The sequence below is a fragment of the Bradyrhizobium quebecense genome, assembly GCF_013373795.3.
Classification (GTDB): Bacteria; Pseudomonadota; Alphaproteobacteria; order Rhizobiales; family Xanthobacteraceae; genus Bradyrhizobium; species Bradyrhizobium quebecense.
Genome location: NZ_CP088022.1, coordinates 4,806,727 through 5,713,458, shown reverse-complemented (window position 1 = coordinate 5,713,458; position 906,732 = coordinate 4,806,727). Strand labels below are relative to the sequence as shown.

The 906,732-nt window shown below is 63.8% G+C and carries 841 protein-coding genes, 5 tRNA genes, 16 pseudogenes and 4 riboswitches (1 of these 866 only partly in view); of the genes and pseudogenes, 459 read left to right on the top strand and 403 right to left on the bottom strand.

Going from position 1 to position 906,732, the window contains the following annotated elements:
- Positions 1-453: 453 nt before the first annotated feature.
- The 7 genes from nifH to HU230_RS27510 all read left to right on the top strand — a co-directional run bounded on the left by nifH (position 454) and on the right by HU230_RS27510 (position 6,677).
- Positions 454-1,338 carry a nitrogenase iron protein gene (gene nifH, locus HU230_RS27535; protein WP_029084287.1) on the top strand — a complete coding sequence of 295 codons (885 nt, stop codon included), beginning with the start codon at positions 454-456 and terminating at the stop codon, positions 1,336-1,338.
- Between the two features lie 144 nt (positions 1,339-1,482).
- On the top strand, positions 1,483-2,199 hold the full coding sequence (locus tag HU230_RS27530) for a nitrogen fixation protein NifQ (protein WP_420840898.1): 717 nt from the start codon (positions 1,483-1,485) through the stop codon (positions 2,197-2,199).
- 377 nt (positions 2,200-2,576) lie between these two features.
- Positions 2,577-2,918 (top strand): nitrogenase stabilizing/protective protein NifW, encoded by a 342-nt coding sequence (gene nifW, locus HU230_RS27525; protein ID WP_173643909.1) that lies wholly within the window; start codon positions 2,577-2,579, stop codon positions 2,916-2,918.
- Between the two features lie 309 nt (positions 2,919-3,227).
- Entirely contained in the window at positions 3,228-3,353 is a 126-nt protein-coding gene (locus HU230_RS43685) for a hypothetical protein (protein ID WP_256375202.1), read from the top strand.
- A gap of 559 nt (positions 3,354-3,912) precedes the next feature.
- Positions 3,913-5,022, top strand: coding sequence for an electron transfer flavoprotein subunit alpha/FixB family protein (locus HU230_RS27520; protein ID WP_176529056.1), 1,110 nt, complete (start codon positions 3,913-3,915; stop codon positions 5,020-5,022).
- Positions 5,023-5,033: 11 nt separating this feature from the next.
- Complete coding sequence (locus HU230_RS27515) at positions 5,034-6,341, top strand: FAD-dependent oxidoreductase (RefSeq protein WP_166103756.1); 1,308 nt, start codon at positions 5,034-5,036, stop codon at positions 6,339-6,341.
- A gap of 39 nt (positions 6,342-6,380) precedes the next feature.
- Complete coding sequence (locus tag HU230_RS27510; RefSeq protein ID WP_166103753.1) at positions 6,381-6,677, top strand: ferredoxin family protein; 297 nt, start codon at positions 6,381-6,383, stop codon at positions 6,675-6,677.
- A 245-nt stretch (positions 6,678-6,922) separates the two neighbouring features.
- Here HU230_RS27510 and ahpD read toward each other — a convergent pair whose 3' ends face one another.
- The 7 genes and pseudogenes from ahpD to HU230_RS27480 form a co-directional block, all read right to left on the bottom strand.
- Positions 6,923-7,447: an alkylhydroperoxidase, AhpD family gene (gene ahpD, locus HU230_RS27505; protein ID WP_176529057.1), complete on the bottom strand. Its 525-nt coding sequence runs from the start codon at positions 7,445-7,447 to the stop codon at positions 6,923-6,925.
- A gap of 5 nt (positions 7,448-7,452) precedes the next feature.
- On the bottom strand, positions 7,453-8,007 hold the full coding sequence (locus tag HU230_RS27500; RefSeq protein ID WP_173643910.1) for a peroxiredoxin: 555 nt from the start codon (positions 8,005-8,007) through the stop codon (positions 7,453-7,455).
- A 579-nt stretch (positions 8,008-8,586) separates the two neighbouring features.
- A pseudogene (locus HU230_RS44145) lies at positions 8,587-8,763 on the bottom strand (DUF2478 domain-containing protein); the annotation flags it as partial.
- Positions 8,714-9,156: pseudogene (locus tag HU230_RS27495) on the bottom strand (DUF2478 domain-containing protein). The pseudogenes HU230_RS44145 and HU230_RS27495, both read right to left, overlap by 50 nt.
- On the bottom strand, positions 9,140-10,336 hold the full coding sequence (gene modC, locus HU230_RS27490) for a molybdenum ABC transporter ATP-binding protein (RefSeq protein ID WP_176529059.1): 1,197 nt from the start codon (positions 10,334-10,336) through the stop codon (positions 9,140-9,142). Before modC ends, HU230_RS27495 begins: the two are co-directional and overlap by 17 nt.
- A gap of 369 nt (positions 10,337-10,705) precedes the next feature.
- Complete coding sequence (locus tag HU230_RS27485; protein ID WP_176529060.1) at positions 10,706-10,858, bottom strand: hypothetical protein; 153 nt, start codon at positions 10,856-10,858, stop codon at positions 10,706-10,708.
- Between the two features lie 769 nt (positions 10,859-11,627).
- Positions 11,628-12,910: pseudogene (locus HU230_RS27480) on the bottom strand (IS256 family transposase).
- A gap of 412 nt (positions 12,911-13,322) precedes the next feature.
- Between HU230_RS27480 and HU230_RS44140 the strand changes: the two are divergent.
- The 3 genes from HU230_RS44140 to HU230_RS44130 all read left to right on the top strand — a co-directional run bounded on the left by HU230_RS44140 (position 13,323) and on the right by HU230_RS44130 (position 15,570).
- Positions 13,323-13,571: a hypothetical protein gene (locus tag HU230_RS44140; RefSeq protein WP_420840806.1), complete on the top strand. Its 249-nt coding sequence runs from the start codon at positions 13,323-13,325 to the stop codon at positions 13,569-13,571.
- A 78-nt stretch (positions 13,572-13,649) separates the two neighbouring features.
- Entirely contained in the window at positions 13,650-14,495 is an 846-nt protein-coding gene (locus HU230_RS44135) for a DPP IV N-terminal domain-containing protein (RefSeq protein ID WP_420840805.1), read from the top strand.
- Positions 14,496-14,709: 214 nt separating this feature from the next.
- Positions 14,710-15,570 (top strand): prolyl oligopeptidase family serine peptidase, encoded by an 861-nt coding sequence (locus HU230_RS44130; RefSeq protein ID WP_420831763.1) that lies wholly within the window; start codon positions 14,710-14,712, stop codon positions 15,568-15,570.
- A gap of 630 nt (positions 15,571-16,200) precedes the next feature.
- Here the strand turns inward: HU230_RS44130 and HU230_RS27470 are convergent.
- Both HU230_RS27470 and HU230_RS27465 read right to left on the bottom strand, forming a co-directional pair.
- A complete protein-coding gene (locus tag HU230_RS27470; protein ID WP_166103738.1) occupies positions 16,201-17,271 on the bottom strand; it encodes a cytochrome-c peroxidase in 1,071 nt (356 codons plus the stop codon).
- Positions 17,272-18,987: 1,716 nt separating this feature from the next.
- Entirely contained in the window at positions 18,988-19,269 is a 282-nt protein-coding gene (locus tag HU230_RS27465) for a hypothetical protein (RefSeq protein ID WP_176529061.1), read from the bottom strand.
- A gap of 932 nt (positions 19,270-20,201) precedes the next feature.
- On the opposite strand from HU230_RS27465, the gene HU230_RS27460 reads away from it, so the two are divergent.
- From HU230_RS27460 to HU230_RS27440, 6 genes and pseudogenes are all read left to right on the top strand, one after another.
- On the top strand, positions 20,202-21,821 hold the full coding sequence (locus HU230_RS27460) for a hypothetical protein (RefSeq protein ID WP_176529062.1): 1,620 nt from the start codon (positions 20,202-20,204) through the stop codon (positions 21,819-21,821).
- Between the two features lie 168 nt (positions 21,822-21,989).
- A complete protein-coding gene (locus tag HU230_RS27455) occupies positions 21,990-22,235 on the top strand; it encodes a hypothetical protein (protein WP_224924204.1) in 246 nt (81 codons plus the stop codon).
- Between the two features lie 423 nt (positions 22,236-22,658).
- Positions 22,659-23,057: an IS66-like element accessory protein TnpA gene (gene tnpA, locus HU230_RS27450; RefSeq protein ID WP_176529063.1), complete on the top strand. Its 399-nt coding sequence runs from the start codon at positions 22,659-22,661 to the stop codon at positions 23,055-23,057.
- Positions 23,054-23,305: an IS66 family insertion sequence element accessory protein TnpB gene (gene tnpB, locus HU230_RS27445; RefSeq protein WP_420840804.1), complete on the top strand. Its 252-nt coding sequence runs from the start codon at positions 23,054-23,056 to the stop codon at positions 23,303-23,305. Before tnpA (HU230_RS27450) ends, tnpB (HU230_RS27445) begins: the two co-directional genes overlap by 4 nt.
- Positions 23,232-23,402 (top strand): IS66 family insertion sequence element accessory protein TnpB, encoded by a 171-nt coding sequence (gene tnpB / locus HU230_RS44125; protein ID WP_420840803.1) that lies wholly within the window; start codon positions 23,232-23,234, stop codon positions 23,400-23,402. Before tnpB (HU230_RS27445) ends, tnpB (HU230_RS44125) begins: the two co-directional genes overlap by 74 nt.
- A gap of 45 nt (positions 23,403-23,447) precedes the next feature.
- A pseudogene (locus tag HU230_RS27440) lies at positions 23,448-24,296 on the top strand (IS66 family transposase); the annotation flags it as partial.
- A gap of 229 nt (positions 24,297-24,525) precedes the next feature.
- On the opposite strand, the gene HU230_RS27435 reads toward HU230_RS27440, so the two are convergent.
- Positions 24,526-25,530, bottom strand: a complete 1,005-nt coding sequence (locus HU230_RS27435; protein ID WP_176529064.1) for an IS110 family RNA-guided transposase — start codon at positions 25,528-25,530, stop codon at positions 24,526-24,528.
- A gap of 60 nt (positions 25,531-25,590) precedes the next feature.
- On the opposite strand from HU230_RS27435, the pseudogene tnpC (HU230_RS27430) reads away from it, so the two are divergent.
- Positions 25,591-26,400, top strand: a pseudogene (tnpC, locus tag HU230_RS27430) (IS66 family transposase); the annotation flags it as partial.
- Positions 26,401-26,478: 78 nt separating this feature from the next.
- On the opposite strand, the pseudogene HU230_RS27425 reads toward tnpC (HU230_RS27430), so the two are convergent.
- The 3 genes and pseudogenes from HU230_RS27425 to HU230_RS27415 all read right to left on the bottom strand — a co-directional run.
- Positions 26,479-26,994: pseudogene (locus tag HU230_RS27425) on the bottom strand (IS630 family transposase); the annotation flags it as partial.
- Between the two features lie 240 nt (positions 26,995-27,234).
- Positions 27,235-27,954 carry a hypothetical protein gene (locus HU230_RS27420; protein ID WP_166106206.1) on the bottom strand — a complete coding sequence of 240 codons (720 nt, stop codon included), beginning with the start codon at positions 27,952-27,954 and terminating at the stop codon, positions 27,235-27,237.
- 59 nt (positions 27,955-28,013) lie between these two features.
- Positions 28,014-28,763, bottom strand: a complete 750-nt coding sequence (locus HU230_RS27415; protein ID WP_029084301.1) for a P-loop NTPase family protein — start codon at positions 28,761-28,763, stop codon at positions 28,014-28,016.
- A 675-nt stretch (positions 28,764-29,438) separates the two neighbouring features.
- Here HU230_RS27415 and HU230_RS44120 point away from each other — a divergent pair.
- From HU230_RS44120 to tnpC (HU230_RS27390), 4 genes are all read left to right on the top strand, one after another.
- Positions 29,439-30,202 (top strand): IS5 family transposase gene (locus tag HU230_RS44120; protein ID WP_176529065.1). Its coding sequence is split into 2 segments (ribosomal slippage): positions 29,439-29,774 and positions 29,777-30,202, totalling 762 coding nucleotides; the frame shifts between segments, so codons are not numbered across the junction.
- A 230-nt stretch (positions 30,203-30,432) separates the two neighbouring features.
- The gene (tnpA, locus tag HU230_RS27400) at positions 30,433-30,858 is read left to right on the top strand and encodes an IS66-like element accessory protein TnpA (protein WP_224924222.1); all 426 of its coding nucleotides are present in this window, start codon (positions 30,433-30,435) and stop codon (positions 30,856-30,858) included.
- Complete coding sequence (tnpB, locus tag HU230_RS27395) at positions 30,855-31,211, top strand: IS66 family insertion sequence element accessory protein TnpB (RefSeq protein ID WP_176529066.1); 357 nt, start codon at positions 30,855-30,857, stop codon at positions 31,209-31,211. Before tnpA (HU230_RS27400) ends, tnpB (HU230_RS27395) begins: the two co-directional genes overlap by 4 nt.
- A 122-nt stretch (positions 31,212-31,333) precedes the next feature.
- On the top strand, positions 31,334-32,812 hold the full coding sequence (tnpC, locus tag HU230_RS27390) for an IS66 family transposase (protein WP_176534836.1): 1,479 nt from the start codon (positions 31,334-31,336) through the stop codon (positions 32,810-32,812).
- Between the two features lie 2,893 nt (positions 32,813-35,705).
- On the opposite strand, the gene HU230_RS27385 is transcribed toward tnpC (HU230_RS27390), so the two are convergent.
- From HU230_RS27385 to HU230_RS27355, 7 genes are all read right to left on the bottom strand, one after another.
- Complete coding sequence (locus HU230_RS27385) at positions 35,706-36,110, bottom strand: tetratricopeptide repeat protein (RefSeq protein WP_224924205.1); 405 nt, start codon at positions 36,108-36,110, stop codon at positions 35,706-35,708.
- Between the two features lie 208 nt (positions 36,111-36,318).
- Positions 36,319-38,436 (bottom strand): type III secretion system export apparatus subunit SctV, encoded by a 2,118-nt coding sequence (sctV, locus tag HU230_RS27380; RefSeq protein ID WP_166104774.1) that lies wholly within the window; start codon positions 38,434-38,436, stop codon positions 36,319-36,321.
- Between the two features lie 8 nt (positions 38,437-38,444).
- Entirely contained in the window at positions 38,445-38,870 is a 426-nt protein-coding gene (gene sctY, locus HU230_RS27375; RefSeq protein WP_166106204.1) for a type III secretion apparatus assembly chaperone SctY, read from the bottom strand.
- Positions 38,871-38,872: 2 nt separating this feature from the next.
- Positions 38,873-39,409 carry a hypothetical protein gene (locus HU230_RS27370; RefSeq protein ID WP_176529068.1) on the bottom strand — a complete coding sequence of 179 codons (537 nt, stop codon included), beginning with the start codon at positions 39,407-39,409 and terminating at the stop codon, positions 38,873-38,875.
- Positions 39,410-39,442: 33 nt separating this feature from the next.
- A complete protein-coding gene (locus HU230_RS27365; RefSeq protein WP_176529069.1) occupies positions 39,443-40,336 on the bottom strand; it encodes a SctD/MshK family protein in 894 nt (297 codons plus the stop codon).
- 118 nt (positions 40,337-40,454) lie between these two features.
- Positions 40,455-40,646: a hypothetical protein gene (locus HU230_RS27360; RefSeq protein ID WP_014498042.1), complete on the bottom strand. Its 192-nt coding sequence runs from the start codon at positions 40,644-40,646 to the stop codon at positions 40,455-40,457.
- Positions 40,647-40,688: 42 nt separating this feature from the next.
- Entirely contained in the window at positions 40,689-40,988 is a 300-nt protein-coding gene (locus HU230_RS27355) for a hypothetical protein (protein WP_176529070.1), read from the bottom strand.
- A gap of 937 nt (positions 40,989-41,925) precedes the next feature.
- Between HU230_RS27355 and HU230_RS27350 the strand changes: the two genes are divergently transcribed.
- The 4 genes from HU230_RS27350 (at position 41,926) to tnpC (HU230_RS27335) (ending at position 46,478) form a co-directional block, all read left to right on the top strand.
- Positions 41,926-43,440: a DUF1521 domain-containing protein gene (locus HU230_RS27350; protein WP_176529071.1), complete on the top strand. Its 1,515-nt coding sequence runs from the start codon at positions 41,926-41,928 to the stop codon at positions 43,438-43,440.
- Between the two features lie 609 nt (positions 43,441-44,049).
- On the top strand, positions 44,050-44,508 hold the full coding sequence (tnpA, locus tag HU230_RS27345; protein ID WP_166073826.1) for an IS66-like element accessory protein TnpA: 459 nt from the start codon (positions 44,050-44,052) through the stop codon (positions 44,506-44,508).
- Complete coding sequence (gene tnpB, locus HU230_RS27340; protein ID WP_166073804.1) at positions 44,501-44,854, top strand: IS66 family insertion sequence element accessory protein TnpB; 354 nt, start codon at positions 44,501-44,503, stop codon at positions 44,852-44,854. The genes tnpA (HU230_RS27345) and tnpB (HU230_RS27340) overlap by 8 nt, the downstream gene beginning before the upstream one ends.
- Positions 44,855-44,906: 52 nt before the next feature.
- A complete protein-coding gene (gene tnpC / locus HU230_RS27335; protein WP_166213725.1) occupies positions 44,907-46,478 on the top strand; it encodes an IS66 family transposase in 1,572 nt (523 codons plus the stop codon).
- Positions 46,479-46,757: 279 nt separating this feature from the next.
- Here tnpC (HU230_RS27335) and HU230_RS27330 read toward each other — a convergent pair whose 3' ends face one another.
- Positions 46,758-46,955 carry a hypothetical protein gene (locus HU230_RS27330; protein WP_166071913.1) on the bottom strand — a complete coding sequence of 66 codons (198 nt, stop codon included), beginning with the start codon at positions 46,953-46,955 and terminating at the stop codon, positions 46,758-46,760.
- A gap of 672 nt (positions 46,956-47,627) precedes the next feature.
- A riboswitch (cobalamin riboswitch) is annotated at positions 47,628-47,841 on the top strand.
- A 255-nt stretch (positions 47,842-48,096) separates the two neighbouring features.
- Between HU230_RS27330 and HU230_RS27325 the strand changes: the two genes are divergently transcribed.
- The gene (locus HU230_RS27325) at positions 48,097-49,890 is read left to right on the top strand and encodes a ribonucleoside-diphosphate reductase subunit alpha (protein ID WP_224924206.1); all 1,794 of its coding nucleotides are present in this window, start codon (positions 48,097-48,099) and stop codon (positions 49,888-49,890) included.
- Entirely contained in the window at positions 49,881-50,954 is a 1,074-nt protein-coding gene (locus tag HU230_RS27320) for a ribonucleotide-diphosphate reductase subunit beta (protein ID WP_176529072.1), read from the top strand. Before HU230_RS27325 ends, HU230_RS27320 begins: the two co-directional genes overlap by 10 nt.
- Before the next feature lie 1,022 nt (positions 50,955-51,976).
- On the opposite strand, the gene HU230_RS27315 is transcribed toward HU230_RS27320, so the two are convergent.
- Positions 51,977-52,675: a nodulation protein NolW gene (locus tag HU230_RS27315; protein ID WP_173643971.1), complete on the bottom strand. Its 699-nt coding sequence runs from the start codon at positions 52,673-52,675 to the stop codon at positions 51,977-51,979.
- 175 nt (positions 52,676-52,850) lie between these two features.
- Here HU230_RS27315 and HU230_RS27310 point away from each other — a divergent pair, with 175 nt between their 5' ends.
- The 13 genes from HU230_RS27310 to HU230_RS27250 all read left to right on the top strand — a co-directional run bounded on the left by HU230_RS27310 (position 52,851) and on the right by HU230_RS27250 (position 63,511).
- Positions 52,851-53,369 (top strand): nodulation protein NolB, encoded by a 519-nt coding sequence (locus HU230_RS27310; RefSeq protein ID WP_338077302.1) that lies wholly within the window; start codon positions 52,851-52,853, stop codon positions 53,367-53,369.
- Between the two features lie 9 nt (positions 53,370-53,378).
- Positions 53,379-54,239 carry a type III secretion system inner membrane ring lipoprotein SctJ gene (gene sctJ / locus HU230_RS27305; RefSeq protein ID WP_176529073.1) on the top strand — a complete coding sequence of 287 codons (861 nt, stop codon included), beginning with the start codon at positions 53,379-53,381 and terminating at the stop codon, positions 54,237-54,239.
- A gap of 23 nt (positions 54,240-54,262) precedes the next feature.
- Positions 54,263-54,883 carry a nodulation protein NolU gene (locus HU230_RS27300; protein ID WP_224924207.1) on the top strand — a complete coding sequence of 207 codons (621 nt, stop codon included), beginning with the start codon at positions 54,263-54,265 and terminating at the stop codon, positions 54,881-54,883.
- Entirely contained in the window at positions 54,880-55,503 is a 624-nt protein-coding gene (gene sctL / locus HU230_RS27295) for a type III secretion system stator protein SctL (RefSeq protein WP_166071918.1), read from the top strand. The genes HU230_RS27300 and sctL overlap by 4 nt, the downstream gene beginning before the upstream one ends.
- Positions 55,504-55,505: 2 nt before the next feature.
- Positions 55,506-56,855 carry a type III secretion system ATPase SctN gene (gene sctN, locus HU230_RS27290; protein ID WP_173643973.1) on the top strand — a complete coding sequence of 450 codons (1,350 nt, stop codon included), beginning with the start codon at positions 55,506-55,508 and terminating at the stop codon, positions 56,853-56,855.
- Entirely contained in the window at positions 56,831-57,367 is a 537-nt protein-coding gene (locus HU230_RS27285; protein WP_173643926.1) for a hypothetical protein, read from the top strand. The genes sctN and HU230_RS27285 overlap by 25 nt, the downstream gene beginning before the upstream one ends.
- Positions 57,367-58,476: a type III secretion system cytoplasmic ring protein SctQ gene (gene sctQ / locus HU230_RS27280; RefSeq protein ID WP_176529074.1), complete on the top strand. Its 1,110-nt coding sequence runs from the start codon at positions 57,367-57,369 to the stop codon at positions 58,474-58,476. The genes HU230_RS27285 and sctQ overlap by 1 nt, the downstream gene beginning before the upstream one ends.
- Positions 58,469-59,140, top strand: coding sequence for a type III secretion system export apparatus subunit SctR (gene sctR, locus HU230_RS27275; RefSeq protein ID WP_166071922.1), 672 nt, complete (start codon positions 58,469-58,471; stop codon positions 59,138-59,140). Before sctQ ends, sctR begins: the two co-directional genes overlap by 8 nt.
- Positions 59,137-59,412 carry an EscS/YscS/HrcS family type III secretion system export apparatus protein gene (locus tag HU230_RS27270; RefSeq protein ID WP_166071923.1) on the top strand — a complete coding sequence of 92 codons (276 nt, stop codon included), beginning with the start codon at positions 59,137-59,139 and terminating at the stop codon, positions 59,410-59,412. Before sctR ends, HU230_RS27270 begins: the two co-directional genes overlap by 4 nt.
- A gap of 10 nt (positions 59,413-59,422) precedes the next feature.
- Positions 59,423-60,244 (top strand): type III secretion system export apparatus subunit SctT, encoded by an 822-nt coding sequence (gene sctT / locus HU230_RS27265; RefSeq protein ID WP_173643928.1) that lies wholly within the window; start codon positions 59,423-59,425, stop codon positions 60,242-60,244.
- Positions 60,241-61,278 (top strand): EscU/YscU/HrcU family type III secretion system export apparatus switch protein, encoded by a 1,038-nt coding sequence (locus tag HU230_RS27260; protein WP_166071925.1) that lies wholly within the window; start codon positions 60,241-60,243, stop codon positions 61,276-61,278. Before sctT ends, HU230_RS27260 begins: the two co-directional genes overlap by 4 nt.
- Positions 61,279-61,403: 125 nt before the next feature.
- Positions 61,404-62,264, top strand: coding sequence for a tyrosine-type recombinase/integrase (locus HU230_RS27255; RefSeq protein ID WP_029085027.1), 861 nt, complete (start codon positions 61,404-61,406; stop codon positions 62,262-62,264).
- A 20-nt stretch (positions 62,265-62,284) separates the two neighbouring features.
- A complete protein-coding gene (locus HU230_RS27250; RefSeq protein ID WP_176528572.1) occupies positions 62,285-63,511 on the top strand; it encodes an IS91 family transposase in 1,227 nt (408 codons plus the stop codon).
- A gap of 438 nt (positions 63,512-63,949) precedes the next feature.
- On the opposite strand, the gene HU230_RS27245 is transcribed toward HU230_RS27250, so the two are convergent.
- The 3 genes and pseudogenes from HU230_RS27245 to HU230_RS27235 form a co-directional block, all read right to left on the bottom strand.
- Positions 63,950-64,901, bottom strand: a protein-coding gene (locus HU230_RS27245; protein WP_176528729.1) for an IS630 family transposase whose coding sequence is annotated in 2 segments (ribosomal slippage) — positions 63,950-64,562 and positions 64,561-64,901 — 954 coding nt in all. Because the reading frame shifts where the segments join, the coding sequence is not laid out codon by codon here.
- A 418-nt stretch (positions 64,902-65,319) separates the two neighbouring features.
- Complete coding sequence (locus HU230_RS27240) at positions 65,320-66,546, bottom strand: IS91 family transposase (protein WP_176528572.1); 1,227 nt, start codon at positions 66,544-66,546, stop codon at positions 65,320-65,322.
- A 20-nt stretch (positions 66,547-66,566) separates the two neighbouring features.
- A pseudogene (locus HU230_RS27235) lies at positions 66,567-67,428 on the bottom strand (tyrosine-type recombinase/integrase).
- 178 nt (positions 67,429-67,606) lie between these two features.
- On the opposite strand from HU230_RS27235, the gene HU230_RS27230 reads away from it, so the two are divergent.
- The 3 genes from HU230_RS27230 to HU230_RS27220 all read left to right on the top strand — a co-directional run bounded on the left by HU230_RS27230 (position 67,607) and on the right by HU230_RS27220 (position 69,852).
- Positions 67,607-68,320 (top strand): TetR/AcrR family transcriptional regulator, encoded by a 714-nt coding sequence (locus HU230_RS27230; RefSeq protein WP_176529075.1) that lies wholly within the window; start codon positions 67,607-67,609, stop codon positions 68,318-68,320.
- Positions 68,321-68,451: 131 nt separating this feature from the next.
- Positions 68,452-68,943: a DUF2852 domain-containing protein gene (locus HU230_RS27225; protein WP_176534837.1), complete on the top strand. Its 492-nt coding sequence runs from the start codon at positions 68,452-68,454 to the stop codon at positions 68,941-68,943.
- 144 nt (positions 68,944-69,087) lie between these two features.
- Positions 69,088-69,852, top strand: coding sequence for a serine acetyltransferase domain-containing protein (locus HU230_RS27220; protein WP_176529076.1), 765 nt, complete (start codon positions 69,088-69,090; stop codon positions 69,850-69,852).
- Positions 69,853-69,884: 32 nt separating this feature from the next.
- Here HU230_RS27220 and HU230_RS27215 read toward each other — a convergent pair whose 3' ends face one another.
- From HU230_RS27215 to HU230_RS27205, 3 genes are all read right to left on the bottom strand, one after another.
- Complete coding sequence (locus HU230_RS27215; protein WP_224943633.1) at positions 69,885-70,643, bottom strand: haloacid dehalogenase type II; 759 nt, start codon at positions 70,641-70,643, stop codon at positions 69,885-69,887.
- 339 nt (positions 70,644-70,982) lie between these two features.
- A complete protein-coding gene (locus HU230_RS27210; protein WP_176529077.1) occupies positions 70,983-72,056 on the bottom strand; it encodes a tartrate dehydrogenase in 1,074 nt (357 codons plus the stop codon).
- Positions 72,057-72,078: 22 nt separating this feature from the next.
- Complete coding sequence (locus HU230_RS27205; protein ID WP_176529078.1) at positions 72,079-73,392, bottom strand: MFS transporter; 1,314 nt, start codon at positions 73,390-73,392, stop codon at positions 72,079-72,081.
- A gap of 166 nt (positions 73,393-73,558) precedes the next feature.
- Between HU230_RS27205 and HU230_RS27200 the strand changes: the two genes are divergently transcribed.
- Together HU230_RS27200 and HU230_RS27195 are read left to right on the top strand one after the other, a co-directional pair.
- Positions 73,559-74,476, top strand: a complete 918-nt coding sequence (locus HU230_RS27200) for a LysR family transcriptional regulator (RefSeq protein WP_176529079.1) — start codon at positions 73,559-73,561, stop codon at positions 74,474-74,476.
- A 239-nt stretch (positions 74,477-74,715) separates the two neighbouring features.
- Complete coding sequence (locus tag HU230_RS27195) at positions 74,716-75,024, top strand: hypothetical protein (protein ID WP_176529080.1); 309 nt, start codon at positions 74,716-74,718, stop codon at positions 75,022-75,024.
- 226 nt (positions 75,025-75,250) lie between these two features.
- On the opposite strand, the gene HU230_RS27190 is transcribed toward HU230_RS27195, so the two are convergent.
- Entirely contained in the window at positions 75,251-75,553 is a 303-nt protein-coding gene (locus HU230_RS27190; RefSeq protein ID WP_176529081.1) for a hypothetical protein, read from the bottom strand.
- A gap of 247 nt (positions 75,554-75,800) precedes the next feature.
- Here HU230_RS27190 and HU230_RS27180 point away from each other — a divergent pair, with 247 nt between their 5' ends.
- The 8 genes from HU230_RS27180 (at position 75,801) to HU230_RS27145 (ending at position 82,465) form a co-directional block, all read left to right on the top strand.
- Positions 75,801-76,556 carry a metal ABC transporter ATP-binding protein gene (locus HU230_RS27180; RefSeq protein WP_176529082.1) on the top strand — a complete coding sequence of 252 codons (756 nt, stop codon included), beginning with the start codon at positions 75,801-75,803 and terminating at the stop codon, positions 76,554-76,556.
- 5 nt (positions 76,557-76,561) lie between these two features.
- Positions 76,562-77,431 (top strand): metal ABC transporter permease, encoded by an 870-nt coding sequence (locus HU230_RS27175; protein ID WP_176529083.1) that lies wholly within the window; start codon positions 76,562-76,564, stop codon positions 77,429-77,431.
- Positions 77,432-77,436: 5 nt separating this feature from the next.
- Positions 77,437-78,309: a metal ABC transporter substrate-binding protein gene (locus HU230_RS27170; protein WP_176529084.1), complete on the top strand. Its 873-nt coding sequence runs from the start codon at positions 77,437-77,439 to the stop codon at positions 78,307-78,309.
- Between the two features lie 51 nt (positions 78,310-78,360).
- Complete coding sequence (locus HU230_RS27165) at positions 78,361-79,410, top strand: CobW family GTP-binding protein (RefSeq protein ID WP_176529085.1); 1,050 nt, start codon at positions 78,361-78,363, stop codon at positions 79,408-79,410.
- Positions 79,410-80,429 carry a WD40 repeat domain-containing protein gene (locus HU230_RS27160; RefSeq protein ID WP_176529086.1) on the top strand — a complete coding sequence of 340 codons (1,020 nt, stop codon included), beginning with the start codon at positions 79,410-79,412 and terminating at the stop codon, positions 80,427-80,429. The genes HU230_RS27165 and HU230_RS27160 overlap by 1 nt, the downstream gene beginning before the upstream one ends.
- Positions 80,430-80,473: 44 nt before the next feature.
- Positions 80,474-81,190 (top strand): MgtC/SapB family protein, encoded by a 717-nt coding sequence (locus tag HU230_RS27155; protein ID WP_176529087.1) that lies wholly within the window; start codon positions 80,474-80,476, stop codon positions 81,188-81,190.
- 81 nt (positions 81,191-81,271) lie between these two features.
- Entirely contained in the window at positions 81,272-81,604 is a 333-nt protein-coding gene (locus HU230_RS27150) for a hypothetical protein (RefSeq protein ID WP_176529088.1), read from the top strand.
- A gap of 120 nt (positions 81,605-81,724) precedes the next feature.
- Positions 81,725-82,465 carry an acetoacetate decarboxylase gene (locus HU230_RS27145; RefSeq protein ID WP_176529089.1) on the top strand — a complete coding sequence of 247 codons (741 nt, stop codon included), beginning with the start codon at positions 81,725-81,727 and terminating at the stop codon, positions 82,463-82,465.
- A gap of 66 nt (positions 82,466-82,531) precedes the next feature.
- Here HU230_RS27145 and HU230_RS27140 read toward each other — a convergent pair whose 3' ends face one another.
- The 6 genes from HU230_RS27140 to HU230_RS27115 form a co-directional block, all read right to left on the bottom strand.
- Positions 82,532-83,974, bottom strand: coding sequence for a homospermidine synthase (locus HU230_RS27140; protein WP_176529090.1), 1,443 nt, complete (start codon positions 83,972-83,974; stop codon positions 82,532-82,534).
- A 40-nt stretch (positions 83,975-84,014) separates the two neighbouring features.
- Positions 84,015-84,404, bottom strand: coding sequence for a RidA family protein (locus tag HU230_RS27135; protein WP_176529091.1), 390 nt, complete (start codon positions 84,402-84,404; stop codon positions 84,015-84,017).
- A 92-nt stretch (positions 84,405-84,496) separates the two neighbouring features.
- A complete protein-coding gene (locus HU230_RS27130; RefSeq protein ID WP_176529092.1) occupies positions 84,497-84,664 on the bottom strand; it encodes a hypothetical protein in 168 nt (55 codons plus the stop codon).
- A 10-nt stretch (positions 84,665-84,674) separates the two neighbouring features.
- Entirely contained in the window at positions 84,675-85,280 is a 606-nt protein-coding gene (locus HU230_RS27125) for a GNAT family N-acetyltransferase (RefSeq protein ID WP_176529093.1), read from the bottom strand.
- A gap of 128 nt (positions 85,281-85,408) precedes the next feature.
- On the bottom strand, positions 85,409-86,551 hold the full coding sequence (locus HU230_RS27120) for a type III PLP-dependent enzyme (RefSeq protein ID WP_176529094.1): 1,143 nt from the start codon (positions 86,549-86,551) through the stop codon (positions 85,409-85,411).
- A 660-nt stretch (positions 86,552-87,211) separates the two neighbouring features.
- Positions 87,212-87,472, bottom strand: coding sequence for a hypothetical protein (locus tag HU230_RS27115; protein WP_376711762.1), 261 nt, complete (start codon positions 87,470-87,472; stop codon positions 87,212-87,214).
- A 130-nt stretch (positions 87,473-87,602) separates the two neighbouring features.
- Here HU230_RS27115 and HU230_RS27110 point away from each other — a divergent pair, with 130 nt between their 5' ends.
- The 3 genes from HU230_RS27110 to HU230_RS27100 are packed head-to-tail and all read left to right on the top strand — an operon-like array spanning position 87,603 to position 91,431.
- A complete protein-coding gene (locus HU230_RS27110) occupies positions 87,603-89,678 on the top strand; it encodes a M3 family metallopeptidase (protein WP_176529095.1) in 2,076 nt (691 codons plus the stop codon).
- Positions 89,679-89,689: 11 nt separating this feature from the next.
- The gene (locus tag HU230_RS27105) at positions 89,690-90,325 is read left to right on the top strand and encodes a DUF1007 family protein (RefSeq protein ID WP_176534839.1); all 636 of its coding nucleotides are present in this window, start codon (positions 89,690-89,692) and stop codon (positions 90,323-90,325) included.
- On the top strand, positions 90,322-91,431 hold the full coding sequence (locus HU230_RS27100; RefSeq protein ID WP_420840802.1) for a nickel/cobalt transporter: 1,110 nt from the start codon (positions 90,322-90,324) through the stop codon (positions 91,429-91,431). Before HU230_RS27105 ends, HU230_RS27100 begins: the two co-directional genes overlap by 4 nt.
- Before the next feature lie 158 nt (positions 91,432-91,589).
- Here the strand turns inward: HU230_RS27100 and HU230_RS27095 are convergent, their stop codons facing one another.
- On the bottom strand, positions 91,590-91,988 hold the full coding sequence (locus HU230_RS27095; protein WP_176529096.1) for an MAPEG family protein: 399 nt from the start codon (positions 91,986-91,988) through the stop codon (positions 91,590-91,592).
- Between the two features lie 115 nt (positions 91,989-92,103).
- Between HU230_RS27095 and hemH the strand changes: the two genes are divergently transcribed.
- The 3 genes from hemH to HU230_RS27080 all read left to right on the top strand — a co-directional run bounded on the left by hemH (position 92,104) and on the right by HU230_RS27080 (position 94,912).
- A complete protein-coding gene (gene hemH / locus HU230_RS27090; RefSeq protein ID WP_176534841.1) occupies positions 92,104-93,141 on the top strand; it encodes a ferrochelatase in 1,038 nt (345 codons plus the stop codon).
- Between the two features lie 238 nt (positions 93,142-93,379).
- On the top strand, positions 93,380-94,381 hold the full coding sequence (locus HU230_RS27085) for an SPFH domain-containing protein (protein WP_176529097.1): 1,002 nt from the start codon (positions 93,380-93,382) through the stop codon (positions 94,379-94,381).
- A gap of 84 nt (positions 94,382-94,465) precedes the next feature.
- The gene (locus HU230_RS27080) at positions 94,466-94,912 is read left to right on the top strand and encodes an NfeD family protein (protein WP_176529098.1); all 447 of its coding nucleotides are present in this window, start codon (positions 94,466-94,468) and stop codon (positions 94,910-94,912) included.
- Here the strand turns inward: HU230_RS27080 and HU230_RS27075 are convergent.
- Positions 94,909-95,244 (bottom strand): winged helix-turn-helix transcriptional regulator, encoded by a 336-nt coding sequence (locus tag HU230_RS27075; RefSeq protein WP_176529099.1) that lies wholly within the window; start codon positions 95,242-95,244, stop codon positions 94,909-94,911. The genes HU230_RS27080 and HU230_RS27075 overlap by 4 nt on opposite strands.
- Before the next feature lie 89 nt (positions 95,245-95,333).
- Between HU230_RS27075 and HU230_RS27070 the strand changes: the two genes are divergently transcribed.
- Positions 95,334-95,873, top strand: a complete 540-nt coding sequence (locus tag HU230_RS27070) for a carboxymuconolactone decarboxylase family protein (RefSeq protein WP_176529100.1) — start codon at positions 95,334-95,336, stop codon at positions 95,871-95,873.
- Positions 95,874-95,976: 103 nt separating this feature from the next.
- On the opposite strand, the gene HU230_RS27065 is transcribed toward HU230_RS27070, so the two are convergent.
- Positions 95,977-96,987, bottom strand: a complete 1,011-nt coding sequence (locus HU230_RS27065; protein WP_176529101.1) for a KpsF/GutQ family sugar-phosphate isomerase — start codon at positions 96,985-96,987, stop codon at positions 95,977-95,979.
- 147 nt (positions 96,988-97,134) lie between these two features.
- Between HU230_RS27065 and HU230_RS27060 the strand changes: the two genes are divergently transcribed.
- The gene (locus HU230_RS27060) at positions 97,135-98,925 is read left to right on the top strand and encodes an outer membrane beta-barrel protein (protein ID WP_176529102.1); all 1,791 of its coding nucleotides are present in this window, start codon (positions 97,135-97,137) and stop codon (positions 98,923-98,925) included.
- A gap of 1 nt (position 98,926) precedes the next feature.
- Here the strand turns inward: HU230_RS27060 and HU230_RS27055 are convergent, their stop codons facing one another.
- From HU230_RS27055 to gltB, 3 genes are all read right to left on the bottom strand, one after another.
- A complete protein-coding gene (locus HU230_RS27055; RefSeq protein ID WP_176529103.1) occupies positions 98,927-100,579 on the bottom strand; it encodes a cold-shock protein in 1,653 nt (550 codons plus the stop codon).
- Between the two features lie 385 nt (positions 100,580-100,964).
- On the bottom strand, positions 100,965-102,422 hold the full coding sequence (locus HU230_RS27050) for a glutamate synthase subunit beta (RefSeq protein ID WP_176529104.1): 1,458 nt from the start codon (positions 102,420-102,422) through the stop codon (positions 100,965-100,967).
- 138 nt (positions 102,423-102,560) lie between these two features.
- On the bottom strand, positions 102,561-107,324 hold the full coding sequence (gene gltB / locus HU230_RS27045; RefSeq protein WP_176529105.1) for a glutamate synthase large subunit: 4,764 nt from the start codon (positions 107,322-107,324) through the stop codon (positions 102,561-102,563).
- A 470-nt stretch (positions 107,325-107,794) separates the two neighbouring features.
- On the opposite strand from gltB, the gene HU230_RS27040 reads away from it, so the two are divergent.
- Positions 107,795-108,598: a hypothetical protein gene (locus tag HU230_RS27040; RefSeq protein WP_176529106.1), complete on the top strand. Its 804-nt coding sequence runs from the start codon at positions 107,795-107,797 to the stop codon at positions 108,596-108,598.
- A 110-nt stretch (positions 108,599-108,708) separates the two neighbouring features.
- Here the strand turns inward: HU230_RS27040 and HU230_RS27035 are convergent, their stop codons facing one another.
- On the bottom strand, positions 108,709-109,185 hold the full coding sequence (locus HU230_RS27035) for an Hsp20 family protein (RefSeq protein WP_176529107.1): 477 nt from the start codon (positions 109,183-109,185) through the stop codon (positions 108,709-108,711).
- Positions 109,186-109,407: 222 nt separating this feature from the next.
- Here HU230_RS27035 and HU230_RS27030 point away from each other — a divergent pair, with 222 nt between their 5' ends.
- Positions 109,408-110,355 (top strand): alpha/beta fold hydrolase, encoded by a 948-nt coding sequence (locus HU230_RS27030; RefSeq protein WP_176529108.1) that lies wholly within the window; start codon positions 109,408-109,410, stop codon positions 110,353-110,355.
- Positions 110,356-110,418: 63 nt separating this feature from the next.
- Here HU230_RS27030 and HU230_RS27025 read toward each other — a convergent pair whose 3' ends face one another.
- Together HU230_RS27025 and HU230_RS27020 are read right to left on the bottom strand one after the other, a co-directional pair.
- The gene (locus HU230_RS27025; protein ID WP_176529109.1) at positions 110,419-111,078 is read right to left on the bottom strand and encodes a hypothetical protein; all 660 of its coding nucleotides are present in this window, start codon (positions 111,076-111,078) and stop codon (positions 110,419-110,421) included.
- A 59-nt stretch (positions 111,079-111,137) separates the two neighbouring features.
- A complete protein-coding gene (locus tag HU230_RS27020; RefSeq protein ID WP_176529110.1) occupies positions 111,138-112,937 on the bottom strand; it encodes an adenylate/guanylate cyclase domain-containing protein in 1,800 nt (599 codons plus the stop codon).
- A 240-nt stretch (positions 112,938-113,177) separates the two neighbouring features.
- Here HU230_RS27020 and HU230_RS27015 point away from each other — a divergent pair, with 240 nt between their 5' ends.
- Positions 113,178-113,813, top strand: coding sequence for a LysE family translocator (locus HU230_RS27015; protein ID WP_176529111.1), 636 nt, complete (start codon positions 113,178-113,180; stop codon positions 113,811-113,813).
- A 4-nt stretch (positions 113,814-113,817) separates the two neighbouring features.
- Here the strand turns inward: HU230_RS27015 and HU230_RS27010 are convergent, their stop codons facing one another.
- Positions 113,818-114,570 carry a sulfite exporter TauE/SafE family protein gene (locus HU230_RS27010; protein WP_176529112.1) on the bottom strand — a complete coding sequence of 251 codons (753 nt, stop codon included), beginning with the start codon at positions 114,568-114,570 and terminating at the stop codon, positions 113,818-113,820.
- Positions 114,571-114,662: 92 nt separating this feature from the next.
- On the opposite strand from HU230_RS27010, the gene HU230_RS27005 reads away from it, so the two are divergent.
- Entirely contained in the window at positions 114,663-115,556 is an 894-nt protein-coding gene (locus tag HU230_RS27005; RefSeq protein ID WP_176529113.1) for a LysR family transcriptional regulator, read from the top strand.
- Positions 115,557-115,575: 19 nt separating this feature from the next.
- Entirely contained in the window at positions 115,576-116,223 is a 648-nt protein-coding gene (locus tag HU230_RS27000) for a glutathione S-transferase family protein (protein WP_176529114.1), read from the top strand.
- A gap of 2 nt (positions 116,224-116,225) precedes the next feature.
- On the opposite strand, the gene HU230_RS26995 is transcribed toward HU230_RS27000, so the two are convergent.
- The 3 genes from HU230_RS26995 to HU230_RS26985 form a co-directional block, all read right to left on the bottom strand.
- Positions 116,226-117,194 (bottom strand): Bug family tripartite tricarboxylate transporter substrate binding protein, encoded by a 969-nt coding sequence (locus HU230_RS26995; RefSeq protein WP_176529115.1) that lies wholly within the window; start codon positions 117,192-117,194, stop codon positions 116,226-116,228.
- An 87-nt stretch (positions 117,195-117,281) separates the two neighbouring features.
- Positions 117,282-118,061, bottom strand: coding sequence for a histidinol-phosphatase (gene hisN, locus HU230_RS26990; RefSeq protein ID WP_176529116.1), 780 nt, complete (start codon positions 118,059-118,061; stop codon positions 117,282-117,284).
- Positions 118,062-118,629: 568 nt separating this feature from the next.
- Entirely contained in the window at positions 118,630-119,517 is an 888-nt protein-coding gene (locus HU230_RS26985) for an N-formylglutamate amidohydrolase (RefSeq protein WP_176529117.1), read from the bottom strand.
- Between the two features lie 305 nt (positions 119,518-119,822).
- On the opposite strand from HU230_RS26985, the gene cpdR reads away from it, so the two are divergent.
- On the top strand, positions 119,823-120,182 hold the full coding sequence (gene cpdR / locus HU230_RS26980; protein ID WP_092123795.1) for a cell cycle two-component system response regulator CpdR: 360 nt from the start codon (positions 119,823-119,825) through the stop codon (positions 120,180-120,182).
- A 79-nt stretch (positions 120,183-120,261) separates the two neighbouring features.
- A tRNA-Val gene (locus HU230_RS26975) sits at positions 120,262-120,336 on the top strand.
- A 412-nt stretch (positions 120,337-120,748) separates the two neighbouring features.
- Here HU230_RS26975 and HU230_RS26970 read toward each other — a convergent pair.
- The 3 genes from HU230_RS26970 to HU230_RS43865 all read right to left on the bottom strand — a co-directional run bounded on the left by HU230_RS26970 (position 120,749) and on the right by HU230_RS43865 (position 123,883).
- The gene (locus HU230_RS26970; protein WP_176529118.1) at positions 120,749-121,585 is read right to left on the bottom strand and encodes a hypothetical protein; all 837 of its coding nucleotides are present in this window, start codon (positions 121,583-121,585) and stop codon (positions 120,749-120,751) included.
- Positions 121,582-123,156, bottom strand: a complete 1,575-nt coding sequence (locus HU230_RS26965) for a putative bifunctional diguanylate cyclase/phosphodiesterase (RefSeq protein WP_176529119.1) — start codon at positions 123,154-123,156, stop codon at positions 121,582-121,584. The genes HU230_RS26970 and HU230_RS26965 overlap by 4 nt, the downstream gene beginning before the upstream one ends.
- A gap of 298 nt (positions 123,157-123,454) precedes the next feature.
- Positions 123,455-123,883: a hypothetical protein gene (locus HU230_RS43865; RefSeq protein ID WP_176529120.1), complete on the bottom strand. Its 429-nt coding sequence runs from the start codon at positions 123,881-123,883 to the stop codon at positions 123,455-123,457.
- Positions 123,884-124,132: 249 nt separating this feature from the next.
- Here HU230_RS43865 and HU230_RS26955 point away from each other — a divergent pair, with 249 nt between their 5' ends.
- The 5 genes and pseudogenes from HU230_RS26955 to HU230_RS26930 all read left to right on the top strand — a co-directional run bounded on the left by HU230_RS26955 (position 124,133) and on the right by HU230_RS26930 (position 132,840).
- Positions 124,133-124,558, top strand: coding sequence for a hypothetical protein (locus HU230_RS26955; protein WP_176529121.1), 426 nt, complete (start codon positions 124,133-124,135; stop codon positions 124,556-124,558).
- A gap of 922 nt (positions 124,559-125,480) precedes the next feature.
- On the top strand, positions 125,481-126,368 hold the full coding sequence (locus tag HU230_RS26950; protein ID WP_224943619.1) for a helix-turn-helix domain-containing protein: 888 nt from the start codon (positions 125,481-125,483) through the stop codon (positions 126,366-126,368).
- Between the two features lie 335 nt (positions 126,369-126,703).
- Positions 126,704-131,396: pseudogene (locus tag HU230_RS44385) on the top strand (beta strand repeat-containing protein).
- On the top strand, positions 131,393-131,971 hold the full coding sequence (locus tag HU230_RS26935) for an invasion associated locus B family protein (protein WP_176529124.1): 579 nt from the start codon (positions 131,393-131,395) through the stop codon (positions 131,969-131,971). The pseudogene HU230_RS44385 and the gene HU230_RS26935 overlap by 4 nt, the downstream one beginning before the upstream one ends.
- Before the next feature lie 116 nt (positions 131,972-132,087).
- Positions 132,088-132,840 (top strand): hypothetical protein, encoded by a 753-nt coding sequence (locus HU230_RS26930; protein WP_176529125.1) that lies wholly within the window; start codon positions 132,088-132,090, stop codon positions 132,838-132,840.
- A 33-nt stretch (positions 132,841-132,873) separates the two neighbouring features.
- On the opposite strand, the pseudogene HU230_RS26925 reads toward HU230_RS26930, so the two are convergent.
- Both HU230_RS26925 and HU230_RS26920 read right to left on the bottom strand, forming a co-directional pair.
- Positions 132,874-133,603, bottom strand: a pseudogene (locus tag HU230_RS26925) (SDR family oxidoreductase).
- Between the two features lie 51 nt (positions 133,604-133,654).
- Entirely contained in the window at positions 133,655-134,221 is a 567-nt protein-coding gene (locus HU230_RS26920) for a TetR/AcrR family transcriptional regulator (RefSeq protein WP_176529126.1), read from the bottom strand.
- A 186-nt stretch (positions 134,222-134,407) separates the two neighbouring features.
- On the opposite strand from HU230_RS26920, the gene HU230_RS26915 reads away from it, so the two are divergent.
- From HU230_RS26915 to HU230_RS26900, 4 genes are all read left to right on the top strand, one after another.
- Positions 134,408-135,280: a helix-turn-helix domain-containing protein gene (locus HU230_RS26915; protein ID WP_176529127.1), complete on the top strand. Its 873-nt coding sequence runs from the start codon at positions 134,408-134,410 to the stop codon at positions 135,278-135,280.
- Positions 135,281-135,400: 120 nt separating this feature from the next.
- Positions 135,401-136,597 (top strand): CaiB/BaiF CoA transferase family protein, encoded by a 1,197-nt coding sequence (locus tag HU230_RS26910; RefSeq protein ID WP_176529128.1) that lies wholly within the window; start codon positions 135,401-135,403, stop codon positions 136,595-136,597.
- A gap of 64 nt (positions 136,598-136,661) precedes the next feature.
- Positions 136,662-137,405 (top strand): SDR family NAD(P)-dependent oxidoreductase, encoded by a 744-nt coding sequence (locus HU230_RS26905; protein WP_176529129.1) that lies wholly within the window; start codon positions 136,662-136,664, stop codon positions 137,403-137,405.
- Positions 137,406-137,409: 4 nt separating this feature from the next.
- Positions 137,410-138,060: a glutathione S-transferase family protein gene (locus tag HU230_RS26900; protein ID WP_176529130.1), complete on the top strand. Its 651-nt coding sequence runs from the start codon at positions 137,410-137,412 to the stop codon at positions 138,058-138,060.
- 136 nt (positions 138,061-138,196) lie between these two features.
- Here the strand turns inward: HU230_RS26900 and HU230_RS26895 are convergent, their stop codons facing one another.
- From HU230_RS26895 to HU230_RS26870, 6 genes are all read right to left on the bottom strand, one after another.
- The gene (locus tag HU230_RS26895) at positions 138,197-139,039 is read right to left on the bottom strand and encodes an ABC transporter ATP-binding protein (protein WP_176529131.1); all 843 of its coding nucleotides are present in this window, start codon (positions 139,037-139,039) and stop codon (positions 138,197-138,199) included.
- A 66-nt stretch (positions 139,040-139,105) separates the two neighbouring features.
- On the bottom strand, positions 139,106-140,302 hold the full coding sequence (locus tag HU230_RS26890; protein WP_420840897.1) for an ABC transporter substrate-binding protein: 1,197 nt from the start codon (positions 140,300-140,302) through the stop codon (positions 139,106-139,108).
- 224 nt (positions 140,303-140,526) lie between these two features.
- On the bottom strand, positions 140,527-141,654 hold the full coding sequence (locus HU230_RS26885; RefSeq protein ID WP_176529132.1) for a branched-chain amino acid ABC transporter permease: 1,128 nt from the start codon (positions 141,652-141,654) through the stop codon (positions 140,527-140,529).
- Positions 141,655-141,669: 15 nt separating this feature from the next.
- Positions 141,670-142,599 (bottom strand): branched-chain amino acid ABC transporter permease, encoded by a 930-nt coding sequence (locus HU230_RS26880; RefSeq protein ID WP_084518351.1) that lies wholly within the window; start codon positions 142,597-142,599, stop codon positions 141,670-141,672.
- A 9-nt stretch (positions 142,600-142,608) separates the two neighbouring features.
- A complete protein-coding gene (locus tag HU230_RS26875) occupies positions 142,609-143,394 on the bottom strand; it encodes an ABC transporter ATP-binding protein (RefSeq protein WP_176529133.1) in 786 nt (261 codons plus the stop codon).
- A complete protein-coding gene (locus HU230_RS26870) occupies positions 143,391-145,361 on the bottom strand; it encodes an AMP-binding protein (RefSeq protein WP_176534844.1) in 1,971 nt (656 codons plus the stop codon). Before HU230_RS26870 ends, HU230_RS26875 begins: the two co-directional genes overlap by 4 nt.
- A gap of 731 nt (positions 145,362-146,092) precedes the next feature.
- Positions 146,093-146,203: riboswitch (guanidine-I (ykkC/yxkD leader) on the top strand.
- A gap of 78 nt (positions 146,204-146,281) precedes the next feature.
- On the opposite strand from HU230_RS26870, the gene HU230_RS26865 reads away from it, so the two are divergent.
- Genes HU230_RS26865 through uca form a run of 6 tightly spaced genes read left to right on the top strand, consistent with a single transcriptional unit; the run spans position 146,282 to position 154,073 of the window.
- Positions 146,282-147,355: a putative urea ABC transporter substrate-binding protein gene (locus HU230_RS26865; RefSeq protein WP_176529134.1), complete on the top strand. Its 1,074-nt coding sequence runs from the start codon at positions 146,282-146,284 to the stop codon at positions 147,353-147,355.
- 46 nt (positions 147,356-147,401) lie between these two features.
- Positions 147,402-148,220, top strand: a complete 819-nt coding sequence (locus tag HU230_RS26860; RefSeq protein ID WP_176529135.1) for an ABC transporter permease — start codon at positions 147,402-147,404, stop codon at positions 148,218-148,220.
- Complete coding sequence (locus HU230_RS26855) at positions 148,217-149,050, top strand: ABC transporter ATP-binding protein (RefSeq protein WP_176529136.1); 834 nt, start codon at positions 148,217-148,219, stop codon at positions 149,048-149,050. Before HU230_RS26860 ends, HU230_RS26855 begins: the two co-directional genes overlap by 4 nt.
- Positions 149,047-149,892, top strand: a complete 846-nt coding sequence (locus tag HU230_RS26850; RefSeq protein WP_176529137.1) for an urea amidolyase associated protein UAAP1 — start codon at positions 149,047-149,049, stop codon at positions 149,890-149,892. The genes HU230_RS26855 and HU230_RS26850 overlap by 4 nt, the downstream gene beginning before the upstream one ends.
- Positions 149,889-150,527: an urea amidolyase associated protein UAAP2 gene (locus tag HU230_RS26845; protein WP_176529138.1), complete on the top strand. Its 639-nt coding sequence runs from the start codon at positions 149,889-149,891 to the stop codon at positions 150,525-150,527. The genes HU230_RS26850 and HU230_RS26845 overlap by 4 nt, the downstream gene beginning before the upstream one ends.
- Before the next feature lie 3 nt (positions 150,528-150,530).
- A complete protein-coding gene (uca, locus tag HU230_RS26840) occupies positions 150,531-154,073 on the top strand; it encodes an urea carboxylase (protein ID WP_176529139.1) in 3,543 nt (1,180 codons plus the stop codon).
- 43 nt (positions 154,074-154,116) lie between these two features.
- Here the strand turns inward: uca and HU230_RS26835 are convergent, their stop codons facing one another.
- Positions 154,117-154,707 carry a GNAT family N-acetyltransferase gene (locus HU230_RS26835; RefSeq protein WP_224943614.1) on the bottom strand — a complete coding sequence of 197 codons (591 nt, stop codon included), beginning with the start codon at positions 154,705-154,707 and terminating at the stop codon, positions 154,117-154,119.
- Positions 154,708-154,802: 95 nt separating this feature from the next.
- Between HU230_RS26835 and HU230_RS26830 the strand changes: the two genes are divergently transcribed.
- A complete protein-coding gene (locus HU230_RS26830; RefSeq protein ID WP_176529141.1) occupies positions 154,803-155,717 on the top strand; it encodes a LysR family transcriptional regulator in 915 nt (304 codons plus the stop codon).
- Between the two features lies 1 nt (position 155,718).
- On the opposite strand, the gene HU230_RS26825 is transcribed toward HU230_RS26830, so the two are convergent.
- The 6 genes from HU230_RS26825 to HU230_RS26800 form a co-directional block, all read right to left on the bottom strand.
- The gene (locus HU230_RS26825; protein WP_176529142.1) at positions 155,719-156,414 is read right to left on the bottom strand and encodes an ABC transporter ATP-binding protein; all 696 of its coding nucleotides are present in this window, start codon (positions 156,412-156,414) and stop codon (positions 155,719-155,721) included.
- Positions 156,414-157,163, bottom strand: coding sequence for an ABC transporter ATP-binding protein (locus HU230_RS26820; RefSeq protein WP_176529143.1), 750 nt, complete (start codon positions 157,161-157,163; stop codon positions 156,414-156,416). Before HU230_RS26820 ends, HU230_RS26825 begins: the two co-directional genes overlap by 1 nt.
- Positions 157,160-158,452: a branched-chain amino acid ABC transporter permease gene (locus HU230_RS26815; RefSeq protein WP_176529144.1), complete on the bottom strand. Its 1,293-nt coding sequence runs from the start codon at positions 158,450-158,452 to the stop codon at positions 157,160-157,162. The genes HU230_RS26820 and HU230_RS26815 overlap by 4 nt, the downstream gene beginning before the upstream one ends.
- Positions 158,449-159,396: a branched-chain amino acid ABC transporter permease gene (locus HU230_RS26810; RefSeq protein ID WP_173638683.1), complete on the bottom strand. Its 948-nt coding sequence runs from the start codon at positions 159,394-159,396 to the stop codon at positions 158,449-158,451. Before HU230_RS26810 ends, HU230_RS26815 begins: the two co-directional genes overlap by 4 nt.
- A gap of 135 nt (positions 159,397-159,531) precedes the next feature.
- Positions 159,532-160,770 (bottom strand): branched-chain amino acid ABC transporter substrate-binding protein, encoded by a 1,239-nt coding sequence (locus tag HU230_RS26805; RefSeq protein WP_176529145.1) that lies wholly within the window; start codon positions 160,768-160,770, stop codon positions 159,532-159,534.
- A 304-nt stretch (positions 160,771-161,074) separates the two neighbouring features.
- Positions 161,075-162,424, bottom strand: a complete 1,350-nt coding sequence (locus tag HU230_RS26800; RefSeq protein WP_224944216.1) for a TetR/AcrR family transcriptional regulator — start codon at positions 162,422-162,424, stop codon at positions 161,075-161,077.
- On the opposite strand from HU230_RS26800, the gene HU230_RS26795 reads away from it, so the two are divergent.
- Together HU230_RS26795 and HU230_RS26790 are read left to right on the top strand one after the other, a co-directional pair.
- The gene (locus HU230_RS26795) at positions 162,423-163,487 is read left to right on the top strand and encodes a ketopantoate reductase family protein (RefSeq protein ID WP_176529146.1); all 1,065 of its coding nucleotides are present in this window, start codon (positions 162,423-162,425) and stop codon (positions 163,485-163,487) included. The two genes, HU230_RS26800 and HU230_RS26795, sit on opposite strands and share 2 nt — an antisense overlap.
- A 140-nt stretch (positions 163,488-163,627) precedes the next feature.
- Positions 163,628-163,822, top strand: a complete 195-nt coding sequence (locus HU230_RS26790) for a hypothetical protein (RefSeq protein WP_176529147.1) — start codon at positions 163,628-163,630, stop codon at positions 163,820-163,822.
- Between the two features lie 272 nt (positions 163,823-164,094).
- Here the strand turns inward: HU230_RS26790 and rnk are convergent, their stop codons facing one another.
- The 3 genes from rnk to HU230_RS26775 form a co-directional block, all read right to left on the bottom strand.
- Positions 164,095-164,514 carry a nucleoside diphosphate kinase regulator gene (gene rnk / locus HU230_RS26785; protein ID WP_224943611.1) on the bottom strand — a complete coding sequence of 140 codons (420 nt, stop codon included), beginning with the start codon at positions 164,512-164,514 and terminating at the stop codon, positions 164,095-164,097.
- 318 nt (positions 164,515-164,832) lie between these two features.
- Positions 164,833-165,363 (bottom strand): chromate transporter, encoded by a 531-nt coding sequence (locus tag HU230_RS26780; protein ID WP_176529148.1) that lies wholly within the window; start codon positions 165,361-165,363, stop codon positions 164,833-164,835.
- Positions 165,360-165,926, bottom strand: a complete 567-nt coding sequence (locus tag HU230_RS26775; protein WP_176529149.1) for a chromate transporter — start codon at positions 165,924-165,926, stop codon at positions 165,360-165,362. Before HU230_RS26775 ends, HU230_RS26780 begins: the two co-directional genes overlap by 4 nt.
- Before the next feature lie 115 nt (positions 165,927-166,041).
- Between HU230_RS26775 and HU230_RS26770 the strand changes: the two genes are divergently transcribed.
- The gene (locus tag HU230_RS26770) at positions 166,042-166,956 is read left to right on the top strand and encodes a LysR family transcriptional regulator (protein WP_207840362.1); all 915 of its coding nucleotides are present in this window, start codon (positions 166,042-166,044) and stop codon (positions 166,954-166,956) included.
- Positions 166,957-167,150: 194 nt separating this feature from the next.
- The gene (locus HU230_RS26765) at positions 167,151-167,699 is read left to right on the top strand and encodes a carboxymuconolactone decarboxylase family protein (protein WP_176529151.1); all 549 of its coding nucleotides are present in this window, start codon (positions 167,151-167,153) and stop codon (positions 167,697-167,699) included.
- Between the two features lie 57 nt (positions 167,700-167,756).
- On the opposite strand, the gene HU230_RS26760 is transcribed toward HU230_RS26765, so the two are convergent.
- Positions 167,757-168,752 carry a GlxA family transcriptional regulator gene (locus HU230_RS26760; protein ID WP_176529152.1) on the bottom strand — a complete coding sequence of 332 codons (996 nt, stop codon included), beginning with the start codon at positions 168,750-168,752 and terminating at the stop codon, positions 167,757-167,759.
- A 64-nt stretch (positions 168,753-168,816) separates the two neighbouring features.
- Between HU230_RS26760 and HU230_RS26755 the strand changes: the two genes are divergently transcribed.
- Entirely contained in the window at positions 168,817-169,530 is a 714-nt protein-coding gene (locus tag HU230_RS26755) for a DJ-1/PfpI family protein (protein ID WP_176529153.1), read from the top strand.
- A 21-nt stretch (positions 169,531-169,551) separates the two neighbouring features.
- On the opposite strand, the gene HU230_RS26750 is transcribed toward HU230_RS26755, so the two are convergent.
- Positions 169,552-170,043: a hypothetical protein gene (locus HU230_RS26750; RefSeq protein ID WP_224943608.1), complete on the bottom strand. Its 492-nt coding sequence runs from the start codon at positions 170,041-170,043 to the stop codon at positions 169,552-169,554.
- A gap of 251 nt (positions 170,044-170,294) precedes the next feature.
- On the opposite strand from HU230_RS26750, the gene HU230_RS26745 reads away from it, so the two are divergent.
- The 5 genes from HU230_RS26745 (at position 170,295) to HU230_RS26725 (ending at position 176,056) form a co-directional block, all read left to right on the top strand.
- Positions 170,295-171,359 carry an amidohydrolase family protein gene (locus tag HU230_RS26745; RefSeq protein ID WP_176529154.1) on the top strand — a complete coding sequence of 355 codons (1,065 nt, stop codon included), beginning with the start codon at positions 170,295-170,297 and terminating at the stop codon, positions 171,357-171,359.
- 17 nt (positions 171,360-171,376) lie between these two features.
- Positions 171,377-172,489, top strand: a complete 1,113-nt coding sequence (locus tag HU230_RS26740) for an amidohydrolase family protein (protein WP_176529155.1) — start codon at positions 171,377-171,379, stop codon at positions 172,487-172,489.
- A 230-nt stretch (positions 172,490-172,719) separates the two neighbouring features.
- The gene (locus tag HU230_RS26735; protein ID WP_176529156.1) at positions 172,720-173,133 is read left to right on the top strand and encodes a Rieske (2Fe-2S) protein; all 414 of its coding nucleotides are present in this window, start codon (positions 172,720-172,722) and stop codon (positions 173,131-173,133) included.
- Positions 173,134-173,302: 169 nt separating this feature from the next.
- A complete protein-coding gene (locus HU230_RS26730) occupies positions 173,303-173,920 on the top strand; it encodes a glutathione S-transferase family protein (protein WP_176529157.1) in 618 nt (205 codons plus the stop codon).
- 60 nt (positions 173,921-173,980) lie between these two features.
- Positions 173,981-176,056, top strand: coding sequence for a 2Fe-2S iron-sulfur cluster-binding protein (locus HU230_RS26725; RefSeq protein WP_176529158.1), 2,076 nt, complete (start codon positions 173,981-173,983; stop codon positions 176,054-176,056).
- A 51-nt stretch (positions 176,057-176,107) separates the two neighbouring features.
- Here the strand turns inward: HU230_RS26725 and HU230_RS26720 are convergent, their stop codons facing one another.
- Both HU230_RS26720 and HU230_RS26715 read right to left on the bottom strand, forming a co-directional pair.
- On the bottom strand, positions 176,108-176,461 hold the full coding sequence (locus HU230_RS26720; protein ID WP_224943605.1) for a hypothetical protein: 354 nt from the start codon (positions 176,459-176,461) through the stop codon (positions 176,108-176,110).
- A 130-nt stretch (positions 176,462-176,591) separates the two neighbouring features.
- Positions 176,592-177,167 carry a TetR/AcrR family transcriptional regulator gene (locus tag HU230_RS26715; protein WP_176529159.1) on the bottom strand — a complete coding sequence of 192 codons (576 nt, stop codon included), beginning with the start codon at positions 177,165-177,167 and terminating at the stop codon, positions 176,592-176,594.
- 125 nt (positions 177,168-177,292) lie between these two features.
- On the opposite strand from HU230_RS26715, the gene HU230_RS26710 reads away from it, so the two are divergent.
- Positions 177,293-178,276: a zinc-dependent alcohol dehydrogenase family protein gene (locus HU230_RS26710; protein ID WP_176529160.1), complete on the top strand. Its 984-nt coding sequence runs from the start codon at positions 177,293-177,295 to the stop codon at positions 178,274-178,276.
- A 90-nt stretch (positions 178,277-178,366) separates the two neighbouring features.
- Here the strand turns inward: HU230_RS26710 and HU230_RS26705 are convergent, their stop codons facing one another.
- From HU230_RS26705 to HU230_RS26695, 3 genes are all read right to left on the bottom strand, one after another.
- Positions 178,367-179,137 carry a COG4705 family protein gene (locus tag HU230_RS26705; RefSeq protein WP_176529161.1) on the bottom strand — a complete coding sequence of 257 codons (771 nt, stop codon included), beginning with the start codon at positions 179,135-179,137 and terminating at the stop codon, positions 178,367-178,369.
- Between the two features lie 77 nt (positions 179,138-179,214).
- A complete protein-coding gene (locus HU230_RS26700; protein WP_176529162.1) occupies positions 179,215-179,613 on the bottom strand; it encodes a hypothetical protein in 399 nt (132 codons plus the stop codon).
- A 57-nt stretch (positions 179,614-179,670) separates the two neighbouring features.
- A complete protein-coding gene (locus HU230_RS26695; RefSeq protein WP_176534849.1) occupies positions 179,671-180,447 on the bottom strand; it encodes a COG4705 family protein in 777 nt (258 codons plus the stop codon).
- 66 nt (positions 180,448-180,513) lie between these two features.
- On the opposite strand from HU230_RS26695, the gene HU230_RS26690 reads away from it, so the two are divergent.
- The 3 genes from HU230_RS26690 to HU230_RS26680 all read left to right on the top strand — a co-directional run bounded on the left by HU230_RS26690 (position 180,514) and on the right by HU230_RS26680 (position 183,716).
- Positions 180,514-181,518: an IS30 family transposase gene (locus tag HU230_RS26690; RefSeq protein ID WP_176529163.1), complete on the top strand. Its 1,005-nt coding sequence runs from the start codon at positions 180,514-180,516 to the stop codon at positions 181,516-181,518.
- 234 nt (positions 181,519-181,752) lie between these two features.
- The gene (locus HU230_RS26685; protein WP_176529164.1) at positions 181,753-182,415 is read left to right on the top strand and encodes a response regulator transcription factor; all 663 of its coding nucleotides are present in this window, start codon (positions 181,753-181,755) and stop codon (positions 182,413-182,415) included.
- Entirely contained in the window at positions 182,412-183,716 is a 1,305-nt protein-coding gene (locus HU230_RS26680; protein WP_176529165.1) for an ATP-binding protein, read from the top strand. The genes HU230_RS26685 and HU230_RS26680 overlap by 4 nt, the downstream gene beginning before the upstream one ends.
- A 217-nt stretch (positions 183,717-183,933) precedes the next feature.
- On the opposite strand, the gene HU230_RS26675 is transcribed toward HU230_RS26680, so the two are convergent.
- Positions 183,934-184,314: a hypothetical protein gene (locus HU230_RS26675; protein ID WP_224943602.1), complete on the bottom strand. Its 381-nt coding sequence runs from the start codon at positions 184,312-184,314 to the stop codon at positions 183,934-183,936.
- 186 nt (positions 184,315-184,500) lie between these two features.
- Between HU230_RS26675 and HU230_RS26670 the strand changes: the two genes are divergently transcribed.
- A complete protein-coding gene (locus HU230_RS26670) occupies positions 184,501-184,872 on the top strand; it encodes a cupin domain-containing protein (RefSeq protein ID WP_176529166.1) in 372 nt (123 codons plus the stop codon).
- 24 nt (positions 184,873-184,896) lie between these two features.
- Here HU230_RS26670 and HU230_RS26665 read toward each other — a convergent pair whose 3' ends face one another.
- The 8 genes from HU230_RS26665 to HU230_RS26630 form a co-directional block, all read right to left on the bottom strand.
- A complete protein-coding gene (locus HU230_RS26665) occupies positions 184,897-185,133 on the bottom strand; it encodes a hypothetical protein (protein ID WP_176529167.1) in 237 nt (78 codons plus the stop codon).
- Between the two features lie 147 nt (positions 185,134-185,280).
- Positions 185,281-186,232 (bottom strand): IS630 family transposase gene (locus tag HU230_RS26660; protein ID WP_176528729.1). Its coding sequence is split into 2 segments (ribosomal slippage): positions 185,281-185,893 and positions 185,892-186,232, totalling 954 coding nucleotides; the frame shifts between segments, so codons are not numbered across the junction.
- Positions 186,233-186,650: 418 nt separating this feature from the next.
- A complete protein-coding gene (locus tag HU230_RS26655; protein ID WP_176528572.1) occupies positions 186,651-187,877 on the bottom strand; it encodes an IS91 family transposase in 1,227 nt (408 codons plus the stop codon).
- 20 nt (positions 187,878-187,897) lie between these two features.
- A complete protein-coding gene (locus tag HU230_RS26650) occupies positions 187,898-188,758 on the bottom strand; it encodes a tyrosine-type recombinase/integrase (protein WP_029085027.1) in 861 nt (286 codons plus the stop codon).
- 202 nt (positions 188,759-188,960) lie between these two features.
- Positions 188,961-189,128 (bottom strand): hypothetical protein, encoded by a 168-nt coding sequence (locus HU230_RS26645; protein WP_176529168.1) that lies wholly within the window; start codon positions 189,126-189,128, stop codon positions 188,961-188,963.
- Between the two features lie 43 nt (positions 189,129-189,171).
- Positions 189,172-190,290: an acyl-CoA desaturase gene (locus HU230_RS26640; RefSeq protein WP_176534851.1), complete on the bottom strand. Its 1,119-nt coding sequence runs from the start codon at positions 190,288-190,290 to the stop codon at positions 189,172-189,174.
- Between the two features lie 232 nt (positions 190,291-190,522).
- Positions 190,523-190,732 carry a cold-shock protein gene (locus HU230_RS26635; RefSeq protein ID WP_092123914.1) on the bottom strand — a complete coding sequence of 70 codons (210 nt, stop codon included), beginning with the start codon at positions 190,730-190,732 and terminating at the stop codon, positions 190,523-190,525.
- A gap of 240 nt (positions 190,733-190,972) precedes the next feature.
- On the bottom strand, positions 190,973-191,581 hold the full coding sequence (locus tag HU230_RS26630) for a TetR/AcrR family transcriptional regulator (protein WP_176529169.1): 609 nt from the start codon (positions 191,579-191,581) through the stop codon (positions 190,973-190,975).
- A 112-nt stretch (positions 191,582-191,693) separates the two neighbouring features.
- Between HU230_RS26630 and HU230_RS26625 the strand changes: the two genes are divergently transcribed.
- The 8 genes from HU230_RS26625 to HU230_RS26590 all read left to right on the top strand — a co-directional run bounded on the left by HU230_RS26625 (position 191,694) and on the right by HU230_RS26590 (position 198,790).
- Complete coding sequence (locus HU230_RS26625; RefSeq protein ID WP_176529170.1) at positions 191,694-192,386, top strand: PspA/IM30 family protein; 693 nt, start codon at positions 191,694-191,696, stop codon at positions 192,384-192,386.
- A gap of 56 nt (positions 192,387-192,442) precedes the next feature.
- Positions 192,443-192,718, top strand: coding sequence for a YiaA/YiaB family inner membrane protein (locus HU230_RS26620; RefSeq protein ID WP_016846457.1), 276 nt, complete (start codon positions 192,443-192,445; stop codon positions 192,716-192,718).
- Between the two features lie 328 nt (positions 192,719-193,046).
- Positions 193,047-194,102, top strand: coding sequence for a hypothetical protein (locus HU230_RS26615; RefSeq protein WP_210284174.1), 1,056 nt, complete (start codon positions 193,047-193,049; stop codon positions 194,100-194,102).
- The gene (locus tag HU230_RS26610; RefSeq protein WP_176529171.1) at positions 194,099-194,974 is read left to right on the top strand and encodes a HesA/MoeB/ThiF family protein; all 876 of its coding nucleotides are present in this window, start codon (positions 194,099-194,101) and stop codon (positions 194,972-194,974) included. Before HU230_RS26615 ends, HU230_RS26610 begins: the two co-directional genes overlap by 4 nt.
- A complete protein-coding gene (locus HU230_RS26605; protein WP_176529172.1) occupies positions 194,971-196,170 on the top strand; it encodes a hypothetical protein in 1,200 nt (399 codons plus the stop codon). Before HU230_RS26610 ends, HU230_RS26605 begins: the two co-directional genes overlap by 4 nt.
- A complete protein-coding gene (locus tag HU230_RS26600) occupies positions 196,167-197,288 on the top strand; it encodes a GNAT family N-acetyltransferase (protein WP_176529173.1) in 1,122 nt (373 codons plus the stop codon). The genes HU230_RS26605 and HU230_RS26600 overlap by 4 nt, the downstream gene beginning before the upstream one ends.
- Entirely contained in the window at positions 197,285-198,280 is a 996-nt protein-coding gene (locus HU230_RS26595; protein WP_176529174.1) for a nitroreductase family protein, read from the top strand. Before HU230_RS26600 ends, HU230_RS26595 begins: the two co-directional genes overlap by 4 nt.
- 303 nt (positions 198,281-198,583) lie before the next feature.
- Positions 198,584-198,790, top strand: a complete 207-nt coding sequence (locus tag HU230_RS26590; protein ID WP_024581255.1) for a hypothetical protein — start codon at positions 198,584-198,586, stop codon at positions 198,788-198,790.
- A gap of 34 nt (positions 198,791-198,824) precedes the next feature.
- Here HU230_RS26590 and HU230_RS26585 read toward each other — a convergent pair whose 3' ends face one another.
- Both HU230_RS26585 and HU230_RS26580 read right to left on the bottom strand, forming a co-directional pair.
- Positions 198,825-199,277, bottom strand: coding sequence for a DUF2478 domain-containing protein (locus HU230_RS26585; protein ID WP_176529175.1), 453 nt, complete (start codon positions 199,275-199,277; stop codon positions 198,825-198,827).
- Between the two features lie 250 nt (positions 199,278-199,527).
- The gene (locus HU230_RS26580; protein WP_176529176.1) at positions 199,528-200,379 is read right to left on the bottom strand and encodes an SDR family NAD(P)-dependent oxidoreductase; all 852 of its coding nucleotides are present in this window, start codon (positions 200,377-200,379) and stop codon (positions 199,528-199,530) included.
- A gap of 333 nt (positions 200,380-200,712) precedes the next feature.
- On the opposite strand from HU230_RS26580, the gene HU230_RS26575 reads away from it, so the two are divergent.
- Entirely contained in the window at positions 200,713-202,209 is a 1,497-nt protein-coding gene (locus HU230_RS26575) for an aldehyde dehydrogenase family protein (RefSeq protein WP_176529177.1), read from the top strand.
- Positions 202,210-202,489: 280 nt separating this feature from the next.
- Here the strand turns inward: HU230_RS26575 and HU230_RS26570 are convergent, their stop codons facing one another.
- Positions 202,490-202,873 (bottom strand): winged helix-turn-helix domain-containing protein, encoded by a 384-nt coding sequence (locus HU230_RS26570; protein WP_092123946.1) that lies wholly within the window; start codon positions 202,871-202,873, stop codon positions 202,490-202,492.
- Positions 202,874-203,035: 162 nt separating this feature from the next.
- Between HU230_RS26570 and HU230_RS26565 the strand changes: the two genes are divergently transcribed.
- Both HU230_RS26565 and HU230_RS26560 read left to right on the top strand, forming a co-directional pair.
- Positions 203,036-204,163, top strand: a complete 1,128-nt coding sequence (locus HU230_RS26565) for an alkene reductase (RefSeq protein ID WP_176529178.1) — start codon at positions 203,036-203,038, stop codon at positions 204,161-204,163.
- 116 nt (positions 204,164-204,279) lie between these two features.
- On the top strand, positions 204,280-204,795 hold the full coding sequence (locus HU230_RS26560; RefSeq protein WP_224943599.1) for a GFA family protein: 516 nt from the start codon (positions 204,280-204,282) through the stop codon (positions 204,793-204,795).
- A 46-nt stretch (positions 204,796-204,841) separates the two neighbouring features.
- Here the strand turns inward: HU230_RS26560 and HU230_RS26555 are convergent, their stop codons facing one another.
- On the bottom strand, positions 204,842-206,326 hold the full coding sequence (locus HU230_RS26555; protein WP_176529179.1) for a hypothetical protein: 1,485 nt from the start codon (positions 206,324-206,326) through the stop codon (positions 204,842-204,844).
- A gap of 329 nt (positions 206,327-206,655) precedes the next feature.
- Here HU230_RS26555 and HU230_RS26550 point away from each other — a divergent pair, with 329 nt between their 5' ends.
- Positions 206,656-208,320, top strand: coding sequence for a thiamine pyrophosphate-binding protein (locus HU230_RS26550; RefSeq protein ID WP_176529180.1), 1,665 nt, complete (start codon positions 206,656-206,658; stop codon positions 208,318-208,320).
- Between the two features lie 278 nt (positions 208,321-208,598).
- Here the strand turns inward: HU230_RS26550 and HU230_RS26545 are convergent, their stop codons facing one another.
- Positions 208,599-209,981, bottom strand: coding sequence for an LLM class flavin-dependent oxidoreductase (locus tag HU230_RS26545; protein WP_176529181.1), 1,383 nt, complete (start codon positions 209,979-209,981; stop codon positions 208,599-208,601).
- 239 nt (positions 209,982-210,220) lie between these two features.
- Here HU230_RS26545 and HU230_RS26540 point away from each other — a divergent pair, with 239 nt between their 5' ends.
- The 3 genes from HU230_RS26540 to HU230_RS26530 all read left to right on the top strand — a co-directional run bounded on the left by HU230_RS26540 (position 210,221) and on the right by HU230_RS26530 (position 214,064).
- Entirely contained in the window at positions 210,221-211,606 is a 1,386-nt protein-coding gene (locus tag HU230_RS26540; protein WP_176529182.1) for a M20 family metallopeptidase, read from the top strand.
- A gap of 138 nt (positions 211,607-211,744) precedes the next feature.
- Positions 211,745-213,031 (top strand): MFS transporter, encoded by a 1,287-nt coding sequence (locus tag HU230_RS26535; RefSeq protein WP_176529183.1) that lies wholly within the window; start codon positions 211,745-211,747, stop codon positions 213,029-213,031.
- Between the two features lie 187 nt (positions 213,032-213,218).
- Positions 213,219-214,064, top strand: coding sequence for an IclR family transcriptional regulator (locus tag HU230_RS26530; protein WP_171948014.1), 846 nt, complete (start codon positions 213,219-213,221; stop codon positions 214,062-214,064).
- Between the two features lie 259 nt (positions 214,065-214,323).
- On the opposite strand, the gene HU230_RS26525 is transcribed toward HU230_RS26530, so the two are convergent.
- On the bottom strand, positions 214,324-215,220 hold the full coding sequence (locus tag HU230_RS26525; RefSeq protein ID WP_207832871.1) for a glutathione S-transferase family protein: 897 nt from the start codon (positions 215,218-215,220) through the stop codon (positions 214,324-214,326).
- A 339-nt stretch (positions 215,221-215,559) separates the two neighbouring features.
- On the opposite strand from HU230_RS26525, the gene HU230_RS26520 reads away from it, so the two are divergent.
- From HU230_RS26520 to HU230_RS26490, 7 genes are all read left to right on the top strand, one after another.
- The gene (locus HU230_RS26520) at positions 215,560-215,973 is read left to right on the top strand and encodes a hypothetical protein (RefSeq protein WP_176529185.1); all 414 of its coding nucleotides are present in this window, start codon (positions 215,560-215,562) and stop codon (positions 215,971-215,973) included.
- A complete protein-coding gene (locus HU230_RS26515; protein WP_210284175.1) occupies positions 215,970-216,833 on the top strand; it encodes an alpha/beta fold hydrolase in 864 nt (287 codons plus the stop codon). The genes HU230_RS26520 and HU230_RS26515 overlap by 4 nt, the downstream gene beginning before the upstream one ends.
- Before the next feature lie 28 nt (positions 216,834-216,861).
- Positions 216,862-217,773, top strand: a complete 912-nt coding sequence (locus HU230_RS26510; protein WP_176529186.1) for an amino acid ABC transporter substrate-binding protein — start codon at positions 216,862-216,864, stop codon at positions 217,771-217,773.
- Between the two features lie 184 nt (positions 217,774-217,957).
- Complete coding sequence (locus HU230_RS26505) at positions 217,958-218,689, top strand: amino acid ABC transporter permease (RefSeq protein ID WP_176529187.1); 732 nt, start codon at positions 217,958-217,960, stop codon at positions 218,687-218,689.
- A gap of 2 nt (positions 218,690-218,691) precedes the next feature.
- Positions 218,692-219,384: an amino acid ABC transporter permease gene (locus HU230_RS26500; RefSeq protein ID WP_176529188.1), complete on the top strand. Its 693-nt coding sequence runs from the start codon at positions 218,692-218,694 to the stop codon at positions 219,382-219,384.
- A gap of 18 nt (positions 219,385-219,402) precedes the next feature.
- Complete coding sequence (locus HU230_RS26495; RefSeq protein ID WP_173638638.1) at positions 219,403-220,134, top strand: amino acid ABC transporter ATP-binding protein; 732 nt, start codon at positions 219,403-219,405, stop codon at positions 220,132-220,134.
- A 198-nt stretch (positions 220,135-220,332) separates the two neighbouring features.
- Positions 220,333-221,193 (top strand): D-amino-acid transaminase, encoded by an 861-nt coding sequence (locus HU230_RS26490; RefSeq protein ID WP_176529189.1) that lies wholly within the window; start codon positions 220,333-220,335, stop codon positions 221,191-221,193.
- A gap of 216 nt (positions 221,194-221,409) precedes the next feature.
- Here the strand turns inward: HU230_RS26490 and HU230_RS26485 are convergent, their stop codons facing one another.
- The 3 genes from HU230_RS26485 to HU230_RS26475 form a co-directional block, all read right to left on the bottom strand.
- On the bottom strand, positions 221,410-221,868 hold the full coding sequence (locus tag HU230_RS26485; RefSeq protein ID WP_176529190.1) for a carboxymuconolactone decarboxylase family protein: 459 nt from the start codon (positions 221,866-221,868) through the stop codon (positions 221,410-221,412).
- A gap of 36 nt (positions 221,869-221,904) precedes the next feature.
- Entirely contained in the window at positions 221,905-223,533 is a 1,629-nt protein-coding gene (locus tag HU230_RS26480) for an MDR family MFS transporter (RefSeq protein WP_176529191.1), read from the bottom strand.
- Between the two features lie 433 nt (positions 223,534-223,966).
- On the bottom strand, positions 223,967-225,115 hold the full coding sequence (locus HU230_RS26475) for an HlyD family secretion protein (protein ID WP_176529192.1): 1,149 nt from the start codon (positions 225,113-225,115) through the stop codon (positions 223,967-223,969).
- Positions 225,116-225,257: 142 nt separating this feature from the next.
- On the opposite strand from HU230_RS26475, the gene HU230_RS26470 reads away from it, so the two are divergent.
- The 5 genes and pseudogenes from HU230_RS26470 to mctP all read left to right on the top strand — a co-directional run bounded on the left by HU230_RS26470 (position 225,258) and on the right by mctP (position 229,202).
- On the top strand, positions 225,258-226,169 hold the full coding sequence (locus HU230_RS26470; RefSeq protein WP_176529193.1) for a LysR family transcriptional regulator: 912 nt from the start codon (positions 225,258-225,260) through the stop codon (positions 226,167-226,169).
- Between the two features lie 227 nt (positions 226,170-226,396).
- A pseudogene (locus HU230_RS26465) lies at positions 226,397-227,059 on the top strand (tripartite tricarboxylate transporter substrate-binding protein); the annotation flags it as partial.
- 65 nt (positions 227,060-227,124) lie between these two features.
- Positions 227,125-227,370: a tripartite tricarboxylate transporter substrate-binding protein gene (locus HU230_RS26460; protein WP_234633839.1), complete on the top strand. Its 246-nt coding sequence runs from the start codon at positions 227,125-227,127 to the stop codon at positions 227,368-227,370.
- Positions 227,371-227,515: 145 nt separating this feature from the next.
- The gene (locus HU230_RS26455; protein ID WP_050628491.1) at positions 227,516-227,701 is read left to right on the top strand and encodes a DUF3311 domain-containing protein; all 186 of its coding nucleotides are present in this window, start codon (positions 227,516-227,518) and stop codon (positions 227,699-227,701) included.
- A gap of 10 nt (positions 227,702-227,711) precedes the next feature.
- Positions 227,712-229,202 carry a monocarboxylate uptake permease MctP gene (gene mctP / locus HU230_RS26450; protein ID WP_176529194.1) on the top strand — a complete coding sequence of 497 codons (1,491 nt, stop codon included), beginning with the start codon at positions 227,712-227,714 and terminating at the stop codon, positions 229,200-229,202.
- On the opposite strand, the gene HU230_RS26445 is transcribed toward mctP, so the two are convergent.
- Positions 229,173-232,817: an indolepyruvate ferredoxin oxidoreductase family protein gene (locus HU230_RS26445; protein WP_224943596.1), complete on the bottom strand. Its 3,645-nt coding sequence runs from the start codon at positions 232,815-232,817 to the stop codon at positions 229,173-229,175. The two genes, mctP and HU230_RS26445, sit on opposite strands and share 30 nt — an antisense overlap.
- Before the next feature lie 156 nt (positions 232,818-232,973).
- On the opposite strand from HU230_RS26445, the gene HU230_RS26440 reads away from it, so the two are divergent.
- A complete protein-coding gene (locus HU230_RS26440; protein WP_176529195.1) occupies positions 232,974-233,429 on the top strand; it encodes an Lrp/AsnC family transcriptional regulator in 456 nt (151 codons plus the stop codon).
- Positions 233,430-233,630: 201 nt separating this feature from the next.
- Here the strand turns inward: HU230_RS26440 and HU230_RS26435 are convergent, their stop codons facing one another.
- Together HU230_RS26435 and HU230_RS26430 are read right to left on the bottom strand one after the other, a co-directional pair.
- Entirely contained in the window at positions 233,631-234,128 is a 498-nt protein-coding gene (locus HU230_RS26435) for a hypothetical protein (RefSeq protein WP_176529196.1), read from the bottom strand.
- Positions 234,129-234,213: 85 nt separating this feature from the next.
- Positions 234,214-234,579 (bottom strand): hypothetical protein, encoded by a 366-nt coding sequence (locus HU230_RS26430; RefSeq protein ID WP_224943593.1) that lies wholly within the window; start codon positions 234,577-234,579, stop codon positions 234,214-234,216.
- A 192-nt stretch (positions 234,580-234,771) separates the two neighbouring features.
- Here HU230_RS26430 and HU230_RS26425 point away from each other — a divergent pair, with 192 nt between their 5' ends.
- Entirely contained in the window at positions 234,772-235,692 is a 921-nt protein-coding gene (locus tag HU230_RS26425) for a LysR family transcriptional regulator (protein WP_176529197.1), read from the top strand.
- Between the two features lie 297 nt (positions 235,693-235,989).
- Here the strand turns inward: HU230_RS26425 and HU230_RS26420 are convergent, their stop codons facing one another.
- Positions 235,990-237,174, bottom strand: a complete 1,185-nt coding sequence (locus tag HU230_RS26420) for a serine hydrolase domain-containing protein (RefSeq protein WP_176529198.1) — start codon at positions 237,172-237,174, stop codon at positions 235,990-235,992.
- Positions 237,175-237,513: 339 nt separating this feature from the next.
- Here HU230_RS26420 and HU230_RS26415 point away from each other — a divergent pair, with 339 nt between their 5' ends.
- Entirely contained in the window at positions 237,514-238,542 is a 1,029-nt protein-coding gene (locus HU230_RS26415; RefSeq protein WP_176528479.1) for an IS110 family RNA-guided transposase, read from the top strand.
- Between the two features lie 323 nt (positions 238,543-238,865).
- Here the strand turns inward: HU230_RS26415 and HU230_RS26410 are convergent, their stop codons facing one another.
- The 3 genes from HU230_RS26410 to HU230_RS26400 are packed head-to-tail and all read right to left on the bottom strand — an operon-like array spanning position 238,866 to position 242,099.
- Positions 238,866-239,651, bottom strand: a complete 786-nt coding sequence (locus HU230_RS26410) for a fumarylacetoacetate hydrolase family protein (RefSeq protein WP_176529199.1) — start codon at positions 239,649-239,651, stop codon at positions 238,866-238,868.
- Between the two features lie 12 nt (positions 239,652-239,663).
- Positions 239,664-241,022, bottom strand: a complete 1,359-nt coding sequence (locus HU230_RS26405) for an LLM class flavin-dependent oxidoreductase (protein ID WP_176529200.1) — start codon at positions 241,020-241,022, stop codon at positions 239,664-239,666.
- Between the two features lie 24 nt (positions 241,023-241,046).
- Positions 241,047-242,099, bottom strand: coding sequence for an Ldh family oxidoreductase (locus HU230_RS26400; RefSeq protein WP_176529201.1), 1,053 nt, complete (start codon positions 242,097-242,099; stop codon positions 241,047-241,049).
- 391 nt (positions 242,100-242,490) lie between these two features.
- Here HU230_RS26400 and HU230_RS26395 point away from each other — a divergent pair, with 391 nt between their 5' ends.
- Positions 242,491-246,606 carry a bifunctional diguanylate cyclase/phosphodiesterase gene (locus HU230_RS26395; RefSeq protein WP_176529202.1) on the top strand — a complete coding sequence of 1,372 codons (4,116 nt, stop codon included), beginning with the start codon at positions 242,491-242,493 and terminating at the stop codon, positions 246,604-246,606.
- On the opposite strand, the gene HU230_RS26390 is transcribed toward HU230_RS26395, so the two are convergent.
- Entirely contained in the window at positions 246,580-246,954 is a 375-nt protein-coding gene (locus HU230_RS26390) for a hypothetical protein (protein WP_224943590.1), read from the bottom strand. The genes HU230_RS26395 and HU230_RS26390 overlap by 27 nt on opposite strands.
- A gap of 23 nt (positions 246,955-246,977) precedes the next feature.
- On the bottom strand, positions 246,978-247,448 hold the full coding sequence (locus HU230_RS26385) for a cupin domain-containing protein (protein WP_224943584.1): 471 nt from the start codon (positions 247,446-247,448) through the stop codon (positions 246,978-246,980).
- A 217-nt stretch (positions 247,449-247,665) separates the two neighbouring features.
- Here HU230_RS26385 and HU230_RS26380 point away from each other — a divergent pair, with 217 nt between their 5' ends.
- Positions 247,666-248,265 carry a 3-keto-disaccharide hydrolase gene (locus HU230_RS26380; protein ID WP_176529203.1) on the top strand — a complete coding sequence of 200 codons (600 nt, stop codon included), beginning with the start codon at positions 247,666-247,668 and terminating at the stop codon, positions 248,263-248,265.
- Positions 248,266-248,324: 59 nt separating this feature from the next.
- Here the strand turns inward: HU230_RS26380 and HU230_RS26375 are convergent, their stop codons facing one another.
- Positions 248,325-249,827: a hypothetical protein gene (locus HU230_RS26375; protein ID WP_224943582.1), complete on the bottom strand. Its 1,503-nt coding sequence runs from the start codon at positions 249,825-249,827 to the stop codon at positions 248,325-248,327.
- Positions 249,828-249,919: 92 nt separating this feature from the next.
- Entirely contained in the window at positions 249,920-251,467 is a 1,548-nt protein-coding gene (locus tag HU230_RS26370) for a glycoside hydrolase family 5 protein (RefSeq protein ID WP_224943580.1), read from the bottom strand.
- A 190-nt stretch (positions 251,468-251,657) separates the two neighbouring features.
- Between HU230_RS26370 and HU230_RS26365 the strand changes: the two genes are divergently transcribed.
- The 3 genes from HU230_RS26365 to HU230_RS26355 are packed head-to-tail and all read left to right on the top strand — an operon-like array spanning position 251,658 to position 253,833.
- The gene (locus HU230_RS26365; protein WP_176529204.1) at positions 251,658-252,605 is read left to right on the top strand and encodes a cupin-like domain-containing protein; all 948 of its coding nucleotides are present in this window, start codon (positions 251,658-251,660) and stop codon (positions 252,603-252,605) included.
- Positions 252,606-252,641: 36 nt separating this feature from the next.
- Positions 252,642-253,469: a GNAT family N-acetyltransferase gene (locus HU230_RS26360; protein ID WP_176529205.1), complete on the top strand. Its 828-nt coding sequence runs from the start codon at positions 252,642-252,644 to the stop codon at positions 253,467-253,469.
- Positions 253,447-253,833: a GNAT family N-acetyltransferase gene (locus HU230_RS26355; RefSeq protein ID WP_176529206.1), complete on the top strand. Its 387-nt coding sequence runs from the start codon at positions 253,447-253,449 to the stop codon at positions 253,831-253,833. The genes HU230_RS26360 and HU230_RS26355 overlap by 23 nt, the downstream gene beginning before the upstream one ends.
- A gap of 23 nt (positions 253,834-253,856) precedes the next feature.
- Here HU230_RS26355 and HU230_RS26350 read toward each other — a convergent pair whose 3' ends face one another.
- From HU230_RS26350 to HU230_RS26335, 4 genes are all read right to left on the bottom strand, one after another.
- Positions 253,857-254,804: a DUF5996 family protein gene (locus tag HU230_RS26350; RefSeq protein WP_176529207.1), complete on the bottom strand. Its 948-nt coding sequence runs from the start codon at positions 254,802-254,804 to the stop codon at positions 253,857-253,859.
- 159 nt (positions 254,805-254,963) lie between these two features.
- Positions 254,964-255,563, bottom strand: a complete 600-nt coding sequence (wrbA, locus tag HU230_RS26345) for an NAD(P)H:quinone oxidoreductase (RefSeq protein ID WP_176529208.1) — start codon at positions 255,561-255,563, stop codon at positions 254,964-254,966.
- A gap of 173 nt (positions 255,564-255,736) precedes the next feature.
- The gene (locus tag HU230_RS26340; RefSeq protein ID WP_176529209.1) at positions 255,737-256,435 is read right to left on the bottom strand and encodes a pirin family protein; all 699 of its coding nucleotides are present in this window, start codon (positions 256,433-256,435) and stop codon (positions 255,737-255,739) included.
- A 65-nt stretch (positions 256,436-256,500) separates the two neighbouring features.
- On the bottom strand, positions 256,501-257,253 hold the full coding sequence (locus HU230_RS26335) for an SDR family NAD(P)-dependent oxidoreductase (RefSeq protein ID WP_176529210.1): 753 nt from the start codon (positions 257,251-257,253) through the stop codon (positions 256,501-256,503).
- A 115-nt stretch (positions 257,254-257,368) separates the two neighbouring features.
- Between HU230_RS26335 and HU230_RS26330 the strand changes: the two genes are divergently transcribed.
- From HU230_RS26330 to HU230_RS26315, 4 genes are all read left to right on the top strand, one after another.
- On the top strand, positions 257,369-258,283 hold the full coding sequence (locus HU230_RS26330) for a LysR family transcriptional regulator (protein WP_176529211.1): 915 nt from the start codon (positions 257,369-257,371) through the stop codon (positions 258,281-258,283).
- Positions 258,284-258,469: 186 nt separating this feature from the next.
- Complete coding sequence (locus tag HU230_RS26325; RefSeq protein ID WP_176529212.1) at positions 258,470-258,919, top strand: hypothetical protein; 450 nt, start codon at positions 258,470-258,472, stop codon at positions 258,917-258,919.
- Positions 258,874-259,659: a hypothetical protein gene (locus HU230_RS26320; RefSeq protein ID WP_176529213.1), complete on the top strand. Its 786-nt coding sequence runs from the start codon at positions 258,874-258,876 to the stop codon at positions 259,657-259,659. Before HU230_RS26325 ends, HU230_RS26320 begins: the two co-directional genes overlap by 46 nt.
- A gap of 287 nt (positions 259,660-259,946) precedes the next feature.
- Positions 259,947-260,303 (top strand): hypothetical protein, encoded by a 357-nt coding sequence (locus HU230_RS26315; protein ID WP_176529214.1) that lies wholly within the window; start codon positions 259,947-259,949, stop codon positions 260,301-260,303.
- Between the two features lie 103 nt (positions 260,304-260,406).
- Here HU230_RS26315 and HU230_RS26310 read toward each other — a convergent pair whose 3' ends face one another.
- The 4 genes from HU230_RS26310 to HU230_RS26295 are packed head-to-tail and all read right to left on the bottom strand — an operon-like array spanning position 260,407 to position 263,416.
- Positions 260,407-260,892 (bottom strand): YbaK/EbsC family protein, encoded by a 486-nt coding sequence (locus HU230_RS26310; protein ID WP_176529215.1) that lies wholly within the window; start codon positions 260,890-260,892, stop codon positions 260,407-260,409.
- 20 nt (positions 260,893-260,912) lie between these two features.
- Positions 260,913-261,656, bottom strand: a complete 744-nt coding sequence (locus HU230_RS26305; RefSeq protein ID WP_176529216.1) for a haloacid dehalogenase type II — start codon at positions 261,654-261,656, stop codon at positions 260,913-260,915.
- The gene (locus HU230_RS26300; protein ID WP_176529217.1) at positions 261,653-262,495 is read right to left on the bottom strand and encodes a dienelactone hydrolase family protein; all 843 of its coding nucleotides are present in this window, start codon (positions 262,493-262,495) and stop codon (positions 261,653-261,655) included. The genes HU230_RS26305 and HU230_RS26300 overlap by 4 nt, the downstream gene beginning before the upstream one ends.
- A 36-nt stretch (positions 262,496-262,531) precedes the next feature.
- Complete coding sequence (locus HU230_RS26295; RefSeq protein WP_097671664.1) at positions 262,532-263,416, bottom strand: amidohydrolase family protein; 885 nt, start codon at positions 263,414-263,416, stop codon at positions 262,532-262,534.
- Between the two features lie 460 nt (positions 263,417-263,876).
- Between HU230_RS26295 and ykgO the strand changes: the two genes are divergently transcribed.
- Both ykgO and HU230_RS26285 read left to right on the top strand, forming a co-directional pair.
- Positions 263,877-264,002, top strand: a complete 126-nt coding sequence (ykgO, locus tag HU230_RS26290; protein WP_002718645.1) for a type B 50S ribosomal protein L36 — start codon at positions 263,877-263,879, stop codon at positions 264,000-264,002.
- Between the two features lie 105 nt (positions 264,003-264,107).
- Positions 264,108-264,779: a tetratricopeptide repeat protein gene (locus HU230_RS26285; RefSeq protein ID WP_176529218.1), complete on the top strand. Its 672-nt coding sequence runs from the start codon at positions 264,108-264,110 to the stop codon at positions 264,777-264,779.
- 76 nt (positions 264,780-264,855) lie between these two features.
- On the opposite strand, the gene HU230_RS26280 is transcribed toward HU230_RS26285, so the two are convergent.
- A complete protein-coding gene (locus tag HU230_RS26280; protein WP_167351865.1) occupies positions 264,856-265,032 on the bottom strand; it encodes a hypothetical protein in 177 nt (58 codons plus the stop codon).
- Positions 265,033-265,397: 365 nt separating this feature from the next.
- Here HU230_RS26280 and HU230_RS26275 point away from each other — a divergent pair, with 365 nt between their 5' ends.
- Entirely contained in the window at positions 265,398-266,381 is a 984-nt protein-coding gene (locus HU230_RS26275) for an alpha/beta fold hydrolase (RefSeq protein WP_176529219.1), read from the top strand.
- Positions 266,382-266,464: 83 nt separating this feature from the next.
- Positions 266,465-268,201, top strand: a complete 1,737-nt coding sequence (gene poxB, locus HU230_RS26270; protein WP_176529220.1) for a ubiquinone-dependent pyruvate dehydrogenase — start codon at positions 266,465-266,467, stop codon at positions 268,199-268,201.
- A 19-nt stretch (positions 268,202-268,220) separates the two neighbouring features.
- On the opposite strand, the gene HU230_RS26265 is transcribed toward poxB, so the two are convergent.
- The 3 genes from HU230_RS26265 to cycA form a co-directional block, all read right to left on the bottom strand.
- Positions 268,221-268,529 carry a HigA family addiction module antitoxin gene (locus tag HU230_RS26265; protein WP_176529221.1) on the bottom strand — a complete coding sequence of 103 codons (309 nt, stop codon included), beginning with the start codon at positions 268,527-268,529 and terminating at the stop codon, positions 268,221-268,223.
- A gap of 15 nt (positions 268,530-268,544) precedes the next feature.
- Positions 268,545-268,841, bottom strand: a complete 297-nt coding sequence (locus tag HU230_RS26260) for a type II toxin-antitoxin system RelE/ParE family toxin (protein ID WP_176529222.1) — start codon at positions 268,839-268,841, stop codon at positions 268,545-268,547.
- 94 nt (positions 268,842-268,935) lie between these two features.
- Entirely contained in the window at positions 268,936-269,328 is a 393-nt protein-coding gene (cycA, locus tag HU230_RS26255) for a cytochrome c-550 CycA (RefSeq protein WP_092124037.1), read from the bottom strand.
- Positions 269,329-269,576: 248 nt separating this feature from the next.
- On the opposite strand from cycA, the gene HU230_RS26250 reads away from it, so the two are divergent.
- Positions 269,577-271,070: an FAD-linked oxidase C-terminal domain-containing protein gene (locus tag HU230_RS26250; RefSeq protein ID WP_176529223.1), complete on the top strand. Its 1,494-nt coding sequence runs from the start codon at positions 269,577-269,579 to the stop codon at positions 271,068-271,070.
- A gap of 292 nt (positions 271,071-271,362) precedes the next feature.
- Entirely contained in the window at positions 271,363-272,508 is a 1,146-nt protein-coding gene (locus HU230_RS26245; RefSeq protein WP_224943575.1) for an acyltransferase family protein, read from the top strand.
- A gap of 46 nt (positions 272,509-272,554) precedes the next feature.
- Here HU230_RS26245 and HU230_RS26240 read toward each other — a convergent pair whose 3' ends face one another.
- On the bottom strand, positions 272,555-273,040 hold the full coding sequence (locus HU230_RS26240; protein WP_224943573.1) for a putative quinol monooxygenase: 486 nt from the start codon (positions 273,038-273,040) through the stop codon (positions 272,555-272,557).
- 314 nt (positions 273,041-273,354) lie between these two features.
- On the opposite strand from HU230_RS26240, the gene HU230_RS26235 reads away from it, so the two are divergent.
- The 4 genes from HU230_RS26235 to HU230_RS26220 all read left to right on the top strand — a co-directional run bounded on the left by HU230_RS26235 (position 273,355) and on the right by HU230_RS26220 (position 277,893).
- On the top strand, positions 273,355-274,593 hold the full coding sequence (locus tag HU230_RS26235; RefSeq protein WP_176529225.1) for an FAD-binding protein: 1,239 nt from the start codon (positions 273,355-273,357) through the stop codon (positions 274,591-274,593).
- Positions 274,590-275,906: a glycolate oxidase subunit GlcF gene (gene glcF / locus HU230_RS26230; RefSeq protein WP_176529226.1), complete on the top strand. Its 1,317-nt coding sequence runs from the start codon at positions 274,590-274,592 to the stop codon at positions 275,904-275,906. Before HU230_RS26235 ends, glcF begins: the two co-directional genes overlap by 4 nt.
- A 213-nt stretch (positions 275,907-276,119) precedes the next feature.
- Positions 276,120-276,521, top strand: a complete 402-nt coding sequence (locus HU230_RS26225) for a histone (protein ID WP_176529227.1) — start codon at positions 276,120-276,122, stop codon at positions 276,519-276,521.
- 382 nt (positions 276,522-276,903) lie between these two features.
- Positions 276,904-277,893, top strand: coding sequence for a TorF family putative porin (locus HU230_RS26220; RefSeq protein WP_092124043.1), 990 nt, complete (start codon positions 276,904-276,906; stop codon positions 277,891-277,893).
- A 242-nt stretch (positions 277,894-278,135) separates the two neighbouring features.
- On the opposite strand, the gene HU230_RS26215 is transcribed toward HU230_RS26220, so the two are convergent.
- Complete coding sequence (locus HU230_RS26215) at positions 278,136-279,878, bottom strand: ABC transporter ATP-binding protein/permease (RefSeq protein ID WP_176529228.1); 1,743 nt, start codon at positions 279,876-279,878, stop codon at positions 278,136-278,138.
- Between the two features lie 308 nt (positions 279,879-280,186).
- Between HU230_RS26215 and HU230_RS26210 the strand changes: the two genes are divergently transcribed.
- Together HU230_RS26210 and HU230_RS26205 are read left to right on the top strand one after the other, a co-directional pair.
- Positions 280,187-281,857 carry an L-lactate permease gene (locus HU230_RS26210; RefSeq protein WP_176529229.1) on the top strand — a complete coding sequence of 557 codons (1,671 nt, stop codon included), beginning with the start codon at positions 280,187-280,189 and terminating at the stop codon, positions 281,855-281,857.
- 179 nt (positions 281,858-282,036) lie between these two features.
- Positions 282,037-282,420 carry an META domain-containing protein gene (locus tag HU230_RS26205; protein ID WP_224944214.1) on the top strand — a complete coding sequence of 128 codons (384 nt, stop codon included), beginning with the start codon at positions 282,037-282,039 and terminating at the stop codon, positions 282,418-282,420.
- Between the two features lie 93 nt (positions 282,421-282,513).
- Here HU230_RS26205 and HU230_RS26200 read toward each other — a convergent pair whose 3' ends face one another.
- Positions 282,514-283,146, bottom strand: a complete 633-nt coding sequence (locus HU230_RS26200; protein ID WP_176529231.1) for a hypothetical protein — start codon at positions 283,144-283,146, stop codon at positions 282,514-282,516.
- Positions 283,147-283,365: 219 nt separating this feature from the next.
- On the opposite strand from HU230_RS26200, the gene HU230_RS26195 reads away from it, so the two are divergent.
- The 3 genes from HU230_RS26195 (at position 283,366) to HU230_RS26185 (ending at position 284,965) form a co-directional block, all read left to right on the top strand.
- Complete coding sequence (locus tag HU230_RS26195; protein ID WP_176529232.1) at positions 283,366-283,830, top strand: GNAT family N-acetyltransferase; 465 nt, start codon at positions 283,366-283,368, stop codon at positions 283,828-283,830.
- A 76-nt stretch (positions 283,831-283,906) separates the two neighbouring features.
- Complete coding sequence (locus tag HU230_RS26190; RefSeq protein ID WP_176529233.1) at positions 283,907-284,485, top strand: bifunctional transcriptional activator/DNA repair enzyme AdaA; 579 nt, start codon at positions 283,907-283,909, stop codon at positions 284,483-284,485.
- 12 nt (positions 284,486-284,497) lie between these two features.
- Entirely contained in the window at positions 284,498-284,965 is a 468-nt protein-coding gene (locus HU230_RS26185; RefSeq protein ID WP_176529234.1) for a PaaI family thioesterase, read from the top strand.
- 192 nt (positions 284,966-285,157) lie between these two features.
- Here the strand turns inward: HU230_RS26185 and HU230_RS26180 are convergent, their stop codons facing one another.
- A complete protein-coding gene (locus tag HU230_RS26180) occupies positions 285,158-285,622 on the bottom strand; it encodes an ester cyclase (RefSeq protein WP_176529235.1) in 465 nt (154 codons plus the stop codon).
- Between the two features lie 246 nt (positions 285,623-285,868).
- On the opposite strand from HU230_RS26180, the gene HU230_RS26175 reads away from it, so the two are divergent.
- Positions 285,869-286,066, top strand: a complete 198-nt coding sequence (locus HU230_RS26175) for a hypothetical protein (protein ID WP_176529236.1) — start codon at positions 285,869-285,871, stop codon at positions 286,064-286,066.
- A gap of 18 nt (positions 286,067-286,084) precedes the next feature.
- Here HU230_RS26175 and HU230_RS26170 read toward each other — a convergent pair whose 3' ends face one another.
- Both HU230_RS26170 and HU230_RS26165 read right to left on the bottom strand, forming a co-directional pair.
- Positions 286,085-287,284, bottom strand: coding sequence for a hypothetical protein (locus tag HU230_RS26170; RefSeq protein ID WP_176529237.1), 1,200 nt, complete (start codon positions 287,282-287,284; stop codon positions 286,085-286,087).
- Between the two features lie 106 nt (positions 287,285-287,390).
- Positions 287,391-287,867, bottom strand: a complete 477-nt coding sequence (locus HU230_RS26165; RefSeq protein ID WP_176529238.1) for a MarR family winged helix-turn-helix transcriptional regulator — start codon at positions 287,865-287,867, stop codon at positions 287,391-287,393.
- Positions 287,868-287,963: 96 nt separating this feature from the next.
- On the opposite strand from HU230_RS26165, the gene HU230_RS26160 reads away from it, so the two are divergent.
- Complete coding sequence (locus HU230_RS26160; RefSeq protein WP_176529239.1) at positions 287,964-288,332, top strand: antibiotic biosynthesis monooxygenase family protein; 369 nt, start codon at positions 287,964-287,966, stop codon at positions 288,330-288,332.
- 291 nt (positions 288,333-288,623) lie between these two features.
- Here the strand turns inward: HU230_RS26160 and HU230_RS26155 are convergent, their stop codons facing one another.
- From HU230_RS26155 to HU230_RS26145, 3 genes are all read right to left on the bottom strand, one after another.
- Complete coding sequence (locus HU230_RS26155; protein WP_224943572.1) at positions 288,624-288,803, bottom strand: hypothetical protein; 180 nt, start codon at positions 288,801-288,803, stop codon at positions 288,624-288,626.
- A gap of 93 nt (positions 288,804-288,896) precedes the next feature.
- Positions 288,897-290,543, bottom strand: coding sequence for a chaperonin GroEL (groL, locus tag HU230_RS26150; protein ID WP_176529240.1), 1,647 nt, complete (start codon positions 290,541-290,543; stop codon positions 288,897-288,899).
- Between the two features lie 205 nt (positions 290,544-290,748).
- Positions 290,749-291,045, bottom strand: a complete 297-nt coding sequence (locus HU230_RS26145) for a co-chaperone GroES (RefSeq protein ID WP_018269780.1) — start codon at positions 291,043-291,045, stop codon at positions 290,749-290,751.
- A gap of 319 nt (positions 291,046-291,364) precedes the next feature.
- Between HU230_RS26145 and HU230_RS26140 the strand changes: the two genes are divergently transcribed.
- Positions 291,365-291,883 carry a hypothetical protein gene (locus HU230_RS26140; protein WP_173638579.1) on the top strand — a complete coding sequence of 173 codons (519 nt, stop codon included), beginning with the start codon at positions 291,365-291,367 and terminating at the stop codon, positions 291,881-291,883.
- Positions 291,884-292,047: 164 nt separating this feature from the next.
- Here the strand turns inward: HU230_RS26140 and HU230_RS26135 are convergent, their stop codons facing one another.
- The 3 genes from HU230_RS26135 to HU230_RS26125 form a co-directional block, all read right to left on the bottom strand.
- Positions 292,048-292,311 (bottom strand): hypothetical protein, encoded by a 264-nt coding sequence (locus HU230_RS26135; protein WP_224943571.1) that lies wholly within the window; start codon positions 292,309-292,311, stop codon positions 292,048-292,050.
- Between the two features lie 198 nt (positions 292,312-292,509).
- Positions 292,510-292,989 (bottom strand): hypothetical protein, encoded by a 480-nt coding sequence (locus HU230_RS26130; protein WP_224943570.1) that lies wholly within the window; start codon positions 292,987-292,989, stop codon positions 292,510-292,512.
- Positions 292,990-293,555: 566 nt separating this feature from the next.
- Entirely contained in the window at positions 293,556-294,332 is a 777-nt protein-coding gene (locus tag HU230_RS26125) for a protein phosphatase CheZ (RefSeq protein ID WP_176529241.1), read from the bottom strand.
- Positions 294,333-294,640: 308 nt separating this feature from the next.
- On the opposite strand from HU230_RS26125, the gene HU230_RS26120 reads away from it, so the two are divergent.
- A complete protein-coding gene (locus HU230_RS26120; protein WP_176529242.1) occupies positions 294,641-295,450 on the top strand; it encodes a L,D-transpeptidase in 810 nt (269 codons plus the stop codon).
- A 112-nt stretch (positions 295,451-295,562) separates the two neighbouring features.
- Here HU230_RS26120 and HU230_RS26115 read toward each other — a convergent pair whose 3' ends face one another.
- The 5 genes from HU230_RS26115 to HU230_RS26095 all read right to left on the bottom strand — a co-directional run bounded on the left by HU230_RS26115 (position 295,563) and on the right by HU230_RS26095 (position 300,771).
- Positions 295,563-296,381 (bottom strand): DUF2076 domain-containing protein, encoded by an 819-nt coding sequence (locus tag HU230_RS26115; RefSeq protein WP_176529243.1) that lies wholly within the window; start codon positions 296,379-296,381, stop codon positions 295,563-295,565.
- 211 nt (positions 296,382-296,592) lie between these two features.
- On the bottom strand, positions 296,593-297,435 hold the full coding sequence (locus tag HU230_RS26110; protein WP_176529244.1) for a ChbG/HpnK family deacetylase: 843 nt from the start codon (positions 297,433-297,435) through the stop codon (positions 296,593-296,595).
- Positions 297,432-298,478 carry a glycosyltransferase family 2 protein gene (locus tag HU230_RS26105; protein WP_176529245.1) on the bottom strand — a complete coding sequence of 349 codons (1,047 nt, stop codon included), beginning with the start codon at positions 298,476-298,478 and terminating at the stop codon, positions 297,432-297,434. Before HU230_RS26105 ends, HU230_RS26110 begins: the two co-directional genes overlap by 4 nt.
- Before the next feature lie 140 nt (positions 298,479-298,618).
- Positions 298,619-299,596: an ATP phosphoribosyltransferase gene (gene hisG, locus HU230_RS26100; protein ID WP_176529246.1), complete on the bottom strand. Its 978-nt coding sequence runs from the start codon at positions 299,594-299,596 to the stop codon at positions 298,619-298,621.
- Complete coding sequence (locus HU230_RS26095) at positions 299,593-300,771, bottom strand: ATP phosphoribosyltransferase regulatory subunit (protein WP_176529247.1); 1,179 nt, start codon at positions 300,769-300,771, stop codon at positions 299,593-299,595. Before HU230_RS26095 ends, hisG begins: the two co-directional genes overlap by 4 nt.
- Before the next feature lie 252 nt (positions 300,772-301,023).
- Here HU230_RS26095 and HU230_RS26090 point away from each other — a divergent pair, with 252 nt between their 5' ends.
- Complete coding sequence (locus tag HU230_RS26090) at positions 301,024-301,257, top strand: type II toxin-antitoxin system ParD family antitoxin (RefSeq protein ID WP_338077300.1); 234 nt, start codon at positions 301,024-301,026, stop codon at positions 301,255-301,257.
- 332 nt (positions 301,258-301,589) lie between these two features.
- Here HU230_RS26090 and HU230_RS26085 read toward each other — a convergent pair whose 3' ends face one another.
- Entirely contained in the window at positions 301,590-302,342 is a 753-nt protein-coding gene (locus HU230_RS26085) for a 16S rRNA (uracil(1498)-N(3))-methyltransferase (protein WP_176529248.1), read from the bottom strand.
- Positions 302,343-302,899: 557 nt separating this feature from the next.
- On the opposite strand from HU230_RS26085, the gene HU230_RS26080 reads away from it, so the two are divergent.
- The gene (locus HU230_RS26080) at positions 302,900-303,634 is read left to right on the top strand and encodes a hypothetical protein (protein ID WP_176529249.1); all 735 of its coding nucleotides are present in this window, start codon (positions 302,900-302,902) and stop codon (positions 303,632-303,634) included.
- 25 nt (positions 303,635-303,659) lie between these two features.
- Positions 303,660-304,592 (top strand): 4-hydroxybenzoate octaprenyltransferase, encoded by a 933-nt coding sequence (gene ubiA / locus HU230_RS26075; RefSeq protein WP_176529250.1) that lies wholly within the window; start codon positions 303,660-303,662, stop codon positions 304,590-304,592.
- A 349-nt stretch (positions 304,593-304,941) separates the two neighbouring features.
- Here the strand turns inward: ubiA and HU230_RS26070 are convergent, their stop codons facing one another.
- On the bottom strand, positions 304,942-305,466 hold the full coding sequence (locus tag HU230_RS26070) for a DUF6101 family protein (protein WP_176529251.1): 525 nt from the start codon (positions 305,464-305,466) through the stop codon (positions 304,942-304,944).
- A gap of 276 nt (positions 305,467-305,742) precedes the next feature.
- Between HU230_RS26070 and HU230_RS26065 the strand changes: the two genes are divergently transcribed.
- The 6 genes from HU230_RS26065 to lpxK all read left to right on the top strand — a co-directional run bounded on the left by HU230_RS26065 (position 305,743) and on the right by lpxK (position 311,385).
- Positions 305,743-307,131 (top strand): TldD/PmbA family protein, encoded by a 1,389-nt coding sequence (locus HU230_RS26065; RefSeq protein ID WP_176529252.1) that lies wholly within the window; start codon positions 305,743-305,745, stop codon positions 307,129-307,131.
- Entirely contained in the window at positions 307,118-307,927 is an 810-nt protein-coding gene (locus HU230_RS26060) for an inositol monophosphatase family protein (protein WP_176529253.1), read from the top strand. The genes HU230_RS26065 and HU230_RS26060 overlap by 14 nt, the downstream gene beginning before the upstream one ends.
- Positions 307,928-308,114: 187 nt before the next feature.
- Positions 308,115-308,363, top strand: a complete 249-nt coding sequence (locus tag HU230_RS26055) for a DUF4170 domain-containing protein (protein WP_176529254.1) — start codon at positions 308,115-308,117, stop codon at positions 308,361-308,363.
- Positions 308,360-309,073: a lysophospholipid acyltransferase family protein gene (locus tag HU230_RS26050; protein ID WP_176529255.1), complete on the top strand. Its 714-nt coding sequence runs from the start codon at positions 308,360-308,362 to the stop codon at positions 309,071-309,073. The genes HU230_RS26055 and HU230_RS26050 overlap by 4 nt, the downstream gene beginning before the upstream one ends.
- On the top strand, positions 309,036-310,370 hold the full coding sequence (locus HU230_RS26045; protein WP_176529256.1) for a 3-deoxy-D-manno-octulosonic acid transferase: 1,335 nt from the start codon (positions 309,036-309,038) through the stop codon (positions 310,368-310,370). The genes HU230_RS26050 and HU230_RS26045 overlap by 38 nt, the downstream gene beginning before the upstream one ends.
- The gene (gene lpxK, locus HU230_RS26040) at positions 310,363-311,385 is read left to right on the top strand and encodes a tetraacyldisaccharide 4'-kinase (protein WP_176529257.1); all 1,023 of its coding nucleotides are present in this window, start codon (positions 310,363-310,365) and stop codon (positions 311,383-311,385) included. The genes HU230_RS26045 and lpxK overlap by 8 nt, the downstream gene beginning before the upstream one ends.
- 14 nt (positions 311,386-311,399) lie before the next feature.
- Here lpxK and HU230_RS26035 read toward each other — a convergent pair whose 3' ends face one another.
- Positions 311,400-311,627 carry a DUF2093 domain-containing protein gene (locus HU230_RS26035; protein WP_176529258.1) on the bottom strand — a complete coding sequence of 76 codons (228 nt, stop codon included), beginning with the start codon at positions 311,625-311,627 and terminating at the stop codon, positions 311,400-311,402.
- Between the two features lie 186 nt (positions 311,628-311,813).
- On the opposite strand from HU230_RS26035, the gene HU230_RS26030 reads away from it, so the two are divergent.
- Positions 311,814-312,650 (top strand): dienelactone hydrolase family protein, encoded by an 837-nt coding sequence (locus HU230_RS26030; RefSeq protein WP_176529259.1) that lies wholly within the window; start codon positions 311,814-311,816, stop codon positions 312,648-312,650.
- A 208-nt stretch (positions 312,651-312,858) separates the two neighbouring features.
- On the opposite strand, the gene xseA is transcribed toward HU230_RS26030, so the two are convergent.
- Entirely contained in the window at positions 312,859-314,478 is a 1,620-nt protein-coding gene (xseA, locus tag HU230_RS26025; protein ID WP_176529260.1) for an exodeoxyribonuclease VII large subunit, read from the bottom strand.
- Positions 314,479-314,643: 165 nt separating this feature from the next.
- On the opposite strand from xseA, the gene purD reads away from it, so the two are divergent.
- Complete coding sequence (purD, locus tag HU230_RS26020; RefSeq protein WP_176529261.1) at positions 314,644-315,921, top strand: phosphoribosylamine--glycine ligase; 1,278 nt, start codon at positions 314,644-314,646, stop codon at positions 315,919-315,921.
- A 123-nt stretch (positions 315,922-316,044) separates the two neighbouring features.
- Here purD and HU230_RS26015 read toward each other — a convergent pair whose 3' ends face one another.
- Complete coding sequence (locus tag HU230_RS26015; protein ID WP_176529262.1) at positions 316,045-317,277, bottom strand: acyl-CoA dehydrogenase family protein; 1,233 nt, start codon at positions 317,275-317,277, stop codon at positions 316,045-316,047.
- 121 nt (positions 317,278-317,398) lie between these two features.
- Here HU230_RS26015 and HU230_RS26010 point away from each other — a divergent pair, with 121 nt between their 5' ends.
- The gene (locus HU230_RS26010; RefSeq protein WP_176529263.1) at positions 317,399-318,301 is read left to right on the top strand and encodes an alpha/beta fold hydrolase; all 903 of its coding nucleotides are present in this window, start codon (positions 317,399-317,401) and stop codon (positions 318,299-318,301) included.
- A gap of 329 nt (positions 318,302-318,630) precedes the next feature.
- Here the strand turns inward: HU230_RS26010 and HU230_RS26005 are convergent, their stop codons facing one another.
- Positions 318,631-319,077, bottom strand: a complete 447-nt coding sequence (locus tag HU230_RS26005) for a nucleoside deaminase (RefSeq protein ID WP_224943568.1) — start codon at positions 319,075-319,077, stop codon at positions 318,631-318,633.
- A gap of 141 nt (positions 319,078-319,218) precedes the next feature.
- On the opposite strand from HU230_RS26005, the gene HU230_RS26000 reads away from it, so the two are divergent.
- The 3 genes from HU230_RS26000 (at position 319,219) to HU230_RS25990 (ending at position 322,799) form a co-directional block, all read left to right on the top strand.
- Positions 319,219-321,342: a pseudouridine synthase gene (locus HU230_RS26000; protein ID WP_176529264.1), complete on the top strand. Its 2,124-nt coding sequence runs from the start codon at positions 319,219-319,221 to the stop codon at positions 321,340-321,342.
- A gap of 197 nt (positions 321,343-321,539) precedes the next feature.
- Positions 321,540-322,097: a 16S rRNA (guanine(966)-N(2))-methyltransferase RsmD gene (rsmD, locus tag HU230_RS25995; RefSeq protein ID WP_176529265.1), complete on the top strand. Its 558-nt coding sequence runs from the start codon at positions 321,540-321,542 to the stop codon at positions 322,095-322,097.
- A gap of 93 nt (positions 322,098-322,190) precedes the next feature.
- A complete protein-coding gene (locus tag HU230_RS25990) occupies positions 322,191-322,799 on the top strand; it encodes a hypothetical protein (RefSeq protein ID WP_176529266.1) in 609 nt (202 codons plus the stop codon).
- A gap of 326 nt (positions 322,800-323,125) precedes the next feature.
- On the opposite strand, the gene HU230_RS25985 is transcribed toward HU230_RS25990, so the two are convergent.
- Complete coding sequence (locus HU230_RS25985) at positions 323,126-324,154, bottom strand: IS110 family RNA-guided transposase (protein WP_176528479.1); 1,029 nt, start codon at positions 324,152-324,154, stop codon at positions 323,126-323,128.
- Between the two features lie 230 nt (positions 324,155-324,384).
- Entirely contained in the window at positions 324,385-326,202 is a 1,818-nt protein-coding gene (mutL, locus tag HU230_RS25980) for a DNA mismatch repair endonuclease MutL (protein WP_176529267.1), read from the bottom strand.
- A 233-nt stretch (positions 326,203-326,435) separates the two neighbouring features.
- On the opposite strand from mutL, the gene HU230_RS25975 reads away from it, so the two are divergent.
- Positions 326,436-326,759, top strand: coding sequence for a ribbon-helix-helix domain-containing protein (locus HU230_RS25975; protein WP_176529268.1), 324 nt, complete (start codon positions 326,436-326,438; stop codon positions 326,757-326,759).
- A gap of 78 nt (positions 326,760-326,837) precedes the next feature.
- Here the strand turns inward: HU230_RS25975 and HU230_RS25970 are convergent, their stop codons facing one another.
- The 4 genes from HU230_RS25970 to HU230_RS25955 are packed head-to-tail and all read right to left on the bottom strand — an operon-like array spanning position 326,838 to position 329,729.
- Positions 326,838-328,406 (bottom strand): GMC family oxidoreductase, encoded by a 1,569-nt coding sequence (locus tag HU230_RS25970; RefSeq protein WP_176529269.1) that lies wholly within the window; start codon positions 328,404-328,406, stop codon positions 326,838-326,840.
- 24 nt (positions 328,407-328,430) lie between these two features.
- Complete coding sequence (locus HU230_RS25965; protein WP_176529270.1) at positions 328,431-328,979, bottom strand: gluconate 2-dehydrogenase subunit 3 family protein; 549 nt, start codon at positions 328,977-328,979, stop codon at positions 328,431-328,433.
- Positions 328,980-329,012: 33 nt separating this feature from the next.
- Complete coding sequence (locus HU230_RS25960) at positions 329,013-329,408, bottom strand: VOC family protein (RefSeq protein ID WP_176529271.1); 396 nt, start codon at positions 329,406-329,408, stop codon at positions 329,013-329,015.
- Positions 329,409-329,729 carry a c-type cytochrome gene (locus HU230_RS25955; protein ID WP_224944208.1) on the bottom strand — a complete coding sequence of 107 codons (321 nt, stop codon included), beginning with the start codon at positions 329,727-329,729 and terminating at the stop codon, positions 329,409-329,411.
- Between the two features lie 389 nt (positions 329,730-330,118).
- On the opposite strand from HU230_RS25955, the gene HU230_RS25950 reads away from it, so the two are divergent.
- Positions 330,119-330,424, top strand: coding sequence for a hypothetical protein (locus tag HU230_RS25950; RefSeq protein WP_176529272.1), 306 nt, complete (start codon positions 330,119-330,121; stop codon positions 330,422-330,424).
- Between the two features lie 159 nt (positions 330,425-330,583).
- Here HU230_RS25950 and arfB read toward each other — a convergent pair whose 3' ends face one another.
- The 8 genes from arfB to HU230_RS25910 all read right to left on the bottom strand — a co-directional run bounded on the left by arfB (position 330,584) and on the right by HU230_RS25910 (position 340,606).
- Positions 330,584-331,003, bottom strand: coding sequence for an alternative ribosome rescue aminoacyl-tRNA hydrolase ArfB (arfB, locus tag HU230_RS25945; protein ID WP_176529273.1), 420 nt, complete (start codon positions 331,001-331,003; stop codon positions 330,584-330,586).
- Between the two features lie 324 nt (positions 331,004-331,327).
- Complete coding sequence (locus tag HU230_RS25940; protein ID WP_210284397.1) at positions 331,328-332,638, bottom strand: M16 family metallopeptidase; 1,311 nt, start codon at positions 332,636-332,638, stop codon at positions 331,328-331,330.
- A gap of 50 nt (positions 332,639-332,688) precedes the next feature.
- Positions 332,689-334,080 (bottom strand): M16 family metallopeptidase, encoded by a 1,392-nt coding sequence (locus tag HU230_RS25935; protein ID WP_420840801.1) that lies wholly within the window; start codon positions 334,078-334,080, stop codon positions 332,689-332,691.
- A 149-nt stretch (positions 334,081-334,229) separates the two neighbouring features.
- Positions 334,230-334,961, bottom strand: coding sequence for a hypothetical protein (locus HU230_RS25930; protein WP_176529276.1), 732 nt, complete (start codon positions 334,959-334,961; stop codon positions 334,230-334,232).
- Between the two features lie 100 nt (positions 334,962-335,061).
- Positions 335,062-335,559, bottom strand: coding sequence for a signal peptidase II (lspA, locus tag HU230_RS25925; RefSeq protein WP_176529277.1), 498 nt, complete (start codon positions 335,557-335,559; stop codon positions 335,062-335,064).
- Between the two features lie 162 nt (positions 335,560-335,721).
- Positions 335,722-338,736 carry an isoleucine--tRNA ligase gene (gene ileS / locus HU230_RS25920; protein ID WP_176529278.1) on the bottom strand — a complete coding sequence of 1,005 codons (3,015 nt, stop codon included), beginning with the start codon at positions 338,734-338,736 and terminating at the stop codon, positions 335,722-335,724.
- Positions 338,737-339,077: 341 nt separating this feature from the next.
- Complete coding sequence (locus tag HU230_RS25915; RefSeq protein ID WP_210284398.1) at positions 339,078-339,605, bottom strand: sugar O-acetyltransferase; 528 nt, start codon at positions 339,603-339,605, stop codon at positions 339,078-339,080.
- 17 nt (positions 339,606-339,622) lie between these two features.
- Positions 339,623-340,606, bottom strand: a complete 984-nt coding sequence (locus HU230_RS25910; RefSeq protein ID WP_092124092.1) for a bifunctional riboflavin kinase/FAD synthetase — start codon at positions 340,604-340,606, stop codon at positions 339,623-339,625.
- A gap of 214 nt (positions 340,607-340,820) precedes the next feature.
- On the opposite strand from HU230_RS25910, the gene HU230_RS25905 reads away from it, so the two are divergent.
- Entirely contained in the window at positions 340,821-341,216 is a 396-nt protein-coding gene (locus HU230_RS25905) for a response regulator (RefSeq protein ID WP_016844467.1), read from the top strand.
- A 227-nt stretch (positions 341,217-341,443) separates the two neighbouring features.
- Here HU230_RS25905 and HU230_RS25900 read toward each other — a convergent pair whose 3' ends face one another.
- The 7 genes from HU230_RS25900 to uvrC form a co-directional block, all read right to left on the bottom strand.
- Positions 341,444-342,298, bottom strand: a complete 855-nt coding sequence (locus HU230_RS25900) for a TIGR01459 family HAD-type hydrolase (RefSeq protein WP_176529280.1) — start codon at positions 342,296-342,298, stop codon at positions 341,444-341,446.
- A 15-nt stretch (positions 342,299-342,313) separates the two neighbouring features.
- Complete coding sequence (locus HU230_RS25895; protein WP_176529281.1) at positions 342,314-343,726, bottom strand: EAL domain-containing protein; 1,413 nt, start codon at positions 343,724-343,726, stop codon at positions 342,314-342,316.
- Positions 343,727-343,902: 176 nt separating this feature from the next.
- The gene (prmB, locus tag HU230_RS25890) at positions 343,903-344,874 is read right to left on the bottom strand and encodes a 50S ribosomal protein L3 N(5)-glutamine methyltransferase (protein ID WP_176529282.1); all 972 of its coding nucleotides are present in this window, start codon (positions 344,872-344,874) and stop codon (positions 343,903-343,905) included.
- The gene (locus tag HU230_RS25885) at positions 344,874-345,341 is read right to left on the bottom strand and encodes a molybdenum cofactor biosynthesis protein MoaE (RefSeq protein WP_176529283.1); all 468 of its coding nucleotides are present in this window, start codon (positions 345,339-345,341) and stop codon (positions 344,874-344,876) included. The genes prmB and HU230_RS25885 overlap by 1 nt, the downstream gene beginning before the upstream one ends.
- 8 nt (positions 345,342-345,349) lie before the next feature.
- Complete coding sequence (gene moaD / locus HU230_RS25880; RefSeq protein ID WP_176529284.1) at positions 345,350-345,601, bottom strand: molybdopterin converting factor subunit 1; 252 nt, start codon at positions 345,599-345,601, stop codon at positions 345,350-345,352.
- On the bottom strand, positions 345,598-346,212 hold the full coding sequence (gene pgsA / locus HU230_RS25875) for a CDP-diacylglycerol--glycerol-3-phosphate 3-phosphatidyltransferase (RefSeq protein ID WP_176529285.1): 615 nt from the start codon (positions 346,210-346,212) through the stop codon (positions 345,598-345,600). The genes moaD and pgsA overlap by 4 nt, the downstream gene beginning before the upstream one ends.
- Positions 346,213-346,404: 192 nt before the next feature.
- Positions 346,405-348,519: an excinuclease ABC subunit UvrC gene (gene uvrC / locus HU230_RS25870; protein WP_176529286.1), complete on the bottom strand. Its 2,115-nt coding sequence runs from the start codon at positions 348,517-348,519 to the stop codon at positions 346,405-346,407.
- Positions 348,520-348,783: 264 nt separating this feature from the next.
- Here uvrC and HU230_RS25865 point away from each other — a divergent pair, with 264 nt between their 5' ends.
- Positions 348,784-349,407, top strand: a complete 624-nt coding sequence (locus HU230_RS25865; protein WP_176529287.1) for an outer membrane protein — start codon at positions 348,784-348,786, stop codon at positions 349,405-349,407.
- 274 nt (positions 349,408-349,681) lie between these two features.
- Here HU230_RS25865 and HU230_RS25860 read toward each other — a convergent pair whose 3' ends face one another.
- The 4 genes from HU230_RS25860 to HU230_RS25845 form a co-directional block, all read right to left on the bottom strand.
- Entirely contained in the window at positions 349,682-349,894 is a 213-nt protein-coding gene (locus tag HU230_RS25860) for a cold-shock protein (RefSeq protein ID WP_016844477.1), read from the bottom strand.
- Positions 349,895-350,154: 260 nt separating this feature from the next.
- On the bottom strand, positions 350,155-351,015 hold the full coding sequence (locus HU230_RS25855) for a 23S rRNA (adenine(2030)-N(6))-methyltransferase RlmJ (protein WP_176529288.1): 861 nt from the start codon (positions 351,013-351,015) through the stop codon (positions 350,155-350,157).
- Positions 351,016-351,175: 160 nt separating this feature from the next.
- On the bottom strand, positions 351,176-351,799 hold the full coding sequence (locus tag HU230_RS25850; protein WP_224924588.1) for a ribonuclease T2 family protein: 624 nt from the start codon (positions 351,797-351,799) through the stop codon (positions 351,176-351,178).
- A 177-nt stretch (positions 351,800-351,976) separates the two neighbouring features.
- Positions 351,977-352,453, bottom strand: a complete 477-nt coding sequence (locus tag HU230_RS25845; protein ID WP_176529290.1) for a hypothetical protein — start codon at positions 352,451-352,453, stop codon at positions 351,977-351,979.
- A 166-nt stretch (positions 352,454-352,619) separates the two neighbouring features.
- Here HU230_RS25845 and HU230_RS25840 point away from each other — a divergent pair, with 166 nt between their 5' ends.
- On the top strand, positions 352,620-352,919 hold the full coding sequence (locus HU230_RS25840; protein ID WP_176529291.1) for a hypothetical protein: 300 nt from the start codon (positions 352,620-352,622) through the stop codon (positions 352,917-352,919).
- 43 nt (positions 352,920-352,962) lie between these two features.
- Positions 352,963-353,493, top strand: a complete 531-nt coding sequence (locus HU230_RS25835; protein WP_176529292.1) for a DUF3617 domain-containing protein — start codon at positions 352,963-352,965, stop codon at positions 353,491-353,493.
- Positions 353,494-353,775: 282 nt separating this feature from the next.
- Here the strand turns inward: HU230_RS25835 and HU230_RS25830 are convergent, their stop codons facing one another.
- On the bottom strand, positions 353,776-353,988 hold the full coding sequence (locus HU230_RS25830; protein WP_224943564.1) for a hypothetical protein: 213 nt from the start codon (positions 353,986-353,988) through the stop codon (positions 353,776-353,778).
- Between the two features lie 507 nt (positions 353,989-354,495).
- Here HU230_RS25830 and HU230_RS25825 point away from each other — a divergent pair.
- Entirely contained in the window at positions 354,496-356,451 is a 1,956-nt protein-coding gene (locus tag HU230_RS25825; protein WP_224943561.1) for a TonB-dependent siderophore receptor, read from the top strand.
- Here the strand turns inward: HU230_RS25825 and HU230_RS25820 are convergent, their stop codons facing one another.
- From HU230_RS25820 to HU230_RS25810, 3 genes are read right to left on the bottom strand one after another with little or no spacing between them, the layout of a single operon-like run.
- Complete coding sequence (locus HU230_RS25820; protein ID WP_176529293.1) at positions 356,452-357,837, bottom strand: ATP-binding protein; 1,386 nt, start codon at positions 357,835-357,837, stop codon at positions 356,452-356,454.
- 9 nt (positions 357,838-357,846) lie between these two features.
- The gene (locus HU230_RS25815) at positions 357,847-358,569 is read right to left on the bottom strand and encodes a response regulator (protein ID WP_171948219.1); all 723 of its coding nucleotides are present in this window, start codon (positions 358,567-358,569) and stop codon (positions 357,847-357,849) included.
- A gap of 2 nt (positions 358,570-358,571) precedes the next feature.
- The gene (locus HU230_RS25810; protein WP_092124108.1) at positions 358,572-359,120 is read right to left on the bottom strand and encodes a MarR family winged helix-turn-helix transcriptional regulator; all 549 of its coding nucleotides are present in this window, start codon (positions 359,118-359,120) and stop codon (positions 358,572-358,574) included.
- Between the two features lie 329 nt (positions 359,121-359,449).
- Here HU230_RS25810 and HU230_RS25805 point away from each other — a divergent pair, with 329 nt between their 5' ends.
- The 4 genes from HU230_RS25805 (at position 359,450) to HU230_RS25790 (ending at position 363,165) form a co-directional block, all read left to right on the top strand.
- Positions 359,450-360,529: a branched-chain amino acid aminotransferase gene (locus tag HU230_RS25805; RefSeq protein ID WP_176529294.1), complete on the top strand. Its 1,080-nt coding sequence runs from the start codon at positions 359,450-359,452 to the stop codon at positions 360,527-360,529.
- Between the two features lie 221 nt (positions 360,530-360,750).
- Complete coding sequence (hisS, locus tag HU230_RS25800) at positions 360,751-362,265, top strand: histidine--tRNA ligase (protein ID WP_176529295.1); 1,515 nt, start codon at positions 360,751-360,753, stop codon at positions 362,263-362,265.
- Positions 362,266-362,378: 113 nt separating this feature from the next.
- The gene (locus HU230_RS25795) at positions 362,379-362,582 is read left to right on the top strand and encodes a tautomerase family protein (protein WP_044538952.1); all 204 of its coding nucleotides are present in this window, start codon (positions 362,379-362,381) and stop codon (positions 362,580-362,582) included.
- Between the two features lie 172 nt (positions 362,583-362,754).
- Entirely contained in the window at positions 362,755-363,165 is a 411-nt protein-coding gene (locus HU230_RS25790; RefSeq protein WP_176529296.1) for a thioesterase family protein, read from the top strand.
- 154 nt (positions 363,166-363,319) lie between these two features.
- On the opposite strand, the gene proC is transcribed toward HU230_RS25790, so the two are convergent.
- On the bottom strand, positions 363,320-364,150 hold the full coding sequence (proC, locus tag HU230_RS25785; protein WP_176529297.1) for a pyrroline-5-carboxylate reductase: 831 nt from the start codon (positions 364,148-364,150) through the stop codon (positions 363,320-363,322).
- A 177-nt stretch (positions 364,151-364,327) separates the two neighbouring features.
- The gene (locus HU230_RS25780; protein WP_016844492.1) at positions 364,328-364,828 is read right to left on the bottom strand and encodes a type III secretion system chaperone family protein; all 501 of its coding nucleotides are present in this window, start codon (positions 364,826-364,828) and stop codon (positions 364,328-364,330) included.
- A 443-nt stretch (positions 364,829-365,271) separates the two neighbouring features.
- A riboswitch (FMN riboswitch) is annotated at positions 365,272-365,426 on the top strand.
- Positions 365,427-365,504: 78 nt separating this feature from the next.
- Here HU230_RS25780 and HU230_RS25775 point away from each other — a divergent pair.
- The 3 genes from HU230_RS25775 to HU230_RS25765 all read left to right on the top strand — a co-directional run bounded on the left by HU230_RS25775 (position 365,505) and on the right by HU230_RS25765 (position 367,067).
- Positions 365,505-366,086 carry a 6,7-dimethyl-8-ribityllumazine synthase gene (locus tag HU230_RS25775; protein WP_173638518.1) on the top strand — a complete coding sequence of 194 codons (582 nt, stop codon included), beginning with the start codon at positions 365,505-365,507 and terminating at the stop codon, positions 366,084-366,086.
- Positions 366,087-366,259: 173 nt separating this feature from the next.
- Positions 366,260-366,799 carry an SDR family NAD(P)-dependent oxidoreductase gene (locus HU230_RS25770; protein ID WP_234633838.1) on the top strand — a complete coding sequence of 180 codons (540 nt, stop codon included), beginning with the start codon at positions 366,260-366,262 and terminating at the stop codon, positions 366,797-366,799.
- Positions 366,696-367,067: an SDR family NAD(P)-dependent oxidoreductase gene (locus HU230_RS25765; RefSeq protein ID WP_234633893.1), complete on the top strand. Its 372-nt coding sequence runs from the start codon at positions 366,696-366,698 to the stop codon at positions 367,065-367,067. The genes HU230_RS25770 and HU230_RS25765 overlap by 104 nt, the downstream gene beginning before the upstream one ends.
- Positions 367,068-367,125: 58 nt before the next feature.
- Here HU230_RS25765 and HU230_RS25760 read toward each other — a convergent pair whose 3' ends face one another.
- From HU230_RS25760 to HU230_RS25730, 7 genes are all read right to left on the bottom strand, one after another.
- Positions 367,126-368,079, bottom strand: a complete 954-nt coding sequence (locus HU230_RS25760; RefSeq protein WP_171948021.1) for a ribose-phosphate pyrophosphokinase — start codon at positions 368,077-368,079, stop codon at positions 367,126-367,128.
- 177 nt (positions 368,080-368,256) lie between these two features.
- Entirely contained in the window at positions 368,257-368,877 is a 621-nt protein-coding gene (locus HU230_RS25755; RefSeq protein ID WP_176529298.1) for a hypothetical protein, read from the bottom strand.
- 107 nt (positions 368,878-368,984) lie between these two features.
- Positions 368,985-369,917, bottom strand: coding sequence for a MerR family transcriptional regulator (locus tag HU230_RS25750; RefSeq protein WP_176529299.1), 933 nt, complete (start codon positions 369,915-369,917; stop codon positions 368,985-368,987).
- A 75-nt stretch (positions 369,918-369,992) separates the two neighbouring features.
- A complete protein-coding gene (gene pgeF / locus HU230_RS25745) occupies positions 369,993-370,760 on the bottom strand; it encodes a peptidoglycan editing factor PgeF (protein WP_176529300.1) in 768 nt (255 codons plus the stop codon).
- Entirely contained in the window at positions 370,757-371,815 is a 1,059-nt protein-coding gene (locus HU230_RS25740; RefSeq protein WP_176534862.1) for a class I SAM-dependent methyltransferase, read from the bottom strand. Before HU230_RS25740 ends, pgeF begins: the two co-directional genes overlap by 4 nt.
- 84 nt (positions 371,816-371,899) lie before the next feature.
- A complete protein-coding gene (lgt, locus tag HU230_RS25735; RefSeq protein ID WP_176529301.1) occupies positions 371,900-372,742 on the bottom strand; it encodes a prolipoprotein diacylglyceryl transferase in 843 nt (280 codons plus the stop codon).
- Positions 372,743-372,757: 15 nt separating this feature from the next.
- Positions 372,758-373,492 carry a dienelactone hydrolase family protein gene (locus HU230_RS25730; RefSeq protein ID WP_176529302.1) on the bottom strand — a complete coding sequence of 245 codons (735 nt, stop codon included), beginning with the start codon at positions 373,490-373,492 and terminating at the stop codon, positions 372,758-372,760.
- Between the two features lie 177 nt (positions 373,493-373,669).
- On the opposite strand from HU230_RS25730, the gene HU230_RS25725 reads away from it, so the two are divergent.
- From HU230_RS25725 to ychF, 4 genes are all read left to right on the top strand, one after another.
- Positions 373,670-373,933: an accessory factor UbiK family protein gene (locus HU230_RS25725; protein WP_176534863.1), complete on the top strand. Its 264-nt coding sequence runs from the start codon at positions 373,670-373,672 to the stop codon at positions 373,931-373,933.
- Positions 373,934-374,275: 342 nt separating this feature from the next.
- Complete coding sequence (locus tag HU230_RS25720) at positions 374,276-375,001, top strand: 50S ribosomal protein L25/general stress protein Ctc (RefSeq protein ID WP_176529303.1); 726 nt, start codon at positions 374,276-374,278, stop codon at positions 374,999-375,001.
- A 55-nt stretch (positions 375,002-375,056) separates the two neighbouring features.
- Positions 375,057-375,662, top strand: coding sequence for an aminoacyl-tRNA hydrolase (pth, locus tag HU230_RS25715; protein ID WP_176529304.1), 606 nt, complete (start codon positions 375,057-375,059; stop codon positions 375,660-375,662).
- A gap of 131 nt (positions 375,663-375,793) precedes the next feature.
- Positions 375,794-376,891: a redox-regulated ATPase YchF gene (ychF, locus tag HU230_RS25710; RefSeq protein ID WP_176529305.1), complete on the top strand. Its 1,098-nt coding sequence runs from the start codon at positions 375,794-375,796 to the stop codon at positions 376,889-376,891.
- Positions 376,892-377,051: 160 nt separating this feature from the next.
- On the opposite strand, the gene HU230_RS25705 is transcribed toward ychF, so the two are convergent.
- A complete protein-coding gene (locus tag HU230_RS25705) occupies positions 377,052-377,327 on the bottom strand; it encodes a metal-sensitive transcriptional regulator (RefSeq protein WP_092124125.1) in 276 nt (91 codons plus the stop codon).
- A gap of 65 nt (positions 377,328-377,392) precedes the next feature.
- On the opposite strand from HU230_RS25705, the gene HU230_RS25700 reads away from it, so the two are divergent.
- Positions 377,393-379,786, top strand: a complete 2,394-nt coding sequence (locus HU230_RS25700) for a heavy metal translocating P-type ATPase (protein WP_176529306.1) — start codon at positions 377,393-377,395, stop codon at positions 379,784-379,786.
- A 156-nt stretch (positions 379,787-379,942) separates the two neighbouring features.
- Here HU230_RS25700 and HU230_RS25695 read toward each other — a convergent pair whose 3' ends face one another.
- The 3 genes from HU230_RS25695 to trxB all read right to left on the bottom strand — a co-directional run bounded on the left by HU230_RS25695 (position 379,943) and on the right by trxB (position 383,276).
- Positions 379,943-380,857, bottom strand: coding sequence for a 4-hydroxy-tetrahydrodipicolinate synthase family protein (locus HU230_RS25695; protein ID WP_176529307.1), 915 nt, complete (start codon positions 380,855-380,857; stop codon positions 379,943-379,945).
- Between the two features lie 530 nt (positions 380,858-381,387).
- Positions 381,388-382,308, bottom strand: coding sequence for a LysR family transcriptional regulator (locus HU230_RS25690; protein ID WP_029081982.1), 921 nt, complete (start codon positions 382,306-382,308; stop codon positions 381,388-381,390).
- Between the two features lie 2 nt (positions 382,309-382,310).
- On the bottom strand, positions 382,311-383,276 hold the full coding sequence (trxB, locus tag HU230_RS25685; protein ID WP_176529308.1) for a thioredoxin-disulfide reductase: 966 nt from the start codon (positions 383,274-383,276) through the stop codon (positions 382,311-382,313).
- A gap of 283 nt (positions 383,277-383,559) precedes the next feature.
- On the opposite strand from trxB, the gene HU230_RS25680 reads away from it, so the two are divergent.
- Entirely contained in the window at positions 383,560-384,039 is a 480-nt protein-coding gene (locus HU230_RS25680) for an Lrp/AsnC family transcriptional regulator (RefSeq protein WP_176529309.1), read from the top strand.
- 112 nt (positions 384,040-384,151) lie between these two features.
- On the opposite strand, the gene HU230_RS25675 is transcribed toward HU230_RS25680, so the two are convergent.
- Together HU230_RS25675 and HU230_RS25670 are read right to left on the bottom strand one after the other, a co-directional pair.
- The gene (locus tag HU230_RS25675) at positions 384,152-385,357 is read right to left on the bottom strand and encodes a hypothetical protein (RefSeq protein ID WP_176529310.1); all 1,206 of its coding nucleotides are present in this window, start codon (positions 385,355-385,357) and stop codon (positions 384,152-384,154) included.
- A 404-nt stretch (positions 385,358-385,761) separates the two neighbouring features.
- Positions 385,762-385,953 (bottom strand): hypothetical protein, encoded by a 192-nt coding sequence (locus HU230_RS25670; RefSeq protein ID WP_176529311.1) that lies wholly within the window; start codon positions 385,951-385,953, stop codon positions 385,762-385,764.
- Here HU230_RS25670 and HU230_RS25665 point away from each other — a divergent pair.
- From HU230_RS25665 to HU230_RS25645, 5 genes are all read left to right on the top strand, one after another.
- Positions 385,952-386,497 (top strand): thioesterase domain-containing protein, encoded by a 546-nt coding sequence (locus HU230_RS25665; RefSeq protein WP_176529312.1) that lies wholly within the window; start codon positions 385,952-385,954, stop codon positions 386,495-386,497. The two genes, HU230_RS25670 and HU230_RS25665, sit on opposite strands and share 2 nt — an antisense overlap.
- A gap of 86 nt (positions 386,498-386,583) precedes the next feature.
- A complete protein-coding gene (locus HU230_RS25660) occupies positions 386,584-387,126 on the top strand; it encodes an SGNH/GDSL hydrolase family protein (RefSeq protein WP_224943558.1) in 543 nt (180 codons plus the stop codon).
- Between the two features lie 198 nt (positions 387,127-387,324).
- Positions 387,325-387,909 (top strand): protein-S-isoprenylcysteine O-methyltransferase, encoded by a 585-nt coding sequence (locus HU230_RS25655; protein ID WP_176529313.1) that lies wholly within the window; start codon positions 387,325-387,327, stop codon positions 387,907-387,909.
- A 180-nt stretch (positions 387,910-388,089) separates the two neighbouring features.
- Positions 388,090-388,305 (top strand): hypothetical protein, encoded by a 216-nt coding sequence (locus tag HU230_RS25650; RefSeq protein ID WP_176529314.1) that lies wholly within the window; start codon positions 388,090-388,092, stop codon positions 388,303-388,305.
- A 260-nt stretch (positions 388,306-388,565) separates the two neighbouring features.
- On the top strand, positions 388,566-389,096 hold the full coding sequence (locus HU230_RS25645) for a hypothetical protein (RefSeq protein WP_420840896.1): 531 nt from the start codon (positions 388,566-388,568) through the stop codon (positions 389,094-389,096).
- 174 nt (positions 389,097-389,270) lie between these two features.
- On the opposite strand, the pseudogene HU230_RS25640 reads toward HU230_RS25645, so the two are convergent.
- From HU230_RS25640 to HU230_RS25615, 6 genes and pseudogenes are all read right to left on the bottom strand, one after another.
- Positions 389,271-389,388: pseudogene (locus tag HU230_RS25640) on the bottom strand (IS481 family transposase); the annotation flags it as partial.
- A gap of 78 nt (positions 389,389-389,466) precedes the next feature.
- Entirely contained in the window at positions 389,467-389,862 is a 396-nt protein-coding gene (locus HU230_RS25635) for a DoxX family protein (protein WP_176529315.1), read from the bottom strand.
- A gap of 340 nt (positions 389,863-390,202) precedes the next feature.
- A complete protein-coding gene (greA, locus tag HU230_RS25630; protein ID WP_157113323.1) occupies positions 390,203-390,676 on the bottom strand; it encodes a transcription elongation factor GreA in 474 nt (157 codons plus the stop codon).
- Between the two features lie 197 nt (positions 390,677-390,873).
- A complete protein-coding gene (carB, locus tag HU230_RS25625) occupies positions 390,874-394,338 on the bottom strand; it encodes a carbamoyl-phosphate synthase large subunit (RefSeq protein WP_176529316.1) in 3,465 nt (1,154 codons plus the stop codon).
- Between the two features lie 349 nt (positions 394,339-394,687).
- Positions 394,688-394,763: transfer RNA gene (locus tag HU230_RS25620), tRNA-OTHER, on the bottom strand.
- A 77-nt stretch (positions 394,764-394,840) separates the two neighbouring features.
- Positions 394,841-395,530 (bottom strand): class I SAM-dependent methyltransferase, encoded by a 690-nt coding sequence (locus HU230_RS25615; RefSeq protein ID WP_176529317.1) that lies wholly within the window; start codon positions 395,528-395,530, stop codon positions 394,841-394,843.
- A 125-nt stretch (positions 395,531-395,655) separates the two neighbouring features.
- Here HU230_RS25615 and HU230_RS25610 point away from each other — a divergent pair, with 125 nt between their 5' ends.
- Complete coding sequence (locus tag HU230_RS25610) at positions 395,656-396,195, top strand: Dps family protein (protein WP_224924582.1); 540 nt, start codon at positions 395,656-395,658, stop codon at positions 396,193-396,195.
- Positions 396,196-396,367: 172 nt separating this feature from the next.
- On the opposite strand, the gene HU230_RS25605 is transcribed toward HU230_RS25610, so the two are convergent.
- From HU230_RS25605 to carA, 4 genes are all read right to left on the bottom strand, one after another.
- The gene (locus HU230_RS25605) at positions 396,368-396,889 is read right to left on the bottom strand and encodes a hypothetical protein (protein ID WP_176529319.1); all 522 of its coding nucleotides are present in this window, start codon (positions 396,887-396,889) and stop codon (positions 396,368-396,370) included.
- A gap of 62 nt (positions 396,890-396,951) precedes the next feature.
- Positions 396,952-398,052 carry a mandelate racemase/muconate lactonizing enzyme family protein gene (locus tag HU230_RS25600; RefSeq protein ID WP_176529320.1) on the bottom strand — a complete coding sequence of 367 codons (1,101 nt, stop codon included), beginning with the start codon at positions 398,050-398,052 and terminating at the stop codon, positions 396,952-396,954.
- A 128-nt stretch (positions 398,053-398,180) separates the two neighbouring features.
- On the bottom strand, positions 398,181-398,678 hold the full coding sequence (locus tag HU230_RS25595) for a PaaI family thioesterase (RefSeq protein ID WP_176529321.1): 498 nt from the start codon (positions 398,676-398,678) through the stop codon (positions 398,181-398,183).
- A 185-nt stretch (positions 398,679-398,863) separates the two neighbouring features.
- Positions 398,864-400,057, bottom strand: coding sequence for a glutamine-hydrolyzing carbamoyl-phosphate synthase small subunit (gene carA, locus HU230_RS25590; RefSeq protein ID WP_176529322.1), 1,194 nt, complete (start codon positions 400,055-400,057; stop codon positions 398,864-398,866).
- 162 nt (positions 400,058-400,219) lie between these two features.
- Between carA and HU230_RS25585 the strand changes: the two genes are divergently transcribed.
- The 6 genes from HU230_RS25585 to HU230_RS25560 all read left to right on the top strand — a co-directional run bounded on the left by HU230_RS25585 (position 400,220) and on the right by HU230_RS25560 (position 406,079).
- Positions 400,220-400,921: an alpha/beta fold hydrolase gene (locus HU230_RS25585; protein WP_176529323.1), complete on the top strand. Its 702-nt coding sequence runs from the start codon at positions 400,220-400,222 to the stop codon at positions 400,919-400,921.
- Between the two features lie 58 nt (positions 400,922-400,979).
- On the top strand, positions 400,980-401,435 hold the full coding sequence (locus HU230_RS25580; RefSeq protein ID WP_092124143.1) for a GatB/YqeY domain-containing protein: 456 nt from the start codon (positions 400,980-400,982) through the stop codon (positions 401,433-401,435).
- Between the two features lie 15 nt (positions 401,436-401,450).
- On the top strand, positions 401,451-401,918 hold the full coding sequence (locus HU230_RS25575) for a hypothetical protein (RefSeq protein ID WP_176529324.1): 468 nt from the start codon (positions 401,451-401,453) through the stop codon (positions 401,916-401,918).
- Positions 401,919-402,002: 84 nt separating this feature from the next.
- A complete protein-coding gene (locus HU230_RS25570; RefSeq protein ID WP_176529325.1) occupies positions 402,003-403,523 on the top strand; it encodes an FAD-dependent oxidoreductase in 1,521 nt (506 codons plus the stop codon).
- A 56-nt stretch (positions 403,524-403,579) separates the two neighbouring features.
- Positions 403,580-405,190 carry an acyl-CoA synthetase gene (locus HU230_RS25565; RefSeq protein WP_176529326.1) on the top strand — a complete coding sequence of 537 codons (1,611 nt, stop codon included), beginning with the start codon at positions 403,580-403,582 and terminating at the stop codon, positions 405,188-405,190.
- A gap of 85 nt (positions 405,191-405,275) precedes the next feature.
- On the top strand, positions 405,276-406,079 hold the full coding sequence (locus HU230_RS25560) for a DUF2189 domain-containing protein (RefSeq protein WP_176529327.1): 804 nt from the start codon (positions 405,276-405,278) through the stop codon (positions 406,077-406,079).
- A 3-nt stretch (positions 406,080-406,082) separates the two neighbouring features.
- Here the strand turns inward: HU230_RS25560 and HU230_RS25555 are convergent.
- The 4 genes and pseudogenes from HU230_RS25555 to HU230_RS25540 all read right to left on the bottom strand — a co-directional run bounded on the left by HU230_RS25555 (position 406,083) and on the right by HU230_RS25540 (position 407,862).
- Positions 406,083-406,598, bottom strand: a pseudogene (locus HU230_RS25555) (SRPBCC family protein).
- A gap of 32 nt (positions 406,599-406,630) precedes the next feature.
- Positions 406,631-407,098 carry an SRPBCC family protein gene (locus HU230_RS25550; RefSeq protein WP_176529328.1) on the bottom strand — a complete coding sequence of 156 codons (468 nt, stop codon included), beginning with the start codon at positions 407,096-407,098 and terminating at the stop codon, positions 406,631-406,633.
- Complete coding sequence (locus HU230_RS25545; RefSeq protein ID WP_176529329.1) at positions 407,091-407,555, bottom strand: SRPBCC family protein; 465 nt, start codon at positions 407,553-407,555, stop codon at positions 407,091-407,093. Before HU230_RS25545 ends, HU230_RS25550 begins: the two co-directional genes overlap by 8 nt.
- Entirely contained in the window at positions 407,548-407,862 is a 315-nt protein-coding gene (locus HU230_RS25540) for an ArsR/SmtB family transcription factor (RefSeq protein ID WP_176529330.1), read from the bottom strand. Before HU230_RS25540 ends, HU230_RS25545 begins: the two co-directional genes overlap by 8 nt.
- 120 nt (positions 407,863-407,982) lie before the next feature.
- Here HU230_RS25540 and HU230_RS25535 point away from each other — a divergent pair, with 120 nt between their 5' ends.
- From HU230_RS25535 to HU230_RS25525, 3 genes are all read left to right on the top strand, one after another.
- Entirely contained in the window at positions 407,983-409,428 is a 1,446-nt protein-coding gene (locus HU230_RS25535) for an LVIVD repeat-containing protein (RefSeq protein WP_176529331.1), read from the top strand.
- Positions 409,429-409,435: 7 nt separating this feature from the next.
- Positions 409,436-409,978, top strand: a complete 543-nt coding sequence (locus HU230_RS25530; RefSeq protein ID WP_176529332.1) for a hypothetical protein — start codon at positions 409,436-409,438, stop codon at positions 409,976-409,978.
- A gap of 202 nt (positions 409,979-410,180) precedes the next feature.
- Positions 410,181-410,798, top strand: a complete 618-nt coding sequence (locus HU230_RS25525) for a LysE family translocator (protein WP_176529333.1) — start codon at positions 410,181-410,183, stop codon at positions 410,796-410,798.
- A gap of 27 nt (positions 410,799-410,825) precedes the next feature.
- Here the strand turns inward: HU230_RS25525 and HU230_RS25520 are convergent, their stop codons facing one another.
- Genes HU230_RS25520 through HU230_RS25510 form a run of 4 tightly spaced genes read right to left on the bottom strand, consistent with a single transcriptional unit; the run spans position 410,826 to position 415,097 of the window.
- A complete protein-coding gene (locus HU230_RS25520; RefSeq protein ID WP_176529334.1) occupies positions 410,826-411,749 on the bottom strand; it encodes an FAD binding domain-containing protein in 924 nt (307 codons plus the stop codon).
- Positions 411,746-413,059: a xanthine dehydrogenase family protein molybdopterin-binding subunit gene (locus HU230_RS43680; RefSeq protein WP_275949093.1), complete on the bottom strand. Its 1,314-nt coding sequence runs from the start codon at positions 413,057-413,059 to the stop codon at positions 411,746-411,748. The genes HU230_RS25520 and HU230_RS43680 overlap by 4 nt, the downstream gene beginning before the upstream one ends.
- Positions 413,056-414,426 (bottom strand): molybdopterin-dependent oxidoreductase, encoded by a 1,371-nt coding sequence (locus HU230_RS43675; RefSeq protein ID WP_275949072.1) that lies wholly within the window; start codon positions 414,424-414,426, stop codon positions 413,056-413,058. The genes HU230_RS43680 and HU230_RS43675 overlap by 4 nt, the downstream gene beginning before the upstream one ends.
- Positions 414,423-415,097 carry a TetR/AcrR family transcriptional regulator gene (locus HU230_RS25510; protein ID WP_176529335.1) on the bottom strand — a complete coding sequence of 225 codons (675 nt, stop codon included), beginning with the start codon at positions 415,095-415,097 and terminating at the stop codon, positions 414,423-414,425. The genes HU230_RS43675 and HU230_RS25510 overlap by 4 nt, the downstream gene beginning before the upstream one ends.
- A 179-nt stretch (positions 415,098-415,276) precedes the next feature.
- Here HU230_RS25510 and HU230_RS25505 point away from each other — a divergent pair, with 179 nt between their 5' ends.
- The 4 genes from HU230_RS25505 (at position 415,277) to HU230_RS25490 (ending at position 417,256) form a co-directional block, all read left to right on the top strand.
- Positions 415,277-415,510 carry a DUF6894 family protein gene (locus HU230_RS25505; protein WP_176529336.1) on the top strand — a complete coding sequence of 78 codons (234 nt, stop codon included), beginning with the start codon at positions 415,277-415,279 and terminating at the stop codon, positions 415,508-415,510.
- A 9-nt stretch (positions 415,511-415,519) separates the two neighbouring features.
- Positions 415,520-415,696, top strand: coding sequence for a hypothetical protein (locus tag HU230_RS25500; RefSeq protein WP_176529337.1), 177 nt, complete (start codon positions 415,520-415,522; stop codon positions 415,694-415,696).
- A 281-nt stretch (positions 415,697-415,977) separates the two neighbouring features.
- Complete coding sequence (locus HU230_RS25495; protein ID WP_234633892.1) at positions 415,978-417,066, top strand: PepSY-associated TM helix domain-containing protein; 1,089 nt, start codon at positions 415,978-415,980, stop codon at positions 417,064-417,066.
- Between the two features lie 7 nt (positions 417,067-417,073).
- Positions 417,074-417,256 (top strand): hypothetical protein, encoded by a 183-nt coding sequence (locus tag HU230_RS25490; protein ID WP_176529339.1) that lies wholly within the window; start codon positions 417,074-417,076, stop codon positions 417,254-417,256.
- Between the two features lie 147 nt (positions 417,257-417,403).
- Here HU230_RS25490 and HU230_RS25485 read toward each other — a convergent pair whose 3' ends face one another.
- On the bottom strand, positions 417,404-418,201 hold the full coding sequence (locus HU230_RS25485; protein ID WP_176529340.1) for an N-formylglutamate amidohydrolase: 798 nt from the start codon (positions 418,199-418,201) through the stop codon (positions 417,404-417,406).
- 102 nt (positions 418,202-418,303) lie between these two features.
- Between HU230_RS25485 and HU230_RS25480 the strand changes: the two genes are divergently transcribed.
- From HU230_RS25480 to HU230_RS25470, 3 genes are all read left to right on the top strand, one after another.
- The gene (locus HU230_RS25480; RefSeq protein WP_176529341.1) at positions 418,304-419,206 is read left to right on the top strand and encodes a transglutaminase family protein; all 903 of its coding nucleotides are present in this window, start codon (positions 418,304-418,306) and stop codon (positions 419,204-419,206) included.
- Between the two features lie 2 nt (positions 419,207-419,208).
- Positions 419,209-420,018 carry a transglutaminase-like domain-containing protein gene (locus HU230_RS25475; protein WP_176529342.1) on the top strand — a complete coding sequence of 270 codons (810 nt, stop codon included), beginning with the start codon at positions 419,209-419,211 and terminating at the stop codon, positions 420,016-420,018.
- Between the two features lie 150 nt (positions 420,019-420,168).
- The gene (locus HU230_RS25470) at positions 420,169-420,567 is read left to right on the top strand and encodes a gamma-glutamylcyclotransferase family protein (RefSeq protein ID WP_176529343.1); all 399 of its coding nucleotides are present in this window, start codon (positions 420,169-420,171) and stop codon (positions 420,565-420,567) included.
- A 5-nt stretch (positions 420,568-420,572) separates the two neighbouring features.
- On the opposite strand, the gene HU230_RS25465 is transcribed toward HU230_RS25470, so the two are convergent.
- Positions 420,573-421,127, bottom strand: coding sequence for a chlorite dismutase family protein (locus tag HU230_RS25465; protein ID WP_176529344.1), 555 nt, complete (start codon positions 421,125-421,127; stop codon positions 420,573-420,575).
- A 210-nt stretch (positions 421,128-421,337) separates the two neighbouring features.
- On the opposite strand from HU230_RS25465, the gene dnaG reads away from it, so the two are divergent.
- Both dnaG and rpoD read left to right on the top strand, forming a co-directional pair.
- Positions 421,338-423,359 carry a DNA primase gene (gene dnaG / locus HU230_RS25460; protein ID WP_176529345.1) on the top strand — a complete coding sequence of 674 codons (2,022 nt, stop codon included), beginning with the start codon at positions 421,338-421,340 and terminating at the stop codon, positions 423,357-423,359.
- Between the two features lie 253 nt (positions 423,360-423,612).
- On the top strand, positions 423,613-425,745 hold the full coding sequence (rpoD, locus tag HU230_RS25455; RefSeq protein ID WP_092124161.1) for an RNA polymerase sigma factor RpoD: 2,133 nt from the start codon (positions 423,613-423,615) through the stop codon (positions 425,743-425,745).
- A 392-nt stretch (positions 425,746-426,137) separates the two neighbouring features.
- Here the strand turns inward: rpoD and HU230_RS25450 are convergent, their stop codons facing one another.
- Together HU230_RS25450 and HU230_RS25445 are read right to left on the bottom strand one after the other, a co-directional pair.
- The gene (locus HU230_RS25450) at positions 426,138-426,374 is read right to left on the bottom strand and encodes a hypothetical protein (RefSeq protein ID WP_092124162.1); all 237 of its coding nucleotides are present in this window, start codon (positions 426,372-426,374) and stop codon (positions 426,138-426,140) included.
- 115 nt (positions 426,375-426,489) lie between these two features.
- A complete protein-coding gene (locus HU230_RS25445; protein WP_176529346.1) occupies positions 426,490-429,324 on the bottom strand; it encodes a CHAT domain-containing protein in 2,835 nt (944 codons plus the stop codon).
- Positions 429,325-429,846: 522 nt separating this feature from the next.
- Here HU230_RS25445 and HU230_RS25440 point away from each other — a divergent pair.
- The 4 genes from HU230_RS25440 to HU230_RS25425 all read left to right on the top strand — a co-directional run bounded on the left by HU230_RS25440 (position 429,847) and on the right by HU230_RS25425 (position 433,128).
- On the top strand, positions 429,847-430,257 hold the full coding sequence (locus HU230_RS25440; protein WP_176529347.1) for an ester cyclase: 411 nt from the start codon (positions 429,847-429,849) through the stop codon (positions 430,255-430,257).
- A 58-nt stretch (positions 430,258-430,315) separates the two neighbouring features.
- Positions 430,316-431,275 carry a DUF817 domain-containing protein gene (locus HU230_RS25435; protein ID WP_224943552.1) on the top strand — a complete coding sequence of 320 codons (960 nt, stop codon included), beginning with the start codon at positions 430,316-430,318 and terminating at the stop codon, positions 431,273-431,275.
- A gap of 55 nt (positions 431,276-431,330) precedes the next feature.
- The gene (locus HU230_RS25430; RefSeq protein WP_176529348.1) at positions 431,331-432,137 is read left to right on the top strand and encodes a lytic murein transglycosylase; all 807 of its coding nucleotides are present in this window, start codon (positions 431,331-431,333) and stop codon (positions 432,135-432,137) included.
- A gap of 142 nt (positions 432,138-432,279) precedes the next feature.
- Positions 432,280-433,128 (top strand): FRG domain-containing protein, encoded by an 849-nt coding sequence (locus tag HU230_RS25425; RefSeq protein WP_176529349.1) that lies wholly within the window; start codon positions 432,280-432,282, stop codon positions 433,126-433,128.
- Between the two features lie 224 nt (positions 433,129-433,352).
- Here the strand turns inward: HU230_RS25425 and HU230_RS25420 are convergent.
- Positions 433,353-434,218, bottom strand: a pseudogene (locus tag HU230_RS25420) (SDR family NAD(P)-dependent oxidoreductase).
- A gap of 157 nt (positions 434,219-434,375) precedes the next feature.
- On the opposite strand from HU230_RS25420, the gene HU230_RS25415 reads away from it, so the two are divergent.
- The 7 genes from HU230_RS25415 to HU230_RS25385 all read left to right on the top strand — a co-directional run bounded on the left by HU230_RS25415 (position 434,376) and on the right by HU230_RS25385 (position 442,342).
- Positions 434,376-434,777: a response regulator gene (locus HU230_RS25415; RefSeq protein ID WP_176529351.1), complete on the top strand. Its 402-nt coding sequence runs from the start codon at positions 434,376-434,378 to the stop codon at positions 434,775-434,777.
- A 135-nt stretch (positions 434,778-434,912) separates the two neighbouring features.
- Positions 434,913-435,524 carry a LysE family translocator gene (locus HU230_RS25410; protein WP_176529352.1) on the top strand — a complete coding sequence of 204 codons (612 nt, stop codon included), beginning with the start codon at positions 434,913-434,915 and terminating at the stop codon, positions 435,522-435,524.
- Between the two features lie 628 nt (positions 435,525-436,152).
- Entirely contained in the window at positions 436,153-437,367 is a 1,215-nt protein-coding gene (locus HU230_RS25405) for a GGDEF domain-containing protein (protein WP_176529353.1), read from the top strand.
- Positions 437,368-437,403: 36 nt separating this feature from the next.
- Positions 437,404-438,021 (top strand): peptidoglycan recognition protein family protein, encoded by a 618-nt coding sequence (locus tag HU230_RS25400; protein ID WP_176534867.1) that lies wholly within the window; start codon positions 437,404-437,406, stop codon positions 438,019-438,021.
- Positions 438,022-439,455: 1,434 nt separating this feature from the next.
- Entirely contained in the window at positions 439,456-439,923 is a 468-nt protein-coding gene (locus HU230_RS25395; RefSeq protein ID WP_176529354.1) for a hypothetical protein, read from the top strand.
- Positions 439,924-440,082: 159 nt separating this feature from the next.
- A complete protein-coding gene (locus tag HU230_RS25390) occupies positions 440,083-441,201 on the top strand; it encodes an IS630 family transposase (RefSeq protein WP_166107040.1) in 1,119 nt (372 codons plus the stop codon).
- Between the two features lie 376 nt (positions 441,202-441,577).
- Positions 441,578-442,342 (top strand): L,D-transpeptidase, encoded by a 765-nt coding sequence (locus tag HU230_RS25385; protein WP_176529355.1) that lies wholly within the window; start codon positions 441,578-441,580, stop codon positions 442,340-442,342.
- Between the two features lie 16 nt (positions 442,343-442,358).
- Here the strand turns inward: HU230_RS25385 and HU230_RS25380 are convergent, their stop codons facing one another.
- The 3 genes from HU230_RS25380 to HU230_RS25370 all read right to left on the bottom strand — a co-directional run bounded on the left by HU230_RS25380 (position 442,359) and on the right by HU230_RS25370 (position 445,668).
- A complete protein-coding gene (locus tag HU230_RS25380) occupies positions 442,359-443,237 on the bottom strand; it encodes a phosphotransferase (RefSeq protein ID WP_224943551.1) in 879 nt (292 codons plus the stop codon).
- A 336-nt stretch (positions 443,238-443,573) separates the two neighbouring features.
- Positions 443,574-444,470, bottom strand: coding sequence for an RNA polymerase sigma factor RpoH (gene rpoH / locus HU230_RS25375; RefSeq protein ID WP_021077401.1), 897 nt, complete (start codon positions 444,468-444,470; stop codon positions 443,574-443,576).
- Between the two features lie 217 nt (positions 444,471-444,687).
- Positions 444,688-445,668: an RluA family pseudouridine synthase gene (locus HU230_RS25370; RefSeq protein WP_176534869.1), complete on the bottom strand. Its 981-nt coding sequence runs from the start codon at positions 445,666-445,668 to the stop codon at positions 444,688-444,690.
- 63 nt (positions 445,669-445,731) lie between these two features.
- Here HU230_RS25370 and HU230_RS25365 point away from each other — a divergent pair, with 63 nt between their 5' ends.
- The 3 genes from HU230_RS25365 (at position 445,732) to HU230_RS25355 (ending at position 448,719) form a co-directional block, all read left to right on the top strand.
- The gene (locus HU230_RS25365) at positions 445,732-446,067 is read left to right on the top strand and encodes a hypothetical protein (protein WP_050402671.1); all 336 of its coding nucleotides are present in this window, start codon (positions 445,732-445,734) and stop codon (positions 446,065-446,067) included.
- Between the two features lie 126 nt (positions 446,068-446,193).
- The gene (locus HU230_RS25360; protein WP_176529356.1) at positions 446,194-446,841 is read left to right on the top strand and encodes a QcrA and Rieske domain-containing protein; all 648 of its coding nucleotides are present in this window, start codon (positions 446,194-446,196) and stop codon (positions 446,839-446,841) included.
- A 147-nt stretch (positions 446,842-446,988) separates the two neighbouring features.
- Positions 446,989-448,719, top strand: coding sequence for a methanol/ethanol family PQQ-dependent dehydrogenase (locus HU230_RS25355; protein WP_176529357.1), 1,731 nt, complete (start codon positions 446,989-446,991; stop codon positions 448,717-448,719).
- A 158-nt stretch (positions 448,720-448,877) separates the two neighbouring features.
- Here the strand turns inward: HU230_RS25355 and HU230_RS25350 are convergent, their stop codons facing one another.
- The 3 genes from HU230_RS25350 to HU230_RS25340 all read right to left on the bottom strand — a co-directional run bounded on the left by HU230_RS25350 (position 448,878) and on the right by HU230_RS25340 (position 452,073).
- On the bottom strand, positions 448,878-449,150 hold the full coding sequence (locus HU230_RS25350; RefSeq protein WP_176529358.1) for a hypothetical protein: 273 nt from the start codon (positions 449,148-449,150) through the stop codon (positions 448,878-448,880).
- 141 nt (positions 449,151-449,291) lie between these two features.
- Complete coding sequence (locus HU230_RS25345) at positions 449,292-451,619, bottom strand: xanthine dehydrogenase family protein molybdopterin-binding subunit (protein ID WP_176529359.1); 2,328 nt, start codon at positions 451,617-451,619, stop codon at positions 449,292-449,294.
- A gap of 1 nt (position 451,620) precedes the next feature.
- On the bottom strand, positions 451,621-452,073 hold the full coding sequence (locus HU230_RS25340) for a (2Fe-2S)-binding protein (RefSeq protein WP_173638451.1): 453 nt from the start codon (positions 452,071-452,073) through the stop codon (positions 451,621-451,623).
- Positions 452,074-452,599: 526 nt separating this feature from the next.
- Between HU230_RS25340 and HU230_RS25335 the strand changes: the two genes are divergently transcribed.
- A tRNA-Glu gene (locus tag HU230_RS25335) sits at positions 452,600-452,674 on the top strand.
- A gap of 12 nt (positions 452,675-452,686) precedes the next feature.
- Here HU230_RS25335 and HU230_RS25330 read toward each other — a convergent pair.
- The 3 genes from HU230_RS25330 to HU230_RS25320 all read right to left on the bottom strand — a co-directional run bounded on the left by HU230_RS25330 (position 452,687) and on the right by HU230_RS25320 (position 453,743).
- A complete protein-coding gene (locus HU230_RS25330; protein WP_234600262.1) occupies positions 452,687-452,977 on the bottom strand; it encodes a tyrosine-type recombinase/integrase in 291 nt (96 codons plus the stop codon).
- A gap of 9 nt (positions 452,978-452,986) precedes the next feature.
- The gene (locus HU230_RS25325) at positions 452,987-453,259 is read right to left on the bottom strand and encodes a hypothetical protein (protein WP_224924581.1); all 273 of its coding nucleotides are present in this window, start codon (positions 453,257-453,259) and stop codon (positions 452,987-452,989) included.
- A 73-nt stretch (positions 453,260-453,332) separates the two neighbouring features.
- Positions 453,333-453,743, bottom strand: a complete 411-nt coding sequence (locus tag HU230_RS25320; protein ID WP_210284179.1) for a DUF1622 domain-containing protein — start codon at positions 453,741-453,743, stop codon at positions 453,333-453,335.
- Positions 453,744-453,936: 193 nt separating this feature from the next.
- Here HU230_RS25320 and HU230_RS25315 point away from each other — a divergent pair, with 193 nt between their 5' ends.
- Together HU230_RS25315 and HU230_RS25310 are read left to right on the top strand one after the other, a co-directional pair.
- On the top strand, positions 453,937-455,235 hold the full coding sequence (locus HU230_RS25315) for a DUF2254 domain-containing protein (RefSeq protein WP_176529360.1): 1,299 nt from the start codon (positions 453,937-453,939) through the stop codon (positions 455,233-455,235).
- Between the two features lie 56 nt (positions 455,236-455,291).
- Positions 455,292-455,900: a hypothetical protein gene (locus HU230_RS25310; protein WP_224943550.1), complete on the top strand. Its 609-nt coding sequence runs from the start codon at positions 455,292-455,294 to the stop codon at positions 455,898-455,900.
- A gap of 51 nt (positions 455,901-455,951) precedes the next feature.
- Here the strand turns inward: HU230_RS25310 and HU230_RS25305 are convergent, their stop codons facing one another.
- Positions 455,952-456,473: a GNAT family N-acetyltransferase gene (locus HU230_RS25305; RefSeq protein WP_176529361.1), complete on the bottom strand. Its 522-nt coding sequence runs from the start codon at positions 456,471-456,473 to the stop codon at positions 455,952-455,954.
- Between the two features lie 163 nt (positions 456,474-456,636).
- On the opposite strand from HU230_RS25305, the gene HU230_RS25300 reads away from it, so the two are divergent.
- From HU230_RS25300 to fabI, 5 genes are all read left to right on the top strand, one after another.
- On the top strand, positions 456,637-457,722 hold the full coding sequence (locus HU230_RS25300) for an AI-2E family transporter (RefSeq protein WP_224943549.1): 1,086 nt from the start codon (positions 456,637-456,639) through the stop codon (positions 457,720-457,722).
- Positions 457,723-457,789: 67 nt separating this feature from the next.
- Complete coding sequence (locus HU230_RS25295; RefSeq protein ID WP_176529362.1) at positions 457,790-460,006, top strand: DUF3141 domain-containing protein; 2,217 nt, start codon at positions 457,790-457,792, stop codon at positions 460,004-460,006.
- 23 nt (positions 460,007-460,029) lie between these two features.
- Positions 460,030-460,983, top strand: a complete 954-nt coding sequence (locus HU230_RS25290; RefSeq protein ID WP_176529363.1) for a phosphate acetyltransferase — start codon at positions 460,030-460,032, stop codon at positions 460,981-460,983.
- A gap of 5 nt (positions 460,984-460,988) precedes the next feature.
- On the top strand, positions 460,989-462,203 hold the full coding sequence (locus tag HU230_RS25285; RefSeq protein ID WP_176529364.1) for an acetate/propionate family kinase: 1,215 nt from the start codon (positions 460,989-460,991) through the stop codon (positions 462,201-462,203).
- Positions 462,200-462,988, top strand: a complete 789-nt coding sequence (gene fabI / locus HU230_RS25280) for an enoyl-ACP reductase FabI (RefSeq protein ID WP_176529365.1) — start codon at positions 462,200-462,202, stop codon at positions 462,986-462,988. The genes HU230_RS25285 and fabI overlap by 4 nt, the downstream gene beginning before the upstream one ends.
- 29 nt (positions 462,989-463,017) lie before the next feature.
- Here the strand turns inward: fabI and HU230_RS25275 are convergent, their stop codons facing one another.
- The 5 genes from HU230_RS25275 to HU230_RS25255 all read right to left on the bottom strand — a co-directional run bounded on the left by HU230_RS25275 (position 463,018) and on the right by HU230_RS25255 (position 466,417).
- Entirely contained in the window at positions 463,018-463,476 is a 459-nt protein-coding gene (locus tag HU230_RS25275) for a MaoC family dehydratase (RefSeq protein ID WP_176529366.1), read from the bottom strand.
- Positions 463,477-463,489: 13 nt separating this feature from the next.
- Entirely contained in the window at positions 463,490-464,140 is a 651-nt protein-coding gene (locus HU230_RS25270) for a 3-oxoacid CoA-transferase subunit B (RefSeq protein ID WP_176529367.1), read from the bottom strand.
- A 4-nt stretch (positions 464,141-464,144) separates the two neighbouring features.
- A complete protein-coding gene (locus HU230_RS25265; protein ID WP_176529368.1) occupies positions 464,145-464,798 on the bottom strand; it encodes a CoA transferase subunit A in 654 nt (217 codons plus the stop codon).
- A 99-nt stretch (positions 464,799-464,897) separates the two neighbouring features.
- A complete protein-coding gene (locus tag HU230_RS25260; protein ID WP_338077299.1) occupies positions 464,898-465,455 on the bottom strand; it encodes a hypothetical protein in 558 nt (185 codons plus the stop codon).
- 35 nt (positions 465,456-465,490) lie between these two features.
- Positions 465,491-466,417, bottom strand: coding sequence for an alpha/beta fold hydrolase (locus HU230_RS25255; protein ID WP_176529370.1), 927 nt, complete (start codon positions 466,415-466,417; stop codon positions 465,491-465,493).
- A 130-nt stretch (positions 466,418-466,547) separates the two neighbouring features.
- Between HU230_RS25255 and HU230_RS25250 the strand changes: the two genes are divergently transcribed.
- From HU230_RS25250 to HU230_RS25230, 5 genes are all read left to right on the top strand, one after another.
- Positions 466,548-469,055: an alpha/beta hydrolase gene (locus HU230_RS25250; protein ID WP_176529371.1), complete on the top strand. Its 2,508-nt coding sequence runs from the start codon at positions 466,548-466,550 to the stop codon at positions 469,053-469,055.
- 8 nt (positions 469,056-469,063) lie between these two features.
- A complete protein-coding gene (locus HU230_RS25245; RefSeq protein WP_176529372.1) occupies positions 469,064-469,927 on the top strand; it encodes an alpha/beta fold hydrolase in 864 nt (287 codons plus the stop codon).
- Between the two features lie 26 nt (positions 469,928-469,953).
- A complete protein-coding gene (locus HU230_RS25240) occupies positions 469,954-470,304 on the top strand; it encodes a phasin (RefSeq protein ID WP_173638436.1) in 351 nt (116 codons plus the stop codon).
- A gap of 88 nt (positions 470,305-470,392) precedes the next feature.
- On the top strand, positions 470,393-470,569 hold the full coding sequence (locus HU230_RS25235; RefSeq protein ID WP_176529373.1) for a hypothetical protein: 177 nt from the start codon (positions 470,393-470,395) through the stop codon (positions 470,567-470,569).
- A 16-nt stretch (positions 470,570-470,585) separates the two neighbouring features.
- Entirely contained in the window at positions 470,586-471,044 is a 459-nt protein-coding gene (locus HU230_RS25230; RefSeq protein ID WP_176529374.1) for a potassium channel family protein, read from the top strand.
- Positions 471,045-471,288: 244 nt separating this feature from the next.
- Here the strand turns inward: HU230_RS25230 and HU230_RS25225 are convergent, their stop codons facing one another.
- From HU230_RS25225 to HU230_RS25205, 5 genes are all read right to left on the bottom strand, one after another.
- Positions 471,289-472,038 carry an outer membrane protein gene (locus HU230_RS25225; RefSeq protein ID WP_176529375.1) on the bottom strand — a complete coding sequence of 250 codons (750 nt, stop codon included), beginning with the start codon at positions 472,036-472,038 and terminating at the stop codon, positions 471,289-471,291.
- Between the two features lie 504 nt (positions 472,039-472,542).
- Entirely contained in the window at positions 472,543-473,226 is a 684-nt protein-coding gene (locus HU230_RS25220) for a helix-turn-helix domain-containing protein (RefSeq protein WP_176529376.1), read from the bottom strand.
- A 1,597-nt stretch (positions 473,227-474,823) separates the two neighbouring features.
- Positions 474,824-475,321: an invasion associated locus B family protein gene (locus HU230_RS25215; RefSeq protein ID WP_224943545.1), complete on the bottom strand. Its 498-nt coding sequence runs from the start codon at positions 475,319-475,321 to the stop codon at positions 474,824-474,826.
- A gap of 162 nt (positions 475,322-475,483) precedes the next feature.
- Positions 475,484-476,380: an alpha/beta hydrolase family protein gene (locus HU230_RS25210; RefSeq protein ID WP_176529377.1), complete on the bottom strand. Its 897-nt coding sequence runs from the start codon at positions 476,378-476,380 to the stop codon at positions 475,484-475,486.
- Between the two features lie 11 nt (positions 476,381-476,391).
- Positions 476,392-478,080 carry an aspartate:alanine exchanger family transporter gene (locus HU230_RS25205; protein ID WP_176529378.1) on the bottom strand — a complete coding sequence of 563 codons (1,689 nt, stop codon included), beginning with the start codon at positions 478,078-478,080 and terminating at the stop codon, positions 476,392-476,394.
- 141 nt (positions 478,081-478,221) lie between these two features.
- Here HU230_RS25205 and HU230_RS25200 point away from each other — a divergent pair, with 141 nt between their 5' ends.
- From HU230_RS25200 to HU230_RS25180, 5 genes are all read left to right on the top strand, one after another.
- Positions 478,222-478,905: a YoaK family protein gene (locus tag HU230_RS25200; RefSeq protein ID WP_176529379.1), complete on the top strand. Its 684-nt coding sequence runs from the start codon at positions 478,222-478,224 to the stop codon at positions 478,903-478,905.
- Positions 478,902-480,593, top strand: coding sequence for a SulP family inorganic anion transporter (locus HU230_RS25195; RefSeq protein WP_176529380.1), 1,692 nt, complete (start codon positions 478,902-478,904; stop codon positions 480,591-480,593). Before HU230_RS25200 ends, HU230_RS25195 begins: the two co-directional genes overlap by 4 nt.
- Positions 480,594-480,791: 198 nt before the next feature.
- The gene (locus tag HU230_RS25190; protein WP_176529381.1) at positions 480,792-483,545 is read left to right on the top strand and encodes an aminotransferase class I/II-fold pyridoxal phosphate-dependent enzyme; all 2,754 of its coding nucleotides are present in this window, start codon (positions 480,792-480,794) and stop codon (positions 483,543-483,545) included.
- A 12-nt stretch (positions 483,546-483,557) separates the two neighbouring features.
- Positions 483,558-485,258, top strand: a complete 1,701-nt coding sequence (locus HU230_RS25185; protein WP_176529382.1) for an aspartate:alanine exchanger family transporter — start codon at positions 483,558-483,560, stop codon at positions 485,256-485,258.
- A gap of 32 nt (positions 485,259-485,290) precedes the next feature.
- Positions 485,291-485,725: a hypothetical protein gene (locus HU230_RS25180; RefSeq protein WP_176529383.1), complete on the top strand. Its 435-nt coding sequence runs from the start codon at positions 485,291-485,293 to the stop codon at positions 485,723-485,725.
- Between the two features lie 42 nt (positions 485,726-485,767).
- Here HU230_RS25180 and ppk2 read toward each other — a convergent pair whose 3' ends face one another.
- Entirely contained in the window at positions 485,768-486,568 is an 801-nt protein-coding gene (ppk2, locus tag HU230_RS25175) for a polyphosphate kinase 2 (protein WP_176529384.1), read from the bottom strand.
- Between the two features lie 42 nt (positions 486,569-486,610).
- Positions 486,611-487,066 carry a hypothetical protein gene (locus HU230_RS25170; RefSeq protein ID WP_176534874.1) on the bottom strand — a complete coding sequence of 152 codons (456 nt, stop codon included), beginning with the start codon at positions 487,064-487,066 and terminating at the stop codon, positions 486,611-486,613.
- A 179-nt stretch (positions 487,067-487,245) separates the two neighbouring features.
- On the opposite strand from HU230_RS25170, the gene HU230_RS25165 reads away from it, so the two are divergent.
- The 8 genes from HU230_RS25165 to HU230_RS25130 all read left to right on the top strand — a co-directional run bounded on the left by HU230_RS25165 (position 487,246) and on the right by HU230_RS25130 (position 494,505).
- Positions 487,246-487,683 (top strand): hypothetical protein, encoded by a 438-nt coding sequence (locus HU230_RS25165; protein ID WP_176534875.1) that lies wholly within the window; start codon positions 487,246-487,248, stop codon positions 487,681-487,683.
- Positions 487,676-488,908: an HlyD family secretion protein gene (locus tag HU230_RS25160; protein ID WP_176529385.1), complete on the top strand. Its 1,233-nt coding sequence runs from the start codon at positions 487,676-487,678 to the stop codon at positions 488,906-488,908. Before HU230_RS25165 ends, HU230_RS25160 begins: the two co-directional genes overlap by 8 nt.
- Positions 488,909-488,930: 22 nt before the next feature.
- On the top strand, positions 488,931-489,347 hold the full coding sequence (locus HU230_RS25155) for a hypothetical protein (protein WP_176529386.1): 417 nt from the start codon (positions 488,931-488,933) through the stop codon (positions 489,345-489,347).
- A 61-nt stretch (positions 489,348-489,408) separates the two neighbouring features.
- Entirely contained in the window at positions 489,409-489,807 is a 399-nt protein-coding gene (locus tag HU230_RS25150) for a hypothetical protein (RefSeq protein ID WP_210284180.1), read from the top strand.
- Between the two features lie 261 nt (positions 489,808-490,068).
- Positions 490,069-491,388: a TAXI family TRAP transporter solute-binding subunit gene (locus HU230_RS25145; RefSeq protein ID WP_176529387.1), complete on the top strand. Its 1,320-nt coding sequence runs from the start codon at positions 490,069-490,071 to the stop codon at positions 491,386-491,388.
- Between the two features lie 81 nt (positions 491,389-491,469).
- A complete protein-coding gene (locus HU230_RS25140; protein ID WP_176534877.1) occupies positions 491,470-493,140 on the top strand; it encodes a DUF3300 domain-containing protein in 1,671 nt (556 codons plus the stop codon).
- Entirely contained in the window at positions 493,137-494,054 is a 918-nt protein-coding gene (locus tag HU230_RS25135) for a DUF2950 domain-containing protein (protein ID WP_176529388.1), read from the top strand. Before HU230_RS25140 ends, HU230_RS25135 begins: the two co-directional genes overlap by 4 nt.
- Positions 494,038-494,505, top strand: a complete 468-nt coding sequence (locus tag HU230_RS25130; RefSeq protein WP_176529389.1) for a hypothetical protein — start codon at positions 494,038-494,040, stop codon at positions 494,503-494,505. The genes HU230_RS25135 and HU230_RS25130 overlap by 17 nt, the downstream gene beginning before the upstream one ends.
- On the opposite strand, the gene HU230_RS25125 is transcribed toward HU230_RS25130, so the two are convergent.
- The gene (locus tag HU230_RS25125) at positions 494,494-495,258 is read right to left on the bottom strand and encodes a hypothetical protein (protein ID WP_176529390.1); all 765 of its coding nucleotides are present in this window, start codon (positions 495,256-495,258) and stop codon (positions 494,494-494,496) included. The genes HU230_RS25130 and HU230_RS25125 overlap by 12 nt on opposite strands.
- Positions 495,259-495,533: 275 nt before the next feature.
- Between HU230_RS25125 and HU230_RS25120 the strand changes: the two genes are divergently transcribed.
- Complete coding sequence (locus HU230_RS25120; protein ID WP_176529391.1) at positions 495,534-498,317, top strand: UPF0182 family membrane protein; 2,784 nt, start codon at positions 495,534-495,536, stop codon at positions 498,315-498,317.
- A gap of 78 nt (positions 498,318-498,395) precedes the next feature.
- Here HU230_RS25120 and HU230_RS25115 read toward each other — a convergent pair whose 3' ends face one another.
- Both HU230_RS25115 and HU230_RS25110 read right to left on the bottom strand, forming a co-directional pair.
- Positions 498,396-498,680, bottom strand: a complete 285-nt coding sequence (locus HU230_RS25115; RefSeq protein WP_173638417.1) for a GlsB/YeaQ/YmgE family stress response membrane protein — start codon at positions 498,678-498,680, stop codon at positions 498,396-498,398.
- A gap of 102 nt (positions 498,681-498,782) precedes the next feature.
- The gene (locus tag HU230_RS25110; protein ID WP_176529392.1) at positions 498,783-500,078 is read right to left on the bottom strand and encodes an MFS transporter; all 1,296 of its coding nucleotides are present in this window, start codon (positions 500,076-500,078) and stop codon (positions 498,783-498,785) included.
- Between the two features lie 94 nt (positions 500,079-500,172).
- Between HU230_RS25110 and HU230_RS25105 the strand changes: the two genes are divergently transcribed.
- On the top strand, positions 500,173-500,769 hold the full coding sequence (locus tag HU230_RS25105; protein WP_176529393.1) for a TetR/AcrR family transcriptional regulator: 597 nt from the start codon (positions 500,173-500,175) through the stop codon (positions 500,767-500,769).
- Between the two features lie 174 nt (positions 500,770-500,943).
- Here the strand turns inward: HU230_RS25105 and fabF are convergent, their stop codons facing one another.
- A complete protein-coding gene (fabF, locus tag HU230_RS25100; RefSeq protein ID WP_176529394.1) occupies positions 500,944-502,206 on the bottom strand; it encodes a beta-ketoacyl-ACP synthase II in 1,263 nt (420 codons plus the stop codon).
- A 613-nt stretch (positions 502,207-502,819) separates the two neighbouring features.
- Here fabF and HU230_RS25095 point away from each other — a divergent pair.
- Entirely contained in the window at positions 502,820-506,824 is a 4,005-nt protein-coding gene (locus tag HU230_RS25095) for an NACHT domain-containing protein (protein ID WP_176529395.1), read from the top strand.
- 18 nt (positions 506,825-506,842) lie between these two features.
- On the opposite strand, the gene HU230_RS25090 is transcribed toward HU230_RS25095, so the two are convergent.
- Both HU230_RS25090 and HU230_RS25085 read right to left on the bottom strand, forming a co-directional pair.
- A complete protein-coding gene (locus HU230_RS25090) occupies positions 506,843-507,109 on the bottom strand; it encodes an HGGxSTG domain-containing protein (protein WP_176529396.1) in 267 nt (88 codons plus the stop codon).
- Positions 507,106-507,765 (bottom strand): hypothetical protein, encoded by a 660-nt coding sequence (locus HU230_RS25085; RefSeq protein ID WP_176529397.1) that lies wholly within the window; start codon positions 507,763-507,765, stop codon positions 507,106-507,108. Before HU230_RS25085 ends, HU230_RS25090 begins: the two co-directional genes overlap by 4 nt.
- Before the next feature lie 444 nt (positions 507,766-508,209).
- On the opposite strand from HU230_RS25085, the gene HU230_RS25080 reads away from it, so the two are divergent.
- From HU230_RS25080 to HU230_RS25070, 3 genes are all read left to right on the top strand, one after another.
- Positions 508,210-510,531 (top strand): molybdopterin guanine dinucleotide-containing S/N-oxide reductase, encoded by a 2,322-nt coding sequence (locus HU230_RS25080; protein ID WP_176529398.1) that lies wholly within the window; start codon positions 508,210-508,212, stop codon positions 510,529-510,531.
- 106 nt (positions 510,532-510,637) lie between these two features.
- A complete protein-coding gene (locus tag HU230_RS25075) occupies positions 510,638-511,681 on the top strand; it encodes an alpha/beta fold hydrolase (RefSeq protein WP_176529399.1) in 1,044 nt (347 codons plus the stop codon).
- A gap of 27 nt (positions 511,682-511,708) precedes the next feature.
- A complete protein-coding gene (locus HU230_RS25070; protein ID WP_176529400.1) occupies positions 511,709-512,584 on the top strand; it encodes a PhzF family phenazine biosynthesis protein in 876 nt (291 codons plus the stop codon).
- A gap of 5 nt (positions 512,585-512,589) precedes the next feature.
- On the opposite strand, the gene HU230_RS25065 is transcribed toward HU230_RS25070, so the two are convergent.
- A complete protein-coding gene (locus HU230_RS25065) occupies positions 512,590-513,102 on the bottom strand; it encodes a winged helix-turn-helix transcriptional regulator (protein ID WP_176529401.1) in 513 nt (170 codons plus the stop codon).
- Between the two features lie 208 nt (positions 513,103-513,310).
- Here HU230_RS25065 and HU230_RS25060 point away from each other — a divergent pair, with 208 nt between their 5' ends.
- The 12 genes from HU230_RS25060 (at position 513,311) to HU230_RS25005 (ending at position 525,795) form a co-directional block, all read left to right on the top strand.
- Positions 513,311-513,949, top strand: a complete 639-nt coding sequence (locus tag HU230_RS25060) for a 2-hydroxychromene-2-carboxylate isomerase (protein WP_176529402.1) — start codon at positions 513,311-513,313, stop codon at positions 513,947-513,949.
- A 53-nt stretch (positions 513,950-514,002) separates the two neighbouring features.
- Entirely contained in the window at positions 514,003-515,556 is a 1,554-nt protein-coding gene (locus tag HU230_RS25055) for a class I adenylate-forming enzyme family protein (protein ID WP_224943542.1), read from the top strand.
- Positions 515,557-515,615: 59 nt separating this feature from the next.
- Positions 515,616-516,353 carry an SDR family oxidoreductase gene (locus tag HU230_RS25050; protein WP_092116714.1) on the top strand — a complete coding sequence of 246 codons (738 nt, stop codon included), beginning with the start codon at positions 515,616-515,618 and terminating at the stop codon, positions 516,351-516,353.
- 12 nt (positions 516,354-516,365) lie between these two features.
- Entirely contained in the window at positions 516,366-517,547 is a 1,182-nt protein-coding gene (locus HU230_RS25045; protein WP_176529403.1) for an acyl-CoA dehydrogenase family protein, read from the top strand.
- Between the two features lie 65 nt (positions 517,548-517,612).
- Positions 517,613-518,743, top strand: coding sequence for an acyl-CoA dehydrogenase family protein (locus tag HU230_RS25040; protein ID WP_176529404.1), 1,131 nt, complete (start codon positions 517,613-517,615; stop codon positions 518,741-518,743).
- A 15-nt stretch (positions 518,744-518,758) separates the two neighbouring features.
- A complete protein-coding gene (locus tag HU230_RS25035; RefSeq protein WP_176529405.1) occupies positions 518,759-519,946 on the top strand; it encodes an acetyl-CoA C-acyltransferase in 1,188 nt (395 codons plus the stop codon).
- A 21-nt stretch (positions 519,947-519,967) separates the two neighbouring features.
- Complete coding sequence (locus HU230_RS25030; RefSeq protein WP_176529406.1) at positions 519,968-520,978, top strand: NAD(P)H-dependent flavin oxidoreductase; 1,011 nt, start codon at positions 519,968-519,970, stop codon at positions 520,976-520,978.
- A gap of 12 nt (positions 520,979-520,990) precedes the next feature.
- Positions 520,991-521,764, top strand: coding sequence for an enoyl-CoA hydratase-related protein (locus HU230_RS25025; protein WP_176529407.1), 774 nt, complete (start codon positions 520,991-520,993; stop codon positions 521,762-521,764).
- A 39-nt stretch (positions 521,765-521,803) separates the two neighbouring features.
- On the top strand, positions 521,804-522,964 hold the full coding sequence (locus HU230_RS25020; RefSeq protein WP_176529408.1) for an iron-containing alcohol dehydrogenase: 1,161 nt from the start codon (positions 521,804-521,806) through the stop codon (positions 522,962-522,964).
- A 26-nt stretch (positions 522,965-522,990) separates the two neighbouring features.
- Positions 522,991-523,797 (top strand): glutathione S-transferase family protein, encoded by an 807-nt coding sequence (locus HU230_RS25015; protein WP_176529409.1) that lies wholly within the window; start codon positions 522,991-522,993, stop codon positions 523,795-523,797.
- A gap of 39 nt (positions 523,798-523,836) precedes the next feature.
- A complete protein-coding gene (locus HU230_RS25010) occupies positions 523,837-524,538 on the top strand; it encodes an SDR family NAD(P)-dependent oxidoreductase (RefSeq protein ID WP_176529410.1) in 702 nt (233 codons plus the stop codon).
- Positions 524,539-524,592: 54 nt separating this feature from the next.
- Entirely contained in the window at positions 524,593-525,795 is a 1,203-nt protein-coding gene (locus HU230_RS25005; protein WP_176529411.1) for an ABC transporter substrate-binding protein, read from the top strand.
- Positions 525,796-525,824: 29 nt separating this feature from the next.
- Here HU230_RS25005 and HU230_RS25000 read toward each other — a convergent pair whose 3' ends face one another.
- A complete protein-coding gene (locus tag HU230_RS25000) occupies positions 525,825-527,381 on the bottom strand; it encodes a glucosamine inositolphosphorylceramide transferase family protein (protein ID WP_176529412.1) in 1,557 nt (518 codons plus the stop codon).
- 15 nt (positions 527,382-527,396) lie between these two features.
- On the bottom strand, positions 527,397-528,698 hold the full coding sequence (locus HU230_RS24995) for a glycosyltransferase family 4 protein (protein WP_234633837.1): 1,302 nt from the start codon (positions 528,696-528,698) through the stop codon (positions 527,397-527,399).
- 166 nt (positions 528,699-528,864) lie between these two features.
- On the opposite strand from HU230_RS24995, the gene HU230_RS24990 reads away from it, so the two are divergent.
- Positions 528,865-530,976 (top strand): GumC family protein, encoded by a 2,112-nt coding sequence (locus tag HU230_RS24990; RefSeq protein WP_176529413.1) that lies wholly within the window; start codon positions 528,865-528,867, stop codon positions 530,974-530,976.
- A gap of 66 nt (positions 530,977-531,042) precedes the next feature.
- On the opposite strand, the gene HU230_RS24985 is transcribed toward HU230_RS24990, so the two are convergent.
- A complete protein-coding gene (locus tag HU230_RS24985; protein WP_210284181.1) occupies positions 531,043-532,368 on the bottom strand; it encodes a lipopolysaccharide biosynthesis protein in 1,326 nt (441 codons plus the stop codon).
- A 505-nt stretch (positions 532,369-532,873) separates the two neighbouring features.
- Between HU230_RS24985 and HU230_RS24980 the strand changes: the two genes are divergently transcribed.
- The gene (locus HU230_RS24980) at positions 532,874-534,094 is read left to right on the top strand and encodes an FAD-dependent monooxygenase (RefSeq protein WP_176529415.1); all 1,221 of its coding nucleotides are present in this window, start codon (positions 532,874-532,876) and stop codon (positions 534,092-534,094) included.
- Positions 534,095-534,223: 129 nt separating this feature from the next.
- Here the strand turns inward: HU230_RS24980 and HU230_RS24975 are convergent, their stop codons facing one another.
- Complete coding sequence (locus HU230_RS24975; protein WP_176529416.1) at positions 534,224-535,354, bottom strand: GNAT family N-acetyltransferase; 1,131 nt, start codon at positions 535,352-535,354, stop codon at positions 534,224-534,226.
- A 497-nt stretch (positions 535,355-535,851) separates the two neighbouring features.
- On the opposite strand from HU230_RS24975, the gene HU230_RS24970 reads away from it, so the two are divergent.
- From HU230_RS24970 to HU230_RS24955, 4 genes are all read left to right on the top strand, one after another.
- Positions 535,852-536,664 (top strand): WecB/TagA/CpsF family glycosyltransferase, encoded by an 813-nt coding sequence (locus HU230_RS24970; RefSeq protein WP_176534880.1) that lies wholly within the window; start codon positions 535,852-535,854, stop codon positions 536,662-536,664.
- Between the two features lie 74 nt (positions 536,665-536,738).
- Complete coding sequence (locus HU230_RS24965) at positions 536,739-538,028, top strand: O-antigen ligase family protein (protein WP_176534881.1); 1,290 nt, start codon at positions 536,739-536,741, stop codon at positions 538,026-538,028.
- The gene (locus HU230_RS24960; protein ID WP_176529417.1) at positions 538,025-539,050 is read left to right on the top strand and encodes a glycoside hydrolase family 5 protein; all 1,026 of its coding nucleotides are present in this window, start codon (positions 538,025-538,027) and stop codon (positions 539,048-539,050) included. Before HU230_RS24965 ends, HU230_RS24960 begins: the two co-directional genes overlap by 4 nt.
- Before the next feature lie 180 nt (positions 539,051-539,230).
- The gene (locus HU230_RS24955; protein ID WP_234633891.1) at positions 539,231-540,451 is read left to right on the top strand and encodes an MFS transporter; all 1,221 of its coding nucleotides are present in this window, start codon (positions 539,231-539,233) and stop codon (positions 540,449-540,451) included.
- Between the two features lie 15 nt (positions 540,452-540,466).
- Here the strand turns inward: HU230_RS24955 and HU230_RS24950 are convergent, their stop codons facing one another.
- The 5 genes from HU230_RS24950 to clpB all read right to left on the bottom strand — a co-directional run bounded on the left by HU230_RS24950 (position 540,467) and on the right by clpB (position 545,716).
- Positions 540,467-540,658 (bottom strand): hypothetical protein, encoded by a 192-nt coding sequence (locus tag HU230_RS24950; RefSeq protein ID WP_176529419.1) that lies wholly within the window; start codon positions 540,656-540,658, stop codon positions 540,467-540,469.
- Positions 540,659-540,743: 85 nt separating this feature from the next.
- Complete coding sequence (locus HU230_RS24945; protein ID WP_176529420.1) at positions 540,744-541,559, bottom strand: family 1 encapsulin nanocompartment shell protein; 816 nt, start codon at positions 541,557-541,559, stop codon at positions 540,744-540,746.
- Positions 541,552-542,613 carry a Dyp-type peroxidase gene (locus tag HU230_RS24940; protein ID WP_176529421.1) on the bottom strand — a complete coding sequence of 354 codons (1,062 nt, stop codon included), beginning with the start codon at positions 542,611-542,613 and terminating at the stop codon, positions 541,552-541,554. Before HU230_RS24940 ends, HU230_RS24945 begins: the two co-directional genes overlap by 8 nt.
- A 117-nt stretch (positions 542,614-542,730) precedes the next feature.
- Positions 542,731-543,000, bottom strand: a complete 270-nt coding sequence (locus tag HU230_RS24935) for a DUF2171 domain-containing protein (protein ID WP_176529422.1) — start codon at positions 542,998-543,000, stop codon at positions 542,731-542,733.
- A 103-nt stretch (positions 543,001-543,103) separates the two neighbouring features.
- Positions 543,104-545,716 (bottom strand): ATP-dependent chaperone ClpB, encoded by a 2,613-nt coding sequence (gene clpB / locus HU230_RS24930; protein WP_176529423.1) that lies wholly within the window; start codon positions 545,714-545,716, stop codon positions 543,104-543,106.
- Positions 545,717-546,371: 655 nt separating this feature from the next.
- Here clpB and HU230_RS24925 point away from each other — a divergent pair.
- The 5 genes from HU230_RS24925 to HU230_RS24905 all read left to right on the top strand — a co-directional run bounded on the left by HU230_RS24925 (position 546,372) and on the right by HU230_RS24905 (position 549,713).
- Complete coding sequence (locus HU230_RS24925; RefSeq protein WP_176529424.1) at positions 546,372-547,781, top strand: YXWGXW repeat-containing protein; 1,410 nt, start codon at positions 546,372-546,374, stop codon at positions 547,779-547,781.
- A gap of 86 nt (positions 547,782-547,867) precedes the next feature.
- Positions 547,868-548,050 (top strand): hypothetical protein, encoded by a 183-nt coding sequence (locus HU230_RS24920; RefSeq protein WP_092116659.1) that lies wholly within the window; start codon positions 547,868-547,870, stop codon positions 548,048-548,050.
- A gap of 122 nt (positions 548,051-548,172) precedes the next feature.
- A complete protein-coding gene (locus HU230_RS24915) occupies positions 548,173-549,075 on the top strand; it encodes a DnaJ C-terminal domain-containing protein (RefSeq protein ID WP_176529425.1) in 903 nt (300 codons plus the stop codon).
- Positions 549,072-549,347 carry a chaperone modulator CbpM gene (locus HU230_RS24910; RefSeq protein ID WP_176529426.1) on the top strand — a complete coding sequence of 92 codons (276 nt, stop codon included), beginning with the start codon at positions 549,072-549,074 and terminating at the stop codon, positions 549,345-549,347. The genes HU230_RS24915 and HU230_RS24910 overlap by 4 nt, the downstream gene beginning before the upstream one ends.
- Before the next feature lie 141 nt (positions 549,348-549,488).
- Complete coding sequence (locus HU230_RS24905) at positions 549,489-549,713, top strand: hypothetical protein (RefSeq protein ID WP_021081495.1); 225 nt, start codon at positions 549,489-549,491, stop codon at positions 549,711-549,713.
- Between the two features lie 5 nt (positions 549,714-549,718).
- Here the strand turns inward: HU230_RS24905 and HU230_RS24900 are convergent, their stop codons facing one another.
- Both HU230_RS24900 and ybaL read right to left on the bottom strand, forming a co-directional pair.
- Complete coding sequence (locus HU230_RS24900; RefSeq protein ID WP_176529427.1) at positions 549,719-549,952, bottom strand: hypothetical protein; 234 nt, start codon at positions 549,950-549,952, stop codon at positions 549,719-549,721.
- Between the two features lie 38 nt (positions 549,953-549,990).
- Positions 549,991-551,724, bottom strand: coding sequence for a YbaL family putative K(+) efflux transporter (gene ybaL / locus HU230_RS24895; protein ID WP_176529428.1), 1,734 nt, complete (start codon positions 551,722-551,724; stop codon positions 549,991-549,993).
- Between the two features lie 115 nt (positions 551,725-551,839).
- Between ybaL and HU230_RS24890 the strand changes: the two genes are divergently transcribed.
- The 9 genes from HU230_RS24890 (at position 551,840) to HU230_RS24850 (ending at position 561,404) form a co-directional block, all read left to right on the top strand.
- A complete protein-coding gene (locus HU230_RS24890; RefSeq protein WP_176529429.1) occupies positions 551,840-552,505 on the top strand; it encodes an HAD family hydrolase in 666 nt (221 codons plus the stop codon).
- Positions 552,506-552,514: 9 nt separating this feature from the next.
- Entirely contained in the window at positions 552,515-553,468 is a 954-nt protein-coding gene (locus HU230_RS24885; protein ID WP_176529430.1) for a sugar-binding transcriptional regulator, read from the top strand.
- Positions 553,469-553,810: 342 nt separating this feature from the next.
- Positions 553,811-555,124, top strand: a complete 1,314-nt coding sequence (locus tag HU230_RS24880) for an ABC transporter substrate-binding protein (RefSeq protein ID WP_176529431.1) — start codon at positions 553,811-553,813, stop codon at positions 555,122-555,124.
- 135 nt (positions 555,125-555,259) lie between these two features.
- Positions 555,260-556,132, top strand: a complete 873-nt coding sequence (locus tag HU230_RS24875; RefSeq protein ID WP_176529432.1) for a carbohydrate ABC transporter permease — start codon at positions 555,260-555,262, stop codon at positions 556,130-556,132.
- Between the two features lie 4 nt (positions 556,133-556,136).
- Complete coding sequence (locus HU230_RS24870; protein WP_176529433.1) at positions 556,137-556,967, top strand: carbohydrate ABC transporter permease; 831 nt, start codon at positions 556,137-556,139, stop codon at positions 556,965-556,967.
- 16 nt (positions 556,968-556,983) lie between these two features.
- Positions 556,984-557,991, top strand: coding sequence for an ABC transporter ATP-binding protein (locus HU230_RS24865; protein WP_176529434.1), 1,008 nt, complete (start codon positions 556,984-556,986; stop codon positions 557,989-557,991).
- Between the two features lie 11 nt (positions 557,992-558,002).
- Positions 558,003-558,776 carry an SDR family NAD(P)-dependent oxidoreductase gene (locus HU230_RS24860; protein ID WP_176529435.1) on the top strand — a complete coding sequence of 258 codons (774 nt, stop codon included), beginning with the start codon at positions 558,003-558,005 and terminating at the stop codon, positions 558,774-558,776.
- Between the two features lie 27 nt (positions 558,777-558,803).
- Positions 558,804-560,456: an FGGY-family carbohydrate kinase gene (locus tag HU230_RS24855; RefSeq protein ID WP_176529436.1), complete on the top strand. Its 1,653-nt coding sequence runs from the start codon at positions 558,804-558,806 to the stop codon at positions 560,454-560,456.
- Between the two features lie 9 nt (positions 560,457-560,465).
- Entirely contained in the window at positions 560,466-561,404 is a 939-nt protein-coding gene (locus HU230_RS24850) for a carbohydrate kinase family protein (protein WP_176529437.1), read from the top strand.
- Positions 561,405-561,424: 20 nt separating this feature from the next.
- On the opposite strand, the gene HU230_RS24845 is transcribed toward HU230_RS24850, so the two are convergent.
- Positions 561,425-562,312, bottom strand: a complete 888-nt coding sequence (locus tag HU230_RS24845) for a LysR family transcriptional regulator (protein WP_176529438.1) — start codon at positions 562,310-562,312, stop codon at positions 561,425-561,427.
- Between the two features lie 124 nt (positions 562,313-562,436).
- Here HU230_RS24845 and HU230_RS24840 point away from each other — a divergent pair, with 124 nt between their 5' ends.
- The 8 genes and pseudogenes from HU230_RS24840 to HU230_RS24805 all read left to right on the top strand — a co-directional run bounded on the left by HU230_RS24840 (position 562,437) and on the right by HU230_RS24805 (position 572,166).
- A complete protein-coding gene (locus HU230_RS24840) occupies positions 562,437-563,867 on the top strand; it encodes an amidase (protein WP_176529439.1) in 1,431 nt (476 codons plus the stop codon).
- Between the two features lie 76 nt (positions 563,868-563,943).
- Positions 563,944-564,908 (top strand): annotated as a pseudogene (locus HU230_RS24835) (ABC transporter permease).
- Complete coding sequence (locus HU230_RS24830; RefSeq protein WP_420840800.1) at positions 564,905-565,798, top strand: ABC transporter permease; 894 nt, start codon at positions 564,905-564,907, stop codon at positions 565,796-565,798. The pseudogene HU230_RS24835 and the gene HU230_RS24830 overlap by 4 nt, the downstream one beginning before the upstream one ends.
- Positions 565,799-565,801: 3 nt before the next feature.
- The gene (locus tag HU230_RS24825) at positions 565,802-566,806 is read left to right on the top strand and encodes an ABC transporter ATP-binding protein (RefSeq protein WP_176529440.1); all 1,005 of its coding nucleotides are present in this window, start codon (positions 565,802-565,804) and stop codon (positions 566,804-566,806) included.
- Entirely contained in the window at positions 566,803-567,837 is a 1,035-nt protein-coding gene (locus tag HU230_RS24820) for an ABC transporter ATP-binding protein (RefSeq protein WP_176529441.1), read from the top strand. Before HU230_RS24825 ends, HU230_RS24820 begins: the two co-directional genes overlap by 4 nt.
- Positions 567,838-567,893: 56 nt before the next feature.
- The gene (locus tag HU230_RS24815; protein WP_176529442.1) at positions 567,894-569,384 is read left to right on the top strand and encodes an ABC transporter substrate-binding protein; all 1,491 of its coding nucleotides are present in this window, start codon (positions 567,894-567,896) and stop codon (positions 569,382-569,384) included.
- A 430-nt stretch (positions 569,385-569,814) separates the two neighbouring features.
- A complete protein-coding gene (locus HU230_RS24810) occupies positions 569,815-571,524 on the top strand; it encodes a pyrroloquinoline quinone-dependent dehydrogenase (RefSeq protein WP_176529443.1) in 1,710 nt (569 codons plus the stop codon).
- A gap of 75 nt (positions 571,525-571,599) precedes the next feature.
- Positions 571,600-572,166, top strand: a complete 567-nt coding sequence (locus HU230_RS24805) for a c-type cytochrome (protein WP_224943536.1) — start codon at positions 571,600-571,602, stop codon at positions 572,164-572,166.
- 104 nt (positions 572,167-572,270) lie between these two features.
- Here the strand turns inward: HU230_RS24805 and HU230_RS24800 are convergent, their stop codons facing one another.
- From HU230_RS24800 to bla, 4 genes are all read right to left on the bottom strand, one after another.
- Positions 572,271-573,548, bottom strand: a complete 1,278-nt coding sequence (locus HU230_RS24800) for a serine hydroxymethyltransferase (RefSeq protein WP_176529444.1) — start codon at positions 573,546-573,548, stop codon at positions 572,271-572,273.
- 34 nt (positions 573,549-573,582) lie between these two features.
- Positions 573,583-573,668, bottom strand: a riboswitch (ZMP/ZTP riboswitch).
- 83 nt (positions 573,669-573,751) lie between these two features.
- Positions 573,752-574,666 carry an ankyrin repeat domain-containing protein gene (locus tag HU230_RS24795; protein WP_176529445.1) on the bottom strand — a complete coding sequence of 305 codons (915 nt, stop codon included), beginning with the start codon at positions 574,664-574,666 and terminating at the stop codon, positions 573,752-573,754.
- A 166-nt stretch (positions 574,667-574,832) separates the two neighbouring features.
- Positions 574,833-576,119, bottom strand: a complete 1,287-nt coding sequence (locus HU230_RS24790) for an IS4 family transposase (protein ID WP_224943361.1) — start codon at positions 576,117-576,119, stop codon at positions 574,833-574,835.
- Positions 576,120-576,435: 316 nt separating this feature from the next.
- On the bottom strand, positions 576,436-577,353 hold the full coding sequence (gene bla, locus HU230_RS24785; protein WP_176529446.1) for a class A beta-lactamase: 918 nt from the start codon (positions 577,351-577,353) through the stop codon (positions 576,436-576,438).
- A gap of 99 nt (positions 577,354-577,452) precedes the next feature.
- Here bla and HU230_RS24780 point away from each other — a divergent pair, with 99 nt between their 5' ends.
- Entirely contained in the window at positions 577,453-578,427 is a 975-nt protein-coding gene (locus HU230_RS24780; RefSeq protein WP_176529447.1) for a LysR family transcriptional regulator, read from the top strand.
- A 199-nt stretch (positions 578,428-578,626) separates the two neighbouring features.
- Here the strand turns inward: HU230_RS24780 and HU230_RS24775 are convergent, their stop codons facing one another.
- From HU230_RS24775 to HU230_RS24750, 6 genes are all read right to left on the bottom strand, one after another.
- Entirely contained in the window at positions 578,627-579,595 is a 969-nt protein-coding gene (locus HU230_RS24775; RefSeq protein ID WP_176529448.1) for an ABC transporter ATP-binding protein, read from the bottom strand.
- Complete coding sequence (locus tag HU230_RS24770; protein WP_176534884.1) at positions 579,592-580,572, bottom strand: ABC transporter ATP-binding protein; 981 nt, start codon at positions 580,570-580,572, stop codon at positions 579,592-579,594. The genes HU230_RS24775 and HU230_RS24770 overlap by 4 nt, the downstream gene beginning before the upstream one ends.
- Positions 580,569-581,486 carry an ABC transporter permease gene (locus HU230_RS24765; protein WP_176529449.1) on the bottom strand — a complete coding sequence of 306 codons (918 nt, stop codon included), beginning with the start codon at positions 581,484-581,486 and terminating at the stop codon, positions 580,569-580,571. The genes HU230_RS24770 and HU230_RS24765 overlap by 4 nt, the downstream gene beginning before the upstream one ends.
- Positions 581,452-582,408 carry an ABC transporter permease gene (locus HU230_RS24760; protein ID WP_092116606.1) on the bottom strand — a complete coding sequence of 319 codons (957 nt, stop codon included), beginning with the start codon at positions 582,406-582,408 and terminating at the stop codon, positions 581,452-581,454. The genes HU230_RS24765 and HU230_RS24760 overlap by 35 nt, the downstream gene beginning before the upstream one ends.
- A 238-nt stretch (positions 582,409-582,646) precedes the next feature.
- Complete coding sequence (locus HU230_RS24755) at positions 582,647-584,437, bottom strand: peptide ABC transporter substrate-binding protein (protein ID WP_176529450.1); 1,791 nt, start codon at positions 584,435-584,437, stop codon at positions 582,647-582,649.
- Between the two features lie 411 nt (positions 584,438-584,848).
- The gene (locus tag HU230_RS24750) at positions 584,849-586,267 is read right to left on the bottom strand and encodes a M20 family metallopeptidase (RefSeq protein WP_176529451.1); all 1,419 of its coding nucleotides are present in this window, start codon (positions 586,265-586,267) and stop codon (positions 584,849-584,851) included.
- 176 nt (positions 586,268-586,443) lie between these two features.
- Here HU230_RS24750 and HU230_RS24745 point away from each other — a divergent pair, with 176 nt between their 5' ends.
- Complete coding sequence (locus HU230_RS24745; RefSeq protein ID WP_176529452.1) at positions 586,444-587,805, top strand: metallophosphoesterase family protein; 1,362 nt, start codon at positions 586,444-586,446, stop codon at positions 587,803-587,805.
- Positions 587,806-587,849: 44 nt separating this feature from the next.
- Here HU230_RS24745 and HU230_RS24740 read toward each other — a convergent pair whose 3' ends face one another.
- The 7 genes from HU230_RS24740 to HU230_RS24715 form a co-directional block, all read right to left on the bottom strand.
- A complete protein-coding gene (locus tag HU230_RS24740) occupies positions 587,850-588,062 on the bottom strand; it encodes a hypothetical protein (RefSeq protein ID WP_092116598.1) in 213 nt (70 codons plus the stop codon).
- 327 nt (positions 588,063-588,389) lie between these two features.
- Entirely contained in the window at positions 588,390-588,764 is a 375-nt protein-coding gene (locus tag HU230_RS24735) for a response regulator transcription factor (protein WP_176529453.1), read from the bottom strand.
- A complete protein-coding gene (locus tag HU230_RS24730) occupies positions 588,761-589,627 on the bottom strand; it encodes a S1C family serine protease (protein ID WP_176529454.1) in 867 nt (288 codons plus the stop codon). Before HU230_RS24730 ends, HU230_RS24735 begins: the two co-directional genes overlap by 4 nt.
- A 104-nt stretch (positions 589,628-589,731) precedes the next feature.
- On the bottom strand, positions 589,732-589,857 hold the full coding sequence (locus HU230_RS43670; protein ID WP_263010108.1) for a hypothetical protein: 126 nt from the start codon (positions 589,855-589,857) through the stop codon (positions 589,732-589,734).
- Positions 589,858-589,943: 86 nt separating this feature from the next.
- Positions 589,944-590,657 (bottom strand): response regulator, encoded by a 714-nt coding sequence (locus tag HU230_RS24725; protein ID WP_176529455.1) that lies wholly within the window; start codon positions 590,655-590,657, stop codon positions 589,944-589,946.
- Positions 590,650-592,278: a sensor histidine kinase gene (locus HU230_RS24720; protein WP_176529456.1), complete on the bottom strand. Its 1,629-nt coding sequence runs from the start codon at positions 592,276-592,278 to the stop codon at positions 590,650-590,652. The genes HU230_RS24725 and HU230_RS24720 overlap by 8 nt, the downstream gene beginning before the upstream one ends.
- 343 nt (positions 592,279-592,621) lie before the next feature.
- Complete coding sequence (locus HU230_RS24715) at positions 592,622-593,224, bottom strand: hypothetical protein (protein WP_176529457.1); 603 nt, start codon at positions 593,222-593,224, stop codon at positions 592,622-592,624.
- A 417-nt stretch (positions 593,225-593,641) separates the two neighbouring features.
- On the opposite strand from HU230_RS24715, the gene HU230_RS24710 reads away from it, so the two are divergent.
- From HU230_RS24710 to HU230_RS24690, 5 genes are all read left to right on the top strand, one after another.
- Positions 593,642-595,276: an outer membrane beta-barrel protein gene (locus HU230_RS24710; RefSeq protein ID WP_176529458.1), complete on the top strand. Its 1,635-nt coding sequence runs from the start codon at positions 593,642-593,644 to the stop codon at positions 595,274-595,276.
- Positions 595,277-595,340: 64 nt separating this feature from the next.
- A complete protein-coding gene (locus tag HU230_RS24705; RefSeq protein ID WP_176529459.1) occupies positions 595,341-596,084 on the top strand; it encodes an outer membrane protein in 744 nt (247 codons plus the stop codon).
- A 28-nt stretch (positions 596,085-596,112) separates the two neighbouring features.
- Positions 596,113-596,295 carry a hypothetical protein gene (locus tag HU230_RS24700; RefSeq protein WP_173638344.1) on the top strand — a complete coding sequence of 61 codons (183 nt, stop codon included), beginning with the start codon at positions 596,113-596,115 and terminating at the stop codon, positions 596,293-596,295.
- 4 nt (positions 596,296-596,299) lie between these two features.
- The gene (locus HU230_RS24695; RefSeq protein WP_176529460.1) at positions 596,300-596,971 is read left to right on the top strand and encodes an enoyl-CoA hydratase/isomerase family protein; all 672 of its coding nucleotides are present in this window, start codon (positions 596,300-596,302) and stop codon (positions 596,969-596,971) included.
- Positions 596,972-597,213: 242 nt separating this feature from the next.
- Positions 597,214-597,429 carry a hypothetical protein gene (locus HU230_RS24690; RefSeq protein ID WP_176529461.1) on the top strand — a complete coding sequence of 72 codons (216 nt, stop codon included), beginning with the start codon at positions 597,214-597,216 and terminating at the stop codon, positions 597,427-597,429.
- Between the two features lie 124 nt (positions 597,430-597,553).
- On the opposite strand, the gene HU230_RS24685 is transcribed toward HU230_RS24690, so the two are convergent.
- On the bottom strand, positions 597,554-598,582 hold the full coding sequence (locus HU230_RS24685) for an AraC family transcriptional regulator (RefSeq protein ID WP_224943534.1): 1,029 nt from the start codon (positions 598,580-598,582) through the stop codon (positions 597,554-597,556).
- Positions 598,583-598,845: 263 nt separating this feature from the next.
- Here HU230_RS24685 and HU230_RS24680 point away from each other — a divergent pair, with 263 nt between their 5' ends.
- Together HU230_RS24680 and HU230_RS24675 are read left to right on the top strand one after the other, a co-directional pair.
- Positions 598,846-599,295 (top strand): cupin domain-containing protein, encoded by a 450-nt coding sequence (locus HU230_RS24680; RefSeq protein ID WP_173638340.1) that lies wholly within the window; start codon positions 598,846-598,848, stop codon positions 599,293-599,295.
- Positions 599,296-599,413: 118 nt separating this feature from the next.
- Positions 599,414-600,907: a flavin-containing monooxygenase gene (locus HU230_RS24675; protein ID WP_176529462.1), complete on the top strand. Its 1,494-nt coding sequence runs from the start codon at positions 599,414-599,416 to the stop codon at positions 600,905-600,907.
- Between the two features lie 188 nt (positions 600,908-601,095).
- Here HU230_RS24675 and HU230_RS24670 read toward each other — a convergent pair whose 3' ends face one another.
- On the bottom strand, positions 601,096-601,821 hold the full coding sequence (locus tag HU230_RS24670; protein ID WP_176529463.1) for an alpha/beta hydrolase: 726 nt from the start codon (positions 601,819-601,821) through the stop codon (positions 601,096-601,098).
- 153 nt (positions 601,822-601,974) lie between these two features.
- Between HU230_RS24670 and HU230_RS24665 the strand changes: the two genes are divergently transcribed.
- Both HU230_RS24665 and HU230_RS24660 read left to right on the top strand, forming a co-directional pair.
- A complete protein-coding gene (locus HU230_RS24665) occupies positions 601,975-602,955 on the top strand; it encodes a helix-turn-helix domain-containing protein (protein WP_176529464.1) in 981 nt (326 codons plus the stop codon).
- 21 nt (positions 602,956-602,976) lie between these two features.
- Positions 602,977-604,044: a maleylacetate reductase gene (locus tag HU230_RS24660; protein ID WP_176529465.1), complete on the top strand. Its 1,068-nt coding sequence runs from the start codon at positions 602,977-602,979 to the stop codon at positions 604,042-604,044.
- Between the two features lies 1 nt (position 604,045).
- Here the strand turns inward: HU230_RS24660 and HU230_RS24655 are convergent, their stop codons facing one another.
- A complete protein-coding gene (locus tag HU230_RS24655; protein ID WP_176529466.1) occupies positions 604,046-605,500 on the bottom strand; it encodes a GH1 family beta-glucosidase in 1,455 nt (484 codons plus the stop codon).
- Between the two features lie 247 nt (positions 605,501-605,747).
- Here HU230_RS24655 and HU230_RS24650 point away from each other — a divergent pair, with 247 nt between their 5' ends.
- The 6 genes from HU230_RS24650 (at position 605,748) to HU230_RS24625 (ending at position 616,204) form a co-directional block, all read left to right on the top strand.
- On the top strand, positions 605,748-608,414 hold the full coding sequence (locus tag HU230_RS24650) for a M1 family metallopeptidase (protein WP_176529467.1): 2,667 nt from the start codon (positions 605,748-605,750) through the stop codon (positions 608,412-608,414).
- A 78-nt stretch (positions 608,415-608,492) separates the two neighbouring features.
- Positions 608,493-610,145 carry an acetolactate synthase large subunit gene (locus HU230_RS24645; RefSeq protein WP_173638333.1) on the top strand — a complete coding sequence of 551 codons (1,653 nt, stop codon included), beginning with the start codon at positions 608,493-608,495 and terminating at the stop codon, positions 610,143-610,145.
- A 138-nt stretch (positions 610,146-610,283) separates the two neighbouring features.
- Positions 610,284-611,924: a phosphoglucomutase (alpha-D-glucose-1,6-bisphosphate-dependent) gene (pgm, locus tag HU230_RS24640; RefSeq protein WP_176529468.1), complete on the top strand. Its 1,641-nt coding sequence runs from the start codon at positions 610,284-610,286 to the stop codon at positions 611,922-611,924.
- A 20-nt stretch (positions 611,925-611,944) separates the two neighbouring features.
- Positions 611,945-612,901, top strand: coding sequence for an NAD-dependent epimerase/dehydratase family protein (locus HU230_RS24635; protein ID WP_176529469.1), 957 nt, complete (start codon positions 611,945-611,947; stop codon positions 612,899-612,901).
- Entirely contained in the window at positions 612,894-613,769 is an 876-nt protein-coding gene (locus tag HU230_RS24630; RefSeq protein WP_176529470.1) for a dihydrodipicolinate synthase family protein, read from the top strand. Before HU230_RS24635 ends, HU230_RS24630 begins: the two co-directional genes overlap by 8 nt.
- 110 nt (positions 613,770-613,879) lie before the next feature.
- Positions 613,880-616,204, top strand: coding sequence for a xanthine dehydrogenase family protein molybdopterin-binding subunit (locus tag HU230_RS24625; protein ID WP_176529471.1), 2,325 nt, complete (start codon positions 613,880-613,882; stop codon positions 616,202-616,204).
- 249 nt (positions 616,205-616,453) lie between these two features.
- On the opposite strand, the gene HU230_RS24620 is transcribed toward HU230_RS24625, so the two are convergent.
- Genes HU230_RS24620 through HU230_RS24610 form a run of 3 tightly spaced genes read right to left on the bottom strand, consistent with a single transcriptional unit; the run spans position 616,454 to position 619,607 of the window.
- Positions 616,454-617,650, bottom strand: a complete 1,197-nt coding sequence (locus tag HU230_RS24620) for an acyl-CoA dehydrogenase family protein (protein ID WP_176529472.1) — start codon at positions 617,648-617,650, stop codon at positions 616,454-616,456.
- Positions 617,651-617,664: 14 nt separating this feature from the next.
- Positions 617,665-618,810 (bottom strand): acyl-CoA dehydrogenase family protein, encoded by a 1,146-nt coding sequence (locus HU230_RS24615; RefSeq protein ID WP_176529473.1) that lies wholly within the window; start codon positions 618,808-618,810, stop codon positions 617,665-617,667.
- A gap of 5 nt (positions 618,811-618,815) precedes the next feature.
- A complete protein-coding gene (locus HU230_RS24610; RefSeq protein WP_234633890.1) occupies positions 618,816-619,607 on the bottom strand; it encodes an enoyl-CoA hydratase in 792 nt (263 codons plus the stop codon).
- A gap of 224 nt (positions 619,608-619,831) precedes the next feature.
- On the opposite strand from HU230_RS24610, the gene HU230_RS24605 reads away from it, so the two are divergent.
- The 3 genes from HU230_RS24605 to HU230_RS24595 are packed head-to-tail and all read left to right on the top strand — an operon-like array spanning position 619,832 to position 621,855.
- Positions 619,832-620,446, top strand: coding sequence for a LemA family protein (locus HU230_RS24605; RefSeq protein WP_173638325.1), 615 nt, complete (start codon positions 619,832-619,834; stop codon positions 620,444-620,446).
- 22 nt (positions 620,447-620,468) lie between these two features.
- Positions 620,469-621,353 (top strand): TPM domain-containing protein, encoded by an 885-nt coding sequence (locus HU230_RS24600; RefSeq protein WP_176529475.1) that lies wholly within the window; start codon positions 620,469-620,471, stop codon positions 621,351-621,353.
- A 4-nt stretch (positions 621,354-621,357) separates the two neighbouring features.
- Positions 621,358-621,855 (top strand): TPM domain-containing protein, encoded by a 498-nt coding sequence (locus HU230_RS24595; protein ID WP_176529476.1) that lies wholly within the window; start codon positions 621,358-621,360, stop codon positions 621,853-621,855.
- 205 nt (positions 621,856-622,060) lie between these two features.
- Here the strand turns inward: HU230_RS24595 and HU230_RS24590 are convergent, their stop codons facing one another.
- The 4 genes from HU230_RS24590 to HU230_RS24575 all read right to left on the bottom strand — a co-directional run bounded on the left by HU230_RS24590 (position 622,061) and on the right by HU230_RS24575 (position 625,453).
- Complete coding sequence (locus HU230_RS24590) at positions 622,061-622,675, bottom strand: glutathione S-transferase family protein (protein ID WP_176529477.1); 615 nt, start codon at positions 622,673-622,675, stop codon at positions 622,061-622,063.
- Between the two features lie 159 nt (positions 622,676-622,834).
- Positions 622,835-624,148 (bottom strand): MFS transporter, encoded by a 1,314-nt coding sequence (locus HU230_RS24585; protein WP_224943532.1) that lies wholly within the window; start codon positions 624,146-624,148, stop codon positions 622,835-622,837.
- Positions 624,149-624,272: 124 nt separating this feature from the next.
- Positions 624,273-625,082, bottom strand: coding sequence for an MBL fold metallo-hydrolase (locus tag HU230_RS24580; protein WP_176529478.1), 810 nt, complete (start codon positions 625,080-625,082; stop codon positions 624,273-624,275).
- Positions 625,079-625,453, bottom strand: coding sequence for a Crp/Fnr family transcriptional regulator (locus HU230_RS24575; protein ID WP_176529479.1), 375 nt, complete (start codon positions 625,451-625,453; stop codon positions 625,079-625,081). The genes HU230_RS24580 and HU230_RS24575 overlap by 4 nt, the downstream gene beginning before the upstream one ends.
- 204 nt (positions 625,454-625,657) lie before the next feature.
- On the opposite strand from HU230_RS24575, the gene HU230_RS24570 reads away from it, so the two are divergent.
- The 3 genes from HU230_RS24570 to HU230_RS24560 all read left to right on the top strand — a co-directional run bounded on the left by HU230_RS24570 (position 625,658) and on the right by HU230_RS24560 (position 628,621).
- Entirely contained in the window at positions 625,658-626,725 is a 1,068-nt protein-coding gene (locus tag HU230_RS24570; RefSeq protein ID WP_176529480.1) for a hypothetical protein, read from the top strand.
- A 90-nt stretch (positions 626,726-626,815) separates the two neighbouring features.
- Positions 626,816-628,354, top strand: a complete 1,539-nt coding sequence (locus HU230_RS24565; RefSeq protein ID WP_176529481.1) for a hypothetical protein — start codon at positions 626,816-626,818, stop codon at positions 628,352-628,354.
- A gap of 102 nt (positions 628,355-628,456) precedes the next feature.
- Positions 628,457-628,621 carry a hypothetical protein gene (locus tag HU230_RS24560; RefSeq protein WP_176529482.1) on the top strand — a complete coding sequence of 55 codons (165 nt, stop codon included), beginning with the start codon at positions 628,457-628,459 and terminating at the stop codon, positions 628,619-628,621.
- Between the two features lie 134 nt (positions 628,622-628,755).
- Here HU230_RS24560 and HU230_RS24555 read toward each other — a convergent pair whose 3' ends face one another.
- Positions 628,756-629,961 (bottom strand): CaiB/BaiF CoA transferase family protein, encoded by a 1,206-nt coding sequence (locus HU230_RS24555; protein WP_176529483.1) that lies wholly within the window; start codon positions 629,959-629,961, stop codon positions 628,756-628,758.
- Between the two features lie 290 nt (positions 629,962-630,251).
- Entirely contained in the window at positions 630,252-633,263 is a 3,012-nt protein-coding gene (gene putA / locus HU230_RS24550) for a bifunctional proline dehydrogenase/L-glutamate gamma-semialdehyde dehydrogenase PutA (protein WP_176529484.1), read from the bottom strand.
- A gap of 127 nt (positions 633,264-633,390) precedes the next feature.
- Here putA and HU230_RS24545 point away from each other — a divergent pair, with 127 nt between their 5' ends.
- Together HU230_RS24545 and HU230_RS24540 are read left to right on the top strand one after the other, a co-directional pair.
- On the top strand, positions 633,391-633,855 hold the full coding sequence (locus tag HU230_RS24545) for an Lrp/AsnC ligand binding domain-containing protein (RefSeq protein WP_176529485.1): 465 nt from the start codon (positions 633,391-633,393) through the stop codon (positions 633,853-633,855).
- 188 nt (positions 633,856-634,043) lie between these two features.
- Entirely contained in the window at positions 634,044-634,610 is a 567-nt protein-coding gene (locus tag HU230_RS24540; protein ID WP_224944205.1) for a hypothetical protein, read from the top strand.
- 311 nt (positions 634,611-634,921) lie between these two features.
- On the opposite strand, the gene HU230_RS24535 is transcribed toward HU230_RS24540, so the two are convergent.
- The 5 genes from HU230_RS24535 to HU230_RS24515 form a co-directional block, all read right to left on the bottom strand.
- Positions 634,922-635,122: a cold-shock protein gene (locus HU230_RS24535; protein ID WP_021079749.1), complete on the bottom strand. Its 201-nt coding sequence runs from the start codon at positions 635,120-635,122 to the stop codon at positions 634,922-634,924.
- A gap of 284 nt (positions 635,123-635,406) precedes the next feature.
- Positions 635,407-635,718, bottom strand: a complete 312-nt coding sequence (gene sorB, locus HU230_RS24530) for a SorB family sulfite dehydrogenase c-type cytochrome subunit (protein ID WP_176529487.1) — start codon at positions 635,716-635,718, stop codon at positions 635,407-635,409.
- 11 nt (positions 635,719-635,729) lie between these two features.
- Positions 635,730-636,929 (bottom strand): SorA family sulfite dehydrogenase catalytic subunit, encoded by a 1,200-nt coding sequence (gene sorA, locus HU230_RS24525; protein ID WP_176529488.1) that lies wholly within the window; start codon positions 636,927-636,929, stop codon positions 635,730-635,732.
- 239 nt (positions 636,930-637,168) lie between these two features.
- Positions 637,169-637,396, bottom strand: coding sequence for a hypothetical protein (locus tag HU230_RS24520; RefSeq protein WP_176529489.1), 228 nt, complete (start codon positions 637,394-637,396; stop codon positions 637,169-637,171).
- A 162-nt stretch (positions 637,397-637,558) separates the two neighbouring features.
- The gene (locus HU230_RS24515) at positions 637,559-639,304 is read right to left on the bottom strand and encodes an adenylate/guanylate cyclase domain-containing protein (protein WP_420840799.1); all 1,746 of its coding nucleotides are present in this window, start codon (positions 639,302-639,304) and stop codon (positions 637,559-637,561) included.
- 217 nt (positions 639,305-639,521) lie between these two features.
- Between HU230_RS24515 and HU230_RS24510 the strand changes: the two genes are divergently transcribed.
- Entirely contained in the window at positions 639,522-641,039 is a 1,518-nt protein-coding gene (locus tag HU230_RS24510; RefSeq protein ID WP_176534887.1) for a glycosyltransferase family 39 protein, read from the top strand.
- Between the two features lie 114 nt (positions 641,040-641,153).
- On the opposite strand, the gene HU230_RS24505 is transcribed toward HU230_RS24510, so the two are convergent.
- Both HU230_RS24505 and HU230_RS24500 read right to left on the bottom strand, forming a co-directional pair.
- On the bottom strand, positions 641,154-642,185 hold the full coding sequence (locus HU230_RS24505) for a YcjF family protein (protein ID WP_176529491.1): 1,032 nt from the start codon (positions 642,183-642,185) through the stop codon (positions 641,154-641,156).
- On the bottom strand, positions 642,182-643,645 hold the full coding sequence (locus tag HU230_RS24500) for a YcjX family GTP-binding protein (protein ID WP_176529492.1): 1,464 nt from the start codon (positions 643,643-643,645) through the stop codon (positions 642,182-642,184). The genes HU230_RS24505 and HU230_RS24500 overlap by 4 nt, the downstream gene beginning before the upstream one ends.
- Before the next feature lie 181 nt (positions 643,646-643,826).
- On the opposite strand from HU230_RS24500, the gene trhA reads away from it, so the two are divergent.
- Positions 643,827-644,519, top strand: coding sequence for a PAQR family membrane homeostasis protein TrhA (gene trhA / locus HU230_RS24495; RefSeq protein WP_176529493.1), 693 nt, complete (start codon positions 643,827-643,829; stop codon positions 644,517-644,519).
- A 111-nt stretch (positions 644,520-644,630) separates the two neighbouring features.
- Positions 644,631-645,425, top strand: coding sequence for an SDR family oxidoreductase (locus HU230_RS24490; RefSeq protein ID WP_176529494.1), 795 nt, complete (start codon positions 644,631-644,633; stop codon positions 645,423-645,425).
- A gap of 121 nt (positions 645,426-645,546) precedes the next feature.
- On the opposite strand, the gene HU230_RS24485 is transcribed toward HU230_RS24490, so the two are convergent.
- On the bottom strand, positions 645,547-646,167 hold the full coding sequence (locus tag HU230_RS24485) for a TetR/AcrR family transcriptional regulator (RefSeq protein ID WP_176529495.1): 621 nt from the start codon (positions 646,165-646,167) through the stop codon (positions 645,547-645,549).
- A gap of 81 nt (positions 646,168-646,248) precedes the next feature.
- Here HU230_RS24485 and HU230_RS24480 point away from each other — a divergent pair, with 81 nt between their 5' ends.
- Positions 646,249-647,796, top strand: coding sequence for a 4-hydroxyphenylacetate 3-hydroxylase family protein (locus HU230_RS24480; protein ID WP_176529496.1), 1,548 nt, complete (start codon positions 646,249-646,251; stop codon positions 647,794-647,796).
- Positions 647,797-648,005: 209 nt separating this feature from the next.
- Here the strand turns inward: HU230_RS24480 and mdlC are convergent, their stop codons facing one another.
- From mdlC to HU230_RS24460, 4 genes are all read right to left on the bottom strand, one after another.
- Positions 648,006-649,634, bottom strand: a complete 1,629-nt coding sequence (gene mdlC / locus HU230_RS24475) for a benzoylformate decarboxylase (protein WP_176529497.1) — start codon at positions 649,632-649,634, stop codon at positions 648,006-648,008.
- 264 nt (positions 649,635-649,898) lie between these two features.
- Entirely contained in the window at positions 649,899-650,786 is an 888-nt protein-coding gene (blaBJP, locus tag HU230_RS24470; protein WP_176529498.1) for a BJP family subclass B3 metallo-beta-lactamase, read from the bottom strand.
- Between the two features lie 129 nt (positions 650,787-650,915).
- The gene (locus HU230_RS24465) at positions 650,916-651,299 is read right to left on the bottom strand and encodes a tautomerase family protein (protein WP_176529499.1); all 384 of its coding nucleotides are present in this window, start codon (positions 651,297-651,299) and stop codon (positions 650,916-650,918) included.
- A gap of 116 nt (positions 651,300-651,415) precedes the next feature.
- Positions 651,416-651,913 carry a winged helix-turn-helix transcriptional regulator gene (locus tag HU230_RS24460; RefSeq protein ID WP_176534888.1) on the bottom strand — a complete coding sequence of 166 codons (498 nt, stop codon included), beginning with the start codon at positions 651,911-651,913 and terminating at the stop codon, positions 651,416-651,418.
- Positions 651,914-652,035: 122 nt separating this feature from the next.
- Here HU230_RS24460 and HU230_RS24455 point away from each other — a divergent pair, with 122 nt between their 5' ends.
- Genes HU230_RS24455 through HU230_RS24440 form a run of 4 tightly spaced genes read left to right on the top strand, consistent with a single transcriptional unit; the run spans position 652,036 to position 655,039 of the window.
- A complete protein-coding gene (locus HU230_RS24455; RefSeq protein WP_176529500.1) occupies positions 652,036-652,641 on the top strand; it encodes a VOC family protein in 606 nt (201 codons plus the stop codon).
- Between the two features lie 57 nt (positions 652,642-652,698).
- Complete coding sequence (locus HU230_RS24450) at positions 652,699-653,349, top strand: cysteine hydrolase family protein (protein ID WP_176529501.1); 651 nt, start codon at positions 652,699-652,701, stop codon at positions 653,347-653,349.
- Positions 653,346-654,710: an epoxide hydrolase family protein gene (locus HU230_RS24445; protein ID WP_176529502.1), complete on the top strand. Its 1,365-nt coding sequence runs from the start codon at positions 653,346-653,348 to the stop codon at positions 654,708-654,710. Before HU230_RS24450 ends, HU230_RS24445 begins: the two co-directional genes overlap by 4 nt.
- 35 nt (positions 654,711-654,745) lie before the next feature.
- Positions 654,746-655,039 (top strand): putative quinol monooxygenase, encoded by a 294-nt coding sequence (locus HU230_RS24440; RefSeq protein ID WP_176529503.1) that lies wholly within the window; start codon positions 654,746-654,748, stop codon positions 655,037-655,039.
- Positions 655,040-655,074: 35 nt separating this feature from the next.
- On the opposite strand, the gene hisC is transcribed toward HU230_RS24440, so the two are convergent.
- The 4 genes from hisC to HU230_RS24420 form a co-directional block, all read right to left on the bottom strand.
- Positions 655,075-656,127, bottom strand: a complete 1,053-nt coding sequence (hisC, locus tag HU230_RS24435; protein ID WP_176529504.1) for a histidinol-phosphate transaminase — start codon at positions 656,125-656,127, stop codon at positions 655,075-655,077.
- Positions 656,128-656,230: 103 nt separating this feature from the next.
- Positions 656,231-657,085, bottom strand: a complete 855-nt coding sequence (locus HU230_RS24430; protein WP_176529505.1) for an HTD2 family dehydratase — start codon at positions 657,083-657,085, stop codon at positions 656,231-656,233.
- Between the two features lie 224 nt (positions 657,086-657,309).
- A complete protein-coding gene (locus tag HU230_RS24425; RefSeq protein ID WP_176529506.1) occupies positions 657,310-658,407 on the bottom strand; it encodes a CaiB/BaiF CoA transferase family protein in 1,098 nt (365 codons plus the stop codon).
- Between the two features lie 11 nt (positions 658,408-658,418).
- Positions 658,419-659,588, bottom strand: a complete 1,170-nt coding sequence (locus HU230_RS24420; RefSeq protein ID WP_176529507.1) for an acyl-CoA dehydrogenase family protein — start codon at positions 659,586-659,588, stop codon at positions 658,419-658,421.
- Positions 659,589-659,740: 152 nt separating this feature from the next.
- Between HU230_RS24420 and HU230_RS24415 the strand changes: the two genes are divergently transcribed.
- Positions 659,741-660,664, top strand: coding sequence for a LysR family transcriptional regulator (locus HU230_RS24415; protein ID WP_092116489.1), 924 nt, complete (start codon positions 659,741-659,743; stop codon positions 660,662-660,664).
- Between the two features lie 13 nt (positions 660,665-660,677).
- Here the strand turns inward: HU230_RS24415 and HU230_RS24410 are convergent, their stop codons facing one another.
- From HU230_RS24410 to HU230_RS24395, 4 genes are all read right to left on the bottom strand, one after another.
- Complete coding sequence (locus HU230_RS24410; RefSeq protein WP_176529508.1) at positions 660,678-661,271, bottom strand: thiamine pyrophosphate-dependent enzyme; 594 nt, start codon at positions 661,269-661,271, stop codon at positions 660,678-660,680.
- Entirely contained in the window at positions 661,271-661,828 is a 558-nt protein-coding gene (locus HU230_RS24405) for a thiamine pyrophosphate-binding protein (RefSeq protein WP_176529509.1), read from the bottom strand. Before HU230_RS24405 ends, HU230_RS24410 begins: the two co-directional genes overlap by 1 nt.
- 236 nt (positions 661,829-662,064) lie before the next feature.
- Complete coding sequence (locus HU230_RS24400) at positions 662,065-662,868, bottom strand: isocitrate lyase/PEP mutase family protein (RefSeq protein ID WP_176529510.1); 804 nt, start codon at positions 662,866-662,868, stop codon at positions 662,065-662,067.
- Positions 662,869-662,933: 65 nt separating this feature from the next.
- Positions 662,934-663,833 (bottom strand): alpha/beta fold hydrolase, encoded by a 900-nt coding sequence (locus HU230_RS24395; protein ID WP_176529511.1) that lies wholly within the window; start codon positions 663,831-663,833, stop codon positions 662,934-662,936.
- A 106-nt stretch (positions 663,834-663,939) separates the two neighbouring features.
- Between HU230_RS24395 and HU230_RS24390 the strand changes: the two genes are divergently transcribed.
- The 5 genes from HU230_RS24390 (at position 663,940) to HU230_RS24370 (ending at position 669,384) form a co-directional block, all read left to right on the top strand.
- The gene (locus HU230_RS24390; RefSeq protein ID WP_176529512.1) at positions 663,940-664,449 is read left to right on the top strand and encodes a MarR family winged helix-turn-helix transcriptional regulator; all 510 of its coding nucleotides are present in this window, start codon (positions 663,940-663,942) and stop codon (positions 664,447-664,449) included.
- A 387-nt stretch (positions 664,450-664,836) separates the two neighbouring features.
- Positions 664,837-665,139, top strand: a complete 303-nt coding sequence (locus HU230_RS24385; RefSeq protein WP_176529513.1) for a DUF485 domain-containing protein — start codon at positions 664,837-664,839, stop codon at positions 665,137-665,139.
- On the top strand, positions 665,136-666,827 hold the full coding sequence (locus tag HU230_RS24380) for a cation acetate symporter (protein ID WP_176529514.1): 1,692 nt from the start codon (positions 665,136-665,138) through the stop codon (positions 666,825-666,827). Before HU230_RS24385 ends, HU230_RS24380 begins: the two co-directional genes overlap by 4 nt.
- An 82-nt stretch (positions 666,828-666,909) precedes the next feature.
- The gene (locus tag HU230_RS24375) at positions 666,910-668,712 is read left to right on the top strand and encodes a putative nucleotidyltransferase substrate binding domain-containing protein (protein WP_176529515.1); all 1,803 of its coding nucleotides are present in this window, start codon (positions 666,910-666,912) and stop codon (positions 668,710-668,712) included.
- Between the two features lie 66 nt (positions 668,713-668,778).
- Positions 668,779-669,384 carry a 3'-5' exonuclease gene (locus HU230_RS24370; RefSeq protein ID WP_234633836.1) on the top strand — a complete coding sequence of 202 codons (606 nt, stop codon included), beginning with the start codon at positions 668,779-668,781 and terminating at the stop codon, positions 669,382-669,384.
- A 31-nt stretch (positions 669,385-669,415) separates the two neighbouring features.
- Here the strand turns inward: HU230_RS24370 and HU230_RS24365 are convergent, their stop codons facing one another.
- From HU230_RS24365 to HU230_RS24350, 4 genes are all read right to left on the bottom strand, one after another.
- Positions 669,416-671,251 (bottom strand): methyltransferase domain-containing protein, encoded by a 1,836-nt coding sequence (locus tag HU230_RS24365; protein ID WP_224943529.1) that lies wholly within the window; start codon positions 671,249-671,251, stop codon positions 669,416-669,418.
- A gap of 62 nt (positions 671,252-671,313) precedes the next feature.
- The gene (locus HU230_RS24360; protein WP_176529517.1) at positions 671,314-672,588 is read right to left on the bottom strand and encodes a cytochrome P450; all 1,275 of its coding nucleotides are present in this window, start codon (positions 672,586-672,588) and stop codon (positions 671,314-671,316) included.
- A gap of 174 nt (positions 672,589-672,762) precedes the next feature.
- On the bottom strand, positions 672,763-674,034 hold the full coding sequence (locus HU230_RS24355) for a cytochrome P450 (protein WP_176529518.1): 1,272 nt from the start codon (positions 674,032-674,034) through the stop codon (positions 672,763-672,765).
- A gap of 239 nt (positions 674,035-674,273) precedes the next feature.
- Positions 674,274-674,849, bottom strand: coding sequence for a hypothetical protein (locus HU230_RS24350; protein ID WP_224943526.1), 576 nt, complete (start codon positions 674,847-674,849; stop codon positions 674,274-674,276).
- A gap of 70 nt (positions 674,850-674,919) precedes the next feature.
- On the opposite strand from HU230_RS24350, the gene HU230_RS24345 reads away from it, so the two are divergent.
- Genes HU230_RS24345 through HU230_RS24335 form a run of 3 tightly spaced genes read left to right on the top strand, consistent with a single transcriptional unit; the run spans position 674,920 to position 677,474 of the window.
- The gene (locus tag HU230_RS24345; RefSeq protein WP_176534891.1) at positions 674,920-676,068 is read left to right on the top strand and encodes a DUF898 family protein; all 1,149 of its coding nucleotides are present in this window, start codon (positions 674,920-674,922) and stop codon (positions 676,066-676,068) included.
- A gap of 4 nt (positions 676,069-676,072) precedes the next feature.
- The gene (locus HU230_RS24340; protein WP_176529519.1) at positions 676,073-677,197 is read left to right on the top strand and encodes a M48 family metallopeptidase; all 1,125 of its coding nucleotides are present in this window, start codon (positions 676,073-676,075) and stop codon (positions 677,195-677,197) included.
- Between the two features lie 31 nt (positions 677,198-677,228).
- Complete coding sequence (locus tag HU230_RS24335; protein WP_176529520.1) at positions 677,229-677,474, top strand: hypothetical protein; 246 nt, start codon at positions 677,229-677,231, stop codon at positions 677,472-677,474.
- 110 nt (positions 677,475-677,584) lie between these two features.
- Here the strand turns inward: HU230_RS24335 and HU230_RS24330 are convergent, their stop codons facing one another.
- Positions 677,585-678,733, bottom strand: coding sequence for an ABC transporter substrate-binding protein (locus HU230_RS24330; protein WP_176529521.1), 1,149 nt, complete (start codon positions 678,731-678,733; stop codon positions 677,585-677,587).
- Between the two features lie 413 nt (positions 678,734-679,146).
- Here HU230_RS24330 and HU230_RS24325 point away from each other — a divergent pair, with 413 nt between their 5' ends.
- Positions 679,147-679,359 carry a hypothetical protein gene (locus tag HU230_RS24325; protein WP_176529522.1) on the top strand — a complete coding sequence of 71 codons (213 nt, stop codon included), beginning with the start codon at positions 679,147-679,149 and terminating at the stop codon, positions 679,357-679,359.
- A gap of 9 nt (positions 679,360-679,368) precedes the next feature.
- Here HU230_RS24325 and lspA (HU230_RS24320) read toward each other — a convergent pair whose 3' ends face one another.
- The 3 genes from lspA (HU230_RS24320) to HU230_RS24310 all read right to left on the bottom strand — a co-directional run bounded on the left by lspA (HU230_RS24320) (position 679,369) and on the right by HU230_RS24310 (position 682,093).
- Entirely contained in the window at positions 679,369-679,926 is a 558-nt protein-coding gene (lspA, locus tag HU230_RS24320; RefSeq protein ID WP_176529523.1) for a signal peptidase II, read from the bottom strand.
- Positions 679,927-679,988: 62 nt separating this feature from the next.
- Positions 679,989-680,984 (bottom strand): LysR family transcriptional regulator, encoded by a 996-nt coding sequence (locus tag HU230_RS24315; RefSeq protein WP_176529524.1) that lies wholly within the window; start codon positions 680,982-680,984, stop codon positions 679,989-679,991.
- A gap of 77 nt (positions 680,985-681,061) precedes the next feature.
- The gene (locus HU230_RS24310) at positions 681,062-682,093 is read right to left on the bottom strand and encodes a MerR family transcriptional regulator (RefSeq protein WP_176529525.1); all 1,032 of its coding nucleotides are present in this window, start codon (positions 682,091-682,093) and stop codon (positions 681,062-681,064) included.
- A gap of 433 nt (positions 682,094-682,526) precedes the next feature.
- On the opposite strand from HU230_RS24310, the gene HU230_RS24305 reads away from it, so the two are divergent.
- A complete protein-coding gene (locus HU230_RS24305; protein ID WP_176528479.1) occupies positions 682,527-683,555 on the top strand; it encodes an IS110 family RNA-guided transposase in 1,029 nt (342 codons plus the stop codon).
- A 337-nt stretch (positions 683,556-683,892) separates the two neighbouring features.
- On the opposite strand, the gene HU230_RS24300 is transcribed toward HU230_RS24305, so the two are convergent.
- On the bottom strand, positions 683,893-684,693 hold the full coding sequence (locus HU230_RS24300) for a DUF2927 domain-containing protein (protein ID WP_176529526.1): 801 nt from the start codon (positions 684,691-684,693) through the stop codon (positions 683,893-683,895).
- A 93-nt stretch (positions 684,694-684,786) separates the two neighbouring features.
- Positions 684,787-685,359 (bottom strand): L,D-transpeptidase, encoded by a 573-nt coding sequence (locus HU230_RS24295; protein WP_176529527.1) that lies wholly within the window; start codon positions 685,357-685,359, stop codon positions 684,787-684,789.
- A 222-nt stretch (positions 685,360-685,581) separates the two neighbouring features.
- Here HU230_RS24295 and HU230_RS24290 point away from each other — a divergent pair, with 222 nt between their 5' ends.
- From HU230_RS24290 to HU230_RS24280, 3 genes are read left to right on the top strand one after another with little or no spacing between them, the layout of a single operon-like run.
- A complete protein-coding gene (locus tag HU230_RS24290; protein ID WP_176529528.1) occupies positions 685,582-687,129 on the top strand; it encodes an acetolactate synthase large subunit in 1,548 nt (515 codons plus the stop codon).
- Positions 687,130-687,181: 52 nt separating this feature from the next.
- Positions 687,182-687,718 (top strand): hypothetical protein, encoded by a 537-nt coding sequence (locus HU230_RS24285; protein WP_176529529.1) that lies wholly within the window; start codon positions 687,182-687,184, stop codon positions 687,716-687,718.
- Complete coding sequence (locus HU230_RS24280; protein ID WP_176529530.1) at positions 687,702-688,067, top strand: hypothetical protein; 366 nt, start codon at positions 687,702-687,704, stop codon at positions 688,065-688,067. Before HU230_RS24285 ends, HU230_RS24280 begins: the two co-directional genes overlap by 17 nt.
- Positions 688,068-688,105: 38 nt before the next feature.
- Here HU230_RS24280 and HU230_RS24275 read toward each other — a convergent pair whose 3' ends face one another.
- Positions 688,106-688,357 (bottom strand): hypothetical protein, encoded by a 252-nt coding sequence (locus HU230_RS24275; protein ID WP_176529531.1) that lies wholly within the window; start codon positions 688,355-688,357, stop codon positions 688,106-688,108.
- 180 nt (positions 688,358-688,537) lie between these two features.
- On the opposite strand from HU230_RS24275, the gene HU230_RS24270 reads away from it, so the two are divergent.
- On the top strand, positions 688,538-688,678 hold the full coding sequence (locus HU230_RS24270; protein WP_171947715.1) for a hypothetical protein: 141 nt from the start codon (positions 688,538-688,540) through the stop codon (positions 688,676-688,678).
- Between the two features lie 68 nt (positions 688,679-688,746).
- Here HU230_RS24270 and HU230_RS24265 read toward each other — a convergent pair whose 3' ends face one another.
- On the bottom strand, positions 688,747-689,118 hold the full coding sequence (locus HU230_RS24265) for a DUF4118 domain-containing protein (RefSeq protein ID WP_176529532.1): 372 nt from the start codon (positions 689,116-689,118) through the stop codon (positions 688,747-688,749).
- 180 nt (positions 689,119-689,298) lie between these two features.
- On the opposite strand from HU230_RS24265, the gene HU230_RS24260 reads away from it, so the two are divergent.
- The gene (locus HU230_RS24260; protein WP_176529533.1) at positions 689,299-689,649 is read left to right on the top strand and encodes a hypothetical protein; all 351 of its coding nucleotides are present in this window, start codon (positions 689,299-689,301) and stop codon (positions 689,647-689,649) included.
- Between the two features lie 426 nt (positions 689,650-690,075).
- Entirely contained in the window at positions 690,076-691,407 is a 1,332-nt protein-coding gene (locus HU230_RS24255; RefSeq protein WP_176529534.1) for a tyrosine-type recombinase/integrase, read from the top strand.
- Between the two features lie 298 nt (positions 691,408-691,705).
- Here HU230_RS24255 and HU230_RS24250 read toward each other — a convergent pair whose 3' ends face one another.
- The 6 genes and pseudogenes from HU230_RS24250 to HU230_RS24225 all read right to left on the bottom strand — a co-directional run bounded on the left by HU230_RS24250 (position 691,706) and on the right by HU230_RS24225 (position 695,664).
- Complete coding sequence (locus HU230_RS24250; protein WP_176529535.1) at positions 691,706-692,068, bottom strand: response regulator transcription factor; 363 nt, start codon at positions 692,066-692,068, stop codon at positions 691,706-691,708.
- A 17-nt stretch (positions 692,069-692,085) separates the two neighbouring features.
- Positions 692,086-692,229, bottom strand: coding sequence for a response regulator transcription factor FixJ (locus HU230_RS24245; RefSeq protein WP_176529536.1), 144 nt, complete (start codon positions 692,227-692,229; stop codon positions 692,086-692,088).
- Positions 692,222-692,422 (bottom strand): annotated as a pseudogene (locus HU230_RS24240) (ATP-binding protein); the annotation flags it as partial. The pseudogene HU230_RS24240 and the gene HU230_RS24245, both read right to left, overlap by 8 nt.
- A 568-nt stretch (positions 692,423-692,990) precedes the next feature.
- On the bottom strand, positions 692,991-694,784 hold the full coding sequence (locus HU230_RS24235) for a PHA/PHB synthase family protein (protein ID WP_176529537.1): 1,794 nt from the start codon (positions 694,782-694,784) through the stop codon (positions 692,991-692,993).
- 1 nt (position 694,785) lies between these two features.
- Positions 694,786-695,391 carry a hypothetical protein gene (locus tag HU230_RS24230; protein WP_224943513.1) on the bottom strand — a complete coding sequence of 202 codons (606 nt, stop codon included), beginning with the start codon at positions 695,389-695,391 and terminating at the stop codon, positions 694,786-694,788.
- A gap of 12 nt (positions 695,392-695,403) precedes the next feature.
- Complete coding sequence (locus HU230_RS24225; RefSeq protein ID WP_176529538.1) at positions 695,404-695,664, bottom strand: hypothetical protein; 261 nt, start codon at positions 695,662-695,664, stop codon at positions 695,404-695,406.
- Positions 695,665-695,900: 236 nt separating this feature from the next.
- Here HU230_RS24225 and ftsH point away from each other — a divergent pair, with 236 nt between their 5' ends.
- From ftsH to HU230_RS44110, 5 genes are all read left to right on the top strand, one after another.
- Positions 695,901-697,697, top strand: coding sequence for an ATP-dependent zinc metalloprotease FtsH (ftsH, locus tag HU230_RS24220; RefSeq protein ID WP_420840895.1), 1,797 nt, complete (start codon positions 695,901-695,903; stop codon positions 697,695-697,697).
- A 682-nt stretch (positions 697,698-698,379) separates the two neighbouring features.
- On the top strand, positions 698,380-700,410 hold the full coding sequence (locus HU230_RS24215) for a protein-L-isoaspartate(D-aspartate) O-methyltransferase (protein WP_176529541.1): 2,031 nt from the start codon (positions 698,380-698,382) through the stop codon (positions 700,408-700,410).
- A gap of 59 nt (positions 700,411-700,469) precedes the next feature.
- The gene (locus HU230_RS24210) at positions 700,470-700,916 is read left to right on the top strand and encodes a baeRF12 domain-containing protein (protein WP_176529542.1); all 447 of its coding nucleotides are present in this window, start codon (positions 700,470-700,472) and stop codon (positions 700,914-700,916) included.
- Positions 700,917-701,018: 102 nt separating this feature from the next.
- A complete protein-coding gene (locus HU230_RS24205) occupies positions 701,019-701,411 on the top strand; it encodes a hypothetical protein (RefSeq protein WP_224943511.1) in 393 nt (130 codons plus the stop codon).
- 134 nt (positions 701,412-701,545) lie between these two features.
- Entirely contained in the window at positions 701,546-701,800 is a 255-nt protein-coding gene (locus HU230_RS44110; RefSeq protein WP_224943510.1) for a universal stress protein, read from the top strand.
- 786 nt (positions 701,801-702,586) lie between these two features.
- Here the strand turns inward: HU230_RS44110 and HU230_RS24195 are convergent.
- The 9 genes from HU230_RS24195 to HU230_RS24160 form a co-directional block, all read right to left on the bottom strand.
- Positions 702,587-702,820: a DUF6894 family protein gene (locus HU230_RS24195; protein ID WP_176529543.1), complete on the bottom strand. Its 234-nt coding sequence runs from the start codon at positions 702,818-702,820 to the stop codon at positions 702,587-702,589.
- A 169-nt stretch (positions 702,821-702,989) separates the two neighbouring features.
- Positions 702,990-703,941 (bottom strand): IS630 family transposase gene (locus HU230_RS24190; RefSeq protein WP_176528729.1). Its coding sequence is split into 2 segments (ribosomal slippage): positions 702,990-703,602 and positions 703,601-703,941, totalling 954 coding nucleotides; the frame shifts between segments, so codons are not numbered across the junction.
- 302 nt (positions 703,942-704,243) lie between these two features.
- Positions 704,244-704,672 (bottom strand): DUF3775 domain-containing protein, encoded by a 429-nt coding sequence (locus HU230_RS24185; protein ID WP_176529544.1) that lies wholly within the window; start codon positions 704,670-704,672, stop codon positions 704,244-704,246.
- Positions 704,673-704,996: 324 nt separating this feature from the next.
- Entirely contained in the window at positions 704,997-706,619 is a 1,623-nt protein-coding gene (gene groL, locus HU230_RS24180; RefSeq protein WP_176529545.1) for a chaperonin GroEL, read from the bottom strand.
- Positions 706,620-706,697: 78 nt separating this feature from the next.
- Complete coding sequence (locus tag HU230_RS24175) at positions 706,698-707,240, bottom strand: Hsp20/alpha crystallin family protein (protein WP_176529546.1); 543 nt, start codon at positions 707,238-707,240, stop codon at positions 706,698-706,700.
- Between the two features lie 69 nt (positions 707,241-707,309).
- The gene (locus HU230_RS44105; RefSeq protein ID WP_420840894.1) at positions 707,310-707,528 is read right to left on the bottom strand and encodes a cytochrome c3 family protein; all 219 of its coding nucleotides are present in this window, start codon (positions 707,526-707,528) and stop codon (positions 707,310-707,312) included.
- A gap of 591 nt (positions 707,529-708,119) precedes the next feature.
- Positions 708,120-708,548, bottom strand: coding sequence for a L,D-transpeptidase (locus HU230_RS24170; RefSeq protein ID WP_176529547.1), 429 nt, complete (start codon positions 708,546-708,548; stop codon positions 708,120-708,122).
- Positions 708,545-708,841 (bottom strand): hypothetical protein, encoded by a 297-nt coding sequence (locus HU230_RS44100; protein ID WP_176529548.1) that lies wholly within the window; start codon positions 708,839-708,841, stop codon positions 708,545-708,547. Before HU230_RS44100 ends, HU230_RS24170 begins: the two co-directional genes overlap by 4 nt.
- Before the next feature lie 121 nt (positions 708,842-708,962).
- Positions 708,963-709,070, bottom strand: coding sequence for a universal stress protein (locus HU230_RS24160; RefSeq protein ID WP_234633889.1), 108 nt, complete (start codon positions 709,068-709,070; stop codon positions 708,963-708,965).
- 226 nt (positions 709,071-709,296) lie between these two features.
- On the opposite strand from HU230_RS24160, the gene HU230_RS24155 reads away from it, so the two are divergent.
- On the top strand, positions 709,297-709,662 hold the full coding sequence (locus tag HU230_RS24155) for a hypothetical protein (protein ID WP_224943507.1): 366 nt from the start codon (positions 709,297-709,299) through the stop codon (positions 709,660-709,662).
- A gap of 457 nt (positions 709,663-710,119) precedes the next feature.
- Here HU230_RS24155 and HU230_RS24150 read toward each other — a convergent pair whose 3' ends face one another.
- The 3 genes from HU230_RS24150 to murJ form a co-directional block, all read right to left on the bottom strand.
- Positions 710,120-710,896: a c-type cytochrome gene (locus HU230_RS24150; RefSeq protein WP_234633835.1), complete on the bottom strand. Its 777-nt coding sequence runs from the start codon at positions 710,894-710,896 to the stop codon at positions 710,120-710,122.
- Between the two features lie 96 nt (positions 710,897-710,992).
- The gene (locus HU230_RS24145) at positions 710,993-711,193 is read right to left on the bottom strand and encodes a hypothetical protein (RefSeq protein ID WP_176529550.1); all 201 of its coding nucleotides are present in this window, start codon (positions 711,191-711,193) and stop codon (positions 710,993-710,995) included.
- 146 nt (positions 711,194-711,339) lie between these two features.
- On the bottom strand, positions 711,340-712,968 hold the full coding sequence (murJ, locus tag HU230_RS24140; RefSeq protein WP_224943504.1) for a murein biosynthesis integral membrane protein MurJ: 1,629 nt from the start codon (positions 712,966-712,968) through the stop codon (positions 711,340-711,342).
- A 182-nt stretch (positions 712,969-713,150) separates the two neighbouring features.
- Here murJ and HU230_RS24135 point away from each other — a divergent pair, with 182 nt between their 5' ends.
- Both HU230_RS24135 and HU230_RS24130 read left to right on the top strand, forming a co-directional pair.
- Positions 713,151-713,561 (top strand): F0F1 ATP synthase subunit epsilon, encoded by a 411-nt coding sequence (locus HU230_RS24135; protein ID WP_176529551.1) that lies wholly within the window; start codon positions 713,151-713,153, stop codon positions 713,559-713,561.
- Between the two features lie 30 nt (positions 713,562-713,591).
- Positions 713,592-713,918 carry a DUF1476 domain-containing protein gene (locus HU230_RS24130; RefSeq protein WP_176529552.1) on the top strand — a complete coding sequence of 109 codons (327 nt, stop codon included), beginning with the start codon at positions 713,592-713,594 and terminating at the stop codon, positions 713,916-713,918.
- Between the two features lie 170 nt (positions 713,919-714,088).
- On the opposite strand, the gene HU230_RS24125 is transcribed toward HU230_RS24130, so the two are convergent.
- The gene (locus HU230_RS24125; protein ID WP_176529553.1) at positions 714,089-714,286 is read right to left on the bottom strand and encodes a hypothetical protein; all 198 of its coding nucleotides are present in this window, start codon (positions 714,284-714,286) and stop codon (positions 714,089-714,091) included.
- A gap of 1,017 nt (positions 714,287-715,303) precedes the next feature.
- Positions 715,304-715,993, bottom strand: coding sequence for a Crp/Fnr family transcriptional regulator (locus HU230_RS24120; RefSeq protein ID WP_176529554.1), 690 nt, complete (start codon positions 715,991-715,993; stop codon positions 715,304-715,306).
- A 95-nt stretch (positions 715,994-716,088) separates the two neighbouring features.
- On the opposite strand from HU230_RS24120, the gene HU230_RS24115 reads away from it, so the two are divergent.
- The 4 genes from HU230_RS24115 (at position 716,089) to HU230_RS24100 (ending at position 719,734) form a co-directional block, all read left to right on the top strand.
- Positions 716,089-717,504: a DUF1254 domain-containing protein gene (locus HU230_RS24115; protein ID WP_176529555.1), complete on the top strand. Its 1,416-nt coding sequence runs from the start codon at positions 716,089-716,091 to the stop codon at positions 717,502-717,504.
- Positions 717,505-717,520: 16 nt separating this feature from the next.
- Positions 717,521-718,585, top strand: a complete 1,065-nt coding sequence (locus HU230_RS24110; RefSeq protein WP_176529556.1) for a DUF1254 domain-containing protein — start codon at positions 717,521-717,523, stop codon at positions 718,583-718,585.
- Between the two features lie 467 nt (positions 718,586-719,052).
- Positions 719,053-719,271, top strand: coding sequence for a hypothetical protein (locus HU230_RS24105; RefSeq protein WP_420840798.1), 219 nt, complete (start codon positions 719,053-719,055; stop codon positions 719,269-719,271).
- Between the two features lie 46 nt (positions 719,272-719,317).
- Positions 719,318-719,734: a universal stress protein gene (locus HU230_RS24100; protein ID WP_176529557.1), complete on the top strand. Its 417-nt coding sequence runs from the start codon at positions 719,318-719,320 to the stop codon at positions 719,732-719,734.
- A 19-nt stretch (positions 719,735-719,753) separates the two neighbouring features.
- On the opposite strand, the gene HU230_RS24095 is transcribed toward HU230_RS24100, so the two are convergent.
- The gene (locus HU230_RS24095; protein ID WP_224943501.1) at positions 719,754-719,912 is read right to left on the bottom strand and encodes a hypothetical protein; all 159 of its coding nucleotides are present in this window, start codon (positions 719,910-719,912) and stop codon (positions 719,754-719,756) included.
- On the opposite strand from HU230_RS24095, the gene HU230_RS24090 reads away from it, so the two are divergent.
- The gene (locus HU230_RS24090; protein ID WP_224943498.1) at positions 719,905-721,041 is read left to right on the top strand and encodes an MFS transporter; all 1,137 of its coding nucleotides are present in this window, start codon (positions 719,905-719,907) and stop codon (positions 721,039-721,041) included. The two genes, HU230_RS24095 and HU230_RS24090, sit on opposite strands and share 8 nt — an antisense overlap.
- 105 nt (positions 721,042-721,146) lie before the next feature.
- Here HU230_RS24090 and HU230_RS24085 read toward each other — a convergent pair whose 3' ends face one another.
- A complete protein-coding gene (locus HU230_RS24085) occupies positions 721,147-721,323 on the bottom strand; it encodes a hypothetical protein (protein ID WP_176529559.1) in 177 nt (58 codons plus the stop codon).
- Between the two features lie 419 nt (positions 721,324-721,742).
- Complete coding sequence (locus HU230_RS24080) at positions 721,743-722,108, bottom strand: universal stress protein (protein WP_176529560.1); 366 nt, start codon at positions 722,106-722,108, stop codon at positions 721,743-721,745.
- A 127-nt stretch (positions 722,109-722,235) separates the two neighbouring features.
- Here HU230_RS24080 and HU230_RS24075 point away from each other — a divergent pair, with 127 nt between their 5' ends.
- Positions 722,236-722,511, top strand: coding sequence for a hypothetical protein (locus HU230_RS24075; protein WP_176529561.1), 276 nt, complete (start codon positions 722,236-722,238; stop codon positions 722,509-722,511).
- 52 nt (positions 722,512-722,563) lie between these two features.
- Here HU230_RS24075 and ppsA read toward each other — a convergent pair whose 3' ends face one another.
- On the bottom strand, positions 722,564-724,984 hold the full coding sequence (gene ppsA / locus HU230_RS24070) for a phosphoenolpyruvate synthase (RefSeq protein ID WP_176529562.1): 2,421 nt from the start codon (positions 724,982-724,984) through the stop codon (positions 722,564-722,566).
- 238 nt (positions 724,985-725,222) lie between these two features.
- Between ppsA and HU230_RS24065 the strand changes: the two genes are divergently transcribed.
- Both HU230_RS24065 and HU230_RS24060 read left to right on the top strand, forming a co-directional pair.
- The gene (locus HU230_RS24065; protein WP_234633834.1) at positions 725,223-725,714 is read left to right on the top strand and encodes an ABC transporter family protein; all 492 of its coding nucleotides are present in this window, start codon (positions 725,223-725,225) and stop codon (positions 725,712-725,714) included.
- The gene (locus HU230_RS24060) at positions 725,645-726,232 is read left to right on the top strand and encodes an SbmA/BacA-like family transporter (protein WP_224943495.1); all 588 of its coding nucleotides are present in this window, start codon (positions 725,645-725,647) and stop codon (positions 726,230-726,232) included. The genes HU230_RS24065 and HU230_RS24060 overlap by 70 nt, the downstream gene beginning before the upstream one ends.
- On the opposite strand, the gene HU230_RS24055 is transcribed toward HU230_RS24060, so the two are convergent.
- The 3 genes from HU230_RS24055 to HU230_RS24045 are packed head-to-tail and all read right to left on the bottom strand — an operon-like array spanning position 726,219 to position 729,549.
- Complete coding sequence (locus HU230_RS24055; RefSeq protein ID WP_176529563.1) at positions 726,219-727,157, bottom strand: 1-phosphofructokinase family hexose kinase; 939 nt, start codon at positions 727,155-727,157, stop codon at positions 726,219-726,221. The genes HU230_RS24060 and HU230_RS24055 overlap by 14 nt on opposite strands.
- A gap of 17 nt (positions 727,158-727,174) precedes the next feature.
- Positions 727,175-728,152, bottom strand: coding sequence for a glucokinase (gene glk, locus HU230_RS24050; RefSeq protein ID WP_176529564.1), 978 nt, complete (start codon positions 728,150-728,152; stop codon positions 727,175-727,177).
- Positions 728,149-729,549 (bottom strand): GH1 family beta-glucosidase, encoded by a 1,401-nt coding sequence (locus tag HU230_RS24045; protein ID WP_224943493.1) that lies wholly within the window; start codon positions 729,547-729,549, stop codon positions 728,149-728,151. Before HU230_RS24045 ends, glk begins: the two co-directional genes overlap by 4 nt.
- Before the next feature lie 226 nt (positions 729,550-729,775).
- Here HU230_RS24045 and HU230_RS24040 point away from each other — a divergent pair, with 226 nt between their 5' ends.
- Positions 729,776-730,129, top strand: coding sequence for a hypothetical protein (locus tag HU230_RS24040; protein ID WP_176529565.1), 354 nt, complete (start codon positions 729,776-729,778; stop codon positions 730,127-730,129).
- 174 nt (positions 730,130-730,303) lie between these two features.
- Here the strand turns inward: HU230_RS24040 and HU230_RS24035 are convergent.
- The 6 genes and pseudogenes from HU230_RS24035 to HU230_RS24010 form a co-directional block, all read right to left on the bottom strand.
- Positions 730,304-730,911 (bottom strand): annotated as a pseudogene (locus tag HU230_RS24035) (CBS domain-containing protein); the annotation flags it as partial.
- A gap of 203 nt (positions 730,912-731,114) precedes the next feature.
- Complete coding sequence (locus HU230_RS24030; protein ID WP_176529566.1) at positions 731,115-732,347, bottom strand: ABC transporter permease; 1,233 nt, start codon at positions 732,345-732,347, stop codon at positions 731,115-731,117.
- A 90-nt stretch (positions 732,348-732,437) separates the two neighbouring features.
- Positions 732,438-733,559, bottom strand: coding sequence for an ABC transporter permease (locus HU230_RS24025; protein WP_176529567.1), 1,122 nt, complete (start codon positions 733,557-733,559; stop codon positions 732,438-732,440).
- A gap of 6 nt (positions 733,560-733,565) precedes the next feature.
- Positions 733,566-736,316 (bottom strand): ribosome-associated ATPase/putative transporter RbbA, encoded by a 2,751-nt coding sequence (gene rbbA / locus HU230_RS24020; RefSeq protein WP_176529568.1) that lies wholly within the window; start codon positions 736,314-736,316, stop codon positions 733,566-733,568.
- The gene (locus HU230_RS24015; RefSeq protein ID WP_338077297.1) at positions 736,313-737,272 is read right to left on the bottom strand and encodes an HlyD family secretion protein; all 960 of its coding nucleotides are present in this window, start codon (positions 737,270-737,272) and stop codon (positions 736,313-736,315) included. Before HU230_RS24015 ends, rbbA begins: the two co-directional genes overlap by 4 nt.
- 338 nt (positions 737,273-737,610) lie before the next feature.
- Positions 737,611-737,841, bottom strand: a complete 231-nt coding sequence (locus HU230_RS24010) for a hypothetical protein (protein ID WP_224943490.1) — start codon at positions 737,839-737,841, stop codon at positions 737,611-737,613.
- Positions 737,842-738,769: 928 nt separating this feature from the next.
- On the opposite strand from HU230_RS24010, the gene HU230_RS24005 reads away from it, so the two are divergent.
- Positions 738,770-739,363 (top strand): nitroreductase family protein, encoded by a 594-nt coding sequence (locus HU230_RS24005; RefSeq protein ID WP_176529571.1) that lies wholly within the window; start codon positions 738,770-738,772, stop codon positions 739,361-739,363.
- Positions 739,364-739,855: 492 nt separating this feature from the next.
- Complete coding sequence (locus tag HU230_RS24000; RefSeq protein ID WP_176529572.1) at positions 739,856-740,347, top strand: hypothetical protein; 492 nt, start codon at positions 739,856-739,858, stop codon at positions 740,345-740,347.
- Between the two features lie 326 nt (positions 740,348-740,673).
- Here the strand turns inward: HU230_RS24000 and HU230_RS23995 are convergent.
- The 3 genes from HU230_RS23995 to HU230_RS23985 all read right to left on the bottom strand — a co-directional run bounded on the left by HU230_RS23995 (position 740,674) and on the right by HU230_RS23985 (position 742,892).
- Positions 740,674-740,748, bottom strand: a tRNA-Val gene (locus tag HU230_RS23995).
- 113 nt (positions 740,749-740,861) lie between these two features.
- On the bottom strand, positions 740,862-742,157 hold the full coding sequence (locus HU230_RS23990) for a coiled-coil domain-containing protein (protein ID WP_176529573.1): 1,296 nt from the start codon (positions 742,155-742,157) through the stop codon (positions 740,862-740,864).
- Between the two features lie 129 nt (positions 742,158-742,286).
- Complete coding sequence (locus tag HU230_RS23985) at positions 742,287-742,892, bottom strand: DUF1134 domain-containing protein (protein ID WP_097677239.1); 606 nt, start codon at positions 742,890-742,892, stop codon at positions 742,287-742,289.
- Positions 742,893-743,045: 153 nt separating this feature from the next.
- On the opposite strand from HU230_RS23985, the gene HU230_RS23980 reads away from it, so the two are divergent.
- A complete protein-coding gene (locus HU230_RS23980; RefSeq protein ID WP_176529574.1) occupies positions 743,046-743,510 on the top strand; it encodes a YHS domain-containing (seleno)protein in 465 nt (154 codons plus the stop codon).
- On the opposite strand, the gene cysQ is transcribed toward HU230_RS23980, so the two are convergent.
- Positions 743,511-744,338, bottom strand: a complete 828-nt coding sequence (cysQ, locus tag HU230_RS23975) for a 3'(2'),5'-bisphosphate nucleotidase CysQ (protein WP_176529575.1) — start codon at positions 744,336-744,338, stop codon at positions 743,511-743,513.
- A 241-nt stretch (positions 744,339-744,579) separates the two neighbouring features.
- On the opposite strand from cysQ, the gene chpT reads away from it, so the two are divergent.
- The 6 genes from chpT to HU230_RS23945 all read left to right on the top strand — a co-directional run bounded on the left by chpT (position 744,580) and on the right by HU230_RS23945 (position 751,157).
- The gene (gene chpT, locus HU230_RS23970) at positions 744,580-745,227 is read left to right on the top strand and encodes a histidine phosphotransferase ChpT (RefSeq protein ID WP_176529576.1); all 648 of its coding nucleotides are present in this window, start codon (positions 744,580-744,582) and stop codon (positions 745,225-745,227) included.
- A 202-nt stretch (positions 745,228-745,429) separates the two neighbouring features.
- The gene (locus HU230_RS23965) at positions 745,430-748,144 is read left to right on the top strand and encodes a hybrid sensor histidine kinase/response regulator (RefSeq protein ID WP_176529577.1); all 2,715 of its coding nucleotides are present in this window, start codon (positions 745,430-745,432) and stop codon (positions 748,142-748,144) included.
- Positions 748,145-748,158: 14 nt separating this feature from the next.
- Positions 748,159-748,629, top strand: coding sequence for a chemotaxis protein CheW (locus HU230_RS23960; protein ID WP_176529578.1), 471 nt, complete (start codon positions 748,159-748,161; stop codon positions 748,627-748,629).
- A 63-nt stretch (positions 748,630-748,692) separates the two neighbouring features.
- Positions 748,693-749,058: a response regulator gene (locus HU230_RS23955; protein ID WP_018273268.1), complete on the top strand. Its 366-nt coding sequence runs from the start codon at positions 748,693-748,695 to the stop codon at positions 749,056-749,058.
- Between the two features lie 75 nt (positions 749,059-749,133).
- Positions 749,134-750,294 (top strand): protein-glutamate methylesterase/protein-glutamine glutaminase, encoded by a 1,161-nt coding sequence (locus HU230_RS23950; protein ID WP_176529579.1) that lies wholly within the window; start codon positions 749,134-749,136, stop codon positions 750,292-750,294.
- Entirely contained in the window at positions 750,291-751,157 is an 867-nt protein-coding gene (locus HU230_RS23945) for a CheR family methyltransferase (protein ID WP_176529580.1), read from the top strand. Before HU230_RS23950 ends, HU230_RS23945 begins: the two co-directional genes overlap by 4 nt.
- Positions 751,158-751,301: 144 nt before the next feature.
- Here HU230_RS23945 and HU230_RS23940 read toward each other — a convergent pair whose 3' ends face one another.
- The 3 genes from HU230_RS23940 to HU230_RS23930 form a co-directional block, all read right to left on the bottom strand.
- Positions 751,302-752,459, bottom strand: a complete 1,158-nt coding sequence (locus HU230_RS23940) for a glutathionylspermidine synthase family protein (RefSeq protein ID WP_176529581.1) — start codon at positions 752,457-752,459, stop codon at positions 751,302-751,304.
- Positions 752,460-752,825: 366 nt separating this feature from the next.
- Positions 752,826-753,242, bottom strand: coding sequence for a hypothetical protein (locus tag HU230_RS23935; RefSeq protein WP_176529582.1), 417 nt, complete (start codon positions 753,240-753,242; stop codon positions 752,826-752,828).
- 15 nt (positions 753,243-753,257) lie between these two features.
- Positions 753,258-753,662, bottom strand: coding sequence for a DUF350 domain-containing protein (locus tag HU230_RS23930; protein WP_176529583.1), 405 nt, complete (start codon positions 753,660-753,662; stop codon positions 753,258-753,260).
- A 217-nt stretch (positions 753,663-753,879) separates the two neighbouring features.
- Between HU230_RS23930 and HU230_RS23925 the strand changes: the two genes are divergently transcribed.
- The 3 genes from HU230_RS23925 to HU230_RS23915 are packed head-to-tail and all read left to right on the top strand — an operon-like array spanning position 753,880 to position 756,938.
- Positions 753,880-754,137, top strand: coding sequence for a hypothetical protein (locus HU230_RS23925; RefSeq protein ID WP_176529584.1), 258 nt, complete (start codon positions 753,880-753,882; stop codon positions 754,135-754,137).
- A 19-nt stretch (positions 754,138-754,156) separates the two neighbouring features.
- Positions 754,157-755,344: a hypothetical protein gene (locus HU230_RS23920; RefSeq protein WP_176529585.1), complete on the top strand. Its 1,188-nt coding sequence runs from the start codon at positions 754,157-754,159 to the stop codon at positions 755,342-755,344.
- A gap of 10 nt (positions 755,345-755,354) precedes the next feature.
- Complete coding sequence (locus HU230_RS23915; protein ID WP_176529586.1) at positions 755,355-756,938, top strand: S53 family peptidase; 1,584 nt, start codon at positions 755,355-755,357, stop codon at positions 756,936-756,938.
- Between the two features lie 77 nt (positions 756,939-757,015).
- Here HU230_RS23915 and ctrA read toward each other — a convergent pair whose 3' ends face one another.
- Positions 757,016-757,717 (bottom strand): response regulator transcription factor CtrA, encoded by a 702-nt coding sequence (gene ctrA, locus HU230_RS23910; protein ID WP_016848562.1) that lies wholly within the window; start codon positions 757,715-757,717, stop codon positions 757,016-757,018.
- A 367-nt stretch (positions 757,718-758,084) separates the two neighbouring features.
- Here ctrA and fliI point away from each other — a divergent pair, with 367 nt between their 5' ends.
- The 4 genes from fliI to HU230_RS23890 all read left to right on the top strand — a co-directional run bounded on the left by fliI (position 758,085) and on the right by HU230_RS23890 (position 761,666).
- Complete coding sequence (gene fliI, locus HU230_RS23905; RefSeq protein WP_176529587.1) at positions 758,085-759,410, top strand: flagellar protein export ATPase FliI; 1,326 nt, start codon at positions 758,085-758,087, stop codon at positions 759,408-759,410.
- A gap of 108 nt (positions 759,411-759,518) precedes the next feature.
- Positions 759,519-759,938 (top strand): flagellar export protein FliJ, encoded by a 420-nt coding sequence (gene fliJ, locus HU230_RS23900; protein WP_016848565.1) that lies wholly within the window; start codon positions 759,519-759,521, stop codon positions 759,936-759,938.
- 204 nt (positions 759,939-760,142) lie between these two features.
- The gene (locus HU230_RS23895; RefSeq protein ID WP_173638249.1) at positions 760,143-760,688 is read left to right on the top strand and encodes a sigma-70 family RNA polymerase sigma factor; all 546 of its coding nucleotides are present in this window, start codon (positions 760,143-760,145) and stop codon (positions 760,686-760,688) included.
- 3 nt (positions 760,689-760,691) lie between these two features.
- Entirely contained in the window at positions 760,692-761,666 is a 975-nt protein-coding gene (locus HU230_RS23890) for an anti-sigma factor (protein WP_176529588.1), read from the top strand.
- A 315-nt stretch (positions 761,667-761,981) separates the two neighbouring features.
- Here the strand turns inward: HU230_RS23890 and HU230_RS23885 are convergent, their stop codons facing one another.
- The 4 genes from HU230_RS23885 to HU230_RS23870 all read right to left on the bottom strand — a co-directional run bounded on the left by HU230_RS23885 (position 761,982) and on the right by HU230_RS23870 (position 765,608).
- The gene (locus HU230_RS23885) at positions 761,982-762,182 is read right to left on the bottom strand and encodes a hypothetical protein (protein WP_092116406.1); all 201 of its coding nucleotides are present in this window, start codon (positions 762,180-762,182) and stop codon (positions 761,982-761,984) included.
- 384 nt (positions 762,183-762,566) lie between these two features.
- A complete protein-coding gene (flhA, locus tag HU230_RS23880) occupies positions 762,567-764,699 on the bottom strand; it encodes a flagellar biosynthesis protein FlhA (protein WP_176534897.1) in 2,133 nt (710 codons plus the stop codon).
- A gap of 298 nt (positions 764,700-764,997) precedes the next feature.
- Positions 764,998-765,294: a hypothetical protein gene (locus HU230_RS23875; RefSeq protein ID WP_176529589.1), complete on the bottom strand. Its 297-nt coding sequence runs from the start codon at positions 765,292-765,294 to the stop codon at positions 764,998-765,000.
- Positions 765,295-765,398: 104 nt separating this feature from the next.
- The gene (locus HU230_RS23870; protein WP_173638244.1) at positions 765,399-765,608 is read right to left on the bottom strand and encodes a hypothetical protein; all 210 of its coding nucleotides are present in this window, start codon (positions 765,606-765,608) and stop codon (positions 765,399-765,401) included.
- Positions 765,609-765,899: 291 nt separating this feature from the next.
- Here HU230_RS23870 and HU230_RS23865 point away from each other — a divergent pair, with 291 nt between their 5' ends.
- Together HU230_RS23865 and HU230_RS23860 are read left to right on the top strand one after the other, a co-directional pair.
- The gene (locus HU230_RS23865) at positions 765,900-766,319 is read left to right on the top strand and encodes a hypothetical protein (RefSeq protein WP_224943487.1); all 420 of its coding nucleotides are present in this window, start codon (positions 765,900-765,902) and stop codon (positions 766,317-766,319) included.
- Positions 766,320-766,463: 144 nt separating this feature from the next.
- A complete protein-coding gene (locus tag HU230_RS23860; protein ID WP_224924552.1) occupies positions 766,464-767,663 on the top strand; it encodes an MFS transporter in 1,200 nt (399 codons plus the stop codon).
- 46 nt (positions 767,664-767,709) lie between these two features.
- Here the strand turns inward: HU230_RS23860 and HU230_RS23855 are convergent, their stop codons facing one another.
- Entirely contained in the window at positions 767,710-768,201 is a 492-nt protein-coding gene (locus tag HU230_RS23855; protein ID WP_176529592.1) for a MarR family winged helix-turn-helix transcriptional regulator, read from the bottom strand.
- A gap of 316 nt (positions 768,202-768,517) precedes the next feature.
- On the opposite strand from HU230_RS23855, the gene HU230_RS23850 reads away from it, so the two are divergent.
- Complete coding sequence (locus HU230_RS23850) at positions 768,518-770,077, top strand: porin (RefSeq protein WP_176529593.1); 1,560 nt, start codon at positions 768,518-768,520, stop codon at positions 770,075-770,077.
- Positions 770,078-770,814: 737 nt separating this feature from the next.
- The gene (locus HU230_RS23845; RefSeq protein WP_176529594.1) at positions 770,815-771,957 is read left to right on the top strand and encodes an alpha/beta hydrolase; all 1,143 of its coding nucleotides are present in this window, start codon (positions 770,815-770,817) and stop codon (positions 771,955-771,957) included.
- A 43-nt stretch (positions 771,958-772,000) separates the two neighbouring features.
- Here the strand turns inward: HU230_RS23845 and HU230_RS23840 are convergent, their stop codons facing one another.
- The 3 genes from HU230_RS23840 to HU230_RS23830 form a co-directional block, all read right to left on the bottom strand.
- A complete protein-coding gene (locus HU230_RS23840; protein ID WP_176529595.1) occupies positions 772,001-772,405 on the bottom strand; it encodes a DUF4864 domain-containing protein in 405 nt (134 codons plus the stop codon).
- Between the two features lie 274 nt (positions 772,406-772,679).
- Complete coding sequence (locus tag HU230_RS23835; RefSeq protein ID WP_176529596.1) at positions 772,680-774,218, bottom strand: lysozyme inhibitor LprI family protein; 1,539 nt, start codon at positions 774,216-774,218, stop codon at positions 772,680-772,682.
- Positions 774,219-774,285: 67 nt separating this feature from the next.
- Complete coding sequence (locus tag HU230_RS23830; RefSeq protein WP_018273259.1) at positions 774,286-774,834, bottom strand: cupin domain-containing protein; 549 nt, start codon at positions 774,832-774,834, stop codon at positions 774,286-774,288.
- A gap of 148 nt (positions 774,835-774,982) precedes the next feature.
- Between HU230_RS23830 and aptA the strand changes: the two genes are divergently transcribed.
- Together aptA and HU230_RS23820 are read left to right on the top strand one after the other, a co-directional pair.
- Positions 774,983-776,311 (top strand): omega-aminotransferase AptA, encoded by a 1,329-nt coding sequence (gene aptA, locus HU230_RS23825; protein WP_176529597.1) that lies wholly within the window; start codon positions 774,983-774,985, stop codon positions 776,309-776,311.
- A 106-nt stretch (positions 776,312-776,417) separates the two neighbouring features.
- A complete protein-coding gene (locus tag HU230_RS23820; RefSeq protein WP_176529598.1) occupies positions 776,418-777,683 on the top strand; it encodes a D-amino acid dehydrogenase in 1,266 nt (421 codons plus the stop codon).
- 11 nt (positions 777,684-777,694) lie between these two features.
- On the opposite strand, the gene HU230_RS23815 is transcribed toward HU230_RS23820, so the two are convergent.
- Positions 777,695-779,140: an MATE family efflux transporter gene (locus tag HU230_RS23815; RefSeq protein ID WP_176529599.1), complete on the bottom strand. Its 1,446-nt coding sequence runs from the start codon at positions 779,138-779,140 to the stop codon at positions 777,695-777,697.
- Between the two features lie 112 nt (positions 779,141-779,252).
- Between HU230_RS23815 and gcvA the strand changes: the two genes are divergently transcribed.
- On the top strand, positions 779,253-780,131 hold the full coding sequence (gene gcvA, locus HU230_RS23810; RefSeq protein WP_210284184.1) for a transcriptional regulator GcvA: 879 nt from the start codon (positions 779,253-779,255) through the stop codon (positions 780,129-780,131).
- A gap of 6 nt (positions 780,132-780,137) precedes the next feature.
- Here gcvA and HU230_RS23805 read toward each other — a convergent pair whose 3' ends face one another.
- Both HU230_RS23805 and HU230_RS23800 read right to left on the bottom strand, forming a co-directional pair.
- Entirely contained in the window at positions 780,138-783,272 is a 3,135-nt protein-coding gene (locus tag HU230_RS23805; protein ID WP_176529601.1) for a multidrug efflux RND transporter permease subunit, read from the bottom strand.
- A gap of 283 nt (positions 783,273-783,555) precedes the next feature.
- A complete protein-coding gene (locus tag HU230_RS23800; RefSeq protein ID WP_176529602.1) occupies positions 783,556-784,203 on the bottom strand; it encodes a TetR/AcrR family transcriptional regulator in 648 nt (215 codons plus the stop codon).
- Positions 784,204-784,356: 153 nt separating this feature from the next.
- Here HU230_RS23800 and HU230_RS23795 point away from each other — a divergent pair, with 153 nt between their 5' ends.
- The 4 genes from HU230_RS23795 to HU230_RS23780 all read left to right on the top strand — a co-directional run bounded on the left by HU230_RS23795 (position 784,357) and on the right by HU230_RS23780 (position 789,402).
- A complete protein-coding gene (locus HU230_RS23795) occupies positions 784,357-784,854 on the top strand; it encodes a (2Fe-2S)-binding protein (protein WP_176529603.1) in 498 nt (165 codons plus the stop codon).
- A complete protein-coding gene (locus tag HU230_RS23790; protein WP_176529604.1) occupies positions 784,851-785,897 on the top strand; it encodes an FAD binding domain-containing protein in 1,047 nt (348 codons plus the stop codon). Before HU230_RS23795 ends, HU230_RS23790 begins: the two co-directional genes overlap by 4 nt.
- 3 nt (positions 785,898-785,900) lie before the next feature.
- Complete coding sequence (locus HU230_RS23785; protein WP_176529605.1) at positions 785,901-788,168, top strand: xanthine dehydrogenase family protein molybdopterin-binding subunit; 2,268 nt, start codon at positions 785,901-785,903, stop codon at positions 788,166-788,168.
- Positions 788,169-788,373: 205 nt separating this feature from the next.
- Positions 788,374-789,402 (top strand): IS110 family RNA-guided transposase, encoded by a 1,029-nt coding sequence (locus tag HU230_RS23780; protein WP_176528479.1) that lies wholly within the window; start codon positions 788,374-788,376, stop codon positions 789,400-789,402.
- Positions 789,403-789,698: 296 nt separating this feature from the next.
- Here the strand turns inward: HU230_RS23780 and HU230_RS23775 are convergent, their stop codons facing one another.
- The gene (locus HU230_RS23775) at positions 789,699-790,346 is read right to left on the bottom strand and encodes a cupin domain-containing protein (protein ID WP_210284185.1); all 648 of its coding nucleotides are present in this window, start codon (positions 790,344-790,346) and stop codon (positions 789,699-789,701) included.
- A 19-nt stretch (positions 790,347-790,365) separates the two neighbouring features.
- Entirely contained in the window at positions 790,366-790,551 is a 186-nt protein-coding gene (locus tag HU230_RS23770) for a hypothetical protein (protein WP_176528431.1), read from the bottom strand.
- Here HU230_RS23770 and HU230_RS23765 point away from each other — a divergent pair.
- The 4 genes from HU230_RS23765 to HU230_RS23750 all read left to right on the top strand — a co-directional run bounded on the left by HU230_RS23765 (position 790,528) and on the right by HU230_RS23750 (position 794,165).
- Entirely contained in the window at positions 790,528-791,295 is a 768-nt protein-coding gene (locus HU230_RS23765) for an ABC transporter substrate-binding protein (protein ID WP_176529607.1), read from the top strand. The two genes, HU230_RS23770 and HU230_RS23765, sit on opposite strands and share 24 nt — an antisense overlap.
- Positions 791,296-791,477: 182 nt before the next feature.
- A complete protein-coding gene (locus HU230_RS23760; RefSeq protein WP_176529608.1) occupies positions 791,478-792,131 on the top strand; it encodes an amino acid ABC transporter permease in 654 nt (217 codons plus the stop codon).
- Positions 792,128-792,859 carry an amino acid ABC transporter ATP-binding protein gene (locus tag HU230_RS23755; RefSeq protein ID WP_176529609.1) on the top strand — a complete coding sequence of 244 codons (732 nt, stop codon included), beginning with the start codon at positions 792,128-792,130 and terminating at the stop codon, positions 792,857-792,859. Before HU230_RS23760 ends, HU230_RS23755 begins: the two co-directional genes overlap by 4 nt.
- A 13-nt stretch (positions 792,860-792,872) precedes the next feature.
- Positions 792,873-794,165, top strand: coding sequence for an NAD(P)/FAD-dependent oxidoreductase (locus HU230_RS23750; RefSeq protein ID WP_176529610.1), 1,293 nt, complete (start codon positions 792,873-792,875; stop codon positions 794,163-794,165).
- Between the two features lie 7 nt (positions 794,166-794,172).
- On the opposite strand, the gene HU230_RS23745 is transcribed toward HU230_RS23750, so the two are convergent.
- The 3 genes from HU230_RS23745 to HU230_RS23735 all read right to left on the bottom strand — a co-directional run bounded on the left by HU230_RS23745 (position 794,173) and on the right by HU230_RS23735 (position 797,724).
- Positions 794,173-795,162 carry an alpha/beta hydrolase family protein gene (locus tag HU230_RS23745; RefSeq protein ID WP_176529611.1) on the bottom strand — a complete coding sequence of 330 codons (990 nt, stop codon included), beginning with the start codon at positions 795,160-795,162 and terminating at the stop codon, positions 794,173-794,175.
- A 2-nt stretch (positions 795,163-795,164) separates the two neighbouring features.
- Entirely contained in the window at positions 795,165-795,566 is a 402-nt protein-coding gene (locus HU230_RS23740; protein ID WP_224943484.1) for a PaaI family thioesterase, read from the bottom strand.
- Between the two features lie 568 nt (positions 795,567-796,134).
- Positions 796,135-797,724 (bottom strand): gamma-glutamyltransferase, encoded by a 1,590-nt coding sequence (locus HU230_RS23735; protein WP_176529612.1) that lies wholly within the window; start codon positions 797,722-797,724, stop codon positions 796,135-796,137.
- Between the two features lie 101 nt (positions 797,725-797,825).
- Here HU230_RS23735 and HU230_RS23730 point away from each other — a divergent pair, with 101 nt between their 5' ends.
- Positions 797,826-798,599: an enoyl-CoA hydratase-related protein gene (locus tag HU230_RS23730; protein ID WP_176529613.1), complete on the top strand. Its 774-nt coding sequence runs from the start codon at positions 797,826-797,828 to the stop codon at positions 798,597-798,599.
- A gap of 18 nt (positions 798,600-798,617) precedes the next feature.
- Here HU230_RS23730 and HU230_RS23725 read toward each other — a convergent pair whose 3' ends face one another.
- Positions 798,618-799,631 (bottom strand): zinc-dependent alcohol dehydrogenase family protein, encoded by a 1,014-nt coding sequence (locus HU230_RS23725; RefSeq protein WP_176529614.1) that lies wholly within the window; start codon positions 799,629-799,631, stop codon positions 798,618-798,620.
- Positions 799,632-799,831: 200 nt separating this feature from the next.
- Here HU230_RS23725 and HU230_RS23720 point away from each other — a divergent pair, with 200 nt between their 5' ends.
- Entirely contained in the window at positions 799,832-800,701 is an 870-nt protein-coding gene (locus HU230_RS23720) for a DUF2066 domain-containing protein (protein WP_176529615.1), read from the top strand.
- Between the two features lie 48 nt (positions 800,702-800,749).
- Here the strand turns inward: HU230_RS23720 and HU230_RS23715 are convergent, their stop codons facing one another.
- The 9 genes from HU230_RS23715 to HU230_RS23675 all read right to left on the bottom strand — a co-directional run bounded on the left by HU230_RS23715 (position 800,750) and on the right by HU230_RS23675 (position 807,712).
- On the bottom strand, positions 800,750-801,703 hold the full coding sequence (locus HU230_RS23715) for an AraC family transcriptional regulator (RefSeq protein ID WP_176534899.1): 954 nt from the start codon (positions 801,701-801,703) through the stop codon (positions 800,750-800,752).
- Between the two features lie 221 nt (positions 801,704-801,924).
- Positions 801,925-802,206: a hypothetical protein gene (locus tag HU230_RS23710; RefSeq protein WP_050401090.1), complete on the bottom strand. Its 282-nt coding sequence runs from the start codon at positions 802,204-802,206 to the stop codon at positions 801,925-801,927.
- 147 nt (positions 802,207-802,353) lie between these two features.
- Positions 802,354-802,845 carry a MarR family winged helix-turn-helix transcriptional regulator gene (locus HU230_RS23705; protein WP_176529616.1) on the bottom strand — a complete coding sequence of 164 codons (492 nt, stop codon included), beginning with the start codon at positions 802,843-802,845 and terminating at the stop codon, positions 802,354-802,356.
- 98 nt (positions 802,846-802,943) lie between these two features.
- Positions 802,944-804,257: an MFS transporter gene (locus tag HU230_RS23700; RefSeq protein WP_176529617.1), complete on the bottom strand. Its 1,314-nt coding sequence runs from the start codon at positions 804,255-804,257 to the stop codon at positions 802,944-802,946.
- A gap of 36 nt (positions 804,258-804,293) precedes the next feature.
- The gene (locus HU230_RS23695; RefSeq protein ID WP_176529618.1) at positions 804,294-804,617 is read right to left on the bottom strand and encodes a non-heme iron oxygenase ferredoxin subunit; all 324 of its coding nucleotides are present in this window, start codon (positions 804,615-804,617) and stop codon (positions 804,294-804,296) included.
- Between the two features lie 8 nt (positions 804,618-804,625).
- Entirely contained in the window at positions 804,626-805,141 is a 516-nt protein-coding gene (locus HU230_RS23690; protein WP_176529619.1) for an aromatic-ring-hydroxylating dioxygenase subunit beta, read from the bottom strand.
- Positions 805,141-806,331, bottom strand: coding sequence for an aromatic ring-hydroxylating oxygenase subunit alpha (locus HU230_RS23685; protein ID WP_234633888.1), 1,191 nt, complete (start codon positions 806,329-806,331; stop codon positions 805,141-805,143). Before HU230_RS23685 ends, HU230_RS23690 begins: the two co-directional genes overlap by 1 nt.
- The gene (locus HU230_RS23680) at positions 806,274-806,513 is read right to left on the bottom strand and encodes a hypothetical protein (protein WP_224943482.1); all 240 of its coding nucleotides are present in this window, start codon (positions 806,511-806,513) and stop codon (positions 806,274-806,276) included. Before HU230_RS23680 ends, HU230_RS23685 begins: the two co-directional genes overlap by 58 nt.
- Positions 806,514-806,815: 302 nt before the next feature.
- A complete protein-coding gene (locus HU230_RS23675) occupies positions 806,816-807,712 on the bottom strand; it encodes a LysR family transcriptional regulator (RefSeq protein ID WP_176529620.1) in 897 nt (298 codons plus the stop codon).
- 110 nt (positions 807,713-807,822) lie between these two features.
- On the opposite strand from HU230_RS23675, the gene HU230_RS23670 reads away from it, so the two are divergent.
- The 7 genes from HU230_RS23670 to HU230_RS23640 all read left to right on the top strand — a co-directional run bounded on the left by HU230_RS23670 (position 807,823) and on the right by HU230_RS23640 (position 816,857).
- Complete coding sequence (locus HU230_RS23670; protein WP_176529621.1) at positions 807,823-809,442, top strand: FAD-dependent monooxygenase; 1,620 nt, start codon at positions 807,823-807,825, stop codon at positions 809,440-809,442.
- An 11-nt stretch (positions 809,443-809,453) separates the two neighbouring features.
- Positions 809,454-810,245, top strand: a complete 792-nt coding sequence (locus HU230_RS23665) for an alpha/beta fold hydrolase (protein WP_176529622.1) — start codon at positions 809,454-809,456, stop codon at positions 810,243-810,245.
- An 18-nt stretch (positions 810,246-810,263) separates the two neighbouring features.
- Entirely contained in the window at positions 810,264-811,676 is a 1,413-nt protein-coding gene (locus tag HU230_RS23660) for an MFS transporter (RefSeq protein WP_176529623.1), read from the top strand.
- A gap of 37 nt (positions 811,677-811,713) precedes the next feature.
- Positions 811,714-812,886: a M24 family metallopeptidase gene (locus HU230_RS23655; RefSeq protein ID WP_224943475.1), complete on the top strand. Its 1,173-nt coding sequence runs from the start codon at positions 811,714-811,716 to the stop codon at positions 812,884-812,886.
- Between the two features lie 380 nt (positions 812,887-813,266).
- On the top strand, positions 813,267-814,814 hold the full coding sequence (gene ilvA / locus HU230_RS23650; protein WP_176529625.1) for a threonine ammonia-lyase, biosynthetic: 1,548 nt from the start codon (positions 813,267-813,269) through the stop codon (positions 814,812-814,814).
- A gap of 120 nt (positions 814,815-814,934) precedes the next feature.
- Positions 814,935-815,663 (top strand): class II aldolase/adducin family protein, encoded by a 729-nt coding sequence (locus tag HU230_RS23645; protein WP_176529626.1) that lies wholly within the window; start codon positions 814,935-814,937, stop codon positions 815,661-815,663.
- Between the two features lie 222 nt (positions 815,664-815,885).
- Positions 815,886-816,857 (top strand): TRAP transporter substrate-binding protein, encoded by a 972-nt coding sequence (locus HU230_RS23640; protein ID WP_176534900.1) that lies wholly within the window; start codon positions 815,886-815,888, stop codon positions 816,855-816,857.
- 58 nt (positions 816,858-816,915) lie between these two features.
- On the opposite strand, the gene HU230_RS23635 is transcribed toward HU230_RS23640, so the two are convergent.
- Positions 816,916-817,770 (bottom strand): acetamidase/formamidase family protein, encoded by an 855-nt coding sequence (locus HU230_RS23635; RefSeq protein ID WP_210284187.1) that lies wholly within the window; start codon positions 817,768-817,770, stop codon positions 816,916-816,918.
- A 747-nt stretch (positions 817,771-818,517) separates the two neighbouring features.
- Here HU230_RS23635 and HU230_RS23630 point away from each other — a divergent pair.
- From HU230_RS23630 to HU230_RS23595, 8 genes are all read left to right on the top strand, one after another.
- The gene (locus HU230_RS23630; protein ID WP_176534902.1) at positions 818,518-819,438 is read left to right on the top strand and encodes a CoA transferase subunit A; all 921 of its coding nucleotides are present in this window, start codon (positions 818,518-818,520) and stop codon (positions 819,436-819,438) included.
- Entirely contained in the window at positions 819,431-820,201 is a 771-nt protein-coding gene (locus HU230_RS23625; protein ID WP_176529627.1) for a CoA-transferase subunit beta, read from the top strand. The genes HU230_RS23630 and HU230_RS23625 overlap by 8 nt, the downstream gene beginning before the upstream one ends.
- A 27-nt stretch (positions 820,202-820,228) precedes the next feature.
- Entirely contained in the window at positions 820,229-821,182 is a 954-nt protein-coding gene (locus HU230_RS23620) for an LLM class flavin-dependent oxidoreductase (RefSeq protein WP_176529628.1), read from the top strand.
- A gap of 36 nt (positions 821,183-821,218) precedes the next feature.
- A complete protein-coding gene (locus HU230_RS23615; RefSeq protein WP_176529629.1) occupies positions 821,219-822,496 on the top strand; it encodes an ArgE/DapE family deacylase in 1,278 nt (425 codons plus the stop codon).
- A 207-nt stretch (positions 822,497-822,703) separates the two neighbouring features.
- Positions 822,704-825,079, top strand: a complete 2,376-nt coding sequence (locus HU230_RS23610; RefSeq protein ID WP_224943472.1) for a xanthine dehydrogenase family protein molybdopterin-binding subunit — start codon at positions 822,704-822,706, stop codon at positions 825,077-825,079.
- Positions 825,076-825,915 carry an FAD binding domain-containing protein gene (locus tag HU230_RS23605; protein ID WP_176529631.1) on the top strand — a complete coding sequence of 280 codons (840 nt, stop codon included), beginning with the start codon at positions 825,076-825,078 and terminating at the stop codon, positions 825,913-825,915. The genes HU230_RS23610 and HU230_RS23605 overlap by 4 nt, the downstream gene beginning before the upstream one ends.
- Positions 825,912-827,132, top strand: coding sequence for a xanthine dehydrogenase family Fe-S subunit (locus tag HU230_RS23600; RefSeq protein WP_176529632.1), 1,221 nt, complete (start codon positions 825,912-825,914; stop codon positions 827,130-827,132). Before HU230_RS23605 ends, HU230_RS23600 begins: the two co-directional genes overlap by 4 nt.
- 119 nt (positions 827,133-827,251) lie before the next feature.
- Positions 827,252-827,944 (top strand): GntR family transcriptional regulator, encoded by a 693-nt coding sequence (locus HU230_RS23595; RefSeq protein WP_234600282.1) that lies wholly within the window; start codon positions 827,252-827,254, stop codon positions 827,942-827,944.
- A gap of 139 nt (positions 827,945-828,083) precedes the next feature.
- On the opposite strand, the gene HU230_RS23590 is transcribed toward HU230_RS23595, so the two are convergent.
- A complete protein-coding gene (locus HU230_RS23590) occupies positions 828,084-829,271 on the bottom strand; it encodes a diaminopropionate ammonia-lyase (RefSeq protein WP_176534903.1) in 1,188 nt (395 codons plus the stop codon).
- Positions 829,272-829,527: 256 nt separating this feature from the next.
- On the opposite strand from HU230_RS23590, the gene HU230_RS23585 reads away from it, so the two are divergent.
- The 15 genes from HU230_RS23585 to HU230_RS23515 all read left to right on the top strand — a co-directional run bounded on the left by HU230_RS23585 (position 829,528) and on the right by HU230_RS23515 (position 845,532).
- A complete protein-coding gene (locus HU230_RS23585) occupies positions 829,528-830,304 on the top strand; it encodes a LamB/YcsF family protein (protein ID WP_173638209.1) in 777 nt (258 codons plus the stop codon).
- Between the two features lie 21 nt (positions 830,305-830,325).
- Positions 830,326-830,985: an NADPH-dependent F420 reductase gene (gene npdG / locus HU230_RS23580; protein ID WP_176529634.1), complete on the top strand. Its 660-nt coding sequence runs from the start codon at positions 830,326-830,328 to the stop codon at positions 830,983-830,985.
- A 3-nt stretch (positions 830,986-830,988) separates the two neighbouring features.
- Positions 830,989-831,762: a coenzyme F420-0:L-glutamate ligase gene (cofE, locus tag HU230_RS23575; protein ID WP_176529635.1), complete on the top strand. Its 774-nt coding sequence runs from the start codon at positions 830,989-830,991 to the stop codon at positions 831,760-831,762.
- Entirely contained in the window at positions 831,759-832,697 is a 939-nt protein-coding gene (gene cofD / locus HU230_RS23570; RefSeq protein WP_176529636.1) for a 2-phospho-L-lactate transferase, read from the top strand. The genes cofE and cofD overlap by 4 nt, the downstream gene beginning before the upstream one ends.
- 8 nt (positions 832,698-832,705) lie before the next feature.
- The gene (cofC, locus tag HU230_RS23565; RefSeq protein WP_176529637.1) at positions 832,706-833,398 is read left to right on the top strand and encodes a 2-phospho-L-lactate guanylyltransferase; all 693 of its coding nucleotides are present in this window, start codon (positions 832,706-832,708) and stop codon (positions 833,396-833,398) included.
- Positions 833,398-835,803, top strand: coding sequence for a 5-amino-6-(D-ribitylamino)uracil--L-tyrosine 4-hydroxyphenyl transferase CofH (cofH, locus tag HU230_RS23560; protein WP_176529638.1), 2,406 nt, complete (start codon positions 833,398-833,400; stop codon positions 835,801-835,803). The genes cofC and cofH overlap by 1 nt, the downstream gene beginning before the upstream one ends.
- 333 nt (positions 835,804-836,136) lie before the next feature.
- Positions 836,137-837,336 (top strand): pyridoxal-phosphate dependent enzyme, encoded by a 1,200-nt coding sequence (locus tag HU230_RS23555; RefSeq protein ID WP_224924549.1) that lies wholly within the window; start codon positions 836,137-836,139, stop codon positions 837,334-837,336.
- A 277-nt stretch (positions 837,337-837,613) separates the two neighbouring features.
- Positions 837,614-838,777, top strand: a complete 1,164-nt coding sequence (locus tag HU230_RS23550) for an ABC transporter substrate-binding protein (protein ID WP_176529640.1) — start codon at positions 837,614-837,616, stop codon at positions 838,775-838,777.
- Between the two features lie 110 nt (positions 838,778-838,887).
- Positions 838,888-839,760, top strand: coding sequence for a branched-chain amino acid ABC transporter permease (locus HU230_RS23545; RefSeq protein WP_092116278.1), 873 nt, complete (start codon positions 838,888-838,890; stop codon positions 839,758-839,760).
- The gene (locus HU230_RS23540; RefSeq protein ID WP_176529641.1) at positions 839,757-840,791 is read left to right on the top strand and encodes a branched-chain amino acid ABC transporter permease; all 1,035 of its coding nucleotides are present in this window, start codon (positions 839,757-839,759) and stop codon (positions 840,789-840,791) included. Before HU230_RS23545 ends, HU230_RS23540 begins: the two co-directional genes overlap by 4 nt.
- Positions 840,788-841,594, top strand: coding sequence for an ABC transporter ATP-binding protein (locus tag HU230_RS23535; RefSeq protein ID WP_224924548.1), 807 nt, complete (start codon positions 840,788-840,790; stop codon positions 841,592-841,594). Before HU230_RS23540 ends, HU230_RS23535 begins: the two co-directional genes overlap by 4 nt.
- Positions 841,581-842,285, top strand: a complete 705-nt coding sequence (locus tag HU230_RS23530; protein WP_176529642.1) for an ABC transporter ATP-binding protein — start codon at positions 841,581-841,583, stop codon at positions 842,283-842,285. Before HU230_RS23535 ends, HU230_RS23530 begins: the two co-directional genes overlap by 14 nt.
- A gap of 352 nt (positions 842,286-842,637) precedes the next feature.
- Positions 842,638-843,762 (top strand): Re/Si-specific NAD(P)(+) transhydrogenase subunit alpha, encoded by a 1,125-nt coding sequence (locus HU230_RS23525; protein ID WP_176533681.1) that lies wholly within the window; start codon positions 842,638-842,640, stop codon positions 843,760-843,762.
- Between the two features lie 11 nt (positions 843,763-843,773).
- Positions 843,774-844,091, top strand: coding sequence for a proton-translocating transhydrogenase family protein (locus tag HU230_RS23520; protein ID WP_016841609.1), 318 nt, complete (start codon positions 843,774-843,776; stop codon positions 844,089-844,091).
- A gap of 43 nt (positions 844,092-844,134) precedes the next feature.
- Positions 844,135-845,532 carry an NAD(P)(+) transhydrogenase (Re/Si-specific) subunit beta gene (locus HU230_RS23515; RefSeq protein ID WP_176529643.1) on the top strand — a complete coding sequence of 466 codons (1,398 nt, stop codon included), beginning with the start codon at positions 844,135-844,137 and terminating at the stop codon, positions 845,530-845,532.
- Positions 845,533-846,105: 573 nt separating this feature from the next.
- Here HU230_RS23515 and HU230_RS23510 read toward each other — a convergent pair.
- Entirely contained in the window at positions 846,106-846,657 is a 552-nt protein-coding gene (locus HU230_RS23510) for a thiamine pyrophosphate-dependent enzyme (protein ID WP_176529645.1), read from the bottom strand.
- A gap of 71 nt (positions 846,658-846,728) precedes the next feature.
- On the bottom strand, positions 846,729-847,253 hold the full coding sequence (locus HU230_RS23505; RefSeq protein WP_176529646.1) for a thiamine pyrophosphate-binding protein: 525 nt from the start codon (positions 847,251-847,253) through the stop codon (positions 846,729-846,731).
- 199 nt (positions 847,254-847,452) lie between these two features.
- Between HU230_RS23505 and HU230_RS23500 the strand changes: the two genes are divergently transcribed.
- The 5 genes from HU230_RS23500 to HU230_RS23480 all read left to right on the top strand — a co-directional run bounded on the left by HU230_RS23500 (position 847,453) and on the right by HU230_RS23480 (position 851,995).
- Positions 847,453-848,466 carry an ABC transporter substrate-binding protein gene (locus HU230_RS23500; protein WP_176529647.1) on the top strand — a complete coding sequence of 338 codons (1,014 nt, stop codon included), beginning with the start codon at positions 847,453-847,455 and terminating at the stop codon, positions 848,464-848,466.
- Between the two features lie 25 nt (positions 848,467-848,491).
- Complete coding sequence (locus HU230_RS23495) at positions 848,492-849,346, top strand: ABC transporter permease (protein ID WP_176529648.1); 855 nt, start codon at positions 848,492-848,494, stop codon at positions 849,344-849,346.
- Positions 849,346-850,167: an ABC transporter permease gene (locus tag HU230_RS23490; RefSeq protein WP_176529649.1), complete on the top strand. Its 822-nt coding sequence runs from the start codon at positions 849,346-849,348 to the stop codon at positions 850,165-850,167. The genes HU230_RS23495 and HU230_RS23490 overlap by 1 nt, the downstream gene beginning before the upstream one ends.
- Before the next feature lie 12 nt (positions 850,168-850,179).
- Complete coding sequence (locus tag HU230_RS23485) at positions 850,180-851,280, top strand: ABC transporter ATP-binding protein (protein ID WP_210284189.1); 1,101 nt, start codon at positions 850,180-850,182, stop codon at positions 851,278-851,280.
- Between the two features lie 154 nt (positions 851,281-851,434).
- Positions 851,435-851,995 carry a hypothetical protein gene (locus HU230_RS23480; protein ID WP_176529650.1) on the top strand — a complete coding sequence of 187 codons (561 nt, stop codon included), beginning with the start codon at positions 851,435-851,437 and terminating at the stop codon, positions 851,993-851,995.
- Between the two features lie 156 nt (positions 851,996-852,151).
- Here the strand turns inward: HU230_RS23480 and HU230_RS23475 are convergent, their stop codons facing one another.
- Positions 852,152-853,324, bottom strand: a complete 1,173-nt coding sequence (locus HU230_RS23475) for an ABC transporter substrate-binding protein (RefSeq protein ID WP_338077469.1) — start codon at positions 853,322-853,324, stop codon at positions 852,152-852,154.
- 219 nt (positions 853,325-853,543) lie between these two features.
- Here HU230_RS23475 and HU230_RS23470 point away from each other — a divergent pair, with 219 nt between their 5' ends.
- Genes HU230_RS23470 through HU230_RS23460 form a run of 3 tightly spaced genes read left to right on the top strand, consistent with a single transcriptional unit; the run spans position 853,544 to position 855,798 of the window.
- Entirely contained in the window at positions 853,544-854,203 is a 660-nt protein-coding gene (locus HU230_RS23470) for a helix-turn-helix domain-containing protein (RefSeq protein ID WP_176529652.1), read from the top strand.
- Between the two features lie 3 nt (positions 854,204-854,206).
- The gene (locus tag HU230_RS23465) at positions 854,207-854,644 is read left to right on the top strand and encodes a cupin domain-containing protein (protein WP_176529653.1); all 438 of its coding nucleotides are present in this window, start codon (positions 854,207-854,209) and stop codon (positions 854,642-854,644) included.
- Positions 854,645-854,670: 26 nt separating this feature from the next.
- Entirely contained in the window at positions 854,671-855,798 is a 1,128-nt protein-coding gene (locus HU230_RS23460; RefSeq protein WP_176529654.1) for an iron-containing alcohol dehydrogenase, read from the top strand.
- Between the two features lie 110 nt (positions 855,799-855,908).
- On the opposite strand, the gene HU230_RS23455 is transcribed toward HU230_RS23460, so the two are convergent.
- Both HU230_RS23455 and HU230_RS23450 read right to left on the bottom strand, forming a co-directional pair.
- A tRNA-Ile gene (locus HU230_RS23455) sits at positions 855,909-855,984 on the bottom strand.
- A 195-nt stretch (positions 855,985-856,179) separates the two neighbouring features.
- Positions 856,180-857,148 (bottom strand): Bug family tripartite tricarboxylate transporter substrate binding protein, encoded by a 969-nt coding sequence (locus tag HU230_RS23450; protein ID WP_224943469.1) that lies wholly within the window; start codon positions 857,146-857,148, stop codon positions 856,180-856,182.
- A 119-nt stretch (positions 857,149-857,267) separates the two neighbouring features.
- Between HU230_RS23450 and HU230_RS23445 the strand changes: the two genes are divergently transcribed.
- The gene (locus tag HU230_RS23445) at positions 857,268-858,236 is read left to right on the top strand and encodes a TAXI family TRAP transporter solute-binding subunit (protein ID WP_176529656.1); all 969 of its coding nucleotides are present in this window, start codon (positions 857,268-857,270) and stop codon (positions 858,234-858,236) included.
- A gap of 84 nt (positions 858,237-858,320) precedes the next feature.
- Here the strand turns inward: HU230_RS23445 and HU230_RS23440 are convergent, their stop codons facing one another.
- Complete coding sequence (locus HU230_RS23440) at positions 858,321-859,532, bottom strand: ABC transporter substrate-binding protein (protein ID WP_176529657.1); 1,212 nt, start codon at positions 859,530-859,532, stop codon at positions 858,321-858,323.
- A gap of 183 nt (positions 859,533-859,715) precedes the next feature.
- Between HU230_RS23440 and HU230_RS23435 the strand changes: the two genes are divergently transcribed.
- Together HU230_RS23435 and HU230_RS23430 are read left to right on the top strand one after the other, a co-directional pair.
- The gene (locus HU230_RS23435; protein ID WP_176529658.1) at positions 859,716-860,837 is read left to right on the top strand and encodes a molybdopterin-binding protein; all 1,122 of its coding nucleotides are present in this window, start codon (positions 859,716-859,718) and stop codon (positions 860,835-860,837) included.
- 9 nt (positions 860,838-860,846) lie between these two features.
- Positions 860,847-862,796: a molybdopterin biosynthesis protein gene (locus HU230_RS23430; protein WP_176529659.1), complete on the top strand. Its 1,950-nt coding sequence runs from the start codon at positions 860,847-860,849 to the stop codon at positions 862,794-862,796.
- Positions 862,797-863,440: 644 nt separating this feature from the next.
- Here the strand turns inward: HU230_RS23430 and HU230_RS23425 are convergent.
- Positions 863,441-863,776, bottom strand: a complete 336-nt coding sequence (locus tag HU230_RS23425) for a hypothetical protein (protein WP_224943467.1) — start codon at positions 863,774-863,776, stop codon at positions 863,441-863,443.
- Between the two features lie 139 nt (positions 863,777-863,915).
- Entirely contained in the window at positions 863,916-866,477 is a 2,562-nt protein-coding gene (locus HU230_RS23420) for a fused MFS/spermidine synthase (protein ID WP_176529660.1), read from the bottom strand.
- Between the two features lie 232 nt (positions 866,478-866,709).
- Here HU230_RS23420 and mobB point away from each other — a divergent pair, with 232 nt between their 5' ends.
- The 4 genes from mobB (at position 866,710) to HU230_RS23400 (ending at position 869,911) form a co-directional block, all read left to right on the top strand.
- The gene (gene mobB / locus HU230_RS23415; protein ID WP_176529661.1) at positions 866,710-867,237 is read left to right on the top strand and encodes a molybdopterin-guanine dinucleotide biosynthesis protein B; all 528 of its coding nucleotides are present in this window, start codon (positions 866,710-866,712) and stop codon (positions 867,235-867,237) included.
- 56 nt (positions 867,238-867,293) lie between these two features.
- Complete coding sequence (locus HU230_RS23410) at positions 867,294-867,563, top strand: sulfurtransferase TusA family protein (RefSeq protein ID WP_176529662.1); 270 nt, start codon at positions 867,294-867,296, stop codon at positions 867,561-867,563.
- A gap of 327 nt (positions 867,564-867,890) precedes the next feature.
- Entirely contained in the window at positions 867,891-869,543 is a 1,653-nt protein-coding gene (locus tag HU230_RS23405; RefSeq protein ID WP_176529663.1) for an OFA family MFS transporter, read from the top strand.
- An 89-nt stretch (positions 869,544-869,632) separates the two neighbouring features.
- The gene (locus tag HU230_RS23400) at positions 869,633-869,911 is read left to right on the top strand and encodes a hypothetical protein (protein WP_176529664.1); all 279 of its coding nucleotides are present in this window, start codon (positions 869,633-869,635) and stop codon (positions 869,909-869,911) included.
- A 359-nt stretch (positions 869,912-870,270) separates the two neighbouring features.
- On the opposite strand, the gene lon is transcribed toward HU230_RS23400, so the two are convergent.
- The 3 genes from lon to corA all read right to left on the bottom strand — a co-directional run bounded on the left by lon (position 870,271) and on the right by corA (position 874,249).
- Complete coding sequence (gene lon, locus HU230_RS23395; RefSeq protein ID WP_176529665.1) at positions 870,271-872,646, bottom strand: endopeptidase La; 2,376 nt, start codon at positions 872,644-872,646, stop codon at positions 870,271-870,273.
- Between the two features lie 11 nt (positions 872,647-872,657).
- Entirely contained in the window at positions 872,658-873,065 is a 408-nt protein-coding gene (locus HU230_RS23390; RefSeq protein WP_176529666.1) for an Hsp20/alpha crystallin family protein, read from the bottom strand.
- 167 nt (positions 873,066-873,232) lie between these two features.
- On the bottom strand, positions 873,233-874,249 hold the full coding sequence (gene corA / locus HU230_RS23385; protein WP_176529667.1) for a magnesium/cobalt transporter CorA: 1,017 nt from the start codon (positions 874,247-874,249) through the stop codon (positions 873,233-873,235).
- Between the two features lie 264 nt (positions 874,250-874,513).
- Between corA and HU230_RS23380 the strand changes: the two genes are divergently transcribed.
- Together HU230_RS23380 and HU230_RS23375 are read left to right on the top strand one after the other, a co-directional pair.
- On the top strand, positions 874,514-874,789 hold the full coding sequence (locus tag HU230_RS23380) for a hypothetical protein (RefSeq protein ID WP_176529668.1): 276 nt from the start codon (positions 874,514-874,516) through the stop codon (positions 874,787-874,789).
- A gap of 1 nt (position 874,790) precedes the next feature.
- The gene (locus HU230_RS23375) at positions 874,791-874,955 is read left to right on the top strand and encodes a hypothetical protein (RefSeq protein ID WP_171947520.1); all 165 of its coding nucleotides are present in this window, start codon (positions 874,791-874,793) and stop codon (positions 874,953-874,955) included.
- 9 nt (positions 874,956-874,964) lie between these two features.
- Here HU230_RS23375 and HU230_RS23370 read toward each other — a convergent pair whose 3' ends face one another.
- The 6 genes from HU230_RS23370 to HU230_RS23345 form a co-directional block, all read right to left on the bottom strand.
- Positions 874,965-875,726 carry a slipin family protein gene (locus tag HU230_RS23370; protein WP_176529669.1) on the bottom strand — a complete coding sequence of 254 codons (762 nt, stop codon included), beginning with the start codon at positions 875,724-875,726 and terminating at the stop codon, positions 874,965-874,967.
- A complete protein-coding gene (locus HU230_RS23365) occupies positions 875,723-877,120 on the bottom strand; it encodes an NfeD family protein (protein WP_176529670.1) in 1,398 nt (465 codons plus the stop codon). Before HU230_RS23365 ends, HU230_RS23370 begins: the two co-directional genes overlap by 4 nt.
- Positions 877,121-877,242: 122 nt before the next feature.
- A complete protein-coding gene (dapA, locus tag HU230_RS23360; RefSeq protein ID WP_176529671.1) occupies positions 877,243-878,172 on the bottom strand; it encodes a 4-hydroxy-tetrahydrodipicolinate synthase in 930 nt (309 codons plus the stop codon).
- A 9-nt stretch (positions 878,173-878,181) separates the two neighbouring features.
- Complete coding sequence (locus HU230_RS23355; RefSeq protein WP_176529672.1) at positions 878,182-878,436, bottom strand: hypothetical protein; 255 nt, start codon at positions 878,434-878,436, stop codon at positions 878,182-878,184.
- Positions 878,437-878,550: 114 nt separating this feature from the next.
- Complete coding sequence (locus tag HU230_RS23350; RefSeq protein WP_092116205.1) at positions 878,551-878,826, bottom strand: hypothetical protein; 276 nt, start codon at positions 878,824-878,826, stop codon at positions 878,551-878,553.
- Between the two features lie 13 nt (positions 878,827-878,839).
- Positions 878,840-879,304: a hypothetical protein gene (locus tag HU230_RS23345; RefSeq protein ID WP_176529673.1), complete on the bottom strand. Its 465-nt coding sequence runs from the start codon at positions 879,302-879,304 to the stop codon at positions 878,840-878,842.
- A 292-nt stretch (positions 879,305-879,596) separates the two neighbouring features.
- Here HU230_RS23345 and HU230_RS23340 point away from each other — a divergent pair, with 292 nt between their 5' ends.
- The 8 genes from HU230_RS23340 to HU230_RS23305 all read left to right on the top strand — a co-directional run bounded on the left by HU230_RS23340 (position 879,597) and on the right by HU230_RS23305 (position 889,758).
- A complete protein-coding gene (locus tag HU230_RS23340) occupies positions 879,597-880,625 on the top strand; it encodes an IS110 family RNA-guided transposase (RefSeq protein WP_176528479.1) in 1,029 nt (342 codons plus the stop codon).
- 530 nt (positions 880,626-881,155) lie between these two features.
- The gene (locus tag HU230_RS23335; RefSeq protein ID WP_016846764.1) at positions 881,156-881,245 is read left to right on the top strand and encodes a K(+)-transporting ATPase subunit F; all 90 of its coding nucleotides are present in this window, start codon (positions 881,156-881,158) and stop codon (positions 881,243-881,245) included.
- 119 nt (positions 881,246-881,364) lie between these two features.
- Complete coding sequence (kdpA, locus tag HU230_RS23330; protein WP_176529674.1) at positions 881,365-883,068, top strand: potassium-transporting ATPase subunit KdpA; 1,704 nt, start codon at positions 881,365-881,367, stop codon at positions 883,066-883,068.
- Between the two features lie 24 nt (positions 883,069-883,092).
- Positions 883,093-885,204: a potassium-transporting ATPase subunit KdpB gene (gene kdpB / locus HU230_RS23325; RefSeq protein WP_176529675.1), complete on the top strand. Its 2,112-nt coding sequence runs from the start codon at positions 883,093-883,095 to the stop codon at positions 885,202-885,204.
- Positions 885,205-885,317: 113 nt separating this feature from the next.
- Positions 885,318-885,923 (top strand): K(+)-transporting ATPase subunit C, encoded by a 606-nt coding sequence (locus tag HU230_RS23320; RefSeq protein ID WP_176529676.1) that lies wholly within the window; start codon positions 885,318-885,320, stop codon positions 885,921-885,923.
- Positions 885,924-885,962: 39 nt separating this feature from the next.
- Positions 885,963-888,674 (top strand): sensor histidine kinase, encoded by a 2,712-nt coding sequence (locus HU230_RS23315; protein WP_176529677.1) that lies wholly within the window; start codon positions 885,963-885,965, stop codon positions 888,672-888,674.
- Entirely contained in the window at positions 888,671-889,360 is a 690-nt protein-coding gene (locus tag HU230_RS23310) for a response regulator (protein ID WP_176529678.1), read from the top strand. The genes HU230_RS23315 and HU230_RS23310 overlap by 4 nt, the downstream gene beginning before the upstream one ends.
- A 161-nt stretch (positions 889,361-889,521) precedes the next feature.
- A complete protein-coding gene (locus HU230_RS23305; RefSeq protein ID WP_176529679.1) occupies positions 889,522-889,758 on the top strand; it encodes a DUF6496 domain-containing protein in 237 nt (78 codons plus the stop codon).
- A gap of 114 nt (positions 889,759-889,872) precedes the next feature.
- Here the strand turns inward: HU230_RS23305 and ku are convergent, their stop codons facing one another.
- Complete coding sequence (gene ku, locus HU230_RS23300) at positions 889,873-890,757, bottom strand: non-homologous end joining protein Ku (protein ID WP_176529680.1); 885 nt, start codon at positions 890,755-890,757, stop codon at positions 889,873-889,875.
- A gap of 125 nt (positions 890,758-890,882) precedes the next feature.
- Between ku and ligD the strand changes: the two genes are divergently transcribed.
- Positions 890,883-893,507: a DNA ligase D gene (ligD, locus tag HU230_RS23295; RefSeq protein WP_176529681.1), complete on the top strand. Its 2,625-nt coding sequence runs from the start codon at positions 890,883-890,885 to the stop codon at positions 893,505-893,507.
- 174 nt (positions 893,508-893,681) lie between these two features.
- Here ligD and HU230_RS23290 read toward each other — a convergent pair whose 3' ends face one another.
- Positions 893,682-893,846, bottom strand: a complete 165-nt coding sequence (locus tag HU230_RS23290; protein WP_076865768.1) for a DUF3309 family protein — start codon at positions 893,844-893,846, stop codon at positions 893,682-893,684.
- A gap of 166 nt (positions 893,847-894,012) precedes the next feature.
- Between HU230_RS23290 and HU230_RS23285 the strand changes: the two genes are divergently transcribed.
- Positions 894,013-894,321: a polyhydroxyalkanoic acid system family protein gene (locus HU230_RS23285; RefSeq protein ID WP_176529682.1), complete on the top strand. Its 309-nt coding sequence runs from the start codon at positions 894,013-894,015 to the stop codon at positions 894,319-894,321.
- Between the two features lie 9 nt (positions 894,322-894,330).
- Here the strand turns inward: HU230_RS23285 and treY are convergent, their stop codons facing one another.
- The 6 genes in view from treY to HU230_RS23255 are tightly spaced (at most 10 nt apart) and all read right to left on the bottom strand, a layout consistent with a single transcriptional unit that may run on beyond the window.
- On the bottom strand, positions 894,331-897,114 hold the full coding sequence (gene treY / locus HU230_RS23280) for a malto-oligosyltrehalose synthase (protein ID WP_176529683.1): 2,784 nt from the start codon (positions 897,112-897,114) through the stop codon (positions 894,331-894,333).
- Between the two features lie 4 nt (positions 897,115-897,118).
- Positions 897,119-898,891: a malto-oligosyltrehalose trehalohydrolase gene (gene treZ / locus HU230_RS23275; protein ID WP_176529684.1), complete on the bottom strand. Its 1,773-nt coding sequence runs from the start codon at positions 898,889-898,891 to the stop codon at positions 897,119-897,121.
- Entirely contained in the window at positions 898,888-900,960 is a 2,073-nt protein-coding gene (gene glgX / locus HU230_RS23270) for a glycogen debranching protein GlgX (protein ID WP_176529685.1), read from the bottom strand. The genes treZ and glgX overlap by 4 nt, the downstream gene beginning before the upstream one ends.
- Positions 900,961-900,963: 3 nt before the next feature.
- Entirely contained in the window at positions 900,964-903,111 is a 2,148-nt protein-coding gene (glgB, locus tag HU230_RS23265) for a 1,4-alpha-glucan branching protein GlgB (protein WP_176529686.1), read from the bottom strand.
- Positions 903,108-906,413, bottom strand: a complete 3,306-nt coding sequence (gene treS, locus HU230_RS23260; protein ID WP_176529687.1) for a maltose alpha-D-glucosyltransferase — start codon at positions 906,411-906,413, stop codon at positions 903,108-903,110. Before treS ends, glgB begins: the two co-directional genes overlap by 4 nt.
- 10 nt (positions 906,414-906,423) lie before the next feature.
- On the bottom strand, positions 906,424-906,732 hold the final stretch of the coding sequence (locus HU230_RS23255; protein WP_176529688.1) for an alpha-1,4-glucan--maltose-1-phosphate maltosyltransferase. Its footprint extends 1,641 nt past the window's final position; only the last 309 of its 1,950 coding nucleotides appear in the window; its start codon lies off the right edge, out of view; the stop codon is at positions 906,424-906,426.

Genomic DNA, 906,732 nt, shown 5'->3' with positions numbered 1-906,732 from the left:
ACCGGCGAAACACTACCTGCAAGGTTTCGCCGCCGACCTGTATCCTCCTCCTCCGATCGCCGACAAGGGGCTTGCAAGAAGAGTAGCAAGATCCGTTCCACACATGATGCATCGGACAAGCGCGCCAGACCGGCTTTTCCGATTGATTGGTTCTGGCCACTTGTTGGTTTCCTGACAGCTGCGCAGATCCTGTCAGGTCCAAAACAGCCAGGATAACGCATCGGCTCGCTGGCGTTTTTCAAAACGTAATCAGAAGCTTAATGTGCGCGGACAGGCGTTGGCATGGTGGTTGCTAATGAGCGGTAGCAACACTGAGTGAGGGCTGAGTGCACGCCGACGCTTAAGACGAGCGATGCGCTCCTTCCCTTGAACCCGTGTGCCCCGTTTCTGAACGAGAACAAGCTGGCGCGTACGAAGCGCGGAACTTTGGCAAATCGGTTGATGGAGAGCAACATGTCTTCACTGAGACAAATCGCGTTCTACGGAAAGGGTGGTATCGGCAAGTCGACCACTTCACAGAACACGCTGGCGGCGCTGGCCGAGATGGGTCAGAAAATCTTGATCGTAGGGTGCGACCCGAAGGCGGATTCGACCCGCCTGATCCTGCATGCCAAGGCGCAGGACACGATTTTGAGCCTTGCAGCGAGCGCCGGCAGCGTGGAGGACCTCGAGCTCGAGGACGTGATGAAGGTCGGCTACAAGGACATCCGCTGCGTGGAGTCCGGCGGTCCTGAGCCAGGGGTCGGCTGCGCCGGCCGCGGCGTCATCACCTCGATCAACTTCCTGGAGGAAAACGGTGCCTATGAGAACATTGACTACGTCTCTTACGACGTGCTCGGTGACGTCGTTTGCGGAGGCTTTGCGATGCCAATCCGCGAGAACAAGGCCCAGGAGATCTACATCGTCATGTCCGGGGAAATGATGGCGATGTATGCCGCAAACAACATCTCCAAGGGCATCCTGAAATACGCCAATTCCGGCGGCGTGCGGCTGGGCGGCCTGATCTGCAACGAGCGGCAAACCGATAAGGAGCTGGAACTGGCGGAGGCTCTGGCCAAGAAGCTAGGCACTCAGCTGATCTACTTCGTGCCGCGTGACAATGTGGTGCAGCATGCCGAGTTACGCCGCATGACGGTGCTGGAGTATGCGCCCGAGTCGCAGCAGGCCGATCATTATCGCAATCTCGCGAAAAAGGTTCACAACAATGGCGGCAAGGGCATCATTCCGACCCCGATCTCCATGGACGAGCTCGAGGACATGCTGATGGAGCATGGTATTATGAAGCCTGTCGACGAATCCATCGTCGGCAAGACCGCCGCCGAGCTCGCGGCCTCGTAAAGGTCGCGAGTCGCGGCCTTGTGAAGGCGCGCGACGGATGCCGGTCTCCTCACCTACCCATCCGGGAGACCGGCATTCTGACGAGCGACCGTGACCAAGATCAGGATGGGGCAGAGCAAACCAGATCGTGGAATCCATCGATTCATGTCCGAAGCGCACTTTCTTCCTTTTGTGGCTGCTTATGCCGTTGATGCGAGCAGCCGGATGCACAGAGCAATTGCAACCTACCGTCTGCTCACCGGTGTGCCTCCTGAAGATGCCGACATTGCCACTGACAGTAATTTCGATCGCCATGTCCTGGCGTCTATTCTGGCGGTTGCCTCGATGGATGGTGGCCCTCTTCCCGAGAAGGCGGGCCTGTCCGGCCACGAGCTAGCGGCCTTGCTGGAGCGGTACTTTCCCTCGGTAGGGGTCAAGCTCGTGGAGCGGCTCCTGTCGGTCGAGTGCGATGAGAACGACGAGATCGCAATGGTGCGCGATCTTTTGCTCAAGCAGCGCTCGACGGAAGGATATATCGGTCGCTGGCTGGCCGCGATGATCGCGCGCCGCGCCATTGAGCCGGACCACCTGTGGGAAGGCTTGGGATTACGAAATCGTGCCGAACTCTCTCGGCTGCTCAGCCGCCACTTCGCGCCGCTCGCCGCGCGCAATATCAACAATATGCGCTGGAAGCGCTTTTTCTACCGTACGCTGTGCGAGGATGAAGGCCTCGTAATGTGCACGACGCCCGTCTGTACGCAATGTAACGACTTTAGCCTCTGCTTCGGCGAGGAAAGCGGCGAGAGCCGGTTGGCCGAGCGCCGGCGCGACTTTCTGTTACAGGCGGCTCGCCCGGTTGTCCGCGGCGACTGGCCCATCTGAGTTGCCACAGGAATCTTCGAACGCCTCGTCCGGATTTGGCGGGTTGGAGAGGGGGGGGGCTGGCTAGCGCCACTACAACGCGAGCCCATCATGTATCCAAGGCGATGCCGCGCCCAAGCGCTCCGCGACAGGTCGTGTATCCCGGCGCTCTGCAGTCGAGTTCGAATTGGGCATGGCAACAAGCAAGGTGAGGCGTCTTTTCATCGGTGCTGAGTCGTCACCGGCGAGCCCGTGGGCCGCGGTATTGTGGACGCAGCTTTCCAGGGCCAGGCTTTGGCCGTGGAGAGCAGCCGCGCGAGCTAAGGCCTGCAGCAGGATCGTAGGTGCTGCCACAACTCGTCGAACGTCGACGAACTAACCCAAGGGAGATTTTTGCAATGAGCAACTCATGCTCGCCAGCCGGGATCCTGGATCGGCTCAGCAAGGCCTCGTCGGCGGAAGAGTTCTTTTCGCTGCTAGGCGTCGATTACGAGCCGAAAATCGTCAATGTTGCGCGCCTTCATATCCTAAAGCGCATGGGACAATATTTTGTCAAGGAGCAGTTCGCCGGTGCCGCAGAGCCGGAGATCAGAGCTCGGTGCAAAGCGATGCTGGAGCAAGCCTATGCCGATTTCGTGGCATCGTCACCGATCGAGCAGCGAGTGTTCAAGGTCTTAAAGGAAGCCGTCGCAGACCCTAACAAGTCGGTGGCGTTTGTCCCGTTGAGCGCGCTGAAGTGATTTCGTGCTCCACTGCGGTGTGGTTTGTCCCACCTGGCCGGGTGACGGTGTCTTGTACAGCCTTCGTCTTCATTCAAATCAACCCCTCTGCAGCCTGACGCGAGCCGCGCTGTCGTATTCCCGACCCATGTCTGAGCTGCTGCTCGTGCCCGTGGTGTCAGGGGCCATTTTAAGTGTCTTCCAAGACGTTGCTTTCGCGCGAAATTCCATGGTTCTTTCGACTGGTACGACACTTGCTGTTGTCCTGCCGATCCCGTCTTCGATGCCGACAGATGGTGGCCGTCCGAGATGAGATTTGAAGGAGGACCTATGACATCGCTTCTACTGTCCGCCGAGCGCTGCGGCATGATCTTATGGCTCACGCCAATGCCGTTCGAAATAGCCTTTGACGCGACCGAAGCCGGCATGGACCGCGAGATGGTGGTCAATGGGTAAGTCACCCGTCCACGCTACGCCCGGAGCGGGTATGCACATGGTCGTCCGCATCGCGCAGGCCTCCGGTCATGCGCAGATCTCCATCCGCTCCATGGCCGATGGCAAGATGCGTCAAGAAACGGGGCCAACGTCGGCTCTTATGAGTTGTCGGCGCCGGAGGCAGGGCTGGGATTGCGTGTCAGGAGCGGTGGCCAGATCCCTCTGGCCGTCACAGTCAACGCGGAGCGCGGGGCCGAAAGCGAGACGCCGGTATTGCGCGATCACCGGACTGACTGACCCAAGGCTGGCAGCCGCCGGTCAGATTGACCGCGGCGGCCTGGCCGCCGCGGTGGCGCTCGTCGAAGGGAGCGCGCAAGGAACCAAAGTCGAGCATCTCTACGAAGTCTGGCCCGTCCGCTACGTCTACCGCGGCGGCGCGTCTCGCCGCGTGGTGGGGCGCGCCGAACGGACGAGACGGGCGAGCGGCCGGTCAGGCACTGACCAAAAGTGATCTTCCGTTGAGCGAAGTAGAAAGCAATCCCGTGGTGCGTGCGCGCGTTATCTTGAGAGGATCTAGAGCATGAGCAATGTCATAAAAACGAGCACGCTGGCGGTTGGCGGCCGAGCGGCAGCGAAAAAGGAACTGCCCGAGCACTTTAAAGCATATAGGCATGTCTGGGTCTTCGTCGAGCAGGAGCGCGGCCAAGTGCACCCGGTTTCCTGGGAGCTGATGGGTGCGGGGCGCAGGCTCGCCGACAGGCTGAAGGTGAATCTAGCTGCGGTCGTTATCGGCCCGGAGGGACAGCCCACGCGTAACGCCGCGCTTGAATCCTTTTGCTATGGCGCAGATCTGGCTTATCTCGTGAGTGACAATGTCCTGTCAGATTATCGCAACGAGTCCTATACCAAAGCGCTAACCGAACTCGTCAACACCTACAAGCCGGAGATTCTGCTATTGGGTGCGACGACACTCGGTCGCGATCTTGCAGGTTCCGTGGCGACGACCTTGTCGACAGGGCTCACTGCCGACTGTACCGCGCTCGACGTCGACACCGATGGTTCGCTTGCAGCGACGCGTCCGACCTTTGGCGGCTCGCTGCTCTGCACGATTTATACCTTGAATTATCGTCCGCAGATGGCAACCGTTCGCCCACGCGTCATGCCGATGCCAGAGCGTGTGGTACGCGATGCCGCTCGTATCATTATCCACCCACTTGGCCTCGTTGAAGACGATATCGTCACGAAAGTGCTCTCCTTCATCCCCGATCGCGATTCGGAAACGTCCAATTTGGCCTACGCCGATGTCGTGGTTGCCGGCGGCTTGGGGCTGGGGGCGCCTGACAATTTTCGGCTGGTGCGCGAGCTCGCAACTCTGCTTGGCGCCGAGTATGGCTGCTCGCGTCCTCTGGTGCAAAAAGGATGGGTTACGTCTGACCGGCAGATCGGCCAAACCGGCAAGACCATCCGGCCAAAGCTCTATATTGCTGCCGGAATTTCCGGCGCGATCCAGCACAGGGTCGGTGTGGAGGGGGCGGATCTGATCGTCGCCATCAATATCGACAAGAACGCGCCGATCTTCGACTTCGCCCATGTCGCGATCGTCAGTGACGCGCTGCATCTGCTACCGGCGCTGACAGCTGCGTTTCGGGCGCGGCTTTTGCCGAATTCCCGTGCTCGGATCGCAGTCTAGAGGAGACGATGATGATTGAGGAGAGGTTCGACGCGATCGTGGTCGGAGCGGGTATGGCAGGCAATGCGGCGGCCTTGACCATGGCCAAGTGCGGCCTGCAGGTGCTGCAGCTCGAGCGGGGCGAGTACCCCGGATCGAAGAATGTGCAGGGCGCGATCCTCTATGCGGATATGATGGAGAGGCTGATCCCCGACTTTCGCGAGGAAGCGCCGCTCGAACGTCATCTGGTCGAACAGCGGTTCTGGCTACTGGACGATCGCTCCCACGTCGGCATGCACTACCGCTCGGATGACTTCAACGAGGAGCGGCCGAACCGCTACACGATCATACGCGCGCCGTTTGACAAGTGGTTCTCGTCGAAGGTGCGGGAGGCCGGGGCGACCGTGTTGTGCGAGACGACAGTCACCGAGCTCGTGCGAGACGACCGTGAAAGGGTTGTGGGAGTTCGTACAGATCGCGGCGGCGGCGAAATACATGCCGACGTTGTCGTGCTGGCCGAGGGTGTCAATGGACTGCTCGGGACGCGCGCTGGCCTGCGCGCGCGGCCGACACCCGATAACGTCGCGCTCGCGGTGAAGGAAATGCACTTTTTGCCTCGCGAAACCATCGAGGCGCGTTTCAATCTTAAGGGCGATGAGGGCGTCGTGATCGAGGCGGCCGGAACCATTTCTCGCGGCATGACTGGAATGGGTTTCGTCTATGCCAACAAGGAATGCATTTCGGTCGGCATCGGCTGTCTCGTCGCCGATTTCCAGCGCACCGGCCAGACACCCTACGGCATGCTCGATCATTTCAAGCAGCATCCGTCCGTGGCACCGCTGATCGCAGGTTCTGAAATCAAGGAGTATGCGGCGCATCTCATTCCCGAAGGCGGCTACAAGGCAATCCCGCAGCTCTACGGTGATGGGTGGGTAGTGGTGGGGGACGCGGCGCAGCTCAACAACGCCATCCATCGTGAGGGTTCCAATCTTGCGATGACCTCAGGCCGCATCGCGGCGGAAGCAATCGCCGAGATGAAGTCGCGCCGCGAGCCCATGACGGCGAAAAATCTGTCGCTCTACCGGAAGATGCTAGCCGATTCCTTCGTGATCAAGGATCTCAAGAAGTACAAGGACTTGCCCATGCTGATGCACACCCATTCGCAAAACTTCTTTCTTACCTATCCGCAGCTCATCTCCAAGGCGATGCAGAACTTTGTGCGCGTCGATGGGACGCCGAAGCTTGAGAAGGAGAAGGCGACCCTGAAATCCTTTGTCAAGGCGCGGTCATGGAGGGGCCTGATCGGCGATGCGTCTCGCTTTGCCCGGGCCTGGCGCTGACCGCCAATAATGTGAGGTTCAGCAATGGAAGGTCAAAGCATGAATGTCGAGCCCTCGGTGCGCGTCGAAGACAAGCTGTATTACAACCGATATCTTGTCGACATCGGTCAGCCCCACGTCAAGGTACGCGCGCACACAACGCCGTCGGCGGAACTGCTTGCGCTCTTGAAAGTCTGCCCCGCACGATGCTACGAACTCAACGACAATGGACAGGTTGAGGTAACCGTCGACGGTTGCATCGAGTGCGGCACCTGCCGCGTGATCGCCGAGCCCACCGGCGACATCCAATGGAGCCATCCGCGCGGCGGATATGGGGTGTTGTTCAAGTTTGGCTGAAAGTGAACGAACAGAGCAGTATGATCGCCATGTAAAGGAGGATCTCGCCGTCACAGTTGCGCATTCCGCCTCTCTGCACGGGTTCAAGTTCGAACGAGGCGCGCACCTCGAGAGGACACCCCACAAGACAGACATTGCATCAGGATATCACGATCACTCGGGATGCGCGTAGGAATGGTTGTGGCGCCACTGAACTGCGCCACAACGGTGTCGAACCGGTGGAAAAGGAGGAATCAGCCGGTCGCCTAAGGGGGAGTAGACCCTGCGGCCTCGATAGCAACTGCCACTGACTGCACGATCGCGGCAAAGCGCACGGCGGTCTGGATGGCTTCGGAACTTACGCCAGCGGCCCGCAGCGTCTTCTCGTGGGCGTCAATACAGGCACCGCAGCCGTTTATAGCTGAGACCGCCAACGACCAGAGCTCGAAGTCGGACTTGTCCGCTCCGGGATTGCCGATCACGTTCATGCGCAGCCGTGGTTGCATGGTGTTGGAGACAAGGTGAACGAAGCGGTAGTAAACGTTGTTCATTGCCATCACAGAAGCGGCGGATTTCGCGGCGGCGATTGCCTCAGGCGTCATCACGGCGGCCGCAGCCGATTCCATCGCGGCAATAAGGGCCGCATTGCGGGTGGCAATCGCGGTCGCGAGCATCAGGCCATATTGTCGCTGCGGCGAGAGCGTCTCATCGGCCACCAAGGACGTCAGATTGAGCCTGACGTCCTTGGCGCAATCGGGAATCTTCTCGTGCAATTGCTCGATCGACGACATGGGCCTCATGCAACCTTCAGGGTTTTGCCGCCGACTTCGCGGTTGCAGGGACAGAGCTCGTCGGTTTGCAGCGCGTCCAGAACGCGGAGTGTGTCCTTGGGGCTGCGCCCGACATTGAGATTAGTCGCATAGACGTGTTGGATTGTGTTGTCGGGGTCAACGATAAAGGTGTAGCGATAGGCGACACCCTCGGGTGAACGCACGCCAAGGCCATCGACCAGGGCCCCCTTTGTGTCGGCAAACTGCCAGATCGGTAGGTTGTGAAGGTCGACATGTGAGCGTCGCCAGGCGAGCTTGCAGAACTCGTTGTCGGTTGAACCGCCCAGTACGATCGCATCGCGGTCGGCGAATTCCTTGGACAGCCGGCCAAACTCGGCGATTTCGGTTGGGCAGACGAACGTAAAGTCCTTGGGATAAAAGAAGATGATCTTCCACTTTTCTGGAAAGCTTGTTTCTGTCAGCGTCTCGAACGCACTCTGTCCTTCTTCTTCTTGCGCTTGAAAGCCGGGCTTCACGCCTGTGACTTCGAACGGCGGCAACTGGTTTCCAATTCCAAGCATGCTGTCCTCACGAGTTTGTTTTATGGTGATCGTGCCTCACCGGTGAAGCAAGCTATATGCCATCCGTTCTCAAGACCCGATTGCTGAGACGACGCCAACTAGTGACGTGGCTGCGTGAATTTGATCCATGTTTCGATTGAATCTCACACTCGCTTTCAATCATGCTTTGCGGATGCGCGATGTTCGCGTTGGAGTATCGGTTAGGGCCACACTATGTGGCGATTGGGTTGCCGCGGTTCCGAAGATCCGCAGCCAGTGCACGGTCCGGGTTCGAGGACTGCAGCAAAGACGGCAATCGGACCTGAATCGACGATCCGTCTTCGATCGACAGGCACTGCAAAACCGACTGAGGGGGTGATGCTAGCGTCGACCGGGTAAAGCACGCGCGCAGCTTGTCGAAGTGCGGCTTCTTGCCGATCAGGGTCCGCAATCAGCACGTTCACAGAGCATCACGGTGGCTCACAATGTAGGGCGGACGCCGGAGCTAAGCTTGCTTTCGTTGTCGGCGAAGTAGCCCGACGGGTGATTTCGGGGTCAACATATCCGAACTACACACATACGTCATCAAGCTGTCCGGTATCATAGCGCCCAAATGGCCGCAGCCGCGACTAACGCCCGGGCGGCGCGCTGGCGGGATGGAGATATCGCGCCACCATTCCTCGACACTAGTAGCAACCTACCAATGTCCCCAGTGAAAGTTTGCCAATCAGCAAGACATGTTCTTGGAACGGCCGTCAAGAGTGGCACACCGCGGGTGGTGGCCTCTGTGAATTTGGCGCGCTGGCCGTGGCCAACGGCTTCTTGTCTGGCAAAATGTGCTGATCACAAGGAGATCGACCTTGTCGCAAAGCGCCCGGGAAGCGACAGCTGCGGCTTCGGCAAGTCCAGTCGTATTGAGATTACCGGACGTAGCTCCGCTGCCGAGTGACTGATAAATCGAGATCTCTTGCCCCGTCGCAACGTCCACTGCAAGCATAGGTGCGTACCGTTTGTTGCCCAGAAGCGACGCTGGACGACGCCGTCGACGCGTACGGCTTGCCGCGCAAGATCCTGAACGAAATCGGCGAGCAACCTATCGACGTCGTCTTTCGGCCGGTAGAAAATCGCAGCCACAGCATTCGGATCGATTTCTTCAAGGTTGCCGATCATGGCCGTGGTCCGATTTCTGTTTGTTTCTCGCGTCGACACTTACGTGTCGAGCTTCTCCTGCCGGTGTGGAAGGCGTTATGAGCAACCGCTCGGGGAGCACGGCCGGCAAGGCTCGCGCGACCTCGGCGAATACGCCCGTTCCATTGCTAAGGCCTAGTTCATCAAAGGAGCGGCGTGTGATGCGGGCCAAAAGTGGCGCGCCCGAACGGCCAGTTTCGAGAGCCAGAACCAACGTGACCTCAGCTTCGTCGAACGGCAGAGAGGCCTTGATGCGTGCCGGAAAGATATTGAGCATGGAACTTGCGCGCGGGGCCTCGCGCGCGATGCTGACGTCGCTGGCTGCGATGCGCAGCCGGAGCTGCGCGCCTGGTCTCAAGGGCGGTCCAGGTATCAACAGACGCGCACCTTGGAGGCGGAGGATGATCAGCCCGTAGCGCCCGTCATAGCCGCCGACTACGGTGTCGATGCAGACCGCCGCTTCGCCGCGCACGGCAAGCGCTGGATTGCTCTGTATGGCATGCAGGGGACCGACCGCAGTCACAATGCCATTTTTCATCATGACGAGATGATCAGCAAAGCGCTCGATGTCAGCCATGTCATGGCTGATATAGATCATCGGCAACGTGAGCTGTTCACGTATGCGCTCGAGAAATGGCATAATCTCGCGCTTGGCGGGGCGGTCGAGCAAAATGAGCGGGTCATCCAGCAAAAGTAGCCGGGGTTGGGCCAACAGCGCGCTGCCAAGGGCAAGCCGCTGTCGCTCGGCGCCCGAAAGGTGTGATGGCGAACTGTCAAGCAGTGACGCCAAGTCGAGCAATTCGACAACACCATCAAAGTCGATCAGTGCTGGCTTGGATTGTTTCGCGTTATACAAAAGGGTACGCTTGACGGATAAATGGGAAAAAAGGACCGGTCGGTGGAATACATACGTGACGGGACGCAGATGGGGCGGCCGAAACGTGGTCTCGTCCTGCCAAATCTCGCCATCGATCGCGCAGAATCCGCTCGGTAGACGCTGAAAGCCGGCGATGCAGCGCGCGAGCGTGGTCTTGCCGCACCCAGGGGGACCGAAAACGGCCGTGACACCTTTAGCTGGTACGCTGAATTGTGCATCTAGGGGGACTGCTGCGAGAGAGCCGTTGAAGGCGACTTCGATATGGCCAGGTTTTGCGTATCTCACTTGCCTGCACCTCTGCTGTAGCGATCAATCACGGTCGCGGGCGGAATGGCCGCAAGGGAGATGATCACCATGCCGCCGACAATCCAGTCTGTTTGGTTCCAGCGCGGGGTCTCCGCCCCCGGGGAGGCCACTAGGTCGTCGCTGGATTGCAGATTGACGGTGTTACGACAGCCGGCATCTTATGCGTCTCCGCGCCATCGAACATCGCGGCAATCGAACGCTCCCGCGCGCGTTTGCCGATGACACAGGTAAGGTGGGGTTCCAGTGTCGCGCAATTCGTAGCCGGGTTGGCCGGACGGAGATTATCCAATCGTTGAAATGGCATGGCTTGCGTCGTTTCGCTGTGGAGGCGTGGGCTATCGCGCCAGTTCAATACGGCCTCGCGGCTGGCAATCCAATGGCGCCACAGTGTTGATAGCCGAAATTAAAATGTGCGCCGGCGCCGATATTGATGGCTTCCGCTTTTTGCGGAGCAAGCAGCATCAAACTCAGATCGACCAGGATCAATCGGATAAGCCTCATTGGGACTCCGAGGGTGGTTCGCCGCGAGGAGCTTTCGACGCGGCAGCCCCTTGCTCCTTACCCAGCAATCCGCGTGCCGTTCAAAAATAGGGTGCGCGAGCCTGCTCGGCTCATCGTGAACTCGCATAGGTCGGAGCACAGTGTGTGGAATGGCCGCATTGTATCGTTGGGTTTCAGACGTTCGCGTCGCCAACCGGCCATGCAGGGTAGACGAAGTCAAAAGCTGAAGATGCTGCGGGCTTGCGTCGAGAAGTGGGCTGGTGACCGCACGGTCGTGACGATCGCTCTTGATGCAAAAGCTTAGATTATCCAATTTGTCGCCCGATCCGGTTAACGATCTATGATGATGGATATCCCCGGTTGCCTCCACAGCTGATCGGGTAAGTTCTCATCGGGTTGATCTATCGCGATCCTACGGTCAGCGTAGTCCGCGCTTCCCGAAATCCTGAGGCGACTTGTTTGAGTGATTTGGCAACGGGCGCGACAAATACCTCCCATTCGCAATGACATTCCGGACATCTGTCGCTACAGCTGGCCGACACTGCATGCGTTTTGTGCTCCTCAGACTGGCGCCTTGTTTCAACAATGACCGATCTTGTCGGGTGACGATATCGTAGTCAAAAGAACGCGGAGGTACACTACTCGTTGGCATAGAGTCTGCACGCGATAAGCGGCGTGGAGGCAACACCGTAACGTCGGTGCTGCAGCAATCACAGGCGGATCGCGTGTTCGCGGAGCTATCGCCAAATTTTGGTGACGGCGCGGCCGGTCAGGCGGCGGCGGTTATGGGCTGACGGTCAGTCGGTTTGGCGATGACCTCGATCCCGTCGTTGAATGTCACACCGAGAACGAGTTTTGGCAACTGGTTGTGGCCATCGAGACGACGCCGGCTTTTCTGCGCGGCCTCAAGCAGTTTGAAGACCATCGCGGGCGCCGTTCTGTTGGACAGGCAGCCCTTCGATCGGATCGTGCGGTGGCGCACGGTAGCGAAGGTGCTTTCAATGGGATTGGTGGTCCGCAGGTGTTTCCAGTGTTCGGCCGGGAAGTCGTAGAACGCCAGTAGCGTGTCCCGATCCTTGCTCAGGCAGTCGGCCGCCTTCTCGTATTTGGGCGTATAGCTCTCGATGAAGGCGTCGAACGCCAGCTCGGCGGCGGCCTTGGTTTCGGCCATCCAGATCTCCTGCAACGCGCGTTTGGCTTTAGGCTGCTGGCTCTTCGGCAACTTGGCGATCACGTTGGCGGTCTTGTGTACCCAGCAGCGCTGCTCGCGCGTTTTCGGCCAGACCTCGCCGGCGGCCTTCCAGAACCCGAGCGCGCCGTCGGCGATGGTGAGCCGCGGCGGCACGCCGAGCCCGCGCCGCTTCAGGTCGAGCAGCAGATCGCGCCAGTCCTGCGCGCTCTCGCGGGCGCCATCGGTGAAGCCGACCAGTTCCTTGCGGCCTTCCGGCGTCGCGCCGATCAGCACCAGGATGCAATGCTTTTCGTCTTCGAGGCGTGCTTGGAGATGGATGCCATCGGCCCAGATGTAGACGTAGCGCTTCGCCGACAGATCGCGCCTCTGCCACGCGGTGTGCTCGTCAAGCCAACCGTCCTTCAGACGGCCGATGGCGGATGCCGACAACCCGGCAGCATCCTTGCCGAGCAGCGCCGCCAGAGCCTCGGAGAAGTCGCCGGTGGAGATACCCTTCAGGTAAAGGATCGGCAGCAGCGTCTCGATCGATTTCGAGCGGCGCATGTAGGGCGGCAGGATCGACGGAGAGAACCGGATGCGGTCGGGATCGGTAGCCTCCGCCTCGCGATCGCGTACACGCGGCTGGCGGACGCCGACCGGACCGATACCATCCATCACCTCGCGTTCCGGCAGGTGACCGTGGCGCACGAGCGCTGGTGGCCGTCCGCAGTCTTCAAATCGGCATGCTTGCCGAGAAAGTCCGCGACCTCGGCCTCGACCGCCTGGGCCAACAGAGCACGCGCCCCATTGCGCAAGATTTCGGTGAGTTGATCGTCGACGTTTCCTGGCTGAATCAACTTGATGATGTTATCTTTGGACACGGCATATCGCTCCTTCGGTGGAGAAGTGGAGGCGTCAAGCACCCCCACGATATGCCGCCTTCCCGATTCCCGCCGTCACCAACTTTCAGCGATAGCTCTGTTCGTGCGGCGATATGCGATGTGGTGGATTGTTTGAGGCGCTTGCAGCTCTGGCGAGCCGCCAATGTCCATCAGAACGCCGAACGGTTCTGTTCTTACCAAAGGCTAGTGCAGGCGTCACTAAAGAATCAAGGGCACGACAAAGGACAGCTGTGTCCACCGGAAATGGCATATCAATCGGGAAGTCACTCAGATTGACTTCAGCCTACAATTAGGAGCGGTGAATAAGAATGTACAAAGTTCTTGCCGTAACGGTGGCGCTGTTGGCCCAGCAAGAATGCAAGGCAGCGCAGAGCTCCTGCCAGAGGACATCGTGAATGCGCCGCTTGCACAATCCGATTACAAGCGGGCGCTCAGAACGGAGGACCGCTATGCCCGGCTTACTGTCAATGTGCCTGACGTGCCGTTCTGGCTCGGCGAGGGCGACGCGCTCGTCTACCACCGGACAACGCGAGGCAAGCAGCAGTTCACTCTCGTTGATGCCGGCATTGGGGTAAGGCAGCCGGCGTTTGATCAAGCGCCTCGCGACGGCACTGAACAGGGCGAGCCACAAGCACTATAGGCCAGAGAATCTTCCTTTCGACCATTTCGAGCTGGCCGACAAGGGTGCCAAGATTACCTTCAATATCGAGCATATGCGTTGGAGCTGCGATCTTGTCAGCGATGCCTGCACAGGTGCTGCAATGCAACCGGGCGACAGCCAGCGGAGCCCTATGACGACACGCCGCTGGCAGAGAACGATCCCGACAGGACAAGCGCCTCGCCTGACGGAAAATGGCTGGCCTACATTCGAAACTATAACCTCTACCTGCGCAGCCAGGATGGCTTGCAGGACATCCAGTTGACCTGGGACGGGTCCCAAGCCGACTATTATGCTCTCTTCACGCTAAGCTGGTCTCCGGCCTCAACGCACCTGGCTGCCTACCGAGTCCGTCCGGGTCTCCAGCGGGAGGTCCATTACCTCGAATCCTCGCCGGCGGACCAGCTCGAACCCAAGCATTCCACGATGACGTATCCTAAGCCGGGCGATGCCATCACACTACTCCAGCCCGTGCTGTTTGACGTCGCGAGCCGACGCGCGATTGCAATCGATAACGCCGCATTCCAAAATCCGTACAGTCTTTCGGCGGTCCAGTGGTGGAAAGACGGTCGGGGATTCACCTTCGAGTTTAATCAGCGTGGGCACCAGCTCTATCGTCTGATAGAGGTCGACGCCGCCACAGGTCAAGTGCGCTCGCTGATTGATGAGGTGAGCAAGACATTCGTCGACTTCCAGCCATTGGTGATGGACCAGGTGAATACTGGAAAAACGTTCCGCTACGACATCGATGATGGGAAGGAGATCATCTGGGCCTCGGAGCGCGATGGTAACGACCATCTCGATTTATTCAATGGCAGGACAGGCGAGCTCCAAAACCAGATCACCAGAGGTGATTGGGTGGTCCGCGCGGTGTATCATATTGATCCGATCAAGCATCAGATCTAGTTTGGCGCGAGCGGAATGCACCCCGGCGGCGATCCCTATTTCGTCCATGCCTATCGCATTGACTTTGATGGGAAGGGACTCACGGCCTCACACCTGAGCCGGCAAATCATCACATCGAATTCTCGCCTAACGGTCGCTACTATGTCGACCTTTGGTCTCGCATTGATGTTCCGCCCCGCATGGTGCTGTACCGCGCAGTGATAATACCGAATTGATGCAGGTTGAGAGCGCCGAGATTGCCGAGCTCATCGCCGCTGGCTGGCAGCCACCCGTCAGTTTCAACGCCAAGGGGCGCGACGGCGAGACGGACATATGGGGCGTCATTCATCTGCCCGTTGATTTCGATCGAAACAAAAGATACCGCGTGGTGGAGCATATCTATGCAGGTCCGACAGGTTCCTTTGTTCCCAAATCCTTCTCGGCATCGTTTGAGCCGCTCACGCAGCTCGGCTTTATCGTTGTTCAGATCGATGGCATGGGTACGAATCATCGCTCGCGCGCGTCCCATGATGTTGCTTGGAAAAATCTGAAAGACGCGGGCCTTCCCGACCGGATCCTATGGTACAAGGCGGCGAGCGCGAAGTATTCTTGGTACGATGTCGCCAGCGTCGGCATTTTTGGCGGGGCCGCTGGCGGGCAGAACGCGGCTAGCGCGTTGCTTTTCCATCCCGATTTCTACAAGGTCGCGGTCGCAAACAGTGGCTGCTGCGACAACCGGCTGGACAAGATCTGGTGGAACGAACAGTGGATGGGCTGGCCGGTCGGGATCGAATATTCGCAGTCCTCCGCCATCGATAATGCCCACAGGTTAGAGGGCAAGCTGCTGCTCATTGTCGGCGAAATGGACCGCAATGTTGATCCGTCCGCCACCTTCCAGCTTGCAGATCGGCTCATTAAGGCGGGAAAATACTTCGACATGCTTTATGTGCCCGGTGCAGATCATGGAGTTCCCGGCCGTTATGCGCAGCTCAAGCTCTTGCTTTTCTTCGTCCGCAACATTCTCGAGCAAGCACCGCCGAACTGGAACGCCAGCTCAATCGAGCGGCCGAAGAGCAAGTCAGGCCATGATGGCTGAAGACCTATCGCGAGTCCGTCTAACAGCGCTATACCCGGCAATACCTGCTTCAATCCGGATCGGCGCGCGGCACCTTTCTGACACCGACGATCGAGGACGGATTGACGAGGGCCGCATCAGTTGCGCTCCCCAATCAGGAGCACGAAGGCCGCTCGCGCGACGGCGAGCATCGCGAAGCTGCGCGACATCGTGCTTGGTCCTCGCGACAAATAACAGTCGAAAGGAACTGACGGGCGAGCTGTTCGCGACCCGGATCGTGTGCACCATAATCGGAGCAAAATCCGTCTTGTCGGCCTTGTATCAAACTGCAAGTTCGGTCACGATCAGCGATCGATGACGTTTCACCCATCGTCGGAACGATCGCCTGAAGCGCTTTGACGATCTGGTCACTCGCGCTTGCCAGGTCAGGCGAGGGGGGCTGATGGAAGGAGAGATATAAGAGCTCACGGCACGCTCGGGCAATGTTTGCTTCTATGTCAAAGCCGATGGCACCCGCAGGAACTCGGAGCCGGATTGCTTTTTGCTGTCCAGAGTGTGAGCGAGCTCCAGCTTGAGACCGTGCCTTTTCACTTCGCCGCAGCGAACCGCATTCCTGCGCGACAAACGTCTGGTTCTGCTGCGGTGATGGCTCTATTTGTGCACGGAGGGCTTAGGCGTTGTGTCGGTACGCGTGGGCAATATCGGATAATCGATCTTAGGCAGCTGCCCGGTGAGTGAATTCAGAAATGCCACGATGTCATCTTTTTCTGTATCGCTAAGCTTCGCGCCGAGTTGACTCTCACTCATTACTCCAACCGCTTCTTTGAGGCTCCAAACCTGGCCGGAATGAAAGTAGGGGGGCCGCAATGCGACGTTGCGCAACGGCGCAGAGCGGAAAACATACTCGTCGCTGGGCATCTTGGTGACGGCGAAACGGCCCTTGTCGTTTCTCGGCAGTAGGCTTGCGGCGGGCCGCTCCACCGCACCGAAAGCGAAGTAATCCTGCCCACCGACGTTGATACCATTGTGGCAAGACGAGCATCCCTTTTCGATAAACAGCTTTAATCCCGCTTTCTGCCGATCGCTAAGGGCATACGCATCACCCTCGAGGTACTGATCAAAAGGGGCGGCGGGCGTGATCAAGGTGGCCTCGAAAGCCTCGATGGCCTTGGCGAAATTTTCAAAGGTAACCGGCGTTGCATCGCTGGGGAACGCCTTACTGAACATAACGATATACTCGGCCATTGAATTCAATGTGTCGACCACGTGAACGGGCGTCGCATTCATTTCGACGCTAGCCTGGACGGGACCTTCGGCCTGCGCTTTGAGGTCTGCCGCTCGACCATCCCAGAACTGCGCCACATTGAAGACGGCGTTGTAGACTGTTGGTGCGCGACGTGAACCCAGCTGCCAGCGATGCCCAACCGATGTCGGGCCAGCATCCACTCCGCCGGTTCCAAGGTTATGACATGTATTGCAGCTAATGACCTCGCTCGCAGATAACCTCGGATCGAAGAACAGAGTCTTGCCGAGTGTGACCTTTTCGTGGGTGATGGGGTTGTCCTTGACCGCGGGAACGATTGAGGGGATCGGCCTGAAAATCCGCCTCGCGGCGCTCATCAAATCATTATCGGCGCCTGCCGCCGACGAAGCCAGGACCCCCGCGGCCAAGACATATAGCGTGCCCACCATGTAAAGCTCGCGTACCGCTGATTTCCTCATACTAAGCCTCACTCTCGTCGCCTTTGCCGGTATTTCGAACATCGGGGTGGGGCATGCGTGCCTGCTCGTCTCGCCCGGCTCGTGTTGCGGCTAGACTGCATACCAGGACTCATCCGCCGTCGTCGGAGTAGCAACCGCCGTGCCAGGGGAGCTTAAGGTCTAAGCCGCTGATCGGTCCAAGCAATTGCAGACTAGCAATAGCAGAAGGCCGCTCGAATCTGCTGAATCGGGCGCCCGTCACAGACCGACAACCACTAGCCCCGACCAAAGGAGTTCTGGTCTACGCTTCGAACCTGTGTGCTCAGGTCGTGCGCTGTCGGTCCGGCGTTCTTCGACCGTGCAGGTTTCAAGACATTGGTCAGACGCCGAACAAAACGAGCAGCTTTGACGCAATCGGGCGATCGATTCGATGGATCCGCTGTGCCCTTGCGACGCCTTCAATAATACGCTGCGCTATCAACGGTGGGCCGCGATCATCGGCCGACATCAAATGGCGTTTTCGTGCGCGCTGCCGCGTGGAGTGCGCATTACTCGCTCACGTCAAGCTATAAATATTCCAGCCAAGAACGTTGTGACAGTGGCTTCGACGATCAAAGTGCTTGAATCGACCGCAGCGTCAGGTTGTAGGTGTGGGCCTTGCTGAGGATCGGACGCCTTTGCAGAACGGAACATTAGTAAGGAACATAACATCGCGAATGTCTCAAGATCCAGAACGGGCTGCGGGATCTGCAAATGCAGCCAATCTCTATTGTTCTGTGGCCCGCAACAATTCTATTGCGCGTGGTGCAACAATGACTCGCAAGTGTTGCAAAGCCGGGTCCACAATAGCAGGACCGCTGCTACCGTTGCAGTGGCCTTTTCCATATGTTGCGTGTGGCGCAAAGAACGATAGTGAAGGATATGCAGCTTAGGGACTTCTTGTTGAATCGGGAGCCACTAACGAGTTGGGCTTACCGGGCGCTTCGCTATCTAGCCGGCCTTGCAGCGATTGCGATTGCGGCCACGTGGTGTACAGGGAACGCCCGCGCTCGGGATCTGAGGTCAGAGGAGGTCTTGACGTCTTGCAGACCAGATGTGATGCGCTTCTGTGATCACTTCACAGGACGTGGAGATATAGACGCGGCCATGTTTTGTCTGAAGGACAATTTCAAAAGCTTGCGTATCGAATGTCGCCGAGTGATGCCCACCGCGGCGAAGAGAAGCGGAAGATCGAAACCAGGCGTCAACAGCCAGCCGATCGTCCCGCATCGGGAATGATGCCGCCGGCGCGGCAATTTTGCAATATCAACCACAGTGACGTGCCAGAATTGATAGGGCGCCGGAGCTTTCGCCACGCTGGTTCTCGAAAGTCAATCGGGCTAAAAGCGTCGCCTAGCTGGTTGCATCTGATCTTCCAGCGGGTACGTGCGCGCTACGACGCCATAGGCGTCGCTAGGCAATCAAAGCGCAAGCATGTGCGAGGTTTTAATGTGATCTAAAGATGGTAATTGCGGTGCTGTTGCGCTCGTTATCAGCGCTGCAGTCAATTCGGCGGCGTGCGAGGCCGCAGTAAATAAGCCATCGGTTCGCACCAACTGGTCCGGGGGATCTATCGGCTTGCATGTTTGGGTTAGGGTCGCGCGGTTCAACCCATGGCGGTCTTCAGCTCAGAGCGCTCCGCGCTCGCCCTTCCCGTCAGCTTTGAAGGGGCTTCTCGAGCACGAGCAGCCGTTCATATCAGCTACCAATCGACATTCCGAAGCGGTCGGTTGATGCCATTGCGGCGCTCTCGATGGGCGCTTCAGTGGAGGCGATTTTGGTCGAACTAACTTCAGAGCATAAAGTCAAGGGAATTGCGACCTGCAAGAGCCGCTTAAAGTCAGAAAGTTGTTCAAGCAGACGCTTCTCAACGACCTCGCGCTCCGCACCGGGCAGCTCCGTTTCGAGCAACCTACGACAGCGCCAGATCTCGTTCCGTATCCACCTGAGCTCACTTAATCGATCGTCAATCGAAATCATCGCGGATGTTCACCTGGCATTGGAGTATTAAGTGCACCGTCTGCAGTGCGCAGCCGCTCCATGGCCCCAAATTCACGCCGATTGATTGCGTCTGAGAACTTGCGGCTTGCTGCCATTCCCCGGCAAAATGTGGTGAGCGATTCAACGTATGCAAGGTTCTTATCAATCGCATATCATCTTACGATGTGCGTGGGACTAGAATTTGCAGCAGATTGCTGCGTTTTCCGGCGTTGAATCGTGTAGGTTGCATTATTCCTGCGTTCCATCTGTGTCCATAGAAGATTTAACAGTGAGGGGCGGCGCTTACCCCATCATGGGATTCGCATAGCGGTGATGTTTTCTCGCAAAGGGAATAAGATGAGCACCCGCAACTCGATCGAGTAAGCGGCACGCGCCGAGCTCGAGACCTCTGCGAGCAGATCGTAAAATGGCATTTAAAATAGTGTTGAACGAGAGAAGATCGGCGGCTGACGCCGTCCGCGTCGCAATGCCGATTTAGCAGCTTGAATCTAGCGTTGCGTCAGGTTGTAACCTCGCAGAGGCGTAAAGACAAAGGCGCGCTTGGCAGGCGTCTACGATTTATTGGCGATAATGATCGGGCAGGATGGCTCACTATTTGCCGATGTTCTCGCTTGGGCGACGGGCAGGAAAATCGGCTGCATCCTCGGCGGGACGACGCCGTTCTGTCATTGTCGATCGGGGTGGAAAGAACGAAGTCGCGATATTGCGTGAGACGATAGAATGCTACGGACAGGAGTGACAACAGCTGCAACCGTGTGTCTCGTCGCAGCGACAGCGAGCTGAGTGAACAGCCGGGAGCTTGCAAGGAGATGCTCCAATTGCATAGGTGGCTAATTGCCAGCCAGAGGCGATGATCGGTCACATTGAGCGCGTGGCCGCACGGTGCGCCGTGGTGAAAGCTCGGAGGTCGTATGTCCGCTGAAGCTAACCTGACGACGGCGCTAAGCGAAATTGATCGTGCTCGTGACATCGTTGAATTCTCAACCGTAGTGGTCGCGCGCGACAAGCAGCTCCGCAAGGCAGACCAACTGGTGTTTCTGCAGAAAGCGGCCGTTGAGTTTCAATCTAGATTCCTGCCAAGCTTCGAGGACGGCATCCGTGCCGAAAGATCGTGGGGCTATGCCACGACGTGCAACGCGGTGAGTCGAAAAGCCGGAGGTCAGCCGGGGCGGGACGCTTGCGAAAAGATCGCTTCTCGCGTGTCGCAGATTGACCATGCTCTGATGGCGAAAATCGGAATCAGGGCCCTATCTATCTTTGCAGCGTCATTCGGCCGGCACTCCAGAAGCTCGGAATGTCACTATGGAGCGATCCGAATAGCTAGGCTTTGTCGCGAGGAAAGCAGGTCGCTTCAAGAGCTGAACAATCTGAGCCTGGCAGCGCTGATAAACGGTTTCAGCAAATGGCCAGAAGAGGCCGACTTTCGCCAGGCCGCCGTCGCAATCGCGGGTGAGGTTATTCGCCGTGCGAACCGCCACCACCAGCTCTCTGACTTTACACAGCAAGGGTTGGTGAGTCTGGTCAACGGTTTCAGCAAATGGCCGGAAGAAGTGACCTCGCGCCAAGCCGCGGCCGCGCTGGCACTTGAAATCGTGCGCCGTCCCGGTCGGCTCCGCGCTTTTGCGCAGCAGGGATTGGCCATCCTGGTGAACGGTTTCAGCAAGTGGCCAGATGAGCGGCCCTACGGTCAAGTTACAGTCGCGATCGCGGGTGAAGTCCTCGGACGTGCCGCCCGGTTTCGTGAGTTTAGCGAGCAGGATCTGGCGAATTTGGTGAATGGCTTCAGTAAATGGCCAGATGACGCGGTCTCTCGTCAGGCGACAGTCGCGATCGCAAGTGAACTCCTGCGCCGTGCCACCCAGCTTCCTCATTATACCCAACAAGGGCTGGCGAACCTGGTGAACGGCTTTTGCAAATGGCCGGAAGATGCGGTCTGTCGTAAGGCTACAGTCGCGATCGCTGGGGAGGTTCTTCGCCGTGCTGCGCAACTCCGCGATCTTACGCAGCAGGGGTTGGCAAACCTGGTGAACGGTTTTAGCAAGTGGCCGGAGGAGCTGGCCGTTCGCCGCGCCGCGGTCGCACTCGCTCGTGAGGTCTTGCGCCGTGCTACCCAGTTAGACGATTTTTCACAGCAGTGGCTGGCGAATCTAGTGAACGGCTTCAGCAATTGGCCGGAGGAGCTGCCGTGCGCTCAAGTGACCGTTATGCTCGCGGGCGAGGTGCTTCGCCGCACCGAGCGCGGGACCGGGCTCTCAGATTTCTCTGCCCAGGACCTCAGGGGGATAGTGATCGGTTTCAACAGATGGCCGCGAGAGAGCGCCGCTCGCCAAGCCACGATCGCAGTCATCAATGAGGTCCTTGGCCGCGGTATCCGGCTCTTTGACTTTACCAAGCCGGATTCGGAGAATCTGCTGGATGGCTTCAGTAAATGGCCGCAAGACGCTGCCCGCCACGAGGCGATAGCGGAGATCATCAGGCAGCTGAAACTTACGCAAACTGGAGCAGCGCAGCTCCGTACTGAGGAGAAGTAGTCCCAGCAGCCGAGGTAATCGAGCAAAGAAATCTCCCGGTTGCGCTGTTCAATGCGTATCATGCAGCGACTCCGCGACACAACGAATCGACGCGGCGAGCTCCTAATGATGTGATCGGGAGCGTCACATCACACAGAAGTGAGTAAACAATCAGAAGGGACGCAATTGTTGATCGAGGCTGAAAAGGATGTCGTCGACCACATGCTCTCATCATTGACGACCAGCTTGTTGCAGAACCGTATCGTACCCTCCATCGAACAGGTCATGCATCATTTCGGGATCGCCTGCGAGAGTGCGGGACTGATCGCGACGGAAGAGGCGGCAATCCGGATATTGAAGCGCGTCTCACGCGAGATCAGCAACGCGCAGTCGGTGCTTGAGTTCATCGGTCGCGGTGCAGATCGACTGCAGTGACTGGACCTTAAGAAGCACCTATCGTATCGCTGCAGATGCTCAATTGTTGACCTGAACACGCGTGCGATCATGACTCGGGTCATGGGCGTTTGCCGGCCTCTATCTGTGACGCCATGAGCGATGTTGGAAGATCGATCCTCGCGGCTGATGCCAAGCGAGACGGCAGTTCTTCATCCAAGAAGACATAGGATAGCTTTTGTTGATTACGTCGAGGGCGGGTGCCGCCTCGTGGTGGGGGTCAGCAACGTTACAGCGGATGAGCTTTGGGCTTTTCAAGAGCTGCGGCAGGTCGCTTCGGCATGCGGTTCCTGTCGCTAGAGCGTTTCACATTTTGACTGAAGCATAGTATCCCTCCACTGAAGGCCGCCTTGTTTGACGAACGAGATCGCTGCAGGTCCTAGGGGTAATCCTAGGAGAAGCGCTATGACGATTTCGAGGACTGAGGTAATCACATCGGTCGAGCGGCGGCGCCGGTGGTCGCAGGACGAGAAAGAGCGGCTTGTTGCAGCATCGCTTGAGCCCGGCGCCAGTGTTTCCGAGGTGGCTCGCGTGGCCGGGCTTCATGTGAGCCAGCTGTTCAGGTGGCGCAAGGAGCTTTGCAAGCACGGCGAAGCGAGCATGGCTCCGTTTGTTCCGGTCGAGATTGGGCCGCCTGCGTCACCGCGGGAGCTGGCCGAAGTGCCGTTGACGACGACGGCGCGGCGACGCAAGAGCGATGGCATCATCGAGATCGATCTTGGTAGCGGGCATCGCATTCGGGTCGATGGCGACGTTGATGGAGACGCGCTACGTCGCGTTCTCGATGCTTTGGCCCACCGATGATCCCGGTTCCGACGGGCGCGCGAGTGTGGCTGGCGACAGGCCACACGGATATGCGCCGAGGCTTTCCGTCGTTGGCACTCCAGGTGCAGGAGGTGCTGAGCAAGGACCCGCTCAGCGGTCATTTGTTCGTCTTCCGGGGTCGCCGCGGCGATCTTGTGAAGGTGATCTGGCACGATGGCCAGGGGGGCATGCCTGTTCACCAAGAGACTCGAGCGAGGAAGGTTTATATGGCCATCCGTTGCGGGTGAAGCTGTGACGATCTCGCCAGCGCAGATGAGCTATCTGTTGTCCGGAATCGATTGGCGCAACCCGCAAGAAGCACAGCGTCCGACACGGGTCGGGTAGCCGTTTTTGGTTTGCATCTGCGGCTTGATCTGATTCAATGGCTTCATGATATCGAAGCTGGACGATCTTCCATCGGACCTTGTCAGCGCTCTAGCGGCGCTGCAGGCCGAGCGTGAGGCGCGGCTGCGAGCCGAAGCGGTGGCTGCCAGTGCGTTGGCGGAGCTGTCGGACAACGAGGCGCTGATCGCGCATCTTGAGCTGCGAATTGAGAAGCTCAAACGCGAACTGCACGGGCAGCGCTCCGAGCGCTCGGCACGGCTGCTCGAGCAGTTGGAGTTGGAGCTCGAGGAACTCATCACCACGGCGAGCGAGGACGAGCTCGCCGCACAGGCGGCGGCAGCGAAGACGCAGAACGTCCGTCCCTTCACGCGTAAGCGGCCGGTGCGCAAGCCTTGGCCCGACGATATCGAACACGAGCGCGTCGTTGTTGAAGCTCCAACGACCTGCGCCTGCTGCGGTGGATCGCGGCTGGCGAAGGTCGGCGAGGATGTGACCAAGACCCTGGAGGAGATCCCGCGCCGCTTCAAGGTCATCGAGACGGTGCGCGAGAAGTTCACCTGCCGGGACTGCGAGAAGATCAGCCAGCCGCCGGCGCCGTTCCATGCCACACCGCGTGGCTTCATCGGTCCACAATTGTTGGCGACGAACCTGTTCGACAAGTTCGGCATGCATATCTCGCTCAACCGCCAGAGCGTGCGCTTTAAGGCCGAGAGGATCGATTTGCCGTTATCGACACTGGCTGACCAGATCGGCCACGGGACCTTTGCCGTCATGCCGCTCTTCCACTTGATCGAGCGTCATGTGCTGGCGGCCGAGCGCCTACATGGCGACGACACCACCATCCGTATCCTGGCCAAGGGCAAATGCACGACTGGGCGGATCTGGACCTATCTATGGACGGTCCCCGCCTTGCAAGGCCATTTGCTTTGTTTCGGCTAACGATCGTTTGCAGCTATCTATCCGGCTTTATGGCAATGCCACGAGCCTTGATGAGATCCGCGGATCGGCGCCCAATTACGTTGGCGAGCTCTGAAGCTCGATAGGTCCAACGGGCTTAGCCGACCCCGGTCCGACCGGTTGCCATCACTCTGCTTTTGCCCTCGCAAACGGAACCACGCCCGATTTATACTTGCGGGCGGTACTCTTCACCATTGGCCATGATGGCCCAAGCGATCCGTGCAGTTTTGTGAGCAAGCGCTACCGTCACGACATTGAAGGGACGCCTGTCGAGCAGCTCTCTTATCCAAGTATTGGGGACCTGATGGATACGGACGCGATGAACGGCCGCTCGGGCGCCATGTATCAGCAACTTACGAATGTAGCCGTCGCCGCGCTTGCTGATACCACCCAACCGCTCTTTTCCCCCGGTCGAATGCTGCTTTGGTACTAGTCCAAGCCAGGCAGCGAAATGCCTTGCCGACGCGAACTGTTGTGGATGGTCGACAGACGCCGCTAGGGCAGTGGCGGCAAATGGGCCGATGCCCGCCACCTTCATGAGACGCCGACAGACTTCATTGTCTTTGGCAGTTGCAAGGATCATCTTTTCGTAGCTTTCAATGTGTAGCTCAAGGTCTTCGATCTGATCGACAAGGATTGAAAGGGCGCTACGCGCGCTCTGTGGAATACGCTCGTCAACGTCCACGAGTGCCATGAGCTCTCTCGCGTTTGCTTTTCCCTTTCCGGTCACGATCCCTAACTCGCCCAAATGACCGCGCAGAGCATTTATCGCGCCTGTGCGTTGTCGAATAAGCAAATCGCGCGTGCGATGTAGCATTAAAATTCCCTGCTGCTCGACGGTTTTTACAGGGACAAAGCGCATGCCAGGTCGTTGGACGGCCTCCCAGCACGCCTCCGCATCAGCAGCATCATGCTTGTTTGTCTTCACGTAGGCTCGTACGTAGCGGGCCGGCATAAGACGTGCTTTGTGTCCAAGCTTCATCAGTTCACGAGCCCAATGATGTGCGCTGCCGCAAGCCTCAAGACCAACGAGACAACTTGGAAGCCGTGAAAAGAAATCGAGAACCTTCCCGCGGGCGAGCTTCTTGCGGACGATTTCTCCATCCGCCGTAATCCAATGGATTTGAAACCAGCTCTTCGAGATATCGAGCCCAATTGTCATCATAGCCATAGCTTGTCCTCCTTCTGGGTGCTCTTTCGAGCTTATCAGGGCGGGGACCGTCCATCTCATTATGTGCGGGATGACCGACCCTTCGCCGGGCCCGCGCCGCCGGCTGCGGTCTATTACGCCTCGAGCGACCGACGAGGCGAGCATCCCCAAAAGCATCTGGCGGTCTTCGCTGGCATCCTGCAAGCCGATTGCTACAACGGCTTCGAGCCGCTGTTCGATCCGCAGAAGAAGACACTGCCAATTACGCCGGCGTATTGCTTTGCCCATGCACGGCGAGGCTTCTTCGAGCTGGCTGACATTGAGAAAAATGCTTGGGAAGGCACGAAGGACAAACCGGTCTCCCCGATCGCACTGGAGGCGGTCAGGCGGCTGGACGCGTTGTTCGAGATCGAGCGCGCCATCAACGGCTGCAGCGCCGACGAGCGACGTGCCGTGCGCCAGGAACAGAGCAAGGCGCTTCTCGACGACATGCACGCCTGGCTACTGTGCGAGCGAGAAACCCTCTCGCGCTCGTCCGAGGTCCTGAAGCCGATCAACTACATGCGCAGGCGCTGGGAGGGCTTCGCCCGCTTCCTCGACGACGGCAGGATCTGCTTGACTAACAATTGCGCTGAACTCGCTTTGAGAGGCATCGCCTTGGGACGGCGCAACTGGACCTTCGCCGGCAGCCAGCGTGGTGCCGACCGTGCCGCCATCATGCTGACGATGATCACGACGTGTCGTCTCAATGACGTCGATCCAAAGGCCTGGCTTGCCGACGTCCTCGCCCGTATCGCCGATCTTCCTGCATCGCGGCTGCACGAACTGCTGCCCTGGGAATGGAAGCTTCCGCGCCAAGCCGGCAAATCCGACGATCAGCAAGCCGCCTGACCTTCACCCAACGCCATCACATATAGCTCGCCGTGCCCGCGCGCACGCGTCAATCAGGCGGCCTTCGTCGTAGGCGTACGAAGCATAACCTGCGTTTGCGAAGCAGTTCGCGCATTCGCGAGGCTGGATATCCTGAACGAGGTGACCGATGTGGCGCCAAGTGTCTTCGACGGTGCGCCTCTGAGCCTGCCGCATCCAGTGTTTGATCTTGGAGAAGGCCTGTTCGATCGGGTTGAGGTCGGGCGAGTATGGCGGCAGGTACCAGAGCCTGGCGCCAGCAGCCTGGATCATCTGCCTGACAGCTTTCGACTTGTGGCTTCCGAGCTTGTCGAGAATGACGATGTCGCCTTCGCGCAGGGTTGGCAGGAGAAGGTGCTTCACATAAGCGCAGAAGCATTCGCCGTTGACCGGGCCGTCGAAGACGCAGGGTGCCGTGAGTTGGTCATGGCGGAGCGCGCCGAGGAATGTGAGGGTACGCCAGTGACCGTGCGGGGCGAAGCCGCGCAGGCGTGCGCCCTTGGGGCCCTAGCCCCGCAAAGGGGCCATGTTGGTCTTGATCCAAGTCTCATCGATGAAGACGAGCCGGCCCGGATCAAGTCCGGCCTAGCTGTGAAGCACCACTTGATGGAAGAGCCGTCGATACGTCTGGCTCCTCGCAACGTCAGCTGGTCACTGATCTTTCCGAGAGCCGGCGTGTCCGGATCGGCCGTTCGGCGTAAGCGCTGCCGCGGACGATCACGATAAAACGGAGTGCTCTCGACTCGGCGATCCCGGCAATGAATCTGGTAGTTGCATACGTTCATCTCTAATCGAAATGGACGGCGAGACAGAACCTCACGTGGCCCTTGTGCTCCTTAGGCTCGCGATGTTCGTCGCCCGAGATCGATAGGGGCCCCGCAGGATCATACTGGATTCCAGATCGCGAAACATAGTGTAATTTCCGCGGATCCACTGATGTAGTTCGGTAGACCAGTCCTTCTCGTTGCGCAGATACCCGGTGAATGAGAAGCTAAGTCGGTCGATATATCTCTTGAGAAACGGCGGCAGCGCGGCAATCCGAAGTACCCGCTCGCCATCCATCGCTCCAGGTAACTCTCCGCGGAGCACAAATTCATTGTGCACAGTGACTAGCGCCGGCGTCGGAATCCTTTGCCGCAGCATTTCATAACTTCGCATGGAGATGCGGTCAGTGCCAGCGACGAACAAGATGATAGGGGCGACATAGCAGCGCGCCGTCTCTTTGATGAAGCCAATCTCCTCGCACATCTTGAAGAACTCGTCGAAGGCATGAAAGCCGAGGTCGATCACCTTGGCTACCCGATCGTGGATGATCAGTGGGTCCATCAGCTGCATCTTGCCGTAAGTATCAATCACATCTGCGGTCTCCGTGATGTTGGGAAGGTAATCGAGCAATGACGGCTCCTTCAGATTGACATCAAACGACAACGCGGTGCCATGTTTCAGCAGCAAGAACTCGCTTACGAGGCGAGCGATGAGGGTTTTGCCGACCTGCGGGCTAGGAGAGCAGATGATGTAGAGTGGGGTCGCTAACATAGCCAGCAGATCAATGTTGTTTGGTACGTGGCTCAACCCGGAGCGCGCCGAGAATCGGATTACTTCTCGCCAGCCTGGGTGGCTGACCTGGCGCCGGCCAGCTCCGTCAAGTTGATACGGTCAAATTCCCTCCAGACATTTGCCAGCCAGTGCCGGACATAACCGCGCAGCACGAAGGAGTTGTTCGCTGGCTCATCGTTCCGCCCCTTGTTTGCGACGAAGTCCACGAATGGGACGGAAGCGACTTCGACCTGCTCATAGGCCATCTCGTTGAGTTTCGGTATGGTCAACTCGGTCGCATGCTTGATGCGGTGAAAATAGGAGTTGTAGGTCGATTGGTCCCACTGAAAGAACTGAGTGTCGTTGATGAAGTTCTTGACCAGATAGTACTTTGCGCCGCTCATGAAGGTCGCGGTCTCAGCGATCTCGTCCAGAGAAGCGATGGATGATCCCAAGATATGGAATACGGCAAAGGTGATCTGGCCGGACCGCGCCGAATCCAAAAAGCCGATGTCGCGCAAGGAGGCCAGTGCTGAGGACAATAAGCCGGCGCGAGCATCGATGACGGTGACGGATAGCCCTGAATTTAGGGTATCGAAAATCTTCATCTGGTCCGCGGTGGTCGTCATATCGACGATCTCGGTGATCTCGGGATAGAAGCGCTTCAGCGTTCCCCGCGGCGACTCCGTGTCGAATGCGCGTGTTTGCACCTTATTGACGCTGAAGTAGTCCAGAAGCGTTCGTGATACGGTCGTCTTTCCGACTCCTCCCTTGTCCGCACCCACCACAATCACAACTGGCTTCACCATGAAAATCTCCTGAGACACTCGCTGTTGCCAAGCGCGAAGTACGCGCTCGGCGAGCCTCTGCTTTGGACGCGAACATGGCAGAAAGAAGGGGCAATGGCATCTTTGATGCGGGAGCCGCGCAACTGATGAATATTCTGCAACAGCGAGCGGCAGAGGCCACTTGATTGCAGTGAGAATGTAGGTCGAGAACAGCAACTAATCACTCGTGATCGTACTCCACGAGAGGTTTGCGAGTAGCTGAAGGGAAGTTCTCGAGGAAACAACTGTGCGCGGGTGGTGATCATCGCGATCACCATTAGCTACTTGATGCTGCCGATTCTCGATCAGCATGAAATGACGGGAATCGCACGTAGCGTCAGATTCAAGCGTTGATCGAACTGATCGAGGCGGTGCTATGAGGTGGGCTTGCGTCGAGGCTGCGGAGCAGGACCGAACGCTGCCCAGAAAACTTTGATGAAAGTCGTCCTCTGTCTGCAGCTCGGCAGATTGGCAGTCGTTGCAAGGTGTGCCGTTCCGCAATTCGCAGGACTTCCCTAAGACGCGCCTTGTGGTTTTTCCTCATCCACCAAGTTGACAGGAACATGTCGCGATGCAGAGTAGGGCTAGGTGGTGTGGACTCTAAGGATTCCCTTTTAGGCGCAAATCAGATTCAAGACTGCTTTTGGGGAGGCAGTCTTGGGTGTGATGGACCGTTTGGTATTGAGCGACGCGGCTTGGGAGCGGATGGCGCCGCTGATCATAGGTCGCCCCGACCAGAAGGGCTCCACTGGGCGCGACAATCGGATGTTCGTGGAAGGTGTACTTTGGATTGTTCGCACGGGCTCTCCCTGGCGTGATCTCCCGGAGGCGTTCGGGGATTGGAACAGCGTGTTCCGGCGCTTCAGTCGATGGAGCATCAAGGGCGTCTGGTGGCGGATCTTCGAGGCGATGTCCGATGATCCGGACTTCGAATATTTGATCGTCGATTCCACCATCGTCCGGGCGCATCAGCACGCCGCCGGGGCCAAAAAAGGGGGTCTGAAGATCAGGCGATCGGCCGCTCGCGCGGGGGGCTGAGCACCAAGATACATATGGCCGTTCGTGGCTTGGGATGTCCCGTACGGTTCGCGCTGACCGCAGGCCAGCAGGGCGATGCACCGCAAGCTGCCGCATTGATCGAGGGACTACCTGCCGAGGTCGTCATGGCCGATACGGCCTATGACGCCGATCATTTGCGCCAAGCCATCGCCGCCAAGGGCGCGCTCGCCGTCATCCCCAACAACCCGTCACGCACACTCAAATACCCGCTGGACAAGCACCTCTATGCCCAGCGTCACCTCGTCGAATGCTGCTTCTCAAAGCTCAAGCAGTTCCGCCGCGTCGCAACCCGCTTCGAAAAGACCGCCCGAAATTATCGCGCCGTCGTCACTCTCGCAGCCATCGTCCTTTGGATGCGGTAAGTGTCCACACGACCTAGGTCAGACGCATCCGCCAAACAGGCCGGCGCGGCCGCCTGCCGCAGCTTCAGCGATGACTGTTTCGGCGGATGTTATCCGGTCGGTGCCAGCCTTTCTTCGTAAGCGCTGTTCAGCGGCCACCTTCCGGATGACGGGGTGATCTGCGAGTCTGCGGTTCGGTTTGGACCGTTAGGCTTAGAATGGACACAGAGCATAGTGCTATCACGGAGCCGGTGCGGCGGCTTGAAGTCTTCACCGGAGCCGGCCGTCGGCGGAAGTGGAGCGATGGGGACAAGGCGCGGATCGTTGCGGAGATCGTGGCGAGCGGCGACTCGGTCTGTTCGGTAGCCCGACGGCATGGATTGTCACCGCAGCAGTTGTTTGGCTGGCGACGTCAGTTGCGAGAAGCAGCAGGCGGTCATTCCGCAATAGAAGAAGTACAGTTTGTGCCGGCGGTGGTGGATGCCGCGGTGCCGGCGCCCGCTGTTGACCGGGAGCGCAAAGCGGTGCGCTGCAAGGCCAAAGCGGATACCCGGGCTCGCCGTTGCGATGCCGGGATTATCGAGATCGAAGTCGACGGCATCATGATCCGGGCCGGTCGTGGTGCGGATACGACGATGGTTGCGTCGATTGTCCAGGCGCTGAAGGCGAGCCGGTGATCGGTCCGTCGGGTGCGGTCCGGGTGATGGTGGCGACCAAGCCGGTGGACTTCCGTAAGGGGATGGAAGGGCTCGCGACCCTGGTGCGCGAGAGCATGCGGGCAGATCCATTCTCGGGAGCTGTCTATGTGTTCCGGGCCAAGCGGGCGGATCGGATCAAGCTGGTGTTCTGGGACGGAACGGGTCTGTGCCTGTTCGCCAAGAGGCTCGAGGATGGGATCTTCCGCTGGCCGAAGATCGAGGACGGCGTGATGCGCCTGTCGGCGGCGCAATTGTCGGCGCTGCTGGAAGGGCTCGACTGGCGGCTTGTGCATGAGGCGCGGGAGACGTCGACGCCAACGCAGGCCGGATAGCTGTTGGCAGCGCTGCGGCGAAATGAATCAGGAGCGTCGGACGCGTCGCCAGATGGCGGCGAATATGCTCTGAATTGGGTGTGAGCGACGCCCTGCCTGACGATCCCGAGACGCTGAAAGCGATGCTGCTTGCCGAACGATGCGAGAGCGAACGGCTGCGTCAGATCATCAAGGAATTGCAGCGGCATCGGTTTGGCCGGCGGGCAGAGACGCTGCCTGAAGATCAGATGCTGCTGGGCTTGGAAGACGTCGAGCAGGTTGCCGCATACAACGAGACGGCACAGGACGTGAGCGCACCTGAAGGCCGTGAGGCGCGGGCTCGCACGCGCCGCGGCAACCGTGGCGCCTTGCCGATGCACCTGCCGCGGATCGAGGTCGTCGTCGACATCGAGGGCAAGACCTGTCCCTGTTGCCAGGGCGAGTTGCACCGGATCGGCGAGGATAGAAGCGAGCGGCTGGACCTGGTCCCGGCGCAGTTCCGGATCCTCGTGACCCGGCGTCCCAAATACGCCTGCCGGGCTTGCGAGGACGGGGTCATGCAGGCGCCGGCCCCGATTAGGCTGATCGAGGGCGGATTGCCGACCGAGGCCACCGTCGCCCACGTCCTGGTCTCCAAATATGCCGATCACCTGCCGCTCTACCGGCAGGCGCAGATTTACGCCCGCCAGGGCATTGAGCTCGATCGTTCGACGCTGGCGGACTGGGTAGGACAAGCTGCCTTCCACCTGCGTCCGCTGCATGACCGTCTGCTCGGCAAGCTCAGGCAACGGCCAAAGCTGTTCGCCGACGAGACGACGATGCCGGTGCTCGATCCCGGCCGCGGACGCACCAAGACCGGTCAGCTCTGGGCCTATGCAGCGGACGACCGGCCGTGGGGCGGTGCCGATCCGCCGGGCGTTGCCTATGTCTATGCCCCCGATCGCAAAGCCGATCGGCCGATCGCCCATCTCGCAGGCTTCGAAGGGATCCTGCAGGTCGATGGCTATGCCGGCTATGGCAAGCTCGCCGAGCGTGGCGATGTCCAACTTGCATTCTGCTGGTCGCACATGCGACGTAACTTCTACGAACTTGCCACACCCGGTCCCGCGCCCATTGCCAGCGAGGCGCTCAAGCATATCGCCGAGTTCTACGCCATCGAAAGGGACATCCGTGGTCGCGGCGCCGAGGAGCGCCGTCTCGTTCGGCAGCAGAAAATCCGGCCGCTGGCGGAAGCCTTCGAGCGATGGCTCCGCGCAAAGCTCGCGTTGATCAGCCAAAAGGGCAAGTTGGCCGACGCCATTCGCTATGCGCTCTCACGCTGGGAGGGCCTGACGCGCTTCATCAATGACGGCCGCATCGAGCTCGACAACAACGTCGTCGAGCGCTCGATCCGTCCGATCACGCTGAACCGGAAAAATGCGCTGTTCGCAGGCTCCGACGGCGGCGCCGAGCACTGGGCCACCATCGCCTCCCTGGTCGAAACCTGTAAGCTGAACGACGTCGATCCGCTCGCTTACCTGACCGACGCCCTCACCAGGATCGTCAACGGCCATCCAAACAGCGACATCGATCAGCTGCTTCCGTGGGCCTATTGTCGTCAAGACCTCAAAGCTGTGGCCTGAGAACGACGCTTACCTTTCTTCGCGGGCCTGGACAGGAGGGCATCGGCCGAGCCACCTCAGCCGGGCTGGTCCGCAAGCCGCTGCTTGGGGGCTCGGCCCATTCCCCTGTGGGCTTCTCGGCCCAGTTGCCGTTCGTTAGCAGAGCTGGCGTCGCCGGCACGATGTGCGCAGCTCGACCCAGATGAATATTTGTCAGTGAGAGCCTTCATGGAGCTCAGCATCAAGCTGACTTTGGATTGTATGGTGTGCAGAGCCGCTCAGGCGGTGCGCGCCATCGAGTGGAGGGCACCAGGAGCGGCGCCTCGCACCTCGGTCGCCACGGAGCTCCATACTCAATGGCGATCGCCTTTCGTTACATCGGGGCCAAGTTCCGTCGCGGCCAAGGAAGCCGACAAAGCGGGAGCCGCACACCGTTCGCAAGCAGCCGAGCAAAGCTGGACCGATTGCTCGACGGCTCTCGATGGGCGCACTACGTGGTCAAGTGACTGCAAAACAAAACGCGGAGTTTACCTTCTTGGCAGCGCGCTCAACCGTGAGAACGTCACGAACACGACATTGCAGGTGAAATGGACGTGAACTCGGCAGCAACTGAGCAAGCATGGCGACTTGCGGCGCACGGCGGATCGCAGGGCAATGAGAGCGACGGTTTAGCTTTTCAGGCTCGCTGTGAGATTGATTTGGATGCGCATCTGTGCAAAGAGCCTATGAGGCTGCGCCGTCCAATAAGCTGTCCGGCTCAGGCCGTCGTGCACGGCTGCTCGATTGCTGCGCGGTGCCATGGGTCGTGGCCGATGGCTCCATCCACCTCTCTCTACACCGCGATTGGCTTGGCAACGTTTCTCATCACAGCGAGACGGGAGCTGGCAAACATCTCTCTATCGTACACTCCGCCGAAATAATCCAGGACGAAGGTTCTAGAATAATTCAGATTGTCGGTAACGCGCCTGATGAGGTTGTCGAGAATTGCGGCGACTTCGCCAATGCGGTCGCTGTATGAGCGCGAATAACGTCAACGGCGTTCATTGAGTGAACCGCCTCGTCGGCAATCACTTTCTCTGAGCCAATAATGGAACGTGTCGTTTCCAAGTCCATCATAGAACGAATTTTCGGCAGCATAGGCGGGGCAAGTGCACATCTCATCAAATGCGATCATAACCATCAAGGAGAATTCGTCATTCAGGCGTGCACCGATCGGATCAAAATCATGCGATCGAGTGTCTCGATAGCGCGCGTAGCGCGTTTTCGGATCCGTTAGCGACAAGTTCAATGATGCGGATGAATCCATCGGTGTGACGTTCTTCGTCGGCGCCCAGCTTGAAAAAACGCCTCAGCGTCATCGGTAATGTCCAGATTTCGGACCTGTAATTCTTGCCTCTGATGCGTGGCGTCATATTCTGTGTACAGATCAGGCCACAATTTGTCCCAACGTGCGCGTACAACCGATGGTTCGGCGGTGAGCATTGTAGACCATGGAACAATTCGTCTGGATTCCAGTTTCGGCGAACCGGCATGATCATCCGAGTGCTCCTGTCGTGGGCGGTGCGAGCGTCCCGGCGTACGCATGGTCTATAGTCCGAAAACCCGCAAAGCCTACTTACTACACGCAGAATGCGGGCGTCGCCTCCTTGTTCTGGCGGGGTGCAACGTCAGGCTGCGGATCTTCGCAACTTGAGCAGTGTGGAGGTGCCTTCAGTGAAGCGTCAGGCCGCGGCGTCAAATGGCATGCCGTTCCTGGTGTGGCTTGAACTCCATGCCGCCACCGGGTCCATTCCCGCGCGGGATGCTTGGTGTCAGTGATCAAAGAGTACCTCGAATTGTATCAGAGTCGAGTCGGACCAGTGCGAGAATCCATCTTGCTGACCACCTGAGTTGTCTCATCGTGAGCGGCGCGATCTACATGAAGTCGTATCCATCATCGTACGGATCCTGCGCGGGAGTCGCTGAGTTCTGGGGCCGCCCAGCATCACTGCCGGCTCTGTCTTCAGTTGCGGCAAGATACAAGGGTGGTCTGCCCTCTCGCCGCCATTGTCCATCTTCGCTCTTCTTACACCTGTCCGCGCGCTTGGTAGGTTCAAGCACCATCATCGAATCGCTTACATCAACGAAGCCCAATGCTCAGGCGCGAGCTTTCGCTGCCGGGTTGATCGAGTGAGACAGGACGGGCGGTTCGTCGCCATCGAGCGAAGCTGATGTTCCAGCAGAATATCGCCTGCGTTATCGACAAGTGGATGGGTAACTCGGAAATCTATCCTTGACGTGATTTCATCTCGTCTAGGGAACTTCTCCCGCCACGCGTTGTCGCCTTTGAAGAGCTCGCTCATGAGGCCTCCGGGCTCGGTTCGAAGAAGTCCAACGCTTTTGTTGCCCAGCTGATAGCTGAAATATCGCGCCTGTTCCGATCCGGCTTTCCTGCCGAAGCGAAACGCGATATCCGCCGTGCGTTGGGCTTTTTGGGAGATTGGATCTGAGTACCGCTGCGGATGCGTAGCGATATGCCCGATATCGTCGCCATAAAACTCCTCTAACTAGCTCGTTCTCGAAGGTGGACTTTGAGATCTCAACCACCGGGGCTCGGAACCGAGAAAGTACGGCCGGCTTCCCGTCGAAGATGAGCCAGCGTGCTGACCAGACGAGCCTAGCCGCATTTCCGAAAACATGTCTGCGAAGCTTCGGCTATCCTCAGTGCGGTTTCCCAGTTCATCTGCCTCGGAAATGCTTGCGGGGTAGGCGATGGAAGAGTCACTAATGCGATTATACATGGCGAGTTGCATTCCTCTCGGCGACGTTGCTTGGCGGAGCTTGTCTCTTCAGTCTCCGCGCGACTCATAGGCAACATTTGCTGTCGGCAAGCTGACCGGCAGGCAGCATCGGCGCTTCGCTGCTGTTCGCCAACTCATCTCGAGCGGGCCAACGCCTGCCGGCCGTCCGTTAGCGGCCGTGGGTCTGTGTTCCCGCTCTCCGTCTTGCTTTCAAGTGCGAGCGAGAGTTTGAGGTTGTTACGCAACATCGCATTTGCGGGAGCTGTTTCAAGAGCTTGGCGGTATAGCGCTTGTGCCTCGCGATGGCGGCCCTCGTGGTCGAGCACAACACCCTTGGCATTCAGCGCGCGCAGGTCGCCAGGTACGACCAGTAAGAGCGCGTCGAGCACCTCAAGCGCATCATCTGGGGATCTGCGTCCCAGCAGGGCCCGAGCAAGAGGAATCGCCGCATCGACGTTGTCCGGTTGTTGCCTCAACGTGTCGCGTAAAGTCTGCTCGTCAGCATCCCGATCGATGGCGCGAACAATGCGCTCACGCATGGCAGGATCAATCTCCACGGCGCCTGCTGGATCTGATGTGGATGTCTGCTGCGGGGAGAGCGCCGACCGCTCCGAGCCGGCACAAGCTGATAGCAGCAATATGGCGAGAAGAGCTGGGCACGAGCCCGGACCAAAGGAGCACAAGCGCCGCCCGACGCTGATCGCATATGGAGTCATGGGCCATCTCGGGATAAGCGGCTGCGTTCTGTTAAGTCGGCGCGGTAAGGAGCCCGCCACGCTCCGAGGAAGCGGCCTTATCCTTGGCAGCCGGAAGCTTGACGGACCCAATCGGCTGGACGGTGAAATCCGAAGCGAGATCCTGATAGGACAGAACGGGCAAATCGATTCCGTTGCGGGTGAGAAAGCCTCGTACAAAACGGCGGATATCCATCGAACCGAGAATAATGGGTTGGCTCTGACTTCGAGCGATGGTCGAATGGATCTGACGGAATTGTGCAAGCAGCTTCTCGCTCTGCCAATCGTCCAAAACGAGGTATGGACCGACAGCGGTTTCGCGCACCGCGCCGCGGACAATATCCTCGGTCTCGCGCTCGATGATAAAGGCGGCCACAACCCGATGGGCATTGGCATAGCGAAAACAGATCTGCCGTTTCAAGGTGGCACGAACATATTCGGTGAGCAGGACCGCATTTTGCTCGCGTTCACTCCATTCTGCCAGGGCTTCCAGCAGTAGGCGGGTGTTGCGAATTGGAATGCCCTCATCGAGTAGGCGGCGCAGGACCTCGGCGATCCGAGGAACGGTGGTCGTACGCAGCACTTCCTTGACCAGATCAGCGTATTCCTGCTCCATTCGGCCAAGCAATTGGCGAGTTTCTTGAATGCCTACCAAGCGCTGTGCATAGCGTGTCAATGTGAAGTGGAGACGCAAGGCAAGAATTTCGCTCGGACGATGATATCCGATTCCCGCGGCTTTGAGGGCGGCCGCATGACCTTCTTCGATCCAGACCCGATTCGTCTCCGGCTCTTGTCGAAAGGGGATGCCGCTCAATTCGATGTTCGCCACATCGTCGTTGAGCGCGAGTTGCGTCGGATCGATTACATCCCGTTCCACCGGCACGCTGTCGACATCTACCCTGAACTGCGACTTGGACAGATGCTGATCGACCTGAGCCGGGATACGCGGGACCGTTATGCCAAGATCCGCCGATACCAGCGTCGAAACGCGCGCGATGCACTGCTCCAGCTCGTTCTTGTCGATTAAATACGTCAGGTCCGGCGCGAGGAACAGCGCGATCGGAAGTGCCTCCGCATGAACAGCTTGTTCCTGGGTCTGTGCTAGAGCCCGAGCGGAAGCGGCGGCATCTGCACTTGTCTTACCTGCCGTCTTGTCGCTTTTCGCCCCAACCCTGACATAGCTCGCTGCAGCGAAGAGCCCAGCTAGAATGACGAACGGCGGCAAAGGGAAGCCGGGAACGAGTCCCATCAAGAGCAAGACGCAAGCGGCTAAGCGAAGGGCTTGTGTGCTTGCCGTGAGTTGGTTGACAATATCGGCACCAAGTCTGAGCTTGGAAGGCCCGTTCACACGCGTGACGATGGTTGCGGCCGTGATCGACAGCAGCAGCGCCGGGATCTGCGAGATGAGCGCATCCCCTATTGTCAGCAGCGTATATTGGTGCAGCGCCTCATCGAGCGACATACCCTTGGACAGCAGGCCGATACTGATCCCACCCAGCATGTTGATGCAGATGACGATCAGGCCAGCGATCGCGTCGCCCTTGACAAACTTCATGGCACCATCCATGGCGCCATGAAGTTGGCTCTCTTGCTCCAGTGCCGCGCGCCGGCGACGCGCTTCGTGTTGATCGATATGGTTATTGCGCAGCTCCGCGTCTATCGCCATCTGTTTGCCCGGCAGCGCGTCGAGCGTGAAGCGCGCAGAAACCTCTGCGACGCGCTCGGCGCCTTTCGCAAGAACCATGAACTGCACCATGGTCACGATCAGGAATATGACGACTCCGACAGCGATATTCCCTGATATTACGAAGTCGCCAAAGGTGTGGATAATGCTGCCTGCGTCACCCTCCGCAAGAATAAGCCGCGTGGTTGCGATGGTCAGCGAGAGACGAAATACCGTCGAGATAAGGATGACGCCGGGCAACGAGGAAAAATCAAGCGCTGTGCTGAGATAGAGGGCAACCATCAGCAGCAATATGGCAAAGCCAAGATTGAAGCCGATCAGCATGTCAATCACGATGATCGGGATCGGCATGATCATCATGCCGATCGCCAGAAGCAGCATCAACGCGACCATAAAATCCGGATGAGCCGGCGCGCGCAGGATGAATTTACGCAAGGCGTTGGCCATGAAGGTCCCTATTTCTGTTTGATGAGAGCGGTGCTGCCGCGCAATGACACATAGCGTCGGAAGACATCGCGGGCCTCGGTCATGCGGCCTGCCTCCCGCAGCGCTTGACTGCGCAGGAGCGTCAAAGGCACGCGTGAAGACGGGTGAGCATCAACGGCGTCCAGCTGATCGAGCACCTCAAGTGCTTCGTCACCAAGGCCCTCCGAGATGAGGGTGTAGGCCAGAATTCGGAGCAGATCGACATCCTGGGAATGTTCGCGGGCTGCGATTCGTAGCAGGGCCAGACTTTGTGCGCTCTGCCCGCACGCGAGGTGGACATAGGAGAGGGCGCAGAGCAGGTCACGCTCCGGCCCGGAGATCAGCAGGATATCGCCGGACTTGGAAACGTCCGGGGCCGAGGTGCGGACATCCTGCACTCGATCCGATTCGATCATGGCTAGCCCTTGATCAAGCTGTTCTGATTTTGCCGGAGCAGAAGGAACCGCCGCAGTTCTTGCTGCAGGATCGCCAAGCATTCGCCGGCCGTCTTGTCGTCTGGCGTTGATTCCAGCGTTTGCGTTAAGCGCTCCAGAAGAGCACCATGCCTGTCTGCGCGCAGCACGTCCGGATGACGCAGGCGTGGAATGACAAAGGAGAGCAGGCCTTGTGACAGATTGTGGCCATAAAGTGAGGCAAGTACAGCGCGGGGGTCGATTTCATTTGCGCCAGCAGCCCTCTCGAAGAGAGTGACGCGCGAGATTGCATCGATCGGGCCGACCTCGAGCGCGGCTTCGCTCGCAGGATCAATTGTCAGATCCTGAGCGGATGCGTCTCGCCACGACGCCTGTTTCGTGGCGCCATCTGCATGAGCGCCCGCGACTTCGATGTGGTCGGCTTTCGGGGTGGTCGGGCCGTTGACCGATGCATGCTCCCCCGCGTCATACCCCTGCGACAAGGGGCCGGACCCTACAGGGTGCTGGGGCAGTCGGGCCATAGGCTTCTCCTTTCTTCCTGCAGGGCGAAAACATTAATAGGGAAGTGCAGCGAAGCGGCCGTTCCGACTGAGCAGCACTCGTCCATCCTCGATTCGATCGACGGTCCATCCATTGCTCAGCAGCGCTCCCACGAAATACTTCTGGCCGCCGATAAGAAGATAACGTTCGCTTCCGCGCCAAACCGCTTGGACCGAGATTGAGGGCGGCGCCTTTTCGTCCTTGACGGTGACCGCGTTCACAAGGGCAGGAGTTCCGTTGGTTTGATGATCAAACCATTGCTGGATTTCCTGCCATTTTGCGCCAAGGGCTGGGGTCACGGTTCCTTCCGCGGTCACGACGCCGTGCCCCGAACCGACCTTGATATTAAGAAGGCCCCCTCGTTCAACCTCCTGCCGCAGCAATTCGGCAGTTGCATCAGCGGCCTTCGCATCCAGACGATTGATGGCTGGTTTGGCGGCAATGTCGGCCACAGGCGATGCGTCTGTGCTCGGCGGCACTGCGTTATCGTCAGGGGCGAATATGGGCGAGACGGCGCCGATCGCCATGGAGCTGAGCAAGACGAGGCTGAGCACCACGATCCAGATAAAAGAGCGGTTGCTTGAGCCACCTTGCGGCAAATCTTGCGTCGACCAGCGAATGGACATGGCGCCGACATGAACGACGGCAGGAAGAGGAACACTAACGCGCTCGCCTGGGGGCATATTCTCGCGGCCGTCCAGTCTGATATTGGCTGCAAGGGCCTCGATCTCGATCGAATTGGTATGCGGGGTGATGCGAAGGTGGCGCGGTTCGAGCCCTTGTTCAAAGAAGATCAGATCGGCATCGAGGCCGCTGCCGATGAGGCTGGCCCCAATAGCGGTTTTGCCCCTAAGCCCGGCATAGAGTCCCGATAAGACCTCAAACTCGAGAGAAATCGATTCGCTCACGGATCATCTCCTGAATAACGAGACAAGCCGTACGGCAGTTCGCCGTACGGCTCTTGCAGAGTTCGTCATTCACTGCGCGGACACGGTAGCGACTCGGTGAGCCAACCGCCTTGCAGATTTACTGGACGCGTTCGTCGGCGACCTTCTTCTCGGAAGAGAGCTCGGTCGTAATTCTGCGCATCGCCACGGCCTGGGCCTGAACTTTTTGGCTAACACGCTCGAACTCAGCCATCTGGTTCTGGAAACCGGCATCCTGGGTCTGCTGAGTAGCAGGAGCGGCACCGTTACCGCCAACACTATTAACCGCCATGTCTATTCACCTTTCTTTGTCGTGTGTCGTAGTTGTGGCCTGCTACGTCGGGCGGGCCGATGATACGATGGCAGGAATAGAAAGAAAGACGTGCTCGCCCCCCAGACTGCTCAGGCTCAGCTCTGCGTTCTTGCCGAGACCATCGGTCTTGGGCTGTACGTTGCTCGTTTCAGCGTTCTTGTTGTCGGCAGCTTTGTCGGGGTGACTATCTTCGGACCCCAGCTTGTGGATCACCTTTCCAAAGGCTTGATCAAGGGCCCCGCCCACGGCGGAACCAATCGCAGCTCCGGCAGGTCCGCCCAACCGTCCGCCGGCGGCGCTTCCGATCATTTCTCCAATCATCGACTTCTCCTATGCTCGTCTTGTTACGCTCAATAGACGACTCCTCGCCTACAGTTCAGCGGCCTCATGCTAGGAGCGCTACCTTTCGAGAAGCTGACGAGTCTCGCGTTCCAGAACATTGGGGCGGCGCTTTGCAGAAGCTCATCACCTGCTGACAGCTTGCAAGCTTCATTTGCCTCCCTGGCCGCGCGTATGATCAGCCTGACGCCGAGCCGATATCGGCGCGGCGAACGTGCCTGCGCGTCAGGCGCAATTCGTTGGTCTGGTGAAGCTTGCAGCGAAGCTCTGACGGGTGTGCGTGGTCCGGCGATCAGGCCCGGTCGCTGGGCCTACGGCCGGGTTGTTGCGTTTGTCGGTGAGCGTTGCTGCGGAGACTGATGGTGTGATCGCCGGCACTTAGAGATTGCATCGATAGCGCGCAACGGGGGGGGGGGGGGGGGGCTTTCCTGGTCCGACGGGGCGACTGGCGGCTTCGCGGTGAGACCTCGTCGCTTATTGAGGCCTCGCAAGGAACAGGGCCTACTCAGTGTAGCTGACATCGGACAGTCGATCGTCGGGTGCGAGACTGCATGTTGCCGGTGATCGGCGAGCGTGGATATTCCCTAAAGGTGGTCTGTCGTGGAAGGCGGCTGCGAGCAATCATGCGATCCCCAGCCCGTGTCTGCTGACGAGGGCTGTGATGTTCAGTCGATGGTTTGTTGTCGTCAGCTTTTCGACAGGTACTGCTGGTACAGTCTTGGAACTTGGATGCGTGCGACATGCTCGTGCCAAACCGACGAGAGGAGGGGGTGGGGCTCATCAGGGTTGCCGGCGCCGGCAGCGAGAAGCATCCATTCGCTCCCCATCGGGCAGGGGTGCGTTCTAAAATGGTTCCTAGTTGATTGAGCGCAACGCTCGCAATTTTACCGCTTTCTTCGATGCAACAGGAGTGAACTAAATGGCGTATCTTCCCGTGGCCGGTCTCCCCGTGGTCGGCGCACTCGATTCGACGGTGAATGGAGTGGGGTCTGACGGGGTGGTTGCCAGCCCCGCTTTCGGCGCGCTGTTGGGGCAGTATGCCCCGACAGGTGCCTACCAGTACCTGCCGGCAGGTGCTGCCGTCGTTGTCGCTCCGGTGGTCGTCACTCCAGTTGTGGCTGCTCCCATGTACATGATGGCGCCGCCGCCTCCTCCTTCCATGCTGTTGAGCCAGCAAAGTTCGGGTTTGGAGCCTTCCGTCGATCCGGTATGGACGCATGAGGTCAAGGATGGTAAGGCCACGATCAACCTCGGCGACAAATATACGATCACGGCCGATGAGAAGGATGGCACCTGGACCGTTCGCAACAACCAGACCGGCCATGTCACGAAGATCCATGGCGATCCCCATGTTGACGCGGACGGGGATGGCAAGGATGACTTCGACTTCAAGAAAGATATGACCTTCCAGCTCGACGATGGGACCAAGATTACCGTCAATAATGTCGACTACGGTAATGGTGAGACCATCTCCTCAAAGTTGACCATTACGAACGGTCACAACGCGATGGTTGTGGAGGGGCTCGGCGACGACAAGGATGGCAAAAACAATCTGAGGGTGACCCAGTCCAATGCTGGCATGACTCTTGATGAGCTGACACCCGATGGTGCCCAGGCGATCCATGAGAGCGGCCAAGGCTGGGTCGATGGCGCCGGCGGCGTGGTGAATCAGGCGAGTATCGATGCCGGCGAACAGGGTCGCGCGCCGGGCAGCTACCAGTCTGCAAGCGCAACGCCTGCCACTGCAACACCCGTGTTCTTCGTTCCTCCTCCACCGCCACCTCTTGCGATGGTTCCGCTTGCCGTCGCTCAGGCGCCAGCGCCGTCCTCTCAGCCAGCGCCGTCATCTCAGCCAGCGCCAGTGTGGTCGCACGAGGTCAAGGACGGCAAGGCGACGATCAACCTTGGTGATAAGTATACGATCACAGCCGATGAGAAGGACGGCACCTGGACCGTTAGGAACAACCAGACCGGCCATGTCTCGAGGATCCACGGCGATCCTCACGTCGATGCTAATGGCGACGGCAAGGACGATTTCGACTTCAAGAAAGGTATGACCTTCCAGCTCGACGACGGCACGAAGATCACGGTGGACACGGTCGATTATGGCAAAGGAAAAACCATCTCCTCGAAGCTCACCATCACCAACGGCGACAATGCCATGGTTGTGGAGGGGCTCGGTGACGACAAGGATGGGAAGAACAATCTGAAGGTCACGCAGTCTAATGCTGGGCGGACGCTTGATCAGCTGACGTCCGATGGCGCTCAGACAATCCATGAGACAACTCAGGGGTGGGTTGACAACTCCGGACGAAAGGTGACGCAGGCGGTGATCAACCACAATGAGAACCCGGATGCGCCACCGGATTTCAAGACGATGATGCACGAGAGCATGTTCCAGCGCATTTTCCATCGCCATGCACAGCCGGCATGAGGCCCGATCCCCGGGGCGTGTCGGAAACTCGTGGAAGCGGGCGCTAGCGCCCGCCTTTCATTTTCGCCAAACGGCCGCGAGAAGGGCAGCTTGGCGATCTATCGATTCAGGATCGACGGTAACAGTCAGATTGTCTCGGCAATCGCAGCCTTCGCCCCGACAAACGGGCGGAGGGCCTCCAGGCCCGGCTACCCGGCCAGAATTGCTGTGGCGCGTTCCCGCCCGTTGTCGGCGATGGAGGCGCTGCACAGGAACGGTGCTCTCAGGTTTGTCTGCATCTCAAAGTCATGCCGACGCAAGCGTCGCAGTGAAAATCCCGTCAAGATCGCAAATTGGATTGAGGGCTGCCTCGACAGCGCGATCTACCCTCGGCTCAAAAGCACAAGCCCTGCCTCGCGTTGAGCTCTGCCTGTCTTTAGCCTCCGAAGCCGGGCGTGAACCCTTGCGCCCCCCCGAACATCCATCAGCTTCTCAGGAAGCCGGAGGCGCTATGGGCTTTGAGCATCGCCATTCCCGTCAAAGTAAGCGTAAGCGCGAATTTCTCCGCACCTTTTGCTTTTGAGAGTCCTGATGCATGAGGTGTCCACCAAAATAGGTGGACACCTTGTGATGAGCGACGATGATCAGAAACTGCGGGTCAGGCTTGTCGGCCGGAACGGTCGCCGGCGCTACGAGGCGGCATCGAAAGAGCGTCTTGTCGCGGCCTGCCTTGAGCCTGGGGTTTCGGTATCGAGGCTTGCACTCGAACATGGGGTCAACGCGAACCTCCTTCGGAAGTGGATCAAGAAGCACAGCGCGACCAGGTCGCTGCCGCCGTCCTCACGCCCGGCGTTCATCCCGGTTCAGCTTGAGGGGAAGTCCGAGCGGGACCTGTCGCGAAAAGACAGCGTGGCGACGGTTGATTTGCCGGCTTACGATGAAGTGCGTGGTTCGGAACCCAAAGGGACTCCAGCTTTTTGTTCTCCGGCCAAAGTGAGCGTGTCGCTGCCGAATGGCGTGAAGCTCGCGCTGGAATGCGGCGATGTGGATGCATTGACGGCGATCATCGGAGCGCTGGGCGATGTTTAGACTGGGCGATGACCTGCAGGTCTATCTGCACCGTGAGCCGATCGACTTCCGGGCTGGCATCAACAGCCTTGCGGTCCTGGTCCAGGAGACGATGGCGCTCGATCCATTCACTCCGGCGGTTTTTGCGTTCTGCAATCGCCGTTGCGACCGGATGAAGCTTCTGTTCTTCGATCGGTCCGGCTTTGTACTGGTCCTGAAGCGGCTGACCGAAGACAGGTTCCGATGGCCGCGCCGCCAGGAGGCGATCGTCACGCTGACGACGGAGCAATTGCACTGGATCCTTGACGGCATCGATATCGATGCGATGGTCCGCCATCCGGTGCGGCAATATCAGGTTGCCGGCTGAGCTCTCGAGTTGAGCGGTTGACGCGTCGGTACGGTTCAGATTCAAGAATTCGATGAATCGAACCGGCGATCCGAGTGTTGAAGTGCTGTTGGCACGCATTGCTGCGCTGCAGGCGGAGAACCATCAACTCGCCGACCGCGTCGCCAAGCTCGAGGAAGAACTGGCGCTGGCACGCCTGCATCGTTTTGCGCCGCGCAGCGAAAAGCATGTTGATCGTCTCTTCAATGAAGCCGAGCAGGCCTCCGATGAGGAGGACGCCGGCAGTGAAACGAACAATATCGCCGAACTTCCGGACACGGGCTTGCCACCCGTCGAAAACACAATGGGAAAGAAGCGCGGCCGCAAGCCGCTGCCGGGGAACCTGCCTCGTGAGCGCGTCGAGTATGACCTGTCCGACGATCAGAAGGCGTGTCCTTGCTGCCGTGGCCAGATGCATCGCATGGGCGAGGCTGTCACCGAGCAACTTCATATCGAGGTGAAGGCGAAGGTTTTACAGAATGTGCGCTTCAAATATGCGTGCCGCCATTGCGATCGCACCGGGATCCACGCCCCTGTCGTGACCGCGCCGATGCCGCCGCAACCATTGCCGGGCAGCGTTGCCACGCCCTCGACGCTGGCGTTCGCGCTGGTTCACAAATATGTCGATGGCACGCCGCTCTACCGCCTGGCGCAGGCCTTCGAACGTGCAGGTGTTCCTGTCAGCCGCGGCGCTTTGGGCCACTGGGTGATTGGCTCGAGCGAGAAGCATCTGCATCGCATCTACGACGCCCTGAAGCTGCGGCTCAGATCACAACCTCTCATCCATGGCGACGAGACAACGGTTCAGGTCCTCAAGGAGAAGGACAAACGGGCCACCAGCACATCGTACATGTGGGCTTATCGCAGCGGCAAGGGCAGCCACGAGCCGATCGTTCTTCTGGATTATCAGCCGGGCCGCGGCCAAATCCACCCGCAAGCCTTCCTCGGCGATTACCGTGGCATTGTAATGAGTGACGGCTATACCGCATGGCGCACGCTGGAAGGGGCCACCCACATTGGATGCATGGCCCACTCCCGGCGGCGCTTTGTCGATGCCCTCAAAGCCAGGAAGAAGGGCGGCGGTCCGCCCGAGCAAGCGCTGCGGTTCTTTGAACAGCTCTACCGGGTTGAAAGGCGGGCGTGGGACGGAATACCGGAGAAGGGTGAAACACAGGCCTACTGCATTCGCCGCTTCCGCCAGCAACATAGTGTCCCCATCCTCAATGCTCTCAAAGTATGGCTCGATGACATGGCCCCGAAGGTCTTGCCTGACAGCAAGCTCGGCGACGCCGTATCCTACACCCGAAACCAATGGGAATATCTGACGCGCTACACCGGGGACGGCAGCATGCCGATTGACAACAATCTTCTGGAGCGCGACATCAGGGTTTTTGCAACTGGCAGGAAGAGTTGGTTGTTCAGCGATACCGTGGACGGAGCCAAGGCCAGTGCCGTCGTCTATAGCCTGATGCTGACCTGCCGCGCCTCACGTGTCGAGCCGTTAGCGTGGTTGCGCCACGTCCTCACCGAATTGCCTCAGCGCGCCGGCGACGCCGATATTACAGACCTGCTGCCCTTCAACTTCCACAAAGCCGCCACTGCCTGAACGGCTCGGTATCGCCCGATACCAGGGCAATCCATCAAAACCGCCGGCGTGCGAAGAAAATCGCGCTTACAAGTAAGCTGCTAGGGACGTTAAAAGGAAATCGCAGCAGCCCGCCGCCAAAAAGATCCCGGTGCATTCGGATTCGCGGGACCCGCTCGCAGCTCGGATCTGAGATCATTGAATGCGCATCTAACTGGTGGCACGTGCCAAGTTTCACTTGGCACGTCTTCGATTCGATCACTACGCGGGCTGTATCTCTATGTGGCGCCGAGCATCGGCTCACCCATCATCAAGCTCGCTCATGGCCTCATCCATATCCGACTGGGAATCGCTTATGACTTGCGTGGCGACGGAAACGAGAGCCTTTTCGAATGCTCGGCGCAGTAGCGCTGCACGCGTGTCATCGCCGCCGCTCTCGGCGGTGTCGGAGGGGGCGCCAACCTGCGGCGCTGTTGCATTAATATCGGCTGCGTTCATGTCGTAACACCCGGATAGCGGCGTCGCCGCGAGATGACCTATCCGCTTCATGCTAGCAGGGACAGCTTGCGAAAAGCTGACTAAGATCGAGCCTCCTTGGCGGCTTCATCCATGACCACGCAAGTGAGGACAACCGTATGCCGGCACGGTCATTACTGCGATCGGAGCTCTGGTAAATCATGGCGCCAAAACACTTGGCCACGTCAGCAAGCGCGACGGCGACTGTTGCGCGTTGAAGGCTCAGTGGTACCATAAGCATTTGTGGAGCTATCGCGCTCGATCTGGCGCGCGCGGCAAGCCACCGAGATCGCACGATCATGGCAGGGACGCACCTCACGCCAGTTCCACAAGAAGAGCAACACCTTGCTGGCGCATCGCATTCTCGACCGCTTTGAATTGCAAGCCAAACGTTGCGCGTCATGAGATTATCCCTCGCCAGCATCGCCCGGAACCTTCGCCGAACGGATTCCTATCCAACGCGGACTCGCATAGGCACCCGTCATCGCGACGGAGCATCGAAATCAAAATGCTGCCACTCTTTTCACGGAATGGGCCGAAGCAGGGGGGCATTTGCTCGAACACAGCGTTGCGGGCCCAGACCCGGAGCGGACGTGGCGTCCTGCGTCTCGACTCCCCTGCCACAAGCCTTGACGAATCTCGACGCGCGGCGTCTGTATGTAGATCTGCCACGGTCTTCCATTCTGCATCTAGTAGGGTGGAAGCTAAGAGAGAACCCGGTGCGCCGGTAACGGCTATTCCGGGGCTGCCCCCGCAACTGTAAGCGGCGAGCGGTTGTCATAATGGTCACTGGCCGCGACAGCACCGGGAAGGCCGACAGCCGCAGCGACCCGCGAGCCAGGAGACCTGCCGCGACAGAATAGAACGTCCTCGGGCGGGGTGCCCCGTGCGTCGCTTGCAGCCTGGGACGTTTGACCCGTCTCCTCGCAAGTCGTGCGCGTGGCTTCCCCCCCCTAACATCGCGGGGTTGCCGATGTCGTCGTCTTACGATTTCAATCAGCATGGTCATCTAATTGAGTGGCCGAGTGTGCGGCCGTGGCCGGCGCGGCCAAAGTCTGCCGCGCCTCAGCGGTGTGTTGTGCCGCCGCCGTCATCGCCTCCGCTGCCGCGGCCTCTCGCGCCATTGCCAAAGCCGTCCGATCTCACGCTCGATCGATCGCGCGACGGCCTGCTGACCGCGTTCGGCAAGCTAACGCTGACCGATCGTTATCTGCTCGTCGGCGAAAGCGTCCAGGACATGTTCGCGCGGGTGTCCTGTGCCTTCGCGGACGATGTTGCGCACGCCCAACGTCTCTATGACGCGATGTCTCGGCTGTGGTTCATGCCAGCCACGCCGGTGCTGTCCAATGGCGGCACCACGCGCGGCCTGCCAATCTCGTGCTTCCTTAACTCGGTGTCCGACTCGCTCGAAGGCATCGTTGGCACCTGGGACGAAAACGTGTGGCTTGCCTCCAACGGGGGCGGTATCGGCACGTACTGGGGCAATGTTCGCTCGATCGGAGAGAAGGTGAAGGGCGGCGTCAGCTCAGGCGTCATCCCGTTCATCCACGTCATGGACGGCCTGACGCTGGCGATCAGCCAGGGCTCGTTGCGGCGCGGCTCGGCGGCGGTCTATCTCGATATCCAGCATCCCGAGATCGAGGAGTTTCTCGAGATCCGCAAGGCGTCCGGCGACTTCAACCGCAAGAGCCTCAACCTGCATCACGGCATCAACCTCACCGACGAGTTCATGCGTGCCGTGGGCGCCGGCACCGCGTTCGCTCTGCGCAGCCCGAAGACGAACGAGGTCGTCCGCGAGATCGACGCGCGACAGCTATGGCAACGCATTCTTGAGAACCGGTTGCAGACAGGCGAGCCTTATCTCTTGTTCATCGACACTGTGAATCGCGCGCTTCCCAAGCACCAGCGCGAGCTCGGTCTCAAGGTCTCGACCTCCAACCTGTGCAGCGAGATTACGCTCCCGACCGGCATCGACCATCGCGGCGAGGAGCGCACCGCGGTGTGCTGTCTGTCATCGCTCAACCTCGAGACTTGGGACCAATGGAATGAGGAACCCGGCTTCATCGAGGACGTCATGCGCTTCCTCGACAACGTGCTCACCCACTTCATCACGACGGCGCCGGAGGGTATGAAGCGGGCCCGCTACGCCGCCCTGCGCGAGCGCTCCGTCGGACTTGGCGTCATGGGCTTCCACTCGTTCCTCCAGGCGAATGGCATTCCAATGGAGAGTGGCTTGGCGAAATCATTCAATCTAAAGATGTTTCGGAAGATCCGGGGTGATGCCGACGCGGCATCCGTCGCCCTTGCTCGCGAGCGTGGCCCGTGCCCGGACGCCCTGGAACGTGGCGTGATGGAGCGCTTCAGCCAGAAGATCGCGATCGCGCCGACTGCTTCGATCAGCATCATCTGCGGCGGCACCAGCGCATGCATCGAGCCGATCCCGGCCAACATCTACACCCACAAGACGTTGTCTGGTGCCATCTCGGTACGTAATCCTCATCTGACCAGGGTACTGATCGCCAAGGGCGCCGACACCCCGGTGACCTGGCAGTCGATCATTGCGCAGGAGGGTTCGGTCGCCCATCTCGACATTCTGTCGGAACACGAGAAAGCGGTGTTTCGCACCGCCTTCGAGGTCGACCAGCGCTGGATCGTCGAGCTTGCAGGCGACCGGGCCGCATTCATCTGCCAGAGTCAGTCAATCAACCTCTATCTGCCGGCCGAGGTCGATAAGTGGGATCTCCACATGCTGCACTGGACGGCGTGGAAGCGTGGGGTGAAGAGCCTTTATTACTGCCGTTCAAAATCGATCTCGCGCGCGGCGTTCGCCGGCAAGATCGTCGACGATGACGAGGCCGCGCCGCGGCAGCCGCCTGCGCAGCGCACCGATTATGAGGAGTGCCTCGCATGTCAATGATCGATCTCTCGTCTGTCGATCCGCGCACGCTGATCGGCAAGGGACGCGTTGGTCTCCTTGACTCGATGGGCAGCTATGACGTTGATCGCTACGCTTGGGCCTACGAGTTCTGGAAGCGTCAGCAGCAGACGCATTGGATGGCCGAGGAGGTGCCGCTCGGCAACGACCTCAAGGACTGGGCGTCGGACCGCGTCACCGCCAGCGAGCGCGCGCTGCTCACCCAGATCTTTCGCTTCTTTACTCAGTCGGACATCGAGGTCGGTGACAATTATCTCAAGCGATACATCCCGATTTTCCAGCCGCTCACCGTCCAGATGATGATGGCGGCCTTCACGAACATGGAGACGGTCCACATCGACGCCTATGCGCTGCTGCTCAAGACGCTCGGCATGCCCAAGACCGAGTTCGAGGCATTTCGCAGCTATGCGCAAATGCGCGCCAAGGCGGACTACATGCACGAGTTCGGCGTTGACACCGTGGCCGATGTCGCGCGCACCCTGGCTATGTTCGGCGCCTTTACCGAAGGCATGGCGTTGTTCGCGAGCTTCGCTATGCTGCTCAATTTTCCGCGCCACAACAAGATGAACGGCATGGGACAGATCGTAAGCTGGTCGGTGCGCGACGAGAGTCTCCACTGCGAGGGCGTCATCAAGCTGTTTCACGAATGGCACCGCGAGACCGGCGCCGTGACGCGCTCGGTCCGTGACGACATCGTCGATGTCGCCAGAACGATGGTAAAGCTGGAGGAGAACTTCGTCGATCTCGCCTTTGGCCTGGGCAAGATCGAGGGCATGCGTCCTGAGCAGATCCACGCCTACGTCCGTTATGTCGCCGACTGGCGACTGACCCAACTCCGGATTGCCCCGGTTTTCGGCTTCTTCAAGGCCGAGGAGGATGGGTTCACGCAGCTCAAGCCGCATCCGCTGCCTTGGCTCGTCGAGATTCTCAATGGCGTCGAGCACGCCAATTTCTTCGAGCAGCGCGCCACGGAGTACTCCAAGGCGGCGAGCCGAGGCAGCTGGGACGGCGAGGCCGGGGTGTGGGCGGCTTTCGGCCGTATGTAGGCAGCCGGAACAGCATGCGTCCGTTCATACATCTTGGAGGTTCGCGGAAGTCCTCTGCTGCGGCTTCCGGCGGCACAGCGGACCTCAAGCGGCATCATCCACGCCGCTCGAAAATCATAATGGGGGAACACCCGCCCACGGGGCTGATGTACGAAAGTGAAGTCTGATCTTGTGCTGAGTTGCTTCGGTGCGGCAGACTTCGAAAAGGCGATCACAATCGTTGCAATTTGCAGACTGGCGAGACGTCCGTCCCGCATACGGAACTCGGAAAGTTCTGGCGGTACAACTTCGGAAGGCCCAGCCTGAGATGGTCCGGCGTGCGAAGGCCGGGCGTGAGAGGGGCCGGCGGAGGATGGCCGGCGAGGGATTTTTATCCATATCCTGCCATAGCAAATCTTGGTCGAAATCAGGATGCGCCTCGATCGTCTGCTGCGAGAGGTGATGCGGGGACGGTTCTGTGCTGGATCTGCACCGAGCGCAGCCGGCGCATGCGAATCATCCTCCCAACGCAAGCCTGGCGAATAGGGGTGCGCTATATCCAGGTACGGCGAATAAGGGTGCCGAGCATCCAAGTACGGCGAATAGTGACGGCCTGCGTCCAGATATGGCGAATAGGGCTCCCCCGGCAGCGCGGGCGAGGCGGTACGATTTGGCGCAGCACCACCCTGAGCGCCGTTGAGCTGCTGCTCAAAGCCGGTAGCGTCCGTGGGCGGTAGCGGTGAATTGGTGTCCGGGCTCGTGTTCGATGGTCCGAATTCGTTGAAATCCATCTGTCACTCCCGCATGATGGAGCAGCTCGAGCAATGCGAAGGCTCCTGTCCTGCGAGACCGAAGCAGCTGTTTCGGAGGTTCGCGTTGATCTTCAAGCTCTCCTGGATGCACACGTCTGGCGCGGTCGATGCGAGGCGCCGCCATCCAGACAGGCTCATCCTGGGTAAGGCGGCTTTCGAAAAGCTGACGATCAGATGGATTTAAGCGAATGCAGTTCGGATCCTCGGCTCGAGCTCTCTCGTATTGTTAAGTCACTTCTGGCCTGCAGCTTCGCGCGCGATGCCGTCCTGATGCTGCGCTTCTGAGGAATAGTGGCTTTCAGGTCGTCCGTCGCGAATGACCGTGCTCGAGGAGCCACGAAACAACATCAAAACCGACCCCAGTGGCGGCTTTTCGGCAGCGGTTGGATTCCGCCGCGCCTGCGCCTCCGCCACAAGGCCCTTGAGCGTTTGGTCCACGAGCGCGATGAAGCGCGGCGGGCCCGAAGCCAGGACGAGGCCATCTCCTGGAGCCGGCTTCACGATATAGCGCTCATCGGAGATGTTGAGCACATCGAGCGCGGTCCTGAACGCATCGAAGCTGATCGGGTTCAACACAATGAGACGGCTTTGCGCCTCTTGAGCCGCGGATATGTAAAGCACGAGACCGTCGTAATACCATTGAAGATTGTACAGATTGGTCAAGCGCTCGAGGAACTCTCGCGGTGGCTGGTCCGGCATTCGCCCACGAATCCGGCCCTTTACCTCGGCGCTGACATTGACCCTGATATTGTGATTGTTGCCGAACTCCTGCAGCGCGGCGGAAAGGTCCTGATCCAGAACCGTGTAGCTGTAAGGAGCCGACGGCAGTGAGAGGGATGCGCCGAGCGCGCTTACCGATCCCAGATAGACAAAAACTCCGACATGGAGAACTCTCCTCAAAATGTAGACCGTTGTGGATCGGATGAGCATTCCCGAAGGCCTTCCGCCTGAAAAAAAACCTAGAATTTCATTCCAACGTGAAGGCCAAACGTGATCTTTAGATGACGTAACCAGCGGCATCTTCGTCAGGTTTTCGTCAGCTCGCCAATCTACGCTCATGATCCGTTCGTCGTTCAACCATGCCTGATCTCATCACACGAGCACAATGACTCCTTATATTATGATGGTAGGCGCGACGCCGATCTCTCCCCATTCAGCTGACTGTGTTTCCAGTGCCTGCTCGCCGGCCGCCACTGGCGAGCAGGCCCACTTTGAGCAGTCCCTTGCGCAAGCGTCTTCCAATGAGGTCGTCGCCTCGTCAGTCTCAGCTAGAGCGGCAGTCGCTCCGCCGGTATCAGAGGTTCAGCGTGCGAGTGCGCTCGCAAGTCCGCCGGGCGATCGCGTCCTTCATGCACTTTCCACTATGTACCGGAGTCATGCCGTTTCTCCCGCAGTCAGCGGCGCGCCTGCTCCGAATGGCGTGCAGGGGGGGTCGGCTGCGCAGCTGCTTGTACAGGTGGATGATGTCGGCGCACATGCGGCGGTTAAGCCGATAGGTTCGGATTTCGATTCGATGATGGTTGGTCTGCGCGATGTCTACAGAGACGTCGTTCAGGTTTCACTTGTCTCCAAGAGCACCAGCGCCGTCAGTTCGTCGCTGAACAAGCTGCTATCGGCCGGCTGAGCGAGGATGATGACTGACGTGGTCCAGAGGCGTGGCGGTGGCGGCCATCGATCGTGGCGGCGGCTTCGCATTTGTCTTGCCCTGCCGCTCCTTCTTGCTTTGATTGGCTGTAAGACCGATCTCTATACCAAGATTCAGGAGCGTGAGGCTAATGAGATGCTCGCGCTTCTTCTTGGTAAGGGTGTCGATGCGGTCCGTGTTGTCGCTAAGGATGGAACCAGCGCAATCCAGGTCGAGGAAAAGCAGCTTGCGTATTCGATTGACTTGCTGAATGTCGAGGGGCTGCCTCGCCAATCCTTTAAGAATCTTGGCGAGGTGTTCAAGGGGTCGGGGCTGGTTGCCTCACCGATCGAGGAGCGCGCTCGTTACATCTATGCGCTAAGCGAAGAATTATCCCGCACGATCAGCAACATCGATGGCGTCCTTTCAGCGCGTGTTCATGTCGTTCTGCCGAAGAACGATCTGTTGCGGCAGGATGCGACCCCATCCTCGGCGTCGGTCTTCATTCGACATGGCTCTAACGCGAAGCTCTCGGTGCTCTTACCGCAGATCAAGATGCTGGTCGCCAACAGCATCGAGGGGCTCTCCTACGACAAGGTGGCGGTCGTCTTTGTGCCGGTTGAGCGGGCGCCGCTTGAGTCGTCACGGGCAGTCAGTTCCCCTCAATCAGCAAAATTTGCTTCAACGCCGTTGCTTGCGTTCGGGGTGGGCGGTGCCGGCGCCGCATTCGGCATCGCCTCTTACGTGTTGTTGGGCGCGCGTATTCGTCAATTCGGACAATCGTCGCGTAAGCTGACCATGTTTGGCGGGGGTTCGAGCGTGCCGGCCGTCAGAGCTGCTGACAAGAAGACCACTCCTGATGCGACGTAGTCAGGACGCTTATGTCGGCATCGATGTCATTCACCGAATCCAATCGTTCGTCCATGTTGGCTTCCGATCGGCTGCGCGAGCTTGTTGCCTCCATCCATCCGAGCCGCTTTGCTGCGCGCCTTGATCCGCTGCTGTCGCCTCCCACGTTGCTGCGGCTACAGCAGAGTTCCAGACTGCAGCCAAAACTGGCCGGGCTGCTGCTTGGCGGCGAAGTCGATGTGAGCGGAGCCAACTGGAACGAAGACCTGCTGCTCGGGCATGATCCGCGTCGAGCTGCCCTGCTCGCAGGTAGTATCTGGCATGCGCGCTCGGTCCTGAAGCTGGTTTCAAGGCACGATCTATCAATTTTGGTCGAACTGATCGGTGCCGAAGCGCATGCTTTTGGGATCCGGCATTTATCAAGCGCGGTCGCAACGACGCCCATTGCCGACCCGGAGCAACTATCGCGACAGATTGAACATGATGGGCACGTCTGTCTCGGCGCCTGGCTCGACGAGGCTCCAGCGCTTGAGCGTACCCGCGTGCTTCTACGCTTGCCCGTTGGGACCGCCGCGGACAATCCGGCCGCCGACTACCGTTGTGCCGCAGGCCCGCTGCTTTCCTTGGTCATGGCTCATTTGAGGACGGAGGTTGCCAGGGGATGACCGCCGATGTCCCAGCATTGCCGGTGGCGCCGCGGATTCGCCCGCTCGGGCCCCTGATACGGGCAGCCGAACTCAAGGTTTGGCACGATGCCGTGCAAGCGCTCGCCGCTGCCGAGCGACATCTGCAGCGCGTTCGTAGCTGGGGACGCAAAGCTTTTGAGCTGGAACGGATGCGCGGCCATGCCGAGGGCAAAAAGACGGGAGCGGAGGAAATGACACGGCTGATCGCGCAGGCTGTTTGTGAACTGGCGCAGCGAAAGGCCGCTCTGGATCAGGAATTGCCGCAGTTGGTCATTGAGATCGTGAGCAATTTGCTGGGTGCCTTTGAGCCGAGCGAGATGCTGGTGCGGGCCGTTCGTCACGCCATCGAGCAAAAGTATAAGAACACGGAAGTGTGCCTTCACGTATCGCCCCTGAAAGCCGATCTGCTGGCCAGTGAGTTCGCGGCCTACGATGGACTTGACGACCGACCTAAGGTCAGGATTGAGCCGGATCCTGCGCTGACGGCGGACCAGTGCGTTTTGTGGAGCGAGTTTGGCAATGTCGACCTTGGACTTGCCGCGCAGGTCCGCGCGCTTCGTCTTGGCCTTGGTTTGTCCTCGCAGGAGAGCGAGCCGTGACCATGCAACGACCAGCCCATGAGGCTGCGGCAGGGGAAGGGAATGTTCACGCCGCGCTCTCGTCCTTAAGATCTTCCGCAAAGCATATCGACACCCGCGCCGTTCGTGGTCGGGTCACGCGGGCAATAGGCACGCTGCTCCACGCCGTTCTGCCGGAGGCCCGTGTTGGGGAATTGTGCCTCCTGCAAGATCCTCGCAGCGGATGGTCACTAGAGGCCGAGGTGATCGGTCTATTGCCGGACGGGGTGTTACTCACCCCGATCGGCGACATGGTCGGATTGTCCAGCCGTGCAGAAGTGGTCACGACCGGGCGAATGCAGGAAGTGCCAGTCGGTCCCAATTTGCTCGGCCGCGTAATCGACAGCTTCGGCCGTCCACTCGATGGCGGGGGCCCGATAAAGACTGGCGAAGTTCGCCCGCTGCGCGGCAGGGCGCCCAACCCCATGAAGCGACGCGGCATCGAACAGCCTTTTCCGCTTGGCGTTCGCGTCCTGGACGGGCTTCTGACATGTGGAGAAGGCCAGCGGATCGGAATCTATGGTGACGCTGGTTGCGGCAAGTCGACGCTGATGTCGCAGATCGTCAAAGGCGCGGCCGCCGATGTCACCATCGTCGCGCTGATCGGCGAACGTGGCCGGGAGGTGCGTGAATTCATCGAGCGCCATCTTTGCGAGGCCATGCACCGTTCGGTCGTCGTCGTTGAAACCTCCGACAGTTCGGCCATGGAGCGGGCGCAATGCGCCCATATGGCAACCGCGCTGGCCGAATATTTTCGTGATCAAGGATTGCGCGTCGTTCTGATGATGGATTCATTGACGCGCTTTAGCCGCGCCATGCGTGAAATCGGCCTTGCCGCAGGAGAGCCTCCGACTCGACGCGGATTTCCGCCCTCGGTTTTCGCGCTGTTGCCAGGCCTATTGGAGCGTGCTGGCATGGGCGAGCACGGTTCAATCACGGCTTTCTATACCGTGCTCGTCGAAGGTGACGGCACGGGCGATCCCATCGCCGAAGAATCGCGCGGCATTCTTGACGGCCATATCATTCTCTCACGCGCGCTTGCCTCGCGAGAGCAGTTTCCGGCCATCGACGTGTTGTCGAGCCGAAGCCGCGTCATGGACGCAATCGTGTCTGTGCCGCATCGCAAGTCGGCATCCTTCTTCCGTGATCTGCTCTCGCGTTACGCCGAGGCGGAGTTTTTGATCAAGGTCGGCGAATACAAGCAAGGCTCCGATCCGTTGACGGACCGGGCGATCGCCTCGATTGATGAGTTGCGGGCATTTTTGCGCCAGGGTCAGGACCAGGCATGCAGTTTTGAGGAGACGGTGGCATGGATGTCACGTCTGACCGCCTGAATGGCGTTCATGCGTCTAAACTGCGGCTCGTCAAGGACATGAGGGAGCGAAGCGCCCTTCGTGAACTGTCCAACATGGAAACCAGGCGCCACATCGCGGTTGATGCCGTCGAACAGGCTTCCAAGCATCTTGCAAATGCCGAACGACGCCGCGCAAGGGTTGAAGCCGAGCTTTATCGGGAAATGTTGTCGGCCGATGCGATATCGGTCGCCGACCTCGAGCGGCGCCACCATCTCATCATTGGGCGGCTCACAGAGGAGATCGCAGCGACGCAACGGGCGTTTGATGAGGCACGTTCCGCTCAAGACCAGGCCGAGGCTGCCGTTCTTGAGGCGCGGACCCTCTGGGCCAAACGTTCAACGGCGAGCCAAAAATGGCAAGAGATCGAGCGCGACGTTCAGCGCATGACCGACGCGCATTGCGAAGCTGCGGCCGAAATTGAAGCCGATGATGAGGTCGTGCTTCGGTACCGGAGGGGATCAGATCGCCAAGTGGGAGGCGAGCCGACCTGATGGCCACTTCTCCAACGCCAGGACGCCCTGATGTGGAAGGGAGGGGTGCGTCGCGATCGTCGGGGGAACCCGCACCGTTCAGACCAGCGCTGATCCTCTCTCATGCTGTGGTCTCATGGCTCAATGAAATCGCAGCGTTCCGCGTCGCTCTGCAAAGCCATCTAGGAGATAAACCGCTGTCGCTGGATCATAACCGGCTGGTCTGGCAGGCCGAGCCGGCTGCGGCATCGATGCTTGACTGCGTCTTTGACGCCGGCGGCGAAACGGTCGTCTTGTCCTTGCCCGGTTCGCTTGTGGAAGCGTTGATTGCGAACGTGCAGAGTGGTTTGACCTTACCTTCCGAGCCAAGTCGTTCGCTGATCCTTGAACTCGCGCTTGAACAATTGCTCGCTCCACTGGAGAGATTGATCCAACGGCCGTTGCAGCTTATCCGCACCCATAAAGCAGTGATGTCGGGTCCATATATTGAATTCGACGTCTCCTATGGTCCGCTTACAGCGAAGGCTCGCCTGCTTCTATTCCCGTCTCTCGACGGTCCCGTTCCACCTGCGTTCAGCGCCCTCGGCGAACTGCTTGGCCGATTGCCGCGACAGCGGCCCAAGCTTCGTTCTGAGCTGCCTGTCATCGTTGCAGGCCAGATTGGCTCGCTCCGCGTCACGATTGGGCTTGTTCGTCAAGCACAGCAAGGTGACGCGCTGCTGCCGGACGCAATTCCCCTCGCTTGCGGCCAGATCATCCTTGCCGCTGACCAATTATGGGCTCCTGCCGAGATTGCCCGCGACAGGCTGGTCCTGCGGGGGCCATTCCGCTTGCAATCCCACCCCCTGAAGAGTGGACATATGACGACACAACCAGAAGCGCAGCAGCTTCCCTCTGAAGCCGACATCGACAGCCTTGAGATCACACTTGTATTTGAATGCGGCCGCTGGCCGCTGCCGCTGGGAACCTTGCGAACTATCAACGAAGGTCATGTGTTCGAACTTGGCCGGCCGCTTGATGGTCCGGTCGATATCCTTGCCAACGGCCAACGCATTGGACGCGGCGACCTCGTGCGGATTGGCGAGAAACTTGCCGTCAGGTTACGCGGCAGGTTGGCGGTCAATGACTGAGATTCAACCCAGCATCCTCGCGCTTCTGGCGGTGACAGTCGGCCTCGGCCTGCTCGCGTTCGCCGTCGTCACAACCACCGCCTTCATAAAGGTCTCCGTTGTTCTCTTCCTGGTTCGCAATGCGCTCGGGACCCAATCGATACCGCCGAACATTGTCCTGTACGGCGCGGCACTGATTCTGACCGTCTTCATCAGCGCTCCGGTCTTTGAGCAGACCTACAACCGATTGACTGATCCCCAACTTCGCTACCAAACCTTCGATGACTGGATGACCGCCGCCAAGGAAGGACAGGAGCCGCTGCGCGCCCATCTGAAGAAATTCACCAATGAAGAGCAGCGCCGGTTTTTCTTGTCCTCGACTGAACATGTCTGGTCGGAAGAGATGCGCGGCAGCGCTACGGCCGATGATTTTGTGATTCTGGTTCCGTCCTTCCTGATCTCCGAACTCAAGCGTGGTTTCGAGATCGGGTTTCTTCTCTATCTTCCCTTTATTACCATCGACCTGATCGTCACGACGATTCTGATGGCCATGGGCATGTCGATGGTGTCCCCGACGGTGATATCTGTTCCCTTCAAGCTCTTTCTGTTCGTCACCATCGATGGCTGGTCACGTCTCATGCACGGGCTGGTATTGAGCTACACAACGCCGGGAGGCGGACAATGAATGAAGCCGGTATCCTCACGCATCTGAGCGAATCGCTCGTCCTGTTCATGATCTGGGTTCTGCCACCGCTCCTCGCAGCCTTGGTCTCCGGATTGATCATCGGCCTCATCCAGGCGGCGACGCAGCTCCAGGATCAAACCTTGCCCCTGACGGTGAAGCTTCTGGTCGTCGTCGCCGTCCTCGCTGGGTTTTCTCCGGTGCTCAGTGCTCCCCTCATCGAGCAGGCCGAGCGCATCTTCAGCGACTTTCCCGCACTCACCGGCAGATACTAGCAGAGCCTGGATGGCTGGACTGTCCCCCACAGATGCGCAAGCTCTGGTCCAGGGCGCGATCGAACTTGTCGCCGCAACGGGTCTTGGTGCGGCCCGTGCCTTGGGAATCATGCTGGTCCTTCCCGTCTTTACGAGGCCACGTATCAGTGGCTTGGTTCGAGGAAGCCTGACGATTGCGATCGGACTGCCGTGTCTGGCGCAGATCAAGCTCGGCTTGGAGGCGCTGGATCCAAACACGCGACTGGTCAGCGTCACCATGCTCGGTCTGAAAGAGGTGTTCGTCGGCCTTCTGCTCGGAATCCTGCTCAGTATCCCATTATGGAGTATCCAGGCGGTCGGCGACATCATCGATACTCAACGGGGAATTTCGAGCCAGGTGGCGGCGGAGGATCCCGCAACGCATAGCCAAGCGTCGGGAACCGGGCTTTTTCTCGGCATCACGGCGGTCACGATTTTCGTTCTGGTGGGCGGCCTGCAGACCATGGTGAGAAGCCTTTATGGCAGCTACCGGATCTGGCCCGTGTATCAGTTTCTGCCCGCGGTGACGGCGCAAGGGGCAATGCAATGTCTGAGCCTACTCGATCACATTATGCTGACGACGCTTCTGGTCGCCGGGCCGGTGCTGGTCCTGCTGCTGCTGATCGATGTATCGGTCATGATGCTGGGGCGCTTTGCATCGCAGCTCAAGTTGAACGATCTCTCTCCGACGATCAAGAATGTCGCCTTCGGTCTCATCATGGTCAGCTACACCGTCTATCTTCTTGAATACGCGGGAACTGAGATCCTCACGTCGGACAACGTGCTGGAATATCTGAAGAAGCTCTTGAAATGAGCGGCTCGAGCGAGGAGAAAAAGCTACCTCCAACTCCCAAGAAGCTGCGCGATGCGCGCAAGAAGGGGCAGAGCGCGCGCAGCTCCGATTTGGTGAGCGGTGTCAGCGCATGCGCCGGTTTCGGCTGTCTGTGGTGGAGAGCCGGGCCGATCGAAGACAAGTGGCACGAAACGGTCCGGCTGATCGACAAAGTGCAGGAGCAGCCGTTCACGAGCGCGGTCCCGCAAGCGCTCAGTGGCTTGCTGGAGCTTTCGCTGGCAGCCGTCGCGCCATTGCTCGCCTGTGCCGTGGCAGCGGCCCTGTTGGCGAATATCCTGGCCAATGGCGGCTTTATGTTTGCCTCGGAGCCGCTCAAGCCGAAGCTGGAGAAATTGGATCCCGTCAAGGGCCTGAAGCGGATCGCATCGAAACGTTCGTTGATCGAACTTGGCAAGACGCTGGTCAAGGTGGTGGTCCTCGGGACGAGTTTGTTCCTCACCGTGATGGCAAGCTGGAAGACGCTGGTGTACCTGCCGGTCTGCGGCATGGGCTGTCTTGGCTTCGTCTTCACCGAGGTCAAACTGCTAACCGGAATTGCCGCTGCGGCTTTTCTGGTCGGCGGATTGGCCGACCTTCTGATCCAGCGCTGGTTGTTTCTGCAGGACATGCGCATGACGGAAACCGAGGCCAAGCGCGAGAACAAGGAACAGCAAGGCAATCCGCAGATAAAGCGTGAGCACCGCCGTCTGCGGCAGGAGGCGGCGAACGAGGCTCCGCTCGGCGTCCATCGCGCCACTTTGATATTGAGGGGAGCGGCAACCTTGATTGGGTTGCGCTATGTTCGCGGCGAAACCGGCGTGCCGATCCTGGTCTGCCGTGGCGAAGGCGACGCTGCGTCACAGCTGCTTCATGAGGCGCGCGCGCTCCGCCTCCGTATTGTAGATGACGACATCCTGGCGCACCAGCTCCTCGGCAAAGCAAGGCTGGGCAACCCGGTTCCTACAGAGTATTTCGAGCCGGTCGCAAAAGCGCTTTACGCTGCCGGACTGGTCTAGGGTTTGTACTCAATAGGGATTGAACTAAGCCGCTGCCGCGGCGTAGGGGGCAAGGTGGCATAGATCGCCTCCTGGCTGAGAGGATGTGGGTGTTGGAGCCCACCCCCTCAGACAGGAGTATCGAGATGGCCGATTTGAGCCCTCTTCGCCGCCGCATGATCGAAGACATGACCGTCCGCAATCTGTCGCCGGCGACGCAAAGATCCTACATCAGCGCGGTTTCGAAGTTCAGCCGCTATTTTGGCCGATCGCCTGACCGGTTAGAGCTGGAAGACGTCCGCGCCTTCCAGGTGCATTTGGTCTCGACCGGCATCTCATGGCCGGCGCTGAACCAGATCGTCTGTGCGCTACGGTTTTTCTACGGCGTCACGCTCGGCGAGGCGCTCATCCCAGAGCGCATTCCCTATGCGCGAGAACCGCGCAAGCTGCCGGTCGTTCTCAGCGCCGACGAAGTGGTTCAGTTTCTTGAAGCGGTATCGAGCCTGAAGAGCCGCGCCGCGCTCACCACCGCCTATGCGGCCGGGCTCAGGGCCTCGGAGGTTGCGGGACTGCGGATCGAAGACATCGACAGCGCCCGCGGCGTCATCCAGGTGCGCCACGGCAAGGGCGCGAAGGATCGCAACGTGATGCTGTCGCCCCAGCTGCTGGGCATCCTGCGCACCTACTGGCGGCTCGCCCGGCCGCGGCTTTATCTGTTCCCTGGTCGTGACGAAGATCATCCGATCGATCAGACCGTGCTGCATGCCGCCTGCCGGTCGGCGGTGAAGGCTGCGGGCCTGACCAAGCGCGTCACGCTGCACACGCTGCGCCACAGCTTCGCGACACATCTTCTCGAGAACGGAACCGATATCCGGATCATCCAGGTCTTGCTCGGGCACAATAATTTGTCGTCGACAGCGCGCTACACGCAGGTCGCCACCGATACGATCCGAGCGACGCAGAGCCCGCTCGATCGCCTGTCGCTGGAGGTGACGCCACCTGGATGACCCGCAGCGGGATGCGGGTCATGACCCGCTCCGACATCCGCTCCAACAGGCCCGCCATCGAGATTGCCGATATTCTGTGCCGGCATGGCGACGCCTATCGCCGTGTACATGCCGGTCATCTGGGGCGGGTCGAGCGGCGCGTGATGAGCGCGATCGTTGCGTGCCGGACCGAGGCGCTCGGCGGCCACATGCAGGCTTGCGACGACTGCGGCACGACACGCGTTGCCTATAATTCCTGCCGCAATCGGCACTGTCCGAAGTGTCAGGGGAGAGCCCGAGCCGCGTGGCTCGCCGCGCGTCAAGCCGACCTGCTTCCGGTTCCCTATTTCCACGTCGTCTTTACACTTCCCGCACCGATCGCCGCGATCGCTTTCCAGAACAAGGCCGTCGTCTATGCCATCCTGTTCAAGGCTGCCGCCGAGGCGATGACGACGCTCGCCGCCAATCCACGCCGGCTCGGCGGTGCGATCGGCGGCGTCGCCGTCCTCCACACCTGGGGACAGACGCTGATGCATCATCCCCACGTCCATTGCGTCGTTCCGGGTGGCGGCCTCTCGCCCGATGGCGCGCGCTGGACCGCTTGCCGACCGAACTTCTTCCTGGCCGTCAAACCGTTGTCCAGACTATTTCGCACACTTTTTCTCAAACGTCTGTCGGCAGCCTTCAACTCCGGTGCCTTGCGTTTCTTCGGCGATCTCGGAGCTCTGGCCGAGCCGGCTGCCTTTGCGGCCCACCTCGACGCCATGCGACGCATCAACTGGGTTGTTTACGCCAAGCGGCCCTTCGGCGGACCCGCACAGGTCCTGGCCTATCTCGGCCGCTACACCCATCGCGTCGCGATCGCCAACAGCCGGCTCGTCGCACTCGACGACGATCATGTCGCCTTCTCATGGAAGGACTATCGCCAAAACAGCGCGACAAAGATCATGAATCTCAAGCCCGATGAGTTCATTCGCCGTTTCCTGCTTCATACGCTGCCTGACGGCTTCCACCGCATCCGCCACTTCGGCTTCATGGCCAACCGCCATCGCGCTGCCAAGCTCGCCCTTTGCCGCGAACTTCTCGATCATGAGCGAACAGCCCCAAACGATGGCCAGCCGTCGCCTGTGGATTCGGAGGCTCAAACCCGGGCCGAGGTTCCTGCCTGTCCCGATTGTGGTGGCGTCATGCGCATCATTGAGCGCTTTCGACATAGCTTCAGACGCCCCAGCCCTCGAACATCACCGTTCCGATGCGACACATCGTGAGCCAAGTCATGTCGTGCACGACGATCATCATTCGTCATTTCGCTCCCAGCGTCTCGATCATCGCGGACGATGTCGAATCCGTGCTGTCACACTGCGCGACAACAACCGTCCGATGCAGCAAAAGGCCTATCGCGATCTCAGGCGAAGCGCGTCTGATCTCAACTCTTCCAGGATGCGCACTCCTGTGTCTCTGCCTCACGCGCCGAGCCAGCAGATCGGGCATGGCGATCTCGAACAATCCCCATAGCTGCAAAACCGCGAATAGCCTCCCGCGCCTTCGTTCAATCCGGCTTCAATGAGGTCGCGTCATAAGCGCCTGCCGCGCCCTCGCGTGAGCGCGACCTCACAGAACCCTCCAGATTCCCTTGTGAGGCAAATCGTGATTCACCCTGAGGGCTGGTGATGGAGGCCAGCCCCCATGGCTAGAGCAGATTCTGATCAGACACGGTCATAACCGGCTGCGGCGAAGAAGTTCAGGCACTCTTGGGCGGTGAAGGCGGTCAGGGCGGTGGCAATAGCGTTGTCCAAAGCCTCGATTGATCTGGCGGCGGCCTTTCGAAGTGCGGCTTTGAGCTTGGCGAAGGCCATTTCGATCGGATTGAGGTCGGGCGAATAAGGCGGCAAATAGAGGAGCTGGGCGCCCACGGCATCGATTGCGATGCCGACCTCGGCGCGCTTGTGTGCTGCGAGATTGTCCATCACCACGATGTCGCCGGGCCTGAGTGTCGGCACGAGGACTTGCGTCACGTAAGCCTCGAACGCCAGACCATCCATGGGACCGTCAAGGACCATCGGCGCAGTCATGCCGGTCGCTCTGAGCGCGCCGACGAAGGTCGTCGTCTTCCAATGACCATGCGGGAGCGCTGCGACACAGCGCTGGCCGTACGGCGAGCGGCCATAGCGCCGCGCCATCTTGGTCGAGGCTCCCGTCTCGTCGATAAACACCAACCGATGGATGCCGATCTCAGGCTGAGATGCCTTCCACGCCGCGCGTTCAGCGGCCACGTCCGGCCGATCCTGCTCGCTGGCGTGCGATGTTTTTTTTGAACGTGATGTTGCGGCGATCGAAGAATCGCCAGACCACGCTCGGCACGAAACGCTCGCCGTGGACTTTGAGGAGATGGTCAGCGATCTCGGCCAGCGTCATGTCAGGCGTAGCCTTGACCAGGGAGAGGATCTCCGCAGCATGACCCTCGATCCGAGCTGAACGTCTGTCTCCGCCCTGCGCTCCCGCCTCACAAGCGCCGGTGCTGCGCCATTCGTTGACCAGTTCGATCGCTGTCGATGGCGCTACGCCGAACCGGCCGGCGGCGCCCCGACAGCTCATGCCTTCCTCTTCCACAGCCCGAATAATGCGAAGGCGAAGGTCCGGCGAGAGCGGCTTAGCCATGGGGGCTGGCCTCCATCACCAGCCCTCAGGGTGAATCACGATTTGCCTCACAAGGGAATCTGGAGGGTTCTGTGAGGTCGCGCTCACGCGAGGGCGCGGCAGGCGCTTATGACGCGACCTCATTGAAGCCGGATTGAACGAAGGCGCGGGAGGCTATTCGCGGTTTTGCAGCTATGGGGATTGTTCGAGATCGCCATGCCCGATCTGCTGGCTCGGCGCGTGAGGCAGAGACACAGGAGTGCGCATCCTGGAAGAGTTGAGATCAGACGCGCTTCGCCTGAGATCGCGATAGGCCTTTTGCTGCATCGGACGGTTGTTGTCGCGCAGTGTGACAGCACGGATTCGACATCGTCCGCGATGATCGAGACGCTGGGAGCGAAATGACGAATGATGATCGTCGTGCACGACATGACTTGGCTCACGATGTGTCGCATCGGAACGGTGATGTTCGAGGGCTGGGGCGTCTGAAGCTATGTCGAAAGCGCTCAATGATGCGCATGACGCCACCACAATCGGGACAGGCAGGAACCTCGGCCCGGGTTTGAGCCTCCGAATCCACAGGCGACGGCTGGCCATCGTTTGGGGCTGTTCGCTCATGATCGAGAAGTTCGCGGCAAAGGGCGAGCTTGGCAGCGCGATGGCGGTTGGCCATGAAGCCGAAGTGGCGGATGCGGTGGAAGCCGTCAGGCAGCGTATGAAGCAGGAAACGGCGAATGAACTCATCGGGCTTGAGATTCATGATCTTTGTCGCGCTGTTTTGGCGATAGTCCTTCCATGAGAAGGCGACATGATCGTCGTCGAGTGCGACGAGCCGGCTGTTGGCGATCGCGACGCGATGGGTGTAGCGGCCGAGATAGGCCAGGACCTGTGCGGGTCCGCCGAAGGGCCGCTTGGCGTAAACAACCCAGTTGATGCGTCGCATGGCGTCGAGGTGGGCCGCAAAGGCAGCCGGCTCGGCCAGAGCTCCGAGATCGCCGAAGAAACGCAAGGCACCGGAGTTGAAGGCTGCCGACAGACGTTTGAGAAAAAGTGTGCGAAATAGTCTGGACAACGGTTTGACGGCCAGGAAGAAGTTCGGTCGGCAAGCGGTCCAGCGCGCGCCATCGGGCGAGAGGCCGCCACCCGGAACGACGCAATGGACGTGGGGATGATGCATCAGCGTCTGTCCCCAGGTGTGGAGGACGGCGACGCCGCCGATCGCACCGCCGAGCCGGCGTGGATTGGCGGCGAGCGTCGTCATCGCCTCGGCGGCAGCCTTGAACAGGATGGCATAGACGACGGCCTTGTTCTGGAAAGCGATCGCGGCGATCGGTGCGGGAAGTGTAAAGACGACGTGGAAATAGGGAACCGGAAGCAGGTCGGCTTGACGCGCGGCGAGCCACGCGGCTCGGGCTCTCCCCTGACACTTCGGACAGTGCCGATTGCGGCAGGAATTATAGGCAACGCGTGTCGTGCCGCAGTCGTCGCAAGCCTGCATGTGGCCGCCGAGCGCCTCGGTCCGGCACGCAACGATCGCGCTCATCACGCGCCGCTCGACCCGCCCCAGATGACCGGCATGTACACGGCGATAGGCGTCGCCATGCCGGCACAGAATATCGGCAATCTCGATGGCGGGCCTGTTGGAGCGGATGTCGGAGCGGGTCATGACCCGCATCCCGCTGCGGGTCATCCAGGTGGCGTCACCTCCAGCGACAGGCGATCGAGCGGGCTCTGCGTCGCTCGGATCGTATCGGTGGCGACCTGCGTGTAGCGCGCTGTCGACGACAAATTATTGTGCCCGAGCAAGACCTGGATGATCCGGATATCGGTTCCGTTCTCGAGAAGATGTGTCGCGAAGCTGTGGCGCAGCGTGTGCAGCGTGACGCTGCTTGGTCAGGCCCGCAGCCTTCACCGCCGACCGGCAGGCGGCATGCAGCACGGTCTGATCGATCGGATGATCTTCGTCACGACCAGGGAACAGATAAAGCCGCGGCCGGGCGAGCCGCCAGTAGGTGCGCAGGATGCCCAGCAGCTGGGGCGACAGCATCACGTTGCGATCCTTCGCGCCCTTGCCGTGGCGCACCTGGATGACGCCGCGGGCGCTGTCGATGTCTTCGATCCGCAGTCCCGCAACCTCCGAGGCCCTGAGCCCGGCCGCATAGGCGGTGGTGAGCGCGGCGCGGCTCTTCAGGCTCGATACCGCTTCAAGAAACTGAACCACTTCGTCGGCGCTGAGAACGACCGGCAGCTTGCGCGGTTCTCGCGCATAGGGAATGCGCTCTGGGATGAGCGCCTCGCCGAGCGTGACGCCGTAGAAAAACCGTAGCGCACAGACGATCTGGTTCAGCGCCGGCCATGAGATGCCGGTCGAGACCAAATGCACCTGGAAGGCGCGGACGTCTTCCAGCTCTAACCGGTCAGGCGATCGGCCAAAATAGCGGCTGAACTTCGAAACCGCGCTGATGTAGGATCTTTGCGTCGCCGGCGACAGATTGCGGACGGTCATGTCTTCGATCATGCGGCGGCGAAGAGGGCTCAAATCGGCCATCTCGATACTCCTGTCTGAGGGGGTGGGCTCCAACACCCACATCCTCTCAGCCAGGAGGCGATCTATGCCACCTTGCCCCCTACGCCGCGGCAGCGGCTTAGTTCAATCCCTTCCGATTCCGCCAGGTCAGAAAATGCTCTAGTGACCTTTACCGGCGGCTCATGTAAAAGCCGTTCACATGAGCTGGCGCAAGGACCAAGGCCGCGCCGAGCGCGGCTATCATCACGGCAATCTCAAAGAGGCGTTGCTGCAGGCAGCCCTCGACCTGATCTCGAAGAAGGGGCCGGCCGGCTTCACCTTCGCCGACGCCGCGCGAATGGCCGGCGTCAGCCCCGCCGCGCCCTACCGCCACTTCCGCGACCGTGACGAACTGATCGCCAGCATCGCACAGCGCGGCTTCGAGCAGTTCGAGGCGCTCTTGACGCAGGCCTGGGACGACGGCCGCCCCGACACCGTCTCGGCGTTCGAGCGGGTCGGCAAGGCCTATCTCGCCTTTGCGCGTGAGGAGCCCGCGTTCTACTCCGCGATGTTCGAATCCGGCCTGCCGGTCGATTCCAATCCGACCTTGATGGCGGCAAGCGAACGCGCATTTGCGATCATCCGCGCCGCCGCCGAGCGGCTCGCGGCGCTAGCGCCGCCCGGCACACCGCGCCCGCCGGCGATGATGATGGCGCTACATATCTGGTCGATGTCGCACGGCGTCGCCTCGCTGTTCGGCCGCGGCGATGCCGCGCGGCGCAAGCTGCCGATGTCGCCGGAGGATCTGCTCGAGGCCGAAGTGCTGATCTATCTGCGCGGCCTTGGCTTCCTCACCGATCGCAGGCCGGGAACCGCGGCAGCCGACGAAGAGCCGGCCGGCGACAGACCCGGCCCGTGGGGCAAACCGAAATAAGGTTCAACGGCCAAGCCAAAAATAATCCGCGGGGTGCGTCATCTGCTCTGCTTGACTTTCCCAAGGGCTCGGCTATCTATGTAAATGTTATTTACATTCACAACGGCGTGATTGCCGTGATGGAGAAGGAAATGGCCTACACCGCAGATGTCAATCGCTGGCGCGGCCCCGTCGAAGAGCCCTACCGTCCACACTTCTACGCGACGCCGTGGCATCCCCTGAAGATCGCCGGGATCATCCTCGGCTTCATGATCTGGTGGCCGATCGGCCTCGCCCTTCTCTTTTTCACACTCGGGAGCAGAAAAATGGCCTGTTGGAGTCACTACGATCAGGATCGCTGGGCGAACAAGATGGACCGCATGCAGGACAAGATGGAGCGGATGAAGAGCCGCATGGAGCGCCGCGGCTTCCCGTTCGGCGGCTTCGGCCCGCCCACCAGCGGCAACCGCGCCTTCGACGAGTACCGCCAGGATACCCTGCGCCGGCTCGAGGAAGAGCAGGTCGAGTTCAAGAACTTCCTCGATCGCCTGCGCCACGCCAAGGACAAGGAAGAGTTCGACGCCTTCATGGCGCAGCACAAGACCCGTCCGACCCCGCCGAACGATCAGCCGCCGCAGAGCTGATCCCGCGAGGCAAGCACTGAGCCTTCAGGCGATGTGCCCCCATAACACCTGATGGCCTGAGCCGCCCGTTTGCGACAAGCAAGCGGGCGGTTTGCATTGTGCGGCCGCCCTGCCCACTCTATCGTCGAGCGATGAGGTGAAGCGATGGCGGCTTTTGCGACGGCGAGTCCTGACGATCTCTGGCTTGCGATCCGGCGCGAGGCGGAAGCCGCTGTTGTCGCCGATCGCTTTCTCGAGGCGTCGGCTGCCTTCATCCTCGACCAGGGCGATCTCGGCGGCGCACTCGCCTTCCTGATCGGCCGGGCTATCTGCCGCGCCGAGGCCGATCGCGCGCAGTTCATGCGGACGGCCCGCGAGGCGTTCGCGGCCGAGCCCGCGCTGGTCGATGCCGCGACCACCGATCTTGTGGCCATCGTGCGCCGCGACCCGGCGATCACGGGCTTGCTGCCGCCGCTCCTCAACTTCAAGGGCTACGTCGCGCTGCAAGCCTGGCGCGTATCGAACTGGCTGTGGCGCCACGATCGCCCCGATCTTGCGCTGTTGATGCACAGTGCCGCGGCGGACCAGTTGCAGATTAGCATTCACCCGTCGGCTCGGATCGGAACGGCGGTTTTCCTCGATCACGGCACCGGCATCATCGTCGGCGCGTTGGCTTCCATCGGCGACGAGGTCACGATCCTGCAGAACGTCACCATCGCGCGGCATCAGGATGACCCGCGCCACGCGCCGACGATCGGCCGCGGCGTGCTGCTCAGCGCCGGCGCAACGCTGATCGGAAACCTCTCTGTCGGCGACTTCGCCAAGGTCGGCGCCGGCGCGCTGGTGACGTCGGATGTGCCGGCCGGCTGCACCGCCGTCGGTGTGCCGGCGCGGCTGACCAATTGCGCCGAGGCTGGTGCGCTTTCGTGAGGTGAGCGCATCGATCGGGGCCCTTCGCGTCGTCACGCCGGCGCGAGCATGTCGGCGAGTTGCGTAAAGCTGTCCGCGTGGAGGTCGATCCAGGATTCCGGCGCGACGTCGACCTTCGCCGCCGGCCCGAATTCCAGCGGACGGGCGACGAACGCGGTGCGCATGCCGAAGGCGCGGGCCGCCTTCAGGTCGTATTTGTGGCAGGCGACCATCAGGATCTTGTCGGCGGGATAGCCGAGGTAGTCGACGGCGAGCTGATACACCGCGGGTGACGGCTTGTAGCTGCGTGCAAGCTCCGCGGTCAGCACGGCATCGAACGGCAGCTTGGCATGCTTGACCACCGCCACCACGGCGGCCATGCCGGCATTCGACAAGGTCGAGGTCACGAACCGGCTGCGCAGGCGTGCGAGCCCCTCGACGCTGTCGGGCCAGGCGTCGAGCTTGCTCCACACCGTGTTCAGGTCGTCGCGCTCGTCGCGCGAGAAGGCCTCCGAGAGGCCGTGGCGATCGAGCAGCACATCGAGCGCCTCGCGATAGATGCGGTCGACCCGAATCCATGGGCGCTTGCCGGCGATCACGTCGTCGAGCGCGGCACGATAGAGATCGCGCCACTCGCTCGAGAGTTTGGCCCAGTCGAGCGTGAGCCCCTTCGCGGCATTGACGGCCTGCCCGGCACGCAGGATCGGCTGATAGAAATCGACGCACGTCCCCTGGACGTCGAACGCGATGGCACGGAGCTCATTGCGCCATGGCGCGGCGCCTGCCGGTTGTATCCCCGTCATCGCGGCCATGATCGATAGTCCTCCAGCAGTCATGAAGTGTCGTCTGGTCAGATCGGGTAGCACGGTTTGTTCCCCGGTTGCGGTATCGGAAGCAGCACGCCGATGCCTTGGTGAGGTGGGCACCCTGGTTGGGCTCCCTCTCCCCTTGCGGGAGAGGGTGGGGTGAGGGGTGGCCCCGGGAGTGATGCAAGAAGCGAGTAAAGTATAGTCAACTTGCTCGCCGGATCGTACGCAGTCCTCGTCACTAATTATCAGCGGAGCAAGGGGTACCCCTCTCCCCAACCCTCCCCCGCAAGGGGGGAGGGAGCCCGCCGTGCTCACCTCACGGTGTGCGATAAAAGAAGCACCTCACACATTCGATCCATGGATCGCGTCGATCACGGCGTCGGTCACTTCCTTGGTCGTCGCCTTGCCGCCGACGTCGGGCGTCAGCACGCCGGCCGCGCACACCTTCTCGACCGCGGCCATCAGCCGCGCGGCGGCGTCCTTTTCGCCGAGATGCTCCAGCATCTGCGCGCCGGTCCAGAAGGTCGCGACCGGGTTGGCGATGCCCTTGCCGGTGATGTCGAACGCCGAGCCGTGGATCGGCTCGAACATCGAGGGGAAGCGGCGCTGCGGGTCGATGTTGCCGGTCGGCGCGACGCCGAGGCTGCCGGCCAGGGCACCTGCGAGATCCGACAGGATGTCGGCATGCAGATTGGTTGCCACGATGGTGTCGAGGCTCTTCGGATGGAGCGTCATCCGCACCGTCATGGCGTCGACCAGCATCTTGTCCCAGGTCACATCGGGGAATTCCTTGGCCACCTCGGCCGCGATCTCGTCCCACATCACCATGCCGTGGCGCTGTGCGTTCGACTTGGTCACCACGGTGAGGAATTTGCGCGGCCGCGACTGCGCGAGCTGGAACGCGTAGCGCATGATCCGCGTCACGCCGACCCGGGTGAAGACCGCGACCTCGGTGCCGACTTCTTCCGGCAGGCCCCTGTGGGCGCGGCCGCCCATCCCGGCATATTCGCCTTCGGAATTCTCGCGCACGATCACCCAGTCGAGGTCGCCGACGCCGACATTGCGCAGCGGCGAGGCGACGCCGGGCAGGATTTTGGTCGGCCGCACATTGGCGTATTGGTCGAAGCCCTGGCAGATCGGCAGCCGCAGGCCCCACAGCGTGATGTGGTCGGGCACGTCGGGCGCGCCGACCGCGCCGAAATAGATCGCGTCGAAGTTCTTCAGGTCAGCGAGGCCGTCGGCCGGCATCATCACGCCGTGCTTCTTGTAGTAGTCCGAGCCCCAGTCGAAGGTCTTGACGTTGAAGCTGAGGTCGCCGCTCCGCTTCGCCAGCGCCTCGAGCACGCGGACACCCGCGGAGATCACTTCGGGGCCGATGCCGTCGGCGGGAATAGCGGCGATGGAATGAGTACGCATGGGTTGTCTCCGGATCAAGTGGTTAGCGGGTTCGCACGGGATTGGGTTGCGGTTCGGCTGGCACGGGTGCGCCTTGCGCGCGCGACAGCAGCAGCGTGAGCACGGCTGACAGCACCAGCAGGCCGGCAACGAAATAGAGGCCGCCCTCGAAACTGCCGGTGCGTTCCTTGATCCAGCCGATCATCGCCGGGCCGACGAAGCCGCCGAGATTGCCGATCGAGTTGATGGTGGCGATCCCTGCCGCGGCGGCCGAGCCCGACAGGAACATGGTCGGCATGCTCCACAGCGGCGGCTTCGAGGAGGAGATGCCGATATTGACCAAGGTCAGCGCCGCGATCACGGCGGCAAGGCCGGTCCATAGCCCGGCAAGCGCAAGTCCTGCCGCTGCGATCAGGCAGGCGATCACGACGTGCCAGGTGCGTTCGCCGGTGCGGTCGGAATGCCGCGCCCACAACACCATGGCGATCACGGCGACGGTCGCCGGCACCGCGTTGAGGAAGCCGACTTGCAGAGACGACAGCCCGAACGCCTTGATGATCTGCGGCGCCCACACGCCAAGTGTGTAGAGCCCGGCCGAGGTGCCGAAATAGACCAGCGACAGCGCCAGCACGCGCGGATCCGCCAGGCCGCGCCAGATGCTGTGGCTCGCGGTCGCGGCCTTGCGGTCGTTCTCCGCCTTCATGGTCTTGACCAGCCAGGCGCGCTCGTCATCCGCAAGCCATCGGGCCTGCTCCGGCCGGTCGGTCAGGAAGCCGAGCACGACGAAGCCGAGCAGCACGGCGGGCACGGCCTCCAGCACGAACAGCCATTGCCAGCCCTTGAAGCCGAACAGGCCGTCCATCTCCAAGAGCGCGCCCGACACCGGCGAGCCGAGCACGGTCGACAGCGGCGCGGCGGCCATGAACAGCGCGGTGACGGCGGCGCGCTGCCGCGCCGGGAACCAGTAGGACAGATACAGGATGATGCCGGGGAAGAAGCCGGCTTCCGCGGCGCCGAGCAAAAAGCGCAGCACGTAGAAGCTGGTCGCGCCCTGCACCAGCGCCATCGCCGCCGAGACCAGGCCCCAGGTGATCATCACCCGCGCGATCCAGATCCGCGCGCCGATCTTGTGCAGGATGATGTTGGAGGGCACCTCGAACAGGAAGTAGCCCCAGAAGAAGATACCGGCGCCGAAGCCATAGACCGTCGGCGACAGGCCGATGTCCTTGTTCATGGTCAGCGAAGCGAAGCCGATATTGACGCGGTCGATGAAGGCCACGAAGTACAGCAGTATGATGAACGGCACGATGCGCAGTGAGATCTTGCGCAACACGCGCGTGCCAAGCTCGCTTTCCATGGGCTTCCTCAGGGTTGGTCTTGTTTGTTGGGACGGCGCATTTCGCCGCGCCACCGGGAAGCCTAGAAGCTCGCGCCCTTCCGGTTCAATCCGCGCCGGTTTATACAAAAAAATGATATAATCGCCGCAGCCGGCAATGGCGGATCGAAACGGACAGGAACCCACTTTGGAACTGCACCAGCTTCGCTGCTTCGTGGCCGCAGCCGAGGAACTGCATTTCGGCCGCGCCGCGCAGCGCCTGCAGATGATGCCGTCGGCGCTCGGCCGCCACATCAAGCTGCTGGAGGAGGATCTCGGGGTTCGGCTGTTCGCGCGCACCACGCGCGCGGTGTCGTTGACCGAGGACGGCGCTGTGCTGCTGCGCGAGGGGCGGGCGCTGCTCGGCCGCGCCGAGGCGATCGAGAACGGCTTTCGCCGCCGGCTGCGCAAGCCGCAGGCTCGGCGCTTCCGGATCGGTGCGATCGACAGCGCCGCGGCCGGCCTGCTGCCACCGCTGCTGCGCGATCTCCGCGCCGCCCATCCGGACGTCGCCGTGCAACTGCTGGAGGAGAAGACCATCCGGCTGCTTCCAAAACTACTGTCGGGTGCGCTCGATCTCGCTTTCGTGCGCCCGCCGGAGCGGCCCGACCGGCGCATCGAGTTTTTTCCGCTGCTGCAGGAGACCGCCGTGGTGGCGCTGTCGCACAAGCACGCGCTGGCGCGGCGCAAGCAGATCGTGCTGCCCGATATTGCCGATCAGCCCTTGATCGTGCCGGAGCGCCGCTCGCGGCCGCACAGTCACGATCTCACGACAAAACTGTTCGACGAGGCCGGGCTGACGCCGCGCATCCAGGAGATCGCCGACGAGAAGCAGACCATCGTCAACATGGTCGCAGCAAGGCTCGGCGTCGCCATCGTGCCGCGCTGGACCGCACGAATGGCGATCCCCGGCGTGCGTTTCGTTCCCCTTAGGCTCAAGCGTGGGAGTGCTGCCGGCCGCCTGCCGCTCGCCGCCGCCTGGCTGAAAGGCTCCCGCGATCCGGTCCGTGACCAGGTGATCGCGGTGCTGGAGGCAAGATTAAAGAGCTACGCGCGCGAGGCTTGACGACGCTTGGTAGCCGTGTCCCGCTTCGCTGCAACAACGACCACTTCTACGCAGGCGCAGCAGATGATACGATGGGCCCAAACGCGACCTCGGCTCAAGCCGAGAGCGTGTCTGTCCTTTAGAGAATTTGCAAAGCAACTGTCATACTAGCCTGCTAGCGATTCCGTCGCGGCTGCCAGTGCGCTTCCCGCGCCGGAAGTCGCCCGACGCTTCGCCGGCATTCCTTGACCGGAGGGATCATGCTCCGCATCGTCACGTGTCTGACGCTTTTGATTTCCCTTCATGCGGCCGAGGCGCAAGACAGGGCGCCGGGCGGTTCATCGCAGCCCTATTTTGGGGGCTCCACAACGCCGCCGACCGATCTGCCGTCCGGGATCGGCAATTATTGCATCTACGAAAACCTCATCTTCTCGATTGGCTCGCCCATGTGCATTGGCAAGACGAGCTACGTATGTGCTCCCGCGATAAACGAAGCGGAGCTCAGTCAGCGGGCGTATTGGTCAGCAAGACCAGCTGATCCAAAACTGACCGCGCCGGTGTGCCAGTAGACTGGCTGCCGTCTCTCCCTTGAATCGAGAGCCATCCTCATCGTCGTCCCGGCGAAGGCCGGGACCCATTACCCCAACTGTCAATTGTTGCGCGACGCTGGGGCCGCGATCCCGTTCATCACCGAATGCGGTGGTTATGGGTCCTGGCTTTCGCCAGGACGACGAACGGAGAGGCTCCCGCCGAGACGACGAACTTGAGACAGACCGTGCCGCGATGACTCTTCGCCTAGCTCACATACACGAGGCTATAAACATACGACTTCGCCCCCTTGCGGCTCACCCAGTCGCCTTCCGGCGGGTGATCGCCCTGGGCGGCCGGCAGCACGTTCCAGGGACGGCCGGTGCAAGATTGGCTCGCCGGATCCCAAGCCACCCAGCCCCAGCCCGGCCGGCGCTCGATCCAAAGATCCTGATCCTGACGCTGGTAGCCGACGGTTCCCCCGGGGCGGGTGTTCCGGGCAAAGCTGCAGACGAGGGCGTCACTCTGCCGGCGCAGCTCGAATCTCTCCCGGTTTTGCGGATCGGCCATGAGTTCCTCGTTTGTAGACTCGCGTTATGTTATAATATAACAGTTTCCCCATGGCGCATACGCACACCCACGACCACCACCATCATGGCCAAGCCCATCCCCACGGGCACAGTCATGGCCCCTCGGCACATCCGGCCCAGGCCGCGCCCTGGTCGATCCTGCGCATGCCCGTGCCGGCCCGGCTGGCCGCGGCGCTCGCGGTCGCTGCCTGCCTGTGGGGCGTCGTCTGGCTGGCGATGAGGTGACCATGAGCGCGCTTGTCACCTTCCGCGACGTCACGCTCGGCTATGACCGCCACCCGGCGGTGCACCATCTCAACGGCGCGGTCGAGGCGGGCGCGCTGCTCGCCGTGATCGGCCCGAACGGCGCCGGCAAGTCGACGCTGCTGCGCGGCATCGCCGGCGTGCTGAAGCCGCTGTCGGGCGTGATCGATCTCGACGGGCTCGACCACCGTGACATCGCCTATCTGCCGCAATCCGCAGACATCGACCGTACGTTTCCGATCTCGGTGTTCGATTTCGTCGGCACCGGGCTGTGGCGCTCGACCGGTTTCTTCGGCGGCATCGGCAAGGCCGCGCGCGACAAGATCCGGGCGGCGCTGGCCGCGGTCGGCCTGAACGGCTTCGAGAACCGCCCGATCGGCACGCTGTCCGGCGGCCAGATGCAGCGCATGCTGTTCGCGCGCGTGCTGTTGCAGGATGCCCGCCTGATCGTGCTCGACGAGCCGTTCAACGCCATCGATGCCAAGACTACCGCTGACCTATTGGCGCTGGTGAAGCGCTGGAACGGCGAGGGGCGCACGGTGCTGGCGGCGCTGCACGACCTCGACATGGTGCGCAACAATTTCCCGGAAACGCTGCTGCTGGCGCGCGGCCCGGTGGAATGGGGCCCGACCGCGGAGACGCTGACGGCGGAAAATCTGACGGTCGCGATGCGGATGTGCGAAGCGTTCGACGACAGTGCCGCGGCCTGCGCCGCCGATCCGCGCTCACGGGCCGCCTGACGCCAATGCTGACTGACGCGCTGATCACGCCCTTCACCGAATTCGAGTTCATGCGCCGCGCGCTCGCGGCCGTGATCGCGCTGTCGCTCGGCGGCGCGCCGATCGGCGTGTTCCTGATGCTGCGGCGGATGAGCCTGGTCGGCGACGCCATGGCGCATGCGATCCTGCCGGGGGCTGCGATCGGCTTCCTGCTGTCCGGGCTCAATCTGTTCGCGATGACGACCGGCGGCCTGATCGCGGGCTTTGCGGTGGCGTTGCTCGCGGGCCTCGTTGCCCGCACCACCGAGCTGAAGGAGGATGCTTCGCTCGCGACCTTCTACCTGGTCTCGCTCGCGCTCGGCGTCACCATCGTCTCCATCAAGGGCACCAATATCGACCTGCTGCACGTGCTGTTCGGCAACATCCTGGCGATGGACGACCAGACCCTGCTGGTGATCGCCTTCAACGCCACCATCACGCTCTTGGTGCTCGCGGTGATCTATCGTCCGCTGGTGATCGAATGCGTCGATCCGGTGTTCCTGCGCACCGTGAGCCGGGCCGGCGCGCCGGCGCATCTCGCCTTCCTCGCGCTGGTCGTGGTCAATCTCGTCAACGGCTTCCACGCGCTCGGCACGCTGCTCGGCGTCGGGCTGATGATCCTGCCCGCCGGCATTGCGCGATTCTGGTCGCGCGACGTCACCACCATGATCTGCATCGCGGCCGCGAGCGCGATTGTGTCGGGCTATGCCGGGCTCGTGTTGTCGTACCAGACCCGGATTCCCTCCGGCCCCGCGATCATCCTGGTTGCGGCGGGGCTCTATATTGTGTCGCTGCTGTTCGGCAATGTCAGCGGCCTGGTGCGGCAGCTGTTTCCCGGCCGCCATCTCGAGGCGTGAGGACGATGCGGCGATTGGTTGGATTGATCGGTCTGGCACTGATGCTGGCGAGCGGCGCGGCGCGCGCCGAGGAGCGCATCCATGTCGTTGCGAGCTTCTCGATCCTCGCCGACATGGTGCGCAATGTCGGCGGCAACAGTGTCGACGTGATGGCGCTGGTCGGGCCCGACGGCGACGCGCATGTCTATGCGCCGACGCCGGCGGACGCCAAGAAGGTCGCCGACGCCAGGCTGCTGGTCATCAACGGCCTCGGCTTCGAGGGCTGGTTGCCGCGGCTGCTGCAGGCCTCCGGCAGCAAGGCGCCGGTCGCGGTGGCAACCAAGGGGATCATGCCGCGCAAGATGGGCGGCCATGACGATCCGCATGCCTGGCAATCGGTGGCCAATGCGAAGATCTACGTCGTCAATATTCGCGACGGGCTGATCGCCGCTGCTCCCGACCGTGCCGGCGTCTTCAAGGCCAATGCCGACGCCTATCTGGCGAGGCTGGAAGCGCTCGACCGCGAGGTGCACGAGGCGGTGGCGAAAATACCGGACGCGCGGCGCAAGGTGATCTCGACCCACGACGCCTTCGGCTATTTCGCCGACGCCTACGGAATTACGTTTTTCTCGCCGCTCAGCGTCTCGACCGATTCCGAGCCCAGCGCACGCGATATCGCCGCCATCATCGCCCAGATCAAGGTTGCGAAGATTCCGGCAGTTTTTCTCGAAAATATCAGCGATCCTCGCCTGATCGAGCGGGTCGCGGCCGAGACCGGCGCCAGCGTCGGCGGGACCCTGTATTCGGACAGTTTGACGGCCGAAAAGGGCCAGGCACCCACTTACATTGATATGGTCAGGCACAATATAAAGGCCCTGACCAGCGCGCTCGCCAACTAGGGGCAGGGGCCTCCCTGCCGGGATTGAGCGCGGCCCCAATTCGGAGTTGTTATGGCTGAAGCTTCGCAAAAAATTCCAGTGACCGTGCTGACGGGCTATCTCGGCGCCGGCAAGACCACGCTCTTGAACCGCATCCTGTCGGAAAACCACGGCAAGAAATACGCCGTCATCGTCAACGAATTCGGCGAGATCGGCATCGACAACGACCTCATCATCGGCGCCGATGAGGAAGTCTTCGAGATGAACAATGGCTGCGTCTGCTGCACGGTGCGCGGCGACCTCGTCCGTATCATGGACGGGTTGATGAAGCGCAAGGGCAAGTTCGACGCCATCATCGTCGAGACCACGGGCCTCGCCGATCCGGCACCGGTCGCGCAGACCTTCTTCGTCGACGAGGACGTGCAGAAGAACGCCCGGCTCGACGCCGTCGTGACTGTCGCCGACGCCAAATGGCTGAGTGATCGCCTCAAGGACGCGCCGGAAGCCAAGAACCAGATCGCGTTCGCCGACGTCATCGTGCTGAACAAGACCGACCTGGTCTCGAAGGCTGAGCTCGCCGAGGTCGAGGCCCGCATCCGCGGCATCAATCCCTATGCCAAGCTGCACCGCACCGAGCGTTGCCAGGTCGGACTATCGGATGTGCTGGAGCGCGGCGCGTTCGACCTCGACCGCATCCTGGAGATCGAGCCGGATTTCCTCGAGGCCGGCGACGGTCACAACCATGATCATCACCATCACGACCACGGTCATGACCATGATCACCACGATCACGGCCATGGCGGGCTGAAGCACTATCACGACGAGGACATGCAGTCGCTGTCGCTGCGCTCGGAGAAGCCGCTCGATCCGACCAAGTTCATGCCCTGGCTGCAGAACCTCGTCGCCACCGAGGGCCAGAAGATCCTGCGTTCGAAGGGCATCCTCGCCTTCACCGGCGATGACGACCGCTACGTGTTCCAGGGCGTCCACATGATGCTGGAGGGCGACCATCAGCAGAAGTGGAAGGACGGCGAGAAGCGCGAAAGCCGCGTCGTGTTCATCGGTCGCGAATTGCCGGAGCAGGCGATCCGCGACGGCTTCGAGCAGTGCATCACCACGTGATGAAAGAGTTCGATCCGGGCGAGGCCCCTTCTTCCATCGTTTCGATCACCGACCGCGTCAAGCAGCTTCCGCTCGGCGCGGCAGTCGGTTCGGTTCATTTCCTCGGCGACCGCGCGTTCTTCGTCGGTGCCGAGGAGAGTGTCGTGATCGCGACCGCCGACGGCGAGACCACGCGGACAGAGACGCATTTCGGCGCCATCCTGTGTGCGGCCTCCGACGGCAAGCGGCTCGTCACCGGCGGTGACGACGGCAAGCTGATCGCGATCGACGCCAAGGGCGAGACCTCGACGATTGCGACCGACGCCAAGCGGCGCTGGATCGACAACGTCGCGCTGCACAGCGACGGCACCGTGGCGTGGTCGGCGGGCAAGACCGCGTTCGTGCGCAATCCCAAGGGCGAAGAGAAAACCTTCGAGGTGCCGTCGACCGTCGGCGGGCTGGCGTTCGCGCCGAAGGGCCTGCGGCTTGCGATCGCGCATTACAACGGCGTGACCTTGTGGTTTCCCAACATGGCGGCCAATCCGGAATTCCTGGAATGGGCCGGCTCGCACCTCGCGGTCTCTTTCAGCCCGGACAACAAGTTTCTTGTCACGGCGATGCACGAGGCCGCGATGCATGGCTGGCGGCTCGCCGATAACAGGCACATGCGGATGAGCGGTTATCCCGGCCGCGTGCGTTCGATGTCGTGGAGCGCCGGCGGCAAGGGGCTCGCGACCTCGGGCGCCGATGCCGTGATCGTCTGGCCGTTCACCAGCAAGGACGGTCCGATGGGCAAGGAGCCGGCGATGCTGGCGCCGATGCCGGCGCGGGTCGCGGTGGTTGCCTGCCATCCGAAGAACGACATCATGGCGGTCGGCTACGCCGACGGTACTGTGCTGATGGTCCGGCTCGAGGACGGCGCCGAGATCCTGGTGCGCCGGAACGCCGGTACCGCGGTGTCGGCGCTGGGATGGAATGCCAAGGGCACGTTGCTCGCCTACGGCACGGAAGATGGTGACGCGGGCATCCTGGAAATGTAAGAGATCGCTGCATCGTTCTCGGGCGAGGAAGAATCGGCAGCGCCATGCGATTTCTCACGACATTCCAGCTCGCCGACTTCATCGACACGCTGGTCAGCCTGACGTCAGCTTTTGTGCTGGGCACGCTGATCGGGGCCGAGCGGCAGTACCGGCAGCGCACCGCGGGGTTGCGCACCAATGTGCTGGTCGCGGTCGGCGCGGCCGCCTTCGTCGATCTCGCGATGCATCTGGCGGGTGCCGATGGCGCGGTGCGGGTAATCGCCTATGTGGTGTCGGGGATCGGTTTCCTCGGCGCCGGCGTCATCATGAAGCAGGGCATGGACGTGCGCGGCCTCAACACCGCGGCGACGCTGTGGGCCTCGGCCGCGGTCGGCTCCTGCGCCGGCGCCGACCTGGTGGCGCAGGCGGCGGCGTTGACCGTGTTCGTGATCGCCGGCAACACGCTGCTGCGCCCGCTGGTCAACGCCATCAACCGCATCCCGCTGAACGAGAAGGCTTCGGAGGCGACCTACTACTTCAAGCTCGCGGTGACTCCGGAGGCATTGCCCGACATGCGCGACCGCCTGGTCGAGAAGCTCGAGGCCGCGAACTATCCGGTCGCCGATGTCAACGTGGTCGAGGCCGGCGACGACTTCCTGGAGATCGTGGCGACGCTGGTCTCGACCGCGGTCGACCCCAACGAGCTGAATGCCGTGGTGGTCGACCTGCAGCATCAGCCCGGCGTGCGGCACGTGACCTGGGAAATCAGCACCACGGATTGAGGCGAGGTTCCCGCAGGCTCTGCTCAGGAACCATGCGGTGGCCGGATCGTTGACCTCGCTGACAATGCGTGGGTGAGCGAGATGGCTGCGGATCGAACCAGGCTACGGAACGACGTGCTGATCGCCTCCTCGCTGGTGGTGGCAGGCGTTGCGATCGCCGTGCTATCGCTGCACGCGATCAACGCTGCCCCGCCGCAGGAAATGGCGCAGGCGACCCAGCCGCTGCAGACGACGCCGTCACCCGAGCCAGAGAAGACAGCTCCGCCGGCCGAGTCGAAGCCCGGCGGCGAGCGGCCGACGACGCCGGCGCCGGAGCCTGCGCGTCCCGACGCTGAAGCGCAGAAGGCCGGCGCCAGGCCGGTGCTGCCGCCGGCGCCCGCCGAGAAGACCGCGCCGCCGATTGAGAAGAAATAGGCGCGTTCGGCCGGCGCATTGTGACGCGCATTTGACTGATCCTGCCGATTATACGGTCTCGCCTCCGCCGCCTGCGCCCGCCATAATCTGTCGTCTTGCCAACGACAGATGGGGCCTTTCATGAAGATCGAGGACGTCCGGCGCACCGCCTATTCGATGCCGCTCACCAACCCGTCGTTTCCGCCGGGGCCGTATCGGTTCTTCGACCGCGAATATTTCATCATCACCTACAAGACCGACCCCGAAGCGCTGGCGGCCGTGGTGCCGGAGCCGCTCGAGGTCGCCGAGCCCGTGGTGAAGTACGAATTCATCCGCATGCCGGACTCGACCGGCTTCGGCGACTACACCGAAACCGGCCAGGTGATCCCGGTCCGCTTCAAAGGTGAGCTCGGGGCCTATACCCACGCGATGTATCTCGACGACGAGGCCCCGATTGCGGGCGGCCGCGAGCTCTGGGGATTTCCGAAGAAGCTGGCGCGGCCCAAGATCGCGGTCGAGAGCGACGTGCTGGTCGGCTCGCTGCATTACGGCTCGGTGCTCTGCGCCTCCGCCACCATGGGCTACAAGTACCACAAGGTCGATCACGATACGGTCTTGAACGCGATGAAGGCGCCGAACTTCATCCTGAAGATCATTCCGCATGTCGACGGCAGCCCGCGGATCTGCGAGCTGGTGCGCTTCCATCTCGACGACATCGTGCTGAAGGAGGCCTGGACAGGGCCCTCCGCGCTCGGCCTGTTTCCGCACGCGCTGTGCGACGTCGCCCGCCTGCCGGTGCGCGAGGTGGTCTCGGCGTTGCATTACAAGGCAGATCTGACGCTCGGCCTCGGCTCGGTCGCGTTCGACTACGTGGCGAAGTGAGCGGCGCCAGACAGCAAAACGCCCGGCGTGAGCCGGGCATTTTCGTTCTCAACATACGCTGTGCGGTCACCGCACCAGGATGTTCTTGAACTGCCAGGGATCGCTGGTGTCGATATCCTCCGGGAACAGTCCCGGACGATCCGTCAGCGGAGTCCAGTCGGTGTAGAAACCCTTCACCGGGCCGAGATACGGCAGCTGGATTTCCAGCAGACGATCGAAATCCATCTCGTCGGCTTCGACGATGCCCTCGTTCGGGTTCTCCAGCGCCCACACCATGCCGCCGAGCACCGCGGAGGTCACCTGCAGACCGGTCGCGTTCTGATAGGGCGCGAGCCTGCGGGTCTCCTCGATGGAGAGCTGCGAGCCGTACCAGTAGGCATTGTTGTCGTGACCGAACAGCAGCACGCCGAGTTCGTCGATGCCGTCGACGATTTCGTTCTCATCGAGGATGTGGTGCTTCTCCTGCATCTTCGCTGCGCGGCCGAACATTTCATGCAGCGACAGCACGGCATCGTCAGCCGGATGATAGGCATAGTGGCAGGTCGGCCGATAGATCGCCGTGCCCGATGCGTCACGCACCGTGAAGTAATCGGCGATCGAGATCGACTCGTTGTGGGTGACGAGGAAGCCATACTGCGCGCCCCGGGTCGGGCACCAGGTCCGCACGCGTGTGTTGGCGCCCGGCTGCATCAGATAGATCGCCGCGCCGCAGCCGGCTTCGTGGGTGCGCGCATTCTCGGGCATCCATTTTTCATGGGTGCCCCAACCGAGTTCGGACGGCTGCACGCCTTCCGACAGGAAACCTTCCACCGACCAGGTGTTGACGAAGACATCAGGCTCCTTCGGCGACTTGGAGCGCTGGGTGTCGCGTTCGGCGATATGGATGCCCTTGATACCAGCCTGCCGCATCAAGTCCGCCCATTCGGCCTTGGTCTTCGGCCTCGGGGCATTGAGCTTCAGATCGGCGGCGACATTGAGCAGCGCCTGCTTGACGAAAAACGAGACCATGCCGGGATTGGCGCCACAGCAGGAGACGGCCGTGGTCGACCCCGCGGGACGCGCCTTCTTGGCGGCCAGCGTCACTTCGCGCAGGGCGTAGTTGGAGCGCGCTTCCGGGCCCTTTGACGAATCGAAGTAGAAGCCGAGCCAGGGCTCGTTGACGGTGTCGATGTAGAGAGCGCCAAGCTCGTTGCAGAGCTCCATGATGTCGGTCGAGCCGGTATCGACCGAGAGATTGACGCAAAAGCCCTGGCCGCCACCTTCAGTGAGCAGCGGGGTCAGCAGGTCGCGGTAATTGTCCTTGGTCACGGCCTGCTGGATGAACTTTACATTCTGCTTCTCGCAATGCGCCCTGCGGCCCTCATCCTTGGGATCGATCACGGTGATGCGCGACTTGTCGTAATCGAGATGCCGCTCGATCATCGGCAACGTGCCTTTGCCGATCGAGCCGAAGCCGATCATGACAATGGGGCCGGTGATTTTCGCGTAGATCTGCGAGGAGGGGCTCATCATTTTCTCCAGGAGAGTGCCGAGCGGCGGGTAGAGTGGATCAGGGGTTGCGTCGCTTTGCGGTAACTTCGATCTCGACCTTCATCTCGGGCTTGTAGAGCCCCGCGACGATCAGCATCGTTGCGGCCGGGCGGATGTCGCCGAGAACCTCGCCGCAGACCGCGAAATGGGCATCCACGTCACTGATGTCAGTGAGGTAGTAGGTCGCGCGGACGATGTCGGCCATCGTGAAGCCGCCCTCGTTGAGGGCAGCCTCGATGGTCTTGAAGCAGTTCCGTGACTGGCGCGTGACATCATCAGGCATGGTCATGGTGGTGTAGTCGTAGCCGGTGGTTCCGGCGACGAAGGCGAAGTCGCCGTCGATCACGGCACGGCTGTAGCCCGCGGTCTTCTCGAACGGCGAGCCGGTGGAAATCAGGCGGCGGGGCATGCTGGACCTCGACGGAAAAAGCTTCTGCGCGGGGGTTTACGGGCATTTTTACCGCCCGCGCAACCCCTTGGATTCTTGCCTGAGAGCAGGCGCTAGCGGGACTGCTGCGTGGTGTCCGGCGGCGACGGCGGCGTGCCGGTCCAGCGCCGGATCAGGATGTCCCGGACGATCATAACCGAGATCAGGACCAGCATGACCGTGGTGACGAGGCCGCGCCATCGCGGGCGCGCGCCATCGATTGCGGGAAGGTTCTCTGCCATGGCGCCCGCCTTACGCCGCGTGCGGCACGGCGAGCGGTGCCTTCTGGTTGCGGGTTGCCTTGCTCTTGGGCAGCGGTGCGCCGGTCGGCGTGATCATCCCCCAGGCGCCATCGAGCGCGCCCGCGACCAGCTCGAGGCCGAGCAGCCGGTCGCGCTCGAATGCGCCGGGCAGCGACAATTCGCCGGTCCTGGCGGCGGTGAAGCCATAGCGGGCGTAATAGGGCGCATCGCCAAGCAGGATCACCGCGCCGTGGCCGCGGGCCTTCGCCACGGCCAGCGCGCGCTGCATCAGCGCGGCGCCGACGCCGAGGCCGCGGCAGTCGTCGTCGACCGCCAGCGGCCCCAGCATCAGCGCGTTGCGGCCCCCCGCGCTGACGTGCCACAGCCGCACGGTTCCAACCAGCCGGCCGTCATGGCGCACGGCCGCAAGGCTCAGGCCTTGGGCGGGCGCGCGTCCGTCGCGCAGGCGCTGGCAAGTGCGGGCATGGCGGTTCTCGCCAAAGCAGGCATCCAGCAGCGCTTCGCGCGCGACGATGTCCGAAGCCCGCTCCGCGCGGATCGCAAACGGGGCGGCTTTTCGGATGAGAGCAACGGGGGTGTTCCGTTTTGCAGTCATGGCACGTCAGTCCCCGCTTGCAACGGCATGTCGCACGCCGCGCAAGCGTCGTTCAGAAAAATCAAAATGATCGGGAAGGAGCCGGCGGGGCCGGCTCCCGGTTTATCAGGCCTCGAAAAGGAGGCGGCTTAGATGTGGTAGGTCTTCAGCGGCGGAATGCCGTTGAACGCCACCGACGAGTAGGTCGACGTATAGGCGCCGGTGCCTTCGATCAGCAGCTTGTCGCCGATCTCGAGCGTTACCGGGAGCGGATACGGCAGCTTCTCGTACAGCACGTCGGCGCTATCGCAGGTCGGGCCCGCGAGCACGCACGGCGTCATGTCCGCTCCGTCATGCGGCGTGCGGATGGCGTAGCGGATCGACTCGTCCATCGTCTCGGCGAGACCGCCGAACTTGCCGATGTCGAGATAGACCCAGCGCACCTCGTCCTCGTCGCTCTTCTTCGAGATCAGAACGACTTCGGTCTCGATGATGCCCGCATTGCCGACCATGCCGCGGCCCGGCTCGATGATCGTCTCCGGGATCTGGTTGCCGAAATGCTTGCGCAGCGCGCGGAAGATCGACCGGCCATACTGCAGGACCGGCGGAACGTCCTTGAGATATTTGGTCGGGAAGCCACCGCCCATGTTGACCATGGAGAGGTTGATTCCGCGCTCGGCGCAGTCACGGAACACGGTCGAGGCCATCGCGAGCGCGCGGTCCCACGCCTTCACCTTGCGCTGCTGCGAGCCGACATGGAACGAGATGCCGCACGGCTCGAGCCCCAGGCGCTTGGCGAGGTCGAGCACGTCGACCGCCATCTCCGGATCGCAGCCGAACTTGCGCGACAGCGGCCACTCGGCGCCGGCGCAGTCATAGAGGATGCGGCAGAACACCTTCGCGCCGGGAGCGGCGCGGGCGATCTTCTCGACCTCGGCGGCGCAGTCGACTGCGAACAGGCGAATGCCGAGCGCGAAGGCGCGCGCGATGTCGCGCTCCTTCTTGATCGTGTTGCCATAGGAGATGCGGTCCGGCGTCGCACCGGCGGCCAGCGCCATCTCGATTTCGGCAACGGTCGCGGTGTCGAAGCAGGAGCCGAGCGAGGCGAGCAGCGCCAGCACTTCGGGCGCCGGGTTGGCCTTCACCGCGTAGAACACGCGGCTGTCCGGCAGCACCTTCGCGAAGGTCTGGTAGTTGTCGCGCACGACTTCGAGGTCGACGACGAGGCACGGCTCGGTGTCGAGACCATCCTGGCGGCGGCTGCGCAGGAATTCCTGGATACGTTCAGTCATGGCACTCTCCAGCGGCCCCAGCGACGGGATCCGCATCAACATGACGTCGGGTCAGAGCGCTCCGGCCACATCGCGCGATGGAGGCGCAACGAAGCCAAAAGACTCAAACCAGACTGTGCTGCCGTGGATTGGTTGGGAGAGTTTCCCGCCCGCTCACCTGGCAATGAAGGACAAGCCTTTTCAGTAGCCCGCGCCGGCGTTGGACTGCCGGTAGAGACCAAAAAAGCCCGATCCGTCGTTGCTTTAAGTCGCGTCCCCCGTGGAGAGCGGGGTGCGCCGGTTCGCCTCCGGCTGCCAGTCACGGTTGCAAAGAGTGGTGAGACCTTCAACGGCATCCCTGGAGAGAGATGCTGGCCGCCTCGTGTCCTGACGGACGTAAGCGACCCTCGGTTCTTCCACCCCTTGGCGGCTGTCCGGCCTCTTGTCCGGATACCTACCGACTGACACACGACCACAGGCACGTGCGAAATTGGGCAAGGCAGGAAATAAGTCTTTTGAATTCGCTTCGCAAGAATTTTTTTGCGATAGCGACAAATTTCCCTAACGCGTGCTTGCGATGGCGCGCGCAGCAGGCGCTGAAGATGAACGGCTGTTAAGAATGACTAACGAAGCGTGTGCGTTTAAGCCCTGTGCCGCAGCGCTTTCTTGAATCGCTCAAGCTCACGCGCGACGCGTGAACGGCTCGACGCGCTGCGCGGCGCGGATGAAGGCGATCATGATCAGGACGCCGATGCCGAACAGCACGGCCTGCAGGATGTGCGCGCCGAAATCACCGAGCCCGAGCGCGATCGCGAGCGCCCAGCCGCCGGCGAAGGCCGCGCCGAACACTTCCGCGCCGATCAGGATCGCCGCCGAAATCACGGTGATGACGCTCGGCCAGAGGATCCGGCTCGTGCCTGCGGTGGAGGGCTGCATGGTCATGGAATAGATCCTGTTCAGGGGGCGCAATCTCTCCGAAAAGTGCCCATCTATCAAGCGCAAAAGGCCCAAAAATGCCGTATCGCGTGATATAGATTGGGCCGCATTTTCAAGGCGAAAAACGGGATATTCGATGTCAGAAACCAGCGCAGACGTTCACGCCAACCCCCTCCTGAAGGCATGGCAGACGCCGCTCGAGACGCCGCCCTTCGCCGAGATCAAGCCGGAGCATTTCCTCCCTGCCTTCGAGCAGGCCTTCGCCGACCATTCGGCTGAAGTGGCTGCGATTACCCATGATCCGGCGCTGCCCGACTTCGACAACACTATCACGGCGCTGGAGCGCTCCGGCAAGCTGCTGTCGAAGGTCTCGGCGGTGTTCTACGACCTGGTCTCGGCCCATTCGAGCCCTGCGATCCTGGAGATCGACAAGGAGGTGTCGCCCCGAATGGCGCGGCACTGGAATCCGATCATGATGAACGCTGTGCTGTTTGGCCGCATCGCCATGCTGCACGAGAAGCGCGCCTCGCTCGGCCTGGCCGGCGAGCAGATGCGGCTGCTGGAGCGCACCTACACCCGCTTCCACCGCTCCGGCGCCGGACTCGACGACGCCGCCAAGGCCCGCATGGCTGCGATCAACGAGCGCCTCGCCCAGCTCGGCACCTCGTTCAGCCACCATCTGCTCGGCGACGAGCAGGAGTGGTTCATGGAGCTCGGCGAGGGCGACCGCGCCGGCCTCTCCGACACATATGTGGCGGCCGCCAAGGCTGCGGCGGAAGAGCGCGGCAAGCCCGGCAAGGCGATCGTGACGCTGTCACGCTCCTCGGTCGAGCCGTTCCTGCAGAGTTCGTCGCGGCGCGACCTGCGCGAGAAGGTCTACAAGGCCTTCACCGCCCGCGGCGACAATGGCAACGCCAACGACAACAACGCGACCATCGTGGAGATCCTCTCGCTCCGCGAGGAGACCGCGAAGATCCTGGGCTTCCCGACCTACGCCGCCTACCGCCTGGAGGATTCCATGGCCAAGACGCCGGAGGCGGTGCGCGGCCTCCTGGAGCGGGTCTGGAAGCCGGCGCGGGCGCGGGCACTCGCCGACCGCGATGCGCTGCAGGCGCTGATCGCTGAAGAGGGCGGCAATTTCACCCTGGCGGCCTGGGACTGGCGCTATTACGCCGAGAAGCTGCGCCAGCGCCGCGCCAATTTCGACGATTCCGCGATCAAGCCCTATCTGGTGCTCGACCATATGATCGAGGCCGCCTTCGACTGCGCCACCCGCCTGTTCGGCGTCACCTTCGCCGAGCGCAAGGACGTGCCGGCCTGGCACCCGGACGTGCGGGTGTGGGAGGTCAAGGGCCGCGACGGCCGGCACAAGGCGCTGTTCTATGGCGACTACTTCGCGCGGCCCTCCAAGCGCTCGGGCGCCTGGATGACCTCGCTGCGCGACCAGCAGAAGCTCGACGGCGACGTCGCGCCGCTGGTTATCAATGTCTGCAACTTCGCCAAGGGCGCCGACGGCGCGCCCTCGCTGCTGTCGCCGGACGACGCGCGGACCCTGTTCCACGAGTTCGGCCACGGCCTGCACGGCATGCTTTCGGACGTGACCTATCCCTCGCTGTCGGGGACATCTGTTTTCACCGACTTCGTCGAGCTGCCCTCGCAACTCTACGAGCACTGGCAGGAGCGGCCCGAGGTGCTGCAGCGCTTCGCCCGGCACTACCAGACCGGGGAGGCGCTGCCGGACGACCTGCTCAAGCGCTTCCTCGCGGCACGCAAGTTCAACCAGGGCTTTGCCACCGTGGAGTTCGTCTCCTCGGCGCTGGTCGATCTCGAATTCCACACCCAGCCGGCGGCGGCGAGCCGCGACGTCCGCGCCTTCGAGCAGAAGGAGCTGGAGAAGATCGGCATGCCCGCCGAAATCTCGCTGCGGCACCGGCCGACCCAGTTCGGCCACATCTTCTCCGGCGACCACTATGCGTCCGGCTACTACAGCTACATGTGGTCGGAGGTGATGGACGCCGACGCCTTCGGCGCCTTCGAGGAGGCCGGCGATATCTTCGATCCCGCGACCGCCAAGCGGCTGCATGACGACATCTACTCGTCGGGCGGCTCGCGCGATCCGGAGGAGGCCTATGTCGCCTTCCGCGGCCGCGAGCCCGAGCCGGACGCGCTCCTGCGCCGTCGCGGCCTGCTCGAGACGCCTGAGGCGGCCTGAAGGTGCCGTCTCTGGACCGCCTGATCGCCGGGCTCGTGCTCGCGGTGTCCGTCGTGCTCGGCACGGCGGCCGCCGAGGCCCATCCGCATGTCTGGATCCTGGCCAAAAGCGAGCTGATCTACGCGCCTGACGGCACCATCACCGCCGTCCGCCACGCCTGGACCTTCGACGACATGTTCTCGACCTATGCGCTGCAGGGCATCGAGACCAAGGAGAAGGGCGCCTACAGCCGCGAGGAGCTGGCGCCGCTTGCGCAGACCAATGTCGAGTCGCTGAAGGAATACGCCTACTTCACCTTCGCCAAGGGCGACGGCAAGAAGCAGAAGTTCACCGAGCCGGTCGACTACTTCCTCGAATACAAGGATTCGGCGCTGACGTTGCACTTCACCCTGCCGGTGAAGACGCCGTTCAAGGCCAGGCAGCTCTCGCTCGAAGTGTTCGACCCGACCTACTTCATCGACTTCCAGTTCGCGGAGAAGGAGCCGGTCAAGCTGGTCGGCGCCGCTGTAGACTGCAAGATGCAGTTCGAGCGGCCGAACGACGGCACCGCCGCCGCGCAGAAGCTCGGCGAGCAGAACTTCATCGACGGAAGTGCCGGCAATTTCGCGTTGATGTTCGCCAACAAGATCACGGTGGATTGCCCATGATGCCGAGCGCCTCCCGCGCGATGCGTGGCCTCGCCGTGTCCGCCGCCGTGCTGGCGGCATTCGCGGTGCTCGACGGTGCGGTTCATGCGCTGCTGGCGCAAAATCCGTTCGGCGCACCGCGCGCTGCGGAGCCGCAGGGCGGGATCGTCGGATGGCTATTGGCAAAACAGTCGGAATTCTACCGCGAGATATCGGCGACCATCCGCGCCGCGAAATCCGACGGCTCGGCGGTCTGGACGCTGCTCGCGATCTCCTTTGCCTACGGAATCTTCCATGCCGCCGGCCCCGGCCACGGCAAGGCGGTGATCTCGTCCTACATGGTCGCCAATCGCGAGACCGCGCAGCGCGGCATCGTGCTGTCGTTCGCCTCGGCGCTGATGCAGTCGCTGGTCGCCGTTCTGATCGTCGGGATCTGCGCCTGGCTGCTCAACGTGACGGCGAAGACCATGTGCGGGGCGGAGAAGGCGATCGAGATCGCAAGCTACGCGCTGATCGCGGCGTTCGGCGCCCGGTTGGTCTGGGTCAAGGGTGGCGGCTTCTTCCGCGCACTCCAGCTGCCGCGCCCGGCGCTGGCGATGGCCGGCACGCATCAGCACGATCACGACCACCATGATCATGATCACCACGACCATGGCCATGAGCTCCATCATCGTCACGCGCATGACGATGATGATCACGGCCACGATCACGGGCATGACGCGCAGCACGTCCATGACGAGCATTGCGGCCATTCGCACGGGCCGACGCTGGCCGAGCTCGCCGGTCCCGGCGGCTGGCGGCGCGGTCTCGGCGCGATCCTGACCGTCGGGATCCGGCCGTGTTCGGGCGCGATCCTGGTGCTGGTGTTCGCGCTGGCGCAGGGCCTGTTCTGGGCCGGCATCGCCGCGACCTTCGTGATGGGGCTCGGCACCGCCATCACGGTGGCCGCGATCGCGCTGGTTGCGGTGTCGGCACGCGGCGTGGCGGAGCGGCTGAGCGGCGCGCGCGACGGCGGCGGCATGGTGATCATGCGCGGCCTGGAGTTTGCTGCCGCGGGTCTGGTGCTGCTGTTCGGGCTCGGGCTGCTGTTCGGCTATGTCGCGGCCGAACGGGCGACGTGCCTTTGACGCTCTTCGTCTGGCGAATCCCGATGGACCGTCATCCTGAGGAGCCTGCGAAGCAGGCGTCTCGAAGGATCGACGGCCACCAGCCGGGCCGTGCATCCTTCGAGACGCCCGCAAGCGCGGGCTCCTCAGGATGACGGGATAACTGGGCTGCGGCGTGCCTAGCTCGTCAGATACCCCCTGATCGCCGGCAGGAAGAAGATCGCGATGTTGATCGCAAAGCCGATGCTCCAGAGGATCGAGCGCAGCGTCGGGCGGTTGCCGATATAGGTGAAAACGTAGGCGATGCGCACGATCAGGAACAGCACCGCCAGTTCGTCGATCAGCCGCAGCGGGCCGACGCGGAATTCGGCGAGCAGCACGGCGAAGGCGAAGAACGGGAAGGCCTCGATGCCGTTCTGGTGGGCGCCGAGCGCGCGCGAGCGGATCGGGTCGTCGTAGAAATCCGGATCGCGCGGTTTCGAATTGTCGAAACCGCTTATGCTGGCCCATTTCACCGATACGATCGTCAGCAGCGAGAGCAGCAGCGTCCCGAAGACGCACCATTCGGCGATCGTCATGGTTCCTCCCCATTCACGGACCGGAACGTAGCCAACCGGCACTCGGCTTGACAAGGTTGGAACAACGCGCGAAGCCCAGAGCCCCCAAGTGAAGGACTTTAGGCGCAACGCCATCATGAGCACGGTGATCCCCTTCGAGAGCGCGAAGCCCGCTGCGGCGCCGAAGCCGGAACGCGTCGGCGTGCTCCTGGTCAATCTCGGTACGCCGGATACGGCGGATGCCGCCGGCGTTCGGGTCTATCTGAGGGAATTCCTGTCCGATCCGCGGGTGATCGAGGACCAGGGGCTGCTCTGGAAGTTGATCCTCAATTGCATCATCCTGCGCGTCCGTCCGGCTCGCAAGGCGCGCGATTATCTGAAGATCTGGAACACAGAGAAGAACGAATCGCCGCTGAAGACCATCACGCGCTCGCAGGCCGACAAGCTGGCGGAGGCGATCGCCGATCACGATCACGTCGTTGTCGACTGGGCGATGCGCTACGGCAACCCGTCGATCAAGCAACGCATCGAGGCACTGGCGGCGCAAGGCTGCAGCCGGCTGCTGCTGGTGCCGCTCTATCCGCAATATTCCGCGGCGACGTCGGCGACGGTCTGCGACGAGGCGTTTCGCGTGCTGGCCGCCATGCGCGCGCAGCCGATCCTGCGGGTGACGCCGCCTTACTACGACGACCCCGATTACATCGAGGCGCTCGCGGTCTCGATCAATGACCACCTCGCGACATTGCCGTTCGAGCCCGAGATCATCCTCGCATCGTTCCACGGCATGCCGAAGGCATATGTCGACAAGGGCGATCCCTATCAGGCGCAGTGTATTGCCACGACCAACGCGCTGCGCAAGCGGCTCGGGCTCGATGCCGGCAGGCTGATCCTCACCTTCCAGTCGCGCTTCGGCAATGCCGAGTGGCTGCAGCCCTATACCGACAAGACGGTCGAGAAGCTGGCCAAGGACGGCGTGCGGCGAATTGCCGTGGTCATGCCCGGCTTCTCCGCCGATTGCCTGGAGACGCTGGAGGAGATCGCGCAGGAGAATGCCGAGATCTTCCGGCACAATGGCGGCGAGCAATTCGCCGCCATCCCCTGCCTCAACGACAGCGAGGGCGGCATGGACGTGATCCGCCAGCTCGTGCTGCGCGAGCTTCAGGGTTGGATCTAGCGAGGCTGATCCAGGCGGGCTGGATCTGATTGTTAACGATCCGTGACACCGGACACCGCGGTTCGTTCAGCCTTGCTGCATCTCGTGTTCAGCTTGCGTGCATCTGGCAGTCCGACAGCCGCTTCCTATGTGCTAGAGAGAACAACAGCCGGCTGAACCGGCGGAGCGGTCCTGCCGACCAATGCACGACCGTGCCTGGCGACGGTCTCGCGGGTCTCGCGGTGCCTTGGAGGACTTTATGACTGGCTTCGACATTTTCGCGATCGCGCTTGTTCTTCTCGTCATCGTCACGCTGTTCGCCGGGATCAAGACCGTTCCGCAGGGCTATGACTGGACCATCGAGCGGTTCGGCAAATACACCCGCACGCTGTCGCCCGGCCTCAATCTGATCGTGCCGTATTTCGATCGCATCGGGCGCAAGATGAACATGATGGAGCAGGTGATCAACATCCCCGAGCAGGAGGTGATCACCAAGGACAACGCCACCGTGACGGTGGACGGCGTCGCGTTCTTTCAGGTGTTCGATGCCGCAAAGGCGAGCTACGAGGTCGCCAATCTCAACCAGGCGATCATCGTGTTGACCATGACCAATATCCGCTCGGTGATGGGCTCGATGGACCTCGATCAGGTGCTGTCGCATCGCGACGAGATCAACGAGCGGCTGCTGCGCGTGGTCGATGCCGCGGTCTCGCCTTGGGGCCTCAAGGTCAATCGAATCGAGATCAAGGACATCGTGCCGCCGGCCGACCTCGTCGAGGCGATGGGCCGGCAGATGAAGGCCGAGCGCGTCAAGCGCGCCGACATCCTGCAGGCCGAGGGCCAGCGGCAATCCGAGATCCTGCGCGCCGAGGGCGCCAAGCAAGGCCAGATCTTGCAGGCCGAAGGCCGCAAGGAGGCTGCGTTCCGCGACGCCGAGGCGCGCGAGCGCTCCGCCGAAGCCGAGGCGAGAGCCACCCAGATGGTCAGCGATGCCATCGCCAAGGGCGACGTCGCAGCGCTGAACTATTTCATCGCCGACAAGTACATCAAGGCGTTCGGGCAATTGGCCGATTCGCCGAACCAGAAAGTGCTGATGCTGCCGATCGAGGCGACCAGCATCCTCGGCTCGCTCGCCGGCATTGGCGAGATCGCCAAGGCCACCTTCGGCGAGAGTGCCGCATCCGCAGCGGCCGCCGCGCGGCGCGGCTCGGTGCCGCCGGCCGGTCCGACGCCGCCATCGCCGGTGCCGCCGCAGCGGTAAGGGCGTGACAATGACTGCTTCGGCGCGCTCCGTTCACCTCTCCCACAAGGGGAGAGGGGCTTTAGACCGTTGAGAGGTCACGTCATGGCCGAGATGTTTTCGACATTGGGTACCTGGAACTGGCTGATCTTCGGCTTCATCCTGATGGCGCTCGAACTCGCAGCGCCCGGGGTGTTCCTGTTCTGGCTCGGGCTCGCGGCGCTGCTGGTCGGCCTGCTCTCGTTCGTCTTTACGCCGTCCTGGCAGACGCAGCTCCTGATGTTCGCGGTGTTCGTCGCGCTGGCGGTGCCGGTGTGGCGGCATTTTGCCAGCGGCGCGACCGAGGCGAGCAAGACCAATCCGTTCCTCAACCGCCGCAACGAAGCCTTGGTCGGCCGCGAATTCACGCTGGAGAAGCCGATCGTCGACGGGGCAGGCACCATGCGGATCGACGACACGGTGTGGCGCGTGGCCGGCCCCGATGCGCCGGCCGGCAGCCGGGTGAAGGTGGTCCGCGCCGACGGCGCGAGCCTGACAGTGGCGGCGGTCTAGCTGCCGCCCTGCTTGCTCCAGCGCTCGGCGAATCGATTGAGCGGCGTGAAGGTTTGGAACAGCTCCCGGCCGAGCGCGGTGAGGCTGTAACCATCATCCGTCAGCTCGACGAACCCGGCCTTGCGCAGTTCGGTCAACCGCGTCTGCAGGATCGTCGGTGAGGCCTCGTCGCAGGCACTGCGCAGCGCGCGCGAGGTCAGTGCGCCCTCGCGCAGCTCCCAGACGATGCGCAAGGTCCAGCGCCGTCCGAGCAGATCGAGCAGCGCCATGATCGGGCGGCCGGTCCGCGAGCCGCGGACGCCGGGTTTGGCGGTCGGAACCTGCTTCGCCATGTTGCTAGTCCCTCTCGAATCTCGCTTGCGGCGATCGCTACAGATATTGTAGCGTGTCGCTACAGTAAATGTAGCAACGAGATCAGCCCATGTCACGCATCGCGCCGCTCGATCCGCCTTACGCCGCGGACGTTCAACAGCATTTCGACCGCATCATGCGCGGCAAGCCGCCGTTGGTGCTGTTCCGCATGATGGCGGGGCACCCGCGCGCCTGGGAGAAGTTTCGTGGCGGCAGCCTGCTCGATCGCGGGCCGCTGCCCCTGCGGGAGCGCGAGATCGTGATCGACCGCACCTGCGCGCTCAACGCTTGCGAATATGAATGGGGCGTGCATGTCACCGCGTTCGGCGCCGCCGCCGGGCTGTCGGAGCAGCAGGTCCATGCCACCGTGCGCGGCAACGCTGACGCCGACTGCTGGTCGCCGGCCGAACAGGCGTTGATTACCGCAGTCGACGCGCTGCATGCGCGCGCGACGCTGGATGACGCCGAATTCGCGGCGCTGTCGGCGCATTATGATGACGATCAGGTGCTGGAGATCATCCTGCTGTGCGGCTTCTACCGCACGGTCTCCTACCTCGCCAACGCGCTGGCCCTGCCGCTGGAGGCGACCGCAGCACGGTTTCCGAGCTAACCGCCGTCATTGCGAGGAGCGAAGCGACGAAGCAATCCATGCCTCCGCGAGCGGAGAGATGGATTGCTGCGCTTCGCTCGCAATGACGGGAAGAAGCGTGGCCCTACGCCACGCCCGCGCGCAGCAGATCGTGCAGATGGATGATGCCGACCGGCTTCTTCGCATCGGTCACGATCAGCGTCGTGATCTTCGAGGCGTTGAGCAGTTCCAGCGCTTCGCCGGCCAGCGTGTCGCGGCTGATCGTCTTCGGGGTCTTGGTCATGACCTCGTCGACCGACAGCGTCAAAAGCTCGGGGCGCGTCAGCTGCCGGCGCAGATCGCCGTCGGTGACGATGCCGGCGAGATGGCCGTGGCAGTCGACGATACCGACGCAGCCGAAGCCCTTCGAGGTCATCTCGACCAGCGCGTCCGACATCTTGGTACCAAGCGGCTTCAGCGGCAGCGCCTCGCCGCTGTGCATCAGGTCGCGGGCATATTTCAGGAGCGCGCCGAGCTTGCCGCCCGGATGCAGCACGCTGAAATCGGTCGAGGTGAAGCCGCGGCCTTCGAGCAGCGCGATCGCCAGCGCATCGCCGAGCGCCAGCATCATCAGCGAGGACGTGGTCGGCGCCAGATTATGCGGGCAGGCCTCGCGGGCCTTCGGCATGGTGAGCTGGACGTCGGCCGCCTTGCTCAGCGTCGAGTCCTTGTCGGCGGTCATCGCGATCAGCGGGATGCCGAAGCGCGCGGCATAGGCGATCAGATTGCGCATCTCCGGCTGCTCGCCGGACCATGACAGCGCCAGGATCGCGTCGTCGGCGGTGATCATGCCGAGATCGCCGTGGCTGGCTTCGGCGGTGTGCACGAAGAACGCCGGCGTGCCGGTGGAGGCGAAGGTCGCGGCGATCTTGCGGCCGATATGGCCCGACTTGCCGAGCCCGGTGACGATCAGCCGCCCCTTGGCCTTGCGGATCAGCTCGGCCGCCGCGGTGAATGCCGCGCCGAGGTCGGACTTGAGTGCCGCGGAGAGCGCTGCGACGCCGCTTGCTTCGGCATCGAGGGTGCGGAGCGCCGACTGAACGGCGCCGTCATCGGGGCCGGATGATTTGGTCATCAGCGGTTTCGGTTTGGCCATTTCGGATTCCAGGGGAGGGCTTTTGCACCCGGGCGTCTCCCTTAGCACGTTCGATTCCGCGATGCGACGCGCGGCGGCGGATCCTCAACGCCTCATTAACCATAATTGTTTTAACTCCATTAACGACGTTTTTCGCCGCCCGGCGGGATGCGTACGTCAAGTGCATGGATTCGTTGGGGTATTTCCATCGTGTGGCGGCGGCCAGCAAGCGGCCTAAATCGGCGCGGATGCTTCATTCGCGTGGTTTTGCCATGCCTTTTGCTGGCTCCTGCGCTGACCGCGACGACCGGGCTCGCCAACGCCCAGACCGTGACGCCGGATCTGTTCAGCCCGAACCGACAGAGCCAGGTGATCACCCAGGATTCGCCGCTGCGCCGGACCACGGCCGATGCCATGGATCCGCTCAACGGCTTGAGGCTGCCCGACGCCGATCCCGGCCGGCGTGCCTCGTCGTCGTCGACATCAACGTCGGAGCGCGTCGGACAGGTCCCGACCTACGGTCTCCCTGCCGCGAACGGCGCTGCGACGTCAGGCTATGACTCGCTCAACCGGAAGCGGCTGAAGCCGAAATATTATCCGGGCCAGGCCAAGCCGAAGCCGCCGCCGGGACCGGGCTCGCCGGTGCCCACGCCACAGCCGTTGACCGCGGCCGGGCAATTGCGCCTGTCGATCCCGCCGTCGGAGACCGCCAGCAAGCCGCCGTTGCCGCCGGCGATGGCCGGCACCATCGTCGGCCAGCCGCCGCGCAGGCGGCTCAAGATCGACGACGATCCGTTCGGCGCGGTCGGCGACTACGCCGGCTCGTTCATGGTCAAGACCGCGATCGAGGTGATGGCCGGCTACGACACCAATCCGGGCCGCTTGAACTCGCCGCGGGGCAAGGCGTTCTACATGGTCGCGCCGGAATTCCTCGCGGTGTCGGACTGGGAGCGCCACGCCGTCGTCGCCGATCTGCGCGGCTCGTTCACCGGCTACGGTTCCCAGCTCACGCCGATCGACGGCACGCCGCTGTCGGCGCCGCTCGATATCGACCGCCCGAGCTTCACCGGCCATATCGACGGCCGTCTCGACGTCTCCAGAGACACGCATCTCTTGGCGCAGGCCCGCATGCAGGTCTCGACCGACAATCCCGGCAGCCCGAACGTGCAGGCCGGCCTCGCCAAATATCCGCTCTACTCTACGGTCGGCGGCACCTTCGGCATCGACCAGCATTTCAACCGCATGCAGGTCTCGCTCGGCGCCACCGTCGACCGCACCGATTACCAGTGGTCGAAGCTGACCGACGGCACCTCGTCGTCGAACGACGACCGCAACTTCACGCAATATGGCGGCATCGGCCGCGTCAGCTACGAGCTCAATCCGGCCGTGAAGCCGTTCATCGAGGTGCAGGGCGACAGTCGTGTCCACGATCTCTATCTCGACCGCGCCGGTTACGCGCGCGATTCATCGGGCGGCTACGCCAAGGCCGGCACCTCGTTCGAGTTCACGCGGCTGTTGTTCGGCGAAGTCTCGATCGGCTACGCGATGCGCGATTACGCCGATACGCGGCTCAACCGGCTCGAGGGGCTGCTCACGACGGCCTCGTTGACCTGGACCGCGACGCCGCTGACCACGGCCAAATTCTATTCCGACACCCAGCTCGGCGAGACCACGCTGCCCGGCACCTCCGGCGTGCTGTCGCGCACCTACACCGTCGAGGTCGACCACGACTTCCGCCGCTGGCTGACCGCGATCGGCAAGTTCACCTACGGCACGCTCGAGTACCAGGGCGACAACCGCAACGACACGATCTACTCGGTGTCCGCCGACCTGATCTACAAGATGACCCGCAGCCTCTGGATCAAGGGCACGGTCCGCCGCGACTGGCTGGATTCGAATCTGGCGGGACAAAGCTCGGCATCGACGGTCGTGATGCTGGGCGTGCGGGTGCAGAACTAAGCTAGTTCGCTAAACGGACGGTCTTGGCTCTTGGCTTGCCATATTTCACCGTCGGCTCAAATGATACTTTCTTCCCCATGCGGAGGCCGCCACCCTTAAACTCCTTGAGCTTGAAGTAGTATTCAGCTTGATGTTCTCCTCCGCGGATAAACCCAAATCCGCCCGATCGATCGATAGATATTACTGTGCCCAATTGACGACGCGGAGCGTCCTTCTTGATCTTTAAGGGGCGACCAACATTCAGAGCTTTACTGAGCCCATAGAAAACTTCGTACTCTACTCCTACTCTAACTTTAGGAGCCATGTTGGCGAGAGTGCGCTCGCGAAAACACCATCTGATGAAGAGTTCAGAGTCTCCATTCTCGGATGCGTCCTTCTCCTTGTAGCAAATCACATTCTGCTCATATAGGAACTGAAGGAAAATAGTCGACGACTCGAAAAATTTGGGTAGTTCTTTCCCTCCGCTGGTGCATTCGGCGACAAACTCATTGAAGGCATCAACAAACTGAGCATACGAGAAGGTTCGTCTTCCTTGGAGGTGCGAGAAAAACTGCAGGAAGAGATCGTATTCGTCCTGTGAGTAGTAACAGAGAAGCTGATCCCGGATCTCGCCGAGCAAATACTCGGCATGTGCGTCACGAAACGATGGGTCGTTGAAGTCCTCTGCTGTCACGTAGGGCGCGGTTTCCCTGTTGCGCCGAACGATTTCCTGCATTGTATGAATCATCGCGTTTATATCGCGAGGTCGATAGTAGCTAAACCTTAAGAAGGCCAGGAACGAGTTAACGCCGTGAGTATCCGATACATTGGACGCTCTGACATTTTCGGCATGAAAGGGAAAATAGTAATCCCAAGCGTCCCCGAGTTTTGAAACGACTGCGTCTTGCTGCACCGAGAGCAATCGATCCGCTACTCGAAACAGCAGCGAGCTTCGATAGTCTTTATAGGTTGTCATCCAGTTCAGAAAGACAGAATTGTCTCTGAGCTTTGTATTGAGGTTGTGCAGGCCTGTTCTGAGAAAGATGTCGGGACGAACTAGAAGAACGATGCGCAACCTTCCTCGGGAGTCCTTAATATTGGAGAGGAAGTCGTTGTTGATGGCCCAGATGGCAGCAATTAGGCCTTGAACACAATCGAAATAATCCGAATACGCAATGTCGCTTGGTCGGACATCGATCCCGTCGATAAAGATTAGAATATTCTCATCCAGTTTTGCATCACTGAGGGCGACCTCGAACGCTTGCCTGATCTTCAATAGATTTGTCTGGAATATGCTCGAATTGTTGGTCGATTCGAGCTTATTGCTAGCGGACGCGCTAGCTTCATTTCCCAAGTATTTGGCGATTAGCTTCGAAGCAACCTCTGAAGACTCGACAAAGGTGAGTATCTTCACAATCTCTGGTGCGAAAGCGTTCTCGTAGAATTGGTCTAACGCATTCTTGAGCGCGCCAAGTTTGGTGAAACGTCTGAGAAATTCGGGAGTGCCCGAATTCGAGAGAACGGTCGTGGCTACGGCGATCAGAAGGAGTGTTCGCCACACTTCAGAGTACTGACTGAGGTTTAGATTCCCCTGGCGCTTTAGTTCGAGAAATTTCTGGTATTCCGTCTGTCGGACGTTGAATATGGATACATTATGCGCGTCGTTGTTCTTCAAGTAGGTTGCGTAGGCGGCCTGTTCCTTTTTCGCCAACCAAGTAAAAGATGTTGGGGTCCAGAAGCCGATCGAGGAAATGATCTCTCACAAAATACTTCGTGAGCAGTTCCTTGTTTTCGCGACGCTGATAATTTTCCGCGTTGCTAAACCCAACGTTTAGGTCCGTGAAAAGTTTGTGCATTTAAATGGCCCCTCCGACGCAATTCAACCCCCCGTAGAGTTTTGATTCTAGCTTGCAGCACAGTAGTGCGCAATCTATGGACCGAGGAAGTTTCGAGGCTTGTCTTGAGACCGGCCGATCCATGTGGATCGTTTGCGACAGGTGGGCGGTTAGTCGCGTTAAGTTTCGCTAGCGCGCAAGATCTAGCCGAAGCGGCCGAGGCGCCTACCCCGGCAGGTCGGTCTTGCCCATCAGGAAGCTGTCGATCGAGCGTGCGCACTGGCGGCCTTCGCGGATTGCCCAAACCACGAGCGACTGGCCGCGGCGCATGTCGCCGGCAGAGAAGATTTTTGCGCGCGAGGTCTGATAGTCCTGCAGGGAGGCGCGGACGTTGCCGCGCTGGTCGAGCTCGACGCCCAGCGTCTTGAGCAGGCCCTCGTGCACCGGATGGACGAAGCCCATCGCCAGCAGCACCAGCTCGGCGTCGAGCGTGAACTCGGTGCCGGGCAGCGGCTTGAACTTGTCGTCGACCTTGACGCAATGCAGCTTGGTGACCTTGCCGTCCTTGCCCTCGAACTTCGTGGTCAGCACGGCGTATTCGCGCACCGCGCCTTCGGCCTGGCTCGAGGAGGTCCGCATCTTCAGCGGCCAGTTCGGCCAGGTCACGCCCTTGTTCTCGTGCTCGGGCGGCGCCGGCATGATCTCGAGCTGGGTCACGGACTTCGCGCCTTGCCGGAACGAGGTGCCGATGCAGTCCGAACCCGTGTCGCCGCCGCCGATCACGACGACATGCTTGCCGCCGGCCAGGATGTCGGCGGCGCCGTTCAGCGGCTCGCCGGAAACGCGGCGGTTCTGCTGCGGCAGGAAGTCCATCGCGAAGTGGATGCCGGCGAGCTCGCGGCCGGGGATCGGCAGGTCGCGCGGGGCTTCCGCGCCGCCGGTCAGCGCCACGGCGTCATACTGCTTGGCCAGCTCCTGCGGGTCGATCGCGCCGGGCGTCGAGCCGCCCACGGCCTTGCCGTAGTGGAAGGTGACGCCTTCGGCTTCCATCTGCGCCACGCGGCGGTCGATGATGTTCTTCTCCATCTTGAAGTCGGGAATGCCATAGCGCAGCAGGCCGCCGGCCTTGGCGAACTTCTCGTAGACATGCACCTCGTGGCCGGCGCGCGCGAGCTGCTGCGCGGCGGCCAGGCCAGCGGGGCCCGAGCCGATCACGGCGACCTTCTTGCCGGTCTTGGCGGCCGCGATCTCCGGCTTCAGCCAGCCATTGTCCCAGGCGCGGTCGACGATCGCGCATTCGATGGTCTTGATGGTGACCGGGTTGTCGTCGATGTTGAGCGTGCAGGACGCCTCGCACGGCGCCGGGCAGATCCGGCCGGTGAACTCGGGGAAATTGTTGGTCGAGTGCAGGTTGCGCGAGGCCTCTTCCCAGTTGCCCTGATAGACGAGGTCGTTGAAATCGGGGATCTGGTTGTTGACCGGGCAGCCCGGCGTGCCCGGCGCGGTCGAGCCGGTGCCATGGCAATACGGGATGCCGCAGTTCATGCAGCGCGCGGCCTGGTCCCGCGTGTCCTTCTCGCTCAGCGGAATCACGAACTCGTTGAAGTTCTTGAGCCGCTCGGCGACCGGCTCGTACTTGCGGTCATGCCGCTCGATCTCGAGAAAACCTGTGATCTTACCCATTGAAACCCGATGCCCCTGCATCTCAGTTGTCCGTCATTCCGGGCTGCGCCGCGAGGCGTAGACCCGGAGGTCTCGAAGTGGTTTGGCGAGATTCCGGGCTCGCGCCAATGGCGCGCCCCGGAATGACGCCCGGTGATATTACGCGCCGATCGCGATTTTCGGCTCGGCGTCGGCGTTGGCCTTCATCTCCTTCAGCGCGCGGCGGTACTCCACCGGCATCACCTTGCGGAATTTCGGCAGCCAGCTCTTCCAGTCGGCGAGGATCTCGGCCGCCTTCTTCGAAGATGTCAGCTTGGCGTGACGCGTGATCAGGACATGCAGCCGCTCCACGTCGGACTCGAGCAGGTTCTGGAACACGTCGACCCGGCCGTGCGCCTCGAGATCGCCGGAGTGGTGGTAGGTGTCGGCGTTGATCATCTCCTCCGACAGCACCGGCTCCAGCTCGACCATCGAAAGATTGCAGAGCTTGTTGAAGTCGCCGCTCTCGTCGAGCACATAGGCGATGCCGCCTGACATGCCGGCCGCGAAGTTGCGTCCGGTCTTGCCGAGCACCACCACGATGCCGCCGGTCATGTATTCGCAGCAATGGTCGCCGGCGCCTTCGACGACCGCGACCGCGCCGGAGTTGCGCACCGCGAAGCGCTCGCCGGCGATGCCGCGGAAGTAGCACTCGCCCGCGATGGCGCCGTACATCACGGTGTTGCCGACGATGATCGATTCCTCCGGCACGATGCCGGAGTTCTTCGGCGGCTTGACGATGATGCAGCCGCCCGAGAGGCCCTTGCCGACATAGTCGTTGCCTTCACCCTCGAGCTCGAAGGTGACGCCCTTGGCGAGCCAGGCGCCGAACGCCTGTCCTGCCGTGCCCTTCAGGTCGACATGGATGGTGTCGAGCGGCAGGCCGGCATGACCGTAGATCTTGGCCACCGCACCCGACAGCATCGCGCCGGCGGAGCGGTCGGTGTTGTTGATCTCTTCCTCGATCTTGACCGGCGCACCGCGATCGAGCGCGGCCTGCGCCTGCTCGATCAGCCGGCGGTCGAGCACGGCTTCCAGATGGTGGTTCTGGCTTTCCGAGTGATAGATCGTCTGGCCCTTCTCCTCCTTCTGCCGCACGAACAGCTTGGAGAAATCGAGGCCCTTGGCCTTCCAGTGCGAGACCAGTGCGGTCTGGTCCAGCATCTGGACCTGGCCGACCATCTCGTCGAACGTCTTGTAGCCGAGCTGCGCCATGATCTCGCGCACTTCCTCGGCGACGAAGAAGAAGTAGTTGATGACGTGCTCGGGCTGGCCGGTGAAGCGCTTGCGCAGCACCGGGTCCTGGGTCGCGACGCCGACCGGGCAGGTGTTGAGGTGGCACTTGCGCATCATGATGCAGCCCGCCGCGATCAACGGCGCGGTGGCGAAGCCGAACTCGTCGGCCCCGAGCAGCGCGCCGATCACGACGTCACGGCCGGTGCGGAAACCGCCGTCGACCTGGACCGCGATCCGACTGCGCAGCCGCTGGCGCACCAGCGTCTGATGGGTTTCGGCAAGGCCGATCTCCCACGGCGAGCCGGCATGCTTGATCGAGGTCAAGGGCGAGGCACCGGTGCCGCCCTCGAAGCCCGCGATGGTGACATGGTCGGCGCGCGCCTTGGCGACGCCGGCCGCAACCGTACCGACGCCGACTTCGGACACCAGCTTCACCGAGACCTGACCGTCCGGATTGACGTTCTTGAGGTCGTAGATCAGCTGGGCGAGGTCTTCGATCGAGTAGATGTCGTGATGCGGCGGCGGCGAGATCAGGCCGACGCCCGGCGTCGAATGCCGCACGCGCGCGATCGTCGCGTCGACCTTGTGGCCGGGCAGCTGGCCGCCTTCGCCGGGCTTGGCACCCTGCGCCATCTTGATCTGCATCATGTCGGAGTTGACGAGATATTCCGTCGTCACGCCGAACCGGCCCGAGGCGACCTGCTTGATCGCCGAGCGCATCGAGTCGCCGTTGGGCAGCGGCTTGAAGCGGTCGGATTCCTCACCGCCTTCGCCGGTGTTCGACTTGCCGCCGATCCGGTTCATCGCGATCGCGAGCGTGGTGTGCGCCTCGCGCGAGATCGAGCCGAACGACATCGCGCCGGTCGAGAAGCGCTTGACGATGTCCTTGGCCGGCTCGACGTCCTCGAGCTTGACCGGCTTGCGCTTGTCGTCCTCGGCGCTCTTGATCCGGAACAGGCCGCGCAGCGTCAACAGACGCTCGGACTGCTCGTTGAGGATCTTGGCGAACGCCCGGTAACGCTCCAGCGAGTTGCCGCGCACGGCATGCTGCAGCGTCGAGACCGATTCCGCGGTCCAGGCATGGTCCTCGCCGCGGGTGCGGTAGGCATATTCGCCACCGACATCGAGCGCGCTCTTGTAGATCTGGCCGTCACCAAACGCGTCGGTGTGGCGCCGCACGGTCTCCTCGGCGATCTCGCCGAGGCCGACGCCCTCGATCCTAGTGTGGGTGCCGGCGAAATACTTGGCGACGAAGTCCGCCTTGAGGCCGACCGCATCGAAGATCTGCGCGCCGCAATAGGACTGGTAGGTCGAGATGCCCATCTTGGACATCACCTTGAGCAGGCCCTTGCCGATCGACTTGATGTAGCGCTTGACGATCTCGTAGTCGTCGAGCGCGCCGGGCAGCCGGTCCTTCATCGCGAGGATGGTTTCGAACGCGAGATAGGGGTTGATCGCCTCCGCGCCATAGCCGGCGAGGCAGGCGAAGTGATGCACTTCGCGCGGCTCACCCGATTCCACGACGAGGCCGACCGAGGTGCGCAGGCCGGTGCGGATCAGATGATGATGCACGGCGGCGCAGGCGAGCAGCGACGGGATCGGAATCCGGTCGGTGCCGGTCATGCGGTCCGACAGGATGATGATGTTGATGCCCTCGCGCACCGCGCCCTCGGCGCGCGCGCAGAGCTCGTCGAGCACCTGCTCCATGCCCGCCGCGCCGAAGCCGGCGTGGAAGGTGGTGTCGAGCGTGCGCGACTTGAAGTGGGTCTCGGGAACGTCGGAGATCGAGCGGATCTTCTCGAGGTCCGCGTCGGTCAGGATCGGCTGCCGCACTTCGAGGCGCTGGGTCGAAGCGACGCCCTGCAGGTCGAACAGGTTCGGCCGCGGCCCGATGATCGAGACGAGGCTCATCACGATCTCTTCGCGGATCGGGTCGATCGGCGGGTTCGTCACCTGCGCGAAGTTCTGCTTGAAGTAGGTGAACAGCTGCTTCGGCTTGTCCGACAGCGCCGAGATCGGCGTATCGTTGCCCATCGAGCCGGCTGCCTCCTCACCGGTGGCCGCCATCGGCGTCATCAGGATGGTGATGTCTTCCTGGCTGTAGCCGAACGCCTGCTGGCGATCGAGCAGCGGCAAATTGGAGCGCACGCCCTTGGCCGGCGCATCCGGCAGCTCCTCGAGCTGGATCTGGGTGCGGTGCAGCCAGTCATTATAGGGATGGCTCTTGGCGAGGTCGGCCTTGATCTCGTCGTCGGGAATCAGGCGGCCCTGCTCGAGGTCGACGAGCAGCATCTTGCCGGGCTGCAGCCGCCACTTGGTGACGATCTGGTCCTCCGGAATCTTCAGCACGCCCATTTCGGACGCCATCACGATGCGGTCGTCCTTGGTGACGAGGTAGCGCGCCGGGCGCAGGCCGTTGCGGTCGAGCGTCGCGCCGATCTTGCGGCCGTCGGTGAAGGCGATCGCGGCCGGCCCGTCCCACGGCTCCATCAGCGCGGCGTGATATTCGTAGAAGGCGCGGCGCTGCTCATCCATCAGAGGATTGCCGGCCCACGCTTCCGGAATCATCATCATTACGGCATGCGGCAGCGAGTAGCCGCCCTGCACCAGGAATTCGAGCGCATTGTCGAAGCAGGCGGTGTCGCTCTGGCCTTCATAGGAGATCGGCCACAGGCGGCTGATGTCCTTGCCGTAGAGCTCCGAATGCACGGAAGCCTGCCGCGCCGCCATCCAGTTGACGTTGCCGCGCAGCGTGTTGATTTCGCCGTTATGGGCGATCATCCGGTAGGGATGCGCCAGCGACCAGGTCGGGAAGGTGTTGGTCGAGAAGCGCTGATGCACCAGCGCCAGCGCGCTGTCGAAGTCCGCTTCATGCAGGTCGGGATAATACTTGCCGAGCTGGTCGGCGAGGAACATGCCCTTGTAGATCACGGTGCGGCACGACAGCGAGCACGGATAATAGCCCGCCATGCCGCGATCGCGCCGCTGATAGATCGCCTGCGAGATCGACTTGCGCAGGATATAGAGCCGGCGCTCGAAATCGTCCTCGGTCTTGACCGCATTGTTGCGGCCGATGAAGACCTGCATGTGATAGGGCTCGGTCGGCTTCACGGTGACGCCGAGCGAGGAATTGTCCGACGGTACGTCGCGCCAGCCGAGCAGCTTGAAGCCCTCGTTCTTGATCTCGTCGGCGATGATGCTCTTGATCACGTTCCGCCACGCGGCATCGCGCGGCATGAACAGCGCGCCGATGGCGTATTCGCCGGGCTTCGGCAGCTTGAAGCCGAGCTCGGAGGTCTTGCGCGCGAAGAAGGCGTGCGGGATCTGCACCAGGATGCCGGCGCCGTCACCGGCGCGCGGGTCGGCGCCGACGGCGCCACGATGCTCGAGGTTGCAGAGGATGCTCAGCGCGTCGGAGACGATCTGATGCGACTTCTGGCCCTTGATGTTGGCGATGAAGCCGACGCCGCAGGAATCCTTTTCCAGGCTCAGGTCGTACAGGCCTTCGGCCTGCGGGCGCCAGGTGTGAAGCTCGGGGGTGTGCGGTCCAAAGGACGCATCATGCGCGGCATCGGCGGCTTTCGAGTCCGCGGTCGCCGACAGCATGCCTGTCACGATGGTTTCGCGCTCGAATTCCGACCCGCTCATGTGTCCTCTCCCTTTCGTAAGGGGCCTCACCGTATTTGGCGCACCTTGGACGTTGCGGCACCCACCGGGCCACCGCTCGTCCGCCGCGAGCCGCATTTTCCTAAATTCAGGCGACGGGCGTTTCAACGTCCCCTAGAGGACGGCCCTGCCTGCAGCATTCTCGGAGCCCGGGGCGCCGAGGTTTCGTTGCAATCCCTATGCCGGAATGGCCTCGAAATTGAGACAGCTTTGCTGTCCTAACCTCGACCTTGCCAAATTTTTGTCTATCACACAAGCGCGAGGAAGTCCTCGCCCGCATGCTTGGATCGGACAGCTCGGCGGGCCCGCCGCGCCCCTGATTCGAAGCAAACACGCCGTGATCTGGCCCAAGGAGGGACCAAGGACCGCCGGAATTCAAACCGAAATTTTGCCCGGCACGCCGGCAAGAGAGCGGGAAGCTCCGAGAGGCGGGCCAGACAGGAGTTACGGCGATGAAGTTGTTCACAGGTTCGGTTGCAGCCGCCGCCCTCGCGCTCAGCGCAGCCTCGGCCCAGGCGCAGCTGGTGACATCCGTCCGGATTGGCAGCCCGGCTCTCGTCAGGGTATCCGACATGGACGGGCCCTATGCCGCCATGCCCGAGGTTCCGCCGCCGCCGCGCTTCGGCCGCGTCCCGAGCCTTTTGCCGCCGGTTGAGGTCTACACCGTGCTGCGCGAGAACGGCTATCTGCCGCTCGGCGCGCCCCAGCAGCGCGGCTTCGTCTACACGATTTCGGTGATCGACCAGGGCGGCGACGACGGCCGGCTGGTGATCGACGCCCGCGACGGGCACATCATCCGCTTCACCCCGGCCTACCGGCTCGGCGACAACTACGAGGAGGAGATGAGCGCGACCTACGGCCCGGTCGGCCCGATGCCGCGGGCGATCCAGGCGAGGGTGCCGCGGCCGCCGCTCCCGATCCCGCATGTCGCGAGCCGCGTGCCGGTGCCGAAGCGGAGCCCGCTCGCGTCCAGGTCAACGCCCGGTCCGGCGCCGGCTTCTGCCCCGGCGGCGGCCCAGGCTCCCGCGCCGGCGGCCCAGGCCGCCGTCGCCCCGACCGCTGCGCCGAGCCCGGCAACCGCACCCGCGCCGGCCGAGCAGGCCGCGGCGGCGCCCAAGCCGACCGAAACCCAGGCGGCCGCACCGCAGGCCGTCCAGCAAGCCGAGGCTCCGACCGTTGGTCAGGCCGCTCCACCGCCGCCGGCGCCTGCGATCCTGCCGACCCAGGAAATGCCGAAGGTGCAGGGACTGGAGTGACGGAGGTCGCTGCGCTTCATCCGGGCTACGGCACGACGACAGAAAAAACGCCCCGGTTTCCCGGGGCGTTTTCGCGTTCAGCCAATATCTGCCGACGCGAGATGTGCCGCTTAGGCCGCGACCTTGCTGGCCGAGCCGTCAACCACCTGCGGGGCCTTCTCGCCGCCGCCGATCGGAATGCTGCGGGGCTTCTTGGCCTCGGGAATCTCGCGGACGAGATCGACATGGAGCAGGCCGTTCTCGAGCGAAGCGTTCTTCACCTGCACGAAGTCGGCAAGCTGGAAGACGCGCTCGAAGGCGCGGGAGGCGATGCCGCGATAGAGCACTTCGGCGCTGTTGCCGGAGTTCTCGTTGGCGGTTTTCTCGCCCTTGATCGTCAGCGTGTTCTCCTTCGCGACGATCGAAAGCTCGGCCTGCGAGAAGCCGGAGACCGCAACGCTGATCCGATAAGCATTCTCGCCGGTGCGCTCGATGTTGTAGGGGGGATAGCCGGGGCTGCCGTCCGAGGTCACCTGATCGAGCAGGCTGAAGAGGCGGTCGAAGCCGACGGTGGAACGATAGAACGGAGTGAGGTCGTAGGTACGCATAGGGGTAGTCCTCCATTGAGCGACTGTTTCAGTTACCCGCCCGCCATCGGGCCGGGCTTAGATGTGTGCAGCCTGATGTTCCGGTTCCGAAACACTGGTAGCGGCCTGCACTCAGGTGATATGGGAGGGGTCACGTCGCGTTCAAGAGGCGGAAACCGCGTCGCTTTTTTTCGGCGCCGGCGTCCTTGATCTGCACCCTGTCCCTCCACGCCGGTCTCCTGCATGACGCTCGTCTCGATCCCCGCCAACCCGGTTCCGGACGACGTTGTCAGTGGCACCATCAAGACACCCGACGGGGCCGAGCTGCGCTTCGCGCGCTGGGCGCCGCCGCCCGGCCGCAAGGGCACGGTCTGCGTGTTCGGCGGACGCGGCGAGATGATCGAGAAATATTTCGAGACGGTGCGCGACCTGCGCGATCGCGGCTTTGCGGTGGCGATGATCGACTGGCGCGGACAGGGCCACTCGTCGCGGCGGCTGCGCGATCCACGCAAGGGTTACGTCCGCGACTTTGCCGACTACGAGATCGACGTCGAGACCTTCGTGCAGCAGGTGGTGCTGCCGGATTGCCCGCCGCCCTATTTCGCGCTGGCGCATTCGATGGGCGGCGCGGTCATGCTGCGGGTCGCGCATGCCGGCAAGCGCTGGTTCGACCGCATGGTGCTGTCGGCGCCGATGATCGACCTGCCGCGCGGGCGCGTGTCGTTCTTTCCAAGCGCGCTGCTCCGGATCATGCGGCTGGCCGGGCAGGGCGGCCGCTACGTCCCGGGCAGCAGCGACGAACTGGTCGGCCTCGCGCCCTTCATTGGTAATCCCGTGACCAGCGACCCGGTGCGCCACGCGCGCAACGCGGCGATCCTGGAAGAAGACCCGACGCTCGGCATCGCTGCGCCGACGATCGCCTGGGCCGACACCGCATTCACCGCGATGCGCACTTTTCGCGGCATGTCGTATCCGTCCGAAATCCGCCAGCCGATCCTGATGCTGGCGGCGAGCGATGACGAGGTGGTGTCGACGGCGGCGATCGAGGAGTTCGCCTACCATCTGCGCGCCGGTTCGCATCTCGTGATCGCCGGCTCCAAGCACGAGATCCTGCAGGAGCAGGATCGCTACCGCGGGCAATTCTGGGCGGCGTTCGACGCCTTCGTGCCGGGCACGCCGCTGTTCAAGTGAACGATAGCGTTTTCGAGCGAAGTGGATACCGGTTCGCGTGAAGAAAACGCGTCAAAAAGAAATCTAGCCCTGCAGCAGCGCAACGATCCGGTCGGGAAAGCGCTTTTCCACGAACAAGGTCCTGACCTCGGCGACGCTGAGATAGCGGTCCTTGCCTTCGCCCTTGCCCATGATGTCGAGCAGCACCGGCCACTCGCCGAGCATCAGCAGCGGATAGTAGCAGTGCAGGATCGCGTAGGACGCCGGATGCTCGTCCTTGGCGCGCTGGAAGTTCGCCGCCATGAAGGTCTTGATCTCGGAGGCCGACAGCCCGCGTTCGACGCTGCCGTCGGGGGCCTTGTGGTCCGTGCCGAAGGTGGCGAGCCGCGCGATCTCGTCCTCATGCACGACGGCATGCTGATCGAGGATGCGCGAGCCGGCGCCGTGCTTGTCGAGCGGGCCATTGCGCAACTCGTCGAGGATCGCGCCCTGCAACAGGCTGCGAACCTGGCTGAACGGACCGATGCCGTTGGCCATCTGCGCGACCATGAAGATCTTGGCGCCGGCGCTGAGCGCCGGAAGGCCGATCTTGCCGGTGGCGCGGTCGATGGTTTCGGTCAGCTTCGGCAGCGGCACGATATGGCCGCCGACATAGTCGCCGGCGACCAGCGCACGCAGGAACGGGCACGGATTGTCAGGGGAAACCTGCGGGGCGGGTGCCGCGCTTGCAGCCGTATCGGACATCAAACCACATCCTGAAAGCTTCAGCTTAAAAAGCATCCATTACCGGTGGATGAATTCGCTCAGGAATCAGCGGCGAATTTCGAGTTGGATGCAACCAGAGCGAGTTTGCCGAAGGGGAGGCCGGCTTTCAAGAGGCCTTCGCGATAGAGCGCGATGTCGGCCGGGTTCTTCCAGTGGAAATTGCGCAAATGACGTTCGACCGTGAGGTCGGGATGATTGGCGAGCAGCGCCTCGGCCGCCTGCGCGGCTTCGTCGGCGCGGCCGAGCTGGGCAAGTGCCGCGGCGCGCACCGCAAGACCCTGCAGGTGGTTCGGGTTGAGATAGAGCGTTTCGCGCGACCATGACAGCGATGCGTCGTATTGTCCGAGCAGGTAATGGCTGAACGCGTTCAAAGCTCCCCATTGGTAGCGCGGGTCGCTGTTGCCGCGCTGGACCGCCGTCGAGAACAGATCGACCGCCTTGCGATGATCGCCGATCACCATGTGGCAGATTCCAAGCACGCCGCGGGCGCCCATGTCGTAGGGGTTGAGTTCGATCGCCCGCTTGATGGCGTCCATCGCGGCTTCGTAGTGGCCCTGCATCGCATGCAGATAGGCCAGCAGTGAAAATGCGAACGAGGAGCGCGGGTCGAGCCGGACGCTGCTCTCGGCCAGGCTGACCGACGAGGCCCACAATTCGCGCGTGCTCGGAATCCAGCCGAACTGGATACTCTGGATCTGGATCAGCGCGAGATAGGCGCGCGCGATCGACAGCGCAGGGTCGAGCTCGATCGCCTCCTTGAACAGTGCGATCGCGGTTTCGCAATCGTCCTTGGTCTGGTGATAGTAGTGCGACAGACCCTTCAGGAAGCGGTCCCATGCGGTCAGTTCGGCGTTCGGCGAGCGCGCCGGTGCCGAGGCCTCGGCGCGGTAGATCTCCTGGGCCACCGCGGCGGAAAGGTTGGCGGTGATCTCGTCCTGCATCGCGAACAGGTCGCCCATGTCGCGGTCGTAGCGGCCGGTCCACAGCTGCTCGCCCTTCTCGGGCGCGATCAACTCGGCGGAGACGCGGATCTTGTTGCCGGCGCGGCGCACCGAGCCCTGGATCAGATAGGTCGCGTCGATTTCGCGCGCGATCAGGCGGGTCGAGACGTTCTTGCCCTTGTAGGCGAAGGTCGAGTTGCGGCTCAGCACGCGGTAGAAGGATTGCAGCGACAGCGCGTGGATCAGATCCTCGGTCAGGCCGTCGGAGAAATATTCGTCGGCGCCGCCGCTCAGATTGTCGAACGGCAGCACACCGACGATCGCGGTCCGGTATTGCCCTGGCAGATGCGGGCCGTCATCCGGCGTCTTCTCCTGGAGATCGGATCCGGCCGGCGCCCAGGTCCAGACATGGACCGGCTCGGTGATGTTCTTGAAGCGGTGCGGGCCGGCATCGACCAAGGTGACGGCAAGCCGCCGTCCTGACTCGGTGCGGGCCTTGTCCGACACCGCGATGCCGCCGGGCACGGCAACGGTCTCGAGGCGGACGGCGATGTTGACGTCGTCGCCGAACACCTCGTCCTCGTCGGCCATGACGTCGCCCATGTGGACGCCCATCCGGAAGTGCATGGCGCGGTCGGCGGGCAGATGTTCGTTGCGCTCGGCCATCAGGGTCTGCATCGCGACGGCTGCTTCGATCGCGCCGATGATGCTCGGAAATTCCAGCAGGAAGCCGTCGCCGGTGTTTTTGACGATTCGGCCGCCATGGTTGAGGATGATCGGGTAGATCGCGCTGCGATGCGCCTTGAACGAGGCATGCGTCCCCGCCTCGTCGACACCCATCATGCGGGAATAGCCGGCGATATCAGCGCAAAGAATGGCCGCGAGCCGTCTTTCCATGTCTCCTGTGCCCTGGAATTGGCCACTTAGCCGAGGTGACCGAATCCGATACTTACAAGACAGGCCGGGTCCGGCGGAAGCTCGGTTTACGGGCACCTATAATGCATAGTAGCAGGAATTGGCATGCGACCAACGGATCGTACAATCCGTTTCTCTACTGAATTCGTGTGTCGCTGCGATGGCGCAGGTTGGCTGACCGTCCTTTCGGGTTCGTTACTTACATAGGTTAATGTGGCCGAGATGCTGGGAATTCACGAGCTTTGGCTGTTTGTCCTGTCCGGGCTGCTGCTCAACGTCACGCCGGGGCCGGATACCGCTTATATCATAGGGCGCACGATTCAGCACGGATGGCGCGGCGGAGCCGCTGCGGCGATCGGTATCAGCTGCGGCTGCCTGGTTCACGTGCTGGGCGCGGCGATCGGGCTGTCGGCGCTGCTGATGGCGTCGTCGACCGCGTTCCTGGCCGTCAAGTTGATCGGCGCGGCCTATCTGGTGCTGACCGGGCTGCAGATGCTGCTGTCGCGCGCCAAGCCGATCGCGGAGATCGCCGGGCAGGGCGGCGAGACTTCGATCTCACGTGTGTTCTGGCAGGGGGCGCTGACCAACATCCTCAATCCCAAGGTGGCGCTGTTCTTCCTGGCATTCCTGCCGCAATTCGTGGCGGCGGACTCAGCCCACAAGACGCTCGCCTTCCTGGTGCTCGGGCTGATCTTCATCACCGGCGGCACGCTGTGGTGCCTCGGCCTCGCGGCCTTTGCGGCGCGGGCTGCCGGCCGCATCCGGCAATCGACCGGCGTGATCGCCTGGATCAACCGTTCGCTCGGCGCGCTCTTCATCTATCTCGGCGTCCGCGTCGCCATGCTGGAGGCGCGCTAGGTTCTCAGCCGTGGATCTTGAGCAGCGCGCTGCCGGCGAGATAGATGCCGAGCAGGATCATCGAGATCAGGAACCAGCGGCGGAAGACGTCCGGCTGCATCCGTGTACGGACCGCTTGGCCGACGAACATGCCGGTGAACGACGCCACCATCGCCACCGCACCCGGCAGCGCGGTGGCCGCGGTCAGCAGGCCCGAGGCTGTGAGATTGAAGGCGAGTGCGATGGTCGCGGTGGTGAAGAAGACGCCGAGCGCCTGCACCAGTTCGTCCCGCTCCATGCCGATCGCCTGCATGAACGGCATCGAGGGAATAACCTGGACGCCGGTTGCCGCCGAGATCAGCCCGGTGATGACGCCGACGATGCCGCCGATCCATCTCTCGTGGCGCCGCGCGACCTTGAAGTTGAATCTGCTCAGGCCGACGATCGCGTAGATCACCAGCAGCGCGCCGAGCACCACGGTGCCGTAGGCTGCGTAAGGACCGGTCAATAGCCCGGCATTGATCCAGATTCCGACCACGGTGCCGAGCATCAGCGGCCACAACCGCTTGAGGATGTCGCGCAGATAGGGGCCGACGAAGGTCTGCCAGATATTGGTGACGATCGCCGGCACGATCACGATCGCGATCGCCTGGCCCGGCGCCATCGTGGTTGCCAGCAGTCCCATCGCGACGGTCGGCAGACCAAGGCCGAGTGTCCCCTTGACGAAACCGGCGAGCAGAAAGGCGAAAGCGATGAAGATCAGGAGATGGTCGACCATGGCGGCACATTGACCGATCGAGCCGATCGGCACAATCTGGAGGTTACGGAGTTAGCCTTCGGGGTGTCCGAAGGTATGGGGCGGGAAACGTCATGCGGTTCGACCTGATCGACTTGCAATTGTTCATCGCGGTTTCGGATGCACGCAGCATCACCCAGGGCGCCGCGCGCGCAAACCTTGCGCTAGCCTCGGCAAGCGAGCGGATCAAGGGCCTCGAGGAGGCGCTCGGCGTCGCGCTGCTCAAGCGCGGCCGCCGCGGCGTCGAATTGACGGCGGCGGGCGAGAGCCTGCTCGGTCACGCGCGGATCGTGATGCATAATGTCGAGGCCTTGCAGAGCGATCTCGCCGCCTATGCCAGCGGCGTCCGCGCCAACGTGCTGCTGCTCGCCAACACCTCGGGTCTGTCCGAGCATCTGCCGCGGGCGCTGGCGGCGTTCCTGCACGAACATCCCGATATCAGCGTCGACGTCGAGGAGCGCGAGAGCACCGATATCGCAACTGCGATCGCTAGCGGCGCCGCCGATCTCGGCTTCGCCGCCGAACACGCGCTGCCCGACAGCGTCGAGCGCTTCCTGTTCAGCGAGGACCGCCTGATGCTGGTGGCGTCGCGCCGCAGTGATCTCGGCGGCCGCCGCCAGATCGACTTCCAGGAGGTGGTCGGCCGCGATTTCGTCGGCCTCACGGCGACGTCGGCGCTGCAGGTCCATATTTCGCGGCACGCGGCAAAACTTGGTGCGCGATTGCGCTTCCGCGCCCGCCTGCGCGGCTTCGACGCCATCTGCCAGATGGTCGCCGCCGATGTCGGCATCGCGGTGATCCCGGAAACCGCGGCGCGACGCTGCGCGGCGGCGATGCCGATCACGACGATCCGGATCCGCGACGCCTGGGCCAACCGCCGGTTGACGATCTGCGCGCGCAGCTTCAAGGCATTGCCGCGCGCGGCGAAGCAGTTGGTGGAATATCTGCGGGCCGAAGCGCAGCGCTGATGAAGCCGAGGAGACTGCAATGCTCAGGGTCTGGGGACGGCGCAGTTCGTTCAACGTGCAGAAGGTGATGTGGCTGACCGGCGAGCTCGATCTGGCGCATGAGCACATCGATGCCGGCGGCGCATTCGGCGGGCTCGATGCGCCCGCGTTCCTCGCGATGAACCCGCATGGCCGCGTGCCCGTCGTCAGGGATGACGACGCGACGGTCTGGGAATCCCACGCCATCCTGCGCTACCTCGCCGCGCGCCACGGCAACGGCCGCTTCTGGTCCGACGATCCCGTCGTCCGGGCGCGGGTCGATGGCTGGATGGACTGGTCGCAAACCGCGCTGCAACCGGATTTTCTCGGCGGCGTGTTCTGGGGATTTTTCCGCACACCCGAGAACCGGCGCGACTGGCCAGCGATTCACAAGGCGCTCGCCCGCTGCGAGCAGCATTTTGCCAAGCTCGAACGCCTGCTCGAAGCGACGCCGTTCCTGCTCGGCGAGACACTGTCGCTCGCTGACATCACCGCGGGAACCTCGCTCTATCGCTATTTCGAGCTCGAGATCGCGCGCCCGCCGCTGCCGGCGGTCGAGCGCTGGTATCAGAGGCTGCAGCAGCGCCCGCCGTTTCGTAAGCACGTCATGCTTCCGTTCGAGGAGCTCCGCGGCCGGCTCGACTATTAATCTTACTTCGCTGTCACCACGCCGGCGTCCTGGATCACCTTTGCCCATTTCTTGATGTCGGCGGCGATGAAGTCGCGGAAGTGCTCCGGCGTGTCGCCGACCAGTGTCAGGCCCTGCTCGGCGAGCTTGGCCTTCACGCTCGGATCAGCCATCGCCTCGGTGGCGATCTTGTTCAGCCTGGTGACGATCACCGGCGGCGTTCCGGCGGGGGCGACCATGCCGTACCAGTTCTCGATGATCAGGTCGGGCATGCCGGCCTCTGTCGTGGTCGGCACGTCGGGCGCGGTCGGGGCGCGCTCGCGGCCGCCGAGCGCGATTGGCCGCAGCGCGCCCGCCTTGATCTGCGGCAGGATCACCGGCAGGTCGAGGAAGGTCATCTGCACCTGCTGGCCCAACAGATCGTTTACCGCCGGCGCCGCGCCGCGATAGGGCACGTGCACGATGTCGATCTTTGCCGTCAGCTTGAACAATTCGCAGGCCAGATGCGGCAGGCTGCCGGGGCCGGAGGAGGCGAAGTTGAGCTTGCCCGGCTGTGCCTTGGCGAGCGCGACCAGCTCGCTCATGTTCCTTGCCGGCACGTCGGTGGCGACAACCAGCATCTCGGGCACGGTCGCGACCAGCGTGATTGGCGCGAGATCCGTCAGCGTGTCGTAGGCGACTTTCTCCATGCTCGGGCTGATCGCCAGCGCGCCGGCGCTCGCGATCGCAACCGTGTAGCCGTCGGGTGCGGCCTTCGCGACCGCATCGGTGCCGAGCACGCCGCCCTGGCCGGCGCGGTTGTCGACGATGATCGGTTGCTTCACCAGTTCCGAGATCTTCTGCCCGATCACCCGCGCGATGATGTCGTTGGGCCCGCCGGGCGGGAACGGCACGATCAGCCGAATCGGCTTGGTCGGGAACTGCTGGGGGCTGGCGGTGACGGGCGCGAGAAGCAGGAGAATGGCTGCCAGCAGCCTGCCGCATATCGTCATGTGCGCCGATCCCTGACTTTTCTCGTTGCCGTCAGGATGGGCGCAGATCAATCGCCCGGCAACTCAAGAAATCAGGCGGAGCAAGGATCAGGCGTTGAGCAGCTTCATCGCGGCTTCGTGCACGCGCGGGTCACCGGCTGCGATGATGCGGCCGCCGCCTTGCGCCGGCTTGCCGTCCCAGGTGGTGACGACGCCGCCGGCGCCGGTGACGATCGGGATCAGGCCGGCAATGTCGTAGGGTTTCAGCTCGGTCTCGACCACGAGGTCGAGATGGCCGGCCGCGAGCATGCAATAGGAGTAGCAGTCGCCGCCGTAGCGCGACAGGCGCGCCGCTTGCTCGACGCGGCCGAAGCGGGCGCGGTCATCCGGATTCATCAGCTTCGGGCTGGTGGTGAAGACGGTCGCTTCCTTCAACGAGGCGCAGCGCCGCACCGAGAGCCGCCGCTCGCCCGACGGGCCGGAGTAATGTGCCGAGCCGTTGTCGCCGGAGAAGCGCTCGCCGATATAGGGCTGGTGCATCATGCCGAATACCGGCGTACCTTTGTGCAGCAGCGCGATCAGCGTGCCCCAGATCGGAAAGCCGGCGATGAACGATTTCGTGCCGTCGATCGGATCGAGCACCCAGACATAGTCGGCGTCCTGGCGCTCATTGCCGAACTCCTCGCCGACGATGCCGTGCTGGGGGAAGTTCGCCTTGATCAGCCGCCGCATCACGGCTTCGGCGGCCCGGTCGGCCTCGGTGACCGGATCGAAATCGCTCGAGCTCTTGTTGTCGACCGAGAGCGAGGTGCGGAAGAAGGGCAGGATGGTTTCGCCGGATGCGGTCGCGAGGCGGCCGATGAAGGCGGTAAAGTCGATGACCGTCACGGCATGTCCCTGAAATGCGCAAACGACGCGATAGAACCGGATGTGCTCTTGCCTAGCTCAATCCCAAGCGGCGCGCACGATTAACGGAGTGTTATCCCAGCCTGATGACCCGGTTCCGGACTTTCGATTTGGCTTCGATTCGAAAGTCTCCCGGGCTTCGGGGCGGATCACGAAGTTGCGAGTTCTGGTATACAAGCTATGCGCTGGACGCTGTCCGATCGCGATTTCTCATGTAAGATATTGATGTTCAACATTTTAATTCGGCCCGCGGGTCGTGTTGCAGTTTCGCCAGACTTACCAACATTACAGAAGAAATGTTTCGAAAGTTCTTGCGTTTTGTGCAGCGCGGTCGCATATTGTTGCGGTGCGGTAGCGCCTCGCGCTATCGCTGCCCTCCTTGGGCGTTTCCTCCCTAGACTTGGGCCGCTTGTTCATTCAAGCGGCCCTTTTTTCTTTGGGCCGTCATTTCCGCGAGTGAACTGAGAATCCAATTCGGCGCTTATCGCGTCGCCAATTTGAATTCTTGGTTCATGACTTCATCCGGCACCACGGGTGGCCGACGAAGGATTTACTCCGCTGCCGCCTGGAACGGGCCGAGATCCCCGAACGGAATTTTCGCGAGCGCATCCGCGAGCGACGCAAAGTCGGCCGCCACCTGGACGAAGCGCGGTCCGCGCTCGCGTTGGCGCTCATCCATGTAGACCGCGCGGTTGAGCTCGATCTGCACGGTGTGCAGGCCGCTCGCCGGGTTGCCGTAATGCTCGGTGATGAAGCCGCCGGCATAGGGCTTGTTGCGACCGACCGAATAGCCGAGCGAGCTCATCATCTCCTCGACCAGGTCGGGCAGCAGCGGCGCGCAGCTCGTGCCGTAGCGGTCGCCGATCACGACGTCGGGCCGGCGCGGCTCATCGCGCGAGACCCCGACTGACGGCATCGAATGGCAATCGACCAAAATCACGGCACCGAACGCCTGGTGCGCCTTGTTGATCAGCCGGCGCAGTGCGCGGTGATAAGGCTTGTAGAGCACCTCGATCCGCCGCAGCGCCTCGTCGACGTCGAGCCGCTCGCGGTAGATCTCCTGGCCGTCGCCGACCACGCGCGGGATGGTGCCAAGGCCGCCGGCCACCCGCATCGAGCGCGTGTTGGCAAAGCTCGGCAGCCGCCCGGTGAACATGCGCGGGTCGAGCTCATAGGGCTCGCGGTTCACGTCGACATAGGAGCGCGGGAAGTTGACCCGGATGATCGGAAAGCCGCGATCGCTCAATCCGGCGATCAATTCGTCCATGAAGGAGTCTTCGGAGCGGCGCAGCGCCGCCACGTCGATTCGCGACGCCTCGAGGAACTCGGCCGGGTAGGCCGAGCCCGAATGCGGGGAATTGAAGATGATCGGCGCACGCCAGGCCTGCGGCTCAACGATCTCGAACGGGGGCGATAACTCGCCAGCAAATTCGGTCATTCCCTTGGCGCCGTCCCTTGCGTCCGCCTCGCCCCGCAAGAACTGATTCTGCCGGAAAGGCGGAGATTTATGGGCGGGCATTGTCGGTAATCGCGATCATTCTGCCAAGTGAAAAGAGTGTGGCGCGGGCTGGAACGCGTCTTGAAGGCGGCAAATGCCGTACAAGGTTGATTCGATGCGTGGTTCGGTCCACAACTGGCTGGCGCGCATTTGCCGCTGGCTTGACGCAAATTTCACCCGAAATTTACCGTCTGTCGGGCTTACTGTTCGGACTGCTCCTCAAGCCGGATTCGACGATCCCTGCCATGCCGAAAATTCTTCTCGCCGAAGACGACACCGATATGCGCCGCTTTCTGGTCAAGGCACTGGAAAATGCAGGTTTCAAGGTCTCGCCGCACGACAACGGCATGTCGGCCTATCAGCGGCTGCGTGAGGAGCCGTTCGAAATGCTGCTCACCGACATCGTGATGCCCGAGATGGACGGCATCGAGCTGGCGCGCCGTGCCTCGGAACTCGATCCCGACATCAAGATCATGTTCATCACCGGCTTTGCCGCGGTGGCCCTCAATTCCGATTCGGAGGCGCCGAAAAACGCCAAGGTGCTGTCCAAACCCGTGCACCTCCGGGAATTGGTTAGCGAAGTGAATAAGTTGCTGGCGGCCTGATTCGCCAAAAAACCTTCACTTTGTATCCTTGCCTGCCCCGCCGGTGTCCGTTATAGGGACCCGATCCAAACACGGCTTTGGGTGCGTAGCTCAGCGGGAGAGCACTACCTTGACATGGTAGGGGTCACAGGTTCGATCCCTGTCGCACCCACCATCCTTCGCTCGCGAAGCGAGAGAAGGATGCCGCGCCGAAGCCCAAAGGGCGAAGGCGGGCCTTTGGCCGCGAGCTACGGCTCGGCAAGCCGCGCCATGACGGCGGGCTTCCGATTCAACCCGTCAAACAGCTCGTTCGACGCCACGCCGGCCCCCACGTCGTCGTCCTGGCGAAAGCAGGACCACCGCATTCAGTGATGAACCGCATCGTGGCCCCGGCGTCGCGCAACAATTGAGATTTGGGGTAATGGGTCCTGGCTTTCGCCAGGACGACACCGAGTGTGTTGCGCGACCTGTGAGTCATAGATCCGCATTCTCGCGACATGATTTGCCCGAGCTTTGCATCTCGTCTCGCCCTCTCTCTTGAAGAGGGCCCAGGGAAAGCCGGCTGCCGATCGCACGCACAAGGCCGGTCAGTGCTGCAGGTTCCTGCCGCTCCAGGGTGAGGGCCGCGCCGGCGCAGCCGCGGCACCGACCAGCGGACGCCGATTCCAGTCCAGCACGGAGTCGCTGTGCAGCTGCTCGACGACCCAGAGGAAATAAACCGAGGCGGGAATGCCGATCAGGTCGAAGACGAGCATCGATCCGCTGCCGTGAGTCGTCGCGTCAATGAGATGGATCAGCGCGCAGGAGAAGAAGACGCCCGCCAATGCGGCCCCCGACAGCGACCACACACCGGTCGCCAGATAGCGGCGCACCTGATGGTCAGCCAGATACCAGCCGACCAGCCCGTAAGTCACGGTGACGAACACATTGGCGAAGAACGTGGCCGAGGCGACGTCGATCCAGGTGCTAGGCATCGTCGCGCGCGCGGCAAGATCGGCCGACGTGCAAAGGAACGGGATGTTCGCGCCGGGCTGGGCCATCGCCCAGGCCGCCAGCCAGCCCGCCGTGATCGCGAAGCCGCCGACCAGCAACATCGCGCGATGCGGCGAGAGGGCGATCAATCGCTCGCCCTGGCCACCCAATATCGTCTCGAACCGCAGGAACACAAATGTCAAACCTGCCGGCAGCCCGAGCAGGGTGACGGCGAGCATCGACCAGGACACGCTTTCGCCCTGCAGCACCTGGAAGCCGTGCACCAGATGATGCGGGCCGCAGCTCGCAGCCATCATCGAAAATCCGATGCCGAAGCGGGACCAGCCCCGGTATCGATGCAGGCTGACCGTTTCCCAGGCCGACAATATCCCAAGGCCCGCGTAGGCCAGTCCGATCGCCAGATTGCTGAGACCAATGACGAGATACATCATCGCGAGACCGTCGCCTTGGTGCCCATGGGAGCCCCGATGTGATCAAGGAATTCGTCGATGAAATAGTGATGGCCGCGCCGCACCGGTCCTTCCACCGGCTGCGCGGCGTGCAGCGCACGTCCCGAACTCGGATGCCAGAGTGCCCTGGTCAGCATCGGCGCAATCTGTTCGGCGGCAACCGGCCGCGAAAAGAAATAACCCTGGGCAACGTCGCAACCCATGCGGAGCAGCATTGCGGCCTGCTCACTTCGTTCGACGCCCTCGGCGATGGTGTGCTTGCCCATCGCGTAGGCCAGGCTCAGGATCGACGATACGATCGCCGTATCGCCGGGCTCGCTGCTGAGACCGTCGATGAAGCTGCGGTCGATCTTCAGGACTTCGGCCGGCATGTCGCGAAGGCGCGACAGCGACGAGTGCTCAGTGCCGAAATCGTCGATCGCGACGAACACGCCGAGCTGCCGGATCTGATCGAGCACCTGGACGACCTCCTCCGGGGCGCTCATCATGACGCTTTCGGTGATTTCGAGACACAGGGCGGTCGGATCGACATTGGTGCTGGCGAGAGTCTGGCGGAGCTCCTGGATGAAGGTCGGCTCCACGATCTCGCGCGGCGACACGTTCACGGTCATGGCGAGCGGGCAGCCCGGCATCAGCCTCGTCCACTCGGCGAGCTGGCGACAGGATTCCTGCAGCACCTGCCGTCCGATCTTGACGATGAGCCCGCATTCCTCGGCGACGGGGATGAAGTCGGCGGGCGAGATGATGCCACGCTCGGGATGCCGCCAGCGCACCAGCGCCTCGACGCCGACGACGCGTCCATCTTTCAGGCGGACTTGCGGCTGATACTCCACGAACAGCTGCGATTCCCGTAGCGCCGCCCGCAAATCGGATTCGATTTGAACACGCTTCTCGGCGCGGGCATGCAACTCGTCGTTGAACTCGGCCAATCGCGCGCGGCCACGGACCTTTGCCGCGTAGAGGGCGGTGTCCGCCTCGCGCAGCAATTGTTCGGCGCACTTCGTGCCGGGCTTGCAGTGCGCGAGCCCTACGCTTGCCGATACCACGACTTCCTTGCCGGAGAGCAGGATCGGCTCCGCCAGTGCTGCAAGGATCCGTTTGCCGAGTTCCGCTCCGGAGGAGTCCGAGGCGCGCGGATGAAGAACGACCATCTCGTCGCCGCCGAACCGGCTCGCAGTATCTTCCGGTCCGAGACAGCCAAGGATGCGCCGGGCCATTTCGGACAACACCTCGTCGCCGCTGCTATGGCCAAGTGAATCGTTGACGAGCTTGAAGTTGTCGAGATCGACGAACAGAACCGCGATCCGCGCGCCGTCATCGGCCTCGCGCGCCAGTTCAAGGTCCAGCCGCTCGAGCAGCAGGCTGCGCGTCGGAAGTCCGGTCAGCTGATCATGAGCGGCCGTGTGCATCAGGCGTGCAATGACGCCGCGCAGGCGCTCGACCTCCGGGTTAGTTCCAACCGATGGAACGGCCGGATCACGCTCAACGCCCGAATGCTGTTCCCTGATCGCGGCCCCGAGCCGTATTGAAATATTCGGCCGCAGTCCAACCATCTGCCGATCCCCAATCCACTATAATATCCGGCGACGGTAGGCAGTTTGGAGTTTGCAAAAGGTTGCGTGAAGGCTGCTCGCGACTTTTGCGCGATAACGATTTGCAAGATGGTTACAAATCTACGACAGGCGCGCGGCCCATTTGTTGCGACTTTCGTCTGGGCCAAATTGCCGCCGTGCCCACGCATGACTGTTCGGAACGGGCGCGGTTGCAGGGATAACCTGCCACCGGTATGGTTCCGACTATCGAGACGGGCAGCCAAGCCCGCGCGCAATGCGGCGGGCTTCTGCTCGATCGTTACCAATGGTGCCAGCGATGATGCCAGCGCGGATAGCCGCCGCCATAATAGGCGTAGGCCGGCCGCACCACGTGACGATAGCGGTAGCCGTAAGCGGCCGGCCTATACCCGCTATAATATGTCGTGGTGTATCCGCCCCAACGATACGGCGCGGCATCGTAGTCGTAATCGTAGCCGGCGTAACCGGGCCCATAGTAGGCGGCGGGTGCGTAGCCGTATCCGTAGCCCGGGTAGCCATAGCCGGCGTAGCCGTAGCCGGGGCCCCAGCCATAGGCTGACGACGCGATGCCGCCGACCACGGCGCCGGCGATCAATCCGCCTGCGAGCGCGGGACCGAATCCGCCGCGTGCTTCGGCGGGCGCCGGGGCCGCGATGGCGCTCGCCCCAAGCGCACCGGCCGTTGCAAGAACAAGGGCTGTGTTCCTCATAGAATCCTCCTCAATTGTCATTGCCCGGCCGGTAAACGGGGCAGGGTGGTATTGGTTGCAAGCGGTAGCGGCGAGAAACCCCGCTCTGCCGGGGGCCATGGAAGTCCGCTTGGACGGTGGACTCGTGCGGTCGGGCAAATCGGTGATCCGCATCTCGACGATCACCGCGCCCCGGGGCAATAAAGGGCGCGGAACACTGGTTGAACAGGGCTCCTGGCGCGATCACGGACGGTCGAAGGAGGCATCGCAGTGCTCGATCATATCCTGAAGTTCATGACGCTCGGGACCATCATCGTCGGCGTCACCGCGATCTACACGGCGCTACACACCAACAACCGGCGTCTGGGAGCCGATATCTTCCTCAGATATTCCGAGCGCATATCCGATTTGCGGCGTCGCCTGCCAACGGCGGCGTTCCATGACGAGGGCGCCGGCGGCGCCATTGAGATGACGCCGGACGAGCGCCGAATTGTGCATGAAGTCATCTTCTCGATCTTCGAGCTCAAGGTGCATGGCTTCGTTCCGCCGGGAATCTGGAAGATCAGGGAGCCCGACATCGAACGGGTGCTCTCGCTGCCGGTCTTCCAGCAGGAGTTGGCGGTCGTGCAAGGCAGGTTCGCGAAGCATCCGCGCTTTGCGGCATGGCTCGACCAGATCGGGCAAGCCAAGGCATAGCCGGGCGGCGCCCGATCGAGGAACGCAGGCTGCGCCGCTGGTGTTGCAGGTGCCGGCGATCAGGCTCGCCCTGCCGGCATGGCGGGCGTGTTCACCGACGAATATGATGAGCCATTGTTACTTTCGTCATCTCGACGTTCATATGAAAATGCCGCAGCGTACCACAACATGTGCGCCTCGTGCGGCGCGCGTGTTCCGTTCCCATCGATCGCATTCACGTCGCACGTGGTGGAATGCCGCATGATTAGGCAAGCGTATTCAGGCGTGGTCGACGCGAATCCCATGGGCGGGATTCGCGATGTGTCGTGTACCGTGCTTAAATTGCTGCGCTCTCGCGACGTTCATTTCGTCTCAGCGCGAAGATCGAGAAAATTTTCTGAAGTCCCTGCGATGATGCGTTGCCCGATCGCATCGCACGAACGCAATTTTGGATTTCTTCAAAGCGCGCGTTGCCGCCGCTCTGGTTCTCCCACACATTGTTCTTTAGATCAGTCAGGCCGAGTCGGTGACCGAACTTCCGGGCCGGAATCCGGCAACGACGCGACAATGATGAATGCCATGTGTGAGCACGACTGCCGCAGGACCCATCGGCCCTATCAGGAGCGGCCGGTGTAAGCGGGTGATGTCCGCATCCAAAAATGCTGCTTCCTTGTCCGCCAGAAATTCGCCTGCCCGCCAGAGGCCGGCGACGCAACCTTGGGAATGCGCCCCCGTTGAGACGACGTTCGTCGTTTGCGACAACGGGGCACGGAATGACATGCCAGAAGACGACAATGCGCCGGCGAGCGCCGCCAAGCTCCTCGAACAAGTTCCCCTGCCACGCGAGCCCCGTAACATCAGGGACATAGTCCCGGCGGTACCGCGGCTTTTCACGACACGGCCTTATCCGCCATCGGAGCAGTTCGAGGTCTGGAAAACGCGCATGGCCTCGCTGATCGACGTCGCGCTGCCGGACGACCACGACCCTGCACAGGGGTTCGAGGTGGAGTATCTGACCTGCAACATGGCCGATGTCGTCTTCACATCCGGACGCATTGCCGCTCAAACATTCGCGCGCGCCGCCGATCCGTCACAAGGCGCGCCGGTCGATATCTGGTGGCTGTTCCGGGTGCGCTCCGGCGAAGCCCACTTCGAAACCGCGGGCCGGCGGATTCAGGCCGGGCCCGGCGCGATGTTCCTGATCTCGCTCGACGACGATTTCCGTGGCAGCATCACGGACTATGATGGCCTGGTGCTGGCTCTGCCGCGCAGGTCATTCTTGGAGGTGGCCGATCAACTCAACGACGCCTGCAACATCCTGCTCTCAGGCAATCTGATCGAGCTGTTGACCGATTATCTCGACAGACTCGAAACGCGCGTCGTCCTTATGTCCCCTGAGGAACTGCGGCAGGCAGGGCGAGCGACCGCGCAGATGATCGCCGCATGCGTTCAGCTGTCCTCGGACCGGCTGCAGCAGGCGCGCGGTGCGATCGAATCGGTGCTGTTCGAGCGCGCTCGTCTTTATATAGAGACACATCTCGGCGACTTCGATCTGACGCCGGACCGCATTGCGCAGCAATTGCGGATCTCGCGCTCTGCCCTCTACCGTGCATTCGAGAGCGTCGGCGGCGTCGCCGGTTACATCCTGCGCAAGCGGTTGCGTGCGGCGCAGGCAGAACTCGTCGCGTCCAACGACAGGCAGGTGCAGGAGATAGCCTATCGTCATGGCTTCAAGCTGGCGTCGGATTTCACCCGCGCGTTTCGCCGCGAATTCGGCGTCAGTCCGCGCGAGATGCGTGAACGCGTGCGCCGCAGGTCAACTGCCGGTTGAAGATGTTCGGAATACCCCACGGTGCATCGAGCAAATCATTCAACTTGTGAGACGATCTGCGCGCTATTTGGACGGCCTGCTGAGTGACGTTGTCAAATATGTGTCTATCATTTTTGATATGACGACTCGGGGCACATTGATGGGGCAGTCGAGCGAGCGCTGGGTGGCAAGATGCGCTCGTTGAGTTCGACACATCGTTGGCCAGGACCGGAAGGCCGGCGCAGGTTGCGCGGTCCTCATATCTCCACATGTGGTCCCAAGGGACACGCATGTCGGCACAGTCCGCGGCATGGCACCCCCGACGTCTGGACCAGATGTCACAAAGGGGGCGCACCATGGTTGTCGCACGCAACTCAACCGAATCGCTGAAGCGTCAAGGCCGCACCGGCTTCGTCCGGAGCTGGGTCGCCTCGGGCGATGCGGGCAGCCGTTCGCTGCGGCGCCGGCTGATCGCGGTGCTGCGACAGGCGCATCGCAGGCTCGGCGTGAAGCGCGATCGGCTGGGGCTTGGTTCGCTCGGCGCTGGCGGAGCGGTCGGCGCGCTGCTCGTCGTCATGGGGATCATGATCCCGCAGGCGGCGTTCGCGCAGGTTGCGATCGGCAACGGTGTTTTGAGCAACCCCGCCAACTGCACCAATCCCACCGCTGCAACGGCAGGCAGCACGGCTATTGGTTGCGGCGCCCACGCTGCCGGGGCCACCGCAACCGCCATTGGCGCTAATACCAATGCGAATGGCCAGAACTCCCTGGCGATAGGCGATTCGAACAGCGCGACCGGCGATGGTTCGATCATCGTGGGCTATTCCAACTCTGTGAACGGCCTCAATGCGATCGGTATGGGTGTGTTTGCGAATGCGACCGGCACCAATGCTCTCGCCATAGGTGGGAACGCGCATTCCACCGGTGACGGATCCTCATCCTTCGGCGTCAACACCACTGCAAATGGAGTGGGTGCCTTGGCGCTGGGCTCGACGGCGAGCGCCTCTGGTGGTGCCTCGATCGCGATCGGATTATCCTCCGCTGCCTCATCGCTAAATGGTTCGGGTACGGCAATCGGGGTCAGCTCCAAAGCAAACGCCGGAGCCGGCGGCGGGTCTCCGATCGCCATCGGCACGAATGCCAATGCCAGCGGGACCGCGCCTGCCGGCTTCACGTTCGAGGCTGTTGCGCTTGGCACCGGTTCCACCGCAACGGGGGCTTGGTCAACCAGTGTCGGCCCAAGCGCTTCAGCGACGGGGACAGGAGCCAGCGCTTTCGGCACGTCGGCCACGGCGTCGGCAAACCAGGCGACCGCAGTCGGTAACGGGGCGACCGCTTCCGCGGTAGGGACCGCAGCCGTGGGATACCTCGCCAATGCCAGCGGCTCCAACGCCGCCGCCTTTGGCATCCAGTCGGCCGCGTCGGGCATCAGTTCGTTGGCCGCCGGCAACCTCGCCAAGGCGTCAGCGGATTTCGCTGTTGCCTTGGGCAATCAGGCACAGGCGCTGAGCACCGGCGGCTCGGTCGCGATCGGATCGGGCGCAATCGTCAACAATGCAGCGACGGGCGGCATCGCGCTCGGCAACAATGCGGCATCCGCCGGCATCAGTTCGATCGCGACCGGCGTTGGAGCCAGTGCCGCCGGCACAAGTTCGCTGGCGATCGGCACTTCCTCAAATGCGAGTGCCGCCGCCAGCACTGCGGTTGGCAACACAGCCGTTGCCAGCGGCATAAACGCCTCCTCGTTCGGGTCTGGAGCGAATGCGATAGGAAACAATTCTCTCGCGGCCGGCGTCAGTGCCAGCGCCGGCGGAATCGGCAGCACCGCGCTCGGCATCGGCGCTGTAACCACCGCCGGCGCGCAGGGTGCCGTGGCGCTCGGCTCCTCGGCGACCTCGTCCGGGATTAACTCCATCTATATCGGCTCGCGCAGTGTCGGGGCAGGCGCCAGTGCACAGAACGCCATCGCCGTCGGCACAGATGTGAGAGCATCCCAAGTCGACGCCACGGCGATCGGCCACGTCGCAATCGCTTCGGGAGTGAGCGCGACCGCCGTCGGCTCGAACGCATTGGCTACTGCCACGAACGACGTCGCCTTAGGCTTTAACGCCGTAACGAACGGCGCGCTGAACGGAGGGTCGGGGGGGCGCGACCGCGCTGGGAAATAGTTCCTTTGCGGGTGGCTCCAATGCCATCGCGGTGGGCACAAGCGCGCAAGCGGACGTCGCCGACGCGGTCGCCATCGGCACCAACGCGTACGCAACAGGCGGCAAGGCTGTCGCCATCGGCGCCGGCAACGTCGCTTACGGCGACGGCGCCGTGGCGATCGGCGATCCGAGCTACGCCAGCGGCACCGGCGCCTTCACCGGCGGTGCAAACAACATCGCCAACAGTGACGGCACCGCAAGCGCCACCGCCGCCAATCAGGCCGCCGGCGCCGTCGCGATCGGCAACAACAATAAGGCGATCGGTCAGGGGTCCGTGGCGCTGGGCAACGGCTCCACGGCGGGCGCAGCCGGTCTTGCGGGCAATGTCGCGCTGGGTGACGGCGCAACGGCGGCGGCAAAATCCGGCGATGTCGCGCTCGGGTCCGGCAGCGTCACCGCTGTGGCAGTCGGCACGCCAAACACGGTGATCAACGGCATCACTTACAGCTTCGCCGGCGCGACGCCGGGCTCGACCGTCAGCGTCGGCGCGGTCGGCGCCGAGCGCACCATCACCAATGTCGCGGCCGGGCGGCTCAACAACGGGTCGACGGATGCGGTCAACGGGTCGCAGCTGTTTGCGACCGACCAGGCGGTCGACGGCCTCGCCACCACCGTCAACAACATCAACACCGGCGGCGGCATCAAGTATTTCCATGCCAATTCGACATTGGCCGATTCGTCTCCGGTTGGGATAAATTCGGTCGCGATCGGGCCGGTGTCGACCGCGACCGGCAGCGGCTCGGTGTCGATCGGCAACGGCGCGAACGCCGCGAATGCCAACGACGTCGCGCTCGGCTCGGGCAGCCAGACCACCACGGCGGTCAACACGCCGAACACGGTGATCAACGGCACCACCTATAGCTTCGCCGGTACGACGGCGACCTCGACCGTCAGCGTCGGTGCGCTCGGCGCCGAGCGCACCATCACCAATGTCGCGGCGGGGCGGGTCAGCAACGGCTCGACGGATGCGATCAACGGTTCGCAGCTGTTTGCCGCCACTTCGGCGATCGACAGTCTCTCGACCGTCGTCAGCAACGGCCTGACACATTATTATAGCGTCAACGACGGCGGCACCCAGCTGGCGAACTACACCAACAACGGTGCGACCGGTGCGAATTCGATGGCCGCCGGCATCGCCGCGTCGGCAACGGCGGCGAATTCCACCGCGCTGGGCTTCAACACCCAGGCCACGGTCGCCGATGGCGTTGCGATCGGCTCGGGATCGATCTCCAACCGCGCGATCGCGCCGGCTTCCGGCACGATCGGCGGCACCATCATCCCCTACAACACCACCGATCTCGCGCTGCTCGGCGCGGTGTCGGTCGGCAATGCGACGAGCTATCGCCAGATCACCAATGTCGCCGACGGCACGCAGTCGAGCGACGCCGTCACCGTGCGGCAGCTGACCGGCGCACTGTCGTCGTTCGCGACCACGACGACGAAATACTTCCACGCCAATTCGACGCTCGCCGACTCGCTCGCGGTCGGCAACAACTCGGTCGCGGTGGGGCCGCAGACCGTGGTCAATGGCGACAACGGCATCGGCATGGGGTTTGGCGCAACCGTGCAGCAGACCGCGCCCGGCGGCATTGCGATCGGCCAGAATTCGGTGTCCAACTTCGCCGACTCGATCGCGTTCGGAACCAATGCGCAGGCCAGCGGCATCCAGTCGGTGTCGATCGGCGCCGGATCCCAGACCACCAACCCGACCAGCGTTGCGCTCGGCCCGAACGCCAAGGCGACGGCGCAGGCCGGCGACGTCGCGCTCGGCGCCAATTCGACCACCTCAACGGTGGTCAAGACCACCGGCACCACGATCGGCGGCACCACCTACGCCTTCGCCGGCACGGCGCCGACCTCGACCGTCAGCGTCGGCAGCGCCGGGGCGGAACGCACCGTCACCAACGTCGCCGCGGGCCAGATCAGCGCGACCTCGACGGACGCGATCAACGGCTCGCAGCTCTGGGCCACCAACACCTCGCTCGACGCTCTCTATACCACGGTCAACAACATCTCGACCGGCAGCGGCGGCATCAAGTATTTCCACGCCAACTCCACCGCGGCGGATTCGTCCGCCACCGGCGCGGAGAGCGTCGCGATCGGACCGCAATCGGTCGCAAGCGGCGCGAACGCAGTGTCGATGGGCAACGGCTCGGCCGCGTCGGGCGCCAACTCGGTCGCGATCGGCGCCGGCGCCAAGGCGACTTCGGCCAATTCGCTGGCGCTCGGCGCGAACTCGACCACCACGGCCAATCTGAGCGATGCGGCCTATACGCCCGTCGTCGGCAAGAGCGTCGCCGGGGTTGCGACCGGCGAAGTGTCGGTCGGCTCGTCCGGGGCCGAACGCCGCGTCACCAATGTTGCCGCCGGCTCGGCTGCGACCGATGCGGTCAATGTCAGCCAGCTCCAGGCGGTTTCCAGCGGCTCGATCCGCTACGACACCGATGCCTCAGGGAATACCACCAACAAGGTGACGCTGAACAGTGGCAGCACCGGGCCGGTCACCATCAGCAACGTGGCGGCGGGTGTCGCCGGCACCGATGCGGTCAACGTCAACCAGCTCAACAGCGCATTCCAGCAGCTCAATGGTCAGATCGGCGAGGTGCGGCAGGACGCATGGCGCGCCGCCGCGATCGGCATGGCCGCGGCATCGCTGCGCTATGACGACCGGCCCGGCAAGATCAGCGCATCGGCCGGCGGCGGCGTCTGGCGCAGCCAGGGCGCGCTCGCCTTCGGCATCGGTTATACCAGCGAGAACAGCCGGCTGCGCAGCAATTTGGCGGCGACCACCGCCGGCAGCGACTGGGGCGTCAGCGCCGGCGTGAGCCTGACGCTCAATTGACCCTGACGTCGACGAGGCGGCTGGCGTGTCTGGCTTTGGCGATCTGGCTGGCGGAGGCGGCAAGCGCGACCGCGCAGCCTGCGCCGCCACCCGCCTATGCCGTGAAGCCATCGGACGTCGTGGTGCCGGAAGGCGAGACGCTCGGCGAGTTCAGGCGGATGATCCAGCCGTTCAAGAACTGGACCTTGATCTGCGACGAGAGCCTGAAATCGAAGCGCCGCGTCTGCAACATCACGCAATCGATCGTCAACGCGCAGGGCGCGGTCGCCTTCAACTGGTCGCTGATTGCGACCGCCGACGGCAAGCCGCTGATGGCGATGCGGATTCCCGCGGCCGCCGGCGTCGGCGCGCAGATCGAGCTTGCAATGGGCGATAGTCCCGATCGGATCGTCGCGCAGACCGATCGCTGCGACGCCAGTTTCTGCTTTGCCACGATCGCGATCGGCAATGTGCTGAGGCGGCACATCCGCGCGGCGACGCCGTGCCTGGTGTCCTATCCGCTGCCGCAAGGCGGGCCGGTCGTGCTGGAGGCGCCGCTCGATGGACTGTCCGGCGTGCTGGCGAAATTGAAATGATCCAACAGCGTTTTCGAGCGAAGTGGATGCCGGTTCGCGTGAAGAATGCGTGTCAACACAAAAAATCCAGAGCGCCGTTCCGATTCAATCGGAACGGAAGAGGCTCCAGGAGAGGCATGCGGACCCGGCATTCGGAGATCCGCATCGAGCTGCAGGACGAGAAGATGAAAACGCCGATGCGACTGAAGACCCCCATCCTGATTTCCGCGGCGGTCGTCGTGGCGGCGCTCAGTGCGGCCGGCGTCGTCGGATATGCCCAGCAGCCTACCCAGGCGCAGCCGATGCCGCTGCAGCAAGGGGGGACGCCCGCGCCGGTCAAGAAGCCTGCAGCCGCTGCGAAGCCGCAGCCGCACAAACAGCGTCCGCAGGAGGCGCAGACGCCACCGGCGGCCGCCGCATCCGTTCCGCCCCAGCAGGCGGGGCAGCAGCCGACCGTGTTCGACGAGCATGCGCGGCAGGGCAATATCGCGACCTGCGCCAATCTGTTCGGAACGCTCGGCCGCGGTCTCGCGACCAACTCCAACTACACCGCGCAGTCGCAGTGGGATGCCAAGGCCGGAAATTCGCATTCGGTGCAGTCGCTGGTCGCGCTCGCGCCAAACCAGGCGCCCCAGGGCAGCGCTGCCCAGCGTGCCGCCGGCATCGTGTTCGCCGCGCCGGTCGGGTCGTCCTGCGAGGGCAATCTGGTGCGGGTGACGCCAAGCGCGGAAAGCTGCCCGACGGTTGCTGCGGAGCTCGCCAAGCTCAACGGGCAGAACGGCACGCTCGGTGATCTCGCGACGATCGCGCTGCCGAACGGCGCGCAGGTGGTGCTGATTCCGTTCGGCAACGCCTGCGTCGCGGTCACCGCGCTCCGGGTCGCCGGCTAACGCAGCCGCTCTCGCATACATGACGCCGCCCGATCAGAGAACGTAGCCGCCGTCGATGGTGATGCTGGTGCCCGTGATCAGGCTGGCGCCGGTGCCAGCCAGAAAGCAGACCGCCGACGCGACGTCGTCTGGACTGTTCAGGCGGCGCAACGGAATCCTCTCCTTCAGCCAATCGGCCATGCCGGCGGTCATGTCCGTGGCCGTCGGTCCCGGCTGCAGATTGTTAACCGTGATTTGCCGCGGGGCCAGGTCGAGTGCCGCAGTCTTCACGAGTGAAGCGACCGCCGCCTTCGTCATCGCATAGGCGCTGCCGCCGGCGGCGCCGGTCCTGATGGCCGTGTTGCTTCCGATCGTGATGATCCGCCCGCCGTCACGCATGGCGGCCGTGGAGGCCTGCATCGCCAGGAACACGCCGCGAATGTTCACATTGAGCAGCAGATCGAGATCGTCGGGATTGAATGACTCGATCGATCCGAGACGAAGCACGCCCGCATTGATGACCACGACATCAAGCAGTCCGAGCTGATCGGTGGCCTCTGCCACGGCGCGCCGGATCGCCGCTGTCGGCGTGGACCGCGACTGCCTTGCCTCCGGCCCCGGAAATCCCATCGCACACCTCGCGTGCCTTGTCGGGCCTGCTCACATAGGTGAGGGCGACCGAGAACCTCTCCTCCGCAAGGCGCTTGGCAATCGCGGCGCCGATCCCCCGCGAGCCACCGAATATGAGGGCGGCACGTGGTCTCTCCGATGTTGTGTCGATCATTTCCGTATCTCCTGTTTATTGGAATGTTCATTCCATAATAGGCTAAAAAAATCATGCGAGCGCGCGCAACGCCAACTGTCCGAGTGATCGCAATCGCCGGTGGCCGGCGCCACCGCGGGCGGCGACCCTGATCCCGGCAAAGGATGCGTAGAGGAATTCGGTCGCGCTCGACGGGTCGATTTCGGCCGCCACGTCGCCCTGCGCCTGAGCCTCACGGATTCGCGCCACGATGGCCTTGGTCAGCGCGCGTCCGGAGCTCTCACGAATAGCACCGAGTTCCGGCTTGCCGGTACCAAATTCGCAGATCGAATTGACGCCAAGACACGCCTCCGCCGCGTCATCCACCACGCGCTCGACCATGGCGCGAAGACCGTCGAGCGCGCGCTGCTCGCTTGCCAGGGCTGACAAATGTGCCTCGGTCTCCCGGGCGGCATAGCGCTGGACCGCGGCAACATACAACTGCCACTTGTCGCCGAACGTGTCGTAAAGGCTTTGCCGGCCGATGCCGAGCCTCCGTACCAGCATTTCCGCCGACGTGCCCTCATAGCCGTGCTCGCGGAACACGCCGATCGCGGCATCGAGCGCCTCTTCCGCAATGAATTCCTTCGGTCTTGCCATTGCTTGGAAATGACGGATTTGGAATGATCAGTCAAGAATGGCTGACATCACGGTCGCGTGCGCTGACCTCCAAGCCTGCCCACTAACATCTTGGCGATCAGCCATCAAAGGGCTGGATTTCCGGCTCCGGATCGTCAATTCTGATTTGGAACTTACCATCCGTGCCAAACGCGGAGGAGATGTCCCATGGAGGAAGCGCGTCCGGAGCGGTTTGTCCGCAAGGTCGGCGGTGAGCTTGTGTCGTCCGTCATCGCGCGGTCGGAGCCGATCAGAGTCGAGCTGCTCAGCCGGACCTCGCGGCCGCGGATGAACTGGCATTTCCGCCAGCCCGAACTGACGTTGTTCTGGTTCCGCAACGGCTGCTCGCGGTTGCAGGCCACGATCAACGGCCGTCCGGTCGAATATGAATTCTCCAGGGCGGCCAATCTCGCGCTGTTTCCCGCCGGTACCGAGATCGAGGGCGAGTGGTCGGTCGGGCCGGCGTTCGACTATGTCGTCGTCTTCCTCGACCCAAAATTCGTGCAGAGCCGTCTCAATGGCTTGATCGAAACGCCCGCGATTGCGTTCGGCCATGACCAGCTCTGTCGCGGTCTCTCCGAACTTTGCCTGGAAGCGACCACGCCGGACAATCTGTTCGATCTGTTCGCCGAAGGCTGGGCCAGCCAGGCGCTGGCCCATATGGCGCGGCTGTCGCGCGGCGCGGAACCGGCAAAAGCGCCGAGCCGCGGCGGTTTGCCGGCGCTCAAGCTGCGGAGGATCGAGGCGTTCGTCCGGGCCAATCTTGGCGAGACGATCTCGTTGTCGGCACTGTCAGATGTTGCCGGCCTGAGCAAGCGGCATTTCCTGCGCGCGTTCCAGGAGAGCATGGGCACCAGCCCGCATCGCTATGTGCTCGGCCTGCGCATTGAGGTGGCCAAGCGTCGCCTCAGCGACACCGATGAGAGCCTGACCAGCATCGCGCTGGCGTCGGGGTTCAGCCACGCCCAGCATTTCTCGTCGACGTTCAGGCAAGTCACGGGTGTCAGCCCGTCGGTGTTCCGGCAACAGGGACGGGCGTGAGTTTCGGCGCTTTTTTGCAAGTCGAGGCGCTTTCCCGCAAGCGCCGGCGCACGGTCCAGCGTATGCCGAAGTTGCGCTCAGGGTTTGGTCGCGACCGCGCATTGGAGAAGGAAGCAAAGCATGCCAGGGCCATTGGCGGGAGTTCGCGTACTTGATCTGACCGGTGTCGTTTCGGGCCCGTTCGCGACGATGTTTCTGGCCGATCAGGGCGCGGATGTCCTGAAGGTCGAACCGATCGGCGGCGACATCACCCGCCGCAGCCGGGCCAATGTCGACAAGACCGGCGAGTTCTCGGCGCTGTTCATCTCGTCGAACCGCGGCAAGCGTTCGCTCTCGATCGACATGAAAACCGCCGCCGGCCGGGACGTGCTGGGCAAGCTGGTCCTGCAGTCCGACGTGCTGGTGCAGAATTTCCGGCCCGGCACGATGGAACGTCTCGGGCTCGGTCCGGACGAGGTGCGCAAGAACAACCCGCGGTTGATCTATGTCTCGATCAGCGGTGTCGGCGAAGACGGGCCTTACGCCAAGAAGCGCGTCTATGATCCGATCGTGCAGGCCCTGTCGGGCTTCTGCGATATACAGGCGCAGCCGGTGACCAACCGTCCGCAGATGATCCGCACCATCGTGGCCGACAAGACGACGGCGGTCTATGCCGCGCAGGCGATCACGGCGGCGCTCTATGCGCGGGAAAAATCCGGCAGCGGCCAGCATATCCAGGTGGCGATGCTCGACGCGATGATCGCCTATCTCTGGCCGGAAGGCATGATGCAATACACGGTGGTCGGCCGCGAGCAGGCGACGGCCGATCCGAACGACCGGCCCGATCTCGTGTTCCAGACCTCGGACGGTTATCTTACCTGCGGGACGATATCCGATTCCGAATGGCAGGGCTTCTGCAAGGCCACCGGTGATCCGGAGCTCGCCAACGATGCGCGCTTCGCCACGCCGGCTTCGCGCTCGGTCAATGCAACGGCGCGCATCAACAGGATGCAGGACTATATCGGCAGGCACACCACCGCCGAATGGCTCGCCCGGCTCGATGCGGCCGATGTGCCCTGCGCGCCGATCCTGCGGCGCGGCGAGATCATCGCCAACGAGCAGGTGGTCGCGCGCGAGCTGATCGCCGAGCTCGAGCAGCCCGGGGTCGGCACGGTGCGGCAGCCCAAGCCTGCTGCGCGTTTCGACGTGGATAGCGCCGCGATCGGCGGCCCGGCGCCGCGCATCGGCCAGCACACCAGGCAGGTGCTGTCCGACCTCGGCTATGGCGATGCTGCCATCGCAGAGATGATCGAGCAAAAGGCCGTGCGCGCGGTCTGAGCGACCGCGCCGCGCAACGTCACAATTGCTGAACCGAACAACCGCCGTCGGTGGGAGATGTCCTATGGCCGAGACAAACAAGACTGCCTTGCTGGTTGGCGCGGGCGATGCGATCGGCGCCGCAGTGGCGCGGCGCTTCGCCGCCGGCGGCTACACCGTCTGCATCGCGCGGCGTGATGCGGCGAAATCGAGCGCCTTGGTGGAGGAGCTGACCGGCGCCGGAAGCCGGGTGCATGCGCTCAGTGTCGACGCGCGGCGCGAGACCGAGGTGCAGGAACTTTGCGAGCGGGTCGAGCGCGAGATCGGGCCGATCGAGGTCTGCCTGTTCAATGCCGGCTCGAACGTCAAGAAGGAGCTGCATGAGACCAGCGAAAAACTGTTCTTCAAGGCCTGGGAGCTCGCCTGCTTCGCCGGCTTCCTGGTCGGACGCGAGGCGACCCGGCACATGCTGCGGCATGGCCGCGGCACCATGCTGTTCACCGGCGCGACCGCGAGCGTGCGCGGCAGCAGCGGCTTTGCGGCATTCGCATCCGCCAAGTTCGGCCTGCGCGCGGTTGCCCAGGCGATGGCGCGCGAGCTCGGACCGAAGAACATCCATGTCGCGCATCTCCTGATCGATGCCGGTGTCGACAGCCCGGCCATTCACCAGCGGATGAAGGCCGCCACGGGGGTCGAAGCATCGGAGATCCCGCCTGACACGCTGACCCGGACATCCTCGATCGCGGAGGCTTACTGGTTCGTGCACCAGCAAAGCCGCGACGGATGGAGCCATGAACTCGATCTGCGTCCCTCCGTCGAGAAATGGTGACGTCATGCCGGAGACGCTGACGCTATGGGGGGTGGGAACATCGCGGACGATTCGGGCCCATTGGGCATTGCACGAATTGGGGCTGGACTATCACTGCAAGCCGATCCTGCCGCGCTCCGGCGAGACCAAGACACCTGAATACACGCTGCTCAATCCGCGGCAGAAGATTCCCCTGCTGCAGGATGGCGACTTCACGATCGGGGAGAGTGCCGCCATCGTCGCCTATCTGGCGCGCCACTACTCCAACCCGAATGTTTCGCTCGTTCCCGTCGAGGAGCGCGATTTCGCACGATGGCTGGAATGGTGCTTCTTCATCGTCGCGGAACTGGACTCGACCAGCCTCTACGTGATGCGCCGCCATGGCGTCCAAGGCCTCGCCCATATCTACGGCCATGCGCCGGATGTGGTCGTGAAAGCGGCCGAGTATTTCCGCCAGCAGCTCCGCCATGTCGAAGTCGCCCTGTCGGACGGCCGCCAATATCTGATGGGCGATCAATTCACCAGCGCGGATATCCTGCTCGCGACTTGCCTGGTATGGGCGATCGACTATGGCGTCGGGGTCTGCGACGTTGCGACGCCCTATCTCGACCGCGTCACGGCGCGGCCGGCCTATAAGGAAAGCGTCGCGGTAAACACCGTGAAGTCTGATCGGTGACACGCGTCAGAGCCTGGGGCGTGTACTCATAGGGCGGCTGGCTGACTGATGTCCGCTCGCCCCCCCCACAGCGGCGGAAGCACGCCTCGCACGAGGTCGCAGAAGGGTCATGAGCGGACCAGGATCCCCGGCCGCTCTAAGCGAGCCAACGCTTGCGCCGCTTGTAGTGCTTCACGTCGCGATATGATTTTCGCTTGTCGCCGGCGATGCCAAGATAGAACTCCTTGACGTCCTCGTTGGCGGCGAGGGCGCGCGCTTCGCCATCCATCACCACGCGGCCGTTCTCGAGGATGTAGCCGTGGCTCGCATATCTGAGCGCCATATTGGTGTTCTGCTCGGCGAGAAGAAACGAAACACCTTCCTTGACGTTGAGATCCTTCACGATCTCGAAGATCTCCTCGACGATCTGCGGCGCGAGCCCCATCGAAGGTTCGTCGAGCAGGATCATCTTCGGGCGCGACATCAGCGCGCGCCCGATCACGCACATCTGCTGTTCGCCGCCCGACGTATAGCCGGCAGTGGAGCCGCGCCGCTCCCTGAGACGGGGGAAATAGGCGTAGACCCGTTCAAGGTCCTGCGTGATCGCGAACTTGCCATCCGTCCGCGTAAAGGCGCCGGTCAGGAGATTCTCCTCGACCGTAAGATGAGGGAAGGCGCGCCGCCCCTCCATCACCTGAATGCAGCCGCGTCGCACCACGTCGTTTGGCGACAGGGACTTCACCTCGACGCCGTTGAACAGGATCGAACCTTTGGTGACCTCGCCGCGCTCGGCGTGCAGCAGATTGGAGATCGCCTTCAGCGTCGTCGTCTTGCCGGCGCCGTTTGCGCCGAGAAGCGCGACAATGCCGCCTCGCGGGACCTCCAGCGAGACGCCCTTCAACACGAGGATGACGTGATCGTAGACAACCTCGATATTGTTGACCGATAGAATCAGAGCTGCCGCTTCCGTCGCAGCGGTGACGACCTTGGCGATTGACACGCGCAGACCTCCAAACTGGGGATCCGGGAAGCAGGCAAACCTGCCTCCCGGATCACTTGCACGGGCTCAGGTTTCTTTCGCGCAGTCGCGCGGCTTGATCTTCTTCTCCGCGGCATACTTCGCGGACACATCGGCGACGAGCGGCTCGATGAGCGATTCGTCAGCCGTGTACCAGTCGGAGATCACTTTCCAACCCTTGCCATCCCATTGCTGGACGCGCCCGTAGCGCGCGCCCTCGTGGTCGGAGCAGGAAATGCTGACCGGCTTCAACATCCCCTCAAAGCCGAGTTCCTTGATACGTGCATCGGTGAGGATGAGGTTCTCAAGCCCCCAACGGACCTGCTCGCCCGTCAGCGGTTTCTTGCCGAACTTTTCCTGCGCCTTGCGGATCGCCTCCACGCCGAGCATGGCATTCGTCATGCCGCGGTTGTAGAGAACTTCACCGATCTTGCCAGGTTCCGTCGAACCCTTGCCCTTGGCGTAGACGTACTTCTCTATGTCCGTGTGCGCGGGATATTTTCCTGCACCATGCTGAAGCATCAGCGACTTGTAGCCGGCGGCCTGATCACCTGCCGGCGTCACATCCGGCTCTGCGCCCGACCACCAAACACCGATCATCTTGTCGCGCGGATAGGCGACGGCCGCCGCTTCCTTGATTGCCGTGCTGTTCATGACGCCCCAGCCCCAGACCAGGACATAGTCCGGCCGATTCTGGCGGATCGCCAGCCATTGCGATTTCTGCTCGACACCGGGGTGCGTGACCGGTATCGGCGTGAACTCAAAGCCGTATTTCTGCGCCAGCACCTGCAGCATCGGAATCGGCTCCTTGCCATACGGGCTGTCGTGATACAGCAGCGAAATCTTCCTGCCTTTCAGCTTGTCGAACCCGCCGAGCTCCTTGGCGACGTGCTGGATCGCGATATCCGCCGCGGACCAGTAGGTGCCGAGCAGCGGGAAGTTGTACGGGAACACCGCGCCGTTCTTGGAATCGGCACGGCCGTACCCCATCGTGATGATCGGGATCTTGTCGGTCGCGGTCTTTTCGGTGAGCGCGAAGGTGATGCCGGTCGACAGCGGATTGATGAAGGCCGCGCCGGTTGGACCCTTGCTCTTGAGACGCTCATAGCACTCGACGCCTTTGTCGGTCGCGTAGGCGGTTTCGCACTCCTCGACCAGAAGCTTGACGCCGTTGATGCCGCCGTCGCGCTCGTTGATCAGGTTGTAGTAGTCGGCAACGCCGTTTGCGTAGGGCGCGCCGTTCACGGCGTACGGTCCAGTCCGGTAGGACAGAATTGGAATGAACTGCTCGTTTTGCGCTGCGGCCGGTGGGCCAAACGCCGCGCCGGCCAAGGCGGTCGCTAGTATCAGTAAACTGCGTGCAATACTTGCCATATTGATATCCTCCTCCTTAGAATCCCTCTTTCCCGTCCGCGGTGCTTCCTTCCTTTTCGTTGTCAGCGGCCGCCATCCGCGTTGCGATCGCTCTTTCAATAGGGAAACGGCCAAAGTCTGAGCTTCTCCTTGCCGATCGATATCAGCCGGGCGAAGCCATGGGGTTCCTTGATCAGCAGATAACAGATCAAAGATCCGAAGGTGATGAACTGGAGGTGCGTGATTGTTTGTGTCGACAGTGGCAGGCCGAGTTCGGTCGGAATCACATTCAGCATGATCGGCACGATGAGGATGAAAGCCGCCCCGATGAACGAACCCATGATCGATCCAAGCCCGCCGATGATGACCATGAACAGAAGTTCCAGCGAGCGGTCGATCGAGAACGCAAGCGGCTCCCATGAACCGAGGTAGACGAACGCCCAGAGCGCACCCGCCACCCCGATGATGAATGAAGAGACTGCGAAGGCCGTGAGCTTGGCATAGAGCGGCCGGATACCGATCAGTTCAGCGGCGATATCCATGTCGCGGATCGCCATCCACTGCCTGCCGAGATTGCCGCGAACGAGATTCTTCGCCAGCACCGCCATCACGGTCACGAAGAGCAGGCACAGCAGGTAGCGCTCGACCGGCGTGCGAACGACCATGCCGAAGAAATCCAGTGCCGGTGCATTGACCGATCCCGACGGGGCGTAGTTGGTGAACCACGGAATTCGCAGGAACGCCCAATCGAAGAAGAACTGCGCGGCGAGCGTTGCGACCGCCAGGTAGAGACCCTTGATCCGCAAACTGGGAATGCCGAACAGGATTCCGGCACCCGCCGCCATGAACCCACCGAGCAGAATGGATGCCAGCACGGGCAACGGCGGCATCGAGATCGCGAAGCCAAGCCAGGCAAGCGGGATATGGACGCCTGTCGCCAGCTTGTAGGCGGAATAGGCGCCGATGGCCATGAACGCGCCGCTGCCGAGCGAAATCTGGCCGCAATAGCCGACAAGTATGTTCGTGCCGATGGCGGCGAGCGCAAGGATAAGGAACGGCAGCAAGATCGCCCACAACAGATAGTCGGTGCTGAACGGCCAGATACGGAAGGTGGCCAACAGCGGCACGCCAACGAAAGCGATCGCGAGCAGGACGGCGAGCGCAATACGGTCCTGGCGGATCGGAAAGATCGCCATGTCCTCTGCGTAGCTCGTCTTGAACTGGCCGGCCTCGCGATAAAGCACGACGAACTCCTTGTTTCAGATACGTTCGATGATCCGCTCGCCGAACAGCCCCTGCGGCCGCACGAGCAGCACCGCCAACGCCAGCACAAACGCAAACCAATATTCGATACCGCCACCGATGGATGGCCCCAGATACGCCTCGGCAAGCTTCTCGCCCGCCCCCACGATGAGCCCGCCGACGATGGCTCCCGGAATCGAGGTGAGGCCTCCAATGATCAGAACCGGCAGCGCCTTCAGCGCGAGAAAAGTGATGGAGAACTGCACGCCGAGCTTGGTCCCCCATACGGTCGCCGCGACCAGCGCAACGAGGCCGGCGGCAAGCCAGACGACGAACCAGATCCAGCTGATCGGGATACCGACTGAATGCGCGGCCAAATGGTCGTCGGCCACGGCCCTGAGTGCGCGGCCGGTCTTGGTACGCTGAAAGAAAATTGCGAGGCCGGCGACCAGGATGCCTGCGATCAATGCGCCCCAGACATCCAGCTTGTTGACCAGAATGCCACCCGGGAACAGGCCTTCAAACAAGAACCAGGCATCGGTCGGGAACAGACGCAACGGGTAGACATCCGATCCGAAGATCATCTCCGCGGCGCCCTCGATGACGAATGTCACGCCGATCGTCGACATGAACAGCGTCAGGCCGTCCTGGTTGACAAGAGGTCCGATCACGAACCGCTCGATGAGCCAGGCCGTTGCCGCCATGATCACGGCGGCAAAGCCGACAGCGAGGACGACCGCGACCCAAAGCGGAAAGCCGTTGGCGACCAGGAGGTCGAGGGAGCGAACCAGCGCCAATCCCGCGAGCAATACCATTGCTCCCTGGGCATAATTGAATACGCCAGATGCCTTGAAGATCAGCACGAAGCCGAGCGCGACCAGCGAATAGAGTACGCCGGACATCAATCCACCGATAAGGACCTCGAGAAACTGACCCAGTGCGATCATGGACGCACCTCAATGCGCGACGCCAAGATATGCGTCGATGACGGCTTGACTTTTCTTCACTTCATCAGGCGTGCCGTCGGCGATCTTTACGCCGTGATCAAGCACCGCTACGCGATCCGACAGATCCATCACCACGGCCATGTCGTGCTCGATCAGGGCGATTGTCGTGCCGTAATGGTTGTTCACATCAATGATGAACCGCGACATGTCTTCCTTCTCCTCGAGGTTCATGCCTGCCATCGGCTCGTCGAGGAGAAGAAGGTCGGGCTCCATCGCCAGAGCGCGACCGAGTTCGACACGCTTCTGCAAGCCGTATGGCAAACGCCCAACCGGTACCTTGCGGATTGTCTCGATCTCCAGAAAGTCGATGATCTCCTCGACCTTGCTCCGATGCTCGACCTCCTCTGCGAGGGCAGGGCCATAACGCAGCACCTGCCACAACAGCCCCCGCCGCACCTTCAGGCTGCGGCCTGCCATGATGTTGTCGAGCGCGCTCATGCCCTTGAACAGGGCGACATTCTGAAAGGTGCGTGCGATGCCGCCGCGCGCCGCCTCGAAAGGCTGCATTCTGGCCCGGGTGCGCCCCTTGAAGGTGATGGCGCCATGATTGGGGTGATAGAAACCGTTGACGACGTTCAGCATCGAGGTCTTGCCGGCGCCGTTGGGGCCGATGATGGCTCGAATTTCACCCCTTCTGACGTTGAACGAAACGTCGCGCAGCGCCTTGACGCCGCCGAAGGCCAGTGCCACGCCCTCGACCTGCAGCAGGATTTCGTTGGTGTCCGGCGCTCTCATGCTGCTCTTCCCAGCGATTCTGCCGGACCGATGACTTGCATGTCGCGAACCTTGACCCGTGCCGCGATCGTACCTTTGCGACCATCCTCCAACGTGACCTCGGTGGAAATGTCGGCTTCCTGCGAGCCGTTGTAGAGGGCCGTGACCAGCGGCGCATAGCGCTCGGCAATGAACCGGCGGCGCACCTTCTGCGTGCGGGTCAACTCACCGTCATCCGCGTCGAGCTCCTTGTGCAGGATGAGGAAGCGGCGAACCTGCGCGCCCGCCAGCACCGTTTCCTTGGCAAGCGAGCGGTTCACCTCGGCAACGTCTTTCGCCACCATGTCGTAGACCAGCGGATGCCCGGCCAGTTCCTGATATGACCCGTAGGCAACGTTGTTGCGTTCCGCCCAATTTGCGACGGCGACGGGGTCGATGTTGAGCATCGCGCAAACAAAATCTCGGGAGTCACCGAAAGTGACCGCTTCCTTGATATTGGGATAGAACTTCAGTCTGTTCTCGAGATATTTCGGGGCAAACATCGTGCCGTCCGCCAGCCGACCGACGTCCTTGGCGCGGTCGATGATCTTCAGATGCCCGGTCTTCTCGTCAAAAAAGCCCGCATCACCAGTCCTGACGTATCCGTCGGACGTCATGGCTTCCGCGGTCTTTGCCTGATCCTTGAAATATCCGAGGAACATGCCGGGTGATCGAAACTGCACTTCGCCCGATTCCGCAATGCGAATGTCAACATTGGGCGCCCGCGGACCAACCGTATCCGAGTAGATCTCGCCATCCGGCTGGCACGTTACATAAAGGAACGCTTCGGTCTGGCCGTAGAGCTGTTTCAGATTCAGTCCGATCGAGCGGTAGAACGCGAACAGTTCCGGACCGATCGCTTCGCCTCCAGTGTATGCAACGCGCACCAGAGACAGGCCAAGAACGTTCTTGAGAGGCTCGTAGACCAGCCAGCGCCCGAGCGCATAGAGCAATCGGCCTGACAGCGGCACCGGACGTCCCGTCAAGACTTGCTCGCCATACCGCCGCGCGACGTCTAGAAAGTAGCTGAACAATCGCCGCTTGAGCGGCGCTGCGTCCTCCATCCGGACCATCAGCCGCGTCAGCATGGCCTCGAAACCGCGCGGTGGGGCTAAGTAGAAGGTTGGTCCGATCTCACGCCGATCCTGCTCAATCGTGTCGCCGCTCTCGGGACACGCCATGCAGAATCCGGCCACGAGGCCTTGCACGTAGCTGACGTAATGATCGCCGGCCCAGGCCAGCGGCAGATAGGCGAGCACTACGTCACTGTCGGTCAGTCTGTCGAACCGCGTGGTGTCGGTCGCAGCATCGATGCAGCCTCGCGCCGACAGCATGACACCCTTCGGCGCGCCGGTCGTTCCCGAGGTGTAGAGGATGACTGCGATGTCCGAACCGTTGCCCGCCTGAACGTATTCATCGATCCGTTCGCCAAGCGCCATGTCGGCCGCAAGCGCTGCGCGGCCGTCTTCGATGACATCGCCGATTGCGATCAGTCGACCGTCATCATAGCCATCAAGGCCGCGCGGCTCGTCATAGACAATCTTGTCGAGTTGCAGCAGCCGGTCGGCCACAGACAAGACCTTGTCGACCTGCTCCTGGTCTTGCGCTGCGACGAGCTTCACCTCCGCGTGAGCGAGCACAAAAGCAAGTTCGTCGGCCACCGCATCCGAGTAAACCGGAACAGGAATCGCGCGCAGCGTCTGCGCTGCCATCATGGTCCAGTAAAGCTTCGGCCGATTGGAGCCGACGACCGCGATTATCTCACCCTGCCGCAAACCAAGCCGATGCAAGCCCGCGGCATAGGCGCGCACGATCTCGGCAACTTCGGCCCAAGTCCAGGTTTGCCAGATGCCACGATCCTTATGACGAAACGCCGGACGCGTGCCAAACCGCGAAGCATTTCGCAGCAGCAATTTGGGGAACGTGTCAAACGATCCGCCGCCGGCCATGTCGGTCTCGATCCCAAAAACCGGTGCGTTGGTTCGCCCCTGCTTATGGTGATGCCGCCCTTTTTTGGGTGGCAGCCATGCGAGTTCCGCATGCTCCAGCATGACAGCGGATCGAGAGCCCTACAAGTCCCAGATTGCTAGATCTTCCGCGGGGCCACGCTTCGGGGATGCGGACTGGCCGCCAATTCCCGAAGCTGATCTTACGGCCAAACCAATCAAAGAAGTTTCTGCCAGCAAGCGGACGCTGATCGGCTCAGAGGGGGTAATCCCAATGCCCGGCAAGCCTCACGTTTGGCGGCCTGAGCGCGAGAGCGGATTCTCCGTCGTTCGATCTGCGAGCCCCAGGTTCGAGCATGCTGCCGCCAAATTGAATTCTTGCCGTGCGGGCGTGCCGGCTCGACGAGCAAAATTCATGGGTTGGTAGATAGCAAAGGCCTGACGGTTCGCTTGTTTGGACTGCCTACGTCGCATCGCGGCGCCAGGCCGTAGCGGCCATGCAGGCCGCGCCAGAGGCCGTCGCACAGGGCACTCAAAAGCTTGCGCACCGAACATCCCCTCGACATTAGCTTTGGCCTGATCCTGCTGATGTCACCGGCGAAATGACAGAGCCATTTCTGGGCAGGCCTGCGTAGTTTTTGAGCAAGCGGCCATTGTTGCGACGCGACCCGCGCCAAAGAATCTCATGAGATTCAAAAGCCGGCGCTGTGGCACGCCTCGTGCATCAATGGCGCTGAGTTGGCCGCTAGGGTTCCGATCTTGCGAAGCAAGGTGCTGGTCCGAGAGCAGCCGCTTGCGGGGGAGACATCCCCGCAGGTGCACGGCGGGATAAAAGCCCGGGAGACCTCGTTAGCCAAGGGATTGGCGGAGCGATGGTCTTTTCGCCAGTCCCTTTTTGTGAAGTTTCGCAAGAGGGATCGGCAATGAACAAGTTCTCTTTCTTCCTCCGCTCTGTTGTCACCGGCTGCGCGATCGTGCTCGCGGCCGCATCCGTCGCTGACGCCGCACCGAAGAAAAGCTTCAAGGTCGCCTGGTCGATCTATGTCGGGTGGATGCCGTGGGGCTATGCGGCCGACACCGGCATCGTCAAGAAGTGGGCCGACAAATACGGCATCACGATCGAGGTCAAGCAGTTCAACGACTACGTTGAATCGATCAACCAGTACACCGCCGGCGGCTATGATGCCGTCACCATCACCAACATGGACGCGCTGTCGATTCCGGCGGCAGGCGGTGTCGACACCACCGCGGTCGTGATGGGTGATTTCTCCAACGGCAACGATGCCGTGATCCTCAAGAACAAGTCGGATCTGGCCGCGATCGAGGGACAGACGGTCAATCTGGTCGAATTCTCGGTGTCGCACTATCTGCTGGCACGTGCGCTCGAGACCAGCAAGCTGAGCGAGAAGGACGTCAAGGTCGTCAACACCTCCGATGCCGATATCGCCGCCGCCTACAAGACGCCCGACGTCAACGCGGTCGTGACCTGGAATCCGATCGTGACCGAAATCCTTGGCTCACCTGACGCCAAGAAGGTGTTCGACTCCTCGCAGATCCCCGGCGAGATCATGGACCTGATGGTGGTCAACACCGCGGTCGCCAAGGACAATCCGGATTTCGCCAAGGCGCTGGTCGGCATCTGGTACGAGACGCTGTCCAAGATGACGGCGAACGATCCCGCCGCGAAGGCCGCCAAGGAGGCGATGGCGAAGGCATCCGGCACCGACCTTGCCGGCTTCGACAGCCAGCTCTCGACCACAAAACTGTTCGACAAGGCAACCGACGCCGAAGCGTTTACGCGCAGCCGGACCATCGGCGTGACCATGGACCGCGTCCGCAAGTTCCTGTTCGAGAAGGACCTGCTCGGCAAGGGCGCGAAGTCGGTCGACGCGGTCGGGATCGAGCTCGCCGACAAGTCGGTGCTGGGCGACAAGTCGAACGTCAAGCTGCGCTTCGACCCGACCTACATGGACGAAGCCGCCAAGGGCAAGCTCTGACGCCAAGCCCCGACGCGCATCGCGTTGCCTCAAGCAGGAGCCGGACATGCGACTTGTGAACATACGGCCGGGACGGCAGACGCGATTCTATCTGCTCGCGCTGCCGTTCGTATTGGTCGCAATCGCCTACTTCGCCGGCTCCAGCGCGCGGCTCACGCAAAACCCGAACGACAAGCTGCTGCCGGCGCTGCCCAGCATGGTGCAGGCGGTCAAGCAGATGGCGTTCGAGGTCGATCCGCGCACCGGAGGCTATCTGATGGCCTCCGACACCGTCGCCAGCCTGGGGCGGCTGGGGTCGGCGCTGGCGATCTCGACGGTGGCGGCGCTCGTCCTTGGTATCGTGATCGGGCTGTTGCCGGGCGCCAATGCCTTGCTCGGGCCGTTCGTGTCGGTGACTTCGATGGTGCCGCCGCTGGCATTGTTGCCGATCCTGTTCATCGTGATGGGGTTGGGGGAGAATTCTAAGATTGCGCTGATCGTGATCGGGACGCTGCCCTGCATGATCCGCGACCTCGCCATGAAGGTGCAGGAGCTGCCGCGCGAGCAGATCGTCAAGGCGCAGACGCTCGGCGCCTCGACCTGGCAGATCGCGCTGCGCGTCGCGATGCCGCAAACCCTGCCGCGGCTGATCGACGTGCTGCGGCTGCAACTCGGCCCGGCTTGGCTGTTCCTGATCGCGGCCGAGGCTATCGCCTCGGATTCCGGGCTCGGCTATCGGATCTTCCTGGTGCGCCGCTATCTCGCGATGGACGTCATCATCCCCTACGTCGCCTGGATCACGCTGCTGGCGTTCCTGATCGATGTCGGCCTGCGCGTCACGCAGCGCAGGCTATTTCCCTGGTTTGCCTCGGTGAGGGCGGAATGAGCGCGATCCGGTTCGACGACGTCTGGAAGGAATACGGCGACCACATCGTGCTCGAGCGCATCACGATGGAGGTCGAGCCGCGCGCCTTCATTGCACTGGTCGGCCCGTCCGGTTGCGGCAAGACCACGCTGCTGCGGATGCTGCTCGGCGAGGAGCAGCCGAGCCGCGGCCAGATCATGGTCGACGGCAAGCCGTTGCGCGCCGAGCCGGATGCCGATCGCGGCGTGGTGTTCCAGCGCTACTCGGTGTTTCCGCATCTGACCGTCTTGCAGAACGTCATGCTCGGCTGCGAACTGCGCGACGCCAAATTCACGGCCCGGCTGTTCGGCGCCGCGCGGCGCGCCGCCACCGACGACGCCATGAAGCTACTCGCCGAGGTCGGGCTCGCCGGTCAGGAGAGCAAATATCCGTCGGCGCTGTCGGGCGGCATGCAGCAGCGGCTCGCGCTGGCGCAGGCGATCATGCGCGGGCCGAAAATCCTGCTGCTCGACGAGCCGTTCGGCGCGCTCGATCCGGGGATTCGCGCCGACATCCATCTGTTGATGAAGCGGCTCTGGAACGAGACCCATCTGACGGTCGTGATGGTGACGCACGACCTCAGCGAGGCGTTCGGGCTCGCGACCCGCGTAATCGCGCTGGAGCGGCAGCGCAACCGGCCGGAGGAGCGCGAGCGCTATGGCGCCACGGTGTCGCGCGACCTCGAGATCTTCCCACGCCGCAGCGCGGAGCCGCGGTCATCAGTTCAACCGGCTCCGATCGGGACGACCCGGTCAGGCACGGAGCATCAGCCGGGACGGCCCGGCGCTCTCGTCTTGAAGGAGCAACCATGATCCTCACAGAGGAACAGAAGGCCGAGATCGCGGTGCATACCCGACGCTACAATGAGTTGAAAGCAGCGGGGCAGGAGCATGCGCCGCGGGCGCTGCCGGCGCCGACCGCGCGCGACGCTGCGCCGATCGCCACCGACGCGATCATCCATCGCGAGGTGATTCCGGCCGGCTGGTACTGGACCACGCGGCTGAACCGCGGCGATACGCTGCGTATCGTCAACAGTTCGGGGACATCGACCGTCAGCCTGCTCGCCTGGAACAGCGCCGACACCACCGAGCGGCTCAACCACGCCGACACCATCAAGGTGCAGTGGGCGGCCCGGCTGCAGAAGGGGCGCGTGCTGCTCTCGGACATGGGGCGCGCGCTGCTCGGCATCACCGAGGACAGCAGCGCTGCGCATGATGCGGTGGTCGGCGGCTCGACTGCGGCGACCAACCTGGCCAAGTATGGCGAAGGGAATTTCCGCAATACGCGCGACAATTTCATCCTCGCCGCGGCCAAGCTCGGACTCGATCGCCGCGACGTGCATCCCTGCGTCAGCTTCTTTGCGCCGGTCGCGATCGACGCGGGCGGCAAGTTTGTCTGGTCCGACGCGCGCCGGCAAAAGGGTGATTTTGTCGATCTGCGCGCGGAGATGGACCTGCTGATTGCGTTGTCGAACTGTCCGCATTCGCTCGATCCGGCGGAAAGCTATCCGCAGGCGAGCGTGGAGATCGTGCGCTACCGCTCGGCCAAGCCCGACGCCGATGATCTGTGCCGTACCGCGACCGCCGAGGCGATCCGCGCCTTTCAGAACAATGCGCTGTATCTCGGCGAGACGAGCGAAGGAGCCGTGCGATGACCACGCAATCCGCTGAGACCCGTGGCCGCGTCGTTCTCGACGTGGAAACTCCCGCGCGCAAGCCGTGGTCGGCCATCATCCGCAAAGGGCAGACGCTGCGGATCACGGACACTCATGGCCAGCAGGCGGTCGATACGCTGTTCTATCGTGCCGACGACTATCAGGAGCGCTACAGCGGCCAGGATACGCTGCGCGTGCAGGGCTCGGCCTATGTCGGGCTCGGCACCAGGATCATGTCCAATGAAGGCCGCGTGATGCTGCGCGTCACCGCTGATAGTTGCGGCCTGCACGATACCTCCGCAGGCGCCTGCTCCTGCGAAAGCAACACCGTGCGGTTCGGGCACCAGACCCGCTACCAGCACGCCTGCCGCGAGAATTTCGTGATCGAAGCCGCGAAGTACGGCATGTCGAAGCGCGACATCGTGCCGAACCTGAACTTCTTCATGAACGTGCCGATCGATCCCGCCGGCAATTTCACCGTGGTCGACGGCGTCTCCAAGCCCGGTGACGCGATCGAGCTGGTCGCGGAGATGGACGTGCTGTGCCTGATCTCGAACTGTCCGCAGATCAACAATCCCTGCAACGGCTTCTTCCCGACGCCGGTGCAGGTCACGATCTTCGTGCCGGAGGCGTGAGGCATGTTCAGCAAGGTCCTGATTGCCAACCGCGGCGAGATCGCCGGGCGGATCGGCAGAACATTGCACCGCATGGGTATCGGGTCTGTCGCGGTCTATTCCGATGCCGACCGCTTCACGCGGCCGGTGCTCGAGGCCGACGAGGCGGTGCGCATTGGTCCGGCGCCGGCGGCCGAGAGCTATCTCAACGTCGATGCGATCATGGCGGCCTGTCTTGCGACGGGCGCGCAGGCGGTGCATCCCGGCTACGGCTTCCTGTCGGAGAACCGCCGCTTTGCCGAACGGCTCGCCGAGTACGGCATCAAATTCATCGGGCCGCGGCCGGAGCACCTTGACGCTTTCGGGCTCAAGCACCGTGCGCGCGAGATCGCCGAGAACAGCGGCGTGCCGCTGCTGCCGGGCTCCGGCCTGCTGGAGACCATCGACGAGGCGGTGCAACAGGCGGAAGCGATCGGCTTTCCGGTGATGCTGAAAAGCACAGCGGGCGGGGGCGGCATCGGCATGCAGCTCTGCCACGACATGGCGACGCTGCGCGAACGCTTTGAATCCGTGCAGCGCACGGCGCGGGCGAGCTTCGGCGACGCCCGGGTCTATCTCGAGCGGTTCGTCGCCCGGGCGCGCCACATCGAGGTGCAGATCTTCGGCAACGGCAGGGGCGATGTGGTCGCGCTCGGCGAACGCGATTGCTCGTTGCAGCGGCGCAACCAGAAGGTTTTTGAGGAGACGCCCGCGCCCGGACTCTCTGCCGAGATCAGGCGGCGGCTGCACGCGGCCGCGGTGTCGCTCGGCAAGGCGGTCGCTTATGAATCCGCCGGCACGGTGGAGTTCATCTATGACGTCGCGCGCGAGGATTTCTATTTCCTCGAGGTGAACACCCGCCTCCAGGTCGAGCATCCCGTCACCGAGCAGGTCACTGGCGTCGACCTCGTCGAATGGATGATCCGGCAGGCGGCCGGCGAGGACGTGCTCGGCAGGGCCGGCACGCTGACGTCGAAGGGCGCGTCGATCGAGGTGCGGCTCTATGCCGAAAACCCGGGCGCAAGTTTTCGCCCGAGCGCGGGCCGGCTGACGCAGGTCAGCTTTTCGCCGGATGCGCGGATCGACGGCTGGATCGAGACTGGCACCGAGGTGTCGCCGTTCTATGATCCGATGCTGGCCAAGATCATCGTGTCAGCCGAGACGCGCGAGGCCGCGATCGCAAAGCTGGCGCAGGCGCTGGATGACACGATCGTTGCAGGCATCGAGACCAATCTCGATTATCTCCGCGCGATCGCAGCGTCTGACGTGTTCCGCAGCGGGCAGGTGGCGACCAGCGTGCTCGGCGCCTTCGCCTATCGCCCGCGCACCATCGACGTCGTCGCACCGGGTGCGCAGAGCGGCGTGCAGGAATTGCCCGGCCGGCTGCATCTCTGGCATGTCGGCGTGCCGCCCAGCGGCCCGATGGACGAGCGGTCGTTCCGTGTCGCCAACTGTGTGGTCGGAAATCCGGAAACCACGACCGCGCTGGAGCTGACGGTCAACGGGCCGACCTTGCGCTTCAACACCGATGCGATCGTCGCGCTCTCGGGCGCACGGATGAAGGCATCGCTTGAGGGCGCCGAGGTCGCCCATGACGAGCCGGTCGCGGTACGCGCAGGCCAGACGCTCGTCATCGGCAGCATCAAGGGCCCGGGCCAACGCGCGTATCTCGCCGTGCGTGGCGGCATTGATGTGCCGGAGATCCTGGGATCGCGCGGCGTGTTCGCGCTCGGCGCGTTCGGCGGCCATGCGACGGGCTCGCTGAAGGCCGGCGACGTGCTGCATATCGGTGTCGAGCCGTCAGATCTTGCGGCGCCGCGGCGCGCAACGGAGGACGAGCCGCCACAGCTTGCATCGGCGTGGCAGATCGGTGTCGTCTACGGCCCGCATGGTGCGCCCGACTTCTTCCTCGACGAGGACATCGAAACGCTGTTCGCGGCGAGCTACGAAGTGCATTTTAACAGCGCCCGCACCGGTGTGCGGCTGATCGGTCCGAAGCCGCGCTGGGCCCGCGCCGATGGCGGCGAGGCCGGGCTGCATCCGTCGAACATTCATGACAACGCCTATGCGGTCGGCTCGATCGATTTTACCGGCGACATGCCGATCATTCTCGGCCCCGACGGACCGAGTCTCGGCGGCTTCGTCTGTCCGGCGGTCGTCGCGCGCGACGAGCTCTGGAAGATCGGCCAGCTCCGGCCTGGCGACACGGTTCGGTTCGTTCCGGTGAAACGCGACGATCCGGTTGCCGGCCCTACTGTGCTGCGCGCGCCCGAACTCGGCGCGGCGATCGTCGGGCGCAATGATGATGGCCCGATCCCGGTGGTGTATCGGCGCGCCGGCGATGACAATCTGTTGGTCGAATATGGTCCAATGGAGCTCGACATTGCGCTGCGGCTGCGCGTGCATGTGCTGGCGCAGGCGCTGGAGGAAGCGAAGCTTGGCGACCTGATCGACCTCACGCCCGGCATTCGCTCGTTGCAGATCCATTATGACGGCACGGCGCTGTCGCGAACGAAGCTGCTCGATGTGCTGCGGCGGACCGAGCGTGAACTGCCGCCGGTCGATGCGATGCGGGTGCCGAGCCGGACCGTGCATCTGCCGCTGTCGTGGCGCGATCCGGAAGCCGAGCTTGCGATGCGCAAGTATCAGGAGCTGGTCCGTGCGGATGCGCCGTGGTGTCCGTCGAATGTCGAGTTCATCCGGCGCATCAACGGGCTCGGCAGTGAGGACGACGTCCGCCGCATCGTGTTCGACGCGGATTATTTCGTGCTCGGCCTTGGCGACGTCTATCTCGGCGCGCCGGTGGCGACCCCGCTCGACCCGCGGCACCGGCTGGTGACCACGAAGTACAACCCGGCGCGGACCTGGACGCCGGAGAACGCGGTCGGCATCGGCGGCGCCTATATGTGCATCTACGGCATGGAAGGTCCGGGCGGCTACCAGCTGTTCGGCCGCACCATCCAGGTCTGGAACACTTGGCGCACCACGCGGGTGTTCGAGCCTGGCCATCCCTGGCTGCTGCGGTTCTTCGACAAGATACGCTTCTTCCCGGTCGACGCCGACGAACTGCTCGACGCCCGCGCTGCATTCCCGCACGGCCAATACGGCATCAGGATCGAAGAGGGCGAGTTCTCCTACGCCGACTATGCGAAGTCCTTGGCCGAAGCGCGGCTGTCGATCGCCGCGTTCAAGGCGACGCAGCAGGCCGCGTTCGATGCCGAGCGCCAGCGCTGGCGCGAGATGAAGCTCGACGAGACGCCGGCAGAATCGATCGATGCAAGTGCCGTCGCGACCGGCATTCCCGATGGCCAGATCGGCGCATTCTCGGAGGTGCCCGGCAATATCTGGAAGATCCTGGTCGAGGAGGGCGCCGTGGTCGCAGCCGGTGACGTGCTGGCCATCATCGAGTCCATGAAGATGGAGATATCAGTGCATTCGCCGAGCGCGGGCCGCATTGCGTCGGTGCAGGTCAAGCCCGGACAAACGCTGCGCGCGGGCGACGTGGTGGCGTTGATCCGGCCGGAGTAGATTCGGCCGCGTCCATCTGCTGCGGTCCTGCACTGTCATACCGCTATGGGGGACGATCGGACGGAAGCCGACAGCGCCATGCCTCGTTGGCAAGGAGCCGGCGCTGTCGGTCGGCGATGGCAGCCCATCCGGAGCGTACCACGCTGAGGACCGCAGCGTCGGCGGATGGACCTTCATCGCAGGCAAAATAGGCGCGAAGCCGTCCTTCGCAGTGGAAGCCGAGGCCGGTGTAGAGCTCTAGCGTACGCCGCAGGCGCCAATCCAGATGCACCTCGGCCCGCTCGACGGCGAGCACCTCGAAAGCATACCGCGTCATGAGATGCGCGACATGGCTGATGAGCAGGACCTCGTCCGATCGTCCGCTGCTCCAGATCGGCGCAAGCGTCGCCCGCTTCTCCTCCGGCTCGAGCGCCGCGAAAGCGGTAAGGCCGATGATGTCGCCTGATCCGACGTCCTCGATCGCGAGCGCGGCCGTGACGTTCGTGCAGCTCAGCGTGGCTGCCATGCGTGCGGCCGCCGCCTGGCCGGAGCCGCCGCGATCGAGCTGCCGAAGCGTGCCGGCGTCCCCAAGCGGCTTTACCCGCGAGATCTCAGAACCGTGGATCCTGGTCAGCAGGATGCGGTCGGTGGCCAAGGCGGCATGGCTGTCTACGAATTGCATGCCCTATTGACGCATCGAACCAACATGCCGTCAAATGACTGGAATGGCAGTTCATATGCGGATTAGTCATGTTCCTGAATCCGAGACACGTTGACCTGTTTCGCGAGGTCGTGCGTCACAACGGAATCACCAAGGCGGCCCTGAGCCTGCGGATCGGGCAGCCCTTCGTCAGTCGCGCCATCGCGCGGCTGGAGCGCGAGATCGGCTTCGCGCTGTTCGAACGCGGGCGCGGCGGCGTCACGTTGACGCCGGAAGGCGAGATATTCCTGCATGAGGTGGAGCGCAACCAGGTCGGGCTGGAGTATCTGGCGCGCGCGGCGCGCGGCATTCGCGCGCGAGGCAGCGGGACGCTGAGGATCGCCTGCCTTCCAGCATTCACCTATTCGTTGATGCCGCGGATCGTCAGCAAGTTCTCCAGGAAGAACCCTGGCATCATGCTGTCGGTCGCCGTGCATAGCCCTGAACGAGTCTGGAGTCTGGTTGCTGCGGGCCAGTGCGATGTCGGGCTGGCGCGACCCCAGTCGGGTTTTGCAGCGGTCGACGACGAACTGCTGATGACGACCGACGCCATCTGCGTGCTGCCGCGTCAGCACCGGCTGCGGTCCAAGCGATTGATCATGCCAAAGGACCTGCACGGCGAGGCGATGATTGCGGCAGCCCCGGGCGCGCCGCATCGATCGCGCCTCGAACGTGCCTTCGAAGACGCCGGGGCCGAGGTCAGAACGGTGGCGGAGATTCAGTACAGCATGCAGCGCTGCGCTCTGGTTGCGCAGGGGCTGGGCTTCTCGATCGTCGATCCCGTCGTGGCGCGGGATTTTGCCAGCGCCCGGATCGTGCTCAAGCCGTTCACGCCGCGGCTGGAGATCACCACCGTGCTGCTGTTTCCGTCGCAACGGCCGCGCAGCCGTCTCGCGCTGGAATTCTGCGACCTGCTTCGCGCCGAGACCGCGGAATACAGGAAGCCCGCCCGCGCGCCGGCCTGACTCACACCTCGAGCCATTCCTCGCGAATGGCGGCATTCGCCTTGAGCTGGTCGGGGGTGCCTTCGAACACCACGCGGCCGTGGCCCATGATGTAGACCCGGTTCGAGATCTTCATCGCGATCGAGAGCTTCTGCTCGACCAGCAGGATGGCAACGCCGGCCTTGGCGATCCGCGCGATCAGCTCGCCGACCTGCTGCACGATCAGCGGTGCGAGGCCTTCGGTCGGCTCGTCGATCATCATCAATTCGGGGTCGCCGAGCAGGGTGCGGCAGGTGGTCAGCATCTGCTTCTCGCCGCCCGAGAGCACGCCGGCCGGCGTGTCGGCGCGGCGGGCGAGGTTGGGAAACATGTCGAGCATCTCCTGCAGCCGCCACTTGCCGGGGCGGCGCGGGTCCTTGATGCCGAGGATCAGGTTCTGGCGAACCGTCAGGCTCGGGAAGATGTCGCGATGCTCCGGCACATAGCCGAGCCCAAGGCGGGCGATCTTGTGGCTCGGCAGGCCCGCGATGTCCTTGCCCTTGAAGCGGATGGTGCCTTGCGGCGGCACCTCGCCCATGATCGCCTTGACGGTGGTCGAGCGGCCGACGCCGTTGCGACCGAGCAGGCTGACGACCTCGCCGGCGGCGATGTCGAGATCGACGCCCTGCAGGATGTGGCTCTTGCCGTAATAGGCGTGGAGATTCCTGACCTCGAGCATCAGTCGACCTCCTCGCCGAGATAGGCTTCCTTGACCTTCGGGTTGCCGCGGATCTCCTCCGGGGTGCCGGAGGCGATGATGTGGCCGTAGACCAAGACCGAGATGCGGTCGGCAAGCCCGAACACCACGCTCATGTCGTGCTCGACGATGACGAGCGTGCGTCCTTCGGTGAGGCGGCGGATCAGCGCGACGGCGCGCTCGGTCTCGGCGTGGCTCATGCCCGCGGTCGGTTCGTCCAGCATGATGACGCTGGCGCCGCCCGCGATCGTAATACCGATCTCGAGCTCGCGCTGCTCGGCATAGGTGAGCAAGCCCGCCGGTACGTCGCGGCGATGGCTGAGATGGATGTCGTCGAGTATCTGCGCGGTGCGCTGCTTCACCTCGGGCAGGTTGTCGACGTTCTTCCAGAACGCATAGCGGTGGCCGGTCGCCCACAGCACGGCGCAGCGGACGTTCTCCCACACCGTCATGCGGGCGAACACGTTGGTGACCTGGAACGAGCGCGACAGGCCGCGCCGGTTGATCTCGAACGGCCGCAGCCCCGAGGTGACCTCTCCGTTCAGCCGGATCTCGCCCGAGGTCGGCTTGATGTGGCCGCTGATCAGGTTGAACGTCGTCGACTTGCCGGCGCCGTTCGGGCCGATGATGGCGTGGCGCTCGCCCTTGGCGACGCTCAAATTGAGGTCGCGGATGATGGCGACATTGCCGAAGCTCTTCTCGACGGCGTTGACTTCGATGGCAGCGGTCATGCGAGATACCCCCGATCACGGGCCACCGTCGCGGCGCGATCCCAGGCTTCGGCAATGCGCCGCCAGGTGATGCGCGCGACCAAGAAGCCGCCGACCACCAGAACCGCGGCGGCCGCCCAGGTCGTCGGTGCCGTGGCGACGAAGGGAATGCCGAGCAGGTTGATGGCGTCGCCGCCCGAGAAGCGCGCGACCGTCTCGATGGCGAGGATGATGCCGAGCGCCAGCGCCAGCGTCGGGATCGCCGCGACCAGATAGGACGGGATCACGGTGCCAAGGGTGCCGGCGCGGATCAGCGGACGGTGCTTCATCAAGATGCCGGCGATGCCGCCCGGCGCGAACATCACGATGGCGATGAAGATGATGCCGAAATAGAGCTGCCAGACCGAGGTGACGTTGGTCAGCCCGAGCTGCAGGTACGTCACCAGGATGGCGCCGAGGATCGGACCGAAGAAATAGGCGGTACCGCCGATGAAGGCTGCGAACAGCACGAGGCCCGACTGCGTCGCGCCGAGATAGGCGGAGTTGGCGATCTCGAAATTGATCGCGGCGAGGCCGCCGGCGATACCGGCGAAGAAGCCGGCGAACATGTAGGCGAGATAGCGCACCACATGCGGATCGTAGCCGATGAACTCGACCCGCTCCGGATTGTCGCGCACCGCGTTGCAGATGCGCCCGAGCGGCGTGCGGGTCAGCGCGTACATCGCGATCGCCGAAACCATCACCCAGAACGCGATCAAATAGTAGACCTGGATCTGCGGCCCGAAGGTCCAGCCGAACAGCGGCATCAGCGAGGTGCGGTCGGTGGTGATGCCGGATTCGCCGCCGAACACGCTGCGCAGGATCAGCGACGACGAGGCGACCAGCTCGCCGATGCCGAGCGAGATCATCGCAAACACCGTGCCGGCGCGCTTGGTCATCACCCAGCCGACCAGCAGTGCGAAAGCCATGCCGCCGATGCCGCCCATCAGTGGGATCACCGGCAACGGGATCGGCAAGTTGTGGCTCGCGACGGCGTTCATGGCGTGGACGGCGAGGAAGCCGCCGAGGCCGTACTGCACGGCATGTCCGAACGACAGCAGCCCGGTCTGGCCGAGCAGGATGTTGTAGGACAGTGCGAAGATGATCGCGATGCCGATCAGGCTGAACGAGGTCAGCGAGCCGCCGGAGGAGAACACCAGCGGCAGCACGACGAGCGCTGCGGCTGCGATCAGCCAGATGCCATAGAAGCTCAGGGCGCCGCCGGACTCTTCTTTGGCCACTGCGGGAGCGGGGGTCACAGCGTTGCTCATGACTCGCGCGTCCCCAGCAGGCCCATGGGGCGGAAGATCAGGACCAGCACGAGCAGCAGATAGGGCAGGATCGGCGCGATCTGCGCGATCGTGACGTTCCAGATGTCGGTCAGCGGCGAGGCGCCGAGGCTCGGATCAAGCGGCCCGAACACGCTGGCGAGCGAACCATTGAGCGCGACCGCAAAGGTCTGGATCAACCCGATCAGGAGCGAAGCGATGAAGGCGCCGGGCAGCGAGCCGAGGCCGCCGAATACGATGACGACGAACAGGATCGGCCCGAGCAGCGCGGCCATGTCGGACTGGGTCACCAGCGAGGGCCCGGCGATGACGCCCGCAAGACCCGCCAGCGCGCTGCCGACGCCGAACACCAGCATGAACACGCGGCCGACATTGTGGCCGAGATGGCCGACCATGCTCGGATGGGTCAGCGCGGCCTGCACGATGAGGCCGACCCGCGTCCGCTTCAGCGTGACCAGGAGCGCGATGAAGATCACGACTGAGACCACCAGCATGAAGATCTTGTAGGCGGGGTAGTTGGTGGAGAACACGGTGAAGGCTGGAAAGTCGAGTGCCGCCGGAACCCGATAGTCGACCGGGCTCTTGCCCCAGATCATCGAGACGATTTCCTCGATGGCGAAGGCGAGACCGAAGGTCAGCAGCAGTTCGGCGACATGGCCATGCTTGTGGGTGTTGCGCAGGCCGTAGCGCTCGACGCCCATGCCGACCACGCCGACCAGCAGCGGTGCAATTACCAGCGCCGGCCAAAAGCCGATCCAGCGGGTGAGCTGAAAGCCGAAGAACGCGCCCAGCATGTAGAAGCTCGCATGCGCGAAGTTGAGCACGCCCATCATGCTGAAGATGACGGTCAGTCCGCTGGACAGCAGAAACAACAGCATGCCGAACAGGACGCCGTTGAGCGTCGAGATGACGATGAGCTCAGCCACGGCGCACCCGCTTGAGACTGGAACGATTCACGTGATCAATAACCTGTCGGTGAAATGGACTACGGCACCACTACGCTGCCGGAAGGCGAACGCCTCCGCAACCCTGCGGTCGCGGAGGCGCCTTGCCGCGGCCGATCAGGGCCGCTTCATGTTGCAGGTGGTCGGAAGCATCGTCTGATCGGTGTCGATCCTGGAGACTGGGTGCCAACCCCAGCCGGTGTTCTCTTCGTCGAACGGCTCCTTGGCCTTGTCGGCCAACGTTCCGAACGAGGAGATGATGATCGGCTGGAAGAACTGGTGGTCGTCCTTGCGCATGAAGCCGTCGCCGCCGTCGAACACGTCGAACTTCATGCCCTCGAGTGCGGCCGCGACTTTCACCGGATCGATCGAATTGGCCTTCTCGGCGGCGGCCTTGAACATCCGCATCTCGTTGACGGCGCGCGGATACCACACGGAAATGCCGGTCTTGGCGCGGAAGTCCTTCTCGAAATCCATCGCCGCCTTGTTGCCGGAGTTGGGGATGCCCTCGCTGATCTGGAACACCTGGTGGTCGAGACCGGTCTGCTTGATCGCGGTCGGTCCGCCGGCGCCGCCGGCATAATAGGTGTACCAGTTGACCTTGAGGCCGGCATCGGCCGCGGCCTTCAGCAGCAGCGCGAAGTCCTGTCCCCAATTGCCGGTCACGACCGTGTCGGCGCCGGATGCCTTGATCTTGGCGATGTAGGGCGAGAAGTCGGTGACCTTGAGCATCGGGTGCAATTCGTCGCCGACGACCTGGATATCGGGCCGCTTTTCGCCCAGCATCTTGCGCGCCGAGGTGCGCACCGACTGGCCGAACGAATAGTCCATGTTGATCAGATAGACCTTCTTGATCGACGGCTGGCCCTTCATGTAGTTGGTCAGCGCTTCCATCTTGATGTCCGAGTTCGCATCCCAGCGGAAATGCCAGTAGCTGCACTTCTCGTTGGTCATGCTCGGATCGACCGCGGCGTAGTTGAAGTAGAGCACTTCCTTGCCGGGGTTGCGCGAGTTGTTCTTGGTGACGAAGTCTTCCAGCGCTGCACCGACCGACGAGCCGTTGCCCTGGGTGATGTAATGGATGCCGGCGTCGACCGCCTTCTGCGCCTGCACCAGGCTTTCCTGCGGATTGGTCTTGTTGTCGAGCGGGACGATCTCGACCTTGTGGCCGAGGATGCCGCCCTTGGCGTTCAATTCGTCGGCGAGATACTGAAACGTCTTCAGGCCGCCTTCGCCAACGCTGGCGCCGCCGCCGGAGAGCGGATCGATATAGCCGATCTTGATGGTTTCCTGCGCGGACGCCGCGCCTCCCAACACCGTCAACGCTGCCGCAGCGGCAACGATCAGCTTACGCATCCTGCGTTCCTCCCATGCTCATGTTTCTGATTGATCTTCAGCGATCGAGGCCGTCTCAATAACCCCAATTGCCGCGCCTCCGCAACTTTCGCTTTGAATATGGCGTCAAGTTTTAGCGAAAGGTAGTATGATGTTATAGGCTATTTGCCTTCGGAATTGGTCGCTGTTTTGAATTACAGGTAAACTTTTGGATGAGGCCTGCGCTCGCCCGCTTGGCTCATCATCTGGAACCGATGTCGTCCCCTCCATATAGGCGGGCCGATGCTCCAGCATCGCTAAAGCAACTGGGAGGCGAATTGGCGGCTCAGGCCGGATGCCGGCGCGGCTTGAGTCCCGAAAGAAACAACCGCGCGAAATGATCGGCGATCTCGGCCGGAGACCAGTCACGCGTGGTCTTGAACCAGATCGGATACCAGTGGCCCATTCCGGTCAGAATACGCTCCGCGAAGTAGGTATCGATGCGGCGGAAGCGGCCCTCGTCGATCCAGCGCTGATAGCTGTCCTGGTCCTGCCGGATCGTCGCCAGCACCTGACCGACATAGGCCTTCCGGTCAACGTCGTTGAGATAGTTGATGTTGTGGTAGGTCGCCTTCGGGCCGCAGGGCGTGTCGTGCAGCATCAACAGCAAGCGGATCCTCTGCACGATGTGATCGAATGCGCCGAGGCGCTGGTCTTGCAGGTGCTCGCGAATGCTGATCTCGCCGGCGAGCCCGCGTCGCAGGCAAGCCAGCAGCAGGCTCTCCTTTTCGCTGAAGTGATAGTAGATGCCGGCGCGGGTCATGCCCGCATCCACGGCGATGCTCTCGAGCGACGTGCCTGACGCGCCCCTGCGGTTGAAGCTGTCGGAGGCAATCGAAAGCATCCTGTCGAACTTTGCAGCCCGCTTGTTCAACGCCGCGCGAGATTCCAGGAATGGGGCAAGGCTGAGCGGTTCGGGCATCTCGGGGACCGCGATCTCGCGCCGGTAAACGCCGTGCGTGATGATGTCGTCGATGGCATCGATCGCCTGCTGGCGCGTGTAGTAGTCGCGTTCGGACAGCCAGAACGGAACCCAGTCCAGGATGGAGATGAGCGCCACCGCCGTGAGCAGCGGTTCGTCGCAGGCGATCGAGCCGTCCGCTACGCCCCGATCCAGAATTTCCGCAAGCCGCGCGGCATTCTGCCAGCGCTTGGCGTGGACTTCGCTGCTGTAGGGCGCAGCAAGCGCATCGATGTCAGTGAACAGAATCATGCGCTGGGCTTCAGACCGCAGCCTGCCGCGCACGAAGCGTCTGATAATCTCGAGCCCGTCGATGCCGGGCTCGGCCGCCGTTTCAATCTCGTGCCGATAGATCGCGAGGCCGCGCAGATAGCAGTGGAAGATCAGATCTTCCTTGTCGCGGAAATAGTGGTACAGCGCGCCCGGCACGGCCCGCACGGACGCCGCGACCTGCTCCATCGTCACGTTCGCGTAGGAGTGGCGGGCAAACAGCCGGGAAGCTGAGAGGAGGATTTCTTCAGCCCGATCCGTCGGGTCGGCGGCGACTTGCAAGCTCGAATGCCCTTCCTGATCGCGGAACGAAAATCCGTACGCGAGATAATCCCCTTGGCAGCAGCTTGTCGATCTGCGATAGACGTTGGTATACCATACACCAGCGGCTTTTGGAGAGAGCATGGCGCGCAACATTCTGATCCTTGGGGCTTCCTACGGCTCCCTGCTGGGGACCAAGCTTCTGATGGCGGGGCACAACGTGTCCCTGGTGTGCCGGAAGAACACCGCCGACCTGATCAACCGCGACGGCACCGAGGTGCGCATCAAGCTGCGTGACGAGAGGGAGCATCGCTCGATCTTCTCGCGCGACCTGCCGGGCAAGCTCGACGCCGTTACGCCCGCCGATGTCGACGTGTCGCGCTACGACATGGTCGGTCTGGCGATGCAGGAGCCGCAATACACCAACCACACGGTTCGCGTACTGATGATCAAGATCGCGGCGGCGAAACTGCCCTGCCTGTCGATCATGAACATGCCGCCGCTGCCGTATCTGAAGCGGATCCCCGCGCTCGCCGGCATGGACCTCGAGGAGGCCTACACCAACGCCCAGGTCTGGGAGCGCTTCGAGCCGGGCCACGTCACGCTTTGCTCGCCGGATCCGCAGGCGTTCCGTCCGCCGGAGGAGAAGGCCAACGTGCTGCATGTCGGCCTGCCGACCAATTTCAAGGCTTCGGTTTTCGCCGACGACAAGCACAACATGGTGTTGCGCGAGCTCGAAGCCGACATCGACGCGGTGACGCTCGACGGCCAGGACGTTCCGGTGAAGCTGAAAGTGTTTGACTCGCTGTTCGTGCCGCTGGCGAAGTGGTCGATGCTGCTGACCGGCAATTATCGCTGCATCACGCCGACTGAGCCGCAATCGATCCGCGACGCCGTGCACGGCGACCTCAAGCGCTCGCAGGCGATCTATGACCATGTCGACGCCATCGCGCGGAAGCTCGGCGCCGACCCTGCCGATCAGGTGCCGTTCGCGAAATACGCCAAGGCGGCCGAAAGCCTGCTCAAGCCGTCCTCGGCGGCCCGCGCGGTCGCCGCCGGCGCGCCCTTCATCGAGCGCGTCGATCTGCTGGTGAAGCTGATCTCGCATCAGCTCGGTACGCCGAGCGCCGAGATCGACCGCACCGTGGAGACCGTCGATCAGAAGCTGAACGAGAAGATCGTGCAGGGCGGCTCGGGCGCCGAGTGACAGAGCGCGCGTTGGCGGGGGCGGGAGCGCCCTCGCCATGCATCGGTGATCAGCAAAGTGCAGAACCGCGACTGCCGAACGCATGGCTCCGCCTCCCCAGCTGAGATAGGCTCGCGCAGTTGCGGTTGGGAGCCACGGACATGCCGATCAAAACGCTTCCTCTTCTTGCAATCTATGGCGATCTGGATCGCGCGCGGGACATCATGCGCGCCTGGCAGCCGCTCGACCAGCTTTCGCCCGATGATGCCGAGATCGTCGTGAAGGCGATCGCCGAGGGCATCGCGCGCGGGCGCAGGCACGGGCTGGAGATAGGGCAGTGTGGTCTGGCGGCGTAGGCAACGCGCTGAGCATTCTGATATCGCCAGCACGTGAGGTGAGCGCGCCGGTCAGGCTCCCTCTCCCCTTGCGGGAGAGGGTGGGGAGAGGGGTGCCCCGGGCGAGATGATTGAATGCGCATCGCTATCGCAACACCGATGGCGTGTCTCGCTCGAGATTCTGCCGAGAGAGTCCGCCGTGCGGCACCCCTCTCCCCAACCCTCCCCCGCAAGGGGGGAGGGAGCCCTTCCGCCGGTGGCTCCATCACGTTGAAGCTAGAGAGGTCGCGCCGCTAGCTCTGCTGCTTCACGGCCAGAATCGTTACCGCGCGGGTCTGGTGGCTCGGCGTCTTGAAATCGATCGTCTGGCCGACTGAAAGCCCGATCAGCGCGGCGCCGACCGGCGTCAGCACCGAGATGCGCCGCAGCGCGATGTCGGCTTCGTGCGGATACACCAGCACGACTTCCCTGACGTCGCCGGTCTCGTCGTCGCGGTAGCGCACGCGCGAGCCCATGCGGACCACGTCGGGCAGTTCGGAATCGTCGGCGACGACCCGGGCCCGGTCGGTCTCGCGGGCAAGGAACTGGGCCACGCGCGGAAACACCGCCATGCTGGAATCGGCCAGCGCGCCGAGGCGATGCGCCTCGCTCGCGGTGATGACGATCGGCGGCAATGCAGGAGCGGTAAAGTCGTTCTGAATGGTTCGGGTCATGTCGGATGATCTTTGCGGTTGATCGCGGGCGCGGCGACGCCGGCGCGCGGATGTCTCGCGCGATGCGACGGGCCGAATGATTTTGATGATGTTATGATTTTGACGATGTCGAGAATCCGGACGGCGCGCGATCGCCGGCCGGCTAATTGCCTGCGTGCAGACGTCCAGCGCGCAAACCGAGGCGCGCAATGCGGGTGTCGATGCTCAACATGTCGATCATGGCATCATCAACATAGCCGCTCGCGACGTCGCATCCATTGCGGCGAAAGCGCGCACGCGCCGGGTGGAACGACGCGCCATCGCAGCAACAGCTTGGCGTCAGGGCTGGCCGATGCCGGTGAGGCCGAGCACCGCGCCGGCGGCGAGCGCGAGCAGCGGATGGATGCGGCTGGTGGTGGTGGCGATCGCGACCATTGCCGCGATCAGGATGGTGCCCCAGTTCGAGGCGGAGGCATGGGTGATGACGATGGCGCTGGCGGTGACGAGGCCGGCGGTGACCGGAACCAGCCCGGCCTGCACCGTGCGGCGCCACGGCCGGTCCTTGAAGCGTTCCCAGAGCCGCAGCGCGAAGCCGGTGACGAGCGACGACGGCCCGAACTTGGCGAGCGACGTCACCAATACGCCCGAGAAGCCGGCGACATGCCAGCCGACCAGCGGGACCACCATCATGTTCGGTCCCGGTGCGGCCTGCGCCAGCGCGAACAGCGCGCCGAATTCCTGTGCCGTCATCCAGTGATGGATATCGACCACCTGGCGCTGCATCTCAGGCAGGATGGTGTTGCCGCCGCCGAAGGCGAGCAGCGAGAGCTCGGCGAAGATCAGTGCGAGCGTGACCAGGGTTCCGGTCATGACGCCTGCCTCGATCTGAGGAGAATGCTGAGCGGCGCGAGCGTCAATAGCGTCGGCAGCAGCGGCAATCTGAACACCGCGATCGCCAGCACGCAGAGCGCGCCGATGACGAGGCCGAGCACATCGCGGCGCAACGGCCAGGCGATCTTGATCGCGGTGGAGATCAGGAGCCCGGCTGCCGCGGCGGCGAGGCCGCCGAACAGATGACGCACCACCGGGTCGTCGGCGAAGCGGCCATAGATCACGCCGAGCCCGATCACGACCGCGGTCGGCACCGCGATCAGGCCGAGGATCGAAGCGAACGCACCGGGAATGCCGCGAAACTTCAGCCCGACCGCCACCGACATGTTGATGATGTTGCCGCCGGGCAGGAACTGGCAGAGCCCGAGCAGGTCGGTGAACTCAGCGCCGGTCAGCCAGCCGCGCTTCTCCACCATCATGTGGCGCGCCAGCGGCAGCACGCCGCCGAAACCGGTCAGTCCGAGAATGAAGAAGCCCATGAACAACTCGCCGACATCAGGTGCGTCATGCTTGGCGGTCTGTGCGGCGGGTATGGCGTCCATCGGCGGGGCGGCTCCGGTTCGTTCGTTGTTGAACCGACTCTAGTTGGCCGCGTGCCAAATATCCAATATATGGATAAGGGAATTTGCATATCTATTGCATATGGATCGCCTGATGATCGAGCTGCGCCATCTCCGCTATGCCGTCGCGGTCGCCGACGAGGGTCACATCACCCGCGCCGCCGCGCGGCTCGGCATCCAGCAGCCGCCGCTGAGCCAGCAGATCCGCGCGCTGGAAGCCGCGATCGGCGCGCCGCTGTTTCGCCGGCAGCCGCGCGGGGTCGAGCTGACCGCCGCCGGCCGTGCCTTCGTCGGCAAGGCGCGCGCGATCCTGCGCGACACCGAGCTCGCGGTGGAAGCCGCGCGCCGCGCGAGCCGCGGCCAGGAAGGGCAGCTTGCGATCGGCTTCACGTCGTCGGCCGCCTTCCATCCCTTCGTCACCGGCGTGATGCGCGAAATGCGCGAGCGCGCGCCGGCGATCACGCTGTCGCTGGAAGAGGCCTCGACCGGCGAGCTGATCGAAGCGGTCGAGGCCGACCGGCTCGATGCCGCATTCGTGCGCTCGCCGAGCGAGCGGCTGGAGAACCTCACGATCACGCATCTGCTCGACGAGGAGATGCTGGTCGCGTTGCCCGACCATCATCCGCGCGCCCGCAAGGACACGCGCCGGCGGATTTCGCTGGCCGCGCTCGCCGACGAGCCGCTGATCCTCTACCGCCGTCCGACCGGGCCCGGCCTCTACGACAGCATCATCGCCGCCTGCCGCGCGGCGGGCTTCAGCCCGAAAGTGGCGCAGGAGGCGACGCGGATGGTGTCGACGCTGAGCCTCGTCGCGGCCGGGCTCGGCATTTCGATCGTGCCGGAATCGATGGCGCGGCTGGAGACCGCAGGCGTGTCCTATCTCCGGCTCGACCGCGCCACCGGCCTGGTCGCGCCGCTCGCGCTGGCCCGCAAGAAGGGCCCCGCCGCCGGCACGCTCGGCCGCTTGCTCGGGATCGTGACGCGGCGGGTGAAGGACCGGGCCGCCATTTGAGGCAGTGTCGCGCGACGTAGCCGGGCGTCAGCGCAGGCCCCGCGGATGGCGTGGAATGTGGGGAGTTTGGCGAACGCGCGCGTCCGGGCGCGGCTAGATAGCTCCCATCGAACTCTGATGCCGGTGCGTCGATCGCAACAGCTCAGTCGTGTCCGGGGGCCTCGGGTTCAATCACCACAGCGAAAGGCAGTTCAATGGCACGTTTCCCTGTCCATACGCTTGACTCCGCCCCCGAAGCCTCGAAGGCGGGCCTGCGTGACGTCGAGGCGCGGTTTGGCATGATCCCTAACCTCGCCGCGACGATGGCGACGTCACCGGTGCTGATCCAGAGCTTCATCGGCATCTTCGACAAGGTTCACAGCGGCAGCTTCACCGAGCAGCAGATCCAGACCGTGCTGCTCACCGATGCGGTGACCAATGGCTGCACCTGGGCGGTCGCACTGCATTCCGCGCTCGGCCTGCAGGCCGGTCTCGATCCGGCTGACGTCGACGCGATGCGTGCCGGCCGCTCGCCCGCCGACAAGACCCTCGGCGCGCTCTCGACGCTGGCGAGATCGCTGATCGAAAAGCGCGGGCGGCTCGACGACGAGGAGATCGAACGATTCCTGGCGGCCGGGTTCTACAAGGACCTCGTGCTCGAGGTGATCACCATCGTGGCGGCATCGACCATCACCAACTACACCGGCAGCGTGACCAATCCGCCGCTGGAGCCGGGATTGCAGGCGCATGCCTGGAATGGCTGACGGGTTCTCGCCTGGGCGCTAATCACTTGCACGCTGGCCGCGTGGCCGGCGTGCGCTTCAGCGCGCGAATCTGGCGCGGTAATCCTGCGGTGTGGTCGACAGCACGCGCAGGAAGCTGCGGCGCATCGTCTCCTCGGATCCGAAGCCGCAGCGCTGCGAGATTCGCTTGACCGGCAAGCGCGTCTCCGAGAGCAGGTGCCGGGCGCCCTCGACCCGCAACCGCTCGATCGCGCGGGCCGGCGTCAACCCGGTTGCATCAGCGTAGTGCCGGCTGAAGCTGCGCTCGCTCATGCCGGCCTGTTTCGCCAATGTCGAAAGCGAGAGGTCGTTGGCCAGATGGCCGCTGATCCAGTCATGCAGCGCGCCGAACCTGTCGTCGGTCGTTTGCAGCGACAGGATTTCGCTGAACTGCGCCTGTCCGCCCGGCCGCTTGAAGAACACCACGAGATAGCGGGCGACGGCAAGCGCCGCCGCGCGGCCGAGGTCTTCCTCCAGCAGTGCGAGCGCGAGATCGATGCCGGACGTGACGCCGGCCGACGTCCAGAACGATCCGTCGCGAACGAAGATCGGATCGGACTCGACACGAACATCGGGAAAGCGCTCGGCGAGTTCCGAACAGAATTGCCAGTGGGTCGCGGCTCGACGGCCATCGAGAACGCCCGATGCGGCGAGCAGGAACGCACCGGTGCAGACCGACGCGGTGCGGCGTGCTTGCCCGGCGCGTCCGCGCACCCAGTCCACCAGGACGCGATCGGCCGCCGCTGCGTTGACGCCGTCGCCGCCCGGAATCACCAGCGTGTCGACCGCAGTGCTGACGGCGGGCAGCGGGTGCACCGCGAGCCCGACGCCGGCCGATGCTTCGATCGTGGGCCCATCCTTGGCGACGACGCGGACCTCATAAGGCTCGGCATTGCCTGCCCTGGCCGCCAGCGCGTTGGCGGATGCGAACACCTGCAATGGCCCGGTGACATCGAGCAATTGCACCGCCGGATAGGCCAGCACTTCGATCAGGCGGCGATCTTTTGGCGAGAAACGTGGGCTGGTTGGCGTCATCGCCGAAACGTGCCGCGCTAGATTCGCTTTGTCCATAGTTCAAGCGAAGTTTGAGGGAAGTTCGATGATTGCTCATGATGTCCACTTGCGGATCGGATCACTGCTGTTCGAAGGCGTCGATCAAATCGACTTGACCGGGCCGTTCGAGGTGCTGTCGCGGATTCCGCATTCGACCTACCGCATCTACGGCAAGACCGCCGAGCCTGTCCGCGACATCAAGGGATTGCGGCTGACACCAGATGCGACGCTGGCCGATGCACCGCCGCTCGATGTGCTGCATGTGCCGGGCGGCTTCGGTCAGCAAGCCTTGATGGAGGACGCCGAAGTGCTCGGCTGGATCAGCCGGCAGGCGGCGGGGGCATGCCGCATCTTCTCGGTTTGCACGGGTGCGCTGATCTGCGGCGCGGCCGGGCTTCTGAAGGGGCGCAGGGCGACGACACATTGGGCGTCGTTTCATCTGCTGCCGTTCTTCGGCGCTACGCCCGTGAACCAACGCGTGGTGGTGGACGGAAGCTTTGTCTTCGCCGCCGGAATCACGGCAGGCATCGATGGGGCATTGCGGCTCGCCGCCGAATTGCGCGGCGATGATGCCGCGCGCGCGATCCAGCTCTATATGGTGTATGCGCCGGAGCCGCCGTTCGACTGCGGCACGCCGGAGACCGCGCCACCCGAGATCCTGCAGCAGTCGCGCGAGGCCGTGCGCGCGATCACGGCGCAGCGGGAGGAGACCGCACGCCGCGTGGCCGCCAGGCTGGGTGTCGTGGTGCAGGGAGATTGAGAGCCGCGCTTCAGGTGCGCTCTAATTTCCCGGCTCGAAAGTGCAGTCGGCGCCGCCGCCGGCCTTGTCCTTGATCACCTTTGGATCGAGTGTGCAGGACAGTTTCGACAGCGCCTCGTAGATCGTGCCTGCGGCGCCGTCGGGCGGCACGCCGGCCAGCGCCACGGTTGCGTAGATCGCGTTGGCCTCGCTGCCCTTCACGGTGTGGGTCCTGCTGCCGAAGGTCAGCGCGCAGGAGCGCGAGGTGATGTCGACATTGCTGGCGCGGCAGACGACCTTGTCGGCGGTGACGGTGATCTTCCTGGCATAGCGAACATTGCTGTTGCCGCCAAAGAACGCGGCGACCGCCTTCTTCTCCTTGGCCGGCAGCGGCGAATAGGGTGCCACCACGCCTACGAGCGCCAGCGCGACCGAGCCGGACGTGGTCGCGGGCGCAGCCCATGCGGCTGACGAGGCCAGCGACAATGAACATGCGAGGATCGTCAATCGGCCAAGTCTCATTCCAAGTCTCATTCCCGTCTCCTGTATCTGCGCTTTCCGCGGCGCGGAATCGCTAGCACGCCTTGTGACCTGAATGGGTGATGCCGTTCACACGCGATCCCGCAACTTCACGTGAGGCCGGTGCGCGCATAGGGCAGGGCGGCCCCGCGCGGATCGGCTTGCGCGATCGCGCCATCGGCGTCACAGTCCGCTCCGCGGCAGCGATGCCGCCAACAACCAAGACAAGAAGTTCAGTCCGAGGAACGGAACATCTAGGGAGCATCATGGCGGCCATGCGCATCGACTGCGACATCCATCCCGCGGTGGGGGGAACGCGCACCACGCTGCTGCCTTATCTCAGCGATCACTGGAAGGAACAGGTGGTCAGCCGCGCCATCGACGGGCTGGACCTCAATTCCTATCCGCCGTCGATGCCGCTGTCCGGCCGCGCCGACTGGCGGCCGGCCGACGGCCGCAAGCCCGGCAGCGATCTCGCCATGGTGCAGCGCGGCGCGTTCGACCAGCTCGGCGCCAGTCACGCCATCTGCAACGTCGTCTACGGCGCGCAGGCGGTGTTCGATCCCTACATGGCGGCGGACTTCTGCAAGGCGATCAACGACTGGATCGCGGCGGAGTGGCTTGCCAGGGACACGCGGCTGCGCGCCTCGATCGTGGTGCCGATCCAGGCACCGGACCTCGCGGTCGAGGAGATCGAGCGCCGCGCCGGTGACAACCGCTTCGTCTCCGTGCTGGTGCCCTCGCAAGGCGAGATGCTGCTCGGGCGGCGGCACTACTGGCCGATCTATCAGGCCGCGGAGAAACACAGACTGCCGATCGCAATCCACGCCGGCAGCGCCTATCGCGGCGCGCCGAGCTCGATCGGCTGGCCGTCCTATCGCTACGAATATTATCTCGCCGAAGCGCAGGCGTTCCAGGCGCAGACATTGAGCCTGATCTATGAGGGCGTGTTCGGGAAGTATCCGCGCTTGACGGTCGTGCTGATGGAGTCGGGCGTCAGCTGGCTGCCGGCCTTCATGTGGCGCGCCAACAAGACCTGGCGCGGCGTCCGCGTCGAGGTGCCGTGGGTCGAGCGCGAGCCGGCCGCGATCATCCGCGACCATTTCCGCGTCACCATGCAGCCGTTCGACGCGCCGATGGATGCGACCGGCGTCGCCGACATCATCGACCAGATCGGCTCCGACAAGATGTTCCTGTTCGCGTCCGACTATCCGCACTGGCAGTTTGACGGCGACGATCCGGTCCCGCGATATCTGCCTGACAGCATCGTCAGGCGGATGTGCCAGGATAATCCGCTGGAAACGTTTCCGCGCCTGAAGCTCGATTCTTAGATTCAATGGAGGATCGCATGAGTGACGTCATCGACCGCCCGATGCTCGACCTGGAGACCGCCGCCGCGACGCGGCTCAAGATCATCGATTGCGACATCCATCCGAGCATTCATGCGCACAGCGACCTCAACGAGTTCCTGCCAAAGCGCTGGCAGCAGCATCTCAAGGAATATGGCAGTCATCTGCGCACGCCCTATATCGGCACCACGCCATATCCGCGCTCCTCGCCGCTGATCGCGCGGCGCGATGCCTGGCCGCCGACCGGCGGCGTGCCGGGCTCCGACCTCGATTTCATGCGCAAGCAGCATCTCGACCCGTTCGACGTCGAGTTCGGCATCCTGCAGGTGCTCGACCTCTTCATCTTCTCGCAGCAGAATCTGGAATTCGGCGCCGCCATCCAGCGCGCCATCAACGACTGGCAGCTCGCCTTCTGGGCGCACCGCGATCCGCGCCTGAAGGCCTCGATCCTGGTCGGGCAGGACGGCTCCGACCTCGGCCTCGCCGAGATCGACCGTTGCGCCAAAACCGGTGAGTATATCCAGATCAACGTGTCGCCGCGCGCCAACGAGCCGCTCGGCCGCCGGCGCTACTGGCCGATCTACGAGCGTGCGCAAGAGCTCGATCTGCCGCTCGGTATCCATGTTGGCGGCTATGGCGGGCATGCGCCGACCGGCGGCGGCTGGCCGTCCTACTACTGCGAGGAGCATCAGTCGAACGCGCATACGGTGGCCTCGAACCTCACGAGCCTTGTGCTGGAAGGCGTTCCCGAGCGCTTCCCGAAACTGAAGATCGTGTTCATCGAGGGTGGCTTCGGCTGGATCCCCGCCACGATGTGGCGGATGGACCAGCATTTCGAGCGCTTCCGCAGCGAGGTGCCGCATCTAAAGCGCAAGCCGAGCGAATATGTGAAGGAGCATTTCTGGTTCACGACCCAGCCGATCGACGAGCCGGATGAAGCGAAGCACCTGCGCCAGCTGATCGAATGGGTCGGGATCGACCGGCTGCTGTTCTCGTCGGACTATCCGCACTGGGACTATGACGACGCGCGCTACGCCTTCAAGACGCCGCTGACGGACGCCGAGCGGCGCAAGATCTTCAACAGCAACGCCCGCGCGGTCTACAAGTTTTAGGATCATGAGATTAGGACGAGTAGCAACCGCGACGGAACCGAGCCCCCTCTCCCGCTTGCGGGGGAGGGTTGGGGTGGGGGTGTCGCCGCTTGCGACACTCTTCGTGTGGAGAGAGCCCCCACCCGTATCGCATCTAGCGATGCGATACGACCTCCCCCGCGAGCGGGAGAGGTGCAGCGCGTCTGTTGCCGAACCGTTTCAAGCTGACCTCACCCTGCGCTAGGATTCAGATGGCCCGTCACATCGTCGCGCGCACCAGTGAGATTCCTGCCGGCGGCAACAAGGTGTTCGGCCTCGAGGGCCGCGACATCGTCGTGTTCCACGTCAATGGTGAGTTCTTCGCGCTGCTCAATCGCTGTCCGCATGAGGGCGCGCCGCTGGAGAAGGCGGCCTGCGTGGCGCGCCTGACGTCGCCGGAGCCCGGCATCTATCAGCGCGACCGTGTCGGCGAGATGCTGCGCTGTCCGTGGCACGGCTGGGAATTCGACATGCGCAACGGCCAGTCCTGGTTCGATCCCAAGCGGTTCAGGATCCGCTCCTATCCGGTCGCGGTCGAAAGCGGCGCCGAGTTGCAGAAGGGGCCGTATGTCGCCGAGACGTTTCCGGTCCATATCGAAGATGATTACGTGATCGTTGAGGTGTAAGGGCTGCGTCGTAAAACCCTTCACGCTGGGACAAGCCCAGCCATTGACGGTGTTATTGCAATATTCGCAATAATGAAGTTCCAACGGCAGTAATTATAATATCGAATGCAATAGGCCACCTTGAGGTCGCGGTCGGGATGACCCCGCCCACGACATCAGGAACGGCACCATGAAGCTTTATCACTTTGCTCTCTCCGGCCACGCGCACCGCGCCCGCCTGTTCATGTCCCTGCTGGGCATTCCGCACGAGCTGGTCGACGTCGACCTCAAGTCCGGGGCGCAGAAGACGCCGGAGTTTCTCGCGCTCAATCCGTTCGGCCAGGTGCCGGTGCTGGACGATGACGGCACCATCGTTTGTGACTCCAATGCGATCCTCGTCTATCTCGCAACCAAGCTCGGCCGCACCGACTGGCTGCCACAGGATGCGAAAGGCGCGGCCATGGTGCAGCGCTGGCTGTCGGTCGCGGCCGGCGATCTCGCATTCGGTCCCGCCGCGGCGCGGCTGATCACGGTGTTCGGCGCGAAGTTCAATCCGGACGACGTGATCGCTCGCGCCCACGTCCTGCTGAAGCGGCTCGAAGCCCATCTCGCCGAGCGCGACTGGCTGGTCGGCGCGCAGCCGACCATCGCCGATGTCGCGCTCTACAGCTATCTGTCGAGCGCGCCCGAAGGCAACGTCGATCTCTCCGCCTACCCGCGCGTCAACGCGTTCCTGCGCCGGATCGAGGCGCTGCCGGGCTTCGTGCCCTTTGCCAAGACGCCCGCCGGTCTGGCGGCGGCTGCGTGATAGGTCGACCGGGCGTGCCTGCGGGCGCGCCCGTCCAACCCCGAAAGGGAGGGCGACGCAATGAGCGACAGGCGAACCAAGAGCAAGCTCGCGACCTGGCACGCCGGCGAGATGGCGATCCAGCAGAAGGTCGGTGTCGCCGAGAAGATGGCGGCGGTCGGCCAGCGCGCGGTGCGCGATTTCATGCCCGACCAGCATCGCGATTTCTTCGCGCAGATTCCCTTCGTCGTGGTCGGCAGCGTCGACCGGAGCGGTGACGTGTGGGCCTCGTTGCTGGCCGGCCGGCCCGGCTTCATCGCCTCGCCGACGCCGCGCAGCCTCGAGATCGATGCGCGGCCTGACGCCAGCGATCCCGTCAGCGAGGGCATGCGCGAGGGCGATGCGATCGGAATATTGGGAATCGAATTGCACACGCGGCGTCGCAACCGTGCCAACGGGCTGCTCCGTGCATCGTCAGGCAAGGCGCTCAGCTTCGAGCTCGACCAGAGCTTCGGCAATTGTCCGCAATATATCCAGCTGCGCGATTTCGCCTTCGTGCGCGAGCCGAATGAACCGTTCAAGGGAGAAATTGAGGAAAGCACGACGCTGGATCAGGCCGCGCGCGACACGATCGCGGCGGCGGATACGTTCTTCGTGGCGTCCTATGCCGAGCGCGAGGATCGTCGCCAGGTCGACGTCTCGCATCGCGGCGGCAGAGCGGGTTTCGTCCGCGTCGCCGCCGACGGCGCGCTCACGATCCCCGATTTCGCCGGCAATCTTTTCTTCAACACGCTCGGCAACATCCTCGTCAACGGCAAGGCGGGGTTGGTGTTCGTCGATTTCGAAACCGGCGACATGCTGCAGCTGACCGGCGACGCCGAGGTGGTCCTGGACTCGCCCGAGATCGCGGCGTTCCAGGGCGCCGAACGGCTGTGGAGTTTTCGTGCCCGCCGCATGGTGCGCAGGCGCGGTGCGCTGCCGCTGCGCTGGGCGCTCCGGGCCGAAGGCTGGTCGCCGAATGCCTTGATGACCGGCGACTGGGCGCAGGCCGCCGACCGGCTCCGTGCGGCGGAGCGCGCCACGCAGTGGCGCCCGTTCAAGGTCACCAGGATTGTCGACGAGAGCCGTTCGATCCGCTCGTTTCATCTGCAGCCGGACGATGGCGCAGGGCTGCTGCCGCATCAGGCCGGACAGCATCTGCCGATCCGCCTCACATTGCCCGGCTCCGACAAGCCGGTCATTCGCACCTACACATTGTCGGTCGCGCCGTCGGACGCCATGTACCGCATCAGCGTGAAGCGCGACGGGCTGGTGTCGCAGCATCTCCACGACACGATCCATGTCGGCGACATCATCGAGGCGCGCGCGCCGGGCGGCGGCTTCACGATCGATGCGCGCGAGAAGCGGCCGGCGGTGCTGCTTGCCGGCGGCGTCGGCATCACGCCGATGCTCGCGATGCTGCGCCACTTGGTCTATGAGGGGCTGCGCACCCGCGGCATCCGGCCGACATTCCTGTTCCAGGCTGCGCATGCCAGGGCCGAGCGCGCGTTCGGTGACGAGTTGCAGCAGCTGGCTGAGACCGCCGGCGGCGCAGTCCGGATCATCCGCGTCCTCAGCGACGTCGATGGCGCCGAGCAGGGCACGGACTACGATGCCGCGGGACGGATCGACATGGCGCTGCTGTCGCGCGTCCTGCCGTTCAACGATTACGATTTCTATCTGTGCGGGCCGCCGCAGTTCACGCAATCACTCTATGACGCCCTGCGCCGCTACAACATTGCCGACGGCAGGATTCACGCCGAGGCGTTTGGTCCATCGCCGCTGGTGAGGAAGGCGGACGTGGTCACAACAGTGCCGCCGCGCCGGCCGGCTGCGACCACGCCGGTCCCGGTCGCCTTCACTGCATCGATGAAGGAAGCGCGCTGGACGCCGGAGTCGGGAACACTGCTCGAACTGGCAGAGGAGCGCGGCCTCAGCCCCGCGTTCAGTTGCCGTGAAGGCAATTGCGGAAGCTGTCGAACCCGATTGTCGGCAGGCGCCGTCACCTATCTGAAGGAGCCGACTGCCGAGGTGGCTGACGAGGAGGTGCTGATCTGCTGCGCCGTGCCGGCGAAGCCGGATGGCGACGACGAGGGCCGGGTCCAGCTGGATCTTTGATCAGCCGAGTTCGCCGACCACGCAATCCGCGCGGCGCGCCGTCGCGGCTGCTCAGCCCATGCTGCCCGGCATGAAGCAGCGCGGCCGTGGGTGGCCATCGAGGTAATACGGCCAGACCATGGTGCGGCCGGCGCGGTTCGGGCCGGCAACGACGGCCTCGTCGGGAACGTCGACCCATTCACCCTCGAGGCGGACGCGATAGTGGCCGTCCTTGGTGTCCCAATCGGCATCGTCGACGCGCTGCGCGTCGCTGCCGTCGCAGCAGGGTCCCTTGCCGCTATGCAGGCTCTCGTACCAGCCGTTCAACTCGGGATGCTGGTGATCATGGGCTCGCACTGGGCCGAGCGCCGGCAGCGCCAGCAAGCCGGTGGCAAAAAGCATCGCACGCCAAAACGGTTTGTTCATCTGATCCCAGATCCGGAAAGGCCCAGCAGCCAATCCGGACATGGTCATCGCACGCGCGACATCAATAAGATGATGTATATCATATATTCACATTCATGCGAGGGCGCAGTGTACCGCCGGGCCAGCAAACTCAGGCGAGCAGGCCCATCACCTGGTCGATCACGGCCTTCACCCGTTTTGGATCCGGCCTTTGGTGCGCGAGCGCCAGCAGCCCGGCATGCACGACCATGATGGTGTGCGCGGTGACGTCGGGGTCAAAGCCCTTTCTGAATTCGGCGCGGTCGGCGCGCAGCCGCGCGCGCAACAGCTCTTCGAGCCGCCGGTTGTAGCGTTCGATGCTCTTGCGGAGTTCGGCCTGATCGAGCGAGCCGTCGGTCGCGGAATTGATCGACAGGCAGCCGCGCTGTCCTTTCTCGCCCGAGCAGTAGGGGATGAAGCCGGTCAGCCACTGCCTGATCGCCTCACGGGCCGGCACAGGCTGTGCCAGCACGCGCTCGGCCCAGCCCAGAATGCCGTCATGATAGCGGTCCAGCACCTTGAGGAACAACGCGTTCTTGTCGCCGAACGCAGCATAGAGGCTGGGCTTCGCGACGCCGCTCGCCGCCGTGATCTCGTCGAGCGAGGTCGCCTGAAAACCCTTCTGCCAGAACACCTGACGGGCGATTTCCAGGACATCGTCCGGATCGAAGCTGCGCGGCCTTGCCATCTCGCTATTTTATGTACTCCCGCGTCGGATGTGAAGCCTTCACCTTGCCGTGAAGGCAGTTGGGGCCATTGACGTCATCCATATTCTGTACTTACTAGTACATAACGAAACCGGGAGATCGTGCGATGAAGGCTGTTCAGGTGGTTGCGTTCGGACGTGCCCAGGATGTGGTCAAGCTCAATGAGGTGCCCGACGTCGGCAGCCCCGGTCCCAACGAGGTCGTGGTCGTCGTCGAGGCTGCGCCGATCAACAACTCGGATTTCATGATCATCGCCGGGCGCTACGGCTATCTGCCGACGCCGCCGGCGACGCTCGGGATCGAAGGCGTCGGGCGGGTGGTTGCCGCGGGATCGCAGGTCAAGAACCTGAAGGTCGGCGATCGCACGTTGATCCCGTTCACGGTCCCGACCTGGACCGAACGCGTCAAGTTCACGGCGTCCTGGCAGCGGCCGTTGCCAGAGAAAGCGGATATCCAGCAACTCTCGATGATCGGGGTCAACCCGGCGACCGCCTATCTGCTGCTGACCGATTTCGTGAAGATTCCGCACGGCGGCTGGGTGATCCAGAACGGCGCCAATTCAGCGACGGCGCGGGCGGTGATCGCCGTCGCCAAGTCGCTCGGGCTGAAGACCGTCAACGTCGTCCGGCGCGAGGAGGTCGTGGACGAGGTCAAGTCGGTCGGCGGTGATGTCGTGCTGGTCGACGGGCCGGATCTCGCCAAGCGGGTGGCCAAGGAGACCGGCGGAGCGCCGATCCCGCTGGCGCTCGACGTCGTCGGCGGCACGTCCGCCTTGAACCTGATGAATTGCCTGGCGCCGAAGGCGGTGCTCGTCATCTACAGCGCGATGAGCGGACAGCCGTTCTCCGGCTCGGCCTTGAGCGTGATCTTCAATGAAGTGTCCGTGCGCGGCTTCTGGCTCGGCCATTGGGGCAAGACCGCAACCGACGAGACCCTGGCCAGGATGTACGACCATCTCGTGCCGATGGTCGCATCCGGTGCGATCAGCGCGCCGGTTGTCGGGACCTATGCCCTCGAAGGATTCCCGGAAGCCATCGCCAAGGCGGCAGCATTCAAGGGCAAGGTCATCTTCACGCCGAACAGGGCCTGATCGACAGTTCGAGCAGGTCTTGCTGAGGCGCGCCGGTCCTTTGTCCGAAGCTCGCGGAACGCGCCGGGGTCCGGAGAACCGTGCGAGCGTTCACGCATGCTCACCCGCCCGCTGCGGCAGGATGAAGACCAGTGCCGCGATCGCAGCGGCGAGAGCGATCGATGCCGTGTAGCGGCTGAGCGCAAGGCCGCCGTGATCGAGCGGCTTGTCGAGGAAATCGCCGACGGTCGCGCCGAGCGGCCTGGTCAGGACGAAGGCGATCCAGAACAGCACCGTGTGCGACACCCGCGTCCAGAGATAGGCGGCGGCGACGATGGCGATGCCGGCGGCGAACACGATGGCGCCGCCGCCATAGCCGAGGCCGGTGGAGTCGGCCATCCAGTCGCCAAGCGCCGTTCCCAGCGTCTGCGAGAACAGGATCGTGATCCAGTAGAAGGTTTCGGCCGCCTTGTTGTCGATCGATGCGATCGAGACCGTTCCCATGGTGCGATGCCATGCGGCGAGGGACACAACGAGCAGTCCGGCGAGCAGCGATGAGCCGCCGAGATATCCGATCCCCAGCGAGCGGTCGACGAAATCGGCAAAGGTCGTGCCGACGGTCGTCGTCGCGATGATCACCGTCCAGTAGAGCAGCGGATGAAAGCGCTTCGCCGCCATCTGCGCCGCGACGGCAACAGCGAAGATGACCGCGAAGATCGCAGTGCCGACGAGATAGCCGAGATTCATCGACATCGTGACGGCGTCGCCGCCGGTTTCGCCGAGCGTCGTGGCGAGAATCTTGATGACCCAGAAGCCGAGCGTGACGGCGGGGACTTTTCCCGCGCGGTCGTCCGCGGCGGTGTCGTGCAACAATAATTCCATGGGGTTCTTCGCTCCGGGAGGCAGGACCGCCAGCGGGCGATGCCACTGGCGGATGGTCGAAATGCTGGATGGAGAGATCAGGCCTTCATCGAGTCCATGATCGACAGCAACTCGGCGAGCGCCTTCCTGCATTTGGCGGCATCCGGATTGGTCTCACGCACCGCCTCGAGCGCGCGATCGATCGCCTTGTCGACCGTGTGCCAGTCCGCGGCCGCGCGCGGCTTCAATCCGGCTTCCGCTTCGTCCCATTTGGTCTCGAGATCCTTGATCCGCGTCTTGGCGCCGGCCAGGTCGCCCTTGTCGAGCAGTGCCGCGACATCGGTGGCGATGCTGCGAAATGGCGCCAGGTCGCCGAGCCTGGAGGCGGCTGTCTGCGTGTGCGGCAGCAGCCTGAGGCCTGCGTTGGCATCGGGGAGCGGCTGGATGACTGCGAGCGCGACAATCGCCGTCGCAAGGCCGAGTGTCGTCTTGTTCATGGGTGGTTCTCCTGTGTGAGGGGCTTCGATTGGTGTCCGTCGGGGCGCATGTCGAATTCACGCGCCGCGCGACGCCTCGGGCTTTCCGCCGGCGTCGCCTTCGAACGACAGCCAGACGACCAGCGCGACGATCACCGTCAGGAAGGCGAGGCTGGTGTAGATCGTGCCGAAGCCGAGCCCGCCGTATTCACGGGCCTGGGACAGCAGGTCGCCGAACGATGCCCCGAGTGGACGCGTCAGGATGTAGGCGAGCCAGAAGGTCAGCACCGCATTGGCGCCGAGTGCGTAGGCTGCCGCGATCGCCGCGATCAGTGCCGCGAACGCGACCACCCCGACGTTGAAGCCAAGGCCCAGCGCTTCGGTCGCAAGATCGCCCGCAGCCGTGCCGAGCGCGAATGTGAAGAGGATCGCGGCCCAGTAGAACAGTTCGCGCCGTTTCGTCACGATGCTGTGGATCGACAGCGTCCGCTCGACCGAAAACCAGATCGCGAAGGTCGCGGCCAGGGCGATCGCGAAGGCGGCCGTACTGACGTAGAGGCTGATCTCGAGCTTGTCGGTCAGTGCATCAGTGATCTGCGTCCCGACGATGCTGACGAGCACGACCGTCAGCCAGTAGACCCATGGCACGTAACGGTCCATCCGCAGCTGGATGGCCAGCACTGCGGCTAGCAGCGTCATCATCAGCAGCCCCGTTACACTTGTTCCGAGGCCGACATGGACAGCGAGATAATCGGCGCCGGTCTCGCCGACCGTGGTCGACATGATCTTGATCAGCCAGAAGATGAGAGTGACTTCGGGGACCTTGTTCAGCACGCTGCGGCCGATGGGTCTGATATCCAGCACGGTGTGAAGCTCTTGGGTTCACGACACAAGTGCAACACCTGCTAGGGTGTTGTGGCGATGGGACAATGTTATGGCCAGCTCAGCCTTGAAGAGCGCGTTGAGATTTACCACCTGCATGCAGATGGTAAATCTCAAAACGATATTGCGTCTGCGCTTGACCGCGCGACGTCGACGATAAGTCGGGAGCTGAAGCGCAACTCGCGGCCGACCAAGGTCTGGAAGGGCGGTTACGAACCGGTCCGGGCTCAACAATTGGCCGAACGTCGGCGACGGCAGGATGGCCGCTTCAAGCTGGCGCGCCAGCCGGCCCTGCGGGACTGCGTCGGCAAAAGCCTTGCGATGGGACATTCGCCGGAGCAGATCGCTGGTCGACTGGCGCGAGAACATGGTCGCGTCATGATCAGCCACGAGTCAATCTATCGTTTCATCTATCATCGTACGGCCCAGAAGGATTACTGGCACCGCCTGCTGCCGCGCCATAAACTCAGGCGAGGGCGCCGGCGACGCCCAGGCGGCAGCCCTGCCAGCTTCATTAAACAACGGCGCTCGATCGATGAACGACCCTCCGAGGTCGAAGGCCGCGGGACGCCGGGTCATTGGGAAGCCGACTTCATGCTGTTCGCGCGATATGGCCAAGGATTGCTGGTTCTCCACGAGCGCCAAACCCGCTTCAGCATCGTGCTGCACCCACGCGATCGGAAAGCTGTCCTCACCGCTCGGACCATCGCCCGTCAACTCGGCAAGCTTCCACAGGCGATCCGTAAAACCATCAGCTTCGACAACGGAACCGAGTTCGCCGAGCATCACAGGCTTCATAACGCCCTCGGCGTCCAAACCTTCTTCTGCGATCCCCATAGTCCCTGGCAAAAAGGCGGCGTGGAAAACTCCATCGGGCGCTTACGACGCTCTCTGCCACGCAAAACTGACCTCAGGTTCATCACGGCAGCCGCCCTCAGGCGGCTCGTTCAGCGCCTCAACGATACCCCACGCAAATGCTTCGACTTCAAGACCCCCGCCGAGGCATTCTCCAAACTCAAATCAATCGTTGCACTTCAAACGTGACTCCATCGCTCCGCTTTGACAGGGTCGGCGGTTCCGCCGAGTTCGACAGCGAGCGTGCACTGCGAGACTTAGCCCCGGCTTAGGTGGGCGGAGCGGCCGCCATTTGGGCGCCGAAAGCCCCTAAGCCGCGGCTAAGTCGAAACTGATATGATCGCGCAGGCGTCGCGGGTTGTTCGGTGCGACGCAGTTTCGCCGGGCCTACTCCCGGCGCGGATCGGAATGGATTGCCAGGCGATGCGGGTGCTCGTGGTGGAGGACGACAGGATGATCGGCGCCGCCGTCGTCGAGGCGCTGAGGGATGCCGCCTATGCGGTCGACTGGGTGCGCAATGGCGATCTCGCCATCGAAGCCAGCCGCAGCGAGACCTACGACATTGCGCTGCTCGATCTCGGCCTGCCATTGACTGACGGTCTCGACGTCCTCAAGACGATCCGGGAGCGCGCCTCGCGCCTTCCCGTGATCATTCTCACCGCACGCGATGCGCTGAACGATCGCATCCAGGGGCTCGATCTCGGCGCCGACGATTACCTGGTCAAGCCGTTCGAGATCGCCGAGTTGCTGGCGCGCATGCGCGCGGTGCTGCGGCGCGAGGGCAGCGGAACGCCGCCGGTGCTGACGAACGGCGAGCTTCATCTCGATCCGGCGACGCGGGAAGCCACATTCTGCGAAGAGAAGGCCGTGCTCAGCGCTCGCGAGTTCGCCCTGCTACAGGCGCTGCTGGCGCGGCCGGGAACGATCCTGTCCCGTGCCGAGCTCGAACGGCAGATCTATGGCTGGCGCGAGGAGGTCGAGAGCAACGCGGTCGAGTTTCTGATTCACGCCGTGCGCAGAAAACTCGGCGCCGCGGCGATCAGGAACGTGCGCGGCGTCGGATGGATGGTGGATCGTTCGAGATGATGAGATCGCTGCGCGGACGCCTGTTCGTCGGACTCACCGCGATCATCCTGTTGACGGGTGCCGTCGGCGGAATTCTGGCGTACAGATGGGCCTACAGCGAAGCGATCGAGATGCAGGACTCCGTCCTGATCCAGATCGGCAGCTTTGCGCTCAGCGCTCCGATCCGGCAAAGCCGCCCGGTCACCGGTGTCGACGCGGATGCCGAGGTCGCCGTCGTCGAGCTCGGTGAGGTGGCGCGCGGCTCTGCCGACGATCGCCGGCTTTGGGGACTGACGGATGGGCTGCACAATGATGTCTATCGCGGCCAGCCGGTCCGCGTGCTGCTTCGGACGCGGCCGGACGGCAGCCGCTTTGCGGTGACGCAGCAGACCGAGATACGCACCGAGATCGCGGGCGATATGGCCGTACGTACGCTGTTGCCGATCGCTGCGTTGGTGCCGTGCCTTTTGCTGATGACGGCATTCGTGATCGCCCGATCGTTCCGGCCGATGTTGCGCCTCGCCGGCGATCTCGATGCGAGCAGGGTGGATGACGTCGGTGCATTGCCGGCGACGGGCGCGCCGAGCGAGCTGCAGCCGTTCCTTGGCTCGATCAACGGGTTGCTGGGGCGGGTGCGCGTCATGATGGACCAGCAACGGCGTTTCATCGCCGACGCGGCCCACGAACTTCGAACGCCGGTCACCGCGCTCAGCCTGCAGGCGGAAAATCTCGCTTCCCTCGACATGCCGGCGGAGACGCGTGACCGGCTCGATGCGCTGAAGAGCGGCATGCGGCGCACCAAGCATCTGCTCGAGCAACTCCTGGCGCTGGCGCGTCAGGACGCTGCGCCGTCCATCGCGCGTGTAGCGGTGGAGCTGGACAAGATCGTAAAAGGCGTCGTCGCCGATCTGCTGCCTGAGGCGGCAGCGCGCAACATCGATCTCGGTTTCACGACGGTCGAGGTGGTCGCGGTGAACGCTGATGAGCTGTCGCTGATCTCGGCGGTCCGGAACCTGGTGGAGAACGCAATCAAGTTCACGCCCAACGGAGGGTCCGTCGATCTTGCCGTCAGTCGGGAGGACGGAATGGCCGTCATCCAGATCGAGGACACCGGGCCGGGGATTCCGCCGCAGGATCTGGCGCGGATCGGCGAGCCGTTCTTTCGCGGTGGCCAGCCGAGCGGAGAGGGCGCCGGGCTCGGGCTCTCGATCGTGAAGCGCATCGTCGATCGTGCCGCCGGTTCGGTCCTGTTCGAAAATGTGACCGGTGCCGGACGTTCAGGCCTGCGCGTGACCGTCAAGCTGCCGGCGACCGACGCGTGAGGCCTGGCGGCCGGCAAAATAGGCGCCAGCCGCGCGACATTATTGCCATGGCGTCTTGAGAGCCGGCCCCGCGCGCCGCCGGTCGAGACCGGTTCGGATGTCGCGGGCCGACGACAACAATGCCAGGCATTGGAGCAAGGACGTTTCTCATGGCAAACACGACGGCGGAGCTTGAAACGTGCCTGCCCGGCGCGCGGCAATCTAACTGGATCGGCGACTACTTGATCGTGGCGTGCACGGTGATGACCGAGGTGCCGGAGGCCTTCGGTCCCTGACCTGTTGCCTTGATGGCAAACGTATCGTTACCCTTGTATTTGGCCTTCGCCCTGTATTCGAAGGTCGATGCGTTGATCTTCTTCAATTTGCCATAGATCGGCTTTTGCGAGATCGACGAGTCCGTCACCGTGCCGCGGATTCCGATCGGGATCTGGCAACTTTCGCCCGAGGCGACGTCGATATCGCCGGTCGAATTCTCGCCCCAATCCGCCAACGTCACCGACATCGAGCAGTCCGGCACGGCCTGCGCCGATGACGCCGGCGTGACACTTGATGCCGCAAAGATGAACGCCAGGGCGGCGACGACGATACCCGTTTTCATGCAAGGCCCACTGCTGAAGATGTTCGGCGTCGGAATCCTGCAACGTGGAAGCAGGGATGGCAAGGGCCTAGCCTCAGCTGTGTGACATGGGTTGAAATGCTTGGCGCTTGTTGCGTCGTTGGAGCGCCGCCATAGTCGCGCCCGATCCGATCGGGACAAGGGCTCGCATGACAAGAAAGGGTTCCAATGACTGAAAGCAACAACGGTCAGGCCAACGCTCAGCAAACCGGCTTTGCCGGCGTCACGCGCAAGACCCTTGAGCGACTTGCTCTACCCGGCGATCAGCGCGAGCTTGTCGTTGCCGAGGTGACTTATCCGCCCGGCGGGGTTGCTCCGCTGCACCGGCATCCGGTCGGCGGCGTGATCTTCATCGTCGAGGGCGTTGCCGAGTCCGCCTATGGCGACGAGGCGCCACGGCAATATCGGGCAGGCGAGACCCTGCAGGATCGGGCCGATGTTCCGCACACGCTGTTTCGCAATTGCGACCCGCATCGGCCGCTGCGCTTTCTGACGATCTATGCGCTCGAACCCGGCCGCGCCTACACGATGGAGCCGTGAGGTCTGGGTGTTTCCGTGGGCTGTTCAGATCATCGCGAGCTTGATCCGGCCGCCTTCAATGGTTCCCGCCGCAAGGGCATCGCGAGCCATCTTTTCGAAGGTCGGCCAATTCGCGAGCAGATATTTGTGCGCCTGCATCTTCGTCGGGAATGTGGTTTGCAGGATGCAGTCCTGCCGCGCGTTTCCGTTCGCAATCTGAAAAGACACCGCTTGGGGTCCTTCATTGATCTCTTGTTCGGTAGGCTTGGGAAGCTTGCGCATGCTGCTCCTTCACGGAAATCTTCGCGCTCGTCGCGAATGGAATTCGGTCGTATCCCCGGGGCGGGCGATCCGGTCGGGTGGCGCGCGAGGGCTAGAGCATTTTCGGTTCTGATTGAATCAGAACCGAAGCTCTAGAGCAGATTCTGATCAGACACGGTCATAACCGGCTGCGGCGAAGAAGTTCAGGCACTCTTGGGCGGTGAAGGCGGTCAGGGCGGTGGCAATAGCGTTGTCCAAAGCCTCGATTGATCTGGCGGCGGCCTTTCGAAGTGCGGCTTTGAGCTTGGCGAAGGCCATTTCGATCGGATTGAGGTCGGGCGAATAAGGCGGCAAATAGAGGAGCTGGGCGCCCACGGCATCGATTGCGATGCCGACCTCGGCGCGCTTGTGTGCTGCGAGATTGTCCATCACCACGATGTCGCCGGGCCTGAGTGTCGGCACGAGGACTTGCGTCACGTAAGCCTCGAACGCCAGACCATCCATGGGACCGTCAAGGACCATCGGCGCAGTCATGCCGGTCGCTCTGAGCGCGCCGACGAAGGTCGTCGTCTTCCAATGACCATGCGGGAGCGCTGCGACACAGCGCTGGCCGTACGGCGAGCGGCCATAGCGCCGCGCCATCTTGGTCGAGGCTCCCGTCTCGTCGATAAACACCAACCGATGGATGCCGATCTCAGGCTGAGATGCCTTCCACGCCGCGCGTTCAGCGGCCACGTCCGGCCGATCCTGCTCGCTGGCGTGCGATGTTTTTTTTGAACGTGATGTTGCGGCGATCGAAGAATCGCCAGACCACGCTCGGCACGAAACGCTCGCCGTGGACTTTGAGGAGATGGTCAGCGATCTCGGCCAGCGTCATGTCAGGCGTAGCCTTGACCAGGGAGAGGATCTCCGCAGCATGACCCTCGATCCGAGCTGAACGTCTGTCTCCGCCCTGCGCTCCCGCCTCACAAGCGCCGGTGCTGCGCCATTCGTTGACCAGTTCGATCGCTGTCGATGGCGCTACGCCGAACCGGCCGGCGGCGCCCCGACAGCTCATGCCTTCCTCTTCCACAGCCCGAATAATGCGAAGGCGAAGGTCCGGCGAGAGCGGCTTAGCCATGGGGGCTGGCCTCCATCACCAGCCCTCAGGGTGAATCACGATTTGCCTCACAAGGGAATCTGGAGGGTTCTGTGAGGTCGCGCTCACGCGAGGGCGCGGCAGGCGCTTATGACGCGACCTCATTGAAGCCGGATTGAACGAAGGCGCGGGAGGCTATTCGCGGTTTTGCAGCTATGGGGATTGTTCGAGATCGCCATGCCCGATCTGCTGGCTCGGCGCGTGAGGCAGAGACACAGGAGTGCGCATCCTGGAAGAGTTGAGATCAGACGCGCTTCGCCTGAGATCGCGATAGGCCTTTTGCTGCATCGGACGGTTGTTGTCGCGCAGTGTGACAGCACGGATTCGACATCGTCCGCGATGATCGAGACGCTGGGAGCGAAATGACGAATGATGATCGTCGTGCACGACATGACTTGGCTCACGATGTGTCGCATCGGAACGGTGATGTTCGAGGGCTGGGGCGTCTGAAGCTATGTCGAAAGCGCTCAATGATGCGCATGACGCCACCACAATCGGGACAGGCAGGAACCTCGGCCCGGGTTTGAGCCTCCGAATCCACAGGCGACGGCTGGCCATCGTTTGGGGCTGTTCGCTCATGATCGAGAAGTTCGCGGCAAAGGGCGAGCTTGGCAGCGCGATGGCGGTTGGCCATGAAGCCGAAGTGGCGGATGCGGTGGAAGCCGTCAGGCAGCGTATGAAGCAGGAAACGGCGAATGAACTCATCGGGCTTGAGATTCATGATCTTTGTCGCGCTGTTTTGGCGATAGTCCTTCCATGAGAAGGCGACATGATCGTCGTCGAGTGCGACGAGCCGGCTGTTGGCGATCGCGACGCGATGGGTGTAGCGGCCGAGATAGGCCAGGACCTGTGCGGGTCCGCCGAAGGGCCGCTTGGCGTAAACAACCCAGTTGATGCGTCGCATGGCGTCGAGGTGGGCCGCAAAGGCAGCCGGCTCGGCCAGAGCTCCGAGATCGCCGAAGAAACGCAAGGCACCGGAGTTGAAGGCTGCCGACAGACGTTTGAGAAAAAGTGTGCGAAATAGTCTGGACAACGGTTTGACGGCCAGGAAGAAGTTCGGTCGGCAAGCGGTCCAGCGCGCGCCATCGGGCGAGAGGCCGCCACCCGGAACGACGCAATGGACGTGGGGATGATGCATCAGCGTCTGTCCCCAGGTGTGGAGGACGGCGACGCCGCCGATCGCACCGCCGAGCCGGCGTGGATTGGCGGCGAGCGTCGTCATCGCCTCGGCGGCAGCCTTGAACAGGATGGCATAGACGACGGCCTTGTTCTGGAAAGCGATCGCGGCGATCGGTGCGGGAAGTGTAAAGACGACGTGGAAATAGGGAACCGGAAGCAGGTCGGCTTGACGCGCGGCGAGCCACGCGGCTCGGGCTCTCCCCTGACACTTCGGACAGTGCCGATTGCGGCAGGAATTATAGGCAACGCGTGTCGTGCCGCAGTCGTCGCAAGCCTGCATGTGGCCGCCGAGCGCCTCGGTCCGGCACGCAACGATCGCGCTCATCACGCGCCGCTCGACCCGCCCCAGATGACCGGCATGTACACGGCGATAGGCGTCGCCATGCCGGCACAGAATATCGGCAATCTCGATGGCGGGCCTGTTGGAGCGGATGTCGGAGCGGGTCATGACCCGCATCCCGCTGCGGGTCATCCAGGTGGCGTCACCTCCAGCGACAGGCGATCGAGCGGGCTCTGCGTCGCTCGGATCGTATCGGTGGCGACCTGCGTGTAGCGCGCTGTCGACGACAAATTATTGTGCCCGAGCAAGACCTGGATGATCCGGATATCGGTTCCGTTCTCGAGAAGATGTGTCGCGAAGCTGTGGCGCAGCGTGTGCAGCGTGACGCGCTTGGTCAGGCCCGCAGCCTTCACCGCCGACCGGCAGGCGGCATGCAGCACGGTCTGATCGATCGGATGATCTTCGTCACGACCAGGGAACAGATAAAGCCGCGGCCGGGCGAGCCGCCAGTAGGTGCGCAGGATGCCCAGCAGCTGGGGCGACAGCATCACGTTGCGATCCTTCGCGCCCTTGCCGTGGCGCACCTGGATGACGCCGCGGGCGCTGTCGATGTCTTCGATCCGCAGTCCCGCAACCTCCGAGGCCCTGAGCCCGGCCGCATAGGCGGTGGTGAGCGCGGCGCGGCTCTTCAGGCTCGATACCGCTTCAAGAAACTGAACCACTTCGTCGGCGCTGAGAACGACCGGCAGCTTGCGCGGTTCTCGCGCATAGGGAATGCGCTCTGGGATGAGCGCCTCGCCGAGCGTGACGCCGTAGAAAAACCGTAGCGCACAGACGATCTGGTTCAGCGCCGGCCATGAGATGCCGGTCGAGACCAAATGCACCTGGAAGGCGCGGACGTCTTCCAGCTCTAACCGGTCAGGCGATCGGCCAAAATAGCGGCTGAACTTCGAAACCGCGCTGATGTAGGATCTTTGCGTCGCCGGCGACAGATTGCGGACGGTCATGTCTTCGATCATGCGGCGGCGAAGAGGGCTCAAATCGGCCATCTCGATACTCCTGTCTGAGGGGGTGGGCTCCAACACCCACATCCTCTCAGCCAGGAGGCGATCTATGCCACCTTGCCCCCTACGCCGCGGCAGCGGCTTAGTTCAATCCCTTCCGATTCCGCCAGGTCAGAAAATGCTCTAGATTCTTGTTTTGACGCGTTTTCTTCACGCGAACCGGTGTCCCACTTCGCTCGAAAACGCTCTAATCGATGTCGGCGGCTCCAGCCGCGGCCTTCTTGACTTTTGCCGGGCGCTGCTTCGACGCCTGGTCCGGGCTTGGCGTGTTACGCACGGCCTCGGTCAGCATCTCGCGCAATTCGGCCTTGGTCTTGGGTGGTTCGCGCTTGCTCGGTTTTTGCCAGTTGGTCATTAACTCTATATGGGGATGCCCGAGGCAAAATGCTACCGCTCTCTCAAGCTTTCGGGTTTACCCCGGCCACCGGCGGCGGAACGGCCAGAAGGAAGCAGACCGATTCCACCAGCAGCTCATGTGCACGGTCGACGATGTCGTCCAGCGATGGCGTCTTCGCAAACATGGCCTGGGCCTCAGCCAACAACTGCTCGCGCGTCGGCATGCTGGGCAGATGCAAATCGGCACGATGCTGCAACAGAAAAAGCGCGTCCCGCACCGACAATCCGGTTTCATGGACTGAGGATTTGATCGCCTGTGCGATGTATTCGGGATTGAAACGGCCGGCGAGCTGCTCGGCCGTCCGCTTGATCACGCGCGATCCGAGGCGTTGCTCGTTCTGGAGAACCTGGGTGGGCGGCGCCTTCAGATCCCAGACGATACCGAGCCAGGACAAGGTCACCAGGACATAATAGGTCGCATCAATCTCCCACCAGCGGAAGCCTTGCCGCGCGCTGCTTTGATAGGCGTGGTGATTGTTGTGCCAACCCTCACCCATCGTAACCAGCGCCAGCAGCCAATTGTTGCGGGAGTCATCGCCCGTCACATACCGCTTGCGTCCGTGAACATGTGCGAGGGAGTTGATGCAAAACGTTGCGTGATACAGCAGCACGGTGCTCCAGAAGAAACCGACCAGGAGTCCCGGCCATCCGGCAACGAGGAAGCACAGACACGCGACCACGACCGCCGGCAAAACCTCGAATTTGTGCAGCCACATCAACTCCGGATATGAGGCAAAATCCGAAACTTTCGTCAGATCAGTTGCATCGTGCTGTCGATAGAAGATCCAGCCGAGATGACTGTACACGAGGCCCTTGTGCAGCGGCGAATGCACATCCTGCTCGGTGTCGGAATGAAGATGGTGATGTCGATGTTTCGCGGCCCACCAAAGGATGCTTTTCTGGGCGCTGCTTTGGGCAAGGAATGCAAGGATGAATTGAAACGCCCGGCTTGTCGAATAAGCTCGATGCGAGAAGTAGCGATGATATCCGGCCGTGATCGCAAACATGCGCAGCCAATACAGCGCGACGCAAATTGCAATCGCTGGCCATGAGACGCCCGACCAGATCGCTGCGAGACACCCGACGTGGACCAGCACGAACGGCAGGACCTGCGGGTACATGATGTCGTCGTGCTGCGGCGCCGGATCGATACTGGTGGACACGCTCGCGACCTCAGCTGCTTCGATGCGCAGGCCGGTTCGCCGGCAGACGGTTCAAGTCCTGGTCCTGGCGGGCATTGCGCGCGGTGTTGATAAAGAGAACCCCGCGGCCGGGTGACCAGTCGCGGGGTCGCGTAACCAGAGGCTCTGCCAGTTCATCCGTGGTCAAAGCAGCATGGCTAATTGTCGCAGCTTACACCGCGCGGAGATTGTCCGCAGCAGATTTGCCGGTCCGGCGGTCCGCAACGATTTCAAAAGAAACCTTCTGACCCTCGTTGAGGGAGCTCATGCCGGCGCGTTCGACGGCGCTGATATGAACGAAAACGTCCTGGCCGCCGTCGTCCGGCTGAATGAAGCCGAAACCCTTCTGGCCGTTAAACCACTTCACAGTTCCCAAGCTCATGGAACATCGTCCTTTAGTATAGATGCGTGTTTGGAGCCGCACCCGAGGGCGCAGCAGGCTAATTCGAAGTTCAGGGGGTGAGGGTCGTCAGTCAGGCACGCTATCAGCGGCGAGGCCAAGTCGTTCGGCCGAAACTCGATCCGAGGTAAGTAACTACAGTTCGATCGTTCCGCAAGGGGCCTTCCTCCTTTCTCTGCCTGACCGCACGGCGGGGATACCGTGCGATTACGGGCACCTGCGCTAAGCCTTCGTCGCCGTCAGGCCGTCGACCATCGCGCGCGTCAAGGTCGAGATCTCGCTGCGCAGCGCGCCGATCGGTACCGCGATCAGCTTGTGCTCCAGCCCGAGCGCGACCATGCCATGCACGGCGGAGAACAGGCTGCGCGCGGTGACGCCGAGCTGCGCCGGCGAGCGCTGCGGAAGCAGCGTGGCGAGCGGCTTGTAGATGTGGCGGAACAGTTCCATCTGCTCGGTGATCGCCCATTCCGGCACCGGCTTGCCGGGCTGCATGCGGTGCTCGAACAACGCGCGCCACAGTTCGAGATTGTCGGCCGCGAAGTCGCAATAGGCGACCGCGATCCGCACCAGCATCTCGCGCGGCGCGGCCGCGCCGCGGATCTCGGCCAGCGACAGCGAAGCATCGAGCCGGGCCAGCGTACGCGAGCCGACGCGCAGGATCAGCTCGTCGACATCCTCGACCAGATTGTAGACGCCGCCATTGGCGATGCCGATTTCCTGGGCCAACTCGCGGGTTTTCAGGCCGCCGAGGCCCTTTGCCGCAATTGCCCGTTCCGCCGCCTCGATAAGCGCTTCGCGCAGTTTTGCACGTCGTTCCAATGCTTTGGACATGTTTCACCCGTCGTTAATCACATTCGTGAGCGTTGCTCAAATAAATCTTGAGCGACGCTCATTATGTGGTACAAGAGATTCATGAGCGATGCTCATAACAGGGAGTGGCCAAATGTTCAAAACTGTTTTGACGATTTTCCGCGGCAGCGTGGCGGCAGCCGAGGAGGAACTGCAAGATCGGACCGCGCTGGTCGTCCTCGACCAGCAGATGCGCGATGCCGCCGCCGCGGTCGACCGCTCGAAACGGACCCTGGCGCTCGCCATTGCCGGCGACCAGCAGGAGGGCCGGCGGCTTGAGGCGACCAATGCCCGGATCGCCGATCTCGAGGTGCGCGCGTCGGCGGCGCTCGAGGGCGGCCGGGACGACCTCGCCCGCGAAGCCGCGCAGGCGATCGCCAACCTCGAAGCCGAACGCGACGCCGCGATGACCGCGCGCACGCTGTTCGCCACCGAGATCACCCGGCTGAAGCGCCACGTCGCCAATGCCGAGGCGCGCATTGCCGAGCTCGACCGTGGTCGGCGCCTCGCCCGTGCCTCGGAAGCCGTGCGTTCGCTGCGCCGGAGCGGCATCGAGGCGGCGCGGCCCTATGAGTCGACGCTGCCGGAAGCGGAAGCGACGCTGAAGCGGCTGCGCGAGCGGCAGATGGAGACCCAGGCGGCGGATGACGCGCTGTTCGAGATCGACACCGCCTCGGGTCCGCTTGTCGTCGCCGAAAGGCTCGCCGAGCAGGGCTTTGGCCCGCGAATGAAATCGACTGCCGACGACGTGCTGGCGCGGCTGAAAGCCAGGCGCGCCGCCGCCTGAAATCTCGAGCCTGAAACCAAGCCAACTTCAAATCAGCTATTATCAAGGAGACGACCATGAACCAGACCATCCAACCCCACAGCGGCAGCTGGGTCACCTTCACCTACGCGTCCTTCGCAGCCTCCGCTTTCCTCGTCGCCGTCGGCGTGTTCTTTCTACCGATCGACCTCTGGATGAAGGGCTATCTCACGATGGGCATCGTGATGCTGGTCCAGACCTGCGTCACGCTGACCAAAACGGTGCGCGACAATTACGAGAGCAGCAAGTTCGTGAACCGCATCGAGGACGCCAAGGCCGAGCGCCTGCTGATGGAAGTCTCCAAGGCGGCGTAAGAGGCCCTAGCCAGGACGAAGCGGCGGGTGGTTTTCACCCGCCGCTCTGTTGGGAGGCGGGATCCTCCCGCGTCATTGCGAGGAGCTCGCGACAAAATTGCAAAGCAATTTTGCGCTGAAGCGACGAAGCAATCCATCGTGCCGCGTGCGCGGAAGGATGGATTGCTTCGCTTCGCTCGCAATGAGGGGTGGATAGGTCGCAGGCCTCTTACGACCAACTTGTTCCGTTTCCGGAAGGCCTTGTTTACCCTGCGGCAAACCGCGCCAGGTTGCGCTCATGGCTCTTTAACAGGCCAAAGTGCAGAGATCGCGCCCGAGGGACAGAGAAATGGCGTCCACGGACAATCGCACCCCCGCTTCGCGCGGCAGCAGGAGCCTTGCCAAAGCGCGCGCGGCCTTTGACGGCCTGCGCAGCCATGGCGGCTTCTGGCTGAAGGCGCTGTCGCAGCCGACCATCGATCTCACCTTGCGCACCCAGGCCGGCCAGCGCACCCGTATCGTCGAATCGCCCGGCCTGTCGCTGCCGAAGGACGAGCTCGACGCGCTGGTCGAGCAGCTCCGCGTCGTTGCCGCCAAGACGCTGCCCGAGGAGAGTCTGAGCTACGGCATCTTCTCCGGCGAGCCCGAGCGGCTGTCGCGCGCCATCATCACGCTGATCTCAGAGGAAGACACCGGGCGGCCGATCGCGTTCAACGCCCTGTCGGTGATGGACGTGCCGCTCGACGGCGAGCCCACTGAAGTCACCCATCTCGGCCTCGTCATGGTCGATCCCGATGTGCGCGGGCAGGGGCTGTCCTGGGTGCTCTATGGCCTGACCGCGCTGGTGCTGTTTGCCCGCGACGGCCTGCGGCCGAAATGGATCTCCAATGTCACCCAGGTGCCGGCGGTGGTCGGCATGGTCAGCGACACCTTCTCGGACGTATTCCCGTCACCGTTGCCCGGCGCCCGGCAGAGCTTTGCGCATCTGCAACTCGCCCGCGGCATCATGGCAAGGCATCGCGCGGTGTTCGGCGTCGGCGAGGAGGCCGGCTTCGACGAGGCGCGCTCGGTGATCACCAATGCCTATACCGGCGGCTCGGATGCGCTGAAGAAGACCTTCGAGATCGCGCCGAAGCATCGCGACGCCGTCTACAACGAATTTTGCGAGCACGAGCTCGATTACGGCCGCGGCGACGATGTGCTGCAGATCGGCCGCGTCGATCTTGCCGGCGCGCGCCGCTACCTGATGAGCGAGGTGCCCCCGGGCTCGCTGCCGGCGCTGCTCGCGGCGTCCGCAATGCTGGCATTGCAGCGGCTGGTGCTGCCGGTGGTCTACTGGATGGACGACACCCGCGCCTTCGGCACGCTGCGGCCACGCAGGCAGGAGAGCGGGGCCGCGCGATGAACTTCGATTACTACTCCTTCACCGGCCGCAACATCGGCTTCATCGACGAGCAAGAGCAGCAGCTCTTGCGCCAGGCGCGGGTGTTCGTGTGCGGCGTCGGCGGCATGGGCGGCGCGGCCTTCATGGCGCTGGCGCGCGCCGGCGTCGGCAAGTTCGTGATCGCCGACATCGACCGCTTCGAGGTCTCCAACCTCAATCGTCAGGTGTTCGCCTTCGCCGACGAGGTCGGCCGCGAGAAGGCGGCGGTGGCGGCCGAAGCCGCCAGACGCATCAACCCGACCATCGAGGTCGAGGTGCTCGGCGAGAACTGGACCAGTGCGCTCGCCGGGATCGCCGAACGCTGCCCGGTCATCGTCAACGGCATGGACGATATCGCCGCCGGCGTGCATCTGTACCGGACCGCCAAGCGCGCCGATGCAACCGTGATCGACGCCTACATGTCGCCGCTGCCGTCGGTAATCGTGGTGCGCCCGCACGATCCCAGACCCGAGGAGCGCCTCGGCTTTCCCACGCTGGCCAAGGACTGGACCGACATCACCGAGGACGACCGCCGCGCCGCGATGCGTGCCGAGATCGAGCACGTCATGCTGCATTCCTCGTCGCGCAACTATGTCGACCTCGCGATCGCCGGCGAAGTCGCGGCCGGCCGCCGCAGCCGGATGTCGTTCGCGCCGATGGTGATCTCGACCGGCATGCTGATGGCCTATGAGGCGGTCGCGCTGATTCTGGGCCGCACCTCCGGCACCGATTGCCGCGGCTGGTTTCTCAACCCGCATCGGCCCGCGATCGAGAAGCCGCGCAATGCGCTGGTCGCGGCCCTGATGCGTCCGCTGGTGCGGCGGGCGATCGATCAATTGACGGGCGTCGCATGACCTCGGGGGTGATCGCCGATTCCATCGTCAATCTCTGCGGCGCCATCGGCGTCGCGGTGGCGATGATGACGTTCTACCGGCGCGATCCCAAGAGCCCGCTGACCCGCCGCCTGCTGCTCGCGCTCGGCGTGATCGCAACCCTGTTCCTCGATCGTGGCCTGGCGTGGTGGAGCGGAAGCTGGCTGCTCGATCGTCTCTCGGTGATCCCGGCCTCGCTGATCCCGCTCGGCGCTCTGATCGTCACCGAAGGTATCCTGCGCCGCCACGCGCCGCGCGCGGTCAAGATCGCGGCGCTTGCGGGCGGCATCCTGCTCGGCCTCGGCGGCACGTTCGGGCTGCAGCGCCTGGTGATGCCCTATGCGATCGCGCTGGCGCTGTTCCAGCTGGTGGGCTTCGCCGCCTGTGCGCTGCTGCTGGCGACGCGCGATCGCGCCTCGCTGATGGCTTCGGAAAACCGCAGCATCGGCCGCATGGCGGTCGGCGCGCTGGTGGTGATCCCGTTCATCCTCACCGATTTCCGTACGCTGTTTCCCGACATTCCGGTCCGGCTCGGCGCGCTGGGGGCGCTGCTCACGGTCACCGTGATGCTGATCGCGGGCGGCGGCGCCGAGACGCGGCGGCATGGGCTCGCGATGATGGCGCTGCGGCTGATTTCTTCGGGGCTGCTCGGGCTTGCCGCCGCCTTCATGGCGCCCGATGTCGATGCCGCGCAGATGATCCGGTTCGTCGCGGTCGCCATCGCCGGCGTGCTGACCATCGGGCTGATGACGGACGCGCTGCGCGCGCTGTTCGAATCGCAGGAGCCCGGCGTGCTCAATTCGGTCGCGGCGTCGCCGGCGCAAACGCGGGAGCAGCTGATCGCCGAACTCGCGCGGCATCCGATCTTCGAGAGCGCGCGGCGCTTCCGCGAAGACGAATTGGTTCCCTACGATCCGCCGTTGCTCCGCGACTTCCTGTCGACGAGGCGTGTGCTGCGCCGCTCCGAGGCGCCGTGGGGACTGGCGCTGACCGACCCCGCGGCCGAGCGCATGGTCTCGCTGATGACCGCGAACAGCGCCTCCCATGTCATCGTGCTCGCGCATGATCCGCTCGACCTGATCGTGCTCGCCGTGCCGGTGACCGCTGCCGATCCAGCCACCGAAACCGCGCTGGCGCTGGTGCGGCGGCTGCTGGCGCTGACCCCGGAGGCCAAATGACGCTCGATATCCGGGAGGGCGACCGCAGGGCCGCGTTCGACGCCGCCCTCAATGCCTATGGGCCCGACAGCCTCTACGTGCCGCCGCTGTGGAGCGATTTCGACCGGATGTTCGATGCCGCGAAGAACCCGTTCGTCACCGAAGGCCATGGCCGCTATGCGCTGTTCTCGGCGCATCGCGACGGCCGCCCGGTCGGCCGCATCGCCGCCTCGATCCACGATGCCTCCAACCGCAAGCACGGCACGCGCCACGGCGCGTTCGGCTTCTTCGACTGTGTCGACGAGCCCGATGTCGCCGATGCGCTGCTCGGCACCGCCGAGCAGTGGCTGGCCGCGCGCGGCATGAGCCGCATCGCCGGCAATTTCAATCTCACGGCGATGCAGCAGATCGGCGTGATGACCGACGGGTTCGACCATGCGCCGTTCACCGACATGATGTGGTCGCCGCCGCATATCGCACGCCACCTCGAACGCGCCGGCTATGCGGCGACTTTCCCGATGACGACGTTTGAGATCGCGCTCGACGGCGGCAAGCCAGAGCAATTGCTCGGCGACAAGCAGCGCGCGGTGCTCACCGATCCGGAGTTCGTCTGGCAGCCCATCAAGCGCTCCGCTTTCAAGGTGCGGCTGGAGGATGCGCGGCTGATCCTGAACGACGGCTTCGCCGACAACCCGATGTTCGTGCCGCCGACCGCGGCCGAATATCTGTTTCAGGCCGGCGACATGATGTGGATCATCGACAAGCGGATTTCGACCGTGGTCTATCACCGCGGCCGCCCAGCAGGCGCGATCATCGCGATCCCCGATCTCAACCCGCTGATCAAGGCGATCGGCGGCCGGGTCGGGTTATCAGCGCCGTTCAGATTCGTGCAGCACCGCATGATGAACACCCGCGCGGTGCTGATCTATCAGTCGGTTTGCCGCGACCTGCACAATCGCGGCCTCAACGGCGCCATGCTCTACCGCACCGCGCTGGCGTTGCAGGAGGCCGGCTATCGTACGCTCGGCGGCACCTGGATCGCCGACATCAACGCGCCGTCGCTGCGCCAGGTCGAAAAGGCCGGCGCCACGCCGCTGCAGCGGCTGCATCTGTTCACCAAGCGGCTGGCCGCGCCATGAGCGAGCTGACGCCGGATTTGCTGCGCGAGCTGGTCGCGGAGGCGCGGCTGGCGCCGAGCGTCCACAACATCCAGCCGACCCGCTGGCGCCTGCTTGGCGACGGGCGGCTGGCGCTGGTCGATGCGACCTGGGTCCGCGCGCCGGTCGCGGATCCCGCCGGACACGACGTGCTTGTGTCGCACGGCGCAGCGCTGGAGGGCATGAGCCTTGCTCTCAACCGCCGCGGCCTCGCCATCACGGCGATGACCACGATCGAGCAACCGCTGTCGCCGCAATTTGCCGCACTCTGCAGTTTTGCGGTCAGGCAAGGTGTCTTGCCCGATCCGTTGGCCGGTCATGTGGCGCACCGGATGACGTGGCGCGGCAAGTTCGCGCCGTCGCCGGATCAGGCCGCGCCGCTGGTGCAGCTTGCCGTCGCGCGCGACGATTTGATCTGCATTGGGGATCGCCGGACGATTGCCGATATCGCCGGCTGGGCCGACCAGGCCGAGTTCTCCTTTGTCCGCGGCGACGACTATCGGGCCGAACTGCTCGAATGGATGCGGCTGTCGCCCAGCCATCCGCACTATCTGCTGGATGGTCTCAATCGCGATGCGCTTGCCATGAATGCGGTCGAGGCCACCGCCGCGCGCTACGTGCTCGGCGGTCTGTTCAAGCCGCTCGATCGTCTCGGCCTCGCCGCATCGCTGCTGTCAGACAGCGCCAAGACCGCCTCGGCCGCGGCGATCGTCCTGTTCTGTCGTCCGGTCGGTGAGGATCCACTCACGACGGGGCGGCATTTCTACCGCAGCTGGCTGGAGGTCGATCGCACCGGGCTCGCGGCGTGCCCGATCTCGGCGCTGGCCGATCACCCTGACTTCAACGACCGGCTGCGCAAGCTCGGCAAGATCGGCACCGATCTGCGCCTCGTCAACGTGTTCCGCATCGGCTGGCCCTCCAAACCGCTGAAACCGCGGCATTTCCGGCTGCCGGTCGACCGGCTCATCGTCTAGAGCGGGATCGAGTTAGGTTGAATCGTGTTTGGCCCCGGATTCGGGTCACCTCTCCCCACCGGGGAGAGGTCGATTTGCGCAGCAAATCGGGTGAGGGGCCGCAGTTCCAATGAGAGACCGCAACCCCTCACCCGACGCTTCGCGCCGACCTCTCCCAAAGGAGAGGTGGACCTCCGATGCCGCTCCAACTCGACTTGATCTCATCACGCTTTAGGCGCTGACGGATAAGGTGCGATATCCGCTGTCAAAGCTTCATGCGGTCGTGCTATGACGCCGCCCGCTAACCAAAGACCGGTGGAGATGATGTCGAAGCAATCGCTGCGCGAGGAGGCCGAGCGCCTGATCCGCGAGACCATGGAAAAGCGGAACCTGGTCATCAAGCAGGGCACGACCCGGATCGAGGCCGTTTGCGGCAAATGCGGCGCGCCGAACCGGGTGCAGGCGGAAAAGGGCCAGTCCCGCGTCAAGTTTACCTGCAAGAATTGCGACCATAAGCAGGAAACGCTGTAGGCAAGCCCCTAACGCATCCGGTTCTATTGTCCCGTCATCCTGAGGAGCCGCGAAGCGGCGTCTCGAAGGATCGACGGCCACCGGCCGGGCCGTGCATCCTTCGAGACGCGCGCAAGAGCGCGCTCCTCAGGATGACGGTGATAGCCCGCAGGTGGGATGGCAGAGCGTACCCACCCCACAAAGCCCCTCTACTTGAACGCCTCACAGACCGTGGTGCGATCCGGGCCGCGGTCCGCAGCGAGACGCCGCGCCACCAGGCGTCCAGCGCGTGACGGTCGCAGGCGAGCTTCACGCTCATGCCGCCGGCGAACCTGATCCAGTCGGCAAAGCTTTGGCATGATACCGCGATCACGACGGGAATATCGGCGTCGAGCGCGCGCTCGATCACAAAGCCAAGGCCCTTGCCGTCGCGTTCCCGATTGCCGAAGCGGTTGACGATGACGAGATCGGCGGCACCAGCACCGCCGACAGGCTGGTGTCCGCGCATTGGCCGGTCTGCACCATGCCGACGACTCGCGAGCCGTGCGCCTTCAGGTCGCCGGCGAAGTCGCGCAGGATGGCGTCGGGATCGCTAGCTATATCCAGTCATATATCACGATCGCGGCGGCGCGTGCGGGCGAATTAGCCGCGCTCGATGATACTTCCACGTCATTGCGAGCGAAGCGAAGCATTCCACTTCTCCGCATCCTTGGATGCATGGATTGCTTCGTCGCTTCGCTCCTCGCAATGACGAGGGGCTACTTCCCCTTCACGAACGCCGCGAACGCGTCGCCGAAATCCCGATGCCAGCGCGACAGCGGCGGGCGGTTCTCGACGATGTCGCCGGCGGCCCAGAGGATGCGGCGTTCGTCGAGCGCGCGCGGTACATCGTTGTCGGGGCACAGGATATAGAAATCGCCGGCGGCGAGGTGCTCGATCATGAAGTCGACGGTCTGCTCCGCAGTCCAGGCGCCAGCGGGCTTTTCGGTGCGGCCGCGCGCGGTCAGCCCGGTAAAGACAAAACCCGGGATCAGGAGATGCGCCGTGATCTCGCAGCCGTCGGTGTTGCGCAACTCGTGCTGCAGAGCCTCGGTGAACGCCTTCACGCCGGCCTTGGAGACATTGTAGGCGGGATCGCCCGGCGGCGTGGTGATGCCCTGCTTGGAGCCGGTGTTGATGATCAGCCCCGGCCGGCCGCGCTTGATCATGTTGGGCGCAAACGCCTGCGTTCCGTTGATGACGCCCCACAGATTGACGCCCAGGATGCGCTGCCAATTGTCCGCGGGTCCGAACATCGCGCTGCCGGGCTGGATGCCGGCATTGTTCATCAGGATGTCGGCGCCGCCGAACCTTTTCGCGACGGCGGCCTCGAGGCCTGCGACCTCATCGGCGCGGCTGACATCGACCGCAGCCGTCATGATGTCGGCGGCGCCGCCAGGTGCGGCAGATGAAAGTTTTGCCGCCGCCGCCTTCAGCCTGTCATCGCCGAGATCGGCGATGCAGACCTTCATGCCGGCTTCGGCAAACCGCGTCGCCGCGGCAAGCCCGATGCCGGATGCGCCTCCGGTGATCACGGCAACATGATTGGCTGATATCACGGGGTGGGGCATCGTCGGTCTCCGGGCACATCTGTGGCTGAGGTTCAAACCATGAAGAAGGATGAGTAATGGTGGAATCGGCGCGGCGCGGTTTCGGTTCACCTCTCCCGCGAGAGAGGTGAACTTTCGACGCCGTTCCGGCTCAACCTGATCTCATCATGCTTTAGCATATCGCACCCGCCATGAGCATATCGCACCCACCATGCACGCGGGCGCATGGGAGGTTTTCATGCCCGCCACCCTCGACAACGCTTGCCTCGCTTTACGGTTTCGCGTCCGCGCTGTAGAATTGTCGATATAACGCTTCCAAAACACCTCAGCCGACATTTTACAGGGAGTGCAAACATGGCTGTCTCGCAGGCTGTTCCGATCACGCGCCATCCTTATGCCGATGGCTCCTACAAGAAGATGCTGATCGACGGCAAATGGGTCGACGCCGCCTCCGGCAAGACATTCGAAACCCACAACCCCGCCACCGGCGAATTGCTCGCCTCCGTCGCTGAGGGCGATGCCGAGGACATCAACCGTGCGGTTGCGGCCGCGCGCCGCGCATTCGAAGGGTCCTGGAGCAAGGTGAAGCCGTTCGAGCGGCAGAACATGCTGCTCAAGCTCGCCGAGCTCGTCGAAGCCAATTTCGAGGAGCTGTCCCAGCTCGACACGCTCGACATGGGCGCGCCGATCAGCCGCACCCGCGGCAACAAGCTGCGCGCGCTCGGCATGCTGCGCTACTATGCCGGTCAGGCCACCGCGATCCACGGCGAGACCATCGAGAACTCGCTGCCCGGCGAGATATTCTCCTACACGCTGAAGGAGCCGATCGGCGTGGTCGGCGCCATCATCCCCTGGAACGGCCCGCTGACCGCCTCGATCTGGAAGATCGGCCCGGCGATTGCGACCGGCTGCACCGTGGTGCTGAAGCCGGCCGAGGAATCGCCGCTGACCTCGCTGCGCATCGGCGAACTCTGCATGGAAGCCGGCATTCCGCCCGGCGTCGTCAACGTCGTGCCAGGCTACGGCGAGACCGCGGGCGCCGCGCTGGCGTCGCACCCGGATGTCGACAAGGTCGCCTTCACCGGCTCGCACGTCACGGGACAATCGATCATCCGTGCGTCGGCCGGCAACCTCAAGCGCGTTTCGCTCGAGCTCGGCGGCAAGTCGCCGGACATCGTGTTCGCCGACGCCGATCTCGACGCCGCGGTGCCGGGCGCTGCGATGGCGGTGTTCGCCAATTCAGGCCAGATCTGCAGCGCCGGCACGCGGCTGTTCGTCGAGCAGAAGGTCTATGACGAGTTCGTCGGCCGCGTCGCCGAGTTCGGCAAGAAGTTGCAGGTCGGCAACGGGCTCGATCCCAACACCCAGATCGGCCCCTTGGTGTCGCAGCAGCAGATGGACCGCGTCTCCGGCTATCTCGATATCGGCCAGAAGGAAGGCGCCAAGGCGCTGGCCGGCGGCGGCCGTCTCACCGAGGGCGCGCTGTCGAAGGGCTATTTCGTGCAGCCGACCGTGTTTGCCAATGTGCAGGACAACATGCGCATCGCGCAGGAGGAGATCTTCGGCCCGGTGATCTCGGCGATCTCGTTCAAGGATCCGGACGAACTGATCAAGCGCGCCAACGCCACCACCTTCGGCCTCGGCTCGGGTGTCTGGACCACCAATGTCAGCAAGGCGCACCAGGTCGCGAAGGCGCTGCGTGCCGGCTCGGTCTGGGTCAATTGCTACCAGGCGATGGATCCGGCGGTGCCGTTCGGCGGCTACAAGATGAGCGGCTACGGCCGCGAGTCCGGCAAGCAGCACGTCGAGGAATATCTCAACGTCAAGGCGGTCTGGATCAAGACGGGTTAGGGCTTGCTTCTTCTCACCTCTCCCCGCCTGCGGGGAGAGGTCGGATTGCATCGACAGATGCAATCCGGGTGAGGGGGACAGGTCTCAATGTTCGGCTCGCTCGTAGAGGGAAGCCTTCAGTCAACGCCCGCACCGTTTCTGAATATTAGAAATATACCCCTGATTTGCCCGACGCGTCAAGTTGCCTTGTCGAACGCCCGGCCGCCGCCGGCTACTTTGCATGGGGTTGTTTTCGATATTTTCGCGACGCGTCGCTTGCTGCGGCCGCCGGTTCCCGCGTTTACCGCCCCGCGGCCTTCTTCGGCTTGCCGATGTCGCTGCGCAGGGCCTCGAGATCCTTGCGCACGGCGGTGGCCGCATCGCGCTCGATCTTGCGGTAGCGCGCCACCAAGGAGAGGCCGAACGGGGTCAGCACCGCGCCGCCGCCATTCTTGCCGCCGGTCTGCCGTTCCACCGCCGCCTGCCGGCAGATGCGGTTGATCTCGTCGACCAGGTCCCAGGCGCGCTTGTAGCTCATGTCCATGGCGCGGCCGGCGGCTGAGATCGAGCCGCATTCCTTGATCCGCTCGAGCAGCAGGATCTTGCCCGGTCCGATGCGGTCTTCGGCATCGAGATCGATGCGGACGCTCAATGAGGGGAGCGATGTGGCGCTCGTTTTCGACATGGCAAGCCTGCTTGTCTGTTCGCTAGATTGCCACTACCTGCTTTTGCGAACAAGATGAACCCGTGACATAACGGGCACGGTTCGGAAAAGTGGTAACCGGCTTTCTGGGGCGGATCATCGCCACACCGTAACGGAAACCACACAAGAATGTTTGGGGTAGGCATGAATCCTCCGTCGCTGTTTTCGCCGCTCAAGGTCGGTCCCTATGAGCTGAAGCACCGTGTCGTGATGGCGCCGCTGACGCGGATGCGGGCGGCGCGGCCGAGCCTCGCGCCGCGGCCGATGAACGCGGAATATTATGCGCAGCGCGCGACGCAAGGCGGCCTGCTGATCGCGGAAGCCTCGCCCGTCGTTGCCACCGGCTTCGGCAATCCCGGCGTTCCCGGCATCTACAGCGAGGCCCAGATCGCGGGTTGGCGCGAGGTGGTCGATGCCGTGCACGCCAAGGGCGGCTTGATCTTCCTGCAACTCTGGCACGTCGGCCGCGTCTCGCATTCCTCGTTCCAGCCGGATGGCGCGCTGCCGGTCGCGCCGTCGGCGGTCGCGATCCCCGCCGAGTTCAAGTGCATGACGGCTGATGGCAAGGTGGTCGAGTACGAGACGCCGCGCGCGCTCGAGACCGCCGAGGTCGCGCTGATGGTGGAGGCTTACAGGCAGGGCGCGGAGAATGCGCTCGCCGCCGGCTTCGACGGCGTCGAGATTCACGGCGCCAATGGCTATCTGATCGAGCAGTTCCTGCAATCGAAGAGCAATGTGCGGACCGATCAGTATGGCGGCTCGATCGAGAACCGCGTCCGCTTCCTGCTGGAAGTGACGCAGGCGGTGACCGAGGTGTGGGGCGCCAACCGTGTCGGCGTGCGGCTTTCGCCCTACGGCATCGCTAATGGCAGCGGCGAGGCCGATCCGATGCCGCTCTACAGCCACGCCATCAAGGCACTGGACAAATTCGGGCTCGCCTATCTGCATTTCATCGAGCCGCGCGCCTCAGGCACCGGTCGCGCCGAGGTCGACTGGCAGAACGTGCCGTCCGCGATGGTGCTGTATCGCCCGATGTGGAGCGGTGTCCTGATCACCGCCGGCAACTTCGTCGGCGACAGCGCGCAGCGCGCAGTCGCGGAAGGTCATGCCGATGCGATCGCGTTCGGCCGCTATTTTATCTCCAACCCGGACCTGCCGCGCCGCCTGCAGCGCGGCTATCCGCTGACCAGGTACAACCGCGCCACCTTCTATGCCGGCGAGGAGAAGGGCTACACGGATTATCCCGTGCACGACGAGATGGCGCAGGCGTAGGCGACGCGGTCTTTACGCGCCGTCATTGCGAGGAGCGAAGCGACGAAGCAATCCATCGCTCCGCGCATGCGGGTCGATGGATTGCTTCGCTTCGCTCGCAATGACGGTGATCCCCGATGTTTCCGGACGACGAGTTCGAACCGACGAAAAAGCCCAAGCCCGTGGCGCTGGCAAAGCCCGCGCCCGGTCAATGCCTGTGCGGCAAGGTACGGTTCGAGATCGACGTGCCGGCGCGCTGGGCCTGGCACGATCACACCGCCGCGAGCCGCCGCGCCCATGGCGCGGTTTATGCGACCTATGTCGGCAGCTGGAAGAAGCGCTTCCGCATCACGCAAGGCGAGAGCGAGCTCTCGCGCTACGAGGATGCCGCGACCAAGACCGCGCGCAGCTTCTGCGCCAATTGCGGCACGCCCGTCATCTACGAGCGCGCGCGGTCGCCGCACATGGTGAACATCCCGCGCGCGCTGTTTTCGGGGCGCACCGGCCGGCAGCCGCTCTATCACATCGCGATCGAGGAATTGCAGAAATGGGCCTACACCGGCGAGCCGCTGGTGCCGCTGAAGGGCTATCCCGGCGTGGTCTGGCAGCGTTCGAAAAAGAAGAAGCGCAGCGAGCGCGAGGGGATGTTCTAGAGCACGTTCGGTTCTGATTTGAATCAGGACCGAAGCTCTCGCGGCGTCAGTGCTTCACGTAGATGACCTCATCCGACCCTGCGTATTCCTCGGTCCACCCTCTCTTGTCCACGAGGAACCTCTTCAGCGGTTCGTGCGCCTTCACCCAGAGCACCGTATCGATCTTGTACTTGGCGAGCACGGTGTCCCAGGCGGTCTCATCGATCTCCCATTTGATCAGGCTGAAATAGTCGCGCAGCAGCTCGTCGGGATAGGCGGTGGCCGACCGGCCATCGATGAACACGGGCACTGCACCACGTGTGTAGAAGATCAGGAGGCCACCGACGTTCCAGTGGTTCAGCAGCCGTGCATGCGGAAAATGGCTTTGAAGATAGCGCGCATCCTGCTCCGAGAGCAGCTGCGGAAGCGCGAGAGCCGGTTTGACGACCATCAGCGTCGGCGGCAGCGCGCACATTGCAACAATGCCGGCAACCAGCAACGAGCCTTGGACCTTGAGGTCGTTCAGTCGTTTGGGCAGCAGCCGGTCGATGTGAAGCGCCAGCGGCACCGTTGCGAACATGAAGAAGAACGACATGTATCGGTATTGATAGAACCCCAGCAGCAGGAACAGCCAGGACAGCAGCCGCGACTCCAGAGGAGCGGGCGAAGCAGCCGGGTGGCGCAGCTCGAACGCGGCAAATATCGCGATGTAGACGATGCCGGGAATGCTCCCGGGCACGGTGAAGTTCGCGGAATAAGACCACCACTCGGTGATGTTCGCCTGTGCAAAATGGCCCAGCGTGGTGGTGACGCCGTCGTAGATGTGCCAGCCGAGAGGATTGATCAGGATTGCGACAAGGCAGCCGGCAACTGCGAAACTGTAGATCTTAAGACCTGCCCAGTCCCGCCTGAGTACGGAGGCGGCGCCGAAAACGCCGATGATGAAAAGCCCGAGCACAAAGCCGCCGTGCAGATTGGCCCAAAGCACCATCATCACCGGCAGCAAGAACCATCTGGTTCGCTTCAGGCACTCTGCGTAGAAAACGACGCAGAACAACATGGTCGGGGTGTTCGGCGAAGCGGCGAGATAGGAATTCGGCGCGGTCACGAACGCCGGGTAAAGCAGGCACGCGGCGAGAACGGAAATGCCAACCGCAAGTGTCGAGGCGCCGCTGCGCAGGCAGATCGATGCAAGATATCCGGTGATGACGGCGCCACATGCAACGACCGCCAATGTGAGGCCGGTATATCCCGTGTATTGAAACGCCACGCTGGCGATCACGTCCCAGAGCCAGGACAGATTGTACCATTGCCTGTCGCCGAGGGTGAATGACCATGGATCCTGAAAGGGGACATTGCCGCGCTCCCTAATCAGGTCTCCGGCGGCGAGGTGCCATCCGAGATCAAGGTGGCCGAGCAGGAGCGGCCCGTTCGACAGGTAGTACAGAGACGTGACTGCGATCAGGAAGACATAGAGACCCGGCTTCTCGAGCCCGATCGTTCCCGGTCCTCTATCGAGCCTGGTTCCGTTCCAGGCCGCCAGCGCGTCCATGACTGAACCCCCGCGATCGAAGCGAGCCAACTGCGGGCCCTGCATGCTTTTCTGTGTGCTTGATGAAGGCAAACCATCGTCGCTTTAGGACACTCTCGCTAAAGTAGCGTTAAAGTCGGCCGCGCAATTCGATGGCTGCCGTTGAGGTTCACGTCTGCCCAACGTCGGCTTTCGAGGGACTGGCCGGCGGAGTGAAATGATGAGCCCCGAGAGCCAGGCGCGCGCCAGCGGAATGCGGCCATGACCAGCCGCTCGATTGCTCCCCAAGCGCAAGTTTGGTCATCTCCGCCGGTGCCGTCGGCCAACGCGCTGGCAGGCCTGGAGGGAACATGAAGAATCGCATTACCGGCCGCTCGGCATTCCTGGCGCTGCTGAAGGACGAGGGCGTCACGCATCTGTTCGGCAATCCCGGCACCACCGAATTGCCGATCATGCATGCGCTGAAGGATCATCCCGACCTCACCTATGTGATGGCGATGCAGGAGAGCCTGGTCGTCGCGATGGCCGATGGTTTCAGCCGCGCCTCCGGCAAGCTGGTTGCCTGCAACGTCCATGTCGCGCCCGGTCTCGGCAATGCGATGGGCTCGCTCTACAATGCGAGCTTCACCGGCACGCCTTTGATCCTCACCGCCGGCCAGCAGGAACAGGGCCACGGCCTGACCGAGCCGGTGCTCTATGGTCCGCTGGTGCAGATGGCCACTCCCTTGGTGAAATGGGCCGTCGAGGTGACGCGGCTGGAGGACCTGCCGCGCATCGTGCGCCGCGCCGCCAAGATCGCGACCACGCCGCCCACCGGACCGGTGTTCATCTCGCTGCCCGGCGATATTCTCAACGCTGAGGCCGGCATCGAGCTCGGCCGCTCCACCCGAATCGACACAAGGGTCCGGCCGTCGGAGGATTCGTTGAAGGCGCTGGCCGCGCGCATCCTGAAAGCCGAGCGTCCGGTGATCGTCGTCGGCGACGAGATCGTCAAAAGCGACGCGCTGCGCGAGGCGGCCGATCTCGCCGAGACGCTGGGCTGCCCGGCCTGGCAATCGCCGACGCCTTATGGTTCGCATTTCCTCTCCGAAAGCCCGAGCTTCATGGGCGCGATCGCGCGGCTGCAGAAGGTCGCCCGCGATGTGCTGGCGCCGTATGATCTGTTGATCGCGCTCGGCGGCGATCCGCTGCGGATGTCGGTCTATAGCGAGGTCGATCCGCTGCCGGACGGGCTCTCGATCGTGCAGGTAGGCCTGGTCGACAGCGATCTCGCCAGGAACTATGGCGCCGAGATCGCGGTGAAAGCCGACGTCAAGGAAACGCTGCGCGCGCTGGTCCCGGCATTGAAGGAGCTCGGCGGCGGCGCGCTGGCGACGCGTGCAAAGCAGGGGCTCGCGGCGCTCTCGACGAAAAACTGGGCGGCGAAGCGCAAGGCGCTGGTCGAGCAGATCTCGAAGGCGAGCCTGACCTCGCCGATCGATCCGGACTGGCTGGCGCTGCAGGTCGTGGAGGCGATGCCGGACAACGCGATCCTGGTCGACGAAGGCCTGACCTCGTCGCGGCAGATCCTTGGCTTACGCCCGCATCGCGACCGCTACGGCTATCACGCGCTCGCCTCCGGCGGCATCGGCTGGGGCTTGCCGGCCGCGGTCGGCGTCAGCCTCGCCAATCCGCAGCGCCCGGTGGTGTGCTATTCCGGCGACGGCTCGTCGATGTATTCGATCCAGTCGCTGTGGACCGCGGCCAATCACAAGCTGCCGCTGACCTTCGTCATCGTCAACAATGGCGGCTACCGCATCATCAAGCAGCGCCTGCTCGCCTTCCATGGCGACGACAACTATGTCGGGATGGATTTCATCGACCCGCCGGTCGATTTCACCGGCGTCGCGCGCTCGCTCGGGCTCGAGGCGATCAAGGTCACCGACCCGCAGGAGCTGAAGGGTGTGATGAAGTCGGCGTTCAGCCGCCCCGGTGCGAAGCTGATCGAGGTGATGGTCAGCAATTCGGTGAACTGACTTTTCACCGTGCGCTCTCCTCTCTCACCGTCATCCCCGCGCAAAGGCTTCGCCTTTGTCGCTGGAGGTGCGAGCGAAGCGAGCCTCGAAGGATGTACGGCCCGGCTAGTGGCCGTCGATCCTTCGAGACGCGCGCAAGGACGCGCTCCTCAGGATGACGGGAAACGAATCGTAGGGTGGGTTAGCCGAAGGCGTAACCCACCACCGGCCTCTCATCCGCACCGGCGTTTGCTGGACCGAGATGGTGGGTTACGCTTTGCTAACCCACCCTACGCAGGTCACTCCGCCGCTGCGCTCTTCCCCCGATATCGCCCCGCCGGATGCGTCGCATCGAGCCTGGCGCGCCCCGCGCCGAACAGCTTCTCGCGCAGCGTGCCCTTGGCATACTCCCGCTTGTAGCGGCCGCGCTTGACGAGCTCCGGCACCAGCATGTCGGCGATATCCTCGAAATCGCCGGGCGAGATCGCAAACGCGACATTGAGGCCGTCGACGTCGGTGTCCTCGAACCATTGCTCGATCTTGTCGGCGACCTGCTCGGGCGAGCCGACCACCACGGGGCCGGCGCCGCCGATGCCGACATGCTCGGCGACCTCGCGCACGGTCCAGACCCGATCGGGGTCGGCGCGGGTGACGTTGTCCATCGCGGAGCGGCCGGCGTCGTTCTGCACGTGCCGCACCTCCTGGTCGAGCGAATAGGTCGAGAAGTCGACACCGGTCCAGCCCGACATCAGCGCCAGCGCGCCCTCATGGCTGATATGGCTGCGATAACAGGCGTATTTCGCCTTCGCCTCAGCTTCGGTCGGTGCCACGACGACGCACATCATCGAGAACATCAGGATCTCGGCTGCGTTGCGGCCCTTCTCGGCGGCGAGTTCGCGGATCGCCGACACCCGCGGGCCGATCACCTTCGCTGAAGGCCCCGACATGAACACGCATTCGGCGTGCTCGGCGGCGAACTGCCGGCCGCGTGGCGAGGTGCCGGCCTGGTACAGCACCGGCGTGCGTTGCGGCGACGGCTCTGACAGATGAATCGCGTTGAGGCGGTAGTTGGCTCCCTCGTGCTGCACGCGATGCACTTTCGCAGGGTCAGTGAAGATGCCGCGCGCGACGTCGCGGATCGCCGCGTCGTCCTCCCAGCTGCCTTCCCAGAGCTTGTAGACCAGCTCCATATATTCGTCGGCGAGCTCGTAGCGGTCGTCATGCGCGGTCTGCTTGTCCTTGCCGGCACCGCGCGCCGCGGAATCGAGATAGCCGGTCACCACGTTCCAGCCGACCCGGCCGTTCGTAAGATGGTCGAGCGTCGACATCCGCCGCGCGAACGGGTAGGGCGGCTCGAAGGAGAGATTGCTGGTGACGCCGAAGCCGAGATTTTCCGTTACCGCGGCCATCGCCGGGATCAGCATCAACGGCTCGTTGGCCGGGGTCTGCGCCGCGTTGCGCAGCGCCGCATCCGGATTGCCCGCATAGACATCGTAGACGCCGAGCACGTCGGCGAGGAACAGGCCGTCGAACCGGCCGCGCTCCAGCGTCTTCGCCAGATCGGTCCAGTAGGACAGTCTGTTGTAGTCCTTGGTGCGGTCGCGCGGATGGGTCCACAGCCCCGGCGACTGATGCGCCACGCAGTTCATGGCAAAGGCGTTGAGCCGGATTTGTTTTGTCATTGTCGAAACCTTGGTCGAACCTTGAGCGCCGCTTCGAATGCTGCCCGGTCGGATGCCGGGCGTCCCGCATCAACTTTGTTGCGACTTCCCACGTTTTGGCAAGGCCCCCTTCGCGATTCACACCCTTCCAGTGGCGCGCCGATCCCGATAGGTTGCCGGCCTCCAGAAGCATGATCCGGGCGCAAAGCGTCGCGTTCCGGTGGGTTCATGCCAAGACGCGACCTGACGAAGGAACAATCATGGCGACACGGGCCGACGCAATCGCAAACGTGCGAGAGCATTTTCAATCGGGGCAGTTCTTGCAGGAGCTGGACCGCAGGGTCGGCTACCAGACCGAGAGCCTGAACGCCGACAAGGCCGATGCGCTGCGCGCCTATCTGGTCGAGAATCTGCAGCCGGCCTTTGCCGAGCTCGATTTCAAGACCCGGCTGATCGAATCGCCGACCGGCCGCGGGCCCTACCTGATCGCCGACTACCAGGAGGATGCGGCGCGGCCGACCGTGCTGACCTACGGCCATGGCGACGTCGTCGACGGCATGGTCGGCGAATGGCGCGACGGGCTCAATCCGTGGCAGACCACGGTCAAGGGCGACCGCGTCTACGGCCGCGGCACCGCCGACAACAAGGGCCAGCATTCGATCAACATGGCCGCGCTGCGCGCGGTGAAGCAGGCGCGCGGCGGCAAGCTCGGCTTCAACGCCAAGTTCATCATCGAGACCGGCGAGGAGATCGGCTCGCCCGATCTGAGCGAGGTCTGCGAGGCGCATCGCGAGGAGCTGAAGGCCGACCTGTTCATTGCTTCCGACGGGCCGCGGCTGTCGGCGGAGCGGCCGACCATCTTCCTCGGCTGCCGCGGCGGCAACCGCATCCATCTCGACGTCAATCTGCGCGAGGGTGGCAACCATTCCGGCAATTGGGGCGGCGTGCTGGCCAATCCGGCGACGATTCTAGTCAACGCGATCGCGAGCCTGGGCGACGGCAAGGGCCGCATGAAGCTCGATATCCTGAAACCGCCGCCGATCTCGAACCGCGTTCGCGCCGCGCTCGCCGACGTCGAGATCAAGCCGACGGCGGACGAGCCGGCGCTGGCGGAAGATTGGGGCGAGGAGGGCCTGACCGCGGCCGAGCGGCTCTACGCCTGGAACACGCTGGAGGTGCTGGCGATGTCGTCAGGCAATATCGACAAACCCGCCAATGCAATTCCGGGCAAGGCGAGCGCGGTGCTGCAGCTCCGCTTCGTCGTGGGCACGAAGTATCTCGAAGTGATCGATGGGGTGCGCGATTATCTGCACAAGAACGGCTTTCCGATGGTCGAGGTCTCCGGCGCGCAGCGTTTTGGCGCCTCGCGCACCGACATGGACAGCCCGTGGATCGAGTGGGCGGCGAATTCGATCCGCACCACCACCGGCAAGGCGCCGGCGGTGCTGCCGAACTTCGGCGGCTCGCTGCCGAACGATGTGTTCTCCGAGGGCCTCGGCCTGCCGACGATCTGGGTGCCGCATTCCTACCCGGGCTGCTCGCAGCATGCGCCCGACGAGCACATCCTGCTGCCGGTGACCGAGGAGGCGCTGATCATCATGGCCGGCCTGTTCTGGGATCTCGGCGAGGCATCGCGCAAGGCGTAAGACACGTCCCAAGTCGTCATGCCCGGGCTTGTGCCGGGCATCCACGCCTTTATTTCCGCAACAAAGACGTGGATGGCCGGGACAAGCCCGGCCATGACGCGTCGAGAGATTAGTGCCTGACACGGCCAAGGACATGTGATGACCCTATCGACGCCGCTCACCTCCGAAGCCGACGTTGTCGACAAGAAAAACATCACCCGCCTGATCGTCGCAACCTCGGTCGGCAATGCGCTCGAATGGTACGACATCTCGGTCTACGCCTATTTCGCGGTCTATCTCTCCAAGGCGTTCTTTCCGGCCAATGATCCGACCACCTCACTGCTGCTGACCTTCGGCAGCTTCGGGCTGTCGTTCCTGATCCGCCCGATCGGCGGCATCGTGCTCGGCGCCTATGCCGACCGTCACGGCCGCAAGGCCTCGCTGATGCTGTCGATCGTGCTGATGACGTTGGGCACGCTGGTGCTGGCCTTGATGCCGACCTATCAGACGATCGGCATCCTGGCGCCGATCGCGGTGATGCTGGCGCGGCTGGTGCAGGGCTTCTCGGCCGGCGGCGAGTTCGGCTCCTCGACCGCGTTCCTGGTCGAGCACATGCCGGAGCGCCGCGGTTTCGTGGCGAGCTGGCAGTTCGCGAGCCAGGGCGTCAGCGGCCTGCTGGGCGCCGGCTTCGGTGCGCTGCTGACCTCGCTGATGAGTCCCGACGACCTGCAATCCTGGGGCTGGCGGCTGCCGTTCCTGTTCGGCGTGCTGATCGGCCCGGTCGGCATCTACATCCGCAACCATGTCGACGATGCGACGCCGCCGCCGGCGGCCGGGAAGCAGGACTCGCCGGTGCGGGAAGTGTTCGCGCGGCAGAAGCTCGCCACGATGCTGGCGATCGGTGCGCTCGCGGTGTCGACCGCGGTCAACTATCTGATCGTCTACATGCCGACCTATGTGGTGAAGACGCTGAACCTCGCGCCGTCGGTCGGATTCATCGCTGCATTCGCCGCGCAGACGGCGGTCGCGCTGCTGGCGCCGATCGCAGGCCTCGTCTCCGACAAGATCGGGCGCACCACGCATATGATCCTGTTTGCGCTGCTGCTGCTGGTTTCGATCTTCCCCGCCTTCCTGCTGCTCACGGGCAGGCCGACACCGACCATCATCCTGATCGGCGTGCTGTGGCTCGGCGTCCTCAAGTCGCTGTATTACGGGCCGCTCGCCGCGCTGATGTCGGAACTGTTTCCGGCGGCGACACGTGCGACCGGGCTCGGCCTCAGCTACAATATCGGCGTCACATTGTTCGGCGGCATGGGCCCGGCGATCATGACCTGGATGGGCGGCTTCGCGCCGATCGGTGAGCTCGCACCGGGCTACTATCTCACCGGCGTCTGCTTGCTCAGCCTGTGGGCGCTGTTCACCATCCGCCGGCTGCGGCTGGCATGATTTCGTGAAGCGAAATTCAAATATCCTTGTTGCTGCAGAGCAGCGTAGATAGTCGCAATCAAAGTTTCATCTGACGAAAGTATACGATGTCCGGCGCACGTCATCCGTCTTAGGATGATGTCCGCCGGGCGCGGCCCTTTGTCGTGCCCGGTCCAGGATTTGGAATTGAGGCAAGGAAGACCAAGGCATGAACGCCTCCACGACTGCGACCGCACGGACCAGCCGCAAGAGGCCACCGCCGGAGCCGGGCCAACCCGACAAGTTCAACGCGATTCAGAAGGTCTGCGCGATCCTGCGCGTGCTGGCGCAGCGCTCGCCGCTGCGGCTGACGGACATCGCCGACACCACCTCGCTGAACAAGGCGACCGCGCTGCGCATCCTCAACTCGCTGATCGAGGAAGGTTTCGTCAGCCGGGTCGCCGGCGCCAAGACATATGAGCTCGGCCAGGAGGCGCGGGTGATGGCGGTCGGCGCGCGCCGCTCGGTCGACATCGCCGAACTGGCGCAGCCGAGCCTGCTGCGGCTGTCGGAGCGCTCCGCCGATACGGCATTGTTGTCGGTGCGCTCCGGTGTCGAGGCGCTGTATCTGGCGCGCTCGGTCGGCAGCCATCCGCTGCAGCCGAACTATCTGCAGATCGGCAGCCGCCGTCCGCTCGGCGTCGGCGCCGGCGCGCTGGCGCTTTTGGTCTGGCTGCCGGACGCCGAGATCGAGGCCGTGATCGAGGTGATCGTGCCGCGGCTGGCAAAATCGCCGCGCATCACGCCAAAATTCCTGCGCGAGCGGATCGCCGTGGCGCGCAAGGCCGGCCATACCGTGCTGATCGACGCCGCGTTCCCCGGCATGGGCGGCGTCGGCGTGCCAGTCCGCGACGATGCCGGCGAGGTGGTCGCCGCGCTCTCGATCGGCGCGGCATCCGACCGCATCCGCCGCCGCGAGAGCGAGCTTGCCGACATGCTGAAGAAGGAAGCCCAGGTGCTCGCCCGCGCGATGGCCCAGGCGCCGAAGAACGGGCGTCCGGCGAAGGCGGGGTGAAATGGTGCCGCGCTCTGCTTTGCCTCTCCCCGCGCGTCAAGCAAACCCGCGCACGGTCGACGTCGCGCCCTCTCAGGATGACGGAGTTGGTTTACTCAGCTTGCTCAGTGTCATCAACCGCGCATGCGGGTGATCCAGTATTCCAGAGACGGTCGTGCTTGAGCCGATAGGCCGCGGCGTACTGGGTCGCCCGGTCGAGCCGGGCGACGACAACAGTGGATGAGGACAAAACTTCACATCCTCTCAGGAACCAAGCGGTTCAATCGAGGCGATGCAGCCGACCACTGGTCGCCGGCAGATGGACCACGACGGTGCCGACACACGGATTTTCCAGAAGGATCGACACCCGCTGCGCGTCCTCTGCGACCAATCTGCCCGCGATCGGCGACGAATTGGCGTCATTGATCTGGTAGCTCACGCGCGCGCCGCCAACCGCCGCAGAGATCGGCGCTTCGCGGGCTACTCTGAGCGCGTCGTCCTTGCCGATGTCATGACGTATGCCGTGTCCGATCGCGCGCATTCTCGCCTCCCAGGCGCGCAGGCCCGGATGCTGGTCGAGCAACGCTGTCGTCCGTCCCTTACCCCAGCGGATGAAGACGAGGTTGTGGAAGACCTGAAGATCGGCCGCACTCGGCTGCTCGCCTGCCAGAAAGGCGTTGCCGTTCTCGAGCTGCATCTCCAGTAGCCGCAGGTGCCGATGCAGCGCGTCGGTCAAGCTCGGAATGGCCGCGCGGAACGCTTCGGGATCGAACGGCCGGCCTCGCAGCGCCGAGCGGTCGGCGATGAAGGCCTCGTTGACATCCCAATCTCCGGAGAACAGCAGTCCCACGACAGTCGGAAACAGCTTCTCGTCTGCCCATAGACGATAGGTCTCCGCGGTGGCCCGACCGCATGCAAAGATCGACGGAGCGGGAAAGCGGCGCTCGATCTCGTCCAGAATGAGCTCGCTGTCACAATAGATGTCACCGCCGATCTGCAGCACCGGGATGCGGCGGTAACCTCCGGTCAGCGCGATCAGGTCCGGCTTGGGCATGATCGACGGCTGGTTGCAGGCCCACCAGGTGAGGCCCTTGAGGCCGAGCGCGCCGCGGATTTTTTCGGAGTACGGCGAGATGTCGTATTGGTGAAGAATCAGGGCGTTTTGATCTACCGTCATGACTTGCTCTCTTTCGGCCTGGTTGCGGCCTGGGCGAAGCGCGCGGTCTCGAAGCGCGCGTCCCTCTCGCGGAGCGCGATCCTGCTCGTCTGTGTGAACGGTGAAAGCGGATGCTGACCCAGGATCATCTTGCGGGGCCACTCGGGGCGCAGGCATTCTACGCTGCCGAGGTCGCGGCGAACAAGGCGTGCGGGGACGGCGCGGAGGTCCGCGCCATGGACTCGCAAGCCGGGTTTGGTCAAGCGTATAATCCAGGGAACCCAAGGGCATCGGCGGCTTGCGGGATCGTGCCCTTCCGGTCATCATGGGGCGTCCGCCGCAGGAAAACTTCCCCGACAGATGACGTTATCGCCCGACGCCACCGACGACGCTGTGACGACGGCGTTTGCCGGCATTCCCGCATTGCTCGACCAGGCGCCGCTCTTGGTCTCGCGCGGGCGGCTGCTCGATTGCGACTGCCTGCTCGGCCCGATGGCGCGGCCGTTTCACGCCGCGATCCGTGGCGGCCGCATCGTCGAGCTCGTGCCTTCGCCGGTCCTGATGCGCTCATGGCGCTTTGCCTATCGCGCGACGCCTCAGGCCTGGGCCGCCTATTGGCAGGCCGAGCCGAAACCCGGCTGGCACGATCTGCTGGCGCTGACCAAGCGCGGCGAGGCGGTGCTGGAGGGCGATCTGCATCCCTTCATGACGCACCTGCAATACTTCAAGGACCTGCTGGCGCTGCCGCGGCAGCATTTGGCGGCCGTATCATGAGCGGCGCGATCATGAACGGTCATATCGAGCCGATGGTCGGCCGTTACGTTCACGTCGAGATCGGCGGCGAGCTGCACCGGATCTATTTCGAGGAGAACGGCAAGGGCATTCCGCTGGTCTGCCTGCACACCGCGGGATCAGACGCGCGGCAGTGGCGGCATCTGCTCGCGGACGCGCAATTTGCCGAAAATTTCCGCGTCATTGCCTTCGATATGCCCTGGCATGGCAAGTCGAATCCGCCGAAAAGCTGGACCGGCGATGAATACCAACTCACCACCAACAGCTACGCCGAGACCATCCGCGCCTTCTGCCGTGCATTGGGGCTGGAGAAGCCTGTCGTGATGGGCTGCTCGATCGGCGGCCGCATCGTGCTCAACCTTGCGATCGAACATGCCGCCGAGTTTCGCGCGCTGATCGGGCTCGAGGCTGCCGATTTCCAGGAGCCGTGGTACGACACCGACTGGCTCAATCGGGCGGACGTTCACGGCGGCGAGGTCTGTGCCGCGCTGGTGTCGGGGCTGATGGCGCCGCAGAGCCCGGCGCCTGCGCGGATGGAAACGCTGTGGGCCTACAAGCAGGGTGGCCCCGGCGTGTTCAAGGGCGACCTTCATTTCTACCGTGTCGACGGCGACCTGCGCGGCCGGGTCGCGTCAATCGATACTAAAGTATGCAAGCTCTATCTCCTCACGGGCGAGTATGATTTCTCCTGCACGCCCGAGGACACGAGGCGGACGGCAGCGGCTATAGGGGGCGCCAGCGTCACGATCATGGAAAAGCTCGGTCATTTTCCGATGAGCGAGAATCCGGAGCAGTTTCGCCGCTATATCGCACCCGTCCTCGCCGACATTCTCACGCAGTAAATCGACGTTTCCACGAAGGAGTAGACGTATGACATCCAAATATCTCATCGGCTTCGCGCTCGCCGCCGCCCTCGGCGCGAGCCAGGCGCAGGCCGAGGAGCTGACCGGGACGCTGAAGAACATCAAGGAAACCGGCGCGATCACGCTCGGCTTCCGCGATTCCTCGATCCCGTTCTCCTATCTCGACGACAACCAGAAGCCCGTCGGCTATGCGATGGACATCTGCTACAAGATCGTCGATGCCGTGAAGAAGGAGCTGAAGCTCGACAAGCTCGAGGTCAAGCTCAACCCGGTGACCTCGGCGACGCGTATTCCGCTGATGGCCAACGGCACCGTCGACCTCGAATGCGGCTCGACCACCAACAATGCCGAGCGGCAGAAGCAGGTCTGGTTCACCAACACCCACTTCCTGACTGCCAGCCGCTACGTCTTCAAGAAGTCGAGCGGGCTGAAGTCGATCGACGACCTCAAGGGCAAGACGGTGGTCTCGACCGCCGGCACCACCAACATCAAGCAGCTCACCGAAGCCAATGTCGCGCGCGGCCTCGGCGCCAACATCATCCCGGCCAAAGATCACGCCGAAGCCTTCCTGATGGTCGATACCGACCGCGCGGTCGCCTTCGTAATGGACGACATCCTGCTCGCGAGCCTCGTCGCCGGCTCGAAGTCGCCGGGCGACTACGTGATCTCCAAGGATGCGTTCTCCAAGCCGGAGCCCTACGGCATCATGCTGCGCAAGGATGATGCGCCGTTCAAGAAAGTCGTCGACGCCGCCACGGCCGCGCTCTACACCAGCGGCGAGGGCGAAAAGATCTACGACAAGTGGTTCATGCAGAAGATTCCGCCGAAAGGCCTGAACCTCAACGTGCCGCTCGGACCGGAGCTGAAGAACGAGTTCGCCAAGCCGTCGGACTCGCCGGATCCGGATAGTTACAAGTAAACTGCCGGGGCCTCATGGTTCGAGACGGCGCAATGCGCCTCCCCACCATGAGGGACCGGAGAACTAAGCGTGTCCGGCCATTTTTGGAGGAAAATGGCCGGACATTTGCATATAGTCGGCGCATCGCGTTTGGATGCGCATACGTTGCCGTCAAGCCTGATCGGCGCGATAGCGCGGGGGACCCGTGAACTATAATTGGAACTGGCACATCTTTCTCGAGCCGAACCCGATGGGGACCGGCACCTATCTCGACCTGTTGCTGGCGGGGCTGGTGGTCACCGTCAAGGTGTCGGTGCTCGCCTGGATCATCGCGCTGGTCTCCGGCACGGTGATCGGCGTGCTGCGCACGCTGCCGTCGCGGACGGCATCGTGGATCGGCTTCTGCTGGGTCGAGTTCTTCCGCAACATGCCGCTGCTGGTGCAGCTTTTCCTGTGGTTCTTCGTGCTGCCCGAGTTGCTGCCGAAATCCGCCGGGCTGTGGATGAAGCAGTTGCCGAACGCGCCGTTCTGGACGGCTGCGATCGGCGTCGGCCTCTTCATGTCGGCGCGCGTCGCCGTGCAATTGCAGGCCGGTATCGGCTCGCTGCCGCGCGGGCAGAAGCAGGCTTCGACCGCGCTCGGCCTCACCACGGTGCAGACCTATCGCTACGTGCTGCTGCCGATGGCGTTCCGCATCATCCTGCCGCCGCTGACCTCCGAATTCCTCAACACCATCAAGAACAGCGCGGTCGCCATCACCATCGGCCTGATCGAATTGACCGGCGAGGCGCGCTCGATGCAGGAGTTCTCGTTCCAGGTGTTCGAGGCGTTCACCGCGGCAACCGTGCTCTATCTTCTCCTCAATTTCGTCGTGGTCACCGCGATGCGCCTGCTCGAGCGCTATGTCGCGATCCCCGGCTACATCACGGGCAAATGACGATGCTCGGCAATCTCGATTTCGACGTCATCCGCCGCTCGCTGCCCTATCTGTTCTTCGAGGGTATGCGCTTCACGCTGACCTTGACGGCGCTCGCGGCGTTCGGCGGCCTCGTGTTCGGCACCCTGATCGCCCTGATGCGGCTGTCGAGCTACAAGGTGCTCGGGCGCATCGCCGGCTTATATGTCGACTTCATCCGCTCGCTGCCGCTGGTTCTGGTGATCTTCTGGTTCTACTTCCTGGTGCCTTACATCGGGCAGTGGCTGACCGGCGCGTCGCGGCCGATCTCGGTCGGCGCGTTCGCCTCCTCGCTGATCACCTTCGTCGCATTCGAGGCGGCCTATTTCTCCGAGATCATGCGCGCCGGCATCCAGTCGATCTCGCGCGGCCAGCCGGCCGCGGCCAGCGCGCTCGGCCTGACCTACGCGCAGTCGATGCGCTACGTCGTGCTGCCGCAGGCGTTCCGCAACATGCTGCCGGTGCTGCTGACGCAGACCATCGTGCTGTTCCAGGACACCTCGCTGGTCTACGTGCTGTCGATCCCGGATTTCCTCGGCGCCGCCAGCAAGGTCGCACAGCGCGACGGCCGCCTGGTCGAAATGTACCTGTTCGCCGCGCTGGTCTACTTCGTCATTTCCTGTGTCGCGTCCTTTGGCGTGCGCCGCCTGCAGGCGCGAATCGCCATTGTTCGCTGAACAACAAGCTGAGCCATCATGATCGAGATCAATCACGTCAACAAATGGTACGGGCCGAGCTTCCAGGCGCTGAAGGACTGCACCACCAGCGTCGCCAAGGGCGAGGTGGTTGTGGTCTGCGGCCCGTCGGGTTCGGGCAAGTCGACCCTGATCAAATGCGTCAACGCGCTGGAGCCGATCCAGGGCGGCGACATCATCCTCGACGGCATCAAGGTCAACGATCCCAAGACCGACCTGCCGAAGCTGCGCTCGCGCGTCGGCATGGTGTTCCAGCACTTCGAGCTGTTTCCGCATCTGCGGATCATCGACAATCTCTGCCTTGCGCAGGAGAAGGTCTTGGGACGCAAGCATGATGACGCCGTGGCCACGGCCACGAAGCTGCTCGATCGCGTCGGGCTGAAGGATCACGCCAAGAAATACCCGGCCGAATTGTCGGGCGGCCAGCAGCAGCGCGTCGCGATCGCCCGCGCGCTCGCGATGAACCCTATCGCGATGCTGTTCGACGAGCCGACCTCGGCGCTCGACCCCGAGATGATCAGCGAGGTGCTCGACGTGATGGTCGACCTCGCCCGCGAGGGCATGACGATGATGGTCGTGACCCATGAAATGGGCTTTGCCAACAAGGTCGCCGACCGCGTGATCTTCATGGACCGCGGCGAGATCGTCGAGGATGCCAAGAAGGCCGACTTCTTCGGCACGCCGCGCAGCGACCGCGCGCAGAAATTCCTGTCGAAGATATTGCAGCACTGAGGCGCTGCACCAGCCAGACCCGTCATCCTGAGGAGCCGCGAAGCGGCGTCTCGAAGGATGCACGGCCGCCAGCGGGGCCGTCGACCCTTCGAGACGCGCGCAAGGCGCGCTCCTCAGGGTGACGGTGGAGGCTTTATCCGCGTTAACAATTTGCGTATAGGAAGGGGCAAATCGCGCCCCGTCCGCAGGAGAACTCGCGTGGAAAAGATCGCTTACGTCAACGGCTCGTTCGTGCCGCATTCGGAGGCCAAGGTTTCGGTGTTCGACCGCGGATTCCTGTTCGCCGACGGCATCTACGAGGTGGCGGCGGTGCTCGAGGGCAAGCTGATCGACAACGCCTCGCATCTGGCGCGGCTGAAGCGTTCGGTCGGCGAGATCCAGCTGGCGCTTCCCGAGACGCTGGAGCGGATCGAGGAGATCCAGAAGGAGCTGGTCAAGCGCAACGACCTCGTCAACGGCATGGTCTATCTCGAGGTCACCCGCGGCGCCGACAAGGGGCGCGACTTCGCCTTCCCGAAGGCCGACGTCAAGCCGACCCTTGTGATGTTCACCTCGGAAAAGGACATCATCAACGCGCCGTCGGCCAAGACCGGCATCAACGTGATCACGGTGCCCGACATCCGCTGGGAGCGGCGCGACATCAAGAGCGTGGCGCTGCTGGCGCAGGTGCTCGCCAAGCAGGCTGCGGCCGCGGCCGGCGCCGGCGAGGCCTGGATGATCGAGGACGGCAAGGTCACCGAGGGCGGCTCGTCCTCGTCCTTCATCGTCACCCAGGACGATGTCATCGTGACCCGGCATAACGGCAACGAGATCCTGCCCGGCTGCACCCGCAAGGCGGTGGTCAAGCTCGCCGAGGAGCGTCAGCTGCGCATCGAGGAGCGCGCCTTCACGGTCGAAGAAGCGCTCGCCGCCAAGGAAGCCTTCATCACCAGCGCCTCGGTGTTCGTGCAGGGCGTGGTCGCGATCGACGGCAAGACCGTCGGCACCGGCAAGGTCGGCCCGATCACCGATCGCCTGCGCGAGATCTATGTCGAGTTCGCCCGCGCGACGGCGGTTTGATCCATCCCCATTCGTGCTGTCATCGCAAGGCTTGCCGCCTCCGCAAAGGCTTCGGCGCGTCCATGGGCTGAGGCCTCGTCGAAGCCTTGGCGTAGACGGGACCGGGCGATCCAGTATTCCAGAGACCGTGGCGCTTGAGCCGAGAGGCCGCGGCGTACTGGATGCCCCGCATGAAGCGGGGCATGACAGTGGAATATATCGCGGACAGTACCGCCCTCACGCCGCGACCTTCACCTTCACCGGGTGCACCGCGCGGAAGCCGATCGCGATCCGGTTCCAGGCGTTGATGGCACCGATCAGCGTGGTCAGGTTGACCAGCTCGCTGTCCGTGAACTGCGCGCGCACCGCCTCGTAGTCGGCATCGGGCGCATGCGTTTCTGCAACCAGCGTCAGCGCTTCGGTCCAGGCCAGCGCCGCGCGCTCGCGCTCGCTGTAGAGCGGTGACTCGCGCCAGGCGTTGAGCAGATAGAGCCGCTGCTCGGTCTCGCCATGCTTGCGGGCGTCTTCGGTGTGCATGTTGATGCAGTAGGCGCAGCCGTTGATCTGCGAGGCGCGGGTCTTGACCAGTTCGATCAGCGATTGCTCGAGGCCGCTCGCCGTGATCTGGCTCTCGACCGCAACCAGCGCTTTGATCGTCTCGGGGGCGGCCTGGTAGAAATTCATGCGGGCTTTCATGATCGTTCTCCTTGGTTATGGGTTCAGTGAAAAGAGCTAGTGTGCACCGCCGCCGCCAGCGAGCTGGGCCGGCTTCTTCAGGAAGAGCGCCGCCACCAGCGCCACAATCAGCGCCACACCGAGCAAATAGAAGGTGTCGCTGAAGGCGAGGATGTAGGCCTGCTTCTGCACGACCTTGCCGACCGCCGCGATCGCGCGGTGGGTGGCGTCGGCGTGATCGGCAACGCCGTGGTTCAGGAAATACTGGGTCAATGCCTCAATCCGCGTTCGGGTCGCCTGTTCCAGCATGGAGACCGACTGCATCAGCACGTTGGAGTGATATTGCTCGCGCTTGGTCAGCAGTGTCTGCAGCGCGGCAATGCCGATGGCGCCGCCGAGGTTGCGCATCATGTTGAACAACGCTGATGCCGATCCGGCATTTTCCGCCTCAATTCCGGCCGTCGCAACCGCCGACAGCGGAGCGAATGCAAGCGCCTGACCGACGGCCCGGACGACGTTGGGCCAGAGCAGCTGATCGGCCGCATAGTCGTTGGTCATGTAGATGTTCATGAAGTTGGAACCGGCGAACAACGCAAATCCGACGCCGATGACGATGCGGGGGTCGAAGCGCTGCATCAGCCGCGGCACCAGCGGGATCAGCACGAGCTGCGGCAGGCCGGTCCAGGCCAGCACCATGCCGATCTGCTCGGCGTTGTAGCCCTGGATGCGCGACAGATATTGCGGCAGGATGAACACCGAGCCGTACAGCGCGATACCGAGCAGGAAGTTGGCCAGCATACCGAAGCCGAAATTGCGGCGGGCGAGCAGGCGCAGATTGAGCAGCGGCTTCTCGACGGTGAACTCGACGATGAGGAAGGCGACCAGCGCTACGGCCGCGATCACCGACAGGCGGACGATGAAGGGCGAGCCGAACCAGTCGTCCTTGTTGCCTTCTTCGAGCACGGTCTGCAGCGCGGCGAGGCCGATCGCCATGGTGACGATGCCGAGCCAGTCGCCCTGGCGGATCAGCGACAGCTTCATCGGGCTCGGATCGAGCGAGACGTACAGCATCGCGATCATCACGGCGCCGGGCACCAAATTAACGTAGAAGATGTACTGCCAGCCCCAGTTCTCGGTGAGATAGCCGCCGATGGTCGGGCCGATCGCTGGCGCGAATGTCGCCGACAGCGCGAACAGCGCGAGCCCGATCGGCTGCTTCGCCTTCGGCAGCAGCGTGATGATCAGCGTGAATGCCATCGGGATCAGCACGCCGCCGGTGAAGCCCTGCACGGCGCGCAGCGCGATCATCTGTGGCAGGTCCTGCGCCAGCGCGCAGGCTCCAGAGAATACCAGGAACAGGAACGCGTTGGTGAGCAGATAGATGCGCACCGAGAACACCTGCGCGAGCCAGCCGGACAGCGGGATCACCACGATCTCGGCGATCAAATAGGAGGTCGAGATCCAGCCGCCGTCATCGATGCCCGCGCCGATGCCGCCTTGAATGTCGGCAAGCGAGGCATTGACGATCTGGATGTTGAGCACCGCCATGAACGCGCCGAGCGTGGCGCCGATCACCGCGATCCAGGTCTTGGTCGGGATCGCGGGCGCGGCAGGCGCTGCGGGGGCTGCCGGGGCAGCGAAGTTTGCAGCGTCGGCTGCATTGGCGGTGGGCTGGAGCGCGGTCATTGGAGTGGTCCTTGCTTGCCCGCACAACATGGATTAGGCGGCCGGTTTCGATAATCCGGGAAAGACTGGAAGGATTGTCCGGCAGAGATTGATAATCGACACCGCTGCCACTGCGGCCCCGTGGTGTCGACGAGTGAGGTGAGCACTTCTCTCAGGCTCCCTCTCCCCTTGCGGGAGAGGGTGGGGAGAGGGGTGGCCCCGGGCGCTGACGTCAATTGCCCGAACTGCTTCAATCCTGCCGACGTGTCACTTGCCGCAAGTGCGAATCGCGATCCGTCCGATGTCAGCGCAAGCGGCACCCCTCTCCCCAACCCTCCCCCGCAAGGGGGGAGGGAGCCCTTCCACCGGCGTGCGCGGAACGAAGAAGGTCACAGCAAAACGCGATCGACCCTTACGGCCGATCGCGTCAAATCAGTCAAAGAACGTTCGAACGCTAGCCGCCGCTCGCCGGCGTCGCCGACGCCACGCGCCGCTTCTCCTCGCGCTCGGCCAGCACGGTTGCCTTGGTGTTGACGGTCGGGATCGCCGACATGCCCGGCCGCAGCAGGCCGGTGAGGCTGTGATCGTCGAGCACGATCTTGACCGGCACGCGCTGCACGATCTTGGTGAAGTTGCCGGTTGCGTTGTCGGGCGGCAGCAGCGCGAATTCGAGGCCGCTGGCAGGCGACAGGCTGTCGACATGGCCCTTCAGCGTGGTGCCGTGAAAGCTGTCGACGGTGAGCTCGACCGGCTGGCCGTTGCGCACATGGGTCAGCTGGGTCTCCTTGAAATTGGCGACCACATAGACCGCATCGAGCGGCACCACCGCCATCAGCTGGGTGCCGGCCTGCACATATTGGCCGACGCGGAGCGTGCGGGCGCCGACGGTGCCGTCGACCGGCGCGGTGATCCGTGCGTAGGACAGGTTCAGTTCGGCCTGCTGCTCGACCGCGCGGGCGCGGTCGGCCTGCGCGACAGCCTGGGCGCGCTGCGTGGTCAGCACATCGACCTTGCGCTGCGCCGCCGACAGTGCCGACTTGGCGTGCTGCAACTGCGCGGTATTGCTGCGCAGCGCCGCGTCGGTCTGCTGCGCGCGTTGGATGGTGCCGGAGCCGGACTTCATCAGGCCGTCGTAGCGGCTCTGCTCTTCCTGGGCGAATTTCAGATTGGCTTCGGCGGCTTCGACATCGGCGGTGCTTTGGTCGATGATCGGCTGCTGCAGCTCGAGCTGGGCGTCGAGGTTGCGCACCGAGGCGTCGGCGGCGTCGACGTCAGCCTTGGCCTGACCAAGCGCCGTGCGGTAATCGCGGTCGTCGATCTCGGCCAGCAGCTGGCCGGCCTTCACCGGCTGGTTGTCGGTCACCAGCACGCGGGCGATGTAGCCCGAGACTTTCGGGGCGATGATCGTGGAGTCCGCCTTCACATAGGCGTCGTCGGTGGATTCGAGATAGCGGCCGATGGTGAAGTAGTCGTAGCCAAGGTCGCTGGCCACGGCGATGCCGAGCAGGGCGGCAAGCCCAAGCGCCACCCGCTTGACCGTCCGCCGTGACGGACGCAGGCCGATTTTGGCAGATTCTTCAGGGATATAGGTCGTGGTCGACATGATTGTCTCCTGGCCGAACATTCGCGTCCTTCCAGAAAGGGCGCCGGATACGCCCCTTAGATGCAATGTCCTCCCCGCTGTGATAATCCCGATAAAACTGGAAGCATTATCAAGCCAGCGCTGATAATCCGGACCTTGTTACATGGATCGCCTGACCAGTTTGACCGCCTTCGTCCGGGTCGTCGATTCCGGCGGCTTTTCCGCCGCCGGCCGCAAGCTCAACATGTCCACAACCATGGTGAGCAACCACGTCCAGTCGCTGGAAGACCGGCTCGGTGCCCGGCTGCTCAACCGCACCACGCGCAAGGTCAGCCTCACCGAGGTCGGCCAGGCCTATTACGAGCGTTGCGTCCAGATCCTCGCCGACATCGAGCAGGCCGATGAGGTGGCCGGCGCGCAGCAATCGGTGCCGCGCGGCACGCTGCGGATCTTCACCAACACCCATCTGGTCCAGTTCCTGTCGTCGACGGTGACCGAGTTCCTCGCGACCTATCCCGAGGTCAAGATTGATCTGATGATCGGTGAACGCTCGGCCGACCTGCTCGACGAGAATTTCGATCTCGCCGTGCAGATGATCCAGCCGCGCGATTCCGCGCTGATCGTGCGTCGCATCGCCACCTGGCGGCACGTGCTGTGCTGCTCGCACGACTACGTCGAGGCGCACGGCAAGCCGGAGCGGCTCGATGACCTCGTGGCCCTCAACTGCGTTCGCCACGTCAACTACCCTTTCGGGGACGAGTGGCACTTCGTCGACCGCAAGGGCGCGCCGGCAGCGGTGAAAGTGGCGGGCAATCTCGTCTCCAACAGCGGCGAGACGCTGAAACTCGCGGCGCTCGCCGGCGTCGGCGTGTTCCTCGCGGCGGGCTTCCTGGTCCGGGACGAACTCGAATCGGGGAAGCTGGTTCGGCTGCTGCCCGAATATCGGCCGGTCGAGCTCACCATGAACGCGATCTACCCGCACCGCCATCACCTCTCGGCGAAGGTGCGCGTCTTCATCGATCTCCTGGTGCATCACGCGACCGAGCAGCAGAAGCTGATCAATCCGTATTCGTGAGGGACGGTGTGCGCAGCACTCTATCTCCGTCATCCTGAGGCGCGAGCGGAGCGAGCCTCGAAGGATGAATCGGCCAGAGAACGGGCCGTGCATCCTTCGAGACGCGCTACGCGCTCCTCAGGATGACGGGGCTGGCAGCATGGCGCTCCTTGCCGCGTCATGACCACCCGGCATCCCTTGCATGGCGTGGGCGTGTATGAAGGTTGCCTCATCTGCCGGGGCCTGCCATGCCGCTTCGCGTTCTGACCTCCATCCTGTTCGCGATCGCAGCAAATGTGCTGCTGCAGGCGCCGGCGTACGCCGCCTATCCCGACTATATCGTGAAAATCGTGGTGCCGTTCGCGCCGGGTGGCGGCACCGATGTCGTGGCGCGCACGCTGGCGCAGGAGATGCAGAAGGATCTCGGCGTCACCGTCATCGTCGAGAACAAGCCGGGGGCGGGCACCATCATCGGCACGCAAAGCGTCGCCGCCAGCCCGGCCGACGGCTACACGCTGCTGATGGCGACGTTCGCCAACGCGGTCAATCCGAGCCTCTACAGCAAGCTGCCCTACGATGCGCAAAAGGACTTCGCGGCGGTGGCGCTGGTGGCGCGCTCGTTCAACGTCGTCGTGGTCAATCCTGCTTCGCCGATCAAGTCGATCGCCGATCTGATCGCGGCGGCGAAGGCCGATCCGGAAAAACTGTCCTACGGGACCTATGGCACCGGCACCTCGGCGCATCTCGCCGGCGAGTTGTTCAAGCACATGGCGGGCGTCATTCTGACCACCGTGCCCTACAAGGGCGCGGCACCCGCGATCACCGACCTCTTGGGCGGCCAGATCCAGGTGATGTTCACGACGGTGGCAAGCTGCGCATCGCTGGTCGAAGCCGGGCAGCTGCGTGCCATCGCGGTGACCTCTGCGGAACGCTCGCCCGCGTTGCCGCAATTGCCGACGGTGTCGGAAAAGCCGGTGTGTCCGGCTGTGTCGCCGAATCCTGGTACGGCCTTTACGCGCCTGCGAACACGCCGGCCGAGATCATCGACCGCCTCAACAAATCGGCCGCCAAGGCCGTGCAGGCGGAGGCCTTCAAGAAGCTCGGCGTCAATGAGGGTCTCGTGATGGTGGCACAGCCTCCGGCCGAGCTCGACCGCTACTTTGCCGGAGAGAAGGCGCGCTGGCGCCGGGTGATCCAGGATGCCGGCATCAAGGCCGAATAGGACGCCGCGGCGCACGGCGATCACATCTTTTTGCATCGCCATGCCGCAACCGTGATTCTAGACGCAACAAACGAGTTCCTGGGTCGTTGATGACGGGACGCCGGCAACCCCGCCGGTGGGTCAGGCCTTGGGCTGGGAGTGGGCCATGTGGATTCTGTTGCTGCTGCCGTTCATCGGCTTGCTGTGGGTGCCGTTCTACAATTTCGCCGAGCCTTCGCTGTTCGGCTTTCCTTTCTTCTACTGGTACCAGCTCGCCTGGGTGCCGATCTCCTCGCTGCTGATCTGGCTGGTCTATCGCAGCCGCCGGCCCGACGCCGACGAGCAGCGGTGAGGGGAGAGCAATGACCGATCATATCGCCTGGGTTGCGCTTTCCGTCTTCATCTTCTTCTTCGCCCTCGTCACCGTGATGGGCTTCTTCGCCGCGCGCTGGAAGTCCGGCCCGGTCAGCGAGCATCTCGACGAATGGGGTCTCGGCGGCCGTCAGTTCGGCACCTGGATCACCTGGTTCCTGGTCGGCGGCGATTTCTATACCGCCTACACCGTGATCGCGGTGCCGGCGCTGGTCTATGCGGTCGGCGCTTACGGCTTCTTCGCGCTGCCCTACACCATCATCGTCTATCCCTTCGTATTCGCCGTGATGCCGGTACTGTGGAAGAAGGCGCACGCCAACGGCTACGTCACCGCTGCGGATGTCGTCCATGGCGCCTATGGCTCGCGCAGTCTCGAGCTCGCGGTGGCGCTGACTGGCCTGGTCGCGACCATGCCCTATATCGCGTTGCAGCTGATCGGCATGGAGGTCGTGATCAAGGCGATGGGCTTGACCGGCGAACTGCCAATCATCGCCGCCTTCGTGATCCTCGCGCTCTATACCTATAGCTCCGGCCTGCGCGCGCCGGCGCTGATCGCCTTCGTCAAGGACATCATGATCTACATCGTGGTGCTGACGGCCGTGGTCGTGGTGCCCTCGAAGCTCGGTGGCTATGGCGCGGTGTTCTCGGCGGCCAACGATGCCTTCACGGCGAAGGGCGGCGCCACCGGACTGACGCTGAAGCCCGCTCAGTATCTGCCCTATGCGACGCTGGCGCTCGGCTCGGCGCTCGCCGCCTTCATGTATCCGCACACGCTGACCGGCATCTTCGCCTCGAAGTCGGCGGATACGATCCGCAAGAACGCGATCCTGCTGCCGGCCTATACGCTCTTGCTCGGCCTGATCGCGTTGCTCGGCTACATGGCCTATGCCGCCGGCATCAAGGTGACGTCGCCGAACGACGTGGTGCCGATGCTGTTCAGGACCTTGTTCCCGGAATGGTTCGCGGGCTTCGCATTCGCGGCGATCGCGATCGGCGCGCTGGTGCCGGCCGCGGTGATGAGCATCGGCGCCGCCAATCTGTTCACCCGCAATGTCTGGAAGTCCTATGTCAATCCGGACATCTCGCATGCCGGTGAGGCGTCGGTGGCGAAAATCACGTCGCTGGTGGTGAAGGTCGGCGCGCTCGCCTTCATCCTGTTCCTGCCGACGCAATATGCGCTCGACCTGCAACTCCTCGGCGGCCTCTGGATCGTGCAGACGCTGCCGGCGCTGGTGTTCGGCCTGTTCACCGTCTGGTTCCGCGCCGAAGCGCTGTTGCTCGGCTGGGCGGTCGGCATCGGCTGGGGCACCTACACGGCGTGGAGCAACGGCTTGAAGCCGCTCGCCAGCATCTCGCTTGGCGATTCCAGCTACACCTTCTATGTCGGTCTCGGCGCGCTCTTGCTGAACATCGTGGTGGCGGTGATCGCGACCGTCGTGGTCGGCTTGATCTCACCGGCCAAGCGCGGCGCGGCGGCCTGAGCCGTCGTTGGTATCTGACGGGGCTGAGGTGAGAAGCGCGGTCAGCCGCGCCACCTCCGCCCTGGTCTTCTCGATCGCAGTGTCCTTCACCGGCCCATAGCCGCGGATCTCCATTGGCGCCTTTGCCAGCGCGACGAGATCGGGCAGGCGTGCGGCGTCGAGCTTGCCGAGCATGGTCTCGATCAGCGCCTCGTACCAGGTGATCAGCTCGCGCTCGGCGCGGCGCTCCGCGGTGTAGCCGAACACGTCGAACGGCGTGCCGCGCAGTCCCTTGAGCTGCGCCAGCAAGCGGAGTGGCGTCTGGATCCACTGGCCGAACGCGCGCTTGCGTGGCCGGCCCCGTGCATCCAGCCGTGCCGGCAACAGCGGCGGCGCGAGATGGTACTGCACCGTGAAGTCGCCGTCGAACTCGCGCTTCAGGGTCCCGAGGAAGCCGGACTGCATGTGCAGCCGCGCCACCTCATACTCATCCTTGTAGGCCATCAGCTTGAACAGCGAGCGGGCCACGGCGTCGGTGAGGAGGAGTTCGGCCTCGCCACGGACTCGGTTTCGCCTCTCCCGCTTGCGGGGGAGGCCGTAACGCATCGCCAGATGCGTTACGGGTGGGGGCTCTTTCCGCGATGGAACTCGTGGAGATACCCCCACCCCAACCCTCCCCCGCAAGCGGGAGGGGGGCGCACCTTCGTCGCGGCGGCTGCCGAGCGCGGCCTCGGCGCGACGGACGCGGTCGACCGTGGCGCGGTAGCGCGCGGCATAGGCTTCGTTCTGATACTCCCGGAGGAAATCGGCGCGCCGCGCGATCACCTGCTCCAGCGTCTCCTGCACATTGGCCGCAGGGCCGCCTGCCTTTGGCAAAAATTCCGAATCGGCAAAGGCGAGCCGGCCCCAGGCCAGCGCCTGCTTGTTGCGCTCGACCGCGACGTCGTTCAATTCGATCGCACGGGTCAATGCGTCCAGCGACACCGGCACCAGGCCCTGCTGCCAGGCGAAGCCGAGCATCATGATGTTGGCGTACACGCTGTCGCCGAGCAGCCGCTCGGCCAGCGCGTTGGCGTCGATCGTGGTGAGGTTGCCGGACCCGATCACCCGCTCGATGGCGCGCAAGCGAGCCGGCGAGGCGAGGTCGGCGTCGCGGAAGCGCACCACGTCGCCGGTCGGCATCTCCGCGATGTTGACCGCGGCGCGCATGCCCTTGCGATAGGTGCCGGAGGCCTTGGCCGACGAGCTCACCACGAGGTCGCAGCCGATCAGCGCGTCCGCCGCGCCCTGGTCGATCCGGACCTGTTGTAGCGCCTCGGGTGCTGCCGCCAGCCGCAGATAGCTCAGCACCGGGCCGAATTTCTGGGCGAAGCCGGTGAAGTCGAGCACCGAGACGCCGCGGCCCTCCAGGTGCGCGGCCATCGCGATCAGCGCGCCGACCGTGATGACGCCGGTGCCGCCGACGCCGGTCACCAGCAGATCATAGGGCTTGTCGAGGGCCGCAAGCTCCGGCACTGGCAGCGCGGCGGCGCGTGCCAGCGGATCGATCGCGCTTGCGCCCTTCGCCCGGCGCTTGCCGCCCTCGATGGTCACAAAGCTCGGGCAGAAGCCGTTGAGGCAGGAAAAGTCCTTGTTGCAGGTCGAGAGGTTGATCTTGCGCTTGCGGCCGAACGGCGTCTCCTTCGGCTCGACGCTGAGGCAGTTCGATTCCACCGAGCAATCGCCGCAGCCCTCGCAGACGAGGTCGTTGATGTAAGCAAAACGCGCGGGATCCTCGATCGTCCCGCGCTTGCGCCGCCGCCGTTTCTCGGTGGCGCAGGTCTGCTGGTAGATCAGCACGGTGACGCCAGATATGGCGCGTAGCTCGCGTTGTACGGCGTCCATCTCCTCGCGCGAGTGGATGGTGACGCCAACCGGCAGGTCGGCTGGCGAGAACTGCGCGGGATCATCCGACACCAGCGCGATCCGCGACACGCCCTCGGCGCGGACAGAGTGCGCGATCGCCTGCACGCTGACCGGGCCGTCGACCGGTTGGCCGCCGGTCATCGCCACCGCGTCATTGAACAGGATCTTGTAGGTGATGTTGGCGTTGGCGGCGATCGCCTGCCGGATCGCCATCGAGCCCGAGTGATAGTAAGTGCCTTCGCCGAGATTCTGGAACACGTGGCTGTTGCCGGTGAATTTCGACGAGGCCGCCCAGTTGACGCCTTCGCCGCCCATCTGGATCAGCGACGAGGTCTCGCGGTCCATCCAGCTCGCCATGAAGTGGCAGCCGATGCCGGCCAGCGCCTTGGAGCCCTCGGGCACCTTCGTCGACGTGTTGTGCGGGCAGCCCGAGCAGAAATATGGCGTGCGCGTCGCGCCGGGGACGGCGATCGTGCGGTCCTGCTCGGGCCTGAGCGCGGCGACGCGGCGGGCGAGCTGCAATTCGGGAAACATCGGATCGAGCCGCTGCGCCAGCACATCGGCCAGCATCAGCGGCGACAATTCGCCGGTCCAGGAGATCAGCCGCGCGCCGGTTTCGTCGTGCTTGCCGACCATCCGCTCCGGCTTGGAGCCGGGATAGTCGTAAAAGTATTCCTTGAACTGGCTCTCGATGATGCCGCGCTTCTCCTCGACCACGAGGATCTCGCGCTTGCCCTTCACGAACTCCATCGCATCATGCAACGCGAGCGGCCACACCATGCCGACCTTGTAGATGTCGATGCCGAAGCGGCGGCAGGCGGCCTCGTCGAGCCCGACCAGCCGCAGCGCCTCCATCAGATCGAGATGTGCCTTGCCTGTGGTGACGATGCCATAGGTCGCGTCCTTGATGTCGTAGATGCGGCGGTCGATCGGATTGGCTTTCGCAAAAGCGTAGACCGCGTGCTTCTTCGCCTCCAGCCGCTCCTCGATCTGCGGGCCCGGCAAATCCGGCCAGCGATAATGCAGGCCGCCGGGCGGCGGGATGAAATCCGGCCGCACGAACGCGCGCGGCGGCGCAAGCTCGACCGAGGCGCCGGATTCGACGATCTCCGAGATCGCCTTGAAGCCGACCCACATGCCGGAAAATCGACTGAGCGCGTAGCCATATTCGCCGAACGCGAGATATTCGCCGACATCGGCCGGATGCAGCGTCGGCATGAACCAGCTCATGAAGGCGACATCGGATTGATGCGGCATCGAGGATGACACGCAGCCATGATCGTCGCCGGCGATGACCAGCACGCCGCCATGCGGCGAGGAGCCATAGGCATTGCCGTGCTTCAGCGCATCGCCGGAGCGATCGACGCCGGGGCCCTTGCCGTACCACAGCCCGAACACGCCATCGACCTTTCGATCCCTCTGCGTCTCGACCTGCTGCGAGCCGAGCACGGCGGTCGCGGCGAGGTCCTCGTTCACCGCGGGCAGGAATTCGATGCGGCTCTGCTTCAGCCGCTCGCCGATCTTCCACAATTCGAGGTCGACGCCGCCGAGCGGCGAGCCGCGATAGCCGGAGATGAAGCCCGCGGTGTTGAGCCCGGCGGCACGGTCGCGCCTGATCTGGTCGAGCGCGATGCGCACGATCGCCTGCGTGCCGGTGAGGAAGACGCGGCCGCGTTCGCGGCTGTAACGCTCGGACAGCTGGTAGGCCTCGAGTTGCGGCATCTGGCCCATGACTGACCCCTCCGGGAATCGCAATGTCTAATGGGCAAGGCTATGCCTGAGTGTCTGGTAGGTCCTACCTATCTGTTCTCCGGCGACCTCAATTTCGGTACACTTTTGCGATCTTCTACGTACATTGGTATAATCTACCAAACTGGAGGCTCTGCGGTGATCGAAGAGCAGGATGAAAAAATTCTCGCCGAACTGCAGAAGGACGGCCGCGCCACCAACCAGCAGCTGGCGGAAACCGTCGGCATGTCGACCTCGGCATGCTGGCGGCGGGTCCGCGCGCTGGAGGAGTCCGGCGTCATTTCGGGTTATTCGGCGCTGGTCGCGCGCGAGCGCGCAGGCTTTGCGACCTCGGCGATCCTGCACGTCTCCCTGGAGCGGCACGACACGAAATTCGTCGACGAGTTCGTCGCGCGGGTGATGCAGCGCCGCGAGGTGCTGGAGTGCTTCGCGACCACGGGCGACGCCGATTATCATCTGCGCGTCGTCGTGCGCGACATGGACGCCTACAACAGATTCCTCGACGAGTTCATGTTCCGCATTCCCGGCATCCGCCATGTCCGCACCAACGTGATCCTGAAGGAGATCAAGACCGGCGTGGCGCTGCCGTTTTGAGGTGTGCCGCGACGGCCGTGCCACATATGTGCTGTCGTCCCGGCGCAGGCCGGGACCCATAACCGCGAATACGCATGATTGTGCGGCACTGGAACGACGAAACCCGTTCACGACATCCGCCGCGGAGTATGGGTCGCGGCCTGCGCCGGGACGACGATGTTGATGTGGCACGAGGATGGGTGGAGCAAAGCGATTCCCATCCTACGCTTCCGCCGACTTGGCCCGCATCAAGATCATGAACACCATGACATGGCTGACCAGCAGCAGCGGCACGTAGAGCGCCGGAATATAGATGCCGGCGCCGAACAGGCCGGGATCCGCGTTCTTCGTCGCGCCCATGAAGTAGGCGTTGAGAAGATCCAGCGTGCCCCAGATGTTGAAGAACCAGACGATCGGAATGGCCACCGGCCAGCGCCACGACAGTGCCCCCATCGAGAGCAGCGCGAGAGCTGCCGCGGTCAGATCGCCCCAGCCGACCGCGCTGGCAAACACCGGGTTCACCTCCGGCGACACGAAGCCTGTGACCATGAAGTTCATCCCGAGAAACCGGAAGGCATGAAAAGCCGCAAGCAGCCGGAGCGCCTCATGGCGCGGCCAGGTGCGGAGCGCCGGCCAGACATAGGTCGCGGCCACCACGGCACTCGTCAGAAATGCTCCGGCGACGCTGAGCAAGAATGGAATGTTGAGACTTACTGGCACGGTCGGCTCCCGTCTGACTGTCGATCCGGGGAGGCCGGACCCGGCGATCAGGTCCGGCCTCGGCGAGGCACTCAGGGCTTGGCGCTTAAGGCTTGCCGACCAGCAGGCGCAGCGGCAGCAGCGGGCCGACCGCGATGTAGTCGTGGTCCATGATATCAAGCTTGGACAGCGGCAGCCCTTCCATGATCGCGTGCGCCTCAGATGTATCCTTGGCATCGAGCAGGAAGACGACCCCGCGCCCGTCGGACCGCGAATACCATTCGCGAACCTTGCCGCTGAGATAGAGCTGCACGGTCTGCCGGATTTCATCCGGCATCACGGCCATCACCTGTTCGCGGGTGACGCCGGCCTTGACGGTCAGGATGACCATCACGCCGGTGGTGATGGTGGAGGGCGCTTGGGCCTGTGTTCGGCCCTGTGTTTGAGCCTGGGCGAGGGAGGGAGCGGTCATGGAGGTTAAGCCTGTCGAGGTGAGGGTGAGGGCAAGGAGGGTGTGACGGATTGTTTTCATCGGTCGCAGGTCTCCGTTCACGACTGATGTCGTGATGTCGCGTGGAGCAGCGCGCGTCGCGGTGCTGCTGCCTGTGGCTCCGATGTAGGGAGGCTTCCCGTGCGCGACTATTCGCGATAATGTTGACGGGCTATGAAGCAGAACTTCACAGTCAGGCAGGGGGCGCTCGACGGCGTGGAGGCGTTCCTCAGCGTCGCCCAGCACCGCAGCTTTCGTCGCGCGGCGACCGAGCTCGCGGTGACGCCGTCGGCGATCAGCCAGGCGGTGCGCGCGCTCGAGGCGCGCCTCGGCGCCGTGCTGTTCATCCGCACCACCCGCAGCGTCGGCCTCACCGAGGCCGGCGAACGATTCCTGGCGCGTGCCAGGCCCGCGTTCGAGGAGCTGGTCGCCGCAAGCGGCGCCGCGCGCGAACTCGGTCAGAAGCCTGCCGGCCTGCTGCGTCTCACCGTGCCGCGCTCGGTGGTGCCGATCCTGCTGGAGCCGCTGATCGCCTCATTCTGCAAGGCCTATCCCGAGATCGAGGTCGAGCTCGCCGCCAGCGAAGAGCTGGTCGACCTTGCGGCCGGCGGTTTCGATGCCGGCATCCGGATGGGCCAGTTCATCAACCCGGACATGATCGCGGTGCGTCTGACCAAGCCGTTCCCGTTCGCTATCGTCGGCAGCCCGGACTATCTCGCGCGCCGCGGCCGGCCCAAACGTCCGGACGATCTGCGCGAACACGCGTGCCTGCGGTTGCGGCGATCGAATGGCGGGCTCGCGCCGTGGTCGCTGAACGACAACGGCCGTTCGATCGAGCTTGCCGTCTCCGGCTCCTTCATCGGCCATGATTTCCCAACGCTGGTCGGCGCGGCCATTGAAGGCGTGGGACTGGCGCAAGTGCCCGCGCCGCTGGTCGCCGGCGCCGTGAAGGAGAAAAAGCTCGTGCGCGTGCTCGAGCCATTCGCGACGACAACGCCCGGCGTATTTCTCTACTATCCCGGCCACCGCCAGATCATGCCGAAGCTGCGCGCCTTCATCGACCATGTGAAGAGCAGGTCGGCGGCGGCGCGTTGAGCTCGGTGCGGAATGACGGTGAGGTGAGCACGTCACTCGGGCTCCCTCCCCCCTTGTGGGGGAGGGTGGGGAGAGGGGTGGCCCCGGGCGAGATGATCGATGAGGACATCGCCCTCGCAAGATCGTTTGCTTGTCACCACAACGATGCGGAGAGAGGGCGTTGTGTGGCACCCCTCTCCCTACCTCTCCCCCGCAAGGGGGGAGGGAACCCTTCCGCCAGGGGCTCCCTCACGCGTCGATCACTGAGTCTGCAGGATGGTGGAGCGACTCGCCTTTCACCCCGAAATGACGAGGCGCCTACGCGCGCTTCTGCGGCTGCCAGTCAGGCACCGTCTTGACCATGTGCCAGACCAGCAGGTCGAGAGCGCGGCTCATGCCGTCCCGCGACCTGGTATTGTTGAACGCGGACCAGCAGAAGTTTCCGTTGGTCCGGACCGAGATCGTCGTCGTTCCGTCCAGCAGGCCGCTGTGCCACCAGTTGTTGTTGGCGGTGATGAACAGGCCCTTGGCATAGCGGGGGTTGACGGTGCTGGGCGTGCTCATGATGCGGAGGCTGTCGTCGGTGAGTAGCTGTTCGGTGTCCTTGAAGCCGTCGATATGGACGAACAGCGTCGTCAAATTGCTCGGCGTCGCAATCCAGCCGCCGTGCGAATCCATCCGGGCGACGTTCATCCAGTACGGATCGCCGCCGGTCTGGCTATAGTACTTGACCTCATTGCTGGCCCGCTCGCGCAGCGTATTGCCGGCAATCTGCATGTCGGTGATGCCGCATCGCTTCAGGACCGCGTCCTTGATGTATTGCCCGTAGCTCCGGCCGCTGAGCTTCTCGATCACGCGCCCGAGGATGCAATAGCCGAAGTTCGAATAGGCATAGGACTCACCCGGCGGACTGGTGAGCGGCATGTGCTCCAGCGTCCAGTTGATCAGCTCGCGATGCTTCAAGTCCGGGTTCATGAACATCGGATCGCGATACTGGTTGCCCCAGGTCCCGGTGGTGTGGGTCAGCAGATGCTCGATCGTGATCTGCTCGACAGGCGAGCGGGATGAGCCCAACGGCCTCAAGCTTTGCAGGGTTGGCGTCGTCGGATAGTCCTGACCGAGAATGGAGTTGGTGCCGAACACGTAATCGCCGAGCCGCAATTTGCCCGCTTCGACGAGAGTGAAGATCCCGGTCGAGGTCACCGGCTTCGATATGCTCGCGATCCGGAAGCGGTGCTGCGGCGTCAACGCTTCGCCGCTCTCCCGATCCGCAACGCCGAACGCCTCCACATAAGCCGGCTTTCCCGTGATCGAAACCGCGATGGAAAGACCGGCGACGTCGTACTCCTTCATGAAGTCGGCGGCGAGGCCCGCCATCTGCTTGCGTTGCTCCGATGTCGGAAGCTCCGCGGGCGGGTCGGCAAGGGCCGGCGACGGCCTGCAGGCGATGCCTGCGGCTGATAGCAGCGAGCCCTGAAGCAACGTTCGGCGTGAAAGCGGCATGGTTGCCTTGCCTGGTAAGTGCGAGCGGCCCGCACGTTATTGCGGTTCTGTTGTTTCTGTCACGTTATGAAGTGGTGGTGTGATGACGTCACCATGGCCCGACGGGCAATGTCGCGAGAATGCGGACGTGTGACTCACGACCCGCTCAACAAACTCGCTGTCGTCCCGGGCAAGCGCAGCGCGACCCGGGACCCATAACCGCAGGGTACAGTTGTCGTGCGACGCTGTGGCCCCAGCGAATTCCAACACACAAGGCGGTGGTTGATGGTGTGGACGGCCCCCTACGGCATCAGTGTGCCAGAATGAGGTTGTTGTAAATCTCAGACAAGGAGACCGTCCGTGAGAGAGATTATCCGTATTGGGATGGATACGTCGAAGCATATTTTTGTGCTGCATGGAGTTGACGCGGCGGAACAGCCGGTGTTGCGCAAGAAGCTGTCGCGCAAGCAGGTGCTTGAGTTTTTTGCCAAGCTTCCGCCGACCGTGATCGGGATGGAGGCCTGCGGGGCGGCTCATTACTGGGGGCGCGAGCTTGGCAAGCTTGGCCATGAGGTGAAGCTGATAGCGCCGCAGTTGGTGAAGCCTTATGTGCTGCGGAACAAGAACGACGGGCGAGATGCGGATGGGGTGTGCGAAGCGATGGGCCGACCGCGGATGCGGTTTGTGCCGGTGAAGAGCGCCGAACAGCAGGCCGCGCTGATGCTTGCAGGTGTCCGCGATGGGCTGATCGGCCGCCGTACCCAGCTCAGCAATGCGATCCGCGGCTACGCGGCGGAGTTTGGCCTGATCGCGCCGAAGGGGTTGGACAAGATCGAGCCGCTGTTGGCCCGGATCACGCAGGACGAGAGCGTTCCCGCTATGGCGCGCGAGCTGTTCGCCATGCAGGGCCGTGACTATGCGCAGTTGCAGGGTGAGCTGAAGGCGGTCGAGGCCAGGCTGCTGGCCTGGCACCAGGCCAACGCCACAAGCCGTCGTCTGGCCCAGATCCCCTCGGTCGGTCCGATCATCGCGACCTCGCTTGTGATGAAGACGCCGGACCCGCACGCCTTCCGCTCCGGCCGCTTGTTCGCGGCCTGGCTCGGCCTGACGCCCAAGGACCATTCCACCGCCGGCAAAACCAGGCTCGGCAAGATCACCCGCGCTGGCGACGAGACCCTGCGTCGCCTGCTCGTGGCCGGGGCGACCGCGGTGATCCGGCAGGCAAGGCTCGGGCGCGGCCACCCCTCGCGCTGGCTCGTGGCGTTGCTCAGGCGCAAGCCGCCGAAGCTTGCGGCCGTGGCGCTCGCCAACAAGGTGGCCCGCATCGCCTGGAAGCTGATGGCGACCGGCGAGAGCTATGATGCCGCACGCATGAACGCTGTCACCTAACAGGTCGGCCGGCCGGACGTAGCGCTCGCCGGACGAACCGGAGCTGCAAGAGCAGATGGAATGATCGATCGATCCAGAACGCGAGACAAGCCGCGGGACCCATTGGCCTTCACAAGGTCGCCAGGTTGTTTGGCACTCGCGTCGCGGAAACCATCTTGGCCCAGCGATCAACACGATCGCATCAAACAGGCCGGACATATGGATGACAGCGATCCGACCAATCCCAGAAAGCTCTTGTGCCACGAGGGCCGTCCACATATGGGTCCCGGCTTTCGCCGGGACGACACCGAGGGTGAGGTGCGCGCAGGCTCAGACCACCCGCCTCACATCCTCTCCTTCACGAACCTGTTCCGCAAAGTCCCGATGCCCGTGATGTCGATCTCCACCACGTCACCGTCCTTCAGGTCCGGCGAGGCGCCGTCGGTGCCCATCCAGATCACGTCGCCGGGCGACAGCGTGAAGTATTTCGAGAGCTCGACGAGGAAGGGCACGATGCCGAAGATCATCTCGTTGGTGCGGAAGCGGCCGGTCTCCTTGCCGTTGACGCGGATTGCGGTCTCCATGCGGTCGAGATCGACATCGGTCTCGATCCACGGGCCCATCGGCTTGAACGTGTCGGCGTTCTTGGCGCGCCACAGCCCGCGATCGGCCTTCTGCCAGCTGCGCTCGGAGACGTCGTTGCCGATCGTGTAGCCGAACACGCAGTCCAGCGCATTGGCTTCGGTCAGGTGCTTGGCTTTCTTGCCGATCACCACGACCAGTTCGCCCTCGTAATGGATCTTCTCGGTCGCACTCGCCGGGATCACGACATTCTCGTCATGGGCGATCAGCGCGTTCTGCGCGCGGTAGCCGATCTCGGGACGATCAGGCACGTTCGGCACCGTGCCGGCCTTGTCGGCGGCTTCCTTGAGATGCTTCAGATAGTTCAGCCCGACGCAGTAGAAGGTGCGCGGGATCAGCGGCAGCTCGATCTTGACGTCCTTCAAGGCGTGGGTCTTCGCCGTCTTGCTCCATTCACCGAACGGATCGCCGTTCACGGTGATGACGGTGTCGCCCTCGACGAGGCCCCAGGACGTGTTGCCCGCGGCGGTGAATTTCAGCCAGCGCATGATGATGTCCTTCTATTCCGCAACCTGCGCGCGGGTCTTCCAGGCGCCGGCAGCCGGGCGCTTCAGTCCGAGATTTTCCCGCAGCGTCGTGCCGGCGTAGTCCTTGTGGAACAGGCCGCGCTTCTGCAGCTCGGGCACCACGTGATCGACGAAGTCGGCGTAGGAGCCCGGCACATAGCTCGCCGCGATGACGAAGCCGTCGCAGCCGCGGCCTTCGAACATTTCCTCCAGCCGGTCGGCGATCTCCTTCGGGCCGCCGACCATCGCGTCCTGCACCTGGCCGCGGCCGGAGAAGGTGATGAAGTCGCGGGTATTGGTCTTGCCGGAGGTGCGCAGCACGCCGTCGCGGATGCCGAGCATGCCTTGCATGCCCTGCAGCTCCTCGGTGGTCAGCGGCTCGTCGATCGGTTTGGCGCCGAAATCGAAGTTGAGGCCTTCGGCGAGCAGCGACAGTGCGTCGATCTCGAGCGGCAGCTTCTGGATCACGGCCATCCGGTCCTCGGCCTCGGCCTTGGTCGCGCCGGTGACCGGCGTGATCAGATTGCAGAGGAACATCTGGTCGGGATCGCGTCCGGCCTTGGCGGCTTCGCCCCGGATCGCGTCATAGCCCTGCTTGGCATTGGCGAGATTGCGCGCCGCGGTGAAGATCACCTCGCCCCAGCGCCCGGCAAAGCGCTGGCCGCGGCCGGAGGCGCCGGCTTGGATCACGACGGGATGGCCCTGCGCCGAACGCGGCACCGTGAACGGGCCGCGCGAGGTGAAGAACGCGCCGTTGTGGTCGAGCCGCTTCACCTTCGTTGGATCGGCGAAGCGGCCGTTCTTCTTGTCGATCACCAGCGCGCCGTCTTCCCAGGAATCCCAGTGGCCGAGCACCACCTCCATGAACTCGTCGGCGCGGTCGTAGCGGAGATCGTGCTCGAGATGCTGCGCGCGGCCCATGTTGAGCGCTTCGCCGTCATTCACCGACGTCACCACGTTCCAGGCGGCGCGGCCACCCGTCATCAAGTCGAGCGTGGCGAAGCGGCGGGCGACGTCGAACGGCTCGAAATAGGTGGTGGACGCGGTCGAGGCGAGGCCGAGCCTGGTGGTGACCATGCCCATCGTGGTGAGCACCACGATCGGGTCCATCTTCACGCAGCGGATGCCGTATTCGACGGTGTGGGCGTGATCGTTGCCGTAGCGGTCGGGCATTGCGAGGCGATCGTCGAAGAACGCCATGTGGAACTTGCCGCGCTCCAGGATGCGCGCGATCTCCTGATAGTAGTCCGCCGACATCGAATCGTCGCGCGACTCCGGGTGACGCCAGGAGCTCGGCAGATTGGTGCAGTTCTGCGCCTGCAAAAAGCCAACCAGCGCCATTTGCCGTGTCATGCCGTTCTCCTGTACCTGAATGCGTCAGCGAAGATCGAGGTCGTCGGTGAGCTTGTAGTCGGCGGCGAGCACCTTGAGCTTGTCCCAGGTCGCATCCTCGATCTCGATGCCGTTCTTGCGCCGTTCGACTTCGCGCAGATATTCGATCTCGCCCGGATAGAACACGCCGCGGCTCCCTTCCGAGGGCGGCGTCGATTTCAGGTAGCGGGCGAAGTCGGCGACTTCGCGTCTGAAGTCCTGCAAGGGACGGAACGCGGCGACGTTGAACACCGCCATGAAGCAGCCGTCGTTGTGACGGCCGGTCGGCTCGACCCCGAAGCCGAGGCCGGTCAGCAGGCCGCACAGCACCTCGACCATCGCGGCAAGGCCCGAGCCCTTGTAGCCCTCGCTGCCGCCGAGCGGCAGCAGCGCGCCGCCCTTGCGGTAGTCCGCAGGGTCAGTGGTGTCGCGCCCTTCGGCGTCGATGATCCAGCCCTTTGGGATGCTTTCGCCGCGCGCCACCGCGAGCTGGATCTTGCCGGCCGCGACCGCCGAGGTCGCCATGTCCAGATAGAACGGCGCCTCGAGATCGGAGGGCACCGCGATCGAGAGCGGGTTGGTGCCGAGCCGGGCCTCGCGGCCGCCGAACGGCGCGACATGTTTCGGCGAGCGGCCGGAATCCGCGGCCGCGATCCCGATCATGCCTTCGCGCATCGCCATCAGCGGGTAATGCGCCAGCCGGCCGACATGGCTTTGCCTGAACACGGTGCAGGCCGCGACATTGGCGGTCTTCGCCTTGTTGATGGTCATCTCCATCGCCTTGGCGTTGACGTGGAAGCCGAACCCCCAATGACCGTCGATCACGGTCGTGGTCGGCGTCTCCTGCACCACGGTCCATTTGGCGCCGGGGACGATATGGCCGGCCTTGATGCGGTCGATATAGGTCGGGATCGCGATCACGCCGTGGGAGTCATGGCCGGCGAGGTTGGCGTTGACGCAGCCGGAGGCGACGGCGTTGGCCTCCTCCTCCGATGCGCCGGCGCCCCGGAGCAGCGCCGCGCCGATGCGCGTGAGACGGTCGGCCTGGACGATCGGCATGGGATTTTCCTCGCGGTCCGCCCGCGTGATGCGCGGGTCTTGCTTGCTGTTGTCGGCGTCATGCTCTCAAAGCGCAAGGCGCCGAGCAAGGGGCGGAAAATCCGGTCCGCCATACCGCCAGCAGGGTGCTCCCGGTCAGGATTTCACTGAATGGAACGGGCGCGGTCGCGCTGCGGAATTTGGCTGTTCCGGCGGTGCATCCGGGTGCCCCCGGCCCTCCGCCTCAGCCTGGCACACTGGCGTCCGTAATATCCCGGAAAACGGCCTCCGGCATTCGTCAGCCGTTTACTTTGTCTCACAACTTGTCGGATACACTAACCATCACTTAGGCCTCTCGCGGGCAATGTTCCCCGGCAGATTGAAGGGGGTGGCCCTGGGGCCTTCAGGGATCGTGCAGTCGAGCATCGGGCGTACATTCGCGGCGTTGAATGCCACCAACGAAGCGATCCTGTACGCGAAATCACCAGAAGAATTGTACGGAAAGGTCTGCGAAGCCGCGTTCTCGAGCGGGAGCTTCCTGGCTGCGACCGTCTTTTTGCTGGAGCCGGATACCGGTCGGCTGACATTCGCCGCCGGTTGCGGCGACGATGTCGCGCGTCTGCGCAGCATCAGCATCTCTACCCTCGCCAACATTCCGGAAGGGGAGGGCGTCGCCGGGCGGGCGTTCCGCGATCAGAGCGCCAGCGTCAGCAACGACTATGTCAACGACGCCCGTTCAGCGGCCTGGCGCAGCGGCCTCGCGGCGGCCGGCGTCGGTGCGGCGGCGGCGATGCCGCTGGTCTGCAACGGGCGCAGCGTCGGCGTCTTCATGGTGACCCGGCGCGAGGTCGACTCGCTCGGCGAGGAGATCGTGTCGCTATTGGAACGCATGGCGGCGAACGTGTCCTTTGCGCTCGACAATTTCAACCATGAGGCGTCGCGCAAGAGCGGCGAGCGGGCGATGCGCCGGCTCAACCGCATGTTCGGCGCCATCAGCGCAACCAACGAGGCGATCCTTCGCGCCAAGACCGAGCACGATCTCTATCAGCGGGTGTGCGACGCCGCGGTGTTCAGCGGAAAATCCTTCGCCACGGTGGTGCTGCTGGCCGAGCCCGACACGCACTGGCTCGAGCCCGTCGCCGGCACCGGCGAGGCGCTCGACCTGATCACGCAGACGCGGTTTTCGACCGACCCGGACAATCTCTACGGCAAGGGAATCTGCGGCGAGGCGTTCCGGACCAAACGACCGTGCATCGAGCACGACATTCCGATATCGGCGGGCGCCTCGCAGGCGCAAGCCGGCGAGAGCGGTCTGATGGCCTGCGTCGCGCTGCCGCTCACCCGGTTCGGCAGGAGCATCGGCGTCCTGATCTTCTTCATCGGCAATTCCTGGGCCCGCGACGAAGAGATCATCTCGCTGCTGGCGGGCATCGCCGAGAACGTCTCGGTTGCGCTCGACACGTTCGGCCGCGCCACCGAGAAGGCCAAGGCCGATGCCGAACGCGAGCGGCTGTCGCGGATGTTCGCGGCGCTGAGCGCGACCAACGAGGCGATCATGCGCGCGCGGTCGCGGCTCGAGATGTTCGAGCTCGTCTGCGCCGCGGCCGCGCATGGCGGTGGGTTCAACTCCACCAGCATCCTGATCGCAAAACCCGGCGACGATTTTCTGGAGATGATGGCGGTGGCGGGGCCGACCGCCGAGAATGCGCGCCGCCTCAACGTCTCGCGCAGCGAGGCGCGTCCCGAAGGGCGCGGCGTTTGCGGCAGGGCGTTCCGCTCCCGGCGCGCCTGCATCGACAACGATTTTCTCGGCGACGTCGCCAACAACCCGTTCCGCGATATCATCGACCGCGAGGATGCGCGATCGGGCGCGGCGTTTCCGTTGATCGTCGACGACGAGCCGGTCGGCGTGATGCTGTTCATCTCCGCCAAGCGCAACACCTTCTCGGCCGAGTTCGCCGAGCTGCTGCAGCGGCTCGCCGACAACGTCGCCTATGCGCTCGGCAGTTTCGATCGCGCCGACGAGAAGGCGCGCACCGAGGAGCAGAAGGAACGGCTGAGGCGGATGTTCGCGGCGTTGAGCGCGACCAACGAGGCGATCATGCGGGCGAAGTCCCGTGGCGAGCTGTTCGATCTGGTCTGCGATGCCGCGGCGGTCGGCGGTCAGTTCGTCTCGGCCACCATCAGGCTGGTGCGGCCGGGCGAGGCCTTTCTGGAGAACGTGGCTGCCTCCGGCCCCGATAAGGTACGGGCCCGCGAAGTCCAGTTGTCGGCCGACGCGACGCGTCCGGAGGGACAGACGCTGACCGGCGTTGCGATCCGCACCCGCAGACCCTGCATCAGCAACGATTATCTCAGCGACTTCGGCCCCGAGTCGCATGTCTATCCGGTCGTGCGCGACAGCGGCAGCAAGTCCGGCGCGGCCCTGCCGTTGCTCAAGAACGGCGAGGCGATTGGCGCGCTGGTGTTCCTCTCCGGCGAGTTCAACACCTTCAGCCCGGAGATGATGGCGCTGCTGCAGCGGCTCACCGAGAACGTGTCGTTTGCGCTGGCCAATTTCGACCGCGCCGACGAGAAGGCCCGGGCCGACGAGCAGAAGGAGCGGCTGTCGCGGATGTTCGCGGCGCTGAGCGCGACCAATGAGGCGATCATGCGGGCGAAGTCCCGCGCCGAGCTCTATCAACTGGTCTGCGAGGCGGCAGCGACCGGCGGCAAATTCACCTCGACCACCATCGCGCTGGCACAGCCCGGCAGCGACTATCTCCGCATTGTCGCGATCGCGGGCCCGGCTGCCAGCGGCGCGAGCCAGGTGACGCTCTCGAACAGCGAGGCGCACCCCGAGGGACGCGGCGCCTGCGGCAGAGCGTTCCGGTCGGGCAAGGCCTGCATCATCAACGACTATTTTGCCGATACCGGTACCGCGGCTTTCCATGAGCGCGCTCGCCTCGATGGAACGCAGTCCGGTGCCTCGTTTCCGCTGATCGTCAGCGGGGAGGTCGTCGGCGTCATGATCTTCGTGGCGATCGAGAAGGATACGTTCACGCCGGAATTCGCCGAGCTGCTGCAGCGGCTCGCCGACAATCTGGCGTTCGCGCTCGAAAGCTTCGATCGCGCCGACGAGAAGCACAAGGCCGACGAGCGCATCGAATACCTTGCCTCGCATGACGGCCTGACCAATCTGCCGAACCGCGAGACCTTCAACGAGATGCTGCGTCATGCGATCTCGGCGGCGGACCGCCATCGCCGGCAGCTCGCGGTGCTGTTCATCGATCTCGACCGCTTCAAGGTGATCAACGATTCGCTCGGCCACGACGCCGGCGACATGCTGCTGGTGGCGATCGCCGAGCGGCTGCGCGGTTCGTTGCGGGCGAGCGACGTGGTGGCGCGGCTCGGCGGCGACGAGTTCGTGGTCATCCTGGAGGACACCGCCGAACGTCACGACGTCGAGCGTATAGCCGGCGATCTCCTGGTCGCACTCAGCCAGCCGATGCAGCTCAGCGGGCACGAGTGCCACACCACGGCCTCGATCGGGATTGCGACCTATCCGACCGACGGCTCCGACGTGCAGACGCTCACCAAAAATGCCGACATGGCGATGTATCTTGCCAAGGAGGACGGCAAGAACGGTTTCCGCTTCTTCTCCCACGAGGTGAGGGCGCAGTCGATCGAGCGCCTGACGATGGAGAGCGCACTGCGCCGCGCGCTGGAGCGCGACCAGTTCTCGCTCGAGTATCAGCCCAAGGTCGACATGGCGAGCGGCCAGATCAGCGGCGTCGAAGCGCTGCTGCGCTGGACCCATCCCGAGCTCGGCAAGGTCTCGCCTGGGCAGTTCATTCCGCTCGCCGAGGAGATCGGGCTGATCGTGCCGATCGGCCGCTGGGTGCTGAAGGAAGCCTGCGCGCAGAACATGGCGTGGCAGCACCGCGGCCTCAAGGCGGTGACGATGGCGGTCAACCTCTCGCCGCGGCAGTTCGGCGATCCGAACCTGCTCGACGACATCGACGAGGCGCTGGCGGCGAGCGGCATGTCGCCGGCGCTGCTGCAGCTCGAGGTCACCGAGAGCATGGTGATGCGCAACGTGACGCGAGCGGTCCGCGTGCTCGACGCGATCCAGAACCGAGGCATTCGCCTTGCGATCGACGATTTCGGCACCGGCTATTCGTCGATGTCGTTGATGAAGCAGTTCCCGATCGACACGATCAAGATCGACCGCTCCTTCGTGCGCGATCTGCCCGATGATTCCGAGGACGTCGCGATTGCTCAGGCGATCATCAGCATGGGCAAGGCGCTCGGCATGACGATCGTGGCCGAGGGCGTCGAGACCTCCGAGCAGCACGAGTTCCTGCGCGCGCATGCCTGCGACGAGATGCAGGGCTTCCTGTTCAGCCGGCCGCTGCCGCCGCGCGATCTCGCCGAATTGTTGAAGACGTCGCCGGTGCTGACGTCGCCGCCGCTGCAGCCGTCGCTGGACGACGAGGCGATCGGTGAGGCCGGGCCGGATCTAGGGCGGAAACGCGCTGTCGTCTGACGGCTGCACGGGCAGGTCGCGGACGTCGGAATCGGTGGATGCGATCAAGCGCGAGAAATCATACGGCCAGGACGGTATCGCCTGGCCGGCCAAGGTCTGGCGCAGCGCCGCCGACGCCTCCGCAAAGCTCGCCCCGTCGGGCAGGCGGAACCGGCGGGACAAGGCGGCCGGCAACGGTTCGGTGGCATTGCGCATCTCGAATGCCGGTCCCCACCACCACGCCGGCGCCGGCGGCCGTTCCGCTTCGGCAATGGCGCGCCATCGCGCGAACTCGTCGGCGATGCGGGCAAGTTGCAGCTTGGCGGCGGGATGCATCGGAAGCCCTTCGTTGGGCCGTGATGATAGCATCGCCCCCACTTCGCGCAACGCGGCTACTTCTGTTCCACCTCGGTGGCGGTGGCCGGGCCTTCGCCCATGATCAGCAGCACGGCGTCTTCGTCCTTGGCGCCGTCCCAGTGCACCTGCTTGCCGAAATGGGTGACGAAGCTTCCCGCCGGCATCGCCACGGTGCCGTGATCGGGATCGAATTTCGGGCCCGAGCCGACCCACCAGGTGCCCTTCAGCACCACGATGTACCGGTCGTTGGGATGGAAGTGCGGACGGCTGAAGTGATTGCCCTTGGTCCACTTGGTGTAGACCATGTAGAAGCCGGGCTTCGAGGGATCGCCGACCACCACGGCATTCTGCGCGCCGCGCGCGTCGACCGGGCTCCAGCGAATCTGGTCCGGCAACTTGTAGGTGACGGCGGCCGGATTGAGCTCGGCCGCGGAGCTGACGCTCAGCGTACCGGCAAGGGCCAGCGGTATCATCAGGTATCGCCAGGACCGGTTCGACGCCGTCATCGTGTTCTCCCAGGTCAGTTCGTTCGGGCGACTGCCGCGCCCGTATCTCGCATGATGCTAATCGCTCTCGCTTGCGCCGGACAAGACGCGCTCGTGCATGTCTGCTCTCAAGATTGCGGCATCGGGCCGACACAACGCGGTTGCAATATGAAAAACGCATTTACGACGCTGCAGACGATGATAGGTTGCGCGCCAACCAAAAGACGGGAGGATAACCTTGAAGAAGCATCTGTCGATACTGGCGGCGGGACTCGTGATCGGTGCGGCCCCGCTGCAATTTTCCACCGCCGCATCGGGCGATGACGGTTGGGTCACGCTGCTCGACAGCTCCAGGAAGGGCGACTGGGACGAGGTCGGCAAGGCCAATTGGGCGATGAAGGACGGCGCGCTGGTCGCCGACAAGCTCGACGGCAAGGATCTCTCCTATCTCGTCAGCAAGACCCAATACAAGGATTTCCAGATCCGGGCGGAGTTCTGGACCGACGAGGACGCCAACAGCGGCGTCTTCATCCGCTGCGAAGGCAACAAGATGATCGACTCCAAGGTCTGCTACGAGGTCAACATCTTCGACAAGCGGCCCGATCCGACCTACGGCACCGGCGCGATCGTCGACGTCGGCAAGGTCGATCCGATGCCGAAGGCGGCCGGCAAGTGGAACGTCTACGAGATCACGGCGCAGGGGCCGCATTTCGTCGTGACGCTGAACGGCCAGAAAACCGTCGACGCGCAGGATTCCAAGCACGCCAGCGGCTACATCGCGCTTCAGTATGGTTCCGGCGTGGTCAAGTTCCGCAAGGTGCAGATCAAGCCGCTCTGACAACGCAGGCCGAAGAGAGCCCGGTCGCGCCGCGGCCGGGCTTGATCGCGTGTCATGTGCTATCCGCCGGAGGCCTTTAGATCGTCGCCTTGCGTGCGCAAATGATGACCGATCACGAGCCCGGTCAGGCACAGCAACAGCCCGAGCGCCGGCGGCGCAAACAGCGCCTCTTCCTGGAAGATGCCGTTCACCAGCACGACCATCGTGCCGAACGCAGCGAGTCCCTGGATGAGAATTCCGGACGAGGCGTAGAGGCGCCAGGCCTTCAGCGCCACCGCAAAGAAGAAGCCAAGCGGCACCACTGCGCCGATCCCCATTTGGTAGAGCAAGACGCCGACGGCGCTCTCCACCGCGCCGTCCATCGTGCCGGCCGCTTGCGCGGCGTTCCAGTCGATCAAGAAGTAGCCTTCAGAGAGATTGCCACCGACGCCGAGGCCACGACCGATCGGGTTGTGCAGGAATCCGTCCCAGCCGCCCATGAAGCCGATCACGTGAAAGTCGCCGATCTGGAGCCCGATGTAGATCGCCACGATGGCGTACAGCACGAGTCCGACCAGCGCGACGGCAAGGGTGATGGTAGCGCCGAGCAGCCAGGTCGCCGTCCAGGCCAGGGCCACGAAGATGACCAGGATGAGCGCGCCTTTCACGCTGCAGAGGATCAGCAGCGGGATCGCGACCAGCGCCAGCCAGCGATATCCGACCGCGAACAGGAACAGGATGGAGAAGGCGATCCCGTAGCCGAAGCTGATCGGGCTCATATTCGGTCCGAAGATGCGCAAAATCGACGACAGTCCGAGATCCTCGAACAACGGGCTGTTGAGAAAGCTGAAGCGGAAGCGGTCGATCAGATCGACCGGGACATTGCCGGTTTGGCGCATTTCGGCTTCCCAGGCTCCGGAGCGGGTCGCCTTGAGTTCGTCGAAGTGCCAGAACGTGTAGCCGTTGGTGATTTCGAGCCAGAAATCGCGAAACAGCAATTCGACATAGCCGCAAACGATCAGCAGCGTGGCGACGGTCACCAGGAACGGCGTGATGCGGATCTCGAAGGTCGCGGCCGTCAGCAGCGAGAGCTGAAACAGAAACAGCGGAAACGCGATGTTGCGCAGATAGACGAGGGCCGCATGCGCGTCCTGCGTGGCGCCGAGCAGGAAATAGGCTCCCACGACCGCGAGGGTCATCAGCCCCCAATTCATGATCCGGTCGATCTCGGGTGAATGCTTGCGCTCGCGCAGCATGTACAGCGCCAGCGTGACCAGCCACATGACCGCGCAGATCAGGAAATTGTAGCCCTTGACGAAATCCATCTCCTGCTCGGTCGTGATGTAGGACGACAGGATCGAGACGAACAGATTCTGGAAGAAGATGATGAAGACGGCGATCGACGGCGCATAGGCGGGCGCCGCGAGCACGATGGCGCAGCCGATCAGGCCTTCGACGACGATCGCGAGCCCTGCATTGGCCGCCTGCATGATCGGCGCGAAAGCGATCGATGCCACGGCGATGCCGAGCGCAGGAACGAGGTCGCCGGCCAACAGCGGCCGCGGGGCTATGTCTGCTCGCACAGGCTTTGACCTAAATGACCGGATGGGTGGCGTGCCACACCCGCATCGTCGATCTAGCCGCGCATTGTGTAAGAACCGGTTAACCAGATGGGTCAGCGGGTTCCGAGCAGCGCCCTCAACACGTCGCGATCGGCCTTGCCGGTGACGACGTCGGCCAGGCCGAAGCCCTGCGACATCTCCCAATGGGTCCAGCCCCAGCACTGCTGCCGGGCGTAGGCCGTGACGCCGGCGAGCCAGCGCAACCGGCTGTCGCGCGGTGCGCCGGCCTTGAGCACCCCGAACTCATTGATGATGATTGGACGGGAATATTGCCGCTGCCAGGCAGCCGCGGGCTCGAGCCATTTATCGATGCCGCGGTCGGGGATGGCGCGGTCGACCATCGCAAGCGCCTTGGGCCTGTCCAGCGCGGTCAGCTGCTCCCGCAACTGTTGAACCTTCGGATCGTCGGCGCGGATCGGATACGGCAGTCCGACGACGTCGTGAAGCGGCTCGCTCCGATCCCAATGGGCCTGATGGGTGAACACCATCGGATCGTAGAAGTGGATGGCATAGACGACATTCGGATCGTCGAGCGGCGCGAAGCCCGGCAGCGAGTCCGCACGCTGCCAATTGACCGGACCCGTGATCAGCGTGGTCTGCGGCAGCAATTGGCGAATGAAACCGGCCAGTTCCCGGACCTCGCCTTGCCACTGCGCGGCGTCGACCTCCGGCTCGTTCAGCAGTTCCGCAAAGACCCGATCGGAGGGATAGCGCTGCATGACCCGCGCGAGCGCGGTCCAGGCGCTCTTCATTTCAGCCATCGCGCCGGGCGGATCGTCCTTGTGCAGCGCGTTGAAGTGCTGACCCGAATGCAGGTCGATCGACACGGCATAGCCGAGTGCGAGCAGGGTCTTCAGCGCGGCATCGACGGTTTGCAGCCGGCTGTCGATCTCCGCTTTCGTGGCGAAGCGCGGCATGACGAAGTCGGCAGGCACCGGCAGCCGGATGTGGGTCAGGCCGGCCTTGCGCAGTTCGAGCAGCAGGCCGCGCGGCGGCGCCGACCGCGGATCGACAATCCAGCCGTCGGCGTTGACACCGCGCGACAAGGCCTTGATCCGGTCCGCCGGGACGCCTTCGATCAGGGCAGGGCAGGCCCGCGCGGCGACGGACAGCAGAATGGATGCGGCGGCGATGATGGCGGGGATCGACGATAGCCGGGCCATTGGATGATCAACTCGTGATCGGTGTTGCAGCAGCGACGCAGAACGCGGCGCGGCTGGCGCGTCGCTCACGCATACTGCCTGTCGAGTTGCCGACTGGCGACAGTCAGCTGGAGTTCGTTGAGAACGACGCCATTCGTGTTGAATCAAGATAACGTTGCGTCGTCGCAGCCGGGCGAACAGCAGTGCAAACAAGGGCCGCGCGATCACGCGCTTCCAGGCCACGATCGGGAAGTTGCAGACCACGCTCTCGGCGCTGCCGACTGCTCGCCAGATCTCGCCGATCCGGCCGTCGGTCTGGGCCAGGGTTAACGCCGCGCCAGCGCCGGGCTCGAGCTTGTCGATCGTCTCCTGCAGCAGGCGGGTGAATTGCCCGACGCCGCAGTGCATCCGCGGCCCGGCGCCGAGAAACAGCGCGCGATATCGGGGTGGTTCAGTCATTCAGTGCTGTCGGCCACGGCGGCCGGCTCCGGAAACGTCGCGGTTAGCCATATCAGCGAGACATTAGCTTTGCGTAACCCCGCGCGCATACGCGACGGCACCGTTCTTGCCAATCCCTGCCCAAGAGCTGCCAGCTCGTCCCGGAACGGGACATCGGATGAAGCGAAACGGCGCAGCCGGGAGCGCGACGATGACGACGGGCAAGATCTTTGCGAATTGGGATGACAACCATTCCAGGCTCTGGAGCCATCGGCCGATCCGGCTCGAGCACACCATGCACAAGCAGCCGGCGTTCTCGATGGACGATCTCGCCAAGCTGATCGAGCACTATCCGCGCGAGCATTGCAGCCTGGTCAAGACCGGCGCCAAGGGATCGAGCCGGGTCTGGCGCGAGGGCGAGATCGGCAGGCTGCGCGGCCATCAGGTGATCGAGGCGATTTCGCGCGGCGGCCTGTGGCTGAACCTGCGCAACGTCACCGCGATCGATCGCCGCTACCGCGACATGATCGAGCGGATGTTCGGCGAGATCGCAGCCAAGGTTCCCGGTTTCGATGCGCCGACCCATCAGGCCGGCATCCTGATTTCGTCGCCCGATGCACAGGTCTATTACCACGCCGATCTGCCGGGGCAGGGCTTGATCCAGATCGCCGGCCGCAAGCGGGTCTACATCTATCCCAGCACGCAGCCGTTCATCCGGCCTGAGCATCTCGAGAACATCGCGCTGTTCGACGTCGAGGTCGATATCCCCTATGAGCCCTGGTACGACTGGCATGCGCAGGTGATCGATCTCGAACCCGGCCAGATGCTGAACTGGCCGCTCAATGCGCCGCACCGCGTCGAGAACCTCGATACCGTCAACATCTCGATGACGATCTCCTATGTGAACGACGACATCCGCCGCGCCCAGATCCTGCATCTCGCCAACGGCATGCTGCGTCATCGCTTCGGCTACACGCCGCGCAGCCGCAGCATCCGCGGCCCGACTTTCTTCGCCAAGCAGGTGATGCAGAAGCTTCTGCGCGACGGCAAATGGGTGAAGCGCGAACGCGCCGTTCGGCGCGCGATCGACTTCCGCCTCGACGAGAGCGATCTCGGCAAGATCGTCGACCTGCCCAAGGCGGCGTTGGAGGCGGCCTAAGCAGGCTTGCCGGGTGCAGGTGCTGGAATGACGGTCTTGACGACAGCGGTTGAGAAATTCGGGGTGCGGGTCGCTTCCTATGCGGTCGGCTATCGCGTCGAATTGGTTTCCGATTGGGCATATGCCGCCGTCCGCTGGGGGACCTTCGAGCCGCTTACCGCGTTCCAGCATCCGCAATGGTATGCGTCATGGTACCGCGCCTTCGCGTCGACCGACGGTGTCGAGCCGCTGATCGCTGTCGTCAGCGATGCCGCGACCGGCGAGCGGGCGGCACTGTTGCCGCTGATCTGTCACCGGCAAGGCAGCCTCCGCATGGTCGAATTCGCCGACCTCAACCTCACCGACTTCAACGCGCCGATCCTCGGCCCCGCCGCACCGCGTGACGACGTCGCTGCATGGCAGTTTTGGCGTGATTTGCAGGCCGCGCTGCGCAAAGCGCCCGGCGGAGCCGATCTGATCCGTTTTCGCAAGATGCCGGTCAAGCTCGCGACGCGATCCAATCCGCTGGCGCTGCTCGATGGCATCGGACCGTCGGTCGTCAACGGCAATCTGCTGACTATCGGTGACGACCACGCCTGGCGCTACGAGCTGAGCCGGAAGGTTCGCAAGGAATTGGGACGGAGCTGGCGCGTGTTCCCACGCGAGCCGTCCGCGGCGTTCAGGGTCGCCACAGATACCGGCGAGGCGCTGGACCTTCTGTCCACCACGGAAATGCAGCAGGGCGCCCGGCTGAACGGCCTCGGGCTCAACTACGTGCTCGACAATGCGGACTGCACCGCCTTCTATCGCGACCTCGTGCGCGAAGGCACCGCGCGCGGCTATGCGGTGCGGCTATGCGGTGATGACCGCACTTGCGACCCATGACGAGGTGGTGGCGACGCTGCTCGGCGTCCGCACCGGCTCGCGCTACGTCATGATCCGCATCAGCAATGCGGGCGAGAAATGGTCGGCCTGTTCGCCGGGCCGGCTGATCATCGATCGCACCATCGAAGCGCTGCACAAGGACGGTGTGCGGGAGTTCGATTTCTCGATCGGCAATTACAGCTACAAGCGGCGGTTCGGACCGCAGCGCACGCCGCTGGTCGATCTCAGCGCACCCTTGAGCTGGCGCGGACAGCCGTACGCGCTGCGCCACCGAGCCGTGCTGGCGCTGCGTCATTATCCGGAACTCACCGCGCGGCTGAAACAGGCGCTCGGCAAGGCGACACCCTCGCGCGAAGACGACTGAGCCGTTTATACGGCGCGCCGGCGTCAGACCCCTCTGACCACACCCGGCTGGCCCGGTGCGCATTCCAGCGCAGCACGGTCCCAGTTGGCGTTGATGGCCGCGGCCTCATAGCTCGATTGCAGGAATTCGAGCAGCGCCATATCCGGGTCCGCAGCCATCCGCACCGCGTCGTAGGGCAGGATGAATTCGCCGAGGGTCTCGCTGAAGAATGCCGCGTCGGGTCGCACCGGCGTGCTGCGATAGCCCGCGGGTTCCGGATAGGCGTAGGAATAGAATGCGGGATAGTCGATGGCGCCGCCGCCCGGCCAGAAGCCGGCGCTGCTGACCTCGTGCGAATAGGCCTCGTGCGCCACCTCGTCGGGCAAATGGGGCACGCCGCCGGGGTGCCGCGGTGCCGTCCTGCCTGAGAAGCGCGTCACCGCGAGATCGAAGCTGCCCCAGAAAAAATGCACCGGGCTCGCCTTGCCGAGAAAGCCGGTCCGGAATTGCTTGAACACGCGATCGCAGTTCACGAGAATCTGGTGAAACCGGCGCACGGCATCCGCGTCGTACGAGGCATGCTGCGCATCCTGCGAAAACGGGATCGGGTCGGCGACTTCGTTCGGTATCTCGTCGATGGCGACGTCGATTCCGAGCTCCTTCAGATGGGTCATGATCGCCGCGTAGAAGCTCGCGACCGATTGACTGGCCAGCGCGAATTGCCGTTCGGCACCGTCGCTGGTCGAGATGCGGAGCACGTGATCGATGAAATCGAAGTCGATTTGAAACGTGCGGTCGCCATCGGGGATCGGCGAGGTCGTCAGCCCGCGCGCCGTGACATAGAGCGTGACGTGCCAGGAGTGGTTGAGCCAGGGCGATTTCGTCAGCCGGATCTTGCCGGCGATCTGGGTGAAGAGCTGGAGCGTGGCACAGCTGTCGCGCCACGCCGCCGTCGGCAGTTCCGGCCAGCGGGTCTTCCGTGTGTTGGTCATGGCAAACCTCAGGGCTGCGCCGACAAGGAGCCTTGCGGCATACCACGAAAATAGTCCCGATGACCTCGGGAACTGTTGCAGTGGAGAGGGCGGCAATCGTCACTGAGCGCCGCCCTGTCGCGCACGTATCCAGCCGGACGTGAAACCCGGCCGCGCAGGTTAGCCGTGCAGTTTCCTGGCGGCTTCCGCGATCGCGCGGCCCTGATAGCGGGCGCCGGCGAGTTCGTTCTCGCTGGGCTGGCGGCTGCCGTCGCCGCCGGTGATCGTCGTGGCGCCGTACGGTGCGCCGCCGGTGACTTCGTCGAGCTTCATCTGTCCGGCGAAGCCGTAGTTCAGGCCGATCACCGTCATGCCGAAATGCAAGAGGTTGGTGATGATCGAGAACAGCGTGGTTTCCTGGCCGCCATGCTGGGTCGCGCTCGAGGTGAAGGCGCCGCCGACCTTGCCGTTCAGCGCGCCCCGGGCCCAGAGCCCGCCGGCCTGGTCGAGGAAGTTGGCCATCTGCGAAGCCATGCGGCCGAAGCGGGTGCCGGTGCCGACGATGATGGCATCGTAATTGGGGAGGTCGTCGATCTTGGCGATCGGCGCGGGCTGGTCAAGCTTGTAGTACGAGGCTTTCGCGACTTCGGCCGGCACGAGCTCGGGCACGCGCTTGATATCGACGGTGGCGCCGGCTTCGCGCGCGCCTTCCGCGACGGCATTGGCCATCGCTTCGATGTGACCGTAGGCGGAGTAATAGAGGACGAGAACCTTGGCCATGATGGCCTCCTTTGGGGGTTGAGGTGGGGGAGTTGGTTTTGGGGCCGTCATTGCCGGGCTTGACCCGGCAATCCATCAGACGAAAGCTTTTTGCGAAGCTCGATGGATGCCCGGGCTTCTGCTTGAAGACGCGCTTCGCGCTTTTGCCCGGGCATGACGAGTGGAGGTCTTGACTACGCCGCGTCGACGAGCACGAGCTCGGCGTCCTCGAGCGCGGTGATCTTCAGCTTGGCTTCATCGCGGATCGCGGCACCGTCGCGCGCATTGACGCGAACGCCGTTGACCTCGATGCTGCCGGCCGCCGGCACCAGATAGAGGTGGCGGGCCTTGTCGGCGGCGTATTCCGCGCTCTCGCCGGCCCTCAGCGTGGTGGCGAGCACCCGCGCATCGGCGCGGATCGGCAGCGCGTCGTTGTCGCCGGCGATGCCGGAGGCGATGGTGACGAGCTTGCCCGAGCGGTCCGCCTTCGGGAACGGCTTCGAGCCCCAGGTCGGGTGACCGCCCTTCGTCGTCGGCTCGATCCAGATCTGGAAGATCTTGGTCTTGGACGGTTCCAGATTGTACTCGGAGTGACGGATGCCGCTGCCGGCGCTCATCACCTGCACGTCGCCGGCTTCGGTGCGTCCCTTGTTGCCGAGCGAGTCCTGATGCGTGATCGCGCCTTCGCGAACATAGGTGATGATCTCCATGTTGGCATGCGGATGCGCCGGGAAGCCGGAGTTCGGCGCGATCTCGTCGTCGTTCCACACCCGCAGCGCGCCGTGGCTGACATTGGCGGGATCGTAGTAGCTCGCGAACGAGAAGTGGTGCTTGGCCTTCAGCCAGCCATGGTCCGCACCGCCGAGCTCTGCGAATGGTCTGAGTTCGATCATGGTGATTTCCCCTTGATTTAGATGTTGCACGGTCGCCGGGCCTCTACGCCCGGCGTTGATTGCGATCAGGCGCCGAAGCCGCCGTCGACGTTGAGCACGGTGCCGGTCACGAAGGAGGCTTCCGGGCTTGCCAGGAACACGACGCCCGCCGCGACTTCCTCCGGGCGGCCGAAGCGCTGCAGCGCGTGCTGCAAGCGTTGCGTCTCGGCAAACTCGCCGCCGTCCCTCGGGTTCATGTCGGTGTCGATCGAGCCCGGCTGCACCACGTTGACGGTGATGCCGCGCGGTCCGAGGTCGCGCGCCGCACCCTTGGTGTAGCCGACGACGGCCGCCTTGCTGGCGACGTAGTCGGCAAGCCCCGGGAACGAGGCGCGATCGGCGAGCATCGAACCGACGGTGACGATGCGGCCGCCTTCACCCATCAGCTTCGAGGCGGTGCGGATCGCGGTGATGACGCCGTCGACGTTGATGGCCTCCTGGCGGGCGAGTGTCGCGGTGTCGGCCTTCGGATCGTCGACGGCACCGCCGGATGCGACGCCGGCGTTGTTGACGAGGATGTCGAGCCGGCCAAAATCCTTGGCGACGGTCTTCACCAGCTGATCGACATCGGATGACGAGGCCTGGTCGGCCTTGTAGGCGCGGGCATTGACGCCCTTGCCCTTCAACTCGGCGACGACGGCTTCCGCCTTTTCGGGAGACGCGACGTAGCTGATCGCGACGCTGGCACCTTCCGCGGCGAGTGCGCGGGCGCTGGCCGCGCCGATGCCGCGTGAACCGCCCGTGACGAGTGCAACCTTGCCCGAGAGCTTCTTGGTCATTGGATTTCTCCACCGATTGAAATTGACGGCACTTGGATATGCCTCCGGCTGTGGTATAGAAATAGAAACTATCGAAACTCATTGTTTCCAAATTGAGCGATCAGGACAACGGCCCATGTCGAAACTGCCGGACTTCGAGGCGCTCGCGATCTTCGCAAAAGTCGTGGAATTACGGTCGTTTGCGGCGGCGGCGACCGAGCTCTCGCTGTCCAAGGCGACGGTCTCGAAGGCGGTCAGCCGGCTGGAGGAGCGGCTCGGCGCGCGGCTGTTCAACCGCACCTCGCGGCGGCTGGCGCTGACCGATGCCGGTCAGAAATTGTCGGAGCGCGCCGCGCGGCTGCTGGCCGACGGCGAGGCCGCCGAAAGCGAGGCGCTGGCGCAATCGACCACGCCGCGTGGCCTGGTGCGGCTCGCCGTGCCGATGAGTTTCGGCATCAAGACCGTGGCGCCGCTGCTGCCGGAATTCATGGAGGCCTATCCGGAGGTCGCGATCGATCTGCATCTGAGCGACGCCACGGTCGATCTGATCGGCGAAGGCTTTGATGCCGGCCTGCGCATCGCGCGGCTGCCGGATTCCTCACTGATCGCGCGGCGGCTGTGCGGCATGCCGCGCTATACGGTGGCGGCGCCGTCCTATCTGAAGCGCCACGGCCGGCCGACCCATCCGATGCATCTCGCCGAGCACAAATGCTTCGGCTACGCCTATCTCTCGACCCAAGGCGTCTGGCACTACACCAATGCGTCGGGCGAACGGGCGAGCGTGCGTCCCGCCGGCCAATTGCGGGTCAACAATGGCGAGGCCGTGATGCCCGCGCTGCTCGCCGGCCTCGGCATCGCCGATTTGCCCGACTTCATCGTCGGCGAGGCGATCGCGCGCGGCGAGGTCGAAGTGATCCTGAAAGGCTGGAAGCAGCCCGAAGGCTCCGTGCATCTCGTCACCCCGCCCGGCGGCCCGCGCCCCGCCCGTGTCGAGGTGCTGGCGGATTTCCTCGCCAGCCATTTCGCCAAAGGCCGCGCCCAGCGGAAATAGATAGCCGCGCTCACCGAAATAGGAGAGGCCCACACGCAGGCCGACGGCCGTGCGACCCGTCACATTCGTGTCATCCCTTTTAAATTGTATAAGTTGTGTGAACTAACCCATGATCGTGGGCCGCCGCGATCGTCTATTTCTGCGTCCTGAACCTGTTGCCGCAACGCGCATTTTCGGAGGAACCAGATGATTGATCTGACCAAGCACGATTTCACGTCATTGTCGGTGAAGGATCTGCTCGATGCCCGCGAGGCCTATCACGTGCATCTGGCCCATCTGCAGTCGGTCTACGCCACGGCGATCGGCCGCTATCTGATCCGGGACAGCGACCGCAACGCGACCGAACCATTTCGCCGACATGGACAAGCCAGGCAAGGACGGCAAGACGCTGCTGGATCTTTGCGCCGAGTCGACGCGCAACGTCGATCCGAAAGTCTGGAACGACTATTACGAAGGGATCGGCGAGGACCGCCGCGGCGCGTTGCCGTTTCGGGTCTGGCAGATCTTCGACCAGATGGTCGAATATGCCGCCGCCAACAAGAAGCTGGAATTCGTCTGTGCCGCGGGGATCGTCGAGCATTACATCGGCGATGCCTGCCAGCCGCTTGCACATCTCGCAATTCCACCATGGCCTAGATCCGAACGACAAGGCGCACGCCAAGGTGCACAGCGTGTACGAGACCACGATGATCGGCCGTCACGGCAAGGATCTCATCAAGATGATCCCCGACGCCCGGACCAGCGACGTCGCGGAGATCGTTGCAGGCGGCACGCCGACCGGGCGCGATGCTGCGGTCGCCGTGGTCGCGCTGATGCAGCGAACCGTGAAGCGGCTGCCGCCGATGACGATCGTCAACCTGTTCAACTCCCACATGGGAAGCGGCCAGGTCGATGTGATGTGGTCGAAGCTGAAGGACGCCACCGCGGCCTGCATGCAGGACGGCGCCAAGACGCTTGCCCGGGTCTGGGAAGCGGCCTGGCGCGCCGGTGCGGGCGAGGACCGCGGGCAGGGCGGCAAGTTCGATCAGAACAGTTTGAGCAAGCTCTACAACGATCCGAGCTTCCTTCCTGCATATCCGCTCCAGCAGCTCACACTCGATGCGGACGACCACATCGTTCCCGTTGGGGGAGGTGGAGCACGTCGTCGGAGCGCGTCGACGGTACGGCGCGCGCGCCCGCAAGCCGCGAAGAAGGCGGCGAAGAAGGCAGCCAAGAGTTCGGCGAGGAAAGCGGTCAAGAAGGCCGTGGCACGCAAGCGTCCGGCAGCAGCCGCGCCCGTCCGCCGCGCAGCCGCAAGCAAGAAGACCGCGACCAAGCGCGGCGCGGCCAGGAAGCGGTCGGTTGGAAAGACGCGCAAGGCGGCGCGCAAGCACTAAAGCATACCGAGACTAGGTCGACCGCGACGGCACTGCGCTCCCTCTCCCCGCACGCGGGGCGAGCTGAAGCGCATCGGCTGCGACACGCGGGAGCTCCAGATAAGCGTCCCGCTCCTGCATCATGCGGACGGGAACTTGGGCTCATTGGCCTTCACATTTTGTTGTCTGCGCGAACGATCCTTGGCCGCATTCATTTGCCATTTTTGAAGCAAGTCGCCGCGCGGAACCCGTGCGCGCGGATGAAATCGAACTCAACGAACCGAACTCAACGAACAAGGGCACTGGGCATGCAGACGGAGCGGATTGTCCTGAGCTTAGCGATCGCGATCGGCGGCCTTGGCGCCGCGGCGCCTGCGTTGTCGCAGGAGTATCGCGGCACCTGGGAACAGCAGATGGCGTGCACGCCTGACGTGATGCGGCTGTGCAGCGATCAGATTCCCGACACCAACCGGATCGTCGCCTGCCTGCGGCAGAACACGGCGCTGCTTGGCAGTTCCTGCCGTGCGGTGTTCGAGTCGAATGCGCAACAACAGGCACAAACGCAGGGGCGTGCACCGCAGCCGCAGACGATGCAGCGGCCGCGCGCGCAGCAGATGCAGCCGGCCCCGGTTGCGCCGCCGCGGCCCGACGATGATGAGGATTAGTGTCTAGAGCGTTTTCGAGCGAAGTGGACACCGGTTCGCGTGAAGAAAACGCGTCAAAACAAGATTCTCGAGCTTCGGTTCTGATTCAATCAGACCCGAAGCTCTACGCACTGACTTCTGTCTGAGACCTGACTTCGCAGACGTCGACCCATTTGGCCGCGGTCAGCTCGGCCATCCGGTCGGGCGTGATGCGCACCGCGCTGTGGGTCGAGCCTGCGGCCGGCACCACGACGTCGAATGCCTTCAGCGACACATCGCAATACACCGGCAGCGGCGTCTTCAGGCCGAACGGGCAGACGCCGCCGACTTCGTGGCCGGTGATGTCGGCAACCTCGTCGAGGCCGAGCATCTTCGGCTTGCCGCCGAAGGTTGCCTTCACCTTCTTGTTGTCCATCCGCGACGTGCCGGCGGCGACGATCAGCACGACGCGATCGCCGACCCGCAGGCTCAGCGTCTTGGCGATCCGTGCCGGCTCGACGCCATAGGCCTCTGCGGCCAGCGCGACGGTCGCAGAGCTCACAGCGGATTCGATCACGGAGATATCTGGCGCCTTCTCGGCGAAGAAGGCGCGGACGGAGGCGAGACTCATGACGTTCAGGACCTTGCTAGTCAGGATCTGGCAGACACCAGGGCGGGAAGCTCGGAGAGGCCGTGGATCCGGTGATCGGGCACGACGCCGAGCTCGTCCATCTGGGTACGCAGGGCCTTGAACATCGTCAATGGGGCGACCGTCTCGCTCTCAACGCAGACGAGCGCCATCGCCTCCGGCGTCACCCGCTCGATCCAGGCGACATTGAGTCCAAACGCCTTGGCGCCGCAGGCGTCCCACGGATTGGAGGAGATGAACAGCACCTCCGCGGGCGGCACGTTCAGCACCTCCTCGATCAGCGTGTAGGCCTCGGGCGCCGGCTTGAACACCTTGTGGGCATCGACGCTGATGGTCGCATCGAGCAGGCGGTCGAGCCCCGAATTGCGCACCAGCGCGTTCAGCATGTCAGGGCTGCCGTTGGAGAGGATCGCGAGCTTCTTGTCTTTCATCGCCTCGAGCGCGGCGACGGCATCCGGATACAGCGCAAGATGCTGATACTTGTCGATGATGCGCCCAAAGGTCGCTTCGTCATATTGCAGGCCAAGGCAGCGCAGCGTGTAGGCGAGGGAATCGCGGGTCGCTGTGGCGAAATCCTGGTAGCGCCGCATCAGCGTGCGCAGCCAGGAGTATTCGAGCTGCTTGATGCGCCAGACCTGGGTGATGATGTCACCATAGCCGGGGAATGCATCCTCGGTGATTTCGGCCACCGACTGGACATCGTAGAGCGTGCCATAGGCGTCGAAGACGATTGCTTTGATTGTCATCGTGGTCTCTCTTGCCCGCCGATCGTCGCATACAGGAATTTCCTGAGTGCGTCGATGGACTGATCCCGAGCCTGCTCGTTGAATTCGAGGTGATGACTGAGCAGCCGCCCCGGTGTGCGATATTGCGGCACGTCAAAATCGTGATGGGCGCCGGGATAGACGATCAGCTCGATCGGATAACCAAGGCCCTGCTGCCGCGAGATGCCGTCATCGTCGCGGCCTTCCGCCAGGTTCCGGCACTCTTGCGCCGGCGTCCAGTCGTCGAGTTCGCCGACCATGATCAGGGTCGGCACGGTCATGTTGCCCTTGATGCCGAGGCAGCGCGGATAGAAGGCGACGGCGGCGCGAAATTTTTCCGTCGCGTTGACCTCGATCGCGCCATGCTCGACAGAGAACAATGCGAGCCATCCGCCTTGCGAAAAGCCGATCACCGCAATGCGTGTCGGATCGACCATGGATTGTCGGCTCAGGAAGCTCAGCGCGCGGTAGGCGTCGTGAACCGTTGCGGCAGGGACATCGCCGGTGCAGGTGTTGCTGATGCCACGCGGGCCGAACCGGTCCACGGTGAGCGTGACATAGCCCCAGGCCGCGAGCCGTTTGCCCCAGCGCTCGTCGAGTTCTCGCCACTGCCCGCTGCAGCCATGCAGCAACACCACGGCGGGCAGGAGACCCGGTCGCTCCGGCCGCCGCAACAGGCCCTGCAGTGGCTGCGCGTTGTTGAGCGGGCTTTCGAACTCGACCAGCACAGAGGGCGCTTCGGCTGCTGCCGCAGGCTTGCCGTCCGCGCTCCCGACCAGGAGCACGGCGAGGAGGGTGGCAAGTCCGGCCCGGTTCGTCATCGGCCGCCCCGCAAGCGTGCGGCCGACGATACTCCCTTAGATCCCCAAAATCTTGCGCGCGTTGGCCTTCAGGACCTTTGGCCGGATCTCCTCGCGGATATCGAGCTTGGCGAAGTCGGCGAGCCAGCGGTCCGGCGTGATGACCGGCCAGTCCGAGCCGAACAGCATCTTGTCCTGCAAAATCGAGTTGATGTAGCGCACCAGGATCGGCGGGAAATATTTCGGCGACCAGCCGGACAGGTCGATATAGACATTCGGCTTGTGGGTCGCGACCGACAGCGCCTCTTCCTGCCAGGGGAAGGAGGGATGCGCGAGGATGATCTTGAGGTCGGGAAAATCGGCCGCGACATCGTCCATGTACATCGGGTTGGAGTATTTCAGCCGCATCCCCATGCCGCCCGGCATGCCCGAGCCGACGCCGGTCTGGCCGGTATGGAACAGCGCGATCGCGCCGCCCTCGTTGATCGCCTCATAGAGCGGATAGGCCATGCGGTCGTTGGCGTAGAAGCCCTGCATGGTCGGATGGAATTTGAAGCCGCGCACGCCGTAGTCCTCGATCAGCTTGCGCGCCTCGCGGACGCCGAGCTTGCCCTTGTGCGGGTCGATCGAGACGAACGGGATCAGAACGTCGAGATGGTCGGAGGCGATCTCCAGCATCTCCTCATTCTTGTACCGGCGGAAACCGGTCTCACGTTCGGCGTCGACCGGGAAGATCACCGCGGCGATGTTCTTGGCGCGGTAATAGGCCGCGGTCTCCGGCACGGTCGGCGGATGCTTGTGCGGCGACTTGAAATAGTCGGCCATCTGCGCCTGGAAATCGTCATAGCCGTCGTCGCCATGCATGCCGCACGGCTCCTCGGCATGGGTGTGGATGTCGATCGCTGTGACCTTTTCGATGTCGGGCAGTTTGAGCTTGGGCATCCGGCTTCCTCGGCGGCGTGTTTGTTGGTGATGGAAAATAATTATATGATATAACAATTTTCGCAAGCGGTCTGAGTTGATGGGACGCGATGGCGAAGCGGGCTCGGTTCGGCCGCGAAGTGGTCCTTGGGTGGGCGCGAGCACTGCGTGCGAGCACGATTCGCTGGCCATGAATCCACCGTCAGGGCGCCGCGACGGGATCGGGGCTTGGCGCTGGATATCGCGACGGTCGCCGTTTCTGATGTGATCTCAATGGCGTGGCAGGGTGAGCGACACCGGTTCCGGGCCGCGATATGGCCGAAAATCGGCCCATCTCGGTTGACATTCAACGGTCCGATGGCTTAGAACCCGGCCGTCCCGCGCGGTCGGCCGCTTGTCGGGATAATCCCATTTTGCCATCCATTGGCATTAATCAGGTACGGCCTCCAACACGGGCCTTTCGAAGTAACAGGATTGTCCCATGAAGGTCCGTAACTCGCTGAAGTCGCTGCGCGGCCGCCATCGCAACAACCGTCTGGTCCGCCGCAAGGGCCGCGTCTACGTGATCAACAAGGTCCAGCGCCGCTTCAAGGCGCGCCAGGGTTGATCCGGCGCGGGTCGGCCGATTGCGCCGATCCCAACACATCTCTTTCACAGGTCTTTGACGCCGTGCTGCTTTGCAGCGCGGCGTTGTGCGTCTAGACTTCGGTCCATGGGATTCAACTTCCTTGGACCTGGCAACCGCCGGCCGGCGATCCTGATCGCCGCGCTGCTTGCCGTGCCGGTCTTGGCCATGCCTGTCGCCGCCGCCGCGCAGGACGATCCGCGGGTGGTCCCGCCGCCGAAGGCCCAGAAGAAACTGCCCGAGGCCCCGACCAAGTTGCCGAAGGTTCCGGCCGACCGTACCCGCGGGCTGGATTTCCTGTTCGGCGCCCTGAAGGCTGCGCCCGATGAGGACAGCGCCCGCCACGTCGAGGCGCGGATCTGGGCGCTGTGGCTGCAAACCCCGAGCGATACCGCGGCGCTCTTGATGGTGCGCGCCAAGGCTGCGCTCGATGCGCAGAATATCGATGTGGCGCTGAAGCTTCTCGACGCAGTGATCAAGCTCCGGCCCGACTATGTCGAGGCCTGGAACCGGCGCGCGACGATCTATTATCTCAAGAACGACTACGTCCGTTCGCTGGGAGACCTGCAGCAGGTGTTGACCCATGAGCCCCGCCATTTCGGCGCGCTGGCGGGTGTCGGCATGATCATGCAGGACATGGGCGACGACAAGCGCGCGCTGGACGCCTTCCGCAAGGCGCTGGCTGTCGATCCCTATCTCGAGAAGGTGCCGCAGATCGTCAAGCAGCTGACCGAGAAGGTCGAAGGCCGCGACATCTGATTGCGTGCGATTGACGCGAGGGGACACGTTGCGCGCGAGCTTGATGCTTGCTCGCGATACGGTCCGGCACAGGAGACTAGTGCAGGAACTTGCCGCGGGATGCGCTGTCCTGGGCGACAGCAGCATAGAATTGCTGAAGCTCCGCCTCCAGGTGCTCATTCACGAGCAACAGTGCCTTCAGGGCGCCACGCAGGTCACCATTGCAGCTTGCCACGATCTGATCGATGGCCGCATCGCTAGGGTCGGAAATCATGGTACTCCTCCGATTACTTCCCGTTGAACTTGTCGTGCGGACGCAGGTTCCTGTGGATACAGTGCACAAGCCAAGAAGGATCCCGGTAGCGTCCCGGTTTCGATGAAGCCTCGCCTCTGATGGCGAAATTGCCACCGGCAATCTATGGAATTACTAATGACGGTGGGATGAACCCGCTATCCACAGGCTGGGCGGATTGTGGACAACTGCGCCCCGGGGCGCGAACCGGACAACCGAAAATTGGCTTTCCGAACAAGGGCATCCCAGGGCTGCGGGCAAATCCACGCGAAACCTGGCTTCGCCTTCGTCGTAATTTTCGGGTGCCCAAGACGCTTCAACTACCCAAGACCCTTCGGACCCCCTCGATGTTAATCGCGATCATCGCACTGGCGGCCGCAGGGCTGGCACTGGCCTTGGCGACGCAAATCGGCGTCCAGCTGATCCAGCGCGCCTTTCCTCCGCAGGGGCGAATGATCGAGGTATCCGGCGCGCGTCTGCATGTCGTCGAGCTCGGCCCGCGCGATGCCGCGGGGGCGCCGGTCGTGCTGCTGCATGGCGCAAGCTCCAACCTGCGGGCAATGCAGCCGCTCAGCGACCGCATTGCCAAAACGCGCCGGGTGATCCTGATCGACCGGCCGGGCCATGGCTGGAGCACGCGCGCGCGCGTCGCGGATTCGACGCCGGCGATCCAGGGCCGGATGCTCGCGGAAGTGCTGACCAGGCTCGGTATCGACCGGGCGATCGTTGTGGCGCATTCCTGGGCCGGCGCGCTTGCCCTGCGCATGGCACTAGATCATCCGGATCGCGTGGCGGGCCTCGCGCTGCTCGCGCCCGTCGCCTATCCCTGGCGCGGCGGCGCCGGCCGCTACAATGATGTGATCTCGACGCCTTTGATCGGACCGTTGCTGGCGCACACAGTCACGCTGCCGCTCGGTTGCCTCGTCGCCAATTCGGGCGCGCGCGGGGTGTTTGCGCCGCAGCCGATGCCGGCCGATTTCGTCCGCGACAGCGAGACATTGCTCTTGCTGCGCCCGCGCGAATTCATCGCCAATGCGCGCGACCTCGTCACGCTCAAGGCCGCCGTGGTCGAACAGGCGCCGCGCTATGCGGAGATCAAGGCGCCGGTGTCCATCATTTCGGGCGATGTCGACAAGACGGTCTCGACCGGAATCCATTTGCGGCCGCTTGCAGCGTCAGCGCCGAACGCCAGGCTCATCGTGCTGCCGGGTGTCGGCCACATGGTGCAGTATGCGGCGTCCGATCTCGTGGCGTCCGAGATCGAGGCGATGGCTGACCGGTTGGTCCAACCGGCAGCAACAGCGGACAAGATTGCGCCCGCGAATCTGTGATCCGGTGAGGCTTGCGCGGTTGGAGCCTGCCGAACATCATGCGGCTGCGTGGCTCGACAGATAACATCCAAAGGACAGGCCCCATGCGGATCGACAACATCGCCGACCTCATCGCTGAAACCCTCGCCCAGGCCGGCGTGAAGCGCATCTACGGTGTCGTCGGCGACAGTCTCAACGGCTTGACCGAGGCGCTGCGCAAGCGCGGCACGATCGACTGGCTGCATGTGCGCCACGAGGAGGTCGCGGCCTTCGCCGCCGCGGCCGAATCCCAGATCACGGGCGACCTTGCGGTGTGCGCGGGCTCCTGCGGCCCGGGCAATCTCCATCTCATCAACGGCCTGTTCGACGCGCATCGCAGCCGCACGCCGGTGCTGGCGATCGCAGCACAGATTCCGTCAGCCGAGATCGGCGGCGGCTATTTCCAGGAGACCCATCCGCAGGACCTGTTCCGCGAATGCAGCCATTATTGCGAGCTGGTATCGGATCCGGCGCAGCTGCCCTACATGCTGGAGAATGCGATCCGCGCCGCGGTCGGCAAGCGCGGCGTGGCCGTCTTGGTGCTACCGGGCGACGTTGCGATGCGGCCGGCGCCGAAGCGCGACATCGCACCGAATGCCGGCCTGCTGCCGCCCGTGCCGGTGGTGCGTCCCGCCGAGGCCGAATTGAACGCGCTGGCCGCGCTGCTCAATGGCGCAAAGCGCGTCACGCTGTTCTGCGGCCGCGGTTGCGCCGGCGCGCATGCCGGCCTGATCAAGCTCGCCGAGACGCTGAAGAGCCCGATCGTGCATGCGCTCGGCGGCAAGGAATATGTCGAGTACGACAATCCCTACGATGTCGGCATGACCGGCTTCATCGGCTTCTCCTCGGGCTATGCCGCGATGCACGGCTGCGACGTGCTGCTGATGCTGGGCACCGACTTTCCCTACAAGCAGTTCTTCCCGACCGGCATCAGCATCGCGCAGGTCGATCTCCGTCCGGAAAATCTCGGACGCCGCTGCAAGCTCGATCTCGGCATCGTCGGCGACGTCGGCGAGACCATCGCCGCGCTGCTGCCGAAGCTGACGGTCAAGACCGAGCGCAAGTTTCTCGACGCCAGCCTCGCGCACTACAAGGACGCCCGCGCCGGACTCGACGATCTTGCCCGCGGCAAGCCGGGGCAAAAGCCGATCCATCCGCAATATCTGGCGCGCCTGCTCAGCGAGCAGGCGACCGAGAATGCGGTGTTCACCGCCGACGTCGGCACGCCGACGATCTGGGCTGCGCGTTATTTGAAAATGAATGGCCGCCGCCGTCTGGTCGGCTCCTGGGTGCACGGCTCGATGGCCAACGCGATGGCGCATGCGATCGGCGCACAGGCGGCGCAGCCGGGGCGTCAGGTGGTGTCGATGTCCGGCGACGGCGGCTTTGCGATGCTGATGGGCGATTTGATCACGCTGACGCAGGCCAAGCTGCCGGTGAAGGTCGTGATCTTCAATAACAGCGTGCTCGGCTTCGTCGCGCTGGAGATGAAGGCCGCCGGCTTCATCGAGACCGGGGTCGACCTGAGGAATCCCGATTTCGCGGCGATGGCCCGCGCCATGGGCATTCACGGCGTCAGGGTGGAGGATCCCGGCGAGCTCGAGGGCGCGATCCGCGGCGTGCTCGCACATGACGGCCCGGCCGTGCTCGACGTCGTGACCGCGACGCAGGAATTGTCGATGCCGCCGACCATCACGCTGGAACAGGTGAAGGGCTTCAGCCTGTGGGTGCTGCGCGCCGTGATGAGTGGCCGCGGCGACGAGGTGGTCGATCTCGCCAAGACCAATCTGTTGCCGCGCTGATCGCGGCGGACGCACAAAATCAAGCGGCCCTTCCAAGCGGCTTCGCGCGTTCGATGCGCTTCCGCTCGCTCGGCGAGTTCATGGCTTGCCAAAGGTCAGTGCGTCGCTGGACGTTCAGCCAGAACTCCGGGCTGTTGCCGAATACGCGGGCAAGAATCAGCGCGGTTGCCGCGGTGACGTTCCGGCGATCATTGCACAATTCATTGACATGCTTGCGCTGAACTCCCATGGCCTCGGCCAAGGCGCCTTGGGTCAGCCCCAACGGTGCCATGAATTCTTCCCTGAGAATCTCGCCCAACGTGGCGGGCTTGCGCTTGGTCGTCAGCATGACCCTGATCCTCCGTCATCTGTAACTGTGGTCGTCGAGGTAGACGCCTTGTGCTTCGCCTCGCGCGCCCGACCACCGAAAGACAAGGCGCCATTGCTTGTTGACGCGAATGGAATGAAGCCCCGCAAGATTGCCCCGGAGTTTCTCAAAATGATTGCTCGGCGGCACCCGCAGGTCCTGATCAGTCGTCGCATCATCGAGCATCTGCAGCTTGCGAAACAAACGGTCTTCAAGATCCGACGGGATGTTTCGCGATTTCGCGTCCTCCGTGAAGAAAGCGCACAGCCATTCGTCCCGGAAGCTCAGGATCATCGGACGCAGCCCCCTCGATGACCCATTGTACCACACGGTGGTACAAAATCACAACGCCCGCGTTGCGGGCGTTGTGAGGGAGTGTCGAGCGGCTTTACTTCTGCTTGCCGTCCTTGTCGAACGACGACACGTAGGCCCATAGATTGTTGGCCTCGGTCTCGTTCTTGATGCCGGCGAAGGCCATCTTGGTGCCGGGGATCTTGGCCTTTGGATCCTTGATGTATTCGAGGAACGTTTCCTTGTTCCAGGTGATGCCGGAATTCTTGTTGGCATCGGAATAACTGTAGTCGGGCGCGGTGCCGGAGTGGCGGCCGTCGAGGCCGTTGAGCTCGGGGCCGACCTTGTTCTTGGCGCCTTCACCGATCGCGTGGCAGGCGAGGCATTTGTTGAACGAGGTCTTGCCGGCGGCGGCGTCCTGCGCCAGCGCCGAGGATGCGGTGGCCAGCGATGTGACGACCGCCAGCGCGCTCAAGGTCTTTAGGTTCATGGGGTTCTCTTCGTTTCGTCCCGGGGGGTAGCGTTTGGTTTGTGGCATGTCCGGCTTGGACAGGACAAGCCACGAAACTTTGACAGGTTTCATGGCCGTCCGCTTGTCCGAGAGAGAACTCGGCATTGCGGGGCGGGGCAATCCGACCTTCGGCCGGGTGGCTGAAACAGGGTGACTGAAACAGGTGCAGACCTGATTGATTTGTCGTAACAAATCGGCAAAGCGCACAGCGCTCCGAGGGAACACCGATGTCCATCATGATGCCGGCGGCCGATCAGGCCGTCCTTGCCCGCCGCGCCGAAATCGTTGCCGCCTTGCGCGCAATCGTCCCGGGCGAGGGCGTGATCGACAGTGCCGCCGAAATGCTGGCCTATGAATCCGACGGCCTGACCGCTTATCGGCAGCCGCCGATGGTCGTGGTGCTACCCGATACCACCGAGCAGGTCGCGAAGGTCCTCAAATATTGCCAGGAGCAGGGTATCAAGGTGGTGCCGCGCGGCTCCGGCACCTCGTTGTCCGGCGGCGCGCTGCCGCTTGCCGACGGCGTCTTGCTCGGGCTCGGCAAGTTCAAGCGCATTCGCGAGATCGACTTCGACAACCGCGTTGTCGTCACCGAGCCGGGCGTCACCAACCTTGCGATCAGCCAGGCGGTCGCCCATGCCGGTTTCTACTACGCGCCCGATCCGTCGTCGCAGATCGCCTGCTCGATCGGCGGCAATGTCGCGGAGAATTCCGGCGGCGTGCACTGCCTGAAATACGGCATGACCACCAACAATGTGCTGGGCTGCGAGATCGTGCTGATGAGTGGCGAGATCCTGCGCATCGGCGGCAAGTCGGCCGAGAACGCCGGCTACGATCTGATGGGGATCATCACCGGCTCGGAGGGGCTGCTCGGCGTCATCACCGAGATCACGGTGCGCATCTTGCAGAAGCCCGAGACGGCGCGCGCGCTGATGGTCGGTTTCGCCGAGGTCGAGGCGGCCGGCGAATGCGTGGCCGCCATCATCGGCGCCGGCATCATCCCCGGCGGCATGGAGATGATGGACAAGCCGGCGATCCACGCCGCGGAAGCCTTCGTCCATGCCGGCTATCCGCTCGACGTCGAGGCGCTCCTGATCATCGAGCTCGACGGGCCCCAGGTCGAGGTCGACGAGCTGATCAAGCGGGTCGAGGCGATCGCGCAGGGCTGCGGCTCGACCTCGTGCCAGATCTCGACCTCGGAGGCCGAGCGCAATCTGTTCTGGGCCGGTCGCAAGGCGGCTTTCCCCGCGGTCGGGCGGATCTCGCCGGATTATCTCTGCATGGACGGCACCATCCCGCGCGGCGCGCTGCCGAAGGCGTTGGCGCGGATCCGCGAACTCTCGGAGAAATACGGCCTCGGCGTCGCCAATGTGTTCCACGCCGGCGACGGCAATCTGCACCCCTTGATCCTCTACGATGCCAACAAGCCGGGCGAGATCGAGAAGGCCGAAGCGTTCGGTGCCGATATCCTGCGTTGCTGCGTCGAGCTCGGCGGCGTGCTTACAGGCGAGCACGGCGTCGGCATCGAGAAGCGCGACCTGATGCCGGAAATGTTCACCGAGATCGACCTCAACCAGCAGCAGCGGCTGAAATGCGCCTTCGATGCGGAAGGTCTGCTCAACCCCGGCAAGGTGTTTCCCACGCTGCACCGCTGCGCCGAGCTCGGTCGCGTCCATGTGCACGCCGGCAAGCTGGCCTTCCCGGATATCCCGCGGTTCTAAAGCATGATCCGGAAAAGCGCGAAGCGGTTTTCCGAAAAGATCATGCTCAAACAAGGAGCTAAAGCGCGATGACGATTCAACCTGATCTCATCGCGCTTTAGGGCGATCGGTACATTTCGATCGATCGCGCTAGCCAGCCGATAACCTTAACCGATGCTTGCCGCGATGGCCGTGGCAGGTCGTCACGGCTGCCGTTGCGCGTCGCTGCAATTGCGGCGGCCACCCACCGTTTACACGGCCTTCAACTGTTCCTCGGTATTTTCTCAAGATGCATGTCTTCGGGAACACATCGATGCCCAGCCTGGCTGATCAGCTGGCTCTTGCGCGCAATCGGCCCGCAGGTTTCGACTACATGCGGATTGCGCTGGCGGTGTCGATCATCTGCCTGCACGGCCTGAACGTGACGCTCGGGCTTGGCCGGGCGCTGGAAATATTGGGCTCGTTCCGCATCGGCATCGCGATGATCCTCGCGCTGTTCTTTTCGCTCAGCGGATTCCTGGTGACGGCGAGCCTGCAGCGGTGCAAGAGCCTGATCTCCTTCCTCGGCCTGCGCGTGCTTCGGATCGGACCCGCGCTCGCGGTCGAGACGACGCTGTCGGCCGTCATCATCGGCTCGGTGTTCACCGAACTGCCGTTGGCGCAGTATGTCGCGGACCCGACATTCCACGCCTATTTTCTCAACATGATCGGCGACATCCATTACGAGCTGCCGGGCGTCTTCCTGCACAATCCGCTGCCGGACGTGGTGAATGCCCAGCTCTGGACGGTGCCGTATGAATTGTGGTGCTACGTCATCCTGGCGCTGCTCGCGGTGACCACGATCTGCTTCAACAGGGTGGCGTACCTTGTGTTCCTGGTGATCGTTCAGGTCGCGCTGGTGAGCTACGACGTCTACCGCTGGGAGGAGGTGCCGATCCAGCTTCGCCCGCATCTTCTGGTGTTCTGCTTCCTTGCCGGTGTCGGCTTCTACCTCTGGCGCGACAAGGTGCCGTACAACCGCACGGCCTGCCTGATCGCGCTGCTGCTGTGCACCGCCGGCATGGCCACGGGACGCGGCGACGCGCTGGCCCCGGTGCCGGCCGCCTATGTCGTGTGCTATCTCGGCCTGCTGAATCCACGGCGGAGCTGGATCGTGTCGTCAGGCGATTACTCCTACGGGCTCTATCTCTATGGGTTCGTCATCCAGCAGTGCGTTGCCGCGTTCGGCCCGCCGGTTCAGCACTGGTATCTGAATATCCTGATCAGCCTGCCGCTTGCCTTCGGCGTCGCCGTCGCGTCCTGGCATCTCGTCGAAAAACATGCGCTGCGGCTCCGCGGCCATGTCGAGACGTTCGAGGCCGCGGTCCTGTCGCGGATTTCGATCATCGGCTTCTGGCGCAGGTCGCCCGAGCGGGTCGGGTTGCGCGCAAGGCTCGGCAACAGCAGCGCATCGATCTGATCTGCGCGCGCGGGAAGGATTGGTATCCTCCCCGCGGCGCCGTCGATCACAGCAATACGTATTGCATCCGTTCGCGCTTGGCGAGCAGCGGCAGTGCCTGCTCCGCGATGTAGGTCTTGAAGTAGGCGCTCTCCGCATGCGCCTTGAATGCCGCTTCGTCCTGGAACAATTCGTAGAACAGGAATTGCGCCGGGTTGTCCTTGCCGCGGCCGATCAGGAACAGCTTGGTGCCGGGGTCCTTCTGCGCCTCGGGCAGGAAGCCATCGAGGATTGCCGCGACCTTGTCGGCCTGGCCTTCCTTTGCTTCCCATTGCGCCACCACCAGCAGGCCTGATGTGTTGATCGCATCGCTGATGGTTCTCGTGCTCATCGCATAGTGCTTCATTTGCATTCCTCCGTTGCTTTGCTCCGATCGAGCTTGCGATCCGGTCCAGGGCGAGACGCCGGCGATCGTCATGATCGCGGCGAACGAGCCGATGGCCGATCGTCGGGTGAGCATCATCGTCGTGGTCGTGACGTCCGAACGTTTCATGATCGCCTCCAGATGAAGTGCGCCAACCGTCGTGCCGGCCGAACCGCCCGCGAGAAATAGTGGATCGTGCTGCGCACTCGGTTAGGCGACGGTCGAAATGTCGATGTCGTGAAAATGGTTCGACATCGGTCGAAGTGTTACGTCTCCGCCTGCGCAGGACGCGCGATGTGGCCAAAACCTCGAGCAGGGTGGCCCGACCGCCCTTCCCACCTTTGTTGGGTGGCAAGCCCCGCTCCCGGACCATTCCGTCGGCATTGCGAGGGTGGGGCTCGTCGCATTTGATCTCGGAGCCAAACTTCGTTACCGACTAGCGTGTGGAAACGCTGAAAGTCAGAGACGTCAAGGACGTCGAAGAAGTGGTGCGCGCCGCTGTCGCCAGCGAGCAGCCGCTTGAGGTCATTGGTCATGGATCGAAACGCGCCATCGGCCATCCGATGGCGACCAATGCGGTGCTCGACGTCTCGGTGCTGAACGCGGTCAGCTCCTATGAGCCGAACGAGCTGATCGTCACCGTGCAGGCCGGCGCGCCGCTCGCCGACGTGCAATCCCTGATCGACGCCAAGAACCAGCAATTCGCCTTCGAGCCGATGGACATGTCCGTGCTGCTCGGCAGCGCGGGAGCCGGCACGATCGGCGGCATGATCGGCGCCGGCCTTGCCGGGCCGCGCCGCATCAAGGCCGGCGGCGCCCGGGATCATCTGCTCGGGGCGCACGCGGTGTCCGGATTCGGCGACAGTTTCAAGACCGGTGGGCGGGTGGTGAAGAACGTCACCGGCTACGATCTCTGCAAGCTGCTCACCGGTTCCTGGGGCACGCTGGCCGTCATGACCGAAGTGACGCTCAAGGTGATGCCGAAGCCGGAAGCCGAGCGGACGTTGGTGCTGCGCGGGCTGGATGACGTCACCGCCAACAAGGCGATGACGGCAGCGCTGGGCTCGCCCTTCGACGTGTCGGGCGCGGCGCATTTGCCTGGTTCGGCGCTGCGGTCCGGGACCGGCGCGCTCGCCGGCCTCGCAGCCTCCGGCCAGCCGGTCACGCTGGTGCGGCTTGAGGGCATTTCGGCGTCGGCGGCGCACCGGGCGGCCTCGCTCAGCCAGACACTCTCCTCCTATGGAACGGTCGACAGCCTGGCTGACTACGCCTCGGCCTTGATCTGGAGTGCGCTGCGCGACGTGGTGCCGTTCGCGGCGAACGGCGCGCTCGGGGCCTGGCCGGTGTGGCGCATCGTTTGCCCGCCGGCCTCAGGCGGCGCGCTCGGTCAGGCGTTGTCGCGCGCCACCGGCGGCGACGTGATCTACGATTGGGGTGGCGGGCTGATCTGGGCCGCGGTGCCGCCCAATGCCGACGCGCAGGCCGCGCTGGTCCGCGGCCAGGTCGAGGCGGTCGGCGGGCACGCCACCCTGATCCGCGCCACCGAGGATGTTCGCCGTGCGGTCGACGTGTTCCAGCCGCAGCCGGCCGGGCTTGCCGCACTCGGCGAACGGGTCCGGGCGAGTTTCGATCCGAGGTCGGTCCTCAACCGCGGCCGGATGATTCGAGGCGGGGGGGCATGAAGACCGAGTTTACCCTGGCGCAGCTCGCCGATCCCGACATCAAGGAAGCCGACAAGATCCTGCGCGCCTGCGTGCATTGCGGCTTCTGTACCGCGACCTGTCCGACCTATGTGCTGCTCGGCGACGAACTCGATAGCCCGCGCGGCCGCATCTACCTGATCAAGGAGATGCTGGAGAAGGACAAGCCGCCGACGGCGGACGTGGTCAAGCATATCGACCGCTGCCTGTCGTGCCTCGCCTGCATGACCACCTGTCCGTCGGGAGTGAACTACATGCACCTCGTCGACCAGGCCCGGGTCAGGATCGAGCGGGATTACGAGCGGCCGCTGACCGAGCGGCTGCTGCGGTCGGTACTCGTTTTCGTGCTGCCGCGGCCGGGCCTGTTCCGGATCAGCATGATCCTGGCCGGGCTCGCCCGTCCGTTCACAGCTCTGCTGCCAACGCCGTCGGTCGGTGCGGCGAGCCCGGGCCTGCTGCGGCGGATCAAGGCCATGCTGGCGCTGGCGCCGCGCGGCCTGCCGCCGCCGGGTCCGGCTGCGGGAACCGTGTTTGCGGCGACCGGCCGCCGGCGCGGGCGGGTCGCGCTGCTGCAGGGCTGCGCCCAGCAGGTGCTGGCGCCACGCATCAATCAGGCTGCGATCAACGTGCTGACCCGGCACGGCGTCGAGGTGGTGCTGGTCAAGGACGAGCAATGCTGCGGCGCGTTGACCCATCACATGGGACAGGACGCCGACGCGCTGGCGCGCGCACGGGCCAACGTCACGGTGTGGCAAAGGGAAGCGGACCAGAACGGGCTCGACGCCATTCTGGTGACGACCTCGGGCTGTGGGACAGTCGTCAAGGACTACGGCTACCTGTTGCGCGAGGACAAAACATTCGCGGAAGCGGCCGAGCGAATCTCGGCGCTGGCAAAGGATATCACCGAGTATCTCGCTGGCCTCGAGCTCGCGCCTTCAACGCAGAAAGGCGACATCACCGTCGCCTATCACTCGGCTTGTTCGTTGCAGCATGGACAGAAAATCACTCAACTTCCGAAAGAATTGCTTTCCAAGAATGGATTCGTGGTGAAAGATGTGCCCGAGAGCCATTTGTGTTGCGGTTCGGCGGGGACCTACAACATTCTCCAGCCCGACATTGCGAGCAGATTGCGCGATCGCAAGGTCGCCAATATTGCGCTTGTCAAACCGGACATGATCGCTGCGGGCAATATTGGTTGCATGGTTCAGATTGCCGGCGGTACGTCAGTTCCTGTGGTGCACACGATTGAGCTTCTCGATTGGGCGACAGGAGGTCCCCGGCCAGGATTGAATTGATCGACTGCCATTCGAGCATGATCCGGACCCCAGCCTTGCCCTGACGCAAACTGAAGGACCGGCGCTTCCCTGCCACAGACGCGAAGCGATCGCGCGGCCATCATGCCCGACAAGCGAAGTGGAAGGTGCCTCTCCTCGGGGTGCAGCTGCTGACCGGCAAGCGATCGCTTCAATACGCGGTGGACTCAAATCAGCGGCAACAGGAGGACCACGATGGCGAAGTCGAAGAAGGCGAAGAAAAGCAAGAAGGCCAAAAAGGCCAAGAAGGCGGTAGCGGCGAAGAAGAAGTCCGCGAAGAAGTCGGCCAAGAAGACTGCGAAGAAGGCCGCGAAGAAGTCTGCAAAGAAATCGGCGAAGAAGTCAGCCAAGAAGACCGCTAAGAAAGCTGCGAAGAAGGCTGCTCCGAAGAAGGCCGCGCCCAAGAAGGCCGCGAAGCCGGCTGCGAAGAAGGCCGCCAAGAAGACCGCTCCGAAGAAGGCCGCCGCGCCGAAGCCGGCTGCCCCGGTTGCAGCGCCCCCGGCGTCCGAGCCCGCGCCGCAGCCGGCCCCGAGCTGGGCCACGCCGAGCCACGAGCCGGCGCCGAGCTGGGGCACGTCCGACAGCGAGCACCACTAGCCGAACCTGCACCGGTTCACCTGATCGAAGCCGCAGCGGACGCCGCTGCGGCTTTTTCCGTATCGGCCGTCCGTAGTTTTGCGGAGGCGCGATTCGCGTCGATACCGACTGCAGCATGTCGAACTGTTGCTCGAATCCGATTTTGCGTGCCGCTCAACCGGGGCGGGAGCCATGAGTCTTGTGGTGCAAATGCAACACCCGTCAACCAACGTGTGGCGAGAGTGCTGGAACGCCTAAAAAGTCGGCACATGCATGTCTTTTTGGCTTCACGGTCCCGTGCATGGGCTTCAGATTGAACCCACGCGATTTAGTCGCAGTCCGTTATCGCGCGCCCTGGGGGCCACCGGAGCTGGGCTGTCTGGAAAAGTAGATGGGGATCGTCATGAAGAAACTGGCTTTGTTAGCAACGGCGCTAGCAATGATTTCGAGCTCGGCAATGGCAGCTGACATGGCGGTGAAGGCCGTCAAGGCGCCGCCGCCGGCTCCGTTCGATCCCTGGGACGTCGCCTTTGGCGCCGGCATCATGAGCGACTACATCTTCCGCGGCGTTACCCAGTCCAACCACAATCCGTCGGTCACCGCCTATTTCGAGCCGCGCTACAACGTCAACAAGGACCTGCAGCTCTACATCGGCACCTCGACCGAAAGCATCTCCTTCGCCAACCGCGCTGCGGCTGAGGTCGACGTCTATGGCGGTATCCGTCCGACCTTCGGCGCCTTCGCCTTCGACATCGGTGTCTGGGGTTACCTGTATCCGGGTGGAACCTGCTACTTCGGCGCGCCGACCGACACTGCCGGCAAGCTGCTCAGCCCGGAGTGCGCAGCCAACGCCCTGCTGAACGGCAACGTGATGAAGAAGGACGTCTCGTTCTTCGAAGTCTACGGCAAGGCGACCTGGACCATCAACGACAACTGGGCGTTCACCATCAACGAGTACTACTCGCCGAACTTCCTCAACACCGGCGCCTGGGGCAACTACTCCTCGATCATCGGCAAGTACACTGCGCCGAGCACCGTGTTCGGCACCAGCGGCGTCGGCATGTATGTGTCGGGTGAGTTCGGTCGGCAGTGGCTCGGCACCTCCGACAGCTTCTACGGCGTTCCGGCGTTCCCGAACGGCATCAAGTATGCCGACTACAACACCTGGAACATCGGCATCGGCTTCACCTACAAGGTGTTCACGCTCGATCTGCGCTATTCCGACACCGACCTGTCGAAGGGCAATTGCAGCGCCTTCACCAGCGACTTCACCGCGGGCGGAACCACCAACGTCACCCCGATCAATCCGGGCGGCACGGGCTCCAACTGGTGCGGCGCAGCCGGTATCGCCAAGCTCTCGGTCGACCTGACCGCGATGTCCAACCTGAAGTAATTTCCTCTTCCGAGGATCGGGGGGCGGCAGAGCAATCTGCCGCCCCCTTTGTTTTGCGGACTCGGGTGATGACGAGGCTGGAGCTGCGGACCGGCTCACCTCTCCCGCTTGCGGCGGGTGGGGGCTCTCTCCACAATGCGATTCGTGGAGAGAGCCCCCACCCCAACCCTCCCCCGCAGCGGGAGAGGGAGCCGAGTGACTTCCGGGCCTGGCTGTTCGCGTTCGCAGCTAAGTTCGCTCGCCTACGACGCGGCGGCCTCGACCTTGTCACGCAAGGTGAAGCGGTCGCCGTCGCGAACCAGCGAAATGTTGCGCTGGTGGAAGGCGTCGAGCGTCGAACGGTGGCCGATCGAGACCACCGTGGTGTCGGGCAGCTTCTCCGTCATCAGTCGGTACAGCGCGGCCTCCGACGGCTCGTCGAGCGAGGCCGTCGCCTCGTCGAGGAACAGGAATTGCGGCGCATGCAACAGCGCCCGGGCGATGCCGAGCCGCTGCTGCTCGCCGAGCGACAGCATCCGGTTCCAGTGCGCTTCTTCCTCGAGCCGCGCCGCGAGCTGCGGCAGTCCGACGGCGGTGAGGACCTCGCGGACCCGTCCCGCATCGTAGCTTGCAGCCTGGCCCGGATAGACCACCGCGCCATGCAGCGAGCCGATCGGCAGATAGGGACGTTGCGGCAGCATCATCAGGCTGGCATTGGCGGGGATATGGACCGCGCCGCGGCCGAACGGCCAGATGCCGGCCACCGCGCGGAACAGCGTGGACTTGCCGGCGCCGGAGGGACCGGTGACCAGGGTGCGTTCATTGTCGCGAAGGCTGAAGCCGTCAGCCGCGAGCAGCGGCTTGCCGTCCGGCAGGGTGACCAGGAGATCGTCGAGATCGATCGTGTCGCCGGCTGTGGGCTTGACGTGGATGATGTCCTGCCGCTGCGCGAGCGCATCGCCACCGCGGATCGAGTTCTCGAAGCCATCGAGACGCGCGACCACCGATTGCCATTCAGCCAGCGTCCGGTAGGCCGTGATGAAGAACGACAGTGAATCCTGCACGCTGCTGAAGGCGGAAGCGGTCTGCATCATGCCGCCGAGCTGGATCTTGTTGGCGAAATAGGCCGGTGCGATGAGCACGTAGGGGAAGATCACGGCGGCCTGCGAATAGGTCGCGGTGAACGCGGTCAGCTTCTTGGTTCGTTGCATGATGCCGAGCCAGTTCCCGACCACGAATCCGAAGCGATCGAGCAATCGCGTGCGCTCGGCCGGTTCACCGCGGAGCAGTGCAATCTGCTCGGCGTTCTCACGGGTCCGCACCAGGTTGAAACGGAAATCGGCTTCGAACCGTTGCTGCCGGAAGTTGAGGTCGACGAGCGGCCTGCCGATCACGTGGGTCAAGACCGTTCCGAGGATCGCGTAGATCAGCGCGCCCCACACCAGATAGCCGGGAATCCCGATCTCTCTGCCGAACAGGTGCAGCGGCGCCTGATTGGAAAGGCCCCACAGGATGAACACGAAGGAAGCAAGCGTCACGACGGAGCTCAACAATCCGATCCCGAGCGTCAGGGTCTGTTCGACGAAGCGCTGGCTGTCGTCGGCGATACGCTGGTCGGGGTTATCAGCGGCATCGCCGAGCAACTGCATGCGATAGTGGTTGGCATCGTTCAGCCAGCCGCCGAGATAGCGCGTGGTCATCCAGCGCCGCCAGCGGATCTGCAGCCACTGATTGAGATAGAGCTGGTAGACTTTCAGGCCGATCCAGAACGCCGCGAGCACGCAGAAGTAACCGATCTGATAGGTGAAGACCGCCTGATCACGCTCCTGCAGCGCATTGTAGAAAACATTGTTCCAGCGGTTGAACAGCACGGTCAGAAACACGCTGGCGAGTTCGATGATCACCACCGCGGCCAACAGTCCGCGGCCTGCCCATTTGTCGTCGGAGTTGAAATAGGGTGAGGCGATGCGCCACACCGTCGCGAGCGTCGAGCGAATGTTGTTCACAGATTATCGTCTCCGGGGAAGCGGCCGCAACGGCCTGAAGAATCGGGACAATCGGCGTGGTCCTCGACTAAAGTCGTAGGTCTGGCATGCAAGCGTTGGCTTGTCCCGGCGATCGAGTCAACCCTAGCATGACGACAACGGCGAGGGGCGGGGGACCTTCGATTTTTCGCGAGGATGTGAGCGATCCTTACCGATCGTTCATTCGCGGGCCGGGGCTGCAATTTTCCGACGGACTCCCGCAATCGCACCAGCGCGCCTGCCTGCACCGAGGCGGGGGCGCTGCATAAGAATGTGGGAAGGACCCCGAGATGAGCACCTGGAATCAAATCTACAATCCGCTCGGCAATGCCGGGCTGTCGACGATCGCGGCCGCCATTCCCGTGGTCACGCTGTTGGTGCTGATCGCCAGCGGCAAGGTGAAGGCGCATATCGCCGCCATCGTCGCCGTCATCGTGACCAACCTGATCACGATCTTCGTGTTCACGATGCCGGCCGGCATGTCGATCCGCGCATCGATCCTCGGCATCGTCACCGGATTCTTTCCGATCGGCTGGATCGTGCTCAACGTCATCTTCCTCTACCAGGTCACGGTGAGGTGCGGGAAGTTCGAGCTGCTCAAGCGCGCGGTCGGCGGCGTCACCGAGGATCGCCGCCTGCAGCTGCTCCTGATCGCGTTCTCGTTCGGCGCCTTCTTCGAGGGCGCTTCGGGCTTCGGCACGCCGGTCGCGATCACCGGCGCGGTGCTGATCGGGCTCGGCTTCTCGCCGCTCGCGGCCTCCGGCCTGTCGCTGATCGCCAACACCGCCCCGGTGGCCTACGGCGCGCTCGGCACGCCGATCCAGGGGCTTGCCTCGGTCACCGGGCTCGACCCCTACATCCTGGGCGCCATGGTCGGCCGGCAGCTGCCGCTGTTCTCGCTGATCGTGCCGTTCTGGGTGGTGTGGGCGTTCGCGGGCTGGCGCGGCATGAAGGAAATCTGGCCGGCCATCCTGGTCACCGGCGTGTCGTTCGCGGTCCCGCAATTCGTGATCTCGAATTACATCAACCCCTGGATCGTCGACATCGGCGCATCGCTGATCTCGATGGGCGCGCTGATCCTGTTCCTGAAGGTTTGGCAGCCGCGTCAGCTCTGGCTGTCGCCCGCGCTGCGCGGCCGCGATGAATCGGCGGCGACGATGGCGGCAGCCAAGCCGCTCGACAAGACGCCGTTGACCCAGGGCGAATTATGGAGCGCGCTGCTGCCGTGGATCATCGTCTGCATCCTGATGCTGATCTGGGGCAACGGCGCCTTCAAGACCTGGGCGAACGCCAACTTCACCTGGAACTATGCGGTGCCCGAGCTCGACAAACTGATCTTCAAGGTGCCGCCGGTAGCCGCCAAGCCGACGCCGGAAGGCGCCGTGTTCAGCTTCACCTATCTGTCGTTCACCGGCACCGGCATGCTGATCGCGGCGATCATCTCCGGCCTCCTGATGGGCTTCTCGCCGCTCAAGCTGATCGCCGAGTACGGCCGCACCATCCGTCTCTGCGCGATCTCGCTGATCACGATCTCCGCGATGCTGGCGATCGGCACGCTGACCCGCCTCTCCGGCGTCGATGCCACGCTCGGCCTCGCCTTCGCGGCGACCGGCGTGCTGTACCCGTTCTTCGGCACCTTGCTCGGCTGGCTGGGCGTGGCGCTGACCGGATCGGATACCGCATCGAACGTGCTGTTCGGCAATCTGCAGAAGATCACCTCCGAGCAGCTCGGCCTGTCGCCGATCCTGATGGCGGCGGCGAACTCCTCGGGCGGCGTGATGGGCAAGATGATCGACGCGCAATCGATCGTGGTCGCCTCCACCGCGACCAACTGGTACGGCCACGAAGGATCGATCCTGCGCTACGTGTTCCTGCACTCGATCGTGCTGGCGTGCCTGGTCGGTCTGTTCGTGACCCTGCAGGCCTATGTCTATCCGTTCACGACGCTGGTGCTGAAATAGCGCGGCGAGGCGTCGCCCAAACGAAGATCCCCGCGGGTGCGAGCCTGCGGGGATTTTGCTTTTCAAGTGCTTTTTCTCGCGCCGCCATTCTGGCCAATCGCAGCCTCGTCCCATACAAGGGCGGCGTCGCAATTGCTGGGAATGGCGTGATGTCGATGAGGCGGATTCTGAACGGCGGCATGGCCGCGTTGGTGGTCGTTGCAGCGGCGCTTGGCGCGGGGCCGGTCCAGGCCCAGGAAGAATTCCCGTTCGGCTTCGTGATGACGCTCGATGCCGCGCGCATGCCGGGCTCCAAGCGGATTCCCTCGATCGAGGTCGGCGACAATGGCGAGGTGATCCTCGAGCTGTGGTGCGACGGCGGCAAGGGCCAGTTCTCGGTTGCCGGCAACACCATCGTGTTCGTTCCCGGCGCGATGGAGAACCGCAACTGCACGCCGGACCGGGCGCAGGCCGACAAGGATCTGCTCACCGCGCTCGGAGAGATGACGAGTTGGCGGCGGCAGGGTGATCAGGTCACGTTCGTCGGAAGCAAGTCGCTGCGTTTCGTGATCAACAGCAACTAGGGCATGATCCGGAAAAGTGCGAAGCGGTTTTCCGAAAGATCATGCCCAAGCAAAAAGTGACGAACTCATCGCGCTACTGCGTCGAACGCGCGCTCAGGGCGTTGCGACCAATCCGCTTGCGGTGGCAACGATCCAGCGATTGCCCCAGCGCACGATGGAATCGACCCGGCCGAGGCCTGGGACGACGTCGCCGCGTGCGGCCATCTTGACGCCCTCCGGTCCCTCGAGCACGGCGGTGCCGTCGCGGACTTCGACCACCGACCATCCGGGAATCGTGCTTGGCCGGGTCTCCGCCGCCGCCACGGGCGGCTTCGTCCCGAGCGCCGCGGCCTGCGCGTTCAGGGTGGTGGGCGCGGCGCCGAGAGCGAGCGGGCGCGGGCTGGCAGGGGTGTTCTTCGGAATGCTGCCGGTGACGGCGGGGTCGGCATTGGACGCGGTCCGGCGCTCGCCTCTCGATTCGCTTCTTGGGCTCGGCCGGGTCTCGGCAACATGCGGGACCGGCGCTTCCCTCTGGACCACCGGGACCGGCGCGGGAGCCGCAAAATCGTGCCAGTTGGCGCCGCCGGTCCATCCCAGCACGAAGCTTGCGGCCAGTGCGGTGGCTGCCAGCAGCGCGGTGCCGATGCGATCGGCGAACGGCTCCCGCAGCAGCAGGGCGGCGTCGTGGTTCTCGCCTGAGACGTCCCAGAGGTCCGCCGTCTGCGCCGGCGAATGACCCTCCGTCACATCCGTTGGCCAGATGCTCCCAGGACTGATCGGCTCGCGGTCTTGCATGGCGTGACCCGTGTTCGGTGACGCAAAGGATGATCCTCGAAACTAAATCGAGCCTTAATTTTCGGTGACCGAACTGCGGCAGCACGAAGTCTTTTGGTCGCAGTCCCCGCAAATTGACGGGGCGGTGAGGGCGGCCGACAATCGCGACGACGACCCTGCATTGGGCCAGAGATGCACAAGCCTGAAATCAGCATCGCCCCCGAAGACCCGCGGCAGCCCGACGTGCGGCAGCTGATCGATCTGTCGGACGCCCACATGCAGGCGCTGTATCCGCCTGATAGCAATCACCTCGCCGCCGTCGAGACGCTTGCCGTCCCGGATACGGTCTTCCTCGTCGCGCGGCGTGATGGCGAGGTGCTCGGGTCGATCGCCTTCCGCCTGATCGCGCCCGGTCATACCGAGATGAAGCGAATGTTCGTGCGTGCCGACGCGCGCGGGCACGGGCTCGGCCGCCGCCTGCTCGACGCGCTGGAGGACGCCGCGCGCGACCGGCGGATCGCGCGCATCAGCCTGGAGACCGGAATCCGGCAGCCGGAGGCGATCGGGCTCTATCGCGCCGCCGGCTACCAGGAGTGCCCGCCGTTCGGGGGCTACGCGCCCGATCCCCTCAGCCTGTTCCTGACCAAGCGGCTCTAACTCCAAGCGGTCGTTTCCGGACGCCGTCACCGCAAAGCGGGTCGTCGCGGCGCTTAGGCGCCGCTATAGCGATGGCATGCTCGATTTCGCCGCCCAATATGCAGCCTTTCAGCGCCGCGACCCGGCCTGGGACGGCATCGTGTTCGTCGCGGTCAGGACGACGGGCGTGTATTGCCGTCCGGTGTGCCGGGCGCGCACGCCGCTCGCCCGCAATGTGCGGTTCTACGGCAGCGCCGCGTCGGCCGAGCGCGCCGGCTTCCGGCCCTGTCTGCGCTGCCGTCCCGAGGCGGCGCCGTTCTGCCCGGCATGGAAGGGCACCAGGACGACGGTCGAGCGCGCACTGACGCTGATCGAAGCGGGCGCCCTCGACGGCGGCAATGTCGCCGCGCTGGCCGATCGACTCGGCATCGGCACGCGGCATATGTCGCGTCTGTTCGCCGAGCATCTCGATGCCTCGCCGTTGCAGGTCGCGCTCTCGCTGCGCGTGCAGCGCGCCAAGCGCCTGATCGACGGCAGCGATCTCCCGATCAGTCTGGTCGCGCAGCGCGCCGGCTTCTCCAGCACAAGGCGCATGAACGCCGCATTCACAAAGCTCTACGGCCGCTCGCCCGTCTCGCTGCGACGGAAGCGGCTGCCGGACATCACGATGCAATAATGGAGATCAGCAATGGCCAAGAACTACGGCACCGTCAGTGCCGAACAGAAACTCAGGATGAGCGGCCTCGAATTCGTCCAGGGGCTCGCCAGCGGCGCGTTGCCGCTCAACACCATCGCGCGGACGCTCGGCTATGACGTCACTGAAGCCGAGCACGGCCGCGTCGTCGTCACGCTGCTGCCGACGGATGCGCATCTCAATCCGGCAGGCACCGTGCATGGCGGGCTCACCGCGACACTGCTCGATAGCTGCATGGGCCTTGCAGTGCAGTCGACGCTCGACGCCGGCACGAGCCAGACCACGCTCGAATTCAAGATCTCGCTGGTGCGGCCGATCACGCCGGACACCGGTCCGATCCGGGCCGAGGGCCAGGTGCTCAATTGCGGCCGCCGCATCGGCACCGCGGAAGGCAGGGTCACCGACGAGAAGGGGCGGCTGCTCGCGCATGGCACGACGACGTGCCTGATCTTTCCGGCTTGATGAAGAGCCGCTGCGGAGAGCCTGCGCCGGCACCGCATCAGGAGATGCGATGCCGGCGCGGCAACATTGGAATACGTCCAGTGAGCCTCCGGATTAGAGCGCTTCGATTTCACCGAGCCGATCGTCTGCGCTACCCGAGCGCAGGGAGGTGCGTTCGGGTAGCCGCGATGCGATCGTCGATGAAACGCCGGTTCACCCGGCGTAGCCACTCTGTTCAGGCAAGCGAATGAGGCCGAGCTGCAGCATGGCGGTCAGCGCATCTTCCTGTCCGAGCTCCTCGGCGATCCGTCCGTCCCGCACGCGCAGCACGGTCGTGCCGGCGAACGTCATCTTGCGGCCGGAGGCCGCAGGCAGCGAGCCGAGCCGGAAGTCGCTGAAGGCGGGCCCGGTGTGCGTGCCGCCGCCTTCCCAGCGGCCGACGACGAGATCACCTTCCGCGACGAGATCGCCGACGCCCCAGAAATTGAGATCCGGAAACGCCTCGCGAAACTCGGTCATGAACTTTGTGACCGCGGCGCGGCCCTTCTTTGGTTCGTGCATCGGGTAGTGCACGACAATGTCTGGTGTCGCGAGCTCGTTGATGATGCGCGGATTCCAGGGGTTGCCCCAGAACTCCTTGAACCACCGGCCTACGATGGTCTTGTTTTCCTCTGACATCGGATCGTCTCCATTTGCGCGTTGCCGGTATCGCGACCGGCGTTGTCTCGATGCGCGCAATAGGCATTCGAAGACGTGTGTCGAGCCACCCGATTCCGGATCGGGCGCGCGAGCGCGTTGGAGGCGAGATTCCGCTTTGTCGACATGGCGCTTAACGCCGTTTCTCGAACGCTGTCGCGCAATCGGAAAGCGGGTGGTTCGCGCAACGCGCGCGAGAACGTCTTCGCCGTCACACAGGAGAACATCATGCGCAACTTCGATGCGATCGCCGCGCTGCGCGGCGGCGGACTTCGTCCCGAGCTGCGGGCGCTGCTCGATCGCGCCGCGGTCGAGCCTGGTTCCGAATTGTTCGTCAGAGACGACGGGATGCTTCAGTCCGGTCCGGACGCCGCTCCGAAGGCGGTGCGCAACAATGTGGTGCCGCTGAAGACGAGGGCGGCGTGAATCAGGCGAGCGCCGGCCTTACCGCCACACCGACTTGTCGGCGTCCCAGCGCTGGCCTTTGAGCTCCTTGACCAGCGCGTCGATCGCGCCGTTGTCGTCCTTGGCCTCGCTGCCTTCCTCGTCGCTGCTGGAATCGTCGGACAGATTGAGCTTGGCACCGGCGCTGTCGTCCGACGTCGAGACGGTGGGGCTCGAGACCCAAAGCATCAGTTTGTCCGAGCTGCCGGGCTTGTCGGGCGAGACGAGGGCGGTGACCTCGTAATTCTGGGTGAGGCCGAGCGCAGGGTAGATCGCGCTCGGCCGCTTCAGCACCAGCTTGAGCTTGCCGGTATTCGCGTTCCAAGTCGCCGAGGCTGGCTTTGCGGAAAGCGTCTTCGCCAGCACGCCCGCGATCGCGGTTGCGAGCTTGTCCTTGTTGATCTTGTCGCCATCACGCCAGTCGGCGGCGGCGAAGCGGATGGTGCGGTCCATCTCGACCACGCCGCTGGTCCAGCCGGCCGCCGTCACGCCGGGCGCTGATTTCGCCTTCGCAAGCAGCGCGCCGGCGTGCTCGGGATCGACGGTGAGGTTGATGGTCTGCTCGCCGGAGCGCATCGCATCGCAGGTCACCGCGAGGCTGGAGGTGCCGATCTCGGCGGCCTCGCCCTTCAGGCTCTTGAGGAAATCGGCCGCCGCATCGAGCTTCACCCGCACCCCGATCGCTTCCGGCGAGACGTCGGTGAAGTCCTTCGGCTGCGGCGTGATGCCGTCCTCGGTGGCCTGGTTGTCCTGGAATTCCTTCTCGCTGAGATCGGAATTGTCCGTCGAGGCGACCTCCGTCACGGTCTGGCCGATCGTGATCTGGCCGCGGAACTCAAAGCTGTCGCCGGTCTGCTTGCGGTTCAGCTTGACCGTGATCGGCTGCTTGTCGGCGACGCTCTGGGTGGTGCCGGACAGCGTCTGGCCGTTGACGGTCAGGTTGGCGACGAAGCGGTCCTTGCGGTCCGAACTCTTGTCGGCGGGATAGCAGACGTCGAGCACGGCCGCGGTCACGGTCTTGCCCTGGCGGGTTTCCTTCAGCACGACGTCGGCATTGCCGTCCATCAGGCCGTCGATCGAAGTGAAATAGCGCGTCTCGGGGCCGTTCGACGGCGCCGGCTTCGTTTGCAGCTTCATCTGGGCGAGGGCAGGTGCTGAGACGACGGCAAGACCGAGCAGCAGGAGCGGGAGCGCGCGCATACGATAAGTCCTCGAAGGGCAGAATCGGTTCCGCCGTAACTAGCAAACCTCCGTGTCATTGGCCAAAAAAGAAGGCCGCCTAACGGCGGCGCTTCCAGAATCGCTGTCATGCGCGGTCGTCCGGTTCCTGGCCGCTCTCTAACCTGCCGCGCAGCGTACTCACGACGCGGCTGGTGGATTCGAGGTCCTTGATCGACAATCCGTCGGCGAGGCCGTTCACCCAGGGCAGCTGCAGGCGCATGGCCGCCTCGAAGGCGTGCCGTCCCTTCTCGGTCAGCACGACGAGTTGGGCCCGGCGATGATGCGGATTGGTCTCGAATGTGACGAGCCCGTCCCGTTGCAGGTCGTTGACGATCCGCTGCACGTTTTGTCTGGCAGCGCCGAGGTCGCGCGCCAGCCACGCGACCGGTTGCGGGCGCTCGGCGGTGACGATGGCGCCGAGGATCTGCCAGCGCGCGCTGGTCAGGCCAAGCCCGGCCACCATCCGGTCGCCGGCGGTGAACAGCAGGCTGTTGAGCCTGAACAGGTCGAGAATCAGGCTGCTCAGGGCTTCGCCGGCCGGCGTTCGCTTGGTCTGTGGCATTTGTCACCATAAGTTGATATTGACATCATGATGTCAAAACGATATGTATCCATTGTAACGGAATGACATCATAGCACCAAATCGACGGAGCCAACCATGCCGCAGATGCGTCCCCTCGACCCCGCATTCCCGATCGACCGTCAGCTCGCGGTCGATGCCAGCAATATCGTGCTCGTCAACGTCTTCACGCTCGACAAGGCCGACGAGGAGATTTTTCTGAAAGCCTGGCAGGCCGACGCCGCCATCATGAAGCGGCAGCCCGGCTTCATCTCGACCCAGCTGCACCGCGCGCTCGGCGACAGCCCGGCCTATCTGAACTACGCGGTGTGGGAGTCGACCGCGGCTTTCCGGTCCGCCTTCGCCAATCCCGAGTTCAGGGCCAAGCTCGCCGCCTACCCGGCCTCGGCCGTGGCGTCGCCGCATCTGTTCCAGAAGGTCGCGGTGGCTGACATCTGCGTGGCTTAAATTCGTACCCGCCTATCCCGGCCTATCCACGTCATTGCGAGCGAAGCGAAGCAATCCATCGGGCCGCAAGCGGAAAAATGGATTGCTTCGTCGCTATCGCTCCTCGCAATGACAGTGGTGCCAAGCATCACAGCACGTCCGCGAAGGAAAAAAGGGAGGTTTGGATGTCGCCCTCAAAAATCGCTCAGCTATGCACAAGCATGCCAACCCCGAGCGTGGCGGCAGCAGCCAGAAACGATATGTCCAGAAATCGCAGCGGCGCGTTTGGACGATGACCGGTAGAACCGGAGATCACGTAGTAGAGGCCATAACCAGCGCCGAGGACGGCGAACGTTGTCGTTTGCCTGATCCAGTCAGGACGACCGCAAGATCATCGATGCTGTACAGGGCATAGGCGCCCAACGCGAGCACGGCGCCGATCGCGTAGAACAGCACCAGCGTTGACGTCAGCGATTTGGCGTCGCGCGACATGAGATGATCCTTAGATCTTGATCGTAATCAAACTGCCAAAAAAGAAGGCCGCCCGGAGGCGGCCTTCGATCTCGATGCGAATGTGGCGGGGGCTTAGAAGCCGCCCATGCCGCCCATTCCACCCATGCCGCCGCCGCCCGGCATCGCCGGGGCCGCGTCCTTCGGCAGTTCGGCGACCATGGCTTCGGTGGTCACCAAGAGGCCGGCCACGGAGGAGGCGTCCTGCAGCGCGGTGCGCACCACCTTGGCGGGGTCGATGATGCCCTTGTCGACCATGTCGACATAGTCCTCGGTCTGGGCGTCGAAGCCGAAGGTCTCCGACTTATTCTCGAGGATCTTGCCGACCACGATCGAGCCCTCGACGCCGGCGTTCTCCGAGATCTGGCGAACCGGAGCTTCGAGCGCCTTGAGCACGATGTTGATGCCGGCCTGGACGTCGGCATTCGGGTTGGTGAGACGGCCGACCGCCTTCTTGGCGCGCAGCAGCGCGACGCCGCCGCCCGGCACGATGCCTTCCTGCACCGCGGCCCGGGTCGCGTTCAGTGCGTCCTCGACACGGTCCTTCTTCTCCTTGACCTCGACCTCGGTCGCACCGCCGACCTTGATGACGGCAACGCCGCCGGCGAGCTTGGCGAGGCGCTCCTGCAGCTTCTCACGGTCGTAGTCCGAGGTGGTCTCCTCGATCTGCGCCTTGATCTGGCCGACGCGGGCGTCGATGTCCTTCTTCTTGCCGGCGCCCTTGACGATCGTGGTGTTCTCCTTGTCGATCACGATCTTGCCGGCGCGGCCGAGCATGTTGATCGTGACGTTCTCGAGCTTCATGCCGAGGTCGTCGGAGATCAGCTGACCGCCGGTCAGGATCGCGATGTCCTCCAGCATCGCCTTGCGGCGATCGCCGAAGCCCGGCGCCTTGACGGCGGCGACCTTGAGGCCGCCGCGCAGGCGGTTGACCACCAGCGTCGCCAGCGCCTCGCCCTCGACGTCCTCGGCGAGGATCAGGAGCGGACGGCCCGACTGCACCACGGCTTCCAGCACCGGCAGCATGGACTGCAGGCCGGTCAGCTTCTTCTCGTGCAGCAGGATGTAGGCATCCTCGAGCTCGGCGGTCATCTTCTCGGCGTTGGTGATGAAGTAGGGGCTGAGATAGCCGCGGTCGAACTTCATGCCCTCGACGATGTCGACCTCGGTATCGAGCGACTTGTTTTCCTCGACGGTGATGACGCCCTCGTTGCCGACCTTCTGCATCGCCTGCGCGATCATCTTGCCGATCGCGGCATCGCCATTGGCCGAGATGGTGCCGACCTGGGCGACTTCCGAAGAGGAGGCGACCGGCTTGGCACGCTTCTCGATGTCCTTGATCACGGCGGCGACCGCGGTGTCGATGCCGCGCTTGAGGTCCATCGGGTTCATGCCGGCGGCGACCGCCTTGGCGCCCTCGCGGACGATGGCCTGCGCCAGCACGGTCGCGGTGGTGGTGCCGTCACCGGCGGTGTCGTTGGTCTTGGAAGCGACCTCGCGCAGCATCTGCGCGCCCATGTTCTCGAACTTGTCCTCGAGCTCGATCTCCTTGGCGACGGTGACGCCGTCCTTGGTGATGCGGGGAGCGCCGAAGCTCTTCTCGATGACGACGTTGCGGCCCTTCGGGCCGAGCGTGACCTTCACGGCATTGGCGAGCACGTCGACACCGCGCAGCATGCGGTCGCGGGCGTCTCCGGCGAATTTTACGTCCTTGGCAGCCATTGATTTGAACTCCTGGAATGTCTGTGAATTGCTTGCCGCTCGCTTTGCGCGTCATTGCCGGGCAAAAGCACGAAGTGCGTCTTCGTGCTCGGTGACCCGGCAATCCATCGCCCTCGTGAGTGTCTTGGGAAGCGTGATGGATGCCCGGGTCAAGCCCGGGCATGACAGCGGAGCGAGCGTCGCGTTTCTCGAATTGGTCGTGGCCTTACGCCAGCACGCCCATGATGTCGGACTCCTTCATGATGAGGAGCTCCTGGTTGTCGAGCTTGACCTCGGTGCCCGACCACTTGCCGAACAGCACGCGGTCGCCGACCTTGAGGTCGATCGGGATCAGCTTGCCGGCCTCGTCGCGGCCACCCGGGCCGACGGCGACGATCTCGCCCTGCGACGGCTTCTCCTTGGCCGAGTCCGGAATGATGATGCCGCCCTTGGACTTCTCCTCGGCATCGATACGCTTGACCACGACGCGGTCATGCAGTGGGCGGAAGGTGGATTTAGCCATGACGTTCCCTCTTGGAGGCTCGGTTTCAGGTCCGGTTCATCGAGACCGGCGTTGAATGCCGGTCCGGTCGGCGCCAGGCAGGACGCCCGGCGCATTTAGCAATCGTGGTGCGAGAGTGCTAATTGTGCGCCGGGAAATATGGCTTGGCGCAGTTTCTGTCAAGCAAACGGGTTAAGGCCTTGGTGAGGCCAATATAGGATGGTGGACCGGAAACCAAATCGTAGCGATGACGTAATTTTGTCAGACGTCATTGCTCCGCCTTAAGTTTTACGCTTGGCTGCATGACGGGTGCGGCCGGGAGATAGTTCGGGGGATGCATATGATCAGGTCACTCAACGCGCGATTGGTCGCACGGTTCGCGGCTGTTTCGGCGCTGACGACACTTTTGGGGGCGTGCGGCAGCATGAGCCTGCCGTCGTTGTCGTCGAACCCCGAGCCGGGGCCCGTCGAACCGGGGGTCGCCCCGGAGATGCCGGCGAGCATCCGCCCCGACGAGATCGTTGGCCGCTGGGGCCTCGCCTCGTTCCAGAATCCCGCCGACCGCGCCCGCACCGAGGCCGCCGCACGCGGCCAGTGCAAGCAGCCTTACGTGATCGGCGCCGGCCAGAACGGCGGCGTCATCATGCATCTGGCCGACCAGGCCACCCCGCAGGAACTGCGGCTGAAAGGTTCCCCGAGCGGCAAGAACTATATCGGCCCGCCCGGACCTGTGCCCGGCGAGCAGGACCGCGAGATCATCTCGTTCGACGGCCGGGTGTTGATCACCCGCTTCGTCGACAAGGACGCCGCCACCCGCTACGGCAACATGGTCTACGTCCGCTGCGCGCCAAGGGCGTAACGGCCAACTCCTTCAGCATGAGATAGTGCCGCATCGGCAGTGCACCTCTCCCTTTGTGGGAGAGGTCGGATTGCATCGCCAGATGCAATCCGGGTGAGGGGTCTCTGTCCGCGGGTGATCCTCTTGCGATTTGAGTGAGCGGCGACAACCGCTCATCCGGCGCGCTACCGCCGCACTCCGACGCGATTGACGCCGCCATTCATATTGCCGCCCGCGTTATGACGAACCGCAGTACGCGCCACCGGACGAGGCCTGAGCACGACGCCCGCCCTCGCCACGCACCCCCCCGGATACCCGACGTACTGGCAATAAACGACGGCCTTGGCCGGTGCCGGACTGAGAGTGACACCTGCAAACCCCAGCACGAGGCTGGCCGCAATTCCCGCAACTGTCACTGACTTGGTCGAAAGAATTTTCATCTGTCGCATGGTGATCCTCCTCATCGCACGTGAACCGAATGGTGATTGAGCCGCTGCAGATGCGACCCAACGCATCGTCGGTGGCAAAGGATGCGTGATGTTGATGTGGATCAATGCCGGGCGTGCCCTGCCGCCATGCGCGATCGATTGACTTCGTCGAGAGGGCGGCTCGAGGAGCCGCCCTCTCGCGGTGCCTCTGCGCGGACTTCACTGACAGACGTACATCTGGCCGTCAGACATTTTCGTCATCGTACCGGGTTCGCAGCCGATACCATTGGCTGCCTTGTAGTCTGCCCATCCGGCATAACCGTAATACGGGCTGACCCCGTGGTAGGCTCGTGCCGGATAGTAAGGCTGGCCAAAGTGGGGATCCGTCTGGGCTGCATATGCATCGGTCCAGTTATTTGTGCCCCAGCCGGAATAGGCTGCCGTGGTAGCCGCCGCCGTGGCGACCGCGGCCGTGGCGGCGATCCCCGCGCCGACCCCGTACCCGTACGCGGCGCGCCGGGTGTGACGACGCGCAACGCCCGCGGCGCTCATGGGCGTCAGCGGTCGGCCCATGCGCGCTTGGGCGCTTTCGACCGAAGCCGAAATGCCGCCCTGCTCGGACCAGGTGATGGACAACAGTGTCGCACAAGCGAAAGTCGAGAGCGCAATTGCAGTATTTCTGACAATTCCTTGCGTCATGTTCAATCTCCAGCGTTGCGTACTCCAGTGATGCCCCCGATCAGTGATCCGATAACAAGGCGGTACGTATCAGCGCGAAAGAAACCCGCCGCGCGTCGTTACAGCTTCGCATGCGGCGTCGCGTTCCTGCAGCGCCCGAGAAAAGCCGGATTGCGCTCGTTTGATGCGCGCCGCGAACCTGTGACTATATGCTTGTGGAACTATAACGCCCCGCTCGGGGGCGACCGGATTCACTCCGGAAGTCCGATGCAACTGGCACCCAATGTTGGCACCCGGCATACGCATGAAAATTTTCTTCATACCCAGTATGCGCCCGCGACAGCGAACCTGCCAGTAAATTTGCAAGTGTCGCAACTGGCACAAACTGCATGCGATCGAGACAGAGGTGCTGCCTGATGTGTCTCTCGAGGTGCATGCAAGGAAAGCCACAGCGCACTCTTCGCGAAGCGGCGGCAGCGATGGTCTGACAATTTTGTCTGGCGATCGATTACGGGGCGGGCGGACCATCGCCCCAAACAGAAACGCCGGCCCGAAGGCCGGCGCTTTCATTTTCGATCCGACGGATCTCAGTTGAACATCGCGTCGATGTCGTCCTGCGAGGCGTGGCCGGCGTCGCCGTCGAGCTTCGGGCCGTTGAGCAGGCGGGCATCGCCCTCGCGGGTGTCGACGATCGGCGGGACGTGCGACTTGATCGCGTCGACACCGCCCCAGATGCTCATCATCTCGTTGATGTGCTGCTCGATGAACTTCATCGTCTGCATCACCTTGCTGATGCGCTGGCCGGTGAGGTCCTGGAAGTTGCAGGCCTCGAAGATCGAGACCACGCGCTCCTGAATATCTTCGCTGAGCCGCTTCTGCTGGTCGGGCGTGACGTTGTTGGCCAGCGCGGTCGCGGCCTGGTCGATCGCTTCCACCGCTTCGAGGATCTGCTGGGTGGCCTGTTCGGTGCCGCCGACCACGGCGCCGAGCTCGCCATTGACCTTGGCCATCTCCTCGCCGTTGAAGCTCTTGCCGTGCAGCACGGCGATCTCGCGCTTGGTGCGGCTGATCGCGTCGTGGATCAGGTCGAGCTCGACCTTGAGCTTCTCGCACTGTTCGACCTGCGCGCGGTAGGTCTCGAGAAGCGCGTGCGTCTCGGCGACTTCGCGGGCGACGGCGGCATCGACGCTGTCGCCGGTGCGCTGCGCCGGTGCCGCGGCCATCTGGGCGCGGATCGAGCGAAGCTCCGCCATGATCTCACGATGCATCGGACCGAGTTCGGCGCCGCCGGCAATTTCCGGCTCCGGCATCACGACTTCGCCCATGCCCTGCTCGACACGAAAACGCTTACGCTTCACTGACATGATTTCATTCCCGCCCCTTCACTGCAGTCCGTTCTAGCGAGAGGTGATTTAACGTCAGGTTCACGCGGGAACAGTTTGCGCCGAGCGCGCAACCGCCGCGATACCGGCGATTAACCATGGTGCCGCGGCGTTCATGCAAAATAAACGCTGTCAGGCAAAACCGCGCTGCATTGCCGACGTGGTGAATCGAAACCGCGATTCCGTTTACCAAACCGATGCGGTTTTCATTGCTTATTGACCACGTGCAACGGGGCTTGTGCGCTCCGTCCACGTCACACGTCACGACGAAACCAGTACAGAGTACGTCGATGTTCAGGAAAACCACGCTTGCGCTGCTCGCCGGCGCCTCTTCTCTTATTGCCGTTCCCCATCATGCGATGGCGATCGACGCGTCGGCTCAGCCCGAGCCCACCGTGATCTACGCCAACCAGGGCGCACCGCAGCCGCCGATGCGCACCGCCTATGTGCAGCCGCAGCGCTCCAACATGGGCGGCGGCTTCATCGAATTCCTGTTCGGCGATGCGCCGTCGTCGCAGGGGTATTCGCGAGAGCCGATGTATCAGCAGCAGCCGGCCTATTACGGCAACCGCCAGGGGCTGCCGCCGATGGATCCGCAGCAGCAGATGATCCGCCAGCAGGAAGAAGCGGCCGGCGATCCGACGCAGCGTCCGTTCGATCACAGATATGAAAAGCAGCTGGTCGATTACAGCGGCAAGGAAGGCGCCGGCACCATCGTCGTCGATACGCCGAACAAGTTCCTCTATCTGGTGCAGGGCGACGGCCGCGCGCTGCGCTACGGCATCGGCGTTGGGCGGCCTGGCTTCACCTGGGCCGGCGTCAAGACGATCTCGGCGAAGAAGGAATGGCCGGCCTGGACGCCGCCGCCGGAAATGCTGGCGCGCCGTCCCGATCTGCCGCGGCACATGGAAGGCGGCCCGGAGAATCCGCTCGGCGCCCGTGCGATGTATCTCGGCTCCTCGCTCTACCGCATCCACGGCTCCAACGAGCCCTGGACGATCGGCACCAACGTTTCGTCCGGCTGCATCCGGATGCGCAACGAGGACGTGATCGACCTCTATGGCCGCGTCAATGTCGGCGCCAAGGTCGTCGTGATGTGAGGTGGTTTTGAAGCAGCTGCCCTAAAGATGGTGTCGTCCCGGCTTTCGCCGGGACGACGGAATCAAAACGGCCGCTCGATTGGAGCGGCCGTCGTCGTTTCAGCGATCGCGTTTACGCGTAATCGCTGTTGTCGTCGCCGCCGTTGTCGTCGAAGTCGTCGGCGTCTTGATCATCGTCACTGTCCTGGTCGGCCTGCGCCTGGTCGAACGCGCCGGCGCGCGAGCCGGAATCACTGTCGCGACCGGACGAACTGACATCGTTGATCCCGGCGTCACGGGCAAGGTTGCTCGACGACTGGTCGCCGCCCCAGGGACGCGAACCACCGCCGAGGCCGCCGGCGTCGGCCAGTGATTGATGGCTGCCGCCACCCATCATGCCGCGAATGCTGGAGAGCAGCAGTCCGCCGCCGACCACGCCGGCCGCGGCCGCCGCCGCAGTGCCGAGGAACGAGCCGCCACCGCCGCCGGGCACGCCGCCGCCGAAGGGCGGGGGCTGCTGGCCGCCGTAGGGCTGGCCGTATTGCTGCGGCGGCTGGCCATAGCCGCCCGCCTGCTGCATCGCCTGGCCGGAGTTCCAGACCGGGCGGCTGCCGCCAACATCCGGCGGGCGCACCGGCGGCACCGAGCCGTGCGGTTGCTGCTGGCCCTGTCCGAAGATCGCATCGCGCATCGAATCGAGGAAACCGCCGCCCTGCTGCTGTGCTCCCTGCTGCTGGCCGACCGCGGCCTCGAGCTCCTGGATTCGGTCATGGGCGCGCTTCAGCGCCTCGTCCTGCACCAGCGCGGTCTGCACCAGCGTGTAAACCGCATTCGGCGCGCTGCGCAGGCCCTGCATGATCGCGGACATGGCCTCGCCGTCGCGCGGGGCATTCTCCAGCTTGGCGAGCCGGTCGAAGAGATCGTCAATCAGTTGGCGTTCTTGCGGTGTCATGGCGTTCTCCATCGCGTCGATCGAATCGGCGCGCGGCTCATGTAGGACGGGCTTTGTGGCGCAAGGAGTGGGGGCCAGAATTAAATTTCTGTATGCGACAATACGACCGGCGGTTTTCGTGAACCTGAAGCGTTTTCGAGCGAAGCCTGCTCCGCACTTGATGCGGGGTGGATCCCGGTTCGCGTGAAGAAAACGCGTCAAAACAAGGGTCTCAGGTCAGTGTAACTTTATTCAGGGCCAGCAAAGCGGGGAAATCCTCGCCTGCGAGATAGGCATGCTCGGTCTCGCGCTGCGTGGTCAGCGGGTCGAGGTTTTTCAGGGTTTCATCGACGAAACCGGGATGGCACATCACGAGCCCGTCTTCCGGCAGGCCGTCGAGAAAGCCCTGCATCAGGCCTGCGAATTCGCTGCCGCGCGTAAAGTCGTAGGCGCCGGCGAAGGCCGGGTTGAAGTGCAGGCCCGATCGCTGGGCCTTGATCCGGAATTGGGTGCTGAGCACGTTCAGCACCAACGCCTTCGGCGCCGCCAGCTGGCGTGCCAGCGGACCCTCGCGTCCGCACTGACGCACCCAGGCGCCCGGCGCGCGCTCCTTCACGGCACGCAGGAAGCCGTCGCGCACCTGCGGGAACAGCTGCGCGTGCTGATGGCCATCGACGAAATCGGGCGCACGGCCGAACAGATCGTGGAAGGCGTCGAGCTGCGCCAGCACCTCGGCATGGACCAGATCGGCATCGAGCCGATGCATCAGCCCGGCGCGCAACAGCCGCGGGAACGGCAGGAACATGTCGCCGTCGAGCGGACGGAAATGCATCGTCAGCGGCCGGAACGGCGCGGTCAGCGTCACATGCAGCCCGATCGCGCAGCGCGGGCTTTTCGCGACCGAAGCCTGTAGCGCGGCCGCAGCCTCGCGGCCGATTGCCGGCGTCACCATCATCACCGACGTCGCATTGAGACGGCCGCGCTCGATCAGATCGCGGATCGCGCGGTTGACGCCGCAGCTCAAGCCATAATCGTCAGCACACAGCCAGATCCGGCGCGGCGAATTTTCGTTCATTCGGCGGCGGTCCGCTCGGTGGCGCCCTGCGCCGCGCCGCCGTCGGCGTGCTTCTCGGTATGCTCGGCGACGAAGTAGATCGGCCGTGCCTTCAGTTCGGAGAGGATCTTGCCGATATATTCGCCGACGATGCCGATCATGATCAGCTGCACGCCGCCGATCGTCATCACGCCGATCATCAGCGACGGATAACCGGGGACCTGCTTGCCGGTCGTCAGCACTTCCCACAGGATCGAGAGGCCGAACAGGAACGCCGCGCCGGCGAGCAGCGCGCCGAGCAGGCTGGCGAAGCGCAGCGGCGCCACCGAGAAAGAGGTCAGGCCCTCGATCGACAGGCCGATCAGCCGGCCGGCATTGAAGGTGGTGACGCCATGCGCGCGCGGTGCCGGTTCGTAGTCGACGCGGATCTGCCTGAAGCCGATCCAGCTCGCGAGGCCCTTGAAGAAACGGTTGCGCTCCGGCAATTGCCGCAGCGCCAGCGCCGCGCGCGGCGACAGCAGGCGGAAGTCGCCGGCATCCTCGGGGATCTTCTGCCGCGCGCCCCAGTTGATCAGCGCGTAGAAGCCGCGCACGGAAAGCCGCCGCAACGCCGATTCATTGTCGCGGTTCGCCTTCGCCGTGTAGACTACGTCGTAGCCGTCATCGATCCAGTGCGCGACAAGTTGCTCGACCAGCGTCGGCGGATGCTGGCCGTCGCCATCCATGAACAGCACCGCGCCGCGGCGGGCATGGTCGAGGCCGGCCATCAGCGCCGCCTCCTTGCCGAAATTGCGCGACAGCGACACCACCTGCAGGTCGAGCCCGTCGGCGGGCAGGCCACGCGCGATCGCCAGCGTGTTGTCCGCGCTGCCGTCGTCGACATAGACCACTTCGCAAGTGAGCCCGTAACGGGCGCGCAGTGAGCTGGCGAGGTCGATCAGCCGTTGGTGCAGCGCCACAAGCCCGGCGGCCTCGTTGTAGACGGGCACGACGATGGACAGACCCTGCGCGGCGGCGGTCTTGGCGGTTGCCGTCAGGCTGGAAACGTCAGAGCCCAGCATCATCGGTCAGGTTCCAGAACTAGAGCGTTTTCCACCGAAATCGGGTTCCGGTTCGCGTGAAAGAAAACGCGTCACAACGAGAGATCATGAACACAATATGGTACCGACGGCCGGCTGTCGCCAACATGAACGGCCCCGCCTGCTCATTGTCGCAGGAACGCCTCGAGCTTGGCGAACAGCGGGTTCTCGCGGTCGAACACGTAGTCCAGCGACACCACCGACACGGTTTCGGCGCCGTGCTCGCGCAGGAAGCTGCCGAGCGCGTAAAGCTTGCCCGGTGGGCAGTGCAGCGTCAGCATGCCCGACGAGGTCGGGCTGCCGAACGGGGCGACCACGCCGAAACGGGTATGCGCCTCGGACAGCAGCGCATCGTTGCAGCCGGCGAACCGGGTACGCACCTCGCGGTATTTGCTGGCGCGGGCGCGCGCGGCGATGTGGTCGAGGATGACGCGCGCGGTCTCGCGGGCGCTATTCGACCAGTCGGCATCGCGGGAGGCGACGAGGTTGGCCTGGCTGCGCAGCATCACGCCGTCGTCGAGCACCTTGAGCCCGTTGGCGGCAAGCGTCGCGCCCGTGGTCGTAATGTCGACGATCAACTCGGCGGTGCCGGCCGCGGGCGCGCCCTCGGTGGCGCCGGCGCTCTCCACGATGCGGTAGTCGCCGACGCCGTGCTTCGCAAAGAAGCCGCGCGTCAGATTGATGTATTTGGTCGCGACCCGCATGCGGTGATTGTGCTGCTCGCGGAAGCCGCTCGCGACGTCGTCGAGATCGGCCATGGTGCGGACGTCGATCCAGGCCTGCGGCACCGCGACCACGACATTGGCATAGCCGAAGCCGAGGCCTTCGATCATCAGCACGCGCTTGTCGGCATCCGGAATGCTCTCGCGCACCAGATCCTCGCCGGTGACGCCGAGATGCACCGAGCCGCGCGCCAGATTGGCCGCGATCTCGCTGGCCGACAGATAGGCGATCTCGACATTGTCGACACCCGCGATGGTGCCGCGATAGTCGCGTGCGCCACCGGCCTTCGACAAGGTCAGCCCGGCGCGGGCGAAGAAGCTTTCCGCGTTTTCCTGCAAACGCCCCTTGGAGGGAACGGCGACGACGAACGGCGTGCTCATTGGGCGGCTCCGGAGGCACCGGCCTTACCATGGCGCGTCATCGCCTCGATCCAGACCGAGAAGCCGACCGCGGGGATCGGACTGGCCGAGCCGAGCTGCGTCATCAGCCCGTCATAGCGGCCGCCCGCGACCAGCGGCTCGGCGCCGTTGCCCTTGGCGTGCAGCTCGAACTCGAAGCCGGTGTAATAGTCGAGACCGCGGCCGAACGCGGTCGAGAACCGCGTCTTCCGGATATCGATGCCGCGCGCGGCCATGAAGCCGACCCGGCTCTCGAACTGGTCGATCGCCGCGGCAAGGTCGAGCCTGGCGTCGAAGGCCAGCGCGCGCAGCTGCGCGATTGCGTCGTCGGGATCACCCGATATGGCGAGGAAGCGCTTGATGGTGGCGAGCGCATCGCGCGGCAGCGCGCCGCCCTTCAGCGTCGATTGCTCGAGGAAGCGGTCGGCGATCTCGGCGACCGTGCGTCCGCCGACATTGGTGGTGCCGGCGATCGACATCAGATCGGTGACCAGCGCCAGCGCCGCCTTGCGGTCGGAGCCGGCGAGGGCTGCGAGCACGCCCTCATATTCGTTGCGGCCCGGCGCAGTCGCCAATGTCAGCTGCTCGATGTCGTCGGTCAGCGAAACCTTGCGGTTGAAATCCTTGATCAACCGGCGCCGCCACACCGGATAGAGCTCGAGCGCATCGATCAGCGCGTTGAACAGCGCGACGTCGCCGGTGCGGATCTCGACATCCTTCAACCCAAAGGCCGTGGTCGCCTCCAGCGCCAGCGCCAGCATCTCGGCGTCCGCTGCGGCGCGATCCTGCCGCCCAAAGGATTCGATGCCGGCCTGCAGGAACTGGCTCGGCTGGCCGTCGCGATAGCGGAACACCGGGCCGAGATAGCTGAAGCCGGCCGGCTGGCCGGCGCGGGGCGAGGCGAGGTAATCGCGCGCCACCGGGATCGTGAGATCCGGGCGCAGGCAGAGCTCCTCGCCGCTCGGGTCGGTCGTCAGATACAGGCTCTTGCGGATGTCCTCGCCGGACAGGTCGAGGAACGGCTCGGCCGGCTGCAGGATGGCGGGTTCGGACCTGAGATAACCGGCCTGCGCGAACGAGGCCAGCAACGCATCCGCCCAGGAAGCCGCTCCTGGGGCGGATCCGGCGGCGGGTCGTGGTGCGGCAGCTTCGCTCATCTCGACGTCCAAAGGTCCGGATTCGGGTACCGGCACTGGTTCCAAGGGTGGTTCGGACAGCCCTTACCATGGCCGTATCACGGTTTCGACAGCGATCGACCAAGTGGCTTAATGATTGCGTGCGTTAACGATTTTACGACGGCTTGGCTAGGTGGAACCGGAACGTTCGATGGCTTATGGCAAACATTGCTAAAGCCTGTGGTCGCTCCCATAATTGGGAGAGAGGGTCCCATCATGAATATGAACGTCTCATTGACCGACGAGTTGAGCGAGTTCGTCAAAACCAAGGTTGCGAGCGGCCGTTACACCTCGGCAAGCGAGGTCGTGCGGGAGGCGCTGCGGATCATGGAGCAGACGGAAGAGGCGCGATTGGCATTCCTTCGCAATGCCTGGGCCGCGGGGCAGGCGAGTGGCGACGCGGGTCCGGCTGACTTTGCCGAAATCAAGGCGCAGGGACGGGCCCGGTTGAAGGCAGCGGGCAAGTAAATTGGGAAAGGTTCGCCTTTCTCGGCTCGCGCAGAGCGATCTCGCCGAAATCTGGTTTCTCATCGCATCCGACAATGGGCCTGGACGGCAGATCATTGGATCGATCGCATTGAAGCGCGCTGCGGCCAGTTGGCGCAATTCCCTGAATCGGGGCCGACGCGTCCCGACATTGCCGATGGTGCGAGGATGCTCGTGATTTCGCGGTGGCTGGCGCTTTTACGAGATTATCCTAGGCGGCGTGCGCATCATGCGCGTCATCGATGCCGCGCGCTCTCTTGGAGAGCTGGATTTGTCAGGCGAATAGACCGCCGGCCCGCGGGCCGCCATTCCGGTTAGCCCTTTCCTCCCCAGTCCCCCAGTGCCGCCTGCACCAGCGCCAGCGCGGCGACGGCGGCGGTGTCGGCGCGCAGGATGCGCGGGCCGAGTGCGAGACGGAGGATGTTGGGCTGGCGCAGCAGCAGCGCGCGCTCTTCCTCGGCAAAGCCGCCCTCGGGGCCGATCAGCACGTCGATCCCGCCGTTTGCGGCGGTCGCCGCCTGCAACGCCTGCACCGGATTCGCGACTTCTGCCGCCTCGTCGCAGAACACCAGAAGCCGCGCCGAATCGCGCCCCGCCAGGAAACGTTCGAGCGGGAGGGGATCGGCGACCTCGGCGAGCGAGATGATCCCGCATTGCTCGGCGGCTTCGACCACATTGGCGCGCATCCGTTCGCTGTTGACCCGCGACACCTGGGTGAAGCGCGTCAGCACCGGCACCAGCCGTGCCGCGCCCATCTCGACCGCCTTCTGCACCATGTAGTCGAGCCGCGCATGTTTCAGCGGCGCGAACACATAGGTCACGTCGGGCAGGCGGTCCTGCGGGCGGGTCTGCGTCGTGATCGTCAGCGTGTCGGCCCGCTTGCGGCCGGAAATCTCGGCGCGCCATTCGCCATCACGCCCGTTGAACACCAGCACGGTATCGCCGGCGCCAAGCCGCAGCACGTTGCCGAGATAGTTGCTCTGGTCGCGTTCGAGCGAAACGGATGTGCCGGCACCGAGCGGGGCATCGACAAACAGGCGGGGGCTGCGAAAATCAAGTTCAGGCATGTCCTGGATTCCTGAGCCGCGTTCTAGCCCAACGGTGCTGCCAAGTATCGCCCACTGCTGCTGATTACGATCGGAGAGAATCGTCAGATTCCAATGACTGACATCGTCTGCCAACGCTAAGGCGGCTTCAATGCGGCGGGGCAAGTTAACCAAACCGGGTGACACCGTAGTCCCTCGGACTCGTCAGGAACGCTCCGGCCAACTACTACAGTGGTGTCGATATATTGCTTCTGTCACCAAGTCATTTTTGAAGTCCGAGGGGTCGCTTGCACGCGGCCCCTTTTGTTTTTCGGTCGGTGTGGGGCCGCATATTCGAGCTGAGGATCACCGAAAATCCCGTTCAGGCACATGTGATGGTCCGGTTTTACCGCCGTTCGCGGCCTAAAGGCTTCAAATCGGGGAACAATTTAATGTGGCCGGTGTGGCCCTACGCCGCGCTGTCGCCCAAATCCACGGGTTGTTAAGGGCTCACAGGAATCGTAAAACGCCCCCAAATTTCGTTGCTTCGTTTTGTTGCGCTGGGGTTGCCTGGACCTTTTGCCGGAGAAACACCCTCGATGATCCGCCGACTGATCGTGCTGACCGTTGCCGCGACCGCCCTGTCCGCGGGGCACGCCGCGGCCCAGAGCGCCTTTCCGGCGCCGTTGCCCAATCAAGGCCAGGCCGGCACCGCCTCGGATCCCGCGTTCCCGCCGGTGAACGGCGCGCGCCCGAGCCGGGCGAGCACCGCACCGGATCCGGCGTTTCCGCCGGTCAACGGCGCCCCCGCGGCCAGGGTCGGCGGCGCGCCGTCGCCATTTCCGAGCAATGGTGCGGCTCCGATCGCCGGCGGCGGTCTGTCGTCTCCGCCGCCCCCGCCCGGCGCCGGTGGTGGCGCCGCCGGTGACGCCTGCATGAAGGATTTCGTCCCGCTACGCGAGGAAGCCGAAAAGCGCGGCAAGGCGATCAAGGCGGCGAGCGACCGGCACGCCAGCCCGCAGGAGGCCTGCAAGCTGATCGGCAATTACAGCCAGGCCGAAGTCAAGATGATCAAGTACGTCGACACCAACGCGTCGAAGTGCGGGATCCCGCCGCAGATCTCCAACCAGCTCAAGGACGGTCACAAGAATACCGAGGCCTTGCTGAAGAAGGTCTGCAACGTCGCGGAGCAGGCGGCGGCACAGCCGCGCGGGCCCGCGGGGCCGTCGCTGAGCGACGTGCTCGGCTCGTCCGCCTCGCTGCCGGAAGCGACGCCGACCAAGAAGGGCGGCAGCACCTTCGATACGCTGAACGGCAACGTTCTCACCCGATGATTGGGCGCCCGATGATTGACCGGCCATGAGCGATGTCTCCGCCCGCGTTGCCGACTCCACAGGCAACTGGGTGGACACCCATGCGCCGGTCTGGTCGCGGCCCTATCTGCGGCTTGCGCGCTACGATCGGCCGATCGGCTCCTGGCTGTTGTTGATGCCGTGCTGGTGGTCGGCGGCGCTCGCCGCCGGCGTCGCGCACGATGTGCGCTCGCTCCCGCTCGTCGTCCTGTTGTTCTTCATCGGCGCCTTCGTGATGCGAGGCGCGGGCTGCACCTGGAACGACATCACCGATCGCGATCTCGACGCCAAGGTCGAGCGTACGCGGTCGCGGCCGATCCCGGCCGGGCAGGTCACGGTGACGCAGGCGGTGGTCTTCATGGTCCTGCAGGCGCTGATCGGGCTTCTCGTGCTGCTGCAGTTCAACCGCTTCGCGGTGATGACCGGCATCGCCTCGCTCGTGATCGTCGCGATCTATCCGTTCATGAAGCGGATCACCTGGTGGCCGCAGGTCGTGCTCGGCCTCGCCTTTTCCTACGGCGCCCTGATGGGATTTGCGGTGACGCTCGATCGCATCGATGCGGCCGCGGTCGCGCTTTACGCCGGATCGATCGCCTGGGTGGTCGCCTACGACACCATCTACGCCCATCAGGACGCCGAGGATGATGCGCTGATCGGCGTCAAATCCACCGCGCGCCTGTTCGGGGCACGCACCCATCGGGCGCTGGTGATCTTTTATGGTCTCGCCGTGCTCTTGATCGGCGTGGCCTTCGCGCTCGCGGGCGCGCGCTGGCCGGCCTGGATTGGGCTGGCGGCGTTCGCGCTGCATCTCGCCTGGCAGGTCCGCCGGCTCGACACCAGCGACCCCGCACTCTGTCTGCGCATCTTCAAATCCAACCGCGACGCCGGCTTCATCCTGTTCGCGAGCCTGGTCGTCGATGCGATGCTGCGCGCAGCGTAGCGGCGCGCTCTCGCCATTCCCCGGAGCGCAATTGCGCACCTGAGGGCTCGCGAAGCGAGAAGAGCAAGACTCGGACGATTCATGTCGCGAGGACGCGAGAGTATGCCCCGCCAGCCGATCAACAAGATCGGTGTCGTCCCTGCGAAAGCAGGGACGACGCTTGAGGATGTCGGTAATGCCACCTACTCAGTGTCGTCCTGGCGAAAGCCAGGACCCATTACCCCAAATCTCAATTGTTGTGCGACGCTGGGGCCGCGATCACGCCCGTCACCGAAAGCGGTGGTTATGGGTCCTGGCTTTCGCCAGGATGACGAAAGAGGTGAGAGGCGTGGAGCGCAGCGAAACGAACTCAATCCCGCGCGATGATCTCGCGCTCGTCGCGATGCACGCTGGTGCCGTTGAGGCTGACGCCGGTGCGGCGGCGGACCGGGAATTTCGGGCGGCGCGCACGGATTGCGTTGCGGCGGCGGCGGCGCGGGGCAGGCTGGCGCGGCGCCGGCTCGGTCAGTTGCGGGAGATGGAAGATGTCGCTCCACATCTGCCAGGCGGAGCTGATCTCTTCGGCATCCGAACTGCTGCCGAGCGGAATGGAGAGCGCGGGATCGCGGTGAACCAGCACCAGCATCTGCGCGTCGTCGATGCCGCGCAGCGCGACGCCGAGGAAATCGCTGACGCGAACATTGACCGCCATCCGCATGCCGAGAACGGCGCGGCGCAGCACGACATGCTCGCGATGAAGCTCGACCTGCCGCATGCCGCCATCCGCGCGCGCATCCTGCGCGTGGAAGCTGAGCGGAAGGGAAAGTGGGTCGAGCCGCAATGCGCGGCTCGACCCGGCGGAATTGATTCCGCTTGTTGGTGTTTGACGCCTCAAAGCCTTAGTCTCCCCGCCGGGATTATGTTCCCGGTCGATGTGTGAGAGCCTAGCCGAGCGATGGCCGTTTCGGCTTAAAAAGCCTGGTTAACCGCTCCTCACCTGGCGCCATGATTGACAAGAGGTTGGCCCGCATGATTGACGAAGCCTTGCGCCGATCACTCAAATCTTTGTTGCCCGCCGGTGCAAAGTGCTTGAATTCCCTGTGAATCCGGCACATCTGGTTAGGTCTGTCGACGCCATTCCGGGCCCCCCTCAATCCGCAGGAATTCGTTCGTGAACTCTTCACCATCTGCATCGCGACACGGCGATACCTCCGATCTGTTCGACCAGTCCGGCCTGAGCGACCTTGCGCAGCGTCTGGTCGAAGCCGCAAAGCGCGCCGGCGCCGATGCGGCCGATGCCATCGCGGTGCGCGGCGTCTCGCAAGGCGTCGAAGTCCGCGACGGCCGCGTCGAGGAAACCGAGCGCTCCGAGGGCGATGATGTCGGACTTCGGGTGTTTGTCGGCCAGCGCCAGGCGGTGGTGTCGACCAACGACGTCAGCGGCGACGGGATCGCAAAGCTCGCCGAGCGCGCGGTCGCGATGGCGCGCGTGGCGCCTGACGACAAATATGTCGGTCTGGCCGATCCCGCGCTCCATGCGCATGATTTCCCCGATCTCGATCTGCTCGACCGCACCGTCCCGACCACGGCCGAGCTCGAGCAGCGCGCCATCGAAGCGGAGGCTGCGGCACTCGCGGTCAAGGGCGTCACGAAATCCGGCGGTGCATCGGCCTCGACCGGGATCGGCGGCATGGTGCTGGTGACGTCGACCGGCTTCCACGGCTCTTACCTGCGCTCCAGCCACGGCATCTCGACGACGGCGATTTCCGGTGAGGGCACCGGCATGGAGCGCGACTATGATTTCACCAGCGCGCCACACGCGTCCGATCTCGATTCACCCACGGCCGTTGGCCGCAGGGCCGGCGAGCGCGCGGTGGCGCGGTCGAATCCGCGCAAGGTCGAGACCTGCAAGGTGCCTGTGGTGTTCGATCCGCGGGTTGCGGGCTCGATCGTCGGCCATCTGGTCGGCGCCATCAACGGCGCCTCGATCGCGCGCAAGACCAGCTTCCTGAAGGACAAGCTCGGCGAGCAACTGTTCTCCAGGGATATCCGTATCATCGACGATCCCTTGCGCGTGCGCGGCCTGCGCTCGCAGACCTTCGACGCCGAGGGCGTCAAGGTGAAGAAGATCGCGTTGATCGACGAAGGCGTGCTGACCACCTGGGTGCTGGACTCCGCGACTGCGCGCGAGCTCGGTCTGGTCACGACCGGGCATGCGCATCGCGGCGTGTCGTCCTCGCCGTCGCCCGGAACATATAATCTGCATCTCGAGCCGGGTGCGGTGACGCCGAAGGAGCTGATCTCGGACATCAAGCAGGGCTTCTATGTCACCGACCTGATCGGCTCCGGCGTCAACGGCGTGACCGGCGACTACAGCCGCGGCGCGTCCGGCTTCTGGATCGAGAATGGCGAGATCACCTATCCGGTCAGCGAAGTGACCATCGCCGGCCACCTGCTGCCGATGTTCAAGTCGCTGGTCGCCGCCAACGATCTGGAATTCCGTTACGGCGTCAATTCGCCGACGCTGCGCATCGAGGGCCTGACGCTTGGCGGACGCTGATACGGACGACTGGACCAAGGCGCGCGACGCCGCCTTGCTGACCAGATCGGTGCAGGAGGCGGGCCGGCTCGCATCGTCGCTGTTCCGCACCGAATTGAAGAACTGGATCAAGGGCGCGTCCTCGCCGGTCTCGGAGGCCGACATCGCCGTCAACGACCTCCTGGAGCAGCAGCTGCGTTCGGCGACGCCGGGTTACGGCTGGTTGTCGGAGGAAAGCGCCGACAATGCGACCCGGCTCGACAGGCGCTTCACCTGGATCGTCGATCCGATCGACGGCACCCGCGCCTATCTCGCCGGCCGCGAGGACTGGTGCGTCAGTGTGGCGCTGGTTGAGAATGCATCGCCGGTGCTCGCGGCGGTGTATGCGCCGGTGACCGAAGAATTCTTCTTTGCCGCCCGCGGCCAGGGCGCGACCCTGAACGACAGCGGCGTGCACGCGACCGCGGGCACCGATTTCGATTTTCCCCGCATGGCCGGACCGAAACCGCTGGTGCAGCGGCTCAGCCCGACATCGGACGAGATCACGCTGTTTCCGCGGATCGGATCGCTGGCCCTGCGGTTGTGCCGCGTAGCACAAGGTCGACTTGACGCCGCCTTTGCAGGCGGGCAAAGCCGCGACTGGGATCTTGCCGCCGCGAATTTGATCGTGCAGGAAGCGGGTGGTAAGATGACTGCGCTCTCGGGGGATGCGATTGAGTACAATCGCCGGGAGGTGACGCATGGGGTGCTGGTGGCAGCGGGACGCGAACGTCATGCACGCATTGTCGAGCATTTTCGCAACCGTCCATTGCCGTGAGGCCTCGCCGATCCGTACCGCGTTTCCGATTGTGACGACCAGACTTGTTACGACAAACCTGTGACGACCAGACTTGTAACGACCAGACTTGTAACGACCAGACTCGTGACGACCAGACTCGTGACGACCAGACTTGTGACGACCACGACTTCATTTGCTTGCTGGGCATCTCATTAGGAAAACCATCATGTCAGACAATGCCCAGCCACAGCTGCTTCACCTCGTGATCGGCGGTGAGTTGACCGATCTCGAGCACAACACCTTCAAGAACCTGGACGAAGTCGAGATCGTCGGCGTTTACCCGAACTATGCGACCGCCTATGCGGCCTGGAAGGCGAAGGCGCAAGCGACCGTGGACAACGCCCAGACGCGCTATTTCGTTGTTCACCTCCACCGGTTGCTCGATCCTGAGCAGGACACAAAGCACTCCCATTGAAACGACTTCTTCGCGATCTGCTGCGCAGCGGCTTCGTGCAGCGCGTGCTGGGTGTGCTTGCGGCCGAGTATCTGCGGCTGGTGTGGTACACCAACCGCTTCATCTATCAGCCGCATGACGTATACGGGATCGTCGAGCCCTTGATGCCGGCGATCTTCGTGTTCTGGCACGGCCAGCACTTCATGACGCCGTTCATCAAGACCAAGGACAGCTACCGCGCCAAGGTTCTGATCTCCCGCCACCGCGACGGCGAGTTCAACGCCCTCGCCGTCGAGCGGCTCGGCATCGGCACGATCAGGGGTTCCGGCGACCATTCCGGCGCGTTCCATCGCAAGGGCGGCGTCGGCGCCTTCCTGGAGATGGTTCGGACGCTGGAAGGCGGCTGCAACATGGCCACCACGGCCGACGTGCCGAAGCGGGCGCGGGTGGCGGGTCTCGGGGCCATCATGCTGGCGCGGGAAACCGGCCGGCCGATCATCCCCTTTGCGATGGTCACCAGCCGATTCATCCGGTTGAAAAACTGGGATTCCACGACCATCAATTTGCCATTCGGACGCGGCGCAGTGGTAGGTATTGAGCCGGTCTATGTGCCGCCCGATGCCGATGCCGCGACGATGGAAAAGCTTCGGCAGCACGTGGAGAATCTTCTCAACGAAGCGACCCGGCGCGCCTATGCAGCCGTCGGGCGGCCGGAGGCAACGCTTGGCTAGCTCGCTACCGATGACGTTGCGCGTCTACCGCAAGCTGTCGTCCGCGATGGTGCCGCTCGCGCCTGCGCTGATCAAGCGGCGGCTCAAGCTCGGCAAGGAAGATCCCGAACGGGTCGGCGAGCGGCGCGGCATGAGCGGCGATGTCCGGCCGCAGGGGCCGCTGGTGTGGATTCACGGCGCGAGCGTCGGCGAGGTGCTGGCGGCGGTCGGGCTGATCGAGCGGCTGCGCGCGCTCAATCTGCGCATCCTGCTCACGTCCGGCACGGTGACCTCGGCCGCGATCGTGGCCAAGCGCTTTCCGCCCGATGTGATCCATCAATACGTGCCGTATGACTCGCCGCGCTATGTCGCGCGCTTCCTCGATCATTGGCGTCCGTCGCTGGCGCTGTTCATCGAGTCCGACCTGTGGCCGAACCTGATCCTGTCGAGCGCCGCGCGGCGGCTGCCGATGGTCTTGATCAACGGGCGGATGTCGCAGCGCTCGTTCCCGCGCTGGCGCCGGGTCTCCAACACCATCGGAGCGCTGCTCGGGCGGTTCGACATCTGCCTCGCGCAGTCGAAGACTGATGCCGAACGCTTTGCCGCGCTCGGCAGCCCAAACGTCATGGTCACCGGCAACCTCAAGCTCGACGTCGCGGCGCCGCCGGCCGATCCCGCCAAGCTGGAGCGGCTGATGTCGGTGACGCGCGGCCGCGCGATCGTGGTTGCCGCGTCCACCCATCCCGGCGAGGAAGAGCTCCTGATCGAGGCGCACAAATCGCTTGCCGGATTCTTCCCCGGGTTGCTCACGGTGATCGTGCCGCGGCATGCCGCGCGCGGCGCGGCCGTGGCGCGGCTCGTGACGGAAGCGGGCCTGCGCCCCGGGCTGCGCTCGCATGAGGACCTGCCGGTTGCGACCACCGATATCTATGTCGCCGACACGATGGGTGAGCTCGGCCTGTTCTACCGGCTGGCGCCGATCGTGTTCATGGGCGGTTCGCTGGTCGCGCATGGCGGCCAGAACCCGATCGAGGCGATCAAGCTCGGCGCTGCGATTGTGCACGGCCCGCACGTCTTCAACTTCACCGAGGTCTATGACGCGCTCGATCGTGCCGGCGGTGCGCGGCGCGCCGACGATCTGGAAGCGCTGGTCAAGCAGCTCGGCCAGTTCCTCGCCGATCCCGCGGCACGCGATGCCTCGCTTGCGGCCTCCGAGCGCGTCGTCGAACAGCTCGGTGGCGCGCTGGAGCGCACGGTGACCGCTCTCGAGCCGTATCTGTTGCAGCTGCAGCTCGAGATGGGAGCCGCCAATGCGTGAGCCGGCCTTCTGGCACCGGCCATCGTCTTGGACATCGCAATTGTTGAGACCGCTTGCCGCGCTCTACGGCGCGGTGGCCGCGCGGCGGATGCAGGGCTCCGGCGTCGATGCCGGCATTCCCGTGATCTGCGTCGGCAATTACCATGTCGGCGGCGCCGGCAAGACGCCGACCGTGCTGGCGCTGGCAAAACTGCTGCGCGAGCTCGACGAGCGGCCGGTGGTGCTCAGCCGCGGCTATGGCGGCAGGCTTGCCGGGCCGGTCAAGGTCGATCGTGACCGCCACACGGCGGCCGATGTCGGCGACGAGCCGCTGATGATGGCGGCGACCCTGCCGGTCGTGGTCTCGCGCGACCGTGCCGCGGGCCTGGCGCTGGCGCGCGCGCAGGACGCGAGCGTGATCCTGATGGACGACGGCTTCCAGAATCCATCCGTGCTCAAGGACACCTGCCTGATCGTGATCGACGGCACGCGCGGCGTCGGCAATGGCCGCGTCATTCCGGCCGGACCGTTGCGCGCGCCGCTGTCGCCGCAGCTAGAACGCACCGACGCGCTGATCGTGGTCGGCGAGGGGAGTGCAGCGAAAACGATTGCGGCCGATCTCGCGTCCCGTGGCAAGCCGATATTGCCGGCGCATCTGAGGCCCGATGAGGCCTCATGGAGCGCATTGCGCGGTCAGCGCGTACTCGCCTTCGCCGGCATCGGCGATCCCGCGCGCTTCTTCAACACGCTGCGCGCAAGCGGCGTCGACGTCGCGCGCAACAGAGCCTTCCCCGATCATCATGCCTTCACGAAGGATGAAATCGAACAGCTCGTCGCCGACGGGCGAAGCGACGCCCTGACGCTGGTGACGACAGAAAAGGATCTGGCGCGCTTGCGTGGTCCGGCCGGGATGCCGGCCTGGGCACAGGCGATCGTGCCGTTCGCGGTGACGCTGCAATTCGAGGATGCTGCCGCGCTGCGGCGCCTGGTGACCGATCAGCTGTTCAAGGCGCGGGACAGGAGGCTGCGCACATGAGCCTGGAGTTGAGCTCAGGCCTGCGGCTTGAGCACGCCGGGATGGTGGCGCTGCAGCACGGCGGTCGGGGTGGCGTAGGCCTCCTGCAGGTCGACGCTCCAGTACTTCAGCTCGTCGAGTGGAATCCGGACGTCGGTGATGACACAACGCACAAAGGTGCCGGGCGAGATCACGCGGAAATCGCCGTCGAGATATTGCACCTGCGCTTCGCCATGGCCCGAGGGACCGAACTTGTTCAGCACGTTTGAACTCTCCGCCTTGCCTCTGATGAGGCCACCTGGATGTTCATGAAGCCATCTACCACAGATAGGGGGTCATGTCCGCCCGTTAAACCACCGACTTGTGATGATTTGGCGGCAGACGCGCATGGTAGCGTTGCAGCTGTGGTCCGCTGTGTTTGCGGCGCCATAACGAGCCGGCCGGATCGGATGCGCCTCAAGTCAGTTTTCATATGCCTCGCCATGCTTGCCGTGCCGGCCGCGGTGGCGGCGGCGCCGCTTCCGGCCCCGCATCAGGTCGAAATTCCCGAAGGCAATGTGACGCTGCACGCGCAGCTCTACCGGCCCGACGGCGATGGCCCGTTCCCGACGGTCATCGCGCTGCATGGCTGCGGCGGTCTTGCCGGCCGTTCCGAGCAGGTAGCACCGCGCTATCGCGACTGGGCCGAGCAACTGCTCACATCAGGCCATGCAGTGCTGCTGCCCGACAGCTACGGCTCGCGCGAGCTCGGACCCCAGTGCCGCATCAAGGAGCATCAGGTCCAGACCCGCCGTGCGCGCGTCGCCGACATCAACGCCGCGCGGCAATGGCTGGTGCAGCAGAAATGGGTGGCGAAGAGCCGCATCAGCCTGATCGGCTGGGGCAACGGCGCGGCCGCCTTGCTCTGGGCGGTGCGGCCGCAGATGTGGTCGCGCAATGTCGAGCCGGACTTCCGCTCGGCGGTCGCGTTCTATCCGGATTGCCGCACGTCGTCGGGCCTTGGCTGGAGCGCGCGGGTGCCGACGCTGGTCCTGATCGGCGCGCGCGACGATGTGACGTCATCGTCGGCCTGCCACCAGATGGTCGACGGCGCGCGCGGCCGCAGCGCGCTGGCGCGGATCGTGGTCTATCCCGAGGCCTATCACGATTTCGACCGCGCCAACCTGCCGCTGCACGCGGTCGCGGCCTCGTCCGATGTCGACATCACGGAACCCGGTCATGTCGGCACCGATGCGAGCGCGCGCAAGGACGCGCAGAAGCAAGTCGCCGAGTGGCTGTCGCGCTAAAGCGGGATGAAGTTAAGTTGAATCGGTTTGGCCACGAACGCGGTTCACCTCTCCCCGGCGGGAGAGGTCGATTTGCGCAGCAAATCGGGTGAGGGGTCGCAGTTCTAACGAGAGACCGTGATCCCTCACCCGGCGCTACGCGCCGACCTCTCCCAAGGGAGAGGTAAACTTCCGCTGCCGCTCCAGACAAACCTGATCCCATTCCGCTCTAGAACAGGCTGCCCTGATCGACCGGCTTGGTGACACGCTTCGGCGCCGCCGGTTTCGCCTCACGCTGAGGCTTCGGCTGGCTCTCAGGCGACGCCGTCGCCGCGGGCTGATCGGCATCCGTCGTGGCAGCGACGCGGCCGTCGGCGAACTCGATCGACAGGCCGGCGTTCGGGCCGACCGCCGCGGCCGAATGGATCGCGTGTCCCTGCGCATCACGCACCAGCGCAAAGCCGCGCGCCAGCACGCCGCGATAGGACAACGCCGACAGCAGCTGGCTGCGATGGGCGACACGCGCCTCGAGCCGCTGCAGCGTGGTCAGCAGCGCGCGGCGGGCGCGCTCGGCGAGGCGGTGGGTGCGCTCGAGATCGCGCGCGATCGCGTTGCGCTGGGCCTTCGCGTTGGCGAGCTTCGAGGCCTTGAGCCGGATCTCGAGCCCGCTGAAGCGTTCGCGCCGGCGATGCAGCAGCGAGCGCGCCGACAGCGTGATGCGTTCGCCCGAGACGGTCAGCCGCTGCCGCGCATGCGCGATCTGGCCGCGCAGCACGCCGATGGTGAGGCGCGAGCTCGACGCGGCAAAGCGGCGGAAATGCGCGTGCGTATTGGCCTTCAGTCCGCGCGGCAGCCCGGCTGCGAGATGATCGAGCCGCTGCCGCGGGATTGCCAGCAGTTCGTTCGCCGCCGGCAGCGCGCGCGCCGCGGCACGCAGCTCGTTGCGGCGCGCCTCCTGGCCGCGCTGCCAGCACACCATGGTGCGGCGGGCGAGCGCTGTGACCTCGACGAACAGCTCGCTGCGCACCGGCACCGCCATTTCGGCGGCCGCCGTCGGCGTCGGCGCGCGCTTGTCGGCGACGAAGTCGATCAGCGTGATGTCGGTCTCGTGGCCCACCGCCGAGATCAGCGGGATATGGCTCTCGGCCGCGGCGCGGACCACGATCTCCTCGTTGAACGACCACAGGTCCTCGAGCGAGCCGCCGCCGCGCGCGACGATCAACAGATCGGGCCGCGGGATCCTGCCGCCCTCCGGCAGCGCGTTGAAGCCGCGGATCGCGGCCGCGACCTGCTCGGCCGAGCCGTCGCCCTGCACCTTGACCGGCCAGACCAGCACCCGGCGGGGAAAGCGATCCTCGAGGCGATGCAGGATGTCGCGGATCACGGCGCCGGTCGGCGAGGTGACGACGCCGATCACCTCGGGCAGCCAGGGCAAGAGCTGCTTGCGGGCCTCGTCGAACAGCCCCTCGGCCGCCAGCTTCTTCTTGCGCTCCTCCATCAGCGCCATCAGCGCGCCGACGCCGGCCGGCTCCAGCGAGTCGATGACGATCTGGTACTTCGAGGAGTTCGGATAGGTGGTCAGCTTGCCGGTGGCGATGACCTCGAGCCCTTCCTGCGGCTTGAAGCGCATCCTTGCGTGGGCAAACTTCCAGATCACCGCCTCGATCTTGGCGCTCTCGTCCTTCAGGGCGAAATAGCAGTGGCCGGAGGAGTGCGGGCCGCGGAAGCCGGAGATCTCGCCGCGGACGCGGACATGGCCGAAGCGGTCCTCCACCGTCCGCTTCAGGGCGGAGGAGAGTTCCGAGACGGTGAATTCGGGCGCGTTGACGAGATTCGGAGCAGCGGTCATCTGGCCTATAGAATCGGGGTTTTCGACCCCGTGTGCAAGGTCCGGACGCCTCGTTTCAAGCGTCGAATCACATATCCACATCTGATCGAACCGCTGGTTGCTGCGGTCCGGGAGCGTGCTAAACCGGACGAAACGGCGTTACAACCCCTCTAATCGGCGACACAGATGAACATCCTCCTGCTCGGTTCCGGCGGCCGCGAACATGCGCTGGCGTGGAAGATCGCCGCATCTCCGCTGGTGACCAAACTCTGGTGCGCGCCGGGCAATGCCGGGATCGCGCGCGAGGCCGAATGCGTTGCGCTCGATGTCGCCGACCATGCCGCGGTGATCGAGTTCTGCCGGCGCAATACGGTCGATCTGGTGGTGGTCGGTCCGGAGACGCCGCTCGCCGCCGGCATCGTCGATGATCTCGCCGCCGCAGGCATCAAGGCGTTCGGGCCGAGCAAGCAGGCCGCTCAGCTCGAGGGCTCCAAGGGCTTTACGAAGGACCTCTGCAGCGAGTTCAACATTCCGACCGGCGCCTATCGCCGCTTCGACAATGCGAAAGACGCGGTGGCCTATGTCCGCGCCCAGGGCGCACCGATCGTGGTCAAGGCCGACGGGCTCGCCGCCGGCAAGGGCGTCGTGGTGGCGCAGACCTTGCTCGAGGCGGAAGCCGCTGTTGCGATGATGTTCGAGGGCGCATTCGGCTCGGCCGGCGCCGAGGTCGTGATCGAGGAGTTCTTGTTGGGCCGCGAGATCAGCTTCTTCGCGCTGTGCGACGGTGAGACCGCGATCCCGCTGGCGTCCGCGCAGGACCACAAGCGCGTGTTCGATCACGACAAGGGGCCGAACACCGGCGGCATGGGCGCCTATTCGCCGACGCCGTTCGTGACGCCTGAGGTGCACGACCAGATCATGGCGCGGATCATCCTGCCGACGGTTGCGGGGATGAAGAGCCGCGGCACGCCGTTCAAGGGCGTGCTCTATGCCGGCGTGATGCTGACGGCGCAGGGCCCAAAACTGTTCGAATACAATGTCCGCTTCGGCGATCCCGAGTGCCAGGTGCTGATGCTGCGGATGATGTCGGACATCGTGCCGGCACTGCTCGCTGCCTGCGACGGGCAATTGAAGAATTTCGATCTGCGCTGGTACCCGGACCCGGCGCTGACGGTGGTGATGGCGGCCAAGGGCTATCCCGGCGACTACATCAAGGGCACGCGGATCGACGGTCTCGATGACGCCGCCAAGGTCGAAGGCGTCGAGATCTTCCACGCCGGCACGGTGGCCCAGGATGGCGCAATCCTTGCCAATGGCGGCAGGGTGCTGAACGTCTGCGCGATGGGCAAGACGGTCACCGAAGCGCGCGACCGCGCCTACCAGGCGGTCGATCGCATCAAATGGCCGGAGGGATTCTGCCGCCGCGACATCGCTTGGCAGGCGGTGGAGGCGGAAAAGGGCTAACTCGCCACGTCATTGCGAGGAGCTCGCGACAAAATTGCACAGCAATTTTGCGCTGAAGCGACGAAGCAATCCATCTATCCCTGTGTGGAGAAGTGGATTGCTTCGCTCCGCTCGCAATGACGCTTACAGCAAATCCCCACCCGCCGCGCTCGCGGTGGTGCCGTGCTCGCGGAACGCCTTGATGACGTTCTTGCCGATCTTCCACTTGTGCACTTCGTCGGGACCGTCGACCAGCCGCTGCGAGCGCACCTGCGTGTACCATTTCGCCAGCGGCGTATCCTGGCTGAAGCCGAGTGCGCCGTGCAGCTGGATCGCGGTGTCGATCACCTTGTGCACCATGTGGGCGTGGAAGATCTTGGCGATCGAGTTCTCCTGGCGGATGTCGAGGCCCTTCTCCGCCTTGTAGGCGATGTGCAGCAGCATCAGCCGGCCGATATAGAGCTCGCTCGCGCAATCGGCGAGCATGAACTGCACCGCCTGGCGGTCGGCCAGCAGCTGGCCGAAGGTCGAGCGCTTGGTGACGTGCGCGGCCGCCATGTCGAGCGCGCGCTGCGCCTTGGCGACGTTGTGCATGCCGTGGCGCAGCCGGCCGTAGGCGAGGCGGTGCTGGCCCATGTTGAAGCCGTTGCCTTCGCCGCCGAGCAGGTTGTCGGCCGGTACCTTGAGATCCTTGATCTCGATCTCGGAGTGGCCGCCGTGGATCACGTCATCGTGCGGGCCCTCGATCGCCATGTTGGCGACGTTGCGCTTGATGCGGTAGCCGGGGTTTGGCAGTTCGACGATGAAGGTCGAGTACTGCTTGTGGCGCGGTGCGTTCGGATCGGTCTTCGCCATGACAAGCGCGAGGTCGGCGACGCTCGCCGACGACGAGAACCATTTCTCGCCGTTGAGGATGTAGTTCTCGTTGCCGTCCTTCACCGCAGTGGTCTGCATGCCGGTGGCGTCGGCGCCGGCGGCCTTCTCGGTCATCGAGAAGCAGATCCGCTTCTCGCCGTTCAGCAGGGGCTTGAGGAATTTCTCCTTCTGATACTCGGTGCCGTGCGCCAGGATCGTCATCATCGAGGCGTCGTCCGGCCCCTGCGTGTTCATCGAGAGCGCGCCGAGCATGCTCTCGCCGAGCTCCATCTGTACCAGGGCGTTGGCGAGCGGGCCGAGGCCCATACCGCCATACTCCTTCGGCACGAAGGGGCACCACAGGCCCTGCGCGCGGGCCTTCTTCCGCAGCGGCACCAGCACCTCGGCAAGCGGCTTGGTGTCGAGTTCCTTTTCCGCCGGGATGCACTCGTCGTGCACGAATTTGCGGACCTTCTCGCGGATCGCCTTGGCTTCGGCCGGAATCTCGAAATCGATCGACATGGCACTTCCTCGTTTCGTGTTGTTGTTGGTTGGGCTTGAGGATGGCATAAACCTCGCCTGAGCCAGCGGCAACGCCGAACAAAGTTTGAAGCACGGCGCACGCGACCGGGAGGAGCCACCGATGCCTGATCTCGCTGATCTTTTTCCCGGCTATGAATCCAAATGGCTCAACACCTCGCAGGGCCGCATCTTCGCCCGCGTCGGCGGCAAGGGGCCGCCGCTGCTGTTGCTGCACGGGTTTTCCTCGACGCATGTGATGTGGCACACGGTCGCGCCGAAGCTTGACGACAAGTTCACGCTGATCATCGCCGACCTGCCGGGCTACGGCTGGTCCGACATGCCTGATAGCGACAAGGACCATACGCCCTACACCAAGCGGGTCTGGGCCAAGACCATGGTCGAGGCGATGGAGCAGCTCGGCCATGTGCATTTCGCGCTCGCCGGTCACGACCGCGGTGGCCGCGTCTCATACCGGCTGGCGCTCGATCATCCCGGCCGGCTGTCCAAGCTTGCGGTGCTCGATATCGCGCCGACCTATGACTACTGGCAGAAGCTCAATCGGCTTTCGGCGCTGAAGATCTACCACTGGGCGTTCCTGGCGCAGCCCTATCCGCTGCCTGAGACGCTGATCTCCAACAATGGCGAATTCTTCCTCAAGGAGAAGATGGCGAGCCAGACCAGGACCAAGACGCTGGAGGCGATCGATCCGCGCGCGCTCGCGCATTACCTTGCGCCGTTCCGCGATCCCGCCCGCATTCATGCGATGTGCGAGGACTACCGCGCCGGCGCCTATGCCGACTACGAGATCGACAAGGCCGACGTCGATGCCGGCAGGAAGATCACGATCCCGATGCTGGCATTGTGGGGCGATGCCGGCGTTGCCAGCGCGGCAACCACGCCGCTCGACACCTGGAAGAACTGGGCGACCAATGTCAGCGGGGCGCCGGTGGCATCGGGGCATTTCCTGCCCGAGGAGGCGCCGGACGCGACGGCGAAGCTGCTGCGGGAGTTTTTCCTGGCGTAGCGGTCATTGCGAGGAGCGAAGCGACGAAGCAATCCACTCGACCCCCGTGCCGAGACATGGATTGCTTCGCTTCGCTCGCAATGATGAGAGGGAGCTTCATCCGGGCTAGAGCGGGATGGGATCAGGTTTGTCTGGGAGCGGCAGCGGAAGTTCACCTCTCCCTTGGGAGAGGTCGGCGCGTAGCGCCGGGTGAGGGATCACGGTCTCTCGTTAGTACTGCGGCCCCTCACCCGATTTGCTACGCAAATCGACCTCTCCCCGCCGGGGAGAGGTGAACCGCATTCGCGGCCAAACCGATTCAACCTAACTTCATCCCGCTTCAGGGAGCGTCACCGCCGCTCCCTGAAGAACTCGCGCAGGAGGCGCGCGGACTCGGTCTCGCCGACTGCGCCGTAGACCTCCGGGACGTGGTGGCAGGTCGGCTGCGCGAAGAACCGCACGCCTGACTCGACCGCGCCGCCCTTGGGGTCGGCGGCGCCGTAATACAGCCGGCGGATGCGGGCCAAGGAGATCGCGCCGGCGCACATGGTGCAGGGCTCCAGCGTCACGTAGAGGTCGCAATCGACCAGCCGCTCGGTGCCGATGGCCTCGGCGGCCTGCCGGATCGCCAGGACTTCGGCATGGGCGGTCGGATCGCGGTCGGTGAGGGTGCGATTGCTGGCGGTTGCGATGATCTCGTAACCCCGGACAATCACGCATCCGATCGGAACTTCGCCGGCTTTTCCGGCGTTTTCGGCCGTTTTCAGCGCCAAATCCATGAAAGAAGGGGCTGACATGCCTCGTATCATCGGAAGAAACCTGCTAGTAGCTTCGCCTTCAGCAAAAGTGGATGCCGGTTTTGCGTCAAATGCGCTGCCAACAGGGCGCGTACGCCCGGCTGCCCTTGCACCCCAATTGAACGTCCAGCGAGATTATTCATGCCCCGCGACAGCGACAAAAACAACGATCCCCGCGGCCGGCGTGATCGGCCCGGCGGTGGCCAGGGCCGCGCCGGCGGTGGCAAGGGCCGCTCCGGCGCCGCCCGCGGACCGGACAAGAAATTTGCCAAGCGCGGCTTTGGCGACAAGAAGTTTGCCGGCAAGGGCGATGGCGAAAAGCGGCCCTATCGCGGCGATCGCGAGGACCGTCCGCCGCGCCGCGAGTTCGGCGACAAGCCGAGGTTCAACCGCGATGATGCCCGTGGCGATCGGCCATTCCGCGATCGGCCCGCGCGTGACGGCGATGGCGAGAAGCGCACGTTCAAGGCGCGCGGCGACCGGCCGAGATTTGATCGCGGCGGGGATGGCGAAAAGCGTTCGTTCAAGCCGCGCGAAGATCGCGGCGGCGAAAAGCGCCCCTTTACGCCCCGCGGCGACCGTCCGAACTTCAATCGCGACGATCGCCCGCCGCGGCGCGATCGCGATGATGCGCGCCCGGCGGGGCGGTCTTCCGATCGGAAGTTCGGCGACAGGAAGCCTTACGCGCCGCGCGAGCGTGACGGCGAGAAGCGGCCCTATACGCCGCGTGGCGAGCGATCGTTCGGCGACCGTCCTTCGCGCGATGGCGACCGGCCCGCACGGAAATTCGGCGGCGACAGCAAGTTCAAGCGCGGTGCGGCGGATCGCGGCCCGCGCAAGGATTTTGGCGACCGGCCGCCGCGCGGCGAATCCAAGCCGTGGCAGAAGCGCGAGGGCGGCTCCGATCGTCCGGAGCGTGGTTCGCGTCCGTTCCGCGACGGCCCGCGCAATTTCGACAGGCCGCGCGACGATCGCGGCGGCGGCGAGCGGCCGCGGTTCTCGCGCTCCCGCGACGACCGCGAGCAGGGCGATCGTCACGAGCGGCCGAAGTTCAGCCGGCCGCGCTGGGATCGTGACGACGAAGCCGGCGATCGCCGCCGTGAGCGCCCCGAAGGCCGTACCGACTGGCAGGAGCATCCGCGCAGCGAAGGCCGTTTCGGCGATCGGCCGCGCCGCGAGAACGAGGACGACAGCAAGGTCTTTGCCAAGCGCCCGGCGTTCGGTGGCCGCGGTGCCTATCGCGAACGCTCCTACGATGACCGCCGCGAGCGTCCCGAGCCGAAGCCGAAGAAGGCGGGCGAACGCATTGCCAAGGTGCTGGCGCGCGCCGGCCTCGCCTCGCGCCGCGATGCCGAGGAGATCGTCACCCAGGGCCGCGTCACCGTCAACGGACGCGTGATCAACTCGCCGGCGCTCGATATCACCGAGAACGATGTCGTGGCGGTCGACGGCAAGCCGTTGCCGCCGCGCGAGCGGACGCGGCTGTTCATGTATCACAAGCCGCGCGGGCTGATGACGACGCATGCCGACCCCGAGGGACGGCCGACCGTGTTCGACAATCTGCCCGAGGGCCTGCCGCGGCTGATCTCGATCGGCCGGCTCGATTTCAACACCGAGGGCCTGCTGCTGCTCACCAATGACGGGGGCCTGGCGCGGACGCTGGAGCATCCCGACACCGGATGGCTGCGGCGCTACCGCGTGCGCGCGCATGGCGAGGTGACGCAGGGCCAGCTCGACCAGCTCAAGGACGGCATCGAGGTCGATGGCGTCAAATACGGGCCGATCGATGCCACGCTGGAGCGCGACCAGAGCGCCAATGTGTGGGTGGTATTCGCGATCCGCGAGGGCAAGAACCGTGAGGTGCGCAACGTCATGGCGCATCTCGGGCTCGAGGTGAACCGGCTGATCCGGATCTCCTACGGCCCGTTCCAGCTCGGCGAGCTCGAGGAGGGCAAGGTCGAGGAGGTCAAGACGCGGGTGCTGCGCGAGCAGCTCGGCGAGAAGATCGCCAAGGTCGCAGGTGCGGACTTCACGCGGCCGGAGCAGCGTGACGCCGGCGACGGCGACGATGCGCCCGCCAGGAAGCCGAAGCCCAGCAAGCGCGAAACGATCAATGACCGCAAGGGCCGCCGCGTGCTGGTGCAACGCACCGGCAGCGAGGAAGCCCGCGCCCGCAACGAGGACGAGGCCAACGGCTATGGCCCGCCGCGCCGTCCCAAGCGCGGTTATCACGGCAAGCGCGATCTCACGCCGAAGGACGAGTAGAGGAACAGAATGGGCCGCGCGTTTTTTGCCGCGATGGTTGCTGAACGGCACTCTCTGCTCCCTTCCCCCTTGTGGGGAAGGGTTGGGGAAGGGGGTACCGCTTGCTCAGACCTCCCGTGGGGCACCCCCCTCCCTAGCCCTCCCCCACAAGGGGGGAGGGAACGCACCGCGCGTGCGGCAAACATCCGAGCTCTGTAATGCGCGTCGTTGGGGGCAGGCTGAAGGGCCGCAATCTCGCTTCGCCGTCGGGCCGCGACATCCGTCCGACCGCGGACCGCCTGCGCGAGTCCGTGTTCAATATCCTCGTCCACGCCTACGACAATCCGATTGAGGATGCGCGCGTGCTCGATCTGTTTGCCGGCACCGGCGCGCTCGGTATCGAGGCGGTTTCGCGCGGCGCGAAGTTCACGCTGTTCGTCGACAATGGCGCCGAGGCGCGGGCGCTGCTGCGCAACAATGTCGAGTCGCTCGGCCTTGGCGGGACGACCAAGGTCTATCGCCGCGATGCCACCGATCTCGGACCTGCGCATCCGGTCGAGCCGTTCTCGCTTGTGTTCCTCGATCCGCCCTATGGCAAGGGGCTCGCCGACAAGGCGCTCGCCTCGCTGCGCGACGGCGGCTGGCTGACGCCGGGCGCGCTGCTCGTGGTCGAGGAGGCCAAGGCCGCGGCGTTCGCGGCGCCCGAAGGGTTCGAGGAGCTCGAGCGGCGCGCCTATGACGACACCGAGTTCGTGTTCCTTCGCGAAAAAGTGTAGGGCGCATTGGTGTCAGCGTCATCCGCTGACTTTATGGTGGTTGCGCCTTCTCCACCCCCAGACTGATTCAACGCCGTTTGCGGAGCGCGAACCATGGCCGACACTCTTGCCGGACTGGCCGGTCAGCTGGAGACGCACGTCAAGGCGTTGCGCCGTGCGGGTGATGACGCAGCGCTGCTTGCAGCCGCGCGCGATGCCGCCGACCAGATCGAGCGTGGTTGTGGCGCGCAGGATGGCGACGAGCGTGAAGCGCTCACAATGGTTCAGCGGTGGACGTTCAACGCGGCGGCCGATTGCTGGCCGGGCTGGAGCGTTTCCGACAAGCCGATCAGCCCAGACAATCTGCTCGCCGCGCGCGAGCTTGCAGAACGCTCGCTCGGGCTGGTGCGGACCCTGGAGCTCGGACCTCTGCGCGAGGCAACGGGCGTCTGGATGGTGGGGGCGTTCGATCTGGCGCTCGGCCGATACGACGAGGCCTCGCAGCTCTTCCGCGAGGCGCACGAGCAATATGTTGCCGCGAATGCGCCGGGTCTGGTGCTGCTGACGGAGGGCTATGCTGCGATTGCGCGGCAGGTCGGCAAGCAGGCAGCCGATGGCGATGATCTCGATCAGGTGTGCAAGCGGATCGCGGCAGGCGGGTTCGAGGACGGCGATGAATGGATCGCACAGCTTCGGACGGCGCTGGAGGTGTTCGCGCGATAGGTTTCGTAGGATGCCCTGATCTGCCGTCCCTGCCTAGTGCGCAATTGCGCACGGGAGCAGGGACCCATATGTGGACGGCCCCCGTGGCACAAGAGCTTTCTGGGATTGGTCGGATCGCTGTCATCCATATGTCCGGCCTGTTTGATGCGATCGTGTTGATCGCTGGGCCAAGATGGTTTCCGCGACGCGAGTGCCAAACAACCTGGCGACCTTGTGAAGGCCAATGGGTCCCGCGGCTTGTCTCGCGTTCTGGATCGATCGATCATTCCATCTGCTCTTGCAGCTCCGGTTCGTCCGGCGAGCGCTACGTCCGGCCGGCCGACTTGTTAGGTGACAGCGTTCATGCGTGCGGCATCATAGCTCTCGCCGGTCGCCATCAGCTTCCAGGCGATGCGGGCCACCTTGTTGGCGAGCGCCACGGCCGCAAGCTTCGGCGGCTTGCGCCTGAGCAACGCCACGAGCCAGCGCGAGGGGTGGCCGCGCCCGAGCCTTGCCTGCCGGATCACCGCGGTCGCCCCGGCCACGAGCAGGCGACGCAGGGTCTCGTCGCCAGCGCGGGTGATCTTGCCGAGCCTGGTTTTGCCGGCGGTGGAATGGTCCTTGGGCGTCAGGCCGAGCCAGGCCGCGAACAAGCGGCCGGAGCGGAAGGCGTGCGGGTCCGGCGTCTTCATCACAAGCGAGGTCGCGATGATCGGACCGACCGAGGGGATCTGGGCCAGACGACGGCTTGTGGCGTTGGCCTGGTGCCAGGCCAGCAGCCTGGCCTCGACCGCCTTCAGCTCACCCTGCAACTGCGCATAGTCACGGCCCTGCATGGCGAACAGCTCGCGCGCCATAGCGGGAACGCTCTCGTCCTGCGTGATCCGGGCCAACAGCGGCTCGATCTTGTCCAACCCCTTCGGCGCGATCAGGCCAAACTCCGCCGCGTAGCCGCGGATCGCATTGCTGAGCTGGGTACGGCGGCCGATCAGCCCATCGCGGACACCTGCAAGCATCAGCGCGGCCTGCTGTTCGGCGCTCTTCACCGGCACAAACCGCATCCGCGGTCGGCCCATCGCTTCGCACACCCCATCCGCATCTCGCCCGTCGTTCTTGTTCCGCAGCACATAAGGCTTCACCAACTGCGGCGCTATCAGCTTCACCTCATGGCCAAGCTTGCCAAGCTCGCGCCCCCAGTAATGAGCCGCCCCGCAGGCCTCCATCCCGATCACGGTCGGCGGAAGCTTGGCAAAAAACTCAAGCACCTGCTTGCGCGACAGCTTCTTGCGCAACACCGGCTGTTCCGCCGCGTCAACTCCATGCAGCACAAAAATATGCTTCGACGTATCCATCCCAATACGGATAATCTCTCTCACGGACGGTCTCCTTGTCTGAGATTTACAACAACCTCATTCTGGCACACTGATGCCGTAGGGGGCCGTCCACACCATCAACCACAAATGTGCATTGTGGAAGCGCGCTGTGGCCCCAACTTCTCTCGACCCAGACATCGGAGTTTATGGGTCCCGGGTCGCGCGGAGCCTGTCATCGGGCGGCGCTTTGCGCCGACCCGTTGGCTTGCCCGGGACGACGGAATGTGCGGCGGTTATCGCCGCCCGAACAGCTTCTCGATATCGCTCAGCTTCAATTCCACATAGGTCGGGCGGCCGTGGTTGCACTGGCCGGAGTTCGGCGTGTCTTCCATCTCGCGGAGCAGCGCGTTCATTTCTTCCGGCTTGAGGCGTCTCCCGGCGCGGACCGAGCCGTGGCAGGCCATGGTGGCGGCGACGTGCATCAGCCGGCGCTCCAGCGGCAGCGCCTCGTCCCACTCGGCCATATGTTCTGCGAGGTCGCGCAGCAGCCCGGCCGCATTGGCCTTGCCGAGCAGCGAGGGCGTCTCGCGCACGGCGACCGCACCGGGACCGAAGGATTCGATCGCGAGCCCGAACGATGCCAGCTCCTCGGCGCGATCGAGCAGCTTTTCGACAGTCGCCTCATCGAGCTCGACGATCTCCGGGATCAAGAGGATCTGCCGCTGCACGCCGTTCTTCGCCAGCGAGGCCTTCAGTCTCTCGTAGACGATGCGCTCGTGCGCCGCGTGCTGGTCCACCACGATCAGGCCGTCGCGGGTCTGCGAGACGATGTAGGTCTCGTGGATCTGGGTGCGCGCAGCGCCGAGCGGCCGGTCGAGCAGATCGGGCGCAGGCGCAGCCTCGAAGCGGACATCCGCGGTCGGGGTGCCGACATCGAAGGCGGCCTGTCCGGGTTCGGCGAAGGCGGGCGCCGTCGCACCTTCGAACGCGCGCATCGGATTGACCGGATACGACGGCGAGCTGCGCCAGTCCCAATTGCCCGGGCGCGGCGGCGTGAAGGCGGGGCGGAACGCCGAGAGCGCCGCGCCATCGGCAGTGTTCGCCGCGGTGCGCTTGCCCTCGCGCGCCAAGCCGTCCTTCAGAGCGTGCACGATCAGCGCGCGCACCAGGCCGGCGTTGCGGAAGCGCACCTCGGTCTTGGCCGGGTGCACATTGGCGTCGACCTCCTGCGGGTCGCAGGTGACGAACAGCGCCACCACGGGATGGCGGTCGCGCGGCAGATAGTCGGAATAGGCCGCACGCACGGCGCCGAGGATCAGCTTGTCGCGCACCGGGCGGCCATTGACGAACAGATATTGCCCAAGTGCGTTGGCGCGGGTCAGCGACGGCGCGGCGGCAAAGCCCTCGACCGTGACGCCCTCGCGCTCGGCGCGCACCTCGATTGCGCTGGCGCGGAAGTCCGCGCCCAGGATGTCGCCGAGCCGCGTCAGCCGGCCGGCAGCGCCGGGCAGCGCCGCGGCCCATGTGACCGGCGCACGCTCTTCGCCGGCCAGCGTGAAGGCGATATCGGGCCGGGCCATGCCGAGGCGCCGCACCACCTCGCGGATCGCCTCCGCCTCGGTGCGGTCGGTCTTGAGGAATTTCAGCCGCGCCGGCGTTGCATAGAAGAGTTCGTTGACCTCGACGCGGGTGCCCTGCCCGAGCGCAGCCGGCATGACCTCCGACTTCTCGCCGCCCTCGACCGCCAGCGACCAGGCATGCGGTTCGCTGGCATGGCGCGTGGTGATGCCGAGCTTGGCGACCGCGCCGATCGACGGCAGCGCCTCGCCGCGGAACCCGAGCGTGCGGATGCGCAAGAGGTCCTCGTCGTCGAGCTTGGAGGTGGCGTGGCGATCGACCGCAAGCGCGAGGTCGTTGCGCGTCATGCCGCCGCCGTCGTCGGTGATGCCGATCCGCCGCCGCCCGCCGCCGTCGGTGAATACGTCGATCCGGCTCGCGCCGGCGTCGATCGCGTTCTCGACCAGTTCCTTGACGACGCTCGCAGGGCGTTCGACCACTTCGCCGGCGGCGATGCGGTTGACGAGCTGTTCGGGAAGCTGGCGGACGGGCATGGATTGAACGTTCGGAGAGCGATTCGAGCCTAGCCGTCACTATAAGTCGCCGCGCCGGCAAATACATGGGACAGCTCCGGCATGGCCGATACAGGTTGGGGATGATTCCGGCCTATCGTCTTGAAGATGCTCGTCTTCGGCGGCTGGCACGTTACGCCCTACGTCGCGATTGTGGGGCCGCACGGGCAGGTATATCGTTTAGAAAAATTATAAGGTCTTGCCGGAGGAACGCCATGTGCCATCTTTTCGCGCACCAGCCGCAGCGTGACTATGAATCGCAGACCCGTTCGTTGCGGATCGACGGCCATTGCACCTCGATCCGGCTGGAAATGTCGTTCTGGGATACGCTGGAGGAAATCGCGGCCAAGGAAGGCATGACCTTGGCCAAGTTCCTCACCACCCTGCACAACGAGGTGCTCGACCATCATGGCGAGGTGAACAATTTTGCCTCGCTGCTGCGCTGCTCCTGCCTGATTTACCGCGCCAAGGCCAATGCGCCGGCTGTCGTCCCGGACTATCGTCCGGCGGCTGCAGCGATCATGGATGCGGCGGAATAGAATTTCCGCCTATCCGTTGCGCAAAAGAAAAGCGGCCTTTGTCCGAATTGGACAAGGGCCGCTTCAGTTAGAGGGACCCTAGATTTCCTTGCGCTGCATTGCGCCGGCGATCGTGTCGGCCTGCCGGATCGCCAGTGACACGATCGTCAGCGTCGGGTTGCACGCCGCTCCGCTCGTGAACTGGCTGCCGTCGGAGACGAACAGGTTCTTGATGTCGTGGGTCTGGCCGAACTTGTTGACCACGCCATCGCGCGGCTTCTCGCTCATCCGGTTGGTGCCCATGTTGTGGGTCGAGGGGTAGGGCGGCGTCGGGTAGGTCACGGTGGCGCCGACCGCCTCATAGACCGCGGCGCCCTGCTTGTAGGCGTGATCGCGCATCGCGACGTCGTTCGGATGATCGTCGAAATGCACGCTCGCGACCGGCATGCCGAACTTGTCCTTGATGCTCGGATCCAGCGTGACACGGTTGGTCTCCTGCGGCAGGTCCTCGCCGACCAGCCACATGCCGGCCATCCGCGGATAGCCTTCCATGGCGCTGGTGAAGCTGCGGCCCCAGGCCCCGGGATTGAGAAACGCCGCCATGAAGGGCAGGCCGAGCGACAGCGTCTCCATCTCGTAGCCGCCGACGAAGCCGCGCTTCGGATCGTTCTTCGCCTCGTCGCGGATGATGCCGGCCATCGTGGTGCCGCGATACATATGCACCGACTTCTCGAAGGTCGCATACACGCTGCCGGTCATGTGCCGCAAATAATTGCGGCCGACCTGGCCCGACGAATTGGCGAGCCCGTCCGGGAACATGCTGGAGGCGCTGTTGAGCAAGAGCCGCGGGCTCTCGATCGAGTTGCCGGCGACCGCAACGACGCGGGCCTTCTGGCGCTGCATCGCGCCGGTTGCATCGGCATAGACCACGCCGGTGACCTTGCCGGACTGGTCGTGCTCGATCTTGATCACCATGCTGCCGGCACGCACTTCGAGGTTGCCGGTGGCTTCGCCCTTCGGGATCTCGGTGTAGAGCGTCGACCATTTGGCGCCCGACTTGCAGCCCTGGAAGCAGAAGCCGATCTGCAGGCAGGAGCCGCGGCCGTCGCGCGGCTCGCTGTTGATCGCCATCCGCCCGGTGTGCACCTCCTTGTAGCCGAGCTTCTTGGCGCCGGCTTCCATCACCTTGAAGTTGTTGTTGCCGGGAAGCCCGGGGATGCCGTTGGTGCGGGTGACGCCCATCTTGTCCTCGGCCTTGGCGTACCACGGCTCCATCTCGGCGAGCGTGATCGGCCAGTCCAGCAGGTTGGCGCCGGGGATGCCGCCATAGGCCGACTTGATCTTGAACTCGTGCTCGTCGAAGCGCAGCGAGGCGCCGGCCCAATGCGTGGTCGAGCCGCCGACCGCCTTCACGATCCAGGCCGGAATATTCGGGAAATCCTTGTGGACGCGCCAGCTTCCCGACGTCGTGCGCATGTCCGACCAGGCGAGCTGGCCGAAGCTGTCCCATTCATCGTTGATGAAGTCCTGGTTCTCGATGCGCGGGCCGGCTTCCAGAATCACGACCTTGATGCCCTTCTGCGCCAGTTCATTGCCGAGCGTTCCGCCGCCGGCACCGGAGCCGACGATCACGACAACGCCGCTGTCATTCAGATCGAATTTTGCCATTGTGTCCTCCCGACGTTGTCCGCTTCACGCCTTCGGCAGCCAGTCGATATCGGCGAAGCCGCGCTTGATGTAGCCGCCATGCTCGGCGGAGGAGCCCTCGTAGCCGAACCTCGGCCAAACCTCCTTGTTGTTGTAGAGCGATGCGATGAGGTCGCCGCGGATCTTCTGGAAGAACGCGCTTGCCTCGATCTGCTGCAGCAGCGCGACGCGATCGTTTTCCCAGGCGACCTGGGCATAGGGGCTCTTGTGGCGGTCGTTGGCCGCCTGGTCGAGCCGGGTTACGCCCTCATTGATCAGCGATTTGATGGCCGGATCCTTCGCCGCCTTGTCATCCCACGGCTTGACCGCCGTGATGTAGTAGCTGTCGCCGAGGAAATCGTGCGGATAGATGTCGCGCGCCATCTTCAGCAATGTCTTCATGGTGGCCGGCGTCAGCGTGCCCGCCTCATCGGCCCACGCATCGGTGATGCCGAGCCCGGTCGATGTCGCGATCGCGACCGCCGGTGCGGTAGCAGCCGCGCCTTTGAGGAACACACGCCGGTCATATTTGCTGCGTCGATCGATTTCTCTCATGGGTTTCCTCCGTCATTTTATTTTGCAATTGGATTAGCCGAAGCGCCCGCCGCGCTGGATCACCTCGATCTTGTAGCCGTCGGGATCGGAGACGAAGAAGAAGCGCGCCAGCGTCTTGCCGTCGTGCTTGAAGTCGCGCAGCGGTCCGGGCGACAGTTTCTCCTTCTCGAAGCGCGCATGCTCGGCATCGAGGTCATCGACGACGACAGCGAGATGGCCGTAGCCGTCGCCGAGCGTGTAGGGCTCCTTGCGGTCGAAATTGACCGTGAGCTCGACCTCGAAGGGCGAGGACGGATGGCGCAGATAGATCAGCGCGAAATCGGGAAATCGCAGATTGTCCGCGATCTCGAGCCCGAACGCACGCTTGTAGAAGTCGAGCGCTTTGGCCTCGTCGAACACGCGGATCATCGAATGCACGGGTTTCGCCATTCAGTTCAGCTCCTTCAGATAGGCGATGATCATGGCGCGGGTTTCCGGCTTGGCCTGCCGGTAGGCCATCACGGCGCCTGGGATCACCTCTTGCGGATTGGTCAGCCAGGCATCGAGCCTGGCGTCGTCCCAGACGAAATCCGCTCCGGCGAAGCCCGCGGAATATTTGAAGCCGTCAGCCTTGCCGGCATGGCGGCCGACGACCTTGTAGAGCGACGGTCCTTGCCGAATGGGATCTGTCGTGTTTGACGTGTGGCAGGTCGCGCATTGCTGCTTGAACAGCGTCGCCCCGTCGGGCGGCTTGGCGGCAGGCAAAGGCATCTGCGCAGCCGTCATTTGCACTGCAAACATCGCGCTGCAAAATCCCAGCGCCAACGTCCACCTCGCACGCAGCTTTGTCATATACATCACCGCCTCTGTGCGCTGACTGTAGGAGGCTGAAATCGGCCGTTGGTAGTAGCGGGCTGTTTCACAGCAGAACAAAGCTGGGCGGCGATTTGGCGCGGAACCGATCCTTGCCGCATATGCGGACGACAAATCCGCAAAATGACCGCGAAATCCCTGCACGATCACCACACGCCGCCGCTTGCATTGCGCGTGCGCCGTTTGCGGAAAATTCAGTCTCGCGCGATGGGGTTCAGGGTCGGCGCTGCAAACGGCGCACACCTGCGCCGCTCCGTCCATCGTCAATCAAAGTCCTGGAGAAATAGATGACGTTTGCAAAGACCAGCGTGCTCGCCCTTGCCATTACGGCCGCGATGGCCGGCCCCGTCCTGGCCCAGGGGGCGGCTGCACCGGGCACCCAGCTTCGCGGCGGCGCACAAGGCAGTGGGACCATGCAGCAGGGTGGCGGCATGTCCGGCAGCGGCGATGAGGAAATGGCGGCGCAGCCGACTTCGCCGACGCAAAAGAGCGGCACCAGCGCCAAGTCGGGCAACAAGGGAACGGTCGGCAGCGGCCACGCCACACCGAAATCTGGCGGTTCCGAGATGGCGCCTGCAACCAAGAAGTACTGATCCGCGATGATCGGATCCCGGATGCAGCGCCGTGCCTGCGCTGCGTCCGGTGCTCCCCAAAAGCCTTTTCCGTTCCGATTGAATCGGAACGGGGGCTAGATTCTGGTCTTGACGCGCTTTCTTCACGCGAGCTGGGGATCCACTTCGCTCGAAGACGCTCTAATCGTCGAAACGTTGACTGCCGCGGCCGGCCTTGATGTCGCTGCGGCGCTTCTTGCCTTCGAGCCGGCGCTTCTTTGAGCCGAGCGTCGGCCTGGTCGGCCGCCGCGGTGTCGGCCGCACCATCGCTTCCTTCAGCATCTCGAGCAGCCGCTCGATCGCGTCCGCGCGATTGCGCTCCTGGGTGCGGAAGCGGAACGCCTGGATCACGATCACGCCGTCCTTGGTCATGCGGCTGCCGGCGAGCCGCGCCAGCCGCTGCGCCGCGTCCGGCGGCAGCGCGATCTTGTTCGTGTCGAAGCGAAGCTGGGCTGCGGTCGAGACCTTGTTGACATTCTGTCCGCCCGGACCGGAGGCACGGACAAAGACGATCTCAATGTCGTTCTCGTCGATCGTAAGGTCGCGGGACAGCCGCAGCATGACATCACCCGTGGAGGGAAGAATCGGCGGCCGCAGGATAGCGGGTTTGCGTTGGGCGTGCTTGGGCGGTGTTGATGCAGCGCTGGTCGTGACCACGGTCGGAGTGCGTGGCTTACCCCTCTCCCCAACCCTCCCCCGCAAGGGGGGAGGGAGCCCAACCGCCCGCGCGTCCCTTACGCTATCTCAAGCGTCTCAAACGACTGCTGAGACGCGACGTGAGGTGAGCACGCCTCTTAGGCTCCCTCCCCCCTTGCGGGGGAGGGCGGGGAGAGGGGTGGCCACAACGGTGGTGTGTATGACGAAGCGGAGGCGCGCCGAACCGCGTCAGTTCGCCTTCGGCGGCGCCGACGCCGGCTGCGCCGCCGCCTGCGGGGCGCGGCCGACGATCACGGTGAGCAGGCCGTTGCCCCACAGCCTCTTGGAGACCCGCTTGACGTCGTCGAGCGTCACCGCATCGACGATGGCGCTGCGCTTCTCGATGTAGTCGATCGGCAGCTTGTCGAGCTGGTATTGCAGCATCGCCTGCGCGAGCTTGGAGGAGGTGTCGAGCGCCAGCATCTGCGAGCCCTTAAGATAGGACTTCGCCTCGTCGAGCTCCTGCTGCGTCGGACCTTCCTCGGCGATGCGGCGAATCTCCGCCTCGATCGCATCGACGGTCTCGCCGGCGCGGTCGGCGCGGGTGCCGGTGTTGCCGATGAACAGCGCGGAGTGATCCATCCAGAGCAGCGCCTCATAGATCGAATAGGCCAGCCCGCGCTTCTCGCGCACTTCCTTGTAGAGCCGCGACGACAGTCCGCCGCCGCCGAGAATGTGGTTCACCACATAGGCGGCCATGAAGTCCGGGTCGTGCCTGTTGATGCCGGGGCCGCCGAAGGTGACGACGGTCTGCGGCACGTCGAGCGGGACAAAGGCGCGCTGCGGCGGCTTGGTCGCCACGACGTCGGGAATCGCCGTCAATTCGGCCTTGGCCGGCAGGCCGCCAAACGTCTTGTCCAGGAGCTTGCCGAGCGTATCGGGATCGACATCGCCGACCACGGCGATCCGCAGCGTGTCCTTGGCGATGATGCGGCGGACATAGTCCTTCAGATCGGCAATCTCGATGGTCGGCACGCTCTCCAGCGTGCCGGTCGCCGTCCTGCCATAGGGATGGTCGCCGAAGGCGAGCTCGAGGAACTTGCGGCCGGACAGCGAAGACGGATTGGTCGATTCGCGGCGCAGGTTCGAGATCACCTGGGCACGGATACGTTCGACGTCCTTCGGCTCGAACCGCGCCGACGTCAGCGCCATCCGCAACAGGTCGTAGGCTTCGTCCTTGTTGTCCTTGAGCATGCGCAGCGAGCCGCGGAACTGATCGCGGTTGGACTGGAAGCTGAGCTCGATGGCGCGACGCTCGAGCCGCTCATGATAGGTCTTGGAATCGAGATCGCCGGAGCCCTCGTCGAGCAGGTCGGCGACCAGATTGCCGACGCCGGGCTTGCCGGGCGGATCCTGGCTGGCGCCGCCGCCGAAGGAATATTCCATCGCGATCAGCGGCACGGTGGCGTCCTGCACGAACCAGGCTTCGATGCCGCCGGGCGACATCAGCCGCTGGATCTTGGCCGCGGCCTGCGAGGGCGCCGAGGTCAGCGTCAGCATCGCGGCGCAGGCGCCGCCGATCAGCGCCGCACGGCGAGTGAGTGAATAGATCACGAGCGCTTCTCCTCGCGTTTCGGCGCAGTATCCTTAATGAGATAGCCGGTCACCGACCGCTTCTTGTCGAGCCAGGTGGCGGCAGCAGTGCGCACCTGCTCGGCGGTGACGGCGCGAATGCGATCCGGCCAGCTCCTGATGTCGTCGATGCTGAGGCCGGTGGTCAGCGCGCCGCCATACCAGCGCGCCAGCGTCGCCTGGTTGTCCTGGGCGTAGATCGCCTCGGCGATCAGCTGGGTCTTGACCCGTTCGAGATCCTCGGCGCGGGCGGGGTTCTGCGCAAGATCGGCGATCACCTTGTCGATCGCGTCCTCGATCTGCGCGAACTCGACGCCAGCCTTGGGCGTCACCGAGATCGAGAATTGCGACGGATCGAGCGCGGTGCCCTGATAGCCGGCGCCGGCCGAGATCGCGAGGCCCTTTTCGATCACCAGCGAGCGATAGAGGTAGGAGTTGGCTCCGCCGCCCATCAATTGCGCGAGCACATCGAGCGCCTGGCTCTCGCCTGCCGCCGCCGTGGTCGCGGACGGCACCAGATAGTAGCGGCGCAGGTTCGGCTGTTCGACGCGGGGATCCGACAGCGTCACGGTGCGCGGCGCGGCCGGTGTCGGCTCTTGCGGCCGGACCCGCTTCTCGGGGATCGCACGTTGTGCCGGGATCGGGCCGAAATTCTTCTCGACCAGGGGGCGGATGTCCTTGACGTCGACATCGCCGGCGATGACCAGGATCGCGTTGTTCGGCGCATAGAAGCGGCGGTAGAAGGCGAGCGCATCCTCGCGGTCGAGCTTTTCGATTTCCTGGTGCCAGCCGATCACGGGCCGGCCATAGGGATGGTTGAGATAGAGCGCGGCCATGATCTGCTCGGTGAGCCGCGCATCCGGGTTGTTGGCAACCCGCATGTTGAACTCCTCGAGCACGACGTCGCGCTCGGGCAGCACATTCTCGTCCTTCAGGATCAGGCCGGTCATGCGATCGGCCTCGAACTCCATCATGGTGGGCAACTGCTCGCGCGGCACGCGCTGGAAATAGCCGGTGTAGTCGTTGGAGGTGAAGGCGTTCTCGTTGCCGCCGATGCGCAGCACGGTCTGCGAGAACTCGCCGGCGGGATGCTTGGCGGTGCCCTTGAACATCAGGTGCTCGAGGAAATGCGCGAGGCCCGATTTGCCCGGCGTCTCGTCGGCGGAGCCGACCTTGTACCAGATCATCTGCGTCACGACCGGCGTGCGGTGATCCGGGATCACCACGACCTGCAGGCCGTTGTCGAGCGAGAAACTCGCGGGGCGTTCCGAGGTGACGGTGGTCTGGGCGCGGAGGCTGGTGCCCGACAGCGTGATCGTTGAAACAAAGGCGGCAACGACAAGGGCAATCGATCGGCGTGAGGGCATCATGGTCCTTTTGGAAGCCTGGACAGATGGCCGGGCATGAAAGACGCCATCGTACACGGTGCAGTCCGTGCCAGTCGTCACGAAGCGGAGAGACGGACGTCCCTCCGCATTAAGCTTTGCTCATGTCAGCCTTCGCCCAAACAGGCCAAGCGTCACTGTATCGGTTTTCCGGTCATGACGTCGTACTGGCCCTCGTTCACCTTCGGCTTCATCGGGCCTGTGCCATAGGCGAAGCCTGAAGACGGCGTCTGGTAGCCCGGAGGGGGCTCGGTCAGGGAGTCGCGCGTCGGCTCGCCGGTGAACGGCTTGGACTCGCTGCTGTTCCCCTTGAAGAGGCCGAGCAGGCCGCCGTTGTAACCGAGCTGGCTCGGCATCAGCGACGGATTGGTGTTCGTACCCGGCTCAAGCGGCTCCTTGCGTCCCTCGGTGGCAGTCTGCTGCTTGCGGCCCGCCTCGATCTCGGCCGGCGTCAACGCCACCGCTGATTGCCACGGCTCCTTCTTGACTTCCTTCTTGCGCGCCGCGATCGCAGCCTTGCGCGCCGCGACGTCAGGGTCCTTCGGCCAGTTCGGCGCGTTGACCTGGGCGGCTGTGGCAGGCGGCGGCAGGTCGAGCTTCGGCGGCACCACCAGCGGCGAGCGCTCGCGATAGTCGATGCCCTTGCTGGCGGCGCTCTTGGCGCCGAGCCCCGTCATCAGATTGTCGATGATCCGTTCTTCGAAGGTCAGGCCGTCATCGCCGTCATCTTCATCGTCGCCGGCACGCACCGGGCCTGCCGTCATCACCAGGCCGATCCCGGCCGCAACGAACGCCAGACGCAGGCCGCGCATCAGAGGCAGCCGGGACGTCTCGATCAGGTAACCGCGGGCTTTGGTGTTGCGCATCGCGCTATTCCCATCTCAAAATTCGCCAAAGCGATCACTGGCTTAGCGCTCAGTTCCGCTGGGTGCAGGTCGGCCGCCGACCGGCTCGTATCGGCCGGGATCAGGGCGCTTTTACGGCGGGGGTCCCCATGACGGAATCATACAATAGGGCCGCCACGCCAGCAACGATCGCCACATCGGCGAGGTTGAAGATGTACCAATTATAGGTTTTTCCGGCGATCTCGACGTGAAACAGGGCAAAATCGACCACCGCACCATAGGCGAAGCGGTCGATCCCGTTCCCGATCGCACCGCCGATGATCAGGCCGAGCGATACTGTCGCAAGCCAGGTCCGCGACCGCGCCATCCAGATCGCCAGCGCGATCACGGCAGCGGCCTTGATCACCATCAGCAGGATCTGGGCCGCCGGGGTCTCGCTCTGAAACCAGCCGAAGCTGATGCCGGGATTCCAGGCCAGCACCAGGTCGAAGAACGGCGTCACCGTCACAGGGGCGTGGTGCGCGATGTCGAGGACGTGGAGCAGCCAGAGCTTGGAGGCCTGGTCGGCGATCAGGGTGATGACCGCCGCCAGCACACCGGCGCGAACGGGAGGGGTCATCGGCACCCCACCAAAGGTGTCGTCCCGGCGAAAGCCGGGACCCATACGCCGTGCCGGGTGTTGTTTGAATGACAGGGAGTCATCAACCTCAGTCCATTCTAGACAGCGGTGGTTATGGGTCCCTGCTCCCGCGCGCAATTGCGCACTAGGCAGGGACGACGGCTAGGCCGAGACCCCCAGCGCCTTCCATTCGCGCAGCGCTTGGGCGTCGCGCGGCGAGACGTCGGGATATTCGGGATCCTCGCCGATCGTCGGCAGGATCTTCCACGAGCGCGCGCATTTGGTGCCGACCGCCTTCTCGACCACCACGGCGACACCGGGCACGGCATCGAGGCGGAAGGCATTGGGCGGCGCCTCGCCCTCGCGCACCTCGTAATTCGAGGTGATGCAGACCTCGGCGAGATCGATGTCGAACAACGTGGCCAGCATCTGTCGGTCAGCGATGTAGATCACCGGCGAGGCCTCGAGCGACGAGCCGATCCGCTTGGCGGCGCGCTCGAGCTCGAGCGCACCGGTGACGACGCGGCGGACGTTGCGGATCGTCTCCCACTTCGCGGCGAGGGCATCGTCGCGGAACTGCTCGAGACCTTCGGGGAACAGCGTGAGATGCACCGAGGGCTCGGCGTTTGGCCGGTACATCCGCCAGGCTTCGTCGGTGGTGAAGCTCAGGATCGGCGCCAGCCATTTCAGGATCGCGTCGCACAGCAGGTCGATCGTGGTCAGCGCCGCCTTGCGCGCCACCGAGGACGGCGGGTCGCAATACAGCGTGTCCTTGCGGATGTCGAAGTAGAACGCCGACAGCTCGGAGTTCATGAAGGCCGCGAGGCTTGCCACCACGGTCTTGTAGTCGAACGCGGCATAGGCCTTGCGGATGGTTTCGGTGTGGCCGGCCAATTCGTGCAGCATCAGCCGCTCGAGTTCGGGCATCTCGGCAAAGGCGACCTTCTCGCTCGGCTTGAAATGGTGCAGCGTGCCGAGCATCCAGCGGATCGAGTTGCGCAACTTGCGATAGGTCTCGATGGTGTTTTTCAGGATCTCCGGCCCGATGCGCTGGTCGTCGGCGTAGTCGGTGGCGCAGACCCACAGGCGCAGGATATCCGCGCCGGAATCCTTGATCACCTTTTGCGGCTCGACGGTGTTGCCGAGCGACTTCGACATCTTGCGGCCGTTCTCGTCGAGCGTGAAGCCGTGGGTAAGCACGATGTCGTACGGCGCGCGCCCGCGCGTGCCGGCGCTTTCCAAGAGCGACGAGTGGAACCAGCCGCGGTGCTGGTCGCTTCCTTCCAGATACATCACGGTGTCATTGCCGCCATCGATCTTGCGGACGATGTTGCCGAGCTGCGGGAAGTTCTGGCGGTCTTCCAGCACGAAGGCGTGGGTGGAGCCGGAATCGAACCAGACGTCGCAGATGTCGTCGACCTTCTTCCAGTTCTCCGACGCGCGGCTCCCGAGGAAGCGCTCGCGGGCGCCGTCCATGTACCAGGCGTCGGCGCCTTCCTCCATGAACGCCTCGGTGATGCGCTGGTTGACGACCTCGTCCTGCAGGATCTCGGCCGAGCCGTCGCTGTTCTCGCACACGAACACGGCGATCGGCACGCCCCAGGCGCGCTGGCGCGAGATCACCCAGTCGGGGCGGTTGGCGATCATGCCGTTGATGCGGTTCTCGCCGGCCGGCGGCACCCATTGCGTGACCGAGATCGCCTGCAGCGCGCGGGCGCGCAGCGTGTCGCCCTTCTTCGCATGGCCATTCTCCGCGATGTCCTTGTCCATCGCGATGAACCATTGCGGCGTGTTGCGGAAGATCACCGGCTTTTTGGAGCGCCAGGAATGCGGATACTGGTGCTTGAGGCGGCCGCGCGCGAGCAGCTTGCCGGCCTCGATCAGCGCCTTGATCACCGCCTCGTTGGCATCGCCCTTCTCGCCCTTGTCGTTGAGCACGCGTTTGCCGGTGAAGCCCGGCGCCTGCGCGGTGTAGGCGCCGTTCTCGTCGACGGTGTAGGGGATCGCGGTCGGGATGCCGCGCGCATCGAGCTCGCGGGTATTGGCCGTCCAGACGTCGAAGTCCTCGCGGCCGTGGCTCGGCGCGGTGTGTACGAAGCCGGTGCCGGTGTCGTCGGTGACGTGCTCGCCTGATAGCAGCGGCACGATGAATTCGTAGCCGCCGCCGAAGCCGCGCAGCGGATGGGCGCATTCCACCGCGTCCAGCGTGTCGCCGGGAATATCGCGGACCTTCTCATAGGACGTGACGCGCGCCTGCTTGAACACTTCCGCGGCGAGCGCATCGGCCAGGATCAGGAGATCGCCGGTCTTCGCCCAATTGTCCGCGGGCGCGTCCGTGACCTTGTACAGGCCGTAGGCGATCTTCGGCGAGAACGAGATCGCCCGGTTGCCGGGCAGCGTCCACGGCGTGGTGGTCCAGATCACGACCGAGGCATTGGCCAGCGCGCCATGCGCCGGCGAGGTGACCGGGAATTTCACCCACACCATGTCGGAGGTGTAATCCTCGTATTCGACCTCGGCTTCGGCAAGCGCGGTCTTCTCGACCACGCTCCACATCACCGGCTTGGAGCCGCGGTACAGCGTGCCGTTGGCGGCGAACTTCATCAGTTCGCGGGCGATCTGCGCCTCGGCCGGATAGCTCATCGTCTGGTAGGGATGATCCCAGTCGCCGATGATGCCGAGCCGCTTGAACTCCTCGCGCTGCACGTTGATCCAGTGCGTCGCATAGGCGCGGCATTCCCTGCGGAACGCGACCATGGCGGCGGAGTCGCGGAAATCGGGCTTCTGCTTGCCCTTGGAGCGGTAGTTCTCCTCCTCGATCTTCCATTCGATCGGCAGGCCGTGGCAATCCCAGCCCGGCACGTAGTTGGAGTCGAAGCCGAGCATCTGCTGGCTCTTGGTCACGACGTCCTTGAGGATCTTGTTCAGCGAGTGGCCGATATGGATGTTGCCGTTGGCGTAGGGCGGGCCGTCATGCAGCACGAATTTGGCGCGGCCCTCGGCTTCCCGGCGGAGCCTGTCGTAGAGGCCGATGTCGTTCCAGTATTTCAGGATTTCCGGCTCGCGCTGGGGCAGGCCGGCGCGCATCGGGAATTCCGTCTGCGGCAGGTAAAGGGTCTTGGAATAGTCCCTAGCGTCAGTCTTTTGGGCGTCGGTCTTTTGCGGCTTGTCGGACATAAAAGCTCTGATTTGGCAGGTGCGGGCGCGGAAACGCGATCAATCGCGGGTGAAACGACGAAGTCCCGGTCTTGCGCCGAGCCTTCAAGCTCAGGCGGAAGCCGGGCCGCTAATCCGTATGATGCGCCGCGAAAACATGGGGTTTCCATAGCAGCCAGCCAAGGAAATCGCAAAGCCCCGGTTGGCCGGGAGACCGTTCCGGGGGACCTGCAGAGCCTATCCCCGTCATCCTGAGGAGCGCGTAGCGCGTCTCGAAGGATGAATCGGCCCGGCTGGTGGCCGTCGGCCCTTCGAGACGCGCTTCGCGCTCCTCAGGGTGACGGATCAAGAGCCGTATGCCTCTAGGCCGGCCGCGGCCGGGCCGGGTTTCCTGCCACGGTCGCGCCGGGGGCGACGTCCCGCGTCACCACGCTGCCGGCCCCGACCAGGGCGCCGTCGCCGATCGTGACGCCGGGCAGGATGATGGCACCGCCGCCAATCCAGACGTCGCTGCCGATCCGGATCGGGCGGCCGAATTCAAGCCCGGCGCGCCGGGTCGCGGCGTCGCGCGGGTGGTCGGCGGTATAGATCTGCACCGCGGGCCCGATCTGGGTGCGATCGCCGATCACGACCTCGACGACGTCGAGGATGACGCAATTGAAGTTGAGGAACACGCCGTCGCCAAGGCTGATATTGCTGCCGTAGTCGCAGAAGAACGGCGGGCGGATCACGGCGTCCTTGCCGACGTTGCGGAAGTGCGCGGAGAGCAGGGCGTGCAACTCGGCTGCGGACGATGCGCCTGATGCGTTGTAGCGCGCCATCCAGTGTTCCGCCGTGGTATGGTCGGCGGCAAGGTCGGCATCGGGGCGATAGAGCTCGCCCGCCAGCATTTTCTCTTTCTCTGTCTTCAACCAATCACTCCGAGCTGCGGGAACGCGTCCGGCGCTGCGGCCAATGCCGCGCGTGCCTTGGCGCTGTCGTCATCCATCTGGCGTATCAACGCCTCGATGGTGTCGAATTTCAGCTCTTCGCGAATGAAACTGATGAAGGCGACATCGAGCACCGTGTCGTAGAGATCGCCCTTGAAGTCGAACAGGAACACTTCGAGCAGCGGGGCGCCGTTGTCGAAAGTCGGCCGGCGTCCGAAGCTTGCGACACCGTCGAACCGCACCTTGTCGTTTCCGTGGGCCTTTCCGACCCGCACTGCATAGATGCCGTGCTTCAAGCCGCAATGCTTGTCGAGGCGGATGTTGGCCGTGGGGTAACCGAGGTCGCGGCCGCGCTTCTCGCCATGGATCACCTTGCCGGTCACGAACCACGGGCCGCCCAGCATCGTGGTGGCATCGTCGACCTGGCCTTCGGCGAGCGCCATGCGGATGGCGCTGGAGGAGACCGGGCGCTCCTCGATGTCGACATGGGCCTGCACATCGACCTCGATGCCGAGCCGCGGCGCTTCGCTGACGAGCAGGCTCGGCGAGCCGACCCGGCCCTTGCCGAAATGGAAGTCGTAGCCGACCGCAATCCCGCTGATGCCGAGCCGGCCGATCAGGTCATGGTGAATGAAGTCCTGTGCCGTGGTCCCGGCGCGCGCCTTGTCGAAGGTCATGACGACGGCGCCGGCGAGCCCGGTGGCCGCGAGCAGCCGCAGCTTGTTGGTCTCGTCCGTGAGACGGAATTGCGGAGTGTTCGGGCTGAAGAAACTGCGCGGATGCGGTTCGAAGGTCACGGCGAGCGCCGGCACGCCGTGCGACTTGCCCATCGCGAGCGCCGCGCCGATCACGGCGCGGTGACCGAGATGGACGCCGTCGAAATTTCCCATTGCGACCACGGCACCCTTCGGAATGGCGCTTTCGGGCGTGTTGTCGCGGATAACGGTAAAGCCGGTGCTCATGTCAGGTATTCTTCAAGGATTCTTAAGCATGATTGTTGCGGGCCGGACCGTGACGCGGCGGCGGCGTGGAAGTCAAGCATAGCGAAAATCGCGTCAAATCCGTAACAATCCGGATTCAGCCGGTTAACGCGCTGTTTAACGGCTGCTGTTAGTCGTTGGCGGAAAGCTGCGTTCGTGCAGAAGCCAAGTTGCGTTAGTGGTTTTGGGGGGAAAGATGGCGGTTGATTTGTCCATGCCGGTTCTGGTGGTTGATGACTACAGCACCATGATCCGCATCATCCGGAATCTTCTCAAGCAGCTTGGATTCGAGAATATCGACGATGCCTCCGATGGCTCTGCGGCGCTCAACAAGATGCGCGGCAAGAAGTACGGCCTGGTGATTTCCGACTGGAATATGGAGCCGATGACCGGCTACGACCTGCTCAAGGAAGTCCGCGCCGATCCCAATCTCGCGACCACGCCCTTCATCATGATCACGGCGGAATCCAAGACCGAGAACGTGATCGCGGCCAAGAAGGCCGGCGTGAACAACTACATCGTCAAGCCGTTCAACGCGGCCACGTTGAAGACCAAGATCGAAGCGGTCTTCCCGGATATGGCGACGGCGTAACCGCCCGATATCGCATCAACTGAAATTCACGCTATGCCCGGGGTGTCCCGGGCATTTGCGTCTTTGGGGTTGAAAGTGAGGCGAGCGGACGCGCGCGCGATTTCGGAATATTGGAAGAATGCCCCTGAGTTGCCCGGCGTGTCAAGGCGACTGGTCGAACACCGCGCGCCGTGGGCTACTTTGCATGGGGTTGTTTTCGATTTTTTGGTAGCGTGCGGAGTTGGCCGTTACCACTTCAGCTCGCGCATCAGCGCGCGGGGCGGATGGCCGAACAATTCCTTCACCGAGGCGGGGTCGAGCTGCTCGATGCCCTCGAACTGCTCGGAATGGATGCCGCGGGTGACGAACAGGAGATCGATGCCGAAGCCGTGGGCGCCGGTGAGGTCGGTGCGCACGGAATCCCCGATCGCGAGCACGCGGCTGAGTTCGGTCGGACGCCCGCGGCGTTCCGCGGCCAGCGCCATGGCGCGCTCGTAGATCGGTCGGTGCGGCTTGCCGTAGAAGACCGCTTCGCCGCCGAGCTCGCGATAGAGTTCGGCAACCGCGCCGGCGCAATAGATCAGCCGGTCGCCGCGCTCGACCACGATGTCCGGATTGGCGCAGACCAGCGTCAGCTTGCGCTCGAGCGCCTTGAGCAGCGTGTCGCGATAATCCTCGGCGGATTCGGTCTCGTCGTCGAACAGTCCGGTGCAGATGATGTAGTCGGCCTGCTCCAGCGGGACCAAGGTGGCGTCGAGGCCGCGATGGATCGAGCTGTCGCGCTCCGGGCCGATCCAGAATATTTTCTGACCGGGATGATCGGCCACGAAGTGGCGGGTCAGGTCGCCCGAGGAGACGATCGCGTCATAGGTTTCGTCGACGACGCCGAGCTTGCGCAGCTGGCGCTGCACGGAATCGGCCGGACGCGGCGCGTTGGTGATCAGGATGACGGTGCCGCCCTGCTGGCGGAACGTGTGCAGCGCCTCGCAGGCCTCGGGAAAGGATTCGAGCCCGTTGTGCACGACGCCCCAGATGTCCGACAGCACGACGTCGACGCCGTCCGTGAGGTCGCGCAGCCGCTCCACGAAACGCAGCGATGTCATGATGCGGACCGCCGGTCAGTTGGGCCCGAGCGCGCGGCGCGCCAGCGCGGCGCTGCCGGTTGTGCGCGGTGGCGCTGCGGGGCTGGAGACGGGTGCGGAAGTGCCGGCGCCATTGAGGTCCTGGGGCTTGGTCTGCGGAGCCTCGGCGGTAGCAGATGCCCCTTCCGGCCGCAACGGCCGCGGCGGCGCGAACAGGAAGCCCTGGCCGAACCGGACATCGTAGTCGAGCAGGTCGACCACCGAGCGCTCGCCCTCGATCCGTTCGGCGATCAGGTCGATGCCGTAGCGGCCGAGCAGGTCGGACAGATCGGAGGGATCGATATCGCTGGTCGCGCTCTGCCCGGCGTCGAGCAGCAACGCGGCCGGCACCTTGATGAAGCGGACGCCGCGATCGGCGAGCTCGCGCGGCTCGAGGCGGAGGTCGCTGACGTGATCGATCGAGAACCGGTAGCCGCGCTGCGACAGCGCCGCGAGATTCTCGCTTTCGACCGAGCCGAGATTGCGGAAGGTGGCCTGCTTGAACTCGAGCACGAAGGACGGCGCCAGGGCGCGGTTGGCCTCGAGGAAGTCGAGACACTGGGTGAAGTGCTGCGGGCTGGACAGCGTCGCGGCCGAGACGTTGCAGAACACGCCGACATCCTTGCTGCGGATCATCAGGCGGCGCAGCACCTGGACGCAGCGAAGCATCACCATGTGGTCGATGCGGCCGATCAGGCCGCCCACTTCGGCAGCCTCGATGAAATCGTCGGCGGCAAGGACCTGGTCGCGCTCGTCGCGCAGCCGCGTCACCGCCTCGTAGTAGCGCACCTTGCGCTGCGGCAGCGTCACCATCGGCTGCAGGTAGATGTCGAGGCGGTTCTCGTCGATGGCGTGCCTGACTGCGGCAATGAGCTGGGTCTGGCTGCGTGAGATCGCCGATGGCGGCGCAGCCGGCGGCGGGGGCACAAACACGGCGGTCGGAGCCGGCGGGACGGGCTGCAGCAGATCGTCGCGCGGCGAGGCGACCGGCTGTGCCACGGGAGCTGCCGTCAGCAAATCCTCATGATGGGCGACGGACGCCGCAAGCTGCCGCACCAGGCCGCCAAGTTCGTTGATCTCGCCGGCCATGCCCTGGATCCGGTCGGCGCCGGTGGAGTTCGCCGAGGCGACGCGGCCTTCGACCGCGGCCAGCCGGCGGCCGAATTCGGCGACCTGACGGGCGAGGTCGGCGGTGCCGCGCGACAGATCCGCGATCTGGCCGCCGACATCGCTGCGGTCGCGCAACCGCATCGACACGGCGTTGTAGAGGATCAGGCAGGTGAGGGCGGTGAGCGCCACGATCGCCGATTCCGATCCGCTGATGCCCGCCACCGAATACAGGACGAAGCCCAGCGAGGCTGCGACCAGCACCATGCAGATGGCGATGAAGATCGTCGAAATGCGAATCATGTCGCGCGCCGGCGCCCTCTCTCCGAATGTCCCCGGAGCGCAAGCATAGCACCATTGTTGATTCGACGGGCCTGCGATCTTCGGAACCGGCTGGAACTGCACACGATTTTCGCTTCGTCCTGGTCGGCCTCGAAGTCGGGCTCCGTAATCGACCGGAGCCGGCGGCGGCGCGTCCGTCAGAGGTCGGCGGCAGCGATCCAGAACACCTCGCCCTCGGAGTCCTCGGTGTCGAGCCAGAGCAGCGGCAGGTTGGGATAGGCGGCCTCGAGATTGTCGCGGCCGCGGCCGATCTCGCAGAGCAGACCGCCTTGCGGGGTCAGATGCCGCTTGGCCTCATCGAGCAGGCGGCGGACGATGTCGAGCCCGTCGGTGCCGCCGTCGAATGCGATCTTCGGCTCGGCGCGGCATTCGCGCGGCAGCGCGGCCATGCCCTCGGCATCGACATAGGGCGGGTTCGAAATGATGAGATCGTAGCGCCGGTCGCCCAGCGGCTTGAACAGGTCGCCGCGATGGAGGGTCACGCGGTCGTCGAGGCCATGGTCGGCGACGTTGCGCGCGGCGACTTCGAGCGCATCCTTTGAGATATCCACCGCGTCGACCGCGGCGTTGGCGAAATGCCGCGCGGCCAGGATCGCAAGGCAGCCGGAGCCGGTGCAGAGGTCGAGCACGCTTTCGACCTCGGCGGGGTCGCCGATCAGCGAGGTGCCGTCCTCGTCGCCGCCGAAATGCGAATCCAGCAATTCGCCGATGAAGGAGCGCGGCACGATGGTGCGCTCGTCGACATAGAACGGCAGGCCGCGCATATAGACCTTGTTGACGAGATAGGCGGCCGGCTTCCGCGTCGCGATCCGCCGTTCGATCAGGCCGAGGATCTGCTTGCCTTCGGCCGCGGTGACGCGCGCGTTCGCGAAGGTCTCGAACTGGTCGGGATGCAAATGCAGCGTCTCGCAGATCAGGAACGCGGCTTCCGCCACCGGATCGGTGGTCCCGTGCGCGAACACGAGCTTGGCCGCATTGAAGCGGCTGACCGCATAGCGCAGGAAATCGAACAGGGTGTGAAGCTCGCCGGCACTGACCTTCGGCGCCTTCTTGGGCGCTTTCGGCGCGGCGGGGCTGCGCCTGGCCGGCACTTTGCTGCGCTTCGCCATCAGGATTTGGTCCAGCGCGCGGCGGCCGCGTCGTCATGGCCCTGCGCCTCGATCCAGCTCGTGCCGCGCGCGCTCTCCTCGCGCTTCCAGAACGGTGCGTTGGTCTTGAGATAGTCCATCAGGAACTCGGCTGCCTCGAACGCGGCCTGCCGGTGCGCCGAGGCGGTCACGACCAGCACGATGTTCTCGCCCGGCGCGATGCGGCCGAAGCGATGGATGATGGTGAGGCCCTGCAACGGCCAGCGCGCCAGCGCCTCGTCGGCGTGGCGCGCAATCTCGGCTTCCGCCATGCCAGGGTAATGTTCGAGCGTCAGCGCGGCGATCGGCTCGCCCTGTTCGCTGCCGCGGCAGATGCCGCTGAAGCTGACGACCGCGCCGACATCGGTGCGGCCCTTGCTCAGGCCGGCGATCTCCTCTGCGACGTCGAAGTCGGCTTCCTGGATCCGGATGGTCGCTGCGATAGCCATAGGAAGATCTAACCGCCGGTCATCGGCGGAAAGAATGCGATCTCGCGGGCGCCGGAGATCGCAGCATCCGGTTTGACATGGGCGTGGTCGATCGCGGCGCGGATCACCGTCGGCTTCTCGAAGGCATGGGCGTAGCCGTCGTCGCGCGCGGCAAGCCAGCCGATCAGTTCGCCGACGGTGCGCACCTCGGCCGGCGGCTCGACGATCTCTTCGGCCTTGCCGATGCGTTCACGCACCCAGGCGAAATATTTCAGCTTCATCCCTCATCCTCCTTGATGAGGTGATGGATGCCGGCACGGAAGTAATCCCAGCCGGTGTAGATCGTGAAGATCGCCGACATCCACAGCAGCACGATGCCGATCAGGGTCGTCGCCGGGAAGACCTGCTCGCCCGCTTCGCCCGCGATCAGAAAGCCGATCGCCACCAGCTGGATCGTGGTCTTCCATTTCGCAAGCTTGGTGACGGGAACGCTGACCCGCAGCCCCGCGAGGTATTCGCGCAGGCCCGAGACCAGGATCTCGCGGCACAGGATCACGATCGCTGCCCACAGCGTCCAGCCATGGATCGAATTGTCGGCGGCCAGCATCAGCAGGCTGGAGGCCACCAGGAGCTTGTCGGCGATCGGATCGAGCATCCGGCCGAAAGCGGACTGCTGGTCCCACATCCGGGCGTAATAGCCGTCGAGATAGTCGGTGATCCCGGCCGCAATGAACACGGCCAGCGCCACCCAGCGCAGCCACAATGGGCCGTCCAGGATCGATTGCCAGTAGACGCAGCAGATCACCACCGGGATCGCGGCGATCCGGGCATAGGTCAGGATATTCGGGAGGGACATGGTCTTGGTCTGTCCCCGGGTCGTCGCGATGTTCATCCGTTCTACCAATACCGCTGAAGCCAGAAGGTCAACCGTGCGGGCGCCAAAGCACGGCGAGATTAGGCTGAATCGTCATGGCACCTTAGCCCCTTGTTTATGCATGTTCTTTTCGGAACGTTGCTTGCCACTTTTCCGCATCATGCCCTAGATGCCCTGTCGCAGGCGACGCCCTGATGACTCGCCTTTGGTTTAACCCGGCTGGGCGTGGAAAAACTCGAAAATCTTGCGGGCACTCTCGGCGCTGACGCCGGGAACCTTGCCGAGGTCGGCGATCGAGGCCCGCTCGATCTCCTTGAGCGTTCCGAAGTGGTGCAGCAAGGCACGTTTGCGCGACGGGCCGATGCCTGGGATCTCCTGCAACCCGGCCTCGCGGATGTCCTTTTTGCGCAGCTTGCGGTGCGAGCCGATCACGAAGCGGTGGGCCTCGTCGCGCAGCCGCTGGATGAAATAGAGCACCGGGTCGCGCGGCTCCAGCTTGATGGCCTCGCGGTCCGGCATGAACAGGGTTTCGCGCCCCGCATCGCGCTCCGGCCCCTTGGCCACCGCCATCAGCGAGACCTGGGTCAGCCCGAGGTTTTCAAAAATCTCCCGGACTGCGTTGAGCTGGCCGCGGCCACCGTCGATGATGACGAGATCGGGCCATTGCGGGAACGACTCGTCGTCCGCCTTGTCCCTTGCCTTGCTGGCTTCGCCCTCCGGCGGCTTCAGCAGCCGCTTGAAGCGGCGCTCCAGCACCTCGCGCATCATCCCGTAATCGTCGCCGGGCGTCAGCCCTTCGGACTTGATGTTGAACTTGCGGTACTGGTTCTTCATGAACCCGTCGGGTCCCGCCACGATCATCGCGCCGACTGCGTTGGTGCCTTGGATGTGGCTGTTGTCGTACACCTCGATGCGCTTTGGCGTGTGCGGCAGGCCGAGCGTCGTGACCATGCCCTCCAGCAGCCGGCTTTGTGTCGCGGTATCGGCGAGCTTGCGGCCGAGCGCCTCGCGCGCGTTGGTGAGCGCGTGGCCGATCAGCTCCTTCTTCTCGCCGCGCTTGGGCACGGAGACCTCGACCTTGGATCCGGCCTTCACCGACAGCGCGTCGGCGAGCAATGCGCTTTCCTCGATCTCGTGCGACAGCAGGATCAGCTTTGGCGGCGGCTTGTCGTCGTAGAATTGCGCAAGGAATGAGGACAGCACCTCCTCGGGCGTGAAGCTCTTTTCCGCGCGCGGGAAATAGGCACGATTGCCCCAGTTCTGGCCGGTGCGGAAGAAGAACACCTCGACGCAGGAATAGCCGCCTTCCTGGTGGATCGCGAACACATCGGCTTCTTCGACCGTGCGCGGGTTGATGCCCTGCTGCGACTGGATCGCCGACAGTGCCGCGAGGCGGTCGCGGTACAGCGCTGCGGTTTCGAATTCGAGCTCGCCGGAGGCCTTCTCCATCTCGGCCGCGAGCAATTGCTTCACGGCGTGGCTGCGGCCGGAGAGGAATTCGGTCGCCTCGCGCACCAGCTCGCCATAGCCGGGGAAATCGATCTCGCGCGTGCAGGGGCCGGCACAGCGCTTGATCTGATAGAGCAGGCAGGGCCGGCTGCGGCTCTCGAAGAAGCCGTCGGTGCAGGAGCGGATCAGGAACGCGCGCTGCAGCGCCGTGATGGTGCGGTTGACCGCGCCTGCGTTGGCGAACGGGCCGAAATAGCGTCCGGGCCGCGACTGCGCGCCGCGATGCTTGAGAATCTGCGGCGCCCAATGGTCGCCGGTGATCAGAATATAGGGAAACGACTTGTCGTCGCGCAGCTGCACATTGAAGCGCGGCCGCAGCTGCTTGATCAGATTGGCTTCGAGCAGCAGCGCCTCGGTCTCGGTCGTGGTCGAGACGATCTCGACATGCGTGGTCGCCGCGATCATGCGCAGGATGCGCGCCGGCAGCGGCGCGTTGGCCCGCGCATAGGACGACAGCCGCTTTTTGACGTTCTTCGCCTTGCCGACATAGAGCACGTCGTTGGCGGCGTTGAGCATGCGGTAGACGCCGGGCGAGGTCGGGGCGAGGCGGACCGCGTTCTCGATCGCCTCATGCCCGATCGAGAGCGTCCCCTCGGCGATTGTCTCGGCGGCGTCCTCCGATGCCTCGGGAAGACGCGCGTCATCCTCCTCCTCGGTGGCGGAGGTTTCCGGATCGACGTCGCTCGTGTCGAGCGTCAGGTCGTCCTGAGGCAGATCGGACTTTGCACTGCGCCGCGCCTTGGGATCAGCCTTGGGGTCAGCCTCGGGGTCGGTCTTGGGGACCGGCGTCGGTCGCTCGGGAGAATCGTGAACCATGGGCCGTAAATTAAGCGCTTGGGCGACCGGTCGCCAGCGCTGGCGGCGCAGGAAAAAGAACCCGATTGCAGGGCGTTACTGGCCCAGCGCGGCCGGCCGGGGCGGGTCGGTAACACATTGTTAAGACTGATGAGCGGGCCGCTAACCGGGCTTAACAACCCTTTAACCTAAAACTCTCGATAAACCTTAGCGAAAAAAGTGGAATTCCGTAACCACGCCGGCCCTGGGCCTGCGGGCTGCGGCAGTTGCGTGTGGAGAGTACCCATGACCCGGTTTGTTGCGCGTGCGCTGGCACTGATCGTCGCAGGCTGGACGACTTCGGCGGCGTCGGCCGATCTCAACTACGGCTCGCCCTATACCGTCTATCAGCCGCTCAATGCCTACAGCTGGGCCGGCCCCTATCTCGGCGGCAACGTCGGCTACGGCTGGGGTTCGGTCGAGAACAACCCGACCAAGCCGTCCGGTTTCGTCGGCGGCGTGCAGGCCGGCTACAATTTCCAGAACGGCTCTCCGTGGGTGTTCGGCATCGAGGCCGATATCCAGGGCACCACCGCCGACGATCGGTTCGCGCCCTGGAAGTTCTCCAACCCGTGGTTCGGCACGGTGCGCGGCCGCGCCGGCTATGCGGTCAACAACGTGCTGTTCTACGCGACCGGCGGTCTCGCCTTCGGCGAACTGCGCGGCGAGACCTTCGGCATATCGGAGTCGCATACCAATGCGGGCTTCGCAGTCGGCGCCGGCGCCGAAATGGGCTTTGCCCCGAACTGGAGCGCCAAGATCGAATATCTCTACGTCGATCTCGCCAACAGCAACTTCACGATCACCGGCGGCGCGCCGAACGGCTACAGCTTCAGCCTGGTTCGCGCCGGCATCAACTATCACTTCTGAGAACAAGAAAACGTCTGACATCAACTCCCGGCCGCGCCTCGCGCGGCCGGGTTTTTCTTTTGTGCTGATCGCTTGGACATGACGCATGGAGCGTGCGCGCGGCAGCGTCCGCGAATCCAGTCGGTGAGCCGCACGCACCCGATATGCGGGCACCGCCAATCGCGTCCGCATCATGCAGGTGGTCGTGCAGCGAGCGCGAGCCACGCGCCCGGCAGTCAACTCACACGCAACGCTTCATTCGCCGTTCATCACGAGCCACGCACGCGCGCGCTCGTCATGAAACCACCAGGTTGACCGCCTTCGGGCCCTTGCCCTTCTTGTCGGGTTCAACCTCGAACGTAATGCGCTGTCCTTCAGTCAGGTCCTTCAAGCCTGCACGCTCGACAGCTGTGATGTGAACGAACACATCGCGGCCGCCATCATCAGGCTTGATGAAGCCATAGCCACGCTCTCCGTTGAAGAACTTGACTGTCCCAGTCATGGCCATCGGGAAACTCCTCCCCCGTATTGCTCCACCGCTACGCGCACGCCGCGTAGCGGTTGACCGACATTCGCTTGTCGGAAGCTTGGCCACCTGAACAGGCCGGCGTCACGCCGCCGGTCTGCCTGGATTTTATTTCGGCCTTGTCACTCCGCCGCAACCATTCGCGGAAGCGGAACGTAAAGCCAGTCGTAACAGGATGAGCATAATACGGTTCCGCGCGCGTTGCCTATGCTCAAATAGAACTTTTCAGTGGGTGCTACCGATCAAGGTTTAGGCGTTTCGAGTCTGAAGCGTCCGGCGCCGCCTTGACCAAGCGGTCTCTCGAGTTCGGGCAGGATGATCTTCAGCTCGCCCGCCAGCGTCCACGGCGGATTCACTATCAAAAGCCCGGTGGAAACGAGGCCTGCGCCGGTTTCTTGCGGCGCCACACTGAATTCCAAACGCAAGCATTTGCCCGCGGGCCGACTGCTTGCTGTCGCTGCAGCCACGCTGCGCGCGAGCTCGTCGGTAGCTCTCCGGGTTTTTACGGGGTACCACAAAAGATACGTGCCGGTCGGCCACTTCGCGAACGCTTCGGTGAAGGCACTCGCCAGCCGCTCGAACTCGTCCTTCGCTTCGAATGGCGGATCGATCAGCACCAGGCCGCGCCGCTCGTTCGGCGGCACGAATGCGGGCAGTGCCATCCAGCCGTCGAGATCGACGACGCGCGCCTGCGCATCGCGTCGCAATGCATCGATCAATTGCTTGCGCGCCACGGGCTCGATCTCGCAGGCCGTCATACGGTCTTGCGGACGCAGCAGCGCCCGCGCGATCAACGGCGAGCCGGGATAGGCTTTCAACTCGCCTCTCGGATTGAATGCCCTGACGATGTCGAGATAGGGCGCGATCAGCGGCATCGCCTTGTCGGACAGTCGTGCCTGCATCAGCCGCGCGATGCCGGTCAGCCATTCGCCGCCGCGCTGCGCTTCGCTCGACGTCAAATCATAGAGGCCGGCGCCGGCATGGGTGTCGATGACGCGGAACGGCGCCTGCTTCTCCTGCAGGTAGGTGAGCATGCGCACCAGCACGATGTGCTTGATGACGTCGGCAAAGCTGCCGGCATGAAAGGCGTGACGATAGTTCATGCGATGACGCTGCGCTCCAGAGGGTGCGCATGTTGTACTGCGTCATGCCCGGCCTGTCCCGGGCATCTATGCCTTATCTCGCTAGTTTCGTGATGGCGTCCATGGCCGGGACACTCGGCGCGACAACGCGCGTTTGCCCGGCCCTGACGCGGACGAGACTTCAGCCGCCGCGAACCGGCGGCATCAGCACCTCATCGCGGCGGCAGGCGCGGCGATCAATTTCCTCGCAGGATCGGAATTGCAGATCCTTGCTGAGGCAGATCCGCACCTCGCTGAGCCGCTTGCTGTCGCAGGTCACCGAGATCGCGGAGTTGCTGAGCCCCGGATTGGCCTTGATGAACGCCGTCTCCAGCTCGTCGGGCGCGATCGTCTTCGGCTCCGTCAATTGCAGGAATTCCTCGGGGATCTTCACCGCGGCGCGGGCCTTGCGGATGGCTTCGAAATAGGCCCGTTCGCCGAGGCCGGAGCAGGTGCCGTGCTTGTCCCACTCGTTGTAGATCAGCCCGGGCGCCGGCATCAGGTCGAGCATCGAGGTCATGATGTTGCGGGCGAGGCGGGGCGAGGGCCGCTGGCAGTATTCCGGAAAGCCCCGCTCATATTGAGGCCACAGCCCGTGCACCACGAACGAGTACGGCCGTCCGCCGCACTGCGCCTGCGTGCCGCGGCCGTTGTTGCCGCGCTCGCTCGCCGCCTCGCAGAACGAGGGCGACCACGACAGCGACAGCACATAGAAATCGAACTCGCCGGGCGCATTCTGCCGGCGATCCTGGGCCGAGGCCCCCATCGCACCACACAGAACAAAGGCAATTGAAATCAGAAATCGGGAAATTGCGACCAACCGAAGCATCAAACGCTCCCCTCACGCGACCATTCAGAGCCTAGCAGGCCACTAGAACATTTCAAGAACAAAAAGCCGCCGTCTGGACGGCGGCGGCTTCTGCTTCAGCAATCTGGTCGGAGATCAGGGCCGGGCGGCCTTGCAGGACGGGTTATAGGCCCAGTTGCGGTCCAGCCCGGCGACGCACCAATCGACGCCCTGGTTGGTGCCGGCAAAGCCGCCATCCTCGATGATCGAATAGTGCACCTTGCGCACTTTGCCGTCGCTCAACACCGCGTCTCCCGAGCAATAGCGGCGCGGAATGTTGTCGGACTGCCAGGGGCGGAACGCGGTTTCGTGGATCCGGCTGAAGCCGGTGATCACGAGCGGCGAATTCCAGAAGGTGGCTTCTTTCTCATGGAATTGATCGCTGATGGTCGCCAGGGCCCTCTCGCAGGGGGCCACATTGCCGTCATAGCGCGGTCCGGACAGCCAGAAATTCAATTCGAACGGATTGGCGGCCTGAGCCGTGCCCCCGAACGCCAGAAGGCCGACCACGAGCGCGGCGCCGAGGCCAAGCGTGTGGCTGAGTTTATTGGGGGAGTTGAACAGGTTGCACATGGGAATCCACCCGATGATCAGATGGGGCGGACGGTGCCGTGAAGCCCCGGCAAGGTCAAGTGCAGCGCGGCAACACCTGCGGAGAAGTCCACCTCCAGCAGTCGGCTCGTTCTTTCCATGGTCGCCGGCGCACTCTATGTTGGTCGCAAGCGAAATGGAGTCTGCGATGCGAAGGAAATTGGCCGCGTGCCTGGTTGCCGTTTGCGGGATGCTGGCCGTTGGTCCGGCGCGAGCCGACTGGATGCAGCCGGTGCCGCCGTTCAAGGGCAATGATACCGGCGGTATCATCGCCTATACGCTGGCGGCCCAGACCGACGCGCGGCAGCTCGCCGTCGATCACTGCGCTTCCTACGGCAAGGTGGTCAAGTTCCTTGCGATGCAGCGCTACCCGGGTGGCTACATCTCGTTCGCCTGCCGCTGGGTGCCCTACGGTTCGGCCCAGAGGCCGGTGCGCACGCTCTACTGAGCGCACTCCAGATCCTTCGATCGTTCAGCCGGGAGCTCACCGCATGACCCGACAGCTTGCCTTGCTTGGTTCTGCTGTTTGCCTTGTCCTGTCCACTGGTGCCGCGAGCGCCGTCGACCTGCCGATCCGCAAGGCCGGTCTGTGGGAGATGAAAATGGTGCGCACCGGCGGGCCGATGCCGGAAATCACCATGCAGCACTGCACCGACGAGACCACCGACAAGGAGATGAGCGCGGCGGCCTCGCCGATGGCCAAGGAAGTCTGCTCCAAGCAGGACATCCAGAAGACTGCGACCGGCTATGTCAGCGACAGCGTGTGCAGCGTCGCCGGCATGTCGATGAAGAGCCATGCCGAGATCGTCGGCGATTTCAATTCCGCCTACACGGTCAAGAGCACCTCGCACGCGGAAGGCGGCGCGGCCGGCTCCCGCGACACCACGATGACCATCGAGGCGAAATGGCTCGGCGTCTGCAAGAGCGACCAGAAGCCCGGTGACATCATCATGCCCGGTGGCATGAAGATGAACGTCAAGGATATGGAAAAGCTGAAGGGCCTCCTGCCCAAGCAGAAATAGGCGCAGCGCCTTCGCTTGCCGCCGCGCGCCCAGAGCACGCCCACTCATGTTTGAAAGGGCGTGACGTTTTGCACCACCATCATTGCAGCCAGCCCGCGCCAAGATTGCCAAGCGGCTTTGCGCTGCCTGTCATTGCGCGTGCGTTCGTGCGACCTGTCTTGCAATGATGTCGTTGGGCCGCGTGCGCCAACTCCGTCACGCCAGCGTATTCGCTTTACCACTGTCGCCGACGGTTGACGCCAGGCGCCGTCTCGGCGCACGGCGGTCGCCGGCCTCTCACCTTCAATAGATTGGATGTCGAACATGATGTCCGGTGTTGGTCGCGGCCACGCGCAATACACGACGGCATTGCAGGGCGACATCAACATCATTGAATGATCGCTGCGTGCCTCGCACGCGAGACTCGCTGAGAGAGCGAGGACGTGCAGCGAATTCCTCGCGCTGAAAAATTTGCTGCGACAACATGTCTTTTTGAATCGCTCCAGTGTTGCGCATCTTGAATCGTTCCAGTGTCGTGCATCGCGCGCTTCAATGGATTCTATTTTGCGTGTGTGGAGTCTCGCTCATCCCGCCGATAGAAGTCCGCCCCAATCGAGCCCACTCAATGACGAGCGCGCGGCTCGATCAAGATCAGCCTGGGGAAGTGTGGGGATTGCTTGGTGGGAATGGCTTCGTCGCAGAGCAAGCGCAGCTTGCTTGCATCAACGGCTGCGATCAACGCAGTGTTTCTCGGTTCGGTCATGCTTGTGTCGATGGATGCAAACGTCGCCAGCGCTCAGGCACAAACCAGCGCTCCGCAGAACAATGTCAGCGTGCTTCCAGCCGTAACCGTGGATGAACCTGGCGCTGCAAGGAAACGTAGCGCCGTCGCTTCAAGTCGGAACACCAGATCTTCGCGCACCACCGTGGTGAGCCGACGCCGTGCTGCTGCGGCGCCCGCTCAGACCCAGGCTCCGCGGTCGCAAGGCGCTGCCGGCACGATCGGTACGACGACCGGCTACGTTGCGACCGGCAGCACGGTCGGCACCAAGCGCGCTGATCGAGACGCCGCAGTCGCTTTCGGTCGTCACGCAAAAGGAGCTCAGGGATCGTAACGTTCAGACGCTCAAGGACGCCGTCAATTACACGCCCGGCGTCACGACCACGGCGTTCGGCTATGATCCCCGGTTCGATAGTTTCTATATCCGCGGCTTCGATGCGACCTATACGGGGATCTATCGCGACGGCCTGCGCCAGGGCGGCGGCAACTTCGCCATTCCCAAGATTGAGCCTTACGGTCTCGACAGCGTGTCGCTCCTGCGCGGCCCGGCCTCGGGCCTCTATGGCCTCGGCTCGCCGGGCGGCATCGTGGACGTCACCACCAAGCGGCCGCCGCTGACATCGTTCGGTGAGGTACAGCTGCAGGGTGGCACCTACGACCGTTACCAGGGCAGCTTTGACATTGGTGGTCCGGTGCCCGGCAGCGATCAGCTGTACTACCGGCTGACGGGTTTGCTCCGTGACGCGAAGACCTGGTATCCCGGCAACGACGACGATCGGACCTATATCGCGCCTGCGCTGACCTGGCGGCCGGACGTCGATACGTCCTTCACGATCCTCAGCGAATATCAAAGCAGCCGAACCGCCGCGAGCATCGGCAACTTCCGCACGCCCGACGGACAATTGACCAACATCTACTCGAATGATCCGGCCTTCAGTGCCATGGATCAGAAACAATATCGTATCGGCTACGCGTTCGAGCACAATGTCGACGACGTCTGGACGGTGCGGCAGAACTTCCGCTTCTATCAGGTCGACACCGACGCCAAATACACCCAGATCGATTCCATCGACAGCAGCACCAATCTCGCGTCGCGGTCCGCCTGGCGGATCCTGGATAGCTTCAATACCGTGACGCTCGACAACCAGGCCGAAGCCAAGTTCATGCTCGGCGCGATCAAGAACACGGCGCTGTTCGGCGTCGACTACGGCCACTCCTACTACAACGACAAGATCGGCTACGGGCCGGCTCCCGATCTCAATCTGCTGACGATGAATTACGGTGCCCAGGCGATCGCGTCGCCGGCATTCTCGATTTTTAACAAGCAGTCGACCGACGAGGTCGGGGTCTATGCGCAGGAGCAGGCCAGGCTCGGCGGCGTCATTCTGACGCTCAATGGGCGCCAGAGCTGGGTCTCGCAGACGACGACCGCAGGCCTGGACGGCGTGCCGTCAACGCAGAAGGCGGCCGCCTTCACGGGCCGCGCGGGCCTCGCTTACGTCTTCGACAATGGCGTTGCGCCTTATGTCAGCTACGCGACGGCATTCGCCCCGCAGGTCGGCGTCGACGCATCGGGTTCGCCGTTCAAGCCGACCACCGGCGAGCAGAAGGAGATCGGTATCAAGTACCAGATGCCGCAGCTGCCGGTGCTGTTGACCGCCGCGGTGTTCGACATCTCGCAGGACAATGTGCTGCGCACCGATCCGAGCAACATGGCGTTCCAGGCGGCAACCGGGCAGGTCGAATCGAAGGGCGTGGAGCTCGAGGCGAAGCTGGCGCTCAAGCAGGGATTTGATCTCACCGCCGCCTACACCCATCTCAACGTCGTGATCACGCAGGGCAATCCCGATACGACCGGCAATGAGCTCTCCGGCATTCCGAGGAACTCCTTCGCCGCCTTCGGCAAATACACGTTCCAGTCCGGCGTCCCCGTCGAAGGGCTCGGGCTCGGTCTCGGTGTCCGTTATATCGGGACCAACTTTGGCAACGACCAGAATACGTTCCAGAATGCGGCGAGAACGTTGTTCGATGCCGTGATCGACTACGATCTCGGCAAGCTGGATCGGCGATTGCTCGGAGCCACCATGCGCTTGAACGCGACCAATCTGTTCGACACGCATTACCAGACCTGCCAGTCCGGCTACTGCTATGCCGGCGAGCGGCGTCAGGTGATCGGCACCTTGTCTTACCGCTGGTAGCTACACCGGCACCCGCACCGCCGCGCGCAGGCCGCCCATCGGGCTTTCGCCGAGCATGATGTCGCCGCCATGCGAGCGGGCGATGTCGCGGGCGATCGCAAGTCCGAGGCCGCTGCCGCCTTCGTCCTGGTTGCGGGCGTCGTCGAGCCGCAGGAAGGGCTTGAACACTTCCTCGCGCATGGCGGCGGGGATGCCGGGCCCGTCGTCGTCGACCGTGATGTTGAGATAGCGGTGGTCGCGCTGGCCGGTGATCGAGATCGTGTTGGCGTGGCGCGCCGCGTTGGAGACGAGGTTGGCGAGGCAGCGCTTGAATGAGGCCGGTTTCACCGTGACGACGGGCAGGCCGTGGAACGCGACGGTCGCGGTGTGGCCGTGGCGTTCGGCGTCGCTGCGCAATTCCTCCAGCGCCATAGCCATGTCGGTCGGCTGCGCGACCTCGCCGGAATCGCCGCGCGCGAAGGCAAGGTAATCCTCCAGCATCATCGACATCTCGTCGACGTCCTTGCGCATCGCGTCGATCTCGGGGCCTTCGCCGATCAAGGCGAGTTCGAGCTTGAAGCGGGTCAGGATGGTACGCAAATCATGCGACACACCGGCGAGCATCGCGGTGCGCTGCTCGATCGAACGCTCGACGCGCGCCTTCATCTCGATGAAGGCCTGTGCCGCGCGCCGCACCTCGCGCGCGCCGCGCGGCCGGAAGTTCGGTGCCTCGCGGCCCTTGCCGAAGCTTTCGGCGGCATCGGCCAGTCTGAGGATCGGCTTGATCTGGTTGCGCAGGAACAGCACGGCGACGATCAGCAGGATCGACGAGGTGCCGACCATCCAGAAGATGAAGATCTCCGAGTTGGAGGCGTAGGCCGCGCTGCGCTGGGCGAAGATGCGCATCACGGAATCGTCGAGCTGGACGCGGATCTCGACCAGGTTGGACTTGCCGACGGTGTCGATCCAGAACGGGCGGCTGATCTGGCGGCCGAGCTGCACCGACAGGGTCTGGTCGAGCAGCGAGAAGAACGGCTTCGGCCCCGGCGGCGGCATGTCGCCGGCGGGCAGGAAGTCGACCACGAGCTGCAGCTTCTGGGCGATGCGGCGCAGCTGCGCGCGGTCCTTGTCCTGCGGATAGCTCTTGTAGACGTCGATCAGCGCCGCGATGTCGGAGACCACCGCGGCCGACAGGCGCCGCGTCACCGTGTTCCAGTGCCGCTCCATGAACACGAACGCGACCACGGTCTGCAGGATCACCATCGGCACGATCATGATTAGCAGCGCGCGCGCATAGAGGCCGGTCGGCATCCAGCTCTTGAACGCATTGCCCATCCAGCCGTTCGCCTTCGAGACGCGCTGCGAGGCGTTCTTGATCAGGGTCAGGCCGGTGTCGAGCGTGCTCATGGCTGCATCTTACGGCGAGGCGACCAGGCGATAGCCGATGCCGCGTACCGCCTGCAGGAACAGCGGATTGGCGGGATCGTGCTCGATCTTGCGGCGCAGGCGGTTGATCTGGACGTCGACCGCGCGCTCGTTGACGGTGCCGCCGCTGGTCAGTTCGCCGCGCGGCACGGTCTCGCCGGGTGCGCTTGCGAGGATACGCAGCATCTCCCGCTCGCGGTCGGTGAGATGGATGATCTCCTCACCCTGGCGCAGCTCGCTGCGTTCGATGTGGAAGATGTAGGGGCCGAACGCGATCTGCTCGACCACCGTGACTTGCGGCGGCGCGGTGCGCTTGAGGATATTGCCGATGCGCAGCACCAGCTCGCGCGGCTCGAACGGCTTGGCGACATAGTCGTCGGCGCCGATCTGCAGGCCCTCGATGCGGGCTTCCGCCTCATGGCGGGCGGTCAGCATGATGATCGGCACCGTCGAGGAGGTGCGGATGAAGCGAGCGAGGTCGAAGCCGTTCTCGCCGGGCATCATCACGTCGAGGATGAGCAGGTCGAAATGCAGCCCGAGCAGCTTGGCGCGCGCGTCGGTGGCGCTCATGGCCGTCGTGACGCGATAGCCTTCGCCGGAGAGAAAGCGCGACAACAGGTCACGAATGCGCCGGTCGTCGTCGACCAGCAGGAGATGCGGCGCATCGTCGGCCGGCTCGACCGGCGTGCGCACCAGGGTTGCAGCCTGCACCAGGTTCACTCCCTTGTTTTTCTGCCGCCGCCGAAGATCGCTTCGAGCACCTTGTCGGGATCGTCGCGGTCGATCATCGCGCGGAGGAATTGCCGAACCGTCTCGACGCCGGCCGGATCGATGCCGGCGATCGCGCGGTTGATGCGGTCGGTCTGCAGCCCTGCGAGCTTGGCGACCAGCGCCTCGCCCTTCGGCGTTGCGTAGAGCAGGCGCTGCCGGCGGTCGTTGTTGCCGGTCTTCTGCACGATGTAGCCTTCGTCCAGCAGCTGCTTGAGCACGCGTCCGAGCGACTGCTTGGTGATGCGCAGGACGTCGAGCAGGTCGGCCACCTTCAGGCCGGGATAGCGGGTGACAAAGTGGATGACGCGGTGGTGGGCGCGGCCGAAGCCGAACGCCTCCAGTTCCTGGTCGGCGTCGCCGACAAAGTCGCGGTAGGCGAAGAACAAGAGCTCGATGATGTCCCAGCGGAGGTCGCGGCCGCCCGCCGCAGGAGCGTGATCATCTCCCTGCGAATCGGGCTTGGCAGCCATGCCTGAGAAATTTATGTCAGTCATATTGACGTATCTTGGGTTCAATGTTACAAAACTGCCTGTCACGACGAAACATTAGGTCGTTTCGTCCCCGACAGCGTTTGAGGCGGCCTGAAAAAGCCTGTGAGGCGGTTTGGGCCGCAAATTGGACTACCGTGCGATTGTCGAGCGGCATTTCGGCAAACATACTGGACTTCAGCACTCCGCAAAAGCATGTCTGAACGGCATGTTGGCGATGGAAGCCGGCCGGGTTGCCGACGGTGGTGAAGTTCGCACCAGCCGAGCCGGGAGGCTCCGGGGAAACAGGCCGACGCCCGGTATGGCGCCGGTTCCGACAGCGGAAAGCAAGAAAAATGACTTTGAAATTCGACATCCAGCCTTCGCCGAATCCCACGTCCGACAAGGATCGCGCGGCGAAGCTCGTGGACCCGGGCTTCGGCCGCGTCTTTACCGACCACATGGCGATCGTCCGCTACAGCCAGGGCAAGGGGTGGCACAGCGCCCGCGTCGAGGCACGCGCGAATTTTCCGCTCGATCCGGCCGGCGCGGTGCTGCACTACGCCCAGGAGATTTTCGAAGGTCTCAAGGCCTACAGGCGCGACGATGGCGGTGTGAACCTGTTCCGTCCCGACGCCAATGCCCGGCGCTTCCACGATTCGGCCGAGCGCATGGCGATGGCGCCGCTGCCCGAAGAGGTGTTCATCGAGGCGGTCGAGCAGTTGGTGCGGATCGATCGCGCCTGGATCCCGGGCGGCGAGGGCAGCCTCTATCTGCGACCCTTCATGATCGCGAGCGAGGTCTTCCTCGGCGTGAAGCCATCGGCGGAATACATCTTCTCCGTCATCGCATCGCCGGTCGGCTCCTATTTCAAGGGCGGTCCCGCGCCGGTGTCGATCTGGGTGTCTGAGAATTACACGCGTGCCGCAATCGGCGGCACCGGCGCCGTCAAGTGCGGCGGCAACTATGCCGCAAGCCTGCGCGCGCAAGCGGAAGCGATCGAGCGCGGCTGCGACCAGGTCGTGTTCCTCGACGCTGTCGAGCGCCGCTACATCGAGGAACTCGGTGGCATGAACATCTTCTTCGCGTTCGACGACGGCTCGCTGCTGACGCCGCCGCTCGGCACCATCCTGCCCGGCATCACCCGCGACTCGATCATCGCGCTTGCCAAGGATACCGGCACGCGCGTGCGCGAGGAGCCCTACACGATCCAGCAGTGGCGTGCCGACGCCGCCAGCGGCAAGCTGAAGGAAGCCTTCGCCTGCGGCACCGCGGCCGTCATTTCGCCGATCGGCAAGGTGTGCTCGGCGAGCGGCGACTTCCAGATCAGCGGCGGCGTCGCCGGCCCGGTCGCGATGGGCCTGCGCAAGAAGCTGGTCGACATCCAGTACGGTCGCACCAACGACCCGCATAACTGGATCAGGAACGTCGCGTAAGTCAGGTACGCTCCATCGCTCGCTCTTGGAGGGTGGGGTGAGGGCCTTATCCGCACCGGGATGTTTGGAGAGTCCCCCTCACCCGGAATTCAAGCTTTGCTTGAATTCCGACCTCTCCCCGCAAGCGGGGCGAGGTAAGAAGGCGCCAGGCGCTTGCGGCACAGAGCCCTGCCTGATAACCCGGCCTTAAAGTCAATACTGACTTACAGCCGACGTATGACATGGCCGAGAAACCCAAAAAACCCCAGAAACTGAAGGCGCGCCTGCCGCGCGGGCTGGAAGATCGCGGCCCGGCCGCGATCAATGCCACGCGGGCGATGGTCGAGAAGATCCGCGCCGTGTACGAGCTCTACGGCTTCGAGCCGGTGGAGACGCCGGCGATGGAATATACCGACGCGCTCGGCAAATTCCTGCCCGACCAGGACCGGCCCAACGAGGGCGTGTTCTCGTTCCAGGACGATGACGAGCAGTGGATCTCGCTGCGCTACGACCTGACCGCGCCGCTGGCGCGCTATGTCGCGGAGAACTTCGACGCGCTGCCGAAGCCTTATCGGTCGTATCGGTTCGGCTATGTCTTCCGCAACGAGAAGCCCGGTCCCGGCCGCTTCCGTCAGTTCATGCAGTTCGATGCCGATACGGTCGGCTCGGCGACGCCGGCGGCCGACGCCGAGATTTGCATGATGGCGGCCGACACGATGGAAGCGCTCGGCGTTCCGCGCGGCTCCTATGTCGTGAAGGTGAACAACCGCAAGGTGCTCGACGGCGTGCTCGAGGCGATCGGTCTCGGCGGCGACGAGAATGCTGGGCGCAGGCTCACGGTGCTGCGCGCGATCGACAAGCTCGACAAGTTTCCCGCCGACGAGGTTCGCAAGCTCCTCGGTCCCGGGCGATGGGATGGCGGCGAAGAGGGCAAGGGCGACTTTACCAAGGGCGCCGAGCTGAGTCCGGCGGATGCCGATATCGTGCTGGCCGTCACGCAGAAGCGCGACGATTGGAAGGACGCCATCGCTGCAGCCGAGACCTACCTCGCCAAGAGTGAAGTCGGTCAAGCCGGTGTGAGCGAGCTCGAAGAGATCGCGAAACTGGTCGCGGCCTCCGGCTATGGCGCGGATCGCATCCGCATCGATCCCACCGTCGTCCGCGGCCTCGAATACTATACCGGCCCGGTCTACGAGGTTGAGCTGCTGCTCGACACCAAGGACGAGAAAGGCCGCCCGGTGCGGTTCGGCTCGGTCGGTGGCGGCGGCCGCTATGACGGGCTCGTGTCGCGCTTCCGCGGCGAGCCGGTGCCGGCCACCGGGTTCTCGATCGGCGTCTCGCGGCTGCAGGCCGCGCTGACGATGCTCGGCCAGCTCGACAAGCAGGCCGAATTCGGGCCCGTCGTCGTCACCGTGTTCGATCGCGACCGCGTTGCCGACTACCAGAAGATGGTTTCGCAGCTGCGCCAGGCCGGCATCCGTGCCGAGCTCTATCTCGGCAACCCGAAGAACATGGGCAACCAGCTCAAATATGCCGACCGCCGCAACTCGCCCTGCGTGATCATCCAGGGCTCGGATGAGAAGGCGCGCGGCGAGGTGCAGATCAAGGATTTGATCGAAGGCGCCAAGGCGGCGGCCGCGATCGCGTCCAATCAGGAATGGCGCGAAACACGTCCGGCGCAGTTCTCTTGCTCCGAGGCCGATCTGGTCGCCAAGGTCCGCGAGGTGCTCGCGCGGCACGACGTGAACTGGGGATAGCTGGTTTGTCCTGTGCAGGCTTGACCCGCGCATCCATCTTCAAAAAGATGGCGCGCCAGCCAGACCGGCAAACGACCGGTTTGCGCGTCAACAACAACCAGGGAGTTATTCAGATGCCCGAGATCACTGTCAGCATGGCCGCCGGCCGCACCGACGAGCAGAAGGCCGGCATGATGCGCGACATCACCCAGGCGCTGGTGAAGAACCTTGGCGTCGATGCCGATGCCGTCGTGATCCAGATCAACGAAGCGCCGCTGCATCACAAGATGAAGGGTGGCAAGACCTTCGTCGAGCGCGCCGCCGCCGCGAAGAAATAACTACATTCACTTCGTTGTGTCCCTGCCTTGTGCGCAATTGCGCACTGGAGCAGTGACCCATAACCACCAATGCTTGTTGTTGTGGTCGCTGGGGCTCCAGCTTTCGCAATAACCAGCTTTGGTGGTTATGGGTCCCGGCTCAAGGCCGGGACGACGGTCTTTTGAGGCGCTAATGGACGCACGCGACTTCATCAAGATCGGCATGAGCGCTGAACGCATGCTCGTGGTGCCGCCGGAGCGTACGGTCGGGCATTTCGTGCCCGGCATGCCGATGGTCTACGCGACGCCGATGATGATCCTCGAAATGGAGATGGCGTCGGGTGATGCCATCCGCGATGCGCTGCAGCCCGGCTGGGTCACGGTCGGTACCGAGGTCGATATCCGCCATCTCGCCGCCGCGCTTGTCGGCGCTACCGTACGGACCACCGCAAAAGTGATCGCGGTCGAGCGCCGCGTGATCCGCTTCGCGGTCGAGGCCTTTGAGGGCGCGCGCAAGCTCGGCGAAGGCCGTCACGCCCGCGGCCTGATCAATGTCGAGAGTTTCAACAAGCGGCTCGCCGGGACGTCGGGCCAAACGCCGTAGATAAAGTCTCTAGGCCGATCCGCGTATTCCGACGTCATCCTGAGGTGCGAGCGGAGCGAGCCTCGAAGGATGGGCCGCGGGCCGTGCACCCTTCGAGGCTCGCTCCGCGAGCACCTCAGGGTGACGGGATGACAGGTGATGGGTAGGCGAGGGACTACTTCGCCAATTCTTTCGAGCGTCGCGTCGCCGCAGCGATCGCGCGGGTCATCAGCGGCTGCATGCCGTCGCTCGCCATCAGAACCTCGAGCGCGGCCGCCGTGGTGCCGCCGGGCGAGGTGACATTCTGCCGCAGCGTCGCCGACGGCAGATCGGAGCGATGCAGCAACTCGCCGGAGCCGGCGACGGTTGCGCGCGCCAGCGTGGTCGCGAGCTGCTCGGGCAGGCCGGCCGCGACGCCGGCGCGGGCGAGCTCCTCGGCGAGCAGGAACACATAGGCCGGCCCTGAGCCGGAGACCGCGGTCACCGCGTCCATCAGGCCTTCATTGTCGACCCATTCGACCAGCCCGGTCGCTTTCAGCAGCGCATCGGTCATGGCGCGCTGCGCGGCGGTGACGCGCTTTGACGGCACCGCGACCGTGATGCCGCGGCCGATCGCCGCCGGCGTGTTCGGCATCGCGCGCACCACCGCGCCGCCGACCACCTCTTCCAGCGCTGACATCGTCGTGCCGGCCATGATCGAGACCACGAGTGTCGACGGGCCGACCAACAACCTCAGCGCGGCGCCGGCATCGCGGAACGATTGCGGCTTCACCGCGACGACAAGCGTGTCGACCGTGCCGAGATCTTTCGCCAGCGGATTGAGCCGCACGCCCTTCGCGGCAAGCGCGGAGATCTCGGGCGAAAGATGCGGATCGATCACCGCGACATGCTTGGGCGAGAGGCCCTGCGCGAGCCAGCCGGTCAGCATTGCGCCGCCCATCTTGCCCGCGCCCGCAAGCGCGATGGTGCCGGTCGTATTCGTCAATGCGCTGCTGGATGTGTTCACGGGTCGCTCCACAAACTCTGTGTCGTCCCGGCCTTGAGCCGGGACCCATAACCACAGGCGGTTCTAGTGAAGCGAGGGGCGGGCGACAAGCAGTATGCGCGACCACTGACGCCGCGGAGTATGGGTCCCTGCTTCCGCAGGGACGACGCTGAAGGTGTGGAAAGGCCGGGCGAAACCCTACGCCTCGCCCTCGGTATCGAACATCGCCGCGGCCATCGCCTCGGCGGTCGACTTGCCGGCCCACACCACGAACTGGAACGCCGGATAGTAGCGCTCGCAGGCGTGGATCGCGTTGACCACCATGGCCTCGCATTGTGCGGTGGAGGCGGTGAGGCCGCCGGGCAGCACCAGCGCCTGGCGATGCATCACCATGCCGGTGTGGGTCCACAGGTCGAAATGGCCGACCCACAATTGCTCGTTGATCGCGGCGACCAGCCGCTGCACCTCGGCGCGCCGCGCCTGCGGCATCTTCATGTCGAAGGCGCATGCAAGATGCAGCGCCTCGATCTCTCCCATCCAGGTGAAGGAGAGCTGATAATCGATCCAGTCTCCCTTGGAGACGATCGTCACCTCATCTTCGCCGGAACGCTCGAACGCCCAGTTGTTGTCAGTGGCGATATCCTCGACCACCGCAAGCGGGTTGTTCCGGGAATCGATAATGCTTTCGAGGAGGGACATGCCGTCTCGGACCTTGTTCTTATGATCGCTTGATACGCACACGGAAGCCGGCACTTGCGACATACTGCGTCGTGGCCGAGTGCAGTTCCTTGACCGGGCTTCCGGATGCCCTGGACCTGACGCCGATGAAGTGATGTGATTTGCGGAATCCGCGCAACCGCACGCCGAGTCCGTCCACAGCCAAAGCGCGCATCGTCCACAGCTGATCTCCGCCACACTTGTGATTTTGCGAACAAATCGGAATCTAGGCGTTCGCGTAACGATTTATTAACCATTTGCGGGCGCTTCGCCGCACGCGTGAATCAGCCTTTCGGGCGCTCACTTCTCTCTGCAAGGGCCGCAGCGCGCTCATGGGGACATGCCGTTTCCCCATGCCAAAGATGCTTGCCCAGCTGTCGCGGTTTGGTCATATTTCGCCTCAAGCACGTCCATCCCGGGCGTGCCGATGTTCTCAGGGCGGGGTGAAAATCCCCACCGGCGGTAAAGGGTGATGAGCCCAAGCCCGCGAGCGCCTTCTTCCGCGAAGCCGGAGGAAGGGTCAGCAGATTCGGTGCAATTCCGAAGCCGACGGTTACAGTCCGGATGAAAGAGAACGGTTGCGGCAGCCAACGCGATTTTCGCGTGGGCTTGTGTCGTTGTCCGTGTGCCCTGATTCTGGTCCTGAAAGAGGAAAGCCATGAATCAGATGTTGCAAGACCAAGACCTTCAAGCTTCTCAAGTCCAGACCTCCCAAGCAGAAAGCCTTCCCGATACGCCGGCTCGTCCGCCGGCGCCGGAGCATCCGCACTTCGCCAAGCCGCAGCGCGTTGCCTTCGTGCAGTCGTCCTGGCATCGCGATGTGGTGGAAGAGTGCCGCATCTCCTTCCTGAAGGAGATCGAGGCGCGCCACATCACCAATGTCGACGTGTTCGAGGTGCCGGGCTCGTTCGAGATCCCGCTGCACGCGCAACTGCTGGCGAAGACCCGCCGCTACACCGCGATCGTCGCGGCCGGGCTCGTCGTCGATGGCGGCATCTACCGCCACGAATTCGTCGCCGACACCGTGATCAAGGCGCTGATGGATGTGCAGTTGCGCACCGAGGTGCCGGTGTTCTCGGCGGTGCTGACGCCGCAGCAATTCCACGAGACCGAGGTGCATTACGACTTCTTCCGCAAGCACTTTGTGATCAAGGGGATCGAGGTCGCGGAGGCCTGCGCCAACACGCTGCTCAGCCTGGAACGCCTGCGCGGCCAGGTCGCGGCGGGAATACCTGGCTAGCGCGCATGATCCGGAAAAGTGCGAAGCGGTTTTCCGAAAAGATCATACGCAAATAGCGTCAATAGCTTAAGGCCCAACGCAAAAGCGATTCCGGCATGCGTGCCGGGATCGCTGTCGCAGCCAGCACGTTCGGTTATGCTTGCCGGCATAATCAGAACGCGCGGGAGGCGCCCATGACCGAACAACATTCTTCCGACTGGCTCGGCCTGTCGGGCAGCGTTGCCGTTGTCACCGGCGGAGGCGGCGGCATCGGCCGCGCCACCGCGGTCAGTTTCGCGCGCGCCGGCGCCAGGGTCGCCGCGCTCGATCGCGACGAGCGCGGGCTTGCGGAGACGAAGGCAAAGCTTCGCGAGTTCGGCGATGGTCATCTCGTCGCAAGCTGCGACACGACCAGCGAGGACAACGTCGCGGCTGCGGCCGATGCCGTCGCGCGAACGCTTGGCCCCAGCGACATCCTCGTCAACACCGCGGCGGTGCTGCGCCCCGGCGGGCTCGATACGCTGCCGCTCGCCGAATGGAACGCGGTGCTGGCGGTCAATCTCACCGGCTATTTCATCTGCGCGCAGGCGTTCGGCCGCCAGATGCGGCAAGGCCGGACGCGGCAGTCTCATCCACGTCGCCTCGATCGCCGCCAGCAATGCGCAGGGGCAGAGCGGCGCCTACAGCGTCAGCAAGGCCGCTGTCGTGATGCTCTCGCAGCAACTCGCCGCTGAATGGGGGCCGCACGGCATCCGCAGCAATGTGGTCAGCCCGGGCCTTGTCGTCACGCCGATGAGCCAGGCGTTCTACGACACGCCCGGGGTCACCGAGCGGCGCACCGCCGTCGTGCCGATGCGCCGGATCGGCGCGCCGCAGGACATGGCGGATGCGACCCTGTTCCTGGCGAGCGACCGCGCGTCATACGTCAATGGTGAGGAGATCATCGTCGACGGCGGCTATGCGCGGACGCTGATGAGCCACGTGCCGCGACCGGGGTTTTGAGTTGGTGGCCGCTGCCGCAAACTCGGTGTCGTCCCGGCCTTGAGCCGGGACGACACATTCAATCGAACAGGCTGGAGACCGACTCTTCCGCCGCGGTGCGGCCGATCGCTTCGGCAATCAGGCCGGCGATCGAGATCTGGCGGATGTTCGGCGCCTTGTTGACGGCTTCGGTCGGTAGGATCGAGTCGGTGATGACCAGTTCCTTCAGCCGCGACGAAGCAATGCGCGCGGCAGCGCCGCCGGACAGTACGCCGTGGGTGATGTAGGCCGAGACTTCCTTGGCGCCGTGCGCGATCAGCGCCTCGGCCGCGTTCACCAGCGTGCCGCCGGAGTCGACGATGTCGTCGACCAGGATGCAGTTGTAGCCGGCGACGTCGCCGATCACGTTCATCACCTCGGACTCACCGGGGCGCTCGCGGCGCTTGTCGACGATCGCAAGCGGGGTGTTGATGCGCTTGGCGAGGCCGCGGGCGCGCGCCACGCCGCCGACGTCGGGCGACACCACCATCACCTTGGCGAGATCGAACTTCTCTCTGATATCGCGCACCATCAGGGGCGCCGCGAACAGATTGTCGGTCGGGATGTCGAAGAAGCCCTGGATCTGGCCGGCGTGCAGGTCGAGCGTCATGACGCGATCGACGCCGGAGTGCGAGATCAGGTTGGCGACGAGCTTGGCCGAGATCGGCGTACGCGAGCCGGACCTGCGATCCTGCCTGGCGTAGCCGAAATAGGGCACCACCGCGGTGATGCGGCGCGCCGAGGAACGGCGCAGCGCGTCGGTGATGATCAAAAGCTCCATCAGATTGTCGTTGGCCGGATACGACGTCGACTGAATGATGAACATGTCCGAACCGCGGACGTTCTCCTGGATCTCGACGAAGATCTCCATGTCGGCGAAGCGCCGGACCACGGCCTTGGTCAGTTCGATGCCAAGTCCTTTGGCGATGTCCTGCGCCAGCGCAGGATTGGAGTTGCCGGCGACGAGCTTGATTGATCCGTTCTTTGCCGACATCGATGCTTCCCCCCGCGCCTTGCTGGATACGACGTTCAGCATCTCAAGTCCTTACAGAACCGGCGGGTTTTCGGTGCGCGAGGGAATATCAGGGAGGCGCCGCCGCTGGCAACCCATTAGGCGCTTCGGCCCACGTTTTCCTGGGCAAAAAAGCCTTTCCCCGGGAGATTCCGGGGGTTAGTTGGCGGAATAGCTGAGTGCCACGGTCTCGGGCGCGGCGAGGGCCGGGGCGCTGACCATCGCCGGCCCACGGAGCTCCGGTGCCGCGGCTGGCGCCGGGCTATCCGCCGGACCGCCATTGATCATGCTGGACAGGCCGCTGAGGCCGGCCTGGGCGATCTTGCGCAGCACCAGATCGTCGGCGGCGGCCCAGGCGTCGCGGCCGGCCTTGCCGGCGGGCTCTGTGCCGGACAGCCGGAGCGCCCGTTGCTGGCTGCTGTCGTAGACGTCCCACACCCACGCGATCATGGTGCGGCCGCGCACCACCTGCGCCGAGAGATAGCTGCGCACGCGATAGGCCGCGGTGCCCTGGCGCGACACGATCGACAGGCTGCGCAGCTTGGATTCGCTGTCGAGCACACCGACCATGCGGTCGAAGACCTGGGGCGGCGGACCGTCGATCGATTCGAATGCGACGGTGGCGCCGCCGCTCGCAGGCGTGGCCATTGCGTAGGAGTCGGCCACGTTGCCACCGGCCGCGCATCCGCCAAGCGCGCACGCAATCGCCAGCCATGTGGCTGCGATCGCGGCGCGCACGACTGTCCCAGTTTGAAACTGGTGGTTTGACGCTTCCCTCATTGCGTCCTGCGATATCGTTAAAACGGCTTAACGTCTAGGGCAGGACGGCCACAGCGCTTAACAGTCGACCGGTCAAGCGCCGCGGGGGGACAGGATCGAATTCCTCGTCAGTCAGTGAGATGATGCCGCATGGCATCGACGATCCAGGCCCATTCCCGGTTCGGGCTGCTGTCGGGCCGCTGCCCCCGCATGATAGCGACCAACTCCCAATAGCGTGCGGCGCGGTCGTCATGCTGGGCGTATTTGGCGCGAAGCCAGTTGCGGAAATCCAGGTCGGGCTGCCGGCCCATCAATCGGGCCGAGGCTTCCAGCCATTGTCGCGCGATCGCGCTGCCGGTGTCAGACGTTGGTTCGAGCCCGTCGTCGATCGCCTGCTTTGCCTCGCGCACAATGGCGTCGCTTGCAGCCTGGCAGGCCTCCATATCGAAGGCGTCGCGATCCCAGGCGTCGCTGGCGTTCGCGCGCATTTTGGCGATGAAGGAGGGATCGTTGAGGATCGACGACAGCTCGATCCAGGCATCGCATTGCTCGGGTGTCGGATCATCGGGCAGTTCGGGCACCGTCGTCTCGATCATCTGCCGGACCCATTTCCGGTCGATGTTGATGCCGTCGGACACTTTCTCGAAAAAACGTTCGACGACGTTGCGGCGCTCGGCGCGGGATAGCTGCGTCATGGTCAGGAATCTCCTCAGGTCTGCTTCGGTGAGTTGCGGTGAACGCAACGCAGCCCGCAGGGCCGAGGCGACGCGGCGCTGCGCCGCGATCTCCGCTTCCAGCGTTTCGAGGCGGAGCTTCAGCGCCTCGACCAGCGAGAGCTCCTTGGTCAGGACCTCACTGATCGCGTCGAGACCGAGCCCCGCATCGCGCAGGCAGCGGATCAGGTCGAGGCGAACCAGTTCGTCGTCGGTGAAGACGCGATAGCCGCTCGCGGTGCGGCCGGCCGGCGGCAGCAACCCCTGGTCCGAATAGAAGCGGAGCTTGCGGACGGAAATTCCGCTGAGCCGCGCCGCCTCGCCGATGCTGTAGGTGCGTTGTGTCATGCGCCGCTTGTCCGGTCTCCAGCAGGTGGAGAGTCAAGACGCTTGTCGCAAAAAAAACGCTAGAGGCGCCCGGCGTCAGCCTTCCAGCGCGATCGCGTGAACGTGCCGGCCGTAATCGGCTTCCTTGCGGTGCACGGAGCGGCGGTAGCTGAAGCAGCGCTCGTCGGAATAGGTGTCGATGCCGAGATCGTCGATCATCAGCACGCCGGCATTTTCCAGCCGCAGGCGGATGAAGCCGGCGAGATCGAACATTGCGTGGCCATCGCGTTCGGCGGGCATGAAGAACATGCCGTTCTCGGCATCGGCTTCGATGAAGCGTTCGATGAATTCGTTTCCGACTTCGTAGGATTCCTTGCGGATCAGCGGGCCGATGGCGGCGACGATGCCGCCGCGCTCGGCGCCGAGTTTCTCCATCGCATCGATGGTTGATTCCAGCACGCCGGTCAGCGCGCCCTTCCAGCCGGCATGCGCCGCGCCGATCACCCGCGCATGGGGATCGACGAACAGGATCGGCCCGCAGTCGGCCGTCGTGACCGAGATCGCCAAGCCCTCCGTGCGTGTGACGAGTGCGTCCGCCTTCGGGCGCACCGCGCCATTCCATGGTCCGGTGACGGCCACGACGTCGGGCGAGTGCACCTGGTGCACGCTGATCAGGTGGTCGGATGGCACGCCGAGCTGGTCGGCCATCCGCCGCCGGTTCTCCGCGACCTTGGCCGGATCGTCGTGCGAGCCGAGCCCGCCATTGAGGCCGGCATAGATACCCTCTGAGACGCCGCCCTCGCGCGAGAAGAAGGCATGGCGCAGGCCCGGAATGGCCGACAGCAGCGGTGATCCCAATGTCATTGTTCGGTCTCGTCAGGCTGATCGCTGAGGCCAGCGATCGAGGTGAGCCGCGGGTCGGAGATGGCCATGACCTTGAACATCGAGCCCATCCCGCCGCGTCCGGAATCGGTCAGGCGCTTCAGCGCGCCGGCAATGTCGGCGGAGACCTCGGGTGAGGCTTTCGCCATCAGTCCGGCGGCACGGGCCTCGACGCCGAGGCGCTTGAGGAAGTCGCCCTGCGTCGCCGGCCCGTGGACGCGCGCGCCGACATCCTCGGCGGCCTGCGCCAGGGCCTGGAAATCGACATGCGCCGTCACGTCGGCCTGTCCCGGGTTCTTCAGCGGGTCGGCGAAGCTGTGGCGCGCGATCGCCTGGAAGGTGTCGCCGGCGTCGCTGCGCAGATGGCCGTAATCGATGATCAGCGCGGCGCCGTCTTGGTCGCGCAGGCGCGTTGCGAGCTTCATGATCTCGCTGTCAGGCCGCCATTCGAACACCGCGCCGAGCGGGGCGGCGCGCGCCAGCGGCGGCAACAGCACCTCGAAGTGCGGTACAGGCTCGGGCGCGGGCGCGAAATACAGGTTGCCATTGGCATCCATCCCGACCGTGCGCTCGTGCCAGCCGGTCTCGCGGCGGACCATCTGGTGGATCGGCAGCACGTCGAAATATTCGTTGGCGAGAATCACCGCCGGTCCCTCCGGCACGTCGTCGATGCTGTCGTGCCAGGTGACGTTGCGCACGCCGGTCAGCGTGGCGTGCTGCTTCTCGCGCAGCACCGGATTGACCTCGACGAGGTGGATGCTGAGCGACTGGTAGAGCGGCGGCAGCACGCGCAGCGCACGCAGCGCGTCGGACATCATGGTGCCGCGGCCGGGCCCGAGCTCGATCAGGCGGAGCGTGTCCGGCGAGCCGATCGCGCGCCAGATCGAGGCGCTCCACAGCCCGAGCAGTTCGCCGAACATCTGGCTGACCTCGGGCGCCGTGGTGAAATCGCCCTCGCGGCCGAGCGGATCGCGCGACAGATAGTAGCCGTAGCGCGGATGCATCAGGCACAATTCCATGTAGCGCCAGACCGGCATCGGCCCGGACAGCTTGATCAGCTTCCTGATCTCATCCAGCAGTGGGGAGGGTTCGCTCACGGCCTTCCTTGGATTGCACTTGCTCTACGTTGAACTCGGCGCCGGCCCGTTCGCCCTGCGGCGAATGGCGGCCGTGATGATGATAGCGCCCACGATGATCATTGGCACCGACAGCAGCATGCCCATGGTTAAGCCGCCCCACAGGAATCCGAGCTGCGGATCGGGCTCCCTGAAATGCTCGCCGATGATCCGGGCAATGCCGTAGATCGCAATGAAGCTGCCGAGGATGAGGCCTGGCCGCTTGAGCGCGCCCATCCGGATCATGATCGCCAGCGCAGTGAACAGCACGATGCCCTCAAGGCCGGCCTCGTAGAGCTGGCTCGGATGGCGCGGCAGCGGTCCGCCATTGGGGAAGATCATGGCCCAGGGCAGGCTTGGATCGGCGTGACGGCCCCACAATTCGCTGTTGATGAAATTGGCGAGCCGGCCGAGGAACAGCCCGATCGGCGCGACCGCGGTGGTGATGTCGCCGAGCGACAGGATCGGGATGTTGTTGCGGCGGGCAAACAGCATCACTGCGGCGACGCAGCCGAGGAAGCCGCCGTGGAACGACATGCCGCCCTTCCACAATTCCAGGATCTCGGACGGGTGCGCGACGAAGAAGGGCAGGTTGTAGAACAGCACGTAGCCGGTGCGGCCGCCGACGATGATGCCGATGGTGACCCAGAGGATGAAATCGTCGAGCTGCGGCAGCGTGATCGGCGGCGGGCCGCCCCACAGCCGCTCCTTCTTGATCAGCGAGCGCGCATAGATCCAGCCCAGCACGATGCCGACGATATAGGCCAGCGCATACCAGCGGATCACGATCGGCCCGAGCGCGAGCGCGACGGGGTTGAATACCGGAAAGTCGATCAGCAGGAATGGCATCGTGTGTCTTGAGACTCAGCTCACGAGGTTGCGGCGGTAGAGCGCCAGCAGCCGTTCCCAATGGCGTTCGGCGGCGTCGCGGTCATAGACCGGACGCTTGGGGAACGCAAAGCCGTGATGGGTGCCGGGATAGATCTCGACCTCGTTGTTCGATCCCTTCATGCCGGCCTTCACCTGCTCGATGATTTCCTGTGGCGCGTAGATATCGGTCTCGGCGCAGGCGAAATAGAGTTCGGCCTTGGTCTTTTGCGCGGCAAGATGCGGGCTGTCGGGCTGATCGGTCGCCAGATGCGTGCCGTAGACCGACGCGGCGGCCTTGACGCGATCGCCGAAATGCGTCGCCGCGTTCACCGCATAGCGGCCGCTCATGCAATAGCCGACGGTGCCGATGATCTCGGTGTTGGCGGCCTTCTGCGTCTCGGCGTAGGCGAGCAGGCCCTTGGTGTCTTCCATGACCAGCGGGATGTTGAGCGACTGCATCAGCTGAAACATCCGTTTGCGCTCGGGCGATTCCGGATCGGGATTGATCGGGCCGAGCTCCATCACGCCGGCGCGGTAATACATGTTGGGCAGCATCACGTAGTAGCCTGACGTGCCGAGCCGGCGCGCCATGTCGCGCAGCTCCTCGCGGATCGCTGGCGCGTCCATATAGAAGATGACGACAGGGAAGGGGCCGCCGCGCTCGGGATGGGTGATGAAGGTGGTGGTCTTGCCGTCCTTGGTCGGGATCTCGACGGTCTGCTCGATCATGGCGTTTCTGCTCGCGTTATGTGTGCGATTTCTGTTGTGAGTTCATACGATTGCAAGGAAACCGGAGCATGACAAGGCAAGCTCCCGGGAGGTCTGCCATTCGCGGCGGACTTGAACCGGATGGCGGGGATCGCCATTGTCTTCTGGCGATTCAGTGAACGCGGAGAGTTTTGCCAGATGACCCAGACCAGCAACCGGTTTTTCGATGAGATCGGCCGTCTGATGAACGATGCCGCGGGCGCAGCCCAGGGCGTCAAGCGTGAGGTCGACACGGTCATGCGCAACCAGGCCGAACGGATCCTGCGCGACCTCGATGTGGTCAAGCGCGAGGAATTCGACGCGGTCAAGGATATGGCCCGCCTGGCGCGCGAGGAGAACGAGGCGCTGAAGGCGAGGATCGCCGCGCTGGAAGCCAAGCTCGGGGTAGGCGGAGTGACCTGATTCTTTACCCTCCCCTGGAGGGGGAGGGTCGGCTCACAATTGAGCGCAGCGAAATTTGAGCCGGGGTGGGGTGAAGGTCCCTCCACCCGAGTTCTGCTCGTATTGAGAGATCACCCCACCCCGGCCCGCATTCCGCTTCGCTGCATGCGGTCCGACCCTCCCCCTCCAGGGGAGGGTGGGAAAGCGAGGGTGAGAAAAATCCCTTCATTTCCTTGTCATTTCGGCCCTTTGGGGCTAAAAGCCCGCCACGTCCGCGGCCCCCGCACCCCTGGAGGCTTGCTGTGGACCTGAGCATGGGCCGCGCTGCGGCCTTTAACTTTTTAAATACAAGGACTTAACGCTATGGCGACCGTCAAGGAATTGAAGGCGACCGCGCGTCCGAAGAGCGGCAAGGGGGCCGCCCGGGCAGAGCGTCGCGCCGGGAGAGTTCCCGGAGTGATCTACGGAGACAACCAGCCCCCCGTCACCATCTCGGTCGACGATCGTGAACTGCGCCAGCGCATCCTGGCGGGCCGGTTCCTGACCACGATCTATGACATCGACCTCGAGGGCAAGAAGCACCGCGTGATTCCGCGCGACTTCCACCTCGACCCGGTGAAGGACTTCCCGCTCCATGTCGACTTCATGCGGCTCGGCGAAGGCGCGACCATCCGCGTCAGCGTGCCGCTGCACGTCGTCAACGCGGAAACCGCCCCCGGCATCAAGCGCGGCGGCACCGTGAACATCGTCACCCACGCGCTCGACCTCGAGTGCGCGGTCGACAACATTCCGCAATACATCGAAGTCGACGTCGGCAGCCTCGAGATCAGCTACTCGCTGCATCTCTCCGAGGTCACGTTGCCCAAGGGCGTGAAGTCGCTGACCCGCGAGGACGCGACGCTGGTCACCATCGTGCCGCCGTCCGGCTACGCCGAAGAGCAGAAGGCTGCAGCTGCGGCGGCTGCTGGTGGCGCTGCTCCGGCCGCGGGTGCTGCAGCTCCGGCCGCTGCGGCGGCTCCGGCTGCGGGTGCTGCGGCTCCGGCCGCGGGTGCCAAGGCTCCCGCCGGCGGTGGCGACAAGAAGAAGTAATCGATCAGGTCGGCGCGCGATCGTCTGATGGCGCGCCGACGTGGGATGCCGCGCCATGCGCCTTTTTGTCGGTCTCGGTAATCCTGGCGCGAAATACGCCAGCAACCGGCACAATATCGGTTTTCTGGCGGTCGACGAGATTGCACGGCGTCATGGTTTCGCACCATGGCGCCGTCGCTTTCAGGGCGAGACCTCCGAAGGCGTGGTCGATCGTGAGAAGGTCGTGCTGTTGAAGCCGACCACTTACATGAACGAGTCCGGGCGCGCGGTGCAGGAAGCGGCGAACTTCTTCAAGCTCGCCCCCGCCGACATCACCGTGTTCCACGACGAGCTCGAACTGCCGCCCGCCAAGGTGCGGGTCAAGATCGGCGGCGGGATCGCCGGCCATAACGGCCTGCGCTCGATCTCCGCGCATATCGGCAACGAATATCGGCGGGTGCGGCTCGGGATCGGTCATCCCGGCGTCAAGGAGTTCGTGCACAGCCACGTGCTGTCGGACTTCGCCAAGAGCGACCGGGCGTGGGTGGAGGCCTTGTGTCAGGCCGTCGCCGACAATGCCGGCCTGCTGGCTGCGGGACATGACGCCTCGTTCGCCAACAAGGTGCATCTGACGATGCAGGCCAAGGGATTTTTCGACAACAAGGACGAGGGGCCGAACTAGACCCCCGTCAGCGCTGGGCTCGACCCGGCGATCCATTTTTCCAAGTGGGTGGATACGCGGGTCAAGCCCGCGTATGACGACCTCAGTCAATTCAACCGCGCAGCGTGAGCGCGCGAGAGATCGGGACAAACATGGGATTCAAATGCGGGATCGTCGGGCTGCCGAACGTCGGCAAGTCGACGCTGTTCAATGCGCTGACCGAGACGGCGGCCGCCCAGGCGGCGAACTATCCGTTCTGCACCATCGAGCCGAATGTCGGTGAGGTGGCGGTGCCCGATCCGCGGCTGGAGAAGCTCGCAGCGGTCGCGAAATCCGCCCAGATCATCCCGACCCGGCTGACCTTCGTCGATATCGCAGGCCTGGTGCGCGGCGCGTCGCAGGGCGAAGGCCTCGGCAACCAGTTCCTCGCCAACATCCGCGAGGTCGACGCGATCGCCCATGTGGTGCGCTGCTTCGAGGACTCCGACATCACCCATGTCGAAGGCAAGATCGCGCCGCTCGCCGACATCGAGACCATCGAGACCGAGCTGATGCTGTCCGACCTCGACAGCCTCGAGAAGCGCGTCGACAACCTCTCGAAGAAGGCCAAGGGCAACGACAAGGAAGCCAAGGAGCAGCTCGAGCTCGTCAACCGCGCGCTGGTGCTGCTGCGCGACGGCAAGCCGGCGCGTGCGCTCGAGCGCAAGCCGGAAGAGGAGCGCGCCTTCCGCATGCTCGGGCTCCTGACCTCGAAGCCCGTGCTCTACGTCTGCAACGTCGAGGAAGGCTCGGCCAAGGACGGCAACAATTTCTCCAAGGCGGTGTTCGAGCAAGCCAAGAAGGAAGGCGCGGTCGCGGTGGTGATCTCGGCCAAGATCGAATCCGAGATCGCGACGCTGTCGCGCGCCGAGCGCGCCGAGTTCCTGGAGACGCTGGGCCTCGAAGAGGCCGGGCTCGATCGGCTGATCCGCGCCGGCTACCAGCTGCTCGACCTCATCACCTATTTCACGGTCGGCCCGAAGGAAGCGCGCGCCTGGACGATCGACCGCGGCACCAAGGCGCCTGCCGCCGCCGGCGTGATCCATACCGATTTCGAGAAGGGCTTCATCCGCGCCGAGACCATCGCGTATGAGGATTACATCGCCGGCAACGGCGAAGCCGGCGCGCGCGACGCCGGCAAGCTGCGGCTCGAAGGCAAGGACTACGTCGTCGCCGACGGCGACGTCATGCACTTCCGCTTCAATACCTGAGCGCGCTGTTCAGCCGTGCGCGCGGCGGCAGCGAATTAAGCACCGCTATATCCCCACGTCGTCCCGGCTTTCGCCGGGACGACACTGAATATGCGGTAACGCTCCCGACTCCATCGTGAGCGGGCGAGGTGAAGCGACCCTGATAGGAGTTGCTTCCAGCTCACCGGTCCGCGCGGCCGATCACATCCATCAGCTCGGCGATCTTGCGCCGCTGGTCGGCCTTGTCGCCGGACGAGATCGCATGCTCGACGCAATGGGCGACATGATCGCGCAGGACCTCTTCCTCGACGCGGCGTAGCGCCGCGCGCGCGGCCGCGATCTGCGTCACCACGTCGATGCAATAGCGGTCTTCCTCGACCATGGCGGCCAACCCGCGGATCTGACCCTCGATCCGTTTGAGCCGTTTTAAGCAGGATGTCTTGACCTCGTCTCTCATAGGTCTCATATACCCCCCTAGGGTATACAAATCAAGAGGCCGGGATACCGGCCGGGAAGAGTCTCGTGGCGCACACAGAGCACGACCATTCGCACGCGGATCATCACCATCATGGCGCGGCCGCGCATTCCTGCTGCGGCGGCAGGCATGATCACGACGCCGCGCCGGCGGAAGCAGCGTTCGCGATCGATCCGGTCTGCGGCATGAAGGTCGACCCGGCAACCGCCAAGCACCGCTTCAGCTACCAGGGCGAGGAGTATCTGTTCTGCAGCGGCCGCTGCCGCGAGCGCTTCGAGGCCGAGCCGGACAAGTACCTCAATCCGCGCGCGCCCGAGCCGCCAATGCCGGCCGGCACGATCTACACCTGCCCGATGCATCCCGAGGTGCGCCAGGTCGGTCCCGGCAGCTGCCCGATCTGCGGCATGGCGCTGGAGCCGGAGCAGATCTCGCTCGACGATGGGCCGGATCCCGAATTGATCGATATGGTCAGGCGGTTCTGGATCGCGCTCGCGCTGACGCTGCCTGTGTTCGTGCTCGAGATGGGCAGCCATCTCGGGCTGATGCATCTGGTGCCCCAGCACTGGTCGAACTGGATCTCGTTCGTGCTGGCGACGCCGGTCGTGCTGTGGGCCGGCGCGCCGTTCTTCGTGCGCGGCTGGCAGTCGGTGGTCACGCGCAATCTCAACATGTTCACGCTGATCGCCATGGGCGTCGGCGTCGCCTATCTCTACAGCGTGGTCGCAACGCTGGCGCCGCAGCTGTTCCCGCCGGCGTTCCGCGACATGCATGGTGCGGTCGCGGTGTATTTCGAGGCGGCGGCCGTGATCACGGTGCTGGTGCTGCTCGGCCAGGTGCTGGAATTGCGCGCCCGCGCGCAGACCTCGGGCGCGATCCGCGCGCTGCTCGGCCTCGCGCCCAAGACCGCGCGGCGTATCACCGATCACGGTGACGAGGACATCGACATCGACGCGATCAAGATCGGCGACCGCCTGCGTGTGCGCCCCGGCGAGAAGGTGCCGGTCGACGGCGTCGTCATCGAGGGCAGCGCCGTCATCGATGAGTCCATGGTCACGGGCGAGTCGATGCCGGTCGCGAAGGCGGAAGGCGAAAGGGTGATCGGCGGCACCGTCAACCGGAGCGGTGGCCTCGTGATGCGTGCCGAGAAGGTCGGTCGCGACACCATGCTGGCGCGGATCGTCGAAATGGTGGCGAAGGCGCAGCGCTCGCGCGCGCCGATCCAGCGGCTCGCCGACCGCGTCGCCGGCTGGTTCGTACCGGCAGTGATCGCCGCTGCCGCGCTCGCCTTCATCGCCTGGACGGTGTTCGGCCCCGAGCCGCGCCTGACCTTCGCGCTAGTTGCCGCCGTCACGGTGCTGATCATCGCCTGTCCCTGCGCGCTGGGACTGGCAACGCCGATGTCGATCATGGTCGGCGTCGGCCGCGGCGCGCATTCCGGCATCCTGATCCGCGACGCGCAGGCGCTGGAGCGGATGGAAGCGATCGACACGCTGGTCATCGACAAGACCGGCACGCTCACCGAGGGCAAGCCGAAGGTCGTGCGCATTATCGCGGCCGAAGGGTTCGACGAGAGCGATCTGCTGCGCCTTGCCGCCAGCGTCGAGCAGGGCAGCGAGCATCCGCTGGCGCAGGCGATCATCGCGTCCGCCAGGGAGCGCAAGCTGGCATCGGCGGCCGTCAGCAACTTTGCCTCGCCCTCCGGCAAGGGCGCGACCGGAACGGTCGAAGGCAGGCAGGTTGCGCTCGGCAATGCGGTGCTGATGGGTGAGTTGAAGATCGTAACGTCAGCGCTGGATCAGGCCGCCGAGGCCGCGCGCCGCGATGGCGCGACGGCGATCTATGTCGCGGTCGATGGCCTCGCCGCGGGCGTGATCGCGATCGCCGATCCGGTCAAGACGTCGGCAGCGAATGCGCTGCAGGCGTTGCGCGCCGAGGGCTTGCGTATCGTGATGCTGACCGGCGACAATGAGACCACCGCGCGCGCGGTGGCGAAGACGCTCGGCATCGACGAGGTCGAGGCCGGCGTGCTGCCGGAGCGCAAGAGCGAGGTCGTGCAGCGGCTGCGCGGCGAGGGCCGCACCGTCGCGATGGCGGGTGACGGCGTCAACGACGCGCCGGCGCTCGCCGCAGCCGATGTCGGCATCGCGATGGGCGGCGGCACCGACGTCGCGATCGAGAGCGCCGGCATCACGCTGCTCACCGGCGACCTGATGGGCCTGGTCCGGGCGCGGCGCCTGTCGGTCGCGACCATGCGCAACATCCGCCAGAACCTGGCGTTCGCCTTCGTCTACAACGCCGCCGGCGTGCCGATCGCGGCCGGCGTGCTGTACCCGCTGTTCGGCATCCTGCTGTCGCCGATGCTCGGCGCTGCCGCGATGGCGCTGTCCTCGGTCAGCGTGATCGGCAACGCGCTGCGGCTGTCGAGGGTGAAGCTGGATTAGGCGCCTCGCCCCGCTTGCGGGGAGAGGTCGGATCGCATCGTAAGATGCGATCCGAGTGAGGGGGACTCCCAGCGAATCCATCTCCCTCCGATATTGCGGAAGCGGCCCCTCACCCCAACCCTCTCCCCGCAAGAGCGGGGAGAGGGAGAAGAGCGATCACGCCGGCAGCAGAAGCTGCGCGCGCCGCTCCATCTCGGCATCGAGCCAGGTCGCGAGATCCTCGCTCACTTCGACCATCGGCAGCCGCACCTCGGGGCTGTCGATCAGCCCCTGCCGCCACAGCCAGTGCTTGGCCGGTGCGGGGCTCGGTTCAGCGAACAACAGCCGGGTCAGGCCGACGACGCTTTGCCACGCCGCCACTGCCGCGTCGCGCTTGCCCTGCTTCAGCAGCGTGCGGATCGAAGCGAAGGTGTTGGTTTCCAGATGCGCGGAGAGCAGGATCGCGCCGTCGGCGCCGTCCGAGAGCGCATCGAATGTCTGCGCGTCCTCGCCGGTCAGCACGCGGAAGCCGGCGGGCCGGCGGTTGAGGAAGTCGATCGACTGCGCGCGGTCGGCACAGCAATCCTTCATGCCGGCGATGTTGGGATGTTCCGCGAGCGCCAGCAGCGTCTCGTTGGTCAGGTTCACCGCTGTGCGATACGGAATGTTGTAGAGCACCACCGGCCACGATGCGTGATCGGCCAGCGCGTTGAAGTGCTGCACGAGCCCGCGTTGCGAGGGTCTGATGTAATAGGGGCTCGCGATCAGGTAGCCGTTGATCGGCCAGTCGGCCGTATCGTCCAGCGCATCCTTCATCCTGGCCGTCGAGGCGCCGGAGAGCCCGAGGCAGACCGGCAAGTGGCGGGAGTTGGCACTGAGCTCGTCGAGCACGACGCTGACCAGCCCTTCCAGCTCATCGGTGCTGAGCGCCATGCCTTCACCGGAGGTTGCACCGAGGATGAACCCGTCGATGGGGCCGCCGGCATAGTGCCGCACCAGGCGACGCAGCGAGGTGACGTCGAGTTCGCCGTCGCGGAACGGCGTGATCAGGGGCAGCCAGAGGCCCTGCAATTGCTGGTGTAGCTCAGTCATGTTCCATCTCCTAAGGGGGCAAAGCCGGAGACGGGACCAACAAAAAACCCCGTCCAGGCGGCGGGGTTTCGGGATCGGTTGAATGCGAAGGTGATCTTATCGCGCGCGATCTCGTGTCCCCGGAAGAGGAGCTTTTTTCGACGACACAACGGCGCACGAAGTCGTGATCATTGGATAATGATGCTGCGCTGCGAGGTTGTTGTCAATCCACATGCTGACCGTGACGTGCGGCACGTTCGAGCCTGACATGAAAGACATGGAGATGAAAAAAAGCCGGGCTCGAGTGAGCCCGGCTTAAGGTATTGGCCACGTGAGGCCGACACAATCACCTTCCAAGAGGGATTACTGAACTTCCGCGCCACTGGAGGAGGGGGACATATGCGCGACGCGACCGCTCAGCGTGTAAACACTATGATCCCCATCGACGCTCTGCAGCAACTATCCAGGTCGCATGTCAGTCATGCGGAGATTCAGGGGCCTCTCGGGGCAGCGCGGAAAGCCTATAAACCAGCCCTATAAGGGCAGCTTAATCAGGAGGGCCAGCGCTGCGCCTTGCTGACCACGAAGTCGCGGAACACCTGCACCCGGGCCACCGTCTTCAGCTCTTCCGGATAGACGAAGTAGGTGTCGAGCGCGATCGAGTCGGACTCGCCGAACAGCTGCACGAGGTTGTTCTGTTCGACCAGATAGTCCGGCAACGCGGCGATGCCGAGGCCCTGCTGGCAGGCGCGCACCAGGCCAAGGATGTTGTTGACCTTGAAGTAGGGTTCGCGCGGACCGGAGCCGTTGCGGCCTGCATCGATCAGCCAGCTGCGGTTCTGCAGATGCGGCGGCACCTGCGAGTCGCCGAGCATGATGATGCGGTGCGAGTCGAGATCATCAAGCGTCCGCGGCGTGCCGAAGCGCTTGATGTATTCCGGCGAGCAATAGGCATGGAAGCCGATCGAGAACAGCTTGCGCTGGATCAGGTCCGGCTGGGTCGGCTTGCGTGTGCGGATCGCGACGTCGGCCTCGCGCATCGACAGGTCGAGGTCCTCGTCGGTGACGATCAGCGAGATCCGGATGTCCGGATAGAGCGCGACGAATTCGTCGAGCCGCGGGATCAGCCAGTTGATGCCGAGCGCCGGCGGTGTCGTGATCTTGAGATCGCCGCTCGGCCGCTCGCGGCTGTCGGTGAGCTTTGCGCGCGCCGCCTGCAACTGCATGAAGACGTCATGCGCGGTACGGAACAGCAGGTCGCCCTGCTCGGTGAGGATCAGGCCGCGGGCATGGCGGTGAAACAGCGACACCGAGAGCTCCTGCTCCAGTGCGCTGACCTGGCGGGAGACCGCCGATTGCGACAGGCCGAGCTGTTCGCCGGCATGCGTGAAGCTGCCAGCCTCCGCCGCAGCGTGAAAGACCTTCAGCTTGTCCCAATCCATATCCGTAAATCCGTCGCGAGAGCGTGCCATGATTATTCCGCCGCTGCGCGATCGCTCGCGCGAAGAGCAATGAAGCGTTCCGCCTCGAGCGCTGCCATGCAGCCGAGGCCGGCGGCGGTGACCGCCTGCCGAAAGGTTTCGTCCGCCACGTCGCCCGCGGCGAACAGGCCGGGCACCGAGGTCGCCGTGGAATTCGGCGCCACCTCGACATAGCCCGACGGTTTCAGCTTGATCTGGCCTTTGACGAGCTCCGTCGCCGGCGCATGGCCGATCGCGACGAAGACGCCGTCGGTCTTGAGGTTGGTCAGTGCGCCGGTCTTGACGTTCTTGAGCCGCACATGGGTGACCTTGTTCGGGTTCTCCGTGCCGCAAATCTCGTCGATCGCGGAATCCCAGACCACCTTGATCTTGGGATGCTTGAACAGCCGCTCCTGCAGGATGCGCTCGGCGCGGAAATGATCGCGGCGATGCACGATGGTGACCTGCGAGGCGTGATTGGTCAGATACAGCGCTTCCTCGACCGCGGTGTTGCCGCCGCCGACCACCACGACGTCCTTGCCGCGGTAGAAGAAGCCGTCGCAGGTCGCGCAGGCCGATACGCCGCCGCCCTGGAATTTCTCTTCCGAGGGCAGCCCGAGCCAGCGCGCCTGGGCGCCGGTGGCGAGGATGACGGTCTCGGCGAGATAGACGTCGCCGGAATCGCAGGTCAGACGAAACGGGCGTTGGCCGAGTTCCAGCTTGTTGACGAGATCGATGACGAGCTTGGTGCCGACATGGGCCGCCTGCTTCTCCATCTGCTCCATCAGCCAGGGGCCTTGGATCACGTCGGCGAAGCCCGGATAGTTCTCGACGTCGGTGGTGATGGTGAGCTGCCCGCCCGGCTGAATGCCCTGGATCAGGATCGGTTCGAGCATCGCGCGCGCCGCGTAGATCGCTGCGGTGTAACCGGCGGGGCCGGACCCGATGATGACGACCTTGGCATGGGTAGGCGCGGGCATTGTGAGATCCCTCTGTTTTGGGGATTTTGATCAAGGACTTGTGCGGGAAGCGCCCCGGAAACGCGTCACGGCGGCGCCAAAAGTGTCAAATCCAAGTCTAGGATATCTGGGAAGCTATGCAAGATTTGCAATCCATGGCAGCGATTTTTCCCCGGAACTGAAGTCACATTCGCGAAATCGTGCGCTGCACGCGCAATAAAATTGCGCAATGCCGGCCTGCTGCGCTATGAGAGTTGCCGGCAGACCTGCCAAACCTTCCGAACCCTGAGGGAACCCAAGTCGCGTGTCGAAGAACCTTGACGAGATCGACCTCAAAATCCTCGCCGAGATCCAGGCCGATGGCCGAATCACCAATGTGGAGCTCGCCAAACGCGTCGGGATCTCGCCGCCGCCCTGCCTGCGCAGGGTCCGGGCGCTGGAGGAGGAGGGCTACATCCAGGGCTACCGCGGCCTGCTCGATCCGCGCCGCCTCGGCTACGACGTCACGGTGTTCGCCTCGGTGCATCTGTCGAGCCAGGCCGACGCCGATCTCCGCGCCTTCGAGAACTTCGTGCGCGCCGAGCCGTTGGTGCGGGAATGCTGGATGCTGTCCGGCGAAGTCGATTTCATCCTCAAATGCGTCGCTCCGGACATGGCGACCTTCCAGGATTTCGTCACCCACCTGACAGCCGCGCCGCATGTGCGCAACGTCAGGACGTCGCTGGTGCTGCACAATTCGAAATACGAAGCCGCGGTGCCGCTGGATATCAAGGCTGCCGGATAGCGCGCGGCGGCGCGTCATTTCGGGGCGATGCGCCGGCATCGAACCAGGGTGCGCAACTACGTGTCTGACGTCTGGTGCCAACGCACCATGGTTTGAGCTTGGTGAAGGGTCTTCAGCAACCTCGGGCTGTCATCACCGAACCGTTTGCCTCGAATAGTCCAACAGCCCCGGACGGTGAAGTCGCGACGTTGAACGCGAGCGGGCCGCAAGTAATCATGCAATAGTCGTAAACCGAGCGCTGATCGTTTCCCATTAGAAACTGATAGTGAATTTGCATGAAGTTGAATCGATGGCGTCTGAAGCGGACCGGATCGATCATTGAATGTATTTGGACGCGCCGAATCTTCGGGTGCTCTCCTGAATAGTCTCGACTGGTGCGTTTCAGCGTGACGGGATCGAAGCGATAGAAGCTGATTGCGTCATCTCGTGCCTGGTACTCGACCCAGTCGATGGCAGACGTTCCGGCCACAAGTTGTGCCGCTTCCCGTATCTGGCCGCCCATCGGATGCAATGAGAATTTGGGAATCGTGGCGCCCACTGTGAGGATGCATAGCTTCGGTCCGTGCGTTGCAAGCAGAGGATCCAGCTTCAGCGCGCGCGCGACCGCCGCTATCGAGAGCGCGGCGCCAAGGGAATGGCCAACAATCAGAATTTCATCAACATCTGCGGCCCGAGCCGTTCTCAATATCAAGGCCGCAAAATCGCCGAGGCGCTTATCAAGCTCGCCTTTTTGCCCGTAAAGAAACCGGTAGGAGAAAATGGCATCATCAAGGATGTGGTTTATCCGACGCTTGGGTCCAATCCAGAGCATCGAGCTGATGAAGATGGCAAGCGATAGAAAAACACCAAGCAGCAATTGTTCAAGCCAGAATGTAGCGGGTATGAGCCTGACAAGCAGATATGACAGCCCAACGCCGCAGCATGCAATCAACAGCAAACAGCAATATGGAAAGACAAAGAAGAGAGCATATTTCCAGCTTGCGACCGCATATCTGAATAGAGTTCCGGTAAGGATGAAGTTGAATAGCGCTTTCAGGGACTGAACGAGGCGAGGCACCAGCCTAACTCCCGAATCGCGCCGGATGAGATCGTCCCAGCGCAGCATCTCGAAGGTGGTGTCGGTTTTCCAGTTTGGTCCCCATGCTTCCAGGTCGCACGAAGCATTGATTGCAGATGTGTTCGAGATTTCCGACAGCCGTGAAGAGGCGCCCCAAACCTTTTCGAAGCTCGACAGCGAGCGGCGCAAGCGCTCGACCTGCTCTTCTGGGGTGATTGGATCGTAACCGCCAATGTGGAAGACGTGCCGTCGTTGAATCATCTAGCAACTCGAATCGTTATGGACATTGGTTGCCACTCGTTCCGGAAACCGGACCGCATAGACACGTTACCCCGGAACTCTTGCGACGTTGCTTCCGAAGCCTTGGTGTAGCCGACATGGATGGTGCGGCTTTTGGCCTTATTAAGGTACCACTCCCTCCGCGAGGCGACACCCTTTGAGTTGGCCTCGATCAAAAAGTACAGAGGACCTTCCCATAGTGGAAGCCAATTGACCGCCGGAAGGTCATGAACGGTCGTGGCTCGATGTGGCAAATCCGCGACAGTAAACCAATTGCGCGCCTCAACACGCATTTCGAACTCGCTCTTGATTGTCACGATTCGTAGGTCTGGTTTAATGCGACTGGACTTGAGGTGGGCGAGGGACATTGAAATGAAAAGATTATGTTACAGCGCGGCGCGGGTATGCGCCGTCTTCACGGTTGTTTTTGCAAGCAGCTTGCATTTGAACAACGCGGCGCAGGCTCGCCCCGCAATACCCGTTGCACTGAGATCGACCGGTTCGCCAGCTCGGCTGCATTCCTCCGCGGCGCACGCATACTTGTTTCGCGGATTGTTGAATGTCTTCTCTTTGGGCATGGACGACCTCGCCGTCCATCTGCGCGCGGCCGGCATCGCCGCGGTTGTCGCCAATCACGCCCAGTGGAGAGGCGTTGCCGACGAAATTATCGCGAACTATCGAGCGGGCCAGCGTGGCCCCATCATACTGATGGGGCACTCTCTTGGTGCGGATGCCGTGATGTCGATGGCAGAGTACCTTGGCCAGATGGGCGTGCCGGTCGCTTTGGTTGTCCCATTCGACGGAACGTCGCCTCATGCGGCGACGGCTAATGTCGCAAGGGTTTTGAATCTGTACAAGCATGAAAGCGCTCGAATAAGTCGCGGCCCCGGCTTCCGCGGCGAGCTTACAAACTTCTACGTTCGCGATGTAAACGTCGACCACTTCAACATCGATAAAAGCGCGGCGTTGCATAGCCTGGTGATGCGAAAGATCAGGGCAATCGGGCTCGCTGTCGCGCGCCCACGACAACGCCAGAATCCTTCGAACGCGGACTTGCCTGCGGCCGGAGCTTCAACCAATTCCTCGCATGACGCCCAGAAGGCAGCTGGAGTTGGGGTTTGACACTATATGTAAGGCTTTAGGTCACGTCTCTGTCGGGGCCCGGTGTTCGTATTGTTCTCTTTAGCACTTCAGGCCGGAGGCAGTCGGTGACGCCGTTCAGAAAATTCTCGGTCGCTATGGCCTTGTGTATCCTGGCGACCGTTTGCGCCGCCTTCACAAAACCGGTTCATATCGTGGCGGTCGGCGCAAGCAATACGCAAGGCTGGTACGTTGGAAAGCAAGGTGCCTACCCGGCCAAGTTAGAGGTTCTGCTGAAAGGGAAGGGCGTCAATGCGAACGTCGTCAATGCGGGCGTTCCCTTCGATACCACAGCCGGCATGCTCAAGCGCATTGATAGCGATGTGCCAAGGGGAACCGACATCGTAATCTTGCAGCCTGGAGGCAACGACAGGCGTTTCCTGGTTACGAAGGAGCAGCGGGCGGCCAACATCGCCGCGATGGAGCGGCGGTTGCGTGATCGCGCCATCAAAGTGATCGTGTACGACGAAGAGATTCCGCGGCAGTATTACGCTTTTGACTTCATTCACCTCACGACTGACGGCCATGCTTTCATAGCGTCGCAGTTACTCCCGCGAGTGTTGGCGATGATCGACCGGAGAGCCATCGCGGCCTCGCCGCAGGCGAGGTAGAGCCCAGCGACGCCTCCGCCTTGGATTCGAGCGGTCGCACGGCCAACTTATCAGTGCAAACGACGTGCAAGCCCTGTATGATTGTTTCATGCTGATCTGTGGATCAGTTTAGGTCAAATCTCTAACGCTCGCTAAGGTTGGCGCCCTTTCAATGGTCGGCAGAGATGACGCGCCAGCGAAACGAGCCCTGGGCCCACGATGACGCCTGACATTGCCAAGTTCGTGTTTATCATGATGGCGGTCGGTTGGTATCTCATCCGCTACAGATACGCGCGTCGTGCTCGCCGTGAAAGGGTCTTGCGGAGCGCCCGGGGTGCTCGCGAAAACACCCTGCTGCTGATATCGCTCACCGGTCTCGGCATTGTGCCGTTCGTCTACATCGCAACAGCCGCACCTCATTTCGCATCGTACGTCTTCCGGCCAGCTCAAGCCTGGCTGGGCGTTCTCCTGGCGATTGCAGCGCTGATCATGTTCCGGCTGACCCATCGCGCTCTTGGTCGGAACTGGTCGGTAAGTCTCGACGTGCGGGAAAATCATCACCTGATCACCGACGGGATCTATCGAAAAATTCGCCACCCCATGTATTCCGCATTCTGGCTCTGGGCTGCCGCCCAGGCATTGCTCTTGCCGAATTTGGTGGCCGGTTTCGCTGGCCTGATCGGATTTGGGACATTGTTTTTCGGGCGGCTTGCCAGAGAAGAACAGATGATGCTGGAAACGTTCGGCGACGAGTATCGCGAGTATATGGCTCGGACCGGACGCATTATGCCGAGGCTGCTCTGAGCCGGCGATACGAGGTCGGTCTCGCCGGGCCCTGCACGCAAAGCAATCATTCCGTGTCGTTTTTGTCACATCCTGCAAAGAAATGACCGCACAAGCACGAGCCTCGATACAGCGTTAATTGCGCCGTAGCCGATAGAGGGTAAGGTGCTCCCACTCACGCTGTCCATCTCGGAGATCACGATGTTGAAATTTCTGGTTGTTGGAGTTGCGACTTTTGGTTTCATGGCTGCCGCCAGCGCAGCCGACCTGCCACATCCGCAGCCGGTCACGGAAAACGCTCCGGTTGGCAAGATGCCGATCGGCAAATATCCGGTTGGCAAATATCCGGTTGGCAAATATCCGGTTGGCAAGTACCCGGTTGGAAAAGCTCCGGCTCCGATCGTAACGAAGGGTTAGTTCGGGGATCGCCCTGGCAGCGCACACCTTCAGCTTTGCTGAAGGCGGCGCTCGGGGAGATGTCTTGCCCTTGTGAGGGTCTGAAGGTGCCAGAATTCAATCGGAAACGATGCGGCCTGCGGCTGCTTGTCGGTGTTGGCGTCGTTGTGGCTTCCGTGACTTTTGAAGCCGGTATCGGTTATGCGCAGCAATTGGCTGCACAAACGGATCAAGCGCCGCTGCAGCAGGACAAGCTGCGCAAACCGTCGTCAAGATCGGTTGTGGCAGCCGCCGTTGCTGGACCGAGCGCTTCCGCTTCTGGCGGAGACGTCAAACCGGTTCGGAGGTCAACGGCCAAAGGGCCGTATTACGTGGACTTTCGTGCCCGCACGGCGGCGTCATATGGGCATGCGTTTGTCTGGTACGGCAAGACAAGCGAGAAACAGGTCGAAGTTGCGGGGCTGCACCCAGCGGGCGACGTGCTGCCCTACGTGCTGGGACATCTGACATGGGTGCCCTCCGAGACCGGAGCAAGCTACGGCGACCTTGACGAGCAGTACTTGACGGCCAACTATCGCGTGTATCTGAGTGAGGCCGACGCGAAGAAGGTTTTTGCGTATATTAAGCACCTTCAGGCCACCTCGCCGCTCTGGAACGCGGAAACGACCAATTGCACGGCCTTTATTGGCCGTATTGCCAGCTTCATGGGCTTAAAGGCCCCATTCCATTTGATGAAGCCTGAGGAATACGTAAACCAGCTGAAAGAGATCAACGGCAGGCGCCAAACGGTGCAACTCGCTTCGGATCGCTAGTTTTCTCGCCAAGGACCTTGCGGCTGAAATTGGGCAAAGCCGCTACCGGGAACGCTGCTGAGCCTGCTCCGATGAAGGGGCAGATGGTTGCATTGGCACCCAATGCGAACCGGTGCGGAATGCAAATTCGAGCCCGCAACTGACCCGCAGGACGTAACGGGCTTCAGGCGCCCTTTTTGGGCCGGTAGGAGATCGTCCAGCGGACCGCGCTTCTTCGATCTTTGCAACGCGCTTCGGGTTGGTCCCATCGCGCTCGGACAGCGCCCTCAGGCTCTCCTGACTATTCTTGCATTGTTCGACGGATTGCCGCTGTCGCTGTGGCGCAGCCGTGAAGAGCCCGTCCCGGTTGAACGGGACGGGCTCAGCGTTGTTACTTCCTGCCCATCGCAGCGTCGACGCTGATCGGACCGGGGCCCGAGGTCGCGAGATACAGGCAGGCAAAGCAGAGCGCGATCGCCAGACTGCCGTTGTTGAGCAGCGGATAAAAGCCCTTGGGGAAGTGGCCGATGAAGTAGGCGAAAGCCATTTCGCCCGCCAAGACGAAGGCCACGATTCGCGAGAACAGGCCGATCATCAGCAGCCCGCCCAGGACCAATTCGAGTGTGCCGGCAGCTCCGATCAAGGAGAACAGTTCGACTTTCTCGAACATTGTCCCGGGTGGAAATTTGAGGAGCTTGGCGACGCCGAACTGAAACAGCAGCAGTCCGGTGATGAACCGAAACAGGCTAAGTGCCACCGGCTGAAACTTGGAAAACATCTGGTCCATTGTCAGTTACCCCTCTTTGACACGCTGGAACGTTGCATGAAGCAGAAACACACGGTGTTCGCCACCGGAGTGTGGCGTCAACACCTTGCGCCTGCAATCATTCCTCGCTCGATGGCAGTTGCGAGAGAATGAGGCAGTGGCACGGTGACGCGCCGCGATGCGTGTTGCGACGCAATCACCAGCTCGAACTCCGTCCCCCGATATGATTATACTGCATAACCATGTCACGGCCTCACTAGTATGCCGCGCACGCGCTCTCCACTCACATTGCTGTCAGACGCGGGGTATAAAAAAGCCGCGTGCAGGACGCGGCTTTTTTGCACCAGTCACGTCAAGGTAACTACCGCCACTCGACCTTGGTGATCTCGTAGGCCTTGGCGCCGCCCGGCGCCATCACTTCGACGGTGGTGCCCTTTTTCTTGCCGATCAGCGCGCGTGCAAGCGGCGAGGTGATGGAGATGCGGCCCTTCTTGGCGTCGGCCTCGACCTCGCCGACGATCTGCCAGACCGCCTTCTTCTCGGTGTCCTCGTCGATCAGCGTTACGGTCGCGCCGAACTTGATGGTGTCGCCGGACAGTTTCGAAATGTCGATGATGTCGGCGCGCGCGAGCTTGTCCTCGAGCTCGGCGATGCGACCCTCGTTGTGCGACTGCTCTTCCTTGGCGGCGTGATACTCGGCGTTCTCCGAGAGGTCGCCATGCGAACGCGCTTCCGCAATGTGTTCGATGATGCGCGGACGATCCTCCGACTGTCGCTTCTTGAGCTCGTCCGTCAGCGCGGCGTATCCGCCGGCGGTCATCGGAACCTTATCCATCATCTTCGTCCTTCATCGTGCGCGCCCGTCGGCCGTGCACGAATATCCAGTTCAGCTAACGCAGGAATCAGGACGCGAATGCGCCCGGAAGCCCAGTGATTTTCGGCCCCGCTAAGGGCCGTGACAACATCCAATCGCGCGGTGAGTTCCAGCCATTCGGCTAATTGACCGCTTCGGGCCTTCAGCCCGGGCAGCGGTCAGCTTTCGGAAAAGTAACTCTGAAGCGTGCGGACCTCAAGGTCCCCGTCCCGATAGGCCCGGATCCCCCGTGCGGCCGCCACCGCGCCTGAAAGAGTGGTGTAATATGGCACTTTATGCAAGAGGGCAGCCCGCCGCAGCGAACGGCTGTCCGCCAGGGCCTGCGGACCTTCGGTGGTATTGAAGACCAGCTGGACGTCGCCGTTGGTGATGGCGTCGACGATGTGCGGACGGCCTTCGAGCACCTTGTTCACCTTTTCCGTCGGCACGCCGTGATCGCTGAGATAGCGTTGCGTGCCCGAGGTTGCCATCACCTTGAAGCCGAGCGAGTGCAACAGCCGCACCGCATCCGCGATACGCATCTTGTCGTCGCCACGCACCGAGACGAACACCGTGCCCTGCCGCGGCACGCGCGTGCCGCCGCCGAGCTGGCTCTTCGCGAATGCCACCTCGAACGAGCGGTCGATGCCCATTACTTCGCCGGTCGAACGCATCTCCGGTCCGAGCACGGTGTCGACGCCGGGGAAACGCGCGAACGGGAACACCGATTCCTTCACGCCAACATGGTCGAGCTTCTTCTTCTTCAGCTTGAAGTCGGCGAGCTTTTCACCGGCCATGATCCGCGCCGCGATCTTGGCGACCGGCATGCCGATCACCTTGGCGACGAACGGCACGGTGCGGGACGCGCGCGGGTTGACCTCGAGCACGTAAATCTCGCCGTCCTTGATGGCGTATTGCACGTTCATCAGGCCGACCACGTCGAGGCCGAGCGCGAGCTCGCGGGTCTGCCGCTCCAGCTCCTCGATGGTCTTCGCGTCGAGCGAATGCGGCGGCAGCGAGCAGGCGGAGTCGCCGGAATGGATGCCGGCTTCCTCGATATGCTCCATGATGCCGACGATGAAGGTGTCCTTGCCGTCGCAGAGGCAGTCGACGTCGACTTCGGTCGCATCGGACAGATAGCGGTCGAACAGCAGCGGGTTCTTGCCGAGCACGGTGTTGATCTGCCCGGTCTTGTCGTTCGGGTAGCGTGCTTTGACATCGGCGGGCACCAGCTCGGGCAGGGTGCCGAGCAGGTAATCGTTGAGCTGGGTCTCCTCGCGGATGATCTGCATCGCGCGGCCGCCCAGCACGTAGGACGGACGCACCACCAGCGGCAGATCGAGATCGGCGGCCACCAGCCGCGCCTGCTCGACCGAATAGGCGATGCCGTTCTTCGGCTGCTTGAGGCGGAGCTTGTCGAGCACGCGCTTGAAGCGGTCGCGGTCCTCGGCGAGGTCGATCGCATCCGGCGAGGTGCCGAGGATCGGCACTTCGGCGGCCTCGAGCGCGCGGGCAAGCTTCAGCGGGGTCTGGCCGCCGAACTGCACGATCACGCCGTGCAGTGTGCCGTTCTTGCGTTCGGTCGCGATGATCTCCAGCACGTCTTCGGCGGTGAGCGGTTCGAAATACAGCCGGTTCGCGGTGTCGTAGTCGGTCGACACCGTTTCCGGATTGCAGTTGACCATGATGGTCTCGTAGCCGGCATCCTCGAGCGCGAAGCAGGCGTGGCAGCAGCAATAGTCGAACTCGATACCCTGGCCGATGCGATTCGGCCCGCCGCCGAGAATGATCACCTTCTTGCGGTCCGAGGGCGCGCTCTCGTCGGCCAGTTCGCCCGCGAACGGCCGCTCATAGGTCGAATACATGTAGGCGGTGGGCGAAGCGAACTCGGCCGCGCAGGTGTCGATGCGCTTGAACACCGGGCGCACCCCGAGCGCGTGGCGCTTGGCAGTGACGTCGGCTTCGGTGGTTTCCGTGAGCACGGCGAGCCGCGCATCGGAGAAGCCCATCGCCTTCAGCGTCCGCATTGCGAACGCGTTCGGCGGCAGGCCGTTGCGGCGGACCTTGTCCTCCATCTCGACGATGGCGCGCATCTCCGCCAGGAACCAGGGGTCGATCTTGCAGGAGTTGAAGATCTCCTCGTCGGTCCAGCCGAGCCGCATCGCTTGCGCGACCTGCAGGATGCGGTTCGGCGTCGGGGTGCCGAGCGCGGCGCGGATCGCGTTCTTGTCGTCGCCGCGGCCGAGCCCGTCGATCTCGATTTCGTCGAGGCCGGTCAGGCCGGTCTCGAGCCCGCGCAGGGCCTTCTGCAGGCTCTCCTGGAAGGTGCGGCCGATCGCCATCACCTCGCCGACCGACTTCATCGACGTGGTCAGCGTCGAGGATGCGCCGGGGAATTTCTCGAACGCAAAGCGCGGAATTTTCGTGACGACGTAATCGATCGTCGGCTCGAACGAGGCGGGGGTGGCGCCGCCGGTGATGTCGTTGGCGATCTCGTCGAGCGTGTAGCCGACCGCGAGCTTGGCCGCGACCTTTGCGATCGGGAAGCCGGTGGCTTTCGACGCCAGCGCCGACGAGCGCGACACGCGCGGATTCATCTCGATCACGACCATGCGGCCGTCGACGGGGTTGATACCGAACTGGACGTTGGAGCCGCCGGTCTCGACCCCGATCTCGCGCAGCACCGCCAGCGAGGCGTCGCGCATGACCTGGTATTCCTTGTCGGTCAGCGTCAGCGCCGGCGCGATGGTGATGGAATCGCCGGTATGCACGCCCATCGGATCGAGGTTCTCGATCGAGCAGATGATGATGCAATTGTCCTTTTTATCGCGCACCACCTCCATCTCGTACTCTTTCCAGCCGAGCACGCTTTCCTCGATCAGCACCTCGTTGGTCGGCGAGGCGTCGAGCCCGCGCTCGATGATGTCGAGGAACTCTTCCTTGTTGTAGGCAATGCCGCCGCCGGTGCCGCCCATCGTGAAGGAGGGCCGGATGATCGCGGGCAAGCCGATCTCCGACAGCGCCATCAGCGCCTCGCCGAACGCGTGCTCCTGATAGCGTTTGCGGCGTTCGTTCTCGCCAAGCGTCCACTGCCGCTCGAGTTCTTCCAGCGCCTCGCCGGACAGCTTCTCCCGCTCGGCAAGATATTTGTCGCGGTAGGACTTCTTCAGCGCGGAGGCGTTGGCGAGCCGCGATTTTGGCGTCTCCAGCCCGATCTTGGTCATGGCCTCGCGGAACAGCTGGCGGTCCTCGGCCTTGTCGATGGCGTCAGCGGTGGCGCCGATCATCTCGACGTCGAACTTGTCGAGGGTGCCCTGCCGGCGCAACGAGAGTGCGCAGTTCAGCGCGGTCTGGCCGCCCATGGTCGGCAACAGCGCAAAGCCGCCCGGGATGACGTTGCGCTCTTTCTCGATGATCTTGCCGACGATCTCGGGGGTGATCGGTTCGATATAGGTCGCGTCCGCCAGTTCCGGATCGGTCATGATGGTGGCCGGATTGGAATTGACGAGGACGACGCGGTAACCCTCTTCCTTCAGAGCCTTCACCGCCTGCGTGCCGGAATAGTCGAATTCGCAGGCTTGGCCGATCACGATGGGACCGGCGCCGATGATCAGGATGGTGGAGATGTCGGTTCTTTTGGGCATCAGCTCTCGCGGACTGGAATTTGGGCACAAAAAAAGGGCGCGCGTCCCGCGCGTCCCTCGAGCCATGCGCTACATATTGTAGCGCCGGAAGCGCGATCCCTCGCGCGCGGGTGGTCTTTAGACCAGTTTCCGCACCTGCGAAACCCCCAAAAACGCCCAATCAACTGCGATTCTGGGGGAAATCCCGCATTCGAGGGGGGCCGATTGGGGCGCGGGGTGACTGCTGAGGCCCGGCTGCGCTCGCTGCCCAGTCCGTCTACGCTTTCGCTACGCTCAAGCTACGCCGGACACGCTTTGCCCCGCTGGTCCCTGCGTGGCTGCGCCACGCGTAGCCCGTCAGGGCGAAGCGTGGAGGCCCGGCCTGGAGTTGAACCAGGATAAACAGTGTTGCACCACTGCCGCGTCGACGCTTCCGCCACCGGGCCGAGTGGATCATTGCTGATTATTTCAGCGGCCGCTATGTTTACTTTTGGTTAACCTTAATATTTCCTGCAACCTCTGATCAGTGGTGCGCCACGAACGTCATCCGCCACGGATTGTGCCCGATGTTGCGCGGTGCGCGCGTGGCGTCAAAGCCGGCGGCGCCGAGCTTCGCGATCATCTCGTCCTCGCGGTAGCGCTGCAGCCCGATCCTGGTGCGCAGCTGCCGGTAATCGGACAGCGCGGTCGAGGCGAGCCCGATCAAGGCATCGCGCAGGAAGCCATGGGTCGCCGCAAAGCGCAGCAGCGCGATGACGTCCCTGGCCATGCCGACTTCCGGCCGCAGGATATCGCCGAGCACGAAACGGCCCGAGGGCTTCAGCAGGCGGTGGATCACGTCGAACGCGGAGTCGAGCTCCTGCGGCGTCATGTATTGCGCCACCGAGTTCATCACCACCAGGTCGATCGAATCCGCCGCCATGTTCTTCAGCTCATCGAGCGAGCGGACGCGAATCCGGGTGTCGTACGCGAAGCGCGCGACCAGGCGGCCGCGCACGCCGGGCGCCGGCTCCGCCAGATAGAGCTGGGCGCAGGCATTGGCGACCTTCGCCGCCGACAGCGCCTCACCGCAGGCATAGTCCAGCACCACGGCGTCGGGCGAGGTGATGTAGCCGATGATGTCGTTTGCGATGACCTGGAAATGCAGGTCGCGGTGCAGTCGGCTGGCATAGATCGTATGCGTGGAATCGTAATAGTCGATCCATTCATCCATCGCGCTTGGTATCCGGCAGAACGGGTTCCTGACTTCCAGGAACAGGTGGGCTGATGATGCGTTAGCGGTCCGGCGGCCAATGTTCAATGCGCCGAAATACGGGGTTCCTAACAGGAAGGTCCAACGTGAGCAAAGCCAAGAGTGACGCTAAGACTGACAAGATCTCGCCCGATCTCGACACGCCGAACGATCTCCCGCAGGCTGCGGTGGATACGATCTCGGCCTCGCTCAACACGCTTCTGGCGGACGCCTTCGCGCTCTACCTGAAGACCAAGAATTTTCACTGGCACGTCAGCGGCCGGCATTTCCATGATTACCATTTGTTGCTGGACGAGCAGTCGGACGCGATCTTCGCGACCACCGACCAACTCGCCGAGCGGGTGCGTAAGCTCGGCGGCGCGACGCTGAGGTCGATCGGCGACATCGCCAAGCATCAGACCATCAAGGACAATGACGAGGACTTTGTCCCGCCGCGCGAAATGCTGCGCGAGTTGATGCAAGACAACAAGCACATGGCGGCGGCGATGCGCAAGGCGCACAAGCTCGCCGACGACCACGAGGATTCCGGCACCGCCGGCCTGCTCGAAACCTTCATCGACGAGACCGAGCGCCGCACCTGGTTCCTGTTCGAGGCAAGCCGCCAGGAAGGCAGCAACGCGGCCTGAGTTTCACCCTCTCCCCTTGTGGGAGAGGGTGGCGCAATCGAGCGGAGCGGGATGAAGCCGGGTGAGGGGTTCTATCCGCGAAGACAGACCCCTCATCCGGCTCGCATCCGTCGATGCGAGCCACCTTCTCCCACAGGGGGAGAAGGGAAGCGGCACCGGTGCAGGCCAATTCCTATCGCTTCCACAGCCGCACCAGCGGCCCATCCTTGCCCATCACGGGATCGGTGGCGGGGATCGCCACCAGCGGGATCGTCTTCAGCGCCTTGAGGTGGTTCTCCGGCGTCGGCCGTTGCAGGTCCATCGGCGGGCCAGGCGGATAGGCGCCGACCACGCTGAAGTCGCCGCTTGCCGACAGGCATTGATGCCCGGTGCCGGCCGGCAGGATCGCGACGTCGCCGGCGGCGATCTCCAGCGCACGCCCGCGTTCGCCGCCGAACTGCACGCGTGCGCTGCCGCGCGCGACGCCCAGCACCTCGTGCACGGTGGCGTGATAATGCGCGAAGTCGTAGACGCCGTTGCGCCACATCGCGCCCCAGCCGTTGTCGCCGAACAGCTGCTCGATCGTGGCCTCGGGATTTTTGCCGACGTCGATCGCGCCTTTGTAGACCAGGAACGGCATCGGATTGTTTGGCACCAGGCCGTCGTCCTGAAAGACGAAGGTCTGGGGTTCGGCATCCTTACTCACCACCGGCATGGCGGCTCTCCAGCGTTGCGAGGGGCGGTGATATCAAACCGTCGGTCCGGAAACCGTTCCCGCTAGATCTTGAACTTCAGCACCTCATCCTTGAATTTGAGCCCATGCCCCGGCCGCTCCGGCGCGGTGATCATGCCATTGGCAATCTCCGGCGGATCGACCCAGAGGTCGTCGATCAGGGCCATGTTCTCGCACCAGATGCCGTTCGGGATCGAAGCCAAGAGGTGCACATTGAGCTCGGGAAACAGATGCGGCGCGATGGTGATGCCGAACGTGTCCGCAAGCGCCGCGATCTTGCGCAGGTCGGTCATGTCGCCGCGCATCGGGTCGGGTTGCAGGATCGGCAGGCAGGGATTGAGGAAGAACGGCCGCAGATCGTAGCGCGTGAAATGCGTCTCGCCGCCGACCACGCGCATGTCGAGCGCAGCCGCGATGCGCTGATAGCCGGCGAAATCATCGGCAGGCACCGGCTCCTCGAGCCAGTAGATATCGTACTTCTCGAACTTGCGTCCCATCTCGATGGCGACATCGGCGCTCCAGCCCATGTTGACATCGATCATGATGTCGATGTCGGGCCCGAGCGCCTCGCGCATGCGGCGCACGTTGTCGAGGTCCTGCGCGGGCGTGTGAACGTGCGCGACCTGCATCTTGATCGCCTTGTAGCCCTGCTTGACGAAATGCAGCGCCTTCTCGATCATCCCGTCGCCGCCGGCGCCACGGAAGCATCCGGAACCATAGATCGGGATTTCCGAGCGATAGTGTCCCCACAGCCGGTGCAGCGGCAGGCCGGCGCGTTTTCCCACCGCATCCCACAGCGCGATGTCGAGCGCCGACATCGCCATCGCGGCGATGCCGCCGCGGCCATAGGTCATCGTCGCGGTCCACAGATCGCGCCAGATCGCCTCGATCGCGGTGGCATCCTTGCCGATGACGCGCGGGATGATGCACTCGTCCAGACAGGCCGCGATCGACTGCATCGCCGGGCGGAACACGAACAGATAGCCCATGCCGGTGATGCCGCCGGATGTCTCGACGTCGCAGATCAGGATATCGCGCGTCGCGCCCAGCGCTGCGCCCTTCAGCCAGCGGTCGTCGGCCCAGGGCAGCCGCAGCATCGTCACGCGGATGTCGCGGATGGTCATGTCTGGATTGGCTGAGGTCATCGGGCTTTTCCCTTCCTTCCGGGCCGGATCATGTAGCCTGATCTCGGACAGGGAAACTCAATCACAGAGCGCAGCCGCCAATCCAGCGCGCTTCGTCATGCCTCCAATGCGCCAGGGCGCGATTGCCTTCAGGTGTTTTTGGGTAGCTCGAACACCATGCAGGTCGTCGTCGCATGCGCGATCAGCTTGCCGTTCCCATCGGTTATGCGGCCTTCGGCGGTCGAAGCGCGACGGCCGGCGTTGAGCACCCGGCCCTCGGTGCGGATCTTGCCGGTGTCCTGGCTCATGCCGCGGACAAAGGAGATCTTGAACTCCAGCGTGGTGTAGCCCGAACCTTTCGGCAGTGTGGTCTGCACCGCGAGCGCCATCGCGGAATCGAGCAGGATCGCGACATAGCCGCCATGCACCGAGCCGATCGGGTTGTAGTGGCGCAGGCCGGGGATGCTGTGGATCACCACATGACCCGGCTCGGCGGTGCAGTCGAACGGCTCGACGTTTTCCATGATCGGCGGCTCCGGCAAGGTGCGGGCGAAGATGCCGCGCACGAAGTCGAGCCCCGGCATCGACGCCATCACCTCGATCGAGGAGACGCCATATGCGGGCTTTGGGGTGGCGCTGTCGGTCATGTCGGCATGTCCCGTGTTTCTATTGTGGTCGTCATAGGGAACACCTCATCTTGCCACCGCGGTCGGAAACATAGAACGCCGTCATGGCCGGGCTTGTCCCGGCCATCCACGTCTTGGGCGCCAAAAACGTGGATGCCCGGGACAAGCCCGGGCATGACGATCTTGGACATGGCCTGCAGAGTATCTTACGCGGCCTGCTTCTTCTTTCGCATCAGATCGGCGAAACGCTGGAACAGATAGTGCGAGTCGCGCGGGCCGGGCGAGGCCTCGGGGTGGTACTGCACCGAGAACACCGGCTTGCCCTCGAGCGCGATGCCGCAATTGGAGCCGTCGAAAAGCGAGATATGGGTCTGGGTCGCACCAGCGGGCAGCGTCGCCTGGTCCACCGCGAAGCCGTGGTTCATCGAGGTGATCTCGACCTTGCCGGTGGTCTCGTCCTTGACCGGATGGTTGGCGCCGTGATGGCCCTGATGCATCTTCATGGTCTTGGCGCCGACGGCGAGGCCGAGCATCTGATGGCCGAGGCAGATGCCGAAGGTCGGCGTCCCCGAAGCGATCACCTTCTGGATGACGGGCACGGCATATTTGCCGGTCGCGGCGGGATCGCCGGGGCCGTTCGACAGGAACACGCCGTCCGGCTTCATCGCCAGGATGTCTTCGGCCGCCGTCGTCGCCGGCACCACCGTCACCTTGGCGCCGACACCGGCGAGCAGGCGCAGGATGTTGCGCTTGATGCCGTAGTCGATCGCGACCACGTTGAACTCCGGCGCGGTCTGCTGGCCAAAACCCTTGCCCCACTCCCAGGGGGTCTCATCCCAGGTGAAGCGCTGGCCGGAGGTGACCATCGGCACCAGGTCCATGCCCTCGAGGCCCGGCCATTCGCGGGCCTCTTCCTTCAGGCCGTGCAGGTCGAACTCGCCGCTCCTGGCGTGCGCGATCACGGCGTTGGGCATGCCCTTGGAGCGGATCAGCGCGGTCAGCGCGCGGGTATCGATGCCGGACAGGCCGATGATGCCGCGCGCCTTCAACCACTGGTCGAGGTGGCGGGTGGCACGGTAATTCGAGGGATCGGTGATCGCCGAGCGCAGGATCACGCCGCGCGCGCCTGGCGTCGCGGCCATGTTCACCGTCTCGATGTCTTCCTCGTTGGTACCGACGTTGCCGATATGCGGGAAGGTGAAGGTGATGATCTGGCCGGCATAGGACGGATCGGTGAGGATCTCCTCATAGCCGGTCATCGCGGTGTTGAAGCAGACCTCGCCGACGGCGTGGCCTTCCGCGCCGAGACCGAAGCCTTCCAGCACGGTACCATCGGCGAGCACAAGGAGCGCGGTCGGTTTGTGGTCCGGCCAGGCAGGAGCGTTTTCGGGGGTTGTCATGAGCCCTTTAAATAGTCGCCGCACCCTGCGGCGTCAAAGCGAAAGGGCACGGATTCACACGGCAATACCGGCCGATTTGACAGGCCGTAGCGGCCTTTTAATCTAAAGTTCCTTGAAGCGGCCGTTTACTTGCCGAAAATGACCCGGTCCGGAGCTCCCCGCATGGACAATACGATGCCGATCCTGCTCGTCCCGGGCCTCATCTGCTCACCGCGGATCTTTGCCCCGGTCATCCCGGCGCTGTGGCGGTGCGGGCCGGTCACGGTCGCCAACCATGTCAGGGACGACAATATGGGGGCGATCGCCCGCCGGATCCTGGCCGAGGCGCCGCCGCGCTTTGCCCTCGCCGGACATTCGATGGGCGGCTACATCGCCTTCGAGATCATGCGCCAGGCCCCCGAGCGGGTTGCGAAACTGGCGCTGATGAGCACCCAGGCGAGGGCTGACACCCCGGAAGCAACCGCGCGCCGCCGCGGCATGATCGAGCGCGCCAAAAACGGTCAGTACCGGAGCGTGGTCGACGAGCTGTTTCCGGGCTTCGTGCATCCGTCGCGGCAGGGCGATGCAAGCCTGCGCCGGATCGTCGACGACATGAGCGAGGACGTCGGCGCCGAGGCCTTCATCCGCCAGCAGAACGCCGTGCTCAGCCGGCCGGATTCTCGGCCGAGCATGGCCTGGATCAGGTGCCCGACCCTGGTGCTGACCTCGGATACCGACAACACCGTGCCGAACGCGCTGTCGGACGAGATGGCCAACGGCATCCCCGGGGCCAAGCTCGTGGTGCTCGCCAATTGCGGTCACCTGCCCCAACTGGAGCAGCCGCAGGCCTGCGCCGATGCGCTGGTTGAATGGCTCAGGAACTAGGTTGTCCAGTCGTCCCAAACTGCCTACATGAAGGCATTACCGGCTTAAGGACATCAGGATGCTGCGCGACGACATCAATACGGCGGTCAAGGAAGCGATGAAGGCGAAGGACGAGCGCAAGCTCTCCACGCTGCGCATGGTCAATTCGACCATCAAGAACGCCGACATCGACGCGCGCGGGCAGGGCAAGCCGCCACTCTCCGATGCCGACCTTCTGAGCGTCCTGCAGAAGATGATCAAGCAGCGCCAGGAATCGGTCGAGCTCTACGACAAGGGCGGCCGTGCCGAGCTCGCCGCCCAGGAGCGCGAGGAGATTGCCGTGATCTCGGCGTACCTGCCGAAGCAGATGTCCGACGACGACGTGAAGGCCGCGATCGCGGCTGTTATCGCCGAGACCAATGCCGCAGGGATCAAGGACATGGGCAAGGTGATCGGCGCCCTGAAGGCGAAATACGCCGGCCAGATGGATTTCGGCAAGGCCAGCGGCCTGGTGAAGGCGGCGCTCGCGGGATAGCGGCGGGGGCTTCCGATGTTTCGTGTCGCTGCGGACAGTCTGGAAGCCTACCTCGCCTTCGATCCCGGCCGGACCGCGGATCTCGAACAATTGCATGCAGTGATGCGAGAGGCCGCGCCTTCGCTCAAGCGGCACTTTCATGCGGGCACGCCGGCCGGCGAGGCCGGCATGCGCATGAACATGATCGGCTATGGTCAGTTTCGCTATGCGATCAAGTCCGGCAAGACGGCGGTCTGGCCCGTGATCGGCGTGGCGCTGCAGAAGAACTACATCAGCGTCTATGTCGCAGTGACCCGTGGCGGCAAGCCGCTGGTGTCCTGCTACGCCGGCAAGCTCGGCGAATTACGGGCGGGTGGCAACAATTTCAGTTTCGAGGCGTTTGTTGATCTGAAGGCGGCCGCGGTTGCGGCGCTGTTCGCCGAGGCCGCCGATATCTTCAAGGCGGACAAGGAGAACCCGGTCCGCTACATGCAGGGGAGCTGAGATCGGCTTGCCGCAAAGGGGCGCCAAGGCCCCGTGAAGGCGGCGCCCTCGGGGTGAAGTTCTGGAAAAAACTGGAGACAGGCCATGGCCGATCAGCAAGCTCCTTCCGGTCCGGATCTGACACAAGGCGTGGCGCTCTCCGACTTCTCGGGCACGATGTTGCTCGGCCATGTCGGCGACGCGGACGTGCTGCTGGTGCGTTCGGGGGCGGATATCTTCGCCATCGACGCGCATTGCAGCCATTACCACGGCCCGCTCGCCGAAGGCCTGGTCGAGGGCGAGATCGTCCATTGCCCCTGGCATCACGCCTGCTTTGATGTTCGTATCGGTGAAGCGACCGCCGCGCCCGCCTTCAACGCGCTCGCCGTCTGGAAGGTCGAGCGAGAGGGCGATCGCATCATCGTGCGCGAGAAGCGCGAGCAGCCGAAGCCCCGCGTCAAGGGCCCGCGCGATGCGCCCGGCAGCATCGTGATCGTCGGCGGAGGCGCGGCAGGCTTTGCCGCCGCCGAGATGCTGCGACGGCAGGACTATCGCGGCAGCATCGTCATGCTGAGCGGCGAGACCGCGCCGCCGGTGGATCGGCCGAACCTGTCAAAGGACTTCCTCGCCGGCAGCGCGCCGGAAGACTGGCTGCCGCTGAAGCCGGACGATTTCTATACCGACGCGGCGATCGATCTAAGGCTCAGGACCGAGGTCAAGTCGATCGACACCGGCCGCCGCAACGTCGTGCTCGCCGGCGGCGAGGAGCTCAGCTATGACCGGCTGCTGCTGGCGACCGGCGCGGAGCCGCTACGGCTGCCGATCCCGGGCGCGGACCAGCCCCACGTTCATGTGTTGCGCACTCTCGACGATTGCCGGGCGATCATCGCCTCGGCCAGCGGAGCGCGACGCGCGGTTGTGATCGGCGCGAGCTTCATCGGGCTCGAGGTTGCGGCCTCGTTGCGTGCGAGGGAGGTCGAGGTTCACGTGGTCGGGCTGGAACAACGGCCGCTGGAGCGCGTGCTCGGGCCTGAGATGGGCGATTTCGTCCGCGCGCTGCACGAGGAGCATGGCGTCGTCTTCCATCTTGGCGACACGGTGACCGCGATCGAAGGCAAGCGCGCGCATCTGAAGAGCGGGCCGGTGCTCGATGCCGATCTCGTCGTGGTCGGGGTCGGCGTAAAGCCGCGGCTGGCGCTGGCGGAAGGAGCTGGGCTCGCAATCGATCGCGGCGTGAAAGTGGACGGCCATCTCGAGACCAGCGTTCCCGGCATCTATGCGGCCGGCGATATCGTGCGCTGGCCCGATCCGCACAGCGGCGGGAATATCCGTGTCGAGCACTGGGTGGTGGCCGAGCGCCAGGGCCAGACCGCCGCGCGGAATATGCTCGGGCAGCGCGAGGTGTTCGATGCGGTGCCGTTCTTCTGGAGCCAGCATTACGACGTCCCGATTAACTATGTCGGCCACGCCGAGCAGTGGGACGAGATCGCGGTGGACGGCAGCATCGCCGCCAGGGATTGCGTGCTCCGCTACAAGCACCGCGGTCGCGTGCTCGCGGTCGCGTCGATCTATCGCGACCGCGAAAGCCTTGAGGCCGAGATGGCAATGCAGCGGGCGGCAGCCTGACCGCTTTCCCTCAAGGAGGGGTTTGTGGTCCGACGGCAATCGTCTACTCTGTAGCCATGCTTCAGGAAGCCAAAACCTACGACGAGCTCTACAGCAACTTCCGCTGGGACGTTCCCGCGCGCTTCAACATGGCGACGGCCTGCTGCGACCGCCATGCCGACGGCTCGGGCCGGCTCGCGTTGGTCTATGTCGACGAGGATGGCCGCACCACGCGCACCTCGTTCGACGAGGTCGCAGACGCCTCGCGCCGCTTCGCCAATGTGCTGACCGCCGACGGCCTGGTGCGCGGCGACCGTGTCGCGGTGTTCCTGTCGCAATCGCTGGAATTGCCGGTCGCGCATCTTGCGGCGTTTCGCGCGGCGCTGATCTCGATCCCGCTGTTTGCGCTGTTCGGCGAGGACGCGCTCGAATTCCGCCTGTCGAACTCCGCGGCGAAAGCCGTCATCACCGATGAAGCCGGCTGGGAGAAGATCGCCAAGATCCGCGATCGCCTGCCCGAGCTGAAGAGCGTCTACATCGTCGGCGAAAAGACGCCGGCCGGTACGAAGTCATTCTGGAACGCGATCGAGTCGGCATCACCGGAATTCGCGACCGTCGACACGTCGGCCGACGATCCCGCATTGATCATCTACACCTCGGGCACCACAGGCAATCCGAAGGGCGCGCTGCATGCGCATCGCGTCGTGCTCGGCCATCTGCCCAATGTCGAGATGTGCCACAATTTCCTGCCGCGACCCGGCGACCTGATGTGGACGCCGGCCGACTGGGCCTGGATCGGCGGGCTGATCAACGGCCTGTTCGCGTTCTGGTACCATGGCATTCCGATGGTCGGTCACCGCGCCCGCAAGTTCGAGCCGCAGGCCGCGATGCAGATGATGGCTGAACTCGGCATCCGCAACGTGTTCCTGCCGCCGACCGCGCTGAAGCTGATGCGGCAGGCGGATGTAAAGAATTCCGGCGTCAGGCTGCGCAGCATCTTCACCGGCGGCGAGTCGCTCGGCGGCGAATTGCTTGGCTGGGTCCGCGAGACCTTCGGCATCGATGCCCATGAGGTGTTCGGGCAGACCGAATGCAACCTCGTGATCGGCAGCAACTCCAATCTGTTTCCGATCCGTCCGGGCTCGATGGGCCGCGCCACGCCGGGCTTCGACGTCCGCATCGTCAACGACAAGGGCGAGGAATTGCCGCGGGGCCAGCGCGGCATCATCGGCGTGCGCCAGCCGTGCTCCTGCACCATGATCGAGTATTGGCGCAATCCGGAAGCGACGCGCAAGAAATACGCCGGCGAATTCCTGCTGACCGGCGATCTCGGCGTCCAGGATGACGACGGCTATTTCTGGTACGTCAGCCGCGAGGACGACGTCATCACCACGGCCGGCTATCGCGTCGGCCCGTCCGAGATCGAGCACACGCTGATGAAGCATCCGGCGGTCGCGATGTCGGCGGTGGTCGGCATCCCCGATCCGATCCGCACCGAATCGATCAAGGCCTGGATCGTGCTGCGGCCCGGCTATGCGCCGAGCGACGCGCTGGCGCGCGAGATCCAGGAGTTCGTCAAGGTGCAGCTCGCCGCCCACGAATATCCGCGCTTCGTGCAGTTCGCCGACAGCCTGCCGATGACGGCGACGGGCAAGGTGCTGCGGCGCGAGTTGCGGGCGCTGGGCTAGGTCAGCGTCGGAGTATTGATCCGCGTCAATGCGGCTCGCGCAGCCACCTGCATCGATGCGCATCCAATCATTCGCGGCGGGACTGATGTCGGTTTCTGGCAAGCTCGATCCGGTGGTGCGCAGGATCCGCGTGGCTGATATCGCGGAGGCGCTGGGGCAGGGGCTGCGCGATTTCCAGGCCGTGCCGCTCTACGGACTGATGTTCGGTGCGATCTACACGCTCGGCGGCAATGCGATCCTGCTGTGCCTGACCGCGCTCGGCATGGTCTATCTGGCCTATCCGCTCGCGGCGGGCTTTGCGCTGATCGGCCCGTTCGTTGCGATCGGTCTTTACGAGATCAGCAGGCGCCGCGAGGCGGGCGAGCCGATTTCGCTCGGCGCGATCTGGTCAAAGCTGCGCTCGCGTGGTGAAATTGGCTGGATGGCGTTCGTCACGCTGTTTGTGTTCGTGATCTGGATGTATCAGGTGAGGCTGCTGCTCGCGCTGCTGCTCGGGCTCAACGTTTCCTTTTCCAGCTTCCGCGAATTCCTGACGGTGGTGCTGACCACCAATGAGGGCCTCTTGTTCCTTGCCATCGGCAATGCCGACGGGGCGGCGCTGTCGCTGATTCTGTTCTCGCTGACCGTGATATCGTTCCCGCTGCTGCTGGATCGGGAGGTCGACTTCGTCACCGCCATGATCACGAGCGTGCGTGCCGTCGTGACGAGCCCGCTGCCCATGATTGGGTGGGCGGCGGTGATCGTCGTGCTATTGATTGTCTCGGCGATCCCGTATTTCCTGGGCCTGCTCGTGACGATTCCGGTGCTGGGCCACACGACCTGGCATCTCTACCGTCGCGTCGTGGTTCCGGTCGGTTCCTTTGCCGATCCGATGCTGCGAAGGGAGTGATCTTCACGACGGCATCGGGATTCCCAGTTCCTTCAGCGCGGCCATCATGCGCTGCGGCGGCTGCATCGGGATCACCATGGCCTTGCCGGTCTCCACGAGGCTCTTCAGGCTGGAGAGGATCGCTGGCCAGCCGGTGCGGCCGCCGGACAGGATGTCGTCGCTGATCGGGCGGTCATGCGATTGCAGCAAGGTCAGCTTCACGCCGTCGCCGGCTGGCTCGATCTCGTAGGTCACGAGCGTCGGCCCGAGCTTTTCGACGAGCTGCGGCTAGTTGACGTTGAAGGTGACGGTCAGCCGCTTCAACGGATCGCACTCGATCACTTCGCCGGAGATGTGCAGCGCGCCGTCGGGCGTGCGCACGATGTAGGCGCCGCCAACGCGAAGGTCGACCTCGACCGCGTTGCCGGAGAAATATTGCCGGCTCAACTCGGCCTGGGTCAATGCCTGCCATACCTTCTCGGGTGTGGCTGCGATGTAGATCGCATAGACGATCGCCGGCTTGAATTTCTCGATGTTCATGTCTGTACGCACCCGTCGATAGATTTTCATCGTCATTCGAAGCCGTCGATCCCGAGCGCGGCAGGCGGGATTGTGACCGCCTTGCCGGTCTCGAGCAGGCTCTTGAGCGCGGACAGGATCGCCGGCCAGCCCTTGGAAATGCCGTCGAGCAGCTTGCTGCCGGCGCCGAAGCCCTCATGGGTCACGGTCAGCTTCACGATCTTGCCATGGGGCTCGAGCGTGAAGACCACTTTGGTCGCCGGCTCCTTGCGCATGTCTTCGTCGAGCACGTGCTTGAAGGTGTAGGCGAGGCGCCGCGGCCGGTCGGCCTCGAGGATCTCGCCGGTATCGGTGGTCTTGCCGCCCATCACCAGCGCGAGCGGCGAGCCGACCTTCCAGTCCGATTTCAGCTCGGTGTCGAACCAGTACTGCCGCGTGAAGCTACTGCTGGTCAGCGCGTCCCACAATCTGTCCGGCGTGGTTTCGATATAGGTCACGTAGAGGAATTCGGGCTTAGGCATTGCAGCTCTCCTTCGCGCCGCTCGTCAGCAGCTCGGCCGGCAGTTCGCGTCCGGTCTCCAGGAAGCTCTTCAGGCTTGCAACGACCATCGGCCAGCCGCCGGAGATGTCGCGCAGCGTCTTCGGACCGAGATTGTCGTGCGTCACGGTCAGCTTGACGACCCCGCCGTGTGGTTCGATGTCGAACGTCACGCGCGAGACCTGTTCGCGCGCGGCGCCTTCCTTCACCACGTCCCAGCTGTAGGCGAGCCTGTTCGGCGGCTCGGCGATCAGCACCTCGCCCTGCACGCTGCGTCGGCCGTCCTTGGTGAAATGGTAGGGCGAGCCGACCTTCCAGTCGGAGGTGACGCGATAGCCGAACCAGAAGCGTTCGGTGAAGTCGCTCGATGTCAGCGCATGCCACAGCTTCTCGGCCGTGGTCTCGATATAGGTGACGTAGACGTAGTCCGGCTTACTCATCACGCTTCTCCAATTGTCGTTTCAATTCGCTGAGCGCGGCGAGCTTCCCGCGCTCGAACTTCCTGATCCACCGCTCGCCGATCTGATGGATCGGAACCGGGTTGAGGTAGTGCAGCTTCTCGCGGCCATGCCTGATCGTGGTGACGAGGTTGGCCTCCTCGAGAATCACAAGGTGCTTGGTGACGGCCTGACGCGTCATGTCGAGGCCGTCGCAGAGCTCGCCGAGCGTCTGCCCGTTCTGATCGTAAAGCCGGTCAAGCAGCGTCCGCCGTGAGGCATCCGCAAGGGCTTTGAAGACTTCATTCATGGGGCGGATAATAGGCAACCAAATGGTTGCATGTCAAGAGCGTGTGTTTGGGCGCCGGTATCGCCGTGCTAGCGTCCCGCGCAGCCAACGCAGATTGGCGCGGAACTCGAGGTGATGCGCATGGGTGGTCGCGTTACGGCAGCTTGCTGCTGCACGTTTGTAGTTGTCCTGCTCGCAAACAGCGCGAGCGCCCAGCAGCAGAAGATCGGCGACCCGCCCGAAGCCTCCAACATGCGGCTGGTTGGAACCAGCGACCTGCAGGCACGCAGCGCCTATCAGCCGACCATCCATCACCAGGGCGACAGATGGATCGCCTATATCGGCCATCACGGCGGCACCGACGACATTCCCGATCCCGTCAACCCGATGACCGGCAAGGCCGAGCCGAACGGCACCTCGATCGTCGACGTCACCGATCCCGCGCATCCGAAATATCTGCGGCACATTCCCGGCCAGGAAGGCAAATATGAATCCGGCGGCGCGCAGATGGTGCGGATCTGCGACGGCAAGGATCTGCCGAAGGGAGATCGCAACGCGGTCTACATGCTGCGCACCTTCGGCAGCGAGGCGCATGAGATCTGGAACGTCGCCGATCCCGCCAATCCCGTGCTGGTCACCCGGATCGGCGGGCTCAAGGACACGCACAAGAACTTCTGGGAATGCGAGGCCGGCATCGCCTTCCTGGTGTCGGGCGCGCCGGACTGGCGCACCCGGCGCATGACGCAAATCTATGATCTCTCCGATCCGGCGCAGCCAAAGAAGATCAGGGATTTCGGACTGCCGGGGCAGGAGCCGGGCGCGACCGGTGCGGTGCCGACCGAACTGCACGGGCCGATCTCGACCGGGCCGAAGAGCAACCGCGTCTATTTCGGCTACGGCACCGACAAGGGCGGCTTCCTGCAGATCGTTGATCGCGAGAAGCTGTTGAACGGGCCGAAGGAGCCGACGCCGGACAATCTGAAATTCCCCGAGATCGCGCGGATGCCGCTGTCGGCGATGAACGGCGCGCACACGGTATTCCCGATGCCGGACATACCGATCGCGGAATTCGCCAATGACAAGGACGGCAAGAGCCGCGATATCGTGATGATCGTCGACGAGGCGATCCAGAACGAATGCGGCGAGGCGCGGCAGATGGTGTGGTTCGCCGACGTCACCACCGAGGCGCGGCCGATGCTGATCTCGAGCTATACGGTGCCCGAGGCCTCCGGCGCGTTCTGCGAGCGCGGCGGCCGGTTCGGCTCGCATTCGTCGAACGAGAGCATGGCGCCGATCTATTACAAGAAGCTCGCCTTCATCGCCTTCTTCAACGCCGGCGTCCGCGCGCTCGATATCCGCGATCCCTATCACCCCAGGGAAGTCGGGTACTTCATTCCCGCCATCACAGCGGCGACCGACAAGCGCTGTGTCACGATCGACGGCAAGGACCGCTGCAAGGTCGCAATCCAGACCAACAATGTCGAGACCGACGAGCGCGGCTACATCTACGCGGTCGACCGCGCCAACACCGGCCTGCACATTCTCGAACTGACCGGCGCGGCGCGGGCCGTCGCCGGTCTGCCGTGAGCCGGCGATGACGCGCTCATGGCCGGTCATCGTGGCGATGTTCCTGGCGCTCGGCGGCCTGTCGGCCGTAGCCGGCTACGAGATGGCGCCGCCGCGCCCCGCGCAATGGCGCGAGATCGCCTGGCCGTTTCCGCGTGACGGCTGGCCGGCCGGCCGCGCCTTCCGGTGCGGCACGGCCGAGTGCGGCACCGACGTCGAGGTCTATCTCCGGCCGAAGCTTGGTTTCTGCAATTGCGACAGCGGCGTCGCCGATGACGACGAGGTCGATCGCGTTTCCGATGTCGACATGATCAGGCCGCGATTTGTGCCGCTGAAGGCGGGCGATGTCGTCGATGTCGCCGAGATGCGCGGACGGATCAGGGCGTATGATATCGAGATGCCCGAGGGGAAGCGTACCGCGATCGGCATCGCGGCCTCGCACCGCTGCGATCTCATGGCGGTGGCGGCGCAGGGTAGGGGCGACGCCGCGCGGGTGCAGCGCGCGACGTTGAAATTTCTGGAGTCGCGAGAGATCGGAGCGTGGATGACGGCCGCGATGGAAGGCCGGTGAGAAGCTGATCTCGTGCGTCCGAAAATGCTGTCGTCACCCGCGAAAGCGGGTGACCCAGCATTCCAGAGGCGCCGATGCATTGCGGATAAGCCGCGGCGTACTGGATACCCCGCTTTCGCGGGGTATGACAGAAATGAGCAAGAACCGGTTTCCTCTGTCAGTTTCTACGTGCATAATTCGAGCTCAACTCAGAGAATTCCCCATGTCCCTGCAAGCCTATTTCGCCTTCGTCGCCGCCTGCATTGCGCTGGCGCTGTTGCCCGGTCCGATCGTCACGATGGTGATCGCCAACGGGTTGCGCTACGGCACGCGCGCCGCGCTCACCAATGTGCTGGGTGCGCAGGTCGGGCTCGCGATCGTGATCGGCATCGTCGCGGTCGGGCTGACCTCGCTGATGGCGACGATGGGCTACTGGTTCGACTGGGTGCGCTTCGCCGGCGCCGCCTATCTGGTCTGGCTCGGCATCAAGCTGATCCGCTCGCCGGTCGAGGGCGTCGGCACCGACGACCGGCCACCGCCGCCGCGCGGCGGCTTCTTCCTGCAAGGCTTTCTGGTGCTGCTCTCGAACCCGAAGGTCTTGGTGTTCTTCGGCGCCTTCATTCCGCAGTTCATGGACATGGACAAGCCGCACATTCCGCAGGTGGCGCTGCTCGGCATCACCTTCATGGCGACCGCCGTGCTGACCGACGCCGCCTACGCGCTGGCGGCTGGCCGCGCCCGCAAATTCTTCTCCAAGGAGCGGACGCGGCTGATGTCGCGCATCTCCGGCGGCTTCATGATCGGCGGCGGCATCTGGCTGGCGCTGACCCGGGCGCGGTAATCAGGCACGCCCGGAACCGCTGCAGCGCTACACGGCGATCCGCTCGACCACGTCGCGGACGAGGCCCGTCAGCAGGTCGAGCTTGTATCCGGTCATCGTCAGCGGCTTGGCCCCCGATGTTGCCAGCTCGGCGGCCTGTGCGATGGTCGACGCGTTGGCCGGCTTCCCCTGCAGCGCCGCAGCGCTTGCCACAAGACGCAGCGGGACCGGGGCGATGCCGCCGGCCGTGATGTGGATCTGCTGGAACGTGCCACCGGATAACACGGCCCGCACGCAGATCTCGACCAGCGGCCATTCCGCATGCGAACGGCTGATCGCGCGCTTGTATAGCGCGCGTTCGCCAGCCAGCGGGACAGGGAGCTCGATGCGCTCGATCCGTTCGCCTGCCGCAAGCAAACTGTCGACCGTGCCGTTGCTGCCGTCGCCGAGCAGGTCGGTGATCGATAATCCGCTGCGCCGGTCAGTGACGATCTTTGCATCATAGGCCAGCAGCGCCATCGCCATGGTCGACGGATGCGGCGCCACGCAGGGGCCGAGATCGAACGCGACGTGATAGAGATGATTTCCTGCTCGCGCCGGACAGTCGGAGCCGCCCTTCTTGAGACAGGCGATCTGCGGATTGCGGAAGTACCAGCAGCGCGAACGCTGGGCGAGGTTTCCGCCGAGCGTCGCCATGTGCCGGATCTGCGGCGTGGCGAGGCCCTGCGCGGCCGCGACGATGCCGGGATAGGCCTGCGCGAGCCGCGCGTCGGATGCGATCGCAGCGATTGCGGTGAGGGCGCCGATGCGCGCAGCGCCGTCCGCACCCCACGCGATCCCGATCGTATCGGGACTGGCGGTGAGATCGATGATCGATCCGCATGACAGGCCGCTGCGGCGGCGCTCCGACAGATCGGTGCCGGCGGCGCGGAATTCGGGTGCGGTGATGACGTCTGCGGTTGCGGCACTCATGCGGCATCCCTCCCTTTCAGCGCGGCGACGATGCGGTCGGGCCGGATCGGAATCTCGGTGAGGCGGACGCCGATCGCGTCGTGGATCGCGTTGGCGACGGCGGCCGAGGTCGGCACCGTCGACGCCTCGCCGATACCGACGCTGTTGCCGAGCACATGGTCGAAGCCGGCTTCGTCGAAATGGACATCGATCTCCGGCGTGTCGGCGATACCAGGGATGCGATAATCCTCCATCCCGGCGGTCAGGACGTCGCCGGTCGTCGGATCGAGCTCGCGCGCTTCGTAGAGCGCGTAGCCGAGGCCCTGAATCACGGCGCCGCAGGCCTGGCTGCGCGCCAGCGCCGGCGCTGCGATCTTGCCGACCGCGATGCCGGTGTGCACGTTGAGCACGCGGACATGGCCGAGCCAGGTGTCGACCTCCACCTCGATCACCTGCACCGAGCTCGGCACGCCGGCGCCGACCGCGATGTTCGAGAAGCGGCGCATCATCCAGCCGAACACCATGCCCATCAGGCCGACTTCGCGCAGCGGCGAGCGGATGCCGGGCGCGGTGTTCTTGCCGTCCTCGCCGCGCGTCTCCGTCACCGCGATGTCGGGCGAGCGCGCGATCAGCTCGCGCCAGGGAGCGTTCGAGCCGGGCACGGGCTTTCTTGTCGCCTGCTCGAGGATCGCGGCCTTCAGTTTCCGCACCGCCTGCAGCGTCGGCGGCATCACCGAGGCGGTGACGCGGCTGCCGCCGGAGCCCGGCCCCTCTGGCAGCGACGAATCGCCGATCCGCACGTCGATGTCAGCCGGTTCGAGATCGAACTCGCGGGCGATCGTGTCGGCGAGCACGCTGCGGGTGCCCGTGCCGATATCCTGCGTCGCAGTGCTGGCGACGATGCGGCCGGCCTTGACCGCGACCTCGACCTTCACATTGGGCTGCCAGAGATAGAGCCAGTAGCCGGTCGCCACGCCGATGCCGCGGCGATAGCGTCCATTCTGCGCCGGTTTCCGGTTGCGCCAGATCTCGAGCCCGGATGCCCAGTCGTAGAGCCGCTGGCGGTTGGGATCGGGATCCCAGCGCTTGCGCAGGGCGATCGGGTCGACGTTGAGCCGCAGCGCGGCCTCGTCGATCGACTGCTCGACCGCGAATGCCATCGGCGGACCGCCGGGGCCGCGGAAGGCCGCGCCGGGCGGCAGATTGCTGATGACGTCGAAATCCGAAAGATCCTTCGCCTCGGCCGGATAGATCAGCCGTACCAGGCCCGCGATAGTCGAGTTGGTCGCAGCGCCCGTATCGGCGTGCGCGGTGACCGAGAGCGCCTTCAGGCCGCCTGCTCGGACGGGAGCAGCGCGACCTTCAGCTCCGCGGCCGGACGATAGCCGGCGACGGACAGCTCCTCCTGCCGATCGTAGGCGACTCTCACTGGCGCTTTCGCCTCCCGCGCGAGCTCGATCGCGGCGATGGTCTCGATGCCCAGGCTCGCCTTCGATCCGAAGCCGCCGCCGACGTGATCGGCGATCACGCGGACCTTGTCGTGATCGAGCTTGTAGCGCTTTGCGATCTGCTCCTTCAGGTGAAACACCTGCTGGGTCGAGGCGTGCAAGGTCAGCCGGTCGCCGTCGAAGCGCGCTACCGCGGCATGCGGCTCGAGGCACGCGTGCTGTTGCGTGGCGGTGCGGAAGGTGGCCTCGACGAGCAGACGGTTGTTGGCCTGGCGCGCCTCGTCGACCCAGTTGCGGGCCTTCTTGGCGCGCTTCGAGAACACCGCAGTCGGTCCGCGGATGTTCTGCTTCCATGGCGCCGGCCCGCCGGCCGCCTCCGAAACGTTGCCTGCCCGCTTGCGGCTCGCTTTGTCGAACACCACAGGCGCGCCGTCCTTGCGCCCGGCGTCGAGCCCGACCACCGCGGGCAGCCGTTCGCTGGTCAGCTTGATCGCAGCCAGCGCGGCCAGCGCGGTCCTGCGGTCCTTTGCGGCGACCGCCGCAATCGGCTCGCCGACATAGCGCACGATACGATCGTCGCCGAGCAGCGACACCGCGGCGACACCGGCGAGCGCACGCGCCGGTGCCAGATCGAGCGCGGTGATGCGGGCATGCGCCTCGCGCGAGCGCAGGATCAGGCCTTCGAGCTGGCCGTCATGCTTGATGTCGACGGTGTACTTTGCCGCGCCCGTCACCTTGTCGCGCGCCTCGATCCGGGGCGCTGTGACATTGTCGCCGTCGAAGCGGCCGGCGCAGGCATCCGCCACCGCACGGAAGATCCCGTCATAGGCGCCGCAGCGGCAGAGATGGCCCGACAGCGCCGCGCCGATCTCCTCGCGTGACGGTACGACCGTTCCCCTGGTCGCGCGCCAGCGGTTGCAGAACGCGGTCGCCTCCACGATGAAGCCCGGCGTGCAGAAGCCGCATTGCAGGGCGTCATGCGCCATGAACGCCTTCTGCACCGGATGCAGCCCAGCGGCGCCGATGGCCTCCACCGTCGTCACCGCTTTGCCGGCCGCGGCGTGCGCCGGCATCAGGCAGCTTGCGACCGGCGCGCCGTCGACCAGCACCGTGCAGGCGCCGCAGACGCCGGCACCGCACACGAGCTTGGTGCCAGTGAGCTTGAGCTGGTCGCGCACGATGTCGATCAAGAGCGCATCGGGATCATCAGGCAGCGATTCAACGCGGCCATTGATGGTCGTCGTGTTCATGGACGTCCTCCTGTCTTGCGGCGTGCCGGCTTGTCCTTGATTGCCGCCTTCTTGACGGGCAGCTTCCCGGATTTCGGCGAGGATTTTGGCAAGGCGCCCGCGCAGAGCGTTCGTACCATCATGGCCATGTCCTTCAGGAACGCATCCGCCGGGTGCATCGCCGGATACTGCGACTTCGATGCGTACACTGACATTTCGACCAGCCGCGCGAATTCGGCCGGCGAGAGCTCCTGCGGCAGCGCAAGCTGCTGCTTCCGAACGATCTTCGAAATCGTCGCGACCATTCGCTCCGCGTAGCGTGCGGCATAGGTCTGGTAGAGGTCGCGCGCGTGCACGAGGTGTTCGGAATACAATTCCTCGAGATGCGGCGAGCCGTCCAGCGATGCGATCATGGTCGACATCCGCGCGGTCATGCCCGCGGCAAGGATGTCGCCGAGATTGCCGTCCGCCGCCTCTGCCTCGGCAACCGCAGTCTCCTCGGCCGCGATCGCGGACTCATGCACGCGTTCGATCACGGCGCGGAACAGCGCTTCTTTGGATTCGAAATGATGATAGAGCGCCTGCCGCGTCAGCCCGGCCGCCTCGGCGACCTGCTCGATCGAGGAGCGGCGAAAGCCGTGCCGGCGGAATACCAGCATGGTGGCATCGAGGATGCGGGTTTTCGGTCCCATTTGACGATTTTGACAAATATAGGAGAACTGTCAAATCGCGATTTGGTGAGGGCGGCGGCGCGGCCTGGCGGCCGTCTCGCGCTTGTGTGAGCCGCATCACGGATCGTCGCGCGCTGCCCGCGTAAAGCTTCGTCATGCAAGGGCGAGCCCGATCGCCCGGAGCTTGCGAGGATACGGACATGACGCAGGTCTATTTCCACTGCTCGAATACACGCGGCGTGTTGATGGATCGCCGCGGCGCCTCGGTGACGGGCCTCGCCGAGGCCTGCGAGGCGGCGACCTGCATGATGCGATCGCTGGTCGCAACCGCCAGCCTGGAAGATTGGCGTGACTGGGCGGTGCATGTCAGCGACGAGGCCGGCGAGGAGATCGTCATCCTGTCCTTCGCATCCGTTCTCGGCAAACCGCACTGAGAGGAAGCCATGCTGTCGCTGCAGTCATTGCTACCTCTGCGCCGCGGCCTGAACACGCTCGCGACCGGCTGGCAGAATTTGATCGCGCGAATGCGCGATCCCTACCGGCCCGAGCTGCACTACATGCGCGGGCCGGGCCCCAAATGGCGTGCGAAGCATCCCATCCACGCCGCGTCAGCCGGCTGAACGCGGAGATCCAATTTAGAACGATCCCAGGAAATCGCGCTGAGGGCCGAGACGCATCGTCGCAGGTCCCGGACGCTCTCGTTGCGTGATCGCAACACGACCGACGATAAGTCCAACACTGGACGGGTTCTAATCGCCGCGCGACTGCACGCTTCGTTCATCGTGTTAGTGACGGCAAGAATGGAGACTGGAATTAGGTAGCGAAGTTGACTGCGACGACCAAATCCCTGCGGCGATGGGGCGCCGTCCACAAATGGACCAGCCTGATCTGCACATTGTTCATGCTGCTGCTGTGCATCACCGGCCTGCCGCTGATCTTCCATGAAGAGATCGACGATCTCCTGCACAGCCAGGTCAAGCCGACCGAGGCGCCCGCAGGCACGCCGCCGGCCGATCTGGATCATCTGCTCGCCAACGCGCTCGCGCGCGCGCCGGGCAAGGTGCCTCACTTCCTGATCTGGGATCGCGACGAGCCCGGCGCGATGTGGGTCAGCGTTGGTCTGGCGATCGACGCCGATCCGACCAACAACCTCCTGATCCGGATGGATACGCATACCGGTGCCTATCTCGATTCCCCCGACGTGACCGGCCGCTTCACCTACATCATGCTGAAGCTGCACACCGACATGTTCGCGGGCCTGCCCGGCAAGCTGTTCCTTGGATTGATGGGAATCCTGTTCTGCGTCGCGATCATTTCCGGCATCGTCGTCTACGCGCCGTCGATGCGAAAGCTGCGCTTCGGCGCCTACCGCGCGCAGCGGACCCGCGTCGTGCGCTGGCTCGACGTCCACAATCTCGCCGGCATCCTGCTGGTGGCCTGGACGCTGGTCGTTGGTTTCACCGGCGTCATCAACACCTGGGCGGACCTCGTCCTCAAGATGTGGCAATTCGGCCAGCTCGCCGAGATGACCGCGCAGTACAAGGACCGGCCGGTGCCGTCGAAGCTGACCTCGCTGAATGGGGCCGTTGAGGTTGCGAGGCACGCGGTGCCTGGAATGACGCCGAGCTTCGTCGCATTCCCGGGGACCCTGTTCAGCAGCAAGAGCCACTACGCGGTGTTCCTGCACGGCGATACACCGCTGACCTCGCGGCTGCTGAAGCCCGCACTGATCGATGCGGAAACCGGGACGCTGACCGACAGCCGCGATATGCCCTGGTACGTGTCGACGCTTTACGTCTCACAGCCGCTGCATTTCGGCGATTACGGCGGCATGCCGCTCAAGATCGTCTGGGCGCTGCTCGATATCCTCACCATCTTCATCCTCGTCACCGGCGTGTATTTGTGGATGCGCCGGCGCAGGGCGGGCGTCAGCCAGGAACGCGCCATCGCCAACGCCGCCTCGATCGATAACCCCGCGCTCACGTCGTGACATCAGCATGGTCGCACATCGTTCATTGAGCCAGATCTTCGCCGCCCCGCTCGTGATCGCGATCGTGAGCACGGTGGGATTGATCAGCGCGCTTGTCGGCGACGGCTGGTGGGATGCCGTCTCCTGGGTGGCGCTCGGCCTGCCCGTGCTGCTCTATCTGCTGTTCATCTGGCGGCGCCGACCGAATTGATCAGGCTGGCTGGATCGCGGTTCGACGATGGGCCGGCCAGGTCCGGCTCAAGACGACTGTCGCGCGCTCGATGAAGAAGCGGCTGCTTCGTCCGCGACGTCTCAAGACGCCTGTCCGGGCGGACGACCAGCTGCTGCGTTCGACGCGCTAGACCCGCGCTTCCGCACGCAGTGTCGTCTCGATCTCGCCGAGGATGCGCGCCAGACGCTCGGCCCATGCCGTCTCGCCGGCTTGGTCGGAGATCAGGTCCTGGCGGATCTCGATGCCGGAATTCATCAGGCCGCGCTTTTCGCCATGCACGGGGATCGTGTAGTCGGTCTCGTCGCTGACCGCATAGGGCTCGTTGTCGCCGACCACGAGATCGCCCTCGCTGCGCAGATGCTTCAGCAGCAGCGGCGGCAGCGCGGTGTCGCGGTGATAGAGCGTGCCGATGTGCCAGGGACGCGCGATACCGGCATAGACCGGCGTGAAGCTGTGCAGCGACACCAGCACCGTCGCAATGCCCTGACGCGCACGTCTGTCGATGATCTCGTCGATGCGCTGGTGATAGGGATCGAAGATCTGCGCGCGGCGCATCTCGGCGGCTTCGCGCGACAGACCCTCATTGCCGGGAACGGTGGTGGCTTCGCTGATCAGCGGTACCGCGCCTGCGACATGCGGCGGACGATTGCAGTCGATCACGAGCCGCGAGTAGCGCTGCGCGATCAGGTGCGCGCCGAGCAGGTCGGAGAGCTGGGTTGCGACGCCGGCGATGCCGATGTCCCAGGCGATGTGCCGGACGAGCTCGCTTTCGGGCAGGCCGAGGTCGCCGAGCGGGGAGGGAATCAGCCTGCCATAATGATCGCAAGTCAGAAGGAACGGCGAGCGGCCGCCAGGATTATGTTCAAGAACCGGTGAAACATCGGTGTTTGTCAGCAGAAAGAACGGGCCACCGGCGTGATTCACGGGCTTTTTCCTCAACTTTGCCTATTCAAGGGGCATGCTGGTTTGGAATCAAGCAGCATTCTCTATAGATTTAGCGGCCCAAATCACGATGATTGTTTGAAGATGCCGCTCCTGACTATCCATCACAAGACCGTTTATCGCTATGCGCGCCCGGTGGCGTTCGGCGAACACCGCATCATGCTGCGCCCCCGCGACGGCCATGATCTGCGTGTGCTCGACAGCGCACTTGTGATCGACCCGCCGCCGATGTCGCTGCGCTGGATCCACGACGTGTTCGGCAACAGCGTCGCGATCGCCACCTTCGACGAGCGCGCCGACACGCTGTCGTTTGTCTCGACCGCGACGGTGGATCACAATCCGGCCGACAGGTTCGCGCTGACGCCGGACGACGCCGCCTACTTCTATCCGTTCCTCTACGACGATGAGGAATTCCCCGACCTGCAGCAGTTCATCACGCCGCAATATGGCGACCCGAACGGCGAGCTGTCGGCCTGGGCGCGGCGCTTCCTCGATGTCGAGGCGCCGACCCTGACGTTCAAGATCCTGAGCGACATGACGCATGGCATCCGTGAGGCATTCAGCTATCGCAAGCGCTTTGAGCATGGCACCCAGCACCCGCTCGATACGCTGCGGACGCAGTCCGGGACCTGCCGCGACTATGCGCTGTTCATGATCGAGGCGCTGCGCCGGCTTGGCATCGCCGCGCGCTTCGTCTCCGGCTATCTCGCCATGCCCACCGACAGCGCGCATGGCTATGTCGGCGGTGGCTCGACCCATGCCTGGGTGCAGGTCTATCTGCCGAGCGCCGGCTGGATCGAGTTCGATCCGACCAACGGCATCGTCGGCACGCGCGATCTGATCCGCGTCGCTGTCGCGCGCGATCCCCGCCAGGCGATCCCGCTGCACGGCGTCTATCTCGGCCCGACCGATGCCTTTCTGGACCTGGATATCGACATCAAGGTCGTGTCGGTCGGCGAGAATGCGGCGGAGCGGGAGACGGCCTGACGATGCAGATCAAGGTCGGCTTCGAGATCACCTACACAGCTCCGCAGCCGACCCCGATGGTGATCATGCTGTCGATCCATCCGTCACGCTACGCCGATATCGTCGGCACCGAGAGCATCTCGGCCGAGCCGGATGTCCCGATCGGACTCTATCGCGACGGCTTCGGCAATGTCTGCGGGCGTCTGGTCGCCCCCGGCGGTGGCGTCACTTTCCGCGGCAGCGCGCTGGTGCGGGATTCCGGGCTGCCCGATGTCGTCAATCCGGCGGCACAGCAGGTTCCGATCGAGCAGCTGCCTGATGACATGCTGCTCTATCTGATGCCGAGCCGCTATTGCGAGACCGACAAGCTGACCGATGTCGCCTGGTCGCTGTTCGGCAACACGCCGCAGGGGTGGGCGCGGGTGCAGGCGATCACCGATTTCGTGCACCACCATGTGACGTTCGGCTACGAGCACGCCCATCACATGAAGTCGGCGCACGATGTCTATGAAGGCCGCGCCGGCGTCTGCCGCGATTTCGCGCATCTGGCGCTCACCTTCTGCCGCTGCATGGGCATTCCGGCGCGCTACTGCACCGGATATCTCGGCGACATCGGTGTCCCGCCTGATCCCGCGCCGATGGATTTTTCCGGCTGGTTCGAGGTCTATCTGTCGGGCCAGTGGTACACCTTCGATGCCCGCCACAACACGCCGCGGATCGGCCGCATCCTGATGGCGACCGGCCGCGACGCTGCCGACGTCGCGCTCACCACGAGTTTCGGCCGTATGACGCTGACGAAGTTCGTCGTGGTGACCGATGAGGTGGTGGCGTGAGTTACGCCTTCGTCATTGCGAGCCAACGGGTCGCGCGAATGCGCGCCCGATGACAGGCTCCGCGAAGCAATCCATTGAGCCGCGGGGCAAAACCGAAGTATGGATTGCTCCGTCGCTTCGCTCCTCGCAATGACGGCTGTGTAAATTCTGATGATCTCCGACCTTCTCTTCGTCTACGGCACGCTGATGCGCGGTTTCGACCATCCGATGGCCAAGCTGCTCGCAGGCAATGCCGAATTCCTCGGGCCGGCGCAGTGTCGCGGCCGGCTCTACCTGGTGAAGCACTATCCGGGCCTGGTCATATCGGACGATCCCGCCGACATCGTGCACGGTGAAATGTTCCGCTTGCGCGAGCGCGAAGCCATGCTGCGCGAATTCGACATGTACGAAGCCTGCGGTGAAGGCTTTCCACCGCCGACCGAATATCTCCGCGAGATGCTTGCTGTCACGCTCGCCGACGGCAGCGTGAGCGAGGCGTGGACCTATCTCTACAATTGGCCGGTCACTGAGCTGCCGCGGATCGCGTCAGGAAAGTTTCTCGAGCACTGACTGCTTCACACTTCCCGCTCGACCCGGATGTCGACCTCGCGCTCGACATAGCTCCATTCCTCGGTCGCGCGCAGCATGCCGACCAGCTCGTCGAACAGGGCGACATGCTCGGGGGCGAATTCGAACCAGGTCAGGAAGTCGAAGGGCATGCCAAGGTCGCGGGCGTGAAACAGCTGGCGGGCGATGGCGGGGAGGAATTTCAAGGTGCCGGCGATATGGTGCGACTTGTCCTCGAAGATCTCGCGGCGCTCCTGCTGCGTCAGCTCCCACCACGCCGCAGATTTCCTGATCGGGATCAGCGCCGCGTGCGTTGCCTCGCTTCGGCCAAGCCCGGCCTGCACGGCCGCAAGTTTCTCGCGCTCTTCCTTCTCGGTGTAGCGCAGATAGCTGGCAACGCCGGCGAGCCGCCAGGAGGTCTGCGCCGGCAACAGCGGCAGCGCGATCGAGTCGCTCGCAACGATCGACAGCGCCGCGACCTTCGGCAGCGTCTCGCCCTTCACCCGCGTGATGGACGTGACCTGCCAGCCGCCGCTCTGTCCGCCCCTGAATGTCGTGAACATGGCGCTATCCAATCCCGGAAGCGGGGAGGGGGCAAGCTTGCCGTGCAGGCTCTCCACCGTGGATTCGGGGGTAGCCCGCTCGACGGAGCCGTGACGGACCAGGCCTGTGAATAGCCCGGAAAAGCCCCACATTGTTCGGCATGCCCGGCCGAGCCGCTATATGGCTAACCGGTTGTCCGCGATTCGCCGCCCGAGCCCAGAATCACCCTGATGCGTTTCACGCCCGAATTCCTCGATGAGCTGCGCGCCCGGCTTCCGGTCTCGGAAGTCGTGGGCAGGCGCGTCAAGCTCAAGAAGGCCGGGCGGGAGTGGAAGGGGCTGTCGCCGTTCCAGCAGGAGAAGACGCCGTCGTTCTTCGTCAACGACCAGAAGCAGGCCTGGTTCGACTTCTCGTCCGGGCTGAACGGCAACATCTTCGACTTCCTGATGAAGACCGAGGGCGTGACTTTCCCCGAGGCGGTGGAACGTCTCGCCGCGATGGCGGGTGTCCCGCTGCCGGCCGTAACGCCCGATGCGGCGCGCCACGAGCAGCATCGCCGCACCCTGCACGACGTGATGGAACTGGCGACAAAGTTCTTCGCCGACACGCTGGCCTCGCGAGGCGGCGCCAAGGCGCGCGGCTATCTCGCCGACCGCAGCATCTCGCCGGCGACCCAGCTCCAGTTCCGGATCGGCTATGCGCCGCCGGATCGCTTTGCGCTGAAGGAGCATCTGGGTGCGTTAGGCATCTCCACCGAAGACATGGTGGAGGCAGGGCTGCTGGTGTCCGGCGAGGACAAGCCGGTGCCGTTCGATCGCTTCCGCGACCGCGTCATGTTCCCGATCACGGATGGCCGCGGCCGCGTCATCGCGTTCGGCGGCCGCGCGCTGGAGAAGGACGTTCCGGCCAAGTATCTGAACTCGCCGGAAACCCCGCTGTTTCACAAGGGCGACAATCTCTACAACCTGTTCACCGCGCGCCAGGCCGCGCATGACGGCGCGCAGCTGATCGTCGTCGAGGGTTATGTCGACGTCATCGCCATGGTCACCTCGGGCTTTCCCGGCGCCGTCGCGCCGCTCGGCACCGCGCTGACCGAGAACCAGCTGGCGCTGCTCTGGAAGATGGTGGACGAGCCGATCCTCTGCTTCGATGGCGACCGCGCCGGCCAGAAGGCCGCCTATCGCGCCGCCGACCTTGCCTTGCCCCAGCTCAAGCCGGGAAAGAGCCTGCGTATTGCGCTGCTGCCGGAAGGGCAGGACCCCGACGATCTCGCGCGCTCCGGCGGCCGCGGCGCGATCGAAGATGTGATCGGCGCCGCGAGGCCGCTCGCCGAAATGATCTGGTCGCGCGAGATCGAGGGCGGCAATTTCGACACCCCCGAGCGCCGCGCAGCATTGGAGGCGCGGATCGGAGAGCTCACCAATGGCATCCGCGACGAGGTGGTGCGCCGCTATTACCGGCAGGACCTGCAGGAGCGGCTGCAACGCAACTTTGCCACGGAGGGGGGACGCGGCGGTTACGGCCGCGGCGGCTACGGCAACAGGGGCAATTTCGGCGGTGGCCGCGGTGGCGAATCACCCCGCCAGTTTGCCCCCCGCGGCCCGGGCCAAGGTCGCCAAGCCGGCCGGTTCGGCGCCAAGGGCGGTGCCACCCCCGGGTTTTCACGGGGCCCCTATCAGGCCGCGAGCCAGCAACTGGCCAACAGCCCGATCATGCGCGGCCAGCGCAGCGCGATCTCGAGCCGCGAGGCGCTGATCCTGCAATCCCTGATCAATCACCCTTGGCTGCTGCACGACCATCTCGAGGAGGTGGCGGCGCTGGAGCTCGCCCATCCCGAGGCCCACAAGCTGCGGGCTGCCATCATTGCGGCCTTTGCCCACGACCATCACCATTCCCCTGACGTCGAGGAGCAGGCCGAGAAGATGCGTTCCGACCTCGAGGCGGGCGGATTATCGCATATTCTTCAAAGGGTTGAGCGGGCGATCACAACCCAGGCGGTGTGGGGGGCGCAGATCGGCGCCGCGCGCGAGGATGTTTTATCGACCTGGCGTCAACTCGTTGCCTTGCATCAGAAAACCCACGCCTTACTTAGGGAAAGAAAAGATGCGGAAGCGGCTTTGGCTGAAGACTCCAGCGAGGCCAATCTGGCATGGTTGCAGGATATCCAGGCCCGGATGGCAGAAGCCGACGGGACCGAAGCCCTGATTGAAGGGTTCGGCGAATTATCGGGCCGGTTCCAGCGTAATGTCTGATAACAAAAATGCTGCGGACGGCGCTGGCCGCACCCGCAAAAAGACTCGCCAAATCCATGGTTTGGCTGCAAAAACAGGGTTAAGCGAAACTTAATAGCCTCGCGGCTATTTCAAGATGGAAACCGTCGAGACGGATGACAGGGGTGGCGATAGTGTGCGCCGCCCTTTGTGCGTCGAGAGAGTAAATCTAGATTTCGTGCGGATGCGCGTGCGTGGCGCCATCTGGCATGACCGCGTTTCGGGAGCTTAGTGAATGGCCACCAAGGCAAAGACGCTGCAGGTTAAGGACAAGGAAAAAGACGACAAGGCAGCGGATGCTCCTGAGAAGGATGCCGCTGACGCGCCGTCGCCGTTGCTCGACCTGTCGGATGCCGCGGTGAAGAAGATGATCAAGCAGGCCAAGAAGCGCGGCTTCGTGACCTTCGATCAGCTCAACGAAGTGCTGCCCTCCGACACGACCTCGCCCGAACAGATCGAAGACATCATGTCGATGCTCTCGGACATGGGCATCAACGTCACCGAGGCGGATGACAGCGAAGGCGAGGACGAGAAGGACGACGGCGACGACGAGACCGACAACGAGCTCGTCGAGGTCACGCAGAAGGCCGTCACCGAGGTCAAGAAGTCGGAGCCGGGCGAGCGCACCGACGATCCGGTGCGCATGTATCTGCGCGAGATGGGCACGGTGGAATTGCTCTCCCGCGAGGGCGAAATCGCCATTGCAAAACGCATCGAGGCCGGCCGCGAGGCGATGATCGCGGGCCTCTGCGAAAGCCCGCTGACCTTCCAGGCCATTATTATCTGGCGCGACGAGCTCAACGAAGGAAAGATCTTCCTTCGCGACATTATCGATCTCGAAGCCACCTATGCCGGCCCCGAGTCGAAGGGCGGCATCAATCCGAACCTGATCGGCAACAACGGCGCCGAGGGCGCCGCCGCTGAAGGCAATGGCGGCGATGTGCAGGCTGGCGCGCCGGCCCATGTCGCGCCGCCCGCAGCGCCGCCGGCGCCGACCCCGTTCCGCGCCGCGCCCGCCGGTGGCGAAGCCGGCGTTGAGGAGAAGGATCCGGCCGAAGCCGCCGCCGAGTCCGACATGGACGACGACGAGTTCGAGAACCAGATGTCGCTCGCCGCCATCGAGGCCGAGCTGAAGCCGAAGGTGGTCGAGACCTTCGACAAGATCGCGTCCGAGTACAAGAAGCTGCGCCGCCTGCAGGAGCAGGACATCGCCAACCAGCTGCAGAGCGAGTCGCTGTCGCCCTCGCAGGAGCGCAAGTACAAGAAGCTGAAGGACGAGATCATCGTCGAGGTGAAGTCGCTGCGCCTCAACCAGGCCCGCATCGATTCACTGGTCGAGCAGCTCTACGACATCAACAAGAAGCTGGTCTCGTTCGAGGGCCGCCTGCTGCGCCTCGGCGACAGCCACGGCGTCGCGCGCGAGGATTTCCTGCGCAACTACCAGGGCTCGGAGCTCGACCCCCGCTGGCTCAACCGTGTCTCCAAGCTGTCGGCCAAGGGCTGGAAGAACTTCGTCCATCACGAGAAGGACCGCATCAAGGACCTGCGCCACGAGATCCAGTCGCTGGCGGCGCTCACCGGGCTCGAGATCGGCGAATTCCGCAAGATCGTGCACGGCGTGCAGAAGGGCGAGCGCGAGGCCCGTCAGGCCAAGAAGGAGATGGTGGAAGCCAACCTCCGCCTCGTGATCTCGATCGCCAAGAAGTACACCAACCGCGGCCTGCAATTCCTCGACCTGATCCAGGAAGGCAATATCGGCCTGATGAAGGCGGTCGATAAGTTCGAATATCGCCGCGGCTACAAGTTCTCGACCTACGCCACCTGGTGGATCCGGCAGGCGATCACCCGCTCGATTGCCGACCAGGCCCGCACCATCCGCATCCCCGTGCACATGATCGAGACGATCAACAAGATCGTCCGCACCTCGCGCCAGATGCTGAACGAGATCGGCCGCGAGCCGACCCCGGAAGAGCTCGCCGAGAAGCTCGGCATGCCGCTGGAGAAGGTCCGCAAGGTCCTGAAGATCGCCAAGGAGCCGCTGTCGCTCGAAACTCCGGTTGGTGACGAGGAGGATTCGCATCTCGGCGATTTCATCGAGGACAAGAACGCGATCCTGCCGATCGACGCGGCGATCCAATCGAACCTGCGCGAAACCACGACGCGCGTGCTGGCCTCGCTCACCCCGCGCGAGGAGCGCGTGCTGCGCATGCGCTTCGGCATCGGCATGAACACCGACCACACGCTGGAAGAAGTCGGCCAGCAGTTCTCGGTGACGAGAGAGCGCATCCGCCAGATCGAAGCCAAGGCGCTGCGCAAGCTGAAGCACCCGTCACGGTCGCGGAAGCTGCGGTCGTTCCTCGATAATTAATTCGGGTCGTCATGCCCGGACTTGACCCGGGCATCCATCGAGACAAAAGCGGCGGGGAAGGGCCCGCCGTTTTCATTTGTAGAGATCTCGCAAAATTCAAGCGCCGGCGCCCGGGGCCACCCCTCTCCCCAACCCTCCCCCGCAAGGGGGGAGGGAGCCTGACGAGCGTGCTCGCCTGACGGTGCTTCACCAATCTTGCCGTCGCGTCACAACGGCACATCGCGCCACGACGCGCTGTACGTCGGTCGCAATGTGAGGGACGCAGTGGCGGAGGGGCTCCCTCCCCCCTTGCGGGGGAGGGGCGGGGAGAGGGGTGCCGCTTGCTCCGACGCTTGCGGTGTGCGGAGACGACAGCTCAGCGGATACGTTGTCAGATGTGACCGGCCCGCGCGCTACTTCTTCTTGGCGCCGACGCGCTCGATGGTCTTGATCTCGAGCGGCGGGCGGCCGCCCTTTTCGGCGATCTCGCGGTCCTGCTCGCGCAGGAAGGCGCGCGCCGGCTCGTCGCCGTCCAGGCCGCCCAGCAGCTCCGAGGGCACGCGGCGGTTCGAGCGCTGCGAGCCGTCTTCATAGAAGACGTTGAAGAAGGCAAATTCGCCTTTGGGATTGGTCCCGGGTTTTTTCGGCATGGGCGGCTTGTCCCCGATCAGGCCGCCGCTGTCAAAGCAAATTACCTGCCGCTCGTGCCGATCTGCCCTGCATGATTCGGCGGCGTACGGCCCTTGCGCAAGGCGGGGCGATGCCTCAGCCCTCGAACAGCACGAACGCCGCCCACACGCTCGCGTCCCTGGCGCCCGCGACCTTGCCGTCGCGCGCATCGCGCCGGGTCTGGCGCAGCGCATCCGAATAGGTCAGGCCCTCCGCCAGGTGCTCATAAAAGCGGACGGTGAAGTTGGCAGTGCCCTCGTCGGCGACTGGCCACAGCGTCAGGAGCGCGCGGCGGGCGCCGGCGATGCCGAGCGCGGTCGGCAGGCCGCGCAGGCCGCTGACAAAACTCTCGTCGCCGCGGCCGGTCTCGCAGGCCGAGAGCACCAGCAGATCGAGGCCGGACAGGTCCCAGTCCATCACCTCGAACGCATAGAGATAGCCGTCCTTGTCGTCGCGCAGCGGCCAACGGCTGTCGCCGGCGCCGGACAGCACGATGCCGCTTTGCCAGAGCGTGTCGAGGCCGGACGCCGTGCTGTCGTGATAGAAGCCGTGGGTCGCCAGATGCGCAATGCGGGCCTTGCCGATCGCCTCGCGCAGCACAGCTTCGCTGACGCCGCGCCCGGTCAGCATCTCGACCGGCGCGCGGCGCGCGCGGGCGAGCTTGGCGATCGCCTCGATCTCGGCCTTCGTGCCGGGCAGGGGCATCGGCCCGGGCTGGCTGTATTCGAGGCCGCCGGCGAGCAGCATCGCGCCCGTCCGGTCGAGCGTCTCGCGCGCATGGATTGCGATCAGCGCTTCGGGGCTGGTCAGCATCCGGATGGTGTACCTGTCCTCGAGCAGCCCGCCGTCGGCGCCGGGCAGCAGCGAGAACGGCACGGCAAACAGGAATCCGTCGGGCACCACATAGAGCGTTGTCTTGTCCTTCAGGGCAGGCTCCAGCGGCGCGAACAACCGCGCGCGGAGGTTCTGGAAACGGCCTTTGCTGTCGAGCGCCTTGTTGTCTGCTGCCTTGTCGTCTGCTGTCTTGGCGTCGCGATCCGGCGCGGCGGCCTGCGTCGCACGCAACCGCGCGATCTCGGTCCGCACGCCGGTGTCGACCATCCGGCCGGGATCGCCGAGATCGATCACGCGCGGCTCGCTCGTTGCGGTCTCGACGATGGCGTAGAGCACGGTCGCCGCCAGCGGCTGCTTCGACTGGCGGTCCGCCTTCCATTGCCGCGTGATGAAGTAGTTGATGACGGCTTCGTCAGGCGCGAGCAGCTGCGAGGGGCGGATCGGGTCCTGCGGCAGCTTCACGCCGATCGCATCGAGCCGCTTGTTCAGCGCCTTCTCGGTCGCGTCCTGCCGCTGCCACACGGACCTCGCCCAGTCGTCGATATTGCCCGAGGAGAACAGCTCCTGCTTCTCGCCGTTGAGCCGCAGCGCCGCGCGCAGCAGCGCCGCGGTCTCCTCGTCCTTGCCCGCCATTTGCGTCTCGAGCCGGCGCAGCGCCGTGGCATCACCGCCGCCGAGCGTCTTCCAGCGCAGCACGGCAGCGGCAAACGCCGGCTGGGCCACGGCTGACCCGGCCCCGGTGGCGAAGCGGCCGAACGCGAACAGCAGATGGTCGGCATGGGCGCGGATCGCTTCCGCGACGGCGCGATCGCCTGATGTGCCAACCTCGCGCTTCATCCAGTCGAACATCTCGCGGTCGAGCGCGGTGAAGTTCTGCACGGCGCGGTTCGGATCGGTCGCGATCAGGGCAACCGCGATGCCGAGCTTGATCTCGAAGCTGAGCGGATGCTGCGCGGTGAAGGCGCGGGTCGAAATCGCAAGCGCGGTCTCGCGCAGCCGCATGCCCGCATCTCGCTCGCCGCGCTGCTCGCGTCGGCCGGCCGCCAGCACCGCGGCCTTGATGCGCAGGAAGTCCGCGAAATTCTCCTCATTGGCGACGATCGCCTCCAGCCGCTCCAGGTCGGCTTGCGGCATCGCGGCGTCGCCGGCGGCGAGCATGTCGGTGTAGAACAGCCAGGCGTCGGCCTGGCCGGCGAAGCTCGGGTCCTTCGGCGCGAGCACGGTCGCGATCGCGCGATGCCGGCGGAAGTAGCGGCGGGCGTCGTCGAAACGGCCGAGATTGAGGAAATCCTGTCCGGCGTTGTTGACCGTCACCAGCGTATTGAGATGGTTCTCGCCGTAATGCTTGGCGCGCTTCTCGATCGCGAACAGGTCGAGCTCGAGCGCCTTCGCCGGCGCGCCGATTTCGCGCAGCATGTCGGCATAATTGTTGGCGAGCTTCCAGGTGGTGCGGTGGTCGGGCCCCAGCGCCTTTTCCGCGCGCTCGAAATTGCGCCGGCCGATATTGGTCGCCGACGCGGCCGAGCCGTTGGCCGACAGCGCCACCGCGAGCTTGTCGCTCGCGATCAGCGATTCCTCGGAGCCTTCGCCCCAATAGGCGTTGAAGGCCGCGATCGCCTTCATGTAGAGCGGGACCGCCTCCGCGATCCTGGCGTGGTCGGATATGAGGATCGCGTACATCAGGAGCACATCGGCATTGCCGGGCGGCGATTGCGCGGCAGCCTTGCCCTGGAACGCCCGCACGAACAGCTTCTCGGCGAGGTCATCGCGTTTCACCGCGCGCAGCGTGGCCGTCGCGTCGAAATATTGCTCCATGACGAACTGCGCGTCGTCGAGCTTGTCCGCCGCATTCAGTGCCGTAAGCAGCTGTGCATAGCCCGCGTCGAACTTGCCGCCGCGCGTCAGCGCGATGGCGTTCTTCATCTGCACGGCGATCGCCTGCGTGCTCCCGGTGCCTTGCGCCGGCGCTCGCTTGGCGCGGGCGTCCTGCGCGGCGGCAGTGCCTGCTGTTCCGGTCAGTGTCGCGCCGAGCGTAAGGATGATGCTGAGCGATGCGGCAGCCCTGCGCGCACGTACGAACCCCCCGGTGATCGTCATCGATGGCACATCCTCATCGTGTCGTCCGTCATCGGATCGTGTTCCCCGCTAATGACGGCTTGGTCGCATCAGGCCCACGACGCTTTTGCGGCGTCTTTGCATGAACAAGACACGGCGGCCGGTCGCGCGTGGCGCGGAACCGGCGAGCCGAATTCGTGCTTCTTGGTCGCAGCCGATGCCTCCGGCGTTCACGCATCGCGCCCTGAATTGCTCCAGCGCAGGCGCCGTCGGATGCCATGCGCCGCTGCTTGCATGCCACCGGCATGGTCGAGCCGTCGGATGATGTTACCGCCGGCATGCCGGCTGGTTATGCCGTACGCATCGGGCTGGCTCCGGGAGCGGCAGCCCGCGCGCAAGTCGCCGCACGTTCCCGGCGACCGCCTTTCGCTTCGGAATAGAAACGCGCGCCGGTCGAAAGCGGAGTTTTTTCTGACCATCGTCACTTGCACCGTCCGGTTCGATTCGCGTATGAGGCGCATCCTTCCTTTTCTGCAACTTTTATTTTGATTGAAGGCCCCGCCGATGTCCAACGCCACCCTCGACGCCAACAAGGCGCTGGTGCTCGCGCATTGCGACGCCGTGACCAATCGTCTCGATCCCGATGCGATCCGCGCGCAGCTGGCGTCCGACTTCTTCGATCATGCCGTCGGCAAGCGGATCAGCGCGGAGGAAGTGATCGCGCATGCGACGGCCATGCACGCGACCTTTGCCGATCTGTCGGCGGTGGCGGAATGCCTGGTGGCCGAGCGCGACATCGTCGCGGGCCGCTTCGTCTGGCGCGGCCGGCACCGCAGCCCGTGGCGCGGCATTGCCCCGACCGGCCGCCACGTCGAATTCCGCGGCATGACGTTCTGGCGGATTCACGACGGCAGGATCTCCGAGCGCTGGGCGGAGATCGACTTCGTCGATCTGGAGCGGCAGCTCAGGGATTGAGGGCAATCTGCACAACTCCGCCGCGCTGCGACCGTGATCCGCCGCCATCGTCCGCGGCGTGCATCACAAGCTGACACCAGTCAGACCGATCGCGAGCGCCGCGGCCAACTGGCCGCCGTTGCGCCGCTTCATCACCGGCGAGCATCGCCTCGGCCTGTTCATGGCCCAGCGCCGCTGGACCGCGGGTCTCTACGAATTCCTGCGCTTCGGCGTGAAGCAGGCCTGGGCCTGCCTGTTCGGCAGCATCGCGGTGGCGCTGATGATCGGCACCTGGCGCTTCTATCCGCCGGACGCGGCGCTTTCGCGCTACGATTTCCTGTTTCTCTGCATGCTCGCCGTTCAGGCCGCGCTACTGGCAGGAAAGCTCGAGACATGGGAGGAGGCCAGGGTCGTCCTGATCTACCATGTCGTCGGCACGGCGATGGAGATTTTCAAGACCTCGGTCGGGTCCTGGATCTATCCGGAGTCCAGCATCTTCCATATCGGCGGCGTGCCGCTGTTCTCGGGCTTCATGTATTCCTGCATCGGCAGCTACATCTGCCGCTGCTGGCGACTGTTCGATTTCCGCTTCTCGCAGCATCCGCGCCGCCTCGGCCTGATCGTCCTCAGCGTCGCGATCTATGTCAACTTCTTCAGCCATCACTACGTCATCGACCTGCGCTGGCTGCTGTTCGGCTGGGCGATCTGGCTGTTCGGCCGCGCCAGCGTCCATTTCAAGGTCTGGACCAGCTACCGCTCGATGCCGCTGCTGCTCGGCCTCGTGCTGGTGGCGCTGTTCATCTGGTTCACCGAGAACATCGGCACCTTCACCAAAACCTGGCTCTATCCGTCGCAGCGGCTCGGCTGGTCGATGGTCTCGATCGACAAGCTCGGCTCCTGGTTCCTGCTTCTGATCATCAGCTACACGCTGGTCAGCCTGGTCAATCCGCCGCGGAAGTGGAGATTCGAGAATGCGGGTGCCGGCGTGCGGCGGCGGGACGACGAGGTCACCGGTCAAGCGTCGGTGCCGACGCTTTGACTGCTTCGTTTGCTCCGTGGCATGATCGGCCATTCGAAGCAGGAGGGATTGTTGCATGCTCAGGTGTCGTTTGGCGGTTGTGTTCGGCGCCTTGCTGCTTGCCACCCCCTCTTATGCCGCCCGCTGCGGCGGCAGTTTCCCGGCCTTCGTCCAGTCGTTCTCGCAGGAGGCAGCCGCGGCCGGCATCCGGCAGGACGTGATCTCGCAGGCGCTCGGTGGCGTGCAGCAGGATGGCGGGGTGCTCGCCTTCGACCGGCGGCAGCGCTACACCTTCAACAAGACCTTCGAGCAGTATGTCGCAACCCGCGTCGGCGCCGGGCGCATCAATGGCGGCCGCGCCATGTTGCAGCGGCACGCCGCGCTGCTCTCGAAGATCGAGCAGCAATACGGCGTGCCGCGCCAGATCCTGGTCGCGATCTGGGGGCTGGAGACCGATTTCGGCAAGGGCGACATGGGAAAGCTGCCGGTGTTCCGGGTGCTCGCCACGCTGGCGCATGATTGCCGCCGCACCGACCTGTTCCAGGGCGAGTTGCTCGCCGCGCTCAAGATCCTGCAGCGCGGCGACCTCAGGCTCAACGACATGATCGGCGCCTATGCCGGCGAGATCGGCCAGACGCAATTCCTTCCGTCGTCCTACATCAAGTATGGCGTCGATTTCGACGGCGACGGCCATGTCGATCTGCGCCACTCGGTGCCCGACGTGCTGGCCTCGACCGCGAACCTGTTACACTCGAGCGGCTTCAAGATGGGCGCGCCCTATGGCGAAGGCAGCGCGAATTTCGAGGCGATGCGCGAGTGGAACAGGGCGGTGATCTATCGCAAGACCATCGGGTATTTTGCCGATCAGCTCATCGGGCGGTGAGGGCGGGCTACGTCCACGGCCGTCATTCCGGGATGCGCCGATAGGCGCAGGCCCGCAATCCATCAGGCCGCATCACGCATGAAGAAACGGATTCCGGGCTCTCGCTTCGCGAGCCCCGGAATGACGGGTTGAGAGTTGGGCCATGGAAACCATCGGCAGCCAAAAAATCTGGTCGTTCTTTGACCGCCGCGGATGCCAGATCGCGAAGAACGCGGCGGTGCGGGAGGGGCCGGGCCATCGCGTTGGCTCCTATCTCGAGCTCGCGACCAAGATCGCCGAGTTGCAATTCCTCAACCGCGACCATGTGCTGCTGTTTCGCGGCCAGGGCGCCGATTTCAGGAACGTCAAGCGCAACTCGTCGCTGAAGCCGACGCTGTTCCGGGCCGGCCGCGGCAATCCGGACCGCGCGACGCTGGCGTCGCGGTTCGCGGCGCTGGCCCGCGCCGAGCAGATCCTGATTGCGGAATACGCGAAAGCAAAGCTGCTCGGGCTGGAGCGGCTGAAACGGCATCGCATCCTGCGCTGGTCGATCCTGCAGCATTACGAGGTCTGCACCACGCCGCTGCTCGACGTCACCCATTCGATCCGGATCGCGGCGTCGTTTGCGTCGCTGGCGGAGACCGGCACCGCCTTCCTCTATGTGCTGGGCGTGCCGAACCTCAGCGGCGCGATCACCGCGAGCGCCGAGGCCGGCCTGCAGATTGTGCGGCTCTCCAGCGTCTGCCCGCCGGCGGCGGTGCGGCCGCATATCCAGGAGGGCTATCTGCTCGGCGAATATCCTGAAATGTCCGGCACCGAGCAGAAGGAGAACTATTTCCCCTACGAGATGGATTTCGGCCGGCGGCTGGTCGCAAAATTCTCGTTCGCGCCGGCGTCGTTCTGGAAGAACGACAATTTCCCGCAGGTCACGAAGAGCGCGCTCTATCCGTCGGAGCGAAGCGATCCGCTGTTTCGGCTGGCGCTCGGGGTGAAGAAGCAGTTGGAAGGGTAAGGTATGCGTTGGGCGGATTAGCACAGCGTTGAAGATGAATCACTGTCACCCCTGAGGAGGCCGCGCAGCGGCCGTCTCGAAGGGTCGACGGCCACCGGTCGGGCCGTGCATCCTTCGAGGCTCACTCCGCTCGCACCTCAGGATGACGGGTCTGATGAGTTCGCCGGGACGACGGGTGTGTGCCGCGTCTGCGCTGCAGGGCCTCACGCCGCGACGCCGCACATTCAACCGGCCCTCGCCGCCTCGCGCGCCAGCCGCCGCGCCGTCGTCTTCTCCATCAGCCGCTGCATCACCTTCCAGTAGGTCGCGGGGCGGAAGCGTTGCAGCAGATCCATGAAGCGGGCGTCCTTGCCGATCAAGATGCGCGGCTGGTTCTTCTCGATGCCGGCGATGATGCGCTGCGCGGCTGCGGTCGGCGTGGTCCTGGCCAGCGCGTCGAAACGCTCGATCGCTTCGGAGCGGCGGGCATTGTCGGTGATGCCGGCGCCGGTGCGCGAGTTGCGCGCGATGTTGGTGGCGACGCCGCCGGGATGCACGACGGAGAGCCGCACCGGGCTATTCGCCACCGCAAGCTCGTGGCGCAGGCTTTCCGAGAAGCCGCGCACCGCGAATTTGGCCGCGCAGTAGGCACTCTGGCCGGGCGGCGCGAGAATGCCGAAGATCGAGGAGATGTTGACGATATGCGCCTCGCGCTGCCGCGAAAGCAGCGGCAGGAAGGCGCGGCTGCCGTGCACCACGGCCCAGAAATTGATGTTGAACAGCCACTCCATCTGCGCCTGCTCGATCTCGTCGAACTGTCCGAGCAGCGCGACGCCGGCATTGTTGACCACGATGTTGAGCCGGGATGGGCGGCGCCGGCGGCCTCGGCAAATGCCGTGATCTGCCGGGGCTCGCTGACATCGAGGCGATGCACCGTGACCTTGCGCGGGCTCGCCTTGGCGATCTCGGCGGCGGCGGCCTGCAGGCCGGCCTCGTCGCGGTCGGCGATCGCCAGATCGCAACCGCGCAGCGCCAGTTCATGCGCGAGCGCGCGGCCGATGCCGCTGGCGGCCCCGGTTACGGCGGCGGCAGATCCAGAGATCGCGGTCATGTCAGGTCAGCTCCATCTCAACGAGGGGTGGCGGAGCCGTGAGGAACACGGCGGGTTTCCCCATTTTTTCAGATTGGAACCGAACTATCCAGCGCCCAGGTGTTTGACCCTCGTCACACTCTCAAACCGAGGCATTCAACCCAAGGGAGGCCCAGCCATGGGACAATCGAGACCCTGTCGTGCGAAGGCCCTGGTTGTCGAAGACGACCCGATGCAGCGCGAGATGATCGAATTGCTGCTCGAGGAGAGCGAGTTCGAGGTCATCTCCTGCGAGAGCGCGGAGGCCGCGGAATTGGTGCTGCGGAGCAACGGCGACAGTGTCGTGCTGATGTTGACGGACGTCGAGTTGGCCGGAAACATGACCGGCGTCGAGCTCGCCTATGTCGCCAAGATTTACAACCCCGATCTCGATGTGATCGTGACCTCGGGCAAGCCGCTGCGGCAGCGCCTGCCTGACGGCGCGACGTTCTGGGCAAAACCCTGGGCGCCGCTGGACGTGATCCGCGTCGCCGAGACGAAGGCGTCGGCGCTGTCGGGCGGTGGGGTCCGCAGGTTCTGACAAGACCAGGTCCTGACAAGCCCAGGGCCCTCATAACAGAGTTGTCAGCGCGGGGGAGGAGCCGCCGGCCGGTGGCTGCTTCCGCCCCGGGGGCGGGACGTGATATTGGCGGCTGATGTCCCTGGGGATTTTGAAATGACCTGGTCCTTCCTGCTGACCACCCTGATCGTGGTCGCCTCGCCCGGCACCGGCGTGCTCTACACCCTGGCGGTGGCGCTGACCCGAGGCTCGCGCGCGAGCGTGGCGGCGGCGTTCGGCTGCACGCTCGGGATCGTGCCGCAGATGATCGCGGCGATGCTCGGCCTTGCCGCCATCCTGCACACCAGCGCGATGGCGTTCGCGGCGCTGAAATGGGGCGGCGTGGTCTATCTGCTCTATATGGCCTGGCAGGCGCTGCGCGAGCGCGGCGCGCTCGCCGTCGACACCGAGATCAAGCCGCGCTCGAGCGGGCGGGTGATCGTGACCGCGATCCTGATCAACATCCTCAATCCAAAGCTGTCGATCTTCTTCCTGGCCTTCTTGCCGCAGTTCATCGCCATCGACGAACCCCACCCGCTGGCGCGGATGGTCGAGCTCAGCGGTGTGTTCATGGCGATGACCTTTGCGGTGTTCGCAGTCTACGGGCTGTTCGCGGCGTCGGTGCGCGACCGCGTCATCACCCGCCCGAAGGTGATGGCCTGGCTGCGGCGCAGCTTTGCCGCGGGCTTTGCCCTGCTCGGCGCCAAGCTCGCCTTCGCGGAGCGCTGAGTTCGCATTGCCTCGCGCCTTGCGGCAGGCAATAAAAAAGCAGGCCTTGCGCCTGCTGCCTTGCGTCCCTGCCTGGATGGTCCGGATCGGGTGCCCGGGCAGGGCATGAGCCGCTACCCGGGCGAGAAATTGGTTACTTCTTGGCGGCCTTCTTCTTGGTGGCCTTTTTCGCCTTCTTCGCCTTCTTCGCTTTCTTAGCCATAGTATCCTCTCAGGGTTTAATGGATTGAACGCGACTCCGAGGCATGCTTGGCGGAGGGCCAGCCTCGCAACATCCTCAGTATCAAACTCAGCAGATTCGGAGGCTGCTGCCGCGTGCTGTCACTGCACTGTCATCGTGTTATCCACAGCTGTTACGTGTTTTCGCCAGTTTTTCGCCAGTGTGCGCGTGTCACGTGTCGCGGCAGGTCGCATCCGTCATGCTTAACGACGCGCAAACGGCCGGTGCGCCGATCTTCATCAATTCAAAACCACAGCGCGGATTGGCGCGTGGCGGGTGAGAGTCCGTTAAGCGGCGCGGCCGCATCCTGTCCCGCAAGGCAACGGGGATTGCCATTGGGAGAAACGCCCCAGGGGCGGACGGTCATTTCAGGAGAGGCGAGGCCGATACGGGTCTCGAACAGGGGCGATGTTGAGCGTTCCGACGCTTTGGACGGTATTCGTTATCAATTTTCTCGCGCTCGGCCTGATCTGGGCCTATGTCGCGCGCAGCTATCCAGCTTTCGGTGCGGCGCGGTTCTGGACCGCGTCCACCTTCGTCGCGTCCGCCGGCGCCGCCTGCGCGATGCTCCGCGTGATGATGACGGACTCGCTGCTGCCGCTGCTTGCGGCAGGGACGCTGATGGTGTTCGCCGCCGGCCTTGCCGCGATGGGCATCGAGCGCTTCTACGGCAAGCCGGTCGGCTGGCGCAGCACCGCGCTGTCGACCGTATTCGCCTGCGCCGGCCTCGGCTTCTTCATCTTTGCCTATAACAGCATGCCGATGCGCATCCTGGTCTACACCGTCGCCCAGGTCATGCCGTTTGCGTTGACGCTGAAGCTGTTGCTGTCGCCCGAGAACGGCCGCGTCAGCCCCGGCGCGCGCCTTGCCGGCATCGTCGCCTCGGTGCTGATCGGCATCTATGCGCTGCGCCTCGTCGGCGCCTTGCTGCAGCCCGGCGAGTTCTCCTTCGTTCGCTTCAGTGCGAGCCAGTCGCTGGTGATCCTGCTGATGGTATTCCTGTCGATGGCGCTCAATTTCGGCTTCCTGCTGATGGCGATCGACCGGCTGCGCAACGAGGTCGCCGACCTCGCGCTGCTCGACGATCTCACCGGCGTCGGCAACCGCCGCCATCTGTTGCAGCGGCTGACCGAGGAATGCGCGCGCTCCGACCGCAACGGCGAGGCGTTCGCGCTGCTGGTGATCGACCTCGACGGCTTCAAGGGCATCAACGACACCCATGGCCATGCCGCCGGCGACGCCTGCCTGCAGCACTTCACGCTGATGGCGCAAACGAGGCTCCGCCCGGGCGACATGCTGGCCCGCACCGGCGGCGACGAGTTCTGCATCGTGCTGCCGTCCTCGACGCTGCGCGAGGGCGCGATGATTGCCCGCCGCGTGCTGGAAGTCTGTCGCGCCGACGCCGAGCAGTGCACCGGCAACGACATTCCGATCGCGGTCTCGATCGGCGTTGCGCAATGGACCCGCGAGATCGGCCTGCATCCCGACCGCCTGGTCGCCGCCGCCGACCATGCGCTCTACGACGCCAAGAAGGGCGGCAAGAACGGCTACGCGACCTATGAGCCGAAGCTGCCGTCCGAGATGGTCGCTCTCGTGGAGGAGACCCTGCGCAAGCGCGCCTGAGCGTGCTAGCGAGGGGCCACACTGGATCTTTCCGTGATGATGCCTCGCCTGCTCACCGCACTCCTTGCGCTCGTGCTGTCCTCCGCCGTATCGGCCGAAACCGATCTTGCAGCGATCGCGCGATCGCAGGGCACGCCCGAGATTCCCGGGTTGAAGGTGGTGTGGCTGTCGCCTTGGGGCGATGTCGCCAAATCCCACCCGTGGCGCAACATCATCGTGCACCAGACCGAAGGCCCGGCCGGCTCGGCGCGAAATGGTGCCGCCGAGCAGCACAAGAACCCGACCCGCCGCGGCGTGATGGTTTGGGTCGAAACCGACGGCACGGTCTATTGGGCGGTCGCCGAAAATCTGGTCCCAACCCATACCGATGGCGCCGACCGCAACGACAACAAGTACATCGACAACAGCAAGACCTATCGCCAAGTGAACAAGGACACCTCGATCGGCGTCGAGTTCGCCGGCAATTTTCCTGATGTCACGAGGGGCCCGACCGACGCACAGATCGCCGCCTGGCGCGTTCTGGTGAAGCTGCTGCGCGCGCGTTACGGCATCCCGCTGGAGCGCGTCTACGCCCACAACTGGATCGACTTCAAGGACGCCCGCTACTGCGAGGGCTGCGCGCTCGCGACCATGGCGCGGCAGTGGGGCGAGTAGGGGCGGACTCCAATACAATCCGGGATGCCCGCTTTCGGAGACGAAGCGGACACGCGGTCTAGACCGCGGGGATGTCGCCTTGTGACCCCGACACGGACATTGGGACGCCGTGGTTTTGCTTTCCCAAGCCGTTCATCAGTATTAAATTTCGCGGAAACCGTTCCGCCAACGGCGGTCGGAGGAAACTATCGCTGGATTGTCGGTTGAAGTTCCGGGAACAACGGAGGCTTCGGAAATGAAGAAAGCAGCATTGGCGTTAGTGACCGCTGCCACCATCGGTGTCTCTGCCTTGGTGGCCCCATCACCGGCCCAAGCGTGGCGTGGTGGTGGCTGGGGCGCTGGACTCGCGGCCGGACTAATCGGAGCGGCGGTAGTTGGTGGCATAGCCTCCAGCGCCTACGCCTATGGCCCAGGTTACGGCTACTACGGCGGACCGGGTTATGGCTATTACGGGGGTTACGCCCCCGCGTATTACGGCGGCTATGCGCCGGCATACTATGACTACGGCTACGCCCCCGCATACTACGGCGGATACCGGTCTTACTATGCTCGTCCCGCGTACCGGCGCGTTATTCGCCCCGCATACGCCTACGGCCCTAGGTACTATCGCGGGTATGGCTATCGCTGGTGATCGCCAGCGGCGCCACCGAAGTCTGGGCAACGAACGGTCGCGGGGGGCCGCGGCCTGCTTCGTTGCCCGCGGGTGCTTGAGTGTTTATAGCGAGCGGCGAGACGACCGTGAGCATTGACGTCGGCGGCAGGCATAGACCGATGGCCGGCGTGTCTCCTGTTGGCCCTGGCTGTGTAAAAACACGAAAGATCGAAATGCAGCGAGAATTACATTCCTCAGTTCGCTCTCTGAGGTAAATGAGCTTGCAAATGTGAAGGCTAAGACAGTCTTAGACGATAATTTCTTCTATCGCCCTCAGGTATCTTAGCGTTTTTACACAACCAAGACCCAAAGCGGACGTCGTTGCCACTCAAAGACCGCCAGCAAGAGGGGTACATGGATTGTGAAGCTGGCAGTACGTCCAACGTCTCGTTCTTTAGATTAAGGCTATTCCATATGTCGAGTTCACCAGAGTTTTCGTAGGCAATGCATAGGCAGACGTCTTCTCGGCCGCTGGATGTCCGGGCATATTCGATGCTGTGAATTAGTCCAGAGATAGATAGCGAAGAGTTTAGCGGCACGCTGACAATCATGCCGGCTTGAATCTGCCCTTCTGCTGTCGCGCCGGCCAAAACAAACAGCCGACGACGTTCAAGAGCGAAGGCACGAATACGTCGTGCTTGTCTCCTCCTGGCCCATCGCGTCAGTTAGCGCAGCGCAGCGACATGTCCGAAGTTGAGGGTAGACCGGAAGTTGCCGACCGACTGCAAGGACGACGTGATTGACCCATTGCAGACTTCGCTGAGAGTTGGCATCGTCGTACAATGATTAACGACTGGCTTGCCAATATGCGTACATGGGCGCTCTGTTTGGTCGTTTATTGCGTTGCTTGCACCAGCGCAGCCGCCTGCATCCCAAACACAGACCGCGGCATTTTGTTCGAGCAGGTTCCGACCGACATCGACGCTCCCGTGATAATTGAAGCAACCATCTATGATCGCACGCAGGTCGGCGACGCCGTTGGCAATCAGATGTGGTTGTTGAACGCGCGCGTTGATCGAGTGATCAAGGGATCAATCAATACCAAGACCGTGAAGATATTTGTGTACCTTGGCTGCACCCGCGTTGGTATCGGGCAGGGCATCATTCTCGGAGAGCTCCGCGACGACCCGCAGCGCGGGCTTATGCTGAAACCGATTGAAGGTGCACCCTTAAGAAACCAGTCCGCTGAGTTCAGACGAAGACAAGAGGCCGTTTGGCGCGGCGTGAAGGAAGGAACCTGGAAGCCTTGATAACCTATCCTGCCAAGGCGCTGGGGAGCCTAAGCTGATCCTGACAATATGTGCGTCTAGCGAGCTAGTGTCCCGAGTCACAAGTTCGCAATCGAAGATTCGCAGTAGGTTCGCGTCGCTGTGCCAAGGCTGGAGGCAGCAGCAGTGACGGAGGATCTGATGGCGGTCCGGCAACTTGCCTCCCTGACATTGAGTGATGAAGAGCGCGCCGAACTGAAGGCGCTGACGACGCGGCGGAAGACGGCGCAAGCGCTGGCTCTGAGAGCCCGGATCGTGCTGACCTGCGCGGAAGGCGGTCAAAACAAGGAAGTGGCGGCCAAGCTGGGCTTGGGCCGGTCAACGGTAGGCAAGTGGCGGCGGCGCTTTGTGGAGCGGCGCGTGGACGGGCTGCATGACGAGGCCCGCTCCGGGGCGCCACGTACGGTTGACGATGCCCGCATCGAAGCCCTGATCGTAAGGACGTTGGAGAGTTGCCCCGAGAACGCCACCCATTGGAGTTCCCGCGGCATGGCGAAGGCCAGCGGCCTGTCGGTGTCGACGGTGCAACGCATCTGGCGGGCCTTCGGGCTCCAGCCGCACCGGCTGGAGACGTTCAAGCTCTCGACCGATCCAAACTTCGTGGCCAAAGTGCGCGACGTCGTGGGACTTTACGTCTCCCCGCCGGAGCACGCCATCGTTCTCTGTGTGGATGAGAAATCCCAAATCCAGGCACTGGACCGCAGTCAGCCGATGCTGCCGATGCGTCCCGGCCAACCGGCCCGAAGAAGCCATGACTACACAAGGCACGGCACCACATCGCTGTTCGCCGCCCTCGACATTGCCAGTGGACGGGTGATCGGCAAGTGCTACGGACGCCACCGTGCTGTCGAGTTCCGCAAGTTCCTCGACGAGATCGAGGCTGCCGTGCCGCGCGACCTCGACGTCCATTTGATCATGGACAATTACGCCACGCACAAGACGCCATTGATCCGAAGATGGCTCGCCAAGCGGCCCCGGTGGCACGTGCACCTGACCCCGACCAGTTCGTCATGGCTCAACCAGGTCGAGCGCTTCTTCGCACTCCTGACCGACAAGAAGATCAGACGCGGCATCTATCGGAGCGTTGCCGCCCTCCGGGCAGACATCGCTTCCTTCATCGACCGGCACAACGCCGATCCCAAGCCGTTCCGCTGGACTAAGTCCGCCGATGACATCCTGGCATCCATCGAACGCTTCTGCCGGTACAACGCTCCGCCAAATCCAGATTCGATATCGCGAACTTCTGGTCCACCACACTAGTGGCCCTTAGCCGATATGGCCAAGAGCGCCTCTTTTTTCCGCTGCTGAGGCTAATGCGGACATTCGTCGGCAGGCGGATCTATGGGTATACGTCCCAGATCGAGGTGCGCGCCGAAGTATCATGCCAAAAACAGCTTCGTAAGATGGGTGGAGCGAAGCGATACCCATCAACCTTGTGCTGCGCGGTGGGATGTTGGGTATCGCCGCGCTCCTCCCATCCTACAAACTACCTGGATGTCGAGCGCTCCTCTCAACCTTTGCGGAACAAGAGCTGGCGTTAACGACGCTTGGCGATTTTCAGCCTGAACGAAATCGCTTCGAAGCTTGTTAAAATTTGCTGGGTACCTGTTCGAAGCACAGGGATCGGGGGAAAGACATGGCAAAGCGGGCCAAACGTGGGAAGACTGAGGCGCTCGCGCTACCGGTGGCGGGAAGAGTTGCAATTGGCGCCGTGGCGGCTGTCGCATTGGGGTACGGTTTGCTGTGGCGCCCGGCGAGCGTTCAACCGATACGGAAGCAAGCCGCGCACCAGGTCCCGGCGCCATCCAGTCCTACGCCATCGACTCCTGTTCTCGTATCGGCGCCAGTTCAGGCACCAGCGTCAGTTCCGGTTCCGATCCCGGCCCCAGCGCTCCGGGTCGAAACACCAAAAGCCGCTGATGCTCCCGGAAGATTTGTTCGGCAGGTGGTTGACTACGTCAGTCACCAGACGCCGGGCACCGTCGTCATCGACACCGGAAACACATTCCTTTACCTCGTTCTGAACGATGGACAGGCGATGCGCTACGGCATCGGCGTCGGCCGCGAAGGTTTCACATGGTCCGGTGAACAGACCGTGGCCCGCAAAACAGAATGGCCGGACTGGCGTCCTCCGGCAGAGATGATTTCGCGCCAGCCTTATCTGCCGCGGTTTATGACGGGGGGTCCCGGCAATCCGCTCGGCGCCCGGGCGATGTATCTCGGCGATACCGAATATAGAATTCACGGCACCAACAAGCCCGATACGATTGGGAAGCGGGTTTCCTCCGGCTGTATCCGGCTGACCAATGAGGACGTCGTCGACCTCTATGATCGGGTGAAGGTCGGCGCGAAAGTGATCGTGCTTCCGGCGCCCGCAGCTTCCGTCTTGGCCGAAAAATGATAGCCGGGACCATACGTCACTGAGGTGAACAGTCCTGCGGGCGCAGGGCCGCTTCAACGCGCTGCATTATCCGCCGCCATCGCTGGCTTGTCGGCCCGCCCATGAGCAGGAAGTAGCGGACGATCGCGATCGGCAGCCAGGTCTCCATCGCTTGCCTCAGCGCCACTACCGGCTTGCCGGATAGCCGCGCGTATTCGGATTGCGCGGCCGCATTGACCGCAAGCGGCCGCTGCGGATTATCGGTGATATCGAGGGCAAACTCGGTCAGGCTGATGTGAGTGAACCCATGATCGAGGGCCGCAGGCGCGCGGATCGAAAAGGTCCAGTCGATCAGCCGCGGACCGTCCGCCGTCATGATCACGTTGTCAGGGTGGATGTCGCCATGGCACAGCACGTCCCCCGGCTGCTGCAGGCGGTCGATCAGCGCGAGGATGCCGGAGGCGATGTGCTTGGGTACGATGTCGCCGGAGAGCCTGAAGGCGGTGTCCATCCAGCCGCGCAGATGGAAGGCCTCCGGCGGCGGCGACATGCTGTGAACGGACAGGCCGAGGGACGCAAGGATCGCACCCGCCTGGGCGAACGTCACGGCGCCGCTGCGCGTGACCTCCAGCAGTGTCGGTCCGTCGAGGCGGCCGAGCACGATGCCGAAGCGTCCGTCGAGCGTCACCTCGCCGAACACCTCCGGCGCAGGCACGCCGGCGGCGAACACTGCCTGGGTCATCCGCACCTCTTGCTGGCCGAGCCGCGGCGGGAAACCTTCCTTGAACAGTTTTACGACCTGACCTGGCGCCCAGGCGTGGATGTCAGCCGTGCCGCCCTGTTTGATCTTCTTCCCGAGGGATCCCCGCATCGCTCGTCCTCCCGCCGGTCGCAAACAAACACCGGCGGCGGGCAAAACAGAACGCTCCCGCGATCTTGGCTGCCAGCCGTGATCGTGGCTTGTCCCCGGCCGCAGCGCTTGCCAGAATCGCGAAGCGACGTGCGGTTTGAGACAAGTCCGGTTCTGGCCCTAGCCGACGCCGCCAAGAGCGCCTCTGTTGCCCGCTCCTGAGGCTAATGCGGACATCGTCGGCAGGCGGATCCATGGACATCGTGGTGCGTGCCGAAGGACATCATCCCAAAAGCCAGCTTCGTCGGATGGATATCACTTCGCTCCACCCATCCTCTACAGACAAACAAAAAAGCCGGCGTTGCCGCCGGCTTTCGTGTCTGTTGGCTTGCCGCCGCGCGATTAGTGCGCGGCTTCGAGTGCGGCTTCCTGCCGGGCGATCGTGCCCTTGACGGCCGACTGCACCTTTTCGAACGCGCGGACCTCGATCTGCCGCACGCGCTCGCGCGACACGCCGAACTCGGCGGCGAGGTCTTCCAGCGTCATCGGCTCATCCGCCAGACGCCGCGCCTCGAAGATGCGGCGTTCGCGCGGGTTGAGCACGCCGATCGCACCGTTCAGGGCCTGGCGGCGATGATCGAACTCCTCGCTCTCGGCCATCAAGGCTTCGGCGTTGGGCGAGTTGTCGACCAGCCAGTCCTGCCATTCGCCGGCTTCGCCGTCGTCGCGGATCGGGGCGTTGAGCGACGCGTCACCGCCGAGGCGGCGGTTCATGTCGACCACGTCCTGATCGGTCACGCCGAGGCGCTTGGCAATCAGCTTCACCTGGTCGGGGTGGAGATCACCCTCTTCCAGTGCGGAGATCTTGCTCTTCGCCTTGCGCAGGTTGAAGAACAGCTTCTTCTGGTTCGCGGTGGTGCCCATCTTCACGAGCGACCAGGAACGCAGGATGTACTCTTGTATTGACGCCTTGATCCACCACATGGCGTATGTGGCGAGACGGAAGCCCTTCTCGGGCTCGAATCGCTTCACCGCCTGCATCAGGCCGACATTGCCTTCCGAGACGACCTCGGAGATCGGCAAGCCGTAGCCGCGATAGCCCATGGCGATCTTGGCCACGAGCCTGAGATGGCTGGTGACAAGCTTATGCGCCGCGTCGCGATCGTCATGCTCGCGCCAACGCTTGGCGAGCATGTACTCCTGCTGGGGCTCCAGCATGGGGAACTTGCGGATCTCGGCGAGGTATCGAGAGAGGCCGGATTCTCCATTGAGGACCGGCAACGTAGCTGTACGGGCCATTACTTGCGCCCTCCAGTGGTTCAGGCCCCCGATAGCGGCGGGCCCGGCAGGTGGCCGCTGGGTTAAAGCCGGCCATGCTGCGATGTTCCGCGTTGGATATTCAACGCAGGTGCAACATACACCAAACTGTCCGTGATAGGGAAGGATTGCTGACGTCACGTCCCCGTGTGGCAGCTATAACCTGTTGTCATGGCAAGGCTTTTCAGCAGGGGGTGCGTCATACCGCCGCTGCCAGCGCCTGCTGCAGGAGAAGCAAATCCTCCGGCAAAGCCGACTCCCAGTGCAAAAGTTCCCCGGTCCGGGGGTGTTCCAAAGCCAGCAGATAGGCGTGCAGGGCCTGGCGATCGAGCGCGGTGAGTGCGTCCTTACCTCCCACGCTGAGCTGCCCGGCCTTGGTCTTGAAGTGGGCGCCGTAAACGCTGTCGCCCATCAGGGGATGGCCGAGATGGGCAAGGTGGACCCGGATCTGATGGGTCCGCCCGGTCTCGAGCCGGCAGGCCAAGAGCGAGGCGACCGGCCTGCCGTCGCGGCCGGCAAAACTCTCTCGCACCTCGAAATGGGTGATCGCCTCGCGGCCGCTCTGGCGCACCGCCATTTTCTCGCGGGCATGCGGATGGCGGTCGATCGGCGCGTCGATCGTGCCGTGGGGCCGGTTCGGCACGCCCCAGGCGAACGCCATGTAGCCGCGCTCCATCGGGCCGGTGCGGCCGTGGTCGGCGAATTGCGCGGTCAGCGACTGATGGGCGTGGTCGTTCTTGGCAATCACCATCAGCCCTGTGGTGTCCTTGTCGAGGCGGTGCACGATGCCCGGCCGCTTGACTCCGCCGATACCCGACAGGCTGCTGCCGCAATGCGCGATCAGCGCGTTGACCAGTGTTCCCGTGGCGTGGCCGGCCGCGGGATGCACGACGAGGCCCCTCGGCTTGTTGATGACGATGATGTCATCGTCCTCGAACACGATATCGAGCGCGATGGCCTCGCCCTGAGGCTCGGCGGGCACGGCCTCCGGCACGTCGATTATGATCGTATCGCCCTTGGCGACATGATAAGCGGGGTCGCGCACGACGGCGTCCTTGACGGCCACGGAACCGGCGAGGATCAGCGCCTTCAGCCGGGACCGCGACAGCTCCGCGGTGCGCTGTGCGAGCACGCGGTCAAGCCGGGCCGAGCCCTCGTCGCCCGCGACGATGACCTCCAGCTTCCGACCGCCATTCGAAGAGACCTGATTCAAATCGACCTGTTGCAAAGATAGAGCCTTGTGATGACCGACACCGCTGTGACCGAACCGACCCCCGACCAGGCCGCGCTGATCGCGCGGGTGCGGCGCATGATGCTGATCGCGGGCCTGACCTCGGCCTTGGCCGTGGCCGTCGTGTTGATTGCCATCGGCTACCGCCTTTATCGCAGCGAGGGAAGCCCCGTTTCCGTATCCGACGTCACTGCTGCGCTGCCGAAAGGCGCCCGTATCGTCGCAACCGGCGTCGCCGGCGAACGGCTCGTCCTCACGCTTGATATAGGCGGTGCAACAGAGATCCGCACATTTGATGCAAAGACGCTGAAACCTGTCGGCCGGCTGAGCTTCGTCAACGAGCCTTGATCGAGGCAATCGCGAAGCGGCGCGGTCGATCAACCAAAAGCTGCAGCGTATTTTTTGCGCATGCGTTCGCGTATCGAGAATGTGTGCCGCCATCTTTTCGGCCGAGTTGCACGCTCAGCTTGCGCCATGTCGGAGTCCAACCCCAGCGCTTCCTGCGAACAGTGCGGTGAATCCGAAGCGGCAGCGTCGTGCACCGACCCGACGCGTCGCGCAGTGTTGACCGCGCTTGCGGGCTGCGCCTGTCTCGCCGCGATCGAGCCCGCAGCCGCCGACGATGAAGAGCAGCCCGGCGCCAGTGAGCGACCGCAAAAAGCCGACGTCCTGGTGCGCGCCGAAGGCGACAAGGCCGGCCAGGTCATCAAGTCGGATGATCTGACGCTGGGCGGACCGCCCGTTCGCGCCTGGCCGCAGGACCCGAAAACTTCCGTCGTCCGCAAAGGTTCGCGGCTCAACGAGGTCGTGCTCGTCAAGCTCGATCCGAACGAGCTCGACGACGCCACGCGTGCCCGCGCGCCTGACGGCATCGTCTGCTACTCGATCATCTGCTCGCATGCCGGATGTCCGATCACCGCCTGGGTGAAGCAAGATCAGGGCGACAAGAACGTTCTGAAATGCCTCTGTCACAACTCCGAATACGATCCGCGGCAGAATGCGCAGGTCGTGTTCGGGCCGGCGCCACGTCGCCTCGCGGCCTTGCCGCTGACGGTTGCCGACGGCGCGATCACGGTCGCCGCGCCATTCGTCGGGAAGGTGGGTGCTCAGCAGGGAGGATGAGGCCACATCGGGATTTCTGCACGACCTAAAGCATGATCCGGAAAAGTGTGAAGCGATTTTCCGCGCGACAAACGCGGAACGCGTTTGCGCGGAGATCATGCTCAAACAAAACTGAAAAAACAAAACAGAGCAGGGAGGTAGCATCTCATGACAAGAAAGCAGTTATTACTGTCGAGTTGTGTCGCATTCACGTGCCTCATTTCGACCTACGCCGTCGCGGGGCCGATCGAAAACTACAGTTCGGTGACGTCCGCGCGTCTCGAAAATCCCGAACCCGGCAACTGGATGCTCTATCGCCGGACCTATGACGGGCAGGGTTTCAGTCCGCTCAACCAGATCAACACGTCCAACGTCAAGGACCTCAAGCCGGCCTGGACCTTCTCGACCGGTGTGATCGAAGGCCATGAGGCGCCGCCGATCGTCAACAACGGCGTGATGTTCGTCGCGACCCCGATGGGGCAGGTGATCGCGCTCAACGCCAAGACCGGCGAAGAGTACTGGCGCTACAAGCGGCAGCTTCCCGACGATCTGTTCCAGCTGCATCCGACCAGCCGCGGCGTCGGGCTGTGGGAGGACAAGCTCTATCTCGCCACCACCGACGACCACGTCGTCGCGCTCGATGCCAAGACCGGCAAGGTGGTCTGGGACACCAAGGTCCAGGACTACAAGAAGGGTCAGTACATGACGCTGATGCCGCTGGTGGTCGACGGCAAGGTGATCGTCGGCGGCTCCGGCGGTGAGTTCGGCGTGCGTGGCTATGTCGTCGCCTTCGACGCCAACAGCGGCAAGGAGCTCTGGCGCACCTTCACCATCCCCGGCGAAGGCGAGCCCGGTCACGAGACCTGGAGCGGCGACGACTGGAAGTCCGGCGGCGGATCGGCCTGGATGACCGGCACCTACGACAAGGACACCAAGACGGTCTATTGGGGCGTCGGCAACGCCGCGCCGTGGCCCGGCTCGATGCATGCCGGCGACAATCTCTACACCAGCTCGGTGCTGGCACTCGATCCCGACACCGGCAAGATCAAGACCCACTTCCAGTATCACCAGAACGATTCCTGGGACTGGGACGAGGTCGATGCGCCGATGCTGATCGACATGCAGCGCGACGGGCGGTCGTTCAAGAGCCTGGTCCATCCCGGGCGCGATGCGATCTTCTGGGTGCTGGAGCGCAAGCCGGACAAGATCAACTATGTCGCCGGCTGGCCGTTCGTGAAGACCAATGTCTGGAAGGGCATCGAGGCAGAAACTGGCCGGCCGATCCTCGATCCCGAGCACAAGCCCGTGCTTGGAAAGCGGGTCGAGTTCTGCCCGTCGCTATGGGGCGGCAAGGACTGGCCGTCGGCGGCGTACAGCCAGAACACCAAGCTCGTCTATGTTCCCGCCAACGAGAATTTCTGCGGCGGCTTCACGGGCGAGAAGCAGCCATTGGTTCCCGGCCAGCTCTGGCTCGGCACCAAGCCGGAGGACATCGGCCTGACGCCGGCACCGAACGCCGATCATTTCGGCGAGTTGCAGGCATGGGATCCGGTCACCGGCAAGAAGGTCTGGCAGCATGACTACAAGACCTCGCAATTGTTCGGCGCGGTGACGGCGACTGCGGGCGACCTGGTCCTGGCCGGCGGCACCAATGACCGGATGTTCCGCATCTTCAATGCCAAGACCGGCGAACTGCTGTGGGAGCAGAAGACCAACTCCGGCATCATGGCGATGCCGATGTCCTATGAGGTCGATGGCACGCAATACATCGCGGTCCAGTCGGGCTGGGGCGTCGACGCGCAGCGCATCCAGGATGCGCTCGCCGGCAAGGTTGCGGGCTTCGAGAACAACGTCCCGCAAGGCGGCGTGATCTGGGTGTTCGCGCTTAACAAGAAGTAAGGCGCACGATCGGAGCCTCGGTTCTATTGAAGCAGAACCGAAGCTCCAGAAAAGCGCTTCTCGCCGATAGGGGGCGATGCGATCGGGAAGCGGCGGTTGGGGAGACCGCCGCTTCCCGGTCCGCTTTGGCTTTCAGCATGATCCTTCCGGATCATGCGCTACTTGCCCTTGGTGTCGACCTTCTGCTTCTCGTCCTCGTTCATCTGCTTGATCGTCGGATCACGGCTGGCCTCGCCGGTGGTTTGGCCGGTGGTCGAGGGCGGGCCGCTGCTCGGAACTGAGGTCTGGTCGGGCAGTACCTTGGCCGGACGCGTCGCGGTTGTGCTCGGCGGCGAGGCGGTTTGTGCAAACGCTGCCTGTGTCGCAAAAAGAAAGACGCCCGCGGACAAGATCGCCGCGAGCGTCTTGAATATTCGAGGTGGGGGTCTCATCGATCTGCTCCTCCAAAGCGCGATCTGGATCGCGCTTTAGCTGATTTGCTGGGGCATGATCTTCTCGGAAAACCGCTTCGCACTTTTCCGGATCATGCCGCGGATCGATGAGAACGGCCCGCTTCCGCTAACGTTCCTGTCTCACGTCTCCAGCTGCTTGCCGATCGGAAGCGCCCGAATGCGCTTTCCGGTGGCGGCAAAGATCGCGTTGCTCAGGGCCGGTGCGAACGGCGGCACGCCGGGTTCGCCGACGCCGCTGGGCGGGGTGTCTGCCCCGGGCGGCACGATGTAGACGTTGGTGATCACAGGCGACTCGTCGATCCGGATCACCGGGAAGTCGTCGAAATTGCTCTGCTGCACCTTGCCGTCCTTGAAGCTGATCTCGCCATATTTGGCGAGGCTCAGCCCCATGATCGCGGCGCCTTCGATCTGCGAGGCGATCCGCTCCGGGTTGACGTAGGTGCCGCAATCGATCGCGGTGTCGACCCGCGGCACCGTGAGCTTGCCCTTGTCGTCAACAGCCACCTCGACGATGGTCGCGATGTAGCTGACGAATGAGCGGTGCACGGCGATGCCGAGACCATGGCCTTTCGGCAACGATCGACCCCACTCGCCCTTTTCGGCGACCAGTTCGACCACCTTGCGGAGCCGCGCAGTGTCGATCGGGTAGCTGTCATAGGGCTCGCCGTAGTTCCAGGGATCCTTCACCGAGGACAGGTTGACGATCCGCGGGCTTCCGATCAGCTCCAGCAGCATCTCCTTCTGGTCGCGGCCCGTCGCATGCGCGATTTCCCCGACCATTGATTGCACCGCGAAGGCGCGCGGGATGTTGGACACCGAGCGGAACCAGCCGATCCGCGTGAAGGCGGCCGCTTCCGGATTCTCGCACTGCAGATTGGCGATCTCGAACGGGTTGTCGATGAGGCCCATGCCGAGCTCGAACGGCGCTTCGTGGTTGGCGCCGGCGGCGAAGGTCGAGGCGATGGTCGGCGCCACGCTGCGGTGCCGCCACGCGATCACCTTGCCGCTCTTGTCGAGACCGGCCTCGATCCGTTCCACGGAGACCGTGTGCAGGAAGTCGTGATGCACGTCGTCCTCACGGGTCCACTGCACCTTGACCGGCGCGCCGAGTTCCTTCGACAGCAATGCCGCCTCGAGCGCGAAGTCGCATTTCGACTTGCGGCCGAAGCCGCCGCCGAGCAGCGTCACGTTGACGGTGACATTGTCCTCGGGGATGCCGAGCGTCTTGGCGACGTCCTCGCGGGTGCCACCGGGGCTCTGCACCGGCGCCCAGATCTGGGCCTTGTCGCCCTTGACGTCGGCAACTGCGACCGGCGGCTCCATGCTGACATGGGCGAGATGCGGCAGATAATATTCGCCCACGATCACCTTGTCGGCGCTCTTCAGCGCCGCATCGACGTCGCCTTCCTTCCGCACCACGAGCCCGGGCTTGCGCGCGGCCTCCTCGAGCGAGGCACGATAGGTGGCGGAGTCGTATTTGGCGTTGGCGCCGTCATCCCAGACGATCTTCAGCGCGTCGCGGCCCTTGATCGCGGCACCGGTGTTGCGCGCGATCACGGCCACGCCGCCGAGCGGCTGGAACTTGGACGGCCAGGGCCAGCCTTTGACCTCCATGACCTTCTCGACGCCGGGCACCTTCATCGCCGCGCCGTCATCGAACGACTTGAGCTTGCCGCCGGTGACCGGCGGACGGGCGATGACCGCGTATTTCAGGCCGGGGAGGCGGACATCGGCGCCGTACTGCGCCTTGCCGGTGGTGATGTCGTGCAGGTCGACGATCGAGACCTGGCCCTTGCCGAGATAGCGGAAGTCCTTCGGGTCCTTCAGCTTGAGGCCTTCGATGCTCGGCACCGACTCCTTGGCGGCATCGGCCGCGAGATCGCCGAAGCCGATCTTGCGGCCACTTGAGCTGTGCACAACCTCATGGTTCTGCGCCTTCACCTCGGCGACTGGCACGCCCCATTTCTTGGCGGCGGCAGCTTCCAGCATCGAGCGCGCGGAGGCGCCGATCTGGCGCATCGGGATCAGATAGTGCCGCGTGCTGCGCGACCCGTCGGTGTCCTGGTTGCCGAACTTGACCTCGTCGCCATGCGCCTGCTGGACATGGACGCGCGACCAGTCGGCCTCCATCTCCTCGGCGACGATCAAGGGCAGGCTGGTGCGGACGCCGGTGCCCATCTCGGAGCGGTGCGCCAGGATGGTGACGACGCCGTCGGGGGCGATCGCGACGAACACGCGCGGGTCGACCACGACGCCGTGCGGCATCTTGCCGGCACCGGTCTCATAGGCGAACGCCTGCCGCGTCATCACGGGTGCGGCGAGCACGAAAGAGCCGGCGATGCCGAGACCCTTGAGGATGCTGCGGCGCGAAACGTTCTCGACCTTCACGTGCTTCTCGAAGCCGCGAAGCTTGCCAGAATTGGTGGGTATGTTGGTGCGGATGTTCATGTCACACTCCCGTCGATGCGAGATGGACGGCATTCTCGATCCGCTGGTAGCAGCCGCAGCGGCAGATGTTGCCCGACATGGCTTCGCGGATCTGGTCGTGGTTGGGCTTCGGGTTCTGGTCCAGCAGCGCCGCGGCCTGCATGATCTGGCCGGCCTGGCAGTAGCCGCACTGCGGAACATTGACCTGGCGCCATGCCTTCTGCACCGGATGGTCGCCGGTCGGGTGCAGCCCCTCGATGGTGGTGACCTCGCGGCCGACGACGTCGGAGACCGAGGTGATGCAGGCGCGCACTGCTTCCTTGTCGACGATCACGGTGCAGGCGCCGCACAGCGCCTGGCCGCAGCCGAACTTGGTGCCCGTGAGCCCTGCTTCGTCACGGAGATACCAGAGCAGCGAAAGATTAGGGTCGCCGTCCCAATTCTGTTCCTGGCCGTTGATTTTTAGTTTGATCATGGCCTGTCCTCGCTCTGCTTAAGCTATTGACCGGTGCGGGCAGGGCGGAACGTCTTCCATTGCCTGCGGCCGCGTTGATGTTTGTTTTTGCCAAGATATTCGTGAGCCAAATTGCCGTGCGCCAAGGGGGGTGACGTCAAAGGCTTGCGCTTTGTTCCAAGCACTCCTCTCGCTTCTCGAGCGCCTTGCCCGGCGCAGCATGGTGAAGAACTGCGATGTTAGCAGAGGCAGGCCGCGGGGTGACTTCACAGCCAGGTGTTTTGCATTTCCGTTTGGCGAAAGCAGGGCCGTGCACGATGGAGACATGACATCCGGAGGTGGCCATCATGCGAGCGGCGTGGCCGCATCGCTGGTCCGTGCGGGTCCGTCGCGCTGAGGCCCCGCAGGGCGCAGGGGGCGTTCCGGGGCTGCTGCCGCGCCGAAACCGCCGGCACGGCATGGTAAGCATGGATGACAAAATCCCCGCCGCAACGCACAAGCCATCTTGCGGCGGGGCGATTTCGAGGCTATTGCGTTCCCCCTCAACGCTCCCTTCGTCTAGCGGTTAGGACGCGGCCCTCTCAAGGCTGAAACAGGGGTTCGATTCCCCTAGGGAGCGCCAGTGATCTTCCGTTCATTTTGATTTTCCTGCGGTTTTTGACAATTTCCCCAAACTGACAGAAGAGGTTTGGGGAATTCTGTTCGCCTTGTGATCTTCAAGCTTTGAGATTGCGCGACGGCCACCGCGGCGACGGTCAGCCTCGCGCGTGTAGCGCTCAGCCTCGCCGAGCGTCAGATGGCCCAGCGCGGCCATGATGTCGTGAGCGGTCGCGCCAGCGTCTGCGAGAAGTCGGCCAAAGGTCTTGCGAAGGCCATGCGGTCGGCAATCAAGCGGTAGCCCGGCCTCCGTCATCGCATCGCGCATCCATCCGCTTTAGCCGTCGACCGTGAATGGCTTGCCCCATTCGGTGGTCAAGATGCGGACGTGCTTGCGAGGGAGTGCGGCGAGGGCGGCGCAAAGGGATTGCGCCTTCTCGACCAAGACCGAAACGCCGGTTTTGCGCCTCGTGTACTCGAAATCGCCGGCGTCGGCCTGCACCCATGTCGTCAGGTGGGTATCAATGCGAGCGGTGCCAACGTTGAGCATCAGCTCGTAAGCCGCGCGTTGCTTTGTGCCAAACGCCCATCGGTCCTCGAAGGCCTTCATTTCGGCATCTGTCCGGGTTGTACAAGGTATCGACCTTGATGCGGTCCCGCCACCAGGGTGAGGAGCGCAAGGCCTAACCAGCCGTACTCTCATGTCGAGGCTTGTTCGGGTGCATTGACGCGACATCTCGCTGCCAGGGCCAGCGCCCCTCGATTTCGAGCGCCAGTGTCCAACTTAGGAAGGTGCGTACCAGGACCAGGCCGGCGAGGAGACCCAGGCTCGTAAAGGTAAGCTCTATGGCGATCGTTTTGACGATATCTGCTGCCACCAACACTTCGAGCCCGAGCAGAAGCGAACGTCCGATGCTGATCTTGTAGCCCTCGTAACGGGACCTGAGTCCGCGACGATAGACGTATCGGCTGGACCATATGATCCCCGCGACGATGATGAAGACTCCAAATATCTCGATGCCTATGCCGACCAAATGTATCCACTGGCTGGTGGTCATCTCGAAGGAGGGCAAGGGAAGGGAGCCGGAATTCATGCTTCAAGTGTCCCCTGCGTCGCAAAGCACAACGAGATCTGTCGGGTGAGCGACCAATTCGCGCACGGGACAGAAGGAACGGACCACGCCGGTCCGTCACGGACAGCTTTCCGTGCCGCAGCCGTACCCGATTGACCTATGTCAAGACTGGCGCCGAAAACTAGCAGTCAATGAATCGTCGCGAGGACGTGAAATGCAGCTCTGGCTCATACCCACGATCTATGCCGCTTTGAGCATCGCAGGCGGCTTCGTGGTGCCGCGCCTCGAGTCCAGATTTCTCGCTATCAGCCTTCACCTTTCGACGTCGTCTGCCCAGGCGTATCTGTCGGCGGTTGCTTCTGGAATGATGGCCTTGACCGGCATCGTTTTCTCGATCGCCTTTGTGCTCGTCCAATTCAACGCTATCGTCTATTCGCCTCGTCTCGTCGTCTGGTTCGCACGCGATCGGCTCTTGTTTCATTCATTGGGCATGTTTGTTGCGACGTTCATGTACAGCCTCGCGACGCTGGCCTGGGTCGATCGCGCGGACGCGCCAAGCGTTCCTTTGCTGTCCGCGGCCATCGTGGCCGCGATGCTGATGGCTAGCGTGCTGATGCTTTCGCGGCTGGTCGAGCGCTTGAACAATCTTCAGATTACGCGGGTGCTGCAGATTCTGGGAGATAAGGGCAGGGAAGTCATCATCAGCACCTATCAGGCCGCCCCATGGTTGACATCCGGCGAGACGATTCAAGCGCAGCAACCATCCAGAGGGACGGTGCTTACGGTCAAGCGTACCGGAAATCCGCGATCGGTTACGTCAATCGATATCGCTGGGTTGGTAGGCTATGCGCGTCGGATCGACGGAGTCGTCACGTTGGATTGCGCCGTCGGCGATACGTTGCTCCAGGATACAACCATCTTGCATGCTCACGGCAAGGTCGCCTTGGTCTCGGAGGAGCAGTGGAACGCATGCGTTCATCTCGGCGACCAACGCACCTTCGAGCAGGATCCGAAGTACGCGTTACGCTTGCTGGTCGATATCGCCATTAAGGCCCTGTCTCCAGCAATCAATGATCCCACAACGGCGGTTCAGGCTATCGACCAGATCGAGGATCTGCTGCGGCGGCTGGCAAAATGCGATCTGGAGACCTGCAGCGCGCATGATCAGGAGGGCGTTCTGAGGGTGATCTACCGGATGCCAACCTGGGAAGATTACCTCGCACTCGCCTTCGATGAGATTCGGCAGTTCGGATCGACTTCTATTCAGGTCATGCGCCGCTTGCGCTCCGCTTTGTTGGAGCTTACCGACTGTATCGGCAGTGAGCGTGCGGTTATAGTTCAAGCTTATCTCAGCCATCTCGATTCCAGCATCGAACGGTCGGGCTTCGATCTGCAGGATCGCGCCGCGGCCCGTATCGAAGACCGGCAGGGGCTAGGCTTGTCGCATCGGCACGAGGACGGCAAAGTCGATCGGTCCGCATTGATGGAATCGGCCGGACGGGCTGCATCGTGACCGCCGGGTCATCCGGATCGATGCGAGCAAGACTGCGGGCTCCGCGGGTCGCCGCAGTGGCCGGGATCCTGTTTTCGCTGCTGCTCCTTGCGGTATTCCTGTTGATGCGCGGCTCCGTGCCGGCCGATCCGCTCGAACCTGGAGCATGGCTCGAGGGTGGAACGGGGAATGTGGCACTGGCCCTCAATCTGGTGCCCTTCGCCGGCGTCGCCTTTCTTTGGTTCGTCGGGTTTCTTCGCGATCGCCTCGGCGCGCAGGAGGATCAGTTCTTTGCGACGATCTTCCTCGGCAGTGCGGTACTGCTGCTCGCTATGCTGTTCACCGCCGCGGCCGTCATCGGCGCGGTCATTCTTGCCTTTCACGCAGCACCCGGAACGCTGATCAATTCGGCGACCTTCCACTTTGGCCGCGGCTTGGCCTATGGAATGGTCAACGTCTACCTGGTCAAGACCGCTTCGTTTTTCATGATCACGACTTCGACGATTGCACTCTACACCGGCCTGACTCCCCGGTGGCTGGCGCATGGGGGTTATACAGTGGCGGCGATATTGCTGATCGGCAGTTATTTCATTGATTGGAGCCTCGTCGTATTCCCATTCTGGGTGCTCTTGGTAAGCGCGAATATCTGGTTTGAACGGGACCACGGAGCTCAGCAAGCCCCCTGACGCGGGTCCGTCAGGTGCGGCTGGCACTTCAAGTTCACCGCCACGTCAGCGCTACGTGAGCTTCAGAACAAGATGGACCGTTTGTGGATCCCGGGTCGAGACGGGTTTAAAGCCGAACTTGCGGAACACGTTCAGCATCGCCGCGTTTTCCGGCAGGACTTCCGCGGTCAGTTCCTTTAGCCCGGCATGACCCGCGAGCTTGATGAGATGGCGCATCAGCATCGAGCCGATCCCGCGCGCCTGCCAGGAATCGATCACCATGAAGGCCATCTCGGCCCGCCCGGGCGCGAAGACGATATATCGGCCGCCGCCGATGATGACCTTCCGGCCGGCTTGCTCGGCGAGTACCGCCAACGCCACGTGGGTGCTGAAGTCGATGTCCAGGAAGAACGCACGCTCCTTGTCGGAGAAATGGCGTTTCATCACGAAGAACCGGCGCTGGAGCGACCGGGCACTGGTCTGCTCCAGCGCCGCCAGCATGTCGGCTTCATCATCCGGCCGGAGCGCTCGAATTTCGACCGGCCGACCGTCGCGCGAATTTTCGTGGGCGATGTAGTTGGCGAAATCCGACATTGAGAGGCTTTCCTGTCTTACGCCGGGGCAGCGATCTCGACCGGCGTCGACGAATGAATCCGTCGGGCAGCCCGCGTTCGCTTGATCTGGATCAAGACAGGCGCGCGAAGGCGCCAGCTACGCTTGGTCGCAGCAGGCACGGCTAGAGGATAGAGGCGCGGACGTGAAAACCCTTCGTCAGCTTCTTACCGGAGAGGAAATGGTCCAGCTCCTGATCCGGCTCGGACTGCTCGGCTTGTTGATCTTCTGGACATTCGTCCTGATGCGACCGTTTGTGCCGATTCTGGCATGGGCTTTCGTACTCGCGGCTGCACTCAATCCCGCGTTCGTCCTGCTTGCCAAAATCCTCGGCGGACGGCCGAAGCTGGCGGCGGCCGCGCTCACACTAATCAACCTTGCCATCGTCATCGGGCCAGCGGCTTGGCTCGGCCTGAGCGCGCTGGATGGACTCAAGGACTTCGCCGGACGGTTGACCACGGGCGATCTGGTGATCCCTTCGCCTCCCCAGGCCCTCAAGAGTTGGCCGCTGATAGGATCGCAGCTCTATGAGCTATGGGACCAAGCTACAACCAATCTCCGCTCCGTTCTGCATCAAGTTGCGCCGCATCTGAAAACCGTCGCGGCCACTTTACTTGCCTTTGCGGGCGGTGCTGGCCTCGGCGCGATCAAGTTCCTGCTTTCCGTGGTTGTGGCGGGCGCCATCCTTCCGTTTGGATCGCAGCTTGTGGCGGCAGGGAGGGGTTTTCTGTCGCGGATCGTGCCGGACCAAAGCGAGCATTTTCTTGACTTGGCCGGTGCAACGATCCGTGCGGTGTCCCAAGGCGTGATCGGCGTCGCGATCATCCAGTCGCTGCTCGCCGGTGTCGGCTTCAAGCTGGCCGGCATCCCGAGCGCCGGCCTGTTGGCGCTCCTGGTCTTGCTGCTGTCTATCGTTCAGATCGGTGCAACGATCATCATTCTGCCCGTGATCATCTGGATCTGGACCGACAAGGACATCACCACGGCACTCCTGCTGACGTTGTTCCTTGGGGTCGTCGCCATTCTCGACAACATCCTGAAGCCGCTGCTGATGGGGCGCGGGCTGACGACGCCGACACTGGTCATCCTGATCGGCGTGATTGGCGGCACGCTTGCGCACGGAATTGTCGGCCTCTTTGTCGGGCCGATCATCCTGTCGGTGGCTTGGGAGCTCGCCGTGGCTTGGATCCGATCGGATCGGGCCAGCTTGCAAGTAACCGGCGAGCGTTGACCTAAATCAACGTCCTGCACCGCAACTCACCTTGTATGAGACGAGATACCAGTGAGGTCGGATCAACATGTCGACGGAAACTCCAAACCTGCCGGGCGGTGCCATGTCCGGGCTTGTCGCCTCGGCAGTGGAATACATGGTCGATGCAGGGCAACGGAGCGTGCTGTTCCTGGACATCATGCGCCGGCGTGGCGACCAGTACCGTGAACACGTCGCCCAGACGGCGCCGCATGTCCTGCAATATGCCGCTGAATTGATCATCGACGGTCGCAAGCTGGATGAACCGGTCAACTACGCGCTCGTCCGCATCATTCCGCCCGCGGGCGTCGAGATCGATCCGGAGCGGCGGCCGTTCATCGTGGTCGATCCGCGCGCCGGGCACGGTCCCGGAATTGGCGGGTTCAAGGCCGATAGCGAGATCGGCGTTGCGATGAAGGCTGGGCATACCTGCTACTTCGTCGGGTTCCTGCCGGAACCGATGCCCGGGCAGACCATCGAGCGCATCGCGCGCGCCGAAGCGCGGTTCATCGAGAAGGTTATCAGCCTGCATCCCAAGGCTGACGGCAAGCCCTGCGTGATCGGCAATTGCCAGGCTGGCTGGGCTGTCATGATTCTGGCGTCGCTGCGGCCGGAGCTGTTCGGGCCGTTGATCATCGCCGGCGCTCCGCTCGCCTATTGGGCGGGTGTGCACGGCAAATATCCGATGCGCTATTCGGGCGGCCTGTTGGGCGGGAGCTGGTTGACCGCGCTGACCGGCGATCTCGGGGCCGGCAAGTTCGACGGCGCCTGGCTGGTGCAGAACTTCGAAAACCAGAATCCCTCGAACACGCTGTGGACCAAGCAGTACAATGTCTATTCCAAGGTCGACACCGAGGCCGATCGCTACCTCGAATTCGAGCGTTGGTGGGGCGGCCACGTCAACCTGAATGCCGAGGAGATCCAGTTCATCGTCGATGAGCTTTTCATCGGCAACAACCTCGCTGCCGGCAAGATCGAGATGTCCGACGGCCAGAAGGTCGATCTGCGCAACATCAGGTCTCCGATCGTGGTGTTCTGCTCCAAGGGCGACAATGTCACCCCGCCGCAGCAGGCGCTGGACTGGATTCTTGATTGCTATGCCGACGTCGACGAAATCAGGGCGTATGGGCAGACGATCGTCTACACGGTTCACGAAAGCATCGGCCATCTCGGCATCTTCGTGTCCGGCGGGGTCGCAAAGAAGGAGCATGCGGAATTTTCCAGCAACATCGATCTGATCGATGTGCTGCCGCCGGGACTTTACGAGGCGACGTTCGAAGCCAAGGGCGAAGAAACCACAAGCTCCGATCTCGTCGTCGGCCAATGGGTGATGCGCTGCGAAGCGCGGACACTCGACGACATTCGTGCCATGGGCGGCAACTCGCCCGAGGACGAGCGGCGCTTTGCCACCGCCAAGCGTGTCTCGGAGCTCAATCTCGCCGCCTACAAGAAATTCGTCCAGCCGTGGATCAAGAGCATGGTGACACCGCAGATGGCGGAAACGATGCGCAATCTGCATCCGCTGCGGCTCCAGTATGAGGCCCTCAGCAGCCATAATCCGTGGATGACGGCAGTGAAGTCGGCCGCTGACGACATAGAAGAGAGCCGCAAGCCGGTTTCGAAGGACAATCCCTTCCTGGTATTTCAGGAGCAGATGTCCAAGCAGATCGTGCATATGCTGGATAGCTGGCGTGACTCGCAGGAGGCGCTGAGCGAGGCGATCTTCCTCAACGTCTATGGCTCGCCGGCGCTGCAGGCGGCCGTCGGCATCGATCCGAAGTCCGAGCCATCGCGCAGGCGCGAAATGCCGCCCGAACACCGTGCAATGCTCGAGAAGCGGATCGCGGAACTGAAGTCCAAGATCGGTGACGGCGGCCTTCGCGAAGCGGGAATTCGTGGCCTGCTCTATGCCGGATCGGTGCGAGGGATGGTCGACGAACGCAGCCTCGAGGCGCTGCGCAACTTGCGCCGCCAGGATACAGGTGCGCGCATGACGCTGTCCGAGTTCAAGATGCTGGTCCGGGAGCAGTTCTTCATGCTGCTGCTGGACCAGGAGGCTGCGTTGGCGGCAATACCTAAATTGTTGCCCGAGAATGCCAATGAACGTCGCGCGGCCTTTGCGGCGATCCGGGAGGTGCTGTCAGCCAGCAGCGAAATTTCGGGTGAAGTCGCCAATCGCCTCAATCGTGTTGGTGAGTTGTTCGGCGTCGATGCAGGGGCGGCGTCGAAAGTTGCCCCTTTCGATCCCAAGGCGAAAGCGTCGTAACACCGGTTGGAAGGGACGGCATCATGTCAGCCGACACGCAGTTACCCAGCAAGTACGACCGCCTGATCGCGGCGGCGAAGGCCGTGTCTGCGGTCCCGACCATTGTTGTGCACCCTTGCGATGAGACTTCGCTGCGCGGCACGGTCGAGAGCGCGAGGGCCGGCATCATCCGACCGATCCTGGTCGGTCCCGAGAGGAAGATCAGGGACACCGCAAGCAAGCATGGTCTCGACATCTCCGGCTTCGAGATCGTCGATGCCGCGCATAGCGAGGAAGCCGCCTCCAAGAGTGTCGAACTGATCCACGCTGCCAAAGGCGAAATGCTCATGAAGGGCAGCCTGCACACCGACGAACTGATGCGCGCTGTCACTGCAAAAGTGGGCGGCCTGCGCACCGATCGTCGCATCAGCCATGTGTTCGTGATGGACGTGCCGGCCTATGCCGAAACGCTGTTCGTGACGGACGCGGCGATCAACATCTTTCCGGACCTCGACGCCAAGCGCGACATCATCCAGAACGCAATTGATCTCTATAACGAGGCCGGGTTCGGCAAAACGCCGCGCGTGGCGATCCTGTCTGCGGTCGAAACCGTCACCACCAAGATTCCGTCGACGATCGAGGCGGCGGCGCTCTGCAAGATGGCTGACCGCGGCCAGATCACCGGCGGTGTGCTCGACGGGCCGCTGGCGTTCGACAATGCGATCGACCTGGAGGCAGCACGAATAAAGGGCATCAAGTCCGAGGTCGCTGGCCGGGCGCAGATCCTGCTCGTTCCCGATCTCGAGGCCGGCAATATGCTGGCCAAGAACCTCGCTTATTTTGCCAAGGCGGATGGTGCCGGTATCGTGCTCGGCGCCCGGGTTCCGGTCGTTTTGACGTCGCGCGCGGACTCGGCGCGCGCGCGAATGGCGTCTTGTGCGGTGGCGGCGCTCTACGCCAATGCGCGGCGCCGGCATGCTCCGACAGTAGCGGCGTGATCGGCATGGATACCATCCTCGTCGTCAACGCAGGCTCCTCAAGCGTAAAGTTCCAGATCTTTTTGGTCGAGGGGGAGGGCAGACTGCGGCGGCAGATCAAGGGCCAGGTCGACGGAATTGGCAGTCGGCCGCGCTTGCGGGCAAGAGGTGTGAGCGGCGATCCGCTGGCTGACCGCGCCTATCCGATTGAAGCCATTCCGGATGTCCCGGCCGCAATGGGCATCGCTGGCGCTTGGTTGCGAGACGAGCTTCGCATCCACCCGATAGCAGTCGGGCATCGCGTGGTGCACGGCGGTCCGGACTTCGACCGGCCGGTCCTGATTGACCACGGGGTGGTCGCCCGCCTGGACCGGTTCGTCAGCCTCGCACCGCTGCATCAGCCGCACAATCTGGCGCCGATCCGCTCGATCCTCGCTGGCTTTCCGGCATTGCCGCAGGTCGCCTGTTTCGACACCGCGTTTCACCGTACGCACAGCGCGGTCGCCGATCATTACGCGATTCCGCGTCAGCTCCACGCCGACGGCGTGCGGCGGTACGGCTTTCACGGCCTGTCCTACGAATACATCGCAAGAGCCTTGCCACAGGTCGCGCCCGATATCGCGAAGCGCGGGGTGATCGTCGCCCATCTCGGCAGCGGTGCCTCGATGTGTGCGCTGAAGGAAGGGCGGAGCGTCGAGAGCACCATGGGCTTCACCGCGCTGGATGGTCTGCCGATGGGAACGCGTCCCGGTCAGATCGATCCCGGCGTTGTGCTCTATCTTCTATCCGAGAAGGGAATGTCGGCATCGGACGTGCAGAAGTTCCTCTATCGGGATTGCGGATTGAAGGGGCTTTCCGGCATCAGCAACGATATGCGGGAGCTTGAGGCCAGTGAAGACGCCAACGCCAGATTGGCGATCGACTATTTCGTTTATCGGATCGGGCTCAATGCCGGCATGCTTGCGGCCGCGTTGCAGGGGCCGGACGCCTTCGTCTTCACGGCCGGTATTGGCGAGAACTCCGCAACCATCCGCGCACGCGTGGGAGAGCACCTTGGTTGGCTCGGTGTCACGCTGGATCCTGCCGAGAATTCCCGCCACGCGTCTCTCATATCGGGCCCTGATAGCCTCATTCCGGTCTATGTCGTGCCGACCGACGAGGAATTGATGATCGCTCAGCACACGCTGTCGCTCCTGATCAACAGGCCATCGCCGAACCCCAAACAAGCGAGGGTGTCATGATCCCAGTATTTCCGGATACCAAAGTTGCCCTGAAAGGCAAGAAAGGTCTCATCGTCGGCATCGCCAACGATCAATCCATCGCGTGGGGCTGTGCCAGGGCATTTCGAGCGCTCGGGGCGGAGCTCGCGGTCACCTATCTGAACGAACGTGCCAGGAAGCACGTCGAACCGCTGGCGCAGGCGCTCGAAGCGCCGATCTTCATGCCGCTTGACGTGATGGTGGAGGGGCAGACCGAGGCGGTGTTCGAGCGGATCGGAAAGGAATGGGGACAGCTCGATTTCATGCTGCACTCGATCGCCTTCTCGCCAAAGGAAGCGCTGCACGGACGCGTGGTCGATGTCGGCCGCGATGGCTTTTTGAAGACGATGGATGTCTCGTGCTGGTCGTTCATGCGGATGGCGCATCTGGCTGAGCCGCTCATGAAGAACGGCGGCACGATGTTCACCATGACCTATTACGGCAGCCAGATGGTGGTCGAGAATTATAATGTGATGGGCGTGGCGAAGGCGGCGCTTGAGGCTGCCGTCCGTTACATTGCTGCCGAACTGGGGCCGAAGGGCATCCGCGTGCACGCGATCTCGCCGGGGCCGCTCTCCACGCGGGCTGCGTCAGGCATCCCCGAATTCGACGAGCTGATGGACAAGGCTCAATCGAAGGCGCCGAGTCGCAGCCTCGTCAGCATCGATGACGTGGGCAACGCCACAGCATTTCTGGCGCTCGACGGCGCCAAGCTGATCACAGGCGGAGTGCTCTATATCGATGGCGGCTATCACATCATAGACTGAGCGTGATTGGCGCGCGTCTGGCGCGCTGCTCAGCGATAGTGCAGGGCGATCAACTCGGCGACGCAGGCAGGCTTCTTGCCGCCTTCGATCTCGATGACGAGATGATAGTTGACTCGTAGGCCGTCGGGCGGCACGTCCTCCGTCTCGGCGACGGTGACGCGGCCGCGCAGCCTGGAGCCCGCCGGCACTGGGGCCAGGTACCTGATCCTGTCCGCGCCATAATTGAGGGTGTTGCGCAGTCCCTTCAGGCCCATTACCGACCGGATGAACATCGGCGCGAGCGCGAGCGACAGCAGGCCGTGCGCGATCGTGGTGCCGCCGGGCAACTCCTTCTTCGCGCGCTCCTGGTCGACATGGATCCATTGCTCGTCGCAGGTCGCCTCCGCAAAGCGGTTGATGCGATCCTGGGTCACCTCGACCCAATCGCTGGCCCCGATCTCAGTGCCGACGGCGGATTTGATCTCGTTGAAGTCGCTAAATATCCGCATGTTCGTTCCCTGCTCATATCTTCATTTCGGGGACAGTATCGGGAATCACGAGTTCGGCGTCCGTGACCGCCATGACTTCGCCGACGCTGACGCCGGGCGCGGTTTCCAGCAGGGTGGCCTTGCCGTCGGGGAAGCCGATCACCGCGAGGTCGGTCACCACCAGGCTAACCGCCCGCGCCGAGGTCAGGGGCAGGTTGCATTGCTTGACGATCTTCGATTTGCCCTTGGCCGCGTGCTGCATGGCGACGATGACGCGCTTCGCGCCGCTCACGAGATCCATCGCGCCGCCCATGCCCGGTACCATCTTGCCGGGGATCATCCAATTGGCGAGATGTCCGTGCGCGTCGACTTGCAGACCGCCAAGCACGGTGACATCGACATGGCCGCCGCGGATCAAGGAGAAAGACATTGCGCTGTCGAAGGTCGAGGCGCCGGGCAGGGCGCTGATTGGCCGACCGCCAGCGTCCGTCAGCAACGGATGCGCCAATCCCTGCTCGGGGATCGGCCCGGTGCCGATCAACCCGTTTTCCGACTGAAAGAACACGTTCAAGCCAGGTGGAACGTAGTTCGCGACCAGCGTTGGAATTCCGATCCCCAGATTAACGAGATCGCCGGAATGGAGTTCCTGCGCGACCCGCCGGGCGATGATCTCCTGTGCGTCCATGCTTTCACCCGTTCGGGTTCGTAATGAGATAGTCGACCAGCGGCGCCGGCGTCACGACATGGTCGGGCCCGATGACGCCGACGGGCACGATGTGCTCCGCCGTCACGATCACGGTATCGGCCGCCATCGCCATAACCGGATTGAAGTTGCGCGCAGTCAGCGCGTAGGAGAGGTTGCCGAGATAGTCGGCGAGAAAGGCGTGCACCAGGGCGAACTGCGCCCGCAGTGCGGTCTCGAGCAGGTACGGCTTGCCGTCGACCTCGATCTGGCGCTTGCCCTCCGCGACCAACGTGCCGACGCCGGTCGGTGTGAGCACACCGCCGAGACCGCACCCACCAGCGCGAATGCGCTCGACCAGGGTCCCTTGCGGAATGAGATCGACGGCGATTTGGTTGGCGAGCATCTGCTGCTGTGCCTTCGGATTGAGCCCGATATGGGTCGCGATGAGACGCGACACGAGCGCAGCATCGAACAGTTTGCCGACGCCTTTGCCAGGCACCGCCGCGTCATTGCTGATGATGGTGAGTCCGCTCTTTTGCTGCCGCACCACCTCATCAAGCAGGCGCTCCGGCGTTCCAACACCCATGAAGCCGCCGACCATGACGGTGGCGCCGGCCGGGATCATCGCGACGGCTTCTTCGACGGAAACGGCCCTCATGATTGTAACTCCGGTCTGCAGGCGATCAAAGAAAGGCGACGGTAAATGAATGTCGGCGTGCCATCACCATGCTCCATTGATCTGCATCAAGGCTTCTCATCATTCGCGAACGATGACGCCGACGCCTTCGAGCGCTTCGCTCCAAAGCTTGCGCACTTCGGCGTGACGTTTTTCAAGAGCCGCGTTGACGGCCGCGCGAAATGGCACGAGTGCCGAACCCTTGAGGAACAGGATTTGTGCCTGCAGGAGTCGGCCGCTTTCGAATTCGATGCGGCGCAGCGCCATCATGAAGGGGTCGCTGGCATTGGCTTCTAGCGGGAGCAAGGCTGCCGGCCGTATGCCGGCATGAACGGCATGTGCAAGCGTTGCGAGATCGAGCGCCAGCGCCAGGGGACGATCCGGAATCTCTTCGGGCGGCCGAGGGAACCATGCCGTCTCCCACGACATCGCCATATAGCCAAGCGCGACATCCGGCACCCACGAGGTCGCGCGCAGCAGCAGAGAAACGATCTCCGCCTCGTGGTAGAACTGCGCGTTCAATTCGGTCTGCCAGGCGGATTCCAGCTTCGGGGGCAACGCAAATGCGAACTGGCGTGCCAATGCGCCATGGGCGGAGGTCAGGAACGCGGCGGCGCGCGTCTGCTGGCGCGGCGGCACGCGGCCTTCGGAGTCGAGCGGCCCGAAAAATGCGCTCATTGGGTCGTTCCCTGCACCGGGATCGCGCGTAGATGATCATAGCCGGCCGGAAATGGAACGAGTGCGCCGCCGGCGTCCTCCGGCGCGATCCAGACGGCCTTGTTGCCGTGCCAGCGACCGGCCAGCACATCCTCCGCGAAGCGCGCGAGCAGGTCGGCCGTCAGCGCCGGCTTTTCCAGCGTGAAGGCGTGATAGGCTTTCGGGATGATCACCAGCGAACTGTCGGGGATATGGACGCGCAGCGTCTCGTGCAGTGCGCGCGGCGTCAGGAAGTCGAATTCGCCGTTCAGGATCATGGTCGGTACGCTGATCGACGGCAGCTGCGGTGTCAGCGGCTGGAAGTCGAGGAAGGACTCCATCAGGTTTTGCAGGGCGTAGACGTCGTTGACCAGCCAGCCCTGCCGCTTCACGCTGTCGAGCTTGTCCAGCACCGGCTCCAGCCACTGATCGGAGACGTTCATCGGCAGCAGCAAGTCCTGTAGATAGCCCGTGCCGCCGAGGATCAACCCGGTGCGCAGGGCATTGCCGAGCAGGAGGAGTTGCGGCGGAAGTTCCGCGAAGCAGCTCATCGGCACCAGCCCTGCCAGCCGCTTGCCATGCGCGACGGCATAGCGTAGCGCGATCAGGCCGCCGAAGCTGATACCGCTGAGAAAAACGGGGACCTCGCCGAGCTCGCCGATCAAAAGATGAAGCGCTGCGACCTGGTCGTCCTGATTGATGAAGAGGGCGGGCTTGTCGGACTCACCTTGGCCCAACAGGTCGAATGTCGCGACGCGAAAGTGACGCGTGACGAGGGCGTCGCGATAGGCCGCCCAAAGCTCGGCATATTGCGTGAGTCCGTTGACCAGCACAAAGGCGGGGGCATCCGTCGGCCCCTCGAGCTCATAGCGTATGCGATATGAGCCGTGACTGAGAAAGGGCATTGCGGCGGTCCGCACCAGAGGAATGACAATAAATACTCGTCCATGAAAACGGTAATCCCTTGAGCTATATCAACGGTCGACCGAGACGCCGTACCTAGCCTTCTTCCAAAGCTGCCAGGAGGAATCGGCCATGACCGCAAGAAATTTTGCAAGGCATTGCTTTGTCAGCGTGCTCCTGTTGCTGATCGGCACTGCCCTTGCAGTTGCGCAGCCCTTTACCCGCCGCTCATCGCAGATGCAGCATGATGAGCTCAAGAAGACGATCGAGATTGCCAACTTCCGCCTCGGCGGCAAATACGATCTGAGCGATCCCTCGAAATGGGAGAACGGCGGCGAGGGCGGCGTCACGCTGGAATCACTTGGTGCCGGCAAGCTGCACAGCGCCTACATCGCGGTCGGCACGCCACGTCGCAACGCCGCCGGCGAGATCACCAATGCCGTGATCATCAATTCCTATTATTCCGGCGATTCCACCGACATGTACGAGCAGTGGGTCAAGGGCGCTGCCCTGTCGGGCGGTGTGCCGATCATTGGCCCGGGTCGGCCGATCGATACCGATCGCTATTACGTCGTCATGGTCGATCCGCTCGGCACCTGGGGCGCGAGCAAGCCGTCCGACGGCCTCGGCATCAAGTTTCCGCAGTACAGCTACTACGACATGGTCCAGGCGAACTACCGCATGCTGCGCGACGGCCTGAAGATCAGCCACGCTGCGCTGGTGACCGGCGTCTCGATGGGCGGTACGCAGACCTATGTCTGGGGCGTCATGCATCCGGATTTTATGGGTGGGCTGATGCCGATCGGCGGCACCACGCAATCGGACGCCGAAGATCCGGTCGGCAACTGGACGTTCCAGTTGATGACCGCTGCCATCGAGGCCGATCCGGTATGGCAGGCCACGAAGGGCGACTACTACAAGCTGCCCAAAGAGAAGCATCCGATGCTCGGCGTGGCATTCGGTTGGTCGGTGCTCGGCTTGACGGGCTATGATTTCGGCTTCCGAACGACGCAAAGCTTTTCGGCAGTACAGCCGGAAGTGTTTTATTGGGACCCACCGAACGAGAAGGCGGGCAGCAGCGTGATCACGCGCGCCAAGCTGTATGACGCCGTTGATCTCGTTTGGCGCAACCGCGTTGGTGAGGCGCACAACGTCAATCCATATCTCGGCCGCATCCAGGCCCGTACCCTGGTGATGCACATCACCAACGACCAGTGGCTGAACTACAAGCTGGCCGAACGCGCCGTCGATCGGGTCCCCGGTGCACAGATCATCGGCGAGGAAAGCCCAGTTGCCCATTACGGCGTATTCCCGATCATCAACCACCGGAAGAACGACCCGAAATTCGTCGCCTTCATGGATGATGTGGCGAGCCTGGACCGGGCGCAGACGTACGTCGACAAGAACTATCGCGTGCCCGGCGTTGCCGAGAACATCGACCCGACCAAGTCGTTCTGGAAGAATTATGTGACCTATCCGTATCCGGTCAAATACGCGACCGCGAAGGACAAACGTGGCACGTCCTGGCAAATCGGCTACATGGACGAGTACGCCGGCACCGACAAGGATCCGAAAGTACTTGTCATCATCCATGGCAAGGGCGCGTTTGCCGGGCATTACGGCAATGTCATGCAGTATGCTTTGCGCAGCGGGTTGCGTGTCATCACGCCCGATCTGCCGCATTACGGCATGTCCGGGCCCGGCAATCTCGACAAGAGCCCGGCACGTACCATGCAAGATATGCGCGAGGTTATCTATGACCTCGTGGTCAACCAGCTTGGCGTCAAGAAGGCGTATTATCTCGGCCACTCGCTCGGCGGTCAGTTCGTGATGGGCTACGCCCTGACCTGGCCGGACGCAGTGCAGGGTCTCGCGCTCGAGGCGCCGTCCGGTCTGGAGGAATATCCGCGCGACATCACCATCGCCAAGGACAAGAAAGCTCGCCTGTTCGATGAGGCCTTCGGCCGCGACTTCGACAAGTGGAAGCAGACCTGGGACCAGACCGGCATTTTAGCCGCAGAAATGGGACGCTCCGAACAGAACATCCGCGACTTCTTCTATTTCAAGAAGCGCGATCCGGACACCAACGCCGTGTCGGCTGCCAAGAGCGGCTATTTCTTCAGTGACAGCGAATATGCCCGCTTCCACACCGAGCAGCGCGTCGGGCTGACCAAGGGCAATCCCAAGGAGCTGGAGCAGTGGTGCAACGTCTTCATCTTCGACGTCTATACGATCGGGGCAGAGCTGCAGCAGGATGATCCCAAGAACTTGTACGAACGGCTTACCCAGATCAAGGCGCCGATCTTCCTGTCGTTCGGCGACAAGGAGCCCTTCATCCCGACGCCTGCGTTCAACGGGCTGACGGACCTCGGACGCGACGTCATTACGCCGTTCATGTCGCGCATGACCAATGCCGGCAACCAGCCGATCCTGAAGATCTACCCGGAGACCGGGCATTTCATCCATACGGATAATCCGGTGGAGTTTCCGGTCGACGTCGTGGACTTCGTGACCAAGGGAACGGTCGATACCAGTTCGCCGCTCGGCACCGACCGCATGATCAAGGGAGCGGTGGTATCGGCATTGCCTGTGGCGCCGACGCCGGCCGGTGCGGCGCCGACTGCCGGCCTGAACAAGTAGGCCGGGTCATGTCAACGGTGCAGGCGGGTGAAGTGCGATTGGGTTGGCGGGAGTGGGGCAAAGGCGACGCCACCGTCGTCTTCATCCACGGCAATCTCGCCAGCAAGGATTGGATCGAGCTCGCCGCGCCGCTATTTCCCATCGGCCTGCGGGTGATCGGGATCGACTGGCGCGGCTGCGGCGACAGCGATCGGCCGCAGCCCGCGGCCGACTATTCCAACTATTCCATGCAACAGCACGCAGAGGACATGCTGGCGGCGCTGGATGGGTTGGGTATCAAGTTCTGCCATCTCGCAACCCATTCGACCGGCGGCATCATTGCCGCGCGGATGCTGGTGATGCACCCGCATCGGTTCGGGCGCGTACTCGCGCTCGATCCGGTGACGCCGCTCGGCATGGCCTTCAATGCGGACCAGATCGGCCTTTTCCGTGCGATGATGGCAAGCAAGGAGCTGACGCGGACGGTTATGGCCACGGCGGCGTCTTCGCTGTTCGTGCCGGACAGCATGGCGCCGAATGCGATCCCGCGATTCCGCGACGGGCTCGGGGATATCCAGGCGCTGTTCGACCGGATCATCGAACAGACCTTTGGCGTCTCCGAAGGAATTTGGATCGGAACGCCAGTCAATCTCACCCGTGAGCGGGAGAGTGGCGAACTGGAACGCCGCATGCGGGACATCCGCCATCCACACCTGGTGCTGTGGGGTGAGCGGGACGGCTGGATTCCGCCTTCGGATCTTCGTGCAATGGCCGAGGCGATGCCGGATTGTCGGCTCGTCATCGTACCCGGTATCGGGCACTCAATGAATCTCGAGCTGCCGGCCCTTTACGCCGGCTATTTCGGCGCCTGGTTCGGGGGACTTGCCGCGTAACTGCAAACGAGCAAAGGAGCATTGTCATGCCAGAGATCAATCCATCCGCCGACAAGATGCGCGCGATGCTGACCGAAACACTCGACCGCCTGCGAAAGGCCAATGAGGAGTATTTTGCGCTGCTGGAGAAAGGCTTGAGTTCCTCGCCGCTGCCCATCGCCGACCAAGCCAAGCAGTTCTGCCACTTCATGCAGCGCAACGTTACCGCGACGTTCGACCTCGGCGACAAGCTCGTTCAGGCCAAGGACATGCAGGACGCGCTCAAGACGCAGTCGGAGTTCTTCCAGGACCAGATGCGAGCACTGACCGACCAGGCCAAGAACATGGGCGAGACGGCCATGAAGGCTGCAAGCGGAATGTTCGGCCACAAGGGCTGAAGCTGTAGAGACATCGGAATTGGAATCGTCCAGCTGGCCTGGCGCTGCGTCGGTGCTCGGTCAGATCGCGAGAACGTAGGGGAACTTCATGGCAGAAACGACGAAACTCTCGGTCGAGAAGGCGCTCGAAAAGCTGCGCGGCGGCGATCGGCTGAAATCGAGGGATCAGCAGCTCGACGAAAAGACCGAGGCCCTGAATGAAGAGGTCAGGCGGATGCGAGCGCAGAGATTGCGCCTTGACCAGGGCAAGCCTAAACGCGGCTGAGGCTCGACTGGTCCATATGACGCTTCAATTCCTGGTCGGCGCCGTCGTCAGCGGGATCAACATCATGATCCACGCGATGGTAACTGTCGGCGCCATCGGCATCGCCCGGTGGGCCGGGCTACGCCATACGGCGTGGCCGAGATTGCATCTTATGGCCGTTATGGTCGCGACTGCGACTGCCTTGATGATAGCGCACACGCTCGAGATCCTGGTATGGTCGCTGGCATATCGCATTTTCAGGGTGGCACCCGCCGGTAGCGATCTGATCTATTTTGCCTTCGTCAATTACACCACGCTTGGCTACGGCGACATCACGCCGGTCGAGGCGTGGCGCCTGACCGGGCCGATGACGGCCATGAACGGCATCCTGATGTTCGGCTGGTCAACCGCCGTCCTGTTCGAAGTCTTGCGCAAGACGCTCGAGCATTTGGCGGCGATCGCCGCGCCAGACTTCAGTTCTGAAGATCGAGCCTAGAAGCGCGATGGGATCAGGTTGAATCGTCATCGCGCTTTAGCTCTTTGTTTGAGCATGATCCTTTCGGAAAACCGCTTCACACTTTTCCGGATCATGCTCTAGCCGCAGCCAGTTGGCGGTAGTCGAAAATCGCATCAACGGCTGATATGGGTTCTTCGACCTCGGTTCGCCCGCATAATCGTTCGTGCAAGAAAAGGCCCCGGCAGAATTCTGCCGGGGCCTTCTGATTATTGGTTCTCGACGATCAATATCGGGCGACGACGGGACCGCCGAACCGATAATTGAGATGGATGGTCAGCAGGTCGACGTCCTGGCTGATTCGATTCTGGGCGCCGGCCACAATCGGATTTGCGACCGAGAAGGAATTGTTTGCGTCGCCCATAAACAGCCGGTCGTACTCAATGCCGACGGACCAGTTCGGCGTGAAGCCATAGTCAAAGCCAACCCCGAGTGCGCCGCCCCAGCGAGTGGAAGTCGCAGATGCGACCCCGACTCCGCCAAGCGTGGTCCACACGTCGTACCGGTTGCTGGTCACGGCAGCGCCGCCCTTCAAATAGAGCAGGGCCGCATTCCAGGCATAACCAATCTGACCGGTGAAGAGCCCGTAAGCGTCCATCTTTGTCGTTGTTGAAAAGGCCGGGTTGATCAGGCTCAGGCGAGAGCTTTTCAGATCGGCCCAATCGCCTTGCCCTTCAAGACCGAAAACGGCTTGACCCATCTGCCAACGGTAGCCGATCTGACCGCCGAAAACTCCTCCCGATCGCGTGCTGCATCCATCAGGAATGACGCCACCGGCCACGGGAACGAAGCCCCAGCAATTGCGGCTCTCGCCCCACCCGCCATTCGCACCGATATAGAAGCCGGTCCAGTCATACACGGGGGTCAACATGGGCGGTGGCGCCTTGACCGGGCGCGCTGAAAGATCGGCAGCCGAAGCGTGGCCGATCAGGCCCAGCGACACGGCGAAGGCTGCAACTAGTGAAATTCCCTTCATCTCATTACTCCGTAAAGCGCAATTGCGTTGATCTATTCCGCGAGCCTAGTTCGCGAGCAACAAGATCCATGTGTCAGAATGGCAACACTCAATCAAAAGCTGCGCATCGCAAATATGACTGCGACACCATCAGGTCGTGAAGGGTTTGCTTGCCGCGGCGCTGCTGCTCAGTCCGCACGCTCGTCGGACGTTTGCGGCGCCTCGCTCTCTCCATTGCAACTCCAGCTAAAGATGCGTTCGGGAGAGATGAGTTGCTTGGGGGTGTGAGGATTAATCGTGCCGGCGAATACAAGGCGGCCTTCGGCGATTATGCTGCGAGCGAAGCTCCGGGCATCGGCTTCGCTTCGAAAGGTTCTCGTCTCTCGCGGGCTCCGTTTTTTGGGCAAAGTACCGACCTTGCGGACTTCGAAGGTAACGTACCATCGTGGCGGCGATCTCACATCAAGTGATCCCGAACGATACGATGCGGAGGCGAAGATCTCGCAGCGATCGGGCCATCAGGCTTCAGCTTTGAAGGTCGAGGTGAGCAAGCTGCACCCGGTCCAGCAGAACGATCTCGCGCTGGGTGCTGCCGATGAATCCGAGAATGCCGAGCTCATGCAGCCGCGATAGCGCGCGAGACACGGTCTCCAGTGTAAGGCCGAGATAGTCGGCGATATCGCGTCGCGACATCGGTAGCGCCATGATGCCGGCCGCGGTCAGTCGCTTGTCCATCTCGATCAGGAAGGCGGCAACCCGCTCCAGGGATGTCTTGCGTCCCAGCAGCAGCATATGGTCTTCCGCGTGCCGCAAACTGGTCGTGGTCATGCTGAGCAAATTCTTCGCAACCACTAGGTCGTGGTCGGCGACCAGTTCAAGGCTTTGTCGCCTGATCAGACGAACCGTGGTCTCGATGATTGCTTCCGCCGTGAACCGATGCGAAGCGCTATTCTCGAGCCCGAAGATGTCGCCGGCGAGATGAAACGCACCGATCTGCCGTCGTCCATCCGCGAGCAGCTTGTAGCTTCGAACTGCACCAGACTTGACCTGATAGACGTACTCGGCGGACTCCTTCTCGCCGTAGATTTCAGTGCCCCTCTTGTAGGTAAACTCGCTCAAGCTGACGATCGGATTTGAATCGCTGGTCATTCCAAATTCGCCAAGGGAATTGGCGCGCCCTGTCGGGCCTGTCGCGATGCGCACTAACATGACCGAACTCCTGAACTTCGCAGAATTCCTTCCAGATGCACCGTGAACGCGCCGCGCTTTTCTCTCCCGCATCAGTTGATCTGCGGCGTCCGACAGCGCCGGTCTCGATCATCAACCGATCAACTCGATTTCAAATGACTGCAGCCACACCCCCTCGCGGCTGCAAAACGCTACTTCGCAATATGAGTCTATTCTACTGATCCAAGTGGTGGGACATCGGCTGCGTTGGCGTCATCAGCCCTAGTTAATAAACCGTGGTGGAATCTTGTTGATGAAAATCAATTGAGAACGGCCGTCCGGCAGCGCATTCGTCAACGGACGTTCTTCGGCGGTTTCACCGTACTTGTTCGCCTCGGCGAAAGATGTGTCAAGAAGAGTAGTTGACGCAGGCGCCTATGCAATTCGTGCCAATTCGGTGCTCCTGCGGAGTGACCCGTACTTATACGTGCCGGTTCGGGAACGAACTCCAACGATCGTAGGTCAAGATAGGTGAATAGCGCTGTCGGTAACTGAGAGGCTCGAGCTTCAGTTTTCAATCGACTCATGAGCGCAATAGGTATCCACTAGCGTCATCACCGCTCCGATCTCGGCATTCACCGGTGACAGAGAGTGTTGCGCTCCCGCCTGCCAAAACGAGGGCACATCACGTGTCCGAAATTCAACCAGACCGGAATGAGTCCGACAACGTGCAGTGCCGGTTCTCCATGACGGCAGCAGGCGCGCGTTCGAGCTATGAGTTCTGCGTGTTTGAGTTTCCCGCGTGCAAGGGATGCCCAAGGGCGATTCATGTCGTCGGTGCAGTCGGAAGCCCGGAAGACCCTATGAAATCGACGGCCTGGAGCAACTGGATTGCGAGCGTCGCTCGTCCGAAAGGCCGCTGTGCGTAATCATGGCGATTCGCTGATGGAGAAGTTCATTCACGAACAGAATCTTGCGCTGTTCAGGAAGCGTCTCGCAGAGGTGAAGACAGACGCTGAGCGAGAGTTGCTTATAAGGTTGTTGGCGGTTGAGAGTGCGAAAGCGCCGCAGCAACAAGATTGAGCCCTCAGGCCAAGATGACCCGCAGCAAGCGTTCCGTCGCTGAGATGTGAGGTCCGGACATTCGAATCGATGTTGGACGGCTTGGGTGTACCGCGGGAGGATTCACCTGAGCCATGCCAAAAAGCCAGCCGCAATCAACCGGGGAAACTGAAGGCAGAGCGCCGCGTTGTTCTTCGCCGGCTAGTGCCGCGGCGTCTCAACGCCACCGACGGCAGACGTTGCCAACGCCCCACACCGCACACCTGCGGACCTGGCGTTTGGTGGTCCTGGCTACGCAGACGTCGCCAACTCGCGTTCGGCCGGCTCCGCATCCGAAGGCGACCATTGTGGTCATGCCGTCGGGCTGATGAAGCGGCGCGGGTGACATGGCCTGCGCCGACGTTGCGACGGCTAGGGCAAAGGCAGCAACTGCGATCATCCTGATCATTAGAATCTCCCGTATCTTCACGTCGAGATTTGACGATGCTTTGTCTTGGTTGGCATACGTTGATCCATATCAAGCTACGGTCGCCCTCCGAGAATCAATTGAACTCAACCAGAGGAGCCATGAAGCCAGTTATTCATCGACGTCCTGCTCAAGCGTTGGCGCCGGCGCACTCCGATGAACATCGGCGAACTGTGCAAGCGGCAGTACGGTCTTGAGCGACAGTAGACTGGAGTCGACGACGAGCAGTTCGAGGGTGTGTCCTGCTTCCAATTCCTTGATCATCCTCGGATCGGCGACGTCGGCCGCGATGCAGGCATTGGCGAGACACCAGCTATAGGGGATCGAGTAAGGCGGACCGTGGTCGACCGTGAGCTTGGCCGGGATCTGGAGATACATCCCAACTGGAACGAACAGTTGAAGTCGCGCGGTGCGGTCGCCTTCGCGCTCGACCAGATCGACGCGGACTGCCATCTGGCCGGTTTCGAATGTTCCAGTGATCGTCGTTCTGCAAAGCGTCTTTGCGCCACCTGCCTTGAAGCAGAGCTTCCGCCAGTCTCCGTACTTTATGTCCTTTGTCGTGCGCTCCCCGCGGGGCGAAGCTTCGCCAGCGATCGGTTTCGACGTCACGGACGATTTGTCCCGCGCCTCGGAGTCAGCAATGGAGGAGGCACCAAGAACGAAAACCACCAGGAGTGATGCGAGAGCGGGGTTTGCGATACTGCGTTGTAGCCGGTCTTGCTTACGTGGATCGTGTGGCACGATTGCACCTCCAGGCGTCGGCGTTTGCCGTTAACGCTGTTCGTCGAGAAATTTCGTCACCAGTGGCGACCAAATCGGAATCGCGTCGGGTGAACCGATGAAAAAGTGTCCGTCGTGGCCGAACGGAGGCAATAGGTGGTATTCGGCCTTGCCGCCCGCGGCGGTGAAGGCCTGGTGCATGCGCTGGGTCAGGGCTGGGCCGAAGAACGTGTCGTTCTCGACATAAATCCACAGCATCGGCACCCGTGAGGTACGGCCGAACTCACCGGTTGCCTGGACCAGCTTGTCGGGCGCGCAATTGTTGTTCGGCTTGCCGCCGACACGGCCGCCGCGGCCGGCGGCAAAGGTGATGATCGCCTTGACTTGTGGCGGGTTCAGGCTCGACAGCCCGATCGAAGCCCAGCCGCCGGCGGATTGCCCGACCACAATGACATCCTTGGGCACGATACGCTTCTCGGCCGCCATGTAATCAATGATCCAGAGGTCAGCCTGGGCGACCGCCATGGCGGGATCGCGAAAATTCGGTTTGGTGCAGTTGCCGACCTTGGAAAAGAATGGACCGTAGTGCCCGCGTTCCGGGAGATCGATGGCAGCCGCGCCGTATCCCGAGCCGACGGGCGCGACCACGAGATAGCCGCGCCTCGCGAACCATTTGGCCGCATCGCGGAATTCAACCAGCGGAAAGAAGCTGCGCTCGGTCGGATTGAGCGAGACACCATGGTTCATGATAGCGAGCGGAAACGGCCCGTCGCCGACCGGGCGGACCACATAGGCGAACATCGGCAATGGCAGCGGCAGAGCCCAGATTTCCTCCTGAATGCGGGGCGAGGCCGCCTTGTCCTCGGCGTGCGTCGGTGCGATCAAACAAGCGAGGCAGAGCAGGGCGGTCACAAGCGAGCCGAACAGTGCGGCAGGTTGCCGAGGCATCGAAACCTCCTTCAGCCGGTGTATGTCAGAGCTACGATGATCGGGCCCAGCACGGTCAGCACGACATTGCCGACGGCGTATGGCACGGCGACGCCGAGCACCGGCGTCTGGCTTTCGGCAACGTCGCAACATCCGGTCACGGCGGCATCGACCGTCATCGCGCCGGCCAGCGCGCCGCAGGTAATGACCGGATTCATGCGAAGGACGTGATAGGCAAACAAGGTCGCGACGATCAGTGGCACCAGCGTGACGACAAGGCCCATGCCGACCAGCAGAACGCCATGCGCCTGGATAGCAACCCAGGCGGCGTGGCCGTTCCCCAGCCCTACGGCTGCGATGAAGCCGCCGAGGCCGAAGTCGCTCAGGGTCTGCTGCGCAGCGGGCGGCAGCGCGCCCATTGTCGGCCGGCGTGAGCGCAGCCAGCCGCAGACGAGACCCGCAATCAACGCGCCGCCGCCGCCACCGAGCGTCAGCGCGATGCCGCCGACCCTGAAGCTGACGAGACCCGCGAGCAGGCCCGCGGCGATGCCGGTCGCAAGGAAGGCGATGTCGGTTCGGTCGCCGGAACGCAGGATTTGGCCGACTTGCGCGGCGGCGCGCTCGATGTTGCGGGTGCTGCCGACCAACGTCATGACGTCGCCGACGTAGAGCCTGGTATCCGGGCTCAATGGGACCTCACGGCCCATCCGCGTCAGCGTGCGCAAAAAGACGCCGCGTGCATTGTCGCCGACGCGATCGGCGACCTCCTGGAGGGACCGGCCATGGAGCTTGCGGCTGTCCACCAGAACGTCGATTACGTTCCCGGGTATCGCCTTCAGAATCTCGTCGGCATCGATTTCGGCGCCGATGACGGGTCTGGCGGCAACAATGGCGGCCGTTCGTCCGGCAATCACGATATCGTCGCCGGCCTCGAGAACAGTGTCCGGATGCGGTTCGATATCCGCGCCTTGGCGCACGATCCGCTCGATCACAGTGCGGCTGCCGATCTCGTCTTCGATCGCCCTGACGGTTCGGCCGGCTGCCGCCGCAACGCGATAGGCGCGGGCCTGGAACTTGCGATAATGCAGGTTCTCGGCCTTCGGAGGCTTGCCGCCCGAAAGCTCGATCTCGAGCTTCTTTGCTTCTTCCTTGAGGTTGATCCCCATCAGCTTCGGCGCGAATAGCGGGACGTAGATGAGCGTAAGGATGTAGCCGAGCACATAGGTGACCGCGTAACCGGCTGCGATATTCGCCTCCTGCTGCTCCAGCGCAGCTTTTGGGAGCCCGAGCTGGTTCAGCGCGCCGGATGCGGTCCCGATCACGGAGGATTGCGTCAGGGCACCGGCTGCAAGACCCGATGCCGTGCCGGGATCGAGCCCGAAGGCAAAAGCAAAAATGAGCACGATGGCGAGACCGGTGCCGCCGAGCACCAGCGCCAGTGCAACCTGTGCAAGCGTCCGCATGCTCAAGGAGGCAAAGAACTCCGGCCCTGAGCGGTAGCCGATGGTGAATACGAACAGGCTGAAGAGAACAACCCTCAGCACGGAAGGAAACGTAAAGCTGCCGAGCTGTCCGATGAGGACTGCCACGATCAGCGTGCACGCCGTCGTGCCGAAAGAAAATCCACGTACCTTGACGCGGCCGAGAATGGTGCCGAGCGCGATCGCTGACAGTAGAAAGATTTCGGGAGCGGTGGCGATGATCCACCTGACCGTATCCATAGCCGTACGCCCCAAGTGTCATTGATTGAGCTCAATTGAGCCCTCCAACCCGGGTGAAGGCTTGATCCAAATCAATCCTCTCACGCGCCGAGGCGTCGTTGATGCAACGATGCATGACCGGTGACACACAACGTCCCAAACATGAGTTCACAGGATATCGCTGCCATTCCATTGCCGCCCCGCGACGAAGCCGTGTCGATTGCACTGCTGCTGGCGTTTGTCGGCGGTTATCTCGACGCCTACACCTGGATCATCCATGGCGTAATGGCCAATGCCCAAACCGCCAATCTCGTTCTGCTTTGGGTCTATGGCACGGCGGGCAATTGGGGCGACGCGCTCCGCTTCGTGCCTCCGATCCTGGCATTTGCGATCGGCATCGTCGCCGCCGCGTGGCTGCGCCGGGCCAGCGGCGAGCGGGCCAGCGCGATCAACACGTTGATCGAGATCTTGCTGCTGGTTGCGATCGGCATTTTGCATAACCGGCTGCCGGATCTCGCGGGAACGCTGGGGATATCCTTCGTCGCCGCCATGCAGACTGCCATCTTCACCAAGGTCGAGGGCGTGGCCTACAGCTCGGTGATGATCACCGGCAACATGCGCCAGGCGATCGAAGGCGTTTTCCTTGCGCTGTGCAGCGGCGGTCCGCTCGGGACGCTCCGCCGCTCGGGCATTTTTACCGGGCTATGCATCGCCTTCGGCCTCGGGGCGGCCGTCGGTGCCTTTGCGACCGAGAACATCCCGGATCTGGCGCTCGGGATTCCCGTGATCGCCCTGGTGATCGTTATGCTGCGTTGCGAAGTTCAACCTAACGAGGCAAGCCCATGAATTCGCAATCCGAGCAGCGCGCAGGTTGGACACGGTTTTTTCCGCCTTCCGACTGGCTTGTCGGCTATCGCGCTGAATGGTTGTCCTTCGACGCAATTGCCGGAATAACGCTGGCCGCTTACGCGATCCCGGTATCGCTGGCCTATGCCGCGCTTGCCGGCTTGCCGCCCCAGGTTGGGATCTACGGCTACATGCTTGGCGGCATCGGCTACGCGGTGCTCGGCTCGTCCCGCCAGCTCGCGATTGGTCCGACATCCGCGATCTCGCTCATGATCGCCAGCACCGTCGGGGCGCTCGCGAGCGGAGACGCGGTGCGATACGCGCAAATCGCCAGTCTTGCGGCATTCGCAGTGGCTGTCCTGTGCTTTATCTCCTGGCTGTTCAAGCTCAGCGTCCTCGTCCGCCTGGTCAGCGACAGCATCCTGGTCGGCTTCAAGGCCGGCGCCGGGCTCACCATCATCGTGAGTCAGCTTCCGAGCCTGTTTGGCGTCGCCGGCGGCGGTCACAATTTCTTCGAGCGCGTGTTTCAGCTCGCGGGTCAGCTTGGCGGCGTCAATCTCCTCATCGTGGCGATCGGCACGGCGGCGCTTGTGCTGCTGCTGCTCGGCGAACGGCTTCTGCCAGGCAAGCCGGTCGGAATCACGATCGTGGCGCTCTCGATCGTGGTTGCAACACTGCTCGGTCTTCCGGCCGCGGGCGTGCCGGTCACCGGGAAAATCCCGGAGGGACTGCCCGCACTCGGGCTTCCGACGTTTGGTCTTTTGGAGTTCGACGATCTCTTTCCGCTCGCGGCGGGATGCGTGCTGCTGGCTTACATAGAGGGGGTCTCGGCGGCCCGTAGCTTTGCGGTCAAGCACGGCTACAATCTGGATGCACGGCAGGAATTTTTGGGGCTCGGCGCCGCGAATCTCGCGGCTGCGTTCGGTCACGGGTATCCCGTCGCGGGCGGCCTGTCGCAGTCCGCGGTGAATGATAATGCAGGTGCGCGCACGCCGTTGGCTCTCGTGATCTGCTCGGCGACCCTGGCGCTCTGCCTGCTGTTTTTCACCGGACTATTGACTAATCTGCCAAAAGCCGTACTGGCCGCCATCGTCTTCGTCGCCGTGTACAGGCTGGTCGACATCCCGGCGCTGATGCGGATGTGGCAGGTCAGCCGGCTTGATTTCTATGCCGCGGCGATTGCGCTGGTGTCCGTACTCCTCCTCGGAATTTTGCAGGGCGTGCTGCTGGCGGCGATTGCGTCCATATTCCTGCTGCTGGCACGCGCATCGAGCCCGAACATCGCCTTCCTCGGGCGCCTTCCTGGAACCGGACGTTATTCCGACAGCGCCCGACATGAGGGCGTGGAGCCGCTCGTTGGCGTGATCGCTTTTCGCCCCGAAGCCTCGCTGCTTTACATCAACGCCGAGACAATTTTGGGCTCTGTCTTAGGTGTGCTCAGGAAATCGTCCGACATCAAGCTCGTTGCCTGCGATCTTTCGGCATCGCCCTACATCGATCTGGCGGGTGCGAGCATGTTGCGCGATCTCCATGATGAGCTCGCCGCCCGTCACGTCGCGTTCTGTATCGTCGGCGCGCATGCGCAATTGCGCGACCTGCTGCGGGCGGAAGGATTGGCGGAAAAGACCGACAGCGGTCTTTGGCTCCGGTCACTCGACAGCGTGCTCGGCAACGGTAAGGCCAACTGACGCTCTGATCTCGGAGCCGGGCGATCCTCTCGGCCTCCCGGGCGCATTATTGCAGTGCGATGACGTATGCGCCCCGTAATCGTCATCGGAAATCTTGAGTTGCGTATCGCCGGCAACCGTTGACTTGGATCAAGGGAGCACGAGGGAAGGGAGCCACGGTGCGTCATCAGCTTTGCCTACTAGCCGGGAGACAGGGACATGCCCAAGGACGCCAAGCCCACCCAGAAGCGCATCGATCAATTCTTTTCCGGCCCCGGTGGGCGCGGGGACGACTGGCGTGACCTGGTTGAAGCCGCAAAGGCATGGGCCCAGGGTGGCGACCGCGCGAACTACGATGCGGTCTTGGCCGATATCGCGGTGACAGAGGAATTTCATGGTTATCCCGGCTTGTACTTGATGGCCGCATTGAAAGAGGCGGCGACGTCCGACGACGCGGCGGCCTCGCTCCTGCTTTCGACGCGGATTGCGCAGGCGCTGACGACAAAGTCCTTCCGTCAGCACGCCGGCGACTGGAATGTAAATGACGAAGCCGAGGGTGACGTTCCGGATCTGCTGCCGCCCGCGTTCGGACGGAAAGAGGCGCACCGCCCCTACTTTGAGACCCTGATCGTGACCGGCGTTTCTTCCAACAATTGGCCGGGGCTCTGCACGGAATGGCGCAAGCTGAGGCGTCCGATCGACGCGTTCGTCTACGAGCCTGTCGTCGTCGGCAGCCTCGAAGACGCATTCTGCGCAGCCGTCCTGAATCCAGATCTTGCCGCTGTCGTGATCAACGAGGGCTTCACGCTTCGCTCGCGTCATGACGCGCCTGTGCTTCGTGCCCTGATGGCCTCGATGGGCCCACAGATGGAGTCCGATCTTTCTGCGCTGCGGCTCGCACAGATCATCAAGCGGCTGCGTCCCGAGCTTGATATTTATCTGATGTCCAATCGCAACGTAGAGGAGATGGCCGGCAACCCCGAGGCCAACGTGGTACGCCGCATCTTCTATTCGATCGAGGAAATTCTGGAGCTGCACCTCTGCATACTGGAAGGCGTCCAGGATCGGTATGACACGCCGTTCTTCGACAATCTCAAGAAATATGCGCAGCGTCCGATCGGGACGTTCCATGCGTTGCCGATCGCTCGCGGCAAGTCGATCTTCAAGTCCGACTGGATCCGCGACATGGGCGAATTCTATGGCCCGAACCTGTTCCTGGCCGAGAGCAGCGCGACCACAGGCGGCCTCGACAGCTTGCTGGAGCCAACCGGTAACATCAAGACGGCACAGGACAAGGCGGCGCGCGCGTTCGGCGCGGACCACGTGTTCTTCGTGACCAACGGGACCTCGACCTCCAACAAGATGGCGGTGCAAGCGTTGCTCGGTCCGGGCGACATCGCCATCGTCGACCGCAATTGCCACAAGTCGCATCATTACGGGATGGTGCTCGCCGGCGCGCAACCGCTGTACGTCGAAGCGTTCCCGATGACGGAATATTCGATGTATGGAGCCGTGCCGCTGAAGACGATCAAGCAGGCTCTGCTGCATGCGAAGGCCGACGGTCGGCTCGACAGGATCAAGATGGTTGACCTGACCAACTGCACCTTCGATGGCCACATCTACAATACCCGGCGCGTGATGGAGGAATGCCTGGCGATCAAGCCGAACCTGATCTTTCTATGGGATGAAGCCTGGTTCGGCTTCGCACGCTTCTCGCCGTTCCTGAGGCCGCGGACCGCGATGGGCGCCGCCAACGATATCGAGGCGTGGATGCACGACCCGAAATCTGTCGCGGCTTACGAGAAGCAGCAGGCGGAACTTGGCAAAAATCCGTCTGATGAACTCTTGCTCAAGACCCGGCTGATTCCCGACCCGCGCCAGATCCGCCTGCGCGTGTACCAGACCAACTCGACCCACAAATCGATGTCCGCGCTGCGGCAAGGCTCCATGCTGTTCGTCAAGGATGTCGAATTCCACACCGTCGAGGCCCAGTTTCACGAGGCGGTGTTCACGCATGCTTCGACCAGTCCCAATCAGCAGCTGATCGGGAGCCTCGACGTCGCGCGGCGACAGATGGAGCTCGAAGGCTATGGCCTCGTTAACAATGCCTTTGAGATTGCGTTCGCGATCCGTCAGGCTGTCGCCAACAATGCGCTGATCTCGAAGTATTTCCACATCATCGGTGCGGACGGCATGGTGCCGGCGCAGTATCGACAAACCGGGTTCGTCGACTACCTGGCGCCCGGTACGAACTGGGTTACGGCTCTGAAGAGCTTCCAGGAGGATGAATTCTGCCTCGATCCGACCCGGATGACGCTCGTATGCGGCACCGCCGGTTTTGATGGCACTCAATTCAAGGGCATTCTGGCGAACAAGTACGGCATCCAGGTCAACAAGACCTCGCGCAATTCGGTGTTGTTCCAGTCCAACATCAACAACACGCGCAGTGACGTCGCGCATCTGATCCGGGTGCTGATGGAGATCGCCAGCGAGGTCGACCGGGGCCTGGCGCAAGGCGGCGCCAATGCAAGGAAGACCTTCGAGGCGCGGGTGAAGAGCCTGATGACCGATGTGCCGGACTTGCCGAATTTCTCGCATTTTCACTCGAGTTTCCGCGGCGATGCGGGCGCAAAGACCAACGAAGGCGACATCCGCAGCGGCTTCTATTCGGCCTATGACGCGGCGGGATGCGAATATATCCGGCTTGCCGATCCCGAGATCGATCGTCGCCTGAAGGGAGGTCCGGATCTCGTCTCGGCCAATTTCGTGATCCCGTATCCGCCGGGCTTCCCGATCATGGTACCGGGCCAGGTCATCACGCAAGAAACCATCGACTTCATGCGGAAGCTCGATGTCAAGGAAATCCATGGCTACGATGCAAAGGAAGGGCTGAAGCTCGTGCGCGCGGAGGCCCTGATGAAGATCGGAAAGCTCAAGCCCGGCGCAGCGCCGAAACTGAAGGCCGCGTCATAAGGGAGAACGAACGTGCAGGGCTTTTTCACATTTCTTCAGCAAAATCCGTTCTTGCTGCTGTTCTTCGTTGTCGGGCTCGCGGTGTGGATTGGCCGGGCCAGCATCAAGGGCTATGGCCTCGGCATGGTTGCCGGCGCCATCGTGGTCGGCGCGGGTCTATCCGTCTGGGGTTCAACTTACGGGGTCAAGCTCGAGCTGAACAATTTTGCCAAGAGCCTGTTTTACTACCTCTTCATGTACGGCGTTGGGCTACGTGTAGGGCCTTCCTTCATCAACAGTCTGAAGGGTGACGGTCTCAAATTCTGCGTATTGGCGCTGGTTTCGAGCGTGCTCGGGTTGGCGCTTGTCGTCATCGGTGCAAAGCTCTTCTCGCTGCCCATCGGCGCGGCAGGTGGCATGCTGGCGGGTTCGCAGACCATGTCGGCCGCGATCGGCTCGGCGGAGCAGGCAATCACTTCCGGCGTGGTGAAGCTGCCGGAAGGGATGAAGCCCGAGGACGCGACCGGCATGATCGCACTGTCTTACGGCATCACCTACATCTGGGGTACCGTCGGCATCATCCTGATCTGCAAATACCTGCCGCGTTGGTGGGGAGTTGACGCCAAGGCTGCAGCGAAGCAGTACGAACAGGAATTCGGGGTCAAGGATCTCGAAGGCGGCGGCCTCACCGGCTACCGGCAATTTGGCTTGCGCGCATACCGGTTGGAAAACGCTGCCCAAGTCGGCATGAGCATCGCCGGCTTCCGAAAGAGCAATCCCGAGTATCGTATCATCAACGTGTTGCGTGCGGGCGAATCGTTGGGGGCCGATCCCGATCTCGTCCTGCAAAGGGGTGACGTCATCGCATTGGGTGGCGCGACCGAGCATCTCACCGACAAAATGGGGCTGATCGGTCCCGAGGTCGCGGACGCCAAGGCGCTCAGCGTGCCCATGGATCAGGCGGATATTCTCGTCACTAACAAGGAAGTTGTCGGGCGGACCTTCGAATCCTTCCGCGACAAGGCGCTTGCCGGCCAATTGCAGGTCACGAAAGTCGAGCGCGGAGGCGTGCAGATTCCGGCAGGCCTCAAGACCGAGCTGCAACGGATGGATATCATTTCGGTGGTCGGTCTGAAGTCCGCCGTCAGCGAGCTTGGCGAGATGTGGGGACGCATCGCGCGAACCAACACGTCGACGGATTTACTGACGCTTGCCGTGGGAATGATCATCGGTTTCCTGATTGGCATGATCGAATTTCCGGCCTTCGGCGCCAAGATTGGTCTCGGCAATGCTGGCGGCCTTTTGCTGTCGGGCGTGATCGTATCGTCGATCGTGTCGCGGCTGCGCTTCTTCGGCAACACGCCGAACGCGGCGCGTAATGTGCTGGAGGATCTCGGCCTTATCGTATTCGTCGCAATCGTCGGCGTGAATGCGGGAGCGGGTCTGCTCGCACAGCTCTCGGGCGCCGTCGCGCTGAAGATATTCATCGTCGGCTTCGTCGCCTGCACCATTCCCCCGTTCATCGTCTGGGCGATTGGCTTTCATATCTTCAAGATCAATCCAGCCGTGCTGATGGGCGGTGTCGCCGGTGCACGATCGCATTCAGGTCCGTGCCGCGAGGCCGCGGTGGAAATCCAGAGTTCCGTACCCTGGATCGGATTCCCGGTCGGCTATGCCGTTTCGGGCATCCTGCTTACCGTATTCGGTTACTTCGCGATGCTCCTGGCCCAATAGCCTGGCGTCATAACCTCAGAGGACAGAAAGCCATGAGAAGATTTGCTATCCCCACCGTTTTCGTCGCCCTTCTTGCAGGCGTAGCTGGCTTCAGCACGCCATCGCGTGCCGAGACCGGTCAGGTCGGCGTGATCTTCACCAAAGGCGGATTCATCGTTGGGGTCGGCGGCGGTGAGGGCGTGCTCGTCCTTCGCGGCAAGCGATATCCATTTACCGTATCCGGCATGAGCGTCGGTTTCACGATCGGCGCATCGACCACCAAGCTTGTCGGCCGGGCCATCAATCTCAGGGGGCCGGCGTCGATCGAAGGCTCTTACGCCGTGGCCGGAGCGGGCGGTGCGATTGCGGCTGGCGCAGGAGGCGTGCAATTGCAGAACGGCAACGGGGTGATCCTGCAGCTCAGCGGCCCGAAAGTAGGCGCGGAGGTGTCGGCCGCAGTAGGCGGTGTGACGATTCGCTTGAAATAGTGGCGCGAGCGATTGGGCCGCGCGATGCGCGGCCTGGTCCGCTCAATACCGCTCTGCGACGAATCTCATCCCGCGCAGGCCCGCCTGGTCGTTGTAACGCCCTTTGTCGGAACGCTTCGGCAGCTTGACCTTGTCCTTCCTGACGCGCTTGTGCGGGATCGCCTTCAGGAGATGCGCGATGCAATTGAGCCTCGCACGCCGTTTGTCGTCGGATCGGATGACATACCAAGGTGCGTGCTTCGTGCTCGTCTTTCTCAACATCAGGTCGCGGGCGCGCGAATAGTCGTACCAGCGCCGATAGGATTCCAGATCCATCGGGCTCAGCTTCCATTGCCGCACCGGATCGTCGATACGCGCCTTGAAGCGGCGCTCCTGCTCGTCCATTCCGACCTCGAGCCAGATCTTGATCAGGATGATGCCGCCGTCGATGACGTACTTTTCCATCTCGGGGCAGAGCGAAAGAAAGCGGTCGTGCTCGGCGGGCGTACAGAAGCCCATGACATATTCGACGCCGGCACGGTTGTACCAGCTCCGGTCGAAGATCACGATCTCGCCGCCGGCCGGAAACTGTTCCATGTAGCGCTGGAAGAAGAGTTGTGTCTTTTCGCGATCCGACGGCGCCGGAAGCGCGACGACGCGAAACGCGCGGGGACTGACCTTCTCCGTGATCGCCTTGATCGTGCCGCCCTTGCCGGCCGCGTCCCGGCCTTCGAACAGCACGATGACCCGAAGCTTTTTCGCCCTCACGAAGTCCTGAAGATGGCAAAGCTCGACTTGAAGCTTTTTGAGCTCCTTCTCGTATTCCTTGCGCTTCATCCGCTCCGCGGGCTCGTCTTTTGCCATGCGCATTTTTGCTACTTCAGGTTCAAAGCGAACGGACGGCCTTCAATCTCCCCAGGAGATGGTGATGCCGATGTCGCCAGGCACGCCGCCCGGAAAATCGATGATCTGGTATGCGATGCGATAGCCGCGCGGCTTCAGATAATCCGTCCAGAGCTGGAAAATCTCCTTCGGGATTCCCGTCAGGGTGTTCTCCCAGCCAGCTTCCATCTGATTGATGGCGCGGCCCTTGTCCGTGCACAGCGTATTGGGGAAGCGATAGACCTGGACGTCCGTCATCCCGTTTCGTACCGCACGCTGGATGATGGTGGAGGCGAGCTTGATCTTTTCCTCCTCGGTCTTGCCTGACGGTTTGCTCAATCGCTCGATCAAGGCGTGTTTCTCCGCCTCGGCTGCGGCGGCAAGGCGGGCATATTCGTCCACCTTTTCGGCCTCCTTGAGCGCTGCTTCCTTCCGGATTTGCATCGCGTTGGGAATGAGATCGTCGATGGTGTTGGACATGGCTGACGCCTCCCGGTCGGTTGCTGCTCCAGCGTTCGTGCAAGGGTAGGGCCGGAAGGGCTCGATCCCTTGATCCAGATCAAGCGGGCTCATCCCCGGTTTGGTCAATCTGGGCATTGGCTACGGGAGCCGGCCGGTTGCCGTCAAGGGAGGGAACGTTGAGCGAGCAGCTTCACCCGATGGCGCCGCACCATCTGCCCTTCTATCTGGCCCCGGCGAACGGGACCGATACGCTGATGGTGCTGATGGGGATCTTCCTGGTTGGCGCCGTATTCTGGGTCGGAACGATCTACTGGCGCCTGCACAGCCTCCCCGAGCGGATGGCGCACAAGTCACAGAAGCTGCAATTCGAAATCGTGGCCATTCTCGGCCTGCTGTCCTTGTTCACGCATAACCATCTCTTCTGGGTGATAGGACTGTTTCTCGCGCTGATCGATATTCCCGATTTCGGCACCCCGCTGCGCAGCATTGCCGATTCGGTGGAGAAGATCGCCGAGACGACGCCGGGAGACGGAAACGAAGCCGCGCCGTCACCTCTGCCGGCCGACGGCCAAGCCAATGCGCCGTCGACTGAGAAGCCCGGTCCCGTGAAGGCGAGGGAGCAAAGCAATGTTTGAGCTTATGTTCTGCTCCTTGTTGACGATACTGCCTGACTATCTGTTCCGCCGCTACGCCCAAGGCAAGCGCTTCGGCAAGGAGATCACGTTCTATTCGGTCTGGTATGAGCTGCGATGGGGTATCACCGGCTGCCTGATGCTCACGATATCGCTGATCACGATGATCTTCTATTTTCATCCGGCGACCAACTCAGCCGCGTTGTATTTTCGCACGATCCCAATTCTCCCTGAAGGTTCGGGACGGGTGGCCGAGGTCGATCTCGGCTATAGCGCATCGGTGAAGAAGGGCGACGTGCTGTTCAAACTTGACAGCTCAAAGCAGGAAGCGGCCTTCGAAACCGCCAGGCGCAAGGTCGCCGAGGTCGATGCGTCCATGGAAACGGCGCAGTCAGACGTGGTCAAGGCCGAAGCCCAGATCCAGGAGGCCAGGGCGAACCATCAACAGGCCAGGGACGAACTGGAGGTCAAGACCGAACTGCAGCGCCGCAATCCCGGCATTGTGCCGCAGCGCGATATCGAGAAGCTCCAGGTACTGGTCGATCAGCGGCAGGCCGCGATCGATGCCGCCACAGCGGCCAAGCAATCGACGACGTTGCGGGTTTCGGCACTCTTGCCGGCGGAGAAGGCAAGCGCCGAAGCGGCGCTGGCGCAGGCCCAGGTTGATCTCGACAAGACCGTCGTCCGCGCCGGCGTCAACGGGCGGGTCGAGCAGTTCGTTCTTCGCGTCGGCGATGTGGTCAACCCGTTGATGCGTCCCGCGGGGATACTCATACCCGAAGGCGCCGGTCAGCGCGCGGTGCTCGCCGGATTTGGTCAGATCGAGGCCCAGGTGATGAAGGAAGGAATGCCGGCCGAGGCGGCCTGCATGTCCAAGCCATGGGTGATTATTCCGATGGTGGTCACGACTGTTCAGGACTACGTCGCCACAGGTCAGTTTCGCGGTGGGGAGCAGTTGATCGAGGCCCAGAACATCGCAAAGCCCGGTACGATTCTGGTGTACCTCGAGCCGCTTTACAAAGGCGGTCTCGAAGGGGTCACGGCGGGCAGCAGTTGCATCGTCAACGCCTACACCAGCAACCACGAGGAGATTTCTGCCAAGGACACCAGCGTCGGTCGGAAGATCGCGTTGCACGTCGTCGACGGCGTCGGCCTCGTACATGCCATGCTTCTGCGAATCCAGGCGTTGGTGCTGCCGATCCAGACGCTTGTGCTGGGCGGTCACTGAAGACGTAAGAAGGAGTGAATGGATGGTTCGTCCACGAAAACTCGGCGCCTTGGCTGGATTGCTGTTCGCTTCAGTGGTCGCGACGGCCGGGCGTGCGGATGCTGTCGACCTCAATGGCGCCTGGGTCGGCGACGCCGATCAGTGCGACAAGGTGTTCACCCGCCAGGGCGGAAAGCCCGGCTTCACCGAGATGTCCGACGTCTATGGCGGCGGCTTCATCATCGATGGTGACCAGATCATCGGCAAATTCGCGCACTGCAGGATCAAGTCCAGAAAGGAGAGCGGCCCGAGCGTCAACCTGATCGCAGGCTGTGCAACCGACATCATGCTGTCGAGCGTTCAGTTCAGCGTGAAGGAACTGGATGCGAACAGCATTGTTCGGCTGTTCCCCGGCATGGACGGCATGGAGATCACCTATCACCGCTGCCCGAACCGATAAAATCGAAGGCAACCAGGAGAGTCCGCATGAGCGGGGGCGTCGTACCGTGAGGTTATGCAGGTTGTTCGTCGCGGCGACGTTCGTTATCGCCTGCCAAACGATAACGCAGCGGTCAGATGCCTTCGAGCTCGCGGGCGCTTGGGCGGCCAAAGCGGATCAATGCAGCAAGGTGTTTGCGCGGAGGGGGCGCGCAAATCAGGTCGACTTCACCAACTTCTCTGGCGCCTATGGCGGTGGCTTCCTCGTCGAGGCCAACCGCCTGCGCAGCAAGTTTGAAACCTGCACGATCAAGGCCAGAAAGGACGACGGTGAATCCATCAATCTGGTTGTCGCTTGTGCGAACGGTGTCATGCTTTCCAACATCCAGTTCTTCCTGAAGGTCATCGATGACGATACGGTCACGCGGCTATTCCCGGGCGTGGACGGGATGGATACGAACTATCACCGTTGCAAGATCTAGCCCGCCGGCTCGTCTGCGCGCCGATCGACCTGCAAAATTAAGGGTCAAAGCCAGGGCGCTCCGATATTCCTCAAATACCTCGAGCCAATGGAGTCCTGGTATGGAGCCTGTCACGACATTTGAACTGATGATGCGACCCGCGCTGAGCGTCGCTGTTCTTTTGCGCGCGGCTGGCGCCGCAGCCACATGCGTCGCGCCGACATGCACACCGGTCATCGATGCTCACGGGCGAGCGGCATTCGCTGCTGACCGCCCAACCCGATGAGCGCGGCTGGATTGCCAAAATGGTTTCGCGTCGTCCTGTTAGGCGGGCTGGTGATCCTGGCCAGCGGGGCGGGGCTCTTTGCTTATCGCTGGTACTCCCGGCCAGTGACGTTGACGATCGCTGTTGGGTCGCTGGATGGCGAAGCCAATTTGGTCGTTAGTGCCCTCGCCAGCAAGCTCGTGCAATCCAATGCGCCGGTGCGGCTCACTATCGTTCCGACGCCTGGAGCGCTCGAAGCGGCCAAAGCGTTTGCGGCCGGTAACGTCGACCTCGCGGTGGTGCGCGCTGATGCCGGCGATCTCAGGCTGGCGCAGTCGGTGCTCGTTGTTGCGCATGCCGCGGTTCTGCTGATCGCGCCGCCCGGATCCACGGTCACGGACCTGGCGGAGCTGAAGCGCGCAACGATCGGTGTGATCGGAGGCGAGATCAATCAGAAGCTGATCAATGCTCTGACCGATGCCTACGACCTCGGACGTGCGAACGTGACATTCAAGCCTCTCGCGCCGGCGGAAGCGCGGCGGGCGCTTGAAACCAAGGAGGTGCGCGCCGTCCTGTTGGTCGTTCCGCTGGCGGAAAAGTATCTCGCTCTGGTACGCGGCTTGTTTGCGCAGAGCAAAGGCGGTCCAGTGCTGATCGCGGTTGAGTCCGCTGGCGCGATCGCCGAGCGGGAACGTGCCTACGAGAGTTTCGATGTCCCCAAAGGCACGCTGCGCGGTTCGCCGACCGTTCCGCCGGACGATGTCACGACACTTCGGACCTCCTTCTATCTCGTAGCGCAGAAGAAGCTCGGTAACGATGTTGTCTCCGACCTTACGGAGTCGCTGATGAAGGCGCGCAGGGATTTGCTTGCCGAGATGCCGATCCTGGCCCAGAGTTCGGAGCCGGATACCGGCAAGGACGCCTACCTTCAGCTGCATCCAGGCGCTGCCGCCTTCTATGACGGCTCGCGGCTCGGTTTCCTTGATAAATGGGGCAATGCGATCTTTCTTGCGCCGATGATCGCGGGCGGCCTTGTCTCGATCCTCGCCTATGCCTGGAAATTCCTTCGCGCCGGCAACGTGTCATTGCCCGCGGAGGTGGCGCTGGATGCACTCTATGCTCTCGGCCCAAGGATCCGTGCGAGCGACCGCGAGGCTGATCTCGACGAGATCGAGCGGGAGATCGACCGGGTACTGCGGGCGCAACGGGCCAGGGGTGTGGCCGACGAGGAAACCGAACGCGAAGTCACGGCTGCGAATGTTGCGGCTCATCGCCTCGAAAATCTGATCCACGACCGCCGCATCTCTCTTGCTCTGCAACAGGCGCCGCGTCCCTGAATGACCGGTTTCCTTGATCTTGATCAAGCTTACCCCATCGGCAACGCCGATGTTTCCCGCTGGAAGGCGAGGGAGGTGTCGATGTCTCGTTGTGGCCAAATCCTGTTCGTGCTCGCGTTGCTGCTGGGCACTCCGATCGCCGCGATGGCGCAGACCGCCGAGAAGCCGCCTGCTCAGAGCAGTCAGGCGCAGCCGGCGAGCCCGGCTCAACCGGCCGACAAGCTGTTGAAGCCTGAGCAACTCGAGGCGCTGGTCGCGCCGATCGCGCTCTATCCGGATGAACTGCTCGCCAACGTGCTGGCGGCGTCGACTTACCCGCTGGAAGTTGTGCAGGCCGACCGCTGGCTCAAGGAGCGCAAGAACCTGAAGGGCGATGCGCTCAAGAAGGAGGTCGACAAGCAGGCCTGGGACGACAGCATCAAGGCGCTCACCAGCACCGCCGATGTCCTGACGATGATGAGCGACAAACTCGAATGGATCAAAAGCCTGGGTGATGCCGTGCTCGCGCAGCAACCGGACGTGATGGACGCGATCCAGCGGCTGCGCACCAAGGCGTACGACAACAAGAAACTCGTCACCACCAAACAGCAGAAGGTCAGCGTTCAGACTCAGGAGAACAAGCAGGTGGTCGTGATCGAACAGGCTGAGCCGGATACGATCTACGTGCCGTATTACGATCCGGCCACCGTGTACGGAACTTGGCCCTACACGGAATATCCGCCCTACTATTTCGGGTATCCGTCTTATATCGGTGCAGGCGTGATCGCAGCTGGCGTTGCCTTTGGGGCAGGATGGGCGATCGGGCGCTGGGGCAATTACTGGGGCGGCGGCTGCAACTGGGGCAACCGCAACCTCTACGTCAACCACTACAACAGGATCAACAACGTCGGAAACAACTGGCAGCACAATCCGGCGCATCGCCAGGGGGTACGATACAATAACACAAACGTTCAGCAGCGTTTCGGTAACAACAATCTGAAGGCCGGTGCTGCTGATCGAATGGATTTCCGCGGCCGTGATGGACAGCAAGTGCTCAAGGATCGTGCCGGTGTCGCTGATCGCGCCGGGGATCGTGGCGGAGATCGGGCCGCGGATCGCGGTGGCGATCGCGCGGGCGCACGCGACGGCTCCGGGAGCGGTGATCGCGCCAACCGCTCGAGCACGGCAGATCGCGCTAAGGCAAGCGGCAAGGGGTCTCCCAAGGGGGGCGGCAAAGCTGCTACCAAAGGCGGTGCAGATCGCGCGAGGGCTGCCAGCAATGCTGGCAATGCGGCGCGCCGCGGCGGCGAAAATCGCGGCGGCGCCATGAACGTGTCGTCGGGCAGGGCGGCTGCCGCCGCCTCAGCCCGCGGTCAAGCCAGCATGGGCGCCCGTGGCGGCGGCGGGGCGAGCTTCGCCGGGCGTGGAGGTGGCGGCGGTGGCGCCATGCGTGGTGGCGGTGGTTTCGGTGGTGGGGGCGGACGTGGCGGAGGCGGTGGAGGACGGCGGTCCGACATTGCGCTGAAGCATGACATCGTCCTGCTCGGGCGTCTCGCCAACGGCCTCGGCTTCTATCGCTTCAGCTATCTTGGCAGCCAGAAGACCTATGTCGGCGTCATAGCGCAGGAAGTGGAAGGCGTGATGCCGCAGGCTGTGACCCGCGGCCGCGACGGCTACTTGCGTGTCTATTATGAAAGGCTCGGATTGAAGCTGCGTAGCTACAGAGACTGGCTCGCAGACGGTGCAAGGATTCCCGCGGAGATGACACCATGATCATTTTGAGGTCGCTCCATCGCGCAGCTTTGCCGGGCATCATGGCGCTTGCACTGCTGACATCTGCGTCCCGGGCGCAGCAGGCCTATCCGTCGCCGGAGGATGCCGTGGCCGCGCTGGCTGCGGCAGTCAAGAGCGGCACGAACCGGGCAGTCTTGAAAGTGCTCGGCAACGCTGCCGAGGACCTCGTTGCTTCCGGCGACGAGGTTGCAGATGCCGAGACGCGCCGAAGCTTTGCCTCTGCCTATGATGCCAGACATTCCGTCAAGACGGATGGCAATAAAAAAGCCACGCTCGTTCTCGGCTCCGATGACTTCCCGTTCCCGATTCCGCTCGTCAACACCAAGAACGGTTGGGAGTTCGACACGGAGGCAGGCCGTATCGAGATTCTCTATCGCCGCATCGGCCGTAATGAGTTGGACGCGATCAAGACCTGCCTTGCCTTCGTCGATGCCGAGAATGAATATGCCGACAAGGATCGCGGCGACGGCGCGGGCGTCTATGCGCAACGCATCGTCAGCAGTTCCGGCAAGAAGGACGGCTTGTTCTGGCGCGACGACCGCGACCCGAGCCCGCTCGGCGAACTGGCGGCGCAGGCATCAAACGAAGGCTACAAGGTCGACGGGCAAGGGGCGCCCTATCACGGATATTATTTCCGGATATTGAAGGGGCAGGGCTCCGATGCGCCGGGCGGCGCGCTCTACTACGTCGTCAGAGGCAAGATGATCGGCGGCTTCGCGCTGATCGCCTATCCTGCCGAATATGGCAACTCCGGCGTGATGACCTTCCTGGTCAATCATGCCGGTACCGTTTACCAGCGGGATCTGGGAAAGCACACTGGGATCATCGCCAAGCGGATCATGCTGTTCGATCCGGACCAGACTTGGAGGAAAGTCGATGCCACGAAACCCTGAGGGCAGGCAGACTGTCCTGCGGACATGCTTCACCGGTTTTGCGGCGATCGCATCTTTTGCGTTCGCCGTGCCCGTGACGCCGTCCTTCGCTCAGGCCCCCGCCTTTGTCCAGCTCAAGATCGTAAAAGCGGGCTTGCTCGTGGGTGCAGGCGCGGGCAGCGGCGTGTTGAGCTATCGCGGCCGCAATTATCGCTTTCGCTGGTCTGGCATCAGCGTCGGTGTCACGGCCGGCGCGACTGTCGGCCGACTCGAGGGGTCGGCGTCAGGAATTCGAGAGATTTCCGATTTTGCCGGTACGTACAGTTCTGTCGGCGGTGGGGCATCACTCGTCGGCGGCGTTGGTGCCGTTCACCTGCGGAACGACAAGGGCGTCACGATGGAGCTGCGCGGTCCAAGGGGTGGCTGGGAGTTCGCCGCCAACTTGAGCACGATCACGATTTCAATGAACTGAACCGATTTTCACATCAGGGTGAACGCGATCTATGGCCGTGTACGTTGGGTACGTCATAGCCTCTCTCACTATCAGCGTTAGCATTGGCCTTGCCGTCCGACTGTCATAAGGCAGATCACAAACGCCGTGATGTTTGATCTCGCCAGCAACGATGGCGAGCACAGCGCGGTGCCCTTCGCCCTCATTGCGGGTGGCATGGCTGACGAACTGCCGAGCGTGCGCCGCCGATCCCCGCGAGGCCTGACGATCCGATGAACGTGGCCGTTGCCGAGTCGTAAAGCGCGACGACACGCGTGCTTGAAGCTTGCCCACAGGCGATTGCGCGACGAACCTGCGCTGCGGTTTCCGCTTCTGAATGGCCTCAGCGAGAAACTGAGCCTCATCGTCGCTGATTGCTCCAACGGGCCAGTGGCGGCGCCAGATTGCATCTAAAACGTTATCCAGCTCGTCGGGCGAGGTTGCGGAATTGATAGCTTCGTAGAGAGCCGCCGCAGCGGTCGAAAGGGCGTTCATTGGGCGGCCCTGGAAGCTGCTCGGCTGATGGCCGACCAAGCCTCGCGGCGCCTGCCAAAGCGCCCCCAGGGGCTGATCCAGTGCATCGTAGGCAGCGTACCGCTTTGCCGAGACGCGCTCGTTCCGCCCCCAGCCGCTGGCGGCCGAAATAGACGGAATGCTCGAGAGGCTCAATTCGGATTTGGGGTCGGCCTCAGAAACCCTTTGAATTTCAATGCTGGATGATTTTTCCCAAATCATCGGCTAAGTGTTTGATAACGCGAGGTTGATGCTCTCCCGCTAGGGAGCGCCAAATGTTCGCTTTTCCACGATATTGCACGACGCGCCTCCGTTCGCGAGCGTCCTCCTGCTCGATAGCTGATTGATCGCGCCGGCCCGTATCAGCTGAGTTTGGCGCTTGTGCTCATTCGCGGTCCCGGCGACGGAGCTTTGAGCATCCGCGTCGCCTCCCTTGGCGGGCAGTTCGGCCCGTAAATCAAGCGGCGAGCGTCCCTCGTTTCCGCTATGATCAAGCCATGACGATCGGGATTACCGGACCCGGCCCGAAGGTACCACGGCAAAGTGGCGTGGTCAGGCTGATCGTTGCGGCCGTCGTCATCACGATTTGCCTTATCCTGCTCTCCTTCGCGAGCGACTTCCTGGTCGATTGGCTTTGGTTTTCCTCGATCGGCTATCTTGAGGTTTTCCTGACGGCGATTGGCGCCAAGGCGACCGTCTTTTTCGCCGTCTTGGCGGCGACCGCCGTCGTCCTCTGGCTGAACGGAGTGCTGGCGGCGCGGTTTGCCATGCAGCCGCCGCGACAGATTCCGGCCGCCCCGTGGAAGGTGGCGGGTGTTACGTCGCCGCCCGATCTGTCCGTATTGCTGCGCGATCGACTAACACGGCCGTGGTTTATCGCGCTCGGTGCGGGTTTGCTCGCGGTGTTGGTTGCCGCAGGCGAAGCCGGCAACTGGGGCATCTTCCTGCAGTTTCTCTACCATGTGCCCTATGGCGCGGAGGATCCGCTCTACAACAGGGACATCGGCTTCTATCTCTTTGCGCTACCCGCTTATCTCGCGATCAAGAACTGGATGCTGCTCGCAATCGTCCTGAGTGCGCTGTTTGCCGGAGCGATCTACTGGGCGCGCGGCGACATCGAGTACGATGTTCACAGCCGATCAATCTCGCCGACGGTCATCACACATGGCTCGGCGCTGGTTGGCCTTCTGTTCGCGGTGAAGGCCTGGTCCTATGGGCTCGACCGCTATCTGCTGCTCTACGGCGACAATGGTGTCGTGGTCGGGGCAAGCTACACCGATGTCCATCTGGGGCTGCCGGCTCTGTGGCTGATGATCGGGCTTTCGATTATCGCGGCGTTGATCGCATGGGCCAATTTGCGCGCCCGCACCTACCGGCTTCTTGCCGCCGGGTTCATCCTCGTCGGCGCCGGCTCTGTCGTGCTGTCGAGCCTCGTCCCTTCGCTGTTCCGGCACCTCGTCGTCAAACCGACGGAGTTGCAGCTGGAGAAGCCGTACATCGAACGCAACATCGCGCTCACCAGGCAGGCCTACAATCTCGACCGGATCGCAGCCAAGCCGTTTGCCGCCGAACAGCGGCTGACCTTCAAGACGCTGGAAGCCAACAAGGCCACCATCGACAATATCCGGCTCTGGGACTGGCTGCCGCTGTCGAATACCTACGCGCAACTGCAGGAGATCCGTACCTACTACAAATTCCACGATCTTGACGTCGATCGCTACTGGCTCGACGGCTCCTACCAGAGCGTGATGCTCTCGGCCCGCGAACTGCGGGCCTCCCTGCTGCCGGCAAACGCCCAGACGTGGGTCAATCGCCATGTGCTGTTTACGCACGGCAACGGCGCGGTGATGAGCCCGGTCACCCGCAAGAGCCCAGAAGGACTGCCGTTCTTCTATTTGCGCGATATTCCGCCCGTTGCGGACGGCGGTCCCAAGATCGAGGAACCGCGCATCTACTACGGCGAAGAGAGCGACGACTACGTCATCGTCAAGGCCAGCATCCCGGAGTTCGATTATCCGAAGGGGAAAGACAACGTCTATGCGGCCTATGACGGCAGTGGCGGTGTTCCGATCGGAGCATTGGGATGGAGAACGCTGTTCGCCTACTACTTCAATGACGCGAATCTGGTCCTCTCAAGCTACATCACGGCCGACAGCCGGATCATGATCCGGCGCAATATCACGGAACGGGTGCGCACGATCGCTCCATTCCTCAGGCTCGATCATGATCCCTATCTGGTCATCAGCAACGGGCGGCTGTTCTGGATACAGGACGCCTACACCACGAGCTCCTATTTCCCCTCCGCGCAGCCCGTGCCCGAGCTCGATCTCAACTACATCAGGAATTCGGTGAAAATTGTTGTCGATGCCTATAACGGGACGGTTGATTTCTATCTGATCGACCCACGCGACCCCATTGCAGCGACCTACCAGCGTATCTTTCCGAGCCTGTTCAAGCCGTTCACGGCCATGCCGGCGGATTTGCAGAAGCACATTCGCTATCCGGAAGATCTGTTCCTGATTCAGGCGCGGCTGTATCAGACCTACCACATGGAGCAGGCCGAAACTTTCTATAACCGAGAGGACTTCTGGCAGTTTCCGCGACAGCCGGGCGGCGATGGCACCTCGGTGATGACCCCCTATTACATCATCATGCGGCTGCCCGGCGAGCCTCAGGCCGAGTTCTTTCTGATGCTTCCCATGGTGCCGAGTCGTCGCGACAATATGATCGCGTGGCTCGCTGCGCGTTGCGACGCCCCCGACTACGGCAAACTGATCGTCTACGAATTCCCAAAGGACAAGCTTGTCTACGGGCCGTTTCAGATCGAGGCGCGGATCAACCAGAACACCGAGATCTCGCAACAACTCACGCTGTGGAATCAGATGGGCTCGCGGGTGATACGCGGTGCGAACCTGCTGGTGATCCCGATCGAGAACTCGATCCTTTATGTCTCGCCGCTCTATATGCGCGCCGAGCTTGGACACCTGCCGGAGCTGAAACGCGTGATCGCAGCCTACGGTGAGCATGTCGTGATGAAAGAGACGCTCGCTGATGCCCTGGCCGCGTTGTTCGCAGAGCCTGGTGCGGTGCCGGCCGTTTCAAACGCAACGGAAGCGGTGTCCCCTGCGGGCGGGGCGGCGAGCCCGGCGCAGCAGGCGCTCGATCGCTACAATCAGGCGGTGGAGCGATTGAAGGCCGGAGACTTGAAAGGTTTCGGCACGCAGTTCGATGCCCTGCGCGAGCCCCTGGAGGAAATGAACCGGCGCTCCGTCGGTCACTAATGGCGCGGGGGAATCGTGAGCGCGGAGCGTCGCGCGTTCCAGTTCAGGATCGCGCGAGCCCGTCGCCAGCAAGCATCGTCAAATCCAGCGGCGCCTGCCGCCAAAACCGCCCCCGATCAATCGCAGAATCAGCAGAAGCACAACGGCTCCGATGAAGGCGTTGATAATCAGGGCAACGATGCCGACACCAAGGTGAATACCGAGTTGCGGCATGAGCCAGTCGCCGATGAACGCACCGACCAGACCGACGAGCAGGTCGCCGATCAGGCCAAAGCCGCCGCCCGCCATGACCCTGCCTGCCAGCCAACCGGCCACGACGCCGACCACGAGGATGACGAGCAGGCCTTGATTGGAGAGATGCATGACGTTGCCTTCCCATAAGATGATCGTGAGTAATGCTGACTGCGACCAATGGTTCCATCACGGTTGACTGTTTCAGTTGCGCTCGGTCCTTCCAGCGCGTCCTCACGCTGCGACCAGGACCGGTTGCGCCGGCCGCCGTGTGATCGTCAGTGACAGCACGGCCGCGACGATGCCGGTTACGCCTGCGATCATGAAGGCCTGCAGATAATCGCCCTGGGCCGAGCGCATGAAGCCGGCGAAGAACGCGGCGCAGGCGGCGCCGAGCTGATGGCCTGCGACCACCCAGCCGAACACCAGCGGCGCGTTCTTGTCGCCGAACGCCTCGTTGGCGATGCGCACGGTCGGCGGCACGGTCGCGATCCAGTCGAGCCCGTAGAACACCGCGAATATCGACAGGCTGACCAGCGAGAAATCCGAGTAGGGCAGGTAGATCAGCGACAGCCCCCGCAGCCCGTAATAGAAGAACAGCAACTTGCGCGGATCGAAACGGTCGGTGAGCCAGCCCGACAAGGTGGTGCCGAACAGGTCGAAGAACCCCATCAGCGCGAGCAGGCTCGCCGCCTGCACCTCGACGATGCCATGGTCGCCGCAGAACGCGATCAGATGGGTGCCGACCAGCCCGTTGGTGGTGAAGCCGCAGATGAAGAAGGTGGCGAACAGGAACCAGAACGCCCGTGTCTTCGCGGCGCGCGCGAGGTTTGAGAATGCGGCGGTGAACGGGTTGCCTTGCACCGGCGGTGCGGCATGATCCTCATGCGGGCTGCCGAACGAGCGCAGGCCGACCGAGGCGGGCCGCTCGGGCACCAGGAAATACACCAGCGGAACGAGTGCCGCGCAGCACGCGGCCACCGTCAGCACCACCGGCTTCCAGCCGCCCCATTCCACCAGCGCCGCTAGGCCCGGCATGAAGATCAGCGTGCCGGTCGCGGTCGACGCCGTCAAAAGCCCCATGACGAGGCCGCGATTGGTGGTGAACCAGCGATTGACGATGGTGGCGCCGAGCACGTTGGCGACCGCGCCCGAGCCGATGCCGGAGAGCAGTCCCCAGCTCATGAACAATTGCCACGGCGCGGTCATGAAATAGCTGACGCCGGTCGAGGCCGACATCAGCACCAGCGCGCCCAGCACCGTGCGGCGGATGCCGAAGCGCTGCATCACGGCCGCCGCGAACGGGCCCGCGAGGCCGTAGAGGAAGATGCCGACCGCGGCCGACGACGAGATCACGCCCACATCCCAGCCGAACGCCTTTTGCAGCGGCAGCATCAGCACGCCCGGCGTTGAGCGCAGGCCGGCTGAGGCGAGCAGCGCGAGGAAGATCACGGCGACGACGACGAAGGCGTAGTTCTGGCCGAACGGCCGTCTCGAGGTGGCGGCGGGTTGAAAGGAGGCATCGGGCATGTTACTTACCGGTACGTGTTGCGATGCGGCGTGTATACGTACCGGTCAGTAACATTGTCAAGCGTGCCCAGCGCAGAATCTGGAGGGAGCCGTCATGAAGAAGACCGTCGAGCCGTCTGCGGAACGCCCCGTGCGCGCCGCCGACCGGATCCGCGCCTCCGCGCGCGAGCTGTTCTATCGCGAGGGCATCCGCGCCGTCGGCGTCGACGAGGTGGTCGACCGCGCCGGCGTCACCAAGCCGAGCCTCTATCGCAGCTTCGCATCCAAGGACGATCTCGCCGCCGCCTATATGCGCGATTACGACCTGGCGTTCTGGGAGGATTTCGAGAAGCCCGGCGGCAAATCCTATTCAGATGCGCGCGAGCACGTGCTCGCCTACATTCGTGACCTGTCGACGCGCGCGGTGCGCAAGGGCTATCGCGGCTGCGGCCTCAGCAATGCGACCGTGGAATATCCGGCGCGGGACAATCCCGCACGGCAGGTCGCCGAAGCCCACAAGAAGGTGTTTCGCAAGCGCCTGCGCGAGCTCGCGGCCGGCATGGGCGCGCGTCACCCCGCCGTGCTCGGCGATGCCCTGCTGCTGCTGATCGAAGGCATCTATGTCACCGGCCAGCAGTCGGAAGACGGACCGGCGCAGTCGGCGCTGACGGTTGCGAAGCTGCTGATCGATGCAAGCGTGGCGAAGGGGTGAGGGTGAGCGACTTGCTTGCTTCACCTCTCCCCATTGGGGAGAGGTCGATTTGCGAAGCAAATCGGGTGAGGGGGCACAGCTCCAACGAGAGACGTAGCCCCTCACCCGGCGCTGCGCGCCGACCTCTCCCAAGGGAGAGGTGAACCTCCGCTGCCGATGAAGCAACTGGCCGCTTCACGACCACCGTCGAAACACCAGGCTGGCGTTGACGCCGCCAAATCCAAAACCGTTCGAGATCGCGTGTTCGATCGGCATCGGCCGCGCGACGTTCACGACGAGGTCGATGCCCTGCGCCGCCGGGTCGGCGTTCTCCAGGTTGAGCGTGGGCGGCGCGACCTGATCGCGCAGCGCCAGGATCGTGAAGATCGCCTCGACGCCGCCGGCCGCCCCGAGCAGATGCCCTGTCGCCGACTTGGTCGCGCTGACGGCAACGCGCCCTTCGCGCCCGAACACGCGCTTGATGGCCGCGAGTTCGCTGAGATCGCCGACCGGCGTCGATGTCGAATGCGCGTTGAGATGCTGGATCTGGTCGGGCCGGAGCCCGGCCTGCCGCAGCGCCGCCTCCATGGCGCGCCGGGCCCCGTCGCCGTCTTCGGGACCTGCGGTGATGTGATAGGCGTCCGCCGTCGTGCCGTAGCCGACGAGCTCGGCGATCGGCCTGGCGCCGCGCCGCAGCGCGTGGTCGAGCTCCTCGATGACGAGCACGCCCGCGCCTTCGCCCATCACGAAGCCGTCCCGGTCGCGATCGAACGGCCGCGACGCCCGGGCCGGCGTGTCGTTGAACGACGTCGAAAGCGCCCGCGCCGCCGCAAAGCCGCCGAGGCTCACCGGATCGATGCAGGCCTCCGTGCCGCCGCAGATCGCAATGTCGGCCTCATCGGACCTGATCAGGCGCGCGGCATCGCCGATCGCCTGCACGCTCGCCGCGCAAGCGGTCACCGGCGCGCCGATCGGACCCTTGAAGCCGTATCGGATGCTGATGTGCCCGGCCGCGAGATTGGCCAGGAAGGAGGGAACGGTGAACGGCGACAGCCGGCGCAGCCCGCTCGTCTCCGCCGTGCGCACGGCCTCCGCGATCGCGGGAAACCCGCCGATCCCGGATGCGATCACGGTCGCGGTGCGCTCCTGCGCCCGCGCCTCGGCCGGCATCCAGCCGGCCTGCGCCACGGCTTCCGCCGCGGCCAGCAGCGCGAACAGGATGAACCGGTCCATCTTCTTTTGGTCCTTGCGCGGCGCCGCGGAATCAGGATCGAAGCCGCCCTCGGCATCCCCAGCCTTATCAGGGACCTGTCCTGCGACGCGCCCCGGCAGCGCGGCCGCCCACGCCGGCAATGCCGTAAGCCCGGACTGCCCCGCCAGCAGCCTCGACCAGACCAGTTCGGTGCCACAGCCCAGCGGGGACACCGTCCCCAGGCCCGTCACAACAATTCGCCGCATGGTTCTCCTGTCGCGCTCTTGCCGGTATGGCGGGGCCCTAAACCGCTAGGCCTTCGAGGGCAATTTAATAGATGATAGTCATCATCTATTATCTCGACCGGTCGAGCGTCAAGGGACTACGGCACGCTGTTCGCCGGGGGCTCGAGGCATCTGCTGGACGGGCCGGCAGTCGGAACAAGGCCGGTACAGTCGGCGGTCACGGTGGCAGAGCCTCTAGCGGTTCAAGAAAGCCCGACTAGACCAAAATCATCTGTAAATCATGGTTTTGTCTGCTGTCGGGCGGTAGCAGAGGCCCGGAAGTTTTTTGATGCGCGCGTTGATAGGACTAATTAGGACGACGCTGGTTGCGCTGAACTCAGAAGTGCGAGCTGGCCGGCTTCAAGAGGCCGTTGTCCGCGTCTTGAAACTCGATCGGCCGCATAAAAAATTGGACGACCTCCTATCAAGCCTTGGAATCCCAGCGATTCGCCTCTGGGTGGATGAAGATTGGTCGGCAGGCTCCAACGCGATTTGAGCGAATTGGGTTCATAAGTTTCGTCGAGGGAGCTAGTGCAGGTTGCGAAATCAGGCAAGTTCGCGCTCAATAGCTCCTTCAACGTTTGCTGGTGGCGGAATGGTCGAGTTTGTTAGTTTTTCGGCGCAGTCATTCGAGCGCATGATCCAAGCTTTGAGCGTGAATATTCTCGGTCCGGGAGTAGTTGTATTCGGCGCTGGGCCAGATGGCGGCCGTGAAGCTACCTTTGAGGGCACTGTGCCCTTTCCTAGTCGGGAGGATAGGTGGCAAGGCTACATAGTTGTCCAAGCGAAATGCAGAGAAGTCCCGAAGGGGGACGCTAGGGATGCGAGTTGGCTAATAAGCCAACTGAAGGCGGAGTTTGGAAAGTATCAAAAAAACAAGCGGCTTCGACGTCCAGAGTACTTGATCATCGCGACTAACATTACGCTCTCACCCGAAGCAAAAAACGGTGGAAGGGCGAAAGTCGACCGTTTGATTGAGCAATATCAAAAGAAGCTGAAATTTAAGGCCGCTGCGATATGGGCTGCAGATGATTTGAGGGCTCATCTGGAGAACGCTCGGGATGTGCGAATTTCGTATTCGGCTTGGCTTACGCCAGGAGATGTTCTTGCCGAATTGATTGATCTTGTTGCCCGTCCAAAGCTGAGGGATGTTCTTCCATTGGCGCTTGCTCGTGACCTCAGGCAAGAGCGTGATATTCGCCTCAGAGATGCCGGGCAGGAAACAGAGAAGCCAGTCTATCTACACGACCTCTTTGTCGATTTGCCTTTTGCGCATGAACCTCCGGCGGAAAAAGATGAGCCTGAGGAGAGCGACGAGGAGGAAGAGGACGAGGTGCCATTCGAGAATCCTGATGCGACCGAAGAGAGCTCACGGAAAATCGTGGCTGAAATCTTGCGACGGGCGGCCGACAAACTTGATAGCGAGTCCATCGCGTGTCGCTCCCGGTCCAACAAGGACCGGTGGTTTCCTCTGCCAAATAGAATTGTAATCCTAGGCGGCCCTGGACAAGGCAAATCAACCCTCGGACAATTTCTTGCACAGGTTGCCCGAGCTAGACTACTCTCACAGCATTCAAGCGCGCGGCTGAACCCGCAAACTGCCGACCTTATTCTGCCAGTTTTGGAAAGAGCGCGCATCGAAGGGCTGCCGCTGAACGGCCCTGCTCGTTTTCCAATCCGCGTAGACTTGCCTCTTTACGCGGATGCGTTGCAGAAGGCAGGGAGCGATGGCGTGAGCCTGGTCGCCTTTATGGCGACGCGACTCTCTCGCGACGTGGATCACGCTATAACGGCACACGATTTGCGCGACTGGCTGTCAGGTTGCCCCGCGCTAATTATCTTGGATGGTCTCGACGAGGTGCCACCGAGCGGGAACCGTGCCCAGCTTATTAAAAGTATTGATGGGCTTTGGGACGATTTGAGCTTGGCAAAGTCGGACGCTCTTGTCGTCGTCACGACGCGACCGCAGGGCTATAATGACGACCTAAGTTCGCGATATTGGCAACATTGGGAGCTTTCGCCACTAAGTGCGCAAAACGCGTTGAACTTTGCTCGGCGACTTTCGGAGGTTCGTCTATCTGACCCAGACAGACGGGAAGCTGTCTTAGCTGAGCTCACCCGTGCGGCAGACGACTCTTCGACAATGCTTTTGCTCACCACGCCACTTCAAGTGACCATTCTCTTCGGAATATCCCTTCTAAAGGGTGCCATACCACAGGATCGATGGGAGCTTTTCGAGCGCTACTACACCCTTCTTAGAGACAGAGAGGCTCAGAAAACGGGTCCCGACGCTCAGCTAATCCGTGACTACAAGAGGCAAATCGACACTGTACATTATCAAGCCGGATTTATTCTCCATGTGGTCTCCGAGGTCGCGGGCGCTGCGAATCCGCACCTATCAGTTGAGCAATTTAGAGCGCTAGTTGTTCGTTTGCTGTCCGACGAGGAATACACCCCAGATGAGATTTCGCACATTTCAGGCGAACTTGTTCGAATCGCAACGGAGAGGCTTGTTCTGCTCGCATGCCGTGTAGAAGGCCGAATCGCTTTCGACGTAAGATCGTTACAAGAATTTATGGCGGCAGCGCAGATCGCCGCGTTCTCAACAACAGTCGTGGTGCAACGTCTTCGGGCAATCGCGCTCAGCACTCACTGGCAGCATGTCTTTCGCATAGCTGCGAGTAAGATATTTTCAGTGGCGGAGCTCAGTCCTTTGCGTTCTGAGGTGGTCGCAATCTGTCATGCACTCGATAACGGCGACCAGGGAGAAGATGGTCGATTAGTGCGATCCGGAGCGAGGCTCGCGTTGGAGTTGTTGCACGATGGTCTGGCTCATACGGCTCCCGTTTTCCGTCGAAATCTCGTTCGTCGAGCGCTATCTGTATTAGATATCGGTCCGGATATGTTGGATCCTAGGCTGAAACTTCAACTGGTTCCTGGTACGGCAAACGTTTTCCACGAGGAAATAACTAGTCGACTCGTGCAAGGAGACACGCCCGCGGCGAAGGCCGCGTGGGCTCTCACGTCTGAGCTTCTCGATATCGATCCGGCCTTCTCAGAAGGCATTATGCTTGCTCACTGGCCTTCCGACCCCAACCGAGCTCTCCAGACCGTCCCCGTCGTGATCGGTACTTGGACCAGCAAGTTGATGGAGAAAGTCAAATCCTCCCAAGCGGAAGCTGGTCCGCAGGCGGCTCATCAATTCCTCGAACGCGTCGAATGGTATGATGAGGATGAGCCGCCAGGCGTCACTATGCAGAAGATGTTGCGCTTTTCTGTTCTTTCCCGGGGATTTGTGGATATTCATCACAGGGAGCGGATAACGATCCGTGATCGCGACAATCGAAATGTTTCGGTTTCGGTGTTCGTTCCTTTGAGCGAGGCACCGTCCTACGTGGTTAGCCCCGATCTGCAAGCCAGAGCGAATTGGGCGTCTCATTCGGCGCTTGCATTATTCGTTAGCAAGCCGTCCGCTTCATCACTTGCACGCATGCTCAGACAAGTGGCCTTCTGCGGTCGCGATGGGCTTCCGAACTACAGCTTGCCTTGGGTTTGCACCTCAATTTTTGAAGAATTGGAGGATGGAGTTTCGGTTGAGCTGTTGGCCCAGGAAGCTGAAGATGGGAAGTTCGGCGACCTTGATGACTGGAAGAAGGCAGAGGATAGGTGGACTAAACAAGGTGTCTATCCTAGCGATTTCGAGCCATGGGCAAGCGGACGATACTTCGATGCAACAATCGGCACAAAGGGGCTCGCTTATCTCAACGCATTGAGACATCAGGCGCGGGACAGGATTGCAGCCAACTACGAAGATTTTGCCGCGGTTTTACGCGGTATTCAGTCTGAGCAGAAGAGGATCAGATTGCTCGAAATTTTGATATCTTCTGTGCGTGGCATACCGGTTGATGCGGCTCCGCAGGGGGTGGGGGAGTTGGTAGAGGAAGCTGTTAGCCTGGCTGCTAGACAACAGCGCCAAGGAATAAGGTTGTTTAGTCTCCTGCTTAGGCTACCGGAGGTTTGGGAAAGAGAAAAATTCGTTGACCTTGCGGATGAGGCGGGGCTTCGGGGAGTCCGACATTCGGCTCCGACACCTTTGCTCGTGGCCGCGTTTAACCGCGATCCCCGTCGGAGAGGTCTACTCACATTTCTTCGCATCGGACTTGGAACAAGGTTTCAACCATCGTTATCTGGACTAGACGGATCGGCCTTCGTGGCCTTGCCGAGCGACCCTCAATCTGTGCGGAATGCAGTGGCGCAATTGCGGCTCGGTGTTGGCTCGTGGGGAGAGAAGGATGTGGCCGAGCTTCTCCGCGATCTGAATTGGGTGCCCGGAGCACTTCACATCTCTGGCGCTACAATTCGAAACATGCAGAAGCATCCCGACTATCGATCGCTTTGCGGGCGCTTTGCTCAAGGCCAATTGGAGAGCTTACCGTCCTGCGGGCGCCCCAAAGGCTCTTGGCCTATGATCTTGGAGCGCGTCCATCGCCGTTGGCCGTGCCGAGCAAGCGTAAGGAACTGGAACTACCGGATTTGGCAAGTGCTCCTTAGCGTACAGACCTCGAAACCGCTGCAAAGGATCGCGCCGCAAGCTGCATAAAGGTTAGGCGCAAACCGCTTACTTCATCCCCTCCAGCACCTTCCGCACTTCCACCAACAACACCCGCATCTGCCTCCGCTCTTCGATCGCATCTCTGCTGAACAGACCGTGCTTGCGCGCGTTCCGGTTTGCCCGTGGTGCCCCGGATCCCTTTGCGCCGCCGTGCATGCGGCAGCGCGTCCTGCCGTGCACCGCCGGCGCGCGGCACGCGCCGCCGGAGCGGGTTTTGGCGCCACAGCGCGGGCTCGCCAGCATCGGGCCGATCGTGCCGCTGTGACCGCTCATGCCTGCGCGTCCGGCCTGGCATCGGCGCAATCACGCCGTCGCCTGGAGCCCGTGGGCCTCAGTGCCCGCGCTGCGGGTGCCGGCGGCTTGTCCGATACGATCACGCTCGCATGCTGGGTGACGTTGCCGACGATGGCGTTGCCGCCGTCCTCCACCTTCACGTTCTGCACGGTGATGGCGGGCTCGCGCTGGCTGCGGTAGCGGGTCAGCGCGTCGATCTGGGCGGGAAACGTGCGGGTGAGCCGGCCGAGCGCCCGCGCGGCGCTGTCGTGCTGGGCGAGGTCGTCGGCATGCGCGAGGTGATGGGCGCAGCGCATCGCCATCACATGAACCGAAACCATCTGCGCCACCAGCATGGCCTCGACCGAATCCCGTGGGCCAATGCTCTTCACCATCGAGATCATGAAGGCGAGATTGACCTTGCACGCCTTGCCGCCGCTCACGCTGGCCTTGACCAATTGCCGCAGGATGCCCTCCATCGCGTCGCGATCGGCGACCCCCAGTGCGTTCGCCATCAGCGCTTCGCCGAGCTTCGGGTCGGGGTGGTCGATGGCGTATCCGCGCGGCGAGAGTTTGATCCGCGGGGTTGTGGCTGCCGGGGTCTGATCGGTTGCGGCCGCCGTCGTCGGCACGGTGATGTCGGGTGCAGTGGTCATGTCGCGTGTCCCTGGAACGCACGGCGCGCGCAGGCGATCGCTCGCTGCGGGCGCCGGTGCGATGTCAGTTGTGAGGAGGGGTTGGTCGCAAGCGCACCCGGCGCGCCCGCTGGTGCGGGCGAGGGGTGTTTGCACGATTTCGGAATATTGGAAAAATACCCCTGAGTTGCCCGACGTGTCAAGTTGCCTCGTCGAACGCGAGGACGCCGCCCGCGCCTTTGCATGGGGTTGTTTTCGATATTTTGGCGACGGGCCCTGCGGCGGGGCGTTCCGGCACCATCACCCGCAGTCATGCCGGCAAGGCACGGGGCGATAACCGGCCGGCGGGTACCGCGTGCCGATCGGATCATTATACTGGCCGGAACGTTGCGACCCAGGCGCGGCCTGACCGCCGGCCCGCGGATCAGGGACACTCGATGAGCGAAATCCGATGAGCGAAACCAAATGAGCGAAACCTTGGGCTACCCCGATCCCGGCCTCGATCTGTCCGATGGTTTCAGGCCGCACACCTCGCATTGGGGCGTGTTTTCGGCGCGGCTCGGCAAGGCGGGCCTCGAAGTCCGGCCCTATGGCGGCGATCCCGATCCGAACCGCATCATCAACAACTTCCCCGGTGCGCTGCGCCACCAGGCGCGCATCGCGCAGCCTGCGATCCGCCGCGGCTGGCTCGAGCGCGGTCCCGGGCCGGACGATCGGCGCGGCCGCGACGAATTCGTCCCGGTCAGCTGGGAGCAGGCGCTCGACCTGCTCGGCGGCGAGCTTGCGCGGATCCGCGACACGATCGGTCCCGGCGCGGTGTTCGGCGGCTCCTATGGCTGGTCGAGCGCGGGGCGCTTCCACCACGCGCAGAGCCAGGTGCATCGCTTTCTCAACATCGCGCTCGGCGGCTATGTGCGTTCGGTGAACAGCTATTCCTCGGGCGCGTCCTCGGTGCTGCTGCCGCAGATCCTGACCGGCTATGAGGACATCACCAAGCGCAACGTCACCTGGGAGCAGATCGCAGCCGAGACCGACATCGTGCTGGCGTTCGGCGGCATGGCGCTGAAGAACTCGATGGTGGCCGGCGGCTCGATCAGCAAGCATGTCGAGCGCGGGGCGATGGAGGCGGCGCAGCGGCGCGGCTGCAAGTTCATCCTGGTCAGCCCGCTGCGCGACGATCTACCTGTCGAGGCCGGCGCCGAATGGCTGACGGCCACGCCCGGCACCGACACCGCACTGATGCTCGGCATCGTCCACACCCTGGTCGGCGAAGGCCTGCACGATCAGGCGTTCCTCGATCGCTACACCGAGGGCTGGCCGGTGTTCCTGCGCTATCTCATGGGCGAGACCGACGGCGTGCCGAAGAGCGCCGAATGGGCCGCCGCGATCTGCGGCATCGATGCCGACACCATCAAGGCGCTGGCGCGCCGGCTCGCCGGCCGTCGCGCGCTGATCACCGTCTCGCATTCGCTGCAGCGCGCCGAGCACGGCGAGCAGCCGGTGTGGATGGGCATGGTGCTGGCGGCAGCGCTCGGCCAGATCGGCCTGCCCGGCGGCGGCTACGCCTATTCGCTCGGCGCGATCGGCTATTACGGCCGTCGCGTCAATGCCGTGCCCGGACCGACGCTGGGGCAAGGCCGCAACGGCGTCGCCGACTTCATTCCGGTGGCGCGCATCGCCGACATGCTGCTCAATCCCGGCACCACCTATCGCTACAATGGCGAGACGCGCACCTATCCGGATATCCGCCTCGTCTATTGGGCGGGCGGCAATCCGTTCCACCATCACCAGGACCTCAACCGCCTGCGCAAGGCGTTTGCGCGGCTCGATACGCTGGTGGTGCATGAGCTCGCATGGACCGCGACCGCGCGCCACGCCGACATCGTGCTGCCCTCGACCATGACGCTGGAGCGCGAGGACATCGGCTATTCCAGCAACGATCCCTTGATGGTCGCGATGCACCGGATCGCCGAGCCGTTCGGCCTCGCGCGCGACGACTACGAGATCTTCGCCGATCTCGCCGAACGGTTAGGGGCCCGCGAGCCCTTCACCGAGGGACGCACGTCGCGGCAATGGCTGGAACATCTCTACGAGCCGACCCGCAAGGCGCTCGCCGCGCGCGGGCTGGAGACGCCGAGTTTCGAGGAATTCTGGCAACGCGGCAGCCTGGTGGTGCCGCAACATCTCGACGACGGCGGCTCGCTGCGCCGCTTCCGCGAGGACCCGGTGGCGCGGCCGTTGCCGACACCGAGCGGGCGCATCGAGATCTTCTCGCAGAAGATCGCTAGCCACGGCGATGCGGATTGTCCGGGCCATCCGGTCTGGCTCGCGAAGACCGACACGCCGACATCGGGTGCGCCGTGCTTTCTCGTGGCCAACCAGCCGGTGACGCGCCTGCACAGCCAGCTCGACTTCGGCGGCCACTCGCAAGACGCCAAGCATCGCGGCCGCGAGGTCGCGCGCATGAACCCGCGCGATGCCAAGGCGCGCGGCATCGCCGACGGCGACATCATCCGCATCTTCAATGCGCGCGGCGCCTGCCTTGCCGCGGTGCACGTCACCGACGGCATTGCGCCCGGTGTGGTGCAGCTGCCGACCGGCGCCTGGTACGACCCGATGGACCCCGAGGAGGCGGCGCCGCTCTGCGTGCACGGCAATCCGAACGTGCTGACCCGTGACATCGGCACGTCATCTTTCGCGCAGGGCTGCACCGGCCAGCTCACGACCGTCGAGGTGGAGCGCTTCAACGGCAATTTGCCGCCGATCCGGGCGTTCGATCCGGCGTAACCGGGGGCACGGTCGATCACGAACAAATCATCGCTGGGCGCTGGATGGCGCCCGATCGTTCGGCTACCGCATCACCGGATCGCCCCTGATTGTTGGACATGCTGAGATGCACCTGAAAACCCTGCTTCATCTTGCCGTCGCGGCGACCGTCGCGCTCGGTTCGTCCAGCGCATCGGCGCAATCCGCCGCCGAACCGGCCTACGGCCCGGAATTGCAGGGTTTCGACTATCCCTATCCGGTGGAGCATTATCGCTTCAGCTCGCAGGGGCAGGAGCTCGACATGGCCTATCTCGACGTCAAGCCGGCGACGCCGAACGGGCAGACCGCGGTGCTGCTGCACGGCAAGAATTTCTGTGCCGCGACCTGGGACGGCACCATCAAGGCGCTCAGCGGCGCCGGCTATCGCGTGATCGCGATGGATCAGATCGGCTTCTGCAAGTCGAGCAAGCCGGAACGCTATCAGTTCACCTTCCAGCAGCTCGCCGGCAACAGCCGCGCGCTGCTGGCTTCGCTTGGGATTGAACACTCGATCATGGTCGGCCACTCGACCGGCGGCATGCTGGCGATGCGCTACGCGCTGATGTATCCGGAGGCCACCGACCGCCTGGTGCTGGTCGATCCGATCGGGCTCGAGGACTGGAAAGCCAAGGGCGTGCCGTGGCTCAGCCTCGACGGCTGGATGCAGCGCGAGGCCCGCGTCACCGCCGACAGCATCCGCGCCTATGAGCGCGCCACCTATTACGCCGACACCTGGGATCCGTCCTACGAGACCTGGGTGCAGATGCTGGCCGGCATGTATCGCGGGGAGGGCCGCGCCGCCGTGGCGTCGAGCTCGGCGCGGCTCTACGACATGATCGCGACCCAGCCGGTGTTCTACGAGTTCGAGCAGATCAAGCCGCCGACGCTGCTGTTCGTCGGCGACAAGGACACCACCGCGATCGGCAAGGACACCGCGCCGCCCGAGATCCGCAAGACGCTCGGCAATTATCCGGTGCTGGGCAACGCGGCCGCGAAGCGAATTCCGCATGCGCAGCTGATCGAATTCCCGGACCTCGGCCATTCGCCGCAGATCCAGGCGCCGGCGCGCTTCCACGCGGCGTTGCTCGGCTGGCTGCAGCATCCGGAAACCGGCGCTGCGCTGGTCAAATAAGGGGCGGTGGGACAAGCGGACGACATCATGACGACAGCCGAATTGGTCAGCGTGTTCACGGTGGATGGGCAGGGCGGCAATCCCTGTCCGGTCGTGGTCGATGCGAGCGGCATGAGCGCGTCCGAGATGCAGGACGTTGCCCGCCGCCATGGTCACGAATCCGGCTTCGTGTTGCCGGCGCAGAGTGACGATTTCGACGCCACGTTCCGCTTCTTCGTTCCGAACCACGAAATGGAGATGTGCGGCCACGCCACCATCGGTGCGCTCTGGCTGCTGGCGCGCCATAGGAAATTGCCCGGCGATACGATCCGGATCTCGACGCGCAGCGGTCCCGTCACCGGCTTCATCAGCCGGGATCGCAACGGCGAGCCCCGTGTCGAGATCACCCAGCCGGCGGGAAAAACCGTTCCGCTGACGGCAAGTCAACGCGATGACGTGCTTCAGGCGCTCGCGGTCGGGCCGGATGCGATCGGCCGGTCGACGCTCTGCAATGCGGTCACATCGCGGATCAAGACCCTGATCCCGATGCGCTCTCCGGAGGCGCTGAACGCGCTGGATCCCGCCGCCGAGGCCGTCGAAGCGGTCTGCGGCCGGATCGGATCGACCGGGCTCTATCCGTTCGCGGTGATCGACCGCGAGGCGCGTCTGTTCGAGGCGCGGCAATTCCCGCGCTCGTCGGGCTATCGCGAGGATGCCGCAACCGGCATTGCGGCCGCGGCGCTGGCGTTCGGCCTGCTCGACAACGGCCTGGTCGCGCCGAACGACGCGGAGATTCGCATCCTGCAGGGCCGGGCGATGGGGCGCCTGTCGGAGATTCGCGTCCGCATCGGTTTCGCCGGCGGCCGTCCAGTCGGCTGCCTGCTCGGCGGCAATGTCGTGCTGATGGCCGCGCCGTCACACTGAATGAGCTAGGTCGATTCCGCGGCGCGCTTGGCGCGCTCCCGCGCGCTGGCGTGCACTGGCGACGACTTCCGCGCGCCGGGGCCGGGATGCACATGGACCGCCTTCGCGCTCAGCGGCTCGCCGCATTCCGAGCAGACCATGACGGGGTCGAACATCTTCCCGCAGGTTTTGTGTTCGTGCAGCAACGGCCGGCCGCGCGCGTCGACCATGTGGACGTTGCCCCAGTGCACGATCGACATGATGATCGGATAGAGGTCGAGACCCTTCTGCGTCAGGATGTATTCGTAGCGCTTCGGCGCTTCCTGATAGGGGATCTTGCGCAGCACGCCGAACCGCACCAGCTTCTTCAGCCGGTCGGCGAGCAGATGCCGTGTGATTCCGAGCGATGCCTGGAAGTCATCGAACCGTCGGATGCGCAGGAAACATTCGCGCAGGATCAACAGGCTCCAGCGGTCGCCGATCACAGCGACGGTGCGGGCCAGCGAGCACGGCTCCTCTTCGAGGGTATCCCATTTCATCGGCGTCTCCTGCGATCTGCGACGGCATCGCACATAAAATTCTAAAACAGAACTGACGTCATTTCAATAGGATGCCCAGCCAATGGCTGCCGTACAGTCATTGGATGACAAATATCATATTGACAGTTCTAAAATAGAACTTATGGTCCGGGCCACGATCAACCGGCGGCAACAGGCGATTGCCGCCAAACGAAGGGAAGGGCGTTCCATGGCTGCTCCGCTCAAGGTCGAATTCCATTTCGATTTCGGAAGCCCCAACGCCTATCTCGCCGAGCTTGCGCTGCCCGGAATCGAGAAGCGCACCGGCGTCACGTTCGAATACATCCCGGTGCTGCTCGGCGGCGTCTACAAGGCGACCGGTAACATGTCGCCCGGCGAGTCGCTGCGCGGGATCAAGAACAAACCCGAATACAACGCGCTCGAGACCGAGCGCTTCCTGCGCCGCCACAACGTCACGAAGTTCACCATGAACCCGTTCTTTCCGGTGAACACGCTGGCGCTGATGCGCGGCGCGGTGGCCGCGCAGTTCGAAGGCGTGTTCGAGCCCTATTTCCGGGCGGCCTACAACCACATGTGGGTTGAACCCAAGAAGATGGACGACCCGCAGGTCTTCCGCGAGGCATTCCTGTCCTCGGGTCTCGACATCGATCGTCTGATCGCCCGCGCCCAGCAGGATGACGTCAAGAAGAAACTGATCGACAACACCAGCGACGCGGTCGCGCGGGGCTCGTTCGGATCGCCGACGTTCTATGTCGGCAACGAGATCTTCTTCGGCAAGGACAAGGTGCGCGAAGTCGAGGAAGAGATCGTCGCGCAGCTGGCTGCGGGCCAGCGCAAGACCGCCTGAGCGGAAAAGTCCTCAACACAACAAGCCCGAAGGGCTGCGACAGGGAGGTTTCAGTGCAGGCGTTGACCCAGTTTGTCGAAGGAAGTGTGGAAGGTCTGCCGAACCGCATCCACGAGGTGATCAATCACTACGTCGTGACGACGCCAAATCATCCGGCGCTGATCGACGACGAGATGCGGCTGACCTATCGCGAGCTCGATCAGGCGGTCGATCGCGTCGCAGGCGCATTGCAGGCGCTCGGCATCCGCGCCGGCGACCGCATGATGATCGTGAGCGAGAATTCGATTCCGCTGGCCTGCCTGCTGCTGGCGGCGAGCCGGCTCGATGTCTGGTCGATCGTGGTCAATCCGCGGCTGTCGCCGCGTGAGCTGGATCAGATCCGGGATCACAGCGGCGCCCGTCGCGTGTTGCTCACTGCTGACGTCTCGCAAGAGGCAGCCGCGCATGCCGCGCGCTATGAGGCTGTCCTGCAGGATGTCGGCCCGCTCCGCGGCGTTGCCGTCACCGGCCTGAACTTAGCGACCACCGCCGAGCCGGTCGAGGCCGACGGTGCAAACCAGGTCGCGGTCCTGATCTACACGTCCGGCACCACGGGCACGCCAAAGGGCGTGATGCTGACCCACCGCAATCTCCTCTTCAGTGCCCGGGGCACCGCAGGCTTCCGCAAGATGGCGGCCGATGACGTGCAATATTGCGTGCTGCCGATCTCGCATATCGTCGGCATCTCGCTGCTGACGATGACCCTGATGGTCGGCGCCACCGTGCGCCTGGTCGCCAAGTACGATCCGGCCGCGCTGGTCAAGGCGATGGCCGAGGAAGGCATCACGATCCTGAACGGCGTGCCCGCCACCTATCAGCGCCTGCTCGAATACCGGCGCAATGCCGGCCTGCCGAAGCTCGATCGCGGCCGGCTGCGGGTGATCTCGGTGGCCGGCGCGCCGCTGGACCTCGAGCTTAAATCCCGGGTCGAGCAGGAGCTCGGGCTGCCGCTGCTCAACGGCTATGGCATCACCGAATGCTCGCCCGGCATCTCCGGCGTGCGGCCCGATAACCCTCGGGCCGACCACGCGGTCGGCACCGTGATGCCGGGCCTCGAGGCAAAACTGGTCGGCCGCGACCTGAAGCCGGTTGCACCGGGCGAAGTCGGCGAGCTGCATGTCCGCGGCCCGAACGTGATGCGCGGCTATTACCGCGCGCCTGATCTGACCGCCAAGGCGATCGACCCCGACGGCTGGTTCAACACCGGCGACCTGGCGCGCTTCGAGAATGACGTCCTGTACATCGTCGGGCGCACCAAGGAGATGATCATCCGCTCCGGGTTCAACGTCTATCCGGCCGAGATCGAGGCGGTGCTGAGCACGCACGACGCCGTTGTGCAGTGCGCCGTGGTCGGCCGGCCGGTCGAGGGCAATGAGGAGGTCATTGCGTTTGTGCAGCTGATCAAGGGGTCGACGGCCACCGTGCAGGACCTGATGGCCCATATTGCCCCGCAACTCACCTCGTACAAGCGTCCATCCGAGATTATCCTGATGGACGCGCTGCCTGCGACATCAACGGGCAAGCTCCTGAAGCACAAGCTCGCGGAGTCGCTGCGCAGCCAGATCTAGCGCACAAGGCTGCCGCGTTGTCCGCAACATCGTTCACACGAACAAGACCGGAGTACACCATGCAGAAGAGAAACAAGACGGTCGCCGTCATTGGTGCCGGTGATTTCATCGGCGGTGAGATCGCCAAGAAGTTCGCCTCCGAAGGCTTCACGGTCTTCGCCGGCCGCCGCAACGGCGACAAGCTCGCGCCGCTGGTCAAGGAGATCGAGGCCGCCGGCGGCGAGATCCATGCGCGCTCACTCGATGCGCGCAAGGAGGAGGAGATCATCTCCTTCCTCAACGACGCCGACAAGCATGCGCCGCTGGAGGTCTGCATCTTCAACATCGGTGCCAATGTCAATTTCCCGATTCTGGAGACCACCGAGCGCGTGTTCCGCAAAGTTTGGGAGATGGCCTGCTACTCGGGTTTCCTGGCGGGGCGTGAGGCGGCGCGGCTGATGACGGCGCGTGGAGAGGGCAACATTTTCTTCACCGGCGCGACCGCGTCGCTGCGCGGCGGCAGCGGTTATGCCGCCTTTGCCAGCGCCAAGTTCGGCCTGCGCGCCGTGGCGCAGGCGATGGCGCGCGAGCTCGGACCGAAGAACATCCACGTCGCGCATCTGATCATCGATTCCGGCGTCGACACCGAATGGGTGCGGCAGCGTCGCATCGAGGCGCTCGGCCCGAACGCGCTCGACAATCCCGATCTTTTGATGCCACCGGCTTCGGTCGCGACGTCCTACTGGCAGCTCTACCAGCAGCCGAAGAGTGCCTGGACCTTCGAGCTGGAAATCCGGCCCTTCGGCGAGAAGTGGTAAGGAGCACGGCAGATGGAGCTCGCGCTATCCCCTGAAGACGCGGCGTTTCGCGACGAAGTCCGCGCCTTCATCAAGGACAATTATCCGGCGGAGATGCGCGTCCCCAATCCGGAGACCGATCTCTCCAAGGAGCAGATGCTGCTGTGGCATCGCATCCTGCACAACAAGGGCTGGATCGCGCCGCTCTGGCCCAAGGAATATGGCGGGCCCGGTTGGTCGATCACGCGCCGCTTCATCTTCGAGCAGGAGACGACGCGCGCCGGCACCATGCCGCCGCTGGCGTTCAGCGTCACCATGGTCGGCCCCGTCATCTATACGTTCGGCAACGCCGCGCAGAAGGCGAAGTTCTTGCCGCGCATCCTGTCCGGCGAGGACTGGTGGTGCCAGGGCTATTCGGAGCCGGGCTCCGGCTCCGACCTCGCCACCGTTCGTACCAAGGCGGTGCGCGACGGCGACCACTACATCGTCAACGGCCACAAGACCTGGACGACGCTCGCGCAGCACGCCGACTGGATCTTCTGCCTGGTCCGCACCGATCCCACGGCGAAGCCGCAATCCGGGATATCATTCCTGCTGATCGACATGAAATCGCCGGGCGTCACCGTCCGTCCGATCATCACCATCGACGGCTCGCACGAGGTCAACGACGTCTTCCTGGAGGATGTCCGCGTTCCGGTCGAGAACCTGATCGGTGAGGAGAACAAGGGCTGGACCTACGCGAAATTCCTGCTCGGCAACGAGCGCACGAGCATGGCCGGCATCGGCCGCTCGACGCGCTACATCGCGCGGCTGAAGAAGATCGTGAAGGCCGAGATCCCGGAAGACGATCCGGCGCATCTCGAATTCATCAGGGACATCGCCCGCGTCGAGCTCGACGTGCTGGCGCTGGAGGCGACCGAGCTTCGGGTCGTCGCCCAGATGGCGCGCGGTATCGATCCGGGACCGGCGGCCTCGCTGTTCAAGATCCGCGGCACCGAGATCTTTCAGGATATCACCGAGCTGACCCATCGGGCGATCGGCAATGACGGGCTTGCGATCCGCGAGCATCCGGTCAGCGCCAATCACTTCATGCCGGGCCCGGACTACGGCCACACGGCGTCGGAGAAGTATCTCAATTCGCGCAAGCTCTCGATCTACGGCGGATCGAACGAAATCCAGCGCAACATCATCGCCAAGGCGGTGCTTGGTCTCTAGAGCGGGATGCTCAAACAAGGCGTTAGAGCCATCGCGCGTTAGCAGCAGCGGCACGAGAGGATCGGATGGATATCCAGTTCACGGAAGAGCAGGAATTGTTGCGGGCCAGCGTGCAGCGGCTGCTGCGCGACCGGTATGACTTCGATGCGCGCCGCAAGATCGTGGCGAGCGAGGACGGCTTCAGCCGCAAGCATTGGGCCGAGTTCGCCGAGCTTGGCCTGCTCGCCGCGCCATTCGCGGAAGCCGTCGGCGGGCTCGGCGGCGGACCGCTGTCGACCATGATCATCATGCAGGAGTTCGGCCGCCATCTCGTGGTCGAGCCGTTCGTCGAGACGGTCGTTGTGGCCGGCCGCCTGATCGAGCAGGCAGGTTCCGACGCGCAGCAGCAGGCCTATATCGCCGACATCATCGCGGGATCGAAGCTCTGGGCATTGGCGTGGACCGAGAGGGGCTCGCGCTTCGATCTTGCCACGGTCACCACGACAGCGCGCCGGGACGGCAATGATTATGTGCTCACCGGCGAGAAGACGGCGGTGATGGCCGCGCCTTGGGCGGACTATCTGATCGTCTCGGCGCGGACCTCGGGCCATCGTCACGATCGCGGCGGCGTCAGCCTGTTCGTGGTCGATCGCCGCGCCGCCAATCTCGATCTGCAGAGCTTCAGGACCATCGACGGCCGGAGGGCCGCCGAGATCAGCCTGCGCGGTGTACGCGGCGAACTGCTCGGCCGGGAAGGCGAGGGCGTCGCCGCGCTGGAGGCCTGCCGCAACCGTGCCATCGGCGCACTCTGTGCCGAGGCGGTCGGCGCGATCGGCGAGCTGAACGACGCGACGCTGGACTACTCCAAGACGCGCAAGCAGTTCGGCGTCACGATCGGCAGCTTCCAGGTGCTGCAGCACCGGATGGTCGACATGTTCATCGCGCATCAGGAAGCGTTGTCCCTGATGCAGCATCTCAGCCTCAGTCTCAGCGACGACGAGGCCGGCATCTCCCGGCTCGCCTCGGGCGCCAAGTCCAAGATCGGCTATGCCGGCAAGTTCGTGGCCGACCAGGCGGTGCAGTTGCATGGCGGCATGGGCATGACCGACGAGCTCAATGTCGGTCACTACTTCAAGCGGATTTCCTCCATCAACATCCAGTTCGGCGATCCCGCCTATCACGTGCTGCGCTATGCGCAGCTCGACGCGGTCGCATAAGCCAGAGAGGCAAGTATGTCACAGGATGCAGTCATCGTTTCCACCGCGCGTACCGGCGTCGGCAAGGCCTATCGCGGCGCGCTCAACAACACCGACGGCCCGACCCTGGCCGGCCACGTGATGGCCGAGGCCGTCAAGCGCGCCGACATCGCGCCCGGCGAGGTCGAGGACGTGGTGATGGGCTGCGCCATGCAGCAGGGCACCATGGTGATGAATGTCGCGCGCAAGGGCGCCATCCGGGCCGGACTTCCCGTCACCGTTGCCGGCACCACCATCGACCGGCAATGCGCCTCCGGGCTGCAGGCGATCGCGGTCGCCGCGCGTTCGGTCATGCTCGACGGCGTCGAGATTGCGATCGGCGGCGGCATCGAGTCGATCAGCCTGGTGCAGAACGAGCACATGAACAGGTTCCACGCTGTCGACGACGAGCTGATGGCGATGAAGCCCGAGATGTACATGTCGATGCTGGAGACGGCGGAAGTCGTCGCCGAGCGCTACGGGATCGGCCGCGACAAGCAGGACGAATACAGCCTGGAATGCCAGCGCCGCGTCGGCGCCGCGCTGCAGGGCGGCCGCTTCAACGACGAGATCGTGCCGATCACGACCAAAATGGCCGTGGTCAACAAGGACACCAAGGAAGTCAGCTTCCAGCAGGTGACCTTGGCCAAGGACGAGGGTCCGCGGCCGGATACCACGGCGGACGGGCTCGCCAAGATCAAGCCGGTGTTCGAGGGCAAGACCATCAGTGCCGGCAATGCCAGCCAGCTCTCGGACGGTGCTTCGGCCTGCGTGATCATGAGCGACAAGATCGCCGCGCAGAAGGGGCTGAAGCCGCTCGGTATCTTCCGTGGTTTCGTCGCCGCCGGCGTCGAGCCGGATGAGATGGGGGTCGGCCCGGTCGCTGCGATCCCGCGGCTGTTGAAGCGGCATAATCTGAAGATCGACGACATCGATCTCTGGGAGCTCAACGAGGCCTACGCGGTGCAGGTGATCTATTGCCGCGACAAGCTCGGCATCGACCCGGACAAGCTGAACGTCAATGGCGGCTCGATCGCGATCGGCCATCCCTATGGCATGACCGGAGCGCGGCTCACCGGCCACCTCCTGATCGAGGGCCGGCGGCGCAAGGCGAAATACGGCGTGGTGACCATGTGCATCGGCGGCGGCATGGGCGCGGCGGGCCTGTTTGAAATCGTCCACTGACCGGAAACGCGGGAGAAACTTGTGAAGACAGCAATCACTGAACTGTTCGGCATCCAGCATCCGATCATCCAGGGCGGCATGCACTATGTCGGCTTCGCCGAGATGGCAGCCGCGGTGTCCAACGCCGGCGGCCTCGGCATCATCACCGGCCTGACCCAGCGGACGCCGGAGCTGCTGGCGAAGGAGATCGCGCGCTGCCGCGACATGACCGACAAGCCAATCGGCGTGAACCTCACCTTCCTGCCAAGCTTCACCGCGCCGCCCTATCCGGAGTATATCGCTGTTATCCGCGAGGGCGGCGTCAAGGCGGTGGAGACCGCGGGCCGCAGCCCGGAACAGTATATGCCGGCGCTGAAGGCAGCCGGCATCAAGGTGATCCACAAATGCACCTCGGTGCGGCACTCGCTGAAGGCCGAGAAGATCGGCTGCGATGCGGTCAGCGTCGACGGCTTCGAGTGCGGCGGCCATCCCGGCGAGGACGACATCCCGAACATGATCCTGCTGCCGCGCGCGGCGGACGAGCTGACAATCCCGTTCGTGGCCTCGGGTGGCATGGCGGATGCGCGCAGCCTCGTCGCCGCGCTGTCGATGGGCGCTGCCGGCATGAACATGGGCACGCGTTTCATCGCGACCAAGGAAGCGCCGGTGCATGCCAATGTGAAGCAGGCGCTGCTCGATGCCGACGAACTCGACACCCGCCTGGTGATGCGCGCGCTGCGCAACACCGAGCGGGTGCTGAAGAACAAGGGCGTCGATGAGCTGCTCGAGATCGAACGCGAGAAGGGCGCCAAGCTGAAGATCGAGGACATCCACGAGCAGGTCGCCGGCGTCTACCCGAAGGTGATGATCGACGGCGAGATGGATGCCGGCGCCTGGAGCTGCGGCATGGTGGTCGGCCTGATCCACGACATCCCGACGGTCAAGGAGCTGATCGACCGCATCATGACCGAGGCGGAGCAGATCATCCGGCAGCGGCTGACCGGCTTCCTCGACGGCAAGTTTGAAACCACGGCGGCCCGCGCGGTCGCCTGACGGGAGAGTGCCATGACCGAGCATGTCAAAGTGGAGGTCGCTGCCGGCGTCATGACGCTGACCCTGCAACGGCCCGAGAAGAAGAACGCGCTGACCGGCGCCATGTATGACGCGATGTCGAACGCGCTGAAGCAGGCCGAGGCGGATCCAGCCGTCCGCGTGATCCTGTTCCAGGGCGACGGCGACAGCTTCACCGCGGGCAACGACCTGGCCGACTTCGCGAGCCAGGCGCGCGGCGAGAGCGCGGTCGATAGCCCCGCGCATCGCTTCATCGAGACCATCAGCAAGGTCGGCAAGCCGCTGGTCGCGGCGGTGCAGGGCAACGCGGTCGGCGTCGGCACCACCATGCTGCTGCATTGCGATCTGGTCTATCTCGCCGAGAACGGCCGGCTGATCACGCCCTTCGTCAATCTGGCGCTGGTGCCGGAGGCGGCGTCGAGCTGGCTGCTGCCGCTCAGGATCGGACATGCGCGCGCCTATGCGATGTTTGCGCTTGGCGAGCCAATGGATGCGCAGGGCGCGCTGGCATCCGGCCTCGCCAATGCCGTGGTGCCGCAGGCGGATCTGCGCAAGAAGGCGCACGACGCGGCGGTGGCGTTGACCAAGCGGCCCGCGGGTTCGCTTGGCATGACGAAGAAGCTGATGCGCGAGCAGCAGCGGATCGCGGCGCAGATCGCCGAGGAAGGCGTGTTGTTCAAGGAGCGGCTGACGACACCGGAAGCGCGCGAGGCCTTTGCCGCGTTCGCCGAACGGCGCCAGCCCGACTTCACCAAGCTGTCGGCCTGACCGGCAGCTAACTCACGGACACATCGAGGGAGCGAAAGCATGCGCGTCGTCGGCAGCCATCAATATCCCAGCATGGAATCCGTGATCTACGGCAAGCCGGCAGCCGAAGCGCTGCGCGAGGAGGCCGAACGGCTGGGCGCGAAACGCGTCTATCTGATCGCCAGCCGCACGCTGAACACCACCACCGACGAGATCGAGAAGATCCGCAAAGGGCTCGGCGATCGCCATGCCGCGACCTTCGACGGCGTGCCGCAGCACACGACGCGGGATGTCGTGACCCAGATCGCGCGGCAGGCCAGCGAAGCCAAGGCGGACCTCGTCGTCGCGATTGGCGGCGGCTCGGTGGTCGATGCGGCGAAGATCGTGCTGATGTGCATGGAGCACGAGATCTTCGAGCCAGCGGGGCTTGACGGCTTCGAGACCACGCCGGATCGCCGGTTCGGACCGTTCCGCACGCCCAAGGTCCGGATGATCGCGATCCCCAGCACGCTCTCGGGCGGCGAGTATAATTCCGGCGCGCTGGTCACCGACACCAGCCGCAAGCTGAAGCAGATCTTCAACCACCCGATGATGATGCCGCGCAGCATCATCCTCGATCCCGCGATCACCAGATATACGCCGGAGAAGCTCTGGCTCGGCTCCGGCACGCGCGCGATGGATCACGGCATCGAGGCGATCTGCTCCAGCCGGCCCAACGTGCTGGTCGACGCGGTGTGCCAGCAGGGACTGCGCTATCTGCACGAAGGCCTGCTGCGCACCAAGGCCAATCCCGATGACGAGGCGGCGCGGCTGAGATGCCAATTGGGCTCGTGGCTGTCGGCCTTCGGACTGCAGTCGCGGGTGCCGATGGGCGCAAGCCACGCCATCGGCCATGTGCTCGGCGGCACCTGCGACGTTCCTCATTATTTCTGCACGGCCGTGATGATGCCGAGCGTGCTGCGCTACAACCGCCCCGCGACGGAAGCCGCCCAGCAAGCGATCGCCGCCGCGCTCGGTGCGCCCGGTCGCGACGCGAGCGAGGCGTTCGCCGGCTTCATTGCGGAGCTCGGCCTGCCGCGGCGGCTGGCCGATGTCGGTGTCGGCGAAGACCGCTTCGAGCTGATCGGCCGGAACGCCATGCTGTCGATCTTCACCCGCACCAACCCGCAGCCGATCCGCGAGCCCGGCGATGTCGTCAAGATCCTGAAACTGGCCGCCTGAGGCAACAGCATCTGGAGCAGCCCATCATGGCCGCCTTGCGCATCTTCTCCTATCTGCCGAACCCGCGGGTCTGGAAGGCAACCATCGCCGCGCGGTTCTGCGGCGTCGACGTCGAGGTCAGGGGCGCCTCCGGCAAGGAATTGCGCGACTGGCTCTGGGATTACGATGCCCGTCCGCTGGCAGAGCAGGAGCGCGCTGAGCTCGCCTCGCTCGCGCGAGCCGGCCGGGTCGGACTGACCGGCGCGCAGCTCTTCAAGACCGATGCGTTCATGGTGGCGCAACCGTTCGGCAATGTGCCGGCGGCGTTCGGTGCCGACGGCAAGGTCGGAATCTTCGAATCGAACAGCATCATGCGGGCAGTGGCGCGGCTCGGCGAGGCGAAGTTCCCGCTCTACGGACGTGACGCCTATGAGGCGTCCAGGATCGACAGCTTTCTCGATGTCAGCCTGGTCTTTGCGCGGGATACTCAGATTTATCTGCTCGCGCTGTCGGGCGGCACGGTCGATGCGGCCATCCATGCCCGCGCCAAGGATGCGTTCGCGATCTATGCCTCGGGGATCGAGCAGGCGCTGTCGCCACGGCGAGAGGCGCTGGTCGGGAACGGTATTTCGATCGCCGACATCTGCCTGGCCGCCGAACTCGCGCTGTTCATGAATGAGCATGCGCGGACCGAGCAATTGCGCGAGCAGGGGTTGGAGAGAATTCTGCACCCGGGGGTGCAGGGTACGTATCCGCTGATGTTCGCTCACTTTGCCCGGCTGGTCGAGCACGCGCATTTCAGGCCGGATCTCAAGCCCTACGTCGAGAAGCTGCTGTCGAAGGCGGCCGCCTGATCTTGAAATCTGTTGGCTGCAACGCGGAGGATTGACTGCATGACCGCACCCGTCTGTCTGATATCCGGCGTTGGGCCCGGCACCGGTTCGGCGCTTGCCCGGAGGTTTGCTGAAGGCGGCTATCGGGTCGCACTTCTCGCCAGGAACGAGGAGCGTCTCGCCGCGCTCGAGAAGCAGCTGCCGGGTGCAAAGGCCTATCGATGTGATGTGTCCGACCCGGTGCAGGTCGAGACGGTGGCGGCGGCGGTGGAGGGGGATCTCGGCCATCCCAGTGTCATGATCCACAACGCCGTCGGCGGGGCGTTCGGTACATTCCGCGAGATCGATCCGCAGATTCTCAATCGCAACTTCCAGGTCAACACGATGGGCCTGTTGTACCTGGCACGGCGGTTTGCTCCGGCGATGATCAGCGCCGGCAAGGGCGCCATCGTTGCGACCGGCAACACCTCGGCCTTGCGCGGCAAGGCCGGTTTCGCGGGGTTCGCGCCGACCAAGGCGGCGCAGCGCATCCTGGCCGAGGCGATGGCGCGCGACCTCGGGCCGCAGGGCGTCCACGTCGCCTATCTCGTGATCGATGCGGTGATCGATCTGGAATGGACGCGGAAGCGCTGGCCGGAGCGGCCGGACGATTTCTTCATCAAGCCGCGCGCGATCGCGGACGAGGTCTGGCACGTCGCCCATCAGGACCGCAGCGCGTGGTCGTTCAACGTCGAGATCAGGCCGTTCGGCGAAGCCTGGTAGGCGCCGCTCGGCGCCGCAAGAGCCGGTCTATTCATAAGAGTTCAGGGGGAGTTCATGTTGGTGAAGACGTTTGCTGTGTCCATCGCGATGCTTGCGGCCGTTGCTGTTACTGCGGTCCGCGCGGAAACGCCCGGCGTCTCGGAATCTGAAATCAAGATCGGCGCGACATTCCCGTTCAGCGGCCCGGCATCCCCGCTGAGCAATACCGGCAAGGGCCTCATCGCCTACGTCCATTCCATCAATGATCGCGGCGGCATCAACGGCCGCAAGATCAACCTCATCACCTATGACGATGCCTATTCGCCGCCCAAGGCGGTGGAGCAGACCCGCAAGCTGATCGAGAGCGACGAGGTCGCGTTCCTGTTCAGCCCGCTGGGGACGCCCGGCATCGGCGCAACCATCAAATATGTGACCGCGAAGAAGGTGCCGCACCTCTTCGTCGTCAGCGGTGTGACCAAGTTTGCGAACTTCGCCGAGTTTCCGCTGACGACCACCGGGCTGCCGAGCTACAACACCGAAGGAAAGATCTACGCCAGGTACATTGCCCAGACGGCGCCCGACGCGAAGATCGCGATCCTCTACCAGAACGACGATCTCGGCCGTGACTTCGTGGCCGCGTTCAAGGAAACCCTGAAGGGCGAGTTCGACAGGAAGGTGGTGACGTCTCCCTATGAGGTCACCGAGCCCACCATTGAATCACGCGTGGTGACGCTGAAGGCGTCGGGCGCCCAGGCGTTCCTGATCGCCGGCACGCCGAAATTCGCCGCGCAAGCGATCAAGAAGGCGAGTGAGATCGGCTGGACGCCACTCACCATCGTGAATTACGTGTCGAGCTCGGTCTCCTCGACCATCGTGCCGGCCGGAGCGGACAAGGCGGTCGGCGTCGTCGTGGCGACCATCGCGAAGGATCCGAACGACAGGAAGTGGGCCGACGATCCCGGCATCAAATGGTATCGCGCTCATTTCGAGAAGTATCTTCCGGGTGCCGATATCGGCGATAGCAACTATCTGTTCGGGACCCAGCAGGGCCAGATCCTGGAGCAGGTGCTGAAGCAGTGCGGCGACGACCTGTCGCGCGAGAACATCGTGAAGCAGGCGCGCAACATCAAGGGACTTGTGCTGCCGACGCTGATGCCGGGCATCACGGTCAACACGGGACCCGACAACAGCATGGCCTATACGCAGCTTCAGCTGCAGCGCTGGACGGGGAGCTCCTGGGAGCAGTTCGGCGGCGTGCTGAGCGCCGAGCCGAACTGAGCCGCGGGGTCGATCGCCGACGAGGCGCGCTAATGGAGCCACCGTGCGATCGGCTTCGCCAGCGCGTTTTGCCATTCCCGCTGCGTTGACCGGTCGCTTGACCGCAGCCCGTTCAGCAGGGCCGTGGTCTTGGGCTGAACACGCGAGCCGTCGATTACCTCGAGCTGGCCGCACCGGTTGAGCGTGTGGAGCTTGCGCCCGCTCCATTGCGGCCCGGGCTTGAGCAGATGCCGAACGGCCTGCTTGTAGGTCGTTGGCGACAGTTCGAGCACTTCTGCAAGGCCGAGCGCCGCGCCGTATCCGTTGGTGCAGTCCTGCACCGGCCGCCACAGCTTTCCATCGACGGTCACGAAGTTGCCGGCCGGCCGCGTGGTCGCGCGATCCATCAGGATCGGATTGGCCGCATGCGGTTGCCAGGGGCCGAGCAATTGCCCGGCGTAGTAGATCGCCAGCGTGTCGGAATAGCCGCCGGTGCCGTCGCGCCAGGCTCCGAACATGTAATGGAGCCCGTTGTGCTGCGTGATCGTCACGTCGGCAAGTTCGAGGCCGGACAGCAGCGTTGAGTGCCGCTCCCACTTGTCCGGAAAGCGGATGCATTTGTAGATTGGAACGTCCCGATGCGCGGTGCTTTCCGGGATCATCCAGAGCTCGCCGCCATCCTCGATCAGGAACGGGTAGGACAAATGCCAGGGCTCTTCGAGCACCGGCATCACCGTGCCGATCGGCCCGCTGCCGTCGAATTCGATCGCGGAAATGATGCCCTTGCCGGTCCGGTGGTCGAGGTCTTCGAAGAACACGAAGGTCCTGCCCTGCCATTTCACCGGAAACGGATCGGCATAGAAGTGGTTGCCGGGATCGCCGAGCACGTTCCAGGCAGGTCCCGACAGGTCGCCGGTGCGCCAGGTATCCGTATTCCCGGCGAAGCGCCAACCGACATGCCAATGCGGCGCGTAACAGCACAGGCGATAGATTCCCTTCGCGATCGAAGTCGCCACGCCGCGCACGACAAAGGGCGCTGGATTTCGCAGCTCGCCGCCGCTCGCCGGAGCAGCCAATTGCGGCACCAGCCGCGGAGCTCCTGACAGAATCGGCGGCAGCATCGACAGCGTGCGTGCCATCACGGTTTCGAGCCCGCCGCTCAGGCCAGCCGCGATTTCCGCGGAGGGATGGCCGCGGTCCATCACCGAGCCGTCGAGCTCATTGACGATTTCGATCACCGGCAGATCGCCGGCGAGAATGGCCGCCAGTGCGGCGCCTTCGCCCGCGCTCCCGTTGAAACGTGGACGGAGATACAGTTTCGCGGAGCAGTTCGGATCCCGCTCGGCGCTGGTGAAGTCGACCACCACGTCGGGGTTACCCGCGCGCGGCCGCTCCGGAATCGTCGTCACCCGGTCGGCGCCGCCGGCCTTGCCCTTGCGCAGGACGATGCGTTCGAGCTCGAACAGCATGTCGAGGCCGGCGGGCCGCGGTGCCGGCGTCGTGGTCCATGAGATTTGAACGGGAATATCCTGATCGTTGACGCGCAACGACTCGCGGCACATCCAGAGCCGTGGCTGCGCGCGGTCGCAGCGAAACTCGATAATCATGGCCAGCCCAACTTCCTAGTGCGCGTCCGCTCCCACGGCGTCGCCGAGAATGCGGACGTATTCCTCTATCATGGCATCCAACGAATAACGCGACTTCAGGCCCACGGCGCTTTGCCGCAGCTGGTCGCTCAACACACGATCTGTCAGGACCTTCGATACGGCGGCCGAGAATTCGGCCTCGTTCGAAGCGTCAACGAACACCGCGGCAGGCTGCCCTTGGTAGGACAGCACCTCGCGCAGCACGGGGAGGTCGTTGACGACGCAGGGAATGCCGGCGCTCGCGGCTTCGACCGCGGCAAGGCCGAAGGTTTCGGCCTGCGTGGGGAATACGAAGACGTCCAGGCACGTCAGGAAATCGGCCATCTGGCGCGGTGCAATCTCGCCGATGAGGTGCAGCCGGTCCGAGACATCAAGCTCGTCCGCCAGGGCCCTCAGCCGCCCTTCATCCGCGCCCTGGCCGGCGAGCGCAAGGTGCCAGGATGGATCGGCAGCCAGCAGGCGAATGGCCGCATCGAGCCGCTTATGCGGGTGCAGCCTTGCCGCACAGCCGAGCAGGATGTGATCCGGCGGCAGCTTGAACTGTTGCCGCGCAACGTCCTTCGGCAGGCTGTGCGACTTGTCGTCGAAGCCGTGCGGGACGTGCTTCATGCGCGATCGATACGGAGCCGGATAGCGCGCATATTCGCGCTCCATGTCCCGCGAGTTCAGCGTGATGCACTGGAAGAAACCGGTAGAGCCCATGATGATGTCGGCAGCGCGCACCGGCATGCTCATCGACAGCGCCGAGGACACCTGGTTGGCGATCACGGGGGCGCGGCTGACGAGGCGCGACACGCCTCCGCCGATCACATTGCCGAAGTGCTGGAAGGTCAGCACGACGTCGGGCTTGATGGTCCTGAGATGACCGGCGAGCGCCCACAGCATGCGCAGCAGCGCCACCGGATTTCCCGGACGGGTCTGCGCGCAATAGAACGTATCGGGCGGCTCGTCGAACGAATCCGATTTGCGGAAGAAGAACAGGTTGGCGACGTCGTAGCCGCGTGCGGTGAGGCCGGCGCCGAGCAACCGCGAGATCTCCTGCGCGCCGGCGTTCTCGGCCTGGGTCTGCACCAGGACAACACGCAGCTTTCGCTTGCTCTCGTTCGGTCGATCGCGTGATGCGGTCGATGCCTCGCGCAATTCTATGCTTGGCGTGTGCTGGAGCACGGATTCCTCACCCGTTGAAGGGGTGGATTCGTCCCCTTCATTTTTGCGCGCGTAACTATCACGCGAAGCGCGCTCGTGCATCGAGTAGCGTGTGTTGAGGTTACTGCTCATTTAGCAATCAGACATGTGTCGGCAATCGAGAGCTATTATCTCACAGATAGGGTACAGCCGGCTCGTTAACTAATTGGTTACGGCAACGCAAAGAGGGGGTAACCGGCGATTAACCATAGATATTTACGTTGAAGCAGTACTGTCAGTTGAAGTCGAGTCAGAGCCCATGAAGTTCGGTAGCCGGATAGGCCCGAGACGTTCCGAAGTCACGGAACCCGCAGCGTCGTGGGAAACTGCCGGCGTGCCGGCTGGCCAATCCCCCGCGGAAACCACCAAGGGCGTGCTTAGCATTCCGGGTGTGGTGGCCTTTTTTCGCGAGAAGGGTCAACGCATCCTGATGCTTGCCGCGGTCATCTTCGCGGTCGGTATCATCTTGTTGATGTTGATCCCGGCGCGTTACGCCGCCACGGCGCTCGTCGTCGTCGACCCGCGCGAGCAGCGCGTCACCGCCGATCAGGACGTCCTGCCCGGGATCGGTCAAGATGCCGCAGCGCTGCAGAGCTACGTCGAAATCGCCAAATCCGATGGATTTCTCGGGCCGCTGATCGATCAGCTCAAGGTCGCCGAGGACAGCGACATCGCCGGCGGCAGGACCGATGCCACGCGCCTGCTCGACCGGTTTCGCAACCGGCTCGATATCTCAAGGCGCGGACTAACCTATGTTATCGCCATCAAGTTCACGTCCAACAGCCCGCAGCGCGCCGCGCACTACGCCAATGCGGTGGCCGAGGCGTTCGTCGCCAGCCAGCGCGGGACCCGCAGCGTGGCAACCGACGAGGCCGCCGACTGGCTGAAGAGCCGGCTCAAGACCTTGAACGACCGGCTGCGGTCATCGGAAGATGCCGTTGCCAAGTTCAAGCTCGAGCACCGGATCGTCAACGCCGGCAAGGAATCCACCACGCAGCAATTGCGCGTCACCGACCTGACGCAGCAGGTTGCCGCGGCGCGCGCCCGTGCCGAGGAGGCCAAGTCGCGCTATGAGCAGCTGCAACGCGACCTGAAGGCCAATGTCGACGGGCCGGTCAAGCAGGACCTGCTGAGCGCGCTGCGCGCCCAGCGCTCCGCGCTCAACGACCAGATTGCCCAGAAGCGTGGGGTGCTCGGCGATCGTCATCCCGACCTCGTGATGGCGCTCAGCCAGTTGAGCGATCTCAACCGGCAGATCGAGATCGAGCGCAAGAAGAACATCGACACCGCGAAGTCGGAATACGAGGCGCAGCGCGATCAGCAGAAGGCGCTCGAAGACCAGCTGAAGGCGGCCGAGCACCAGATCCTTGTCGATGGTCAAGCGCTCGTCAAATTGCAGGAACTGCAGCGCGATGCCGATGCCAACAAGAATATCTACGAACAGTTTCTGTCGCGCTACAGGACGACCGACGAGCAGCGCGGTCTTCAGAACTCGCAGACCAAGGTGGCATCGCCCGCGACGCCGCCGGTGCGTTCGACGCTTCCGCCGCTTTCTCTGCTGCTCGTCGCGCTCGCGATCGTCTCGCTGCTGACGTCGACGGCGATCGTCGCCGTTCCCGGACTGAATCTGAAGCAGCTCCCGATCAAGAGCATTCCGCCGCTGCGCCGTGCCGAAGCGCCCGCATCGACCCCGACCCCGGCCGCGCCGCAATCTGCGCTGCCGCCGGGATTGCCGGTGCTGGCCCGCATTCCCAACATGGTGTCGTCAGATGCCGTCAGGAGCGTCTGGCAGACCCCGATTTCGACGACGGCCGAGCCCGATCTCAGTCCGCATCTTCAGTTGCTGATCGAGAACATCGAGCAGCTTCCGGGTGAGCACGGCAAGGTGGCGCTGCTGCTGTCGGTCGAGACCGGTGCGGGCGGCAGCACCGTCGCACGGTCGCTCAACCGGTCCGCCGTCAAGAACGGGATGCTCAGCGTCCTGATCGAGATAGAAACCAGGCGCACCGAAGCCGCGCCGCCGCAAGGCTCGGGGATCATCAAGGCCGATCTGCCGTCGGTCGTCGAACTGCTGGGCGCCAGCAGCAAGGCGCCGCCCTATCCGCAGGACGACATTCGCGCCGATTTCGGCCTGATCATCGTCGACGCATCGTCGCTTGCGATGCAGCCGGCCGCGGTCGCGCTGGCCGCCCAAGCCGACCTGGTGATCCTGGTGGTTCGCGAGGGCGCTGCCAACCCGGCTGCGATCGGCAAGGCGCGGACCGATCTGTCCAGGTTCGGCTCGGTCCCGATCGCGCTGGTCGTCAATCGCGTGGCGGCCAATGCCGCGGTCAGCAACCCTCAGCGCGAAGCCGTGGGATTGGCAAGCTGAAGGTCTAAATTCTTGTTTGATGGGTTTTCTTCACGCGAACCGGCGTCCACTTCGCTTGAAAACGCACTAGTCCTTGCTATCCGCAACGCGGACTGCGTAAGCGCCGGCCTTCGACGACGCGAGATGCGACAACACCAGGATTGACGGGTCGACGCCGGTCCGCCGGCGGCACAGCACATTGAGCGCGACGGTGGCGAGCACCAGGGAAACCGTCGCCGAGATCGCCGCCCCGAGCACGCCGAGCCAGGGGATCAGCACGACAAATCCGATCAGCCGCAACGCCACGTTGGCGGCGACAACCGGAACATAATCGCGCTCATGCCCCGTCAGCTGCAGGACCGCGGCGGACGGCCCGCCTGCCGCCTGGAAGGCCGTTCCGATCGCGAGCACGATCAACACCCACTGCTGCGCAGCGAAATGCGGTCCGAACAGGCCGAGCAGGTAGGGAGCGCCGACCCAGACGATGACGAGCCCGCTGAGCACGCAGAGCGCGGTCACCTCGGCCATCAGCTTCAGCGTATGTTCGAGCTCGCGGCGATTCTTGCTGAAATACAGCGACGGCAGCCGGCGCGCGCCGAACGTGTAGAGCGCGGCGGAAAGCATCGCGAAGATGTTGGCTAGACGCGAGGCGGCGAAATAGACGCCCGCAGTGGCCGGATCCAGCATCCAGTAGACCAGGATGACGTCGAAATACTGGTTCGCCGCTTCGAGAATCGAGGCGAGCCAGAAGCGGAACGCACTGCGGTTCCAGCGCGACGTCTCGAAGCGCGCCGTGACCGCGCGCAGGTTCGGCAGCACGCGCACGATCGACACGATCTGCACGACCAGCCCCAACGCCATCGCGACCGTCATCGCGGCGAACAGTTCGGCGGGGGTGAGCTGGCGGTGGCCGATCAGCGCCGCGATCAGGACCAGGACAATGGCAACTCGCCAGAAGAATTCGCGATTGCCTTCGCCCATCAGGATGCTGACCAGCGATCGTGCGATCTGGCTGCCGAGCATCAGCCCGGCATTGACGGCGGTGAACGCCGAGACCGAGAGGATCAAGAGCCACCATTCGCCGCGAATGCTTGCCACCGCGGCGATCGCGGCGATCGAGATCAGCATCCCGATCGCCGAGTACTTCAGGCTCGACAGCAGCACGCCCTTGGTCAACTCGGCCTGGCCGCGCACCTCGTACTCATTGAGGAAGCGAACCAGCAGCAGCTCCTGGCCGACCAGGCCCACGACCGCGGCGATCTGGGCGACGGAGAGCAAGGTTGCGAAGTCTCCGAACGCGTCAGGCGTCATCGTCCGCGCCGCCAGCGAGAACAGGGCGAACGCGAGCCCGCCGCTGCCAACCTTGAGCAGGATGGTCCCGGCAACGCCGCGCGTGACATCACGCCGTAGCATTTGAAGAACGGAGGCAATCACAAGCGACGTCTCAATATCCTGTCAGGCTGCTGACCTTAACAACCGGTGAGGTCTGGAGTGTTAATGTTCTCTTGCTAAAATTCCGTTCCTTTCAACCGGGCTTGAGGCGCTACGGCCAATATGTCGCGCTGCTCCATTCTGGAACGCTGCCGTCCTCGCTGTGTCCAAACGGCGCAGATTGGATTTTCCTCCGGCACCCGGTGCGACAGCGTGGACCGCGCTGGTTGAAACCGCGTTAGCGCGCCAACGGCATCCGTCGAAGCTCCATGGCCTGGCCATTGCCCCGCCAGCCTGCCGTGGAGCGCCCAAAACGTCAGTTTCATGATCGTTATTGCTGCAAGCCATGTGCCGGGACGGGGCCGATCGCGGCGGGGACGTTGTCGTTAACCTCAATAATGGAACTCGTCGTGTCCGTTCTGCGCGGCGGCAGGGCAGGCAAGGAAATTGCAGTTCTGTAGTCAATTAGCCGTCGGAGCGGACAAAGATGATTGCCGAGGAAAGCATGACCCAGCCGATCGCAACCTGCGAGGCTGAAACGATCGAAGCGGACGTCGCCATTGTTGGCGCCGGTTTGGCGGGCTCGCTCGCGCGGGCCGTCCTCACGCGTGCCGGGTATCGGGTCGTCCTGATCGACAAGCGTTCGATCCCGCCGGATGAATTCCGCGTCGAAAAGATCGCCGGACGGCAGATCGATATCTTCCGCCGCCTGGGCTTCATCGACGATGTCGAGGCCGTCGCCTCGTCCTATGACCGGGTGCTCAACATCAGGGACGGCAGACTGGTCGATATCGGCGTCGGCCGGTCCTACGGGGTTTCCTATGCCAACCTCGTCGACATGGCCCGCGGCCTGACGCCTGATACATCCAGCTTCCTGCTCGACCAGGTGAACAATGTCAGCTGCGGCGAGGATCGTCAGCAATTGACGCTGGCGTCCGGAAAACGCGTCGTCTCGCGCCTAGTCGTTCTGGCGACCGGCATGGCGGGCGCGCTTGGCTACCATCTCGGAATGCGCCGGCAGATGATCGCCGCGCGCCATTCGGTGACGTTCGGCTTCACGATCGCGCGGCCGGATAACGCGCCATTCGGCTTCGACGCGCTGACCTGCTATGGCAAGGAGGCGGCTGACGGCGTCGACTATCTCAGCCTGTTCCCGATGTCGGGCGGCATGCGCGCGAACCTGTTCATGTTCCGCGATCCGACCGATCCGATCATGCGCGAGCTGCGCCGCGACACCAGGCGGACGCTGCTCCGTCTGATGCCGGGACTGGAGCGCTACCTTGGCGATTTCCAGATCGTCGGCCAGGTGCACAACTGGGTCATGGACTTGTCGGTGACCGAGGGCCATCTGCAGCCGGGCGTCGTGCTGATCGGCGATGCCTACCAGACCAACTGTCCTGCGGCCGGTACCGGCGTGAGCCGCCTGCTGGTGGATGTCGAGCGTCTCTGCACCGAATATGTGCCGCGGTGGCTCGAGACCGACGGCATGGGCACGGAGAAGATTGCGCAGTTCTATTCCGATCGCGACAAGCTCGCCGCCGACCGGCATTCACTGCAACTGGCGCACTTCCGCCAGGCCTTGACCTCGAACACCGATGTACGCTGGACCATGCAGCGGAAGCTGCACTTCCTGCGTCGCGTGATTACGCATCAGGTGGACCGGATTCATCCGGGATGGGTCATGCGCGTTCGCAGCGCGCTCCGCTAGAGCATGATCCGGAAAAGTGCGAAGCGGTTTTCCGAAAAGATCATGCTCAAACAAAGAGCTAATGCGCGATGACGATTCAACCTAATCTCATCGCGCCTTAGGCAGCAGTAAGGCTTTTCCCAAGCGGCCTTACCGCGTGCCGGTCGAGGTGCGGACCGGCCTGAGGTCGGTCACCCGCTTGGCGGCCTGCTTGATCCAGGGCGCCTGCTTCAGCGCAAACAGTGCAAGCGATCCGGCCGCGCTGCCGGCCTGTGTCACGCTCGACATCGGCGTGGGCTGGCCTCCGAACTGCATCTTGTAGGGTTCGTCACCGATGGTGAAATCCAGCACCCGGTCTCCGCGCTCGATGCAGTCTTTGGCGACACTCTCGAACGTCAGCGCGCCGATCGACTGGCTCTTGTATCCCTCGATGTCGAAAGCCGTCATGACGACGAGCAGGCTGCCGCGGTGCGCCAGCCCAAGGGCGGTGGCGATGACCTTGCCATCCATCTTCATGGCATAGAGCCGGGTAAACGAGCCCATGCCGCGAAGCGCCACGCTCGAGTAGAAATCGAAATATTCCGGACGCTGCAGCAGGTCACCGTCGCCGTGTGCCTGGAAACGCGGGCCGCGAAACTTCCTCATCACGTCCATGGCTTCGCCGACGGAAGCGCTGTCGTTGCAGCATGCGAAGGTGAGCGTGCCCTTCTTGTGGATCTGGCGCCATTTCTTTGCCAGTTCCTTTTGATAGGATTTTCCCAGTGCGTTGAGCTCCCATTGCTCGAACGGCGCGGACAGGACCGTCGCATAGGCATTGGTATCCATCAGACTGCGGTGAGGCGCCCCGAGCAGATTCTCGATCGGCATCCTTGCGTCGAGCAGCTTGGGAATGCGCAGCAGGTCGAATGGCCGGACCAGTTTGCGAAGCTTCTCGCAGGCCTGGCGGTCCAGCAGCAGGTCGGCGAATGTCTTGGCGGCGCAGACCGGCGACAAATAGTCGGACACGCGAAGGTCCGCGAATTCGATCGTGCGCATCGGGCCGCGCCGCACGCGGAGCAGCGGCAGCACGGCCGCCAGCGCCTTGTTGGTGCGATGACGGACGACGACGACCAGCGGCTTCGCTGCCGCGGCGGGAGCGAGCCTGCGATAGAGGCTGTCGAGCCATAGCGGATGCTGGAAGGCGGTCGCGTCCGAGCCTTCGAACAATGTCGCGTATTCTTCAGACAGGAAGTCGAATGCGTCGTCGATGCAAACATCGAACGCGTCATCATTCTTATTCATGTGAAACCAAACAAACGGGTTTTCAAAGCGCCGGTCGAGCCGCCGTGATCTGCTTATAGCAAAGGCTGATGATCTCGGGCACCGGGAGATTACGATTTGTATTAATGTAGTCCCTTGACCTTTGCGCAGTGTTGCTGCTCAAACATCGCCGGCCTTGCGGAATCCTGTGTGATGCTGTCGCTCCGCCCAGCGCCGGCATCGTTAACAATCCCTTACGGTCCGTCTCACACGTCGCGCTGCCGCGTGATATCGCATCCGTCTGGACCGGATATTGCAGTTAGGTGCACGTAAGCACTGGAGCCCCTGCTGAAATGTTGACTAACAGCCAAAAAGCCCGCGTTTCCGACGCAATCTCGCCCCGGCAGGCCGATCGCGAGCGGCCGCGGCGTCTCGATTCGGATATGGCTGCTCCAGCTGTCCGGATTTGCAACACTTCGAGCGCCGGGCAGCTGGCTTCCTCGACGGATGTGCTAGCCGAATCAACGATGCCGAACGGCATGCTGGAGCGGCGCACCAATCCTGTCGGCAGGGCTGCGACCGCCAGGGTTGCCCGGGCGACGATCGGCGGGCTGCGGCTCGCCGTGCTCGATCGCGAGCAGACCGCGGACTTCATGGTCGAGGCGGTGTATCCGAACCGGCGTATCAATCGGCCGCTGTATCTGACATCAGCCAATGGCGAGGTGTTGTCGCGCTGCTCCACCGAGCCGATGACCGACCGGCTGTTCCGTGCCGCCGACCTGATCAATGCCGACGGGCAGCCGCTGGTCATGGTGTCGAAGCTGCGGTCGCCGAACCCGCTTCCCGAGCGTGTTGCGACCACGGATTTGTTCCACAACGTCGCGCGCAAGGCGGAAGAACTCGGGCTGACCTTCTACCTGTTTGGCGCGAACGAGGCCGAGAACAAGGCGGCAATCGCCAATGTCCGCCGGGCCTACCCGGCTCTCAAGATCGTCGGCCATTCGCACGGTTATCTGCGCGGCGACGCGCTTCGGGCCAAGGTGGATGAGATCAACGCTCTTGCACCGGACTTTCTCTGGGTCGCGCTTGGCGTGCCCTACGAGCAGGCCTTCGTCGACGAATTCATGTCGCGGCTTGGCAATGTCGGCGTCATCAAGACGTCGGGCGGATTGTTCAACTTCCTGTCCGGATCGCGGCCGCGCGCGCCGAGATGGATGCAGATCGTCGGGCTCGAATGGGCCTGGCGTCTTTGGCTCGAGCCGCGCCGGCTGTTCTGGCGCTATCTGACGACCAATCCGCACGCTCTCTATCTGCTGTTCAACCGGACCCGGTCTTCGGCGACCAGGGACTGAATCCGTACCGAGTGCAATGTGCCGCTCCGATCCACCGGAGCGGCGAGCTCTTCAATGAGCGGAGTACAACTGATATGGACGGTCGAGCAGTCGATAGCTCGGTCTGGCAGGCGCCGGGCGTTGATGCGGAAAATTTCGCGCGAACCCTCGTCAATTGGTCGATCACCGTCAACGTGATCATGTCGATGGGGACGTTCCACCCCGCGCTGCTTCCGACCGAGGTAACGCTGGTTCAGCAGGCCGTCGCCCTGCTGATGTGGGGCGTGCTGATCTATGCGAGCCTGTTCATCCGTCCCTCCCTACGGCTGGCGTTCAATCTCGATACGCTTGTGATCGTCGCATTCTATGCGTTCGCCACGCTCTCGGTGTTCTGGACCAATCTGGACGCGGCGGCGCTGATGAAGGCCGGGGCGCTCGCGATCACGACGCTGGGCGCGTTCTGCATGGTCAGCCGCGTCGACATCGCCGACATCGTGAAGGCGACCACCCGCGGCCTCCTTGTCCTGATCGCCGGCTCAGCGTTTTGTGCGGTCGCACTCCCGGACATCGGCGTGGACCAGACCTGGATGCACAATGGGCAATGGCAGGGCGTCTTCGAGTCGAAGCAGACCCTGGGCTTCGCCGGTGCCTATCTCATGTTCTTTGCCTGTTATCGAAAGATAACCGGACAGGGATGGCTGCCGTTCCTCGTGACGTTCGCACTGGCCTCGACCTGCGTCGTCTTTTCGGAGTCGCGCGGCGCCGGCGCCTTGTCGCTGGTCGCCTGTGCGCTGTTGCTGACCTCCTTGTGGTCGGTCAGCTGCATGCGGGTCTACGCGGTGCTGCCATGTGCCATGTGCGTCGCGGCCGCGTTGCTGATGCTGTACTTCTACACGACCGGATACGACTCGATCCACGTGTTCGACACGACGATCAATTTTACCGAAAGAACCTTCATCTGGCATTACGCCATCAGCCATTTCGATGATGCGCCGCTGTTCGGATTTGGCATCAACGGCTTCTGGACCAGACCGGAGATCTACGACTATTTCAACCAGAACCACGGCTGGGTGCTCGACAATTACCACAACGGCTACATCGCCATTCTCGTCGAAACCGGATTCCTGGGCTATTTGCTGTTCATGGCGAGCGTCCTTCTGTTTTCCTACAAGATGCTCTGCCTGATCGCGGAGCGGGCGATCGACCGTCTGCATTGCGCGCTGATCGTCGGGTTCGTCTTCCTCAACTGCCAGACCAATTTTACCGAAACGGTCTTCCTGCGTTCGACGATGTTCACATCGGTGCTGCTGATCGCCTTTTTCTTCGCCGCTTGCCGCTCGTTGCCGTCGTCGCGCCTGCAGCTGCGCGAGCTGGAGCCGTCATGACCGCGTTTCGATTTGTTCCGCAAAGAGCCTTAAGCGTGCTGCTGGCGGCGGCGCTTTCTGCCGTGCTGATCTCGCCCGCGCGTGCGGCTGGGCAGGGGGCATCTGCGGACGTCGCGGCGTTGGGGCGCGGCATCAATATTCTTGGCTATGACGGCATCTGGCAAGGTTACCCGAACGCGCCCTTTCGCCTGGAAAACCTCACCGCCATCCGCAAGGCGGGCTTTTCACACGTCCGGATCAACTTCTTCGGCTTCAAGCACATGGATTCCGGCAACATCCTGGATGACGCCGTCCTGCGGCGCCTCGATGCCGTGATCGAGCAGGTGCTGGCGAGCAAGCTGATCCCGATCCTCGATGAGCACGACACCGATCTCTGCCAACGCGACGTGCCGGAATGCACGGCGAAGCTCAAGGCGTTCTGGCGCCAGATCACGTCGCGCTACGCGGGCAAATACCCGGCGCTGGTGTTCGAGATCCTGAACGAGCCCGGTGGGAATATGACGTCGGCCGAGTGGAACGCGCTGCTCGGCGAATGCCTGGCCATTGTCAGGGGCACGAATCCGACGCGCGATGTCGTTGTCGCCGTCCTGAACACCGAGGAACTGCCGGTCGAGCAGCTGACGCTGCCGGCCGGTGACAGGAACCTGATCGTCACGTTCCACTATTATTTGCCGCTGCAATTCACCCATCAAGGCGCGCCGTGGTCGGCGACCTTCTCGAAGATCGGCCCGTTGAGCTGGGGCTCCGCGGAGGACGAAGCCAAGGCCGCCGCCGATTTCGACAAGGTCAGGTCCTGGTCGGAGAGGGAGCAGCGCCCGATCTATCTCGGCGAGTTCGGCGTCTACGAGCGTGCGCCGGCGGAGAGCCGGGCGAAGTACCTGTCGTTCGTGGCGAGGCGCGCTGAAAGCTTCGGCTGGGCGTGGGCCTATTGGCAATTCGATCACGATTTCGCGGCATTCGACGGCGCCCAGCAACGCTGGAACAGGGACATCCTCCGCGCGATCATTCCTCCGGCTCGATGAACCCATGCGGCCCACGCGCGGCCTCTGTCAGGATCGCGCGGAACGCCATGCCTTGCCTTGCATGGCCCGAGGATTGATACTCGCTCCGGACAGCCTAGGGAATCGAGAGCGTTGCCGGACATTGCGAGCAGGGAACAGTTCGATGTCAAGCGCGCCGCCTTTGCCGCGACCATCGGCAACATGCTGGAGTTCTACGACTTCATCACCTACAGCTTCTTTGCGACCGAGATCGGCCGCACCTTCTTCCCCGCGCATAGCGAATACGGCAGCCTCATGCTGTCGCTTGCGACCTTCGGTGCCGGCTTCCTGACGCGGCCGATCGGCGGCATCGTGCTCGGCATCTTCTCCGACCGGGTCGGCCGGCGGCCGGCGATGCTGCTGAGCTTTGCGCTGATGGGTGGCGCGATCCTGACCATCGCGCTGACGCCGTCCTATGCCGCGATCGGCGTCGTGGCGCCGATCATCGTGATCCTGGCGCGGATGGTGCAAGGGTTCGCGCTCGGCGGCGAAGTCGGACCGACCACGGCCTATCTCATCGAGATCGCGGCGCCCAGGAATCGCGGCCTGGTGGTGGCATGGCAGCCCGCCAGCCAGGAGGTCGCAGCGACCGTCGGCGCCCTGGTCGGCGTCATCCTGAGCAGCACGATGGCGCCCGACATGCTCCAGGCGTATGGATGGCGCGTCGCGTTCCTGCTCGGGGCGGTGTGCCTGCCGTTCGGCATATGGATGCGCCGGACATTGCCGGAAACGGTGCCTCACGGCGACCGCGCTGTCGCAAGCGTCGAGCGCTCGAACCATGTCATGCTGGCGCGCCGGCACCTTCGGGTGATCATGCTGGCCGTGATGATCCTGGCCAGCGGCACGATCTCGACCTACGTGACGCAGTACATGACGACCTATGCCAAGAATACGCTGCATGTGTCGCCCTCTTTGGCATTCACCGTCTCGCTGGTGAGCAACGGACTCCAGATCATCGGCGCGGTACTGGGCGGCTGGCTTGCCGACCGGCTCGGACGCAAGCCGATCATGATCTGGCCGCAACTGGTCGTGCTGGTGCTGACCTATCCGGCCTTCCTGTGGATCGTCCGGGACCCCGGCGCGTGGTCGCTGCTGTTCGGCTTCGGCATCCTGTCATTCATCGGATCGCTGCCGTTCACGGCGTTCTATGCGGCCTTCACCGAAGCGCTGCCGCAGAATATTCGCGGCGGCGTGTTCGCCACGATCTACGCGGTCGCGATCGCGACCTTCGGCGGCACCGCGCAACTCGTGGTCACGTGGCTGCTTCATGTGACGGGAGATCCACTGGCGCCGTCCTGGTATCTGCTGCTCGCGGCGGCGGTCGGTATCGTGGCGATGAGCCTGATGCCCGAGACTGCCCCGGTGAAGATAGGCGAGAAGTAACCGCTGAGCTCAGGCTCAGTCCATGTTGCGAAAGGCGTGGCCGTTGGCCTCGATCTCCTTCACGAGCTGCGGCGGCAGGTTGGCTTGCGCCGAGGTGCCGTCGAACACCCAGTCTTTGGCATCCGCCAGATCGGGGAGACCCGCACCCTTGTGGACATAAATGCCGACCGACGGCTTCTTCGGGTTGATGTAGAGATCGTAGTCCATTGCGCGCCTCCTCTCCGTTGAAGTCCAACGGAAGCTCCGGCACAGATTGGCCGGAGGCTTCCTGGAAGAGTCAACGCCGGCGGGTCTAGGCGGGTTTCTTCGCCTCCGGCGCAAGCACCACCGACGCTTCGCTGGTCAGCATCAGGAAGGTGATGGTCTCCTGGAAATACAGCTGGACCGAGGTCGCCGAGTGGCTGAGATAGCCGATCGAAAGGTCCTGGCCGATCGAGAGCTGGAAATCGCCGCCGCGGGTGGTGAGCAGGACGCCGCCCTCGATCGCAGGCGCCCAGATGATCTTGCCGTCGATCAGGCGCTGGATGTGCTGCAGCACGGGATAGCCGTCGTCGGTCGCACCGCCGATCGCGGTGTAGGGCTCGGTGCCGAGCAGGAGCGTATAGGGATCGTTGACGCCGGCGAGCCGCAACTGGCTGACGGCCTGCGCGACCACGGCGGGGTAATTCTTGATGCTCGACGGCAGCTTCAGCACCGGGTTGCTGGTGCCCTGACGGATGCCCTGAATGCCGGCGGCCGTGTAGCCATCGAACACCGCGCGGTCCTCGGCGAAGGCGATCTTTCGCGCGGCCTCCTTGAGCGGATCCCAGTCGGAATCATTGGAGCCGCGTTCGACGTCGTCGATCGCCTGCCGCGAGAGCTCGAACGGCACGCGCAGCTCGACCAGCGCGCGCACGTCACGCTGCGTCGCCTCGACGCCGTCGCCGGGCGTCGCAATTTTCTTGAGATGGCCGGTGCCGACCGCGGAGAAGTCCGTGCCCTTCGGGCCATCGACGTCGACGACACGGCGCGCCGCCAGATGGCGCTTCAACGTCCGCGAGGCTTCCTCTTCGATCTGGGCCCATGCCGCGTCCGAGATGGGGGCTAGTCCCCGATGAAGATTATTCATGTCCAGCCTCTCCTTTGAGTGAGCCGATCCCGAGCGATCCGTCGGACGGCGGTATTCTTGGTGCAGGTGCCTCGTCAGCCCCGGCGTCATCCAGCGACGGCTCGGCGGGCGCGGCCGCTGGCGCCTCGCTGGTGACTTCCTCCAGGAAGGTCGCCGACGGGATGAAGAACAATGTGCCGGTCACGGCGCGGCTGAAGTCGAGCAGGCGGTCGTAATTGCCCGGCGGCTTGCCGACGAACATGTTCTCCAGCATCTGCTCGATCCGGTGCGGGGACTTGGCATAACCGATGAAATAGGTGCCGAACTCGCCCTTGCTGATGTTGCCGAACGGCATGTTGTCGCGGACGATATCGAGCTCCTCGCCGTTCTCGACGATCGTCGTCAGGGCGTTGTGCGCGTAGCTCGGCTTCATGGCATCGTCGAGCTCGATGTCGGACAGTTTGGTGCGGCCGATGATCTTCTCCTGCATCTCGACCGGCAGCTCGTTCCACTTCTTCAGATCGTGCAGGTATTTTTGTACGATCACATAGCTGCCGCCGGCGAAGGCAGCATCCTCGTCGCCGATGATCGTGGCTTCAGTCGCCGCCTGGTCCTCCGGATTCTCCGTGCCGTCGACGAAGCCGAGCAGGTCGCGCTCGTCGAAATATTTGAAGCCGTGCACCTCGTCCGAGATGGCGACCGCCTCGCCGAGCCGTGACATGATCTGTGTCGCGAGCTCGAAGCACAGGTCCATCGGCACGGCGCGGATGTGAAACAGTAGGTCGCCCGGTGTGGCGACGGCGTGGTGGACGCCGTTGATCTCGCGGAACGGATGCAGACCTTGCGGCTTCGGCGCACCGAACAGCCGGTCCCACGCATCCGAGCCGATGCCCATGACGCAGGACAGCCGGCCCTCGAGATCGCGGAAGCCGACCGCGCGCACCAGCGCAGCCAGATCGGCACACAGCGACCGCACCACCGTATCATATTCCGGATTGGGCTTGATCGTGACCGCAAGGAAGATGGCCGCGCGCGTCAGCTTCGCAGCGACCGGTTGCGGAACGGCTGATGGCACGCATCTCTCCTTAACTAACGGCACTTTCACGCGAAAAAGGTCTGGACTGGACGCCGGATCGACGTCCAGACAGGGGAGAGGAGCATGCCATCGGAGCCTTTACAAGAGCCCGGATTGCTAGGCTTCCGCGGACGGACCAACCGGCTTTCCGGACTTCTCCTCCTCGAGGGTCACCGCAATGGCGGCGTTGGCGGAGAGCCGCACCTTGGAGCCTTCGACACCGGCAACGAAGCCGAGCTCGATATAGTGGTGATGGCCCTTGTGGAAGCCGTCGCTTTCGCTCTTCTTGAGCTTGATGCGGTTGCCTTCGACGTGATCGACGGTGCCGACATGCACGCCGTCGGCGCCGATGATCTCCATGTTGTCCTTGATGTTCTGCTGCGTCATGGCGCTCTCCCTGGTTGCAGGTCGGCTTGTATATTCAGCTTGCATATGATGCGTCGCAGACGACGCGGCGATGACGGCGCGTCGTCGGCGATCCGGGCTTTTCTCACACCGGTTCGAATTCGTCCGCGGCAGCGTTCTCGGGCTTCTTGCCGTTGAAGGTGAGGCCGGTCTTGGTGGCGGAGAGCTTCACCTGCGAGCCGTCGCGCACGTCGCCGGCGAGGATCATCTCCGCGAGCGGGTCCTGCACGCTGCGCTGGATCACCCGTTTCAGCGGACGGGCGCCATAGGCCGGATCCCAGCCCTTCTCCGCGAGCCAGTCGCGCGCCTTCGGGTCGAGTTCGAGATCGATCTTGCGATCCTCGAGCAGCTTGCGCAGGCGCGAGAATTGAATCTCGACGATGCGGCCCATGTCGCTCTTCTGCAGCCGGTGGAACAGGATGATCTCGTCGATGCGGTTGAGGAATTCGGGGCGGAAGTGCGCCCGCACCATGTTCATCACCTGCTCGCGCACCGCACTCGTGCTCTGGCCCTCCGGCTGGTTGACGAGGTACTCGGCGCCGATATTCGAGGTCATGATGATCAGCGTGTTGCGGAAATCAACGGTGCGGCCCTGGCCGTCGGTGAGACGGCCGTCGTCGAGCACCTGCAGCAGCACGTTGAAGACATCGGGATGCGCTTTCTCGATCTCGTCGAACAGCACCACCTGGTAGGGTCGGCGGCGCACCGCTTCGGTCAGCGCGCCGCCCTCGTCATAGCCGACGTAGCCGGGCGGCGCGCCGATCAGCCGCGAGACCGAGTGCTTCTCCATGTATTCGGACATGTCGAGCCGGACCATCGCGGTCTCGTCGTCGAACAGATATTCGGCAAGCGCTTTTGCGAGTTCGGTCTTGCCGACGCCGGTGGGGCCCAAGAACATGAACGAGCCGATCGGCCGGTTCGGATCCTGCAGGCCGGCGCGGGCGCGGCGCACCGCGGTCGACACCGCACGCACGGCCTCGGCCTGGCCGACGACGCGCTTGCCGATCATCTCCTCCATGCGCAGCAGCTTGTCCTTCTCGCCTTCGAGCATCTTGTCGACCGGCACGCCGGTCCAGCGCGACACGACCTGCGCGATGTTGTCGGCGGTCACGGTCTCGCTGGCGGAGGAGGTCTCGCTGGCCTCGACGGCAGCGAGTTTTTTCTCGAGCTCCGGAATGCGGCCGTAGGCCAGCTCGCCCGCCTTCTGGAATTCGCCCTTGCGCTGCGCGTTGGCAAGCTCGGTGCGCAACTGCTCGAGCTCGCCCTTCATCTTCTGCGCGTCGGAGAGCTTGCTCTTCTCCGACCGCCATTTCGACGTCATGTCCGCGGACTTCTTCTCCAGATCCACGAGATCCTTCTCGAGGGTTTGCAGGCGGCTCCTGGAGCCGAGATCGGTCTCCTTCTTCAGTGCCTCCTGCTCGATCTTGAGGCGGATGATCTCGCGGTCGAGCGAGTCCAGTTCTTCGGGCTTGGAATCGACCTGCATCTTCAGCCGCGCCGCCGCCTCGTCCATCAGGTCGATGGCCTTGTCGGGCAGGAAACGGTCGGTAATGTAGCGGTTCGACAGCGTGGCGGCGGCGACCAGCGCCGAATCCGCGATGCGCACGCCGTGATGCTGCTCGTACTTGTCCTTGAGGCCGCGCAGGATCGAGATGGTGTCCTCGACCGTCGGTTCCGAGACGAACACCGGCTGGAACCGGCGGGCCAGCGCCGCGTCCTTCTCGACATGCTTGCGGTATTCGTCGAGCGTGGTGGCGCCAATGCAGTGCAGCTCACCGCGGGCGAGCGCGGGTTTCAGAAGGTTCGATGCGTCCATCGCGCCGTCGCCCTTGCCGGCGCCGATCAGCGTGTGCATCTCGTCGATGAACAGGATGATGCCGCCTTCCGCCGACGTCACCTCCTGCAGCACCGCCTTGAGCCGTTCCTCGAACTCGCCGCGATACTTTGCGCCGGCAATCAGGGCGCCGAGATCGAGCGCGAGCAGCGCCTTGTCTTGCAGGCTCTCCGGCACGTCGCCATTGACGATGCGCAACGCAAGGCCCTCGACAATCGCGGTCTTGCCGACACCGGGCTCGCCGATCAGGACGGGATTGTTCTTGGTGCGCCGTGACAGAACTTGAATCGTGCGCCGGATCTCCTCGTCGCGGCCGATCACCGGATCGAGCTTGCCGTCGCGCGCGGCCTGGGTGAGATCGCGAGCGTATTTCTTCAGCGCGTCATAGGCATTCTCGGCCGACGCGCTGTCGGCGGTGCGGCCCTTGCGCAGCGCATTGATCGCCGCGTTCAGGTTCTGCGGACTGACGCCGCCCTTGGCGAGCAGCTTGCCGGCCTCGCTGTCCTTGTCGGCTGCCAGCGCCTGCAGCAGGCGTTCGACCGAGACAAAGCTGTCGCCGGCCTTGTCGGCGGCCTGTTCCGCCGCGGCGAAGGCGCGCGCGGTCTCGGGCGCGAGGTAAATCTGTCCGGAGCCGGCGCCGCTGACCTTCGGCACCTTCGCCAGCGCGTCTTCGGTCGCCTTGAGGATCGCGCGCGAGTTGCCGCCGGCCCGGTCGATCAGGCCGGCTGCGAGGCCTTCACTGTCGTCGAGCAGCACCTTCAGGATGTGGAGCGTCGAGAATTGCTGGTGTCCTTCGCGCGTCGCGAGCGATTGTGCCGACTGAATGAAGCCGCGGACGCGATCGGTATATTTTTCAATGTTCATCGTGGCACCTCAAGGCAGCACAGGCTCGTCGAGATCCATTATGCCATGCATTGCCGCCGGCGACAGATGGCGGAACGATGACATCCATCATGCGACAGGCGTCCAATCGTGCCGGGCGGAGAACCGCGGGCCTGACGCTGCCGTAGCTCGTATCGTGTGGTCGTTTCAGGGGAGTGTCAATCGCGGAGCGTGGCAGCGGCATACCGCTTTTGAGGTGTTGCGACTGCCGGTGTTCGCTTCTGGCACTGATCCGGAGGCACTGCTACGGACGCACCGACAAATCGGGGTCCGGCATCACGCCGATGGCGGCTCGGCTGATCGTGATGCTTGCGGAGTGAGCGGCGCGACGAACCCGGATGGTTGCAATCGTGCGCGAGCGGAAGTCATGTTCGCGATTTCAGTAACTGTCATCTCGCACCTCGCGGAATGCACGGATGATGCAGACGTGCCTCGCGCGCTGTTCCACTGAATCGCGCGATCATGAGTCACTGCACACTCTGAACCGTCGATGAATAGCCGTGTGATGCGTTTGGCGCTGTTTCAGGTTGATGTAAGGTCAAGGCGCTAGCGATGAAAGTGTGTCGGTGCGTTGCTGATGCACGGAACTTTTGTTCCGGTTCTCACGTTGAATGTGCTCATCGAAGAGGCTCCCCCAATGATCACTCGTCTTCTTTCGACCGCGTCGTGCGCTGCGATTGCCACGGCGCTGTTCACTGCGACCGCCGTGCCGGCAATCGCGCAGGATGCGGCATGCGCGCCGGTCTCTGCCGTCGATACCGCGCCGCCGCCGTTGCCGACCTACGATCAGCCGCCGGTGCCGGGCCCCGGTTACATGTGGTCGCCGGGCAATTGGTCGTGGGACGAGGATCGCGGCGATTACTACTGGGTGCCGGGCACCTGGGTGCAGCCGCCACGGGTCGGGCTGCTGTGGACCCCCGGTTACTGGGGCGCGTTCGGCGGCGGCTTCATTTTCCATCAGGGCTATTGGGGTGATCGCGTCGGCTTCTACGGCGGCATCAATTACGGCTTCGGCTACGGCGGTTCAGGCTATGAAGGCGGCCGTTGGGATCACGGCAACTTCTTCTACAATCGTACCGTGAACAATCTTCAGGGCGCGCGGATCACCAACGTCTACGAGAAGAACGTCACGATCAACCAGACCACCGTCAACAACGTCAGCTACAATGGCGGCCGCGGCGGCATCGAGGTGCGACCGACTCCCGCCGAACGTGCGGTCGCCAAGGAGCAGCATTTCGCGGCGACGCCGTTGCAACGCAAGCAGGTCGAGACCGCAAGCCAGGATCCAAGCCTGTTCAAGCGGGCCAACAACGGCGTGCCCACGGTCGCCGCAACGGCGCGGCCCGGCGAGTTGAAGGGACCGGGCGTGGTCCGCGCGCGGCCGGCCGGCGAGGCGGTGCCTGCTAACGCTACACGGCCGGCAGCCGCGGAGCCGGCGCGGCCAGGGCCAGCGTCCGCACCGGCCGACTCCCATGCGCTCCCGGTCCCGGGCAAGGAGCTCCCGGCGGCGCATCCGTCCGCCGAGGTGAAGAAGCCTGGGGCCGAGGAGAAGCGTGCAACTCCTGCTCCCGAGACGAAGGTTGAGCCGCATCCCGCTGCACCGGCGCCTGCCGAATCCCATGCGCTTCCGGTCCCCGAGAAGGGGATTGCGGCGCATCCGCCCGCCGAGGTGAGCAGGCCTGCGGTCGAGGAAAAGCGCGCGGCGCCCGCCGCCGAGCCGAAGGTTGAACCGCGGCCTGCAACGGAAGCGGCGCGTCCTGCCGCACCGGAGAGGCGGCCTGAAGAGGTGCGCAAGGAGGAGCCGCGGCCCGAGCCTGCCGCGAAGCCCGTCGCGCGGCCGGAGCAGGCAGCACGGCCCGAACCACGACCGGAGCCTGCGGAAAGGCCGGAAGCGCGGCCGGAGACCATGGCGCGCCCTGAGGCGCATCCGCAGCCGGCGCCACGGCCGGAGCCGCACGTTCAGGCGGCGCCGCACGTTCAGGCGCCGCCGCATGCTGCGCCTGCCGCAGGTCACCCCGCAGAGGAGAAGCGGCAGGAGCAACGCTAAGGTACAGCCGCGCTCCGCCGGATCGTTCCGGCAGAGCGCGCACTCTCTTCCACCCGCGCGCAAGCGATCATCACTGGAGGTCGGTCATGGCACAGAGTCACGGTGGCAGCGGACAGCTTGACGACGGCAAGCCGCGCCTGAGCGAGGACGATATGCAGCGAGCCCTGCTCGGTCCGCGGGGCGTGCCGGGCAAGCCGGATCCCGCCAGGATGACGCCGCAGCAGAAAAAGAACATGCCGAACTATCTCGATCCCGGACATACCTCGTAGCGCCCGCGATCTGAGCGCGTGCTGCGCCGCCCATTGCCGGGCGGCGCGCGGGCGCACTTGCAAATCGCCTGCTTTTGCGCCCTCATGATTGCAGGTGCACTCACGGTGTTGCGGAGCAGGTTGTGAGAAATCCGTACGAGGTTCTAGGCGTTGCCCCGACGGCGTCCTCGGCCGATATCCAGAAGGCCTATCGAAAGCTGGCGAAGAAGCTGCATCCGGATCTCAATCCGGGTGACAAGGCGGCCGAAGAAAAGTTCAAGGAAGTCGCTGCAGCGAACGATCTGCTCTCAGATGCCGACAAGCGCAAGCGCTTTGATGCCGGCGAGATCGACGCTGATGGCACCGAGCGGCCACAGCATCGCTACTATCGGGATTTCGCCACCGCGGATGGGGGGCATCCCTATGCCGATAGTTCGGGCTATGCCGACTATATGGACCAGGACGACGCGTTCGCCGAGCTGCTGCGGCGCACAGAGCAGGCGCGGGCGAATCGGCGCGGCCGCGACCTGCACTACAGCCTCGTGATCGATTTCGCCGAATCGATCGCCGGCGCGAGCAAGCGCCTGACGCTTCCCGATGGCGGCACGCTCGATGTGACGATCCCGCCGGGACTGATCGACGGCCAGGTCATTCGTCTGCGCGGCAAGGGCATGCCCGGCAGCGGCAAGGGCGGCCCTGGCGACGCGCTGATCGAAGTGGAGATCAGGCCCGATCCGCGTTTTACCCGCGAGGGCGACGACATCTCGCTGGAACTGCCGATCTCGCTGTCAGAGGCTGTCCGCGGCGGAAGGGTCAACGTTCCGACGCCGACCGGCGCGGTCACGATGACGGTTCCGAAAGGCTCGAACACCGGCACGACGCTGCGGTTGCGCGGCAAGGGCGCGCCCAAGGTCGGCGGTGGTCATGGCGATGAGTTCGTCAAGCTCAAGGTGGTCCTGCCCAAGGGGCCCGATCCCGCGCTCGAGGCGTTCGTGTCGAACTGGGATCGCAAGGGATTCAATCCACGCGATGATGGTGCATCATGAACAAGCAGCAGTTCCTGATCGATGCGGGTCTGGAGGTGCAGACCCTGGAGTTCTGGATCGAGCAGCAATGGCTCGTTCCGGACGAGACCACGCACGAGATCAGCTTTTCCGACACCGACGTGGCGCGCGCGCACCTGATCCGGGATCTGAAAGGTGATTTCGGCGTCAACGATGAAGGGATCGACGTCATCCTCCATCTGGTCGACCAGCTGCATGGCTTGCGCCGTGCGTTCGAAGAGTTGCACAAGGATATCGCGTCATCGCCGCGCTAAAGCGCGATGAGATTAGGTTGAATCGTCATCGCGCATTAGCTCTTTGTTTGAGCATGATCTTGTCGGAAAACCGCTTCGCACTTTTCCGGATCATGCCTTAGCCGCCTCGCTTGCGGCGAACCTCAGTCCCGGGAGACGATCATGACGGACAAGCCGACGCCGCTGGCCCATGGCGAGATCGACGTGCTGATTTTGCAGGCGCTGGTGCGCAAGCTGATCGCAAAGGGCGTGCTGACGCCGGACGACGTCCGCGCGATGCTGTTCGAGGCCGCGAAAAATCTCGACCTTGTCGGCAGCGAGCTGACGACGGAAGCCGCCAACATCATCGTGCAGGAAGATCTGGCGCCGGCATTCCTCGGCGGTTGATTTCGTCAGGTCTGGCCGCTGCGGTTGGAGACCAGCCGGAATTGCGTGATCTGGTCGGCATTGCCGGCAAGATAGGACTGCGCGTCGCGTACCAAACGCTCGATCGCCGCGGCGTCATAGCTCGGATGACGGGTGTTCAGATGTAGATCGGTCTCAATCTGCATCACATTGGTCGTGGCATCGGCGCCGATCTCGATCGAGAACGACACCAATGAAACGTGCGGGCTCTTGAACGCCATGTCTGATCTCCTTTCGTCGCGCAGTCGACGCCGTTACCTCAGGCTGCGGAATCTTCCCTTGCGCTCGCACCATTTTGCGTGACCGCACCAGAGTGTCTGCGATCGAGCTCCTCGATCATGCCGCGGGCGATCTCGCGCTCGCCCATGATCACGATGTCGGCTCCGAGCCCTTTCAGATGATCGACCTCGGCGTCGGAATGGGCGCGCGCGATGATCCGGATATCGGCATTGGCGGCGCGCGCCTGCTCGACGATCTGCCCGGCCTCGAATGCTTCGGGAATGGCGATGACCAGCGATCGCGCGCCGGCCGGATTGGTCGCGCGCAGCACGCTGGCGCGCGCGGCGTTGCCCATCAGGGCTTCGATGCCGCGCTGCTTGAGGTTTGCGACCATGTCGTCGGACGCCTCGACCGCGAGGAACGGCGCGTTGCGCTGATGCAGGGCATCGCCGACGATGCTGCCGACCCGGCCGTAGCCGACCAGGATGGTGTGATCCTGCAAGTCGGTGACCGGGATCGTTTCGGAGGTTGCGGCGGTCGGCGAGGCGGCCTGCGGTTTCTCGAGCCGCGCGGTCAGCCAGTCGACGACCGCGAACACCAGCGGGTTGAGCATGATCGAGAAGATCGCGCCGGCCAGGATCAGGTCGCGGCCGGCCTTCGGCAGCAGATTGAGCGCAACGCCGAGCTCCGCCAGGATGAAGGAGAATTCGCCGATCTGGGCGAGGCTCGCCGAGATCATCAGGGCGGTCGCCATCGGGTGACGGAACAGCACCACGATCAGCAGCGCAGCAAGCGACTTGCCGACCACGATGACGAACAGCGTCGCGACGAACGGCCAGGGTTCGCGCACCACGCTGAGCGGATCGAACAGCATCCCGACCGAGACGAAGAACAGCACCGCGAATGCGTCGCGCAGCGGCAGGGTTTCCTGGGCGGCGCGCTGGCTCAGCGGCGATTCCCGCAGCATCATCCCGGCGAAGAAGGCGCCGAGCGCGAGCGACACCCCGAACAGCTTGGTCGCGCCGAACGCGATGCAGAGCGCGATCGCGAGCACGGCCAGCCGGAACAGCTCGCGCGAGCCGGTATGCGCGATGTAGTGCAGGGCCCACGGGATCAGCCGCCGTCCGACCACCAGCATCAGCGCGATGAACACGGCGATCTTGATCAGCGTCAGCGCCAGCACGCCGGTCAGCCCGAGGCCGAAGCGGGCGGCGAGCGGATCGGAGGTGAGTGCCGCGCCATCCCCGCCCTGGAAGCTCGCCACGGCCGGGAACAGCACCAGCGCGAGCACCATGGCGAGGTCCTCGACAATCAGCCAGCCGACCGCGATCTTGCCGCGTTCGGTGTCCATCAGGCGGCGCTCCTGCAGCGCGCGCAACAGTACGACGGTACTTGCGACCGACAATGCGAGCCCGAACACCAGGCCGGCGCCGACGGTCCAGCCCATCACCAGCGCGAGGCCGAGGCCCAACAGCGTGGCGACCGCAATCTGCGCAATCGCACCGGGCACCGCGATCGCTCGCACCGACAGCAGATCGTTCAGCGAGAAATGCAGGCCGACGCCGAACATCAGGAGGATGATACCGAGCTCCGCGAGTTCGGTTGCCAGCGCCTGATCGGCGACGAAGCCGGGCGTGAATGGACCTACGGCGACGCCCGCGATGAGATAACCGACCAGTGGCGGAACCCGAAAGCGCTGCGCGATGGTTCCGAAGACGAAGGCGAGTCCGAGGCCCGCGACGACGGTCGCGATCAGAGGTGTGTCATGCGGCATTTCGCCTTGTCGCACAGCATGGTTGGCGGTGCACCGCGACCATTTGAGGCGCGGCATTCCGCGCGCGGAACCGTGATCTATTGCTCATGGCGTGAGCATATGATCTCATGCCGCGATGGATCCGCGGCTTCCTGAGACCGATCTGGTCATCTTCGACTGCGACGGCGTGCTCGTCGACAGCGAGGAATTGAGCTGCCGCTGCCTCGCCGAGGCGATGGCGAAGGCCGGCATCGAGATGAGCACCGAGCGGGCGCTCGAACTCTTCCTCGGGCGCAGCACCACGGCCCTGGTCGACTATTGCCGGGGCGTGGGCAAACCGTTGCCTGCGACTTTCCTGCCCGAATTGGCGCACCAGGTGCGCGAGACCTTCCGCGCGCAGCTCAAGCCGATTGCGGGCATCGCCGCCGTGCTCGCGGAATTGCGGCTGCCGTATTGTGTCGCTTCATCGAGCGATCTTGACCGCGTGAGGTTCTCGCTGGAGCTGACTGGCCTTGCGGCCAGCTTCGGACAGCGGCTCTACACCGCGCAGATGGTCGAGCATGGCAAGCCGGCGCCGGATCTGTTCCTGTTTGCCGCCGGCGGAATGGGAGCTGATCCGCGCCGCACGCTGGTCATCGAGGACAGCCTCAGCGGGGTGACGGCGGCAAGGGCCGCGGGCATGAAAGTGTGGGGATTTGTCGGCGGCGCCCACTATCAGCTGGCGGACGGCAGTGCTCTGCTGAAGCAGGCCGGGGCGGATCGAATCTTCGCCGCGATGACGGATTTCTGGAACGAAGGCTGACGCACGATCATGGCTGCGCCCGACAACGAAAAGTCTCGTCTCGACGATGCGGCGCGCGCCGGCTGGCTGTATTTCATCGCGGGCCATACCCAGGACGAGATTGCAAAAATGCTGCAGGTGTCGCGCGCCTCGGCGCAGCGCCTGGTGTCGCTGTGTCTTGCGGAGCGGCTGATCACGTTTCGTCTCGAACACCCCATTGCCGCCTGCATGGAGCTCGCTTCCCGGCTGAAGGCGCGGTTCGATCTGGTGCATTGCGACGTCGTGCCGACGGATCCGGCGGCGCCGCTGTCGAATGCGGGGATCGCCGAACGCAGCGCCAATCTGCTGGAGCTGACGCTGCGCTCGGAGACGCCTGTCATCGTGGCGCTCGGCACCGGCCGCGCGGTGCGTGCCGCGGTTGAGCGGGTCTCGCCGATCGAGCGGCCCGATCATCAGATCGTCTCGCTGGTCGGCAACATCTCCGCCGACGGCTCGGCAAGCTTCTACGACACGGTTGGACGGCTCGCCGACCGCACCGGCGCGCGGCATTACCCGATGCCGCTGCCGTTCCTGATGTCGAGCGAGGACGAGCGCAACCGCATGATCCGCATCGATCCGATCGCGCGGGTGAGGGCGGTCGCCGCCAAGGCCGATCTGCGCCTGATCGGCATCGGCCAGATGGACCAGAAGGCCCAGGTCCACGTCGACGGCTTCGTCACCCGCGAAGAATTGCTGGAGATGATGCGGCTTGGGGCGGTCGGCGAGGTGACCGGCTGGGCCTATGATGCCAAGGGCCGTCTGATCAAGGGTGGCACCAACAAGCGGCTGACCAGCATTCCGCCGCAGATCCCTGCGGTGTCGACCACGATTGCGGCGGCCGTCGGCGTCGCCAAGGTGCCGTCGATCAGGGCCGCGCTGGCGGGCCGGGTGATCAACGGTCTCATCACGGATGAGGCGACCGCACGCGCGGTTCTGGATCGCTAGATGTCACGAGTCGGGTGACTCCCTCTCCCGCTTGCGGGGGAGGGCTGGGGTGGGGGTCTGTCCTCGAGTCGTACTGCGGAGAGAGCCCCCACCCGGATTGCATCGTCGATGCAATCCGACCTCCCCCGCAAGCGGGAGAGGTGAGCCTTCGATGCCGCTCCAGCTCAATCCAATTCGCCGTCAGTCGCTCCCTTCGCATCCGCGAAAACCACCATTCCAGGCTGTGTTGGAACCCGCAATCGCGCGGGACGGTGCAGTCGCGTGCTTGACAAATTTTAACGACGGGATGAACATACGCCCAACACGTGGGCATATGCTCAACGTGACATAAGGGAGGTCACCTTGAAAAACGTCCTTTGCGCCGTTGCGGGCGCGGCTGCTCTATTGATCTCTGCCCCCTCGATCGCCCAGACCACGCTGACGGTGGCGACCGTCAACAACAGCGACATGATCCGCATGCAGGGGCTCAGCAGCGAGTTCACCGCGAAGAATCCGGACATCACCGTCAAATGGGTGACGCTGGAAGAGAACGTGCTGCGCCAGCGCGTGACCACCGATATCGCCACCAAGGGCGGCCAGTTCGACGTGCTCACCATCGGTACCTACGAGGTTCCGATCTGGGCCAAGAAGAACTGGCTGGTGCCGCTCGACAAGCTCGGCGCCGACTATGACGTCGGTGACCTGTTGCCCAAGATCCGCGACGCGGTCTCGGTCGACGGCAAGCTCTACGCCGCGCCGTTCTACGGCGAGAGCTCGATGGTGATGTACCGCACCGACCTGTTCGACAAGGCCGGCCTGAAGATGCCGGAAAGCCCGACCTGGGACTTCGTGGTCGATGCCGCCAAGAAGCTGAACGACAAGGCCGGCGGCGTCTACGGCATCTGCCTGCGCGGCAAGGCCGGCTGGGGCGAGAACATGGCGTTCCTGACCGCGATGTCCAACTCGTTCGGCGCGCGCTGGTTCGACGAGAAGTGGGAGCCGCAGTTCAATTCGCCGGAATGGAAGAAGACGCTGACGACCTATGTCGACCTGATGAAGCAGGCCGGCCCTCCCGGCGCTTCGTCCAACGGCTTCAACGAGAATCTCGCGCTGTTCAGCGCCGGTAAATGCGCGATGTGGATCGACGCCACGGTGGCGGCGTCCATGGTGACCAACCCGAAGGATTCCAAGGTTGCCGACAAGGTCGGCTTCGCGCTGGCGCCGAACACCGGGCTCGGCAAGAACGCCAACTGGCTGTGGGCATGGAGCCTCGCGATCCCCGCCGGCTCGAAGAAGGTTGATGCGGCCGAGAAGTTCATCGCCTGGGCGACCAGCAAGGATTACACCAAGCTCGTCGCGTCGAAGGAAGGCTGGTCCAACGTGCCGCCCGGCACGCGCACGTCGCTGTACAAGAACCCTGATTATCTGAAGGTCGCGCCCTTCGCCAAGCTGACGCTGGCCTCGATCGATGCGGCCGATCCGAACAAGCCGACGGTGAAGCCGGTGCCTTACGTGGGCGTGCAGTATGCGGCGATCCCTGAATTCCAGGGCATCGGCACCCAGGTCGGCCAGCAGTTCTCGGCGGCGCTCTCGGGTTCGACCACCGTCGATGCGGCACTCACCGCTGCGCAGTCCGTGACCGAGCGCGAGATGAAGCGCGCGGGCTACATCAAATAAGCCACGCCCCAGACGAAGCCAGGGCGCAGCACGCGCCCTGGCCGCCCGACCAGCTCAAACCTCCCGAGCTGGACCACTGCGACCATCCTGTCCCGCAGCGGGATGGTCGCTCCTTTCCTTAAGAAGGAGGCGGGGATGGCGACCCAGCAGACCCAACTGCTCGCACGCACGCTGCTCACGCCCGCGGTTGCGCTGCTGTTCATTTGGATGATCGTGCCGCTCGCGCTCACGATCTACTTCGCGACCCTGCACTACAGTCTGCTCGATCCCGGCTCCGAATCCTTCGTCGGGCTGGAGAATTTCCGCTACTTCCTCACCGATCCGGCCTTCCTCGCCTCGCTGCAGAACACGCTGGTGCTGGTCGGCTCGGTGCTCGCGATCACGATCATCCTCGGCGTGCCGCTGGCGCTGTTGCTCGACCAGCAGGTGGTCGGGCTCTCGATCGTCCGGTTGATGGTGATCGCACCGTTCTTCGTGATGCCGACGGTGAGCGCGCTGGTCTGGAAGAACCTCCTGATGCATCCGGTGTCGGGCCTGTTTGCCTGGATCGCACATCTGTTCGGGCTGCCGGCGATCGACTGGTTCAACGATGCGCCGCTGTTCTCGGTGATCCTGATCGTCTCCTGGCAGTGGCTGCCGTTCGCGACCCTGATCCTCTTGACCGCGCTGCAATCGCTCGACGAGGAACAGAAGGAGGCCGCCGAGATGGACGGCGCGAGCGCGATCTCGACCTTCATCTACATCACGCTGCCGCATCTGGCGCGTCCGATCACGGTGGTGATCCTGATCGAGACCATCTTCCTGCTCACGGTGTTCGCGGAGATCTTCGTCACCACCGGCGGCGGCCCCGGTCTGCAGACCACCAATATCGCCTTCCTGATCTATTCGCAGGCGCTGATCCAGTACGACGTCGGCAGCGCCTCGGCGGGCGGCCTGGTCGCGGTGGTGCTCGCCAACATCGTTGCGTTCTTCCTCGTTCGTATCGTCGGCCGGAATCTGGAGGCGTAACGTCATGGCGCGGATGGTCACGACACGGAACAAGGTGATCTCGACGGCGGCAGCCTGGCTGGTCGGCTTCCTGATCTTCTTCCCGATCCTCTGGATGGTGCTGGCGAGCTTCAAGACCGAGCTCGAAGCCTTCGCGATCCCGCCGTCGTTCCTGTTCTTCCACTGGACGACGGAGAACTACGTCACGGTGCAGGAGCGCAGCGACTACCTTCATCACGCGCTCAACTCGATCATTATCGCCGGCGGCTCGACGCTGATTGCGATGCTGATCGCAATTCCGGCGGCATGGTCGATGGCATTCTCGCCGACCAAGCGGACCAAGGATGTGCTGCTCTGGATGCTGTCCACCAAGATGATGCCGCCGGTCGGCGTGCTGGTGCCGATCTACCTGATCTACCGGACGTTCGGTCTGCTCGATACCCGAAGCGGCCTGATCTTCATCCTGTGCCTCGGCAATCTGCCGATCGTGATCTGGATGCTGTTCACCTATTTCAAGGAGATCCCGAGGGACATTCTCGAGGCGGCGCGGATGGACGGCGCCACGATCGGGCGCGAGCTGATCTATGTGCTGACGCCGATGGCGGTGCCGGGGCTTGCCTCGACTTTGCTGCTCAATCTGATCCTGGCGTGGAATGAGGCGTTCTGGACTCTCAATTTGTCGACCCTCGAGGCCGCGCCGCTCACCGTGTTCATCGCATCCTATTCGAGCCCGGAAGGATTGTTCTGGGCAAAATTGTCGGCGGCGTCGACGCTCGCGATCGCGCCCATTCTCGTGCTCGGCTGGTTCAGTCAGCGGCAACTCGTCCGCGGCCTGACCTTCGGCGCGGTCAAGTAGCAGAAAGGCTTTCGCCATGGGTCAGATTACGCTGCGGGGTGTGCAAAAATCGTTCGGGCCGGTCCACATCATCAAGGGGGCCGACCTTGAGATCGCCGACGGCTCCTTTGTCGTCTTCGTCGGTCCGTCAGGCTGCGGCAAGACTACGCTGCTGCGGCTGATCGCCGGGCTCGAGGATGTCACCGGCGGCGCCATCCTGATCGACGGCCGCAACGTGGTCGATGTGCCGCCGGCCAAGCGCGGGCTGTCGATGGTGTTCCAGTCCTACGCGCTCTATCCGCATATGAGCGTGCGCGGCAACATCGCGTTCGGCCTGAAAATGGCCGGGGTCGCCAAGGACGAGATCAACCGCAAGGTCGAAGCCGCCGCGGCCACCCTCAACCTGACGCCCTATCTCGAGCGCAAGCCGCGCGAGCTCTCCGGCGGCCAGCGCCAGCGGGTCGCGATCGGGCGTGCCATCGTGCGCGAGCCGAAGGCGTTCCTGTTCGACGAGCCGCTGTCGAACCTCGATGCCGCGCTGCGAGTGCAGATGCGGCTCGAGGTGACGCGATTGCAGAAGCAGCTCGGCACCACGGCGATCTACGTCACCCACGACCAGGTCGAGGCCATGACCATGGCCGACAAGATCGTCGTGCTCAACGGCGGCAAGATCGAGCAATATGGCTCGCCGCTGGAGCTCTATGAGAAGCCGGCAAACCTGTTCGTCGCCGGCTTCATCGGTTCGCCGAAGATGAATTTCGTCACCGGCGAGTTCGCCAAGCAGCAGGGCGCGACCACCATCGGGGTGCGGCCGGAGCATTTGAAGGTCGAGCGCGACGGGCAGGGCGGCTGGCAGGGGACAGTGGCGGTCGCCGAGCATCTCGGCAGCGACACCTTTCTCTATGTCGACGCTGCGGCATTGGGAACGCTGACCGCGCGCTATGTCGGCGAGCTCGACCTGCATCCCGGCGATCGCGTGTCGCTGATCCCGGATCCGGCACGCATCCATCGTTTCGACGACAGCGGAAAGTCGATCTACGCGTAAGGAAGAAGAAAATGTATCTCGAGAAATTCAAGCTCGGCGGCAAGACCGCCATCATCACCGGCGCCGGTCAGGGCATCGGGCTCGCCTGTGCCGAGGCACTCGCGGAAGCCGGCGCCAAGGTCATCATCGGCGATCGCGACGCCAAGGTCGCCAATGATGCGCAGGCGGCGCTGAAGGCCAAGGGCTTCGACGCCGATATCGCGCTGATGGACGTGACGGATTCCGGGCGCGTCTCGGCGGTCGCCGACGAGCTGGTCCGCAAGTACGGCAAGGTCGACATCCTCGTCAACAATGCCGGCATCGCGCGCAGCGAGACGCCAGCCGAGACCGTGACCGACGAGCACTGGCTCAACGTCATCGACGTCAATCTGAACGGCACCTTCTGGTGCTGCCGCGCGTTCGGCAATCACATGCTGAAGGCGAAGTCCGGCACCATCGTCAATGTCGGCTCGATGTCCGGCTTCATCGTCAACAAGCCGCAGGAGCAGTGCTTCTACAATGCGTCCAAGGCCGCGGTTCATCATTTGACCAAATCGCTCGCCGCCGAATGGGGCGCGCGCGGGGTTCGCGTCAACGCCGTGGCGCCGACCTATATCGAGACCCCGCTGAACGCCTTTGTGAAGAATAGCCCCCGCATGTATGACGCCTGGATCGGCGGAACCCCGATGGCGCGGATGGGCCAGGTCGACGAAATCGCCTCCGTGGTGCTGTTCCTGGCCTCCGAGGCGGCGAGCCTGATGACCGGAAGCATCGTTCTGGTCGATGGCGGCTACACTTGCTGGTAGGATCGCGCCGGAAATAACGGAGCGGCCATGCGGCAAGCCTATATCGGGGTGGACGTCGGGAGCACCAGTGCCCGGGCGGGGATATTCGACGAGGCCGGGAAGCTATTGGGTTCGGCCCGGCATCCGATCCGGGTCTGGCATGAGCCCGGCGACATTGTCGAGCAATCGTCCGATGACATCTGGGCGGCCTGCGTGACGTCCGTGCGTCACGCGATGCGCGAGGCAGCGGTCGCGGCCGAACAGGTCAAAGGCATCGGTTTCGATGCGACCTGCTCGCTGGTCGTGCTCGACAGAGGCGGCCGGCCGCTCACCGTCAGCCCGTCCGGCGATCCCGCGCGCAATGTCGTGGTCTGGATGGACCATCGTGCGATGGATGAGACCGAATTCGTCAACGCGACCGGTGATCGCGTGCTGCGCTATGTTGGCGGCGCGATCTCGCCGGAGATGGAGATCCCGAAGATCCTCTGGCTGAAGCGGCATCTGCCCGTGACCTTCGAGGCCGCCGGGCATTTCTTCGATCTCGCCGACTATCTTTCTTTCCGCGCCTCCGGATCGCTGGCGCGCTCGACCTGCACGGTTACCTGCAAATGGACCTATGTCGCGGGCGAGGGCGGCTGGAGCGAACCGTTCCTGAAGCGGGTCGGGCTCGAGGCGCTCGCCGCCGATCGCTTTGCCCGCATCGGCACCGAGATCGTGCCGCCCGGCTCGCCGCTCGGCCGCGGCTTGTCGGAGGATGCCGCGCGCGATCTCGGCCTGGTGCCGGGAACCGCGGTCGGCGCCTCGCTGATCGATGCCCATGCCGGCGGCGTCGGCGCGATCGGTGGCCGTGACGGTTCAGGCGCCGATGTCGATGTCTGCCAGCGATTGGCCTACATCATGGGGACGTCGGCCTGTATCATGGCGACGACCGTCGATCCTTGCTTCGTGCCCGGCGTCTGGGGCCCGTATTTCGAAGGCATGGTGCCGGGCTTCTGGCTGAACGAGGGCGGTCAATCCGCGGCAGGTGCCGCGATCGATCATCTGCTCAAGTCGCACCCGGCGCATGGCGAGGTTTTGCTAGCTGCGAAGAACGACGGCGTCGATGTCATCGAGTACCTCGAGAGGCGTATCCTGGCGCGCAGCGGCAATGCCGGCGCGGCCGCACTTCTCGCGCGCAACGTTCATGTCCTGCCGGAATTCCTCGGCAACCGGTCGCCCTACGCCGATCCCGGCTCGCGCGCCGTGATCGCGGGGCTCGATCTCGACACCGATGTGTCGGCGCTGGAGCGGTTGTTCGTCGCCGGCCTGTGCGGGCTGGCCTATGGCCTCGCCGACGTCATCGAGGCGCTGCAGGCCCACGGCGTCAGCGGCAAGACCATCGTGATCGGCGGCGGTGCGAGCCGCAGCCCCCTGGTGCGCCAGATCATGGCCGACACTACCGGCTACACGGTGGCGCTGCCGCAGACGCAAGAACCCGTCTTGCTCGGCGCTGCCATGCTGGGTGCGGTCGCCAGTGGTGCGCACGACTCGATCAATGCGGCGATGGCCGGCATGTCGGCACTTGGACGGTTGAGCGAGCCGACAGGGCCCGAGCTGGCCGATTTCCACCGCAAGAAGCGCAGCGTGCACAAGATGCTGCGCCGGCTCGATCGCGACAGCCGCGAGGCGATGAAGCGGGCGCCCGGTGCGGCGCCGGGTTGAGGTGTTTGCATGCTGCTGAGTTGCGGAGATGCGCTGATCGATTTCCTGCCGTCGCGGACGGCGGATGGACGCGAGGCCCTGACGCCCGCGGTCGGCGGCTCCTGCCTCAACATCGCGATCGGTGCCGCCCGGCTCGATGTTCCCACCGGCTTTGTCGGCGGCATCTCGACCGACACCTTCGGCCGGATGATCGCCGATCATGCCACGAACTCCGCGGTCGATCTCAGTCGCGCGACGCGCAGCGATCGCCAGGCCACGCTCGCCTTTGCGCGCGTGACCGGCACCGAAACGCAATACGCCTTCTATGACGCCGACACGGCATCGCGGAACTGGATCTATCGGCGCGATGCGATCGCGCTTGCCGGCGTTACATGCCTGCACACCGGCTCGACCACGCTGGTCCATGACAAGGGCGCGGCCGAGACGCTGGCCTTCATCGAGGATGCGCGGCCGAACGTGACGATCTCACTCGATCCGAACTGCCGGCCGAACCTGGTCAAGGACAAGGATGCCTATCGCGCCCGCATGCTCGCGTTCTGCGGCAAGGCCGACATCGTGAAAATGTCCGACGTCGACTTTGCCTATCTGTTCGGCGACGAGGCCTATGTGGCGCGCGCCGAGGCGCTGCTCTCGGGCGGCGCATCGCTCGTCGTCGTCACGCGCGGCAATGACGGCGCCTTGGCCTGGCATCGCAAGGCCGGAGCGATCGAGGCCGCCTCGCCGGTGGTGAACGTCGTCGATACGATCGGCGCCGGGGACAGTTTTCAGGCGGCGCTGCTCGCCGCATTGCATCGGCTGGACCGGATCGCACGGCCGCGGCTGCGCGACATCTCCACGGCGGAGCTTGCGCGCGCGCTGTCCTTTGCCTGCAAATGCGCCGCCTTCACCTGCACGCGCGCCGGCGCCGATCCGCCGCGAAGCCGGGAGCTGCCCGCGGATTATTGGTAGTTGGTTGGCAGCAGTTCGCGTCAGAGTCGCGCGACGACCTTCTCGGCGCTCTTGAGGAAATTTCGGATCAACGGGCTCGAGGAATCGCGCCGCCAGCAGGCCGCGATCTCGATCGTGTCGGTGATGTCGACAAAGCGCCGGAACGCGACGCCGGGCGGCGCGCCGAGCTTGGCGCAAGCCGGCAGGATCGCGAACCCCTCGCCGGCGAGCACGAGGCTGAGCGCCGAGTGCACGGTCTCCACCCGGCTGACGATCGGCATCACCACCTGATGCCGCCGCAGCATCGCGGACACCGCCGATGAGGTGGGCTGTTCCTCCGGCCGCGGCAAGGCGATCAGCGGGCGTCCCTGCAATCGGCTGACCGGCAGCGCAGAGAGGCGGGCGAGCGGCGAGCGCGCCGGCATCGCCAGCATCAGCGGCTGCGTGCCGATCTGGGCCACCTGGATTTCCGGATGATGGATTGCCGGCATGCACAAGGCGACGCTGACGGCGCGGTCGAGCAGCAAGGTTTCGCGGGTCGATGCGCTGAGCTCCACGAAATCGAGATCGACGCCCGGAAGCGACCGCCGCAGTTCCGGGACGAGGCGCGGCAGCACGGCGCTCGCCAGCACGAACATGTAGCCGACCGAGAGCCGTCCGCGCTGCCCGGAGGCGATCGCGCGCGCGGCCTCGAACCCTTCCTCGGCCAGCGCCAGCGCCTCGCTCGCCCGCGATAGCAGAGCGAGGCCGGCTTCCGTCAAATCCATGCCGCGCGTGCCGCGGCGGAACAGCGGCGTGCCGAGCTCGGCCTCGAGCTTGCGGATCTGCACGGACAGCGGCGGCTGGGCCATCCGCAGCCGCTCGGCGGCCTTGCCGACGCTGCGCTCCTCAGCCACCGCGACGAAGTAACGAAGCCGACGCAAATCCATAGGCATACCGAAAACGTATGGGTTGGCCTTCAAATTCGTATTGGACGCCGAGTTAACATGGGAGGCATTCTGGCTGTCAACGCGGTCAGAGGTGCCGACCGGATTTTGGAGAGCGTGCGTCAGAATGAGTGGAGATCTCTGCCTTTTGCCGGCGACCGAATTGCGCGCGCGCATCGGCGCCAGGGAAATATCTCCCGTCGAGGTGACGGCCGCGGTGCTGGCCCGCGCCGAGCGGCTGCAGCCGGAATTGAACTGCTTCATCACGCTGTGCGGCGACGAGGCGATGGCGCAGGCGAAGGCCGCGGAGCGGCAGGTCATGGCCGGCGAGCCGCTCGGCCTGCTCCACGGCATCCCGTTCACCGTGAAAGACATCGTCAGCACCAAGGGTGTGCGAACGACCTTCGGTGCGGTGCCGTACCGGAACAATGTGCCCGATCATGATGCGGTGGCGGTGGCCCGGCTCCGTGCGCAGGGCGGAATATTGATCGGCAAGACCACGACGCCGGAGTTCGGCAGCAAGTGCTTGACCGACTCGCCGCTGTTCGGCCGCACCCGTAATGCGTGGAGTGCGGAAAGGACGAGCGGCGGCTCCAGCGGCGGCGCGGCGGTCGCGGTCGCAAGCGGCATCGCGCCGCTGGCGGTTGCGACCGACGGCGGCGGCTCGACCCGGATTCCAGCGGCCTGCAACGGCGTGGTCGGGATCAAGCAGAGCAACGGCGTGATCCCGCACAGCCAGGTGCAGGACGCGTTCGGCAACCAGACCTATGTCACGCCGACCACGCGCACCGTCGCCGATACCGCGCTGATGATGCAGGCGATGGCCGGCGAGGATCCGTCCGATCCGTGGTCGATTGGCGTGCCGGTGCCTGACTATCTCGATCGCGCGGCGCCGCGCGGCGATCTCAGGGGCCGGCGGGTGCTGTACTGCCTGTCGCCGCCCGGGCGCCCGGTGACCGCGGACGTCGCCGCTGACTTCAAGGCGGGCCTCGACCGGCTGGCCAGCCTCGGCGCCGAACTCGAGGAATTCTCCGGCGACGGTTTCGATATCGAGCCGATCTGGCGCGCCATCAATCACACGGTCTGGCGGACCCGCTTCGAGAAGCTCGCGGCCGATCATCCCGATGACCTCAGCCCGACCTTCCTGAAGCAGCTCGCGCTGGCCGCCAAGGTCAGCGGCGTCGCCTACCAGCAGGCGATGTTCGACCGCACCGCGCTGTTCCGCCGCGTGCAGTCTCTGCTTGCGCGCGGCGACCTGCTGGCGATGCCGACGCTGACCCGCACGGCGCTGCCGATCGATCAGGATCTGTTCGGCACCATCGACATCGACGGCCAGAGCTTCGACAGCGTGCGGCCGCACTGGTTTCCCTGGACCATGCTGTTCAACATGACCGGGCATCCCGCGGTCAGCATCCCTTCCGGTTTCGGCCGCGACGGCCTGCCGATCGGCCTGCATCTGGTCGGCCGCTTCCGGGCCGATGCGGAACTGCTGCGCGTTGCGGCGCTGTTCGAAGAGGCGAGCGATCTGCTCGGCCGCTGGCCGGCGCTGAAATCATGAATGACGCGGTGAAGGGCTTGCATTCGTTCGCGAACATGCTGAAACCTGCGGCCTGTTCCTTACCCTTCGAGCGGGCATGAGCGTATTCTTCCTGCGACGGATCCTGACCCTGGTGGCGACGCTGTTCGCGGCCTCGCTGATCATTTTCCTGGTGCTCGACGCGCTACCCGGCAATGCCGCGCAGATGCTGATGGGCGCCGACGCCTCGCCCGATGCGGTGCGCGCGCTCACCGTCAAGCTCGGGCTCGACCAGCCGCTCACGGTTCGCTATTTGCTCTGGATCAAGGGCATGGCGGTCGGCGATCTCGGCAACAGCTATGTCTATGGCACGCCGGTGGCCGGCCTGATCGCGGAGCGGCTGGTGCTGACCATCCCGCTCGCGATCATGTCGATGCTGATCACGGTGGTGCTGGCGCTCGCCGCCGGCATCTACACCGCGGCCAACCACAACAAGCCAACCACAACAAGATCGGCGACGTCGGCGTGATGTCGCTGACCCAGATCGGCATCGCGCTGCCGAATTTCTGGTTCGCGATCCTCTTGATCCTGCTGTTCTCGGTGAAGCTGCAATTGCTGTCCGCCGGCGGATTCGCCGGCTGGGATGATGGCGTCTGGGCCGGGATCCGCTCGCTGCTGCTGCCCGCGATCTCGCTCGCCGTGGTGCAGGCCGCGATCCTGGCCCGCGTCACCCGCTCGGCGGTGCTGGAGGTGCTGCGCGAGGATTTCGTGCGCACCGCGCGCGCCAAGGGGCTCGGCAAGCGCGAGGTGCTGTGGCGTCATGTGCTGCGCAACGCCATGATCCCGGTCATGACGGTCATGGGCTTGCAATTCGCGAATCTGCTCGCCGGCACCATCGTGATCGAGAACGTGTTCTATCTGCCGGGCCTCGGCCGGCTGATCTTCCAGTCGATCGCCAACCGCGACCTGATCGTGGTGCGCAACTGCGTGATGCTGCTGGCTGCAATGGTCGTGACAGTCAATTTCGTGGTCGATGTCCTCTATGCCTTCATCGATCCGCGCATCAAGGTCGCCAACCTGTGAGCGCGCCGCTGACCGCATCCGCCACAGCGGCGATCGCACCGGGGACGAGACCTGTGACCGGCTTCTGGCGCCGCGCGCTGCGCCATCGCAGCTTCGTGCTTGGTGCGGTGCTCAGCCTGCTTGTGCTCGGCGCGGCGCTGCTGTCGCTGGTCTGGACGCCGTGGTCTGCTTACGACATCGACGTCGCCTCGAAGCTGCAACCGCCGTCGGCGGCGCACTGGCTCGGCACCGACGTGCTCGGCCGCGACATCGTCTCGCTGTTGCTGGTCGGCGCGCGCTCCACCATCATGGTCGGCGTCATCGCCGTCGGCATCGGCCTGACCTTCGGCGTTGGCCTCGGCCTGATCGCGGCTGCCCGCAAGGGCTGGACCGAGGAGCTCATCATGCGGATGAGCGACTTCACCTTCGCTTTCCCTGCGGTGCTGTCGGCCATCATGCTGGCCGCGGTCGCAGGCCCGGGCATGGTGACCTCGATCACCGCGATCGGCATCTTCCAGATCCCGACCTTCGTCCGCGTCACCCGCGGCTCGGCGAACGCGATCTGGGCCCGCGAATTCGTGCTGGCGGCGCGCGCCGCGGGCAAGGGGTCCTTCCGCATCACGATCGAGCACGTGCTGCCGAACATCCTGTCGATCCTGATCGTGCAGGCGACGATCCAGTTCGCGCTCGCGATCCTCGCCGAGGCCGCGCTGTCCTATCTCGGGCTCGGCACCCAGCCGCCGCAGCCGTCCTGGGGCCGCATGCTCAACGATGCGCAGACCCTGCTGTTCCAGTCACCGATGCTCGCGGTCTATCCCGGTGTTGCGATCGCGATCGCGGTGCTCGGGCTCAACCTGCTCGGTGACGGGTTGCGCGATCTGCTTGATCCCCGTCTGGCGCGGGAGCGTTGAGCAATGGCTGACACGGGTGCGCCGCTGATCGAGGTGAAGGACCTTGGCGTCCGGCTCAACACCAGCCGCGGCCCGGCGCAGGCCGTCCGCGGCGTCAGCTTTGCGCTTCGGCGCGGCGAGACGCTCGGGCTGGTTGGCGAATCCGGTTGCGGCAAGTCGGTCACGGCGCTGGCCCTGATGGGGCTCTTGCCCGACAGCGCCGTGATCAGCGGCAGCATTCGGCTCGACGGCGCAGAGCTCGTCGGTCTGCCTGACACGGCTTATTGCAAGCTGCGCGGCAACCGCATCAGCATGATCTTCCAGGAGCCGATGACCGCGCTCAATCCGATGCACACGATCGGCCACCAGGTCGCCGAGCCGCTGCGGCGTCATACCGGTGTCTCGGCAACCGAAGCGCGGCTGGAAGCCATTGCCTTGCTCGATCGCGTCGGGCTGCCTGATGCGGCGAGGCGGGTCGATGCCTATCCGCACCAGTTTTCCGGCGGCCAGCGCCAGCGCATCACGATCGCGATGGCGCTCGCCTGCCAGCCCGATGTGCTGATTGCCGATGAGCCGACCACCGCGCTCGACGTCACGATCCAGGGCCAGATCCTCGATCTGATCGCCGATCTCGTCGCGGAGCGCGGCATGTCGATGATCCTGATCTCGCACGATCTCGGCGTGATCGCCGAGAATGTCGAGCGCATGATGGTGATGTATGGCGGCACTGTCGTCGAAAGCGGCGCCACCGACGCCGTGTTCACCCGGATGGGCCATCCTTATACGCAGGGCCTGTTCCGCGCCCGCCCGCGGCTCGGCGCGCGCAAGGGGACGCGGCTCAGGACCATCGCCGGCACCGTGCCGGAGCTGGTTGACCTGCCTGCGGGCTGCACTTTCGCCGATCGCTGCGCGATCGTGGAAGGACGTTGCCGCGCGGCGTTGCCGGCTGTCGTCGATGTCGGCGGGAGCCATGGCGTGCGTTGCATCAGGACCGACGTCTCGATGGCCGCCGGAGGCATCGGCGCATGACGGTACCTGAACAGCCCCGGTCCGCGCCCGCGACGCCGCTGCTCGAGGTGACGGATCTCGCGCAACGCTACACCTTGCCGCGTGAAAGCCTGTTCAAGCCGGCGGCGCAGGTGCATGCGCTCAACGGCGTCACAGCGCAGGTCATGCCGGGCAAGAGCCTCGGCGTCGTCGGCGAGTCCGGGTCAGGCAAATCGACCTTTGCGCGGCTGGTGATGGCGCTGGAGCGGCCGACATCGGGCACGGTGTGTTTGCTGGGCCGCGACCTCAACCGGATGCCGCCGGACGAACTGCGCCATGCGCGCCGCGATTTCCAGATGGTGTTCCAGGATCCCTACGGCTCGCTCGATCCGCGCCAGACCGTCGCGCGCATCGTGGCCGAGCCGCTGACTGCGCTCGGGTGGATCGATCGCGGCAGCCTGCGCGAGCGTGTCACCGCGGTGCTGCGGCAGGTCGGATTGCGCGATGCCGACATGGACAAGTTCCCGCACGAATTCTCCGGCGGCCAGCGCCAGCGCATCGCGATCGCGCGCGCGCTGATCACCCAGCCGAAACTGATCGTCGCCGACGAGCCGGTCTCGGCGCTCGACGTCTCGGTGCAGGCGCAGGTGCTCAATTTGATGCAGGACCTGCAGGACGAGTTCGGGTTGAGCTATATCCTGATCAGCCACGACCTTGCGGTGGTCGATCTGCTCTGCGACGAGATCGCGGTGATGTATCTTGGGCGGATCGTCGAGCAGGGGCGTCCCGCCGATCTGTTCGCCCACAGCGCCCATCCCTACACACGCGCGCTGCTGGATGCGGTTCCGCGCGCCCGGGCAGGTCGCGTCCGGCGGCGCCGCGGCGCGCAGGCGATCGGCTCGCAGGCATCGGCCGCGGCCGGCTGTCCTTACGCGCCGCGTTGCCCTCTCGCCGACCAGCATTGTCGCGAGGCCGCGCCTGCGCTACGCAGCGTGGGAGACGCGCATCTGGCGGCCTGCCATTACGCCGAAGCCGTGATGGCGCTGCCGCCGGTGGTCGCGGAGGCCGGTTAGTCTATTGTGCGGGACCAGCCCAGGCTGATCAAAGAGCACGTCCGGGGAGCAGACCAATGTTGAGAAAATTGTGCATCATTGCGGCCGCTGCCGCGCTCGCCGCAGCACCGCTGCCGAGCCTCGCGCAGGGCAAGAAGGACAGCGTCGTGATGGGCATGACGCTGGAGCCGCCGGGACTCGATCCCACCAACGCGGCGGCCGCGGCGATCGCCGAAGTCACGCTCTACAACGTCTATGAGACGCTGACCAAGATCAACGAGGACGGCTCGGTGTCGCCGCTGCTCGCCGAAAGCTGGCAGGCCTCGCCGGACCTCAAGACCTACACCTTCAAGCTCCGCAAGGGCGTCAAATTCCAAAATGGCGAGCCGTTCGATTCCGCGGCAGTCAAGTTCACGTTCGACCGTGCCGCGGCGCCGACCTCGACCAACAAGGACAGGAGCCTGTACCAGGCCTTCGCGTCGGTGAGGGCGCCGGACCCGGAGACCATCGTCGTCGCGTTGAAGTACGCCGAGCCGAACCTGCCGTTCCTGCTCGGTCAGGCATCGGGCTCGATCGTCGAGCCGAAGAGCGCGCCGACCGATGTGACGCAGCCGGTCGGCACCGGACCCTACACGCTCGGCAACTGGGCCAAGGGCTCGTCGATCACGCTGGTCAAATGGCCGGAGTATCGCAACGCCGCCGCGATCAAGCTCGCCAAGGTGACGATCCGCTTCATCGGCGATCCCGCCGCGCAGGTCGCGGCGCTGCTGTCGGGTGACGTCGACGCGTTCCCGCGGGTTGCGGCGGCACGCAGCCTGGCGCAGTTCAAGGCCGACCCGCGCTTCAACGTGCTGATCGGCGGCTCGCGAACAAAAACCATCGTCGGCATCAACGAGCGCAAGAAACCGCTCGACGACGTCCGCGTTCGCCGCGCCATCCTGGCGGCGATCGACCGCAAGGCGATGATCGACGGCGCCGTCGACGGCTTCGGCACGCCGATCGGCAGTTTCTACACGCCGGGATCGCTCGGCTATGTCGATACCACCGGCATCAACCCCTACGATCCCGAACTTGCCAAGAAGCTGCTGGCCGAGGCCGGCGTCAAGACGCCGCTGGAGCTCAGCCTCAAGCTGCCGCCGCCGTCCTACGCGCGGCAGGGCGGCGAGGTGCTCGCGGCCCAGCTCGCCAAGGTCGGCATTGTTGCCAAGATCGAGAACGTCGAATGGGCGCAATGGCTGTCGCAGGTCTTCACCGGCCCGCACAATTACGACCTCACCATCGTCGCGCATGTCGAGCCGTTCGACCTCGTGAAGCTGACCGAGCCGGATTACTATCTCGGCTACAAGTCCGAGGCGTTCAACGCGCTCTATCAGCAGATCATGGCGACGCCTGACGAGGCCGGCCGCGCCAAGCTGCTCGGCGACGCGCAGCGCATGCTGGCAACCGATGCGGTCGCCGGCTTCCTGTTCCAGCCGCAATTGATCACGATCGCCAGCAAGAAGCTGAAGGGCGTGTGGAAGGACGTGCCGCAGTTTGAGAATGATTTCTCGACCTGGGCTTGGGAGTAACCTGGGAGTAATCCGGGAGGAAGCGATCGCGCCGGCGGAGACCAATGGCCTCAGCCGGCGCCGCGCGACGCCGTCGCTTGACGCTTAGTCTCATTTTGCGTGCTGCGCCTGCGAAGGCGAATGTGTCCGGCGATGCGCGAAGGCGCCGGAAGCCACCGATATTGCTCAGGTTGATGCAAGCCAGCGCTCGTAGCACTTCGGGCGCGCGAACGCATGCTGTTGTGGCTTCGCATTGAGCGCATCGGTTGTCTTTGTGAAGGACAGCGCTAACATGGAACCCATCCATCGATACCTGTCGTTGTTTTTTGATCACCTATTGCAGCGCAACCAAGGCCACCAACGGTGCGCGCTTGCTACGGCGGCCAGGCCTCGAAGGGGAAGTAGCAAACATCATCCCTGATACTGCAACCAAGAAATAACGGGGGAGACCATGTACGTGAAATGGCTTGCGGCATTCGCCGCAGCGGTCGGCGTTGGCCTGTTGTCCGGTGCTGCCATCGCGCAAGAAGTCAAGCAGGAGAAGCAGTCGGTCCTGGGGAACGCCAATGTCCCTCCGGTGACCCAGGAGCAGCTCAACGCCGCCGACAAGAACGCCAAGGACTTCCTGCTCACCAACGGAAATTACGCCCAGACGCGGTTTTATCCGGGCAAGCAGATCAGCCGGGACAATGTGAAGAACCTGCACGTCGCCTGGATTTTCCAGACCGACGTCAAGGAGTCGCTCGAGACATCGCCGATCGTCGTCGACGGCGTGATGTATGTCACGACGTCGTTCAGCCATGTCTATGCGCTCGACGCCAAGACCGGCCAGCAGCTCTGGCACTATGCCCACAAGATGGGCCCGATCACCGTCTATTGCTGCGGTCCCAACAATCGCGGCGTCCAGGTGCTCGGCGACCGGGTCTATCTGGCGACGCTGGATTCCAAACTGATGGCGCTGAACGCCAAGACCGGCGAGGTGGTCTGGACCACCAACATCGCTGATCCCGAGCTCGGCTACAGCGAGACGATGGCGCCGACCGTGGTCAAGGACAAAGTGCTGATCGGCACCAATGGCGGCGAATACGGCATTCGCGGCTTCGTGCGCGCCTATGACGCCAAGACCGGCAAGCAGCTGTGGAATTTCAACACCATTCCGGAGAACTCCGTCGGCGTCTGGGCGACCAAGGACGCCACCGGCCGCGACATGCATCGCAATATCCAGGCCGAGAAGGACATGCTCGCCAAGATCGGCGATCCCTATGCCAAGCTCGGCGGCGGCGTGTGGCAGAACCCGTCGGTCGATCTGGCGACCAACCGGATCTACTTCGTCGTCGGCAATCCCTCGCCCGACCTCGACGGCTCGAACCGGCCCGGCGACAACCTCTACACCAACTCGCTGGTCTCGCTCGATCTCGATACCGGCAAGTATGTCTGCCACTTCCAGTACATCGCCCATGACGTCTGGGATCTCGACGCGGTCAGCCCGACGGTGCTGGTCAACGTCAAGGACAAGGACGGCAAGACGATTCCCGGCGTCATTCATGCCGGCAAGACCGGGCACATCTATGTGCACGATCGCAAGGACTGCAGCCTGATCCGCTTCTCCGAAGCGATGGTGCCGCAGGAGAACATGTGGGTGCTCCCGACCAAGGAAGGCGCGCGCATGCTGCCCGGCGCCAATGGCGGCGTCGAATGGTCGCCGATCGCGACCGACCCCGGACAGGAGTTGGCCTACGCCATCAACCTGCACCAGCCGATGACCTACCACGTCGAGAGCTCGGCCTATCCGAACGGCAAGCTGTGGCTGGGCGGCGCCTTCAAGGTGATCCCGAGCGAGAAGCAGTCGGGCAACATCACCGCGGTGAACTACAACACCGGCAAGATCAAATGGCAGGTCAAGACGCCCGAGCCGATGATCGGCGGCATCCTCGCCACCGCCGGCGGCCTGGTGTTCACCGGCGAGGGCAACGGCAAGTTCGCGGCCTATAATTCGTCGAGCGGCAAGGAGCTGTGGAGCTTCCGCGCCGGCGCCGGCGTCAACGCGCCGCCGTCGAGCTACATGATCGGCGGCAAGCAATATGTCGTGGTCGGCGCGGGTGGCAACACCCAGATCGATTACAAGCGTGGCAACAACATCATCGCCTTCACGCTCGACTGAGCCGAGGCGGGATGCATAATCGCGCGGCGAGGCGGGACCGGTTCGGTCCCGCCTCTGTTTTCTTCGGATGAGCCAATGTTCGGTAAATTGATGATGTGCGGCGCCGCGCTGCTGCTGATGGCGGCGCAAGCGCGCGCGGAGACGATCGAGGAGAAGGTGCAGGTCTGCACCGGTTGCCACGGCGAGGACGGCAAGCCCGTCGACAAGACCATTCCGACGATCTGGGGCCAGCAGGCCGGCTATCTCTATATCCAGCTCCGCGATTTCAAGCGCGGCGATCGCAAGAGCGAGATCATGCAGCCGATCGCGACCCAGTTCGAGCGCGACGACATGCTGGCGATCGCGGAATATTTCTCGCAGAAGCCATGGCCCGATCTCGGCCAGCCGCGCGCGCCCAAGGATGTGGCGGAGAAGGCGGTCAGCGCCAGCCGCTCGGTCGGCTGCCCGGCCTGCCATCTCGATCGCTTCCAGGGCGACGGCACGGTGCCGCGGCTTGCCGGGATGGGACGCGACTACCTCGCGAAAACCATCGCCGATTTCCGCACCCGCGCGCGCGGCAACAATCCCGGCATGTCCGACCTGATGCTGGCGACGTCGCCCGACGACCTCGCCGCGCTGGTGGACTATCTGGCGGGGCTGTAGCGGGCAGGGCTATCGCATATGCGTCTTTGGTGATCGAGGGTGGGCGCCGGCGCCCGACCCGTTCTGCATATCTGCGAGTCAAGTTCCGGTTGCCGTACAACCGATCAGTTCGGTCGAGACCTGGACACCACGCCTGGAACAGGAAAGGCCCGGCACATCTCGATGCACTCCGACCTGAGACGCGCGACGACCGCATCGTCTCCGTTCGCCTGCAGAGCCGTCGCAATGAACTCACCGATACGGCGCATTTCGGGGTCTCCCATGCCACGCGTGGTCGCCGCCGGTGTCCCAAGGCGAATACCGCTTGGCCTGAGCGGCGGGCGCGGATCGTCTGGGATAACCTGCTTGTTTGTGGTGATGGCGATGGCATCGAGCACGTCCTCGGCTGCTCGCCCGTCCATTCCGACGGACGCTACTGTATCGACGACCATCATGTGATTGTCCGTCCCGTCCGTGACCAGCTTCATCCCGCGTTCCATCAGCGCGCCGGCAAGAACCTTCGCGTTGTGCAGAACCTGCCGCGCGTAAACCTGGAAATCCGAGGTCGCCGCCTTCTTGAGCGTCACGGCAATCCCGGCCACGACGTTCATGTGAGGTCCGCCCTGCAAACCTGGAAAGACGGAAGCATCGATCCGACCGGCATTTTCCTTCCGGCACAGGATGATCCCGCCGCGGGGGCCGCGCAGTGTCTTGTGGGATGTCGTCGTCATGATGTCGAAGCCGGCATCAAGCGGATTGCGCATGACATTCGCGGCAACCAACCCGCCATAGTGGCTCACGTCAGCCATCGTGAGCGCGCCAACTTCGTCGGCGATACTCTTGAATGCCGCATAGTCCAGGTCGCGCGGATAGGAGCTGTAGCCGCACAACACCATCTTCGGACGCGCTTCACGCGCAATCGCGCGCAATTCATCGAAATCGATCGCGCCGTTTGACGGGGCCGTCTTGTAACGAACGAAGTTGAACAAGCGCCCCATGTGGGACACCGGCGCGCCGTGGGTGAGATGACCGCCGTGGGAGAGGTCCATGGCGAGAATCGTGTCGCCGGGCTTCAATAGGCCGAGATAGACGGCCTGATTCATCGGTGATCCGGAAAGCGGCTGAACGTTGGCGTGCTCGGCACGAAAAAGCGAGCAGGCCCGCTGGCGTGCGAGGTTCTCGATGCTGTCGGTATACTGCTGGCCGCCGTAGTATCTGCGTCCCGGATATCCCTCGGAGTATTTATTGGTGAAGACCGATCCGAGCAGTTCAAGCACCTCCGGGTACGTGTAATTCTCGGACGGAATCAGTTCGACGCCGTCCTGTTGACGGCGCTCTTCCCCTACCAGGGCGGCAGCGATCTCTTGATCGTTGATGGACAGTTCGTTGTGAAATGACGGCATGCTCGGGCTCCTCAACACGCTGTTTTTCCAGCAGATTGGTTGCCCAGGCGATCGGCGTTGGAACCCTTCGCGCTTCCCCGTGGTCGATTCCACGTTAGCTCGCCAGTCGCGCGATAGGACGAATGAGCACGGAGACTCTTCGTAGAGAAAAATCTAGCCGACCCGCGGACCTTTCGCAACCAATGAGTCCATCGCGTCATGCCTCAGCGCGGCGTCAGCTCCTCGCGCAGCGCCGACAGGATGGTGAGATCGGCGGCGTGCTTGCCGGCCTTGTCGGCCAGCGCCGCATCGGCGCCGTGGGCGAGCAGCGCTTTCGCAATCGCCGGATGGTTGCCCTCGGCGGCGATCATCAGCGCCGTGCGTCCGCGGGCGTCGCGTTCGTCGACCCTGGCGCCTGCGTCCAGGAGATAGGAGACGACCTCGAGCGCTTGCGCCTCCGGCACGGTCTCATCGGGGCCGGCCGCCCACATCAGCAGCGTCAGATCGTTGGCATAGCGTGCGTTGATGTCGATCTCGAGCGCGAGCAGCTGTTTGACGATGCCGAGCTGACCGGCGGCGGCCGCATACACCACCGGCGGCTTGCCGGTGTCGTCGGCCTTGCGGCCGTCGGCGCCGTGCGCCAGCAGCATGCGCACCACCATGTCCCGGCCGGCATAGGCGGCGGCCGCGACCGCCGAAGCGCCGCTGCGTCCGGTGAGATTGACGTCGGCGCCGCGGTCGATCAGGCGTTGCACGATTGCGACATGGCCGCGCTCGGCGGCAAGATACAGCGCGGTCGATCCCGCGAGGTTGCGCGCATCGACCGGCGCACCGCGGGCCAGCAGCAGGTCGACCATGTCGAGATGGCCGGAGCGGGCGGCGTGGCTCAGCGGCCTTGCGCCGAGCCGGTCCCGCGCGTCGACCGAGGCGCCGCCATCGAGCAGCGCGGTGGCGAGATTGATGCAATCGGCATTGGCCGCCGCAAACAAGGTCAGCGAGATTTCGACTGCGCTGAGCTGCGCCTTGTCGGTCTCGTATTTGCGGATCAGCTCGCGACACCGTGCCGGGTCAGCCGCCGCGCGGCTGCTGTGAACGCTGCCGGCAACTAACAGCGCGGCGATGGCGATGCGGCGATACAAGGCGTGTCCTCCGTATGGCCTGCTATCAGCATCGCCATTCGGATTGAGCGTCGCATGATCCCTGGTTGCTGCCAAGCCGCGCAGCCGCGCGAGAACACGATACCATTATGTGGAATAGCGAGCGCGACCGCGCTGCGCTCCCTCGCCCCGTTCTTACCTATCAGATTCACACATTCTGAAGCCTTAGATTGGCGCCGTATTTGATGGCGTGGAACTTGGCAAGGCCGATGCGGATGACTTTGGGACCCGGCTTGCCGTAGTAGCCGGTCCAGCCGCCGAGGCGTGCGATGACCCAAGCGACAAAGGCCAGGGATCCCTTCGGGTGCGGATTGCGTTGCCGCTCGGTCTTGCCTTCGAGCCGGGCGGAGACGGCTTCGAGGATGGGTTGGTCGTCCGGCTCGAAGGCATCGCTCAGGAGCTGATCCGTGTTGCCGTCGCGGGCCTGGACGAGTTGCTTGATGGTGATGGCCGCAACGGCTGCAGCAGCGACGAAGTTGATCATGGCCTGCGGGTCGCCGATATCGGCTTCCTCTATATCGAAGCCTGCCGTCTTGAGCGTACGGAAGAACTCCTCGATCACCCAACGCGTCCGGTAGAAGCCGACCACTTGACGCGCGTCGTTCAATGTAGCGACAGCGTGGGTAGTCAAAAGCCGCCAATGCACAGGTGCGCTACCGTCTTTCGGCTCCGATACCTCGCGGACATCGACCAGCGTCAGGTGAACCGTCTCGGGCAACGTCGGATCGGCTCCATGGAGCGGCCGGCATACGGCCACCGGCGCGAAGCGCACTGCGAACTCGGTATCGCGCGCGCGCCGTCCTGGTGCGGCGGGGACCGTCATGGCAACGCGCCCTTGTTCGGCCTGGGCGTCGATGAAGGTGAACAGCAAATCCGGGTCTTCTTCGGACCCCTCGATCCGCCGATTCTGGCAGGCCCTCACAACCAATTCGACGTTTTGCGGACGCTTCACGAACAGTTCGTAAAAGTCGCTTTCGCGGTCCGATACCATCGTGACGCTGGCCGCCGCAGCCAGTACCTCACCCGCCCGTTCGCTGCTCTCGATCCATCGTTGCGATTCCTTAGCCGCCGTCGCCCGCTTGCGCCGTGGTGCCAACTCCTCTCGGTTACGGTTCCAGACCTGCATCGAGACCAGACCGAGCAACCCTTGCGTCTCGGCCTCTACCGCCAGTGCCACATGCAGCAACAAACCCGCGGCATTGCCTTTGGCGACCGGTCCGTAGCATTGTCGCGACCGCCGGCCGCCCAAGATCAATTCCGACGTGTCCTGTGCGACAACAACATGCCGACCAGCCGCTCGCTGCCCGGTGAGGTCTCCGGCATGCCGTGACATCTCTGCGGCCGTCACCGACGGATTGTGAAGAAGCCGGCGAAACTGCATCTCGCCCGCACGGTCCTCACCGAGGCGGCGGATGCACGAGCCAGGCCGGGCCACCAGCGCCGCATGCAGCCGCGCCCCCCTTTTTCCAGGCGACGATCGCCAAATCGTCCCCGTCCATATGCCACCCCGGCCATCAAAACCTCCACCGGCTTGCCTACCGATAGAGAATCCCGCTTTACCGCTAATCGCAACCCAGATGTGTGAATGCGATAGCCGTTCTTACGGGGAGAGGGTTGGGGTGAGGGGTCTCTCAGCGCATGCGAAGCCAGACGGATGCGCGGAGACTCCCCCTCACCCGGAACGCATCTAGCGATGCGTTCCGACCGCTCCCCGCGTGCGGGGCGAGGTGCAGCAGAGCCCGTTGCCTGCTCTAGCCGGTCTGCCCGGTGCTCGCATGCGCGACGGCGCGGGCGACATTGGCGATCACCTCGTTGCACTTCTCCATCGGTGCACTTGCCCCGGTCAGGTAGACCGTCACCACGATCGGCTTGCGGCCGGGCGGCCAGAACACGCCGATATCGTTATAGGTGCCGCGCTCGCCGGTGCCGGTCTTGTCGCCAACCCGCCAGTCGCGGGGCACGCCGGCGCGCAGCCGGGCGTCGCCGGTCTTGTTGGCGACCATCCAGTCCACGAGCTTCTGGCGCGAGGCGGCCTGCAGGACGTCGCCGATCACCACGCGCTGCAGACTCTTCAGCATCGCGACAGGGCTCGTCGTGTCGCGCGGATCGCCCGGCACGGCTTCATTCAGCGCCACCTCCCAGCGATCGAGCCGGCTGACATTGTCGCCGATGGTGCGGAAGAAGCGGGTGAAGCCGGCAGGCCCGCCGATCTCGCGCAGCAGCAGGTTGGCAGCGGTATTGTCGCTTAGGGTAATGGCGGCCTCGCAGAGTTCGGACAGCGTCATGCTCGATCCGACGTGTTGCTTGGCCACCGGCGCATAGGCCAAGATGTCCTTGGCCTCGACCTGCACGCGCTGGTCGAGGCTGGATTCGCCGCGGTCGACCCGGTGCAGCACCGCGGCTGACGCCAGTGCCTTGAAGGTGCTGCACATCGGGAACCGCTCGTCGCCGCGCTGGCTCGCGCGCGATCCGGTCTCCATGTCGAGCGCGGCGACGCCGAGCCGGCCGCTGGTCGCAAGCTCAATGCGTGCAAACTCTTCCTGCAGCCGCCGCGCCGGTTCGCTTGGTCCCGCTGCTGCACTCGGTCCTGCCGCGGCGCTTGGCCGCGCCAGGGTGCAGGACACCGCAAGACCCAGCGCGCGCAATCCGAATGTCCGTCTCGTCAGCATGTCTCGTCTCCGTTGGCGGCGCGAAACTGCCGGGCGGCGTGACGGCGCACAAACAATCATTTATACAACGAGGCATGAGGAAAACTTGGTCATGACGCCGTGCGCCGGCATCTCCCGCTGAACGCGCTGCGCGCCTTCGAGGCCTCCGCGCGGCTATTGAGTTTCACCCGCGCGGGGATGGAGCTGCGCGTGACGCAGACCGCGATCAGCCACCAGGTCAAGCAGCTCGAGGAACTCCTGGGCGCGAGCCTGTTCCGCCGGCTGCCGCGCGGGCTGGTGCTCACCGACGAAGGGCTGGCGCTGCTGCCGGTGTTGACCGACGCGCTCGACCGGATCGGGGCTGCGATCGACCGCATCGAGGCCAAAGGCACGCGCGAGGTCGTCACCGTCGGCTGCGTCACGACGTTTGCGACCGGATGGCTGTTGCAGCGGGTCGACCGCTTCAAGCGCGCGCATCCCTATATCGACCTGCGCCTGCTCACCAACAACAACCGCGTCGACATCGCGGGCGACGGGCTCGATCTCGCGCTGCGCTTCGGCGACGGCTCGTGGCATGGCACCGAGGCGATCCATCTGCTGTCCGCGCCGCTCTCGCCGGTGTGCTGCGCCGACGTCGCGGGCCGGCTGCGCAAGCCGTCCGATCTCGCGCAGGAATTCCTGCTGCGCTCCTACCGCGCCGAAGAATGGCCGTTGTGGTTTGCGGTGGCCGGCGCGCCATGCCCGAAAATCCAGGGACCGATCTTCGACAGTTCGGTCGCGATGGCCGAGGCGGCCGCGCGCGGCGTCGGCGTCGGGCTGGTGCCGACTGCGATGTTCAAGAACGAGCTGGCGTCGGGCCGGCTGCTGCGGCCATTCGCGGCTGAAGTCCCGGCGGGGTCCTATTGGCTGACCTGGCTGAAGTCGCGCGAGGTGACGCCAGGCATGCGCGCGTTCCGCGACTGGTTGCTCGACACGCTGCGGGCGGAGGCAGATGAGAGCGAGGAGGTGAGGGATGCGCCCGCTTCACGGCCGAAGGCAAACACCAAGGCCAAACCAAGGGCCAAGGCGAACGCCGCGAAGAAGCGGACGCGCTAATCTTCGCGCTTGCTTTCTATCCGTCATCCTGAGGCGCGAGCGCAGCGAGCCTCGAAGGATGCACGGCCCGGCTGGTGGCCGTCGACCCTTCGAGGGCCGCCAAAAAGGCGGCCACCTCCAGCGACAACGGGCAAAGCCGTTGCGCGGGGATGACGGTGAGGGAGTGGGGCGCGCCGACAACTTGTTGCAGCGGCACGCCTCACGCCAGATGGCACGCCACAAAATGCCCGTTGCTGCCTTCGCGCAGCTCCGGCGCGCTCTGGCGGCAACGCTCTTCGGCGATCGGGCAGCGGGTGTGGAAGTGGCAGCCCTTCGGCGGATTCATCGGGCTCGGCACGTCGCCCTTGAGGCGGATGCGCAGCTTTTTCGCCTTGGGATCCGCCACCGGCACCGCCGACAGCAGTGCCTTGGTGTAGGGATGCTGCGGGTTGCGGTAGAGATCGCTGGCCTTGGCGAGCTCGACGATGCGGCCGAGATACATCACCGCGACGCGGTCGGAGATGTGCTCGACGACGGAGAGATCGTGGGCCACGAACAGATAGGTGAGGTTCAGCTCGGCCTGCAGATCCTCGAGCAGGTTGATGACCTGGGCCTGGATCGAGACGTCGAGTGCCGAGACCGGCTCGTCGCACACGATCAGCTTCGGCTCCAGCGTTAGCGCGCGGGCGATCGCGATGCGCTGGCGCTGGCCGCCGGAAAATTCATGCGGATAGCGCCGCATGTGCTCGGCCTTCAGCCCGACCTTGACCAGAAGGCGCGCGACGCGGTCCTCGCGCTCGCTGGCCGAGGTCACGAGGTTATGGATGATGAAGGGTTCGGCGAGGATCGCGCCGACCGTCATGCGCGGGTTGAGCGAGGCGAACGGGTCCTGGAATACCAGCTGCATGTTGCGCCGCATGGCGCGCAGGTCGCCGCCGCCAAGCCCGATCACGTTCTGGCCGTCGAACACGACTTCGCCGGAGGTCGGCTCGATCAGCCGCAATACGCAACGCCCGGTGGTCGACTTGCCGCAACCGGATTCGCCGACCAGCCCCAGCGTCTCGCCGCGGTTGACCGCAAACGACACGCCATCGACCGCATAGACCTGGCCGACCTCGCGCGACAACAGGCCGCCGAGCACCGGAAAGTGCTTCTTCAGATTGCTGACGCGCAGCAGCGGCTCGCTCATGACGCGTCTCCGAGGTGGCAGGCCATGCGATGGCCGGGCGCGATCTCGCGCAGGTGCGGCTCCTGCTCGGTGCAGATGCTCATGGCGTGTTTGCAGCGGGAAGCGAAACGGCAGCCGGGCGGCGGGTTGATCAGGATCGGCACCGAGCCGCCGATCGCTTCCAGCCGGGTCTTGTGCTCGGCGTCGAGATCGATGCGCGGGATCGAGCGGATCAGGCCCTGGGTGTAGGGATGGCTCGGATTGCCGAACAATTCGTCGACCGGCGCTTCTTCCACAACCTTGCCGGCATACATCACGACGACGCGCTGCGCGGTCTCCGCGACCACGCCCATCGCGTGGGTGATCAGCATCACCGCCATGCCGAGGCGCTCCTTCATGTCCTGCAGCAGGTCGAGGATCTGCGCCTGGATGGTGACGTCGAGCGCGGTGGTCGGCTCGTCCGCGATCACGAGCTTGGGCCGGCAGGCCAGCGCCATCGCGATCATCACGCGCTGGCGCATGCCGCCGGAGAACTGGTGCGGATAGTGATGCACGCGGCCCGCGGCATTGGGGATCTGCACCAACTGCAGCATCTCGATGGTGCGCTCGAGCGCCTGCTTCCTGGTCACCGCCTCGTGGCGGCGCAAGCTCTCGGCGATCTGCTCGCCGATGGTCAGTACCGGATTAAGCGAGGTCATCGGCTCCTGGAAGATGAAGCCGATCTCCTTGGCCCTGATCTCGTCGAGCTGATGGCTGGTCAGCGGCGCCAGATCGCGGCCCTCGAACATGATCTCGCCTGCGACGATCTTGCCCGGCGGCATCGCGATCAGCTTCAGGATCGACATCGCCGTGACGGTCTTGCCGCAGCCGGATTCGCCGACCACGCACAGCGTCTCGCCGCGGTTGATGCTGATGTCGACGCCGTCGACCGCCTGAACGATGCCGTCGTCGGTGGTGAAATGGGTTTTCAGACCCTTGATGTCGAGCAGCGCCATCAGATCACCTTGCGGGCGTCGAGCGCGTCGCGCAGCCCGTCGCCGATGAAGTTGATGGCGACGACCGCGATGAAGATCGCGCCGCCCGGAAACAGCGCCCAGTGCGGGCCGATATCGAGAAAGTCCTTGGCGTCATAGAGGATGCGGCCCCAGGTCGGCGTATCCGGCGGAAAGCCGAGGCCGAGGAACGAGAGTGTCGATTCGGCGATGATCGCGGCGGCAACGTCGATCGTGCCGGCGATGATCACAGGTCCCAGCGCATTGGGCAGGATGTGGCGCACCACCTGCCGGACCGGGCTCGCACCGAGCGCGCGCGCCGCCTCGACGAATTCCTTTTCGCGCAGGGAGAGGAACTGGGCGCGCACCAGGCGCGCGACCGGCATCCAGCGCAGGCCGCCGATCACAAGCACGATCAGGATGAAGATGCCGCCCTCCGGGCCGAACACGGCCTTGAGCCCGTCGCGGAACAGATAGATCAGCATCAAGAGCAGCGGCAGTTGCGGCAGCGACAGGAACAGGTCGGTCAGCCACATCAGCGCATAGCCGAGCGGGCCGCGCGACATGCCGGAGAGCGCGCCGATCAGCGTGCCGACGAACACCGAGACCAGCATCGCGGCGAGGCCGACCGCGAGCGAGATGCGGCCGCCATAGATCATGCGGGCGAGCAGGTCCTGGCCGAGATCGTCGGTGCCGAACGGATGCGCCAGCGAGGGGCCCTGCATGCCTGCCACCACGTCGATGTCGCTCATCGAGACCCGCCAGACGAACGGGCCGATCACGACGGCCGCGATCAAAAGCAGCAGCAGCACGGCGCTGACCACGGCAGGCCTGTGCCGGCGGTAGCGCCGCCAGGTTTCGCGCCAGGGCGAGTAGCCGCGCCGCTCAGCGGAAGGAGATGCGAGGGTCAAGCCAGCCATAGAGGACATCTGCAATCAGGTTGAAGAGCACCACGAGACACGCGAACACGAAGGTCACGGCCATCACGACCGGCGTATCGTTGGCGAGGATGGACGAAATCAAGAGCGAGCCGATGCCGGGAATCCGGAAGATCTGCTCGGTGACGATGGCGCCGCCGAACACGGCGGGCATTTGAAGTGCGATGAGCGTGACGACCGGGATCATCGCGTTGCGCATCACATGCTTGACGATCACCTTGGCCTGCCCGAGCCCCTTGGCGCGCGCGGTGGTGACATAGTCGAGCCGGATCACGTCGAGCATCGCCGAGCGCACGAAGCGGGTCATCGACGCCGCCTGGAACAGGCCGAGCACCATCACCGGCATGATGGCCTGCCGGATCATCTCCAGCAGCCAGGGGATGCCGCTGCCGGGCACGTCGGTGTAGACGAAGGGCAGCCAGTCCAGCTTCACCGAGAACACCAGGATGAACAGGATGCCGGTGAAGAAGGTCGGCAGCGAGAAACCGATGAAGGCGAAGGTGTTGGCGAGCTGGTCGAACAGCGAATACGGCCGGGTGGCGGCATAGACGCCGACCGGGATCGCGATCAGCAGCGCCAGCAGCTGCGCCGAGCCGATCACGTAGAGCGTGGTCGGCAGCCGTTGCAGAATCAGCGTGTCGACGTTGATCCGGCTGACAAAGGAGAAGCCCCAGTCGCCCTGCGCCATCGCCGCAAGCCAGTGCAGATAGCGGAGGTAGATCGGATCATCGAGCCCGAACTTGGTGCGCAGCGCGGCCTGTACCTCGGGCGGCACGTTCGGATTGGTCGCGAGCTCGCTGAACGGATCGCCCGGCGCGAGCGCCAGCACGACGAACAGCACGACCGAAATCCCGAGCAGGCTCGGGATCGCGATCATCAGACGGCGCAGGATATACTGACTCATCGAGAGATCATCTGACTAACGCTCGCACCTTGAGCACGTTGATCTTGCTTCCAGTCGAAAGGCGAGCTTCACCTCGCCCCCGTGCGGGGAGAGGTCGGAATTCAAGCACAGCTTGAATTCCGGGCGAGGGGGACTCTCCAAGAACTCATCTCTCACGGCATTTGCGGTTGGAGCCCCTCTCCCCGAAAGAACGGGGAGAGAAGATGCACCCACTCAACTCCGAACCCGTCCCCGTGTCTCAGGTTTCACGATACCAGTCTTGCAGATTGTCGGTTTGGTTGGCCCAGCCGGAGAGCGCGGGCCGTACCGTGTTGGAGCAGGCTTCCACCGCAAGCCGATGCATCACCGGGATCATCACCGTGTCCTGCCACATCAGATCGTTGCACTTGATGTAGAGATCCGCGCGCTTGATCGGATCGGTCTCGGTATCGGCGGCATCGACGGCGGCGTCGAAATCCTTGTTGACCCAGCGCGGGAAGTTCGGTCCCTGCCACTTGTTCTCCTTGGTGGCGACGTTGCGCGAATGATAGCGGCGCATGTGCAGGGCCGGATCGGGTTGCGTCATCGGGATCTGGAACATCTCGATGTCGGCATAGAAATGGGAGTAGGTGTCGGGGTTGGCGACGTCGGAGGAGAAGAACACCGAGGCCACCACCGATTTCAGCTCGACGTCGATGCCGGCCTTCTGGCAGGCCTGCTTGACGATCGCCTGGGTCTTCTGCCGCGGCCCGTTGATCGAGGTCTGGTACAAAAGCTTCAGCTTCTTGCCGTCCTTCTCGCGGATGCCATCGGAGCCCGCCTTCCAGCCGGCCTGCTCGAGCAGCGCGCTCGCCTTCTCGACCGAGAACTCCCATTTGGTGTTCTTGGAGACGAACTCCTCGGGGCCGTTGAGATAGTTGGCGGTGGCGCGGCCGGCGCGGCCGTAGATCACCTTCTTGATGGAGTCGCGGTCGACCAGCAGCGCGAGCGCCTGGCGCACGCGCGGGTCGGACAGGATCGGATGCTTGGTCTTCATCGACGAGCGTTCGCCGTCGACCTCGGTGTTGGGATCGGTGAAGTTGATGGCGATGAATTCGATGTCGCCGCCGACGGCATAGAGCGTCTTGCCCTTGCCGCCCTTCTCCAGCCGCAGCAGCACCTCGTCCTCGACCTGGATGTTCCAGGCGAAATCATATTCGCCGGTCTGGATCACCGCGCGCGCCGCCGAGACCGCGTCGCCACCGCCCTTCATCTCGATCGTGTCGAAATAGGGCCGGTTCGCCATGTGGTAGTCTTGATTGATCTCGCCGCGGATCAGGTCGCCCGGCTTGAATTCGATGAACTTGTAGGGTCCGGTGCCGACCGGCTTCAGATTGGTCGACGCCTCGCGCGACTTGCCGCCCTTGAATTCCGCGAACAGGTGTTTCGGAATGATGCAGCCATAGGCGCCGACGAACGCGTTGGCCCAGAACGGCGTCGGATCCTTGAACTTGATGCGGACCGTGAGGTCGTCGACCTTCTCCACGGTCATGCCGGCGTACGTCGCGCTCGAGACCGCGGCCGTCGCTGGGTCGCTGGCATATTCCCAGGTGAAGACGACGTCGTCGGCGCTGAACGGCTTCCCGTCATGCCATTTGACGCCGGGTTTGAGTTTCCAGACCACCGATTTGGCGTCGGCGGCGAGTCCGCCATTCTGGATCGAGGGGATCTCGGCGGCGAGGATCGGGTTGAGATGGCCGTCGACGTCCCAGCTGGCGAGCGGCTCGTAGAAGATGCGCGAGCCGTCCTGGTCCTTGGTGCCGGTGGCGAAATGCGGATTGAGCAGGGTCGGGCCCTGCCACCACAACAGCTTCAGTGGACCGCCGCCGCCGCGCTTGGTCGGCTTGTAGGGGTTGGGGCTCTGCGCCATCGCGACGCCGCCGATCGCCAGAATCTGGTTCGCCAACGGCGCGGTGAGGCCGACGGCAATCATTCGCTTGACGAAGGCGCGGCGGTCCATCCGTCCGTCCCTTACGTCGTCGATCATCCCGCGCAGATTGTTGTCGAACATTGTCCCCTCGGTCCGGCTCACGTGTGATTGCGGCGGGCCTTGGAACCGGCCGCCGTGCTGGCGGCAGATGGCACACCGAATGACCGCGAAGGTCAACGCCTCCCGAGGTTCAGCGACTAGGTCTTTTGGCTATCGCTTGTGCAGAACCGCTCCGCGCCGCACATCGGTTCGGCATTTCGGTGCCAAAGCGCGCCTGCGCGCGCCTCGCAGTGCGGAAAATTTGTTCGTTATCCTTTGTTCCGAGATGCTTTTTTGTCACGCGCGCGCGTTTTCGAGCGAAGCGGGTGCCGGTTCGCGCGACGAAACCGCGTCAAAGCAAAAATCCAGAGGCCCCGCTCCGATCCAATCGGATCAGAATAGGTGCTGGCCGGGCCTCGCATCGACGCGCAGGCCCGGCCGCAGATGCGGCGCTCAGGCGACCGACATGTCCAACGGCGGTGCAACATTCGCCGGCAGCGGACTGATATAAGGTGTTCGGGTGGTCCGCTTCTTGAGGTCGGCCTTGGCGGCCGCGATCAGCTCTGGCTCCATCAGCGCCTTGACGCCGAGGCCGGCCATCGCCTTGGCGGCCTGCACCATCGCCTTGTGTGCGGCAGGCGTCTTGCCCTGCGCCACAACCTGCCAGGTGTGGAACGGCGTGCCGATTGCAACCGTCGGTGCATGGACCTGCACCGTCGGCACCACCCAGCTGACGTCACCGACATCGGTCGAGCCGATCAGCGGATTGCGCTTGGCGTCGATTGGCACCAGGAAATCGGCCAGCGGCCGGTCGGTCGGCTCCATGCCGATCGCGTAATAGACCGAGGCGATGTCCTTGTCGGTCAGGGTCGCGCGGATCTTGCCGGCGAAATCCTTGTCGGCATCGTCGAAATGCGGCGGCCCGAGATCTTCCATGATCCGGTGCAGCGTCTGCTCCAGCGGGGTATTGGGCAGGATGTTGGAGACGGCGGAGATGATCCTCATCTCCATCTTGGTCTCGGTCATCAGGGCTGCGCCCTGCGCGATCTTGTTCACGCGCTCGACCAGCTCGTTCATGCCGGGCAGGTCGCGGGCACGGATCGAGTAGCGCACGCGGGCATGGGCCTGCACCACATTGGGTGCAATCCCGCCGGTGTCGAGCAGCGCATAGTGCACCCGGGCATCGCTCGGCATGTGCTCGCGCATGTAGTTGACGCCGACATTCATCAATTCCACCGCATCGAGCGCGCTACGGCCGAGATGCGGCGAGGCCGCTGCATGCGAGGTTCGCCCGGTGAAGATGAAATCGGCACGGGTGTTGGCGAGCGACGGCGTCACGGCGACCTCCCAGAAACTGTGCGGATGCCAGGTGATGGCGATGTCGGCGTCCTCGAACGCGCCACAGCGCACCATGAAGGCCTTTGCCGCGCCGCCTTCCTCGGCCGGACAGCCGTAATAGCGCACCCGGCCCGGCACCTTGTTGGCGGCGAGCCAGTCCTTCACCGCGGTCGCTGCGAGCAGCGCGGAAGAGCCGAGCAGATTATGGCCGCAGCCATGGCCGTGGCCGCCGCTCTCGACCGGACGAGGTTCGGCGACGCCGGCCTCCTGGCTGAGGCCGGGCAGGGCGTCATATTCGCCGAGGAAGGCGATAACCGGGCCGCCCTCGCCCCATTCGCCCATCACCGCGGTCGGAATGTCGGCGAGGTTCTCGGTGATGCGGAAACCCTGGTGGCGCAGCTCGGCCAGATGTTCGGCGGATGAGCGCGCCTCGGTGTAGCAGACCTCGGGCATCGCCCAGACCCGGTCGCTCAATTCGATGAAACGCGGCTTGATCGTGTCGACGCCACGCCAGACATCATTACGGTTGTCCATTTGCTCCGGTCCCTCAACTAAGGCAATCTGAAGCGCGAAAGGCTAGCAGCTTGGCATGATGTCGCCTAGCGCCGGCCGGCAGATCAGCTGTTCCGCAACGTCACGTCTCGGTGTGGTTTTCTCTCGATCATGGCATGGTCATCGCATGACGCGCCGCCTCGCGTTACAATCCGGCGATGAGTGATTCAATTCCGTCTCTGCTACCTAGAAACTCGGGCCACCAGTTCGTGATCTATGCCGACGCCTGCTCGGGCATTCCCGGTGCGCTGCATGAGCGTACCTTCGCGTCGGTGAGCAATGTGGTCCGCCGGCTGCACCCTGCGCCCGAATTCATTCTCTTCCCCGGCGACGAGATCATCGGCCTCACCGCCGATGCCGACGCGCTGCGCGCGCAGTGGCGGCATTGGTTCGAGGTCGAGATGGCCTGGCTCGACCGGCGCGCGGTGCCGCTGTGGCACACGACCGGCAACCACACCACCTATGACGAGATGAGCGAGGCGGTGTTTCGCGAGGTGCTGAAGCTGCCGCGCAATGGTCCGCCCGGTCAGGAGGGTCTATCCTACTGGGTCCGCCGCGACGATCTCGTGATGGTGTTCGTGCACACGCTGTGGAGCGGGTTGGGCGGCGAGGGCCATGTCGAGACCGATTGGCTAGAAGCGGTGCTCGACCGGCACAGGGATGCCCGACACAAACTGGTGCTGGGTCATCACCCCGTGTACCCGATCAATGGCTTCAGCGGCAGCTATCAGCGCGAGATCGGCCACGAATACAGCGCGCGCTTCTGGGAGATTCTGGTCGGCGCCGGCGTCACCGCCTATCTGTGCAGCCACATCCTCGCATTCGATGTTCAGGTCCATCGCGGCGTGCTGCAGATCTGCACGGCGGGCGCGGGCACCGCGCACCGGATGCCCGAAGGCGTCGAGTACCTGCATTGCGTGCAAGCGGCACTCGATCAGGATGGTCTTCGCTGTCAGGTGCTCGACACCGAAGGCGCCGTGCGCGAGCAGTTCGCATGGCCGCTGCCCTCTCTCGACCGCGCCGCGTGGTCGCCATTGCCGCACGGGACCAGCCCTGCGCCGCTGTCAGGAACGCCGGCGCCCGCGACGGTGGTCGCCCTGAAATTGTCGGGCCGCACGGCCGCGGCAAGCGCCGCGCCGCAAACGCTGCTATGTACGCCCGTGCCTGACATGATCGCGCCGCTCTGGCTCGGCCTGCGCGGGCCGAACCAGACGCTCACCCTGATCCTCGGCCGCGAGCCCGGGCGTAGTCCGCATTACTGGGTCGGTCCCGATCTCGGCGATGAGCGGGATTTCGACCTCGACATCGCCTTCTATCCGGACATGGGACCGGGCGGCGTGCTGTGGCGACGCCGCGGTGACATCAGCTGGACGTCGTTCGCGGCGATATCGGCGACGGGGCTCGAGCGGTTCTCGTGGCCCGCGCTCTGGAGCGTCGGGTGCGGACAGCATGGACCGGACGACAGGCAATATGCCGGACCACGGCTCGACGTCGCTGCGGCCGTGTTCGCATTGTCATGAGTCAAAGTCCAAGTCTTGAGCCAAGTCGGCGGCGACCGCCGGGCCTAGTCAGGCTTCTTCGGCTTGTCGCGTTCCGCGCTCTTCAATTCGCGATCGATCAGCGTGCAGACCCGCCGCTGCGCCAGCAGGCCGAGCCGCGCGCGCGTGGTGCCTTGCTTGATCTTGCCGTTGATTTCGAATGACCAGCTCCAGAGGTCGGGTTCGATGTTGGTGAGCGTGTATTGAATGTCCCGATGACGATCGATCAGCTTCTTCATGCCGTTTCTTCTTGTTGGCTGAAGATTGCATAACCAGATCGAGGAGGCGTCTGTATCCGGACGACTACCTACACAATTGGTCTAGACGTCCGCATCACGGAATTTTCCGCAATCACCGAGTTGGGGGTCGTTGTCCAGTGGGTGCGCAACCCACTCATCGTCGTCCTGGCGAAAGCCAGGACCCATTACCCCAAATCTCAATTGGTGCGCGACGCTGGGGCCACAGTTCGGTTCAGCATCGAATGCGGTGGTTATGGGGCCTGGCTTTCGCCAGGACGACGGAGGGATAGGTCAATCCGGCAGCATCAACCTTGTACGTCCCCCCCCTCACAAATTGATCACCCCGCGCCGCGCTGCATGCGCGACGGCGTCGGTGCGGCCGGTGGCGTCGAGCTTGTCGAGCAGGGAGCCGACATGAAACTTGGCGGTGTGGACCGAAATTCCGAGCCGCTGCGCGATCATCTTGTTGGATGCTCCTTCGGCGAGCAGCGCCAGCACGTCGAGCTCGCGCGGCGTCAGCTCGAAGTCGCCGCCGCCCGCGGTCTCTCGGTTGCGTGCGACGATCGTCGCCGTCGCCTGTTCGCCCGGCGCGGCAAGCCGCAGGCCGGCGACGCTGCCGAGCAGCGTCGCCAGCCGGTCGGCGAGGGCGGGGTCGTCGATCTCGAGTGCGATGATGATGTCGGAAGTGGGCTCACTGCTCACGTCTCGGGCCTTTCGCCGACCGTCACCTTGAAGTTCAACGGCTCGCCGCCGCGATGTACGGTGAGCTCGACCAAGCTGCCGACGCTCTGCGGCCCGAGGCCGCGCGACAGCGCCCGCACGCCCGACAGCCTCTCGCCGTTGGCGGCAATGATCACGTCGCCCTGGCGGATGCCGGCGGCAGCTGACGGGCCGGCCTTGTCGACATTCATCACCATTGCGCCGAGGCCGTCGTCGAGACGAACCGGCTGCAGCCCGACGCCGAGATATCCGCGCGCGATGCGGCCGTTCTTCTCGAGCTGGGCTGCGACCCGCTCGATGGTCGCGGCAGGGATCGTCAGCACGCGGCGCGGGCCGAGCACCGCCATGCCGAACGGCACGCCCGCGGCATTCAGCGCCAGCCCGCCCTGCTGGCTGTGCCGCAGCCGGACGTCGAGCTCGATCCGCGCTTCGATCTCGCCGCCGCGCAGGCTGCGCCATGCGGCGCCGGACCGGGAGACCATGCCGAGCCGCGCGATCGGCGCGCCGCGGTCGGCCGCGACGATCACCGCGAGCGATCCGAGCGCGGGAATTTCGGTCGACAGCTTGATCGGCGCGACGTCGCCGTCGACGCGCAGCAGCGCGACGTCGGTGGTGTGGTCGCGTCCGGCGACGGCGGCTTGCCTGCGGCTGCCGTCGGCAAACTGGATTTCGATCTCGCCCTCGTCGGCGAGCGCTTCGTCCGCAGTGACGATCAGGCCGGTCTTCCAGACGAAGCCGGAGGCGCGCGCGCGATGCGAATGCACGGAGACGATTGTGGGCGCAGCGCGCGCAATGGTCTCGGAAAGGGCTGACGACAGCGAGGCGAGGGTGGTCGGTTCGGTCATGGGAAACTCCGTTGGCTTCCCCCAATCTGGGATGTCGCGGCTGGCGGTGAAACTGGCCGGATGGGCAGGACCGGGACGCGGAACATCCACGGAGCCCGAGCCGCTCAGCTCCGGTCCCGGGTCCTCCAGCCGAACAGGGCGAAGCCGGCGACGAGCGCGACCACGATCAGCATCCAGTTCTGACCCTCGAAGCCGAGGAAGTGAAACGGTTGAATCAGGAACTGCACCACGTGCCCCTTTCCCGGGCACGCTAAGGCTTTCTCGGTCGGAAATATATTATTTTTGTATATATGCCGGCGGGCGGGCGTTGGAGACGTTAGCCCGCCACGCTGGTCTCCAGGCGGTTTTCCAGCCGATAGCCAACCCCGGACTCCGTTACCAGCAGGCGAGGCTGGTTGGGGTCGGCCTCGATCTTCTGGCGCAGCTTGCGCACCAGGATGCGCAGATACTGGATATTGTCGCGCTGGTTGCCGGTCCAGATCTCCTTCAACAGCTGATCGTGCGTCACCACCAGGCCGATATGTACGGCAAGTACGTGCAGCAGGCGGTACTCCTTCCGCGTCAGCTTGATCCTGGCCTGGTTGAGCGAGACGGTCCGGCTGACCAGATCGACCGACAGCGGCCCGGCGACGACGACCGGGTTCTCGGTGGCGCTCTTGAAATAGCGGCGCAACGCGGCGTCGCTCCGCGCCAGCAACTCGGCCATGCCGAACGGCTTGACGACATAATCATCGGCACCAGCCTGCAGCAGGCGAACCTTCTCGTCCTCGTTGGATTCGACGGAGAGCACGATCACCGGAACGTTGGACCAGGAGCGCAGCCGCTCCAGCGTCTCGCTGCCATGCAGGTCCGGCAGACCGAGATCGAGGATCACGAGGTCGGGCGCATTGAAGGTCGCGATCTTCAACCCGTCGGCGGCGTTCTCGGCCTCGACCACGGAGAAGCCATGAATCTCGAACCCGGCGCGCAGGAAGCGGCGGATCTTTGGTTCGTCATCGATCAGCAGGACGAGGTTACGCGGCTTACTCATCGTCGCAGGTCACCAAATCTGAATCCGTGGTCTGCGGTGCCGGTAGCAAGATCGATGCCGTCGTCCCGAGTCCGTGGCCGCGGCTCGCGACCTCGACGGTGCCGTCATGTGCCTTGACGAAAGTCGATGCGATCCAGAAGCCGAGCCCGGAGCCGGGGACGCTCGCCTGGTGCCGCGGGCTGCGGAACGACTTGCGGCCGAGATGGCGCTGTTCGTCCGGCGTGACGCCAACCCCCTGGTCGATGATCGACATCACGACACGCCCGGGGACGTGTCGGGTCTGCACCGAGATCGTCGACCCGGACGGGGAGTATTTGGCGGCGTTCTCGAGCAGCTGGCCACAAGCCTCCGCGAGCAGGCCGGAATCGACGTTGATCAGTGGGAGATCGTCGTCAAATCCGATCTCGACGCGGTGCGCCGCCAGCCGCGGCGCACGCGCCTTGACGGCGGCGTTGACGATGTCGCGCGGGTCGGACCATTCGAGACGAGGCGTCAGCCCGCCGGCCGTGACGCGCGTCGCATTCAGGAGATTGCGGATGTGGCCGTCGAGCCGCGCGACCTCGTCCGAAACCGCCTCGATCAGCGAACGCAGCCGTTCGTCGGCGCTGACGGCCGGCATCGCGTGCATGACGCTCACCGATCCCTGGATGGCGGCGAGCGGCGAGCAGAGTTCATGCGAGAGTGTGCCATGGAAGGCGTCCCGCAACAATTCGGCCTGCAGATGCATCCTGGCATCGTCCATCGCCTTGCCTATATCGAGCCGTTGCAGCGTCAGCGAAACCTCCTCCAGCACCGCCTCGATCCGGCGTGTGCGCAACGCGATCGCCTCGCGCGTACCGCGCCCGGCATTGATGGCGATGACGCCGTGCACCAGGGTTTTCGATCCGACGGCACGGAGCAGCCACACCTCCTGGGTCGATTCATCGATGACGCTGCGATCTGTTATGCCGACCGTCGCCGTCATCGCCGCTACGCTCTCCTGCACGGCCGGCGGAGCGGCTCCCAATTCCGGCGGGGATTCGAAATGACCTCCCGCGGACGCGACGAACAATGCAGCCCGCTGGCCGAGCGTATGGGCCAGATAGTGACTGACGGCGTCGATCAGATCGGAGATGGTGAAGCAGGCGGCCAGGCGTTTGGAGAATTCGTAGAGGTGCTGGATCTCCCGCTCGCGGCGCCGCAACCTTTCGGTCTCCTGTTGCAGGCGCGACGCCAGATTGCTGCTCACCAGCGCGACGACGAGGAAGACGAGCAGATCGATCGCCTCCTGTGGACTGTCGACCCGAAGGCTGTAGAGCGGTGTGAAAAAGAAGAAGTCGGCTGCGGCGATCGCGGTCAGCGATGCCAGCGTGCCCGACCAGATCCCCCATCGGGTGGCCGCATAGATGATGGGGATCAGATAGGCGATTGGCACCAGGTTCGCGGCGATCGGCTCATTGAGCGCAAACAGCAGCGCTGTGACGATGCCGATCGATCCGACCGACCACAGCAGGGGCAGGACGTCGGTCCACATGACCAATTGCGGCTTCGCTTCGAACCCCGGCGCGAACACGTGCTCCGCTTCCGCGCGGCGCGCGTGGATATCCGCGAGCCGTTGAAACAGGGGCAGGGAATAGATCAAGGATTTTGCCTTCGCAGAGCAAGACACCGGAAGATCCTCGTCACGGCCGCTTCGGCCTGTACGAAATCCGCCCCCGCAACATCCGATGTGAGCGCTGAAGACGCGGGTCCGGCGCCGTCACAATGGCGCACGCCCTCGCGAATGGTTCAACGTTCGACCGTCGGCTGCTGCTCCGATGTCACCAACTACCCAGCGATCCGAGCATTGTCCAGGAACGGATAGAAAATCCATGCTGCTGAGGTGGCCGAGAAATATAAAAGAAATAGTCGAAGCGTGAGATCCGCGATTGCCGGCGCCGCCGCATGGATCGAATAGCAGTACAAGACGGCGGCGCGAAGCACCTTCAGTGCTGCTCAAGCAGGGCGGCATCGTCCGATTTCTGCAACATCTTGCTGACATAGCCGAGCGCCAGCCGTTCTCCGGCAAGCTCCGGCTTCGACGTGCGGTAGAGGCTGAATTCGCTGGTCTGGTTCACCCGCGGCGGGGTCAGCTTGGCGATCGCGGCCGAACTGACATATTTCGGCGGGTAGAGATAAAAATCCATCAGCGGGGTCTGCGAGCCGCCGGATTGCCGCTTCAGGACCGCATGCGCGCTCGCACCGGCCTCCGGATAGAGTGCGGTCCAGCCCGCAAAGCTGCTTGCCAGAATCTCCAGCGACAGGATCGCCGTCGCGATCTCGACGAAACCCTGGTTGGACTTCTTGGCGCTTCGGGTGGTCGAAGCTTTGCGCAGCCGCTGCCTGAATTCGTGATGCCGCTCGATGAACGGGCCGAGCCGGGCTCGCCACAGCATATCGGGCAGGCAGGCGTAGCCATGAATGTCGTGATAGCTTTCGATCAGGTTGCGGCACTGTGCCGTGAGATCGGCCGGCAGAAAGCCAAGATCGACGTCGCTGATTTCGCCGGTGAGAGCGACGTCGTTCGCACCATTCGTAACGTTCGCCACGACGCGCAGCGCTCCATTGCATTCGATGCGAAGGATTCGCTCGATGCCGAGAGCTTAGCCACGAGGCGCGTATATCTTCGATCTCGATTCAGGGCGATCGGCATAGCAATAAAATAGCGCGCAGATCGGATGCTGGCAGAGCTATGGCGGAAATGACACAGAGTTTTGGAAATCTATCGCAATGCAACGAGCGAATGTCGCAAAACGTCAAGATTTCCGCCGGGTCCTTGAGCAGGTGCGCGAGCAATTGATGCTTCTGCGAGCAAACGACGCGGCGACGAATGTTTCGGATATTTTATCTTAATGAAAGCGCGAGGAGACCCGTATCGCCTTTTTCTCAACGCCCCACGAATGATGACGCAGACGTTACACGCGACAACGCTCGAAGCGTCGGTAGCAATATCCTGGGGCAAAATCATGAAGAGACTGTTTTTGGCGGGCGTATCGTTGGCGGCGGTGAGCCTGTTCAACGCGGCCCACGCAGCGGACGCCAATCCGCCATTATTGAAGGCGCCCGCCGCCGCCTGCGATCCTTACAAGAATTATTCGTGCCTCGACGGTTATCTCGGCAGCGACTTCTTCTCGCGCTTCGTCAACTACTACCGGCTCGAGTGGGGCCACGACGCCGCGCCGTCGGATCCGAAAGCGCCGCCGTCACGCCGTGATTATTGGCCGGCGACGCCGCAGAGCACGCCACCGATGCCGTTCACGGAATGGCCGTATGGCGGCTCGACCAGCATCGGCGTGACGAGGCCGAGCTCGATCGACAGTCCCTTGATGGCGGCGCTCGGCAACACGCCTGCCGGACAGTGGATGAACGATGCGCACATCCAGGTCTATGGCTGGGTCAATGCCGGCGGCAATCTGAGCTCCAACACGGTTCGCGGCGGCAACGCGCCCGCCGCCTACGACTATAACCCGAACACGGTCCAGCTCGACCAGGCGGTCGTCTACATCGAGCGCCTGCCCGACACCGTCCAGAAGGATCACGTCGACTGGGGCTTCCGTCTCGCGCCGATCTACGGCGAGAACTATCGCTACACGACCGCCTATGGTCTCTGGAGCAATCAGCTCCTGAACCAGAACAAGAACTACGGCTACGACCTGCCGATGGCCTACGGCGAGGTCTTCATTCCGCAGATCGCGGAAGGCCTCCTGCTGCGGTTCGGCCGCTTCATCTCGATCCCCGACATCGAGGCCCAGCTCGCGCCCAACAACTACATGTATACGCACTCCATGACGTATACGTTCGACAACTACACCAACACGGGTCTGCAGAGCACACTCGCGGTCACCAAGAACTGGATGCTGCAACTGGGCGTGTCGGTCGGCAGCGACACCATGCCGTGGAACGCCGGCGCCAAGATCGCCAACCCGTTCCCCAATCCGCTGTTCCCCGGCACCACCATGCTGAAGGATCCGGGCGCGATACCGAGCGTCACCGGCGGCGTGCGCTGGACCAGCGACTCCGGCAACGACAGCGTCTACGTCGTCGCCGACGCGATCAACAGTGGCACCTGGGGCTACAACAATCTGCAATGGTACGGCCTGACGGCGTATCACAAGTTCAACGACCAGTGGCACATCTCGTTCGAGACCTACAATCTGCATCAGAACAATGTGCTGAACGCCAACAATCCGGCTGCGATGGCCGCGTTCGCTGCGGGTGGCACGCCGTTCTCGCCGCAATACCTGCCGTTCAACGCGCCTGGCCTCGCCCAGTGCAGCAGCGCGACGGTGTTCGCCTGCACGGCGTCGGTGCAGACCTATCTCGCTTACCTGAACTACAAGGCGTCGCCGCTCGACAACATCTCGTATCGGATCGAGTTCTACGACGACAAGCAGGGTCAGCGTACCGGCGTGAAGACGCGTTACGTCGAGACCGGCATCGGCTGGCAGCACTGGTTCTCGCCGCAGATCGAGATCCGGCCCGAGGTCTCCTACTACAGGTCGCTCGATGCGAATGCGTTCAACGGCAATTCCAACCTCGGAATCGCGCCGACCAAGAATTTCGCCCTGATCGGTTCGGCCGACATCATCATTCACTTCTGATCCGGAGGCGGCGCCACGTCGACCAGATCGCGTGGCGCCCTCATCAGAAATTAGGAGATCTTCAATGAAGCACGTTTTCATCACCACCGCAGCACTCGGAGCGCTGCTGCTCGCCTCTCCGGCAAGAAGCGCGGACCTTCCCCTCTACACCAAGGCGCCGGCGATCGCGGCGCCGGCCTACGACTGGTCCGGCTTCTATGTCGGCGTGTTCGGCGGCGGGGGATACGGCAACCACAATCTCAACAACGCACTCGGGCCGGCCGGCTTTGCCAACTACACTATCAACTATTCCTCCACTGGAGGCATCGCCGGCGGCGAGATCGGCTACAACGTCCAGAGCGGGAGTATCGTGGTCGGCGTGGAAGCCGACGGCTTCTGGTCCGGCATCAAGGGCAGCGATGTCGACCAGTTCAACGCCGGCACCTTGCCGATCGGCTCGGTTGATGCGACCAATCTCCGCGACGGCTTCACCCTCCGGGCGCGCGGCGGCATTGCGGTCGACCGCTTGCTGCTTTTCTTTACCGGCGGCTGGGCTTATGGCGAGCTCCAGCACACCAACACCGATCCGGTGTTCGGTGTCGATCAGTTCAACGCCAACCGAAGCGGTCTGACCGCGGGCGGCGGTATCGCCTATGCGATCACCAACAACCTGATCGGCAAGTTCGAGTATCGCTATTACGACTTCGGCCGGTACGAGCGCGCTGCGCCGCTGAACGGCCAGATTCCCTACTCCGTCGACAGCACGTTTTCCGTCGTGACGGTAGGTCTCGACTACAAGTTCGGCGGGCCAGTCGTCGCGAAGTACTGAAGCAGCGCGAGAGCGTGAGGAGGATGCTGTGACGATCTCGACATCTAGACAGCTGCTGCTGCGCGTCGTTGTGCTCGCCGGCGTCTGCGCCACGGTCGCTGGCTGTGTCAGCGACATCACGCCGCCGACGGGGGACACCGTCGGTGGCTCTCAAATGCGCTACTACGGCGGCCCGAAATCTCCGATGTGGCGTGCACCGGCGGAGAATTGACCCGGTGGCCGGACGCGTCGTGGTCAGCGAGGAAGCAGCGGTGCGGACGATTGCGGTGTTGCGCCCGGAAGGGATCAACGCGCGCGCGGATGACTTGTGTCTCGCCATGACGAAGGCCATCGAATCGGCGCAGCGCAATCCTGCCATCCGCTGCATCGTCGTCGCCGGCGGGTTCGATGGCTTCGCGGCAGGCAGCGAGGCCGCAGAACACCATGCTGTCGGTGGCGCCGGGTCGGAAGGATTTCTGTTGCCGAGCGTGACCGGCCTCCTACACACGCTCGCCAGCAATGCAAAACCGATCATCGCCGCCGTCGAGGGAGCGGCGGCAGGCATCGGTACGGCCATTGTGTTCTATTGCGACGAGGTCATCGCTGCCACATCCACGACGTTTGCCTCGCCCCTCGAATCTCATGATCTGGTCCCGGACGGCGCGATGAGCCTGCTCATTCCCCGACGGCTTGCTCAGCACCGTGCCTTTGCGATGCTCGTTCCCGGACGTCCGATGCGCGCGGAGCGAGCCTATGAAGCGGGTTTGATCGACATGATCGTTCCGCCGGGATATGCCGCGGTCGAAGCGGAGCGGATGGCGCGGGAATTCTGCCGACTACCGGCGGGTGCGGCGGAAGACGACCGTCGCGGCCCTCCGTCTGAAGGGACGGCTGGGCGGAGCAGGTGACGCGAACGCTGGAGCCTGCGCCGTCCGCAACTCGCGTTGCACCGCAATTGGCTGGGCATCGTCGGGTGCCGCTTTCCTGATCGACGCGGTCGCTTGTCCAAAAAATCAGCAACTGATGATTATTGTTGCGATTCACAGAAATTGGAACCAGCATTCCGCATCGTCAACAAGACGCCGAGCAGAGGCGTCGACCGGAAACGCCTGTTGCTGTTCGGATGTGTCTCAGCCTCTTGGAGGGTGCGATGCTGAAGTCCCTTGCCACAATGATCAGTGCCCTTGCGATTGCCGTGTTGATGGCACCTGCCGCCTACGGCGGCGCATCCGCCAGCGCACCAACAAAATACGCACAGCGTTCGCAGCAGGTGACGAGCGTGCATATGGTCAGGCAGACCAAGCGGATCGAACCACCAACTACCGATTTTTCAGGCCAGGCAAAGACGGCGCCATTTCACCGCTAGAGCGTTTTCGAGCGAAGTGGACACCGGTTCGCGTGAAGAAGACGCGTCGCGACAAGAATCTAGAGCTTCGGTTGTGATTCAATCAGAACCGAAGCTCTAGCCGCTGATCGTTACCCGGGTCGGCTCAGCTCAGCCGCTGCAGCGTCGCCTTCGGGCTCTCGCCGAACTTGGCGCGGTAGGCGCTCGCCATCCGGCTCAGATGGGTAAAGCCGAGATCGAACGCAATATCGACGATGCGTTCGCCCGTCCGCGCCGTCTTGAGGCGGGCGTTGAGATGGGCGAGGCGGATGTCGAGCAGCATCTCGGAAACGGTGGTGCCGAAGTGACGGCGGAAGCCGAGTTGCAGCGCGCGGACACCGGTGCCTGCGATCTCCGCAAGCGCGGCGAGATCCAGCGGCTCGGTCGCGCGGGTCTCGAGATGGGCCCGCACGCGCTTTAGCGCCGCCGGCTGGGCTTCAGCGCGGCCGTTGAAGACATCGATCGCCGAGCTCAGGCTGTGCCGCTGCTCGTTGAGCAAAACATTGAGAAAGGACTCGCGCCAATCGGCCGCCGCGACCGCGGACAAGCTCTTGTGCGGCCCGATCTGCTCGGCTGTCGTCACGAGCTGCTCGATCCTGGCCGAGAGCGCCCGCCCGAGTGGCCCGCTCAGTCCGACGGCCGGATCGAACTCGATCGGCCGGACCGCCACCCCGCCAAGCGCTGCGGCGCGATGCTCGACCAGCTTGCGGTCGAGCAGCACGATGAGCTGGGCGCAGTCGTCGCGCCAGGTCATCTCGGTCGGAATGGTCGGCGACAGCAGCGAGGCACAGTGTTGCGGCCCGGTGGTGAGCTCGCGTGCGGCGGTCCGCACCACGGCCGAGCCGGACAGCGGCATCTGCAACAGGAAGAAGCGGTCGAGGCAGCCCGGATTGATCGCGACCGATCCGCCATAGGCGACATAGTTGACCGAGAACCCGTCGAACCCGGCGCAATTGTGGTGCGCGGAGAAATCGCGCTCCGAATGATCGACCGGCGTCAGATCGTGCGGACAGAAGATGCGCCCGATCGCTTCAGCCGCGTCGTCGACACGCGCGGTCGCGACGCGCGCGAAATCCTTCAGCCTTGCGCTTGTCGAACTGGCCCTTGCCGAAACCTCGTTGCCAACAGCAATCACGCCGGCCGTCCGGAGTTGTTTGAGGTCTAAAACATCATGCAGCCTAGTGCATCCGTCGGCAAAGGGGAACGCCGTTTCGTCGCGCAAACTGCCCGATCGGCGCGCAGGCGGATGCGGCGGCATTGGGCAGAGGCTTCCGGGCTCGACGCTGCCGCATTGCAGCATGGTCGCGCCGGCTGCGGATTCGTTTATCGGCTAGACAGCCGCACCGGCTGGCGACAGGCTCGTGTCGGCAATACGCATCCAAAACTGGAGAGGCTGACATGGGCGCGCTCGAAAAAGGCATTACCCGAACCGGCACCGGCTACGGCGGCAAAACCTGGAATATCCTGGGCCAGGTCTATTATCCGAAGGCCGTCACCGACTCGACCTTCGCATTCGAGACCAACAGCGATCCCGGCCAGTTCGTGCCGGTGCACATCCACCCGACCCAGGACGAGTTCATCCTGGTGCAGGAGGGCGTGCTCGACCTCAAGCTCGACGGCGTCTGGGTGCAGGCCAAGGCCGGCGACCTGGTGCGCATGCCGCGCGGCATTCCGCACGGCTATTTCAACAAATCCGATAAGCCGGCGCGGGCGCTGTTCTGGGTATCGCCGATGCAGAAGCTCGAGGCGCTGTTCGAGAAGCTGCACAATCTGCAGGACCCCGTCGAAGTGGTGCGCATTTCCGCCGAGCACGAGGTGGACTTCCTGCCGCCGGAAGCCAACGAGTAGGCCGGCGGCCAGCAGACAATACGCACGCGGGGCGGCAATCGCCGGAGCAGGCTCCGGCGATTGCGGGGATGCGCGCGCTTACGAAATTGCACCTGTTCATTCATCGCGGAGACGTTTCATGGTCAAGCAGAAGCATGTGTGCGTCATCGGCGCCGGCATTTCCGGGCTCGCCGCCGGCAAGGCCTTTGCCGGTCGCGGTCACAAGGTGACCATCATCGAGCGCAGCGGCGATCTCGGCGGGGTCTGGGAGCCGGCGCGCTCCTATCCCGACGTGCAGACCCAGAGCCCGAAGGAGCTCTATCGCTACACCGACAAGGCGATGCCGGAATCCTATCCGGAATGGCCGAAGGGTCCGCAGGTCCATGCTTATCTGCGTGACTATGCCCGCAGTCATGGGCTCGACGGTGCGATGCGGTTCGACACCAGGGTCGAGAGCATGATGCGCCGCGCCGACGGCAGACCGGGCTGGACGCTCGCGCTGCGCGCGACCGACGGCGCGACCGGCCATGAGGATTTCGACTTCGTCGCGGTCTGTACCGGGCAATTCAACGAGCCAAAGTCGCTGCCGCTGCCCGGCGAGGACGGCTTCAAGGCGCAGGGCGGCCAGATCCTGCATTCGTCGCAATACGGCGACCCCGATCTCGCCAAGGGCCGCAAGGTGGTCGTGCTCGGCGGCTCGAAATCGGCGACCGACATCGCGGTGAATGCGGTCAATTCCGGCGCCAGCGAAGTCACCATCGTGTTTCGCGAACCGGTCTGGCGGATTCCCTATTTCGTCGGCGGTCTCGTCAACTTCAAGCGCATCCTCTACATCCGCGCGCAGGAGCAGATGTTCGCGAGCTGGGGCATCGGCCCGATGGCGCGCCTCGCGCATGTCGTCGCAAAGCCGTTCGTCTGGGCGAACTGGCGGGGGCTCGAGAGCATGCTGAAGATGCAGCTCAAGCTGAAGCAATGCGGCATGGTGCCGAAGGAGCGGATCGAGGACGGCGTCAACTGCTCGGTGCCGATCGCGACCCCCGGCTTCTATCCGATGGTTGCCGATGGCCGGATCAAGGCGGTGCAGGGCACCTTCGATCACTATGACGGCAAGACCATCGTGATGAGCGGCGGCCAGCGTGTCGCAGCGGACGTCGCGGTGCTCGCGATCGGCTACAAGCTCGGCGTGCCGTTCCTCCCTAAGGAGTATCAGAACAAGCTGGTCGAGCCCGACGGGCAATATCGGCTCTATCGGCTGATCGCGAACCCGGATCTGCCCGACATGGGCTTTGTCGGCTTCAATTCGAGCTTCTGCACCGTGCTGTGCGCCGATCTCGCGGCGAACTGGCTGGTGCGCTACGCCGACGGCCAGCTCGCGCGGCAGCCGAGCGCGACCGAGATGCATGACAACATCGCGATGATGCTGAACTTCAAGCGCGTCGAGCGGCCGGCGGCGGGCGTCTATGGCGGCCTGTGCGTCGCGCCGTATCACTTCAAGCATTTCGACGAGCTGCTGGCGGACATCGGCACCAAGGCGTCGCGCCGCAACCCGCTCGTCGAAAAGTTTACGCCGCCAGACGCGGACGCCTATGCGCGCTTCCTTGCGACCGCGCCGGAGTACAAGGCGGTGGCCTAAAGCGTGATGAGATTGGGTCGGGCTGATGCGGCATCGCAGGTTTGCCTCTCCCTTGGGAGAGGTCGGCGCGCAGCGCCGGGTGAGGGGTTGCGGTCTCTCGTTGGAGCTGCGGCCCCTCACCCGATTTGCTACGCAAACCGACCTCTCCCCGTTGGGGAGAGGTGCAGCCGCTCTCGTGCCGATGTGGTTCAGTCGCGGCCGGCGTCGAGGAAGGCTTGCGCCAGGCGCTCGGGATTGGAGAAGCACAGCTCATGGCTGCCCGGCACCTGGACCAGGCGGAACAGCCCGAGCTTCTCCGACAGCCGCGGGTGCCAGGGCAGGCCGTGCGGCATCGCGGTATCCTCGGTGCAGTTGACGTAGGATTTTGCGATCGGCATCTCGGCCGGATTGCTGCGCAGCGCGATCTTGTCCTGAAAGGTCTTGAGCGGATGCGGGTTGAGCTGGTCATAGGCCCGCTGCGCCGTATCGAGATCGGCGTCGTTAATGAAGGCCTCGCGCCAGATCGGGAACGGCAACACCACCGAGCCGTCGCCGCGCTCGGCATAGATGGCATCGAACAGGCCGACATAGTGCGGCGGCACCATGTCGTTGAGGCTTTCGCCATTGTTCGGCACGAACGCATTCCAGTACACCAGCCGGCGGATGCGATTGGCGGCGGCGTCGGCAACACCCGTGATGACCATGCCGCCATAGCTGTGGCCGACCAGCACGATGTCATTCAGATTGTGCTCGGCGAGATAGTCCACGATTGACTGGATGGCCTCGGCAAGGCCGGAGTCCTTGCGATCGCCAGGGCGGTTGCCCTTGATGGTCGGGGTGTGGACGACATGGCCGGCCTTGCGGATGGCAGCCGCAACCGGCTCAAACTCGGCGCCGGTATGCCAGGCGCCATGGACGAGAACATAGGTCGACATGTTGTACCTCCCTGTGTGGTTTGGTTAGTTCGATTGCGCGGTTCGGACGGCCGGGGATACGCGCTGACGTCATGCGGTTCCTGATGGATATTGACCCGAGGCTATGGAACGCGCTTGGCTGTAACCGAACCGGACTGGACTCGGAGTGAACTGATGCAGCAAATCGCCGCCGCGGATCGCTCGCGCAGGCTGAGCTGGAATACCGCGGACACACGGCCGGGCGAGCAGTTCGCCTATTATCGCGAGGCGATCTGCCAGGCCTTCATGAACCTGACGCCGGAGCCGCCGGCGACGCCGGGCTTCATCGCGCGGGTCGAGACCGTCGGGCTCGGCGACGGTGCGGTCAACCGGGTCAGCTTCCCCGAGCATGTCGTGCGACGCTCGGCCGCCGACATCGCCGCGTCCAGCCGGCGCTGCTACTACCTCAATCTGAAGCTCGCCGGCCGCTGCCGCATCCATCAGGCGGGACGCGAGATCAGCCTGTCGCCGGGACAGGTTGGCATCTTCGACAGCGGACAGCGCTTCGCGCTGCTGCACGACCGCGGCCCCGCGCTGCAGGTCGCCTCGTTCTGGGTGCCGGCCGAGGCGCTCGATGAACGGCTGCCGTCGGCCCCGGAGGTCGCACCGGCGCGGGTCTCCGATGATCCGTTCGTCGGCCATCTCATCGCCGAGACGGCACAAGTGCTGAACAATTCGGCGCTCCGGGCGTCCGATACGGACAATGCCCGGCTGTTCGGCGTGCTGCTCGACCTGGTCGCGCTCAGCCTGTCGCGGTCCGGTCGCGCGGGCGTTGCCGAGAGCGCGGGTCTTGCCGATGCAACCTGGCTCGCACTGCGCCGCGCCGTCGACCGCAGGCTGCGCGAGCCCGGGCTCGCTGTTGCCGCCATCGCCGCCGCGATCGGCATCAGCGAGCGCTATGTCCACAAACTGTTCGAGCGCGCCGGGACGACATTCGCGAGCTACGTGATGGACCGCCGCCTCGACGGTGCGGCGCGCGACCTGAAGGATCCCGCGACCGCCGGGCGCGCGATCGGCGACATCGCGTTCGACTGGGGCTTCTCCGACCTGTCGCATTTCACCCGGCGCTTCAGGCATCGCTTCGGCTGCACGCCGCGCGACTGGCGCCGCGGCTGACCAACCGTTCTGGAAATCGCCATGGCGCAGAACTTCACCTACCAGATCAGCCCGATGCGGGTCGTGTTCGGGGTCGGCACCGTCGCGCAGCTGGCGGACGAGCTCGATCGACTCGGCGTCAGGCGTACGCTGGTGCTGGCGAGCCGGCGGCAGCAGGCCGAGCTCGGCGATCTCTCGGGCTTGACCGGCGGCCGCATGGCTGGCGCGTTCGACGGCGCTGTCGTGCACACGCCGGTCGCAGTGACCGAACGTGCGATGCAGATGGTCGGCGAGTTGAAGCCCGATGGCGTGGTTGCGATCGGCGCGGGTGCCGCGACCGGTCTCAGCAAGGCGATCGCGCTGCGTACCGACCTGCCGCAACTGATCGTGCCGACCAGCTATGCCGGCTCCGAGATGACGCCCGTGCTCGGCGAGACCGTGGACGGTGTCAAGACCACGCAGTCCTCGCCCAAGATCCTGCCCGAGGCCGTGATCTACGACGTCAACCTGACGATCTCGATGCCCGCAAAATTCTCGGCGATATCAGGCCTCAACGCGATCGCGCATGCGGCCGAGGCGCTGTATGCGCGGGACGGCAATCCGATCACCTCGCTGATGGCGGAAGAGGCGATTGCGAAACTCGCCTCATCGCTGCCGGACGTGATCGCGCGGCCGCGCGATCTCGACGCGCGTTCGGATGCCCTCTACGGCGCATGGCTGTGCGCGGTCTGTCTCGGCACCGTCGGCATGGCGCTGCACCACAAGCTCTGCCACACCGTCGGCGCGCTGTTCGACCTGCCGCATGCTGAAACCCATGCGGTGCTGCTGCCGCATACCATCGCCTACAACACGCCGGCTGCGCGCGATGCGATCGGCCGCGCCGCGCGGGCGCTCGGGGTCGCTGATGCGGCCGACGGCCTGTTCGATCTGTCGGCAAGGCTCGGCGCGCCGCGCTCGCTCGCCGAGATCGGCATGCCCGAAGACGGCATCGCGAGGGCGGCCGCACTCGCCACCAGGAATCCTTACTGGAATCCGCGGCCGATCGAGGAGCGCGGCATCAGCGATCTGCTCCGGCGCGCGTGGTCGGGCGCACGGCCGCAGGCCGGATAGATCAAACCCCGATGGCGTTGCGCGCGATCACGTCGCGATAGAACGCCGCGCTCAGTTTCGGCACCCGCGCCTGGGTCTCGAAATCCACCCGGTACAGGCCGAAGCGCTTTGCGTAGCCGAAGATCCATTCGAAATTGTCCATCAGGCTCCACAGGAAATAGCCGTGGACCGGAACACCGTCGGCGGTCGCGCGCTGCAATTGGGCGAGGTAGTTGCGCAGGAACATGATGCGGTCGAGGTCGTAGATTTGCCCGTCCGGCTGCACCTTGTCCTCGCCGGAGGTGCCGTTCTCGCTGATATAGATGCTCTTGATGTTCCAGAGCTTGGCGGCAATCCGCGGCGCCCAGTAGATCGTCTCCGGCGCGATGCGCAGCCAATCCGAACTCATGTGCGGGAACGAGCCCGGCATCGGCAGCGGCTTCCAGCCGGGGGCTTGGTCGGTGGCGAGGACATAGCAGTGCGGCGCGTAGATGTTGAGCCCGACGAAATCGTTGGGCTGTGCGATGATCTTCAGTTCCTCGGCGGTGAATTTGGGCGCGTCGGCGCCGGCATATTGCAGGAAGCCCTCGGTGTACTTGCCTTCGAGCACGACGCCGAGGAAGCCCGCATTGAGCTCGCGCGTCGCGATCTCGGTGGCGCGGATGTTCTCCGGCGTGTTGACCGCGGGCACGCAGGCGGTGATGTTTTCGGCGGGGCCGACCCGCGTGCCGGGGCGGCCCTTGGCGCGGATCGCCTGCACCGCGAGCCCGTGCGCCAGCGCGACATGGTGGCGCGCCTGGTTCACCTCGGCCGGCGGTAGCGTCAGGCCCGGCGCGTCGACGCCGAGCGCATAGCCGAAGGGGAGGAAACGCCCGACCTCGTTGAGGGTGAAGATGTTCTTCACCCGGTCGGTCAACCGCTGCGCCACATAGCCGGCGTAGTCGCCGAACGCCTTCGACGTGTCCCGTGAGCGCCAGCCGCCGACGCGGTCCTGCAATGCCTGCGGCAGGTCCCAGTGATAGAGCGTGGCGTAAGGCTCGATGCCGTTCGCGAGCAGCTCGTCGACCAGGCGGTTGTAGAAGTCGAGGCCCTTCGGATTCGGCGTGCCGGTGCCATCGGGAAACACCCGCGGCCAGGCGATCGAAAAGCGATAGGCTTTGGCGCCGAGCTCCTTGATGAGGCGGATATCGTCCTTGTAGCGGTGATAGTGGTCGTTGGCGCGGTCGCCGGTAGAACCGTCCTCGATCTTGCCCGATGTGTGGGTGAATGTGTCCCAGATCGACGGGCCGCGGCCATCCTCATTGACCGCGCCTTCGACCTGGTAGGACGAGGTCGCGGTGCCCCAGACGAAGCCGGCCGGAAAGTTCGCGCCGTCAGGCCGCGGAGCGTGGCTTGCGGCCTGACCCGGGGCCGACAGGCCGAGCGCCGAGAGGCCTGCAAGGCCCGCAAACTGCCGGCGCGAGAACTTACCGAACATTATTGTCTCCCGTGGCCGGACGCTGCGGCTGGAATGCCAGCCGTAGGTTAACCTTCCACCCTGCCGTTGAGCAACAAGGGGAAGAGGTCGAGGCGCGGTAGCGAGCGGCGCACCAATCGGTGCGAACCGTTGCGATGTCAGATGTCGCGGAGTTGTCAGTTTTATGGCGACATGTTCTCTACTAGATTGCCTGCTACGTCCTTCCGCAATGACATCCAAAAATCCCGAGATCCCGGTGAGCTGCGCGATGAACAAGCCTGCGACCCATGTCCGAACCGCGCTGCTGCGCCGTCTTGCCGCGGCAATCGGCTTGCTGCTGGCGACGGCCGCAGGCGCGCAGGCAGAGCAGACATTTTCGTTCGACAGCACACCCGGAAAGCTGCCGAAGACGGTTGTCCCGTTGAGCTACGCGATCGAGCTGACGCCTGATATCACGAGCCTGGCGCTGCCGGGCGTGGAGACCGTCGACATCGAGGTGCGTCAGTCTACGGCGCAATTGACGCTGAACGCGATCAACACGACGTTCGCCGAGGCTGCGATCGATGATGGTGCGCAACGCGCGGAGGTGACGACCGACGCCACCGCGCAGACCGCGACGCTGACCTTCGCCAGGCCGCTTGCGGTGGGCCGGCACAAGCTCCGCATCGCCTTCACGGCGCAGATCAACAAATTCGGCACCGGGCTGTTTGCGGTCGATTATCCCACCCCGACCGGGATCAAGCGGCTGATCTCCAGCAAGCTTGAGCCGGCCGATGCAAGGCGGATCTTTCCGTGCTGGGACGAGCCGTCGTTCAAGGCGAGCTTCGCGCTGACCGTCGTGATCCCGCGCAATCTGCTCGCGGTCGGCAACATGCCCATCGCGAGCGAGGCGCCGGTCGCCGGCGATCTCAAGAAGGTCACGTTCGCGCCGACACCGAAGATGTCGAGCTATCTGTTCGTGCTCACGGTCGGCGAGCTCGAGCGAGTCACGGCGGATGCCGGCGGCGTCACCATCGGCGTGGTGACGACGGAGGGCAAGAGCGGGCAGGGCCGGTTCGCGCTCGACAGCGCAGTGAAGCTGCTCGGCTATTACAACGACTATTTCGGCGTGAAATATCCGCTGCCGAAGCTCGATTTGATCGCCGTTCCCGGCGGGTTCGGCGGCGCGATGGAGAACTGGGGCGGCATCACCTTCTTCGAGAGCCGGCTGCTGTTCGATCCCGCAACCAATGCGGAGACCGCCAAGCGCGGCATCTTCGCCATCATCGCGCACGAGATGGCGCATATGTGGTTCGGCGATCTCGTCACCATGGCGTGGTGGGACAATCTCTGGCTCAACGAGGGCTTTGCCAGCTGGATGGCGACCAAGGCCTCGGAGCAGTTCTATCCGCAATGGCGGAGCTGGCTGAACGGCAACAGTGCGAAGCAGTTTGCCATGGCGCTCGATGCGCGCCGCACCTCGCATCCGGTGCAGCAGCCGATCGCCGATCACAGCGAAGCGGTCACGGCGTTCGATGCCATCACCTACAACAAGGGCCAGGCGCTGATCCGCATGCTCGAGACCTATCTCGGTGAGCAGGCGTTCCGCGATGGTATCCGCAAGTACATGGCCGCGCATGCCTACAGCAATTCCACCACCGCCGATCTCTGGCAGGCGCTCGAGACGTCCGGCGGCAAGCCGATCACCGGCATCGCCGCCTCATTCACCGAGCAGGATGGCGTGCCGCTGGTGGTGGCCGAGACGGCCTGCGATGGTGCCGCGCAACGCCTGACGTTGCGGCAGGACCGTTTCGTGATCGCGCCGGCCAACGATCCGCCGCTGCCGGCCCACAGCTGGCAGATCCCGGTTGCGGTCGGGCCGGCGCAAGGCAAGCCGTTTGACGAGATCTTGCTGAAGGATAATGCCGATATCCCCGCCGGCGCCTGCGGCGATGCGATCAAGGTCAATCTCGGCGACGTCGGTTACTTCAGGGTCGAGTACGGCCCGAAGAACCGTGCCGCACTGCTGAACGCCTTCCCGCACATGCAGGTCGTTGACCGGCTCAATATCGTCACCGACAGCTGGGCGTTGGTGCAGGCCGGGCGTACTGAAGCGCCATCCTATCTTGCGCTGCTCGACGCGCTCGATGCCGGCGACCATCGCGCGGTGTGGGATCAGGTGATCTCGACATTTGCTGCGCTCAACCGGCTGTCGCGCGACCGCAGCGAGCGGCCGGTGATCCAGGCCTATGCCCGCGCCAGGCTGCGCCCGGTGTTCGATCGGATCGGATGGGACGGCGGCGGCTCGGGCGACGGTGACACCGCGCTGCTGCGCGCGAGCCTGATCTCGGCGCTTGGCGACCTCGGCGACGCGGCAATCGTCGCCGAGGCGAAGCGGCGCTTTGCGGCGTTCCGCGATGATCCCAACTCACTGCCGACCACGCTGCGTGATGCGGTCACCCATGTTGCCGGCATCACAGCCGATCGGGCAACCTATGACAGACTGCTGGCGCTCGCTCGCAACAGCACGGCGACCAATGAGCGGCTGCGCTATTATTTCGCCGCGGCCAGCGCCCGCGATACGGAGCTGGCGCGCGCAACGCTGGCGTTGACGCTGACCAACGAATTGCCCGACACGATCGTCACCGGGATGATCAACGCGGTTGCATCCGCAGGCGAACAGCCGCAGCTTGCCTGGGACTTCGTCCAGGCGAATTTCGATACCTTGCTGGTCAAGCAGGGGCCGAGCTTCCGCGACCAGTTCGTGCCGAACTTCATGACCAATTTTACCGATCAAGCCCACGCGGCAGAGCTGGCCGCGTTCGCCCCGTCACAGTCCACCAGCGGCGGGCGGGTGATGGTGGCGCGCTCCTTGCAGGCGATCGCGATCTCGGCCGATCTCGCCGCGCGTGTGCTCCCCGCCGCCGACGCCTGGATCAGGGCGCACAAGCCGTGAGATCGCAAGAGAGTTTCCGGCGGCGCGCGATGCGGCTATGCTCCGTGCGCGGCATGCAATCAACGATGCGAGGCTGACATGGTCAAAGGTTCCGATTTGCTGGTCGCGGCCCTCGAGAATGAGGGCGTGGAACGGGTGTTCGGCGTTCCCGGCGAGGAGAATCTCGACGTCGTCGAGAGCCTGCGCAAATCCTCGATCAAGCTGATCGTGACCCGCCACGAGCAGGCGGCGGCGTTCATGGCGGCGACCTATGGCCGCTTGACCGGAAAGCCCGGCGTCTGCATGACGACGCTCGGTCCGGGGGCGCTCAACCTGACCACCGGCGCGGCCTATGCGCTGCTCGGCGCGATGCCGATGGTGATGCTGACGGGACAAAAGGGCATCTTGAGCAGCCGGCAGGCCAAGTTCCAGATCGTCGACATCGTCAACACCTTCCGTCCGCTGACCAAGTTGTCGCTGCAGATCGTCAGCGGCGCGACCATTCCGACGCTGGTCCGTGATGCCTTCCGGATCGCGACGCAGGAGCGGCCGGGGCCGGTGCTGCTCGAACTGCCGGAGGATATCGCACGCGAGGAGATCGCGCCGGTCGAGATCGTGCCGCCTCATCCGATCGAAATTCCGATCGCGCATGCGGCCGCCCTCGACCGCGCCGCCGACATGATTTTGAAGGCGCAGCGTCCGCTGATCATGCTCGGCGCGGCGGCATCACGGCCGCGTAGTACCGCGGGGATCGGCGACTTCGTGCGGCGCACCAAGATTCCGTTCTTCACCACCCAGATGGGCAAGGGCACGGTATCCGGCGGCACCAATCAATATATGGGGACGGCCGCGCTGAGCGAGCGCGACTATGTGCATGAGGCGATCGACCGCGCCGACCTGATCATCGCGATCGGTCACGACACGATCGAGAAGCCGCCGTTCATCATGGGGCCGAAGGGGCCGCAGGTGATCCATGTCAGCTACACGGCAGCGAATGTCGAGCAGGTCTACTTCCCGCAATGCGAGGTGATCGGCGACGTCGGGCCGAGCCTCGAATTGCTGGCCGACCGGGTCGCGGGAAAGCTGCCGTCTGCCAGCGCGCTGCTCAGCCTGCGCGAGGGAATCCTGGCGAGGATCACCGATCGCGCCACCGAAGGCCGTTGGCCGCCGACGCCGCAGCGCATCGTGCACGATGTGCGGCAGGTCATTCCCGAGGACGGCATCGTCGCGCTCGACAACGGCATGTACAAGATCTGGTTCGCGCGCAACTACCGCACGCTGCTCGCGAACTCGCTGCTGCTGGACAACGCACTCGCCACCATGGGCGCCGGCCTGCCGTCGGCGATGATGGCGGCGATGCTGTATCCGAAGAACCGCGTGCTCGCGGTCTGCGGCGACGGCGGCTTCATGATGAACTCGCAGGAGATGGAGACCGCGGTCCGACTCAAGCTCAACCTGGTGATCCTGATCCTGGAGGATTCTGCCTACGGCATGATCCGCTGGAAGCAGGCGGTCGACAACTTCCCGGATTTCGGCCTGACCTTCGGCAATCCGGATTTCGTCAAATATGCGGAAAGCTATGGCGCCAAGGGTTCGCGGATCGAGAGTACGGAGGCGATCGTCCCGACCCTCGAGCGGGCCTTCTCCGGCGGCGGCGTGCATCTCGTGGTGGTGCCGATCGACTATACCGAGAACAAGCGGGTGCTGGTCGACGAACTGCGCGAGAAGGTGCAGCAGATCGACGTCGAATAGCGGATTGCCGCTGACGGCACGGAACGAAATGCCCTCGGCTTGATTGAACGTAAGCCACCATGGTAGCACGCCAGGATGTTACGCAATGAGTATCACTCGTTGTGCTGATGGTCGGCGATACCAGATCTGAGAGGTCACGTGACTGCACCAAATCCTGCCGCCGGCAAACCCATCGATCCCGCCGCGCTTGCCAATGTGCCGCGGCTGGTCATGGCCTATTTTGCCGGCAAGCCCGACGCCAGCGATCCCACCCAACGGGTTGCCTTCGGCACCTCGGGCCATCGCGGCTCCTCGCTGAAGAATTCCTTCAACGAGGACCATATCCTCGCCACTACCCAGGCGATCTGCGACTACCGGCGTGAGAAGGGCCTCACCGGGCCGCTGTTCATCGGTATCGATACCCATGCGCTCGCCGAGCCGGCGCTGGCCAGCGCGGTGGAAGTGTTCGCGGCCAACGGCGTCGAGATCATGATCGACGCGCAGGGTGGCTACACTCCGACGCCGGTGATCTCGCACGCCATCCTGAGCTACAACAAGGGCCGCAGCACCGGGCTTGCCGACGGCGTCGTCATCACGCCGTCACACAATCCGCCGGAGGATGGCGGCTACAAATACAATCCGCCGCATGGCGGCCCGGCCGACACCGACGTCACCGCCGTGGTCGAGAAGAACGCCAACCGCTATATCGAGGCCGGCCTCAAGGGCGTCGCGCGAATGCCGTTTGATCGCGCGCGCAAGGCCGCGACCACGCATCTGCACGACTACATCACGCCCTACGTTGCCGATCTCGGCAACACCGTCGATCTGGCGCTGATCAAGACCGCCGGCGTCAAGATCGGCATCGATCCGCTCGGCGGCGCGGCGGTGCATTACTGGCAGCCGATCATCGCGCGCTACGGCATCAACGCCACCGTGGTCAACAATGCGGTCGATCCGACCTTCCGCTTCATGACCGCGGACTGGGACGGCAAGATCCGGATGGACTGCTCGTCGCCTTACGCGATGGCGAGCCTGATCGGGATGCGCGACCGGTTCGACGTCGCCTTTGCCAACGATACCGATGCCGACCGCCACGGCATCGTGACCCGCTCGAACGGGCTGATGAACCCGAACCACTTCCTCGCCACCGCGATCGCCTATCTGTTCGCGCACCGGCCGCAATGGAGCAAGGACGCCGCGATCGGCAAGACCATCGTGTCGAGCTCGATCATCGATCGCGTAGCGAAGAAGCTCGGTCGCAAGCTGGTCGAGACACCGGTCGGCTTCAAATGGTTCGTCGAAGGGCTCGGCAGCGGCACCTTCGGCTTCGCCGGTGAGGAAAGCGCCGGCGCGTCGTTCCTGAAGCGCGACGGCTCGGCGTGGACCACGGACAAGGACGGCATCATCCTCGGCCTGCTGGCGGCGGAGATCATCGCCAGGACCGGTCGTGATCCCAGTGAATTGTTCAACGAGCTGACGGCCGAATTGGGTGTTCCCTATTACGAGCGGATCGATGTTGCGGCGACGCCGAAGCAGAAGAACGCGCTGAAGGCGCTCGGGCCCGAGCAGCTCAACATGACCGAGCTCGCCGGCGATCCCGTGCGCGCGGTCAGGACCAAGGCGCCGGGCAACGATCAGCCGTTCGGCGGCATCAAGGTCGAGAGCGAGGCCGGCTGGTTTGCCGCGCGTCCTTCCGGCACCGAGGATGTCTACAAGATCTACGCCGAGAGCTTCCGCGGGCCGGATCATCTGAAACAGATCCAGGGCGACGCGCAGGCCGCGATCGCCAAGGTGTTCTGAGGCAGGGGCCGGCGGAATTCATGCGCGTATTGTTGACCGGCTCCTCCGGCTGGCTCGGCCGCTTCCTCGCGCCGCGGCTTCGACAGGCCGGCCATGACGTGACTGGCCTCGACGTCGTTGCGGGCGAGGCGACCAATGTGATCGGCTCCGTGGCCGACCGATCGGTGGTCGATCGGGTGTTCGGCGATCACGGCATCGAGGCTGTGATCCATGGCGGCGCGCTGCACAAGCCTGACATCGCGCGGTTCTCGCCGCAGGCCTTTGTCGACGTCAACGTGTCAGGCACGTTCAATCTGCTGCAGGCGGCGGCCGCCGCCGGCCACGACCGTTTCGTCTTCACCTCGACGACATCGCTGATGATCTCGCAGGCGATCCGCGACGATGAAGGTCACTCGGCGGTGTGGCTCGACGAGAGCTCGGGGCCACTCGAGCCGCGCAACATCTACGGCGTTACAAAACTCGCCGCCGAGGGGTTGTGCCGGCTGTACAGCCGCGAGCATGGGCTGAACTGCGCGGTGCTGCGCACCAGCCGTTTCTTCCCCGAGGACGACGACACCATCCGCGACATCCATGGCGAGAACCTGAAGGCGACCGAGCTGCTGTATCGCCGTCTCACCGTCGAGGATGCCGCCGACGCCCATGTCGTGGCGCTGGAGAAGATCCGTGGCTTCGAGGTCTTCGTGGTCAGCGCGCCGACGCCGTTTGCGCGCAGCGACGTCGCTGACCTGAAGACGGACGCGGCCGGCGTGATCGCGCGCACGTTCCCCGATGCGGCGGCGCTGTTCGCGCGCCGGGGCTGGCACCTGCCGCATTCGATCGGCCGGATCTACGACGCGAGCAAGGCCGAACGGCTGCTCGGTTTCCGCGCGGTAACCGACTTTGCAGCGGTGCTCGGCGCCCTGCGCAACGGCGAGCCGCTTCCCTTTGCGCACGATCCCGATTATGTCTCGCCGTCAACGAGGCTCGCAAATGGCTGATTTTCACGGCGTCTTTCCGTATCTGGTGTCCCCGGTCGATCCCGCCGGCCATGTCCGCACCGAGGTGCTGGGCCGGCTCTGCGACGATCTGGTCAAGGCCGGCGTCCACGGGCTGACGCCGCTCGGCTCGACCGGCGAATTCGCCTATCTCAACAATGCGCAGCGCATGCAGGTGGTGGCGACCACGATCGAGGCCGCGCAGGGCCGCGTGCCCGTGGTGGCCGGCGTCGCCTCGACCTCGACGGCGGATGCGGTGGCGCAAGCCAAGGCCTATCAGAAGCGCGGTGCTGCCGGCATTCTCGCGATCATGGAGGCGTATTTTCCGCTCAGTGACGCCCAGGTGGAATCCTATTTCCGCGCCATCGCCGACGCCGTCGACATTCCGGTCGTGATCTACACCAATCCGAATTTCCAGCGCGCCGACCTCACGCTCGACGTCATCGCGCGGCTCGCCGCGCATCCGCGCATCGGCTACATCAAGGACGCTTCGACCAACACCGGCCGGCTGCTGTCGATCATGAACCGCTGCGGCGACAGCCTGAAGGTGTTCTCGGCTTCCGCCCATATTCCGGCCGCGGTGATGCTGATCGGCGGCCATGGCTGGATGGCCGGCCCGGCCTGCATCATCCCGCGGCAGAGCGTCGAGCTCTACAATCTCTGCCGCCGCGCCCGCTGGGACGAGGCGATGGCCCTGCAGCGCAAGCTCTGGCGCATCAACGAGGCGTTCGCCCGCTTCAACCTCGCGGCCTGCATCAAGGCCGGGCTCGCGATCCAGGGCTACGACGTCGGCGACCCCGTGCCGCCGCAGGCGCCGCTTACGGCCGAGCAGCGCAAGGTGGTCGAGGACGCGTTGCGCGATCTCGGCTGAACCTGGCTTGCGCGTTGCATAAGGCGCATTGCGTTGTCTTCTTGGGCGTGTTGTCTCGCGCCGAAAATCCGCTAAAACCCGCCGAAATTTCTGAAATCAAGGACCCTCCGATGAACATTCTTCCCGGCAATATGCGTTTTGGTGCGGGCCAGCCGGTCAAGCGTCTGGAAGACCAGCGGCTGCTCACCGGGAAGGGGCATTTCATCGACGACAAGCCACAGGACGGCGCGCTCTGGCTGCACGTGCTGCGCTCGCCGCATGCCCATGCCAACATCAAGTCGATCGACGCCAAGGCCGCGCTGGCGATGCCCGGCGTCAAGGCCGTCTATACCGGCGCCGACCTCGTGAAGGACGATATCGGCACGCTGCCGACGCTCGCGATCTTCAAGCGCCCCGACGGCTCGCCGATGACCGTGCCGCCGCGGCGGCTGCTGGCGCATGAGGTGGTGCGCTACGCGGGCGAGGGTGTCGCGGCTGTGGTCGCGACCTCGCGCGTGCTGGCGCAGACCGCGGCCGAGGCGATCGAGGTCGATTACGAGGTGCTGCCTTCGGTGGTTGATCCGGTCGAGGCGATCAAGCCGGGCGCGCCGGCGGTCTGGCCGGAGGCGCCCGACAACATCGTGGCCGCGATGAGCTATGGCGACGCCGCCAAGGTCGAGGAAGCCTTCGCCAACGCCGCGCACAAGGTGTCGCTCGACCTGGTCAGCCAGCGCCTGGTGCCGTCGGCGATGGAGCCGCGCTCGACCATTGCCGAGATCGAGAAGAAGACCGGCCGGCTGATTCTCCATGTGCAGTCGCAGACCCCGGGTTCGACCCGCGATCTCCTGGCGGAATCGATCCTGAAGCGGCCGAAGGACAGCGTGCGCGTGCTGGTCGGCGATATCGGCGGCGGCTTCGGCCAGAAGACCAGCCTCTATCCCGAAGACGGCATCGTCGCCTATGCAGCGACCAAGCTGAACGAGAAGATCCGCTGGCGCGGCGACCGCACCGACGAGTTCGTCGGCGGCACCCATGGCCGCGACCTCACTTCGACCGGCGAGTTCGCGCTCGACGCCAAGGGCCGCGTGCTGGCTTACCGCGTGCGCTCGATCGGCGGCACTGGAGCGTACTCGTCGGGCACCGCCAACATCATTCCGCTGGTGCTCGGCCCGTTCGTGCAGACCGGCGTCTACGATCTGCCGCTGGTGCATTTCGAGGTGAAGTCGGTGATGACCAACACCGCGCCGGTCGGCGCCTATCGCGGCGCCGGCAGGCCCGAGGCGGTGTTCATCGTCGAGCGGCTGTTCGATGCCGCAGCGCGCCAGATCGGCATGGACCCGCGCACCATCCGCAAGGTCAACTACATCAAGCCGGCGCAGCTGCCCTACACCAACGCGGTCGGGCAGGTGTATGACTCCGGCGCATTCGCCCACATGCTGGAGCGCGCGTCTGACTTGGCCGACTGGAACGGCTTTGCCGCGCGCAAGAAGGCGGCGAAGAAGAAGGGCCTGCTCTACGGCCGTGGCCTGACCAGCTACATCGAATGGACCGGCGGCCGCGCCCACACCGAAAACGTCTCGCTGCATGCGACCGCAGAAGGCCGCGTCATCCTGCATTCCGGCACCATGGCGATGGGGCAGGGCCTCGCCACCACCTACACCCAGATGATCGCCGATACGCTCGGCATTGCCATGGACAAGATCGACGTCATCCAGGGCGACACCGATCTCGCCACCGGCTTCGGCAGCGTCGGCTCGCGCTCGCTGTTCGTCGGCGGCACCGCGGTAGCGGTCTCCACCAACGACATGATCAACAAGGCGCGCGACAAGGCGTCCCACCTGCTCGAAGCCTCCGTTGGCGACATCGAGTATCGCGACGGCTTCCTCACCGTGGTCGGCACCGACAGGCGCATCAGCCTGTTCGAGATCGCGAAGAAGGAAAGCGGCGCCAAGCTCTCGGTCGAGAGCGAGGGCAATGTCGACGGGCCGAGCTGGCCGAACGGCACCCATATCTGCGAGGTCGAGATCGATCCCGAGACCGGCGTCACGCGGGTGGTGCGCTACACCACGGTCGACGACGTCGGCGTCGCCGTCAATCCGATGCTGGTGACCGGCCAGGTGCATGGCGGCGTCGTCCAGGGCATCGGCCAGGCCCTGTACGAAGGCGTGGCTTACAGCGAGGAAGGTCAGCTTCTGACCGCAAGCTATCAGGACTATTGCATCCCGCGCGCCTCGGACATTCCGCCGATCACCGTGACGCTCGATCCCTCCGCGCCCTGCAAGACCAATCCGCTGGGCGCCAAGGGTTGCGGCGAGTCGGGCGCGATCGGCGGCCCGCCCTGCATCACCAACGGCGTGATGGATGCCCTGAGCGAGATGGGGATCACCCAGCTGAACACGCCGCTGACGCCGGTGAAGATCTGGCAGGCGATCCGGGACGCCAAGGCGGGGGCGTAGCCCGCCAGCGTCGCCACTCTCGGGCGAGGGGGCGCTTACAAGACGGCGCTTGCACGATTTCGGAATATTGGAAATGTATCCCTGATTTGCCCGACGTGTCAAGTTGCCTGGTCGAGCGCCGGCAGCCGCCAGCTCCTTTGCATGGGGTTGTTTTCGATATTTTGGCGGCGCGCACTTGGCGAGAAGTTCCTCCACCGTCACCTTTCTCCAGGGGAGGGTGACGGGAAGGCGAGCGCGTCCCGGCGCGCGCTACAGCCCCAGCACCATCTTCGCGATGATGTCGCGCTGGATCTCGGACGATCCGCCGAAGATCGTGTAGGCCCGCCCGTTGAGATATTCGGGCACCACCGGCAACAGCTCTTCCGGGATCGCCGGCTCGTGGTTGAGCCGGTAGAACGGACGCGCCGGCTCGACAGCGAGCCCGTCCTGGCCGATCACATCGACGCCGAGCCGCGTCACCGCCTGGCGGATCTCGCTGACCCGCAGCTTGATCAGCGACGACACCGCGCCGGGATTCTGCCCGGTCTGCAGCGCCGACAGCACCCGAAGCTCGGTCATCTCGAGCGCATCGATATCGACCTCGACCTCCGACATCCGCATGGCGATGTCGGGGTCCTCGATGGCGCGGCCGGTCACGTCGGAGCCTGCGAGATCGGAGATCGTCTTCAGCGCCTCGCGCAGCTTGGCCGACGCGATGCCGGAGCCACGCTCGAACTCGAGCAGATATTTGCCGTAGGTCCAGCCCTTGCCTTCCTCGCCGACCCGGTTGGCGACGGGCACGCGGACGTCGTCGAAGAACACCTGGTTGACCTCGTGGTCGCCGCCGATCGTCAGGATCGGGCGCGTGGTGATGCCCGGCGTCTTCATGTCGATCAGGATGAAGCTGATGCCGTCCTGCTGTCGCTCGCCCTCATTGGTGCGCACCAGTGCGAACATGCGGTTGGCGTGATGCGCATGCGTGGTCCAGATCTTGGTGCCGTTGATGATGTAGTCGTCGCCGTCGCGCACCGCGCGGGTCTTCAGCGACGAAAGATCGGAGCCCGAACCCGGCTCGGAATAACCCTGGCACCAGTAGTCTTCACCCGAGATGATTCGCGGCAGGTAAAAGTTCTTCTGCTCGGGCGAGCCGAAGCCGATGATGACGGGGCCGACCATCTTCACGCCCATCACGTTGACATTCGGCACGCCGGCCCGCGCGCATTCGGCCTCGAAGATCCAGCGCTGCGCCGGCGTCCAGTCCGGCCCGCCATGGTCCACCGGCCAGCCCGGCGCGCCCCAGCCCTTCTTGTGCAGCGCGCGCTGCCAGGCCATGCCGATGTCGGGGTCGGAGAACACCGACGGCGTCAGCGCGGTGGCGCGCTTCATTTCCGGCGTCAGGCTACTGGCGATGTAGTCGCGGACTTCCTTTTCGAAGGCGCGTTCCTCGGCACTGAAGGTGAGATCCATGGTGCGCTCTCCGTTTACGCGTGGGCGCGGCCGCTCAGGGCGGCGTGGCGGCGATAATGATGGGCGCTGCCGCCGAACAACGTGTCGAAGGCGAGCAGCCGCTTGAAATAGGCGCCGATGTCGAGCTCCTCGGTGACGCCCATGGCGCCGTGCAACTGGACTGCCTGCTCGGCGACGAAGCGCGCGCATTTGCCGATCTTCGCCTTGGCGCCGGACGCCGCGCGGCCGCGGGCCACAGGCTCGGCATTGGCCATCAGCGCAGCGCTCACCGCCATTGACCGCGCTTCGTCGACCTGCATCGCGACGTCGGCGAGGCGGTGGCGGATCACCTGGTTGGCCGACAGCGGCCGCCCGAACTGTTTTCGAATCTTGGTGTATTCGAGCGTGGTGTCGAGCAGTGTCTGCATGATGCCGACCGCCTCGGCGCCGAGCGCGGCCATCGCGCGGTCGACCACCGTTTCGATCGCGGGCAGCGCATCCTGGCCGTCGCCGAGCAGCGCGTCGGCGGGCAGTTGCAGATCCCTGAGATCGAGATTGCAGCCGCGCCCGCCACCGAGGCGTGCATAGTCGCGCAGGGCAAGGCCGGGCGCACCAGCCGGCACCAGGAACAGGCAAAGCTTGCCGGACGCGCCATTCGCATTGGCGACGCGGGCGGAGACGATGATCTGGCCGGCGGCAGCGCCATCAAGCACCGCGATCTTGTGGCCGTTCAGCCGCCAACCGTCGGCCGTTTTCGTCGCCGTCGTGTCGACATGGCCGAGATCGAACCGTGCGGCGCGCTCCGAATGCGCGAAGGCGAGCGTGAGCGCGCCCTCGGCGACCTTGGGCAGGATCGCTTGCTGTTGCGCCTCGGTGCCGGATTCGGCGACCAGCGCAGCGCCAATCACGACGGTGGAGAGGAACGGCTCGGGCACCAGTCCGCGCCCGAACGCTTCCATCAAGAGCCCGATCTCGATCGCGCCGCCGCCAAGCCCGCCATGGGCTTCGGCGATCGGCAGCGCCAGCCAGCCCAGTTCGGCGAACTGTTTCCAGATCGCGGGCGAATAACCTAACGGCTCGTTGGCCGCCTTCTTGCGATGGTCGGATGTGAAGGTTTCTGCCACGAAGCGGTCGGCACTTTCGCGCAGCAGGCGCTGCTCGTCGCTGAGGGTCAGGTCCATCTGGTCTACTTCACGTTGGCGTTTTTCTTGACGGAGGGATGCAGACCTGCGGGGTCCACCACCATTCCGAATTCCTGCAGATTGTGGGCGTGGCAGAGCTGATGCAGCGCGAAGGCCTGATCGATCGCCGCGGGCTGCCCCATGATGTCGATCGAGCGGTTCACCGCCTCTTTGGACAGCTTCAACGCGAACGCGGATTTTGCTGCGATTCGCCGCGCGAGCGCCAGCGTGAAGGAGGAGAGATCGCCGCGCGGCACCACGTGATTGACCATGCCGAGACGATGCGCCTCGTCGGCGCTCCAGACGTCGGCGGTGAACAGCATCTCCTTGGCCTTGCGTGCGCCGAGCTCCCAAGGATGCACGAACCACTCGACACCGCAGACGCCCATCGTCACGACGGGATCACAGAACTCGGCGTCACTGCTCGCGACGATCAGGTCGCAGGCCCATGCCAGCATCAGCCCGCCGGCGATGCACTTGCCATGCACTTCGGCGATCGTGGGCTTGGCGAGATTGCGCCAGCGCCTTGTGATCTGCAGGTAGATCTCCTGCTCGCGCGCGAAGCGGCCGTGTGCATTGGGTTCGGCGAAGCCGCCCCAATTTCCGATTGGCGGGAAATCGACGCCCGCCTGGTTCTTGCCGGCCGGCCTGAGATCGTGACCGGCCGAGAAATGCGGGCCGTTGCCGGCAAGGATGATGACCTTGACCGCGTCGTCCTGCACCGCCTGGTCGAAGGCGGCATTGAGGTCGTAGGTCATCTGCAGGTTCTGGGCGTTGCGGGCCTCGGGGCGGTTCATCACGATCCGCGCAATCGCAGGATCCGGCCGCTCGACGACAATCGTCTCGAATTGTTCAGACGCCAATGGATCCTCCCAGGATCGATTTTCTCGGCATGATGAACGGCGCAGGGAGGGATAGGCAAGGGGCATCATCGGCAAAACCCGCCGCGAATCCCGCCACGCGGGATTGTCGGGCGAAAATCTGTTACTCTGATTGAGAATCCACCGGGAGGAACAACTTCATGCGCAAGCTTTGGACCGTGCTGGCAGCGCTGGCGACATTGAGCCTGACCAACTGCGGCTACAACGCGATCCAGACCAATGACGAGACGGTCAAGTCGAGCTGGTCGGAGGTGGTGAACCAGTACCAGCGGCGCGCCGATCTGGTGCCGAACCTCGTCAATTCGGTGAAGGGCTTTGCGCAGCAGGAGAAGGACGTGCTGCTCGGTGTCACCAACGCGCGCGCCAAGGTCGGCAGCATCCAGGCGACGCCCGAAGTGCTCAACGATCCGGCCGCGTTCCAGAAGTTCACGCAGGCGCAGGGTGAACTCACCAGCGCGCTGTCGCGGCTCCTGGTCGTGACGGAGAACTACCCGCAGCTGAAATCGGATGCACTGTTCCGCGACCTGATGGCGCAGCTCGAGGGCACCGAGAACCGCATCACCGTGGCACGCAACCGCTACATCAAGGCGGTGCAGGACTATAACGTCGGCATCCGGACCTTCCCGAACAATCTGACTGCGATGGCGTTCGGCTACAAGGAGAAGCCCAACTTCACGGTCGACAACGAGAAGGAGATTTCGACCGCGCCGAAGGTCGATTTCAATCCGGCGCCGTCGCCCGCGCCGTCGAAATAGCGCCGGCGTGCCCAGCAACGCGATGACAGCCGCACGCGTCTTCCTGCTGGCCTTCCTGCTGGGCTTCGTGTGCCCGGCGTGGGCCGAGGTCGCGGTGCCTCAGCTCACCGGCCGCGTCGTCGACCAGACCGGGACGCTGTCGGCGAGTGACGTTGCGTCGCTGAACGACAGGCTGAAGGATCTGGAGACCCGCAAGGGCAGCCAGATCGCGGTCCTGATCGTGCCGACTACGGCTGAGGAAACGATCGAGCAGTTCTCGATTCGCGTTGCCGAGGCCTGGAAGATCGGGCGCAAGAAGGTCGATGACGGCGCGCTGCTGGTGGTCGCCAAGAACGACCGGCATTTGCGCATCGAGGTCGGCTACGGCCTCGAAGGCGTGCTGAGCGACGTCGTCACCCACCGCATCATCGACGAGGACATCACGCCGAAATTCAAGGCCGGCGATTTCGCCGGCGGCATCTCGGCCGGCGTCGACCGCATGATCCGCCTGATCAATGGCGAGCAGCTGCCGGCGCCGGAGCCCGAGCATTGGCAGGGTCCCAACCTCGTCGATCTCGCCAACCCGGTGACGATCTTTGTCGTCATCATCGCGGCGAGCGTGTTGCGTGCGATGCTGGGGCGGCTCTTGGGCTCGGCGGCGACCGGCGGCATCGTCGGCGTCTTCACCTGGATGGTGGCCGGCTCGCTCGCCACCGCCCTGGTGGTCGGGCTGTTCGCTGCCGTTGCGGCGCTGATCTTCGGCGGATTGAATTTTGGCGGTCCGGCGGCCGGCTCGGGACCATACCGGCGCGGCGGGGGCTGGTCCGGTGGCGGCGGCTGGAGCAGCGGCTCGAGTTCGGGCAGCAGCGGCGGCTTCAGCGGCGGAGGCGGCAGCTTTGGCGGCGGCGGCGCCTCGGGGAGCTGGTAGGCATATGGGCATCAAGCGCATCGGCAAGCATCTGCTCGAGCATCGCTGGCGTGTGCGGCGGGAGTTTCCGCCGCGCGTGCTCGACGCGATCGAGAAGGCGATCAAGGCCGGCGAGGCCACCCATTCCGGCCAGATCCGCTTCGTCGTCGAGGGCGCGCTCGACGGCGTGCCACTGTTCCGCGACCAGCCGGCGCGGGAGCGGGCGCTCGACGTGTTCGCGCACTTGCGGATCTGGGACACTCATCACAACAACGGTGTCCTGATTTATCTTTTGCTCGCCGACCGCGACGTCGAGATCGTCGCAGATCGCGGCATCGATGCGAAGGTCGGCCACGCCGGCTGGGAAGCGATTTGCCGCGCGATGGAAACCGACTTTCGGGCCGGCCGGTTCGAGCAGGGCGTGATCAAGGGGATCGAGGCGGTGTCGCGGGAGCTGGCGAAGTTTTTTCCGCACGCCGAGGGCGGCCCGAACGAGCTGCCGGACAAGCCGGAGGTGATTTGAGCGACCAACGATTTGGTCCAGCGCTCTTCATCCTCCCCTGGAGGGGGAGGATCGACGCGAATGCAATGAGCGGGGAGGTGGGGTGAAGGTCTCTCCGCGTGAACGCTGCCCGAGTGGAGAGATCACCCCACCTCGGTTCGCATTGCGCTGCGCTTCATGCAAACCGATCCTCCCCCTCCAGGGGAGGATAAGAATAAGAAAACCCCTACGCCTTCACCGAAGGCCGCGCGCCGACGCGATTGAACCAGGCCACGATGTTGCCGTTCGACGGGTCCAGCGGCTGGCCGACCTGGTTGCCGAAATCGAGCCAGCAGTAGAGCAGCATGTCGGCGAGCGTGAAGCGCTTGCCGCAGATGTACTCGCGGCCGTCGGCCATCTGGTTATCAAGCCATTTGATGCGGTTGGCGGCGATCATCTTCAGCCCGGGCGAGGCCTCGGGCGCGACCGGAATGCGCTTCTCGAAGAACTTCAGCGCCTCGCCGAAGCGGTAGCCATTGGCGAGCGGCTCGGCGATGTTGAGATCGACGCGGCGCGTCCACATCCGGCACTCCGCGCGCTCTTCCGGCGTCGTGCCGATCATGGCGGGCGAGGGGTGCTTCTCCTCGAGATACTCGCAGATCGCCGTGATCTCCGAGAGGTGGTTGCCGCAGTCGAGCTCGAGCGCCGGCATCTGGCCGTGCGGATTGCGCTTCAGATGCGCTTCCTCGCGGTTCTCGCCCTTGCGCAGGTCGACGGTCTCCTTGGGGATCTCGATGCCCTTCTCCGCCATGAACATGCGCACGATGCGCGGATTGGGTCCGATCGAGTCGTAAAGCTTCATGGTCCTCGCTCCCTGTTCTTCAGCGTTGTTGTTGCCGTTGTTGAACAGGCCATGCGCGGATTTGTCAAATGAAGCGTCACATGTGCGGTCGCGCACGCGTCAGTCGTCGTACCGGTCGCGTACCGACCGCATGGTCTGCTTGTCGTCTGCCGACGGACGTCATTGCGCCGGTTGAGGCGCGATTTCCGGCACGGACGGCCGCCCGCGATAGACCGCCAGACCCACGAGACCTACTGCCGCGGCGAACAGGATGTAGTAGACGGGAGCCGCCTTGTCGCCCGTCACCTGGACCAGCCAGGTGTTGATGAACGGCGCCAGCCCGCCGAACAGCATCACGGCGAGATTGTACATCAGCGATGCTCCGGTCGAGCGCACGCCGACCGGAAATATCTCGGTCATGAAGGCCGGCATCGGCCCGGCCAAGGCTCCGAGCAGGACCGCGACGATCTGCAACTGCCAGAGGTTCGCGGTGGTCGGGGCGGCGACGAGCCGCTGCAAGATCACATAGAACAGCAGGCTGTAGACGATCAGCGCCGGAGCGAGCACCGCGCGACGACCGATCCGGTCGGAGAGGGCGCCGCAGGCCACCGCCACCGCCGCGTTGATGACGCTGACGACGAGCAGGCCGAGCTGTGCATTCAGGATCGGCAGCTTCAGCTCGGCGACCGCGTAGGTCGGCAGAAAGATCGCATTGACATAGTTGATCGCCGTACCGGCCGCGATCAGGCAAAACGAGGCAATCAATTCGCGTGGATATTCGGAGAACAACTGGCCGAGCGTGGTCTGCCTGCTCGGCCGCGCCGTCGCGGCCTTCTCGGCGAGATACGCCTGGAATTCGGGCGACTCGTCGCACCTGCGGCGCAGATACCATCCGGTCGGCCCGATCAGAATGCCGAGGATGAACGGCACGCGCCAACCCCAGCTCGCGAAGGCGTCGGGCGACAGGCCGAGATTGAGACCGATCGCCATCGCGGCACCGAGGCCGAACGCCAGCGATTGCGACACCATCTGGAACGAGCCGTAGAAGCCGCGCCGGCCGGGCGGCGCGAATTCGATCAGCATCGCGCTGGCGCTGCCGAACTCGCCGCCGGCGGAAAAGCCCTGGATCAGCCGCGCCAGCAGCAGCAACAGCGGTGCCGCGATTCCGATCGCGCCGTAGGTCGGCAGCAGGCCGAGCAGGCCGGTGCCGACAGCCATCAGCGATATCATCACGACCAGCGCCTTCTTGCGGCCGTGCTTGTCGGAATAAAGCCCGAACACCAGGCCACCCAACGGCCGGGCTGCAAAGGCGATCCCGAATGTCGCGAAGGTCAGCAGCAGCGAGGAATGCGGATTGTCCGCCGGAAAGAACAGTTTGCTCAGGATGCCGGCAAACAGGCCAAAAACGGTGAAGTCGAACCATTCCAGCGCATTGCCGATCGTGGAGGAGATCACCACCCGGCGGCGCATCTGCGCCATCGTGTCAGCCTGCATTCGTTTCGTCTCCCCGCTGTCGGCAACGGCTTGCATCGCCGAGCCCATGATTTTTATCGTTGCGGGCCGATCCTAATGCAAAGTCATGGCAGGCCACAACGAGCCCCTTGGCTGGGTCCGGGCGTCAATCGTCGAGCTTGTTGAGGTCGCGCACCGACTGCATGATCGGCTCGAAATTCGAGCGTGCATCGAGCGCGTCGAACAATTGCGCGGTGTCCTCGAGCAGGGCATGCGAGCGTTGCAGCGCGATCCGCACGTCGTCCTGCGGCGTGTCGGACAGCCGGCCATGACCCGACAGCAGGATCTTCGAATTGAGGCCCTTCAGCCGCTCCAGCGACTGGATGTAATCGGCGATCGAGCCGGAGCCGAACACGCCGCCCATCACGCCGCCGGGCATCAGCGTGTCGGCGGCGAACAACAACCCCTTGTCCTGATCGAACACCGAGATGCAGGCCGAGGTATGGCCCGGCGTGTACATCACGCTAAGGCGGAAATTGCCGAGGTCGATCAAATTGCCTTCCTCGAGCCAGATGTCGATGTCGATCGGCACGTTCGGTTCGTTGAACATCTTGCGCAGCATCGAGAAGTCGTCGCGCAGCATGATCTTGTTGGCGGCGAGCCGGTGCGCGGCGATGTAGGCGCTGCCGTGGAAATGATAGGCCGCGCCGATATGATCGAGATGCTCGTGGCTCAGCACCACCATGTCGATCATCTCGGGCGTGATGCCGAGATGGTTCAGGCAGGCGACCAGCGACGGATAGTTGGTCGACAGTCCGACGTCGATCATGATGGTCCGCTTGCTGCCGCGCACGAGATAGGCGTTCGCCGCGCGGTTCTTGAAGCGGATCTGGTAGACGTCGTCGGCGGCTTGAATGAGCGTGGCAACGTCGGCCTCGAACAGCGTCTTGAATGGGCTTGGCTTGCGCTCGCTCATGGGGTGGCCGCCGCTCGGTAAGTGACGGCGTTGGACGCGCGCAGGCGTTTCGAGAGCGCATCCATCACCATCAGCGCGAACGCCGGCTGCTGGCTGACCAGATAGACGAACCGGGCGTGGTTGATCCGCATCACCCGCGTCGCGGGCGCAGAGGCGATCGCGGTTGCGGAGCGCGCCGAGCCGTCGATCACGGCCATCTCGCCGAAGAACTCGCCCTTGCCGAGGCTGACGATGACCGTCTTGTGTCCGCCATCGATCTTGGCGATGTCGACGGTGCCGTCGAGCACGACAAACAGCTCGCGGCCGGTCGAGCCTTCCTCAAAAATGACGTCATCAACATCAAATTCATTGATGCACTTCTCGATCGTCATGGTGCTCTCCTGCCTTCTGGCTGGAAGACGGAGGTATGTTAATCGGGAAAACGCCGCGCGCAAACGGAGCTGACGCAGATTGCCGCATGGCAACATCGCCCAAATCCGGCCCGGAAAACTCCCTAAAATTTCGGTAATGGCGGAGCGGGGTAACCATTTCGCAAGCAATAAAAGTTACCGAATTGTCAACCTAGTCTGGAGACTTTGAACGTGAGTGAGCAGCAGAGCGAGCCGGTCAGCGGTCAAGCCGGCGCCGAGACGGCGGCGAAGAGCGAGCCCGTGATGGCCGCGGCCGGTGTCGAGGCTGTCAGGCTTGCGCCCGAGCAGGAAGAGACGTCGCCAAAGGCCGACGCGCCCAGGATGGACGCGCCGAAGGTTGAATCCCCCAAGGTCGAGCCGTCCCGGCTCGATCCCATCATCGAGGCCAAGATCGACGCGAAGATCGAGCCGATCAACATGGACGTGCCCAAGGTCGAGACCGGCGAGCGTGAAGAGCCGCGTTTCCCGGGCAAGCTGATGATCATGGCGCCCGGTGACCGGACCTGGGACCACGAAGCGACCGCCTCCAAGCCGGGCGCCGAGCAGGCGGCCAAGGCAGCAGGCAAGCCGGCCGGCACGCGCCGGTTCGGGGCGATGGCCGCTGTGGTAGCGCTGGCGACCGTGGCAGGAGCCATCGGTGGCGCGCTCGCGACCGCCGGGCTTGGCCATCTCGCCGCCCCCGCCGCTGCCTCCGTCAGGGATGTGGCTGCCAAGGACGCTGCAAAGGATGCCGCTGCCAAGGAAGCGGCCGATGCCTCCTTCGCCCGGATCGAATCCGAAATCGCCGCGCTGAAGGCCAGCGTGGAGCAGACCGCCAAGGCCGGCCAGGCCCAGTTCAGCAAGGCCAGCGACCGGATCGAGAAGGTCGAGAAGGCCCAGGCCGAGCCGCTGGCCAAGCTCAACAAGCTCAGCGAGACCGTCGACAAGCTCCGCGCCCCGCAGACGACCGTCGCTGCGGCAACGCCGGCCCGCGAGGTCACGGGCTCGGTCACCCCGGCGGCTGCCGCCGCAGCACCTGCGGCCGCAAGGCCCGAGGTCGGCCGCCTTCCGGTGGTCGATGGCTGGGCGCTGCGCGACGTCGGCAATGGCGGCGCATTGATCGAGGGCCGCGGCGGCATCTACGAGGTTTATGCCGGCGATCCCGTCCCCGGCCTCGGCCGCGTCGACGCCATCCGCAAGCAGGATGGCCGTTGGGTGGTCGTCACCAGCAAGGGCCTGATCGTTTCGCGCTGATCGGCCAAACACGACGATACCAAGGCGCTTCACCGCGATGTGAAGCGCCTTTTTTCTTGAATAGGGTTTGCCGTACGGTGTTAGTGGGGCATGAGCCGCGCGCTGAAATGCCTCCTGGTGATGTCCGTTCTGCTCGTTGGCGCCGTGCCGGCACGCGCCGCGGAGGATCGCGCGCTCGAGCGCGGCGCGGCGGTGATCGATCCCGCGATTCTGCGCGAACTCGATCATGGCCGCCTCAGTCTCGGCCGGATGCTCGCGCCGGAGCGTTCCGCCGACACGCCGCTGTCGAACCGCGATCTGTTCGGATTGCCTGCGATGGTGCCGGTGCGCGAGGCGCTTGATCGCGAATTCGATCGTTATGTCGGAAAGCACAAGGAAAACCTGCCGAACGAGAGCATCGGCGTCGGCGACGGCTTCGCATTCCAGCTGTTCGATCGCGCGCTGTTTGAATCCCCAGACGCTCGCTTCGTGCTCGCAGGTATCGTCAATCGCATGGACCGCGCCTATGTGGCGCCGAAAGATTGCGGCGAGATCCGGCTGATCTATCGGCTGACCCGCACCGACGTGCCGCTGATCGGCGAGAACGCGGTGTCGCAGCGGCTGCCGATGACGCTGAACCTGGTACTGAAGGCAAAGGGCAACGGCAACGATGCGTTGCTGACCTGCCGCGAGATCGCGCGGCGCTGGCTCGCGACCGGCAGCGCACCGCCGGCGATAGACAAACTGTTCGGCAAGGACGGTCCGCTCGACCTGATCGATGCACGGAATATCGATCGGATCGAGACCAATCTGCAGATCGCGCACGCGCCGAAATCGGCGGTGCGCGACTTCCGCACCGACTATCTCCTGAAAGTGTTCGACTATGACGGCGCGGCGAAACGCCTTGTCGAGGCGCCGCTGGAGAACCAGATCGACCGCGATCGCATTCTGGCCGACGAGGCGCTGAAGCGCGACTTCAAGGCGTGGCTGCTCGATCCCAAGCATTTTGCCGAGCTCGATCGCGGCACCTTGCTGATCCCCGACAAATTCCTCGCGCGCGGCGCGGTTGCGCCGACCCCGACCGGTTTCGACGTCAGCGACCTGGAGCCGGAGTTCGGGATGGTGCAGGGTGAGGGGACGGCGGTGTTCTCGGAAGGTGACGTGGTCGGCGCGTTGCAGAAGGCCGCGGCGGACGGAACGAAGCTGCAAAACATCCAGTCGCTGGCCGGCTTCGAGCGGCGCCTCAACGACGTCACCTGCGCCGGCTGCCACCAGACCCGCGGCATTGGCGGCTTCCATTTCCCCGGCGTCGACTGGATGGCGGCAAAACCGTCGAACTCCACCGTGGTGCCGGCCTCGCCGCATTTCTTCGGCGACCAACCTCGGCGCCGCGATATTCTCGCAAGCTTCCGCGACGGCAAGGCGCCGGACTTCTCGCGCGGCTTCTCCAACCGGCCGCAACTACGCGCCAGCGCCGAGCTTGCCGGCACCGAATACAGCGACGGCTGGGGCGCGCATTGCTATCTGCCGGGCGCCAGGCCGGCCGAGACCGACCGCAGCTTTCGCGGCTGGACCTGTGCCGAAGGCCTCGCCTGCCAGGTCGCGGGGAAAACCTCGCGCATGGGCATGTGCTTCGTGAAGGGGCGATAATTCCAGCCGGAACCGAAGCGGCTGCGCGTCATTATTTGATGCTACCTTGCGGTTTCGCGACCACGACCCGAACAGCCCAGCCCTTGAGCGGAGACCGGCCCGATGAGTGCTCCCGAGCAGGACAAGCAGCGCAACCGCAAGATCGCGGCCAACGAGGCCGAGCGTCAGGCGGTGAGCGCCGTCCGCGTCAGCAGCTGGGCGATCGGGCTCGCGGTCATCATCGGCATTATTGCCGTGGCCCTGGTCTGGTCCTGGCTGAAAAGATAGTCACTCACACGTAATGCTTCAGGCGCGGCCGCGATCGGGGTGAGGGGTACAGGTCTCACCTGCATCTCTGTGCTCCCGGGGAAGCCCGTCTCCCCGCATGAGCGCGGCGACGGAGGAGCAGCATCAGCTCGACCTCAGGCCACCGCGCCGGAGGCGCGCAGCTTCTGGATCGTGGCCTCGTCGTAGCCGGCCTGGCGCAGGATCTCGTCGGAGTGCTCGCCGACCTCGGGCGGCTTGCGCGGCTGCACCTTCTTGGCGCCGTCGATGAAGATCGGGCTGTTGACGGTCAGCATGGTGTCGTTCTCAAAGCGCACCAGCACCTCGTTCTCGATCATCTGCTTGTCGTTCGGGATGTCGTCGAGGATGCCGACGACGCCGAACACCAGGCCGTTGCCGTCGAGGATCTTGCGCCATTCGGCGAGATCCTTGCCGGCGAACACCTCGTCGAAGATCTTGATCAGCTCGACCGAGCGCGCATGGCGGTCAGCCTTGGTGGCAAAGCGGGCATCGGCGAGGAGGTCCTCGCGGCCCATGCAGCGCGCCAGCGTCGGCCATTGCCGGTCCTCGTTGAGCAGCGACAGGATCACCCAGCGGCCGTCCTTGCACTTGTAGTGGTTGGTGACGGCGTTGAGCGCCTCTTCGCGCGGCTTGCGCTTCTTGAACTTGGCGCCGGCGAGCTTGGCCTGCGCCAGCACGCCGTTGGCCCAGACGCCGTTGGCCATCAAATTGGTCGAGACATGCGAGCCCTTGCCGGTCTTCTCGCGCTGGAACAGCGCGGTGACGATCGCGCCATAGAATGCCATCGCACAGGGGTGATCGCCCATGCCGGCGACCGAGCGGGCCGGCGTGGTGTCCTCGTCGGCACGCACCAGATCCATCAGGCCGGAGCGGGCCCAATAGGCGTTGGAGTCGAAGCCGGGCTTGTTGGCCTCTGCGCCCTTCTCGCCGTAGCCGGTGAAGGAGGCGTAGATCAGTCGGTCGTTGAGATGGGCCAGGTGATCGTAGGTGATGCCGAGCTTCGCCCGCACCTGCGGCGGCATGTTGGTGATGAACACGTCGGCCTCCGCGACGAGCTTGTAGAGCACCTGTTGCGCATCCGGTTTGGTGAGGTCGAGCGCGAGGCTCTTCTTGTTGCGGGCCTCGAGCATCCACGCGAAATTGTGCTCGCTCGCGGGATAGCCGGGCAGGTTGGGCAGATTGCGGTAGGGATCGCCGGCGCCGGGCGGCTCGATCTTGATGACGTCGGCGCCGAAGTCGGACAGCACGGTGGCGGCCGCGGGCGCCGCGATGAAGCTCGCGCAGTCCAGGACCTTGAGCCCGTCAAAAATGCCTTTTTCCATCGTGCCGTCGCTCCCGTGGCGCTTGTTGGTGTTTTTCCGGTAGCTGGAATTATCGTGTGCGATGATCCCGATCGGACCGCCATTTGACCCATCTCGGGGACACGATGCAACGGCACTTTCTTACCCTCCCCTGGAGGGGGAGGGTCGACGCGAATGAAATGAGCGGCGGGGTGGGGTGACGGTCTTTCCACTCGCATGGTGCCCATGCGGAGAGATCACCCCACCCCGACTCACATTTCGCTTCGCTCAATGCGAGTCGACCCTCCCCCTTCAGGGGAGGGTGCATGCTCTCACTCCACTCCCGCCATCAGCGCTGCATTGCCGCCCGCGGCGGCGGTGTTGATCGTCACCGTCTGCTCGGTCGCGAAGCGTGTGAGGTAGTGCGGGCCGCCGGCCTTGGGGCCGGTGCCGGAGAGGCCGCTGCCGCCGAACGGTTGCACACCGACGACCGCGCCGATCATGTTGCGGTTGACATAGATGTTGCCGACCTGGAGACGGTCGATCACGTGCTCGATCGTGTCGTCGATGCGCGAATGGATGCCGAGCGTCAGCCCAAATCCAGTCGCCTCGATCGCGGAAAGCACCTCGCCGAGACGTTCGGCGCGGTAGCGCACGACATGCAGGATCGGGCCGAACACCTCCTCACGCAGCTGGCTCGCCGCCGACAGTTCGAAGATATGCGGCGCGACGAAATTGCCAGCCGGCGCCTCGCCGGCGAGATGCACCCGCGCCTCCCGCTTCATCTGCGCGATATGCGCGTCGAGCCGCTGCTTGGCCTCGGCGTCGATCACCGGTCCGATATGCGTCGACGGTGCGGAGGGATCGCCGATCTTCAGTTCGCGCGCGGCGCCCGCGATCATCTCGATCATGCGGTCGGCGACGTCGTCCTGCACGAACAGCAGCCTGAGCGCCGAGCAGCGCTGGCCGGCGGAGCGGAACGCCGAGGTCACGACGTCGTCGGCGACCTGCTCGGGCAGGGCGGTGGCGTCGACGATCATCGCGTTGATGCCGCCGGTTTCGGCGATCAGCGGCACGATCGGCCCATCCTTGGCCGCAAGCGTGCGGTTGATCGATCGCGCCACCTCGGTCGAGCCGGTGAAGACCACGCCGGCGATGGCGGGATGGCTGACCAGCGCGGCGCCGGCCGCGCCGTCGCCCTGGACCAGATGCAGGGCCGATCCCGGCACGCCCGCTTCGTGCAGCAGCGCGACGGCCTCAGCCGCGATGCGTGGCGTCTGCTCGGCGGGCTTTGCGATCACCGCATTGCCGGCCATCAGCGCCGCCGTCACCTGGCCGAGGAAGATCGCGAGCGGGAAATTCCACGGCGAGATCGCGACGAATGCGCCGCGGCCGCGCAACTCCAGCATGTTGCTCTCGCCGGTCGGCCCGGGCATCGCCTCGCCTTGCCCGAACAGCTTCCGGCCCAGCGTCGCATAGTAGCGGCAGAAGTCGATCGCCTCGCGCACCTCCGAGAGTGCGTCGTCGAGCGTCTTGCCGCCTTCGCTTTGCAGCAGCGCGAGGAAGCGGGCGCGGCGCTGTTCGAGCAGGTCGGCGGCCTTGTCGAGGATCGCCGCACGTCGGATGGCCGGGGTACCGTTCCAGGCCTTGAAGCCATTGCGGGCGGCGGCGACCGCGGTATTCGCCTGCTCGACCGTCGATGTCGCAACCATGCCGGACGCGACCTTGGGTTCGACGGAAATCGAAGACGTCAGCGCGCCGAGCGCCTTTCGCTCGCCGAACTCGATGCCGTGCGAATTCTCGCGCTGCGGCCGATAGAGGTCAGCCGGCAACGGAATTCCCGAGTGGGCCGCGTTGTCGTCGGCGCCGATGATCTCGGCCGGGCGGCGCAGCAGGTCCACGATGGATACGCGATTATCCGCGGCCAGCGCCACGAAGGACGAGTTGGCGCCGTTCTCGAGCAGCCGGCGCACCAGATAGGCGAGCAGGTCGCGGTGGCTGCCGACCGGCGCATAGGTGCGGTGCGCGATCTCCGGCCTGTCATCGCCGAGCTGTGCATAGAGCGCTTCGCCCATGCCGTGCAACCGCTGGAATTCGAAGCTCGCGGGATCGTCTGACAGTTCGAGGATGGTCGCGACCGTCAGCGCGTTGTGGGTGGCGAATTGCGGGAACAGCCGGGGCCGCAGTGCCAGCAGCTTGCGCGCGCAGGCGACGTAATTCAGATCGGTCATCGCCTTGCGGGTGAACACCGGATAGCCGCCAAGGCCGCGCTCCTGCGCGCGCTTGATCTCGGTGTCCCAATAGGCGCCCTTGACCAGGCGCACCATCATCCTGCGGTCGAGTGCGCGCGCCAGCGCGTCGACATAGTCGACGACGTCGGCAGCGCGCTTCTGATAGGCCTGGATCGCGAGCCCAAAGCCGCTCCAGCCGGCGAGCGACGGGTCGGCGAACGCAGCCGCGATGACGTCGAGCGACAGCTCCAGCCGGTCGGCTTCCTCGGCATCGACGGTGAAGTTGAGGTCGAACGCCTTGGCACGGCGCGCAAGATCGATGAGCTGCGGCACCAGCTCGGTCATCACCCGCGCGTGGCTGACCGCCTCGAAGCGCGGATGCAGCGCGGAGAGTTTCACGGAGATGCCGGGCCGGTCGGGCAGGGGCTGATCGCCGGCCGCCTTGCCGATCGCGTCGATCGCGCGGGCGTAAGATTCGAAATAGCGGCGGGCATCGTCGGCGGTGCGCGCGCCCTCGCCAAGCATGTCGAACGAATAGCGCGAGCCACGCGCGGTGTGCGATTGCGCGCGCGACAGCGCCGCCTCGATGGTCTCGCCGAGCACGAAATGACTGCCCATCAGCCGCATCGCCTGCCGCGTCGCGGCACGCACCGCGGGGGCACCGAGCCGCTTCGTCAGCCGGCCTATCGTTCCTTGCGGTGTTTCGCCGGGCTGGATCACGCGGGCCGACATGCCGAGCGCCCAGGCCGAGGCGTTGACCAGGAACGCGCTCGACCTGGTCTCGTGGTTGACGAAGTCGCCCTGGCCGAGTCTGTCCTCGATGAACTGGTCGGCGGTGCGCGCGTCGGGCACCCGCAGCAGCGCCTCCGCCAGCACCATCAGCGCCAGCCCCTCCTTGGTCGAGAGTGCGAACTCGCGCAGCATGTCCTCGACCCCGCCGAGCGGATCGTCGTTGGCCCTGATCGCCTCGATCAGGTGCGTCGCGCTGCGATCGATCCGGGCCTCAGCCTCCGCGCTGAGCCTGGCATCCTGGCGCAGGCGGCCGGCGATGGCGGCGTCGTCGGGGGCGTAGGGCGCGCTGAAAGGCGGCGGGAGCGGGGATGGGTCGAGCATGACGATTCCTTGGGCGGTTCCTCGAGGGTTGCACGGGAATACCTACGCGCCCGTGGACCGTAGTTCGATAGACAAATTAGCAGATTTGCCTTAGGAAATCAGGATCAACTAGAGTATTGCCGTAGATATGACAGACATAGATAAGATCGACCGCAAAATCCTCTCGATCCTGCAAGGGGATGGCCGGATTGCCAATGTGGAGCTGGCTGAGCGGATCGGCCTGTCGCCGACCTCGGTCGGCGAGCGGCTGAAGCGGCTGCAGCGCGATGGTTTCGTCGAAGGCTATGGCGCGCGGCTCAATCCGCACCGGCTCGGGCTCGGCCTCCTGGTGTTTGTCGAGGTGCTGCTCGACAAGACCACGCCCGACGTATTCGAGAAGTTCGCCAGGGCCGTCCAGACCGCGCCGGAAGTGCTGGAGTGTCACATGGTGGCCGGCGGCTTCGACTATCTGGTCAAGGCGCGCGTCGCCAACATGACCGCCTATCGCAGGTTTCTCGGCGAGACCCTGCTGGCGCTGCCGGGCGTGCGCGAGACGCGAACCTACGCGGTGATGGAGGAAGTCAAGCGCGACGCGCCGCTGCCGGTCGGCTGAAAGGCTCCGGATCTGATCCACAGCCATGCGCAGGATGTACGCAGGATGTCTTGGCATCGCGGCGCACCCGCGATAATTCTGCCCCCAGTTGTGGGGGCCGCGACATGGACGATGCCAATCAGCCGATAGGTGCGAAGCGAACCGGGGTTGCCGGCGCGTTATGCGCGGCCATCTTGTCCCTGTCCGCGATGACGCCGTCCCGCGCGGCCGAGTTCAGCTCCGGCATCATGCAGCTCTATACATCGGTCTCGATCTATCCACCGTCGGCCTCGACGATGACGGTGTGCTACGGCTTCGTCTGCCGGCGCCGCGAGATGCTCGACTTCAGCGCGGCCGACCGGGCGGCCCTGACCAGGATCATGGCCACGGGCCGCGCCAGCGCCGCCGCCGAACGCGCCGCCGTGCAAAAGGCCGTGATCTGGTTCGACCGCCGGATGGGGCCGATCCTCGGCACCGACAAGCGCGTGGCGAAAGCCGACTTCCGCGCCAACGACGACAAGCACAATTACGATTGTTGGGACACTACCCGCAACACGACCAGCCTGATGCTGGTGATGCAGTCGTGGAACCTGTTCAAGTTCCACGACGTCGGTGATCCCCACTATCGCGGATTTTCGCTGGGACAAACGCCGCACAACACCGCCGTCCTGCTCGAACGCACGACCAAGGTGGAATGGGCCGTCGATCTCTGGCCTCGCGGCTATCTGCAACCGCCTGACGTCATGACCGTCGCCAAATGGGTGACGGAAGATTGAACGGCTGAACGTTCCTGCCGTGCGCGTTCCGTTCACGGCGCATTTTTCGTCGCGGCCCGGGGCACGATGGAGAGAGACATCCCGCGATTGTCGGTGAGGCTGACGTGCGGCGGGCCACAGCAATGGGGCGGTGCCGGATGTGACGGTCAAATGGCCAATAGCGGCACGCGATCGGTGGCGGCCGAAAAAGTTCAACGCCGTGGCGCGCGTGCGCCGTGCCCGCTCCGCCGAACGTCACGTCGTGTGATGTTGGATCGGCCCTCACTCCCGGATCTTGTCCGAGAGTGCGCCGCTGGATCTTGCGCGGTGCGCTAGACCTTGAGGTTCTCGGCTGACGTCTTGCCGCGATTGGCAATCTCTTCGTATTCAACAGACTGGCCTTCGTTGAGGCTCTGAAGACCGGCCTTCTGAACTGCTGAAATATGAACGAAAATGTCCTTGCCGCCTGTAGCGGGCTGGATGAATCCATAACCCTTGGTCGGGTTGAACCACTTCACTGTACCTTTGGGCATTCCAGTCGTCTCCGCGGAATCAATCGAAAACAGACCAGTCGGTCCCCGCACAAACCGGCTTGTCCGTACCGCACAGGATAGCAGTTTGAAAAAAGCTGGGTAGATCAAACCACGGTGTGTTTTTGCTCGGAAACAACCCGCTTTGCGAGGTTTTGGTGCCAGATTGCCTGTTTCGTAATCAATTGATGCGCTGCAAAAAAGATCGGTTCCACTGAACCAAATTAGATCGATAGCCCCGCGCGCGGGCTTTCTGCCAGTGCGAGGGGAAATGGATCGGCCGCGTCTCAATAGGTCGCGGAAAGATACTCGACGATCTTGCCGACGTCGGCCTGGTCGATTGGTGCGCCGTAGACCTTGATCATCTTGGTCACCTCGGCTTGCCAGAAGTCCTTCTTGAACTTCTCGCCCTGCGGCTGGGTCTTGATGTAGTCGGCCGAGTGGCAGGCGGTGCAGTTGTTCTGCACCACGTCGAGATTAGGACCGGGCTTGAAGGTCGCAGTCTCCTCGGGAAGCGTGTAGTTGACCGGCGCGGCAATAGCGGTGCCGATCGTCAGCATGGCGATCGCGGCGAGGGAGGGAAGCAGCTTGCTGGTCATGATGCTTCTCCTCACGCCGCGGTGACGCGCACGGTTTCGACGACGTTGCGCAGATAGCCGGCGGGATTCCACAACGGATCCATCGGCTGGGTGTCGCCGGCATTGTTGGTGGCGCGCACCTTCAGGTCCGAGGGGCCCGCCGGGAGCGCCACCTTCAGCTTCCATTCGCGGAAGGCGTATTTGCCGAGATCCTTGCCGAGCTTGGCCGGCGTCCAGCTCTTGCCGCCGTCGATCGAGACCGCGACCTCCTTGATGCCCTTGCCGCCGTCGAAGGCGATGCCGCGCAGCGTGGTGTGGCCGGCCTTCAGCTTGGCGCCGTCGGCAACGCTGGTGATGAACGAGCGCACCGTGAAGCGGTTGATCGGGATCGTCGCCTTTGGTGCGGTGCCGGGCTCGACCGCATTGTTCGGCGTGTCCGGAATCCGGTAGGCCGACTTCATCCAGAAGCCCTCGAAGACGTTGTCGATCACGGTGATCTCGTTGAGGTGCTTGACCCAATAGGTGCCGTAATAGCCGGGCACCACGAGGCGGAGCGGGAAGCCGTTGAGGAATGGCAGGTCCTCGCCGTTCATGCCCCAGGCCAGCATCACCTCGCCGTCGCGTGCATGGTCGATGTCGAGCGCCTTCACGAAGTCAGGTGTCGTGTCCATCACCGGACCGTCCATGCCATTGAAGGTGACCTGCTTGGCGCCGGCCTGCACGCCGGCCATGTCGAGCACGGTCTTCAGCGGCACGCCGTGCCAGCGCGCGCAGCCCATCGTGCCGTTGCCGAGCTGGCCGCCGGCGACGCGCGGGTTGAAGAAGCCGCGGCTGTTGCCGGAGCACTGGTTGACGGCGACGAGCTCGGTGGCTTTGAGCTTCCGGATCTCCTTCAGCGAGAGCTTCAGCGGCTTGTCGACCTTGCCCTTGATCTCGAGCGCGAACTTATCCGGATCGAGATCGTAGGGGACGCCGGCGAGGTGGTAGCGGACGAAGAACGCGTTGTTCGGCGTGAGCGGGCCGTCGTTGAAGACCGCAAAGGGCGTTTCCAGCTGCGGCGGCCGGGCGGTCAGGCCGATCATCGGGCGCTTCTGCGGGTAGCGCACCAGCGGCCGTTCGCCATTGCCGAAAGGCAGCGTCACGGTGTCGAGGGCGAATGCGCCCCTTGATCCCAACCCCGTCACCAAAGCGGCCAATCCGGCGCGCTTCATCAAGTCTCGTCGATCGAGCATTCCGCTTCCTCCGAAGCTGTTCTGTCGTGAGCTGGTCATCACCAGACTCACCTTGCCTTGCGCGCGTTCGCATCATGGAATGCGCGCGGCGACAAATGTCGCACCTGACAACTGCAAGTCAATTGAGCTTTCGCAGCGTCCATCCACCCTAAATCTCATCGTGCTTTGGCGTTGCGTCGCAACAACGAAAAGCCCCGGTCGCATGCGGCGACCGGGGCATTTCCATCAAGAAGGCTGGATCAGTAGCAGACGTTCACGGTGCGATAGCGATAGCCATAGGGCGTCATCACCAGGCGGGTGACGTAGCAGCCGGAATCGACGAAGCCGACGGAGATGCCCGGGCCACCCCAGAAGTGATGGTGATACGGATGCCAGAAGAACGGCTTGGCCGAAGCCGAGGTCGGCGCCAGCGCGGCGGCAGCAAGCGTTGCGGCAGTCGCGAGAGCAAGCGTGACTTTGCGAAGCATGGTCGTCTCCTTCAGATGCGCGTTGAACTCTGTCGCGGCGCGGTTGCAGTGTTACCCATCGCCAGTCAGTCGCATCCGGCACCGGGCGCGTTCGAGCATCTCCGCTCAACGCAGCTTCGGATGTGCGGCAGGTCACATTCGGTGAAGGGGGAGATGAACCGGTCAGGCCGCGACGGCGTGCCGGTCATCGACCAGCGCGGACAGGACGCGCGTCGCCTCGACGGTGCGCACGGTCATCGGCTCGTTGCGGCCGCGGATCGCGACCTCCTGCGCCGGCAGGGCATCGTCGGCGAGCCCGGCGGTGACGCGCACCTCGTCGGAGATGACTGCCTCGCAGGCCAGCGCTTTCGTCATGTCCTGCAGCCGTGCCGCGACGTTGACGGCATCGCCGAGCGCGGTGAACACCATGTGGTCGCGATAGCCGATGTCGCCGACGATCACCTCGCCGCCATGGATGCCGATGCCGAAGCGGATCGGCTCACGCAAATCGTGGCTGAGAAACTGGTTCAGCTCGTCGATATTGGCTGCGATCAGCGTCGCCGCGCGCAGCGCCTGGCGGCAGGCCACCTGCCGGTCGGTGGTGAGCCCGAACAGCGCCAGCATGCCGTCGCCGATGAACTGGTTGGGCCGTCCGCCGGCTTCCAGCACCGCCTGCGACACCGCGCCGAGGAAGCGGTTGACGATGAACACGGTGTCGAACGGCAGCCGCTTCTCGGCAAGCTGCGTCGAGCCGCGCATGTCGACGAACATGCTGACGAGATAACGCTCCTGGCCGACCCGTGTCGGATTGGCGGCGTGCGCGTTCGCCGACATCGTGTGCGGCAGGAACAGCTGAAAGAAGGCCAGGTCGGTGGTCGGCCGCAACTGGCAGGCCAGCCGGATCGACGGATCGTCGGTACCGACCCGGTGCAGCACGAAGGCTTCGCGCGGGGAAGGCTCGGGGAGGGCGGCGTGATCGCCGATGATGCGGATGCGGCAGGTCGAGCAGCGCGCACGGCCGCCGCAGACGCTCGCATGCGGCACGTTGTAGCGCAGGCTCGCTTCCAGCACGCTCAATCCCTTCGGCACCCGCAGCGTGCGGCCGTTGCCATAGGACAGCGCGATCATGCCGCCGCGGCGTTCCAGCAGAGCACGCGCGCCGCGCGCCAGCAGCACGAGGCCGAGCAGGCCGAGATAGCCGATCGTCAGGTCATCCGTGATCTTCTCGAGCGTGGTTCCTTGGGCCGCCGTCCCGAGCTTCTGCACCGAGAGCTCCTCGCGCCGCCAGTCGGAATCCTGGTAGTCGGCGATGGTGGCGCGGCCGGCCTGATAGATGCCGAGTATCGCCAGCGTCGGGATCAGCACGGCCGTGGCGAGCAGGAACGGCGCAGCGCGCGTAAAGAACGCACGCAGCCGCAGCCAGAAATACAGGCCGATGCAGCCATGCACCCAGGCGATCAGCAGTACCGCCAGCATCAGCCACAGCCGGTTCGGCGAGGCGATGAAGAACGTGTACAGCTCCTGCGGGTAGAGCTTCTCGTGTCCGTACAGGGTCTTGCCAAGCCGCACACCGACGACGTGCGCGACGATCAGCATCGGGATACTGAGGCCAAGCGTGAGCTGCAGCGGCTCGATCGCCTTCCAGTGGAACTCGCGGCGCTGATACAGCGCCCAGATCCCGAGCCCGGTATGCACCAGGCAGGCGGTGTAGAACACGATCGCGACCGGCAGGAACTGCCAGAATTCGGTGTGGTAATGCACCCCGATCGCCATCGCCTCGGTCGAGATATTGCCGAGCGCGTGGTTGAGGAAATGACTGATCAGGTAGGCGAACATGATCGCCCCCGTGACCAGGCGAACCTGCCGCTGGCCGACGCCGCGGGCCATTTCCTGCAAACGCTCGCGCGAGGGGGAGGCCATGTGATTCATATCGGCAATTCTAGTGCTTAATTCCCGCGCTGAACACCACCGCGGGTCCGGACGGGCCGCGGTAGCGGGCCGTGCGGCACGTTGACACTCCGTTAAGAGTCGAACAAAAAGCGCCGTGACGATAGCCCGAGCCCAATCCGGAGCCGATAACATCAGCGTTAAGCCGGCCCGTTCGCGCGCGCCGGATTGGCGCGGCGTCATCGCCGTGATCGTCGCCATGACCGCGATGCGGCTGGTCTATGCCCATGCGCTCGATCTGCGCACCGACGAGGCCTATTACTGGACCTGGTCGACGGAAAACGTGCTGTCCTTCCTCGACCATCCCCCGATGGTCGCCTGGTTCATCCGTTTTGGCACAGCGATCCTCGGCGACACCAATCTTGGCGTCCGCCTCGGTGGCATCGTGGCGATGCTGGCCACCCAGCTCCTGCTCGCCGACATCGTCCGCCGCGTGACGTCAAACAATGTCCGTGCCGTGATGCTAGCGCTGCTGCTGCCGGAGGCCGCGCTTTATTACGGGTTGTTAATGGCCAAGGTCGCGCCCGACACGGCGCTGATCCCGTTTTCGGTTGCAATGTTGTGGTCGCTGGTGCGGCTCGCGCAAAGCAATGACGGGCGCTGGTGGCTCGCCGCAGGGCTGTTCGCCGGGCTGTCGCTGCTGTCGAAATTCACCGCGATCATGTTCGCGCCGGCGGTGCTCGCCTTTGCGCTCGTGCCGGACTGGCGCTGGCGCTGGCTGCGCAGTCCGTATCCCTACCTCGCTGCGCTGATCGCGATCGTCGTATTCGCGCCGGTGTTGATCTGGAATGCGGAGCATGACTGGGCCTCGTTCCGCTTCCAGGCGGTGCGCGCCACCGCCGAGCGCGCCTTCACGCTGCGCACGCTCGGCGAGTTCATCGGCATGCAGTTCGGCCTGGTCGGCTTCGTGCTGCTGCCGGTAACGCTGTTCGGGACAGTGCTGACGGCATGGCGCGGCTATAGCAGGCGCGAGCCGGTCGCGATCCTGCTTGCAACCGCGGTGCTGGTGCCGTTCGTCTATTTCCTCTGGAAGTCACTGACCTTGCGGGTCGGCGACACCTGGCCGATGTTCCTGTGGCCGGCGGGCTTTGCGGCGCTCGCCATCAATGTCACGCGGATGCCGTTCGAGGGCTGGTCGCTCGGGCTCATCAAATCGACCGTCTCCTGGGCGCGGACTGCGATCACATCGGGCATCGTCTTCGTCGTCTGCGTCTTCCTCTATTACATGTTCGCGCCGTGGAATCTGATCGGCCGCACCGATCCGATCGGCACCGAGGCGGGCTATGATGTAGTGGCCGCGCATACCCTGGCGCAGGTGCAGGCGACCGGCGCGACTTGGGTCGCGACCACGGATTATCGCACCTATGCGATGCTGCGCTGGATGCTGCGCGGGCGGGTGCCGGTGATTGAGGTCAATGAGCGCGGCCGCTTCCAGGGCTTTGCCGATCCCGGCATCAGCTCGATCAGGGATCACGTCGGCATCTATGTCGGGCGCGAGCCCGAGAACAACCTCGCGCTATGGAGCGAGACATCAGCGGTGCGCCAGCCGCTGGAGCGCGTGACGCGGAGCTGGCGCGGCATGGTGATGGACACCTATGCGCTGGAGAAGATCAGCGGCTGGATACCCGATCTGTCGCCGCCGTCGGACACCACGTTCTTCCGCTGGCGGGTGCTGGCCTTCTCCTTCTCCCCGCGTGCGGGGAGAAGGTCGGGATGAGGGGGAGTCTCCGCGAGGACGGTGAGAGTTGGACCCGCGGATACTCCCCCTCACCCGGAATTTGCGCTTCGCGAAAATTCCGGCCTCTCCCCGCACGCGGGGCGAGGCAAGCATTCATTCCTCTTCCTCGCGCTTGCGGATCAGGTCCTTCGCCAGATCGGTCAGTGCCGGACGCGGCAGGGCGTTGAAGGGGAGCGGGCGGGTGACGTCGATCGCGGCGAGGCCGAGGCGGGCGGTCAACAGGCCGTTGAGCATGCCTTCGCCGAGGCGTTGTGACAGTTTGGCCGCGATGCCGTGGCCGAGCATCTGCTGGATCAGGCTGTCGCTCGCGGCCATGCCGCCGGTGATCGCCAGATGCGCAATGACATGGCGCAGCAGGCGGATCATGCCGAGCGCGCCGGGCCGACCGCCATAGAGCCGCGCCAGCTGGCGGATCATCCGCAAGCTCGCCACGAACACGAACAGTACGTCGATCATCGCGCGCGGGCTGACCGCGGTGACGACGGAGACGCGCTGCGCGGCCGTCGACACCAGCCTCCGCGCCTCCTCGTCGAGCGGCGCCATCAGTTCGCGCTCGGCGAGGCGGATCATGTCGGCGCCGTCGATGATGTCGTCGGTGTGGCTCTGCAACGCGCTGCGGGCGCGGGCGAGCTGCGGGGTCTGGTGCGCGAGCTTGAGCAGCTCGGCGACAACAGCCCGGCTCGCGGTGCGGTCGTCGTTGATCAGCACTTCCGCGGCGCGCAGATGCAGCTTCTCGATAGTCGCCAGCCGCGCCAGGCCGACCAGCTCGCGCGTGGTCACGACGGCCAGCGCCACCGTGGCGATGACGGCGAGCCCGAGCCCGAGGACACCGAGGCCTTCGTTGCGCGCGAACAGATCCTCGACCAGGTTGATCACGCCAAGCCCGGTGCCGAGCACCACAAGGCCCGCAACCGCGCTCCAGAACAGCGTGCCCCAGCGGAAGCCGCGGCGCGCCGGCAGCAGCGGCGTATCGACCGGCACCGGGAGCTGCGCGGGCTCGGCTTCGGGGACGATCTGGATCGTGCCGCGGCTGAGGCGGCTGTTGTCGTCGGGATCCATCACGACCACGCTGGGATCGTCGAGCTTGAACGTCGCCGGCCGCCGCGGGGGCGTCTTCTCGTTCATTGCAGTTTGTCTCCGATCAGGAACTGGAGGGCGCGGTCAAGGCGGATGTGAGGCAGCGCCGGCTCCGCATCGCCGCCTCGTTCCAGCTTCGGCGGCCGGAAGCGCAGGAAACGATAATCGGCGGCCTCGGCGCCGGCGCTCGAGAGGCCGCGGAATCCGCCGTTGAACAGCTCCTCCGGATTGTCGGGCAGGTCGCCCGGAAAGGTCGCAACTTCAGTTTCGCCATCCAACGTCCCGCCATTGGCGACCTCGCCCGGCGCCGGCGTGCCGAGGATCGATGGCAGCCGGTCACGGCCGCGTGCGACCTGCGCTTCGCGCGTGGCGCGCACCGCGGCGAGCGCCACCACGTCGATGGCAGCGCCGGCATATTCGGCGCGCTCGGTGGCCCTGGCCACGATCCGCCGCAGCACGGCTTCCAGCCGGTCGTGGCTCTGGTGGTGCAGATGATCGGCCTTGGTCGCCGCGAACAGGATGCGGTCGATGCGCGGCCGGAACAGCGCGCTCAGGATCGTGCCGCGGCCGATCCGGAAGCAGTCGAGGATGCCGGCGAGCGCCGCCTCGAGATCGTGCAGTGCCTCGGGGCCGGCATTGAATGCGGCCAGCGCATCGGCCAACACGATCTGGCGATCGAGCCGCGCGAAGTGGTCGCGGAAGAACGGCCGCACCACGACGTCCTTGTAGGCCTCGTAGCGCCGCCGCATCATCGCCCATAGCGAGCCGTCGGGCGCGCTGCCGTCCACGGGCACGTCGAGCGGCGCAAAGGTCAGCGCCGGCGTATCGGCGAGGTTGCCCGGCATCAGGAAGCGCCCGGGCGGCAGCAAGCTCATCGCGAAACGCTCGTCGCGGCAGGCGCGCAGATAATCGGTGAACAATCTTGCTTCGGTGCGCGCGGCCTGCTCGTCCTCTTTGGCCTCGGGCTTCAGCGTTGCGAGATGGGCGTGCCATGGCGCCGCCAATTTTGCGCGCAACGGCTCGCGCGACAATGCAAGGCTCTCCGCCGACCATTGCTCGTAGCTCTTGTTCAGCAGTGGCAGGTCGAGCAGCCACTCGCCGGGATAGTCGACGATGTCGAGGGTCAGCGTGCGGTCCGCGCCATTTTGCCGCTGATACTCGATCACGAGGCGAAGCTCGGAGATGTCAGTGGTCGAGCTCGGCCAGGTCCGCTCCTCGATCAGAGTGCGGACATGGTTCTCGTAGGCGAAGCGCGGCACCGCATCGTCGGGCTGCGGGGCGAGATAGGCGCGCGCGATCCGCCCCGAGGTATAGGCCTCGAACACGGGGAAGCGGCCGCCACGGGTCAGCCCGTGTACCAGCGCGGTGATGAACACGGTCTTGCCGGCCCGCGACAGGCCGGTGACGCCGAGCCGCACCGTCGGCTTGAAAAGGCCCTCGCTATAGTCGAGCAGCGCCCGCGCCGACAGACGCGCTTCCTCGACGATATCAGAGAAGCGGGGGGGCATGGAGGGTTAACGAAAAGACCCGGGAGGAGGAGCCAAAAAAGGCGGGCGATCACCCGCAAGGTGGCGATTATCGGACCAAAATCAAGCTTCACATTTCCGGCGCCTTTGCGGGCGAGGGATTGCAGGGGGATTGAACGCGTCACGCCACCCCATGGTCAAATCGGCGCACCGGAAAGCCTGCATGACGGTCTTTCGCCTGAAGCAAATCTCGACCTCGATCCACGCGGCCGGCGCCGCGCTGTGGAACTACGACCGTGCCGAACTGATCGCCGACGGCGTCGTTCATCTCGTCGGCGTCTGTTTCGGGCTGGTTGCCGCCACCGCGCTGATCGTGCTGACCGCGGTCTATGCCGGTCCGTTCGATATTGCGGTGGTCTCGGTCTATGTCGCGGGCCTGCTCGCGATGCTGACGTTGTCGGCGACCTATAATCTCTGGCCGGTCTCGCGCGCCAAATGGATCCTCCGGCGCTTCGATCACTCCGCGATCTATTTGTTGATCGCCGCGACCTATACGCCGTTCATCGTGGAACTGAAGGACAGCACGTTCGCCATCGCGCTGCTGGTCGGCGTGTGGTGCGTGGCGATCGTCGGGATCTGGCTGAAGCTCGCCTATCCCGGCCGCTTCGACCGGCTCGCGGTCGGGCTTTATCTTGCGATGGGCTGGAGCGGCATCATGCTCTACGACGCCGTCGTCAAGGCATTGCCGGCGAAGGCGCTCGGCTTCGTGCTGGCGGGCGGCATTCTCTACAGCTTCGGGGTGATCTTTCACTCCTGGCGGCGGCTGCGCTTCCAGAACGCGATCTGGCACGGCTTCGTGCTGCTCGGGGCCGCCTGCCATTATACGGCGGTGTTCGACGTCGTGCTTGCGAGCTGAGCCGGCGGCGGCGTTGCGCACGCGGCCGGACCCCGCCTCTCGAAAACATCATGCATCGGCCAAAGATGCGTTATCATGGTCCGCACAAGTCAAGATATCGGGAGGATAGCCATGCAGGTGGCAGGTAAAGTCGTGGTGGTCACCGGCGGTGGCAATGGCATCGGCAAGGCGCTGTGCGAGGCGTTCCACGCCGCGGGCGCATCCAAGGTCGTGGTGGTCGACCTCGATCATGCAGCGGCCGAGCAGGTCGCGGCCTCGGTCGGCGGCGCCGCGTTCAAGTGCGATGTCGGGCAGGAGAAGAACATCCTGCACGTGATCGACGAGACCGAGCGCATGTTCGGTCCGATTGCGCTGTTCTGCTCCAACGCCGGCATCGGCGGCGGCTTCGATCCGCTGTCGAAAAATGCCGGCGGCACCTCGGACGAGCCGTGGTCGCGGAGCTGGGCGATCCATGTGATGGCGCATGTCTATGCCGCACGGCATCTGGTGCCGCGCATGAAGGCTCGCGGCGGCGGCTACTTCCTCAACACGATCTCTGCCGCGGGTCTGCTGTCGCAGGTCGGCAGCCCGGCCTATTCGACCACCAAGCACGCCGCGGTCGGCTTTGCGGAAAACCTCGCGATCTCGCACCGCGCCGACAACATCAAGGTCTCGATCCTCTGCCCGCAGGGCGTCGATACCAAGATGCTGCGCTCGATCCCGAGGGGTCCGCAATCCGGCGACGGCGATCTCTCCGCCGCGCAGGTCGCGCAGGATGCGCTCAAGGGCATCGAGCAGGAGACCTTCCTGATCCTGCCGCACCCGCAGGTGCTCGGCTACATGCGCAAGAAGACCGAGAACTACGACCGCTGGATCGGCGGCATGGCAAAGATCCAGGCCAAGATGCGGGAAAGCCACGGGGAGTGACTCGCGGGAAAGACTGGCCGCGCACGTCCCTGCGGTGTGAGGTGAGCGCGCTGCTCAGGCTCCCTCCCCAGCAAGGGGGGAGGGAACCCTTCCGCCGGTGCCGTCCTCACGTGAGGTGGCCTCACCCCTTGCCGAGCTGCGCGACCTTGTCGCGGAGATAGGCGTCCATCAGATCGGGCGCGGACGCGCCGAACATCCTGATGCGGCCGGTGTGCAGCAACAGCAGCAGGCCGGTGGCGTGGGCGAAGCAATCCACCATCACGGTGTTCGCCTTCTGCCTGGATGCGCCGAGCGCCTCGGCGGCTTCGGCGATCGGATGCAGCGCGGCTTCCAGCGCGGCGTTCAGCTCGTGGTCGCGATCATGACCGAGCCCGGCCGGCTTCATGCCGCCGCGGAACAGGTAGAAGCCCAGATCGAGGTCGCGCGGATGATCCGCATAATAGCGGAAGAAACCCATGCCCGCGGCGTGCAGCCTCTGTTTGGCGCCGCGCGTCGTGGCGACCGCCGCGCTGACGGCGTCGCCGAGCGAGGCCAGCGACTGCCGCAGCACCTCGGCATAGATCGCCTCCTTGGACTCGAAGTGGAAATACAGCGCCGCCGGGGTGTAGCCGGCCCGCGTCGCGATGGCCCGCAGGCTCGCGCCCTCGAGGCCTTCCTCGACGAACACGCTGCGCGCCGCATCGAGGATCAGCTCCCGCTTGTGGCGGCTGACCGCTTCCTTCCTGCTCTCGCGCATCTGCATCGGCGAATCCGTTCTTGACTCAATTCTAACAGCATCAGATAATTTAACGATGTTAGAATAAATGAGCAAGGGAGAAGCGTCATGCTGATGACGGCCGCGGACTACCGGGAATCCCTGCGCCGCTACAAGCCCAGGGTGTTCGTCAACGGCGAGGCGATAGCGAGCGTCGCCGACGAGCCGTCGCTGGCGCCGGGCGTGGCGGGTGTCGGCGTGACCTACGATTTCGCGCATCGCGCCGAGCACGCGCCGATCATGACGGCGCGGCAGGGCACTTCGGGCAAGACCGTCAACCGGATGCTCCACATCAATGAGAGCTCGCAGGACCTACTCTACAAGCTCGAGGCGGTGCGGCTGGTGTGCAGGACGTCGGGCTGCGCCCAGCGCTACCTCACCCACGATGCCCTGAACGGCCTCTATCAGGCGACGAAGCTGACCGACGATCGCCACGGCACGGACTACAGCCAGCGCTTCCGCAATTATCTGCACGAGGTGCAGGACCAGGACCTGACGCTCGGCATCGCCATGACCGATGCGAAGGGCGATCGCTCCAAGCGCCCGGGCCTGCAAGCCAATCCGGACGTCTATGTGCACATCAAGGAGCGCCGCCCCGACGGCATCGTGATCCGCGGCACCAAGGCGATCGTCACCGGCGCGCCCTACATGCACGAATTCCTGGTCATGCCCTGCCGCACCCACGTCCCTGCCGACAAGGATTTTGCGGTCTGCTGTGCGGTGCCTGTCGATGCGCCCGGCGTCACCATCATCGCGCGCCCGGCGGGCCGGCCCGGCGATGCATCGGCGAAATTCTCGGCGAAGTATGGCCAGTCGGTCGGCGTCGTGATGTTCGACGACGTGTTCGTGCCGCATGACCGCGTCTTCCTCGCCGGCGAGACCGAGGAGGGCGGTTTCCTCACCACTTCCTACGCCACGCATCACCGCCATTCCTGCATCGGCGCGCGTGCCGGCTTCGGCGATCTGTTGATCGGCGCCGGCGCCCTGATGATCGAGGCCAACGGGCTCGATGCCGAGAAGCACGCGCATATCCGCGAGGCGATGGTCGAGCTCATCACCATCACCGAGAGTTTCTATGCCTGCGGCGTTGCGTCCTCGGTCTATTGCACCGGGGATCCGGCCGGCTCGGTGATGCCCGATGCGGTATTCTCCAACATCGGCAAGCTGCTGCTGGCGACCAAGATCTACGACATGCACCGTGTCGCACATTACGTCTCGGGTGGGCTCATTGTCGCGCTGCCGGGTCCTGACGAGGACCACAATCCGGAGACGCGCGCCTCGCTCGCCGCTGTCATGGGCGGGCGGCCCGATATTCCGGCCGAGCAGCGCGCCGAGGTGGCGCGGCTGATCGAGGACCTCACGGTCTCGCACGAAGCCGGCTGGTATTCCGTGATCTCGCTGCACGGCGGCGGTTCGCCGGAGGCGATGAAGCGCGAGATCTGGCGCAACTATCCGGTGATGGAGAAGGCCGAGCTGGTCGAGAATTTGCTCGGCCGCGGCCTTGTCGACGAAGGACGGCGGGTGTCGAAGCAGCCCGGCCGCTGCTGCGCCACCGGCTGCGAGGTGCCGGCGCCGTCGGAGCGGGTGCTGGAGCAGGTGCCTGATCTCGTGAGGTGAGCATCCCCGTCAGGCTCCCTCTCCCGCTTGCGGGGGAGGGCTGGGGTGGGGGCTCTCTCCGCGAGCCACACCGTGGAAGGAGCCCCCACCCGCATCGCATTTTCAATGCGATGCGACCTCCCCCGCAAGCGGGAGAGGTGCAGGCAGTCTGCCGCAAGATCGACTAGTCATGCTCCATCGTGCTTTGCTCTGGGCGGTCGCCGCTACGCTCACGCCTTCTGCGCGTAAAGCAACGGCACCGCGGAATCGACCATCACCTCGATCAGGCTGGCGCCCGGATGCGAGAGGGCGCGCTGGTAGGCGCCCGGAAGCTCGGCGGATTTCGTCACCCGCACCGCATCGCAGCCCATGCCCTCGGCGAGCTTGACGAAATCGATGCCGGGCAGGTCGAGGCCCGGCACGTTGCGCACCTGCATCACCTGGCTGAACGAACGCATCGCGCCGTAGCCGGAATTGTTCATCACGACGACCGTCAGCGGCAGCTTGCGCTGCGCGGCGGTCCACAGCGCCTGGATCGAATACATCGCCGAGCCGTCGCCGATCAGGCAGACCGTGCGCCCCGTGCTGCGGCCGAGCGCCATGCCGACCGCGGCCGGCAGGCTGTAGCCGAGGCCGCCGCTCGCCATGGTGTAGAAACTGTCCTGGCCGCGCATCGGCATTGCCTTCTGCATCAGCGGGCGATGCGACGGCACCTCCTCGACCAGCGCATCGTGCGGTCCCATCGCGGCCGAGAGTGCATGCAGCGCGTATTCGGCAGGGATCGGATCGCCGGCCGCGGGCGCCGGCGGCAGGACGCGGCCCGGCGATGCGGTGCGCCTGGTCTCGGGCAGCATCTCTAGCAGCGCCGTCAGCGCCGGCTTCATGGTCGCGACGATGCTGTGGCCGGTCGGCGTCATCGCGGCGGCATCGGGATCGTCGGTGACCTGAAAGATCGTGGTCGCGCCGTCGAAGATCGCGGCATGGCCCTCGACATGGAACGTGAACACCGGCGCGCCGACCACGACGACAAGATCGTGATCGCGCAAGGCATCGGAGAGCTGACCCGGTGCGGCATGCAGGAAGCCGGCAAATTGCGGATGGCGCTCGGGGAACGAGCAGCGCGCCGAGAATGGGCTGGCCCAGACCGCGGCCTTCGTCTTCTCGGCGACTTTCACCATGAGATCGACGGCTTGCGCGCGATCGACGGCGGGGCCGACGACGAGGGCGGGGCTCTTGGCCTCGCCGAGCGCGGCGGCGAGCGCCTGCATCGCCGACAGATCGGGGCCGATTTCGCGGCCGACCTGGCGTGCATCGAGCGGCTGCGTCGCATGCGCCCAGTCGTCGATCGGCACCGAGACGAAGGTCGGTCCGCAGGGCGGCTGCATCGCGACATAATAGGCGCGTGCGATCGCCGCCGGCACGTCCTCGGCGCGCGCCGGCTCGACCGCGAATTTCACGTAAGGCCGCGGGAATTCGGAGGCGCGCTCGGCATAGAGGAACGCCTGCAGCGGCATGATGGAGCGCGCCTGCTGGCCGGCGGTGATCACGAGCGGGGTCTGGTTGCGATAGGCGTTGTAGATGTTGCCGAGCGCGTTGCCGACGCCGGCCGCCGAATGCAAATTGACGAAACCGGCATTGCGCGTCGCCAGTGCGTAGCCGTCGGCCATGCCGACCACGGAGGCCTCCTGTAGGCCGAGCACATAGTCGATGTCGTCGGGCCAGTCGCTCAGGAACGGCAGCTCGGTCGAGCCGGGATTGCCGAATACCTTCTTGATGCCCCACGCGCGCAGGAGGCCGAAGGTGGCGTCCTTGACGGTGACGGTCTTGCCGTTGCTGGCGGCGGGTTTGCGGGACGACATCGGGCGGTTCCCATTGCTGTCTTGTTACGTTCCATCATTGCCTGGAGCAAAAGCGGAAAGGCAATCCACCTCTCGATGGATTGCCTGACGATGTCAAGCCGCCGCCCCATAGTTGCCGCGGCAACGGCTGAAATTTGCGCGGGCGCCTATCCCGTCATCCCCGCGCAAAGGCTCCGCCTTTGTCGCTGGAGGAGCGCGCTCTTGCGCGCGTCTCGCCGCTTCGCGGCTCCTCAGGATGACGGGACGACATTTCGCAGTGGCTCCCTAATTGGCCTTCTGCAGCGCAGCAGTCTGCTTGGCGATCTGCTTGTCGAAATCCTGCTCCAGCCCCGCCACATAGGTGGCGTTTTCGCCCGGTTTGACGAACGGGTTCGGCGCGCCGTCCTTCATCTGTGCGCGCTTGGCCTGCATGTCGTAGACCTCCGGATGCGGTCCGAGCAGCACGTCGACCTTCATCGCCTTGACCTTGGCGAAGGTCGAGCGGTAGTCGTCGACGATGCCGGGATAGGTCGGGCGGCCGACCAGCCGGTTCAGCGCCACCGTTCCGCTGCAGAAGAACAGCACGTTGCGCTGCTGGTTGCCGTCTTTCACCGTCGTCTCCCAGCTGGTGCAGCCGGGCGAATGGCCGGGCGTGGTGTGCGCGGTCAGCGTCACGTCGCCGAGCGTCACCTTGTCGCCTTCCTTGACGGAGCGGTCGACCTTGACCGGCGCAAAGGCAAGATCGGCGTTGTTCTCGTCGCCCGGATAGTAGCCGCCCTCGAGCAGCGGCTTGTCGCGCTCGCCGGCGATCAGCTGCGCGCCGGTCTCCTGCTTGATCTCGGCAAAGCCGCCGGTGTGGTCGAGATGGGCGTGGGTGTTGAGGATATATTTGATGTCGCCTTCCTTGAAGCCGAGCTTGGCGATGTTGTCCTTGATCATGCCGGTCGACTGCTGCATCGCCGTGTCCATCAGGATCAGCCCCTGCGACGTCTTGATGACGTAGACCGCGATCCCGTCAGTGCCCACATAGTAGACATTGTCGATCAGCTGGAACGGTTCGAACGGCGCGGTCCATTTCTTCATGACAACAGCCATGAAATCCTTGAGCGTCTGTGCTTGCGCCCCGGTTGCGATCAACGCGAGCGCGCACAGCGCGGCTGCGATCGTCCTCATGGTTGCCTCCCCATTTGTTGTTGTTTGTGCACGAGGCTGCACTATGCGTGCTGGCAACGCCGATCGCAAGCCGCGGACAGTAAGCAGCCGGACATGCCACCGCCTGTCCGGCGCATGCCTGTTCCGCGCTCAGCTCGCGTATTGTGCGATGCCGTTGCCGAACGACCAGTTTTCCTTGGCGACCTCGACCAGGCTGATGAAGATATCGTCCGGGCGTCCCTGCAGCTGGCTCTGGAAATCATCCACGATCCGCTTGTAGAACGCCTTCTTCATCTCGACCGTACGCCCGGCATTCAGCGTGATCTGGATGAAGATGAGATCGTCGCTGTAGGTGTTGCCCAGATAGCTGTCGGCATAATTCAGGTCGCCGCGATCGTGCTCGGTGATGACCTGAAACTTGTCATTCTCGGGCACGTTGATCACCTCGCGCATCGCCTTGTAGACGATCTCGCCCAGGGTCTTGCGATACTCGGCGGACTTGCCGCGCTTCAGGTCGATACGAACGAATGGCATGGTGGTCTCCGTTTGTTATGCGGGGCTCGGCCATGAGAGACCCGCGTGATGGAAATGGTTCAGCAGTGTGACAGCAATTGCGTTGTCCGCTTCGTCGGCGGCGGCGCCAAAGGGGCTCAGCGGCTTGCCTTGAAGGCCTCCCATCGCGCATCGCGCTCTCTTTGGTACTTGGGCGTCCGCTCGCCCACCATGTCGGCGCGGCGCACCGGCTCGCCGCAGGACTCGCAGACCGGACCGAGCCCGGCCGGCTTGCCGCAGACGAGATGGGTGTAGTTCATTGCGCGGCCTTCCCGCGGTGACTTGCACCAGGTCTCGCCCCAGGCGCGCAACGCCATCAGCACCGGAAAGAACGCTTCGCCCTTCTCGGTGAGGTGATACTCGTGGCGCAACGGGCGCTTGTTGTAGACGCGCCGCGTCACCAGACCGTCCGCTTCCAGCTTTTTCAGCCGTGCCGTGATCATCTGCGGCGTGCCGCCGGATTGCGCCTGGATCTCCTCGAAGCGATGATTCCGCGCGAACAGTTCGCGCAGAACAAGTACTGTCCAGCGGTCGCCCACAACGGTTTCGGCGCGAGCGACAGGGCACAGCGTTTGGTCAGCCGCGTTGTCCTTCATTTTGGTCATCACGTTTTCTTCAGCAGGCTTGTTACTATGATTTTCATAGTAATATGGCCCGGCATCATCGCAAATGCAATGGGCCGCTAATGGCCCGGTCTGTCATCACCAAGGAGCGAGTCATGACCACCGAACAGGGGCCGACAGCGGCCAAAGTCGATTTGAAGCTCGAAGTCGTCGTCATTCCGGTCTCGGATGTCGACCGCGCCAAGCGCTTCTATCAGGACCTGGGCTGGCGGCTAGATGCCGACTTCGTCAGGCCCGACGGTTCGCGCGCCGTGCAACTGACGCCGCCGGGTTCGCCGACCTCGATCCATCTCGGCTCGGGATCCGCGCTGCCGCGCTTCCTGATCGTGAACGACATCGAAGCGGCGCGCGCCGAGCTGATCGCGCGCGGCGCCGATGTCAGCGAGGTGTTTCACCGCGGCGCGGAAGGCCGCATCAAGGGGCCGGACCCGGACCGGCCGAGCTACGGGGCGCTCGCCACGTTCAACGATCCCGACGGAAACGCCTGGCTGCTGCAGCAGGTGACGCAACGCCTGCCCGGGCGGGTCGACGGCAACAGCACGAATTTCTCCTCATCGGCCGATCTCGCCGCCGCGCTGCGCCGCGCGGCAGCAGCCCATGGCGAGCACGAGAAGCGGACCGGCGGGCACGATGCGAACTGGCCCGATTGGTACGCCGACTACATCGTCAGCGAACAGGCCGGCAAGCCGCTGCCCGAGTGAACGGAGAGCGTCATTGAAGCAAATCCAACCGGGCGCCTGATGGCCAAGGAGCGATCGATGTCCCAGATCACCTATCCACGCGAGCGAACCGCGCTGCTTCTCGTCGATCCCTACAATGATTTCCTCTCCGAGGGCGGCATGGTCTTTCCACGCATCAAGCCGGTCGCCGACGAGGTCGGGCTGCTCGACAATCTGCGCCAGCTCGACGGCGCGGTCCGGGCCGCCGGCATCCAGGTGGTGATCGTCCCGCACCGCCGCTGGGAGCCGGGCGATTACGAGGATTGGGATCATCCCAACCCGACCCAGCGCTTGATCATGCAGCGCCACAGCTTTGCGCGCGGCGAATGGGGCGGGGAATGGCATCCCGACCTTGCGCCCAAGCCCGGCGATCTGATCGCCCAGGAGCATTGGGGGCAGAGCGGGTTCGCCAACACCAATCTTGATTTCCTACTGAAGCAGAAAGGCGTCACGCATGTGATCGTGGTCGGGCTGCTGGCCAATACCTGCATCGAGTCGACCGGCCGCTTCGCGATGGAGCTCGGCTACCACGTGACGCTGGTGCGCGATGCCACCGCCGCCTTCTCGCACGACATGATGCACGCCGCTCACGAGTTGAATGGCCCGACCTACGCCCATTCCATCCTGACAACGGCCGAGGCGATCGCGGCGTTACCGGCGGCCTCTCTTTCCAAGGAGACAGTCAAATGACCACAACATCGACACCAGCTGCAATCGCAACAGGCCAATTGAACCAGGACGGCATCGACCAGGACCGGCGCAGGCTGCTGACGGGCGCGGCGCTGGGCCTGATCGCTGCCGGTGCTGCCAGCCTGTTCCCCTCGCATCCCGCCGCGGCGGCCACCGGTGACGCGATCCGCCCATTCCGCATCAACATTCCCGAAGAAGACCTTGTCGACCTTCGCCGCCGTCTGGCCGCGACCCGATGGTCCGACAAGGAGACGGTCAATGACGACTCCCAGGGCGTTCCGCAAGCGATGCTGCGCGATCTCGTCCGCTACTGGCAGACCGACCACGACTGGCGGAAGGTGGAGGCGCGGCTCAACGCCCTGCCGCAGTTCGTCACCGAAATCGACGGGTTGGACATTCACTTCATTCACGTTCACTCGAAGCATGACAATGCGCTGCCGCTGATCGTCACGCATGGCTGGCCGGGTTCGGTCATCGAGCAGATGAAGATCATCGATCCCCTGACCGATCCCACCGCGCACGGCGGTAGCGCGTCGGATGCGTTCCATCTCGTGATCCCGTCGATGCCGGGCTACGGCTTTTCCGGCAAGCCGGCTGCGGTCGGCTGGGATCCGCAGCGCATTGCGCAGGCCTGGGTCCAGCTGATGAAGCGGCTCGGTTACGGCAAGTTCGTGGCGCAGGGTGGCGACTGGGGTTCGCCAGTCTCCAATGAAATGGCCAAGCTGGGAGCGCCCGAACTGCTCGGCATCCACGTCAATCTGCCTGGCGTCGTTCCGCCCGAGGTCCTCAACGCGGTCGTTTCGGGTGGTCCCGCGCCGGACAATCTGTCAGCAGAAGAGCAGCACGCCTTCGACCAGATCAAGCTTCAGTTCATGAAACGGCGCGCCTATGCGCTGATCATGGGCACGCGCCCGCAGACGCTTGCGGCTTTTGCGGATTCGCCGGCGGGCCTGGCTGCCTGGCTGCTCGATCACGGCGACGGCTATGCCCAGCCGGCCGCGGCGATGCAATCAGCCGTGCTCGGGCGCGCAGTCAATGGACATCCCGCCGGCGCACTGACCCGCGACGACGTGCTCGACAACATCACGCTGTACTGGCTCACCAACAGCGCGATTTCCTCGGCGCGTCTGTACTGGGAGAACAAGACCAACCTCTATCTGCCGGCCAATGTCGCGATCCCCGCCGCCGTGACTGCGTTCCCCGGCGAGAGTTTTGTCGCGCCGCGGAGCTGGGCGGAAAAGGCCTATCACAAGCTGATCTACTTCCATCAGGCCGAGGCCGGCGGCCATTTCGCGGCGTGGGAGCAGCCCGACATCTTCAGCAGAGAGGTTCGGGACGCGTTCCGACCGCTGCGCAGCTGATCTGAACATTCACTGAAGAACTGAAAGGAGTACCTATGGCCAAGCTTGCACTCATTGCCACCGTCGAGGTCGCGCCGGAGAAGCGGGATCAGGTGTTGTCGCTGCTCTCGGCGCACGGCGCCCGTTCGCTCAGGGATGAACCGGGCACGCTGCATTTCGAGATCCTGGTGCCGCGCGAGGATGCCGCGAAGCTGCTGATCTACGAGGTCTACCAGGATGACACCGCGTTCGAGGCGCATCGCAACGCGCGCTCGATCGCGCAGTTTCGCGAAGAGACGGCAGGGTTCGGCATCAAGATCACCGCGACGCGGTGCACGCCGGCCGCGTAGACCTTGTCGCCGGCGTCGCCGTCGCAGCTGCGGGATCAGACCATCTGACGCAGCAGGCTGATCAGGCGGCCGCATTCATCGTCCGTGCCGACCGTGATGCGCAAAAAGTCCTCGATCCGCGGCTTCTGGAAATGCCGCACCAGCACGCCGCGCTCGCGCAGCTTCGCGGCGAGATCCGCGCCGCGATGGCCGCCATGGCGGGCGAACACGAAACTCGCATGCGACGGCAGCACTTCGAAGCCGAACTCAGTGAGGCCGCGGGCGAGCGCCTCGCGGCTCCGGATGATGCGATGCCGCGTCTCCTCAAACCATGCGTCGTCCTCGATCGAGGCGACGGCACCCGCGATCGCGAAGCAATCCAGCGGATAGGAGTTGAAGCTGTCCTTGACGCGCTCCAGCGCCTCGATCAGCGGGCGCTGGCCGACGGCGAAGCCGACCCGCAGTCCCGCCAGCGCGCGCGACTTCGAGAGCGTCTGGATCACCAGCAGATTGTCGTGGCGCGCGACGAGCGGCACGGCGCTCTCGGCGCCGAAATCGACATAGGCCTCGTCGACCACCACCAGCCGGTCGGGATGCTCAGTGACGAGCGCCTCGATCGCGGCGCGCGGCAGCGCGATGCCGGTCGGCGCGTTGGGATTGCATAGCAGGATGGCGCTGCCCGGCCGCCGATAGTCCGCAAGCTGTATCCGCATCGCGGCATCGAGCGGGATCGCCTCGTAGCCGACACCATAGAGGCGGCAATAGACCGGGTAGAAGCTGTAGGTGATGTCGGGGAATAGCAGCGGCGCGTCGTGCTTCAAAAGCGCCGGAAAGGCGTGGGCCAGCACCTCGTCCGAGCCGTTGCCGACGAACACTTCGTCCGCCGTGACGCCGTAGCGCGCCGCGATTGCCTCGCGCAGGGCGGTTGCGCGCGGATCCGGATAGAGCCGCAGGCGATCCGTGGTCGCGCTGATCGCCGCTACCGCGCGCGGCGACGGCGGGTAGGGATTCTCGTTGGTGTTGAGCTTGATCAGGCCGTCGATCTTCGGCTGCTCGCCGGGCACGTATGGCGACAGATTGTGGACGACCGAACTCCAGAAGCGACTCATGATCTGCGATCCAGGGATGAATGCGATCACCATACGGAATACGAGGCGCCGATGAAAGCGCCTCTTTATTTCTTCGCATTCTGATCTGCGTCGCGCGCGCGACCTACCAGGTCGCCGTGCCCTTCATGGTCGGCTGGCCCTCGGCATTGGCGGTCCACAGCTCCATGCCGTCGTCCTTGTCGTTGGCATTGATCGAGAACTCGCTGCCCTCGAACAGCGGCTGCACGCCGCGATAGGTGAGCTTCTTCGGCGGCTTGCCTCCGCGGAGTTTCGCGGCGAATTCGACGATGAAGGAGGCCTGCAGCGGGCCGTGGAAGATCAGGCCCGGATAGCCCTCGACCTTGGTGACGTAGTCGCGGTCGTAGTGGATGCGGTGGCCGTTGAAGGTCAGGGCCGAATAGCGGAACAAGAGCACCGGATCGGAGACGTGGCTCTCGCGATGCTGCGCGGCCGGAGGAGGCGGCGCCGCTTTGGCGGGCGCTGCGGCTTGTGTGCTCGTCATCTCGCGATAGACGATGTCCTGCCGCTCGCGAACCGCAAGCCCGCGCGAGGTCGTCACCTCGTGATGGACCGAGACGAAGCATAGCGTGCCGGTCGAGCCCGATTTCACCGTGACGTCGGCGATGCGCGAGGTGCGTTTGGCGTCGTCGCCGATGCGCAACGCGTCGAAGAATTCGAGTTCGCCGCCGGCCCACATCCGGCGCGGCAGTGGCACCGGCGGCAGGAAGCCGCCGCGGGTCGGGTGGCCGTCGGGGCCAAGCTGCGACATCGGAAATACCGGCTGCGCCAGGCACCAATGCGTGGTCCACGGCGCGGCGTCGCCGGCCTTCGGCTCGCCGATCTCCTGGAACAGCGTCGCACGCAGTCCCATCACGAGATATTTGGTGACGACGTCGGAGGCCTCCTGGGAGCGGCCGATCCACTGGCGGAGGTGATCGAGGTCGAGTTTATCGGTCATGAGATTTTGTCCTCGGTGAGAGACATCTGAGGGTGATGGCGTCGGTGAGACGGCAAACTCGGTACACCTCTCCCGCTTGCGGGGGAGGTCGGCGCGTAGCGCCGGGTGGGGGCTCTCTCAACGTTAGGACTCGCGGAAAAAGCCCCCACCCCAACCCGCCCCCGCAAGCGGGAGAGGGGGCGCAGCTCGTTCTTGATTGCGATCGCGCCTAATTTCATTGCAGCCTAACGTTTGATGCGCTCGCCGATCGCGGGCACCTTGCCATAATGCCTGTCCTCGCCGACCACGATCGCGCCCGGTGCCGGATAGCTGACACGGCCGTTCGGCGTGTCGACCTCGATGCGGCGCAGATGCGGATGCTTCGCGAGGTCGTCCATGCTGTTGACCTCGGCAAAGGCGATGTCGGCCTCGGCGAGCTTGCCCAGCAAGTCCTCGCGCGTGAGCTTGCCAAAACTGTCGCTGACGATCCGGTCGGTGACCGCGCGGTTGCGCACGCGCTCGACCATATTGGCGAAGCGCGGATCGTCGGGCAGGCCGGGCTGGCCCAGCACCTTGGCGCACAGCGTCTTCCACTCGCGCTCGCTCTGGATCGAGATCAGGATCTCCTTGCCGTCCTTCGAGCGGAACACGCCATAGGGCGCGATCGAGGGATGGGCGAGGCCGATCCGCTTCGGCGACTTGCCGTCCTCGGCATTGAGCAGCGGCACGGTGAGCCAGTCGGCCATCACGTCGAACATCGAAATGCGGATATCGGCACCCTGGCCGGTGCGGCCGCGCCCGATCAGCGCTTCGAGGATCGACGCATGCGCGGTGGCGCCGGTGGCGACATCGACGATCGACATGCCGACGCGCGAGGCGCCTTCGGGGCCGCCGGTGATCGAGGCGAGGCCGCTCTCGGCCTGGATCAGGAGGTCATAGGCCTTGCGGTCGGCGTACGGACCGGTGTCGCCATAGCCGGTGATCGTGCACATGATCAGTTTCGGGTAGTCCTTGCGCAGCCGCTCGCGCGAGAAGCCGAGCTTGTCCATCGAGCCCGGCTTCAAATTCTGCAGCAGCACGTCGGCGCCCGCGATCAGCTCTTCCAACTGCGCGCGGCCTTCCTTGGTGGCGAGGTCGACCACGGCGGAATCCTTGCCGCGGTTGAGCCAGACGAAATAGCTGCTCTGGCCCTTCGCCGCGGCGTCGTAGCCGCGGGCGAAATCGCCCTCGGGCCGCTCGATCTTGATGACATGAGCGCCGGCGTCCGCCAGGCGTGACGAGCAGAACGGCGCGGCGACCGCCTGTTCGACGGCAATGACGGTCAATCCCTCAAGCGGCAGCATGATCTGAGAACTCAATAGGAGCGGGGCATGCCGAGCACATGCTCGGCGACGAAGGACAGGATCAAATTGGTCGAGATCGGCGCCACCTGGTAGAGCCGGGTCTCGCGGAACTTGCGCTCGACGTCGTATTCCTCGGCGAAGCCGAAACCGCCATGGGTCTGCACGCAGGCATTGGCCGCTTCCCAGGAGGCATCCGCCGCCAGCATCTTGGCCATGTTGGCCTCGGCACCGCAATCGAGCCCGGCCTCGTATTTGCGGGTCGCTTCCTTCACCATCAATTCGGCCGCGCGCATCGAGGCATAGGCCTTCGCGATCGGGAACTGGATGCCCTGGTTCTGGCCGATCGGCCGGCCGAACACGCTGCGCTCCTTGGCGTAGTTGGTCGCCTTCTGGATGAACCACTTGGCATCGCCGACGCATTCGGCGGCGATCAGGATGCGCTCGGCATTCATGCCGGAGAGGATGTAGCGAAAGCCCTTGCCTTCCTCGCCGATCAGGTTCTCCGCCGGCACCTTCATGTCGGTGAAGAACACTTCGGTGGTGGCGTGGTTCATCATGGTGCGGATCGGGCGAATTTCGAGGCCCTTGCCCTTCACCTCGCGCATGTCGACGATGAACACAGACAGGCCGTCGGTGCGCTTCTTGGACTGCTCCTTCGGCGTGGTGCGCGCGAGCAGGATCATCAGGTCGGAATATTCGGCGCGGCTGGTCCAGATCTTCTGGCCGTTGACGACGTAGTGGTCTCCCTCGCGGCGCGCGAAGGTCTTCAGCGACGAGGTATCCGTGCCGCTGGTCGGCTCGGTGACCCCGAACGCCTGCAGCCGCAATTCGCCGGTCGCGACCTTCGGCAGATACTTCGCCTTCTGCGCGTCGTTGCCGTGCCGCAGCACGGTGCCCATCGTGTACATTTGGGCGTGGCAGCCGCCGCCATTGCAGCCGGCGCGCTGGATCTCTTCCAGGATCGCCGCCGCGGCCGACAGCTTCAGGCCCGCGCCGCCATATTCCTCGGGGATCAGCACCGAGAGATAGCCGGCCTCCGTCAGCGCATCGACGAACTCCTTCGGATAGGCCATCTGGCGGTCGAGCTTGCGCCAGTATTCGCCGGGAAACTGCGCGCAGAGCTTTGCGACGGCGTCGCGGATGTCTGTATGGTCGTCGGTGTGCTGATCGTGTGCGGTCATGATTTCGTTTTGCCGAGAGGTTGCGCCAGAGCGTTGTCGAGCGAAGCGGAAACCGGTTCGCGTGTGGAAAACGCCCGCTGTTGTGGGGTCCCGGTAAACTCCCTATGCTGTTTTGTTATAGCGTATGAACCTGCCTTCCAGGATTGGCAAGTATGGATTTCCGCCAGCTTAGGACCTTTGCGTGCGTCGCGGAACTCGGGAGTCTGAGCAAGGCATCCGATACCCTGCGGGTCGCGCAGCCGGCGCTGAGCCGGCAGATCAAGCTGCTCGAGCACGAGCTGCGCACCGAACTGTTCACGCGCAACGGCCGCGGCATGGTGCTGACCGATGCCGGCCGGCTGCTGCTCGCGCGCACCGGCGGTATCGTGCGGCAGATCGACCAGATCCGCGACGACATCCAGTCCGCGGGCGGTGCGCCGTCCGGGCGCGTCGTGCTCGGGCTGGTGCCGACGGTGAGCTGCGTGATTTCGGCGCGGCTGGCGCGGCGCACGGTGGAACGCTATCCCGGCATCTCGCTCTGCATCGTCGAAAGCTACAGCGGCCATCTGATCGAGTGGCTGCATCGCGGCGAGATGGACCTTGCGGTGATCTACGGCCCGTCGGTCGATCTGCACCTGGCGGTGCAGAGCCTCGGCCGCGACTCGATCGTCGCGGTTGGCCCGCGCGGCAGCGGGCTGAAGCAGAAGAAGCAGGTCGATATCGGCTGGCTGCTGCGCCAGCGCCTGGTGCTGCCAAGTCATTCGCACGGGCTCCGCGCCATGATCGAGCATGCGGCGGCGAAGAAGAAGGTCACGCTCGACGTCAAGCTCGAGGCGGATTCGTTCCGCGTGCTGACGAGCCTGGTCGAGGAGGGGCTCGGATACACCATGCTGCCGCCGTCCTCGGTGCGCGGCGAGGTTGCCGACGGCCGGCTCGAGACCGCGCCGATCGCGCGGCCCGCGCCACGGCGCGAGCTGACCCTGGCCTCGCCGGTCGAGCATCCCGGCTCCAACGCCATCACGCTGATCGCAAAATTGCTGCGCGACGAGGTCGCCGCGTGCCGCGCCGAGGGGCTCTGGGATATCCAGCTCGCCTGAGCGCGGCTTCGCATCACTTCACCTGGAAACCGAGATGGCCGCGGAAACGGTTCTTCAGATAGGTGCCGTCGCGCGGCGGCAGCGCGCGCTCGACTTCGCCGGCCGCGATGCGGATGCGCGCCAGCCGCGGACCGCCAGCGAGATCGCGCAGGCTCGCGCGGAAGCGCTCGATGCCGGCCATGTCGGCGATGTCGGAGACATTGCCGATGCCCGCGCCGCTCGCGATCACCTCGAGCCTCGCCCCTAAGCCGGAATGGCTGAGCTGCATCCCGGTCTCGCCGAAATGGCCGTTGTCGAGCACCGCGATCGAGAGATTGCCGGGCTGCTTGGTCGCAATGGTCAAGAGGCTGCCGATCCCCATCAGCTGCTCGCCGTCGCCGGTGACGACCAGCACCGGGCGCTTCGGCTGCGCCAGCGCAAGGCCGAGCCCGACCATCGCGGCGCCGCCCATCGCGCCCCAGAGATAGAAATTGCTCGCGTGCTCGCCGGCGTCGAACACGTCATAGGACGAGGAGCCCAGACCGGAGATCACGAGCAGGTCGCCGCGCTCAGCGAGCAACGCCTTCACGGCGGCGCGGCGGTCGAGAGTATCTGTTGGCGCTGACATCAATGCGTCTCCCTGGTCCACTTCTTGCGGCCGATCATCCGCTGCGAGATCAGCACCGCGACCTGCTGGTCGCCGTCATAGGCGAGTGAGGCGGCGGCCGAGATCACTTCCTCGGCGTCATCGGGGTTCTCCAGCCGCAGCACGGTGGTGCCCATGATCTCGAAGGCCTGCGGTGTCGCACGGCCCATCGGGATCTGCCAGGGATTGAACTCGGCCCATTCGCCGCGCATCGTCACCAGCGTGAGCAGCGGAAAGCGGCAGCTCGCCATCAGCGACAGCATGTTGACGCAATTGCCGACGCCGCTCGATTGCATCAACAGCACTGCGCGATCGCCGCCGAGCCAGGCGCCGGCGGACAATGCCACGCCTTCCTCCTCGGTCGTCAGCACCGTGGTCTTGATGTCGGCATCGGCGTGCGACAGCTTGATCAGCTTCGAGTGTCCGGCATCGGGAACGTAGGACACTTGCGCGACGCCAAAATTCTTCAGCGTGCGGTAGATCGCAACCGGCCAGTCGGTGCCGGTGGCGTCGTCCTGGTGAACGGCAATCTGGTCCATCGTGGCCTCGGCTAGGGGCGCGCAGTGGCGCGTCCTCACCGAAGCCCTTTACCGCGCGAGCAGCCTTGATCCCCTTCGCATCTGGCTCGCGCAGCTATACCGGATTTGTATATCCCCGTCGTTGCGAGCGAAGCGAAGCAATCCATCTCTCCTCATGCATGGAGGGATGGATTGCTTCGTCGCTTCGCTCCTCGCAATGACGAACTGCGGAAAGAGGGGGCTGGCGTTTTCCCGCCTCAGGCGTTCGGCTGCAGAAACGTGCCGTATTGCCTGCTCGTGACGACCGCGGCGGCGGCCTCTCCGATGACGCGCATCGCCGCCATCATCGGCCATGGCCCAAGGCTGACCCGGCGCACGCCGGCGCGGGCAAGCTCCGGGATTTCGGGAACGCCCCGCGTCACCATGATGTTGACCGGCAGCGGCGTCAGTTGAACGAGCCGCTCGATCAGCGCGAGGTCGGTGAGCCCCGGTACAAAAATTCCGTCGGCGCCGGCATCGGCATAGAGCTTCGCGCGGCGTGCCGCTTCATTCAGGCATTGCTCCGGCGAGCCGAACTTCAGCAGAAACGGATCGGTTCGCGCATTGATGAAGAGGTGAATGCCGAGCTGTTGCGCGGAGTTCCGCACGGCCCTGATCTTCGCGGCATGCTGCTCGGGATGGACGAGCTGCCGCTTGCCGCCGGCAAGCCCGTCCTCGATATTGATGCCGATCGCGCCGGCCTTCAGGATCCTCGCCGCCGAATGCGCGGCGGCGTCCGCGGTGTCGCCATATCCGGCCTCCAGATCGATCGATACCGGAACCGGGACGGAAGCGGTCATCCGCGAGACCAGGCCTTCCACGATGTCGAGCGGGGCATTTTCGCCGTCGGCAAAGCCGAGCGCGGACGCCACCGCGCCGCTGCTGGTCGCCACCGCCGGCGAGGTCTTGGCGATCGCCTTGGCGGTGGCGACGTCCCAGGCATTGAACAGGATGAGCGGATCGCCCGTCCTGTGAAGAGCATGAAATGCTTCGGCGTATTGCTGCTGTGTCGTGGCGTCCATTGCGCGCACTCCTGGTTGGAGAGAATTCGAAAGACTGCCGTGGCCGCTGGTTGCGGCGTGCCTGTTCAGCCGGCGGCGTGGGTCTTGAACCAGTCCATGATCAGACCGGTGACCTCGGCCTCACGCTCGAGGTGCGGGAAGTGCCCGACATCGGGCAGGACAACGCGCTGATGTGGCCCCTTGAACAGCGGCTCTTCCTTCATCGAATACCGCGCTGTCGGATCGTTGCCGCCATAAATCGTCAGCGTCGGCGTATGCATGTCGTTGATCGGCAGGCGCCCCGCAACGCCCGCATCGACCAGGCCATTGTAGTATTTCAGCGCCGCCTTCATGGTGCCGGGAGAGCTGAGCGTCTCCTTGACCGAGCGGAGATGCTCGTCGTTCTCCAGGGTTGGCGACCACAACCTCCAAAGGTAGTCGACGAAGGGAAGTCCCTCGATGTTGACCGCCGAGTGAGCGCCAGGCACCGTAAAGAAATAGACATGGAAGACCGATCGAACGGCATCGGGATCGCTCCTGAGGCTCGCGATTGTGATCGGGTGCGCGGTGTTCATGACCACCGCGGCCTTGATCGCCGACGGCGCCGTGGCGAGCACCTGGAACGTCGACGTGCCGCCCCAATCCATGCCGACGACGTGCGCCTGTCCGTCGTCGCTCAGCGCCGCGATCAGCGCTTCGAGATCCTGGCCCAGCGCGATCGGATCGAAGATGCCGTCGGCCGGAATCTCGGTCGGCGCATAGCCGCGCAGGAACGGCGCGACCGCGCGGTAGCCGGCATCCGCGAACACCTGCAGCTGCTTGCGGTACGACCAGGCGTTGTCGGGAAAGCCGTGCATGAACATGACGAGCGGTCCGCTGCCCTGTTCGAGATAGGCAAACCGCACGCCGTTGGCGTGGACGTATTTCAGGGTGGGCTCGCTGCCGGCGGCGTCAGGCGTGGCCAATGCGGCGCTTCGGATCGTCATCGCTCTCTCCATTTTTCCGTCGTTGGTGCTCTCCCGGCAAATATGTGCGTAGCGCACATATCAGGTCAAGTTGTTTTTTGTGCGCAGCGCACATATTATTCACCGCATGGAAAACGGAATCGCCAATCTGCTGGGCGCGCTGTCGCTCGCCGTCATGGACCGTATCGAGCAGGGCGCGCGCGAGGTCGTCGGCCGCGGCGGCGAGACACCCGCGGCCCTCATCGTCATCGGCTATGGCCAGGGCATGACCAACGACAAGCTGAGGCGGATCCTCGGCCTGTCGCATTCCGGAACGGTCCGGCTGGTGGATCGTCTGGTCTCGGATCGGCTTGTCGAACGTCGTCCTGGCAAGGACGGCCGCGAGGTCGCCTTGCACCTGACGGCGACCGGCGCCGCGTCCCGGAACGAACTGCTGGCGTCGCGGATTTCGGCCGTGACGTCATTGCTCGATGTGCTGTCGTCGGCCGAGCGGAAACAGCTTGGAACATTGATCCGGGAGCTGCTGGCTAGGCAGGACACTTCCGAGATGGATCGCTTCACGATCTGCCGGATGTGCGATGACCGTGTCTGTACCAATTGCCCGTTGCCGACAAACAAGGGCCAGCACCTTCGCTAGTCCGGCGGTGCCTTGCTGGCGCGGGGCAACTGGCGAGGGGCTACGGCCCAGCCGTCCGGCTTGGAGTCCGGCGTGCGCGTGAAAATCTCCTGCGCGGGGTGCCGGCAAATCCGGCCATGATGTTGACGCGCGCTTCCAGGGACCGCCGGAAAGCGCCTCGCCAGGACGCTGCTTCAGACCACTTGAGCGGGAAAAGCGAGGGATAGCCGGCTTCGCCGGCAAGTCGTGGCCGTTGTCCCCGTGGCCGCCTGACCTGCACGATGTCTATCGCGGGTCGCATTTTTGATCTGGATCATAGAGCCGGTCGATCGACGCAATACAGACTAGCTGAACCCTCGCCATACAAGGGGGACGTCTCAACCGGAAGAACCCCAAGGGATCATTGATGTGATTAATCTCGCAAGGATTGAACGCGATCCGAACTACCAGGAACTCGTGCGTCGACGGTCGTCGCTGGGTTGGAGGTTGTCGCTGATCATGCTTGTCGTCTATTTCGGCTTCATCCTACTGGTGGCCTACGCTCCCAAGTTTCTGGGCACGCCACTGGGCAGCGGCGTGATGACGATCGGCATTCCGATCGGCTTGTCCGTCATCGTGCTCGCCTTTGTGCTGACGGGCATCTACGTGCGCCAGGCGAATTCCAGCTACGACGTCCTCGTTCGCAAGATTGTCGAGGAGAACCGCCCATGAAAAAGGTCTCCTGGCTCCTGACGCTTCTCCTCGTCGGCATGCCGACGTTCGCGCTTGCCGCGGGTACCATTGATGGCGGCTCAAAGCAGGCGATCAACTGGTCGGCGATCGGCATGTTCGTAGGCTTCGTCATGCTGACGCTCGTCATCACCTATTGGGCCGCAAAACGGACCGCGTCGGCTGCGGACTTCTACTCGGCCGGTGGTGGAATCACCGGTTTCCAGAACGGGCTGGCGATCGCCGGTGACTATATGTCGGCGGCCTCCTTCCTCGGCATCTCGGGCCTCGTCTATACCTCCGGTTATGATGGCCTGATCTATTCGGTGGGCTGGCTCGTGGGCTGGCCGATCGTGACCTTCCTGATTGCCGAACAGCTGCGCAATCTCGGCAAGTTCACCTTCGCCGACGTCACGTCGTTCCGACTTGGACAGACCGACATCCGCATCCTGGCGGCGTGCGGCTCGCTGGTCACCGTTGCGTTCTACTTGATCGCCCAGATGGTCGGGGCCGGCAAGCTGATCCAGTTGCTGTTCGGTCTCGACTACTGGATCGCGGTCGTCCTGGTCGGCGGTCTGATGATGATCTACGTGACCTTCGGGGGAATGAAAGCAACAACCTGGGTGCAGATCATCAAGGCGGTGTTGCTGCTTGCGGGCGCGACGTTCATGGCCGGAGCCGTTCTCTACAAATTCGGGTTCAGCCCGGAAGCGCTGTTCGCCAAGGCGACCGAGGTGCATCCCAAGAAGATCGCAATCATGGAGCCCGGCAGTCTGATCTCCAATCCGTTGTCGGCGATCTCGCTCGGCCTCGCGCTGATGTTCGGAACAGCCGGCCTGCCGCACATCCTGATGCGCTTCTTCACGGTGAAGGACGCCCAGGCTGCCCGCAAATCGGTGTTCTATGCCACGGGCTTCATCGGCTATTTCTACGTTCTGACCTTCATCATCGGCTTTGGCGCGATCACGCTGGTGTCTACCGATGCGACGTTCCTGGACGCCTCCATCCTGGAGAAGACCAAGAGCGGCATCGCGGCCATCAAAGGCGGCTCGAACATGGCGGCTATCCATCTCGCGAACGCGGTGGGCGGCAACCTGTTTCTCGGCTTCATCTCGGCGGTCGCCTTTGCCACCATCCTGGCGGTGGTGTCCGGTCTGGCGCTGGCCGGTGCATCATCCATCAGTCACGACCTCTACGGCATGGTGATCAAGCGCGGTGCCGCCAACGAGCAGGACGAGATCCGGGTCTCGAAAATTGCGACACTGGTGCTGGGCGTGCTCGCGATCTTCCTGGGCATCGTGTTCGAGAACCAGAACGTCGCGTTCATGGTCGGCCTTGCGTTCGCCATCGCCGCGTCCTGCAATTTCCCAGTGCTGGTGATGTCGATCTTCTGGAAGGGGCTGACGACGCGGGGTGCGCTGATCGGCGGCTTCCTCGGTCTCATCAGCGCCGTGGTCGGTGTCGTTCTATCGCCGGCGGTGTGGGAGGCGACCCTCGGCTACGCCAAGGGTTCGGCGCCGATCAAGCTGGACAATCCCGCCCTGTTCTCGATGGCGATCGCCTTCGCCGGGATCTGGTTGTTTTCGATCCTGGATCGCAGCAAGCGGGCGGCGATCGACCGCGACGGCTTTGATGCGCAATTCGTCAGGAGCCAGACCGGTATCGGCGCGGCCTCCGCCACGACGCACTAAGAGGCCTTCAGGATAGCCCCTTGGGTCCCGGCTGGGTTCACGACCCAGCCGGTACCTCGCTCAACTGGCCATCAAAACCGACATGCCCAAGGCGTTCGACATCAGCAATGCACCGTTCGATCGCCTGACGCCGGGCGAGGCCGAGACGCTGCGGGCTTCGCTGGATGTGGCATATTTCCGTCCCGGCGACGTGATCCTCGGCAAGGGCGCGCCCGCGGATGCGCTCCATGTCATCATCAAAGGCACGGTCGAGGAGCGGGACGAAGCCGGGTTGGTGGCCCTGCTCGGCCACAAGGACACTTTCGACAGCCGCGCGCTCGTCCACGACCAGAACGGGCACGCGTTTCTGGCACGCGATGAGACGCTCTGTTACACCATTCCCAGGAAGGTTGCGCTCGACCTGATCAAGGCGAACCCGCGCTTTGCCGCATTCTTCTACCGCGAGATCTCGCGGAAGCTGGACGAACTCGCCAATGACGAGGAGGCGGAACGTTTCGGTTCGCTGATGTATGCCAAGGTAGGCGAGCTTTTCCTGCACCCTCCGGCGTTTCTGGTTGCAGAGGATACGATCGAGACCGCCGGTCGCCTGATGCGCCGGATCGACAGCAATGCGCTGTTTGTCCGCGACGGTGAGCGGGTCGGCATCATCACGGGCATGAGCCTGTCGAAGGCGGTGGTGCTGCGACGCGAGTCCATCGAGATGCCGATTGGTCTGCTCGCGAACTTCGACATCGTGTCGGTCCAACGCACCGATTTCGTGTCCTCGGCGCTCCTGCTCATGACGAAACACAACAAGCGGCGGCTTGCGGTGAAGGACGGCGAACGGTTCGTCGGCATTCTGGAGGAGATCGACCTGCTGGGATTTCTGGCAGGAAGCGCCCAGGTTACCGCCGGCCGCATCGATCGAGCTTCGAGCCAGCAGGATCTGGCCATCGCGGCACGCGAGATCGAAGCTCAAACACGGGTCCTGCGGCGACAAGGCGTCAAGGTGGAAGTGATCGCCGAGATCGTCTCCGACCTCAACAGACGCCTGCTGTCCCGATTGTTTGAAATGGTTGCGCCGGCCAACATGCGCAGCGGCGGCTGCCTGATCGTGATGGGCAGCGAGGGGCGCGGCGAGCAGACCATGCGCACCGATCAGGACAACGGCCTCATCCTGTCCGCCCCTGTCGACGTCGAGACTCTTCAATCGTTCCGGAGCGCGTTCTCCGGTGCGCTGCAGGGTTTCGGTTTTCCGCCCTGTCCCGGCAACGTCATGGTAAGCAATCCGGCATGGTCCAAGCCGCTTGCTGACTACCTTGCGGATTTCCGTCGATGGGTTGCGCTCCCCGACGAGGCCGCGCACATGAATGTGGCCATCATCTATGACGCGCAAGCGATCGCCGGCGATGTGCAGCTGCTGGACCGCGCCAAAGCGGAGCTGATCGACCTGGTGCGGGGCGAGCAGGCCTTTCTGGCCCATTTCGCGCGCGCGATTGATGCTTTCGCAACGCCCATTGGCCTGTTCAACAACCTGATCACGTCGGAGGGTAGCGGGGACGCGCTCGACCTCAAGAAAGGCGGCATCTTTCCCATCGTCCACGGCGTTCGCAGCCTCGCGCTCGAGCAGGGTCTGCACGAGACCTCCACCGACAAGCGGATATCCCGGCTGTGCGACCTGGGCATATTGCGTACCGAATTTGGACGCGACCTGAAGCAGGCCTTCCGATTCATGCTGATGCTTCGGCTCGACGAACAGCTGGCCGCGTCTGCCGGCACGTCGGGCACTCTGGTGAGACCGGCGCATTTGTCCAGCATGGAACGCCATCTGCTGCGCGACGCGCTTCAGGTGGTGAAACAGTTTCGTGAAATTATTCGTCACCACTTCAAGCTGGCGATATTCTGAATGCTTCCGCGTGCGATCAAGCGATTGCTCCATCGGGCGACCCTGAGCGATCAGTCGTACCGCTTCATGTTCGATCGTCCCCCGGACGACGACCTCGTCGTCATTGACTGCGAGACGACCGGGCTCAACGTGCGGACAGACGACGTTGTCACCATTGCCGCCATCAAGATCCGCGGCAATCGGATCCTGACCAGCGAGCATTTCGGAGCAGTCGTGCACCCCGACAGCGAGATGAAGACGGAGGCGATCAAGATCCACCGTTTGCGTCAGGCCGATGTCGAGGCTGCGCCAATCGTCTGGAAGGTGCTGCCGAGTTTTCTGCGCTTCATCGGTTCGCGTCCCCTGATTGGCTATTACGTCGACTTCGACGTCGCCATGCTGGACAAGTACATCCTTCCGCTGGTGGGCATCGAACTGCCGAACGAGCGGATAGAAGTCTCACGGCTCTACTACGAGCGCAAATACGCCGACGCGCCACCGAACACGTCGATTGATCTCTCGTTCTCGGCAATCCTCAAGGACCTCTGCATTCCTTCGCTCAATCAGCACGATGCGTTCGACGACGCATTGATGACGGCGATGATGTTCGTTCAGTTGCGCGACCTTGCCCAGCGCGGTGGGCGGATCGCGCGGCAGCGAACCAGCCCCGTTTTCAATCCGACCGGGGCATGATCGAGCCTTGGTCCGGTCGAGCCGAAACGATTCAGCGCACGTTCTTGCCGACCGTGAAGACGTACATGTCCCAGAACGTCTCGGGGTGCTCGACCTCGAAGCGGTGCCACTGCTCCAGGTTGGTCTCGTCGGCCGTGCCCGGAAACTGTTTGCGGAATTGGTCGAGCACCGCCGGATCGTCAAACGGCTCGAAACCCCCGAACGACAGGCCGTGCTCGTTCAGGAATGCCGCGATCTCGGGAATCGTCAGGCGGTGTTCCATGACATTGAACAGCAGATCGCGGCAGCCGCTCATGCTGTAGAAATCCTTGGCGCCGATCAGCGGCTTCCATTGTTCGGCTTCGCGAAAAATGTCCTGGCGGCACCGTCTGATGTCGTCGGCGGTGGTGCGATAATTGCGCGCGGCGATGCGGGCGCGGGCCTCCACGATGACGCGGCGGGCCAGGTCGCTGTAGAGGCCGATGCGCATCGTGCCGCCCGGCCGCAGCAGCGAGACCAGTACGCGCCAGCCGGCAAAAGGCTCGGCCAGATGGTGCAGCACGCCGACCGACTCGATGCTGTCGAAGGTGCGACCGATCGCGCCCAATTCCAGGATATCCGCCGGCGCATATTCGATGTTGTGCAAGCCCAGCTCCCGCGTCTTGCGGCGCGCATAAGCAAGGCTGGTCATGCTGATGTCGACCGCGAGCACGCGGGCATTCGGGTAGACCTGCGCGATCTGGATCGCGTGCGAGCCGGTGCCGCAACCCGCGATCAGGATGTCCAGCTTGGCTTGCTGTTCTGTGGTCGCGACGGTTCGTCCCCGCGCTCGGTCGGCCGCGAATGCCGTCAGCGGGTTGATGGTCCAGCGCGGGTAGGGATTTTCCTCGTATTGGCGCATCACTTCGACGGATACGTCGTTCTTGATCGGGGTGAGCGTCGCAATGGCGCTGCGCTCTGCCATTTCCTCGCGCGGCTCACGAAGCTGTACCTTTAACAGGCCGGCTACGGCCTTGGGCCAGTCCCGCCGCAGCAGCGCTTCCGTCCCAAGCAGGGCATGAAGCGGAAAATAGGCCGCCACCACCGCCAGCGTGATCGGCGCGATCGCGGCCGCCGATGCGAGGTCTTGCAGCAATCGATCGCGCAATGCGCCGGCGAGTTCGCCTTCCGCCTGGCTTTGTCCGTAGGCATATTCGTTGATGAAGCATTGCCGGGCGAGCGCGCAGGCAAAGCCGACGATCTCGTCGTCCGCTGCGTCCTGATCGCTCGCGCGCCGCAGCAGCGCGGCCCGTGCATAGCCGAGCAGCACCTCGAGTTGCATGCTTGCCAGCGTCGTCGCTTCCAGCGCGGCGCACAGGAACAGGTCGCGCGCAAGCCGGGCGACACTGTCAGTGCCGAACAATTCGGCGCTCGTGACCGGCAGCGGCCATTTGCCGGCAATCCGCCCGATATAGGCGGTGACGGTTGGGCTCTGCATGATGAAGCCGACGGCCTTCGCATCCATGCCGAGCGCGAGCGCCTTGCTGAAATGCGCGACGGCCTTGGCGCGATTGTCCAGTGCCTGGTACGAATTGCCGGCGTTGTAATGGCAGGCGGCGTTGACCGCGTCGGAGGCAATCGCCTTCGCGAACGTCTTCACGGCTGATCGGTGATCACCCGCGGCCTGCGCCATCAGGCCGAGCAGATTTAGGCTCTGCACATGGCCAGGTTCGCGCGCGAGAATCCGCCGGCAGATCTCCTGCGCTTCGTTGAAGCGGCGCATCCCGTAGAAGCGGCTGGCCCCGGCGGCGAGATCGGCGATGCCGATGCCTGCGGAGCCGAAAGCGGGTGCGTTTCCGGCGGACTCGTCCCGTCGCTTACCGGCCGCACGCCGTTCTTTTCGGTTCATGTTCCGTCAACTGGCCCAAACTGCAAGATGCTGCCGGACAGCGCGCCGCAACGGCTCGAGGCTCAGCCCGGGATCCGTACCGGCAGGTTCTCGATGCCGCGCACGAAGCTGGAATAGACCCGCTTCGGTTCGCCGACCACCTCGATGCGATCGAAGCGCTTCAGCATCTCCTGCCAGACGATCTTGAGCTGCAGCTCGGCAAGCCGCATGCCGACGCAGCGATGGATACCGAAGCCGAACGACAGATGGATGCGCGGCCGGGCGCGATCGATGATGAACTCGTCGGGGCGGTCGATCACCTCGTCGTCGCGGTTGCCGGAGACGTACCACATCACGACGCGGTCGCCCTTCCTGATCGTCTTGCCGCCGACCTCGGTGTCCTGAAGGGCTGTGCGCCGCATATGCGCGAGCGGCGTCTGCCACCGGATCACCTCCGGCACCATGGTGTCGATCAGCGCGGGATTCTCCTTCAGCTTCCTGAACTGGTCGGGATGCTCATGCAGCGCCAGCACCGAGCCGCTCATAGTGTTGCGCGTGGTGTCGTTGCCGCCGACGATGAGCAGGATGATGTTGCCCATCAGATTGTCGGGGTCCATGTGCCGCGTGGCGTCGCTGTGCGCCATCATCGACAGCAGGTCGTTCCTCGGCGCCGCGTTGACGCGCTCATTCCACAGCTTTGAGAAATAGGCGTAGCACTCGTCCATTTCCTGCCGCCGCTGTTCCGGCGAGTCGACGATGCCGCTCTTCGGCAGCGCGGTCGAGACGTCGGACCAGCGCGTCAGCTTGCGTCGCTCTTCCCAGGGGAAGTCAAACAGCGTCGCCAGCATCTGGGTGGTCAACTCGATCGAGACGCGCTCGACGAAATTGAAGGTCTCGTTGCGCGGCAGATTGTCGAGCACGCTCGCCGAACGCTGGCGGATCAGCTTCGCCAGCTCGTCGAGATGCGTCGGCGTGAACATCGGCGACACGGTCTTGCGCTGATGGGCGTGCTTGGGCTGGTCCATCGCGATGAAGCTAGGATAGTCGTAGCCGGGCGGCACGTCGCGGATCGAGATGCCGCCGAGCGTGGAGTCGGAGGAGAAGATGCCGTGGCTGGTGTCGACATGCATGATGTCGTTGTACTTCACGACCGACCAATAGGGCTCGATCGGCGCATTGGTGCAATAGTGCACCGGCTCTTCCTTGCGCAGCCGCTCGAACCACGGCCACAACGTGTCGTTCTGAAATAGTTTTGGCGCGCCGGGGTGAAAATCCCTGAGGGGCGTCGCATAGGCTTCCTCGCGCGCCTGGCGCAGCAGCTCGGCCCGGTCGGCACGGATGGCGGTCTGGACGTTCATCTCAGCTGGCTCCAGTGAATTTTCTGACTTCCACCTCTCCCGCTTGCGGGGGAGGTCGGATTGCATCGAAGATGCGATCCGGGTGGGGGCTTTCTCCATACGAAGAGTGTCACTTGCCGCGACACCCCCACCCCAACCCCCCGCAAGCGGGAGAGGGAGTTAAATCGTCACGCGTCAGGCGGCAATGCGCACGGGCAGCGTCTCGTAGCCCTTGATGAAGCTGGAATACACCCGCTGCGGCTCCTCCGCCACCTCGATCGTGTCGAAGCGCTTGAGGATTTCCTCCCAGATGATCTTGAGCTGCAGCTCGGCGAGACGCAGCCCGACGCAACGGTGGATGCCGAAGCCGAAGGAGATGTGGGTGCGCGGCCGGGCGCGGTCGATCAGGAACTCGTATGGCTTCTCGATCGCCTGTTCGTCGCGGTTGCCCGAGACGTACCACATCACGACCTTGTCGCCCTTCTTGATCTGGCGGCCGCGGAACTCGAAGTCGGCGAGCGCGGTGCGCCGCATATGGGCTAGCGGCGTCTGCCAGCGGATCACCTCGGGCACGAAACTGTCGATCAGCGCCGGGTTCTCCTTGAGCTTGCGGTATTGCTCCGGATGCTTGCTCAGCGCGTAGATGCTGCCGGACAGCGTGTTGCGCGTGGTGTCGTTGCCGCCGACGATCAGCAGGATCAGGTTGCCGAGGAAATTCTTCGGGTCCATGTTCCGCGTGGCGTCGCTGTGCGCCATCATCGAGAGCAGGTCGCTCTTCGGCGGCTGGTCGGCTCGTTCCTTCCAGAGCCGTGCGAAATAAGTCGCGCATTCCATCAATTCGGCCTGCCGCTCGTCCTCGGTGGCGACGAGGCCGCCGGCGCCGGGCAGCGTGGTCGCGACGTCGGACCAGCGCGTCAGCTTGCGGCGGTCCTCCCAGGGGAAGTCGAACAGCACCGCGAGCATCTGCGTGGTCAGCTCGATCGAGACCTTGTCGACCCAGTCGAACACCTCGCCGCGCGGCAGATTGTCGAGGCACTCGGTCGAGCGGTTGCGGATATTGATCGCGAGCTCGTCGAGGTGCGTCGGCGTGAACATCGGCGCCACGGTCTTGCGCTGCGCCGAATGGCGCGGCTGGTCCATCGCGATGAAGCTTTCGCGGCGCAGATCCGGCGGCACGTCGCGGATGGTGATGCCGCCGAGCGAGGCGGCCGAGGAGAACACCGCGTGGTTGGTCTCGATGTCCATGATGTCGTTGTAGCGGGTGATCGACCAGTACGGACCGAACATCGAATCCTTGCAGTAGTGCACCGGATCTTCGCGGCGCAGCCGGTCGAAATACGGCCAGAAGGTATCGGTCTTGAACAGCTCGGGATGCCCGGGATCGTAGTCCGCGAGCGCAAGCGTGTTGGCGCGTTCGCGTGCGGCATCCAGATTGGTGTCGTCGACCAGATCGATGGTCCCGTGCATGAGCGGCTCCTCAACCGTTTCGCGGCCGGGGCATCGCCGGCGCGGCATGTTTTACCGAATTACATTCTCATTCCGCGGTTTGCGCAAGGGCTCTCAACGCGCATTTGGCCGCATTGATGTCGGGTCAAAGCGGCCGAATCCGGGCTTTTCCGGCGATGGACGGGCGAGGCGCCGACCAACGCTGTTTGAAACGGTGTTTAATTTGGTTAGGCGGCAGGTGCGAACGGTGCGGGGACTGTCTATTGGGTGCCGGGCTTTTCGCAGGGGTAGGTGTCCTGCATGCCCCACAGCAGCAGGAGAGCGACCACCATCTCGCCTTTCGCGGACCGCTTGTCGGCCGACTTGAGCATGATCTCTTCGGTCTGCTCGCTGGTCAGCACGAGGGTGTCGGGCATGCAGAACAGCAATTGGCCGCCATGCCGTTTCAACCAGGCATTGGAAGCCATCAGGCCGCCCCTGACGCCGTCCAGGTACATATGATTGAAGATGCGAAAGTTCTCATTCTTCGGATTGCGATAGGAATCCAGCCGCACGTCGACGGCAGCCGCGGGAGCCGCCGTGAGCGCCAGAAAGCACGCCGCCAAGATCCATCTGTTCATCGCCAAGGTTTCCTCGCGCTTGCGGCGGCGTCTTTGCCGTTCGGCTTGTCGGTTAAGTCGGCAAATCCGCTCTTTGGGTTCGAAGCGCGCGACCCGGGTAGGAAATAGGCGGCAGCTCGGCTTGCGGCCGATCTCCAGCAGTCCCGTTAAGGCAAAGCCAACCCCACCCAGCCAAAAGCGGCCCGCGCTCTCGACCTCCTGTGAAACCTGGATCACACTCGCAGCGACAAACCTGTGCTTTTGATGCGCAGAGATTGTCCCGTCCTGGAGCTATCCCGTGAACGACATGAGCTGGACCCCGCCGGGGCCGCCGCAGCTGCCACCGCAACCGGTTCCGCCGCCGATGCCGGTGGCGTTTTCCGGGAGCCGGAACGAGTTCTTCCGCCTGATCGCGCGCGGCGCCGGGCTCGAGCTCGTCACGCTCGGCTTCTACCGGTTCTGGCTCACCACCGACATCCGCCGTCACCTCTGGTCGAACACCCTGATCGACGGCGATGCGCCGGAATATACCGGCCGCGGCAAGGAGCTCCTGATCGGCTTCCTGGTCGCGCTGGCGATCCTGATGCCGGTCTATCTCGGCTACGCCTTGCTCGTCATCGAAGCCGAGCACGGCCAGACCTTCTCCTCGTTGCCGCTGGTCGCCTTCTTCTACCTGTTCGGCCAGTTCGCGATCTACCGCGCGCGGCGCTATCGGCTCACCCGCACGGTGTGGCGCGGCGTCCGCTTCTGGATGAGCGGCTCGGGCTGGATCTATGCGCTGAAGGCCTCGTTGTGGGGCGTGCTGGTCGTGATCACGCTCGGCCTGGCGCTGCCCTGGCGCGAGGCGGCGCTCGAGCGCTACAAGATGCGGCATTCCTATTACGGCGACCTGCAAGGCTCGTTCGAGGGCCGTGGCTGGGATTTCTTCAAACGGGGCTGGTGGCTCTGGCTCTTGATGCCGTTCGCGCTGGTCTCGGTGTTCGGCCCGTTCGCCTATGCCGCGTTCAAGGCGATCGAGTGGCGCTGGTGGCTGTCGGGCATCCGCTTCGGCGGGGTCAGGCTGGAATCCACCATGCGCCGCAGCGCGCTGATCGGGCTGTACTGGAAAGTGATCGGCTGGGCCGTGCTGCTCGGCGCGCTGTTCTCGGCCTATCTCGCGCTCTGCATCTTCCTGGCCGCGAGCATGGCCGGCTCCTCGATCGCGGACTTCTTCAGAACCGAGGCGTTCGCCAGGAGCATTCCCCTGATGGTCCTGCTCGGCATCGGCTATCTTGCGCTTGCGCTGGCGATGAACGTGGTGATGCGGGTCTACCTGATGCGCGATCTCTGGGTCCGGGTGCTGTCGTCGACCATCGTGCACAACATCGAGGCGGCGGCCAACGTCACCGCGCGCGGCGAGCTCGCCAACGCGCTCGGCGAAGGCTTTGCCGACGGCCTCGACGTTGCGGGATTCTAGCGCGATGGAAGCCGATGTCAGCCAGGCCAATTCCGCGGCGCCACCTGTCCCGGGGGCGGTATTCTTCGACGGCGCATCGAGCCGTCGGCGCATCGTCGTGCTCGAACTGTCCGATGCGCTGGAGATCAGGGAAGACGGCGAACTGCTCGCGCGCTGGGCGTTTGCCGATATCCGCCGCGCCGACAGCCCGACCGGCCTGCTCCGGCTGAGCTGCCTGACCGCGCCGGCTCTGGCGCGGCTCGAAATCCGCGACGCGCAGCTGACGGCCGCGCTGGTCGCGCGCTGCGACAGGCTCGAGCAGGACCTGCCGAACCGCAAGGGCGTCGCCGGCATCGTCGGCTGGTCGCTCGCGGCCGCGGTGTCGATCGTGCTGGTGGTGCTGTTCGGCGTGCCGCTTGCCGCCGAGCGGCTCACGCCGCTGGTGCCGGATTCCTTCGAGCGGCGTCTCGGCGATGTCGCGGAGGCGCAGGTCAAGGTGGTGTTCGACGGCAAGCCGTGCAGCAACGCGGCCGGCCAGGCGGCATTCGAGAAGCTGATCGGCAAGCTGCGGGAGACCGCGGGCCTCGACAATTCGGTGCAGTCGGGCGTGCTGGAGACCTCGGTGCCGAACGCCTTCGCGCTGCCGGGCGGCAAGGTCTATCTGTTCGAGGGGCTGGTGGAGAAGGCCGAAAATCCCGACGAGATCGCCGGCGTATTGGCGCATGAGCTCGGTCATCTCCGCCATCGCGACAGCATGCGCGAGCTGATCCACAATGGCGGTACCTCGTTCCTGATCGGGCTGCTGTTCGGCGACATCACCGGGTCCGGCGCGCTGCTCTTCGCCTCGCGCTCGCTGGTGACGTCATCCTATTCGCGCGACGCCGAGACCAATGCCGACAGCTTTGCGATCGAGACCATGCACAAGCTCGGCCGCCCGGCGAAGCCGATGGGCGAACTGATGTTCCGCGTCACCGGCAAGGAAGGCGGCAAGGGACTCTCGCTCGTCTCCAGCCATCCGCTGACCGAGGATCGCCTCGCGCGCATGGACAAGGCCGATGCCGCCGGCTCGGCCAACGGCCAGCCGCTGCTGTCGTCCGCCGAATGGCAGGCGCTGAAGGGCATCTGCGGATCGGGCAAGGGCAAGGTGTGAAGCAGGGGGATTTCGAGACTGGAGCAGTCCCATGCCGCGTGACGACAGATACTGGTTTCCCGCCAAGCGCTACGGCTGGGGCTGGGGACCTCCGAACAACTGGCAAGGCTGGTCGGTTGTCGCGGGCTTTGTCGCGCTGATCGCCGTCGGTGCAGCGACGATCCTGCCGCATTCTCCGGCACGCTTCATCGCCTATGTCGTCGTGCTGAGCGTCCTGCTCACCGGCGTGTGCTGGTGGAAGGGCGAGCCGCCGCGCTGGCGCTGGGGCGGCGACTAAAGCGGGATGAGTTTTGATTGAATCGGCTTTGGCGCGGTCTCGGTTCACCTCTCCCAAAGGGAGAGGTGAACCTTCGACGCCGTTCCAGCAGTAGCTGACAGCCGAGCCGGTTACTTCACCAGCCTGAACTTGCCGCCGTCGACCTTGATCAGGAACGCCGACCGCTCGTCATAGCCATTGTGGTCGGTCGGGCTCATCGTCGAGAGGCCGTTGTTGAGGTAGACGTCCTTGCCGCGCTCGAGCTCGTCGCGCAGCGCGGCGCGGAATTCCGGCGTGCCGGGCTTCGCCGTATTCAGCGCGCTCGCCGCCGCCCGCTTGAACAGCGTGACGGCGTCCCACAGATGCGCGCCGAAGATGTTCGGGCTCGAGCCGTTGACCTTCTCGTAGGACGTCACGAACTCGTCGCGCGCCTGGCGGAACGGATCGCTCGCCGGCAGATCGTCGGCTATCGTGAAGGCCTCGCCGGTGAAGATTGCGCCCTCGACATTGGCGCCGCCGAGCTTGATGAATTCCTCCGACGCAACGCCGTGGGTCTGGAAGATCTTGCCGGCATAGCCGCGGCTGCGCAGCGCCTCCTGCGGCAGCACCGCCGGCGTGCCTGCGGACGCGATGAAGACAGCCTCCGGATTGGTCGCGATCACCTTCAGCGCCTGGCCCATCGCGCTGGTGTCGGCGCGCGCATAGACCTCATGCGTCGTGACGGTGAGGCCGAGCGTGGGTGCCAGCCGTGACACCTCATTGTAATAGCCTTCGCCATAGCCGTCGGACACGCCGATATAGCCGAGCGTCTTGATGCCGGATTTCGCGATGTATTTCAGGATCGCCGCCGCCATCAGATCGTCATTGGGGACCACCTTGAACGCCCAGCGGCGGCGGTCGTCCATCGGCCGCACGATCGCGGTCGCCGCCGCCAGCGAGATGATCGGCGTCTTGGATTCGAACGCGACGTCGAGCATCGGCATGGTCACGGGGGTCAGCGAGGAGCCGATCAGGATATCGACGCCGTCCTGGATCACGAGGCGGCGGGCATTCTGCGTGCCCTTGGTCGGGTCGGACTCGTCGTCGAGGGCGATATAGACCACCTTCTCGCCGCCGATCTCCTTCGGCAGCGCCGCGATGGTGCGCATCTGCGGCTGGCCGAGCGCCGAGCCCGGCCCGGATGCGGACACCACCACGCCGACCTTGATGTCGGCACGCGCGTCCGGCGCGATCAGGAGCGCGCCCGCGAGTACCCAGAGTCCGGCCATGGCCAGCTTCATTGCAAATCCTCCCAGCAAGTCTTTTTTCTATAATGCGCCGCCGATGATAGCCGACCGGCGTCCGGTTTCGCATCATATTGATTCCGCTTGATCCGTCTGTCCCCCTGATTGGGGACATCCGGGTGGCGCCGGGGAAGGGCTCGCGCCTTCAGGAAAGACGACCCCATCTCGCAGATTTCGATCCGGCTGCGGCGCAGTCGTGAACCTCACGTTTACCAATCCCTTAAAGGCCGCAGGAACCAGTTTCCCTAATCGGACGGTAGTGTCCTCCTGCTATTGATGGCCGGAAAAAGGGAGTACGAACATGTTCAGCATTGTTCGGATCCTCGTCTTGATCGCATCTCGGCATGCGGGATCCGTGGTTGCAGGCGTGCAGGTGGACGGCGCGCGGCCGTCGCAAGCGGTGCACGTCCATGATTGAGCATCATCCGATCGCGCCGGAGCACGCGCGCGCCATCTGCGAAGAGATTGGCGAGAGACTGCGCTACGTGCTGCGCGACGATTACACCAATCTGCCGCCAAGGCTGCGCGAGCTCGTGAACGAACTCGCTCTGCAGGATTGTGAGGCGCCGTCGCTGGTGCCAACAATCGCGGAGATGACGCGGCCGCTGGTCGTCGCGGCCTAGGATATCGATCTAGTTGTTGCCGTGGTCTGTCTTGGGCGCTTCCAACGATGGCAGCAGCGCAGCAAGCAGAACGAGCGCGATCCCCAAGTCGATTGAAACGTCAGCGACGTTGAAAATCCAGACAAATCGAAGTTTCGAGGCATCGAACAGGTCGACGACGGCACCCAATCGAAGACGGTCGAGGGCATTTCCGGCGGCTCCGGCGCCGATCAAGGCGAATCCAAAGGCGTTGATGGTCGATGTCGATCGCCGCAGGATGGATCCGAGCAGGGCCGCCGCTGCGGCAAGGCCGACGGACGCCAGCGCCCACCGCGACAACGCACCGTAGTCGGGAATGAGACCGAATGCGTTGCTGCGATTGAACACGAGGGTGAGATCAATGGGGCCGGGCAGCTCGAGGGTGGCGCCGGTTTCCAGCGATCGAAGGGCCCAAAGCTTTGTCAGCTGATCCAGCGCCAGCATCGCCAATGCGACGCAGAACGCGACGATGCGCGAGCTTTCATATCTTCTCACGAAACGGTCTCTCGCTCCGCTGTCGTTCGGCCATGGGCTGATCGCTACTCTCAACTTGCATTCTCGGCGAATTCACGTGGCGTCTCGCAGAGTGCGGCCCCTGGACCGCGCGCCGCCTACACGTTCTTCGCGACCTTCCGCGTTCGCGTCGGTCCGGCGCCGGCGATCGCCGGCTTGATATTCCACACCGCGCGCACGGCCGCGAAGGCGTGGGCGATCACCGGCTCCTGACGGCGGGCGGCAAGGCAGGCGAAAGAGAGATCGCAGGTGAGCTTCACTTTGTCGGAGACCACGAACTGATGCGGGCGCGCCATCCGTGGCGCCAGCACGCTGTCGCGCGCGAGGCTGAGGCAGAGCCCGGATTCGACGAAGTCGATCATTGCTTCTTCCTGATCGGTGTAGCCGACGCGTTTCGGCAAGGCGCCGAGCGGACGGAAGATGTCGTCGAGCAGCCGCCGGTGGCCGGAATGCGGCGGTGTCGCAAGCCAGGGCAGCTCGGCAAGCTCCGCCCAGTCCTTGCCGATCACCCGGTCCCGCCAGCCGATCGGCGCGATCACGCGGTAGTGGTAGCTGAGCAGCGGCGCCAGCTGGTAGCGGCCGTCGGCGATGGTTCGCTCGGCGAAGCTGTGATGGTTGAGCTGCTCCGGCGGCGTGGCGTCGACGTAGTAGCCAACGTCGAGCTCGCCCCGGCCGACCTGCGCCAGCACGTCGTCGCTGACGCCATGGCGCAGAAACACTTCGGTGCGTTGCGAGGACATCGCAAGGCTGCGCACGAACGGCCCGAGCCGGGTGAATTCGGGATCGAGGATGGTGCCGACGCGCAGCGTGCCGCGCTGCGCCTCGTTCAGCGAGTCCGCCATCGCCTTGAAGTCGGATGCCGCGGCCACCGCGCGGTGCGCCAGCGGCAGCAGCGCGGCGCCGGCCTCGGTCAGCGTGAAGCCGCCGGGGGTGCGGTTGAACAGCTGCAGCCCGGTGCTTTCCTCCAGCGCCTTGAGTTGCAGGCTGACCGCCGGCTGGGTCAGTTTCAGCATCGCTGCAGCGCGCGATACAGTGCCCTCACGGGCAACCGTGATGAAGCAACGCAAGGCCTGGGTACGGGGAAGCTCGCTCATTGCGTGAGCTTATAGCATACTTTTCCTGCCGTGCATCCGACCTTGTCGCGTGATTATAATACAACCAATGCGAGAAATCAGGATGGCCGCCACGCAACCATGCCTTCGGTCCGCGCGCGCACGTCCGGCGAGGCAAGGCAGGTCGCAACCGCCTCATAGCCGGGCGCGCCGGGCACGGGCGTGACGCAGATCGGCCGGCTGTGATTGGCAGGGCACAGGATGATCGCTTCGTCGTCGCCGACCGCGTCGAGGTCCAGGATCGCGTTGGAGCGTGTGAGGAAGAACAGCGGCCGCGCCTCGGGCCCGCGGCGGCGCAGATGCGCGATCACGGCTTCCTGGCTGGCCGCATCGAGCCCTTGCTCGAGCATGTCGATCACCAGGATGGTGTCGCCGTCGGCCTCGAGAGCGGCGAGCAGGGCGGTCAGTGCCGCTGAGTCCATCGCGCCATCGGCGAGCAGGACGGCAAGGCTCGCCTCGACCCTCGCCTTATGCGCCGGGTCGGCATCGAGCCGCGCGCGAACGGCCGCGCCGCCGTCGGCGGCACGGTCCAGCCCCACGAAGCCGGCGTCGGGCAGCACTTCGGCGAGACGCTGCGCGAGGCGCGTCTTGCCGCTGCCGAGCGGCCCGACGATGTAGTTCAGCAGCTTGATGTCACGCAGTTCGAAGCGCTCGCCGCCCCACGGCCACGGCAGATCGAACGCGACGCCGATCGCAGGCCGTACCCTGACCGCACCGATGAGATCGCACGTCGCGGGCATCTTGCCGCGGCCGAGGTCGGCGCGCAGCCGGCGCACCCTGGCGATGCTGTCGCCGCTTTGGCGGATGCGTGCTTCGAGCGTGGCCTCGTGCGCGGCCAGCACGCGATCGAGGATCACGGCGTCGCCGCTCAGGATCCGCGCCACTTCATTGATGCTGAGACCGAGCGCGCGCAGCGCGACGATTTCGGCGCCGCGCGCCATCTCGGCCGCACCATAGGCGCGCCATCCCGCCGGTGTGCGGCCAGGTGCGATCAGGCCGCGCTCCTCATAGAGGCGCAGCGCTTTCGCCGAGATCCCGAGCTGCCTTGCAGCTTCGGACGGACTGAGGAAACGGGCAGCAGAAGCATTCATCGAATCACCTCGCGTCGTCTGACCGCGCTTCTATGGAGGCGGCCGCAGGGGCAAGGTCAAGTGGGCAGGGAGGCCGTCCCCAGGTCGCGGAATGACAGTGAGGTGAGCACGCCGTTTGTTGCACGGACCCATGGGTGCAATCGGCACCCGGCTTTCCCTGCGCCCTCTGTTCGAGGAGAGGGCGGAGCGAGATGCAGAACTCGGGCAAAAGATGTCGTGAGAATGCGGAAGTATGGCTCACAAGCGGCAGCACAAACTCAGTGTCGTCCCGGCGAAGGCCGGGACCCATTACCACTGAAGGTGATTGTTGCGCGACGCTGGGGCCACAGCTTTCCTCACCAAGCCAATCCTGTGGTTGATGGTGTGGACGGCCCCCTACGGCATCAGTGTGCCAGAATGAGGTTGTTGTAAATCTCAGACAAGGAGACCGTCCGTGAGAGAGATTATCCGTATTGGGATGGATACGTCGAAGCATATTTTTGTGCTGCATGGAGTTGACGCGGCGGAACAGCCGGTGTTGCGCAAGAAGCTGTCGCGCAAGCAGGTGCTTGAGTTTTTTGCCAAGCTTCCGCCGACCGTGATCGGGATGGAGGCCTGCGGGGCGGCTCATTACTGGGGGCGCGAGCTTGGCAAGCTTGGCCATGAGGTGAAGCTGATAGCGCCGCAGTTGGTGAAGCCTTATGTGCTGCGGAACAAGAACGACGGGCGAGATGCGGATGGGGTGTGCGAAGCGATGGGCCGACCGCGGATGCGGTTTGTGCCGGTGAAGAGCGCCGAACAGCAGGCCGCGCTGATGCTTGCAGGTGTCCGCGATGGGCTGATCGGCCGCCGTACCCAGCTCAGCAATGCGATCCGCGGCTACGCGGCGGAGTTTGGCCTGATCGCGCCGAAGGGGTTGGACAAGATCGAGCCGCTGTTGGCCCGGATCACGCAGGACGAGAGCGTTCCCGCTATGGCGCGCGAGCTGTTCGCCATGCAGGGCCGTGACTATGCGCAGTTGCAGGGTGAGCTGAAGGCGGTCGAGGCCAGGCTGCTGGCCTGGCACCAGGCCAACGCCACAAGCCGTCGTCTGGCCCAGATCCCCTCGGTCGGTCCGATCATCGCGACCTCGCTTGTGATGAAGACGCCGGACCCGCACGCCTTCCGCTCCGGCCGCTTGTTCGCGGCCTGGCTCGGCCTGACGCCCAAGGACCATTCCACCGCCGGCAAAACCAGGCTCGGCAAGATCACCCGCGCTGGCGACGAGACCCTGCGTCGCCTGCTCGTGGCCGGGGCGACCGCGGTGATCCGGCAGGCAAGGCTCGGGCGCGGCCACCCCTCGCGCTGGCTCGTGGCGTTGCTCAGGCGCAAGCCGCCGAAGCTTGCGGCCGTGGCGCTCGCCAACAAGGTGGCCCGCATCGCCTGGAAGCTGATGGCGACCGGCGAGAGCTATGATGCCGCACGCATGAACGCTGTCACCTAACAGGTCGGCCGGCCGGACGTAGCGCTCGCCGGACGAACCGGAGCTGCAAGAGCAGATGGAATGATCGATCGATCCAGAACGCGAGACAAGCCGCGGGACCCATTGGCCTTCACAAGGTCGCCAGGTTGTTTGGCACTCGCGTCGCGGAAACCATCTTGGCCCAGCGATCAACACGATCGCATCAAACAGGCCGGACATATGGATGACAGCGATCCGACCAATCCCAGAAAGCTCTTGTGCCACGGGGGCCGTCCACATATGGGTCCCGGGTCCCGGCCTTCGCCGGGACGACAGTTTGATGTGTTGCGGCATCCCTGCCTATTGCGGCGGCCCACCATCACTCCAGATGGTTCACCTTCGCCACCCAGGCGCGGACGTCGGTGAGGACTTCGGGCAGCGCGGCCTTGACCTCCTGCACGTTCATGCCGGGCTTGATGCGGGGGTCGTAGAGCAGATTGAGCAGGTATTGGTCGTAGACGTCGAAAAAGCCCATCGAGACGCTGTCGTTGAACATCGTCCACGGCACGGTCGCAGTGTCGTTGATCGGGCCGAGCGACTGCAACAGCTCCTCATAGGCGCAGTCGAGGAAGACGAAATCGCCATTGTCGACGGTGAGGATGACGTCGGAATGCTCGATCTCGTAATTCTCGTTCTTGCGGAAGCCGGACAGGCATTGCGGGTCGAGCGAGGTGCGGATCTCCTTGGCGCGCTCCTGGCCGTAGAAGATCGCTATCGTGCGGTAGAGCTCGCGGTCGCGCACCAGCTTGACCACGACATTGGCCGCGTCGTTGTTCTCGGTCATCGCGATGTCGAGATGCTGCACCTTGGCTCGGATGTCGGCGATGACCTTGGCGAGCTGGACCTTGCGGTCGGCGCGGTTGCCGTCGGCGAACACGCGCACCGGTCTGTCGTATTTGCGGATGCGGTCGACCCGACCGGCGAGATGATATTCGGCGCCGAACGCGGTTTTAAGAAAGCCCTCGACGATCTCGGCGTCGGTGAAGACCTTCTTTTCGTTGCGCTGGCGCGAGGCGATGGCCGGAATCTCTGCGCCCGTCGCCGGTACGATGGCGTCGGTGAGCGAGGTGGTGAGCGCCGCGGCGAGCAGCAGCAGGATCGGCGAGCAAGGTTGGCGCATTCGAATCACGCTGCCGCAATGCGCGCGGCAGCGCAAGGCGGGATCAGCGATCTTGCCGGATGGAAGCGCCTGGTTCCGTTGAAATCGACGCGATCAGTTCTTCACCACGACGGTGGTGCCGACCGAGACGCGATTATAGAGGTCGGTGACGTCCTCATTGGTCATGCGGAAGCAGCCCGACGAGACGGCCTGGCCGATCGTCTCGGGCTCGTTGGAGCCGTGGATGCGGTACAGCGTCGAGCCGAGATACATCGCGCGCGCGCCGAGCGGGTTCTCGATGCCGCCGGCCATGTGGCGCGGCAGATCGGGGCGGCGGCGCAGCATCTGCGACGGCGGCGTCCACGACGGCCATTCCTTCTTCGCGCTGATGCGGTGGACTCCGCCCCAGCGGAAGCCGTCGCGGCCGACGCCGATGCCGTAGCGCAGTGCCTGGCCGTTCGCCAGCACCAGATAGAGCCGGCGCTCGGCGGTGTTCACCACGATGGTGCCGGGGGCATAGTTGGTCGGGTAGTTGACGGTGGTGCGCGGGATCGGGCTCGCGCCGCCACCGCCGAAGAAGCTCGGGGCCTCGGACTGGTAGCCACGGGAGTCGAAGAACTGAGCGTGGGCCTGGCCGGCACCTGCCAGGATCGTGAGTGCGGCAAAAATCACGGCAATCGGGCGCATCGTCGTCCTCGCGAACAATCAAATATGCAGCCAAAAAGGCCACAATCGCCGGCCTTTCGCAAGCGACGAAGCCGTGACTTCAGGCACTTTCGAACAAGACGGTTTAAAAAGGCAACAGACCGGAAGCGATAGCTGCATTGTCCGGCCAAACCTTTGACGAAGCGGATGAAGAATGGTTGATCTGGAGCGACCTCAAGAACATCTCGAAACGGGAGCGTGAGCATGAACGGTGCGGAAAGTCTGGTGCGGACATTGGTCGCAGGCGGCGTGGACGTTTGCTTTACCAATCCCGGCACCTCGGAGATGCATTTCGTCGCGGCACTGGACAAGGTCCCCGGCATGCGCTGCGTGCTCGGCCTGTTCGAAGGTGTGGTGACCGGTGCGGCCGACGGCTATTTCCGCATGAAGGGAACGCCGGCCTCGACGCTGCTGCATCTCGGGCCCGGCCTTGCCAACGGCCTTGCCAATCTGCACAACGCCAAGAAGGCGCATTCCGGCATCGTCAACATCGTCGGCCAGCACGCGACCTACCACATCGGTTACAACGCACCGCTGACGTCCGATATCGAAGGCCTGGCGCGGCCGATGTCGTCCTGGGTGCGCACGTCACCCGATGCCAAGTCAGTCGCCGCCGATGGCGCGGCTGCGATCGCCGCGGCCAAGAGCGCGCCGCCGCAGATCGCAACCTTGATCCTGCCGGCCGACACCGCCTGGAACGAGGCCGACGGCATCGCCGAGGTGGCTGTCGATACGCAGCGGCCGAGCTATTCGCCGCAGGCGGTCGACACCGCGGCAAAAATCCTGCATGGCGATGCCGCGCACACGCTGCTGCTAGTCACCGGCAGCGCGCTGACCGAGCAGGGGCTGGCGCTCGCCGAGCGCATCGCCGGCAAGACCGGCTGCACCGTGATGGGCCAGACCTATCACCCGCGCATGGCGCGCGGCCGCGGCCGCTTCTCGATCAACCGCATCCCCTATGTGATCGAGCAGGCGCTGCCGATCCTGAAGAATTTCCGTCACATCGTGCTGGTCGAGGCCAACGATCCCGTGGCGTTCTTCGCCTATCCGAACAAGCCGAGCATGCTGAAGGCGGAAGGCTGCGAGGTGCATCGCATGACCGCCTGGGGCGAGAATTCGGTCGCAGCCCTCGGGGCGCTCGCCAATGCGCTGCATGCGACGGCGCAGGACGTCAAGCCGCAGCAGCACCAGGAGCTGGTCAAGCCGACCGGCGCGCTGAACCACACCACGATCGCGCAGGCGATCGCCTGCGCGATCCCCGAGAACGCCATCATGGTCGATGAGTCCGTCACCACCGGCCGGGGCTTCTTCCCGCCGACGGCGGCGGCCGCGCCGCACGACTGGCTGCAGAACATGGGCGGCTCGATCGGCTTCTCGACGCCGGTCGCGACCGGCGCCGCTGTTGCCTGCCCGGACCGCAAGGTGATCTGCATGGTGGGCGACGGCAGCGCGATGTACACCATCCAGTCGCTGTGGACGCAGGCGCGCGAAGGGCTCAATGTCGTGACCATCGTGTTCGCCAACCGGATCTATCAGATCCTGCGCGGCGAGTTCGACGGCGTCGGCGCCGGCGAGCCAGGCAAGCGGGCGCAGGACATGCTGAAGATCGATCGGCCGACGCTCGATTTCGTCGCGCTCGCGAAGGGCATGGGCGTGCCGGCAGTGGCGGTGACGACTGCCGACGAGTTCAACAAGGCACTGGCGAATGCCGTCGCCGAGCCGGGCCCGCGGCTAATCGAAGTGCAGATGTAGCAGCATGATTTGAAAAGGCCGCGGCGGCGGCCCAGTCCAGTCGGAGGCGTCAATGCAGACCGAGCTGAACAAGGTGATCGTCGCCGTGCAGGAGTTTTATGCGCAGGAGACCTTCCTGCTGGAGCGCGATCTCGGCGAGCGAACGCTTACTCACCGGCTGGCTGTCTATGTCGAGCGGCAGTTTCCCGGCTGGCAGGTCGATTGCAACTATGATCGGCTCGGCGAGCGCACGCTGCGGCTGCCGCGCGGCTCGGGGAGCTCGACCGATGACCATCTCGGCAAGTCGATCTATCCCGATATCGTCGTGCATCAGCGCGACATCCCGAACAATCTCCTGGCCATCGAGCTGCGCAAGGACAGCAACCACCAGCCGCTCGAGCACGATCAGCGCAAGCTGCAGGCGCTGACCGATCCGAATGTCTGGTTTGCCTATGCAATGGGCGTTCTGGTGATCGTCGGACAGCACGGCGTGAGCCATTCCGAAGTCTATGCCGGCGGCGCCATCGACAGCGCCACGTCGCGCTGGTTTGAGGAGCGCATACGCGAGAGCGGGCTCGCGGGCAGGCGCGACGATGGTGCTCAGCATTGACTCTATCGCGATGAATCTTGCTCTGCATCGCAGTGATAGCCCGTTTGGATCATGCGTTGCCGTTGCACGCGCGTCACAAGAGAAGATGCGGGAGGTGGAGCAATTCCTGGAGCTGGTGGTCAATTTTCAGAACGATCCAATGGCGGTGCGGATTATCGGCTCTGCGCCTCTTTCGCTCCCTCTCCCGCACTTTAATTTTCTGGTTCAATTCTCACTGGTTCAATTTTGGCTTGCCCAACAATCACTGCCCCAAGCGGTCGGCGCATTTGATCGCGACGCGACGGGCGAGGCGGCATCCGCACCGAGACAGCAAGCAAAAAGGCCGCCTTCGGGGCGGCCTTTTCCGTGATCGCCAGATCTGTGATCGGCTACCGCGATTGTTTCTGTCTATTGCTTGGCCGCATCATCGCCGGTCGGGGCGGCGCCAGCCTTGGTGCCTCCCTTGGTGCCTCCCTTGGCGCTCGATTTCTTTGCGGACTTCTTGGCTTTCTTCTTCGGCGCCATCTTGGTCGCCTCGCCCTTGGTCGCCGTGTCGCCGCTTTGCGCTGCGGGGGCCGGGCTGCTGCCGGCCTTGTCCTGCGCGAGCGCGGTGGACGAGACGAAGGCAAGCGCCGTGGCGGCGAGGATCAGTGTTCGCATCGGATGGTTCTCCCAAGTTGGTTTCCGGCGCCCCTCAACGGGACAGAATGTCGCAGGTTCCGCGACCCCGATCAGCAGTCCGTGAGCTGTGCGTGAACGGCGCAGTCGCCGCGAAAGCGCCGGAACCGGGAACCGCGAGCCGCGTTATGTCGCTGGGCAGGAGTTCCGAGGAGAGACGCCATGCGCTGGCGGTCAATGACGGAAACCACCAATACGGTGCTCGACACCGCCCCCGAGGATACTTTCTACACGGTGGGCTGGACCATCAGCGGGCTGGCGACACTGGCGACCATCGTCGCGGTCTGGATGTTCGGGATCTGAGGGCGAACGATCCGCGCAGGCAACCGGCTTGCCGGCGCCGGCGGGCGCTCGCGGCCTGCGCGGGTCAGCTATTTCCGCAAAATGGCCAGCGCTTCCCGGTAGAGCTGAGAGAAACCGAGCAAGAGCGCGCTCGACAGCAGGAACGTCGCGAGGCTGTCATAATCGTCGGCCGTCGGCCAGGCGAACTCGAAGTAGGGGGGCATGAACACCCACCACACGATCGGTACCGTGATGATGGTGGCAAAGGCGCCGGCCGGCGCGCCGCCCATCAGCCCGGCGATCAGGATCGCCGGCACGAAAGCCGCGAAATAGAACTGCATGCCGAAGCTTGCGAACATCTCCTGCGTCGCGGTGGCGAGCACCACGGCCAGCAGGGCGACGACGAACGTCGACAATGACCACGGCCGCAGCTTCAAAATGTAGTCGTTGCCCTTGCGCATCGAGACGTCCCGGCCTCCGCGAGTTCCGGGAAGGTAGCCGAGGAGGCCTGCAAACAAAACCCCGTAGGACTCCGAGGGTCAGCGTTGTGCTCGGCACAGTGAAAAGGAACTGTCCCGGTCAAGCCGCTGCCGCATTGTCGCGCTTATTGCATTGCGGCAGGGTGATGGTGGGACGACACAATGCTGGAATTTCTGATTGTCGTGCTGGTCACCGGGATCGGGTTCGTGGTGGGGTACGGCGTGCGCGAACTGATCTCCCGCCGCAGACGGCGGTCTCCTCTCGGCGTTCACGCGCCGAAGGTTCGCGCCGCGCGGCATTGGGCACGGAGACGGCACGATGATGACGCCGACGCGCTCCTCGCCGCGAACGACGACATCTCCGCCGGTAACCTGCGACAGCCGCCCGGCACGCGGCAGGCCGGTCGCGCCACCCCACCCGACGAACTCGACGGCGCGGTCCGCGACCTGCTCGGCGAACTCGGCCGACGTACCGCCAAGCCGTCATCCGCACCGAACCGCCGCCGGCAGTGAACCGGAACGGCGCGACGAACGGCGGCTACTTTGCATGGGGTTGTTTTCGACATTTTTGATGAGGCGCGGTCCCGAAGGGCAGCAGAATGTCGACAATCGTCCGCCACCGGCGGTTCAGGAAGGGGAATGGTGGACGCACAAGGGATCGAACCTTGGACCTCTCCCGTGTGAACCACAATCCATAGATCTATGCAGGCCACGTGCGGCCATAGTTTTGTCGATATAACTCATTTAAGTACAGTGGCTTATGGTCATTCTGGCCTCAGCAGCCCATAAGCGGCCAAACTGCATTTTGTGTGCCCCTGTTGTGCCCGCGGCGGATTTTCCCCTGGGGTACAAAATGTCGGGAAGGTCTGAGAGCTGGTTCTGCGTGGGGTTGATCGTCCTCTCGTGGGGCACACCTGGGGCACACTGGGGGAAGGAATCGTGACCGCGCCGACGAACCAGCTGACGCTCACCGATACGGTGATCCGCAACGCTACGCTGCCGCCCGGCAAGGCGCAGCATTATCTCCACGACGACAAGCTGCCCGGTCTCGCCCTGCGCATGCGCGCCACCGGTGGTCGAACCTGGGTTTATCTCTTCACCAAACCGGGGGTGAGGGGAACCCAGCGCAAGACCCTCGGCCCGTGGCCCAAGTATAATGAGAAGGCCGCGCGCAAGGCCGCCACCATCGCCGCAGGCGAGGTCATCAAGGGCACGGACCCCAACGATGCCAAACGCGAGCCGAGGCGGCAGCAGGCAGCCGAAAAGCAGCGCACCACACTGGCGGACCTCATCGTCGAAGATGGTCCCTACCAGACGTCCTTGACTGGACGTCAGGTCGTCAACTGGAAGCCAGCAATGTCGGCGTTGCGGCGCGGGCTCAAGGAGCACGCGGAGAGCGGCATTGGGGACCTGACGCGGCGGCAAATCATGGCGGCAGTCGACCGGGTGGCCAAGACCGGCAAGCGTGGCGCAGCCAAGGATCTGCGCAAGCACACCCACACGTTCCTCGAATGGTGCGTTGGGGAAGGATACGTCGGCTACAATGTGCTGGCTGGCTATCGTGAACCCAAGGAAACCCGTGCGCAGAGGGTGGGGCGCCGAACAAAGGGTCGTGCACTGAACGATGAAGAAATCATCAAGGTCTGGCATGCATCAGGCAAGCTCGGCGCCTTTGGGCTCTTGACGAGGATGTGCCTACTCGGTGGCCCGCGCCGGAGTGAGCCAACCATGATCGAATGGCAAAAGCATATCATGGATGATCGCATCACTTTCGATGCGGCGTGGACCAAGATGGGCTTGTACCACGATGTACCGCGCACTCACCTCGTGGACGAGGTACTCGCGGCCGCGAAGCATTTCCGGCGCGCCACGTCCGACTATGTCTTCCCGTCACCGAAGACTGGTGGACAGATGTCGGGCTTCACCAAGATGGTCAACCGGTTAGTCAAGGAAGCAGGTGTCGCCAAGTTCACCATGCATGACTTGAGGCGCAGTCTGCGTACCATCATGTCACGTTGTGGCTACGACAACGAAATTCAGCGGCTATGTGTCCGGCGAAAGCCAAGCGGAATCGATCAGGTCTACAATCACGACGAACAGTGGATCATCCGCAAGATGGCATTCGAAGCAGCTCACGACTACATCGCGGAACTGGTCGGTGCGATGCGGGTCGGTAAGATCGTGCGCTTACAGCGGACGAATCCGCTCGACCCGATCAAGGCCGAGCTGCTGGGTCGTCTCCGCGAGCATTATGCGGCTGGGACGGTCTAGCGGCCTTTTCGCGTTTGGCCAGATAGTCCCGCACGGCATCAACACGATAGAGCGGGCGTCCGTCGACGTATCGCCATTTCAGTGGGTGGTTCGGATCGCGTCGCCACTGCTCCAGCGCTCCGGGCGTTCGCCGGATGATCGCGGCCGCCTCCAATGCCGTCAAATTAGAGCTGCCCGGCAGCGTATCGATGTCGAATGTCGCCGGCGGCGGCATACCACGGTTCTTGCGCCGGCGCTTCGTGGACGCCCGGTAGAGCCTTTTTGTGGGTGCGCAATCTGGCCACCAGGTCAAGCCCGTTCATTCCGGGCATGTAGTAGTCCACGACCAGACAACTATTCGGCGGGATGCTCTGCTTGAGTAAAAGTTCCTCGGCGCTGGAAAGTCGCGCACTTCAAACCCCTCCAGTTCCAATACAAACTTGACGGATTTCCGCACCGCCCTTGCGTCGGTATTTGCGCCCGTCGGTCTCTTGATGGCGGCCGCGATCGCGTTCAACAGGACGTCAGCATCGTATGGCTTTTCGACAAACTCCGTGGCTCCCGCCCTCAATGCCTCCACAGCGAGAGTGACATCACCATGGCCGGTAACGACGATTACCGGCCACTCCACTCCTCGAGCCTTGATCTTGCGAAGAAGATCAATTCCGCTCATCTCCGGCATGCTCAAATCACGCAGCCCTACTCCGCGAGGTGAATTTCGTCCAAGAAAGCTCGCGCGGAGTGATAGCCCTGAACGGTGAAATTCGCCGTGGTCAGCAGGAACACCAATCCGTCTCTGGCGGCATCATCGTCATCAATCACGTAAATGGTCGGATCAGACATCATCGATTTCCGCGGCTTCGCGGACCGTGAATCGGAAAACCGTTCCTCCCGTTGGATTGGCCTCTGCCCTGATCCGACCGCCGTGGGATTCGATTATGGTTCGACACAGTGCTAAACCTATCCCCATTCCTTCCGACTTGGTGGTCACGAAGGGCTGGAACAATCTCGAGGCTATTTCGGGAGCGATCCCGGAGAAGGGGGAAATTGCCTATCGGCGCCCTTATCGGACCTGGCGAATTCAACGCAATATTCCAAATCCCGGCATCAATGTGTGCAGATAGGGTGGTGCCGGGTGACGCGCCAAGCGTGTTGGAGAACGTTGTCAAGATTGGTCGGTGCTGGAGAAGATCGTCGCCCGACATGGCAGGATGATTGCTGCCTTAGCCGCTTTGTCCTGCCCCGCGACAGCTCGGGCGAGAATAACCGCTCGCGAGTCCATAGAGCGTCGAACAGCAACATCGGTAGCGCGTCGTTATCAATGTCGAGCTAATGAGCCAGCGTGCAGATGAGGCAGACCCGTCGGGTCATGACACCGCCGCTTGGTCTGCCCCCTCCCTCCAATAGGTCAGCGGAAGACCAAGTGTGGCGCATCTTGCTATTCAAGCGACTTCAGAAGAATGAATTCCGCCGACTTGGCTCGATTCTCGTTGAAACTCGCGCGACCGCGGAAGGCCTGTTGACATCCCCTTGGCAAGTGCATCTTGCAGCGTCTCGACAGGGTGCTGCTCGTGAAGCGTTCGAAGCGGGCGCATCGTGCTAGTTCAAGTCTGGAAAACGTATGACCCGGGTGCCCGGCCATAGGAGGGGAAGCCGTCAGCGGCTTTTGACAGCGATGATGGTGTGATTCTCACGAACGAGGAGTGGGCATCCAACCAGCGTATCCATTCCGGCCACCAGGACCCCTGCTTTTGCGAGGCGGAAGCAAGCCACGTATCGGGGTCGACATATTTGTCGGAGGCGTCGCAAGTGCTGATACGATAGTATGCTCCGGCCTTGCCCGGCGGACTGACAACGGAGCTATTATGGCCTCCGCCAGTGAGAATGAACTCGGTATCCGCGGAGCTGTAAAGCTCTACCTTGTAGACCGAGCGCCAAGGGGCGATGTGATCCCTTTCAGCACCCAGCGCAAATATAGGGGTCTTGATGTCCTTCAGCGCGAGGGCTCGGCCGTCCACCAGATAGTTTCCGTGAGCAAAACTGTTATCGAGGAACAACTCGCGCAGATACTCGCCGTGCATTCGTGCCGGCATCCGGGTCGCATCGGCAAGCCAGGCGTCGAGGTCGGTCGCGGTCCGGGGTTCGCCGAGAATGTATCGCTCGACAAATTGCGAGAAGATCATTTCGTTGGCGCGAAGGACGGAAAATGCGCCAGCCATCTGCCGTGTATCGAGATAACCCTGAACGTGCATCATGTCCTCGAGCAAGGCAACCTGGCTTTCGTCAATGAACAGCATCAGTTCCCCAGCTTCTTCGAAATCAGTCTGGGCGGCTAGCAGACTAAGACTGGCAAGCCTGTCATCATGGTCTCGATCCATGGCTGCGGCGGCGATGGCCAGAATAGTTCCACCCAGACAGTATCCGACCGCATGCAGGTTTTTGCCGGGCACGATCTCACCGATCGTGCCGATGGCAGCCATGACACCCTTGCTGCGGTAGTCGTCGAATGAAGTGTCTCTTAGCTCGGCTCCAGGATTCCTCCACGATATCATGAAGACCGTGAATCCCTGATCGACCAGATAGCGTACGAGAGAATTTGCAGGGCTGAGATCGAGAACATAGTACTTCATGATCCAGGCCGGTACGATGAGCAATGGTTCTTCGCGTACTTCCGGCGTCGTCGGAGCATATTGGATCAGCTCCATCAATTCGTTTCGAAACACCACTTTGCCTTTGGTCAGTGCGATGTTCTCGCCGATCTTGAACTTTTCCAGCCCCTTCAGTTGCTCTCCCTGGATGCGCCGGCCAATATCGTCGACCAGCAGTGATGCTCCGGCCACAAAATTCGCACCGGCTGTACGCCAGGCGGCGTCCAGAACTACCGGATTGGTCAAGGCAAAGTTGACGGGCGCGAGTGCGTTAAGCAAGAAACTGCCGAGGAAGTCGACACGTTTGGCATGGTGCCGTCCGATGCCGGGGATATCGCGAGTGGCAGCATGCCACAGCGCTTCGGCAGCCAGTTGCGCCTGTGCCAAGACACTGAATGGCGGAGTCTGCCAGCGCGGATCACGGAAGCGGCGGTCGCCGGACTTCGGCGCGAAATCGCTGCGTGGGACGTCAGGCTCCAGAACCGTCCGGCCAAGCGATAAAGCCGCCTCCCAAGCGGTTTCACAAAGCTCAAGCTGCTTGCCGCCTGAGAGCATCAAATGGAAGGCCCAATCCTCCCACGCCTGCAGGGCGGCCCAAGGCGACTGCCCGCCGAAGAGTATTCCAAAGCGACCGCGCCGTTCGCGATCGAACTCGCGTGCGAGCGAGGCGGCATGCCCGGACAGAACGGTTCTGGCGTCAAAGCGCAGCGCGGGCGCTTGGCCGGGGGCATCTTGGTACTTTCTGACCATGCTACGCGGGCGCTTCGATGCCCTCCGTCGCAGGCGGTCTTGACGGCCCATCTTGCACGACCTGATTGTTGCCGGCTGCTCCGCTGGAATCAGAGGCCGGGGGCAGCTCCGTCTGCTCGAGGTCGAGCTGCTGGCTGGCGATGACTTTTTGCCAGACTCGCAGGATGTTCTGCTGGGTTTCCTGGGTAATAAAACAGTGTCCTTCGCGATCAAACGCGCAGAACTTCGCGTCCGTGTCATCACACATCCGACCGAGCGCCTGATTGATCATATCGAGACAGGCAATGACCTGGCTCACATTCTGCAGCCGGGCATGGCTTGCGACATCGAGCAGCCGGAAAGCCTCGATATTGGGTTGGCCAAACACCGCGCCCTGTCGGCCGAATTCAAATAACACGTTCACGGCAGGCAATACGGATTGAATCTGGGAGAGAATTGCCGCCACGTCCTGTTCGCTGCAGGCCGCCAGATGCTCGCCATGCGGCCCGCTGCCATTTTCGACCGTGGCGTGCTGATTCATGGATGTCATTACCTCCCGCTCGATCCAGCGGCGAACATCCACAGGCGCGTTCCGAATTTGCTCCGAACTCAATGTTATGCCGATCATGGTCGCCTCCTCTTAATGATGGCTTTGGTTGCATCCTTCAGCGTCGTTGATGTTGACCGGGATCAATCGCATCGGTGAGGCTGACGATTGCCGGTCTGGTATGCGACGTCCGATCAGCCAGACGGACGCAGCCGTCACCGGATTTCCGGAGTTTTGGTTTACGTCTGACCAGACGAGGCGGTGGCGGGTCCGCTCGCGCCGCTCCGGGCCGCGCAAATCATTGTTCCGTCCAGGATTATTGCAGGCTTCCAGGGCATTCAGCGGCAATTGCATCCGAACTCGCGGCGGAAGGTCGTCGACCGGTGAATATGGCACGTGCCCCTCCGCCTTCAGCGCAGACGTCCAAACGATAGTCCTGATGAACGAAGCCAATTTGATCCAAAGCAAGCCGACGCGCCCAAAGGGCAATTAAGAAGGATGGCGACCGTTGCCTCCACGGTCGGTCACGATCGGAAAATGACATGACGACAGATCAGCTGTCACGAAAGCAAAAGACCGTGATCGCGATCATGGTCGTTGTTGCCCTCGGGTCTCTCGTACTCGAATGGGCGTGGATATCTTACGACCGGGTCGACACGATTCCCTTCAGCCAGTTCGAGCAGCTGGTTGCCGCGGGCCGCGTCGCCGAAGTGACTGTCGAGTCCGATACTATCCAGGGCAAAGTGAAGGACAAGCTGTCGAGCGGAAATTCATTTTTCATGACGGCTCGCGTTGATCCGGCGCTTGCCGAAAAGCTGATTGCCAAAGGCGTTGTCGTAAGGGGGGTGCCCTCGGGCGGGTTGTCGCAGACCATCTTGCTATGGGGGCTCCCCGCCTTGATGTTCTATCTCGTTTGGAACTTTATGAGCCGTCGCCTGGATGGTGGACAAAGTCTCGGCGGCTTTATGGCGATCGGCAAGTCGCGCGCGAAGGTCTACGTCGAAAAGGACATCAAGGTCACGTTCGTCGACGTTGCCGGTGTCGATGAAGCAAAGTTCGAGCTGCAGGAAGTGGTTTCTTTCCTCAAGGCTCCCAAGAGCTATGGGCGGCTCGGAGCTCATGTTCCCAAGGGTATCCTGCTGGTAGGCCCGCCCGGCACCGGCAAGACCTTGCTTGCCCGCGCCGTGGCCGGAGAGGCCGGGGTCGCGTTCTTTTCCATTTCCGGCTCGGAGTTTGTCGAAATGTTCGTTGGGGTCGGCGCGGCCCGGGTTCGCGACCTATTCGAGCAGGCGCGCAAGGCAGCGCCTTGCATCATCTTCATCGACGAACTTGATGCGCTTGGACGCAATCGAACTCCCGGCGCATTTGGCGGCTACGACGAAAAAGAACAGACTTTAAACCAGCTGCTCGCCGAACTTGACGGCTTCGATCCGAGAGTGGGCGTGATCCTGCTGGCGGCCACCAATCGACCCGAGATTCTCGATCCAGCGCTGTTGCGGGCAGGGCGGTTCGACCGCCAGGTGCTGGTGGATCGGCCGGACAAAAACGGCCGGGTTGCCATCCTTAAGGTGCATATCCGCAAAATAAGGGTCAGCAAGGGTGTCGATCTGGACAGGATCGCAAGTCTCACCACCGGCTTCACCGGCGCTGACATTGCCAATCTGATCAATGAGGCTGCCATCGCCGCGACGAGGCGAAACGCTGATGAGGTCGGCTTCGACGATTTCACCGTCGCTATCGAACGGATCGTCGCCGGAATTGAGAAAAAGAGCAGGGTGCTCAGCAAAGAGGAGCGCCGAAGGGTCGCTTATCACGAGATGGGCCACGCACTTGTTGCTGCGAGCCTGCCTGGTGTCGATCCCGTCCAGAAAGTGTCGATTATACCGCGCGGCGTTGGTGCGCTCGGCTATACCATGCAGCGGCCGACTGAAGACCGGTTCTTGCTTTCAGCAAGTGAATTGAGGAACCGCATTGCGGTATTGATGGGAGGCCGTACCTCCGAGCGGCTGATCTACGATGGTGACGTGTCGACAGGAGCCGCCGATGATCTGCAGCGGGCGACGGAGATCGCGGTTGAGATGGTGACCAAATACGGAATGGATACAAAAGTTGGACAGCGTACCTATGCGCCCCGGCCGCAGGCCTTCCTGCCTGCGATGCAGGACACACTAGTCGGCGCCGCTGAGGCAACGGGGCGAGAGATCGATCTCGCCGTGCGTGAGCTGATTGAAGCCGGAGACGTTTGCGCAAGACAGATTCTGGAGAAGCGACGGGCGGATCTTGAGGCCGGCGTTGCCCTTCTCATAGCGCAAGAATCCCTCACGGCCGAGCAATTCGCTCCGTTGCGCTCCCCAGGCGCTGCCGTGGGTAATCAGGCGGCAGCCTGAGAGTTCGCGTCAGTAGACGAACGGTAAGCTGTCCGAGTGGAATCGTTGCCAATGGTGGGTCCTGAACGCCTCGGCGACCACGCGGATTACTTTCCGCTGGGCGCCGGATTCCGCGTAATCCCAGAGATCACGATTCCGTTTGTAACCGTAACGCTCGGGTTGTGCGTACGCCCATGAGTTGCGCCATAGAAAATGTCGAACTTCCGGTCGTACAGGCAGGAATTTTGCGAGGCCAGAGCCGCGGGCGGGGGGTCTCAGGGTGTGCGCTTTCGCTTTGTCCGCAATACGTGGGAGCAACTCCCTGTCCCTCACGATCGCAAACAGCGATGGTTGTCGATTGACGGCACCTGGGCCTGCACGGCCGATTCGACGAGCCGCATTTGGGTCCGATACGCCGGTCGCCCTTGATGTCGATCAAACTGCTCGGACGACGATGCGAATATCTTAGAAAAAATGATTGCGGCCAGTGCGATCGCCATTGTCGTGTTGGCAGGCGGGACTGTTTCGGCGGCTCCGCTGCTCACGGCAGCCATCTCCACAGCGTCCGCGAGTGCTACGGACGCAACGCCGGTCGGCTGGCGTGGTCACTTTCGATCCTGTCAGTGGAACTTATTTGGGTCGCAACGGTCGTAGGCATTATTGTCGATAGTTGATAAGTTAACCTCGGCAGAGAGCCATCATCATGGCAGTTCCGACCTTCAAAGACCCGCCTTCCAGTGAAATGACATCGCTTCGGAAGCGGATGGTCGAGCGAGATATCGCCGCGCGCGGCGTATGCGACGAGTTGGTACTTGATGCGATGCAGAAAGTGCCGCGCGAAGTGTTCCTGCCAAAAAACCTTCGTGAATTTGCCTACGAGGATTCGCCGCTTCCGATCGCCGGCGATCAGACGATTTCGCAGCCCTACATCGTCGCCTTCATGATCGAGGCCTTGATGCTCAAAGGCGGGGAGAAGGTTCTCGAGATCGGAGCAGGCTCCGGCTATGCCGCGGCGGTGCTGTCGGAGATCGCGACCAACGTCTACACGGTCGAACGGCTCGGCCCGCTCGCCGAGAAAGCCGCGGCGACACTGGCCGAGTTCGGTTATGACAACGTTCATGTCCTGCATGGCGATGGCACTAAGGGGTGGCCGGACCACGCTCCGTTTGATGCCATCGTGGTCGCCGCCGGCGGGCCGCAAGTTCCGGAATCTCTCAAGGAGCAGTTGAAGATCGGGGGCCGGCTGGTGATCCCGGTGGGGTCGGACCAACGCAGTCAGGAATTGGTGCGGGTCACCCGCGTTTCAACCAACGAGTATCGCAGCGAAGATATTGCCGACGTTCGCTTCGTTCCATTGATCGGGGAAGAGGGTTGGGAGACCGCCAGAGGCGGCGGCCACGCGCGTGCGCGCCGGGTGTCGCGTCCTGTATCGACGGACGAACAATTGGTCCGTAATCTTGCGGATGCTGCTGAATCGTTTTCATCGATCCAGACTGCCGATCTCAACCCCTTGATGGACCGGGTTGGCCCAGCTCGGATTGTGCTGCTCGGCGAGGCGACCCATGGCACCTCGGAATTCTACCGGATGCGCGAGCGCATCACCCACGATTTCGTCGTCAAGAAGGGCTTTCGCTTTGTTGCAATCGAGGCCGACTGGCCAGATGCCGCGCGCGTCGACCATTACGTGCGACACTTCCAGTATCCGCCGTCCGAGTGGACTGCTTTTGCGCGGTTTCCGACCTGGATGTGGCGAAACACCGAGGTGCGCGATTTCGTCAGTTGGCTTCGCAAACACAATGGCACACTCGAACGCAACAAGCGCGTTGCATTTCATGGTCTTGATCTCTACAGCCTCTATGACTCGATCCGCTCTGTCCTGAACTACCTCGATGATGTCGACCCGGAATCGGCGAGCGTCGCCCGCGAACGCTACGGTTGCCTGACGCCTTGGCAGCGCGACCCGGCCACGTACGGTCATGCGGCGTTGACCGGATCCTATCCCACATGCGAATCTCACGTGGTCGGCGCCCTCACCGACCTTCTGGCAAAGCGCCGAACTTACGCCGAGCATGATGGCGAACGTTTTCTCGATGCCGAACAGAACGCGCGTCTCGTTGCGAACGCGGAGCGCTATTACCGCGTCATGTATTACGGCTCACGCGCGTCCTGGAACTTGCGCGACAGCCATATGTTCGAGACGCTGAAGAATTTGCTCGCGTTTCACGGTCCGGACAGCAAAGCCGTGGTATGGGCGCACAATTCGCACGTGGGCAACGCAGGAGCGACCGAGATGGCTGTTCGCGGTGAGTACAATCTCGGTCAACTTTGCCGCAAGGAGTTCGGGGAGCAGGCCTATCTGGTCGGGTTCGGCACCCACAGCGGGACGGTTGCCGCAGCATCAGACTGGGATGGTCCGATGGAAGTGAAGAAGGTTCGGCCTTCGGTTCCGAATAGCTACGAGCAGTTATGTCACGCAACCGGGCTGGCGCGCTTTATGCTCGGTTTGCGCGGCCGCAGCGATCTGCGCGGGCCGGCCGGTCTTGGCAAGGAGCGTCTTGAGCGGGCAATCGGCGTAATCTACCGGCCCGAGACTGAACTCGCGAGCCATTACTTCCGGGCCACCCTGCCGCAACAGTTTGATGAGTACATCTGGTTCGACGATACCCGTGCCGTGACCCCGCTGGAGACCGCTGAGATCAAGGGACTTCCTGATACCTATCCGTTCGGCGTGTGAAAGGCCAAAGTGCGGAAACGTGGCTCGGGTACAGGTGCCGGTAAGAGGAGCGCACGAACATGCTAAAGATCCCGCATAACGCACTGGTGTTTGTCGGCGACGGCCGAAAGGCCTTGTTCCTGCGAAATGATGGCGACGCGATATCTCCAAATCTCAGGGCTGAGGAGGTTTTTGAAGACGTAAATCCGTCAACTCACGATCAGGGCAGCGACCGACCGGGACGTATGAGCGAAGCGGCATTGCCAGGCCGCCGTAGCGCTGTCGAACCAACCGATTGGCATGATATCGAAGAGCATCACTTTGCGCGAAAGGTCGCCGCAGCCATGGAAAAGCTGGTTCGGACCAGCAGGGCGAAGGCCCTCATTGTGGTAGCGCCACCGAGAACGCTCGCGGAGTTGCGAAATTCGTTCCATTCCGATGTCAAGGCGTGCATTGTTGCCGAGATAAACAAGGACCTGACGAAAATTCCAATCAGCGAAATTGAAAGGCATCTTGACGCCGCCTGAAGCGGCTTCATCTGAACCGCGCTGCCCGCAAGGATTTGATTTGAGTCAAGAGGATTGGGCCGAGACGTGGTCGTATGTGGCCATTGCCAATGAGGAGCCGCCATGTCCTACGCGACGCTTCTGGTGTATGTGAATGCGGACCGCGTTTCCAAACAACTGATCGGCGTCGCAGCGGGCCTCGCTGACAAATTCTCAGCGAAGCTGATCGGCTGTTCAGCTCTTGCCATCGTCCCACCCTTCGTGGCCGAAGGTGTTGTCATCGTCGACAACGCGTCGGAGGTCGATATCGCGAAGATGACGGCGACGCTTGCGGACGCTGGAAGCAAGTTTGGATCGGCAGCCGGTCCCGATCGCAAGGCCGAATGGCGATCGGCCATTGAGTTTCCGACCCAGTCCCTGTTGAGCGAAGCGCGGCCGATATTCATCGAGATGTCGATGTCGGCGCGGCCATTCTGGGAGCCGGCCGTCCCTTCCTCGTGGTGCCTGCAACAGTGAAATCCTTGGTCGCCGACCACGTCGTGGTCGGATGGAAGGACACGCGTGAGGCGCGACGTGCGGTCCAGGACGCGTTACCGTTCCTCCACGAAGCGAGGCGCGTGACCGTTATGGAGATTTGCGGGAAGGACCAGATGGACATCGCGCGTCTTCATGTCGATGACGTCATTCGCTATCTGGCGCATCACAGGATCAAGGCTGAATCCCGAGTCGAAGTCCAGGCCCACGGATCGGGGGCGGATCAAATTATCGGGCTGGCCGACGACGAGGGGGCCGATTTGCTGGTGACTGGGGCTTACGGCCACAGCCGGCTCAACGAGTGGGTCTTTGGCGGTACGACGCGCGATTTGCTAACGTCGAGCCCGATTTGCTGTCTGATGTCCCATTGAGGTCATGGGTTGCGAGGCACATGCGATACACAAGCCAGCGGAATGTTTCGCAATCAGCATCGCCTCCACGGAAAGGGCGCGCGCCTCTCTCCGAACAGACAGGCGAAGCCTCGGGCCTGATCGAAGAAGAGCAGGTTGACGTCGAACGCGAGATCCCCACAGAACACAACCAGTCGGTCGAGCAAATCCAGCGCAGCGACCAACCGGACCCACCCTTGTTCGAGGACTGAGATTCCAGGCCGCTGCCAGGTGAGGCTCGGGCCAGTGAATGACTGGAAAAAGCCAGAGTGCGGCGTTTTGCCTTCAAACAATCCAGATTGAGCACTGGACTGCAGTCATGAAGCTTGATCAATGCCTTCCAGGAGGCTGCCGTGGAGAAGTTCATCCATCAGGAAAACGAGGCGCTTTTTTGAAAGCGCCTCGAAGAGCCGCATACGGAGGGGGAGCGCAAGGTGCTGCTGAAGCTGCTCGCCGACGAAGAACAGAAAGAGGACGAAGAAAAGAAAGAGAAAGAGGCTCTTCTTAAGAAAAAGGATGACCAAGCATAGCGTACATGACGGCCCAAGGTCAGCCAAGAGAAGCGAGTATTTCTGATTGGATCAAGCGCATCCGGCGCGACTTCGATGCTTTTCGTGCCACTTTGGGTCCTCGCATGTAGTGAAGCTCCGGTCGATAGGGATCACGGGCAGCTCTGATTAGCTTGTGCCGCCTCGTCATGATCGATTTCATGCGTTGGCGCGACGGCGGCGATTGCGGGTGCGCTTGTGCGATCCACATGATGCCCTCTCAATGTGGCTTGCCGAGCACGGACGCAAAGGGGAGGATCAGTATCTCTTCGCCGCAATCATCACTGACGTGCAAGACCCAGCTGCGCCAATCTTCCAAGTTGGGCGCCGTGATGAGCGATTGCACGACAAGGATGGCATGATCACATGCCTCAGCCAAGTCGCCTACAGCGGCGCCGCTTCGATCGATCAAGACACCTTCAATGTTGGAGCAATGAAAATATACTTGAGTCATGTTCCGTCTCCTACGAACGAGGTGCGCAGGCTCTACGGATAGCAACGGGAGTGTCTGCCGAAAATTCGGGTCGATTCCATAGGGGGAAGTACGGAGCGCCCTGTGGTGTGCCGGCCGCGGTGTTAGGCACCGCCTCTCGGGCTCGAGCGGGCACTAGAGCAGATTCTGATCAGACACGGTCATAACCGGCTGCGGCGAAGAAGTTCAGGCACTCTTGGGCGGTGAAGGCGGTCAGGGCGGTGGCAATAGCGTTGTCCAAAGCCTCGATTGATCTGGCGGCGGCCTTTCGAAGTGCGGCTTTGAGCTTGGCGAAGGCCATTTCGATCGGATTGAGGTCGGGCGAATAAGGCGGCAAATAGAGGAGCTGGGCGCCCACGGCATCGATTGCGATGCCGACCTCGGCGCGCTTGTGTGCTGCGAGATTGTCCATCACCACGATGTCGCCGGGCCTGAGTGTCGGCACGAGGACTTGCGTCACGTAAGCCTCGAACGCCAGACCATCCATGGGACCGTCAAGGACCATCGGCGCAGTCATGCCGGTCGCTCTGAGCGCGCCGACGAAGGTCGTCGTCTTCCAATGACCATGCGGGAGCGCTGCGACACAGCGCTGGCCGTACGGCGAGCGGCCATAGCGCCGCGCCATCTTGGTCGAGGCTCCCGTCTCGTCGATAAACACCAACCGATGGATGCCGATCTCAGGCTGAGATGCCTTCCACGCCGCGCGTTCAGCGGCCACGTCCGGCCGATCCTGCTCGCTGGCGTGCGATGTTTTTTTTGAACGTGATGTTGCGGCGATCGAAGAATCGCCAGACCACGCTCGGCACGAAACGCTCGCCGTGGACTTTGAGGAGATGGTCAGCGATCTCGGCCAGCGTCATGTCAGGCGTAGCCTTGACCAGGGAGAGGATCTCCGCAGCATGACCCTCGATCCGAGCTGAACGTCTGTCTCCGCCCTGCGCTCCCGCCTCACAAGCGCCGGTGCTGCGCCATTCGTTGACCAGTTCGATCGCTGTCGATGGCGCTACGCCGAACCGGCCGGCGGCGCCCCGACAGCTCATGCCTTCCTCTTCCACAGCCCGAATAATGCGAAGGCGAAGGTCCGGCGAGAGCGGCTTAGCCATGGGGGCTGGCCTCCATCACCAGCCCTCAGGGTGAATCACGATTTGCCTCACAAGGGAATCCCTTCCGATTCCGCCAGGTCAGAAAATGCTCTAGCCGGGAGATTCGCGCGACAGCACTGAACGCGGTCTTGGATGTGGGATCACCTGACGGCCGCCCACGCGGTGCGGTCTGCGGGTTCCGGATGCACCGACGACACGGTTAAAGTCCGCAGGACACATGTTCCGCGCATGGAATGCAGCTTGATTGCGGATCGATACAGAGCGTCGCCATTTACCGACAGGTCATGACCGATGGAGATGGCCTATAGGAGCGATCCTTCATATTCTTCTGCAGAATGGCCGAATTTCGAAAGGGCTTCTTCCAGATGATCGGACAGTAAGGGCATTTCCAGTAAGTAAGCGGCAGTTCGCTTGTTATGCGCGCGGGAGGCTTCGGCGCGAAGTTCATCCCAATTCTCGATGCTCCCGTCGCCGCGTCCGAGCCAGGCCAGGGCAACCAAATCTATCTGCTCGTCCTCGTTCAAATCGTGGATGAAGCTGTCGAGTTCGGCACGAACCGGATCACCCTTTCGGTCCTCAAGCACGGAGCGCATGCCGTCATCGGTGGCGTTGGAGCCCGATTCTGGATCGGTGAGACCGTCTTTGGCGCCGTACTGGCGCGCCATGGCGACAATGAAGAACGCCTTCTCCGGAGAGATCGACAAATTGGGAAGGGGTGGTGCTTTCGTCATCGCAGGGCTCACGAATTGACAGGTCAATCCTGTATGAGCCCCTATAACCGGTCTGGTGTTGAGCGAGATCAAGTGATCGGCAAGTCGGCGGTTGGTCGCGGTAGATTGATAATCCGAAGCCGGTTCTCATTGTTTGGAAGCGCGCCGGCTCCGCTTAGTGGCGATTCGGATGCAGCAGGCGCAGCGCCTTGCGCAAACACACTTCGCGCCTCCGTTAGGAGTGCGGCTGCGGCGCCCGCAGACAGGAAATCTCGCCTGGAGTAGTTCATTGGCGCTCCTCCTTCGAATATACCCGCTCCTTTCCAGCCGCGGTTAGCAAGTCAGCTACATGGCCATCTCTGGCTCGGCCGGCCGTTCCCTTTTCGTCTCCGGAATTTCGGTCATCGTCGCTTCGGTGAGCAGCAGCACGCTGGCGACGGAGACTGCATTCTCCAATGCGGTTCGCACCACCTTTGTTGGATCGACGATACCGGCCTCGACAAGATCGACATATTCCTTGCGCGCGGCGTCGAAACCAAAGTTGCCCTGGCCTGCCAGCATGCGAGCAACGACCACGCCACCATCTACAGCGGAATTCTCCGCAATCTGCCGCGCCGGTGCTTCGAGCGCTCGTCTCAGGATCTGGATGCCGGTTTTCTCGTCACCTTCGCAGGTGGTTTCTTCCCGCGTGACCGCGTCGATACATTTCAGTAGTGCGAGACCGCCGCCAGGCACAATTCCTTCGGCCACTGCGGCCTTGGTGGAACTGATGGCGTCATCCAACGCCTCCTTCCTTGCCTTCATTTCGGCCTCGGTGGGAGCTCCTACGCGAATGACGGCAACGCCGCCGACGAGCTTGGCAAGCCGCTCCTCGAGTTTCTCGCGATCGTAGTCGCTGGTTGTCTTCTCGATTTCTCGCCGGATCTGTAGAATGCGCGCTTCGATCCGGGAGCGATCGCCGCCGCTGCCGATCAGCGTGGTATTCTCCTTATCGGCCACCACCCGTGAGGCGCGACCAAGCTGTTGCAGCGTCATGCTCTCGAGCTTCAATCCGAGTTCTTCGGACACGACCTGTGCACCGGTCAATATTGCGATGTCCTCCAGCATAGCCTTTCGCCGATCTCCAAAGCCGGGCGCCTTGACGGCGCAGCCCTTAAGGACGCCTCTAAGCTGATTGACGATCAGGGTCGCTAGTGCTTCCCCCTCGATGTCTTCGGCGACGATCAATAGCGATCGGCCCGACTTGGCGACCTGCTCCAGGATAGGAACAAGATCGCGCAAGGCGCCGACTTTGTGGTCGCAAAGCAGCACAAACGGATCTTCAAGAACCGATTCCATGCGCTCCGCGTCGGTTACAAAGTAAGGTGAAATAAAGCCACGATCGAACTTCATGCCTTCGACGACATCCAGTGTGGTCTCGGTGGTCTTCGATTCCTCGACAGAGATCACGCCTTCGCCGCCGACCTTCTCGATCGCGTCGGCAACCAGGGTGCCCACCGCGGCGTCATTGTGGGCTGAGATGGTTGCGACCTGAGCCTTCTCCGCTTTGGAATTCACCGGGCGTGACATTCCGTGAAGTGCCTCGATCGCGACGCGCGCTGCCCGATCAAGTCCTCGCTTGAGATCGATCGCGCTGGCTCCAGCCACAACGTTGCGCACGCCATCGGCAAGAATAGCGTGGGCAAGAATGGTCGACGTGCTGGTGCCATCGCCGACGACGTCGCCGGTTCTCTCCGCGGCCTGGCGAAGCACTTGAGCGCCGAGGTTCTCTTCCGGATCCTTGAGGTCAAATTCCTTGGCGATGGTAACGCCGTCATTGCAGACGATCGGCGCCCCCCAGCTCTTCTGAATCAGGACTGATTTCGACTTGGGGCCGAGCGTTACGCGGACAGCATCCGCCAGCAGCGTTGCGCCGCGCAGGATTTTCTCTCGGGCCGCGGAATGAAACAGGATCTGCTTATGGGTCATTTCGCTCCGTCTCCGCGCGCCATCGTCAAAACGCTGCGGCCTCACCGATCACGTGCGACGGTGAGGCCAGCGGTTCACTCACTTCGGGGTCACAGGGATGGTCTTCTGCTTCTTCTGCGCTTCCGGCGACTTCGGAAGGGTGACGGTCAGAACGCCGCCCTTGAAATGTGCTTCGATTCTGTCGGTGTCGACGGTCCCGGGCACCTGAAGTGACCGGCGGAACGAGCCGTAACGACGTTCCGAAACGTAGTGGTCCTTGGCCTTCTCTTCCTTCTCTTCCTGCTTTTCGCCCTTGATCGTCAGCACATCGTCGGAAAGCTGAAGATCGATATTGTTGACATCGAGGCCCGGCAGTTCGGCGGTCACCTCGAACGCTTTGTCCCTTTCGACGATATCGATAGCCGGCGTGACGTTGAACCCGTAATCACGGCGCCAGAAGGGTTCGATGTCCAACAGCGAACGATAGGACGGAGCCTGTAGGAATCCAGTCTGGAACTCATGAAACAGCCGATCGACCTGATTGCGTAGAGCTTCGAACGGTTGCCAATCCGGGAACCTTGTAGGTTGCGCAACCGGAGTCCCTTCAGTCTTGACGGGTAACTTGGTGGCAGCTTCCGCCATGGCGAATACTCTCCTTTGAGGTTTGCTGACAAAGCATATGCCGGGAAGAGAGAGCCTCCTTGATCTCGATCAACAAAGGTGTCGCTCAGAAAACGGCGAGCGACACGCTCGTTTCACGCTGAACTGAAACTCGCCGTGACACGAGCTGCAAGAAATGTCCGACAAACGATGCACATGATGACATTCACTGCAGACCGGTGTTTCGCCGGCACGAAGATGGGGAGACGCATGCGGGTTCGGAGAAGCCTCCCTCGTTTGTCGGGGAGATCTTGCTACTTTCCATGACAGCGCAAGTACGTTACCCCAGAATCACGCCATCAATTTCGATATGGTCTGGCGGCTGTTGCAGTATAGTCGGCACGATCGCGTCGATCCGTGCGCAGTTGCAAACTAGATCACCGGGTTCTCGAAGATCAATGATCGCGATCGTTTCCAAAAAGAGGCCTGGACGAAGAGTTGCTGTTCGATCGTGCCTACCGGCCCCTCAGGAACAGCTACTAAAAAGTCGGATTGCTTACCGTTTCCTGGAGGCCGGACGTCAAGCAGTGGCGGCCCGCTATTCGACGGGGTTTGTGAGCTGCTTGAATTTGCAAAGCAGCGAAAATGTCCGTGTCGCTGTCGGCGTCCGTTCGGTTCCGAGCTCTCCTGCCGAATGAGGTCGCGTTTGACGAAGCGGTAACGGCGGCAATCGCGAATTTGGGCATTGGCTTCTACAGTGTCTCCGCCGAGCTGGAGGAGCCCAGGTTCTATTGCGATACTGATCACCTCAACCGGGCCGGAGTTTCAGAATTGCTTGCGCGTCGCTAAAGGCGATCCTGATCGCGCCAACTGACTGAAACTGCGTTGACTGAAGGGGTGTCGATTGGCGCTATCCTGGCGCTACTCGACGATCTCGATCGTCGTGTTTTGCAATCCCTGGCTTTGAACCAACTGGAATAGTGATCTCGCATCGTCCGGGCCGAGCCTGACGCAGCCGTGGGACACCGGGCGGCCCAGATTGCGGACTTCAGTGGTGCCGTGAACGGCGTATCCGGCGTGAAAAAAGATCGAATAAGGCATCGGAGTGTAATCGTAGAGTTTGGAATAATGCATCCGCTCCAATTGATAGGGGTGGTAGATGCCGACCGGCGTCCGGTAGCCTTTGCGGGCGGTTGACACCGGCCAGGTCGCGAATTCGGTGCCGTCGACAGTTACCGTCATGTTTTGCAGCGAAAGTTGAATTCGCACAGCCATGCTTGCCCATGCGCCGTCGGCCGTAAAGCCCAACAACAGGCTAGTTATGAGAAGAGGGCGGATGCGCACGTTCATGGCGGGATGCGCATCCCGACCACGGCCGAGTGCGCTGATTTTCTCTTTGACGTTCCGGCTCGGTCGCCGGCAACACCTGCATAACCCAAGAATCCGGTAGGAGACATGATAGAGATCAAAGACTTCAGGAGAATAGGCAGCAATTCCCGTCCCGGAATTGGAATGTGAGTGGCGGTAATGAAGATCAGCGCCTTGCGCAGATTGGGCGAAGATCCGACGCCCAAGCCGGATGCCGCCGTGATGGATGGGAAGCTGTCGTCGAGCAAGACGATGTCGGCGGCCTCGCGCGCCACGTCTGTGCCCCGTTTGTCCATCGCGAGGCCGACATGCGCTGCTTGGCTTCTGCCTCGGTCAGACCCGCGTGTGTTCGGGGGGCGTCCGAGGAGTCCTGGTCCATGACGGCTCCAGAAAAAATCAGTGCGAAAGGAGCGTTGGCACCGGCGGTCGCGACATGATCGACTTGGTGGCGCCACCCAGGATGAACTCGCGAAAACGGGAGTGACCGTATGCACCTACGACCAGCAGATCGACCTTGTTGACGGAAACAAATTGCGTCAGAACGTCGCCGATGGCCCGACCTTCGCAGCGGCGCGCGTTGTTTGATCCCGCTCAAGGGGACCACTTGAGAAGTCGCTATCAGAGGAAAATGGTCAGACACTATGAAAACTGGAAAACGCGCTCCCCGCTCAGCAGGTTCGCTCATGTCGTGGAGCGAGCGGGACTGGCTTTGGCCGGTGGATCGTGTGGGTTGTTCGTGGCAGCTCACGTCGCAAGATCAGATTTCAATCTGTTCGGCTCGGACGCCGTGATCATGGCCGTGACGATTTATGGGGCAGCCGGCTTCTATCTCGGCATCGATCTGCCTCCTGCTCCGCAGAAAATCAGAGAGCTGTCGCCGCGCGGCTTCGGATCCAGGGCGGACGCCGTCGAGCTGCTCAGCGCGGCCGGCACCTTTCTCGCCGCGGTTATGGCCGCTATTGCGGTAAGCAGCATCATTCTCGACGAGGTTACACGTCCTCAAGGCGCCAGGGCCGTGTTTTGGGGCTGGGCTTTTGGTGCGTCGATGCAGATCGCCGCCGGCATCATTGCGCGGGCCCGCACGCACATTTCCTGACGTAGCTGGCGGTACCGCGTCGCTATCGGTGTCCTCCGACGCCCTCTGAAAGGGATGATTGTCAGCGGCCCTGTGAGCTCGTCTTGGAGCGAGGTCGTTTTCAGCAAGACGAGTTTGGCCGTCTGCCTACGTAGGTGCCATGCACGTGCACGAGCAGCTTACAAGCAATAGGCGATGGCACGTGTGCTCGGTGGCCGTGGAGCAAGAGTGACAAAGCGGAGGAGCTCAGCTCTCCATCATTCGATCACGCTAAAAACGCCGCGCGGTCGCATTGCTTCTGGCCTAGGCTCTGATCACCAGTTCAGTATCGGCCAGATGCCGCCAACCGGCCGTCCGGCTGGAACACCTGGCTAACGCTTGCGATCTCTGAAGCTCCGCCGGCCAGCACGGTAACGCCGACAAATCATATGGTGCGGAGATAGCCGTTCATGATTGCCCGTAACAAGGAGCACTTGCCTTAGCGCGACCCGCCGGTACGTAAAATCTCAAAGTACGCGACAATCGCCTCGATCTGGTAGTCCGCAAGTCTCGGATTTGGCATGGCCTGATCCGGTCCCAGCCTGCGATGTCCTGACATGAGATATTGTCGAAGACCATCGGCGGAAAACGATGCCCGCTTGCTGATTTCCACGAAGCGCGGGGCAGGGAAGCCAGACGCCGGTGTGTCTTTCGCCCCATCCGAGACGACGTGACAACCGCCGCAGGAGGCATTGGCGAGCGCGCGCCCGTCGGCCACCTGATCCGTGAAGAGTTGGTCGGGAAATGGCGAGTTGACGGGGACCTGGATGGTGATCGAAGCGTAACCATTGGCGCGGTGGCAGCCGTTGCATTCGTTCGTGAGGGCCGAATAGGCTTGGGTGAAGGCGGAAACGTCCAGCGATTGTATCGCTTCGCGGACCGCCTGCAGTTTTTCGATGGCACGATTGGCGTCCGCGCCGCCGGGCGATGGCTTGCTCATGTTTTTGAGGCTGGCGTCGATCTGTTGAGCCTCGTAGGTCGCAAGGCTCCAGTTGTTGAGGCGGCCTGCAAACCACAGCTTGATGTGCTGGAATTGAAGTCTGATCATAAGGTCTGATAACGCGGAAGGCTGGCTTCCGGCTGGCGCAACATCAGGCGGCCCCGCCTCACTCGGCAACGAAAACGTTGCAAGGATCGTGGCCAATAGCAGCGTTCGCAGGATCTTGCCCGGTTTCTCGGTCATGATTGTGAGAATGGGGGTCCAATCGCCTGTCAACGTTGATCTCAATCAAGGCGTCGGTCAAAACTGGGTTGCGGCGCACGGTTTGGCGAAACACATGGTCTGCCGCGGATCTGCGCGACCATCCTCGGATCAGCGCATAACCGTCAGATCTGTACGGGTCATCGCTACCGGCTTCCCCGCTTTGATAACCGCGGTGATCTTGTCGGATGCCACTTCGGCTGTGATGTGCGAAGATATGGCAAGCGCAGCCAGCGAGATTGCGGCCGCCAGCGCCACGACCACGATCTTGAGGTGAGTGGCGCGATCAGCACTGCAAATCGAATGATTCATCAACGCCTCCGAAGAGCTGTCCGTCGGCCTTTCCTAGACGAAATCTGCCTCGTCCAAAACTTCGCGCGTTCTCTTAAGGCGACTTCCTTAAGGAGTTCTCCGGAGATCAGCCATCCGTGTCCAACAGCGGAAAAGACCGCGGTCGGTTAGCCGAGACGCAATTTCCGGAATAGTTTGACTTCGAACTCGATCACGTCCGTCACCAGGAAGGAGCGGGCCAAGCCTAGATAGGCCCCAATGCCGAACATGCAGAGCAGCGTGGCGCGGAGCAGGATTGTCGCGAGGTCCATGTCAGGAAGCCAGGACAACAATTGTGTCCTCGCGATGAGGCCCAGGCCCGTCGCAATGGCGGCGGCCGCGGCCAGGCGGAGCACAGGGCCGAGCATCTCCTGGCTCCCCCGAAGGAGCCGGGTGCCTCTGGCTGCCGCCTCTTTCTCGAAACGGCGGCGCTGCAGCCAGCCGAGCAGGATCACGTAGACCATGATTGACGTAGAGCTGGCGATGGCAAGGCCGATCGTGCCGTATTGCTGCCGCAGCACCACGTAGAGGGGTACCATAACGATGGCGACGGCAGTGCCGATGATGGTCGGCAACCATGTGCTCTCGAGAGCATAGAAGCCCCGGCTGATCACCGTTTGCGCCGCCCAGGCACTGAGCCCGAGGCAGAGATAGGCGAGCACGGTTGCCGTTTGCTGCGCGTCAGCAACGGTGAAGCGGTCCGCGAACAGGCCCCAGATCAGATACACCGCCTCGAAACCCGCGATCGTCAGGCACACCTGCGCCGCGAAGGTGAGGAGCAGCATCAGGCGAACCGCGCGGCACAGCAGGCCGTAGGCTTCGACGATGCGCCCGGCGGCGACCAGGCCGCTGATGGTCGGATAGGCCGCCACCCCGGCCGCCATTCCGAACATGCCCATCGGGACCTTCATCAGCGTCCGGCCGTATTGCAGATACGACAGGCTCCCGGCTCCCAGATATGACGCCTGGTTCTTCACGATCCATTCGTCGACCACGACGATCGAGAATCCGATCATGATCGGCACCGACAGCCAGAGATAGCGTCTGAGGTCCGGATTGCGGAAGGTGAAGAGGGCAGTCCAGCGCATCCTGGTTTTCATACAGCCGTATAATGGCAACGCAAACGGGCCGGCGATGGAGCCGGCCAGCACGCCCCAGGCGAACCCTTCCGCCCCGAGTTGCGGATAGTGGGCTCCGATCAGACCGCCGATGATGATCCCGGCCGAATAAACCAGCGGAGCCATCGCCGGCAGGGCGTGGAGGTTCTGCGCCTGCAACGCGGCCGACAGCAAGCCTCCGATCACGTGGAAAAACTGAGCCGGCAAGATGATCCGCGTCAGCCGAACGAGGGTTTCGACATCGCCGTCACTGCTGAACCCCGGGGCAACCAGAGTTGCCAGCGGACGGGCGAATATCATCAGCAGACCGATGCCAATGGTCCCGACCACGACGATGAAGTTCGCGATCACGCTGAAGGATTCCCAGCCGCGTTCGTGGTCGCCGCGCTCCAGATGCGCGAGAAAGATCGGGATGAACACGATCGACAGCGCGCCGGCCGCCAGCAGGTAGTTGAGGAAATCGGGCAACGTGAAGCTTGCAAAATAGAGATCGGCCACGCGGCTCGCACCCAGGGTGCGGCCGATGATCTGTTCGCGGACCAGCCCCATCACGCGGCTCAGGAAGATCGAGCTGGCCCAGATGATGGAGGCGATGCCGATGACGCGCGCCTGACCCGCGCGGTCCTGTTGTTCGGCCAAGCGCCAATCTCCTGCAAGAAGCCGACAAAATCCACGATTGCCGCGCTGAGCGAGCGGTCATGCGTTGAAAGCCCACCTTGGGAGAGCCGGTCTGTTCTCCGCTTGACGCAGATCAATGAGGCCTGGTGTCCCGGAGTTACCGTGTTTTTGAAATCCAACTGCCCGGACGACAGGAAGCGACTATGCCGACTTTCCGGCTGACCCTCGTCTCGCCTGAAAGTCTGTTGTTTTCCGATCGAGTCGACCAGGCTGACCTGCCCGGCGTGGAGGGGGATTTTGGTGTGCTTTCCGGCCATGCGGCGATCGTCGCAATGCTCAGACCGGGGATTGTGACCGTGATGGCTGGCAATACCACCAGGAAATTTGTGGCTTTGGGAGGGCTGGCCGAATTTTCCGGAGAGGAGCGCACGATCCTTGCGGAGTCGGCTTCCCCCGTTGAAGAGTTTGACCTGGCCGAATTTCACTCGATGATCGAGGAGTTGCAGCAAAGTCTGGAGAAACAGCCGGTCGGCACTGAACTCGATCGAGCCATTGCGTTGCTCGACCACTACAAGTCTATCCGTACGAGCCTGGCGGCTGCGACCGCCTTCTAACAGCGTGCACAAATCCGGGTGGGATCAAAAATGACAACCTTCGACAAACGCGAACAAGGCTTCGAAGCCAAATTCATCCATGATGAAGAGCTGAGATTCAAGGTTGTTGCGAGGTGCAACAAGATGCTTGGCAACTGGACCGCGGGGCAGCTCGGCCTGACTGGAGATGCTGCGGCCGCCTATGCGAACGAGCTCGTCACGGCCAACCTCGCGAGCCAGACCAGCGACGATACCTTGCGCAAGGTGGCGAACGACCTTGCACCCAAAAGCATTTCGAAGCAGCAGGTCGCCCGGAAGATGGACGAGTTTTTTCACATTGCGCTGGCACAGATCGAATCAGAACGCCGCGAGAATTAGTTTTTCCAGTTCGTTCTCTGAGTTCGCTTGCGATGCGAGGAGCAAAAACAGTTACAGACGAATGGTTTAGCCTCTCGTCGTTGAGCGTCTCGGCGTTTTCACACAGCCAAGACCCGAAGCAGACTTCAAGAAGGTTGACCTTGAGGAGCCGCCCTTCCAAGGGGTTTTGTTCAGATGAGCCGGAAGGTGATTGCGATCAAGAAGAACCCGATCAGCCCGATGCCGACCAGCTTGAAGATATACGGGGCCTCAACGTCGTCGCCGAGCCGCTCGAAGGACGGCCCCCACAGGACCGTTGCGACGAACCCCAGAACAAGGAGCGTGATCAACAGGATTGTGGAGGCGGTGTCGCTAATCGGGGCCCCCATCTGGACATTCCGCTCCTTGGATGTGGTTGAGAAATTTACAACATCTACGGGTTGAGGAAGAGTTTCCGACGCGCCCCCTTCGCAGACATTTCCAGAAGACACGATCAAATCGCGCAGACGTGGTTGTTTGCCAGCAACCTGAATTGCCGTTCTCAAACGGTGGGTTTTGGTCTGGGAGGTCCGAAAATGCTATATCTTTCAATGGGGGTTGACTGACACTCTCTCCGCCGCTGCACTGTTGTCCCTTGTATCCGATCGTTCGGACCGACAGCAAAACCAATGATTGTCGCGACAAAGGCTGTTACGGCCGGTTACCCGACGTTACGCTTCGTCACCACGAAAATTGTAGCTTCTGACCTTGGGCTCGGAGGACGGGGTTTCGCGATGAAGAACTGGGCGGGCAAACTTCAAGCCGCTCGACGTCGAACAGGAGACTCGCGACAAGCTCGACTTATATCTACTCCATAACCCTGTAAGGCCTCCTTTCGAAAGATGGCGAAGGCTGGTAGTCCTATTTGGGGTACAAAGTTGACACGATCGGGGTAGGATCTGCACCGTGAAAGAAACCGTCTCTCTTGAACGGCCTGGTCAGCGATTCCATAATTTAGCCGCCGTCTTGGAGCGCATGTTCGCGCACCAGGACGGAGTGATTGTGGCTTCCTCCCTACGATTGCCCGACAAGGACACCAGGCGGCTTCGCGAACATGACGTGGTGATTGTCCGTCATAACCACCACGGGCCGAACCTGACTGCCATTGAGTGCAGGGACCAGGGGCGAAAGGTGGGAGTCCTCAGATCGAGGCTTTCGCTAAGGCGCGCACCAAGGGCGGGCTAGCAGCGAGGCGCCAGCCACCGTTTGAAAGTGGCAATCTGGATATCCCTGCAGGACGGCATGCATGATCGTGTGCCATTGCATAAAGCACTCTTAGGACGGGTCGACTGGGCGGCGATTCCAGTCTGCGGTTTCCCAACAAATTTTGCGCACCGGCGAGTAAAATCACGCGCAAGCCGCGAATCTCAATCATTCCTCTCCGCTTCGGCATATCGGCGAAGCGCATCAACGTCATTTACTATGATCGAGCGATAGGTGTTCGTGAGCCAGCCAGCGTCCTTGAATTGATTCAATGCGGCATTCACCTGCTTGCGTGATGCATTGGCCATGATGCCCAGCTCGCTTTGAGTCGAGGGCAGAGGGGCTTCACCAATTCTTATCGTCCGCTGCAAGACGGAGGCGATGCGACGATCTGCTTGGGGCTTCTGCAAGTCATGCACGACCTCAAGCAAAGTTTCGACGCTCATCATCAAGATTTGCGCGATGTGGTGCGAGACCATGGGGTCTTTCGCCGCCATTCGGTCCAGTGCATCGAGCGGCACGTGCAACAGCGTCGTATCAAGGGCAGCCCTCACTTCCCCTCGTCGCGGCTTCCTTGTCAGGAAACAAGCCTCTCCCGTCCAATGGCCGGGTATACCGAGCAGCATCAAGCGCGGTGCGTGATCGAGGGGCGCCAGACTAACGCTAATGGTGCCAGCCACGAGCCCGTAAATTCCACCGGGCGGATCGCCAACGTGAAACAGCACCTCTCCCTTTTTCAATTGAATCAATATCGAATGATCCAGCACGTCCGCCCGAAACTTGCTTGGTACCCGGGTGAGCCAGCCCGACGAGCTTACGATTTTTTCAGACTCAACCTTAGATATTTTTTGCACAAGCGCTCACCCTTTGTCCGATTTCGGACAATCTTGCATTTTGAGGTGGTTAAACTCAAGGGCGCCTACAGCTCGGAAGAGAGGGGGGTCGAGTGATGACAACGCTTCTAACCCGTCGCGACTTTGTACTCGGGACGGCTGCACTATCCGTCGGCGCTAACACGAATGGCGCCGCGGCGGCATCGCTTGCACCGAGCGATGCGCGAGTTATCGCCAAGGAGGCGACAATCTACGGCGTACCGATGCTGGAAAACTATCGCATCATGACGTCTTACTTCGTCAATCGCGACGATCCCGACTTCAAGGCGCCATGGAATGCAATCAACAGCGTTGCGCGTGTCTTCACTCCGGACGACAAGGCGATCCAGACACCGAATTCCGATACCCCATACTCTCAGCTCGGCGCTGACCTGCGTGCCGAACCGCTGGTGCTGACAGTGCCTGCCGTCGAGAAGAGGCGGTATTATTCATTGCAGTTCATCGATCTCTACACATTCAACTTCGCCTATGTAGGAAGCCGTGCCACGGGCAATGATTCCGGAAGTTTCCTGCTGGCCGGCCCACGATGGAAAGGCGAGAGGCCGAAAGGCATCAAGGCGATCATCCGTTCCGAGACCGAGCTCAATCTGGTGCTTTACCGGACGCAGCTGTTCGACCAAGCCGACCTCGATGGGGTCAAACGAGTTCAGGCTGGCTACAAGGTCCAGACGCTATCCAGCTTCCTGGGGCGACCGGCTCCGCCCCCAATGTCCGCAACCCATTTTCCAGCACCACTCGTGCAAGACGAGCAAAAGAGCTCGCCCGAGTTCTTCGTTCTGTTGAATTTCCTCCTGCAGTTCTGTCCGACCCATCCATCCGAAAGATCCCTGATGGCTCGCTTCGCGAGGCTGAACATCGCGGCCGGAAAGAACTTCGATCCGGGCGGCCTATCGCCCGAAATGCGCAAAGCCGTGACGGACGGAATGGCAGACGCATGGAAGGCGTTAGCCGAGTTCAAGGCGAAGGAGGTCGATACCGGCAAGCGCACCGCGGCGGACGGATTCGGCACGCGGGCCATGCTGAAGAACGACTACATGACCCGAATGGCATCCGCCGTGCTGGGCATCTACGGCAATACCAAGGACGAGGCGATGTACCCGGCTTATTTCCGGGATGCAGACGGCGGTATGCTCAATGGTGCAAACCGCTACATGCTTCGCTTCAAGTCAGGACAATTGCCGCCGGCCAATGCCTTCTGGTCCCTCACGATGTACGAGCTGCCGTCGAGCCTGCTCTACGCCAACAAGATCAACCGTTATCTGATCAATTCGGCAATGCACGATAGCCTCAAGCGCGATCCCGATGGTGGTTACACACTCTACATTCAGAATGAATCGCCCGGAGTGGATCGCGAGCCGAACTGGCTGCCTTGTCCCAAAGGACCGTTCTGGACGACGCTTCGCATATACTGGCCCAAAGCAGAGGCTTTGAAAGGCCAATGGAAGCAGCCTCCGTTGCAGCGCGTTGCCTAAGCCTAAGGAGATTGGCATGAAGATCGGCCGTGTTTCTGTCTTTGCAGCATTGATTGCGTCAGTGCAGTTCGGCGCTGCGCAGGGCGGATCTCCTGCAGGAGAAAAGCCCGCTCTGGTTACGCCCGAGAACTTTGCCCGTGCGGAATCGGATCTGTATTTCGGGGGTGTCGTGAAGAACGGTGGTTTTGGAAAGTTCGACCATACCCGTTCGCCCGCGCCGCTGGACAAGCAAACCGTCATCCGTCTCAACCGAGACACGCTCTATTCGGCCGCCGTGTTCGACCTCGATGCCGGACCCGTCACGATAACGTTGCCGAACGCTGGCAAGCGATTCATGTCGCTACAGGTGATCGACGAAGACCAGTACACGTTTGGTGTGTTCTACAAGCCCGGCAGCATCACGCTTGCGCGAAAGGATGTAGGCACACGCTATGCTTTGGCCGCCGTTCGAACGCTGGTCGATCCGGCCGATCCCCAGGACCTCAAGGAGGTGCACGCGCTGCAGGACGCGATCAAGGTGTCCCAAAAGCAGGCCGGGAAGTTCGAGATTCCCGATTGGGATCAAGCAAGCCAGAAGAAGGTGCGCGATGCATTGCTGGCGCTGGGAACCACACTTCCCGATACGAACCGAATGTATGGACGCAAGGGGGAGGTTGATCCCCTCCGCTTCGTGATCGGGGCCGCCCTTGGCTGGGGGGCAAATCCTCCAAAGGAGGCGCTCTACCTCAACGTCGTCCCGACCCGTAACGATGGTACGACGGTCTATCGGCTAAACGTGAAAGACGTGCCGGTGGACGGGTTCTGGTCGATAAGCCTGTACAACCCGGAAGGCTACTTCGAGCCCAACCAGTACAACGCCTATTCGCTCAACAACATCACGGCACGAAAGAACGAAGACAATTCAGTATCCGTGCAGTTCGGCGGTTGTGACGGAAAGATTCCCAATTGCCTGCCCATCATGAAGGGCTGGAACTATATGGTGCGGCTTTACAGGCCGCGGGCGGAGATCTTGAACGGAAAGTGGAAGTTTCCGGAAACCCAGCCCGACAAGCAGATCTCTCCAACGACAACCATCCTTTGATGGAAGAAGGCATGAAACGCTATCGACGGCTCGCGAGCATCACCCTGTCGATGCTTGGCCTGGGTGCGGCTTTGCTGGTGCGACCGGCGCCCTCATTCGCGGATGAAAGTGGCGTCAGCTTCTGGATTCCAGGCGTTTTCGGCAGTCTCGCCGCAACACCGAGCATGCCCGGATGGTGGACGACAGTCTACTTACCATACGGACGTTAGCTCGGGGGCCGGCGCCGCGTTTCCGCGCGGCGGTCGAGTCGATGTGGGCATCGCCGGGACGGACTCTTTGGCCCGACCTATGTTTTTGCAACTCCGGTCCTCGGCGGCCAGCTATCCGCAACTCTGCTCGGCGTTGCTGGGCGAAGTGAGGTTTCCGCTGCGCTTTCGTTGAGGGGCCCCTTCGGCAACACGCTCGCCCGGAGCCGGACTGAGGAACTCACATCCTACAGTGATCTGATTCCCGCAGATCGCGCTCAAATGCTGTCCGGAACGTTGACGCCGCGTGAAAGCATGCCTGTCCTGATCCAGGACATCATGCTCGCTGCGCCGAATACGCACTTCGTCATGATGGCGCAGGCGATACTGTTCCGCGGTGCCGGACTTGATGTCGTCTGGACTCAGTTTGCCTCGCTCTTCGCGATCGGGGCGGCGCTATTTATGTTTTCGCTGTGGAGGTTCAGAGTGTTCCTGAAATAACAGGAGCGTGGTGTGCCAGGGCGGGAATACCTATTGCGAGGTGGAGATGAAGCTCATCATTTCGGCGACGGACGGCTCTGAAGGCGCAGAGCGGGCAATCGCTGTCGCGGCTGAATTTGCAAGATCCTCTAAGGCGAAAGTGCAGCTCGTGCACGTCGGTGAAGATGGGCTTTCCAGCAAACAGCTTATGTTGCTGGGTCAGTTCCGGATCACGGAAGGCGATGCGCTGGACGAAATCAGTCGCCGGCTGTTTTCGAGAGCAAAAGAGATAGCCGAACACCGCGGAGCAACAGATATCAAGACGCTGAGCGGAGGTGGTGATCCGGCGAAAGTGCTCATCGAGACCATCAAGACTAAGCAGGCCGATGCCATCGTAATCGGCCGGCGTGGGCGCGGCAGCTTGAGGGTCTTCTGCTCGGCAGTGTTTCTCAAAAGTTGTCGTGCCTTGCGCCGTGCATCGTGATCATCGTTCCGTGATTTGGTCAATCGCGGTTGCGCTCTTTCTTTGCGTTGCGGATCGGGTGGCCCAAACGGTCGATGGAATGAGCAATGGCAGTCGAAATCCCGCCTGATACAGGCTTAGAAGCGCGTCCACGGCTACCGCCGAGCATCTGGGCACTCGGCTTCGTCAGCATGTTCATGGATATCTCCTCCGAGATGATCCATGCATTGCTGCCGATCTACCTCGCAACGGTGCTTGGTGCGTCGACATTGGCTATCGGCTTCATCGAAGGTGTTGCCGAGGCGACCGCGAACATTACCAAGATATTCTCCGGCGCGTTGTCCGATTGGCTAGGCCATCGCAAGTTTCTGACGGCTCTCGGCTACGGGCTGGCGGCTTTCACCAAGCCGATCTTTCCGCTCGCTGCTACAGTGGGATGGGTGATTGCGGCGCGCTTTATCGATCGTGTCGGGAAAGGCATCCGCGATGCGCCTCGGGATGCGCTCGTGGCCGACCTCACGCCAGCGAGCCGCCGCGGCGCGAGTTTCGGACTGCGGCAGGCGCTTGATACGATCGGGGCCGTTGCTGGACCACTGGCGGCAATCGCTCTGATGGCGCTGACTGCCGACAATTTCCGACTCGTCTTCTGGATCGCGGTCGTCCCAGCTTTCGTCGCGCTCGCCGTCATGATCTTTGCAGTCGAAGAGCCTATCCGACGTGATGTCGATGCAAGGCCGCCACTGCGCCTCGCGGACGCGAAACGGCTGTCCGGCCGCTTCTGGATGGTGGTTTGCGTCGCGACGATCTTGACGCTTGCCCGGTTCTCCGAAGCGTTCCTCATCCTACGCTCGCAAAACGTCGGATTGCCCGTGGCGCTGGCGCCGACCGTCATGGTGGTAATGAACATTGTCTATGCCATTGCAGCATTTCCGGCTGGCGCACTGTCGGATCGGATCGGCCGGATCGGGCTGCTTGCGGTTGGCATGGCTTGCTTGACCGTAGCCGATCTGATCCTCGCGCTCGGCGCCACCGTCATGCTCACCATGCTGGGCGTCGTGTTCTGGGGGCTGCACATGGCGCTCACGCAAGGGCTGTTCGCGAGCCTCGTGGCTGATACCGCCTCGGAAGAATTGCGGGGAACGGCGTTCGGCATTTTCAATTTCGCGGGTGGCCTTGCGATGCTCGTAGCGAGTGTGTTGGCGGGCGGGCTATGGGATGCCTATGGGCCGACGGCGACCTTTCTTGCCGGCGCGGGAACTACCGTGGTTGCGCTGATCGTTCTTGCCCTAGCCCACCGCCGCAGCGAGATTGTCGGGTCTCCTCAATGAACCGGCTGATGCGTGGAAGAACTTCGCGTCGTCAAGCCGTTCCATAGATCAAACCAAGGCGGCCCGTGTTCGGGCGCAGCAAATGGCCACGTCGTTCGGCTGCGATCACCGGGCAAAATGATGCGCCACCTGGGTCTGCCCCAGGCCACAAGTGTCGTCAAACTCGCCTTCCACGGTCAGGAGTGAGGTAGCGGTGATGGTTTCGGGGCAATTCTCATTGCCTCGCCACAAAAAGCTGTCCGGCCGCACGTAGAGCAACTTCAACGAGCTCGACGTCGACATGTCGATCTCTGGCAATAAGCCCTATGCGCGGAAAGGCGTCGGTGCTCTCTACGTGCGCGGCGGCTTGAATTTGGATCCGTTGTTCCACGGCGCTGGTCATGAACTGGGCCGCCGGCACGGAGAGCGCCCTGCTTGCGGTTGGGTTTGGGGCAACGTTCGCGTTGCGGCGGGACCTTGCTCCTGTGGAGCATGTCCGGGCACTGCGTGATGGATTCGACAGTGGCGCCAACATGCGGCTGTCTTTCGAATCTCCGCGAGTTCGACCGCTTTGGCCCGATTCCAGGATTCGTGGTCTTTCAACGTGCGTCTCTAACGGCGTGAGCGCTGAACCCGCTACGGGCCCAAGAACTCCCTCATGCGAAGGAGTTGGCCGACCGTGTTGACGATGGGTACACGCTTGATCTGATGTTCTTCAAGCATCATTGCGATTTCGTGCAACGGCGTTTCGGGAGATGCTGTGAGATCATTTTAGCTGAGCTGCTTACCGCCAAATCAAGTAGGCATTGAGTAACGTCACCCCAACTCGTCTTGACTTCGACGCGCTGCGCGCCGAGCTGTCGCGCGTGGGCTTCCGCGGTTCTCACTGTCTGGGCCGTCAAGGCCTCCAGCACGTCGCCGGTACTGACCCCGGTCTGCGGCAGTTGCCGCACCTCTTCTCCCAGAAGGCGATCTGCAACCGTCACGATCAGCAGATCGCATGCCAATGCTTTGGCAATCTCTGCCGCGGCTTCGACTGCGCGACTTGCTCCCGCAGATCCGTCGGTAGCCACCATGATGGTTGTCATGACATTTGTCCCTTCGCGTCGGCAACCACTCAAAAGCTAGCTTTAATAAAACAGAAAGATATTGATCTCGCTCAAGCGGCCCGATGGCCGGGTTTTCCATTCTTTGGTTATTTCGGAGAATGCCCAAATGACCAAAGAGATGCGGAAAAAGCGAGAAGAGAATTGTTCGCCGTCAGCGAAGGCTTATCGCGGGACCCTTCTTTTTGAGCAGCAGAATGACGAGCGCAGAGTGCGGGACGCCTTGGACGACGATGAAGTGCGCGAAGCGCTAAAACTCATGCATGAGCGCAATGAGGGCACGCAAAAAAAGCAGGACAAGAACGGTTCGAAGACAGCGAAGATCAATCGCGGGGGCGGTTCTTCTCGAGCTGGAGGAAGAGCGCCGATTTCAGGATGCCGTTAAAAACGATGAAGTTTGCGAAGCGCTGAAACTGTCGCAGGCGCGACAAAAGCACCTAGCTTGCGACAACCGTCGATTTGGCCATACTCCGTTCAGCTTCACGGACGATAACCATCGTACGCAGTACGCTCGATGGATTGACGCTGATCGAATCGATGCCGAGTTCGGTCAGGAATTTCGCGATCTCAGGATAGTTTGCCGGCGCCTCGCCACAGATCCCAACATGCCGCTGGCTGCGCTTGGCGCCTCTCACCGCCATTGTCAGCATTTGCAGCATTCCGGGATCGCGCTCGTCAAAATCGAACGCGACGATGTCGGAGTCCCTGTCGACGCCCAGCGTGAGTTGGGTCAGATCGTTGGAGCCGATCGAAAATCCATCGAACAGTTTCGCGAACTGATCTATCAAAATTACGTTGTTCGGAATCTCGCACATCATGAATATCTCAAGGCCGCCTTCGCCTCGGGTAAGGCCGTGACGTGCCATGGCTTCGATGACATTGCGCGCCTCATCGAGGCGCCTGCAAAACGGAATCATGATCTTGAGGTTGGTCAGTCCCATCGCGTTACGCACGCGGCGCAGCGCTGCGCATTCCAGCGCGAAGCCCTCGGCATAAGCCGGGTGAGCATACCGTGCGGCGCCGCGGAACCCGAGCATCGGATTCTCCTCCTTCGGCTCGAAGTCGGCGCCCCCCAATAGGTTGGCATATTCGTTCGTCTTAAAATCGGAAAGCCTGACAATGACAGGGCGCGGATAGAAGGCCGCGGCGATGGTGCCGACACCCTCCGAAAGCCGCTCGACAAAGAAATCGGACGGTTTCTGGTAGCGCTCGGTGAGGAGCTTGATTGAGCGGCGATCGCGCGCGGATTTGACCTTCGCGGGCTGCGCAAGCGCCATCGGATGGATCCCTATATGTTGATTGATGATGAACTCCATCCTCGCGAGCCCGACGCCGTCGTTCGGCGCCATTGCCGTCTTGAAGGCGATTTCCGGATTGCCAAGGTTGACCATGATTTCGGTGTGCGGTCTTTCCAGTCTGTCCGTCGCGATCCGCTCGACCGAAAACGGTAGTGCGCCATCATAGACATGACCGATGTCGCCGTCCGCGCAGGACACAGTGACCGACATTCCAGTTTTCACCTGCCGCGTGATGTTTTCGGTGCCGACCACCGCCGGCACTCCGAGCTCGCGGGCGATAATGGCAGCATGACAGGTTCTGCCGCCGTGGTCCGTGACAATGGCAGCTGCGGTCTTCATCACCGGTTCCCAGTCCGGACTGGTCGCGGAGGCAACCAGTACCTCGCCGGGCCTGAAAGCGCGAAGATCGCGTTCGTTCTTGATCAGCCGAACCTTCCCGGTGGCGATCTTCTCACCGACGGCGCGGCCAGCGGCAACAACCTTGCCCGTTGATTTGAGCGCATAGCTTTCCAGCGCGTCGGGGCCGCGGCGAGATGCCACCGTCTCCGGACGCGCCTGGATGATATAGAGCGCGCCGTCGCTGCCGTCTTTCGCCCACTCCACATCCATTGGAGTAGGCGCGCCGGCTTTTTGAGAATAGTGGCCCTCCACGACGATGGCGCAGCGCGCGAGCTCCAGGACATTCTTGTCGTCGATGCAGAATCGTTTGCGAGCCGCTTGCGACGTCGCAACGTTGCGGGTGGTTGCGTGTCCTTTTGCGTAGACCATCCGCATTTCCTTCGTTCCCATTCGGCGCGACAGGACGGCGCGAAAACCGCTATTGAAAGTCGGCTTGTGTACATAGAATTCGTCCGGGTCCACGGTTCCCTGGACAATGTTTTCGCCGAGGCCATACGCTCCGGTCACGAAGACCACATCGCGATACCCGGATTCGGTGTCGAGCGTGAATATCACGCCACTCGCCGCGAGATCGGAGCGGACCATCTTCATGACCGCAACGGATAGCGCGACCTTGAAATGATCGAAGCCATTGTCGATGCGATAGGAGATCGCTCGATCTGTGAACAGCGAGGCAAAGCATCGCCGGCATGCGAGCATGAGGTCATCCGGACCGCGAACGTTGAGAAAGCTCTCGTGCTGTCCCGCGAAGCTTGCGGTCGGCAGGTCTTCGGCAGTCGCCGAACTTCGCACTGCGACCGCGACATTGGCGCCGTATTCTTGTTCCAGTTGCCGATAGGCGTCAGCAACTTCGCGGCGCAGATACTCCTGATCAGTCGCAGCGTAAACGATGGCACGCGCTGCACGACCTCGCTTGGCGAGATCCGCAATGTTCCGCTTGTCCAGGCCAGCGAGCAGGCCGCCGAGTTCGTCCCAGGCTCCTGCCTCTGTCAGCGCGTCACGATAAGCCGATGCGATCAGCGCAAAGCCGTTCGGTACTTTGACTCCGTGCCGCGCGAGCGCCGAGTAAAGCTCCCCCAGCGAGGCGGTTTTGCCGCCCACCAGGGGAACATCCTCAAGCCGGATATCCTTAAACCATCGCGTGTAAACAGAAGCGTTCATGGTGCTTCTCCCGCGCCGCAGCATTTTCAATACAATTTTGCCCGACCGGCGGTCGCAGCTTTTGCGGAAGATCAAGTGTTTGGCAACGATAGGTCTTTAGCTATCAAATTTGATCATGTCCAAAGAGCGCGAAGACAACCGGTACCGGGAGTGGCGCCGATTTTGGGAAAGCGCGTCAGGTCTCTGGCGCGGCCTGTCGGCGTAGCGGATTTGGCTGCTCTGCGCCTCGCTGGTCGCCATGGTGGCGTTGCAGCTCTATTTTCAGTTTCGCTTGAATTACTGGAATCGCGATTTCTTCGACGCGCTGGAGAGCCGGGATCCAGAGCGTTTGCAGGCTCAGGCCATCCTTCTCATCCCCTTGTGCGGTGCGAGCGTTGTACTCGCAGCCACGTCGGTCTGGGACCGTATGACCGTGCAGCGCAAATGGCGCGAATGGCTGACCAACAATCTGATCGACTATTGGGTCGACGACAACCGATATACAGGTTTGTCGCTTGTGCAAGGAAATCAGAAGATCATCCCAGAATATCGCATTGCCGAGGATGTGAGGATCGCAACAGATGCGCCGGTCGATTTTGCGCTTGGGCTTGTCTCATCTCTGTTGACCGCCGTCATCTTCATTCAAGTGTTGTGGAATGTCGGGGGGATGCCAGCTTCTCGGTGTTCGGTTATCGGCTTTGGATACCGGGTTACCTGGTCGGAAGTGTCGCGGTCTATGCCGGCATCGTAACGACCGCTACGATTTTGGTGGGTTCGCCACTGACAAGGGTCATTCAGATCAAGAACCAGGCCGAGGCTGAATTGATTACGGCAGCTCACTTGCTGCGGGATATCGGTGAGGGGGTGATGCCCAAGCAGCAGGAGGCGGATGTCCGGTGGGGACTCCAGCTGGCGTTACGGAACGTGCTCGCTCAATGGCGGCGCCTGTGTTGGCTGCTCGTGCATACAACGCTGGTGTCGCAAGGAAACACATTGCTTGCACCCATCGTCGGGCTTGTCCTGTGTTCACCAAAATTCCTGACGGGCACAATGACGCTCGGCGAGCTTACACAGGCCGCCGCAGCTTTCACTCTCGTTCAGGCCTCGTTCAATTGGTTGGTCGACAACTACAGCCGTCTGGCGGATTGGGTCTCGTCCCTCGAAAGGGTAGGCGGTCTGCTGCTTTCGCTCGACGAGCTCGATCATGGAGTCTTGTCGGCCGCTCGTGAGAAGGCCTCCATCCTCGGCGAACCCGTCACGCCGCTTTAATCACAACCTGCTGCGCAAGACGCTCGACATCGTCGGGCAGGCAGAGACTGGTGCCGGGATTCAGCAGCGCTGCGGCCCCACCGGCGACAGCGTACCGGAAGGCCTCTTCGAGATTACTTCTCGAAGCGAACCGCCAGAGCAGCGCTCCGAGAAAGCTATCACCTGCGCCGACGGCGCCGGCCGGCGTGATGGGAAGCGGCTCAGCTCGCAACACCCGGTCGCGGGTCACCAGCACCGCGCCGAGATGGCCCATGGTCAGGGCAACGGTGCCTACTTTGCCGTTATGGACGAGAGCTTTGGCGGAGGCTTCCCATTCGACGGCATCGTTTGGCTCGTGGCCGGCCAACTCCCGCATTTCCCGCAAATTCGGCTTGATCAAATCGACTCCTTCGGCGACGGCGGCAGCAAGTGCTGGGCCCGATGTATCAAGAACCATTTTTGCGCCGAGCCGCGTCGCAATTCTCGTCACCCTTGCATAGAAATCGTCGGGAACCCCTCGCGGCAGACTTCCGCTTGCGACCACAAAGCGGGGAAATGGCTCGATCTTGCAGAGCAATGTCAGACATTGTTGCCACTCCCCCTCACTGAGGCTCGGTCCGGGCAGGATGAAGCGGAACGGCCGGCCAGTGCTGGCTTCAGTAACGAAGAAGTCTTCCCGCGTTTCCTCCGTGATAGGGAAAGTTTGACTTGGCACTCCCTCCCTATCGAGCAATCTGCGCAGCAAATCTCCGGTGGCGCCGCCGACGGGGTAGATTGCGCGGACATCTCCGCCTAAGCGTCGAATTACGCGCGCCACATTGATGCCGCCACCTCCGGGATCGCGTTGTTGCGACGTGCCCCGCAGCTTGTAGACCGGGAGGATCTTCTCAACCGATGTCGACAGATCGACTGCCGGATTAGGCGTGATCGTCACAATATCTGTCATGACCTGGCATGAACCGCCTATGTGTCAGTGCTTGCTATATTTCGATCGAAGAACGCCTTGAGCCCAATGAAGCTGCTGTCGGGGTGGATAATGACGCTGATCGGAATACCGCGAAGATAGCGTTCAAAGCGTCCCTTGTTTTCGAATTGCACTCGAAATTTCGCTTCGATGAGGCGACCCGCAAAGCGCGGCACGATGCCGCCCGAGACATAGACCCCGCCTCGGGCGCAGAAGTTCAGCGCGAGATCTCCGGCGACGGCGCCGAGCAGGGAACAGAACATATCGAGTGCCGCACAGCAGACGTCACAACTCTTGTCCAGCGCCGCTTGAGTGATCCCTGCGGGATCACGGTCCGGCACTGCCACGCCATCGATCGCGGCGAGCGCCTGATACAGGTTTGCAAGGCCGGGCCCGGACAGAACGCGCTCCACGGATACATGCTCGAAGCGCCGGCGCAGTTGGCCGATGACACGCTCCTCCCTTTCGGAAGTCGCAGGAAGCGTCGCGTGACCGGCTTCAGTGACCGCCACCAACGGCGCCCGTGGAAAGAGGCAAGCTGCGCCAAAGCCGGTGCCCGGCCCGACCACAAGCATGGCTGCGCCAGTTGCCGGAGGCTGCCGTCCAATGGCGAAGAGATCGGACGGTTGCAGTGCCGGCAGCGACCAGGCGACAGCTTCGAAGTCGTTGAGGAGATGAATTGTCCCGAACCCAAACCTGTTCTGCAGGTCGGTCGCATCGACCGTCCATCGGCTGTTGGTGATAATGCAGCGATTGTTCTCCACCGGCCCCGCGACCCCGAGCACCGCGGCTTCAGGCGAGGCGCCTGCGCGACGGGTGAGGAAGGCAGCGATCGCCTCGGTCGCGCTCGAATAATCGGCGACCCTGACATGCTCGATCGGCCCAATTTCGTTTCGCTGCGCAAGCGCGAAACGTGCGTTGGTGCCGCCGATGTCCGCGAGAAGAGCCTGCTCGTTCCTCGATCGACGGTGGTTCATCGCGTTGCCGTTATTGCTTCGGCAGAATTTTTGCTGATTTGCGGAACTGAAGGTCTTCGTTTTCCCGTGATGAGGCTGGCGTACCATCGGGCCGAAGCTTTGGGTATGCGCCGTTGCGTGGGGAAGTCGACGTAAACCAGGCCAAAGCGCTGATCATAGCCAGAGGTCCATTCAAAATTGTCCAGCAACGACCACACAAAATAGCCACGGACATCCGCACCCGCTGCGATCGCGTCCTGCATGGCATTGGTATAGGCTTGCAAGTAGGCAATCCGCCCAACATCTTCGACGTGGCCGGAGCTGTCGGGAGTGTCGTCGGATGCGGTTCCGTTCTCCGTAACGTAGATCGTCAAGCCGAAGCGGCGATGAATGTCGAGCAGGCTATCGCGAAAGGCCTTAGGCTCGATTGGCCATCCAATTGTGGTTCTTGGCACGTCCGGTGGCGGCGCACCGAAAGTAGCTCCGATGACATTAGGGTCTGCCTTGATGTAATGCGGCAAGTAATGATTCAGCCCGAACCAGTCGACCGGCCCGGCGATCAGCGCCATATCGCCGGGTTTTTGGAAGGGTTCGATCGCCTTCGCCAGCGCAGGAGGGTAGGACGCGAAGAACTGCGGATGGGGAAACGCATCGTTCCAGTATTCGGCAAAATGCCTCGCGGCAGCCGCATCGTCAACATTCGGACCAGCCGGAAAGCACGGCTGCCGATTGTGTATAGCGCCGAGCGAGGCGTGGGGAACCGCGGCCCGGAGCACCTCAAGGGCAGCGCCATGGCTCAGATTGACGTGGTGGATGGCCCTGTGCAGGGCGTCGGCGTCGGCGATCCCCGGCGCGTTCCAGCCGAAACCATATCCGAACAGCGTAAAGACACACGGTTCATTGAACGTTGCAAACCGCCTGACGCGGTCGCCATAGCGTCGTGCGATGAGTGCCGTGTAATCGGCAAACCATCCTGCGATATCCCGGTTCTGCCAGCCACCAAGCTCGTGGAGGGCCAGCGGCAGATCCCAGTGATAGAGGCATATCCAGGGTTCGATGCCTGATGCGAGCAGCTCATCAATCAATCTATCGTAGAAGGCCAGCCCGGCCTCGTTGGCTGCGCCGCGTCCTTTGGGCAGAACCCGCGGCCACGAGATCGAGAAGCGGTATGCGTCGATGCCAAGATCGCGCATAAGTGCAACGTCTTCCTTGTAGCGGTGATAGTGATCGCAAGCGGTTTCGCCGGTATCGCCATTTCTGACGCGACCGGGCTCGCGGCAATAGACATCCCAGATGCTGTCGCCGCGACCATCGATGCGCGCCGCACCCTCGATTTGAAAACTTGACGTCGAGACGCCCCACACGAAACCGGAGTTCGGCGCCAGTGACATCTGCGGCGCACCTTGGATCTTGACCATTGCCGCCCTTTGAATGCCGTGAATGAAGAAACAATGCAGAGCCTATCGATTGTCCGATTGATGAAGATCAAGAGGGGGCTGAAAGAACCATCTAGATACTAATTGCAGTTCTCACGGGAGCGAGATGATGCGCTGCCACAATCCCTTTCCGGTTCCTGATCGCGTCGATGCCAGACTTCAGCCAGTCGTCTCTATCTGGGAGGGCCTAAGGCGCGGCGAGAATGGAATGCCTTTTGCTGACGACCTCGGTGTTCAGAGCCTACCCAATCTGCCGGGAACTCCTTTCTTGCTGAGCGTGTCCGAGTCGCCGGAGCGCTACCGCTTCGAACTTATGAGCGATAGCTTGCAGGGTGGTGCGGTGGTTGGACGCTTCCTCGACGAGATTTCGCCGAACGTGAACTTCAGCTTTCTGCGCGCCCAGAGCAGCGCGACGGTGGAGGCCGCCGCGCCGACGTTCCTTCGCCTGACACTGTTATCCGGCTACAGCTTCTCCAGAGTCCTACTGCCTCTGTGGGGAAACGGACAGGTCAATATGCTTTTGGCCGCCATCGATCACTACGCGACGGCCGACCGCTTGTGAATGTCTGGACCATCAACGCGCAAGCCTTGATTCCGCGTACGATGAGAGTTGTCCCTGCGGCCTGAACGTGCACGACTCTCGCTCTACGTTACGGCAGGCCGTATTCGGCTGTGTCCCGAACAGCGCCGTAAGCGGCGCTGCAAGCATAAAGAGGATGCGCACGATCCGCCCGCTTCAGCTTGCGGCTTTCATGTCTTCTGGCGATTCAACGTAGAAGCCGGACCACGTGTCGACGAAGCAGAGGTGGTCGTGGACTTCCTTGACGCCGGCGGTATTTTCAGCAGCTACCTTTGTCGCCTGGCGAGACTTGTCGGTCGTGATGATGCCGTGGAGATGAACGACGCCGTTCCGGACCGATGCGTCAAACCCGATCGGTCCCCAGTCGGTCTCATTGACCGTGCGCAGAATTCGATCGCGGATGTGATCGTCATCCGCGGTGGGATCGGGGATTTCATGCGCCAGACTTGCGACTGCTTGCAAAATGTTGGTCCTGTGACGATACCCTTCAATGTTCCATCACTCGTGACTGGAAGCCGTTTGATGCCATTCTTCTCCATCAGGGCGACGAGTGTCTCAAGCGGAGTGCTCTCGGTGACCGTGATCGGATCCGGCGTCATGACGTCCTCGACCTTGCGCCCACGTTCATGGACGTACTCGGTCGCCGCTTTTCCCGGCCCGAGGAAGGACTGCAGCCAGGCGGCGCGCTTGCGACCGGTGCCGATTTCGCTGCGTCTCAGAAAATCGCTCTCCGAAACGATACCGACGAGATGGCCGGCGTCGTCGGGCGTCATGCCGAGACAGCTGCCAGCAGGTTGGAGGATAGGTTGACGCTCGATCCGCGCCGTGCCAACGCCTCCTAAAGCACGCTGCAGGCTTCCGAAATGCCGCACGTACCCGAGGAGTTCTCGGGTCGTCGTGCGGCATCAGATTTTCCGCGCCTGAGTGACTCCGGTTACCAGAGCGACGCACGATTGCGGCCGGCCTCCTATTCGTATCGCAGGGCCTCGATCGGATTTAGACGGGCTGCTTTGCGGGCTGGATAGTAACCGAAGAAAATTCCGACCGCGGCCGAAAATGCGAGGCCGCCGAGCACGGCTGACAACGATATCAGCGCCGGCCAGCCGAACAGGGGCGGCAAGGCGAGCGGGAAAGCGACGCCGGTCAGGATTCCTGCAAGTCCGCCACTGACGCTGAGAAAGACCGCCTCCGCGAGGAACTGAAGCAGGACGTGGATTCGGCGTGCCCCGATCGCCATGCGAAGTCCGATTTCGCGAGTCCTCTCGGTGACGGACACCAGAAGGATGTTCATAATGCCGATCCCACCGACAAGCAGGGAGATCGAGGCAACGGCCGCGAGTAGCACGGCCATGGTTCGGCTGCTGCCTTCGGCCGTTTCTGCGATCTGGCTGAGGTTGCGCACCGAGAAGTCGTTGGGCTGGCCAGGCCGAATGTTGTGACGCCTTGTCAGGATATGGTTGACCTGCTCGACTGCATCGCTCAGGTCACCCTGACTGCTGGCCTGGATGTAGATCTGGTTCACGAAGCCAGTCAGCCGCGATTGCAAATTGTAGGGATTGGGGCTCGGAGGATAGACCCAGTTCAGCGGAGTTTGGCTTTGCGAAAGGGCGGCGACGCCAAGAATTTTCCGTTCGGCGGACGTGAACGGCACCATGATGACGTCGTCTTGATCTTGGCCATAGGCCGTCTGCCCCTTCGGCGCCAACAACCCTATCACGCGCAACGGCGTGCTCTTGACCTGGATCGTGGCTCCGATGGGGCTCTGGTCAGGATCGAAGAGCTGGCGGGCGGCTGACTGACCGAGGACGGCAACCAAGGCCGTTGAACGCTCATCGTCACCGCTAATGCCGCGGCCATCTAAAATGCGCCAGTTGGTGATCGGCGGATAATTTGCGCTGACGCCCTGGATGTTGGTCGTCCAATTGCGGTTCATGTATTGGATCTGGCCGCTCTGGCGGATCAGATAGCTCACGCTGCCGACGCCCATTGTTTCGCGGCGAATGGCATTGACGTCCGCGGTGGTCAGTGTGGACGCGCTCCCAAAGCCGGCCCGCGCCCCGCCGAAAGCAGTCGCTCCGGGAACCACGACGAACAGATTCGTCCCGAGACTTTCGATCTGCTTCAGGACCGCTTCGTTGGCTCCTTGCTCGACAGCGACCATGGCAATGAGTGCGGCAACCCCGATGAAGACGCCAAGCATCGTCAGCAGCTATTTTGGGCCGATTGCGAGCAAAAATTGCCAGCGTCGGGCTATCGCTAGCTCAGATGGCTTCGATGTCTTTCACATCGCCTACGCGGAAGCCAGGGCAGCCTTGAAACGTAGGAGTGACAAGGCGAGAAACAGTGCTCCAATGCCCGAGACGGCCAAGAACTGCGGCCAGACCACGTCCAGCCCTGCACCTCGATAGAGAATCGCTTGCGCGAACGAGACGAAATGAGTGGAGGGCGACGCTTGCATGACGGTCGCAAGCCAGGGCGGCATGCTTTCCAATGGCGTTGCGGAGCCGGATAGGACGTTCATCGGAACCGCAATCAGCATGTAGAGCAGCCCGAGCTGCGGCATCGATCGCGCAACCGTTCCAAGAAATAGTCCGAGACCCGTTGCGAAGAACAGGTAAAGGACGGTGCCGAGCAAGAACAGCGGAATGGATCCCGCAATCGGAACTTTCAGGAGCAGCCGGACGACGAAAGAGAGCGAGAAACCTACTGCGACCGCAATGACGAGCCCGTTGGCCCAGATCTTGGACATCGCTATCTCGAAGGGGGTGACCGGCATGACCATGAGATGGTCCATCGTGCCGTGTTCGCGCTCCCTCACGAGAGCTGCACCAGCCAAGATGATTGCCAGAATGTTGATGCTGCCGATGATGCCCATGACGCTGGTAAACCAAGCGGTGGTCACGTTGGGATTGAAGGCGACCCTGATCACTAGATTGACAGATGATAATGGTGTCGATTCGTCCTGTGACAGGAACCGGGCGATCTCGGTGCTGACGATCTGCTGCGCATCACCGGATCCCAAGCCAGCCTGAACCATGGCGGTTGCGTCGACATTGATCTGTAGGCCAGGCTGGCGTCCGGCCAACACGTCGCGCTGGAAATTCGGCGGAATGTCGATGACGAACGTGTATTGGCCGTCATTCATTAGATGATCGACGTCGGACTGGGCGATCAGGACCGGCGGCTTGAACAGGGGCATGAGAAATGCATGCGTAATTCGTCGCGAAAGATCCGAATGGTCTTCGTCAACAACGGCAATTGATGCATGGTATAGTTCTTGTGAATTGCTCTGTGCATGACTGATGATGGAGAGGGAAAACGAGTAAATTACCAGGCCCATCAGCACCCAGTCGCTGAAGAAGCTGCGAAGCTCCTTTGTTCCGAGCCAGAATATGTTAGAGAGCGAGCGCATCTCGTTCTACTTCTCCTGTTTTCTGACCAGCAGGAGGCTTGCCAACGTGAGAATCGGAATGAATGCAGCAAGCAGCAGGATGCTGGTCCAGAGGTCTGGAAAGCCGAGGCCTTTGGTAAAGGTGCCGACGACGACCGGCCGATAATAACTCATGGGAAAGCCGCGGCCGATGATCTGAGCGGTCCCGGACAGCGACGACACGGGAGTCATCATCCCTGAGAATTGCTGAGCGGGAACGATTGTCAGGATGGCAGTGCCGAACAGCGCCGCAATTTGCGTGCGACAAAATGAGGAAATGAGCATTCCGTAGCCGGTGGTGGTGAAGACGAAGATGATAGTACCGATTAGAAGAGCCAGGAAACTGCCCTTCAGCGGAACCTGGAAAAGCAAAACGGCCATCGCAAACATGATGACGAAATTGATCAACGCTACCGCGACGTAAGGCAATTGCTTGCCGAGAAGGAATTCTAGCCGCGTGACCGGCGTAACATAGAGGTTGGTGATCGAGCCAAGCTCCTTTTCGCGAACGACGGCGAGCGCCATTAGGATCGCCGGAAACAGCGCAAGCATCATGGCAATGGTCGAAGGCACCATCGCATAGATGCTGTCGAAGTCCTGATTGTACTTGAACCGGATTTCGATGTCGGCCGGGAGAGCTGCAACCGGCCGCGTTGTCTTTATGGCGGGATCGGTAAGATAGAGCTGGTGCATACCTTTCAGATAGCCGCGGATCGTCTCGGCGCGGAACGGCATGGCACCGTCGATCCACGCTGAAACCCAGGCTGGACGTCCTCGCTTGATGTCTATGCCGAAGTTCGGCGGAATTTCGATGCTGACGTCGATGCTCCCATCCTTCAGGCGTCGGTCGAGATCAGCGTAGTCTTTAAGAGGAGATTTCTCGACGAAGTAGGTCGAGCCTCTGAGTTCCTCAAGATAGGCGCGGCTCTCGGGTGTCTGATCGCGGTCTAGGACGGCGAAGGTCAAATTGTTAACATCCGTGGAGATGCCCAAGCCGAAGACCACCATGAGCAATGTGGTGCCGAACAGTGCGAACATCAGCCGTATCGGATCTCGAACCAGTTCGAGGCCTTCGCGGATGGTGTAGGCAAACAGACGCTGAAAGCTGAACAAAGCGCCGGCAAGTCTCTGCTGCCGTGTCTTGCCTGAAACGAAGCCGGCTGTCAGTGGCGGCTGGTCGAGAATCGGCCCCGAGGTTGCGGCCGGAGTGTCCTGTTCGAGAAACCCGATGAAGGCGTCATCCAACGTCATTGCGCCTTTGGCCCGAATGAGTTCAGAAGGGGTGTCGGTGGCCAGCACGCGACCTTCATGCATCAGCGAAAGCCGATCGCAGCGCGAGGCTTCGTTCATGAAATGAGTGGACACGAAAATGGTCATGCCCTGGTTGCGCGACAGGTCTGTCAATAGGTCCCAGAACTGATCGCGCGCCAAGGGATCGACCCCCGATGTGGGTTCGTCAAGAATGAGCAGATCCGGCTTGTGAACGATGGCAACTGCAAGCGAGAGACGCTGTCTGATCCCGAGGGGCAGGGCGGACGCGAGGTTGTCGAGGTAACCGGCGAGGCCGCACTTGTCCACGAGTTCGCTGATCCGCTCCTCCGCAAAATCGGGCGGGAGATGGAAAAGGCGGGCGTGTAACGCCAGATTTTGACGGACTGTCAACTCGCCGTAGAGGGAAAACGATTGTGACATGTAACCGACGCGGCGGCGGGCTTCGAAGTTGCCGGCCTCTAGCTGCTTGCCGAAAATCAGTGCCTCGCCTTCGGTCGGCGGCAGAAGCCCGGTCAGCATCTTCATAGTTGTTGTCTTGCCCGATCCATTCGAGCCGACAAATCCGAAAATCTCTCCCTGCTTGATCGTGAAGCTTACCTGATCGACGGCCGTGAAGTCGCCGAATCGGCAGGTCAACCCTCTTGCAACGATGACGGTCTGTCTTTGATTGTCGTGCGGCGGCTCAATCGGCTGCTTCGATCGGGCACCATTCGGTCGCTCTGAAAGCAGGGCTACGAAGGCATTTTCGATGGAACTCGTGCCTGTTTGGCGCCTCAGTTCGGATGGCGAACCGGTTGCCAGCACCTTTCCGTCATCCATGGCGATCAGCCAGTCGAAACGCTCGGCTTCCTCCATGTAGGCCGTTGCAACGATGACGCTCATTCCGGACTTCCGCGCCCGCAAGCGATCGATCAAATCCCAGAACTGCCGACGCGAAAGAGGATCAACGCCCGTCGTGGGCTCGTCGAGGATCAGCAGATCCGGGTCGTGGATGAGCGAGCAGCAGAGACCGAGCTTCTGGCGCATGCCACCAGACAGCTTCTTGGCCGGGCGATCGGCAAAGGGCGCAAGAGCCGTGCTCTTCAAGAGCTCATCGATCCGCCACTCGCGCTCTGCACGCGAATGACCGAACAGTCGCGCGAAGAATTCGATATTCTCGCGTACGCTGAGATCGGGATAGAGATTTTTGCCCAGTCCCTGCGGCATGTACGCGACACGAGGGCACATCAAGGCGCGCGCGGTGGTATTCGCAATATCCTCATCGAGGACAATGACTTTGCCCTCCTGGATCCGGCGTGCACCTGCGAGGATGGCCAGGAGTGTCGACTTCCCGACCCCGTCAGGACCGATCAGGCCGACCAAGCTGCCAGCGGGAATTTCGATCGAAACGTGGTCGAGCGCGGTCACCCTGCGGTAATAATGGGAAACGCCCCTGACGGAAGCGACCGCATCATCGGCAGTGCTCATGGAGTGGATTCCAGCTGCTTCGGCCAGCTGGTCGACGAATCCCAACGCACATAAGTGACCCCGGGCAACCCGCTTCTGATAGCGTCCGCATGCTCAAGCAGACGTTGTTGATCAATCCGCACCCGGACACGAAACATCAGCTTGTCGCGCTCGCTCTGGGTTTCAACGGTTTTCGGCGTGAACTGCGATTGGCTCGCGACAAAGGAGACTTTTGCCGGAATAGGATGGTCAGGGTAGGCGTCGAGCACGATGCGGGCGTCGGCGCCGATCTTGACCTTGCCCGCTTCTGTCGTCGGCAGGTAGATATCCATGTAGACGTAGGAGAGATCCAGCATCGTGAGGACTTTGCCGCCGGCAGGGAGCACTTCGCCGATGTTGGTGAGGCGATACTGGATGCGGCCCGCTTTGGGCGCGATCAGCGTGTTGTCCGCGATCTGCACCCTGTAAAAGCCGGCGTCATGCTGTGCGGCGTCGAGCGCGTGTTGAACTTGCAGGACTCTTGCCCGGGCGGCGGCAAGACCTGCGTTGGCGGCATCGAGTTGCTGCTGCCGTTGATCCATCAACTCTCTGGTCGCCCAGCCATTCTTCACTAGTTGCCGCGTCCGCTCGATTTCGTGCTCGGCTAGGGTCTGCTGGGTCTGTTGCTGGACAAGGGTGGCCTGGGCTTCTTCAACGGCATGCTGCGCCTCTCGCGCCTGTGCTTCGGACTTCGAAAGAGACTGCTCTATGTCCCTTGTATCCATCCGGGCAACCGCCTGTCCGGGGGAAACCGCATCGCCGATATCGGCCAACAGTTCCGAGACGCGACCTGCGTATTTGGTGGCGATATCGATCTCGTCAGCTTCGATGCGGCCATTGCCAAAGCTTATCCCGACAGGCAGCGGCGGATGCATCTGCTTCCACCAATAATAGCCGCCTCCGCCCGCAAGGAGCAGCGCGATAAGGACGGACAGCATGGTAGGCCACGTCCGCCGAACGTTTCGTGGAGATACGGGCACCGGCAGATGCGTATCCGTCGGAGCGACAACCGTCGGTGTCTTGGCCGCTACGGAAGCGCGTGCTCCCGTGGTGACGACGTCCTGCTGGTCCATAGTTATGCCTAAAATCCTGAGCCTAGCCTCAATCGCACGTGCGCAATCGAAGCCATTGACGCAGCTCAATAGTTCATGGAGCTGACTCCTCTGTCTGAACCCTCACCATCAACTTCCGGTGAGCTCTGAGCTCCAGGTCTGAAATGACACGAGCCGCGACCGGCGCAAGTCGTTACGTCACCCCAATTCGGCGACGGCCGAACCTAGTGCAGATCAGAACTCACCGTCTCGTTGACGGGCTTGATGTCGACAATGTCGCCGTCGTTGACGTGGTCGCGGATTGCCTCGAACTCCGCCGAATTGATCTCGAGGAGCCATCGCTTCCACTCTCTTGGATGTCCCTCGGGCGCGACCGGATCGCTCCCTGCGGCGTATTTGTATTTCGCCAGCGCCTCCACGGCCCGCTCCATCGCGCCGCCGTTCTTCAAAGTCACAACGCACCTCATGTCGCACCTCGTCTGTTTGTTAACAAAACATGACACGGGAGCTTTGCTGCACGTTGATTGGAATCAAGACGAAGACGCCGGCACCCATGGTTTCCCTGCGGTGTTGTTGAGCCAGGTTCTGTAAATTGCAGGGCGAACTAGAAGAGCGCTCCTCAGCGCCGGCAGGGCGTCGAGACCGAACTCCGTCGAACTACGTAAGGAACTTACCCTACGGCAAGACGCGCAATGGCGGCGCGACGGGCTTTCGTTAACACTCCGGAAGACCATAGAAGGTTCGGAGGTTTCAATGAACCATTCGATTCACAGCGCCGACCGCGCAACGCACCTCAAAGTCGTAGTCGTCGCCGGAATGGCGGTAGCGGTTGTTTGCGGCCTTACCCTAGACCTCAGTGCCTACACGCAGTCCGTTCCGACGGAGAGAACCGCAGTACTCAAACTTGGAAAGCCGATGAGCATGAGCAGCTCGACGGCAATTGTCGCTCGGTAGTCCGGAGGAATTCCATGCCAAGGACCAAAATGAAAACTCAGGTCGTTGTCGAGCCCTTTGACCCCGCGCTCTGGTCGATTGCAACCGCCCTCAGTATCGCGGTCATCTATCTCGCCTGCCTGACCTGACGAACTCGGTGTCTTGTGGTGATGCGTTCGCGCCTTCCGATAGCGGTCGCACAATTGATGGACGAACTCGCTGGAGAGACGATCATGATAGATTGCCTGATTGATGAGTGCAGCGGCGACGCTCGCGGAGCATGTCGCTCTTGATCAACGAACGCCTTGAAGCCGCGCTTCAAATATTATCGCGAGCAAATGGAGCCGCAACATAGAACGTTACACTAGTTACGGCGAGTATTGGCAACTGATTCGGCCGCTCGTCCACGACGTGGATCTTCATAAGCGATCATCACAAGAGGTGCCAGAAATGCTCGCTGAAACAAAATTAGATACGCTCAGTGCCATCTATCAGCGTCGAGCGGTACGAGGTTACACCGCCGAGAAGATCGAGAAAGCTACGATAGAGCAACTGCTCGACGCCGCGGTGCATGCGCCGACGGCGGTTCATCGTGAGCCTTGGGCGTTCGTTGTGATCCAGAACAAGGAACGTCTGCGGCAGTATTCGGATCGGGCAAAATCCCTGTTGCTTGCGCAGCAAGAGGCAACGTCCTTCTTCCGCGCGGCTGAACCGCAGGCTCTTGCCGTGCTTTCCGATCCCAACTTCAACATCTTCTATGATGCGGGGACGCTCGTCGTCATTGGTTGCAAGGCACGTGGTCCTTTCGTGGAGGCCGACTGCTGGCTTGCAGCGGAAAACCTTATGCTTGCCGCCACGGCAAGAGGCTTGGGCACCTGCTGCATTGGGTTCGCTGTCGCTGTCTTGAATACCCCCGACGTGAAGCGCGAGCTTGGCATCCCCGAAGCGGGTGCTGCTGTGGCTCCAATCATTGTTGGTGTGCCTAAGGGGCCGATACCGGCCGGGACAAGAAAGGCGCCAGTGGTTCTGTCGTGGGTGTCGTAATGACTCTGAATGACTGTGCCCGGCAGATTGTAACTTAAGCTCATCCGCGGAGATTGTGATGCAAGAGATTGTGCCGCCTCATGTTCAACAAGCCGTAGATGAGGCGTGGGTTAGAAGACTTGAACAGCAGGCGAGTGTCTGGAAGGCAGGACGTTCGCAGCGGAGAAGCGCCACTGACCGCGGAGTTATGGTCATTCGCCGCCCGAAGCCGTGCACCCACGAGTCTGCCCGAGGAAGACGCGATCTCGCCCGATCCGCGACCTGAAATTGAGCGCTGATGGGGCGTTGATGTTCAAGTCAATTCCGGTGCCAATCGATCTCGCTGCAGAAATCTCCGCCGAGGTTTTATGGTCTCATCATTGCAGCTTAAGCGGTATGAAATGAAGGCCATGCCTATCCGCCCTCCACCACTGAGTTGTCGTGTTGATCTGAATCAACCTTAACACGGACGCGCCCTCTAGCTTTCTGGCCGGCAATCACAGGAGAACGGCAATGAAGAGGCGCGCTATTGGTTTGGTTGTGTACTCCGCGATAGGCGTGATCAGCTCAACCGGGGTGACTTTTGCGGACATGGTCGGTCGGTATGAATGCAGCGTGGTCGGCCCAAGTGTCCCAGAGCCAGTCGGAGATCGCCCCGATCACACGATCCAGAGCATTCAGTATTCCTGCGTGGGCGTGGACGGCTTGCTGAAAGGTGCCACACTCTCAGGAAATGCCGTGGTCGAATGGCAAGGACCTAAATCGACGTTCTTGGCTGCTTCTACTACGCATCGAACTCCCGGAGGGCTTGCCGTCGGTCAGCTACTTGAGGGCAGTGGGTTGATCGTCGTGAAGGACGGTAAGCCTCTCGGACAGGATGCGTCCGGGAAGGCGATGATCAAGTTTGCATCAGGGACGCTTGCGGAACTCGCAGGAAGGACGCTCAAATGGATTTCGAAGCCTGTAAGCTTCAATCGATTCGAGCAAGAATACTTCTCGGAGTGACGCGTCGAAGATAACGGGTGCGCGAGGGCTCCTATTCGCATGCCGACTAGAGCCACCGCCAGAAGGGTACGGTTCGCTGAATCGGCAGGGGCACCGCACTTGCCCTCACCTCTGTCTCACTGGTTGCCGTTTCTGGCCCGGCACGACGGCGGCTAGGCGGGATAATTCCTTAAGGTCGGCGCCTTCAGCCCGCCGCTTCGTGGTCGACGAGGGGTCCCAGATCTGAACCAGCATATAGCAGCAGGAAGTGCCCCGATCGTGCCCCAACCATTTCGGGGCACGCAGAAAGGAATCGTCCAAAGAACTTATTGATTTCATTGGATTAATGGTGGACGCACAAGGGATCGAACCTTGGACCTCTCCCGTGTGAAGGGAACGCTCTCCCGCTGAGCTATGCGTCCGGGATGTGACGTGCCAATGGCTGCTGGTCGGCGGCCGGTCGATGGTGGCGCTTCGTCAGAGCGTGCGATTTACGAAGTGCCGGGTAGGGGTGTCAAGCCAAACCCTGCGGGAATCAGGCGCCTTGCTGGCGGGCGCGGGAGGCGTGCGACTGCAGCGCCCGGATGCGCTCGGCAAGCGTGCCGCCGCCTTCGGGCATCCCGCTGCCCGGCGGGACGCCATTTGCGGCACCGTTGGCGGGTTTGGCGGCCGCCTTGGCCGGCACGGTCGGCTCCGCCGCCAGCATCGCCTCGATCGCCGAATTGGGGCCCTCGAGCTGGATCGCGAGCTTGGCTACCTCGGCGGCGATGTCGTTGATGCGCTCGCGCAGCAGCGCGTTCTCCATCCGCTCGGTGGCCCAGGAGCTTTCGGCCTGCTGCTGGATCGCGTTGATGTCGCGCTGCAGCTTGCCGCGATCGTCGCGGGCGATGCGCAGCTGCTCCTCGACCGCCGCCTTCTCCTGGCGCAGCTTCTCGAGCACGGACGATTTGCCGCCGCTTGTCGCAGCGATCTCCTCGCGCAGCTCCTGCACCGTCCGCTCGGCGGCGGCGTTGGCCTGCTTGAGCTGGCCGTTCTCGAATTCGCGTTCGGCAAGCAGCTTGCCCTGGGTCGCAAGCCGGGACTCGAGGTCGGTGACGCGGTTGCCGAGCATCTCGGCTTCCTTGACCTGGACGATCAGCTGGCGGTCGAGATCGGTGACCCGCTGGCTCAGGTTCTCGACCCGGCCGCGCGCGTCGGTGAGCTCGCGCGTTGCGGTTTCCGACTGGTTGCGCTCCTGGGCGAGGCGGGCTTCGGTTGCGGCAAACTCCCTGGCGGCATCGCCGACACGGTTCTTCAGCTCCTCGACCTGGGTCCGCACCGCGACCAGTTCGATCTGGCGGCTGTCCGCCGTCATCGAGCGGTCGCTGAGCTCGGCGTTGATCTTGCCAAGCTCGCTTTGCTTGTCGGTCAGCGCCTGCTCGGCGTTGCGCAACAGCGCGGTCTTGGCGGAAAACTCTTCCTCGGTGGCGCGAAGCTGCTCCTTCATCGCCTTCTCGCGCGCCTCCAGCGCGAAGATCGCGGCGTTCTTCTCGCCGAGCTCGATCTTCATGCGGTTGATCGCATCGGTCTTCTTGCCGAGCTCGGCGAGCTGGCTCGTGGTCTTGCTCTTGAGCTGGTCGACGCTCATCTCGAGCCGGCGGGCCGACATGGCGAACTCGGCGCGGAGCTGGTCCTTGTCGGCCTGGATCTCGGCCATCGACAGCGGGGTGGCCGCTTCCATGCGGCGCGTGGTCAGCCGCACCGCCCGGTTATGCACCAGCGGAACGATCATCAGGCCGCACAGCATCGAGATCAGGAAACCGATCGCCGCGTACATGATCGGCTCGATCATGAAGGGTCACTCCAAAGAAGGAAGGAATTTGTTAATCACAATGCCACGGCGGGCCGGCCAAAGGCCAGCCCGTTTGCCGCGTTAACCTGAATCGCTAACCGTGTCGGATCACCCGTCCGGGCCCAAGACCTAGAACGGGTTCCAGGTCGCGCGCGGGGTGAATTTGAGGTAGCCGACGCTGGCACCGAGCCGCAAGCCGATGCCGGAGCGAATCGGCACCAGCACGATGTTGTTGGCGGTCAGCGCCGTCATGCCGAAGCCGCCGACGATATAGGCCGAGCCGTCGATGCCGACGAAGCGTTGATAGATCGCCTGCGTCGAGGGCAGGTTGTAGACCAGCGTCATGGTGCGGGCGCCGTCGCCGCCCCAGTCGAAGCCGACCGAAGGACCCTGCCAATAGACCCGGAGGTCGCCGGCGTTCTTGGTGTAGAGCGTGCCTTCGCCATAGCGCAGCCCGGCCACGAAAGCACCGGAGCCTTCCTCGCCGAGCACGTAACCGTTGGGCAGGCCCCATTGGCTGACCGCGCGCTCGATAACCGAGGCGAGCCCGCGCGAGACGTTGCCGAAGAACTTGTGTCCGGCGCCCACCAGCTCGTCGGGCCCGTAAGTATACGGTGTCGGCTCACGCTGCGGCGGTGGATATTGCGGTGGTGGGGGCTGCTGCGCGGACGCCCCTGCGCTCCAGCACATCAGCGCGGCAAACGCGACCGCGGCAAGGCGTGATGCGAAAGTCATTAAGAACCCCTGCTATCGAAATCCGGGCGTTGCCCTTTAACCTGATGCCAACAGGCACGGCTCTAGGTTGCGCCCAGTGTCCCCTCGACTCGGATGTTATCGGTATCAACTATGACGGCACAACGGCAGGAAAGATATGGATCGTGCCGGGGCATGGCGTTTTTCGGCCTGTTGGCGGGCATTTTGACGGCCATCGGGCCCTCTTTGCCTGTTCAGGCCACGACGACCGAGCGCGTGGTGACGAACCGCTACTCTGGCCTCGCGATCGAGGGATTCGATCCCGTCGCCTATTTCACCGATGCCGCCGCCACCCAGGGGCGGCCGGAATTCGAGGCTGCTGAAAGCGGCGTGGTCTGGCGTTTCCGCAACGAAGGCAACCGCGCCTCGTTCGTGGCACATCCTGAAATCTATGGCCCGCAGTTCGGCGGCTATGATCCGACCGATCTGGTGCGGGGCGTGACCTGCGCGGGCAATCCGCGCTTCTGGGCCGTTGTCGGGAACAGGCTTTATCTGTTCAACCGGGAACACAGCCGCGACATCTTCGCCGCCGATCCCGCGCGCTTCCTGAAGGAAGCCGCGGCGCGCTGGCCGGAGCTGGAAGAAAGTCTCGCGCAGTAATCACAATGCTGCGGCCGGGTCGCCCCAGGCAATGAATTCGGGCACCAGAAAGTCTTCGCGGCCGAGCCCGAAATGCAATTGGCGTCCCTTCGAATCGGTGACCTTGCCGCCGGCCGCAACCACGACCGCGTGACCGGCCGCCACATCCCATTCTGATGTCGGCGACAGACGCGGATAGATATCGACTGCACCCTCGGCGACACGGCCGAACTTGACCGCCGATCCCAGCACGGCGCGGACCGAGCCGCCGCGTTCGTCGATGAAGGCCTCGGTGTGCGCATCGCCGTGCGAGCGGCTGACCGCAACGGTCCAGGGCGCGCCGCGCGGCGGGCAGGGACGGGTCTTGATCGGCACTGCCTGCGAAACCGCGCCATTCTGCAGCGTCAACCGCTCGGCGCCCTTGCCGACGATGCCGCGCCAGATCAGCCCGAGCGCGGGCGCACCGATGATGCCGAGCAGCGGCACGCCGTGCGTGACCAGCGCCACATTGACGGTGAATTCATTGCGGCCGGCGACGAATTCCTTGGTGCCGTCGAGCGGATCGATCAGGAAGAAGCTGTCCTTGTAGGGCGGCGTCGCCAGTTGGACGCGCTCCTCCGACAGCAGCAACACATGCGGCGTCAGCCGCGTCAGCCCTTCGACGATGATGTGGTCGGCGGCGAGATCGGCCTCGGTGACCGGCGAACCGTCACTCTTGCCCGTGACGTTCATCGCGGATCGGTTGACCGCAAGAATCGCCTCGCCGGCCTGGATCACCAGTTCGGTCAGCGATTCGAGCAGCGCGGCGGCGGCTTCGCAGCCGATCAGGGACGGCTGTGCCTTATTCATGGGCGGGTCTCATATCCTGTTTGTGTTCCCTGAGATCATGATGCGATGACAAGGCATCGCATCATGATCTCATCCCCTTGTTTGAGCATGATCTTTTCGGAAAACCGGTTTCCACTTTTCCGGATCATGCCTTATCAGTCCCGCCGCAAGCTGGCAGCATCCGTCTGCACGGTGTATCAAGCCGGCAGGCATGCGTGATTCGCACTCCTCCCGCGGCGTGCGGCTTTCCAGGAAACAATTGATGTCTGGCACTTCGTCTCCCGGTCCCGCTCCCGATGCACTCGAACTAGCTGCGCTGTTGTGCTCGCGGGTCTGTCACGATCTCATCAGTCCGGTCGGCGCGATCGTCAATGGGCTTGAGGTCCTTGACGACAATCCGAAGCCCGAAGACCGCGACTTCGCGCTCGATCTGATCCGCAAGAGCGCCAAGACCGCTTCGGCGCGGCTGCAGTTCTGCCGGCTGGCGTTCGGTGCCGCGGGTTCCTCCGGCGCGCAGATCGACCTCGGTGATGCCCAGAACATGGCGAAAGGGCATATCGAGGACGGCAAGGTGACGCTGACCTGGAATTTGCCGCGGCTGCTGCTGCCCAAGAACCGGGTCAAGCTGCTGTTGAACATGCTGGTCATCGCGCAGCAGACCATCCCGCGCGGCGGCACGCTCACCATCGATCCGGTCGGCGAGGGTGAGACGATGAGCTTCCGCATCCTGGCCGCGGGCCTCAATGCGCGGGTGCCGCAGAACATCGTCGACTTGCTCAATGCAAGCTCGTCGAACACGGTCGATGCGCATGCTGTACAGCCGCATTACACGCGCCTCTTGGCCGAAGCCTGCGGGTTGAAAGTGACGCTCACGCTCGACGGCGACAAGGTCATTATCGCAGCGTCCTGAACGCGGCCGCGGGAACATCATTAAGCAAAGGTTACGAGCGGCCGCGCGATTCGATCGTGCGGCCTTATCTCTTTGTTGATCCCGTTCTTTTCCAATTACTCAACCAAACTTAAACGCTTTGCGGAGAAGCTGACCTAAGTTCCGGCCGGCGCGTCGATGTCGTGCGCCGCAGCGTTTTCGGCGTTTTTCGAAGGTTGGTTTCATGGACGATCTGTTGCGCGAGTTCCTGACGGAGAGCAGCGAGAGCCTGGATACGGTCGACAATCAGCTGGTGCAGTTCGAGCAGGATCCGAACAACGCGAAGATCCTGGATAACATTTTCCGGCTTGTGCACACGATCAAGGGGACCTGCGGCTTCCTCGGGCTGCCGCGGCTGGAAGCGCTGGCGCATGCCGGCGAGACCCTGATGGGCAAATTCCGCGACGGCATGCCGGTGAAGGCGGAAGCCGTGACGCTGATCCTGTCCTCGATCGACCGCATCAAGGAGATCCTCGGCGGGCTCGAGGCGACCGAGGCCGAGCCCGAGGGCAACGACCGCGACCTGATCGATCAGCTCGAAGCGATGGTCGAGCACGGCATGGCCGCTATGGCGGCCGGCGAAGAAGCGGTGCCTGTCGTTGATGCCCCGTCGGTGCAACCGGCCATGACCGAAGGCACGCTGGTGGTGCAGACGCTGGAGCGTCCGCTGCGCCCGGGTGAGGTCTCGCTCGATGAGCTCGAGCGCGCCTTCCGCGAGACCGAGATCGAAGTCGCAGCACCCGCGCCTGTCCCGGTCGCGAAGCCCGCAGCCGTTGCCCCCGCAGCCGAGCCGGCTGAAGCTGCAAAGAAGCCGGCCCGCAAGGCCGCCACCGAGGATGTCCAGGAAGGCGACAAGATCGCCAACCAGTCGATCCGGGTCAATGTCGATACCCTCGAACACCTCATGACCATGGTCTCCGAGCTGGTGCTGACCCGCAACCAGCTGCTCGAGATCAGTCGCCGCAACGAGGACACCGAGTTCAAGGTGCCGCTGCAGCGGCTCTCCAACGTCACCGCCGAGCTGCAGGAGGGCGTCATGAAGACGCGCATGCAGCCGATCGGCAATGCCTGGCAGAAGCTGCCGCGCATCGTCCGCGATCTCTCCGGCGAACTCGGCAAGCAGATCGAGCTGGAGATGCACGGCGCCGACACCGAGCTCGACCGCCAGGTGCTCGACCTGATCAAGGATCCGTTGACGCACATGGTGCGCAACTCCGCCGATCACGGCCTGGAGACCACCGCCGAGCGGGTCGCCAGCGGCAAGCCCGAGCAGGGCACCATTCGCCTCAGCGCCTATCACGAGGGCGGCCACATCATCATCTGCATCGCCGACAATGGCCGCGGGCTCAACACCGAGCGGATCAAGGCCAAGGCGCTCCAGAACGGTCTCGTCACCGAGGCCGAACTGGAGAAGATGACCGAAGCCCAGATCCACAAGTTCATCTTCGCGCCGGGCTTCTCGACCGCCGCGCAGGTGACCTCGGTGTCCGGCCGCGGCGTCGGCATGGACGTGGTGCGCACCAATATCGACCAGATCGGCGGCACCATCGATATCAAGAGCGTGGCCGGCGAGGGCGCCTCGGTCACCATCAAGATCCCGCTGACCCTGGCGATCGTCTCCGCTCTGATCGTGGAAGCCGGCGGCGACCGGTTTGCCATTCCGCAGCTCTCGGTGGTCGAGCTGGTGCGGGCGCGCGCCAACTCCGAGCACCGCATCGAGCGGATCAAGGATACGGCAGTGCTGCGGCTGCGCAACAAGCTGCTGCCGCTGATCCATCTGAAGAAGCTGCTGAAGATCGACGACGGCGCCACCAGCGATGCCGAGAACGGCTTCATCGTGGTGACCCAGGTGGGCAGCCAGACCTTCGGCATCGTGGTCGACGGCGTGTTCCACACCGAGGAGATCGTGGTCAAGCCGATGTCGACCAAGCTGCGGCACATCGACATGTTCTCCGGCAACACCATTCTGGGCGATGGCGCGGTGATCATGATCATCGACCCCAATGGGATTGCCAAGGCGCTCGGCGCCTCCAGCGCGGCGGCCCATGACATGGCCGATGACAATGCCGCCGCGCATGCCTCGAGCGGCGAGCAGCTCACCTCGCTGCTGGTGTTCCGCGCCGGTTCGAGCCAGCCCAAGGCGGTGCCGCTCGGCCTCGTCACCCGGCTGGAGGAGATCGCAACCGACAAGATCGAGCTCTCGAACGGCCGCTACATGGTGCAGTACCGCGAGCAGCTGATGCCGCTGGTGCAGATGGCCGGGGTCGAGGTGCAGACCCAGGGGGCGCAGCCGATCCTGGTGTTCGCCGACGACGGCCGCTCGATGGGGCTCGTGGTCGACGAGATCATCGACATCGTCGAGGAGCGGCTCAACATCGAGGTCGCGGGCAGCCAGGACGGCATTCTGGGTTCGGCCGTGATCAAGGGCCAGGCCACCGAGGTGATCGACGTCGGCCACTTCCTCCCCATGGCGTTCGCCGACTGGTTCTCGCGCAAGGAGATGCGCCCGTCGGCCTCGGCGCAGTCGGTGCTGCTGGTCGACGACTCGGCGTTCTTCCGCAACATGCTGGCCCCGGTCTTGAAGGCTGCCGGCTACAAGGTGCGGACCGCGGGAGGCGCGCAGGAAGGGCTCGCGGCGTTGCGCTCGGGGCAGGCCTTCGACGTCGTGCTGACCGACATCGAGATGCCCGAGATGAACGGCTTTGAGTTCGCCGAGAACATCCGAAGCGACCACAACCTCGTCGGGCTGCCGATCATCGCGCTGTCGGCGATGGTGTCGCCGGCGGCGATCGAGCGCGGCCGCCAGGCCGGCTTCCATGACTATGTCGCCAAGTTTGATCGTCCCGGGCTGATCGCGGCGCTGAAAGAGCAGACCGCCGAGCTGCGCCGCGCCGCTTAAAGGAAACGAGAGTGATGACCAGCAAGACCGAGACCAGTGAAGGCGCGATGGCCGAATACGTCACCGCGGTGATCGGCGGGCAGCTGTTCGGCTTGCCGATCTCGCGGGTGCAGGACGTGTTCATGCCGGAGCGGCTGACGCGGGTGCCGCTGGCCTCCAGCGAGATCGCCGGCGTGCTCAATCTGCGCGGCCGCATCGTCACCGTGGTCGACATGCGCGCCCGGCTCGGCCTGCCGAAGGCCGACGACGGCAAGCCGCCGATGGCGGTCGGCGTCGACCAGCGCGGCGAATCCTACGGCCTCTTGATCGACCAGATCGGCGAGGTGCTGCGGCTGCCCGACGACAGCCGCCAGGACAATCCGGTCAACCTCGATCCCCGCATGGCCAGGCTCGCCGGCGGTGTTCACCGCCTCGACGGACAGCTCATGGTCGTCCTCGATGTCGATCGCGTGCTCGAACTGGTGCCTGATGCCAAAGCGGCCTGAGACGGGCCGACTGAATCGAAGAACTGAAACATCCCACCGGGGATGAGGAAGTAGAGGTCGCAGATGAGAACGTGTCTTGTTGTCGATGACTCAAGCGTCATTCGCAAGGTTGCCCGCCGTATCCTGGAAGGTCTCGATTTCCAGATCGTCGAGGCCGAGGACGGCGCCAAGGCGCTCGAGGCCTGCAAGCGCGCGATGCCCGAGGCCGTGCTGCTCGACTGGAACATGCCTGTCATGGACGGCTACGAGTTCCTCGGCAATCTCCGCCGCATGCCCGGCGGCGATCAGCCCAAGGTCGTGTTCTGCACCACCGAAAATGACGTCGCGCATATCGCACGCGCGCTGCATGCCGGTGCCAACGAATACATCATGAAGCCGTTCGACCGGGACATCGTCACCGCGAAGTTCCAGGAAGTCGGTTTGATTTAACTCTACGTTCGATCCGGCGGCAGAAGCCTTCGGCTCAACGGTTGTTGTGCGTCGTGTTGCGTCGCTGGTGAAGTCATGAGTGTTGCGTTGACAAGTACTGCGGTCCCGACATCGACCCGTTCCGACAAGGTGCGGGTGATGGTCGTCGACGATTCCGTGGTCATCCGAGGGATGATCTCGCGCTGGATCGGCGCCGAACCCGACATGGAGGTCGTGGCCTCGCTGCGCACCGGCCTCGACGCCGTCAACCAGCTCGAGCGCATCAACCCCGACGTCGCGGTGCTCGATATCGAGATGCCCGACCTCGACGGCATCTCGGCGCTGCCGCAGCTGCTGGCGAAGAAGCGCGACCTCGTCATTATCATGGCTTCGACGCTGACCCGCCGCAACGCGGAGATCAGCCTGAAGGCGCTCTCGCTCGGCGCGTCCGACTACATTCCGAAGCCGGAGAGCACGCGCGAGGCAACCGCCGCGGAAACCTTCCGCCACGACCTGATCCAGAAGATCCGTCACCTCGGCGCCAAGGCGCGGCGCAGCACGGTGCATACGGCGGTGAGCCCGCCGTTGGCGCCCGGACACGACAAGCCGCGCCCGGGGCTGCCTCCCGCCGCCGCGCCCGCCCAGGTCGCGCGCCGTTCGTTTGGCCTGCTGCAGCCCAAGGTGCTGCTGATCGGCTCCTCCACCGGCGGCCCGCAGGCGCTGATGACGCTGGTCGCAGAGATCGGCCCCGTGATCGATCGCGTCCCGGTGCTGATCACCCAGCACATGCCACCGACCTTCACCACCATTCTCGCCGAGCATCTGGCGCGCACCAGCAAGCGGCCCGCGCATGAGGGGATCGACGGCGAGAGCATCAAACCTGGTCAGATCTATCTGGCGCCGGGCGGACGCCACATGCGGATCGCTCGTCACGGCATTGATGCCACGATCGCGCTCGACGACGGGCCGCCGGTCAATTTCTGCAAACCCGCGGTGGATCCGATGTTCACCTCCGCGATCGATGTCTGGCAGGGCAGCATCATGTCGGTGATCCTGACCGGCATGGGCTCCGACGGCATGCGCGGCGGCAAGGACATCGTCGCCGCCGGCGGCAGCGTGATCGCCCAGGACGAAGCGAGCAGCGTGGTGTGGGGCATGCCCGGTGCCGCGGTCAATGCCGGCATCTGCGCCGCCGTGCTGCCGCTCAATCAGATTGCATCGAAGCTTGTTCGCGTGTTTGCCGGAGACCGTTCGTGACGCCGCTGGACTATGAGTATCTGCGTAAGCTGCTGAAAGAACGTTCCGGCCTCGATCTGTCGGCCGACAAGCAATATCTCGTCGAGAGCCGCCTGCTGCCATTGGCGCGCCGGTCGAACCTCGCCGGCATTCCCGAACTCGTGCAGAAGATGAAGGGCGGCGCCGAGATGCTGACGTCGGAGGTGGTCGAGGCGATGACCACCAACGAGACGTTCTTCTTTCGCGACAAGATCCCGTTCGACCATCTGAAGGAGGCGGTGCTGCCGGCGCTGGCACAGGCGCGCGCCGCGCGCCGCAGCCTGCGCATCTGGTGCGCGGCCTCGTCGACCGGGCAGGAGCCCTATTCGATCGCGATGCTGCTGAAGGAAATGACCGCGCTATTCACCGGCTGGCGCATCGAGATCGTCGCCACCGACCTGTCGCAGGCGGTGCTGGAAAAATCCAAGGCCGGCCTGTTCAGCCAGTTCGAGGTGCAGCGCGGGCTGCCGATCCAGCTGCTGGTCAAGCACTTCGTGCAGAAGGGCGAGCTCTGGCAGCTCAACGCCGATATCCGCGGCATGGTGCAGCACCGCCAGCTCAATCTGCTGCAGGACATTTCGCATCTCGGCACCTTCGACGTGATCTTCTGCCGCAACGTGCTGATCTATTTCGATCAGCAGACCAAGGCAGGCATCTTCGGCAAGATCTCCCGGATGCTCGAGCCCGACGGCGTGCTGGCGCTTGGCGCGGCTGAATCCGTGGTCGGTATCACCAATCTGTTCAGGCCCTATCCCGACCGCCGCGGGCTCTATCAGCCCAGCACCGCGCCAGTCGCGCGCGCCGGCGCCGCGCATGTGCTGAAGGCGGTCGCGTCCGCGCGGTGAAGGGCAAGTCCCCCGCGGCCCCGCACCCTCTACCCACGTCATTGCGAGCGAAGCGAAGCAATCCATCTCACCGCGCGTGCGGAAGGATGGATTGCTTCGCCGCTACGCTCCTCGCAATGACGGTGGTGCAGAGTGTCAACGTTTCTACAAAATCGCGTGAGGCAGGAAGCGCGATGTGTTGCCGGTGATCGGGTTCTCGTCCTCGCGGATCGACAGCCCGCGGGGCGTGTGATCGACCAGCCAGCTGCCGAGCACGGGATACTGCCCGGAGAAATTCGGCAGCGGCGCGAGGGCCTGCCGGATGAAGCCCTCGGCGCCGTAGGGGCCTTGCTCCGCGACCAGCGTGATGCCGGCGCTGACCAGTTCGACATTGGCGCCTTCGCGCGAATAGATCGGCTTGCGCACGAACGAGGTGCCGAGCTGCGCGGCCTGCGGGTCGTCCTCGAAATAGGCTGGCAGCAGGTTGGGGTGGTTCGGGAACATCTCCCACAGCAGCGGCAGGATGCCCTTGTTGGACAGGATCGCCTTCCAGGGCGGCTCGATCCATTGCGTCGGCGCCGTCGCGAGGTTCTTGCCGAACGCGTCGTGGAACATCCACTCCCATGGATAGAGCTTGAACGCGAGCGCGATCGGGCTTTCGTCGAGGTCGACGAACTGGCCGTCATTGCGCAGTCCGATCTGTTCGATGTCGAGCAGCGTGGTCTTCAGCCCGGCCTGCGCCGCGGTGTCCTCGAGATAGGCGAGCGTGCCGGCGTCCTCGGCGTTGCCGGTCAGCCCGCTGAGATGCAGCGGATGGGTCGCGCCGATCGTCTTCCAGGCCTCGATCAGCGCCTCGTGGATCGAGTTGAACTGGTCGGCGCGCTTCGGGATGATGTTGCGTTCGATTGCCTGTTCGAGCCAGGTCCATTGAAACACCGCCGCCTCGAAGATCGAGGTCGGCGTGTCGGCATTGTATTCGAGCAGCTTGGCCGGGCCGTTGCCGCTGAATTTGAGGTCGAGCCGGCCGTAGAGGCTCGGCTCCTTGCGGCGCCAGCTCGCCGCGATCAGGTCCCAGAATGCTTCCGGTATCTTCAGCCGGCGCAGATATTGTTCATCCCTGACCGCGCGTCCGGCGAGCTCGAGGCACATCGCGTCGATTTCGCCGGTCGGCGCCTCGATATCGCGCTCGATCTCGTCGAGCGTGAAGGCGTAATAGGCGCGCTCGTCCCAGTAGCGTTCGCCGTCGATGGTGTGGAAGGTGAAGCCGGCGCTTTCGGCGGTTGCCTGCCAATCGTCGCGCTCGGAACATGCGATGCGTTGCATGAAGGGGTCCGTGATCTTCAGACGATGGGTGTCGGCTCGGACGTCAGGCGCCGCCATGCGAGGGACCGTTGTCGTAGTGGGCGATGCTGCGCGGCGCGCCGCCGAAGCCGCCGGAAGGTGATATCTGCTCGGGCTTCCGCTTGGCTTTGTGCCCCGCATGGTGACGACTGCGGGCCTAGCCTGGCGCCAGGCCCATCGAGGCTGCGCCGATCGCGACGCTCCCCATCAATTTCAGCCAGACCCGTCGCGAGCGTTTCATGGACGCGATCCTTGCCTTCCGTCTTGTCGTTTGCGAGCCGCGCCGAGTCTCCATCAGCTCCGATCGCCGGGCAAGTGAAAGCGCATGACGACACGGCAATGTGCTTGTCAGCCGCCGCCGAAGCCGAACGCATGCGCGAACGAGCCGAAGCCGCCGCGGCTGACCGACGAGCTTGACGATGAACCCGACGAGGATGAAGAGCCGCCCGACGATGAGCTGCCGCTGTAGAAGCTGCTGTGCGACGAGCCGCCGCCGCTGCCGCCCGACCCGGACGACGAACTGCGCGGCGCGCAATCGGCGCCGGGTTGCAGGGGGGCCGGCGCGGTCACGCCCGGTGGCGTCGGCTGGATCGGCTGGCAATTCTGCCGCGGCATCAGCGCGTAGGCGCTGCCGCCGACCGCGAGCGTGCCCATCATTAGCAGCGCGACATGGCTGGAGCGCTTGGAAGGTGGATCCGGCCGCGGTGGCACCGCCGGCACCACCGGTCGCCGTTTGCCGAATTCCGGGTTCGGTTTGCGCGCCATGGTCAGCTCTATGACTCAGTAGATCATGCAGGCGGCGTTGAGCGCGCCTGCGGCCAGCGAGGACAGCCCGAGCCAGATCGACGCCGCCATCTCGCCGGAGGCGATCCGCGCCGACAGGTTCGGCACCGGGATCTTCACGATGTAATAGACGATGATCTGCACGATCAGCGCGATGATGCTCCAGATCAGGCAGTCCACCACATTGGCGGAATGGGCGATGGCGCTGACCACCGGCAGCACGAAGCCGAGCAGGCTCAAGCCCAGCGCAATCGCCGCCGCCGGATCGTTGTCGCGGATCAGCTGGAATTCGTCGTGCGGGGTGACGCGGGTGTAGACGAAGAGGTAGGCGACCACGGCGATCAGCGCCGTGCAGAAATAGACCAGGAACGCCGGCAGGCCGGCGAGGGATTGCAGGATCATGTGATGCGCCCGAACAGCCCTAGATGGTCATCCTATAGCTGATTGGTCGCGGTTCGCGAAGCTTCGGTTCGATCCAACCTGTGGGCTGCGGTGGCCGCGGACGGCCGCCGGAAAATTGCTGCGCGGGGATGTGAGCCGCTTCACAGCGGCCCTCGCGATAGTCGCCTATACGATATGCAACCAGAAGTGCATGTCGCGAATGGGTTCGGTGCTCCCGATGACGACCAGTTTTGGCAACGACATCCTGCCGATGTTTCGACCGGGCGACATCGCCTGCATGACCCCAAAGGGCGTTCGGCTCGGCGACGCCGACTGGATCTGCGACCCGGCCGCTAATGATGACTTTGCCGATCACGCCAACGCACGTCGCGTCTTCGCCGCGCTGTCAGCCGGCTTCATGCCGCCCGGTCACCGATGGTCGCAGGACGCGCTCGATGTCTATGCGAGCTGGATGGGGGACGGATTCCAACCTTGAACCCGATGTGGAGAGCAAGATGAGAAGGTCGATCGATACGCTGCTCGTCTGTGGTCTGCTGGTGCTTCCCGCGCTTCCGGCCGCGGCGCAATCGCCGCCGAATCCCGCGATGACCGCGCCGGATCAGGTCGCCTGGCAGCTCTTCATCCAGGCCAATACCCGCGCCGGCGGCAGCAATTCGACGTTCGAGACCTGGGCAAGCGATACCGATCTGTTTCAGCCCAATCCGCAGTTTCCGGCCGCCGCGACGCCGCTGGCGCTGCGCCCGCCGATCCTCCCCCAGGTGGCGCGAGAAGGTGTGCAGGAGAGCGGTGGTTTGCTGCCGGCGCTGCCGCCCGGCGCGGCGCAGGGGCAGATGGAGGAAACGCGTCACAACAAGCCGACGTTCGACTTCATCGTCCAGAACAACCTCCACAAGCGCTCGGGCGTGAAGGCCGCATTCGGCAAGGCGCTGTCGTTCCCGGTCGATTCGATCGAGGTGAAGGGGAATTGGCTGCCGGTCAGCGAGATTCCGAACTTCACTAACAACAAGGTGACGGTGGCGCAGGTGCCGCAGCTCTATCACGTCAACAGCGCGGCCGGCGTGCAGTACGCCCTGGTCTCGATGCACGTGATCAGCAAGCAGGTGCCGAACTGGACCTGGGCGACGTTCGAGCACCGGTTCAACCCGAGTCGCTGCGACATCATCGGCTGTCGTGACAATTTCGGCGCGCAGACCGCATTCGTGCCGTCGAACCGGACTGCCGGCCAGGGCTATCCGGATTGCGTGAAGACGGCTGCATTGACGGCGATGTTGTCGAGCGCGGATATCGATCCGGTCTACAGCAACTATTGCCTGAAGGGATCACAGGCCGATTTCGTCGACAGTGTCGGGCTCGACATCAGGGTTGGCAATTCCGTCACCGAGGACGGCTTCGTCGCGACGTCGTCCTGCATTACCTGCCACGGCCGCGCAGCCTTCAAGGCGGACGGGACGCCGTCTTCGCAGGCGGGATTCCTGTCGTTCGGCCCGAATGGCCCGATCGCTCCGCTCGGGCCGCTGCTGCCGGAATGGTACTGGAAGTTCTCGGGCCAGCCGCCGATCTTCGAAGGCAAGCCCGGTCTCACCCGCGTCGCGACCTCGGCCGATTTCGTCTGGTCGATCCCGTTCTGCGCCTACGACGACACGCAAAATCCGGTGCAGCCGACGCCATGCGGCGGAAAGTGAGATCGCATCGATGGCGGGCACCTCCGAGCGCAGGGTTCCACTTGCCGGCAGCAACCGCGCCGCGCCTGTCGGCGCGACGCTGGTCGGCGATGTCGATTCCGACGAGCGGATCCCCATCGTGGTCTATGTGAAGCGGCGCACGCCCGACAAGTTTCCGACGGGCAGCGCCGGGGATCTCGCCCGGCTCGCCCGGCCGATCACGCGGCACCAGCTCGCGACGCAGCGCCATCGCAGCCATGCCCGCGCCGTCGCCCGCGTGGTGCGGCTGGCGGCAGAGCGGGGCTTGACCGTCGGCGGCAGCGATCCGGTCGCGCGCACGGTCGAGCTGGAAGGCACCGCGCGACAGATGGCCGAGATCTTCGGCGCGACGCTTCGCACCTACCGCGACAGCGAGCGCACGTTTCGCGCGCGCGTCGGCGGCCTGACGGTGCCGGCCGAGATCGCGCCGTGGACCCGGGCCATTCTCGGCTTCGATCAGCGGCCGCTGCGGACCAGGACGCCGCTTGCGCAGGCCCAGGCCGACATGGGCAGCGGCAGCGGGCTGTGGCCGACCGACATCGCGGCCCTCTACGGCATTCCGCTGGATCGCGACGTGTCGTCGATCTGCGTCGGCATCGTCGCTCTCGGCGGCGGCTATCTCGCGAGCGATCTCGCCATGGCGGTGGCCGGCATGAACCGGCCGCCGCCGGTTGTCGTCAATGTGCCGCCGACCGGCAATGGCGGTTTCGGCAGCAACGATGTCGCCGATCAGGAGATCGCGCTCGATCTCCAGGTGCTCGCCGGCCTGCTGCCGAAGAGCAAGATCGTGGTCTACTTTGCCGAGAACTCCGCCGCGGGTCTCACCGACGCGATCCATCAGGCGGTGTTCGATGAACAGCATGCGCCGCAGGTGGTCTCCGTCAGCTGGGGCAGTGCCGAGAAATACTGGACCGGGCCGGGGCGCGACGCGATGCAGGCGGTGCTGGCCGATGCCGCGCGGCTGCGCGTCAGCGTGCTGTTCGCCTCTGGTGATCAACTCGCGACGAGCGGCCTGACCGACGGCAAGCTCCATGTCTGGTTTCCCGCCTCGAGCCCCTATGCGACGAGCTGCGGCGGCACCCAGCCCGTGCCTGCCGCGGGCAATGGGCCGGCCGCAGCGGAGGCGGTCTGGAACGCCGGTGCGGTCGGCACCGGCGGCGGCATCAGCGACGCGTTTCCGGTCCCCGATTATCAATCGCATTTGACGCTACCGAAATCGCAGAACGACGGCGCCATCCGGCGCGGCGTCCCTGATGTCGCCTGCGCGGCCGCGGCAAGCCCTGGCTACCGCATCATCGTCAACGGACAGGCGATGGCGATGAGCGGGACCAGTGCTGCGACACCGCTATGGGCCGCCCTGGTCGCGATTGCGATCGCCGCGCGCGGCGAGCAGATCGGCCTTCTCAACGCTGCGCTCTATTCCAACCCCGGCGCATTCCGTTTGGTCGAGCAGGGCAACAACCGCGTCGGCGGCAAGGGCTACGATGCCGGCCCTGGCTGGAGCGCCTGCACCGGGCTCGGTGTTCCGAAGGGCGCGGATCTGCTCGCCGCTTTGACCGCGATCCCGGTGGCGTAAGCCCTAAAAACAAAAACCCCGCCATTTGCGGCGGGGCTCAAGTCGAAAGCGAAGTCGGAACGCTGCGGGCCAGAAGGTCAGGCGGGAATCCGCTCGTCGGCCTCGTGCGGCTCGCGCAGCACGTAGCCGCGGCCCCACACGGTCTCGATGAAGTTGCGGCCTTCGGAGGCGTTGGCGAGCTTCTTGCGGAGCTTGCAGATGAAGACGTCGATGATCTTCAGCTCCGGCTCATCCATGCCGCCGTAGAGATGGTTGAGGAACATTTCCTTGGTGAGCGTGGTGCCCTTGCGGAGCGAGAGCAGCTCCAGCATCTGGTATTCCTTGCCGGTGAGGTGCACGCGCTGACCGCCGACCTCGACCGTCTTGGTGTCCAGATTGACCACGAGATCGCCGGTCTGGATGACCGACTGGGCGTGACCCTTGGAGCGGCGCACGATGGCGTGGATGCGGGCGACCAGCTCGTCCTTGTGGAAGGGTTTGGTCATGTAGTCGTCGGCGCCGACGCCGAGACCCTTGACCTTGTCCTCGATGCCGGCGAGGCCGGAGAGGATCAGAATGGGAGTCTTGATCTTCGAAACCCGGAGCTGCTTGAGCACGTCGTAGCCGGACATGTCGGGCAGGTTGAGGTCGAGCAGGATGATGTCGTAGTCGTAAAGCTTGCCGAGATCGACGCCTTCTTCACCGAGATCCGTCGTGTAGACGTTGAAACTCTCGGATTTGAGCATCAATTCGATCGACTGCGCGACGGCGCTATCATCTTCAATCAGCAAAACGCGCATGCCAGTCCCCTATAGTCGCCGCTCCGGGCGTCAGGTCGGCCGCACTTGCGGCACTCACAAAACGCCTTTGAACAACTGATTCGGATCCTGACGAGATATGGTTAACAAAAACTGATTCCTCGACGCAAGCTCTAACCGTGCAATTTTTGTCGAATCGCCCTAAGATATTGCGTAGAAGAAGCTTTTCCCAACCGCGCTCGTTCAGTTTCCACATTAAGAGCCGGGCCTAACCGACTCTCGCGACTCGCCCTTCTTCTGATGGGCGAGCGACCTCAGTCACCAAAGACAGTGACGCAATGATTAATGATGCGGGTAAACACGAAGTTAAGCGGCCGGCGCAAAATTGCGGAAACTTAAGGTTTTCGCAATGAAGGCGCTCGCGGAGCAGATCGGGGACATCGACGGCGTCAATATTTATGGCCGTGTGGTCGGCGTCCGCGGGCTCATGGTCGAGATCGCCGGCCCCATTCACGCAATGTCGGTCGGCGCCCGCATCGTGATCGACGTCGGCGCCGGCCGCTTCATCCCGGCCGAGGTGATCGGCTTCTCCGGCGACAACGCGGTGGTGATGCCGTTCGGCGGGCTCGAGGGCGTCAGGCGCGGCTGCCGCGCCGTGATCACCAATGCGGCGAGCCAGGTGCGGCCGTCGCCGGCCTGGCTCGGCCGCGTCGTCAACGCGATGGGCGAGCCGATCGACGGCAAGGGACCGCTGCAACAGGGCGCCTCGCCGATGTCCTACCGCAACTCGCCGCCGCCGGCGCATTCGCGCAGGCGGGTCGGCCCGCCGCTCGATCTCGGCGTGCGCGGTCTCAATACTTTCCTGACCTGCTGCCGCGGCCAGCGGCTCGGCATCTTCGCCGGCTCCGGCGTCGGCAAGTCGGTGTTGCTGTCGATGCTGGCGCGCAATGTCGATGCCGCGATCTCGGTGATCGGGCTGATCGGCGAACGCGGCCGCGAGGTGCAGGAATTCCTCCAGGAGGATCTCGGCGAGGAGGGGCTGGCGCGCTCGGTCGTGGTGGTCGCCACCTCCGACGAACCGGCGCTGATGCGGCGCCAGGCCGCGTACCTGACGCTCGCCATCGCCGAGTATTTCCGCGATGAGGACCAGGCCGTGCTGTGCCTGATGGACTCGGTGACGCGCTTTGCGATGGCGCAGCGCGAGATCGGCCTCTCGGCCGGCGAGCCGCCGACCGCCAAGGGTTACACGCCGACCGTGTTCACCGAGTTGCCGAAGCTATTGGAGCGGGCAGGGCCGGGCACCGGCGTCGGCACCATCACCGCGATCTTCACCGTGCTGGTCGACGGCGACGATCACAATGAGCCGATCGCGGACGCGGTGCGCGGCATCCTAGACGGCCATATTGTGATGCAGCGGACGATCGCCGAGCGCGGCCGCTATCCCGCGGTCAACATCCTCAAGTCGGTCTCGCGCACCATGCCGCGGTCCGCCGACCCCGACTTCCTGCCCTTCATCAACAAGGCGCGGCAGGTGATGGCGACCTATGCCGACATGGAGGAACTGATCCGGCTTGGCGCCTATCGACCGGGTTCCAGCCCCGAGGTCGACGAGGCGATCCGGCTGCACGAGCCGCTGGAGAGCTTCCTGCGCCAGGCCAAGGACGAGGCGACCAGCCTGGGCGATGGCTACCGGCAACTCGCTCAAATCCTGTCGGGTTTGGAAACGGAACGCTAACTTTGTCAGGCCATCATCCTCGGCACACCATAGCTATGCCGGCGGGGCCCAGGGGGGAGCCGGTTCTGTCCCGCGTTCAGATTTGGGACTTCTGGGGAGTATGAGTCGATGAAGTCACGTGAAACGCTGATCCGCCTGAAGAAGTTTCAGGTCGATGAAAAGCGCCGTCGGGTTACCCAGATCGAAGGCATGATCGCCGACTTCCAGCGCATGTCCGTCGAGCTCGAGCGCGAGATCCAGACCGAGCAGGAGCGCGCCGGGATCAACGACCCCACGCACTTCGCCTATCCCACCTACGCCAAGGCCGCGATCCAGCGCCGGGAGAACCTGACCCGCTCGGCCGACGAACTGCGCGCCCAGCTCGACGACGCCAAGGCGCTGCTGTCGGAGGCGTTCGAGGAGCTGAAGAAGGTCGAGCTGCTCGATGAGCGCGACCAGGCGCGCGAACGCGCGGAGGAGAGCGCCCGCGAGCAAGCCGACATGGATTCGATCGGCCTGATGCGGGCCCGGCTCGGCGTCATCGCCTGATACCTCGCTCCCTCCGCTGACAATCTTGAGAGCCCGGGCCGATCGCCCGGGCTTTTTGTTGGGCGCTGTCCACAAGCCGGCCGCTCGTCGGCCACTTGGCGGATCGTGCTGTCCCAAAATATGCTACCACCGGTCCAGACCAGATGATGATCGGCGGCGCGGTGGCAATGGGGCGATGGGGGATGCAGGCTTGGAGGGCGCTGAATGCTGACGCCGGCTGAGCTCGTCTGGCTGATCGCCGCCGTCGCGAAGGGGGATCAGGACGCCTTTGAGCGGCTGTACGCCGCGACCCGTTCGAAACTCTTTGGCGTCGTGCTCCGTATCTTGCGGCGTCAGGACCTCGCCGAGGAGGTCATTCAGGAGGCTTACGTCAAGATCTGGAACAGCGCGGGGCAGTTCAACCCGGCCCTGTCGTCCCCGATCACGTGGATGGCGTCGATCGCGCGCAACCGCGCCATCGATGTCGTGCGCAAGCGAGGCGAGTCCTCGCTGGAAGATGAGCCTGCGGCGATGGAAGTCGCCGCCGACTCGCCCGATCCGCTGGCGCGACGGGAAATGACGGAAGAGTTGAAGCGGTTGCTGGAGTGCGTCGGGCGTCTGGAGCCCGATCGTCAGAAGCTCGTGCTGCTCGCCTATTACAACGGCTGGAGCCGCGAGCAGCTCGCCGCAAAGTTCGAGACACCGGTGAACACGGTGAAGACCTGGCTGCGCCGCAGCCTGATGGATATCCGGGAGTGTCTTGGACTCTGATTGATGGCCTATAGCGAAGACCATATCGCGCTCGCCGCGGAATATGCACTCGGTACGCTCGATGCCGACGAGCGCACGCAGGTCGAGACCATGATGGCCGTCGACACCGAGTTCGCCGCGCTCGTGCAAGCCTGGGAGTTCAGGCTCGGGCCGCTGAATCAGATGGTCGGCCTGGTCGAGCCGCGCCCGGTGGTCTGGGAAAACATCAAGGCGGCGATCGGCCATGCCGGCGCGCCACAGGCGCCGCTGGTGCTGCCCGAGACGCCGGCCGCGACGGTGACGCCGCCGCCGATAACCGACGATCCCGAATTCGGCTCGGCGTTCGATCCGGAGCCCCCGCAGCCATCCGAGATCCGTCGGCCGGCCGAGATCCGGCAGCTACCGGTCCAGCCACCGATTGGCGCGGGCGACAGCAACGTCGTCGCGCTTGCGAGCCGGGTGAAACGCTGGCGCGGCATCGCCTCAGTCGCGACCGCGATCGCGGCCGCGCTGCTGGTCACGCTCGGCCTGCAGGTCTACCGGCCCGACGCCTTGCCGAATGCGATCCGGCCGAAGCCGCGCATCCAGACCGTGGAAGTGAAGACGCCGGCGCCGGCGCTCGCGCCGTCGGCGCAATATGTCGCGCTGTTGCAGGGACAGAATGGCGGGCCGGCCTTCATCATGACCATCGACGGCGCGACCAAGAATTTCACCGTGCGCAAGGTCGGCGCCCCGTCCGAGCCCGGCAAGAGCTTTGAGCTCTGGCTGATCTCCGACAAGCTGCCGCAGCCGCGCTCGCTCGGCGTGATCGGCGCTGATGATTTCACCGCGCGCCCGGTGCTGTCGGGCTACGATCCCGACGTGATCAACGGCGCCACCTACGCGGTGACCGTCGAGCAGGCCGGCGGTTCGCCGAATGGCCTGCCGACTTCGGCGCCGATCTTCACCGGCAAGCTGATTGAGACCGTGCCGCCTGCGTCGAACACGCCGCCACGGTAGGCCAGCGCGCCTCATCGTTGGAGACTTGTCGGAAGCGGTGAGCACGTCATTGCGAGGAGCGGAGCGACGAAGCAATCCATCTTTCCGCACGTGCGGAAAGATGGATTGCTTCGCTTCGCTCGCAATGACGTGGAGAGGGCTATGCGCGCTGTCAGTCGGCACCGGCGTTAAACCCACCGCCCGCACAAAAAGAAAACGCCCGTGGGGAGCGGGCGTTTTCGATAGTCAACTTGGGGTAGTTGGGGGTCTTAAATATCCACGCAGCGACTTTGGGGGGCTGTAAAGAACACTACGTGAATTCGTGAAACTCTCCTGTTAGCGGACCAGCGAGTTGCTCGTGCTCGTGATCGCGACCGGCTTGCCGGCCTTCATGACACGTGCCGTCTGGGTGTAACCCTCGTCCGACGAATTGTGCGCGGTGATTCCGAAACCAGCGACCAAGATACCGGCCACCAAAGCCACGACCACAATCTTCAGGTGCGTCGTACGATCAGCGCTGTAGATCGAGTGGTTCATGGAAGTCTCCTGCCGCCTTCCAGCTCTCTACAAATTTGTCGGTTCGGTCTGTTGTCCGGTTCAACGTCTCGTGCCTCTCCAACGTAGGATTTGCCGATTCCGTTCCCTAGGGGTCATCACAAGGGCGTGATTAGACGTGATCGGGCGCGATCAAAAACCGTCTCCGGCTGCCAAAATCTACATTAACTTGACGTAATATCAGTAGCTTGCTCGGAATCCGGATCATGTTACCCTATATGGGGCCGTTTCGGACCGTTCCGCATAAATCAGTTGCCTGTGGCGAGAAAGCACAGGCGAAAACGCAAATGATTTGCGACGGCTAGAGCGTTTTCGAGCGAAGCGGACGCCGGTTCGCGTGAAGAAAACGCGTCCAAACAAGAAGCTCTACACGCTGCCGACGGTCTTCAGCCGGGCCCGGGGATGGATCTCGGCCTGCGACAAAACGGTGGTCTGCGAGCGGAACCGCTCCACCAGCGAGCGAGCGAACGGCCGGATCGCGGCCGAGGTCACCAGCACCGGCGCCTCGCCCTCGCGCGCCGCCTGCTCGAACGCGTTGCGCACTGCGGTCATGAATTCCGACAGCTTGGAGGGCTGCATCGCCAGGCTACGGTCGTCGCCCTGGCCGACAATCGATTCGGCAAATGCCTGCTCCCAGCGCGCCGACAGCGCGATCAGCGGCAGATAGCCGTTCGGCGAGGTGTTCTGGGCACAGATCTGCCGCGCCAGCCGGGCGCGGACATGCTCGACCATGGTGGCCGGATTGCGCGAGAACGCCAGCGCGTCGGCGATGCCCTCGAGGATGGTGGAAAGGTCGCGGATGGAAATCCGCTCGGCAAGCAGCAATTGCAGCACGCGCTGGATGCCCGACATCGTGACCTGGCTCGGCACGATGTCCTTGATCAGCTCGCCCTGCTCCTTCGGCAGGTCCTTCAGCAGCTTCTGCACCTCGCCGTAGGACAGCAAGTCCGCCATATTGGTCTTGAGCAGCTCGGTCAGGTGCGTCGACAGCACGGTCGCGGCGTCGACCACGGTGTAGCCTTTCAGCGCGGCCTCTTCCTTCAGGCCGGCATCGACCCAGGTCGCCGGCAGGCCGAAGGTCGGTTCGATGGTGTGGATGCCCGGCAGCTGTACCTGGTTGCCGGCGGGGTCCATGACCATGAACTGGCTCGGCCAGATCTTGCCGGTGCCGGCGTCGACTTCCTTGATCTTGATGACGTAGCTGTTGGCCTCGAGCTGCACATTGTCGAGGATGCGCACCGCCGGCATCACGAAGCCCATCTCGATCGCGAGCGAGCGGCGCAGCGCCTTGATCTGCTCGGTGAGGCGGTCGGTGCCGTCGGGGCCGTTGACCAGCGGCAGCAGCGCGTAGCCGAGCTCGATCTTGAGGTCGTCGATCTTCAGCGCGGCGGCGATCGGCTCCTCGGCGGCGGCGGCGGCCGCGGCAGCGGCTGCAGCGGGGGCTGCAGCGGCGGCGGCCTCGGCGGCGTTGGCGACCCGCTTCTTCTTGCGCGCGTTCCAGGCCAGCGCCGCGGCGCCGGAGCCGAGCGCCAGGAACGGCAGCGTCGGAATGCCCGGCAGCAGCGCCAGCACCAGCATGACGCCGGCCGACATGCCGAGCGCCTGCGGATAGCCGGAGAGCTGACGCATCAGCGCCTTGTCGGCGGCGCCGGTGATGCCGGCCTTGGAGACCAGCAGGCCGGCTGCGGTCGAGACGATCAGCGCCGGCACCTGGGTGACGAGGCCGTCGCCGACCGTCAGCACGGTGTAGGTGCGGGCGGCTTCACCGAAGGAAAGACCCTGCTGGGCGACGCCGATGATGATGCCGCCGACGATGTTGATGCCGACGATCAAAAGCCCGGCGATGGCGTCGCCGCGGACGAATTTCGAGGCACCGTCCATCGCGCCGAAGAAGCCGCTTTCGTCTTCCAGCGCCTTGCGGCGCTCCTTGGCGGCCTTCTCGTCGATCAGGCCGGCGGACAGGTCGGCGTCGATCGCCATTTGCTTGCCGGGCATCGAGTCCAATTGGAAGCGCGCCGCGACTTCGGCGATACGGCCCGAACCCTTGGTGATGACCACGAAGTTCACGATCACCAGGATCGCGAACACGATAATGCCGATCACGAAGTTGCCGCCCATCACGAAGTTGCCGAAGGCCTCGATGACGTGCCCGGCGGCCGCCGTGCCCTCGTGGCCGTGGCTCAGGATCAGCCGGGTCGAGGCCATGTTCAGCGACAGCCGCATCATGGTCGAGATCAGCAGGATGGTCGGAAAAGACGAGAATTCCAGCGGCGCCTGGATGAACAGCGAGGTCATCAGGATCAGGATCGAGATCGTGATCGAGACCGCCAAAAAGAGGTCGAGCACGATCGAGGGCAGCGGCAGGATCAGCACCACCAGGATGGTGAGGACGCCGAGCGCCAGCGCGAGATCGCCGCGCTTGAGGATGTCGCCGATCTCGCCGAGGCTAGGCAATCCGCCCTTGCCTGCCGTGCCCTGACCCGCCGTGACGTCGACCATGGTAGCCGCTCTCCCCCGCGACTGGCGGCCGCGGCCGCCAAGCGTCTGCGCGACGGCCGCAGGGCCGCCGTTCCGAAAGTGAGGCACCGCGCTGGCGTTCACGGGGATCTCCGCCCGTTAGACGCGTTCGACGACACTCGACTTCACTGGGCAATTCTTGCCGGGTGTATGGTTAGCAAAGGGTTAATAAGTGCCGTCCAGGGACCGCGCGGGGCGTCGCAGGCGCCGGGCATGGGGGATTTTCGGCCGCGAGGGGTGGTGGGACCGCCCGGCCGTTCCGGCGGCGGGTTCGCAGCCTCTATCTGAGCGCGCCGAGCACGACGCCCGATGCGGCGATGAGGCCGAGCGTGATGACGCTGGCACGCCACAGCAATTGCTGCCGGGCGGCGCGCTGGTCATGAAAGGCGAGCCAGTCGCGAACAAAGCCCGCGGGAATGTCGAACACCACGGCAAGCTCGTCGCGATGGTGCGTCTCATGCTCGCAATACATCGTGCGGACCGTCGGCACGCCCAGCCGCTCGAGCTCGCAATGCCACTCCCAGGCATGCTTGCCGTTGGTCCAGCGATTTTCGAAAGGGATCACGTGTGATTCCATGACGAGCCTCCTGGCCCACCCTTGAACCTCACGTGGCAAGTCTAGCTCAATATCCGGTCCGGCGCGAGATCGGCGTCGGCTGCCCGAGACCGATCATGGCGGCGTCAATTGGCTGAGAGCATCCATCTGCGCCAATGCGTCGGCTGGATGTCGAGATGCCTGCTGCCGGCATGATCGACCCATTCGGCGCCGTCCCGGTGGCACGGGAACATCAGCGCGTGCACCATGCCGTCATAGTCGAGGACACAGACCTCGAGCTCTCGGTCCGACGGCGCCGACGCAACGGGTAACCACTCTGCTGACGACGAATGCATGACGATCCTCCGACGATGTGCGCTTCGATCCTTTACCTTGCGAGCTGCGCGCCATCCGGGCGGATGATAGGTCCGGACGGCGAGCCGCCAATGTGAACCGGCTCGCATTGTAGCAGTTTTTCTCATCAGCATGGATCACGGTTCGACGGACGATATTCCCGGTCGATCGGTCAGTTGCGACCGCTGCGGTGCACGATGCGGATTGAACTTTCGCGGCCCGGCCGCCGACCAAACGCCAGCAACGCCACTCAGCCGCCAGAGGCATCCATGTCGAACCGGGCAGGTCGAACCATGACAGCAGGCTTTGCTGCCGCGATCGCACTGCTGTCGGCGCCGGCGTCCGCCGTGACGCTGCCGGACGACCGGGCCTGGATGATCCGCATGATCACCTGCAAGGGTAACGGCGTCCTGATGGAGGTCTACCTGCCGCAATCCGTCGTCTTCGCGCCGCATGGCGGCATGGCCGCGGGCAAGACGGCGGACGGCTACTACACGCTCGATCTGACCGAGCTCAACAAGGGCAAGGACCTCGAGCCGGTGCATGTGACGATGAGTGCGGACAGGAAGTCCGTCACCGTCGACCAGTACACGCGCGGCTTGCCGCCGACCCGCATACCGGTCGGCGGCGGCACCGTGGATTTCGATCGGCGCTTCGGCATCGGTGCGAAGTGCGGTCCGTTCCGGGCGCAGGATCCGAACTACGGCAATTGAGCCGCCTCACGCGCCGGTGAAGGCAATGCGTCCCCTCGCTGGCGCATGCCTAATCTCTCGGCAATGTGGCTTGACCCGGAGGCAAATGCCGACGAAGTTCCGCGCGCCGTGGTAATTTCTTCTGAATTTTCTCCTGAAGCAGCAGTGTTCATTCCCGACTCGCGCCGGGCATGGCTGCGTCTTGCCGTCGCCGTGGTGATCGGCTCGCTCGGCAGCGTCGGCATGTGGTCGGTCGTAGTGGCGTTGCCGGCAGTGCAGACCGACTTCGGCGCGACCCGCGGAACGGCGTCGCTCGCCTTCACGATGGTGATGCTCGGCTTCGGCCTCGGCCAGGTCGTGACCGGCAAGATCAGCGATCGCCACGGCATCGTCGCGGCGATCGGCGCCGGGATCGGCATTCTCGGTCTCGGCTATATCTGCGCCGGCTACGCGCCGTCGATCTGGGCCTTCATCCTGCTGCATTTCGCGATCGGTCTGTCGTCGGCCGCGACCTTCGGCCCTCTGATGGCGGAGGCCTCGCACTGGTTCGAGCGCTACCGCGGCCTTGCGGTCGCGATCGCCGCCAGCGGCAATTATGTCGGCGGCACGGTGTGGCCGCCGCTGGTCAATTTCGGCATGCAGAGCATCGGCTGGCGCACCACCCATATCGCGATCGGCATCGTCACCGCGATCGCGATGGCGCTTGCGCTCGTGGTGCTGCGTCTGTTGATGGGGGCTGCGACCCGGCGCAGCCATGTCAACGCCGCGCCGCCGCGGGTCGACATGCGGCTCTCCACCAACGCGCTGACCGCGATCCTGTCGCTCGCGTCGATCTCCTGCTGTGTGGCGATGTCGATGCCGCAGGTTCACATCGTCGCCTATTGCGGCGATCTCGGCTACGGCGTGGCGCGCGGCGCCGAGATGCTGTCGCTGATGCTGGGCTTCGGCATCATCAGCCGGATCGGCTCCGGCTTCCTCGCCGACAGGATCGGCGGCATCCGCACGCTGCTGATCGGCTCGATCGCGCAGGGCGCGGCGCTGCTGTTCTACCTGTTCTTCGACGGCCTGACCTCGCTCTACATCATCTCGGCGATGTTCGGCCTGTTCCAGGGCGGCATCGTGCCGAGCTACGCCATCATGGTGCGCGAGGCGATGCCGGCCTCGGAAGCCGCGACCCGGATCGGCATCGTGATCTTCGCCTCGGTGTTCGGCATGTCGTTCGGCGGCTGGATCTCGGGCGTGATCTTCGACGCCACCGGCTCCTATGCCGCGGCCTTCGCCAATGGCCTCGCCTGGAACCTGCTCAATGTCAGCATCATCCTGCTGCTCCTGATGCGGTCGCGGCAGCGGCTGGCGATCGCATGATCCGGAAAAGTGCGAAGCGGGACTGCAGCGGAATCTCGGCAACTTCCTAAAGATCGACCGAGATTCTCGCGATCGCCTTTTCCAGGCGGCTCTTGATGGAATCCATCTTGCCGGTCAGTTGCAGCAGCTCCCGCAGATCGAGGTCGGCATAGACGAACTCGTTCAACTCTTTGCGTTGCGCGGACAGGTTCGCCATCTGCTTCTTGGCGTGCTCTGTCAGTGACAGGTTCACGACCCGGGCATCCTCGGTCGAACTCTTGCGGCGCACAAGGTTCTTTTTTTCGAGCAGCTTCGACTGCGTCACCACAAACGACTGATCGACGCGCAGTGCCCTCGACACCGCGCCGACCGGCAGGCCGACGCTGCGGTCCTCGGCATTCGCCAGGACCGTCATGATCATCCATTGCGGACCGGTGATTCCGATCATCTTGGCCCAGATGCTGCGCAGCTCGTCCAGGCGGATGCTGGTCGACACGATCTCCCAAGCCAATCGCTCAGCCGCGTCCTGCAGTTTGTCGGTCGATTTGCGCTCGGTCATGACGTACCTTAACAAAAATTCATGTTCACGGATATCGAGCAATTTTTGAAGCGGGCGCCGTGACGAAAATGTTCGTCGATGCGTTGCCTGAATGACACATGGCTGCGCAAACAGAGAATGACTAACTAATATAAGTTGAATATGTGACTACCCGATTGCATTGTTCCCCCGTCGTAGATGGGGGGCATCCACCATCTCACGCCTGCAGTGGCCGAGTTGACCACGAGCATCTTGAAAATGGCTGCGCCGCAGCGGTTTTCGGGAGGGGAACGTTTGTCGCTTTGCCAGCAGTGCAAGGCATCACTTGGAGGATAGCATGAAGATCGTTAAGGGCCTTTTGTTGGGCTCGGTGGCAACTCTCGCCGCGAGCAGCGGAGCGATGGCGGCCGACCTTCCGGTCAAGGCCAAGGCAGTCGAGTACGTGAAGGTCTGCTCGCTCTATGGTCCGGGCTTCTACTTTATTCCGGGCACCGACACCTGCATCAAGCTGGGCGGCTACCTGCGCATGGATGTTCTGGCGAACACCAACTCGGACCACACCGGCAACTACGCCGGCGCGGGCGGCGCACAGAACCGCTTCACCAACGGCTACACCTGGCGCTCGCGTGAAGACCTCAACGTCGACACCCGCACCGCGACCGAATACGGCGTGGTCCGTACTTTCTTCGATGCGACCTTCAGCTGGACCTCGGACAGCTACGGCGCGGGCGCTGCGGCAGGCTCGACGGTCTACTCGCCGATCGGAACGGCTGCTGCCCCGAACAACGCAAGTGCAGGCGGTGTCGCCGCCGGCACGGTCGGCGTCTATTACGCCTTCATCCAGTTCGCCGGCTTCACCATGGGTAAGGCGGTCTCCCAGTTCTCGGCGCCGTGGGCCAACTATCCGGGCAACAACTTCGACGGTCTCGTCGGCGGCGGCGGCACGATCACCGGTGTGAACCAGTTCACCTACACCGCGCAGTTCGGCAACGGCGTGTCGCTGGCCCTGTCGGCCCAGGATCAGTCGGCCTACTATCAGGCCGGCGTGCAGAATCTCGGTGTGCAGGGTACCGGCGCTCTCGGTCCCTACGGCGCGAGCGACTATGCCGGCACGATTGCTCCGGATCTGGTCGCGTCTCTCCGCGTCGATCAGGCCTGGGGTCTGTTCCAGGCGTCGTTCGCGGCGCATGACAATCACGCGGCCTACTACGGTGGCACCGAGTTGACCGGTCATCCGGACGACAAGTGGGGCTGGGCGGGTCAGCTGGCCCTGTCGATCAAGAACATCCCGACCGGACCTGGCGATACCATCAACGTCCAGGGCGTCTATACCAACGGCGCAACGCGCTACAACATCCAGGATCTCTCGGGTGCCGGTGCGTTCACCTACTTCGGCAACACCGGCGTTCCCGGTGCCTACCAGAGCATCGGCTTCGGCATCGCGCCGGACAGCGTGTTCGTCAGCGGCGGCTCGCAGCAGCTGATCACGACGTACGGCGTGCGCGGTGCGTACGTCCACAACTGGAATCCCTATTGGAACACCAGTGTCTATGGTGCGTGGGCCCAGGTTAACTACAACAGCACCGCCAAAGGCTACATCTGCGGCCCGGGCGGGACTGGCGTGGGCGGATCGTTCGGCGTCCTGATCGGCGCCACCTCGAATCTGACCTCGTGCAACCCCGACTACAGCATTGCTCAGATCGGTACGCAGACCCAGTGGACCCCGGTGAAGAACCTGACCTTCTCGGCTGACTTCACCTACACCCATCTGGATCAGAACTACGCTGGCACGATCACCTACCCGGGTAGCGCTGCGATCGGCAAGCCGGCCGCCGTCTACTCTCTCAGCAACCAGGACACCTACATGCTGCTGCTGCGCGCGCAGCGCAACTGGTAAAGCCCGGTTGATCCGGACTTGATCGCTACCCAAAGCCTCGACGGGAAACTGTCGAGGCTTTGATTTTGAAAGAAGAGTCTGTTGTATGATTTACTAACATTAGTCTATCATGTACAAACTGGGTGTCGGTTGCTCTGCCGACCATGACGAGGGAGATATCAGACTTCTTCATGAAACCTCCAGAACCTCCGGCAATGCCCTGCCGGAGGTTTTTCATTTGAGGCGGTATGGTCGCGCGATCCCGAGCTTGGGCGCGGGCGATGCAGGACGACGGCGACAACGCATCCCCTTAGCGGTGCCGGGATAAGCCTGCGCAGTGCCGACGCGTTCGAGCGACCTGCGTTGCGAAGTCACGGCCGAGTGAGTGGCGGCGTGCCGGTTCTCGCGATCCCGTGAGTATACCGACGGCAAGTTCGCCAGGCGAGAGAAGCGAGTCGGTGGCTTCCGGCACATGGCCGAGCATTTGCTCGACAACGATTGCCGCAGCAACATTCGCCCTCAGGCATAAGCGCAACGCATTCCTGCGCCGCCATATCAACATTTGCCGCCGCCGAATTACTTCAATTATATGAATCCGATTTGGAATAATTTCTTGGGAGAGCCGCGTGATTGGCGTTTGCGATTTCGGCGCCGATTTTTTGTGGCGACCGAAGCGGCGGCTCGTCGACCCCAACGGGCGGACTCGTACCTTTCACGCGTACCGGCAGCGGAGCCGGGTGCGAACGAGTTGAAGAAATATGCATGAGCACTGTGGGGCGCGTGGAGCCTCGTCAAGCAGCGTCGAGTTCGATGACAAGGGCTGGCCTGCCTGGCCGGATCGCGAGGATCTGTCGGCGGAGTTCATCAAGCTTCTGGCCGCCGCACAGGAAGGCGGCTCGACGGTCTCCGAATGCTGGCTGACATTGAGCAAGATAAACCTCGCTGCGGAGAGCTCGTGGTCCGAAGAGTGGATCAAGACCGCGGAACTGAACGAGGCGAGAGCTGAGCTTTCGTTGCTGAACAACAATCTGGTCACCGCCCGTCGCAACTGGCTTCGGGCGACCACCTACTTTCACGCCGCCGCCAGGCCTCCCGGATACGCCAACCATTTGCTGAATCGTGCCGTCGACGGCATGCGGCGATGCGCAACCAGCTTTTTGAAGACCCGGGTTCCGGCCGGCCAGGTGCTCTCCGTTCCCTGGACGGAAGACCTGTCCCTTCAGGCCTACTACCTGCCGTCAACCTTGCGCGACGACGGACCCGTCATCGTGTGCATTGGCGAGCCGGGTTCCTACAAGGAAGAGTTGATCACCAAATACGCAGGTCACGCCAACGAGCGCGGGTTCTCGCTTCTCGCCATGGATCTGTTGGGGACTGACACGGCCTTGTCGCCGGAACGGCTGGAGGGCCACAAGTTCGAGGCGGCGATGAGCCGCGTCCTCGACTTTCTTTCGGAGAAGCCCGGTGTCGACAGCACGCGGATCGCTATCGTGGCGGACGCCTGCAACTCGTCCCTGGTCGCCCGGGCAGCCGCAAGTGATGCCCGGTTTGCCGCGGCCGTTTGCGACGCCGGAATCTGGGACTCGCACGAGAAGAGTTTCTTTTATCGGCAAGCCGGCGACGGCGAGCAGGCCGGATGGCTCGAAGAAGCCAATGCGATCTCGCGAAGCATCGATTGTCCGCTCCTCGTCACCGCGGGCGAGGGCGGCTGGCTTCTTCCAGGCGCCCTGATTGAATTCGGCAACCAATTGAGCAGCATTCATCGCGACGCCAGCTTGATCCTGTTCCGGCGTGCCGAGACCGCCGCCATGCAGGGGCATATCGACAACCCTACATTGGCCAATGAAGTGATATTCGACTGGCTTGAAGACAGGCTCCGGCTGAGAAAGGGCTTGTCCTGAAGCGACTGTCTTGGGGTGACCGTTGCGGACCCGATCCGCGCGATCATACTGCTTGGCCGGCCTTCAGCAAAGAGCAGCCGGTGATCTTCAAACTGCCGTCGGCCTGCCGTTCCAGCGTATAGAGCGCCTCCCACGCCTCGCCATTGGCGTCGACGATGTGAACGCGTTGCGCGATCCGGTCGCCTTCGCTGCGTGCCTCGCCGAACTCGAAGCTCCTGTGGCGATAGACCGGCGCGTATTGGTTCTGCACCATCGACATGAAGATATCGGCCTGCGGAAAGATCTGGCGGATCGCGGGGGCGGCATAGGAATAGGCCGCCGCGGCGTCGTCGCGGCCGAAGGCCTGCTCCTGGGCGCGGATCACGTCCTGCGCGGCGCCGACATCGTCGGCCATGCCCGGCGAGGCGATGGCGAACAAAATGGCGGCAATGAGGGCGATCGCGCGCATCGGAAGGCTCCCTGGTCGATCCTTGATCTTACGCGGCAAATCCGGCGTGGTTTCAAGCGCGATCGATTCCCGTCGAAAAATTGATCTGCCGCAAGGCTTCCTCCGGCCGGCGCACTAACCTTTGTTTTGCCAATCTTGGAGGACCGTCATGACCTTGGATACCATTCTCGTCGTCATCGCCGTGACCATGATGTTCGCGACGGTCGCGTTCGTGATCGCCTATGGCGACCACCAGACCCGCAATCTGTGATGGCGCAGCCGCCCGGCCGCGCCGCTACCTGATCGAGCCCTTGAAACTATCGATGTCGGGCGAGGGACGGGCCGGAAACAGCCGCGCGGTTGAGGAGTTGTCGAGCCGGCGCTTGCATTTCGCCTCGTCGGCGCTGTCCTCGGTGCCGTCCTTCCCGGTGCGCTTCCTGGCAAAGGCATCGTCCTGCCGGTTGACGATCAGCATCGCATGGTCGCGCTCGAGCGTATCCGGATTCTTGCGCTGCTCGTCGGAGCGGAACGCGCCGCCGGTGACCTTGCCGGTCATCTCGTAGTCGCAGCCGGCCTTCCAGTCGCCCTGGTCCCACTTCCATCCGGCCGCTTTCAGCGCGCCGTCTTTCTCAACGGTGACCTTGATGATGGCGTTATAGGCGAGCCAGACGCCGGCAAGCCCGCTGCGCTTGTCGTCAAAGCCTTCGAGCAGCGCCAGGCGTTCGCGCTGCAATCCGTTGACGTGATCGCGCGCATCGACGGTGAAGTGGACCTGCGAACTCTGCTTGTTCCAGGCCGGATGCAGGAATTCCGGGAATTGTTCGGTCTGGCTCTTCACCCAGTTGCGCTGGTCGTCAATCAGCGCGCGCCGCGTCGCCTCGTCGAGCCGCGGCTGCAACGCCTTCCAGGCGCGATTCAGCCGCTGGTCGTTGTCGGCGAGATCAGGATCGGCGCAGATTTCCTCGTCGGTCGCGGTCTCGGGCCTGGTGCAGTCGAAGGTCGGCGCGATGAACGCGGTGTCGGCCTTGTCGGATGCCGCATCCTTGCCGGCGGCAAAGTAGCTGCCGGTGACCTGCCACATCGACGAGCAGTCGTTGAGCCCGTCAAACTCCTCGTCATCGATGGTGCCGACGATCCGCAGCGTGTCGCCCTGGCGGCGGAGTTTTATTGACGGCGACTTGGCGGAAGCGCCCGTGGCATCGGTCGCCATGTTAGTCTTGGGCTTGTCGGGCGCCGTCTCGGCCTCGATCAGCACGGGGCCGGAGAGCCAGGCAGTCCCCGAGGGCTTCAGATCGGCCGTCAGCTTGCAGGTTCGCCTGCGATCGCCGCCATAGTCGCCGCGCAGATCGGCGGCGAGGCGATAGGCGCCGCCCTCAGTCGGCGTCAGCGTGAGGTGGCCGAAGGCATTGACCCAGTTGCCTGACAGGCCCGGACGGCCGGATGCGATGCCCTCAAGCGCGACCGCGCGGCGGCGCAAGGCCGCGGCAAAACTTGCTTTCAGCTCGTCTTCGTCGGTATCGGCCAGCACGTCCGCGGCGTCGATGATCATCTCGTTGAACCAGGCCTGGTCGCGCTTCAACAGCGGCCTGACATTCGCCGGCAGCTTGGGAAGCGCCGCGTCGAACGCCTTGTCGATCTGCGCCACGAGCTTGTCGTAGCCGGCCTTCCTGCAGTCAGCGGTCTTGATCCGGTCGTCGCCGCTATCGCCGCACAGCCTGATCGCGGTCCGCGCGCTGCTCGATGCGCGCAGGAAATCGTCCATCGCAGCCGACGCGCCGGGCGCAAGGACCGAGATGGCCGCGACGGCGGCCGCAAGCCGTGGGGAGCAAGGCATCGACGTCACCCGCAAGACCGCGACATGCGGCCCTTGCGGCTTGGGTCGCGCAGCGCCTGCGCCGGGTTCAAAATGTCGGCGGCGTACAGGCCGAAATCACCTCGCACGGCTTGGCGCCGATGCAGCGGAAGCGGTGCGGGCGGCGGCTTTCGAAGTAATAAGCGTCGCCGGCGTTGAGCACCCGCCGCTCGTCGTCGACCGTGACCTCGAGCCGGCCCGAGACCACGATGCCGCCTTCCTCGCCTTCATGCACCAGCGGCACCCGGCCGGTGTCGCTGCCGGGCTCGTAGCGCTCTTTCAGGATCTGCAACGCACGTCCGAACAGGCTGTCACCGATCTGGAGGTAGGAGATCGGCTTCTTGCCGATCTCGGTCAGCTCATCGGCGCGGTAGAACGCCTTGCGCGGCCGCTCCGGCTCGATCGCGAAGAATTCCGCAAGCCCCATCGGGATGCCGTCGAGGATCCGCTTCAGCGCGCCGACCGACGGGTTCATCTGGTTGGATTCGATCAGCGAAATCGTCGAGTTGGTGACGCCGGACCGCTTGGCGAGCTCGCGCTGCGACAGCTTGTGCCGCGCGCGGATGAATCGAAGCCGCCCGCCGATGTCGACGCTCATGGAAGATCCCTGTTGCAGGTGTTGCGGATCGAACAAATAGTCGCAGACCGCCTCAACAAGATCAATGGCTTGCCGTGCGACAGAAAAGGACTTGTTGAGTGTCGTGAAGAGTGGTCCGACTAGGCGCAGTCAGCAATGGAGCGCCGCCGTGACCGTTCATCAGATTCCGAACACCATCAAGACCGATTCGTTCTGGATGCCCTTCACGGCCAACCGGCAGTTCAAGAAAGCGCCGCGGCTGTTCTCCTCCGCCAAGGGCATGTACTACACCTCGGTCGACGGCCGGCAGGTGATCGACGGCTCCGCCGGTCTCTGGTGCGTCAACGCCGGCCATGGCCGCCCGCAGATCGCGGCCGCCGTCGAGCGCCAGCTCTCCACGCTGGACTTCGCGCCCTCCTTCAACATGGGCCACCCGCTGGCGTTCGATTTCGCCGAGCGCCTCGCCGAGATCGCCCCGAAGGGGCTGGATCGGATCTTCTTCACCAATTCGGGCTCTGAATCGGTCGATACCGCGCTGAAGATCGCGCTGGCCTATCATCGGGCCGCCGGCCAGGCGACCCGCACCCGCCTGATCGGCCGCGAGCGCGGCTATCACGGCGTCGGCTTCGGCGGCATGTCGGTCGGCGGCATGGTCGCCAACCGCCGCCAGTTCGCGACCCATCTGCCGGGCGTCGACCACATCCGTCATACCCATGATCTCGCCCGCAACGCATTCGCCAAGGACCAGCCGGATCATGGCGCCGAGCTCGCCGACGATGTCGAGCGGATGGTCGCGCTGCATGGCGCAGACACCATCGCGGCCGTGATCGTCGAGCCGGTGCCGGGCTCCACCGCGGTGCTGCCGGCGCCGAAGGGCTATCTGCAGCGCCTGCGCGAGCTCTGCACCAAGCACGGCATCCTCCTGATCTTCGACGAGGTCATCACCGGTTTCGGCCGCCTCGGCACGCCGTTCGCCGCCAACTTCTACGGCGTGACGCCGGACATGATGACGACCGCCAAGGGCATCACCAACGGCACCGTGCCGTGCGGCGCGGTGTTCGCCAGCCGCCAGGTCCATGACGGGCTGATGGTCGGCCCGGACAACGCCATGGAGCTGTTCCACGGCTACACCTATTCGGCGCATCCGGTGGCTTGCGCCGCAGGTCTTGCCACGCTCGACATCTACAAGGATGAGGGTCTCCTGACCCGCGGCGCCTCGCTCTCCGACTACTGGCGCGATGGCCTGCACTCGCTGAAGGGCCTGCCGAACGTGGTCGACATTCGCAATCAGGGCCTGATGGGCGCGGTCGAGCTCGCGCCGCGCGATGGTGCCGTCGGTGCGCGCGGCTATGACGTCATGGTCGATTGCTTCAACCGCGGCCTCTACTTCCGCATGAGCGGCGACTCGCTGGCGCTGTCGCCGCCCCTGATCGTCGAGAAGTCGCATATCGACGACATCGTCTCGATCCTCGGCGACGCCATCAAGCGCGTGGCCTGATAATTGCTAGCTAAACTTTAGCTAGCTCTACAAATTGCTGTCGCCGTTGCGAAGCAGAGTGGTTTCGCAGCGGCGATTGCGTTTTCGCTGCAGGATGTGAGGAAAAGTGAAGGTCCTTGTTCTCGGCAGTGGCGTGATCGGCGTCACCTCGGCCTACTATCTTGCGCGCGCCGGCCATGAGGTGACGGTGATCGACCGTCAGCCGAAGCCTGCGCTCGAAACGTCGTTCGCCAACGCCGGCGAAGTCTCGCCGGGCTATTCGTCGCCCTGGGCCGGCCCCGGCGTGCCGGTGAAAGCGGTGAAGTGGCTGCTGATGAAGCACGGCCCGCTGGTGATCCGCCCGAAGCTCGATCCCGTGATGTGGCTCTGGCTTCTGAAGATGCTGCGCAACTGCACCACCTCGCGCTACGCGGTGAACAAGAGCCGGATGATCCCGATCGCGGAATACAGCCGCGACTGTCTGCAGGCGCTGCGCAATGACATCGGCATCCGCTACGACGAGCGCGCGCAGGGCACCTTGCAGCTGTTTCGCGAGCAGGCCCAGCTCGATCACACCGGCGACGACATCGCCGTGCTGAAGCAATACGGCGTCCCGTTCGAGGTGCTCGACCGTGACGGCTGCATCAAAGCCGAGCCGGCGCTGGCCGGCGTGAAGCAGAAATTCGCCGGCGGGCTGCGGTTGCCGCATGACGAGACCGGCGACTGCCACATGTTCACGCAGGCGCTGGCGCTGGAGGCCGAGAAGATCGGCGTGCGTTTCAACTTCAATGTCGGCATCGACGGATTGAACGCTGACGCGACGCGGATCACCGGCGTTGCGACCAGCGCCGGGATGATGACGGCCGATGCCTATGTGCTGGCGCTGGGCAGCTACTCGCCGCATCTGGTGCGGCCGCTCGGCATCTCGCTGCCGGTCTATCCGGTGAAGGGCTATTCGATCACGGTGCCGATCAAGGACGCGAGCGGCGCGCCTGAGTCCACCGTGATGGACGAGAGTTACAAGGTCGCGATCACCCGGCTCGGCGATCGCATCCGGGTCGGGGGCACCGCCGAGATCTCGGGCTATTCGACCAAGCTCTACGACGCGCGGCGCGCGACGCTGGACCATTCGCTGACCGACCTGTTTCCGCGCGGCGGCGACCTGCCCAAGGCCACCTTCTGGTGCGGCCTGCGCCCGATGACGCCGGACGGCCCGCCGGTGATCGGCGCGACGCGGTTTGCCAATCTGCACCTCAACACCGGCCACGGCACGCTCGGCTGGACCATGGCCTGCGGCTCGGGCCGGGTGCTGGCCGACATGCTCTCCGGCAAGAAGCCCGAGATCGACACCAAGGAGCTGTCGATCAAGCGCTACGATGTCAGGTTCGGGTGAAAGCGAGTGGGCTATTCGTAGCCCGCACGCCTGATCAGCGGCGGCAGTGCGAACAGGCCGAACGCGACCATGCCGACCGCAACCGCTATGAAATTCCAGGTGACGTCCGCCTTCAACGCGACCACCGCGTAGCCTCCGGCGATCGCGATCGCGGCTCTGAGCAGCGCGGCGAGCACCGACGCCTCCATTCGCCGGGTCGCCTGGCCGGCACAGTAGAGCACGTAGCCGAGCCCGAAGAATCCGAAGAACGGACCGACGCGGTGCAGATACTCCGCGCCGATCTGCAGCACGGCGGGGTCCTGGCTGAACAGTCCGATCCAGGCTTCCGGAAAAGCCGCTGCGGCCAGCCCGATCGCTTCGGTCAGCGTGCAGGCCATCGCAATCCCGATCCACGACGTCTTCACCGCGCGGTCGATCCGGCCGGCACCGAGATTGGCGCTGATGATGATGCCGACCGGCCCGCCGATGCCGTAGGCGAGCGGGACCAGCAGAAACTCGAGTCGCGAGCCCGCGCCATAGCCGGCCAGCGCCTCGACGCCGCCGATCGCGACATAGGCGGTGACGATCGCAAGCGTGAGATTGGTGGCGGCCGATACGACGGCTGGCATGCCGCCGACGCGAAGGATCGCAAGCATTGGCGCAAGTGAGAGCGTCGGCATACGAAACGATGGCTTCAGCGCGCCAAAGTGGCCCCAGAGATAGACCGCGTAGGCCAGCGTTCCGAACGCGTAGTACACCAGCATCGCGACCGCGCCGCCGGAGGGGCCGAGGCCCTGATAACCGAACGCGCCGAAGATCAGCGCCGGCGACAGCGGCAGCAGGATCAAGGCGCCGCTGCACACCACGATCACGGGGACCAGCAGGTTGCCGGTGCCGCGCACCACGGCCATCAGCAGGTTGAACAGCCAGATCGGGATCGCGCCGGCAAAGATGATGCCGGAATAGGACAGCGCGATCGCAAGCGCGTTGCCCGAGATTCCCATCGTGCCGTAGAGCTGCGAGCCCAAGGTTAACATCACGATCGATGTCGCAAGGCCGAGCAAAACGCCGAGCGCCACGGCATACCTCGCGTAGTCGCTAGCGTCGCCGATCCGGCCGGTGCCGAGCGCACGCGCGACCGTCGTGACGAAACCGCCGCCGATCGCGCCCTGCGCGATCGCCACCACCAGCGACACCAGCGGAAACACCGGCGCCACGCCGGCCAGCGCATCGACGCCGGTGCGCGAGACGAAATAGACCTCCAGCAGGCCGATCAGGATCTGCACGGTCATGACGGTGGCGTTGGGCAGCGCAAGCCGCAGGATCAGCGGCGCGATCGGCTGCTCCAGCAGCATGCGGGTGCGCGGATCGAGATCGGCGGCCGCGGCGCGCGACGGCGGGCTTGCGTGACGATGCGGGCAACGACGTCCGTCGGCCGATGCTTCGGTTCGGCGCAATAGGGCAGCGGAAGAGGACATCGCAGGTGCTCCAGGGTGCTCGGTCTCGGGACCTGCTCACCTAGTCCCGCCGCGGCAATGGGGCGAACGATATGATTTGACAGCACTTGTTAGCGTTCCTAACAATTGCCGGATGGCCCCGTTGCCGCCGTTGGAGACCCTGCGCGTGTTCGAGGTGGCTTGCCGTCACGGCAGCTACTCGGAAGCGGCGCGCGAGCTGCATGTGACGCACAGCGCGGTGAGCCAGCGCATCCGGCAGCTGGAAGAGGAGCTCGGTCTCACCCTGTTCGTGCGGCAAGGCAACCGGATGGTGCCGACGCCGGCCGGACTGCGGCTACAGGCCGGCGTCAAGGGCGCGTTTTCGGAATTGAACGCGGCGTTCGGCAGCCTTCATACACGTCGCGCCGACGCCGAGCTGACCGTGAGCCTGTTGCCGGTGATGGCGGCGCGCTGGCTGGTTCCGCGGCTGTCGCGCTTCACGGCCCGCTATCCGTACATCAACCTGCACATCAAGACCGGTCAGGCGCTGGCCAATTTCAAATCCGATGGCGTCGACATCGCGATCCGGTTCGGCACCGGCGACTGGAAGGGGCTTCGTGCCATCAAGCTGTTCGGTGAAGAGTTTTTCCCGGTGTGCAGCCCGAGCCTCAACGGCGGCCGGTTGCCGAAGGACCCGGTTGCGATGCTGTCGGAGCCGCTCCTGATCGACCGCAATCTGTCATGGTGGGCCTGGTTCAAGTCGGCGGGCCTGAAGCTCGATCGCGACATCGTCGGCACGTCCTTCACCGATACCAACGCGCTGATGGAGGCTGGCGTGACCGGGCAGGGCATCGCGCTCGGGCGCCTCTCGATCACACGATCGGACATGCTGGCGGGGAAACTGGTGCGCCTGTTCGACCACAGTCTGCGCGTGGCCTATTGCCACTATGCGGTCTATCCGACGTCCTCGGAGTCCAATCCCGCGCTGGTCGCCTTCCGGGACTGGCTGGTGGAGGAGGCGCAACGCGGCTGAGCTGCGCTATTCGGCGGCATCCCGGTCCACGGACGGTTCGGCATCGTCGTCTCGTTTCGTCGCCGTCCAGTTCGAAAGCGCGTTCGACAGCCGGTCGAGATAGAGATACACGACCGGCGTCGTGAACAGCGTCAGCGCCTGGCTCACGATCAGGCCGCCAACCATCGCATAGCCAAGCGGCTGACGAATTTCCGCTCCTGTTCCAGTGCCCAGCATCAGCGGTACGCCGCCGAGCAGAGCGGCCATCGTCGTCATCATGATCGGGCGGAAACGTAAGAGCGCCGCTTTCCGGATCGATTCACGCGGCGACAAATGCTCCTCGCGTTCGGCGGCGATCGCGAAGTCGACCATCATGATGCCGTTCTTCTTCACGATCCCGATCAGGAGGATGATGCCGATCAGCGCGATCAGGCTGAAATCGAATCCGAACGCCATCAGGATCGCCAGCGCACCCACGCCGGCCGACGGCAGCGTGGAAAGGATCGTGAGCGGATGGATGTAGCTTTCATAGAGCATGCCGAGGATCAGATAGACCACCACCAGCGCAGCCAGGATCAGCAGCGGCACCGAGCTCAGTGATTGCTGGAAGGCCTGCGCGGTGCCCTGGAAGCTTGAACTCAGCGTTGCCGGAGCGCCGAGATCGGCGACGGCGTTCTGGATGGCATCGGTGGCCTGGCCGAGCGCCACGCCTTCCCCGAGATTGAAGCTGATCGTGGTCGCGGGAAACTGCCCCTGGTGGGCGATCGCGAGCGGGCGCACCGGAACCGTCGTCCACTTGCAGAACACCGAGAGCGGCACCTCGTCGCCCGTGGTCGGTGACTTGATGTAGAGCTTGTTGAGCGTATCGACCTTGCCCTGCAGCTCGGGGAGGATCTCCAGGATGACGTGATAGCTGTTGAGCTGGGTGAAGTACTGGGCCACCTGGCGCTGGCCGAACGCGTCGTACAGCGTGTCGTCGATCAATTGCGGCTGGATGCCGTAGCGCGACGCGGTGTCACGATCGAAGGTCATCGTCAGCGTCGTTCCCTCGGTCTGCTGGTCGGTCGCCACGTCGCGCAATTGCGGCAGCGTCTTCATCTTGGCCAGGATCTTCGGCGCCCATTCGTTCAGCTCGGCGAGATTGGCATCCTGCAGCGTGTACTCGAACTGCGTTCGCGTGGCGCGTCCGCCAAGCCGGACGTCCTGGGAGGCCTGCATGTAGAGGCGTGCTCCCTCGACCGCTTCGAGCTTCGGCCGCAGCCGCGCGATGATCTGCTGCGCGTCCGCGTCGCGCTCCTCGTGCGGCTTCAGCGTGATGTACATGCGGCCGGAATTCAGCGCGGTGCCGCCGCCGCCGATGAACTCGGCCATGCTGTCGACCGCGGGATCGGCCCGGACGATCCGGCTGAGTTCTTCCTGATGCTGCTTCATGTCGGCAAACGAGATGTCCTGGGCCATCTCCGACACGGCGTTCAGGAAGCCGTTGTCCTGTTGCGGGAAAAATCCCTTCGGTATGATTACGAACAAATAGACCGACAGCGCCAGCGTCGCGAAGAAGATGCAGAGCGTGGTCCGGCTCCAGCTCAGCGCCAGATCGAGGCCGCGCTCATAGCCATGCAGCATCCTGTCGAATGCCGCCTCGCTCCATTGGTAGAGCCGGCCGTGCCTGGTTTCGCCATGCGCGCGCAGGAAGCGCGATGCCATCATCGGCGTGAGCGTCAGCGACACCACCAGCGAGACGAAGATCGCCATCGCCAGGGTCACCGCAAACTCGCGGAACAGCCGGCCGATGACGCCCCCCATCAGCAGCAACGGGATCAGCACCGCGACCAGTGAAATGCTGATCGACAGGATCGTGAAACCGATCTCGCCGGCGCCCCGCAGCGCTGCGGCAAGCGGCCGCTCGCCCTGCTCGACGTATCGCGTGATGTTCTCCAGCATGACGATGGCGTCGTCGACCACGAAGCCGACCGCAATCGTCAGCGCCATCAGCGAAAGATTGTCGAGCGTATAGCCGAACACCCACATCAGCGCGCAGGCGCCGAGCAGCGCGAGCGGCACCGTGACGGCGGGAATCACCGTGGCCCAGAAGCTGCGCAGGAAGACGAAGATCACCATGACGACCAGAACGATGGTGATCAGCAGCGTGATCTGCACGTCCTCGACGGCGGCGCGGATAGTCAATGTCCGGTCGCTGATGATCTTGATCTTGATGGCGGGCGGAATCGCGGCAATCAGTCTTGGAAGTTGCGCCTTGATCCTGTCGACCGTCCCGATGACATTGGCGCCGGGTTGCTTGAAGATGACGAGGAAGACGCCGCGCTTGCCGTCCGCCCAGGCGGCCTGTTTCATGTCTTCCGGTCCGGCGATGGCCTGGCCGATGTCGCGAATCCGCAACGGGCCGCCGTTGCGGTAGGCGACGATAACGTCATTCCAGTCCTTGGCATCCGGGAGCTGATCGTTGGCGTAGATCGTGTAGGCGCGGCTGGCGCCGTCGATGTTGCCCTTCGGGCTGTCGACCGTCGTGATGGCGATCTGGCTGCGGATATCTTCCAGCGAGAGCCCCTTGGCGACCAGCTTGGCGGGATCGATCTGCACGCGGATCGCGGGCTTCTGCTGTCCGCCGATAAACACCTGGGCGACGCCGGAAATCTGACTGATCTGCTGCCCGAGCTGGGCGTCGACCGCATCGCTCACCCGGATCAGCGGCAGCGTGTCGGAGGTCGCCGACAGCAGCAGGATCGGCGAGTCGGCCGGGTTGACCTTGCGGTAGGTCGGCGGCGACGGCAGGTTCTTGGGCAGCTGGCCGCCTGCGGCGTTGATCGCGGCCTGGATGTCGTTGGCGGCGCCGTCGATGTTGCGGTTCAGATCGAACTGGATGGTGACTGCGGTCGACCCGAGCGAGCTCGTCGAGGTCATCTGGGCAATGCCGGGAATCTGCGCGAACTGCCGCTCCAGCGGCTGCGCAACCGAGGAGGCCATGGTTTCGGGGCTTGCGCCCGGCAGGCTTGCGGAGATCTGGATGGTCGGAAAGTCGACCTGCGGCAGCGGTGCGACCGGAAGCAGTGGATAGGCGACGATGCCGACGAACAGAATGCCGGCCATCAGCAGCGAGGTGCCGATAGGGTAGCGGATAAACGGAGATGAGATGCTCTCGTTCATTTCGGCAATCCAAATGAACGGCAGGCGCATCTTTTCCCGAATGCCGGGACTCGTCCTCGAAAAGCTCGAGCGCGAACGCGCGTTTCCTCGCCATGGCCAATCGGCAGATCGCGGAGTTGGCTTTCGCGTCTACCTGTTTTTTGCCAGCATAGTCATTCCCGGGGACGGCGCGCGAATGGAAACACCGGATCGCTCATTCGACCTTCGTTCAATGGCCGGCATCTGCAGGCCCAACACGTGGCGTTCGCGAGGAGTTTTTCCGATTACGATATATTTGTAGCAGCTACGGCGAGCGCGGCCGGCCGGCCTTCTTCTTCTTCGCGGGTTTCGCCGCGGATGCTGCCGCACCTGCCGGCTGCATCCGCAGTCCGTCCACGAACACATCCAACAGCCTGAGTGCCGTGGTCTGCCAGCCCGCCTGGTCGTGCATGTAGCACATGCCGATCAGCGCACGCAGCACGTCCTCGGCGCTGATGTCGTCGCGAATGGCGCCGGCCGCGACGGCGCGCGCCAGCAGGGTGCCGATCGCCTTGGTCAGGCGATCGAACGAATAGGCGTGCAGTTCGGTCGAGCCGTGCGCGACCAGCGCAAGGGCTGCCACCATGCCCTTCTTGGTGGCGACGAATTCCACATTGGCGCGCAGCCAGCGCCGCAGCGCCTCGACCGGTTCGGGCGCGCATTGCAGCTGCTCGGCAAGATCGCCGAGCTGCTCGACCTCGCGGCGATAGACCGCCTCGTACAGCGCCTCGCGGGTCGGGAAGTGGCGATACAGCGTGCCGATACCGACGCCGGCATGGCGCGCCACGGCCTCGAGGCTCGCCTCGCTGCCGCCGGCCGAAAACACGGCCTTGGCCGCTTCCAGCACGCGCTCGCGGTTGCGCACGGCGTCGGCGCGCGGCTTGCGGACAATTTCTGGTGATGAACCGGCCATTCCTTTTTCTTTTTACCCTCCCTTGTAAACGGAGGATGCCTCCGTATATGGCGACCAGCACCGGGCCTGACAAGGCGCGCCGATCATGCATCGGCGGCCACGGGTTCGCGTTGCCCTCGATTCAACCCGACCATACACGGATCGGAGCCCTGCATGAATCTCCCACTCAGTCTCACCATCAACGGCGTCCGCCGGGACATTGCCCTCGACGACCCCCGCGTCACGCTGCTCGACCTGTTGCGCGAGCGGCTCGACCTCACCGGAACCAAGAAGGGATGCGACCGCGGCCAGTGCGGCGCGTGCACCATCCTGGTCGACGGCCGCCGCATCAATTCCTGCCTCGCGCTCGCCGTCAGCCACGACGGCGCCGAGATCACCACCATCGAAGGCGTCGGGCGCGGCGGCGAGCTGCATCCGGTGCAGGCCGCCTTCATCGCCCATGACGGCTTCCAGTGCGGCTTCTGCACCCCGGGCCAGATCTTGAGCGGCATCGGCCTGATCCGGGAGGGGCAGGCCGGCGACGACCCGGAGCGCGTGCGCGAATGCATGAGCGGCAATCTGTGCCGTTGCGGCGCCTATCAGGGGATCACCGAAGCCGTGCTCGAGGCACAATCCAACATGGCCGCCAGCAAGCAGAGGCGCTCCGCATGATGAATTTCGATTATGTCAGGCCGGCCAGCGTCGCGGACGCGATCGCGGCGGCTTCCGAGAAGGGCGCGAGCTATCTCGCCTCCGGTACCAACCTGCTCGACCTGATGAAGGGCGGCGTCAGCCGGCCGAGCCGCCTCGTCGATGTCACGCGTCTGCCCGGGCTCGATCGTATCGAGCATCTCTCCGACGGCAGCTTGCGCATCGGCGCGCTGGTGCGCAACGCCGATCTCGCCCATGACGCCGCGTTCGCGCGCAACTATCCTGCGGTCGCCGAGGCGCTGCTATCGGGCGCATCCGCACAGCTGCGCAATGCCGCGACCGTCGGCGGCAATCTGATGCAGCGGACACGCTGCGCCTATTTCTACGACGCCGGCAGCGCCTGCAACCGGCGCTGGCCGGGCGCCGGCTGCGACGCGTTGAAGGGCGAGAACCGCTTGCACGCGGTGCTCGGCTGGAGCGAGGGCTGCATCGCCACCCATCCGTCCGATTTCTGCGTGCCGCTGGTCGCGCTCGATGCAATCGTCGAGATCGAGGGCAAGGGCGGCCGGCGCGAGCTGCCGCTCGAGGCGCTGCATCGTTTGCCCGGCGAGACGCCGGAGCGCGAGACTGCGCTGGAGCGCGGCGACCTGATCGTCGCGCTGCGGCTGCCGGCCGAGGCGCAAGGCTTCGCCGGGCATGCCCGCTACATCAAGGTGCGCGAGCGCACGTCCTATGCCTTCGCCGTGGTCTCGGCTGCGGCGGCCTTGCGGATAGAAGACGGCAAGATCCGCGACGCCCGGCTCGCGCTCGGCGGCGTTGCGGCAAAGCCGTGGCGGGCGCGCGAGGCCGAGCAGGTGCTCGCGGGCGCCGCGCCCGATGCGGCGGTTTTTCGCGAGGCGGCGCGCGCTGCGCTCGCTGGCGCAAAGCCGTCAGGCGACAACGCCTTCAAGATCGAGCTCGCGCAGCGTATCGTCGTGCGCGCGCTCACCCTTGCTGCCGCAGGCACGCCGGACCGCATTGCCGCGCTGCCCGGCTCTCCCTTCTCATCCGTTGCAGGAGCGTAACGCATGACGGTTGAACTCAGTCTGACCCGCGACCCCGCCCATATCAGGCATGGCTCGAACATCGGCCAGCCGATGACCCGCACCGACGGCGTGCTGAAGGTCACCGGCAAGGCCCGTTATGCCGCCGACAATCATCCGCCCGGCATGGTCTATGCCGTGATCGCAACCAGCTGCATCGCGCGCGGCCGTGTCACCGCGCTCGACGTCGCCGCCGCCAAGCGCCATCCCGGCGTCATCGACGTGATGACGCCGGCGCACAGGCCCGACCTTGCCGAAGACCCCGACGCCAAGGGCAACCCGTTCGCCTTCCGCATGGAGCTGTTGCAGAGCGACGAGGTGCGCTACGCCAACCAGGCGATCGCGGTCGTGATCGCCGAGACGCTGGAAGCCGCGACCGAAGGCGCGGCGCTGCTGTCGCCGCGCTACCAGGTCGAGATCGCGCGCGTCGGCCTCGACGCCGGCGAGGCCTATGCGCCACCGGTGGTCGGGATCGGCAACCCCGCCGAAGTCCGCCACGGCGATATCGATGCCGGCATGACCGCGGCCGCGAAGCTGACAGATTCGACCTACGAGACTCCGGCGCAGTATCACAACGCGATGGAGCCGCATGCGATCGTCGCGGTGTGGGACGGCGACCGCCTGTTCATCGACACGCCGAGCCAGGGCATGGGGTTCGCCCAGATGCGCATCGCCGGCCTGTTCGGCATTCCGCCGGCGAATATCCATATCAACAGCCCGTTTCTCGGCGGCGGCTTCGGCTCCAAGGGGCTGATCTCCGGGCCGCAGGTGCTCGGCATCATGGCCGCCAGGCTGATCGGCCGTCCGGTCAAGCTCGTGCTGCGCCGCAGCCAGATGTATGGCCCGGTCGGCCATCGTCCGCCGACCCGCCAGCGCATCCGGATCGGCACCGACGATGCCGGCCAGCTGACCGCGATCAATCATGAGGCGCGCGTCACGACGTCGAGCTTCGACGATTTCTACGAGCCCGCGGCCGACGCCTCGCACACGCTCTATGCGAGCCCTGCGATCCGGACCGCGCACGAGGCGGTGCGCGTCGACACCGGCACGCCGCTGTTCATGCGCGCGCCGGGCGAGGCCACCGGATCGATCGTGCTGGAAAGCGCGATCGACGAGGCGGCGTTCGCCTGCGGCATCGATCCGCTGGAGTTCCGGCTGAAGAACTACGCCGAGGTCGAGCCGACCACCGGCAAGCCGTTCTCCTCCAAGGCGCTGCGCCAGTGCTATGCAAGAGCCGCCGAACGCTTCGGCTGGGCGGGGCGTCCGCTACAGCCGAGGCAGATGCGTGACGAGAACGGCTTTCTGGTCGGCTGGGGCGTCGGCACCGCGACCTTCCCGGCCATCATGTTCCAGGGCAATGCGCGCGCGGTGATCCGCGCCGACGGCAAGGGCGTGATGGAGACCGGCGCGCATGATATGGGGCAGGGCGCCTGGACCGCGCTTGCGCAGATCTCGGCCGACTCGCTTGGTCTCGATTTCGATCAGCTGACGTTCCGGTCCGGCAGCTCCGATCTGCCCGATGCCGGCATTGCCGGCGGTTCGGGGCATACCGCAACCGTCGGCGCCGCGATCCACAATGCCGGTGCTGCCGTGATCGCAAAGCTCGCCGAGCTTGCGACCTCGGATGAGCGCTCGCCGCTGTTCGGCGCCGGCAACGCCGGCGTGGTGGCGCGGGCCGGCCGGCTGCATCGCCGCGACGATGACGCGCGCAGCGAAAGCTACGCCGAGATACTGGCGCGCGCCGGCGTCGCCGAGGTCGACGCCACCGGCAGCGGCGCGGCCGATGCGGCGGCGCAGTCGCAATATGCGATGCACGCGCACGGCGCCGTCTTTGCCGAGGTCAAGGTCGATCCGGAGCTCGGCCAGATCCGCGCCACGCGGCTGGTCGGCGCGTTCGCGGCCGGCCGCATCATCAATCCGCTGATGGTGCAGAGCCAGCTTTACGGCGGCATGATCTGGGGCCTCTCGTTCGCGCTGCACGAGGAGGCGGTGATGGACCATCGTTCGGGGCGCATCCTGAATGCGAACCTCGCCGAGTATCATGTGCCCGTGAATGCCGACGTGCCGCCGATGGAGGTCATCACGGTCGACGAGCATGATCCGCATGTGAACCCGCTCGGCATCAAGGGCGTCGGCGAGATCGGCATCACCGGCAGCGCTGGCGCGGTCGCCAACGCCGTCTTCCACGCCACCGGCATCCGCGTGCGGAATTTCCCGATCAAGATCGAGGAATTGGTGATGGGGTTAAGCTGACGCAGCTTGATACGATCGCGGTGTAACCATCATCGTCGTCCCGGCGAAAGCCGGGACCCATAACCACGAATGTAAGTTTTGAGGCGGCGCTGGGGCCGCAGCCCTCTTCAACAACTCAACCCTGTGGTTGATGGTGTGGACGGCCCCCTACGGCATCAGTGTGCCAGAATGAGGTTGTTGTAAATCTCAGACAAGGAGACCGTCCGTGAGAGAGATTATCCGTATTGGGATGGATACGTCGAAGCATATTTTTGTGCTGCATGGAGTTGACGCGGCGGAACAGCCGGTGTTGCGCAAGAAGCTGTCGCGCAAGCAGGTGCTTGAGTTTTTTGCCAAGCTTCCGCCGACTGTGATCGGGATGGAGGCCTGCGGGGCGGCTCATTACTGGGGGCGCGAGCTTGGCAAGCTTGGCCATGAGGTGAAGCTGATAGCGCCGCAGTTGGTGAAGCCTTATGTGCTGCGGAACAAGAACGACGGGCGAGATGCGGATGGGGTGTGCGAAGCGATGGGCCGACCGCGGATGCGGTTTGTGCCGGTGAAGAGCGCCGAACAGCAGGCCGCGCTGATGCTTGCAGGTGTCCGCGATGGGCTGATCGGCCGCCGTACCCAGCTCAGCAATGCGATCCGCGGCTACGCGGCGGAGTTTGGCCTGATCGCGCCGAAGGGGTTGGACAAGATCGAGCCGCTGTTGGCCCGGATCACGCAGGACGAGAGCGTTCCCGCTATGGCGCGCGAGCTGTTCGCCATGCAGGGCCGTGACTATGCGCAGTTGCAGGGTGAGCTGAAGGCGGTCGAGGCCAGGCTGCTGGCCTGGCACCAGGCCAACGCCACAAGCCGTCGTCTGGCCCAGATCCCCTCGGTCGGTCCGATCATCGCGACCTCGCTTGTGATGAAGACGCCGGACCCGCACGCCTTCCGCTCCGGCCGCTTGTTCGCGGCCTGGCTCGGCCTGACGCCCAAGGACCATTCCACCGCCGGCAAAACCAGGCTCGGCAAGATCACCCGCGCTGGCGACGAGACCCTGCGTCGCCTGCTCGTGGCCGGGGCGACCGCGGTGATCCGGCAGGCAAGGCTCGGGCGCGGCCACCCCTCGCGCTGGCTCGTGGCGTTGCTCAGGCGCAAGCCGCCGAAGCTTGCGGCCGTGGCGCTCGCCAACAAGGTGGCCCGCATCGCCTGGAAGCTGATGGCGACCGGCGAGAGCTATGATGCCGCACGCATGAACGCTGTCACCTAACAGGTCGGCCGGCCGGACGTAGCGCTCGCCGGACGAACCGGAGCTGCAAGAGCAGATGGAATGATCGATCGATCCAGAACGCGAGACAAGCCGCGGGACCCATTGGCCTTCACAAGGTCGCCAGGTTGTTTGGCACTCGCGTCGCGGAAACCATCTTGGCCCAGCGATCAACACGATCGCATCAAACAGGCCGGACATATGGATGACAGCGATCCGACCAATCCCAGAAAGCTCTTGTGCCACGAGGGCCGTCCACATATGGGTCCCGGCTTTCGCCGGGACGACATTGGATGGGACTACCCTGCTGCCGTCACGCAATTCACCCACAGCACCACGGCGTTGGCATCACGCGCCGGATTGGAGAACCGATGCGGGCGGCGGCTGGCGAAGCGGAAGCTGTCGCCCTGCTTCAGCGTCCAGGTCTCGGTGTCGACCGTCAGAATCATCTCGCCTGATAGCACGAGGCCGGCCTCTTCGCCGTCATGGGTATAGAACTCGTCGCCGGTGTTGCCGCCGGGTTCGAGATGCACCAGGAACAGATTGAGCCGGCTCTCGCTGCCCGCGGGGCTCAGCAGCTGCTTTGAAATGCCGGTGCGCCACAGTTTCAGCTCGGCGCGCTGCACCTCGCGGGTCACGACGCCGCCGGCGCCTTCATCCTTGGGCGTCGCGCCGAACAGCGCGGCGATGCCGACGCCGAGCACGTCGGCCAGCGTCGCCAGCACGCGCAGCGAGGGCGACGACAGGCCGCGCTCGATCTGGCTGATGAAGCCGATCGACAGGTCGGTACGCGCGGCGACCACCTCCAGCGACATCTGCTTGGTGCGGCGCAGGTCGCGGATACGGCGCCCGACCGCGAGATCCATCGCCGGCTCGGCCGGCTTCTTGACCGGCTTTTTGGCCGCGCGGCGTGGCGTCACGGGCCGCGCTGCTGCGCCTTTGCGCATTCTCTTGCCGCCGCTCACGTCAATCCGCTTCCTTCATGTGCATGAAAACCGCTTGCATTGGCCGCGGTTTCGTGACCACAATTTCATATTGGTGAAAATAGGCCGGAACGGCGTCGCCCGCAACATCTAGCTCGAAAAGCAGGGCGATGCGGCGCCGAGGCCAGCTTCGGGAGGTGTTGCGATGTCGTTTCAGCGTCTCGTCCATGCCGCGGTCGCGGCGCTTGCCCTTGCCTTGAGCGCGCCGTCAGGGGCGCAGCAGGTGCTGAAGGTCGGCTCGACGCCGACCGGCATCCCCTTCACCTTCCTCGACACCAAGACCAATTCGATCCAGGGCATCATGGTCGATCTCGCCACCGAGATCGGCAAGGATGCAGGCTTCTCCGTGCAGATCGAGCCGATGCAGTTCTCGGCGCTGATCCCCTCGCTGACCGCAAACAAGATCGACATCATCGCGGCCGCGATGTTCGCCACCGCCGCGCGCAAGGAGGTGATCGATTTCTCCGAGCCTGTCTACGCCTATGGCGAGGGCCTCGTGGTGCCGAAGTCCGACGCCAAGGCCTATGCCACGCAGGAGGATCTGAAGGGCACCGTGGTCGGCGCCCAGGTCGGCACCGCGTTCGTCGATGCGCTGAAGAAGACCGGCCTGTTCAGCGAGGTCAAGGTCTACGACACCATTCCCGACATCCTGCGCGACGTGAATGCCGGCCGCCTCAAGGCCGGCTTCGCCGACTATCCGATCCTCGCCTACAATCTGCAGCAGGGCAATTTCGCCGACGTGCGGCTGGTCGACGGCTACAAGCCGGTCACTGTGGGCACGGTCGCGATCGGCATCCGCAAAAGCGACACTGAGCTGCTGGCGAAGATCAACGCCTCGCTGGCAAAGCTGAAGGCCAACGGCACGATCGCGAAGATCCTGGAGAAATGGGGCCAGAAGGCCAGCGCGTCGTGAGCGCGTTGCTTCACTCCGTCCGGGCTAGATGAGATCAGTTGACCCGTCACCCTGAGGAGCGCGTAGCGCGTCTCGAAGGGTCGACGGCCACCAGCCGGGCCGATTCATCCTTCGAGACGCGGCGAAGGCGCCGCTCCTCAGGATGACGGGGACGTATTCGAGGGACTGGATACATTCTACCGATGCAAAAATTCTTCCATGACGCCGTCGAGTTCGTGCCGATCCTGTTGCAGGGTGTCTGGCTGACCATCGTCGTCACCGTCGGCTCGCTGTTGCTGTCGACCGCGCTCGGGCTGGTGTGGGCGTTGATGCGGGTGTCCGGAATTCGCATCCTCACAGGCCTCAGCGCCGCGCTGATCAATGTGATCCGCGGCATCCCGATCATCGTGCTGCTGTTCTACATCTATTTCGTGATGCCCGATTTCGGCATCGCTCTCTCTGCGTTGCAGGCTGCGATCATCGGGCTCGGTATTGCCTATTCGGCCTATCAGGCGGAAAACTTCCGCGCCGGCATCGAGGCGATCGACAAGGGGCAGATCGAAGCGGCGCAGACCATCGGGATGGGCTGGTGGCTCACCATGCGCCGCGTGGTGCTGCCGCAGGCGGTCAGGATCATCCTGCCGCCCTACGGCAACATCATGATCATGATGCTGAAGGATTCCTCGCAAGCCTCCACCATCACGGTCGCCGAGCTCGCGCTGCAGGGTAAGCTGATCGCCTCCTCGACCTTCAAGAACACCAGCGTGTTCACCTTGGTGGCGCTGATGTACCTCACCATGAGCATCCCGCTTATCCTGCTGGTTCGGCACTTCGAGAACAAGGCGAACCGCAAATGATCGAGCTGCGCGACGTCCACAAGAGCTTTGGCAAGGTCGAGGTGTTGAAGGGCATCACCGCCTCGGTCGCCAAGAGCGAGGTGGTCTGCATCATCGGCCCGTCTGGTTCCGGAAAGTCGACCATCCTGCGCTGCATCAACGGGCTCGAGAGCTACGATCGCGGCGAGATCAGCGTCGAAGGCGCGCGGGTCGATCAGGGCGACCGCTCGATCGTGGCGATCCGCACCCAGGTCTCGATGGTGTTCCAGCGTTTCAACCTGTTTCCGCATCGCACCGCGCTCGAGAACGTCATCGAGGGGCCGCTCTACGTGAAGAAGGAGCCGCGCGAGGCGGCGATCGCGCGCGGCCGCGCGCTGCTCGCGCAGGTCGGCCTCGCCGACAAGGCCGAGGTGCATCCGCCAAAGCTCTCCGGCGGCCAGCAGCAGCGCGTCGCGATCGCGCGTGCGCTGGCGATGCAGCCGAAGGCGATCCTGTTCGACGAGCCGACCTCGGCGCTCGATCCGGAACTGGTCGGCGAGGTGCTCTCGGTGATGCGTAAGCTCGCCGATGACGGCATGACCATGGTCGTCGTCACCCATGAAATGGGCTTTGCCCGCGACGTCGCCGACCGCGTGCTGTTCATCGACGGCGGCGTCATCGTCGAGCAGGGCGCCGCCAAATCCGTCCTCAACCAACCACAGCATCCGCGCACCCAGGATTTCCTGCGCCGCGTGCTGCACCCGTTGTGATCCGGTACTCGCTATGAACGCGCCAACACGCCTGCCGCTGCCCCCGAGTCTTTATGCCGACACCGCGGTGGAAGCGACGCCGACACCGCCGCTGGCGTCAGACAAGAGCGTGCCGGTCGCGATCATCGGCGGCGGCTTTACCGGGCTGTCGACCGCGCTGCACCTCGCCGAGCAGGGCGTGCTCGCGACCGTGCTGGAGGCGCAGGAGCCGGGCTGGGGCGCCTCCGGCAACAATGGCGGCCAGACCAATCCGGGGCTGAAGCACGACCCGGATCAGATCGAACGGGATTTCGGCGCCGACCTCGGCCGCCGCATGATCGAATTCTCCTACGGCACCACCAACTTCACGCACGACCTGATCCGCCGCTACCAGATTCCCTGCGAGGCGCGGCAGAACGGCACGCTGCGCGCCGCCTACAACGAAGCCAGCGCCGCCGCGATCGCGACCACGGCGAAGCAGTGCATCCGGCACGGCATGCCGGTGAAGCTGCTCAATGCCGCCGAGATGCGCGAGATGACCGGCAGCGACCGTTACCTCTGCGCGATGCTGGATGCGCGCGGCGGCGATCTGCATCCGCTGAGTTACGCGCGCGGCCTGGCGCGCGCCGCGATCGGCGCCGGCGTCGCCGTCCATGGCGAGACGCCGGCGCTGTCGTTGCGCCGTGACGGCGGCCGCTGGCGGATCGAGACACCGCGCGCAATCGTGCATGCCGACAAGGTGCTGCTCGCGACCAATGGCTTTACCGATGATCTGTGGCCCGCGCTCCGCCGCACCATCGTGCCGGTATTCTCCTCGATCGCGGCCACCGCGCCGCTGTCCGACGAGGTCGCGCGTTCGATCATGCCAACGCGTCCGGTGTTGTACGAGAGCGGCCATATCACGGTCTATTATCGCATCGACCAGCACAATCGCCTGCTGATGGGCGGCCGCGGCCCAATGCGCTGGATCAGCAAGCCGACCGACGTCGCCTACCTGATCCGCTACGCCGCGCGGCTGTGGCCGCAGCTCAAAGGCGTCAGCTGGACCCACGGCTGGAACAGCCGGCTCGCCATCACCACCGATCACTATCCGCATGTCCATGCGCCCGCGGAGAATTTGCTGATCTCGCTCGGCTGCAACGGCCGCGGCGTCGCGCTCTCGACCGCAATGGGCGCGCAACTCGCCCGCCGCCTGATCGGAGGTGCAAAAGCCGAGATCGACATGCCCGTGACCGGCATCAAGCCGATCCCGATGCACGCCTTCTGGCGCGTCGGCGTCACCACGGCGGTGCTGACCGGCCGGGTAAGGGACAAGCTCGGGGTGTAGCTACGCGCTATCGCGTCGCGGCCTCGCCAAGCTGCGTTCTGAAGAACGCGATGGCCGCGGCGTGGAAGCGTTGATGAAAGGCGGGGCGATCGAAGCCTGGCGGGTCGGTGCAGATGGCAGCCATCTTCGCTGTCTCCTCCGGCGTGCAGGTCGCGAGGAAGGAGAAGTGCTTCGCGTCCTTCACCAGGTGAAAGTCCGGTTTGGACGGAAGCTTGTCGTTGATCGCAGCAGCACAGCACCCGGAGAGACCGTCGCCATTCTGCGCGGGATCCGAGCTCCACAATTGAATCGGGATCGTCACGGCTTTCAGATTCCCGGCGGCAAAGAACAGCACAGGAAAGGGATCGACGATGATCGCGGCCTTGATCCGCGGATCGTGGACGACCGGTCCGCTCGGCTTTTCTCCGCCTTCGAGCTCCTTGCAGGCCCGCAAGCTCGACGTCTGGCAGTTCGGCAGGCCCTTGCGGAGATCGGGCTCACCGCCAATCGCCGCGAGGCCTGTATAACCGCCCCAGGAGAAACCAAAGAGACCGATGCGTCCGGCGTCGATGTGAGCAGCATCAGGCCATCCTTGAAGCGCGTAGTCGATCGCGCGCTCGATGTCGGCAGGCCGCTCGACCATGACGGCAAGGCTGTCGGTGCCGCTGGTGTCGCGCTCGGTATCGGTCGGATGATTGATCGTCACGACGATGAAGCCGGCATCCGCAAGCGCTGCGGCCGTGTCATGATGGCCGCCGAGCCAGCCGCGCCTTCCATGCGAGATCACGATCAGCGGCAGCTTGTTTCCCACGATCGGGCAGTCGTTGACGCCGAAGAACGTTCTGCCGCCGCGGGCGTCGATCTCGTGCGCGGGCTCGGCGCAGGGATGCCATACCGCCCCTCTGATCGCAGGCCCGTCGGGGCCCGCGGGAACGTCGAAGCGCCGTAGCCCGGCCGCCTGCGCCGCCGAGACCGCAAGCAGCAACAGCGCTGACAGCACGAAGGGAGCAAAACGCATGGCTATCGCTTGTCCAGAATCCGCAATTCGGCCGTGGCGCTGGCAACGGTCAAATTGTCAGCGTCGATCAGATCGGCCTCGACGATCATGTCGCGGTCGGTCTGCGAGACGACCTTGGCCTTGGCCGTGATCGGACCGACGCGCGCCGGCTTGAGAAACCGCGTGGTGAGAGTTCTGGTCACCACGGTCCTGGTGGACGGGAGCGCAGCGAGGGCGCCGAGACCCGTGGCCGAATCCAACATCGCCGCAAGGAAGCCGCCCTGGATCGTTCCGTGCCGGTTGGTGAACAGCGGCTGCGCCACGAAGCGGATCGAGGCGATTTCGCCGTCGAAGCCGAGCCATTCGCGTCCCAGGAGCTGAGCACCGGGCGGCACGTCTGCGCTTGCATCGCTCAAGCCGGTCACCATTGTTCGTTGTCAGCCGAAATGTATCAGCCCGTTGGCGTCCTGCAATGTCCCCGGTGCGCCATCGTCCTCTGCTGCCGAAACACGGTTCACGTTCCGGATACCTCGGACCATGCCCGGTGGCCTCGTGGTTTCCGGCTTGCCGGCACGCGAGACGCCATCACGAAAGCGCCAATCACTGAGTTGCCCGACGGCGCAAGCTCGGGCAATCACGTCGCGAGAATGCGGATGTATGACTCGCAGATCGCGCAACAAATTCGATGTCGTCCTGGCGAAAGCCAGGACCCATTATCCCAAATCTCAATCGTTGCGCGACGCTGGGCCGCTATCCCGTTCATCACCGTACGCGGTGGTTATGGATCCTGGCTTTCGCCAGGACGACGATTGGGAGATCCCGCGCCCGTCTCTATCACCGTCATCCTGAGGTGCGAGCGGAGCGAGCCTCGAAGGATGCGCGGCCCGGCTGGTGGCCGTCGATCCTTCGAGACGCGCGTGCTGCGCTCTCAGGATGACGGGTTTGGTAACTTTCACAGGGACGACGACTTCGATGGAGCGCGCCGTGCTCGGTTCACCCCTCCGCGATTGCATCGCTCCACGGATGAAACGGCTCGGTGGCGCCGCTGTTTGTGGCGCCATCGCGCAGCACGATGCTGGGGCAGGCGAACTTCTTTGGCTGGGTCTGGATGCGTGCCTCCTCATAGTCGAAGCTGCCGCGCAGCACCTCGCGCACGGCTTGCGGCAGGCGGACATCGCCGATCACCACATTGCCTTCGCTGGCGTCGATGCGCGGCTGGTGGATCGCGGGGTCGAGATCCATGCCGAAGTCCATCACGAAGGAGAGCAGTTGCGACACCGCGGGCAGGATGCGGCGGCCACCCGATGCGCCGGCGGCAAGACGGCGGCCGTCGGCCGCCTCAGCCACCACGGGCGTGTAATTGGTCAGGCAGCGCTTCCCGGGCGCGAGCGAGTTCGGTGTGCCTTGCGTCGGATCGAACCACATGATGCCGTTGTTCATGGTGAGGCCGGTGTTCGGCGTCACGAATTTGGAGCCGAAGGTCGACAGCAGCGTCTGCGTCACCGCGGCCATGTTGCCGTCGCGGTCGACCGCCGAGAAATGCGTGGTGCAGGATGGCGCGATCGCCTCCGCGCCGAGCGCGCGGCGGCCGTCGACGTCGCCCATGTCCTTCAGCCGTTCGCGATAGGCGGCCTGCAGCGCCTCGGCGTAGGCGGTATAGGCGACGGCGTCCGGTCCGCCCTGTGCTGGCGCGAGCGCCTTCTGCAGCAGGCCGAGCGTGCGCGCCATGGTCGGACCCGCGGTCAGCTCCGGCGTCGCGTAGACCGTGCCGCCGCGATAGGGAATCCTCAGCGGCTCGCGCAAATGGGCGCGGAACGCGGCGAGATCGCGCACCGACAGCGCGCCGCCGGCGGCCTGGATGTCGTCGGCGATGCTGCGCGCCAAGTCGCCCTCGTAGAAATCGCGCGGGCCGGCCGCGGCAAGCTGCGCCATCGTTGCCTTCAGCCTGTGCTGCGGCATGCGGACCACGGACCGGATGCCCCATTGCGCATTCGGCGGCAGGCCGTCCAGCAGATACGCCGCGGCGCTGGCCGGGTAGCGCCGCAGATCCGCGGCCGAGCTTGCGATCATGTCGGTGGTCCACCAATCCACCAGCAGGCCTTCGCCGGCAAGCTTGACGCTCGGCGCCAGCAGGTCCTTCCACGGCATTCTGGCGTGGCGGCGATGCGCCTCCTCCATGCCGGCGACGACGCCGGGCACCGCGATCGAGGCAGGCCCATGCAGGTTGCGGTCGTCCTTGACCCGCGCCCAGGGGAACAGGTCGGAGGCCGCGCCGCCGGTCAGCGGATAGTCCTCCAGGCGCAGGCCGTCCGGCGCGCGCATGCCGTAGTCGAGCACCTCGACGCGGTTCTCCTGGGCGCGATACAGCACCATCGCGCCGCCACCGCCGGCGCCGCTCATCCAAGGCTCCAGCACGCCGAGGGCAAAGGTGGTTGCAATCACGGCGTCGACGCAATCGCCGCCTGCTGCCAATACCTCCGCGCCGACTTCGGCCGCCTTGCGCGCCTGCGCGGCGACGATGCCGCCCTTGGCGCTGACGGCCGGCTTGCGGATCACTTGCGAGTTGGAGAACTGGTCCGACATGGCGTTGCTTTCGCTGTTCTTGTTGCGGGTGGGTCACGTTGGCGTAGCATGCCAAGCATGGCACTGTCAGTGCAACAAGAACCAGTTTCAGGGAGCGGAATATGAGCAGTGTGAAGCGTGAACGGGACGGCAAGGTCGGCATTCTGACGCTGAACGATCCCGCCAGCCTGAACGCCATGACGCCGGAACTGCTCGGCGATCTCGCACGCGCCATAGGCGAGATGGGCGTCGAGCCCGGCATCCGCGCGCTGATCCTGACCGGGGAGGGACGCGGCTTCTGCTCCGGGCAGAATCTCAAGGCGTTCAACTCGCTCGGCGACAACATCTATACCGGCGTGATGAAGCACTATTGGCCGGCGATGCAGGCCTTGCGCGAGTGCCGGATGCCGGTGGTGGTCGCGGTCAACGGCGTCGCGGCCGGCGGCGGCTTCAGCCTTGCGATGTCCGGCGACATCATCCTGGCCGCGCGCTCGGCGAGCTTCATCCAGGTGTTCAGCCGGATCGGCCTGGTGCCCGATCTCGGTTCGACCTGGCTCTTGCCGCGGCTGGTCGGGCGCCAGCGCGCGCTCGACCTGATGCTGCTGAACGAGCCATTGTCGGCCGAGCGGGCCAAGGAGTGGGGATTGGTGCGCGACGTGGTCGATGACGCAAGGCTGCTCGACGAGGCGAAAGCGCTTGCAGCCCGCCTCGCCGATGGCCCGACGCGCGCGCTGGTCGCAACGCGGCAGCTGCTCGAGGAGAGCGAGCACGCAAGCTACGCCGATCAGTTCCGCCGCGAAATCGAGCTGCAGATGGTGATCCGCGAAAGTGCCGACGCGCAGGAAGGCCGCAAGGCCCTCGTCGAAAAGCGCAAGGCCCGGTTCACGGGACGGTAGAGCGAGATGGTGTGCAAGTCAGCCGATCGCAATCGCGATCTTGCCGAAATGCGCGCCGCTCGCCATGTGGGCGAACGCGTCCTTGACCTGGTCGAACGCGAACACCTTGTCGATCACGGGCTTGACGCCGTGCATGCTGATGCCGTCGCACAGCGCCTGCAAATCCTCGATCGAGCCCACGGTGACGCCTTGCAGTCGCTGCTGCTGCATCACCATCAGCGGCAGCCTGGTGTCGGACGAGGCGGGACCGGCGAGCACGCCGATGAAGGCGATAGTGCCGCCGATTTTCGTCGCGCGGATCGACTCGTTCAGCGTGCCGACGCCGCCGACCTCGACGACGAGATCGACACCGCGCCCGCTCAGCTCGCGCGCCTTCTTGCCCCAGTCGGGCGTGGTCTTGTAGTTGAGCGTCACATCGGCGCCGAGCTGCTTCAGCCGCACGATCTTGGCGTCGCTGGAAGAGGTCGCGATGACGCGAGCGCCGCACATCTTGGCGAATTGCAGCGCGAACAGCGAGACGCCGCCGGTGCCCTGGGTCAGCACGGTCTGTCCCGGCTTGATGTCGCTGAGCTTGACCACCGCGCTCCACGCCGTGAGGCCGGCGCACGGCAGCGCCGCGGCCTCGATGTCGCTGAGATGGTCCGGCGTGCGCACCAGCGCGTGCGCCGGGAACACCCGGTATTCGGTCAGCACGCCGTCGACGCTGCCGCCGAGCGCCGCGCGCATCCGCGCCTCGCTGGGCTCGCCGCCGAGCCAGCTTTCGAAGAAGCTGCCGATCACGCGATTGCCGGGCGCGAAACTCCTGACCCCGGCGCCGACCGCCTCAATGATACCGGCGCCGTCGGAAACCGGCACCAGCGGAAATTTCTGGCGCGAGCCATAGCCGCCCTTGACCGTGAGAAGGTCGCGATAGTTCAGCGTTGCCGCCTTCAGCCGCACCAGGACCTCGCCGGGGCCGGCCTGTGGAACCGGCTTGTCGACCAGCGCAAGCGCGTCGACGCCGCCGGGGCCTTGCAACTCATAGCATTTCACGGGACGTCTCCTGCTGGCTGTTCTCGTCGTCGGCGGCGCTCCGGGCGCCGCCACGCATCCACCGAGCATATGTCAGGCCTGCCGCGCGTGGCCATAGCGTGCAGTGCGGCCGATGGAATGGCGCCCATGTCCGAACATGTTGGCGCTGCCGGAAAATACCGCCAATGTGCCGTTGATGACGTGACCGAGCGGAGGTGACCATGGCTGCCTTGCTTGAGACGAAACGCAATCCGATCGCCGCGTTCGCGCGTGGTGTGGTCCGGGTGCTGCTTGCCGCTGCATTGATCTGGTGCAGCGGTGCGATGGCGGGGGCGGACGGCAGCCTCTACCGCGCGCAGACCGTCGTCACCGGCCAGGGCGAGCCGAACCGCATCATCGGCTTCGGTGCATGTCTGGAGGACGTCCTGATCAAGGTGTCAGGTCAGCCGATGCTGGCAAGCGATCGCAGGCTTGCCGCATACAAAGCGAAGGCCAGAGAATTCGTCAGCAGCTTCGACTATCACGACCAGTATGCCGGCAAGCCGCATCATGACGAGCAGGGCACCCGCGACCGGCCGTACGACCTGACGGTGGCTTTCGACCAGAACAAGATCGACGGTCTTCTCGCCAAGCTCGGCCTCAAGCCGTGGCGATCGCAGCGGCCGGCGCTCGGCGTCTTCGTCGAGATGCTGCACGGCCCGAAGGACTTTATCGTCACCTCTGAGGGGACGCAGTCCGATTTGCAGCGCGATGCACTCGCGGCTGCGGCCGGCAAGCGCGGCATGCACTTCGTGCTGCCCGAGACGGCCGCTCTGACGAGCGCCAATGTCACGGCCGCCGGGCTCCTGAAGATGCCGCCCGCACAGCTGAGTTCGATCGCGGCGCCGCGGGGCGGCGAGGCTATCCTGGTCGGACAGCTGGTCTGGGATGACAAGGATCTCGGCTGGACCACGCAATGGCGGATGGCGTGGCGCGGCAGGGACTACACATGGCGGTTTCGCGGCGTCACCTTCGATGAGGCCTTCCGGCGCGGCATCGGCGGCGCCGCGCAGGTGCTGTCCGGCAATGGCGATCCGGGACGATCGAAATGAGCTTGCGCGCGCAGCGGTTTGAATGTGCGTGAGCGCCGCCGGATCGTTCTAACCGGCGTAGCCGAGCGTCTGCGACGGGTACTCCCCGAACATAGCGCGGTAGTATTGCGAGAAGCGCCCGAGCTCGATGAAGCCCTGTTCGATCGCGACCTTGGAAACGGTGGTCTGCTCCGGCGTGCTTTCGCGCAGGATCGAACGGATCATGCAGAGCCGCTTGTAGCGCAGGAACGTCACCGGGCCGACGCCGAACACCTCGTGGAAGGCGCGGTGCAGGCTGCGTCGCGACAGCCGAAGCTCGGTGCAGATTTCCGAGACATGGACCGGGCGAGCACCTGCGGCATGCAGATAGTCCTCGACGTCGCGCACCAGCTTCATCGCCGACGGCAGATAGCTGGTTCCGTCAGGCGGCATCGACGTGACGACCGTCGCGGTCACGCAGTCGATGATCGCACGTTTCCAGAATTCGGCCGACGCCTCCGACAAGGCGTCCGGATACCGCGCGAGATGCGCGATGATTTGCGGCAGCCTGTCCGCCGCGCTCATGCCGATCGTGCGGTCAGCGCGAAAATGGTTCTTGACGCTCCATGTTTCGGCATCGGCGAGCCGCGGCTCGCCGCCGAATATGTCGGGCAGATCGGCCATGTCGAAGCGAATGGCGGCATAGGACGAGGCCTTGTGAAAGACGCCGTCATGCTCGACCGAGGGAGGGATCACCAGCACGTCGGCCGGCTGCATGTCGAATGCCCAATGTGTGACGCGATCCGTGGCGTCCAGCAGCATTCCGATGATCAGCTTGTCATCGGCCGAAGTACGCTGGGTGCGGACCCCGACGTTGAATGCGCCGATGCTGAGCGAAAAATCGCCGATCCCGACATGGGACAACGTCCCGCGCAGCTTGCCGCGCTCAAGCTGCATGACCTCGACATGCGAGCCTTTGACGGCGTCGTGGAGTCCCTCGAAGCCGTCAAGCTCGCCGCTGTGAACCGTCAGGTGCTGGCCCATATCCATGCGTCCCACGGCGGAATCGTGGGCGGGATTTTTGCCGGTTTTGCCCGGGAAGGCAACGTGGACGACGGCACGGAATTGATGGGTCGGGACGTCGTTTTGTCAGGACCGCGCGCCTTGGGGACGAGACTGGCACAAAGTGCATATCGCGTCGCATGGCGGGCAATCGATTGATCTCAAAGCAAATTGCGCGGTCGTCAGCGGCTCTGCGCCGGTGGCTAGGCCGCCATCAGATGCTCAAGTGCAACAGCCTGCTCGCGGGTCTGGAAAGCGATCGCGGTATGGGTGAAGCCCGACGAGGCCTGGGTCTGCGCGATGTGATTGAGGACCTCGGTGCCCTTGACCACGTGAAGGTCCATTCCGGGGCCGGCGGGGAAGATGCCGAGGACGACATCGTAGGCGTCGACGATGGCCTTCAACGCACCACCCTTGTCTTCCGAAGCATCGATAAAGATACGAACATCCGCGGCGATACTACGAAGTTCGTCAAAGTCGATCACTGGAAGTCTCCTATACGCAACTCACTGATCGACTTTAGCTACAACTTGCTTACTGAAACCTAAATTACGCCCGGTTCCTTCGTGCACTCACCGCACCGTGACTCGTATTTCGACCTGCGCGATCGCCGTCTTCCCGGCCTGCCGCTGTCAGGCGCCGCTCGGCGATCTCCGTTTCGCAATCCGCTTGACCGGCGCATGGGCCGGCGCGGCATGTTCGGACGGATCGGCCATGTGAGGAATGCGGTGCTCGATGTGATCAACGACACGGAAGAAGGTGTCCAGCGTCCTGGCATCGAGGCCGGCCGTGAGGTTGCTGTGCCGGCGCAGGATTTCGTCCAGGCTGCGGTCAAGCAGCGCCACGCCCTGGGACGTGAGGCGGATCTCGCTCCGGTTCCGGGCACTGCCCCTGACCGGCGTCAAGGCGATCAGCCCCTTTTTCTTCAGCGACGTCGTCTCGCGGCTGACGACGGCCTTGTCCAGTTGCGCGTTGGTCCAGATGTCGTAGGCGCTGGCGGGCTCATGTTCCCTGAGAAAGGACAGCACTCGCCATTCCGCGAGCGAGACGCCGTAGGCTTGCGGGAAGAACGCATTGGCATTCGCGCGCAACTTGGCGACGAGGCTCGACAGCACCGTCGGCACATAGCGTTCGAAATCGATCACCGGCTCCGAGCGCGCGTCATCCTGCGGGGCGCGGCGCGCGTCAGCGACTTTGGTGCGACTTGTGGCTGTCCGATTTTTCATTCTTTCACGAGTTGTGTGCGCGCGATCAAGACCAGGACCGCCGCGACGAGGAGAACGCCTGTGACCACGAGGAAACCGGTGGTGAAGCTGCCCGAAGCGTCCTTGGCGCGTCCGATCACGATCGGGATCGTCGCGCCTCCGATGCTGCCGATCATGCCGACGAGGCCGATCGCTCCCGGCGCACTCTGCCGCGACATGTAGGACTGCGGAATAGTCCAGAACACGGCCTGCGTACCATAGACGCCGACATTGGCAACCATGAATCCGATGATGATCCACGCCGGCGATGTGGAAAAGGCCGCGATCGCGAAGCCGGCTGCGGCGATCACGAAGGTCGTCGCGGCATAGTAGAAGCGCTCACCGATATGATCGGAGTGCCGCGACAGTGCAATCATGCCGATCAGGCCGGCGATCGGCGGGATCGCGGTGACGAAGCCGACCTGCGAATTCGGCAGGCCGAACGACTTGATGATTTGCGGCAGCCAGGGGAACAGCGACGCCAGCCCGCAAAACAGACCGAAATTGCACAAGCCGAACAGCAGCACCATCGGCTTGGTGATGGTCCTGAGCACGCCCTCGGCATGCACCACCCCGGTTGCCTTGGCGTCGCGCTCCAGCGCGCCGGTCAGCCAGTTGCGCTGCGCCGTCGACAGCCAGCTCGCCTGCTGCGGGCGGTCGGTCAGATAGAAGATGCCGACGATCCCCAGGATGATGGGCGGCACGCCTTCGAGAATGAACAGCCACTTCCAGCCCGAAATGCCGAGCGTTCCGTTCAGCTCGAGGATGGCGCCGGAGATCAACGAGGCGAAGATATAGGAGATCGGCACGGCATAATTGAACATCGCGTTGTAGCGGGCGCGGTAGCTGAACGGAAACCAGAGACTCAGCAGCAGCATAACGCCGGGAAACAGGCCGGACTCGGCAAAGCCCAGGAAGCCGCGGAAAGCATAGAGGCTCAGCGGGCCCTGGGTGAAGGCCATCAGCACGGTGGCAATGCCCCACAGGATCGCGATCCGCGTCAGCGTGACGCGCGCGCCGTATTTGCTGAGGATGAGATTGCTGGGGATCTCGAAGATGGAATAGGTGAAGTACATGATTCCGACCGCGATGCCGAACATCTCGGCGTTGAGGCCGAGCTCCTTGTTCATCTGCAGTGCGGCAAAGGAGATGTTTCCGCGATCGAGAATGGCGAGGAAGTACATCGCCATCACGAACCACATCAGGCGCAGCGCGACCTTGCGGATGGTGATGCGTTCGATCTCCGGGTCGGCGGTCGCACTCGCCGCCTTGTCCAACACGACTTCGGTCATCCCAGTTCCCCCGATTCTTGATTTTTGATGGTCGCCTTATGCGGACAGGCAGACTTCCAGCCGATCGCCTGCCACGCGCACGGGATAGGTCCGGATGTCGATCTCGACCGGACTGGTCAGCGCCTCGCCGGTTCGGATGTCGAAGCGGCCCATATGTAGCGGGCATTCGATCTCGCAGCCGTCCAGGATGCCGTCGGACAGCAGCGCCTCCGCATGGGTGCAGATATTGCTGGTGGCGTAGTACTCATTGCCGACGCGATAGAGCGCGATGTGGTGGCCGGCGATCTCGATGCCGTGGGGCTCGCCTTCGTTCAGCGCGCCAAGTGCGGCAGCTTCGTGCCAGGTTCCCTGATCCGTCATTTGCCTTCTCAAATGCTGTAGAAATCGAGCGCGGTCGGGACGCGGTCATTGACCAGCGTGATGACCTTGCGTGCGATCTTCCAGGTCTCGCCTTGACGCCGCAGCGTGTGCTGATAGCGCCCGTGGCGCAGATGCTCCTTGGCGACGCGCGGGTCGTAAACGTGCACCGAGAACACCGACTGGCAGGTGATCTCGTCAGGTCCGGTTTCGGACGCGTCCAGGTTCGAGATCTGGTGCACCGTGCGCGGCAGCGGCAACGCGGTGATCGATTTGCGCGATTCGATGCGCGCGATCCGCTCTTCCAGCCCGCGCCGTGCATCGTGGTAGAGCAGCGAGACCTGTGTATTGGGATCATCGGTGGTGGTGTATTCGTCGAGCCATGCCGGCACCCAATAGACAGCATCCTCGCTGTACATCGCGACCCAATCGGCCCATTCGCCGCTGTCGAGCAGGCGGGCCTCGCGGAAGATGGTCGCGGCGGCGACCGCGTGCACATCCGTATGTTTGATTGCGCTTTCAGCCATCACACTGTCTCCCCGGCGGCGTGCTGCAACAGCCTGCGCCACTCACGATAGCCCGGGTGGAAATTCGTCTCGCCGCCGAAGCTGGCGGGGCCGAACGACCATTCGGACGCCGTGATGCCGAGCTCGCGGGTATGCGCGCTCTCGCCGTGGCCGACCTCCGCAACGCCGCGCAGATATCCTTGCGTGGGCGCGGCTGATGTCGCGTCGTAGCCGGTCTGGCAGAATTCATACATGACGTTATCGTCCGAGCTCGCGAGCCCGGAGGCGTTGAAGAAGTCTTCGTAATTGCGAATCCGAAGCGTGCGCGCGGCGGCACTTTCGCCGACCGGCGCGAGACAATGCGACACCATCTCGGTCTTGTCCGGCGCCAGCGGCCGCCAGGTTCGCACCTGCGCGGACAGGATGTCGATGACCTGGAGGTTCGGAAAGATCGTGAGGTTGCGTTGCCGAAGCATCCACTTGGCGCGGGTGCTGCCGACCCGCTGCCGCACGGCATCGAGACGCGCGGGGTCCATGCCGAGCGGACGACCGTACAGTTGCGTGCGCTTGATCGACCAGTTGACGGCATGGCCATAGTCGAAGCTGAAGCTGCCTTGCCCTTCCTGTTCGCCTTCCGGCTCAACCGTGAAACCGGCGTCCGGTCCGGCTGTGGCGTTGCGCTTCTTCAGGATGTCGACGTAGGAGCTATGGGTGGTCGCGAAATGGTAGTAGTCGAGGCCGTTTTCGAACTGCAGCTTCCAGTTTGCATCGAATGTGTAGGTGCTGGCACCCGGCACGAACTCGACCTCACCGCTGTCGCTCTGATCGATGATGAGGTCGAGAAAGGCGCGGGTGTCGCCGAGAAAATCTTCCAGTTGTGGAACGTCGGCCGAGAGGCTTGCGAACAGGAATCCGCGATACGAGCCAAGCCGGGCGACCGGGAGAAGGTCGTGATTCCGGTTCGAGAACGACGGCGGATACTGCCCGCTCGCTTCCTCCGTCACCGAGATGTTGCGGCCGCTCGAGTCGTAGGCCCAGCCATGATAGCGGCAGACATGGAATTTCTGCCGGCCCTGCTTGAAGGGGCAGACGATCGTTCCGCGATGTCGGCAGGTGTTGAGGAATGCGCCGACTTTGCCTTCGGCGCTCCGCATCACGAGAATCGGATGCCGGCCGATATGGGTGGTGACGAAGTCGTTGGGCCGGGCGATCTGGGATTCCAGGCCGATGAAATTCCATTGGCCTCGAAAATATATCGGAGCTCGGCGTCGAACACGTCAGGATCGGTGAAGATCCGGCGATCGACTTCGAAGATGCGTTCGCTGGGGCGGTCGTCAATCAGCCGGGAGATCTCCCGCAGCCGTGCCGCGTGGTTCTGCGAAGCAGCGTTCATCACGTCCTCCCTTCGACTTACCGCCGGCTGCGCAAGGCGACCCACAAGGTCGCCTGCAGAGCCATGGCCGTTTCACGGCTCTCGTCCGTCCACGGCGGGAACAGCCGGCGTGATCGCCAATCTTGGAATGACTCTATAGTTGTCATGACAACTATGGTCAAGACGATTGGTCGACCGGACAGCCGGAGTGAGACGCGGTGGGGCCCGGCCGGCCGTCTGGAACGGACGGCGGGATGCAGTGCATAGGGCCGCGTAGGGCACCAGCGCGGAACGAGCAGATCGTTTGGCGTGGAGTTGCGTGTTCAGGTCTTGCGCACCGGCGCAGTCAGGATGATTCCCTCATCGATCAGGGCGCGACAGATTTTCTTCAAGGTTGCAATCGCTTCACGCGTTGCCCGGCTGACCGGCCGTCCACGCGGCAATGCCAGGACGCGGTCGGCGCGCATCCACGGCAACAGCGCTGCCGATAGCGCGCCGGCAGCCACTTCCTGGTGAATGCCGGAGAAGGGCAGCAGGGCATAGCCGAGGCCCGATGCCACCATGCGCTTCATCGGCGTGCTGTTGTCGACCCGTACCGCGCAGGGCATTGTCGATGGGAACGGGTTGCGGCTGAGCGGGCCCACGGCGGATGGCAGCGCGTCGAACTCCTTGCGGGTCAGTCTGCCACGCTTCAGCAGCGGATCGCGCGGCGGCCCGATCAGGAACACCTGCTCGACCATGAGCATTTCATAGTCGAGGTGATCGTTGGGGGGCGGCGTCGTCACGATCGCCAGATCGAGCTCACCGCGCAGCAGGCGTTCGGATGCGTTTTCCGTCAAGACTTCGCTGAGCTCGAGCCGCACGCGCGGAAATTGCTTCACGAATGTCTGGGCAAGCGGCGGGTAGAGGATATCGCCGAGGCTTGGCGGCGCGCCCATCCGGACCGTACCGCTGGGCTCCCGATTTTCCGTACGCACCTCGGCCTTGATGTCGTCGATCGTTCCAAGCAGCCAGCGCCCGCGCGCGAGCAGCACCTTGCCGGATTCCGTAACCGAGACGCCGCGCGCGCCACGTTCGAGCAAGGCGCCGCCCAACTCGTCCTCGAGTTCCTTGACGTGACGGCTGAGCGCCGACTGGGCGACGTTCAGCGTGCTCGCGGCGGCGGCAAAGCCGCCACGCTCGGCGACGGCGACGAAATAACGGATCTGCCGCAGGTCCATGACGGGCGCTCCATCTCAATTCGAGATGGATACCATATCAAACATATTCTTGTGAGATACCAAGAAAGGAGCAGTCTCCTTCCCAAGGATCAAACGGAGGAGAGACAAGGATGGGCATCGCCACCGATGAGGCACGCCAGACGTCCGTATTCATCGCCGGCGGCGGGCCGGTCGGCCTTGCGATGTCGCTGCTGCTCGATCGCTTCGGCATCGACTGCGTCGTGGTCGAGAAGAGCCCGACGACGACAGATCATCCGAAGTCGCGCGGCTGCTGGGTCCGCACCATGGAGATCTTCCGGCAGTGGGGCATCGAGCAGGCGATCCGCGACCGCGGCCTGCAGGACAACTCCGACATGTTCGTGTTCCTCGACAGCATCGCGGGTCACGAGTTCGGCCGCACCCGTCCCGAACCGAATGTCGGACATACCCCCGCCTGGAAGAGCCTGGTCGCCCAGGACGCCGTCGAGGAGGAAATTCTGCGGGTGGTCGAGAAGTCAAAACACGCCACGGTTCTGTTCAACACGGCCTGTGAATCGTTCGAGGAGACCAACAGCGGCGTCAGCGTCACGACACGTTGCGAAAAGACCGGCGAAGTGACGCAGTGGACGGCGACTTACCTGATCGCCGCCGATGGGGCGGGCAGCCAGACGCGGCGCAGCGCCGGGATCGACATGGTCGGCCCCTCTACGCTGGCGGTGATGTCGAACGAGTATTGGCGTGCCGATCTGTCGCGATTGCCGATCGCGCGCGAGGCCGCCGGTTTCATCATCGTCCCGGACAGGCCCGATCTGCCGCGCGCCGGCATCTTGAACACCAATGGCCGGGATCGCTGGCTCACCGTGACGCAAATCGGCCTGACCAAGGACGATCGCGAGCGGCCGTGGACCGACCAGGAGTTCATCGAGATCGCGCGCGGCCATGTCGGCATTCCGGACCTCGATGTCACGCTTCTGAATCGCTCGATCTGGCGCGTCAGCATGCAGGTGGCCGAGACCTTTCGAAAGGGCCGGGTGTTTCTGGTCGGCGACTGCGCCCACCGCTTTCCGCCGACCGGCGGTTTCGGCCTGAACTCCGGCGTTCAGGACGCGCACAATCTCGCCTGGAAGCTGGCCTTCGTGTTGAAGGGCCGCGCCGAAGAAAAGCTGCTCGACAGCTATTCCAGCGAGCGCCGCCCGATCGCGCAATCCAATGCCAATTTCAGTTACGGCAACAGGCTGCGATTTGGGCTGACCGACGACGCCGTACGATCGCGCAATCCGGACCGGATCAAGTTCTGGATCAACGATATGGACAATCATCTGCACAGCATCGGGCAGAACCTCGGGCACAATTACGAGGAGGGCGCGGTGATCCCTGATGGCACCGTCGCGAAGGCGCTCAACTCCCGCTACTACACGCCGACGGACCGCCCCGGCGCGCGCTTTCCGCATATGTGGCTCGAGCCTTCGCGCAAGAAATCGACGCTCGACTGGTTCGACAAGGAATTCACCGTCGTCACGGGTCCACTCGGCAGCGAGTGGCTGGAAGCAGGGAAGCAGGTATCGGAGAAGACCCGCCTGCCGCTCTCGCTCAAGCAATTGCCGTCAGCCGACCCGGCGGACGGATTCCAGTTGGGCATGCGCGGCGCCGTGCTGGTGCGCCCTGATGGACATGTGGCGTGGCGGATGCCGTGGGTGCCGTCGGATCCGGCGAAGGAATTGGCCGGCGCGCTTTCAACGCTGCTGCATTAGCGGGGCCTCCCATGCAATCGTTCGAATCCAATGGCGTCGTCACGGCGTTTGAGAAGACCGGACGCGGCGAGCCGATCGTGCTGCTGCATGGCGGAGAGGCTGATCATTCGATGTTCGACAGCCTTGCGCCCGCGCTGGCCGCGCATTTCACCGTGATCGCTTATGACCAGCGCGATTCCGGTGCCACCAGGAATCCTCCGTCGTCCTATTCGCTGGCCCACCTGGCTGATGATGCCGCGGCCTTGATCGGAGGGCTCGGCTACGATCGTACCCATGTCTTCGGGACCTCGCTCGGCGGCCTGATCGCGCAAGTGCTGGCAGCCCGCCATCCCGGTCGCATCGACCGACTGATCCTGAGCAGCACCTGGAAGGTCAACCGAAGTCCGCTGGACGTCAATGCGGACGTCTTCCGCAAACTTGCGTCCTATCGCGCGGACACCGTCGGCAACGCGCCGAAGATCGCAGAATACTTCTTCCCGCCGGACTACCTGCGTGCGCGGCCCGAACTGATCGACATCTTCCGTGGCTCGAACCGCGACGACGGCCAGAAGGCGCGACGCGGCGCCTTGCTCGCGCAGCCCGTCGCCGCCGATCTGACGGGCTTTGATCGCCCGACGCTGCTGCTGGCGGGTGCTGACGATCGGCTGATCCCGAATGCGGAGACATTTGCGCTCGCCCGCGATCTTGTGTGCGTCGAGACCAAGACAATCGCGGACGTCGGCCATGTCGCGTCGATCCAGGCCCCCGAGCGGGTGGCGGAGGCGGTGACGGCATTTCTGAATTCGAAAAAGAAGGCGGCTTGACAACAACAGGGGGAGACCATGGCTGAGCAAGCGAGCGCGGTGCCGTTCGACGAAGCGCCGGTGACGACGCGCTATTGGCTATCGATCATCATCTTCGCCATCTCCGGCGTGGTCGATTTCTTCGATTTCTTTGTGGTCGGGTTTCTGGTCTCAGTGCTGGCGCCGAAATGGCACCTGACGTTTGGGCAAACCTCGATCATGCTGATGAGCGCCGGCATTGGAGCAATGCTGGGCGCGTTCGCCGCGGGGATCCTCGCGGATCGTTTCGGGCGCAAGCCGTTGGCGGTTGCCGGCGTTCTGCTTTGTGGCCTGACCTCGGGCGCGATCGCGTTCATTCCGGAAGACGGCTGGATTGCGTTTGCGATCCTGCGCTTTTTCGTCGGCTTCGGTCTTGCCGCGGGCGCGGCGGCGGCAGTTCCTGCGATCGTCGAATTCGCACCGACCCGCCATCGCACATTGGTTACGAGCCTCGTGGTCGTTCCGGTCGCCTTCGGCGTGCTGTCGGCGTCGCTGACGGCGAGCTTCCTGTTGCCGCTGGTGGGCTGGCGCGGCCTGGCGGCGGTCGGATTCCTGCCGATCATCCTCGGAATTCTGACCATGATGATCATGCCGGAATCGCCGCGCTGGCTGATCAGCAAGGGCCGCGTGCGCGAGCCGCAGTCGAATATCCGAAAGCTCTATCAGGTCGGCGGCGAGTCATTTGTCCTGCCCACGCTGCCGCCGGCGAACCCGGCGACGTTCGCCGATCTGTTTGCCGAGCAGCGGCGCTTCTGGCTGACAGTCCTGATCTGGTTCGGCGCCAGCACGGCGAATTACGGTGTCTTCCTGTGGGGACCGACCATCGTGGCGCTGCTTCTTGGCGTCGCGCCCCAGGACGCGGCGAAGATGTTCATCTATGTCAGCCTCGCCGGCGTTGCTGGCCGGACCGGCTTTGCCTTTCTCGCGCACCGGATCGGCCGCAAGCCGTGTGGCCAGTTGATGGGCTATGGCACCGCGATCTCGCTGGCGCTGGCTGCCTATTTTCACGCTGATTTTGCCGGCTCGGTCCCGCTGTTTCTGGTCTTCCTGATCATTGGCGCCGTGTTCTTCGACGGTGGATTTTCGAACATCGGGCCGTATCCCGCGGAGATATTTCCAGTCCAGCTTTCGGGGCGCGCGGTCGGCCTTGCCCAGCTCTCGAACGGGGTCGGCAAGATCGTCGGGCCGCTGTGTCTCGCATTGATCGCCGGCGCGGACAATGTCGTGCATCCCAGCGCGACCGCCTCGGCGGTGATGCCGGCGTTTCTCTTTCTTTCCGGCGCGGGTCTCTTGATCGGACTCGCCTTTACGTTCCTCGGCGTCGAGCCGCACGGACGCCCGGTGGCTCTGTTTGGCGAGAACGCGGGCGCGAGCACGGCTCCGAAGCCGCTGGCGGCAAAAACGGCAACTTGAGAAGACGGAAGGTCATATCATGGACAATGCGCTCGACATGGTCGCGGCGGCGGCGCCGTTCGATACCGCAAAACTCGATCGGCTGATGGATGAGGCGGGGCTCGACATCCTGATCGTCACCTCGCGGCATAATGTGCAGTACCTGCTCGGCGGATATCGCTTCTTCTTCTTCGACGTCATGGAGGCGATCGGCACCAGCCGCTATCTGCCTGTCTTCGTCTACCAGAAAGGGCACCCTGAAAATTCCGTCTACATCGGCAACCGCATGGAGAAGTTCGAGCATGAGCTCGGACGGATATCGGCGCCGATCGTTAAAGCGAGCGCATGGGGAACGATCGATGCGATCGGCCTCGCCATTGATCATGTGAGAAAGCTCGGGGGCGCCGCCAAGCGCGTCGGCATCGAGGCGGGTTTCCTGCCGGCCGACGCCAGGGATCACCTGCTTGCCGGTCTTGGCCACGTCGAGGTCCGCGAGGCCCATTTCACGCTGGAACGGCTTCGCGCCGTAAAGTCGCCGGCCGAACTGGATCTCATCAGAGAGGCTTCCGAACGGGTCGTCGATGCGATGCTGGCCACGCTCAAGAGCTGCGTGCCGGGCATGACCAAGAACGACGTCGTCGCCCGTCTGCGTCGTGAGGAGCAGCATCGTGATCTCGTCTTCGAATATTGTCTGATTGCCGCGGGCAAGAGCCATAACCGCGCGCCGTCGAATCAGATTCTCGCGGAGGGCGACGTGATCTCGGTCGATTCCGGCGGAAACTACCGGGGCTACATTGGCGACCTCAGCCGCATGGGCATTCTGGGTGAGCCCGACAGCGAGCTGCGCGAGTTGCTGCAACAGGTCGAGGACATCCAGCAGGTGGCCCGGCGCGTGATCCGGCCGGGCGTCATGGGGGGCGACATCATTGCGGCGGGCGAGGCAGCCGTCAAAATCTCTCCGCATCGCGCCGTGCTCGACTTCACCGCACACGGCATTGGGCTTGTCAGTCACGAAGCGCCGCGCCTCACCGCGACCGGCCCGGTACCTTACGCGCCCTATGACGCCGAGCGGTCGCTCGAATGTGGGATGGTGATCTCGATCGAAACCGCGCTGCTGCACCCGGCGCGCGGTTACATCAAGCTCGAGGACACGCTGCTCGTCTCCGAGGTGGGCTGGGAAGCGCCCGGCGACCACGGCAGGGGGTGGAATTCGTCGCATCTCATGGCGTGAAGCGGTCAACGCCAGGGCGGGATTTTTGGCTGGGTCACCGTTTCAGCTGCGGTGCTGGAGGTGATCGTCGGCCAATTTCGGAATACTAGAAATATATCCCTGAATTGCCCGACGTGTCAAGTGGCCCGGCCGCCGCCGGCTACTTTGCATGGGGTTGTTTTCGATATTTTGGCGGCGTCCCCTGCGACGGCCCAGATGACTTCATGTGCGCTCGGCCAGGCGATTGATCCGGCGGTCTTTGCTTCACTCCAGCCTCCGGTCATGCGAAGGTTCGATCTGGATACAGCGGCCGGCTCCGTGCCGTCTGCTCGCCAGGTCGGCGCCGACGATGGGCAGGTGCAACCGATATGGATTGCCTCCCCATCGACAGAAGCGACCTGATGACCACTGCCGCCAACGCTCTCCGTGACTACGCCCAACGCATCCTGACCGCCCGTGTCTACGACGTGGCGATCGAGACGCCGCTCGATCCGATGCCGCGGCTCTCGGAGCGCTTGTCGCGCGCCGTCTTGCTGAAGCGGGAGGACTTCCAGCCGATCTTCTCCTTCAAGCTTCGCGGCGCCTATAACAAGATCGTCAGGCTGCCGGACGCGCAGCGAAGACAGGGCGTCATCTGCGCGTCGGCGGGCAACCATGCGCAGGGTGTGGCGCTGGCGGCGCGCAAGCTCGCCATTCCCGCGACGATCGTGATGCCGAGGACGACGCCCGCCATCAAGGTCGAAGCCGTCCGGCGTTTGGGCGGCGACGTTGTGCTGCACGGCGACACGTTCGACGATGCGCAAACCAAGGCCAGGGAAATCGAGGTCGCGCGCGGCCTGACCTTCGTGCATCCGTTCGACGATCCTGATGTGATTGCCGGCCAGGGGACCGTCGGGATGGAAATCCTGCGCCAGCATCCCGATCCGATCGAGGCGATCTTCGTGCCGATCGGCGGGGGTGGGCTGGCGGCCGGCGTGGCCGCCTTCGTGAAATTCCTGAATCCGTCGATCAAGGTCGTCGGCGTGGAGCCGGCAGACGCTGCGTCGATGGCGGCCGCGCTCGCCAAGGGCAACGTTGTCGCGCTGGATCAGGTCGGACTGTTCGCCGACGGTGTTGCGGTCCGCAAGGTCGGTGCCGAGACGTTCCGGCTCTGCCGCGACCTGCTTGACGAGGTCGTCACCGTGGATACCGACGCCATGTGCGCGGCTATCAAGGATATCTTCGATGACGTCCGATCCGTGGCCGAGCCCTCCGGCGCATTGGCGCTCGCCGGCCTCAAGGCCTACGCCGAGCGCGGCGCGCTCAGCGACGGAAGCCTGATTGCCGTCAACAGCGGCGCCAATCTGAATTTCGACCGGCTGCGCACCATTGCCGATCGCGCCGAGGTCGGCGAACACCGGGAGGCGCTGCTTGCGGTAACCGTGCCGGAGAAGCCGGGCAGCTATCGGCACTTCATCCGCATCCTCGGTTCGCGGGCCATCACGGAATTCAACTATCGCTTCGCCGAGACCACCGCGCCGGCGCAGCTCTTTGTCGGTATCGCGCTGAGCCGTGGCGAGGCCGAGAAGCGGGAAGTCATGGAGCTGCTCCGGCGCGAGGGTTATCCGATCCTGGATCTGAGCGAGAACGAGATGGCCAAGGACCATGTGCGCTACATGGTGGGTGGTCGCGCGCCGCTTCTCAAGGACGAGGTGATCTACCGCTTCGAGTTTCCGGAGCGTCCCGGCGCATTGCTGAAATTCCTCGAGAGCCTGGCGCCCGACTGGAACATTTCGCTGTTCCATTACCGAAATCACGGCGCCGACTACGGACGCATCCTTGCAGGCATCGAGGTCAAGCCTTCCGAGCGCGCGCGGTTCGTTCAGGCGCTCGACGCGCTCGGCTACCCCTACTGGAACGAGAGCGAGAATCCGGCTTATCGGCTGTTCCTCTCCGCCGAGAAGGGATGAAGCGACGAGGTCCTACGCTGGTCCAGAGTAAAGAGAACGGTTGGCGGTGCAAGACATCGGCGAGCCGTCACGCAATCCGTGCTGAAGAGGCAATTCGTGCTGAAGAGAAAGGCAGTCCGTATGACCCGTGAGGAACGACAATTGCGCGAGGCGATCATTGCCAAGTGCCGATGGATGAACGCGTCGGGTCTCAATCAGGGGACATCAGGCAACATCTCCGCCCGCTACAAGGACAGGATGCTGATCACGCCCTCGGCGACCCCGTATGATTCGATGAAGCCGGAGATGATCGCGTCGATGCCGCTCGAGGGCGACGATGGCACGTGGGAGGGGCCGCTGCAGCCCTCCACCGAATGGCGCTTCCATCTCGACATCACGCGCGCCCGGCCCGATGTCGGCGCCATCGTTCACACCCACTCGACCTATGCAACCGTGCTCGCGATCGCGCGCAAGCCTATCCCGGCCTGCCACTACATGATAGCGGCATTCGGCGGCACCGACATCCGCTGCGCCGGCTACGCGCGCTACGGCACCAAGGAACTTTCGGATCATGCGATCGCCGCGCTCGAAGGCCGCAATGGTTGCCTGCTCGCCAATCACGGCATGATCGCGCTCGGCGCCAATCTCGACAAGGCGATGTGGCTCGCGGTCGAGCTTGAGACCCTCGCGCGGCAATACTACCTCTCGCTTGCGCTCGACTCGCGGATCATCCTGAGCGACGAGGAGATCGCCGACACCGCGAAGGGGTTCTCCACCTACGGCTTGCAGGCGCCAAAGCCGAACAAGGCCCGTGTGACGGCAAAGGCGGCACCGCGCCGCGCCGAGAAACGGCGTAGCAGCAAGCGATGATGGGCACTCGCCGGTCTAGGACGGCATGTGCAGGGAGGCGAGAAGCCTGGCTGATTGAACGGAGCCAGCGCAAGACAAGTTGCAGACAGCTGGGTCATTTGACGGCCCAGTCAGCATAGGCAAGACTGATCGCAGTCAAACTGTGCTTGCGGGACATTTCCGGTGCTCAATTCGGATTCTGATTTGCCTTCGCCGACCCGTTGGGCGGGTCTGCGCTCTGCCATGGCGGCGCTTCTCATCGCGTCGACGGTCATCTTCAGCCTACCTGCGTCCGCTCAAGTAGCGTGGCCGATGGCGACGGAATATCCTCGAAGCAATATCTCGGGAGTTGGCTTGGCAAAATTCGCGGAGCTCGTGTCCGCGCAGACGAGCGGATACGTTACGGTCCGCAATGCGTTCGACAACGAGTTGAAGATCAGCTCCGGCGAAATGCTGCGCGCGGCCCAAGAGGGACGGATTGCCGGTGGTGACGCATTTGCGGGACCGCTCGAAGCGTCCGATCCGGTATTTGGTCTGCCGTCGCTGCCGTTTGTCGTCCAGTCCATCGAGGCGGCGCGGACCATCAACGCACAAGCGCGGCCACTCTATGAGAAGGCGTTAGCCGCGCAGGGCCTCAAGCTCCTGTACATCACCATTTGGCCGTCCACCGGCCTCTGGAGTGTCCAGCCAATCTCGACGCCGGCGGACCTGCGATCCATTGCCGCACGGACGTATGACTACAATTCGGCTGAGGTGATGCGCGCGGTCGGTGCAACGGCCGAGTACCTTCCGTTCAACGAGGCAATCGCGAAGGTAAGAAGCCATGAGCTGAATGCCATCCTGACGTCGGGTGACGGCGGGGCCGGCCGAAAGCTCTGGCAGGATCTGCCCCATTTCACGGCGATCAACTACGCGATTCCGATCTCGCTTGCCTTTGTAAGGACCGATGCCTTTGAAGCGCTCCCGGAATCGGTTCAACGCCAGGTGATGCAGGTAGCTGCCGAGACGGAACAAAGCCAGTTCCAGCTTCTGGCCAATCGCACGGTCGAGAATTATGCGCGCATGCGCGCCAACGGGGTTGAGATCGCAGAGCCGGCGCCGGCTCCCGTTCTCGCCGCGCTCAAGCAAGGTGCGTCGGCACCAATCGCAATGTGGAAGGCCAAGGCTCCTCCGGAAGCCGTGGCTATCGTCGAGCAGGCGTTGCAGCAGCAATAGACGGTGGTGTCATCGCGCCGGCGGCGATGAGCCAAGGCGCTGTGCGCGGCGTGCAGCACTAGTTCGTGCGTTGGCCGCGGCCTTGCGGTGCATGCGCATTGACGATCGATGAGCTAGCCGACGCGGATGTGGTCTCGAGCCGAGGGGCCGCAAGATGCAGATTGCGGCGAATGTGAAATTCGAACGTACCGGCGAGCGCCGTTTCGATGGCGGAGAGGTGTGCAGCTCCATCGTCGAGCAACGCATGGCCATGACCCGCCGAGAACAGTGCGCCCGTGACGAAAATTGGAAAATAGGCGATGCATCCGACGCCGAGATCCCTGTCGTCGATGCGCCCGCTGAAACCATTCGCTTCGTTCGGCTTGCGGGGGTCCCAGTTCGCCGGCGGCGCGACACCAAAGTTGCCAAAGCACGGCGACAACCTCAGCTCCCGTCCCCAAGGCAGACGCGCGATATTGCGCGCGCGATCGAGCGGGACATGCCGGCAGCAAAAGTCCAATGAAGTTTCCCGCGCAGCGCTCGTCGGGGCCCTCATGTTCCAACCCCAGTCCGATCGCAGGCGGACATCGAGGACACGAACCTCGAGCACGTCACCCGGTTCGGCGCCCTCGATGTGGATCGGTCCGGTCAATAGCCGCGGTGCGGCTCCGTGGGACGCGGGGATGTCGCTGCAGCCAAGCGGTTCGACCAGGTCGCTCACAAGATCGAACGCTTCATCCGGCTCGGCCGATAGCGTTTCGATCGTCACCCGATCACCAGACGCAATTCTGATGACGGGACTGAGCCGACCATCCCACAGTCCCCAATGAAGATGATCTGGTGTCGAGGTAAGATAATGCTCCACGGTCCATCCTTTCTCATTGGTTCTTGTTGGCGCCTCTGAGTCCGCTGCGGCACCAAGCGGCCACTTCAACGGGGTGAGGGCGCTGCATGGCGATGCTTTCGAAAGTGACGTTGGCTCATAAGCACGATCTGTGCCAAGACCCGTGATGCTGGGTAGGACGTCCTATCTATCGCCTTATGGTCCTAATACTCCCCTCTTCGAGCCGACATTTTGAGCTGGTCCGGTCAACCGTGCGGCAGGTTCCGTCCGCTCGCGTAGCTGATAGCCGGAACCGTGATAGGCGGGACCGTCAAGTTGGAATAGTGCGCGCTGCTCGTCTCACGTGCAGCCGACCTGTGGTCTTCCGTCGCGGATCATCTGAGACATGAGCGAGCTCGCGCGTTCGACTCATGATTTGCGATCGCCAAGCGGCACAATGATGCCGTAGCGCTTTTTCAAGTGCTTCGCCCTGTTTCGCGTCAAGGAATGGTCAGCCTTGCCGAGCTGCCTGGTGATTCGGATGTTCTCAACCATCCGGCCGAAGGGCGCGATGACGCGCCGAGCTATTGTCGCCCGACGCAATAGCTCATCTCCCGCAGCAAGGACTGCTGCGGTCCTTCGATGGCCACTTCCTTCGCCATGTCATGTCGCGGAGACCGAATCCGTCACGATTGGCCGTTGCGAAGATTCTGCTAGACGTATGGGACTAACATTAGTACGATAGGTCCAATTGGCAGGAAGGGCCTGCGGTTCGCTCCTCAACCGCTGCCGGTTGCCGACAAGGAGGATGTTTTGCCGGATACCCTGGTGGAGCCGTACACGCGGCTCAGAGAGAAGATGGCGCAGCGCGACCGCAGCCTGCGCGAGAAGGTGGTGTCGCTCGAGGAAGCGGCAGGCTTCGTCCAAGATGGCATGAAAGTGGGTGTTGGCGGGTCGACCATGTCCCGCACGCCGATGGCGATGCTCTGGGAGCTGATCCGCCAGCATCGCAAGGACCTTTCGATTTCGCGCTGCATCGTCTCGACGGACGGCGACCTCGTGTTCGGATCCGGCCTCGCGAACCACGTCGTCACCAGCTGGTTCGCCCAGGGTATTCTCTGGGGCCTGTCCAAGGTGATGCGGCATCACGTGGAAAATGGCGGCAAGCGCTATGAGGAATGGAGCCACATGGCTGTCGGCATGCGCTTTCGCGCCGGCGGCATGGGCGTTCCGTTCCTGCCGACTCGCGCCATGTTGGGGTCGGATATCGTTGGTCAGCGTCCCGAAGCCAAGCAGATCGATTGTCCGTTCACCGGTGAGAAGCTGCTGCTGGTCCCCGCGCTCAACCCCGACGTCGCGCTGATCCACGTCCAGCGCTGCGACCCCTACGGCAACGCCCAGATCGACGGCCTGCAATTCATGGACATCGATCTCGCGCTCGCTGCCAACAGCGTGATCCTCACGACCGAGCGGATCGTATCGAACGACCAGATCCGGCGCGCGCCGGACCAGACCAAAATTCCCTTCTTCTGCGTCGATGCCGTGGTCGAGGTTCCCTACGGATCGGCGCCGCACGAGTGCTACGGCCTCTATGAGCCGATGATGCGGCACATGGAAGCCTATGTCGCGCAGGTCAACGCGGATCCCGTGAAGGGCATGCAGGAATATCTCGATCGCTATTTTTACAGCCCGAAGTCCTGGAACGAATATCTCTCGCTGATCGGCATGGATGAGGTGTTGGAGGCGACGCAGAAGGGCAGGAGCATCTATAATGACTGAGGCGCAGCGCTACACCGCAAGCGAAATTCTCGCGATCTTGAGCGCGCGCCAGCTGCAGGACGGGCAGGTGGTCTTCGCAGGCATCGGCGTGCCGCTGCTCGCCGCAACCCTGGCCCAGCGCACCCGCTGTCCGGCCCTGACCATTCTGTTCGAAGGCGGCGTTGTCGGCGCCTTCGTCGAGCCGGGCAAATTGCCGCCGTCGACCAATGACCAGCGCTGCACCAAGCGCGCCAACATGGTCCTCGGCAGCGCCGATGTCTTGCTGCTGCTCCAGCGCGGTTACGTCGATGTCGGCTTCATGGGCGGCGCCCAGATCGATCAGTTCGGCAATCTGAACTCGTCGTTCATCGGCGATCCGGCGAAGCCGAAGACGCGCCTGCCGGGTACCGGCGGCGGCAATGACATCTCCAGCCTGACCAACATGATCGTCGCGATGAAGCACGAGAAGCGGCGCTTCGTCGAAAAGGTCGACTTCATCACCAGCCCCGGGTTCATCCGCGGCGGCACCAGCCGGCGCGACTCCGGCTTGCCGAGCGGCCGCATGTGGCGCGTGATTACCGAGCTCGCCGTGTTCGGCTTCGACGACAGGACCCGGCGCATCAAGGTGCTCGCGCTCAATCCCGGCGTCAGCCGCGAGGAAGTGCAGGACAATACCGGCTTCAGGCTCGACTTCGACGAGAAGCTCCACGTCACGTCGCCGCCGACCGACCACGAACTCGAGACGCTGCGGATGCTCGATCCCGACCGTCTCTTCACCGCTTAAAGCTACACCAAGTCCGGAGATCTATTGATGACCACGCTTGCCAACACGTTTGGTATTGCCGCGCGCAACTTCACCGCTTATCCCGAAATGCCCAACGCCCGGGCGCTCGTCGAGTACGGCGTTCGGGTCGAGGAGCTCGGCTACGATTCGGTCTGGGTCTGGGATCACATGCTTCTCGGCGTCGATCCGAACTTCCCGATCATCGACTCCCTGACGACACTGACGGGCATTGCCGCGCGCACGAAGCGGATCAAGATGGGCACCGGCATCCTGGTGCTGCCGCTCCGCAACGCGGTGGCGCTCGCCAAGCAGCTCTCGAGCATGGATCAGCTGTCCGACGGCCGCCTGATCATGGGCATGGCGTCCGGATGGTACAAGCGCGAGTTCGACGCGCTCGGCATTCCCTTCGAGAAGCGCGGCAAGATCATGGATGAGAATCTTGAGATCATGCGCCGGCTGTGGACCGAAGAGTCGGTTACTGGCGAATACATGCGCCACAACATTTCGAAGGCGGTGATGTATCCGAAGCCGGCGCAGCCGCAAATTCCGCTGCTGATCGGCGGATACGCCGATCCCGTGCTGAAGCGCGCCGCTCTGAACGGGGATGGCTGGCTCACCTACTTCTATCGTCCCGCCGACTTCAAGAAGTCCTGGGACAAGATCATCAACTTCGCCAAGGAGGGCGGCAAGGATCCGTCGACTTTGAAGAACGCCTCGCAATTGCCGATCATGATCGGCAAATCGCGGCAGGCGGTCGAAGCCGACATGATGGACTGGCTCAACAAGGAGTGGGATTTCCCGGCTCACAGCGATTGCAGCCGCGAGAGCGCCATCATGGGCTCGGTTGATGAGTGCGTCGCCCAGCTGCGCGAGCATATCGCGCTCGGCGTCCAGAAGATCATCTTCGTCCCCTACAAGTATCAGGCGGACCAGGTCGAGACCATCGCGCGTGAGATCATCCCGCGCCTGCGCGCCAAGTAACGAACCCGGAAAACGCTCAACACAGGCGACAAGCAGATGACTGACTCCGTACGCAAGACGATCCTCGACAAGGTCGACGCTTCGAAGGATCACGCGATCAAGTTCCTCCAGGATATGGTCGCGATCCCGAGCGTGACCGGCGACGAAGCCGCGATCCAGAAGCACATGCACGGCTACCTGACCGAGGTCGGTCTCGAGGTCGACATGTGGGAGACCAATTGGGACGAGCTGAAGAAGCATCCCGGCTATCGCCCGGTCGACCGCGGTTATGAGAATCGCCCCAACATCGTTGCGACCCTGAAGGGCACCGGCGGCGGCCGCTCGCTGCTTCTCAACGGTCACACCGACGTGATCCCCGTCGGCAACGGCGAGGGATGGAGCGACAATCCGTGGTCCGCTTCGATCAAGAACGGGCGCATCTATGGCCGCGGTTCGTGCGACATGAAGAGCGGCGTTGCCAGCCACGTGCTCGCGGTCCAGTACTTGAAAGAGCTTGGGCTCAATCCGAAGGGCGATGTCATGATCAACATCGTCATCGACGAGGAAGTCAGCGGACACGGCACGCTCGACACCGTCATCCGCGGATACAAGGCGGACGCCGGTATTTCCGGCGAGACCAGCGACCTGTTCGTGCAGCCGGCTTGCATCGGGCGTATCTGGTTCCAGATCGACATCGAAGGCAAGCCCGCCGGTATCCAGCAGCGCTACCTTGGCATCAGCGCAATTGAGCTCGGCAACAAGATCGTGAAGGCCGTGCAGGAGCTGGAAGACGAGCGCGTGACGAACGTCAAGCACGCGCTCTACCCGAGCGCCATCGACTCCTTGCCCTGCATCATCGGCAGCTTCCAGGCCGGCAACTATCCGAGCGCCTTCCCGGCGAGCGCCGTTCTGAAGGGATCGATCGGTACGGTGCCGAGCGAGGACCATGAGGGCGTCAAGCAGAGCCTCGTCAAGAAGATCGCCGAAGTTGCGGCTCAGGATCCCTGGATGAAGGACCATCCTCCCGTGGTGAAGTTCGTCGGCTACGACGCCGAGGCTTCGGAGATTCCGGTCCAGCATCCAATCGTGCAGACCGTCTGCGACGTCTATACGGAAGTGACCGGCAAGAAGCCGACGATCTCGGGGCGCCAGGGTGCCGCGGATACGCGGTTCTTGAACAAGTACGCGAATACGCCAACCGTGATCTTCGGACCCGGCTCGACGGCGGTCATGCATGCGAACGACGAGTATGTGTCGATCGATGATTATCTGACGGCCATCAAGGTCATGGCGCTCAGCATCCACGACTGGTGCAATTCCGCCCCAACCAAGTAATCAAGGGCCGGATCGATCGGGAAGGGGCCCATGGTTTGGGCCCCTTTTTTGGGCGGCGTCGGTGGTGCGAACTCGCTATTGTCGCGCGCGGGAGGGTTCTCGAGACTCGACGCTCATTCCTAGTGACGCTATCTTTGCGATAATAGAATGAATTTGGTGTTCGAGCCGTCGATCGCTCCGGACACGGACGACAAGAGGGGAGACGGAGTGGCAAAGCAAGGCGTTGGAGCTTCCGTTCCCCGAAAGGAAGATGATCGCTTTCTGCGTGGACGAGGCGAATATGTCGGCGATATTCGCTTGCCCGGCATGCGCGACGTTGCGTTCGTCCGTAGTCCGGTTGCACATGCGCGGATCAAGGATATCCGTATCCCGCCGCACCTCCGCAGCAACGTCTTCATTGCGTCGGATATCGCGGCCGATACGCGTCCCATTCGCGCTGTGTCCGGACTGCCGGGCTTCAAGCCTTCCGATCAGCCGATCCTCGCGTTCGAGAAGGTCCGTCAGGTCGGCGAATTGATCGCGATGTGCGTCGCCGATACCCGCGCGGAAGCCGAGGACATTGCGGCTGCGGTCGAAGTTGATTTCGAGGAATTGCCGGCCGTGCACGACATGCTGCTGGCGCGGCGTCCGGGCTCGGCCCTGGTGCACGAAGAGTGGGGTGACAACGTCTTCCTTGAGACGTTTGTCGACATCAACATGGACGCGGCCTACGACGCTCCGATCAAGATCACGCGCGAGATATCGACCGCGCGGCAGAGCATGGCGCCGATGGAAGGCCGCGGCACGGTTGCGGTCTGGCACAAGCGGATGGACCAGCTCGTCCTCTATACCGGCAATCAGCAACCGCACATCGTGCGCAACGGCCTGTCGGAATGCCTCAATCTCGAGCAGCTGAAGATCCGCATCGTCTCGCCCGATGTCGGCGGCGGCTTCGGCTACAAGGGTATCGTGCTGACGGAGGATGTTTGTCTGGGTTGGCTCGCCATGCGCTGCGGCTATCCCGTGCGTTGGATCGAGGATCGTCGCGAGCATTTGACGGCGGGCGCGAACTGCCGCGAGCATCATTATAACATCACCGTCTATGCCGATCGCGATGGCAAGTTGCGCGGTGTCGAGTGCGAGGCCTCGGTCGATTCCGGCGCCTACTCGTCCTATCCGTTTTCGGCATGCCTGGAGGCCGCGCAGATCGCCAGCATTCTGCCCGGGCCGTACGATTTCCCATCCTATCGCTGCCGCACCTGGTCGGTGTCGACCAACAAGTGCCCGATTCTGCCCTATCGCGGCGTTGCCCGCACCGGCGTGTGCTACGCGATCGAACTGATGATGGACGCGATCGCGCACGAATGCGGTCTCGAGCCGTACGAGGTGAGGCTCAAGAACCTGGTGCGGCCGGAACAGATGCCGTTCGACAACATCACCAAGAAGCATTTCGACAGCGGAAATTATCCGGAATCGCTGCGGCAGGCTCTGGCAAAGATCGATCTGGCCGGCCTCCGCGCTCGCCAAAAGAAGGGCGAGCCGGACGGTCGGTTGATCGGGGTCGGCCTTTCAGTCTATTGCGAGCAGGGCGCCCACGGCACGTCGGTCTACGCAGGCTGGGGCATCCCGATGGTTCCGGGGCACGAACAGGCGACCGCCCGCATGACCCCGGACGGCGGCCTCGAGCTGCGCATCGGCGCGCATTCGCACGGTCAGAGCATGGAGACTACGCTTCCGCAGGTCGCGCACGAGATCCTTGGCATCGACATCGCGCGCATCAAGCTGGTTCACGGCGACACCGAGTACACGCCGTACTCGACGGGCAGCTGGGGGTCACGCTGCGCGGTGATGTCCGGTGGCGCGGTTGCGACGGCATCGCGTGAACTCGCCAAGCTCATCAAGGGCATCGGCGCGCATCTGCTGCAGACCGAAGTCGAGAACGTCAAGCTCGAGAACGGCGCGGTGGTTGGTCCGTCGAACAGCGTGAAGATCGATGAAATCGCGCACACCTGGTATCGCCGGCCACAGGATCTGCCGGCAACTGTCGATCCGAGGGGCCTGGAGGTCACCATCGGCTACAAGCCCGCGCGTGATTCCGGCACGTTCAGTTACGCGACCCATATCGCGGTGGTCGCCGTCGATCCGGAGTTGGGCGATATCGAACTGATCGACTACGTGGTCGTCGAAGATGGCGGCCAGCTGATCAACCCCATGGTTGTCGATGGGCAAATCTATGGCGGGCTGGCGCAAGGCATCGGCACCGCAATGTATGAAGAAATGAACTTTGACACGTCGGGGCAGCCCCTCGCGTCGACCTTTGCCGACTATCTGCTGCCGGGCCCGACCGAGGTGCCCGCGCCCAAGCTTGGCCACATGGAGACGTTGGCGCCGTATACGGAGTTCGGTGTCAAAGGCATCGGCGAGGGCGGCGCCATTGCGCCTCCCGGAGCAATCGGCAATGCGGTCAATGACGCATTGCGGCCTCTCGGTGCGCAGGTCTTGCACACGCCAATGACGCCGCGGCGTGTTCTCGAGGCCATTCGGGCCGCAGCCGAGGGCCGCAAGGAGAAGGCGCCCGAACAGGCGGAAGGGTTGCCAGCGTGAAACCTGTCAATTTCGACTATGCGCGCCCCGATGCGGTCGACGCGGTGATCAGGCTCATCGCGGACGATAGCAGAACCGTCAAGATGATGGCCGGGAGCCAGTCGCTCGGGCCGATGTTGAACCTCAGGCTCGTGCAGCCCGATCTGATCGTCGACCTCACCGGGATCGAAGAGCTCCGTTGTTTCAGTGACGGCGCGGACGAAATCTCGATCGGGGCTTGCGTCACGCATGCCGATATCGAGGACCTCCGCGTCACCGACGTCACCCGCGGTGCGTTGCCGACCGTGGCCAACGGCATCGCTTATCGCGCGGTGCGCAATCGCGGCACGATTGGCGGAAGCTTGACGCATGCCGATCCGTCAGCCGACTGGCACTCGATCCTCGCCGCGGTTGGGGCAAAAGTCGTGCTGCGCGGCCCGGCCGGAGAGCGGACCGTGGCCGTTGAGGACTACATGGTCGGCGCCCTCGAAGCCGACCTGCGTCCCGGCGAAGTTCTCGTTCGCGTCATGGTGCCGCGACTGAGCAAGTCGGCGCGCTGGGGCTATTACAAGAGCTGCCGCAAGACGGGCGAATTTGCCCACGCGATCGGCGCCTTCATGACCGACCCCGATCGCGGCATCAGCCGCGCGGTGATCGGCGCGACGGAGAGCCGTCCGATCGTCATTGCCAAGGCAAGCAATGTGATCGGCGACGGCCGCGCGCCGCGTCCGAGCGACAGTTTCGACGGCGGGGCCGTCGACGAGATTCTGGAGAAGGCAGGGATGGTCGATCCCCTGGACAAGCAAACCCATGTCGCCGCGCTGCGCCGCGCGATCGAGCAGGCACGGCCGCAATGAGCACCTGCAACCTCAACGTCAACGGGAGCGCCGTCAGCGCGGAGATCCAGCCGCGGACGCATCTTGCGGACTTTCTCCGCGAGAAGCTCAATCTGACCGGCACCCATCTGGGCTGCGAGCACGGCGTCTGCGGCGCATGCACGCTGCTTGTCGATGGTGTGCCCACGCGCTCCTGCATCACCTTCGCGTTGGCTTGCCAGCAGGCCGAAGTCACGACGATCGAGGGGCTCGACGACGACGAGATCACGCGCGAGCTGCGCGCGGCCTTCACGAGGGAGCACGGCCTGCAATGCGGCTATTGCACGCCGGGGATGGTTGTGTCGGCGCGCGATGTCGTGCTGCGCATGCAGGACCCCAGTGAGCGCGATATTCGCGTGGCGATGAGCGGAAACCTTTGTCGCTGCACCGGCTATGTCGGCATCGTCCGCGCCATCCAGGGTGTGATCGCGGACCGCAGGGGGCGAGGGATCGCGGCGATTCCAAACGGCAACCGGACGCGTCTTGGGCCTTCGGGCTCGGGCAATGCGACCGCGCTTACCGCGGCTGCTGCTCGACCCAAGACAGCCGCCGCACCAACGGCGATAAAGGCGGAAGCTCCGGCAGCGGCGGCGGCCTCGCTCAGGGATACGAGCTGGAAGCCGCAAACAACGTTCACGCAGAGCTTCACCGTCGGGCATCCAGTCGATGACGTCTGGAATTTCTTCTCCGACATCGGCGCGGTCGCCGCCTGTCTGCCAGGCGCATCGCTGGCCGGAGAGCCGGTCGACGGTCACGTCGACGGTCAGATCAAGATCAAGGTCGGTCCGATCTCTGCCGAATTTCAAGGCATCGCTGATGTAACGCGCGATGATGCGAGCCGCACGGGCACGATTGTCGGTGCAGGCAAGGACAAGCGCAGCAACTCGTCAACCCGCGGTCTGATCGGCTATGCCGTCAAGCCGGGTGACGTGGAGAACCAAACCAGGGTCGATCTCAGCATTGGCTTCACCTTGACCGGGGCCTTGGCGCAGTTCAGCCGCTCTGGCTTGATCCAGGATGTGGCCGGACGAATCATCGCTGTCTTTGTCCAGAACCTCGAGACGCGGCTCTCCCATCGATCGGGTGGAGGCGAGGGCGAGCCGGCCATGGTCAAGGAATTCGATGCCGGAGCGCTCATGCGATCGATGGCGTTAGATTATGTGAGGCGAGCGCTTCGATGGCTCTTGCGACGATCCTAGTTGTTCGGCGATAAAAACTCGCCTTTGGCGATGAAATGGACTATCTTACTATCATGAATAAGGTAGTCCCAAATTACGAGCGCAGCCGGGTTCCCCTCTACGTGCAGGTTGCGTCGGTCATGCGTCAACGGGTCGAGTCCGGGCGATGGCAAGAGGGCGACAAGATCTCGACCATCGAGGAGCTCGAAACCGAATTCGGCGTCGCGCGTGTTACGATCCGGCAGGCGATCGAGATGTTGCGGAACGAGGGGCTCCTCGACGCGCAGCAGGGACGCGGGACGTTCGTGTCCGGAAGACCCAGGAATCGTCACTGGCTGAACCTGGCCAATGATTTCGAGTCGATGGTCGATTCCGTCAGGAACAACGTCCTCAAGCGCGTCTATGTCGAGGAAAATGCGGATCCGCCCCGGCTCGCCGCGCATGAAGGCCGGCCCGCCGCCAGCTACGCGTTTCTCAGAAGCGTGCAATACAACGAGGATGAGCCGTTTTCGGTCGTCAACCTCCATCTGGCGCGCAACCTCTACCTCAAGGACCGCAAGCGCTTCACCCACACGGCCGCGCTGACGAAAATCATGGAGATGGACGACATAACGCTCGCCCATGCTCATCAGGTTGTGACGATCGGCGTGGCCGATCCCGAAACGGCCGAACTGCTCAAGATCGGCCTCGGCGAACCAACCGCCGATTGTCGCCTGGTGCTGGTCGACAGCAACGACATCGCCGTCTATGTCGCCAACATCCACTATCATCGCAGTTGCTTCGCGCTCCGCTCCGATCTTCTTGAAAAATCGAAGAAGCGAACGAAGGCCTGACGAAGGAGCGGGCGCAAGGCCCGCTCCGCGGCCGCGCTGGAGCGTTTTCGAGCGAAGTGGCCACCGGTTCGCGTGAAGAAAACGCGTCGAAACAAGAATCTAGAGCTTCGGTTCTGATGTAATCAGAACCGAAAATGCTCTAGGCGAGGATGTTGGCCGGCGAAGCGCCCACGATTTCCGTGTAGCGCTTCTGGTCGGTCGCACCTTCAGTGTTGATCAGCAGGACGCGCGACGCCTGGTTCAAGCCCAGCGATTCACGCGCGGCGCTGCTCTTGGCGGCGCGCCAAAGGCCGGCCAATCCAGCTGCGCCACTTTCGCCGGCCACAATGGCTGGATCATCGCCTGTCGGGTGCGCGAGGCGGCGCATCGCTGCCGCAGCACCTTCTTCGCCGACCATCATGAATGCGTCCGCCTTCCGCGACAGGATGCGCCAGGCAACCAGAGAAGGCTCGTAGCATTCCAGCATCGCCATGATCGTCGGCTCGCCATGGGCGATCTTGATCGGCGCGCCCGCAATGGCGCTTTGATAGAGGCACGCAGCCCGTTCGGGTTCGACGACCACGAATGTCGGCCGGCTCTTGCCAAAGACGACATCAAAGTAACCGGCGACCGCGGCCGCGAGGCCGCCGACGCCGGCCTGGATGAAGACGTGGGTGGGCGCCTCCGGCTGCTGCCGGAGGATCTCGTTCAGCATCGCCGTATAGCCCTGCATGACCAGTCCGGGGATGCGCTCATAGCCGGGCCAGGATGTATCCGAGACGACGATCCAATCATTGTCCTGGCAGACCTTGTCGGCGACCGCGACGGAGTCGTCGTAGGTGCCGGGCACCCGCACGATTTCCGCGCCGAAGCGGGCAATCGCCTGCACGCGCTCATCCGTGACCCCGGAATGCACGAAGATAACCGCCTTGGCTCCGACCATCTGCGCGCCGGCCGCGACCGATCGCCCATGATTTCCGTCGGTGGCGCATCCGACCGTCAGGCTGCGCGCGATCTCGCGTATCGCAGGCGTCCCGACCTCGCTGATATCCACCGCGCGGCCCAGCTTGTTGCTGGCATGCTCCAGCAGTAGCCTGACGACGGCGTAGGATCCGCCCAGAGCCTTGAAGCTGCCGAGGCCGAGCCGATGCGATTCGTCCTTGATATGGATGGACTTCACCTCGAATTCGCGGGCGAGCGCCGGCAGCGATCGCAGCGGCGTTTCCGCGTGGTTCGGTCGGAAGGCGAGAAAGCGCTCGACTTCGCTCGCTTCTTCACGCGCCAGCGTGGCGGCATCCGCCGGGTCGAGCGATTGGTCGTGAGATGAACTTGTATTCGACAGGAACATTCGAACCGGCCTTCGCGATGAGTTGTTTGGTGGGAGCCGCCGCCGCTGATCGAACGCGTTGTCATCGGGCAGCGTAGCTTGCCAGGATTGGAGATACATACTATCATTGGGATGATGGTTCAATACGGATCTCGTGAGACAGCCGCCTGCTGTCGTCGCTCCAAAACGGTATTTCGGAAAACCGGGAAAAATTTCTTGCGAAAGGGATTGTCGTACTAATGATAGGACATTATGGCTCAAGCAGACGAGGTGACGGATGACCATATCGATCAACTTGAACGCCGACATGGCCGAAGGGTTCGGCGCCTACGACGTCGGTGACGATGCCGGAATCCTCAAGATCATCGGATCGGCCAATATCGCCTGCGGCTTTCACGCCGGTGACCCGCGGGTGATGCGCAACGTCGTGCGCGAAGCCAAGCGCCTCGGCGTCACGATCGGTGCCCATCCCGGTTTCAACGATCTCTGGGGCTTCGGGCGCAGGCGCATCGATATGCGGCCCGACGACCTCGAGTACATGGTCGCCTACCAGATTGGCGCGCTGCAGGCGATGGCGGCCTACGAAGGCGAGCGGGTCACCCACCTCAAGCCGCACGGCGCGCTCAACAACATGGCCGCCGAAGACGCCGAATACGCGCTCGCCATCGGCCGCGCCATCAAGGCCGTCGATCCGCGCATCATCTATGTGGCTCTTGCGGGGTCCGAGATGGAGAAGGCCGGCCGCAAGCTCGGACTTCCCGTCGCGATCGAAGGCTTCTGCGATCGCCAGTACGATGACGACGGCAATCTGACATCGCGCAAGATCGCGGGCTCGGTCATCAAGGATGCGGCGGTCGCCACCCGGCAGGTGCTCGACATGGTGTTGAACAACACCATCACCTCCCGCAACGGCAAGAAGATCAAATGCAAGGTCCACTCGCTGTGCGTCCATGGCGACGAGCCCACCGGCGTCGCCACGGCCCGTGCGGTGCGGGAGGGCCTCGAGAAGGCCGGCGTCAAGCTCGTGCCGCTCACCGAAATGCCCCTCGACTAATCCCGGAAAGGCCACCGAGACATGAACACGAAACCAACGATTGCCATCCTTGGAGGAACCGGTGACTTGGGATCCGGCCTCGCGAAATGCTGGCTTGCGGCCGGTTACAAAGTCATTCTCGGTTCACGCTCCGCGGAGAAGGCCAAGAGCGTGGCCCAGACCATGACCGGCGACGTCGCGGGCGACGACAATTCCGCCGCCGCCCGGGCTGCCGACATCGTGGTCGTTGCCGTGCCGTTCGCGAGCCATGACGCGACGCTGAACGAAGTCAAGGACATGGTTCAAGGCAAGATCGTCGTGGATGCCGCGGTCCCGCTGGTGCCGCCGAAAGTGTCTGTCGTGCAGCTTCCGTCCGCCGGTTCGGCCGCGCAGATCGCGCAGCAGTTGCTCGGACCCGGCGTGCGGGTCGTCTCCGCCTTCCACAATGTGGGCGCGACCAAGCTGCACCAGGGCAGCCGGGCGGATTGCGACGTTCTGGTCTTTGGCGACGACAAGGCGTCGCGCGATGTCGTCATCGATCTCGCGAATGAAGTTGCATCCGCAGGCATCGACGGCGGCGTGCTGGCGAACTCGGCGGCGGCCGAGGCGCTGACATCCGTGCTGATCGGGATCAATCGGCGCTACAAGGTGCCGGGCGCCGGCATCCGCATCACCGGCCTGTCCGCTGGCCCGGGTACCTGATCCATGCCTGTGGGGACGCGAGTCGAATACATCGCCCTGCAGGACATTCGGCGCGTTGAGCCGGGCGAGGATCTTGCCGCGCTCATCGGCCAGAGCCTGGCCGGGATGTCTCTCGAGCTGCAGCGGGGCGACATCCTCGTCATTGCGCAGAAAATCGTCTCGAAATCGGAAGGGCGGTACGTTCGCCTGAGCGACGCCGAGCCTTCCCCGGCGGCGCTCGAACTCGCGGCGACGGTCGGCAAGGATCCGCGCTTCCTCGAGGTCGTGCTGCGCGAATCCACCGAAGTCGTCAAGACGCGGCCGAACGTCGTCATCGCCGCGCACCGGCTCGGCTTCGTCATGGCCAACGCCGGCATCGATCAATCGAACATCGAGCACTGTGAAGGCGAAGAGCGTGTCCTGCTGCTGCCCGAAGATCCCGACGGATCAGCGCAGAGGCTGAAGGTCGCGCTGGACGCCGCCGGCGACCTCAATCTTGGCATCATCATCAACGACAGTTTTGGCCGTCCCTGGCGCAATGGTGTCGTCGGCGTGGCGATCGGCGCCGCCGGCATTCCCTCGCTGTTGAGCCAGATCGGCGTCCCCGACATGTTCGGCCGGGCCATGCGCGTCACTGAAATCGCCATCGCCGACGAGATCGCCGGCGCGGCGTCGCTCCTGATGGGGCAAGCGGGCGAGGGGATGCCGATCATCCTCGTCCGTGGTCTCACGTTTGATGGAGCGGTCTCACCCGCGGCCGCGCTCGCGCGACCCAAGAGCCAGGACATGTTCCGATGAGTGGCGCTGACCTCAACGTTGTTGCGCTTTGCGGCGGAGTCGGAGGCGCCAAGCTTGCCTATGGCCTCAATCGCCTGCTGGGCGCCAAGCTCGCCGTCATCGTCAACACGGGCGACGACTTCGAGCATCTCGGTCTCACGATCTCGCCGGACATCGACACGGTCGTTTATACGCTGGGCGAGCTTGCCGACGAAGAGCGTGGCTGGGGGCGAGCCGGCGAAAGCTGGAATTTCATGGAGGCGCTCGGCGGCCTGAAGGGCGAGACATGGTTTCGTTTGGGAGACCGCGATCTTGCCATGCACGTCCTGCGCTCGCGCGCGCTGAGCGCCGGCGTGACCTTGACCGATTTCACGGGCAGGATTGCATCGCATCTCGGCATTGAGGCGAGCATCCTGCCGATGACCGACGATCCGTTTGCGACGATCGTCGTGACGGCCGATCAGAAGCTCGCGTTTCAACGCTATTTCGTCGATCTGCAGGCGCGGCCCGAAGTGCGGAAGATCGAATTCCAGAGCCCCAGCGGTGGAACGGCGACCAGCGCCGCATTGCGGGCCATCGGCGTTGCCGATGCTGTCATTGTCTGTCCGTCGAACCCGTATCTCAGCATCGATCCGATCCTGGCTGTACCCGGTATCCGGGCAGCCTTGGACGCGGCGAAGGCTCCCATCGTTGCAATCTCGCCGCTGGTCGGCGGCCGCGCCATCAAGGGGCCGACCGCAAAGATCATGAACGAGCTTGGCGTCGCGACCAACTGCGCCTCGATTGTCAGGCACTATGGCTTTCTCGATGGTCTGGTGATGGATCGCGAAGACCAGGCCGCCGCCGATGCGATCGGCATTCCCGTGCATGTGACGAACACGATCATGCACTCGAAGGATGAGCGCGTTGAGCTGGCACGGCAGTGTCTCGGATTTCTTGATCGACTAAACGGCTGAGCGAAGCGATGGACGATTCGGAAACCTGGGCCCTGGTGCCTGTCAAACGGTTCAGTCAAGCAAAGAGCAGGCTGGGCGACATCCTGGTGGCGACCGAGCGCGCAAAACTGGCGCAAGCCATGCTGTGCGATGTTCTCGGAAACCTGCGGGATACGCGCTCGCTGGCCGGCATCGCCGTGGTGAGCGCCGATCCGGAAGCCTTTGCGATCGCCAAGCGCTTCGGCGCGGCCATGATCTTCGACGAGGTCGAGACCGGCGTTAATGCCGCGGTACAGCGTGGCCTCGATGCGTTGCAACCGTACGGGCGGCGGGTTCTTGTCGTGCCCGCCGATATTCCGTTCGCCCGGCCGGAGGACTTCGAACACGTCATCCGGTTACTGGACCACACGCCGATCGTGCTCGTACCCGCGCTTTACGACGGTGGCACAAATGCTCTGGCGATGCGATCGCCCGACATGCTGGAGCCTCGATTTGGCGAAGACAGCTTTCGCGCGCACCGCGCCCTGGCGCGGCAGCGGCAATTGAGCTGCAGCGTGTTCAAGTCGCATGGCATCGGCAAGGACATCGACTGCCCAATCGATTTTGGTCCATATCTGATCTCGTCGCAAAACCTCGGAACGACAGGTTCGTTTCTTGATGAGCTCAGAATTGCCGAGCGCTTCGGCATCGACGACCATCCCGTTCCCGTGAGGCTGTTCTGATGACGTCCGTCTTAAATCTCCCGTTCGACCGTCGCCTGTGCCGAAGCGAAGCCTACGAGCTGATAGATCTTGCTGACATCGACCAACTCCTGACGGTAGCCGCCAGGCGAAGGGATGCCGCGCATGGCGACGTCATCACCTATTCGCCGAAGGTGTTCATCCCGCTTACCCAGCTTTGCCGCGATGTCTGTCACTACTGCACGTTCGCCCACGCGCCGCGTTCGAACGTCAAGCCGTATCTCTCGATCGAGGAAGCGGTCTCCATCGCCAGGGCCGGCAGGGAGGCCGGCTGTCATGAGGCGCTGTTTACGCTCGGCGACAAGCCCGAGCTTCGCTACCGCGTCGCGCGTGAGGAGCTGACAAGGCTCGGCCACGAATCCTCGCTCTCGTATCTCGCCGAAGTCGCCGGGGCTGTGTTCGAGCAAACTGGCCTGCTCCCTCACGTCAATCCCGGGATCATGAGCCAGCTCGACCTGGCCATGCTGCGCAAGGTATCGGTCTCGCAGGGGATCATGCTGGAGTCCGCGTCCGATCGGCTTTGCGCGAAGGGCGGCCCCCACTTCGGATCGCCGGACAAGGTGCCCGCCGTCAGGCTTCAGACGATCAAGACTGCCGGTGAGCAGGCCATTCCGTTCACATCCGGAATCCTGATCGGCATCGGGGAGACCAGGGCCGAACGGATCGATGCATTGCTCGCGCTGCGGGACCTGAACGATGCGCATGGGCATCTGCAGGAGATCATCGTCCAGAACTTCCGGCCGAAGGTTGGGACGCGCATGGCCAATGCGCCGGCGCCATCCGTGGACGATCATCTCTGGACCATTGCTGTCGCCCGCCTGATATTCGAGCCGGAGATGAACATTCAGGCGCCGCCGAACCTCAGTCCGGCCGCCCTGGGGCGCGTCGTTGCGGCAGGGATCAACGATTGGGGCGGCGTGTCGCCTGTCACGCCGGACCACGTCAATCCCGAAGCACCGTGGCCGCATCTGCGGCTCCTGGAGGCTGCAACGCGGTCAACCGGCAAGCGGCTCGAGAAGCGGCTGCCGATCTATCCGAGCTTCGCACGCTATCCCTCGCGCTGGCTCGACAACAGGCTGCTGAAGTCGGTCCTCGATCGCATCGATGGGGACGGATTTCCGCGCACCGACGACTGGCACCCCGGCCACATCGGCGGGCTTCCATCGCGCGAACTCGGATGGTTGAAATCCGCTCCGCGCACCGCACACGGCAGCGAGGTCACATCCGTCATTGCCAAGGCCCAGCGCGGCGATGAGCTTTCGGAGGGCGAGATCGTCAGGCTGTTCCGCGCTCACGAGCGCGACTTTACCAGCATTTGCCGGTCGGCCGACGAATTGCGGAGCAGCGTCAACGGCGACGTGGTGTCCTACGTCGTATGCCGCAATATCAACTACACCAACATCTGTTCCTTCAAATGCCAGTTCTGCGCCTTCTCGAAGGGCAAGATGAGCGAGAATCTGCGCGGGCGGCCCTACGACCTCGAAATGTCGGAAGTCGCGCAGCGGGTCACCGAGGCCTGGGACCGTGGCGCCTCCGAAGTGTGCATGCAGGGCGGCATCCATCCTTCCTATACGGGGCAGAAGTACCTGGATGTTTGTCGGGCCGTGAAGGGCGCCGTCCCGTCCATGCACCTCCATGCGTTCTCGCCGCTCGAGATCCATCAAGGCGCGCACACGCTTGGCATTTCGGTTGCCGAATTCTTGCAGGAGCTGAAAGCGGCCGGCTTGGGCACCCTGCCCGGAACGGCCGCCGAGATCCTCGACGACGAGGTGCGCGAGACGCTCTGCGCCGACAAGATCAGGACCCAGCAGTGGCTCGACGTCATGCGCACGGCGCACTCGATCGGGCTCCGATCGACGGCCACCATCATGTTCGGCCATATCGAGCGGTACGACCATTGGGCGCGGCATCTGCTCCGGCTGCGGCGCTTGCAGGCGGAGACCGGCGGATTTACCGAACTCGTGCCGCTGCCGTTCGTTCACATGGAAGCGCCGGTCTATCTCAAGGGCCGGGCACGACCGGGCCCGACATTCCGCGAGGCGGTCCTGATGCATGCGGTGTCGCGCCTCGTCCTCAACCCGCACATCACCAATATCCAGGCGTCCTGGGTCAAGATGGGACCAGAGGGGCTGCGGCACTGCCTTTCGGCCGGTGTCAACGACCTCGGCGGTACGCTGATGGATGAGAGCATCTCGCGGTCGGCCGGCGCCTCGCACGGCCAGGAAATGACGCCGCAGGCGCTCGAATCGATCATCATTTCGGCAGGCCGTGTGCCGCGTCAGCGCACGACGACGTATGGCGTCGCGGATGACGTTCGGAGGCAGCGTTCATTTGACGCGGTCCATGAGCGGCAGACCAGCACGGGCATGCGATCCGCGGGGTGCTAAAGGACCCGGGCGAGGCCGTGAGATTAACAGGGATGATTGGAAATGGCGTTTGTAATCGAGCCGAATGTCGTCGACCGGAAAGGCTGGCGGCAAGCCGCGGCGCAAGCGCGCAAACTTAACCTGAAGCTGCCGACCTTCTCGCAGCTCGCGCACCCGCCGCTTCCGTCAGCCAGGGTGTGGGAGGACATTGCGGCGGTCGGGCCGGATGAGCCGAGCGCCGCGAACCTCTGGCGCATGCACTGGTACAATGCGGAAGACCGCAGGGGCAGGGACCTGGTGCCGGGCCATATCGTGCTGCCAAAGGAGATCTCCGGCGTCGATGCCAAGATCATCGTGTTGCTCGGCGATCGCTTTCCGATGATCGGCGCGCACAAGGTCCTGCCGGCCTATGCCGCCTTGATCGAGCAGCTCGTGACGGGGCGCTTCGATCCATCCAAACAGAAGGCTGTCTGGCCCTCCACCGGCAATTATTGTCGCGGCGGCGTCGCCGTTTCGCGGATCCTCGGCTGTCGCGGCGTTGCCGTCTTACCAGAAGGGATGAGTCGCGAGCGCTTCGAATGGCTCGAGAAGTGGGTGACGGACCCGGGCGATATCATCCGGACACCCGGCACCGAGAGCAACGTCAAGGAGATCTACGACAAGTGCGCGGAGCTCAGTCGGGACGACAGCAACGTCATTCTCAACCAGTTCTCGTCGTTCTCAAACTATCTCATCCACTATGAGTGCACGGGGCGCGCGGCGGAAGATGCCTTCAAGGCGTTCAATCAAGACGATAACCACGAATTGGCGGCCTTCGTTTCGGCAACCGGATCGTCGGGGACGATCGCCGCCGGTGATTTTCTCAAGAGGCGCTGGGGCTCAAAGGTCGTAGCGGTCGAGGCGCTCGAATGCCCGACGATGCTCAACAATGGCTATGGCGAGCACAACATTCAGGGGATCGGCGACAAGCACATTCCGCTCATTCACAATGTCATGAACCTCGACTTCGTCGTCGGGGTCTCGGACCGAACCACGGACCAGCTCAACCTGCTGTTCGGCACGAGAGCGGGCCGGGATTATCTCGAGACGCGCCGCGGTCTCGAACCCGCGCTGGTGCGCGCCTTTGACCATATCGGCATCTCCGGGCTCGCCAACATCATCGCCTCGATCAAGCTGGCCAGGCAGATGAACTACGGGCCCGAGAAGGCCATTGTCACCGTGGCGACGGACAGCGCTTCCATGTATGGCAGTGAACGCAGGCAGTTCGAAGAGAGCCACTACGCGCGTGGCCTTGATCAGGTGAACGCCGCCGAAATCTTCGGCGCCTGCCTGCTCGGCGCCGCCTCCGACAATGTCGTTGAGCTGACGGAGCATTCGCGCCGCGCCGTCTTCAACCTCGGCTACTACACCTGGGTCGAGCAGCAGGGGGTTTCAGTCGCCGATTTTGAGCGGCGCCGTTCGCAGTCCTTCTGGAGCAAAATTCAGGACAGCCTGGGCGAATGGGATCAACTCACCATCGAGTTCAACAAGGAAGCGAATTTGGCGAACGCTTGATCGGCACGCGCGGCATCGTGTCCGTCGAAGGAGTTTCGAAATTGGTCTAGGCGAAAGCAATCGCGCAAATGATGAGCGGCTGCGTCAAATGAGGGCACTGCGAAAACAAAAATAGAGCAGGGCGCCTGCTTGACGACGGATTAGAAGTATCTTTAAGATACTAAGAATAGGATGATAGGATCATCCTGGCGGTGACGAATGGCCGGCACCCATAAGCTGGCGCGCTGCACTGGTGTTTCGTTCCCTAGGCACGGCTCATGCGAGCACAGGAGGAAAGATGAAGCGAGCACACGGATTGATTACGGGCGCGGCCCTCGCCGCGGCGATGTCGACCGCACTGGCGACGGGCGCAGCGGCGCAGACCATCAAGATCGGTGTCAATGAGCCACTCACCGGTCCGTTCGCCGCTTCCGGTACCTATGTCGTGAACGGCGCAAAGATTGCCGCCGACGAAATCAATGCCAAGGGCGGCTTGCTCGGTCGCAAGATCGAGCTGGTCATCGAGGACAACAAGAGCAATCCGACGGAGGCCGCGGCCGTCGCCGAGAAGTTGATCACCGGCGACAAGGTGCCCGTGATCATGGGCGCCTGGGGCTCGAGCCTGACGCTCGCGGTGATGCCGAAGCTCATGGAATACAAGGTCCCGATGGTGGTGGAGACTTCCTCCTCGAGCAAGATCACGACGTCGGGCAATTCCTACATCTTCCGCATCTCGCCGCCGTCGTCGGTCGAGGCGACCGAGTTCAAGTCTATCATGCCGTCGCTCGGCATCAAGAAGGCCGACTTCCTCGTCATCAACAATGACTGGGGCCGTGGATCAGCCGAGGACTTCGGCAAGATCATGAAGGCCCAGAACATTCAGGTCGGTCTCGTGGAGATCATGGATCAGGCCGCACAGGACATGAGCGCGCAGCTTGCCAAGATCAAGGCAACCGACTCGGACACGATCATGGTCACGACCGCGGTCGAGCAGCTCACCCTGGTGTTGAAGCAGGCCGCAGCGCTCGGCATCACCAAGCGCATCGTCACCACCGGTGGTTCGCAGAATCCGGATCAGCTGATCGAGCAGGCCGGCGCCGCAGCGAACGGCTCCATGCATCTGACGACCTTCGCGCCCTGGTATCCGGACAAGACCCCGGATCCGGCAGCAACCAAGTATTTCCTCGGCGAGTGGAAAAAGCGTGGCTATGCGATCGCTGGCGCGACCGAGAGCTTCCGCGGCTACGACGGAATTCGCACGATCGCCAATGCGATTCAGCGGGCCGGCAAGGCAGAGCCCGCGGCGATCACCGATGCGCTTTGGACGACCGACTTTCCCGGCCTGAATGGTCAGATCAAGTTCCAGAAGCAAGGGCCGACCGGCAAGGAAAGCGGCCAGAGCATGCCCAACCTCTATCTGATCAAGATCGAGAACGAAAAGATCATCCTGTCGGGCTCCTGAGCTCGACGATCGCGGAAGGCGCCACCATATTTGGTGGCGCCTTGGCATTGCCTCGCCCATAAACATGCTCTGAAGAGAGGATCAGCGGTCTTCCGGCCGAAAAAATCAGCATGACCGAGCTTCTGCAACACATCGTCAACACGCTCATTCTGGGCAGCACCTACGCCCTGCTGGGCATTGGGCTCACGCTCATCTTCGGCATCATGCGCGTCGTCAATTTCGCGCACGGTGAGCTCTACTCCTTCGGGGCCTATGCGCTGTATTTCGTCGGCGTGATGCTCGGCCTCAACTTCTTTCTTGCGCTGATCGTGGCGGTGGTCCTGGGCTGCTTTGCCGGTGCGCTGATCGAGGTCGTCTTGCTGCGCCCGATGCGTGGTGCGGACATCGATACGACCATGCTGGTCATGATCGGCGCCATGATCGTGATGCAGAATGGCGAGCAGTTCGTCTGGGGTGGTGTCGCGAAGTCGGTTTCGACGCCGTTCCCGGAACTTCCGCTCGTCATTGGTTCGATTTCGGTGTCCTGGTTGCGCCTGTTCGTCTTCTGCGCTGCCCTTGCCCTGATCGGCGTGTCCTATCTCCTGATCAACCGCACAAAACTCGGCAAGGCGATGCGCGCCACCTTCCAGGATCGTGATGCTGCTTCGCTCATGGGCGTCAACATCCAGTTCATCTACATGGCGACGTTCGCGATCGGCTCGAGCCTCGCGGCAGCGGCGGGTGCATTGCTCGGACCCGTCTACGTCATCTCCCCGCAAATGGGTAATCTCGCTTCGCTGAAGGCTTTCGCCATCGTCATCCTGGGCGGTCTCGGCAGCATCGGCGGGGCCACGATCGGCGGCTTCTTGCTGGCGTTGGCCGAGGAGCTTGGTGCCGGATACGTTTCGTCGGGCTACCGCGATGCCATGGGCTTTCTGATCATCATCGTCGTTCTCCTCTTCAAGCCGACCGGCCTCTTTGCACGCGCGGAGCGGATCGGATGAAGCGATTGATCCCCTATATCGCGCTCGCCGCATTCGCATCGGTCCCGCTTTGGCTGCACGATCCCTATTTGCTGAACGCCTTCATCACGACGGGTATCCTCATTGTCGCGGCGATGAGCCTCAATCTCCTGCTCGGATACACCGGACAGCTGAGCCTTGGTCACGTCGCATTCTTTGGAATTGGAGCCTACACCAGCGCGCTGGTGTCGCTGGGCTTCGATGTCGAACTGATCGGCGGTATCCGCGTGGTTCACGAACCCTGGCCGGTCTGGACCGGGTTTGTGATCGGCACCCTGGTTGCAGCGCTCTGCGGCTACGCCGTCGGGAAGCTGTCCTTCAAGGTGCGGGGCGCTTACTTCGTCATCGTGACCATCAGCTTTGCGGAAGTGGTCCGGCTGGTCGCGCTGAACTGGGTAGAGTTGACCCAAGGGCCGCTGGCCTTGACCTCGATCCCGCCGATGACGCTGGGCGTGCCCGGAGTTGGCTACCTCGACTTCTACAGCAAGCAATCCAACTACTATCTCGTGCTTGCTGTGCTCGTGGTGTCCTACATCGTCATCCAGCGTCTGGTTTATTCCCGCGTCGGGCGCGCGATGATCGCGCTCAAGGAGAACGAGTCGCTCGCGGTTTCGGTCGGCATCGACGTCACCCGCTATTTGGTGCTGGCCGCGGTGTTTTCGGCCGGCATCGCGGGGGCCGCCGGCAGCCTCTACGCCCATTACCTCAAGATCATCGATCCCGACGTGTTTGCGTTTCTTTACACGGTCACGATGGTGATCATGGTGATCTCGGGCGGCAAGGGCACCCTTGCGGGACCCATCGTTGGCGGCCTCATCTTCGGCTTCATTCCCGTCGCCGCCCGGTCTTTCGCTACCCCCGAGATTCAGTGGATCCTCTATGGCCTGCTGATGATCATCATCGTCTTCGTGTTGCCGAAGGGCATTGTCCCCGCAGTCGAGAAGTGGTTCGCAGCGCCTAGCACTCGCGCGGGGCCGGAGCCTCTCCAAGCCAAGATGCACGACACGCCATGAGCACCATGCCCTCCAGCGTTCCGCAGCCAGTTCTGTCCGTTGAACATATCGCCGTGCATTTCGGCGGACTGATTGCGATCACCGATATGAGCTTCGTCGTCAACCAGGGTGAGATTGTCAGCCTGATTGGACCGAACGGCGCCGGCAAGACGACGGCCTTCAACGTCATCACCGGCTTTCTGCGGCCGACCAAGGGCGAGGTGCGCTATAAGAATACCTCGCTCAGCAACCTCAAGCCGCATGAAGTCACCTCGCTCGGCCTGGCGCGGACCTTTCAGCGCACCAGCGTGTTCCAGAGCGTGACTGTCTTCGAGAACGTGATGATCGGCTTGCACCGGCGGAGCCGGTCGACATTGCTGGATACGCTGCTCGCGCTGCCGCGCGAAGGGCGCGCGGAGGCGGAGTTGAGGAATCTTGCGCACGAGCTGCTCGAGATCGTCGGGATCGCGCGCCGTGCCGACGAACTCGCCGGGTCGCTGTCTTACGGCGACCAGCGTCTGCTCGGCGTCGCCCTTGCACTTGCGACCGACCCGTCGATGCTTTTGCTGGATGAGCCGGTATCGGGCATGAACGCGACGGAAACCGCGCGGTTCATGGAGCTGCTCAACAAGTTGCACGGCCGCGGCATGTCGATCCTGCTGGTGGAACACGATGTGCCCATGGTCATGGGCGTCTCCGATCGCATCGTCGTGCTCAACTACGGCCGCATCATCGCCGAAGGGCCGCCTGCGGCGATCCGCGGCAATCCCGAGGTCATTCGTGCCTATCTCGGTGAAGGAGCCAGCCGGCATGCTGCACATTAATGGTCTTGTTTGCCGATACGGCAAGGTCGAGGCCCTCAAGGGCGTCACCTTGTCGATCGGGCAGGGGCAGCTGGTCGCTCTGATCGGAGCGAACGGTGCGGGCAAAAGCACGACGTTGCGGGCGATCTCGGGAATCCTGCCTTCAGCGGCCGGACGGATTACGTTCGACGGCCACGACATTACGAAGTGCTCGGCGCGGGAGATCCTGAGCAAGGGAATCGCCCACTGCCCCGAAGGGCGGCGTGTATTCCCCGACATGACCGTCGACGAAAATCTCGACATGGGCGCGTATCTGCGCTCCGACCGTCGGGAGATCGCGGCGGATCGGGAGCGGATCTTCGGGATGTTTCCGCGATTGGCCGAACGCCGGCATCAGGTTGCCGGGACACTATCCGGCGGCGAGCAGCAGATGCTGGCGATCGGGCGCGCGATCATGTCCAAGCCCAGGCTCATGATGTTCGACGAGCCATCGCTCGGCCTTGCGCCCAACATCGTCGAACAGGTGTTCTCGATCATCGATAGCATCAGGAAATCCGGGACGACGGTCTTGATGGTCGAACAGAACGCCTACTCGGCGCTCGAGATGTGCGACTATGCCTACCTTCTGGAGACCGGTTCGATCGTTCTTTCCGGGAGTGGCAAGGATCTCATCGACGATGAACATGTGCGATCTGCCTACTTGGGCGGATGACGGCAGGTGAGCAGGAATGACGAGACTCTCATGGGCGGTGCGGCGCGAGCGAGGGACGAGGTGGGTTCCGACGAATGCCTGGTGCTTCTCGCGTCGTTCATGAGGGTGCGGGATCGAAAGGCTCGTGCTGAGATTGTCAAGTTTGCGCAACGATGCGCCGACTTCGAGCCCGGCGGAATTGTCTCCTTTGGGCTCGAGACGCCGCGCGATTGATGCGTCGGCGTTGCCAAGCCGGAAAATCCTGCGACGCGGGCGGCCCCCTGGGATCGATGACGATCCTCTGGGATATGCCGTGCTTGCGTCGCGGATTTGGTGAATGACCTCGTTGGTTCTCAAGAGTGGTGCTGTGAGTGTGAAGATCGCCGTTGCCAAGGAAATCGATGCGTCCGAGCCGCGGGTTGCGGTTTCGCCCGATACCATCAAGAAGTTCAAGGCGCTGGGCGCCGAGGTCGCGGTCGAGCCGGGCGCGGGCGTCAAGTCGGGGCTGCCCGATTCGGAGCTTGTCGCGGCCGGCGCCACCGTCAGCGCCGATGCGCTCAAGGATGCCGACATCATCATCAAGGTGAAGCGGCCGGAGGCCTCCGAACTGGCGAAGTACAAGCGCGGTGCGCTCGTGATCGCGATCATGGATCCCTACGGCAACGAGACCGCGCTGAAGGCGATGGCCGATGCCGGCGTGTCGGCGTTTGCGATGGAGCTGATGCCGCGCATCACCCGCGCCCAGGTGATGGATGTGCTGTCCTCGCAGGCCAATCTCGCCGGCTACCGCGCGGTGATCGAGGGCGCCGAGGCGTTCGGCCGCGCCTTCCCGATGATGATGACCGCGGCCGGCACCATTCCGGCCGCCAAAGTGTTCGTGATGGGCGTCGGCGTCGCCGGCCTGCAGGCGATCGCGACCGCGCGGCGGCTCGGGGCCGTCGTCACCGCGACCGACGTGCGGCCCGCCACCAAGGAGCAGGTGGAGAGCTTGGGTGCGAAATTCCTCGCCGTCGAGGACGAGGAGTTCAAGAACGCGCAGACCGCCGGCGGCTACGCCAAGGAGATGTCGAAAGAGTATCAGGCCAAGCAGGCCGCGCTGACCGCCGAGCACATCAAGAAGCAGGACATCGTGATCACCACCGCGCTGATCCCGGGCCGTCCGGCGCCGAAGCTCGTCAGCGGCGAGATGGTCAAATCGATGAAGCCGGGCTCGGTGCTGGTCGATCTCGCGGTCGAGCGTGGCGGCAATGTCGAGGGCGCGAGGCCTGGCGAGGTGGTCGAGACCGACGGCATCAAGATCGTCGGCTACACCAATGTCGCCGGCCGGGTCGCCGCCTCGGCCTCGAGCCTGTATGCGCGCAATCTGTTCTCGTTCATCGAGACGATGGTCGACAAGGCCAGCAAGGCGCTCGCGGTCAATTGGGACGACGAGCTGGTGAAGGCCACCGCGCTGACCAGGGACGGCGCCGTCATCCATCCCAACTTCCAGCCGAAGTAAGGAGAGAAGCCATGGAGCATCTCGCGCAGGCCGTCGATCCGTTCGTGTTCCGGCTGTCGATCTTCGTTCTTGCCGTGTTCGTCGGCTACTTCGTGGTGTGGTCGGTGACCCCCGCGCTGCATACCCCGCTGATGAGCGTGACCAACGCGATCTCCTCGGTGATCGTGGTCGGTGCGCTGCTCGCGGTCGGCGTCGGCATGGTGTCGAGCGGCTCGGGCTGGGCCCGCGGCTTCGGCTTCGTGGCGCTGATCTTCGCCTGCGTGAACATCTTCGGCGGCTTCCTGGTCACCCAGCGCATGCTGGCGATGTACAAGAAGAAAGCCAAGTGAGCGGCGTGCACCTCGGGGTGACGAAGACAAAGGGGGACCTGAGATGAACGCCAATCTGGCTGCTGTTCTGTACCTCGTGGCGGGGGGGCTGTTCATCCTGTCGCTGCGCGGCCTGTCGAGCCCGGCATCGTCGCGCCAGGGCAATTTCTTCGGCATGATCGGCATGGCGATCGCGGTCGCCACCACGCTGGCGAGCCATCCGCCGGCCGATGGCGTGGCCTGGCTCCTGGTGATCGTCGCGATCGCGATCGGCGGCAGCATCGGTGCCGTGATTGCGCGCCGGGTGCCGATGACCTCGATGCCGGAGCTGGTCGCCGCGTTCCATTCGCTGGTCGGCATGGCCGCGGTGCTGGTCGCGGCCGGCGCGTTCTACGCGCCCGAGGCGTTCGACATCGGCACGCCCGGCAACATCCATCCGCAGAGCCTGGTCGAGATGTCGCTCGGCGTCGCGATCGGCGCCCTGACCTTCACCGGCTCGGTGATCGCGTTCCTGAAGCTGTCGGCCCGGATGAGCGGCGCGCCGATCATCCTGCCGTTCCGCCACGTCATCAATATCGTGCTGGCACTGGCGCTGGTGTTCTTCATCGTCGGCCTGGTGATGTCGGGCAGCGCGCTCGACTTCTGGCTGATCACGATCATCGCGCTGGCGCTCGGCGTCTTGATGATCATCCCGATCGGCGGCGCCGACATGCCGGTCGTGATCTCGATGCTGAACTCGTACTCCGGCTGGGCCGCGGCCGGCATCGGCTTCACGCTCGGCAACTCGGCGCTGATCATCACCGGCGCGCTGGTCGGCTCGTCGGGCGCGATCCTGTCCTACATCATGTGCCATGCGATGAACCGCTCGTTCATCTCGGTGATCCTCGGCGGCTTCGGCGGCGAGACCGCGGCGGCCGGCGGCGGCTCGGGCGAGCAGAAGCCCGCCAAGCTTGGCTCGGCGGACGATGCCGCCTTCATCATGAAGAACGCCTCCAAGGTCATCATCGTGCCCGGCTACGGCATGGCGGTGGCGCAGGCCCAGCACGCGCTGCGCGAGATGGCCGACCTCCTGAAGAAGGAAGGCGTCGAGGTGAAGTACGCCATTCACCCGGTTGCGGGCCGCATGCCCGGCCACATGAACGTGCTGCTGGCCGAGGCCAACGTGCCCTATGACGAGGTGTTCGAGCTCGAGGACATCAACTCGGAGTTCGCCCAGGCCGACATCGCGTTCGTGATCGGCGCCAACGACGTCACCAACCCGGCCGCCGAAGAGGACAAGACCTCGCCGATCTACGGCATGCCGGTGCTGCAGGTCTGGAAGGCCGGCACCGTGATGTTCATCAAGCGCTCGCTGGCCTCAGGCTATGCCGGCATCGACAACCCGCTGTTCTACCGCGACAACACCATGATGCTGCTCGGCGACGCCAAGAAGGTCACCGAGAACATCGTCAAGGCGATGTAAGGCACGCGGCGAATGGCGCGCGCCTGTGCCAGGGCCTTGCGATTGGCTAAGCCGGAAGCAGATGGCCTATGAAGCGCCGGATCCGATCGGGTCCCGCGGCGATAGAGTGCGGCCCAGGATGAGCTCGAGGGAAGGCCATGCCTCACCGGATGACGAGCAAATCCACATGAGCAAGGCCTGGGGCACCGGCATTCGATGCTCGCTGCGTTGCGGCTGACCCGCAGCCGCTGTCTCACCAAACTTCGTCTGGACCGGGGAGCGGCCGTCATTGAAGTGAATAACGGGCATGCCGACGGAAATCGACGCGGCCACATCAATCCGCAAGGCGTCGTGGTTGCGATGCATCGTTGTCGTCGTCCTCATCAAGAGCGAGCAAACCAGCGAATACTCCATGGGTCCCATGCATCGTACTATGTGATGGACGACCGACAAGTTCAAAGTTTCGACGTCCTGTGCCTAAGATCGCAGCGTCGTCCGACAGCCTGGCGGTATGCCGGAGCGCCTAAAAAAAGCGGCCCGCTTCGGCAACGAAGCGGACCGCAACGGGCGTTGTGCAAGGGAAATGCCGGCTGGCTAGGGCCGCTCGAGCATCCCGCCGCCGAACAGCGTCGGGATGTAACGTGGTGCCTCAATCGCAGCCATGAAGCGATGTTTTGTCGCGACCGGATCGAGTGAGATCGGCGGCCGCACGACTTCGATGTCGGGCTCCGTCGCCAGAACCAGGACTCCGACGCCATCGCGCCTTTCGGCCGCGGCGATGCCGGCGGCGAGTGCGCTCGACGCATTCAGGTTCTCGGCGTGCTTGATTCCCGAGGCGCGCGCCAGCTGTGCCAGATCGAGCGTCGCGTTGGTCAAGGCTTGGCCACCCGAAGCTGCGTGAACGCCGTTCTGGATCAGGAGAATGGTGAGATTTGACGGGTTCATCGCGCCAATCGTGACGAGCGCGCCCATATGCATGAGCACGGCGCCATCGCCTTCGACAGCAATGACCGGACGATCCGGTTGAGCGAGCGCCAGGCCCAGCGCCAGGGGGAGTGTCAGTCCCATGGCGTCTTCGAAGTAGAAGTTCTCCGGTGCGTGATGCAGCGATGCCCACAAATACGAAGCATTGCCGAGCGACGTCACGACGAGCGCGCGGGACGGCAGACTGTCGGCAAGCGCCCTGTAGTGATCCGACCGGGTCGGTCGTGCATTGGTCACCACTGGATATCCTCCCGACCCATGAGCAGGGCAAACGGACACGAAGCCTCTTCCGCATAGGTTGCGGCATGTTCGACCTGGGGACCGATCGGGCGGTATCGGTCGGTGCAGGTATGCGCGAGGCCGATGCCGCGGAAGACCGGCTCCGTCGCTCGGCCCTTCGGCACATGATAGAAGACCGGATCATCGGGCGTGCCGCGGTAGGACACCAGCATCAGAAGCGGAAATTGATAGCGCTGCGCAAGCGACACCATGCCCGCACCCATGCTGAGCACGCCGGCGTTCTGCACGAGCAGGGCGGTGCGCACGCCACCGAGCCGGCTTCCACAAGCGATCGCAAGCGCCTCCTCTTCATGCGTTGCGCGCACCAGCGTCATGCCCGGCTCCTGGTCGATGCGAATGAGGATTTCGCCCAGCCAGCTGTCGGGGACAGAGACGACGGTGCCGAAACCAAGACGCCTGAGCGTATTGAGAACGGCAGACGGCCGATGGGCCTCTAAAGCTTCCGTCGATGTCTTCATCGACTGCCTCCGTGATTTCAACCAACCTGGCGCGCAGGCTAATCGCAAAAGGTACTATTGTCGATAAGACAAACCTATTGCGGGTCGATGAGGTGCCTGATAAAAGGTACTATTAAGCAGATGATAAGTTTAATTTCATGACCGAGGATTGCAGCTGGAGCCGGGCGCTGCATTCCCTCGCTGGAGGGAGACTGCAGCTATGCTTCGCCTTTGGTCCGTGTTGATCGCTGTTCTGATTGCATTGCCGGCTCACGCACAAGACAAGCTCGTTGTCAGTATCTGGGGCGGCAGTTGGCGCGATCTGGTGGCCGCGACGGTGGCCAGGAAATTCACCGCCGAAACCGGCGTCCCTGTCGAATTCGTCACAGGCGGCACCATCGATCGACTGAACAAGGAAAAGCTCGCCAAGGGAAATCCCGAAAGCGACGTGACGTTCACGACGTCGCATGTCGGGTGGCTCTATGCCAATGACGGGTTGTTCGAGACGATCGATACATCGAAGATCCCCAATGCGAAGAACCTCGCGGACGAGGCGCGGATCAGTCCCTACCATCTCGCCGCCTGGGCCTATGTCTATACGATCGGCTACCGCCCCGATCTGATCAAGGACACCAAGTTCGAGAGCTGGAATGATCTCTGGAAGCCGGAGCTGAAGGACAAGCTTGCCGCTCCGGATTTCGATCCCGGTCACATCATTGCGGTCGCCGCCATTCTTGCCGGCGCCGACCCGGCCCATTGGGAAAAAGGCGAGGAGAAGCTCAAGGCGCTCAAGCCAAACTTCAAGGCGTTCTACACCAACGATGCCAACAGCCAGCAACTGCTCGCGAGCGGCGAGACGCCGGTGCAGATCGTGCTTTCGATGAACGCCTACTACATGATCGGGCAGGGCATTCCGATCACGCTCGCGATGCCGAAAGAGGGCGCGGTGCTGGGAATCGACACCGTCGCGGTCATGAAGGGGTCGAAGAAGGTTGACCTCGCATACAAGTTCATCAACGCGCTCTACGACCCCGAAATTCAGGCTGAGATCTCGAAGCAGAAGAAGGGGAGCCCGGCAGTCCTCAACGCGAAGATCGATCCTGAAATCGCCAAGCTTCCGGGCGTCTTCACGTCGGCGGAGCAATGGAAGCAGCAGATCAACATCGACGCCAGGCTGCGCGCCAACAAGACGGCGGAATGGCGCAAATGGTTTGCCGAAAACATCATGAACTGATCCGTTGCCAGATCGGTCCCGCATCATGAATCAGCAGCAACCATTTCTGCGCATCTTCACGGCGCCGGCGACGCTCTGTGCGATCGGGTTCCTCGCGGCGATGGTTGCGGTTCTGCAATACAGCCTCAGGGCCTACGTGCCGGGATCGCTCGACCCCGGCGGATTTACGCTCGGGAATTTCGCCGACCTTCTCAAACCGCTCTACGCGCGCGTGTTTCTCGATACCGTCGTCGTGTGCGCGATGACCGCAGTCGTGACGCTGATCGTCGGATATCCGCTGGCCTATGCGCTTGTGCGCGTCGAACAGCCGATCCTCCACTCCATTCTCCTCGTGATTGTCGTGACGCCGCTGTTTCTGGGCGAGGTCGTTCGCACCTATGCGTGGATCATCGTCCTGGGCAACAACGGCTTCATCAATTCCTTGCTGATGTCGCTCGGCTTCATCGGCAAGCCGCTGCAGCTGATGTTCACGCCATTCGGCGTTGTGGTTGCTCTCGTGCATGTCACGCTGCCGGTCATGGTCATCATGCTGGCTGCCGGATTGTCCCATATCGACCGCGACTATTCCCGCGCGGCTGAAAGCCTGGGAGCCGGTCCGATTCGCGTGTTCCTCTCCGTGACATTGCCGCTGTCCTTGCCCGGCGTGGTCGCGGGCACCACGACGGCATTCGCCTGGACGTTCTCGGCATTCGCCACGCCGCAGCTGATCGGCGGCGGCCGCGTCAATATGATCTCCAATTTGGTCTACCAGCTTGGATTTTCAAGCTTCAACTTTCCCTTCGCCGCGACATTGTGCGTGGCCGGGCTGGCTTTGACCGCCCTGGTGCTTGGACTGCTTCAGCTTGCCTCCCGACCGCTTCAGAAGATGGAGGTGCATTGATGATCCCGCGCTCGACCTATCAGAGAGTGCTCGGCTGGGTCGGATTGTTGACGGTGCTCGTCATCATCGCTTTTCTTGTGCTGCCGGCGGTAGTCGTGACAATCGCCGCGTTCAACGACAAGCCTATCCTGTCATTCCCGCCGCAGACCTGGTCGTGGCGATGGTTTGGTCAGGCCCTCGCCTATGAAGACTTCCGGCAAGGGTTCCTCAACGGCCTGATCGTCACGGCCTGGAGCTCGACGATCGCGCTGTGCGTTGGCGGCATGTTCGCTTTTGTCATCGACCGGTACAAGTTTCCGCTCAAGTCCGCCATCGAAGGAATCCTGATTTCGCCGTTGGTGATTCCGCACTTCACGGTAGGGCTCGGTTTTCTCATCCTCGCGGCGCAAGTCGGCCTGAGCCGCGGTTTTGCGGTCGTCGTGATCTGCCACGTTATCCTGGTGCTGCCGTTCGTGCTGCGCAGCGTGTATGTCTCGCTGAGGAATCTCGATCAGAGCTACGAACACGCAGCATCGAGCCTCGGCGCCGGACCGCTTCGCGTCCTGACCACCGTCACCCTGCCGCTGCTGCTGCCCGGGCTCGTCAGCGGCTGGCTGTTCGCAGCCATCCTCTCGTTTAACGAGTTCACGGCCTCGCTGTTCGTGACTTCGCAGCGGACCCAGACGCTTCCTGTCGCGATGTACAATTACGTGCGCGAGTTCGCCGATCCGTCGATGGCGGCATTGTCGGTCATGTATATCGTCGGCACCGCCGCCTTGATCGCCTTTGCCAATGCGTTCCTGGGCCTCGGCAAGGTCCTCAATATCGAGCAGTCTCACTAGGGAGCACGGATCTTGAAGCCGTCTGCGAACGTTGAAGGGGAACAAACGGCGGTCCATTTCGACGCCGTGACCAAGCGATTTGACGATGTCGTGGCCCTGAACGCGGTTACGCTCGGCGTTGGCCGCAGCGAGTTCGTGACGCTGCTCGGTCCATCAGGATGCGGCAAGACCACGCTGCTCAAGCTGGCCGCGGGCTTTCTGAGGCCGGACGGCGGTTCGATCTCGATCGAAGGCAAGCGCGTGAATGACATTCCGACCTACCAGCGCGGCATCGGCATGATGTTTCAGAACTACGCGCTGTTTCCGCACATGAGTGTGGCGGAAAACGTCGCCTATGGTCTGAAGACGCGGCGGGTCCCCAGGGTTGAGCGGGACAAGCGCGTCGCCGATGCGCTGGCGCTGGTCAAGCTGAAGGGCATGGAGAACCGCAAGCCCCGGCAATTGTCCGGCGGTCAGCAGCAGCGCGTTGCGCTCGCGCGTGCTCTCGTCATCAACCCGACCGTCCTGCTGCTCGACGAGCCGTTCTCGGCGCTGGACAAGAGCCTGCGGACCTCGATGCAGGTGGAGCTGCGGGAAATTCAGCGCAAGCTGGGTCTGACCACGATCTTTGTGACGCATGACCAAGGCGAGGCCTTGAGCATGTCCGATCGTGTGGCTGTCATGTCCGAGGGCCGTATCAGGCAACTCGGAAGCCCTGTCGACGTCTACCGCAGCCCGGCGGACCCGTTCGTGGCCGGCTTTGTCGGCGACAATAACAGGCTGCGTGGCCAGCTTGTGAGTATGCAGGCCAAGCAAGCGACCGTCGCGCTCGGCGATGCCCTGGTGAAGGTGCCGGGCGAGAGCCTGTCCGGGCTCGAGAAGTCCGCGGCGGTTGACCTCTTCGTCCGCCCCGAGCAGTTTAGCATTGTGGCGCCCGAGGAGCCGTGCGCCATCAAGGGCAGCGTTGTTGCTCAGATCTACCAGGGTGGCCACGTCGATCTTCAGATCGAGTGCGCCGGGGAGCGGCTGCTGGTGCGATCCCCGGGCGAGCAGGCCATTCTGCGCTGGCCAATGGGGGCGCCTGTCGGCATTGCCATTCAGGCAGATCGGTGCTCGGCATTTCCGGCAGCCTGATCGCAGTCGTCTTTCGCAGCGGCGTGCGGGTGAAGGAATCAAGCTTGCGGTATATTGTGGGGCCTGGTTTGGCGGCACCCATCTTGTTGTTTCCTGCGGTGTCGTTGGCGCCGCTGTCACTTGGCATCTGGTCGCGCAACTCTGGAGAGAATACTTGATTCAGACCCAATCGATCACGGCAGCCGAGGCGATCAGCACGTACATCGAGGCAAAGGACCGAAACCTGCCCCAGCTCATGAAGCGTGCGTTCGTGCAGGAGTGTGAGCTCCAGATGCAGCTCCTGACCGACGTAATCTCTTTTCCAAGCTCCGCTCATGGATTGGAGAGCGTCACCGACGTTCTCGTACGAAACTTTGGATCGCAGTATGAGAATGTGCGCACCGTCTGCCTCTCGCGCCCTGAGTCCAATCGCCTTCCACAGTTTCAATGCGACTGGCTGGTGGGGATGTCAAACAAGTCCGACGGCGACGTTCGCGTCGGTTGCGGCGAGTACACTTGGGATTTTGATGCCGCCGGAGACGGTCGCGTCAAGCGGCTGCTCATCAAGATTGAGTTCATGTGTGTGCTGCCGGCTGTCTATCAGACGCCCGTCCTGCAATGGCTTTCGGCTATCCCCTATCCTTGGTCGTCATACGGTGAAGCGCGCGCAGGTTTGCCCTCGATCGACGCCTTGATGCCGATTGCTCAATTTCTTCGGCGGGAAGCGCGCAACTGACTTCGGCAGTTGAACGCCGGCGAGCGGTCTATCGATTTCAGACTTCGACGGCGAAAGCCCGCCTGACGCAGCCCAAAAGACGTCGCTCGCCAACCTGCATACAGGCCGTTATGGGCGATGGCGGACGATGGTGTTTGCCACCGTCCGCCTGCGTCGTCACTGCGAGACCAGCTCGCAGCCACCCTCGCCGAGCGGGCGGAAGGCTTGCTCGGCGGGAATCGTCGCGACGATGTCGTAGTAGTCCCATCGTCGGCTCGAGGCCGCCGGTGTCTTGACGCGCGCCAGATACATGTCGTGCACGAACTGGCCATCCGTGCGGACCGTGCCGCGAGCAAACGAATCGGCAACCGGCAGTTCGCGTATCTTGGCTGCGACAGCAAGGCCATCATCGGAATTTGCGGCCTGCACCGCACGCAAGTAGTGCCGCACGGCCGAATAGACGCCGGCCTGGGTCATGGTCGGCATCCGCCCAGTCTTCTCAAAGAACTTGTTGGCCCACGCCCGCGACTCGGCATCGCGGTCCCAATAGTATGCGGTGACGAACTGCAGGTTCTGCGCGGCGGCAAGGCCCATCGCGTCGACGTCGGTGAGGAACACGGTCGGCGCCACCAATGCCTGCCCGCGGGTGATGCCGAACTCGGCTGCCTGCTTCACCGAGTTGGTCATGTCGGCGCCGGCATTGGCCAGCGCGATCACCTTGGCGCCGGACGCCTGCGCCTGCAGCAGCACCGAACTGAAGTCGGCGGTGTTGAGCGGGTGGCGCACCTCGCCGATCACCTTGCCGCCGCCGTTCTCGACCGCGCGGCGCATGTCGGCGGCGAAGGCGTGTCCGAACGAATAGTCCACCGTGATCAGGAACCAGCTGTCGAGCTTTTGCGCCGTGAGCGCGCGCGCGAGGCCGTAGCCGTTGGTATAGCTCGTGTAGATCCACTGGAACGAGGTCCGGGTGCAGGCCTTGCCGGTGAAGTCCGAGGAGGCCGATGCGTTCAGCACGATCTTGTTGCGTTCCTTGGCGAGAGCGGTCACCGCGAAACCCACGCCCGAATTGGAAATGTCGGCAACGGCATCGACCTTCTCCGTGTCGAACCAGCGCCGCACGATGCCAAGTCCGATGTCCGGCTTGTTCTGGTGATCGGCCGAGACGATCTCGACCGGTGCGCCGCCGATGCTGTTGCCGAACTCCTCCGCCGCCATCTTCGCCGCGACGACCGAGCCTTCGCCGCCGAGGTCGGCATAGGCGCCGGAGCGGTCGTTGAGGATCCCGATGCGGATCACATTGTCGGACATGGCGGCGTGCGCGACGTGAATGTGCAGCAGCGTCGCGGTCATCGCCGCGCATAAGTGCCTGAGAGTGGTTGTCATGGTCGGGTGCTCCTCCGGAGGTCGTGTTGTTTGCTGTTTGGTTTTGTTGCGTGATACGCAATTCGCTTGTGCATCGATGCGGAGAACCACTGGCATCTCCCGCGATTTCAACATCGGACACAATGAAAATTGCTTGTAGAGCAATTTTTGTTGACAAGGAAGCAAATTAGGGGGAGGGTCGGAGCAATGAAAACGCAGGACGAGACGCTGGCGAGGCTTGGAGCACGCATTCGCTCGTTGCGGGAGGAGCGTGGCATGAAGCTGAAGGATCTGGCCGACACCACCGGGCTGTCCGACGCCTTCGTGTCTCGCCTCGAGCGCGGGCAGGTGTCGAGCTCCGTTGCCAATCTGATCCAGATCGCGCAGGCGCTCGACATTGGCGTCAGCGAATTGTTTGCCGCGCCGCAGGACCAGTCGCGCAGCCACGTCACGCTGCATCGCCATGGCGACGATGGTGAAGACCAGAGCATCCCGAGCACCGGCTATCGCTGGCGATTGTTCGCGGGCGGCATGCCGAACGACGATCTGGAGGTGTTTCACCTCTCGTTCCCGCGCAAGAACCGGATGGACCTGATGGTGTCGCATCCGGGACAGGAATACTGCTACGTGATCAGCGGGCGCATCCGTTTCCACGTCGGCGCCGAGGTGTTCGATCTCGCGCCCGGTGAAGGCATTTTCCTCAATTCCGAGCTGCCGCACCGCGCCGACAACATCAGCGAGGACGAAGCGCGCATCCTGATGGTGGTCGCGAAGTCGCCGCAGAAGGCCGAGCATTTCGACTGGTGGCGCGTGCCGAGCGCCGCCACCCCGCCTCGATCACCCAAGAGCAAGCCCCAAGGAGACTGATCCATGCAGACCGCAACCGCGACCGGCAGGCACCTGCCGTATGAGGCGAAGCACATCGACGATGTGGAGTGGGAGACGATCCGCTGGCCTGGCGAGACCGGCAAGATGCTGTTCCACCCGCGGCCGGAGCGGCCGACCGAGCCGAACGCGGGTATCTTGCGGCTGGAGCCGGGCGCACATCATCCGATCCACAATCACGAGTTCGCGCAGGTCTGGTACGTCCTGAGCGGCGAATTCAGGATCGACGACAATCTCTACACGCCGGGCACGATGATCTTTCATCCGGACCCGCATTTCGAAGGCAAGTTCGAGACCGCGACCGGTGGCGATATCCTGATCGTGCAATATCCCGGTCCGACCACCGGCGGGCGGCCGATCTATGCGGGGCGCTTCAACATGGAGCAGCGTCGCGACATCGCCGAAGAACGCACTGATCTCTGATCAATCGGCGCAACGGACGACAGGCCATGGCGCTGATCACCTATCTCACCACCATTCGCTTCGGCTTCGGCGAGGCGGACGCGCTCGGCGACGAGATCGCAGCGCTCGGTATCCGTCGGCCGATGGTGGTCACCGACCGCGGCATTGTCGCGGCCGGCCTGGCGGAGCGCGTGACCTCTCCGCTCGGCACTGCGCCTGTCGTGTTCGACGCGACGCCACCGAATCCGACCGAACGTGCGACGCTGCAGGCGCTCGCACGCTATCGCGAGGCCGGATGCGACGGCCTCGTCGCGCTCGGCGGCGGCTCGCCGATCGATCTCGCCAAGGCGGTGGCGCTGCTCGCCACCCATGCCGGCCCGCTGGCGCAATATGCCGCGATCGATGGCGGCGTCGCGCGGATCACCGCCGCCGTCGCGCCGGTGATCGCGATTCCGACCACTGCCGGCACCGGTAGCGAGGTTGGCCGCGCGGCCCTCATCACGCTCGAGGACGGCCGCAAGGTTGGCCTGATCAGTCCGCATCTCATCCCGGCGCGGGCGATCTGCGATCCGCTGCTGACGCTCCGCCTCCCGCCGGCACTGACGGCTGCGACCGGCATGGACGCACTGTCGCATTGCGTCGAGACCTATCTGTCGCCGCGCTTCAATCCACCGGCGGATGCGATCGCCCTCGATGGCGCGGCGCGCATCGTCGGCCATCTCAATCAGGCCGTGATGGCGGGCGATGACCGCGACGCCCGCGCCGAAGTGATGATGGGCGCGCTGCAGGGCGGCCTGTGCTTCCAGAAAGGCCTCGGCGCGGTGCACGGGCTGTCGCACGCGCTTGGCAGCCTCGCATCGCCGAGCCTGCATCACGGCACACTCAATGCGGTGCTGATACCTGCAGCGATGCGCTACAATGGTCCGGCGATCGCGAGCAAGCTGCCGCGGCTGAGGCTGGCGCTCGGTCTGCCCGAAGATGCCGACATCGCCGCGTTCTTCGACGCTCTCAATGCCGAGCTCAATCTGCCGCGCGGCCTGCGTGCCATGGGTGTGCCGGCCTCGGTGCTGGACGATATGGCGGAGAAGGCGGCGAGGGATCATTCCACCGCCACCAATCCGCGTCCTGTGGATGCCGACGGCTACCGCGCCATTTTCCAGGCGGCCTGGGAGTAGTTGACCGTAGCGAGATGATGTGGCGAGCGGCGATGCCGCAGGGCTCGATCGACGCGGCGCGCATGGGTCCCGGAGCCAGGGCTTTGATCTAATCAAGGCTTTGATTCGAATGGTGGGCCCGGCAGGACTCGAACCTGCAACCAGACCGTTATGAGCGGCCGGCTCTAACCATTGAGCTACAGGCCCCGCCGCCTTGCGGGCCGCGGGGCGCGGCCGGCAACGGTGCGGGCTCCGTTTACAGGGTGCGTGGGGTTTCGGCAATGCCACCCCCGGGCCCTGCGCCATCGCCGTCGTACCGCCACGTCGCACGGACGGCATCGCTGGAACACCGGCCCGGCAGCCATCTACCGTGACCATCCGGCGCGCTCCACGATCGGCGCCTCAGTCCACCGAGACGCCGGCGAACTCCACCACCTTGCGCCATTTCTCGGTCTCGTCGGCGACCAGTCTGCCGAATTCGGCCGGGGTCATCGGCTTCGGGATGCCGCCGACCTCGGCGAGACGCGCCACCAGCTTGGGGTCCTTCAGGGCCTCGCCGACCGCCTTGTTGAGGGTATCGATGACTTCCGGCGGCGTGCCCTTCGGCGCTGAAATGCCGTAGAAGCCGACCGCCTCGAAGCCCGGCACGGTCTCGGCGATCGCCGGCACGTCAGGCACGCCCGGCCAGCGCTGCGGCGAGGTCACGCCGAGCGCACGGACGCTGCCGCCGCGCGACTGCTCCAGTGCCGACGGCAGATTGTCGAAGATCAGCTGCACCTTGTTGGAGATGATGTCGGGGAAGGCGATCGCGGATCCCCGATACGGCACGTGCTGCATGTCGCACTTGGTCATCGCCTTGAACAGCTCGGCCGACATGTGCACCGAGGTGCCGTTGCCGGATGAGGCGTAGGCGATCTTGCCCGGGTTGGCCTTGCAGTAGTCGATGAACTCCTGAACCGTCTTCACGGGCATCGCGTTCGAGACCACCAGCATGTTGGTGAGCTGCATGATGCTGGCGACGGGGGTGGTGTCGCGCAGGAAGTCGTAGGGCAGCTTCTTGTAGAGCGAGGTCGAGATCGCGTTGTTCGGCGCGACGAACAAGAGCGTATAGCCGTCCGCCGGCGAATTGATCGCGGCGGCGGCTGCGATGTTGCCGCCGGAGCCGGCGCGATTCTCGACCACGAATTGCTGGCCGAGATGATCCGACAGCCACTGGCTCATGATGCGCGCCACGATGTCGACCGGGCCGCCGGCGGCAAAGCCGATCAGCCAGCGCACCGGGCGGTTCGGATAGTCGGATGCGGAGGAAGGCGCAACGGAGGCAAGGCAACAGATCAAGCCAAGCAACGCGGCACGTGCGAACCGGAACATCGTCTCTCCCGTCATTTTCTCGTGACTGTTGCCATCATGGTTTCACAAAACGCTGGCTTTGCCTACGACCCCGCCCGTGCGACGATAGTCGCGCTCATGTGCAATGCTTGAGGCTCGGGATGAAATTCGCTGTTATGATCTGCGCCGGCGCGCTGCTGCTCGCGGGCGGCGCGGCGGCGCAAGAGGGGAGCAAGACCATTTCCAAAACCACGATCAGTTTCGCCACGGCGACGCCGGGCGGCGGCTTTCCGCTCTACGGCAATGCCTTCGCCGAGGTGATGAACGCGGCCGATGCGACGCTGTCGATAGAGCCGCGCAACACCAAGGGCTCCAACGAGAACATCCCGCTGCTCGAGACCGGCAGCGTCGACATCGCAACCGTTGCGGGCGAGCCGTCCTATGAGGCCTTCATGGGCATCGGCCGGCCGAAGGCCACCAAGCTGAAGATCCTTACCGCGATGTATTCGAGCCCGGGCATGTTCGTGGTGCGTGCCGACAGCCCCTACAAGACGATCCAGGATCTGGTCGGCCGGCCCGTCGCGTTCGGCGCCAAGGGCTCCGGCCTGCCGATCCTGTCGCGCTACATCCTCGACGGCATCGGGCTGAAGCAGGACGAGGACTTCAAGTCGATCTATCTCGATCGCGCCGGCGATGGCCCTGCGATGGTCGAGGACGGCCGCGCCGCGGCGCTGTGGGGTGCCGGCATCGGCTGGCCCGGTTTCAGCAAGATGGCCGAGAGCGCGAGCGGCGCTCGCTTCATCGCGCCGACCGCGGACGAGATCGCCCGCATCCGGGCCAAGCACACGTTTCTGAAGCCGCTGACGATCCCGGCGGGCAGCTATCCGAAGCAGAGCGAGGCGATTTCTTCGGTCGGCTCGTGGAGCTACATCCTGGTGCGTGAGAGCCTGCCCGACGATGTCGCCTACCGGCTGGCGAAGACGTTGCATGGTGTCGAGGCTGATTTCTGCAAGAAGCTCGCCCAGGCTTGCGAAACGACGGCAGCGAACACCGTCGCCGCCGCGCCCGATATCAATCTGATCCACCCCGGCGTGCTCAGATATTTTCGCGAGATCGGGGTGACGAAGTGATCTTTGCGGAGACGTTATCGCGTCTCCGCAAAGGTCATTCCGGGATGGTCCGAAGGACCAGACCCGGAATCACTGCTTGCGCAGTCACTTCTTGATCAGCGGACAGGCCGGGTCCGGCGGGCCGAACGCGTCCTCGCCCGAGATCTTGGCCAGGATCTTGTAGTAGTCCCACGGATATTTCGACTCGGCCGGGGTCTTGACCTGCACCAGCCAGAGATCGTGCACCATCAGATTGTCCTCGCGCAGTCTGCCGTTGCGGGCGAAGAAATCCTCGACCGGCTTTTCGCGCATCTTGGCCGCAACCTTGAGCGGATCGTCGGTGCCGCTGTCCTTGATCGCGTTCAGATAGGCGGTCACCGAGGAGTAGACGCCGGCCTGCCACATCGTCGGCATCCGGTTCATCTTGGCGAAATAGCGCTTCGACCATTCCCGGGTCTTGTCGTCCATGTCCCAGTAGAATGAGGTGGTCAGCAACAGGCCCTGCGCGGCCGACAGCCCGATCGAGTGGACGTCGGTGATCAAGGCCAGCAGCGCCGCCATCTGCTGGCCGCCGGCGAAGACACCGAACTCGGCGGCGGTCTTGATCTCGTTGGTGTTGTTCGGCGGTCCGCCGGCAATGCCGATGATCTTGGCCTTCGAGGCCTGCGCCTGCAGGATGAATGACGACAGATCGGGCGTCGCAAACGGCGGCCGCACCGCGCCGAGCACCTTGCCGCCGTTCTTGGTCACGATCGCGGAGGCATCCTTCTCCAGCGAGTGGCCGAACGCGTAGTCGTCGGTGATGAAGAACCAGCTGTCGCCGCCGCGCTTCACTACCTCCTGCGCGGTGCCGACCGCGAGCGCGCGGGTGTCGAACACCCATTGCATCGCATAAGGCGAGCAGAACTTGCCATGGAAGTCGGTCGCGCCGGTCGAATGCGTGATGAACAGCTTCTTCTTCTCGTTGGCGATGTTCTGCACCGCGAGCCCGACCGCCGAGACCGGCACGTCGACGATCAGATCGACCTGATCGACGTCATACCAGCGCCGCGCGATGGTCGCGCCGATGTCCGGCTTGAGCTGGTGATCGCCGACGATCACCGAGATTGGCTTGCCGAGCACCTTGCCGCCGAAATCGTCGACCGCCATCTGCGCGGCGGTGACCGAGCCCTGTCCGGTCGGCGTCGAGGCCGGGCCGTTCATGTCGGTCAGCACGCCGATCTTGACGATGTCGTCGGATACCTGCGCCGATACGGCCGAGGAGGCCAGCAGCGCGGCTGCGAGCGTCCCGAACATGGCTAGTCTGGTGGCGATCATTCTGTCTCCCTCCTCAATTGGCGCATTGGCCATTATGGTTGTGCCGGGCCTCCGGGACCCGGTCATATTGGTTTCTTTTGCAACTACTTTGGGGTCCGCGTCAACGCGCCATCGGTCTAATGGCGGTGCCCCGGCACGGCGCAAGCCGGTTTCTTTCGGGGCCGATTCAGTCCATAGCGGGCCATGATCACCGCCCAGCGCCTTCCGGCTTCGCTCACTCCGCTCGATGCGGCGCTGGCCGCCGTGCTGCGCGACCTCGCGCCGGTCCAGCCGATCGAGCTGCCGCCGGCCGATGCACTGCGCTGCATTGCAGCCGAGATGCCGGCCTTGCGCGCCTATCCGCCGCACGATGTCGCCGTCAGCGACGGCTGGGCGATGCGCGCCAATGACCTGGTCGGCGCGTCGTCCTATGCGCCGCTGCCGCTGGCCGGACTCCCGGTCTGGGTCGCGGCCGGCGCGGCGATGCCCGATGGCACCGACTGCGTGGTCGATGCCGATGCCGTCGACACCTCCGGTCCGCTTCCGCAGGTGCTCGCCGAAGCCATCCCGGGGCAGGGCGTCCGGCGTGCCGGCAGCGACATTGCGGCTGGGCGTGCCGTGATGCCGGCGGGAGAACCGCTGCTGCCGCGCGACCTGCTGCTCGCGCGCGCGGCCGGACTGGAGCTGTTGCGCGTCCGGCGGCCTCGGCTTCGCATCGTCAACATCTGCAATGGCCAGCTGACCGCGCAACTGATCGCTGACACCGCGCGCCTCGCGGGCGCTGAGATCGTCTATGCCGAGGCGGCGCCCGATGTGGGGGCGATTGCAAACGCGCTCGAGGCAGATGGTTGCGATCTCATCATCACGATCGGCGGCACCGGCGTTGGTCACAACGATGCGGCGGTGAATGCGCTGGCGACGCGTGGAGCGTTGGTCGCGCACGGCATTGCCCTGCAGCCCGGGCGCACCACGGCGGTCGGCCGGATCGATGCAACGCCGGTCGTCGCCTTGCCGGGCGCGCCGGATCAGGCTTTCGCGGCCTGGTGGGCGATTGCGCTTCCGGTGCTCGATCGCCTGTCGGGCCGGCGCCAGCGCAAATCACTTGCCCTGCCGCTGGAACGCAAGATCGCCTCCGGCGTCGGCATCGCCGAGGTCGTGCTGCTGACGCGTCGGCAGAGTTCTCAACAGGGTTTTTGGGCGGTGCTTGCGATCGGGGACCTGTCGCTCGATGCCATCGCGCGCGCCGAAGCCCTTCTGATCGTGCCTGGCGCCGCCGAGGGTTTTGCTGCGGCCACGGTTGTCGATGCCTATATGTTGCGGGAGTGAGTTCCCGAGATGACCAACACGTTCACGCCGAAACCCAACCCATCCGTCGAGCAGGATCAGTTCCTGACCATCCTGTCGCGCGAGGAGGCGATCGCGCGCTTCGAGGCGGCACTGTTCCCGCGGCAATTGCCGTCCGAGACGCGGCTGCTCGCTGACGCGCTCGGGCGTGCGCTGGCGGAGGACGTGGTGGCGCCGATCGACGTGCCGCCGTTCGATCGCTCCAATGTCGACGGCTTTGCGGTGCGCTCCGCCGATCTTGCGTCCGCCAGCGAAGCCACGCCGGTGCAACTCGCGCTGAACGACGAGATCATTTCGTGCGGCACCGCGCCGACCCGGCCGGTGCTGCCGGGCACCGCGACCGCGATTGCGACCGGCGGTCCGGTACCGCGCGGTACCGATGCGATCGTGATGGTCGAGCACACCCAACCCGCCGGCAATGGCGCCATCGAGGTCCGCCGCGCGGCGTCGCCCGGGCAGTTCGTGTCCTATGCCGGCTCCGACATCGCGCGCGGCGAGGCGCTTTTGCGCGCGGGAACGATGATCCGGTCGCGCGAGATCGGCATGCTCGCGGCCTGTGGCATTGCCGACGTTCAGGTGGTGCGCCGTCCGCGCGTTGCGATCCTCTCCACTGGCGATGAACTGGTGCAGCCGGGTGAGACGCTGCGGCCGGCCGCGATCTACGACACCAATGGCGCGATCGTCACCGCGGCGATTGCCGAGAATGGCGGTGATGCGGCGTTCCTTGGCGCGATCGCGGACAATGAGGCGATGCTCGAAGCTGCGATGCGCAAGGCGCTGGCGGACAGCGACATGCTGGTGCTGTCGGGCGGCACCTCCAAGGGTGCAGGCGACGTCTCGCACCGGATCATCACAAGGCTCGGCAAGCCCGGCATCATCGCGCATGGCGTGGCGCTGAAGCCGGGCAAGCCGCTGTGCCTTGCGGTCTGCGACGGCAAGCCGGTGATCATCCTGCCGGGCTTTCCGACCTCGGCGATGTTCACCTTCCACGACATGATCGTGCCGGTGCTGCGGCGGATGGCCGGCCTGCCGCCGCGCTCGGATGCCAGGGTGGCGGCGAAAGTGCCGGTGCGGATCGCCTCCGAGCTCGGACGTACCGAGTTCGTGATGGTGTCGTTGGTCGAAGGCGCCGACGGCCTGATCGCCTATCCCAGCGGCAAGGGCTCGGGCGCGATCACCTCGTTCGCCCAGGCCGACGGCTTCCTGAAGATCGAGGCGCTCGCCGACCAGCTGCCGGCCGGCAGCGACGCCGAGGTGGCGCTGTTCACGCCGCATGTGCGGGTGCCCGATCTCGTCATCGTCGGCAGCCACTGCACCGGGCTCGATCTCGTCACCGCGCCGCTGGCGCAGGCCGGCCTTGTGGTGCGTTCGATCGCGGTCGGCAGCCTCGGCGGCCTCGCCGCAGCCAAGCGTGGCGAATGCGATCTCGCTCCGATCCATCTGTTCGACGACAAGACCGAGACCTACAACACGCCGTATCTGTCCGACGGCCTCGAGCTCGTGCCGGGCTGGCGGCGCATGCAGGGCATCGTGTTCCGCAAGGACGACACGCGCTTTGCGGGCTTGAGCGCGGAAGAGGCGGTGCGCGCCGCGCTCGCCGATCCCGCCTGCATCATGGTCAACCGCAACCAGGGCGCCGGCACGCGTATCCTGATCGATCGCCTGCTGGCAGGCAGCCGGCCCGACGGCTACTGGAATCAGCCGCGCTCGCATAATGCGGTCGCGGCCGCGGTGGCGCAGCATCGCGCCGACTGGGGCATGACCATCGCCCCGGTCGCGCGCGCGTCCGGGCTCGGTTTTATTCCGCTTGCCGAAGAGCACTACGACTTCGCGTTGGTGACGGCGCGCAAGCAGCGGCCGGCGGTACAGGCCTTTCTCGACGCGCTGGCATCGGACGAGGGCCGCGCCGCGTTGACGGCGGCAGGGTTCAGGCCGGCGTAGCGGCGATTGTTGGCGTCTGCTTGGTAGATTCAAGAACGCTGCAGACACCACCGCTGTCGTCCCGGCCTGCGCCGGGACGACAGTGAATGTGTGGCGCGGCCGCGGAGTCATGGACTCGCATTCTCGCGACATGATTTGTCCGAGTTTTGCTTCTTGCTTCGCCCTCTCGCTTGGCAGAGGGCGCAGGGAAAGCCGGGTGCCGATCGCACCCATGGGCCCCGTGCAAAGGTAGAAAGCACGGGGGTAGGACCACAGGTGTAACCGGAAACAACCCGGCTTTCCCTGCGCGATGGGTTACGGCTTACTTCGTGCTCTCCCCGGCGAGACTGGGCTTGCTTGTCACCGTCTTCACAACGCGCATCGCGCAATGCGAAAAGACACCTACCACTAGGGCGTCAGGACCACACGACTTCACCGTCCGCTTCACATGCTTTCGTCTCCAGCATGATCAGCGTCCACCGCATCTCACCGCAACACCCGTGACGATGCGCAGCGCCCCTCGATCGGGTGAGACAGGTGGATTCATACACGGAGTTTGTTTTCTGATAAAGCGAAATATTTTTGCGTGCGAGGATTGACAGGTTTTTGCTGAGTTGCCTGTCGGGTTGTTTTGCCGCAGGTCTCGGTGCGACTGCGGATCCGGCTCAGTGCCGCATGGCCGTCTCAACGAACTCCAGCACGGAGCGCGGGACCTCATCGTATTCGACGAAGCGGCGCCGAAGCTCGTCGGCAATATCGGTCGTGACGTCGCGCGACCATCCTTCGCTGGTATTGAAGGCCACGATGCGGACCGGATGGCTGTAATGGTCATCCAGCAGGCGGCGGATCAACGTTTTCCGGTCGCTGCCTTCTTCATCGGTTTCGCACCAGGCGCGGCCAAGCCGGCCAAAATCGTTCAGCACCAGATAGGTGTCGTGGTCGATTTGGTGCGGCACGATCGAAGGTGAGCGAGGCATGGCTGGTGCTCCGGCACCGCACATTATCGTGTTCCGGTCGCCCCGTGCATTGGAAACTTCGAGGTATATCCGCTGGATAGTCGGATGGCGCGTGGCGTGATCGATCCTGGGGACGCCCGGCGACGGCACCGGCTTCCAGTGGCCCTCTTAGGAGGCTGCCCGATCACTCGCGCAGCTTGCGGTCCAGGAAGCCGACATAGGAATTGTGCGGGTCCAGCTTGACGGCCAGGCGAAGCGCGGCACGGGCGGCGGACTTGTCACCCTCAGCCGTGGCTTGGTGCTCATCCAGAATCGCATTGGCCACCGTGCGCGCGGTGTCGAGACGGGCCTCGTCGATGGATTTGTCGGCAAGATAAGTTTCCACGGGCTCGCGGAGGCGCTTCAGTTCGTCCACGCCGACCGAACTCAGCGGATACCAGTTGTAATATTCGAGACGCGGCCGATCATCCGTGAGGCTCGGCACATCCCTGACAAAGGCCGCGAGCTTTTCATCAGCGGCGATGAACGTCGCGAGGAAATCCTCGGGCGAGCGCAGGCCGTTGGCTGTCAGGTCTTCAGCCACCCCAGGCTTCGACATGCGCGTGGCGAGCACGCGAGGATCGATTTTCAGCGGTTCATCGGAGGCGATGGCCACGCCTTCCATTCTGGACGGCAACCACAGGGAGACGTGCTTGAACTGGCCCATCATCGCCTTGAGGATCATCTTCGGAAGAATGCCGCGGTTGAAATCCAGCGGCACCCATTGCGCGAGAACGGCGCCGGGGCGCATCTTCTGCTTTGCCAGCGCATAGAATTCCTCTGTGTAGAGGTTGATGACGCCGGCGTCATGGGGCGGCGGGGGCTCGAGGGTGATGACGTCGAATGTCTCGTTTGTCCCCAGCAGGAAATGGCGCCCGTCCGCGACGATCTGATGGACCTTGGGATTTTGATAGAACTGCTTGTTGATCGGCACGAAGCGGGGCGCAAACTCGAAAACCGTCGAGGCCAGATCGACCGCGTCGATGGATTGTAATTCCTGATGGGTGCTGACCGCACCCACGGTGGTGCCGGTCCCGATGCAAATCACGACCGCCGTTTCAACCGGGCCCGGGTGCAGCAGAATGGGATAGTGCCCCATCGCGGCCATGTAGCGTCGGCCCTCCGGACGGTTGTTGGCATAGCTCTTCGAATTCACCACCAATTGCTGATAAGTGCCCGCCGCCTTCTCGCGATACTCGACCACCGCAAATGTTGCTTGTTTGGTCTCGCGCAGCTCGAGGACATTGCCGCCTTCGATCGCGGTCAGGACCCGTTCCAGATAGTGTGGGGTGAAGAGCAGGAGCGCTGCAGCGATGATGCTTGCGGCGACTGCCCCTTGCCGCCACAGGCTCCTCTCCCTCAGAAGACCCGGTTGCGATACGGTCGTCGCGACAAAGAGCAGGACGTTCAGAACGATCAGGGCGGTGAGCGCCCCCTGGCTGCCTAGATAGGGGATCAGAAGAAACCCTGCCGACAGGGAGCCCACCACGCCGCCAATCGTGTTCAAGGCGTAGAGCGTGCCGATTCGACGGCCCAGCGCGCTCATCTGCATCACCGTCAGTTCGCTGGCCAGGGGAAAACTGATGCCGATCAGCGTGGTCGGCAGCAACAGGGCAACGGCACAGATCAGGAAGAATGAAACATCACCTCCCAAGAGCTCCTGCGCCGGGACTGGAACCAGGCCCGATACGATGGGGGACAGCACGGCTTCCACGCTGCGCGCCTTGCCGAGGATTCCGACGGTCAGCGTGGCCGCAACCGCGATGAGCAGCTGTGTTACGGCGAAGTATCGCAGCAGTTGATCCTTGCGGGGTGCGAGCACCCTCGCGCAGATCAGGGCGCCGATCACCAAGCCCAGCAGGTAAACGCCGAGCATGCCGGAGAAGGCGTAAACGCTCGAGGTGCTGACATTGGTCAGGAAGCGGAACCAGACGACTTCATAGGCGATGGACACGAAGCCGGAGCACGCGAAGATCGCGATGAGGATGGACGTCCCGCGATGCCCCGGCCCGGCGGTTTGCACCGGCGCTTCCGCCGTGACCGGCGACAGCGGGCTTGCGCCGCGCGCGAGGAGCAGGGCGACGCCGCCGACGCAGACATACAGGCCTGCTGCGACCAGGCTCGATCCGGTGATCCCCCAGAAGCCCATCAGGACAAAGCCGACAGCCAGGGTGCCGATCGCGGCGCCCAGGGTGTTGAACCCGTAGAGCAGGCCGATGCGATTGGCCAGGTCGGTTTGCGAGCGGGTCAGGAATTTCACGAGGAAGGGCAGGGTTGCGCCCATCAGCATCGTCGGCAGCGACAGGATGGCGAGCGACAGCGCGACCATGAGAGGCAACCGGAATGGGGACTCCAGGTCCAACATGGGCGACAGCCAGCCCACCCATGTCGACCAGTGCGACAGGAACGCGGTTACTGCCAGGGAAACGACTGCGAGCGCAAGTTCGAGAAAGCCGTAGATTTTCAGGGGGCGGCTGACAGTGTCGGCGATCCGGCCCCCGAAAGCGCTGCCCAGGGAGAGACCGAAAAAGAAGCTCGCCACCGTTACGCTTACGGAGACGGTCGCGCTTCCCAGCACGAATTGCAGTTGCTTGAACCAGAGAACCTGGAGGATCAGGGATGCCGCGCCCGATGCCAGGAAGATCGCCGTGACCAGAGCCCTGTTCTTCAGGCTTATGGCGTCTCGAACACCATCACGATTGGGCACTGGACAGGCCTCCCATTGATCGGGAGAACTGGTACGGCAAATGCCGTTAATATTGCCCTTATGGGGCGGCCCGGTCGCGTCCGCGCTGCCGCGGGCGCAGCTGCTCCAGGGGTTTCCGAAGGCGATCCTCTTGGGGGCCTGAACGATCGCCAGCCGCCGGCGGGGCTGGCATGACATTGCGTCAAGGCTGATATAAGCAGCATTGGACGTTATATGTCTGCGGAGATTGCGCATGAAAGTGATAGGCCTCGCGGGGTGGAGCGGTGCCGGCAAGACCACGCTGCTGTCGCGGGTGATCCCCTATCTGCTGGGCCGGGCCTTGCGCGTCTCCGTGATCAAGCACGCCCATCACGAATTCGATGTCGACATTCCCGGCAAGGACTCCTGGGTGCACCGGCAGGCCGGCGCGACCGAGGTGCTGGTGTCCTCGACGCGGCGCTGGGCGCTGATGCATGAGCTGCGCGGCGCCAGCGAGCCGCGGCTGCCGGAACTGCTCGCCAAGATGGCGCAGGTCGACCTGGTGGTGGTCGAGGGATTCAAGCGCGAGCCGGTCAACAAGATCGAGGTATATCGCGCCGCCAACGGCAAGCCGCTGCTGTTCCCCGACGACCCGCGCGTGGTCGGGATCGCCAGTGACGTCGCGATCGAAACCAGGCTGCCGGTCGCGCATCTCGACGACATCGAGGACGTCGCCGAATTGATGCTGCGCTCCGCCATTCCGGTCGACGACGTGCTCGCTTCGGCCGCGGCGGAAAGCTGACAGGGCGAGAAGGAGCCGCCGTTGACGATACTTGACGGCTTCGCCATGGTCGAACCATGACCACGACAAAGCTCGATCTCACCGGCCTGAAATGCCCGCTGCCCGCGCTGAAGACGCGCAAGGCCCTGAAGAGCGTGACGGCGGGAGATTTCCTCGAAGTGCACTGCACCGATCCGCTTTCGGTGATCGATATTCCGGCCCTTATCCAGGAGACCGGCGACAAGGTCGAGATCACCGAGCGAAGCGACGTCCGGATCGTTTTCCTGATCGAGAAGGCGAATGGAATGATAGAGAATTCAAATGCTGCAGCGCCGCGTACGCGCTAGATCCGGCTTGATATCTACCTTTTGCCTATCGACACCTATTTTCCATTCTGCGCGAATTGATAATCTCCGCCGGATTGCGGAGATTGAGCTGTGCCCGGATGTGGGCACATCGACGCGCGACGGCGGGCCTGCGTCCAGATCAGGGACGACGGCACGGGTGGGCATATCCGGTCGTATTGGGGGTTAGCATTTGCGGAATGCGCATGGTTGGTCCCGGCGCATCGAGGAAATGAGCGGAGCAGCCGCCTGACGGTGGCCGCAAAGGGCTGAGACGGGATCTAAGACGCAGATGCGCCCGACGTAACGGCGGCTGCAGGGGAGGAGTCAATGACCACAGTGAGCAGCGCCGCACGCGTATCCGCGGCAGGTGCGGGTTTCCTCGACAAGGAACACACGATCGCGACCGCCGGCTTCAACCGCTGGCTGGTGCCGCCGGCGGCGCTGTGCATCCATCTGTGCATCGGCATGGCCTATGGCTTCTCGGTGTTCTGGCTGCCGCTGTCGCGGGCGATCGGGCTGACCGCGCCGAAGGCGTGCCCCGATATCTCGCTGGTCCAGGAATTGTTTACGACGACTTGCGACTGGAGGGTCGCGAGCCTGGGGTGGATGTACACTCTGTTCTTCGTGTTGCTCGGCGTCTCCGCCGCGATCTGGGGCGGCTGGCTCGAGAAGGTCGGTCCGCGCAAGGCAGGCTTCGTCGCGGCGTTGTGCTGGGCCGGCGGTCTCGTGATCGGCGCGCTGGGCGTCTACACGCACCAGCTCTGGCTGATGTGGCTCGGCTCCGGCGTGATCGGCGGCGTCGGTCTCGGCCTCGGCTACATCTCGCCGGTGTCGACGCTGGTCAAGTGGTTCCCCGACCGCCGCGGTATGGCGACCGGCATGGCCATCATGGGCTTCGGCGGCGGCGCCATGATCGGCGCGCCGCTCGCGGACAGACTGATGAATTATTTCAAGACCCCGACCTCGGTCGGTGTCTGGGAAACCTTCCTCGTCATGGGTGCGATCTACTTCGTCTTCATGATGATCGGCGCCTTCCGCTATCGCCTGCCGCCGAGCGGCTGGCAGCCGGACGGCTGGACACCGCCCTCCAAGACCAACGCGATGATCTCGACCAAGAACGTCCATCTCGACAACGCGCACAAGACGCCGCAATTCTGGCTGATCTGGTGGGTGCTGTGCTTGAACGTGTCGGCGGGTATCGGCGTGATCGGCATGGCCTCGCCGATGCTGCAGGAGATCTTCGCCGGCAAGCTGATCGGGCTGCCCAATGTCGGCTTCAACGCGCTCGACGCGTCGCAGAAGGCGCAGATCGCGGCGATCGCTGCCGGCTTCGCCGGCCTGCTGTCGCTGTTCAACATCGGCGGCCGCTTCTTCTGGGCCTCGCTGTCGGACAAGATCGGCCGCAAGAACACCTATTACACGTTCTTCGTGCTCGGCATCGTGCTCTACGCGCTGGCGCCGACCTTCGCAGCGATGGGCTCGAAACTTTTGTTCGTGCTCGGTTTCGGCATCATCCTGTCGATGTATGGCGGCGGCTTCGCCACCGTGCCGGCCTATCTCGCCGACATGTTCGGCACCCAGTTCGTCGGCGCGATCCATGGCCGTCTGCTGACGGCGTGGTCGACCGCGGGCATCATCGGTCCAGTCGTGGTGAACTACCTTCGCGAATTCCAGCTCGCCGCCGGCGTGCCGCGCGACCAGCTCTACAACACCACGATGTACATCCTGTGCGGCATGCTGATCGCCGGCTTCATCTGCAACTATCTGATCAAGCCGGTCGATCCGAAGTGGCACATGAGCGACGCCGAGGTGGCCAAGCTGCAGGCGGCGACGGCGACCGGCGGCAACGGCGCGACCGGATCGTTCGGCATCGGCAAGGGCGGTCTGGACGGCAGGGCGGCGCTGTTCTGGCTGTTCGTCGGCATTCCGCTGGCTTGGGGCATTTACATGACGCTGCTTAGCGCGGTCAAAATCCTCTGATTGCGACCATCATCGCCGCGTGCCGCCGATTCCCGGCGCCCGCGGCATTCGCTCTATTCCTTGAACAGAAATCGGATTGGGGGATTTCAATGTTTCGCACCCGGATTTGCCTTGCCGCCGCGCTGCTCGCCGTAGGGCTTCATGCTGTGTCAGCCCAGACCGCGGCGCCGACCGCGCCGGCACCAGCCGCCACCACTACGGCCAAGCCGTCGAAGCTCAAGCTGACGATGGAGAAATTGAAGGCCATGAAGGAGCAGTGGCGCGCCAACAAGCCCAAGCTCAAGGCCTGCCGCAAAGAGGTAAAGCAGAAGGGACTGACCGGCGATGATCGCTGGTTCTATATCTCGGACTGCATGGCCAAGACCTGAGAACAAGACCTGAGAACCGGCTGCTCCGATTTGAATGTGTTGAGCGTTGAGTTGAGAGAGCCCGCCGTGCGGCACCCCTCTCCCTAACCCTCCCCCGCCAGGGGGGAGGGAACCCTTCCGCCGGTGACTCCCTTACACGCGCGCACATCAGCGGCCGTCGAAAACAAGGTTGGTGCTCATAACGCTTCGTCTGCGTTGCCGAGCAATGTACTTCCAAGCATCGTTCGTGCTCGTCCGGCGCAGCGTGAGGTGAGCACGCTCGTCAGGCTCCCTCCCCCCTTGCGGGGGAGGGTCGGGGAGAGGGGTAAGCCCAGGGCGAGATGATTGGCGTGGAGCTTCATCCCACCGCCAGCCAGCGGTCACTCTGCTGCGGCCGGTGTCGCCTTGGCGGGCTCCAGCGCCGCCGCAATCGCATCGTCGACGCGCTCCAGCCAGATGAACTCGAGCTTGGCGCGGGCGCCGGCGGGGATGTCGTCGTAGTCGCGCTTGTTGCGCGCCGGCAGCATCACCCGGGTCAGGCCGGCGGCCGCGGCGGCGACCACCTTCTCCTTGATGCCGCCGACCGGCAGCACGAGGCCGCGCAGCGAGATCTCGCCGGTCATCGCGGTGTCGCTGCGCACGGTGCGATCGGTCAGGAGCGAGGTGAGGGCGGTGAACATCGCAACGCCCGCGCTCGGGCCGTCCTTCGGCGTCGCGCCGGCGGGAACGTGGACGTGGATGTCGCTCTTCTCGAAGACGGCGGGGTCGATGCCGAGTTGGGAGGCGCGGCTCTTCACCAGCGTTAGTGCGGCCTGCACGCTCTCGCGCATCACGTCGCCGAGCTGGCCGGTGATCATAAGCGCGCCGCGGCCCGGCGTGCGCGAGGCCTCGATGAACAGGATGTCGCCGCCGACCGGCGTCCAGGCGAGCCCGGTTGCGACGCCCGGAATGCTGGTGCGCATCGCGATCTCGTTCTCGAACCTGGGCTGGCCGAGCAGCGACACGATGTCCTTCGGTGCGATGGTGACATGGCTGGTGCTGCCATCGGCGATCTGCACCGCGACGTTGCGCAGCACCTTGCCGATCTCGCGCTCCAGATTGCGGACGCCGGCCTCGCGGGTGTAGCTCTTGATGATCAGCCGCAGCGCATCCGGATCGATCTCGACCTGCTCGGCCTTGATCCCGTTGGCCTCGAGCTGGCGGCGCAACAGATAGCGCTTGGCGATCTCGAGCTTTTCGTCCTCGGTGTAGCCAGGGAGGCTGATCAGCTCCATGCGGTCGAGCAGCGGTCCGGGGACGCCGTCGAGCATGTTGGCGGTGGCGATGAAGACGACGCGCGAGAGGTCGAACGGCACGCCGAGGTAATTGTCGCGGAAGGTGCCGTTCTGCTCGGGGTCGAGCACTTCGAGCATCGCGGCCGACGGATCGCCCTGGATGCCGCGACCCATCTTGTCGATCTCGTCCAGCATCATCACGCAATTGCGCGCTCCGGCCTTCTTGATCGCCTGGATGATGTTGCCGGGCAGCGCGCCGATATAGGTGCGGCGATGGCCGCGGATCTCGGCCTCGTCATGCACGCCGCCGAGCGAGACGCGGACGAACGGCCGCGACATCGCGCGCGCGATCGATTGCCCGAGCGAGGTCTTGCCGACGCCGGGCGGTCCGAGGAAGCAGAGGATCGGCGCCTTGCCGCCGGGCGCGAGCTTGCGCACCGCGAGATATTCGATGATGCGGCTCTTGATCTTCTCCAGGCCATAATGGTCATGGTCGAGGATCTTGCGCGCCTCGGCGATGTCGATCGGCTTCTCCTCGGGGATGCTCCAGGGCAGGTCGATCAGCCAGTCGAGATAGCTGCGCACCATGCCGGATTCGGCCGCCGCCTCCGGCATCCGCTCGTAGCGGCGCAATTCCTTCTGCGCCTGGCTCTCGGCCTCCGGCGGCATCTTGGCGTCCGCAATTGCCTTGGTCAGCTCGGCGACCTCGGCGGCCTTGCCGTCGCCTTCGCCGAGCTGGCGCTGGATGGTCGCCATCTGCTCCCGCAGGATCGCTTCGCGCTGCCGCTCGTCGAACACCGCCTTGGTCTTCTGCCCGATCTCCTGGCTCAGCCTGAGCACCTCGATGCGCTCGGCAAGATGCCGCGAGACCTTGTCCATCCGCGCCACGAGATCGACGGTTTCCAGGATGTCCTGCTTTTCCGCCGGCTTGATGTCCATGTAGGAGGTCGCAAGATCAGCCAGTGTCGCCGGCGAGGTCGCGCCCTGCAGCGCGGCGATCAGCTCGGGCGGCGTCTGCGGCAGTAATTGTGCGGCCTCCAGCGCCTGGCGCTGCAGATTGAGGAAGCGCGCCTCGATCTCGGGCGAGGTGGTGGTCGGCTCGGGGATTTGCAGCACGCGCGCCGCCAGGAACGGCGTGCCGGGCAGATAGTCGAGCACGCGCATGCGCTGCACGCCCTGGCAGACCAGGTGATGGCTGTCGTCGGCGCCGGTGATGTAGCGCACGATGTTGGCGATGGTGCCGACGCGGTAGAGCCCGTCGGGGCCGGGATCGTTGGTCTCGGGATCACGCTGCAGCAGGATGCCGATCGGCCGCTGCTCGCGCACCGCCTGCTGGGCCGCGGCAATCGAGGTGGCGCGCGCGATCGTGATCGGGATGATGACGTCCGGAAACAGCACGGTGTTGCGCACCGGGACGATGATCGTTGCGTCGCTCGGGATCGGCGCCGAACTCGCCGGATTTGAAACGCCTGAAGCAGCCATGTCGAAATCCCTCAGCTCGATTTTCCGAGCCGCAGGCCGACGCAGCCATGCGCGGCAAAGCGGCTGATGGTGTAGCGCCCGGTCGGCAGCGCGATGCGGCGCTCGAACCGGCCCTGCGGCAGCTCGAGGCGCAGGATGCGGGCGTTGCGGAGCTCGGCGGGCAGGATGCGGCGGCCCGAGATCACCAGCGTACCGCCGTCGAGTGCGGCCTCGACCTCGTCGGGATCGACCCCCGGCAGCGCGACCAGGATCAGGATTTCCTCCTCGGTCTCGATCACGTCCATCGGCGGTTCCCAGCTCGGCTCGCTGCCGCCCGCGCGCGGGTGCAAATTGAGGAAGCTCTGGTGCAATCGCTCGGCGCGGGCGAGCGCCTCGATCGCATCCGTCAGCATCCAGTTGGTCTGATCCTTGGGCCGCATGGGCACTCTCCACGTCGCATTGGGAGGCGACGTTACCGGTCTTGCAGCCGACCGTAAACCGCCCCCGGGCGAGGCCGTTCGAGGCTAAAATTGTCCGAAATCCCGCGATTTGCGGCGGCGCGCGACGCGCTGCCCGGACCGGAATGGCTCGATGTTCGGATCGCCGCCTACAGCCAGCCGGAACGCCGGAATCGCCAGAACAGCCCGCCGCATACGACCAGCATCAGGCCCATCACGACGAAATAGCCGTACTCCCATTGCAGCTCCGGTATGTACTTGAAATTCATGCCGTAGATACCGGCGACGGCGGTCGGCACCGCAACGATCGCAAGCCATGAGGCGAGCTTCTTGGAGATCGCCGTTTCCTGCGCCTGACCGACGAGCAGGCTTGCTTCAAACGCAAAGGCGAGCACCTCGCGCAGCGAGTCGATCCGTTCCTGGATGGTGCGGACGTGATCCGTGACGTCGCGGAACAGGGGCCGCATCGTGTCGCGCACCATCGGCAGATCGTCGCGTTCCAGCCTGCGGCAGACCTCCACGAGCGGTCCAATCGCGTTGCGCAGACGCAGCAGATCCCGCCGCAGCAGATAGAGCCGCTCGATCTGCGCCCGCGTCATCGCGCTCGCCAGCACTTCCGCCTCCATCGCCTCGACCTCGTCCTGGATCGTCTCGAGCACCGGCGAGTAGTTGTCGACGATGAAATCGAGGATGGCATAGAGGATGTAGTCCTCGCCGCGGGCAAGCGCGCGCGGGCAGCTCTCGCAGCGCTCCCTGACCCGCGTGTAGGATGTCGAGGCGCCGTGTCGGACCGAGACGATGTATCCCTCGCCGACGAACAAATGCGTCTCGCCGAATGCGATACTTTCGCCGTCGAGCTGCGCGGTGCGGGCCACGATGAACAGCGCATCGCCGTATTGCTCGATCTTCGGCCGCTGATGCGCGTGATCCGCATCTTCGATGGCGAGGTCGTGCAGCTGGAATTGCCGCTGCAAGCTGCTGAGTATTGCCATATCGGGTTCGTGCAGGCCGATCCACACGACGTGATCCGGCTTGTTGCGCCAGTCCGCCGCTTCATCGATCGCGATATTGGCAACGCGCCGTCCCTCGACGTAGACGCCTGCCGCGATGACGCCATCGGAGAGGACGGGCCCGGCGGTCGCGACAGTTGGCGATGCGAGGTTCATGATCTCTCCCCTCGACGCGGTTATCGAATCCGCTTGACGACAATTCACGATCAAAAGGCTAGCACCGAATGGGCGCTGGTCAACACGCGCGGGTCCGTCCTGTTCCGACGGTCCGGGGGCGCCCCGTCACAGCAGGCGGCGCGGCCGGTCTTTATACGGCGCCTATGCCGCATCGCTGCGGGTCCTCTCGAATTCCTACGGCCGTCCCAGCATGTTTGGCGTGACGCGGTGCGCTCGCGCGCGCCGCCAACAGGAGGGTGGGACATGACCTTGCTCCATTACCACGATGTCCGGCTGCATGGTTCGGCCGGCGCTGCGCCCCTGGCGCTGCGGCGGATCATCCGGCGGATTGGCCTTGCTTTCAGAACCATCCACCGCGCCATCGCCGCCGCCAAGATCCATCGGTTGCGCAACGAGCTGTTGCTGCACCGCGGTCATGAGGACTGGGCGCGCGCCAATCTCAATGTCGGCATGCTCGGCGGCGATGCCGAGAAATATCCCCGGGCGCCGGTCGTGCTCGGCGAGAAGTGGGACTATTGAGATGCGCGCAGCTTCATTCATCGCTGCCCTGCTGCGCCGCGCCGCGGAAGGGATGCTGAAATTCCTCGCCTGGATCGGCGAGGAGCCGATCAGCGGCTACCGGCCCGAGGCGCATTACATGCGCGGCCCGGGTCCGGCGTGGCGGGCCAAGCATCACGGGCACTAGCAAACCGGATTACGTCGTTCCACCTCGTGGCGTCAGGTGATCGAGCAGGTTCATCGGGAGCGGGAAGACCACGGTCGATGAGCGTTCGCCGGCGATATCATGCAGCGCCGCGAAATAGCGGAGCTGCATCGCCTGCGGCTCCTGGGCGAGGATCCGGCCGGCCTCGACCAGCTTCTCGGCAGCCTGCTGCTCGCCCATCGCATTGATCACCTTGGCGCGCCGCAGCCGTTCCGCCTCGGCCTGCTTGGCGATCGCCCGCACCATGGTTTCGTTGAGATCGATATCCTTGATCTCGACCGCGGTGACCTTGATGCCCCAGACGTCGGTCTGCTTGTCGAGGGTCTCCTGGATATCGGCATTCAACTTGTCGCGTTCCGCCAGCATCTCGTCGAGCTCGTGCTTGCCGAGCACCGAGCGCAGCGTGGTCTGGGCAAGCTGGCTGGTCGCAGCCATGTAGTCGCCGACCTTGATGATGGCGCGCTCGGGGTCGACGATGCGGAAGTAGAGCACGGCGTTGACCTTGACCGAGACGTTGTCGCGGGAAATCACGTCCTGCGGCGGCACCACCTGTACCATCACCCTGAGATCAACCTTCACGATCTGCTGCACCACCGGAATCAGGATGATGAGCCCGGGGCCCTTCACCCCTGTGAAGCGGCCGAGCGTGAAGGTGACGCCGCGCTCGTATTCGCGCAGCACGCGCACGGCCTGGGTCAGGAAGATGATGACAAGCAGGACGACCGCCGCATAGGTGAAATAATCAAGCATCATGCTGTACCTCCTTCGCCGGCGGAAGCCGGCGCACGCCGCACCACCAGCGTCAAATCGACGATGCTGGCCACCTCGACCGTCTCTCCCGCCTTGAACGTCTCGGTGCCCCGCGCCTGCCAGCGTTCGCCATTGGTGAAGACGTGACCCGTGGTCTCGGACCAGTCGAGCACCTCGGCCGGTAGCCCGCGCATGGCTTGCGCGCCTGTCCGCAGCAGACCGTTGCGCGCGCGGCGCAGCGCCCCGAGCACGACGAGAATGAGGCCTGCGAACATCGCCGCGACGATGCCGACGAGGGGCCATGACAGGTGGTATCCGGGCGCCTCGATCCGGAACAGCATGGCGGCTCCCAGGACAAAGGCGACGACGCCTCCGAGGCCGATCACAACGGTCGGGTTGAAGGCTTCGATCGCGAGCAGCGCCATCCCGACCAGCATCAAGGCGAAGCCGGCATAGTTGATCGGCAGCATGTTGAGCGCGTAAAGGCCGAGCAGCAGGCAGATCGTGCCGACCACTCCGGGCGCCACGGCACCGGGGGACATGAATTCGAAGATCAGGCCGTAGATGCCGACCATCAGGAGAACGAATGCGATGTTGGGGTCGGTGATTACAGCAAGCACGCGCGAGATCCAGTTGGGATCGATGGCTTCGATCACGGCATCCTTCGTCGCCAGGCGTTGTGTCTTGCCGCCGGCAAGCTCCACCGTCCGGCCGTCGATCTGCCTGAGCAGGTCGGCCGGATCATGCGCAGTGAATTCGATGACACGGGCCTGCAACGCGGCGTTGGCGGAGAGGGTGGCGGCATCGCGGACCGCCTTCTCGGCCCAGTCGGCGTTGCGGCCGCGCAGTTCGGCGAGGCTGCGGATGAAGGCGACGGCATCGTTCGTCACCTTCGCCGTCATGGTATCCTTGGTCGTGGACGAGCTGTCGCCGTCCTTCTGGTCCTTGCCGTCCTTGTCCGGGGTGCTGCCCGGCAAACCTGGCATCGGGCCGCCGATCTGCACCGGCGTCGCCGCGCCGATATTGGTGCCGGGCGCCATGGCCGCGAGATGGGTCGCATAGAGAATATAGGTCCCGGCGCTCGCTGCATGGGCGCCGGAGGGAGCAACATAGCCGATGACGGGAACGGGCGAGGCCAGCACGTCGGTGATGATCTCGCGCATGCTGCTGCTGAGACCGCCCGGCGTATTCAGGCGCAGAATGACGATCTCGGCGTGCCGCTCGGCGGCCTTTGCCAGGCCGTCCTTGACGTAGCTGGCCGATGCCGGCCCGATCGCTCCGTCGATTGAAATGGTCAGGGCAAGACGGTTGTTGTCCGCGGCCGTACCGGGACCAATGGAAACAACCAGAGCGACCAGGGCGATCGCCACAACGAGAGCCGCCTTGAAGGTCTGCACGGCAAGCACTCCCTTGCCGGGGATATGGGATGCCGTTCCGGAACCTCAATATGGCGCGGTGTCACGGTCGCCGTTCGCTGATCCATTGTGCATCGCGATGGCTGGCGTCGGGTCGGTAAAGCTCACTTCGCAGCGGCGAGGTACTCGTCGGCAAGCTCAGCCATCGCCTGCGCGAGCTCGGCCTTTGCCGTTGTACCCAGTTGCACGATCGGCAGCCGCGTCACCGGCTGCATGAACCCCAACAGCGCCAGTGCGAATTTCAGGGCGGCGGGATGCTCGCGCTCCAGCAGCGTCGCGAGCGGGACCAGGCGCTGATGCAGCTCGCGCGCCTGATACAGCCGGCCCTCACGCAGGTGCCGGGCCACCGCCACGCACAGATCAGGCGCGACGTTCGAGACCGACGAGATGCAGCCATCACCGCCGGCGGCGATATAGGCGAGCGACACGGTGTCGTCGCCGGTCAGCATCCGGAATGTCGCCGGCAGGCGTGGACGCAGGCGCCTGAGACGGGCGACGTCGCTGCTGCCATCTCGCAGTCCAATGATGCGCGGCGATGCTGCGAGCTCAACCAGCGTCTCGTCCGCGAGGCCTTTCACCGTCCGCGCGGGAATGTCGTGCAGGATCACGGGCAGTGTCGTGGCGGCGGCGACGGCGCGGAAATGCGCCGCCATGCCCCGCGGCATCGGCTTGTTGTAATACGGCACGACCGACATGATGGCGTCGGCGCCGGCCGCTTCCGCCGCGCGCGCGAACGTGACGGCACGATCCGTCGCGTTCGACCCGGCACCGGCGATGATGCGGACCCGCTTGCGCGCGACACTGGCCGCGATGCGAACCAGCTGCGCGCGCTCCGCGGGCTCCAGCGTCGAACTTTCACCCGCGGTCTCGCCGACCACCAGCGCCGAAGCGCCGGCGGCGATCTGGCGCTCGCACAGCCGGCCGAACGCATCAGCGTCGATCTCGTCCCGGTGGTTGAAGGGGGTCGGAAGATCGGGGATGAAGCCTGACAGCCACGCCGCCGAATCCGCTTTCGAAGTGACTTTCGCAGTCATGGGAGTGGCTCAGGCCACGCGGCTTGCGGGGAGGGGCGCGGTTTCGCCGCGCATATCGAGCTCGAGCTCGCGCGACAGCTCGACGATCATTTCGGGGTGCTGGCCGTTCTCGAACAGCGCGTATTTGACGGCCTGGGCGCGGTTGACGAACAGGCCGCCATAGAGGCCGTTCTGCTGCTGGGCGACCCACTGGCCGCGGTGATTGCGGCCGATGAAGACAATGGTGGACACAGCGCTACACGAGGGAGGTTCGACGAGTTTCACGGTGATAGTCCTTCAGGTGGAAGTCACGCGTTCAATGTCTGTTTTGCCGGATATGAAATCGAGCGCGACGGACGGCCGACTTCATAGGAGCGGCATAGGATTTGAGGGGGTGGCTTAGATGTGCTGGACGATACCGGTGCCGAGCGCGCACAGCGCGACATAGGCGGTCATCTCGTCCCAGTGATTGAGGTTTGCCGCGAACGGCATCTCGCGCTTGACGAGGCCAGCGAGCGCGCAGATCAGCGCCGACATCCAGAGCAGCGTGACGAGGCCTCTGCCGAAGCCTGCGCCCGCGAAGACGGCGAATCCGATCATGATGGCAAGCCGGAAACCGAACCGGACCATGACCTGGACCGACTGCAGCTGCTGCGGCAGTTGCTTTGCGTTCACGACGGCGCCGCCATCAGCCGATATTGTCGACCAGCATCGGCTCGTAGAGCGAGCTGATGCCGCGACGGACGGTGGGCACGCTGGTGCGGTTCTCGGGTGTCGTGATCCGCTGCGCCTCGACGAAGGCGCTGAGGATCGCGAGCGCAAGATCCGCATGGTGGGCCTCGATCGATTGGTCGAGCCAGTCGGGCAACTCGCGTTCGCGCGACAGCGCGCAGTGCCACTCGCCCTCGTCATAGACCAGGCGGCGGATCTGCCATTGCGGCAGCTCGAGATCGAGCAGCGCGATCGCGGCATCGGTCCAGGCGCCGGACTGGATCAGGCGCTCGACACGGGCGGTCTTGCCGCTTTGTCCGACTGAGGGAAAGCGCCGGCAGGTCTGGCTGATGATCTCGGCCATGAAATCGGCGGTGACAGCATGGGCATCGCGGAGCCGGTCGCCGAGGTCGGTGGAGGTGGGTTGGGATAGCACGGACATGGCGTCATCTCGTCGAAGATGCGGCCGAAGGTATTGGCCGCAGGCCAAAAATGGCGCGATGGCCATTTGAAAACGAGATGAGGCGAGGGGCGGAGATATAAGGATTCCATAAAGATCATGCGTCGTCCCGGCCTAGTGCGCAATTGCCATAGCCACCGAATCTGCTTGTGAGATCAGGCTGGGGCCCCAGCCATCGCAAAACTTGGCCCTGTGGTTGATGGTGTGGACGGCCCCCTACGGCATCAGTGTGCCAGAATGAGGTTGTTGTAAATCTCAGACAAGGAGACCGTCCGTGAGAGAGATTATCCGTATTGGGATGGATACGTCGAAGCATATTTTTGTGCTGCATGGAGTTGACGCGGCGGAACAGCCGGTGTTGCGCAAGAAGCTGTCGCGCAAGCAGGTGCTTGAGTTTTTTGCCAAGCTTCCGCCGACCGTGATCGGGATGGAGGCCTGCGGGGCGGCTCATTACTGGGGGCGCGAGCTTGGCAAGCTTGGCCATGAGGTGAAGCTGATAGCGCCGCAGTTGGTGAAGCCTTATGTGCTGCGGAACAAGAACGACGGGCGAGATGCGGATGGGGTGTGCGAAGCGATGGGCCGACCGCGGATGCGGTTTGTGCCGGTGAAGAGCGCCGAACAGCAGGCCGCGCTGATGCTTGCAGGTGTCCGCGATGGGCTGATCGGCCGCCGTACCCAGCTCAGCAATGCGATCCGCGGCTACGCGGCGGAGTTTGGCCTGATCGCGCCGAAGGGGTTGGACAAGATCGAGCCGCTGTTGGCCCGGATCACGCAGGACGAGAGCGTTCCCGCTATGGCGCGCGAGCTGTTCGCCATGCAGGGCCGTGACTATGCGCAGTTGCAGGGTGAGCTGAAGGCGGTCGAGGCCAGGCTGCTGGCCTGGCACCAGGCCAACGCCACAAGCCGTCGTCTGGCCCAGATCCCCTCGGTCGGTCCGATCATCGCGACCTCGCTTGTGATGAAGACGCCGGACCCGCACGCCTTCCGCTCCGGCCGCTTGTTCGCGGCCTGGCTCGGCCTGACGCCCAAGGACCATTCCACCGCCGGCAAAACCAGGCTCGGCAAGATCACCCGCGCTGGCGACGAGACCCTGCGTCGCCTGCTCGTGGCCGGGGCGACCGCGGTGATCCGGCAGGCAAGGCTCGGGCGCGGCCACCCCTCGCGCTGGCTCGTGGCGTTGCTCAGGCGCAAGCCGCCGAAGCTTGCGGCCGTGGCGCTCGCCAACAAGGTGGCCCGCATCGCCTGGAAGCTGATGGCGACCGGCGAGAGCTATGATGCCGCACGCATGAACGCTGTCACCTAACAGGTCGGCCGGCCGGACGTAGCGCTCGCCGGACGAACCGGAGCTGCAAGAGCAGATGGAATGATCGATCGATCCAGAACGCGAGACAAGCCGCGGGACCCATTGGCCTTCACAAGGTCGCCAGGTTGTTTGGCACTCGCGTCGCGGAAACCATCTTGGCCCAGCGATCAACACGATCGCATCAAACAGGCCGGACATATGGATGACAGCGATCCGACCAATCCCAGAAAGCTCTTGTGCCACGGGGGCCGTCCACATATGGGTCCCGGCCTTCGCCGGGACGACGGCGAAGAGCATCCGTCGCACTTATAGAATTCCTATAACGTCCTTATGCGTCACATCTCGAAAACCTATGCCCCGGATGGCACCTCACGGTGATCCGGCGCGGAGCGCTTATACGGTCGCCCGCGCCCCTCGGACGCATAGGAGTCTCTCATGATGGACATTCTCATGGCGGCGCTCGCGATCGGCTTCTTCGCGGCCGGCATCGGATATGCCTACGCCTGCGAACGGCTTTAAGGGAGGCGGCGATGATCTTCGATTACTCGCTCGCCGGCCTCGTCTCGCTCGGCCTGCTGTTCTACCTCACCTACGCACTGCTGCGGCCCGAACGCTTCTAGGCGGCCCGCGATGTCAGCGCTTTGCACAATTCTGTTGGCCGACGCGGTGCTGACCGGGCTGTTGCTCGGCGTGTTCGCGTCGCTGCTGCGCTTCGCACCCATTCGAAAGGTTTGACGCAATGACCGTCATCGGTTGGATTCAAATTATTCTGTTCTGCGCGATCGTGGTCGCGCTGGTCAAACCGCTCGGCTGGTACATGACCCGCGTGTTCAACGGCGAGCGCACCTTCCTCTCGCCCGTGCTGCGCCCGGTCGAGCGCGGCATCTACTGGGTCGGCGGCGTCGACGAGCGGCGCGAGCAGCACTGGCTGACCTATACGGTCGCCATGCTGCTGTTCCATGTCGGCGGCTTCGCTCTCATCTACGGCCTGATGCGGCTACAAGCGGTGCTGCCGTTCAACCCGGCCGGCCAGACGGCGGTTGCGGAGGATCTCTCCTTCAACACCGCGATCTCCTTCATCACCAACACCAACTGGCAGAACTACGGCGGCGAGAGCACGCTGTCCTATCTGGTCCAGATGCTGGGCCTGACCCACCAGAACTTCCTGTCGGCGGCGACCGGCATCGCGCTGGCGATGGCGCTGATCCGCGGTTTCACCCGTTCGTCGATGCGCACGGTCGGCAATTTCTGGGTCGATGTCACGCGCTGCACGTTCTATGTCCTGCTGCCGATCTGCATCGTCTATGCGCTGTTCCTGGTCTCGCAGGGCATGCCGCAGACCCTCGGCGCCTATGTCGATGCCACCACGCTGGAGGGCGGCAAGCAGACCATTGCGCTCGGACCGGTGGCTTCGCAGGTTGCGATCAAGATGCTCGGCACCAATGGCGGCGGCTTCTTCAACGCCAACGCCGCGCATCCGTTCGAGAATCCGACCGCGCTGTCGAACCTGGTGCAGATGATCTCGATCTTCGCGCTCGGCGCTGCGCTGACCAACGTGTTCGGCCGTATGGTCGGCAACGAGCGCCAGGGCTGGGCGATCCTGGCCGTGATGGGCATCCTGTTCGTCGCCGGCGTCACCGTCACCTATTGGGCGGAAGCCAACGGAACCTCCGCGCTGCAGGCGCTGGGTCTTACCGACGGGAACATGGAGGGCAAGGAGGTCCGCTTCGGCATCGTCGCGTCCTCGCTGTTCGCCGTCGTCACCACCGCGGCGTCCTGCGGCGCGGTCAACGCCATGCATGACAGCTTCACCGCGCTCGGCGGCATGATCCCGCTGATCAACATGCAGCTCGGCGAAGTCATCATCGGCGGTGTCGGTGCCGGCTTCTACGGCATGCTGCTGTTCGTCGTGCTGGCGATCTTCGTTGCCGGCCTGATGGTCGGCCGCACGCCGGAATATGTCGGCAAGAAGATCGAGGCGCGCGAGGTCAAGATGGCGATGCTCGCGATCCTGGTGCTGCCGCTGATGTATCTCGGCTGGACCGCCGTCGGCGTGGTGCTGCCGTCGGCGGTGGCCTCGATGGCCAATGCCGGCCCGCACGGCTTCACCGAGGTGCTTTATGCCTACACGTCCTCGACCGGCAACAACGGCTCGGCCTTCGCGGGTCTGTCCGGCAACACGCTGTTCTACAATCTGACGCTTGCGTCTGCGATGTTCGTCGGCCGCTTCTTCATGATCGTGCCGGCGATGGCGATCGCGGGATCGCTGGTCGAGAAGAAGTCGATCCCTGCCTCGGCGGGCACCTTCCCGACCACGGGCGGGCTGTTCGTCGGCCTCGTCATCGGCGTGATCCTGATCATCGGCGGCCTGACCTTCTTCCCGGCGCTCGCGCTCGGGCCGATCGTCGAGCACCTCGCGATGAACGCCAACACCCTGTTCTGATCGAATACGTCCGGAGTGACATCCATGGAAGCCATGAAACTGCAGAAACAGGTGACGGCGTCGACCATGCTCGACCCGAAAATCCTGGTGCCGGCGATCTGGTCGGCTTTCGTCAAGCTCGATCCACGGCTGATGATGAAGAACCCCGTGATGTTCGTGGTGGAGGTGGTGGCCGCATTGACCACAATCATCTTCGTGCGCGATCTCGTCACCGGCGGCGCCAACCTCGGCTTCACCTTCCAGATCATCCTCTGGCTCTGGTTCACGGTGCTGTTCGCCAATTTCGCCGAAGCCGTCGCCGAGGGCCGCGGCAAGGCACAGGCGGAATCACTGAAGAAGACCCGCACCGAGAGCCAGGCCAAGCTGCTCACCGGCACCGACCGGACCTATCGCATGGTGCCCGGCACCTCGCTGAAGGTCGGCGATATCGTGCTGGTCGAGGCCGGCGACAATATCCCCTCCGACGGCGAGGTGATCGAAGGCGTCGCCTCGGTCAACGAAGCTGCGATCACGGGTGAGTCCGCCCCTGTTATCCGCGAGTCCGGCGGCGACCGTTCGGCGGTCACCGGCGGCACCCAGGTGCTGTCGGACTGGATCCGCGTCCGCATCACCGCGGCGCAGGGCTCGACCTTCATCGACCGCATGATCAGACTGGTGGAGGGCGCCGAGCGGCAGAAGACGCCGAACGAGATCGCGCTCAACATCCTGCTCGCGGGCCTCACCATCATCTTCGTGTTCGCGACGGTGACGATCCCGAGCTATGCGGCCTATGCCGGCGGCTCGATCTCGGTCGTGGTGCTGGTGGCGCTGTTCGTCACGCTGATCCCGACCACGATCGGCGCGCTGTTGTCGGCGATCGGCATCGCCGGCATGGACCGCCTGGTCCGCTTCAACGTGCTGGCGATGTCCGGCCGCGCGGTGGAAGCCGCCGGCGACGTCGACACGCTGCTCTTGGACAAGACCGGCACCATCACCCTCGGCAACCGCCAGGCCACCGCGTTCCGGCCGATCCGCGGCGTCTCCGAGCAGGACCTCGCCGACGCGGCGCAGCTCGCCTCGCTCGCCGACGAAACGCCGGAGGGCCGCTCGATCGTGGTGCTGGCCAAGGAGAAATACGGCATCCGCGGCCGCGACATGCACGAGCTTGCCGCGACCTTCGTGCCGTTCACGGCGCAAACCCGCATGAGCGGCATCGATGCCGGCACCTCGTCCGTCCGCAAGGGCGCGGTGGATGCCATCCTCGCCTATGTCGATGGCGGCTCGTCCCGCGCCGTCGCGTCGGGCAACACGGTTCGCGCGGTCGCGGCGACGATGAGTCCGGAGGCGCGCGAGATCCAGGCGATCGCCGACGAGATCGCCAAGGCCGGCGGCACCCCGCTGGCGGTGGCCAAGGACGGCAAGCTGCTCGGCGTCGTGCACCTGAAGGACATTGTCAAGGGCGGCATCCGCGAGCGCTTTGCCGAGCTGCGCCGCATGGGCATCCGCACCGTGATGATCACCGGCGACAATCCGATGACTGCGGCCGCGATCGCAGCCGAAGCCGGCGTCGACGACTTCCTGGCGCAGGCAACCCCTGAGGACAAGCTCAAGCTGATCCGCGACGAGCAATCCAAGGGCAAGCTGGTCGCGATGTGCGGCGACGGCACCAACGACGCGCCGGCGCTTGCGCAGGCCGACGTCGGTGTTGCCATGAACACCGGCACCCAGGCGGCCCGCGAGGCCGGCAACATGGTCGACCTCGACTCCAACCCGACCAAGCTGATCGAGGTGGTCGAGATCGGCAAGCAGCTGCTGATGACCCGCGGCGCGCTGACCACGTTCTCGATCGCCAACGACGTCGCAAAGTACTTTGCGATCATCCCGGCGATGTTCCTCGCGTTCTATCCGCAGCTTCAGGTGCTCAACATCATGCACCTGGCGAGCCCACAAAGTGCGATCCTTTCGGCGATCATCTTCAACGCGCTGATCATCATTGCGCTGATTCCCCTGGCGCTGAAGGGCGTCAAGTATCGCGCGGTTGGTGCCGGCGCACTGCTCAGCCGCAACCTGATGATCTACGGTCTCGGCGGCATCATCATCCCGTTCATCGGCATCAAGGCGATCGACCTCATCGTCGCCGCCCTGGGCCTCGCGTAACCACAACCGTCATTGTGAGGAGCGAAGCGACGAAGCAATCCATCGATCCCCGTGCCGAGCCATGGATTGCTTCGCTTCGCTCGCAATGACGAAGCAGACTGAGGAGACCTACAATGCTTAAAGAAATCCGCCCCGCCATCCTCGTGCTGGTGCTGCTGACCGCGATCACGGGCCTTGCCTATCCGCTCGCCATGACGGCGATTGCCGGCGTCATCTTTCCGAAGCAGGCGCAGGGCAGCCTGATCGAGAAGGACGGCAGAGTGATCGGCTCCGCCCTGATCGGGCAGGAATTCAAGGAGGACAAATACTTCCACGGCCGGCCGTCGGCGACGGTCGCGCCCGATCCGAACGATTCCACGAAGACCGTGCCGGCGCCCTACAACGCGGCCAATTCCGGCGGCTCCAACCTCGGCCCGACCAGCAAGGCGCTGAACGACCGGGTCAAGGAGGATGTCGAGAAGCTGAAGGCGGAGAATCCGTCGGCCAACGTGCCGGTCGATCTCGTCACCACCTCGGCCAGCGGCCTCGATCCCGACATCTCGCCGGACGCCGCGCTGTTCCAGGTGCCGCGGGTGGCCAAGGCGCGCAGCATGTCCGAGGACGCGGTGCGCGAGTTGGTGACGCAGAACACGCAGGGCCGCTTCGCCGGCATTGTCGGTGAGCCCCGCGTTAACGTTCTTGCGCTCAACCTGGCGCTCAACGCGGCAAAGGCGAAATAGGGGAGTAGGCCCGCTCTCGCAGGATGACTATATTGCGGCATGGCCAATCAGCGTGACCCCAATAAACGACCCTCGCCGGATGCGCTGCTGGAGGCGGCGCGCCGGGAGACCGATCGATCGGGGCGGCTGAAGATCTTCATCGGCGCCGCCCCCGGTGTCGGCAAGACCTACGAGATGCTGCAAAGCGCCCACGCCCGCCTCAAGGCGGGCGTCGACGTCGTGGTCGGTGTCGTGGAAACCCACGGGCGGGTGGAGACCGAGGCGCTGCTCAGGGGTCTCGAGGTGATACCCCGCAAGCGGCTGGCCTATCGCGACCAGACGCTCGAGGAGATGGACCTCGACGCCCTGATCGCGCGGCGGCCGCAGCTTGCGCTGGTCGACGAGCTCGCCCATACCAATGCGCCGGGCAGCCGGCATCCCAAGCGCTATCTCGATGTCGAAGAGCTGCTGTCGCACGGCATCGACGTCTATACCGCGATCAACATCCAGCACATCGAGAGCCTCAACGACGTCGTCGCGCAGATCACCCATGTGCGGGTGCGCGAGACCGTGCCCGACTCGGTGGTCGATCGCGCCGATGCCATCGAGCTGATCGACCTCACGCCAGACGACCTGATCCAGCGGCTGAAGGAAGGCAAGGTCTATGTGCCCAAACAGGCCGAGCGGGCGCTGGAGCACTATTTCTCGCCGGGCAATCTCACCGCGCTGCGTGAGCTGGCGCTGCGCCGTACCGCCGAGCGGGTCGACGAGCAGCTGCTCACCCACATGCAGGCCAATGCCATCCAGGGTCCCTGGGCCGCCGGCGAGCGCATCCTGGTGTGCCTGAGCGAGGATCCGCGCGCGGCCGGGCTCGTGCGCTATACCAAGCGCCTGGCCGACCGGCTGCATGCGCAATGGACCGCCGTCAGCATCGAGACGCGGCGCAGCCTGCAACTGAACGACGAGCAGCGCGATCGGCTTTCTGACACCATGCGGCTCGCGGAATCGCTCGGCGGCGAGGCGCTGACCCTTCCCGGCGTCGGCCGCCGCATCGCCGACGACGTCATCAATTTCGCCCAGGCCAACAACGTCACCCAGATCATCATCGGCAAATCGACGCGCTCGCGCTGGTTCGAGCTGACGCACGGCTCGGTGGTGCACGACCTGGTGCGCCGCGCCGGCAATATCAGCGTCAACGTGATCGCCGGCGACGAGCTGCCGGTCGGCAAGGCGGCGGTGCAGACCGCGCAGCGGCAGGAGCCGTTCAACCCGCGGCCCTATCTGATGGCGCTGCTGCTGACGGCCATCGGGCTCGGCGCGGCCAAGCTGATCCAGCCATTCTTCGGCATCGAGAATGTCGACCTCGTCTTCATCACCGCGGTGGTCGGCGCGGCAGCGCGCTACGGCTTGTGGCCGTCGCTCTTGGCCAGCGTCGCGGCCTCGCTGTGCTACAATTTCTTCTTCCTGCCGCCGGTCTACACCTTCACCATCACCGACCCGACCAACGTCGCGGCGTTCTTCTTCTTCATGCTGATCGCACTTCTGGTCTCCAACGTCGCGGCGCGGGTGCGCGTCCAGGCAGACACCGCGATCGGCCGCGTCCGCACCACCGAGTCGCTCTATGCGTTCAGCCGCAAGCTCGCCGGCACCGCGACGCTCGACGATGTGTTGTGGGCAACCGCCTACCAGATTGCTCTGATGTTGAAGGTACGCGTGGTGCTGCTGCTGCCGGAGGGCGGGATGCTGACCGTCAAGAGCGGCTATCCGCCGGAGGACCAGCTCGACCAGGCCGATCTCGCCGCCGCCAACTGGGCCTGGGGCAACGATCGCCCGGCCGGGCGCGGCTCCGACACGCTGCCGGGCGGCAAGCGATTGTTCCTGCCGATGCGCACCGGCCGCGGCCCGATCGGCGTGATCGGCATCGACGACGACCGCACCGGGCCGCTGTTGACGCCGGACCAGCGCCGGCTGCTCGACGCGCTGGTCGACCAGGGCGCGCTGGCGATCGAGCGCGTCCTGCTGGTCGAGGACATGGATCGCGTCAAGCGCACGGTCGAGTCCGATCGCCTCCGCGGCGCGCTCTTGACCTCGATCTCGCACGACCTCAAGACGCCGCTGGCCTCGGTGCTCGGCTCGGCCTCGGCGCTGCGCGATCTCGGCACCAGCCTGAGCGATGCCCAGAAGCATGATCTGCTCGCGACCGTGATCGACGAGTCGGAGCGGCTGAATCGCTTCATCGCCAACCTGCTCGACATGACCAAGCTGGAATCCGGCGCGATCGTGCCGAATACCGCGCGGCACGATGTCGGCGAGATCGTCGGCAGCGCGCTGCGCCGCGCCGCCAAGATCCTGGTGCATCACCGGGTGTCGCTGGAGCTCGCGGCCGACCTGCCAATGCTGGAGCTCGACGCCGTGCTGTTCGAGCAGGTGCTGTTCAACCTGCTCGACAATGCCGCCAAATACGCCCCCTCGGACACCACGATCTCGATCCGCGGCGCGCGCGACCGCGACACCATCGCGCTGCAGGTCCTCGACGAGGGCAACGGCATTCCGGCCACCGAGCTCGAAAGCGTGTTCGACAAGTTCTACCGCGCCGAGAAGGGCGACCATGTCCGCCCCGGCACCGGCCTCGGGCTTGCAATCTCGCGCGGCTTCGTCGAGGCGATGCGCGGCACGATCGCGGCGGCCAACCGCTCCGACCGGAGCGGCGCCATCATCACCATCCGCCTGCCGATCCCGGCCGACACCAACGCGCTGGACACTGCTGCATGAACGCGACGCCAATCAAGGTCCTGGTCATCGATGACGAGCCGCCGATCCGCAAGCTGCTGCGGATGGGGCTGAGCACGCAGGGCTACGACATTCTCGAAGCCTCCAATGGCAAGATTGCGCTGGAGATGCTGAGCGAGGGGCCGGCGCTGATCATCCTCGATCTCGGCTTGCCCGACATCCAGGGGCACGATCTCCTGCGCATGATCCGCGGCCGCAACGAGAGCGTCCCGATCGTGGTGCTGTCGAGCCGCGGCGACGAGGCCGGCAAGGTGCAGGCGCTCGACCTCGGCGCCGACGACTACCTGACCAAGCCGTTCGGCATGGACGAATTGCTGGCGCGGCTGCGCGCGGCGCTGCGCCACCAGCTGCAGGTGCAGGGCGAGCGGCCGGTGTTCCGCTCCGGCGATCTCTCGGTCGATCTGGTGCGCCGGATCGTCAAGGTCGCCGACAGGGAGATCAAGCTGTCGCCGAAGGAGTATGATCTCCTGCGCGTGCTGGTGCAGCATGCCGGCAAGGTGCTGACCCATCGCTTCCTCCTGAAGGAATTGTGGGACGAGCTGACCGACGCGCAATATCTGCGCGTCTATGTGCGCCAGCTCCGCCAGAAGATCGAGGCCGACCCCGAGCGTCCGCAATTCGTGCTGACCGAAACCGGGATCGGCTATCGGCTGCGCGCGGCGGACTGACCTGTCAGCCCCGCTTCAAGCGGGGCATCCAGTACGCCGCGGCTTCTCCGCTCAACCATTGGCGTCTCTGGAATACTGGGTCGCCCGGTCGAGCCGGGCGACGACATGGTCGGAACTTTCATCCCGATCGAGGCTTGTTTTCCGTTACCGGGAGAGAAGCCATGGCAAGAAAATACTCGCGGAAGGTATCAGGCGATGTCGAGCGTGTGATGAAGAAGCGCAAAGCCGGGACGCTGCGCAGCGGCCGCTCCAAGAAAAAGGTGACGAGCCGCAAGCAGGCGATCGCGATCGGCCTGTCGGAGGCGCGCGCCAAGGGGCGGAAGGTGCCGAAGAAGGCGTCGAAGAAGACGACGATGCGCAAGGCCGCGAAGAAGCGGAAGAGCGCGAAGAAGAAGTAGGGCGGCGAGCACCACCTAGCGTCATTGCGAGCGAAGCGAAGCAATCCATCCTTCCGCATTTGCAGAAAGATGGATTGCTTCGTCGCTTCGCTCCTCGCAATGACGTGGAGAGGCCTACCCCGCCTTGCGCGACCGCGCACTCGGCCGGTGCGCCTTCTTTGCGGCACGGTGCGCAGCCGGGCGGCGTGCACTGGAGCGTGAGCGCCGCGCGCCACCTTTTCGGTCCTTCAGGCTCTGCTTCAGCGCGTCCATCAGGTTCACCACATTGCTCGGCTTCTCCTCGCGCGCGGCGGCCTTGATCGGCTTACCGGCGGCCTTGCGGCGGACCAGCGCCTTCAGCGCGGTCTCGTACTCGTCCTTGAATTTCGACGGATCGAAATGCGCGGCCTTGCTGTCGAGGATGTGGCCGGCGAACTCGACCATGTCCTTGGTCACCTTCGGGCTCTTGATGTCGTCGAAATAATCGCCGGCATCGCGCACCTCGTAAGGGTAGCGCAGGGTGGTGCCCAGCATGCCCTTGTCGAGCGGCTCGATCGCGATCACGTGCTCGCGATTGGTGAGCACGATCCGTGCCAGCGCGACGCGGTCCTGGTCCTTCATGGCGTCGCGGATCACCGCGAACGCGTCCACGCCGGCCTTGCCGTCCGGACTGATGTAATAGGGGTGGTCGAGATAGCGCTTGTCGATCTCTCCCTCGGGCACGAAGCTGTCGATGTCGATGGTGTGGTTGCTTTCGATCTGAACCGCATCGAGCTCGTCCTTCTCGATCTCGACATATTTGCCCTTGGTGACCTCGTAGCCGCGGCCTTTCTGGTCGCCCTCGACGACGTCGCCGGTCTCGGTATCGACCATCTGCTGCTTCAGCCGGTTGCCGGTCTCCCGGTTGATCATGTGGAAGCGGGTTTTCTCGACCGTGGTCGAGGCCGGGTAAAGCGCCACGGGGCACGACACCAGCGAGAGTTTGAGCGTGCCTTTCCAGTAGGCGCGGGGAGCGGCCATGATCGTCTCCAAACAGCTTGAGTTTGGAACTTGAACGGATACCGTAGGTTTTGGTTCCTGATGGCCGCACCGAGGGCGGCGGCCGGGGTTTGCGCCGAGGCCTGGATGTGTCGCTGAGAAATCACGTGTCGCTGAGAAATCTCACCACCTATCGCAAGAAGCGCGACTTCGAGAAGACCAATGAGCCGTCGGGCGACGTCAAGGTGGCGCCCGGCAAGCAGCGGCGCTTCGTCATCCAGAAGCATGACGCGACGCGGCTGCATTATGATTTCAGGCTGGAGTTCGACGGCGTGTTCAAGTCCTGGGCGGTGACGCGCGGGCCCTCGCTCGATCCGCACGACAAGCGGCTGGCGGTCGAGGTCGAGGACCATCCGCTCGACTATGGCGACTTCGAAGGCACCATTCCGGAAGGCCAGTATGGCGGCGGCACGGTGCAGCTCTGGGATCGCGGCACCTGGGAATCGGACGATCCCGAGCGCGGCTTCAAGAAGGGCGACCTGAAATTCACGCTGCACGGCGACAAGCTGCACGGCAGCTGGGTGCTGGTGCGGATGAAGAACGACCGCTTCGGCGGCAAGCGTCCCAACTGGCTATTGATCAAACACCGCGATGAATACGCTGTGGATGGCAATGGCGAAGCGGTCCTGGGCGAGGACCGCTCGGTCGCCTCCGGCCGTTCGATGGCAGAGATCGCAGCCGGCAAGGGCCGGGCGCCGAAGCCGTTCATGCTGGCCAAGGGCAACGGCAAAGCCAAGGCAGATGCGGTCTGGCAAACCAATCACGGCATGGCCGCCAACGCGCGCGCCAGGACCAAGGCGCCGGCGCCCAGGGAAAAACTCAAGGCGCAATTGAAGACGCCGCCAAAGGCGAGGCCGAAGCAGGTGGCGGAGATGCCGGACTTCGTTTCGCCGCAGCTCTGCACCATGGTCGAGAGTCCGCCCAATGGCGCGGGCTGGTGCCACGAGATCAAATTCGATGGTTACCGCGTGCAGCTTCGCATCGAGGACGGCAAGGCCGTGGTGAGGACCCGCAAAGGGCTCGACTGGACCGACAAGTTCGGCGCGATCGTGAAGGAGGCCGGCAAACTGCCGGATGCGTTGATCGACGGCGAGATCGTCGCGCTCGACGAGAACGGTATCCCCCATTTTTCGGCGCTGCAGGCGGCGCTGTCCGACGGCAAGACTGAGAAGCTGATCTTCTACGCGTTCGATCTGCTGTTTGCCGGCTCCGAGGATCTCCGGCCGCTGCCGCTCAGCGAGCGCAAGGCGCGGCTGCAGGCGCTGCTCGCCGCGCGCAAGGGCAAGCTGATCCGCTATGTCGAGCATTTCGAGGAGCGTGGCGACGCCGTGCTGGAGTCCGCGCGCAAGCTCGGGCTGGAAGGCATCGTCTCCAAGCGGCTCCACGGCGCCTATCGCTCCGGGCGCTCAGACGACTGGACGAAAGCGAAAATCCGCGCCGGCCATGAAGTAGTGATCGGTGGCTGGAAGACCACCAACGGCAAATTCCGCTCGCTGATGGCGGGCGTCTATCGCGGCGATCATCTGGTCTTTGTCGGCATCGTCGGCACCGGCTTCGGCCAGGACACGGTCCGCCGCATCATGCCGGCGCTGAAGGCGGCGGCGTCAGACACCAGCCCGTTCGGCGGCAAGGATGCGCCGAAGAAGACCCGCGACGTGCACTGGCTGAAGCCTGAGCTGGTCGCCGAGATCGAGTTCGCCGGCTGGACCGACGCCGGCAATATCCGCCAGGCGGCGTTCAAGGGCCTGCGGCAGGACAAGCCGGCGCGCGAGGTCGAGGCCGAACGGCCGGTCGTAACCAGAGTGGTGAAGCCGATGGCCAAAGGAAAATCCAGCGCGGTGATGGGCGTCGCCATCTCCCATCCGGACAAGGCGTTGTGGCCCGATGCCGGCGACGGCGAGCCGGTCACCAAGCTCGATCTCGCCAATTACTTCGAGGCGGTCGGCACATGGATGATCGGCTACCTCAAGGGCCGGCCGTGCTCGATCGTGCGCGCCCCCGATGGCATCAAGGGCGAGACGTTCTTCCAGCGCCACGCGATGGCCGGCACGTCGAAGCTCCTGAAGCTCGCCAAGGTCTCCGGCGACCGCAAACCCTATCTCCAGATCGACCAGGTCGAGGGCCTCGCGGCGGTGGCGCAGCTCGGCGGCCTCGAGCTGCATCCCTGGAATTGCGCGCCCGATGCCTATGACACGCCGGGCCGGCTGGTGTTCGATCTCGATCCCGCGCCCGATGTCGCGTTCTCCGATGTGATCGAGGCCGCCAAGGACATGCGCCAGCGGCTCACGGCAGTCGGCCTCGAGAGCTTCTGCAAGACCACCGGCGGCAAGGGCCTTCATGTCGTGGCGCCGCTGCTCGCAGGTGCCAGGGACAGAGTGACATGGAAGGAGGCCAAGGCGTTCGCGCAAGCGATCTGCCAGTGGATGGCGCAGGATGACCCCGAGCGTTATCTGATCAACATGTCCAAGGCCAAGCGCACCGGAAAGATCTTCCTCGACTATCTGCGCAACGACCGGCTTTCGACCGCGGTTGCGGTGCTGTCGCCGCGGGTGCGGTCGGGCGCCACGGTGTCGATGCCGCTGACCTGGACCCAGGTGCGCGGCGACCTCGATCCGAAGAAATACACGGTGCGGTCGGTGCCGGCGCTGCTTGCGAAGAGCAAGGCGTGGGACGGCTATGAGGATGCGGCCTCGCCGATCAAGGCGGCGATGAAGAAGCTCGCGGCCGAGTAGCAAACGTCTAGGCAAGCTTGTGCCGCTGGCTTAGCCGTCATACCCCGCGAAAGCGGGGTATCCAGTACGCCGCGGCTCATCGGTTCAATCGTCGACGTCTCTGGAATACTGCAGCACCCGCTTTCGCGGGTGATGACAGTTGTTGATGCGGATTGCGCAACATCCATCCGGGCGCTAGAGGCGTCCCAGTAGCAGCAGGATCAGCAGGATCACGATCACGAGGCCGAGACCGCCGCCGCCATAATAGCCTGTGCCGTAGAACGGTCCGCCGCCGATGCCGCTGAAGCCGCCAAGCAGCGCAATGACCAGAATAATAAGAATGATCGTTCCAAGTGACATTGAGTCTCTCCTCAGCCCGTGGGCCCATTGATCTCTGCCCTTCGGGAAAGGAAACACGTGCGAACTACGAAGGTTCCGGATTCGGCGGTGCGATAAACCTGTGTGGTCCTTCCGTTTGCGCTGGAACACAATTACATCAAGGGAATCCATGGAGGAGTGCACCGCGATGTCGGCTCCGCTGATTGTCTCGATTCCCCACAGCCTCGGCCGCGACGAGGCGATGCGCCGCCTGAAGACAGGCCTGTCGCGCGCAGCGGCGAACGTGCCGGTGATGAGCGTCGACGAAGAGCGCTGGGAGGATAACCGCATGAGCTTCCGCGTCCGCGCGCTAGGGCAGGTCGCGGCCGGCCATCTCGATGTCGAGGATACCCGTGTGCGGCTGGAGGTGACGCTGCCGTGGCTGCTGCAACGCTTCGCCGAGGTCGCGCAGTCCGCGATCCAGAAGAGCGGGCAGCTGCTGCTGACCAAGCGCTGACGCGCGGAGCTAGCCATGTGCGCGCGCACGGCTTGAAGCTTGCTTGGCTCCAGCGACGGCTTTCGCCTTCAGCACCGCGACCGGCAGTTTGGCGAACAGCGTCGAGAGCTGAATCCTGCTGTCGCCGCCCGGGAGCGCGTATCCAGCCACGTCGATCTCGCCTTCAAAGGCTTCGGGACGCGGCCAGCTGCGTCCGCCCTGCGTGAACGGGGCAAATGATTTCGCCACCGCGACGATGACTGCCTCGCGGCCATGACGCCGTGCGAAGGTGATGACATGATCGCGATGCGGGCCGCTGACCGTGAGCGGCTGGTAGCCGCCGCTGCTGAAGACCTCGGGAAGCTCGTTGCGCAGCCGCAGCAGATGCCGCGTCCAGGCGAACTTCAGACGGCCGTCGCGCCAGCTCTGCGCCAACGCGTCCCAGTCCGGCGCCTCCAGCGCCGCGAGCATGCCTGCGCGTGCGGCAAAATCGACCGGACGGCGGTTGTCGGGGTCGACAAGCGAAAGATCCCAGCTTTCGGTGCCCTGGTAGAAATCCGGCACGCCCGGCATCGTCGCCTTCAGGGTGATCTGGCTGAGCGAGTTCAGTGCGCCGATCAGCGCGGTGCGCTCTGCCAGTGTGTCCAGCGCGTCGAGGAATTCCGGCGAGGCGGTGCGATCAAGGATCCGCGCGATGAAGGTCTTCACGCCCGCCTCGTAAGCTTCGTGCGGATTGAGCCAGCTGGTCTCCTGCTTGCCCTCGCGCGCGGCCTTCAGGGCATAGGCCTGGATACGCGCGACAAGCGACGTATCGTCGGGGTCCCAGGCGCCGAGCAGGGCCTGATACAGCATGTATTCGAACGTTGCCGATGGGGCGCGCATCTCGCCGTCGAGCACCAGATGCGGCGCGTTCAGCACCTTCCAGCGCGCCACCGCGCTGGTCCATTCGCCGGGGATCTCCGCAAGCGCCATGATCCGGGCGCGGGCATCCTCGCCGCGCTTGGTGTCGTGGGTTGCGGTCGCCGTCATGCCGTGCGGCCAGTCGCGGGCGCGGGTCTGCATCATGTCGTGGAAGGTCGCGGGCGTAATCGCGCTCGCCGCCGGATCGCCGCCGACCTCGTTGAGTGCCAGCAGGCGGTGGTAGCGATAGAAGGTGGTGTCCTCCAGCGACTTCGCCATCATCGGCCCGGTGAATTGCTGCACCTTCAGCGCGAAGCGCCGGATCCGTGGCGCACCGTGCGGCGGCCGGCCGGGCTTCAAGAGGTCCATGGTCAGGGCATCGCGCAGGAAGTCGAAGATGCCTTCATCGGCGGCGAACCAGTCAGCGCGGGCGCGCGCGATGGTCGCGCCGATCAGCGCGCGGTCATGCGCGGTCGGGCCAGAGGCGGTGAGATAGGTGCGATAGACCGGGAAGTGCAGCACATAGAGTTCGAGCGCCTGCCGCAGGCTGTCGGCGGAGAAGTCGCGGGTCGAATAGTGCCCGCTGGCGATGCGCGCCAGCAGCCGCGCCAGCACGGTGAATTCGCTGGTCAGCAAGGTCTCCAGCACGCGGCGCTTGGCCGCGCGCAGCACCGGCGTCAAATTCGGTGACTGGTTGCTGATCTGGCGCCAGATCTCGTTGAGCGGATCGAGCCCGCCGCCATCGACCAGCGCCTGGCTGATCGTGTTCATCCATTCATAGCCGGTGGTGCCATGGACGCCGCTGAATTTCGTCAGCTTCTCGTCCTCGCCGAGGATCTTCTCGATCACCATGTAGATCGGCTTGGCCTTGGCGCCGTGCGCGGAGCGGATCAGGCGGCGCAGGCGCTGGAAGTATTGGGCGGGATCGCGCAGGCCGTCGATATGGTCGAGCCGCAGGCCCTGCAGCCGGTCCTCTGCGATCAGCCGCTTCACGAGACTGTGGCTCGCCTCGAACGTGGCGGCGTCCTCGACCCTGAGGCCGGCCAGGGTGTTGACGTCGAAGAAGCGGCGATAGTTGATGTCGCTGGAGGCAAGCCGCCAGTGGCCGAGCTTGTAGTGCTGGCGTTCCAGAAGATGATGCAGCGCCAGTATCTGGGTGGGCCGGTCCTCGCCGGCGCGATAGGCGTCGAGCCCACGCGCGATGATCTCGGCACCGCCCTCGATCGCCTGGATCGCGGCCTTCAGGGCCGGCGCTTCCTTGCGGTTCGGGTGACGCAGCCCGCGATACCTGGCGGCGAGTTCGAGCAGCGCGCGCCCGGCCGGACTGTCTTCGGCGCCAGCCTCGCGGACGACGGTTCGCAGCACCTCGCCATAGCGCTCCGGCGCGATCGGCAGGCGGTGCTCGAAATACCAGGCGGAGAAGCTGCCTTCGCTCGCGTCATAGCGCAGCTCGATCTCGCCGCGCTCCAGCGCCTGGCCATAGGACGAGCCGAGGATCGGCAGCAGCACACCGCCGCGCGCGCGATAGGGCAAGAGGTCCCAGTCGATGTCGAAGGAGACCGCATGCGGTGACACCGGTCCCCATTCCAGCACGTCGAGCCACCATGGATTGTCGGCAAAGTGCACGCCGACATGGTTCGGCACGAAATCCAGGATCAGGCCGAGGTCGCTCTGCTTCAACGCATCGCTGAACCGCGCAAAGCCTTCTTCGCCACCAAGTTCCGGATTGAATTTGGTGTGGTCGACGACGTCGTAGCCATGGGTCGATCCCTTGCGCGCCTTCATGAACGGCGAGGCATAGACATGGCTGATGCCGAGCGCCTTCAGATACGGCGCCACGGCGGCGGCGGCATCGAAGTCGAAATCGGCAGTGAGTTGCAGTCGGTAGGTTGCGATCGGGATCGCCGGAGGCATTGTACTATCCGATGTGCCAGCGCACCGCCCAGCCGGGGAGGTCGCTCGACAACGCGCCGCCCCAGATCGCAGTTCCCTTCGGTTCCGCTGCGCCGCTGATCTCCCGATCCGACAAATTGGCTTCCAGCCAGAGGGTGCGGCCGTCGCCCATCCGCCAATGCGCGGTCAAGAAATCGCCCGTGACGCGGTCGCCGCCGAACCGTGCCCCGATGAGCCGCGGTGTGATCTCGCGCCGCCGCACGGCGAGCAGGTCGCGTACCAGCGCGAGCCGCGCGCGGGCGGGATCATGGCCAAGCGCAGCCCAGTCGAGCACGGCCGATTGCACCGTCTCCTCGGCGAGCGGGTCTGGAATGTCGTCGCCATATTTGGCGTAGGCCCAGGCGAATTCCTTGCGCCGGCCGGCGCGGACGGCGTTGGCGAGGTCGCCCTTGAAATCGCAGAAGAACGGGAAGGGTGTCGTCGCGCCCCATTCCTCGCCCATGAACAGCATCGGCGTGGTCGGCGCGATCAGCGTGACCGCCAGCGCCGCCTCGATCGCCGCCGGTTTTGCAATGCTCTCGAGACGATCGCCCAGCGGCCGGTTGCCGATCTGGTCGTGGTTCTGCAGGAAGTTGATGAAGCAGGTCGGCGACAGCGCGCCGCTCGGCTCGCCGCGGGCCTTGCCGCCCCAGAACTCCGAGACTTCGCCCTGGTAGATGTAGCCGGACGACAGCGCCCGCGCGAGGTCCTGCTTCGGCGTCCGGTAGTCGCCGTAGTAGCCTTGGGATTCTCCGGTCAGCAGCACATGCCAGGCGTGATGATAGTCGTCGTTCCATTGGCCGCGGAATTTGCCGTGCGGCGGATCCTCGGCGGCATCGAGCAGGCTTGCAATGTTGTCGCCGTTCTCGAGCACGAGGTTGATGTGCCGGCCGGTCTCCGTGGCGAGCTTGCCGGCAGCCTTGCTGAAGTCATGCAGGATGGAGATTTCGCCGGCTTCGACGATGGTGTTGACCGCGTCGAAGCGCAGCCCGTCGAAGCGATAGTCGCGCAGCCAGTTGACCACGCTGCCGATCGCAAACGCGCGCACCTCGGGTACGCGATAATCGATCGCGCTGCCCCATGGCGTATGCGCGTCGCTGAAGAAGGAGGGCGCGTAGCGGCCGAGATAATTCCCCTCCGGCCCGAAATGGTTGTAGACCACGTCGAGCATCACCATCAGCCCGCGCAGATGCGCTTCGTCGATCAGGGTCTTGAGGTCCTCGGGGCGGCCGTAGGCACTGTCGGGCGCATACCACAGCACGCCGTCATAGCCCCAGTTGCGCTTGCCTGCGAAATCCGCCAGCGGCATCAGTTCGAGCGCGGTGATGCCGGTTGCCACCAGATGATCGAGCTTGTCGATCATGGCGCGGTAGGTGCCCTCCGGCGTGAAGCTCCCGACATGGGCCTCGAGGATGACGGCTTCGTGCCAGGGCCGGCCGCGCCATTCCGTCGCGCGCCATTTGAAGGCTGAGTGATCGATCACGTCGCTCGGGCCGGACACGTCGTCCGGCTGGAACGCGGAGGCCGGATCCGGCACGTCGACGTCGTTATCGATGCGGAATTTGTAACGCGTGCCGGCGCGTGCGCCCGCGATCTCGGCGATATACCAGCCGGCGGCATCGCGCGTGAGCGAATGCGCATCGCGGCTTTGCGTATGCGGCTTGTCGAGCAGGAGATCGACACGCTTCGCCGCCGGCGCCCAGAGCCGGAAGCGCGTGCCGTCCGCGGTCGGTTCGGGTCCGAAATGCTGCGCACTCATGCGGAGCCTGCGAATGCCAGGACCGAGCGTGGCGGTGCCGTGGTGTCGGCGCCGGCCGCAAATTGCTCGGCCGTCTGTTCTGCCTTGGTCGTATTCAAGACCTGCTGCCAGCTCCTGTATTCCGCGATCCTCGGCATCCTGAACACGATCTCCTGCGGCGCGGCATTCAGCACGACAAAGATCGGCGCCTGGCCTTGTTCCATCGGCCCCAGCACGTAGGCGAGGAACCGGCTTTCCGGGAATTTCCAGTCGGACTCCTTCATTTCCTCTGCAGCCGGCGTCAGCCAGATCACACCATAGCTGCCGTCGGCGCGGCGGCCGTCGAGCCAGCTCTGGCAGCGGATCTGGCCGAAGCGCTGGCGCAGCGCGGTGAGATGACCGATGAAGGCGACGGCGTCGTCGTCCGTGCCGAGGTTCTCCCAGCCGATCCAGCCTGTTTCGTTGTCCTGGCAATAGGCGTTGTTGTTGCCGGCTTGCGTGTTGGCGACCTCGTCGCCGGCAAGGATCAGCGGCGTGCCCTGCGCGAGCAGCAGGCAGGCCAGTGCGTTCTTCCTGAGCTGGCGGCGCAGAGCGATGATCGCGGGATCATCGGTCGGGCCTTCATGGCCGCAATTGTTGCTGTGATTGTCGTTCGAGCCGTCGCGATTGTCCTCGCCATTGGCCTCATTGTGCTTCTCGTTGTAGCTGAAGAGATCGGCGAGCGTGAAGCCGTCATGCACCGTGATGTGATTGACGCTGGCGCGGGTCGCGCGGTTGTCGTGGTGAAATAGATCCGAGGACGCGGTCATGCGGCCTGAGATGTCGCCGATCAGGCTGCCTTCGCCGCTCCAGTAGCGCCGCATCGCGCTGCGATAACGGTCATTCCATTCCGACCATTGCGATGGAAACGCGCCGACCTGGTAGCCGCCGAGACCGAGGTCCCAGGGCTCGGCGACCATCTTGGCGGTTGCCAGCACCGGGTCCTGGCGGATCGCGGTGAGGAAGGGATGATTGCGATCGAACCCGTTGGGTCCGCGCGCCAAGGTCGTGGCGAGATCGAAGCGGAAGCCGTCGACATGGCAGACCTCGACCCAGTAGCGCAGCGAATCCATCACCATCTGCAGCACGCGCGGATGGGTGAGGTTGACCGAGCTGCCGCAGCCGGTGAAGTCGTCGTAGAAGCGCGGGTTCTCGCGGTTCAGCCAGTAGTAGGAGGCATTGTCGATGCCGCGGAAGCACAGCGTCGGGCCCATGTGGTTGCCCTCGGCGGTGTGGTTGTAGACGACGTCGAGCAGCACCTCGATGCCGGCATCGTGCAGCCGCGCCACCGTGGTGCGAAACGAGTCCAGCGCATTGTCCTGGGCGTAGCGCGCCTCCGGCGCGAAGAAGGCAATGGTATTGTAGCCCCAGTAATTCGAAAGCTTCTTCTCGACCAGGACACGGTCGTCGATCAGGCCGTGGATCGGCAACAGCTCGATGGTGGTGACGCCGAGCCGCTTGAGGTGGTCGATCATCGCCGGCGACGACAGGCCGCCATAGGTGCCGCGCAGGTTCGGCGGCACGTCCTCGCGCTTCTGCGTCAGGCCCTTGACGTGGGCTTCATAAATGATGGTGTCTTGCCAGGGAACCTGCGGCCGGATCTCGCGGCGGCCCCAGTTGAAGGTCTCGTCGACCACGACCGCCTTCGGCATGCCGCGGGCATTGTCGCGCCGGTCGAACGAAAGGTCCTCGCGCGCGCTGCCGGTACGATACCCGAAATGCGCATCGCTCCACACCAGCCGGCCGGCGAGCCGCTTGGCATAGGGATCGAGCAATAGCTTGTTGGCGTTGAAGCGGTGGCCGCGCTCCGGCGCGTAGGGCCCGTAGACGCGATAACCGTAGAGCTGGCCGGGCGAGACGTCGTTGAGATAGCAATGCCAGACGTCCTCGGTGCGCTCCGGCATCTCGATCCGCTCGAGCTCGCGGCGGCCCTGGCCGTCGAACAGGCACAGCTCCACCTTCTCCGCATTCGCCGAGAACAACGCAAAATTGGTGCCTCTGCCGTCCCAGCTTGCACCGAGCCGTGCGGACGTACCCCCGGTCAGTCGCATGGATCAGCTTTCCGGTACGAGAAAGATCGCAGCCAGCGGCGGAATGGTCAGGCTCAGCTCGGGCGTGGCGCCCTCCGAGGCACAGACCTCGCCGATATTGCCGACATTGGTGCCGCCGTAATGGGAGGAATCCGAGTTGAACACCTCGTGCCACTTGCCCGCGAACGGCACCCGGACGCGATAGTTGCGGTAGACGTTGGGCGAGAAGTTCAGGACCACGAGGCAGCGGGCGCGCGCATCATTGCCCTTGCGGATCCAGCCGAACACGTTGTTGCTGGCGTCGTCGGTGATGACCCATTCGAAGCCGGCCTGGTCGCAGTCGAGTTCGTGCAGCGCTGGCAGCGCGCGATAGAGCCGGTTGAGGTCGCGGACCAGGTTCTGGATGCCGCTATGCCTCGGCTGTTGCAGCAAATGCCAATCGATCGAGTGGTCGTGATTCCACTCGCGCTCCTGGCCGAACTCGCAGCCCATGAACATCAGCTTCTTGCCGGGATGTCCGAACATGAAGCTGTAATAGGCGCGCAGATTGGCAAAGCGCTGCCAGTCGTCGCCGGGCATGCGGCCGAGGATCGAGCGCTTGCCGTGCACGACCTCGTCGTGGGACAGCGGCAGGATGAAGTTCTCCGAGAAGGCGTAGTGCAGGCCGAACAGGATGTCGCCGTGATGGAATTTGCGGTGGATGGGATCCTTGCCGATATATTTCAGCGTGTCGTGCATCCAGCCCATGTTCCACTTGTAGCCGAAGCCGAGCCCGCCATATTCGACCGGCCGCGACACCTGCGGCCACGCCGTGGATTCCTCCGCCGCCGTCATCGCCTGCGGGAAGTGTGCGTAGAGTTCGGTGTTGAAGCGGCGCAGGAAGTCGATCGCCTCGATGTTCTCCCGGCCGCCATATTTGTTCGGAATCCAGCCGCCGGCGGGACGGCTGTAGTCGAGATAAAGCATGGAGGCGACGGCATCGACGCGCAGCCCGTCGATGCCGTAGCGATCGAGCCAGAACAGCGCGTTCGACACCAGGAAGTTGGTGACCTCGGTGCGCCCGTAATTATAGATCAGCGTGCCCCAATCGAGGTGACGGCCCTGCAGCGGATTGGCATGCTCGTAGAGTGCGGTGCCGTCGAAATTGCCGAGACCGTGCGGATCGTCGGGGAAATGCCCGGGAACCCAGTCGAGCAGCACGGCAAGCCCTGCGCTGTGGCAGGCGTCGATCAGCGCGGCGAAATCGTCGGGCGAGCCGAAACGGCTGGTCGGCGCGAACATCCCGGTCGGCTGATAGCCCCACGAGCCGTCGAACGGATGCTCGGTGATGGGCAGGAATTCGATATGGGTGAAACCCATATCGCTGGCGTAGGCCGGAAGCTGTTCCGCCATCTCGCGATAGGTTAGCCACTCATTGCGGCCCTTGCGGCGCCACGACCCGAGATGGACCTCGTAGATCGACATCGGCGAGCTCAGCGCGTTGACGCGATTGGGCGCCGGGCGCGGATGCGGGATCTTGCGCTCGTCGATCACGATCGAGGCGGTCTTCGGGCGCAGCTCGGCGGCGAACGCCAGCGGATCGGACTTCAGCGGCAAATGCTGGCCGTTCCGCCCGATGATCTCGAACTTGTAGTGATCGCCGACGCGTGCGCGCGGGATGAACAGCTCCCAATAGCCCGGGCCGCGTACCCTCATCGGATGCCGCCGTCCGTCCCAGAAATTGAAGTCGCCGACCACGCTGACCCGCCGCGCATTGGGCGCCAGCACCACGAAGCCGATGCCGTCGACGCCGTCGAGCGTCATCGGATGGGCGCCGAGCGTGTCGTAGACGCGCAGATGCGTGCCTTCGCCGAGCAGATAGAGATCGAAATCGCTCAGGATCGGCGGAAAGCGGTAGGCATCCTCCAGTTCGACGACGTTGTCGCCGAAGCGGGCGCGGAGCTGGTAGCGCGTCGAGCCGTTCGGCAAGGGACCCGCGAACAGGCCTGCGTCATGGATTTTGGCCAGCGGCGCCGCCTCGCCATGCTCGCCGATCGCCTCGACATTGCTGGCATCAGGCAGGAAGGCGCGCACGACGTTGCGATCCCCCTCGGCGTGGAGCCCGAGATAGTGGAAGGGATCGGAGTGGCGGCCCTCGATGATGGCATAGGCCTCGGCGGGCAGTTTGGTCATGCAACCTCATGCGGCTGTTGGGCCAGGAGTCTCAACAGGCCAGTCAGTGGGACGCGGAGCCAATCCGGCCGGTTGGCCAGCTCATACTCGATCTCGTAGAAGGCTTTCTCAAGCAGGAAAAAGTTGAGCAGGCGATCGGCCGCCCTGGCGTCGGCGGGCCACAGCCGCTGGCCGGCCATGGTCTCGCGATAGGCCGCCAGCAGGGCATCCGCGGCCTGGTCGCGCCAATCGGCCAAAGCGAGGCTCAGCCTGCCGCTCTCGTCGGGCGCGACCTTGAGGGCCCGTTCCAGCGCGACAGTCGCCGCGTAATCGATCGAGCGGATCAGCCCGGCGACGTCGCGCGCCGCCGGCGCCTTGCGGCGCCGCTCGGCGATGGTGCGGCCTGGTCCGCCGTCGAAATCGATGATGAAGACGTCGTCCCTGACGACGAGCAACTGGCCGAGATGCAGGTCGCCGTGATGGCGGATGCTGAGCCCGTCGGTCTCACGTGGCAGCAGGGCCTTGAGCCGCTCCGGCAGCATGTCGTGCTGGGCCTGCAACTGATCGGCCAGCAGCCGGTCGGCCTCTTTCAGGGAGCCGCGCCGCTGCTTCAGCGTGTCGAACACGCGTTCGGCGCGCGCCATGATCTCGTCGCTCCAGCGCTGCAGGTCTTCGGGCCTGGTCGGTTCGGGCGCGAAATCCGGCAGGTCGCGGTTGCCGGCGAGCGCGATGTGCAGCTCGGCGAGACGTTTTCCGCCGTGCGACAGATGGCGCAGATAAGTCGCATGATCGCCGTTCTCATCGGGATTTTCGCTCGCTGCCAGCAGGCGCTGCCGCTCGACGAGGCGATCGAGGTGCGCAGCGGCCACGGTCCAGAGGTCGCCCTGGTTGACCACCATGGCGTGCAGCACCGCGATCGCGCTGCGATTGTCACCCTCCACCAGTTCCGAAGTGCCGAGCAATGCCGGTGTGTTGGGGAAATTGACCACTTCGGTGAGGAAGCGGCCCATCTCGATCTCCGGATTGATGCCGACCTCGAGCTTCCGGTAGATCTTGGTGACATATTCGTTGTCGACCAGCGCGGTCGAATGCGGCTGATCGTTCTCGAAGACGCGGATCCGCTCGGGCTGCCGGACCGGGCGGTCGGAGAAGCGGCTGGTCGGCCGGAATTCGAGCTTCAGGCCCTGTTCGCCCTCGTCGACCGTGAGGTTTTCCCTGAGATTGCGCAGGAACAGGCCGGTGAAGATCTGGTCGGTGGCGACATCGAGCAGCGTGCCCTCGCGCGCGCCCTGACGGATCGCGGCAAAGGCGCGCGGGTTGTAGCGCTCGCGGTCGAAGCGCACCCATTCGATCTGCATCGGCAGCACGTAGCGGCTGGTGGTGCCGCGCTCCGTGGTTTCGAAGAAGATCAGCCAGGGCCGGTTGTCACCGATGTCGCAGAACGGGATCGCGGACACCAGCGTCGGCTGGATCGCTTTCGCGGAATGCTCCGGGTACCAGCGCGAGCGGGCGAGATGGCCGGGCAGCACGTCGTGCTCGAACACGCCGCGCTCCCGCGCCAGCGACGTCCAGGTCGAACCGAGCGGCACGACCAGCGTCTCGAACTCCGGCACCGCCCGCGGCTTCACCGGCTCGGACTTGTCGCGCTCCTGCAGCTGGAACCAGTAGAAGCCGTAGGGCGCCAGCGTGATCATGTACGGCAGCTCGCCGATCGCCGGGAAGCGCGTGCGTCCGAGCATCTCGAGCGGAATGCGGTCCTTGAAGGCGGAGAGGTCGAGTTCGGTGGCCTGCGCCGAGCGCGACAAATTGGCGACGCACAGGATTGCCTCGCCCTGGTACTGCCTGACATAGGCGAGCACCGAGCGGTTCTCGGGGCGGATGAAGGTCATGGTGCCGCGCCCGAAGGCAAGCGTCGACTTGCGCACCGCGATCAGCCGCTTTGTCGCCGACAGCAGCGACGACAGGCTGCGCGATTGCGCCTCGACATTGACGGCCTCATAGCCGTAGACCGGGTCCATGATCATCGGTGCGTAGAGCCGCGCCGGGTCGGCGCGCGAGAAGCCGCCGTTGCGGTCCGGCGACCATTGCATCGGCGTCCGCACGCCGTTGCGGTCGCCGAGATAGATGTTGTCGCCCATGCCGATCTCGTCGCCGTAGTAGATGATCGGCGTGCCGGGAAACGACAGCAAGAGCGAGTTCATCAGCTCGATCTTGCGCCGGTCGTTGTCCATCAGCGGCGCAAGGCGGCGGCGGATGCCGACATTGATGCGGGCGCGCGGGTCGTTGGCATAGGTCGACCACAGATAGTCGCGCTCGACGTCGGTGACCATTTCCAGGGTCAGCTCGTCGTGATTGCGCAGGAACAGCGCCCACTGGGCGGCTGCCGGAATGTCGGGCGTCTGCCTGAGGATGTCGGTGATCGGAAAGCGGTCTTCCTGCGCGATCGCCATGTAGATGCGCGGCATCAGCGGGAAGTGATAGGCCATGTGGCATTCGTCGCCATGGCCGAAATATTCCTGCACGTCCTCCGGCCATTGATTGGCTTCGGCCAGCAGGATCTTGCCCTTGGCATAGGCGTCGAGTTCCTGGCGCAGCCGTTTGATGATGGCATGCGTCTCCGGCAGGTTCTCGTTGTTGGTGCCGTCGCGCTCGCACAGATAGGGAATGGCATCGAGCCGGAAACCGTCGACGCCGGTATCGAGCCAGCGCTTCATCACCTGCACGATGGCGCGCACCACGCGCGGATTGTCGAAGTTCAAGTCCGGCTGGTGCGAGAAGAAGCGGTGCCAGTAAAACTGGCCGGCTTCCGGATCCCAGGTCCAGTTCGACTTCTCCGTGTCGGTGAAGATGATCCTTGTATCGAGGTATTTCTGGTCGGTGTCGCTCCAGACGTACCAGCTGCGCGCGCTCGAATTCGGCGGGCTGCGGCGCGCGCGCTTGAACCAGGCGTGCTGGTCCGAGGTATGGTTGATGACGAGCTCGGTGATGACGCGCAAGCCGCGCTTCTTGGCTTCCTGGATGAAGCGCTTGAAGTCCTTCATCGTCCCGAAATCGGGATTGATGTCGCCATAGTCGCCGATGTCGTAGCCGTCGTCCCGGCCGGGCGAGGGATAGAACGGCAGCAGCCACAGCGTGGTGACGCCGAGCTCCTGCAGATAGCCGAGTTTCTCGGTCAGGCCTGCGAAGTCGCCGATGCCGTCATTGTTGCTGTCGGCGAACGCCTTGACGTGCAGCTGGTAGATGATGGCGTCCTTGTACCACAGCTGGTCCGCGGTCTCGGTCGCGACCTTCTCCTGGCTATTGACGGAGGAGAATACGTTCATGACGGCTCCTTCAGGCGACACAGCGCAACAGCAACGCGGGATCGCGCGCAGGATCCAGACGCAGGCGGATGCCTCCCCATTCGAGCGCATGACGCTCGCCGGTGACAAGGTCTTCCACGGCCGTGACGGGGCGGCGGGCATCGCCACGGCCGACCATGACGTCGCCGAACGGTAGCCAGACGTCGCGGGGCTCGGACGATAACGCAATCGCGGCCGCGATCACATTGCCCTGATCGGCCGCCTCCTTGACGAAGCCGATCACGCCGCCGTCATCGACATTGATAAAGCGCAGATCGGCGAATTGTTGCAGGGCCGGATT

Excerpts from the sequence above, each read along its gene's own strand:
- nifH (WP_029084287.1), top strand. The coding sequence starts at position 454 with ATGTCTTCACTGAGACAAATCGCGTTCTACGGAAAGGGTGGTATCGGC.
- HU230_RS27530 (WP_420840898.1), top strand. The coding sequence starts at position 1,483 with ATGTCCGAAGCGCACTTTCTTCCTTTTGTGGCTGCTTATGCCGTTGAT.
- nifW (WP_173643909.1), top strand. The coding sequence starts at position 2,577 with ATGAGCAACTCATGCTCGCCAGCCGGGATCCTGGATCGGCTCAGCAAG.
- HU230_RS43685 (WP_256375202.1), top strand. The coding sequence starts at position 3,228 with ATGACATCGCTTCTACTGTCCGCCGAGCGCTGCGGCATGATCTTATGG.
- HU230_RS27520 (WP_176529056.1), top strand. The coding sequence starts at position 3,913 with ATGAGCAATGTCATAAAAACGAGCACGCTGGCGGTTGGCGGCCGAGCG.
- HU230_RS27515 (WP_166103756.1), top strand. The coding sequence starts at position 5,034 with ATGATTGAGGAGAGGTTCGACGCGATCGTGGTCGGAGCGGGTATGGCA.
- HU230_RS27510 (WP_166103753.1), top strand. The coding sequence starts at position 6,381 with ATGAATGTCGAGCCCTCGGTGCGCGTCGAAGACAAGCTGTATTACAAC.
- ahpD (WP_176529057.1), bottom strand. The coding sequence starts at position 7,447 with ATGTCGTCGATCGAGCAATTGCACGAGAAGATTCCCGATTGCGCCAAG.
- HU230_RS27500 (WP_173643910.1), bottom strand. The coding sequence starts at position 8,007 with ATGCTTGGAATTGGAAACCAGTTGCCGCCGTTCGAAGTCACAGGCGTG.
- HU230_RS27485 (WP_176529060.1), bottom strand. The coding sequence starts at position 10,858 with ATGAGGCTTATCCGATTGATCCTGGTCGATCTGAGTTTGATGCTGCTT.
- HU230_RS44130 (WP_420831763.1), top strand. The coding sequence starts at position 14,710 with ATGCAGGTTGAGAGCGCCGAGATTGCCGAGCTCATCGCCGCTGGCTGG.
- HU230_RS27470 (WP_166103738.1), bottom strand. The coding sequence starts at position 17,271 with ATGAGGAAATCAGCGGTACGCGAGCTTTACATGGTGGGCACGCTATAT.
- HU230_RS27465 (WP_176529061.1), bottom strand. The coding sequence starts at position 19,269 with ATGATTTCGATTGACGATCGATTAAGTGAGCTCAGGTGGATACGGAAC.
- HU230_RS27460 (WP_176529062.1), top strand. The coding sequence starts at position 20,202 with ATGTCCGCTGAAGCTAACCTGACGACGGCGCTAAGCGAAATTGATCGT.
- tnpA (WP_176529063.1), top strand. The coding sequence starts at position 22,659 with ATGACGATTTCGAGGACTGAGGTAATCACATCGGTCGAGCGGCGGCGC.
- tnpB (WP_420840804.1), top strand. The coding sequence starts at position 23,054 with ATGATCCCGGTTCCGACGGGCGCGCGAGTGTGGCTGGCGACAGGCCAC.
- tnpB (WP_420840803.1), top strand. The coding sequence starts at position 23,232 with ATGGCCAGGGGGGCATGCCTGTTCACCAAGAGACTCGAGCGAGGAAGG.
- HU230_RS27435 (WP_176529064.1), bottom strand. The coding sequence starts at position 25,530 with ATGGCTATGATGACAATTGGGCTCGATATCTCGAAGAGCTGGTTTCAA.
- HU230_RS27420 (WP_166106206.1), bottom strand. The coding sequence starts at position 27,954 with ATGTTAGCGACCCCACTCTACATCATCTGCTCTCCTAGCCCGCAGGTC.
- HU230_RS27415 (WP_029084301.1), bottom strand. The coding sequence starts at position 28,763 with ATGGTGAAGCCAGTTGTGATTGTGGTGGGTGCGGACAAGGGAGGAGTC.
- tnpC (WP_176534836.1), top strand. The coding sequence starts at position 31,334 with ATGCTGCTTGCCGAACGATGCGAGAGCGAACGGCTGCGTCAGATCATC.
- HU230_RS27385 (WP_224924205.1), bottom strand. The coding sequence starts at position 36,110 with ATGCGTGAGCGCATTGTTCGCGCCATCGATCGGGATGCTGACGAGCAG.
- sctV (WP_166104774.1), bottom strand. The coding sequence starts at position 38,436 with ATGGCCAACGCCTTGCGTAAATTCATCCTGCGCGCGCCGGCTCATCCG.
- sctY (WP_166106204.1), bottom strand. The coding sequence starts at position 38,870 with ATGATCGAATCGGATCGAGTGCAGGATGTCCGCACCTCGGCCCCGGAC.
- HU230_RS27370 (WP_176529068.1), bottom strand. The coding sequence starts at position 39,409 with ATGGCCCGACTGCCCCAGCACCCTGTAGGGTCCGGCCCCTTGTCGCAG.
- HU230_RS27360 (WP_014498042.1), bottom strand. The coding sequence starts at position 40,646 with ATGGCGGTTAATAGTGTTGGCGGTAACGGTGCCGCTCCTGCTACTCAG.
- HU230_RS27355 (WP_176529070.1), bottom strand. The coding sequence starts at position 40,988 with ATGATTGGAGAAATGATCGGAAGCGCCGCCGGCGGACGGTTGGGCGGA.
- HU230_RS27350 (WP_176529071.1), top strand. The coding sequence starts at position 41,926 with ATGGCGTATCTTCCCGTGGCCGGTCTCCCCGTGGTCGGCGCACTCGAT.
- tnpA (WP_166073826.1), top strand. The coding sequence starts at position 44,050 with ATGAGCGACGATGATCAGAAACTGCGGGTCAGGCTTGTCGGCCGGAAC.
- tnpB (WP_166073804.1), top strand. The coding sequence starts at position 44,501 with ATGTTTAGACTGGGCGATGACCTGCAGGTCTATCTGCACCGTGAGCCG.
- tnpC (WP_166213725.1), top strand. The coding sequence starts at position 44,907 with ATGAATCGAACCGGCGATCCGAGTGTTGAAGTGCTGTTGGCACGCATT.
- HU230_RS27330 (WP_166071913.1), bottom strand. The coding sequence starts at position 46,955 with ATGAACGCAGCCGATATTAATGCAACAGCGCCGCAGGTTGGCGCCCCC.
- HU230_RS27320 (WP_176529072.1), top strand. The coding sequence starts at position 49,881 with ATGTCAATGATCGATCTCTCGTCTGTCGATCCGCGCACGCTGATCGGC.
- HU230_RS27315 (WP_173643971.1), bottom strand. The coding sequence starts at position 52,675 with ATGCTCATCCGATCCACAACGGTCTACATTTTGAGGAGAGTTCTCCAT.
- HU230_RS27310 (WP_338077302.1), top strand. The coding sequence starts at position 52,851 with ATGACTCCTTATATTATGATGGTAGGCGCGACGCCGATCTCTCCCCAT.
- sctJ (WP_176529073.1), top strand. The coding sequence starts at position 53,379 with ATGACTGACGTGGTCCAGAGGCGTGGCGGTGGCGGCCATCGATCGTGG.
- HU230_RS27300 (WP_224924207.1), top strand. The coding sequence starts at position 54,263 with ATGTCATTCACCGAATCCAATCGTTCGTCCATGTTGGCTTCCGATCGG.
- sctL (WP_166071918.1), top strand. The coding sequence starts at position 54,880 with ATGACCGCCGATGTCCCAGCATTGCCGGTGGCGCCGCGGATTCGCCCG.
- sctN (WP_173643973.1), top strand. The coding sequence starts at position 55,506 with ATGCAACGACCAGCCCATGAGGCTGCGGCAGGGGAAGGGAATGTTCAC.
- HU230_RS27285 (WP_173643926.1), top strand. The coding sequence starts at position 56,831 with ATGGATGTCACGTCTGACCGCCTGAATGGCGTTCATGCGTCTAAACTG.
- sctQ (WP_176529074.1), top strand. The coding sequence starts at position 57,367 with ATGGCCACTTCTCCAACGCCAGGACGCCCTGATGTGGAAGGGAGGGGT.
- sctR (WP_166071922.1), top strand. The coding sequence starts at position 58,469 with ATGACTGAGATTCAACCCAGCATCCTCGCGCTTCTGGCGGTGACAGTC.
- HU230_RS27270 (WP_166071923.1), top strand. The coding sequence starts at position 59,137 with ATGAATGAAGCCGGTATCCTCACGCATCTGAGCGAATCGCTCGTCCTG.
- sctT (WP_173643928.1), top strand. The coding sequence starts at position 59,423 with ATGGCTGGACTGTCCCCCACAGATGCGCAAGCTCTGGTCCAGGGCGCG.
- HU230_RS27260 (WP_166071925.1), top strand. The coding sequence starts at position 60,241 with ATGAGCGGCTCGAGCGAGGAGAAAAAGCTACCTCCAACTCCCAAGAAG.
- HU230_RS27255 (WP_029085027.1), top strand. The coding sequence starts at position 61,404 with ATGGCCGATTTGAGCCCTCTTCGCCGCCGCATGATCGAAGACATGACC.
- HU230_RS27250 (WP_176528572.1), top strand. The coding sequence starts at position 62,285 with ATGACCCGCTCCGACATCCGCTCCAACAGGCCCGCCATCGAGATTGCC.
- HU230_RS27240 (WP_176528572.1), bottom strand. The coding sequence starts at position 66,546 with ATGACCCGCTCCGACATCCGCTCCAACAGGCCCGCCATCGAGATTGCC.
- HU230_RS27230 (WP_176529075.1), top strand. The coding sequence starts at position 67,607 with ATGAGCTGGCGCAAGGACCAAGGCCGCGCCGAGCGCGGCTATCATCAC.
- HU230_RS27225 (WP_176534837.1), top strand. The coding sequence starts at position 68,452 with ATGGCCTACACCGCAGATGTCAATCGCTGGCGCGGCCCCGTCGAAGAG.
- HU230_RS27220 (WP_176529076.1), top strand. The coding sequence starts at position 69,088 with ATGGCGGCTTTTGCGACGGCGAGTCCTGACGATCTCTGGCTTGCGATC.
- HU230_RS27215 (WP_224943633.1), bottom strand. The coding sequence starts at position 70,643 with ATGGCCGCGATGACGGGGATACAACCGGCAGGCGCCGCGCCATGGCGC.
- HU230_RS27210 (WP_176529077.1), bottom strand. The coding sequence starts at position 72,056 with ATGCGTACTCATTCCATCGCCGCTATTCCCGCCGACGGCATCGGCCCC.
- HU230_RS27205 (WP_176529078.1), bottom strand. The coding sequence starts at position 73,392 with ATGGAAAGCGAGCTTGGCACGCGCGTGTTGCGCAAGATCTCACTGCGC.
- HU230_RS27195 (WP_176529080.1), top strand. The coding sequence starts at position 74,716 with ATGCTCCGCATCGTCACGTGTCTGACGCTTTTGATTTCCCTTCATGCG.
- HU230_RS27190 (WP_176529081.1), bottom strand. The coding sequence starts at position 75,553 with ATGGCCGATCCGCAAAACCGGGAGAGATTCGAGCTGCGCCGGCAGAGT.
- HU230_RS27180 (WP_176529082.1), top strand. The coding sequence starts at position 75,801 with ATGAGCGCGCTTGTCACCTTCCGCGACGTCACGCTCGGCTATGACCGC.
- HU230_RS27175 (WP_176529083.1), top strand. The coding sequence starts at position 76,562 with ATGCTGACTGACGCGCTGATCACGCCCTTCACCGAATTCGAGTTCATG.
- HU230_RS27170 (WP_176529084.1), top strand. The coding sequence starts at position 77,437 with ATGCGGCGATTGGTTGGATTGATCGGTCTGGCACTGATGCTGGCGAGC.
- HU230_RS27165 (WP_176529085.1), top strand. The coding sequence starts at position 78,361 with ATGGCTGAAGCTTCGCAAAAAATTCCAGTGACCGTGCTGACGGGCTAT.
- HU230_RS27160 (WP_176529086.1), top strand. The coding sequence starts at position 79,410 with ATGAAAGAGTTCGATCCGGGCGAGGCCCCTTCTTCCATCGTTTCGATC.
- HU230_RS27155 (WP_176529087.1), top strand. The coding sequence starts at position 80,474 with ATGCGATTTCTCACGACATTCCAGCTCGCCGACTTCATCGACACGCTG.
- HU230_RS27150 (WP_176529088.1), top strand. The coding sequence starts at position 81,272 with ATGGCTGCGGATCGAACCAGGCTACGGAACGACGTGCTGATCGCCTCC.
- HU230_RS27145 (WP_176529089.1), top strand. The coding sequence starts at position 81,725 with ATGAAGATCGAGGACGTCCGGCGCACCGCCTATTCGATGCCGCTCACC.
- HU230_RS27140 (WP_176529090.1), bottom strand. The coding sequence starts at position 83,974 with ATGAGCCCCTCCTCGCAGATCTACGCGAAAATCACCGGCCCCATTGTC.
- HU230_RS27135 (WP_176529091.1), bottom strand. The coding sequence starts at position 84,404 with ATGCCCCGCCGCCTGATTTCCACCGGCTCGCCGTTCGAGAAGACCGCG.
- HU230_RS27130 (WP_176529092.1), bottom strand. The coding sequence starts at position 84,664 with ATGGCAGAGAACCTTCCCGCAATCGATGGCGCGCGCCCGCGATGGCGC.
- HU230_RS27125 (WP_176529093.1), bottom strand. The coding sequence starts at position 85,280 with ATGACTGCAAAACGGAACACCCCCGTTGCTCTCATCCGAAAAGCCGCC.
- HU230_RS27120 (WP_176529094.1), bottom strand. The coding sequence starts at position 86,551 with ATGACTGAACGTATCCAGGAATTCCTGCGCAGCCGCCGCCAGGATGGT.
- HU230_RS27115 (WP_376711762.1), bottom strand. The coding sequence starts at position 87,472 with ATGACCATGCAGCCCTCCACCGCAGGCACGAGCCGGATCCTCTGGCCG.
- HU230_RS27110 (WP_176529095.1), top strand. The coding sequence starts at position 87,603 with ATGTCAGAAACCAGCGCAGACGTTCACGCCAACCCCCTCCTGAAGGCA.
- HU230_RS27100 (WP_420840802.1), top strand. The coding sequence starts at position 90,322 with ATGATGCCGAGCGCCTCCCGCGCGATGCGTGGCCTCGCCGTGTCCGCC.
- HU230_RS27095 (WP_176529096.1), bottom strand. The coding sequence starts at position 91,988 with ATGACGATCGCCGAATGGTGCGTCTTCGGGACGCTGCTGCTCTCGCTG.
- hemH (WP_176534841.1), top strand. The coding sequence starts at position 92,104 with ATGAGCACGGTGATCCCCTTCGAGAGCGCGAAGCCCGCTGCGGCGCCG.
- HU230_RS27085 (WP_176529097.1), top strand. The coding sequence starts at position 93,380 with ATGACTGGCTTCGACATTTTCGCGATCGCGCTTGTTCTTCTCGTCATC.
- HU230_RS27080 (WP_176529098.1), top strand. The coding sequence starts at position 94,466 with ATGGCCGAGATGTTTTCGACATTGGGTACCTGGAACTGGCTGATCTTC.
- HU230_RS27075 (WP_176529099.1), bottom strand. The coding sequence starts at position 95,244 with ATGGCGAAGCAGGTTCCGACCGCCAAACCCGGCGTCCGCGGCTCGCGG.
- HU230_RS27070 (WP_176529100.1), top strand. The coding sequence starts at position 95,334 with ATGTCACGCATCGCGCCGCTCGATCCGCCTTACGCCGCGGACGTTCAA.
- HU230_RS27065 (WP_176529101.1), bottom strand. The coding sequence starts at position 96,987 with ATGGCCAAACCGAAACCGCTGATGACCAAATCATCCGGCCCCGATGAC.
- HU230_RS27060 (WP_176529102.1), top strand. The coding sequence starts at position 97,135 with ATGCGTACGTCAAGTGCATGGATTCGTTGGGGTATTTCCATCGTGTGG.
- HU230_RS27050 (WP_176529104.1), bottom strand. The coding sequence starts at position 102,422 with ATGGGTAAGATCACAGGTTTTCTCGAGATCGAGCGGCATGACCGCAAG.
- gltB (WP_176529105.1), bottom strand. The coding sequence starts at position 107,324 with ATGAGCGGGTCGGAATTCGAGCGCGAAACCATCGTGACAGGCATGCTG.
- HU230_RS27040 (WP_176529106.1), top strand. The coding sequence starts at position 107,795 with ATGAAGTTGTTCACAGGTTCGGTTGCAGCCGCCGCCCTCGCGCTCAGC.
- HU230_RS27035 (WP_176529107.1), bottom strand. The coding sequence starts at position 109,185 with ATGCGTACCTACGACCTCACTCCGTTCTATCGTTCCACCGTCGGCTTC.
- HU230_RS27030 (WP_176529108.1), top strand. The coding sequence starts at position 109,408 with ATGACGCTCGTCTCGATCCCCGCCAACCCGGTTCCGGACGACGTTGTC.
- HU230_RS27025 (WP_176529109.1), bottom strand. The coding sequence starts at position 111,078 with ATGTCCGATACGGCTGCAAGCGCGGCACCCGCCCCGCAGGTTTCCCCT.
- HU230_RS27020 (WP_176529110.1), bottom strand. The coding sequence starts at position 112,937 with ATGGAAAGACGGCTCGCGGCCATTCTTTGCGCTGATATCGCCGGCTAT.
- HU230_RS27015 (WP_176529111.1), top strand. The coding sequence starts at position 113,178 with ATGCTGGGAATTCACGAGCTTTGGCTGTTTGTCCTGTCCGGGCTGCTG.
- HU230_RS27010 (WP_176529112.1), bottom strand. The coding sequence starts at position 114,570 with ATGGTCGACCATCTCCTGATCTTCATCGCTTTCGCCTTTCTGCTCGCC.
- HU230_RS27005 (WP_176529113.1), top strand. The coding sequence starts at position 114,663 with ATGCGGTTCGACCTGATCGACTTGCAATTGTTCATCGCGGTTTCGGAT.
- HU230_RS27000 (WP_176529114.1), top strand. The coding sequence starts at position 115,576 with ATGCTCAGGGTCTGGGGACGGCGCAGTTCGTTCAACGTGCAGAAGGTG.
- HU230_RS26995 (WP_176529115.1), bottom strand. The coding sequence starts at position 117,194 with ATGACGATATGCGGCAGGCTGCTGGCAGCCATTCTCCTGCTTCTCGCG.
- HU230_RS26985 (WP_176529117.1), bottom strand. The coding sequence starts at position 119,517 with ATGACCGAATTTGCTGGCGAGTTATCGCCCCCGTTCGAGATCGTTGAG.
- cpdR (WP_092123795.1), top strand. The coding sequence starts at position 119,823 with ATGCCGAAAATTCTTCTCGCCGAAGACGACACCGATATGCGCCGCTTT.
- HU230_RS26970 (WP_176529118.1), bottom strand. The coding sequence starts at position 121,585 with ATGATGTATCTCGTCATTGGTCTCAGCAATCTGGCGATCGGACTGGCC.
- HU230_RS26965 (WP_176529119.1), bottom strand. The coding sequence starts at position 123,156 with ATGGTTGGACTGCGGCCGAATATTTCAATACGGCTCGGGGCCGCGATC.
- HU230_RS43865 (WP_176529120.1), bottom strand. The coding sequence starts at position 123,883 with ATGAGGAACACAGCCCTTGTTCTTGCAACGGCCGGTGCGCTTGGGGCG.
- HU230_RS26950 (WP_224943619.1), top strand. The coding sequence starts at position 125,481 with ATGGCCTCGCTGATCGACGTCGCGCTGCCGGACGACCACGACCCTGCA.
- HU230_RS26930 (WP_176529125.1), top strand. The coding sequence starts at position 132,088 with ATGCGGACCCGGCATTCGGAGATCCGCATCGAGCTGCAGGACGAGAAG.
- HU230_RS26920 (WP_176529126.1), bottom strand. The coding sequence starts at position 134,221 with ATGGCAAGACCGAAGGAATTCATTGCGGAAGAGGCGCTCGATGCCGCG.
- HU230_RS26915 (WP_176529127.1), top strand. The coding sequence starts at position 134,408 with ATGGAGGAAGCGCGTCCGGAGCGGTTTGTCCGCAAGGTCGGCGGTGAG.
- HU230_RS26910 (WP_176529128.1), top strand. The coding sequence starts at position 135,401 with ATGCCAGGGCCATTGGCGGGAGTTCGCGTACTTGATCTGACCGGTGTC.
- HU230_RS26905 (WP_176529129.1), top strand. The coding sequence starts at position 136,662 with ATGGCCGAGACAAACAAGACTGCCTTGCTGGTTGGCGCGGGCGATGCG.
- HU230_RS26900 (WP_176529130.1), top strand. The coding sequence starts at position 137,410 with ATGCCGGAGACGCTGACGCTATGGGGGGTGGGAACATCGCGGACGATT.
- HU230_RS26880 (WP_084518351.1), bottom strand. The coding sequence starts at position 142,599 with ATGATCGCACTGGGTCAGTTTCTCGAGGTCCTTATCGGTGGATTGATG.
- HU230_RS26875 (WP_176529133.1), bottom strand. The coding sequence starts at position 143,394 with ATGAGAGCGCCGGACACCAACGAAATCCTGCTGCAGGTCGAGGGCGTG.
- HU230_RS26870 (WP_176534844.1), bottom strand. The coding sequence starts at position 145,361 with ATGGCCGGCGGCGGATCGTTTGACACGTTCCCCAAATTGCTGCTGCGA.
- HU230_RS26865 (WP_176529134.1), top strand. The coding sequence starts at position 146,282 with ATGAACAAGTTCTCTTTCTTCCTCCGCTCTGTTGTCACCGGCTGCGCG.
- HU230_RS26860 (WP_176529135.1), top strand. The coding sequence starts at position 147,402 with ATGCGACTTGTGAACATACGGCCGGGACGGCAGACGCGATTCTATCTG.
- HU230_RS26855 (WP_176529136.1), top strand. The coding sequence starts at position 148,217 with ATGAGCGCGATCCGGTTCGACGACGTCTGGAAGGAATACGGCGACCAC.
- HU230_RS26850 (WP_176529137.1), top strand. The coding sequence starts at position 149,047 with ATGATCCTCACAGAGGAACAGAAGGCCGAGATCGCGGTGCATACCCGA.
- HU230_RS26845 (WP_176529138.1), top strand. The coding sequence starts at position 149,889 with ATGACCACGCAATCCGCTGAGACCCGTGGCCGCGTCGTTCTCGACGTG.
- uca (WP_176529139.1), top strand. The coding sequence starts at position 150,531 with ATGTTCAGCAAGGTCCTGATTGCCAACCGCGGCGAGATCGCCGGGCGG.
- HU230_RS26830 (WP_176529141.1), top strand. The coding sequence starts at position 154,803 with ATGTTCCTGAATCCGAGACACGTTGACCTGTTTCGCGAGGTCGTGCGT.
- HU230_RS26825 (WP_176529142.1), bottom strand. The coding sequence starts at position 156,414 with ATGCTCGAGGTCAGGAATCTCCACGCCTATTACGGCAAGAGCCACATC.
- HU230_RS26820 (WP_176529143.1), bottom strand. The coding sequence starts at position 157,163 with ATGACCGCTGCCATCGAAGTCAACGCCGTCGAGAAGAGCTTCGGCAAT.
- HU230_RS26815 (WP_176529144.1), bottom strand. The coding sequence starts at position 158,452 with ATGAGCAACGCTGTGACCCCCGCTCCCGCAGTGGCCAAAGAAGAGTCC.
- HU230_RS26805 (WP_176529145.1), bottom strand. The coding sequence starts at position 160,770 with ATGCGTAAGCTGATCGTTGCCGCTGCGGCAGCGTTGACGGTGTTGGGA.
- HU230_RS26795 (WP_176529146.1), top strand. The coding sequence starts at position 162,423 with ATGGCGCGCAACATTCTGATCCTTGGGGCTTCCTACGGCTCCCTGCTG.
- HU230_RS26800 (WP_224944216.1), bottom strand. The coding sequence starts at position 162,424 with ATGCTCTCTCCAAAAGCCGCTGGTGTATGGTATACCAACGTCTATCGC.
- HU230_RS26790 (WP_176529147.1), top strand. The coding sequence starts at position 163,628 with ATGCCGATCAAAACGCTTCCTCTTCTTGCAATCTATGGCGATCTGGAT.
- rnk (WP_224943611.1), bottom strand. The coding sequence starts at position 164,514 with ATGACCCGAACCATTCAGAACGACTTTACCGCTCCTGCATTGCCGCCG.
- HU230_RS26780 (WP_176529148.1), bottom strand. The coding sequence starts at position 165,363 with ATGACCGGAACCCTGGTCACGCTCGCACTGATCTTCGCCGAGCTCTCG.
- HU230_RS26775 (WP_176529149.1), bottom strand. The coding sequence starts at position 165,926 with ATGGACGCCATACCCGCCGCACAGACCGCCAAGCATGACGCACCTGAT.
- HU230_RS26765 (WP_176529151.1), top strand. The coding sequence starts at position 167,151 with ATGGCACGTTTCCCTGTCCATACGCTTGACTCCGCCCCCGAAGCCTCG.
- HU230_RS26760 (WP_176529152.1), bottom strand. The coding sequence starts at position 168,752 with ATGACGCCAACCAGCCCACGTTTCTCGCCAAAAGATCGCCGCCTGATC.
- HU230_RS26755 (WP_176529153.1), top strand. The coding sequence starts at position 168,817 with ATGATTGCTCATGATGTCCACTTGCGGATCGGATCACTGCTGTTCGAA.
- HU230_RS26750 (WP_224943608.1), bottom strand. The coding sequence starts at position 170,043 with ATGAGACTTGGAATGAGACTTGGCCGATTGACGATCCTCGCATGTTCA.
- HU230_RS26745 (WP_176529154.1), top strand. The coding sequence starts at position 170,295 with ATGGCGGCCATGCGCATCGACTGCGACATCCATCCCGCGGTGGGGGGA.
- HU230_RS26740 (WP_176529155.1), top strand. The coding sequence starts at position 171,377 with ATGAGTGACGTCATCGACCGCCCGATGCTCGACCTGGAGACCGCCGCC.
- HU230_RS26735 (WP_176529156.1), top strand. The coding sequence starts at position 172,720 with ATGGCCCGTCACATCGTCGCGCGCACCAGTGAGATTCCTGCCGGCGGC.
- HU230_RS26730 (WP_176529157.1), top strand. The coding sequence starts at position 173,303 with ATGAAGCTTTATCACTTTGCTCTCTCCGGCCACGCGCACCGCGCCCGC.
- HU230_RS26725 (WP_176529158.1), top strand. The coding sequence starts at position 173,981 with ATGAGCGACAGGCGAACCAAGAGCAAGCTCGCGACCTGGCACGCCGGC.
- HU230_RS26720 (WP_224943605.1), bottom strand. The coding sequence starts at position 176,461 with ATGAACAAACCGTTTTGGCGTGCGATGCTTTTTGCCACCGGCTTGCTG.
- HU230_RS26715 (WP_176529159.1), bottom strand. The coding sequence starts at position 177,167 with ATGGCAAGGCCGCGCAGCTTCGATCCGGACGATGTCCTGGAAATCGCC.
- HU230_RS26710 (WP_176529160.1), top strand. The coding sequence starts at position 177,293 with ATGAAGGCTGTTCAGGTGGTTGCGTTCGGACGTGCCCAGGATGTGGTC.
- HU230_RS26705 (WP_176529161.1), bottom strand. The coding sequence starts at position 179,137 with ATGGAATTATTGTTGCACGACACCGCCGCGGACGACCGCGCGGGAAAA.
- HU230_RS26700 (WP_176529162.1), bottom strand. The coding sequence starts at position 179,613 with ATGAACAAGACGACACTCGGCCTTGCGACGGCGATTGTCGCGCTCGCA.
- HU230_RS26690 (WP_176529163.1), top strand. The coding sequence starts at position 180,514 with ATGGGACAATGTTATGGCCAGCTCAGCCTTGAAGAGCGCGTTGAGATT.
- HU230_RS26685 (WP_176529164.1), top strand. The coding sequence starts at position 181,753 with ATGCGGGTGCTCGTGGTGGAGGACGACAGGATGATCGGCGCCGCCGTC.
- HU230_RS26680 (WP_176529165.1), top strand. The coding sequence starts at position 182,412 with ATGATGAGATCGCTGCGCGGACGCCTGTTCGTCGGACTCACCGCGATC.
- HU230_RS26675 (WP_224943602.1), bottom strand. The coding sequence starts at position 184,314 with ATGAAAACGGGTATCGTCGTCGCCGCCCTGGCGTTCATCTTTGCGGCA.
- HU230_RS26670 (WP_176529166.1), top strand. The coding sequence starts at position 184,501 with ATGACTGAAAGCAACAACGGTCAGGCCAACGCTCAGCAAACCGGCTTT.
- HU230_RS26665 (WP_176529167.1), bottom strand. The coding sequence starts at position 185,133 with ATGCGCAAGCTTCCCAAGCCTACCGAACAAGAGATCAATGAAGGACCC.
- HU230_RS26655 (WP_176528572.1), bottom strand. The coding sequence starts at position 187,877 with ATGACCCGCTCCGACATCCGCTCCAACAGGCCCGCCATCGAGATTGCC.
- HU230_RS26650 (WP_029085027.1), bottom strand. The coding sequence starts at position 188,758 with ATGGCCGATTTGAGCCCTCTTCGCCGCCGCATGATCGAAGACATGACC.
- HU230_RS26645 (WP_176529168.1), bottom strand. The coding sequence starts at position 189,128 with ATGACCAACTGGCAAAAACCGAGCAAGCGCGAACCACCCAAGACCAAG.
- HU230_RS26640 (WP_176534851.1), bottom strand. The coding sequence starts at position 190,290 with ATGTACCCGCAGGTCCTGCCGTTCGTGCTGGTCCACGTCGGGTGTCTC.
- HU230_RS26635 (WP_092123914.1), bottom strand. The coding sequence starts at position 190,732 with ATGAGCTTGGGAACTGTGAAGTGGTTTAACGGCCAGAAGGGTTTCGGC.
- HU230_RS26630 (WP_176529169.1), bottom strand. The coding sequence starts at position 191,581 with ATGTCCAAAGCATTGGAACGACGTGCAAAACTGCGCGAAGCGCTTATC.
- HU230_RS26625 (WP_176529170.1), top strand. The coding sequence starts at position 191,694 with ATGTTCAAAACTGTTTTGACGATTTTCCGCGGCAGCGTGGCGGCAGCC.
- HU230_RS26620 (WP_016846457.1), top strand. The coding sequence starts at position 192,443 with ATGAACCAGACCATCCAACCCCACAGCGGCAGCTGGGTCACCTTCACC.
- HU230_RS26615 (WP_210284174.1), top strand. The coding sequence starts at position 193,047 with ATGGCGTCCACGGACAATCGCACCCCCGCTTCGCGCGGCAGCAGGAGC.
- HU230_RS26610 (WP_176529171.1), top strand. The coding sequence starts at position 194,099 with ATGAACTTCGATTACTACTCCTTCACCGGCCGCAACATCGGCTTCATC.
- HU230_RS26605 (WP_176529172.1), top strand. The coding sequence starts at position 194,971 with ATGACCTCGGGGGTGATCGCCGATTCCATCGTCAATCTCTGCGGCGCC.
- HU230_RS26600 (WP_176529173.1), top strand. The coding sequence starts at position 196,167 with ATGACGCTCGATATCCGGGAGGGCGACCGCAGGGCCGCGTTCGACGCC.
- HU230_RS26595 (WP_176529174.1), top strand. The coding sequence starts at position 197,285 with ATGAGCGAGCTGACGCCGGATTTGCTGCGCGAGCTGGTCGCGGAGGCG.
- HU230_RS26590 (WP_024581255.1), top strand. The coding sequence starts at position 198,584 with ATGTCGAAGCAATCGCTGCGCGAGGAGGCCGAGCGCCTGATCCGCGAG.
- HU230_RS26585 (WP_176529175.1), bottom strand. The coding sequence starts at position 199,277 with ATGCGCGGACACCAGCCTGTCGGCGGTGCTGGTGCCGCCGATCTCGTC.
- HU230_RS26580 (WP_176529176.1), bottom strand. The coding sequence starts at position 200,379 with ATGCCCCACCCCGTGATATCAGCCAATCATGTTGCCGTGATCACCGGA.
- HU230_RS26575 (WP_176529177.1), top strand. The coding sequence starts at position 200,713 with ATGGCTGTCTCGCAGGCTGTTCCGATCACGCGCCATCCTTATGCCGAT.
- HU230_RS26570 (WP_092123946.1), bottom strand. The coding sequence starts at position 202,873 with ATGTCGAAAACGAGCGCCACATCGCTCCCCTCATTGAGCGTCCGCATC.
- HU230_RS26565 (WP_176529178.1), top strand. The coding sequence starts at position 203,036 with ATGAATCCTCCGTCGCTGTTTTCGCCGCTCAAGGTCGGTCCCTATGAG.
- HU230_RS26560 (WP_224943599.1), top strand. The coding sequence starts at position 204,280 with ATGTTTCCGGACGACGAGTTCGAACCGACGAAAAAGCCCAAGCCCGTG.
- HU230_RS26555 (WP_176529179.1), bottom strand. The coding sequence starts at position 206,326 with ATGGACGCGCTGGCGGCCTGGAACGGAACCAGGCTCGATAGAGGACCG.
- HU230_RS26550 (WP_176529180.1), top strand. The coding sequence starts at position 206,656 with ATGAAGAATCGCATTACCGGCCGCTCGGCATTCCTGGCGCTGCTGAAG.
- HU230_RS26545 (WP_176529181.1), bottom strand. The coding sequence starts at position 209,981 with ATGACAAAACAAATCCGGCTCAACGCCTTTGCCATGAACTGCGTGGCG.
- HU230_RS26540 (WP_176529182.1), top strand. The coding sequence starts at position 210,221 with ATGGCGACACGGGCCGACGCAATCGCAAACGTGCGAGAGCATTTTCAA.
- HU230_RS26535 (WP_176529183.1), top strand. The coding sequence starts at position 211,745 with ATGACCCTATCGACGCCGCTCACCTCCGAAGCCGACGTTGTCGACAAG.
- HU230_RS26530 (WP_171948014.1), top strand. The coding sequence starts at position 213,219 with ATGAACGCCTCCACGACTGCGACCGCACGGACCAGCCGCAAGAGGCCA.
- HU230_RS26525 (WP_207832871.1), bottom strand. The coding sequence starts at position 215,220 with ATGACGGTAGATCAAAACGCCCTGATTCTTCACCAATACGACATCTCG.
- HU230_RS26520 (WP_176529185.1), top strand. The coding sequence starts at position 215,560 with ATGACGTTATCGCCCGACGCCACCGACGACGCTGTGACGACGGCGTTT.
- HU230_RS26515 (WP_210284175.1), top strand. The coding sequence starts at position 215,970 with ATGAGCGGCGCGATCATGAACGGTCATATCGAGCCGATGGTCGGCCGT.
- HU230_RS26510 (WP_176529186.1), top strand. The coding sequence starts at position 216,862 with ATGACATCCAAATATCTCATCGGCTTCGCGCTCGCCGCCGCCCTCGGC.
- HU230_RS26500 (WP_176529188.1), top strand. The coding sequence starts at position 218,692 with ATGCTCGGCAATCTCGATTTCGACGTCATCCGCCGCTCGCTGCCCTAT.
- HU230_RS26495 (WP_173638638.1), top strand. The coding sequence starts at position 219,403 with ATGATCGAGATCAATCACGTCAACAAATGGTACGGGCCGAGCTTCCAG.
- HU230_RS26485 (WP_176529190.1), bottom strand. The coding sequence starts at position 221,868 with ATGAAAGCCCGCATGAATTTCTACCAGGCCGCCCCCGAGACGATCAAA.
- HU230_RS26480 (WP_176529191.1), bottom strand. The coding sequence starts at position 223,533 with ATGACCGCGCTCCAGCCCACCGCCAATGCAGCCGACGCTGCAAACTTC.
- HU230_RS26475 (WP_176529192.1), bottom strand. The coding sequence starts at position 225,115 with ATGTCGACCACGACCTATATCCCTGAAGAATCTGCCAAAATCGGCCTG.
- HU230_RS26470 (WP_176529193.1), top strand. The coding sequence starts at position 225,258 with ATGGATCGCCTGACCAGTTTGACCGCCTTCGTCCGGGTCGTCGATTCC.
- HU230_RS26455 (WP_050628491.1), top strand. The coding sequence starts at position 227,516 with ATGTGGATTCTGTTGCTGCTGCCGTTCATCGGCTTGCTGTGGGTGCCG.
- mctP (WP_176529194.1), top strand. The coding sequence starts at position 227,712 with ATGACCGATCATATCGCCTGGGTTGCGCTTTCCGTCTTCATCTTCTTC.
- HU230_RS26445 (WP_224943596.1), bottom strand. The coding sequence starts at position 232,817 with ATGGGCCAGATGCCGCAACTCGAGGCCTACCAGCTGTCCGAGCGTTAC.
- HU230_RS26430 (WP_224943593.1), bottom strand. The coding sequence starts at position 234,579 with ATGACCGCTCCCTCCCTCGCCCAGGCTCAAACACAGGGCCGAACACAG.
- HU230_RS26425 (WP_176529197.1), top strand. The coding sequence starts at position 234,772 with ATGAAGCAGAACTTCACAGTCAGGCAGGGGGCGCTCGACGGCGTGGAG.
- HU230_RS26420 (WP_176529198.1), bottom strand. The coding sequence starts at position 237,174 with ATGCCGCTTTCACGCCGAACGTTGCTTCAGGGCTCGCTGCTATCAGCC.
- HU230_RS26410 (WP_176529199.1), bottom strand. The coding sequence starts at position 239,651 with ATGCGCTGGCTGAAATTCACCGCCGCGGGCAACACGTCCTGGGGCCTC.
- HU230_RS26405 (WP_176529200.1), bottom strand. The coding sequence starts at position 241,022 with ATGACACGGCAAATGGCGCTGGTTGGCTTTTTGCAGGCGCAGAACTGC.
- HU230_RS26400 (WP_176529201.1), bottom strand. The coding sequence starts at position 242,099 with ATGCCGATCGTCCAGGCCGACCGTCTCACGCGCATCGGCGCGGCGCTG.
- HU230_RS26390 (WP_224943590.1), bottom strand. The coding sequence starts at position 246,954 with ATGCTATCATCACGGCCCAACGAAGGGCTTCCGATGCATCCCGCCGCC.
- HU230_RS26385 (WP_224943584.1), bottom strand. The coding sequence starts at position 247,448 with ATGACGGCGTCGAACCGGTCCTGGCGATACCTGATGATACCGCTGGCC.
- HU230_RS26370 (WP_224943580.1), bottom strand. The coding sequence starts at position 251,467 with ATGACTGAACCACCCCGATATCGCGCGCTGTTTCTCGGCGCCGGGCCG.
- HU230_RS26365 (WP_176529204.1), top strand. The coding sequence starts at position 251,658 with ATGACGACGGGCAAGATCTTTGCGAATTGGGATGACAACCATTCCAGG.
- HU230_RS26355 (WP_176529206.1), top strand. The coding sequence starts at position 253,447 with ATGACCGCACTTGCGACCCATGACGAGGTGGTGGCGACGCTGCTCGGC.
- HU230_RS26350 (WP_176529207.1), bottom strand. The coding sequence starts at position 254,804 with ATGACCAACACACGGAAGACCCGCTGGCCGGAACTGCCGACGGCGGCG.
- wrbA (WP_176529208.1), bottom strand. The coding sequence starts at position 255,563 with ATGGCCAAGGTTCTCGTCCTCTATTACTCCGCCTACGGTCACATCGAA.
- HU230_RS26340 (WP_176529209.1), bottom strand. The coding sequence starts at position 256,435 with ATGATCGAACTCAGACCATTCGCAGAGCTCGGCGGTGCGGACCATGGC.
- HU230_RS26335 (WP_176529210.1), bottom strand. The coding sequence starts at position 257,253 with ATGACCAAGAAGCTCTCGGGCAAGGTTGCACTCGTCACGGGCGGTTCA.
- HU230_RS26330 (WP_176529211.1), top strand. The coding sequence starts at position 257,369 with ATGTCGAAACTGCCGGACTTCGAGGCGCTCGCGATCTTCGCAAAAGTC.
- HU230_RS26325 (WP_176529212.1), top strand. The coding sequence starts at position 258,470 with ATGATTGATCTGACCAAGCACGATTTCACGTCATTGTCGGTGAAGGAT.
- HU230_RS26320 (WP_176529213.1), top strand. The coding sequence starts at position 258,874 with ATGCCTGCCAGCCGCTTGCACATCTCGCAATTCCACCATGGCCTAGAT.
- HU230_RS26315 (WP_176529214.1), top strand. The coding sequence starts at position 259,947 with ATGCAGACGGAGCGGATTGTCCTGAGCTTAGCGATCGCGATCGGCGGC.
- HU230_RS26310 (WP_176529215.1), bottom strand. The coding sequence starts at position 260,892 with ATGAGTCTCGCCTCCGTCCGCGCCTTCTTCGCCGAGAAGGCGCCAGAT.
- HU230_RS26305 (WP_176529216.1), bottom strand. The coding sequence starts at position 261,656 with ATGACAATCAAAGCAATCGTCTTCGACGCCTATGGCACGCTCTACGAT.
- HU230_RS26300 (WP_176529217.1), bottom strand. The coding sequence starts at position 262,495 with ATGACGAACCGGGCCGGACTTGCCACCCTCCTCGCCGTGCTCCTGGTC.
- HU230_RS26295 (WP_097671664.1), bottom strand. The coding sequence starts at position 263,416 with ATGCCCAAGCTCAAACTGCCCGACATCGAAAAGGTCACAGCGATCGAC.
- ykgO (WP_002718645.1), top strand. The coding sequence starts at position 263,877 with ATGAAGGTCCGTAACTCGCTGAAGTCGCTGCGCGGCCGCCATCGCAAC.
- HU230_RS26285 (WP_176529218.1), top strand. The coding sequence starts at position 264,108 with ATGGGATTCAACTTCCTTGGACCTGGCAACCGCCGGCCGGCGATCCTG.
- HU230_RS26280 (WP_167351865.1), bottom strand. The coding sequence starts at position 265,032 with ATGATTTCCGACCCTAGCGATGCGGCCATCGATCAGATCGTGGCAAGC.
- HU230_RS26275 (WP_176529219.1), top strand. The coding sequence starts at position 265,398 with ATGTTAATCGCGATCATCGCACTGGCGGCCGCAGGGCTGGCACTGGCC.
- poxB (WP_176529220.1), top strand. The coding sequence starts at position 266,465 with ATGCGGATCGACAACATCGCCGACCTCATCGCTGAAACCCTCGCCCAG.
- HU230_RS26265 (WP_176529221.1), bottom strand. The coding sequence starts at position 268,529 with ATGCTGACGACCAAGCGCAAGCCCGCCACGTTGGGCGAGATTCTCAGG.
- HU230_RS26260 (WP_176529222.1), bottom strand. The coding sequence starts at position 268,841 with ATGATCCTGAGCTTCCGGGACGAATGGCTGTGCGCTTTCTTCACGGAG.
- cycA (WP_092124037.1), bottom strand. The coding sequence starts at position 269,328 with ATGAACCTAAAGACCTTGAGCGCGCTGGCGGTCGTCACATCGCTGGCC.
- HU230_RS26250 (WP_176529223.1), top strand. The coding sequence starts at position 269,577 with ATGTCCATCATGATGCCGGCGGCCGATCAGGCCGTCCTTGCCCGCCGC.
- HU230_RS26245 (WP_224943575.1), top strand. The coding sequence starts at position 271,363 with ATGCCCAGCCTGGCTGATCAGCTGGCTCTTGCGCGCAATCGGCCCGCA.
- HU230_RS26240 (WP_224943573.1), bottom strand. The coding sequence starts at position 273,040 with ATGAAACGTTCGGACGTCACGACCACGACGATGATGCTCACCCGACGA.
- glcF (WP_176529226.1), top strand. The coding sequence starts at position 274,590 with ATGAAGACCGAGTTTACCCTGGCGCAGCTCGCCGATCCCGACATCAAG.
- HU230_RS26225 (WP_176529227.1), top strand. The coding sequence starts at position 276,120 with ATGGCGAAGTCGAAGAAGGCGAAGAAAAGCAAGAAGGCCAAAAAGGCC.
- HU230_RS26220 (WP_092124043.1), top strand. The coding sequence starts at position 276,904 with ATGAAGAAACTGGCTTTGTTAGCAACGGCGCTAGCAATGATTTCGAGC.
- HU230_RS26210 (WP_176529229.1), top strand. The coding sequence starts at position 280,187 with ATGAGCACCTGGAATCAAATCTACAATCCGCTCGGCAATGCCGGGCTG.
- HU230_RS26205 (WP_224944214.1), top strand. The coding sequence starts at position 282,037 with ATGGCCGCGTTGGTGGTCGTTGCAGCGGCGCTTGGCGCGGGGCCGGTC.
- HU230_RS26195 (WP_176529232.1), top strand. The coding sequence starts at position 283,366 with ATGCACAAGCCTGAAATCAGCATCGCCCCCGAAGACCCGCGGCAGCCC.
- HU230_RS26190 (WP_176529233.1), top strand. The coding sequence starts at position 283,907 with ATGCTCGATTTCGCCGCCCAATATGCAGCCTTTCAGCGCCGCGACCCG.
- HU230_RS26185 (WP_176529234.1), top strand. The coding sequence starts at position 284,498 with ATGGCCAAGAACTACGGCACCGTCAGTGCCGAACAGAAACTCAGGATG.
- HU230_RS26180 (WP_176529235.1), bottom strand. The coding sequence starts at position 285,622 with ATGTCAGAGGAAAACAAGACCATCGTAGGCCGGTGGTTCAAGGAGTTC.
- HU230_RS26175 (WP_176529236.1), top strand. The coding sequence starts at position 285,869 with ATGCGCAACTTCGATGCGATCGCCGCGCTGCGCGGCGGCGGACTTCGT.
- HU230_RS26170 (WP_176529237.1), bottom strand. The coding sequence starts at position 287,284 with ATGCGCGCGCTCCCGCTCCTGCTGCTCGGTCTTGCCGTCGTCTCAGCA.
- HU230_RS26165 (WP_176529238.1), bottom strand. The coding sequence starts at position 287,867 with ATGCCACAGACCAAGCGAACGCCGGCCGGCGAAGCCCTGAGCAGCCTG.
- HU230_RS26160 (WP_176529239.1), top strand. The coding sequence starts at position 287,964 with ATGCCGCAGATGCGTCCCCTCGACCCCGCATTCCCGATCGACCGTCAG.
- HU230_RS26155 (WP_224943572.1), bottom strand. The coding sequence starts at position 288,803 with ATGTCGCGCGACGCCAAATCGCTGACGTCAACGCTGGTGCTGTTCTAC.
- groL (WP_176529240.1), bottom strand. The coding sequence starts at position 290,543 with ATGGCTGCCAAGGACGTAAAATTCGCCGGAGACGCCCGCGACCGCATG.
- HU230_RS26145 (WP_018269780.1), bottom strand. The coding sequence starts at position 291,045 with ATGGCTAAATCCACCTTCCGCCCACTGCATGACCGCGTCGTGGTCAAG.
- HU230_RS26140 (WP_173638579.1), top strand. The coding sequence starts at position 291,365 with ATGATCAGGTCACTCAACGCGCGATTGGTCGCACGGTTCGCGGCTGTT.
- HU230_RS26135 (WP_224943571.1), bottom strand. The coding sequence starts at position 292,311 with ATGCGACAGATGAAAATTCTTTCGACCAAGTCAGTGACAGTTGCGGGA.
- HU230_RS26130 (WP_224943570.1), bottom strand. The coding sequence starts at position 292,989 with ATGACGCAAGGAATTGTCAGAAATACTGCAATTGCGCTCTCGACTTTC.
- HU230_RS26125 (WP_176529241.1), bottom strand. The coding sequence starts at position 294,332 with ATGTCAGTGAAGCGTAAGCGTTTTCGTGTCGAGCAGGGCATGGGCGAA.
- HU230_RS26120 (WP_176529242.1), top strand. The coding sequence starts at position 294,641 with ATGTTCAGGAAAACCACGCTTGCGCTGCTCGCCGGCGCCTCTTCTCTT.
- HU230_RS26115 (WP_176529243.1), bottom strand. The coding sequence starts at position 296,381 with ATGACACCGCAAGAACGCCAACTGATTGACGATCTCTTCGACCGGCTC.
- HU230_RS26110 (WP_176529244.1), bottom strand. The coding sequence starts at position 297,435 with ATGAACGAAAATTCGCCGCGCCGGATCTGGCTGTGTGCTGACGATTAT.
- HU230_RS26105 (WP_176529245.1), bottom strand. The coding sequence starts at position 298,478 with ATGATGCTGGGCTCTGACGTTTCCAGCCTGACGGCAACCGCCAAGACC.
- hisG (WP_176529246.1), bottom strand. The coding sequence starts at position 299,596 with ATGAGCACGCCGTTCGTCGTCGCCGTTCCCTCCAAGGGGCGTTTGCAG.
- HU230_RS26095 (WP_176529247.1), bottom strand. The coding sequence starts at position 300,771 with ATGAGCGAAGCTGCCGCACCACGACCCGCCGCCGGATCCGCCCCAGGA.
- HU230_RS26085 (WP_176529248.1), bottom strand. The coding sequence starts at position 302,342 with ATGCCTGAACTTGATTTTCGCAGCCCCCGCCTGTTTGTCGATGCCCCG.
- HU230_RS26080 (WP_176529249.1), top strand. The coding sequence starts at position 302,900 with ATGATCCGCCGACTGATCGTGCTGACCGTTGCCGCGACCGCCCTGTCC.
- ubiA (WP_176529250.1), top strand. The coding sequence starts at position 303,660 with ATGAGCGATGTCTCCGCCCGCGTTGCCGACTCCACAGGCAACTGGGTG.
- HU230_RS26055 (WP_176529254.1), top strand. The coding sequence starts at position 308,115 with ATGTCAGACAATGCCCAGCCACAGCTGCTTCACCTCGTGATCGGCGGT.
- HU230_RS26045 (WP_176529256.1), top strand. The coding sequence starts at position 309,036 with ATGCAGCCGTCGGGCGGCCGGAGGCAACGCTTGGCTAGCTCGCTACCG.
- lpxK (WP_176529257.1), top strand. The coding sequence starts at position 310,363 with ATGCGTGAGCCGGCCTTCTGGCACCGGCCATCGTCTTGGACATCGCAA.
- HU230_RS26030 (WP_176529259.1), top strand. The coding sequence starts at position 311,814 with ATGCGCCTCAAGTCAGTTTTCATATGCCTCGCCATGCTTGCCGTGCCG.
- xseA (WP_176529260.1), bottom strand. The coding sequence starts at position 314,478 with ATGACCGCTGCTCCGAATCTCGTCAACGCGCCCGAATTCACCGTCTCG.
- purD (WP_176529261.1), top strand. The coding sequence starts at position 314,644 with ATGAACATCCTCCTGCTCGGTTCCGGCGGCCGCGAACATGCGCTGGCG.
- HU230_RS26015 (WP_176529262.1), bottom strand. The coding sequence starts at position 317,277 with ATGTCGATCGATTTCGAGATTCCGGCCGAAGCCAAGGCGATCCGCGAG.
- HU230_RS26010 (WP_176529263.1), top strand. The coding sequence starts at position 317,399 with ATGCCTGATCTCGCTGATCTTTTTCCCGGCTATGAATCCAAATGGCTC.
- HU230_RS26005 (WP_224943568.1), bottom strand. The coding sequence starts at position 319,077 with ATGTCAGCCCCTTCTTTCATGGATTTGGCGCTGAAAACGGCCGAAAAC.
- HU230_RS26000 (WP_176529264.1), top strand. The coding sequence starts at position 319,219 with ATGCCCCGCGACAGCGACAAAAACAACGATCCCCGCGGCCGGCGTGAT.
- rsmD (WP_176529265.1), top strand. The coding sequence starts at position 321,540 with ATGCGCGTCGTTGGGGGCAGGCTGAAGGGCCGCAATCTCGCTTCGCCG.
- HU230_RS25990 (WP_176529266.1), top strand. The coding sequence starts at position 322,191 with ATGGCCGACACTCTTGCCGGACTGGCCGGTCAGCTGGAGACGCACGTC.
- mutL (WP_176529267.1), bottom strand. The coding sequence starts at position 326,202 with ATGCCCGTCCGCCAGCTTCCCGAACAGCTCGTCAACCGCATCGCCGCC.
- HU230_RS25975 (WP_176529268.1), top strand. The coding sequence starts at position 326,436 with ATGTGCCATCTTTTCGCGCACCAGCCGCAGCGTGACTATGAATCGCAG.
- HU230_RS25970 (WP_176529269.1), bottom strand. The coding sequence starts at position 328,406 with ATGGCAAAATTCGATCTGAATGACAGCGGCGTTGTCGTGATCGTCGGC.
- HU230_RS25965 (WP_176529270.1), bottom strand. The coding sequence starts at position 328,979 with ATGAGAGAAATCGATCGACGCAGCAAATATGACCGGCGTGTGTTCCTC.
- HU230_RS25960 (WP_176529271.1), bottom strand. The coding sequence starts at position 329,408 with ATGGCGAAACCCGTGCATTCGATGATCCGCGTGTTCGACGAGGCCAAA.
- HU230_RS25955 (WP_224944208.1), bottom strand. The coding sequence starts at position 329,729 with ATGCCTTTGCCTGCCGCCAAGCCGCCCGACGGGGCGACGCTGTTCAAG.
- HU230_RS25950 (WP_176529272.1), top strand. The coding sequence starts at position 330,119 with ATGACGTTTGCAAAGACCAGCGTGCTCGCCCTTGCCATTACGGCCGCG.
- arfB (WP_176529273.1), bottom strand. The coding sequence starts at position 331,003 with ATGCTGCGGCTGTCCCGCGACCTTACGATCGACGAGAACGACATTGAG.
- HU230_RS25940 (WP_210284397.1), bottom strand. The coding sequence starts at position 332,638 with ATGCTGACGCTGACCTCGGCGCCCTCGCAGGCCGCGGCCAAGATCCAG.
- HU230_RS25935 (WP_420840801.1), bottom strand. The coding sequence starts at position 334,080 with ATGATGCCCTCACGCCGATCGATTGCCCTTGTCGTTGCCGCCTTTGTT.
- HU230_RS25930 (WP_176529276.1), bottom strand. The coding sequence starts at position 334,961 with ATGCGCAACACCAAAGCCCGCGGTTACCTGATCGAGACGTCCCGGCTG.
- lspA (WP_176529277.1), bottom strand. The coding sequence starts at position 335,559 with ATGACCCCTCCCGTTCGCGCCGGTGTGCTGGCGGCGGTCATCACCCTG.
- ileS (WP_176529278.1), bottom strand. The coding sequence starts at position 338,736 with ATGTCCGACAAGCCGCAAAAGACCGACGCCCAAAAGACTGACGCTAGG.
- HU230_RS25915 (WP_210284398.1), bottom strand. The coding sequence starts at position 339,605 with ATGCTGGCGGGCGAGCTCTATCGCCCCGATGCCGACCTTGCCGCCGAC.
- HU230_RS25910 (WP_092124092.1), bottom strand. The coding sequence starts at position 340,606 with ATGAGCACCGGCTTTACCGTTATCCGCGACAACACGCCCGAAAGCGCC.
- HU230_RS25905 (WP_016844467.1), top strand. The coding sequence starts at position 340,821 with ATGGCGGTTGATTTGTCCATGCCGGTTCTGGTGGTTGATGACTACAGC.
- HU230_RS25900 (WP_176529280.1), bottom strand. The coding sequence starts at position 342,298 with ATGACATCGCTGCGTTTCGTGGAGCGGCTGCGCGACCTCACGGACGGC.
- HU230_RS25895 (WP_176529281.1), bottom strand. The coding sequence starts at position 343,726 with ATGATTCGCATTTCGACGATCTTCATCGCCATCTGCATGGTGCTGGTC.
- prmB (WP_176529282.1), bottom strand. The coding sequence starts at position 344,874 with ATGGCGAAGCGCAGCAAAGTGCCGGCCAGGCGCAGCCCCGCCGCGCCG.
- HU230_RS25885 (WP_176529283.1), bottom strand. The coding sequence starts at position 345,341 with ATGGCTATCGCAGCGACCATCCGGATCCAGGAAGCCGACTTCGACGTC.
- moaD (WP_176529284.1), bottom strand. The coding sequence starts at position 345,601 with ATGAAGCTGAAATATTTCGCCTGGGTGCGTGAACGCATCGGCAAGGCC.
- pgsA (WP_176529285.1), bottom strand. The coding sequence starts at position 346,212 with ATGAACATCGCGACGACCCGGGGACAGACCAAGACCATGTCCCTCCCG.
- uvrC (WP_176529286.1), bottom strand. The coding sequence starts at position 348,519 with ATGGTTCACGATTCTCCCGAGCGACCGACGCCGGTCCCCAAGACCGAC.
- HU230_RS25865 (WP_176529287.1), top strand. The coding sequence starts at position 348,784 with ATGACCCGGTTTGTTGCGCGTGCGCTGGCACTGATCGTCGCAGGCTGG.
- HU230_RS25860 (WP_016844477.1), bottom strand. The coding sequence starts at position 349,894 with ATGGCCATGACTGGGACAGTCAAGTTCTTCAACGGAGAGCGTGGCTAT.
- HU230_RS25855 (WP_176529288.1), bottom strand. The coding sequence starts at position 351,015 with ATGAACTATCGTCACGCCTTTCATGCCGGCAGCTTTGCCGACGTCATC.
- HU230_RS25850 (WP_224924588.1), bottom strand. The coding sequence starts at position 351,799 with ATGGGGGCCTCGGCCCAGGATCGCCGGCAGAATGCGCCCGGCGAGTTC.
- HU230_RS25845 (WP_176529290.1), bottom strand. The coding sequence starts at position 352,453 with ATGTGCAACCTGTTCAACTCCCCCAATAAACTCAGCCACACGCTTGGC.
- HU230_RS25840 (WP_176529291.1), top strand. The coding sequence starts at position 352,620 with ATGCGAAGGAAATTGGCCGCGTGCCTGGTTGCCGTTTGCGGGATGCTG.
- HU230_RS25835 (WP_176529292.1), top strand. The coding sequence starts at position 352,963 with ATGACCCGACAGCTTGCCTTGCTTGGTTCTGCTGTTTGCCTTGTCCTG.
- HU230_RS25830 (WP_224943564.1), bottom strand. The coding sequence starts at position 353,988 with ATGCGCAACACTGGAGCGATTCAAAAAGACATGTTGTCGCAGCAAATT.
- HU230_RS25820 (WP_176529293.1), bottom strand. The coding sequence starts at position 357,837 with ATGAGCACGCTCGACACCGGCCTGACCCTGATCAAGAACGCCTCGCAG.
- HU230_RS25810 (WP_092124108.1), bottom strand. The coding sequence starts at position 359,120 with ATGACTGACATAAATTTCTCAGGCATGGCTGCCAAGCCCGATTCGCAG.
- HU230_RS25805 (WP_176529294.1), top strand. The coding sequence starts at position 359,450 with ATGACTTTGAAATTCGACATCCAGCCTTCGCCGAATCCCACGTCCGAC.
- hisS (WP_176529295.1), top strand. The coding sequence starts at position 360,751 with ATGGCCGAGAAACCCAAAAAACCCCAGAAACTGAAGGCGCGCCTGCCG.
- HU230_RS25795 (WP_044538952.1), top strand. The coding sequence starts at position 362,379 with ATGCCCGAGATCACTGTCAGCATGGCCGCCGGCCGCACCGACGAGCAG.
- HU230_RS25790 (WP_176529296.1), top strand. The coding sequence starts at position 362,755 with ATGGACGCACGCGACTTCATCAAGATCGGCATGAGCGCTGAACGCATG.
- HU230_RS25780 (WP_016844492.1), bottom strand. The coding sequence starts at position 364,828 with ATGTCCCTCCTCGAAAGCATTATCGATTCCCGGAACAACCCGCTTGCG.
- HU230_RS25775 (WP_173638518.1), top strand. The coding sequence starts at position 365,505 with ATGAATCAGATGTTGCAAGACCAAGACCTTCAAGCTTCTCAAGTCCAG.
- HU230_RS25770 (WP_234633838.1), top strand. The coding sequence starts at position 366,260 with ATGACCGAACAACATTCTTCCGACTGGCTCGGCCTGTCGGGCAGCGTT.
- HU230_RS25760 (WP_171948021.1), bottom strand. The coding sequence starts at position 368,079 with ATGTCGGCAAAGAACGGATCAATCAAGCTCGTCGCCGGCAACTCCAAT.
- HU230_RS25755 (WP_176529298.1), bottom strand. The coding sequence starts at position 368,877 with ATGAGGGAAGCGTCAAACCACCAGTTTCAAACTGGGACAGTCGTGCGC.
- HU230_RS25750 (WP_176529299.1), bottom strand. The coding sequence starts at position 369,917 with ATGACACAACGCACCTACAGCATCGGCGAGGCGGCGCGGCTCAGCGGA.
- pgeF (WP_176529300.1), bottom strand. The coding sequence starts at position 370,760 with ATGACATTGGGATCACCGCTGCTGTCGGCCATTCCGGGCCTGCGCCAT.
- HU230_RS25740 (WP_176534862.1), bottom strand. The coding sequence starts at position 371,815 with ATGCCGGTCTGGCGCTACATGGAATTGTGCCTGATGCATCCGCGCTAC.
- lgt (WP_176529301.1), bottom strand. The coding sequence starts at position 372,742 with ATGCCATTCCTGCTGATCGACTTTCCGGTATTCAACCCCGTCGCGCTC.
- HU230_RS25730 (WP_176529302.1), bottom strand. The coding sequence starts at position 373,492 with ATGATCGAGCAGACCGTCGAGATCCCGACCAAGGACGGCAAGACCACC.
- HU230_RS25725 (WP_176534863.1), top strand. The coding sequence starts at position 373,670 with ATGACCCAGACCAGCAACCGGTTTTTCGATGAGATCGGCCGTCTGATG.
- HU230_RS25720 (WP_176529303.1), top strand. The coding sequence starts at position 374,276 with ATGGCGACCGTCAAGGAATTGAAGGCGACCGCGCGTCCGAAGAGCGGC.
- pth (WP_176529304.1), top strand. The coding sequence starts at position 375,057 with ATGCGCCTTTTTGTCGGTCTCGGTAATCCTGGCGCGAAATACGCCAGC.
- ychF (WP_176529305.1), top strand. The coding sequence starts at position 375,794 with ATGGGATTCAAATGCGGGATCGTCGGGCTGCCGAACGTCGGCAAGTCG.
- HU230_RS25705 (WP_092124125.1), bottom strand. The coding sequence starts at position 377,327 with ATGAGAGACGAGGTCAAGACATCCTGCTTAAAACGGCTCAAACGGATC.
- HU230_RS25695 (WP_176529307.1), bottom strand. The coding sequence starts at position 380,857 with ATGACTGAGCTACACCAGCAATTGCAGGGCCTCTGGCTGCCCCTGATC.
- HU230_RS25690 (WP_029081982.1), bottom strand. The coding sequence starts at position 382,308 with ATGGCACGCTCTCGCGACGGATTTACGGATATGGATTGGGACAAGCTG.
- trxB (WP_176529308.1), bottom strand. The coding sequence starts at position 383,276 with ATGCCCGCGCCTACCCATGCCAAGGTCGTCATCATCGGGTCCGGCCCC.
- HU230_RS25675 (WP_176529310.1), bottom strand. The coding sequence starts at position 385,357 with ATGATTCAACGACGGCACGTCTTCCACATTGGCGGTTACGATCCAATC.
- HU230_RS25665 (WP_176529312.1), top strand. The coding sequence starts at position 385,952 with ATGGACGACCTCGCCGTCCATCTGCGCGCGGCCGGCATCGCCGCGGTT.
- HU230_RS25670 (WP_176529311.1), bottom strand. The coding sequence starts at position 385,953 with ATGCCCAAAGAGAAGACATTCAACAATCCGCGAAACAAGTATGCGTGC.
- HU230_RS25655 (WP_176529313.1), top strand. The coding sequence starts at position 387,325 with ATGACGCCTGACATTGCCAAGTTCGTGTTTATCATGATGGCGGTCGGT.
- HU230_RS25650 (WP_176529314.1), top strand. The coding sequence starts at position 388,090 with ATGTTGAAATTTCTGGTTGTTGGAGTTGCGACTTTTGGTTTCATGGCT.
- HU230_RS25635 (WP_176529315.1), bottom strand. The coding sequence starts at position 389,862 with ATGGACCAGATGTTTTCCAAGTTTCAGCCGGTGGCACTTAGCCTGTTT.
- greA (WP_157113323.1), bottom strand. The coding sequence starts at position 390,676 with ATGGATAAGGTTCCGATGACCGCCGGCGGATACGCCGCGCTGACGGAC.
- carB (WP_176529316.1), bottom strand. The coding sequence starts at position 394,338 with ATGCCCAAAAGAACCGACATCTCCACCATCCTGATCATCGGCGCCGGT.
- HU230_RS25615 (WP_176529317.1), bottom strand. The coding sequence starts at position 395,530 with ATGGATGAATGGATCGACTATTACGATTCCACGCATACGATCTATGCC.
- HU230_RS25605 (WP_176529319.1), bottom strand. The coding sequence starts at position 396,889 with ATGCCGGTGGTGAGTAAGGATGCCGAACCCCAGACCTTCGTCTTTCAG.
- HU230_RS25600 (WP_176529320.1), bottom strand. The coding sequence starts at position 398,052 with ATGACCTCAGCCAATCCAGACATGACCATCCGCGACATCCGCGTGACG.
- HU230_RS25595 (WP_176529321.1), bottom strand. The coding sequence starts at position 398,678 with ATGACCGACAGCGCCACCCCAAAGCCCGCATATGGCGTCTCCTCGATC.
- carA (WP_176529322.1), bottom strand. The coding sequence starts at position 400,057 with ATGACAACCCCCGAAAACGCTCCTGCCTGGCCGGACCACAAACCGACC.
- HU230_RS25585 (WP_176529323.1), top strand. The coding sequence starts at position 400,220 with ATGGACAATACGATGCCGATCCTGCTCGTCCCGGGCCTCATCTGCTCA.
- HU230_RS25580 (WP_092124143.1), top strand. The coding sequence starts at position 400,980 with ATGCTGCGCGACGACATCAATACGGCGGTCAAGGAAGCGATGAAGGCG.
- HU230_RS25575 (WP_176529324.1), top strand. The coding sequence starts at position 401,451 with ATGTTTCGTGTCGCTGCGGACAGTCTGGAAGCCTACCTCGCCTTCGAT.
- HU230_RS25570 (WP_176529325.1), top strand. The coding sequence starts at position 402,003 with ATGGCCGATCAGCAAGCTCCTTCCGGTCCGGATCTGACACAAGGCGTG.
- HU230_RS25565 (WP_176529326.1), top strand. The coding sequence starts at position 403,580 with ATGCTTCAGGAAGCCAAAACCTACGACGAGCTCTACAGCAACTTCCGC.
- HU230_RS25560 (WP_176529327.1), top strand. The coding sequence starts at position 405,276 with ATGTCGGTTTCTGGCAAGCTCGATCCGGTGGTGCGCAGGATCCGCGTG.
- HU230_RS25550 (WP_176529328.1), bottom strand. The coding sequence starts at position 407,098 with ATGCCTAAGCCCGAATTCCTCTACGTGACCTATATCGAAACCACGCCG.
- HU230_RS25545 (WP_176529329.1), bottom strand. The coding sequence starts at position 407,555 with ATGAGTAAGCCGGACTACGTCTACGTCACCTATATCGAGACCACGGCC.
- HU230_RS25540 (WP_176529330.1), bottom strand. The coding sequence starts at position 407,862 with ATGAATGAAGTCTTCAAAGCCCTTGCGGATGCCTCACGGCGGACGCTG.
- HU230_RS25535 (WP_176529331.1), top strand. The coding sequence starts at position 407,983 with ATGGGTGGTCGCGTTACGGCAGCTTGCTGCTGCACGTTTGTAGTTGTC.
- HU230_RS25530 (WP_176529332.1), top strand. The coding sequence starts at position 409,436 with ATGACGCGCTCATGGCCGGTCATCGTGGCGATGTTCCTGGCGCTCGGC.
- HU230_RS25525 (WP_176529333.1), top strand. The coding sequence starts at position 410,181 with ATGTCCCTGCAAGCCTATTTCGCCTTCGTCGCCGCCTGCATTGCGCTG.
- HU230_RS25520 (WP_176529334.1), bottom strand. The coding sequence starts at position 411,749 with ATGAGTGCCGCAACCGCAGACGTCATCACCGCACCCGAATTCCGCGCC.
- HU230_RS43675 (WP_275949072.1), bottom strand. The coding sequence starts at position 414,426 with ATGAACACGACGACCATCAATGGCCGCGTTGAATCGCTGCCTGATGAT.
- HU230_RS25510 (WP_176529335.1), bottom strand. The coding sequence starts at position 415,097 with ATGGGACCGAAAACCCGCATCCTCGATGCCACCATGCTGGTATTCCGC.
- HU230_RS25505 (WP_176529336.1), top strand. The coding sequence starts at position 415,277 with ATGACGCAGGTCTATTTCCACTGCTCGAATACACGCGGCGTGTTGATG.
- HU230_RS25500 (WP_176529337.1), top strand. The coding sequence starts at position 415,520 with ATGCTGTCGCTGCAGTCATTGCTACCTCTGCGCCGCGGCCTGAACACG.
- HU230_RS25495 (WP_234633892.1), top strand. The coding sequence starts at position 415,978 with ATGCTGCTGCTGTGCATCACCGGCCTGCCGCTGATCTTCCATGAAGAG.
- HU230_RS25490 (WP_176529339.1), top strand. The coding sequence starts at position 417,074 with ATGGTCGCACATCGTTCATTGAGCCAGATCTTCGCCGCCCCGCTCGTG.
- HU230_RS25480 (WP_176529341.1), top strand. The coding sequence starts at position 418,304 with ATGCCGCTCCTGACTATCCATCACAAGACCGTTTATCGCTATGCGCGC.
- HU230_RS25475 (WP_176529342.1), top strand. The coding sequence starts at position 419,209 with ATGCAGATCAAGGTCGGCTTCGAGATCACCTACACAGCTCCGCAGCCG.
- HU230_RS25470 (WP_176529343.1), top strand. The coding sequence starts at position 420,169 with ATGATCTCCGACCTTCTCTTCGTCTACGGCACGCTGATGCGCGGTTTC.
- HU230_RS25465 (WP_176529344.1), bottom strand. The coding sequence starts at position 421,127 with ATGTTCACGACATTCAGGGGCGGACAGAGCGGCGGCTGGCAGGTCACG.
- dnaG (WP_176529345.1), top strand. The coding sequence starts at position 421,338 with ATGCGTTTCACGCCCGAATTCCTCGATGAGCTGCGCGCCCGGCTTCCG.
- rpoD (WP_092124161.1), top strand. The coding sequence starts at position 423,613 with ATGGCCACCAAGGCAAAGACGCTGCAGGTTAAGGACAAGGAAAAAGAC.
- HU230_RS25450 (WP_092124162.1), bottom strand. The coding sequence starts at position 426,374 with ATGCCGAAAAAACCCGGGACCAATCCCAAAGGCGAATTTGCCTTCTTC.
- HU230_RS25445 (WP_176529346.1), bottom strand. The coding sequence starts at position 429,324 with ATGACGATCACCGGGGGGTTCGTACGTGCGCGCAGGGCTGCCGCATCG.
- HU230_RS25440 (WP_176529347.1), top strand. The coding sequence starts at position 429,847 with ATGTCCAACGCCACCCTCGACGCCAACAAGGCGCTGGTGCTCGCGCAT.
- HU230_RS25430 (WP_176529348.1), top strand. The coding sequence starts at position 431,331 with ATGCTCAGGTGTCGTTTGGCGGTTGTGTTCGGCGCCTTGCTGCTTGCC.
- HU230_RS25425 (WP_176529349.1), top strand. The coding sequence starts at position 432,280 with ATGGAAACCATCGGCAGCCAAAAAATCTGGTCGTTCTTTGACCGCCGC.
- HU230_RS25415 (WP_176529351.1), top strand. The coding sequence starts at position 434,376 with ATGGGACAATCGAGACCCTGTCGTGCGAAGGCCCTGGTTGTCGAAGAC.
- HU230_RS25410 (WP_176529352.1), top strand. The coding sequence starts at position 434,913 with ATGACCTGGTCCTTCCTGCTGACCACCCTGATCGTGGTCGCCTCGCCC.
- HU230_RS25405 (WP_176529353.1), top strand. The coding sequence starts at position 436,153 with ATGTTGAGCGTTCCGACGCTTTGGACGGTATTCGTTATCAATTTTCTC.
- HU230_RS25400 (WP_176534867.1), top strand. The coding sequence starts at position 437,404 with ATGATGCCTCGCCTGCTCACCGCACTCCTTGCGCTCGTGCTGTCCTCC.
- HU230_RS25395 (WP_176529354.1), top strand. The coding sequence starts at position 439,456 with ATGATTAACGACTGGCTTGCCAATATGCGTACATGGGCGCTCTGTTTG.
- HU230_RS25390 (WP_166107040.1), top strand. The coding sequence starts at position 440,083 with ATGGCGGTCCGGCAACTTGCCTCCCTGACATTGAGTGATGAAGAGCGC.
- HU230_RS25385 (WP_176529355.1), top strand. The coding sequence starts at position 441,578 with ATGGCAAAGCGGGCCAAACGTGGGAAGACTGAGGCGCTCGCGCTACCG.
- rpoH (WP_021077401.1), bottom strand. The coding sequence starts at position 444,470 with ATGGCCCGTACAGCTACGTTGCCGGTCCTCAATGGAGAATCCGGCCTC.
- HU230_RS25365 (WP_050402671.1), top strand. The coding sequence starts at position 445,732 with ATGACCGACACCGCTGTGACCGAACCGACCCCCGACCAGGCCGCGCTG.
- HU230_RS25360 (WP_176529356.1), top strand. The coding sequence starts at position 446,194 with ATGTCGGAGTCCAACCCCAGCGCTTCCTGCGAACAGTGCGGTGAATCC.
- HU230_RS25355 (WP_176529357.1), top strand. The coding sequence starts at position 446,989 with ATGACAAGAAAGCAGTTATTACTGTCGAGTTGTGTCGCATTCACGTGC.
- HU230_RS25350 (WP_176529358.1), bottom strand. The coding sequence starts at position 449,150 with ATGAGACCCCCACCTCGAATATTCAAGACGCTCGCGGCGATCTTGTCC.
- HU230_RS25345 (WP_176529359.1), bottom strand. The coding sequence starts at position 451,619 with ATGAACATCCGCACCAACATACCCACCAATTCTGGCAAGCTTCGCGGC.
- HU230_RS25340 (WP_173638451.1), bottom strand. The coding sequence starts at position 452,073 with ATGATCAAACTAAAAATCAACGGCCAGGAACAGAATTGGGACGGCGAC.
- HU230_RS25330 (WP_234600262.1), bottom strand. The coding sequence starts at position 452,977 with ATGCGCGATGCGATGACGGAGGCCGGGCTACCGCTTGATTGCCGACCG.
- HU230_RS25325 (WP_224924581.1), bottom strand. The coding sequence starts at position 453,259 with ATGAAGGCCTTCGAGGACCGATGGGCGTTTGGCACAAAGCAACGCGCG.
- HU230_RS25320 (WP_210284179.1), bottom strand. The coding sequence starts at position 453,743 with ATGAATTCCGGCTCCCTTCCCTTGCCCTCCTTCGAGATGACCACCAGC.
- HU230_RS25315 (WP_176529360.1), top strand. The coding sequence starts at position 453,937 with ATGCAGCTCTGGCTCATACCCACGATCTATGCCGCTTTGAGCATCGCA.
- HU230_RS25305 (WP_176529361.1), bottom strand. The coding sequence starts at position 456,473 with ATGTCGGATTTCGCCAACTACATCGCCCACGAAAATTCGCGCGACGGT.
- HU230_RS25295 (WP_176529362.1), top strand. The coding sequence starts at position 457,790 with ATGTCGACGGAAACTCCAAACCTGCCGGGCGGTGCCATGTCCGGGCTT.
- HU230_RS25290 (WP_176529363.1), top strand. The coding sequence starts at position 460,030 with ATGTCAGCCGACACGCAGTTACCCAGCAAGTACGACCGCCTGATCGCG.
- HU230_RS25285 (WP_176529364.1), top strand. The coding sequence starts at position 460,989 with ATGGATACCATCCTCGTCGTCAACGCAGGCTCCTCAAGCGTAAAGTTC.
- fabI (WP_176529365.1), top strand. The coding sequence starts at position 462,200 with ATGATCCCAGTATTTCCGGATACCAAAGTTGCCCTGAAAGGCAAGAAA.
- HU230_RS25275 (WP_176529366.1), bottom strand. The coding sequence starts at position 463,476 with ATGCGGATATTTAGCGACTTCAACGAGATCAAATCCGCCGTCGGCACT.
- HU230_RS25270 (WP_176529367.1), bottom strand. The coding sequence starts at position 464,140 with ATGGACGCACAGGAGATCATCGCCCGGCGGGTCGCGCAGGAACTCCAT.
- HU230_RS25265 (WP_176529368.1), bottom strand. The coding sequence starts at position 464,798 with ATGAGGGCCGTTTCCGTCGAAGAAGCCGTCGCGATGATCCCGGCCGGC.
- HU230_RS25255 (WP_176529370.1), bottom strand. The coding sequence starts at position 466,417 with ATGCCCTTTCTCAGTCACGGCTCATATCGCATACGCTATGAGCTCGAG.
- HU230_RS25250 (WP_176529371.1), top strand. The coding sequence starts at position 466,548 with ATGACCGCAAGAAATTTTGCAAGGCATTGCTTTGTCAGCGTGCTCCTG.
- HU230_RS25245 (WP_176529372.1), top strand. The coding sequence starts at position 469,064 with ATGTCAACGGTGCAGGCGGGTGAAGTGCGATTGGGTTGGCGGGAGTGG.
- HU230_RS25240 (WP_173638436.1), top strand. The coding sequence starts at position 469,954 with ATGCCAGAGATCAATCCATCCGCCGACAAGATGCGCGCGATGCTGACC.
- HU230_RS25235 (WP_176529373.1), top strand. The coding sequence starts at position 470,393 with ATGGCAGAAACGACGAAACTCTCGGTCGAGAAGGCGCTCGAAAAGCTG.
- HU230_RS25230 (WP_176529374.1), top strand. The coding sequence starts at position 470,586 with ATGACGCTTCAATTCCTGGTCGGCGCCGTCGTCAGCGGGATCAACATC.
- HU230_RS25225 (WP_176529375.1), bottom strand. The coding sequence starts at position 472,038 with ATGAAGGGAATTTCACTAGTTGCAGCCTTCGCCGTGTCGCTGGGCCTG.
- HU230_RS25220 (WP_176529376.1), bottom strand. The coding sequence starts at position 473,226 with ATGTTAGTGCGCATCGCGACAGGCCCGACAGGGCGCGCCAATTCCCTT.
- HU230_RS25210 (WP_176529377.1), bottom strand. The coding sequence starts at position 476,380 with ATGCCTCGGCAACCTGCCGCACTGTTCGGCTCGCTTGTGACCGCCCTG.
- HU230_RS25205 (WP_176529378.1), bottom strand. The coding sequence starts at position 478,080 with ATGGATACGGTCAGGTGGATCATCGCCACCGCTCCCGAAATCTTTCTA.
- HU230_RS25200 (WP_176529379.1), top strand. The coding sequence starts at position 478,222 with ATGAGTTCACAGGATATCGCTGCCATTCCATTGCCGCCCCGCGACGAA.
- HU230_RS25195 (WP_176529380.1), top strand. The coding sequence starts at position 478,902 with ATGAATTCGCAATCCGAGCAGCGCGCAGGTTGGACACGGTTTTTTCCG.
- HU230_RS25190 (WP_176529381.1), top strand. The coding sequence starts at position 480,792 with ATGCCCAAGGACGCCAAGCCCACCCAGAAGCGCATCGATCAATTCTTT.
- HU230_RS25180 (WP_176529383.1), top strand. The coding sequence starts at position 485,291 with ATGAGAAGATTTGCTATCCCCACCGTTTTCGTCGCCCTTCTTGCAGGC.
- ppk2 (WP_176529384.1), bottom strand. The coding sequence starts at position 486,568 with ATGGCAAAAGACGAGCCCGCGGAGCGGATGAAGCGCAAGGAATACGAG.
- HU230_RS25170 (WP_176534874.1), bottom strand. The coding sequence starts at position 487,066 with ATGTCCAACACCATCGACGATCTCATTCCCAACGCGATGCAAATCCGG.
- HU230_RS25165 (WP_176534875.1), top strand. The coding sequence starts at position 487,246 with ATGGCGCCGCACCATCTGCCCTTCTATCTGGCCCCGGCGAACGGGACC.
- HU230_RS25160 (WP_176529385.1), top strand. The coding sequence starts at position 487,676 with ATGTTTGAGCTTATGTTCTGCTCCTTGTTGACGATACTGCCTGACTAT.
- HU230_RS25155 (WP_176529386.1), top strand. The coding sequence starts at position 488,931 with ATGGTTCGTCCACGAAAACTCGGCGCCTTGGCTGGATTGCTGTTCGCT.
- HU230_RS25145 (WP_176529387.1), top strand. The coding sequence starts at position 490,069 with ATGAGCGCGGCTGGATTGCCAAAATGGTTTCGCGTCGTCCTGTTAGGC.
- HU230_RS25140 (WP_176534877.1), top strand. The coding sequence starts at position 491,470 with ATGTCTCGTTGTGGCCAAATCCTGTTCGTGCTCGCGTTGCTGCTGGGC.
- HU230_RS25135 (WP_176529388.1), top strand. The coding sequence starts at position 493,137 with ATGATCATTTTGAGGTCGCTCCATCGCGCAGCTTTGCCGGGCATCATG.
- HU230_RS25130 (WP_176529389.1), top strand. The coding sequence starts at position 494,038 with ATGCCACGAAACCCTGAGGGCAGGCAGACTGTCCTGCGGACATGCTTC.
- HU230_RS25125 (WP_176529390.1), bottom strand. The coding sequence starts at position 495,258 with ATGATTTGGGAAAAATCATCCAGCATTGAAATTCAAAGGGTTTCTGAG.
- HU230_RS25120 (WP_176529391.1), top strand. The coding sequence starts at position 495,534 with ATGACGATCGGGATTACCGGACCCGGCCCGAAGGTACCACGGCAAAGT.
- HU230_RS25115 (WP_173638417.1), bottom strand. The coding sequence starts at position 498,680 with ATGCATCTCTCCAATCAAGGCCTGCTCGTCATCCTCGTGGTCGGCGTC.
- HU230_RS25110 (WP_176529392.1), bottom strand. The coding sequence starts at position 500,078 with ATGCCCGATGCCTCCTTTCAACCCGCCGCCACCTCGAGACGGCCGTTC.
- HU230_RS25105 (WP_176529393.1), top strand. The coding sequence starts at position 500,173 with ATGAAGAAGACCGTCGAGCCGTCTGCGGAACGCCCCGTGCGCGCCGCC.
- fabF (WP_176529394.1), bottom strand. The coding sequence starts at position 502,206 with ATGCGGCGAATTGTTGTGACGGGCCTGGGGACGGTGTCCCCGCTGGGC.
- HU230_RS25095 (WP_176529395.1), top strand. The coding sequence starts at position 502,820 with ATGGTCGAGTTTGTTAGTTTTTCGGCGCAGTCATTCGAGCGCATGATC.
- HU230_RS25090 (WP_176529396.1), bottom strand. The coding sequence starts at position 507,109 with ATGAGCGGTCACAGCGGCACGATCGGCCCGATGCTGGCGAGCCCGCGC.
- HU230_RS25085 (WP_176529397.1), bottom strand. The coding sequence starts at position 507,765 with ATGACCACTGCACCCGACATCACCGTGCCGACGACGGCGGCCGCAACC.
- HU230_RS25080 (WP_176529398.1), top strand. The coding sequence starts at position 508,210 with ATGAGCGAAACCTTGGGCTACCCCGATCCCGGCCTCGATCTGTCCGAT.
- HU230_RS25075 (WP_176529399.1), top strand. The coding sequence starts at position 510,638 with ATGCACCTGAAAACCCTGCTTCATCTTGCCGTCGCGGCGACCGTCGCG.
- HU230_RS25070 (WP_176529400.1), top strand. The coding sequence starts at position 511,709 with ATGACGACAGCCGAATTGGTCAGCGTGTTCACGGTGGATGGGCAGGGC.
- HU230_RS25065 (WP_176529401.1), bottom strand. The coding sequence starts at position 513,102 with ATGAAATGGGATACCCTCGAAGAGGAGCCGTGCTCGCTGGCCCGCACC.
- HU230_RS25060 (WP_176529402.1), top strand. The coding sequence starts at position 513,311 with ATGGCTGCTCCGCTCAAGGTCGAATTCCATTTCGATTTCGGAAGCCCC.
- HU230_RS25050 (WP_092116714.1), top strand. The coding sequence starts at position 515,616 with ATGCAGAAGAGAAACAAGACGGTCGCCGTCATTGGTGCCGGTGATTTC.
- HU230_RS25045 (WP_176529403.1), top strand. The coding sequence starts at position 516,366 with ATGGAGCTCGCGCTATCCCCTGAAGACGCGGCGTTTCGCGACGAAGTC.
- HU230_RS25040 (WP_176529404.1), top strand. The coding sequence starts at position 517,613 with ATGGATATCCAGTTCACGGAAGAGCAGGAATTGTTGCGGGCCAGCGTG.
- HU230_RS25035 (WP_176529405.1), top strand. The coding sequence starts at position 518,759 with ATGTCACAGGATGCAGTCATCGTTTCCACCGCGCGTACCGGCGTCGGC.
- HU230_RS25025 (WP_176529407.1), top strand. The coding sequence starts at position 520,991 with ATGACCGAGCATGTCAAAGTGGAGGTCGCTGCCGGCGTCATGACGCTG.
- HU230_RS25020 (WP_176529408.1), top strand. The coding sequence starts at position 521,804 with ATGCGCGTCGTCGGCAGCCATCAATATCCCAGCATGGAATCCGTGATC.
- HU230_RS25015 (WP_176529409.1), top strand. The coding sequence starts at position 522,991 with ATGGCCGCCTTGCGCATCTTCTCCTATCTGCCGAACCCGCGGGTCTGG.
- HU230_RS25010 (WP_176529410.1), top strand. The coding sequence starts at position 523,837 with ATGACCGCACCCGTCTGTCTGATATCCGGCGTTGGGCCCGGCACCGGT.
- HU230_RS25005 (WP_176529411.1), top strand. The coding sequence starts at position 524,593 with ATGTTGGTGAAGACGTTTGCTGTGTCCATCGCGATGCTTGCGGCCGTT.
- HU230_RS25000 (WP_176529412.1), bottom strand. The coding sequence starts at position 527,381 with ATGATTATCGAGTTTCGCTGCGACCGCGCGCAGCCACGGCTCTGGATG.
- HU230_RS24995 (WP_234633837.1), bottom strand. The coding sequence starts at position 528,698 with ATGAGCAGTAACCTCAACACACGCTACTCGATGCACGAGCGCGCTTCG.
- HU230_RS24990 (WP_176529413.1), top strand. The coding sequence starts at position 528,865 with ATGAAGTTCGGTAGCCGGATAGGCCCGAGACGTTCCGAAGTCACGGAA.
- HU230_RS24985 (WP_210284181.1), bottom strand. The coding sequence starts at position 532,368 with ATGCTACGGCGTGATGTCACGCGCGGCGTTGCCGGGACCATCCTGCTC.
- HU230_RS24980 (WP_176529415.1), top strand. The coding sequence starts at position 532,874 with ATGATTGCCGAGGAAAGCATGACCCAGCCGATCGCAACCTGCGAGGCT.
- HU230_RS24975 (WP_176529416.1), bottom strand. The coding sequence starts at position 535,354 with ATGAATAAGAATGATGACGCGTTCGATGTTTGCATCGACGACGCATTC.
- HU230_RS24970 (WP_176534880.1), top strand. The coding sequence starts at position 535,852 with ATGCTGGAGCGGCGCACCAATCCTGTCGGCAGGGCTGCGACCGCCAGG.
- HU230_RS24965 (WP_176534881.1), top strand. The coding sequence starts at position 536,739 with ATGGACGGTCGAGCAGTCGATAGCTCGGTCTGGCAGGCGCCGGGCGTT.
- HU230_RS24960 (WP_176529417.1), top strand. The coding sequence starts at position 538,025 with ATGACCGCGTTTCGATTTGTTCCGCAAAGAGCCTTAAGCGTGCTGCTG.
- HU230_RS24955 (WP_234633891.1), top strand. The coding sequence starts at position 539,231 with ATGCTGGAGTTCTACGACTTCATCACCTACAGCTTCTTTGCGACCGAG.
- HU230_RS24950 (WP_176529419.1), bottom strand. The coding sequence starts at position 540,658 with ATGGACTACGATCTCTACATCAACCCGAAGAAGCCGTCGGTCGGCATT.
- HU230_RS24945 (WP_176529420.1), bottom strand. The coding sequence starts at position 541,559 with ATGAATAATCTTCATCGGGGACTAGCCCCCATCTCGGACGCGGCATGG.
- HU230_RS24935 (WP_176529422.1), bottom strand. The coding sequence starts at position 543,000 with ATGACGCAGCAGAACATCAAGGACAACATGGAGATCATCGGCGCCGAC.
- clpB (WP_176529423.1), bottom strand. The coding sequence starts at position 545,716 with ATGAACATTGAAAAATATACCGATCGCGTCCGCGGCTTCATTCAGTCG.
- HU230_RS24925 (WP_176529424.1), top strand. The coding sequence starts at position 546,372 with ATGATCACTCGTCTTCTTTCGACCGCGTCGTGCGCTGCGATTGCCACG.
- HU230_RS24920 (WP_092116659.1), top strand. The coding sequence starts at position 547,868 with ATGGCACAGAGTCACGGTGGCAGCGGACAGCTTGACGACGGCAAGCCG.
- HU230_RS24910 (WP_176529426.1), top strand. The coding sequence starts at position 549,072 with ATGAACAAGCAGCAGTTCCTGATCGATGCGGGTCTGGAGGTGCAGACC.
- HU230_RS24905 (WP_021081495.1), top strand. The coding sequence starts at position 549,489 with ATGACGGACAAGCCGACGCCGCTGGCCCATGGCGAGATCGACGTGCTG.
- HU230_RS24900 (WP_176529427.1), bottom strand. The coding sequence starts at position 549,952 with ATGGCGTTCAAGAGCCCGCACGTTTCATTGGTGTCGTTCTCGATCGAG.
- ybaL (WP_176529428.1), bottom strand. The coding sequence starts at position 551,724 with ATGCCGCATGACACACCTCTGATCGCGACCGTCGTCGCGGGCCTCGGA.
- HU230_RS24890 (WP_176529429.1), top strand. The coding sequence starts at position 551,840 with ATGGATCCGCGGCTTCCTGAGACCGATCTGGTCATCTTCGACTGCGAC.
- HU230_RS24885 (WP_176529430.1), top strand. The coding sequence starts at position 552,515 with ATGGCTGCGCCCGACAACGAAAAGTCTCGTCTCGACGATGCGGCGCGC.
- HU230_RS24875 (WP_176529432.1), top strand. The coding sequence starts at position 555,260 with ATGGCGACCCAGCAGACCCAACTGCTCGCACGCACGCTGCTCACGCCC.
- HU230_RS24870 (WP_176529433.1), top strand. The coding sequence starts at position 556,137 with ATGGCGCGGATGGTCACGACACGGAACAAGGTGATCTCGACGGCGGCA.
- HU230_RS24865 (WP_176529434.1), top strand. The coding sequence starts at position 556,984 with ATGGGTCAGATTACGCTGCGGGGTGTGCAAAAATCGTTCGGGCCGGTC.
- HU230_RS24860 (WP_176529435.1), top strand. The coding sequence starts at position 558,003 with ATGTATCTCGAGAAATTCAAGCTCGGCGGCAAGACCGCCATCATCACC.
- HU230_RS24855 (WP_176529436.1), top strand. The coding sequence starts at position 558,804 with ATGCGGCAAGCCTATATCGGGGTGGACGTCGGGAGCACCAGTGCCCGG.
- HU230_RS24850 (WP_176529437.1), top strand. The coding sequence starts at position 560,466 with ATGCTGCTGAGTTGCGGAGATGCGCTGATCGATTTCCTGCCGTCGCGG.
- HU230_RS24845 (WP_176529438.1), bottom strand. The coding sequence starts at position 562,312 with ATGGATTTGCGTCGGCTTCGTTACTTCGTCGCGGTGGCTGAGGAGCGC.
- HU230_RS24840 (WP_176529439.1), top strand. The coding sequence starts at position 562,437 with ATGAGTGGAGATCTCTGCCTTTTGCCGGCGACCGAATTGCGCGCGCGC.
- HU230_RS24825 (WP_176529440.1), top strand. The coding sequence starts at position 565,802 with ATGGCTGACACGGGTGCGCCGCTGATCGAGGTGAAGGACCTTGGCGTC.
- HU230_RS24820 (WP_176529441.1), top strand. The coding sequence starts at position 566,803 with ATGACGGTACCTGAACAGCCCCGGTCCGCGCCCGCGACGCCGCTGCTC.
- HU230_RS24815 (WP_176529442.1), top strand. The coding sequence starts at position 567,894 with ATGTTGAGAAAATTGTGCATCATTGCGGCCGCTGCCGCGCTCGCCGCA.
- HU230_RS24810 (WP_176529443.1), top strand. The coding sequence starts at position 569,815 with ATGTACGTGAAATGGCTTGCGGCATTCGCCGCAGCGGTCGGCGTTGGC.
- HU230_RS24805 (WP_224943536.1), top strand. The coding sequence starts at position 571,600 with ATGTTCGGTAAATTGATGATGTGCGGCGCCGCGCTGCTGCTGATGGCG.
- HU230_RS24800 (WP_176529444.1), bottom strand. The coding sequence starts at position 573,548 with ATGCCGTCATTTCACAACGAACTGTCCATCAACGATCAAGAGATCGCT.
- bla (WP_176529446.1), bottom strand. The coding sequence starts at position 577,353 with ATGCTGACGAGACGGACATTCGGATTGCGCGCGCTGGGTCTTGCGGTG.
- HU230_RS24775 (WP_176529448.1), bottom strand. The coding sequence starts at position 579,595 with ATGAGCGAGCCGCTGCTGCGCGTCAGCAATCTGAAGAAGCACTTTCCG.
- HU230_RS24765 (WP_176529449.1), bottom strand. The coding sequence starts at position 581,486 with ATGGCTGGCTTGACCCTCGCATCTCCTTCCGCTGAGCGGCGCGGCTAC.
- HU230_RS24760 (WP_092116606.1), bottom strand. The coding sequence starts at position 582,408 with ATGAGTCAGTATATCCTGCGCCGTCTGATGATCGCGATCCCGAGCCTG.
- HU230_RS24755 (WP_176529450.1), bottom strand. The coding sequence starts at position 584,437 with ATGTTCGACAACAATCTGCGCGGGATGATCGACGACGTAAGGGACGGA.
- HU230_RS24750 (WP_176529451.1), bottom strand. The coding sequence starts at position 586,267 with ATGGACAACCGTAATGATGTCTGGCGTGGCGTCGACACGATCAAGCCG.
- HU230_RS24745 (WP_176529452.1), top strand. The coding sequence starts at position 586,444 with ATGAGTGATTCAATTCCGTCTCTGCTACCTAGAAACTCGGGCCACCAG.
- HU230_RS24740 (WP_092116598.1), bottom strand. The coding sequence starts at position 588,062 with ATGAAGAAGCTGATCGATCGTCATCGGGACATTCAATACACGCTCACC.
- HU230_RS24730 (WP_176529454.1), bottom strand. The coding sequence starts at position 589,627 with ATGACCGAACCGACCACCCTCGCCTCGCTGTCGTCAGCCCTTTCCGAG.
- HU230_RS24725 (WP_176529455.1), bottom strand. The coding sequence starts at position 590,657 with ATGAGTAAGCCGCGTAACCTCGTCCTGCTGATCGATGACGAACCAAAG.
- HU230_RS24710 (WP_176529458.1), top strand. The coding sequence starts at position 593,642 with ATGAAGAGACTGTTTTTGGCGGGCGTATCGTTGGCGGCGGTGAGCCTG.
- HU230_RS24705 (WP_176529459.1), top strand. The coding sequence starts at position 595,341 with ATGAAGCACGTTTTCATCACCACCGCAGCACTCGGAGCGCTGCTGCTC.
- HU230_RS24690 (WP_176529461.1), top strand. The coding sequence starts at position 597,214 with ATGCTGAAGTCCCTTGCCACAATGATCAGTGCCCTTGCGATTGCCGTG.
- HU230_RS24680 (WP_173638340.1), top strand. The coding sequence starts at position 598,846 with ATGGGCGCGCTCGAAAAAGGCATTACCCGAACCGGCACCGGCTACGGC.
- HU230_RS24675 (WP_176529462.1), top strand. The coding sequence starts at position 599,414 with ATGGTCAAGCAGAAGCATGTGTGCGTCATCGGCGCCGGCATTTCCGGG.
- HU230_RS24670 (WP_176529463.1), bottom strand. The coding sequence starts at position 601,821 with ATGTCGACCTATGTTCTCGTCCATGGCGCCTGGCATACCGGCGCCGAG.
- HU230_RS24665 (WP_176529464.1), top strand. The coding sequence starts at position 601,975 with ATGCAGCAAATCGCCGCCGCGGATCGCTCGCGCAGGCTGAGCTGGAAT.
- HU230_RS24660 (WP_176529465.1), top strand. The coding sequence starts at position 602,977 with ATGGCGCAGAACTTCACCTACCAGATCAGCCCGATGCGGGTCGTGTTC.
- HU230_RS24655 (WP_176529466.1), bottom strand. The coding sequence starts at position 605,500 with ATGTTCGGTAAGTTCTCGCGCCGGCAGTTTGCGGGCCTTGCAGGCCTC.
- HU230_RS24650 (WP_176529467.1), top strand. The coding sequence starts at position 605,748 with ATGAACAAGCCTGCGACCCATGTCCGAACCGCGCTGCTGCGCCGTCTT.
- HU230_RS24645 (WP_173638333.1), top strand. The coding sequence starts at position 608,493 with ATGGTCAAAGGTTCCGATTTGCTGGTCGCGGCCCTCGAGAATGAGGGC.
- HU230_RS24635 (WP_176529469.1), top strand. The coding sequence starts at position 611,945 with ATGCGCGTATTGTTGACCGGCTCCTCCGGCTGGCTCGGCCGCTTCCTC.
- HU230_RS24630 (WP_176529470.1), top strand. The coding sequence starts at position 612,894 with ATGGCTGATTTTCACGGCGTCTTTCCGTATCTGGTGTCCCCGGTCGAT.
- HU230_RS24625 (WP_176529471.1), top strand. The coding sequence starts at position 613,880 with ATGAACATTCTTCCCGGCAATATGCGTTTTGGTGCGGGCCAGCCGGTC.
- HU230_RS24620 (WP_176529472.1), bottom strand. The coding sequence starts at position 617,650 with ATGGATCTCACCTTCAGTGCCGAGGAACGCGCCTTCGAAAAGGAAGTC.
- HU230_RS24615 (WP_176529473.1), bottom strand. The coding sequence starts at position 618,810 with ATGGACCTGACCCTCAGCGACGAGCAGCGCCTGCTGCGCGAAAGTGCC.
- HU230_RS24610 (WP_234633890.1), bottom strand. The coding sequence starts at position 619,607 with ATGAACCGCCCCGAGGCCCGCAACGCCCAGAACCTGCAGATGACCTAC.
- HU230_RS24605 (WP_173638325.1), top strand. The coding sequence starts at position 619,832 with ATGCGCAAGCTTTGGACCGTGCTGGCAGCGCTGGCGACATTGAGCCTG.
- HU230_RS24600 (WP_176529475.1), top strand. The coding sequence starts at position 620,469 with ATGACAGCCGCACGCGTCTTCCTGCTGGCCTTCCTGCTGGGCTTCGTG.
- HU230_RS24595 (WP_176529476.1), top strand. The coding sequence starts at position 621,358 with ATGGGCATCAAGCGCATCGGCAAGCATCTGCTCGAGCATCGCTGGCGT.
- HU230_RS24590 (WP_176529477.1), bottom strand. The coding sequence starts at position 622,675 with ATGAAGCTTTACGACTCGATCGGACCCAATCCGCGCATCGTGCGCATG.
- HU230_RS24585 (WP_224943532.1), bottom strand. The coding sequence starts at position 624,148 with ATGCAGGCTGACACGATGGCGCAGATGCGCCGCCGGGTGGTGATCTCC.
- HU230_RS24580 (WP_176529478.1), bottom strand. The coding sequence starts at position 625,082 with ATGAGCGAGCGCAAGCCAAGCCCATTCAAGACGCTGTTCGAGGCCGAC.
- HU230_RS24575 (WP_176529479.1), bottom strand. The coding sequence starts at position 625,453 with ATGACGATCGAGAAGTGCATCAATGAATTTGATGTTGATGACGTCATT.
- HU230_RS24565 (WP_176529481.1), top strand. The coding sequence starts at position 626,816 with ATGAGCCGCGCGCTGAAATGCCTCCTGGTGATGTCCGTTCTGCTCGTT.
- HU230_RS24560 (WP_176529482.1), top strand. The coding sequence starts at position 628,457 with ATGAGTGCTCCCGAGCAGGACAAGCAGCGCAACCGCAAGATCGCGGCC.
- HU230_RS24555 (WP_176529483.1), bottom strand. The coding sequence starts at position 629,961 with ATGGAAAAAGGCATTTTTGACGGGCTCAAGGTCCTGGACTGCGCGAGC.
- putA (WP_176529484.1), bottom strand. The coding sequence starts at position 633,263 with ATGCTCGACCCATCCCCGCTCCCGCCGCCTTTCAGCGCGCCCTACGCC.
- HU230_RS24545 (WP_176529485.1), top strand. The coding sequence starts at position 633,391 with ATGACAGACATAGATAAGATCGACCGCAAAATCCTCTCGATCCTGCAA.
- HU230_RS24540 (WP_224944205.1), top strand. The coding sequence starts at position 634,044 with ATGACGCCGTCCCGCGCGGCCGAGTTCAGCTCCGGCATCATGCAGCTC.
- HU230_RS24535 (WP_021079749.1), bottom strand. The coding sequence starts at position 635,122 with ATGCCCAAAGGTACAGTGAAGTGGTTCAACCCGACCAAGGGTTATGGA.
- sorB (WP_176529487.1), bottom strand. The coding sequence starts at position 635,718 with ATGACCAGCAAGCTGCTTCCCTCCCTCGCCGCGATCGCCATGCTGACG.
- sorA (WP_176529488.1), bottom strand. The coding sequence starts at position 636,929 with ATGCTCGATCGACGAGACTTGATGAAGCGCGCCGGATTGGCCGCTTTG.
- HU230_RS24520 (WP_176529489.1), bottom strand. The coding sequence starts at position 637,396 with ATGCTTCGCAAAGTCACGCTTGCTCTCGCGACTGCCGCAACGCTTGCT.
- HU230_RS24515 (WP_420840799.1), bottom strand. The coding sequence starts at position 639,304 with ATGAATCACATGGCCTCCCCCTCGCGCGAGCGTTTGCAGGAAATGGCC.
- HU230_RS24510 (WP_176534887.1), top strand. The coding sequence starts at position 639,522 with ATGACCGCGATGCGGCTGGTCTATGCCCATGCGCTCGATCTGCGCACC.
- HU230_RS24505 (WP_176529491.1), bottom strand. The coding sequence starts at position 642,185 with ATGAACGAGAAGACGCCCCCGCGGCGGCCGGCGACGTTCAAGCTCGAC.
- HU230_RS24500 (WP_176529492.1), bottom strand. The coding sequence starts at position 643,645 with ATGCCCCCCCGCTTCTCTGATATCGTCGAGGAAGCGCGTCTGTCGGCG.
- trhA (WP_176529493.1), top strand. The coding sequence starts at position 643,827 with ATGACGGTCTTTCGCCTGAAGCAAATCTCGACCTCGATCCACGCGGCC.
- HU230_RS24490 (WP_176529494.1), top strand. The coding sequence starts at position 644,631 with ATGCAGGTGGCAGGTAAAGTCGTGGTGGTCACCGGCGGTGGCAATGGC.
- HU230_RS24485 (WP_176529495.1), bottom strand. The coding sequence starts at position 646,167 with ATGCAGATGCGCGAGAGCAGGAAGGAAGCGGTCAGCCGCCACAAGCGG.
- HU230_RS24480 (WP_176529496.1), top strand. The coding sequence starts at position 646,249 with ATGCTGATGACGGCCGCGGACTACCGGGAATCCCTGCGCCGCTACAAG.
- mdlC (WP_176529497.1), bottom strand. The coding sequence starts at position 649,634 with ATGTCGTCCCGCAAACCCGCCGCCAGCAACGGCAAGACCGTCACCGTC.
- blaBJP (WP_176529498.1), bottom strand. The coding sequence starts at position 650,786 with ATGAGGACGATCGCAGCCGCGCTGTGCGCGCTCGCGTTGATCGCAACC.
- HU230_RS24465 (WP_176529499.1), bottom strand. The coding sequence starts at position 651,299 with ATGCCATTCGTTCGTATCGACCTGAAGCGCGGCAAGTCCGCCGAGTAT.
- HU230_RS24460 (WP_176534888.1), bottom strand. The coding sequence starts at position 651,913 with ATGAAGGACAACGCGGCTGACCAAACGCTGTGCCCTGTCGCTCGCGCC.
- HU230_RS24455 (WP_176529500.1), top strand. The coding sequence starts at position 652,036 with ATGACCACCGAACAGGGGCCGACAGCGGCCAAAGTCGATTTGAAGCTC.
- HU230_RS24450 (WP_176529501.1), top strand. The coding sequence starts at position 652,699 with ATGTCCCAGATCACCTATCCACGCGAGCGAACCGCGCTGCTTCTCGTC.
- HU230_RS24445 (WP_176529502.1), top strand. The coding sequence starts at position 653,346 with ATGACCACAACATCGACACCAGCTGCAATCGCAACAGGCCAATTGAAC.
- HU230_RS24440 (WP_176529503.1), top strand. The coding sequence starts at position 654,746 with ATGGCCAAGCTTGCACTCATTGCCACCGTCGAGGTCGCGCCGGAGAAG.
- hisC (WP_176529504.1), bottom strand. The coding sequence starts at position 656,127 with ATGAGTCGCTTCTGGAGTTCGGTCGTCCACAATCTGTCGCCATACGTG.
- HU230_RS24430 (WP_176529505.1), bottom strand. The coding sequence starts at position 657,085 with ATGACCGATAAACTCGACCTCGATCACCTCCGCCAGTGGATCGGCCGC.
- HU230_RS24425 (WP_176529506.1), bottom strand. The coding sequence starts at position 658,407 with ATGCTGCCGCTTGAGGGATTGACCGTCATTGCCGTCGAACAGGCGGTC.
- HU230_RS24420 (WP_176529507.1), bottom strand. The coding sequence starts at position 659,588 with ATGACCGCACACGATCAGCACACCGACGACCATACAGACATCCGCGAC.
- HU230_RS24415 (WP_092116489.1), top strand. The coding sequence starts at position 659,741 with ATGGATTTCCGCCAGCTTAGGACCTTTGCGTGCGTCGCGGAACTCGGG.
- HU230_RS24410 (WP_176529508.1), bottom strand. The coding sequence starts at position 661,271 with ATGTCAGCGCCAACAGATACTCTCGACCGCCGCGCCGCCGTGAAGGCG.
- HU230_RS24405 (WP_176529509.1), bottom strand. The coding sequence starts at position 661,828 with ATGGACCAGATTGCCGTTCACCAGGACGACGCCACCGGCACCGACTGG.
- HU230_RS24400 (WP_176529510.1), bottom strand. The coding sequence starts at position 662,868 with ATGGACGCCACGACACAGCAGCAATACGCCGAAGCATTTCATGCTCTT.
- HU230_RS24395 (WP_176529511.1), bottom strand. The coding sequence starts at position 663,833 with ATGACGATCCGAAGCGCCGCATTGGCCACGCCTGACGCCGCCGGCAGC.
- HU230_RS24390 (WP_176529512.1), top strand. The coding sequence starts at position 663,940 with ATGGAAAACGGAATCGCCAATCTGCTGGGCGCGCTGTCGCTCGCCGTC.
- HU230_RS24380 (WP_176529514.1), top strand. The coding sequence starts at position 665,136 with ATGAAAAAGGTCTCCTGGCTCCTGACGCTTCTCCTCGTCGGCATGCCG.
- HU230_RS24375 (WP_176529515.1), top strand. The coding sequence starts at position 666,910 with ATGCCCAAGGCGTTCGACATCAGCAATGCACCGTTCGATCGCCTGACG.
- HU230_RS24370 (WP_234633836.1), top strand. The coding sequence starts at position 668,779 with ATGTTCGATCGTCCCCCGGACGACGACCTCGTCGTCATTGACTGCGAG.
- HU230_RS24365 (WP_224943529.1), bottom strand. The coding sequence starts at position 671,251 with ATGAACCGAAAAGAACGGCGTGCGGCCGGTAAGCGACGGGACGAGTCC.
- HU230_RS24360 (WP_176529517.1), bottom strand. The coding sequence starts at position 672,588 with ATGAACGTCCAGACCGCCATCCGTGCCGACCGGGCCGAGCTGCTGCGC.
- HU230_RS24355 (WP_176529518.1), bottom strand. The coding sequence starts at position 674,034 with ATGCACGGGACCATCGATCTGGTCGACGACACCAATCTGGATGCCGCA.
- HU230_RS24345 (WP_176534891.1), top strand. The coding sequence starts at position 674,920 with ATGAGCTGGACCCCGCCGGGGCCGCCGCAGCTGCCACCGCAACCGGTT.
- HU230_RS24340 (WP_176529519.1), top strand. The coding sequence starts at position 676,073 with ATGGAAGCCGATGTCAGCCAGGCCAATTCCGCGGCGCCACCTGTCCCG.
- HU230_RS24335 (WP_176529520.1), top strand. The coding sequence starts at position 677,229 with ATGCCGCGTGACGACAGATACTGGTTTCCCGCCAAGCGCTACGGCTGG.
- HU230_RS24330 (WP_176529521.1), bottom strand. The coding sequence starts at position 678,733 with ATGAAGCTGGCCATGGCCGGACTCTGGGTACTCGCGGGCGCGCTCCTG.
- HU230_RS24325 (WP_176529522.1), top strand. The coding sequence starts at position 679,147 with ATGATTGAGCATCATCCGATCGCGCCGGAGCACGCGCGCGCCATCTGC.
- HU230_RS24315 (WP_176529524.1), bottom strand. The coding sequence starts at position 680,984 with ATGAGCGAGCTTCCCCGTACCCAGGCCTTGCGTTGCTTCATCACGGTT.
- HU230_RS24310 (WP_176529525.1), bottom strand. The coding sequence starts at position 682,093 with ATGAATGCTTCTGCTGCCCGTTTCCTCAGTCCGTCCGAAGCTGCAAGG.
- HU230_RS24300 (WP_176529526.1), bottom strand. The coding sequence starts at position 684,693 with ATGCGCCAACCTTGCTCGCCGATCCTGCTGCTGCTCGCCGCGGCGCTC.
- HU230_RS24295 (WP_176529527.1), bottom strand. The coding sequence starts at position 685,359 with ATGCGCCCGATTGCCGTGATTTTTGCCGCACTCACGATCCTGGCAGGT.
- HU230_RS24290 (WP_176529528.1), top strand. The coding sequence starts at position 685,582 with ATGAACGGTGCGGAAAGTCTGGTGCGGACATTGGTCGCAGGCGGCGTG.
- HU230_RS24285 (WP_176529529.1), top strand. The coding sequence starts at position 687,182 with ATGCAGACCGAGCTGAACAAGGTGATCGTCGCCGTGCAGGAGTTTTAT.
- HU230_RS24280 (WP_176529530.1), top strand. The coding sequence starts at position 687,702 with ATGGTGCTCAGCATTGACTCTATCGCGATGAATCTTGCTCTGCATCGC.
- HU230_RS24275 (WP_176529531.1), bottom strand. The coding sequence starts at position 688,357 with ATGCGAACACTGATCCTCGCCGCCACGGCGCTTGCCTTCGTCTCGTCC.
- HU230_RS24270 (WP_171947715.1), top strand. The coding sequence starts at position 688,538 with ATGCGCTGGCGGTCAATGACGGAAACCACCAATACGGTGCTCGACACC.
- HU230_RS24265 (WP_176529532.1), bottom strand. The coding sequence starts at position 689,118 with ATGCGCAAGGGCAACGACTACATTTTGAAGCTGCGGCCGTGGTCATTG.
- HU230_RS24260 (WP_176529533.1), top strand. The coding sequence starts at position 689,299 with ATGCTGGAATTTCTGATTGTCGTGCTGGTCACCGGGATCGGGTTCGTG.
- HU230_RS24250 (WP_176529535.1), bottom strand. The coding sequence starts at position 692,068 with ATGCCGGAGATGAGCGGAATTGATCTTCTTCGCAAGATCAAGGCTCGA.
- HU230_RS24245 (WP_176529536.1), bottom strand. The coding sequence starts at position 692,229 with ATGTCTGATCCGACCATTTACGTGATTGATGACGATGATGCCGCCAGA.
- HU230_RS24235 (WP_176529537.1), bottom strand. The coding sequence starts at position 694,784 with ATGGTCAGAAAGTACCAAGATGCCCCCGGCCAAGCGCCCGCGCTGCGC.
- HU230_RS24230 (WP_224943513.1), bottom strand. The coding sequence starts at position 695,391 with ATGATCGGCATAACATTGAGTTCGGAGCAAATTCGGAACGCGCCTGTG.
- HU230_RS24225 (WP_176529538.1), bottom strand. The coding sequence starts at position 695,664 with ATGCAATTGCCGCTGAATGCCCTGGAAGCCTGCAATAATCCTGGACGG.
- ftsH (WP_420840895.1), top strand. The coding sequence starts at position 695,901 with ATGGTCGTTGTTGCCCTCGGGTCTCTCGTACTCGAATGGGCGTGGATA.
- HU230_RS24215 (WP_176529541.1), top strand. The coding sequence starts at position 698,380 with ATGGCAGTTCCGACCTTCAAAGACCCGCCTTCCAGTGAAATGACATCG.
- HU230_RS24210 (WP_176529542.1), top strand. The coding sequence starts at position 700,470 with ATGCTAAAGATCCCGCATAACGCACTGGTGTTTGTCGGCGACGGCCGA.
- HU230_RS24205 (WP_224943511.1), top strand. The coding sequence starts at position 701,019 with ATGTCCTACGCGACGCTTCTGGTGTATGTGAATGCGGACCGCGTTTCC.
- HU230_RS44110 (WP_224943510.1), top strand. The coding sequence starts at position 701,546 with ATGGACATCGCGCGTCTTCATGTCGATGACGTCATTCGCTATCTGGCG.
- HU230_RS24195 (WP_176529543.1), bottom strand. The coding sequence starts at position 702,820 with ATGACTCAAGTATATTTTCATTGCTCCAACATTGAAGGTGTCTTGATC.
- HU230_RS24185 (WP_176529544.1), bottom strand. The coding sequence starts at position 704,672 with ATGACGAAAGCACCACCCCTTCCCAATTTGTCGATCTCTCCGGAGAAG.
- groL (WP_176529545.1), bottom strand. The coding sequence starts at position 706,619 with ATGACCCATAAGCAGATCCTGTTTCATTCCGCGGCCCGAGAGAAAATC.
- HU230_RS24175 (WP_176529546.1), bottom strand. The coding sequence starts at position 707,240 with ATGGCGGAAGCTGCCACCAAGTTACCCGTCAAGACTGAAGGGACTCCG.
- HU230_RS24170 (WP_176529547.1), bottom strand. The coding sequence starts at position 708,548 with ATGAACGTGCGCATCCGCCCTCTTCTCATAACTAGCCTGTTGTTGGGC.
- HU230_RS24145 (WP_176529550.1), bottom strand. The coding sequence starts at position 711,193 with ATGAATCATTCGATTTGCAGTGCTGATCGCGCCACTCACCTCAAGATC.
- HU230_RS24135 (WP_176529551.1), top strand. The coding sequence starts at position 713,151 with ATGCCGACTTTCCGGCTGACCCTCGTCTCGCCTGAAAGTCTGTTGTTT.
- HU230_RS24130 (WP_176529552.1), top strand. The coding sequence starts at position 713,592 with ATGACAACCTTCGACAAACGCGAACAAGGCTTCGAAGCCAAATTCATC.
- HU230_RS24125 (WP_176529553.1), bottom strand. The coding sequence starts at position 714,286 with ATGGGGGCCCCGATTAGCGACACCGCCTCCACAATCCTGTTGATCACG.
- HU230_RS24115 (WP_176529555.1), top strand. The coding sequence starts at position 716,089 with ATGACAACGCTTCTAACCCGTCGCGACTTTGTACTCGGGACGGCTGCA.
- HU230_RS24110 (WP_176529556.1), top strand. The coding sequence starts at position 717,521 with ATGAAGATCGGCCGTGTTTCTGTCTTTGCAGCATTGATTGCGTCAGTG.
- HU230_RS24105 (WP_420840798.1), top strand. The coding sequence starts at position 719,053 with ATGCTGTCCGGAACGTTGACGCCGCGTGAAAGCATGCCTGTCCTGATC.
- HU230_RS24100 (WP_176529557.1), top strand. The coding sequence starts at position 719,318 with ATGAAGCTCATCATTTCGGCGACGGACGGCTCTGAAGGCGCAGAGCGG.
- HU230_RS24090 (WP_224943498.1), top strand. The coding sequence starts at position 719,905 with ATGTTCATGGATATCTCCTCCGAGATGATCCATGCATTGCTGCCGATC.
- HU230_RS24095 (WP_224943501.1), bottom strand. The coding sequence starts at position 719,912 with ATGAACATGCTGACGAAGCCGAGTGCCCAGATGCTCGGCGGTAGCCGT.
- HU230_RS24085 (WP_176529559.1), bottom strand. The coding sequence starts at position 721,323 with ATGTCGACGTCGAGCTCGTTGAAGTTGCTCTACGTGCGGCCGGACAGC.
- HU230_RS24080 (WP_176529560.1), bottom strand. The coding sequence starts at position 722,108 with ATGACAACCATCATGGTGGCTACCGACGGATCTGCGGGAGCAAGTCGC.
- HU230_RS24075 (WP_176529561.1), top strand. The coding sequence starts at position 722,236 with ATGACCAAAGAGATGCGGAAAAAGCGAGAAGAGAATTGTTCGCCGTCA.
- ppsA (WP_176529562.1), bottom strand. The coding sequence starts at position 724,984 with ATGAACGCTTCTGTTTACACGCGATGGTTTAAGGATATCCGGCTTGAG.
- HU230_RS24065 (WP_234633834.1), top strand. The coding sequence starts at position 725,223 with ATGGTGGCGTTGCAGCTCTATTTTCAGTTTCGCTTGAATTACTGGAAT.
- HU230_RS24055 (WP_176529563.1), bottom strand. The coding sequence starts at position 727,157 with ATGACAGATATTGTGACGATCACGCCTAATCCGGCAGTCGATCTGTCG.
- glk (WP_176529564.1), bottom strand. The coding sequence starts at position 728,152 with ATGAACCACCGTCGATCGAGGAACGAGCAGGCTCTTCTCGCGGACATC.
- HU230_RS24045 (WP_224943493.1), bottom strand. The coding sequence starts at position 729,549 with ATGGTCAAGATCCAAGGTGCGCCGCAGATGTCACTGGCGCCGAACTCC.
- HU230_RS24040 (WP_176529565.1), top strand. The coding sequence starts at position 729,776 with ATGCCTTTTGCTGACGACCTCGGTGTTCAGAGCCTACCCAATCTGCCG.
- HU230_RS24030 (WP_176529566.1), bottom strand. The coding sequence starts at position 732,347 with ATGCTTGGCGTCTTCATCGGGGTTGCCGCACTCATTGCCATGGTCGCT.
- HU230_RS24025 (WP_176529567.1), bottom strand. The coding sequence starts at position 733,559 with ATGCGCTCGCTCTCTAACATATTCTGGCTCGGAACAAAGGAGCTTCGC.
- rbbA (WP_176529568.1), bottom strand. The coding sequence starts at position 736,316 with ATGAGCACTGCCGATGATGCGGTCGCTTCCGTCAGGGGCGTTTCCCAT.
- HU230_RS24015 (WP_338077297.1), bottom strand. The coding sequence starts at position 737,272 with ATGCTGTCCGTCCTTATCGCGCTGCTCCTTGCGGGCGGAGGCGGCTAT.
- HU230_RS24005 (WP_176529571.1), top strand. The coding sequence starts at position 738,770 with ATGCTCGCTGAAACAAAATTAGATACGCTCAGTGCCATCTATCAGCGT.
- HU230_RS24000 (WP_176529572.1), top strand. The coding sequence starts at position 739,856 with ATGAAGAGGCGCGCTATTGGTTTGGTTGTGTACTCCGCGATAGGCGTG.
- HU230_RS23990 (WP_176529573.1), bottom strand. The coding sequence starts at position 742,157 with ATGATCGAGCCGATCATGTACGCGGCGATCGGTTTCCTGATCTCGATG.
- HU230_RS23985 (WP_097677239.1), bottom strand. The coding sequence starts at position 742,892 with ATGACTTTCGCATCACGCCTTGCCGCGGTCGCGTTTGCCGCGCTGATG.
- HU230_RS23980 (WP_176529574.1), top strand. The coding sequence starts at position 743,046 with ATGGCGTTTTTCGGCCTGTTGGCGGGCATTTTGACGGCCATCGGGCCC.
- cysQ (WP_176529575.1), bottom strand. The coding sequence starts at position 744,338 with ATGAATAAGGCACAGCCGTCCCTGATCGGCTGCGAAGCCGCCGCCGCG.
- chpT (WP_176529576.1), top strand. The coding sequence starts at position 744,580 with ATGTCTGGCACTTCGTCTCCCGGTCCCGCTCCCGATGCACTCGAACTA.
- HU230_RS23965 (WP_176529577.1), top strand. The coding sequence starts at position 745,430 with ATGGACGATCTGTTGCGCGAGTTCCTGACGGAGAGCAGCGAGAGCCTG.
- HU230_RS23960 (WP_176529578.1), top strand. The coding sequence starts at position 748,159 with ATGACCAGCAAGACCGAGACCAGTGAAGGCGCGATGGCCGAATACGTC.
- HU230_RS23955 (WP_018273268.1), top strand. The coding sequence starts at position 748,693 with ATGAGAACGTGTCTTGTTGTCGATGACTCAAGCGTCATTCGCAAGGTT.
- HU230_RS23950 (WP_176529579.1), top strand. The coding sequence starts at position 749,134 with ATGAGTGTTGCGTTGACAAGTACTGCGGTCCCGACATCGACCCGTTCC.
- HU230_RS23940 (WP_176529581.1), bottom strand. The coding sequence starts at position 752,459 with ATGCAACGCATCGCATGTTCCGAGCGCGACGATTGGCAGGCAACCGCC.
- HU230_RS23935 (WP_176529582.1), bottom strand. The coding sequence starts at position 753,242 with ATGGCGCGCAAACCGAACCCGGAATTCGGCAAACGGCGACCGGTGGTG.
- HU230_RS23930 (WP_176529583.1), bottom strand. The coding sequence starts at position 753,662 with ATGATCCTGCAATCCCTCGCCGGCCTGCCGGCGTTCCTGGTCTATTTC.
- HU230_RS23925 (WP_176529584.1), top strand. The coding sequence starts at position 753,880 with ATGACGACCAGTTTTGGCAACGACATCCTGCCGATGTTTCGACCGGGC.
- HU230_RS23920 (WP_176529585.1), top strand. The coding sequence starts at position 754,157 with ATGAGAAGGTCGATCGATACGCTGCTCGTCTGTGGTCTGCTGGTGCTT.
- HU230_RS23915 (WP_176529586.1), top strand. The coding sequence starts at position 755,355 with ATGGCGGGCACCTCCGAGCGCAGGGTTCCACTTGCCGGCAGCAACCGC.
- ctrA (WP_016848562.1), bottom strand. The coding sequence starts at position 757,717 with ATGCGCGTTTTGCTGATTGAAGATGATAGCGCCGTCGCGCAGTCGATC.
- fliI (WP_176529587.1), top strand. The coding sequence starts at position 758,085 with ATGAAGGCGCTCGCGGAGCAGATCGGGGACATCGACGGCGTCAATATT.
- fliJ (WP_016848565.1), top strand. The coding sequence starts at position 759,519 with ATGAAGTCACGTGAAACGCTGATCCGCCTGAAGAAGTTTCAGGTCGAT.
- HU230_RS23895 (WP_173638249.1), top strand. The coding sequence starts at position 760,143 with ATGCTGACGCCGGCTGAGCTCGTCTGGCTGATCGCCGCCGTCGCGAAG.
- HU230_RS23890 (WP_176529588.1), top strand. The coding sequence starts at position 760,692 with ATGGCCTATAGCGAAGACCATATCGCGCTCGCCGCGGAATATGCACTC.
- HU230_RS23885 (WP_092116406.1), bottom strand. The coding sequence starts at position 762,182 with ATGAACCACTCGATCTACAGCGCTGATCGTACGACGCACCTGAAGATT.
- flhA (WP_176534897.1), bottom strand. The coding sequence starts at position 764,699 with ATGGTCGACGTCACGGCGGGTCAGGGCACGGCAGGCAAGGGCGGATTG.
- HU230_RS23875 (WP_176529589.1), bottom strand. The coding sequence starts at position 765,294 with ATGGAATCACACGTGATCCCTTTCGAAAATCGCTGGACCAACGGCAAG.
- HU230_RS23870 (WP_173638244.1), bottom strand. The coding sequence starts at position 765,608 with ATGCATTCGTCGTCAGCAGAGTGGTTACCCGTTGCGTCGGCGCCGTCG.
- HU230_RS23865 (WP_224943487.1), top strand. The coding sequence starts at position 765,900 with ATGACAGCAGGCTTTGCTGCCGCGATCGCACTGCTGTCGGCGCCGGCG.
- HU230_RS23855 (WP_176529592.1), bottom strand. The coding sequence starts at position 768,201 with ATGACCGAGCGCAAATCGACCGACAAACTGCAGGACGCGGCTGAGCGA.
- HU230_RS23850 (WP_176529593.1), top strand. The coding sequence starts at position 768,518 with ATGAAGATCGTTAAGGGCCTTTTGTTGGGCTCGGTGGCAACTCTCGCC.
- HU230_RS23845 (WP_176529594.1), top strand. The coding sequence starts at position 770,815 with ATGCATGAGCACTGTGGGGCGCGTGGAGCCTCGTCAAGCAGCGTCGAG.
- HU230_RS23840 (WP_176529595.1), bottom strand. The coding sequence starts at position 772,405 with ATGCGCGCGATCGCCCTCATTGCCGCCATTTTGTTCGCCATCGCCTCG.
- HU230_RS23835 (WP_176529596.1), bottom strand. The coding sequence starts at position 774,218 with ATGCCTTGCTCCCCACGGCTTGCGGCCGCCGTCGCGGCCATCTCGGTC.
- HU230_RS23830 (WP_018273259.1), bottom strand. The coding sequence starts at position 774,834 with ATGAGCGTCGACATCGGCGGGCGGCTTCGATTCATCCGCGCGCGGCAC.
- HU230_RS23815 (WP_176529599.1), bottom strand. The coding sequence starts at position 779,140 with ATGTCCTCTTCCGCTGCCCTATTGCGCCGAACCGAAGCATCGGCCGAC.
- gcvA (WP_210284184.1), top strand. The coding sequence starts at position 779,253 with ATGGCCCCGTTGCCGCCGTTGGAGACCCTGCGCGTGTTCGAGGTGGCT.
- HU230_RS23805 (WP_176529601.1), bottom strand. The coding sequence starts at position 783,272 with ATGAACGAGAGCATCTCATCTCCGTTTATCCGCTACCCTATCGGCACC.
- HU230_RS23800 (WP_176529602.1), bottom strand. The coding sequence starts at position 784,203 with ATGGCCGGTTCATCACCAGAAATTGTCCGCAAGCCGCGCGCCGACGCC.
- HU230_RS23795 (WP_176529603.1), top strand. The coding sequence starts at position 784,357 with ATGAATCTCCCACTCAGTCTCACCATCAACGGCGTCCGCCGGGACATT.
- HU230_RS23790 (WP_176529604.1), top strand. The coding sequence starts at position 784,851 with ATGATGAATTTCGATTATGTCAGGCCGGCCAGCGTCGCGGACGCGATC.
- HU230_RS23785 (WP_176529605.1), top strand. The coding sequence starts at position 785,901 with ATGACGGTTGAACTCAGTCTGACCCGCGACCCCGCCCATATCAGGCAT.
- HU230_RS23775 (WP_210284185.1), bottom strand. The coding sequence starts at position 790,346 with ATGCGCAAAGGCGCAGCAGCGCGGCCCGTGACGCCACGCCGCGCGGCC.
- HU230_RS23765 (WP_176529607.1), top strand. The coding sequence starts at position 790,528 with ATGTCGTTTCAGCGTCTCGTCCATGCCGCGGTCGCGGCGCTTGCCCTT.
- HU230_RS23770 (WP_176528431.1), bottom strand. The coding sequence starts at position 790,551 with ATGGACGAGACGCTGAAACGACATCGCAACACCTCCCGAAGCTGGCCT.
- HU230_RS23760 (WP_176529608.1), top strand. The coding sequence starts at position 791,478 with ATGCAAAAATTCTTCCATGACGCCGTCGAGTTCGTGCCGATCCTGTTG.
- HU230_RS23755 (WP_176529609.1), top strand. The coding sequence starts at position 792,128 with ATGATCGAGCTGCGCGACGTCCACAAGAGCTTTGGCAAGGTCGAGGTG.
- HU230_RS23750 (WP_176529610.1), top strand. The coding sequence starts at position 792,873 with ATGAACGCGCCAACACGCCTGCCGCTGCCCCCGAGTCTTTATGCCGAC.
- HU230_RS23745 (WP_176529611.1), bottom strand. The coding sequence starts at position 795,162 with ATGCGTTTTGCTCCCTTCGTGCTGTCAGCGCTGTTGCTGCTTGCGGTC.
- HU230_RS23735 (WP_176529612.1), bottom strand. The coding sequence starts at position 797,724 with ATGTCGGACCAGTTCTCCAACTCGCAAGTGATCCGCAAGCCGGCCGTC.
- HU230_RS23730 (WP_176529613.1), top strand. The coding sequence starts at position 797,826 with ATGAGCAGTGTGAAGCGTGAACGGGACGGCAAGGTCGGCATTCTGACG.
- HU230_RS23720 (WP_176529615.1), top strand. The coding sequence starts at position 799,832 with ATGGCTGCCTTGCTTGAGACGAAACGCAATCCGATCGCCGCGTTCGCG.
- HU230_RS23715 (WP_176534899.1), bottom strand. The coding sequence starts at position 801,703 with ATGGGCCAGCACCTGACGGTTCACAGCGGCGAGCTTGACGGCTTCGAG.
- HU230_RS23700 (WP_176529617.1), bottom strand. The coding sequence starts at position 804,257 with ATGACCGAAGTCGTGTTGGACAAGGCGGCGAGTGCGACCGCCGACCCG.
- HU230_RS23695 (WP_176529618.1), bottom strand. The coding sequence starts at position 804,617 with ATGACGGATCAGGGAACCTGGCACGAAGCTGCCGCACTTGGCGCGCTG.
- HU230_RS23690 (WP_176529619.1), bottom strand. The coding sequence starts at position 805,141 with ATGGCTGAAAGCGCAATCAAACATACGGATGTGCACGCGGTCGCCGCC.
- HU230_RS23680 (WP_224943482.1), bottom strand. The coding sequence starts at position 806,513 with ATGAACGCTGCTTCGCAGAACCACGCGGCACGGCTGCGGGAGATCTCC.
- HU230_RS23675 (WP_176529620.1), bottom strand. The coding sequence starts at position 807,712 with ATGGACCTGCGGCAGATCCGTTATTTCGTCGCCGTCGCCGAGCGTGGC.
- HU230_RS23670 (WP_176529621.1), top strand. The coding sequence starts at position 807,823 with ATGGGCATCGCCACCGATGAGGCACGCCAGACGTCCGTATTCATCGCC.
- HU230_RS23665 (WP_176529622.1), top strand. The coding sequence starts at position 809,454 with ATGCAATCGTTCGAATCCAATGGCGTCGTCACGGCGTTTGAGAAGACC.
- HU230_RS23660 (WP_176529623.1), top strand. The coding sequence starts at position 810,264 with ATGGCTGAGCAAGCGAGCGCGGTGCCGTTCGACGAAGCGCCGGTGACG.
- HU230_RS23655 (WP_224943475.1), top strand. The coding sequence starts at position 811,714 with ATGGTCGCGGCGGCGGCGCCGTTCGATACCGCAAAACTCGATCGGCTG.
- ilvA (WP_176529625.1), top strand. The coding sequence starts at position 813,267 with ATGACCACTGCCGCCAACGCTCTCCGTGACTACGCCCAACGCATCCTG.
- HU230_RS23645 (WP_176529626.1), top strand. The coding sequence starts at position 814,935 with ATGACCCGTGAGGAACGACAATTGCGCGAGGCGATCATTGCCAAGTGC.
- HU230_RS23640 (WP_176534900.1), top strand. The coding sequence starts at position 815,886 with ATGGCGGCGCTTCTCATCGCGTCGACGGTCATCTTCAGCCTACCTGCG.
- HU230_RS23630 (WP_176534902.1), top strand. The coding sequence starts at position 818,518 with ATGGCGCAGCGCGACCGCAGCCTGCGCGAGAAGGTGGTGTCGCTCGAG.
- HU230_RS23625 (WP_176529627.1), top strand. The coding sequence starts at position 819,431 with ATGACTGAGGCGCAGCGCTACACCGCAAGCGAAATTCTCGCGATCTTG.
- HU230_RS23620 (WP_176529628.1), top strand. The coding sequence starts at position 820,229 with ATGACCACGCTTGCCAACACGTTTGGTATTGCCGCGCGCAACTTCACC.
- HU230_RS23615 (WP_176529629.1), top strand. The coding sequence starts at position 821,219 with ATGACTGACTCCGTACGCAAGACGATCCTCGACAAGGTCGACGCTTCG.
- HU230_RS23600 (WP_176529632.1), top strand. The coding sequence starts at position 825,912 with ATGAGCACCTGCAACCTCAACGTCAACGGGAGCGCCGTCAGCGCGGAG.
- HU230_RS23595 (WP_234600282.1), top strand. The coding sequence starts at position 827,252 with ATGCGTCAACGGGTCGAGTCCGGGCGATGGCAAGAGGGCGACAAGATC.
- HU230_RS23590 (WP_176534903.1), bottom strand. The coding sequence starts at position 829,271 with ATGTTCCTGTCGAATACAAGTTCATCTCACGACCAATCGCTCGACCCG.
- HU230_RS23585 (WP_173638209.1), top strand. The coding sequence starts at position 829,528 with ATGACCATATCGATCAACTTGAACGCCGACATGGCCGAAGGGTTCGGC.
- npdG (WP_176529634.1), top strand. The coding sequence starts at position 830,326 with ATGAACACGAAACCAACGATTGCCATCCTTGGAGGAACCGGTGACTTG.
- cofE (WP_176529635.1), top strand. The coding sequence starts at position 830,989 with ATGCCTGTGGGGACGCGAGTCGAATACATCGCCCTGCAGGACATTCGG.
- cofD (WP_176529636.1), top strand. The coding sequence starts at position 831,759 with ATGAGTGGCGCTGACCTCAACGTTGTTGCGCTTTGCGGCGGAGTCGGA.
- cofC (WP_176529637.1), top strand. The coding sequence starts at position 832,706 with ATGGACGATTCGGAAACCTGGGCCCTGGTGCCTGTCAAACGGTTCAGT.
- cofH (WP_176529638.1), top strand. The coding sequence starts at position 833,398 with ATGACGTCCGTCTTAAATCTCCCGTTCGACCGTCGCCTGTGCCGAAGC.
- HU230_RS23550 (WP_176529640.1), top strand. The coding sequence starts at position 837,614 with ATGAAGCGAGCACACGGATTGATTACGGGCGCGGCCCTCGCCGCGGCG.
- HU230_RS23545 (WP_092116278.1), top strand. The coding sequence starts at position 838,888 with ATGACCGAGCTTCTGCAACACATCGTCAACACGCTCATTCTGGGCAGC.
- HU230_RS23540 (WP_176529641.1), top strand. The coding sequence starts at position 839,757 with ATGAAGCGATTGATCCCCTATATCGCGCTCGCCGCATTCGCATCGGTC.
- HU230_RS23535 (WP_224924548.1), top strand. The coding sequence starts at position 840,788 with ATGAGCACCATGCCCTCCAGCGTTCCGCAGCCAGTTCTGTCCGTTGAA.
- HU230_RS23530 (WP_176529642.1), top strand. The coding sequence starts at position 841,581 with ATGCTGCACATTAATGGTCTTGTTTGCCGATACGGCAAGGTCGAGGCC.
- HU230_RS23520 (WP_016841609.1), top strand. The coding sequence starts at position 843,774 with ATGGAGCATCTCGCGCAGGCCGTCGATCCGTTCGTGTTCCGGCTGTCG.
- HU230_RS23515 (WP_176529643.1), top strand. The coding sequence starts at position 844,135 with ATGAACGCCAATCTGGCTGCTGTTCTGTACCTCGTGGCGGGGGGGCTG.
- HU230_RS23505 (WP_176529646.1), bottom strand. The coding sequence starts at position 847,253 with ATGAAGACATCGACGGAAGCTTTAGAGGCCCATCGGCCGTCTGCCGTT.
- HU230_RS23500 (WP_176529647.1), top strand. The coding sequence starts at position 847,453 with ATGCTTCGCCTTTGGTCCGTGTTGATCGCTGTTCTGATTGCATTGCCG.
- HU230_RS23495 (WP_176529648.1), top strand. The coding sequence starts at position 848,492 with ATGAATCAGCAGCAACCATTTCTGCGCATCTTCACGGCGCCGGCGACG.
- HU230_RS23490 (WP_176529649.1), top strand. The coding sequence starts at position 849,346 with ATGATCCCGCGCTCGACCTATCAGAGAGTGCTCGGCTGGGTCGGATTG.
- HU230_RS23475 (WP_338077469.1), bottom strand. The coding sequence starts at position 853,324 with ATGACCGCGACGCTGCTGCACATTCACGTCGCGCACGCCGCCATGTCC.
- HU230_RS23470 (WP_176529652.1), top strand. The coding sequence starts at position 853,544 with ATGAAAACGCAGGACGAGACGCTGGCGAGGCTTGGAGCACGCATTCGC.
- HU230_RS23465 (WP_176529653.1), top strand. The coding sequence starts at position 854,207 with ATGCAGACCGCAACCGCGACCGGCAGGCACCTGCCGTATGAGGCGAAG.
- HU230_RS23460 (WP_176529654.1), top strand. The coding sequence starts at position 854,671 with ATGGCGCTGATCACCTATCTCACCACCATTCGCTTCGGCTTCGGCGAG.
- HU230_RS23450 (WP_224943469.1), bottom strand. The coding sequence starts at position 857,148 with ATGTTCCGGTTCGCACGTGCCGCGTTGCTTGGCTTGATCTGTTGCCTT.
- HU230_RS23445 (WP_176529656.1), top strand. The coding sequence starts at position 857,268 with ATGAAATTCGCTGTTATGATCTGCGCCGGCGCGCTGCTGCTCGCGGGC.
- HU230_RS23440 (WP_176529657.1), bottom strand. The coding sequence starts at position 859,532 with ATGATCGCCACCAGACTAGCCATGTTCGGGACGCTCGCAGCCGCGCTG.
- HU230_RS23435 (WP_176529658.1), top strand. The coding sequence starts at position 859,716 with ATGATCACCGCCCAGCGCCTTCCGGCTTCGCTCACTCCGCTCGATGCG.
- HU230_RS23430 (WP_176529659.1), top strand. The coding sequence starts at position 860,847 with ATGACCAACACGTTCACGCCGAAACCCAACCCATCCGTCGAGCAGGAT.
- HU230_RS23425 (WP_224943467.1), bottom strand. The coding sequence starts at position 863,776 with ATGTGCGGTGCCGGAGCACCAGCCATGCCTCGCTCACCTTCGATCGTG.
- mobB (WP_176529661.1), top strand. The coding sequence starts at position 866,710 with ATGAAAGTGATAGGCCTCGCGGGGTGGAGCGGTGCCGGCAAGACCACG.
- HU230_RS23410 (WP_176529662.1), top strand. The coding sequence starts at position 867,294 with ATGACCACGACAAAGCTCGATCTCACCGGCCTGAAATGCCCGCTGCCC.
- HU230_RS23405 (WP_176529663.1), top strand. The coding sequence starts at position 867,891 with ATGACCACAGTGAGCAGCGCCGCACGCGTATCCGCGGCAGGTGCGGGT.
- HU230_RS23400 (WP_176529664.1), top strand. The coding sequence starts at position 869,633 with ATGTTTCGCACCCGGATTTGCCTTGCCGCCGCGCTGCTCGCCGTAGGG.
- lon (WP_176529665.1), bottom strand. The coding sequence starts at position 872,646 with ATGGCTGCTTCAGGCGTTTCAAATCCGGCGAGTTCGGCGCCGATCCCG.
- HU230_RS23390 (WP_176529666.1), bottom strand. The coding sequence starts at position 873,065 with ATGCGGCCCAAGGATCAGACCAACTGGATGCTGACGGATGCGATCGAG.
- corA (WP_176529667.1), bottom strand. The coding sequence starts at position 874,249 with ATGAACCTCGCATCGCCAACTGTCGCGACCGCCGGGCCCGTCCTCTCC.
- HU230_RS23380 (WP_176529668.1), top strand. The coding sequence starts at position 874,514 with ATGACCTTGCTCCATTACCACGATGTCCGGCTGCATGGTTCGGCCGGC.
- HU230_RS23375 (WP_171947520.1), top strand. The coding sequence starts at position 874,791 with ATGCGCGCAGCTTCATTCATCGCTGCCCTGCTGCGCCGCGCCGCGGAA.
- HU230_RS23370 (WP_176529669.1), bottom strand. The coding sequence starts at position 875,726 with ATGATGCTTGATTATTTCACCTATGCGGCGGTCGTCCTGCTTGTCATC.
- dapA (WP_176529671.1), bottom strand. The coding sequence starts at position 878,172 with ATGACTGCGAAAGTCACTTCGAAAGCGGATTCGGCGGCGTGGCTGTCA.
- HU230_RS23345 (WP_176529673.1), bottom strand. The coding sequence starts at position 879,304 with ATGTCCGTGCTATCCCAACCCACCTCCACCGACCTCGGCGACCGGCTC.
- HU230_RS23335 (WP_016846764.1), top strand. The coding sequence starts at position 881,156 with ATGATCTTCGATTACTCGCTCGCCGGCCTCGTCTCGCTCGGCCTGCTG.
- kdpA (WP_176529674.1), top strand. The coding sequence starts at position 881,365 with ATGACCGTCATCGGTTGGATTCAAATTATTCTGTTCTGCGCGATCGTG.
- kdpB (WP_176529675.1), top strand. The coding sequence starts at position 883,093 with ATGGAAGCCATGAAACTGCAGAAACAGGTGACGGCGTCGACCATGCTC.
- HU230_RS23320 (WP_176529676.1), top strand. The coding sequence starts at position 885,318 with ATGCTTAAAGAAATCCGCCCCGCCATCCTCGTGCTGGTGCTGCTGACC.
- HU230_RS23315 (WP_176529677.1), top strand. The coding sequence starts at position 885,963 with ATGGCCAATCAGCGTGACCCCAATAAACGACCCTCGCCGGATGCGCTG.
- HU230_RS23310 (WP_176529678.1), top strand. The coding sequence starts at position 888,671 with ATGAACGCGACGCCAATCAAGGTCCTGGTCATCGATGACGAGCCGCCG.
- HU230_RS23305 (WP_176529679.1), top strand. The coding sequence starts at position 889,522 with ATGGCAAGAAAATACTCGCGGAAGGTATCAGGCGATGTCGAGCGTGTG.
- ku (WP_176529680.1), bottom strand. The coding sequence starts at position 890,757 with ATGGCCGCTCCCCGCGCCTACTGGAAAGGCACGCTCAAACTCTCGCTG.
- HU230_RS23290 (WP_076865768.1), bottom strand. The coding sequence starts at position 893,846 with ATGTCACTTGGAACGATCATTCTTATTATTCTGGTCATTGCGCTGCTT.
- HU230_RS23285 (WP_176529682.1), top strand. The coding sequence starts at position 894,013 with ATGTCGGCTCCGCTGATTGTCTCGATTCCCCACAGCCTCGGCCGCGAC.
- treY (WP_176529683.1), bottom strand. The coding sequence starts at position 897,114 with ATGCCTCCGGCGATCCCGATCGCAACCTACCGACTGCAACTCACTGCC.
- treZ (WP_176529684.1), bottom strand. The coding sequence starts at position 898,891 with ATGAGTGCGCAGCATTTCGGACCCGAACCGACCGCGGACGGCACGCGC.
- glgX (WP_176529685.1), bottom strand. The coding sequence starts at position 900,960 with ATGCGACTGACCGGGGGTACGTCCGCACGGCTCGGTGCAAGCTGGGAC.
- glgB (WP_176529686.1), bottom strand. The coding sequence starts at position 903,111 with ATGACCAAACTGCCCGCCGAGGCCTATGCCATCATCGAGGGCCGCCAC.
- treS (WP_176529687.1), bottom strand. The coding sequence starts at position 906,413 with ATGAACGTATTCTCCTCCGTCAATAGCCAGGAGAAGGTCGCGACCGAG.